The following is a 916,633-nucleotide window of genomic DNA, read 5'->3' as shown; positions in this document are numbered from 1 at the left end:
ACCACCGCCTCAGGCACGGCGACGATGTCCGCCTCCTCCAGGCACTCGCGAGCGCCGGCGGCACCGGGCTCCTCGCCCGGGTCGATGATCCCGGTCACGGGTGTCCACGCGCCGTTGTCGGCACGACGCACCAGGAGCACCTCACGCGCGTCGGCCGTCTCTCGGAGGACCACGGCGGTGACACCGGACAGCCACAGCAGCTCGTGCCCTATCCGTTCACGCAGGGCCAGGACGAAGTCGGGTGTAGGCATGTCGACAACCTACCCGCACCGGACGAGGGTCACTCTGCTCCGACCGTCACGGGCGTCCACTCGGCGAGCTTGGGCGCCCTCCCGTCACCCGACGAGCGCCCGGTGAGGCGCCTGCCGATCCACGGGAACACATAGCGGCGCGCGTAGCGGACCTCGCCGCGAAGCCCGGGCAGAGGTCGCTCCGTGCTTGCCACCCTGGGAAGCTCGGTCTCGTAGCCCAGATGGGTGAGCACCCGCGCCGCGATCCGGGAATGGCCCAGCTCGTTGAGATGGAGCCGGTCCTCCGCCCAATAGGCGGGGTCGCTGATCTCGGTGTCGATCAGGTTGTCGACGACGCTGGCGTGCGGCAGATCTGCGACGTACTCGATCACACGGTCCGTGAACTCCCGTGCTCGCGCGAGCATCGTTCCCGCGCGCGGCAGCTGGGTCGACGGCGCGCCGCCCGTCAGGATCACCAGACGGACGCCAGCCTCGCCTGTGAGGTCGACGACCCTGCGCGTGAGCTCCATCCCGCGCTCGACGTTCCAACCGGGTCGGAGCATGTCGTTGCCACCGCCGTCGATCGTCATCAGGTCCGGCCCGGGGTGCAGCGCAAGCGCCGCATCGCATTGCTCCGTCGCGATCGGTTCGAGCAGGCGGCCACGGATCGCGAGGTTCGCATACTCGACCTGCTCGCCGCAGACGCGCGCGAGTCCGGCGGCGACCATGTCGGCCCAGCCGCGCACGGCGTCGGAACCGATCTCGTCCCCGACGCCTTCCGTGAAGCTGTCGCCGATGGCCACGTATCGCATGGATCGAGGATATCGGGCGCTCAGCGCGAGGATGCCTCCGTGGGAGGCACCTTCAGTGCCTGGTCCACTGCGTCGAGCAGTCGGAAGGCAGCCTCGATGTCCACGTCGTCGCCGACATGCGGCGCGAGCACCGTCCGCCACGAGGCCTTGAGCCGCTCGAGGTTGCTCGCAGCGAACTCCGTGGGCCACAGCTCGGCCCCGCGCGCATCGGTGCGCGATCTGCGACGTTCGATCAGTCCTCGCCGGGTGAGCGAGCGGATCGCGGCGGAGGCGTTGCTCGGCTGCAGCCCCACCGCGTTGGCGACCTCGCTCGGCGAGGTGCCTGGGGAACGATCGACATGACGCATCACGAGCGTCTCCACGACGCCGAGGTGCTCGACATCGGGGTTGCTCATCTCGCGTGCATGCATCTTGCGAGCAACGGTGAGCAGCACGTCAGCGAGGTCGGCGAGGTCGATCGGGGAGCCATGCGTCATCGGATCACTCCTTGGTCGGATTCTCGATTACCGTACTATAGTTATCTCTTCATAACTACTTAGGGGACATCTTGACGCAGCAGCTCGTCGGCGACGCGCCGGTCGCAACCTCCGCCTCCATGAACGGCGACACCTCCTCCGCAGTGAAGGCGACCGCACCGATCACCCTCCCTCTGCTCCTCACGCTCGCCCTGCTCACCGCTGTCGCGCCCTTCGCGACGGACCTCTACCTGCCCGCCTTCCCCGCGATGGCCGTCGACCTCGACACGTCCAGTGCGGGTGTGCAGCTCTCGCTGACCGCCTTCCTCATCGGAGCGGGAGTCGGACAGCTCATCTTCGGCCCCGTGTCGGACCGAGTCGGCAGGCGCGGGCCCCTCGCCGTCGGCGTGCTGCTGTTCCTCGCGTCATCGGTTGCGGCGACGCTCGCACCGTCGGTCACCGTACTTGTGGGCCTGCGCCTGCTGCAGGGACTGAGCGGCGCGGCGGGCATGGTGATCGCCCGTGCGATCATCGCGGATCGCGCGCACGGCACCGCAGCGGCGCACGCCCAGACCATGCTGATGATGGTCGGAGGCATCGCCCCGGTCATCGCACCGCTGCTCGGCTCGTTCCTCGCCGAGCCGATCGGATGGCGAGGCACACTCGGCGTCGTCGCGGGCATCGGCGCCGTCGCCGCCGTGGCGACGCTGCTGACCGTCCGAGAGTCACGCCCTCGCGGGGAGCGGTCAGACCGCACGTCCGCGCGGGCCGCATCCGGCGCAGGCATGTCCGCGCTCCGATCGCGCCAGTACGCCGGGCACGCGATCGCCTTCGCCTTCGCGTTCGCCGTCATGATGGCCTACATCTCGGCCTCGCCCTTCCTCTATCAGCAGCTGATCGGGCTCTCAACCATCGGCTACGGCATCGCCTTCGGGTTCAACGCGCTGCTGATCATGGCGACAAGCGCACTGGCGGCGAGGCTGACATCGACGATGCCCACCGCACGCATCGCCGCCATCGGGCTTGCCGTCAACCTCGGCGCCGTCGTCGTGCTGGGCGTCCTCGCCGCCACCGGCACACCCGCATGGACCCTCGCCATGCCGCTCGCGGTCGCGATCGGCGCGCTCGGACTTGTCTTCGGCTCGACCACCGCGCTCGCGCTGGACGCCGTCCCCGGCTCGCCGGGCCTGGCGTCGGCAGTGCTCGGGCTGGGCCAGTTCGCGCTCGCTGGCATCGTCGCCCCGCTCGTGAGCATCGGCGGCGAGGGCACTGCGCTGCCTCTCGCGATCGTCATGGTCGCGGCCTCCGCCGTCGCGAACGCGACGCTGCACTGGGCGCGCCGCGGAGCGGCTACCCTCGACACGTGACCGACAGCACGTCCCCCGCCGCATCCAAGGCCATCTTCCTCGATATCGACGGTACCTACGCCGACCGAGGCACCGTCCCGGATGCGCACCGCGACGCGGTCCGCGCCGCGCGCGCCGCCGGTCACCTGGTGTTCCTCTGCACGGGGCGCCCGGAGTCACTGATCTTCCCCCAGATGCTCGACGCCGGCTTCGACGGGGTGGTGGCCGCCGCGGGTGCTCACGTCACCGTGCACGGAGAGATGCTCCAGGACCTGCGCTTCCCCGACGACCTGGCAGCGCGCACGCTCGCCGCCCTCGACGCCCATGACGGTCTCTACTGGATCGAGACGCCCGAGGCCACCTACTGCCGCCAGGACACCGTCGACCGCTTCGAGGACTTCCTTCCGGCGCACATGAAGCAGCCCACGAACGGCGGCGTCGCGAAAGCACGTCTGCAGGTGCTGAGCCACCTCACGGTCGTGGACCAGCTGCGCCCGATCCGCATCGGCAAGGTGACCGTCACCCACGCCGATGCCCCCCTGACCGACATCGCCGCAGAGATCGGCGCCGACATCGGCGTCATCGGCAGCTCCATCCCCGGTATGGGCGACCGTGCCGGGGAGCTCTACATGGCCCACGTCCACAAGGCGACCGGCATCGAGGCGGTCATCGCTCACCTGAACATCGCGCAGGAGGACGTGATCGCGTTCGGGGACGGACCGAACGACATCGAGATGCTCGCCTACGCCAGCGTCGGAGTCGCTGTCGAGGGCGCGGCGGAGGCCCTGCTCGCGGTCGCCGACCGGACCTGCGGACGGCCCGGGGACGGTGGGCTCGCCGTAGCGTTCGCCGAGTTGGGGCTCGTCACCTCCTGAGCCGGCTCGCCGATGCCCGGCCGGCGAGCCGTCCCGTTCGTGCGCGGGACCGCCGACGCGATAGCGTCGAGCCATGACACCGAGGTCAGGCCAGCAGATCACCCTTTCTCACGGCGACAAGGTCGCCACCATCGCCACGATCGGAGCGGCGCTCCGAGAGCACACCGTGGCGGGGCGCGACGTCGTCGTGCCGTTCGCAGCGGACGAGATCGCCCCCGCCTTCAACGGCATGGTGCTCGCACCGTGGCCCAACAGGCTCCAGGACGGCGCCTACACGTTCGCCGGCCGCACGCTTCAGGTCGCAGTCTCGGAGCCGGCGCGCAGCACAGCGCTTCACGGACTCGCGTGCTGGGAGCGCTGGGAGGTCGACAGCGTCTCGCCCAGCGCCGTGACGCTCGCGCTCGAGCTCCCCGCCAGTCCGGGCTACCCGTTCCAGCTCACTCTCACCACCACCTACGCCCTCGCGGACGACGGCCTCACCGTCACGACCGTCGCACGCAACGAGGGCCCAGAGCCGTTGCCGTACGGCGTGGGCTTCCACCCGTGGTTCTCCCCCGGCGACGCGCCGCTCGACGACTGCACGCTCCAGCTCGATGCCGCGACGCGGGTCACCGTGGATGATCGGCTGCTGCCTCTCGGCACCGTGCCGGTCGATGGCAAGTACGACCTGCGCTCACCGCGAAGTCTCGCCGGTGTCGTGCTCGACGACGCCTGGGTCGACCCGATCCTCGATACCGACGGGCGATCCTGGTGCCGTCTCTCGTCGCGCGATGGCGCGCTCACCGAGATCTGGGCCGATTCCGAGGCGACCGCCTGGCAGGTCTGCACCGGCGACTTCCCCGGAGTCGAACGATCAGGCGTCGCTATCGAGCCGATGTCGTGCATCGCCGACGCGTTCCGCACTGGGGACCGCCTCATCACGCTCGAGCCCGGCGACATGCATGCCCTCAGCTGGGGGATGCGGCTGCGCTGAGCGCGACCTGGCAGCCCGACCACCTGCGACCGACGTCCCGTTTCGCGTGCCTCGCGCGTGGCGTGCGGGACGGCTCGCGCGTGGCGTGCGGGACAGCTCGCGCGTGGCGTGCGGGAGGCCTTGTGGGCGCGCCGAAACGCGAAAAGCCGCCCCGAAGGGCGGCTTCTGCGGTGCTGTCTCCACACCACGTGGAGCTGAGGGGACTCGAACCCCTGACCCCCTGCATGCCATGCAGGTGCGCTACCAGCTGCGCCACAGCCCCGTGATCTGACGATCCGGTGCTCCTAAGAGCGAGTAAGAGCATAGCCTACATTCAGGGGGAAGTGTTAATCGACGTCCTGCGTCTCGACACCGCGAGGAAGCCGCGCTGCCGACGGGTCGATCGCGTACCGCTCAAGCGACCAGGCCCCCGTCGCAGACCGCGTCATCACGTTCCAGTGGCCGTGGGGAAGCTTGCCTAGCACCGTCGACGAAGCGGGAAGACCCAGCAGCCTCAACGCACCGAGCATGATCGCGCTGCCATGGCTGACGACCGTCACGAGGCGGGCTCCGCGGCACGCCTCCGCGAGACAGTCGGCGACCCGCTGTGCGACGACCTCAGACCGTCCCCAGCCGTCGATGGCCGGATCCGCGCCGCGCATCCTGGCGGCGTACTGCTCGGGCCAGCGCTCGCGCACCTCGTCCCAGGTCAAGCCCTCCCAGACTCCGTACGAACGCTGGGTGAGCCTCGCGTCAGCGATGGCCTCGGCACCGACGGCGGAGCCGATCTCTCGCGCGGTGTCCCACGCCCGCAGCAACGGTGATGTGAGCAGGAGATTGGGAGTTCCATAGGACACGCGCAGATGTCGAGCGGCAGCGCGCGCCTGGTCTCGGCCCGCAGCGCCCAGGGGCACGTCCAGGCTGCCCTGAAGGCGACCGGACACGTTGAAGTCGGTGCGGCCGTGCCTGAGCAGGATCAGCGTGGTCAAGTCAGACCGCCACAGGCTCCGCACCAACGTTGTGGCGGTCGAGACACCACCCGCCGTCGCCGGCCGGCACCAGACGCGACCAGCAGGCGTTCTCGAGATTGCCGAGGGCGCGTCCCGAGGTCGACATCCCGAGCAGGCTGGCGAGCAGCATCCTTCCGGCAGACCCATGCGAGACGAGCACCAGGTCACCTCCGCCGACCGCATCCACGCGCTGCACCCACTCATGCGCCGCCGCCACGGTGCGCTCGGCTAGCATCGCGTGAGTCTCGTAGCCCTTGATCCGCGGCTCGAGGCCCGCCTTCCAGCGGTCGTAGTCCTCAGGATGATGCACCTGGCGAAGATCGGCCTCCAGGCCTTCCCACACGCCATACGACCGCTCGCCGATTCGCGGGTCCCGATGGATGACCACGTCGAGGTCTGTGAACAGGATCTGCGCTGTCTCGATCGCTCGCGAGAGATGCGAAGCGACGACGGTGGGCGCACCCGTGAGCTGAGCCAGCAGCCCCGCGGCGGCATCCGCCGCCTGCGCGCGTCCCGTGTCGTTCAGCGGGATGTCAGTCGACCCCTGCAGACGGTTCTCGAGGTTCCAGTCGGTCTGGCCGTGCCGGACCACATAGAGGCGTGTCACGACACGTCAGGAAGCGGAACGACGGGACAGTCCTTCCACAACCGCTCGAGCTCGTAGTACGCCCGGTCCTCCTGATGCATCACATGCACGATCACATCGTTGAAGTCCATCAACGCCCAGCGGCCCTCGCGGACGCCCTCACGCCGGATCGCTTTCACTCCCTGGTCAAGGAGTGCTTCCTCGATGCCTTCGGCGATCGCGCTCACCTGGCGCTCGCTCGTGCCGGACGCGATCAGGAAGACATCTGCGAGCGGGAGGTGCTCCGAGACGTCGAGCGCGACGATCTCCTCAGCCTTCTTGTCTGCAGCAGCGCGAGCGACCGTCTCGGTCAGCGCAACCGCGCGGTGAGTGGCTGTCACGAACCATGTCCCATCAGTTGGTAGACAAGCAGGCCAAGTACGAACGCGACAGCACCGATGACCAGGAATTGCGCCCAGTGCATGTCCCTCGCGCCCTGAGTCGGTTGAAGCTCCGGAACCTCGCGCCGAGGAACCTCGATACCTTCGGTCACCGGCCCCATGCTCGTCGGCTCGAAACCTGTTCCGGCCGAGCCGGTGGTCGTAGGCGCGTCATGAGGACGGACCAATTGGCTCAGGTCGGGCAGCTGGAGCTTGTCGCTTGGGAGGGAGGCGTCCGGGTCGAATGCCGGCACGGGCCCGGCTCCGAACGGATTCGTGTCCCACACCGAAGGTGCGGCGACGTCGACGCTCCCCGGGGTCATCGCCGCCGGTGCTGCACTGGTGGCGGCGGGAGCGCCGCGGGTGCCGCCTGAGGGCGGGAAGGTCGATCCGGACTGAGGCTGCAGGTCAGTTCGGATCGCAGCGTTCGGACGAGCCTCATCGTGGAAGAGCGACTCGGGGAGCTCCCGCTCGTGCGGCGCGACCTCCCCTCGACTCTCAGCGACAGCCTCGCCGATGGCGCGAGCCGCGTCGTCAACAGTCCGACGGTCGATCGGAGTGCTCACCCGCATCAGGTCAGCAAGGGCTTCATCGGCCAGTCGCTTGATCTCTGCGGCGGGGTCCTCCGCAGCCTCGACGGCCTCGGTCGAGGTCTGGTCGGGAGCGGTTGCGGCAGCGACGACCTGCGTGAGCTCAAGGTCGGGCTCAGCCGTCTCCACCGCGGAGGATCGCGAGACGGTGACCGGCTCCTCGGCAAGCGCGGCGACGGGCTGAACGGGCGACGGGACCGCGACGGGAGCGCCAACCGCAGGCGCGGCGGCTTGCGCTCGCGCATAGGCAGCGCCCTCCTCCATCATGCGAGCCTGCGGGGACCCCGGGGGGAAGAGCCCGAGCAGACTGTCCGGCAGCGCCGGCTCCGGTGCACGCGAGTCAGGACTTCCTGCCGCGTCTGCGACGCCAACGTCCGGGAGCGCTGCATCGAGCGCGGCCGGAGCGTCCGAGGTGGAGGCCTCAGGTGCAGGGCCGTCGGACTCCTCCACGCGGATCGAATCGACCCCGCGTGAGCCTGACCGCTGCGGCTCCTCGAGCGGTTCTTCCCCGAAGATGTCCGCGCCGCGCTGCGTCTCCGCAGCTGCCGACGACTCGGCCGGCTCACCGACCTGCCCGGGTGCCGAGTCTGCCTGGCGCTCGGCAGGCGAGTGCGCAGCGACCGGCGCCGCCGCGGCGGCCTCCGTGTTCCGCGTGAGTCCGGTGAACGGTGCTCGCTCGGGGCTCCTGGCGGCCGGGGGCTCGGTCCTCCCGGTCAGCGCTGCGGCATCGGCCACCCCGGTCAGCGCTGCGGCGTCGGCCACGCTGACCGGCGAGTGAGGCGCCTCAACGTCGGCCAGGGGCTGCGCCGCAGGCTCAGCGTCGTGGACCTCAACGGGCTCGGGCGCAGGCGGTGAGGTGACACCCGTCGGCTCCGGCTCGGGGAAGTGTGCGGCTCGGCGATCCACCGTGGCGGCGTGCGCGATGTCGCGCAGCTCAGCGGATCTGGCCTCGGCCTCGCGGGCCGCCTGCTCAGCACGCTCGCGGGCAAGCCTCTCCTCCACGGCGATGACATCCGGCGTCATCGCGGGAAGCTGGCCCGTCGCAAGCATCTCTTCCTCAGCCGTCCATGTCTCCATGGGACGAGCGCTGCGTTCCAGCGCGCGTCGCTCACGTCGCGTCAGCGGCCGCCCGTCCGGTGAGAGGGCAGCCGTCTCGCTGGTCTCCAGATCGTCGAGCTCGGGGCCGCTCGCTCGCTGCGCACGCAGTCGGCGCTCGCGCCGCGACAGCGGCGCACCCGCGTCAGTCATCCCGTCCTCCGCTGTAGAGATCATGCTCGTCGATGTAATCGGCAACGGGTTGAGGGACGAGGTACCGGATGGGTCGTCCCTCGCCGACCCGTCGTCGGACATCCGTCGAGGATACATCGAGCCCGGGAGCCTCGACCACTTCGAAAGGCCCGGGCAGGGCGGCCATGCTATGTCCAGGACGGGTGACTGCAACGAACGTCGCAAGCTCGGGCAACAGTGATGAGTCACGCCAGTCGGAGAATCGGGCGAGGGCGTCCGCTCCAGCGATGAAGAACAGTGTCGCTCCCGGGTATTCACGGCCGAGATCCCGCAACGTGTCGATGGTGAAGGTCGTGCCTCCACGATCCACGTCGACCGTGGACACCTCGAATCGGGGATCGCCCGCTACAGCGAGCCTGCACATGGTGACACGGTGGTCTCCCGCGGCGGGGCCCCGCGGATCCTTGAACGGCTGAGCCGCAGTTGGCACGATCAGCACGCGCTCGAGGTCGAGCACGGAACTGACCTCGCTCGCCACCACCAGATGCCCATGGTGGATGGGGTCGAACGTTCCGCCAAGAACCCCGATGCGTGCCGTAGCCACGATCAGTGGCGAGTGCCGAGGCTCCTGAACGAGTAGGTCACGAGCAGGAGCCCCACGAGGGCTCCGAACGCGAGAAGTCCGATGGCCGGCGCATTGACGGTGGACTCGTGCACTGCCCCGGCGACCGGGGCGACCTCGCTGAAGATCACAATGGCTCCTTCTTCGTTGCGCTCAAGTATTCCATGAACCGGGGGATGCCCCGCAGCCGACGCCCCGCGGCCTCAACTCACCACGGATGCCCGCGAGCACAGGGGTGACTGCGCAGGACCGAGAGCCAGCGGTACGAGCCGCCAGCCCCGTCGGCGATGCACACGCTCGCCAAGCTTGCCTTGACCCACCCGCCTCAGGGACGAACGTGTCCGTCACCGTAGACGATCCACTTGGTGGTCGTCAGCTCGCCAAGGCCCATCGGACCGCGAGCGTGGAGCTTCTGCGTCGAGATCCCGATCTCCGCACCAAGCCCGAACTCGCCGCCATCCGTGAACCGCGTCGAGGCGTTGACCATGATCGCGGCGGTATCGAGCCGAGTCGAGAACGCCTCGGCAGCGTTGATGTCGTCAGTGACAATGGCCTCGGTGTGGCCGGTCGTGTACTGCTGGATGTGTGCGATCGCGTCATCTATCGAGTCGACCACCTTCACTGCGATGTCAAGACTCAGGTACTCCGTCGCCCAGTCTTCCTCGGTTGCGGCCACGATCTGAACGGTCGAGGGAGCGAACTCTGCCGTCGATTCGTCACCGTGCAGCACCACCTGCTCCGCCGCAAGCGCCTCGAGCAGCGCAGGCATCACACGCGGCGCTGCGTCACGGTGCACCAGCAGGGTCTCCGCCGCGTTGCACACGCCGACGCGCTGCGCCTTCGAGTTCACTACGATCCGCACTGCGCGCTCAGTCGGCGCAGACGCGTCGACGTACACGTGGCAGTTGCCTTCGCCCGTCTCAATCGTCGGCACCGTCGACTCACGGACAACGGTCTGAATGAGGCCGTGCCCACCTCGAGGAACGAGAACATCGACGAGGCCACGCGCGTGCATGAGCGCCTTCGCGCCCTCGCGGCCGAACCCGTCGATCGACTGCACGGCCTCACGCGGCAGCCCGCACTGCTCGAGAGCTCCCTGAAGCACGTCGACGATCACCTCGTTCGACGCCTGGGCAGCCGAACCGCCTCGAAGCACCGCTGCGTTGCCTGACTTCAGGCACAAAGCTGCGGCGTCGACCGTCACGTTGGGCCGCGCTTCATAGATCATGCCGACCACACCCATCGGCACCGACTTCTGCAAGAGACGCAGACCGTTCGGCAGCGTCGATCCCCGGCGGACCTCCCCCACTGGATCCGGAAGGCTGGCGACATATCGAAGCGCTCCGGCGATGGCGGCCACGCGGTCCTCGGTAAGCGTCAACCTGTCGAGCAGCCCGGCACTCATCCCACCGGCGCGCTCGCGCGCCACGTCCACGGCGTTCGCCTCGACGATCCTGGGCGCCTCTGCGACAAGAGCATCGGCCATCGCGTGCAGTGCCTCGTCCTTGGCGGCACGCGTCAGCGTAGCAAGAGCTCGCGAAGCCGCCTTGGCGTGGCGGCATGCATCCAGCACCGCGGCTTCGACATCGACGGCAAGAAGAGTGTCTGTCATGGGGCAAGTCTAGGCGCGGATTGCAGCCAACTCCGAGCGTGGTTTGCGAGGCGACGCGAAGTCAGCCTTCAGCGGCGAACACGAAGCGTCCCGAAGAACGGCTCGAACCGTAGAAATGCCGAAGGGCCGCCCTGTGTGGGCGGCCCTTCGGTGAAGTGTTGTCCCGCAGCGTCCTACTCTCCCACACCCTAGCGAGTGCAGTACCATCGGCGCTGAGAGGCTTAGCTTCCGGGTTCGGAATGGGACCGGGCGTTTCCCTCTCGCTATGGCTGCGGAAACTCTATGGAGATGTCAACGGTTTCCCGTCCGTATCTCGGGAACCGCACAGTGGACGCGTAGCAATGCTTTTGTAAACTTTGATGTAAGTCAAGTTATCGGCCTATTAGTACCGGTCAGCTTCAAGAGTCGTTAGTCCTCTCTTCCACATCCGGCCTATCAACCCAGTGGTCTGCTGGGGGCCTCTCGGGCAAAGCCCATGGAAACCTCATCTTGAAACAGGCTTCCCGCTTAGATGCTTTCAGCGGTTATCCCTTCCCAACGTAGCCAACCAGCCGTGCTCCTGGCGGAACAACTGGCACACCAGAGGTTGGTCCACCCCGGTCCTCTCGTACTAGGGGCAGCCTTTCTCAAGTTTCCTGCGCGCGCAGCGGATAGGGACCGAACTGTCTCACGACGTTCTAAACCCAGCTCGCGTACCGCTTTAATGGGCGAACAGCCCAACCCTTGGGACCAACTCCAGCCCCAGGATGCGACGAGCCGACATCGAGGTGCCAAACCATGCCGTCGATATGGACTCTTGGGCAGGATCAGCCTGTTATCCCCGGGGTACCTTTTATCCGTTGAGCGCTGGCGCTTCCACATGCCACCAGCGGGTCACTAGTCCCGACTTTCGTCCCTGCTCGAGCTGTCACTCTCACAGTCAAGCTCCCTTGTACACTTGCACTCGACACCTGATTGCCAACCAGGCTGAGGGAACCTTTGGGCGCCTCCGTTACTCTTTGGGAGGCAACCGCCCCAGTTAAACTACCCACCAGGCACTGTCCCTGATCCGGATTACGGACCGAAGTTAGATATCCAGAGTGATCAGAGTGGTATTTCAACAATGACTCCACCCGAACTGGCGTCCGAGCTTCAAAGTCTCCCACCTATCCTACACAAACCACACCGAATACCAATACCAAGCTATAGTAAAGGTCCCGGGGTCTTTCCGTCCTGCTGCGCGTAACGAGCATCTTTACTCGTAGTGCAATTTCGCCGAGTTCGCGGTGGAGACAGCGGAGAAGTCGTTACGCCATTCGTGCAGGTCGGAACTTACCCGACAAGGAATTTCGCTACCTTAGGATGGTTATAGTTACCACCGCCGTTTACTGGGGCTTAAATTCAAAGCTTCGCCTTGCGGCTAACCTCTCCTCTTAACCTTCCAGCACCGGGCAGGCGTCAGTCCGTATACATCGTCTTGCGACTTCGCACGGACCTGTGTTTTTAGTAAACAGTCGCTTCTCCCTGGTCTCTGCGGCCCTCAAACGCTTCCCCAAGCAAGTTGGTTCACGCCTCAGGCCCCCCTTCTCCCGAAGTTACGGGGGTATTTTGCCGAGTTCCTTCACCACGATTCTCTCGATCGCCTTAGTATTCTCTACCTGACCACCTGAGTCGGTTTGGGGTACGGGCGGCTAGAACCTCGCGCCGAGGTTTTTCTTGGCAGCATAGGATCACCGATTTCCCGCTAATGCGGTCACCATCAGGTCTCAGGCACATGAGCTGCGGATTTGCCTACAGCTCGCCCTACACCCTTAGACGTGGACTACCATCGCCACGCTCGGCTACCTTCCTGCGTCACCCCTGTTATTACGCTTGACTACTACGGATCTGGTTCGTGCGCGCCACCGAGATTCCCCCGAAGGGTTCACCGGCTTTGGGCACTTAGCATCGTCCGCCTCGTCATGGGCGGTTCTTCGCCGGTACGGGAATATCAACCCGTTGTCCATCGACTACGCCTGTCGGCCTCGCCTTAGGTCCCGACTTACCCAGGGCGGATTAACCTGGCCCTGGAACCCTTGGTCATTCGGCGGACGGGTTTCTCACCCGTCTTTCGCTACTCATGCCTGCATTCTCACTCGTGTGGCGTCCACCACTGGGTTACCCCGCAGCTTCACCCGCCACACGACGCTCCCCTACCCATCCACACGCTTGGACCACGAAGGCCAGGCAGTGTGTGAATGACACAACTTCGGCGGTGTACTTGAGCCCCGCTACATTGTCGGCGCAGAATCACTTGACCAGTGAGCTATTACGCACTCTTTCAAGGGTGGCTGCTTCTAAGCCAACCTCCTGGTTGTCTGTGCAACTCCACATCCTTTCCCACTTAGCACACGCTTAGGGGCCTTAGTTGGTGTTCTGGGCTGTTTCCCTCTCGACTACGAAGCTTATCCCCCGCAGTCTCACTGCTGCGCTCTCACTTACCGGCATTCGGAGTTTGGCTGACGTCAGTAACCTGGTAGGGCCCATCGGCCATCCAGTAGCTCTACCTCCGGCAAGAAACACGCAACGCTGCACCTAAATGCATTTCGGGGAGAACCAGCTATCACGAAGTTTGATTGGCCTTTCACCCCTATCCACAGCTCATCCCCTCGGTTTTCAACCCAAGTGGGTTCGGCCCTCCACGCGGTCTTACCCGCGCTTCAGCCTGGCCATGGATAGATCACTTCGCTTCGGGTCTAGACCCAGCGACTCAAACGCCCTATTCGGACTCGCTTTCGCTACGGCTGCCCCACACGGGTTAACCTCGCCACTGAGCACTAACTCGCAGGCTCATTCTTCAAAAGGCACGCCGTCACCCCATCCAAGGAGGCTCCGACGGATTGTAAGCACACGGTTTCAGGTACTATTTCACTCCCCTCTCGGGGTACTTTTCACCCTTCCCTCACGGTACTGATTCGCTATCGGTCAGTAGGTAGTATTTAGGCTTACGCAGTGGTCTGCGCTGATTCACACGGGATTTCTCGGGCCCCGTGCTACTTGGGATGACTCTCAGGAGTCCGCGAAATTTCGTCTACGGGGGTCGCACCCTCTATGCCGGGCCTTTCAATGCCCTTCGACTATCACGCGGATTTCTGACTCCTTGACTGATCGGCAGATCAATCCAAAAGGTCCCACAACCCCAGACACGCAACGCCTGCCGGCTATCACACGTGCCTGGTTTGGCCTGTTCCGCTTTCGCTCGCCACTACTCACGGAATATCTCTTCCTGTCGGTACTGAGATGTTTCACTTCCCGACGTTCCCTCCACTCGCCCTATGTGTTCAGGCGAGGGTCACTGGACATGACTCCAGCGGGGTTTCCCCATTCGGACATCCTCGGATCAAAGCTTGTTTGCCAGCTCCCCGAGGCTTATCGCAGGCTACAACGTCCTTCTTCGGCTCCTACTGCCAAGGCATCCACCATGTGCTCTTAAAAACTTGACCACAGATTACAAAGATGCTCGCGTCCACTGTGCAGTTCTCAAGCTACGGCCGGTCCCACCCTCACAACCCCAGGCCTGGCCCGAGAAGACTCGAGCAGGTTCCACAGGATCCAGGCGGTCCGTCCAGCCACGCCCCCTCCAACGAGGAGGACCATGGCCCGAAAAGTCTTGTCGCTTCACGCGGCCCGACCCTTCAGGACCCAACAGTGTGCCAACCGCGTCGGTGCATCAGGAGGTTCCAGAACCCGTCCGAAGACAAGGAACGTACTGACCATCCGCTACTCAAACGCCTCCGTCGATGTTCCATCCATGAGCACCCGCCGACCTACATACGAGATCGAAACGAGTCCTGGACAGCCCGAAGCTGCCAGATGCTCCTTAGAAAGGAGGTGATCCAGCCGCACCTTCCGGTACGGCTACCTTGTTACGACTTAGTCCCAATCGCCAATCCCACCTTAGACGTCTCCCTCCCACAAGGGGTTAGGCCGACGGCTTCGGGTGTTACCGACTTTCGTGACTTGACGGGCGGTGTGTACAAGGCCCGGGAACGTATTCACCGCAGCGTTGCTGATCTGCGATTACTAGCGACTCCAACTTCATGAGGTCGAGTTGCAGACCTCAATCCGAACTGAGACCGGCTTTTTGGGATTCGCTCCACCTTACGGTATCGCAGCCCTTTGTACCGGCCATTGTAGCATGCGTGAAGCCCAAGACATAAGGGGCATGATGATTTGACGTCATCCCCACCTTCCTCCGAGTTGACCCCGGCAGTCTCCTATGAGTCCCCACCATTACGTGCTGGCAACATAGGACGAGGGTTGCGCTCGTTGCGGGACTTAACCCAACATCTCACGACACGAGCTGACGACAACCATGCACCACCTGTATACCCCGCCGAAGCACTCCCCATCTCTGGGGATAGAAGGTATATGTCAAGCCTTGGTAAGGTTCTTCGCGTTGCATCGAATTAATCCGCATGCTCCGCCGCTTGTGCGGGCCCCCGTCAATTCCTTTGAGTTTTAGCCTTGCGGCCGTACTCCCCAGGCGGGGCACTTAATGCGTTAGCTGCGACGCGGAACTCATGGAAAGAGCCCCACATCTAGTGCCCACCGTTTACGGCGTGGACTACCAGGGTATCTAATCCTGTTCGCTCCCCACGCTTTCGCTCCTCAGCGTCAGTTGTGGCCCAGAGACCTGCCTTCGCCATTGGTGTTCCTCCTGATATCTGCGCATTCCACCGCTACACCAGGAATTCCAGTCTCCCCTACCACACTCTAGTCCGCCCGTACCCACTGCAGGCCCGAGGTTGAGCCTCGGGTTTTCACAGCAGACGCGACGAACCGCCTACGAGCTCTTTACGCCCAATAATTCCGGACAACGCTTGCGCCCTACGTATTACCGCGGCTGCTGGCACGTAGTTAGCCGGCGCTTCTTCTGCAGGTACCGTCACTTTCGCTTCTTCCCTGCTGAAAGGGGTTTACAACCCGAAGGCCTTCATCCCCCACGCGGCGTCGCTGCATCAGGCTTGCGCCCATTGTGCAATATTCCCCACTGCTGCCTCCCGTAGGAGTCTGGACCGTGTCTCAGTTCCAGTGTGGCCGGTCGCCCTCTCAGGCCGGCTACCCGTCGTCGCCTTGGTGAGCCATTACCTCACCAACAAGCTGATAGGCCGCGAGTCCATCCCAGACCGAAAAACTTTCCCAACAGAGACCATGCGGTCCTGTCGCGTATCCGGTATTAGACCTCGTTTCCAAGGCTTATCCCAGAGTCTGGGGCAGGTTACTCACGTGTTACTCACCCGTTCGCCACTGATCAGAAGGAGCAAGCCCCTCCGTCACCGTTCGACTTGCATGTGTTAAGCACGCCGCCAGCGTTCGTCCTGAGCCAGGATCAAACTCTCCGTAAATGTCAATCAGCAAACCACCCCGAAGAGCGGATCACAAACAAACGAAGTAGACCCGAAGGTCCGTTCAATCTCCAGCATCGAACAATTGTCACTGACAAATTGTTGTCTACCAAAGGAATCCAACATCCAACCCAACCAACAAACGTCAGTCAGACCAGACGCCAGAGGTTAATTGGCATCGACTATGTGGCACACTGTTGAGTTCTCAAAGTTCGGACGCGCACCCAACTCAACCCTACCGGGCCTCGCTCGGGGCAACCCTTCAATCTTACCCATCTTCTCCAGTTTGTCAACTCGCCTCTTCGGCGTGTCTCCGGAGCAGTGGGAGGAACTCCATGGTACCTCCTGGAGCTGGTCTCTGCGACCGTTCCTGGACCATTTCGTTCCGGGGGAAAACACTACATGAGCTCCGAGCCCCTCCTGACCAAATCGAGCAACTTCTTTCAAGACAGATTCGTCCTGCCTGGTAATTGCCCTGATCGGAGTTGAAACTCCCTTTCGGTGAGTCGTCCAGCCGTACAGGGAGCGCCACGCACGGCCCTTGCGCTCTCCGCCGAGCGTCTTATGAACGCCCGAAGCGCATCATCTCTCGGAAAGGGCGGCACGGGCGGCCAGGTCGAACTGGTGCCGCCACATCGCGTCGCCACCTCCGGACCACCGGTGCGGTTCCTGACGCACCATGCGCGGCGGTCGACGGACTAGAGCACGACAAGATGATCGATATGGATGAGCTCGCGCGCGTAGTGCTCGCCGAGCGTCTCGCCGAGCGCGTCGGTGCTCATCCCCATCATCTGGCCGGCCTCCTCCGCTGAGAACCCCGCAAAACCGCGTGCCACCAAGGTGCCATCCGTGGCCAGCAGGTCAACGGGCTCTCCCGCCTCGAACTGGCCTCGAACCTCGACGACGCCCGCTGCGAGAAGTGACGCGCGTCGGCTCACCACCGCCCGTACCGCGCCATCATCGAGAACGATCCCTCCGCGTGTGCGCGCCGCATGCGCGAGCCACTGCAGACGGGTGGTGTCTCTCTTGCCCGTGGGCAGGAAGAGCGTGCCCACGTCCTCGCCGGCCACCGCAGGTCCGGCGTCCTTCGCGCTCGCAAGCACGACCGCGACGCCGGAGGTGGTCGCCATCGAAGCGGCCTCCACCTTGGTGATCATTCCTCCGGTGCCGACCGACGAACCGCGTCGGGAGATGTCGATGCCGCCCAGGTCCTCGGGACCATGCACGACAGAGATCCTGTGGGCTCCCGGCGAACCTGGGACCGCCGTGTAGAGAGCATCGACATCGGTGAGCAGCACAAGCGCATCCGCGGCTATCGCGGTCGCCACAAGCGCCGCCAACCTGTCGTTGTCGCCGAAGCGGATCTCGTCGGTGGCTACCGTGTCGTTCTCGTTGATGATCGGAACGACGCCGAGCGTGAGCAACGACTCCAGTGCTCGCCTGGCGTTGCCGTAATGGGCACGGCGCACCATGTCGTCGGAGGTGAGCAGGACCTGACCCACGTCGAGCGCGTGCCGTCCGAATGCCTGCGTGTAGGCGTGGATCAGCTTCCCCTGTCCTACCGACGCTGCGGCCTGCTGAAGCTCAAGATTCGTCGGGCGTTCGGTGAGGCCCAAAGGACCGATGCCCGCCGCGATCGAGCCGGAGGTCACGAGCAATACTTCGCGTCCACCGCTCCGCTCGCGAGCGAGCACGTCGACCAGTGCGCCCAGACGCGTCTCATCGAGATGACCCCCGGGACCTGTCAGGGACGACGAGCCGACCTTGACGACCACACGTCGGGCGTGCGCCATCACGTGACGCAGGTGCTCGCTCACAGGCCCTCCCCAATCGGGCTCACCGACCGTGGCGAGCCCCCGGCAACACGTCGGCGGTGCCGACTCCCCTAATGGTGTCAGACCTCGCCGTCGTCCTTGGACGGGTCGGTCCAGTGCCCGGCGTCGCGTTCCGTCCAGAGCTCCTGCCGGGCCGCCGACTTCGCGTCCATGCGCTCCTGATGCTCCCGACGCTTCTCGGCTCGCGTCGCGCGATGCGCTCGCTCGTGCTCCTCGATCCGGAGGTCTGTCCCGCGCTGTCCGAGCAGCTCAGCGCCGGCTGCCATGGTCGGCTCCCAGTCGAAGACGACACCGCCCTCGCGCGGCCCGATCACCACCTCGCAACCAGGCACCGCACCCTCACGGAAGAGCGCGTCCTCCACTCCCGCACGAGCCAACCGATCCGCGAGATAGCCGACCGCCTCGTCGTTCGCGAAGTTGGTCTGCCGGACCCAGCGCTCGACCTTGCCTCCGCGGACCTGGAAATAGTCCTCGGCGCCGTCGCGCACATGAGCCACCGTGAAGCCCGCGTCATCGACAGCCTTGGGACGGATGACGATGGGTGCCTTCTCCAGCTCAGGCACCTTGGCGCGCTCCTCCAGGACCATCGCCGCGAGCGCGAAGCCCAACTCGCGCAGACCCTCGTGGCTGACCGCGCTGACCTCGAAGATCGGCATCCCCAGCTGCTCGAGATCTGGCCTCACCAGCGCCGCGAGCTCGCGGCCGTCGGGGACGTCGATCTTGTTGAGGATCACGATCTGGGGTCGGTCGGCCAGCGGCACGCCGCTGATCGCATCATCCGTCGAGTAGGCGCGCAGCTCCTCCGAGATCACCTGCAGGTCACGCAATGGATCACGGTCCGCCTCGAGGGTCGCGGTGTCGAGGACGTGCGCGATCACGGAACAGCGCTCAATGTGACGCAGGAAGTCGTGGCCGAGGCCCTTGCCTTCAGAAGCGCCCTCGATCAACCCGGGGACGTCCGCCATCGTGAAACGGCTGGCGCCTGCCTCCACGACACCGAGATTCGGCACCAGGGTGGTGAACGGGTAGTCAGCGATCTTCGGTCGGACACGGCTCATCGCCGCGATGAGAGAGGACTTACCTGCGCTCGGGTAACCGACAAGCGCGACATCAGCGATCGACTTCAGCTCGAGGACGACGGAGGCCTCCTCACCAGGCTCGCCGAGCAACGCGAAGCCGGGCGCCTTCCGCTTGGTGGTGGCGAGCGCTGCGTTGCCCAGGCCGCCCCTGCCGCCGGCGGCGACCACGACCTCCGCACCGTCGCCGACAAGGTCCGCCAGCACCTCGCCGTCTGCCGACTTGACGATGGTGCCGTTGGGGACGCCGAGAACAAGATCAGATGCATTCGCACCGTGCCGCATGTCACCGGCGCCCTGACGGCCGTTCTCAGCAGACCTGTGGGGCACGTGGTGGTAGTCGAGGAGCGTGGTCACCTGAGGGTCCACGCGCAGCACGACCGATCCACCCCGACCGCCGTTGCCGCCGTCCGGTCCGCCCAGAGGCTTGAACTTCTCCCGGTGCACCGAGGCGACACCGTGCCCGCCCTTGCCCGCTGTCACATGCAGGGTCACCCGATCCACAAAGCTCGCCACGGTCGTTCCCTTCCGTCGGGGCCCCGTGGGCCCGGGTGTCCGCGCGGGGTGAGGCCCCGGCACATGGTCGGCTCAGTGCTGAGCCTAGAGACACGTCAGGGGCGCTGCCTGTCGGCGCGCCCCTGACGATGAGAAGACTATGTGTGGACTACTCGCCCGCCACGACGTCGACGACCTTGCGGCCACGACGCTGGTTGAACGCCACCGACCCGGCCGCGAGGGCGAACAGGGTGTCATCCTTGCCGCGACCGACGTTCGCACCAGGGTGGAAGTGAGTGCCACGCTGGCGGACGATGATCTCGCCCGCGTTGACGACCTGACCGCCGAAGCGCTTCACGCCGAGGTACTGCGCGTTCGAGTCGCGACCGTTGCGCGAGGAGCTCGCGCCCTTCTTGTGTGCCATGAGTGTCTCCTCGCGTTACTTGATGCCCGTGACCTTCAGGCGCGTGAGCTCCTGACGGTGACCGATACGCTTGCGGTAACCGGTCTTGTTCTTGTACTTGAGGATGTCGATCTTCGGGCCACGCTCGTCGCGGATGACCTCGGCCGTCACCTTGACCTTGCCCAGCGCCTTGGCGTCGGACGTGACCTTGTCACCGTCGACGAGCAGGACCGGGGCGAGCTCGACGATGGAGCCGGCCTCAGCCTTGAGACGGTCGACGACGATGACGTCGCCCTCGGAGACCTTCTCCTGGCGGCCACCGGCCTTCACAATCGCGTACACCATGATGTGTCTTTCCTCTTGAAACTCGTTGTCGTGGATCTTCACAGGACCCTGTCCTGCCGCAGCCGCTCCCCAGAGGGCGCAGGCAGGGCTTCGAGGCGCTCTCGCGCCGACGGTCTAGATTACCCGCTCTCGGCACCACCGGTCAAACCGGCGCGCCTGCGGCTCCGGTCAGCGACCGGGAACCGCTCCCAGCGGACATTCCTCAGTCGCCATCGGGCTCCTCATCGAAGTCCTGCGGCTGCGCCTCGGCGTCGGCGACGCTTCCCTCCGACGACTCCTCATCCACCTCGCGTCCCGAGAGCTCGAGGTCGAGCACGGGCTCCGAGCGATGCTCTCCGTCGTGCTCGTCCTCGTGGTGCGCCTTCTCTGCAGCGGCGGCGATCGAGGCGAGCGTCGCCTTGACCTGCGCGCGTGCCTCCTCCCGATCGTCCAGCGCATGGGTCTCGTTCTTGGCGGGCTCGGGCTGCGGCTCCGGCTGCATCCCGACGGTCGTCTTGCCGGCGCGGCTGCGACCGCTTCGCGCACGCCGCGGCTCCGGCTGCTTCTCGCTCGCCTCGGCGACGGGCTCACCGTGCACCAGGAAGCCGCGCCCCTTGCAGTGCTCGCAGGTCTCGGAGAACGCCTCCACCAGTCCCTGGCCGACCCTCTTGCGGGTCATCTGGACCAGTCCCAGCGACGTCACCTCAGCCACCTGGTGCTTGGTGCGATCCCGCCCGAGGCACTCGATGAGGCGGCGCAGCACTCGGTCCCGGTTCGCCTCGAGCAGCATGTCGACGAAGTCGATGACGATGATGCCGCCGATGTCGCGCAACCGCAGCTGACGGACGATCTCCTCAGCCGCCTCGAGGTTGTTGAGCGTCATCGTCTCCTCGAGCGTGCCGCCCTTGCCGACGAACTTGCCGGTGTTGACGTCGATCACCGTCATCGCCTCGGTACGGTCGATGACCAGCGAACCGCCAGAAGGCAGCCAGACCTTGCGGTCCATCCCCTTCACCAGCTGCTCGTCGATGCGCGAATCCGCGAAGACGTCGCCCTGCGAGGTGTACTTGTGGAGACGAGCCATCAGATCCGGCGCGACCTGCTGCACATACATCGACAGCGAGTTCCACGTGTCCTCGCCCTGGATCGTGAGCGAGTCGAAGTCCTCATTGAAGATGTCGCGCACCACGCGGATCGCCATGTCGGGCTCGCCGCGCAGGAGCTTCGGCGCCTTGCCGGTCGTCGCCTCGTCCTGGATGGTCTGCCACTGACGCTTCAGCCGCTCGACGTCGGCGCGCAGCTCGTCCTCCGAGGCTCCCTCGGCAGCGGTGCGCACGATGACGCCAGCATCGGACGGGATGACCTCTCGCAACAGCTTCTTCAGGCGCGCGCGCTCAGTGTCGGGAAGCTTGCGGGAGATTCCCGTGACACCGCCGGCGGGCACGTAGACAAGGAAGCGTCCTGCGAGCGAGATCTGAGAGGTGACGCGAGCGCCCTTGTGGCCGATCGGGTCCTTGGTGACCTGGACCATGATCTGGTCGCCAGGCTTCAGCGCCAGCTCGATGCGCTTGGCCTTGCCCTCGAGGCCGGCGGCGTCCCAGTTGACCTCACCGGCATAGAGGACGGCGTTCCTCCCGCGGCCGATGTCCACGAACGCCGCCTCCATGCCCGGAAGCACGTTCTGCACACGGCCGAGATAGACGTTGCCCGCCATCGACTGCTGCGCCTGATGCGAGACATAGTGCTCGACCAGGACATCGTCCTCAAGCACGGCGATCTGGACACGGTGGTCCTTCTCGCGCACCACCATGGATCGCTTCACCGACTCGCGACGCGCGAGGAACTCGGCCTCCGAGATCACGGGGCGACGGCGCGAGCCATCGCGGTTGTCCCGGCGGCGCTGACGCTTCGCCTGCAGCCTGGTCGAGCCCTGCAGCTGGTCGTCGGAGCTCGATGCCGGAGCGGTGGCGCGCGATCCACGGCTGCGGCGGCGTCGACGACGGGAGGCGCTGCCTTCCGCGCCGTCAGAGTCCTCCGGACCGTCGAGGGGATCGGCGTCGGACGACGCCTCGCCTGACTGGAGGTCGGGAGCGTCGGGCTCGGTCGAGCCGTCCGACTCCTGCTCGCCCTCAGCCTCCGCCTCGCCCTCGGGACGCTTCTTGCCACGTCCGCGGCCGCCGCGGCGGCGACGACGACGCGCACCGGTGCCGTCGGCCTCGGGGCCGCCATCGGATTCAGGGCCGACGGCGGCTTCCTGCTGCGAGGCGCCGGCGCCGTCCGACTGGGCCTCGCTGGAGACGGATTCCTCCGACGCGGGTGCGTCGCCAGGTGCCTTCCTCGTCTTCTTGGCTCCGCCTGACTTGCGCTTGGGCTTGTCAGCCCGCGGAGCACCCGACGCGTCGTCGGAGCTCCGCGGCTCCGTGGCCTCGGACGTGGCCTCCGCGGCGGCGCGCTGCTCGATCTGCGGCGGTCCAGCCGGTGCCGATGCGCGACGCGGCTTGGGGGGTTCCGGAGCCTGGAAGATCAGGGCTGCGGCAGGTGTGACGTTGTCCTCGCTCAATGCGGGTACCTCAATGTCCGGACCGGCCACACCCGGCCCCGAACTGGTCGTCGGTCGCGGTTCACTTCTGTGACCGCGGAAGTCTGTCGGTCGCGGCTGACAGCGGCGCCATACGTGCGCCGCGCCCCCGATGTCGCCGCGTGCGGCTGTAGCCGTGCGGGATCCTGCCAGGACCGGCGGCAACGCAGTCGATGCGTCTGTCGCGCGGTTTGCACCCGGTGTGGACGGGTGCGGACCTGGCAGACATTGTGTCACAGAAGCCGGGGAAAGCCCAGGAGAGCCGCTGTGCCACGGCGATTCGTGCAGGACGTCGGCACGGTGAGGGCGCGCGCAGGGCCGGCGACGGCCGTGTCGCCCCCGTGCTCCGATTACTGTGGACACGTGCGCGCGGACGCCCGCGCGCCCGCACCAGTTCCGTCCCAGCGACCGTGATCTTGCTGGGACGGCGCACCTTGGTAGGACCATCGTCCCGTACTAGGACCATGGTCCCCCCGGTAGTTTCTGACGCATCTACCCAAGGAGGTCCCCGGCATGGAGGCGCTTGACCTCGCCCGATGGCAGTTCGGCATCACCACCGTCTATCACTTCGTCCTGGTCCCGCTCACGATCGGCCTGTCGATCCTCGTCGCGATCATGCAGACCGCATGGGTGCGGACGGGCAAGGAGAAGTGGCTCCGCCTGACGAAGTTCTACGGCAAGCTCCTGCTCATCAACTTCGCGCTCGGCGTCGCCACCGGCATCGTGCAGGAGTTCCAGTTCGGCATGAACTGGTCCAACTACTCGCGCTTCGTCGGCGACATCTTCGGTGCGCCGCTCGCGATGGAGGCGCTGCTCGCATTCTTCCTCGAGTCCACGTTCCTGGGCCTGTGGATCTTCGGCTGGGACAAGCTTCCCCAGAAGATCCACCTGCTCACCGTGTGGCTGTTCGCCATCGGCTCCACGTTGTCCGCCTACTTCATCATCGCGGCCAACTCGTGGATGCAGCACCCGGTCGGCGCTGACTACAACCCGGAGACCGGGCGCGCGGAGATGAACTCCATCGGCGCAGTGCTCACCAACCCGACGACGCTCGCAGCGTTCCCACACGTGATCGCCACGGCGTTCCTGGTCGCAGGAACCTTCGTCGCGGGAATCGCCGTGTACTGGATGGTCCGCAAGCACCGCGAGGACGCGGCGCACACGGACCTTCCCATGTACCGTACCGCCGCGCGCTTCGGCGCCCTGGTGATGCTGCTCGCGGGCGCCGCGGTGATCTACACGGGCGACACGCAGGGAAAGCTGCTCGCCGAGCAGCAACCGATCAAGATGGCAGCCGCCGAGGGCCTGATGGACACGACGACGAGCGCCCCGTTCTCGCTCCTCGCGATCGGCAACCTCGCCGGCGACGACCCTTCATCGGTGACGCACCTCATCGAGATCCCAGGCTTCACGTCGTTCCTGTTCACAGGTGACTGGAACGCCGAGATCCGCGGCATCAACCAGCTCCAGGAGGAGTACGCCGATCGCTACGGCGCCACGGACGCGGCCGGCAACGAGATCCAGTACCGTCCGAACCTCCTCGTCACCTACTGGTCGTTCCGCCTCATGATCGGTCTCGCGGCCTTCTCCGCGGCCCTCGCGCTCACCATCCTGTGGTTCACCCGCAAGGGCAGCATCACCACGAAGCCCTGGATGAAGGCGCTTGCGCTGATCTCGCTCCCGATGCCGTACCTGGCCGCGAGCTTCGGCTGGATCTTCACCGAGATGGGTCGTCAGCCGTTCGTCGTCGCGCCGAATCCCGACGGCGTCGACATGGTGATGCTCCTCACCCAGTCCGGCTACTCGCCGAACGTGTCCGCAGGCGAGGTGGCCTTCTCGCTGGTGGTGTTCACGATCGTCTACGCCATCCTCGGAGTCTTCTGGTTCCGACTCATCCAGCGTTACGCCGTCGAGGGCGCGCCGCAGGTCGAGCAGCCCACCGTCGACGAGGACGGCTCGCGACCGCTGTCCTTCGCGTACTAAGGAGTCCCCCATGGATCTCGCACTGATCTGGTTCGTACTCATCGCGGTCCTGTGGACCGGATACCTCGTGCTCGAGGGCTTCGACTTCGGCGTGGGCATGCTCATGGGGCTGCTCGCGAAGAACAACAAAGAACGACGCCTCGCGCTCAACACGATCGGCCCCGTGTGGGACGGCAACGAGGTGTGGCTGCTGACCGCCGGCGGCGCGACATTCGCGGCGTTCCCCGAGTGGTACGCCACCCTGTTCTCCGGCTTCTATCTGCCTCTGCTGCTGATCCTGCTTTCGCTCATCGTGCGCGCCGTAGCGATCGAGTACCGCGGCAAGATCAACGACGAGAAGTGGCGTCAGCGCTGGGACTGGGCGATCATCGGCTCCGCATGGGTGCCGTCGATCCTCTGGGGCGTGGCGTTCGCGAACCTCGTCCGAGGTGTTCCGATCGCGGAGTCGAACGGCCACCTCGAGTACGTCGGGAACTTCTTCGACCTGCTCAGCCCGTTCGCGCTGCTCGGCGGACTCGTCACGCTGTCGCTGTTCCTCTCGCACGGCGCGATCTTCCTCGCGCTCAAGACGTCGGGCGACTTCTCGAAGCGCGCAGGCGACTTCGCCAAGAAGATCTCCGTGGCCGCGCTCGCGCTCGCCGCAGTGTGGGCCATCTGGACCCAGCTCGCCTACTCGGTCGCCTGGACCTGGGCAGCCGTCCTCGTCGCCGCGCTCGGGCTCGTCGCGGTGGTGTGGTTCGCGCGTGTCGAGAGCTTCGGCAAGGCGTTCATCGCCAACGCCGTCGTGATCGTCGGGGCCGTCGTGCTGATCTTCGGCTCGATGTACCCCGACGTGATGCCCTCCTCGATCGACCCCGCATACTCCCTGACCGTCGACAACGCATCGTCGACCGACTACACGCTCACGGTCATGACCTGGGTGGCCGTGATCATGACGCCGATCGTGCTGGCCTACCAGGCATGGTCCTACTGGGTGTTCCGGCGCCGCATCAGCACAGACCACATCCCGGAGCACAGCGAGCTCACCTTCCTGAAGAAGTAGCCCGTCTCGATGCGACCTCTCGATCCGCGCCTGGTCGTGCGGATCGGCCCGGCCCGCCGTTACATCCTGGTGACGGCGGGCCTGGGCCTTCTCACGGCCCTGGCGCTCGCCGTCCAAGCGCTCCTGATCGCCCGGATGCTCGCACCTCACCTGTCGCCCTCCGCCCTCACCGGCGACGGACTCGGCTGGCTCGGAGAACTGGTGCCCACGTCGACGCGCGCGCTGTCGACCGGACTGCCGATCCTTGCGTGCGTCGTCGTGCTCCGCACGGTCGCCACCTGGCTTCAGGAACGGCTCGCGCACCGCGCGGGCGCGCGCGTCATCTCCGAGCTCCGCCAGCAGGTCGTCGCCCACGCCGCCGGCATGGGCCCGCGGTGGATCGCCTCAGGGCGGGGCGCCGAGGTGACGACCGTGGTCACCCGCGGGCTCGATGACCTGCTGCCCTACTTCGTGCGGTACCTCCCACAGCTGGCGCTCGCCGCCACCCTCACCCCGCTCCTGCTCATCATGGTCCTCGGGCTCGACTGGCTCTCCGCCGCGATCATCACCGCGACGCTTCCGCTCATCCCGGTGTTCATGGTGCTCGTCGGGCTGGTCACGCGTGACCGGTCGGCCACTCACCTGGAGGCGATGCAGCGCCTCAGCACTCGGACCCTCGACCTCATCGCAGGAGTGCCCACGCTCAAGGGCCTCGGTCGGGAGCACGGACCCGCCGCGCGAGTCCGAGAGCTGGGAGAGGCTCACCGCAAGGCGACCATGGGATCGCTTCGCGTCGCCTTCCTCTCAGGCATGGTCCTCGAACTGCTGACCACGCTGTCGGTCGCCATCGTCGCCGTGACGATGGGCTACCGCCTGATCGACGGAGGGATCGGGATCGAGACGGCGCTCGCCGTGCTGATCCTCACCCCTGAGGTGTACCTCCCGCTCCGTAACGTCGGCACCCATTTCCACGCCTCCGCAGACGGGCTCGCCGCCGCCGACGCCGCGTTCGACATCCTCGACGAGCCGAGCCCGACGCTCTCAGGCGACGCCCCAGCGCCCGACGTCAGCGGGCGCTCCCTCGTCGCACGCGGGCTCGCAGTCGACACTCCCGACGGCACGCGAGAGGCGCCCAGCGGCGTCGAGCTGTGGATCTCACCCGCATCGCTCACGGCCATCGTCGGCCCCAACGGCTCGGGCAAGTCCACGCTGCTGCTCGCGTTGGCAGGGCTGCTGCCTCCCACCCGCGGCGCCTTGAGCATCGAGGCTCCTGACGACTCGCCAGGAGCGAGCCGTTCCGTCGCGGCCGTCCGCATCGCGAGCGACGGTCGGGTCCATGTGGACTCCACCGCATGGGCGGCTCAGATCGCCTGGGTCCCGCAGCGCCCCGACATCGGCCCGACCGGCCGGAGGATGTCGCTCGGACAGCGGCAGCAGCTCGCGCTCGAGCGCGCATTCGACTCAGGTCGCCCGCTCGTGCTGCTCGATGAGCCGACCGCCCATCTTGACCCGCGCTCACGTCAGGTCGTCATCGACAGGATGCGCCAGCTCGCGAGGTCCGGCGCCGCCTTGGTCGTCGCGACCCACGAGCCTGACGTCATCGCCGCCGCTGACACCGTCGTCACCCTGATCTCGCGCCACCGCATGGAGGCCGACGCATGACTGCACGGACTCGCCCGCAGCCCGGACCCGCATCGGCCCGACCCGAGGCCTCCCTCAGCTCGGCGGCCGCACTGCGAGAGGCCCTGCGCGACACCGGGGTCCGCGCCTGGCCCGTGATCCGCGCGGTGCTCGCGGGCACCATGGCACTCGGATCCGCGGTCGGGCTCTCGGCCGTCGCGGCGTGGATGATCGCCAGAGCGGCGCAGATGCCGTCCGCCGCCGACCTGGCGCTCGCCGCCGTGATCGTCCGCTTCTTCGGCATCTCGCGCGGAGTCTTCCGCTACCTCGAACGTCTTGCGAGCCACGACACCGCGCTACGTGGCATGGTCGAGCTGCGCGAGCGCACCTACGAGCACCTCGCCGCGGCCGGCGCGGGAAGAGTGCTCACGCTGCGTCGCGGCGACATCATCGCCCGCATCGGTACAGATCTGGACGCCGTCGGCGACGCTGTGGTGCGCGCCCTCATTCCCACAGGCGTCGCGATCACCGTGAGCCTGATCTCCGTCGCTGTCGTCGGGTTGATCATCCCAGTCGCCGGAGTCGTCCTTGCCGCATGCCTGCTCATCGCGGGCCTCGGCTCCGCGGCGCTCACCGCCCGGCAGGCCCGGATCGCGGCCGAGGCCGGTGTCGTCGCGCACGCGGAGGTCAGCTCCGCATCGCTCGCCGCGATCGAGTCGGCCACCGAGCACCGCATGTGGGGCACGACGGCCGCGTCGCTCACCGCCGTCGAGAGCGCGAACCACGACGCAGAAGCAGCCCTCGAGGCCGAGTCGAAGCCCGGTGCGGCGGCTGCCGCGCTCCTCACGCTCAGCCAGGGCGTCGCCGTGATCGGCGGCGTCTGGCTCGCCGTGCACGCCATTGGCAACGGCGCGGTGTCGGGGCCCTGGGGGACGGTCGTCGCGCTGCTCCCGCTGGCCGCGTTCGAAGCGGTCGGCGCCATCCCGGCGGCTGTCCTGCAGCTCCACCGCTCCCGCGCCGCAGCGCTGCGCCTCCGAGAGCTGTCAGCGCCGCTCGCCGACGGCGCATTCGCGGACTCCGCCGCCGTCGATCCGGAACCCGCCGCAGCAGCGAGCACCGTCGCTGAGCTGCGTCTCGACGAGCTCTCGGTCGCCTGGCCCGGGATGACTCCGACGCGTCCGCTCACCGAGCGGCTCGTCCCCGGACAGACGCTCGCGATCGTGGGCCCCTCAGGCATCGGCAAGTCGACGATCCTGCTGGCTATCGCCGGCGCGCTGCGACCGCATCGCGGCACGGTGCTCGTCGACGGAGAGCCTGCAGGCCCTGCCGACACCGGCCGCCGCATCGCGCTCACGGCCGAGGACGCCCACATCTTCGAGACGACGGTCCTCGAGAACCTGCGGGTCGCGCGCGGCGACGTCACCGAGGACGAGGCACTCGAAGCGCTCACCACGGTGGGCCTCCGCGCATGGATCGATACGCTGCCGCGCGGGATCGACACGATGCTGGGCTCCGGCGGGCACACAGTCTCCGGCGGCGAGCGACGACGCCTCCTGCTTGCACGCGCGCTGTTGCACCCCGCGCCCGTCGTCCTCATCGACGAGCCCGCGGAACATCTTGATGACGAGGGACAGGACGCGCTGCGCGCGGTGGTCATGTCGATGACCGCTCGGCAACGTATCGTGGTGCTCGTCACGCATCACGAGTCCCCGCTTGGCTACGCGGAGAGGCAGGTGGACCTGCGTGAGTGAGGAGAGACTGCCGGTGTCCGACGCGCTTGCCAACGCCATCGTAGGAATGAACCGGCTGGACCTCAACGACGTCCTCGACCGGTTCCTGGACGCTGCCACCGAGCACACCGGTGCGAAGATGGCTGCGATCAACATCCTGGACGACGACGGCATCTCCGTGGAGTTCCACTACAACGGGATCCCTACCGGCGTGATGGCGCACATCGGTCGCGCCCCCAATGCGGTGGGAACCCTTGCGCAGATCCCGCGGGAGGGATGCCTCGTCATCGAGGAGCTCACGAAGCATCCCGCCTTCCGTGGCCTCCCTCCCGGTCACCCGCCGATGGGTTCCTTCCTCGGAGCGGCCCTCGTGGTGCGCGATGAGCTCTTCGGGTACCTGTATCTGGCGAGCAAGGAGGGCGGCTTCACCGAGCGTGACCAGCAGATCGTCCTCGCGCTCGCAGCCGCCGCCTCCTCCGCGATCGACAACGCACAGCTCTACGAGCGTGCTCTCCTCCGCGAGAAGTGGCTCACCGCATCCCAGGACATCACCACCCAACTGCTCGCCGACCCCGGCGACGAGGAAGCCTTCGAGCGGATCGTCCAGGCCGCCTCGGAGCTCGCGGGAGCGACCTCGGCGGCGCTCGTGCTGCCTGGCGTCGGTGAGGAATGGGTGATGGAGTTCACCCTGGGCAACCGCTCCGATGAGCTGCTCGGCCAGGTGCTCCCCGAGGACGGGCATGCGCTCACCGTCATCCGGTCCGGCGAAGGCGTGGTCGCCTCCGAGCCGCCAGGCGGCACCGTGCTCCCCGCGGTCCGTGCCTTCGGCCCCACCCTGTACGCTCCCCTGCATTCCGAGGGACGGACCTCGGGCCTGCTCATGCTGTGGCGTGAACCCGGCATGGCGGCGTTCGGACAGAACGATCTGTCGACCGCGCAGCGCTTTGCGAGCCAGGCGGCAATGGCGCTGTCCTTCGCGGAGCTCGCCCATGTGAAGAACGTGTCGCACATGCTCGAGGAACGCGAACGGATCGCGGACGACCTTCACGACTTCGTCTCTCAGGAGCTGTTCGCCACCGCCATCCAGCTCGAGACCATCGCCGCGAATGTGCCCGCCGAGTTCCGCCCGCGCCTTCTGTCCACGCTCGACCACGTGAAGCGCGCGCAGCGCGAGGTGCGCTCCGTCATGGGCACCCTGTCAGGCGAGCGCACGTCGGAACCGCTCTCGGAGCGCCTTCGCCGCGAGTTCGTGCTCGCGCAGGACTCGCTGGGCTTCACGCCTCGCGTGGACGTCTCATGGGAGGACGTAGCCACGGCGGCCGCAGCCGATCCGACGCTCTCGGACGACGCCGTCGCCGTGGTCCGCGAGCTGCTGTCGAACGTCGCGCGTCACGCGCAGGCGACAGCGGTGACCGTGTCGCTTTCCGCTCCCCCGGGACGCTTCATCATCACCATCACGGATGACGGCCTGGGACCGGCCGGCGCGACGAAGCGCCATTCAGGGACATCGAACCTTGCCAACCGTGCGATCCGACGGCAAGGTACGTTCACGCTGGCTCCCGTGCGACCCGGAGCACCCCGACCCGGTACGGCTGCCGAGTGGAACGTCGAGGCGTGAACGCTCGCTAGCCGCGGAACGACTGCGCGCGTCGCGCGGTCGCCCACGCGACGACCTGCGTGCGGCGCTGGAGACCCATCTTGGCGAGGACGCTCGTCACGTGGTTCTTGACGGTCTTCTCGGCGATTCCGAGCTCCGTGGCGATCTCACGGTTCGCCAGTCCCTGCCCCACGAGCGTGAGCACGCGGCGCTCCATGGGAGTCAGACGCGACAGCATGTCGTCCTCGTGCACGTCGATATGCTGGCCGTGCTCGCGACCCGTGGCGGCGTCCTTCACCGCCTGCAGAACCTCCGCGCTGCTCGCGGTCTTCGCGAGGAAGACATCGGCGCCCGCGGAGCGTGCCGCAGCCTTCGCGTCGTCGTCGTCGTAGCTCGTCAGCACGACCACGCGGGTGTCCGGCAACTTCTCACGCACATGGTGGATGACGTCGAGCCCCGTGCCGTCAGGAAGCCGCAGGTCGGACAGGATCACCTGCGGACGCACGGCATCCGCACGGCGCGTCGCCTGCGCCACCGAGGATGCCTCTGCGACGACGGTGATGCCGTCGGCCCGGTCGAGGATGTCGCAGATTCCGCGGCGCACGACCTCGTGGTCGTCGAGGACGAGGACAGTGATGTCGGACATGGGTCGATGCTATCGCTTGAACGAGCGGATTCCCGGCTTGGGCGCCCAGCGTCGTTGACACGTCGCGCACCAATGGGTGGCGCGACCCCCCACGATCGCCCTCCGCAGAGCGCGTCCGCACCGCCTGCACGGCTCCCCCGCGCGGCCGTAGGCCCCAAGCGAGCGATCGAAGTATCCGGACTCCCCGTTCACGTTCACGTACAGCGCGTCGAAGCTCGTGCCACCTTGCGCGAGGGCCGCCGTCATGACCGACCTCACGGAACCGAGGAGTGTCCGCGCCTGGGGTGCCGTCACGGTGTGCGCGGGCCGCTCAGGGTGGATCCGCGCATGCCAGAGCGCCTCGTCCGCATAGATGTTCCCTACTCCGCTCACCACCGTCTGATCCAGAAGCACCTGCTTGATGCCGCGAGTCCCACGGCGGAGCGCCCGCCCCGCAGCCGCGACATCGACGCGTGGGTCCAGCGCGTCCCGCGCGATATGCGCTGCTGTGACCGGCAGCGCGGGCAGATCCGAACCGAAGCCGCCTGGTCCGCCGTCCGGCGTGGGCACGAGCGCCTCCACATGCAGGTAGCCGAACGTGCGCTGGTCGAGGAAGTCGAGAGTCAGCGGTACGCCGTCGTATTTCAGGAGGCTCAGGCGCGCCCGGCAGTGGGGATGCGGAGGCGGAGCGGCATCCCAAGGAGCCTCGTGCACCCGGAACTGCCCGGACATTCCGAGGTGCGCGCTCAGCGCGACCTCGGGGACCGCGTGCGCCCCGGGCTCGGTCAGAGGCAGCCACAGGAACTTTCCGCGACGCACGACCGCGGAGATCCTGGTGCCCGTCACCTGCGCACCGAACTCGGGTGCCCCGCCCGGGAGCAGCCGCACGCAGCTGTCACGGCGAATGTCGACTTCCGCGATCGTGCAGCGTGAGACGAGGGACTCCAGCCCGCCGCGGACGGTCTCGACCTCTGGCAGCTCAGGCATGGGCAGGAGCGGGGTGCGTGGTAGCGGGAGACAGCGGGATGCTCAGGAGACGTCGGACGTGATCGCGTCCGCCTTCAACGAGGACTCGAACGTCGCGAGCGACGCGTACGCAGCCGCGGCGGCCTCCTGCTCGGCGTGCTTCTTCGCACTGCCCGTGCCCTGCCCGCGGACCGTTCCATCGACGACAGCGCGGGCCGTGAACACGCGGGCGTGATCGGGGCCCTCGCCGTCGACGTCGTAGACGGGGGCCGCGAGCCCCAGCTCCGCGCAGCGTTCCTGAAGAGACGTCTTCCAGTCGAGGGCGGCACCGGACCGTGCTGCGGCCGCCAAGGACGGCCCGACCAGCCGCAGCACCACGTCCCGCGACACCTCGATGCCATGGGTCAGGTAGACGGCGCCCAGGATCGCCTCGAACGCATCGCAGAGGATCGAGTCCTTGTCGGAGCCTCCCGTCGCCGTCTCACCCTTGCCCAGCAGGATGCACGGACCGAGCTCGATCTCGCGCGCCACGATCGCGAGCGACTTCTGGGAGACGCAGGCGGCTCGCATCTTGGCGAGCTCACCCTCCGGCAGGTCGGGGTGCGCGTGATACAGGTGGTCGGTCACGACGATGCCGAGCACGGAGTCGCCGAGGAACTCCAGTCGCTCGTTGGTCGGAAGACCGCCCGCCTCATACGCGAAGGAGCGATGGGTGAGGGCGAGCACCAGCAGGTCGGGGTCGATGGACACGCCGATCCGCCGGACCAGCGCGTCAGCCGCGGCCTGGCCCGGGATGCTCACCTGCTCACCTCGCAGCGCGTGGGTGACGCGCCTTACGCCTCGTGCTCGGTGCGAAGCGCCTCAGCGTACTGACGCCCGTTGTACGCACCGCAGGACGGGCACGCCACGTGGGACAGCTTGGGAGACTTGCACGACGGGCACGCGACGGTGGCAGCAGCAGTGGTCTTCCACTGGGAGCGGCGTGCACGCGTGTTGCTGCGCGACATCTTGCGCTTGGGAACAGCCACGGCTAACTCTCTTTCTTCTGGGCCGGCTCGTCGACGTCCAACGTCTGCAGAGCCGACCACCTGGGATCGATCTTCTCATGCGTGTGATCCGGGTCGTCCGCGAGCCGCGCGCCACACTGGTCGCACAGCCCCGGGCAGTCCGGTTCGCACAGCGGGGTGAACGGCAGCTGTTCAGCCACCGCGTCCCGCACGACTTCCTCGAGCTCGAGGGTCTCCCCATCGAACTCGTAGACGTCCTCCGGCTCCTCCTCCTCGTCCTCGCGCTCGACGCCGGGGAGCTCGAAGAGGCCCTGGATCGGGGCCGCGACCGTCAGCCGCACCTCGTCCAAGCACCTCCCGCACTCGCCCACCGCCTCGGCAGTGACGGTTCCGGAGACCCAGATTCCATCCTGCACGGACTCGAGGCTCAGTTCGAGCCTCACCTCCGCACCTTCAGGCACGCCGATCATGTCGGTGCCGAGGACCGCGGGGGCCGGGAACGTCTCCGAGACGAATCGCTGCGTCCCAGGGCGACCGATGATGTCCCGTGCAGGGATGTCGTACGGCGAGCCCGGTCGGCGCTTGGTGTGCGACACGCGCGCCTCCCGATCAGTTCCAGTCCTCAAGGACCTCGGCCACGCCAGACGGCGGACCAGCGCAAGAGTCTACGCGAAGTTGCCGCCTGCACTCAACCCGGAACCGGGCGAACGCCGTCACGCACCGGCGGAGGCGCGTTCCGATACGGCGCGATGGGACTCAGACGTCGCGGCCCAGCGCCCGCAGCACCGCGCTCTCAACGCCCCGAGGCACGTAGGCGGTGATGTCCCCTCCATGCCTCGCCACATCACGTACCAGGGACGACGCGATGTGACTCAGAGCATTGTCCCCTGTGAGGAAGACTGTCTCGATTCCCGTGATGGACCGGTTCATCAGCGCCATCGGCCGCTCGACATCATAGTCGGCCCCGCCGCGCAGCCCCTTGACGATCGCATTCGCGCCGACGCTCTCGCAGAACTCCACGAGGAGGCCATCGGTGGTGGCGACCTCGATGCCGTCGAGATGCGCTGTCGCCTCGCGAGCGAGCTCGAGCCTGGTCTGCGCATCGAGCAGCGGCGACTTGGTCGAGTTGTGCGCGACCGCGATGATGACCCGCTCGAAGATGGTTCGAGCGCGCAACGCGACGTCCACGTGTCCGAGCGTGATGGGGTCGAAGCTCCCAGGGAAGACAGCGATCGTCATGCGTCCACGCTACCGGTCCGCTCGCCGGGCGCGCGGGTCGCCTCGGCGTAATGGACGGCGGTCTCGCCGTAGGCCTTCGCACCGGTGGCGGTCAGCCCTGTGGGCCACGGCGCATCGCCCGCGCGTGCGGCCCACTCGAGCACCACCGTGCCGTCGGGCGCCACACGCGGCGCGAGCGCCTCCAGCACCCCCGCAAGATCTGCCCGAGCGATGTCATAGGGCGGATCGAGCAGCACCAGATCCCACCTCTCCTGGGACCGGGTCAGGAATGGCAGCACCCTCTCCTTGACCACTCGTGCACGAGCCTGAAGCCGCAGCTCCGCCACGTTCGACTGCGCCACTCGAGCGGCGGTCGCCGCAGCCTCGACGAGGACCGCGTCGGCAGCGCCCCTGCTCAACGCCTCGAAGGCGAGCGCGCCCGATCCGGCGAAGAGATCGAGGACGCGTGCGCCCCGCAGCGCTCCGGCATGCTCCAACCGCGAGAACACCGCCTCGCGGACCCTGTCGGTCGTGGGGCGGGTGCCCTTCGGAGGTACGGCGACACGGCGTCCGCCGAGCTCGCCAGCGATGATGCGGGTCATGCGGCCACGCTACCGGTCGCCTGCGCGCGGGGAACATCCTGCGGGCGCCGCGCGCTGACGAGGACGACGCTCCCGTCGTCACGGCGCGGAGGAGAGGACACGGATGACCGACGATTCACCGACCGACCCGATCGACGAGCAGGCACCGACCACGCTTCCGCTGCCCACCACGGGACCAGCGCTCGGATCCGCGCAGGACGGAGACCCGACCGTGGTGCTGCCCGCGGAGGCGATCGCCGCGGCCCTCGCCGGCGACGCGGCCGGCTCCGCCCCGCCATCGGTCCAGCCGGTCGGCGCACACGGCGCGTCGGACGCGGCGCCCGCGGCCACGGATCCTCGTCGGCGCCCGCCTCTCGTGACGCTCGCCATCGCAGGCGCGATCATCATCGTGGTCGGCGTTCTGCTCGGCGCCGCAGCGCTCCTGGGGCGCGGTGCCGCTCCGGTCGCCGCGTCCACGACGAGCCCGTCGAACGCGGCGAGCCCCTGGTCCACTGCGAGCCCGCTCGCCGTCGCCAGCCCGGCCGAGACTCCCAGCCCGACGATGACCTCGTCGGCCGTCGTCGGCACCGACGGCACGCCGGGCGCCGACGGCGCATGCGCGGCCGAGATCCGCAAGGACAGGGCCAAGGACGGCCGCTTCGAGCTCGAGGTGCGGGTCAAGGCCCGCGCGGGCGGCGTGACGACCTGGACCGTGCGCATCGGCATCGGCGACGCGACCGCGACGGACGTCACGGGCGGGTCCCTCACGGATCAAGCGGACGGCGTGGTCACCGTCGCCAGCGAGGAGGGCGCGAAGCCGATCGCCTCGGGCAAGACCGTCACGTTCACGGTGACAGGCACCGGAGAGCCGAGCGGGCTGGACATCGCCTGCACGTCCTGACCGCGCTCACCCGCGTTCCAGGTACTCCGCCTGCTCCGCGCCGAGCCACTCGTCGATCGCCATCGCGAGCGCTCGATGCGTACTCAACGCCGGATCCGCGGCGACCAGGGCTCGCGCATCGTCCCTCGCCTGGGCGATGACAGCGGCGTCCCGCACCACACGAAGGAGCCGGAGCGAGTTCCGGCCGCCCGACTGCGCGGTGCCCAGGACGTCGCCCTCGCGCCGCAGCTCCACGTCCTTGTCCGCGAGCTCGAAGCCGTCCGTGGTGCCTGCCACGGCCGCCAACCGCTCTGCCGCGAGCGTGCCCTCCTCCGCGCTCGTCACCAGAAGGCACACCCCCGGAAGCCCGCCGCGCCCGATCCGACCGCGGAGCTGGTGCAGCTGCGAGATGCCGAAATGCTGTGCGTCGAGGACCACCATCACGGACGCCTCCGGCACGTCGACACCCACCTCGATCACCGTCGTCGACACGAGGACCGGCGTCCGACCCGCAGAGAAAGCCGACATCGCCGCATCCTTGTCGTCGCCGGACAAGCGCCCGTGCAGGAGACCGACGCGCACGCCCGCGAGCTCGGGGCGCGACCGCAGCATTTCCGCGATCTGGGTCGCGGCCGCGAGCCGAGGCCTCGGAGCGCTCGCGCCCTTGACGGCGTCGGCATCGAGCGGCAGCCGCGCCTCGTCCGCGAGATCCTCGACGCCCGCCTCGGGAGCGTCGACGTCCATCGCGTCGGCAGCGTCCGCCTCATCGATGCGTGGGCAGACGACGTACGCGCGCCGACCCTCGGCGACCTCCTCAGCGACCCTTGCCCACACACGGTCGATCCACGCCCGGTTGCCCGCAGGGACGACGTGGGTGACCACGTCCGCACGACCCGGCGGACGCTCGTCGAGCACCGTGGTCTCAAGGTCGCCGAACACGGTCATCGCGACGGTCCGCGGGATCGGCGTGGCGGTCATCACGAGCATGTGCGGCGGGTGGGCGCCTCGGGTTCTCAGCGCGTCCCGTTGCTCGACTCCGAACCGATGCTGCTCGTCGACCACGACCAGGCCCAGGTCCGCGAACTGCACCGTCTCGCTCAGCAGCGCATGCGTGCCCACCACGATCCCCGCCGCGCCGGAGGCGGCGTCGGCGAGCGCCTGACGCCGGGCCTTCGCGCCCTGCGAACCGGTGAGCAGCGCCACGCGGGTGCCGCGCGCGTCTCCGCCCAGGGCACCTGCGTCCGCGAGCGGTCCGAGCATCGCCCGCAGGGAACGCAGGTGCTGCGCCGCCAGCACCTCCGTGGGTGCGAGCAGAGCAGCCTGCCCGCCCGCGTCCACCACCTGCAGCATCGCCCGCAGGGCAACCAGGGTCTTGCCGGAGCCGACGTCGCCCTGGAGCAGCCGCAGCATCGGCGTCTCGCGGGCGAGATCCGCGGCGATCCGCTGTCCCGCCCGCACCTGGGCGCCCGTGAGGGGCCACGGGACCTGCGCGTCGAAGGCGTCCAAGGCGCCGTCGGAACGGCCTGGACGTGCCACCGTGGCATGCGAGTCATGCTCGGCGCGTCGGCGCGCGAGGGCCGCCTGCAGCACGAGCGCCTCCTCGTACACGAGCCGCTTCCGACCTGCCTGCCAGTCTGCCTGCGTCTCGGGCACGTGGACGCCTCGCCAGGCCTCGAGCAACGTGCCGTGGTGATGCCGCTCGAGGAGGCCCGCAGGGATCGGGTCCTCGACGTCCGCGGCGGTCAGCGGGTCGAGCACCGTACGCACCGCACGACCGATACGCCACGTGGGCACACCCGCCGCGGACGGGTAGATCGGGATGGGACGCGAGGCCTCCAGCGCCGCCTCATCCTCGTCCGCCGCGTCGACCCCGACGATGAGATAGTCCGGATGGGTGAGCTGCCGTTCGCCGCGGTACTCGCCGACGGTGCCCGTGAACAGGCCGGTGCGCCCCGCGCGGAGCTTGTCCTCATGCATGCGAAGCACGCCGATCCGCTTGGCGAAGAACGTGAGCCGGAGCGAGTCGCGACCGTCGGTCACGATCGCCTCGAGCATCGCCCCGCCCCGGTTCCGCATGGGCCGTGTCGTCGCCGACCGTACCTGCGCCTGAACCGTGACATGCTCGCCGACTCGGAGATCCCGGATCGGAGTCATCTCGCCGGGTTCGCCGTAGCGCCGAGGATAGTGGCGGAGCAGGTCTCCGACGGTGACGAGGTCGAGCTTGGCGAGCGACTGCGCGGTGCGGGTGCCGAGCACCCGGGCGAGAGGCTCCGTCAGCCGTCCGCCCAGGTGCGGCGACGGAGCGGCTGGCTGAACGATGCGGTCCGCCTCGCCGCGGGGGTGCGTCGTCATGCGACCGGCGACGACTCGACCCCGATGAGGATGCCTGGCTCGCCGTGACCGCCCTCGTACACCTGCACGTCGGCCATGGGCGCCGTCCTCGCGACCAAGCGGCGGACCGCCTCCGCCACGTCGGCAGGCACGCCTCGCGCGAGGATCAGCGTGACGACGTCGGCGTAGGGACCGAGCAGGCGCTCCACATCGTCGTCGAGCGCATCCACCGAGGATGCCCCGGTGGCGGTGCGCGCCACCGCGTCCGCCATCAGCGCCGCGAGGTCCTCCCCCGGGGTGGCGAGCGCCGCAGCCGCCACGGCGGCGATCACCTGCGCCTCATGGCCCGCCTCGAGCACCGTCATGCGCCAGTGCCTGCGTCGCGCGGCGAGCTCGCGTGCGGCGAGGCGCAGGGCCAGGTTGCCGGCGACGACCACGGACGATGAACCGGAGGCGTCCTTCACCGCACGCCGCAGCTCGCGCTTCTTCATGCGGGCGGGATCCGGGACGACGAGCACCACCGCGCCGGCGTCGGTCAGCGGCTCCGCGAGTCCCGGGCACGAGGTCAGGGCCACCACGCCGGTCGCCGCACGATCGGCGACATGGCTCATGAGGAGGCTCCGCACCACGATCTGCCGCGCGTCGACGGACTGCGCGATCCGCACCGCCAGCTCCGGCGCATCGGTGTGGACGTGCGCCTGGGCGAGACCGTGACCGAAGGACACCGTGACGGAGTCTCCGACTCCTTCAAGGTCGAGCCGGAGCCGGTCAACGTCGTCCATGTCGGGAGGCGAGGCGACGAACATCACCTCGTACGCGCCGCCGCCGGGGAGGCCGTGGCCGTGCGGGCTCGGGGTCGAGATCACGCTGTGCCCGTCGCGCAGCTCCCACTCGACCTCGTCGAGGGCTGCAAGCGCATCCCTGCCTGCGAGCGTCTCCGCGAGCATCTCCAGCTGGAGCACCAGGCCGGCCGCGCCGGCGTCGACGACCCCTGCGCGACGAGCGCTGGGCAGCTGCTCGTGAGTCGCCGCGAGGGCGGCGCGGGCGGACACGACGGCGGCGACCGCGACGGCCTCCCGGCCGGCCTTCGCTCCGACAGCGCCGCGCGCGCCCTTCGCGGCCGCACGCGCCACGGTGAGGATGGTGCCCTCGACAGGCGAGCTGACCGCGCGGTACGCAGCCTCGGCCGCGATCTCGAGCGCCTCCGCGATGGCCGCCGGCCTCGCGCGATTCAGGCCGCCGCGCTCGTCGATCGCGGTGAGGAAGCCCGACAGGTACTGGGAGACGATCACGCCCGAGTTGCCACGGGCTCCCACGAGAGCTCCCCTGGCGAAGGCTGCCACCACCTCGCGGTGAGTCGCGTCGTCCGGAAGCTTCGCGACCGCGCGGTTGCCCTCCTGAAGGGTGAGGTAGATGTTGGTGCCGGTGTCCGCATCAGCGACCGGGAACACGTTGATGGCATCCAGGCTCTCGCGCGCCCGCTTCACCGCGTCGACGCCGGCCTCGAGCCAGCGACGCAGGTCCGTGGCCTCGCTCATCCGTCACCTTCTCCGCAGTTCTCGCCGCCTCGCTGCGCATGCCCGGGCGTCGTCCGTTCCTTATCGTGTCACGAGCGTGCGACGATGAGGGGCAAGGACCTCCCACCGGGAGACGGCGTTTGGCGCATTCGCGGATCGTCCTATATCCTTGTGCGGTTGCCCGAGCATCCGGGCTATCCAATCGTGGCACTGTCGGTAGGTTCCGGCGTGCAAGAACTGTAGGAGAACTATCGTGGCTGCCAACTGCGACGTCTGCGGCAAGGGCCCCTCGTTCGGGCACTCCATCTCGCACTCGCACCGCCGCACCAAGCGTCGCTGGAACCCCAACATCCAGCGCGTCCGTGCAGTGGTCGCCGGTACCCCCAAGCGCCTGAACGTGTGCACCTCGTGCCTCAAGGCCGGCAAGGTCACCCGCAACGTCTAAGACCTCCCAGCGAACCTCTCGCTGAGCGCAACGGGCGTCCCCTTCACGGGGGCGCCCGTTCTTCGTGCGCTCACGCGCTCACTCCATGATCCGTTGGAACAGCAGGTGATCCTGCCAGCGCCCTGCGATCTGCAGGTATCGCTCGGCCACGCCGATCCGTGTGAACCCGTTGCGTTCGAGGACATCCTGCGAGCGCCGATTCGACAGCAGCGTCGCCGCCTGCAGCCGGTGCAGGCCCAGCTCGGTGGACACATGCTCCACCACGGCGCCCAGGACCCGCGTCATGATCCCGCGCCCCTCCAGCTCGCGGTCGATCCAGTACCCGACGTTCCCGCTCTGGAAAGGCCCTTGATAGATCTGGGAGACCGTGAGGGCCCCCACGACGTCCGAGCCGCTCGTGATCACCAGAGGCAGACAGGTTCCCGCCTCCGCGTCCCCCAGCAGCCGCCCGATGAGCTCAGCCTGCCCCGCCTCCGTGCTGAAGCCATCGCCTCGCTCGGGATTCCAGGGCGCCAGGTGGTCACGGTTGCGACGTAGCGCAGCGGACAGGGCGCGAGCGTCGCCGCCCTCAACCTGGCGAAGCACCAGGCCGCCTCCAAGGTCAGCCGGAATCGAGCTCATGCGGGCGATGCTAACCCGGCACGGCTCGGAACCGCCCCGCACGGTTCCGGTCAGCGCGAGAAGTGGTCCCAGCCGAGCGACTCGGGCACCGCGCCGTCCAGCCGGACCCCGTCGAACTCCTCGGTCACGCGACCGACGACCTCCCAACCCGACGGCACCGAGCCCGCAGACGGGAAGACCGCGAGCAGCGCATGGTCCTCTCCCCCGGTGAGCGCGAAGGGCAGCACGTCCACGCCAAGAGCCTGTGCCGCGACGGACGCGGCGGGATGCACCGGCACCGCGGCCGAGTCGATCGCGATCCCCACCTCGGAGGCGCGCGCGATCCGACCCGCATCGCGCAGCAGGCCATCGGAGATGTCCATCATCGCTGCAGCGCCGCGCAGCGCAGCCTCGAGACCGGCCCCGACGACCGGGCGCGGACGCTTGAACAGCTGCACCGCCTCCGGAGCGGCGTCGACACCTGCGGTGAGCACCGCCAGCCCCGCGGCACCGGCCCCGAGCGGCGCGGACACCGCGACGACCATGCCCGGGTGAGCGTCGGCCCTGGTCACGACCTCGGTGCCGTGCGTCTCGCCGAGCACAGTGACGGACACGACGATCTGGTCGGCCCCCGACAGGTCTCCGCCGACGACGCCGACGCCGTGGGGCTCGCAGGCCTCGCGCAAACCGTCGGCGAAGTCCAGCACCCAGTCGACGTCCAGGGACGACGGTGTGCACAACGTGATCTGCAGTGCTGTAGGCACGGCGCCCATGGCATCGATGTCCGCGAGGTTCTGCATCGCCGCGCGCCAGCCCACGTCCGCCCCGGTAGACCACTCCCTGCGGAAGTGCCTGCCCTCGACGAGCACGTCGGACGACACCACCAGGTGACCGTCGACGGACAGCACTGCAGCGTCGTCGCCCGGCCCGAGGATCTCGGCGTCGGTCTCCGGCAGCCGCGGGACGAAGAGCGCGATCAGCGCGTCCTCTCCGATCTCTCCGATGGTCGTCATGCGCACAAGCCTAGGTGGACGCGACGGCCTCGTTCTCCAGCCATCCGCCACGCACCGTGGTGCGCCAGTACGCGAGCGCCAGGAAGAGGCCGCGCGCCCCGTTGAAGAGCAGGAAGGCCCGCCACAGGTCATGGCCGCGGTCGTCGCCGATCCACAGCGCCCCGATCGCCAGCACGGGGAAGAAGACGACGACGGCGGACAGCACCATCGTCACGAACATCGCCCGCGTATGGCCCGACCCGAGGAAGACCCCGTCGAACAGGTACGCCAGGGAGCTGAACAGCGGCAGCACGATCACCCACGGGAAGTACTCCCGCGCTGAGGCCGACACCGCTGGGAGGTCCGTCATCACGGCGATCAGCGGATCGCGCGCCGCCAGGTACAGCAACGTGAACACCGCGCCGATCGCGACAGCCGGCAGCGCGGCGGCCAGGTTGGCGCGGTGGAAGCCGACGATGTCGCGCCGCCCGATCTCCCGTGAGGACATCGCCTCAGCGGCATGCGCGTAGCCGTCCTGCGCATATGAGGCGAGGAGCATGAACTGCATCAGCACCGACGTGGCTGCCAGCACGTCCTCGCCCACCCGCGCCGCGTACGCCGTCACGAACGTCAGCACCATGTAGAGCACGGCTGTCCGCCCGAACAGCCAGCCGTTGAGGGACACGACCCTGCCCCAGCCTGCGCGGAGCCCCTTCCCGCGCCACGTCCTCACTGCGGCCCTGACCGTCGCCGGCGCCGCCCGCCACCACAGCAGCGCAGCCACCACCACGCCTGCCCACTCCGCGATCGCCGACGCTGCGGCAGCCCCCGCCGAGCCCCACCCGAGTCCGGCGACGAACGCCACGTCGAGGCCGATGTTCAACGCGTTGACCGTGGCGACCACGGCGAGCGGACGCCGCGTGTCGCCCGCGCCCACGAACCACCCGTTGGCCACCAAGGTCAGCAGGGTCGCAGGAGCGGCCAGGAGGCGGATCAGCGCATACCCCGACGCGAGGTCGCGGACGTCGCCCGCAGGAGCCAGCACTCCCATCAGCAGCGGGATCGCCACCCACTGCAGCGCGACGATCGCTCCGCCCAGCCCCACCGCCATCAGCACGGAACGTTGCAGGTGGGTCACCGCGTCAGCGATGCGACCCCCTCCGAGCGCCCTGCCGACCACGGAGGTGGTGCCCGTGCGCAGGAAGTTCAGTAGCCAGCCCACCGCGCCGATGACGGTGCCGCCGATCGCCACCGCACCCAGGTGCGTCGCATCGGAGAAGTGGCCCAGCATCGCGGTGTCCACCAGGCCGACGAGCGGGACGGTGACGTTCGCGACGATGGCAGGCCAAGCAAGCGAGAACGCGTGACGATGCGGGAGGCCCCGCAGCAGCTCAGTCCTCGAGGACGACATGGACACCTTGGCCGCGGGCGATCTCCACCAGCCTGGACAGTCGCGATGGACCGACGTCCGAGTCGTGGAGGAAGCGCACCTCGGACTCCTCATCGCCCAGCGAGTAGAGCACCGCTCCCTGCCGCGTGGCGCCCACCTTCTGAAGCCTGAGAACGCCCGGCCCGAACGTCGCCCACCGACGACGCGCCAACGGCGACGCCAGACCGGCGAGCTCGAGCCGGCCGTCGAGGACGCGGCCCTCGAGCACCGACGAGTCGCCGAGCGCGACGGCGCGGCCCTGGTATCCGAGCCACGCGTTGAGGACGGTGCCGGGCACGAGCACCACCACCAGCAGCACCGTGAGAAGGCCTTCACCCTGGAGCATGTACCCGAAGACGCCCATGGTCACCACGCCCAGCGCGACCGCGACCGCCCAATGGCGGTACCACGCGCCGAACGGGTCCGCCCAGGCCGGTGGCGGCAGCAGGTTCTCGGTGCGCAGCATGATCCTCCTCGTCAGGCCACCAGCCTACTGACGCCTAGGCTGAGGGCATGCCTCGCAAAGCCCTCGCACTCAGCCTGCTCGTGCTCGGGATGCCCCTCCTCGCGAGCTGCGCGTCCCCGTACGCGGTGGATCCGGCGAAGTACGCGGCGGACCCCGACTGCGCACGCGTCATGCTCGCCATGCCCGACGTGCTCGGCGGGCTGGACAAGCGGACCACGACGTCGCAGGCGACGGCTGCCTGGGGAGACGACGAGGGCGTGGTCGTCGCACGATGCGGCGTCGAGCCGCCAGGACCCACGACGGACGAATGCCTGTCCGTCGACGCCACCACCGGCACCCAGGACTGGATCATCGACGAGACGGACGACTCGTGGATCGCGACCACCTTCGGACGCTCCCCCGCGCTCGAGGTGACCGTGCCCAAGGTCAGGGCCGACCAGGCGCTCGGCGACCTCCTGGCGGTGCTGTCAGGCCCCGCTGCCCTCGCGCCGACGAACGGACTCGAGTGCCTGTGATGCGCTGACGGAGCTCACTCCGGCTCGCGCCCCTCCTCCAGCGGGATGAGCATGGTACGGAAGTCGCCCGGCTCAGCGTGAAGCTCCCAGACCCGCTCCGCCACCTCGTCGATCGTGTAGCGCAGCAGGGGGATCGAGCCTGGGATGACCAGCTGATGCACGCCGATCCCCTCCGGCGCGAGAGCCTCGTGCAGCATCGCGCCGTAGGCGCTCTCCGCCGGGAACGCGAGGGACGTGCCCGCGAAGTCGGCACGCGGCTTCACCGAGGTCCCGCCGTTGACGAGGAGGATGGTGCCCTCGCGAGCATCCCGCATGGCGGGCAGGACCGTGCGAACCGCGTGCATGAGGCCCAGCACCGAGAACTGGAACGCCTGCGTGGCGAGCTCGGGCGTGGCCTCCAGGACCGGCCTCAGGAACGTGCGGAACGGCAGAGGGCTGTACTGGAGGACCGTGATGGTACCCAGCTCGCCCGCCGCGTCCCTGAGCGCCGCCACGAGCTGATCGGGCTGCAGGACGTCGGCCGCGTACCCACGCGCGGGGATCCCCTGCGCACGAAGTTCCGCGGCCATCCCATCGAGCTTCTCCTGGTCACGCGACAGCAGTGCCACCGAGTAGCCTTCCCGCCCGAACCGCCGTGCGACGGCCGCTCCCAGGTTGGGACCCGCTCCGATGATCGCGATGGTGGGCATGAAGGTCTCCTTCGACGTGGCCTGCGCTCCTGAGTCGACCCTAGCGTCAGCGAAGTCCGAGAGGCCGAGCGAGCGCCTCCTGGATCAGCGCCTCGACGAGCTCGGGATACGCGATCCCTGCCGCGGCCCACATGCGCGGATACATGCTCGTGGTGGTGAAGCCGGGCATCGTGTTGATCTCGTTCACCGTGACCGTGCCGTCGGCCGCGACGAAGCAGTCCACGCGGGCGAGCCCTTCGGCACCGACGGCGAGGAACGCGCGGCGGGCGTAGTCGGCCACCTGGCCTGCGACCAGATCGTCGAGCAGGGTCGGGCACAGCAGCTGGACGTGGGACTCGTCAAGGTACTTCGCCTCGAAGTCGTAGAAGGCGTGATCGCCGCCGGTCACGATCTCGCCCTGGGGTGACGTACGCACGTCGCCCGCCGTGGCGAGCACCGCCGTCTCGATCTCCCGGCCGACGATCCCCGCCTCGATGAGCACCTTGGGGTCGTGCTTCACCGCGTCGGCGACGGCGGCCCGCAGCTGGTCCCACGACGTCACCTTGGAGATCCCCATCGAGGACCCCGCACGGGCGGGCTTCACGAAGACCGGCAGCCCCAGCGCCTCGAGCTCCGGCATGCGCGAGGCGACGCTCTGACCAGGCTGCAGCACGATCCCGGGCGCGACGGGAAGGCCCGCATCGACGAACGCCGCCTTCATGAACTGCTTGTCCATGCCCACGGCCGAGGCCAGCACGCCCGAGCCGACGTATCGGACGTCGACGAGCTCGAGCGCGCCTTGGATGGTGCCATCCTCGCCGTAGGGCCCGTGGAGCAGGGGGAAGACGGCATCGATCGCTCCGATGGGCACCACCGAGGCTCCGTCGTCGGATCTCCACTCGGGGTCGCCGACCTGCCGCGGGGGCAGGATCGTGGGTCCCTCGTCGGTCACGGAGGGCATGATGCCGTCGACGATGCGCCAGTCGGAGGGGTCGGTCGACGCACGCGTCCAACGCCCCTCGCGGGTGATGCCTACGGCCACGACGTCGTAGCGATCACGGTCGATCGCTCCCAGCACGCCACCCGCGGTGACGCACGAGACCCCGTGCTCGGACGAGCGGCCGCCGAACAGCACGGCGACGGTCGGCTTGCGTGTCATCGCACCCCTTCGATCACGGTCACGCTCGACACTACTGGCCCTCCGCCTTGCGTGGGCGCGACACCAGGGCGTTGAGGACGGCCTCCTTCGGAGCTCCGTCGTGGATCATGGCGACCACCGCGTCGCAGATCGGCACGTCCACCCCCTGCTCGCGCGCCAGCTCCTGGATGGACTGCGATGTCTTCACGCCCTCCGCTGTGCCGCCCGTCGACTCGATCGCGTCCTGGAGCGCTGCGCCACGGCCGATGGCCGAGCCCAACGTGTGGTTCCGGGACAGCGGCGAGGCGCACGTCGCGATCAGATCGCCCATGCCCGCCAGCCCCGAGAACGTCTCGGGCGACGCACCGAGGGCGAGGCCGAGCCGGGTGATCTCCGCGAGCCCGCGGGTGATGACCGTCGCGGTGGTGTTGTGGCCGAAGCCCATCCCGTCGGCGATGCCGACGCTCACCGCGATCACGTTCTTGTACGCCCCGGACAGCTCCACGCCGACGAGGTCGGAGTTCGTGTAGGGGCGGAAGTACGACGACGCGGTCGAGGCCGCCACGAGCTCCGTCGCGGCAGGATTCACCCCGGCGATGACGGTGGCAGTGGGCTGCTTCGACGCGATCTCCTTGGCAAGGTTGGGCCCCGACACCACGGTCAGCCGCTGGTCTTCGACGCCCCAGACCTCGCCGAGCACCTGCGACATCCGCTGATGCGTGCCGAGCTCGATCCCCTTCATGAGCGACGTCACGACCGCGCCCGACGGCACCAGCGAGCCCATCCCTGCGACGATGGCGCGCACCGACTGCGCGGGCACGGCCACGGCGACGATGTCGGCGTCCGCGAGCGCCTCAGCGGGGTCCGTGGTCGCATGGATGCCCGCGGGCAGCTCCAGTCCTGCCAGCGCGCGGTCGTTGCGACGCTCGTCCCGTACCTGCGCGACGGCGCGAGGATCACGTCCCCACAGCGTGACGTCGCTGCCAGCGTCAGCGAGCACCGCGGCGAACGTGGTGCCCCAGGCCCCGGCGCCGAGGACCGCGGCGCGCGTCACGCGCCGCCCCCCGACCGTCGGCCGCCCTTGCGCATGTCCCACGGCTCTGCCGGAGCGTCCTCACCGCGGATGTCCGCGAGCATGGCCGTGAGGGTGGAGGTGATGCGGTCAGTCGCCGTGCGGAGGGTCTCGGCGTCACGTCCCTGGTCCGCGAGGTCGGTGAAATCGATCGGCGGACCGGCGACGACCGTGATGCGCTTGGGCGGGAACGGCTTGGGAACCTTGCCGTATGGCGCGAGGAGACGGTGCGCGCCCCACTGGGCGACCGGGATGATCGGCACGCCCGAGTCGAGCGCCATCCGCGCCGCGCCTGGGCGAGCGACCATGGGCCACAGGTCGGGATCACGCGTCAGGGTGCCCTCCGGGAACATGGCGATGCAGTCGCCGCGGCGCAGCACCTCGATGCCCTTGTCCACCGAGTCCTTCGCCCTGGCAGTCCCGCGGAACACGGGGATCTGGTCGAGCCCGTACAGCGCACGGCCCAGGACCGGCGCCTCGAAGAGGGAGGACTTGGCCAGGAACCTCGGCGGATGACCGTTGTTGTACAGGTAGTGCGCCAGCGTGATCGGGTCGGCGTAGCTCACGTGGTTGGACACCGCGATGAAGCCCGAGTCGGTGGGCAGGTTCTCGGCACCGTGCCAGTCCTTGCGGGTGACGGTGCCGAAGATCGAGCGCAGGAAGATCGCGGCAGCGCGATATCCGCGGGTCTCTGGAGTCGCCACGTCACTCCACGCTGGCGCCGAGCGCCGCGAGCTTGTCGCGGAAGCTCTCGTAACCGCGATCGATGATGCCGATACCGCGCACGGTGGAGGTGCCTTCCGCCGCGAGCGCGGCGATGAGGTGCGAGAAGCCGCCGCGCAGGTCAGGCACCTCGATCTCTGCGGCCTTGAGCGGGGTGGGACCCGAGATGACGGCGGAGTGGGTGAAGTTGCGCTGCCCGAAGCGGCACTTCTTGTCCCCGAGGCACTCGCGGTAGAGCTGTACCTGCGCACCCATCTGGACGAGCGCGTCGGTGAAGCCGAAGCGGTTCTCGTAGACGGTCTCGTGAACGATGCTGAGACCTGCGGCCTGGGTGAGGGCGACGACGAGCGGTTGCTGCCAGTCGGTCATGAAGCCCGGGTGGACGTCGGTCTGGATGGCGATCGGCTTGAGGTCGCCGCCCGGGTGCCTGAAGCGGATCCCCTCCGGGGTGACGTCGAAGGAGCCGCCGACCTTGCGGAACACGTTGAGGAACATGCCCATGTGGCGCTGCTGGGCGCCGCGGACCAAGATGTCTCCTCCCGTGGCGAGCGCCGCGCACGCCCACGAGCCCACCTCGATGCGGTCAGTCAGCGACACGTGGTCGTAGCCGAACATCTCAGGCACGCCTTCGATGGTCACCGAGCGGTCCGTGTCGACGGAGATGATCGCGCCCATCTTCTGAAGGGTGTCGATGAGGTCCTTGATCTCGGGCTCGACCGCCATGTTGTGGAGGGTCGTGATGCCTTCGGCCATGACTGCGGTGAGGAGCAGCTGCTCAGTCGCGCCCACGGAGGGGTACGACAGTTCATGGTGGATCCCCTTGAGACCGTTCGGGGCGCTGAGGTGCAGGCCATCCCCCGCCTCGGTCACGACGGCGCCGAACTTGCGGAGGATCTCGAGGTGGAAGTCGATCGGACGGTCGCCGATGCGGCACCCGCCCAGATCGGGGATGACGGCCTCGCCGAGCCGGTGCAGCAGCGGGCCGCACAGCAGGATCGGGATGCGCGATGAGCCCGCGTGCGTCGCGATCTGCATCGCGTCCGCCGACTGCAGATCAGAGGTGTCCATGGTGAGGACGCCGGACTGCACGTCGTAGTCCACGTCGACGCCGTGGAGCCTGAGCAGGGACGACACGACCTTGACGTCGCGGATGTCCGGCACGTTGCGCAGGGTGGAGGTGGTGCTGCCCAGCAGGGCGGCGACCATTGCCTTGGAGACGAAGTTCTTGGCGCCTCGGACGGTGATCTCGCCCTCGAGCGGCCGTCCGCCGGTGACGCGGATGGAATCGTTCATGGCCACTATCTTCCCCTATGCGGGCCCGCGCTCCGGCACTGTCCACGGGACGAGGCGCCGCATCGGCGTGGCGCTCGAGGGCGCGGCCGCCGCGCCGGTCGTGCCCTCGAGCGCCGGGACGGCTACGGCTCCAGCCGACCGGCGTGGGCCACGGCCGTCTCGAACGCGTACGAGTCAGGCGCGTAGCGCAGCTCGTCGCCGTTCGCTACCAGCGCCCCCGCCGGTGCGTCGGCGACGGGAGCCCATGCGCACCGTCCTTCGACGATGAGGCCCAGCCACGCTGCGTGGAGCCCGCGTGCGAGCTCGGCCGAGGGGCGGTCTCCCAGCACCTGCGTCACGCCGTCGGCATCCAGCAGGTCCCATGCGTAGGGCAGCTCGTGGCAGTGGTTGGCGAAGCCTGTCACCGGCGAACGGTCGCGGAAGTCGATCAGCCAGGTGCGGCCGCCGGCTCCTGCCGCAGTGCGCGCGGCGACCTGCCGGGCGAGCGGCACCCGGAACAGGCCCTCCGTGACGAGCTGGCCGTTGATGGCCTCCTGCCCGATCAGCGAGATCTCCCGCAGCAGCGGCGCGGCGTCCTCGGTGGCGAGCCCGGCCGCGACGAACGCCTCCTCGAGCGCCCCGAAGGGCGGACCCTCCGACGGGAAGGTGAACTCGTGCGCGTTGGTCGACAGGATGGCCGGCACGCCGTCGGGTCCCGCTGCGGCGACGGCGTCGGCGAAGGGCAGCAACGTGCTTCCGTCGATGATCGGCCCGAAGGCGAGGGGCATGACCGCCTGGCCCTCCTTGAAGATCGCCTGGACGGCCCCGTCGAGTCCGGACGGCGTCGGCAGCACGGATCTCACGTCGAGCGCGAGCTGCACGTCCAGCACCGCGTCCTCGCTGAGCGAGCGCCACGACTCGAGCGAGCCGTCGACTCCTGCCGCGCGTGCCATCGCCTCGGACACTCGCCGTGCAGTCGGCACGTCGATCGAGCTGAGTGCTCCCGCGGCGGAGATGGCGCCGTGGAACAGCCCCGCGGCGCTGGGCATCGACAGCAGCGCGAGCACCGCTCCGCCGCCGGCCGACTGGCCCGCGATCGTGACCCTGTCCGGGTCGCCTCCGAAGGCGCCGATGGAGTCGCGCACCCATTCGAGCGCCGCCACCATGTCGAGCATGCCGCGATTGAGCGGTGCCCCATCGATGAATCCGAAGCCGTCGAATCCGAGCCGGTACGAGATCGACACCGTGACGACGCCGTCCCGGTTGAACGCTCGGCCGTCGTACCAAGGGCTCGAGGGAGACCCTGCGAAGAATCCGCCGCCGTGGATCCAGACCAGCACCGGCAGCTGCGCCGCATCGTCGCCGGGGGCGGGCGTGAACACGTTGACGTTGAGGGTCGAGTCCCCCGGGAAGGACGGCTCCGGGATCGTGGTGACGGGACCGAAGGGACGCCGTTGGGGCGTCGGCCCTGGTGCGGTGGCGTCTCTGACGCCGTCCCATGGTGCGGGAGCGGCCGGGGCGGCGTACCTGAGGTCCCCGACGGGGGCGGCGGCGAACGGGATCCCTCGGAATGCCGCGGACGCTCCTCTCCACTCGCCTTGGACCGCGCCGTACGGCGTGAGGACGACGGGCGGCGTCTCTCGCTCGTCCACCGTCGTCACCTCGCCGTTCCCTGCGTCAGGGGGCGTGATGCCCCGCCGTACGGCGAGACCGCTCGGACCGCACTCAGTGTCATGATCACGCTTCCTCCTTGAAGACGTCGCCGGGCGTCGTCGCCCGCGCCAGCCAGTCAAGCACGGCTCGCCGCATTTCTTCAACCCATGAACTAATTCGTCGCCGCCGGACGACGCGGCCTCGCCGGGGTGCGGCGCGGCGCCCGTGCGACCCGTTAGCCTGACGCCATGGCCGCCGCGGACCGGACCCACCTCACCAGCGTCGACGTGCGCGACCACAACCTGGGACTGGTGCTCGCACGGCTCGCCCACCGCGGCCCTGCGGCACGCACCGCGATCGCGCTCGACACGGGGCTGGCGCGCAGCGCGGTGACCGGCCTCGTCGCCGCTCTGCTCGAGGCGGGGCTCGTCCGCGCCGCCGCCGAGCACGCCGCACCCACCGTGGGCCGACCGCTCGAGCTGCTCGAGCTCGACGGATCGCGCATCGGCCTGGTCGCCGCGCAGGTCGAGGTCGACGAGATCACCGTGCTGGCGCACGACCTGGCAGGGCGCCGGCTCTGGCAGCGGACACGCCGCGTGCACACCCCGATCGGTGACGCGCCGTCCATCGCCGCTCTCCTTGCGGACGCGGTGTCGGGCTGCACGGCGGCGCTGACCGAGCAGCACATCGAGCCGTTCTCGCTCGACGTCGTCGTGCCGGGCCTGGTGAGCAAGGACGGAAGCAAGGTCCTGTATGCGCTCGACCTGGGCTGGACCGACGAGCCGTTCCTGGCACAGGTGATCGAGCGCGCGCCGCAGTTCCGCGGAGGCGCCTCCATGCACGGAGACGCCCAGCTCGCCGCCTACGCCGAGTACATGACGCTGCGCCGCGACCCCGGACTCGCAGACCTGCAGCACATGCTGTACGTGAGGTCGCGCACCGGATACGGCGCCGGCGTCGTCACCGACGGACGGCTGTTCCGCGGGGGCCACGGCACCGCCCTGCCTCCCGGCCACCTCATCGTCCAACGCGACGGGGAGCTGTGCGACTGCGGGCGGCGAGGCTGCCTCGTCACGATCGCCGACCCGGAGATCCTCGTCGCTCGCGCCGGGCTCGGTGCGGTACGCGAGTCCGAGGGGCTCCACGCCGCGATGGACGCGCTCGTCGCACACGCCCGCGCCGGCGAGCCGGCGGCCGTCCGGACTGTGACCGAGGCGATCCAGTGGATCCGCCTCATGCTCGCCAACCTGATCCTGTCCTATGAGCCTGAGGTCGTGGTGCTCGGAGGCATGCTCGGCGACCTCGTCGATGACATCGCGCAGATGGACGACGCACTCCGCGGCTTCGTCGGTCTCGGTGACGTCCAGGGACGCGACGCGTTCCTTCCCGCCCGGCTCGGCGACCTCGCCGCCGCCACCGGAGCCGTGCTGCTGCGGCAGCAGGAGCTGCTCGCTGCACCCGTGCGCACAGGTCTGCTGCCGACAGGCCCGGGGATCCAGGACCTCCCCGGCGCGACCCCGCTCTAGAGTGAGCCTGTGACCACGCCTCCTCGCGTCCTGCTGGCCGGTCTCGCGACGCTCGACGTCGTGCAGCTGGTGGACAGGCTCCCCCGACCGAACGAGAAGGTCGGCGCGCTGGACTTCCTTGTCGCGGCGGGCGGGCCGGCCGCCAACGCGGCCGTCGCCTCGGCTCGATGCGGCTCAGCCGCGATCTTCGTGACGGCTCTTCCGCGGCATCCGCTGGCGAACCAGGTGGTCGCCGATCTCGTCGCACACGGCGTGGAGGTGCACGTGGCGGAGGCGGACGGCGACGGCCCACCGCCCACGGCCGCGATCATGGTCACGAGATCGAGCGGCGACCGCGCGGTGGTCTCACCGACCGGATCCGCCATGGCCGAGCGTCCGACGCCCGACGGGCTGGACGCGGACACGCTGCTCGCCGCCGTGGACGCCGTGCTGATCGACGGCTACCACCGGCACCTGAGCCTGCCGCTCGCTCGGGCGGCGCGCATGCGCGGGGTGCCGGTGATCCTCGACGCCGGAAGCTGGAAGGCCTACTCCGACGAGGTCCTCGCCGTGGTGGACGTCGCCGTGGTGTCGGACGACTTCGCGCCGCCTGGCACGGAGGGAGGCTCCGACGCGGTCATCGACGCGCTGCTCTCCCGGGGCGTGCGCTGCGTGATCATCACCCGCGGCTCGGATGCGGTGCTCTACCGGACGCCCGTCTCAGCCGGGGAGGTCGAGATCGCGACGGTACCGGTGGCGGACACCCTGGGAGCAGGAGACTTCTTCCACGGCGCGTTCGCGCACCGTGTCGCCGAGCTGGGACTCGACGACGAGCGCATCCCCGACGACATCGCGTGGGCCTCGGCGGTGGCCGGCGCCTCCCTGGGCGCGTTCGGCACGCGCTCCTGGCTCGAGAGGCCCCTGCCGCACGAGCGCTGAGCCGGGCCCGAGCGCAGTCCACGCGGCCCGGCCGCGATCATCGTCGATCGTTGCCCGGCGTCAGCACCCGGTCCGCGCGGCGCGAGGAGTCGTGCGCCAGCCAGTAGTTCTCCGCATCGACGGCGTCCACCCACGCCTGCGCCGCCGCCCGCACGCGTCCCGTGGCCACGCGTCGTTCAATGAGCCGCTCGCGGCACACCTCCCACGGCACGTCGAGGAACAGGAGCAGGTCGAGCCGCTCCCGGACACGAAGCCATGGCGACGCGTCGAGCCCGAGCCAGTTGCCCTCGACCACGACGATGCGCGTCTCGGGAGGCACGGCGAGGCGGCCGTGGACCGGCTCGTGCAGGAGCCGGTCGTAGTCGGGCACGGGCACAGGCACGGATCGCGGCGCATGCACCTCGTCGAGCACGGCGGCGAGCGCCTCCGGAGCGAACGTCTCCGGGGCTCCCTTCCGGTCGGCCAGGTGCCTGCGTTCGAGCTCTGCCTGCGACAGGTGGAAGCCGTCCATGGGCACGAGCGCCGGCGCCAGCTCTGGCCTGCGGTCGCGGATCGTCGTCACGACCGCGGCCGCGAGCGTCGACTTGCCCGACCCGGGTCCCCCGGCGATGCCGACCACACGGGTCCCGGCCGACGCGTCGGCCTCCTGCACCAGCTGGGCGGCAAGGGCTCGCGCAAGGTCGGACACCGGCGGAGGCGTCTGCTCGGTCATCGCGCATCCCCGACGGACGCGAGCCGACCGCGCACCAGAGGCATGAACACCTCATCCACGATCCACGCCAGGCGCAAGGCTCCGGGCGCGGTCCTCGTCATGAGCACCTCTGCGCTGAACAGGTCGAACGGAAGCGCCAGCAGCCACGGATCGACGGAGCCCTGCGGCGCCTCGCCCCGATCGATGGCGCGAAACCAGGCGTCCTCCATGCGAGCCGCGGCATCGGACAGGAACACGTCACGCAACCGCGCCGGCACGGCGTCGCGCAGCGCGCCCTCTCCCGCCGCCGAGGTGTAGAGCAGCGCGATGTAACGATCCAGGTGCAGGGAGGCGTCGCCGAGCAGCACGAGCACGTCGTCTCGCAGGGAGCCCGTGTCGAGCGGCTCGATGGGATCGAGGTGCCCCCGCCGCCGCAGGGCGGCAGTCCTGAGCTCCGCACGATCGCTCCAGCGGCGCGCGAGGACCGTGCGGCTGGTGCCCGCGCGATGCGCGACTGCCTCGAGCGTGAACGCGTCGTAGCCGGACTCGGTGAGCACATCCCAGGCAGCGTCGAGGATCGCCCGTTCGAGCGCGGCGCCACGACGTCGCGTCACCACCGCCTCAGAGTCCACACCCGTACCTTATTGCGGGCGCAGTCCCGGAGCCAGGGCCGGCGCGTCCGCGCTCTGGCTTGGACGCGCGACGGCCGCGGTCACCCCTGGCGGGATGCCGCGGCCGTGTCGTGCGGACGGAGGTCAGGCGTCGACGGGACGCGCCGCGACGATCTCCTCCTTGGGGAGGGTCTTCGCCGGAAGCGTGCGGGGGCGCCACGACTCACGGGTGCCCTCGAAGGCGGTGATCGCCTCCTCGTCTCGCAAGGTCAGCCCGATGTCGTCCAGACCCTCCATGAGGCGCCACCGGACATAGTCATCGATCTCGAACGGCACTGTCAGCTCGCCGCAGGTCACGGTCCGGTCCTCGAGGGAGACGGTGATCTCCTTGCCGGGCTCCGTCTCGAGCACCTTCCACAGCAGCTCGACGTTCTCCTGGCTGACGATGCCGGTGACGAGGCCCTGCTTGCCCGAGTTGCCGCGGAAGATGTCGGCGAATCGGGAGGCGAGCACGACCTTGAAGCCGTAGTCCTTGAGGGCCCAGACGGCGTGCTCGCGCGACGACCCGGTGCCGAAGTCGGGGCCGGCGACCAGGACGGATCCGTTCGCGTACTCGGGCTGGTTCAGGATGAACGACTCGTCACCGCGCCAGGCGGCGAAGAGCGCGTCCTCGAATCCCGTGCGCGTGATGCGCTTGAGGTACACCGCAGGGATGATCTGATCGGTGTCGACGTTCGAGCGGCGCAACGGGACGCCGACGCCGGTGTGGGTGGTGAACTTCTCCATGGCTGAACTCCCTTACACGAGCGCCGCAGGGGCGTCCTCGAGGTCGTCGGGGCTGGACAGGGTGCCGCGCACCGCGGTGGCGGCGGCGACCAGCGGGGACACCAGGTGGGTGCGGCCACCCTTGCCCTGGCGTCCCTCGAAGTTGCGGTTCGACGTGGAGGCCGAGCGCTCCTGCGGCTTGAGCTGGTCGGGGTTCATGCCCAGGCACATCGAGCAGCCTGCGTTGCGCCACTCCGCGCCGAAGTCGAGGAAGATCTTGTCGAGCCCCTCGCGCTCGGCCTGCAGGCGAACGCGGGCGGACCCGGGGACGACGAGCAGGCGCACGTTGTCGGCCTTCTTGCGGCCCTGCAGGATCGCGGCGGCGGCCCGGAGATCCTCGATGCGGCCGTTCGTGCACGAGCCGAGGAACACGGTGTCGACGGGGATCTCGCGGAACGGGGTGCCGGGGGTCAGACCCATGTACTCGAGCGCGTTGGCGGCAGCCTCGCGGTCCGACTCCTCGGCGAAGTCCTCGGGGCTGGGCACGTTGGCGGAGAGCGGCAGTCCCTGGCCGGGGTTGGTGCCCCAGGTGATGAAGGGCTCGAGGTCGGCCGCGTTCAGGTCCACCTCAGTGTCGAATACCGCGTCGTCGTCGGTCTTGAGCGTCTTCCAGAACTCGACAGCCTCGTCCCAGTCGGCGCCCTCGGGGGCGTGCGGGCGACCCTGCACGTAGTCGAAGGTCGTCTGGTCGGGGGCGATGATGCCGGCGCGTGCGCCCGCCTCGATGGACATGTTGCAGATCGTCATGCGCCCCTCCATGGAGAGGTTGCGGATGGCGTCGCCTCGGTACTCGAGCACATAGCCCTGGCCGCCGCCGGTGCCGATCTTCGCGATGATCGCCAGGATGATGTCCTTGGCGGTCGTGCCCTTGGGGAGCGTGCCGTTGACGTTGATGGCCATCGTCTTGAACGGCTTCAGCGGGAGGGTCTGCGTGGCGAGCACGTGCTCCACCTCGGACGTGCCGATGCCGAACGCCAGCGCGCCGAAAGCGCCGTGCGTCGACGTGTGGGAGTCTCCGCAGACGACGGTCATGCCGGGCATGGTGAGACCGAGCTGCGGACCGACGACGTGCACGATGCCCTGGTCGGCGTCGCCCAGCGAGTGGATGCGGATGCCGAACTCCTTGGCGTTCTCGCGCAGCTTGTCGACCTGGGTGCGGCTCGTCAGATCCGCGATGGGGAGGTCGATGTCGAGCGTGGGGGTGTTGTGGTCCTCGGTCGCGATGGTGAGGTCCGGGCGACGCACCTGGCGGCCCGCCAGTCGCAGGCCCTCGAAGGCCTGGGGGCTGGTGACCTCATGGCACATGTGAAGGTCGATGTAGATGAGGTCGGGCGCGCCGTCCTCACCCTTCTTCACCAGGTGGTTGTCCCACAGCTTCTCGGCAAGGGTGGTGCCCATGCTCTCCTCCTTGTGATCCGGCCTAGACATCTCACAATTTGAGACGCTAGTATCGCTCTATGGACAATCATAGCGGCGTCGGCGTGATTGACAAGGCGGCAGCGCTGCTTGCCGCACTTGAGGAGGGCCCCGCCACCCTGAGCCAGATCGTCACCACCACGCATCTGGCCCGTCCGACCGCCCACCGGCTCCTGCTCGCGCTCGAGCACCATCGCCTCGTGGGGCGCGACCCTTCCGGCGCATTCGTCCTCGGACCACGCTTCGCTCAGCTCGCCGCGGCCGTCGGGGAGGACCGCCTGGTCGCCGCCGCGCAGCCCGTGCTCACCGTCCTCCGCGACCGCACGGGCGAATCCTCACAGCTGTACCGCCCGCACGGAGACCAGCGCATCTGCATCGCCGCAGCCGACCGCACGATGGGCCTGCGCGACTCCATCCCCGTCGGCACCACCATGACGATGGCCGCCGGATCCGCCGCCCAGGTCCTCACCGCATGGCAGGATCCCGAGCGCATGCACCGCACGCTCGCGGCCGCCCGCTACACCGCCGCCGACCTCGGCGTCGTACGCGAACGCGGGTACGCCGAGTCCTCCGGCGAGCGAGAACCAGGCGTCAGCTCCGTGTCCGCACCCGTCTGGGGCACCTCCGGCACGGTGATCGCCGCAGTGTCGATCTCCGGACCGGCCGAGCGGATGACCGCGCACCCGGCCGCGATGCACTCCACCGCGGTCGTCGAGGCGGCACAGCAGCTGAGCGAGGTCGTGCGGCGCACCGCCTCGTGACGACACATCGGCGACACATCGACGCGCTTGACTGCCACCGAGAGGAGCAACCATGCGTCACGACGACTACCTGAGGCTCATCCCGAAGACCGAGCTGCACTGCCACTTCGTGTCCACGATGTCTGGCGCACGACTCATCCAGCTCGCGGACCGTTACGGGGTCGCGCTGCCCACCACCGACCCCGACGCGCTCTTCGCGTACGACGACCTCGCCGACTTCCTGGTCGCGTTCCGGGCGGCCACGGACGTGCTCCGCACGTCCGACGACCTCGCCAAGGTCGCCTACGACGGCGTCCGGGCCGACGTCATCGGCAGCGGCCTGCGCTACAGGGAGTACTACGTCAACCCGCAGTACTTCGCACCCAAGGGGATCGGGTACCGGTCGCTGCTCGACCCGATCATCGACGGGCTCAGCGCGGCGCGCGACGACCTGGGCGTCGACTTCCGCATCGTGGTCGCCATCAACCGGCAGGAGCCGCCAGCCGCCGCCCTGGAGCTTGTCCAGACCGTGCTGGCGAACCCGCTCGACCCGGTGGTAGGCATCGGCCAGGACGACCTCACCCCTGAGCTCACCGAGGACCCCGGGCGCTTCGTGGACGCCTACGCACTGGCCCGCCGCCACGGCCTGCACACGACCGCGCACGCAGGCGAACGACCCGTCGACAGTCCAGAGAGCGTCCGCGTCGCGATGGACGAGCTGCATGTGGACAGGATCGATCACGGATACCGGATCGTCGACGACCCGCAGCTGACGGCGCAGGCACGCGACTCGGGCATCCACTTCGCGACCACGCCGTGGTCGACCACGATCTGCTCCGGCTGGACGATCGACCCGCAGCATCGCATCCGACGCATGATCGATGCAGGCCTCTCGGTGAGCTTCTCCTCCGACGATGCCACGTTCTTCCGCACGTCCGTCGGACGGGAGTTCCGCGAGGCGCTCCCCCTGCTCGGCCTGGGGATCGAGGACGCCAGGAGGATCGCCTTGGCAGGCATCGACGGTGCCTTCTGCGACGACGACACGAAAGCCTCCCTGCGAGCGCGTTTCACCGCCGAGATCATGGCACTCGACGCCACGATCGCCGCGGGCTGACCACCGACGGGACCAACATCCCGCCTGGTCCGGACCATACGAGTCAGTTTCAGGACCTTCGTCCGTCGATCGCACGCCGCGATCCGCGGGACCCTGGAGCATGACGATCTGGGTGGTGTACGAGTCCCTCTGGGGGAACACCGCCGCCGTCGCTCACGCGATCGCCGAAGGCATCGGAGACGAGGCCACCGCGGTCTCCACCTCCGATGCCGTGCCGGCCGACGCCAGTGGACTGCGCGCGCTGATCGCCGGCGCGCCCGTGCACGGGATGTCCCTGCCCACGACGCAGTCCCTCAGCACCGCAGCCGCGCACAAGGTGGACCAGGACCACGCCGCACCGCGCACCGACGAGCCGCTCATGCGGGACTGGCTGCGCGAGCTCCCTGCCCTGGCGATCCCCGCGACAGCCTTCGACACCCGCGTGCGCGGCCCTCTCGGGCGGGGCGCCGCGACCGCGATCATCCGCGAGGAGGCCGCCAAGGGATGCCACCTGCTCGCACAGCCCAAGGGCTTCCGCGTGGACTTCCGCAACGCCGGACCGGAGCACGCCGACCTGCTGAAAGAGGGCGAGCTCGCCAAGGCGCGCGCGTGGGGAGCGGAGCTCGCCGGGCTCCTGAGCTAGAAGATCCGGCTCACTCGCTGGCGGCGGCGGTGGACTTCTGAGCGTTCGGGTTCGAGTTCGCCGCGTTCCCGCCGGCGTTCGAGTTCGCCGAGTTGCCACCGGCGTTCGAGTTCGCCGAGTTGCCACCGGCGTTCGAGTTCGCCGAGTTGCCACCGGCGTTCGAGTTCCCGGAACCGTCAACCGCGCTCGCATCGCTGCTGGCGCCATCGTCAGTCGAGCCGCCGGACCCGCTCGTCGCACTCGGGGCGGACCCTGCCTCGGCGGCGGCATCACCTGCGGCGTTCCCGCCCGCGTGGGAGCTGCCGGAGTTGCCAGGCGCGCCCCCTGTGGTCGCAGAGTCGTCGGTCGACGCCGCAGACTCCCCGGTCGACGACGCGTCCGCCGAGTCGTCCACGAAGATCCCGCGCGCATGCGCGGACACGGCCTGGCCGAAGTCCTTGCCCGTCAGGTCGGTCTCGGCCATGAAGGTCAGCATGTCGGCCACCTGCGCGCGCTTGTCGAGCGACTGGTCCGAACCGTCGCTCAGCACGGCCTCGGCTGCGTGAAGGATGCCCGTCAGCTCCTCGACGTCGGCGGGGTCCAATGAATCCATGTCGTCGACTGCTTCGACGGACAGCTGGAGCGCCTCGTCGACCTCTCCCCTGGCGACCAACGTCTGCACCTCGAGCAGCCGCTCGTGCGCGCCTCCGTCGTTGATGCCGACGGACTCGAGCGCGCGATCGACGCCATACAGCACGTCTCCTGGCGCGGCCTCATCGGCGGCCGCGACACCACCTGCGGCGAAGGCGCCGAGCGCACCTAGCGCGATAGCGGCGGCCGCTGCGCGGCGTCGGGGTGATCCGGCGCGCGACGCGCCGACCGGGCCGCCGTCAAGGGGGGCGGCGGCGGCCACGGCGGCGAGCCGACCCGCGAGGGCGGCTACGTGCGCGTCGTCCAACTCGTTGACGTAGGCCCGGCGAAGACCGCCGAGCGCGTCCGAGAGGACGGCCAGATCCGGGTCAGCCGGGGTGATGCCCCCGGCCAGCACGGCCTCGGCGTCTGAATCGTTCAGTCGGCGAGAGCTCATAGCACTCCTGTCATCGCTCGTCGCCTCGGAAAGGTGACGCACCGTCCGAAAGCTTCTTTCGCAGCACCTTGAGCGCACGGCTCTGGATGGCCTTCACCGCTCCTTCCGACCGCCCCAATGCCTGCGCGGTCTCCGCCACGGAGAGGTCACCCACGACGCGCAGCAGCACCACGTCTCGCTGGGCCTCCGACAGATGGGCGATGATGCTCTCCACCTCGATCAACGACAGCGCGTTCATCGCATCGGCCTCGGTGTTGCCCAGCCAGGCGGTCTCCGCCACGTCGAGTCCAGCTTCTCCATCGACGATGGGCACCTGGCGCCCGCGCTTGCGGAACGCGTCCTGCATACGACGATGCGCGATGGTGAAGACCCATGCACGGAAGTCGCTCTCGTCGCCCGAGAATCGGTGGATGTCGCGAGCGACCGACAGGAAGGTCTCGGAGACCACATCCTCGACGTCCGGTGCGCCGCGGCTGCGCAGATATCCGGTGACCGGGCCGGCAAGGTCGCGATACAGGCTCTCCCACGCCCATGCGCCACCCGCACGGGCGGCTGCGAGCACATCGTCGAAGTAGTCGCCCAGCGACACTGACAACCCCTCGCGCTTGCACGGGCCCGCTAGGTGACCGGCAGCCCGCCCCCCAGTTGGCGACCGAGCGATGCCCGGTTCGGCGTGAATCTAACATCGGATGCCCCCGGGGGCTAAACCGCCTGCGTGCGCGCCGTGTCGCTCGTGCGCGGCGGACGAGAGCAACATCACAGGAATGCAGCGCGACGCGTGCGGTCGCTGAGGAAACGAGAAGAGCTCCCCGCCAACTGGCGAGGAGCTCTAGGTCGTAGCCCCGACGGGATTCGAACCCGCGCTACCGCCTTGAGAGGGCGGCGTGCTAGGCCGCTACACAACGGGGCCCTAGCTGCGATCCGTCACCCTCCCGGGCGACTGGCGCGAGATAAAACTATAGACCATGAACGGGGGCGAGCGCCAATCGGCCCTGGGCGCACCTCGCAGGCCCCCGTCGATCACGCGCAACGCCCCTCCCCTACGTCGAGACACGGTATCCAGTCTTGCCGCATCTCAATTGGTTATGTAAAGTTGAGCCTGACCGACTCAACCTTGTCGTCGCTGACGCATCACCCCAAGGAGGGACACCATGACCGCTTCGTCCCAGGCACCTCAGGCGCAGGACCAGGCCAGCGCGCTCGAGCAGTTCGGCCAGGACTTCACCGCGCTCGCCGAATCCGGAGCCCTCGACCCCGTCATCGGCCGCGACGAGGAGATCCGCCGCGTCATGCAGGTGCTCACGCGCCGCACCAAGAACAACGCCGTCCTCATCGGCGAGCCCGGCGTCGGCAAGACCGCCATCGTCGAGGGACTCGCGCAGCGCATCATCGCCGGCGACGTCCCGTCGTCCCTCAAGGACCGCCGCGTCATCGAGATCGCTATGAGCTCCGTCGTCGCAGGGGCGGCGTACCGCGGCCAGTTCGAGGAGCGCCTCAAGGCCATCCTCAAGGAGGTCGAGGACGCCGAAGGCAGGATCATCCTGTTCATCGATGAGCTCCACACCATCGTCGGCGCAGGCAAGGCCGACGGCTCCGTCGATGCCGGCAACATCCTCAAGCCCATGCTCGCGCGCGGCAAGCTCCGCATGATCGGCGCCACCACCCTCAACGAGTACCGCGAGCACATCGAGACCGACTCCGCGCTCGAGCGCCGCTTCCAGCCCGTCTACGTCGGCGAGCCCAGCCTGGACGACACCGTCGCGATCCTGCGCGGTCTCCAGGAGAAGTACGAGGTCCACCACGGCGTCAAGATCACCGACGAGGCCATCGTCAGCGCCGCCAAGCTCTCCGACCGCTACATCACCGACCGCTTCCTGCCCGACAAGGCCGTCGACCTGATCGACGAGGCCACCTCGGCCCTCAAGATGCAGCTCGACTCCATGCCGATCGAGCTCGATCGCGCCCGCCGGCGCATCATGCAGCTCGAGATCGAGCGCACGCAGGTCGCCAAGGACAAGTCCGAGCACGCCAAGGCGCGCCGCGCGGAGATCGACGCGGAGATCGCCAAGCACAAGGCAGAGTCCGAGGAGCTCAACATGCGATGGGCGCGCGAGAAGGACCTCATCGTCCGCGTCTCGTCCGCGACCGAGCGCCTCGAGTCCCTGCGCGGCGACCTGGAGCGCGCAGAGCGGTACGGCGAGCTCGAGAAGGCGGGACGCATCCGCTACGGCGACATCCCGGGCGCGGAGCAGGAGATCGCCGACGCCCGCGCCCAGTTGGACGCCATCCCCGCCCACGAGCGCATGCTGCGCGAGGAGGTCACCGGCGAGGACATCGCAGGCGTCGTCGCCAAGTGGACCGGCGTTCCCGTGGAGAAGCTCCTCACCGAGGAGTCCGCGAAGCTCGGCCATCTTGAGCAGCGGCTGCACGAGCGCGTGGTCGGCCAGGACAGGGCGATCACGTCCGTGTCCGACGCGATCCGCCGCGCCCGCGCCGGACTCTCCGACGCGAACCGACCCATCGGCTCGTTCCTGTTCCTGGGCCCCACGGGAGTGGGCAAGACCGAGCTGGCACGCGCGCTCGCCGAGCAGCTGTTCGACGACGAGCGGGCCATGATCCGCATCGACATGTCCGAGTACATGGAGTCCCACGCCGTCAGCCGCCTCATCGGCTCTCCCCCGGGCTACGTGGGCTACGACCAGGGCGGTCAGCTCACCGAGGCCGTGCGTCGTCGTCCGTACTCCATCGTGCTGTTCGACGAGGTAGAGAAGGCGCACCCCGACGTCTGGAACGTGCTCCTGCAGGTCCTGGACGACGGACGCCTCACCGACGGGCGCGGACGCACCGTCAACTTCACCAACACGATCATCGTGATGACGTCCAACCTAGGCTCCGACCTGGTGCTCGCCTGGGACGGTCAGGACCGTGAGGCGCTCGAGGGAGACCTCATGAACGTGCTCAAGCGCGCGTTCCGGCCGGAGTTCCTCAACCGCCTGGACGACGTGGTGGTGTTCGACCGCATCGACCCTGCCGCCATGGCGGGCATCGTGCACGCCGAGCTCGAGAAGGCGATCCGTCGCCTGGCCGAGGCCAAGGAGATCGCGCTCACCGTCGAGCCCGCGCTGCGGGACGCGTTGGCGCGTGACGGCTTCGATCCGCAGTTCGGTGCGCGTCCGCTCAAGCGGCTCATCACGACCCGTGTGCTCAACGAGCTCGCCAAGGAGATCGTGGACGGGCGACTGCGCGAAGGAGACGCCGTCACGGTCGGCTGGGACGGCGAGCACCTGGAGGTGACGCACACCGCGCTGGCCGAGTAGGGACCCGCGCACGGCGCCCCGTGCCGCTCACGCGGTGCGGGGCGCCGTCGGGTCACCCGCCCGACGAGTGAGCGGCGCGCCAGGCGTCGATGAGCGCCTGCTCCTTCTCGCTCGGCACGCGACAGCCGCACGCCTCCTGGTGGGCGGCATGCCACTCGCCCCGCTGCTCTTCGCTCGGCTTGGGCGGCATCCGATGCGCCACATGCCACTCTCGGTTGGTCGTGCCCACAACTCCCCCTTCCGGACGGCGGGGACCCCGTTCATCATGCACCCCACCCAGGCGCGCGAACGCCCCAGGAAAGCGAAAAGCCCCTCCCGAAGGAGGGGCTTGAAGCTGGCCTACAAGGACTCGAACCTCGACTGGCGGTACCAGAAACCGACGTGCTGCCAATTACACCATAGGCCAATGATCCGGGGACCGGACCGGGAAACAACTGTACCGGATGATCGGCGATGCCCCAAACCGCCCACCCCGCGGCACGGCTCTTCGTCCGTCCGCACCACGATCAGCCCCGCGACGATGCGACCCTTCATGGTTCGGACAGTGCTCGCGTGTGCGGGGTCGCCAGGGGGCACATTGGGCCAGGCGTCAGGATTGTCGATCTGTGGCACCGGCCGCGCCCAGAACCGACACGATCGTCGATCTGAGACACAGGGAGCACTCGGGCAGGCAGCGCATGCCCGCGCGCGGGGCTCAGCTCAGGAGCGCTGGCAGGGCCGCGAGCGTCCCGATGCGGACGAGCCCCTCACGTGGCGTGCCGTCGCCCGCCAGGCCATCCACGTCCCGCGAGTGCGCACCCGGACGTTCGATCCACACGCCCAGGCCGAGCCCGGCATCGCGGGCGCCGAGCGGATCCACGTCGAACTCGTCGCCCACATACGCCACCTCGGCGGGCGCGAACCCGAGCAGCTCACACGCCAGGTGGAAGACTCGCGGGTCCGGCTTCCCGACGCCCAACGTATCGACGCCCACGAGCATCGGCACCCGGCCCAGCCCGCAGGCCCCGAGCTTCTTCACCTGGTAGCGGCTGTCCGCGTTCGAGAGCCCCCCATAGGGGATCCCCGCCGCATCGAGGGCGTCGAGCGCGGCAGCCGCGTCGTCGTGCGCGGCCCACCCCTCCTGGAAGTACCGTTCGAAGGCGTCGTCCCAGCGCTCATACGCGGCGTCGTCCAGGAATGGGCCGCCGAACTCCACGTGGAGGTCGTTGGCGCGACGGTGCCGCTGCTCCCGGTGCGTCATCTCGCCGCGGGTGTGCGCGCGGTACCAGCCGTTCGCGTCCGCCCGCCAGAACCGCACCAGGTCCTCGTGGTCGACGCCCTCGTCCAGGTAGTCGACGGCGACGGAGGCGAGGGCATGCCGGAACGCGCCGCGGGTGTCGACGAGCGTGTCGTCCACGTCGAACAGCACGGCCCGGATGGGCCCCTCCCCTGTCACGCGCGGCCTACAGGGTCGCGCGCAGTCGACGCAGACGGGCCAGCGAGTGGTCCTTGCCGAGGATCTCCATCGACTCGAACAGCGGCGGCGACACCTGGCGGCCCGTCACCGCGACGCGGAGCGGACCGAACGCGAACCGCGGCTTGACACCCATCTCGTCGACGAGCTTGGCCCGCAGAGCCTCCTGCTGCGCCTCGGGCGAGAAGTCCTCGAGTCCGTCGAGCACCTCGAGGGCGGCGTCGAGGATCTCGGCCGCGTTGTCGGGCATCTTGGCGACGGCGGTCTCGTCGAACTCGATCTCGGAGTCGAGCTGGAAGAGGAATCCGAGCATGCCGGGCGCCTCGCCCAGCAGCTGCATGCGGGTCTGCACCAGCGGCGCGGCCTCGGCCAGCGTCTGCTCCTCGTGCGGGGTCAGGCCGCGGACCTCGGGCGAGCCGACCAGCCCGGCGGCGTGCAGGTACGGCACCAGGCGCGCGGCGAAGTCGCCGAGCGGCAGCATGCGCATGTGCTCGGCGTTGATCGCCTCCGCCTTCTTCAGGTCGAAGCGCGCAGGGTTGGGCGTGCAGTCCGCGATGTCGAACGCGGCGATCATCTCGTCGCGCGTGAAGATGTCACGGTCGGGCGCGATGCTCCAGCCCAGCAGCGCCAGGTAGTTCAGCAGACCTTCGGGCAGGAAGCCCCGCTCGCGGTGGTGGAAGAGGTTCGACTCCGGGTCGCGCTTGGACAGCTTCTTGGTGCCCTCGCCGAGCACCATCGGCATGTGCGCGTACTCCGGCACGGCGTCCGCGATTCCGAGCTCGACCATCGCGCGCCACAGCACGATCTGGCGCGGGGTCGAGGCGAGCAGGTCCTCGCCGCGCAGGACGTGGGTGATCTTCTGGGTCGCGTCGTCCACGGGGTTGACCAACGTGTAGAGCGGCACGCCGTTGGCGCGCACGATCACGTAGTCAGGGACGGTGCCTGCGGGGAACGTGACCTCGCCGCGGATCATGTCGTCGACCGTGATGTCCTCGTCCGGCATCCGCATGCGCAGCACCGGCTCGCGGCCCTCGGCGCGGTAGGCGGCCTTCTGCTCGTCGGTGAGGTCGCGGTCGAAGTTGTCGTAGCCGAGCTTGGGATCGCGGCCTGCCGCCTTGTGACGCGCCTCGACCTCCTCGGGCGTGGAGAACGCCTCGTACGCGTACCCGCCCTCGACCAGCTTGGCGACGACCTCACGGTGCAGGTCGTGACGCTCGCTCTGGCGGTAGGGGCCGTACGGACCGCCGATGTCCGGCCCCTCGTCGTACGTGATGCCGAGCCAGCTCATCGCGTCGAGCAGCATCTCGTAGCTCTCCTGCGAGTCGCGCTCGGCGTCGGTGTCCTCGATGCGGAACACGAGCTCGCCGCCGGTGTGACGGGCGTACGCCCAGTTGAACAGCGCCGTGCGGACCATTCCGACGTGCGGCAGTCCGGTGGGCGAAGGACAGAAGCGGACGCGAACCTTGCTCATTGCTCTCTTTGCTCTATGTGAGGGGGTGGGTAGGTCTGGGATGTCGGGACGACGCGCGCCTAGCGGCGGATCACCGGGTTGCGGAGCACGCCGAGGTCCTCGATCTCGACCTCCACCACGTCACCATGGTCGACGGTCGTGACCCCCGCGGGCGTGCCGGTGAGGATGACGTCGCCGGGAAGCAGCGTGACGACCTCGGACACCGCGGCGACGGCGTTGAGGACGTCGATCAGCATGTCCTGCGTGGTGCCGTCCTGCTTGACCTCGCCGTTGACCCGCGACGTGATGCGGACGTCGTCGTGAGCCAGCTCGGTCTCGATCCACGGGCCGAGCGGGAGCGACGAGTCGAAAGCCTTGGCGCGGAACCACTGGTTCTCCTGGCGCTGCAGGTCGCGCGCCGTGATGTCGTTCGCACATGTGTAGCCGTAGATGTACTGCTCGGCGTTCTCCGCCGCGACCTCCTTGCAGATGCGGCCGATCACGATCGCGAGCTCGGCCTCGATCTGCACGTCCTGGCTGTAGTGCGGGACGACGATCGGGTCGTCGGGTCCGACCACTGCCGTGTTCGGCTTGAGGAAGAGGATGGGCATCTCGGGCTCAGGGACAGCGTTGCCCATCTCCTTCGCATGCTCCGCGTAGTTGCGCCCCAGACAGACCGCCTTGGAACGAGGGATGACGGGGGCGAGAAGCCGCACATCGTCCTGGCGGAGCGGGATCCTCTCGCCAGTGGGCTGTCCGGGGACGTACATCGGGTCGCCCGTGAGGACCACGAGCTCCTCGGAGCCGGGCTCGCCGTCGACGATGGCGTAGCGGGGGTCCCCTCCAGTGGTGAATCGTGCGATGCGCATGGGCTCCAGCCTAGTGCGTCGGCCGCCGCGCGCCGCCGGGGCAGCCGTGCCTACGATGGCTGCATGCCCCGCACCCGCCAGCAGGTCATCGATGCAGCGGCCGACGGCCTGGAGAACCTGCTCGCCCGCACCGACACTCACCCCGACCACGAGCTCGGAGCGGCCTACCTGGACCGGCGCGTGGCCGACGTGCTCGCCCACCTGCACGCATGGCACCTGCTCTTCCTGGGGTGGGTCGAGGCGATCCACAACGGCGAGACACCCGGCTTCCCCGCCGACGGCTACACATGGCAGGACCTCACCTCGCTCAACGACGCGCTGTACGAGCGGCACCGGTCGATGCCGTACATGGAGATCCGCGCCGCGCTGCTCGAGTCCCACGTGGACGCGCTCGAGGCGTTCGCCTCGCTCGACGACGAGCTGATCAGCTCCACCGACTCGATCGAGTGGCTGGGCAACGAAGCGTTCGCCGACGTCGCGCACGAGAGCCTCGGCGGTCACTACGACTGGGCGCAGGGCGTGCTCGACGCGGCGCACATGCCACCCGCCTGAGCAGGCACGACGTGCGCACGGCGCCCCGTAGCCTGTCCGCATGAACCAGCCCGCCGCCACTGCGCCCGAAGGCACAGCCTCCGCGCCGACCCGCGTCCGCGAGCGCATCGGCGGGCTGGACCTGGCGCGCGCAGTGGCGTTCATGGGGATGGTGGCCGCGCACATCGGGGACGACACGACGCGCGGCTCCGACGCCGACGGCTGGTGGTGGCTGTGGATCGTCCACGGTCGCTCATCCGCGCTCTTCGCGGTGCTCGCAGGAGTGTCGATCGGGATCATGGCGTCACGCGCGCCATCACGTCGTCACACGCGCGTGAAGGTCGCCGTGCGGGCCGTGCTGCTGGTGGCGGTCGGCGTCGTCGTGTCCGCTCTGGGAACTCCCGTGTACGTGATCCTGCCCAACCTAGGCCTCATGATGCTGCTCGCGACCGTCGCGCTGGGATGGCGGACGCGGTGGATCTGGGCCGGCGCCGTCGTCCTGCTGGTGGGTGGCGGGCTCGCCTTCGACCCAGTCCTGAGGTGGACCGAGGCGACCGGGCTGTCGAGCGTTCCGCTGGTCGATCGGCTGTGGTGGCACCACTATCCGGCGATCGTCTGGACCGGCTACCTGCTGATCGGGCTCGCCGTCTCGAGGCTGCCGCTGCGCGCGTGGACGACGCGCATGCGGCTCATGCTCGGCGGCACCGCGGTCGGCGTGGGCGTCGCAGCGCTCGGCATCGCGGCCGACGGGCAGACCCCGTGGCCTGAAGCGGACGCCACGTTCGGCTGGTTCCCCGCCTGGGCGTCGATGGAGGCGCACTCGTACAGCCCCGTCGAGCTCGTCTCGAACGCAGGCGTGGCCGTCGCCTCGATCGGTCTGTGCCTGTGGCTGTCCGACGCGACCGGGCCCGTGCTGGCACCGCTGCGCGCGCTCGGCTCGATGGCGTTCACCGCCTATGTGGGCCACGTGGTCGTGATCGCGATCGTCGGTGACGAGATGGTCTACGAGCCGAGCAACGCGGCTCTGGTGGTGCTGCTCATGACGTTCACCGCGGCGGCGTGGGCCTGGCGGAGGCGGTTCCGGCAAGGTCCGCTCGAGCTGATGATGACCGAGGCGTCCACCGCGGTCGCGAACGTCTGGGCACCGCCGGGTCAGCCCCGCGCCGGCCAGCCCCTGCCGCGCTGAGACAATGGGGGCATGAGCGTCGTCCCCGCCCTCGCCGCCGTGCGCACGCTCGCGCGCGCCGACTGGGTGCCGCTCGCCCAGGCGCACGCGGCACAGGCCGACGCCCTCACGGCCGGGCGGCGGGAGCGCGCATCCCGCGGTGAGCGGCACGCCATCGAGGACTTCCTGTACGAGTACTACGCGACCAAGCCGTCGCACCTGCGCCGCTGGCACCCCGGCGTCGGCGTCGCACTGCAGGACGCCGACGAGCACGCGGACTGGCGGTTCTACTGGACCTCAGGCCGACGGACGATCGTGGACGTCGAGGCGTTCATGGACGCGCGGGCCAGCACGGTGGGCTACGTCGAGACGCTGCTCAAGCGCACCGCGACGCGAACAGCCTCGTTCGGCTGCTTCGGGCTGCACGAGTGGGCCATGGTCTACCGCATGGACGGCGACGACCGACGGCATCCGCTGCCCCTGAGACTGGGCGCCGCCGCGACCGACGCGGTCGTCGAATCCCACCCGATCCGCTGCACCCACTTCGACGCTTTCCGCTTCTTCACGCCGGAGGCCGCACCGCTCAACGAGCTGCTGCCGACCCGTGAGACGCAGCCCGCCATGGAGCAGCCCGGCTGCCTCCACGCGAACATGGACGTCTACAAGTGGGCGCTCAAGCTCACCCCTGCCGTCCCGTCGTCCCTGGTCCTGGACGCGTTCCAGCTCGCGTTGGACGTGCGTCGGGTGGACATGCAGGCGTCGCCCTACGACGTATCGTCCTACGGACTGGAGGCGATCGCGATCGAGACGCCCGCAGGCAAGCGCGAGTACGTGGAGCGACAGCGCGAGTTCGCGGAGCGGGGAGCAGCGGTGCGCGATCGGCTACTGGAGGCGATCACCGCCCTGCGCGACGCTGACTCGCGACACTGATTCACCCGTCAGACGCGGCCAGCTCTCAGAAGCGGCACTCACATACCCGGGACGCTCGGAGGTGAGCCGCTGTCAGCCCGGGACGCTCGGAGGTGAGCCCCTGTCAGCCCGAGACGGGACAATGGACTCGATGACCCACACCGATGCGCCCCTGATCGCACGCCTGCCCTCACCCGCGGCGGGCGTCGCGCCCGACCCCGATGCGTTGTACGAGGCGTTCTCCGAGTGGGCGGCCGAGTCCGGCCTGGCGCTGTACCCGCACCAGGACGAGGCGCTGATGGAGATCGTCTCCGGGAGCCACGTGATCCTCGCGACGCCGACCGGCTCGGGCAAGTCCCTCGTCGCCGCGGGTGCGCACTTCGCGGCGCTCGCCGCGCACCGGGCGGGGGCCGGTGGACGCACGTTCTACACCGCACCGCTCAAGGCGCTGGTGAGCGAGAAGTTCTTCGCGCTGATCGACCTGTTCGGCTCCGCGAACGTGGGACTCATGACCGGCGACTCCGCCGTGAACCCCGACGCGCCGATCATCTGCTGCACCGCCGAGATCCTCGCCAACCTGGCCCTGCGCGACGGCGACGCCACCGACGCGTCGCTCGTCGTCATGGACGAGTTCCACTTCTACTCCGACCCGCAGCGCGGCTGGGCATGGCAGGTGCCCCTGCTCGAGCTGCCGCACACGCAGTTCGTGCTGATGTCTGCCACGCTCGGCGACACGACATGGTTGGTCAAGGACCTCGAGTCGCGGTCCGACCGCGCCGTCGCGCAGGTGACGACCGCCGAGCGACCCGTGCCGCTGTCATTCGAGTACCTCGTCGAACCGCTGCCCGAGGTGGTCGAACGCCTGGTCCAGACCGGCAAGGCGCCCGTCTACATCGTCCACTTCACGCAGAAGGACGCAGTCGACCGCGCCCAGGCACTCCTGAGCATGAACGTCTCCTCGAAGCAGGAGAAGGCACGCATCGTCGAGGCGCTGGACGGCGTGCGCTTCGGCACCGGGTTCGGCAAGACGCTCAGCAAGTTCCTGCGCGCGGGCATCGGGGTCCATCACGCCGGCATGCTCCCCAAGTACCGCCGGATCGTCGAGCGGCTCACGCAGCAGGGCCTGCTCAAGGTGGTGTGCGGCACGGACACGCTCGGCGTCGGCATCAACGTGCCGATCCGGACCGTGGTGCTCACCTCGCTCGTGAAGTACGACGGCGAACGCATGCGCCACCTGACCGCACGCGAGTTCCATCAGATCGCGGGCCGCGCGGGGCGCGCCGGCTTCGACACCGAGGGCGACGTGATCGCGATGGCGCCCGACCACGTCATCGAGAACCGCAAGGCGCTCGCCAAGGCGGGCGACGACCCGAAGAAGCGAAAGAAGATCGTCCGCAAGAGCGCGCCGGCAGGGTCCGTGAACTGGACCGACGCCACGTTCGAGCGCCTCCGGGACGCCGAGCCCGAGGCGCTGGTGAGCCGATTCTCCGTGACCCACGCGATGGTGCTCAACATCCTCGCGCGCGGCATCCCGAACCCATGGCTGGACCGCGAGGCCGAGGACCCGGTGCTCGCGATGATGCATCTGCTCGACTCGACCCACGAGACGGACGCGCAGAAGTCCGCGCACATCCGTCAATCGCTGAGGATCTACCGCTCGCTGCGCGTGGCGGGCGTCGTCGAGCACATCCGCGTACCCGACGCCGCCCATCCGCGCGGCGAGCGTCCGTCGGTACGCCTGACGGTGGACGTTCCCCGTGGCTTCGCGCTCAACCAGCCGCTGTCCCCCTTCGCGCTCGCCGCCATGGACCTCCTCAACATCGAGGCGCCGGACCATGCGCTGGACGTCGTGTCGGTGATCGAGGCGACGCTGTCCGATCCGCGTCAGCTGCTGCTCGCTCAGCAGAACGTGGCGCGCGGCGAGGCCGTGGCGGCGATGAAGGCAGACGGCATCGAGTACGAGGAGCGGATGGAGCTGCTCGAGGACATCACGTGGCCGCGCCCGCTCGCGGATCTGCTGGAACCTGCTTTCCTCACCTTCCGTCGATCGAATCCGTGGATCCTGGACGCCGAGCTCTCCCCCAAGTCGGTCGTGCGGGACATGCTCGAGAAGGCGATGTCCTTCGGCGACCTCATCTCGGCGTACGGTCTCGAGCGCACCGAGGGGGTGGTGCTGCGCTACCTCGCCGAGGCGTACCGGGCCCTGCGGCAGACAGTGCCCGAGGAGCACCGCACCGACGACGTGGTCGCCATCACCGAGTGGCTGGGCGCGCTGGTACGCGCCACGGACTCGTCTCTGCTCGACGAGTGGGAACGGCTCATGAACCCCGACGCGGTGATCACGGACGACGCAGACTCGACCTCCCCCGCTGCGCCTCTCGCGGGCCCTGCGCGTCCGATGTCCGGCAACCCCCGCGTGCTGCGGCGGCTCGTCGCGAACGCGATGTTCCGGCGGATCGAGCTCGCCGCACGCGAGGACTACACGGCGCTCGGCGCGCTCGACGACGGCGCCGGCTGGAACGCCGACGCGTGGCGCGACGCGCTCGACCCGTTGTTCGTGGCCCAGGGCGACGACGCGATCGGCATCGGCCCCAACGCTCGCGCCGCCACGCTGCTCACGTTCGTGGAGCCGGGCGGCGACCACTGCATCGGCGTGGCGCGGGCCGCCCTCGCGGCGACGCCCGACGCGACGCTGCCCGCGGGCCGTTGGCTGGTGCGCCAGGTGATCGACGACCGCGACGGTGATCACGACTGGTCGATCACCGCGCTGGTCGACCTCGAGGCGTCCGACGAGGCCGGCGCACCGGTGCTCGAGCTGCTGCACGTCGGCCCGCAGTAGCACCCCGAACGGGGTGCATGAGCGTCGCCTTCGGGGTGAGCCAGTGTCGGTTTCTGGAGTTCGCTGCATCTGACGAGTCAGCCAGTGTCGGTTCGGGTGCATGAGCGTCGACAACCATGTGCCCCGAAGGCGACAACCATGTACCCATCCGCGCCGAGCCACCGCGCGACGCCCGCACCACGACGACGACTAGGGTCGAGGTCAGGCCCACGGAAGGGGAACCATGTCCGACCCTGCAGAGGGAGCACGCCTCGCGGTGCTGATCGACGCCGACAACGCGAGCGCCAAGCACATCGAGCGCCTGCTCGCGGAGATCGCGAAGTACGGCACCGCCAGCGTCCGGCGCGCCTACGGCGACTGGACCTCGACGCAGCTGGCGTCGTGGAAGTCGGAGCTGCTCGAGAACTCCGTGCAGCCGATCCAGCAGTTCAGCTACACGACCGGCAAGAACGCCACGGACAGCGCGCTCATCATCGACGCGATGGACCTGCTGCATGCGGGGCGCGTGGACGGCTTCTGCCTGGTGTCGAGCGACAGCGACTTCACCCGGCTCGCCGCCCGCATCCGCGAGGAGGGGCTGACGGTGTACGGCTTCGGGCAGCGCAAGACGCCCAAGCCGTTCGTGGCGGCCTGCAACACGTTCATCTACGTGGAGAACCTCGAACCGCCCAAGGCCCCGCCCGCCGAGACGGCGAAGACGTCCCTCAGGGAGGACCGACGCCTGTCGAGCCTTCTCGAGGAGGCCGTCGACGCGGCAGCCGGGGACGACGGCTGGGCCCAGCTCGGCGCGGTCGGGAGCAACCTGTCCCGGCTCGCCTCCGACTTCGACTCGCGCACGTGGGGCTACGGAAAGCTCACCGACCTGATGAAGGCCCACCCCGACTACCAGGTCAAATCACGTCCGGCGGGCGAGGGCAAGTCCCCCAACGCCTACGTGCGTCACACCTGAGCAGGCACCCATTCGCCGTCGCCCACCGCAGCCCACCGCTCGAGGGACGACGGGTCAGCGACCACGTCGGTCAGCCACCACGTCTCGTCGGGGCTCCAGCCGGCGATCACAGTCGCGATGCCCTCGGCCAGAGGAATGGCTCGCGTCGCGGCACGCATGTAGCCGAGCACGGTGAGGTGGACCGCGTCGTAATCGCGGGCCACGCGCGCCCAGTCGGGGATCACCCACCGTGACGCGGAGCCCGTCGCGAGCGCCCAGGTGCGCCTCCGCGACGCCGTCACCTCGAGCGGGTAGCGGCGGCACAGCTCGGACCACGCCTCCACCCCGTCGACCTCGTACACGCGCAGCTCCTCGCGCACCGGCACACGGCTCACGGTGGCGCGGCGCCACCCGAGCCGGTCCTCCACCCAGGCGAGGCCCGCCGGTCCGCGAGCCCCGGTGGAGCGCGTCGTCCGCGTGAGACCCGTGGGCGGGATGGACCACCACGGGCCCGACCATTCGCCCGCAGCGGCGTCTCGCCCCGCCTTCGCCTCGCGGGCAAGCGTCCGCTCCTGCCACCGCGTGAGCACCGCCCGCGCAGGCCGCGTGCGCTCGGGAGCCGCGGCAGCACCGTCGGCCCCGTACCCGAAGTCCACGCGCCACTGCTCGTCCCGGGCCGCAGGGGCGTCCCACCAGCGGGCAGCGGGAGCCGAAGCGATCTCGGCGGCCACGCGCGCGATCTGCGGCCGGACGAGAGGCACCGCAAGCAGGACGTCCTCGCCGTCGGGCTCCTGCCAGTAGCGGGCCCGGTCCACGGAGGTGACCACCGCCGCATGCAGGACAGCCGCATCCACGGAGCCGATCGGCAGCGCGGCCCACGCGGACACGACGTCGCCGGGCGTGGGCGTCGGCTCCGGGTTCGCGCGCTCGAAGCTCCCGCCACCGGCCGCGATGGTGAACACCACGCGTGACGACCCGGCGCCGACGTCGAGCTGCTGCGCCATCGCGAACACCGCGCGCGCCAACTCGTCCGTCCCACCCGCGACCTCACCCCAGGCGAGCGCCAGCTCCAGGCACGTGCGCCGCCCGCGGGGGCCCTCGAGGAGATCGTCTGCCCGCATGGAGCCAGGGTAAGCCGCGACCCTGCACCCAGAGACGCACGCCCTTGTCGAACGAGTCGATGATCGCGTGCGCCTGACCCATGCGGAAGACCTGCGGCCTCTCCAGCAGCGGAACGCCACGCGCGATCAGACCGGCGAGGGCGGGATCGGCTCCACCTCTGGTGCCTGACCGGATCGCGGACGGGTCGCCGACACCACCGCTCCGGCACCTGCGAGGCTCACGAGCGCGATCCCCACCACCACTCCCCACGTCAACGCTTGGCCCAGCAGCACCAGGCCCGCGAGCGCGGCCACGGCGGGCGCGAGCGCCATCAGCACGCCGAACGTCTCGGGCCGCAGGTGACGGAGGGCGGAGATCTCGATGCCGTACGGGATGGCCGACGACAGCACCGCGACAGCGAATCCGAGGGCGAGCACGCGCGGATGCAGCAGGGCCGACCCGGTGACCGCGAGCGCGAACGGCAACGTGGCGACCGCTCCGAGGGACATCGCCGCCGCGAGTCCGGTGACGCCGGGAAGCGCAGCGCCTGCGGACCTGGCCATGAGGATGTACACCGCCCACAGCACGGCGGCCGCCACGGCGAACAGCACGCCCAGAGGATCGAGATCGTGCGCGGTGCCGCCCAGCAGGACGACCCCGACCGCCGCCATCACCGCCCACAGCAGGCCGCGAAGGCTGCGGCTCTTCACCACGCTCAGCGTCAGAGGCCCCAGCACCTCGATGGTCACGGCGATCCCCAACGGGATCCGGTCGATCGCAAGGTAGAAGACGACGTTCATCGCGGCGAGCGCCAGCCCGTAGCCGACGAGCACACGCCAGTGGGTGAGCACCCCCGCCCGCAGACCACGCCAGGCCAGCGGCACCAGGACGACCGCGGAGAACAGCAGGCGCAGCGCCACCATCCCGACGGGCCCCGCGTCGGGGAAGACCAGCACGGCGATCGACGCACCCGCCTCCTGGCACACCAGGCCGGCCAGCACGAGCAGCGGCGCGGCAGTGGCAGCATTCACCCGGCTCGGCAACGTCAACCCGCCTTGGCTGGTCGGTCCATCACCACGGTCTCGCCGACCACGGGGACGATGCCGCCCGAGGTGAACGCCGCGAGGTCCGCCTCGAGCGTGGCGATGAGCTCTGGCGGCACACGGACCGTGAGCCGTGCGACGGCGGCGTACTCCGGCTCGTCGAGCACGGAGCCGTGACCGTCGGCCCACTGATGGAGGAATGCGAGGACGCGTCCCGCGTCGGCGTGCGGAACCTCCGCGGTGGCGCGAGCGAGTCGCACGCGCTCCACGAGGACCGCCCGGTCCAGCGCCTCGGACACCGCGCTCCCGTACGCGCGGACCAGGCCACCCGCGCCGAGCAACGTGCCGCCGAACCATCGGGTGACGACCGCGACCACGTCGGTGACGTCACGATGCCGCAGCACCTCGAGCATCGGCACGCCGGCGGTGCCGGCCGGCTCGCCGTCGTCGTTCGAGCGCTGCCGGTCCGCATGCGGCCCGACGACCAACGCCGTGCAGTGGTGCCTCGCGTCCCAGCGCTCCTTGCGGATCGCGGCGATCACAACGTCGGCCTCGTCCACCGAGCTCACCGGCTCCAGATGGGCGAGGAACACGGACCGCTTGATCTCGAGCGAGTGCTCGACCGTCGCCGCGATGGTCGACGGGAGCGGTGCTGTGGTCACTCAGGCAGGGTAGCGGGCGCCGCAGCGTGGCCACGCGCGAGCCGCGAAGGACGCCTGCCGGCGTGGCGGCTCACCCCTTCTTCGCCGGAAGGCCGACTGTTACGGTAGGCACCAACCGAGCACGACCACCCCGACCGGGAGGGTTCCGATGTCCGACAGCGCCGACTCCCTGGCCCCCAGCAGCGACGCGCCGACCGTGCACGTGCATCTCAACCACGGCCAGTACCCGACACCCGATCCGGCACCCTTCGGACCCCAGTACCCGGGCCCCTACGGGTACGGCGACGCAGGGCTCTGGTTCACGATGCGGCACTCCACCGATGCCCCGGAGTCGAGGCTCGTCTCGACGATCCGCCAGGGCATGAAGCTGATCCTCGGATTCGATCTGCTCCACGCCTACCGGAACCGCGCCGCGATCGCTGCGGCGGACATCGTCTGGACACACACGGAGAAGGAGCACCTCGCCATCGGCGCGCTCAAGCGCGCGGGCCTGCTTCGACGCGACCTTCCCGTCATCGCCCAGTCGGTGTGGCTCTGGGCACGGCTCGAGCGCTGGGACCCGGTGCGGCGCCGTGTCGCGGGCCGGCTCCTCAGCACCAGCACCGTGCACACCGTGCACTCCCCCGTGAACCTCGAGGCGGCAGCCCGCGACTTCCCGGACTCCGCGCGGCTCGTGCCCTATGGGATCCCCCTGCGCACCGAGGCACGCGAGGCAGCTGCGCGCACGCCAGGGCGCCGGCCCAGGGTGGTAGCGCCCGGGAACGACCGCGACCGCGACTGGGAGGTCCTCGGCGAGGCCGCGGCCCTTCGGCCCGGGCTCGACGTGGTCGTGCTGTCGAAGCGGCGCCGCGCTCGTCGTCTCGCCGCGCACGCCAACGTCACCGTGAGGCAGGCGCACGGTTCCGCGGGAATGCGGAAGGAGTACGCGGACGCGGACGTGGTGGTGGTGCCCCTCGCCGAGAACGACCACGCCTCAGGCGCCACGACCGTCCTCCAGGCGCTCTCCTCCGGGCTGCCGCTGGTGGTGACGCGGACCGGAGGCATCGAGCTGTACGCGGGCGACGTCGCCGAGTACTGCGAGCCGGGCGACGCCGCCTCGCTCGCAGACGCGATCGATCGGGCGTACGCCCGCGCGGACGATGCGCTGGGCGCGGAGCACATGACGAGTTCGGGCCTCACCCAGCTGGACTTCGTGGCGCGCCATGTGCTCCTCACGCGCGCGATCCTGGCAGGTGAGCCGTTGCCCGACGAGGCGTCGGCCGCCCGGCCGATCTGGGAGGGACTGCTCTCGGGCAGCGAGGGGCCGCCCGCGCACGGCTAGAGGCGGGACTCCAGCTCCGGCTCCCCTGTCTCTACATCGGTGGTCCCCGGCGCGACCGCGAGCATCACCAGCACCACCGCGATCAACGCGAGGCCCAGCCATCCGAGCGGACCGAGCCGCTCGCCGACGACCATGAACGCGAGCACTGCCGCCACCGCGGGCTCGAGCAGGGTGATCGTCGTCGCAGTGCTCGCACCCACCTTCGCGAGCCCGAAGCCGAACAGCACATACCCCACGAACATGGGCACGAGCGCCATGTAGGCAGCGACCGCGAACGCCGCATGGGTGGCCACCAGCGGCGCACCTGTGACGAGCAGCACGGGCACCAGCAGCAGTCCGCCCAGCCCGAACACCGCGCCCATCGACGCGGCGCGCGGCGTGCCCGCCTGCATGAGCCGTCGCGCGGCCCACGAGTACGTCGCGTACGTGCAGCCCGCGACGAGGCCGAGCAGGATGCCCCACAGCGTGGACCCGTCAGAGCCTCCGTGGACGTCCGACGCGCTCAGCAGGCCGGCGCCCACGGCGCCGACGGCGGCCGCGACCAGCCACGCCCGCGTGAGCCGAGTCCCGTCGACCGCCCTCTCGAGCGCTCCCGCAGCGAGCGGCGCGGACGCCAACGACACCGTCGTGCCGATCGCGACGCCTGCCAGGTGCATCGACGAGTAGAACGCCAGCGGATACACGGCGACCGCGAGCCCACCCACCGCGACGATGCGCCAGGACGCACGGAGGCTCGCGCGACCGCGGCGCAGTGCCGGCACGGCGATCGCCGCCTGCAGCAGTCCGCCGATCCCCAGGGCGGCGGCGCCGATCGCGAGCGGGCCGGCGTCCGGTGCGAAGGTGGCGGCGGTGCCGGTGGTTCCCCACAGGATCGAGGTGAGCACGAGCGCGCCGATCGCGGCGGGCCTGCCGTTCACGGGCGCGGCCTCCCGTCGACCGACGTCCGCGCGCCACGCCTGCGGCCGATCCGATCCGGCGAGAACGGCGTCATGCTCAGGGCCTGGGGGTGCCGCGGTTCGCGAGCTCGTCCGCCTTCTCGTTACCCGGGTCACCCGCGTGGCCCTTCACCCATACCCAGGTGATGTCGTGGCGCTGCAGCTGCTCGTCGAGCGCCTGCCACAGCTCCACGTTCTTGACGGGCTGCTTGTTCGACGTCTTCCAGCCGTTGCGCTTCCAGCCCTTCATCCAGGACTGGGCGCCGTTCTTCACGTACTGGGAGTCGACGTGCAGCGTGACGTCGCAGCGCCGATTCAGGGTCTTGAGGCCCTCGATCACCGCCATGAGCTCCATGCGGTTGTTGGTCGTGACCTTCTCGCCCCCGAAGAGCTCCTTGTCTCGGCCGCCGGAGCGCATCAGGACGCCCCATCCGCCCGGTCCAGGGTTGCCCTTGCATGCGCCATCGGTCCACATGTCGACCTTGGTGAGAGTCTCGTCTGCCACCCGCATACGGTAGCCGGGATCGAGCGTCAGGCTGTCGCTGCGCACGCGGGCGACGACCAGATGAGAGGACGGCGACATCCATGGACGCGGACGGGACAGAATGGTCCCCATGTCCCGCAAGCACGACGCCGGTGGAAGCACGCCCGCCATCCACGCGCTGATCGAAGCCGGGGTGGCGCACGGCGTGCATGAGTACGAGCACGACCCTGCCTCCGACCTCAGCTACGGCATGGAGGCCGCCGTCGCGCTCGGCGTCGAGCCCGAGCAGGTCTTCAAGACGCTCTGCTCGGAGGTCGACGGCCGCCTGTGCGTCGGGATCGTGCCCGTCGGCGGGATGCTGGACCTCAAGGCGCTGGCCAAGGCGTTCGGCGCCAAGCGCGCGGAGATGGCGGAGCCCAGGGCGGCCGAGAGGGCGACAGGCTACGTCGTCGGAGGCATCTCCCCTCTCGGCCAGCGCAACGCCCACCCGACGGCGATCGACGAGACGGTGGAACTCTTCGACGAGGTCTACGTGTCCGGCGGACGACGCGGCCTGGACATCTCGCTCGCCCCCGCCGATCTGATCCGACTCACGGGCGCGGTGGTCGCCCCGATCGCGAAGGAGAGCTGATGGACCTCAAGCCGCCCACCCCCGGTTGGGACCCCGGGGCCGCGCTGGCCGCGGTGAAGGCACGCATCCACGTGGCCGAGGCGTCGTGCGGGCGCGCCGGAGCCGGCGTGCGCCTGCTGGTGGCCACGAAGACGTGGGATGCCGACGCGGCCCGTGCCGTCGTGCAGGCAGGCGGCACGCTCGTCGGCGAGTCCCGCATGCAGGAGCTCGCGATCAAGGGCGCGGTCCTTGCCGCGGCCGGGGCGACCGTCCACGTGATCGGCCAGCTGCAGCGCAACAAGGCGCAGATCGCGGTCGAGCATGCCACGTGCATCCAGACGGTCGACTCGCTCGCGCTCGCCGAACGGCTGTCGAGGCTCGCGCTCGAACGCGAGAAGGACCTCGACGTGATGGTCCAGGTCAACGTCTCCGGCGAGGAGTCGAAGGCGGGCATCGCGCCCGGGGAGGCGCTCGCGCTCGCGTCGGCCGTCCAGGCGCTGCCCATGCTCACGGTGACGGGATTCATGACCATCGGCCTGAACTCCCCCGACGAGGCGGCCGTGCGCGCGGGGTACCGCGTCCTGCGCGAGATCCGCGACACGGCGCTGATCGAGTCCGAGCGCGGACGCTACGACCTCCGCGAGGCGTGGGAGCTGTCCATGGGCATGTCCGGGGACCTCGAGTGGGCGGTCGCCGAGGGCGCCACCATGGTGCGGGTGGGCACGGCGATCATGGGAGCACGCCCGTCCGCGTGAGACCGCGACGCGGAGCCTGTGCCAGGTAAGCCAAGCCTCAACTGCCTGGCGGTATGCACCGCACGGCCCTACCCTTCACCCATGGCACGCGACACCCACCGCCCAGACATCTTCGCCGGCCCGGACGAGGAGGCGATGTCGTCGCGCCTCAACTGGCTGCGCGCGGGGGTTCTCGGCGCGAACGACGGCATCGTCTCCATCGCCGCGATGCTCGTGGGCGTCGCCGCGGCCACCACGGACCTGCACATCATCATCATCACCGCGATCGCGGGCATCGTCGGTGGCGCGCTCTCCATGGGCGTGGGCGAATACGTGTCGGTGTCCGCCCAGCGCGACGCCGAGGAGGCGCTGCTGGACCGCGAGCGGATCTGGCAGCGCGCGCGCCCGGAATGGGAGCGCGAGCAGCTGGTACGGCTCAACATGGACACGGGCATGAGCGAGGCCACCGCACGCGCGGCCGCCACCGAGCAGATGGCGAAGGACCCGCTGGACATCCACGCGCGCATGCACCTGGGAATCGATCCCGACGACCTCACGAACCCGTGGGCCGCCGGCGTCGCCTCAATCATCGCCTTCACGATCGGCGGCCTGACGCCGCTCCTCACGACGACCCTGCCGCCTGCAGGGTGGCGCATCCCGCTGACGTTCGTCCTCGTGATCGCCGCCCTGGCCATCACCGGATACGTGTCGGCGTACATCGCGAAGTCCCCGCCCACGAAGGCGGTGCTCCGCAACATCCTCGGAGGCGCCATCGCGATGGCGGTCACCTACGGCATCGGCACCCTTGTGGGCGTCAGCCTCTGACCTCGCCTACGGGACCAGCCTGATCCACTCCTGCGTGCCGAACTTCCGTTCGACCATGCCCTCGGCCTGTGCGACCTCGTCTGCCGTCACCTCTCCCGCCACGGTGGCGTAGCGCGACGCGAAGTGCGCGAGGAACGCCTCGATCACCTCGTCGCGCGGCATGCCTGTCTGGCTGCGGAGCGGGTCCACACGCTTGTTGGCGCTCTTCGTGCCCTTGTCCGACAGCTTCTCCCTGCCGATCCGCAGCACGTCCAGCATCGCATCGGCATCGATGTCGTAGGCCATCGTGACGTGGTGCAGCACCGCGCCCGCTGCATACCGCTTCTGGGCGGCGCCGGCGATCTTCCCGGCTGGCGACGCGATGTCGTTGAGCGGCACGTACGTCGCGTCGATGCCCAGCTCACGCAGCGCCCCGAGCACCCAGTCGTCGAGGAAGGCGTAGGACTGCTCGAAGCTGAGCCCCTCCACCAGCGAGGCGGGCACCGACAGCGAGTACGTGATGGTGTTGCCCGGCTGGATGAACATCGCGCCCCCGCCGGAGACGCGGCGGGTCACCGTCACGTCGTGACGCGCGGCCCCCTCCACGTCGATCTCGTTCCTGAACGACTGGAAGGACCCGATCACGACGGCGTTGCGCTCCCACTCCCACACGCGCAGCGTCGGACCGCGACGGCCCGCGGCGACCTCCTGGCTGAGGATCTCGTCCAGCGCCATCTGCATGTGGGGCGCGCGGGGGGCGTCATGGATCACCTGGAACGTGTGGTCGTGCCAGCTGGTCGCGTGGCCCAGCGCGCGCCGCACCGCGATCGCGACGGCCTCCGGGCTGAACCCGACCATGGTGGCGCCGGCGGTCGCGTGGGCGACAGCCTCCGCCATGGGCCCGACCGCTGTGGAGACCGGCAGCCCCGCGAGCGCCGCGTTGATCTCGAGGATCGCCTCAGCGGGCTCCATGAAGAAGTCCCCGGAGACGACGACGCTCGTGAGCCTGGGGGAATCGCCTTCCGACACCTCGACGTCGGCGACGACGAGCTTGCCGCCAGGGACCTTGTACTCGCCATGCATGGGTCCATCCTGCCCTGTTCGAGGAGCGCCGCACGCACGCGTCACCTCTGACCGGACGAGTTCTCCACAGCAATACGGACATACGGGCGCATTCCCGACATCCTGTGCCACAGTTTCGGTGCCGTGCCAAGCCCATCCTCGCTGGTGGCACGTCATCCGAAGGGAAAGCCATGCACCTCCGTCCACGCCCCACCATGATGCTCGCGCTCGCCAGCGCCGCCGCGCTCGTCGCATCACCTGCAGCCGCCTGCGAGACCGAGCCCACTCCCGCAAGCCCCGCAGACCACCAGATCGCCATCACCCCGGACTGCACCACCGCCTTCATCACGGACGGCGCCGGCGGCGCGATCTCCGTCAACGACCTCGCCACCGGGATGGCGACCTCCGCCATCGCCGTCGGAGGTGCCCAGTCCAGCATCGCGGTGACGCCCGACGGCTCGCAGGCGTGGGTCGTGGTCGCCGCCTCCGCATTCGCGCACGCCAGCACGGGCGCGTCGACAGGGCGGGGCTCGCTCGTCGCCCACGCCGCCGCGAGCGCACAGAGCGACATCGCGATCGTCGACACCGCGACCCACGAGATCACGGCCACCGTCGCGTCCGGCGCCGCGTCGAGCATCTCCTTCACCGCGGACGGCAGCGCGGCGCTCGTCGCGAGCGGCGACAGCCATAGCACCGTCAGCAAGATCGACACCTCGACCCACGTGGTGTCGCGTTACACGGGGTTCTCCTCTCCGTACGACGTCGTCGCCTCGGCCGACGGAAGCGTCCTGTGGGTCAGCGAGATGCATTCCGGCAAGGTCAAGAAGGTCGACGCACGCACCGGGACCACCGTCGCATCCTTCCGGCTCCCCCACGGGGCGGACGCACGCGGCCTCGCCCTGACCGACGGCGACGCGACGCTCCTCGTCGCCTCGCCCGACCTCGATGGCGTCGTGGTGCTCGACGCGAGCACGGGAGCGCAGATCACCACCATCGCCACGGGCCACTCGCCCCACGCGGTGCAGGTGACGCCCGACGGCACTCAGATCGTCGTCAGCGCGACGGTCGACGGCACCGTCACCGCCGTGGATGCGCAGAGCTACGCCATCACCACGACCATCACCGTCAGCGCCTCCGCCTCCTTCACCATGACGGTGCTCTGCGACGGGTCCTCCGCCCACGTCGAGGACGGCGATGACGGGACACCCGTCGTCGTCGACAACCCTGAGCTGACGAAGCCCAGCACGCCGTGCGACGGCCACTCGTCCGCTCCGACGACGGCTCCCACGACGACGCCGACGGCGCCTGCGGACTGCCCGTGCGCCACGACTCCCGCGCAGCCGGAGGGACCCACGTCTCCGTCCCCGTCGGACGACGCCTCAAGCGCGCCGGCGGCATCCGACGAGCCGGCTCCCACCGACACGGCTCCCGCGGCCGACACACCGCACGAGACCACCCCGTCCGAATCCGCACCCGCCGAGACGACGCCGTCGGCATCTCCCACCTCGAGCGAGCTCGCCTCGGAGGATGAGGCGCCCGCCGCGACACCCGTGACGCCGACGCCCACCTCGAGCCCCCAGTCGACCACGGTTCCCTCCGCGACCGCCGCCACCACCGCGACAGTCGTCCTCGCCGACACGCCAGCGGCGGGCACCTCGCAGCTGGCACAGACCGGCGCCTCACCGTCCCTCGCGATCGCAGCCACGATCGCAGCACTCGTCCTCGGAGCGGGCCTGCTCATCACACGCCGCCGACGGACCGACGCGAAGTAGGGCACTCACCGACGGGGTGGGCACCCCGGACTGACCCCTCTCAGCCTGGGTGCCCACCTCGTCACAAGGTCCTGCCCGCCTCGCAAGACCCTCGGTAGCATGGCCGCATGGCGCCGTCCGCTGAGGGAGGGACCGCTGGTCCCAGCACGCAGGACCCCCGCCGTGGCACGGCCGTCTCGGCGCGCACGGGCATACGGCCCACCGCTGTGCGCCCGCATCCCGCGGTCATCGCGATCCTCATCAACGCCGCGCTCCTTGCGATCCTCCTCACCGACCTCTGGCTCCCACGCGGGTACGACATCTCGTCGATGTACGCGTTGGTCGTGCTCGCATCCGCCTTCACACGCTCCCGCTTGGCCGTGTATCTCACGGGGGCCACGGCCACCGTGATCGCGGCGTCGATGATGACGAGCGAGCTGTCCAACTCGGCCTATGATCGCGGACCGGTCGCGTTCTCCCACCTCACCGCCATCGTGCTGATCGTGCTGTCCGGCGCCGCAAGCCTGCTCGCACTGCGGCGCACGGAGGAGAACGCACGCCTCGTCGTCGCGCTGCGCTCCGCCGAGCATGCTCACGAACGCGACAGCCGGATGCTCGACACCGCCTCACTGATCGCGCCGATCGGCACATGGACCTTCGACCCCGAGGCGCAGACTGTCACGTGGCACGAACGCGCCGCAGAGATCGTCGAAGGACGCCCCTTCACCCCCACCGACGTCGACACCGCGCTCGGGCTCATCGCCGAGGACGAGCGCACCCGGGTCCTCAGCACCTTCACCGCGGCGCTCGAGACCGGCAGCCCTTTTCGCGAGGAGTTCGAGTTCACCGGAGGCAGCGGCACGCTCAAGCGAGTCGTCATCATGGGAGACCCGCTGCAGATGGACGAGCATGGACGCACGCTCGTCCACGGCTCCGTCCAGGACATCACCCGATGGGCGGCCGCTGAATCAGAGCTCGAGCGCACGCGGCGCCGCTTCGCGGCGTTGACGGCCGCGGTCCCTTTCGCCGTCTGGAGCGCGGGCGCCGACGGCCAGATCGAGTACGCCAACGAGGCGATGCGCACGTTCACCGGTGCGGGGCCCGAGGCGGGGCAGGGCGAGCACTGGAAGAGCATGATCCACCCCGACGACCGCGATCGCGTGTCCGAGGCGTGGGAGACGTCGATCCGCACCGGCGCGACGTACGACATCGAGCACAGGTACAGGAGGGCTGACGGCGAGTACGAGTGGTTCCACGTCAGCGCCGAGCCGGAGCGCGACGAGGACGGCACGGTGATCCGCTGGTGGGGAGCCACGGTCAACGTGGACTCGACCCGCGAGCTGCGCCAGCGAGCGGAGGACCTTGCCGCCGAGCGCGCCACCATCCTCGAGTCGACGACCGACGGCGTCTACGCGGTCGATCGGGAATGGCGCATCCTCTACGCGAACTCGGCCGCCAAGGCGATGATCGACCGGCTCTCCGTCGACGTCGTCGGAGAGGAGTTCTGGAGCGTGTTCGGCTTCGAGCCGGACCGCGAGGCCTCCGAACAGCTCCAGATCGCGATGAGCACGGGCACCCCCAGCTCGTTCACGTACTTCAGCGAGGCCCTGAACCGGTGGTTCTCCGTCACCGCCACCCCCACACGGAGCGGGCTCTCGGTCTTCCATCGCGACGTCACCGAGATCCATCGACTGTCGGAGCAGCTGTCGCAGGCACAGAAGCTCGAATCCGTGGGGCGCCTCACCGGGGGCATCGCACACGACTTCAACAACGTGCTCACGGTGGTGCTGGGCGGCGCAGAGGCGGTGGTCAACGATCCCGCAGTCGGACACGAGGCGCGCGAGATGGCCGAGCTCGTGGTCGAGTCCGCGAAGCGCGGAGCAGACCTGACGGCCCGTCTGCTGTCGTTCGCTCGCAAGCAGCCGCTGAGCCCCAGCGCGGTGGATCTCGAGGATCGGCTGTCCGGGCTCGCACCGATGCTCAAGCGCACGCTCGGCGAGCTCGTGGAGCTGATCATCGTGCCGAGCGTCGGTCTGCCTGCGATCATGGTCGACTCGGGACAGTTCGACAATGCGCTTCTCAACCTGGTGCTGAACGCCCGCGACGCCATGCCCGACGGCGGTCGGCTCACGATCGGCGCCACGGAGGCCGAGCTCGACGCCGACTACTGCGCCACCCACGCCGAGGCGACCCCAGGGCACTACGTCATGATCGACGTCTCCGACACGGGCCACGGCATCGGCCCCGAGGAGGTCGAGCGCCTCTTCGAGCCCTTCTTCACCACGAAGGCGACCGGCAAGGGGTCCGGCCTGGGCCTCGCCATGGTCTGGGGCTTCGTCAAGCAGAGCGGCGGCTACATCAGCGCCTACTCCGAAGCCGGCGTGGGCACGACCTTCAAGCTCTACCTGCCGCCGTCGGTCACGCCCGCCGTGCAGCTCGTGAACGGGCTGCCGCCGCTCAGACCCATCAGACCCGCCACCATCCTGCTCGCTGAGGACGACGACCTTGTGCGGGCGTTCGCCACGGAACGCCTGCGGAGCCTGGGCCACACAGTGCACGCCGCGCCGTCCGGACCGGAGGCGCTGGCGCTGCTCGACACCGTCGGCCCGGTGGACCTGCTGTTCACCGATGTGATCATGCCGGACGGCATGACAGGCCGGGATCTGGCCGAAGAGTTCCTCCGACGCCGTCCCGACACGCCTGTCCTGTTCACGTCGGGGTACACCGAGAACGTGGTGCTGCACAACGGTCGGCTCGACGACGGCGTGCTCCTGCTGACGAAGCCGTACACCGCGGAGCAGCTGACCGAGCGGATCACGACGGCGCTCGACCGTGCGGAGCCACCGGCATGACGGGAGCCGGCTGCCGGCGCGTCCTCGTGATCGACGACGACGAGCTGGTCGCCGCGATGCTGGTGGCTCACGCGCGAAGCGCCGGCTACGAGGCGCGTTCGACGTCGGATCCTGCGCAGTTCTTCACGATCGCCCGGCAGTGGCGCCCCTGCTTCGTGGTCGTCGACCTGATGATGACCGGCATGGACGGCCTCAGCGTGCTGCAGCGGCTGGCTCGGGAGCGGTGTCGCGCCGCAGTGGTGATCACGTCCGGCGCCGCGCCTGCTCTGCTGGACTCGGCACGCACCTACGCGATCGAATCGGGCCTGCCGTACGCCGGGGCGCTGCCGAAGCCGTTCCGTCGGGGCGACGTCGCAGCGGTCCTCGACTCCGCGATCGCTGAGCCGCGGCCGCAGGAGAGCTCTGCCGAGGCGTTCGCGAGGCAGAGCTACCTGGGCTTCCAGGTCGCTCTGCGCAAGGCGTTGCAGGATGACGAGATCGAGGTCTTCCTCCAGCCGAAGGTGGCCTGCGAAGACGGCACGGTCGTCGGCGCGGAGGCGCTCGCCCGATGGAACCACCCAGCGCTGGGCGCGGTGCCGCCGTCGACCTTCGTGCCGTATGCGGAACGGTTGGGCCTGGCGCCGCGGCTCACGGACCTGGTCATGCGCAGGTGCCTGACCTGGTTGAGCGCCGCGGCGGTGCCGACGGGCTTCACCGTGTCGATCAACGTCTCGGCGTCCGAGCTGGGCGATCCGCGGCTCAGGCACAGGCTGATGGCCGCCTGCGTCGCGGCGCAGGTGTCCCCCAGCCGCGTGGTGCTGGAGGTGACGGAGACGAGCACGGTCGATGACGCGGTCGGTTCGCTCGAAGCCCTGACCCGGCTGGGACTCGAAGGTTTCGGGCTGTCAGTCGACGACTTCGGCACCGGTTACTCGTCGGTGTCGCAGCTCGCGCGCCTGCCCTTCTCGGAGCTCAAGATCGACAGGTCGTTCGTCGCCGGCATGTCCCGGTCCGACCGGTCGGTCACCGTCGTGAGGTCGATGGTGCAGCTGGCAGACGGGCTTGGCTTGTCGTCCACGGCGGAGGGCGTGGAGACCGAGGGTCAGTGGGAAGCGCTCCGGGAGATGGGGTGCACGCACGTGCAAGGATTCCACCTCGCTCGGCCGATGCCGCTCGAGGACTTCACACGATGGGTCGACACGTGGAACAGCGGTGCACGTGCCGGGGCGCGCGGAGACCTCGCGGGCGCCTGAGCGTCCGACTGCCGCGCACCGCCACGGTCAGGGGTTCGGCGACACCTCGTGCGTGGCAAGGCCGTAGTACAGCGAGTCCGTGAGCGCCTCCCACGCGGCCTCGATCACGTTCGGCCCCACGCCCACGGTGACCCACGAGCGGCCCGTCTCGTTGTCCGCAGTCGTCACCAGCACGCGCGTGATCGCATCGGTGCCGTGGCTCGCGTCCATGATCCGCACCTTGAAGTCGGTGAGCTCGAACCGTTCGATGTCCGGGTAGACCTTGGCGAGCGCCGTGCGCAGGGCATGGTCGAGCGCGTTCACAGGGCCGTTGCCTTCGCCGACCACCAGATGCCGCGCTCCCCCGCCGGCGCGCAGCTTGAGCACGGCCTCCGCGCCGGCATCGGTCGGGTCGCCCGGCGTCGACGAGACCCGCACGCGCCACTCCTCGACCGCCCAGTAGCGAGGCATCCGCCCCAGCTCGGAGCGCAGCAGCAGATCGAACGAGGCGTCCGCCGCGTCGTACGTGTACCCGGCGGCTTCGGCGTGCTTGACGCGTTCGGTGATGCGGGACAGCAGCTCGCCCTGGCCCGACAGGTCGTAGCCGAGCTCCTTGCCTTTCAGCTCGATCGACGCACGGCCCGCCATCTCGGACACGAGCATCCGCATGTCGTTCCCGACGAGCGCCGGGTCGGTGTGCTGGTACAGGTCGGGATCGACCTTGATGGCCGAGGCATGCAGGCCCGCCTTGTGGGCGAAGGCGGAGGCGCCCACGTACGGCTGCCGTGCGAAGGGAGCGATGTTCGTGACCTCGGCGATCGCATGCGCGATGCGGGTCGACTCGGCGAGCCCGCCGGGTGCGAGCGCGCGTGCCCCCCGCTTGATCTCGAGGTTCGCGGCGACGGCCACGAGGTCGGCGTTGCCGGTGCGCTCGCCGTACCCGTTGACGCAGCCCTGCACGTGGGTGACGCCGGCCGCGACGGCTGCCATGGAGTTCGCCACGGCGCAGCCGGAGTCGTTGTGGGCGTGCATGCCCAGCTGGGCCGACGTCCTGGCGCGCACATCGGCGACGATCCGTGTGACGTCGTCGGGCAGCATGCCGCCGTTCGTGTCGCACAGGACCAGGGTCGACGCGCCAGCGCGCTCGGCTGCGAGAAGGCAGCGCAGCGAGTAGTCAGGATCGAAGCGGTATCCGTCGAAGAAGTGCTCGGCGTCGAGCACCACGCGGCGGCCCTCGCCGACGAGGAACGCGACGGTCTCCTCGATCATGCGGAGGTTCTCGTCAGGACTCACGCGCAACGCCCTCTCGGCGTGCCTCACGTCGGACTTGGCGACGAGCGTGAGGATCGGAGCCTCGGAGTCCAGCAGTGCGCGTACCTGGGGGTCGGCCGCGGCGGTCGAGCCTGCGCGCCGCGTCATGCCGAACGCGGCGAACTGGGCGTTGCGGAAGCTCAGCTCCTTCGCGACGAGCTGGAAGAACTCGGTGTCCTTGGGCACAGCGCCCGGCCATCCGCCCTCGATGACGCCGACGCCCAGCTGATCCAGCAGCGGCGCGATCGTCATCTTGTCCGCGACGGACAGGTTCATGCCCTCCTGCTGGGCGCCGTCGCGCAGGGTGGTGTCGTAGACCTCCACAGTGAGATCCGTCATCGTGTCGCTCCTCGGCTCGTGCCGTCGGCTCGTCTCTCCCAACAAAAAAGCCTCCCAGGGTGCGGGAGGCTGCGCGTCGGGAGGGGTTCGCCGACGCGCTACGGAATGATGATCGCGGTGTGCATCGCGGCCAGTATGGCACACGCCATCGCGCGCGCACAGCGCAGGCGCGCCTCCGCCCACTAGCATCACTCCTGAGAACAACCGGGGTTCTCGCTCCTTCTGAGGGGAGACGCGAGTGGCTGAGCCCGCACAGCGCCAGCGGCGGATCGTCGTGCCCGTCGCGCTCATCGCCGCAGGGCTCGTCGTCACCTTCCTCATCGATCTCGCCATCCAGTTCCCCATCGGCATGACGATCGCGTACGCGCTGCTGGTGATCGCCGCCATGCGGACCGACAGGATGTCCCTGGTGATCGGCACCGCGGCCGCGAGCGTCGTCGGCATCCTCACCGCCGAGCTGATCGACCACTCCTCGACCGCGTCGCTCACCATCACCGAGACCGAGCATCAGGTGTCACGCGCGTTCCAGGTGGCGGGCGTCGTCATCATCGCCGTGCTGGGGGTCGCAGATCTGCGGCGCCGGCAGCTGGTGGCGCGCGCGCACCAGGAGCGCGACTCGTCCGCACTCGCGCTCGAGGGCACGACCGCGCGCCTGCGCGAGGAGCAGACGCGCACGGCGGCGCTCGCCGAGTCCATCCCGTCACCGGTGTGGCTGATGTCCCAGGACGGCTCGCTCGCCTACGCCAACGACGCGGTGCACGACTACCTGGGGATCGATCCGGTGCACCTCGAGGAGTGGCTCGAGACCGTGCACCCCGACGACCGGGACAGGGTCCGCCAGGCCACCCTCGAAGGGGTCACGTCCAGGACCGTCTTCAGCCACGAGGCGCGCTACAGGAACGCCGCGGGCGACTACCGCACCCACGTGGTGCAGGCCGCGCCGATGAAGGTCGGCGGCATCACCCAATGGTGGTCGACAGCCATCGACATCGAGGACCTTCGCTCCACCCAGGAGCAGGCGGCGCGCACGATGCGCGAGCACCTGGAGACGCTGCAGGCGATCGGCGACGGCGTGATCCTGCTGGACCATGGCCAGCGCATCACCTACGTGAACCCCGGTGCCTGCACCATCCTGGGGCGCGACCGCGACGCGCTGCTCCACCACACCCTCGTGGAGCTCTACCCCTACCTCGAAGGCACGGCGCTCGAGCGCGCGTTCGAGGAGGTGGTCCGCACCGGGCACGCGAGCCACCTGGTGCACTACGCGAAGTTCGCCGCACGCTGGATCGACATCACGATCGCGCCTGCCCCCGAGGGCTTCACCGGCTACATGACGGATGTGACGGCGCAGCGCGAGCTCGAGCGCACGCGGGAGCAGGCGACCCGGCTCGAGTCGATCGGCCAGCTCACGGGCGGGATCGCCCACGACTTCAACAACCTGCTCACCGTGATCGCCGGCGGCGCGGAAGCGCTCGCAGACGACGACCTGCCTGCCCACAGCGCCGAGATGCGCGCGATGATCGCGGAGGCGGCGGACCGTGGCGCGGGCCTGATCCGGTCGCTCCTGGCCTTCGCGCGCCGGCAACCGCTCCATCCGGAGCCGACGTCGATCGTCGAGGCCGTGGTGGGCATGGGCCCGCTGCTGATGCGCACGCTCGGCGACACCATCGCCGTGACCGTCGACATCGCGGAGAACCTGCCGCTGGTGGAGGTCGACAGGGCCAAGCTGGACAACGCCGTGCTCAACCTGGCGATCAACGCACGTGACGCGATGCCGTCGGGCGGCCACCTCCTCATCGAGGCGAGACTGTCCAGCAGCCGCGCCGACGGCGCGATCAGGGCGCTCGACCTGCCCGAGGGCGACTACGTCCGGCTGTCGGTGACCGACACGGGCGTGGGCATCGCGCCGGAGCTGCTCCCCCGCCTGTTCGAGCCGTTCTTCACCACCAAGCCGCTCGGCGAGGGTACGGGCCTGGGGCTCGCGATGGTCTGGGGCTTCGCATCCCAGTCAGGCGGCACGCTCTCGGTGGTGTCCGCTCCGGGCGAGGGCTCGACGTTCTCGCTCCACCTGCCGGCTGTCGCGGCCGCGTCCGCCGCGGCACCGGCGACGCGCGCACCACGCCCCTCCGCCGCAGGCAGCACCGTGCTCCTGGTGGAGGACGACGCGCTGGTCCGCGCAGTCTTGGCCCGTCAGCTCGGCGGCCTCGGATACACGGTCGTGGAGGCGTCGACCGCACCGCAGGCTCTGTCCATGCTCGAGGACCGGCCCGACATCGCGATCGTGATCACGGATTTCGCCATGCCCGGCGGGATGTCAGGCCGAGAGCTCGCAGATCATGCGCGAGCCACGAGGCCCTCCCTGCCAGTGCTGTGCGTGTCAGGCTACACAGAGGAGATGCTCCTCCACGCAGGTGAGCTGGGATCCGGGATGGACTTCCTCGCCAAGCCGTTCACGGCAGAGCAGCTGTCCGCGCAGCTCGAGCGCCTGCTCGGTGGGGACTCCCCGGGGACGGCGACGGCGTGACGACCGCCATATGTACTGATGCTGGACGCCGCACTAGGCTCACGGAAAGGGAGGCGGTCCGTGCGCGCCCCAAGGGTCTGAGGGGAGCCGTATGCCCGAGCATCGCCCGCTAGGGCGGCACACATGGATCGATGTGACGCTCGTGGCCGTCGGCGTGCTCGCGGTGTTCGCCGTCGACCTGGTGTCCGACATCCCGGTCGGCGTGTCGGCTGGATATGCGATGTTCATCCTGATCGGGATGCTGGTGGAGAGGGTCGCGCTCATCCTGTGGACCGGCGCGGCGTCGCTGGTACTGCTCGCGACCGCATCCCTCGCGGATCCCCATTCCGCCACGTTCACCCTCACCGGCGGCAACTTCGTCTTCAACCGCTCCGCGCAGGCACTGGGGATCGTCCTGGTGGTCATCCTTGCCGTCGTCGGCGTGCGGCGACGCGAAGCGCTGGCACGGAGGGCGAGCACCCTGTCGTCCTCGGTGCACGAGCTGGAGTACACGACCCAGGAGCTGCGCGACGAGCAGGCGCGCCTCGTCGCTCTCGCGGAGTCGATGCCGGTGCCCGTGTGGCTCTCCGATGCGAGCTCGACGATCAACTACATCTCGGAGGGCATGAGGACGTACCTGGGAACCGCGCCGCGTGATCGTGCCGAGTGGCTCGCCGTGGTGCATCCCCACGACCGCTCGAACCTGGTCGACGTCCTCGACCAGGCGCTGCCCGCAGGCCAGTCCTACGAGATCGAGGCACGGCTCCGCCGCCACGACGGTGCGTATCGCGCTCATCTGATCCGCACCACGCCCCTTGCCCAGGCCGTGCCCGCCAGCATGGGGACGCAGCACCAGTGGTGGTCCACCGCGACCGACATCGAGGAGCTGCGCCAGAGCCAACGTGACGCCGCGCAGCTGGCGCGCGAGCACCTCGACACGCTCGAGTCGATCGACGACGGTGTCATCACCTACACGTCGGACCTGCATTTCGCGTACGTGAACCCTGCGGCGGCGCGCATGTTCGGCACGGGCCCCGCCGAGCTCGTCGGAAGGCACGTGTGGGAGGTCTACCCGCACGTGAGGACGTCCGAGGTGGGCGACGCGTTCGACAGTGTGCGCCGCACGGGCCAACCGGTCCACCTCACCCAGCACGCGACCACGATCGACAAGTGGTTCGAGCTCACGATCTCCTCCGCCCCGGCGGGCTTCACGACCTATCTCAAGGACGTCACCGAGATCCGCGAGATGTCGCAGCGGCTGGAGCGCGCCAACCGCCTGGAGTCGGTCGGCAGCCTCACCGGCGGCATCGCCCACGACTTCAACAACCTCCTGACGGTCATCATCGGCGGCGCGGAGGCGCTCGCGGAGGAGGACCTCACCGAGCCGGCCGAGCAGATGCGCGCGATGATCGCCGAGGCCGCGGACCGCGGGTCGAACCTGATCCGCGCACTGCTCGCCTTCGCTCGTCGCCAGACGCTCCACCCCGAGCCCACGGACATCGCCGACGCGCTCGCGGCGCTTCGCCCCTTGCTGGACCGCACGCTCGGAGGGGCGGTCACCGTCCGGCTGGACATCGCCGAGGACCTGCCCCCGGTGATGGTCGACCGCGGCAAGCTCGACAACGCCATGCTCAACCTGGCGATCAACGCTCGCGACGCGATGGTCGATGGCGGCGTCGTCCGGGTGACGGCAGCTCGCGTGGCCCACGGTGGGGAGCGTCACATCTGCGACGTCGACCTGCCCGCCGGCGACTACGTGCGCGTCAGCGTCACGGACACAGGCATCGGGATCGGGCCTGAGGCGCTGCCCCGACTCTTCGAGCCGTTCTACACGACGAAGCCGACCGGCGGCGGATCGGGCCTGGGCCTGGCGATGGCATGGGGCTTCGCGAGCCAGTCGGGCGGCACCCTCACCGTCGACTCGGAGCCCGGACGTGGGTCGGAGTTCGCGCTCTACCTGCCGGTGGCCGGCGCCGAGCCGCGGACCGTCGTGCCCCCTGTCGATGCCGTCCCAGCGACCGGCTCCGGCACCGTGCTGCTGGTCGAGGACGACGAGCTGGTGCGCGGCTACACCGCGACGAGGCTCGCGTCGCTCGGCTACGACGTGCTCGAGGCGGCCGACGGCAGGCGCGCGCTCGAGATCCTCGACACCACGGACGACGTGGCCCTCCTGCTCACGGACATGGTGATGCCCGGCGGGATGTCGGGGCAGGAGCTCGCGCACGAGGCCCGGGCGCGACGCCCCCGGCTGCCCGTGCTGTGCGTGTCCGGCTACACCGACAACGTGCTCGCCGCCGATGGCAGGATCGACCCGGACGCCGAGCTGCTCACCAAGCCGTACACGGTCCACCAGCTGGCCGAGCGCGTCGCCCGACTCGTCTCACAGGAAGGGAGCGTCGAGTGACCCCCCTCGACCCGACTCACGCACGTGTCCTCATCGTCGATGACGACGATCTGGTGGGCCGCATGGCGAAGGCCATGGTCACGGCCTGCGGTGCGCAGGCACGCCTGGAGGCGACCGTCGCAGACTTCCTCGAGGCGCACGACACGTGGGGGCCCAGCCACGTGATGGTGGACCTGGTGCTCGGCCACGACGACGGCCTCATGGTGCTCGAGGAGCTCGCGCATCGCCGGAGCACCGCCGCGGTCATCGTCTCGAGCGGCCAGGACATGCGCGTGCTCGAGTCGGCGCTGCGCTTCGCGAGCGCCCACGGGCTGGTCATCGCAGGAGCGCTCGCCAAGCCGTACTCGCGGGCTCGGCTCGCAGAGATGCTGAGCCAGCGCACCGAGTCGCCGTTCGCCGGCCGGCACGCCTCCACTCCGTCCCTGACCGCGGACACGCCTGTCGTGACAGCGGACTCGCTGCGCGAGGCGCTCGCAGCCGGACAGATCACGGTCGCGCTGCAGCCGAAGGTCTCGTGCAGCACCGGCAAGGCCGTGGGCTACGAGGCGCTGGCGCGCTGCATCGACTCGAACGGCCTGGCGATCCCGCCGGGCGCGTTCGTCCCGGTGGCGGAGGCGAACGGCCTGGCGTCCGAGCTCACGAACGCGGTGATGCGCAGCGCGCTGTCATGGTTCGCGTCGTCGCGCCTGCCGCACAGCCAGACCATCTCGATCAACATCTCGGCCGCGGAGGTGAGCGAGAGCAGGCTCGACCAGCGCCTCGTCGCGCTCGCGCATGAGGCCGGGGTCGATCCGTCTCGTGTGATCGTCGAGGTGACGGAGACCGCGGCCATGTCGGATCCCGTGACCTCGCTCAAGCGCCTCACACGATTGCGACTCGAGGGCTTTCAGGTCTCGCTCGACGACTTCGGCACCGGGTACTCCTCGATGCTGGAGCTGGTGAGGCTTCCGTTCTCCGAGCTGAAGGTCGACAGGAGCTTCGTGGCGACTGCGACGACGTCCGAGGAGTCGCGCACCGTCGTCAGGTCGATCATCGACCTGGGTCACGCGCTGGGGATGACGTGCACGGCCGAGGGCGTCGAGAGCCAGGCGGACCTGGATCTGCTGATGCAGATGGGGTGCGACACGGTGCAGGGCTTCTACCTGGGGCGTCCGATGTGGCCGGCCGACCTCGCGACGTGGGAGCCGCCCGAGCACGTGTTCGCCACCCACCTCGCCTGAGGTGCCGGCACGCGCGGCGCATGCCACGGACCGCGCGGCGCGCGCAGCGAACTACCGACGAGCCTCGTACTCCGTCATGAGGTCGATCCGACGCTGATGGCGGGCGTCGTGGCTGAAGGGCTCCGCGACGAACGCGTCGGCGATGGCGGTGGCGTCGTCGAGCGAGTGCATCCGCGCGCCGATCGACCCGATCTGCGCATCGTTGTGCTGACGCGCCAGGCGCGCCGTCTCCTCCGACCAGATCAGCGCGGCGCGGATGCCTGCGACCCTGTTGGCCGCGAGCTGCTCCCCGTTGCCGGACCCGCCGATCACGATGCCCAGGTCGCCGGGGGCCTGCGCGACGGCCTCGGCAGCGGCGATGCAGAACGCCGGATAGTCGTCGAGGGCGTCGTACTCGAAGGCGCCGTGGTCGACGACCTCGACACCCTGCGCACCGAAGTGCGCGATCAGATGCTGCTTCAGCTCGAACCCGGCGTGGTCCGCGGCGATGTGGAGACGCATATGCCCATCATGCCAGCGTCGCCGGGCCGGGAGCGACCATCGAGGGTTCACCGACGCGATGAAGTTCGATGCGATCTCTAGGCCGACAGCGAAACCTGCGGGGCGCCGGGGCGTGTCCCTCATAGGGTGAGGGGCATGACGAAGCGCTCCGGGATCAACACTGAAGAGTTCTCCACCGAGGTCCGTCCGCAGGACGACTTCTTCCGCTACGTGAACGGCGAGTGGGAGCGGACGCATGAGATCCCTGGGGACCGCTCCGCCGACGGCTCCTTCTACACGCTGCGCGACAAGGCGGAGAAGCACGTCAGGAAGATCATCGAGAAGGCCGGTGCCGACTCGCAGATCGGAGCGCTGTACGCGAGCTTCATGGATGTGGACCGGGCGAACGCGCTCGGAACCACCCCGCTCGAGCTCGAGCTGTCGCTCATCGAGGAGGCGTCCGACCATGCGGCGCTCGCCACGGTCGTCGGCACGCTCCAGCGCCATGGCGTCACGGGGCTCGTCGGCTACTACGTGTTCGCCGACAAGGCCGACCCTGATCGCAACGTCGTCTACATGTCGCAGAGCGGTCTGGGGCTGCCTGACGAGGCGTACTACCGCGAGGACGCGCACGCGCAGACGCGCGAGAAGTACGTCGCCCATGTGGACCGCATGGCAGGCCTGACGAGCGTCGAGTTCGACGGCGCCGCAATCATGGCGCTCGAGACGGAGATCGCCTCGCATCACTGGGACGTCGTCAAGTCTCGCGAGGCCGAGCTGACGCACAACCCCACGACCCTCGCGGCGCTCGCCGCCGACGCGCCCGGCTTCGCCTGGACCGCGTGGGCCGAGGCGATCCACCTCCCCGCCGACGCGCACGAGCTGCTGGTGGCCGGGGAGCCCGACTTCTTCACCGGGATCGCCTCGACGTGGGCCGCCACCGACCTCGACGCCTGGAAGGCCTACCTGCGCTGGCGCGTGGTGAACTCACGCGCCGCCTACGTGACCGAGGAGCTCTCCAAGGCGAACTTCGACTTCTACGGCACCGTCCTGTCGGGCGCCGTCACCCAGCGTGACCGCTGGAAGCGCGGCGTGGGCATCGTCGAGGCCGTGCTGGGCGAGCTCGTGGGCCAGGAGTACGTCAAGATCCACTTCCCTGCCGGGCACAAGCAGCACATGGACACCCTGGTCGCGAACCTCATCGCGGCCTACAGGAGCTCGATCACGTCGCTCACCTGGATGACCGACGACACGAAGCGGCGCGCGCTCGACAAGCTCGAACAGTTCACCCCGAAGATCGGCTACCCCGACAGGTGGCGCGACTACACGGGACTCACGCTCGCCGCCGACGACCTGATCGGGAACATCCGCGCCGCCTCCGCGTTCGAGGAGGACTGGGAGTGGGGCAAGATCGGCAAGCCGGTGGATCGCAGCGAGTGGCTCATGACCCCGCAGACCGTCAACGCGTACTACCTCCCGGTGGCCAACGAGATCGTCTTCCCCGCCGCGATCCTGCAGCCGCCGTTCTTCCACCCGGGGGCCGACGACGCGATCAACTACGGCGGGATCGGATCCGTGATCGGGCACGAGATCGGGCACGGCTTCGACGACCAGGGCTCCAAGTACGACGGGACCGGCAAGCTCGACGACTGGTGGACCGAGGCGGACCGCGAGGCGTTCACGCAGCGCACCACCATGCTGATCTCCCAGTACGACTCGTACTCGCCTGCGCAGCTGTCCGACGAGCACCACGTGAACGGTGCGCTCACCATCGGCGAGAACATCGGGGACCTCGCGGGCGTGGAGATCGCGCTCAAGGCGTACGAGATCGCGCTCGGCCACCCGATCGAGGAGGCGCCGGAGCTGAACGGGCTTTCCGCCCTGCAGCGGTTCTTCGTCGGCTACGCGCTCACGGAGCGCATGAAGGTACGCGACGAGGCCCTGATCACGCGGCTCAACACCGACCCTCACTCTCCCAGCGAGTTCCGCGTCAACGGCATCGTGCGCAACATGGATGCCTGGTACGAGGCGTTCGGCGCCGACGTGGACGACGCCATGTGGCTGCCCGACGAGGAGCGCGTCCGCATCTGGTGACTGCCGCGGCACAGCCGCGAGCTCACGGTCGACAGCGGGCTTCGACACCCGGTGGTCCACTTTCGCGCAACCAAGGCGTATGGTGGCCTGACGGGTTCCACCACGAGCCCGCATCCGGACGAGAGGAGCGCCCTATGGCAGACAAGACGAGCATCGACCTGATCGAGCTCACCGCTGAAAAGCCTGTCGCAGAGGAGACCTCGGGCGGTTGCGCCTGTGGAGGCTGCGGCTGCGGCGAGTGACTCGACCCTAGAACTTCACGACCGACGGCGGGATCGGGCTTCGGCCCGGTCCCGCCGTTCGGCATTCCCGGCTCCCGACTCAGGCGCTGCGGAGGACGCGGACCTCCCACGGCTGCAGCGCAGGCCGCTCGCCCACGCTCTCTCCGACGGCCGCGTCACCCTGCCCGTCCTCGCCCGATGCGTCGTCCCGGACGGGGTGGACGTTCCGCAGCACCTGGTGGCCGGCGACGACCTCCTCGGGCGCATCCGCCGGCTCCCCTGACAGGTTCGCGACGACCGTCAGCACGGCTTCATCGAGCCGCCGACGGTAGGCGAAGATCTGCGGATGCTCAGCGAGCAGCATCTCGAAGGATCCGTGCGCGACCACGGGGTCGTCGTGCCGCATCGCGATGAGCGCGCGATAGAAGGACCACACGGAGTCGAGGTCATCCACCTGCGCGGAGGCGTTCAGCCACGTGTGGTTGGGCGTGACCTTCAGCCACGGAGTGCCGGTCGTGAAGCCTGCATGCGGCGTCGCGTCCCACTGCACCGGGGTCCTCGCGTTGTCACGGCTCACGTCCTTCAGCCCAGCCATGACCCGCTCCTCGGTCCACCCCTGCGCCAGGAGCTCCTCATACGCGTTCAGGGACTCGACATCGCGGTAGTCGTCGATCGACTCGAGGCCCGCATTCGTCATCCCGAGCTCCTCGCCCTGGTAGACGTACGGCGTGCCGCGCATGAGGTGCAGCACGGCCGCGAGCGCCTTCGCCGAGCGCGCCCTGTGCTCGCCGTCGTCGCCGAAGCGCGACACGATGCGAGGCTGATCGTGGTTGTCCCAGTAGAGGCTGTTCCACCCGCGCTCGCCCAGCTCGGTCTGCCATCGACCCATGATCTCCTTGAGCCGCACCAGGTCGAGCGGCAGCACGTCGAACTTGCCACCGGGCCCGTGGTCGACGTCCACGTGCTCGAACTGGAAGACCATGTCGAGCTCATGGCGATCAGGATCGGTGACCAGCAGGGCGTCCTCGGTGGTGACGCCCGGCATCTCGCCCACGGTGATCAGCTGTGCGTCGCGTCCTTCGAAGACCTCGCGGTGCATCTCCTGGAGGTACTCGTGCATGCGCGGTCCGCAGACGACGAAGGGGAAACCGTCGCCGAGCCCGCCCGCGCCTGGCCGGCCGTCCTGCAGGGGCAGCACCTTCGAGATGAGGTTGATCACGTCCATCCGGAATCCGTCGACGCCCTTGTCGAGCCACCAGCGCATCATGTCGTAGACGGCGCCCCGCACCTCAGGGTTCTCCCAGTTGAGGTCCGGCTGCTTCTTGTGGAAGAGGTGCAGGAAGTACTCGCCGGAATCCTCGTCAGGCTCCCAGACGGGGCCGGAGAAGAAGCTGCGCCAGTTCGTCGGCTCGGCGCCGTCGTCACCCAGGTCGTAACCGTCGCGCGGCGCATGCCACCAGTACCAGTCGCGTTTGGCGCTGTGCCTGGACGCGCGCGACTCGAGGAACCACGGGTGCTCATCGGAGGTGTGGTTGACCACCAGGTCCATCACCAGACGCATGCCTCGCGCGTGGACGTCCGCGAGCAGGGCATCGAAGTCGCCCATGGTGCCGAAGGCGGGGTCGATCGCACGGTAGTCCGAGATGTCGTAGCCGTTGTCGGCGTGCGGGGAGGCGTAGATCGGCGAGAGCCACAGCACGTCGACGCCCAGCGCCTGCAGGTAGCCCAGACGCTGCCGGATCCCCCTCAGGTCGCCGATGCCGTCCCCATCGGAGTCCTGGAAGCTCCGCGGGTAGATCTGGTACACCACCGCGGACTTCCACCAGTCGCTGCTCACCCTGGGTCTCCTTCCGACGCCGTCGTCCGCTCCAGCCTAGGGCGCGACGTGACGACTGCGCGCCGCGCTGCGGCTACTGTCGCTGCGCCGCCGCGAGATCGGAGTACAGGCCTCCTCGGGTCACCAGCTCCGCGTGAGACCCCGACTCCACGATCCGCCCTCCCTCGACCACATGGATCACGTCGGCAGCGGCGACCGTCGACAGCCGGTGCGCGACCACCAGCGTGGTCCGACCGCGCGCCGCCGCGTCGAGCGCCTCCTGCACCACGCGCTCGCTGACGGTGTCGAGCGCGCTGGTGGCCTCGTCGAGCAGCAGCACCGGCGGATCCTTGAGCAGCACGCGCGCGATCGCGATGCGCTGCTTCTCGCCTCCCGACAGGCGGTAGCCGCGCTCCCCGACGATCGTCGCGTAGCCGTCCGCGAAGGAGGCGATGGTGTCGTGGATGTTCGCAGCCCTGCACGCCTCCTCGAGCTCAGCGTCGGTCGCGTCGGGCCTGGCGTAGCGGAGGTTCGCGGCGATGGTGTCATGGAAGAGGTACGTCTCCTGCGTGACCACGCCGATCCGGTCCACGATCGACTCGTGCGTGAGCCGGCGCACCGCCTCACCCGCGAAGAGCACCGTGCCGGCGGTCGCCTCATGCAGGCGTGCTGCGAGGTAGACGATGGTGGTCTTGCCTGCGCCCGAAGGCCCCACGAACGCGTGGGTCTCGCCGGGCTCCGCCGTGAACGACACGTCGACCAGCGTGGGCGTGGCGTCCTCCCGCGCACCCGGGTACCGGAAGCCGACGTCACGGAACTCGATCCGCCCCATGGGACCCGGCACGTCGGCGGCATCCTTCGCGTCGGGCGCGTCGGCGATGGCAGGTTCCATGTCCAGGTACTCGAAGATGCGCGCGAAGAGAGCGCGGGAGGTCTGCACCTCGAGCGCCACCCGCATGAGGGCCATCAGCGGGAACAGCAGCCTGGCCTGAAGGGTGGTGAACGCCACGATGGTTCCCGCGGACAGCGTGCCGCCAGCGGCTTCCGCGGAACCTGAGGCGAGGAGCCAGCCCGCCGCGAGGTACACGATCGCGGGCACCGACGACATGACGATGTTCACGAGCCCGAAGAACCATTGGCCGGACATCGCCTGCTGCACCTGCAGGCGGATCTGGTTCGCGTTCTCATCGGAGTAGCGGGCGGTCTCGAAGCGCTGGCGATTGTACGTCTTGGACAGCAGGATGCCGCTGACGGACAAGGTCTCCTGGGTGATCGCGGTCATCTCGGACAGGCTCTCCTGGGTGCGAGCGGCGATCCTCTGCCTCACCAGCCCCACGCGTCGTTGCACCACGACGAGCGCGGGCATCAGGATCACTGCGAGCAGCGTCAGCCGCCAGTCGAGCAGGATCATCGCGACGAGGCTGGCAGCCACGGTGACGACGTTGCCCACGACCGACTGCACGAAGGTGGTGAGGACCCCGGCGACGCCGCCCACGTCGTTCTGGAGGCGCGACTGGATGACACCGGTCTTGGTGCGGGTGAAGAAGCCGAGCTCCATGGACTGCAGCCTGGTGAAGAGCCGGACCCTGAGGTCCCCTGTGACCCTGTTGCCGACGGTCGACGTCACGTACGTCTGCCACACGCCGAGCATGGCGGCGGCGATGAAGATGCCGATCATCGCCGCGACCAGCTCGGTGAGGAGCGCCACGTCGGGCGTGCCCACGGTCCCCGAGCCGTCGGTGGGGAAGAGCGCATCGTCGAAGATCCGCTTGACCAGCAGGGGCGGCACGACCGCGGCTCCCGAGGCGGCGACCACCAGCACCGCGGTCAGCACCAGGTGCGACCTGTAGGGGGTGAAGAGCGCGCCGATCCGCCGCCAGAGGTCAGGGATCTGGGGCGCCTCGGCGATCAGGCGTCGCGCCTCGTCCTCGTTGCGGACCATCCCTCTGCCGCCTGGTGCCATCGCGCCTCGTCTCGTCGTAGACGGCCAGCGTACGACCCGGGCCCGACACCGGTTGACGGCATCGCGTCAGAGGCCGAGCTCGAGCAGCTCCCCCGGTGACGCCTCTCCCGCGGCGGCCGCGAACAGCTCCATGCCGCGACGCACCTGCTCCTGGTCCCCTGCGGGCAGCGAGGCGACCGTCGCCAGGATCTCGGCGCGCCGGCGCCGGGTCACGTCCGCGACGAGCTCGCGCGCCCCCGCGGTGGGCTCCACGTGCACCTCACGCCGATTGCCCTCGACCGGCACCCTGCTCACCCAGCCGCCGGCCTCGAGCCTGTCGACGGTGCGGCTGAGCGTGGACGGGTGCACGCCGACGGCGTCGGCGAGGTCGGCCATGCGCATCGGCTCCGCGCCCTCCAGCACGACGAGGATCCGGAACTGCACGAGCGTGAGCTCCTCGAGCACGGGGGCGAGCGAGCGGGCGACGAATCCAAGCAGCGACCGGGAGGCGAGGAGCGTGGCCGATGCCGTCGCGTCGGCCACGGATCGCGTGCCGTCGGTGGCGCGGGGGCCGTCGTCTGGAGCCGAATTCATGCAACCAAGGTAATGCTTATGCGTGCTACCGTACAACAGTTGCATGAATACACGTGAGGAACCGCTCGTGCCGACCGCCCCCGCCCCGCTCCACCGCCGCGTCCTGACCTGGGTGCGCCGCTCCGAGAACTCAGCCCTGATCGCGCTCGCCCTGGTCGTCGGCGCCGCCGCCGGATTCGGAGCGATCGCGTTCCGCTGGCTGATCTCGACGTTCACGCTGCTGTTCTCCGGCCACTCCGACTACTCAGCGGTCACCGACCATGCCGCACACCCCTGGGTCCCCTGGCTCGGGGGTTTCTTCGTGGTGCTCGCCCCCGCGGTCGGAGGCCTGATCTACGGCCCGATCATCCACCGCTGGGCGCGCGAGGCGCGCGGCCACGGCGTGCCTGAGGTCATGTACGCGATCTCCAAGCGCGGCGGTCGCATCCCGGTGAAGGTGGCGCTGGTGAAGGCGCTCGCCTCGGCGCTCACCATCGGCTCCGGCGGCTCGGTCGGCCGCGAGGGCCCGATCGTCCAGATCGGCTCCGCGCTCGGCTCGGCGCTGGCCAGGGCCGTCAGGCTCAACGAGAGCCAGGTCAGGCTGCTGGTCGCGTGCGGCGCCGCCGGCGGAATCGCCGCGACGTTCAACGCTCCCATCGCGGGGGTCTTCTTCGCGATGGAGCTGCTGCTGGTCAACTTCGCCGCCCGCACCTTCGCCGCGGTCGTGCTGTCCTCCGTGACCGCGTCGGTCATCGCCCGCTCCGTGCTCGGCGACGCCGCCTTCCTGAGCCTGCCCGCGTTCCACGTGTCACATGTGGGCGAGTACGCGCTGTACGTCGTGCTCGGCGTGCTCGCCGCCTTCGTCGCCACAGGCTTCACCAAGGTCCTGTACTGGTTCGAGGACGTGGCCGATCGCCTGTGGAAGGGTCCTGAGTGGCTGCGCCCTGGCGTCGGCGGCCTGCTGCTCGGCCTGCTCCTGCTCGCCGTCCCGCAGATGTACGGCGTGGGCTATCCGGTGCTCGAGAACGCCGTCATGGGCGAGTACCTGATCGGGTTCCTGGTGGTCCTCCTGCTCGCGAAGGTGGTGGCCACCTCGCTCACGATCGCCATCGGCGGCTCCGGCGGCGTCTTCGCGCCCTCCCTCTTCCTGGGAGCCATGCTCGGCGCGGCATTCGGCCAGACGCTCGCCTGGCTCCTGCCCGACGCCGGCATCACCCCCGGCGCCTATGCGCTCGTGGGCATGGCGGCGGTCTTCGCCGGAGCGTCGCGCGCCCCGATCACCGCCGTGATCATCCTGTTCGAGCTCACCGGCGAGTACTCGATCATCCTGCCGCTGCTCCTCGCCGTCGTCGTGTCCACCATGCTGTCCGGCCAGCTCTCCAAGGAGTCCGTCTACACCGCGAAGCTGCGCCGCCGCGGAGTGGACCTCACCAGCCGGCCCGGGACGGCGACCCTCACCGGGGTCACCGTCGAGTCGCTCATGCGCAAGGCGCCCCGCACGGTCAGCACCAAGGTGCCCGCCGCGGAGGCGGTCGAGTTCCTGCTCGCCTCCCGCCGCAAGTCGCTGCCGGTCATCACGGAGCACGGCGAGTACGTCGGAGTCGTGACCCTCGCGTCCGCGGCTGGCGCGATCACGGAGGATGAGGACGCCGCCGAGGTCACCGTGTCCCAGCTGATCGAGTGGCGCGACTACGTCGCCCCCGACACCCCTGTGGCCGACGTGATCGACCGCCTGCTCGAGGGCGAGTCGAACGACGGCCTGCCGGTGCTCGAGGAGGATGGCACGCTCGTCGGCTGGCTGCGCACCGAGGCCGTGCTGAGGCGCATGTCCGCGGCCGTCTGACACCCGCCCCGCGTGCCACACTGATCGGCATGACAGCGCTGCCCTCGATCGTCTTCTACGAGCCGCGGATCCCGACCAACACCGGCAACGCCATCCGCCTGTCGGCCGTCACCGGGTGCGCCCTGCACCTGATCGAGCCGCTCGGCTTCGACCTGTCGGAGCCGAAGCTGCGCCGCGCCGGGCTCGACTATCACGACCTCGCGACCATGACGGTGCACCCGAGCCTCGACGCGCTGCTCGACGAACGGCCCGACGCCAGGGTCTTCGCCTTCACCGGCCGTGGCACCGCCCGCTACACCGACATCGCCTACGAGCCGACCGACCTGCTGCTGTTCGGGCCGGAGCCGACGGGCCTGCCGGACGAGGTGCTCGCGCACCCACGCATCACCTCATGGGTGCGGATCCCGATGCTGCCGGGCCGGCGCTCCCTCAACCTGGCGAACTCGGCCGCGATCGCGGCGTACGAGGCCGCGCGGCAGACCGACTTCGACGGCCACGTCTGAGGCCGTTCAGCGCGCCTTCAGGTGCAGCTGCACGAAGCCGCCGCCGTACTTGCGCACGTCGGAGACCGCCAGGTCGATGCGCGGCATCGGCACCTCGAAGAGCCGCACCCCTCCACCCAGGACCGTCGGGATCACCGTGACCACCAGCTCGTCCAGGGCGCCGACCTCGAGCGCCTGCCGGATGAGCGCACCGCCGTCGATGTAGACGTCCTTGCCGTCCGCGACGTCGTGCGCCGCATCGATGAGGTCCTCGATATCGCCCTCGACGGCCGTGACGGCACCCTCCGACTGCGACAGCGGCCGACGCGTGGCCACCAGGACGGGCACCTCGCCGTACGGCCAGGTGCCGAAGCCGCACGCCACGTCGAACGTCCGGCGGCCCATGAGCAGGCAGCCCACGTCCTGGACGAACTCGTCGTACGTGAGACCGTCGGGCACGTGGTCCACCCACGGCTCGACCGCGAGCGGGACGCCCGTGTTCCGCGGCTCCTGCAGCCAACCGATCTCGTCCTCGGGCCCCGCGATGAAGCCGTCGACGGACGTGGCGAGGTAGGCGCGGACGCGGCCCGGGGTGGTCGACATGGCCTTTACGGTATCCGAACCGTGTGAACGGCTCATTGCGGGAGGACTTCCGGGCGGCACGGACGGGCACCTGCCAGGCGTGATGCGTAGGCGCCGCACGCGGCCCGCCGACACTCCCCAGCGTTGTTCCCCTTTGCCCTCCTTTGGGCTTATCCTGACGCGTGCCGACACGATCGTCGGCCCCTCCCAGCACGGCCGCGGCGTCGCGGCGACCCTCCCGACAAGGAAAAGAATGCGCTCCCGCACGTCCACGTCCCACGCGCTGCTCGCCGCCTCGGTGGTGCTCGCGTCGCTCAGCCTCACCGCGTGCGAGTCGGCGGTGGCGGACCCTGCGGTGCAGACGACGGAGGCGCAGTACGTGGTCGAGGACGCCGCCTCGGAGCAGGCGAATGCCGACCCCTCGGCGATCTCGCCCGACCTGCCGGACCCGTGCGCGCTGCTGGACCCCGCCTCGATCGAGTCCGTCGTCGGGCTCGCCTTCAAGGACGGACAGTTCAACGCGATCCTGTCCAGCACGGACCTGGCGGTGTGCGAGTGGTACGCGTCAGGCGACTCCTACTCGACCGTGCAGGTGCAGGTCGAGCCGATGACCGGCACGTTCGACGAGGCGAAGGCGACCGCCGAGGCCGACTACGGCGCGACCACCGACGTCACCGTGCCCGGCGCCGACGAGGCGTTCACCGCCCAGGACGGCACGGTGGTCGAGCTCGCCGCCGCGGGATACCTGGTGACGGTCCTGCACTACGCCGACGAGTGGACGGACCTCACGGAGGTGACGACCGGCCTGGCCGAGCTCGCCGCCGCGAACCTCTAGCCGGAGCACGCACGAAGCGACCCCTCAGGGGGTGGGATGCCGCGCGTCGTACTCGCGGAACGACGATCCGACACGCGTGAGCACCGCGATGAGCGCGATGATCACCAGACCTCCCAGCAATGGCGGGAACCACAGCGCCACCGCCGTCGCGAGGATGCCCGCATACATGTCGCCCACCCGTGGGCCGCCGGTCACGACCACGACGAACACGCCCTGCATGCGGCCACGCATCTCGTCGGGCGCGGCCTGGATCATCATCGTGGAGCGGAAGATCGCGCTCACCTCGTCGGAGGCACCCATCCCGAGCATCGCGAACGCCAGGACCGCGAGCGCTCCCCAGTGGATGCCGGACCAGCCCGCGGCCGCCTGGTGATCCCCCAGGCTGAGGACCAGGATCGCCGCGCCGAACAGGACCGCGAACGCACCGAAGGCGGTGATCGCGCGGGTGATCGCGAGCCCGTGGCGGTGCACGCGCGCCACCGGGCCGGAGAACACGGACGTCAGCATGGTGCCGATGGCGCCCGCCGCCGTGAGCATTCCGACGGAGAGCGAGCCTCCTCCGACGACGGTCGCGCCGATCGCGGGCATGAGCACGTAGGGGCGGGCGAACGTCATCGCGATGATGTCGACGATGAAGCTCATGCGCAGGTTCGGAGCGTGACGCAGGAAGTGCGCGCCCTCGCGCAGCATCGCCCACCCGACCTCGGCCCTCTCGCCCAGGCGCGGAAGCGACGGCAGCGTCCAGATGCCCAGGAATCCGGCGGTGAACAGCAGCGCGTCCGCCGCGTACGTCCACGCGAACCCGGCGCTCGCCACGAGGACTCCTGCGAGCGCCGGCCCGATCGTGACCCCCACGCCGATCGCGATGCCGTTGAGCGCGCTCGCGCGTGACACCAGATGCGGGGGCATGATCCGGCCGACGAGCGCGGACCTCGTGGCGCTGCCGATGGTGGCTGCCACCGAGTTGACGGTGGTGACGACCAGGAACGGCCACGCCTGCGCCCGCCCGCCGTGGCTGAGCTCCGCCAGATCCCACAGGGCGAGAGCAAGCAGCGCCAGGGTCGACGCCCAGCTGACGAGCGACGCGACGATGAGGAGGCGCCGACGGTCGAGCGCGTCGGCGAGCATGCCGCCCCAGAGGCCCGCGATGATCATCGGCACCAACGAGACACCGCCTACGAGGCCGACCATGAAGGTGGAGCCGGTGATGTCGTAGATCTGCAGGCCGACCGCGAGCACCGACATCTGCGCGCCGATGAGCGACACCGCTCCGCCGAGGAACAGCCGCGCGAAGGCCGGGCTCTCCTTCAGCGGCGCGAGGTCGACGAGGTGCCGGCGTGCGCCCTTCCTCGGCTCATCCTCGCTGTCGGTCACCGCACGAGTGTAGGGGCAGGGTCACGCGGCAGGCGGCGGGGGTGGCGGCGGCTCGGCGTCGCCTTCGCGCTCGCCGGGGTCCACCTCGTCCGGCGTGGGCGGGCTCGCGATCTCGCCGTGGAAGAACTGTGAGATGCGCGCGCGTTGGTCGGGGTCGTTCTCGTTGCGGCCCTGGGTCGCGCTGTCGTACGTGGTGAAGCGGCCTCGCGGCGAGTCCTCGCCCGTGAGGCTGGACACGGTGTGCGCGACGGTGCGGTCGGGTCGGTAGCGCGCGTCGCGGTTGCGATACCTGGTCTGGATGGAGTGCCAGACGAACCATCCGATCGCGGGCCCCGCTGCGAAGAGCAGCAGGGCGATGAAGGCGCCGCCACCGTCGCCGTTGCCGCTCATCAGGACGCCGCCAGCATCGCGAACGCGAGGGGCCAGGTGATCAGCGAGACGCCGATCGCGACGCCCCAGGCGAGCATCGCGGCCTTGCGCGTGTTGATGGGCACCGAGCCCATGGTGGCGCCGGTGCGGCCGTTGACGGCGATGTAGTGGGTCACCATGCGGCCCTTCCTGTTCTCCACGAAGCCGTAGAGCCACACGGGCAGCAGCACCGCGGTCCAGCGGGCGCCGTCGATCCGCACCTGCTCCGCCTCCCAGCGGACGCCGCGGTCGTACTGCCGGACGGTCGGCGCGGCGTCGCCGCGCGCGACGGTGAGGAAGTGGCCCGCGGCGATCGTCTCGGCTTCCGCGATGTCCATGTCGCGTCGCTGCGACGTGTAGTCGTCCCCCAGGAAGTGCGCGTCGAAGCGGACGATGTTCTTCACGTCGAACGGAAGGATCGCGTTGATCACGTTGTTCGTGCTGGTGGCGGACGTGATGTCGGCCTTCTCGAAGTTGGACTCGACGATCAGGTCGTCGATCTCGATGTCCAGGAACCTGGTCACGCCGTAGCGGTCGAACTGGTACCTGGTCGCCTGCTTCTCGCGGACGATCCGGCGGCGCAGGATCTCTCCGACGCCGTCGAGCCGCGCGGACACGTTGCCGTCGACGGTCATGTACGGCAGGTACACGCCCATCACGTTCTCGGGGCGGAACGTCGAGGCGAACTCCGGCAGGGCGAACGACCTGCGCTCCTGCACAAACGCGGAGATGTGTCCCATCGCCTGCTCGCGCGTCACGGAGAACGGCAGGATGCCGTCGGGCACCGCGCCGTTGGGGATGCGGTTGTTGAGCGACAGCACGTGCTTGCACCAATGGCAGCGGGCCTGCAGGGAGCGGTCGGTGTCGATGACCACCTCGGACCCGCATCCGTCGCATTTGAGCGTGACGAGGGCCTCGTCGGAGGCGATGTCGGACGCGGCGGACGAGTATGTGGTGCCCTGCAGGTCGGCGATGCCCTGGGACAGGCCCATCGCTTCGTCGAGCCTGGTGAAGTCCCATGTGTGACGGCAGAACTCGCACATGAACTGCTGCTTCTCAGGCAGCTCGATCACGTCGGAGGCGCCGCACTTGGGGCAGCGGTGGACCCCGTCGCCGCTGCCGGCAGGGGTGGAGATCTCCTCGGCCATGCGGCTAGAGCCCGAGCGCCTTCTTCTTCAGCGCGTCGTAGTCCTCCTGGCTGATGAGCCCGTCGTCGAGCATCTTCTTGGCGGAGGCGAGCTGCGCGTACGGGTCGGGAGAGGCGGCCGGAGCCGGCGTCTCCGTAGCGGCGGCGGCCGCCATGCCCGCCGGAGCGCCAGGGGTCTGCGGCACCATGCCGCCGATGGCGCCCATGCCCATCCCCATCATCGCGAGCCCGGTGCCGCCACCGGTCTCCCCCGCGGACTGCACGCCGCGCGCGACCGACTGCTTGAGGAACGTGTCGGCACGCCCGCCGCTGAGCGCGTCCGCCTTGCGCACGTCGGACAGCAGCTGCTGCGTGTCAGCGTCGTACTCGATCGCGACGATGGTCGCCGAGCTGATCTCCAGGCCCCGCTCGGTGGTCCACTTATAGTTCTTCTCCACCTCCTCCGACAGCGACTTGGCGAAGCCGACGGAGTCGCCTTGGATCGCGGTGATGCGGTGGTCCTTGTCAGGATCGTTGACGTAGCGCGAGAACGCGCCGGCGAGCGAGCCGACCACCTCGTTGAAGAGCTGCTCGGATACCGGGTTCGTGGCCTCCGTGATGTCGAACTGCCTGGCGCCCGCGGAGATGTACGCGGCGGGGACGAGGGTCTTCACGAACAGGACCGGGTCAGCGACCTGCAGCACGTAGGTGCCGCGGGTGATCGCGCCCGCCTGCGTGTTCAGGTAGCGGTCGTCCCAGTAGATGGGGCTCTGCGTGCCGAACCTGTTGTTGGGGATCTCCTTGAGGTTCACGTAGAACGCGAGCTGCTGACCCATGGGACGGCCGCCGAACTTGAAGCGCTGCCACGACGTGGTGAAGGTGGAGTTGAGCAGGCCGCCTCCGGAGAACACCGACTTGGAGTCCTGCGACTCGCTGTCCCAGCGGTAGGCGCCCGATTCGGCCACGACGGCCGTCACGGCGCCGTCCTGGAAGGTGAGGAGGCCGTAGCCCTCGGGGACGACGACGACGGAGCCGTTCGTGATGATGTTGTCCGAGCCGTGGGTGTTCTCACCCCGACCCGCGTTCGTGGCCTGCTTCGCTGCCGGGAACAGGACGGCGGTGTCGCTGATGCCGGCGGGCGGGACCAGGAAGTCCAGGAACTGGTCCCCGAAGGACGACTTCAGCGCGTCCCAGCCTGCGCCCAACGCGATCTGGATGAATCCCACAGCGACTCCTCTCGTCCCGCGCGGCGCGACGCCGCGCGGCTGATCCGACCTGGTCGGACCCTCCCCCTGCCGGACCCGAACGTCCGCACAGGAAACCTATCCGGGCAACGCGAGGAGCCGCAACAGGGTTCCGCAGCGTGGTGGACTCTGCGGCATCTGTGCGCCGCCGCCTGAGCCGTCGCACCGGGATCGGTGTGGCGCGTGCCACGACACCTTCACGCGGCGCCTCACGCGGCCGATGAGGAGTCCATGAGCACCGCCGCCACCCCCGCGCGCGTGCTGGCGGCCGCCTGCACGCTCCTCGTCGTGTCGCTGGCCGCGTTCGCCGTCGGCGGCGAGCTCGTCGGGGCATTGACGGCGACGGCGCTGAACGTGCTCGTCGTGATCACCGTGCTGGCGCGGCTGGTCCGCGCCGAGGGCCGATCCAGGCTGCCGTACGCCCTGCTGCTCGTGGGCTTCGCCGCGCTGATCGGAGTCAACTGGCTGTGGCTCGCCACCGCGGCGTGGGGCGAGGGCCATTCCGCGCCCGCAGGGGTGCACGACGTGCTGCTCGGCATGGCGTACCTGTTCCTGCTGGGCGCGGCCCTGCTGGCGATCGCTCCGACCATCCGACGTGACCCTGGAAGCGTGCTTGACGCGTCGACGCTCGCGGTGGCGCTCGCGTCGGCGGCATGGGGCGCGGAGGTGGCTCCGGCGCTGCACGCCGCGAGCGCCCCGACGGGAGACCGCGTCTACGCGTTCCTCATCACGATGGCGCTGAGCGCGACGACCGGCATCATCGTCGGCGTGCGCTTCAACCGCGCCGTGCCGCGCGCCGGCCGCGCGTCGCTCGTGTACTTCGCGATCGCCGTGCTGGTGGCGGTGCTCGCCAACGGGCTGTCGAGCGCGTTGGTCGATCCGTTCACGGGCGTCGCACCCGTCTGGGTCGACGCACTGTGGCCGATCACCTACGTCGCCGCGTGGGCTGCGGTGGCGCATCCCGCGGGGCCGGAGGCCTTCCAGGTGGGTCCGCTCCACGTGAGCCGGCTCTCGGGCCGCAGGCTCGCCCTGCTGGGAGGCGCGCTGATCGCCACGCCGTTGATCGCGGTGGTCCGCGACCTGACGGGCAGCTACGTGGAGTGGCTGACGGGCACGCTCGCGCACCTGGTGGTCGTCGTCCTGGTGCTGGCGCGCGTGAGCCAGCTCGCCTCCGATCACAGGGACGCCGAGGCGCGGCTGCGGGTGCTCGCGGACGAGGACGGTCTCACGGGCCTCCCGAACAGACGCGCGGTGGACCATCACCTCGAGGCCGCGGTCGCACGGGTCGAGGCGGGGCGCGCGCCGGGGCTCGTCGTGTCCTTCATCGATCTGGACGGCTTCAAGCAGATCAACGACACCCGCGGGCATGCGGTGGGCGACGAGCTCCTGGTGGCCGTCGCGCGCCGGCTCGCCCGCATCTCGCGCTCGCGGGACGGCGACATGGTGGGCCGGCTCAGCGGCGACGAGTTCATCATGATCGCGGTCTGCGACCCGGCGGTCGCCTCCCACGGCATCGACGCGCGGATCCGGGGCGCTTTCACCGAGGGGTTCGCGCTGACCGACGGCACGGTGTCCATCCACGCGAGCATCGGCCTCGCGACCGCGCAGGCGGGCGAGAGGTGCACGGTCGACTCGCTGCTCACCCAGGCCGATCATCAGATGTACGCCGACAAGCGCAGCAAGCGGAGCACGGTCGAGACCTGACCGCTCAGCGGCCGAGCTCGACAGCTGCCTGCGCGACGAGCGCGTGCACGAACGCCTGGGGGATGTTCCCCCGCAGCTGTCGCTCCTCGGGGTCCCATTCCTCGGAGTACAGTCCCGCCACGGTGACGCAGCCGCGCACCCGTTCGAACCAGCGCACCGCCTCCTCGCGCCTGCCGAGGCGCACGAGCGCGAGCGCGAGCGTCGCCTCGCACAGCAGGAAGGCGCCCTCAGCCTCGCCCAAGGGGATCTCGCCGTGCCTGAAGCGGTATGCGTGGCCGTCATGCACCAGGTCGGCGAGCACGGCGTCGAGCGTGCGTGCGTTGACCTCCGCGCGGGCGTCCACGCCACCCCTGATCGCGGGCAGCAGCAGCGCCACATCCAGCCGTGCGTCGTCTGCCGCGCGTCCCCACCTGCCGTCCGGCGTCACGCACTCGTCGTCCACGCGCGCCTCGATGCTGCGCGCGAGCGCCCGCCACTCGCGCGCCGGCTCGGGCGGAGCCTCGTCGGCGATGGCCCGCAGCCCGGACACGCAGATGAGCCGCGAGTGGGTCCACCAGCGGTCCTCGAGCTCCCAGATGCCTGCGTCGGGCTCGTCCCATCGTGCCGCGATCGCGTCGGCGGCGATCCGCGCCGCCTCCCAGCCGGCATCGTCCAACCGCCCCGCGCGGGCCGCACGTGCGAAGAGGAGGAGCACCTCGCCGAACGCGTCGAGCTGGAACTGCGCGTTGGCGTGGTTGCCCGCGATCGGCGTGGCCCCGGGATATCCGGGCACGGGCAGCGGCCGCTCGTCAGGCACGGGCTCCCCGGTGACCGTGTACGCAGGCCGGAGGCTGGCACCGTCCGTTCGCAGGCGCGCGGCGATGAAGGCGACTGCGGAGTCGAGCAGCCTGTGCCCGCCGGCGGCCGAGTCCGCCAGGCCGGCGAAGCACTGGTCGCGCACCCACGCGTAGCGGTAGTCGTAGTTGCGGCTGCCCGCGAGCTGCTCGGGCAGGCCCGTGGTCGCTGCGGCCACCATCCCGCCGTGCCGGCTGGTGAGTCCGTGGGCGACGGCGTAGAAGCGCTCCACGTCCGCGTCCGCGGCGGTGCCCGTCACCTGGGGCACCACCTCGTGCCAGCGTGCACGTGTCGCGGCCCACAGCGCGTCGGCGTCGACCGGGCCCGACCGGGGCGAGGTGGACAGCTCCAGGACCACATCGACGCGACCGCCTGCCGGCACCTCCAGCAGCGCCGTGAGCTCACCGTCGGCGCTCATGACCGCGGAGGGAAGCCCCGTCACGCGCACATGCAGGTGGCCCGTACGCCACGTCCAGACGCCGTCGACGCAGGTCGCGCCGGTCGCGTCGTCCACGCCGAAGCCCGCGCGGGGCGCGAGAGAGACGTCCACCAGGTGCGGCGAGGCTCCGGTCGACTCGAGGCGTCGCAGCACGATCGCCGTGTCATCGTCGCCCGGGTATGCGAGCGCGTCGCTGCATTCGAACGGGCCGTCCGTGGTGGACCAGCGATGACGCCAGACGAGGCTGCGCGGCTCATACCTGCCGCCCCACACCCGCGGCGCAGACCTGGGTCGCACGGTGAACGCGCCTCTGCCGCCGAGCAGCCGTGAGAAGACCGCGTCCGAGTCCCAGCGAGGCGCGCACATCCACACGATCGCGCCGTCCGGCCCTATCACCATCCCCCGCTCGCCGTCGGCCCCGAACGCGTGGTCGCGCAGCGGCGAGGTGGGGATGTCACGTTCGGCCGCGTGCACCATCGTCGTCCTCCTCAGCGGTCGCATGCCGCCGACGCGGGGGCCGGCGTGGCGGTCGATCGCACCGCCACCAGGTGCAACGGGATCGGGGGCGCTCGTTATGCCCGCCCGGCGGTGCCGGTCAGCTCAGGCGCAGCCACTCGGACGCTGCCGCGGCGGACTCGGGAGCGACCCTTCCTCCGCGCGCGAAGTCGCCCCACACCTGCCGGATCGCGGTGCCGACGCGTCGGATGCGATCGGGGCTCTCGTGCCGCAGTCCCTCGGTGCGGACCCATGCGTCGGGATCGCCGAGCAGCACCGGGATGTCCATGCCATGGCCGTCCGCGATCGCCGAACCCGTCGCCTTCCAGCCGAGCAGGTACTGGACCGCGTTGCCTCCCGCCCGCCGATGCGCCTCGACGAAGCGCGCGGCGCCCTTCTCGTACACCGCCGCCTGCAGCGAGCCCGCGACCGCGTGCCGCACGGCGCCGCCGACCACGGGAGCCTGGAACGCCTTGCCCAGCGCGGGCAGCGCCGCGCCCACGACGACGCCCTCGTCGGACATGTGGCCCATCAGCAGGTCCACGTCGCGCGACGCAGCGGTCGCCGCGTCCCTTCCCGACTCGGGCGGCAGCGGGTACCGGCCCCACTGCGGCCCGTACGGCATCAGCCCCTTGAGCCCGTGCTTGCGGGACACCCGGTAGATCTCCGCGTTCGCGTGCAGGACGTCGTCGACGCTCATGGCGGTGTCCACGGGGTGGACGGCCTTGAGCATCGCGCGCTGCATCGCGCCTCGGCGGTCACCGATCCCGAGCGGCGCTGACTGCACGATGGCCCGGCGGAACAGTCCTCTTGCCTCCGGCACGGCCATGAGCGCGGTGATCGCGTCGCCGCCGGCGGACTGGCCCATCGCCGTGACGCGGGTGGGGTCGCCCCCGAACCCCTCGATGCAGGTGCGCACCCAGCGCAACGCCTCGATGATGTCCAGCAGTCCCAGGTTCGCGGGCGCGAAGCGGTCGTCTCCCAGCCAGCCGAGCAGTCCCAGCCGGTAGGTGACGGCGACGACGATCACCCGCTGCTCCCGCACCATCAGCGCAGGGTCGAAGCCCTCCAGGTCGCCGCCGCCCGTCAGGTAGCTGCCGCCGTGGATCCAGACGATCACGGGCAGCGGCTCGTCGCCCGCGCCCGCGGGCCAGGTCACCGAGACCCGCTGGCAGTGCTCGTCGACGCCCAGGCGGTCCACGTACCCGGGGCTGACGGACTCCATGAGGCCGTCCACCCTCTGCGGGCTCACCGGCGCGGGCGTCGCCGCGTCGAACGGACGCCTCCACGGCGCCACGGGCGATGGGCGCTGGAAGCGGTCGGCACTTGCGTACGGGACGCCGCGTGCGCGCCACAGGTCCCCGTCGCGGTGCGCGAGGATCGGACCCAGCGGCGTGTCCACCCGTCGAGCGGTGGCATCGGGCATGACGGAACCTCCCGGTTGCTCAGCGTTGATGACCCCTGCTGTCAGGTTACGCCTGCGCGGGAGGTTGCTCCTCGTCCGCGGGCTCCGACCGGTCGCGGGCGGACGCCACCGCCGCGACCGAGCCGACGGCGAGCACCCCCAGCACGAACGCGAACGGAATGGTCCAGCCGGACGTGCGCTCGTAGATGAGCCCTGCGAGGACCGGTCCTGTCGCCGCAGCCGTGTAGCCGGCCACCTGCACGCGGGTGGTGATCCTGCGGTTCTCGTCGACGTCGCGGGAGCGCAGCACCACGGACAGGAACAGCGCGGTGAAGAAGGCCCCCTGCGCGAGGCCTCCCACCGTGGTCCACAGCAGCCACCAGCCCGGTGCCGCAAGCAGGCCGAGCGGGAGCATCAGCCACCCTGCGGCGATCACGCCGAGCGTGCGCGGCTGGCTCCACCTCAACGGGCCCACGAGCACCGGCACCAGGAACGGGCCGATGATCCCTGCGGCCTGGAAGACCGACGACGCGACGCCTGCCCCTGCAGCGCCGAGCCCCTGCTCGTCCGCGAGCGCGAGCGGCAGCCACGCCGTCATCGAGAAGTAGGACACGGTGTGGCCGGCGAACGCGATCTGCAGCAGCCACACGAAGCGCCAGCGCCCGATCGCGCGCACAGGCGCGCCGGCGCGGCTCCCGCGCGTCATGCTCGGCGCAGCCTCCTCGAGTCCCGCGAGGCGCCGCACCTTGGCGCTGGCGCCCCGCACGCCGGGCGGGTAGACCACGATCCACAGCACCAGCGCCATCGCGCCGACGAGCACGCCCACCCAGGCCGACGCCCATCGCCAGCCCGTGACGAGCGCGATCGGCACCGCGGTCGCCGTGACGAACGCCACCATGATGTTGACGCTCGCGGAGTACGCGCTCATGAGCAGCGCGGCGCGATGCCTGAACTGCCGTCCGATCAGCATCGGCACGGCGATGTTCCCGATCGCGAGCGCCGCCCCGATGACGACGGTGCCCGCGAGCAGTCCGGCCAGCCCCGCGAACGAGCGCACCACGGAGCCGACGACGATGCCGCCGAGGCAGTACAGCATCCCGTGGTTGATGCCCACCCGCCCGAGCAGCCACGACGCCGCGGGGGTGAGCAGGCCGAAGCACAGCGCCGGGATCGACGTGAGCAGCCCGGCCGTCGGGGCGTCCAGATGGAGCTCCGCCTGGATGTCGGACACGAGGGGGGCGACGACCGCGATCGGCGCGCGCAGCACCGTCGCGGCGAAGAGGAGGACACCCACGGGGACGAGCCCCCACCACCATGCTCGTGACCACCGCGGCCGCATCCGGTGCCCTCCCTCGACTGACGCCCGCCGTGCGCGGCGCGCCCTGCCGGGCGGTGCCAGGGCCGCGTTCAGCCTACGCGCGCATCCGACACACCCTTGTCACCTGGTCATGACAGAATCCGCGTATGCCAGGTACCAACCTCACCCGCGCCGAGGCCGAGGCCCGCGCCGCCGTCGTCACCACCGACGGCTACGACATCGAGCTCGATCTCACCACCTCCGAGACGACGTTCCGGTCCACCTCCACCGTCCGCTTCTCCGCCACCCCCGGGGAGTCGACGTTCATCGACCTGATCGCGCCCTCGGTGCTGAGCATCACCCTGAACGGGCAGCCGCTGGATCCCGCCGCGCACTTCGTGGACAGCCGCATCTCCCTGCCCGGCCTCGCGGCACAGAACGAGCTGACCGTCGTCGCCGACTGCGCGTACATGAACACGGGCGAGGGCCTGCACCGCTTCGTCGACCCAGAGGATGGGGAGGTGTACCTGTACTCGCAGTTCGAGGTGGCGGACACGCGACGCGTCTTCGCGGTCTTCGAGCAGCCGGACCTCAAGGCGTCGTTCACGTTCACGGTGACGGCCCCCGCGCACTGGCACGTGCTGTCCAACTCTCCTTCGACGAAGGAGGCGGCCGACGGGACGATCGAGATCGCGGGCACGTCGCGCGACGTCGCGCGCTGGTCCTTCTCCCCCACCACCCGCATCCCGTGCTACGTGACCGCGATCGTCGCAGGCCCGTACCACGAGGTCCAGGGCTCGGTGGAGTCCCGCAAGGGCACGCTGAGCGCGAATGTGTACTGCCGCAAGGCGCTCGCGGAGTTCCTGGACGCGGACGTGATCCTGGACGACACCCAGAAGGGCTTCTCGTTCTACGAGGAGAAGTTCCAGATGGACTACCCGTTCGAGAAGTACGACCAGATCTTCGTGCCCGAGTTCAACGCGGGCGCCATGGAGAACGCGGGCTGCGTCACGTTCCTCGAGGACTACGTGTTCCGTTCCAAGACCGCGCAGGCGCGCGTGGAGCGGCGCACCATCACCGTGCTGCACGAGCTGGCGCACATGTGGTTCGGCGACCTGGTCACCATGCGCTGGTGGAACGACCTGTGGCTCAACGAGTCGTTCGCGGAGTTCATGTCCACCCTGTGCGCCGCTGAGGCCACCAGGTACTCCGACGCGTGGGTCACGTTCAACTCTCTCGAGAAGTCGTGGGCCTACCGTCAGGACCAGCTGCCCTCGACCCACCCGATCATGGCCGAGATCCGCGATCTCGAGGACGTCGAGGTCAACTTCGACGGCATCACGTACGCGAAGGGCGCGTCGGTCCTGCGCCAGCTGGTCGCCTACGTGGGCCAGGACGAGTTCTTCGCCGGAGTCCAGGAGTACTTCCGCAAGCACCACCACTCGAACGCCGTGCTCACGGACCTGCTGGTCGAGCTCGAGGCCGCCTCGGGACGCGACCTGTCCGCGTGGTCGGACGTGTGGCTGCAGAAGGCCGGCGTCACCACGCTCCGCCCCGTGATCGAGGAGGACAGCAACGGCGAGATCGCCGCGTTCTCCGTGCTGCAGGAGGTCCCCGCGGAGTGGCCCACGCAGCGACCGCACCGTGTCGGCATCGGCGCCTACGACGTCGTCTCGGACGACGCGGGCGAGGCGACGCTCAAGCGCACCGCCTATGTCGAGGTCGACGTCGACGGCCCGCGCACCGAGATCCCGGCGCTCGTGGGCATCCGCCGTCCGGCGCTCATCCTGGTGAACGACGGCGACCTCGCGTACGCGAAGGTCCGCCTGGACGACGTGTCGCTCGCCACCGCCGTCAAGCACGTCGGCGCCTTCACGGACGCGATGCCCCGCTCCATGGTGCTGTCCGCCGCGTGGGACATGACCCGCGACGGGGAGATGCCCGCACGCCGGTTCGCCGACCTGGTCCTCGGCTGCATCGCCACCGAGGACCAGTCCACCGTGGTGCTGACGCTGCTGCGCCAGCTCGACACGGCGCTGTCGCTGTACGTAGCCCCGTCCGCCTCGGAGGAGGCGACGCGGTCCGCCGCCGCCACGCTCTGGTCGCTCGCGTTGGGAGCCGAGGCCGGGTCCGACAACCAGCTGCAGTTCGTGCGAGCCTTCGCATCGTTGGCCACCGACGACGTCCAGCTCGACACGCTGCAGGCGCTGATCGACGGCAAGGCGACGCTCGAGGGCCTGCCTCTCGACGCCGACCTCACGTGGGATCTGCTGACGGCGCTCGCCGCAGGCGGCCGGGTGGGCGAGCTGGCGATCGAGCTGCAGCTCAGCAACGACGCGACGGCATCCGGCCAGCGCCGCGCCGCCACGGCTCGCGCCGCCGTCGCCACCCCCGAGGCAAAGCAGGCCACGTGGGACGCGCTCGTGAACGCTGCCGAGGGCGAGGACATGCCGAACGCGTTGCAGTTCGCCGCGACCGCAGGCTTCTCCACGGTGCACGACACCACCCTGCTGGAGCCCTTCGTGGACCAGTACTTCGCGATGCTGCGTCGCATCTACTCGGACAAGACGAACGAGATGGCGACCAACCTCATCGAGGGCCTCTACCCCGTCGAGCTCGCGGGGCGCGTGCCCGACCTGCAGGACAAGGCCTTCGCATGGATCGAGGCCAACGCCGACGCGCACGACGCGCTGAAGCGCCTGGTACGCGAAGGGAGCGACGGCGTGCGCCGCGCGCTTGTGAACCAGGCGGCAGACGCGGCGTACGAGGGCTGATCCGCATCACGCGCGATCGCCCAGCACGCTGCTGGGCGCGCCACGAGGGCCGGGACCTGACATGGGTCCCGGCCCTCGTGCTGTCACGGCCGGACCGGGTGGGTGGCGGAGAATCCGGAAAGGACCACCACGCCCAGCCCGACCGCTGCGCGGCGGGCCTCAGCTCCTCAGCGCCGCAGCAGGCCTGTGCTCCTCCCTGCTAGTTCACCGAGTCGTCCGCGATGATCTGCGTGGACTCGTTGCAGTACGTGACCGCGTTGTTGTAGTCGTCCGCCGGCCGCACGACCTTCCAGTAGAAGGTGTCGTTCGGCGTGAGCGACGTGATGGTGACACCCGTGGCGGTCGCCGCCTGGTTGCCGGTGAGGTCCACGGTCTCCTCGCCTACCGGTGAGCCGCTGCATGCGGAGTCGGTGTAGAGGCCGAACGTGACCTGTGTCGGAGCGTTCGGTGCGCCCGACCGCACCCCGGTGAAGGTCACCGAGTCGTGCAGGACCCACGACTGCGCGGTGGTGGCCCCCGGCGACGCGGGCTGCGCCGTGTTGGTCACGGTGCAGGTGCCGCTGCCGCCGAGTCCGAGCGAGATGGCGCTGCAGTCGCTGTAGGTGACGTAGTAGACGACGCCGCCCTTGGTGATCTGCCAGTGGTCGGTGACCCACACGGCGCCGTCCTCGGTCACGTCGTAGGTTCCGACGTTCAGCGGAGAGAACTCCGTGGACCCGGTGAGGGTGGTGCCGTCATCGTTGACGAAGGACTGGCTTCCGATGGTCGCCGGCGTCGAGTCCTTGAGCGTCACGGAGAAGTCCGCGGCCGCTGCCGCGCCTCCGGCGTGGTTGTCGACCACCTTGTCCACCGTGAGCGCTGCAGGATCGTCGGTGTTGACGATGGTGCACGAGGCCGTGCCGCCCGCAGGGACGACGACGTCCACGCAGTCGGAGTTGTCCTCGGTGTAGCCCGTGGCGACCGTGCTCTCCTGGGCGGTGTAGGTGCCTGCCGGGAGGGTGAGCGACTTCACGCCGTCCTCGTTGTCGAGGTCGGCGGCGTCAGGATCCCACGAGTAGGTGCCCACGTGGCCGACCAGCGCGAAGGCGAAGTCGGCGTACGTGGCCGAGCCTCCATTGTCGTTCTGGACGTCCTTGTACACCGTGAGCGTGCCTGCGCGCTCCTTGTTGGTGATGACGCATGCCGTGGTCTTTCCGACGTCCACCGGGAAGTAGGTCGCGGTGGAGAGGTCGATGGGGCTGCCGCCCTCAGGCGTGCAGATGATGCTGACGAGCTCGGTGGAGGTCACGGTGTCCGTGCCCGCCCCGATCAGCTCGGTCAGCGTGTAGTCGGTGCCTGCGATGAGCCTCGTCTCCGTCACTGCCGTCCCTGCTGCCCCGTTGGCGCCGGGCACGACGTACCCGGTGTCGTCGTTGGCAGGGTTGCCTGTGCTCGTGTCGGCCGCGTAGCGCATGTCCGCGCCCGCACGATCGAGCGTGTACTGGTAGGTGTCGTCGTAGGTGTGCGAGGAGTTCAGGACCTTGGAGATCGTGACAGAGCCGCAGTTGGAGATGGCCGTCGTGGCCGTCAGGTCTGCGAGCACGACGTCCTTGTAGTCCGCGTTGTCGGAGTTGCCCGTCAGCGTGCTCGGGATGATGTTGCCGATGCTCGTGCACCGCTGGGCACCACCGAAGACGGCCTGCGTCAGGTTCACCGCCATCTCGACGTAGCCGGTCGCGGTGTTGACGCCACCGTCCCCATGGTCGGCGGGGATGGCCGTGAGAGGGCCGAGCGTGAGCGCCCCGCCGCCTGCGTCCTGCCACACGCGGTAGCCCAGGCTGACCCCGTTGCCCTGGTAGTCGGCGACGATGAAGAAGTCGCCGGCCTGCCGGTTGGCCCAGGGGTTGCAGTGGGCGATCAGGTAGGAGTTCGGTTGCGAGTAGTCGCATCCGGCGGGAGCCGGGTCGGACATGAACTCCCACGCCGACTGCCCGGTCGTGAACGACTCGATGGTGAAGGCGAAGTAGCCCCATACGTCGCCGTTGACGGTCGCGGAGTCGATGCGGATCTGGGTGAAGTCGGTGCCTGCGTTCGGGTTCGTGTAGTCGAGCACCGGCAGGGGCGTCGTGTTGATGGTCTGGAGCTTGTAGACGTTGCCGTTCTTGGGCCCGAGCTCCTTCGAGTTCCCGGACAGGTCAGGCACGGTCTGGATGGTGGCGTTGGTGTCGGCGACGCCGTCGGTCGGGTTCCACGGCAACGTGGGCAGCGCCGCCTGGGCTGGCACGGCCACGAGGATGGCGGCGAGGAGGGACGCGGCGGCGAGCAGGCCGATGCGCCCCTTCATGGGGATGGTTCTGGTATTCACGGTGGGTTCCCCTCAGCTGGAGAGCTGGCTAGGTGTGGGCACACCTCTCCATGCGCGGGCGCGCCGTCGGCACCCGTCCCCCTTCGACGACGACCTGTGCAGGTGTGCCGAATGAGCCGCCTCAGATGTATGTACGACGGTGTGACATATCTCACACTGAGGACGACTGCTTCAGTGTCGCACCGGCGGTCAGCCGCAGCAATCGGTGCGGACGCGACGCGGGGAGATCGCGCTCAAACCTGGGGTGACGCGTCACCGATCATGGCTGGGACGTGGCCGACCCGAGTCGTCGAGCTCCCGGCGCTCGTCGCGTGGAAGACTTCTTCCCATGCCTGGTCTGAACCTCACCAAGACGGAGGCCGCGGAGCGCGCGGCCGTCATCACGCAGGCCGCCTACGCGGTCGAGCTCGACTTCACGCTCCCGGGCGACGAGTTCCGATCACGCACCACCCTGAGCTTCGTCGCAGCGCCCGGCACGTCGACCTTCCTGGACCTGGTCCCCACCTCCGTCACCGGCATCCAGATCGACGGCGTCCAGGTCGACCCCGCCGCGGTGATCTCCGACGGCCGCGTTGCCCTCGACGAGGTCGACGGTCCGACCACCGTCGTCGTGGAGGCGCTCATGCCTTACCGCAACGACGGGCAGGGCGTCCACCGCTTCGTCGATCCGGAGACGCACGAGACGTACCTGTACACGCAGTTCGCAGCCAACGACGCGCGCAGCGCGTTCGCCTGCTTCGACCAGCCCGACATCAAGGGCACCTTCACCTTCGCCGTCGACGCCCCCGCGCACTGGGTCGTCGTCTCCAACTCGCCGACCCCCGAGCCGACGCTCGTCGCCGGGGCCAGCACGACCGTCGCACCGTCGGGAGCGGTCGGCGTCAACCGCTGGGTCTTCGCTCAGACCGATCCACTGCCGTGCTACGTCGCCGCCGTCATGGCGGGCCCCTACGCGTACGCGGACGGCATGCTCGTCTCCACCAAGGGCGGGATCCCGGCACGCGTGTACGGCCGGGCCCAGCTCGCCGACCACCTCGACGCGGCGGAGCTCCTCGCCACCGTCCAGGCGGGGCTGGAGCTGTACGAGGACGTCTTCGCAACGCCGTACCCGTACGAGAAGTACGACCAGCTGTTCGTCCCCGAGTACAACCTCGGCGCCATGGAGAACGTCGGCGCCGTCACGATCTCCGAGGACCGGCTGCTGTTCCGTTCGCGCCCCTCGGAGGGCGAGCGGGAGAACCGCCTCAACGTGGTGCTGCACGAGCTCGCGCACATGTGGTTCGGCAACCTGGTGACGATGCGGTGGTGGGACGACCTGTGGCTCAACGAGTCCTTCGCAGAGTTCATCGGCACGTGGGCCACAGAGAACGTCACCGACTTCAGGGACTCGTGGGTGACGTTCGGCGCCAACAGGAAGTCCGTGGCGTACGTGCAGGACCAGCTGCCGACCACGCACGCGATCGTCACCGAGGTGCCCGACACCGAGGCCACGGTCTCCGCATTCGACATGATCACCTACGCCAAGGGCGCGTCGGCGCTCAAGCAGCTCGCGGCCTACGTGGGCGAGCCGGCGTTCTTCGGAGGCGTCGCCTCGTATGTGAAGCGGTACGCGTACGGCAACGCGACGCTCGCGGAGTTCCTCGCCGAGGTCGAGAGGTCCGCAGGGCGCGACCTGTCCACCTGGGCGCACGCGTGGCTCGAGACGCCGGGCGTCCCGACTCTCAGCGCCGAGGTCGTGGAGGCCCCGGACGGCACCGTCGCGTCCCTGGACATCATCGAGACCCCTGCCGCAGCATTCCCCGTCGCACACCCGCATCGCCTCACGGTCGCGGGCTACACCCACGCCGACGGCGCGTTCACGCGCGCATGGGAGGCGGACGCATCGGTCGAGGACGGGTCGATCGCGGTGCCCGAGGCCGTCGGAAGGTCCCTCCCCGACCTCCTGCTCGTCAACGACGCCGACCGCACCTACGCCAAGCTGGTGCTGACCGAGACGTCGGTGGCCACCGCGGTGGCGCACATCGGCGATCTCACCGAGGCGAGACCGCAGGCGATCGTGCTCGACGCGCTGTGGCACATGTGCCGTGACGGCCAGCTGCCCGCGGCACGCTACATCGACGCCGCGCTCACCGCGCTGCCCGTCATGGCCAACTCGACCGCTGCGGAGTCGCACGCACGCACGCTCGTCACCGCGCTCCACCGCTTCGTGCCGCCGGCCGACGCGCCGCGGCTCGCCGAGGATGCGGCGGAACGGCTGTGGACCGCGGTGGAGCACGCGGCGCCGTCGTCAGACCTGCAGCTCCAGCTGCTCAAGGCGTACGCGCAGGTTGCGCACACCTCGGACCAGGCCGCACGCCTCGCGGCGCTGCTCGACGGCAGCTCCGCGCTGCCGGGCCTGACGATCGACACCGACCTGGCGTGGGCGCTGGTCCAGTCGCTCGCCGCCGCAGGCGCGATCGATGCCGCAGGCATCGACGCCCATCTGGCCACGGACGACACGGCCGCGGGACGCCGCCGCGCGGCGGGCGCCAAGGCGGCGATCGGCACCGTCGACGCCAAGCGCGCCGCGTGGGACGCGCTCGCCCACCCGGACGGCGCCGCATTGAACAACGCGACCCAGTACGAGGTGGGCCTGGGCCTCGCGCGCGTCACCGACCCTGCAGTGCTCGCACCTGTCGCCGACGCCCTCCTCGAGGACCTGCTCGACTACTACCTGGCCAACGAGGGCTTCGTCGGAGCTCGCGTCGCCCGCTACGTCCTCCCCGTCTCACTCGCCGGTCGCGTGCCAGGCATCGACGCGAAGGTGCAGGCATGGCTGGAGACGCACCCGGAAGCACCATCGGTCCTGCGCAAGGTCGTGGTGGAGAGCCTGGATGAGATGAGGCGCGCGCTCGAGGCGCAGCAGGCCTGACCGCGGACGCCCAGCGCGTCGGCCGACCCCCATCAACCGTCCGACGCACCGAGCGGTCACGGGCGCTGTCCACCGCCACCGTAACGACGTGCGGCGCCGCGGCGCTGTGACATGCATCACACCTGGCAAGGAAACCGGGTTGATCGACACAGATTCGGACCGATCCGGGACCCACGTCCCCACGTGACGGGCTAGCTGCGCGCCGTCTTGAGCCGGGTCACGAGCCGTCGGACGCGGGGGTGGTCGAACAGGTCGTCGAGCAGCACCGGCACGCCGTTGGAGTCGGTGAGAGGAATCTGCCAGTTCGGATACTCGGTGAACGTGCCCGGCTGGTTCTGCGTCCGCATGTCCCCCACCAGATCGGTGACCGCGATCGCGCACAGCAGCGCAGGAGTGTGCAGCACCAGGGTGTGCATGCCCGCCAGCACGTCCTCATCCGAGTGCTCGACCGGAAGCCAGCCGCGCTCGTCCAGGTACCGGGTCAGGTCGGCCACCTCGCGTCGTCCCTGCTCACGCATCCGCTCCACGTCACCGACGAGCAGCCCCAGCTCCTCCGGCACATCCAGGTCGGTGCCTGCCAGGTATGACGCAGTGGGCGGGTGATCGTGCGTCGTGACCGCGACCAGCACATCCTCGCGGTAGTCCTCGGGCGCGAGCGGGTGGCCGTCGCGCCACTCGAAGCGCTGGACCACCGTGCCCAGAAGCCCCCGCTCGTTGAGGTAGGCCATCACCCAGGGCTCGACGGTGCCCAGGTCCTCGCCGATCACGATCGCGCCGGCACGCTGCGCCTCGAGCGCGACGATGCCGATCAGCGCCTCATGATCCACATGCACATACGCTCCGTCGTCCGCCTGATGCCCGTCCGGCACCCACCACTGGCGGAACAGGCCGAGCACGTGATCGATCCGGAGCGCACCAGCGCTGGCGACGGCGGCGCGCACGAGGTCGCGGAACGGCAGGTACGCGGCGGCCTCCATCGCACGGGGATTCCACGGCGGCAGCGCCCAGTTCTGACCCTTCTGGTTGAACGCGTCAGGAGGAGCTCCGATACCGACCCCTCGCGCAAGGACCGCCTGAAGCGCCCATGCGTCCGCGCCCTCGGGATGCACGCCGACCGCGAGATCGGTCATGACGCCGATCATCATGCCTGCCTCACGTGCTCTGGACTGGGCACGGGCCAGCTGCTCCTGCGCGATCCACTGCAGCCACGCGTAGAACATGATGCGGTCAGGGTGCTGCTCGCGCCACTGCGCGACCTCCTGCGAATGAGGCTTGGCCATCTCCGCGGGCCACGGCACGCCTCGGTGCGCCTCCGCGAGCGCGCACCAGGTGGCGAAGTCCTCGAGCGCCCGACCCTCGCGGATGCAGTACGCCTCGAACTGTGCGTCGCGCCCGATCGACCGCGTCGCCTTGAACACGTGCTCGAGCGCGGCCTTCTTCGCCCGCCACGCACCGTCGCGATCCAGCAGCGCATCCGTCGCGTCCACCCTGCGCGGCCGCTCGGACTCCCACTCGAGCACCGCGCGCTGCTGGCTCGGCAGGTACGCGACCTCGGGGATGTCCTCCACGCGGATGTAGGTGGCGTTCAGGTAGCGCCGCGACGACGGGCTGTACGGCGAGTTCGAGATCGGCGGCACGGGCTCGCAGGCGTGCAACGGGTTGACCAGCACGAAGTCCGCACCGGCGCGCACCTTCGCGAGCGCGCACAGATCGCCCAGGTCGGCGAAGTCGCCCAGGCCCCACGACCGGGTGGAGCGCAACGAGTACAGCTGCGTGTGAAGGCCGTACGGCCTCGCCTCGCGCACCTCCTGCGGGATCTCGATGCGGCGAGGAGTGACGACGACCCAGCCCTTGCCGCGCATGCCGGTCGTGACGCCCTCGATCCGATGCCACCCCAACGGAAGGTCGCCGGGCAGGCGGAACGACGCACGGCCGATCCGGCGGCCGGCGACGTCGCGGGGCGGGACGTAGACGTCCACCTGCTCCAGGTCACGGTGCTCGCCGGTCTCCAGCGTGAGCGACGCCGCGGCGGGCTCACCGTCGGGCACGTGCACAGGGATCACCGCGTCGGCACCCTCGCGCAGCACCGTGACCGCGGGCACCAGCCGGGCCCATCGCAGGTCCTCGAGCCGCCCGAGCGCCTCGCGGCACCTGTCATCGTCCGACCCGTCGACGCCCATCGCTGCGAGGACGGCACGGATCGCGGCCGCGGAGCTGGTCTTGTGCTCGCCCGATGCGGCGGTGTAGTCGAGCGCCACGCCACAGGCCCGCGCCAGCTCCTGCAGGGCGGACGAGGGGCTTTCGTGGACGGCGGCGCCAGATTCGGTCACGTCGTCCATCCTGCCATCCTGCGCGCGAGCGGCACAGGGCGTCGGCGCCGACTCGCCGTGCCCGATCCACTGGTTACTGTAGTGAGCGTGGTGATTCCCGGAATGCTTGCCCTCCTGCCCGTGCCGACGTCCACGACGCCGGAGCCCTCCGTCACGCCGCTGCCCGGCAGCGAGACGGTGGACCAGTGGTCGAGCTACTTCGAACGGACCTTCGGGTCCGGCTGGGGCAACCTCGCGTTCATCGGCGTCATGATCGTGCTCGGGCTCCTGCTCTGGGCCGCAGGTCGCTGGGTGATCACCCTCGTGACCCGGTCCATCGAGGAGGGCCTGCCGCTCACCGAGCGGAAGGCACGATCCGCGCTCAAGAGAGCACGCATCAGCATCCCGCTCAACGACACGCTCGACGCACGGTTGGAGCGCGAGCGCCGCAAGCAGCGCGCCCGCACCATCCGCATCGTCCTCAACTCCACGCTCGCGGTGCTGATCATCACCACCGTGACGCTGATCGTGCTTGCCCAGATCGGCATCTCGATCGCGCCGCTGCTGGCCTCCGCGGGAATCGTCGGCGTGGCGCTCGGCTTCGGCGCCCAGTCGCTGGTGAAGGACCTGATCGCGGGCGTCTTCATGCTGGTCGAGGACCAGTACGGGGTGGGCGACATCATCGACGTGGGCGAGGCGTCCGGCGTGGTCGAGGAGATCGGCCTGCGCTCCGTCAGGCTCAGGTCGGTGGACGGCACCATGTGGTACGTCCCGAACGGGAACATCACCCGGGTGGGCAACATGACCCGCCTGTGGTCGCGCGCCATGCTGGAGATCAAGCTCGGATACGACACCGACCTTGACGAGGCGCGCGAGGCGATGCTGGCCGCTGTCGAGGCCGCACGCAAGGCCGACGAGCACATCGACAGCTCCATCCTGTCGGAGCCCGAGGTGCCCGGGATCGAGTCGTTCGACTACGACTCCGTCACCGTCCGCCTCCTGATCCAGGTGCAGCCCGCCACCCAATGGGACGTCATGCGCGCGCTGCGGCGCGAGATCCGCCGGGAGTTCGCGCAGCGCGGCATCGCCATGTCCCTGCCGCACCAGGGCTTCAAGCTGTCCCAGCCCGCGCCGGCAGACCTCCGCGCGGCAGCCTCTCCCACGCACGCCGACCCCGCCCACGAGCCCGGCCTCGACGAGAGGACCCGCAGCGGCTCCGTCGTCCGCGGTGACGAAGGCGACGTGGAAGGCGAGGGGGACGAGTGAGCGACGCGACCACGCCGGCGCCCGGGATGAGGGTGGGTGCAGGACCGGTGGCCGACGAGGGCCAGAGCTTCTTCGACGCGGTGGGCGGACACCCGACCTTCGCACGCATCGTCGTGAGGTTCTACGAAGGCGTGAGGGACGACGACATCCTGCGACCCATGTACCCCGAGCACGACATGGAGGGCGCGGTACAGCGCCTCACCATGTTCCTCGAGCAGTACTGGGGAGGGCCCGGCACCTACTCCGAGCAGCGAGGACACCCGCGTCTGCGCATGCGGCACCAGCCCTTCCACGTCAACCCGGAGGCGCGCGACCGGTGGATCCTCCACATGCGCGCCGCCGTCGCCGAGGCGGGCCTCGCGCCGCTGCACACCGCTACCCTCATGGACTACCTCGAGCGCGCGGCGCACTCGATGGTGAACACGTTCGACGAGACCCCGCGACCGTGACCTCGTCCTGCGGGGCCATCGCCCGCACGCGACGCGCAGCCGTGCCACGGAACCTTCGACACCTGCGGATAGTCTCGACGTCATGACTCACACCCTCGACACGTGGGCCGACCAGGCGGTCGCGTCCGGCCTCGCGGCGCTCGACCTGGAGCGCACGGCGGACACCAGCTTCACCGGCCAGTCGCTCCCCATGCCGGGCGGCCGCGTCTTCGGCGGCCAGGTGCTCGGCCAGGCGATCGTGGCCGCCGGCCTGACCGTCGACCCCGACCGTCCCGTCCACTCGATGCACGGCTACTTCCTGCGCGCAGGCGACGCCTCGAAGCCCATCGACTTCGAGGTGGAGGTCCTGCGCGACGGCCGTTCCTTCTCCGCACGACGCACCCATGCGATCCAGGAGGGAGCGCCCATCCTGTCGATGATCGCGTCCTTCCAGCTCGAGCAGGAGGGACCGGAGCACCAGGTAGTGATGCCGGAGGTGCCGGGCCCCGATGAGCTGACCTCCGGCGTCGACGTGTTCGCGCCCCTCGCCGGGCACCCCACCGCCGACTTCTGGCTGCAGCGGGCGCCGTTCGACGTGCGGCACGTCGAAGGGCCGATCTTCCTCCGTCCCGACCGTCAGCCGCGCGCCTACCAGTCCACCTGGATCAAGGCCCGCACCGCCGTCGACGTCACCGACCTGACGCACCGCGCGCTGCTCGCGTTCGCCTCCGACCAGATCATCCTGGAGCCGATCCTGCGACGCCACGGCGCCTCGTGGGCCACGCCCGACATCTCGTTCGCCAGCCTGGACCACGCGATGTGGTGGCACCGGCCGGCGCGCGCCGACGAGTGGCTGCTGTACGTGCAGGACGCGCCCACGGCCCAGGGCGGGCGCGGCCTCGCCGGCGCGTGGGTCTTCGCGGAGGACGGTCGCCTGGTGGCGACCGTCGCCCAGGAGGGCATGGTGCGCATGCCTCAGGTCCCCGCGTGATCGAGCTCGCGACCTCCAGCTGGACGGACGTTCAGGAGCACGTCGCCGCCGGCGGCACGCTCGCGATCCTCCCCTTCGGCGCCCTCGAGCAGCACGGCCCCCATCTGCCGCTGTCCACCGACACGTTGCAGGCCGACGGGCTGGCGCGCCGCCTCGCCGCACGCTTCGACGCGATCCTCATGCCGCCGGTGCCCTACGGCCAGACCTGGGACAACGCCGGCTTCCCGGGCACCGTCTCGCTCAGCGCGGCGACGACGACCGCCGTCTGCCTCGACCTGGTACGCGCAGTGACGGGCTTCGGCATCACCACCACCGTGATCGTCAACGGCGACTACGGGAACCGGCTGCCGCTGCACTCCGCGGCGCAGCAGCTCGCCACCGAGTCGATCGACGTGATCGTGCTCGACTACCCCGGCCTGATCGAGGCGGGCGACGACGTGAAGGAGACGCCGTGGGCGGCGCCCGGCCTGTGCCACGCCGACGAGATCGAGACATCGCTGGTGATGGCCCTCGCGCCCGGCACCGTGCGGTCCGACCGGATGGCCGCGAGCTATCCCGAGCTTCCCGCGGACTTCGGGATGCGCCCGCTCCGGTTCGACACCCTGTCGCCTTCTGGCGTGTTCGGCGATCCGCGACCCGCCACCGCCGACAAGGGACAGCGTCTGCTCATGCTGCTCGAGCAGCACTCCGCGGCAGCGGTCCAGCGTCACCTGGATGCGCTGGGCGGAGCAGTGCACCCGTCCGCGTCCGCCCCGGATCTCAACTGACGCGCCTGCCGTGACGCGTGCGCCCCACCGGGAGAGAGGAGGGTGGGAGCGCACGCGCCCAGGTCTATGCGGATGACGCCAGCGCGCGCAGCTGAGTCCGGGACGACACGACGAGCACCACGAGCGTCACCACGTACGGGAGGGTCGAGTAGACCTCGCTCGGCACCGTGAACCCGAGGCCCTGCCCCAGCAGCGCGAAGCTCTCGAAGAAGGCGAACAGCAACGAACCCGCGGTCACGCCGAGAGGCGTCAGCCGTCCCATGATCACGACGGCGAGCACCACGTATCCGCGGCCGGCGGTGATGCCCGGCGTGAAGGAGCCGATGTCCCCCGCCGGGATGATGCCGCCCGCGAGACCCGCCATCGCTCCCCCGACCAGCAGGACGCGTGCGCGCACCTTCCGCACGGGCACCCCTCTCAGCTGGGCGGACTCCGGGTCGACGCCCGAGGCATGGACGCGCAGCCCGATGGTCGTGCGCGTCATGACCCACCAGAATCCGAGCACGACCGGAACCATGAGGTAGACGATGAGGTCGTGGTCGAACAGGACCTGCCCCAGCACGGGGAGGTCCGCCAGGGGCCCCAGCTCGATGCGAGGCAGCACGTCGACGCTGCGGTTCACCTCTCCTGCCGGGATCCACATCAGGTACAGGTAGGTGCTCAGCCCGAGGCCAAGGATGGTCATGGCGAGGCCCACCACCACCTCGTTCGCGCCGAACCGGTAGACGGCGACGTTCATCACGAGCGCCATCAGCACGCCGACCGCGATCGCCGCCGCGAGCCCCGCCCACGGGCCTGAGGCCGATGCCGTCCACACGGCGGTGAACGCGCCCATGGCCATCATCCCCTCGATGCCGAGGTTCAGGCGTCCCGCGCGCTCGACGAGCGTCTCGCCCAGGCCCGCGACGATCAAGGGGGTCGCGAGCGCGACGGCACCGGCGAGGATCGCGATCCATAGCGAGGCGTTCATCGTGCCGCTCCTTGGTCGTCGACCGTCCGCGTGGATCGGCCCTCGGGGACGTGAGCAGGATCGACGGCACTGTCGCCGGTCGCCCGCTCGTCGCCCGCCGGGTCGGGAGCGTCCGGCGCAGGGGTCCGCGGCGCGATGGTCTGGCGACGCGCGGCCGCTCCCATCGCCCCAGCGATGCCGAGCAGGATCACAGCCTTGATCACGTCGGCGATCGACGAGGGGATGGAGCCCGTCGCGGACTGGATGCCCGCGGCGCCGACCGTGAGCGCGGAGAACAGCACCGCGGACAGCACGATGCCGGCAGGCACGAGCTGGCCCAGCAGCGCGACAGCGATGCCGCTGAAGCCGACGCCCCCGGTCACCGAGGTGTAGATCCGTGAGTTCAGGCCCGCGAGCTGAAGGTAGCCGACAAGACCGGCGCCGAGCCCTGAGACGAGCATCGTCCGGTAGATGGTGCCCGCGCGGCTCACGCCGAGCCGCTCGGCGAACCGGGGACGCTCCGCGAACACGGCGATGCGGGTCGCCGCAGCGGTACGGCGCCACCAGACGAACGCCGCGGCGATGACGATCATCGCGAGGATGCCCAGATGCGCACGGGTGTGCGGAATGAGGGACGGCAGCTTGGCCGCGTCCGGGAGCGGGTCGCTCTGCGGGGTCGCCACCGCCTCATCGGTGCCCAGCCATGTGCGCAGGGAGAACGCGAGGAACCCTGCGGCGATGTAGTTGAGCAGCAGCGTGGACAGGATCTCGTTCACTCCCCAGCGCACCAGGAGGAATGCGGGCAGGAGGCTGACGACGGCACCGCCGAGGGCCCCCGCGACGGCACCGCCGAGCCAGTACACCGGGGCCGGAGCGCCGTCGCCGATGGCGAGCATCACGGCGCCCGACGTGAGGGCTCCGATGGCCACCTGACCCTCCGCGCCCACCGAGAAGACACCTGCACGCAAGGCGGGGATGAGCGTCAGCGCCACGATCCCGATCGGCACGGCGCCCACGAGCAGCTCGCCGATCCGGTACGGGGAGCCGAACAGGCCCGACACGAAGCCTTGGAGGCCGACGAGCGGGTTCGCGCCGCTGACCATGATGAGCAGCCCTGCAGCGACGAACGAGGCGAGCACCACGGCTGCGGTGATGGCGGCGCTCCTCAGCGCTTGGAGTCTCATGCGTCGTCTCCGTCCTGAACGTCCGCAGTGGAGAGCCCTGCCATCGCCCGGCCGATCCGGTCCGAGGTGGCCGATGCGGCCGGCATGTCGTCGACCAGTCGGCCGCCCACCAGGACGACGATCCTGTCGCTGATCTCCACCAGCTCGTCGAGGTCGTGCGACGCGACGAGGACTCCCGCGCCTCGTTCGGCCGCAGCGACCAGGCGGTCGCGGATCGCCTGCGACGCGCGCAGGTCCATGCCCTGGGTGGGTCCGTTGGCGACCACGAGCGTCGGGCCCTCGCCGCCCTCCCATGCCGCGTCCAGCTCGCGAGCGACCAGGAGCTTCTGCTGGTTGCCCCCCGACAGCATCCCTGCGGCGAGCGCAGGCCGGGGCGGGCGCACATCGAACGCGCGAAGCACCTGCTCCTGCACCGTCGCCGCCGCTCCGCGAGCTCCGCCGAAGCGCGCCGCCACCCGCGCGGAGGCGTCGCGCGCGACCGCGGCACCGTAGACGGTCAGGTTCGCTCCGACGGACATGCCGGGCACGACCGCGTCCGCCCGGCTCTCAGGGATCCATGCCACGCCCGCCGCGAGCGCGGTGACGGCATCGAGCCCTTCGCGTCCGGCGATCCGGACCGAACCTGCCAGGGGCGCCTCGAGACCGACGGCCACCTCCGCGAGCAGGTGCTGGCCCGATCCGGCCACGCCGGCGACGCCGACGACCTCGCCAGCGTGCACGGTGAGCGAGACGTCATCGAGATCGGAGTCGGACCGCGAGGCGGCGCTCACCGCGTCGAGCGCGAGCACCTCGGCGCCCGGGGCACGCGGCGCACGCTCGCGCGCCGGCGGCAGGTCTCCGACCATCAGCTGCGCGATCCTCGCGGAGTCGAGGCCCTCCGTCGGGCCGCTGAACACCTGGAGGCCATGGGACAGGACGGTGACGTCGTCCGCCACCGACCCCACCTCGTCGATCCGGTGCGTGATGAGCAGGATCGCGGCGCCGAGCTCGCACAGGGCGCGCAGGTGCGCGAAGAGGCCGCCCACCTCGTGCGGGCCGAGGCTCGCCGTGGGTTCATCGAGGATGAGCACGCGAGCACCCTCCGCCAGCGCGACGACGATCTCGCCGAGCTGACGGTGCGCGAGGCCGAGCCGACCCGTCGGGATGTCCACGTCCACGTGCACGCCGGCGCTGTCGAGAGTCGCGCGGAGCAGGTCCCGCGCCTGACCACGCCGTGCGGGCAGGCCATGCGACGACAGCAGGAGGTTGTCCACGAGGGACAGGTCGTGCACCAGGCTCAGCTGCTGGGGCACCATGTTGATCCCCATGCTCTTCGCGTGCGCGCGGTCACGCACCTCGACCTCCCGGTCGTTGAGCAGCAGCTGGCCCCGGTCGGCGGGCTGGATGCCGGCAAGGATCTTGGCGAGCGTCGACTTGCCTGCGCCGTTCTCACCGATCAGCGCATGGATGCGGCCCGGCTGGATGTCGATGGAGACGCCCGAGAGCGCCTGCACGTCGCCGAACGACTTGGAGATGGACCACGCCGCGAGCGCGACGCGGTCCATCTCCTGCGAGGGTCGGATCATCAGTCGTCGAGGGTGATCGAGCCGTCCTTGAGGCCCGCGATCAGGGTGTCGACCTTCGTGGCGGTGTCGCTGTCCGCGCCGTCCACCGCGTTGATGTCGGTGGGCACGAGCCCGCCGTTCGCGATGGTCGAGGTGACGCCGCGTCCGCCGAAGTCGCCGGCGGCGACCTCGTCGACCCAGGTGCGGAAGATCGGGGTCATGTCCAGGTTGACGGTCGAGACGTTGACGGAGGCGGCCGCATCGCCCGCGGCCTCCGAGACTCCGACGGTGGCCACGCCCGCCTCGGCCGCCGCGGAGCCCACGCCCGTGGCGATGCCGTCACCGGTGGTGTAGACGAGCTTCGCGCCCTGGGTGATGAGGCCGCTGGTGGCGGAGGCCGCAGCCTCGGCGTCGTCGAAGCTGCCGGTGTAGATGACGTCGAGCGCCTGCGCGGCGGGGTTGGCGTCGGCCAGGCCCTTGAGGAAGGCGGTATCGGTGGCGGTGACGAAGTCGAGCTCCATGCTCTCGACGCGTGCGACGGGGCTGAGGCCCGTGGCTCCGGCGATGTAGCCGGACAGGTATCCGGCGTCGCTGGTCGAGTAGGTCCAGGTCTCGACGTTGTCGGTGTACTGGTCCAGGATGTCGGCCCCGCCGGACGCCGTGAACATGACGTCGGGGAACTCCTGCGCCACGGCGAAAGCGGCGTCGCCGAGCTCGATGCCGTGCGCGATGATCAGGTCGTAACCTTGGCTCGCGTAGTCGGTCATGATCGGCTCCGCGGTGGCGGAATCGGCGATCTCGTCGCGGATCTCGAACTCGATCAGACCCTCGTCCTGCAGGGTCGTGAGCGCGTCGAGCACCGACTGGTTGAACCCGCCGTCGGTGGTGGTGCCGGGCGTGAGCGCGGCGACCTTGAGCACGTGGGCGCCTGCCGACGCCGAGCTGGAGCCGGTGGCGTCCGCGGAGGCCTCCGTGTCGGCGCTGCATGCGGTGAGGGCGAGCGCGGATGCTGCGGCGATCGCTGCGGATCCGAGCGCGAGGCGCCGGTTCTTGCTTGTCATGGGGACGGTTCCTTTCGGGTTGTCGTGCTGCGGGCGGTCAGGAGGAACGAATGGTGAGGAGCTCGAGGTCGGGAGCGTCCGACTCCACGATCGAGGTGGCGCTCATGGTCGCGCCCACGAACCCTCCCGCGGCGTCGGACCAGTGGCCGAGCACCGCGCCCGTGGCCACCGAGAAGCAGGGCTGGAGGTCGAGGATCGCGGTGTCGGCCGGGTGGAGCTGCGCGTCGGTGAGGCAGACGACGCGGTGGTCGCCCAGGGTGCGCAGCGTGGCCCGGTCCGGGAGGCGGCCCTCGCGCTCGGCGGACACGAGCACGGCGGTGGACAGGAAGCCACGCAGGTCGTCGGCATGGTCGCAGTCGTCGACGGCGCATCCGTCGGTCCACGCGAGGGTGCCGTCGTCGGCCACGTGCACGACCGCGAGCGAGGTGCCTCCCCCGTGCGTGCCCTGCGCCTCCAGCTCGATGCGCAGGGCGAACGCGTCCGCGTCACGTGTGAGCGTGAGGTGCTCGATGTAGCCGGGCTCGGACTTCGTCGCGGTCACGGTGAACGAGGTGGGCCACGCGGCGACGAGGGGCGCGACCGCCACCGTGGCGCCGTCTGCGGGCTCTGCGGCGCGGCCGGCGGCGCCCGAGAGGACAAGGACGGCGGACACCGTGGCCGCCGCCAGCGCCACGGTGGCGGTCGCGCGCCGCGCGAGGCCTCGGAGCGGGGGCCGCGTCTTCGAGGCGCGAGGAGCAGCTGGCATGGGCACGGCTCTCCTCTCGGTCACGTGGTGCGGAACGTGGGGGCGCCCCGCCGGGCCCAGCGTATGACACTTGTTGACAAGTTGGATCCGAGTCGTCACGAATTTACAAGAAGGTAACGATCTCGTGGGTAGATGTGCGTGGCCAACACCGTCTTCGGGGCGCGAGGAAACTACTTGTTAACATGTACGCAACGTCTCACGAGCGCTCCGGCCACGCGCCAGCCGGCTCGCAGAAGCGGCCCACCCTCGCGCGTTGTCCACTCCGGCACGAGCACGCGGCGACACGTCCTACCTGCGACTTCGCACCCAGCGCAGCGCGGATAGCAGGCCAATTGCACAGGTGACGCCATGTCACGAAACGGTCACATTCTGGTAAAGAACTTGAGCGGCCGCTGCTCACGTTGTTACGGTCGATGAGGACTTGCGCCTGGGCGCCGACCTCTCGGTGGGCTCGCGCGAGTCGTCGCAACCCAGGTCCGCGCACACCGATCGCTTCGTCGGTACGCGTATGGCCGTGTGTGTCCGGCGCCGCCACCCGGCGAGTGCCGCGCGGGACCGTGCGGGCGCAGCAGCGTCCCGGTCCAGACGCCGCGGCCCGGATCGTGATCTGAACGGATCCGCGTCTTCGCACGCGGACGCTGAGGACGAATCTGTGAGCAACAGCATCGCCCTGCGTGCCGACGGCCTCTACAAGGTGTTCGGCCGGCACGCAGACCAGGCCGTGACGCGACTTCGCGCCGGCACCGACCGCAACGAGCTCGGACCAGGCATCACCGCCGCCGTCATCGACGCCTCCTTCGAGGTGCAGCGAGGCGAGATCTTCGTGGTGATGGGACTGTCGGGCTCCGGCAAGTCCACCCTGATCCGCATGCTCAACGGGCTGCACGACGTGTCCGCGGGAACCGTCGAGATCGGTGGGGACACGCTCACCGACATCCCCGCGAAGAAGCTCCGTGAGATCCGTCGCAAGCGCGTCTCCATGGTCTTCCAGCACTTCGCGCTGCTGCCCCACCGCACCGTCCTCGACAACGTCGCCTACGGCCTCGAGATCCAAGGGCTGCCCCTGGCGGAACGAGAGGCGAAGGCCCGCGAGGTCACCCAGATCGTCGGCCTGGCAGGCTGGGAGGAGAAGCTCCCCAGCGAGCTGTCCGGCGGCATGCAGCAGCGGGTCGGATTGGCCCGCGCACTCGCCGCCGACACCGACGTGCTGCTCATGGACGAGGCGTTCTCCGCGCTCGACCCCTTGATCCGTCGCGAGATGCAGGAGCAGCTGCTCGAGCTCCAGGCGACGCTCGGCAAGACCATCGTCTTCATCACCCATGACCTCAACGAGGCCATGTTCCTTGGCGACCGGATCGCGGTCATGCGCGACGGTCGCATCGTGCAGATCGGCACCCCTGAGGACATCCTCACGGACCCTGCCAACGACTATGTCGAGCAGTTCGTGGCCGACGTGGACCGCACCCGCGTCCTCACCGCGGAGTCCGTCATGCGCAAGCCCCGCGTGGTCGTGCACCCTTCCGCCGGACCGCACGGAGCGTTGAAGATCATGCGCGACGAGCAGCTGTCCGCCGTGTACATCACCAAGCGCGACCGGAGCCTCGTCGGCTGGGTCACCGACCGTGACGCCCTCGACCTGGTGCGCAAGGGTCAGACCGACCTCACGGAGATCATCCGCAAGGACCACGGCGCTGTCGCATCCGACACCTCGCTGTCGGACCTCTTCATCCCCTCGCTCGAGGCGGCGCTCCCGCTCGGCGTGACCGACGCGAAGGGTCGGCTCGTCGGGGTGATCCCGCGCGTCACGCTGCTCGCCACGCTCGGCGGGGAACCGGAGGCCGCCAAGCAGGCCTCTCCGCGGCCCGACCCGCTTCCCACCGAGGTCGTCGACCAGGCCCTGGAGGCCGCCGTCGACTCCGGATCCATCGACGCGAGGGAGGTGCAGTGATGGACTTCCGCATCCCCTTCGGCGACTGGATCACCTCCGGGCTGGACTGGGTCCAGCAGAATCTCGGTTGGCTCTTCGACTTCCTGCGCGCCCTTTTCGAGGGCATGTACGACGGCGTCTACTGGATCTTCTCCACGCCCCCCGAATGGGCCGTGATCCTCGTCGTCGCCGCGCTCGCGCTGCTCGCCCGCGGCTGGCGCTTCGCCGTCGGCACCCTCGTCGGCCTGCTCTTCATCGTCGGCGTGAACCAATGGGACAACGCGATGAGCTCGCTGGCGCTCGTGATCGTCGCCGCGTGCCTCGCGATCGTGATCTCGGTGCCGCTCGGCATCTGGGCCGCACGGTCGCCTGTCGTGTCGGCGGTCGTGAAGCCGGTCATGGACTTCCTGCAGACCATGCCCGCGCTGGTGTACCTGATCCCTGCGATCGCACTGTTCCGCATCGGCGTCCCGCCGGGCATCTTCGCCACCATCCTCTTCGCGCTCGCACCCGGGGTCAGGCTCACCGAGCTCGGCATCCGCGGCGTGGACAAGGAGGTCGTCGAGGCCGGCCAGGCCTTCGGCGCCTCCCCCGGTCGCATCCTGCGCCAGATCCAGCTGCCGCTTGCGATGCCGTCGATCATGGCCGGCATCAACCAGATCATCATGCTGTCGCTCTCCATGGTCGTCATCGCCGGCTTCGTCGGCGCGGGCGGTCTCGGAGGCCAGGTGACCAAGGCGCTGTCCTCGCTCGACAAGCCGCTCGGCTTCGAGGCGGGCATGGCCGTGGTGGTGCTCGCGATCATCCTCGACCGGTTCACCGGGGCATTCGGCCAGGGGCGCGGCGCGCACCTGATCAAGCGGATCCGCGGCACGGTCCGCCAGGACCCTTCCACCGCGCCGACCCCAGGCAAGGACACCGATCAGCTCGTCGCGGCGGACTCGGGCAACGGCCGCAGCCCCGGGCGCTGAACGGTGGCACCGACCGACGGGACTGACCGGTGGCACCGGCCGTTCGAAATGACCGAAGGCACCGGCCGTCGGCGCTCACCGGCGGCACTGACCGTCCGCAATGACCGACGGCACCGGCCGTAGGGCGCTGGTCCGCCTGACCGCTGACGCGAGGCCCGCGTCCCGCGCGCCTCGTGGACCGACGTCCTCATCACTCCGACACAAGACCTCGCAGCCTCCCAGGGGGAGCTGCGCGCACCCCGCCCCTACCGATGGGCGGATCCGGTGCTCACGACGTGGGGAGACGCCCCTCGTCGGGAAAGGACACTCATCATGAAGATGCGCATGCTCGCACCTCTCGCCGTCACCGCCGCCGCCGGCCTCGTGCTCGCGGGCTGCTCGTCGTCCGGCGACTCCGGCAGCACCACCTCCGCCGACACCTCGGGCTCCGCCACCGCAGGCGGCGACATCACGTTCGGCGTGTTCAACGGCTGGGACGAGGCCAACGCCTCGTCGCTGCTGTGGGAGAACATCCTGGACGCGAAGGGCTACAACGTGAGCCTCGAGTACGCCGACCCGGCGCCTGTCTTCCAGGCGCTCGCCGACGGCGACTACGACCTCACCACCGACGTCTGGCTTCCCAAGACCCATGCGTCGTACCTGGACCAGTACGGCGACAGCATCGTCGAGCTCGGCGCCTGGTTCGACAGCGCCAAGCTGACCGTCGCGGTCAACGCCGACGCGCCGATCGACTCGCTCGCGGATCTCGCCGCGAACGCCGACCAGTTCGGCAACACCATCGTGGGCATCGAGCCCGGGGCCGGCCTCACCGCGGCGATGGAGGATGACGTCATCCCCACCTATGGCCTGGACGGGATGGACTTCATCACGTCGTCCACGCCTGCGATGCTCGCAGAGCTGGACACCGCGATGGCCAACGGCGAGAACATCGTCGTGACCCTCTGGGAGCCTCACTGGGCCTACGGGGCGTACGACCTGAAGAACCTCGAGGACCCGGAGGGTGCCCTGGGCGACGCCGAGTCGATCTACACGTACTCGCGCACCGGCTTCTCGGACGACTTCCCGCAGGTCGCCGAGTGGATGTCCGCCTTCACGATGGACTCCGACCACCTGTACGACCTTGAGAACGCGCTGCAGGCCGCTGGCACGGATGCCGACCAGCAGCAGGTCGTGGCCGACTGGGTCGCCGCGAATCAGGAGTGGGTCGACTCGCTCACCGCGTAGCTCTCGCTCGCGACTCTGGTCGCGCTCGACTTTGGTCGCACTCGACTCTGGTCGCACTCGACTCTGGTCGCAACATGCGAGGGCCCCGGGCATCAGCCCCGGGGCCCTCGTCGCGTTCGTAGCACCTGGTCGGCGCAATGCGGGTAGGCCAGTGTCGCTTCTGAAGAGTCGCCGCATCTGACGGGTGACCCAGTGCCGCTTCTGAAGAGTCGCCGCATCTGACGGGTGACCCAGTGCCGCCTCGACCGGCTCGCACACTCCCAGCGGCGTGCCGGATGCTCAGGATGCCGGTCCCCTCACGGAATCGAACCGACACGGGCCGGGTCCTCGCACGCCGAGATCGAGCACTACCGTGGGCAGATGATCACGCAGGCGATTCCCTCGACGCTCGACGCGGCTCAATGGCTCGTCTCGGCCGCCGGGTCCGTCGACGAGGCGCCCGCCGGCCCGAGTGCGCTTCCGATGATCGCCGCTGTCGCGATCGGGCTCCCGATGGTGGGCGTGCTCGTCGGGTTCGTGTGGGTGAAGATCAGAGATCGTGACGACCCCGCAGGGCCGGTGCTTCGGCCTGGGCGCGACGCTCGGAGCGACGACGGCAGCGGCGCTGATGGCACCGGGAACGTCCACTAGGGCCACAGGCGGCACTGGCTCACTCGTCAGGGGCGGCGAGTTCGGAGAATCGACACTGGCTCACCCGTCAGGGGCGGCGAGTTCGGAGAATCGACACTGGCTCACCCGAAACGCTGAGGAGCCCCCGGTTCGGTCGGGGGCTCCTCACGTCACTGCGGAGGCGGCACACTGGGGACGCGGCACACGGCTGACGCATGCACACGGCCGACGCGACACACTGCGGCCGCGGCACACCGCTGACGCGTGCGACTAGTCGCGCGTGAGCTTGCGGTACGTCACGCGGTGCGGACGCGCAGCATCGGCGCCGAGGCGTTCCACCTTGTTCTTCTCGTAGGACTCGAAGTTGCCCTCGAACCAGAACCAGTTCGACGGGTTCTCCTCGGTGCCCTCGTAGGCGAGGATGTGAGTCGCCACGCGGTCCAGGAACCACCGGTCGTGACTGACCACGACTGCGCACCCGGGGAAGTCGAGCAGCGCGTTCTCGAGCGAACCGAGCGTCTCGACGTCCAGGTCGTTGGTCGGCTCGTCCAGAAGCAGGACGTTGCCGCCCTCCTTGAGCGTGAGCGCCAGGTTGAGGCGGTTGCGCTCACCACCGGAAAGCACGCCGGCGGGCTTCTGCTGGTCAGGGCCCTTGAATCCGAAGGCGCTCACGTAGGCGCGCGAGGGCATCTCGACCTTGCCCACCTGGATGTAGTCGAGCCCGTCGGACACGACCTCCCAGAGCGACTTGTCGGGGTCGATGCCGCCGCGCGACTGGTCGACGTAGGAGATCTTGACGGTCTCGCCGACCTTCAGGTCGCCGCCGTCAAGCGGCTCGAGGCCGACGATCGTCTTGAACAGCGTGGTCTTGCCGACGCCGTTGGGGCCGATGACGCCGACGATGCCGTTACGCGGCAGCGTGAACGACAGACCGTCGATGAGGGTGCGGTCCCCGAAGCCCTTCTGCAGGTTCTTGGCCTCGAGGACGATGCTGCCCAGGCGGGGGCCCGGCGGGATCTGGATCTCCTCGAAGTCGAGCTTCCTGGTGCGCTCCGCCTCGGCAGCCATCTCCTCATAGCGGTTCAGGCGCGCCTTGGACTTGGTCTGGCGCCCCTTGGCGTTCTGACGCACCCACTCCAGCTCCTCCTTGAGGCGCTTGGCGAGCTTGGCGTCCTTCTTGCCCTGGACCTGCAGGCGCTCCTGCTTCTTCTCGAGGTACGTCGAGTAGTTGCCCTCGTACGGGTACAGGCGGCCCCGATCCACCTCGCAGATCCACTGTGCGACGTGGTCGAGGAAGTACCGGTCGTGGGTGACGGCGAGCACTGCGCCGGGGTACTTGGCGAGGTGCTGCTCGAGCCATTGGACGGACTCGGCGTCAAGGTGGTTGGTCGGCTCGTCCAGCAGCAGCAGGTCGGGCTTCTCGAGCAGCAGCCTGCACAGCGCCACGCGGCGGCGCTCACCGCCGGACAGCACCTTCACGTCGGCGTCCCCCGGCGGGCACTGCAGCGCGTCCATGGCCTGCTCGATCTGGGAGTCGAGGTCCCACGCGTCCGCGTTGTCCAGGTCCTCCTGGAGCGAGCCCATCTCGGCCAGCAGCGTGTCGTAATCGGCGTCGGGGTTCGCCATCTCCTCGGAGATGGCGTTGAAGCGCTCGAGCTTCGTGTAGAGCTCACCCATGCCCTCGCGCACGTTGCCGAGCACATCCTTGTCCTCGTTGAGCGGCGGCTCCTGCAGGAGGATGCCCACGCTGTAGCCGGGGCTGAGCCGCGCCTCGCCGTTCGAGGGCTGCTCGATGCCGGCCATGATCTTCAGGATGGTGGACTTACCAGCGCCGTTGGGGCCGACGACGCCGATCTTGGCGCCCGGGTAGAAGGCCATGGTGACGTCATCGAGGATGACCTTGTCGCCGTGCGCCTTGCGCGCCTTCTGCATGGTGTAGATGAACTCAGCCACTGATGCTCCGAGACTTGTGGGTTTCGAGCCGCATAGGCCCGCTGTCGACGCCCCTAGCCTACGCGGCGCATCCGGCTCGTCCGAGCGGGGCGTGGGATCGACAGCGGGCCGGCGCCCGTCAGCTCCTCACACGGCGCTTGTGGCGGGCTCGTCGACCGCCTCGGAGGAGTCGTCCATCGTCTCCGTCTCCCAGGGGTCGGACGCGCCGTCGGCGTCCGGTGCGTCGGCGTCGAGCTCGGCGCCGGAGGGTGCGAGGGCGTCCGTCTCTCGCTCGGTGTCGTCCGCCTGCCCAGCCGACGCCGTCGTGCCCAGCGTCGCCTCACCACCCAGGGCGGCGTCCCCGACCGCCCGGGTGAACGTCGCGATCCCTCTCGTGAGATCGTGGCCCACCGCGGTCGCGTCGACCTGCAGGTCCGTACGCGGACCGTCGGCGGCCTCCCACACGTTCGTGCGGAGCCTGCCGGTGACCATCAGCGGTTGGCCCTTGCGCACCGACTCGTGGACGGTCACGGCTCCCGCGCGGAACACCCTCACGGTGAACCACTCGGTGCTGCCGTCCACCCACTCCCCCGCGCCGCGGTCGAACCGCCGCGGAGTGGAGGCGAGCCGGAACGTGCACATGGCGGCACCGCCGGCGCCCACGTGCAGCTTGGGGTCTGTCGCGGCCCAGCCGCCGACCGTCAGGGTCAGGTCGTTCATCTTGCGCTCCTCGCCGGACCGCACGGTGCGGTCACGGGAGCCAGCCTCGGCGACCGGGGCGTCGGACGGACCGGCGGGCACGGTGACGGTGGAGCGGCACGCGGGTCGGCCTGCCTGGGGACGACGCCCGACGGGCTTGCGCGGCGGCCGCCGAGGTCCCGGCGCCGCCTACTGCTCCAGCCGCGTCAGCTCGTCGAGGTTGCGATACGCCTGGTGGATGCGGATGGTCGGCTCGACGAGCGCCTCGCGCACCACCCTGGCCACGGCGTCGTGGCCCACGGCGGTGACGGACTTTGAGGCGGCCGACGCGCGCACCACCTTGGCCATCCGGCCGCGCCACCCGGAGGGGCGCTCCACCTCCGGCCATTCCGCTTCGCCCAGCTCACGGTTGAGAGCGTCGGTGAGCTCCTCGCCGCTGGCGACCGTGTCCGCGAGCACGTGCCGCCACGTGAGGGGCAGCCCATCGGTCGCGGCGTCGATCCAGTCGAGCCGTTCCCGTTCCACGGACGCGAGGCCGATCGGGGCGAGGTCCGGCACCTGATGCCCACGCCCAGAGGCGACGGCGCCCGCGGCCTCGGCACGCGCGTCGACGCCTGCGAGCCGGGCGAGCGACGCGATGATCTCCGTCTTGTCGGGGAGCTTGGGGTCGGCGTCCTGGGCAAGCGCGCGTGCGAGCGCCTTGCCCGCCGCGACAAGGTCCGCCCGCACGGCCTCCGCCGCGATGGAGCCGGACTCGACCGCGCCCGCCAGCTCGGCCTTGAGCCCGTCGACTCCTCGTCCGGTGCGTGCGCTCAGCGGCATCACAGGCACGTCGAGCAGCCCCTCCTCACCGAGGAGCCTCTGCAGGTCCTCGATGATCGCCCAGTCATCGCCGTCGCCGAGCCGGTCGGTCTGGTTGAGCACCATGAGCGACGGCTGGCCGTGCACGGACGCGACCTGGATGTACGCCGAATGGATGGCATGGTCCGCATACTTCTGAGGGTCGACCACCCAGATGATGAGGTCCGCGAGCGGGACCACGCGGTCCACGACGTCGCGGTTGGCGCCGTTGATCGAGTCGTGGTCGGGCAGGTCGAGCAGCACGAGACCATGCAGCTCCGGCGGCGCCTGGGGCACGTGGAACCGGTGCTCCTCACGCACGCCCAGCCAGTCGAGCAGCGGGTGCGCGCCCTCGGAGTAGACGGCGGCGGACGCGTGCGCCGTGGTCGGACGCGTCACGCCCGGCACGGCGAAGTCGGATCCGGTCAACGCATTGAACAGGGTCGACTTGCCGGAGCCGGTACCGCCCGCCAGGGCGACGATGGTCCAGTCGACGCCGAGCGCGAGCCGCTCGTCGCATCGGCCGATGGTCTCCCGGACCTCGTCGCGCACATCGCGTGGGATCGCGTCGGCGGCCCATTCCATGGAGGCGCGCAGCCGGTCCACGCGCTCCTGCAACGCGGTCGTCTGGCCGCGCGCGGGAACGTCGTGGAAGGTGGGGCTCACAGCAGGCCCCTGAGCTCGGCCCGGCGCAGCCGGACCTTGGCGGACGCCTCAGGGAGCAGGGAGGTCACGTCGGTGGGCTTCATCATGTCGAGAGCCTCCTTATTGATGACGTACTTGCGCGCTGCGGTGAGCTCCGCGCGAGCCGTCTCGGACTGCTCGTTGATGGATCCGGACGTGGCGACGGTGAGGAAGGTGCGTGCGGCGTCGACGCCGAGTGCGGCGGACGCGAGCGCCGTCGACAGGCCCTGCGGCCCGATCAGGTCGCGGGCGCGCTGCGCACCGGGAAGCTCCGCCGCCAGCTCGTCGACCCTGTCCAGCCAGCCCCGGGTCGCGTCGGCGGCGTGTCGTTCCCGGATCTCACGTGCGAGGCGCGGGTCACGCTGTCCGGCGAGCCACGGCCCCGGCCCCTCGCCCACGTCGGTGAGCGCGGAGACCATCGCGTCGGACGCGTCCGATGCGGACAGCACCAGGTGCGCCTCGACCGCCTCGGTGATCTCGCGCCTCATGAGGTGCAGCACCTCATCGCGCTTCTCGCGCGCGATCCTGCGCTTGGTCCACATGGAGCGTCGCAGGCGGAACAGCACGCCGCCCTCCCCTGCCGCCTGCTCCCACCTCGCTGCAAGGGACGACGTGGGGATCTGCAGGTACCAGGCCTCACCGTCCTTCTGGTCGGCCTGGGCGGCGCATCGGCGCACCTCGGAGCGGACCTCCTTGGCGGCGGCGGCCTGGTCGTCCATGATCTCTGCGAGCCTCTCGAGCCACTCCTTGAGCGACTCTGCGGCGCCGTGGAGGGTGCGTTCGACGATCGCCTCGGCGGACGCCGACGCCACGGACTCGAGCCAGCGTGCCAGGTTGCCGACGATGTCGCGCGGCACGCGTCCACGTCCCTCGGGGTCCTCGGGGATGACGAACAGCGGCAGGCCCTCGAGACCCTCGTCCTGCAGTCGGTCCACCAGGTCGCGCCTGACGTGGGCGGCCACGTCGACGGTCACGCGGTTGAGCACGATGGCGATGGAGGCACCCCGTTCGGCACCCGTCCGCAGCGCGTCCCACGGCACGGCGTCGCCGTACCGGGCGGCGGTGGTGACGAACAGCCAGAGGTCCGCGGTCTCCAGGAGCTCATGCGCGATCTCGCGGTTCTCGCCGGACACCGAGTCGAGGTCGGGGCTGTCCACGAGGGCGAGACCGCGAGGCACCTCCTCCGTGGCGATCACTTTGGCCTTCTGCTCCACCTCGCTCAGCAGCTGGGTGTCCAGGGGATGGTGGAACAGGTGCGGCTGCTTGGTCGTGGGCCTGAGCACGCCGGAGGGCGTCAGGTCCTCTCCTATCAGGGCGTTCACCACGGTCGACTTGCCGGCACCGGTGGATCCAGCGACGACGACGATCGCGGGCGAGGCCTCCTCGCGGACACGTGGGATCAGGTGGTGGTCCAGCTGATCGAGCATCTGCTCCATCAGCTGCGCGGACTCGCCCTCGTGCCCTGTGGGGAGGGGAAGCTCGGTCGCCGCGATCACCTTGCGCGTGTCGACCAAAGCGTCCAGGAGCGCACCCGGATAGGACCATGTCTTGATCGGCCGGATGCTCATGCCTGGTATCCCCGCAGAAATGCCATGCTCCCAGGCTACCTGCGAACTGGGACGATGCCTCGCCGCACGAGCCGGGGCCCGAAGGATCCCCTCGGATCACACGACGTGGCGACGCCACTCGATCATGGTGGCGGTGAGCACACGGGACGCCTCAGCGAACGACCCGCCGGGCTGCAGCGCGGTGCGCGCCTCGGCCTTGCGCCCCGCATCGAGCTGTCGCAGCACGTCCGCGGCCGCGCGATGGAAGGCAGCGTGCTGCGCCTTGGCGGTGGACAGCAGGCCCGCGGAGTCGGTCACGCCACCCGAGTGCAGCCACCGCCCGAAGGCGCAACGGTCGTCGCGCCCGACCGTCGCGACGTCCTCGTTGTGTCGCCCCGCGCCGACGGCAGCGTTCAGGCGCTTCTTCCACGCACCGTGCGCACCGATGGCCTTGGTGATCTGTCTCGCGACGGGAACGTCCTCGTCGTGCGGCGCGACGAACTGGAAGCGGGCGAGGAGGTCCGTCAGCTCGTCGGTCATGCGCGCCACGTCGGACTGGGCGGCGGTGGTGTCGGTGACGGCGTCGCTCGACGCGCTGGCGGCGTCGGCGATGCGGCTGATCGATGCGGCGATCTGCTCGGCACCGGCCGCCGCCTCCGTCACCGAGCGGGTCATCTCCTCGGTCACGGCGGTCTGCTCCTCGAGGGCGGTGGCGACGGCGGCCTGGCTCTCGCTGACCTGGTCGATGACACCGGTGATGCGCCCGATCGCGGTCGCAGCGGAGTCGACGTCCGTCTGGATCGCCTCGATGCGCGCACCGATGTCCTCGGTGGCCTTGGCGGTGGCCTGAGCGAGGTCCTTGACCTCCGACGCGACGACGGCGAACCCCTTGCCCGCCTCGCCTGCGCGGGCAGCCTCGATGGTGGCGTTGAGGGCCAGCAGGTTGGTCTGCTCGGCGATCTGGGTGATGAGCTTCACGACCTCGCCGATCTGCGTGGACGACTCGCCCAGCGTGGTGACGGTCGCGCTGGCGCTCTCGACGGCGCCGACGGCCTCGGCAGCGACCGCCGCGCCCGCGCTGGTGCTCGTGGCGATCTCGCGGATCGATGCGGACATCTGCTCTGTCGCGGTGGCGACTGCCTGGGCGCTGGTCGACACCTGCTGCGCGGCTGCGGCGACCATGCCTGCCTCCTGGGAGGACCCGGAGACGCCCGCCGCGATCTGGGAGGTGGCCACGGACAGCTCCTCCATGGCGGCGGACAAGGCGAGCACGTCCTCACCGATGGCACCGAGGCCGTTGCCGAAGGCGTCGGCCATGCGGTTGAAGTCGGCCGCGAGCGGCCCGACCACGCTCCCGCCGGTGCCGCCCGCCCGCCCTGTCAGGTCGCCGGCTCCCGCGTGTGCAAGGAGGCCTGCGAGCTCCTTCATGGGAGCGGCGACGCGGCCGCCCAGCCAGGCCGCGGAGACCAGCGCAAGCACGACGGCGACTGCGCCGAGCGCCAGGATCGTCGGCACCGCCCACGCGGGCGCGGCCTGTGACGCATGGACCGCATGGACCGCCACCCCTGCTCCTGCAGCTGCGGCCGCAGCGGTCGCGAACGCACCCAACATGATCTGTGCACGGAAGCTCAGCATGGTGAGCAACCCCCTCGATCGGCGAGACGAGCGGCAGGGCTGCCGCTTCCCTGCGTCGTGCGCCTCGTCCGCCCGTTCGTCCTCGTAGAGGCCTCCGACAGGGGACCTTGGGCCTGACTTGGACGATCGTCGACGGGCCTGGGCTCTGCGGGTCAGCCCAGCAGAGGGAAGTTGTCGTGGAACAGGTTCTCCCGGTCGTAGCGCCGCTTGACCTCGCGGAGCCGCGCCAGCGTCGGCGCAGGGAACGCCGACGCGACGAGCGCGGGATCCTGCCGTGACTCGAAGCTCAGGTAGAGGCCGTCGAACCGTTCGGCCAGTCGCTCCCAGAGAGCGTCGAATCGTGCGGAGCCGCCGATGGCCGTCAGCGAGTACAGGGCGTCACGGTGGGCATAGGCCGTAGCGTCCGCAGGCACGTCCGCGATGGCGCCGCCGACGGGCCGGATCTGGAACCAGGGCGTCGTCCCGGACGCCAGGAGTGCGGCGGCGAGCCCCGCGGCGTCCTCACCGAGCTCGGGGAGCAGGCCCGACCTGAAGGCGGGCTCGCCCTGACCCTGGTGAGGGGTGTCGGGCGCGTTCGCGATGACGTCGGCGTACGAGCCGAGCTGGATCGACTGGTCGAGCAGCGGCGCGATCTGTGCGAACGGCATGACCCGCTCGATGATCGTGTCCGGGTCGCTCGAGTCGACCACCCCGTACAGCTGGACGACCGGCGGCTGACCCGCGCGCGGCGCTCCGGCCATCAGGAAGAGGGTCGTGTCGCGCGGCGCGGCCTCCGTGGCCTCGGCGTAGCGTGCCAGGAAGCCTGCCGTGTCCGACGCGTCGAAGGCGAGCTGCACCCATCCCACCTGGCCGACAGGCTGCGCCTCGAGCTCGACGGCGGTGACGATGCCCATGCTGGCGCCGGCCCCGCGCAGCGCCCAGAACAGCTCGGGCTCCTCGGTGGCGGACGCGTGCAACGGACGTCCGTCGGCGAGCACCACGTCGGCGGCGACGACGTGGTCGATGGTCAGGCCGTGCTCGCGGCCCAGGAAGCCCACGCCGCCCGCAGTGGCGAGGCCCCCGACGCCGACGCCTCCGTAATCTCCGCTCGAGATCGCCCAGCCGTGAGGCTCGAGCGCTCGCGCGACCTCCTGCCAGCGGGCGCCGGCGCCGACGCGCACCCGGCGAGCCGCCTCGTCGACCACCTCGATCGTGTCGAGGGCGCCGAGGTCGATCACGAGCCCGCCGTCGTTCGTGCTGCGGCCGCTGATGCCGTGGCCGCCGCTGCGGATACCGAGGGGAAGGGCCCGGTGGCGGCCCGCGAAGACGACGGCGTCGCTCACCTGTGAGGCGTCGCGCGGCCTCAGCACCAGGCCGGGTGCGCCTGCGCGCATGTAGGTCGACCGGACGGTCGGGTAGGCGAAGTCGCCAGGCTCCACCGCCGTCGAGCGCAACGACTCGGGCACGTCGTCGTACGCGATGCCAGGTCGCCGCGAGGCGATCGCCGTGCGGGATCGCCCCTGGTTCGCTGCCGTGCCACGGTTCCGGCGCTCGTCTGCCAGCCCGGCGCAGACCGTCGGGGCCGTCTCCTCGATGAACCGGGCCAGGGACGACGGGTCGTCGGCGGCCACGACGAACGTGGAGAAGCCGTGCGCGACCGCGAGATCCAGCAGCTGCGACGCGGGCTCGCGCCCGGAGATGTTGAGAAGGCGGGTGATCTCCGCAGGGTCGCGGTCCGCACCTGTGGCCGCGTCGTCGATGCGGGCGCTCTGCTCGGTGAAGTCGCCTGAGGGGACGTACGCGAGGCTCGGGAGCCAGCCGTCGCCCTTGCGTCCGGTAAGGCGGAGCATCCGCGGCTTGTACGCGCCGATCCACAGCGGGATGCGGTGCGCGGGCATCGGGCCCCGCTTGGCGCCGGCAACGGGATAGCGGCCACCTCCGCGCAGACCGCCTCCTTCATGCGGCGACCAGAGCCCGCGCATGAGGTCGATCGCCTCCTCGAGGGCGTCGACTGCCTGGCCCGGGGTGAGCCGCGGCTCGCCCATCGCCTCGATGGCCTCCCAGAACGCGCCGGAGCCGAGACCCAGGTCCAGCCGCCCACCGCTGAGCAGATCGAGCGATGCGGCGGCGCGCGCCGCGACGAGCGGCTGGCGCAACGGAAGGTTGAGGACGTTGGGTGCGAGGTGGATGCGCTCGGTCGAGGCGGCCACGTACGACAGCAGCGTCCAGGTGTCGTGGAAGGACGGCTGATACGGGTGGTCCTGGAACGTCACGAGGTCGTAGCCGAGCCGTTCGCTCAGCTGCGCGAGCCTCACGGGCTGCTGCGGCGAGGCGTTCGTGGGGGTGATGAAGGTGCCGAAGCGGAGCGGGTGTCCGTAGTCCATGGCGCGGGGTCTCCTCAGGACGGGGTCTCACGGGTCAGTGTCGTCATCTCCGCAACGCTCGAAGGCTGCCGACGCCTTCCGCAAGACCGACTGACCCGCCCCCGCGCGCCCGCTACCCTTGTGCATGCGCCCATGCGCATCAGGCCCTCGTAGCTCAGCTGGATAGAGCATCGGACTTCTAATCCGCAGGTCGCAGGTTCGAATCCTGCCGGGGGCGCCGAGGGGCGCGGTCAGTCGCTGACGCGGACGGGCAGGCGCGCGAGCCGCCACGTTGCGGCGACGATCGCGCCCGCTGTGGCGAGCGCGAGCATCAGCAGACCCACCGCGACCCCCACCTCGGACTTCACGCCGAGCGCACCCGGGTCCGTGAGCAGCTGCTCGGCGGGGGCGAGCGCCCACTGGCGGATGCTGACCGCGCGCACGCCCGGCACGTAGCCCGCGAGCACCCCCTCCCACAGCAACGCGTAGATGAGGCCGATGATGATCGGGTTGCGCGTGAGGATCGCGATCGCGAAGAACACCGCCGTGTATGCGACCGCGGCGAGCGCCGTGGCGCCGCTCATGGCTAGCGCGAGGCGGCCGTGCTCGTCGCCCGCGATGAGGCACGCGATCGCGATCGACGCGACGGTGGACACGACGGCCACGAGGGTGGCGACGGAGAGCTTGGACAGCGCGATCGCACGCCGCGACAAGGGCTTCGCAAGCAGATAGACGATGGAGCCGTCCTCGATCTCGGGAGCGATGACACCCGTGCCGATGAGCAGGCACATCACAGGCACGAGCGTGCCGAGTCCGAAGTTCATGACCAGGGATGCGGACGAGTGGATGTCGCCGCCGGAGCCCCAACGCGTGAGGCCGGCAACGCCGAACAGCAGCACTGCGAGCCCCACGAGGATCCAGGAACGACGGCTGCCGAGCAGCGACCGGAACGCGAGCCGCATCACCACGATGTTCATGAGACCTCCTCGGTGCGCGCGTCGATCATCGTGCGACCAGGTAGGCGAAGACGCTCTCAAGCGACTCATCGGCAGGCGTCACGTCGTGCAGCGAGATCCCTTCCGCGACGGCGATCCGGGGCAACGCGTGCACGAACGCGCCGAAGTTCGACGTCTGCACCTGGAGGCCCGCGGCGGAGATGCTCACGGCGTCGGCGGCGCCGTCGGCGATGATCGCGGCGGCGAGCGAGCGATCGTCGCTCGAGGAGATCTCGTACTGGTGGGGTCGGCCGGTCATGAGTCGGCGGATCTCCCGGAAGTTGCCGGATGCCGCCTGGCGCCCGGCCACGAGCACCTCGATGGTGCCCGCGATGTCCTCGACCTCCTCGAGGATGTGGCTGCTGAACAGGACGGTGGTGCCGCTGTCGCCGAGCCGCTGCAGCAACCCGAGCAGGTGGAGTCGCTGGCGCGGGTCCATGCCGTTGAAGGGCTCGTCGAGCAGCAGGACGGCAGGCTCATGGACGAGCGCTGTCGCCATCTTGATGCGCTGCTTCATGCCCTTGGAGAAGGTGCCGATAGGCCGGTCGAGCGCTTCGAGCATCTCCACCTGCTCGATCGCGGCGAGCGCGGCGGCGGCCGGGCGCGGCAGGTAGTGGAGCTCGGCGTTCGCGGTCACGAACTCCCGGGCCGTCATGGAGTCGAACATCGCCTCGGCCTCGGGGACGAGGCCGACGGTCCGGTAGATGTCCGGGTGGCGCCACACCGGCTCACCGTCGAGTGTCACGGTGCCCGACGACGGGGGCAGGAAGCCGCTCATCATCGCCAGCAGTGTGGACTTCCCCGCGCCGTTCGGGCCGAGCAGCCCGGTCACGCCGGGGCCGACCGTCATCGTGACGTCGTTGACCGCCACCACGTTGCCGAACCAGCGGGACACGCCGGAGAGCTGGATCGTGCTCATGCCCCACCGACCTTCCGGAAGCGTCGCATGAGGATCGCGACGGCCCCGGCGATCGCGACCACGAGCACGGCGGTGAAGACGAGCGCACCGACCGCGCCGTCGGGCTGCGACGTGCTGTGCTGCGGCTCGACGCCGAGCCACGCCGCAGCCAGACCGTCGACGAGCAGGTACGGGTCGAGCACCGCGAAGAACGTGCCGTGCGTGCGCGTGGACTTGATGCTGACGACGTCGATGAGCACGTTCGAGACCCCAGAGGTCAGCACGAACGTGGCGAGGATCGCAGCCACGCCGAAGCCCCGACGCTTGGTGAACGAGGCGATCGCGAGCGCGATCGTCGTCACGAGCACGGACAGCGCCGCGGCCATGAGCAGGCCTCCGAGCCAGGCCCACACCTCATGGCCGACCGGATACTTGGCCAGCAGCGCGCCGACGAAGAGCACCGTCACGGGCGTGGCGATGAAGGCGAAGACAGCGGCCGCGAGGCCCAGCACCTTCGCGAGCACGTAGTCGCGGCGCGTGATCGGGCGCGAGAGGTACAGCGGGATGACGCCGTCGCGGATGTCGCGCGAGACCGCGTACGGCGCGCGCCCCGCGACGAAGAGGGACGTCAGCAGGGAGATCGCCACGGGGTACTGGGTGTAGCTGAGCGGCAGGGTGTCGAGCTTGGTGAGGATCGCGACGGTCACGATGACGAGGGCGGGGACGGTGAACAGGCCTACGAGGACCCACGGCATGATCTTGTAGCGCGCGGGGCGGCCGAGGCCGAAGGCGCCGCGCAGCGTCTCGACGAGGAGCGAGCGGAACGCCCACCCGCGCCCCAGGCGCGGGCCGTCGTAGTGCCGGAACCCGATGTCGTGGATGACAGAGCGAGGCGCGTCGGTGCCGGTCATCGCTTCACCTCGCCAGGGGTGGGCGTGGTCTCGAACATCTCGGCCAGGTGATGGCGGCGGCGCTGCAGGCGCACGAGGCCCACGCCCAGCTCGGCTGCGGCGGACACCACCCACCCGGCGACGTCGGCGTCGGTGATCTCCACGGCCAGCGTTCCCGGCGTGGGGCCGGCGACCACTGCGGCGCCGCGACCGCGCAACCGCTCGGCTACGGCATCGGACTGCTCGGTGACCTCGACGAGCAGAGAGCCGCTCATCTGCGTCGCGTCCGCGGTGGAGGTGGAGCGGCGCAGCATGCCCGCCTCGATGACGACGATGTGGTCGCTGATGCGCTCGAGCTCGCCCAGCAGGTGGCTCGTCACCACGACCGAGATGCCGAAGTCGCCGCTGACGCGCGCGATGAGATCCAGCATGTCGTCGCGGCCGGCCGGGTCGAGCCCGTTGGTGGGCTCATCCAGGAAGACCAGCCTGGGATCGTGGACGAGTGCCTGCGCCAGCTTGACGCGCTGCTTCATGCCCGTCGAATAGCCCCCGATGGGACGGTATCGCTCCTCGTACAGGCCCACGTGGCGCAGCGTGTCGGCGGCGCGCTCGCGGGCGACGTTGGAGGGAAGGCCGGACATGCGCGCCATGTGCACCAGGAACTCGGTGGCGGCGACGTCGAGCGGCAGGCATTCGCTCTCCGGCATGTAGCCGACGATCTCGCGGATTGCGAGGCCTTCGGTCAGGCAGTCGAGGCCGAGGATGCTCGCGGTGCCAGAGGTGGGCGGCATCAGGCCCAGCAGCATCTTGATGAGGGTGGACTTGCCGGCGCCGTTCGCACCGACGAGGCCGACGACGCCGGACGGCAGGTCGAGCGTGAGGTCGGAGACAGCCGTGACGGGACCGAAGCTGCGCGTGAGAGCGCGGGTGCTGATCGTGGTCACATGGCCACAGTAGCGGCGCGGGAGCCGTCGCCGCATGGGGGACAACCCTGGTCCTGACCCTGGTCGTGACCCTGATCCTGGCGGCGCCGGGCGGGCCGTCGCAGCCGTTGCGGCCACGGGCGTCCGGGGAGACGATGATGCGGAGGCGCCTCGACCCGGAAGGCGCACCACCCCAGGGGAGCCATCATGGCGCACGGCGACATCACCCACATCGACATCCCTGTGACCGACATGGACGCGGCACGGTCGTTCTACTCGGCCCTGTTCGGCTGGCGGATCGCCGCCCCGCCGGGTTTCGAGGACTACCCCATGTGGCAGGCGCCGAACGGGATCAGCGGGGGTGGGCTCGCGCCTCGCGGCGAGGGCTTCACGCAGCCGCGTTCGTATGTCGAGGTCGACTCGATCGACGACACGCTGGCCTTGGCGGTCCAGCATGGTGCGACGGTCATGCGCGGCAAGGCGGAGATCACGGACACGAGCTGGTGGGCCGTCATCTCCGACCCGGATGGCAACCTCGTGGGCCTCTACGAGGGCACCACGGAGGTGGAGCGGGACTGACCCGGCCTCACCGGCGCATGACCCTCCGGCCCAGCATGAGGCTGCCCGCACCCGCAGCCGCGAGCGCCAGGGAGACCCAGGCGAGCGGCGCGGTCTCGGCTCCCGTGGAGGCGAGCGCACCGCCCGGCGCGCGGGTCGCGGGGTCCGACTCGACCTTCGTGACCTGGTCCGCCGCCACGGTGGGCGCGGCCGCCCCCGCCTCGGCGGATGGGCTCGCGGTCACAGGGGATGGGCTCGCGGCCACAGAGGGTGCGGTATCGGAAGCGTCGGCTGCGGCCTCTGCCGGGACGGGCGCGGCGACGGACACCGGCACCAGCGCCACCGCTGCGGCAGGGCTCGGGGTCGCCACGCCTGCGGGAGGCTCGCCCGATGCCGTCGCCGGGTCGACGATGCGCCCGGCCACCACGTCGGCGGGGGTGACCACGTAGGGGGCGGCCGCGGTGCAGGTCGTGGACGCACCCGGCGCGAGCGTGGTCGACTCGCACGTGGTGGCACCCGCCACGGAGCCGATGACGGCGACGTCCGTGAGCGGAACGTTGCCCGTGTTGGTCACGGTGTAGGCATAGTCGACGCGTTCGCCCGGGTCCGCGTCCCCGTCGCCATCGGCGTCCTCGAGGGTGGGCGTCGTCCCCACGGACAGGCCGGGCTCGGCGAGCACGAGGTCCACCTGCACGCTGTCCGCCGCCGACACCGTCGCGGAGGTGGAGTCCACGGCGGCGGCGGTCGCGTCGAGCGTCAGCGTCGCCTGCGTGACGTCGCCGACGCTCACCGCATGCGTGCCCGTGCAGACCATGGACGAGTCAGCCGTGCCGGCGGCGCCCAGGCTGTCGGACGGGCACACGAGGTGAGCGACCGTCGGGCTCGTGACCGTCACCCCTGTCACCGGCTCCAGACCGGTGTTCGTCACGACGAGCTGCACGGGCACCACATCGCCCACGGTGTACGTGGTGGCGTGCGACACGGAGTTGTCCACCTGGGCGACGAGGCTCAGGCTGCCGAGCGCATCGACGGTCGTGAAACGCACGTTACGGATCAGGTGGACGTCGGTGCTGCCCCCTGTGGACGAGGAGAAGCCGAACTTGTAGGTGGAGGGGGCCGCATCGGTCATCTGGTACGAGAGCACGGCCTGGAAGTCGGTGCCCGTGCCGGTGAAGTCGATCTCCACGGTGACGAGAGGCATCGCGTCGGGGCTCACGGTGATGCGGACGTTGCGCAGCGCCCCGTCAGGGCCGGTCGCGGATCTCAGCGTCGCGGGCAGGGTCGAGGCGCCCGAGGCATCGACCGTCGAGGCGAGCATGCAGTACCCGACGGTGCCATCGCCCGGCCCGCGCAGCGTCACGGTGTTCGGCGTCGCGGAGTACGGGGACGGCACGGCGCAGCCCGAGCCGCGCGTCTCGGTGTCCGCCACGAAGTTCCCGAACGCATCGAGGCCGACGCCCAGGTAGCCGCCGTCGACGCCGGGCATGCCGCCCTTCTGGGCGTAGCCGAGCGAGCCTCCGTCACCCCCCGCCGTCGTCAGCGAGTAGGAGCCGTCCGTCAGGAAGAACCCGATGCCGTCGGCGCCCGATCCTCCGTACTGGTACTGATCGAACTGGATCACCAGGCCGGCCGACGAGGGCAGGGCCCGATCGAACAGCATGCCGCCCACGCGATTGCCGCGGACGTCGGTGAGCTGCAGGTAGCCAGGGTCCGAGGTCGCGCCTGGCGCACCGACGGTCGACACGCAGGGGCCCAGGTCCGACTCCCCCGCCGTCGGCGCGGCCGTGGCGGAGGTCAGGCAGGCGTCACCCAGGCCCATGGCCCGCGAGTCGGCGACGCTCGTCCCGGCGAAGGTCTCGTCGAGCAGCAGGGTGCCGAGCAGAGCGGCGTGAGCCGCGGGAGCCGCCACCGCGAGCAGCGCGACGACGCCGACCGGAACCGAACGGATGGATGTGCGGACGCGCGACGACGCCAAGATGTCCCCCTCAGGCATGCTCGAGGCGCACCGCGCGCTCAAGCCTCAACTATTTCGCACGAGCACGCCGACGCGGAGCATCGAACGGTCGGCGTTCAGGAGCCGACGGGGACTGCCGCTCAGAACGCATCAACGTGACACGCGATGCCGCGACCCTAGCGACGGAGTGAGAAAGTCCACAAGGACTCACCGCCTGGAGTGAGGAATCTCACATCACACTCGGCTTGTCTTGGACGCTCCCGTCGGGATATACCCCATCGCCGCCCGCGAGAGCCTCGGCAGCCCGGGTACTAGGTACCACGCGTCGCCCCGCGCGCGGCGGCTAGAGTTCCCTCGACGGATGTCCATGCGGCCCGCGCCACCGGTGGAGGGCCACCCGACGCAACGGTCTCCCCGGAACCGCGCGGCTCACGCCCTGCGCCATGGGGCGGCGGACAAGGATCGACGATGAAGATAGGGGTCCCGGCAGAGACCCGCCGCGGCGAGAGGCTGGTCGCCGCCAGCCCCGCCTCGGTCGCGCAGCTCGTCAAGCTCGGCTACGAGGTGGTGGTCCAGCAGGGCGCCGGCACGGCGGCCAGCTTCCTCGACGAGCAGTACACCGAGTCCGGAGCGACGCTCGTCGACGCCGCGGACGCGTGGGGCGCGGACATCGTGACGTGCGTCAACGCCCCCGCCCCTGCGCAGATCAAGCTGCTGCGGGAAGGCGCGACGCTCATCGCGACGATGGCTCCGCACTCCAACGCGAAGCTGGTCGCCACGCTCGCGAAGAAGGGCGTGACCGCGCTCGCGCTCGACGCGGTGCCTCGCATCTCCCGGGCGCAGTCGATCGACGTGCTGTCCACGATGTCGAACGTCGCGGGCTACCGCGCCGTCATCGAGGCGGCGGAGGCCTACGGCGGCATGTTCACCGGCCAGGTGACCGCGGCCGGCAAGACGAAGCCCGCGACCGTCTTCGTCATCGGCGCCGGCGTCGCGGGCCTCGCAGCCATCGGCGCGGCCAGCTCGCTCGGCGCTCAGGTGCGGGCATTCGACGTCCGTCCCGAGGTGGCCGAGCAGATCGGCTCCATGGGCGGCACCTTCGTCGACGCGCCGGAGGCTCAGCAGGAGATCAGCGCCGACGGCTATGCCAAGCCCCTCACCGAGGAGCAGCAGGCCGCAGCGATGCGGGTCTACGCGGCCGAGGCCGCGAACGCCGACGTGGTCATCACGACCGCCCTGGTGCGCGGTGCGGCTCCCACCACCATCACCGCAGCCATGGTCGCCTCGATGCGACCCGGGTCCGTGGTCGTGGACCTCGCCGCCTCCGGCGGCGGCAACTGCGAGCTCACCGAGCCCGGCAAGACCATCACCACCGACGGCGGAGTGATCGTGGTCGGCTACACCGACCTCACCAGCCGCATGCCGCGCCACACGTCGACGCTGCTCGGCACCAACATCGTGCACCTCATGGCCCTGCTCACTCCCGGCAAGGACGGCGAGCTGGTGCTGGACCTCGAGGACGTGGTCCAGCGCGGCATGACCGTCGCGCACCAGGGCGAGATCATGTGGCCGCCGCCGCCCGTGTCGGTGTCGGCTGCGGCGCCCTCGACCGCCGCCCCCACTGCCCCGACCGCCGAGGAGCTCGCGGAGAAGTCACGGCTCGCCACGGAGGAGGCCGCCCGCAGGTCGAAGCGCCGCAACATCCTGTACGGGATCGGCGCCGTCACGGCCCTCCTGCTCCTGTCGTTCGCCGACTCCGCCACGGTGCAGCACCTCACGGTGTTCGCGCTCGCGGTCATCGTCGGCTTCTACGTCATCAGCAACGTGAAGCACTCGCTGCACACGCCGCTGATGAGTCAGACCAACGCGATCTCCGGCATCATCCTGGTCGGCGCGCTCCTGCAGATCGGCTCGTCCGACCCGGTGGTCGCCACGCTCGCCTTCGTGGCAGCAGCGATCGCCAGCATCAACATCTTCGGAGGCTTCATGGTGACCTACCGGATGCTCGGCATGTTCAGGAAGGACGCGTGATGACGCTCACCTCGCTCGCCCAGGCGACGTACGTCGTCGCGGCCATCCTCTTCGTCCTGTCGCTCCAGGGCCTGTCCAAGCAGGAGACTGCTCGACGCGGCAACATGCTCGGCATGGTCGGCATGGGCCTCGCACTGGTCGCCACGGTCATCCTGTCGCTCGACGTCTCCGACCGCCCGCTCCAGGCGGCCCTGCTGATCGCCTGTGTCTTCGCGATCGGCGCCGGCATCGGCATCTGGCGGGCCCGCACCGTCGAGATGACGCAGATGCCGGAGCTCATCGCGATGCTGCACAGCTTCGTCGGAGCTGCCGCGGTGCTCGTGGGCTACAACTCCCACCTCACCGAGAGCGCCGACGCCGTCCACCAGATCGAGGTGTTCCTGGGCGTCTTCATCGGCGCCGTCACGCTGACCGGCTCGATCATCGCGTACCTGAAGCTGTCCGCACGCATCAAGTCCAACCCGTTGACCCTCCCGGGCCGCAACTGGTTGAACCTGGGCGCGATCGTCGTCTCGCTGGGCCTCATGGGCTGGTACCTGGCGACCGGCAGCATCGTGCCGCTGCTGATCATGACCGTGATCGCGCTGCTGCTGGGCCTCCACCTGGTGGCTGCGATCGGCGGTGGCGACATGCCTGTCGTCGTGTCGATGCTCAACTCGTACTCCGGTTGGGCCGCCGCCGCGGCGGGCCTCATGCTGAACAACGACCTGCTGATCGTCACGGGCGCGCTCGTCGGCTCGTCCGGTGCCATCCTGTCGTACCTCATGTGCAAGGCGATGAACCGCGCGTTCATCTCGGTCATCCTCGGCGGCTTCGGCACCGAGGGCGGCACCTCGTCGGCCTCCACGGAGCAGGGCGAGCACACCGAGGTGCAGGCGGCCGACGTGGCGGCGATGCTCACCGAGGCGTCGTCCGTGGTGATCGTGCCCGGCTACGGCATGGCCGTCGCGAAGGCGCAGTACCCCGTGGCGGACCTGGTCGCCAACCTGCGGGCGCGCGGCGTCGAGGTGCGCTTCGGAGTCCACCCGGTCGCCGGCCGCCTGCCTGGGCACATGAACGTGCTGCTGGCCGAGGCCAAGGTGCCGTACGACATCGTGCTCGAGATGGACGAGATCAACGACGACTTCCCCGAGACGGACGTCGTCCTCGTCATCGGCGCGAACGACGTGGTCAACCCATCCGCGCTCGAGGACCCGGGCTCGCCGCTTGCCGGCATGCCCGTGATGGAGGTCTGGAAGGCCAAGCAGTGCATCGTCTTCAAGCGCTCCATGGCCACCGGGTATGCGGGCGTGCAGAACCCGCTGTTCTTCCGTGAGAACTCGGCGATGCTGTTCGGCGACGCGAAGACCAAGGTCGAGGAGATCCTCACCGAGGTGAAGGCGGTCGAGGGCGCGAACGCCTGAGCCGCACGCCGCGAAGGACCCTCCCGCGCGCGGGAGGGTCCTTCGCGCATCAGACGGCCGCGGGCTGACCGACCGCGGGCTGCGCGGCCGGGACCTGATCGACCCGGGGCAGCCGCAGGCCCTTGATGAGCAGAAACAGCGCGAGCGAGACCTCCCACGCGAAGATCGGCACGGCGGCGAGCGACGCGGTCACGGACACCTGGTCCTCGCGCCCGAAGAAGATGAGCAGGTTCGACGCGGTGACGAGCGGGGCGCCCGCGAGGCCGAGCCAGGTGATCCACGCAGGCACCAGCCGATGCCGGAGCAGGACTGCGGCAAGGATCGTCGTGTGGAAGCCGACGACGAGGCCGGGCCCCACGAAGAACGCCCACCGGTAGGCCTCCACCAGGCCCGCCGCGACCGAGGCCTCCCCCGCGGCTCGCATCTGCACCGCCGCGATCACGAGCACCGCACCGACCGCCGCGATCGACGCCTCGAGCACGCGCAGGCCCACGTACGCCATGGCACCGGTCTCGCTGCGTCGGCGCACGTGGGGGAAGAGCGCGACCGCGGTGCCGACGACCGCGACAGCGAGCACCACGTCCGAGAGCGCGCCGAGCTGCTGAGGCAGTCCTGAACCCGTCCCGCCGCTCCACCCGTCGTCATCGAGCATGGGGCCGTAGAGGATCACGGCGCCGACGGACGTGACGTGAGTGAGCAGGTACATGGCGCCTGCAAGCGCTCCTGGGCGTCGTGGGGTTGCCATGGTCGACTCCTCGAACTCCTGAGGTGTACGGCGTACACCTTCAAGCGCCGAGCGTAAGGTGTATGCCGTACACCGTCAAGAGCAGGAAGGCGCCCACCGTGCAGACGTCCGCCCCACGCAGCCCCCTCAGCCGGGTCCGGGTCATCGCGGAGGCGTTGACGCTCGCGGACCAGGCGGGACTCGACGGCCTGAGCATGCGAGCGCTCGCCGAGCGGCTCGGGGTGGTGCCCATGGCGCTGTACAAGCACGTGAGCAACAAGGAGGAGCTGCTCGACGCGCTCGTCGACGCGGTGATCGCGGAGGTCGCCCCTGGCACGGTCGACGGCGGGTGGAAGGCACAGGCGCGGGAGCAGCTGCTCGCGGCACGCAGGACCATGCTGCGCCACCCGTGGGCATGGCGGGCGATCGAGACCCGCGAGGCACCCTCGCCCGCCGCGCTCGACCGCATGGAGGTCATGATCGCGACCCTGCGCGCAGGAGGGCTGTCAGCGCCGCTGGTGCATCACGTCATGCACGCGTTGGGAAGCAGGCTCTGGGGCTTCAGCCAGGAGGTGTTCGCCACCGGCCCTCAGCCCACGGATCCGGGGATCGCGGCTCAGGCCATGGAGATGATGGCGGCACGGTGGCCGCGGGTGCTCGAGTCCGCCATGTCGACCCTGCACCAGCAGGGCAGCGCGGTCGGCCCCGGGTGCGACGACGAGACGGAGTACCTGTTCGCGATCGACCTGATCCTGGACGGCGCCGAGCGGCTTCACGACGCGGGCTGGTCGCCGGCCGCGCGCAGCGATGGCGCCCCCTGGGTCACCTTGCAGTGAGGAGCCTCGGCGCCGCCGGCGTCCCGCTCAGCCCTGGTCGGAACCGTCGTGGAAGAACGTGCCGTACGACGAGACGATCCGCTCGCTGAGCTCCGCGTAGGTCGCGACGTCCTCGATGCTCCAGCCGTCCAGCGAATGGGCCAGCAGCGAGCGACCGTTGCCCCGCAGCGGGGCGAGCCTCTCCTCCGCCTCGGGCGTCAGGGTGAGGACGCGGGAGCGCCGGTCCTCGGGGTGGGGTGTGATGCTCAGCAGGCCCAGCTTCTCGAGCTCCTTGGTGAGCCTGCTCACGACCGCGCGGTCCGTATGGATCGCGTCGGCGGCATCGCCGGCGCAGAGAGGGCCGCGGCGCGAGATCGATGCGAGCAGCTTGAACCCGAGCGTCTGCAGCTCCGGGTGGACCCTCACGGCCGCCTCGCGCAGCACGTCCCTGTAGGCCGCCTGCATGTCCGCCATCGCGCGCTCCAGGCGCACCATCGCGGCATCGCGGTCCGTGAGGGTCTCCGCGGTCATCGGTCCTGCGCCTCCGACTCGTCCTCCACGCCGGAACGGTCACCGGACACGGCACCGACTCCGGCAAGGTCGAGCTCAGCCTCGAGCAGCTCGCTGTCGAGCGCACCCGCCTCCGCGTCGCGCACGGCGGCCTCGCGCTCGCTCTCGATCGCGGTCTTGGTGCCCAGGTGGGCGTTCGGCAGGAAGCACACGGCCACGAGGGCCACGATAGCGAGCGGGACCGAGAGCAGGAAGACGTGACCGATGCCTGCGCCGTACGCATGCTCGATCACCGTCGCGATCGAGTCAGGCAGCTGCGAGACCTCCGGCACCGAGCCGGACGCGAGGAGCTGCGCCGCCTGGGCCTGATCCGCTGCAGGAAGGGCTGCGAGCCCTTCCATGATGCGGCCGGGCAACGAGTTCGCGAGAGCCGCGCCCAGCAGCGAGACGCCGATGGTTCCTCCGATCGTGCGGAAGAAGGTCAGGGTCGACGTCGCGACGCCCAGCCGCTGGACCTCGATCCTGTTCTGGACCACGAGCACGAGGTTCTGCATGAGCATGCCGACGCCGGCACCGAGCACGAACATGGAGACGCCCACCTGGACGAGCGAGGTGTCGGCGTTCACGGTGCCGAGCAGCGCGGAGCCGATGACCGCCAGCGCTGCGCCGGAGATCATGATCGCCTTCCACTTGCCTGTCCGGCTGATGACCTGACCGAAGAACGTGGAGGCGAGCAGCAGGCCGCCCATCATCGGGATGGTCAGCAGGCCCGACTGCGTGGGCGTCGCGCCGTGCGACAGCTGCATGTACTGGGCAAGGAACACCGACGTGCCGAACATGGTGACGCCGATCGCGGCGGAGCCGATGACGGAGAACGTGAACGTGCGGTCCTTGAACATGTCGAGCGGGATCAGCGGGTCGGGCACGACCAGCTCGACGATCACGGCTCCGACAAGCAGGAGACCTGCGGCCACGGCCATCGCGTACGAGGTGGTGGACCCCCACGCGAACTGGTTCCCCGCGAGGGTGATCCAGATGAGCAGGGTCGACACGCCTGCGGAGATCAGCACGATCCCCCAGTAGTCGACGCTGACCTTCTTGGGCTCGCGGTGCGGCAGGTGAAGCGTGAGCTGGATCATGACGAGGGCGATGATCGCGACGGGCGCAGCGATGAAGAAGTTCCAGCGCCAGCCGAACGCGTCGGTGACGACGCCGCCGAGCAGCGGGCCTCCGACGGTGGCGACCGCCATGACCCCACCGAAGAGTCCGGCGTAGCGTCCGCGCTCACGGGGGCTGACGATGTCGGCCATGATGATCTGGCTGAGCGCGGCGAGTCCGCCTGCGCCGATCCCCTGGACGGTGCGGGCGCCGATCAGCACGCCCACGTTGTGGGAGAAGCCGGCGATGAGCGACGCGACGATGAACAGCGAGATCGCGGCCTGGAACAGCACCTTCCTGTTGGCCAGGTCCGCGAACTTGCCCCACAGCGGGGTCGACACGGCGGTGGCGAGCAGCGTCGCGGTGATGACCCACGTGTAGGAGGTCTGGCTGCCACCGAGCTCGGACACGATGATCGGCAGCGACGAGGACACGACGGTGCTGGCGAGCAGCGACACGAACATGCCGAGCATGAGGCCGCTGAGCGGCTTGAGGACGTCGCCGCGGCTGCGCGCGATCTGTGCGTCGATGGATGTGGCTGTCACTGATTCCCTCCAAGTTTCCGTGACTTCTATCAATGTTTGATACTGATCAAACATTAATGGATCGAATAATGTTCCGCAACCACCTGTCGGGCGGCAGCGCGCGCACCTCACACGCCCGCCTGCACCAGCGATATCGTGTGCGACATGACAGTCGATCCTCGTTTCGCACGCAGCGCAGGCGCCCTGGAGGCCGCGATCCTGCAGCTCGCGGCCGAGCGTCCCATCGAGGACCTCACGGTGAGCGAGATCGCGCGCGCCGCCCACGTGTCGCGCGCGACGTTCTACAACCATGCGGACTCGCCTGAGGAGCTGCTCGCCCGGGTCCTGATCGTCGACCTCGACGCGGTCCGCGGCGACTTCCTGCGAGGCGCCGTGACCACCGACATCGTCGACCAGTGGCGCAGCTCCGAGGTCGCGCTCATGTCGCACGTGCTCGACCACGAGGACGTGTACCGGACGGGCCTGGCTCCCACGCAGGCAAACCGCGGCACGGCGCTCGCCGCGATCCTCGCCAGGCATTTCGAGGCGACGATGCTGCAGTATGCCGAGGCCGTCGCGCCAAGGCTCTTCGCAGACCCGAGCCAGCGGCTTCGGCTGGAGATGGAGGCGGCGTTCGCCAGCCACGGACTCGTGGGGGCGATCCGTGCCTGGCTGCTGTCCCCAGCGCCTCGCGATCGCGAGGTCGCGTCGGAGATCCTCGTCGAGGCCACGCCGCGCTACTGGTTCGAGATCACGGAGCTCCCCCAGCGCTGACCGTCCGGACCCGCTGTTCGCAAATCTCGAGACATGCGACAGGATGGGGCCCATGACCTCAGCGCTCTTCTCACCCCTGACGATCCGTTCCGTCGAGTTCCGCAACCGCCTGTGGGTGAGCCCGATGTGCCAGTACTCATGCGAGGCGCAGGACGGCGTCCCGGGCGACTGGCATCTGGTGGAGCTCGGCGCGTATGCGCAGGGCGGCGCGGGTCTGGTCATGGCCGAGGCGACGGGCGTGGTCCCCGAGGGACGCATCACCCCGTGGTGCCCCGGCATGTGGTCCGACGAGCAGCAGGCGGGCTGGAAGCGCGTCGTGGACTTCATCCACTCGCAGGGCGCGAAGGCCGGCATCCAGCTCGCCCACGCCGGTCGGAAGGCCTCCACGCAGCGCCCGTGGGTGGGGACCGGCACGGTGCCCAAGGCCGACGGCGGATGGCCCACGGTCGCTCCCTCGCCGATCGCGTTCCCCGGCTACGACGAGCCGAACGGACTGTCGTCCGATGAGATCAACGACATCGTCTACGCCTTCGGCCAGGCGGCCGCGCGTGCCCTCGACGCCGGATTCGACGTCCTGGAGATCCACGCCGCTCACGGCTACCTGGTCCACCAGTTCCTGTCCCCGCTGTCGAACGACCGGGAGGACGAGTACGGCGGCTCGATCGTCAACCGCTCGCGCCTGCTCCTCGACATCGCCAAGGAGGTCCGCGCCATCGCAGGCGCGGATGTCCCCGTGCTGGTGCGCATGTCCGCGACCGACTGGATGGAGCCCGAGGGCTGGACGCTGGAGGACACCGTGACGGTCGCCGCGTGGCTGCGGGAGGCAGGCATCGACATGATCGACGTGTCCACCGGCGGCCTGGTCCCCGGCGCCAAGATCCCCACGGGCCCTGGCTACCAGGTGCCTCACTCGTCGGCCGTGTACGACCGGTCCGGCATCCTGACGGCCGCCGTGGGAGAGATCGTCGACGCCCGCCAGGCGGAGGAGATCATCGCCACAGGCAAGGCGTCCGCGGTGCTCGCCGCCCGCGAGTTCATCCGGGACCCGCACTTCGCGCTGCGCGCCGCCCACGAGCTGGGCGCCGAGGTCGACTACTGGCCCAAGCAGTTCCTGCGCGGCACCTTCTCGTCGCGTCCCGTGTCGGCCGACCTCGAGGACTGAGCACGGGGTCGGGGCCCGTGAGCCCCGACCCTCGTCCTGACGTTCAGGAGCGCAGCGGCGCTCGGCGCAGCAGCAGATGGCCGGCCATCGCCGCGAGCGCGGTGACGGGGAGGGTCCACGTCACGAGCACCGCGAGAGGCGTGTCCGTGAGGTAGCCCCAGACGGACGTCCACGCGTGCGCGACGGTGACGCCCCAGAGGCCTCCGACGAGCGCCACGGCAAGGATGCCGAACATCCAGTACAGGCCCGCGGCGGCCCACCGCACCCATACGGCCGCTGCGGTGGCTCCGACCGTGAAGGCCAGCAGGAGCCCCGCGAACGAGTAGTAGGCCACCACGGCGATCGGCGCGTCGACCAGCATCATCGGCGCGAAGAAGCCACCGTTGAGCCACCATCCGCCTGTTGCGCGTTCGAGCGCGGCGAGCACCGTGAGGCCGGCGGTGTAGACGACCGCGAGCAGCAGGAAGTACAGCAGCGTGCCCGCGTAGTAGTCGCGCCGGGTGATGGAGAAACCCAGGGCGAACCTGAAGGTGAAGTGCATGGCCTGCACCGCGACCACCAGCATGAACACGTAGAGCCAGGTGACGCCCCCGTTGTTCTGGAACGCACCGGGCTCGACCTTGTCCGCTCCGCCTGCGGAGTACGCCACCAGGCCCCAGATGCCGGCGTTGACACCGAAGATGAGCGCCATGATGATCCACGGGGTGATGAGCGTCTGCCACGGATTCGCCAGATGGATCCGCAGCACGGCGCTGAGACGACGGGCCAGCGGCAGGGCGGGCGCGACGACGGGGGCAGCAGGTGCGGCGTGGACGGTCATGACGCGACCTCCTCCGGGGCGAACGCCCCAGTTCGACGGACGATGAGCTGTTGGAGCGAGACGGGTGCGAGCTCGAGGCCCGCGGCGGTGGCGGCGGCCCGCAGCGCCGGGTCGGCGCCATCCACGGTGACTGCGGCTGTTCCGCCGAGCGCCTCACGGTGGAGCACCGTGCGCGACCCGATGACGGCGTCGACGTCCGCGGCGCGTCCCACGACCCTCAGCGCCGTGCCGCGCAGGTCGTCGGCGGACGCGTCGATCACCATGCGACCGTGGTCGATCACGAGGACCCGCTCGAAGAGGTCCGCGGCCTCGTCGATCAGGTGCGTCGACATGAGCACCGTGCGGGGATGCTCGGCGAAGTCCTCGAGCAGGTGGTCGTAGAACACCTGACGCGCGACGGCGTCGAGGCCGGCGTACGGCTCGTCGAGCAGCGTGACCTCGGCGCGCGACGCGAGCGCGACGACCGCGCCGATCGCGGAGCGCTGGCCACGCGAGAGCTTCTCCATCCTGCGGTCGAGCGGAGCGGCGAAGTCGTCGACGAGCCTGGCGGCGAAGGCGTGATCCCAATGCGGGAACACCCACGAGGCCGCCTTGAGGACGTGCTTGCCCTTGTACGCCTTGGGGTAGACCTGCGACTCCTTGATGAGGGCGACCTCACCGATCGCCCGTGCGTTCTCGAGCGGGCTCTCGCCTCGCACGCGGACCTTTCCCGCAGTGGCGAAGTCCTGCCCCGTGAGCAGGTTCATGAGCGTCGACTTGCCGGCGCCGTTGCGGCCCAGCAGTCCGTGGACGCCCGGCTTGTCGATGCGGAACGTCACGTCGTCGACCGCGGTGACGCTGCCGAATCGCTTGGTGAGGCCGGCGGCCTCGAGCACTGCGGTCATCGCGCCATCTCCTTCCTGATCAGGTCGGCCAGCTCGTCGGGCTGGATCCCGAGCGCCTTGGCGCGGGCGACGACGGGCGCGAGGTGCCGGGCGACGAAGTCTCCCCGACGCTCCTCGAGCAGTCGCGCTCGCGCTCCTTCCGTCACGAACATCCCGATCCCCCTTCTCTTGTGGACGATGCCGGCGTCGACCAGGCGGTTGACGCCCTTGAGGGCGGTGGCCGGGTTGATCCGGTGGAACACCGCGAGCTCGTTGATGGACGGCACCTGCGTGCCCTCCGGCATCGAACCGTCGAGCACCGCGCCCTCGAGGGCGTCGGCGATCTGCTCGAACAGGGGCCGTCCGTCGTCCACCAGCACCTCCACATTGGTTTGTTACTCTACTAACTAACCACATGGCCCGGAGGGCGTCAACAGGCGATGTCCCCCTCACCCCCTAGAGTGAATGCCATGGCCTCTGATCACCTTGTCTGGATCGACTGCGAGATGACCGGGCTGGACCTTGAGAACGATGCGCTCGTCGAGGTCGCCTGCCTGGTCACGGACGCCGAGCTCAACGTGCTCGGCGACGGCGTGTCCGTGGTGATCCGACCGCCGGACGCGGCGATGGCGCAGATGAACGACTTCGTGACGAACATGCACGCGACGTCGGGCCTGCTGCCCGAGCTCGAGCACGGCACCACCATGGAGGACGCGCAGCGCCAGGTGCTCGCATACGTGGACGCCCATGTGCCTGCAGGCACCCGCCCCCCGCTCGCGGGCAACACCGTCGGCATGGACAAGGCGTTCCTGGAGCGGGACATGCCGCAGCTCATGGAACGCCTGCACTACCGCGTGGTCGACGTCAGCTCGCTCAAGGAGCTCGTGCGTCGCTGGTACCCGAGGGTGTTCTTCAACGCCCCTGAGAAGACCGGCGGCCACCGCGCGCTGGGCGACATCCAGGACTCGATCGTGGAGCTGCGCTACTACCGCGAGACGGTCCTCGCCCCGCTGCCCGGACCCGACTCCGACGCCTCCCGCGCCGCAGCCCAGAAGGTGTCCACCACGGGCACGCCTGCACACGTCCAGGCGGAGTCCACCGCGGACTGACGCCGCTGTACTCTGCACGCCCACGCGTCGGGTACACTTTTCGCTGGCTCTTCTCGTAGGAGCCGATGGTGGCTGTAGCTCAGCTGGTAGAGCATCGCGTTGTGGTCGCGAGGGCCGCGGGTTCAAGTCCCGTCAGCCACCCCATGGAGGTCGAGAGGCCCCCGGCCCAGGCCGGGGGCCTCTCGCGTCTCCGGAGCGGCCGGCCCTGGCGGCTGGACGTTATCGTGGTGCCGTGCGCGCTCTACCCGGGCGGCCGATCCAGGAGGTTCACATGTTCGCCGCACTGACCGGTGCCGGCCTCTCCGCCGCGGCGGGCCTCAACGCCTTCATCCCGCTGGTGATCGTCGGGATCTTCGCGCGGTTCACCGACGTGGTGGAGCTGCCCGACCAGCTGATGTGGCTGCAGTCCTGGCCGGTCCTCATCCTGGGGCTGGTCCTGCTGGCCGCCGAGGTGGTGCTGGACAAGATCCCCGGCGTCGACACGGTCAACGACCTGATCCAGACCGCGGTGCGTCCGCTGGTCGGCGGCGTCATCTTCGCGGCGAGCGCCTCGGCGGCAGAGTTCGACGACCACCGGTTCTGGACGGACCATCCCCTGATCGCAGGCATCGTCGGCGCGGTGATCGCGGCCGTGGTCCATATCTCCAAGACCGCCTCACGGCCCGCCGTGAACGCCTCCACGGGGGGAACCGGCGCACCGCTCGCATCGTTCGCGGAGGACGCGATCGCCGTCGGCCTCTCGTTCCTCGCGATCTTCATCCCCGTGCTCGTGGTGATCGTCTTCGTGGTGCTCGGCGTGATGTTCTACCGGATCGTCACGTCCGGCCGGAGACGACGCAAGCACAAGTCGCTGCTCCAGACCCAGAGCCGCCTGGCGCGCGAGGCCGCGCAGGCGGACGGACGCGGCTCCCGTCGCGAGCGCTGGCGGGCCTGGACCAGCGAGTATCGCGAACGGCTCGGCTCCCGCGGCGGCGGATCCGCGGACAGTGCTCCGTCAGCAGAGAGTCCCGATGCGCCCGCTGAAGCCACCCCGAGGGGTCAGTCGCCGGCCTGACGCGGCTCCACGTCGAAGTCGGCCAGGAAGTCCTCCACGAAGTCGTTCGCCGGCGCCTCGGTGACCTCGGCAGGCGTGCCCAGCTGCTCCAGCACCCCGCCGCGGCTCAGGACCGCGATGCGGTCGGCGAGCAGCACCGCCTCCCGGATGTCGTGCGTGACCATGATGACCGTGGTGCCGAGCTCCTGCTGGATGGCCGCGAACTCCCGCTGCAGGCGACGTCTCCCCTGCGGGTCGACCGCGCCGAAGGGCTCGTCCATGAGCAGCACCGGCGGCCGCACCGCCAGGGCGCGCGCCACGCCCACCCGCTGACGCTCACCGCCCGACAGCTCGTGCGGATAGCGGGCGCCGTAGTCCTCCACGGGCAGGCCCACGAGCGCGAGCAGCTCCTCCACCCGTGCCTTCGTCTCGGCCTTGTCCCAACCGAGCAGCCCAGGCACGGTGGCGACGTTCTGCGCGACGGTCCTGTGCGGGAACAGCCCCACATGCTGGATGACGTAGCCGATGCCGCGCCGCAGCTGGACGGGGTCCACGTCCATGACGTCGGTGCCCGCGACCGTGATCGAGCCGGCGGACGGCTCCACGAGCCTGTTCACCATGCGCAGCGTGGTGGACTTGCCGCAGCCGGAGGGGCCGACCAGTGCGAGGATCTCGCCTCCGCGCACCTCGAGGTCGAGCGAGCCGACCGCGACCGTGCCGTCGGCGTACTCCTTGCGGACTCCGTCGAGGACGATGCCGGTGCGATCCATCCGGCCACGGTAGCCCGTCGGCGAGCCCGCGCGCACCCTCCCCACGCCGCGGCATCCCGTGTCGGAGGCCTGTGTACGCTGGCACGATGGACGAGGTCCCCAATCCGTGGTTCTCCTGGGACTACCTCGCGCGCAACTCCGACGAGGTGCTCAGGCAGCTCGGCATCCACACGACGCTGACGCTGCAGGCGATCCTCATCGCCGCGGCGGTCGCACTGCCTCTCGCCATGCTCGCGCGCCGCGTCCCGCGCCTCGCCGCGCCCATCATGGGGGTCAGCGGGGTCATGTACACGGTCCCTTCGTTCGCGCTCTTCGCGCTGCTCGCACCCTTCACCGGGATCGGCCGGACGACGGTCCTGATCGGGCTGGTGGTCTACGCGCTGCTGGTGCTCGTGCGCAACACGCTCGTGGGCCTGGAGGGCGTGGACGCCGACGTGGTGGACGCGGCTCGCGGCCTGGGCTACTCCCCCACGCGCCTGCTGCTGACCGTCGAGCTCCCGAACGCGTTGCCGTCCATCCTCGCGGGTCTGCGCATCGCGACCGTGTCCACCGTCGCGCTCGTCACCGTGGGCGTCGTCGTCGGGTACGGGGGCCTGGGTCAGCTGATGTTCCGCGGCTTCCAGTCGGACTACCGCGCCCAGATCCTCACCGCGTCGATCCTGTGCCTGCTGCTGGCGCTGATCCTGGACCTCGCGCTGGTGCTGCTGGGTCGAGTCGCGATGCCTTGGATGCGCAGGAGGCGGGCCGCATGAGCGTCATCTCCGACGCCTGGGACTACCTGACGGACCCCGCCAGCTGGCTGGGTCAGTACGGCGTGCTGCGCGAGGTGGCACCGGGCCAGTGGGTGCTTCCCCGCGACTCCATCCTGGCGCTCACGATCGAGCACCTGGGCATGTCCCTGGGCGCGGTCCTCGCCGCGTCTGCGCTCGCGCTGCCGCTCGGCGTGTGGCTCGGTCACCTGCGCCGGGGCGGCACCACCACGGTCGTCGTCGCGAACGTCACCCGCGCCATGCCGACCCTCGCCCTGCTGACGCTGTTCGCCGCCTCCGCCATCGGGTTCGGCAACCATGCGGTCGTCCTCGCTGCGGCCATCTTCGCGTTCCCGCCGATCCTCACCAACGCCTACACGGGCATGGCAGACGTGGACGCGGACCTTCGCGAGGCCGCCCTGGGCCAGGGACTCACCCGCTTCCAGGTGGCGACGCGCGTCGAGCTCCCTCTCGCCTGGCCGCTCATCGCGGCCGGGCTCAGGACGGCGACCGTGCAGACGGTGGCGACCGTGCCGCTGGCGGCACTCGTCGCGGGCGGTGGGCTGGGCGTCATCATCAACACCGGCCTGGCCACGCAGCGCTACGGGCAGGTGCTCGCGGGAGGGCTGCTGGTGGCGGCGCTGAGCCTCTCCGTCGACTGGATCCTGGGTCGGCTGCAGGTGCGGCTGACGCCCGCGCCGCTGCGTGCCCGTGCGCGTGTCAGCCCTTAGGGGTTGACTTGATGACGGCGCCGTCGCCGCCACCCGTCCGGAAGGGGTCCGGCGACGAACACCATCAGCCCTGGTCCATCCAGGCGAGGGGAACAATCCCGGCATGGCCGGGGTTGCACCCGTGTCCGTCTACCTGACGAGGAGCACCGATGCACACCCGTTCCGGCCTTCTGGCCGCCGTCGCGATCTCCGCTGTCGCGCTCGCCGGCTGCACCACCTACCAGGACCCATCCGCCTCCGACTCGATGAGCGCAGGCACCACGGAGTCCGCCTCAATGCAGGCCCAGGCCTGCACCCCCGTCGCAGGAGACACGCTCGTGGTCCTGGCCGACGACATGAACCTCCAGCTGTCCGACAACGTGGTGCCGGCGGTCAACGCCGACTCCGCGACCGACCCCGTGATGGCCGCGCTCGACGTGGTCTCGGCGGCGCTCGACACTCCCACCCTCATCCAGCTCAACAAGTCGGTCGACGTGGAGCGCCAGACCTCCGCTGACGTCGCCGCTCAGTTCGTGTCCGACAACGGGCTCACCGCGCCCCAGTCAGGCACGGGAGACCTCGTGGTGGGAACGGCGAACTTCTCCGAGAACATCACGCTCGGCGAGATCTACGCCGCGGTCCTCCGCGACGCCGGCTACACCGTGGAGGTGCGGACCATCGGGTCCCGCGAGACCTACATGCCTGCGCTGCAGTCCGGCGAGATCGACATCGTCCCTGAGTACGCGGCGACCGCCACCGAGTACCTCAACAAGGCGATCAACGGTGCCGACGCCGCGACCATCGCGTCGGGCGACATCGACACCACGATGGCGGCCGTCGCTCCCCTGGCGGAGCAGTCCGGGATCGTGTTCGGCACCGCCTCGGCCGCTCAGGACCAGAACGCGTTCGCCACGACGCAGGGCTTCGTCGACGCGTACGGCGTGACCACGCTGTCGGAGCTCGCGGCCGCCTGCGGTCCGATCATCCTCGGCGGCCCCGCCGAGTGCCCCGAGCGCGCCTTCTGCCAGGTGGGCCTCGAGGACACCTACGGCATCAAGATCGACTCGTTCCTGTCGCTCGACGCGGGCGGTCCGCTCACGAAGACGGCGATCACCGATGGGGACGTGGCTCTCGGCCTCGTCTTCAGCTCGGACGGCGCTCTGGGCTGACGCCACGCCGCACCAAGGACGCGCGGGCTCGCCGGGAGGCGCCCCGTCGGATCGCCGAGACGGCGTACCGACCACCACGAAGGCCCGACCCCCGGGGGAGTCGGGCCTTCGTCATGCCGCGCTGCGCCGGCCCAGATGGCCCGGCGCGGCGGTCACGTGAGGTCCACCCCTGACACCGCCGACGCTGCGTCCAGGAACGCCGAGCGGATCGAAGCCGCGCCGTCGAGGTAACCGCCCACGAGGGCTGCGTCGCGCAGCATCATGAGAGCTCCCGCCACCCGTTCAGGATCGGCGACGCCCGCGGCCGCAGCCGCCTGGGTGAGCGCGCCCCGGAACCAGGCACGGTGGGTGGCGATGAGCCGCCGCACCGCACTCGCCTCGTCGGGGTACTCCGCCGCGGCGTTGATGAAGGGGCAGCCACGAGTGTGCCGCCGCTCCACATCGTCGGCGATCCCGTGGACCGCCGCCCTCAACAGCCCGCCATCCGCGTCCGCCGAGGCGACCTGGGCGCGGATCAGGGCGTCCTCACGCTGCAGGTACGCCACCACCAGGTCCTCCTTGCCGCCGAAGTGGCGGTACATGGTGGCCCGGGACATGCCGGCCTCGGCGAGGATCCTGTCCACTCCGACGGAGTGGATCCCCTCCCTGTAGAAGAGGTCCGACGCGGTCGACGCGAGACGCTCGCGCGGATCCGTGCTGACGCCGCCTGGTGCTGTCATCTTGCTCACGCTACCAGAACGATCGTTACCCCCGATTCATGCCCTGAGCGTCGATCTCGACGAATCGGGAATGAAACAAGCGAGAACGGTCGTTCTCTCACGCGTCCAGGTCGACCGACCAGGACATCCCGGCCGGCCACGGCCCATCCCGACAAGGACAGCACCATGAACACCACCACGACCACCACCCTCACCGCACGCGAGCTCGACCAGATCGCGCAGGCCAACGCTTCGGCCCGCCCCGCCGCCGTGCTGATCCACGGACTCTGGCTGCTCGCAGGAAGCTGGGACGCCTGGCGCGACCACCTGGAGGACGCCGGCTACGCCGTCGTCGCCGCCGAATGGCCGCAGGAGCCCGCCAACGTCGCCGACGCCCGCACGAACCCCGGCTCCTTCGCAGGAGTGGGCGTCCAGGAGGTCACCGACCACATCGCCGAGATCGCCTCCGCGCTTCACCGCCGCCCCGTGGTGATCGGGCACTCCTTCGGAGGCCTGCTCGCGCAGCGCATCGCAGACCTCGGACTCGCCGCCGCCACCGTGGCCATCGACCCGGCACCCTTCAAGGGCGTGCTCCCGCTGCCCGCCTCGACGCTGAAGGCGGCGTCGCCTGTGCTGGGCAACCCTGCGAACAGGAAGCGCACGGTCACCCTGTCCTTCGACGAGTTCAGGTACGGATTCGCGAACTCTGTGGAGGAGGACGAGGCGCACGACCTCTACGACATGTTCCACGTCGCAGCCCCCGGCCGACCCCTGTTCCAGGCCGCAACCGCGAACTTCACCCGGGGAACCGCGACCCGCGTCGACACCCGCAACCCGGCCCGCGGCCCACTGCTCGTGATCTCGGGCGAGCGCGACAACATCGTGCCGCGCGCGGTCTCGCACGCCGCGTACCGCCTCCAGTCCCGCAACGAGGCAGCCACCGAGTTCGTCGAGATCCCGGGACGCGGCCACTCGCTGGTCATCGACTCGGGCTGGAGGACCGTGGCCGACACGGCGTTGGAGTTCGCCGCTCGCCACGACGGGAACAGTACCGCCGCCTGACCGCCGCGCACCGGGCTGCGGCGCATGAACAACGCTGCTTCCGCGACCGGCGCCGTCGCGACGCAGATCACCCCGGAACCGCCGGCCCTGCGCCACGGCCCCTGCTTCGGGGCCCGGCACCCGACGCGGAACATGCCGAACATGCACGAAGGCCCGGTCCATTCGGACCGGGCCTTCGATGTTGGTGGTGTGTTCGCGTTTGGGAACTACCAGGGTGGATACCGGGGCTCCAAAGCTTCTTCTCCGTGGAACCTCGAATTCTTCTCCACACTCCGCAGCACGGAGCTCGGTGTGCCCAGCCCATCTCGTGGCCGCCAGGTCAGCGCACTGCTCAGGAGTGGGCAACGAGGGCGGACCGCGCGATACCTCCGCGCAATCCGATACTCAGTCCGCGAGGCCCGACAGAAGTCGTACCGCGGCAACTGCGATGTCAGCCGGCCTGTGGCTGTTCGTCAGGAGCCGCAGAAGTCCCTCGTCAAGGTCATACTCCGCGGACGATCCGTCCCGAGACTGCCGCAGCGCGTCAAGTGCGGCAGCGACCCTGGGATCGTCGGCATGCGCCGGAAAAACCTGTGGAAACCATCCGTCGACGGACTGAGGGTAGAGCTCACGCGCGACCGCGGCTGACGCACCTCCGTAGCCGCCCGCAGCAAGAAGCAATTTGTCGGCTTCAACCGTGAGTCGAGCTTCCTCGATGACACCGGGCTCGGTACCGGCGTAGTTCACGAGGCGACCCCCAACGATAAGTCGAGCCGTGGTCTCGCGCGCAACCCGCGCCCGCATCGCAGTGAGTGCTCTCGCCGCGTCAAGAGACCAATCGCTATCGAACGCGCTGCCGATCCCGACGGCATATCCGAGCTCCGTCACCAACGTCAGTTGGCCGACTTCGCCGAGCCTCCGATCGGCCCTGATCAAGTCGGACGCATTCAACTTGCGATACTCGGACTCGGGAAGTGCGATCTCCAGGACGGGACGCCCACCACCGAAGCGCTGAGCTTCATCAATGAGTATCTCCGTGTAGCCGCCGACACCGAGGTGGCCCCCGTACACGACGGTTCCCCCTGCAAGCATGATCGCTCTGCTCACCTCAGCAACAACCAGCCGACAGTGCTGCTCATTGAGTCCAAGACGCGCTAGGTCGGCGCTCTCGGAGACAGAAAGGGCGATTCTCCGAGATGAGAGCGCGTCCTGCGGGATGAGGGCCGGCTCGGTCATCTCTTGAGCTCTCCGCCGCGAGCGGCGAATGTCCGTGGAGTCAGGATGTCCACGTCAACCTTGAAGCCAGCCATCGCGCATAGTTCCAGCAGGACTTCGCGCTCGGCTTCGCCGAGCGGTGGGTCAGGGTGTATCACCCAGAGATGCTTGTCGTCCGGGGCAACCTCTTGGTGCGCAATCAACCAAGGGGCAAGAGTGGTCGGCTCGGGGGATTGGGCCGGAAGCCAGTCGAAGCCGTGGTCGGACAGATACGAAGTCTGCGCTCGCCAGAGGGTGTACTTGAGTGTCTCATCCACCAGCCGATTGAGAGCGCGTGCGACTCCAGGTCCGGGGTCACCCAAGTGACTCACTACTGACGGAACGTGGTCCATGAGGAAGGAGCCCCGCTCCTCACCCGCAGTCAGCGCATGCATGCAAACGACCGGCATGCCGCTGCGCTTCGCCGTGCAAACCTCGCGCTGAGTCCACTCACGGGCGGCGTACACATCGGTGCGAATCATCAGTAGCGCACTGCTGGCAGCGGCCTGCTCGAGCGTGTCGGCCCAAGCGTCACCGGGCTGAATGTCCTGCGCATCGAAGAAGGCCGACAGGTGCGAGCTCTGGATGAAGTCTCGTACGTGTTCGTACATCGCCGGACCTACATCCTTTGCCTCCGCTAGTGAACCATGCTTGGTGTGACTGACGAACACCGTCAGTCGCTCAGACAACCCCGCTCTCCCCCGGATCTGCTGAGATATCGCCTGTGCGAGCTCGCGTCCGAGCAACCCGCGGTCCCTGCTCACAGCCTGCGGAAGGCTCTGAACTTCACCAAGGATCGCGCCCACGACGCTGGTCTCCCAGTTCAGCCCTTCCGCAATGATCGGAAACACCCCGACGCCGTGATCCTTCCTCAGCCGGACTATCTCGTGAAGGTATGCATTCCACGGGTTACCTGGGTCGGCACCGGCGCGGAGCAGGTTCGCGTCGACAACAACCACGATCATGTTGAACTGTGCGGCGGGGAGACCCTCACAAAGAGGCTCTTCGATACCAAAAGGGCGTGGTGCGCTACCGTCTGTCCACGGCTCGCTGCGTCCGTACACTTCAACCGCTCCGCCTGCGAGACCGGAGAACGCTGGACTGTGGAAGTGCTCATGTATCTCAGTGAAGCGTTCGCGACCTTCGACATCGTCTGGATGCCAAACCACGAAAACGTCGAGAATCGGTGGCGCTACAGTCACTTGGAGCCGCTCCCCTCAAGTTGGTGTCTAGGAGTCATGCGATGTCACTCGCAGGAGCGGCTTCTTACCATCAGCCCGGTTGTCGAGCCGGTCGCTGGGTCTAGCGTGTCACGTCGAGCGACAGCGTCCTCCACCCATTGCGCAATAGTGCCGTCACTCGGAGCTGGAGGATAGAACCGCGCATAGCCCACGTCGACGCCGTTGTCCCTCTCGACATTGAGGTCCAGGCGCGGGGGCAGCTTCGACCAGCCGTTGTCCTGCGCGCCGGGCAACTGCACTGCGATAAGTCCACCGCGCTGGCTGTCATTGAAGTTTCGTAGCGTCGCCGCTATCTCCCAGTCCACGTAACGACGTGCCCAAGTGCACTTGCCTATGAGTACCACCGTGCATGACGTACCAGCGATCTTGTCCTCGCGGATCTTGCGCATGACGTAGTCGCTGTCACCGCTTTCGATGTGGTCAGCGAAGTCATCTCCGTACTCACTGAGACCGAGACTGCGAATCTCATTGAAGTACCCTCCGAAGCGCCTTCGCCAGATGTTCACTTCGAGTTCGTCGGCCTGGTGGAAGGACAGGAAGATGTTGCGTGCCATTTTGGAGCCTCTCGCCTAAAGCGCACTGCGCTCTGATAGCCCGACTTCGCCGAGGTCCTGGAGCCGGATCGTTGATTCGGACGGCGACTTGCGCCATTCGGGAGGATGACTGCCGTAACTGACTCCTACCTTGGGGCACAGTTCACTGTGCCGTGCCGGATCTGCTGTGATTTCGGTCGTGAAACGAACCCAGTAGTGCGGCGCGAGGCCCTGGTCACGGGCTCTTGCAGCGAAGCGCGCTCCCAAGATCGAGGCTTCAGGTGATGCAGTCCCGTCCCAGCCCGGAAGATCTGTTGAGAAGTCGAGCGTGGCGCGGTCAGAGTGAGCAGCCCAGTTGATCCGCGCTTCAACCTCGTACACGCGGTTGCCGTCGCGGCTCAGATAGAGACCGACCGCAGTCAACCACTTCTGGTTGACGCCGAAGCAGACCTTTGCGGTGGCTCCTTGGTCGATCCCGGCCGCGGTAAACAGCACGTCAACCTGGTCTACGAGAGCCTGTGCGCGCGTGTAGGCGTAGGAATACGTATACGTGCTCACGGCAATCCTCATCCCCCAACGTACGATTGCGTCGCGATCGAGCGCTCGTTCCAGACGCTCAGCGCAAGCGAGTGAATCTCCTCGGCCCGCAGATTGTTGTTCGCGAGTCTGCTCTCCAGTTCCCCTCGGGCAGTGCTTCGCGGTTGTATCAATGCCCCGAGCGACCCCGCTGCTCGACGCACTTCATCTTCCGCCGCTCGGGCGAGAATGTCCACGTACAAGTCGGAGAAGAAGGCGATTGGGGCATCGGGCAACTCTCGAAGGAGCAGCTCGATACTGCTTGGAGCAAGGACCGCGCCGAGGATTCCAGTCACGATTTCGAGGCGCTCTTCATGGGTGGGTAGCCACGGGAATGCGCGCATCCGCCCTGGCCTTCGAAGCGGGGGGTACACCTTCGACAGATCATTTCCAGTGATCACGACGGGCACGCGGCGGAGGCTCTTTCCGCCGGCTTGCGTTGGGCTGTCTGCCAAGTGCATGAGCTGAGCGAGGACCTGCTGATGATTCACCGTGGTCGTGCTTTGCGCCCACTCCCCGACTGTCGTATCGAAATCGTCGACCACAAGTGTGGCGGGGGTGCCCTCACCGATGCGGTGCCCCGCGTCCTCGTACTTCTCAAGCACGAGTTTCCCTGGCAACCCCGCGCGATCGCTCTCCAAGTCCGCCGCGTTAATTGAGATCGGCAGCACACCCGCCTGTTCCAACTGCCTGCGCAGCTGGAAACTCTTACCGTCACCGGGCCTACCGAATATCCCCAACACAAGTGGCCAAGACTCAATACCGGCGAAGTTGAAAACTAGGTGCTCATTGACGGCATGGGAAAATCGGTCCGGAATGGTCTGGCTCGACGTCGATCCTGGATCTGCGAAAGTCATATAGGGATGAGATCACAGACCTCTGACACAGGTGCCCCCGGACACGCCGCCGTCGGAGCACAACCAGGCGGTCAGGAAACTGTTGCTGCCATTGAGGCCCCCTCGGGTCGCTACCGAATGGACCGGACAAACGGACTCAACCAGGCGTTCTGTCAGCGCCGTCGGTCTCGACGCTCGCCTCGGAGCCTGCGCGTCGATCGTCGCGCGGACGGGGGCAGGCTCGCGTTTGCCGCGAGAGCCGCGTCAAGGCCCAGTTCAGCGGCGGCCGCAAAGTTGTCGACTCCCGACGTGGCGGGATCGGAGACGTAGCGGACAGCGATGACCGCGCCTCGTGCGCTGTACATGACTCCCAGCGCGCGATCAGCACCGAACTGTGCGGCCTTGGCTGACGCGTACTTGTCGAGGGCGTCGAGCGCGTACGGGAAGTCTCCTTGCGTCGGGCACGTGAACACCGCCAGAAGAGGGAAACCCCAGGGGTTCGGCTGGACGATGGCCAAGTTGTGCGAGCGGCCGTCTGCTCGCGTCGCCTGGAGCACCCGCTTGATCGAGCCGGCGACGTGCACCTGCATGTGCATTGAGAGGTTGAGGAGGTCCGCCGACGCGCGCAGCCAACCTGGTTTGAAGCCGGCCAGAAGGAAGTCGACGATCTTGAGAATCCGTGGGTTCGCGCGGAAGGTCGGCTTGGGAAACGTGCTGTAGGCCCACTTCTCGAATTGGCTCTCCCAGGCGTCGAGCGGCTGGGTGTAGGTACTGATGACCGTCGGCGCGGTGTCGAGCCTGTACTGGTCGAGCTGGGCCTGCGTAGGCGGATCGATATGCGGGCACTTCTCGTGGAGTTCCGTCGGGTCGGTCGGGGTGACGAGGTCGCCAGCGAGGAACGCCATCAGCATGTCGAGTTCGTCGAGGGCGGAGCACTTCAGGGCGACCGCGCGTTCGGTGCGGCGTCGTAGGTACAGCAGGAACTCTGCGGGACGGTCGAGGACGTCGGCGATGACCGCGAGGTCGTGCAGGGATGTCACCCAGGCGAAGCGGTCGCTGCTGATCACGTTGGCGCGGACGAGCTCGCTGCCTGCGGCCGCGAGCGGTGCGACGTGATCGAGGGAGACGACGATGGAGCGGATCTCTCGGATCTGTGACAGGTCTAGCCAGGTACGGTTTCCGAGCCATAGGCCACCGTTGACTTCGATCAGTTCCTCAAGGCGCGAGGCCTGACGGACTCCGTCGCCCACGATCTGCTTGAGGTCTCGGGTGAGGCGCTGTACGTGACCAGCTTTCGCTTGGACGGACACCGAGCGGCCCTTGGCTTCCACACACAAGGCGACGTCCTCGACGACGTAGAGCGCATCCGCCTCCGCCGTTTCACCGACCTTCGCCGGGTCGGCGCAGGATCGCCCCAGCGCGGTGGCAGGCATTCCGTCCTTGGGGAAGTAGTACTCCACGTTCGTGTGGGCAGGGTCGCTCCGGATCAGCTGGCTGATGTGGCGTACCGCTTCGCGCTCACACACTGCACCACGGTGACGCTGGAACTTTCTCCACGTCTTCGCGTCTGCCTTCAGTGGATCTTCGAGGTGCAGTCTCAGCGAGCCTGAGCCGAGTGGGAGCCCGATCGAGGCATACGTTTCGCCGTGCTTGAGCAGTTGCTTGCCTCGTACCGGCTCCGTCGCGTCGAGGTGGTGCTGCAGGAGGCTGATGCCCACGTCGTCTGCCGCGAGTTCGATAGCGAAGGCGTCCATGATCGCGCCGACGACGGCAACAGGAAGCCGTGCTCGGGCCGCGACCTCGCACGCTGTCACGGAACACCGCTGAGCGGGCCGCGCCGTCAGGTGGCTCGGAGATGTCACGTGATCCCACAGCCGCTCGAATGGAACGCGCCCGTCGTCGTCGGGGGTTGGGTCAGGAACGCCTTGGAGGGACGCGTTGAAGCGCTCGTTGAGGATCTCGGTGATCGTGTCGCGCACGATGATGGCCTCGGCGTACGTGAAGCCCGCGGTGTTGCGTAGGTCTTCGTCGAATCCGTCGAAGATGTCTCGCTCGATCTGGTCCGTGTAGTGCGGGTAGCCCAGGACGTGCACGGACAGTTGCTGATGGGCGTAGTCGGCAGCGAGTTTGGACAGCGATCCGTGCTGTTCCCGTTCTGCGAGCTCGCTCGTGACCGCGCCGGCGGCGACGAGAATCTGGACGGCCATCTTGTGGATCAGTGGGATGTCAGCGGCCAAGGCGTGTGCTGGCAGGGGACGTTCCGGCTCCCTGTAGCCGCGACCTGCCATCAAGGTCGCAACGACCTGGAACGCGCCTGCGATGCCGTCGACCGCTGCGGTCAGTGCTCCGTTGACCACGAAGCCTTGGACGTACATGCGCAGGAGCTCGACGACGTCGAACGCGTCTGCGTCGGCAGTGAGACGCCGGATCTCTCCAGACTGCGCCTCAATGAAGGAGGGCATGCGATTCACGTATTCGGCATGGTTCTCGCCTTCGAGGCGCATCTCCGCCAAGAGCGCCATGTGGCGCTCCACGACTGGCGCTTCATTGACGGGATCAGCGAAGAAGCGAATCACCTCGGGCTCATCCACGCGTGCACCCCCCTTTGACCTGCACTGATGCCTCGAACAGTAGCGGTCGACTGCGACGAGAGCCGTTGCTCAATCCCAGAAGCTGCCTTCGGCTGCGAACGCCAACGGCCCAACCCAGTCCGCTGCAGGCGGGAAGCCGGAAGGGGCGTTGCCGCCCTCGTAGTGCCATTCCTCGTGTGGGATCTCCGCAGCCCCGATCCCGACGTAGCGGCCGTCCGACATCTGCCGCCACGCACGCCAGGCCTTGCCGTCCGGTGAGACCTCGTGGCCGATGCTGTGGTCGTCGGGCAGGCCCTTCTTGACGAAGTCCTTGTCGAGGATGTCGATCAGGTCAGGCCGGTATGTTCCTTCGCGTCTTCGATGCCAGCCCATGTGGCAGGTCGAGATCCATGTGAGCACGTCTCTCGTCGCCTTCGCTTCGGCTTGCGCGGGCGGCAGCGGACGTTCCTTCTCGTCTTGCTCGGCACGCCACACGCGATACTCCGCCACCGAGCTGCGCACGCTCTCGACGCGGCCCATGCGGATCATCGTGTTCATGTTGACGCGCCCTACCTGGGTCGTGCGTGGCCCGCAGGCCAGCAGCAGCGCAAGCCTGGCCCGCCGTCGCTGCCTAGGTGTGAGCTTCGCGATCTTGAGGTACACGAAGGCCTTCTCGTACGCCATCATCAGCGACAGCGGCCACAGGAACAGCGCTGCTGCGACGGTCATCCATATGGGCAGGAAGGTTCCCCTGCCGAGGCCGAGCCAGTCCATGTCACCTGCGCGGATGTCTCCAACGAGATGCACGAGCGAGAATCCCAGAATCGCCAGAGCCACAACGCCGACAAGGATATTGCTGCCGGTGGCGACGGCCTTGGTCTCGTCCTTGCGTGCGGCGACGGCGCTGAGCATCACCAGGAATCCGATCGCGCCCTGCAGGAGGAACTCCCAGCCCAGCGGGAAACTGTACAAGTCGGCGAGGACCCCGAGGAGCGCCAGGCCCCCGATCGTGCCTGCGATCACGCGTCGATAGTGAGCCTTGTTCTTGATCGCATCATTCGAACTGAGAAACAAGCCAAGCGCTGAGGTAAGGAACCAGAAGATCGTGGGGCCGATCAGGCTCCAATCCCACCAGCCGAGCTTCGCGGCTGACCACGTCACTGCCGCCATGTAGGCGGTGAAGGTTGTCAGCGGGACAAGGATCTTCCAGGCGACCAGCTGCTTGACCAAGCCTGGGAGCACCTTGCGCGCTCCGGGCGTCGCGAGGACTGCGACGGCGATGACCGCGATCCACAGCGCGAGCGCGGTCTCACGGTTGGACAGCCCAAGCATGTGCGCACCTCGATTCCCTCAACACCGCCGATGTCCGGCTGCAACGCCGAGCGTATCGCCCCGGACTGACACGCAGTACTGACGCGAGCCGATGTCTGCCTGGGCAGTCGCGCCAACGCCGACGCCCCTTCCCAACTGTGAGACCCGTGGCTATGGTGCGAAGTGGGGACAACACACTGAGGGGCACGTGATGACTGAGGGGCAGGTAGCGCCACGCGCGGGCTGGTACACGACTGAGTCGCGCGGGCAGGTGCGTTTCTGGGATGGCAACGACTGGACCGAGCATCACCAGCGGGTCGATGGGCTTCCAGATGCCCGGTCGGGCAGCACCGGCTCATCCCGAGGGGTCGCCCTGTGGATCGGGATCGTCTTGGTCCTCGGTGGGATGATGAACCTCTCGAGCGAGGACGGCCCGGGCGGTGCTCTCGTCGCGATCGTCTTGGGTCTCATCGCGGGCTCTGTGTGGTACCTCGCGCGGCGCAATGCGAAGCAGCGCGAAGCCGCCGAGGCGGCACTGCCGTTCCAGCCCGTCCACATCTCCACGACCCCGGATGGCAACCACCTCGCACCGCCACCGATAGGGGAAGCGCTTGAGCCGTGGGGCGCGTGCCGCGACCAACTCGAGGTCGTCGGCGAGTCCTACCACCCCGACGCATTCATCGCCCTGTTCGGCGGACGCATCCCCACGGATTCCAACGGCGGCCAGATCAACGACGTCGCGGCGATCGTGCCCGACTTCGACAACCCCCACGACTCGCACGCTGTCGCAGTGTGGGTGCGCGGGCAGCACGTCGGGTACTTCGATCGCGACACGGCCCGCAGGTGGGCGCCACTGCTGGCCAAAGTGGAGCGGGCCGGGGGCTACCTCGAGGTCCCAGTAAGGGTCTGGGCGGCTGTCCGCCAGAGCGGCTGGAAAGCCCGCGTGACCGTCAGACTTCCGCGTCCCGACGAGATCGCGCCGGCCAACCAACCGCCGAGTGAAGGCGTTGTCCTGCCGCGTGGCGCGAAGATCCAGGTGACAAAGGAAGAGGACCACATGGATGTCCTCACGAAGTACACCAATGGCGACACGGTCACGATGGCGGTCACGCTCCACGCGATCCACGAGATCCGCGCACGCTCAGCGACCGAGACAGTCGAGGTGCGCATCGATGGGGAGCGCGTCGGCATCCTCTCCCCCACCCAGTCGGCGAACCTGCTGCCGCTAGTGAAGTTCGTCGAAGAGCGCGGACAGACAGCGGTAGCGCACGCGGGCCTGAGGGGCAACGCCCTCAAGGCAGACGTCACGCTCGACACGCTGAAGGCTCAGGACGTGTCCGAGGAGTGGCTCGCATCGCTCGGCCCGAAGACCGTCGACCTTAACCGACCCACGCGCGCAACCTACGAGTGGGACGACTAGGAGGAAGCGACGCGCCCGCCCGTTTGGATCTGCCGATCCGCATCGCAGGCAAGCTTGGCCCCTCCAAGGACAGGCCCGAGAGGCCGGCGCCGCCCGGCAAGTTTGCCAGGGCCGCGTAAACCCGCAAGCCGACACCGAACTTCACAAGAAACGACGCCGGGGTGGCGGAGCCATGTGCTCCGCCATCCCGGCGTGCTCGTTTCCGCAGCAATCAGGCCGCGATCCCCCGCAGATACGACTAAGGGCGGCCCCGCCACCCGTCTAGAGTGACCGAACCGCCCTGAATCTTGACTCATCTTCCCAATCGCGAATTCTTGCGATTCCAATCGAGAAGATGCCGTTGGTACGCCCCCAGGGACTTGAACCCTGAACCCACTGATTAAGAGTCAGTTGCTCTGCCAATTGAGCTAGAGGCGCTCGTGCGCGAGAAACAACAATAGCAGGTGATCGTAGATACGTGAAATCGACCAGAGAGCCGCGTGGACGCGGCCGTCAGCGCAGCTCCTTGAGCCTCTCGTACGTCGCCGCGAGCGCGATCAGCACCGCCCCGACGACCGCGAACGAGACCCACCTGGGCAGCAGCTGGTCCGCGACGAGCAGTTGTGCGAGCGCGACCGCGATGGCCGTCGAGGCTGCCGCGACGGCGGGTGCGAGCCAACGGAGCAGCACTGTGGCGAAGGCCAGGAAGGCGATCGCCACAGTGAGCAGCAAGGTGCGCACCAGCGCGCCCGGCTGGATCGCCAGCGCGATCACGCTGGGCACGATCGCGAGCGCCAGCCCGCCGCCGACGGCTGTGACGCTCGGCACCTGGACGTCCCTCCGCATCCACGCGACACCCTCGGCGATCGCCCAGACAGCGGGCGCCAGCGTGTAGGCCTCGAGCGTGTCGATCCCCGCGCTCACGAGCAGCAGACCGATTCCTGCTGTTGCGAAGATCCCTGCGATCCACCGCGCGATGAGACCCACCTCCGGGCGCAGCACCAGCCACGCCGCGGATGCGACGAGCGAGGTGAGACCCGCGTACGTGAGACTGTGCATGTCGATTGCGGCGCCGGCGGCCAGCACGGAGATCACCGACAGCCCTGTCACCGCGTGATCGCGCACCAGCAGGCGCAGCCGAAGCAACGCCGACAGGCCCGCGCCGTAGGTGCCGACCGCGAGCGCGGGAGCGAGCGGCGAGGCATCGGCGCCTACGCACGCGAGCCACGCTGACAGTGAAAGAGCGAGCAGGCTCGAATGGGCGAGCCACGACCTGCGTGCGTGGTCGCGACGCGCGAGGACGGCGAGCACCAACGCCAGTGCGAGCATCACCCCTGACATCGGCCACGCGTGCGGCCCCGCCCACGGCACAGCCACGGCCGCGAGGACGAAGGAGTGCCGCGCGCGCAGGCCGAACCGGGTAGGCACCAGCACGCTCCCGATCGCGGCGACCGCGGCGATGACCCACGCCAGCGACGCAGGAAGGGCGGCGAGCGACCCGATGAGAAGCGCCACGACGATCCACACGCGCTGGAGCCGGCCCCAGGGGGTCGCCATGACGCCGGTGCCGATCGCCGCCGCGAGCAGCACAGGCGTGAGGCTCCAGCTCGCGGTCGCCCCGCGATCCCAGGGCGCGAGCAGTCGCAGCATCCAGTCGCCGCCGGCGAGCACGATGGCTGGCAGGGTCACCAATGCGGACGTGACGAGTCCGAGCGCGGCACGCCGAGCGACGCGGCGAGGGAGCATGGTGAGCACCCACGAGGCGGCGGCGCCCATGGCTGCGGCAGTCAGGCTTGTCACGTCGAGCCTGCCCCACGCCTCGGTCACGAGCGCTGCCGGAAGCAGCGGCAGCACCGCGACGACGAACGGCACCGTCACGGTCGCACGCCATCGCGCGCCGAGGATGAGCGCGACGGAGGCCAGACTGACGACGAGCGCGCCCCGCCAGCCGACGACGGCGCCTTCGGCGATCGCCATGAGCACCATGACGGCGAGCATCGATGTCCAGATGCTGGCACCCAGGAATGCTGCGAGGCGAGCGGCGGGAGCGTCCCACCACCACGCCGATGCCGCGACCACGAGCGACGTCCCCACACCGACGGCAGCGACCGCCGTGAGCACCATGCCGCCTGCGTCGCAGGCGAGCACCACCTGCATCGCGGCGGCGAGGAGCGCAGCCACGCCCGCGATCTCGATCGCGGCCCTGAGATCTGCGCGGCCGGCACGCGGCAGCGCGCGAGCCCGTGCTCGTGGCCTCGCGGAAGCGGCCGCGAGCACACCCGCGACCATCGTGACGCCGAGTGCGGGGTGCGTGAGCGTCGGCTCCCTCTCGCCGCTCGAGACCGCCCACGCGGCGAGCTGGGAGACGGTGACCAGTCCCGCGATGCAGACGGCGAGGAGCGCGGGGACTGCACCGGGCAGCGCCCAGAGGCGCCGGATCGACGACATCCGGGACGCGATCCACGCCAGCACCGTGCCGGAGAGTGCCAGGGCGGCCATCGCCCACCCTGCATCGGCGGTCAGCCTCAGCACGGTCGCCGCCACGCCCAGCGACGGCAGCGCGAACGCGAGGGATCCAAGGGCGCGCGGGAACCATCGCGCCAGCCCTGCGGCAAGAGCCACAGGCACCGCCAGCGCAAGTGCCGAGACCTCCGTCGAGGACCCTGCGTCAGCCCATGCCGCGACCGCGAGCAGGCCGCCAACACCGCCGAGCGCGACTGCCACGACCGAGATGAGCCGGCGCGCGGGGCCGGACTGCCAGGCACGCGCCACGCCCGCACCGGCGACGGCCACGAGCACGGTCGCCACCGAGAGGCCGGCGGCCGTGGGCTCTGGCCGCAGCTCGACTGCGATGGGCGGCAGGAGGGCGACCAGAAGCACAGCGCCGCCGAAGACCACCCCGTCGGCCTGCGGCGCGTCCCAGCCGCGTATCACCAGGGTCGCGAGCGCGGCGCACACGAGCCCGGCGAGCAGCATCCCGGGCTCCTGCGTGAGCGCCGCCTCCGTGCCATCGTTGCCGAGCGCGACGACCGAGTCACCGAGGACGCCCAGGGCTGCGATGCCCGTGCCGACAGCGGCAGGGAGCAGCCCTCTGAGGATCGCGATCCGATGCTCAGGGAACCGGAGCCCGCCCGCGAGCGCCGCGGAGGCGAGCGCCGCCACGAGGATCATCGCCGCACCCGGGTCGGGCAGGGCCGACGCCATGGCAGCGCCGACGCCGGTGGCGACCGCCACGGCGGGCATCGCGGCGATGGCGGGCAGCCACGCCACCATGCCGACGCCGACAGCCGCGGGAAGCCACGCCCACGCGATCTGGGCGTCTCCCCAGCCCAGCAGCACGGCGCCGAGGGCGATCACGGGAACGAGCCCCACGGATGCATGCTCGAGAGCCGTGCGCGGGGTGCCGTCGAGCCATCGTCGCGACAGGAGCGCCAATGCCGCAGCGGCGCCGCTTCCCCAGACCGTCCATCCGACGACCCCGTGCTCGAAGCCTCCGGCGAATGCCGCGCCCAGGCCTGCGACCGCGAGAGCCACGGCGGACGTTGCGGCGACCCACGCGATGCCGCGACGCGCGAGCGCTGTGCCTGCCGCCCCGGCCGCCAGGGCGGCGACCGCTGTCGTGAAGGGCCCCAGCACCGTCAGCGCCCGCGCGAGCGCGACCACGGCGGTGCCGGCGAACGCCATGGACACCACGCCCACGGCGCCCGCCGAGACTCCGAGACCTCGTCGCGTCAACCAGTCGGCGAGCCAGCCTGTGGCTGCGGCGAGCACGAGCAGCAGCAACGCCTGCGCGGGCGGGAAGAACGTGTCCCAGGTGACGGCCACGAACACCACTGCTGAGGCGATCAGCAGCGTGGCGCCGGCCAGACCGAGCAGCATGGGTGCGGTGAGCGAGTCCCGGAGGGTGCTGCGACGGCGGGGCGAACCCGGACGCACGACAGGTGAAGGAGGTCGAGCCGCAGGGCCTGCCGCGACCTGGGGGGCCGCCGTCACGCGCGTCTGATTGAGCGCGGCCCATGACGCCTTCCGGGCGGCGAGCACGAGCTGCCACCGCACCGCGAGCGCGTCGTACTCGGCGCGGAAGGCTGCGATCTGCGCGTCGAGCTCGACGATCTGCGCGAACGCGGGATCCCTGAGGTCCGCGTGACACCTGCGGCAGCGGAGCTCCGCCCCGGGGTCGCACGGCTCTGTGCAGATCGGGCATCGCGCCTGGTGCCCAGCCACCTCGTCGTCGGTCATGGTCCCCTCGTTCCCCTCACCCTGCCCCGGCGCCAGAGTAGCGGCACACGCGAGGCGCGGCCGGGAGCCGAGCACGGATGTGGACGTCGCACACGGTTCGGAATCCTGTGCACGCCGGTAGCGTTGGCACCACCATGAGCGACATCCGACTGAGCAAGGGCGACGCCGCCCCGGACTTCACCGCAGCGACCGACCAGGGCACCTTCACCCTGGCCGAGCACCGCGGGGAGCACGTCATCCTGTACTTCTACCCGGCCGCGATGACTCCGGGCTGCACCACCGAGGCCTGCGACTTCCGCGACTCCCTCAGCGCGTTGAATGCCGCCGGCTACACCGTGGTCGGCATCTCGAAGGACTCGCCTGCGAAGCTCGCGGAGTTCCGCGAGAAGGAGGGTCTCACCTTCACGCTCGTGTCCGACGAGGACCGTGCCATCCAGGAGGCGTACGGCGCCTGGGGCGAGAAGAACAACTATGGCAAGACGATCGTCGGCTCGATCCGGTCGACGGTGGTGGTCGGCCCGGACGGTGCCGTCGAGCTGGCGCAGTACAACGTGAAGGCCACCGGTCACGTCGCCAAGCTGCGCCGTGACCTGGCGATCGCCTGACCGCCGCTACGCGGCCGTGATGCGCGCGAGGGCGTGCACGGCGACAGGGTCGGGAGCCGGCCACGGCGGACCCGGCGGGGCCAGCAGATAGCCCTGGGCGTAGGGCACGCCGCAGTCGATCAGGCGGCGCGCGTCATCGAGGCTCTCGACGCCTTCGGCGACGAGCACCGCTCCCGCGTGGCGGGCGAGCGTCCCGAGCCGGTCGATGGCGATCTCCTGGTCGGGTGACGCCGCCAGGCCGGAGACGATGCTGCGATCGAGCTTGAGCGTGACGGGGTCCAGGAACGCGATCTTCTCGAGAGCCGCGTAGCCGGTGCCGGCGTCGTCGATCGCCATCCTGGCCCCGCGGGCGCGCAGCTCCGTGACCGTGGGCCCCACCTCGCTCCAGCTCCACGGGGCGTGCTCGGTGAGCTCGATGACGACGCCGGTGAGGTCGCCGTGATCGAGCAGCACCTCGCGCGTCTGGGGCGAGGCGATCGCGTCGGGCTCCACGTTGACGCCCAGCAGCGCGCCTCCGGGCAGGCGCGGGGCGAGGCTCAGCACCTCGCGCAGCACAGCCGCCTGCAGCTCCCCCACCTGCCCCCGCTCTCGCGCCCGGGCGAACCAGACGACGGGGCCTGCCCCGCCCGCCTGGGGGTTGTCGAAGCGGGCGAACGCCTCGTACGACATCACCCTGCCGGTGGTCAGCTCGACCACCGGCTGCACATGCACCTTCACGCCGACGCCCGCGAAGGCATCGTCGAGCATCGCCGTCCAGCGCGCGTCGAACCTGTTCGTCGAATGCATCGTCCCTCCACCCCCGTGACCTCGACGTTCTCACTTCAGGAGACGGACAGAGGCGGTCACTATGACGCGGATGGCATGGAAGGACGTGCCCAGCAAGCCGTCGAGCAGTCGCGCCGTGCGCCCGTACACTGGCGTCGCGCGCGAGTGGCGGAATTGGCAGACGCGCTGGATTTAGGTTCCAGTGTCCTCGGACGTGGGGGTTCAAGTCCCCCCTCGCGCACCGTGGCGCTCGGGCGTCGGCTGCTCAGGGCGAGCCGATGCCGCGAGGGCTCGTCTCACCGAGCATGACGACGCGCGGGCCGACCGGGAGGGTCGACCCGCGCGCGAGGTCTGGGATCGGGCTCACGCCCGACGCGTCGTGGAGCCGGGCTCAGGCCTGGGACTCGTGCTCTGCGATCTTCTGGCGGACCTCGTCCATGTCGAGGCCCTCGACGGCGTCGACGAGCTGCTTCAGCGCGGGGCCAGGGAGCGCGCCGGCCTGGTTGAACACCATGATGCCGTCACGGAAGGCCATCAGCGTGGGGATCGCGGTGATCCCGTACTTGATGCTCAGCTCCTGGTGCTCCTCGGTGTCGACCTTGGCGTGCACGATGTCGCCGTGCTCCTTCGAGGACTCCTCGAAGATCGGCGCGAAGCGCTTGCACGGGCCGCACCAGTCGGCCCAGAAGTCGACGAGGACGATGCCGTCCTTCGCGACGGTCTCTTCGAACGTGTCGGTGGTCAGGTTGACGGTAGCCATGATTCCTCTCTCGGCATTAATACCCTGGGGGGTATCTTAACGCACTCGGCTCGGCTTTCATTTCCCAGCTCTCAGGTTGTCACGCCCGGCGCGCATGTGCGAGGCACACGCCCGGGCGCGGTAGAAAAGACTCATGACGGATATGGCCGAACTGCCTTCCGAGCCCTCGGGCTGGCTCAGCGACAGAGAGCTGAACCACGTCCGCAGCGAGCTTCCCTTGCTGTACGTCAACGCGATCCCCGTCCGGATCAATCCCCGAGGCGAGCTCACGCACGTAGGACTCCTCCTCAGAGCCGACGACGACGGCGTCATCTCGCGCGCCATCGTCGCAGGCCGCGTGATGTACCACGAGACCATCCGCGACGCGCTGGTGCGCAACCTCGAGAAGGACCTGGGCGCCGTCGCGCTCCCCCGGCTCCCGCTCGACCCCGCGCCGTTCAGCGTCGCCGAGTACTTCCCGACCCGTGGCATCACCAAGTACCACGACTCCCGGCAGCACGCCGTCGCCCTCGCCTTCGTGGTACCCGTGGACGGCGACTGCGAGCCCAGCCAGAACGCGCTCGACATCGCCTGGTTCACCCCCGAGGAAGCAGCCTCGGAGGACATCGCCGGCGAGATGATGGGCGGCCAGGAGGCGCTCCTCAAGCAGGCGCTCGCCTTCTGCGGCGTCCTGCCCTGACCCACACCCTCAGCGCGGCAGCAATGCCGCCCTGCACCCTCAGCGCGGCAGCAATGCCGCGACGTGCGGCGCGAGGGCGCGGAACGCCGCTCCACGGTGCGAGATCGCATTCTTGACCTCGGGGTCCAGCTCGGCGTTGGTGACGCTCTGGCCGCAGGCGATGAAGATCGGGTCGTAGCCGAAGCCCCGTGCGCCCGCCGGCTCGCGCGTGAGCTTGCCACCCATGATCCCCATCTCCGTGATCTCGCGACCGTCCGGGTGCACCATGACCGCGGCGCAGACGAAAGCCGCCTGCCGGTTGGCGTCAGGGATGTCCTCCATCTGCGCGAGCAGGAGCTCGAGGTTCTCCCTGTCCGCACCGTGACGACCGCTCCACAGCGCGGAGAAGATGCCCGGCGCGCCGCCCATCACGTCCACGCTCAGACCGGAGTCGTCGGCGATCGCTGGCAGCCCCGTGAGCCGCGACAGCTCCCGCGCCTTGATGAGCGCGTTCTGCTCGTAGGAGATGCCCGACTCCACCGGGGCAGGGGCACCCGCCTCCGCGGCGCTCAAGAGGTGACCACGCTCGAGGCCCGGCACCCGCTCGCGCAGGATGGAGTAGACCTCGTCGATCTTGTGGGCGTTGTGGGTCGCGAACGCGACGATCGGGCGGGTCTCGCTCATCGGCTCAGCCCTCCAGGGCCTTCCGCTGCAGTTCCGCGAGCTCCAGGTTGCCCAGGGTCGCGAGCTCCAGGAGCGCGTCCAGCTCGGCCTTGCTGAACGGCTTGCCCTCGGCCGTTCCCTGCACCTCGACGAAGCCGCCATCGCCGGTCATGACCACGTTCATGTCCGTCTCCGCACGCACGTCCTCGACGTACGGCAGGTCGAGCATCGGCGTACCGTCGATGATGCCCACGGAGATCGCGGACACGGAGCCGGTCAGCGGCCTGGCACCCGCAGCGATGGCACCGTTCGCACGGCCCCATGCGATCGCGTCCGCCAGCGCCACGTATGCGCCCGTGATGGCCGCGGTCCGCGTGCCGCCGTCGGCGTCGATCACATCGCAGTCGAGCACGATCGTGTTCTCGCCGAGCGCCTTCACATCCACCACCGCGCGCAGCGAGCGGCCGATGAGCCGCGAGATCTCCATGGTGCGACCGCCGATCTTGCCACGCACGCTCTCACGATCGTTGCGGGTGTTGGTCGCCCGGGGAAGCATCGCGTACTCGGCGGTGACCCAGCCTTCGCCGGAGCCCTTCTTCCACCGCGGCACTCCCACGGTGAACGACGCGGAGCACAGCACGCGGGTCCCTCCGAACGTCACCAGGCACGAGCCCTCGGCGTTCGTCTGGAACCCTCGCTCGAGAGTCACGGGTCGGAGCTGGTCCGGGCGGCGTCCATCGGCGCGATCAGTCATGCCACCCGAGACTACCCGCCCTGAACGTCCGCTCCGGACGCCTCCCACGAGGCCGACGACGCGCCCGCTACAACGACACGCGCATGCCGGCGTGGACCGCGTCGAGCGGGCCCGCATACTCCGCGGCCGCCTCCGCCACCACCTCGTAGGGCTCGGTCCACGGCGGCACATGCGTGAGGAGCAGACGGCCCACGCCGGCGACCTGCGCCACCTGGCCCGCGCGCGCACCGGTGAGATGAAGTCCGCGCGGCGCATCCTCCGACTCGAGGAACGACGCCTCGCACAGCAGCACGTCCGCGTCGGCCGCCACCTCGCCCAGACCAGGGCAGACGTCGCAGTCGCCCGAGTATGCGAGCACCGCGGTGCCGCCCTGCTCGGACGGTCCCTCGATCCGCAGCCCGTACGCAGGCACAGGGTGCTCCACCGCGGCGCACGTGACCGTCATCGGCCCGATCGACACGGGCGCGCCCGGCTGCCATGCATACGCGGGGAGCGCCTCCGAATGGTCGTCGGCGCCCCTCAGCTCGGCGATCCTCGTCGCCAGTCCGAACGGACCGTGGACCGGCAGCGCGATGGGGCCGTCAGGGTGGTACTTCAGCAGGACGTCGAGCACCGCCAGGTCCGCGCAGTGGTCCGCATGCGTATGCGAGATCGCGATCGCATCCACGTCGCGCGGGTCCACATACCGTTGCAGCGCTCCGACCGAACCGGAGCCCAGGTCCAGGACGATGCTCCACGTGCGACCGTCCGCGTCGTCCGCCTGCAGCAGGTAGCACGAGGCCGGGGACGCCGGTCCGGGCAGCGAGCCCGAGCAGCCGACGACGGTGAGCCTCACGAAAGGTCCTCCACGGAGCCGACCACGGGGCCAAGGAAGCGCTGGGCGAGCCGCTCGAAGCGCTCCTTCTCCCCCGTCGCGAAGAAGCGGTGCACGGGAACCGAATGCGGCGCCCGCTCCAGCCCCGCCTTCACGAGGGCGCGGTACACGTCGATCGCCGTCTCCGTCGCCGAGTCGACGAGCGTGACGTCCGGGCCCATGACGTAGCCGATGGCGCCGGCGAGCATCGGGTAGTGGGTGCAGCCCAGGATGACCGTGTCGACCTGCGCGTCCTTCAGCGGCGCCAGGTACTCCTCCGCCACCTCGATGACCTCCGGGCCCGACGTGACGCCCGCCTCGACGAGCTCGACGAACCTGGGGCAGGCCTGGCTGGTGACCTCGATCTGCGGCGCGGCCGCGAGCGCGTCCGCATAGGCGCCCGACGTCATCGTCGCCACGGTCCCGATCACGCCGACGCGGCCCTCCTTCGTCAGCGAGGCCGCGCGTCGCGCCGCCGGGATGATGACCTCGACCACCGGCACGCCACGCTCGGCCGAGAACCGCTCGCGTGCGTCACGGAGCACCGCCGCAGAGGCGGTGTTGCAGGCGATGACGAGCATCTTCACGCCATCGTCGACGAGCGCGTCCATGATGTCGAGCGCGTGCTGCCGCACCTCCTGGATGGGCAGCGGACCGTACGGGCCGAACTTGGTGTCACCGACGTAGTGGATGGACTCGTGCGGAAGCATGTCCATGATCGCTCGCGCCACGGTCAACCCGCCGACGCCCGAGTCGAACACCCCGATAGGAGCGTCAGACATCGTCCTCCTGTCCCGCCGCGAGGCACCCCACGAGCGTCTCCTGAAGCCAGCTGAGGGCCTGGTAGAGCATACCGAGCCACACCCTCTCGTGGTCGACGGGCGCGTCCTCGTCCTCGTCGAGCGCGCGCACCCCCTCGTCGATCTCCTGATGCAGACGATCCACGTCCTCGTCGGTGTCGAGACCAAGCCGGGTCGCGAGCACCAGCCGCACATCGGTGAAGGCGGCGGCCGTGGGCATCGCCTCGTCGACCTTGAGGACCCAGGCGTCACCGTCCGCGCCCAGCTGATCCCACATGCGTCGCAGCCGGTCCAGCTTCAAGGCGCGCAGGTCGCCCTCGGTGAGCCGACGGAACTCCGCCGACACCTCGGCATCCGCCGGCGAGGCGTCGGGCAGGAGCCTCAGCACCGCGGGATCCACCGGCTGCGTGCGGACGCCGCCCAGGTCCGCGAGCCCGTCGAACAGCGCCTTCTCATCGTCGGGCTCGTCGTCGTCCTCATCGTCCTGCGCGCCGAAACGCACGTCGCCCAGCAGCAGCCCCACATCGGCGATGATCCGCGCGATCACCGTGCGCTCCTCCTCGTCGAGCACCGCGACCACGGTGTCGCCCTGGCGCTCGAACCCCCTCATTCGCCGCTCCGCTGAAGGGTGGCCCACAGCCCGTACGAATGCATCGCCTGCACATCCACCTCCATGCGCTCCCGCGTTCCGGTGCTCACGACGCTGCGCCCATGCTCATGCACCTCGCGCATGCGGCGCTCCGCCTCGGTGCGGGAGAATCCGAAGTAGGTCTGGAAGACGTACGTCACGTAGGACATGAGGTTGACGGGGTCGTTCCAGACGATCGTCACCCAGGCGTCGGCCGGCCGGGTGGCGACGCTTCCCTCAGGCGAGAGGTCCTCCTGGAATGCCACGGGGTCAGCCTACGGCGCGCCGCGCGCGTCGGTCGCCAGCAACGGCTCAGGAATCGCCGTCGCCGTCGTCGCTGCCGAAGACGCCGTCGATGATCTCCTTGCAGGCGGGGCACACCGGGAACCGGTTCGGGTCGCGCCCGGGCACCCACACCTTGCCGCACAGCGCGATGACCGGATCGCCCGTCATCGCGGACTCGAGGATCTTCTCCTTGCGCACGTAGTGCGCGAAGCGCTCGGCGTCGCCCGGCTCGACCAGCTCACGCGTCTCGGTGCGCTCGATCGTGGCAGTGCCGCCCTGGGGCTGCTCGACGGGAAGGTTCGGCTCGCTCATGCGGCCCATCGTAACCGCCGGGCACGGATGCACGGTGGGCCTTCTCACACCACTGCGGACAGCAGCCGGCCGCTGCGCGCGTCGTAGAGGTCCCCGGCGAAGCGCACTCCGAGCACCACGCCCGCCGTGCCCAGCCCCAGCCCCGTGCCCGTCGCGACCACCGACCAGGCGGGATGGACGGCCACGGCGAGCACGAAGGGCACGAGCACCAGCGGCGCGGTGACGACGGAGGCGACCGAGGACAGCAGCTGGGCGGCGAGCCCGGCTCCCACGGAGCCGACCTCGGCGCCGAAGGGATTCGCGCCCGGCTGGGGGGCGCGATAGGGCATCCACACGGACAGCACCGCGGAGATGCCGAGCGTCGTGCCCAGGACCCCGAGAGACGCCGCCGTCAGCCCGATCGCGAGGTCCCATCGATGCGCCACCCAGGCGGCCGCCACGGAGGCCGCGACCACGACGGGCACCGCCCACGCGAGCAGCGCCTCGACGCGGCCGCGCATCACATGCCGCCCGAGCCTGCCGGACACGACGTCGAGCCAGAGCGCCGTGGAGTCGTACGCGACGTCGTTGTGGCGACCCCAGGCGATCGAGGTGGCGGCCGCCACCGGCATGAGGAAGACGGTCCATCGTGGGGTGCCGATCGCCGGCAGCAGGACGCCGAACATGACGACGGGACCCACCAGGGCACCGATGCCCGCCGCGAGATAGCGGGGATCGCTCATCCAGTAGGTGAGAGCACGGCTGCGGACGGCACGGACGATCGGGCCGGATCGCAGGCGCGCCGCGCCGCGCACGAGCGCTGACGCGCGACCCTGTCGCGAGTCATGGCGCGCCAGGCGCACGGTCGCGGCCTCCTCCGCGCCGAGCACCCGATCGTCGCGGCGGGCCACGCCCGCGGAGCGCGACGGCGGCGTGACGAGCGCGCGCGCGACGCTGTCCCTCCAGGCTCCCAGGAGCAGCAGGCACCAGCCGAGCACGAGCGCCAGGTGCCACGCGGCCTGAGACCATCGCCCTTGGGCTGCGAGCTCAGGCGCTGCGAGCCCGGCGCCGAGCGGCGTGACGCCGAGCGCGGAGATCAGCGTGGGGACGTCGTAGTCGAGCACCGTCTCGAGGCCCTGCCGCATCAGCGCGAACGCGGCTGGCGTGATCATCGCAAGTCCCGCCGCTCCCGCCGCGGCCGCGATCATGCGCGAACGGCGGCCGGTGAGCAGCCGCGCGGCCCACATGACCGCGACCCGGCCGGACAGGATCATCATCGCGACCGTGAGCATCGCGCCGGCGAGCGCGACGGCGAGCGCAGGCCAGTCGTCCCTCCAGGAGACCGCCAGCAGCAGCATCGCGACCATGGTGAACATCGCGGGCACGGTGAGGAACGCCGCCACCGCGAGGCCAGGCATGATCCGGCGCGCATCGACTCCGAAGGAGGCGAACCGCGCAGGGTCGAGCGTGTCATCGAGGCCCGTCACGAGCAGCGGCACCAGCAGCCATCCGAGCATCAGCACGGCGCCGCAGATCACCAGGGCGTCGGTGCGGACGGACGGGAACTGCATCTCGAGCGCGCGCTCCGCCCAGACGAGCGACGGCAGCAGCGACAGGGACCACACCGCACCCGCGATCACGACCAGAAGGCGCCACCAGTCTCGCCGCAACGACTGGACGGTCGTGCGCCAGCGCAGGCTCAGGATCGTCGCAACCACGCCAGGTCCCTCTGGTCGGCGACGTCACCCACGAGCTCCACGAAACGTGCCTCGAGGTCCTGACCTGCGCGCACCGAGTCGAGCGTGCCTTCCGCGAGGACCCTGCCGGACCCGACGATCGCCACCCGGTCGCAGAGCCGTTCGACGAGCGCCATCACGTGCGACGACATCACCACGGTGCCGCCGTCCTCGACGAAGGTGAGCAGGATGCGCCTGATCGCGCCCGCGCTCACGGGGTCCACCGCCTCGAAGGGCTCGTCGAGCACGAGCACGCGTGGCGCATGGACCAGGGCGCAGGCGAGCGCCACCTTCTTGGTCATGCCCGCGGAGTAGTCCGTGACGAGCGTCCGGCCGGCGGAGTCGAGGTCGAGCGCCGCGAGCAGGTCGTCGCGCCGCGCGCGCACCTCGTCCGCGGGCAGCCCGCGCAGGAGCCCTGCGTAGGAGATCAGCTCGGCTCCGGTGAGGCGATCGAAGGTGTGGAGCCCGTCGGGGAGCACGCCGAGCAGGGGCTTCGCCCGCTGAGGCTCACGCCACAGGTCGATGCCGTGCACGTGCACCACGCCCGCGTCGGGAGTCAGCAATCCCGTGGCCATCGACAGCGTGGTGGTCTTGCCCGCACCGTTCGGTCCGACGACGCCGTAGAACGAGCCCTGCGGGATCTCCAGGTCGATGCCCGCGACGGCGATGGTCGCGCCGAACGCCTTCCGGAGGCCGGTGATCTGGAGAGCTGGGGTCACGCGGTCAGGGTAGTCCTGGGAAAGCGCCGTCTGACAGGGTCTGGTGGTGTTCCCCACTCGTGCGTCAGGCGGTGACCAGCAGGAATGCGGTGTAGCCCAGCCAGAGCGTGAGCAGGATCCCGCCCTCGGTGCGGCTGATGCGACCGCGGTTCCAGGGCCAGAGCGCGAACACGACGAGCAGCACCGTGAGCCCCAGCACGACCGGAAGGTCGCGGGTGAGGATGTGCGGGTCCACGTCGGCAGGGGCGATGAGGCCTGCGACCGCGAGCACGCCCAGCGTGTTGAACAGGTTGGAGCCGATGACGTTGCCGAGCGCCATGTCGTTCTCGCCCTTGCGCACAGCGGCAAGGGCGGACGCGAGCTCGGGCGCCGACGTGCCGATGGCGACGACGGTGAGCCCGATCACCAGGTCGGACCATCCGAGACGCTCGGCGATGCCGACGGCGCCCCACACCAGGAGCCTGGAGGACAGGACCAGCAGCACGAGACCCGCGATCAGGGACGTCCACGCGCGAGCGGCGCCCAGAGGGGGCTCGCTCTCGACCTCCCGTGCGAGCTCGTCGTCTGCGTGGCGTCCTCCCACGACGACGGCCCAGCCGATCTGAGCCACGAGCGCGGCGCCCAGGACGGCGGCGTCGAGACGCGACAGCGTCCCGTCGGCCAGGAGCAGCCACACGATGACGGTGACGACGATCAGCGCGGGCAGCTCGCGCCTGAGGACGCCTCGGTGCACGGCGATGGGCACCACCATCGCGGTGATGCCCAGGATGAGGCCGATGTTCGCCACGTTCGAGCCGAACGCGTTGCCGATCGCGAGCTCGGGCGCGCCGTCCGAGGCGGCGAAGGCGGACACCACCAGCTCGGGGGCCGAGGTACCGAAGCCGATGATGAGCATGCCGACCAGCAGCGGCGCCATGCCGAGCCTGCGCGCCACGGCCGACGCGCCGTTCACGAAGTGGTCGGCGCTCCACGCGAGCGCGGCGAGCCCGACGAGCGTCGCGACGGCGGCGATGAGCATGGGCCGAGCCTAGCGTCGGGCGTGCTGGGCGCGGCAGCTCGGGTGCCAGGGAGGCAGCGCGGGAGCGGCGGTCGCCGAAGGGCTCAGGCGCGGCAGGTGTCGCCGGCGATGCCGCCGTTGCGCAGGAGGATCTCGAGGATCCGCGCCAGGTGCTCGCGATCCTCGTCGCCGAGCCCGTCGAGCACGAGCCGTCGGATGCCGGCGGTGTGCACCGGCACGGAGCACTGGACCTTCTCGAGGCCCGCGTCCGTGAGGTGCGCGAAGATCGAGCGTCTGTCGGTGGGGCAGGCGGTGCGCTCGAGCAGGCCCCGCTCCTCGAGGCGGCTGGCGGCGTGCGACATGCGGGACGCGGACGAGTACGTGGCCTGGGCGAGCCTCGACATCGTCTCGGTGCGGTCGGACCTGCGTGAGAGCATGGCGAGGACGGAGAACTCGAAGAGGCTGAGGCCGGCTTCGCGGTGCAGCTCCTCGTCGATCGCGGCGGGCAGCAGCATGCTGAGCGCGAGGACGTCCTGCCAGAGGGCGTCCTCGCGGCTGTCGAGCTGCTCGGCGGTCATGCGGTTATCATACCCGGACTGCTTGACGCTTCAAATAAGGGGAACTATGGTAGTTGTAGTTACAACTACCCTTCCCCGTCGGGAGCATCCCATGACCACCACCCGTCCCGTCGACGACCTCCTCTCCGCCGGCACCCGCATGGGCCCCGTCGAGCTCCACGTCGAGGACCTCGACGCCATGCTCGCGTACTACCGCGACGTCGTCGCGCTGGACCATCTCGCCGAGAGCGGCGGCACCCACGTGCTCGGCCGCCACGGCGTGCCCACCATGACGCTCTCGCACACACCGGGCCTGCCTCGCTTCGACCGATCCGGTGCGGGCCTCTTCCACACCGCGGTGCTCTTCGACACGCGCGAGGCGCTCGCCGCGGCCGTCGCAAGGGTCGCGCAGTCCGGCCTGGGCAGGTACACCGGCTCCGCAGACCACCTTGTATCCGAGGCCTTCTACTTCGACGACCCCGAGGGCAACGGCGTCGAGCTCTACTTCGACCGCCCCAGCGACTCCTGGAAGCGAGGCCCCGACGGCAGGCCGCTCATGGACACGCTGTTCCTCGACCCGAACCGCTTCCTCACCGACAACCTCACCGACGCCGAGGTGCAGCGCCCCACCGGCGTCGCCCGCGTGGGCCACGTCCACCTGCAGGTGGGAGACATCCCCACCGCGAAGCAGTTCTACGTCGGCGCGCTCGGATTCGACGAGATCGTCGACATGGGCTCCGCTCTCTTCGTCAGCGCCGGCGGCTATCACCACCACGTGGGGCTGAACACGTGGAACTCACGGGGCGCCGGCCCCCGCGCCGCCTCCCTCGGCCTCGGCACCATGGACATCGTGCTTCCCACGGCCGACGACCTCGGCGCCTTGCGCGAACGGCTCGAGGCACGCAGGATCCTGGTCACGGACGATGGCCGCACCTCCACGTTCGCCGACCCGTGGGGATCGCGCATCCGAGTCACCGTGGACGCCTGACCGCGAACGGCACTGCGCGACACATCCGGACGTGAGAAACCTCACGCGACCACCGATCCTGCCGAATGGTGGTCCGGAGGGACACCCTGACATGACGTCTGAAGCAACGATCGAACCACTCGTCGAGCACTGCCTCATGGTGCCCTCCGACACCCCGTGCAGCGAGGTCGGCGCCCACATCTTCAACCGCGGAAACCGCCACACGCTGCTCGTGCGCGCTGACGACGGGGAGCTCGGCGTGGTGAGCCGCGAGCACTTCCTCCACAGCATGGCGGGCGCGTACGGCTACGGCCGCCAGCTGCTCGCGCGGCAGGGCATCGGCGAGCTCACCCACTGGGGCATGCCCGCGGTCACCCCCGACACGCCCGTGGCGACAGCCGCCGCGCTGATGATGGGGTCCGAGGCACCCGAGGGCTTCCGCGACCTGCCCGTCGTGGGCGCCGACGGAGACGCGCTCGGCATCATCAGGCCGGTCCGCCTCATGCGGGCGCTCGCCGACGACGCGGCCCGACGCGCGGAGACCGACGGGCTGACCGGCCTCGCCACTCGCGCCCGCGTGATCGCGGGGCTCGAGGACGCGATCGCAGGCCTCGACGACGGCGACGCGCGCGTCATCGTCGCGTTCCTGGACCTGGACCGCCTCAAGCACGTCAACGACTCCCTGGGCCACGGCGCGGGCGACGCGCTCCTCCGATCCGCGTCGCGCCGACTGCTCGCGGTGGCCGGCGGCGCGGACGTCGTCGGACGCCTGGGAGGTGACGAGTTCGTGGTCGTGGCGCGCATGCGGCTCCCCGCCGCGATCACCGCGGAGGACGCGGCACTGGCCTACGGCGAGCGGCTCCGCGCGGCCCTGGCTCAGCACGACCCGGACCTCCCCGACAGCGCCCAGGCGCGCGCCAGCGTCGGCGTCGCCGTCGAGAGCAGCCCCGGCGCCGACGCGGAGGCGCTGCTGCGGCTCGCCGACACCGCCATGTACTCCGCGAAGCTCGGCGGAGGCGATCGCGTCCAGTACGGACGCCGGTCGGCGCAGGGCGTGGACGCGATCCTCACCGACGCGCTCCACCTGATGTTCCAGCCGATCATCGACACCGCCACGGGGATGCCCACCGCCGTCGAGGCGCTGCTGCGCGCCCACACCGCCGCCGACGACTCGAACTTCCCCGCCGACATCAAGCTGCGTGCCGTCCGCCAGGGCGCGACTCTCGAGCTCGACCGCTGGGTGCTGAGCAGGGCCTGCCGGTCGCTGCGGCGCTGGCAGGCCGACGGGCTCGAGGCGGCTCGCCGCCTGCGCATGCACGTGAACCTCTCTCCCGAGACGCTCGTGGCGCCCGGCCTGGCGGACGAGCTGCTCACCACCATCGCCGAGGCGGGGGTCGCGCCGGATCGCATCGTGCTCGAGCTGTCCGAGCTGTCCCGCGTGGGCGACATCAACGCCGCATCCCTGGAGCTCGCCGCGCTCGACGCCGCGGGCGTCAGCCTCGCGCTCGACGACGTGGGCGTGTCTCTCGACACCCTGCGCCTGCTCCAGCAGCAGCTCCCGCTCAGCCTCATCAAGGTCGACAGGACCGTGGTGGCGGGCGCGGGACGGGGCAATGCGGTCGATGCCGAGGTGCTGTCAGTGATCGCGAGGATCGCGGCGCAGCTCAAGGTGGAGATCATCGCCGAGGGGGTCGAGACGATGGCGGAGAGCGAGGCGGTCGCACGCGCAGGCATCAGGCACGAGCAGGGCTTCCTGCGCTTCCGCCCGATGTCGGAGCCGCTGTTGCGCGCCAGGCTCGCGTCCGCCGCCGCGTTGGCCATGCGCCGCTGAAAGGCACGCTGGACCGCTGGCGCCGAGACGTGCCGCGCGAGACCCGTGACACACAACCTACGGTCGCGTAGCCTGAGGTCATCTGAACGATGAGCGCGCGAGCGTTCGGCCCTCGGCTGGGAAGTCGACGTCCCCCCGACTTCTGGAGACCGCATGGCCTCGGCGTACCCGTCCCCGCCCGTCAACCACATCACCCGCTCCTTCACGGAGCTCGCCGCCACCGTCCGTGACACGGGGCTCCTGAGGCGGGCGCCGCTCTTCTACGCGCTCTACGGCGTGGCGCTGACGCTGGCGCTCGGCGGCGTCGTGACCGGGTTCGTCCTGCTGGGCGACTCGTGGTTCCAGCTGCTGATCGCGGCAGCGCTCGGGCTGGTGCTCACCCAGGTGGCCTTCCTCGGCCACGAGGCCTCGCACCGCGCGGTGCTGAGCACCGGGCCCGCCAACGATCGTCTGGGACGCGCGCTCAGCACCGTCGTCGTCGGCATCAGCCACCAGTGGTGGATGACCAAGCACACGCGCCACCACGCGAACCCGAACAAGCGGGGCGCGGACCCCGACATCGACAAGGACACCATCTCCTTCGTCGAGGAGGACGCCGCCCAGGCGCGAGGCGTGATCCGCTGGATCACCCGACGCCAGGGCTGGCTGTTCTTCCCGCTCCTCACCCTCGAGGGCCTCAACCTGCACTACCGCTCCATCGTCTCGCTGATCACCCAAGGCAGCCGACGCCAGCGGTGGACCGAGCTGCCTGCGATCGCCCTGCACTTCGGGCTCTACCTGATCCCCGTCTTCGCGTACCTGCCGCTGGGCATGGCCTTCGCGTTCGTGGGCGTCCAGATGGCCGTCTTCGGCGTCTACATGGGCGCCTCGTTCGCCCCCAACCACAAGGGCATGGCGCTCGTCCCTGCCGACGCCAGGCTGGACTTCCTGTCCAAGCAGGTGCTCACCAGTCGCAACATCCGCGGCGGTTGGACCATGAACATCCTCATGGGCGGCCTCAACTACCAGATCGAGCACCACCTGTTCCCGAACATGGCCCGCCCCCACCTTGCGCACGCCCGCGCGATCGTCCGCGAGCACTGCCGCTCCATCGACATGCCGTACACGGAGACGAGCCTCCTCGAGTCCTACTCGATCGTCATCGCCTACCTCAACCGCGTCGGCCTCGCGGCCCGCGACCCGTTCGACTGCCCCGAGCGGGTGGCGATGGGACGCTGACGCCGCCCGGACGCGAAGCGGCCCCCGCCCTCACCAAGAGGACGGGGGCCGCTCGCTGTGGCAGTCGGCTACGACACGGCCGCCGGGACGACGAGACCGTTGTACTCGTCCTCGATCCACTGCTGGGTCTCAGCCGAGGTCAGCAGATCGTAGAACGCGAGGACGCGGGCGTCGTCGGCAAGCTCGGCGCGCGTGGCGAGGATGTTGAAGTACGGCGAGTCGGTGCCCTCGGACAGCAGCTGCAGGTCCGACGACAGGCCCGCGGCCGACGCGAACGAGAAGTTCACGATCGCGGCGTCCTGGTCGTCGAGCGCGGCAGGCAGGCTGGCCGCGTCGACCTCGAGGAACTGGTAGCCGTGGGGGTTCGACGTGATGTCCGCGACGGTGGAGCCGCCGTCAGCGACCTCGATGAGGCCCGCCGACTGGAGCAGCAGCAGCGCACGGGACTCGTTCGACCCGTCGTTGGGCAGCGCGATCGACGCGCCCTCGGGCAGGGCGTCCAGGGAGTCGACCTTCTTGGAGTACAGCGCGAGCGGCGGCAGGTAGACCTCGCCGACGCTCACCAGGTCGTCACCGGAGTTCTCGTTGTAGAGGTCCAGGAACGGCTTGTGCTGGAAGAGGTTGACGTCGGTCGCGCCCTCCGACAGTGCCGGGTTGGGCGTGTTGTAGTCCGAGAACTCCGTGATCTGGATGTCGAGGCCCGCGGCGGCCGCCTGGCCGGAGTCGATGATGTACTGCACGATCTCGCCCGCCGGCACGGCGGTCGCTCCGACCACGAGCGTCTGCAGCCCGGCGGTCGAGTCACCGGAGGCGGTCGCGTCCGAGTCGGTCGAGCCCGAGCAGGCCGCGAGGGCGAGTGCAGCGGTCGCTGCGAGAGCGGTGAGGGGAAGGAGGTGCTTGCGCATGGGTGGTTCCTGCTTTCTTGGGAAGGGTGCGGCATGCCGCGCTCGGCGCGGCGAGGGTGCTGAGAGCTGCGGGTCCAGGGCGTCCGGTCAGAGGCCCTGGGCGGGCGGCACCGCGGCGGCAGAGCGCGCGGAAGGGGTGCCGCCCCGTCGCATTCGCATGGACATCCAGCCGCCGACGGCCTGGATGCACGCGACGATCGCGACGAGCACGATGATGACGACGACGATGTACTCGGTCTCGTACCGCTGGTAGCCGTAGCGCACGGCGACGTCGCCCAGGCCGCCACCGCCGATGGTGCCGACGATCGCGGAGTAGTTGACGACGGACACGGCGGTCGTCGTGAACCCGAGGATCAGCCCGGGCAACGCCTCGGGCAGGAGCACCTTGGTGACCAGGTGCCAGCGGGTGGCGCCAAGCGACGAGCCCGCCTCGAGCAGGCCAGGCGCGACCTCGCGCAGCGACATCTCGACGATCCGGGAGAAGAACGGCACCGCGGCGATCGTGAGCGGCACGATCGCGGCGGTGACGCCGAACGCGGTGCCGAGGATCAGCCGGGTGAACGGGATCAGCGCGATCATGAGGATGAGGAACGGGATCGATCGGCCCAGGTTCACGATCAGCTGGAGGACGACGTTCAGGATCTTGCCGAACGCACGCGAGCCGAACGGCGCCTCGAGCATGCCGCCCTTGTCGGTCACCACCAGCAGCACGCCGATGACGGTGCCGAGCACCGCGGTGAGCAGCAGCGTCCAACCCACCTGGTAGAGGGTCTCGCCCGTGGCCTGCCACACGGTGTCGAGGAGCTTGGACCAGTCCGTGCCGTCGGTCATCGCGCCTCCCTCACCCTGGCCACGGTGAGTCCCTGGCCGCGGAGGTCGGCGACAGCTGCGTCGACCTGTGCCGCGGAGCCCGTGAGCTCGAGGCGGGTGCGTCCGGTCTGGCGTCCGTGAATGGTCTCGATCGCGGCACCGAGGAGGCTGACGTCGAGCTCATGGGTGCGGGCGAGCCGCGAGATCACCGGCTCCTCCGAGGCGAGGCCCACGAAGGTGATCTCGATGATCGTGGTGCCGCGCGCGTCGGGCAGCTCGCCGAGTGGGAACAGGTCGGGCGACATGAGCGACTCGCCACGCACGACGATGTCGTCCAGACGGCCTGACTCGACGATCCGCCCGTCGCGCATGAGCGCGGCGGAGTCGCACAGGGACTTCACCACGTCCATCTCGTGCGTGATGAGGAGGATCGTGAGGCCCAGGTCCTCGTTGAGCCGGCGAAGCAGGCCCAGGATCGACGCGGTGGTCTCGGGGTCGAGCGCGCTCGTGGCCTCGTCGGACAGCAGCACCTTGGGGTTGCCTGCGAGGGCTCGGGCGATGCCGACCCGCTGCTTCTGACCGCCGGACAGCTCGAAGACGCGGGCGCCCGCACGGTCGGTCAGGCCGACCAGCTCGAGGATCTCCGCCGAGCGCGTCCTTCGCGCCGCGCGATCCACGCCGGCGATCTCGAGCGCCAGCTCGACGTTGCCTCGGACGGTGCGGGACTCGAGGAGGTTGAACTGCTGGAAGATCATGCCGATGCGCTGACGTGCGCGTCGGAGCTGGGCACCGTCGAGGCCGGTGAGCTCGACGCCGTCGACGGTGACCGTGCCGGAGTCGGGACGCTCGAGCATGTTCACGGCGCGGATCAGCGTGGACTTGCCCGCGCCGGAGCGGCCGATCACGCCGTAGATCTCGCCTGGCTCCACATGGAGCGACACATCGTCGAGCGCGCGCACCTGCCCGGAGCGGGCGGTGAAGGTCTTGGAGACCTGCTCGAGCGTGATCATGGAGTCCTCAGGGTGCGCGAAGAGTCTGCGCACACCGTCGAGCGCGGGGATGTTGCGAGCAGGTTACCGAATTGCGAGACAGGTTGTCCACATACTGATACCGGCGGGGGCATGAGGAGTGGCCAACCTCACGCGTCGGCCTCGAGCGCGGATTCGCACCCGGAGCGTCGGTGCGGTCGACCTACTCCTCGACGCCGACCTCCTGGGCGTCGGTACGCCAGTCCTTGCCGTCCTCGGCGACGACGATCGGCGCCTTGCCACGACCGACCTTGCCAGCGACGTACGCGTACGCGACCCCGACCACGATGCCGCCACCGACCAGGTTGCCGAGCCCCACGAAGATCATGTTGTTGACGAAGTCGCCGAAGGTGACGGCCACGTCGCCCTGTCCCATGAGGCCCAGCGCGAAGGTCGTCATGTTCGCGACGACGTGCTCGAAGCCGGAGGTGATGAACGCCAGCACGCCCCAGAAGATGATGATCGCCTTGCCGGCCTCGCTCTTGAGGCGGCCCGCGGCCCAGATCGCCATGCAGACGAGGACGTTGCACATGACGCCGCGGAAGAACAGCTCGGCGGACGAGTGCTCGATCTTGCCCTCGAGGTACGAGGCGTAGAAGTCACCTGCCGGCCCGCTGTTGAGGATGCCGGTCTGCATGATCACCCAGGCGAAGGCGAACGCGCCGACCATGTTGGAGAAGAACACGCTGAGCAGAAGGACGCCTGCGCGGACCCACGTGATGGCCTTCCGGATCGCTCCGAGCGGCAGGATCATCATGGCGGAGGTGGCGAGCTCGGAGCCCGCGAACACGACGATGGTCAGCGCGGCGGCGAACACGATGCCCGCGACGAGCTTGCCCGCGGGGGCGTCCGCGACGATGAACGGGCCGGCGGCGGACCACATGAGGACGTCGCCGACGCCGATCCACATGCCGGCCAGCATGCCCGACACGAGCAGACGGGTGGGGGTCTTCGCCAGCTCGGACTTGTGCTCGGCGGCGTGGGCGTGGACCTCGACGGTCTCTTCAAGTGAAAGCACGGTTCGACGATAGAGGTCGCATCACCCGTATGAGAGGTACAGAGGTCCCAGCATCCGGGACATGGTGTCCAGGAATGCGTGCGCGCATCCACGCCGATAGGGTGCGTGTCACGGGGACACGAGGAGGTCGCGTGGCGGAGCCGATGCTGATCGGGGCGGTAGCCGCCCAGGACTCGACGGTGGCAGCGGCTGTCGTCCTCGAGACGCTGAGGCGTGGAGTCGAGGACGTCGTCGCACACTCCATGGGCATCGAGCTGACGTGGAGCAGCACTGCGTCCACGGTCCGGGACGACCTCGACCATCCCTCCGCACCGATGGGAGCCGACGGCGTCGATCCCGACTTCGTGGCGACGCGTTGGAGCGAGGGACCACCGGAGGCAGGAGCGTTCAGCGCCCGATCGACGGTGATGCAGGCCGCCGTCCGCGAGGACTTCCGACGGTACGACCCCCGCATGGAGGCGGCCTGGGTCGCATGCACGTTCCCCACGACGGTGGCATGGAGCGCCACCCCTGTCGGGGGGATGATCGTGACGCTCACCATGCAGCGATGGGCGATGTACGGCGGCGGCGCGCGGCTCGACTGGGCGGTGGGAGCGCTGGAGCGGTGGGTGCACGACGCCTCGGAGGCGCTCGGCGCCACGGCGGGCTTCATCACCGCGGCCACGCATCCGGTCAGGCTCGCCGAGAGCCCGTGGGAATGTGCGAACCGCCTGTCACCGTCGCGCCGGGACGTGGCGAACCAGGTGTGGGGCTTCGGATGGAGCACCCTGCTCGGTCCCCGCCAGCTCGAGGCGGTCGGCGGCCCGGGCGCAGTCGAGGGCCTGGCTGAGGTGTCCCTTCCGCTGCGCGACGGAGGCACCTGGATCCGCCTCCCGTACGAAGACCCGGCCGACGTCACGGATCGCGACCTCGATGCCCTGCAGCGCAGGCTGGCCCCTGCCCTGCCGTAGCACCGGCCCGATGCGCTGAAGGCCGCCCACCCGGAACGGGTGCGGCGGCCTTCAGCCTGCAACAACAGGGATGAGTGGAGATGGCGGGAATCGAACCCGCGTCCGCATGTCCAAACCCAGGTCTTCTCCGGGCGCAGCCTGAGAAGTGTTTCTCGGCCCCTCACCCGCATCAGGCGAGCAAGTGAGATAGGCCCAGTCGTCTAAGAGTCCCGCACCCCCCGACGACGAGGAGGTGCAGCCAGTTCCCTAGATGACGCCAGGGACCAGGTCGGGATCTAGCCTGGGCTGACGGACTTCGAGGCTCGCTTAGGCAGCGAGGGCGAAGTCGGTGCGCTTGGAATCGGCACCTATAGTTTGCAGAGGGCGTTTACGAGATAACCCTGCGTCCTCGGCCCGCTTCCCCTAGGAAGTAAACACACGTCGAAACCGATCATCCCCTGTGGAGTTGTGCCTCCAGTGTAAGGGGTTGCACCGACACGACGGTAGGGCCGTTCGCCCTCGGCTCACAGCTCGAGCGCCACCGCGGTCTCGAGCGCGGCCTCGATCGACGCCATCCAGCCCTCCTTGAGCCGCGCGTTCTTGTCGCCGTACACGCTGTCGCCTGTCACGAGGTTCGACGAGCAGGCGCAGACCATTCCCGCGCGCAGGCCGCGAAGCCGCGCGACCACGTACATGGCGGAGCTCTCCATCTCCACGTTGAGGATCCCCATCCTGGAGAGCTCGGCGATCCACTCCGGGCCCTCGGCGTAGAACGCGTCGTCGGTCGCGTTGATGCCGGAGAACACGGACCTCTCGCTGCCGGCCATCACCGCGGCTGCGGTCTCCTTGAGGGACTGCGCGATCGCGAGGTCGGGGATCGCCGGGTAGCCATGGTGGACGTAGGCGGCGGTGGTGCCGTCGTTGCGCAGCGAGCCTTCGGACACGAGCAGGTCTCCTGGCTCGACACCCGGCTGGAGCGCTGCGGACGAACCGACCCTGATGAAGGAGGTCACGCCCACGCGGGCGAGCTCCTCGACCGCGATCGCGGTGGAGGGGCAGCCCATGCCGGTGGACGTGGCGGTGATGAGGCGGCCCTTGTAGTAGCCGGTCATGGTGCGGTGCTCACGCTTGTGAGCGACGTCCTTCACGTGGTCGAGGAACTCCGCGACGAACGGAACGCGGAACGGATCGCCCGGCAGCAGCGCGACGGTCCCCACCTCCCCCGGCGCGATGTCGATGTGGTACTGGCGGGCATCGAGTCCGACTGCGGACTTGTCGACGATGTCTGACATGGTCTGGGGACCTTCCGGCGCAGGACCCGAGAGGCGGGGCCCGTCTCTAGCGGAGGGCCTGCGTGGGCACGATGCTAACCTTCGCGTGTTTCGCCTGCATGACGCGGGGCGAGCGTGCGTCCCGGCCCGAAGAGCGCCTTCCACGCCCACTGCGCCGCCAGCTCCGGCGGCTCCATCGGCTCCCGCTCCAGCCAGGCGGTGATGACGCCCAGGACGCTGCCCGCGACACCGGCGGACATGACCTCCAGCGGCACCGCCTGGGCATCCCAGCCGCCCTCCGGCTCGGCCTCCGTGATCATGGCGCCGACGCGCGCCCGCAGGCTCACGATCACGGCGCCGCTCGCATTCCCGATGAGCGCCTGACGGTAGACGTCCGCGTTGTCGGCGATATGCGCGAGGAAGTCGCCCAGCATGGCGGGAGGCACGTCCGGATCCAGATCCACGTGCCTCAGCTCGGCGCCTGCCCTCTCCGCCGCCGCGTCCAGCGCATCGGCCAGCAGCATGTCACGATCGGCATAGTGCTGGTAGAAGGTGCTGCGGTTGATGCCTGCCCGCTCCGCGATGTCGCTGACCGACACGTCGCTCGCCGGGCGCTCCCTGGCGAGCTGGAGCAGCGCCTCCTGGAGGCGCGCTCGGGTGCGAGCGACACGGGCATCCATGGGGACATCGTGCCAGGTCCGGCCTTCGCTCGCGAGTGATATCCAACATCTGTTGGGTAACTGCGAGAATCCGGCTAGAGTGAGCGTAGGCATCGTCGCCGCACCCGTCCCCACAGACACCCCCGAAAGGCTTTGACGTGGCCAACCTCCTCTATCGCCTGGGATCCTCATCCTCGAGGCATCCCTTCGTCGTCATCGGAGCATGGATCGCCACCCTGCTGATCGCCGGGGCCGCGTTCCTCGGATTCGGCGGCACCCTCACGGACTCGTTCTCCATCCCAGGCACGGAGACCGAGCGGGTCACGGACCAGCTCAAGCAGGAGATCGACGGTCTCGACGGCCTCAGCGCCAGAGTCGTCTTCCAGAGCGCCGACGGCTCCGAGCTCACCGAGGCTCAGCAGCAGGAGATCACCGACGCCCTCAACGCGGCGCTCGACACCGCCTCCGTGGACTCCGTCATCGATCCGTTCGCCACCCAGGCGCAGATCGCGGACCAGCTCCAGCAGATCAGCGACGGCCAGGCGCAGATCGCCGATGCGCAGGACCAGATCGCCTCCGGCCAGGAGCAGCTGGACGCCGCGAAGGCGCAGCTTGAGGACGGGCAGTCGCAGCTCGACGCAGGCCAGGCGCAGCTCGATGCCGCGATCCAGGCGGCGAAGGCGAACGGCACCTACGAGTACGCGAAGGACCAGTTCGACGCACAGCAGGCGCAGATCGACGCGCAGCAGCAGCAGATCGACGACGGCCTCGCGCAGATCCAGACCCAGCAGGACCAGCTCGACGCCAGCGTGGAGCAGCTCGCCACCCAGACCGAGCAGCTCGACCTGGGCCAGCGGCTCGCCGCGGCGGCCTCCGAGATCCGGACGGTGTCCGAGGACGGCACCACCGCGCTCGGAATCGTCCACTTCTCCGAGTCCGCCTTCACCCTGGCGCAGGAGGACAAGACGGCGGTCATCGACGACATCACCGCCGCGACGCCCGACGACCTCCACGTGTACTTCTCGGCCGACCTCGCCACCTCCGTCGAAGGCATCCTCGGCTTCGGTGAGATCGCCGGCGTGGTGCTCGCGCTCGTCGTCCTGCTCGTCATGATGCGCGCCGCGCTGCCGGCGCTCCTGCCCATCGTCACCTCGGTCATCGGCGTCGGGGTCGGCGTCGCGACGGCGCTGGCGTTCTCCGACGTTGTCGAGATGTCCTCCGTCACGCCGATCCTCGGCGTGATGCTCGGGCTGGCGGTCGGCATCGACTACTCGCTGTTCATCGTCAACCGGCACCGCACCCAGCTGAGACGCGGCATGGACGTCCATGAGTCCGTCGGCCTCGCCAACGGCACGTCGGGCAACGCAGTCGTGTTCGCCGGCACCACCGTCCTCATCGCACTGCTGGCGCTCAACGTCACCGGGATCCCGTTCCTCGGAGTCATGGGCTCCGTCGGCGCCTTCGCCGTCGCCGTGGCGGTCGCGGTCGCGGTGACGCTCACCCCCGCGCTCCTGGGCCTGATCGGCCTGCGCGCGCTGGGCAGGAAGGCGCGCGCCACGGTCGGCGCTCCCGAGCACCACGAGAAGCCTGTGGCGCCGATGCGCACCTGGCGCGCGGTCCTGGGTGCGGTCGGTGCGGCCGCGGTCCTGCTGGTCATCGCGATCCCCGCGCTGTCCATGCGGCTCGGCCTGCCCGACGGCACGCAGGAGCCCACCAGCTCCACCCAGTACCAGGCATACAAGATCACCGACCAGGAGTTCGGCGAGGGCCTCAACGGCACCCTGCTGGTGACCGCGGACCTGCCGGAGGCGGTCTCCGACGACGACCTGCTCGCCGCCCAGGTGTCGATCGTCGACGCGCTCATGGCCAACGAGGACGTCGTCGCGGTCAGCCCTGCGGGCGTGTCCGCCGACAACTCGTTCCTCGCGTTCCAGGTGATCCCGAAGGAGGGCCCGTCGAGCGAGTCGACCGAGGCGCTGGTGCACGAGCTGCGCGCCCTCTCCCCCCTCGACGACGGCACCGTGCTCGGCGTGGCCGGCGAGGCGAGCGGCAACATCGACATCTCCGAGAAGCTCGCCTCGGCGCTGCCCGTGTACCTCGTCGTGGTCGTGGGCCTGTCGCTGCTGATCCTGATCGTCGTCTTCCGGTCCCTGCTCGTGCCGCTCATGGCGACGCTCGGGTTCGTCCTGTCGCTGTTCGCGGCGTTCGGCGCGGTCACCGCCGTGTACCAGTGGGGCTGGCTCGGAGGCATCTTCGGCGTCCACGACCCGGGGCCTGTGCTGAACTTCCTGCCGATCATCCTCACGGGGATCCTGTTCGGACTCGCGATGGACTACCAGCTGTTCCTCGCGTCCGGCATGCGGGAGTCCTACATCCACGGGCTCGACGCCCGCCGCGCCGTCGTCGCCGGACGACGTCACGGCCGCGCCGTCGTCACCGCTGCGGCGATCATCATGATGTCCGTCTTCGGCGGCTTCATCTTCAGCCACATCGCGATGATCCGCCCGATGGGCTTCGGCCTGGCGGTCGGCGTGCTCGCGGACGCATTCGTGGTGCGCATGCTGATCGTGCCCGCCCTGATGCACCTGGCGGGCGACAAGGCGTGGTGGATCCCCGGCTGGCTCGACAGGATCCTCCCCAACGTCGACGTCGAGGGCGCTGCGCTCGAGCGCACCCACCCTGTCCCTCATCACGTCGACGAGTCGGCCGATGGGCAGGCCGAGGAGGCGCCGACCGCCTGACCGGCTGTCGCTGCCTGTGGGCCGTCACCTGCCGAAGGTGGCGGCCCGCAGGCGCTCCCGCTTCCCTCGCAGATATGCGAACATGACGACGGGGGTGGACCATGTCAGAGCAGCAGCAAGCGATCTCCGCCACGAGCGCCGCCGGGACGCGAGACGAGGAGCGACGGGCGCTCGTGGGACGGGTCGCCGCGACCTTCGCGGCCAAGGGCTACCACGGAGGCACTCTCGAGAGCATCGCGCGCGAGTCCGACGTCGACCTCGACGCGTTGCGTGACCACTTCGGCGACCGGGTCGCCGTGCTGCTCGAGGTGCTCGAGTGGCACGACATGCAGGGCATCCCCGACGGCTACGGCGAGCTCACCTCGGTGCTCGATCTCTACGACAGGATGTCCGCCGAGGAGCTCGTGGAGGCGTTCCTCGCAGTCGCACGCAGCAACGCCGACTCGCCTGGGCTGGTGCAGCTGCTGTCCGTGCTCACCGCCGAGGCAGGCGCTCCGCGGCATCCCGCGCGCCCGGCCCTGCAGCAGCGGCACGAGCTGCTCCGCGGCATCATCGCCCAGGCGATCTCCGCGCGACGCGAGGCTACCGGTGGCACCACCGATCCGTTGAGCCCGGAGGAACGCGCGACGGCAGTGATCGCCACATGGGAGGGCCTCCAGACGCATGAGGCGCTGCACCCGCGCACGACGGATCTGATCGCGTTGCTGGGTCACACCCTCCGCTCGGCGCTCGAGCTCCCGCCTCGCGTGGACACGGCACCCGACGGCTCGGACGCGCGAGCCTAGCCCAGATCGGCGCAGCGCGCCGGTGGTGTCCCCGGGGGGCGCTCGAGGCGGACCCTGTGGACTCGATGGCTCAGTCGCGTGCGCGACGCAGGCTCATGGCCCGCTCAGCCTCCCGATTGTCCTGCTTCTCCCGCAGCGTCTGGCGCTTGTCGTGGAGCTTCTTGCCTCGCGCCAGACCGATCTCAAGCTTCACCCTGCTGCCCTTGAAGTACAGCTTCAGCGGGACGATCGTGTAGCCCTTCTCGCTCGTCTTGCGAGCGAGCTCCTCGATCTCATGCGCGTGGAGCAGGAGCTTGCGCTTGCGCCTCACGGAGTGGTTGGTCCACGTGCCCTGCACATACTCGGGGATGTGCAGGTTCTCCGCCCAGACCTCGCCGCGGTCCACGTACACGTAGCCCTCGCCGATCGTCGCGCGGCCCATGCGCAGCGACTTGACCTCGGTGCCCATCAGCGCCACGCCCGCCTCGAACGTGTCGTCGATGAAGTAGTCGTGGTGAGCCGACCGGTTGGTGGCGATCACCTTGACGCCGTCGCCCATCGCTCACCTCCTCGACCTTGCGGGGCGGCAGCCCCACGCGCGGACACGGACCTCCCAGTGTAGGCCCCGCCGCGAGCCACGAGGGACCTTACGGCACCGGGCCGAGGATGGTCATGGGGTCCACAGTGTTGCCGTTGACGTACACCTCGAAGTGGAGGTGGCACGCCGTCACGGAGCCGGTGGAGCCGGCGTAGCCGACCAGGTCTCCCTGAAGCACGTACTGGCCGGCGCTCACCGCGAACTTGGACAGATGGTTGTAGCTCGTCGCCAGGCTGTCGCCGTTGAAGGTGCCGTGGTTGAGCATCACCTGATTGCCGAACCCGGACCTGTACTTGGCCCACAGCACCTTCCCCGACGCGGCCGCGTAGATCGGGGTCCCGCAGTAGGCACGGAAGTCGGTGCCGGCGTGCAGCCGCCAGTAGTGGAACACGGGGTGGTAGCGCATCCCGTAGCTGGAGGTGATGTACGGCACCTTCGTGGGAAAGTTCAGGACGCCGATGCCGATCGGCGTCGGGCTGGACGCCGCGTCCTCAGCGGCGGCCTTCGCGAGAAGGTCGCGCAGCTCCTGCCGCACCGCCTCCTGATCCGCCTCGATCTGCGCCTGCTGATCCATGAACGACTGCCGCTGGCTCTCCAGGTACGACTGGAGCTGTTGCTGCTCGGCGAGCGCGCTCTCGACCTCGGCCTTCTTGTCAGCCGCCTCCTGCTTGGCAGCCTCCGCCTCCGTCACCAGCTGGTCGGCCTCGAGCTTGAGCCGCTCGATCTCCTGCCGCACCGCGGTCTGGCGCGTCTCGCGGTTGCGGTTCACCGCCGTGATCTGCTCCATCTCCGCGAGCGCGTTGGACTGGACCCTCGCCGCGGCGTCACGCGCCGCGTAGTCCGCCACGAACTGGTCCGACGACTGCGCCCCCAGGACGACTCCCAGGCTGGTGATGTCGTTGCCGATGTAGCTGTCGCGCGCGATCGCCGCGATCGCCTGACGAATCGTGCCGACGCGATCCTCATCCTTCGAGATCTGGTCCGTCAGCGCCTGGTCCTGCGCCTGCGCGGCCGCGAGCTTGTCGGCGACGATCTGCTGCTGGAGCACGGCTGCGTCGTAGCGCTCCTGCGCCAGGTCCAGCTGCTGCTGAAGGCCGGGCAGCTTGTCCTGGAGCTCCTGGAGCTTGCGGTTCGCCTCCACGATCGCCGCGTCGGTGTCCTCCATCTGGCTCTCGAGGTCGTCCAACGACTGCTGGTTGTCCGCCTGGCTCTGCTCGGCGGCCGCGATCTCGTCGTCGTAGGAGGAGGTCGCCACGGAACCCGGGCCGGACGCCGAGGCGGAGCCCACGAGCAGCCCGCCGCTGACCGCGACCGCCATCAGCGCGGCGATGATCGAGGCGAGTCGGCGAGAGACCGTTCTCATGCGCGTGTGTACCTTCCGAGCGTGAGCAGGGACGCCACGGCCGCCAGGCCGAAAGCGATCAGGATCAGCCAAGGGGCGATGCCGAGCACGTCGTCCGCGCTCACGTAGTCGACCCAGGTGACCGACGAGCTGAGCCAGTCCTGCACCAGGTAGCGGACACCGAACCACAGCGTCACCGTCGCGAGCAGCGCTCCTGCGGTCGCTGCCACCGCGCCCTCGAGCATGAACGGCAGCTGGATCAACGTGCGCGACGAGCCGACCATCCGCATGATCGTCGTCTCGCGCTTGCGGCTGAGCGCGCTGAGCCGCACCGTCGTCGTGATGAGCAGGACCGCGGTGAGCAGCATGACCGCGGCGAGCGCCGCCGCCACGAGCGTCGCCGCGTTCAGGAAGGCGAACAGCTGGTCGAAGATCTCGCGCTGATCCTGCACCTGCTCGACGCCGGCGAGGCCCTGGGTCGCGTCGGCCACCACCTGGAACTGCGACGGGTCCACGAGCTTCACGCGGAAGCTCGCGGGCATGTACTCCGGCTCGAGGTACTGCGTGAGGGAGCTGTCGGCCCGCGCCACGTAGCTGTCGTAGGCCTGCTGCTGCGACTCGTACGTGACGGACTGGACCAGGTCGGCCACGGCGCCCGATTCGAGAACGGCGCGGATCGCGTCCTCCTGGGCGGGCGTCGCCGCGCCCTGGGCGCACTGCTGCTCGACCGACTGGTCGGTGCACAGGAAGATCGACACCTCGACCTTGCCGTACCAGTCGTCCTGGAGCTGACCGATCTGCGTCTGGATGAGCGCGGCCGCGCCCACGAAGGTGAGCGACACGAACGTGACGAGCACGACGGACAGCGCCATCGTCGAGTTGCGGCGCAGCCCGTTGAAGACCTCGCCGAGGATGAACCGGAGCCTCATGCGCGCTCCAGCCCGTACACGCCGCGATCCTGGTCGCGCACCATGTGCCCGCCCTTGAGCTCGATGACGCGCTTGCGCATCTGGTCCACGATCTCGTCGTCGTGCGTCGCCATGAGCACGGTGGTGCCGGTGCGGTTGATGCGGTCCAGCAGGCGCATGATGCCGACGGAGGTGCCGGGGTCCAGGTTGCCCGTGGGCTCGTCGCAGAGCAGGATCGGAGGCCTGTTGACGAAGGCGCGAGCGATCGCCACGCGCTGCTGCTCGCCACCGGACAGCTCATGCGGCATGCGCCGTTCCTTGCCCGCGAGGCCCACCAGCTCGAGCATCTCCGGCACGGTCGAGTCGATCTCGCGTCGGCCCTTGCCGATCACCTGCAGCGCGAAGGCGACGTTCCCGTAGACCGTCTTGTTCGGGAGGAGCCGGAAGTCCTGGAAGACCGCACCGATCTCGCGGCGCAGGTGCGGCACGCGCCAGGCGGACAGGCGGTTGAGGTGGCGGCCTGCCACGTAGACGTCGCCGCCCGTGGGGCGCTCCTCGCGAAGCACGAGCTTCAGGAAGGTGGACTTCCCGGAGCCCGAGGAGCCCACGAGGAACACGAAGTCCCCGCGCTCGATCTCGATGTCGATGCCCTCGAGCGCGGGTCGTGCACCTCGCGAGTACACCTTGCTGACGTTCTCTAGCCGAATCACACTGCCATCCAGGCGCGGGGGGACGGACCCGCACCTCCTCGTGCATGGTAAGTAGCGTCACCGTGCCTCACGGGGAGGCCACGCCGCCAGGGAGTGTCCGATGGATCACATCGCGCCGGAACTCGGGACCGTTCCCGGGAGGCGCGCCCCGGGGTCGGTCAGTCCTGCTGCGACTGCTGCGCACGACGCCAGCGGATGCCCGCGTCGATCAGTCCGTCCAGGTCTCCGTCGAAGACGATCTGCGGGTTGCCCACCTCGTAGCCGGTGCGGAGGTCCTTGACCAGCTGCTGACCGTAGAGGAAGTAGGAGCGCATCTGGTCGCCCCAGCTCGCCTTGATGTCACCTGCGAGCTCCTTCTTCTGCGCCGCCTCCTGCTCCTTCTTGAGCAGCAGCAGTCGCGACTGGAGCACACGCATGGCGGCGGCGCGGTTCTGGATCTGCGACTTCTCATCCTGCATCGAGACGACGATGCCGGTGGGCAGGTGGGTGAGGCGGACTGCGGAGTCCGTGGTGTTGACCGACTGGCCGCCGGGGCCGGAGGAGCGGAACACGTCCACCTTGATCTCGGACTCGGGGACCTCGATGTGGTCGGTGGACTCGATCTGCGGGATCACCTCCACCGCGGCGAAGGAGGTCTGGCGCTTGTCGGCGGAGCCGAAGGGGCTGATGCGTGCCAGGCGGTGCGTGCCCGCCTCGACCGACAGCGTGCCGAACGCGTACGGGGCGTTGACCTCGAAGGTCGCGGACTTGATGCCCGCGCCCTCCGCGTAGGACGTGTCGAGCACCTTGGTCTGGTAGCCATGGCGCTCCGCCCAGCGCAGGTACATGCGCATGAGCATCTCGGCGAAGTCGGTGGCGTCGTCGCCGCCCGCGCCTGAACGGATCGTGACGACGGCGTTGCGCTCGTCCCACTCGCCGGACATGAGGGTGCGGACCTCCATGGCGGACAGGTCCTTGCGCAGCTTCTCGAGCTCGACCTCGGCCTCGGCGAGCGTGTCGGCGTCGTCGGCCTCCTCGCCCATCTCGACCAGGACCTCGAGGTCCTCGATGCGGCGCTCGAATCCCGTGACGCGGGCGAGCTCGCTGTTGGCGGCGCTGAGGGCGCTGGTCACGGCCTGCGCGTTCTCCTGGTCGTCCCACAGGTCCGGTGCTGCAGCCTGCTTCTCGAGGTCGGCGATCCGTTCCCTCAAGGAGGTCGGGTCGAGCACCGCCTCGATCTGCGTGAAGGTGTTCCGCAGGGCGGCGAGCTCGATCGGGAATTCAATAGCCACGGTGAGTCAGTCTAGTGCTCCGGCGGCGCACGGCACCCCGGACCTGTCACCCGGAACGGCCGGGACGACGGAAGGCCCCGACCCCCTTGTGAGGGGCCGGGGCCTTCCGGTCAGCGTCGGTAGTGTCCAGTCCCGACGCCGGGTGTGCCGCTTACTTGGCGGACTTCTTGGCCACCGGCTTCTTGGCCGGCGCGGCGGGCGCCTTGTCCTGCGCTGCCTTGGCCTTGCGGGACGCGACGACCTCGTCGAAGGAGGTGCCGTAGTACGCGGCCTCCATCATGATCTTCATGTCCTCGAGGATCGGCAGGCGCGGGTTGGCCGGCGCGCACTGGTCCGCGTAGGCGTTCATCGCGAGCGTGTCGAGCGAGGCCATGAACTCGGCCTCGTCGACGCCGACCTCCTGGAACGATCCCTCGACACCGCACTTGGCGCGCAGCTCGGCGACCGCGTTGGCGTAGGACTCGATGCCCTCCTCCGGCGTGGAGGCCGGCAGACCCAGGTGCTTCGCGATCTCCTGGTAGCGCTGCGGAGCCACGTAGGACTCGGCCTTGGGCCACGAGGTCGGCTTGGTCGGGACCTTGCCGTTGTAGCGGATCACGTGGGGCAGGTAGATCGAGTTCGTGCGGCCGTGAGCCACGTGGAAGGTCGAGCCGGTCACGTGCGACATGGCGTGCACCAGGCCGAGGAAGGCGTTGGCGAACGCCATACCGGCGATCGTCGCGGCGTTGTGCATCTTCTCGCGCGCCTTGACGGCGTCGCCGCCCTCCTGCACCGACTTCTCGAGGTTCTCGAAGACCATCTTGATGGCCTGCAGGCAGAGGCCGTCGGTGAAGTCGTTGGCGTACACCGAGACGTAGGCCTCGGTGGCGTGCGTCAGGGCGTCGAGACCGGAGTCCGCGGCCACGCGGGCGGGCAGGTTCTTGGTCAGGACCGGGTCCACGATCGCGACGGTCGGCGTGAGCGCGTAGTCGGCGAGCGGGTACTTGCGGCCGTTCTCCGGGTCGGAGATCACCGCGAACGGCGTCACCTCGGAGCCGGTGCCCGACGTGGTGGGGATGCAGACCAGCTTGGCCAGCTCGCCCAGCTTCGGGAACTGGAAGGCGCGCTTGCGGACGTCGAAGAACTTCTCCTTCAGGTCGGAGAAGTCGACCTCGGGGTGCTCGTACAGCAGCCACATGACCTTGGCGGCGTCCATCGGCGAGCCACCGCCGACGGCGATGATGGTGTCGGGCTTGAAGGCGCGGAGCACCTCGGCACCCTTGCGGACCGTCGCGACGGAGGGCTCAGGCTCGACGTTGTCGATGATCTGGACCGACACGGGGTTGTCGCGGCGCTGCAGCATGTCCAGGACCTTGTCGACGATGCCGATCTGGGTCATGGTCGCGTCGGTGATGATGGTGACGCGGTTCACGCCGTTCATGTCGTGCAGGTACTGGATCGCGTTCGGCTCGAAGTACGTCTTCGCCGGCACCTTGAACCACTGCATGTTGTTGTTCCTCCGGGCGATGCGCTTCACGTTGATCAGGTTCACCGCGGTGACGTTGGCCGACACGGAGTTCCGGCCGTAGGAGCCGCAGCCGAGCGTGAGCGACGGCATCAGGGCGTTGTAGATGTCGCCGATGCCACCGTGCGAGGACGGCGAGTTGACGATGATGCGGCTCGCCTTGCAGAGCTTGCCGAACTCCTTGACCAGCTCGTCGTCGTTCGCGTGGATCGCGGCCGAGTGCCCGAGTCCGTTGAACTCGACCATGCGCTTGGCGTAGTCGAGGCCCTGCTCGGTGGTCTCGGCCTTGAGGACGGCCAGCACCGGAGCGAGCTTCTCGCGGGTCAGCGGCTCGCTCTCGCCGACGGTGGACACCTCGGCCAGGATGATCGACGTCTCCTCGGGGACCGAGAAGCCCGACTGCTCGGCGATCCACTGCGGGGTCTTGCCGACGACGTTCGGGTTGAGCTTGGCGCCTGCGCAGTTCTCGCCGTTCGCCTGGACGCCGAAGATGAACTCCTCGAGCATCGCCTTCTCTGCGGCCGTGGCCTTGTAGGCGTGGAGGCGGTCGAAGAGGGCCAGCGACTGGTCGTAGATGTCGGCGTCGAGGATGACGGCCTGCTCGGAGGCGCACACCATGCCGTTGTCAAAGGCCTTCGAGATGACCAGGTCGTTGATGGCGCGGTCCAGGTTGGCCGACTTGTGCACATACGCGGGGACGTTGCCCGCTCCGACGCCGAGCGCCGGCTTGCCGCAGCTGTAGGCCGCCTTGACCATGGCGTTGCCGCCGGTGGCGAGGATGAGGGCGACGCCGTCGTGGTTCATGAGCGCGCCGGTGGCCTCGATGGACGGCGTCTCGACCCACTGGATGCAGTACTCAGGGGCGCCCGCGGCGATCGCGGCGTCACGCACGATCTTGGCCGCGGCGACCGACGACTGCTGTGCGCTCGGGTGGAACGCGAAGATGATCGGGTTGCGGGTCTTCAGCGCGATGAGCGACTTGAAGATCGCGGTGGAGGTGGGGTTGGTCACCGGGGTGACTCCGGCGACGACGCCGACGGGCTCGGCGATCTCGATGATGCCCTTGATGGGGTCCTCGTTGATGATGCCCACGGTCTTCATGGGGCCCATCGAGTGGGTCACGTGCTCGCACGCGAAGATGTTCTTGACGGCCTTGTCCTCGAACACGCCTCGGCCGGTCTCCTGGACCGCGAGGACGGCGAGCTCGCCGTGCTGGTTCAGTGCGGCGACGGACGCCTTCTTGACCAGGAGGTCGACGTCGGCCTGGGTGAAGGTGCTGTACTGCTGAAGCGCGACCTGCGCCTTGGCGACCAGCTCGTCGATAGCGGCTGCGACATCGACCGTCTCTGCGACGGGAGCGGCGGCCTTCTGGTCCGGGGCTGTGGTGGTCATGTCTCACTCTCTCCTCTACCGGGTTCCCCCATCGGGTCCCGACACCTAGAAATCTAAGGCGTGATGTCCACTTATGCTCGGTGCCAAGGTCCCGGGGACCATGGGCCCAAATACCAGGTCATTTGGATCCCCTAGGGGGTATTTTTCCAGCGGTTTCACAGGCTTGGGAGGTCGATGCGCGCGGCGGAACGCCGACGGCCGGGAACCCGCGAGGGGCTCCCGGCCGTCGACTGCGCCGCATGGGCGCGATCAGCCGGTGACGACGTCGCCCTTCCACGCTCCGATACCGCCCTCGAGGCCGATCAGGGCGGTGAAGCCCGCCGCCGTCATCGTGGCGACGGCGGCGCGAGAGCGGTTGCCCGACTGGCAGTAGACCGCGTAGTCCGCCGACGGGTCGAGCCCGGCGATCTGCGTCGGGAAGGTCGCAGCGCTGACGTCGACGTTGATCGCGCCCGGGATGTGACCGGCGGCATACTCGCTCGGGGTGCGGACGTCGATCACGGTGACGCCGCTCACCTGGGTCGCGGCGGCGAACGTCGCATAGTCGACGTGCGAGCCGTCGAAGACCACGTCGGCAGGCTGCACCGTGGCAGCGTCGTCGGTCGAGCAGGCGGCGAGCCCGGGCACGGTCAGGGTGAGCAAGGCGCCGGCGAGGGCGGCGCGAACGAGGTGCTTCTTCATGCGTGAAACTATACCCCAGGGGGTATGTACGGCGTCAATCCCGAGTCCGGTCGGAGAACGGAGAAGCGGCGCGGCGTCGGCCTCGGCCCGCGCCACGCCGCCCCTCCGACGGGCCTACTTGGCGACCCGCACCAGCTTCTTGTTCACGAACTCGTCCGCCGCGAGCAGGCCCATCTCGCGCGACGTGCCGGAGCGCTTCACGCCACCGAACGGCAGCTCCGGGCTGTCGGCCAGCACGCAGTTCACATAGACCATTCCCGCATCGATGCCGCTCGCCATGCGATCGGCCTGCTCAGGGTCCGTCGTGTACACGTACGAGCCCAAGCCGTAGCCCGTGTCGTTCGCCAGGGCGAGCGCCTCCTCCTCGGAGTCGACCCTGTACAGGGTCGACGCAGGCCCGAACAGCTCCTCGCGGTACACGTCCATGTCCTTCGTCACGTCGGCCAGCACCGTCGGCGCGTAGAACGCTCCGCTGCGGGTGCCTCCCGTGACGAGGGTCGCGCCCTGCGCCACCGCGTTGTCCACCTGCGCCTGAAGCCGCTCCGCCGCCAGCAACGACGACAGCGGGCCGATCTCGGAGTCCTCGGCGAACGGGTCGCCCATCACGGTGCCCGCCACCGCGGCGGTGAACTTCTCCGCGAACTCGTCGTACAGGCTGTCGATCACGATGAACCGCTTGGGGGCGTTGCACGACTGGCCCGAGTTGTCCATGCGCGCCTCGACCGCGTTCGCCACCACGGCGTCCATGTCGTCCGTCGACATGACGATGAAGGGGTCGGAGCCGCCCAGCTCGAGCGCCACCTTCTTGAGGTGCTGACCGGCGAGCGACGCGACCGCAGCACCTGCGCGCTCCGAGCCGGTCACGGACACACCCTGCACGCGCGGGTCCGCGATGAAGGTCGCGGCCTGCTCGTTCGTCGCGTAGACGTTGACGTAGGCACCCTCCGGGAAGCCCGCGTCCAGATACATCTGCTGGATCGCGGCGGCCGACTCGGGGCACTGCGGAGCGTGCTTGAGGATGATGGTGTTGCCCACCGCCAGGTTCGGCGCCGCGAAGCGAGCCACCTGGTAGTAGGGGAAGTTCCACGGCATGATGCCCAGCAGCGGGCCGATCGGCGTGCGGCGGATCACGGCCGTCCCCTCGCCCAGGATCTCGATCGGGGTGTCCCCCGTCACCTTCTCCGCGTTGTCCGCGTAGTACTCGGTGATGTCGGCCGCGAAGTCGACCTCGCCGAGCGCGTGCGACAGCGGCTTGCCCATCTCGCGGACCACGATCGCGGCGAGCTCGTCGCGTCGCTCCCGGTGCAGCTGGGCGACCCGTCGGATCAACGCTGCCCGCTCGGCGGGGGTCGTGGTGCGCGCCCACGACCGATAGGCGGTCTGGGCGGCGGCCAGCGCGACCTCCACCTCGGCGTCGGTCATGGTCGGGTACGTGGCGAGCGTCTCCCCTGTGGCGGGATTGACGACGGCGTAGGCGGTCATGCTTCTCCTTGTGCGGTGGAGGACGGCTGAGCTCAGCCGACCGGGATCAGGGTGTACTTCGTGGACAGGTACTCGTGGATGCCCTCGAGGCCACCCTCGCGGCCCAGCCCGGACATCTTCACGCCCCCGAAAGGCGCGGCGGCGTTCGAGACGACCCCGGCGTTGAGGCCCATCATCCCCGTCTCGAGGCGGTCGATCATGCGGTGCCCACGGGCCAGGTCCTCGGTGTAGACGTAGGACACGAGCCCGTAGTCGGTCGCGTTGGCGAGCGCGACGCCCTCGTCCTCGTCCTCGAACGTCGCGATCGCGAGCACGGGGCCGAAGATCTCGTTCGCGAGGATGGCGGAGCCGGGCTGCACGTCGGTGAGGACGGTCGGAGCGAGGAACGTCCCGGGCCCGTCGATGGCGGTGCCACCCGTGGTGAGCGTCGCTCCCCTGGCCACGGCGTCGTCCACCAGCTCCAGGGACGCGGCGACCGCCCTGTCATCGATGAGCGGACCGATGGTCACGCCGTCCTCGGTGCCGCGGCCGATGCGCATGGCCGTCACGCGCTCGGTGACCCGCCGTGCGAACTCGTCGGCCACGGAGGAGTGGACGATGAAGCGGTTGGCCGCGGTGCACGCCTGCCCGATGTTGCGGAACTTCGCTGCCAGGGCGCCCTCGACGGCCTTGTCCAGGTCCGCGTCCTCGAAGACGACGAACGGCGCGTTGCCGCCAAGTTCCATGGAGACGCGCAGCATGCGGTCCGCAGCCTGCTTCATGAGCGCCTGGCCCACCTCGGTGGACCCGGTGAACGACAGCTTCTTGAGGCGCGGGTCGGCGAGCAGCGGGGCGGTCACGCCGCGCGAGCTCGAGGTCGTGATCACGTTGACGACGCCCGCGGGCACGCCGGCCTCCTCGAGGATGCCGACCATCGCGAGCGTGGTGAGCGGCGTGAGGGCCGCGGGCTTCACGACCACGGTGCAGCCGGCCGCGAGCGCGGGCGCGATCTTGCGGGTCGCCATCGCGAGCGGGAAGTTCCACGGGGTGATGAGGTAGCTGGGGCCGACGGGGCGCTGCGACACGACCATGCGGCCCGTGCCCTCAGGGTTGAGACCGTAACGGCCGGAGATCCGCACGGCCTCCTCGGAGAACCAGCGCAGGAACTCGCCGCCGTAGGCGACCTCTCCCCTGGCCTCGGCGAGCGGCTTGCCCATCTCGAGCGTCATGAGCAGCGCGAGGTCCTCCTTGCGCTCCTGCACGATGTCGAACGCCTTGCGCAGGATCTCGGCGCGCGCCCGCGGAGGAGTGGCCGCCCAGGCATCCTGCGCCCCTGCGGCTGCGTCCAGCGCCCGCACCGCATCCTCCGGGCTCGCGTCCGCGACCGTGGTGAGGACCTCACCCGTGGAAGGGTCGCGCACCTCGAAGGTCTTGCCTGACGACGCGGGCTGCCAGGCGCCGTCGATGAAGAGCCCGCTCGGCAGCGCCGTGATCACCGCGCGCTCGGCGGGTGCCAACAGGCCGGCGCTCACGCGCCGCCCCCGGCCAGGAGCGCGGCCACCACGTCCAGACCCTCGCCCAGCAGCGCGTCGCCGATGGACAGCGGCGGCAGGAAGCGGAGAACGTTGCCGTACGTGCCGCACGTCAGCACGATGACACCCTGCGCGATCGCGCCCGTGGCGACGGCTCCTGCGAGCGCGGCGTCGGGCTCGCCGGTCGTGGGATCCACGAGCTCGATGGCCATCATGGCGCCGAGCCCGCGCACGTCGCCCACCCGTGGGTCCGCCGCCTTGAGGGCGTCGAGCCGCTCGCGCATCAGCGCGCCGATCTGCGCCGCCCGCGCCGCGAGGTCCTCGGACTGGTACGCGTCGATCGTGGCAAGCGCTGCGGCGCAGGCGATCGGGTTGCCGCCGTACGTGCCGCCAAGGCCGCCGGGGCCTGCGGAGTCCATGATCTCGGCGCGGCCGGTGACCGCTGCCAGCGGGAGCCCACCGGCGATGCCCTTCGCGGTCGTGACCAGGTCGGGGGTGAAGCCGAACTGCTCGGACGCGAACATCGTCCCCGTCCGCGCGAAACCGCTCTGCACCTCGTCGGCGATGAGGACGATGCCGTTGTCGCGGCACCAGTCCTGGATCGCCGGCAGGAACCCGTCCGCCGGGACGATGAAGCCGCCCTCTCCCTGCACGGGCTCGATGACGACCGCCGCGAGCTGGTCGCCGCCCACCTGCTTCTCCAGCACCGCGATGGCGCGCTTCGCCGCCTCTGCGCCGCTGAGGCCGTCGCGGAACGGATACGACGCGGGGGCGCGGTAGACCTCGGGCGCGAACGGCCCGAAGCCCGACTTGTAAGGCTTGGCCTTGGCGGTGAGCGCCATCGTGAGCGTGGTGCGGCCGTGGTACGCGTGGTCGAACGCGGCGACCGCGGCGCGACCGGTGTGGTGGCGGGCGATCTTCACAGCGTTCTCGACCGCCTCGGCACCCGAGTTGAACAGGGCCGAACGCTTGGGGAAGTCCCCGGGCGTGAGACGGTTGAGCGCCTCCGCCACGGCCACGTAGCCCTCGTACGGGGAGATCATGAAGCACGTGTGCGTGAAGCGCGCGACCTGGTCCTGGACCGCCTTGACGACCGCGGGGTGGGCGTTGCCGACCGAGGTGACGGCGATGCCGGAGCCCAGGTCGATCAGCGAGTTGCCGTCCGCGTCCACCACCACGCCGCCGCCTGCCGCGACGGCCGCGATCGGCACGGTGTGGGCCACTCCCCTGGCGACAGCATCGGACTTCCGGTCCAGCAGCTCCTGCGAGCGGGGGCCTGGGATGGCGGTGACGAGTCGACGCTGCTGCGCCAGGGCCGGGCCTCCCGTGGGGCCCGCGGATACCTCAAGGGTGCTCATGGCGCCGAGCCTAGGGACGGCCCTACCGACACTCACTCGCCGCGGTGTACATTCCTGGTTCACTTGCTGTACACCGTGGCAGACTCGGGCCATGGACGTCCCCCGCCCCACGCTGCGCGCCCTGCTCTCGCGCCACGGACTCGACCTGCGGCTCGCCAGCGACCCCGCCGACCTGCCCGCGGACGCGCTCGACCGCGAGATCCGTTGGGTCCACAGCTCCGACCTCCTGGACCCCACCCCGTTCCTGTCCGAAGGCCTCGTCCTGCTCACCACCGGCACGCAGTTCGCCGACGCGGACTCGGATGCCGACTACGACGCGTATGTCGAGCGCCTCCGCCGCCGCGGCGTCCTTGGCCTCGGATTCGGGACCGAGGTGGTGCGCGACGGCATCCCCGCCCCCCTGCTGCGCGCGTGCCGGATCCACGCCATACCCGTCTGGGAGGTGCCGTACCGAACGCCCTTCATCGCAGTCGCGCGCGCGAACGCCGAGGCCGTCGCCGCGGCCGCCTACGCCCGCCGCACCTGGGCGCTCGACGCGCAGCGAGCCGTCGCTGTCGCCGCACTGGGACGCCGCGGGACCGACGCCGTCATCGCGGAGCTCTCACGGAGGCTCGACGCCTGGGTCGCAGTGGTCGACGCGGGCGGCAGGTTCCTGCACGAGCACCCCGCCGGCCGCCTGGACGCCGACGCCGCGGCGCGGGTGCGGGTCGAGGCCGTGGGCCTCACCGCCCGGAGGGTCGCGGCGGGCGGCTCGTTCACCGTGGGCGACACCCCGGTGACGCTGCAGACGCTCGGGCACGGCGGCGGGCAAGGGGTGCTCGCCGTCGCCGCGAGCCTGGATGAGCAGGCGCGCAGCGTCGTCACCACCGCTGCGGCGATCGCGGGAGCCGCAGGCGAACGACGCGCGGACGTGGACCACGGCCGAGAGGTGCTCGCCGCCGGGATCCTCGCCGCGATCGACCGGGGCGACGACTCACTGGCGCGCGCGGTCGCGGACGCCGCGGGCATCCATCTGCCGCACCCGCCGGTCGCAGTCGCTGTCGCACCGCATCCCTCGCCCCACCTCATGACGGCGCTGAGCCGGCATCCCACGCTCCTGGTGGTGCGCCACGAGTCGGAGGCGATCATCCTCGGCCCACCGAACGGGGCCGAGGTAGCGCTGGCCGCCGTATCCGAGCCGGTCGGGATGTCAGTCGCCCACTCCTGGGACGAGTACGGCGACGCGCTCACCCGAGCACGGATCGCGCTCACCCGTGGCCGCACAGGGCTCGTCCGCTTCGAGGACTCGGCACAGCTCGGGATGCTCGCCGCTCTCGGACACGACGATGCGAGGCAGCTCGCGGAGGCCACCCTTGAGCCGCTGCGCGCGCACGACCGCGAGCACGGAACCGCGCTCATGCCGACCCTGATCGCCTGGATGGGCGCCGAATGCGGGCACGACGCCGCCGCACGCACGCTCGAGGTGCACCGTCACACGGTGCGCGCGCGCATCGAGCAGGCGCAGCGGCTCTTGGGGCTGGATCTCACGACGGTCGCGGGCCGCTCGCAGGCATGGGCGGCGCTCACCGCATCAGGCGCCTTGAACCCGGCAGCCACGACATAGGCGCACACGCGCCCGCCCATCCGGGTAAGCCAGTGTCGCTTCTCAGACCTCGCTGCATCTGACGGGTGACTCACTGCCGCTTGGGGCGCGACTCAGGCGGGAGTGCCCACGCGTGTCGCTTCTCAAGCGATGTAGACCTTCCGCAGCGTCTCGGTCACGGTCCACCGCGTCGTCTGACCCTCGGCGAGACGGACGATGCTGCCCGGCCCCACCACGAGCGCAGGAGCCGAGCCGTCGGTGAAGTCGATCGTCGCCCGGCCTGACAGCACCACGAAGACCTCGTCGACCTCGACGTCGGTCGAGACGCCAGGCGTGTGCTCCCACACACCCACCTCGACGCCGCCGACCTCCGTCAGCGCGACTGCTCCCGCGAGCGGAGAGCCCGACTCGACCTGCGAGTCGGGCAGCGCCTCGAGCGGCACCGACAGCTCGACCACCGCCACCGACCGACCGGGCTCGAGCAACATCCCCGGATCCAGCATCGTCCCTGGTTCCAATACAGCGTCCGCGGCGTGCTCCTCCGTCACGAGTCGAAGCCCAGGCCCAACCGGTCGAGAGTCCGCAGGAGCGCATTGCGGCGTCCCTCACGATGGTCGGCCTGGTTGAGGGACCACTGCGTCATGCCGATCCCTACCATCGCGAGAGGTTCCGGAGGGAACGGCAGCGGCCGTTCGCGCACCATCTCCAGCCGAGTGAGCTCCGTCTCGTGACCCGAGAGCAGGTCCAGCATCACGCGCGCCGCGAAACGCGACGCCCCCACGCCCAGACCCGTGAAGCCTGCAGCGTACGCGACCGTCCCCTTCCGAGCCGTGCCGAAGTACGCGCAGTAGCGGGTGCAGGTGTCGATGGCGCCCGCCCAGCGGTGCGAGATCCTCACGCCCTCGAGTTGCGGGAACGTGGTGAGCAGGTGACCCATCAGCCGCTCGTAGGACTCGGGTCGGTCCTGGTACGCCTCCTTGACCTTGCGGCCCGGGTGGTAGACGGCGTCGTAACCGCCGAAGAGCAGCCTGTCGTCGGCCGTGAGCCGGTAGTAGTGGAACTGGTTCGCCATGTCGGCCACTCCTTGACGCCCCTCCCACCCGAGCGATGCCCGCTGCTCGGCGCTCAGCGGCTCGGTCATGAGCGAGTAGTCGTACACGGGCACCGTCATGAGCGCGTTGCGCTTGAGCAGCGACGGGAAGACGTTGGTGGCCAGCACGGTGCGAGCGGCACGCACCTCACCCCTGCCGGTCTTCACGCCACCGTCGCACAGCTCCGTCACGGCGGACCGCTCATGGATCACGACGCCCAGCTCCACAGCCACGCGCGCCAGCTCCACGGCGAGCTTGCCGGGATGCACCAGCGCACACCCTTCCCTATCGAGCTCGCCCGCCAGGTAGGTCGGCGAGTCGACCAGCGCCCTCGTGCCGTCGGCGTCGTACGCCGCCTCCCCCAGCCAGTCGATCTGATGCGGCTCGACGGCGACCGTGAGCGCTCCCGTGCGCTCGAAATCGACATCCATGCCGTAACGGTCGACCGTCGCCGCGATCTGGTCCAGGTTCTCGAGGCCCAGCTCCTCGAGCCGCTCGATCTCGTCGGGCCAGCGGCTCTCGCCGTTCTCGCGGCCGTGCGTCAGGCTCGCCTCGCAGAAGCCGCCGTTGCGACCCGACGCCGCCCAGCCGATCCGCTCGGCCTCCAGCAGGACCACGCGCGAGTCGGGACGCTGCTCCTTCTCCAGCACCGCGGTCCAGAGGCCCGTGTATCCGCCGCCGACGACGACGAGGTCCGCCTCCACGACTCCCGCCAGCGGCGCGTGGTCGGGGCGCTCGAGGCCATCGAGCCAGAACGGGGTCAGGCGGGAGCCGGCGAGGGCCTCCCTCACCACCGCGGGGTCGGCGGGTTCGCGTTCGAAGACGGTGGTGCGGGAGGCCTCGACGGTCATCAGGCGCCGGCCTCCGTGAGCGCCGCGGCGAGCGAGTCGAAGGCGGCGATGTACGCGTCGACCGCCTGGTCCGAGTGGACGACGGACATGGTCCACTCCTCCTCACGACCTGGCGTCATGAAGATGCCGTGGTTCATGTTCCACAGCCACGCGAGCTCGGACAGCGGCACGTCCTGGGCGCCCTTGAAGGTCTCGTAGTCCACGATCTTCTCCGTGGCGAACGTGACGCAGCCCTTGGAACCGATGCCGACGGCGTAACCCGGCAGGTCGTACTTGTCGATCACGGCCTGGCAGCCGTTCACGATGCGGTCGTTGAGCTCAGCCAGACGCTCGTACGCCGCGGGCGTGAGCACCTCGAAGAGGGAGGCGCGGGCGGCGGCCATCGACAGCGGGTTCCCGTTGTACGTGCCTACCTGGTAGACCTTGCCGCTCTCGACCACCGCCATGACCTCCTCGGTGCCGCCGATCGCGCCCGACGGCAGGCCACCGCCCAGAGCCTTGGCGAGCGTCACCAGGTCAGGCGTGACACCGAACTTCTCCGTGGCGCCACCGGGCGCGATCGTGAGGCCCGTCTTGACCTCGTCGAAGATGAGGACGATGCCGTGCTTGGCGGTGATCTCGCGGACCGCCTCCAGGTAGCCGGGCTCCGGGAGCACGACGCCCAGGTTCATCATCGCCGCCTCCATGATCACGCAGGCGGGAAGACGGCCCTCGGCGGCAAGGCGCTCGATGCGGCGCTCCATCGCTGGAGCGTCGTTGAACGGGACGGCGATCGTCATGTCGACCACAGCCTGCGGGATGCCCGCACCGTACGGCAGCGACGCGAGGTTCTCGCGGTCGCCGATCTTGTCGTACTCGACGCCGATCGACACCATCACGGTGTCGTGGTGACCGTGGTAGCTGCCGAAGATCTTCATCACGGTGTCGCGCCCGGTGAAGGCGCGGGCGATGCGGATCGCGTCCATCGTGGACTCGGAGCCGGAGTTCGTGAAGCGCCACTTGGGAAGGCCCCAGCGACGGGCCAGCTCGTCGGCGACCACGATCGAGTCCTCGGTCGCCGCGGCGAAGTGCGTTCCGAGCGGGTACCGCTTGCCCAACGCGTCACCGATCGCCGGGTGCGCGTGGCCTTGCACCATCGACCCGAAGCCGTTGTGGAAGTCGTAGTACTCGTTGCCGTCCACGTCCGTGATGCGGTCGCCCGAGCCCGAGTCGATGTAGATGGGCCACGGGTCGCGACCCTGATAGCTCGAGGCGACTCCGCCGGAGAGGTGGACCGAGGCCTGCGCATACATCTCGCGAGACCTGCCGGTGCGCTCGTTCAAGAGCGCCGACTGCTCCTCGATGAGGCGGGCGATGCGCGAACGATCGAGCGTGATTGCCATGATTGCTCCACCCGACCGGCCTGGCGACGGGCGTGTGCGTGGCGGAAGACGGTCGTCGGCCTGGCACGATCCGTCGGGCATGAGCCACGAAGCGACTCACGTCGGGGCACGCTTGCCCTGACGAAAGATTAGCAATCAAGAGAGCCAGGAGACCGCGATTTCACAAGGATTTAACGTGGCAGACCACGCATTCAGCAGTCGAAGCCGTGCGCCGGTCAACGCCCGCGGAGGGCGCCGACCGGTCACATCACGTTGATGCCGCGCTTCGCGAACTGCTGCTTGACCCGCTCGATGAGCTCCTTGGTGGGCGGCTTCGTGTCCTCGAGAAGGTACGGCTCGCCGGACAGCTCCCACTTCTCGCGGCCCAGCTGGTGGAACGGCAGCACCTCGAGGCGCTCCACGTTGCCCAGGGTCGCGACGAAGTCCGCGACGGCGTCCACATTCTCGACGGCGTCGGTCAGGTTCGGCACCAGGACGAAGCGGATCCAGACCTTCTTGTCGAGCGCGTCGAGGCGCCGTGCGAAGTCGAGCGTCGGCTGGAGCGGGCGGCCCGTCACCCGCTGGTAGGTCTCGGGCAGACCCGACTTGATGTCGAGCAGCACGAGGTCGACGTAGTTGAGATCGTCGTCCGTGAGCCGGGAGCCGAGCAGCCCCGCCGTGTCGAGCGCCGTATGGATGTCCAGGTCCTTGCAGCGACGGAAGATGCTCATCACGAACTTGGACTGCAGCAGCGGCTCGCCGCCGGAGATGGTCAGGCCTCCCCCGGTGACCTTCATGACGGTCGCGTAGCGGGTGACGCGCTCCATCACCTCGTCCACCGAGTGGCGCACGCCGTCCTTCATGCGCCACGTGTCGGGATTCTGGCAGTACTGGCAGCGCATGCCGCAGCCCGCGAGGAACAGGGTCATGCGCGTGCCGGGGCCGTCGGCTCCGGTCACGAGGTCCCATGAGTGGACGGAACCGGTGACGGGCGACGCCAGCTTCTCGCTCTCCTCGAGCTCCTTGTCAGCGATCTCCATGGGAGGCGACAGGAGGAGCTGCACGGGTACAGGCTCGTCGGGCATGGTGGGGATCTCCTCGCCGTATCGAAATCGTGTGCAGATGGGACGACGCCCCGCCCAGCGAGGGGCGGGGCGTCGTACCTGATTCTGTCTTACAGGCCCGCGTGGAACGTGCGGGACAGGACGTCGAGCTGCTGCTCGCGCGTCAGGCGGACGAAGTTCACCGCGTAGCCGCTCACGCGGATCGTGAGCTGCGGGTAGTTCTCCGGGTGCTCCATGGCGTCCTCGAGCGTCTCACGGTTGAGCACGTTGACGTTCATGTGGAAGCCGGCGCTGACCGTGTAGGCGTCCAGAACGCCGACCAGGTTCTTCACCTGCTCCGCCTTGTCACGGCCCAGGCCCGACGGCACGACGGAGGTGGTCAGCGAGATGCCGTCCTGAGCGTCGTCGTAGGGCAGCTTCGCGACCGAGAGCGCCGACGCCATGATGCCGTGGTTGTCACGGCCGTTCATGGGGTTGGCACCCGGGGCGAAGGGCTCGCCGGCGCGACGACCGTCGGGCGTGTTGCCCGTCGCCTTGCCGTAGACCACGTTCGACGTGATCGTGAGCACCGACTGCGTGTGCTTGGCGTTGCGGTAGGTGGGCTGCTTGCGCACCTTCTCCATGAAGCGGCGCACCAGGTCCACGGCGATGTCGTCGGCGCGGTCGTCGTCGTTGCCGTAGGCGGGGTACTCGCCGTCGATCTTGTAGTCGACCACGAGGCCCGTCTCGTCGCGGACCGGCGTCACCGTGGCGTGCTTGATGGCGGACAGCGAGTCGGTGGCGACCGAGAGGCCGGCGATGCCGCAGGCCATGGTGCGCAGGATCTCGCGGTCGTGCAGCGCCATCTCGATGCGCTCATAGGCGTACTTGTCGTGCATGTAGTGGATGCAGTTGAGCGCGTCCACGTAGGTCTCGGCCAGCCAGTCCATGAACACGTCGAACTTGGCGAGCACGTCGTCGTAGTCGAGCACGTCGCCCTCGACGGCGGCAGTCACCGGCGAGATCTGCTTGCCGGAGACCTCATCGCGGCCACCGTTGATCGCGTACAGCAGACCCTTGGCGAGGTTCACACGAGCGCCGAAGAACTGCATCTGCTTGCCGACCTCCATGCCGGACACGCAGCAGGCGATCGCCGCGTCGTCACCGCACTGGTCGCGGAGCAGGTCGTCGGACTCGTACTGGATGGCCGACGTGTCGATCGAGACCTTGGCGCAGAACTCCTTGAAGCCCTGGGGCAGCTTGTCGCTCCACAGCACCGTCAGGTTCGGCTCGGGGGCGGGGCCGACGTTGTACAGGGTCTGGAGGAAGCGGAACGAGGTGCGCGTCACCAGCGAACGGCCGTCGGTGCCGATGCCCGCGATCGACTCGGTGACCCACGTCGGGTCGCCGGAGAAGAGCGAGTCGTACTCGGGCGTGCGGAGGAAGCGGACGATGCGCAGCTTGATGACGAAGTCGTCGATGATCTCCTGCGCCTCGGACTCGGTGAGGGTGCCCTCGGCGATGTCACGCTCGATGTAGGTGTCGAGGAAGGTGGAGGTGCGGCCGAGCGACATCGCGGCGCCGTTCTGCTCCTTCACCGCGGCAAGGTAGCCGAAGTACAGCCACTGCACGGCCTCCTTGGCGGTGGTCGCCGGGCCCGAGATGTCGAAGCCGTACGAGGCCGCCATCTGCTTGAGCTCCTTGAGCGCCTTGATCTGCTCCGAGTTCTCCTCGCGGTCGCGGATGATGTCCTCGGTGGAGCGCTCCATGTCGAGCGACATGCGCTCGATCTTCTTGCCCTCGATCAGGGCGTCGACGCCGTAGAGGGCGACGCGGCGGTAGTCACCGATGATGCGGCCGCGGCCGTACGCGTCGGGAAGGCCGGTCACGATGTGCGAGCTGCGCGCGGCGCGGACGTTCGGGGGGTAGGCGTCGAACACGCCGTCGTTGTGGGTCTTGCGGTAGTTGCTGAAGATGTTCTCCAGCTCCGGGAGCACCGGGTAGCCGTAGGTCTCGAGCTCCTTGACCACCATGCGCCAGCCGCCGAAGGGCATGATCGCGCGCTTCAAGGGCGCATCGGTCTGCAGACCGACGATGACCTCGTTGTCCTGGTCGATGTAGCCAGGCTTGTGCGCGGTGATGGTGGCCGGGGTCTCGAAGTCGACGTCGTAGACGCCCTTCTCGCGCTCCTCCGGGAACATCGCCGACAGCTTGGCCCACACGCCCGTGGTGCGCTCCGTCGGGCCGGCGAGGAACGTGTCGTCGCCGTCGTACGGGGTGTAGTTCAGCTGGATGAAGTCACGGACGTTGATCGCGTCGCGCCACGGGCCGGACGTGAAACCACGCCACGCGTGCTCGCGGACGGCGTCGAGGTCAGCGCCGGTGGGGGAAGTGATGGTCATTGGCGGAACTCCTCACGCTGGAGGCCCGGTGGGGCCTCTACTCTCCTCGACGGTTCTGGACCCCGCCGGGGGTGCGACCACGCGGCCCGGTCGGCCGCATGTCCACGACCAAAGTAGAACGTCGTGTCCAGTAATTCTCGGGACCTTTGGCCCCACTGTGCGGACCACGCTACCCACGGCCCCTACCGCGCGCGCGACATAGGCGGCCGGGACGCTCGCCAGGGCGGCCAGGCGACGCGAGGCGCAACGCTGGCGTCGCCCCGCGCGTTGACGTCACGCCGCATCGGCCGCACCCCGCGGGCGAACCCGTCGCTGCTCGCAGATAGAGTGAGGGGGCGCCTGCCCGGGCGTGCAACACGGACAAGGGAGCACTCGATGACCTGGAGGACTGCGACGGGAGTCGTGGCCACGGCAGTGGCGGGAGCACTCGTGCTCAGCGCCTGCACCGGAAGCGATGCGGACTCGTCCACCTCCCCGTCCGCGAGCGCGCAGGACGTCAGCATCTCCGTCGCGACCGTCGGAGACATCGGCCTCGAGGCGCTCGCCACCCAGTACATGGCGGACCACCCGAACGTGACGATCACCGTCACCCAGTCGGGCTATGCCGACCTGCACGACACCCTTCAGAACGCTCTCGTCGCGGGCTCCGGCGCACCCACCATCGCCGTGCTCGACGAGGCGTACATGCCCAGCTTCGTCGGCCAATCGGACGGGTTCGTCAACCTGCTCGACCTTGGGGCGTCCCAGTACCAGTCGACGGTGCTCCCGTGGGCGTGGGCTGAGGCGAGCAACGCGAACGGCTCCGCCACCATCGGCCTGCCTGCGTCCGTCTCAGGCCTCGCCCTGTGCTACCGCCGCGACCTGCTCGAGGCAGCGGGCCTGCCCGGGGACCGCACAGAGCTGTCAGCCCAGATGGGGGACTCGTGGGACGGCTTCCTCAGCACCGCCGAGCAGTACACGACCTCCAGCGGCCACTACTTCCTGGACAACGCCGAGACCCTGCTCAACCCGCTCATGATGCAGGCGGGGGTGAGCTTCTACGATCGTGACAACGCGCTCGCCATGGACCCGGTCCAGGCCCCGTTCACCACCGCGGTCGAGGCGGCCACCGCAGGGATCTCCGCCAACGTGACCCAGTGGACCGACGACTGGACCGCCGGGCTGTACGACGACACCTACGCCGCAGTGCTCTGCCCGTCCTGGATGCTCGCCTACATCCAGACGAATGCTCCCGAGGGCTTCACGGGCCAATGGGACGTCGCCGACATCCCCGGCGCGGGAGGCAACTGGGCGGCGAGCTACTACACGATCCCCGCACAGTCGGACGAGGCGACGACCGCCGCCGCCTACGCGTTCATCCAGTGGCTCATGGAGGACGCCCAGCAGCTGGCCCGCTTCCAGGCGGTGGGCGCGTTCCCCGCGACCCCGGCCCTCTACACCGACGCGAGCATCCAGGCCTACTCCGACTCGTTCTTCAACAACGCGCCGATCGGAACGATCTTCACCAAGACCGCTCAGGACCTCACCGGTGAGATCTACTACGCACAGAAGAACACGACGATCCGCACCTCGGTCGAGCACGTCGTCGACCAGGTGGAGGCCGGCGAGTTCACCGCGGACGACGCGTGGGCTGCAGCGGTCGACGCGGCGCAGACCGCAGACGCCTCCTGACCGGGAGGGCGCAGGGGGCGTCCGGGTCGTGCCGCCGTCGACCTAGCGGGCGTGCGACCCACCTCCTGCACTTGCGCTCAGGGTGATGTCGAGCGACACGCTGTGGTCGTGGCGATCCATCGTGTCGGGATCCCACCCGACGACGCACGCGATCGTGGTGTCGTCCGAGACGGTGAACGTGATCACGTAGTCGCCCGCTGGCGGGAAGTCGCCCTTCTGACCCCAGTTGAAGCCGTAGACGATCTTCCCGGTCGAGTTGACCTCGGCAGTCGCGACAGTGGTGAAGGAGGCCGACACCGAGCCGTCGTCGGCCAGGGTAGCGATCGTGAGGTCGGCGTCGTGATCCCACACCATCACCGGTGACGGGGACCCCACGGTGTCGGCGGTGCCGTAGACCGCGAGCCGGTCAGGCACACCCTCCTCCGACAGGTTCACGATCGTGTAGCCGATGGCGTCGGCAGGCGTCAGGTCGCCGCCGCTCGTCGTCAGGGCCTCGAGCCCGACCTCGACACGGATCACCTTGCCTGCCTTCAGCGCGGTGTCCCCCATGAGGTTGTCGCCCCAGTCGACACGAACCGTCGCCTGCGAGGCCGTGACGCACGTGCCACCCCACGTCGCGGCGGTCTTCTGGAGCCAGTAGCCGTCGGTCGTGGCAGGAACCCCATCGGTTCCGGGTGCGTGGGGCGCACCGTCGCACGCGACGCGCGGCTGCGGCGCCGTCGACGGTATCGCTGTGACGCCCTCGCCGAGGACGTACATCGACGGTTGCGACAGGTTGTTGCCGAAGTCCTCGGCGGTCGGCCTGCCCTTCGCCGCGGCTGGCGTGGCGAGCATGGCCGCGACCAGCACGGCACCCGCGATCGGTACTGCTCTCTTGCGCATCATTCCCTCTCCTCCCCGTCGGACGGTGAGGCATGCGGGGTGCGCGCCGCACCGCCTGCGGCCCTGCGCCGACGCAGGACCACCTGCCTTCCATCCCACGCCTGGAGGCGGGTCCGGCCAGGGGACCTAAGTCCCTGCCTTGGGCGATTTGCCCGATGCGCGGCCGCGAGATCGCACCCTCGCGCGGCCGCGAGATCGCGCCCTCGCGCGGCCGTGAGATCGTGGTGCGAGCACTGCCGGCAGGAAGCGGGCTCGCGCAGGCCCGAACGCGCGCGACCGGCACGGGGTGCGAGGGCGCAGCTCTCGCGGCAGGAGTCAGGAGGCGCGCGCGCTCGACTCGGCTCGCAGGACGATCCCGTCGGCGAAGGGCGCCAGTGCGCTCAGGTCGAACAGGGGATGCACACGTAGCTCGACCTCCACGACCGCCGTCGATCCGTCGGGGGTGGTCACGTCGGCCACGGCGGCGCCCTGGACGCCGTGGCGCTCGCTCGCGGCTGCCAGATGATCGTCCACAGCTGTCGTCATGCGTGCCGTCGCGAGGGCCACCCCGGCGACGTCGGGAGCGCCGGAGTCCCCGGCGAAGTAGGCCCCGACGTCTGCGGAGTCCGCGGCGTCGAGCGCCAGCTCGTCGGCGAGGTGGAGTAGACGGACCCGCTGCAGTTGGACTGCGGTGGACGACGCCACCACCAGGACGACCGCGAGCAGGACCGCGACGACGCCGAGGGTGAGCACGGTGACGTTCCCGGAGTCCGAGAAGTCGGCCCTGCCGCGGTCGCGATGCCGGGGCGCCCGCCGCCTCACGCCTGGTCCGCCATCGAGTCGACGGGCGAGGTGGCATCGGCGGACACCTGCACTGCGAGGCCCGCTGCAGAGACGAGGCCGGGAACACCGGGAAGCGGCACGTTCACCGTCACGTGTGCGAGGACGCTCGAGCCGGGCGTGAGGCACGGGTCAGCGGTGCATGCGAGGGCGAGCGTCGCCTGGTCCGCTGCGAAGCCGAAGTCGCCCAAAGCGACGGGGAGGACCGCCTCTGCCCGTGCGCTCGCCTCATCGAGCGCGCCAGGGTAGGACCCGCCCGACTCGAGGTTCGCTACGCCGACGAGCACGGCGACCCTGGCCGCGGTCTGCGCGGCGTCCTCCGCTGCGTACGCAGCGGCCTGCACTCGCCCTAGAGTGACGATCAGGTACAGCGCCGGGATCAGCAGGAGCACCGTCAGCGCGATGAGCTCCACTGCGGCGGCCCCGACGTCAGGAGCTGCTCGCGGCTCGCCATCCGGGTCGCTGCCAGGGATACACGAACGGACGTCACGCACCCGGACCCTCCTGCAGCGCGGTGCCGCGCGCCTTCAAGTCCCCGGGGCCCCACAGGCCGATCACGGGCATCGACGCCGACAGCTCGACGGCGACAGCCTGCAGCCCACCGACCGTGGTGCGGTGAGCATGCGCCGTCGTGACGATGCCGGGGATCGCCTGTGCTGCCAGGTTCTTGGCGCGCGCTTCACCGTCGGCGAGGTCGGCTCCGTCACGCCCCGCGAGACGCGCGCCTTCGACCGCGCATTCGATCATGGTGTTGCGCACGTGGACCGCGAGCGCGACCTGCATGACGCCGAGGGCGAGGAGCACGACCAGCACCATGCCCATCAGCTGCTCGGTGATCACGCTCCCGCGATCCGCCCTCACGTCACGCACCCGTGACTGAGGCGATCGCATCGTCGAACAGCCCGGTGAGGGCCGGCCCGGCGACCGCCCAGATCGCGGCGACGAGCCCGGCAGTCATCAAGGTGATCAGCACCCATCCCGGCACGTCTCCCCTGTCCTCGAACGGCCCCTGGCGATGCCTCCATGCTGCACATGCAGCCTTGATCCTGGTCATATCTCCTCCTTCAGAAGTCGAGCCGGAGTGCCGCGAGCCCCGGGTATGCGGCGAAGAGAACGGTGACGGGAAGGATGAGGAAGATCACCGGGACCACGACAGACTAAAAAGGCCTTGAAAGACAAAGAAATGCCCCCGCAACCGCGCCAACGGTCCGGGGGCCTGGACGGACTTCAAGGGAGCCCGACATGAACCAGCGTACCGACACACCCCGACGCCCCGCCAGCGCTGCCGCGATCACCGCGCGCACGTTCGCTGATGAGGCCACGGAGCGCCGCGACGCCGCCGCCCTCGCGTGGGATCGCCTTGATATTCCCGAGGGCCAGCGTCAGGACAGGATCACCGCGCACCTCGCAGACCGAGCGCTCACCGCATATGTCGCTTCCGTCGTGGCGAAGGCTCCCCCGCTCACTGCCGACCAGTCCCGACGCATCACCACGCTGCTCGCCCCCGCCTAGCGGCCCTATGTCGTCCCCGGCACCTGTCGGGGGTGGCGTAGGGCTTCTAGCCTTCGGCGTTCCATGCCCCCTAGCCGTGAACCAGCGGGGCACCGCGAATTGATCCCGAGCGCGGCGGGATCGCTGGCAGGGTTGCGCGCCCCCGAGGCCTCGGGGCACGTCCTGTCGGTTCGGGTAAGGCCCTACCCCTCTTGGGGCGGGTCTACTCGGCGTGTCCTGGGGATCGGCAGGCCAGGGGGTTCGCTTCGGCGGGGAAAGGGGGTCAAAGCTTCTGGCACCCGAAGGGTGTCCGAGCCGTTCGACCGCGACCACCACAGCAGCCACGAAGAACACCAACGACAAGGAGAGCACCATGGCATCCACCACCACACCCGAATGGCAATTCGACGGAACCTTCTACCACCGAGGTACGACAATCGGAGGCTGGCAAGTGGTCCAGACCGCGAGCCTCGACAAGCCAGCCATGTCGACGAATCCGCCTGAGTTCCACGCAGACGTGGTCGTCGACGAACCTGAGTTCCACGCAGACGTGGTCGTCGACGAACCTGAGTTCCACCACGACATGCAAGGCGTCACCGGGAATCCGATCGTAGGCATCGCCGCAGCTCGTGAGGCCGCTCGCCAACTGCTCGCGGCGTGCGACTACGCCGAGAAGCACTTCACCGCCTAAAACCGCAGAATGCCCCGGCGCGACACACCCACGTGCGACACGCCGGGGCATTCTTCATCATTCGCTGCACAGTCCGCGTGAACCTTGCATTCTTCGGCGTGTCGCGGATGCCATGACCGTATGGTCGCCCGTACGTTTGGCCCCAACGCACCCGCCCGGGTGCAGGCAGAGAAACGCCCCCGCCGCCGCTGGAACGGCTCGGGGGCACGACGGAGGACAGTCCGCATGGATCAGGGTACGCGATCACTGAGCACGTCGCTCAGGCCCGCGCCCCTGCCTGCTCCTGCTCGCACAGCCATGCGGGTCCGCTTCCGTGCGGTGGCGCGAGAGGCTCACGCCAACCCTGCACCCGAGGTCGTTTCGCTCGCCGATGGCCTGAGCCTTCTCAAAGACCATCCGCCGCTGATAGTCATGGCTGACCTTCGCGCTGAGGCAGCCGCGATCGACACCCGCCGCGAGGCCCTCGCCGAGCACCACGCGCTGACCGCGTCCCTCACCGAGCGTCGCACCGAATCCGAGTCGGCCCTCGCCGCGATCATCGCGAGCATTCAGGCCACCGCCAAGCACCATGCTGGCGTTGCCGACCTAACAGCATCCGTTGCCGTCCACGAGACGAAGGCACGCCGTAAGCTCACGCGCGCAGTCATGACGTCCGCGCCCCCGACCCATGCCGCCTGGCAGGGAACGGCTATCGCGGCCTAACTACCGCCTAACCCGCGCCCCATCCGACGCGCTTCCGACGCGCGCCCCTGCCTGTTGCGGCCCTGACCGCGCACCCTTGCGCGCCTAGTCGGCTCGACCCCTTCGGCGGGGAACGGCTGTACCCCCATGAGCAGCAACAGCGATGCGCTCGCCGCGTATGTCGCTTCCGTGGTCGCGAAAGCGCCGCCCCTCACCCCTGACCAGTCCCGACGTGTCGCCGCGCTGCTCGCCGCGCCCGCGTCCGCAGCCCGGGCGAGCCGATCGTGAACGCCACGACACCCGCGTTCACTTGGCTGCCTAGCCCCACGTGCGGCGGCGTCATGGCCGCGCTGGGTCTCGACTCGTCTGCCTACCGTCGCCACCGCGCCCGACAGCGACGCGACGCGACCGCGCAGCTCGACGCCCTGGAGGCGAAGCTCTACCCCGACGCGCACCGACCGGACGCGACGCGCGGACGGACCCCGGCAGGCCCCGCCTACGTCGCCTACTTGCGCGGCCTCGGTTGGTCCGATGCTGACATTCGCGCACGCCACTACCCCGCCCCGGCATGGCTCGCCGCATACGTCGCCCCCGCACGACGCACCCAATCTGAGGCGTCCCCGTGGTGACTCCCGACGCGCTGCCTACGGCGTTCCCTACCGACGCACTACCCGAGCCCCTGGCCGCGTGGGTCGCCGCGATCGCCTGGCAGTACCAGACTGACTCCGCCCTGCCTGCCGTGGCGTGCCTCGCCGCGCTCTCGACGGCAGTCGGCGGAACAGTCACCATCACGCCGCGCCAGGGATGGACCGAGGCAGCCGCGAACCTCTACCTTGCCGCCGCCGCCGATCCCGCAGAACGCAAGTCCCCTGTGCTTCGCGACGCGATCGCGCCGCTTCGCGAGGCTGCCGCTCGCCTCGTGGACGCCACGGCCCGGGACCGCGCCGCCGCGACCCGCCGTGCTGCCTCGCTTCGCACCCACGCCGAGACCCTCGCCGCCGATGCCGACAAGATCGTGCGGCTTGAGGGACCGGACACCGCCGAGGCCCTGGCCGCAGACGCTCGAGCAGCCGAGGCCCTCGCTGCCGCCGACGCCGCCACCATCCCGCCCGCGCCCGTGCTGCTGATCGGCGACGCGACCCCCGAGGCGCTGGTCTCGACGGTCGCGGCGCATCCCGCAGGCGTTGGCCTCATCACCGACGAGGCCGGCGCAATCGCGACCGTCACCGGACACCGCTACGGCGGCACCCCGAACACTGACCCCATCCTGCAAAGCAAGTCCAACGGCCCCATGCACGTCACGCGCCGATCCGCCCCCGACATCTGTGCCGACCGGCCCGTGCTGACCGTCGGCGTCCTGGTACAGCCCGAGCCCCTCGCCGACTTCCTCGCCGATCCGTTCCTACGCGCTCGAGGCCTACCCGCACGCTTTCAGGTCGCGTTCCCGCCCGCCAGGATCGGAGACCGTCACCCCAACCCCGAGCCCGCAACGCCCGCGATCGTCGCCGCCTACGCCGACACGATCAGCGCGCTCGTGCACTCTCGAGGCGACCACCGCGACGAGCCCTCACCGATCGGCTTCACACCCGCCGCCCGCGACCAGCTGACGAACCTGCTCGAGTGGACCGAGGGCCTCATGAGGCCCGGCGGATTCCTGGCCGACCTCCGCGACTACGGTGGCAAGTGGTGCGGCGACGTGGTGCGCCTCGCGACCCTCCTGGCCCTCACGATCGACCCGACCGCGACCGAGGTAGACGCCGCCGCCCTCGATCGCGCCGCCACGATCGGACGCTACTTCATGGGCCAGGCAGTCACCGCCCACGCCGCCGCAGAGGCAGCCGACGCCGACCGAAACGCGGACTACGTGTGGACGCGCATCCGTAGCCGCTTCCCCGACGCCGACACGATCACCGCACGCGAGGTCTACCGCGTCGCGATCACCAAGCGCATCCCTGACCGCGACGCCCTCCGCGACGCCCTTGACCGCCTCGTGCTTCGCGGATACCTCACCGAGCTCGACACGGACACCGAAGCGAACAGTCGCCGCTCCATCATTTACCGAATCAACGCCGCAATAGGTCCCACGAGCGACACCCAAGGCACCGCGGACACTCTCGAGCCGCCGCCATTTCCCGACGCCGCCGACCCCGGCGACGACGTACCTGAGTTCCTACCGACACCCGACGCAGCAGATCCCACCGCTGCGCTCACGATCGCCCGCCAGGCCGACGCCGAGGCCCTCACCGCTCATCGTCGGGGCGACAGCGCAGCCGTGGCCGACGCCATGACTCGAGCCGCCGCCGCCTACCGCGACGCGGGAGACGACGCCGAGGCCGCCCGCCGCGAGGCGATCGCGGCACGAACAACAGACCCACACCCCGGGGCAGCCGCCCCCTAACCCTGCAAGAACAACACAACACACCACACCGAAGGAGAGCACCATGAGCATGAACCTGACACCCGTTCAGGCAGCACTTAGGACGATCGACCAGGACGACCGCGACCAGATCGGACGCGACGCGCAAGCCGCAGTCATGACAGCAGCGTCACTGTCGAACGCCGTCCGCGCCGCCCGTTTGGCCGAGCGTCGCGGGAAGTCCGCACGCAGGGTGCTACTTGACCCCGAGACCCCCGCGCCCACACGCGCGAAGGCGCTCGAGGAGATCAACCGCGCCGAATCCGAACGGGCTGCCGCTGAGGCCCGGATCACCGAGGCCCTCGGAACGGTTCGGCAGGCGCGTGCCGCTGCAGTCTCGGACGCCGCAGCCGCGCAGGTGATCGCGGACCGAAACGAGCGCGCAGCGAGCGAGTACAGCAGCGCAGTAGCCCGCGCATCCGCTCGTACGAGGGACGCATCGCACCTGGCCGCAGCGGTCGCCTCGGCGACCGCCTACTCGCCCCTGACCAAGTAACCGAACCACCACCAAGAACCGACGAGAGGACACACCATGTTCACACCTTCCCCCGAGACAATCGCCGCCGAGAAAGCCGCACACCTCGCAATCAGCCGCACCAACGCCCGAGTGAGCGCAGCTGAGGCAGCGATCGCCGCAGCAGGCCACGCGCTCGACATGGCCGACGAGCAGACCCCCGAGCTCGAGGCACAGCTCGCCCGTGCCGAGCGTGCACTCTCCCGCGCGCAGAATGCCAACAAGCAGGCCTACGCGGACCTGAGCGCCGCTGGCCGACGCCGCGACGCTGAGAAGAACGAGGCCCTCACCATTGCCCGTGAGCGTGCCCGCATCGCCGAGGCCGAGAAGATGCTTGAGGTAGCGAAGGCCGAGGCCGAGGCGCGTCGACTCGAGCACGAGCGCGGCGTAGCGATGTCGGACGCCAAGCGCCTCGAGGGCGAAGCCGACCAGGCCAAGGTGAACGCGGCCAAGGTCAGTGCAGCCGCACGCCGAGGATAACCTCACGGCCACGAGACCGGCCCCCTTGCGCTCCGTGGGGTAGCGCGAGGGGGCCTTTCGCGTCCCTCGGGACCGCTTCAATCCTCATGACAGTCCTCATGACAGTTACATGACAGTCCGGCAAATCAGGCATAACACCTGGTAGACGCCTCATGACAGTCATGACAGTCATGACAGGCATGTCTCAGCACGCAGCCGCCACCGCACACTAGCTCCGTCGTGTGCTACTGTCATGGTGGTGCTTTGTACCAACAACCACATCATGAACGCGCGAGCGTGACCAGGCCGGAGACTCTGAGGGAGAGTCTCGGGAGGGATAGACGTGCCCTTAGCGAAGGGGCACACGCTTGGCAGTGGGTCACCCAACAGCACCGCCTCACCACCGCACCGCGCAGCTCGAGCCGACCACCGCACCGCACACGGCGCAACAGGCAAGCGCAAAGCCAGAGAACAGCAGCCGGGGTGAAGCGCAGGGGCCAGGCCGCACACCATCGTCACCGAGGCCGCACGAACCTCGAGCACGTCAAATCACAATCACCCTGCGATCTGAGCGCGTCCGCTTTTTTGACCACCCACGGGCAGCCGTGCTCCCTCCTGCCATTCCCACCAACGGGGTTGAAATATTCCTCACATGGGGAATTGATAGGCAATTCGACGCAATCGACCGCATTCCCCCGCATCCGTCCGCACCCGATCGCAGCACCCGGCTAGGCCCCGCCTCAGGTGCGCCACTCGATTGCGATCGACTCGGGGCCGGGCCGGAATCCCGAGCCTACGGGCAGAATCGTCACCCGCATGAGTGTGCGGATCACTTCGCGGCGCTGCTCCGCGCTTGCCTCTGCCCACACTTCGCGCACGGTATCCGCCGAGAAATCCCCGAGCACCTGAACAGGCTCTGACGCGCGGACCGCCTCGAGCGCGGCGGCCTCATCGACTCGCAGCCTCGCGGTGATCCTCGCCAACTGCTCGGCGGAAATCGTGCCCTCTGCGAACTGGTCCGCTGCCGTCGCCATACGCGCCCGCGCACCCTCGAGGCGTCCCCGTGCTTCCTCGAGCGCGTCCGCGTCGCCGCCGAACAGGTTCGGTGCGTCAGGCAGCGCGAGGCGCTCGACCATGACGCTCTCAACGACAGAATCGACCAGCTCGACGGACCGGCGCACCCCGAAGCACTTAGGGCAGATGTATCGGGTAGCGCCGGTCTTGCCAGCGTTGCCGCGCACGGTCGCGCCACACTTCCCGCACTCGGCGACACCGCTGAGCAGCCACTTCCTCGGCTGTCCCATGCGAAGGTGCCTTCGCGACGGGTCCGTCACCACAGCCTTGACGCGCTCGAGCGTGTCGGCGTCAACGATCGGTTCCCACGAGCCCATGCCGACCACCTTGCCGCGATGGACCCGCCGCCCAGCGTTGCGGTCTCGCACGATGATCTGGCGAAGCGAAATCGTCGTCCACTTCTCGACGCGCGGGGCAGGCACGCCGCGAGCGTTGAGGTCCGCCACGATCGCGCGCAGCGACTCGCCTGTGATGACGCGACGCGACGCCTCGCGGATCACGTCGGCCTCGGCGTCGTTCACCACGTCCTGTCCGTCGATCCTGTCCCACCCGTAGGCGCGCATCCCATGGGGACGCCCTTCCTCGGCGCGCTGATCGAAAGCACGCTTGACGCGCTCGCCCGTGCGCTCGGCTTCGGCGGCGTCCCATGCGGCGATCGTGCGTGCGACCGCTCGCCCGTCCGCCGTGCTGAAATCTGCGCTTCCAGACACGCACGTCATGATGCGAATGCCGTACTTCTCCGCGAGCTCGATTAGGTCCTCCCACTCGCGGGGCCTCCGGGTCAGCCTGCTATTCGAGTAGGCGATAACCGCTCCGAACTTCCCTCCGCGAGCCGCCTCGAGCATGGCCGCGTACTCGGGCCGTGCCGCCCTCGAGCGTGTCGAAGCGCCTAGATCGTTGTCAACGTACACGTGCGCTACGGTCAGTCCCAGGCGGTCCGCGAGAGCCCGCGCGTCGGCTTCCTGGCGCTCGACACCCTCGCCACGCCCGTCGGCGTCGCGACTGATACGGCAGTAGACCGCAGCATCCATAGCGCCAGGGTATATCTAGCGGTTGACAGCCGGGATCATCATGAGGATCTCCCGTCTGCCCCCGTCCTCCATCAGCGACTGGCGTCGCGCCTCACGCACGTCGACGGCCTGCGCCCTGAGCACGTCGGCAAGCGGTGTGCCTCGTTCCACCGCAGTCGCGATCGTGTCCGCGAAGCGGCGGACGGCCTGAAGGCCCGTCGCGCCGGCGAGGACCCTGAGCGATTCCGCCAGTGGCATCCCCGCTCGCGTCCGGGCGAGCACCTCGCGGATCTCTTGAGAGAGGTCGCCTTCGGCGAGGCGGGATACCCGCTCCATCGCGCCGGTGGCACCCTCCCCGGCGGACACGGACAGCGCGAGAAGCTCTGCGATGGCCGGAAGCTCGTCGAGCATCCTCTGCTCGCGCCGCGCGACGGCGACGGCCAGCGCGCGCTCGCGCAGCACCACGCCGGCGGCCCCCGCCGCAAGGGTGAGGATCAGCAGCACCGCCGGGGCAGCTCCACGGGAGGCGGCCAGGAGGATCGACGCGGCGAGGCCCACGGCGAGGCCGAGCGCGCCCCACACCACCTGTCCTGCACGGAACTGATCCGGACTCGTGGTCCAACCGGCGCGCCGAACACGCCTCTCGATCTCCGCCGTCGAGGTCCCCCACCGTTCGAGCGCGTGGACTGCGTCACGCACCACGGGGGCGAGAAGACGCTCGAGCAACGGGGCTGACGCCGCCGAGAGCATCGGCACCCGTAAGACCCTCGATGCCGGCATCGACGGCGCGAGCCTCATGGCGAGCGTGAGCCGGCGCGCCTGCCACCACGAGAGCGCGAGCGCAAGCCCTGCGCCCAAAGCCGCGCCGCAGAGGATCGCTGGGATCACCGCATTACCCGCTGCTCCTGCGGAAGGCGCCCGATCCGCATCATGACGCGGTACGCGATCACCGTCGCACCTCCCCCGGCTACCAGGATCGTCACGCCGACGCCGGAGTCGTATGCGCGTGCGTTCTGCGGCTGGCTCGCGAGCATGAGCAGCACCGCCCACGGCGCCGCGACGGCGAGGCGCGCTGCGTTGACGGTCCAGCTCTGACGCGCCTCGAGCTCGCCACGGGTGCGAGCGTCCTCACGGAGCAGCTCGCTCAGGGTTCTGAGCAGATGTCCGATATCGGTGCCGCCCACCTCGCGGGTGAGCCGGAGCGCCTCGACGATCCGATCCGCCACCGGATCCGCGAGCCGTGCCTTCAGCTCATCGAGGCTCTCAGAGAACCTGCCGGACGCACGGAAGTCGCGCCCGAAGGCTGCGAAGGCATCGCGCAGCTCCATGGGCCCCCTCTCCCCGAGCTGGCTCAGCGCCTCCGGCAGCGCCAGTCCTGCCCTGATCCCGGAGGACAGGCTGTCGACCGCCTCCGGCCAGGATTCCCGCATCCGTCCCCGTCGCGCTCGAGCCCGGCCCCGTACGAGCGCGAACGGACCTCGCGACGCGAGGGCGCCGAAGCATGCTCCGATGACGAACGAGCCGGTCACCGCCCCGCCGATGACGGCGACTGCGACACCCAGCAGCGCTGCGGTGCCGGCGAGCGTGTGCGGAGCGACCCCGTGGATGCCCGCCTGGTGCAGGTCGTCACGAAGCGACCGGCTCCATCGCCCGATCGTGGGCACACGCACCGCGTCGGCGGCCCAGGTGGACCACCACACGAGGAAGGCGCCTGCGCCGAGCATCAGGCCGAGTACGGTGCCCATTCAGCGCGCTCCCCAGAGGCGGACGACGTCGATCCCTGCGCGGGCGAACCGCTCCGCATGCGGCGGATGCCCGTCGCCGCGGACGAGCACGCCCGCCTGGCGTCTGAAGAGGTCCGACAGCTCGACGATCCCCTGCTCTACGCGGCCAGGCACGCCGACGATCTCCCGCACCCGGCGCGTCCCGTGCGCATCGCGGTCGAGGTGCACCACCAGATCGATGGCTGACGCCACCGTCGGAACGACGAACGCCGCGGTCACGTTGTCTCCCGCGAGCAGCGGCAGGGTGCACATCTTCACCACCGCGTCGCGCGCGGAGTTGGCATGGAGGGTGCACATCCCGGGCACGCCAGCGTTGAGCGCGATCAGCATGTCGAGCGACTCTGCCTCCCGCACCTCACCGATCACGATGCGATCCGGCCTCATGCGCAACGCCTCTTTCACGAGGCGTCTCAGTGGAATCTCGCCGGTACCCTCGAGCGACGGCTGCCGACATTGCATCCCGACCACATCCCGGAGCGGAAGCGCGAGCTCGAACACCTCCTCGCACGTGACCACCCGATCACGGGCCGGGATCGCACCGGCGAGGGCGTTCAGCATGGTGGTCTTGCCCGCCTGCGTCGCCCCCGACACAAGGATGTTGAGGCCTACGGTCACTGCGGCGACCAGGAAACTGGCAGCGTCCGGGGTGAGGGAGCCGAGCTGCACGAGGTCCTCAGGGTGAGCCGCCCGTGCGACGTATTTCCTGATGTTGACGCTCCAGTGCTCGCGTGTGACATCCGGGATCACCGCATGGAGGCGTTCGCCTCCGGGGAGTGAGGCGTCGACGAACGGACTGGACAGGTCGAGCCGGCGGCCTGACAGCTTGAGCATCTGCTCGACCAGGTCGCGGACCTGGGTCGAGGTGAGGATCGTGGTGGTCAGCTCGGGCACTCCCCGCCGCGCGACGAACACACTGCTCGGCTCGTTGATCCAGATCTCCTCGATCTCCGGATCGTCCATGTACTGCTGGAGCGGTCCGAGACCGGCCACGTTGGCGAGCACCGCGCGCGAGGCCTCGATCGGATCGTCGACCGGGACCACGGCACCGGTCAGCGCACGCTCGCCCCACTCGGCCAGCGCATCGTCGACCAGATCACGCACCGCATCGCGATCGCGCAGCGGATCCACTCCCCGCTCGCGAATCTGCGCGCGCACCTGCTCCTCAAGCAGCGCCAGAACCTCCGTCCCCATGAACGGACAAACTAGGCAAATCGGCCACTCCATGCCGGGGAGCGCGGGTCATCTGTGGAGAACTCCAGGCCGCGCGGCCGGCCGTGCGGGCCAACGTCGCAGACGAAGCGGGAACGTCGCCTACCACTGCGGCAGCCCCGCACGCAAAGCAGCCCCGTCGCTCTCGCGGCGAGAGCAACGGGGCCGCCGAGTTCATGACGTCAGGCGCCGGGATCCGCGGAATCTGGACGAGCCGAACGACGCCGGTAGTCACGCCACGAGTAGTACAGCGTCGTGAGCGCGGAACCAAGGCACATTCCCACGAAGAGGCCGGGGCTTGATTCGAGCCAGGTATCTGGCATGAGCGCGACGACAACCGCCACGACGAGCAGGAGCACCGCAATGGAGATCATTACTCCACCCATCGTCGACCGACTTGTTTCAGGAAGTCTCATCGCGACCTGCACCAAGCCTGCCCTGCGTACGTAACGTAGATGTACGTGCCCCGGCTGTTCTTGTTACACGCACCCACGACCGCCCCACCAAGACCGACGATCACCGCGGCGATCCCCACCGGCAGACCACAAGGCAACGCTCCAGCAAAGGTGGCAGTGCAGCCGAGGGACGCGATTGTGAGCGCTCCAGCTCCTCCCGCAAGCGTCCACTTCAATTGGGTCGCTTGCCTGCTCGACAAGGTGAACCTCACACCCCACCAGTAGTACTTCGGGTCCGCCACGACAGGATAGGCGGCGTACTCGTCCGTCTCGACGACCTGGATGAGCGTCGCACCGTCAATCTCATAGTGGGTGGCGACGGGCTCTCCGTTCGCGTCGATGGCCCACGCAGCATCGATCCAACCCAGCAGCGCCTCGTCCCCATCAACAACCAGGACACCGCCTGCGCCGTCGTCGAGCAATGATGCACCCTCGGGCAAATCCATCGCGTAGTCGTAGGCAGTCGGCGAGTCTGGCCCCTCGATCGTGGTCAGGATCTGCAGCGCCCCATCTTCCTTGACCACAGGCAAGGTCTGCGAGCCGTTGTTGTTGTCATAGCTGACAACGCCGTCTGCCACGACCGCATCGTCGGCTTGATCCGCGAAAGGCAGGGCAATCGCAACCTCCGCGTCGCCGTCTCCGATCACCACCCCGCCCGACGGATCGACCGGGATGTCAACCGCCGTGCCGGAGACTTCGCCCTGAATCACCGAGTCCGCGTCACCGTCCAGCACGTCAGTCGCGACAGCGTCGTCCAACACGCCATCGGCGACCTCTTCGACGACGTCGACAACGTCACCGCCTGCAGGCTCGCCAGCACTCGCGAATGTCCCTCCCGAAACAACCAGCGAAGAAGCCACGGCTGCCACACCTAGAGCCCTCAACGCTCTCTTCACAAATACCCCCATTACCCCGTCTCACAACATGAGCGATGCACCGGGGGACCTCCCCGATGCACAGACCACGCCAGCGACTCGCCGCGACTCAACGCCCCCAGCGCGACCACCCACTCGCATGACATCAGATTTCTAGCACTTAGTGCCATCTTTCCCATAATGTCAGCAAGGATGCCCTATACGGCAGTTCGGCCAAGGTTCCGCTCCGCGGCACCCCTTGGCCATGGAGACGCAGCCGGGCCGCCCTTGAGACCAGACCTCGCCCGCCAAGGGCCCGGCCGCGGGCACCCAAACCGACCGCAACCACAGATAAGCGGGCGACGATCTCGGCGTGCAGCCGCGGACTGAACTGACTCCACACCAGGCCGTTTGAAGACATCTCTAGTTGACCAACGACGGCTCGTTGATCCAGATCTCCTCGATCTCCGGATCGTCCATGTACTGCTGGAGCGGTCCGAGCCCCGCGACGTTCGCGAGGACCGTGCGCGACGTCTCGGCCGGGTCCTCGACTGGGACCACAGCACCGGCCAACGCCCGCTCGCCCCACTCGGCCAACGCCTCGTCCACCAAGGCACGCACCGAGTCGCGATCGCGCAGCGGACCCACTCCCCGCTCTCGGATCCGGGCGCGCACCCGCGACTCCAGCTGCGCGTTCGTGTCTGCCCCCATGGACCGACAACCTAGGCAGGCGTCACCGCCGCAGACCGGGACCACGACGCATCTGTGGAGAACTCGCCACCGGCCGTCAGACGCGAACAACGGACGCACAGGTCAGGTCACATTGTCTCCGCTCCGTTCACCAGGTCGGGGGTGCGCGCGACGCTCTGGGCCACATGTGAGGCGCACGCCGCGTGACGCGTGGCTGCAGCCCTCGTCCAGGCCGATCGCTACGCTCGGACCATGGGCGGCAGCGGGCCGGCCGAACCTGGGGCGGGGGCAGTCATGGCGGACAGCAGGACGACGAAGGCGCAGCTCGAGCAGCGGCTGCGGGAGCTCGAGGCGGAGAACGAGGAGCTGCAGTCGCGCCTGCAGGACCATCCTCCCGCCCCGCCGACCGGGCCCGCCGGCGCGCAGCAGCCTGCGGCGGACGCGCCGCACCGCCGAGGCCGGTCCTTCCTGGGTGCGACGCTCATCGTGATCGCGGCGATCCTGGCACCGCTCACGAGCGTCGCGTCGTTCGCGGCAGCTCAGGTGAGCGACACGCGCGCGTTCGTCGCGACGCTCGCACCGCTGGCGAAGGACCCCGCCGTGCAGGCGCTGATCGTGGACAAGGCCTCGACGGCCATCGACGACGCGCTGGACACCGACGCGCTGGTGCAGGACCTGCTGGACAGCATCATCACGGCGGACTCGACGCCGCGCCTCGCCGCTGCGGCCGACGTCCTCGGTCCGCTGCTGGCGGACCAGACGCGCGTCGCCATCCGCTCGGCCCTCACCGCCGTCGTCCAGTCCGACGCGTTCGCGTCGGTGTGGGAGGACGCGCTCACGCTCACCCACTCGCAGCTCGTGTCGATCCTCGAGGGGGACGGCCAGGGCGCGGTCGCGATCAACTCGTCCGGTGACGTGGTGATCCAGCTGCAGCCGATCCTCGACGCCCTCAAGCCGGCGCTCGTGGATCAGGGGTTCGGCCTCGCGGACTCGATCCCGTCTGTCGACGTGTCCATCACGGTCACGCAGGTGCCGCAGGTGGCGACCGCTCGCCTCGCCTACGCGATCCTGACCACGCTCGGCTCGGTCCTGCCGTGGCTGGTCCTCGCGCTGCTCGTGGTGGGCGTGCTGGTCCACCCGCGCCGCGCGCGTGCCGTGATGATCGCCGGGAGCCTCATGCTCGTGGTGGGCGGGACGATGGCGGGCCTGCTCACGGTCGTGGGCGCCGTCGCGGCGGCGGGGCTCGCCTCCGACATCCCCGTCGACGCGACGGTCGCCCTGTACGGCGGCCTCACCCGTCAGCTCGTGGCCTCGAGCCTCGCGTTCGCGCTCGCGGGGGCCATCGCGCTGCTCGGAGGCTTCCTCGCCGGCGGGTCCGCGGCTGCCGCGTCGGCGCGCCGCGGCGGCTCGTCCGTGCTCGCGCGGGGAGGTTCGGCGCTCGACGACCGCGGATGGCGCTCGCCCGATCTCGCCCGCCTGCTCGACCGCCAGGGCTGGCTGCTCTGGGCGGCGCTGGCGGCGGTGTTCGCACTGTGCTTCGCGCTGCTCAGGCCGCTCACGCCGTGGGACGTGGTGCTGATGGCAGTGCTGCTCGCCGTGGTCGCGCTCGCCTTCGGCGTTCTCAAGGGCGACCCCGCCTCCGCGCCGGCGAGCGACCCCGCCGCCGACCCCGTCTGACGCGCCGCCGTCACAGCATCCAGGCACACTGGAGGCATGTGCGGCCGGTATGCGAACTTCCTGACGGAGCAGGACCTGATCGACGCGTTCGAGGTGGCGGTGGCGTCCGACGAGGTGCGCCTGCTGCCGCCCTCGTGGAATGTCGCACCCACGCAGAAGGTGCCCATCGTCGTCCCTGCGAAGGAGCCCGCGCCCGTCGGCGAACGTCACCTGGAGGTCGCACGCTGGGGCCTGGTGCCCTCGTGGGCCAAGGACCCGTCGGTCGGCTCACGCATGTTCAACGCCAGATCCGAGACGATGGCGGAGAAGCCGTCCTTCCGCGCCGCGTTCGCCAAGCGGCGCTGCATCATCCCTGCGTCGGGGTACTACGAATGGCGCACCGGCACGGACGGCAAGACCCCGTTCTTCATCCATCCCGCGGACGGCTCACCGCTCGCCTTCGCGGGACTGTACGAGTTCTGGCGCGACAAGGCGGCGGGCGCCGATGCAGCGTGGATGGCGTCATGCTCGATCGTCACGGTGGCCTCGCGCGACGAGATGCAGCAGATCCACGACCGCCAGCCCGCGATGCTCACCACGGAGTCTGCGGCCGCATGGCTCGCGCGCGACTCCACGCCGGCGGAGCTCCACGACGCGGTCGCCGCCCCTGCGCCCGCCCTCGTCTGGCATGAGGTCGACGCGGCGGTCGGGTCCGTGCGGAACAACGGCCCGGACCTGGTGGCACCGCTGGCGTGACGGGCGCCTCGCCTGCCCGCTGACGCCCGTCGTGCACCGATACACTGGCGCCACGACCATCGAGTGTCGTCAGGGGAAGGCGGAGACGCGTGATCAGGATCGGCATCGTCGAGGACGATCCGACCGCCCGCGACGTCCTTGTGGGGCACCTGCGACGCTACGCCGCCGAGCGAAGGCTCGAGGTCGACCTCCGCACCTTCGCGGACGGCGCACAGCTCATCGACGGCTACCGCGCAGACTACGACATCCTTCTGCTCGACATCGAGATGCCCGAGGTCGGCGGCCTGGAGGCCGCCCATCACATCCGGGAGACGGACCCTGACGTGATCATCGTCTTCGTGACGAACATGGCGCAGTACGCCATCAAGGGATACGAGGTCGACGCGCTGAGCTTCCTCCTCAAGCCGGTGCACTACTTCTCGCTGGAGCACGAGCTGGACCGCTCGATCGGGCGCCTGCGCACCAGGGACGACCAGACCCTCGTGGTCAATGTGGCGGGCGCGCTGACGCGCATCGACCTGGCGGACATCGTGTATCTCGAGTCGATCAGGCACCGCATCATCGTCCACACCCGCGGCAGCGAGCTCTCGTTCACCGGCACGCTCAAGGTGCTCGAGGCGGAGCTCGACGGCAAGGGCTTCTACCGCTGCAACAACCCGTACCTGGTGAACCTGCGGCATGTCCGCTCCGTGCAGCCGACCACGTGCACGATGACGGGCGGCGTCGAGCTGCAGGTGAGCCGCCCGCGCAAGCGTGGCTTCATGGACGCCCTCGCCGACCATATGGGCGGGAGCCGTCAGTGACGGACGCGATCGCCGACATCCCGCGCTGGGTCACCGCGTTCGCCGAGTGGTCGGCGTGCCTGGTCTACGTCGCGGTCATGCGCAAGCGCGTCCGTGGCATGCCGCTCGCGGCGACCATCGTCGCCGGGTTCGTGCTGCTGTGGGGGATCCAGGAGTTCGCCGGCACCCTGCCGATCGGCCTGTGGACGTTCGGCATGCTGCTCGCGGTGGGCGCGATGCTCCTCTTCCTCTGGCTCACCACCGACGTCAAGCTGCGCGAGGCAGGTGACCTGACCGCGCGCGCCTTCGTGCTCGCCGAGTTCAGCGCGTCCTTCGCCTGGCAGCTCCACTACTTCTTCCGCGGCTCCAACGACACCGGCGAGGTCGGCGTGGTGCTCCTGGTCTTCGTGGTCGGCTGCCTGTTCGCGATCGCGTACCTGATCGAGCGTCGGCAGTTCCCCCGCGACATCGTGCTCGCGGTCGACAACAAGGCGCTCGCGAGCGCGCTGGGCATCGCCACCGCCACCTTCCTCGTGTCCAACCTGAGCTTCATCACCACCAACACGCCCTTCAGCGGCCGGGTGGGACCCGAGCTGCTGTACATCCGCACCCTGGTCGACCTGTGCGGGTTCGTCGTGCTCTACGCGCAGCGCGCGCAACGGCTGGAGCTGTACCGCGCGGTCGAGCTCCAGTCGATGAACACGCTGCTGCACACTCAGCACGAGCAGTACCTCGCGTCGCGCGCAGCGACGGAGGAGGTCAACCGTCGGCATCACGACCTCAAGCAGTACGTGCAGGCGCTCCGTGCTGAGACCGACGAGGGCGCGCGTGGCGAGCTCGCGGATCAGCTGGAGCACGAGATCCGCGGGCTCTCAGGGGTGCCGCTCGACACGGGCAACACGGTGGTCGACACGATGCTGACGTCGAAGACGAGCCAGGCCGCCTCGCAAGGGATCACCATCACGGCCGTCGTCGACGGCTCCGTCGTGGAGTTCATGGACGTGATCGACATCGTCACCGTCTTCGGCAACGCTCTGGACAACGCGATCGAGGCCACCAGGAAGGTGCCGGAGGCCGACAAGCGGCTGATCCGTGTGGCCGTGTACCGCGAGGGGTCCTTCGCGATGCTGCGCTTCGAGAACTGGTTCGGCGGCTCGATCGCGCTCGTCGACGGCCTCCCGCAGACGACGAAGGACGAGGCCCACCATCATGGCTACGGCCTCAAGAACATCCGTCAGGCGGCGTACAAGTACGACGGCACCATGACGGTGCGGCTCGAGGACGGCTGGTTCGTGCTGCGCGTCCTTCTACCCATCCCTGGCGCCTGACGGCGCCCCGCGGGATCAGTTGAAGCCGACGGCCTTCTGCGCGGCCTTGTAGGCCAGCACGGTGACCTGGCGGCCAGGCTTGCCCGGCAGGTTCATCACGAGGTTGAGCATGCGCCGACGCAGGCGCCAGTACAGCTCGGGGTCCCACTCGCGGATGTCGTCCCACAGCGCGTCCTTGCGGTCCAGCGCGGCCGCGGTACCGGCCCGCACGGACAGGGTGGACGACACGGCGCAGATGATCTCGAAGTAGTGGCTCATGTAGCGCGCAAGGCCGTCGGGCACGGTGCCGCGCCGCGGCAGGTGGCGCATCATCATGCGGTTCACGCGCAGCTGCTGGTCGAGCCGGGAGATCATGACCTCCTCGTTGACCGACTGCCCCTCGCGCCCGATGAAGTACCGGTACAGGTCCACGTCCAGGTAGTACATGCGACGCACGTGCGGCATCGGCTCGAACGCGTAGAGGTTGTCCACATAGAACGTGTGCTCCGGCAGGCGCAGCCCTGCGTCGCGCAGCAGCGCGGTGCGGTACACGAGGGAGTGCATCATCAGGTACTGACGCTTGCCGAATCGGCCCACCTCGTCCCAGCCGAACGCCTTGCCAGTGGGCAGGACGTCGCGGAAGCGCACCGCGGTCTTGTTCTTCTTCCCGACCTTCTCGTACACGAAGTTCGACACGACCATGTCGATGAGGGTGCGATGCGCGATGAACCCGCGCAGCGTCTCCAGCAGCGCGGCGAACGACGGCGCGTCCACCCAGTCGTCCGAGTCCACGATCTTGAGGAACTCGCCCTGGGCGACGGCCAGGCCGGCGTTGATCGCCGAGCCGTGGCCGCCGTTGGGCTTGTGGATCGCCCTCACGATGCCAGGGTGCCGCGCCTCGTAGTCGTCCGCGATCTGTGCGGTCGCATCACGGGAGCCGTCGTCGACGACCAGGATCTCCACGTCGTCCCCGCCGGTGAGCAGGGTGTCGAGGCAGTGGGACATGTAGTCAGCCGAGTTGTAGCACGGCACGACGACGGACAACGTGGGCATGGGAGGTTCAGACCTTTCAGCGGGTGCGGGCACCCGGCTTGCCATCGGTGTCCCCACCGTCAACGGACAACTGCTCCGAGGCGCTCCCCGACGCGCTGATGGACGGGTCCTCGGCGTGCTCCGAGGACGTCTCCGCAGCCTCCTCGGGGACCTGCTTGAAGATCACCTTGAAGATGGGGAAGAACACCCAGAACGCGATCGCGCTGTTGATGATCATAGTGACCACGTCGGCGATCGTCTCGCCTGTGTGACCGAGGCCCCACGTGTCCATGAACAGGTTGTAGATCGGCACCTTGTAGAAGCCCTGGGCCGCGGCCGCGACGATGGTGATGATCACGTACGCGATGAAGTACCACATCGCCGCGCGCCACACCGAGCTGTTGGAGCGGAAGGTGATGGAGCGCTGCGCGAAGAAGTTGATGATCTGCGCGATCGCGATGGTGATCTGCACGGCGAGGAAGTACGCGAGGCCGCCGCCCGTGCCGTCGTCCTGGACCGGACCTGCCGGGTAGTCGAACACGTAGAACTGCGAGCCGTCCAGGTTCGAGCCGATCGGCATCACCTGGAACGCCACGTCCACCAGGCCGGTCTGGTTGAACATCGCCTTGAACATCGGCATGAGGATCAGCTGCAGCACGGTGACGCCGTTGCTGAGGATGAAGAACATCAAGAACTGAGCGGTCCCGGGACGCTTCTCATAGAAGCGGTTCCACGCCCGCACGATCGGCTTGAACATCGTCGATTCTCTCTTTCAGCTCTCGCTCGCCGCGGGTGCGTCCGCAGCGAGCACGTTCTTGAGGCGACGCTGCGCGCCGGCCTGACGGAAGAAGCCGGAGACGACGCCGCCGAACCCGGTGAAGAAGTGGCCGTTCGCGATCCGGACGATCGAGTCGACCATCGCCATCGAGACCATCCCGTTGGTCATCTTGGCGAGCGCTCGGAACGGCATGTTGTACAGGAAGTACAGGTTGAGGTCGGGCTTGCCCTTCGCCTCCGACCTTGCGATCAGGGAGCGCAGCACCTTCGCGACCAGTCGGCCGAGCGGGCTGCGCGCGTGGTGCATCGCGCGGAACGGGTCGTTCGTACCGAGCGTGAGCCTCGCCCCGGCCTGGACAGGCGCGGGAAGGGCGCGCCCGAGCAGCTGCTCGACGTCCGCGTCGGTAGCCTCGACCACTCGTCCGGTCCGATAGGGCTCCGGCGCGTCGCGGAAGGCGGGCACGACTCCGGCGACCTTGTGCGGCGCGTCGAGCCGGATGTCCGCCACCGATGCTCCGACGAGGATGCGGTAGTCGCCGGCGTCGATCGCCCACGCGCCGGCCTCGACGTCGAAGACGCGGAACGTCGCGTCGTCGAAAGGCACGGTGATCCGCGCGGTCTCCCCCGCGGCCAGGTGCACCTTCTGGAAGCCCCTGAGCTCGCGCGCCGGGCGGTAGGCCCCCTCGGTCACGCGGGAGATGTAGAGCTGAGCGACCTCCGCGCCGGCCCGATCGCCGGTGTTGGTCACGGAGAATGTCGCGCCCGAGCCGGTCACCTTGAGGTCCGCGTACTCGAACGTCGTGTAGCTCAGGCCGAATCCGAACGGGAACAGGACGGGCACGTCGGCCGTCGTGTAGTACCGGTAGCCCACGTAGGGACCCTCGCGGTAGACGACCGACTCCTGCTCGACCGGGAACGCGCCTGCCGTCGGGGTGTCCGCCAGCGACAGCGGGTAGGTCTCGGCCAGGCGTCCCGACGGGTTCACCTCGCCGGTCAGCACCGACAGCATCGCCTCGGCACCGGCCTGGCCGCCCAGGTAGCCGTGGGCGACGGCGCCGACCCGGTCGATCCACGGCATCTCGATCGCGGAGCCCGCCGACAGGACGACGACCACTCGCGGGTTGATCGCTGCGACGCGCTCCAGCAGGGCGACCTGGTTGGCCGCGAGCGTCATGTCGTCACGGTCCTTGCCCTCGGACTCGCGAGTCTCGTCCAGACCCAAGTACAGGAGCACCACGTCGGCCTGGAGGGCCGCCTCGACGGCCGCCAGCGCGAGCGCCTCGTCAGCCACGCCGTCTCGGCGGAAGCCCTGCGCGTAGGTCGCGAGCTCGAGCGCACTGCCCGGCAGCGCCTCGAGCGCGCTCGCCAGCCGTGTGGGGTTCACCTGCGAGGATCCCGCGCCCTGGTAGCGGGGCGTCTCGGCGAAGTCGCCGATGACGGTCACCTTCGTGCCCGCGGCGAGCGGCAGCAGCGAGTCCTGATTGCGCAGCAGCACCACGGACTGCTCCGCGGCGGCGCGCGCCAGCGCGTGGTTCGCGTCGTGGTCCACGGGCTCGGCCTCGACGGAGTCGGCCCACTCGGTGAGCGCGAGGATCTCGTTCACGCGCACATCCAGGTCCGCCTCCGTGAGACGGCCCTCGTCGACGGCGGCGAGGATCTCCAGCGCGGAGCCCAGACCGGGCGAGGGCATCTCCAGCGTGCCACCGCCGGTGACGGCCGCGACCGCGTCGTTGCCGCCTCCCCAGTCGGACACGACCGGCCCGTCGAAGCCCCACTCGTCGCGCAGGACGTCGTTCAGCAGGTGGCTGTTCTCGTGGGCGTAGACGCCGTTGATCTTGTTGTACGAGGACATGATCGTCCTCGGCGAGGCCGTGCGAACGACCGTCTCGAACGCCGCGAGGTACATCTCACGCAGGGTGCGCTCGTCGACGATCGAGTCGGACGACATGCGGCGCGTCTCCTGGGAGTTCACGGCGAAGTGCTTGGGGCAGGCGGCGGTGCCCTGGGACTGGATGCCCCGCACGTAGCCGGCCGCGAGGACGCCCGCCAGCAGCGGGTCCTCGGAGAAGTACTCGAAGTTGCGCCCGCCCAGAGGACTGCGCTTGATGTTCAGGCCCGGACCGAGGAGCACGTCGACCTCGAGCGCTGCGGCCTCCGCTCCGAGCGCCCTGCCGATCCGCTCTGCGAGCGCCGGGTCCCAGCTGTTGGCCACGGTGGCCGACGTCGGGAAGCACGTGGCCTTCGCGGAGGCATTGATGCCCAGGTGGTCACCGGATCCGAGCTGACGGCGCACGCCGTGCGGGCCGTCGGACAGGACCAGCGAACGCAGCCCGAGGCGCGGGAGCGGGCGGCTGTCCCACACGCTCTCGCCGCTCAGCAGCGCGGCCTTCTCGGGAAGGGTGAGGTTGTCAGCGGAGATCAAGGGTGGTTCCAATGCAAGTGGATGCGGGAGCGGGCCTGGGGCCCCGTCCCGGGCCGGCGATGGGGAGCCGACGCGGGACGGGGCACATCAGGTCAGGACTTGGCCGGAACCTCGTCCTCGGCGGGGGCGTCGACACCCTCGGAGCCCTGAGGCTCGTCGGTGCTCGGCTCGGTGCCCTCAGGCTCCGGGGCCTCGCCCTTGCCGTGCTTGCGGACGCGGACGGTCACCATCACGATGGCCGCGGCCAGCAGGAGGCCGATCGCGATCGAGATCGCGAGCTGCCAGTAGCGCCACGCCGGCGGCGTGTAGGTGATCGTCGAGGCCGGGGCGATCCCGTCCATCGCGTTCGAGTTCACGACGGTGTAGAGCATGTCGTGCATGGTCTTGCGCAGGTTCGTGACCGCCAGCGCCGACGTCGTGTCGGCGAGCTCCTTCATGGGGGCGAAGGTGAGCATGTGGTCGGTACCGGCGTCGATGCCCTGGTCGGGGTACATGTACCCGTACAGGTTGAAGTCGGTGATCACGAAGCCCTGGAAGCCCCACTCGTCACGGAGCACGTTGGTCATGAGAGCCTTCGAGCCTCCGGCCCACGTGCCGCCGATGCGGTTGAAGGAGCTCATCATGGCCATCTGGCCGACCGTCGCGGTCGAGATGGTGCCCTGGTCGTCCGAGATGTAGTTGATCTCGCCGGAGACGTCCTTGACCGGGATCTCGAACGCCTTCAGGTAGATCTCACGGATCGCCTGCTCGTTTGCCTGGGACGAGACACCGTTGTTGGTGCGGTTCGTCTCCTGGTCGTTCATGGCGAAGTGCTTGAGGAACGTGTACACGCCCTTGCTGAGCGCACCGTCGGACACCTGGGTGGCCATCGCGCCGGTGAGGTACGGGTCCTCCGAGTAGTACTCGAAGTTGCGGCCCGCGAACGGCGAACGGTGGATGTTCAGGGCCGGCGCGTACCAGCCGTTGGCGCCCATCTGCAGCGCCTCCTCACCGATCTGCTGACCCATCTTGTAGGCCAGGTCCTTGTTCCAGGTCTGCGCGATGACGTACTCGGACGGGTAGGCCGTGCCGTTGTAGTCGTCGTTCAGGAAGGACGAGAAGCCGGCGGGGCCGTCGAGGTCGACGGTGGCGGGCTTCACGATGGACTCGATCGCGGCGGTGTTGTACGCGCCGTTGAGGATGACGTTCGTGATGTCGTCCACGGTGAGCTGGTCGAGCAGCAGGTCCCACACCGGGTCGTCGTACGACTTCCCGCGCAGGTCGATGAGCTGCAGGCCGTTGTTCGCACCGGTCGTCGGCATCTCGGCGTCCGAGGCCTCAGCGGCTGCCGTGGCGTCGTATGCCTGGAAGTCGGCGACGATCGCGTCGGACGCGACCTTGTCCGCGTCGGTCGGCGAGGTGGGCCACGTGCCCGCGAAGTCCGCACGCGACAGGTTGGTCGCGAGGCCCTCGGTGGGCGTGTCGGAGAACAGCGCGGAGACGTCGTCGAACTCGTTGGTCGCGGCGACCGCGTCCGAGGAGCGCGGGTTGTCCTCGCCGTAGGTGATCGTGTCGTTGACGGTGTACGTCAGCGGGTCGATGCCGTCGGCAAGGTTGTGCGAGTCGGTCTGCACGCGGATGCCGTAGTCGCCGGCCTCCAGCACGTACGCGCCGGCGCCCTCGTAGTCGTACGAGGCCATGTCCTGCACCGCGAAGGTGAGGGTCACGGTCTGCGACTCGCCCGGCTGGAGCACGTCGGTCTTGGCGTAGTCGCCCAGGACGACCTCCGCCTTCTCGATGCCGCCCGGCGTGTAGGGAGCGTTGTAGTAGACCTCGACGACGTCCTTGCCTGCGACGTCACCGGTGTTGGTGACCTGCACGTCGAGCGTGATGTCGCCGTTCGTGTCTCCCATGTCCTCGCTCACGAGGTCCCACTGGAAGTTCGTGTACGACAGTCCGTAGCCGAAGGGGTAGACCACTGCGTCGTCGTAGTTGATGTAGTTCTCGGCCGCGGCGGTCTCGTAGTAGCGGTAGCCGACGTAGATGCCCTCCTCGTACTGGACGAAGTAGCCGGATCCGTTGTCGGTCGAGACGTTGCTGTACTCGTAGTTGCCGAAGTTGTTCCAGGTCGGGTCCTGCGTGAAGTCTGCGGCCCACGTGTCGGTGGTGCGGCCCGAGGGGTTCACGGTGCCGTCGAGCACGTCACCGAGCGCGTTGAAGCCGGTCTGGCCGGGCGAGCCGACGAGCAGCACGGCGTCGACGTTCGGGTCGTCCTGAACGATGCCCATCTCCATCGAGGTGGAGGCGTTGACGACGACGATGACCTTGTCGAAGTTCGCCTCAGCTTCGGCGAGCATCGCCTTCTCGTCCTGGTTGAGCTCGAGCTGGTGCTCCCCCGCCTGAGCGCGCGGGTCGGCGGTGCCGGGGACATCGGTCATGTCCTGCGTGAGGTCGCCGCCCTCGCCGCCACCGCGGCCGATGACGACGATGGCCGCGTCGTTGTAGCTCGAGAAGGAGTCGACGGCGTCGGTCGTGTACTGGTCGACCGGCATCTCACCGATGACGTAGGAGGACGACGCCGGGTCGTCCATCACGATGTCCGCCTTGCCGTTGTTCGCAGCGTAGTCAGCGAACATCGAGTACGCGGTCGGGTTCACGGAGAAGCCCGCGTTCTCGAGACCGGTCTTGATGTCGACGGCCGTGGAGGTGTCGACAGAGCCGGAGCCGGCGCCGCCGTAGACGGGGTCAGCGGAGTCGCGACCGAGCATCGTCACCGCGGCGCCGGAGCTCAGCGGAAGCGCACCGTTGTCGTTCTTCGCCAGGACGATGCCCTCGGACTCGATCTCCTCGACGAGGTCGTAGGCGTCAGCCTGCTCGGCGTCGAGCGAGTCATACGACGCCTGGTTGTAGTCGGTGTCCCAGCTCTCGGTGCCCGAGGCCTGCTCCACCGTGTAGGTGCCGGCGCCGAGGACGGTCTCGACCCACTTGCTGTAGATGTTGATCGCCACGTTCGCCACCACCAGCAGGATGGTGAAGAACGCGATGATTGGGATCCAGATGCCCAGATACTTCCTGTTTGACATCGGCGACTTCGCCGAACGAGTACTCATCGTTGATTACTCCCTGTGCACGACATCGCTGTCCGGCTCCGACCGGGTCACGGTTCGTTCCGTGAGCCAGGTGCCATCGGCTGCGAGACTGCTGCGGCCGTGCCTTCCTGTGTAGTTGGTTGCGCCGCCAGCCCATGCTCTGCGTGCGGCCCGCCATGGTAGGCACCGCTGTACCTGGCGGAATCGGGCCGCTTCACAACCTGTCGATCCGGTTGCACAACCTGTCCGTCGCATGCGTGTCCGTGACCGCACCGTGATCTTCGGCCGGCGCTCAGCGGGTCAGGCGGGCAGTCACGACCGACGTACTCGCACGTCCCCCGCAAGCACCGCGGTACGCGTTCCGGAGCGTCCCTCCACGATCAGCGCGCCCTCCTCGCTGAGCCCGACGGCACGACCCGCCACCGGCGTTCCGGTGCCCGCGTCCACGGCGACGTCCCACCCGAGAGTCGCGCAGATCGCCTCCACCGCGTGCCGCACCGTCGTAGGGTCGGCATCCCACTCGGCGACAGCATCACGAAGCTCCCGCCCCAACGCACCGAGCACGTCGAGCCGCGACGCCTCCGCTCCCAACGCGGCGAAGGAGACGGCATGCGGCACGGGCAGCTCGTCCGCTGCCTGGAGCACGTTCACCCCGGTCCCGGCGACCACCGCGTCGCCGACCACCTCACAGAGGATGCCCGCGAGCTTCCGCCAGCGACCCCAGCCGGGAACGTCCCCCACGCCTGAGGCGACGACGACGTCGTTGGGCCACTTGATCCAGGCATCGGCGCCGAGGCTCCGGGCTGCCCGTACGGCGGCGAGCCCCACGACGAGCGGCGCCCACGCGAGATCGGGCCCCGAGGCGCTCGGCCGGATCACCCAGCTGACCGTCAGCGACGTTCCGGCAGGGGTCTCCCAGACTCGGCCTGCGCGGCCGCGCCCCGCCGTCTGGTGGTCTGCGATGTAGGCGGACATGTGCGGCCATGCCTGCGGGTCCTCGCGCAGCGCCGCGGCGAGCGCGGTGTTCGTGGACGGCTCCTCAGGGACGACGGCCGCGAGCGCGATCGGTCCACTGGGGACGATGAGCGGCGCAACGGTGTCAGTGGTGAGCGCCGGGCGCCCGCGTGTCACTCGGCGTCGAGGTCGCGCTTGAGCAGCTCCACCAGAGCGTCGAGCGCGGCATCGGCTCCGTCGGCGTCGGACGCCAGCTCGACGGTCTCGCCATGCTTCGCGCCCAGGGCCATGACACCGAGCATCGAGTTGGCGGGAATCGGGTTCCCCCCGGGCTTGCAGATCGTGATCGGGATGCCCGCCTCGTTGACCGCCTGCACGAACAGAGCGGCAGGACGAGCATGAAGGCCGACGGATGATCCGATCTCGACGGTTCGGGTGCTCATGGGGACTCCTTCACGATGTTGTCTGGCGAGGCCACTGCGGCATGGACACCGCGTGACCTCACGTTACGCCTTGGCGCGGGTCAGACGCGGACGACCTCGATGCCGGCGGCGTCGATCTCCTCGGCCGTGTCATCGTCGAGCGAGCTGTCGGTGAGGAGCATCGCCACCTCGTCTGCGTCGGCGAAGCGGTGCAGGTGCACATGGCCGATCTTCGAGGCGTCTGCGACGGCGACCACACGCCGACCGGCGAGCACCATGCCCCTCTTGGCGGCGGCCTCGGCCTGATCGGGTGTGGTCAGCCCGCGATCGACGGTGAGCCCGTTCGTCCCGATGAACGCGACATCCACGCACAGGCCACGCAGGGCGCTTTCGATCCAGTCACCGACCGCGGCGCCCGTCAGGTGCCTCACGTGGCCGCCGAGCACCAGGAGATCGATCTTGGGAAGCTCAGCCAGCCGGGTGGCGATGGCGATGGAGTTCGTGACGACGGTCGCCTGAAGGTCGGGGGGCAGCTGTTCGGCGATGGCGAGCGTGGTGGTGCCTGAGTCGAGGAGGATCGTGCCCCCGTCGGGAAGCTCTTGGATGGCACGGGCGGCGATTCGGCGCTTCTGTTCCGAATGCTGCGACTCACGGCTCGCGAGGTTGGGCTCGAGCGCGAGCCGCTCGACCGGGAGCGCGCCGCCGTGGACGCGACGCACTGCACCGAGCCGCTCGAGCGCGGTGAGGTCGCGCCGCACCGTCTCGACCGTCACTCCCAGGCTCTCCGCGAGGAGGCCCACCTCGACCCGCCCCTCGGCACGAGCCCGCGTCAGGATCTCGTGCTGCCGTTCCGCCGCATACACCGCTGTTGCTCCTTATCCCCCTTGAAGGTCTGACCTATCATCCCTGACATCGTCGGGCCGAGCCGACATCTCGGCCCGACGATGTGCGAGGCATCAGGGCTCGACGGTGACCTTGATGGCCGCGCCGCGCTTGACGATGTCGAACGCGTCGAGCACGTTCTCGAGCGGGATGTGCTCCGTGATGAGGTCCTTCACGGGCACCTTGCCGGTGGCGATGTACTCGAGCGCCATCTTGTTGTGCTTGGGCGCGGATCCGTTGGCGCCGAAGATGCGCAGCTGGCGGTAGTGGACCAGGTTCGAGTCGCACGTGATGGTCGGGTTCGTCTTGGGCAGGCCGCCGAAGAACGAGATCTTGCCGTTGCGCGCCGCCATGGAGATCGCCTGCTCCTGGGCCACGTTGGCCGCGGTGGCGGTGATGATCGCGTCGGCTCCCCTGCCGTCGGTCAGCTCCTTGACCTTCTCGACCACGTCGACCTCGGCGCCGTTGATGACCTCGTCGGGGTGCACCGCATCGGCGGTCATCTGAAGCCGCTCGGTGTTGACGTCGATGAGGAACACTCGTCCGGCGCCGTTCGCGCGGGCGAGACGGATGTGCATGGCACCGATGGGGCCGGCGCCGAACACGACGACCGTGTCGCCCTCCTCGATCCCGAGGATGCGCTGTGCATTGATGGCGCAGGCCAGCGGTTCCGCGGCTGACGCCTCGTCGAAGCCGATGCCGTCAGGGATGCGGTTGAGGCCGTCGACCTTCATGACCTCACGCGGCACGATCATGTACTCGGCGAAGCCGCCCTCGTACTGGTAGCCGACGGACGTCTGGTTCTGGCAGACCTCCATCCAGCCGCGCGAGCACTCGTAGCAGTCGCCGCACGGCACCGCCGCGATCACCTGGACGCGGTCGCCGAGCTCCCACCCGTCGACGCCGTCGCCGATCGCGACGATCTCGCCTGCGATCTCGTGGCCGATGGTGCGCGGCGGGGTGAGGTTCTGGTGGCCGTTGTAGAAGATCTTGACGTCGGTGCCGCAGGTCGAGCAGTTGCGCACACGGATCTTCACCTCACCCGGGCCGACCTCGGGCTCCGGGACGTCCTCGATGCGGACGTCCTCGGGTGCATAAAAACGGAGAGCCTTCATGATGATGTTCCTTGCTTCTTGCTTCCGGGGGACGTTTACGGGTGGCTTGATGTCAGGACGCGTCGCCGGCGAGCAGGGCCAGCACGTCGTCGACGCTGGCGGGCTCGCGAAGGCTCGCGGCGGCGTCGGGGTCCATGAGGACGGAGGCGAGTCGCTGGAGGATCTCGATGTGCTCCTCGCTGCGCGAGGCGATCGCGATGCAGACGCGGACGTCGTTGCCGTCCCAGTCGACCCCGTCGGGGAACTGCAGGTAGGCGATGGCCGCGCGCTGGATGTGCTCGCGGCTCTCGTTGGTGCCGTGAGGGATCGCCACGCCCTCACCGATGTAGGTGGTGACCTGCAGCTCGCGGTCGTGGAGCGCGGCCGCGTACTCCTGGGTCGCGGCACCGATCGACACCAGCGCCTCGCCGCACTGCGTGAGGGCGTCCGCCTTGTCCGTGGCCGTCAGGCCCAGACGGACGCCCTCGGCCGAGAGGATCGCCATCGTCAGGACACCAGGTCCTCACCGTTGGCGATGGCCTTCTCGACCTTGGCGAACGCAGGGTCCCCCATGAAGATCGCGAAGGGGACGACGACCGCGCCGGGCGCGGTCTGCTGCGCGCGAGCCGCGAGGCCCTGGTGGCACAGGACGACGAGGCCTGCCTCGCCAGGGATCTCGTTGACGGGCGTGTGGGAGACCTCGACGCCGTACTTCTTGAGCTTGCCCTTCAGCGTGCTGGCGACCATCACGCTGGAGCCCATGCCTGCGTCGCACGCGACGATGACCTTCTTGACTGCGGATCCGTTGATTGAGGGCATCGTTGCCGCTCCTTCCTGGGGTTCGGTGGTACGGGGCCGCACGCGCGGCCCCGTACCCATTGTGTGCCGCTAGACGGCGACGGTGGACTCTTCGGCGGCCTCTGCCTCCGCCTCCTCCTTCGCCTCCTGGCGAAGCTCCTTGTCGAACTTCAGCAGGAAGAAGCCCACCGCGAACGCGACGGCGGCCGCGACGAGGACCTGGAGGAACATCGTGGGGTACTCGCCCTTCGGCGTGAAGGCGATCCACGAGAAGATGCTGCCTGGCGACGGCGCCGACACGAGGCCGTTGTTAAAGAGCACGCCGGTCGCGACGCCGGACATGCCGCCCGCGATCGCGGCGACGATCATCTTCGGCTTCATGAGCACGTACGGGAAGTAGATCTCGTGGATGCCGCCCAGGAAGTGGATGATCATCGCACCGGGCACGGAGGCGCGGAGCATCTTGGGGCCGAAGAACAGGAAGGCCGCGAGGATGCCCAGGCCGGGCCCGGGGTTGGACTCGATCATGAACAGGATCGACTTGCCGTTCTCGACCACCTGCTGGGTGCCGAGAGGGGTGAACACTCCGTGGTTGATGGCGTTGTTGAGGAACAGCACCTTGCCTGGCTCGACGATCAGCGACGCGAGCGGGAGGAGGTGGTGGCTGACGAGGAAGTCGACGCCGTTGCCCGCCCACTCGACGAGCTGGGCCACGATCGGCCCGATCACGATCTTGCCCAGCATGGCGAGCAGCATGCCGATGATGCCGATCGAGAAGTTGTCGATCAGCATCTCGAAGCCGGCCTTGACCTTGCCTTCGATCAGCTTGTCGAACTGCTTGAGGACCCACGCCGCGAACGGGCCCATGAGCATGGCGCCCATGAACATGGGCAGCTGCGACTGCTCTCCGTCGATCGTGATGAACGCGCCCATGATGACGCCCATGGTGGCGATGGAGCCGATGACCGCGCCGCGGGTCTCGTGGACCATCTTGCCGCCGGTGTAGCCGATGAGCAGCGGCAGCAGATAGGTGATCATGGGGCCGACCAGCTCGGCGAAGTTCGAGTTCGGGATCCATCCGGTGGGGATGAACAGCGCGGTGATGAGACCCCAGGCGATGAACGCGCCGATGTTCGGCATGATCATGCCGGACAGGAATCGTCCGAACTTCTGTACTGCGGCTCCCACGCCGCGGTCGCGGTTCTTGTTGACCTGAGCATCAGGTAGAGACATGCGTACCTTCCCTTTCCCTGCCCCGCGTCGTTGCGAGGGGCCGCATGCTGCCCACCGTGGGGTGGGCCTGTCTTCGTTGACACAAGCGAGGGTAACGCCGAGTTCGGGTCAAGTCAAACATAAACGGGCACATTCGGGATATCGGCGTGCTCATACGGGACGTTCCAGGCGTGAAGGGGCACATGAGGGTCGTGGCCGATGGGAGAAACGGGCATTATCAGACATGAAATCGGACATGGCCCGCGCCGGTCGAGAGGCCGGGGCACGCTCCCCGCAGGCGCCCCCGACCGCATGCCCACCACCCCCGGCTAGGCTGTGTCGCAGTCCCGATCGCAAGGAGAGAAGTGTCCGAGACCCAGCCACGGAAGACCACGGCCGGCGCCGCAGCGGCGCTTCGCAAGCGCCACGACGCCGCGGTCACCGCCGCCGAGGACAAGGCCCGCGAGAAGCAGCACGCCCGCGACAAGAAGACCGCGCGCGAGCGCGTGCTGCAGCTGCTCGACGAGGGCTCGTTCATCGAGCTCGACCAGCTGTCCCGGCATCGCTCGACGAACTTCGGGCTCGACCGCAACCGCCCCTACGGCGACGGCGTCGTCACCGGATACGGCACCATCGACGGCAGGCAGGTGGCCGTCTACTCGCAGGACTTCACCGTGTTCGGAGGGTCGCTGGGCGAGGTGCACGGCCAGAAGATCGCGAAGATCCAGGACTTCGCGCTGCGCACCGGTGTGCCGCTGATCGGCATCTCGGACGGCGGCGGCGCCCGCATCCAAGAAGGCGTCGCGGCGCTCACCCAGTTCGCGGAGATCTTCCGACGCAACGTCGCGGCCTCGGGCGTGATCCCGCAGATCTCGATCATCCTGGGACCGTCCGCCGGCGGAGCGGTCTACTCCCCCGCGCTCACCGACTTCATCGTCATGGCGGACGGCACCTCCCAGATGTTCATCACCGGGCCCGACGTCATCAAGGCCGTCACCGGCGAGAAGGTCACCTTCGAGGAGCTGGGCGGCGGCCAGACCCACAACGCGACGTCAGGGGTGGCGCACTACCTGGCCACCGACGAGGACGATGCGATCGAGTACGTCCAGCACCTGCTGCAGTACCTCCCGCAGAACAACCTCTCGGATCCTCCTGCGTGGGAGCAGGAGGCGGACCTCGAGGTCACCGACGAGGACCTTGCGCTCGACGCGCTGGTCCCCGACTCCGACAACCAGCCGTACGACATGCGGACGCTGCTCGAGACGGTGCTCGACGACGGCGAGATCCTCGAGGTCCAGCCGCTGTTCGCTCCCAACGTGCTCGTCGGCTTCGGCCACATCGAGGGCCACTCCGTCGGCTTCGTGGCGAACCAGCCGCAGTCGATGGCGGGCACGCTCGACATCGACGCCTCGGAGAAGGCGGCCCGGTTCGTCCGCACCTGCGACGCGTTCAACATCCCGGTCCTCACCTTCGTCGACGTGCCGGGCTTCCTGCCTGGTGTCGCTCAGGAGCACCGCGGGATCATCCGCCGCGGCGCCAAGCTGATCTACGCATACGCCGAGGCGACGGTGCCGCTCATCACGGTGATCACCAGGAAGGCCTATGGCGGCGCGTACATCGTGATGGCGTCCAAGCAGCTGGGCGCGGACATCAACCTGGCGTGGCCCACGGCCCAGATCGCCGTCATGGGCGCGGCAGGCGCGGTGAACATCCTGTCCCGCCGGACCCTCGCGGACGTCGAGGCCAAGGGCGGCGATGTGGAGGGCGAGCGCCAGGCGCTCATCGAGGACTACGAGGACCGCATCGTCAACCCGTACGACGCGGCGGACCGGGGTTACATCGACGCGGTCATCCAGCCCCACGAGACCCGAGCGCAGATCGTGCGCGGGCTCCGCGCACTTCGCACCAAGCGCGCCTCCCTCCCGCCGAAGAAGCACGGGAACATCCCTCTGTGAACGGCGACGACATGCTCCAGGCCGCGGCATCGCTGCGGGTGGTGCGCGGCGCCCCTGACGAGGCCGAGCTCGCGGCGCTCGTCGCAGGGATGGTGGCGATGGCGTCGGCCGTGGCCGACGAGGACGGACCCGGTGCGCCCGCGTCGGCCTGGATGGACCGCACCCGCCGCATGCAGGGCCGCAGGCTGATGCTTCCGCTCGGACGCGGCGACGACGCGTGGAGGCATTCGCTGCGATGAGGAGGACCACCACCGCGCTCGTCGGAGCGATCGCCGCGAGCGCGGCGCCGCACCTGTACATGCGGGCGCGCACGTGGGGCGCGATCCATGGCGCAGGCTGTCCCGGCATCGACGTCGCGGACGCGGCGCTGGTGCTCGGCGCGCGCGTCTGGGACGACGGCAGGCCCAGCCGGTTCCTCCGCGAGCGCGTCGAGGTCGCGGCAGCGCTGTTCCACTCAGGCCTGGTGCCGACGCTGCTGCTGTCCGGGGCAGGCGTCAACCGCGAGGGGCTCGATGAGACGGCAGCGATGCGCGACACCGCGCTCTCGCTCGGCGTCCCCGAGGACGCCCTGGTGCTGGACCCGGGGGGCTACGACACCCGGCTGTCCGCTCGTGGCGCAGTGGAGCACGGCTTCTCCAGCGTGATCGTGTGCTCCCAGGAGTTCCACCTGCCGCGCGCGGTGTGGCTGTGCGAACGGGCGGGGCTCGACGCGCAGGGCGTGCATCCAGCGGTGGCGTTGCGTGCGCACACGGCCATCGGCTACGGCCGCGAGCTTGCGGCCTCCTGGAAGGCCGCTCTGGTCGAGACCGGCGCGATCGACGCCGCCTAGGCCTCCGACGCGGAAGGCTCCAGGCCGGTCTCGAGCACCGCGAGAAGCTCGCGCAGCTGCGCGAGCTGGGCGTCGTCGAGCACCGCGAGCTGGGCGTACCGCGTGGTCCTCGCGATGCCGGCAGCCTCCTCGGCCACCTCGAGTCCCTGCGAGGACAGCTCGAGACGCCGGATGCGTCGATCGGCCTCGTCGAGGCGACGCTGCACGAGCTCGCGGTCGACGAGCCGCTGCACCACCCCGGTGGCCACGGAGGGCTGCACCCCGATCGCGTCGGCGAAGTCGGTGGTGGTGATCCCGGGCTGCAGATAGATCTGGACGATGCCACGGAACTGATGGAGGGTGAGGCCCAGCCTTGCCACCGCACCCACCTGGTTCGGGGCGGAGCGGTGGACGAAGCGCATGAACTCGGTCACCGTCGCGTCGAGCAGCTCCTCGCGGTCAGACATCGTCCCTCCCGTGCCTTGGTGAGATCACACTATCCAACCAGGGCCCGCCACGCCGGGAGGCTAGGCTCGCGACCATGGCCGTGCCCTTCGTCCTCGCCTCCCAGTCCCCCGCGCGGCTTACCACGCTCCGCTCGGCGGGCGTCGATCCGCTCGTGATCGTGTCCCACGTCGACGAGGACGCGGTGCTCGCCGAGGCCCGCGCCACGCACATGGCCGCAGGGTGGGGCGAGCTGCCCTTCGACGACGCGGTGCTCGCGCTCGCGCGGGCGAAGGCGCAGCAGGTCGCGTCGGCGCACGACACCGGCGCGGTGGTGCTGGGCTGCGACTCGATGCTCGAGCTCGACGGCGAGATCCTGGGCAAGCCGGGGGACGCGGTGACCGCCGCGAGGCGATGGCGCGACATGCGGGGGCGCGTCGGCGTCCTGCATACCGGCCATTGGCTCGTGGACGACCGGGAGAGCGGCTCGGCCGCCACCGTCGGCGCCACTGCGTCCACCACGGTCCGCTTCGCGGATCTGGCGGACGCGGAGATCGACGCGTACGTCGCGACAGGCGAGCCGCTCCACGTGGCGGGCGCCTTCACGGTGGACTCCCTCGGCGGGCCCTACGTCGAATCGATCGACGGGGACTACCACGCTGTCGTGGGCGTCTCCCTGCCGCTGCTGCGCCACCTGCTCGCGGCCTGCGGCCTCGCGTTCCACGAGCTGTGGCGGGACGACGTCAGCGCCGCGTGACACAGGACCAACGTCGCGCGTTGCTTGTAGGGACGCCACAACCGACGCGGCAGTAACGTAAAGGCTGTCCAAAATCGTTGTGCGATCCCCACAAATCCGGTCCGCACCGCTTGGTACGCCGCGAGAACTTGACGTCGGCGCGACCCGGACCAAGGGCTCGGGGCCCGCACCGCGCTAACGTAGGCGGGTGCCAGCCTTCTCGAGCGTCCTCATCGCCAACCGCGGCGAGATCGCCGTCCGTGTCATCCGCGCATGCGCAGACGAGGGCCTGCGATCCATCGCCGTCTACGCCGATCCCGACCGCGACGCCCCCCACGTGGCGCTCGCGGACGAGGCCTTCGCGCTGGGCGGGGCGACCGCCCGCGAGACGTACCTGGACATCGCGAAGATCATCGACATCGCCAAGCGCTCGGGCGCCGAGGCCGTGCACCCCGGCTACGGCTTCCTGTCGGAGAACGCCGAGTTCGCGCAGGCGGTCCTGGACGCAGGGCTCGTATGGATCGGCCCTCCGCCCGCCGCGATCGAGTCGCTCGGCGACAAGGTCAGCGCGCGTCACATCGCGCAGCGCGCCGGCGCGCCCTTGGTGCCTGGCACCCCCGACCCGGTGGAGAGCGCCGACGAGGTCGTGGCATTCGCCGATGAGCACGGGCTGCCGGTGGCCATCAAGGCCGCGTTCGGTGGCGGCGGTCGTGGCCTGAAGGTGGCGCGCACCCGCGACGAGATCCCCGAGCTGTTCGACTCCGCCACGCGCGAGGCTGTCGCGGCGTTCGGCCGTGGCGAGTGCTTCGTCGAGCGGTTCCTCGACAAGCCTCGCCACGTGGAGACGCAGTGCCTCGCCGACGACCACGGCAACGTCGTCGTCGTCTCCACGCGTGACTGCTCGCTGCAGCGCCGCCACCAGAAGCTCGTCGAGGAGGCCCCCGCGCCGTTCCTCACCGACGACCAGCGCGCACGGCTCGTGGAGTCCAGCCAGGCGATCCTGCGGGAGGCGCACTACCGGGGCGCGGGCACCTGCGAGTTCCTGGTGGGCGCGGACGGCACCATCAGCTTCCTCGAGGTGAACACGCGACTTCAGGTCGAGCACCCGGTGACCGAGGAGGTCACCGGCGTGGACCTGGTGCGCGAGCAGTTCCGCATCGCGGCCGGCGAGTCGATCTCGGTGCTCGAGCCGGAGGTGCGCGGCCACTCGTTCGAGTTCCGCATCAACGGCGAGGACCCCGCCGCAGGGTTCATGCCGGCGCCCGGACGCATCCATCGGCTGACCTTCCCGTCGGGCCCCGGCGTGCGCGTCGACGCAGGCGTGCGTCAGGGGGACACGGTATCGGGCAACTTCGACTCGATGATCGCGAAGCTGATCGTCACCGGGGCCACGCGCGAGCAGGCCCTGCAGCGCGCCCGCCGCGCGCTCGCCGAGCTGACGGTCGAGGGCATCCCCTCCGTGGTGCCCTTCCACAAGGCGGTCGTCGACGCGCCGGCATTCACGGCTGCGAACGGCACGTTCAGGATCTACACGACATGGATCGAGACCGAGTTCGCTGAGACGGTGGCCTCGCTGGGTCCGAGCTCCGCTCCTGCCAGCCACGACGACGACGGCGCCACCGAGCGCGTGGTGGTCGAGGTGGGCGGCAAGCGGCTTGAGGTGGTGCTGCCGGCCTCGCTCGCGCAGGCGGGCAGGGCCAGCGCCAGGACGACGGGTCCCACGCGCAGGGCGAGCCGCCGCACCGGCACGAGCGCGCCCCGCACGGTCAACGGCAACGGCCTCACCTCACCTATGCAGGGCACCATCGTCAAGGTCGCCGTCGAGGACGGTGCCGCGGTGGCCGAGGGCGACCTCATCGTGGTGCTCGAGGCGATGAAGATGGAGCAGCCGCTGACGGCGCACAAGGCGGGCGTGGTGTCCGGCCTCGCGGCGCAGGTGGGTGCGGGCGTGACCGCGGGAATGCTGATCTGCGAGATCGCGGATCCCGCCTGAGCCGCGTGCGGCACCAGGTCGGTCACGGATATCCGTCGGCCCCAGCTTTCATCATGCGTACGTCTACCAGCAACGACGGCGCATTCCGCGCTTATTACGCAACATCGTCGTTGCGGAAGTTTGACACGTCACCATCGCTCCGCATAGGCTCCGTGTCAGGTAAGGACACCCTTGCCTGTCCCCTTCCCCCAAGGAGCGACGCGTGCTCGCGAACTTCCTCATCGGCCTCCGCGAGGGGCTCGAGGCGTCCCTCATCGTCGGCATCCTCGTGGCCTACCTGGTCCGCATCGACCGCCGCGACATGCTCCCCCACGTGTGGACCGGCGTCGGCATCGCGCTCGCCGTGTCGCTCGGCTTCGGCGCGCTCCTCACGCTCGGCCCCCAGGGCCTGACGTTCGAGGCCCAGGAGGTCATCGGCGGCACGCTCAGCATCATCGCCGTCGGCCTCATCACGTGGATGATCTTCTGGATGGGCAGGACCGCGCGTCATCTGCGCGGCCACCTGGAAGGCCAGCTGGACAAGGCGATCGCCGTGGGCAAGGGGGCGGTCATCACGATGGCACTGCTCGCCGTCGGCCGCGAGGGGCTCGAGACCTCGCTCTTCCTGTGGGCAGGCATCACCTCCGCCGGATCCTCGACCGCGCCGATCGTCGGCGCCACGCTCGGCCTGATCGCGGCCGCCGCGCTCGGATTCGTCGTCTACCGTGGCGCGGCCCGCCTCAACCTGCGCGTGTTCTTCCAGTGGACCGGCACCTTCCTCGTCGTCGTCGCCGCCGGCGTGCTCGCCTACGGTGTCCACGACCTGCAGGAGGCAGGCGTGCTGCCCGGGATCGACAACCTGGCGTTCGACGTGAGCGGGACCATCTCCGCCGACTCCGCCACCGCCGCCGTCCTCAAGGGCATCTTCAACTTCTCACCCCAGACGACCGTGCTGCAGGCCGTCGCGTGGGTGCTGTACGTGGTACCGACCATGTGGTTCTTCGTGCGCACCGCCTTCCGCAGCCCCCGGCCGTCCCGCACCCCCTCCCCCGAGCCTGCCGCCGCCACCACGGCCTGACCCGAACAGGAACGCCCACCCGCATGTCGCCACGCTTCGCCCTGCCCTCGCTCGCCCTCACGGCCTCCGTGATCGCCCTCGCGGGCTGCGTCCCGAACGCCGCCACAGCCGAGGCGGGCGCCATCGCCGTCACTGCCACCGACGCAGGATGCACGCTGTCCGCCGCCACCGCTCCGGCCGGCACGATCGTCTTCACGATCACGAACGACGGATCGTCGTCGACGGAGTTCTACCTGCTCGGGTCCGACGGCTCGTCCATCGTGTCCGAGGTGGAGAACATCAGCCCTGGCCTCACGCGCGACCTCACCGTCCAGGTGAGCGCCGGCGACTACTACACGTCGTGCCGCGAGTCCGACTCCGCGAACGCCACGCCCGAGGCCTTCGCCGTCACCGAGACGGACTCGACCGTCGCCGCCGACGCCGAGCGTCAGGCCCTGCTGGACCAGGCAGCCGTCACGTACAAGGCGTACGTGCAGCAGCAGGTCGCCGCACTCGTGGACGCCACGGACGAGTTCGTCGCGGCCTACACCTCAGGGGACGACGACACCGCGCGCAGCCTCTACGCACCGGCACGCTCCCACTGGGAGGCCATCGAGCCCGTCGCGGAGTCGTTCGGCGACCTGGACCCGAGCATGGACCTGCGCGAGGCAGACCTCGCCGAGGGCGAGCAGTGGACCGGATGGCACGCCATGGAGAAGGACCTCTGGGCGCCCACCGGCTACACGCCGCTCACCGCGGACGAGCGTCAGGCGCTCGCCGACCGGCTCATTTCCGACACCGCCGAGCTCAACGACCGCGTGAACGCCGACGACTTCACCTTCGAGGCCTTCCAGATCGGCAACGGCGCCAAGGAGCTGCTCGACGAGGTGGCCACCGGCAAGATCACCGGCGAGGAGGAGATCTGGTCCGGCACCGACCTGTGGGACTTCCGCGCCAACCTGGACGGCGCGTACGAGGCGTTCATCGTCCTCAAGCCCGCCGCGGACCTCACGGGCTCGGACCTGTCGGCCCAGATCGAGGACCGCTACACCGCGCTCGACAACGAGCTGGCCAAGTACGGCTCGCTCGACGACGGCTTCGTCACGTACTCCGCGCTCACCTCCGACCAGGTGCTCGAGCTGTCCCGCCTGGTCGAGGCGCTCAGCGAGTCCATGTCGCAGCTGACCGCCGCCGCGGTGGCCTGATGGCCGAAGGTCGGGGACCGTCGCGCCGCGCGCTGCTCGGCGGAGCCGGCGTGGCCGTCGGCGCCGCAGCACTCGCGGGCGGCGGATTCGCGGTCGGTCGCGCCACCGCCTCGCCCGTCCAGCTGCGCCAGTACGACTTCCACGGGGAGCACCAGAGCGGCATCGTCACACCCGCCCAGGACCGCATGCACTTCGCGGCCTTCGACGTCACCACCGGCAGCCGCGACGAGCTGATCGCGCTGCTGCGCTCCTGGACCCAGGCCGCTGCCGTGCTGATGACCGGCACCGAGCTGGGCGACGGCGCCGCGGGAGGGTCACCCCTGGCACCCCCGGACGACACCGGCGATGCGACCGGACTGCCCGCCTCGGGCCTCACGATCACGTTCGGGTTCGGCCCGTCCCTGTTCTTCAAGGACGGCGAGGACCGGTTCGGGATCGCGGATCGTCAGCCGTCGCAGCTGGCCGACCTGCCGCACTTCGCCGGCGACACGCTCGAGGACCGGCTCACCGGCGGCGACCTCTGCATCCAGGCATGCGCCGACGACCCCCAGGTGGCGATGCACGCGATCCGCAACCTGTCCCGCCTCGCGTTCGGCGTCGCGTCGGTCCGGTGGGCACAGCTCGGCTTCGGCCGCACCTCCTCCACCACCCGCGACCAGGCGACGCCCCGCAACCTCATGGGCTTCAAGGACGGCACCCGCAACCTGCGCGCCGAGGACACGGACAACGTCGCTCGATGGCTGTGGGCCGACGCTGCCGACGGCCAGGAGTGGATGGCCGGTGGCACGTACCTGGTAGCCCGCAAGCTGCGCATCCTCGCCGAGATCTGGGACCGCGCATCGCTGTCGGAGCAGGAGGCGACCGTCGGCCGGGCGAAGGGAAGCGGTGCCCCGCTCAGCGGCGGGAACGAGTTCACCGACCCCGACTACGGGCGGCCCGGCGCCGACGGCACCCCGCTGATCCCCACGGACTCCCACATCGCCCTGGCGCATCCCGAGGCGAACGGCGGCGCGATGATGCTGCGACGCGGCTACAACTACACCGACGGCGCCGACGATCTGGGTCGCCTGGACGCCGGACTGTTCTTCCTCGCTTACGTGCGTGATCCCGAGACCCAGTACATCCCCATGCAGAACGCGATCTCATCCAAGGACGCGATGACGGTCGAGTACGTGCGCGCCGTCGGCTCCGCCATGTTCGCCGTCCCGCCGGGCATCGCGGCCGGCGCGACGCTCGGCGGTGACGACGGCGCCTACGTGGGGCAAGGCCTGTTCGGCTGAGCGACGACGTACCTCACGTCCCGTGCGGCGCGTCGTCCTCCCGCATGCCATGCAGGCTGCGGGCGACCTCGCCCGTCGTCCCCGACAGCGACGGGTACACGGTGAAGGCGTCGGCCACCTGGTCCACCGTCAGCCGATTGGCGACTGCGAGCGACAGCGCGTACACATGCTCCGACGCGCGCGAGCCGACGATGACCGCCCCGAGCACGTGTCCGGTGACGGTGTGCCCGAAGATCTTCACGAAGCCCTGGTCGATGCCCAGCATCTTGGCGCGCGGGTTGCGTGCCAAGTCCAGTCGCTCGACGCGGTAGAAGATGCCCCGCTTGATCAGGTCCGCCTCGGAGGCGCCGACAGTGGCGATCTCCGGCGCCGTGAACACGGTCGACGAGATGTGCCCCAGCTGCAATGGTCGGACCGCGTCTCCCAGGACGTGCGCCATCGCGATCCGACCCTGCGCGGCCGCGACCGAGGCAAGAGGCAGCACCCCCGTGCAGTCGCCCGCCGCGTACACGCCCGGAGCGCTCGTGCGTGACACCTTGTCGACGGCGACGTAGCCACGCTCGTCCAGCCGGATCCCCGCCTCCGCGAGTCCCACGCCGTCGGTGTTCGGCACCGAGCCGACAGCCATCAGACAGTGCGAGCCGCGAATCTCACGCCCGTCCTCGAGCGTGACCACCACGTCGTCCCCGTCGCGGCGCGCGGCAGCGGCACGTCCGCCCACCAGCGTCATGCCCCGCTCGCGGAACACGTCCGTCAGCATGGCCGACGCCTCGGGGTCCTCGCGCGGGAGCACACGATCCTGCGAGGCGATCAGCGTGACCCTCGCACCGAGCAGGGCGTACGCCTCTGCGAACTCCGCACCTGTGACGCCGGAGCCCACGACGATCAGATGGTCCGGAAGCGCCGTCAGCGAGTACAGGTCGGTCCACGACAGGATCCGCTCGCCGTCGGGCTCCGCAGTGGCCATCCGTCGAGGCCGGGCACCCAGCGCCAGCAGCAGCGCGTCGCCCTGGATCTCCTGGTCGCCCACCCGCACGCCACACGAAGGAGTCACGACGCCCTCGCCATGGACGATCCGCACACCTTCCGCCTCGAGCCTCGCCGCGATGTCCGCACTCTGGCGGGAGGCGAGCTCGTGCACCCTCGCGTTGACGGCGGCGAGGTCCACGCGCGTACGCACCGGCGCTCCGTCGTCGGCCACGATGCCCAGCTCCGGGGCGCGTTCCGCGATGCTGCGCCACTCGGCCGTCGCGATCACCGTCTTCGACGGGACCACGTCCGTCAGGACCGCGTTGCCCCCCAGACCGTTGCGCTCGACGAGCGTGACATCAGCACCAGCCTTGCGGGCGACGAGCGCGGCCTCATAGCCGCCAGGTCCGCCTCCGAGGATCACCACGTGGGACATCCCGCCATGGTGGCACACCGCCGTGGACCCGTCACCGATCGACGCACGCGGACCGGGACGACGCGCCCGCCGACCCACCCCGCGACCAGGCACGTCCCATCCGCCGGCGACCGGTCAGGACGCGGCGATGACACCCGGTCCCAGCTAGGCTCAAGGCATGACTCAAGCCCACGACCTCGCCGCCGAAGCCGCGCGCGTCCTCGCCGACAAGACCGGCGTCGCCCACCACGACATCGCCCTGATCCTGGGCTCCGGCTGGGGTGGCGCCGCCGAGCTGCTCGGCGAGGAGATCGCCTCCGTCGACGCCGCCGAGGTCCCCGGATTCACCGGGCACGCCGTCGCAGGGCACCACGCCGTCCACCGCTCGTTCCGCACGCCGAACGGCCGTACCGTGCTCGCGCTCGGCGCCCGCCAGCATTACTACCAGTCACGCAACGCCTCGACCGTCGCACACGCGGTCCGCATGGCTGCCGCAGCCGGCGCCACCCAGCTCGTCGTCACCAACGGCTGCGGCTCCGTGAACCGCGACTTCGTGCCCGGCACCGTCGTCCTGCTGAAGGACCACATCAACTTCACGTCCGCCACCCCGCTCGAGGGCGCCACCTTCGTCGACATGACGCAGACCTACACGCCGCGCCTGCGCGACCTGGCCCGCACCATCGACTCGGGCCTCCCCGAGGGCGTCTACATGCAGTTCACCGGACCCCAGTACGAGACCCCCGCAGAGGTGCGGATGGCCGCCGTGCTCGGTGCGGACCTGGTCGGCATGTCCACCGCGCTCGAGTCGATCGCCGCACGCGAGGCAGGGATGGAGATCCTGGGCCTGTCGCTCGTGACCAACCTCGCCTCCGGATTCGGGGGTGAGACCCTCAACCACCAGGAGGTGCTCGACGCAGGCGCCGCCGCGGCGCCCCGCATCTCCCGACTGCTCGCCGAGATCGTGAAGGTGATGTAGAGATGAACGACTCGCTGCTCGAGACCGCCCGCGCCTGGGTGGACGACGACCCGGACCCCGTCACCCGTGGCGAGCTGCAGGCCGTCATCGCGACCGCAGAGCTGGGCGACGACTCCGCCCAGGTGGACCTCGCCGACCGGTTCCGTGGCCTGCTGCAGTTCGGCACCGCCGGCCTGCGCGGACAGATCGGCGCCGGACCGAACCGCATGAACCGCGCCGTCGTGATCCGTGCCGCAGCGGGCCTCGCCGCGTTCCTCACCGAGGAGCTCGGCGACGCCCCCGCCCGCGTGGCCATCGGCTACGACGCGCGCCACGGCTCGGAGCAGTTCGCACGCGACACCGCCGCCGTCATGACCGCAGCCGGGCACGAGGCGCTGCTGCTGCCCCGCCTGCTGCCCACCCCTGTGCTCGCCTACGCGACGCGTGTGCTCGACGCCGACGCCGGCGTCATGGTCACCGCCAGCCACAACCCGCCCCAGGACAACGGATACAAGGTCTACCTGGGCGGACGCGTCGTCACCGACTCCGGTCAGGGAGCGCAGATCGTGCCGCCGTACGACGCCCGCATCGCCGCTCGGATCGCCGCCGTCGAGTCCGTCGAGTCCGTGGAGCGCGCGGTGGCGGGCTGGACCGTCCTGGGCGAGGACGTGGTCGACGACTACGTGGCAGCGGCAGCGGCCGTCGTCCCCGCCGACGCGTCTGACGCACGAGCGAACCTGCGCATCGTCCTGACCCCGCTGCATGGCGTCGGCGCCCAGACCGTGGAGCGCGCGCTCACGGCTGCCGGATTCACGGACCTGCACACCGTGCCCGAGCAGGCGCAGCCGGACCCTGACTTCCCCACCGTGTCGTTCCCGAACCCCGAGGAGAAGGGCGCGATCGATCTCTCGCTCGCGCTCGCCGAGAGCGTGGACGCCGACGTGGTGATCGCCAACGACCCCGACACCGACCGCGCCGCCGTCGCCACCGTCATCGACGGCCGCTGGACCATGCTCCACGGCGACGTGGTCGGCTCCCTGCTCGGTGAGCGGGTCGCCTCGCGCGGGGGCCACCCGGAGGGCTCGCTGCTTGCCAACTCTGTGGTGTCGTCGCAGCAGCTCGCCGCGATCGCCGCCGCCCACGGCCTCGGCTACCGCCACACCCTCACGGGCTTCAAGTGGATCTCCCGCGAGCAGGGCCTGGTCTACGGCTACGAGGAGGCGCTCGGCTACTGCGTCGCGCCTGACATGGTCAGGGACAAGGACGGCATCTCGGCCGCCGTGACGATGGCCGACTACGTCGCCGAGCTCAAGGCCCACGGACGCACGCTCGCCGACGCGATCGATGACCTCGCCCGCTCCTACGGCGTGTACCTCACACGTCAGGTGTCGGCCCGCTTCGCCGACGTCGCGCTGATCGGCGAGACCATGGACCGGCTGCTCTCCGCTCCGCCTGCCTCGCTGGGCGGCTCTGACGTGGTCGCGACGGACGACATGGGCGAGGGATTCCAGGGCCTGCCTCCCACCACGGGGCTGCACCTCGCCACCGCGTCGGGCGCGCGCGTCATAATCCGCCCCTCCGGTACCGAGCCGAAGGTCAAGGCGTACCTCGAGGTCGTCGAGCCGCTGGGCGCCGACGGCGACGTCCGCGCCGCCCGCGAGCGCGCCACCGCCGCGATGGACGCGCTCGACTCGGACGTCCACGCGGCGCTCGGGCTGTAGCCCTCGTCGCTCCTCGAGGCCCTCGGCAACGTCCGGGGGCCTCGTGCTATCCGTGGAGGAGCGAGTCGCGGCAGGCGAGCAGCAGCCGCGCAAGGTCGTCACGATCGGCTTGGTCGAGCGGGGCGGTCATGAGGCCCACCACCTCGGATACCGCAGCGCCTGCCTGATGCAGGATCTCCTCGGCCTCAGAGGTGAGGGTCATCGCGCGTTCGCGACGCGGACCCTGCTCATCGGCACGCGCCACGAGACCCTGTCGCTGGAGGCCCTTCAGGAGCACGCTCATCGCCTGGCGGGTGACGAAGGCACGGCGCGCCAGCTCGGACGCGGTGATTCCGGGCGCCTGATGCAGGTGATGGAGGCATGCGTACTGGGAGACGCTGAGGTCCAGCGGTCGAAGCGCCTCATCCATGCGCTGATGCAGGACCGACTGGGCGTCCTTGAGGAGCACTCCCAGCTGCTCGGGCGAGGTGGACCTGGCGTCGTTCATGTCAGTAGTTTGACATGCCGCTGTCGCCAGTGTCAGCATATTGACACTCATTCATCGAGAGGACCTCCCCCATGACCACGACCTCCAGCCCCGACTTCGTCTCCTTCCAGGTCCGGGACCTCCGGGCATCCGCCGACTTCTACGAGAAGCACGTCGGCATGCGGCGCCTCCCCGCGCCCAACCCCCACGCCGAGGTGTTCTCCACCGGCGGCTCCACCTTCGCTGTACGGACCCTGCTCCCCGGCACCGACCTCGATACGCTCGGACAACCCGGCGTCGGCATCGCAGTCTGGTTCCACCACGAGGACCCGCGCCGCATCCACGAGGCGCTCGTCGCGCTCGGCACGCCGATCGTCCAGGAACCCTTCGAAGGACCCTTCGGCCTCACCTTCAGCTTCCGCGACCCCGACGGCTACGTCGTCACTCTCCACTCCCGCGCCTGAAGCCCCGCACCAGGGAGACTCCCCGCAGCCCACCTCCAGGGAGCACCCGCTCTGCGCTACCGTGCTGACATGACCCGCCTGCCGCCGCGCTACCGCCTGGTGGTGGCCGCGGTCGTGCTCGTCCCGGCGCTGGCCGTGGCGCCCTGGATGTACGTGAACCTCGCGACGGCGCCCTCCATCGCACGGGCGGGCGCCCCCGTCACGCACGCCGACGCCGCGCTTGTGCTCGGCGCGCGCGTCTACGAGGACGGCACGCCCTCACGGTTCCTCCGCGAGCGGATCGAGGTAGGTGTGGCACTGTACGAGGCGGGCGACGTCGACATGCTGATCATGAGCGGGGACGGCGACGACTCCTCCGGGTTCGGCGAGCCCACGGTGATGAGGCAGATCGCCGAGCAGATGGGGGTGCCCTCCGACGCGATCGTCGAGGATCCGTTCGGGCTCGACACCTACTCCTCCTGCGAACGAGCCCGCGACGTCTACGGGGCCTCGTCCGTGGTGGTCGCGACCCAGGAGTTCCACGAGCCGCGCGCGGTATGGCTATGCCAGCGGCAAGGGCTCGACGTGCAGGGACGATACCCCGGGATCAGGCTCACCAGGTCCACCGTGCTCGGCAACCTTCGCGAGCTCGCAGCGATCCCGAAGGCGATCCTCGATATGGAGACGGGTCGAGTCGGCGCCGCGTACTGATGCGCGCATCGCGCCGCGGGCGCAGGCACGCTCCCGCCGCCCGCGACGATGCGTCGCGGGCGGGCCGCTCCCCACGAGGTGCCGGACCGTCCCGCCGGGCCGGGCTACGGTCGCGACAGATCGACGATCGTGACGCATAGCCGCCGCATCCTGCCCACAGATCGACGATCCTGACGCATAGCCACCGCATCCTGCCCACAGATCGACGATCCTGACGGCCCGATGCCTCGCACCGATCTGCGGCCAGCGACGGGCCACCCCGCAGCGCTGTCAGCTGCGGATGCCGCGTACGCCGCGCTGACCGTCACGATCGTCGATCCAGGAGGCGCGAGACGCGCGCAGACGTCACGATCGTCGATCTGGAAGGCTGTGCACGCCTCTCACAGCGCGCGCGAGCATCTCAGCCGCTGACGTAGCGCCTGAGGTGCGTTGCGGTCAGCGTCGCTCCGACCTCGACCAGGTCCGCCGGCGTCCCCTCGAACACCACCCGCCCACCGTCGTGGCCGGCGCCCGGCCCCAAGTCGATGATCCAGTCCGCATGCGCCATCACCGCCAGGTGATGCTCGATCACGATCACCGTCTTGCCCGAGTCCACCAGCCGATCCAGCAGCGCGAGCAGCTGCGCCACGTCCGCCAGATGCAGGCCGGTCGTCGGCTCGTCGAGCACGTACACACCGCCCTTCTCCGCCATGTGCGTCGCGAGCTTGAGGCGCTGCCGCTCGCCGCCGGAGAGCGTCGTGAGCGGCTGCCCGAGCGCCAGGTAGCCCAGACCCACCTCGACCAGGTGGCTCAGCACCTTCGCTGCCGCAGGGTTCTTGGACTCACCCTCGGAGAAGTACGCGAGCGCGTCCGCGACGGGCATCTCGAGCACGTCCGCGATCGAGCGTCCTGCCAGGGTGTAGAGCAGGACGTCATCGCTGAAACGGCGTCCCTCGCATGCCTCGCAGACGCTCGCGACGGTCTCCATCACGCCCAGCTCCGTGTAGACCATCCCCGCCCCGTTGCACACCGGGCACGCGCCCTCGGAGTTGGCGCTGAACAATGCGGGCTTCACGCCGTTGACCTTGGCGAACGCCTTGCGGATCGGCTCGAGCACGCCGGTGTAGGTAGCCGGGTTGGACCGCCGTGACCCCTTGATCGGGCGCTGGTCGACTGTCACGACACCCACGTGAGCCGGGATCGAGCCGTGGATGAGCGAGCTCTTCCCCGAACCCGCCACGCCCGTCACCACGGTGAGCACTCCCAACGGCACGTCCACGTCCACGTCGCGCAGGTTGTTCGCAGACGCGCCGCGAATCGGGATCGCGTCCTTGCCCGTACGCACCGTCTGCTTGAGGGATGCCCGGTAGCCCAGGTGCCGCCCGGTGAGCGTGTCCGAGGCACGCAACCCGTCGACGGTGCCCTCGAAGCAGATCTCGCCTCCAGCGGTGCCGGCGCCCGGACCGAGGTCGACCACATGGTCAGCGATGGCGATCGTCTCCGGCTTGTGCTCCACGACCAGCACGGTGTTGCCCTTGTCGCGCAGCTGCCTCAGCAGGCCGTTCATGCTCTGGATGTCGTGAGGGTGCAGGCCGATGGTCGGCTCGTCGAAGACGTACGTGATGTCGGTGAGGGATGAACCGAGGTGCCGGATCATCTTGGTGCGCTGCGCCTCGCCACCGGAAAGCGACCCGGCGGCGCGGTCGAGCGACAGGTAGCCCAGGCCGATCTCGACGAACGAGTCGAGGGTCTCCCGCAGCGAGTCGAGCAGCGGGCCGACCGACGGCGCGTCCAGCTCGCGCATCCAGACCGCGAGGTCGGAGATCTGCATCTGCGCGAGCTCGTCGATGCCCTTGCCCGCCACCTTCGACGACCTGGCGAGCGCGCTCAGCCGGGTGCCGCCGCAGTCGGGGCAGACCTGGAACGTCACGGCCCTGTCCACGAAGGCCCTGATGTGGGGCTGCATCGCGTCCTTGTCCTTGGACAGCATCGACTTCTGGATCTTAGGGATCAGACCCTCGTATGTCAGGTTGATCCCGTTGATCCGCACCTTCGTCGGTTCCTTGTACAGCAGGTCGTCGCGCTCGCGCTTCGAGTAGTCCTTGATCGGCTTGTCGGGGTCGAGGAACCCCGACTCCGAGTACGTCCGCACCATCCAGCCGTCGGCCGTGTAGCCCGGGATGGTGATGGCGCCCTCCACCAGCGACCGCGAGTCGTCGAGGACCTGCGTGAGGTCGAGTTCGCTCACCCGACCCGTTCCCTCGCAGCGCACGCACATGCCGCCCGTGACGGAGTACTCGCGATGCTCGCGCGCCGTGGTGCCGTCCTTCCGCGTCACCGTCGCGGAGCCGGAGCCCGACGTGCTGGCGACGTTGAACGAGAACGCCTGAGGTGGACCCACCTGCGGCTGGCCCAGGCGTGCGTAGAGGATGCGCAGCATCGCATGCACGTCCGTCGCGGTGCCGACCGTCGAGCGCACGTTCGCACCCATCGGCTCCTGGTCCACGATGATCGCCGTGGTCAGGCCCTCGAGCACGTCGACGTCCGGACGCGACTGGCTGGGCATGAACCCCTGGATGAACGACGAGTACGTCTCGTTGATCATGCGCCGCGACTCCGCGGCGATCGTGTCGAACACCAGGGAGGACTTGCCGGAGCCCGACACGCCCGTGAACACGGTGAGGCGACGCTTCGGCAGGTCGACGGAGACGTCCTTGAGGTTGTTCTCGCGTGCGCCCCTGACCTTGATCAGGTCATGCGTGTCGGCCAGGTGCCCTGCCACTGCGGTGCGCTGCGTGGCGGCGTGGTCGGTCATCGTCCCTCCTCTGCGGCGGCCCTCCGGGTGGCCGTGCGCAACGAGGAGATTCTTGCACCGCATCGCCTCCGGCGGCGCACCGTCACGCGCGCTGCTGGATGCGGACCATCGCCCCGGCGGGATCACGGAAGGCGCAGTCCCGCACCCCGTACGGCTGGTCGGCAGGCTCCTGGACCACCTCGGCGCCCGTCGCCTCGATGGCGGCGAACGCACCGTCCACGTCGTCGGTCGCGAGGACGAGCGAGGCGTACGTGCCCTTCGCCATCATCTCCGCGACGGTCCGCCGCTCGTCGTCCGTGATGCCGGGATCCACCGCCGGCGGATGCAGCACGACGGTGGCGCCGCCGCCTGCCGGTCCCACCGTGATCCATCGCATCGTCCCGTTGCCGACGTCGTTCAGCACCTCGAAGCCGAGCGCATCCCGGTAGAACGCGAGCGACGCCTCCGGGTCGGTGTGAGGGACGAACGTGTGCTGGATCGTGAGGTTCATGCTGCCCACGCTACGCGGGGCCGAGCGGGGGCGCTTCTCGATTCCTGACCGGCCGCGAGGCGACCTTGACGACGCACGTGGGGAGGTCGAGCGGATGCGTCGCGGCCCGATCCCTGTAGTCGGACGGGGGCATGCCGACCAGCTCCGCGAAACGTGTGGAGAACGTGCCGAGCGAGGAGAAGCCGACGGTGAAGCACGCCTCCGTCACTGACGTGTCGCCCCGGCGCAGCAACGCCATCGCACGCTCCACCCGACGGGTCATCAGGTACGAGTAAGGGGCCTCCCCGAAGGCGGCCTTGAACCGCCTGCTCAGATGCCCCGACGACATGTGGACGCCGCGGGCGAGCGCCTCGACGTCGAGCGGCAGCGCATGCTCCCGGTCGATGCGATCGCGCACGCGCCGCATCAGCACGAGCTCGTCGAGCCGAGGAACCTTCACCGGATCATGGTCGCATGCCTGGAGCGTCCGGTCAGTACCCGCCGTCGCCCGGGGTCTCGGTGACGGCACCGTCCAAGCCGTCGAGCACTGCGGCGGTGCCCGACAGCCCCAGTCGGGTCGCGCCCGCCTCGATCATGGCGAGCGCGTCAGCCGCCGTGCGGATCCCGCCGGAGGCCTTGACCCCCAGGCGTCCGCCGACGGTCTTCGCCATGAGAGCGACCGCGTGGACCGAGGCTCCACCCGCCGGGTGGAATCCGGTGGACGTCTTCACGAAGTCCGCGCCCGCAGCCTCCGACGCGCGGCACGCGCCCACGATCGCGTCATCGGTCAGCGCCGCCGACTCGATGATGACCTTGAGGATCTTCCCGGCAGGCACCGCCGCCCGCACAGCGGCCACGTCAGCCTGCACATCCTCGAACCGACCCTCGTTGGCGGCCGCGATGTCGATCACCATGTCCACCTCGTCGGCGCCCTGCTCGATGCTGAGCGCCGCCTCGGCCGCCTTCACGGACGAGTGGTGCTTGCCCGACGGGAAGCCGCACACGGTCGCGACCGCAAGCCCGGTGGGCGTCGCGATCGGGAGCATCGACGGGGACACGCATACGGAGAACACGCCGAGCGCGGCGCCCTCCGCGACGAGCGCCGCGACATCAGCGGGCGTGGCCTCCGGCTTGAGGAGGGTGTGATCGACGTGCTTCGCGAGCTCGGAGCGGGAAAGAGTCATGGGCCCAGCCTAGTGCGGCGCAGGGTGCCGCTACTCGTCCATCCCGTAGGCTTCGACGATCAGATCCGCCAGATCGGCTCGCTCGTCATAGGGCAGGAAAGCGCCCCACGCGGCGGCGAGCGTGACCTCGAAGAGGTCGGTCTTGGACCAGCCGACGTCCACCAGCTCCTGGAACTCGCTCACCATGTCCACACCCGACATCAGTTTGTCATCCGTGTTGACGGTCACCGCGAAGCCCAGATCACGCAGCTCGTGGATGGGGTGCTCCGCGATCGACGGGGCCGTCCCCGTGTGCACGTTGGACGTGGGGCACATCTCCAGCACGATCTGTTGATCGAGCACGTACTGCGCGATGTGCCCGAACACCGGCAGCTCGGTGCCGAAGTCCGTGATGTCCTCGGTGATGCGCGCCCCATGGCCGATGCGTCGAGCGGCTCCCATGCCAAGCGCCTGCGACAGCGATCCGAGCCCGTCGGCCTCGCCTGCATGGATCGTCACCGGGAACAGCGCGTCGCGCAGCAGTGAGAAGGCGGGAGCGTGCTTCGCGGGCGGGAACCCGAGCTCGGGACCCGCGATGTCGAAGCCCACGCAGCCGGTGCCCCAGTTCGCGAGCGCCAGCTCCGCGACCTCGAGCGAACGGTCCGCCTGGCGCATCGCGCACAGCAGGGCGGCCGCGCGGATCGTGTACCCCTCCTCGAGCGCGTCCGACACGCCCTCCTCGAGGCCCGCCTGGACCGCGTCCACGACCTGCTGCATGATCAGGCCCTGCTCGCAGTGCTGCTCTGGCGCGTAGCGGAGCTCCACGTACACGACGCCGTCGCGCGCGTGATCGAGGACGGCCTCACGAGCGATCCGGGTGAGGTTCTCGGCGGTCTGCATCACCGCCATGGTGTGCGTGAACGCCTCGAGGTACTTGACGAGCGAGCCCGAGTTGGCGTTCGCCACGAAGTGCTTGGCGAGCATCTCCGGGTCCGCGTAGGGAAGCTCGTAGCCGATCTCGCCCGCGAGCTCGATCAGGGTCTCGGGTCGGAGCCCGCCGTCGAGGTGATCGTGGAGCACGACCTTGGGGAGGGCACGGATCTCTTGGGAGGTGAGCGTCATGACCTCAGGCTAGTGTCCGTCGGCGGGCGACGGCAGGACGACCCACGCGACGCGGCTCCAGTTGCCCAGGCCGGCACGACGCGGTCCCGGCCCGCGGAACGCCTCCGCCCCGAGCGCGACGAGCGCGCCCCTGCCAGGCTCGTAGGCAAGGAACCCGTCGTCCGTCGCTGCGACGAGCAGGACGACATGCCGCGGCACCACCGTGTCGATCCCCAGGTCCGAGTCGCCGGCCGAGTACAGCGGCACCAGCAGTCCGTCGGCGAGCGCGGCCGACGCGTGAGCCACCATCGCCTGTACCGCGCCCTGTGACCGGTCGTCGAGCACGGCCGAGCGATACCTGACGCCGTAGGGCCGGGTCAGGTCCGCGAGCCTCCACGGGGGTGTGCCCAGCGACCGTGGCCAGCCGAACGGCCCGAGCGCGCGACGCGTGGTCGCGGCGTGCTGGCCACGCTGCACGGCCGTCCACCGGCCCTCGATCCCATCCGCGGCCGCTCCTCCGGCGATGATCGCAGCCGCGACCGCCTCCGGCGTGTAGCCCGCGAAGAGCCGCCCGGTCACCACCCAGATGGCGACGAAGGGGTCCGTCGCCGCATGCATCAGGCCGAGGACCGCGGCACCGCACGTGGTCTGATCCACCTGCCGCGCCGTGACGACGCCGAACGCCACGGGGCCTTCGCGCCGCACCCCCACCGTCGCGGCGAAGGGATCGCGCGCCGCCGCCTTCGCGTCATCGTTGAGCCGCCGCCACCCTGAGGCGAGCGCCGCGATCGAGTCCACGGGCGCACCTGCCGCCCCGGCACGCCGGATCACGTCGCTGTCGGCGTCGAGCTCGGCGTGCGCGGTCTCGAGCGCCCGACGGTCGGCGAGCGAGGAGCCTTCGAGCCGGCGCTCCCAGGCGCGCGCGGCCGCGTCGCGTTCACGCGCGCCGGCCTCCGCAAGGTGCTGAGCGTGCTCGACGGCGGGCTGGGCGAGCCAGCGTCGGCCCCACCCGAACGGCCGAAGCGTCCGGGCGACGACCGACGTCAGCGTCCAGCCCATCAGTGGGTGGCGGTGCCGATCCGGTCCATCACGATCACACGGTCGGGGGCGGAGTCGCCGATCTCGATCGCGCCCTCACCGCCGCATGCCTCCTGGAGCGCCTGCATGCCACGCGGCATGCGGTCCTCGGTGTCGGTGTGCAGGGTCGCGATCACGTCGCCGGCCTTGACGGGCTCGCCCAGCGTCCGGTGCAGGTACAGTCCTGCGCCGGCCTGGACAGGGTCCTCCTTGCGAGCACGGCCGGCGCCGAGCCGCCACGCGGCGACGCCGACTCCCAGCGCGTCCATCCTGGTGATGACACCGTCGCGGTCGGCGCGGATCTCATGCACGTGCTCCGCCTGGGCGAGCGGTGCAGTGGGGTCTCCGCCCTGCGCACGGATCATCGCGTTCCAGGCGTCCATGGCGCGACCGTCCTTGAGCGCGTCCGCCGGGTCCACGTCGGTGACGCCCGCGCCCGCGAGCATCTCGCGCGCGAGCGCGACCGTGAGCTCGACGACGTCGGCGGGACCGCCACCGGCGAGCACCTCGAGCGACTCCTCGACCTCGAGCGCGTTCCCGATGCCGCGTCCGAGCGGCGTGCTCATGTCCGTGAGCAGCGCGGACGTGCGCACGCCCGCGTCGGTCCCGAGATCCACCATGGTGCGTGCGAGCTCGCGTGCCGAGTCGATGTCCTTCATGAAGGCGCCGGATCCGACCTTCACGTCGAGCACGAGCACGCCCGTGCCCTCGGCGATCTTCTTGGACATGATGGACGTCGCGATCAGGGGGATCGCCTCGACGGTGCCGGTGACGTCCCGCAACGCGTAGAGCTTCTTGTCGGCGGGGGCCAGCCCCGAGCCGGCTGCGCAGATCACGGCGCCCACGCTCTCGAGCTGCTGGAGCATCTGCTCGTTCGACATCGCGGCGTTCCAGCCGGGGATCGACTCGAGCTTGTCGAGGGTGCCTCCGGTGTGGCCGAGGCCGCGGCCCGACAGCTGCGGCACCGCGACGCCGCAGGCGGCGACGAGCGGGGCGAGCGGGAGCGTGATCTTGTCGCCCACGCCGCCGGTGGAGTGCTTGTCGGCTGTGGGGCGGCTCAGCGACGAGAAGTCGAGCCGTTCACCGGTGTTGATCATCGCCTGGGTCCAGCGAGCGATCTCGGCACGGGTCATGCCTCGTTGGAGGATCGCCATCGCGAGGGAGCTCATCTGCTCGTCGGCGACGACTCCCCTCGTGTAGGCGTCGACGACCCAGTCGATCTGGTCGTCGGTCAGGGTGCCGCCGTCACGCTTGGTGATGATGACGTCGACGGCGTCGTGGCGCTCGGCCATGGGATCAGGTCTCCTCGAGGTGCTGCGGGCCGAAGGCCCAGGGAAGGATGTCGGTCATCGTGAGCGTGCCCTCGGGGCCGTCGATGAGCAGGGTCTCGCCGCCGAACTCGTACAGCAGCTGGCGGCATCGGCCGCACGGCTGCAGCACCGAGCCAGCCGCATCCACGCAGGCGAACGCGACGAGGCGCTTGCCGAGCGCGTCGGTGTGCAGCTTGGACACGAGCGCGCACTCGGCGCACAGGGTCAGCCCGTAGCTGGCGTTCTCGACGTTCGCGCCGGTCACGATGTTGCCGGTGTCGGTCAGCGCGGCGGCGCCGACCGGGTACTTCGAGTACGGCACGTAGGCCCGGGTGGACGCGTCGCGCGCTGCCTCGCGAAGCGCCTCCCAATCGATGTCAGGCATGAGCTCTACTTCTTGTAGGGGATGTTCTCGGCGGCCGGCGGGCGCACGTGGCCCACGAGCCCGGCGACGGCGAAGATCGTCGCGAGGTACGGCAGCATCGCCAGGAACTGGGAGGGGATCGACGTGCCGATGATCCCGAACTGCTCGCGCAGCGAGTCGGCGAATCCGAAGAGCACCGCCGCGGCGAGCGCACCCTTGGGGCTCCACCGGCCCAGGATCATCGCGGCGAGCGCGATGTAGCCCTTGCCACCCGTCATCTCCTTGTTGAACGCGAGACCGGAGGCGACCGTGAAGAACGCGCCGCCCAGACCGGCGATCGCGCCGCCGAGGATCGTGTTGCGCACGCGGGTCCGGTTGACCTTGATGCCGACGGTGTCGGCGGCCTTGGGGTGCTCGCCGACCGCCCGCACGCGAAGGCCCCAGCGGGACTTGAACAGCATGACGTTGAGCACGACGACGAGCCCGTACATGAGGTACACGAGCAGGTTCTGGTCGAACAGGACCGGGCCGACGACGGGGATGTCGGACAGCAGCGGGATCGGCAGGTCGGGAAGGCCGATGGCTCGGTTGAGGTCCGGGTTCGTCTTCATGACGGTGCCGTAGAAGAAGTTCGTGAGGCCGACGGCGAGCACGTTGAGGACCACGCCGACGACGATCTGGTCCACCCAGTACCGGACCGCGAACAGGCTCAGCAGCACGCCGAGGAACGCACCCGCGACGGGCGCGGCGATCAGGCCCGCATACGCGCCGACGGTCGCCGAGCCGGTCATGGAGGTCGCGGCTCCGGCGACGAGCGCCGCCATGAACGCCCCCGCGAGCAGCTGGCCCTCGATGGCGATGTTCACGATGCCGGAGCGCTCGCAGACCACGCCGGCGAGCGCGCCGAACACGAGCGGCGTCGCGAGGACCAGAGCCCCGATGAGCAGGCCCGTCACCTGGATCGAGGTGCTGGACTTCCCCGCGCCGGCCCATACGAGGACCGCGGCGATGACAGCCAGGCCGTACAGGATCGGCAGCCAGGTGCCGAGCTTGCGTCGCGTGGCGACACCCCATGCGGACACGCCTGCGAGCAGCAGGGCGCAGATGGTGAAGAGGATGGCGAACGGCTGCGCGGGCAGGGTCCACGACGGGATCTGGATCGCGTCCTGCGTGCGCGAGACCACGAAGGTCGTGGAGGTGCCGCCCGGCGTGCCGAGCCCGAAGATGATGAACGCGATCAGCCCGACGACGCCCAGACCGATCGGCATGCGCCAGCTGGGCGCCGCCTCGATCTCCGGCTCGGGCTGCCGGGTCTGCGGGGTCTCAAGTGTTGCGGTCACGCCGTCACCACCTTCTCGTTCGTGGGGGTGGGGAGTCGGAACAGGAACCGCACCAGCGGCGGCGCCGCGATGAACAGGACGATCAGCGACTGGAGGATCAGCACGATGTCGACGGGCAGCCCCGCCGCGACCTGCAGCGTGGGACCTGACGCACGGAAGGCGCCGAACAGGAGACCCGCGAGGACGGTGCCGAAGGGACGCGAGCGGCCGAGCAGCGCCACCGTGATCGCGTCGAACCCGAAGGAGCCGGCGATGCCTGCGGTGAGGGTCTTCTCGGTGCCGAGGATCTGCGCGGAGCCGGCGAGGCCTGCGAGCGCACCCGCGATCGTCATCACCGCGATGATGCCGAACGACACGTTCATGCCTGCGGTGCGTGCCGCTCGCGGGTTCGCACCGACTGCGCGGAAGCGGAAGCCCCAGGTGGAGCGCTCCATGAGCCACCAGACCCCGAATGCGGCGGCGATCGCCAGCAGGAAGCCGAGGTGCAGGCGGTAGCTGGAGCCGAGGATCAGCGGGTACTGCGCTGTCGTGTCGATGATCGGCGACTGCGGGTTGTCGGACCCGGGACGCTGGAAGGCGTCGGTGCTGAGCGCGTACGCCAGCAGGTTCGCGGCGACGTAGTTGAGCATGATCGTCACGATCACCTCGTGCGCGCCTGTCTTGGCCTTCAGGAGACCGGGGATGAAGCCCCAGAGCGCGCCGCCGAGGATCGTGGCGAGCACCGCGACGAGCAGGTGCAGGCCGGCGGGCAGATGCCACGCGAACCCGACCCAGCCGCCGAGCATGGCGCCCATGATGATCTGCCCCTGCGCACCGATGTTGAACAGGCCCGCACGGAAGCCCATGCCGAGGCCGAGGCCCGCGAAGATCAGGGGCGTCGCGATCGTGAGGGTCTCGGTCAACGGCCTCAGCTGCTGGGAGAACGAGTCCGCGGTGTAGTTCCACACCGAGCCACGGAACATGGCGTCATAGGCGCTGAAGACCGCGTTCCACGCGGCGCTGATGGTGTCCATGGGACGGGCGAAGAAGTACTTGGCCGCCGCGTCGACGTCGGGGTCCGCGAAGATGATGAGGATCGCGCCGATCACGAGCGACGCGACGACCGCGAGCAGCACGACGAGCCACGAGCTCTCCGTGATCTCGCGCAGCAGGCCGCGCCAGTCGCGGCCCTCCTCGGTGGGGGCGCCGTCGCCCTTCTGCACTGCCTCGGCGCTCACGCCGCCTCCTCCGTGTGGGCTCCGGCCATCATGAGGCCGAGGGTGTCGCGATCCGTGTCGGGGGGCACGATGCCCACGATCTGACCGTGATACATGACCGCGATGCGGTCGGCGAGGGCCAGGACCTCGTCAAGCTCAGAGCTGACGATGATGACGGCCGCGCCCGCATCGCGCTCGGCGATGATGCGCTTGTGGACGAACTCGATCGAGCCGACGTCGAGTCCACGTGTCGGCTGGGACGCGATGAGCAGCTTCAGCGACCGTGACAGCTCGCGTGCGAGCACCACCTTCTGCTGATTGCCGCCCGAGAGCGATCCTGCGGTCGCCTCCACCGAGGTGGTGCGGATGTCGAACTGCTCGACGTGCCTGACCGCCTGCTCCTCGATGACCTTGGGCCGCAGGGCGAGGCCCTTCGAGTAAGGCTCCTTGTCGTGCAGGTCGAGGATCAGGTTGTTCGCGATGGTGAAGTCCGCGACGAGCCCGTCCTCGGTCCGGTCCTCAGGGACGAAGCCCATGCCGGACATCAGCACGTCCTTGATCGACATGCCGGTGATGATCTCGTTGTCGAGCAGCGCGATGCCGCTCGTGGTGGGGATGACGCCGAGCAGAGCCTCGGTGAGCTCGGTCTGGCCGTTGCCCTGGACTCCGGCGATCGCGAGGATCTCTCCCGCGCGCACGTCGAAGGACACGTGCTTGAGACGTGCGATGCCCTCAGGGTCGACGACCGACATGTCGTCGACGCGCAGCACGACCTTGCCAGGCTTGGCCGGCGTCTTGTCCACGGTCATGGAGACATCGCGGCCGACCATCAGGGACGCGAGCTCCTCCTGCGAGGCTGTGGGCGCGGCCGTGCCGACGACCTTGCCGCGGCGGATGACGGTGATGGTGTCGGCGACGGCCTGGACCTCGCGGAGCTTGTGGGTGATCAGCACCACGGCGGTGCCGGAGTCGCGCAGGTCCTTGACGATCGCGAGGAGCTCGTCCGTCTCCTGCGGGGTGAGCACGGCGGTGGGCTCGTCGAGGATCAGGACCTTCGCGTCGCGCGACAGCGCCTTGATGATCTCGACCCGCTGCTGGGCTCCGACGGGCAGATCCTCGATGATCGCGTCAGGGTCCACGTCGAACTTGAAACGGTCGGAGATCTCCTTGACCTTGGCCCTGGCCGCGTCGATGTCGAGCAGCTTCGCAGGCCCGGTCACCTGCTCGTGGCCGAGCATGACGTTCTCAGCGACGCTGAAGGGCGGCACGAGCATGAAGTGCTGGTGCACCATGCCGATGCCTGCGGCCATCGCATCGCCAGGGCCGTCGAAGTCCGCGGGCGCGCCGTCGAGCAGGATCTGCCCCTCGTCCGCGTCGTAGAGCCCGAACAGCACATTCATCAGCGTCGACTTGCCGGCGCCGTTCTCTCCAAGGAGCGCATGCACCGTCCCGGACTCGACGACCAGGTCGATGGCGTCGTTCGCGGTGAAGGTGCCGAAGCGCTTGGTGATCCCCTTCAGTTCGAGTCTCACTCGTCACTGCCTTTCGAAGGTGTCCCGCGCACGCCCCGCGCCGGGGCCGCGCACAGGGTCAGTCAAGCACGAGGGGCGCGCCGCGTCCAAGCAGCGCGCCCCTCGCGTCGGACCTGGTCCGACAGGGTTTGTTACGGCGCGATGGAGCCGTCGATGATGCCTGCCTTGATCGTGTCGATCTCGGCCAGGGTGGCGTCGTCGAGCGTGCCCGCGGCCCAGCCCGGGAGGCCGACGCCGTCGTTCTCGAGCGTGCCGACGTACGGGTCAGCGGAGTAGTTGCCAGCCGCGGCCTCGGAGACGACCTGGTACACGGCCGGTCCCATCTGCTTCATGACCGAGGTCAGGACGTAGCTGGGGTAGTCGGGGTCCACGGCGCCCTGCGTAAGCGTCCAGTCGGAGTCGACGCCGATGACCCAGATGTTGCCGGGCGCACCTGCGGCCTTCGCTGCGGCGAGGGTGCCCTGACCCACCGGACCGGCGACGGGCATGATGATGTCCGCACCCTGGTCGATGAAGCCCTGCGAGAGCGACTGGCCCTTGGTCGTGTCGTCGAAGCTGTCGGCGAACGAGCCGTTCGTGCCGTCCCAGCCCAGGACCTTGACGCTGGTGCCCTTCTGCTCGTTGTAGTAGTTCACGCCGTCCAGGAAGCCGTCCATGAAGATGGTGACGGTCGGGATCTGCATGCCGCCGAAGGTGGCGACGATGCCGGTCTTGGTGGCGGCTGCGGCGCCGTAGCCCGCGAGGAACGCAGCCTCGTCCGTCTCGAAGGTCAGCGGCTTCACGTTGTCGATCGGGGTCTCGTACGTGTTGTCGATGATCGCGAAGTCCGAGTCGGGGTTCGCGGCGGCGGCCTCAGCCGTCGCGTCGGCAAGCAGGAAGCCCACGGTGATGGTGAGGTCGCAGCCGTCGGCGATCATCGCGGCGATGTTGGGCGCGTAGTCGGCGTCCGAGGTCGACTGCGCCGAGTTGTACTGGATGCCGAGGTCGGCGGCGACGGTCTGCAGTCCCTCGTAACCGGCCTGGTTGAACGAGGCGTCGTCGAAGCCGCCGGCGTCGGAGACCATGCACGCCTTGTACGAGGCGGTGGCAGCGGCGGAATCGGAGGCGGTCGCGCCGGTCTCCTCGGGAGCCGACGAGCAGGCCACGAGCGCAAGAGCGCCAACCGCGGCGACCGCGCCGAAGCGCAGGGTGTTCTTCATGAGTGGTGGTTCCTCACTGTGTCTGGCCAGAGTGACGCCAGGCTGAGCGTCGCCAAACACCCTACGCGCGAATTGTTTCAGGAACCTGCCAGGAAGAGCGCCTTGTGCAACGAATCGGTCACGATCCGGCACCGGGACGCAGATCAGTCGCGTGCGACGGCCGCGCCCGCATCCTTGACGGCCTGCGCCGCCTGCCTGGTGGTGACGAGCAGGGCCTCGTCCGTCTCCACGACCACCGCGTCGTCCAGCCCCACGATCGCGACGGGCCTGGTCCCCCCGACCACGAGCGCGCCTGTCGACCTCACCAGGCCGACGGGAGCCGCGCACCCGATCGCGATGACGCCGTCGTCCGAGGGCGTGAGCATCGAGGCGAGCGAGTCGTAGTCGCCGATGTCGTGCCAGCCGAGCGACGCGGGAACCACCGCCACGCCGCCCTCGAGCGCCACCGGCTCGGCGATGGCGTGGTCGATCGCGATCCGCGTCAGCGTGGGCCAGATCCGCTCGAGCGCCTCCGCACGGTCGGGACCGTCCCATGCGGCCGCGAGCGCGCGCGCCCCCGCGGCGATCGCGGGCTGGAGCCGTTCCAGGTGCCCCAGCAGCACGTCGGTGCGCACCACGAACATGCCGGCGTTCCACACGTAGCCGCCGTCCGCGAGCATGGTCTGGGCGGTCTCAGCGTCGGGCTTCTCGGTGAAGGCGACCACCTGAAGCGCCCCCTCCACACCGGCGAGCGGCTCGCCCTGGCGGATGTAGCCGAACGCGCTCGACGGCTCGGTCGGCTCGATGCCGATGGTGACGATCATGCCCGTGCGCGCGGCCTCGACCGCGGTCGCGACGGCCTCGGCGAACGCCTCGGCCTCGGTGATGACGTGGTCGGCAGCGAAGGAGCCGACCACGGACGGACCGCGGCGGTGCTCGACGACCGCCGCGGCGAGCGCGATGGCCGCCATCGAGTCGCGTGGGCTCGGCTCAGCGATGAGCCGCTCCGCGGGCACCGTCGGCACCTGCTCCGCGACCGCGTCGGCGTGCCTGGCGCCGGTGACGATGTAGACCTCGTCGGTGAGCTCCGAAAGCCGCGTCACCGTGTCCTGGATCAGGGTGCTCCCCGTGCCGAGCAGGTCCAGGAGGAACTTGGGCCGATGAGGCTGCGACAGAGGCCACAGGCGCGAGCCGACGCCTCCCGCAGGAACGATGGCCACGAGGTCGTCGATGGCGCGTGATCGGGGTGTCGCTTGGGTCACAGGTCCCAGACTAGGATGAAAATCAGTTCATCCATCAACGACGAAGGGATGGCAGTGTCCCCCGCACCGACGCTCTACCGCGGTCACGAAGGCATGTGGATGTGGCTCATCCACAGATCCACCGGCGTGGCCATCTTCTTCTTCCTGCTCATCCACGTGACCGACACGGCGCTCGTGAGGGTGTCGCCGGAGGCGTACAACGAGGTGATCGGAAGCTACAAGACCCCGCTGTACGGGCTTGTCGAGGCGGGGCTCGTCGCCGCGATCGTCCTGCACGCCTTCAACGGGCTGCGCATCATCGCGGTGGACAACTCCACGTGGGCCCTGCGCCATCAGAAGAAGCTCGCGTGGGCGGTCTGGATCATCTTCGTCGTGCTGATGGCAGGATTCCTGCCGCGCCACCTCATGAGCGTCTTCGGAGGTGCATGATGACCGCCCCCCAGCTCTCCGCCCCTCACGAGCGGATCCGCACCGGTCGCATGCGCCACAACGCTGAGCGGTGGTCGTGGATGTTCATGCGCATCTCCGGCGCGATCCTGATGCTGCTGATCTTCACGCACCTCATCGTCAACCTGGTGCTCGGCGAGGGCGTCAGCCAGATCGACTTCGCCTTCGTCGCCGGCAAGTGGGCGGCCTGGTACTGGCAGGTCGCGGACTTCCTGATGCTGGTGCTCGCGCTGATCCACGGCGGCAACGGGATGCGGCTGCTGATCAACGACTACGCTCACAGGACGACCACGCGCAAGGTGCTGCACAGCGTGCTGGGCGTGGCGGTGGTGGCCGTCATCGTCCTCGGCTCGCTGGTGATCTGGACCTTCGACCCGTGTCCCGTCGACGCCGACCCGTCCCTGCTGCCCGGCTTCTGCGCCAGCGTCGCTGGCTGATCTTGCGAGGAAATTCGATGACCCTTCACGAGTACGACGTCGTCATCGTCGGCGCCGGTGGCGCCGGCATGCGTGCCGCCCTCGAGAGCTCCACGCGGGCGCGCACCGCGGTGATCTCGAAGCTCTACCCGACCCGCTCGCACACGGGCGCCGCCCAGGGCGGCATCGCGGCGGCGCTCAGCAACGTCGAGGACGACAACGCCGAGTGGCACACATTCGACACGATCAAGGGCGGCGACTACCTGGTGGACCAGGACGCCGCGGAGATCCTGTGCAACGAGGCCATCCAGGCCGTGCTTGACCTCGAGAACATGGGGCTGCCGTTCAACCGCACCGAGGACGGCCACGTGGATCAGCGCCGATTCGGCGGCCACACCCGCAACCACGGCGAGGCCGCCGTGCGTCGTGCCTGCTACTCGGCAGACCGCACCGGGCACATGATCCTGCAGACGCTGTACCAGCAGTGCGTGAAGCAGGAGGTCGAGTTCTTCAACGAGTTCTACGTGCTCGACCTGATCCTCGACAAGGACCCGCAGTCGACCCCGAGCGGTGACGACGTGTCGGTCGCCGGCGTCGTCGCCTACGAGCTCGCGACCGGGGAGATCCACACGTTCCGCGGGAAGTCCGTGATCTTCGCGACGGGGGGCGCCGGGAAGGTCTTCAAGACCACCTCCAACGCACACACGCTCACCGGCGACGGCATGGCGATCGCGTTCAACGCGGGCCTGCCGCTCGAGGACATGGAGTTCTTCCAGTTCCACCCGACAGGCCTCGCGGGCCTGGGCATCCTGCTGTCGGAGGCCGCGCGTGGTGAGGGCGGCATCCTGCGCAACAGCGAGGGCGAGCGCTTCATGGAGCGATACGCGCCTACCATCAAGGACCTGGCGCCGCGCGACATGGTGGCCCGCGCCATGGCCAACGAGGTGCGCGAGGGACGTGGCTGCGGTCCCCACAAGGACTACGTGCTGCTGGACCTCACGCATCTGGAGCCCGCGCACATCGACGCGAAGCTGCCTGACATCACCGAGTTCGCTCGCACCTACCTGGGCGTCGAGCCCTACACGGAGCCGGTGCCCGTCTACCCGACGGCGCACTACGCGATGGGCGGCATCCCCACCAACGTCCACGGCGAGGTGCTGCGCAACAACACCGACAAGGTGAAGGGCCTCTACGCGGCCGGCGAGTGCGCCTGTGTCTCCGTGCACGGCGCGAACCGTCTGGGCACCAACTCGCTGCTTGACATCAACGTGTTCGGCCGCCGAGCGGGCATCGCCGCGGCGGAGCACGCGCTCGCGACCGCCGAGGCGGCACCGCTGGACGAGTCCGCCGCCGCGCCGCTCCTCGAGACAGTCGAGCGTCTGCGCAGCACCGTGGGCTCCTCCGACGCGGAGTCTGTGGCGCAGCTGCGACGCGAGCTGCAGGCCACGATGGACCGCAACGTCCAGGTGTTCCGCGATGCGGAGTCCCTGACCACCGCGCGTGACGACATCGCAGCATTGAAGCAGCGGTACGCAGGAATCGCGATCCATGACCGCGGCAAGCGCTACAACACGGACCTGCTGGAGGCACTGGAGCTGAGCTTCCTGCTCGAGCTGGCCGAGGTGGTCACGCTCGGCGCCCTCAACCGCGAGGAGTCACGAGGCGGCCACTACCGCGAGGACTTCCCCACCCGCGACGACGAGAGGTTCATGGTCCACACCATGGTCTACGGCGGTGAGGAGCTCCGGCTCGACTACAAGCCCGTCGTGGTCACGAAGTACGAGCCGATGGAACGAAAGTACTGAGAAGGAGGAAGACATGACCGCGACCGCCGAAGCATCGACGCCCGCAGGCGAGGTCCCCTCCTTCGAGGTGACGCTGCGCATCCGCCGCATGAACCCGGAGGGCACCTCCGAGCACGGCGCAGGCGAGGAGTACTGGGAGGAGTTCCGGATCCAGGCCCACGCCACCGACCGTGTGCTCGACGCCCTGCACAAGGTCAAGTGGGACGTGGACGGCTCGCTCGCGTTCCGTCGCTCCTGCGCGCACGGCGTGTGCGGATCAGACGCGATGCGGATCAACGCCCGCAACCGTCTGGCCTGCAAGACGCTGCTCAAGGACCTCAACCCGGCGAAGCCGATCCTGATCGAGCCGATCAAGGGGTTGCCGGTGGAGAAGGACCTGATCGTGGACATGGAGCCGTTCTTCGCCTCCTACCGCGAGATCATGCCGTTCCTCATGACGAGCGGCCCCGCGCCGGAGCGCGAGCGCCTGCAGACCCCCGCGGAGCGCGAGCGCTACGACGACACGACCAAGTGCATCATGTGCGCGGCCTGCACCTCCGCGTGCCCGGTGTTCTGGACCGACGGCCAGTTCTTCGGCCCCCAGGCGATCGTGGGCGCGCACCGGTTCATCTTCGACTCGCGCGACGAGGGCCAGTGGGATCGCCTGGAGATCCTCAACGACAAGGCCGGCGTGTGGAAGTGCCGCACGGCGTTCAACTGCACCGAGGCGTGCCCGCGCGGCATCGAGGTGACAAAGGCGATCTCCGAGGTGAAGAAGGCTCTCAACACCGGCGAGATCTGACCGTCACCCTCACCCGCACCCGTCCCCGATCCGGGTGAACCAGTGTCGGTTCTGAGAGGTCACTGCATCTGACGGGTGACCGTGTGCCGCCCGGCGCTCTGCCGCGTCACTGAGCCACCCCTCGCAAGCGGCGAGCCGCCAGAACCGACACTGGTTCACCCGGAGGGGCGGGCGCGCCTACGACACCGGGCGCTTCACGGCCGCCCGAGCCGTCGTGACGCCGATCCGACCCGCGCGTCGCCCCTCGACAACCTCCCATGCATCGTCCTCCATATCCGCATGGTGGGCCTGCCCCACCTCGGACTCCACGTGATGCGCGCCGAGCCAGGCAGCGCACATCAGGATGATCCTGTTCACGTAGTCGACGAACACCAGGAGCGTGATCGCGGCAGCGAACGGCACGAGGACCGCGCTCTCGGTCGCGCCGCTCACCACGTAGCTGACGCCGATGCGCAGCACGCCGATCGACAGCGCCGCCACCAGGATGATCCACACGAGCCGGAGCGACCACCGCGCGCCTCCCAGCACCATCAGTGCGAGCGCGACGTAGAGCATGTCCGCGATCACGCCGGCGCCGACGCCGATGAGGCGCACCCCCCACCACGGCATCGCGACATCGATCAGCCCGGCGAACCACTGGGCGGCGGTCGTCGCCACCACCTGGATGGTGAGCCCGACGAGCGCGATGAGCAGCAGTCCCACGAGCGCGGCGAGGTCCTTGAGCTTGCCGACCACAGGCGACGCGTACTCCTCGCCGAGCATGGTCCTGATGCTCGTGCGCAGGCCTCTGATGAAGCGCGTGGCCGTGTTGATCAGGATGAAGAAGGAGATGAGGCCGACCACGCCCGCGATGGTGGTCGCGCTGCCCGAGCCGAGGTCGTCGGCGGTGATCAGGCCGGCCGTGCCACCCGTGTCGATGAGTCCGGGCACGGCGCCCGCCAGATAGTCGACGAGCGAGCTGCGCAGCTCCGTGTTGCCCGCGAGGAACACGGTGGCGAGCGTGGTCGCCACGACGACGCCCGCGGCGACCGAGGCGAGGGTGAAGTAGGCGATTCCGCCGGAGAGGACCACGCCGTTCTGGAGCGAGAACCGCCTGAGGCCCTTGGCCCAGGACGTGCCGTCCCACCACGCCTTGATACGTCTGCCGCGCGCGGCGGCGTCCTTGGCCTGTGCCATCACCTCGCCCTTGCGAAGTGCGAGCGTGGAGGTGTCGACCTCCGGCTCGTCGGGCTCAGGTTCGTGGGCCATGACGGCTCCCTCCCCCCTCGGCTCTGGTGCGGCGGTCAGCGATGCAGCGCGGGCAGCAGCCCCACTCGATCGTAGATGCGGTCGAGCGTGACCTGCGCGACGGCCGACGCCTTGGCGGCGCCGTCTGCCAGCACGGAGTCCAACCGCTCGGGCGACTCGATCCATTCCATGGCGGAGTCGTGCACGGGCGTGAGCGCCTCCACGACCACGTCGGCCAGGTCGGACTTGAGGTGGCCGTACATCTTGCCCTCGTAGTCGGCGACGATCGCGTCGACGGCACGCCCGGTGAACGCGGAGTAGATGCGCAGCAGGTTGGAGACGCCCGGCTTCGCGTCCTCGTCGTAGCGGATCACGGTCTCGGTGTCGGTGGTCGCCGACTTGATGTTCTTCGCGATCGCCTTGGGTTCCTGGAGGATCTCGATGAGGCCCTTGGGGCTCGAGGCCGACTTGGACATCTTCTTGGTCGGATCCTGGAGGTCCTGGATCTTGGCGACCTCCTTGACGATGTGCGGCTCCGGGATCACGGCGGTGCCTTCGCCCAGGCGCGTGTTGAGCCGCTGCGCGAGGTCGCGGGAGAGCTCAAGATGCTGGCGCTGGTCCTCGCCGACGGGCACCACGTTCGTGTCGTACAGGAGGATGTCGGCGGCCATGAGGACGGGGTAGGTGAACAGGCCGACGTTGGTGCCCGACTCTCCGACCTTCGCGGACTTGTCCTTGAACTGGGTCATGCGGCCGGCCTCACCCATGCCCGTGAACGTCGACAGGATCCACATCAGCTCGACGTGCTGCGGCACGTGCGACTGCACGAACAGCAGCGAGCGCTCGGGGTCCACGCCTGCGGCCAGGTACTGCGCCGCCGTACGGCGGGTCCTGTCACGAAGGACCGACGGGTCGGGTGCGACGGTCAGCGCGTGCAGGTCCACGACGGAGTAGATGGCGTCGTGCGTGTCCTGCAGCCGCACCCACTGCAGCAGCGCGCCAAGGTAGTTGCCGAGATGGAGGGACTCCGAGGTGGGCTGCATTGCCGAGAACACGCGAGGCTTCATGCAGGCCATTGTGTCAAAGCCCCGACCGTGATCGGTACGTCGCCGTCAGGTCGCCTCAGGGTCGTAGGGGGCCGACGCGCTGCGCTGCGCGAGCGGATGACGCTTACGGGGCACCGAGGGCGCCGTCGTGGTCGCAGCGCCGGGCGACGGTGCATCGTCGGTGAGCGCCTCGCGCACGATGCGCCGCGGGTCGTACTGCCGCGGGTCGTACTGCGTCCAGTCGACATCGGTGCCGACCTCCTGCGTCAAGGTCTGCTGACCCTGACGCAGGAGGTCGCGCGCCTGCTTCGCGAGCCTGCGCAGCTGCTGCGCATACTCGGGGAGGCGTTGGGGACCCACCACGATCATCGCGAGCACCACGATGTTGAGGAACTCGCTCCCGTTGATGTCGAACACGGTCCCTATTGTGCCCCTTGTCAGTTGCTCGGCGAGGACGGCTCAGGCAGCGAGCCTCCCGAACCGGAGGAGGAGCCGTTGTCGCTGAAGACGACGGCGTCGTTCGCCGCGAGGGTCACCACGACGTCCTTGGTCGAGTCGCCTGACTGGATGGTGAGCGTCACCTCGTCGCCAGGGGCCTTGGCGCGGATCGCGACGACCAGCTCGTCGGACTGCGTCACGGGTCGACCGTCGATCGCTGTGATCACGTCGCCGGGCTTGATGCCGGCCTGGTCCGCCGGGCTTCCGGAGACCACGCCGTCAGCCGTGTTCGCCACCTGCACGCCCTCACCGGTGTACGTGCCGTCGAGCATGACGCCGATGACCGGATACGTGGCCACTCCGGTGGAGATCAGCTCCTCGGCGGTGCGTCGCGCCTGGTTGGACGTGATGGAGAAGCCCAGGCCGATGGAGCCGGAGCTGCTCGACGTGGTGGACAGGGTGGCGATGGCGGAGTTGATGCCGATCACCTCGCCCGCGGCGTTGATGAGCGGGCCGCCCGAGTTCCCGGGGTTGATCGCGGCGTCGGTCTGGATCGCGTCGACGAAGGCCGTCGACGCGCTCTCCGACGTGGTGACGGGCCGGTGGAGCGCGGACACGATGCCCGTGGTCACGGTCGACTCGAGGCCGAGCGGCGAGCCGACGGCGACGACCGGCTCCCCCACCTGGACCTGGTCGGAGTCCGCGAGCACCAGCGGGGTCAGGCCGGTCTTGTCGATGTGCACCACCGCGAGGTCGTACTCCGAGGACGAGCCGACGACGGTGCCGTCGAGCTCCGTGCCGTCCGACATGACCACGGTGACGGTGCCACCGGAGTCGGCGACGACGTGCGCGTTGGTCTCGAGGTAGCCGTCCTCCCGGATGACGAAGCCGGAGCCGGTGGAGGCGACCTGTCCGTTCTGGATCACCTCGATCGACACGACCGACGGCGTCACCGCCGCCGCGATCGACACGACGTCGATGCCGTCCGCGGTCGGGGTGCCGGACCCGCCGCTGGTGGTGTTGGTGGTCGACGCGGGCAGCGTCGCAGCGGCCGTGCTGCCGTTCTCGCTCGAGGTGGCGTCGTGCAGGGCCGCGCCTCCGAAGCCGGCGGCGCCGCCGATGACGAGCGCGCCGACGGCGATCGCAGCGATGGTGCGGCCCCGCACCTTGCCGACGGGCGGCTCGGTGGCGGTGGCGACGGGCGCCGGCTCAGCCGAGGCGGCGTACGGCGTGGACTGCGCAGCCGGGGGCAGGGGCGGGATCGAGGGCGCCGGTGCCGGCGCTGCGGCAGGAGCCGTGGCAGCGGCGGGCTCCGGCGCGGTGGGCAGCGGCGCCGTGGGATCTGCCGTCGGCAGCTCCGTGCTGCGTTCCGTCTGCGCCGCGGGCGTCGAGTCCTGCGACCCCGCCGGTGAGGGCGAGGCGAACGGCGACGTCGGCTGAGAGTCCTGCGAGGGCACGCCGTCGCCAGGAGTCTGGGAGTCGTTCATGGTGTTTCAGTCCACTTTCAGTCGGAGCCGATGACCGCACCGGCGAGCTCGCCAAGGCCTGCAGTGATCCGATCGACGAGCCCTGGCTCCTCGGCGACCGGGAACGCCTGCGCGACGTCGACGAGGGTGGACACCTCGCAAGCGGCGCAGGACGCCGTGATCACCAGACCGCCCGTCTCCCACACGAGGAGGGTGGGGGTCCCGTAGACCACGTAAAGCGTGACGCCGTCGAGCGCGATGGTCGGGAGCTCGGAGTAGCCGGACGCGAGGCGCCCGTGCTGCTCCGTCACGACCACCGAGTCCGTGTGCGCGACGAGCGTCATGATCAGACCTTCCGTCCCATCCGTGAGCGAGACCACCGACGCGTCGATCGGCAGCAGCGCGCTGCCCGACGTGAAGGGGTCGGCCCACCCGGAGAGGTCGTCCTCCTGCTGCAGATCCTGCGACTGGAGGTACGCCACCGTCGACGCGGAGTCGCCGGCGGTGCCGGACGACGCAGCCTCGACGGACAGCGTCTGGGGGGCTCCGGCCACGTACGCGGCGCCGACTCCGCCGACGATCGCGACCAGTGCTCCCAGCACGAGCAGTGCGGGCCTGCGGTCAGGCGGCCGGACTGCTCGAGCACGATGAGGGTCCTCCTGCGCGGCGATCTGCGCCATCCGTTGACGGTCGAGCAGCTGCTGCGCGAAGGAGATGTCGATTCCCGCCGAGGAGCTGTGGAGACGTTCCCGCGCCTCGTTGAGCTCCGCGTAGCGGGTCGCGCACTCGCCGCACTCGGCGAGGTGCGTCATGGCCTCGGCGGTGGCCTTGGCGTCGAGGCGACCGTCGAGCAGATCGTGGATCGATCGTCCGAGGTGCCTCGAGGTCATTCGTCGCCTCGGACTGGGGCGCGATGCGCGAGCGACTCGCGCAGCTTCGCACGTGCGCGGGACAGGCGGGAGCGCACGGTTCCCATCTTGATGCCGAGCGTGGCGGCGATCTCCTCGTAGGACAGGCCTTCGATGTCGGACAGCACGACGGCCGCCCTGTACTCGGGCTGCAGCTCGGCCAGAGCCGCGACGATGTCGTCGCCGAGGTTCGTCATGTCGAAGGCGTCCTCAGGCTGGCCCGAGCGCTCGTGCCTGTCGAAGCTGTCGGAGGTCGCGACCGACGAGTCGTCGTCCGCCATGAAGTCGAAGCGGATGCGCTTCTTGCGGCGCATGCGGTCGAGGAAGAGGTTGGTGGTGATGCGGTGCAGCCAGCCCTCGAACGTGCCGGGCTTGTACTGGGAAAGGGAGTTGAAGACGCGGACGAAGACGTCCTGCGTGAGGTCCTCGGCGTCGTGCTGGTTGCCGGTCAAGTGGTAGGCCAGGCGGTACACCCGGCCCGAGTGCTCCTCGACGATCCGTTCCCAGGTGAGCTCCGCAGGGAGCGTCTGGACATCGTCGATCGAGGCAGGGGTGGTGGCCGTGGTCATCGCCTCTCCTCCTTCACATCGGGTGAACGTCCGAATTCCTCTCCATGTTCCCATGCCTGGATCGGGCGAACCAGCGTGAGGCCGCCGCTCTGCGGCAACTCTGAGGGACCGGTGCGGATACGATGCGCGGAGGAGGTGTCATGACGAGCGAGGCCGCGAACTGGGCATATGCCGAGGATTTCCTGGCGGAGGACCGTGTGGTGCTCGCTGCTCGCGACGCCGCGGACGAGCTGGGATGCGTGCCTGTCCTCCCTGCGGCGGGCAGGACGCTGCAGGTGCTCGCCCGTGCGATGGGCGCGCGGTCGGTGGTGGAGATCGGCACCGGCACCGGAGTCTCGTCCGTGTACCTGCTGCGCGGCATGGACCCGGCGGGCGTGCTGACCACGATCGATCGTGAGGCGGAGCATCACAAGGCCGCGAGGCGGACCCTGACCGCCGCGGGCTTCGCGCCTGAGCGGGCCCGCATGATCACCGGGCGTGCGCTCGAGGTGCTTCCGCGTCTGACCGACGGCGGCTACGACATGGTCCTGATCGACGCGCGCAAGGTGGAGTACCCGATGTACCTGGACCATGCGCTGAGGCTGCTCCGAGTGGGCGGCATGGTCGTGATCGACAACGCGCTGTGGCACGGGCGCGTGGCAGACCCCGCGCAGCGCGATGAGGAGACCACCGCCGTGCGGGTGACGCTCAAGGCCGTGCGCGAGAACGAATCGCTCACGCCTGTGCTGTTGACAGCGGGCGACGGGCTGCTGGTGGCGCTGAAGGACGCGGCGATCGGCTGAGATACGGCAAGCGCCTGGCCGAGGCCAGGCGCTTCACCGCTTCAGGGGATTACTGGAGAGCCGACTGGAGCGCGTTGCCGAGCTCCCTCACCTCGTCGGCGTTGATCTCCACGACCAGGCGCCCGCCGCCCTCGAGAGGCATGCGCAGCACGTAGCTGCGGCCCTCCTTCACGACCTCCATAGGGCCGTCACCGGTACGAGGCTTCATAGCGGCCATCGTGTGCAACTCCTTGTGAACCAGGCGGTCACGCGGCGCGCGACGCTCCGGCCATTCTACGCGGAGCCGCAGACACGCCCCAAATCCCTTCCCAGCGGCGCGGCCCGGCCGCCGGCGCAGCGGGACCTGGGGACGCAGGTCAGTCGACGGCGACCGCGAGGTCCTGCGTGACGTGCGCGACCGCCACGATCGGGTCGTCCGTCACGTGCATCAGGTCGATGTCGGTGGGTGCGATCTTCCCGTCGGCCGCCATCGATTCGCGCAGCCATCCCATGAGCCCGTCCCAGTACGAGTGCCCGACGAGCGCGATCGGGAACTTCTGGATGGTGCCCGTCTGCACCAGCGTGAGCGCCTCGAACAGCTCGTCCATGGTGCCGAAGCCGCCAGGCAGCGCGATGAACCCCTGCGCATACTTCACGAACATCGTCTTGCGGGCGAAGAAGTACCGGAAGTTGATGCCCAGGTTCACGTACGGATTCATGTCCTGCTCGTGCGGCAGCTCGATCCCGAGCCCCACCGACACTCCGCCGGCCTCATGCGCACCCTTGTTCGCGGCCTCCATGATGCCGGGCCCGCCACCGGTGATGACGGCGTAGCCGCGCTCGGCGAGCAGGCCGCCGATCTGGACGCCCTGCGCATAGTCGTGCGCGTCCACCTGCGAGCGCGCCGAGCCGAAGACGGTGATCGCGGGGCCCAGCTCGGCGAGCGCGCCGAAGCCTTCCACGAACTCGGACTGGATGCGGAGCACCCGCCACGGATCCTCATGGAGCCAGTGGGGGCTGTCCTGCTCGCCCAGCAGGCGTCCGGACGTCGAGACGTCGGGAACGTTGCGTCCACGCAGCAGGACCGGGCCCTTGCGGTAGTCGTTCATGATGCCTCCGTGTCTCCTCCGTGCGGACGGTCTCGGGTGATGCGGCTCAGCTCGTGAGCCAGGCCTCCAGGCCCGCGCGCACCTCGCGGATCTGGCTGACGGCGCAGCGCTCGTCGTCGGCGTGCGCGAGCTCAGGGTCGCCGGGACCGTAGTTCACCGCAGGGATGCCGAGCGCGCCGAAGCGTGCCACGTCGGTCCAACCGAGCTTGGCACGGGGCGGCTCCGCGCCCGTCGCCTCCACGGCGGCCGCGAAGGAGCGCGCGAGCGGGGCGTCGAGGCCCGGCCTGCACGCCTGCGCCTCATCTGTCCACACGAGGGAGTAGACGAGCGCCAGCTCGTCCGGGGCCGCCTGCCAACGCTCCAGAGTCTCGGGATGCGCCGTGAAGGCCGCCTGGACGAACTTCTCGACCCGCTCCTTCGCCTCCTCGAGCGGCCATGCGGGGCTGAACCGGTAGTTGAGCGTCACGGTCACGGAGTCGGGGATCACGTTGCCCGCGATCCCCCCCGAGATCCCGACGGCGTTGAGGCCCTCGCGGTACTTCAGGCCATCGACCTCGATCGTCTCCGCCTCGTACTCCTCGAGCGCCTGCAGCAGAGGAGCCGCATGGTGGATGGCGTTGACGCCCTTCCAGGAGCGTGCCGAATGCGCGGCCTTGCCCTGCACCGTCACGTCCACGCGCAACGTGCCGTTGCACCCGCCCTCGATCACCCCACCGGTCGGCTCGCCGAGCACCGCGAAGTCCGCCTGCAGCAGGTCGGGGCGTTCGCGCGACACGCGCCCCAGACCGTTGCGGGTCTCCTCGACCTCCTCCTGGTCGTAGAGCACCCACGTCACGTCGCGCGTCGGCTCCGTGAGCGCGGCCGCGAGCGAGAGCTGCACGGCCACACCGGCCTTCATGTCCACGGCGCCGCGACCCCACAAGGTCGCACCGTCATCGGCCCAGCGACCCGGCACGTTGGAGGCGATCGGCACCGTGTCCAGGTGCCCGGCCACGACCACGCGCTCCGCGCGCCCCAGCGTCGTCCTGGCGACGACGTTGTTCCCCAGCCGCGTGACCTCGAGGTGCGCGCACGCCCGCAGCGCGGCCTCGACCTGGTCAGCGATCTCGCGCTCGTCGCCCGACACGGACGGAAGGTCGATGAGGGCCTTGGCCAGCACCTCCACGGGGGCGGCGAGATCGAGCGTCATGCCGTCAGACTATCGCCGCGTCACGGGACGACCGGACGGCCCGCCCACCGCCACGCGAGCCATGTGGAGACGCCCCCGACGAGCATCCGGAAGCCGACAGGCACCACCCCGACGACTCCCAGTGCGCGGGCAGGGTCGTCACCCGCGTCCTGCGTGAACAGGACGACGTCGCGCACCGCGTCCCCGATCCACAGCAGCGCGAGCACGGTCACCAGCAGCGCCACGACGCGGCGTCTCGGAGAGCGCGCAGGAAGGAACCTGGCGTTCTCGGCCTGCGTCACGACCGGGTCCGGCGGGAGGAACTCCGACCTCCACTCGATGCCACGCCGCGGGATCGCGCTCGGCGCCCACCCGTCCGCCGCATGATCCGGCTCGCGGTGCCGCATCGGCTCCTCGTCCGACTCCGCGCCGTCCCCCTCGCTCATGCCCCGAGCCTAGCGACCGGCGCGCTCAACTACCCTTGGAGCCATGACTCGCACGGCGCACGCATACGGACTTGCCACGATCGACGCGACGGGCACGGTGCTCGACACCTGGTACCCCTCCCCCGTGCTCGGCGAGGCGCCCGACAAGCACCGTGCGCCCGAGCAGCTCAAGGCCGCGGAACGGCACGACGACCTGCGCGGCGTAAGCGTCGAGGTCGTCTTCAAGGCGATCGACCTGGATGAGGCTCCCGCCGACGTCCCCGACGCCTATCTGCGCCTCCACCTGCTGTCGCACCGCCTGGTGCAGCCGCACGGCGTGAACCTTGACGGGGTCTTCGGCGTTCTTACCAACGTGGTGTGGACGTCGGAGGGCCCGTGCGCTGTCGAAGGCTTCGAGGCGGTGCGCGCCCGCATGCGCGCCTTCGGCCGGCACCTCACCGTCTTCGGCGTCGACAAGTTCCCGCGCATGGTCGACTACGTGGTGCCCTCCGGCGTGCGGATCGCCGACGCCGACAGGGTGCGTCTGGGCGCCCACCTGGCACCGGGGACGACGATCATGCACGAGGGCTTCGTCAACTTCAACGCCGGCACCCTGGGCGTCTCGATGGTCGAGGGCCGCATCTCGGCGGGCGTCGTCGTCGGCAACGGCTCCGACGTGGGCGGCGGGGCCTCCATCATGGGCACCCTGTCCGGCGGCGGCAAGCACGTCATCTCGCTCGGCGAGCGCTCGCTGCTGGGCGCGAACTCCGGCCTGGGCATCCCCCTGGGCGACGACTGCATCGTCGAGGCCGGCCTGTACGTCACCGCCGGCTCGAAGGTGGTCCTCGTGGGCCAGACCGACGACGACGGCAACCCTGTCACGGCCAAGGCTCGCGATCTCGCGGGCCAGGACGGCATCCTGTTCCGCCGGAACTCCCTCACCGGCGCGCTCGAGGCAGTCCAGCGCCAGGGCAAGGGCATCGAGCTCAACGCCGCGCTGCACACCAACTGATGGCAGGACGCCCGCGCCGCCGAGGGGCAAGGGCGATCGCGTTCCTGACCTTCGCCGCCGTCGCGACCGCGGGCGTCATCTGGGGTCCCGCCTGGTGGGAGCGGCACGGTGACCGGTTCTCGAGCGAACGATGCACCGTGACCGTCGAAGGCACCTCCCACACCCTCACCGCGGAGCAGGCGGACAACGCCGCGATCATCGCCGCGCGGTCCGCGGCGGCGGGGCTGCGTGCCCGCGCCGCCACGATCGCGCTCGCCACCGCGGTGCAGGAGTCGGGGCTGCGCAACATCTCCTACGGGGATCGCGACTCGTTGGGCCTCTTCCAGCAACGCCCCTCGCAGGGCTGGGGCACCGAGGAGGAGATCCTCGACGTCCGGTATGCGGCCGACGCGTTCTACACCGCGCTCCAGAAGGTGTCCGGGTGGGAGGACCTCGAGATCACGGTGGCAGCGCAGGCGGTGCAGCGCAGCGCCTTCCCGAACGCGTACGCGGATCATGAGCCCGAGGCGCGCCTGTGGGCGACGGCCCTGCGCGGCTACGGCGGCCCCGCAGCTGTGACCTGCGACATCTCGACCCCCGACGCCTCGACCGCCGCCGCCTATGCGGACAGGATCGCTGCCGACTTCGGCGACGGCATGTACACCGTGCTCGTGACGGGCATCGGCGATGCGACGTCGGTGGACGTCACGGCGGACGATGGCTCCGCCACCACGAGGGATCAGCTCGCCGCATGGGCGGTCGCCACCGCGAGCACGACCGGGGCCACCGCCGTCACCACCTCGACGAGCACGTGGACCGTGCAGGACGGCATGACTGCCACCGGGGATGACTCCGTGGGCGACGCCGTGCGGATCGACATCCGCACCGCGCCTCAGAGCAGCTAGCTCTCGCGGTCCTCCATCGGCACGTAGTCGCGCTCCACGACGCCCGTGTAGATCTGCCGCGGACGGCCGATCTTGGTGCGCGGGTCGTGCATCATCTCGCGGTAGTGCGCGATCCAGCCCGGCATGCGCCCCAATGCGAAGAGCGGCGTGAACATCGTGTGCGGGAAGCCGATCGCCGAGTAGAGGAGCCCCGTGTAGAAGTCGACGTTGGGGTAGAGCTTGCGCTCGATGAAGTACTCGTCGCTGAGCGCGATCTCCTCGAGGCGCTTCGCCATGTCGAACGTCTGGTTGTCGCCGCCCAGCTTCTCGAGCACGGTGTCTGCGACGCCCTTCACGACCGCGCCACGCGGATCGTACGACTTGTAGACGCGGTGACCGAAGCCCATGAGGCGAGCGCCCTCGGCCTTGTCCTTGACCTTCGCCACGAACTGCTCGACGGTGTCGCCGCTCTCCTTGATCTGGTCGAACATGCGCAGTGCCGCCTCGTTCGCCCCGCCGTGCAGCGGGCCGGACAGCGCGGTGACGCCGGCCGCGACCGACGCATAGATGTTCGCCTGCGACGAGCCGACGATGCGGACCGTCGACGTGGAGCAGTTCTGCTCATGGTCGGCGTGCAGGATGAGCAGGAGGTCTACGGCTCGGCGGACCTCCGGGTCGATGTCGACCTCGCCGCTGCCGTCGGAGAACGCGATCCTCAGGAACTCGTCCACGTAGTGGCCGCCGCGGCGGGGCTCGATCAGGTCGCCGCCGCGTCCACGACGCTGCAGATACGAGATGACGGTGGCAGTCTTCGCGAGCAGCTGCACCGTGGCCAGCTCGATCTCGTAGTCGCCTCGACCCACCGACTCGGGATAGAACGTGCTCAACGCGCTCAGGGCGCCGGACAGCACCGCCATGGGGTGCGCATCGCGCGGGAAGGCGTTGAGGAACGCCTTCATGCCCTCGTGGAGGTGCATGTGCCGGGAGACGCGGTTGTTCAACGACGCGAGCTGATCCGCGTTCGGCAGCTCGCCGTGGATCAGGAGGTGCGCCACCTCCAGGAAGGTGGACTGCTGCGCGAGCTGCTCGATCGGGTAGCCGCGGTAGCGGAGGATGCCGTTGTCTCCGTCGATGTAGGTGATCTCGCTGGAGCACGACGCCGTGTTCATGAAGCCGGGGTCGACGGTCACGAGGCCCGTGTCGTTGAGCAGCGTGGGGATGGGGAGACCGTCGTTCCCCACGGTGGCGCGCTCGATGCTCAGTCCTCGGGTGACTCCGTCGACCGTCAGCTGTGCTTCCTCGACGTGGACCATGCGGCTCCTTCCAGACGACGCGCGAACGCCTTCGGTGGCTGGGGCGACACTGCCCCGGTGATTGCTTGGCCGCCAGTTTACTCAGATTTTGCGAGACGGCGGGCCGCCTCCTCGATCCGTTCATCCGTCGCCGTGAGCGCTACGCGAACATGCCGACGCGCGGCCTCCCCGTAGAACGCCCCCGGAGCGACGATGATGCCCCGGTCGGCCAGTTCGCCCAGGGTATCCCAGCAGTCCTCGTCCCGGGTAGACCACAGGTACAGGCCCGCCAGCGACTGCTCCACCCGGAACCCCGCCGACTCGAGCGCCGGCTTCAGCAGCTCCCGACGCCCCCGATACACCTCCCGCTGCGCCTCCACGTGAGAGTCGTCCGCGAGCGCCGCGGCCATCGCAGCCTGCACCGGAGCAGGCATGATGAAGCCAGCGTGCTTGCGGACCTCGAGGAGACGGCCGACGATCGCGGGGTCGCCGGCCACGAACGCCGCGCGGTAGCCGGCGAGGTTCGACTGCTTGGACAACGAGTAGACCGAGAGCAGGCCCTGGTGGCTTCCGCCCGCCACCGCGGGGTCGAGGATCGAGGGCACTCCCTCCGACGCCCACGGCTCCTCCCAGGGGAGCTCCGCGTAGCATTCGTCCGAGGCGACGACGGCGCCGATCTCCCGCGCCGCGTCGACGACCTCCTTGAGCTCCTCGCGCGACAGCACCGCACCGGTGGGGTTCGACGGCGAGTTGACCCACACGAGACGGACCGATCGGTCGCCCGCCCACTCGTCGACCTCGTCGGCCGGTCGAGGCGTGGCCCCTGCGAGACGCGCGCCGACGTCGTACGTGGGGTAGGCGGCCGTGGGATGGACCACCGTGTGCCCCTCGCCGATGCCGAGCAGCGCCGGAAGGAGCGCCACCATCTCCTTGGAGCCCACCGTGGGAAGCACGCCCGCCGGGTCCACGTCGGGGACGCCACGACGGCGCGCGAACCACGCAGCGACGGTCTCGCGCAGCTCAGGGGTCCCGTACGTCTGCGGATAGCCCGGCGCGTCGGCCGCAGCGATCAGCGCATCCCGCACCACCTGCGGGGTGGGATCCACCGGGGTGCCGACCGATAGGTCCACGAGCCCGCCGGGGTGCTGAAGGGCGCGCTCGCGGTAGGGCGTGAGCGAGTCCCACGGGAAGTCCGGGAGCGCGGACGGATGCAGTGCCACGACGGACCTGCGTCAGTTCTGAGGCGGGAAGGCCTTGATGACGTCGTGGTCATGGGCGATCTGGCCCATCTTCGCGGCGCCACCAGGCGAGCCGATCTCGGAGAAGAACTCCACGTTCGCCTTGTAGAAGTCGCTCCACTTGTCCGGGAGGTCGTCCTCGTAGTAGATGGCCTCGACCGGGCAGACCGGCTCGCATGCACCACAGTCGACGCACTCGTCGGGGTGGATGTAGAGCGAACGCTCGCCCTCGTAGATGCAGTCCACCGGACACTCGTCGATGCAGGCCTTGTCCTTGACATCCACACACGGCAAGGCGATGACGTACGTCACGGCGACTCCCTCCCTAGGGTCTCTGGAACCCTCGCATCATACCGCCGGGAACGCGTCGGAAACGCGCTGGTACCCCCGCCGGTATGGGTCGTATCAGTCCGCTGTTCCGGCGTTCGTGGACGCCGACGACGACGTGCACTCGATCGCATCGTCCGGCGCGTAGGTCCAGGTGTAGCTCTCATCCTTGACCTGGTCACCGTTCAGGAAGACCTGCCGGTAGTTGGTGATGGTGAAGCCGGCCTGGCCTGCGCTCTTGGGCGAGCAGCTCGACGACGTCAGCTTCTTCACCCCGGGCTGGACGACGTTGGTCTTGTCGGACGCCTGGGTCTGCACCGTGTAGTACGGCGTCGACCAGATGTCGACATGCAGGCGGCCGCCTTCGACGTAGCTGTTCATGACCAGGGCGTACGGGGTGTCGTTCGTGAACACCATGTTGATCTGGGTGCCGTAGATGGTCGATTCGCGCCCGGCCGGGTAGCGCGTGAACCACACGCTGTGCGGCCGGTGCGCGTCGATCTGGTAGCCGGCCAGGTACGCGGCGTTGTACGAGGTCGTGGCCATCTGCGACAGACCACCGCCGATGCCCTCCGTCAGGATGCCGTTCACGATCACGTGCGCGTCCTGATAGCCCTCCTCGGCCGTGATCGGGGACAGGACGTCATGCAGGTTGAACTGCTCGCCCGGCTCGATGATCGTGTCTGCCACGTGCGCTGCCGCGACCACCAGGTTCTGCGTGCGCACCGGCTCGTTCGTGAGCGGGGTGTCGAAGGACGACACGATCTGCGCGAGGTCCGCCACGTGGAGCGAGTCCGCGTTCCGCTGCGCCTGCGTGGCGACGAAGGGCATCTCACCCGTGCCGCCACCGCCGCTGACGGCGGAGACGATCACGTCGCCGAGCGCACCGCCGTCCACCGTGAGCCCCGGCGCGCCCTCGTCGACCACGATCTGATGCGAGGAGTCGAAGGACACCGACGCATCGACCGGATCGATCTCCAGCTCCGGGTGCTCCTTGATCAGCGCGGGTGCGATCGACCTGCCGTCGACCTCCAGCTGGTAGGCGCCGTCCACCACGTCGACGCTGGCGTTGTCAGCCACCTCCTGCGCGGGGACGGTCGCCTCGCCGCCGTCCCACGTCAGCGACACGTCCGTAGCGAGCGGGCCGGAGTTCAACGCCGTCGCGTACGCCGTCGCGTCGTCGATGCCGAGCTCCGGGTCCGCGAAGGTCGCCGGCACCGTGACCGACGACGCGGGCCACTGCCCGAGGACGGCGTCGCGCACGTCCCCGGCCGCAACCGTCACCTGCTGGGTGCCTGCGATCGCCTGGGCCACTCCGTCGACGATCGTCACCTGCGCATCGCGCGCGTCCGACGCGAGCACCGATGCCGCCGCGGTCGACTCCGTGCCCATGCTCTGGTCGTCGACGGCGAGCACGGGCGACAGCTCGCCGACGCCGGCGACATGCTCCCACAGGCGTGCGGGAGACAGCGTGAAGCCGGTGTACGCGGACACCGTCGCGGTCGCATCGACCGAGACTCCGAGCCTGGTCGGGAACGTGACGTAGGAGGCGTTGCCCACCGTCAGCGACACCGCGGCCGCGTTCGCCGAGTCAGCAGCGGGTGTGAGCGCTGTCGTGGCCTCGTCGGCGCTCATGCCGCCGATCTGCACGCCGAGCGCCTCCGCACCACGGGGGATGCGGTCGGCGACCGCGGCCTGCGCGATCACGTACAGCAGCGCCAGGACGACGATGGCGAGACCCACCGCGCGGGGCCAGCGGCGCGGCGGGCGCGGCGGCTCGGGCTCGCGCGTGAGGAACTCCGGAAGCGGCTCCTCGTCAGGCGCGGCGAGCTCGGCGTAGAGGCTCTCGCGCTCAGGCTCCGCGGCGGGCTCGGGGTCGAACTCTGCGGCAGCGTCCGGCGCGGGCTCGGACTGCGGCGCCGGCTCCACCTCGGGCTCGGGGTCGAACTCTGCGGCAGCTTCTGGCTCAGGCTCCGCCTCAGGCTCAGGCTCCGGTTCCGCCGCATGGTCGGGCTCGGGGTCGAACTCGGTGGCTGCGTCCGGTTCCTGCGCCACCTCGGGCTGCGCCTCGGCCTCAGGCTCGGCGGTCGAGGCGGCTGCCGCCGCGGACGCGGGCTGCAGATAGGGGCTGACCATCCGCGGAGCGGTGACCGCGGCGTCCATGGTGACCGCCGCGTCCACGGTGAGCGCGTCGTCGTCGGGAAGCGACCCGGCCGCCGCGTCTACGGAGGTCGCAGCGGCGTCGGGCCGGGCACCGGGATGCTGGGCGGCGGACGCCCGAAGACGCCGTCCTGCGACCGATCGGCGGCGCGCCTCGACGGCCCGTCTCTGCTGCTCGTTCTGCAGACGACGCCTACGCGACATCCTCACGCCCCTTCAGGAGGAAGCTCGGGATCAGCGCGACGAGGACGATCATCGCCGTGGATCCGAGCAGGAACACCAGGCCGAGCGCGTCCTCGACGATCAGGACCGACCCCCCAGGCCCCCGCTGCGCGAGCAGGAAGACCGTCACCGCCCAGCCGGACGAGTACAGGGCCAGCCCGCCCCAGTCCTTCCAGGCACGAGAGAACACGGCGCCCGTGAACGTGACGAGGATGACCAGGGCCACACCGATGTACGGGAAGGCGCGATGTGACAGCGCGCCGACCGTCGCGATCGCCGCACCGACGGCGAAGAGCGCAGCGAGACCCAGGAACCGCTTCAGCATGCGACCACTCTACGTTCCGCGAATCGGGACGAAATGCACCGCCGCGGCGGGTCAGGCGTTCTGCCGCTTGGCGCGGGACGCGGCGCGACCGCGCTCCGTCTGGTCCAGGATCACCTTGCGGATGCGGATGTTCTCGGGCGTCACCTCCACGCACTCGTCCTCACCTGCGAACTCGAGGCTCTCCTCGAGGGTCAGGCGGCGCGGAGGTGCAAGGCGCTCGAGCTCCTCCGCGGTGGACGAGCGGATGTTGTTGAGCTTCTTCTCCTTCGTGATGTTGACGTCCATGTCCTCGTTGCGCGAGTTCTCACCGACGACCATGCCCTCGTAGGTGTCCTCGGTAGGACCGACGAAGAACGTGCCGCGCTCCTGCAGCGCCATGAGGGCGTTCGAGGTGACGGCTCCGGAACGGTCCGCCACGAGGGAGCCGTTGGTGCGGTACTCGATGAGACCGGCCCACGGCTCGTAGCCGGCCGCGATGGACGAGGCGATGCCCGTGCCGCGGGTGTCGGTGAGGAACGTGGAGCGAAAGCCGATGAGGCCGCGCGCAGGGACGAGGAACTCCATGCGCACCCAGCCGGTGCCGTGGTTCGCCATGGACTCCATGCGGCCCTTGCGGGACGCCATGAGCTGCGTCACGGCACCGAGGTGCTCCTCGGGCACGTCGATCGTCATGTGCTCCATCGGCTCGTGGAGCTTGCCGTCGACCTCCTTCGTCACGACCTGCGGCTTGCCGACGGTGAGCTCGAAGCCCTCGCGGCGCATCTGCTCCACCAGGATCGCGAGCGCGAGCTCGCCACGGCCCTGGACCTCCCAGGCGTCGGGACGCTCGGTGGGGAGGACGCGGATGGAGACGTTTCCGATGATCTCGCGGTCCAGGCGGTCCTTGACCTGACGCGCGGTGACCTTGGCGCCCTTCACTCGACCTGCCAGGGGTGACGTGTTGATACCGATGGTCATGGAGATCGCGGGGTCGTCGACGGTGATGAGCGGCAGAGGACGCGGGTCGTCGAGGTCCGTGATGGTCTCGCCGATCGTGATGTCCTCGATGCCCGCGATCGCGACGATGTCGCCGGCCTTCGCGGACTCGGCGGGAACCCGCTGAAGACCCTTGGTCTCGAGGAGCTCGGTGATCTTCACCTGCTTGAGCGAGCCGTCGTGGCGCGCCCACGCGACCTGCTGGCCCTTGCGGATCTCGCCGTTGTAGATGCGGAGCAGCGCGAGGCGCCCGAGGAACGGGGAGGCGTCGAGGTTGGTGACGTGCGCTTGGAGCGGCGCGCCCTCCTCGAACGACGGGGCGGGGATGCGCTCCATGATGACCTTGAACAGCGGCTCCACCGAGTCGCCCTCGGGGAGGGCGCCGTCGGCGGGCTGGGTCAGCGAGGCGATGCCCGCCTTCGCAGAGGCGTAGATGACGGGCACCTCGAGCAGCGCGTCGACGTCGAGGTCCGGGACCTCGTCCTCGAGGTCGGAGGCGAGGCCAAGCAGAAGGTCGTGGGTCTCCTCGACGACCTCGTCGATCCGCGAGTCAGGCCGATCCACCTTGTTGACGACGATGATGACCGGCAGCTTCGCGGCCAGCGCCTTGCGCAGGACGAAGCGGGTCTGCGGGAGGGGACCCTCGGAGGCGTCGACGAGCAGCACCACGCCGTCGACCATGGACAGTCCGCGCTCGACCTCGCCGCCGAAGTCGGCGTGACCAGGGGTGTCGATGACGTTGATGGTGGCGCCACCCTCGGGGGCCGCGTCTCCGGTGTAGCGGATGGCGGTGTTCTTCGCGAGGATCGTGATGCCCTTCTCGCGCTCGAGGTCACCCGAGTCCATGGCGCGGTCCTCGACGTGGGCGTGGTCGCCATAGGCGCCTCCCTGGACGAGCATCGCGTCCACGAGGGTGGTCTTGCCGTGGTCGACGTGGGCGACGATCGCGACGTTGCGCAGGTCTGAGCGCAGGGGCATGCGGGTACTCGTTTCGTAAGGGAGGGAGCCGGTCCCTCCCTGGGCCGACGCTCCAGTCTATCCGGCGCTGGATCGACCGTGGTGTCCGGCAGGGCTTCGCCAGCGCCGAACCGGGACAAGGACACCGCGGAACACCGCCCGGAGAACCCTCACGATGTCCCAGGTGTGACCGATGTGACGGACGGGGAGAACGACAACGACCGTCATGAAAGGCACGCGCATGGCCACCTCGCCCCTCACCTCCGCCGAGCAGGGCATCGGCACCATCCCGAGCGCGAGGCACCTGGGCTTCGCCAGGATGCTGGACTCCTTCGCGATCCCGCTGATGTTCGTGGGGCTCGACGGTCGCATCGCCTACCTCAACGCGACCTCGCGCACGATGATCGACGGCATCGGCACCCTGACGCCCGAGTCGCTTCTGGGCCATCAGCTCCACGACTTCAGCGGTGCAGGCCGCGTGTCGAAGAACCCGGCGGACTACCCGCGCCACTCCAGCTACGAGTTCCAGGGCATCCTGCTGTCGACGTCGCTCAACCTGCTGGTCGATGACCGCGGCGAGGCGCTGGGCTTCGCGTACTCCTGGCAGGACATGACGGAGTCCGAGCGGATCCGCCAGGCCTCGCACGACACCGCGCAGGAGATCGTGAGCGTCGGCGTCGCCATGCAGGAGGTGACGGTCCAGCTGGCCGATCAGGCCCAGGTGACGTCCGACGGCGCCCAGACCGCGGCGGCGGCGATCGAGCAGATGAGCGCGTCGGTCCAAGAGATCGCGAACTCCACCACCAAGGCGGTGTCGATCGCGAACGAGGCCGTCGGCGCTGCGGGTGAGGCCTCGGAGCGGGTGACGAAGCTCGACTCGTCGAGCCAGGAGATCGGTGTGGTCGTGAAGCTGATCACCCAGATCGCGGAGCAGACGAACCTGCTGGCCCTCAACGCCACCATCGAGGCGGCGCGCGCGGGCGATGCGGGCCGGGGCTTCGCGGTCGTCGCGTCGGAGGTGAAGGAGCTGGCGCGGGAGACCGCCGAGGCGACCAACCGCATCACCGCGATGATCTCGACGCTGCAGGATGACAGCACGCACGTGACGACCGCGCTGACGGCGATCACGGAGCTGATCGACCAGATCTCCGCTGCGCAGACCTCGATCGCCGGCGCGGTGGAGGAGCAGTCGGCCACGACCAACGAGATCTCGCGGTCGGTGAGCGAGGTGGCGGGCACGGCGCAGGCGACGCTCGCCGACGTCGCGACGATCTGGGAGAAGGTGACGCAGGCGAGCGAGGCCTCGCAGCGCCTCGAGGAGCTCAGCACTATCGCCTGACCATGCCCGCGCATGGGACGCTTGGCGGCATGGAGATCGTGCACCTTGCCCTGGCGACGGACTGGGACGCGGCCGTAGCCGCCGGGGAGTACCGGATCTCAGGCCGTGGGATGACCCTCGAGGGCGAGGGCTTCATCCATTGCTCGACGTGGCTGCAGCTGCCGCGCACCGCCAAGCGCTTCTATGCGGATCTCACGGAGCCCCTGGTCGCGCTGGTGATGGACGAGGACGTGGTCCGCGCTGCGGGCACCGAGGTCCGGTACGAGGGCGACGTGGACCTGTTCCCGCACATCTACGGCCCGATCGATCCAGCCTGGGTGACGCCGAGGCGGGCGAGCATCGACAAGGGCTGGCTGTCCGTCGAGCGGTAGCGCTCAGGCGGCGACGACGGTCGGCGGCTCCACCGTGGGCGGCATGGTCGGCGGCACGGCGAGGACCGGAGCGTCGGCGACCGCCACGTCGTCCTTCTCCCCCAGCTTCACGACGATCACTCCGAGCAGCACGAGGGCGGCGCCGGCGAACTGCGTCGCGCCGGGCGTCTGACCCAGCAGGAACCAGGCGAGCAGGGTGGCGGCCACGACCTCGAACAGGCCGACGAACGAGGCGAGCCGGGCGCCGAGCCGTCGAGTGGCGGCGATGCCGGTGACGTAGGAGACGCCACCGGTGATCACTCCGAGCGCCGCGAGCACCGCCCAGACGGGCGCGTCGAACGGCACGAAGTGGACGGTGCCTGCCACGAACGTCACGGGGAGGATGCCGAGCGCGGCGACCACGATGAGCCCGACGAGCGCGACCGCGAGGCCTCCTGCGGCGAGGGTGATCGGGGGCAGCCCTGTGCGATCGTCGCCGGAGATGAGGAAGTACACGGCGGCGCCGACCATGGCGCCGAGCGCCCACGCGACGCCCGTGGTGGACAGCGGGCCGCCGCCGATCACGTCCAGCAGGAGGACCAGGCCTACCGCGGCGAAGCCCGCGCCGACGAAGGTGGCGCGTGCAGGGCGGTGGCCGTGGCGCAGCCAGAGCCATGCGACGACGACGACGGGCGACAGGTACTCGATGAGAAGCGCGACGCTGACGTCCAAGGTGCCGACCGCCATGAAGTAGCACAGCTGTGCTCCGACGACGGCGAACAGGCCGTAGGTGACGATGGTGCCCGCGCCGCGTCGCAGCAGGGACCAGTCGCCACGGAGGGCCATGAGGCCGGGGATCAGCAGCGCGAGGGCGGCGATGGCGACTCGTGCGAGCGTGGCCGCACCTGCGGTCCAGCCGAGGTCGAGGAGGCCGCGCGCGAGGCTTCCGGACAGGCCGAACGAGCCTGCCGACACGAGCGCGATGCCGATGCCGGAGGTGAGACGCCCCGCAGGTGCGTCATGAGTCAAAGTCGCCATGGCACCTGACACTAGACGTCGGATGGTAATGTGTCAACATGGCTTTCACCGATGACACCGCGATGGCGCTCGAATCGGGCGTACGCCTGTCCAACACGGAACTCGAGCCCGACACGCTCACCACGCTCGACCAGCTCCTCACGTTCTTCCGCGAGTACGGATACACGGGACCCGAGCCCACCCAGAAGGACCTCGACGAGGTTCGCGCGATCCGCACGCCGCTCCGAAGGCTCTTCACCGCCAGCCGCGACGAGGCCGTGCCACTGGTCAACGCGATCCTGGAAGACGCGAAGGCCGTCCCCCAGTTGGTGCGCCACGGGGACTCGGACTGGCACATCCACGCGGTCGCCGACGACAGGCCCTTCACCGAGAGGGTGCTCGTCGAGACCGCCATGGGCATGATCGACGTGATCCGCGAGGACGAGATGCGCCGCTTCGACCGCTGCGCCATGGATGACTGCGAAGGCGTCGTGTTCGACCTGTCCCGCAACCGCTCCCGCAAATACTGCTCGGTCACGTGCACCAACCGCGCCGCCCAGGCTGCCTTCCGCGCGCGCCAGGCGGCCGACGGCGAGTAGCCCGAGCGGCCGTTCAGTCGTCGACGTGCGACGCGAGGAACTCGTACAGCTCGCGATCGTCGACGCCGGGGTACGTGCCGTGCGGCAGCGGCGAGAACGTGTGCGTGTGCACCCGCGCGCTCGCCCACGCACGTCCGCCCCAGCGGGTGGCGAGATCCGCGTCCGGCGCCCGGCAGCAGCTGAGGTCCGGGCAGGTGGACGTGGCGCGCTGGACGGTCTCGCGCCCGCGGAACCACTTGGACTCGGCGTAGGGCACGCCGAGCGTGATCGAGTACTCCCCCGGCGCCCCTGCGCCGGTCTGCGTCGCCTCGAAGAAGGTGCCGGCCGGAGTGTCCGTGTACTGGTAGTACTCGGTGGTGCGCGTCGTCCTGGTGAACGCCTCCCTGGCGCTCCAATGGCGGCACACGATCTCGCCCTCGGTGGACCCCGTGACGTCCACCGGCAGCGGCAGCCCGTCATTCTCGTACGCCTTCTCCACCGCGCCGTCGCCGGTCACGCGCAGGAAGTGGAGACGGATGCCCAGATGCGAGGTGGCGAGATTCGTGAACCGCAGGGCGGCGGCCTCATGGGTGACGCCGAACGCATCCCTGAAGTCCTCGATCGCGATGCGCCGCTCCTGCTTCGCGCGCTGGAGGAAGTCGACGGACACGTCGCGAGGCATGAGGCACGCCGCCGCGTAGTAGCTCGCCTCGAGCCGCTGGCTCAGGAACTCCGCGTAGTCCCGCGGCGGCCTGTGCTCGAGCACCACATGCGCCATCGCCTGGAGCGCGAGCGAGCGCAGCCCGTGACCGCCAGGGATGGAGGCAGGCGGGATGTAGATGCGACCGCGCTCAGGATCGAGCACGGAGCGCGCCGAATGCGGCAGGTCGTCCACATGGACGATCGTGAGCCCGAGCCGCTCGGCCATCTCCGCGACCGACCGATGGGTGAGGGCTCCGGCCCTGTGACCCACCGCGGCGACCGCGTCCGCGGCGAGCAGCTCGATCTCCGGAAGGTAGTTGTCGCGCTCGCGCATCCGGCGCCGCTGCCGGGTGTTGGCGCGCCGGGCCTCCTCCGGCGTGGCGACCGCCTGGCGTGCGCGCCTGTCGAGCTCGCGGTGCATGCCGACGAGCGTGCGCAGGGTCTCGTCGGACATCGCCCGTGTGGGCCGAAGGTCGGGCAGCCCGAGCTCACGGTAGGCGGGGCTCGCCTGCGCCCGTTCCAGCTCGATCTCGAGCCCTGCGCGCTCGTCCGGGGGCGACTCGTCCAGGAGGTCCTGCACCGTGACGCCCAACCTGGCAGCAAGGTCCGCGAGCTGGGAGAGCCGGGGCTCGCGTCGGCCGTTCTCCATGAGCGACAGCTGGCTGGTGGCGACGCCGACGTCAGCACCCAGCTGCTCGAGCGTGAGCCCGGCCGCGGTGCGGAAGTGCCGGATGCGCCGCCCAAGCGTGGAGAGATCGGCCATGAATTCACTCTAACGGAAGATCTGGCGAATATTCGTCGACAGAACACCCGTGATTGGCCACCAGGAGCCCTAGCGTCGGTGATATGAGGAAAATCTTGCCCACGTTCAAGGAGGAACGATGACCGTCACCCCTCAGCGCACCAGCGCCGCGCTCTCCGCGCCCCCGAAGGCCGACGCGAAGGTCATCGCCTGGGTCCAGGAGATGGCCGACCTCACCCGACCCAACCGTGTGGTGTGGTGCGACGGCTCCGAGGCCGAGCTCCACGGCCTCATGAACAAGCTCGTAGGCACCGGCACCGCGATCAAGCTGGACCCGAAGAAGCGTCCCGACAGCTACCTGGTGCGCTCCGACCCGTCGGACGTGGCGCGCGTCGAATCCCGCACCTTCATCTGCTCCGAGCGCGAGGAGGACGCCGGCCCCACGAACAACTGGGCCGAGCCCACGAGAATGCGCCGCACGCTCACCGACCTGTTCCGCGGCTCCATGGAGGGCCGCACCATGTATGTGGTCCCGTTCTCGATGGGACCGGTCGGCAGCCCCATGGCACGCCTGGGGGTCCAGGTCACGGACTCCCCGTACGTGGTGGCCTCCATGCGCACCATGACCCGCATGGGCGACGCCGCGCTCGCGCAGATCGGCCCTGACACCGCATGGGTGCCCGCCGCGCACACCGTCGGCGCCCCGCTCGCCCGCGGACAGGCGGACGTGGCCTGGCCGTGCAATGAGACCAAGTACATCTGCCACTTCCCTGAGGACCGGGAGATCTGGTCGTACGGCTCCGCGTACGGCGGCAACGCGATCCTTCCGAAGAAGGCGTTCGCGCTGCGGATCGCGTCCGTCCAGGCGCGCGACGAGGGCTGGCTGGCGGAGCACATGCTGCTCCTCAAGGTCACCAACCCGCGAGGGCGGGTGTTCCACGTGGCCGCCGCGTTCCCGTCGGCCTGCGGCAAGACGAACTTCGCGATGCTCGCGCCCACCCTGCCGGGCTGGAACGTCGAGACCATCGGCGACGACATCGCATGGATCGCGCCCGGGCCCGACGGACGGCTCCGCGCGATCAACCCCGAGGCAGGCTTCTTCGGCGTCGCGCCGGGCACGGGGCTCTCCACCAATCGCACGGCGGTGGAGACGATGTGGGGCAACACCGTCTTCACGAACGTCGCGCTCACAGACGACGGCGACGTCTGGTGGGAGGGACTGACCGACGAGGCACCCGCCCACCTCACCGACTGGACCGGCGCGTCATGGACGCCCGACTCCGGACGCAAGGCCGCACACCCGAACGCACGGTTCACGGTCGCCGCGGCGCAGTGCCCCACGATCTCCGACGACTGGGAGGACCCCGCGGGCGTGGTCCTGGACGCCATCATCTTCGGCGGCCGACGCGCCACCAACGTCCCCCTGGTCGCCCAGTCCCGCTCATGGGAGCACGGCGTCTTCATGGGCGCCACCATCTCCTCCGAGCAGACGGCGGCCGCCGAGGGCACCGTCGGAGAGCTGCGTCGCGACCCGTTCGCCATGCTCCCCTTCTGCGGCTACCACATGGCCGACTACTGGCAGCACTGGCTCGACGTGGGCAAGGCGGTGACCGACGCCGGCGCCACCCCGCCCGCGATCTTCCAGGTCAACTGGTTCCGCAAGGACGCCGACGGCAGGTTCCTGTGGCCGGGGTTCGGGGAGAACATCCGCGTGCTCGACTGGATCCTCGGCCGGCTCGAGGGCCGCGCCGACGGCGTCGACTCCCCCGTGGGCATCCTGCCCGCGCCGTGGGCGATCAACCTGGACGGCGCAGGCGTGACCCCCGACCAGTGGGCCGAGCTGCTGCGGGTGGACCCGAGGTCGCACCTGGTCGAATCGGATGACGCGGCACGTTACCTCGAGACCTTCGGGGCGAAGGTGCCCGAGGCCATCCGGCGCGAGCTGCACACGCTGCGCGACCGCCTCAGGGGCAGGCTCGCGAACGGAAGCCTCGCGGCGTAGTCCTGGGTTCGATCCACGCCGCGGAGGACGATGCCGGCACCTTCCTTGAGGGGTGCCGGCATCGTCATGCCTCCAGGCGCCGCTAGAGCCGGTAGCCGCCCGACGCCTCGATCCGCTGCGCCGTGACCCAGGCCGCGCCGGGCTCCACGAGCGTCGCGATCACTCCCGCGATGTCCGAGGCGACCGAGGAGCGGCCGAGCGCGGTGGCGTCCGCGAACACCTTGCGCTGCGTGTCGTCCCCCACCCAGCCGGAGAACTGCGTCTCCACGGGCCCCGGCGCCACCGTGTTGACACGGATGCCGCGCGGGCCGAGCTCCTGCGCCCAGTAGCCCGTGAGGACGCCGACCGCACCCTTCATGGCCGCATACGCGTCGCGCCCCACGTGCACGAAGCGCGTGAGTCCCGTGCCCAGGTTCACGATGCTCCCGCCGTCCGCGAGCAGCGGGTCGCCCTCGGCCGGTGTGGCGAGGGCCTGCGTCAGCAGGTAGACGCCCCTGACATGCGTGGCGAACAGCTCGTCGAGCACCTGCACGCCGGTGGTTCCGAGGGTGGTGGTCGCGCCCATGCCGCCGTTGTTGACCAGCGCATCGATCGTGGTGGCGCCCCACGTCTCGTGAAGTGCGGCGCGCAGCGCGGCGACGAACGGCTCGATCGCCGCCGCGTCGGCGATGTCGAGCTGGAGCGCGACGGCCCTGCGACCCTCCGCCTCGACGACGCGTACCGCCTCCGCCGCCTCGTCGGCGTGGCTGCGGTACGTGAGGACGATGTCGTGGCCCCGCCTGGCGAGCTCCTCGACGGTCGCGCGGCCGATGCCGCGGTTGGCGCCCGTGACCAGGGCGATGGGGCTGGTGATGCCGCTCATGAGAGCCTCCTTGATTCGGTGACGGTTCCACCCTGCGCCGGTCGCCATGCGCGGAGAAGAGGGACCTCACCCTGGGGTCGACGCCCCTACCCTCGCGTTCAGGGCGCCGCGCATACTTGACGCATGGACCTTCCCGAGCTCGGCGCCTTCCTCCGCTCCCGGAGGGATCGCATCACGCCGGAGCAGGTGGGCATCGTCCCCGGGCCTCGCAGGCGGGTGCCGGGACTGAGGCGTGACGAGGTCGCGGTGCTGGCGGGCGCCTCCGTCGAGTACTACATCGAGCTGGAGCAGGGCTCCAAGGTGCAGCCGTCACCGCAGATGCTCGCCGCGCTGTCACGCGCGCTCCGGCTCACCGGCGACGAGCGGAACCACCTGTACCGCCTCGCAGGCCGACCCGTGCCTGCACGCACGGGCGACACGCACGTGGAACCCGCGATGCTCGCGCTGCTGGACCGCCTGGACGACACGCCGGCCCTGATCGTGTCCGATCTCGCCGAGTCCCTGGTCGCCAACGACATGGCGCGCGCGCTGCTCGGCGAGCGGAGAGGGCTCACGTGGCCACGCACCAGCCAGGTCTACCGCTGGTTCGTCGAGGACGAGAGCCGCGGCATCCACCCGCCGGAGGACCACGCCCGGCTGTCCGAGTCGCTGGTGGCGGACCTCAGGCTCGCCGCCGGGCGGCGGGCGCCCGACGACGCGCGCCTGCGTGAGCTGGTGGAGCTGTGCACCGCGGCGTCGGATGAGTTCACACGGCTCTGGGAGGAGCGGACCGTCAAGCTCCGTCGCGTGGACGCCAAGGTCTTCCTGCACCCCAGCATCGGCACGCTCGACCTGCTCTGCCACAACCTGCACACCGACGACGGATCCCAGCACCTGCTGTGGTTCACCGCACGGGAGGGCACCGACAGCGGGGAGAGGCTCGCTCTGCTGCGCGTGGTGGGCGCCCAGTCGATGACCGCGGGCGACGCGCGCTAGCCGCACTCCCGCCTCGCCACCAGGTACAACGGCAGGAAGCCGATCATCAGCACGACGCACAAGACGAGCCACTGCAGGGGTGTCTCGATGCTGAACGTGCCGATCCGAGCGACGACCTGACGGGGGGTCCCCGCGCGACTCGATGCATCCACATAGACCCACACGACGAGCGCGGCCACGATCAGCACCGGGACGGCGATCAGCAGCGGGTCAGGCATGACCCGATCGTCCCACGAGGCGGCCGCCCGCACGTGGTCGGCCACGGGAACGTAGGCTTGCACCCACGATCCACGTCGGGGAGGACGGCATGACGGACACGATCGCGACCACGGTGGACGCGCTGCTCGCCGAGCTCGGCACGATGACAGACGCCAAGATGCAGGCGGTCAACGAGCGGCACGGAGACGACCACACGGTGAACCTCACCAAGCTGCGCGGCGTGGCGAAGAGGGTGGGCGCGAACCAGGAGCTCGCGCACGCGCTGTGGGCCACGGGCGACACCGACGCGAGGCTGCTCGCGCTGCTCGTATGCCGCCCGAAGGCGTTCAGCGAAGACGAGCTCGACACGATGATGCGAGAGGGACGCCGCCCCAAGATCCAGGACTGGCTGATCAACTACGTGGTCAAGAAGAGTCCTCACGTCGAGGCGCTGCGCACGGCCTGGTTCGAGGACGCGGATCCGTGGATCGCTGCAGCGGGTTGGGCGCTGACCGCGGATCGCGTCGCCAAGCGGCCCGACGGCCTGGACAAGGACGCGTTGCTCGATCAGGTGGAACGCGAGATGAAGGCGGCGCCGTCGCGACTGCAGTGGGAGATGAACTCGACCCTCGCGCAGATCGGCATCACGGACGCGCCGCGCAGGCCACGCGCGCTCGAGATCGGCGAACGCCTCGAGGTGCTGAAGGACTACCCGACGCCACCGAACTGCACGTCGCCCTATGCGCCGCTGTGGATCGCGGAGATGGTGCGACGCCAGCAAGGCGCCTGACGCACCGTCACAGGACCGAACGGCCGACCGGTCCAGGGTTGTAGGCGATCTCCCACAGGAACCCGTCGGGGTCGCCGACGTATCCCGACCGGCCTCCCCAGTCACGCGTGACCGGTGCACCCACGAGGGTGGCACCCGCGGCCACCGCAAGCGCGACCACCCGGTCGACGTCGTCCGGTTCGGGCACGTTGTGCGCAAGCGTGAAGGGCGGGGCGCCCTCGCTGCGGGCCACCGGCCCGATCTCCTCGCGCGCCGAGGCCTCGGACCAGAGGGACAGGACGACGCGGTCGGCCACCCTGATCATGAGCACCTCCCCCGGCGCGTCGAGTGCCACCGGCCAGCCGAGCCCGTCCACGTAGAACGCGCGACTCGCCTCAAGGTCACGCACGACAAGGGTCACGAACGAGAGTCTCGGGTCCATGGCGTCGACACTACGACGGCACCCTGACAGGCGCGTCCGGCACGGAGTCTCAGGCGAACGTCTGCTCGTACGAGCCTCGCGCATCGACAGTGGTCGCCCCCGTTGCGGCATCCTGCAGCCCGCCGCGCGGGTCCAGCGCCGTCCAGAGGAGCACCACCGCGATCCACGCGTACGAGACCAGCCACAGCGCGCTGCCCAGCGCGCCGTCGTCCGCACACGCGCCCGCGATCGCCATGAGCGCGGCATACACGCCGAGCGCAAGCGCCGGCCGCAACGCGGCCTTGAGCCTCCGGACGCGTACGGGAACCGGCCACGCGGGTCGCAGCCACAGCATCCGTTCGCCTGGGGTGGCCCCTGTGCCGCGCAACGTGGGGACCACGACCACCACGGCCGCAAGCACGGGCGCGAGCTCATGCCCCGACCACAGGGAACCGTCCAGCGCCTCCGCCTTCAGCCCGCGCACGATCACGGGCGCGAGCGCCAGCGCGACGAGCCACAGCAGCGCCAGATCGAGGAGCATCGCCGCAGCCCGCCGCAGCCCGGTCACAGGGCGCGGGGCCAGCCGCAGCCGGGCCAGATCACGCGCCCTGGGCATCCAGAACAGGAACGTCGGCGCCAGCACGGCCCCGAGCAGCGTGCCGAGCGTGTTCGCGATCAGGTCGTCGATGTCGGCCACGCGGTACTGGCACCCGATCAACGTCCAGCCGCCCGCGAACTGGAGCGTCTCGATCATGAACGAGCCGAACGCACCCGACAGCACCGCGAGCGCGAAGGGCATGTGGAAGTAGCGACGCGCCAGCAGACCCCACGGGATGAACAGGACGACGTTCATGACCACCTGCAGGACCGTGAAGGTGGTGAGCGCGCCGACGACGCCGTGCAGCTCGATCTGGCGACGGATCTCGGCGATCGAGTGGAACGCATGGATCTCGATCTCGCCGTCGTGGTTCTTTGCGCACCACGAAGACGCCCCCGGCGTAGGGAGAAGCGTGTACGCGACCAGTGCCACCGCGTAGATGGACACCGCCGCCGATCCCGCCGCCCGGGGGATGCTCAGCCCGCCGTAGGCACGCACCTGGTACAGCAGCAGCGGAGCCAGGAACAGCGCCCACAGCGCACCGCCCGCGACGACCGCAGCGAACGCAGGCGAGGCCCAGGTGGCGAACATGGCACCTATTCAACCCGAGAGCGCCGGCGGCGCGCGCCACGGCCCCGGCATCCGTACCATGCTGCTCGTGCACGCCACCCGCTCGGTCGAGCCCCGCTGATGCCTCCCCGCTCGCCGTTGCCGCAGCGCCACGGGCTCGACGCCGCATGGGTGCGCACGCCCGACCCGTCGCCGGACGGCTCGCTCGCGTGGGCGACGATGGCACAGTTCCTGCTCGAGCGGCTGCCCGCCGCCGCGGAGGTGCAGCGACGCCTCGCCGCGGGAGAGTTCGTGGACCAGCACGGGCGTCCGTGGACCGGCCAGGAGCCATACCGGCCTCGGGCCTTCGTATGGTTCCACCGACCGCTCGCTCCGGAGACGCCCGTACCGTTCCCCATCGAGGTCCTGGACCGGACCGACAATCTGGTGGTGGTCGACAAGCCCCCTTTCATGGCGACGACGCCTCGCGGAGCGCATGTCCAGGAGACCGCGCTGGTGAAGCTCCGCGTGGCGCTCGACCTCCCGGAGCTCGCGCCCGCGCATCGGCTCGACCGCCTCACGGCCGGGGTGCTCGTGCTCACGACGCATCGCGCCTGCCGAGGTGCCTACGCGGGCGTGTTCCAGTCGCGCCGGGTGGTCAAGGAGTACGAGGCGATCGCGCCCTTCGACGCCACGCGCCGATTCCCTCTTCGCCTGGTCGGCCGCATCGAGAAGCGGCGCGGGAGCCTCCAGGCGTCGCTCGTGCCGGGCGAGCCGAACGCTGAGACCGTCGTCGAGCTGCTCGAGGTCCGCGGCGACCATGCCCGGTACAGGCTCACGCCGGTCACCGGCAAGACGCACCAGCTGCGCCTGCAGATGGCCGACCTCGGCCTGCCTCTCGTCGGCGACACGCTGTACCCCGACATCCTCGACGCCGACCCGGCGGACTTCTCCGAGCCGCTACGGCTCGTCGCCCGCCGGCTGCGCTTCACCGACCCCCTGGACGGCGTGGAGCGTGACTACACGAGCAACCGTGCGTTGAAGTGGCCGGAATCGACCGACCAGCCGCATCGTCAATAGAGGAAGACTCCTCCGAAGGCGCTGGCGACCGGGTTGCCTGGGCCGAAGCTCACTCCGGTGGAGTCGCTCTGATCCACCAGCGCGCCGACTGCAAGCGTGCCGTCGTAGGCCAGCGAGATGGCACGCTGGTAGTAGGACTGGCTGGCGCCCTTGACGTAGGCCTTCTGCGACCAGGTGCCGTCGTCGGACCGCGTGAAGACGTACGCCGCTCCACCGTCGTCGTTGTTCGTGGCACCTGGCAGATCGTTGTTGTCTGGCCCGTTGAGCCCGGTGGAGCCTCCGGCCTCATAGGTGGCGGTGACCGCCAACGTCGAGCCGTCCTTGGTGAGATCGAGCTTCGCACCGAAGTAGTCCAACGGCTCGCCGTTGCTCGCCTCGAGCACGGCCTGCTGCATCCAGACGCCGCCGTCCTTGGTGAAGATGTAGGCCTTGCCTGCGTAGCCGTTCTGGTAGGCGGCGCCCACGGCCAGAGTGCTGCCATCGCCGTCGAGCGCGACGCCGGAGCCGAAGCCGCCGTTCGAGTCCAGGCCGGTGGCCTGCAGCTTGGTCTGCCGGGTCCAGCTGCCGCCGTCGTTGTCGTAGAGGTAGACGTAGCCCAGACCCTCGCCCTCGCTGCCGACCGCCAGCGTGCTGCCGTCGTCCGCCATGGAGAGCGACGCGCCGTAGCCCCAGTCGCTGGTGTCACCGGTGAGCTGCGCGAGCTCGCTCCAGATGCCACCGGATTCGCCGAACACATACACGGTCCTGGCTCCCGTCGCGCTCACCGCCAGGTTCTTGCCGTCCGCGGACAGACCGAGGTTCCAGCCGAAGTAGTCGGTGCTCGTGATGCCGGTCGGGTGCAGCGTCGTGATGAGCGTCCACACGTCGCCGCTGCGCTGGTAGATGTGAGCCCGCGCATAGCCGCCGACCACGAGCACGGTGCCGTCCGCGTTCAATGCGGTGCCGAAGCCGAACCCGGTGCTCGACGTGACGGGGAACAGCTGCTCCTGCTCCCGCCACGTCCCGTCGTCGTCCTTCACGAAGACGGTGGCGGAGCCCTTGTAGGAGTTCGTCGCGTACGCGCCCACGACCATCGTCCTGCCGTCACCGGACAGCGCGACCGAGATTCCGAAGTAGTCGTACGACGCCGGGCTCGACTCGCGGAAATGACCCGCGGCCTCCACGAGCGTGTCGGAGACGGTCATCGTGTCCGACTGGACGCAGCCGTCGGCGTTGCAGGCCGTCACCTGGTACTGGGCGTTGATGCGGTTGTACAGCACCACGTCCGTCAGGTCGAAGCTGGTCGCGTCGATGTGGTCGGCGATCAGGCTGAGGCCCGAGGCACCGTCCGGGTCCTCGTAGAGCTGGTAGTAGTCGGCGCCGCCGACCGCCGCCCAGGTGAACGAGAAGGCCTTCAAGCCGTAGCTCAGGGCCGGCACCGGTGCCGAGAGGCAGGTCACGGCAACCGACGTCACGGCGGCGCCGTCGACGGTGCCGCTGCCATCGGTGACCGTGCAGCGCCCGCCCGCCGGCTGCGTCTTCACGGTGATGTCGTAGCGCGAGCCGTCCTCGATCGTGGTGGCGAACGTGAACGGCCCGTCGGTGCTCACCGTCAGCGTGTCCGTGCCGTCGTTGAGCAGCACCAGGGTGCCGTCGAGTCCGGAGACGGAGCCGCCGACGCCGTAGCGCGCCACCGGGACGGCAGAGCCATCGTCGCCCGGGTCGGACGCACCGCCCTCGTCACTGACATGCCGCACGCTGGTGCCGCCCTTAGCGATCGACGCTCCGGTGGTGGAGGTCGTCGGGTTGCCGACGCAGGTCACCTGGACTGTGGTCACGTCCGCTCCGTCGATCGCGCCGCGGCCGCCGTCGACCGTGCAGACCTGCCCCGCGGGCTCCTCCTTGACCGTCACATGGAAGCGATCGCCGTCCTCCAGGGTCTCGGCGAAGGCGAAGGTGCCGTCGGCTTCGACGATCGCGTCGTCCCCTCCGTTGTTCTGGAGCACGAGCGTTCCACCGAGACCGGACACGGTGCCGCCGAGGGTGTGCTCCGCGGCCCCGTCGGTCACGCACTGGACGGCGACGTCGGTGACGTCAGCGCCCTGGATGGTCCCCTGGGCGTTGTCCACCGTGCACGTCTGACCCTCGGGGGCGCTGAGCACGGTGACAGAGAAGGCGCCGCCTTCATCGAGGGCGGTCGCGAAGTCGAAGTCGCCGTCGGCGGTGAGGCTCAGGTCGTCGCCCAGGTTGTTCTGGAGCACCAGCGAGCCAGTGATCCCCGAGGCGCTGCCGCCCACGCTGTACGAGGCCGCCGCGCTGGCCGCTGCCGCGCCGCTCTCTGCGGTGCCGCCGTCGGCACCGCTGCGGAGAGCCCACCAGAGACCCAATGCGATCACCAGCAGGGCGCTCACAGCCCACACGAGTCTTGTTCTGGTCAACATCGCCCCTACCCCCTGGTACAGCTCGCGTCACCACGTGACGGCACAAAAGACCTGGTCTTTATAACACACATGAATAACACGCATGGGACTCTGGTCCCCTTTATTGGGAGAGCGGCGTGCGCGCGGAGTGCCTGCCGTCAGGCCCCGATGGCGCGTCGCCACACGTATGGCGTGGTGGTCGAGACGCGCACGAGGCCTGAGCGTTCAAGGATCGGACGCGAGAACTCGGTCGAGTCGGAGTGGATCAGCGTCTTGCCCATCACGCGCGCCGAACGGGCCCGCGCCGCAGTCAATGCGCGATAGATCCCTCGGCCGCGCCACTCCTCCAGCGTTGCGCCGCCCCAGATCCCGGCGAACTCCGTGCCTGCCACGGGCTCGAGCCGCCCGGCGCTCACGATCCGACCGTCGTGCTCCGCGATCCAGAGCTCCATGCCGTCGGCCCTCGCCAGGCGCGCGACGACGGCGTTCGCGTAGACCTCCGAGACGTCGTCGCCGAAGACCTGGTCCTGCATCGCGCACATCGCGCGAACGTCCTCCTCCTCGGTGACCCGCCGCAGCGACACCCCGGCCGGCAGATCGACGTTCTGAACGAGCCGCTCGACCTCGCCGATCATGATCGACTCCGTCTCCTCGGCAACGAACCCGTGGGCCCTGAGCGCGGCCGCGAGCCCGGGCGCATCATCGTGGCCCCTCGTCTTCCACTCGACCTCGGTGACCGAGGGTGCCGACTCGAAGAAGGCGCGAGCCTGCGCGACAAGCCGAGCGCTGCCGGCCGCATCGGCCCCACCGAGGTCCCGGTAGGTCACGAATCCGCGACCCGCAGCGAACTCGACGAGGCGAAGCGGCCCCATCCTCGTGACCGCGACTGCGCTGGGCGTCTCAGCGTCCGAGCGCAGCTGCTCGTCGTACGCGCGAAGCAGATCTGCCGTGCTCATCGACGCGACACGCTCCTCCCAGGTTCTGCCGGACGAGCTCAGTCTGCGATCGCTCGTGGGACTCATTGTGACGGGTGATGACGTGTCGCTGACCTGCGCCCACCGAGCCGGTCCAAGACATGCCGCGCGCCCGTCATCGCGGGACCCAGCAAGGTCTGCTGGCGGTGCCCCTCGCCGTGACGGCGATCGTGCTGGTCGGCGTCGTCGTGGTGCTCGTCGCGAACCTGCCCGCAGGCCTCAGCACCGAGACCGAGCAGCCGCTGGTCGATGAGGACGCCTCAGGTCTGCGCGCAGATGCTGGACGGCGGCTACACGTTGAACCTGAACTCCACCGCATTCCGCAGCCGAATCATCTGTCGACGGCTGCTGCGATGATGAGCGCGCACGCCTGAATGATCGCCATTCCCGCCACGATCGCGTCTTCCACGTCTTGGCTCGTCGCCTCGGGGCGTGCGTCCTCGGGATACTCGGTGCTGTTGCGAACCTGTCGCATCCAGTTGAACTCTGCGATCTCGTCGACCGAGTCCGGCATCAGCGCGGCCGCAGCGAGTCCGGTGTTGCGGTGCGCCCCTCCCACGGGTCGTACTCGCAGCCCATGCACTGCAAGAACCGCAGCCAACGCCTTGCGGGTGCCGTCGTACGCGGCAGTGAAGGCCATCGCGACGTCGTCCGTTCCTGCGAGCACTCGCGCCGTATCGAGGTGACGCTGAGCTGTGGCGATCACCGATCGCGCATGGTCCACGTTCACTGCCACTCGTTCAAGACGGCGCGAGGCGAGCATGCGCGAGATATCCTCGGACAACTCAGTCATGCGCCTCGCCACTTAGCAGCTCGACCATGGGGCGGCTCTTCACCGTCGCGAGGAAGGGCGTCGGCTCGGCAGCCTCCCACTCCTCGCGCGAGACGCGCGAGATGCTGACCTCCGCACCGATCCTGGCGGCAGCGGACGACGCGGCTTCAGCAAGGACCCGTCGCGATGCCGTGCCGATCACGAGGACATCGATGTCGTGGGGGAATTCCCCGGACTCACCCGCCCGCCGCGCGGCCCACGAGCCGTAGACGAAGGCCGCCTCCACGCCGTCGATCGCAGCGAGCAGCTCCCGCAGGACCGGCACGGGCCCGTAGGTCGCGGCGATCAGGTCTCGCATGAGCGAGAAGAGTGGATGCTCGATGTTCGCGCGAACCATGCGATTGCGTCCCACGGTGCGGTCACGTAGCACCCCTGCATCGACGAGACGGCCGACCTCCTTGTGCACCACGCCTGCCCCCGCGCCGGTCCGGCGGCCGAGCTCGGCGAGCGAGAACTCCTCGTCGGTGCGACCGAGCGTCTCCGCGAGCAGTGCTCCGGAGACGTCCGACCTCACGAAAGGCGTGAGCACCGACGGCAGATTCTTCACAAAACGTGACGATATCTTCTCGTTAAGAGAAGTGTCAAGGGTGGGCGCTACACGTTGAAGCGGAACTCCACCGCATTCCGTGGCCGAACAACGTCTGCGAGCGAGAACGTCAGGCAACCCGCAACGGCGTGATCGCCGCGACCTGCTCACGAAGCGCGCGACGCTCAAGCCGCAACTCGTAGTGCGACTGCAGGTTCATCCAGAACTCCGCCGTCGTCCCGAAGTACGCGCTCAAGCGCACTGCAGTGTCAGCCGTGATACCGCGCTTGCCGTGGACGATCTCGTTGATGCGACGCGGCGGCACACCGATCGCGACAGCCAACTTGTTCTGGGTGATCCCGAATCCCTCGATGAAGTCCTCCATCAGGATCTCACCCGGATGGATCGGCGGGATCACGCCGTCCTCAGTGGTAGTCGACGAGCTCGACATCATCCGCACCTCCGTCCTTCCATCGAAAGCAGATTCTCCATTGGTCGTTCACGCGGATGCTGTGCTGACCCACGCGATCGCCCTTAAGCAGTTCAAGCCTGTTTCCTGGTGGAATCCGCAGGTCTTCCACCTCAGCCGCAGCGTGGAGCGCCTCAAGCTTGCGAAGCGCGGCACGCTGAACGCGACGATCGATCGCCTTCACGAACTGCTCGTCCCAGATCCGCTCAGCGTTCTTGTCGCTGAAGGATCTGATCACACGAGCATCGTATAACGGAGTGCGTCAATAACGCTAGACGTTAAAGCGGAACTCCACCACGTCGCCGTCGACCATGACGTAGTCCTTGCCTTCCATGCGAACCCACCCCTTGGCCTTCGCCTCCGCCATGGAGCCTGCCGCGACCAGATGGTCGAACGACACGACCTCGGCCTTGATGAAGCCCTTCTCGAAGTCCGTGTGGATGACTCCGGCGGCCTGCGGAGCGGTCCATCCCTTGTGGATGGTCCACGCGCGAGCCTCCTTGGGGCCGGCGGTGAGGTACGTCTGCAGGCCAAGCGTGTCGAAGCCGATGCGGGCCAGCTGGTCCAGGCCTGACTCGGTCTGTCCGGTGGACTCGAGCATCTCCTTCGCCTCGTCCGCGTCGAGCTCGATGAGCTCGGATTCGAACTTGGCGTCCATGAAGATCGCCTTCGCAGGGGCGACGAGCGCCTCGAGCTGCGCCTTCTTGTCCTCATCCAGCAGTCCGGCGTCGTCCGTGTTGAAGACGTAGATGAACGGCTTGGTGGTGAGGAGGTTGAGCTCCTTCAGGCCCGCCAGGTCCAGACCCGCGACCGGGCCGCCCGCGAACAGCGTCTGGCCGGCCTCGAGGATCTCCTTGGCCTCCAGCACCGACGCGAGGAAGTCGGGCGACGCCTTCTTCGCGCGCACCTCCTTCTCGAGACGCGGCACCACCTTCTCGATCGTCTGAAGGTCCGCGAGGATCAGCTCGGTGGAGATCGTCTCCAGATCGCCCGCCTCGTCCACAGACCCGTCGACGCGGGTGACATCCACGTCCGCGAATGCGCGGGTCACCTGACAGATCGCGTCGGCCTCACGGATGTTCGCCAGGAAGGCGTTGCCCAGGCCTTCGCCCTCCGATGCCCCCTTCACGATGCCAGCGATGTCGACGAACGACACCGTCGCGGGGAGCTCGCGCTCCGAGTGGAAGATCTCGGCGAGCTTGCCGAGCCGCTCATCCGGCAGCGAGACGACGCCGACGTTGGGCTCGATCGTCGCGAACGGGTAGTTCGCCGCGAGCACCTCTGCGCGGGTCAGTGCATTGAAGAGGGTGGACTTGCCGACGTTGGGCAGTCCGACGATTCCGATAGTGAGAGCCACGGGGAGCCAGTCTACCGGCGCACAGACTCGCACCACTCGACAGCGGTCCCGGGACGACGCGCACCTCGCCCACCCTTCGGCACGCACCTATCCTGGCCGCATGACGTTCGAGGAGATCTTCGACCCTGGCGTGGCAAGGGCCAAGCAGGCGATGGAGCGGGAGCGGCTGCTCCCCGCGCCCGAGAACGTCGCCGAGGCGCCGCCCGCTCCACCGCCGCCCGACGGCGTGACCATCCCGTCGCTCGAGGATCTGGCGCCGTTCGAGGAGGACTGAGCGCGACGGTGCAGATGCGGCGAGGGCGGGACCGGCTCAGCCGATCCCGCCCTCGCGACGCGTCAGGGTGTCAGACGCCCCACTCGATCCCGGAGCCCGGGATCGCGTCGAGCAGTCGCCGCGTGTACGGCTGCTTCGCGTTGCTGAAGATCTCATCGGACGAGCCCGTCTCGACGATCTTGCCGGACTCCATGACTGCGATCTCATCCGCCACCACGCGCACGACGGCGAGGTCGTGGGTGATGAACAGATACGTGAGACCGAGCTCGTCCTGAAGGTCCGCGAGCAGCTGCAGCACCTGCGCCTGCACGAGCACGTCGAGCGCGGAGACCGCCTCGTCGAGCACGACGACGTCGGGCTTGAGCGCCAGCGCACGCGCGATCGCGACGCGCTGACGCTGACCACCCGAGAGCTCGTTCGGGTAGCGCGCCGCGATGCTCTCGGGCAGCGACACCTGGTCCAGGAGCTCCTTCACGCGTGCGAGGCGTGCGGACCTGTCGCTGATTCCGTGCACCCTCATCGGCTCGGCGATGCACGCGCCGATGGAACGCTGCGGGTCGAGAGACGAGTACGGGTCCTGGAACACCGGCTGCATGCGTCGACGCAGGTCGAACATCCCGCGCCCGGACAGACCGGCGATGTCGGTGCCGCTGATGACGATGGACCCGGACGTGGGCTGCTCGAGGCCAAGGATCATCTTGGCCGCAGTGGTCTTGCCGGAGCCCGACTCACCCACCAGCGCAAGAGTGGAGCCCTTGTGCACCTTGAACGAGATCGCGTCGACCGCGGTGAGCGGCTCCGACTTGAAGCCGCCCTTGCGGATCGTGAAGACCTTGGTCAGGTCCTTGACCTCGATCGTGACGGGTGCCGCCTCGACCTCCGCCTCGTGCGCCTCGTCGTGCTCAGCCGCCAGCTTGGCCATGTCCAGCGCCGGGGCTGCCGAGCCGACCGTGGGCGCCGTGCCGCGGATGCGCTGCGATGCCAGGGAGGGCGCGGCAGCGATCAGGGTCTGCGTGTACGGGTGCTTCGGGTTCTTGAGGATCTCGACGCTCGGACCGGCCTCGACGATCTTGCCGCGGTGCATCACCAGCAGCTTGGTCGCCCGCTCAGCGGCGAGGCCCAGGTCGTGGGTGATGTAGAGCACCGCGGTGTTGTTCTCGCGGGTCAGCGACTCGATGTGGTCCAGGATCGTCTTCTGCACCGTCACGTCGAGCGCCGAGGTGGGCTCGTCCGCGATCAGCAGCTTCGGGTCCGCCGCGAGGCCGATGCCGATCAGGACACGCTGACGCATGCCGCCGGAGAACTGGTGCGGGAACTGCCGCATGCGTCGCTCCGCGTCGCCCAGTCCGGCCTGCTTGAGAACCTCGATAGCGCGCGCCTTCACCGCCTTGCGCTCGGACGCCAGGCCGTTGGCCTTGACGGCCTCTTCGACCTGGAAGCCGACGTTCCACACCGGGTTCAGGTTGGACATCGGGTCCTGCGGCACATAGCCGACGATGCCGCCGCGGATGACCGCCATCTGGCGCTGCGTCATCTGGGTGACCTCATGGCCGTCCACGTTGATCGAGCCGCCCGCGATGAGGCCGTTGCCCGGCAGCAGGTTGATCAGCGCGGTGGCGGTGGTCGACTTGCCGGAGCCGGACTCGCCGACGATCGCGACGGTCTCGCCCGGGTAGATGTCGAAGCTGATGCCGCGGACGGCGTTGACCATGCCGCCCTGCGTGCGGAACGCGACCTCGAGATCCTTGACGGAGACGAGCGGCTTGTTCGCGGACTCGAGCGGCTTGGCCGACACGGCGTCGAGCGTGGAGCTGGCGTTGTCGCTCATCGGCGGGCCCTCGCCTTCGGGTCGAGGGCGTCGCGGATCAGCTCGCCCAGCAGGATGAATGCCAGCACCGTCAGGGTCAGCGCGAGCGACGGCCAGAACAGCGCCATGGGCGCGGTCTTGATGGTGGTCTGAGCCTGGGAGATGTCATTGCCCCACGACATGGTGGAGCTGCTGAGGCCGATCCCCAGGAAGCTCAGCGAGGCCTCCGCGACGATCGCACCACCCAGGCCGACGGTGAGGGTCGCGATGACCGGCGTCAGCGAGTTCGGAAGCACGTGCGAGAACAATGTGCTGAGCCTGGACCGGCCCACCGCGATGGAGGACGTGACGTACTCCAGGTTCTTCACTCTCAGCACCTCCGCGCGCACGATGCGCGCCAGGGATGCCCAGGCGAATCCACCGATCGCGAAGGAGATGGTGAGCACGTTGCGGTGCGCCGACATCACGGACATGACCACGATCGCCGCGAGGAAGTAGGGGACCGAGAAGAAGACATCGCCGATGCGGGACAGGATCGAGTCGACCCGGCCGCCGTAGAAGCCGGCGAAGGCACCCATGGGAATGCCGATCACCGCGGTGATGAGCGTGACGAGGAGGCCGACGCTCAGCGAGGTACGCGCACCCCAGACGACGCGCGAGTAGACGTCGCATCCCTGACGGGTGAAGCCAAGGATGTGGCCCTCGGTCGGCCCGCCGTTGCTGTTGGCGAGCTCGCAGCCGTTGTTCGGCGGCACGTGAGTGAAGAGGGTGGGCCACAGGGATGCGAGCACGACCACGGCCACCATGGCAAGCGCGATGTAGAAGAGCGGACGACGACGCAGGTCGCGCCATGCGTCCAGCCACAGGTTCGACCGGCGCTCACCCAGGCGCACCTGGTCGACCTCGACGACCTCGTTCTCATCGACAGGGGCGACGTAATGCTCGTTACGGGACTCAGACATAGCGGATCCTGGGGTCGAGGACGGCGTACAGCAGGTCGACGAGGATGTTGACGATCACATAGAGCACCGTCAGCACCGTCACGAAGGAGACGACCGTGGGTGTCTCGCCTCGGATGATCGCCTGATACAGCGTGTTGCCTACACCGGGGATGTTCCAGATGCCTTCAGTGATCGTCGTGCCTGCGATCAGCGCGCCGAAGCTGGCGGCGGTGTTCGTGACGACGGGGATCAGCGAGTTGCGCGCCACGTGCACAGGGATGATGCGACGCGAGGTGAGACCCTTCGCGTACGCGGTACGGACGTAGTCCTCGCGTCTGGCCTCGATCACGGATCCTCGCATGAGCCTCATGCCCACCACATAGACGGTGAGTGCGATCACGAGCGCCGGCATGAACATCGCCGCCCAGGTCGTGTTTCCTCCGACCGTGACGGGCACCCATCCGAGCTTGATCCCGAAGAAGTACTGCGCCAGGAACATGGCGACGAACGCGGGCACCGAGTTGAAGACGAGGGCCACGATCACGTTCAGGTTGTCGATGAACTTGCCCTCGCGGAGGCCCGAGATGAGGCCGATCACGACGGAGAGGAAGAACTCGATCAGCACCGCCATGATGACGAGCTTGAGTGTGACGGGGAACGTGGCGGCGAGCACGTCGCTCACGCTGCGGCCCGAGAAGGTCGTGCCCAGGTCACCGGTGAGCACGTTGCCCAGGTAGTGCAGGTACTGCACCAGGAAGGGCTGGTCCAGGTGGTATTGCGCACGCAGCGCCTCGAGCTGAGCGGGATTGGGCGTCTTGTCGCCGAACATCGCCAGGACGGGATCGCCAGGCATGGCGAACACCAGGAAGTAGATCAGGAAGGTCGTTCCCAGGAAGACGGGGATCGCCTGGAGCAGTCGCCTGAGGATGTATCGCGTCATCGGCCGCTCGCTCGTGTCTGTGAGGTTGGCATAAGTGGGTCCATGTTACAGCGTGCGTCTCGCGATGCGGACGCACGAGGGGCCCGCCCCGGCCTGAGCCGGGACGGGCCCCCAGTGAGTGTTACGCCGACTTGGTGATCTCGTAGTACAGCGGCACCGAGTTCCAGCCGAACGTCACGTTCGACACGTTCTCGGAGAAGCCACCGTCAACGTTCGAGTACCACAGCGGGATGGCGGGGAGGTCCTGGAGCAGGATCTCCTGTGCCTGCTGAAGCAGCGCGTTGCGGGCGTCGTTGTCGGCGGTCGAGATGCCCTGCTCGAGGAGGGCGTCGAACTCGGGGTTCGAGTAGTCGCCATCGTTCGAGCCGGCGTCCGTCTTGTAGAGCGGGCCCAGGAAGTTGTACAGACCCGGGTAGTCCGCCTGCCAGCCGGTGCGGAACGCCGTGGTGATGGTCCGGTCGTTCACGGCCGAACGCAGCTCCTTGAACGTCGCGTAGGGGGCACCCTCCGCGTCGATGCCGAGGACGTTCTTGATCGAGTTCGCCACAGCGTCGACCCAGGCCTGGTGGCCGCCGTCCGAGTTGTAGGCGATGCCGAACGTGCCGTCCCACGGGCTGATGGCGTCAGCCTCGGCCCAGAGCTCGACAGCCTTGTCCGGGTTGTAGGACAGGACGTCGGCGCCGGTGAGCGTGTCGCTGAAGCCGTCCACGACGGGCGACGTGAAGTCGGACGCCGGGGTGCGGGTGTCGTTGAAGATCACGTTCGTGATCGTCGGGCGGTCGATGGCCATCGACAGCGCCTGGCGACGGAGCTTGCCCTCCTCGCCCGAGAAGTGCGGGAGCGACTCCGGGATCGTGAAGGACTGGAAGATCGCGGCGGCCTGGTTGACCGCGCGGTCGCCGAGCTCGGTCTGGTACGTCGCGAGCGACGAGTCCGGGATGCCGTCGATGACGTCGACGTTGTTCTGCAGCAGGTCGGCGTACGCCGCGTCCTGGGAGGCGTAGAACACGAAGGTCACGCCGCCGTTCTGCGGGGTGCGGCCACCCTTGTAGTCAGGGTTGGTGACCAGGTCGATCTGGACGTTGTGCTGCCACGCGCCATCGCCAGCGAGCATGTACGGTCCGTCACCGATCGGGTTCTCGCCGTAGGCCTCGGGGTCGTCGTAGAACGCCGTGGGCAGCGGCATGAACGCCGTGTAGCCGAGACGCTGCGCGAAGTCGGCAGCCGGCTTGTTCAGGTGGATCGTGAAGTTGAGGTCATCGGTGACATCGATGTTCAGCGCCGAGTCCTCGTCGTACGAGAAGCCGTCGATGTCCTCGAAGTAGTACGAGTTCAGGTAGGCGTTCGACGCCTGCGCGGTGTAGTTCCACGCGTCGACGAAGGACGAGGCGGTGACCGGCTCGCCGTTGGTGAACGTCCAGCCGTCCTGCAGCGTGACATCAACCGTCATCGCGTCGTCGGAGACGACGATGCTCTCGGCGACCTCGTTGTGGACGGCGCCGGTGGCGTCGTAGTAGACCAGACCCGCGAAGATCGAGTCCAGGATCTTGCCGCCGCCGGTCTCGTTGGTGTTGCCCGGGATGAGCGGGTTCTCCGGCTCGGAGCCGTTGGTCATGATGATGGCGCTGCTCGAACCGCTACCGGCGGTCTCCGACGTGGATGGCGACGTGTCGCCCCCGTCGCTCGAGCAGGCGGTCAGGGCGAACATGGCCACACCGATGGTGGCGATGCTGCCGAGAACGGCCTTCTTGGAATTCACTGGATCCTCCTATGCGTCCGGTCTCCCGGACCTTGGATGGTGGCCCGCACGGTTCCAGCGCGGACACTGTTTCGCCACGGTCGATGACCATGGCGGTGGCAAAAGGTTAGGCGCGCGTTTGTTGCGATCTTGTTGCATGGGTGGGGGCTCACACCGATTGTGCCCAAAATGTGACCCAAGGAACAGGTTTCCGTGACGAATCGGCGGTATGCGCCGGAAATCGGCACCGACCTCGGGTTTTCTGCGCCGATGTCAGCCCTCCGTGCCACAGTGACCGCATGACAGAGGTTCTCCTGGTCCTGGCAGGCGCCGCGTTCGGCGCGCTCATCGGCTGGCTGGCGTCCCGTGCGTCGGGATCGGCGAGCCTGGCGCGGCTCAAGGCGGAGCTCGCCGCCGCCGAGCGCCGCGTCTCGGACCAGCAGCGCGCGCACGACGCCTATGCGGCGCAGGTCCGTGGAGACCACGACACGTTGCGGCAGGAGTTCCAGGCGCTGTCCGCCCAGTCGTTGCAGGCGTCCCAGGAGGCGCTGCTCCGAGTGGCCCAGGAGCGTCTCAGCCGGGATCGGGCTGTCGCCGACGCGGAGCTCGCACGGAGGGAGCAGGCGGTGCGCCAGCTCGTGGAGCCCATGGCCAAGGCATTGGACGACGTCAGACGGCAGACGAGCGAGGCGGACCTGGCGCGAGCGGAGGCTCAGGCGCAGCTGGCTCAACAGGTCAGGCACATGCTCGATGCGTCGGCCCAGCTCGGACGCCAGACGGAGAGCCTGCGCAGCGCGCTGCGCCGCCCAGAGGTCCGCGGCCGCTGGGGCGAGCTTCACCTGCGCAGGGTCGTGGAGGTGGCGGGACTCGTGAACGGCGTCGACTTCGACGAGCAGGAGTCGGGCACCGCCCCCGACGGCAGCCGCCTGCGGCCCGACATGATCGTCACGCTCGCGGGCGGCCGGCGGATCGTGGTGGACGCCAAGACACCGCTGGACGCCCTGCTCGACGTCGACGGGGACCCTGAGCGTGCCGAGGAGCACGCAGCCCGCCATGTGCGCAATGTGCGGCTGAGGGTGAAGGAGCTCAGCTCGAAGGCGTACCGCGAGCAGTTCGGCAGCGAGATCGACTTCTCGGTGCTCTTCCTGCCGGCGGAGTCGTTCCTGCAGGTGGCGACGGAGCGGGATCCGCAGCTGCTCACGGACGCCTATGAGGCGGGCGTCATCATCGCGACGCCCACAGTGCTCGTCGCGATGCTCCGCACCGTGGCACACACCTGGAAGGCGGAGGCTCTCGCCAAGAATGCGAAGGAGGTGCTGCAGACGGGCCAGGAGCTGTACAAGCGGCTGAGCACCATGGGAGAGCACCTTGCCCGCGTGGGAAAGGCGATCGACCAGGCGGGCGACGCCTACAACAAGACGATCGGCTCGCTGGAGCGCCAGGTGCTCCCGCAGGCGCGGCGCTTCGCCGCCCTGCAGCAGATCGACGCGGACCTCGAGACGCGAGAGGTCGAGACCGCCGTGCGAGCCATCAACGCACCTGAGCTGCTCGACCCGACGTTCGACGCGCAGAACGCGCACTGACCGGTGTCAGGCGCGCGAGGCCGCCTCCTTGGCCTTGAGGTCGGCACGGATCTCGCGCGGCAGCGAGAACATCAGGTCCTCGGTCGCCGTCCGTACCTCTTCCACGGTCTCGTACCCGCGCCCGGCGAGGGCATCGAGCACGTCGCGCACCAGGATCTCGGGGACCGAGGCACCCGACGTCACGCCGACCGTCGAGACTCCGTCGAACCAGGAGTCCTCCAGCTCCGTAGCGCGATCGATACGGTACGACGACCCCGCGCCCGACTGCAGCGCGACCTCCACCAGCCGGACCGAGTTCGACGAGTTCGCGGAGCCGACCACGATCACAAGGTCCGCCTGCGGCGCGATCTTCTTCACCGCGACCTGGCGATTCTGCGTCGCGTAGCAGATGTCGTCGCTGGGCGGATCCTGCAGATTCGGGAACCGCTCGCGCAGCCGCCGTACCGTCTCCATCGTCTCGTCCACCGACAGAGTGGTCTGCGACAGCCACACCACGTTGTCAGGGTCGGGAACCTCGAGACCGTCCACGTCGTCGGGCGAGTTCACCACGATCGTGTGCTCGGGGGCCTCACCGGCGGTGCCCTCGACCTCCTCGTGACCGGAGTGACCGATCAGCAGGATGGTCTGATCGCTCTTCGCGAAGCGCACCGCCTCCTTGTGCACCTTCGTCACGAGCGGGCAGGTCGCGTCGATCGTGAGCAGGCTCCGCGCGTCGGCCGCGTCCCTGACCGCAGGCGACACGCCATGCGCCGAGAACACCACGCGAGCGCCCTCGGGCACCTGGTCAGTCTCATCCACGAAGATCGCGCCGCGCTCGCTCAAGGTCTCCACGACATACTTGTTGTGGACGATCTCCTTGCGCACGTAGATCGGCGAGCCATGCAGCTCCAGGGCCTTCTCGACGGCGATCACCGCTCGATCCACTCCCGCGCAGTAGCCTCTCGGCGCGGCAAGCAGGACCTTCTTCGCTGTGGTGGCGGGCATGCTCTTCATCCTACGTGGCAGGCTGGTGGCCGTGAGCGGCGCTGACGTCTTCCCCCAGGACAACGACCAGACCAGGGCGACTCTTCCTGACACGGCCGCTGACACGAGCGCCGAACGGCCCTGGCCCGTGCGGCACCTCTCCCCCAAGATCGGCGAGTACATCGCCCGCATGTCGCCGGTATGGGTCGAGGGGCAGGTGTTGGGCGTCAAGAGATGGCGCGACCTGGTCTTCCTCACGCTGCGCGACACGGACGAGAACATGTCGCTCGGCGCAACCCTGCCCGCCGCCGCCGTCGAGGCGCTCGGAGTGCCGCTCGAGGACGGTGCACGGATCGTGATCCACGCGAAGCCCCAGTGGTGGACCAAGTCCGGCGCCCTTCAGATGCGCGGCAAGGAGGTGCGCACCGTCGGCCTCGGCGACCTTCTCGCCAGGATCGAGATGCTCAAGTCCGCGCTCGCTGAAGAAGGCCTCTTCGCCGCCGAGCGCAAGGTGCCGCTGCCGTTCCTGCCGAGGGTCGTGGGCCTGGTGTGCGCCACCCAGGGAGACGCGGAGCACGACGTGGTGGAGAACGCGCAGCGCCGGTGGCCCGCCGTGCAGTTCGAGATCCGCCGCGTCACCGTCCAAGGACCGCGCGCCGTGCCCGAGGTCGTCGCAGCCATGCGTGAGCTCGACGCGCGTGACGACGTCGACGTGATCGTCGTCGCCCGCGGGGGCGGGGCGCTGGAGGATCTGCTCGCGTTCAGCGACGAGGCGATGGTGCGCGCCGCCGCGGCCGTCGTCACGCCGTTGGTGAGCGCGATCGGGCATGAGAAGGACTCGCCGCTCCTGGACCTCGTCGCCGACTGGCGCGCGTCGACTCCCACGGACGCGGGCAAGCGCGTGGTTCCCGACGCGGCGCACGAGCGTCGCGAGGTGATCCGCGCGCGCGCCACCATGCGCGCGGCCGTCACCACCCGCCTCGACCGAGAGGCGCGAGGCCTGTCCTCTTTCCGGACCCGTCCCGTGATGGCTCACCCAAGGCGCATGCTCGACCCGCATCGCGAGCGGCTGGCGGCCCTGCATCTCGCGTCAGGCCGAGCGCTCGTCGACATCCTGTCCACCGCGGACGCACGCACGCGCGAGCTTGCTGCCAGCCTGCGGGCGCTCAGTCCCCAGTCCACGCTCGACCGGGGCTACGCCGTGGTCCGCGATGCCGACGGCGCGGTGGTGCGCGACGCGGCGCTCCTGGACCCGGGTGACCAGCTCCTGGTACGGGTCGCGCGCGGAACGTTCGTCGCGTCGGTGGACGACGTCGACCTCGACGACCAGGCGCTCGAGCCGTTCAGCGCCGGCTGAAGCTCTGCGCGGGACTCAGCCGCGCAGGACTCAGCCGCGCGGCATGGAGAGGCGCGCGAGCATCCCCCGTGCGCCTCCCTCCGCGGCGATACGCCGACGCGCCACGAGCGCCACATCCTTGTCGCGGCTGCGCGACAGCTTTCCGAGCACCTCCCGTCCGAGCGACGGGTTGCCCGCGAGGGCCATCCGCACCTCCACCCGCTTGTCCTGCGCGAGCTGCTCGTGGATGTCCTCCGGCATATCGGGCCGCGGATTGCGCGCCACCCCCGCGCGCACCGTCGTCGCCTCGTCCGATGCGAGTCGAAGCAGAGCAAGCACCGACGTGCCGGGATGCGCGGCGACCGCGGCCCTCACCAGTGCCTCCTCATGCACCGACAGACGCGACAGCTCGGCGTCGCTCACGCCGTCGTCGAGCATCTGGCGCACCCGCGCGAGCGCGGTCTCCTGCGTGTATCCGTCGCTGAACATCTCTCACTCCGTTGTGAGTCGTGTACGTCCCCGCTTCCCTCCGCGATCGACGTTCCTCCAAGGTGCAGCAGCGGTCGTCGTCGACGCGCTACGGTGGCCTCGTGCCGAACAATACCGACGATGTGGCCGGGATGACATACGAGGACGCCCGCGATGAGCTGATCGCCATCGTCGCTCGTCTCGAGGCCGGCCAGGCGACCCTCGATGAGTCCCTCGGGCTCTGGGAGCGCGGCGAGGCCCTCGCCGCCCGCTGCCAGGAGCTCCTGGATGGCGCGGGCGAGCGCATCGCGGCCGTCCGCGGCGAGGACGACGACATGGCCGACGCGGGTGTCGTCGGCGTGGTCCCTGCCGACGGGGACGACGAATGAGCGGCCACGCGCTGGTGATCGGCGAGGCACTGATCGACGCCGTCCATCGTGCGGACGGCTCGGTGCAGAGACACCCCGGCGGCTCCCCTGCGAACGTGGCGATCGGGCTGGCACGGCTGGGCCGCGACGCCGAGCTCCTGACGTGGTTGGGCAAGGACGACGACGGCGCACTGGTCGTCGACCACCTCGAGGGATCCGGGGTCGCGCTGTGCGAGGGCTCGCAGGATGCGCCGGCCACCTCGGTCGCGACCGCGACGCTCGACGCGAGCGGGGCCGCTGCCTACGACTTCGCCCTCGAGTGGGCCCTGAGCGCTGACGCGGTCACCCGGCCCGAGCCGCTCGTGGTGCACACCGGGTCCATCGCCGCGGTGCTGCAGCCTGGTGCCGACGCCGTCCTGACGTTGATGGCGTCGTCGCGGGAGACCTCGACCGTCACCTACGACCCGAATGCGAGGCCGTCGCTCATGGGCGAGCCGGCGACGGCGCGCGCAGCGGTGGAGCGCGCGGTGCGCCTCGCCGACGTCGTGAAGGTCTCCGACGAGGACATCGAATGGCTCGCGCCCGGCGAGGGCGTGGACCGGGTCGCGCAGGCCTGGCTGGCGCTGGGCCCCGCGATCGTCGTGGTGACCCGCGGGGGCGAAGGCGCCACCGCGTGGACCCCTGAGGGCCGTGTGGACGTGCGGGCACCGAAGGTCACCGTGGCGGACACCGTCGGTGCGGGCGACTCCTTCATGGGCGGGCTGATCGACGGACTGTGGGGCGCGGGTGTTCTCGGGGCGCCACAGCGGCAGGCACTGCGGTCGCTCGACCTGGACACCGTCTCGGCAGTGCTGGAACGCTGCGCACGGATCGCCGCGATCACCGTCTCGCGCGCGGGCGCGAACCCGCCGACGCTGGCCGAGCTGGACGCCTGACCGCTCGCCGCCGATTCACGCAGACCCGGCGTCGACCGATCACCGGCCACGGACGTCGGCCGCGCTGAGAGATGGTCAGCGGGCCGGCTTGAAACCTCGCACCGGCGCCTGCCTGGTAGGACGCGCATCGTCCCCGACGGCGAGTCGCAGCGCGACCACCGGCTGCGCGGCGTCGTACGCGTGATCGACATCCATCCGCTCGACCGCCGCGGCGCAGACCGGACCAGGCGAGCGCAGCGCGAGCCGCTGGAGCGCATCGACCGGGGTCGCTGGATTGCCGACGAGCGCGAGCCGGACGCTGACATCGGTGTCCTCAGCGAGCGCGTCCATGAGGGCTCGCGAGCGCCCGACGCCAGGGTTCGCCGCGAGCGCCGCACGCACCTGCGGTGAGCGGTCGGTGCCGAGCCTCAGCATCGTGGGCAGCGGGAGGTCCACCCTCGCCGCGATCCCTGCACGCACCGACCGCTCGCGCGAACGCGCGAGCTCCGTCATCTCCTCCGCGGTGAGTGCGGCCTCCGACGCGGCGTCCTCCGCCAGCCGTCGGCGCAGTACCGTGCGCCATCCTCGGGCCACAGGCCCCCCTTCCACCAAGAACGTGCCCGCCCCCACGCGCGCCTCTCCTGCTCAGGCTTCACCTTACGTGGCACATGATGACGTGGAAACCATCGGCGGGTGCTGTGATTCTGTGAGGGTCCACTGCAACAATGGTCGCCATGACGACGGAGTTCAGGATCGAGCACGACACGATGGGAGAGGTGCGGGTCCCCGCCGACGCCCTCTACCGTGCACAGACGCAGCGGGCCGTGGAGAACTTCCCCATCTCGGGCGTGAGGCTCGAACGGCGTCACATCGAGGCGCTGGCGCGGGTGAAGAAGGCCGCGGCGCTCGCGAACGCGGAGCTCGGCGTCCTGGAGGCAGAGGTCGCCGCCGCGATCGTCGCCGCCGCGGACGAGGTGGCCGCCGGGCGCCATGACGCGCACTTCCCTGTCGACGTCTTCCAGACCGGCTCGGGCACGTCGTCGAACATGAACATGAACGAGGTGGTCGCCACCCTGGCGACGCGCGCTCTCGGTCGGGATGTCCATCCGAACGATCACGTGAACGCCTCCCAGTCGTCGAACGACGTGTTCCCCACCTCGGTGCACGTGGCGGCGTCGGCGACCGTGGTCCACGACCTGGTCCCGGCCTTGAGCGCTCTCGCCGAGGCGCTCGAGGCGAAGGCGGTGCAGTTCGCCGACGTCGTGAAGTCCGGCCGCACGCACCTCATGGACGCGACGCCGGTCACGCTCGGTCAGGAGTTCGGAGGCTACGCGGCGGCCATGCGGCTCGGCGTGGAGCGGCTGCTCGTCGCGCTTCCCCGTGTGGCGGAGGTGCCGCTGGGCGGGACGGCCGTCGGCACGGGGATCAACACCCCCGCGGGCTTCCCCCAACGGGTGATCGCGCTTCTCGCCGAGGACACCGGCCTGCCGATCACCGAGGCACGGAACCACTTCGAGGCGCAGTCGGCACGCGACTCGCTCGTCGAGCTGTCGGGCGCGCTGCGCACGATCGCGGTGAGCCTCACGAAGATCTGCAACGACCTGCGGTGGATGGGATCCGGCCCGAACACGGGGCTCGGGGAGATCGCGCTCCCGGACCTCCAGCCGGGCTCGTCGATCATGCCCGGCAAGGTCAACCCTGTGGTCCCCGAGGCCGTGCTGATGGTGTGCGCACGCGTGATCGGGAACGACGCGACCGTCGCGTGGGCGGGCGCGTCAGGCGCGTTCGAGCTGAACGTGCAGATCCCGGTGATGGCGCTCGGCACGCTCGAGTCGATGCGACTGCTGACCCACGCGGTCGAGGTCCTTCGCGAGCGCACGGTGGTCGGCATCGAGGCGAACGTGGACCGCGCCCGCTTCCTGGCCGAGGCGAGCCCCAGCATCGTGACTCCCCTGAACCGGGTCATCGGCTACGAGAACGCGGCGAAGATCGCGAAGCACTCGGTCAAGCAGGGTGTGACGGTGCGTGAGGCCACGATCGACCTGGGGTTCGTGGACCGCGGAGAGATCACGCTTGATCAGCTCGATGCCTTGCTGGACGTCACGACCATGACGGGGCGCTGAGCGGCGTACCTCCTGGTCAGGCGCTGACCTGACCTGCAGCAGGGACCTTCGTCCCGGTCGCGGGTAGGATCAGAGCATCACCACGCGCAGCTGCGGGTCTCACGCAGCGGGAACAATCGCGCACGGGTCCCTGGTTGCACCCTGCAGGAGGTACCCCCATGACCCGCACACGTGTGCTCATCCTCGGAGGCGGCTACGTCGGCCTCTACACCGCCCTCACGCTCAAGCGGAAGGCACGCGGCGCCGTCGACATCACGCTCATCGACCGCCGGCCGTACATGACCTACGCGCCCTTCCTGCCCGAGGCGGGTGCGGGCTCCATCGAGGCGCGCCACGCCGTGGTCCCGTTGCGCCGCACCCTCAAGGGCGTGCGCGTGCTGCAGGGCAAGGTGACCGGCATCAGCCACGCCTCGCGCAAGGTCACCGCCACGACCGACCTGGGCGAGGACCTGAACCTCGAGTACGACGAGCTCGTCGTCGCACTGGGATCCGTCTCGCGCACCCTGCCCATCCCCGGGCTCGCGGACTTCGCGATCGGCTTCAAGTTCGTGGAGGAGGCCGCGGCGGTCCGCAACCGCATCCTGGGCCGCATCGCTCGCGCCGCGACCACGTCCGACCCCGCGCTGCGCAAGCGCCTGCTCACATTCGTGTTCGTGGGCGGCGGCTTCGCCGGCATCGAGGCGTTCGCCGAGACCGAGGACATGGCGAAGGCTGCCCTGCGCTACTACCCGGAGCTCTCGCCGTCCGACCTGTCGTTCGTGATGGTCGAGGCTGCCCCGCGCATCCTCCCCGAGATGGGACCCGACATGGGCGACTACACCAAGCACGAGCTCGAGACCCGCGGCATGCGAGTGCTTCTCGAGACGCGGCTCGAGAGCTGTGTGGACGGCCGCATCGAGCTGTCCAACGGAGAGTCCTTCGAGGCGGACACGGTCGTGTGGACCGCGGGCGTCAGGCCCGCCCCCGTGCTCGCCGAGTCCGATCTGCCGCTCGGCCCCCGCGGGCACATGAGCTCGTCCCCCACGCTGCAGGTGGTCGACCTGGAGGGGCGCATCGTCCCTGGCGTGTGGGCTGCGGGCGACTGCGCCCAGGTGCCCAACCTGGTTGAGGGCGAGGGCGACTGGTGCGCCCCGAGCGCCCAGCACGCGGTGCGCCAGGCCCGTCACCTCGGCGCGAACATCGCCGCGCACCTCGCGGGCGCGGAGCTCAAGGAGTACAAGCACAAGCACCTGGGCATGGTGGCGTCGCTCGGCCTCAACAAGGGCGTCGCCGTCACGATGGGCCTCAAGCTGCGCGGCTGGCCCGCCTGGGTCATGCACCGCACGTACCACCTGGCGCAGATCCCCACCGTGAACCGCAAGCTTCGGGTCACGTTGGACTGGACGATCGCGCTGCTCTTCCGCCGCGACATGGTCTCGCTGGGGCGCGTGGAGGTCCCACGTCGCGCATTCGAGGAGGCCGCGCGCGGCTGACCGGCCGCCCCCGCGCAGGGGCTACTCGGCCGACGCGATGGTCGGCTTGGCCGCCCGACCCAGGCAGCAGTCCGCCGGGCAGACGTCCTGCCACGGACCAAGCGTGGTGAGGGCCTCGCGCTCGCGAGGCGCCTCACCCGCGGCGGCCACATGGCGCTCCTCGACCAGATCGATCAGCCCGGCCACGAACGCCGGATCCACGCCGACGGTCGGCACACGCACCGCGCTGAGCTCACGGCCCTCACAGGTCTCGAGCGCCTCGTTGTCCAGGTCCCACGCGACCTCCATGTGGTCCGAGACGAATCCCAGAGGAGAGATGACCAGTCCTGTCGTCGACTCGGGGAGCGCCTCGATCGCGAGGTTGATGTCCGGCTCCAGCCACGGCATGCGGGGGTCGCCCGACCGCGACTGGAACACCAGCGACCACGGCACCCCGGGGAACTCGTCGGCCACGCGATCCATCACGAGCGCCGCGACGGCGCGCTGCTGCTCGACGTACCAGCCTCCGCCTGCGTTCCACTCCTCGCCGCCGCCGGTCGGCACCGGGGTTCCATCGGGCAGCGCCTCGCGCGGGCCGGAGACGTCGGCGGCCGAGCTGGGGATCGAGTGCGTCGCGAACATCACGTGCAGGCGGTCGCCGTCGCCGCGCTCGGAGAGCTCGCGAAGACCGCCGAGCACGGCGTCGACGTTCGGCTCCACGAATCCCGGGTGGTCGAAGTACTGGCGCACCTTGTCGAGCACCAGCTCGCCCGCCAGCCCTGCCTCGTCGAGCGCGGCGGCCAGGTCCTCACGGTAGGCGCGACAGCCGGAGTAGCTGGAGAACGCAGTGGTGACGAGCACGAGCACCCTGCGGTGACCGTCCGCGTGCAGCTCCTTCAGCGCGTCGGTGAAGTACGGCGCCCAGAAGCGGTTCCCCCAGTACACGGGAAGCCCCAGTCCTCGGCGCTCGATCTCCGCCTCGAGCGCCACCTTGAGGTCACGGTTCTGCTGGTTGATCGGGCTGATGCCGCCGAAGTGCCGGTAGTGGTGCGCCACCTCCTCGAGCCGCTCGTCGGGCACGCCGCGGCCACGGGTGACGTTGCGCAGGTAGGGGATGACGTCGTCCTGCCCCTCCGGCCCGCCGAAGCCGGCGAGGAGGATGCAGTCGTAGGTGGCGGGCGCGAGCGTGCGCGTCGACGCCGCGAGCGCGGGAAGCGTGGCGGTCACGACGCGAGCACCTCCACCGCCTCGGCGGTGGTCACGCGGCGGCCGGTGTAGAACGGCAGCTCGGTGCGCACGTGACGCCGCGCCTCGGTGTAGCGCAGCTCGCGCATCATGTCGACCAGGTCGGTGACCTCATCGGCCTCCATGGGCAGCAGCCACTCGTAGTCGCCCAGCGCGAAGGCGGCGACTGTGTTCGCCACGACGCCCTTGAACGCAGCGCCCTTCATGCCATGCTCGCGCAGCATCTGCGAGCGCTCCTCGTCGGGCAGCAGGTACCACTCGTAGGAGCGCACGAACGGGTAGACGGTGAGCCAGTTGCGGGGACGCTCGCCACGCAGGAAGCCGGGCACGTGCGCCTTGTTGAACTCCGCGGCACGATGCACACCAGCAGCGGACCACGTGAGGGTGGTGCCTGCGAGCAGCTCGGTCGCGTGCAGCTCGCGAAGCGCGAGCTGCAGGTCCTCGAGCACCGGTCCGTGGAGCCACAGCATCACGGTGCCGTCGGCGCGCAGGCCGGACACGTCGTAGATGCCACGGAGCACGACGTCGTGCTCCGCGAGCTCGGCGACGGCCATGTCGAAGTGCTCGACGACCTCCGCGAGCTCCTCGTCGGGCGCGTCAAGAAGGCCGTCGAGGACGGAGAACAGGGTGAAGCCATCCGGCTGGTCGGTCATGCCGCCATCCTCTCTCATGAACTACTCAAGACGAAATCTTGCGAGGCGATCGCGGCGAGGCCGCTGAGCCCTGCCGCAGATCCCACGAGGGTGAGCCCGGGACGCGGATGGATCGGCGCTGCCGGTGCCGGAGCGGAGTCCGGCCACGCCACCACCGCGTGCGCCCGCAGCTGCGAGGGCTCGAGCGTCACGCCGAGCAGCCGGGACGCGTCCCGCAGCGCCTGGCCGGCCACCGATCCGGCTCTGGTCGCGGGTCCGTCGCGGTCCAGGCCCGTGACAGCACGCGCGTCGTACGACAGACGGACGACGTGCCTGCCAGGCGCCGCGTCGGCAAGCCACGGCCACTTGGCGGTCGCGTGCGTCAACGCCTTCGCCCGCGCGGCGTCGCCGACGACGAGCACGCCTGTGCCGCGGGGCGCGGCGTCGAGCGCGGGCGCGTCGAGCACGAGGGTGACGAGGACTGCGCGGCCGGGCCTGCGCGGCTCGGACCGGCGATCGTCGACCGGCAGGAGGCGGAACGCCTCGACCTGCGGCACCGCGAGCACGACCTCGTCGACGACGGCTGGGGCCGCGTCGCCGTCGACCCGCACGCTCCACCGCCCGCCGTCAGCGGGTCGGACCGAGGACACGTGGACGCCGGTGCGGATCGCGCCCCCCTGGCCGCGTACGTCGTGCGCGAGCGCCTCCGTCAAGGTGGCCATGCCCCCCACGAGGCCCATCGCGGCGCTTCCCGCCGGGGACGCCTGGCGCCGCGCGGCCGCGAGCGCGACGAGCCCGCCCTTGGCCTTGAGATCGTGGGCGACGTCGGCACCGAGCGCCGCGAACGGCAGCTCATCGAGCGGCCGCGAATAGATGCCTTTGACCACCGGCTCGACCAGTCGCGCCGTCGCGCGCCGTCCGAGCCGGTGCCTCAGCACCGACCGTGCGGTCGCGCCGGGGCCGGGCTCGCGGGCGGGGATCACGGTGTCGAACCAGACGCGGAGCGCGCCGAGGCGTCCGAGCGCCGCCACCACGTCGGGCGCGAAGGGATCCACGGGGATCCCCATCCATCCCGCCGCCGGCAACGGGTGAGCCCGCCGGGGGCCGACGACCCACGCGGGCGTCGGCGCAGGCGCCACCATCCGCGAGCCGAGGCCGAGCTCCTCGATCAGTCGCTGGACGGACCCGTCGCGCACGGCGAACGACTCCGCACCGGCGTCGAGCTCCAGGCCATCGAGCTCCAGCCGTGAGATGCGCCCTCCGACCCGCGGCCCAGCCTCGAGCACCGTGACGACGGCGCCCGCGCGCAGCAGCCGTCGGGCCGCCAGCAGCCCGGCGACGCCTCCGCCGACGACGGCGACGGTCCTGGGGGATGCGGCCGCCGACGTGGGCTCAGCCATGCTCGTGGACGTACTCGACGACGCGCGTGACCACCTCAGGATCGGCGTGCGGCGGCATGCCGTGGCCCAGGTTGGCGACGTGGCCGTGCGCGACGGCGCCCCGCGTGAGCACGTCCTGCACGTGCGCCTCGAGCACATCGGCGGGAGCGGCGAGCAGGGCCGGGTTGATGTTGCCCTGCAGCGCCACGTCGGGGAGGATTCCCGCGGCCTGGTCGAGCGGGGTGCGGTAGTCGATTCCGACGGCCGTCGCGCCTGCCTGCGCGAGCGCGGGCAGCAGGTGGCCGGCCGAGGTCGCGAAGTGGATGCGCGGAACGCCCAGGTCTGCGACGGCGCCCAGCGCACGCGCCGAGCCGCCCGCGCAGTGCTCCTGGTAGTCGCGCTCGGACAGCGCCCCGGCCCACGAGTCGAAGAGCTGCACGGCGGAGGCGCCTGCGAGCACCTGCGCTCGCATGAACCGGCCCGCGAGAGCCGCGGTCCAGTCGACGAGCGCCTCCCAGGCGTCAGGGTCCTTGTACATGAGCTCGCGGGCGGCCAGGTGATCGCGCGAGGGCTTGCCCTCGACCATGTAGGCGGCGAGCGTGAACGGCGCCCCGGCGAAGCCGATCAGGGGTGTGCCGCCCAGCTCTGCGACGGTGAGGCCGACTGCGCGACGGATCGGCTCGAGCGCGGAGTCGTACGCGCCCCCGTCGCCCTCCTCCCCCAGGTCAGGGAGCTGCTCGACGTCGGCGAGGCTGGTCACCGCCTTGCCGAAGACAGGGCCGATGCCAGGGGCGATGTCCACGTCGACGCCTGCGGCGCGGAGCGGCACGACGATGTCCGAGTAGAAGATGCCCGCGTCGACGCCGTAGCGGCGCACCGGCTGGAGCGTGATCTCCGCGGCGAGCTCGGGCGTGAAGCACGCGTCGAGCATGGTGCTGTCGACCCGCGCGGCACGGTACTCGGGGAGCGAGCGTCCCGCCTGCCGCATGAACCAGATCGGACGGTGAGCGGGCTCGCGCCCCTCGAGCGCCGCGATGAGCGGGGAGTCGGCGGTCAGCCCGGTCGCCAGGGGGTGCAACGGGGGAAGGAGCGTCGAGGTCATGCCTCGATTCTGCCCTGTTCTGAACTCTGCGCCCATTGTGATAATGCCGTGCCACAATGGACACGTCATGTTGATGTCCCTCGTGGCCAGTCACCGCAACCGCGATCTCGCGCTCCTCGAGCAGCTCAGCCTCGGCGCGCAGAGCATCGTCGGCCTCGCGGCGGACGGCAAGTCCCCCGTCTCCGGCGCCGTCGTGCTGCCCACCTGCAACCGTTTCGAGGTCTATCTCGAGACCGACGACGGCGTGGCAGCACGCGCGCAGGTCGTCGCGAGCCTGGCCGCGGCGTCCGGCCTCGACGAGCAGGTCGTGGCAGACGCCCTCATCACCTACGAGGACGACGACGCCGCCCAGCACCTCATGTCGGTGACCTCGGGCCTCGAGTCCATGGTGGTCGGCGAGCGCGAGATCTCCGGTCAGGTGCGGCGCGCCCACATCGAGGCGCAGCAGCACCACCACATCTCCGCGCGGCTGGACCGGCTGTTCCAGTCGGCGCTGCGGACGTCGCGGGTGGTGGCGTCGACCACGGGCGTCGGCACCTCGGGCCGTTCGGTGGTCTCCGTCGCGCTCGACCTTGCCGACGAGCTGGTGGAGTGGCCCGGTGCGCGCACCCTCATCATCGGAACCGGCGCGCTCGCCGAGTCGGGCGCAGCCACGCTCCGCGCCAGGGGAGCGTACCTCGCGGGAGTGTTCTCGCCGTCTGGCCGCGGTCCGCTCTTCGGCGAGCGTCTGGGCATCCCGGTCATCGAGCCGGACGGCCTCGCCGCTGCCGTGCGCGAGGCCGATGTCATCTATGCGTGCTCCGGCGGCGAGAGCATCGTGCTCACACCGACGCTCGTGTCGAGCGCTCGCGCCACTGCGCGGCACCCGCTGACGATCGTCGATCTGGCGCTTCACCGCGACGTGGCCCCCGGGGTGGAGGAGCTGCGCGACATCCATGTGATCGACCTGGAGACGGTGGGCCTGCACGCGCCGGGCGAGTCCGTGGAGGCGTTGGAGGCTGCGCGGTCGATCGTGGCGCATGCGGTGGCGCGGCTTGAGACCGGCAAGGCGGAGAGGGCGATCGATCCGGCGATCATCGCGCTGCGGGAGCACGTGTTCGAGCTCCTCGAGTCCGAGCTGTCGCGGATCCGCCCGCCGGCTGGCGCGGATGCGGAGACCGTGGCGCGCGCGGAGCTTGCCGAGCAGTCGTTGCGGCGCTTCGCGAGGACGCTGCTGCACACGCCGACGGTGCGGGCGCGTGAGATGGCTCGCGCGGGCAGGGCGGACAGCTACCTGGATGCGATCCGCACGCTGTACGGCATCGACATCGCGATCCAGGCCGATGCCTGCCCTGCGCCGGGCATCGCACAGGATGCCGCGACGGAGGACGGACTCGCGCCGCAGATTTAGCAACGCGCATGTTGCGATAATCGCTTCCACTGGGCTAGGTTAGGCGAGCCTCACCGACGCTTCGACGCGTCGGACGCCACCCTCGAAGGAGCCCGATGCGCACCCGCGTCCTGATCACGATCGCCATGGCGATCGCGCTCGTGGCAGCCGTCGCCCTCTCCTTCGCGATCGGGTCGCGCACCATCGACCTCGGCACCGTCTGGCACGCGCTCACCGCCTACAACCCAGACGACCCGGAGCAGGCGATCGTGCGCGAGCTGCGCGGCTCCCGCACGCTGATCGGAGTGCTCGCAGGCGGGGCGCTCGCCGTCGCCGGTGCCCTCATGCAGTCCCTCACCCGCAACCCCTTCGCAGAGCCAGGCCTGCTCGGCATCAACGCCGGAGCCTCGTTCGCCGTCGTCCTGGGACTCGTCACCGGCGTCGCCACCGGATTCTCCGCCCAGGTCTGGGTCGCCTTCGTCGGCGCGGGGCTCACCGCCGTGGCCGTCTACCTCATCGGGGCGCGCGGAGCCTCCGGCGGCGCGCCCGTCCGGCTCGCCCTTGCAGGCGTCGCGATCGCGTCCCTCATCACGTCGGTCACCTATGCACTCCTGCTCGTCCTCGACGAGGAGCTCGATGTGTTCCGCTTCTGGGTGGTCGGCTCGCTCGTCGGCCGCCAGGGGAACGACATCACGGCCCTCATCCCCATCGTCGTCGTGGCCGTGCTGGTGGGCCTGCTCAGCGCACGCAGGCTCGAGGCCATCGCGCTCGGGGACGACGCGGCCCAGGCGCTCGGGGTCAACCTCGCCGCCACCCGCGCCCTGGTGATCGTGGTCGTCACCATCCTCGCGGGCGCCGCCACCGCCGCCGCCGGGCCCCTCATCTTCGTCGGGCTTGCGATCCCGCACCTGCTGCGGCCGTTCACGGGCGCCTCGCTGCCGTGGCTGGTCACCGCATGCGCGTTCGGCGGCGGAGCGTTCGTGCTCGTCTGCGATGTGCTCGGCCGGGTCATCGCTCGCCCAGCCGAGGTGCCCGTCGGCGTCATGACCGCGTTCGTCGGCGGCATCCTCTTCGCGATCATGGCCCGCCGCATGAAGGTGGTCGAGCTGTGAGGACGCTGACACTCGGACCGTTCGGTATCACCACCCACCGGCGCACGCTCGTCGTCGGCTGCGCGTTGCTCGCGACGGTGACGGCGCTCGTGGTCGTCTCCCTCACAATCGGCTCCTCGAGCATCAGCCCGCTCGACGCGCTCAAGGCCACGCTCGGCCTGCACACCGATGGGTCAGCGAGCTTCATCGTGGGCCAGGTGCGCGCACCCCGCGCCCTCACCACCCTGCTCGTCGGCTTCATGCTCGGCCTGTCGGGGGCGCTGCTGCAGTCGCTCACGCGCAACCCGTTGGCCTCACCCGACTTCATCGGCATCACCGCGGGCGCGAGCGCGATCGCCGTCCTCACGATCGTGCTGGGAATCGGGACGTCGCTGTGGGTCACGGCGGCGGGCGCCGCCATCGGCGCCGTGGGCGCGGCCACCGTGATCCTCGCCCTGGCCTGGAAGCGGGGCCTGGTGCCGCTACGCCTGGTGCTCGCGGGCATCGGCATCGGCTTCGTCGCCAATGCGACCACCCAGTACCTGCTCACCCGCCTGCCCATCTACCAGGTAGGGGACGCGCTCACCTGGCTCGTCGGCTCCACCGCCTCCCGCACCTGGCAGCACGTCACCGTCGCCGCGATCATCCTCGCGGTGCTGCTGCCGGTCGTGCTGTGGCACCTGCGCGGCCTGCGCACCATCGAGCTGGGCGACGACACCGCCCGCGCGCTCGGCGTCCATGTCACGCGCACTCGCATGGTGCTCATCGCCTGCTCGGTGCTGCTCGCCGCGGGTGCCACCGCGCTCACCGGCCCGATCGGCTTCGTGGCGCTCGTCGCGCCCGCGATCGCCGTGCGGATCGCCCGCTCCCCCGGCGCCGCACCCCTGCCGTCGGCCCTCATGGGCGCGGCCATCCTGCTCACCGCCGACCTCGCCGCACAGCACCTCATCAGCGCGGTCACGCTGCCCGTCGGCATCTACACCTCAGCCATCGGCGCGCCCTACCTGCTGTGGCTCGTCTGGCGCGCATCACGAGGAGGCCCCGCATGACACGGCTCGAGACGCACGACGTGACGCTCGGCTACGGCGACACCGTCGTGGTGCACGGCGTGGACGTCACGATCCCCGAGGGTCAGATCACCGCGATCGTGGGCCCCAACGGCTGCGGCAAGTCGACCCTCCTGCGCGCCCTCGCACGCCTCCTCAAGCCGCACGGCGGCACCGTCCTGCTCGACGGCTCGGACCTGCACCGGCTGCCGACCCGCGACGTCGCGCAGCGCATCGGCCTGCTCCCGCAGGCGCCGATCGCGCCGCCCGGCATCACCGTGAAGGAGCTCGTGAGCCGTGGACGGACGCCTTACCAGAAGGTGCTGCGACCGTGGAGCCCCGCCGACGAGACCGCCGTCATGTCCGCGCTTCACTCCACCGGGCTCACCGGCATCCAGGACCATGTGGTCGACGAGCTGTCCGGCGGTCAGCGCCAGCGCGCCTGGATCGCCATGGCGCTCGCCCAGGACACCCCGCTGATGCTGCTCGACGAGCCCACCACCTATCTGGACATCGCCCACCAGTACGAGGTGCTGGACCTGCTGCACCGCCTGCATCATCGGCAGGGCCGCACCATCGTCATGGTGGTGCACGACCTTCCGCAGGCCGCCCGCTACGCCACCCACCTCATCGCCATGTCGCAGGGCCGCGTCGCCGCGGTCGGCGCGCCCTCCGACGTCCTCACTGAGGACCTGGTCCATGACGTCTTCGGCCTGCGGGTCCGCGTCATCCCTGACCCCGTGACGGGCACGCCCGTCATCGTGCCCGCCGCGCGTCCTGGCGGGCACGACTCCTCCACCGACCTCCCGCACCGGGCCTGAACCAGGCCGGAGCCTCCCCCACCCACGAACGAAGGAGACCCTATGCACACCACCACCCGCCGGTTCGCCGCCGCGGCGCTTGCCGCCGCTGCCGCCGTGCTGATGGCCGCATGCTCGTCAGACACCCCGCAGGCGTCCACCTCCGAGTCCACCTCCGAGTCCACCACCGCGACCGCCGACGCCGCTGCCGACGCGTTCCCCGTCACCGTCACCGGCATGTACGGCGATGTGACGATCGAGTCCCAGCCGGAGCGCGTCGTGACGCTCGGCTCGCGTGAGCACGAGCTGCTGTACTCGCTCGGCATCGCGCCGGTCGCGGTGCCCACCAGCTGGAAGGGCTACGACTATGCGACCGGGCCGTGGGCCGAGGCGGCACGCGAGGCGGTGAACGCGACCCCGGAGACGTTCGACACCTCCACGATCGACGCCGAGGTCATCGCTGGCTTCAACCCGGACCTCATCGTCGCCACCTACACGGACCTCTCCCAGGAGGAGTACACGCTTCTGTCGCAGATCGCCCCCGTGATCGTGCGCGGGGCCGACGACGTGGCGTACGGCATGTCGCTGACCGACGAGCTCACCGTCATCGGCCAGGCGACAGGCACGTCGGACAAGGCCGCCGAGGTGATCCAGCAGATCGACGACGAGTTCGCGGCCGTCCGTGACGCTCACCCCGAGTGGGCAGGCAAGGAGGGCGCCGTCGGCTTCTACTACGAGGGTCAGGCGGGCGTGTACTGCGAGACCGACAACCGCAGCCAGTTCCTCGCGAGCGTGGGGCTGTCCACCGATCTGCTCGCCTCCCTGTGCGCCGGGCAGACCTGGGTGAGCCTCAGCGCCGAGCAGCTGGACCAGCTGTCGGGCTTCGACACGATCCTGTGGCAGACCGCCGCGACGCCGGAGACCGAGCCCGCCATCGAGGGCCTGCCGCTGTACGCGTCGCTCGGCGTCACCCAGAAGGGCGGCAACCTGTGGATCACCGACGAGACGCTGGAGGCCGCACTGTTCGCCAACTCGCCGTCCTCGATCGCCTACTCCCTCAGCGCACTGGTGCCGCAGCTCGAGGCGGCGCTCGACGGCGACCCCACCACGGAGATCCCGGTCTACGCGGACCCGTCGGCCGCCTGACCGCTCGATCCGTTCCGGGTAAGTGAGTGTCGGTTCTGAGAGGTCCGTGCACCTGACGGGTGAGCAAGTGTCGGTTCTGAGGGCTCCGCGCACCTGACGGGTGAGTGGGTGCCGGTTCTGAGAGCTCCGCGCACCTGACGGGTAAGTGAGTGTCGGTTCTGAGAGGCCTGTGCACCTGACGGGTGAGCAAGTGTCGGTTCTGAGGGTTCCGCGCACCTGACGGGTGAGCAAGTGTCGCCCGATCGCGCGGAATCCCCCAGAAGACACCAAGGCGAGCCCCCGCTGTCACCACGATGGCGGGGGCTCGCCCGCGTCGTCCCTCCGGGATCCACAGGGGCGGGTCCGCCCGACTGACCTAGGGTGACGGGATGCACCATCTGAGCCCCGGGCGGATCCACACCTCTCGGCTCACGCTCGAGCCAGTGTCGCCCGAGCACGCGACCGGGATGGCGAGCGCGCTCTCGGACCCTGAGCTGTACGCCTTCATCGGCGGCGAGCCGCCTTCGCGCGACGACCTCGAGGACCGCTACCGACGTCTCGAGTCCGCACTCTCGCCCGATCGCACCGAGGGGTGGCTGAACTGGGCGATCCGCGCCACGGACGACGGTCAGCTCGCCGGATACGTGCAGGCGACGGTCCGCGAGCGCTCGGGCGTCCTCGAGGCGGACGTGGCGTGGGTCATCGGAAAGGACTGGCAAGGGCGCAGGTATGCGACGGAGGCGGCCGACGCGATCGCCGCATGGCTTCAGGCGCGAGGCGTCGGTCGGCTCAGCGCCTGGATCCGTCCTGGGCATGCGGCATCGGAGGCGGTCGCGCGTCGTCTCCACATGATTCCGACGTCGGAGATGGCCGACGGGGAGATGCGGTGGGTGCTCAACTCCGGCTGACCGGGGTGCCACGACACTCACGCACCCGTCAGATGCACGGACCTCTCAGAACCGACACTGACGTACCCCGACGAGCGCGGGCCGGGCGGGCGCCGGCCGGACGGGCGCGGGCGCGGGCCGGGCGGGCACGAGCGGCGGCGGGCACGGGCAACGGCGGGCGCAGGACCAGGCGGACAGAGACCCCGGACGACGCGCGCCGCCCGGGGCCTCCTCCATCCCACCCGTTGCTGAGGGAGTCGGGGTGAGGTCTAGGAGTCCGGAGTGAGGTCTAGAGGTCGAGCCGCTCGAGCATGTCCGTGACAAGGGCTGCGACCGCCGAGCGCTCCGAGCGCTCCAGGGTGACGTGCGCGAACAGCGGGTGGCCCTTGAGCGCCTCGATCACCGCGGCGATGCCGTCATGCCGGCCGACGCGGAGGTTGTCGCGTTGGGCCACGTCATGCGTGAGGACCACCCGTGAGTCCTGGCCGATGCGGCTGAGCATCGTGAGCAGCACGTTGCGCTCGAGCGACTGCGCCTCGTCGACGATCACGAAGGCGTCGTGCAACGAGCGGCCACGGATGTGCGTGAGGGGAAGCACCTCGAGCATCCCGCGAGCCATGACCTCCTCCACCACCTCGGAGGACACCATCGCGCCGAGCGTGTCGAACACCGCCTGCGCCCACGGGTTCATCTTCTCCGCCTCGGAGCCGGGCAGGTATCCGAGGTCCTGACCGCCGACCGCGTACAACGGACGGAACACCATGATCCTCTTGTGCTGGCGGCGCTCCATCACGGCCTCGAGGCCCGCGCACAGCGCGAGGGCGCTCTTGCCGGTGCCTGCGCGACCGCCCATCGACACGATGCCGATCGAGTCGTCGAGCAGCAGGTCGATCGCGACGCGCTGCTCCGCGCTGCGCCCGTGGACGCCGAAGACCTCCTGGTCGCCGCGCACCAGCCGGATCGCGCCCTCGTCGGTCACCCGGGCGAGCGCGCTGCCGCGCGGCGAGTGGATCACGAGCCCCGTGTGCACCGGCAGCGAGGCGACGTCCTCGCCGCAGTCCGCGGCCGACGGCGGGTCCAGGCGCTCCGACTCCCACAAGGCGCCCATCTGGTCGTCGGTCAGCTGGATCTCGCGCATTCCCGTCCAGCCGGACTCGACAGCCAGCTCGGCGCGATACTCCTCCGCCTCGATGCCGAGCGCCGACGCCTTGACGCGCATCGGCAGGTCCTTCGACACGACGACGACGTGGTGGCCCTCGGCCCGCAGGTTCGCGGCGACGGCCAGGATCCGCGTGTCGTTGTCCCCCAGGCGGAATCCGCTGGGCAGCACCTCCTGGTCGGTGTGGTTGAGCTCGACTCTGAGCGTGCCGCCGTCGTCGTTGATCGGCACGGGCTTGTCGAGGGTGCCGTGCTTGACACGTTGATCGTCGAGCATCCGGAGCGCCGAGCGCGCGAAGTAGCCCAGCTCCGGGTGATGACGCTTGGCCTCGAGCTCCGTGACGACGACCACCGGCAGCACGACCGCGTGCTCGGCGAAGCGCCTCATCGCCCGCGGGTCCGACAGGAGCACCGACGTGTCGAGCACGTACGTGCGCAGCGCGACGTCGTCCTCGGTGGAGGCATCGGTGAGGGGGGTGGTGCGGGGCGTGGTGGCGGTCACAGGGGCTCCCAGCGTTCAGGCCGCAGGGCGCCGGAACGCCCTACGGCGTTCTCTAGTCGGGCACCGGGTCGGTGCGTCGAGTGTGTGGTACCACGTGACCGAAACTACGCCGGTGTCATTATGGAGGGGAAGGCCGACACGCCACCGTTCACGTGGTCGTAATGTGAGCCGGGGGCCTCGTTCCGGCGCGGGGGCCGACGACGGCGTCGTCAGCGACCGAGCCGACGCTCCCGCAGCGCGTAGTCGCGCAGCGCGCGCAGGAAGTCGACGCGGCGGAACGCGGGCCAATAGGCCTCGCAGAAGTAGAACTCGGTGTGGGCGCTCTGCCACATGAGGAAGCCTGAGAGCCGCTGCTCCCCCGAGGTGCGGATCACGAGGTCCGGATCAGGCTGGCCCTTGGTGTACAGGTGGTCCTCGATGTGGTCGACGGCGAGCCGGTCCGCGGCGTCCGCGAGCGTCAACCCCTGGGCGTCGCACTCGCGCAGGTACGAGCGGACCGCGTCCGTGATCTCATGGCGACCGCCGTATCCGACGGCGACGTTGACGTGGACCCCCGGAGCGTCCTCGGTGCGCCCCACGGCGGCCGCGATCCGTGCTGCGGCGTCTGCCGGGAGCAGGGTGGCGTCGCCCACGTGCCTGAGGCGCCAACGGCCGTCGTCCGCCAGGTTCTCGACGGCTCCGCAGATGATCTCCAACAGCGGCTCGAGCTCGTGGGGGTCGCGGTCCAGGTTGTCCGTGGACAGGAGCCACAGCGTCACGACCTCGACGCCCGCCTCCTGCGACCACTCGAGGACCTCGGTGATCTTGTCGGCGCCCTTCTGATGGCCATGCGCGGCCGGGGCTCCGATGGTCTTGGCCCATCGACGGTTCCCGTCCAGGATGACGCCGATGTGACGAGGCAGGTCCGCGCCGCGCAGCTGGGCCGTGAGCTGACGCTCGTACAGGCCGTAGAGCAGGCTCCGCAGACCCATGCGCGTCCTTTCGAGGAGATCGATGCGCCCGCGGGCGCGGATCCAGGGTAACCCCGGCGGCTAACCTACGTTAGCGTAGGGTGCATGGACGAGAACCTTCCGACCATCGGCAAGCCGATGATGAGGGGCTGGCTCCATCTCGGGGCAGCGCCGCTCGCGTACTTCGCCGGGATGGTGCTGGTGGTGCTCGCCCCCACCCTTGCGGGGCGCGCCTCCTCCGCGATCTTCACGACCACGGCGGTGATGCTGTTCGGCACGTCGGCCGTGTACCACCGAGGCAAGTGGTCCCCCCAGGCGTTGGCCGTGCTGCGCCGCATGGACCATGCGAACATCTTCCTGATCATCGCCGGCACGTACACGCCGCTCACCGTGATGCTGCTGTCGGGCTCCGAGCGGGTGTGGGTGCTGGTGCTCGTCTGGTCCGGCGCCCTGCTCGGCCTGCTCTCCCGCATCCTGTGGCTGGGCGCTCCGCGCTGGGTCTACGTGCCGGTGTACGTCGCGCTCGGCTGGGTCGCGATCGGCTTCATCGGCCCGTTCTATGAGGCGGGTGGTGCGGCGGTGGTCTGGCTGATCGTCGCGGGCGGCCTGTGCTACACGGTGGGCGCGGTGATCTACGGGTTCAAGTGGCCCGGCAAGTCGGCGCGGTACTTCGGCTTCCACGAGATCTTCCACGCGCTCACGATCGCGGGCTTCACCTGCCATTACATCGCCGCGTCGCTCGCGATCTACGGCGCGAGCTGACCCGTCGCGACGCGACGCTAGCGGTCGAGGTCTCCGTCGCGCTGCTCGTCGTCCGTGGTGCTCGCCTCGTCAGACGGCGCGTCGGTGGTGCCTGAGCCCGCCGATCCGGCGTCCGCATCGCGGCGCGAGGCCTCACCCGCACGCACCTTGCGCAGGTGCTTGTTCAGCGAGCGGAAGAGGAACACGGCCGCCACGGCGATCGCGAACGTGAACACGAAGCCCAGGAAGCCGGGTCCAGCCTGAGTGAGGTCGAGCACGGGGACAGTCCTTTCGTCGGGGACTATCCTGCCTCATCATGAGCACCCCCTCCTCGCCCGACCAGCCTGCCGCGCCCCGCAATGACGGAGGGGCGCTGCCGCACCTGTCGCGGCGGGCGTGGATCTGGTCCATCGCGGGCCTCGCTGCGCTGATCGCAGCCGTCTCCGCGTACGCGGTCGTCGCCGCGCAGGCGCAGAAGGTCCTGTTCCAGGACGTCGGCTACTCGGTGGTCGACGAGCATCTGACGACGGCGACGTTCGACGTGTTCCTGTACGCCGACGGGGTGGCCACCTGCACCGTGCGCGCGCTGAACGAGGCGTACGCGGAGGTGGGGGTCGTGACCGTCGACGTCGATTCGGCCGACGGCGCGGAGCAGCGGATGGACACGTCGATCGCCACCACCGAGAAGGCGGTCACGGCGTCGGTGCTGGGCTGCACGTTCGTAGCGGCCGACGCCGGCTGACCCTCTCCCGCGGCTCTCGCCCCGCCGCGGCAGCCTTCGGATCGCGACCCCACTTTCACCCTGACGCACGCGCTTGCTAACCTAGGCAGTCTTGCCACAAGGAGGAATGACGTGACCGACACCACCGGCACCTGGCTCACCCAGGAGGCCTTCGACCGCCTGCAGGCCGAGTACGACCACCTGGTCAACGTCGGCCGGGTGGAGATCGCCAAGGAGATCGACGACCGCCGCCAGGAAGGCGACCTCAAGGAGAACGGCGGCTACCACGCCGCTCGCGAGGAGCAGGCGAAGCAGGAGGCGCGCATCGAGCAGCTGCGCCACATCCTTCGCACCGCGACCGTGGGCGAGGCCAGCACGGACGCCGGAGTCCAGTCCGGCACGGTGGTGGTGGCGGAGGTCGCCGGCCGCGAGATGCGGTTCCTCGTCGGATCCCGTGAGGTCGCAGGCGGGACCGACATCGACGTGTTCTCGGCGCAGTCGCCGCTGGGCGCCGCGCTGCTCGGCAGGCACGCAGGCGACGAGACGACGTACACGGCACCCAACGGCAAGGAGATCCCGGTGAAGGTGATCTCCGCGGAGCCTTTCGCGGGCTGACCACCGCGCTCGATCGAAGGCCCTCGCGCTGCGGCGCGGGGGCCTTCGTCGTGTCCGCGGCAAGCCCGGACGTCAGGCGCGACGCAGGAGCACCGCAGTCTCGGCGTGGGCGGTGTGCGGGAACATGTCCATGACCCTGACCTCGACGGGTCGAAGGGACGGCATCGCGGCCAGGTCCTTGGCGAGCGAGCCAGGGTGGCAGCTGGAGTACACGACCGTGGCCACATCCGACCGCTCCAGCCAGCCCGCGAGCTCAGGTCCGATGCCCCGCCGCGGCGGATTGACGACGACCAGCTCGGGTGCGTGCTCCTGCGCGAGCGCGAAGGCCGTGGCGTCGGCGGCGACGAAGCGTGCGTCGGTCGCGCCCGCCACGCCCGCTGCAGCGAGCTCGTCCCGCGTCAGCTGCGCCGACGCGACCGCCTGCTGTGACAGCTCGACGCCCAGCACCGAGCGCCCCGGCCCGAGCGCCTGGAGCGCGAAGCCTCCCACGCCGCAGTACAGGTCCCACACATCTGCGGGAGAAGACTCGGCGATCCAGGCGCGAGCCTGTCGGTAGAGCTCACGTGCGACCCCGGTGTTGGTCTGGAAGAAGCTCTGCGGGCGCAGGTGAAGGGTGAGGCCGTCCAGGCGCATGGGCAGCGACTCCCGCTCGGTGAGCATGATCTCCCGCTCACCTTCCACGACAGCTCGATGCTCGGGGAGCACGTTCAGGGACGCGACCGCGAGCGACGGCAGCTGCTCGCGCAGCCACGGCAGATGCTTGGCCAGGCGCGCGAGCGCCTCGGTGGATCTCATGACGAAGCGCACCATCAGCTCGCCGTCGGGCGAGACGGTGACGATCAGGTTCTTGAGCTCGCCTCGACGCGCGTCGAGGTCGTACGGGCTCAGCGCCGCACGGGCGATGAGCTCGGCGAGCGGGGCGAACGCCGACGACAGCTGGGCGGGGTACAGCCCGCATCCCTGCAGGTCCACGCCGACGCGCTCGCCGTCGAGGATCCCCAGCGTCGGGTTGGCGGTCGTGCCGCCGACGACCATCTTCGCCTTGGTGCGGAAGCCCGACTCGTCGCTCGCGACGGGCGGGAGCCAGCGTGCCCCTGCGGCGGCCTCGCCGAGGGTGCGACGCACGGCTTCATCCTTGTCGGCGAGCTGCCGCGCGTACGGAGTCTCGATCAGCACGCATGACCGGCACACGCCCGCCTCGAAGTAGTCGCACCGCACGGGCCGAGTCTAGGCGCGGCACAGCTCGACGCAGTCAGCGGCGGCTGTCGCCGTCCTCACCCGCATCGTGGTCGGGGGCCTCGGTGCGGGTGACCCTGCGGATCGGGATCTCCTCCTCCGTCAGAGGCCCGGCCTCGTCGTCGTGACGATGCCTCACGTGGATCTGGCCGGTGTGGACCACGCGCTGCAGCACCTCCTTGGAGCGGTGCGCCAGCACAGGAAGCTGGTCTGACAGGGCCGGAGGCTCGGGGTCCGGGCGGAACTCCTTGCGCAGTCCCCGCCCGAACGCGGTGAAGAACGCGACGACCGGGACCGCGATGATCGCGCCGACGAGCCCCAGCAGCAGGGTGCCGGTGGACACGGTGAGGAGGATGACCATCGGGTGCAGCGACGACACCTTCCCGAACAGCCATGGGTAGAGGACGTTCCCTTCGATCTGCTGCACCGCGAGCACCACGACCATCATCCATATCGCGGTGATGGGTCCCCCGTCCACGAGCGCGACGAGCACGGCGATGATGCCGGAGATCGTGGCCCCGAACATCGGGATGAAGGAGAACAGGAAGACGAGGATCGCGATGGGGAGGGCGAGCGGCACCCCCAGGATCCACGCGCCGAGCCCGATCCCGACGGCATCGACGAACGCGACGAACACGGACGTCTGCGTGTATCGGCGGAGCGTGTGCCAGGCGTTGCGGCCCGCGCGGTCCACCTGGTCGATGTTGTCCTCGGGCAGCACGCCCACGGCCCAGCCCCACATGGTCGCGCCGTCGCGCATGAAGAAGAAGAGGCTGAGCAGGGCGATGACCGTGCCAGCCACGAGGCCGCCGATCGTCCCGGTGAACGACAGCGCCCCGGAGGCCAGGCCGAGCGCGTTGCCCTGCACCAGGGCGACGATGTTGTCCCGAGCCTGCTGCAGCTGGTCGGCGCTGATGTGGAGAGGCCCGTCGGACAGCCACACGATGAGCTCGTTGAATCCCTGGAGCGCGGCGTTCTTCAGGGAGTCGAAACCTGCGACGATCTCAGCGCCGGCAAGCACGATGAGCGCGCTCACGACCACGAACAGGCCGAGGATCGCTATCGCCGCGCCCAGTCCCCTGGGGATCCTCCACCGCTGCAGCCAGCCGACGACCACCTCGAGCGGCGCGGCGATGAACAGCGCGATGATCACCGGGATCACGATCGTCGACACGGTGGTGAAGAGCGACCCGGCTGCGACGACCACCACGCCCACGACGATGAGCCGCCAGCCCCACGCCGCGGCCACGCGCAGCCAGGTCGGCACCGTGTCGGCGGCATCGACCCCACGCGCATACGTCATGTGCGAGCGCGTCGTGGGGGGATCCTCGTCAGCCATACTGTGAGCCTAACCGCGCAGGGTGCGACGCCCGCCGCGACTCGCACGCCGTGCCACCCGCGGCGACGGAACAGAAGACCCTCGCACAGCGTTTCCGCCTGCGGGAAGGAGCATGATGTTCGCACTGTCCAAGACGACGATGATCACGGCCGACCAGGCGCTGCCCGGTCGCGACACCCCGATGGAGGTGTCGCCGTTGCATGTGGTGCTCGGCACGCCGATCCAGGGCCCGTGGCCCGACGGCATGAAGGTGCTCTACGTGGGCATGGGCTGCTTCTGGGGGTCCGAGCGGATCTTCTGGCAGCTCGACGGCGTCTACTCGACCGCCGTCGGCTACATGGGGGGCTGGACAAGGAACCCCAGCTACGAGGAGACGTGCACGGCGATGACGGGGCACTTCGAGGCCGTCCAGGTGGTCTACGACCCTGCGAAGGTGTCGCTTGACGCGCTGTTCGCGGCATTCTGGGAGAACCACGACCCGACGACCCCCAACCGCCAGGGCGGGGACATCGGCACCCAGTACCGCTCCGCGATCCTCGCCACGGACCAGGAGCAGCTGGACGCCGCTCTCGCGTCGAAGGCACGCTACCAGGCGCGTCTGGACGGCGAGGGCTACGGCCCCATCTCCACGCAGATCGAGCTCGCGTCGACGGCCGGCGACGGTCGGTTCTACTACGCGGAGGAGTACCACCAGGGCTACCTGCACAAGAACCCGGGCGGCTACTGCAACCACGGCTTCTGCCAGGTGTCGTTCGCCTGAGCAGGTCGCCCGGCGCGCCCGGGGCACGACCAGGGGCCCGTGACACCTGTCACGGGCCCCTCATCGTAGGCGCACAGGGTCGCAGTGCTCGCGAGCGCTGCGACCCGGCTCGCTACCGGTTGTTGAAGATCGCGATGATGCGCAGGATCTCGGTGTAGAGCCACACGAGCGTCACGATGAGGCCGAACGCGCCCTTCCATTCGAGGTGCGCAGGGGCTCCTGCCTTGACGCCGCGCTCGATGAAGTCGAAGTCGGCGATCAGCGACATGCAGGCCAGGATGACGGCGACGACGCCGATGATCACTCCGAGCGGCAGGCCTGCGACGGTGACTCCCGTCAGCATGCCCCAGGCGTTGCCGCTGCTTGAGAAGAGCATGACTCCCAGGTTGATCAGCGAGAACACCAGGTAGGAGACCATGCCGATCATGAGGAACCGCTGGAACTTGGGGGTGTAGCGGACCTTGCCCGAGCGATAGAGCGCAAGCGTCACGCCGAAGGTGACGCCGGTGGCGAGAAGAGCCTGCAGACCCGCTCCGGGGACGTCGAGCGCGACCTCGATCCAGTGCGTGAACGCACCGAGGAAGACTCCCTCGAGCAGCGCGTACACCAGCGTGAGCGCCGCAGAGCCCTTGCGGCGGAAGGAGGCGATCATCGCGACGACGAAGCCCGCGAGCGCGGCCCCCATCATGTAGAGGTAGCTGCTCTCCACGGGCGCCATGTACGACGCTGCGGCTGCGATCCCGAGCAGGATCAGTGCACCGAAGGTCTTGAGAATGGTGCCCTCGTAGGACATGCGACCGATCTCGGCCGGCTGTGCCGCCGGCAGGTCGAACGTCGCCTGCAGCGTCTGGGCGTCGGCCTCACCCTGACGCTGGAGCGCCTCCGGGGTGAAGTCCTTGGACTGGGTGAAGAAGGGATTGGCCACGGGGATCCTCCGGCTCAGTCGGCTTGGGTCGAGTCTAGGCAGGTGCCCTGCGGAGGCGCAGTCGTCCTTGAGAAGGATTCTCGTCCGCCCGCCGAGCGCCGAGGGCCAGGTGACGGCGCCTGAATGCCCGACTCTCGCCGATTCTGTCCATAAACCACATGTTCTCACCTGTGTTTGAGTTGCTTTATGCCCGTTATCGTGATTCGATTGCGCTGTCAGAGCGCATCACGAGCAGAGAGGGACGACGACGTCCATGTACGCAGCGGAGCGACAGCAGCGCATCCTCGCCGAGGCCCGTGCCGCGGGCAGAGTCGAGGTGTCCTCGCTGGCAGAGCTGCTCGGCGTGACGTCGGAGACCGTGCGTCGCGACCTCACCGCACTCGAGAGCCGGGGTGCCCTGCGCCGAGTGCACGGCGGCGCCATCCCCGTCGAACGGCTCGAGCTCGAGCCCACGCTGGCCACGCGCGCCGCCCGCAACGCCGAGGTCAAGCGCCGCGTCGCCGCCCGCGTCCTCGCGGAGCTGCCGCAGGGCGCCACCGTGCTCCTGGACGCCGGCTCCACGACCCAGGCGATCGTCGCCCAGCTCCCCGCTGACATGGAGCTCACGATCATCACGAACTCGATCCCCGCCGCCGCCGTGCTCGCGAACATGCCTCGGGTGACGCTGCTCATGACCGGTGGACGCGTCAGGGGGGTCACGGGCGCCGCCGTCGGCCCCTGGACCACGGACGCGCTCGACGGGGTCGTCGTCGACGTCGCGGTCATCGGCACCAACGGGCTCTCCGTGGCTCGCGGCCTCACCACGCCCGACCAGGTGGAGGCGAAGGCCAAGCGGGGCATGGTGAAGGCGGCCCGCCGCGTCATCGTCGCCACCGACTCCTCCAAGGCAGGGGACGACCACCTGCACCGTTTCGCCTCGCTCGACGAGGTCGACCTCATCGTCACCGACGATGGGCTTCCCGATGAGGTGGCCGCCGAGTTGCGGGCCACCGGTCCCGAGGTGGTTACCGCATGATCGTCACCCTCACCCCGAACCCCAGCGTGGACCACGCGATGGTGATCGGCTCGCTCGCGCGCGGAGAGGTGCTCCGCGCCTCCGAGTCGCGGCTCGACGCGGGCGGCAAGGGGGTGAACGTCTCCCGGGCTCTCGCGGCGAACGGCGCCGCCACGCTTGCGGTCGTGCCGCTCGGGGGACACCAGGGCCACCTGCTCGCAGACCTGCTCGCGACCACCGGCGTGACGCATCGCCCGGTGACGCTCGCCGGCTCCACCCGCATGAACGTGTCCGTGCTGGAGCCCGACGGCACCACCACCAAGCTCAACGAACCCGGCCCCACGCTCAGCGCGTCGGAGAACACCGCGATGATCCAGACCACGCTCGACGCCGCCGAAGGCGCCGACTGGCTGGCAGTGTGCGGCAGCCTTCCGCCCGGAGCCACCCCCGACATCTACGCGGCTCTCCGCGCAGGCGCGGGAGCACGCGACGTGCGCTTCGTCGTCGACTCCTCCGGAGCCTCGTTCGCCGTCGCTGTCGAGACGCGACCCACCCTCATCAAGCCCAACCACGAGGAGCTCGCCGAGCTCGTCGGCCACGCGCTGCCCACGCTGCGCGACGTCCGCGACGCCGCGCGCGAGCTGGTGTCCTCAGGCATCGAGATCGTCGCGGTGAGCCTCGGCGCCGACGGCGCCGCTCTGTTCACCGCCGACGAGGCCGCACACGCCCACGCGTCCGTGTCGGCCCCCGTGTCCACCGTCGGCGCCGGCGACTGCATGCTCGCCGGACTGCTGCACGGCCTCACCTCCGGACTCTCGATCGGTGAGGCCCTCGTCAGCGGAGTCGCCTGGGGGTCCGCCGCAGTGGCGCTCCCCGGCAGCTCCGTACCCACGCCGGCGGACGTACGCACGGTGGCACCCGTGCTGTCCTCCGAGCTGCCGCTCAGCATGGAACTGGGTCACTGACCTCCCCCGAAAGGAACCAGTCATGTCTCTCATCACGACCTCGCAGGTGGTGCTCGACCTCGCCGCGCCTGATCGCGCCGCCGCCACCCGCACGCTCGCGGAGCGCCTGGTCGAGTCCGGCCGCTGCACCGACCTCAGCACGTTCCTGGCCGACGTCACGAAGCGCGAGGCGACGATGGCGACCGGGCTGCCCGGCGGCATCGCGATCCCTCACGCCCGGTCCGCCGGCATCTCCGAGCCCTCCCTCGTGTTCGGTCGCACCGCCCAGGGGATCGACTGGGGCGCCGCGGACGGACCCGCGACGCTCGTCTTCCTCATCGCAGCCCCCGAGGGCGGTGGCGACGCTCACATGCAGGTGCTGCCCGCCCTCGCGCGCGCGCTCATGAAGCCCGAGTTCACCGAAGGGCTGGCCGCCGCAGCCACCCCGGAGGACGTCGTGGCCCTCGTCGAGGCGGAGATCGGCGACGTCGTCCCGGCCGCCGCTCCCGCCGATGCCGTTCCCGGCACAGCCGCCGACGCGAGCCCCACGCCCGCGAAGGAGTCGTTCACGCTCGTCGGCGTCACCTCCTGCCCCACCGGCATCGCCCACACCTACATGGCAGCCGAGGCGCTCGAACGCGCGGCCGCCGAGGCGGGCCACACGATCACCGTCGAGACCCAGGGGTCCGTCGGATCCAAGGCGATCCCCGCCGAGCTGATCGCCGCCGCCGACGCCGTGATCTTCGCCCACGACGTGGAGGTCAAGGGGCGCGACCGCTTCGCAGGCAAGCCCACTGTCGACGTCGGCGTGAAGAAGGCGATCTCCGACGGGCCGCTGCTGGTGGAGCAGGCGATCGCGCTCGCCGCCGAATGGAAGGCGGACCCGTCGAAGGCCGCCTCCACGGCCTCGCATGCTGCGTCCGCGGGCGGGCTCACGTCCAAGGTCGAGGCGGACGCCCACTGGGGCACCAGGCTGCGCCAGTGGCTGATGACGGGCGTGAGCTACATGATCCCGTTCGTCGCCGCGGGTGGAATCCTGATCGCGCTGGCGTTCATGCTGTCCCAGATCTCGCTCGGCGACAACGGGCCGATCGAGATCACCAAGTACAACCTGACGTCAGGCGATGCCTACGACATCAGCAGCGGATTCGACGCCACGTCGCTCACCGCGTGGGCAGCGCTGCTGTTCATCATCGGAGGCGCGGCATTCGGGTTCCTCGTACCGATCCTGTCCGGCTTCATCGCGTTCGCGATCGCCGACCGCCCCGGCCTGGTGCCCGGCATCGTCGGCGGCGCGATCGCGAACACCATGGGCGCAGGGTTCCTCGGCGGCATCGTCACCGGCCTGCTCGCTGGCTTCATCGCCAGGTGGATCGCCTCGTGGAAGGTCCACGCAGGGGTCCGCGGCGTCATGCCGGTCGTCGTGATCCCCCTGCTGTCGACCCTGGTCACCGCGGGGCTCTTCATCACGCTGCTCGGCGGACCGATCGCCTCGCTCACCGAGAGCCTCAACAACTGGCTGACCACGCTGTCGGGCGGCTCCGCCTTCACGCTGGGCCTCGTGCTCGGCGCGATGATGGGCTTCGACCTCGGAGGACCGGTCAACAAGGTCGCCTACTTCTTCGCCACCGCGGGACTGTCGGCCGCAGGCACCGCGGCCGATGCTCCACAGCTGAAGATCATGGCGGCAGTCATGGCCGCAGGCATGGTCGCCCCGCTCGCGATGGCGCTCGCCACCGTGCTGCGCCCCAAGCTGTTCTCCGCGCCCGAGCGTGAGAACGGCAAGGCAGCCTGGCTGCTCGGCGCCTCGTTCATCTCCGAAGGCGCGATACCGTTCGCCGCCGCCGACCCGATCCGCGTCATGGCGTCGTCGCTCGTCGGCTCCGCCCTCACCGGCGGCCTGGTGATGCTCTTCGGCGCCACGCTCCGGGCCCCGCACGGAGGCATCTGGGTGCTGCCGCTGATCGGCAACTTCGGGATGTTCCTCGTCGCGCTCGCCGCCGGCGTGGTCGTGACCGCGCTGCTCGTCATCCTGCTCAAGTCCACCGATCGCAGCCTCGCCGTCGTCGACGCTGCGGCGACCATCTGAAACCACCCCAGAAGGAGAACACCATGCCTGCTCGCACCGTAGCGATCGGCTCGTCCGTCGGGCACCACGCCCGCCCCGCGCAGCTCTTCGTCACCGCCGTCCAGGAGTCCGGACTCGCCGTGACCATCGGACGCCCGGGCGGAGCGCACATGGACGCACGAAGCATCCTCGGTGTGATGGCGCTCGGCGCCAAGCACGCCGAGGAGGTCGAGCTGTCGGTCGAGGGCGACGGAGCGGACGCCGTGCTCGCAGACCTCGTCGCGCTTCTCGAGCGCGACCTGGACTCGGAGTGACCGCGGTGACCGAGCACGAGACCCGCACCGGCATCGGCGTCAGCGGCGGAAGCGCATCGGGACGCGTGGTGCAGGTCGCACCGCCCGTCAGCCCTCCCAAGGACGAGCCGGCACCGGCCGACGTCGACGGCGCCTACCAGCACATCCTGGAGTCGTTCGAGGCGGTCGCCGTCGAGCTCGAGTCGCGGGCGGCGTCCGCCGACGAGCACGCCGCCCCGATCCTCAGCGCCACGGCCATGATGGCCCGCGATGTGGGCCTGCATCAGGCCGCCGCCAACCGCCTGAAGGTAGGCGACGGGCCCGCCACGGCGATCGCCGCGGCTGTCGAGGAGTACGCGGCGCAGTTCGAGGCGCTCGGCGGGTACTTCGCCGAACGGGTGGCCGATCTCCGCGACGTCGGAGGTCGTGCGGTCGCCGCGGCGCTGGGCCTCCCCGCGCCCGGCGTTCCGCCGCTCACCGAGCCCAGCGTGATCGTGGCGCTCGATCTGGCACCCGCGGACACCGCGACGCTTGATCGCGAGCTCGCCATCGCCATCGTCACCCAGGCAGGCGGCCGCACCAGCCACACCGCCATCCTCGCCGCGCAGCGCGGCATCCCCGCAGTGGTCCAGCTGCCCGGCGCCACGGACATCCCCGCCGGGACGCTGGTGGCCGTCGACGGCGATGCGGGCGAGGTCGCGATCGATCCCGACCCCGAGCTGCTCGAGCAGCAGCGCCTGCGTCGTGAGAAGCGCGCGGCCGCGCTGGCCGCCTCCAGCGGTCCCGGCGCCACCGCCGACGGCCACATGGTGCCGCTACTGGCCAACATCGGAGGCGTGCAGGACGCGGAGGAGGCGGGGCCGCAGGACCTCGAGGGCGTCGGGCTGTTCCGCACCGAGTTCGTGTTCCTGTCCGCGACCACCGCTCCCACGCTCGAGGAGCAGACGGAGATCTACACCAAGGTCTTCGCTCCGTTCGAGGGCCGACGTGTGGTGGTCCGCACCCTCGACGCCGGCGCCGACAAGCCGCTCGCCTTCGCCGACCTGGGCGAGGAGGAGAACCCTGCGCTGGGACGCCGGGGACTCCGCCTGTCGGAGGCTCTTCCGGAGCTGCTCGACACGCAGCTCAAGGCGCTCGCCGCGGCGGCGGAGGCGACCGGCGCCGACGCACGTGTCATGGCGCCGATGGTCTCCACGGCCGACGAGGCCGCATGGTTCGCGGCACGCGTGCGCGCTGCCGGTCTCAAGAAGGCAGGTGTCATGATCGAGGTGCCCGCCGCCGCGCTGCGATCCGAGCATGTGCTCGCAGACGTCGACTTCGCCTCCATCGGCACGAACGACCTGGCCCAGTACACGATGGCGACCGACCGCATGGCCGGCGAGCTGTCCGACCTGCTCGACCCGTGGCAGCCAGCCGTGATCGACGTGGTCGCCGCTGCGTGCACCGGAGGCGCCGCCAACGGCAAGCCCGTGGGAGTCTGCGGCGAGTCCGCGGGCGATCCCCTGCTGGCGCTGGTCCTGGTCGGGCTCGGCGTCACGAGCCTGTCGATGGCACCGTCCAAGGTTCCCGCCGTCCGTCTCGCCCTGTCGCTGCACACGCTCGACGAGTGCCGAGAGCTCGCCTCGGTGGCCCGGTCCGCTCGCAGCGCCACCGACGCCCATGACGCGGTCCGCGCCGCCGCCAGCACCGCTCTCACGGAGATCCTGTAGAGCGCCCCCAAGCTCGGCGTTCCCGGCCCACGCTGTCCGGTCGGGAACGCCGTCCCGGCCCCTTGACGCACCGCCCTGCAACCAGCGGATCGTCAGGGGGCCTTCTCTTGCGCCGGGCGCGCGGCGCGCGCTCGGTTCCACGCACCGTGCCCCCGGCGGGATTCGAACCCGCACTGCGCCGATTTTAAGTCGGCTGCCTCTGCCAGTTGGGCTACGGGGGCGACGCGCCGTCCGCTCCGAGCATCACGAACGTCTGCCAGGAAGGTCAGCGAGGCGCGGTTCGTCGTGAGACTCGGCGTGGCGGGAGGGCGCGCGGAGCGCCTATAAGCGCTCTGCTGCGGAGAACGCGATGCCGTCCAGGATGTCGTGCTCGCTCGTGACGACGTACGGGAGCTCGGCCCCTGCGTCCTGCACCGCGGTCCGCACCCTCGCCATCAGCGTCCGCCAGACGAGCGCGCCGGCTCCGATCACGTCGACCCTCCCAGGGTGCATGAACCCGAGCGCCGCCCGGGAGTCGTGCGAGGCGTGGAGCAGCTCGTCGCATGCCTTGATCGCCGCGTCGATGGGCAACACTGCGCCGTTGATGCGGTCGCGGTCGTACTCGTGCAGGCCCAGGGCGTGCGCCGTCACCGTCGTGATCGAGCCTGCGAGGCCGACCAGCGTGCGGGTGCGCTCGATCGGCACACCCTCGAAGGCGCGGTCGATGGCGGCATGGATGTCCGCCGTGGCAGCGGCGATCTGCTCCGGCTCTGGAGGGTCGCTGACCAGGTGCCGTTCCGTCATCCGCACGCACCCGACATCCATCGAGTGCGCCGCCTGAGGCTCCTCGCTGCCGAGGACCACCTCGGTGGACCCGCCGCCCAGGTCCACGACCAGGTACGGCGCATCATGGCTCGCGTCGAGGACCGAGGTGGCCCCACGGAAGCTCAGGCGAGCCTCCTCGTCTCCCGAGATCACCTCAGGCGTGACTCCGAGCCGCTCCTGGATGCCTTCCAGGAACACGTCGCGGTTGCGCGCGTCGCGCGTGGCGGACGTGGCGACGAAGCGGATCGCCTCCACTCCCGCATCACGGCACTGCGCCGCGATGTCGTCCGTGGCAGCGAAAGTGCGTTCGAGCGCCTCCGCCGCGAACTCACCGGTGCGGTCGACACCCTGCCCCAGGCGTACGACGGTCATGGTCCTGACGACGTCCCTCAGCGAGCCGGCCTCGCTGTCGACATCAGCGATCAGGAGGCGGATCGAGTTCGTTCCACAGTCGATGGCGGCGACGCGAGTCATGGTGCCAGCGTAACGGGGCCTCAGCGAGCACCGGGCCAGAGCGGCTCCGAGTAGGCGTCGGCCGACGCACGGCCCCCATGGCCCGAAGGTGCGTCCACGCGTCCGTCAGCGACGCCTCCCTCGCTCGACTCCTGCTCAGCAGCGTCGCCGGTGGAATGGGACCGTTCGCCGTCCGAGTCGATGTTCATGCACGCGATCCAGTCGCCCGCGACGGTCAGCCGGATGTCGAGCCGCTCGCACGCCTCGACCAGCGGCTCCAGGGACAGCGTCGTCGAGTCGAGCGGCATCGAGAACTCCATCACCTCACCGTTGCAGTGCCAGCGATGCCGGCGCACCGGGTAGACGCCTTGCGGCCGCGACTCCGCGTCCAGCTCGAGGAGCCCTCCCGCCGGCACCTCGAGGCGCCACGTGGGGCCCACGAGACGCGCGCGCGACGTCGAGGACGGGGTGATCGAGAGGACGAGCACCTCCGGGAGCCGATCGAGCTCGACCGGGCCGGGCTCAGGCTTGTCGAACCTGCGGGCGACCGTGACCCCGATCCACACCGCGGCCACCAGGCCCGCGAGGCACAGACCCACCACGACCATCCCCGACAGCTCGAGGGCTCCACCGCCGAACACACGGTAGAGCCCGTACCCGGGCAGCAGGGACACAGCAATGAACAGGACCACGCCGGTCAGCGTCGCGACAGGACGCATCGTTCCGCCGTGGAGAAGGATCGTCGCACGCGACGAGGCCATCACACCATCCTTCGAACAACGGTTCAGCGCGATCACCGCGCCATCGCCCGCGGAAGGGCCCGGATCAGGAACGATCCGACGGTTCCGCGCTGAGGTCTTCTACGTTAACGCGCTCGCCCGTCGGGTGAAAGCCCTTGGGGAACACTCGTGGCGCTCGTTCATGCGCCACCTCTGCTCAAACGTCCAGGACCGCGCAGTTGCACCTGTCGATGCTCCATGAGGGCGCGATCAGCTCGAGCGCCTCATCTCCCAGCGGGTTGACCCCGGGGCCGGCCGCGAGCGCATGAGCCACGAGCACATGCAGGCACTTCACGCGATCCGGCATCCCGCCCGCGGAGATGCCCGTGATCTCGGGCACCTCGCCCAGCAGAGCACGCTCCGCGAGGTAGGACTCATGAGCGGCGCGGTACGAGGCGGCCAGCTCGGGGTCCTCGGCGAGCCGGTCCTGCATCGCCCGCATGGTGCCGATGGCCTCCAGCGTGGAGACTGCTCCCACCGCGTCGGGATGCGTCAGGTAATAGAGGGTGGGGAACGGCGTGCCGTCGTCCAGGCGAGGCTTGGTCTTCACCACCACGGGATTGCCGCAGACGCACCGCGCGGCGACGCCGATCACGGCGCGCGGGTGCCTCCCCAGCTGGGCGCGCAGCACTGCCATGTCTCGATCGTCGACCTCAGTTCTCACCCGCACCAGTCTACGGGGGCCTGCGGCTAGCTCGTCCCTGGCTTCGCGGCCGTCGGATCCGTCCCTGCGGCGGAGGCCGCGCCATCGGCGGCTACCCCGGCACCGTCGGTCGCCGCGGCGCCCGCCTGCTCGACGGACGCCCACAAGGCGGTGTACCAGGCGGTGACGTCCTGGTTCTCGGGAAGCCTGGACGCGGCAGGCGAGCCCGCTGCATGCTCCTCGACGACGCTCGGGTCCGTCACGGTGTAGGCCGTCTCTCCCGGGAACACGAGATGCAGCCGCTCACGCGCCTGCGCGATGACGTATGCGTCGTCGCTCCATCGGTCGACGTTCGCCTGCAACGTGTCGACGTCGGCCTGGGCGGCGTCCCGCTGCACCGTGAGCTCGGCGAGCGTCGCCTGCTGGCTGAAGTACACGCGCAGGCTCGGCACGACCACCGCGATCGCCAGGGCGACGACCACGGCCACGATGCCTACCCGCCAGGTGAACATGCCAGCGAGCGAGCCTCGCCTGCTGGTGGGCTCGATGCGCCGTGATCGGGAGGTCGACGCCGACGCGGTCGGGCCTCCCGGCCGGGTCGAGGCCGTGCGCGGCTTCGACCGTCCGAATGCGTCTGCGCCCCGCGTGGCGCCAGAACGCGGCTTCGCCGGCGACGCGGGCCTGCCCGATGTGGTGCGAGGCGTGGACGCTCGCGGGCTGGGCGTGGCCGCACGCGGGCTGGGTGTGGACGCTCGCGAACTTGAGGCACGGCTCGTGGACGCGCGCGGATCCGCGCTGCGCCCACCTTGTCGGGGCGCGCCGGGACGGCTCGGTGCACTCATGCGCCTATTGTCACCGCTGCCCGTCCGCTGCGACGCCGCACTCGCAGCGAGTCGCACGATTGGGATCGGTGCCGTCAGCCGAGCGTGCGAACGTGCCGCGCTGAGTCCATCGCGACCCCGTTGACCTCGAGGTAGACGTGCGCGTCCGTGACGGACACCGTGAGCGCCGTACGTCGCTCCACGAGCTCCGAGGCAGCCTCGATGAAGCCCGGGTCGAACGAGATCAGCTCCACAGCCTCGCGGCGGTGGATCCGCTTCCCCTCCCACTGCGCGGCCACCTTGCCCGGGTCGCGATGCGTGTAGACGGCGGTGCGGTCGGCGAGCCGGCTGCCCCGGTGAAGGCGTTCGGCCTCGGGCGCGCCGATCTCTATCCACACGGTGATGCGCCCCGTCAGGTCCCGCACCATCACGGCAGGCTCCTCGGTTCCTGAGATCCCCTCGCCGAAGCGGATGCCGTCGGCATGCTCGAGGCAGTATGCGAGCACCCGGGTCGTCATGTACGCCGCGGTCTCCGACGGGTGGCGTGCGACTCGCAACGACAGCGTCTCGTAGACATTGCGGTCGACGTCCGCGAGGTCGATCTCGAACGTGTGGACGGTCGCACCGATGGCCATGACGCACCAGCCTACGGGCCGCGCACCCACGCGACCGACGCATCGTCCGTGCGAGAGCACCGTCCGAACCCCAGCATCATCCTTCTGACACTGTGAACCAATCTCGACCGCGACACCCGAGCGTGTCACGCTCGGGAACCGAGTGTCGCCGGGGTGTCGGCGTCCAGATTGGTTCGCACTGTCAACGGCAGGGCGGGAAAGGGACGATGCAGCACGCTCGGCCCCGCATCGTCCCAGGAAAAGCGAACGGCGGGTGCGCCCCGAGGGGCACACCCGCCGTCCTGGAACAGCTGGCGCTTACGCGTTGTAGCGACGCGGGAACGCCGACTTGCCGGCGTAGACAGCGGCGTCGTCCAGCTCCTCCTCGATGCGGAGCAGCTGGTTGTACTTGTTGATGCGCTCGCCACGAGCGGGGGCACCGGTCTTGATCTGGCCCGCGTTGTAGGCGACGGACAGGTCGGCGATGGTGACGTCCTCGGTCTCACCGGAACGGTGCGACACCATGGCGGCGAAGCCCGCACGCTGGGCCATCTGCACGGCGTCCGAGGTCTCGGACAGGGTGCCGATCTGGTTGAGCTTGACGAGGAGGGCGTTGGCGGCCTTCTCCTCGATGCCCTTCTTCAGGCGGACCGGGTTGGTGACGAACAGGTCATCGCCGACGATCTGGGTCTTGGTGCCGACCAGCGAGACGAGGTCGGTCCAGGTGCTCCACTCGTCCTCGGACAGCGGGTCCTCGATGGAGACCAGCGGGTAGTCGTTGACGAGGCCCTCGTAGAAGGCGATCATCTCGGCGGGGGTCTTCTGACCGCCCTCCCACTGGTATGCGCCGTCCTTGAAGAACTCGGTGGCCGCAACGTCGAGCGCGAGAGCCACGTCGTCGCCGGGCACGTAACCGGCCTTCTCGATGGCGACCAGGATCAGGTCCAGGGCCTCACGGTTGGAGCCGAGGTTCGGCGCGAAGCCGCCCTCGTCGCCGAGGCCGGTGGCCAGGCCGCGCTCCTTGAGCACGGACTTGAGGGAGTGGTACACCTCGGCGCCCATGCGCAGCGCCTCACGGAACGTGGGGGCTCCGACGGGGGCGACCATGAACTCCTGGATGTCGACGTTGGAGTCGGCGTGCGACCCACCGTTGAGGATGTTCATCATCGGGACGGGCAGGACGTGGGCGTTCGGGCCGCCCACGTACTTGAACAGGGCCAGGTCGGCCGAGTCGGCCGCCGCCTTGGCCACGGCGAGCGAGACGCCGAGGATGGCGTTCGCGCCGAGCTTGCCCTTGTTGTCGGTGCCGTCCAGGTCGAGCATGGTCTGGTCGATCAGACGCTGGTCGGTGGCCTCGAGGCCGATGACCTCGGGGGCGATCACGTCGATGACCGCATCCACGGCCTGCTCGACGCCCTTGCCCAGGTAACGGCCCTTGTCGCCGTCACGGCGCTCGACAGCCTCGAACGCACCGGTCGACGCGCCCGACGGAACGGCGGCACGAGCGAACGTGCCGTCCTCGAGGGCGACCTCGACCTCGACGGTGGGGTTGCCGCGCGAGTCCAGGATCTCGCGGGCGCCTACGGCCTCAATGCTGGCCATGTTGCTCCTTCTCTCCGCCGCATCCGCGGCAATGGGTACTGTCCTCTTGGGAGTCTAGCGACGAGCCGCGCGCAGCACTCGCGGCCCTAGGTCCTACGGGATGAACGTCAGGTGACGGCTCACCCGCGTCATCCATCCATCCTGCGCGCACCAGCGCGTTCTGTCTCGCGCGCGTGCGACTCGAGGGCCCGCACCGCGTCCCGCAGCGCGGACTCCGCGTCGATGCCCTGCGCGCTCGCCTCCGCCGCGAGCGCGAGCAGCCGGGAGCCGATGTCGTCACCGGTCGGGACCGGCACGTCGAGACCCGCGCGGTCGGCCCGAGCGAGCACCTTCTGCGCCCGCTGGAGCGCCGGCAGGGCCACGGGCACCCCGTCCATCACGGACTCGCGGCCCATGGTGCGCGCCTTGATCGCATGCCAGTTGGCCGTCACCTGATCCGAGTCGGCCGCGATCACGTCGGCGAACACATGCGGGTGCCGCTCCACGAGCTTGTCCGAGCACGCCTTCGCGACGTCGTCGAGGTCGAACGGTCGGTCGGGGTGCTCCTGCGCGACCCGCGCGTGGAACACGACCTGCAGAAGCAGGTCTCCCAGCTCTGAGCGCAGCTCCTCGCGGTCGCCGTCCTCGATCGCCTCGACCAGCTCGTAGGCCTCCTCGATCGCATAGGGCGCGAGCGACTCGTGCGTCTGCTCGGCGTCCCAGGGGCAGCCGCCGTCGGAGCGAAGCGTGTCCATCACCTCGACGAGGCGGACCAGCTCCCTCACCGTGTCGCCTACTCGCCGGCGGTGGCCGACGGGGAGGCGGTGGCCGACGGCTCGGCGCTCGCAGAGGCGCTGGGCTCGGGGCTGGCGGTGGCCGCAGCGGCGTCGGACTCGCCGAACCATGAAGGCGTCGCGCCGGCGTCGGCGAATCCTGTGACCGCGACGAAGACGATGAAGACCGAGTCCCCGACGCTGCTCGCGTTGGAGCTGGCGGTGTTGGCCGCGTTGGTGAGCGAGGAGAAGAAAGTGGTGGCCGTGAAGTCGCCGAAGCGGGGCGACGAGATCGATTCGGTCTCGAGCCGGGTGGCCAGGTCGCTGAGGAAGGTCGCGCCCTCCTGGCTCGTCGCCAGCTGGTCGAGCGCCTTCGCCGTGCGCACGACGTCGATCGCCGCAGGCGATGCTGTGCCGTCCGCGTAGCCGATGGTGGTCAGCCAGGAGTCGATGTCGGTGCTGATCTGGTCGTCGCTCCATGCGTCGCCGAGGTCGGCAGCCTCCTTGATCACGGCGTCGTGCACGAGCGCGAGCGTGAGCGCCCAGTCGGACTGGTCGACGATGCCCAGGTCGGTGAGGCCGGAGCCGTACTCCTGGACCTGCGCGAGGGTCACGGTGACGCCCGCACCCTCGGCGGCGACACCAGGGTCGCCCTGGCCGGGAACGGCGCACCCTGCCAGCGTCGATGCGGCAAGGATGACGGAGGCAGCGGTGAGGACGCGTCGCTTGACCGAGAACATGAGGCTCATCCTAACCGCGCTCCACGGGCGCACCGACAGGCGCGATCACCTTCAGCAGATCCCGGACCCAGTCGAGCATCGCGAGGCCCTCGACAGGGCTCCCGCCCACGCGCGCCGTCATGGGTGCGAGCACGAGGATCTGGCGCACCGCGGGCTTGATCATCGTGCCGGGGTACAGGCGCGTGAGACGCATGGTCGCCGAGTCGGGAAGCTCCACCGGGGACAGCCGGATGTGCTTGCCCTGGTTCACGACGTCGGTGATGCCGTGCTCTCGCAGCACGAGTCGCAGCCTCGCGACGGCCATGAGGTTCGCGACCGGTTCGGGCACCGTGCCGTAACGGTCGTCGAGCTCCTCCTCTATCTCGGCGAGCGTCGCCTCGTCGGCGGCGTCCGCGATCTTGCGGTACGCCTCGAGGCGCAGCCGCTCGTGCTCGATGTATGCGGTCGGGATGTGCGCGTCGATGGGCAGCTCGATGGTGACGGGCGGCTTCTCCTCGGCCTCGCCGCGGAAGCCGGCGACGGCCTCGCCGACCATCCGGATGTAGAGGTCGAAGCCGACGCCCTCGATGTGACCGGACTGCTCGCCGCCGAGCAGGTTGCCCGCGCCGCGGATCTCGAGGTCCTTCAGGGCGACCGCCATGCCGGAGCCCAGGTCGGTGTTGGCGGCGATCGTCTGGAGCCGGTCGTGGGCGGTCTCGGTGAGCGCCTTGTCCGGCGGGTACAGGAAGTAGGCGTAGGCCCGCTCCCGCGCACGGCCCACGCGCCCGCGCAGCTGGTGCAGCTGGGACAGGCCGAAAGCGTCGGCGCGCTCGACGATGAGGGTGTTCGCGTTGGAGATGTCCAGGCCGGTCTCGACGATGGTGGTGCACACGAGCACGTCGTACTTCTTGTCGTAGTAGTCGACGATCACCTGCTCCAGCTGCTTCTCGCTCATCTGCCCATGCGCCACGGCGATGCGCGCCTCGGGCACCAGGTCGCCCAGGCGACGGGCCGCAGAGTTGATCGACTTCACAGCGTTGTGGATGTAGAACACCTGGCCGTCGCGCAGCAGCTCGCGGCGGATCGCGGCGGTCACCTGGGCGTCCTCGTGCGGCCCCACGTACGTGAGGATCGGGTGGCGCTCCTCGGGCGGCGTGGCGAGCGTCGACATCTCACGGATGCCGGTGACCGCCATCTCGAGCGTGCGCGGGATGGGGGTGGCGGACATGGCGAGCACGTCCACGTCGGTCCGCATGGCCTTGAGCGTCTCCTTGTGCTCGACGCCGAAGCGCTGCTCCTCGTCGATGATGAGCAGCCCCAGGTCCTTGAAGCGCACCCGGCCCGTGATGAGCCGGTGGGTGCCGATCACCATGTCGATGGTGCCGTCGGCGAGGCCGTCGAGGATCTCCTTGGCCTCCTTGTCCGTCTGGAAGCGAGACAGCGCCGCGACCTTGACAGGGAACTGCGCGAACCTCTCGGTGAAGGTGTCCAGGTGCTGCTTCACGAGCAGCGTCGTGGGGCACAGCAGCGCGACCTGGGCGCCGTCCTGGATGGACTTGAACGCGGCACGGACGGCCACCTCGGTCTTGCCGAAGCCGACGTCGCCGCACACGAGCCGATCCATGGGGACCGACCGCTCCATGTCGGCCTTGACCTCGTCGATGGTGGTGAGCTGGTCCGGCGTCTCGACATACGGGAACGACTCCTCCAGCTCGCGCTGCCACGGGGTGTCCTGACCGTACTCACGGCCGGTCGAGGCCATGCGCGCGCTGTACAGGCGGATGAGCTCGGCGGCGATCTCCTTGACCGCCTTGCGGGCGCGCCCCTTGGTCTTCTGCCAGTCCGCGCCGCCCATCTTGTTGACCGACGGGGTCTCGCCGCCGACGTACTTGGTGACCTGGTCGAGCTGGTCGGTAGGCACCGACAGCCTGTCCCCCGGACCGCCCTTCTTCGAGGGTGCGTACTCGATGACCAGGTACTCGCGCTCCACGCCGCGGACGGTGCGCTTGGCGAGCTCGACGAACCGCCCGACGCCGTGAGCCTCGTGGACGACGAAGTCGCCGGGTCGCAGCTGAAGCGGGTCCACCTGGGCGCGGCGCCGGCTCGGCACCTTCACCTTGGGTCCGGCGACGGCCGCGGCCCGGCCGGTGAGGTCGGACTCGTGCAGCAGCGCGAACCGTGCGCCGGCCACCTGATAGCCACGGCCGGTGATGCCAGGGACGATGACTACCACTCCGTCGGGCGCGTCGGCGAGGGAGGGGACGACGCGGGCGGGCACGTCGGCGTCGGCCAGCTGCTCGGCGATGCGGTGGGCGGATCCTGTGGACGCGGCGGCCAGGACGACCTTCCAGCCGTCGGCCACGCGGGTGCGCAGCCAGGCGAGACCTTCGGAGAGCCGGCCGCGGAACTCCTCGGCGGGGGCCAGCCCCGTGTCGACCGCGCCGTGGGAGCCGAACGGGCCCAGGGTGGTCCACGCCAGGCCGCGCGACTCGAGCCCCTCCTCGAGCTCGCCGAGCGAGAGGAACACGGCGTCGGCCTCGACGGGAGCGTCGGCGCCCGCGCTGGCCGACACCCATGCGGCGGCGAGGAACTCCTGGGCGGTCCGCTGGAGGTCCTCGGCGCGGCGCGCGAGCCGCTCGGGCTCCACCGCGAGCACGCGGGTGCCGCGTGGCAGGACGTCCGTCAGCGGCTCCAGGCGGTCGAGCAGCACGGGGATCAGCGACTCCATGCCCTCGACGGCGTGGCCGTCGGCAACGCGCGCGAGCATGTCCGACGCCGCCGGGTACTCGCCGATCAGCGAGGCCGCCCGGCGCCTCACGTCCTCGGTGAGCAGCAGCTCTCGGCACGGCGGCGCCCACAGGAGCGGCACGTCCGCCAGCGAGCGCTGGTCCGCGACGGAGAAGGACCGGAGCGAGTCGATCTCGTCGCCGAAGAACTCGATGCGGATCGGGTGCGGATCGGTCGGAGCGAACACGTCGACGATGCCGCCGCGCACCGCGAACTCGCCGCGCCGCTCGACCATGTCGACGCGCGAGTAGGCAGCGCCCGCGAGCGCCTCCACGAGGTCGGTGAGGTCCACCCGGTCCCCCACGTGCACGCGGACGGGCGTGAGATCCGCCAGGTGCGGCACCAGCGGCTGGAGCACGGCGCGCAGGGGCGCGACCACCACGGCGAGTCGCGGCAGGCCGGTCTCCGCCGCGACCTCCTCGGGGTGGACCAGCCTGCGCAGCGTCGACAGACGGCGGGCCACCGTGTCGGAGCGCGGGCTCAGGCGCTCGTGAGGGAGGGTCTCCCAGCTGGGAAGCAGGCCCACGGACTGCGGGTCGAGGTACGCCCCGAGGGCGGCCGCGAGCTGCTCCGCGTCGCCGCCAGTGGCGGTGACCACGAGGACCGGGCTCGCTGCGTCGTCCGCGACCGCCTTCGCGACGACGGCGGGGGCCGCCGCACCCGGACCGAGCAGATGGCCGCCCGACGACAGGTCGACGTCCGGCAGGGACGCCAGGGCGTCCGCGAGCGCAGGTGCGGTGGTCGGTGAGATCGACACAGGGGTCCTCCAGGGCACGACGAAGCGCCGGATTCAGATCCGGTGCATCCCCATGGTAGGCGCGGGCGCTGACACGCCCGTGCGGCGTCAGGCCGAGGCGCGCGCGCGTGCCGCCTCGTGCGCGAGCAGGTCCAGCGTCGCGCGAGCGGAGCGCTCCGCCGCGTCGTCCAGGTGCTCGTCGAACTCGACGCCGCCGTCGCCCTGGCACATGTCGGACACGCACCGCAGCAAGAGGAACGGGATCCCTGCGGTGGCAGCGACCTGGCTGACCGCTGCCGACTCCATGTCGGTGGCGATCACCTTGGGGAACCGCTCCCTGATCAGGTCGACGGTCTCCGCGACGGCGAACGCGTTGGCGGACGCGAGATAGCCCTTCTTGGCTCCGAGCTCGACCGCGAGGTCCACCAGCCGCTCGTCCGACTCATGGAACTCGGCATGCCCCGGCACCTGGCCGTACGCGTAGCCGATCGACGTCGAGTCGGCGGACCAGTCGAGCGAGCAGCAGGGCGCCACCAGGTCTCCCACGGACACCTGGCCGGGGATGCCACCGCAGCTTCCTGCGGAGACGATCACGGACGGCGCCACGCCTGCGAGGACCCCTGCCGAGACGAGGGTCGCCGCCCGGGCTGCCGACACCATGCCGATGCCGGTGACGACGAGCAGGTACTCGACGCCGTCGGCATGGGCGAGGTACGCCTCGTCGGGTCCGGCGAGGCGCTCGGCGCCGGTCGACAGCGTGAGGAAGCCCTGCGCCTCCTCCGGCATCGCGACGAGGACCGCCGGGAGCGTGCGCGCCGTCACCGCATCACGTCCAGCAGCACGTCGGAGTTCTCGAGGAACGCGTGGACCTCGTCCTTCATGTCGTCGAGCGAGTGGTGGGCGCCCCAGCCGCACTGCACCTCGTTGGCAGCGGGCACCGCGTCCAAGGTCAGCATGCGCGCCATCGTGGCGAGCACCAGCTCCTTGGCCTGCTGAGGCGTGTGCTCGCCGCTCATGATCAGGTAGAAGCCGGTCTGGCAGCCCATGGGGCTGAAGTCGATCACGTCGTCGCTGATCTCCCGGACGCACTCGGCGAAGGAGTGCTCGATCGAGTGCACCGCGGGCATCTCGAGGTGCTCCACGTTCGGCTGGCAGAAGCGCACGTCGAACTTGGTGAGCACGTCACCGTGCGGCAGCACCTTGCGGTCCGCCACCCGGATGTACGGCGCGACCACCTTCGTGTGGTCCAGGTTGAACGACTCGACGTTCATCTTGGGCAGGTCAGTCATGGGCGGCGCTCCTTGCGCATCGTGCGGGGCGGCGATCGTGCCGACGCGTTCACCACGCCCATCGGCCACCAGTGCGACCGGTCAAGACTAGTGGCTGTGCCGCTTCGCGCGCCAATCTTCACGCACGCCGCGAGCGCACGGCAACCCTGCGCAGCGCAGGCGCCGACCGATCGGGTGCGCGGCGCGCTTCTACACTTCAAGACATGACCGACCCGATCATGACGGCCGAGCGCCTGCTGCGCCGCTTCGCCCGGGACACGAACCTCCTCATCGCGGGACGACCCATGCGCGTGCTCGGTGAGGGCCCGACACCTCGGGTCCTCACCGCCATGCTGCGCGGGATGGGCGCACGGATCCTGCCGGGGTCCGACGGCGCGCCGACGGACGCAGGGTGGGACGTGTCCGACGACACCGTCACGTTCGACGTGGCCGCTGACGAGATCCTGCTGGGCGCAGAGCCCGTGCCGGACCGGGGCGACGCGTCGGGTCGCCTGGAGTTCGCCGGTGCGCACATGCGCGTCACCGCGGCGCTGGCCCGGGAGCTCAAGGATCGAGGCACGGTGGCCGGGCTGCGCGTCGGCATCGCGATGACCCTGGAGCCCAAGACCGCGAACCTCGCACTGTTGCTCGCCGAGGCCGGCGCGCAGGTCGCGGTCTACGCCCATCCCGACGAGACCGATCCGGACGTCGCGAGCGCGCTGCGCGCCCGCTGGATCCCCTGCGACGCCGACGCGACGCTCGCCGCCGAGCACGAGCGGGACGTGGCTCTGGGCTTCCTTCGCCGAGGCTTCGACGTGCTCGTGGACGACGGCAGCCATCTGACGCGGCTCGCGCACGAGGAGGGCCTCACCGGCGGATGGATCGGGGCGACGGAGGAGACCACGTCGGGCCTGGCCCCGCTGCGGGCCATGGCCGCGGAGGGAGCGCTGCGCACCCCCGTGATCGCGGTCAACGATGCGGTGACGAAGACCGGCTTCGACAACCGGTACGGCACGGGCCAGTCCTGCGTGCTCGCCATCGCGGACCTGCTGGACGACGCGGGCCTCACCGTGCGCTCGCAGCCCGCGCTGGTGATCGGCTACGGCCCCGTGGGGATCGGTGTCGCGGCACACCTGCGCGCGCTCGGAGCCGCGGTGAGCGTCGCCGAGGTCGATCCGGTGCGCGCCATGCTCGCCGAGCACGACGGCTTCGAGGTGGGCGACGCGCTGACGCTGGCGGCGGGAGCGCTCGTCGTCTCCTGCACCGGTGTCCCGCGGACGGTGACGCAGGAGATGCTGGAGGTCGCAGCGATCGTCGCCGTCGCGGGCGGCGTGCCAGGAGAGGTGGATCTCAGCGCGATGACGCTCGAGCCTCTGGTCGTCGAGGGCAGGCCCGTCCCCGCGCTCGACGTGGCTCGACCGACGACCGCCACGATCCTCGACCGTGGCGGCTGCATCAACGTCACCGCAGCGGAGGGCAACCCGATCGAGATCATGGACCTCTCGTTCGCCACGCAGCTCGCCGCCATCGCGGAGCTGGTGCTCACCCGTCCCGGCATCGGGGTCCACGCCGTGTCCGATGCGGCGGTGGCGCATGTGGGCGCCGTCGCAGCGCAGGCGCGCGGGATCGTGCTCAGCACGCCTGCGACCGCCGACGCCGACGACGCCGCCGACTGGCGTTCGCCTCGTTACCGGCGGCACGAGGCCGGCTCATGACCGCCTTCCCCGTCACGCTGTACTCGGCGGCGCTCGTGCTCCCGATCACCGCGCCGCCCATCCTGGACGGCGCGATCGCCGTGCGCGGCGAGCGGATCCTGCATGTCGGCTCGCGGGCGTGGGTGGAGCAGTCGCTCGCCGAGCGCGGGATGCCGGTAGAGCACGTCCGGTGGCCCGGGGTGCTGATGCCCGGGCTCGTCAACGCGCACACCCACCTGCAGTACACGGGCATGGCGAAGGTGGGCCGCGGCCGCTACCGCGGCTTCGACGACTGGGCCACAGCGTTCAACCCCGAGTACGCGCTCGCCCACGACTGGGCGGCCGACGCCGCGCTCGGCGCGCAGCAGATGATCGGGGCTGGCGTCACCGCCGCCGCCGACGTGGTGACCGACCCCGAGGCGGCGCGGGCCCTGCATGATGCAGGCCTGGCAGGCATCGCCTACTGGGAGGTCATCGACTGGACCAACGACGACTGGCGTGCGCACGGCCGTACCGAGGTGGAGGCGGCGCTCGACTCGCTGCCCACCCGCCCCGGCACGGGGCTGTCCCCCCACGCGCCGTACTCGCTGGAGATCATGCCGCTGCTGGAGATCCCTGACATCGTCCGGGAGCGCGGCAGCCGCATCCACATCCACCTGGGCGAGTCGGGGATCGAGCGGGAGTTCGATCACGATCGCGTGGAGCCCTGGCAATCGCAGGGGCTGGGAAGCCTCATCGAGCTGAGGCAGGCGGGCTTCGGCACGTCGGCCACCGAGTACGTCGACCATCTGGGCGTGCTGGGACCCGACTGCCACATCGCGCACGGCGTCTACATGACGGAGAGCGACAGGGCGATCCTGCGCGCTCGCGGCACGACGGTCGCGCTGTGCCCGCGATCGAACGAGGTCATCGGCCTCGACGCGCCCCCGGTGGCCGCCTACCTGCGCGAGGGCAGCCCGATCGCGATCGGCACGGACTCCCTGTCGTCCTCGCCGTCGCTGGACCCCATGGCGGACGTCGCCGCGCTGATGCGCATCGCCCGCAACCAGGGGTACTCGGACGTCGACCTCGCGGAACGGCTGCTGCGCGCCGCCACGCTCGGTGGAGCGCACGCGATGGGGATCGACGAGGGTCCTGGCAGGACCGGATACCTGGCGGTCGGCACGAACGCCGACCTCGCCTTCTTCGACGTCCCCGTCACCGATGTGACCGGCACGCTCACCACGCTCGCCGAGTCAGGTGAGGGGCGTGCTGCCGCGACCGTGAGCGCGGGCCGCGTCAGGCATGCCACCGCCGGCTTCACCCGGGCCACAGGAGTCGCAGAGGAGCGCGCATGACCGTCCCCGCCACCGCATCGGCCCTGGGCCTCGAGCCGCACCCCGAGGGCGGCTGGTTCCGCCGTCACTACACGTCGCCGATCGCGGTGCGGACGGAGGGCGGCGACCGCCCGGCCGTGACGATGATCCACTACCTGCTCGCGCCCGGCGAGAGCAGCGCCTGGCATGTGGTCAGCTCCGACGAGGTGTGGCTGTGGCACGGCCCCGGCGCTCTCGAGCTGAACCTGGGAGGCTCGGGCGACCTGCCCGCGGCCGGCGAGGAGGTCACGACCGTGCGGCTGGGCCCGAGCGCCGTGGGCGGCGACCAGCAGCAGTGCCTGGTACCTGCCGGCACGTGGCAGTCCGCTCAGCTGGCCGGACCGGACGAGTGCCTGGTGACCTGCGTCGTCTCCCCCGGTTTCGACTTCGCGGATTGGAGGCTCGCGGAGGGGTCCCGATAGTATTCCCACACCCGCGAGCGACCGACGACGATCTCGCTCCACCTCCCCCTCTTCTCAGGAGAAACGATGTCCTTCTCGACGACCCTGCGCCGCGCGTCCGTCGTGGCGCTCGCCGCCTCGACGCTCGCGCTCGCCGGCTGCTCCACCTCCACCGACGCGGACTCGTCCGCCTCCGCCTCACCGTCCGGTGACGCGACCGCCACCTCCACCGCGCTGCAGACGTACACCGAGGGCAAGCTCACCATCGCCACCGGCGAGCCCGCCTACGAGCCGTGGGTGCTGAACGACGACCCGGCGTCGGGTGAGGGCTTCGAGGCGGCCGTCGCCTACGCCGTCGCCGACCAGCTCGGATTCGCCCCCGAGGACGTCGTGTGGGTCCGCACCACCTTCGACTCCGCCATCGCGCCGGGCGCCAAGGACTGGGACCTCAACATCCAGCAGTTCTCCATCACCGACGAGCGCAAGCAGGCCGTCGACTTCTCGTCGCCGTACTACACCGCCACCCAGGCCGTCGTGTCCGTCGAGGGCAACAAGTACGCCGACGCCACCACCGTCGCCGACCTGGACGGCGCCGTGGTGGGAGTCGCCGTCGGCACCACGTCCTACGACGTCGCGGTCGCCGCCCTCGGCGAGGGCAACGTCTCCGTCTTCAACACGCAGGCCGACGTCACCGCCGCGCTCACGGCGGGCCAGATCGACGCCTACGTCACCGACCTGCCGTCGGCCCTCTACCAGGCGGCCGTGGAGCTCGACGGCGGCGTGGTCGTCGGTCAGTTCGCGGACGCGACCGGCGGCGACCAGTTCGGGTTCGTCCTGCCCAAGGACTCGGCGCTCACCGAGCCCGTGACGGCGGCCGTGGACGCGCTCACGGCCGACGGCACGCTCGCCTCGCTCGAGACCGAGTGGCTGTCCGACGCCATCGACGTCCCCGTCCTCAACTGACGCCCCTTCCGAGAGAGGGATCATCCTGAGATGACCACCGACGGAGCGGCCCTCGCCGCCTGGCAGCCCAGCGAGCTCGAGCTCGAGAGGCGCGAGTTCCGGCGCCGCGCCTCGGGCCGCTCCGTGGTGGTCGCGCTCGTGTCGACGGTGCTGTTCGCCGCCGTCGCGGGCACGCTCGTGCTGACGTCTCCCGGCTGGGACAGCGTCCAGCAGGCCTTCTTCAACCCGGACATCGCCTGGCGGAGCCTGCCGAAGGTGCTCAACGGGCTGTGGCTGAACATCCGCGTGCTGTTCTTCGCCTCGATCGCGGTCGCGATCGTCGGCACGCTGCTCGCGGTGATGCGCTCGCTGCGCGGCCCCGTCTTCTTCCCGCTGCGCGCCATCGCGACCGCGTACACCGACCTGTTCCGCGGCCTGCCGGTGCTGATCGTGCTGTACCTGGTGGGGTTCGGCGTGCCCGCCCTGAACCCTTCGCAGCGCTACCCCGTCGCGCTGCTCGGCACCATCGGCATCGCGCTGTGCTACTCCGCCTACGTGGCGGAGGTGCTTCGCGCCGGCATGGAGGCCGTGCACCCGTCGCAGCGCGTGGCCGCCCGTTCGCTGGGTCTCTCCCACGCGCAGACGCTCCGGCTCGTCGTGATCCCGCAGGGCCTGCGCAAGGTCGTGCCTGCCCTCATGAACGACTTCGTGTCGATGCAGAAGGACGTCGGCCTGATCTCCGTGCTCGGCGCCGTCGACGCGATCCGCGCCGCCCAGATCGTGCAGGCGCAGACCTACAACTTCACGCCCTACGTCGTGGCCGGCCTGCTGTTCGTCGCGCTCAGCTTCCCGATGATCAGGCTCACCGATCACATCTCCGCGCGCATGGCCAGGCGCGAGCAGATCGGAGGCACCGTATGAGCGCCCTCGAGCATGCCGCCGTTCTTGAGCTGCGTGACGTCCACAAGCTGTTCGGCGAGAACCACGTCCTCACAGGCGTCGACCTCCTCATCGAGAAGCACGAGGTGGTGGTGCTCATCGGTGCCTCGGGATCCGGCAAGTCCACGCTCATGCGCACCGTCAACCTGATCGAGCGCGTGGACGACGGCCAGATCCTGCTGTCAGGAGACGACATCACCGACCCGCGGGCTGCCACCGACAAGGTCCGCGCCCGCATCGGCGTCGTCTTCCAGCACTTCAACCTGTTCCCCCACATGCGCGTGATCGACAACGTCACGCTCGCCGCCCGCAAGGTGCACCGGATGCCCGCCGACGAGGCCCGCACCAAGGGGGTCGACCTGCTCACGCGCTTCGGGCTGGGCGACAAGGTCGACGAGTACCCCGATCGCCTCTCCGGCGGTCAGCAGCAGCGCGTCGCGATCGTGCGGGCCATCCTCACCGATCCCGAGCTGCTGCTGCTCGACGAGATCACGTCGGCGCTGGACCCCATGCTCGTGGGCGAGGTGCTGGACCTGGTGCGATCCCTCAAGGACCAGGGGTCCACGATCCTCATGGCGACGCACGAGATGTCGTTCGCGCGCTCCGTCGCCGACCGGATCGTCTTCATGCACCAGGGCCGCATCCTGGAGCAGGGCACGCCGGAGCAGGTCTTCGACGCGCCCCGGGAGGCTGCGACCCAGGAGTTCCTGGCCCGCGTCACCCACCGCTGACGGTCAGTCCACCACCTGCTCGTCGACACCGTCGGTCACCATGGCGGGCAGCGACGCGGTGATCACCGAGCCGTCCTCGCGGAGGGTGCCGTGGAAGGCCGCAGGATCGGGGGCGCCTGCGATGCGGGGGCCCTGGTCCTTGAGGGGCACCACGACCTCGTTCTCCGGCGTCACGAGGTGGCGCTGACCGCGCACGTTGACCGACAGCGCACGACCCCGCTCGATCGCGAAGGCGATCGCGTGCTGCGTCACCGTGACCCTGAGCCGGTTCCCGTGGACCGTCACCCGGTACGTGAGCGACGGCCACGACTCCGGCAGGCGCGGATCGAAGTTGAGGCCCTCACCGTGATCCCGGAAACCGCCGAATCCGTGCACGAGCGCGGACCACACGCCGCCGGTCGACGCGACATGCACGCCGTCCGACGTGTTCGAGTGGAGATCGGCCAGATCCACGAACAGGCTGTCCCAGAAGTACCGCAACGCGAGCTCGTGATAGCCCACCTCGGCGGCGATGATCGACTGGACCACGCCGGACAGCGTCGAGTCGCCGGTCGTGATCGGGTCGTAGTACTCGAAGTCCGCCTTCTTCTCCTCCGCCGTGAAGTGCTCGCCCTGCAGGAACAGCGCCAGCACCACGTCGGCCTGCTTGAGCACCTGGAAGCGGTAGATCACCAGCGGATGGAAGTGCAGCAGCAGCGGCCGCTTCTCAGGCGGCGTGTTCTCCAGGTCCCACACCTCGCGCTCATGGAACAGCGCGTCCTGCGGATGGATGCCCAGCTGCTCGTTGTACAGGATCGCCATGCCCTCGGCGGCGCGCTCCCATTCCTCGATCTCCTCGTCGTCCAGATCGAGGCGGGCGACCATCTTCGCGTACTGGTCGGGCCATTGGCCGCGCAGCTTGCGCACGGACTCGGCCGCGCAGCGCAGGTTGAACCGCGCCATGACGTTCGTGTACAGGTTGTCGTTCACGACGGTCGTGTACTCGTCGGGTCCCGTCACGCCGTGGATGCGGAACGACTCGCCCTCGCCACGCTGGAAGCGCCAGAAGCCCAGGTCGGCCCACATGCGCGCCGTCTGCACCAGGATGTCGATGCCCTCCCGTGCCAGGAACTCGTCATCGCCCGTGGCCAGCACGTACTTGTTGATCGCATACGAGACGTCCGCGTCGATGTGGTATTGCGCCGTGCCCGCCGCGTAGTACGCCGACGCCTCCTCGCCGTTGATCGTGCGCCACGGGAACAGCGCGCCGTTCTGCGCCAGCTCGCCCGCACGACGCTCCGCCGCGGGCAGCAGCCGGTACCGGTACCTCAGCGCGTTGCGCGCGATCACGGGCGACGTGTAGATGAAGAACGGCACCGCGTAGATCTCGGTGTCCCAGAAGTAGTGGCCTCCGTACCCCGAGCCGGTGACGCCCTTGGCCGGCACGCCGTAGCCGTCGCCTCGCGCAGCCGCCTGGAGCAGCTGGAACAGGTTCCAGCGGATGGCCTGCTGCACGTCGTCGGCGCCCTCGACCTCCACGTCGGAACGCTCCCAGAAGTCCACCAGCCACTGCCGCTGGTCCTCGAACTGCTTCTCGACGCCCTCCTCCCGCACACGGTCGAGCGTGCGGTTGCAGCGGTCCGCCAGCTCGCGCGGCGGGACCATGCGGGACGTGTGATAGCTCACCACCTTGGTGAGCGCGAACGTCTCCCCCGGCTGCAGGCGTGCCCTGTAGAGCTGCTTCGCGTAGTCGGGCCCCACCTCCGTGGTGGTGGTGTAGTCCACGTCGGAGTGGATGTGGTGCTCCATCGCGCAGCCGAGCGTCATGCCGGAGTTCTGGGTGCGGTAGCCCAGGACGACGCGGTTGTCGTCGCCGTGATGGATCCGCGGCTCGAGGACCCTCTCGTCGAGCTTCTCCGCCTTGCGCGGGTCGAAGCCGGCGACAGGCTGCTTCGTGGCACGGTACTCGTCGAGCCCCGCGCCGCGGTTCAGCAGCTGCGAGGAGATCGCGATGGGCGCCTCCTTGTCCAGCAGGGTCACCTCGAACCGCATCACCGCCAGGTGGCGCTGGCTGAGGGACACCATGCGCGACGACCGCACCCGCACCCTGTTGCCCGCCGGCGTGCGCCACAGCAGGTCACGGGTGAGGATGCCCTCCTTCATGTCGAGAGTGCGCGAGTAGTCGATCAGGTCCGCCACCGACAGCAGCAGCGGCTCGTCGTCCACATAGAGCCTGATCACCTTCGGATCCGGCACGTTGACGATCGTCTGGCCGGTGCGCGCGAAGCCGTACGCCTCCTCCGCGTGCCGGATCGGCCACGTCTCATGGAAGCCGTTGATGAAGGTGCCGTGCTCGTGACCGTCGTGCCCCTCCTCGATGTTCCCGCGCAGACCCAGGTAGCCGTTGCCCACCGCGAACAGGGTCTCGGTGGTGCCCAGGTCGTCGGCATCGAACGAGGTCTCGATCAGCTTCCACGGATCGGCAGGGAACCTCAGGCGGTCCAGGTACTCGGGTGCGCTCGTGTCCCCCAGCGCCCTGCGGGCACCCTTCATCGCTGAACCGTCTCGCTCAGATCCTTGACCACCACGTCGGCGCCCGCGATCTCGAGCGCGTCGGCGCCCGCGCCGCGATCCACGCCCAGCACCAGGCCGAAGCCTCCCGCGTGACCCGCGGCGACGCCGGTGAGCGCGTCCTCGATGACCACGCATCCCGACGCGGGCACGCCCAGCAGCTCGGCGGCGTACAGGAAGGTGTCGGGCGCGGGCTTGCCGGGGAGCCCCTTGTCGGTGGCGGTGTCACCGTCGACGACCACGGAGAAGCGGTCCGCGATGCCCGCTGCGGCCAGCACCGCATCGGTGTTGCGCGAGCTGCACACGACGGCCATGGCGACGTCGCCCAGCTCTGCGAGATGGTCCAGCAGCGCCACCGAGCCGGGGTACGGCGTGACCCCCTGCTCCTTCAGCACAGCCGTGTACGCCTCGTTCTTCGCGTTGCCGATGCCGCAGACCGTGTCCGTGCCAGGCGCGTCGGACGGGTCGCCCCACGCGACCTCGACGCCGCGCGATGCCAGGCAGCGGGCCACGCCGTCGTACCGGGGGACGCCGTCCACATGCGCGAAGTAGTCCGCGTCGGAGAACTCAGGGGCGATGCCGTGCCGGTCGAAGTACTCGTCGAACGTGCGCTTCCAGGCGGCCATGTGGACCTCGGCCGTCGGCGTCAGCACTCCGTCGAGGTCGAAGAGGGCGGCGGCGAAACCTTCGCCAGGAGCCTGGGGGATGTACCACGACATGATGCGCCTCCTGCGAGTGCTCGGTCGGTCATCCGGACCCGGGCGGGAGGGCCCGAGAACCGTCTGAAGGTCTCCCTTCGATAGTAGTCAGTGCGCCCCCGGGGGTGTCCACCCGAATGGGGTCACGGTCCTGCTACGACGGGCTGTGGAAGCGCTGCTGGGCCGCCTCGAGGCCGTCGGCCAGCACGGCCTCGACGGCGTCGGCGCCGTCCGAGATGAGGAACGGCAGCTCCTTGCGCTCGGCGGCGGAGAACGGCTTGAGCACGAAGGTGGCCGCGTCCATGCGACCCGGGGGGCGGCCGATGCCGATGCGCACGCGGATGTAGTCCGGGGTGCCGAGCGCCTTGGTGACGTCCTTGAGACCGTTGTGGCCGCCGGAGCCGCCACCTCTCTTGAGCCTGACGGTGCCGAACGGGATGTCCAGCTCGTCGTGCACCACGATCACCTCGGCAGGCGGCACCGACACGTACTTGGCGAGCGAGCTCACGGGACCGCCGGAGACGTTCATGTACGACATCGGCACGCCCAGCTGCACGGCCTGCCCGGCGAGCCTGGCGACGGTCGCGCGCGTATGCGTCCTCTTGTGCACCGACAGGCTCGCTCCCGCCCGCGCCGCGAGCTCCTCGAGCACCATCGTGCCGACGTTGTGGCGCGTCGCGGCGTACTCCTCGCCGGGGTTGCCCAGTCCGATGACGAGCGCGGTCATGGCTCTCCTTGCTCCTGCGCGCAGGTGGATGCGGAAAGCGCCCGGCCCGCGCAGGTGCGGACCGGGCGCTCTCACGCGCTTCGAAGACTACTCGGCAGCTGCTTCGGCACCGGCCTCGCCGGCCTCGTCCTCGGCGGCCACGGCGGAGCGCGGCTGCGTGACGTGGACCACGAGCGCGTCGGCGTCGGTCAGGAGCTCGACGCCCTTGGGCAGCTCGACCTCCGAGGCGACGATCTTGACGCCCTCGGGCAGGCCCTCGACGGAGACGACGATGGTCTCGGGCAGGTGGGTCGCCTCGGCCTGGATGTGCAGGGTGTTGAGCTCCTGGACGTGGATGGTCGAGCCGAACGTCTCGCCCTCGACGTGCACAGGGACCTCGACGGCGATCTTCTCGCCCTTCTTCACGAGCAGCAGGTCGACGTGGTCGATGCTGCGCTTCACGGCGTCACGCTGGATGTCCTTGACGATGACCATCTCGGACTTGCCTGCCACATCGATGGTCAGCAGCGCGTTGGCGTGCTTGAGCGCCATCATCGTGTCGTGGCCGGGAAGCAGGACGTGGACGGGGTCGGTGCCGTGACCGTAGATGACGGCGGGGATCTTGCCGGCGGCGCGGGCGCGGCGGGCGAAGCCCTTGCCGAACTCGGTGCGGGCCTCGGCGGCGAGCTTCAGCTCATCAGACATCGGGGTTCTCCTCGAGAGATTTGCGGACAGATAGCGGTTGCACGGCAAGGCAGAGCCGTTGCGCTTCTGCCGCGTCGATCACGCCGGGCCCTGCGCGGGCTCAGCCTCGCCGAGGAACTGGGACAGTCTACCTGCTCTTGCGGGATGCCTCCACCCAGTGCGGGAGGCGCAGCTGCGCGACCCGCGGACGGTCGTCCTCGCACGCCCTGGCGACCCGGGCTAGGTTGGTCGCAGGGGAGCCGATATGAGGGACGACAAGGGGGACCTCGTCATGCGCATCGTGCCTGGTGCAGCGACATTCCTGGGTTGCGCGTTGGCGCTCGCCGCATGCGCGGGCGGCGGTGCGCCGAGCGCGAGCCCTTCCGGCTCGTCCACCGCTCCGCCGACTCCCTCCGTGACGGCATCGACGGCGACGGCGGCATCGTCACCGACCGCGCCCGAGGGGCGCAACCCCGACATGGGCGCGCAGGAGGCCTCCCTCAGGGCGTCGCTCGCGCAGACCGGCGAGTCCTGGCTGACCGACCCCGTCCAGCTCGACACCCCGTCGTGGGCCGCTGACGACGCGTTCTGGAACACTGGCGTGGACGAGCTCGCGTGGTTCCGGGTCGGCACTCGTGACGGGAACGACATCCTGCAGCACGGCATCGGCGGCGAGACCGTGGAGGTCGCCGCGGACGGCACCCCCACCTGGATCCCGTTCCCCTTCCCGTGGCAGGCGACGACGGTCGTCTCATGGGCGCCCGAGATCGCGAGCGACCCTGACGTCTACTACGACTCGCTCGCCGCGCCGGCAACGGCCGACCTCGACGGTCTGCAGGTCTCGCTCCGAGGGCCGTGGCTGCCGCTGCTCGGCTCATGGCAGTCCGAGCAGGTCGCGACCGTCGACGCGTGGACCGTCGACAGGTTCACCCAGGACCCGTACGTGTCGTGGGGCACCGATCCAGGGTGGTCCACGTACGCGCAGATGCTCGAGAACGTCGCGTACGGCCGCGGCACCGCCACCGGCGGCTGGTACGACGCCCCGCCCACGCGGCCCGCGTGGGAAGACATCGCGTGGGCCGACGGCTACGGCACCACCGCAGGGCAGTTCGTCGACCTGTTCGACGTGGCGTGCGGCCCATACACCATGCTCACCTGGAACATCCTGCTGACCGACCCGCTGCAGTCCGACTGGGTCCAGGCCGGCACGGTCGACGGATCGCCGGTGTACGCCATGGCCACCACGAGCACCCTGGCGGAGCTCATGTACGGCTACTACTCCGAGGACCCGAACGGGATGGTGCCAGACGCCCAGGCGCTGAGCCTCGTGGACTACGCGCGTTCCCCCGCCGTCCTCGCCATGCCCGCAGGCGATGGCTCCGGGTGGTGGCTCCTGCTCAACCAGTCGCTCTCGCTCAGGGCGTGGTGCTGAACGCCGCCACCGCATGCCTCATGGACGCGCGAGAGCGCGGAGCCCCTGGGGCTCCGCGCTCTCGGGACCGTTCAGCAGATCAGACGTTGCCGTTGAACAGGCTGGTGACCGAGCCGTCCTCGAACACCTCGTGGATCGCGCGGGCGATGAGGGGCGCGATGGACAGCACGGTGAGACCGTCCCACCGCTTGTCCTCGGCGATCGGCAGGGTGTCCGTGACCACCACCTCGGAGATGCCTGAGTCACGCAGGCGCTCCACCGCAGGCCCGGACAGGAGGCCGTGGGTGGACGCGACGATGACGTCCTTCGCGCCGTTCTCGAACAGAGCCTCGGCCGCCTGGACGATCGTGCCGCCCGTGTCGATCATGTCGTCGACGAGCACGCACGTGCGGCCCTCGACCTCTCCGACGAGCTCGTGGACCTTGACCTGGTTCGGCACCGACGGGTCGCGACGCTTGTGGATGATCGCGAGCGGCGCACCCAGGTGGTCGGACCACTGGTCGGCCAGGCGCACGCGGCCCGCGTCGGGGGAGACGATGGTGAGGTTGCCGGGGGCGACGCGCGAGCGGACGTACTGCGCGAGCAGCGGCATAGCCCACAGGTGGTCCACCGGGCCATCGAAGAAGCCCTGGATCTGCGACGTGTGCAGGTCGACCGACATGATGCGGTCAGCGCCCGCGGTCTTGAACAGGTCGGCCATGAGGCGCGCCGAGATGGGCTCGCGACCCTTGTGCTTCTTGTCCTGGCGCGCATAGCCGTAGCAGGGCATGATCACGGTCACCCGCTTGGCGGAGGCACGCTTCATGGCGTCCACCATGATGAGCTGCTCCATGATCGCCTCGTTGATGGGCGCCGCGTGGGACTGGAGGATGAAGGCGTCGGCGCCGCGCACCGACTCGCCGAACCGGACGTACAGCTCGCCGTTGGCGAACGTGTAGGCGGTGGTCGGCAGCAGCTCGATGCCCATGTCCGCAGCGACGGCCTCAGCCAGCTCGGGGTGGGCGCGCCCGCCGGCGAGCACCATCCGACGCTCCGACGGGTTCGAGATGATCGAGCTCATGACTCTCCTTCATGCGTCGGGCCCTGTCCGCCCGACGATAGTCCTTCGTGAGACCCGGGCGCGCGTCGAGCACGCTCGGCTGCCTCGGCGGACTGAGTGCCCGGGCGGCGTCGTTCGACCCACCCGTCCACGTTCTGCTGAGGCGAAGAGTTGATGGCGAGCGCCCCCGGCGGCACATCGTGACGCACGGTGGTGCCGGCGCCCGTGTACGCACCATCGCCCAGGGTGACGGGCGCGATGAGGGTGTTGTCCGAGCCGATGCGCACGTGGGCGCCGACGACGGTGCGGTGCTTGTGCACACCGTCGTAGTTGACGAAGATCGTGCCGGCGCCGACGTTGGTGCCCTCGCCGATCTCGGCGTCTCCCACATAGCTGAGATGCGGCACCTTCGCGCCGTCCCCGATGCGGGCGTTCTTGGTCTCGACGAAGCCGCCCACCTTGCCCTTGACGCCCACGATGGTGCCGGGGCGCAGGTAGGTGAACGGGCCGATGGTGGCGCGGTCGCCGACCACCGCGTCGAGGCCGTGCACGCGGGTGACGGTCGCTCCGTCCCCCACCGCGACGTTCGTCAGGGTCGAGTCGGGGCCGACGGTCGCGCCGCTGCCGATGCGGGTGGAGCCGTGCAGCTGCACGCCCTGCAGGATCGTCGCGTCCTCTCCGAGCGTCACGTCCGCGTCGATCCACGTGGTGGCCGGGTCGACGACCGTGACGCCGGCACGCATCCACGCCTCGACGATGCGCCGATTGAGCTGGGCGCCCGCGTTCGCCAGCTGGACACGATCGTTGACACCCTCGACAGCGGAGGCGTCGGGCGCGATCATGGCGCCCACCCGGCCGCCCGCCTCGCGCGCCAGTGCGACGACGTCCGTGAGGTACATCTCTCCCTGCGAGTTGTCGCGACCCACCTGCGCGAGCGCGTCGCGCAGCACCGCCGCGTCGAACACGTAGATGCCCGAGTTGATCTCGTCGATCCGGTGCTGCTCGTCCGTGGCGTCGCGGTGCTCCACGATCGCCATCACGTCGCCTGTCGTGCCTCGCACGATGCGTCCGTAACCCGTCGGGTCGGGGACCTTCGCCGTGAGGATCGTGACGGCGTTGCCGATCTCGGTGTGCGCGTCGACCAGGCGGCCCAGCAGCTCTCCGGTGACCAGGGGCACGTCGCCTGAGGTGACGACGACCGCGCCCTCGATCTGGAGGTCGAGCACCGATCGGTCCCCGACCTGGCCCCCTGCCACCGCGGCGGCGACCGTCGTCGCGTCGAGCACGGACATGCCGCACGCGACCGCGCGACCCGTGCCGGGGACGTCGTCCTGGTCCGCGATCAACGCGTGAGGCGCGACCTCTGCGACGTGCGCCGCGACTGCCTCACGCTCGTGCCTGACGACCACCACGGTGCGCGCCGGCTGCAGCTCATGCGCCGCGACCAGCGCGTGGTGGAGCAGGGTACGGCCCGCGATCCTGTGAAGGACCTTGGGGGTAGCCGACCTCATGCGGGTGCCTGCGCCTGCCGCGAGGATCATCACGGCCGCGGGACGGGTGGTGGTCACCACTCCCCCTTCGCTGTGCCCCACCAGGGGCGTCGGGTCGGTCGGGTCAACTCTACCTTCCGCCGCACGCGCCCTCACACGCCCTCACACGCCCCCGACGCTCCGCCCACAGGATTCGAACCTGTACCGCAAGGCTCCAAAGGCCTGCGTGCTGCCGTTACACCAGGGCGGAACGGGGCGCGAAAAGCCCCGGGTCCTTTAGTGTGCCAGCCCGACACGGCACACTGGGACCGTGACCGAAGAGATCAGGAAGCCCACCCGTGCCCGGATGACGGCGCGCGAACGCCGTGAGCAGCTGCTCACCGTAGGCCGCGCGCTGTTCGCGGAGAAGGGCTTCGAAGGCGCCTCGGTCGAGGAGATCGCCGCCAGGGCCGACGTGTCCAAGCCCGTCGTGTACGAGCACTTCGGCGGCAAGGAGGGCATGTACGCGGTGATCGTGGACCGCGAGGTCGAGGCGCTGCTGGGCGCGCTGACCGGTGCGCTCGCCCAGGTGGCACACCCTCGGCAGCTCGTCGAGCGCGCGGCGATGGCGCTGCTCGGATACATCGAGGACTCGCCCGACGGGTTCAGGATCCTCGCCCGCGACTCGCCGGTCGCCCAGTCCTCCGGCACCTTCTCCTCGCTCCTGGGCGACGTGTCCGCCCAGGTGGAGGGCCTGCTCGCCGACCAGTTCCGCAAGCGCGGCCTCAACCCGTCCGTGGCGCCCATCTACTCGCAGATGCTCGTGGGCATGGTGGCGCTCACCGGCCAGCACTGGGCCGAGGAGAGGGAGCCGTCCAAGGAGGTCGTGGCGAGCCATCTGGTGAACCTCGCCTGGAACGGTCTGCACGGCCTCGAACGGCGACCAGGGCTCCCGAGCGAGCACTGAGGTCTCCAGGCGGCGACGCGCGCCCGGCACCGCAGCGCGCGGCGCGCCGTACCCGGTGCCCGCGCGAGCCGCGCGCCCTTCGGCTAGATTCGCCACAGGCGCCGACGCCCGGCGACGCCGACCGACCCGGAGCGGCGCGTCCCACCTGGATTCAAGGGGAGCAGCCATGATCAAGGGCTTCAAGGACTTCATCATGCGGGGCAACGTGGTCGACCTCGCGGTCGCCGTGGTCATCGGCACCGCGTTCACGGCAGTCGTCGGAGCGATCGTCGCCGGCATCATCACGCCGATCGTCGCCGCGATCTTCGGCCAGCCCGATCTCACCGCGGTGGGCAACTTCACGATCAACGGCGCTCAGTTCAGCATCGGCCTGGTGCTCGACGCGCTGTTCAAGTTCGTGACCATCGCCGCGGCGGTCTACTTCATGGTCGTGGCACCGCTCAACTCGCTCGCCGCGCGCCGCAAGAAGGACGAGCCCGCCGTCGACGAGCCCGTGTCCCCCACCGAGATCGAGCTGCTCACCGAGATCCGCGACGCGCTGCGGAAGGGCTGACGCGGCTCAGCCCGCCAGGACGGTCGCTCCTGGCGCCGGACCCGCTGCGGTGAGGACCGCACCTGCCACGCCCTCCGCGGTGAGGTGCGCCGCGATCGCCAGCGCGTGCTGACGGGAGCGTGCGAGCGCGGCGACCGTGGGCCCTGAGCCGGACACGATCGCACCCAGGGCGTCCGCGTCGAGCGCGGCGTCGAGGACGTCGCGCAGGTGGGGCGCCAAGGCGAGCGCCGGCCCCTGAAGGTCGTTCGACAAGGCGGCTCCGAGCGCCCTCGCGTCGCCCGCCATGAGGGCGCTCATGACGGCGTCGTCGATCGTCGGCTCCGCGACGGTGCGCTCACCGGCCGCGATCGAGCGGTCGAGCTCTGCGAACACCGCCGGGGTGGACAGCCCCTCCTCCTGGGTGGCGAGCACCCAGTGGAACTGCCCGTGGGTCATCGCAGGCGAGAGCTCGTCGCCCCGCCCCAGACCGACGGCCGTGTGGCCGTGCAGGCAGAACGGGACGTCAGCGCCGAGCTCCGCGCAGATGCGGTGGAGCTCCTCGCGCGACGCTCCCACGTCCCACGCCTCGGCGCACGCGACGACGGCGGCCGCGGCGTCCGCGCTGCCCCCCGCCATGCCGCCCGCGACGGGCACGCCCTTGAGGATCTGCAGGTCGATGCCTTCGGAGATCCCGTACCGCTCCGCCACCGCGCGCGCCGCCCGGAGCGCCAGGTTCGACTCGTCGAGGGGCACGGTGTCGGGGTCGAGCGCCAGGTTGGACGCGCCCGAGACCGTCAGCGTGAAACGCTCGTCGTCGCGCGCCGTCGCGGTCACGGTCTCGTACAGCGCGACCGCCTGGAAGACGGTGACGAGCGGGTGGTACCCGTCCTCGCGTCGTGCGCCCACCGCGAGCTGGAGGTTCACCTTGCCAGGTGCGCGGACGGTCACGGTGCGTGGCATGGGCCCCATGGTGCCATGCCGGCGCCGTCAGTCGAGGGTGGCGAATGCCTCGGCGATGCGCGCGAAGTCCTCGATGCCCAGCTGCTCGCCGCGGGTGAGAGGGTCGACCCCTGCGCGGACCAGCGCCTGCTCGGAACGCGCGGAGGACCCGGCGAGCGTGGCGAGCGCCCCTCTCAGCGCCTTGCGACGCTGTGCGAAGGCAGCGTCGATCACCTGGAACACCTGCTCCCTGGGCGCCGATGTCACGGGCACCTCGCGTCGCTCCATGAGCACGAGCGCCGAGTCGACGCGGGGCACCGGCCAGAACACGGCGCGCCCGACGTCACCGGCGCGACGGACGTCGCAGTACCAGGCGGCCTTGGCGCTGGGGATGCCGTACGTGCGGGAGCCGGGCGGGGCCGCGAGACGGTCGGCGACCTCCGCCTGCACCATCACGAGCACGCGCCGCAGGTCCGGGAACGTCTCGAGGAAGTGGAGGATCACCGGCACCGACACGTTGTAAGGCAGATTGGCGACGAGCGCCGCGGGCGGTCCGGCCTCAGGGCCCGCACCCGGCAGCGCGGCCACCTTGAGCGCATCCTCGCCGATCACGGCCAGCCGCTCGGCATCGTCGGGAGCGCGTCGCGATGCGGTCTCGGGCAGCGCCGCGGCAAGACGCGGGTCGATCTCGACCGCGGTGACCCACGCGCCCGCCTCGAGCAGCGCCAGCGTCAGGGAGCCCAGCCCGGGGCCCACCTCCACCACATGGTCGCCCGGTTGGACGCCTGCGATACGGACGATGCGACGGACCGTGCCGGCGTCGACGACGAAGTTCTGTCCCCACTTCTTGGTGGGCGCGGTGCCGAGCGACTCGGCGAGCACCCTCACATCGGTGGGACCGAGCAGATCGGCCACAGGCGTCAGTACCAGCCGACCGACGTGAAGTGGCCCCAGGCACCGCACGGAGTGCCATAGCGGCCGCTCACGTAGGCGAGGCCCCACTTGATCTGCGTGGTGGGGTTCGTGCGCCAGTCGTCGCCGTAGGCCGCCATCTTGGAGCCGGGGAGCGCCTGCGGGATCCCGTACGCGCCCGACGAGTTCGCCGCGGTCGTGCTCCACCCCGACTCGCGGGACCAGAGGCTCGACAGGCACTGCCACTGCTCACCGGTCCAGCCGTACAGGCTCGCCGCGAGCTCCTGACCGATCGCCTGGTTCGTCCCAGGAGTCGTGGTCGCGACCGTGGGGATCTCGAGGGTGCCCACCGACACGACCTTGTCGACCGGCTCCTGGACCACGACGGACACCGTCTGCTTGCGCGAGACCTCGACCCCGTCCACGTACGTGACCTCGTAGCTCACCAGCGACGTGCCGGGCGAGCCCTCGTCGACGACCGTCTCCACGCCCTTCTTGGCCGACGGGTCCGACTCGGTGACCGTGTCGTTCGGCACCGACTCCTGCGAGGTCTCGGTGACGACCTCGACGTCGGCCGCGGCGGCGTCGACCGGCCCGACCACGTCGAGCTGGGTCGAGTCCGCGCTCTGCCTCACGCTCGCGAGGGCGTCGACGGAGGTGGAGGTGAAGGATCCGGCGGCGAACGCGACCAGCGCGGCGGAGACTCCGAGCTGGCGCATCACACGGGTCCGCGCGCCCGTCCGGGCACGCCGATCACGGCGACCTCCGGGTCGCGGGGTGGTGCGCAGGTAACTCAAAGTCTCCCTTTCGGGATGGACGACATGGCCATCGGGGACGCGGCTCGGGGGGCGAGACACTCCCGCTTTTATCTCATATCGGTAACGCTCAACGCCAACTGAATCGTAGTGTGACGAATCTACCAGGGGCCATAGAGAGTGACGGTCGTCACGTCGAGCGCCTCGCAGGCCTGCGCGAGCGGGATGTCCTTCACCCGCGCGACCTCGCGCACGGTGTGCGCGACGAGCGCGGGAGAGTTCGGCGCGCCCCGGTGAGGGTGCGGCGTGAGGTACGGCGAGTCCGTCTCCACCATGACCCGCGACAGCGGGGTGACCGCCAGCGCGGCGCGCAGGTCGGTCGCGTTCTTGAACGTCAGGTTCCCCGCGAAGCTCAGGTAGTAGCCGCGGTCCACGCAGAGGCGGGCCATGGCGGCGTCGCCCGAGAAGCAGTGGAACACCGTCACGTCGGGGGCCCCGTCGCGCTGCAGGACGTCGAGGACGTCGGCATGCGCGTCCCGGTCGTGGATCCCCACGGGCAGCCCGAGCTCCTTCGCCAGCGCGATGTGGTCGCGGAAGGCCTGCACCTGCGCGGGCCGGTCGGGCTCGTCGGTCCAGTGATAGTCCAGCCCCGTCTCGCTGATGATGCGGATCCGCTCCCCCTGCGCCAGCCGGGCGATCTCGGCGAAGGCCTCGGCGTACCCCACGCCCGACGGATGCTCGCCCTTGGCATGCAGCGGAGCCTCGTTCGGGTGCAGGGAGATCCCTCCGAGCATCTGCGGGTACCTGACGACGGCGTCGGCGGTCCAGCGGGCCGCCTCCAGCTCGCATCCGATCTGCACCACCCTGTCCACGCCGACGGCGGCGGCCTCGGCCAGCCGGTCCTCCACGCTTCGCGGCTCGTCGCCCGCAGGCGACTCCAGATGGCAGTGGTTGTCGACGACGGGCGACGGCAGCGGCTCGGGCGCCGGCGGCCAGGCTCCGCGGCGGGCCACCTAGTCGTCGCCTCGCATGCGGGTCAGCTCCGCCTCGACGATCTCGTCGTCCAGCTTGGTGAAGATCGGCGAGGGCGCGGGGACGACGGTGCCGGCGACCACGTCGCGACGGCCCCAGGTGCCCTGCATCGCCGAGTAGTCACCCTGGATCACCGGGTAGGAGCGGTGCGGGATGTCCAGGTCGTCGACCTCGTTCATCTGAGGCATGGGCGCGAGCACGCCCGTGCCGCCGAGCGCCTCGTGCACCTTCTGCGCGGAGTGCGGCAGGAACGGCGCGAGCATCGTGTTCGCGTCGTCGACCAGCTGGGCGGCGACGCCCAGGACCGTGCGCATCCGCTCGGGATCCTCGTTCTTCAGCTTCCAGGGCGCCGTCTCAGCGAGGTACGCGTTCGCGTCGCCCACGACGCGCATCGCCTCGGAGATCGCCTGACGCTGACGGTGGTGGCGCACCAGGTCGCCGACCGTGTCGAAGCCCTTGAGCGAGGAGTCGAGCGCGGCCCTGTCGACGTCGGTGAGCTCGCCGAGCGCCGGGATCTCTCCGATGTTCTTGTGCAGCAGCGAGGCGGTGCGGTTGACCAGGTTGCCCCAGCCGGCCACCAGCTCGTTGTTGGTGCGCCGCTGGAACTCGGACCACGTGAAGTCCGCGTCAGAGGTCTCGGGGCCTGCGACCGCGATGAAGTAGCGCAGCGCGTCCGGCTGGTAGCGGGCCAGCATGTCGCGCACGTAGATGACGTGGCCGCGCGACGACGAGAACTTGGCGGACTCCATGGTCAGGAACTCGCTCGAGACCACCTCGGTGGGCAGCTGCAGGTCGCCGAACGGCCCCAGCTCGCCGCCCTTCGCGCCGCGGCCGTTCGCCGCGAGCAGCTCGGCGGGCCAGATCTGCGAGTGGAAGGTGATGTTGTCCTTGCCCATGAAGTAGTACGACATCGCCTCGGGGTCGTTCCACCACTTGCGCCACGCGTCGGGCTCGCCCGAGCGGCGCGCCCACTCGATGGAGGCGCTCAGGTAGCCGATCACCGCGTCGAACCAGACGTAGAGGCGCTTGGTGGGGTTGTCGGACCAGCCGTCGAGCGGGATGGGGATGCCCCAGTCGATGTCGCGCGACATCGCGCGGGGGCGCACGTCGTTCAGCAGGTTGAGCGAGAAGTTGAGGACGTTCGGCCGCCATCCCTGTCGGGAGCCGAGCCACGTGGACAGCGCGTCGGTCAGGGCCGGAAGGTCCAGGAAGAAATGCTCGGTCTCGATGAACTTGGGGGTCTCGCCGTTGATGCGGCTGACCGGGTTCTTGAGGTCGATCGCATCGAGCTGGTTGCCGCAGTTGTCGCATTGGTCGCCGCGGGCGCCGTCGTAGCCGCAGAGGGGGCACGTGCCCTCGATGTACCGGTCGGGAAGGGTGCGGCCCGTGGACGGCGAGATCGCCCCACGGGTGGTCTGCTCGATCATGTAGCCGTTCTTGTGGACGGCCTTGAACATCTCCTGCACCACCGCGTAGTGGTTGCCGGTCGTCGTGCGGGTGAAGAGGTCGTAGCTGAGACCCAGCTGGGTGAGGTCCTCCACGATCACGCGGTTGTAGCGGTCCGCGAGCACCTGCGGGCTCACGCCCTCGCCCTCGGCCTGCACCAGGATCGGCGTGCCGTGCTCGTCGGTGCCCGACACCATGAGCACGTCCTCCCCCGCCATGCGCATGTAACGGCTGAAGACGTCGGAGGGGACGCCGAAGCCGGCGACGTGACCGATGTGACGCGGCCCGTTGGCATACGGCCACGCGACGGCGGAGAGGATGTGAGACATGCGCCCCATCCTAGTGACGCACGCGGGGCCCGCGACCCGGCTCCGCGACCGCGCCGCGCCTCGGCACGAGCGGGACCGTCAGTCCAGGTAGTCGGGCGCGTCGCCCAGGCCGAACGCCTCCTCGAGCGTGGCGACCTCGTGCTCGTGCATCCAGGTGGCGAGCGCCACGCCCACATACCTGAGGTGCCACGGCTCGTAGCGGTAGCCCGTGACGTCCGACGACCCCTGCGGGTAGCGCACGATCCATCCGTGCTCCCAGCCGTGCTCGGCCACCCATCGCCCCGCCGCCTCGTCCGCGAAGCACTGCTCGACCCGGCACGACGCACCCGCGTAGACGTCCACCGCCCATCCGGTCTGATGCTCCGAGTAGCCGGCGCGGGCGGAGAAGGACTCGGCGCTCGAGGCGCCCCAGCGGCTCACGTAGGCGGCATGCAGCGAGATCTGCTCGGTATGGCTGCGGTAGGCGCTCGCGATGGAGAAGCCGGCGCCGTCCGCCACGGCCGCGACGCGCATCGCCTCGAGCGCGGACGCCGCCTCCCGACGGAGCAGCTCCGTCCCGCCCCCCGGCACGCCGTCGACCGCCACGAGGTCGGTCGGCGCGTAGTCGATCGGGTCGAGCGGGCGGGCCTTGTCCACCACCACCCACGGGGACACCGGCTCGGAGGTGGACCATGCGGCGAGCGAGAACACGTCGTCACCCGAAGGCTGGACCAGGTCGACGTCCGCCACCGGCAGGGTGCTCGCGAGCGGCAGCGGGGCGCCCTGCGCCGTGACGGCGGGAACGGGAGAGCCCGAGGCCTCCGCCTCGACCGCCGGCTCGACCTTCCTCACGGCGTCGGACGACGGATCGGCCTGCCGCTCCCCTGCTCCGACCGCGACGGCGGCTCCCATCGCCACCCCTGCGCCGACCGCGAGCGCCGTCACGACCGAGCCGTGCCGCGCTCGTCGCGCGTGATCAGGCCGGGGCATCGCCGCTCGTCCCGCTCCGCGCGCGCAGCACCGCGTTGTAGAGGTCCCGCCGCGGCAGCCCCGTGGTGGACGCGAGATCAGCCACGACGTCCTTGGCCCTCTCGCCGCCTGAGATGCGCGCGAGCGCCTCGGCGACCGCGGCCTCCTCTCCCACGACGTCGGCCGGCCGGCCCGCGACCGTCACGACGATCTCGCCGCGCGGCGCCGTCTCCTGCGCCCAGGCCGCGAGCTCCGCCAGCGTGCCGCGCCGAGTCTCCTCGTACGTCTTGGTGAGCTCGCGGGACACCGCCGCCGGACGGTCGTCGCCCCAGGCGTGCGCCATCGCCACGAGCGTGTCCTCCAGCCTGTGCGGCGCCTCGAAGAAGATCATGGTGCGCGGCTCGGCGACGAGCGCCTGGAACGCCCTGGCGCGCTCGCCACCCTTGCGGGGAGGGAAGCCCTCGAAGCAGAACCTGTCGGTCGGCAGCCCCGACAGCGCGAGCGCCGTGAGGACGGCGCTCGGCCCGGGGAGGACCTCGACGGGCACCCCGGCGGCGACGGCCTCTGCCACGACGCGGTAGCCCGGGTCCGATACCGTCGGCATGCCGGCGTCGGACACGACGAGCACGACGCCGCCGTCGGCAGCCACCTGCACCAGGTCTGCGGCGCGTTCGCCCTCGTTGTGGTCGTGCACCGCGATGACCCGTCCACGCACCTCGATCCCCAGCCTGCTCGCCAGGTCCCGCAGGCGGCGCGTGTCCTCCGCCGCCACCACGTCGGCCCCGGCGATCGCCTCGCGCAGGCGCGCGGACGCGTCCCCCGGGTTGCCGATGGGGGTGGCGCCGAGCAGCACCCGGCCTGCGCTCGTGAGGACCATGCCTCCAAGCGTCGCACATCGGTTATCCCTGTTCACCGCACGCCACGGCTAGGCTTCGGGTGTGATCTGGGGATGGGCATACCGCTGGCGCGTCCAGCTGATGGCGACTGGCGTCGGCGTTCTCGCCGCGCTGCTCCGCTTCGTGACGCTCAGCTACCCGAAGGCGCTCGTCTTCGACGAGGTCTACTACGCACGCGGCGCGTTCTCGCTGCTCGTCTTCGGCTACGAGGGCGACTGGTCGGGCGACGACCAGTGGTTCGCCTCCGGCAACTACTCGGGGCTCTCGTCCGAGGGCGACTACGTGGTGCATCCGATGGTCGGCAAGCTGCTGATCGCGGTCGGCATCAAGATCTTCGGCCCGACGCCTTTCGGGTGGCGTGTGATGGAGGCGCTGTTCGGGGTCGCGCTCGTGGTGATCACGGCGCTGATCGCGCGCACCCTGCTGCGGTCCACCCTGTTCGGGGGGATCGCGGGCGTGCTGCTCGCCGTCGACGGGCTCGCGATCACGATGTCGCGCACCGCGCTTCTGGACGGATTCCTCGCCTTCTTCGCGATGGCGGGCTTCGGACTCATCGTGTGGGACCGCGAACGGTTCCGGCGGCGGCTGTCGGCGCGGATGGACGCCGCGCGTGCCGAGGGCCAAGACCCGACGCTGGGGTACGGACCTCGCATGGGGATCCGCTGGATGCGGTTGGGCGCGATCGTCGTGTTCGCGCTCGCGATGTCCACGAAGTGGTCCGGCGGGTACTTCGCGGCGGTCTTCCTGGTCCTGTCCATCGTCTGGGACATGACGACGCGGCGCTCGCTCGGCATCGAGCGCTGGTTCGGGGGCTCCGCGCTGCGCGCGATCCCCACCTTCCTCGCCACGCTGGTCCTCATGCCCACGGTGTACGTGGCGACCTGGTGGAACTGGTTCGCGACCGACGGCTCCTACGCCAGGCACTGGGCGGAGACCCACCCCGGCAAGGGCGTGACCTGGCTGCCCGACTCGTTGCGCTCCCTGGTCGAGTACCACCGGCAGATGTGGGAGTTCCACACCCATCTCACGACGCCGCACAGCTACCAGGCGAACCCGTGGGGCTGGCCCCTGCAGATCCGGCCCACCTCGTTCTACTTCGAGGACGTGAACGCCCACTGCGGCGCCGAGCGCTGCGTCTCCGCGATCACCTCGATCGGCAACGTGGCGATCTGGTGGGTGGCCGTCGCTGCCGTCCTCTACGCGCTGTGGCGTCTGGTGCGTCGACGCGACCCGCTGGGTTTCGTGCTGTCGCTCGGCTTCTTCGCGGGCTGGGTGCCGTGGCTCCCGTACGCCTACCGCACGATCTTCACGTTCTACTCGATCGTCTTCATCCCGTTCCTGGTGCTGACCCTCGCGTGGATGCTCCAGCGGATCGCGCAGCCGCGCGGCCGAGGCACCTGGTCCCCCAAGGGCACCCTGATCGTGGGCGTCTACCTGGGGATCGTGCTCATCATCGCCGGGTACTTCCTGCCGCTGTGGACCGGCAACGCGATCCCCTATGACTACTGGCGCATGCACATGTGGACGCGGCCCTGGATCTGACGCGGTCGGCCCTGGCGGTTCACTCCCGACGGGCGATGAGCTGCGACAGGACGATCGCCGAACGGGTCGAGTCGACCTGCGGCGCCAGACGCACCTTCTCGAGCGCGTCCTCCAGCGCCGGCATGCTGCTGGCGCGCAGCCGCACCAGGGCGTCAGCCTCTCCGGTGACGGTCTGAGCCTCGATCACGTCGGGGATGCCGGACAGGATGCGGCGCAGCTCGTCAGGGCCCACGGTCCCGCGGCAGAAGACCTCGACGAATGCCTCGGTGTCCCTGCCGTCGACGCTAGGATCGACTAGCACCGTGTAGCCGCGAATGACCCCGGCTGACGCCATCCTGTCCATCCGGCGCTTGACCGCCGTGGGCGACAGTCCGATGCGCTCCCCCATGTCCTGGTAGCTGATGCGTCCATCGAGCTTGAGCTCGTCGATGATGCGGCGGTCGAGGTCGTCGATCGACATGGGCTCTCCCTACTTTCGGCGTGACGCAGGTTTCCATCGTAAGCCCCAGTCAAGTCGCCGGATTCACTATTCCTGGTCACGATATCGTCACGGAATCTCTGTCACGCTGGTGTGTGAAGGAGGTCCCGACTTGACCATCACCGCCCCCGTGGCCATTCAGCAGGAGCGCATCGCCTCGCCGCTCACCGTCCTCATGTGCCGACCCGAGCACTTCACCGTGTCGTACTCCATCAACCCGTGGATGCACCCTGAGGACCCGACGGACACGAGCCGCGCGCTGTCGCAGTGGCACGAGCTGCGTCGCGTCTTCGAGCGCCTGCAGTTCACGGTCCGGCTCGTGGAGCCCGGCCGGGGGCTCCCGGACATGGTGTTCGCCGCCAACGGCGGCCTGGTCGTCGACGGCACCGCGTACACCGCTCGCTTCACCTTCCCTGAGCGCGCCCCCGAGGCGGACCTCTACGCCGACTGGTTCCGCGCCGCCGGCTACGACGTGGTCGCTGCGGAGGAGACCAACGAGGGCGAGGGCGACGTGCTGCTGGCCGGCGACGCGCTGCTCGCCGGCACGGGCTTCCGCACCGACACCGCGTCCCACGCGGAGATGGCCGCCCTGTACGGTCGCGAGGTCGTGTCCCTGCGCCTCGTCCGCCCCGACTTCTACCACCTGGACACCGCGCTCGCCGTGCTCGACGCCCGTCCCGGACACGAGCACATCGCCTACCTGCCGAGCGCCTTCGACGACGCGAGCAGGGCTGAGCTGGAGCGCCGCTTCCCCGACGCGATCCTGGTCGACGAGCACGACGCCAAGGTCTTCGGGCTCAACGCCGTGTCCGACGGGCTGCACGTCATCACCGCGGCCCGCGCCACCGCCTTCCAGCACCAGCTGCGCGAGGCGGGCTACGAGCCCATCGGCGTGGACCTCACCGAGCTGCTGCTCGCCGGCGGCGGCGCCAAGTGCTGCACGCTCGTGCTCCGGGACCGCCCCACGACCGCCGAGGAGGCACGCTGATGGTCCAGTTCGTCGACGTCGCGAGCATGAGCCGCTGGATGGCGCAGGAGGGCGTCGCCGGCCTGATCGCCGACCTCGTGACCTACCTCGAGGACGACTACCGCCGCTGGGAGCAGTTCGACAAGGCCCCGCGGGTGCCGGCGCACTCCGAGCACGGGGTGATCGAGCTGATGCCCACCGCCGATGCGGAGCTGTACGGCTTCAAGTACGTGAACGGCCACCCCATCAACCCCTCGCGCGGCCTCCAGACCGTCACCGCGTTCGGCGCGCTGTCCGACATGGCCACCGGCTACCCGCTGATGCTCGCCGAGATGTCGCTCCTCACGGCCCTGCGCACGGCCGCCACGTCGGCGATGGCGGCGCGTCACCTGGCGCGACCCGACTCGCGCGTCCACGCCCTGATCGGCACCGGCTCGCAGTCGGAGTTCCAGGCTCTCGGCATGCGCGAGGTGCTCGGGCTGAACGACCTGCGCATCTGGGACGTGGACCCGGCGGCGATGGACAAGTTCGAGCGCAACGCCACCGCGCTCGGCTTCAGGGTGCACCGCGCCGCCTCCGCGTCCGACGCGGTCGCGGGGGCCGACGTGGTCACCACCTGCACCGCCGACAAGGTCAACGCGACGATCCTCACGGACGACATGATCGAGCCCGGCATGCACCTCAACGCGATCGGAGGCGACAGCCCGGGCAAGACCGAGCTCGACCCGGCGATCCTGCTGCGCGGCGACACGTTCGTGGAGTTCCACCCGCAGACCCTCATCGAGGGCGAGATCCAGAAGCTCGGCGCGGACCACCCCACGACCGACCTGTGGCGCGTGGTCGACGGACAGCTCCCCGGCCGCACCAGCGCCGAGCAGATCACCGTGTTCGACTCCGTCGGCTTCGCGATCAACGACTTCTCCGCGCTGCGCTTCCTGCGCGACCGCGTGTCCGGCACCGCGTACGCCACGGAGATCGACCTGATCGCCGAGCCTGCGGACCCGAAGGACCTGTTCTCGCTGGTAGCCCTGGCGCCCGCAGTCGCACGCCGGTAGGTTCGACGCAGCGGGGGACGCGCCTCCGCGAACGTGCGCGAGGAGCGAGAGATGACCGCTGGGGACGAGGAGAACGGTGCTCCGTCGACCGAGGTGCCGCGCGGGGCGCAGGGGATGATGGCGATGTTCGTCAGCCTGGACGACGCACCGCCGCCGCCCCAGGTGGTCAAGGCGATGAGCGGCGTCGTCGGCTTCCTCGGAGCCGTGTCGCTGCTGCTGGGCCTGGTGCTCGCGATCTGGCCCAGCGCCACGCTCAAGGTGGGCGCCGCGCTGGTCGCGATCAACTTCCTGCTGTCCGGCGTGCTCCGCCTGGTGATCGGCGCGCTCCGCACGGGCTACTCGGGCGCGATGCGCGCGGTGATGCTGATCTTCGGCATGCTGCTCGTGATCGGTGGCGTGGTCATGCTGCGCAACCTCGACTCGAGCGCGAAGGTCCTGCTGCTGATCACCGTCCTCATGGTGGGCCTCGGCTGGATCGTCGAGGGCGTGATGGCGCTGGTCGACTCGAGCAACGCGCGCTCGCGAGGCTGGGCGATCGCCGCGGGCGCGCTGTCGCTGCTCGCAGGCATCGTGGTGCTGGTGATCCCCGGCTGGACCGCGGTCGTGTTCGTCGCCTTCACCGCGTTCGCCCTGATCCTGCTGGGCGTCGCGGGCCTCGTGCGCTCCTTCACGATGCGGCGCTCCCTCAAGGCGGCCTGACCATGGCAGCCGACGCGACCGACCTGCCCGCCGACGTCATCGCCGCGGCCCGCACCGACGCCGCGAATCGTCCCGCCGCCTCGCTCCCCGCCTGGGCGGACAGGCTCATCTGGACGGTGCTGTGGAAGATCGTCGCGGTCGGCCTGGCGGTCGCCGCGGGCCTGTGGGCGATCGGCCAGCTGTCGCACTTCCTTGGGCTCCTGGGCATCGCCCTGTTCTTCGCGCTGGCGATGATCCCCGGCGTCGAGGCGCTCACCCGTCGTTTCGGCATGCGCAGGGGCGCGGCCGTCGGGATCATCTACCTGGCTGCGCTGCTCGTCGTCGTGCTGCTCGTGGTGGTGCTGATCCCCGGCATCGTGCGGTTCGCCCAGGAGGTCAGCTCCGCTGCCGCCGTCTGGTTCGAGCACCTGAACACCTGGTGGGAGGGCATGTTCGGCTCCCCGTTGCTCGACCAGGGCGATGCGACCGACGAGACGAGCGCGCTCGCGAAGCTCGTGCAGCAATGGGCCTCGGGCGCGCTCGGCGCGGTGTCCTCGGGCATCGGCGCCGTGTTCAACCTGATGACCATCGCGATGTTCGCGTTCTACCTGGCCGCCGACTGGCCTCGCGTCATGCGCGCGGTCATGTCGCGGATGCCCCCGGAGCGTCAGCGCGTGTTCAAGTGGGTCGCCACCACCTCGATCGAGCAGACCGGAGGCTACTTCTACTCCCGCCTGCTGCTCGCGTCGGTGTGCGGCGGTCTCGGCTTCGTCGCCATGCTGATCGTCGGGCTCGACCTGGTGTACGCCTTGCCGCTCGCCATGTTCATGGGGTTCGTCTCCACGTTCATCCCGTTCATCGGCACCTACCTGGGCGCCGCGCTGCCGATCCTCATCACGCTCGCCGTGGTGGGCGTGGCCAACGCGATCGGCCTGCTCGTGTGGGTCCTGATCTACCAGCAGCTCGAGAACTACGCGCTGAGCCCCAAGCTGTCCTCGAAGACCATGGAGCTCAACGGCGCGGTCGCGTTCGGCGGGGCCATCGCGGGCGGTGCGCTCGCAGGACCGATGGGCGCTTTCATGGCACTGCCGATCGCGGCGCTCATCACGGCGATCATCAAGAACACCGGCCGTACCTACGCGGTGATCGACGAGGAGGTCGCCGCTGACGAGGAGCCCGTCGAGGAGCCCGACGAGCCAGGGGCGCTGCGGCGGGGCCTCACCCGCATCGGCAGCCTGTTCCGACGTCCGCGCGACTGAGCCGCCTCACAGCTCGCGGTGCACCACCTGGGCGGACACCTGCGCGCGCGGCATGATCAGCATGGAGTCGATGTTCACGTGCGACGGCCGCGAGGCGACCCAGGCGATCGCCTCGGCGATGTCCTGCGCGACCAGCGGCGTCATGCCTTCGTAGACCTTGTCCGCCCGCTCCTGGTCGCCCTCGAAGCGCACCACCGAGAACTCCGTCTCCACCAGCCCGGGGTCGATCTCGGACACCCGGATCGGCTGACCCTTCATCTCGAGCCGGAGGACTCTCGTCAGCGCCTTCACGGCGTGCTTGGCGGCGTTGTAGCCGGCACCGCCGGGGTAGGGCTCGAGCGCGGCGATCGAGCCGAGGGTCACCACCTGGCCGTCGCCCGACGCGATCAGCTTGGGGAGCAGGCCGCGGACGGTGCGCACGGTGCCCATGACGTTCACATCGAACATGCGCAGCCACTCGTCGTCGTCGGCCTCCGCGACGGAGGTGGTGCCGAACGCGCCGCCTGCGTTCGCGACGAGCAGGCTGACGACCGGGATGGCGTCGCAGAAGGCCTCGACCGAGGCGGGGTCCGTGACGTCGAGCGCGAGCGCGGTGCCGCCGATCTCTGCGGCGAGGGCCTCGAGACGGTCGAGGCGGCGGGCGCCGAGCACCACGTTCCATCCGTCGGCCGCGAGCTGGCGGGCGGTGGCCTCACCGATGCCGCTCGAGGCTCCGGTGACGACGGCGGTGCGCTGGGTCATGGGTCAGGTCTCCTCAGGTGTCAGTTGCCGACTCCGACCCGCTCGAACGGTGCGTTCGCCGCGGCGGGACGCAGGCGTCGGCGGCGTGGTCGTTCCGTTGCTGATCGTAGGGGACGACGTGTTACGTCGAGGTGTCGCCAGGCGAGCCGGGATCGTGCGCGCGCAGCAGGGCCACGACGGCGTCCACCTCCAGGCCGAGCTCGCGCGCACGGGCCATCAGCGCGGCGACCTCGTCGCTGAGATGCTCATACGCCGCCGCGCGCTCGGTGATGATGGCGCCGCGCCCACGCCGCATCTCCACGAGGCCCTCATCGCGCAGCGCCTGGTACGCGCGCAGGACGGTGTGGAGGTTGACGTCGAGGGCCTCGGCCACGTCTCGAGCGGACGGGAGGCGGTCGCCAGGCGCCAGGCGTCCGGCGGCGGTCTCCGCGCGGACGGACGCGGCGATCTGGTCGTACAGGGGCGCGTCGGAGGCGGGGTCAGTCCTGATCAGCATGCGACCCTGCCTCGGAGGCGGCAGCGAGCACGGCCGCGATCGTGGCTGCGTCGTCGATGGTCACGACGAGGCGGCGACCGCCCCGTCGGGTCACCTGCAGCGCTGAGCCGTTGCGCAGGACGATGCCGGTGGCGCCGGGGACGACGCGCACGCCCCATCCGCCGAACTGTGCCAGCCCGCTGACGTCGATGACGGAGACCTCAGCGATATCGGCCGCCGGCACCCTGAAGCGCGGGATGCCGACGTGGGAGCGCACCACCAGCCCGCTGAGGTCGGCACGGACGGTGAAGCTGGTGGTCGCGCCGGCGAGCACGGCGATCAGCGCCGCCACGCCGGTGAGGATCAGGGCGGGGGCGGGATCGCCGGCCATCCACATCCACACCGCGCCGGCGCTGAGGGCGAGAGCCACGCCCACGAGGATCGCGAGGAGCCCGCCTCCGGCCTCGGCGCGGCCCACCCAGGCGACGCGCTCCCCGGGGGCGACGATCAGGGGGTCGACGCGTCGTTCGCTGGGCTGGATCAGCTCCTGGCGCGGCTGGGACGCCCACCCGACGAGCCCCGCGAGGATGGCGGCGGCGTAGGAGGCGATCACGATCGGGCCGATGCCCGGGGCCGACCCCTCGTCCATCCCGCGCTGCACGAGGAGCGATCCGGTGGACAGGGTGACGATGAGGGCGGCGAATCCGAGCCCGATCGCGGGCATGAGCCGCAGCATGGGGCTGCGTTCTCCGCGCCGCATGGCCGGTATCGAGAAGACGGTCATGAGCGCGGGGATGCCGAGCCCGGCGACCAGCGTGAGGAAGGTGAACGTCCATGGCGAGCCGAACCCGTCGGGCCCCTGCGGACCCCAATGCGTGACGACGCGGGCAGGCAGCTGGTCGCGGCTGGCGATCTGTAGGGCGACGCCCACGGCGACGAGCACGGCTGGGGCGACGATGCCGACCTGGATCGCTCGGGCGACGGTGCGGTCCTGCGTCATCGCGCGTCTCCCCTCTCGCTTGGATGTTATAGAAGAACTATAACAACTAGCGGAGCTCGTCGGCGTCCGTCCTCCCTGGGGTGCCACGATGCACGAGCGACTCGTCGACCAGCGTCAGCCTGAAGACCTGGGGCGCGGACAGATAGAGCACCACCACCAGGAACCACCCGCCCTCGACGAGCATCCGCGACTCGGTGAGCGACTGCAGCACCAGCGCGACCGTCAGCAGCGTCCAGCCGAGCGGGATGTAGGTGTCGCCCTTGTCGGCGCGCTCCACGAGGCGCCAGGACGCGCCGAACATCAGCACCACGATCGCGACGAGCAGCGCCAGGCCCACCAGCCCCAGCTGGAGCCATGCGTCGAGGAACGCGTTGTGCGCGTGGGTGGCGAGCACGCCTGCGCGATCCGCCATCCCCTTGTACGGCTCCTCCCACACGGGCCAGTAGCCGACATACCCCCAGCCCTCGGGGCGCAGCTCCGCGGCCTGGATGACCTGCTTCCAGATCTCGGTGCGGTTGGTCAGATCGGAGCCGCGATCCACCAGGCCGAAGATCTCGTCGCGGTACTTGATGGTGAGCACGGCAGCGATCGCCGACAACGCCAGCACGACGCGCGAGATCGCCTTCTTGCCGCCCGGCGGCGCACGGCGGATCCAGAACGCCGCCAGCGTGATGCCGAACAGGTACAGCGCGGTCACCGTGACCGTGGCGGACATCGTCAGCAGGTGGACCGCGCCGGCCGCGATCAGGGTCGCGACCACGTCGACCCTGCCGACGAGCCGCTCGAGCAGGACGATCACGCCCGTGATCGCGGTCAGCAGCGCCACGAGGCCGAAGGGGTTGCGATTGCCCACCCAGCCCTGAATCGGGCCGCCATGGAACAGCAGCCCGTCCGACCAGGTGATGGTGTCGCCGGAGACGTTCTTGTCATGGGTGAGCGACGTCAGGTCGTGCATCGGCGGGTAGACCGGCCCACGCACCACGATCGCGGCCCACAGCTCGAGCGCGATCCCCAGGAGCAGCGAGATCTGGAAGCCGCGGTAGAGCAGCACCATGAAGCGCCGGTTGCCGGTGCCCCGCACGGTCACGACCCCCACGAACGTGGTGGCGATCATCACGATGACCGCCAACGATGTCACCGCGCGCGTGGCGGACCACAGCACGCTCGCGGCCGCGAGCCCCACGAACGCGCCCAACGGCAGCGGGAGCCTCACGCTCGCCCACGTGGGCCGGAAGCTGAGGGCGATCGCGGCGATGGTGAGGACGCAGACGACCGTGTACAGCGGCAGGCCGCCCAGGTACCGGAAGCCCTGACCCGAGGTCAGCAGGACGATGATCCAGACGGTCAGCCCGTCGCGCACCCCACGGCTGGAGAGCCGGTCACGCCATCCCACGCGATCGTCTCCCGTTCTCGATAGGTCCGCTCTGCTGCCGGGCGAGCGTCATCGACCGGCACCCCTCAGGCACAGTGTGCCTCAGCGCGAACGCGCGGACCGGCCCAAGCGTCCCCGGAGCGCGCGCTTTGCAACCGAACCGTGATGCAACGCCCGCGCCTCACACGCCCCGGCGTGGCCCGTCGAGCCAGGCCAGGAAGTCCTCGGCGGCGATCACCGGCTTGCCCCACTCGGCCGCCTTGCGCGCCTTGCCGGACTGCGTGCCGCGTTCCGCGACCACCAGCACGTCCGTCCTGGTCTTCGTCACCGTGTCCACCGGCACGAGCCCGGCGTCGGCTGCGAGCCTCCTCATGCGGTCGCGATCGATCACGCCCCGTGAAGCCGAGACCACCGTCCCTGTGAAGCACACCCGCGCACCCGCCGCGAGCACCGAGTCGGCGGACACCGGGCCGTCGAGCACGAGCCCCGCCGGCAGCACCTCCACGCCGAAGTGCGTCTCCGCGGCCCGGATCCGCGCGAGCGCCTGCTCGTCCTTGTCGATCACCCGGTCCCATGCGCGGCACAGCAGCGAGGCCAGGACGACGCTCGGGTCGTCCTCGGCGGACAGGTTCCCGCCCACGACGAAGCCTCCCGCGACGCCGCCCGAATCCGGGCCCGTCACCCGCGCCTGCAGGTACCCGCTTCCGCGAGGCCACGCCGCGAAGGGCACGCCCCCCTCGAGCGTCCCGTAGGACTCGGAGAGCCAGCGCTCGCCCGCGTCCCTGAGCGCACGCGCGCGCTCGAGCGCGGTGGGTGCCCCCTGCCGCTCCGCGTCGTCCCTGCGCAGAGCACCGCGAGGGAGCTCAACGCCGAGCGCCATCGGCTCGACGACGCCGTTGCGCTTCAGCTCGAAGTCGATCCAGCCGAGCGTCCTGTCGATGTCGACACCCACCGGCACCCGTCCCGCCAGCAACGGCGACAGGCACGCCCAGGCCTCGGCGAGCACGGGCGCGAGCTGCACGTCCCGAGTCGTGAGGCCGAACTCCGTCTGCGCCTCGTAGAGGTCGCTCGTGGGGTTCACCACCGTGGTCGCCTCGTCACCCTCGTCCGTGACCACCGCGATCTCGACCGGCCGCGGCCGGTACCGGTCACCCACCTGGCCCACGGTGAGGGCGCTCAGGTACACGCGACCGAGCGGAGCGTCGTCCCTGCTTCCCGTGCGCGACGCGGTGAGGAACCGTCGGATCCTCGTATCCGTCTTCAGGTCGCGAGGCAGCACGTCACGTCGCAGCACCAGGCCGTGCAGCGACGTGCACCGGCTGAGCGCGACGTACAGCTGCCCGTTCGCGAACGTTCCGCCGGTGAGGTCCACCACCACCCTGTCGAGCGTCTGCCCCTGGGCCTTGTGGATGGTGATGGCCCACGCGAGCTTCATGGGCAGCTGGGTGAAGGTGCCGACCACCTCGCGACCCACCGTCCCGCCCCGCGCCACCGGTCGCGTGATCTCCCAGGTGTGCGGCCGCACGTGCACCGTGACTCCCTCACGCAGCCCCACCCGCACCACCGGCCCGTCACGGTCGCGGTCGAGTCCCACCACACGGCCCAGCGTGCCGTTCGCCCACCTGTCCAACGGATCGTTGTTGAGGAGCATCACCTGTGCTCCCTCCGCGAGGTCCAGGTGCTCGTCCGTCGGATGCTCGAAACCGTCCGTGTCGCCGGACACGTCCGCCCGGTACGTGCGCACAGGGGCAGGGAGCCTGTCCAGCATGTGACGGTTGCGTGAGGCGACGATGCGGTTCGTCGTCGCGAGCGTCAGCCACAGCTCATCCTCGGGCGGCTCGAAGCCGGGATCCGTCCGGGCGTTCAGCGCGTCCCTCGCATCGTCCAGGAGAACGCCCTCACGGACCGCGTTGAGGATGTCCACGAGACCCGAGTCGCCGATCTGGCGGAACACCGTGGTGAGCTCCACCACGGCGAACCTGTCCGCGTCGAACGACCGCGCGGAGAAGAAGTACGGCGTGCCGAAGCGCTCATCGAACAGGTCGACCTCGTCGTCCCTCACCACCGGCGGGAGCTGGTGAAGGTCGCCGACGAGCACCAGCTGCACCCCACCGAAGGGCTCACCGTGCGCAGGGCCGAATCTCTCGAGCGCGGCCGCGAGCGCGTCGAACAGGTCCGCCCGCACCATCGACGCCTCGTCGATGATCAGCGTGTCCAGCTCCGCCAGGGTCTGAGCGAAGCGACCGGGGAAGTAGCCGGGACCACGCACCGTCTCCTCGGTCACGCCCATGGGGAAGGAGAAGAGCCGATGGATCGTGTAGCCGTCGACGTTCAACGCCGCGATGCCCGTGGGAGCGACGGTGATGGCGCGGCGGCCCGTCGTCGCGAGGAAGTGCCGGATCAGCGTCGACTTGCCCGTCCCCGCGCGGCCCGTGAGGAACATGCTGGCGCCCGAGTCCAGGAGGTCGAGCGCGCGCTCGAAGTCCTCGGTGAGCGTGAGCGGCGGCGCCGTCACCGCGCGACCTCCTGGCTCGACACCGCGCGCATCCCATCCACGCAGACAGTCTGAACCACTCGCGCCCGCGACACGCCGCGGCGCGTCCGCGGATCGTGCGGCGCATCGGGGTGTCGCACCCCGGATCGGTGCGTACGGTCGGCGGTGGCCGGAGAGGGCCGCGGACGACGGGCATGGGTAACAAGAAAGGACCCCGCCACCAGGCGAGGTCCTTCAGAAGTGGAGCTGAGGGGATTCGAACCCCTGACCTTCTCATTGCGAACGAGACGCGCTACCAACTGCGCCACAGCCCCATCGCCCCTTGCGGAGCGGATAACAGGATAGCACCGCCCGGGAGTGCAAGTCACACCGATGCGGCGGCGCACGCAGCACGGCCGAGCGACGTGGCCGCCGCCTCACCCCAGGCAGTCGAATCCTGCGCCGGGTGCACGAGGGCCCGGGAGGCGGTCACCTCCCGGGCCCTCGCATCACGGCGGGTTACTGCGCGTCGAGCACGTCGATCACGAACACGAGCGTGGCGTCGGCGGGGATCGTGGTGCCCGAGCCGTCCGAGCCGTAGGCCAGGTCCGGCGGGACGATCAGCATGACCTGCGAGCCGACCTGCACGCCCGTCAGACCGTCGACCCAGCCCTGGATCAGCGAGTCGGCGCTCAAGGTGAACGACGAGGCGTAGCCGCGGTCCCAGGACGAGTCGAACTGGGTGCCGTCCCACAGCCAACCGGTGTACTGGACGGTCAGCGTCTGACCCTCCGCGACGGCGGCGCCGTCACCCTGGATCAGGGTCTGGACCACGAGGTCCGTGGGCTCGGACGTGGCCGTGCTCATGTCGATGGTCGGCGCGCCGTTGTCCGCCAGCGTGACCGTGGGCAGGCCCGCGAGCGGCTCGATCGAGGTGCCGGTCGCGCGCAGCGGGGTGGTCTTCTCGACAGTCACGGCCATGATCAGCGAGTCGCCGGTGGACGAGTCGATCGTGCCGTACAGCACCTGGGCGCCGACGTGAGCGCCGTTGAGGATGTCGTAGAGCACCGGGTCGAGCGCGCTGGACGACACGGTCAACAGCTCCGTGTAGTTGTCGTCGTACGTCGAGTAGTACAGGGCCGGCTCCGTCGACGTCGCGGATGCGGAGGCCGAGGCCGAGGCCGACGGGGATGCGGACGCGGACGCGGAGTCGCTCGCGGAGGACGCGGACGGGACATCGTAGATGACGTACGACACGGAGACTCCGGTGCCGTCAGCGATCGCCTCTCCGTCGCCGTCCTTGTTGAGCACCGCGCCGGTGGCGGTGAAGGCGTAGGTGCCGCCGTCGTCGAACGTCAGCACCGGCACGCCGTCCGAGCCGTCGGTCCAGGTGACCGTCTCGAGAGCGGCCACGGTGGCTGCCGTGGCTGCGGCGGTGTCGGTGGACGCCGAGGTGGATGCTGAAGGGTCCGAGCTGGTGTCGCTCGAGCAGGCGGCCAGGCCGAGCGCGGCCGTCGCGAGGATCGCCGCGGCTGCGGCAGGACGTCGGAAGTTCACGTGTGTTCTCCGTGGGTTTGCGGGTGGCGTCGGGCCTGTCACTGCGACGCACGCGCTCCAGACCGGGTTCCAGCGTACGCGCAGCATGACCTGCCTCTGGACAGACGATGCCATGTCAATCTCCGAGATTCCTCAGAGAAAGGTCACGGCACGGCATCGAAGCCAGGAGAACCGTTTCATGCCGGACACGGCGCTGAAACACCCTCACAACACATTCCCTTTACCGTTCTTTTGAAGACTCGCGGTGATGCAGCCGCAAGGCGGCACGCCCGGAAGGGAGGTGAGCAGATGCTCGAGCACGTCGACCCGTTCATCGGGACCGAGGTGACGGACCTGCCCGTGCCCTCCGGCCTCGCCGCCACCTGGTGGTGGCCCAAGCCTCAGGTGGGCAACACCCACCCGGGCGCGTGCCACCCCCTCGGCATGGTGAGCGCGTGCGCATACTCGGGCGCGTACCCCACCGGGTACGGGCTGTACGACCTGTCGACCGAAGGCGTCCCCGAGACGATCCATGACGCCTACGTCGCCTCAGGCTTCACGCACTTCCAGCAGTCGGGCACAGGCGCCATCCGCAAGTACTACAACTACTTCCGCGTCACGCCGATGCTCGAGCCGCTCGACTCGTTGGGGCGCACCTTCGCGCTCACCGAGGAGGAGGCCTCGCCCGGCTACTACGCGGCCACCCTCGACAACGGCGTGCGCGTCGAGATCACCGTCGGACCCAAGTCCGCCGTGCACCGCTACACCTTCCCGCAGCACAAGGACGCGCGCGTCGTCGTCGACATGTCCATGGGCGGGCTGACCATCCCCTACTCGGCGACCATCCCGCTGCGGGCCTACCTCGAGTCGCTCGCTCCCGGACGCGCTCAGGGCCAGATCGTCGTCGAAGGCGCGCCGCTGTCCGTGTACCTGGAGTGCGACGCCCCGTCGTGGCGCCAGATGCTCTGGTACGACCGCCGCCTCATGCCCGCTGGCGCGCGCCTGGACCTGGACCACATCCGACCCACCACCCTGCGCCCGTTCGGGCTCATGTGGGCCGGGCCGTCCATGGCGGGACAGACCGTGGAGCTCCGCATGGGGTTCTCCCTGCGCGGCGTCGAGCAGGCGCGTGAGAACCTTCGCAAGGACTGCGGCACCGGCCAGGACCGCTTCGGCAAGCGCCTGTCCACCACCCGCTCCGCGTGGACCGACGTGCTGGACGGCATCCACATCGAGACCGAGTCCGCGCACCGCCGCGAGATCTTCTCCACGGCGCTCTACCACGCGCTCCTCAAGCCCTGCTTCGCACGCGACGAGTCGCCGTTCTGGCCCACCGACGGCCCGTTCGTGTTCGACATCTCCACGATGTGGGACATCTACCGCACCCAGCTCCCGCTGCTCACCGCGCTCCAGCCCGGCAAGGCGATCGACCTTGCCAACGCACTCCTCACGATCAGCGAGCAGGAGGGCAACCTGCCCATCGGGTATCGGATGGCACGCGGGTCCGATCGCTTCTCCCGGCAGGCGTCCGCGCTCGCGCACACGTTCCTCGCCGACCTCTGCCAGCTCGACATCCCCGGCATCGACTGGGACTGGGCGCTGGTCAACATGCAGGCGGACCTGCGACGCACGTACGGCGAGGACTACCTGCTCACCGGGGTCGCGCACCCGATCTCGCACACGCTCGACCTCGCCTTCGGCTACTGGTGCACCGCCAAGGTGGCCGCCAGGGTCGAGGACCCCGCGCTCGTCGCAGAGCTGACGGCGCTGTCCGACCGGTGGCGGGGCGCTTTCGGTCCCGACGGCCTGCTCCACGACTCCAACTTCTACGAGGGCACCAAGTACAACTACTCGTTCCGGATCCTTCACGACATGGCGGCACGCATCGCGGGCGCCGGAGGAGACGACGCCTATCTGGCGATGCTCGACGCGTTCTTCGGATTCGACGCCGCCCCCGTCACGCAGCCGGGCGTCGACCCGTCGCCCGAGGAGATGGACGCGGGCTACGCGCTCGGACGCTTCGAGGGCCTCAACAACGAGCCCGACATGGAGGCCCCCTGGTCGTACCACTACATCGGCAGGCCGGACCGGACCGCCCAGGTGGTCCACGACATCGTCCACCAGCAGTTCGGGCGGGGACGCGGAGGCCTTCCTGGCAACGACGACTCGGGGGGCCTCAGCTCCTGGTACGTGTGGGCGAGCCTGGGCCTGTTCCCGGTCGCTGGCCAGAGCATCTTCCTGCTGCACCCGCCGGCGTTCGCCGGCGCCACCATGGCGATGTCCCGCGGCCGACTCGTGATCGAGACCGAGGGATTCGTCGAGCCGGTCGCCGGCGGCCCCGCGCAGCATGTCCAGTCAGCCACCTTCGATGGAGTGCCCGTCCCCTCATGGATCGCCGCCGCGCGGCTCCACGGCGGCGGCACCCTGCGCTTCGTGCTCGGCCCTGAACCGAGCTCGTGGGGCACCGACGAGCGTCCGCCGTCGATGCCAGACCCTGTCGAGGCACCCGCCTCGACGTCCCCCGCGGCTCCTGCCAGCCCGTGATCCTTCCAAGGAGGCAGCCATGAACACCGAGATCAACCGACGCCTGGTCATCGTCGTCCGCGCCGACCCGGTGATCTGCGGCCACAGCGGCGAGGCGCGCAACCTCGCCGAGGTCGCGCTCACGCGAGGCTTCGACGACGTACGCATCGTCACATGGCCGCTGGACCGTCTCGAGGAGACGGGGCTGCCGCTCAAGCCGCTCGATACCGTCCTGCCCTACTCGCCCGGCATCACCGTCGAGCGCCCCGCACCCGTCGGCGGCTACAAGATCCCCGACGGCCGCTACCTGGCCGGCATGGTCGGCAGGCTCGTCGAGCTCTTCACCGACGGCGTGCCGACCGTGTGCCTGTCGCTGTACCTCCACCCGCACACGACCGCCGTCGCGCAGGCCGTGCGGATCGCCAGGGCCACCGGTCTGCCCATGAACGTCACGACGATCGCGGAGGCCGTCGGGTCCGACGTGACCGACGTGGTCCGCTCCGCAGTGGAGCATGGCGAGTTCGGGGCGGCCGCAGCCGTGCTGAGCGACTACCTCAGCCAGGACATGTGCGTCGCCGTGTCCCGCTACACCAAGCAGGTCATCGTCGAGTCGGCGGCCGAGCTCGACGCGCTGTACGGCACCGGGTTCGCCGCGCAGTGCCAGGAGCGCGTGTCGATCTCCTACCCCGCGATCGACACGTCCGCATATCTTGACCTCGACCCCGTTGTCACCGACCGGTACCTGGAGGCGCGCGGGCTCACGCGCGGAAGGTACGTGCTGTACCTGTCGCGCCTGCAGAAGGCCAAGGGCGTCGACGACCTGATCCGTGGTTTCGCGGCCTCCGAGGCATGCCGCGAGCAGCAGCTCGTGATCGCAGGGCGTGGACCGGACCTGGACCACTTCAGGGCGATCGCCGAGCGTTCCGGGGCCCGCTCCCGGATCCACTTCCTGGAGGACGTGGGCGACGAGGAGAAGCCGCATCTCATGGCCGCATGCTCGTCGTACGCGCTGCCGTCCAAGCCGGCTCCCGAGTTCACCGAGACCTTCGGGATCGCGCTCGTCGAGAAGATGCTCGCCGGCGGCGGACCGGTGATCACTTGCGACACGGGCGGCATCCTCGAGGCGGTCGGCGACACGGCCGTCGTGGTGCCGGCCGGGGACGCCTCCGCGCTCACCGTGGCGCTGAACGCCTGCACGGGCGGGATGGACGACGCCGACCGCGAGTGGTGGCAGACCCGCGCGCGCGAGCACGCCATGCAGTTCGATCGCGTGAACGTCTTCGACAACCTGTTCGCGGGCCTCCTCGACCCGGTCCGCTCGACGGAGCTCACCGCGAACGTGCGCCGAGTCAGGGCCGCCTAGCAGGAGCTCGCAGAGACGAAGGAAGCGCCGGCGCCCTCAGGGCGTCGGCGCTTCGTCGTGGGAGCGTCCGCTGCGGTGCGGGTCAGGCGGACTCGCGGCGGCGCGCCAGGATCTGCTCCAGCGAGCCGGTCGCCGACCGCTCCTTCTGGACCTCGGCCCGGCCGTACCGCTCGTCCGCCCAGCGCTCGGCGACAGCCGCGGCACGTGTGTAGTCGTCGTCGTCGAGAGGACGTGCCTGGCGCTGCCGCACCGTGGGCTTGAGGGTGTACGCGGGCGCGGGGATCGCCGCCGGGCTCCAACCCGAGTCGTCCCCGTCGCTGAACGCGTCGCCGTCGATGATCGAGCTCGCCTGCGGGATGGCACCGGTGACGATCTTCTCGATCGCGCCGCTGCGGGGTGCGACCGGGACCGCGCCGGTCTTGGGGGCGGGAGCGGCGAGAGGCGCGAGGTTCTCGGTGGTGACCACCTTGATCGCCTGGGTCTCGAGGTCCGACGGCAGGCTCTCGCGCCCCTGGGCGCGGTCACGGCTGACACGACGCAGCGCCTGCGTGGCGGTCGCAGCCGCCTCCACCTCGCGCGCGACCGCGAGGACGTGAGCGTCGGCACGTCGCTGGGCGTGCGCGGCGCGAGCACCGGCCACCACGAGACCCGCGAAACCGGCCGAGACGAGCGCGGCGACCACAGCGGGGAAGCCGGTGGCGAGCACGAGCACCCAGCCTGTCACGGTGAGCGCGGCCGCAGCCGACGCGATGCGCGAGCGGCGACGTGCCTGCGCCCGACGCTCCGCGAGCAGGGCGAACCGGTCGCGACGCAGCGCGATGCGCTCACGCTGCGCGAGGGTGGCGGCACGGTCCAGCGGGGTGGCGGGACGTGACAGATGCGACGATCCGAGCGCGACGACCGAGGCTCGCGCCTCACCCGTCACGAGCAGAGGGACCTCGCCGGAGCTGGAGCCTGAGGCGACGCGACTGGTCTCGACCCTGGCTGCGGTGGCCTTGACGACCCGCATGTCGGCGGAGAACCGATCCTCGGTCCGCACCAGGGCGTACTCGGCACGCTCACGCGCGCGCTGCGGGATCACATAGGCGATCACCATCGCGAGCGCGACGATCGTGAGGAGTCCTACAGCCGGCATGAGACGACGGTAGAGCCGGCGGACCCTGGGTGCCGGGAGGAGCGTCGGCGTGTCAGGACTGGGACCGCGACCACGTGTGCCACGGCCGCGGTTCCTGCGAGGTGAGGGCGAACACACGGTGGTCCCGCCACGCCCCGTCGATGTACAGGTAGCTGCGTCTCAGGCCCTCGTCGCGGAAGCCCACCTTGCGCGCCACCCGGATGCTCGGGACGTTGTCGGGCCGCATCGCGATCTCCAGCCGGTGAAGCCCCTGGGCGTACGCGTAGTCCGCCGCGAGCGTGACGGCGCGCGGCGCGATGCCCTCCCCTGCACGATGCTCCGACACCCAGTAGCCGATCGATCCTCCGCACTCCGGACCCCACGTGATGCCCGTCACGCTGACGCGTCCCACGAGGTTCCCGTCGATCTCGATCGCCATCGGATACGCCGTGGACCGACGCCACTCGCGCGCCTCCCGGCGCACCATCTCGCCGAACGTCATCATGCGGGTGGTCTGGCCCGGAGGCGCCGTGGCCTCCCATGGGCGCAGCCACTCCCTGTTGCGGTCCCTGAGCGCGATCCACTCCCGCTCGTCGCGCCGACGCAGCCGTCGGAGCACGATGCCGTCGCGGAACAGCCTCAGCTCCGTGGCCACGTCATCGCTCCCACGGATGGCACTCGACGAGCGCCTCGCGCCCCAGCGCGGTCGCGTGCTCGGCCACGAGCAGCAGCGCGTCGGACGACGCGATGTCGGCGAGGGTCACGTTCGCGGGGTCGCCGATCGGCTCGGCCCACGGCACGTCGCCGTTCGGGACGAGGCGCACCGGCACCGCCTGCGCGACGCCGACAGGCGACTCCACGGGGGCCGCGAGACGCGCCCGCACGGTCCGCGCGGAGCCGTCGCGACCGCTCATCGTGAGAAGTGCCTGCTTGACGTAGGACTGGAACGCGACCGCCGCTGCGACGGGCCGGCCCGGGAGCGCGATCACCGGCACCCGCCGGTCGCCGCCAGCATCCACGAACCCGAATCCGTGCCTGGTTCCGGGACGCAGCGCCAGCTCCACCACCTCGATCTCGCCGCGCTGCGCGAGCACCTCCGGAAGAGTCTCCTCGCGTCCGCCCGACAGTCCGCCCGTGGTGATGAGCACGTCGGCGCGCACCAGCTGATCCTCGATCGCGGCGGCGAGCTCCATACGGTCGTCAGGCACGGGGCCCACCCGGAACGCGTGCGCGCCCGTGTCGCGCGCCATCATCGCGAGCATGTGCCCGTTGGACTCGGCCACCCCACCACGAGACGCACCAGGGTCCACCAGCTCCGACCCGACCGCGATCACGACCACCCGAGGCGTCGGATGGACGAGCAGCCTGGGACGCCCCAGCGCCGCGGCCACCGCCAGCTGACGAGGTCCGATCCTCGTACCGGCCGGCACAAGGACGCGTCCTGTCTGCAGCTCGGAACCTGCGGCGCGCACGTGCGCGCCCGGCTCGAACGGAGCTGCCACGACAACGCGAGCCACCCCGCCATCGGTCATGGCCGCGGGGACGACGGTGTCGGCACCTTCGGGCAGGGGGGCCCCGGAGGCGAGGCGCGCGGCTGTGCGGCTAATGTGGCGCCGCGGAATCCGCGCCTCCACGCTCACGTCGTGGGACACGATCAACGTCACGGGCTCCGAAGGGGAGGCATCCCGCACGTCCTCGGCCCGGATCGCGTAGCCGTCGCAGTCCGCGACCGCGTACGCCGGCACCGGCCGCTCCGCCACCAGATCCTCGGCGAGCGTCGCGCCCGCAGCGTCGGCGATCAGCACGCTCAGGTCCGGGATCGACGTCAGGGACTGCGATACCGCCCTGCGATGCTCGGTGAGGCTCCTGACGGTCATGGGTGCATTGTCCCTGCCACGCGGGACGCGGCGCAACGTGCCCACAGCGTTCACAGCACCGGGACCCACGCGTCACAAAGCGGTAACCCGGATGTGCCACGATGGACCGCATGACGCAGATGTCCTCCCATTCGTCGAGCCCGCTCGAGCCGGAGGATGCGAAGGTCGCGCTTCGCGCGGCCCTTCGCAAGGTCCGCCTGCAGCGGTCCGAGCGGCGCATCGCGGAGCACGCGGACGCGCTCCGCGACCAGGTGCTCGCCATCCCCACCGTCGGCGGCGCCTCCTGCGTGTCCGTCTACGCCTCACGGCCTCATGAGCCCGGCACGGGTCCGCTGATCCAGGCGCTCCATGAGCATGGCGTGAAGGTGATGATCCCGCTGCTGGGCGACGGCCTGCAGCGGGGCTGGGCCTGGTACCGCGGCGCGGAGGACCTGATCGAGAGGGCTCCCGGCCGGCCGCCGGAGCCGTCGGGCGACTTCCTGCCGTTCGAGACGATCTCGCAGGCCGACGTGGTGGTGGTCCCTGCGCTCGCGATCGACTCGGCCGGCAGACGGCTGGGCCAGGGCGGCGGCTGGTACGACAGGGCGCTCCCGCTCGCGGCCGAAGGCGTGCCGTTCATCGCGCTGGTGTACGACAACGAGGTGTTCGACGCCGAGCAGAGCCCCGTTCCCACGGAGGCGCACGACATCGGCGTGCATGCCGTGGTCACGCCGTCGAAGGTCATGCACCTCCCCGCCTGACCTTCATCCGTATACCCCATGGGGTACTTTGGCCTGTGCGCGCGGGCTACACTACCCTCCATGCCTACGTACAGCTATGCGTGCACCGTGTGCGGCCACCGCTTCGACGCGGTGCAGTCCATCCACGCCGCCGCGCTCACCGAGTGCCCCGAGTGCCGGGGCGAGCTGCGCAAGGTGATCGGCGGCAACGTGGGGATCACCTTCAAGGGATCCGGCTTCTACCGCACAGACTCGCGCGCCGGCGCAGGCTCCAGCACGTCGGAGTGACGTCGCCTCACGGCGGCGCGCCACGCCCATGACCCGTCCCGCCGGATCACCAGTGCGGAGGCTTGTCCCGGCGGATCTCGTCGTCCCGGCTGCTGCCTGACCGCGAACCTCCCCAGCCCTCGTCCTCGTCCTCCCACGCCCGCGTGGGGATCAGCGGACGCTCCGCGCCCCGCGCCACCTGCGGCGCAGGCACGCCCGAAGGTGCTGTCGGCTCATCGGTCGAGCGCTCCGGCTCCGGTTCGGGCTCCTCGTCCGCCGACTCCTCGGCGGACGCGGTCGACCCGGCGGATGCGGTCGACTCGGCGGATGCGGTCGACTCGGCGGACGACGCCGACGGTGCGGACGGTGCGGACGAAGGCGACGGTGCCGATGAGGGCGACGCAGGCGAGCCCGCGGACACGGCTGACAGGGCCGACGTGGGCAGCGCCACCGCGAGCTTGGGGACGCCGAAGCCCATCATCGGCGCCGGCTTACGGACAGGCTCAGGCTCAGGCTCAGGCTCGGGCTCAGGCTCAGGCTCAGGCTCGGGCTCCGGCTCGGGCTCCGGCTCGGGCTCGGGCTCAGGCTCCGACTCCGGCTCGACCGCCTGAGCCTCGCCCTCCACCGCGGCCGCGCCGACGAGTGCGCCGATGCCGAGCGTCAGTGCAGGAGCCTCCTGGGCAGGCTCCGGTCCGGGCTCGCCGTTCGCCGCCTCCTCGCCCGCCTCGCCCGCCTCGCCCGCCTCGTCCGCCTCGTCCGCTGCCGCAGCCACCTCCGGGCGCTCCTCCTGTCGGAGCTCGGCGGTGATGCCGGTGGGCGGGGTGCCGTCCAGCGGGGACGGCTCGTCGGGTGCGACGAGCGCCACTCGCTCAACGTCGAAGTCGAACACCTGCTGACCCGGGAGGTCTCCCTCGTCGTCGGCCAAGGGCAGCGGCTCGTCGGCCTGGTGGTGGTACGGCGAGAGCGGCGACGGGGCGATGTGCGGAAGCGAGATCGACGAGGTGACGGCAGGGGCCTCGGTCACCGCGAGCGCGTCCACCACGTGGTTCGCCGCTGCCTCGGGATCCATGAACACGTCGAGCGTCCACACCGGCAGCACTGTCCAGCCGAGCGCCTCGAGCCGGGTCCGCTGCCAACGAACCCTGTCCCGAAGGCTCGACGACAGTCCGAGCGACGCCTCGTCGGTGACGATCGCCAGCCGGTAGCCGTCATCGTCGCCGCGACCGACCACCATCGCGATGGCCTCGGAGCCGGAGCCGTAGCGAAGCCGCACCTGGCAACCCTTGCGACGCAGCCTGGAGGCGATGTCGGCCAGCAACCAGTCCGTCGGCGCGGGCTCAGGACGCTCCGGAGGCACCACAGGGCCGGCGGCCGCGTCGAGCAGGTCGCACAGCATGCCCACGCCGTTGCCCGTCTCCGAGCGTGCCCCGATCTCGGCGAGCTGACCCGGGGTCAACGCCGTGAAGACCCAGGTGCGCTCGCGTCCGGCCACCAGCGCCTGGGCGAGCGCATGCGCTCCCCACTCCTCGCTGAGCACGCCTGCGCGGCGTGGGATCTCTCCGCGCCCGTCGCGTGCCCACCCCCACGTGAGCACCAGGTCGTCCACGGTGAAGCCGGCTGCGTCCCCGAGGGCGACCACCGGCACCTGCGACGCGAGCACGGCGTCCCTCTCCGCGAGCGCTTCGCGAACCCTGAGCGCGTGAAGGTCGTTGCCCGCGACCACCAGCACCGACCGGTCGGGGTCCTCGACGGCGGCCCGGACAAGGTGCTCGACGACCGTGGTCACCTCGGCGTGCGTGGTCTCGACATCATGGATCCCCGCGACGGGCGTCCCGACGGCGTCGAGGAGCTGCACTGCCAGCGACTCCGGCTCGCCCGCAGCCGGCAGGCCGGACAGCGTGCGCCCGTACACCGCCGACTGCAGCACCCCGGTGACGCGGGGATCACGCGGCTGCGGCAGTGCGGGAAGGGTGACCTGCGGGAGGAGGTCGGCCAGGGCCGACACGGCGGACCGCGTCGCCGCGTGGGCGTCGCCCAGCACGACGACCTGCTTGGCGCGCGCGATCGCCGGCACCAGCTCCGCCAGGGCGAGCGACTCGCCCGCCACGATCACCAGGACGTCGAGCACGCGCTCGGGCGGCATGAGCCGCGACACCTGCTCGGCACGGATCAGGCTCACCGGCCTCAGGGCGGACACCAGCGGCTGGAAGTCGCGCCACAGCTCACGGTACGTCGCCTCGGACCCCTCGACGAGCAGCGCGAACAGGTCGCGCGCCATCTCGGGGTGACGGGCGATGGCCGCCCGCCTGCGCTCGGCGGCGGCGCGCATCAGCGGCTGCACCCTGGAGGACGAGAATGCGCGGTCCCGCTCCTCGAAGTCATGCACCGCATCCGCGAGCGCGCCGTACTGGGTGAGGCGAGGGTCCGCCTGGACGATCGCCTCGAATGCGGCGGCCCACCACGCGAACTCCAGGTCCGTACGGACCTGCGCAGGGTCGGCCTCCCGCTCGGACAGGCTCGCGAGGAGCGGACCGAGGCCGGACTCCTCGAGATCCACGCCGAGCGGAGTCTCATCCACCTGCTCGATCGCAGCCGTGAGGCCACCTGCGAGCCGCTCGAGCGCGGACGTCATGCGCTCCCACGAGGCCGACGGGAGGTCCTCCTCTCCGCTGACCTTCGCGACCGCGTCGGCCAGGACCGCCCACGCCTCGCCCGCGGCGTCGAGCCGGGTGCCGAACAGGTCGTAGTCGTCGGGGACGACAGGCCAGCCTCCCGCGGAGCAATGCGCACGCCACCGGATCGAGACGTCGTGCGCGGTCACGAGCTGCTCGTGCAGCCGCTCCTTGCCACGGCCAGGACGCAGCAGCTCGATGGCTCGACGCATCATGGCCTTGCGCTCACGGCGCGGCAGTCGCACGTGACGAGCCGAGCCGTCCGGCGCTGTGGCGGCCACGAGGTCGTGCAGGGAGCGGTGGAAGACCGCCGGAGAGAACACCTCGAGGGTGTCACGCACGTCCTCGAAGAGCCGCACCTGGTCCGCCCAGGTCGTGAGGTCAGGAGCCTCATCGACCCCTGTCTCGTGCGCCGCAGCAGCTGCCTCGAGCCGCATCTTGGGCAGATGCCGAGTCAGCAGCGCGGTCAGCGCGTCATCGAGCCGCGCACCCTGCTCAGGCGAGTCGACGACGTCTCGCCACCACGCGTCCCTCGCAGCGACAGTCGGCGTGGCGGCGGTGACCGGCGCGTCTCCGCCGTCGACCTCGGCGTCCGCCGTCAGGTGACGGTGCACCGCGTGCGCGACGGCGGCGAAGCCGCGCTCCGCGACAAGCAGGCCGGCATCGGGGCCCAGGCGCACCTGCGTGCCCGGCTGGGGCTGGCCGGTGGTGAGACGCACCAACGCCTGCACGGCCTCGAAGGCGCTGACGCCCCAAGGCCTGTGGACACGGTGCAGCGCATCGAACCGTGCATGCAGCCGGTAGCGGGCGGTGAGCAGCTCCTCACCTTGGCTGCGCAGCTTGTCGTCGTCGACCGTGGGCGAGCCGAGCGTGATCGCCTGGAGCAGGCGGGCGCGCGCCTCCGTGTTGGCGGCCTCGACCGAGGCGTCGATCGCGAGGTCCCCCACGCCGAGCTCGACCATGCGGGAGTGGACGTCGTGAACCGCGTCCTCCTGACCCGCGACGATGCCGACGGTGCGCCCCGACGCGGCACCGTCCGCCGCGATCGCCGCCGCCATCGTCAACGTGTCCGCCCCAGGAGGCGACTGCAGGAAGACGTGCCTTCCGGTGGCGATCAGGTCGAGCGCCGCGAACTGGGCGTCGTCCAGGTCGCCCAGGCCACGCTCCGCGAACGGGTCCCTGTCGCCCACCGGGAAGGCGGGCAGCGGCAGGGCGAGGCTGCCGGTGGCGTCCATGTCTCCCGACGCGGCCACGAGCACGTCGCTCGCGGAGATCACGGGGTCCAGGTCGTCGAGGTCGTCGAGCAGGCGCTGCTCAGGATCGTCGAACACACCCAGCACCAGGCGCTCCGGGGCCTCGAGGGACTCGCCGAAGAGGTCGGTGCGCTCGCTGATCGCCTCCCACAGCGGGCGCGGGTCGAACGCCCTGCCGGAGGACACGAGCGGCAGCGTCCTGGCGACCGTCTCCTCGTCGCCGCGGGCGCGCAGCTCGGCGGCGAACACGGGGTTGACGCGCGCCTCGTCGTGAAGCGTGAGCACCACGTCGCGGTCACGGCCGGGCTCGAGGCTGACGGCGCGCAGCAGCAACGGCATCTCGCGACGATGGTCGTCCTCGTCCCACGCGACGGTGCCGATCGCGAGCGCGACGGTCCATGCGCCGGTCGCGCCGTGCACCCGTACCGCCTCGTCGAGCATCCAGCGGGCGCGCAGCAGCGCCTGGTCGCGGGCGTCGCCGTCGCGGATCAGCTGGGTGATCGGGGTGGGTCGACCGGCGAAGAGCGGCGCGAGTCCCGCGGGGTGCGCAGGGCGCAGGTCGACGATGCGGTCGGCGGATCCGGCGAGGTCCCGAAGCGCCGACTCGGCCGAGTGCTGGCGCAGCTGGCCGCGCCATTCTCGGAGCGCGTCGGCCACGAGGGCCCTGCCGATGTAGTCCGTCACGCCCCCAGCGTAGGAAGTACGGGGCCGATGCGCGTCCCGCCACGCCGCCCTGTGACCCATAGCACAGGTGAATGCGCTGGCACCAGGCACGATTCACGGGGCCAGGATCTGGACGGTGCGCGCCCACTTGTACAGCCGACGCGCACCGTCGTGGTCGATTCTGGCGCTCCGGTCGGCGCGCCGTCAATTCTCGGCCAGCAAACGCGGCGAGGGGCCCGGCCGGTGCGGCCGAGCCCCTCGCTGCGGGCGCCCTGTGGACGTCCTCGGATGCGTCGCGCGCGGCGTCGAGGAAGGAGAGAGTGGTCTCCTCGCGCCGGTGCGAGCGCTTACAGCGCGAAAGCCGCCTCGAAGCCGGCGTTGATCGCGTCGCCGACCTTCGCGGGCTTGACGCAGTCGCCTACCGCGACAGCGCCACGACCCTGCAGCGCCTCCACGAGCGCGGTGGCGGGACGCACTCCGAAGGCCGAGACGACGGTGTCCGCCGCGATCTGCACGGGTCCGTCGGGTCCGTCGACCTTCACTCCCGCCGCGTTGACCTCGACGACCCTGTGGCCGGTGAGCAGCGTGACGCCCTGCTCGGCCAGGTCGCGCAGGAGCGTGATGCGGTTGATCATCAGCAGGTCGGGCGCGATGCCGTCGGCCATCTCGATGACGGTCACGTCATGACCCTTCTCCTGCATCTCGAGCGCGAAGTCGGCGCCGGAGAGGCCGCCACCGCACACGACCATGCGCTTACCGAGCTCCGCGCCCAGGTGGGCGTCGATCACGTCCACGACGTTGGCACCGTCGAGGCCGGGGATCGGCGGCGTCAGGGGCGTGGTGCCCACCGCCACGATGATGGCGTCGGCCGCGTCCAGCTCAGGCGACTCGGCGGTGATCTCGGTGCCGAGGTGCACGGTGACCGGCAGGTCCTTCAGCTGACGCTCCCACCAGAAGATCATGGAGCGCAGCTCCTTCTTGAACTCGGGAGTCGCGGCGGGCCACAGGACGCCGCCCAGCTGCTGCGACTTCTCGTAGACGTCCACGGTGTGGCCGCGCAGGGCGGCGACGCGTGCGGCCTCGAGGCCTGCGGGTCCGGCCCCGATGATCGCGACATGCTTGGGGTGCGCGGCGGGCGTGAGGACACGCTCGGCCTCCTTGCCGACGGCGGGGTTGACGGCGCAGCCGAGGGGTTGGCCGACGAACGCGTTGCCGACGCAGAGCTGGTTGCAGCGGATGCAGGGGCGGATGTCCTCACGCCTGCCCGCGGCGAGCTTGGCGCCCCACTCCGGGTCGGCGATGAGTGCGCGGCCGATCCCGGCGAAGTCCATCTCACCTGAGGCGATGGCGGCCTCGGCACGTTCCGGGGTCAGGTTCCCGCAGCCGAGTACGGGAATGCTGAGCGCCTCCTTGAAGGTGCGAACGGAGCCCATCATGCAGTTGTCACCCAGGTAGTACGGGGGGAAGACGTAGTCCATCGCCTCGTACGAGCCCTCGTCGACCATCAGCAGGTCGAGACCGGCGGACTCGAGCACCTTGGCGATCTCGAGCGACTCCTCCACGCCGCGGCCGCCGTCGAAGTGGTGGTCCACGGACAGACGGAAGCTGATGGGGAGACCGGGTGCGCCCTCCTTGACCGCCGCGATGACCTCTGCGGCGAAGCGGCAACGGTTCTCGACCGAGCCTCCGTACTCGTCGGTGCGGCGGTTCCAGACGGGCGACATGAACTGGTCGATGAGGTAGCCGGTGTGGCCATGGATGTCGATCGCGTCGATGCCGGCCTCGAGGCAACGGGCAACCGCCTCCTTGAAGCGCTGGACGATGACCTTGATCTCGTGCGTCTCGAGCGGGCGACACTTGACCGACGGGTCGAGCCAGTGTCCGTTGTCCGATGCGGAGATGGGCAGACGCTCGGGGTCGATGTTGTTGATGTTGCGCCCGAGCCCTGCGGTGAGCTGCACGGAGATGGCGCCGCCCGCGGCGTGGAACGCGTCGGCGAGCTTCTTGAGGCCGGGGGTGGCGGCGTCGGTGTCGACGCGTCCCAGACCCTCATTGATGACCTCGTAGTCGTCGGTCACCGCGTTGATGCCCGTGCAGACCAGGCCGGCGCCCTTGGCGCGCTCGACGTAGTAGGCGATCTCGCGATCGGTGAGGTGACCGTCGTGATCGCCCATCTCGGTGCCCATCGGCACCATGATCACGCGGTTGCGGAGCTGAAGGTTGCCGAGCCTCGCGGGCTCGACGACGTGAGCGAACGTCGTGGTGGGCATCGTTGCCTCCTGGGTTCAGGGTTGCTGGGCGCTACGTACTGAACATATGTCGATCAAGGCCCCCCGGCCCGGGACGAGCGTCCCACCGGGCCGGTGCGCGACTCACCATCGCTCGGGCGCCCGTCACGACGCGAGCGCAGGGACCGGTTCAGCCGCGCCGCCTCCGGCGCAGGCGCACGACCGGAGCCGCGATGAACAGCCAGAACGGCAGTGTCACGAACAGCCGGACCTGCTGCAGCAGCGACGCCTGCTCGTCGAGGAAGCGAAGGATCGCGGGACCGTCGTTGCGGCGCCAGAGGGCCTCGAGGATGCGGCGCGCTGCGGCGGGATCGGCCTCGACGACACCCAGCAACGCCCTGTCGAGCAACCCGTACCAGCGATGCCTCAGCCTCTGTCGCCACCCGGCGAGACGCGGCACGGCCCGCTGCTCGCTCGCGAACGACTGCGCGACGGCCGCACTGTGCCGCTGGATGCGCGCGAACGCGTAGCCCGTGCTGAGCTTCACCATGCCCGCGGCCGCCCCGAGCGGCGTGACTCCGATTCCCGCCGGCTGCGGCGGCAGGAGAGGGATGGCTCCCTGCTCGACGACGACAGCCTCCTGCTCCGCGATGCCCAGGATCCGCTCCGCGTAGAGCGTGAGGGCCTCCGCGTGATCGATCAGGCCCGCGGCGCGCCGCCCGACGACGAAGACCGTGCGCTCCACGAGCGCGGTGCGCGGCGACGTGGGAAGCACATACATGAATGCGAGCCCGTCGCCCTGGTCGGTGCGGAAGTCCATGACCGTCGCGACGTCAGGATCGAACACGTCGCGATCCGCGCGCACGTGCCAGCCCAGGAAGTCCAGGTGCGGGCCGTCGCGCGGGTCACGGCGCGACGCCCCCACGCCCACCCCCGCGCTGTCGAGGACCGCGCCCGCACGCACCAGGGTCACGGAGCCGTCGGGCCGCGTGACCCGGAGCTCGCCGACTGGACGCTCGCGCCCGTCGCCCTCCAGTACCGAGACCTGTTCCGCGGAGCCCTCGATCCAGACGAGCCGCGCCAGCGATGAGCCGTGGAGCCGGGCGGCGTCGAGCAAGGCGCCGCCCGTGATGGCCTTGTAGGAGTACGGCGCCAGGTCGAGCGTGCGCACCCACCCGTCGCCGGCCACCCGCGCGCGGCTGGCCGACGTGGCGGCGTGCGCGTCGATCAGCAGCTCGCCCTGCGACCACCACGCCCATTGCCGGCCCGCGACCGGCCGAGCACCGTCGTCGACGAGCGCGACCGTCCCCCGCCAGCGCGACTCGCCGAGGTGCGCGAGCATGGACAGACCCGCCGCTCCGCCGCCGACGATCGCCAGATCGACATCGACCACTTCGTCCACGCATCCCCCTTCACCGCAGTCCAGGGTGAGGCACGCGCGGCGCGAAGGGAAGCGGGCGGAGCGGTTCCTGTGAATATCAGCGGCGTCACTGCAACCTGCTGACGGCCGCAGGCGTTCGTTGACACATCACCTGCAAAGTGCCTGGCAGAGCCGTCGCAGCGACGGGGACCAAGGTCACTTACACGAGTTAGCACGCGCGCATACCTTGACGTTGATCCAACCCAGTCAACGAAGGGCAAGCACGATGACCGCGCTGTCGACACCGACCGTCCGCGCACCCCACGCGCACGACATCCTCTTCGAGCCTTACCAGCTCGGGAACCTCCGCCTCAAGAACCGCTTCGCCATGGCCCCCATGGGACCGCTCGGCTTCTCCGACGCGGACGGAGGCTGGAATGCTCGCGGCATCGAGTACTACGTCGCACGCGCCAAGGGCGGCACCGGACTCATCATCACCGGCGTCACCTTCTGCGAGAACCCCGGCGAGGACGTGCCCCGCCCCTCCGTCGCGTCGTCCGTCGTCAACCCCGGTCACTTCATCCGCACCTCCAACGAGATGACCGAGCGCATCCACGCGTACGACGCGAAGATCCTGCTGCAGATCTCCCCCGGTTTCGGGCGCGTGATCATGCCCAACTTCATCAAGCCGGGGAACCTGCCGATCGCCCCCTCCCCCATCCCTCACCGCTGGACCGACATGACGTGCCGCGAGATGACGGTCGAAGAGATCCGCACCACCGTCAAGAACGCCGGGAAGGGCGCCCTCAACGGCAAGAGGGGCGGATTTGACGGCATCCAGATCCACGCCGTCCACGAGGGCTACCTGCTCGACCAGTTCGCCATCTCCATGTTCAACCAGCGCACCGACTCCTACGGCGGCTCGCTCGAGAACCGCCTCCGCTTCGCCCGCGAGGTGCTCGAGGAGATCAAGACCACCTGCGGCGACGACTACCCCGTCACCCTCCGCTTCTCCCCCAAGTCCATGATCAAGGACTGGCGTGTGGGCGCCATGCCCGGCGAGGTCTTCGAGGAGAAGGGCCGCGACATGGAGGAGGGCATCGAGGCCGCACGGCTCCTCACCGAGTGGGGCTACGACGCGATCGACCTCGACATCGGCTCGTACGACGCGTGGTACTGGTCGCACCCGCCGATGTACCAGGCGAAGGGCCTCTACATGCCCTACTCGAAGCAGGTCAAGGACGCCCTTCCCGACGTCCCTGTCATCCTCGCAGGACGCATGGACGACGGCGACCGCGCCGTCCGCGCGATCACGGAGGGCTTCGCGGACATGATCAGCCTCGGCCGCCCGCTGCTCGCGGACCCCGAGTGGGTCAACAAGCTCCGCGCCGGCCGCACCGAGACCATCCGCCCCTGCATCTCCTGCCAGGAGGGCTGCATGGGCCGCATCCAGGCCTACGCGGCGCTGAACTGCGCGGTGAACCCTGAGGCCGGTCGCGAGGCCGACCACAAGGTCCGTCCCGCGATCCGACCCAAGAAGGTCATGGTCATCGGCGCCGGCATGGCGGGGCTCGAGGCCGCACGCGTGCTCGCCGAGCGCGGCCACAAGCCCGAGGTCTTCGAGGCCGGCGACCGTCTGGGCGGCGTCGTCGTCGCCGGCGGCATGCCCTCCTTCAAGGAGGACGACCACGACCTCATCGCCTGGTACGCGGGCCAGCTCGAGGAGCTGCAGGTGCCCGTGCACCTCAGCACCGCTGTGACCGAGCAGATGATCGACTCGACCGATGCCGACCACATCATCCTCGCCACCGGCTCGGCGCCGCGCCGGCTCGAGCTGGGCGACGCGCTTCCCGTCACCGAGGCGATCGACGCTCTGCTGGACCCGTCGTCGTTGATCGGCAAGCGGGTGGCGATCGTCGGCGGCGGCCTCACCGGCTGCGAGCTCGCGCTCCACCTCAAGGAGCTCGACGACACCACCCAGGTCACCATCGTCGAGGCGGGGGACGACGTGCTGTCGATGTCCGGACCGCTGTGCCACGCGAACCACGACATGCTGCACGACCTCGTCACCTACAAGGGCGTGGAGGTGGTGGCCAACGCGTTCGCGCAGAGGACGACAGCCACCGGGCTCGAGGTCGCGGTACAGGATGCAAGGCTGACCGTCGAGGCGGACGCAGTCGTCACCGCGATCGGCTACCAGTCGTCGGCAAGGCTCGTCGACGCCGTGAACGCCTCGCGGATCCCGTTCCACGTGCTGGGAGACGCCCGCAAGGTGTCTAACATCATGTACGCGATCTGGGACGCCTTCGAGGTCGCCACAGAGCTGTAGCCGTGAGGGACGGGCTGGGCGCCCACCACCAGGTCCGCGCCCAGCCCGTTCCCTCGGCATCGGAGGGGAGCCGTCCATGACCGCGTCGCGACCGCGCCGCCCCACCAGCGCCGACGTCGCCCGTGCGGCCGGGGTGTCACGCGCGACGGTGAGCTTCGTGCTCAACGACACCCCGTCGCAGACGATCTCTCCCGCCACGCGCGAGGCCGTGCTGCGCGCCGCCGAGGAGCTCGGCTACATGCCGTCGCCCCATGCCGCCGCGCTGCGTTCGGGCCGGTCGAGGCTGGTGCTCACGCTCGTCCCGCACTGGGCCTCAAGCCCGACGGTCATGCGCTACCTGGAGCTCACAGGGAGCCACCTGGCCGAGCACGGCCTGCTCACCGTCACGCACATCGAGCGATCGGCGCCGCTCCGTGACCTCCTCACGGCCGTGCATCCCGCGGCCGTCATCAGCCTCGTCCCGCTCGAGCCCGACGAGTCGGAGCTGCTGGCACGCGCGGGGATCGCGGAGGTCCACGGCTACATCGCCGACTTCCCGGACAAGACGCCGAGCGTGACCCTCAACCAGCAGCACATGGGTCGCGCGCAGGCCGGGCACCTGCTCGACCGCGGCTTCGACCGGCTGGTGTACGTCTCCGGACCGCGCATCGGTCATCCGGTGCGTCCGGCGGGGCGGCTCGAGGGGGCACGCGCCGAGGCGGCGGAACGCGGCTCGCTCCCCGTGGCGGCCTTCTCCTACACGGACACGGCATCCCTGGACGCCGCGATCGCCACATGGCTGGGGCTCCCCGGTCGCGTCGGCGTGTGCGCGTTCGACGACGACACCGCGCTCGAGGTGCTCGCCCGCCTTCGGGAGCACGGCGCAGATATCCCTGGCCACGTGGGCGTGGTGGGCATGGACGACATCCGTGCGGGAGAGTTCAGCGAGCCCGCGCTCACGACCATCCGGCCCGACCTGGACCCCCAGGCACGCGCGGTGGCGCACGCCACGCTCTCCGCGCTGGGGATCAGCGTGGACGATGAATCCCCCGTGGGTTCCACGACCGCGCAGGTTGCCGCAGTGGTGCAACGCGCCACCACCTGATCCCCGAGTCAGCTCGCGACAGGCCAAGGCCCGGGCATCCTCGCGGATACCCGGGCCCTTGCGTCCTGATCCCGGTCAGTCGGCGGCGACGGGAGCGATCCCAGCGAGGTCCGCCGCGGTGAGAAGCGGCAGCTCGGTGCCCAGGGTGCGGGCGAGCTGGAAGCCGCCATGCACCGCGGACAGGATGCTGTCGGCCTCGACGGCGTCGCCGATGACGGAGACGTCCACCTTGCCTTCGAGCGCAGCGAGCAGCTCGTCGTTCGGCGTGTAGCCGGCGGCGATCACCACGGTGTCGGCGTCGATCGTGGTGTCGGCACCATCCTTGCTGTAGGTGAGGCCATCATCGGTGATCTGCGCCACGCGGGCGCCGGTCACGAACTCGATCTGAGAGTCCTCAAGCAGCTGCGCGAGCGCGAGCTCGTTGTTGCGGCAGTGCTCGACGGTGGCGAGGATCTTCTCCTCCATCTCGACCACGGTGACGGTGTCGGCGGTCTGCGCGATCATCGCGGCCGCCTCGCAGCCGACGAGTCCCGCACCGATGACGACGACCTTCCTGCCGTACCCGACCCGGCCGGTGAGCAGGTCGTTGGCCCTGACCACGGAGGCGCTCTCGATGCCCGGGATCGGGGGCATCGTGTGGCGGGCGCCGGTCGCGAGCACGACCTTGTCCCAGCCGCCTGCGAGGATCTCCTCAGCGGTGGCGTCCTTCATGGTCTTCACCACCACGTCGGACCGGTACACGCGGTTCACCATCACGTCGGCGTAGTCCTTGACGTCCTTCTTGAACGACGGACCGCCGGCCGCGTAGAGGGTGCCACCCAGGCGGGGGCCCTTCTCCCACAGCTCGACCTCGACGCCGCGCCCCGCGGCGGTGATGGCGAACTCCATGCCACCGGGACCTCCGCCGAGCACGAGCGCGCGCTGGGGCTCGGTGACGGGCTCGATCGGGTTCATGTCCTCCGCGAAGCACGTCGGGTTGACGGCGCACACGTAGTTGCCGCCCTTGAAGCCTGAGAACAGGCACTCGTTGCAGCCGATGCAGGGCGTGATGTCGTACGCCTTGTTCTCGGCGACCTTGTTCACCCAGTTCGGCTCGGCGAGCGAGCCGTGGCCCAGGCCGATGAAGTCGCCCTTGCCGGTCTGCAGGACGTCCTCGGCGACGGCAGGGTCGTTGAGCTTGCCGACGGTGAGCACGGGCACGGTGGCGATCTTCTTCACCTCGGCGGCGAGCCAGGCCTGCAGGGCGATGGGCTGGTAGACGGTCGGGATGGCCTTGTACCAGGCCTCATAGCAGCCCATGTCGACGTGCAGTCCGTCGACGCCGGCCTCCTGGATCAGGCGGGTCTGCTCCAGGCCCTCCTCAAGCTCGCGACCGCCGGGAACGCCGTGGTACGGAGTGTACTTGTAGAGGATCGGGAAGTCCGGGCCGACCGCGTCGCGCACGGACTTCACGATGTCCAGGCCGAACTTCATGCGGCCCTTGAGGTCGCCGCCGTACTCGTCCTCGCGCTTGTTCCACAGCGCCGAGCTGAACTGGTCGATCAGGTAGCCGCCGTAGCCGTGGATCTCGACGGCATCGGCGCCCGCGGCCTTGGCAAACGCGGCGCCCTCGCCCATCTTGGCGACGAGGTGCTGGATCTGCTCGACGCTCAGCGGCTCGCACATGAGGCCCGGGAACCAGTAGGACTCGACGGCGCTGGCGGCGAGCGGTGCGACCTCGGCCGCGTAGGGCAGTTGCATGCGTCCCAGGCCCGGGGTGATCTGGATGCAGAGCTTGGCGCCAGCCGTGTGGATGCGGTTGACGAGCTCCTTCATCTGCTCCATCGACCGGTCGGTGCCGATGATGTTGCAGGCCTTCTGCTCGTACTCGGTGGTCACCTGGTTGGCGCCGGTGATGATGAGGCCGAAGCCGCCGCGGGCCCGCTCCTCGTAGTAGCGGATGGAGCGCTCATGGAACGAGCCGTCCGGTTCGGTGGTGGTGCCCATGGGGGCCATGAATACGCGGTTCTTGAGCTCCATCGAGCCGATGGCGCCGGGTTCGAGCAACTTCATTGACGTGTCCTTCATCCGGGGCGCCCGGACCCCCGCGCAACCGCCGGGGAACAGATGCTCGCGGCCGTCCTTGGACGCAAGTGATACTGCCACGCCAGGATTGCTCGACACTCGTCGAATTGCCCGGGACCCAGGTCCCGATCAGCGACACGTGTCGCGTTCAGAGGGCGACGCTCAGCGCCCGATACGTGGGCCCGTCCTGCGGCATCGACAGCACGACCGCCGCCCCACGCGCCGCGAGCGTCACGTCCACGGTCCGTGCGTACCCCGGATGCGGCGTCGCGCGCATCGAGTCGATCGCGGCCAGCGGCACGATCAGGTGGGTCGACGAGTGGACCGGCTTCTTGCGACGCAGGATCCATTCATGCCTGGTGAACACCTCCAGGGTCGACGGGGTGCGCGCGATCACAGCCGCCTGCAGGGTGGCCGGGAGGATCGCATGGGACAGGCGTCGCAGTGCTCCCTCGATACCGACGCCGATCGGCTCCAACGGCTGCCGAGGGTGCCACGCCAGCACCTCGAGCCGCTCGCGGTGGGCCGCGGACTCGGCGTAGTCGGCCACCACTCCCTTGTCCAGCATGAGCGCCTCGCGGATCGCGGCCGGCGTGCCGCCGGTGGGCGCGGCGAGCAGCCTCCCGCCCGCCCCGCGGATCGAGGCCGACGCCGTGCAGTCGACGATCTCCATGACCAGGCGGTCGATCTGCTTGCGCGCCGACCCGTTGAAGGGCACCTCCACGGGCGCCTGCCCCCTGACCACGACCGACAGCTGCCCCGCGAGCAGATCCACCGTGTCCCACACTGCGAGCACGTCGCCGAGCGGGATCACGCGTGCCCCGTAGCCGCGACTCGCCGCGTTCGACCCGTCCCGCGCGTCGGCGCGCGCGTGCCTGCTCAGCACGGTGAGCCGATCCTCCTCGAGGATCAGCAGGTGGTCGTAGAGGTCCATGTCGGGACGCGCGTCGCGGCGCGCGATGTTGCGGGGCACCTTGAGCACCAGGCGCGCCGCTGCGAGGTCGAACGGATGGTCGCGGTACAGCGGCGGAAGGTCGTCGAGGACCTCCACCTGGTCCACCCACGGCCCGAAGCGGTCGAACTCGGCGGTGCGCAGCGGCTCTGCTGTCATGTGTGCCTCCTGGTACGGACGGATCAGTCGTCGGCGACGATGCTGTCGAGCGCTCGCGTGAGCGGCTCGAGGTCGACGCCCTGCAGGCGGTCGAAGACTCGGTGGCGCAGGCTAGCGACACGGTGCGGGTACGCCCGCGCGAGCTGGTCGCGGCCTGCCTGGGTGAGGTGCGCCTCCCAGCCGCGTCCATCGTCGGCCGCGCGAACCTTGGTCACATAGCCGGCGCGGGCGAGCTGCCCGCCGACGCGCGTGGTCGCGCTGAGGCTGAGCGCCGTGGCGAGCGCGAGATCACCCATCCGGGCGCGTCCGCAGGGGGCGTCGGAGAGGTGCGCGAGGGTGAAGAACTCGGTGCTGGTCATGCCGAGATCCCGGCCCAGGTCGGCGGTGAATGATCGCGGGATGTAGAGGACGGCGCGCGCGAGGGCGCGCGCGAAATCGTCCTGCTCGGGGGTCAGGGGGGCGATCGGAGCGGCGGCGTCGTCCACGCCTCGCAATGTACTTCACTGGTGAAGCATCTGGCCAGGGACCAAGGGCCGACACGACGTCGCCCCGCCGTCGATGCGCCTCTCAGCGCGACGACGACGGGGCGGCGTCGACAGTCCGAGCCGGCCGCGGGTCAGTGACCCCCGGCCGCGACGGCCTCACCGCGCGCGACCATGCCGGCTTCGTCGGACAGCTTCACCTCACGCAGGAAGAGCGTGAGGACGAAGCCGACGACGACGAGCGGCACGAGGTACCAGAACGACGGCGCGAGCGCGTTCGTGAACGCGTCGACCACTCCCGTGTGGAGCGGCTCGGGCAACGACTGCACGAACTCGGGGGTGAGGCTGGCGCCGTCGAACGAGCCGCCCGCCCCCTGGTCCGCAGGTGCGGATGCCGCCAGCGCCGCGAAGTTGTCGGCGAGGCGCGACGTGAAGATCGTGGTGAACAGCGCGGTGCCGACCGCGGCGCCGATCTCGCGGAAGAAGTTGTTCGAGCTCGTGGCCGTGCCCACCTCGTGCGGGTCCACCGAGTTCTGCACGGCCAGCACGATCGTCTGCATGACCAGACCGATGCCCGCGCCGAGCACGAAGATCATCGCCCCGAACAGCACCATGGACATGTCGCCCGAGATCTGGGTGAGCCACGCGATGCCGCCCGCGGTGATCGCCAGCCCCACCACGGGGAAGATCTTGTAGCGGCCGCTCGAGCTGATGAGGAAGCCCGAGCCGATCGCCGTGAGCATCATGCCCGCCATCATCGGCAGCATGAGGAAGCCGGATTCGGTGATGCCCGCGCCGGTGGACATCTGCAGGAACGTGGGCAGCATCGCGATCGCGGAGAACATGCCCATGCCCAGCACCAGGCCGATCAGGGTGGTGATGGTGAAGGTGGTGTTCTTGAACAGCCGGAGCGGGATCAGCGGCTCCGCGGCGCGGTTCTCGACGACGATGAACGCCGCGACGGCCAAGGCGGTGAGGATGGCCAGCCCGGACAGCATCGGATCCGACCAGTCGTAGCCCTCGTGGCCGAGCGACTTCCAGCTCGTGAGCATGACGATGCCGGTGGTGCCCAGCACCATCGTGAGGATGCCCGCCCAGTCGATCGGCCTGTCGGACCGGTGGGTCGGGAGGCGGAGCGCGAACCACGCGACGACCACCGCGGCGATGCCGACAGGCACGTTGATCCAGAACGTCCAGCGCCAGCCGGGCCCATCGGTGAGCCAGCCGCCGAGCAGCGGGCCGACGACCGCGGAGATGCCGAACAGCGCACCCATCGGGCCCATGTAACGTCCGCGTTGCGACGCCGGCACGATGTCCGCGATGATCGCCTGCGACAGGATCATCAGACCGCCGCCGCCCAGCCCCTGCACGGCGCGCGCCGCCACGAGCTCGGGGAAGTTCTGGGCCAGACCGCCCAGCAGCGAACCCGTGGTGAACAGCACCACCGCGATCATGAACGGCCAGCGCCGGCCCCACTGATCGCCGAACTTCCCGTACAGCGGCATCACGATCGCGATCGCCAGGATGTAGGCGGTGACCACCCACCCCTGATGCTCGACGCCGTGCAGCTCGCCGACGATCGTCGGCATGGCGGTGCTCACGATCGTCTGGTCGAGCGAGGACAGCAGCATGCTCGCCATGAGCGCGCCGAAGATGAGCCAGATGGTGCGCTGCGTGAGCTCGATGAGCGGCTTGTCAGGTGGAGCCTCGGTGGTGGCCACCGGGGCCTCGGTGATGTCCGACATGGGGGGACCTTTCGCTTCAGGGCAGCCCGCAGTGCGCGAGCGCATCGGTGCGGGCTGGGGTGGGGGGCAGGTGGAACGGTGGTGTCAGTCGGCGAACCGTGCCGACGGGACGAGCAGCGTGAGCCGCTCGATCACGGAATCGAGGATCTCCTCGGGGTCGTCGGTGGAGCCGTCGCGGCCCCACTCGGTGGCGACGTTCTGGAGCATCAGCATGAGCATGCTGCTGCCGAGCACGGCATCGGCCGACGCGGCGCCGGACGCGATCCGCTGCTCGAGCAGCGACGAGAACGACGCCTTCTGCGCATCGAACCACGCGATCTGCTGCGCGAGCAGCCTCGGCTCCGCTCGGACGAGCGCGAGGCTGCGCAGCATCCCGTCGGTGGACGCGGCGAGCCCCGTGACGAGCGACTGCGCCACATACACGAGGTCGGTGAACGGGTCACCCGTGGGACCGCCGGCGGTGAACTCCGCCGCGACGTCCGCATCGACCTCGGCGCTCGGAAGTCCGAGCACCGCCTCATCCTTGGAGTCGAAGTAGTTGAAGAAGGTGCGGCCCGAGACTCCGGCTCTGGCGCTGATCTCCTCGACGGTGACGGCGTCGAGGCCGTGCTCCAGCACCAGCGTCTGCGCAGCGTCCACGAGAGCAGCGCGACGGGCCCGCTTCTTGCGCTGCCGCAGCCCGGTCTCGATGTCGCTCGTCATGCTCACGGGAGCAGTCTTGCAGCCACTGCAATATTTCGTCAACTGCATCTTTCTGTCACCAGATGCCAGCAGGACGGAGCCGCAGGCGGACCCACCAGGCGGGCGGACCATGCGTATCGATCACGCGGGCCGGGGGCACGGCACCGAGGCGCGGAGTCACCCACGCGCGGGCATCAGGCTGAACGCATCCTCGTCCTCCTGGGCGTTGTGCAGGCGCAGCACCCCGTAGAGCCCATAGAGCATGCGGCGCAGCTCCACGATGTCGTCCGGCTCCGGGTCGCCGTCGATGCCATCGAGCAGCCGCCGCAACCTGCCCACCTGATGCTCGATCTCCGCATGCGTGCGGCTGAGCGCCGCCACCGCCTCGTCGGTGCCGCGCGCCCTCGCGACCAGAGGCACCAGCCGTTCCTCGTCAGCGCGCTCGTGCGGCAGCAGCTCGGTCTCCAGCGCATGCACCAGCGCGACCGCCGCGCCCACGTCGGGCTCGTGCGCGGACAGCGCATCTGCCACGGTCGCCACCCTCTCCACGAGCGGCGCGACGTTGTCATGCTCCTCATGCAGCGCCGCGAGAGTCGCGCGATCGTCCGCGCTCAGCGCCACGGAGTGCAGCCGCCCCGGCAGCACCGCCCGCAGCGCGATCGCGATCGCCAGCAGGTCGATCACCTCCTGGAGCGCCGCGCCCACCGTCGGCGCAAGCAGCCCCCACGCTGCGGCGATCATCGCCAGCAGCGACAGCCCCATCCCCACGCCGACCGCCTGTAGGGCTATCCGTCGCGAGCGCTTCGCCACTGCCATCGCGTCCGCGAGCGCATCGATCCTGTCCACCGTGAGAACCACGTCAGCCGCCTCCGACGACGCCGTCGCGCCTCGCGCAGCGAGGGCGACCCCCACGTCGGCGGCGGCAAGCGCCGGCGCATCGTTGATGCCGTCGCCCACCATGATCGTCGCGCCGTGCGCGGCCTCCCGACCGAGCGCCGCCAGCTTGTCCTCGGGGGTGCAGTCGGCGAGCACCTGGTCCACGCCGACGATGCGGCCCACGGCGGTGCCCACGTCGGCCCGGTCCCCCGTGGCGAGGACGACGCGCGTCACGCCGGCCGCACGCAGGGCGCGGACCATGCGGGGAGCGTCGGGCCTGATCGGGTCCCGCAGCAGCAGCGCGGCCACCACGGCGCCGTCCACCTCGACGAGCGAGCTCGCGGAGCCGTCCAGGTCGGCACGCCTGCGGACCCGTCGGATCCATCGCTCGGGGGACGGTCCCGCGATCCACGAGTAGCGGCCCACCCGTGTGCGCCGCCCGTCGACGACACCCTCGACGCCCTGCCCGTGCGTCTCGATCACGTCCGCGGGCATCGCGAGGTCGAGCCCGCGCGCTCTGGCCGCCTCGACGATCGGCCCGGCGAGCACGTGCGCGGACAACTGGTCCACCGAGGCGGCGAGCCGCAACGCGAGATCGGCGTCGTATCCGGGGGCGGTGATCACGTCCGCAAGCTCGGGCCGACCTCGCGTGAGGGTGCCGGTCTTGTCCACCAGCACCACCTTGCCGCGCGCCAGCTGCTCGAGCGCTCCGCCCCCCTTGACGACGACGCCCAGGCGCGCCGCCCGCGACAGCCCCGACACGATCGCGATCGGCGCGGCCAGCAGGAGCGGGCAGGGGGTGGCGACCACGAGCACCGCGACGGCTCGCACCGGGTCGGCGGACGCCGCCCACGCCACGCCAGCCAGCACCAGGGTGAGCGGGACGAACGCGATCGCCCACCTGTCGGCCGTGCGGACGAACGGGGCCGACGTGGCCTGCGCGGCCTCGACCAGGCGCACCAGCGCGGCGTACGTCGACGTCTCCGCAGTCGTGGTGGTGAGGATCTCGGCAGGGCCCGCGACGTTGACGACGCCGGAGCGCACGTCCTCGCCCGCCGGCCGCTCGACCGGCACAGGCTCCCCTGTGAGGGCCGACTCGTCGAACGTGGAGTCCTGAGCGAGCCGTCCGTCGACCGGCACCACCTCGCCTGGCCTCACCAGCAGCCGATCGCCGATCACGACGTCAGCGACGGCGATCTCAACGAGACCGTCCGCCGTGACGCGCGTGGCGGTGCGCGGCGCCCGGGCCGTCAGGAGGCTCAGCTCGCGCCGCGCCCGAGCATCGGCCATCGCCTCCAGCACCTGGCCGGTGGCAAGCATGAGCGTGATGATCGCGCCGGCCAGCGGCTCGTCCACCGCGAGCGCGCCGGCCAGGGCCAGCACCGCGATGATGTCGACCGTGGGCCGATGCTGCCGGGCCGCCTGAAGGGTGGCCGCGAGCGCGAAGACAAGGCCCAGCAGCGTGTCTGCGATCCAGAGCCACCGGGCCGTGTCAGCGGCGGATGCCCACCAGGCGATCCCGCCCGCGGCCAGGAGGACTCCCGAGAGGATCAGCACGATCATCTCGAGGTTGCGCCGGAGCAGACCGCCCATATGCTCACGGTACGCCGGCCGAGGTTCCGTCGCTTAGCAGGGACGACGCGGATCGTTCCGGTGACGCAGCAGCGCCCCCCCGGATGGAGCCGAGGGGCGCTGCGAGGGACGAGGTGTCAGGGGCGCATCTCTGCGGGCCCGCCCTCGTGGGAGGCGGCGGTGACGGCCACCGCCTGGTCGTTGGCCGGGACGCCGGTCGCGGGGGCGACGGGCGTCGAGCCGCGGCCGTGCGTGGGACGCACGTTGATGAGGATCGCCGCGGTGAGCGCTGCCAGCAGGACCGCGCTGACGGAGATCCACATGGCCGTGGTGAAGCCGTGCACCGCTGCCTGCGCCATCTCGGCGGGGGTCGTGGCGGCGTTGTCGGCGATCCAGTTCGCGGTGGCCGTGGCCGCGACGGTGTTCAGCAGGGCGATCCCGATGGAGCCACCGACCTGCTGGGTCGTGTTGAGCGTGGCCGACACCACGCCCGCGTCGGTCCCACGGACGCCGCCTGTCGCGGTCGCCATGGAGGGCATGAAGGTCATGCCCATGCCGAGCCCGAGGGCGATGAGGCCGGGGAAGATGTGCAGCCAGTACGACGAGTCGACCTGGATCTGCGTGAGGAAGGCGAGCGCCGACGCGGCGATGAGCATGCCGGGCAGCATCAGGCGACGGGGTCCCACACGAGGCAGCAGGCGGGCGGAGATGCCGACCGCGCCGGACATCATCCCGAGCACCATGGGCAGGAACGCGAAGCCGGTCTTCATGGGGGAGAAGCCCTGGACGCCCTGCAGGTAGTAGGTGAGGAACAGGAACACGCCGAACATGCCGATCTGGGTGAGTCCGACGGTGAGCAGCGCTCCCGCGCGGTTGCGGTCACGCATCAGGTGCAGCGGCAGCAGGGCGTGCGGGGTGCGGCGCTCCACCAGGATGAACGCGGTGAGCAGCACCGCGCCGATCGCGAACATGGAGAGCACGAGCGTGGAGGTCCAGCCGTTCTGCTCGGCCTCGCTGAGGCCGTACACGATCGCGAGCAGGCCACCGGTGGCGAGCACGGCGCCGGGGACGTCGAGCTTGGCATGGATGCCGTGCGTGCTGTGGTCGTGCAGGAACATGACGGTGCCGATGATCGCGACGACCGCGATGGGCACGTTGACCGTGAGGGTCCAGCGCCAGTCGACGTACTGCGTGAGCAGGCCGCCGAGCATGAGACCGATCGCGGCGCCACCGCCGGCGATGGCGCCGTAGACGCCGAGCGCCCTGGCCCGCTCGCGCGGTTCGGTGAACGTGACGTTCAGCATGGACAGGGCCGCCGGGGCGAGCAGCGCCGCGAACATGCCCTGGAGGGCACGGGCGATGATGAGCATCGCGAACGTCTGCGAGAGTCCACCGAAGGCCGAGGCGGCCGCGAATCCGGCGAGGCCGATGATCATGATGCGCTTGCGTCCGAAGACGTCGCCCATGCGTCCGCCGAGGAGCAGGAGGCCCCCGAAGGCGAGCGTGTACGCCGTGATGATCCACTGGCGATCGGCGTCGGAGATGCCCAGGTCCGCCTGCGCGGTGGGCATCGCGATGTTGACGATGGTCATGTCGAGCACGACCATGAGCTGCGCCAGCCCGATGGCGGCGAGACCCCACCAACGGCGGGGATCGGGTGTGGTGTCCATGAGGACCTTTCGTATGCGGGCAGCCCACCGATGCGTGAGGTTCGGTGAGGCCGACGGTGGCCTGAGGCCCCTTCCGGGGCGGGACCGACGCACCCCTTGGGGGCCGACGGTCTGCGGGACGGCGTCTGCGGCTGGGCCCTAGGGCCCTGGGGAACTTCCTAGCCGTCCGGTAAGTTCTCTCGGTGATACTATTCACGTAACTAGCCGGTCGTCAAGTCAATTCCCAGAACTTGCGAATTCATTGCCGGGAGAGGAAAGCCATGACCGAGACCGCCACCCGCCGACGCGGGGACACCCGCGAACGCATCCAGAGCGTCGCGCTCGAGCGGTTCACGGACAACGGCTACGACCAGACCTCGCTGCGCGAGATCGCCGAGGACCTCGGCGTCACCAAGGCCGCGCTGTACTACCACTTCAAGACCAAGGAGGAGATCCTCGACTCCCTCCTCGGCCAAGCCGCCACCGAGGTCGACGCCCTCGTCGCGTGGATGGAGTCGGAGCCCTCCACCCACGCACGCCGCCTCGAGATGATCCGCCGGCTCGGCGAGATCGCACGCGGGGTCCCAGGCGAGGTCATGCGCTGCGTGCAGCAGAACGAGGTCGCCCTGCAGAACCTCGGCGCCACGACCGCGGTGGTCCACGACCTCAAGGCCCGGCTCGGCGAGGCCGCCGCACCTGAGAACGCGACCATCGAGGACCGGCTCCGCGTCCGCATGGCGATCATGGCCGTCCTGATCGCCAACAAGACGGGCTCCGACATCGGCGGCACGGCGGCCGAGCGGGCCGCTGCCGCGCAGGCCATCGCCTCCGACCTGATCCCCTGACCGGTGCACAGGTCGCCCGCACCGCACCATTCCTGCCCCCGCACCTCACCGCTTCCGTTCGCGCGCGTCGACGCCTGACGCGCCCGCTACGGTGGAGCGAGACTCCGCCGCCGCGGCGGAGCTCGTCCAAGGGGGCCCCATGACCACGGAACCGACCTGGGTCGCCGACACCGTGTGGTGGCGCGTCTACCCGCTCGGCGCGTGCGGCGTCCTGCCCGAGCCGTCGAGCGGGCCCGTCGGCCCCGACGAGCACCGGCTGCTGCGCCTGATCCCCTGGCTGGACCATGTGGTCGCGCTGGGCGCCACCGGCATTGCGCTCGGCCCGATCTTCGCCTCGAGCACCCATGGCTACGACACCACCGACCACCTCCGGATCGACCCTCGGCTGGGCACGCAGGAGGACTTCGACACGCTCGCGGCCGCCGTGCACGACCGTGGGCTGCGGCTCGAGCTCGACGGCGTCTTCAACCATGTGGGCCGCGCCCATCCGCTGGCGCAGGCCGCCTTGGCGGCGGGCCCTGAGTCCGACGAGTCCTCATGGTTGCGCCGCGACGGCGACCCCGGCGGTCGTCGCTTCGTCCCCTTCGAGGGTCACGACTCCCTGCTCACCCTGAACCATGACGACCCTCGGGTGCGATCCCTCGTGATCGACACGATGCGGCACTGGCTCGACAGAGGCGCGGACGCCTGGCGGCTGGACGCCGCGTACGCCGTCCCCACCTCGTTCTGGGCAGGCGTCCTGCCCGAGGTCCGACGCACCCATCCGGACCTCTGGTGCGAGGCCGAGGTGATCCACGGCGACTACGCGGCCTTCGTGACCGACTCGACCGCCGACACCGTCACCCAGTACGAGCTGTGGAAGGCGCTCTGGTCGAGCATCAACGACCGCAACCTGTTCGAGCTCGCATGGACCCTCACGAGGCACGACAGCATGCTCGCGACGTTCGCGCCGGTCACCTTCGTCGGCAACCACGACGTCACGCGGATCGCGAGCCGGATCGAGGACCCGCGCCACCTTCCTCACGCGATCGTCGCACTCGCCACGTTGGGCGGCACGCCGGAGATCTATGCGGGCGACGAGTTCGGGCTGCACGCCCTGAAGGAGGAACGCGCGGGCGGCGACGACGCCATCCGCCCCGAGCTTCCCGCCGACCCCTCCACGATGACGGGCGACGACGGCGTGCTGCAGCTCCACCGGCGCCTGCTTCGGCTGCGGCGGGACCGGCCATGGCTGCATCGGGCGACCACCGAGCAGGTCTCGCTCACGAACGAGGTCGCCACCTTCAGGACCGCTGCCGGACGCGACGCACTCTCCGTCGTGCTCAACCTTTCCGACGCTCCTGCGGCGCTCACACCGACCGGACCGCTGCTCGACGCGGACGACGCGACGCTCGCCCGGCCGCACGAGGTCGCCCCCCACGGGTGGGCCGTCCTGGGCGCGTAGGGCGCGACGGCTCGTCCGCCCAGGCCGCCGCTGAGCGGACGACCCGAGACACCTCCACCCCTCCCGCTCGTTCCAGGCACGATGCACACGCGGGCGACGCGCGCCGCGCACCGCCCGAGAGTAGATTCGAAGAAGATCGGACGGTCACGCCGCCCGACAGCCGCAGGCTCGAGGAAGAGAGATGCGCTGGCAGGAGATCCTTGACCGATTCCGCCCGGTGACAGCACCAGGAGGAGCGGCCGAGTCCGCCGAGCATGTCGCCGAGCGCTCCGGCCCCGTTCTCGAGCTCGCCCCCGTCTTCGCGGCCCTGGACGCCGACCTGGACGCCGCCGCGCGACTCACCGCGCAGGCCGAGGCACTCGCGGTCGAGCGGCTGGAGCAGGCGCGGCGCGACGCCGCCGCCGACGTCGCACGCGCCAGACGCGAGGCCCCCGCGCGTGAGGCGGACGCCGCCGCGTCGATCCTGGCCGACGCCGCCGCCGAGGACGCGGCACTCATGCAACGTGCGCGCGACGACGCGGCAAGGCTGCTCGACGCGCGCTCGCCGCGGGTCGCCGAGGCCGCCGACGCGGTCGTGGCGACGCTGCAGGCGGACCTGGGGGCAGCGTCGTGAGCGCCGCGTGGGTGGCCGCGTCGGTCCGGGTGCGCGCGCTCGCCGCGGGCCGCGCCGGCGAGCAGGGCGCCCTCAGGATCGCCTCGGCGCGGACGTGGACGGAGGTCGAGGACCTGCTGTCCCGCTGGAGCTACGGGGTGCGAGCGGCGCACGTCTCCGGCCCGGAGGCTCTGCAGCGGGCGGCACGCGAGACGCTGCTGTGGCAGCTGCGCGTGCTCGCGGGGTGGGCTCCCGCCTCCGGCACGGGGATCCTGCGGGCCGCGGCCGCACGCTTCGAGCGAGAGAACATCCTGCAGCACCGGCGCGAGCTCGAGGGTGGGCCGGCCACCAGTCCGTACGAGCTCGGCGCGCTCGAGACCTCGTGGGGCCTGCTGCGCACCGCTGCGTCCGCCACAGCGCTGACGCACCTGCTGGCGCGCACCGCATGGGGGGAGGTGCCCGACGACGACCCCCAGCTTGCGGACATCCTCACCGCCGCGTCGTTGGTGCGCTACGCGCAGGTGGCACCTGCCGCACGCACGTGGTGCACGCAAGAATGCGCGCTCGCCCTGGCGCGACTGCTCTTCGTCGACCGTGTCCGTCCCGGACCGACGCTCCGCACCAGGGCAGCCCCGCTGCTCGGGCACGCCTGGGAGTCCGCTCCCGACCTGCCGTCGTTCGTGGCCGCGCTCCCCCGTCGCGTGGGCACGGTTCTCGGCGGGATCGCCCTTCCCGGCGACCTCTGGCGGGCCGAGGCACGCCTGCACGCCCGCACGGAGGCGGAGGCCGGCGCGATGCTGCGGGACGGAACCCCGGGACCCGACGTCGTGGTCGCGGGAATCGCGCTGCTCAGCGCAGACGCGTGGCGTGTCCAGGCCGCCCTCGCCGCCGTCGGCGCCGCCGGCGAGGGCCAGGGAGCCAGGGAGGTGCTCGATGTCGCCTCGTGAGCCTCGCGCCCCACGTGAGCCGCACGCCCCCGTGGTGATGGAACGGGTCGCGATCGTGGTCCACACCGAGGACCGCGAGCGCGCGCTGCGCGCGATAGCCCGCGCGGGCGTCGTGGAGCTGGACCTGCGTACGGCCGGATCCGCAGAGACGGACGAGCTGCGCCGAGCGGCCGCGGCGGGCGTCGTCCACGAGCGTCTGACCGGATGGGTGGGATGGATGCCGCGGCGCGAGCACGACGCCCTGACCGCCGCGTTGGCGCCCTGCGGCGGTGCCGTCGCTGCGCTGCGCGTCCCGCCCGGCGCGCAGCCGCCCACGCTGATGCCCGGCGGCACGGGCGGCACGTCGCGGACCCTGGTCGACACCTACGGCGTCGTGCCCTACGCGGACCTGGACCCCGCGCGACTGGCGGCCGCCGCGTACATCCTGATGTTCGGCATGATGTTCGGCGACGTGGGCCACGGGGCGATCCTCGTGGGCGTCGGACTGGCGCTGCGAGCGGGAGGGATCAGACGCTTCCGCGGCATCCGGCGCACGTGGCTGTTCGTGACGCTGGCCGGTGTGACCGCCATCGTCTTCGGCGCCCTCTACGGCGCGGCCTTCGGGCCTACAGGGCTGGTGCCCGTGCTGTGGCTCGACCCGATGCAGGAGCCGGTGCCGCTGCTGCTCGCGGCGGTCGCCCTGGGTGCCCTGCTGCTCGCCGGCTCGTACGCGACGGGCACGGTGAACCGCGTCCGCGAGGGAGGGTGGGCGTACGCCCTGTACTCGCGCTCCGGGATCGCCGGCTCGGGACTGTTCGTCTCGCTCGGCCTGCTCGCCTGGGGCCTGGCCACGCACGTCACGCCGCTGATCGCGGCCGGAGCCGCGCTCGCGCTCGCGGCGCTGGTGCTGATCTTCGTCGGCGTGCTGACGGAGGCGGGAGGAGGCGCGACAGCGATCCTGCAGGCCGGCATCGAGTCCGTGGACAGCGTGAGCAGGCTCGGCTCGAACGTCGTCTCGTTCGCCCGCCTTGCCGCATTCGGACTGACGCACGCCGCGCTGCTGTCCGTGATCTGGTCCGGCACCACCTCGCTGTGGGGATCCGGCCTGGGCTACGTGGCCGCGGTGCTCGTCTTCGTGGTCGGCAACGTCATCACGTTCGGACTCGAGGCACTGATCGCTGGGATCCAGGCGCTACGCCTCGAGTACTACGAGCTGTTCTCCCGAGTCTTCGTCGGGGAGGGACGCGCGTTCCGGCCGTGGCGCCCCGACCTGACGCCGTCTCCTACGGACGACGCGCCGCCTGCCGCGGTGCCGTCTCCCCACGGGCCGACCGCAGCATCGCCCGCTACCGCATCGTCCCCGACCGCGCCTCAGGCGCCGATCCGAAAGGACTGACCATGACCGTCTGGCTGCTCGCCCTTCCCGTCCTCGCGCTCGTCGCCATCGGCGCGACCGCGCTGCTGCGCCGCCGCGGCAGATCCGGGGTCGTGGCCCTGGTCACCACGAACCTGGCGGTGCTCGCCGGCGCCATGCTGGTGCTCATGACCGGCCCCGCGGCGGACGCCGCCACGGCCACCGATACCGCGACCCAGACGGCGAGCACGGCGAACGGCTCGGCGCTGATCGCCGCGGCCATCGCCGTGGCGGGCTCGTCCATCGGCGCGGCGATCGCGGTGGCGTACACGGGCTCGGCGGCGCTGGCGGCCATGAGCGAACGCCCCGAGATGTTCGGGCGGGCGATGGTGGTGGTCGGGCTCGCGGAAGGCATCGCGATCTACGGCCTCATCATCGCGATCATCCTGATCGGCAACGCATGAGCCGTCCCGCGGCCCTCACGGAAGGCGTCGTCGTCGCGCTCGGCGAACGCCGGGTGATCGGCGCTTTCGCGCTGGCAGGGGTGGATCTGCGGTGTGCCGAGGACGCGACGGCGGTGCGCGCCGCGTGGGGCACCCTCGGGCCCGAGGTGGCGCTCGTGCTGCTGAGCGCTCGGGCGGCCCAGGCGCTCGGGGAGCGGACCGACGCGCTCGACTCTCCGCTGACGGCGGTGATCCCGTCATGAAGGGCCTGCCCCCTGGAGCCGACGCCTCGCTCGCGCCGTTGCGCGCGGACATCCTCGCACGGGCGCAGACGCGCGCGGACGCGGTGCTCGACGACGCCGCGCACCGGGCGGACGCGACGGCGGCGGAGGCCACCCGCGAGGTGGAGGCGATCGGCCGACGCGCGGTCGAGGCAGGAGTGGCGGCAGCGCGGGCGGATGCCTCGCTGAGGTCCGCTCGCGAGCGCCGTCGCGCCCATGAGCTGCGCCTTGGGGCGCGGGAGTCCTTGCACGCGGAGCTCGAGGCCCTGGTGCTCGCACGCGCCGAGGGCCTGCGCGACTCTCCGACATATCCCGCGATGCGCGAGGCGCTCAGCGATCGCGCCGTCACCGTGCTCGGCTCCGGCGCGACCGTCGAGGAGGACGCACGGGGAGGCGTCGTCGCGACGCTCGGCACGCGTCGGCTGGACCTCACGCTCCCCACGCTCGCGAAGGCGACGCTCGAGTCGATGGGCGGGGAGGTGTCGGACCTGTGGACGGAGTGAGCACCAGGCACGACGCACCGGGGCGCGTCGGCCGGACCGTGCGCGTGACCGGACCCCTGCTGGAGGCCGAGGGAGTGCCGGACGTCGCCATGGGCGAGATCCTGCACGTGGGAGCGGATCGGATCAGCGCGGAGGTCGTCGCAGTGGACGGCACCCGCGCCACGATGCAGGCCTACGAGTACACCGGCGGTCTGCGGGTGGGCGCGCCCGCGGCGGGCAGCGGCCAGCCGCTCACGGGGCTCTTCGGACCCGGCCTGCTGGGCGCGGCGTTCGACGGCCTGATGCGCCCGCTCACGTCGGCCCCGATCTGGCTGCGTCCCGACCGGCCCGAGTCCGTGGCGGGGGCCGACGGCGGTCGCCGCTGGCGGTTCGTCCCCACGGTGCGCGCAGGCGACGGGGTCTCCGAGGGCGACGTGCTGGGGACGGTGCCCCACTCGGGTGCCGTCGAGCATCGGGTGATCGTCCCCGCCGGGGCATCCGGCACCGTCGACTGGATCGCGGACGACTGCGAGGTGGGGGCGCTCGACGCGGTGGCAAGGATCGGTGTCGCCGGGGTCGGCGACCGGGAGGTGAGGCTGTCCGAGCGGTGGCCGATGCGTCGTCCCCGGCCCTTCCGCGAGCGCCAGGCGGACCCTGTCCCCCTGCACACGGGGCAGCGGGTGCTCGACCTCTTCTTCCCCGTCCCGCGCGGTGCTGCGGCGGCCGTCACGGGCGGATTCGGCACCGGCAAGACCATGCTGCTGCAGCAGATCGCCAAGTGGTGCGACGCCGACGTCATCGTCTACGTCGGCTGCGGCGAGCGCGGCAACGAGATGGCCGACGTGCTCGACGACCTGGGCCGCCTCACCGACGCCCGCTCCGGGGGCAGGCTCGTGGAACGCACCGTCGTGGTCGCCAACACGTCCAACATGCCGATGATGGCGCGCGAGCTCAGCATCTACACGGGCATCTCCATCGCCGAGTACTACCGGGACATGGGCTACCAGGCCGTCGTCATCGCCGACTCCACATCCCGCTGGGCGGAGGCGCTGCGCGAGTTCGCGAACCGGCGCGGCGACCTGCCAGCAGAGGAGGGCTTCCCCGCGGACCTCGCCTCCCAGCTCGCGGCCTTCTACGAGCGCGCGGGCCGCGTCACCACCCTGGGCGGGCACGACGCGTCCGTCACCGTGATCGGAGCCGTCTCCCCTCCTGGTGGCGACATGTCGGAACCCGTCACCACCATCACGCAACGGTTCGTGCGCGCCATGTGGATGCTCGACCGCGACCTCGCCTACGCGCGCCACTACCCCGCCGTGCACTGGTCCGGCTCGTTCGCGCGCGACACCGACGGGCTGGCCCGCTGGCAGACCGTCCACGGAGATCCCGAATGGGCCGCGCGGCGAGCGACCGCGCTCGCGATCCTCGCGGAGGCGGACCGGCTCTCCTCGCTGGCCGAGGTGATCGGCGTCGGCTCCCTGCCCGGCCGCGAGCGCATGGTCGTGCTCGGCGGGCGGCTGCTGCGCGAGTCCGTGCTGGCTCAGAACGCGCTCCACCCGAACGACGCCACCTGCTCCGACGCGAAGGGCGCCGCGCTGCTGGACCTGGTGCTCGGGGTGATCGACGCCTGCCACGCGGCGATCGACCGGGGCGCAACGGCGACCGCCGTCGAACGGCTCGACTTCGGGCCGGTGATCCGCGCCGCGCAGGACGTCGGCACCGACCAGGCCGGCGCGGTGGCGGAGATCCGCGATCGCATGGTCGCCCAGCTCGGGGAGCTGCCATGAACGCGACCCGACCCGGACAGGGACCCGAGGGACGGTCGTCGGCGCTCGCCCAGGCCCGCATCGGCCACCAGGACATCCGCGCGATCCGCGGGCCGCTCGTCGTCGTCGGCGGGGTCGACGGCGTCGGCTGGGACGAGTCCGCGGAGATCGCCACGCCTGAAGGGCTCCGCCACGGGCTGGTGCTGGACCTCGACGGCGATCAGGCGACCGTGCAGATCTTCGAGGGGACGGAGGGGCTCACTCCCGGCGGGATCGAGGTGCGCTTCGGCGGGCGGCCGCTGCACATCCCCGTCGGCACCGACTGGCTGGGACGCGTATGCAACGGCAGAGGCGCACCCCTGGACGGCGGACCTCCGATCACCGCCTCCCAGGTGGCACCCGTCAGCGGGTGGCCGCTCAACCCCGTGGAACGCGAGCCGCCACGCGAGCCGATCCTCACCGGCGTGTCCGTCATCGACGCCCTGACCACCCTGGTGCGCGGGCAGAAGCTCCCGATCTTCTCCGTCGCAGGGCTGCCGCACCTCAGCCTGGCGACGCAGATCGCCGCACAGTCCGTCAGCCCCGGGACGGAGTTCCGCGTCGTCTTCGCAGCCATGGGTCTCACCCACGCCGACATCGCGTTCGTCAGGGATCGCCTTGAGGCGCGCACCGCGTCGGGCGAGCTCGTGCTGCTGCTCAACGCCGCCGACGACCCGCCGATCGAGCGCATCCTCACTCCGCGCCTGGCCCTCACGATCGCCGAGCATCTGGCCTTCGAGGACGGTGCTGACGTGCTCGTCCTGCTGTCCGACATGACGAACTATGCGGAGGCGGTCCGCGAGGTGTCGGCCGCGCGCCGCGAGATCCCTGCACGCCGCGGCTACCCCGGCTACCTCTACAGCGACCTGGCCACGCTGTACGAACGGTGCGGCCGGGTGAGGGGCACGGATGGCTCCGTCACCATCGTCCCCGTGCTGACGATGCCCGCCGGGGACATCACGCACCCCGTGCCTGACCTCACCGGCTACATCACCGAGGGTCAGATCGTGCTGTCCCCCGAGCTCGCGGCGCGCGGCGTCTACCCGCCCGTCGACACGCTCAGCTCGCTGTCGCGCCTCATGCGCAGCGGCGCTGGACCGGGGCGCACCAGGGACGACCATCTGGACGTCGCCGCGCAGGTGCTCGCCGCGCTCGCCCGCGCACGCCAGTCAGCGGCGCTCGCGGAACTCGTCGGAGCGTCGTCGCTGGGCGAGACGGACCGCGCCTACCTCGCCTACCGGCACGTGATGGAGCAGGACCTGCTGAACCAGGGCCACGCCGAGTCTCGCACCCTCGAGGACACGCTCGACCGCGCCTGGCGGGCGCTCGCCGCACTGCCGCGGCAGGAGCTCACCATGGTCTCCCCGGCGCAGGTCGCGGCCCATCTCCCGACCTCCGGAGAGGAGGCCGACGATGGCTGACGTGGGTCGGGCCGCACGCCTGCGGGTGCAACGCCAGCTGGGCGTCGCCCGGCACGGCGTCGAGCTGCTGGAACGCAAGCAGCGCATCGTCGCCGCCGAGCATGAGCGCCTGCTGCTGCGCTCCGACGGTCTAGAGGACGCCTGGGGGCACGCCGCGCGCGCCGCGCTGGAGTGGGCGGAGCGCGCCGCGGCGCTCGACGGGTGGGACGCGATCGATGCGGCATCGCCGCTCGCCCGCGCCCGCGTGACGATCACCGAGGGCCATGTCATGGGCTTGGACTTCCCCGACGACGCTGCGGTGGACGTGCCGCCGCGAAGGCCGACGGGCGCGGGCGCATCGGTGTCGTACGCGGCCGAGGCGATGGCCCAAGCCGTCCGAGCGGCGGCGATCCACGCCGCGACCAGGCGCGCCGCGGCGACGGTCGCTCAGGAGCTGTACGCCACCCGCACCCGACGTCGAGCAGTCGAGCATCGTTGGGTGCCTCACCTCGAATCCGAGCTGACGCGCATCGAGCGGGCCCTCGACGAGCTCGAGCGCGAGGAGAACCTGAGGGTGCGCTGGGCCGTCGGCGCGCAGGAGCAGTCCCGACCGGCGCACGCGCGGCCGGCCGAGGCACGGACGGGAGGCGCGTGATGACCGAGCCGTGGCGTGGCCCTGTGCTCGTGGCCGTCAACGACTCCGAGGCGTCCTTCCACGCCGCAGACGTCGCCATCGCCCACGCCCGCGCGTTCGGAGCGCCGCTGCGGGCGGTGGCCGTCGTCGAGCACGACGGGCTCGTCGCCGGATCACCGGAGGCGGTCGCGCTGGAGTCGTCCCGGGATGTCGCATGCGCCGCGGCCCTCGCGCAGGTGGAGCGCCTCGCGACGCGGGCGGGCGTTCCGGTGGTCGCGGTCAAGCGCCACGGCAGGGTCGCCGCTGAGATCCTGGCCGAGGCGACCGCGTGCGGTGCGACGCTCATCGTCCTGGGCCGGATGGAGCGGCCGGGCCACGTGGTGTCGGGCATCGGATCGCACACGATGCACGTCGTGGAGTTCGCGCCGTTGCCGGTGCTGGTGGTCCCGCCTGACGCGGCGTGATCGGCCTGTCGGCCTTCGCATGGGGCGAACGGTGGTGCGCCTGGACAGATTCGAACTGTCGACACCCGCTTTAGGAGAGCGGTGCTCTATCCCCTGAGCTACAGGCGCGGGGTAGATCACAAGGTTACCCAATGCATCCGGCGCCGCGAAACGACGCGAGGGCGCGCCGGCGGGGCTGCGCCGCGTCGCGCAGAGCGACACTGACCCACCCCTCAGATGCACCGACGTCGCAGAAACGACACTCGCTCACCCGAACGGGACCGTCAGAGCCTCGCGAGGCCATTCAGGAGGGTGGCGATGGCACCCACCCAGGCGACCGCGAACGTGACGCGCGCCGCGGTCCGCTGCGTGACACGTCGGGCGACCCAGGTACCCGCCCACAGCCCCAGGAGCATCGAGACGACGAGCACCGCCCATTCCCACACACGCAGGTCCGGCCAGGTGCCAGGGTCGACGATCACGCGCGCGATCACCGTCGACGTGGAGATCGTGATCAGGTAGGGCTGAAGCGTCGCGGCGAAGGAACGCTGCTCCCAGTGCGTGGCCCGCGCGAGCACGATCAGCGCGACGCCGCCAGCGCCCGCGAGGGTCGTCATGACACCTGCGACCGCGCCACCGCTCATGAGCACCCCCAGGCTCCGCTGGAGATGGCCCGATCTCACCGACATCACGACGGTGAGCGACGCGATGAGGATCAGGGCGGTGACCACCTGCGCCTCCGCGACCGGCAGCCGTCCAGCCGCCCACGCGCCGATCGCGATGCCCACGAGGCTGGCCGGCACCAGACCCCAGTACGCCCGCCAGTCGACGTCCTTCCACACCTGGAACAGGACCAGGACGCACACGAGCGCCCCGAAGACCTGCACGAGCACCACGCCCTGGCCCGGACCGACGGCGAGCACCACGAACGGCGCCACGATGACAGCGAAGCCGATGCCCGACACGCGCTGCAGGACGGCGCCGGCCACGATGGCGGCGAGGATCAGCGGCATCGGTCACCTCGCGGGCGGGCGACGCTGAGCGACCCGGAGTTGCGCGAAAGCGCGCGAGAGCGGCGCTGAGCGACCCGCCGGGGAAGGCCCGCACCACGGATCGCGCGGGCTACCAGCGGGAGTGCACGTGCTCCCTGATCGAGTCGTTGTAGATCTTCGCGAGCGCTGCCATCGTCCCGTCGGGGATGGTCGGCAGTTCGCCCACCGCGGCGTTCTGACGGGCCTGCTCCGGCGTCCGCGCGCCCGGGATCACCGTCGTGGAGCCCATCTGCTCCACCCACCGCAACGCCATCTGGGCGGTGGTCCAGCCCTCGGGGGTGAGGGCCGCCACCTCCTGCGCAGCCTTCACACCCACCTCGAACGGCACGCCCGCGAAGGTCTCGCCCACGTCGAAGGCCGAGCCGTCGCGGTTGTAGCTCCGGTGGTCGTTCGCCGCGAAGGTGGTGCTCGCGTCGTACTTCCCTGACAGCAGGCCCGACGCGAGGGGCACGCGCGAGATCACGGCCACGCCACGCTCGGTCGCCTCGCGCAGGAAATGCTCGGCGGGCTTGCGGCGGAAGATGTTGAAGATGATCTGCACGGACGCGAGGTCGTCCTCGCCCAGCACGTGGAGGGCGTCCTCCACCAGCTCGACGGAGACGCCGAAGTCGCGGATGCGCCCCTCCTGCTTGAGGACCCGCAGGTCCTCGAACGTCTGCGGGTCGTGGAACACGGCGGACGGCGGGCAGTGGAGCTGCACCAGGTCCAGGGTGTCGACGCCCAGGTTCTCGCGCGAGCGGTCGGTCCAGCGCCGGTAGCTGTCGAGCGTGTAGCCCTCGGCCACCTGCTCGGGCAGGCGCCTGCCCATCTTGGTCGCGACGAAGAACGCGGAGGAGTCGGGACGATCCTTGAGGAACCGCCCGATCGACCTCTCGGAACGTCCGTCTCCATAGACATCGGCCGTGTCGAAGAAGGTGGTGCCCGCGTCGGCCGCGGCATGGAGGATGTCCTGGGACCGCTGCTCGTCCGTGTCCCCCCAGTCCCCGCCGAGCTGCCAGCAGCCGAGGCCGATGGCCGAGACGTGCCTGCCGATCCGTTGCGCCGTCGCGATTCTCATGAGGCCACGCTATCGAAGATGGAGACCGTTCACCGGGTGCCGCCTGCGCGGACCCTCGGTCGTGCTGGATGCCCACCGACGAGCCTCAGGCGGTGCGCGCCGCCAGCCGTGCCGCCAGCCGCGGGTAGGCCCGCAGGGCGTTCCCGGACAGGACGCCGACCCGCTGCGCGTCGGTCAGCCGCGCCGCCTGCACGTACCGCAGCGTGTCGTCGAAGTAGTGGCCCGTGGTCGGGTCGATCCCGCGCACAGCGCCCACCATCTCGGAGCCGAACAGGATGCTCTCGCTCGGCATCACCTCGAACAGCAGGTCGATGCCAGGCTGGTGGTACACGCACGTGTCCAGGAACACGTTCTCCATGAGGCGCTCCGCGTGGCCCGGCTTGCCGAGCATGTCCGACAGCCCTCGGTAACGGCCCCAGTGGTACGGCACGGCTCCACCGCCGTGCGGGATGATCAGCCGCAGCGTCGGGAAGTCGGCGAAGAGGTCGCCCTGGAGCAGCTGCATGAAGGCCGTCGTGTCCGCGTTCATGTAGTGGGCGCCGGTGGCGTGGAAGGCGGGGTTCGCGCTGGCGGAGACGTGGATCATGCCAGGCACGTCGTGCTCCACCATCCGCTCCCACAGCGGGTACCAGTAGCGGTCGGTGAGGGGCGGGGAGGTCCAGTGCCCGCCCGACGGGTCCGGGTTGACGTTCACCCCGATGAAGCCCATGGCGACCACGCGGTCGAGCTCGCGGATCGCCTCGTCCAGCTCGGCGCCGTCGGCCTGAGGGAGCTGGCCGACGCCCACGAAGGTCTCCGGATAGAGATCCACGGCGCGCGCGATGAGGTCGTTGCAGGCGGCGGCCCATCCGACCGACGTCGTGATGTCGCCCAGGTGGTGGCCCATGGCCGACGCGCGCGGCGAGAAGATCGTCATGTCCGCGCCCCGCTCGGCGATGAGCCGCAGCTGGTTCCCCTCAAGGGACTCCCTGATCTCGTCGTCCGAGATGGTCGGATAGGCGGGCGCCGCATGACCGGAGGCCCATGCGTCGAGCTGCTGCTCGCGCCATGCGCTGTGCGAGGCAGGCGCGGTGGTGTAGTGCCCGTGGCAGTCGATGATCATGACGTTCCTCTCGTTCCCGGACCGGCGGGGCTGTCCGCCTGCTCGGCCTCACGTGCGGCGGCGAGCACCGCATCCACCAGGTCCATGGCCGACTCCTGCGGCAGGACGGATCCGAACCGGGACGCCCACCGCTGGCGCTCGACGGTCGCGCGCGCCATCCACGGCTCGACGCCCGCCTCTGCCACGGTGACGGCGGCCTCCTCCATCTCCTCGGCCCTGCGTCGGCCATGCTGGACGGAGCGTGACATGAAGTACCCGGCCACGGCCTCCCAGTCGGCGGGCGGGAGGATGTTGGGCAGCGAGTCGAGCACGTCGCGCTCGACGCCGAGCGTGCGCGCGGCGAGGAGCGACTCGGTCAGCAGCGACTCGAGGCCCTTCACGATCACGGACCGGCAGAGCTTGGTCGCGGCCGCCCTGCCCACCTCGCCACCCAGGGCCGTGGCGCCCGCCATGCCGTAGGTGGAGGCGACGCCCAGGAACGCCGTCGAGTGCGCGCCACCGAGCAGGAAGGGCGAGGCGAGCCTCCGGGGACCGATCGGCGACATCAGCGCGGCCTCGACGTAGCGGCCCCCGGCGGCCTCGATCGCGTCGCGCGCGGCCTGCTTGTGCCCGGGGGACGACGAGTTCAGGTCGAAGAGGAACGCGCCCTGCTCGATGCCCTCAGCGGCTGCCCGCGCCGCCAGCACGCTCTGCGACGCGGTGACGGCGCTCACCACGAGCCCCGCCCCGGCCACGGCGTCGACCGAGGACGACGCGGTGGCCACCCCGAGCTCGCGCGCGTTGCGCGACGCGGGACTGTCGGGATCCACGAACGCGGTGTCCCACGCGGTCAGGTCGGACACGCCCAGCGTGCGCAGGTCCTCGACGAACACGCGTCCCACCTCGCCCAGCCCGATCAGCGCCACACGGCGCGAGTCGGCGCTCATCGCCGCGCATCCCCGCTGGGACGCTTCCCGAGCATCCCCGTCGGACGGTACGTCTGCGGATCCTGACCCTCGAGCGGCGGCGTGCCGTGGGTGTGGAACGTCTCGATGGTGCCGAGCCCCCACGCCTGCCCGCGCAGCCGCTCCGTCTGCGTCCACGTCACGACGGGCCAGTCGGGCGCGAGCACCATGCGGGTCAGCGGGTTGCACATCTCGATGCGGTTGCCGCCGGGCTCGAACACGTAGAGGAAGAACGTCTGCTGGATCGCATGCTTGTGGGGGCCCGTCTCGATGCGGACACCCTGATCCAGGCACAGATCCGCCGCGCGCAGGATCTCCTCGCGGGTGTCGGTGGCGAACGCCAGGTGATGCAGGCGGCCCCTGCCGCCGGTCCAGTCCTCCGTGTACACGACGTCGTACGACTTGGAGCTGAAGGTCATCCACTTGGCGGCGACGCGCCCGTCGTCCAGCCTGATCTGCTCCGTGGCACGCGCCCCGAGCACGTCGATGTGCCAGTCGGCGTTCGCGGCGGGATCCGCGGCGAGGTAGTTGATGTGGTCGAACCTACGCACGCCGATCCCCCGGTTGGGCTTGGCGGCCGGCTGGTTCTTGAGACCCGCGGCGAGATGCTCGGGCGCCTCGTACCAGACGGTGTCGTAGTAGAGCGCGATCTCGTGGCCGTCGGGGTCGGTGGTGACGAAGGTGCGACCACGGCCCGCGATGCCGTCCTCCCAGCGACCGTCACGGCCGGCGGCCTGGATCGCGACCACACGCTCCTCGAGCGCCTGCTCGCTGGTGGCACGCAGCGCGGTCCTGCCGACGCCCGCCGCGTCGGCCTGCTTCGCGATGATGCTGCACTCCTCGTAGTCGTCGTACGCACGCAGGAACGACATGCCGTCGACGCGGCGGGTCTCGACCATCCCCAGGATGTTCTCGAAGAACCACACGGTCGCGTCGAGGTCGGTGGTGTGCAGCTCGGCGTATCCGAGGTGGGCGATATGCCCCTGCGGCATCGTCATGGAGGCTCCTTCGTCCCGTTCCAGGGCTCGTGGTCAGGCCGGCGCGGAGGCGGGCGGCGCCGGAGGTCGGGGGTGCACGAACCCATCCATGATCATGCGCGCGGTCCTGACCACGCGCGCCGGTCCCACGGCGAGCTCGTCCCCGTCGGCCAGGTCCACATAGAGATCGAAGAAGCCTGTGGGGTGCTCCACCCGCAGCGGCGCACCAGGCTCCGGCTGCACCGCGAGCTCGTGCGCCACGGAGCCGGGCAGCCGCACCGCGGCCGCGACGGACGCCGCTCCCACCACCCCGATCGCCTCGTGGACCCGGTACGGGATGAAGCTGCGAGTACGGATCGCGCCGCCCTCCGCAGGCGCGGAGACGAGCACGATCTTGGGCGTCGTGGTCGTCTCCGGGGTCCCTGCGATCCCCATGAGGGGGAAGGCCTCGGCCCGAATCTGCGCCACCTTCGCGACCAGCGCCTCGTTCGCCTCGAGCTCGGCCGGGCTCTCGTCGCCCACGATCCCCAGATCGGCGGCCCGGACGACGACGGAGGCCATGCCGGCGTCGACGAGCGTCGCCGCCACCCCCGCCACCTCGTCGACCACGTGACCGGTGGGCAGCAGCGCGCCCGACGGCGGGTCCAGGGCCACCTCGACGGGCGCCGCGGAGCCGGGGACGCCTGAGATCTCCGCGTCGCCCTCGTAGGTGACCTCGCCGCCGGGCGTGCGCACCGTGAGGGCGGCCACCGCACCGGTGTTCACCATGTGCACCCGCACGGTCGTCGTGCCGTCCATGATCGGCAGCAGCCCTCGTTCGAGCGCGAAGGGCGCGGTCGCCGCCAGGATGTTGCCACAGGTCTGCGAGGTGGAGACGATCGGCTGGTCGGGTACCACCTGCAGGAACAGGTAGTCGATGTCAGCGTCGGGACGTGCCGACAGGCTCACCACACCCACCTTGGAGGTGAGCGGGTGCGCGCCTCCGAGCCCGTCGATCTCCCGCGGGTCGGGGCTGCCCATGATGCGCAGCAGAAGGTCGTCCCGCGCCTCAGGGTCGGCGGGCAGGTCCGACGCGAGGAGCATCGCACCCTTGGAGGTGCCTCCCCGCATCAGCGCGCACGGGATGCCGGTCATGCAGGATCGGCCTCCGGGTGGCGACGGTAGGTCACGCCCAGCTCCTCGAGGACGGGTCGCATGCCGTAGCGGTCGAGGCCCAGCTGGCCGTCGATGAAGGCCGCGCGGGTGGCCTCCTCCTTGGCGACTCGCGCCTGGGACAGCACGAGGGCCTCGTCGGCGCCCTTGCGCGGCACGACGACCACGCCGTCGTCGTCGCACACGAGGATGTCACCCGCGTCGATCACCTGGCCGGCCACCACGATCGGCACGTTGACGGCACCGGGCGTGTTCTTCACGGTCCCCATGACGTTGACGTGCCGGGACCACACCGGGAAGCCCATGTCCCGCAGCTCCTGCGTGTCGCGCACTCCCGCGTCGATGATCGCGCCCACGACGCCGCGCCTCTGAAGGCCCGTCGCGAACAGCTCGCCGAACATCCCGTGCTGCGACGGCGAGCGCGTGGTGACCACCAGGATGTCTCCAGGTCCGCACTGCTCGATCGCCGCGTGGATCATGAGGTTGTCGCCCGGCCAGCTCAGCACGGTGACGGCGGTGCCGGCGATGCGCGTGCCCTGCTGGATGGGGCGAAGATCGGAGCCCAGGTCGCCGGTTCGGCCCAGCGCCTCGCCCACGGTGGCGACGCCGATGGTCGAGAACGCCTCGACTGTCTCGCGGGCCGGGCGCGGGACGTCGGTGAGGATCACGGTCTCCACGTCACGCCTCCGTCTCGGAGTCCGGACGGTGCCCCGCCTTCGCCTTCTGGATCAGCGCATAGATGTGACCGCGCAGCTCCCCGAAGTGCGGGTCGGAGCGGGTCGTGAGCTGGTCACGGTCGCGCGGCAGGTCCACGTTGACGTCCTCCATGAGCACGGTGGGTCGGTTGGACAGGACGATGACGCGCTCGCCCAGGTACACCGCCTCGTCGATGTCGTGGGTGACGAACAGCACGGTCACGCCCAGCCGCTTCCACAGCGCGCGGACCAGGTCCTCGAGCTCGGCACGGGTCTGCGCGTCCACGGCGGCGAACGGCTCGTCCATGAGAAGCACCGACGGCTCGTACGCGATCGCGCGGGCGATCGCGACCCGCTGCTGCATGCCGCCGGAGAGCTGCCAGGGGTGCTGCTCGGCGGCCTCGGTCAGGCTGACCTCGGCGAGCGCCTTGTCCACCTTCTCCCGGCGCACCGCCTTGGGGATGCCGTGCTCCTTGAGCGGCAGCTCGATGTTCTGGCGGACCGTCATCCACGGGAAGAGGCTCCGGCCGTACTCCTGGAACACGACCGCCATCCCGGCCGGCGGCCCGGTGACCACCTGGCCGTCGAGCACGACGGCGCCCTCGGTCACGTCCAGCAGACCCGCGATGGAGCGCAGCAGGGTGGTCTTGCCCGCGCCGGACGGGCCCACGACGCACACCAGCTCTCCCCTGCCCACCTGGAAATCGAGCTGGCGGATCGCCTCGACGTGCGGGCGCCCGGGGGTGTCGTACGTCTTCTTGACGCCTTGGAGGTCGAGCGCGACGGGCGTGCCGCTGCCCGGCTCGGGCGCGACGCTCGCGGCAGGCTCCTCGGTCATCACGAAACGGGCATCGGTCAGGGACATCTCTACTCTCCTCGTTCCATCTGACGCTGGCCGACGTACCAGGCCAGGGTCCGGTTCTCCACGGCCTTGAAGATCGCGGAGAGGGTCACGCCGATGAGGCCGAGCAGGATGATGCCGGTCCACATCTGGGGGATCGCGAAGCTCCTCTGGAACTGGACGATCGCAGCGCCGAGGCCGCGGTTGGCCCCGAACAGCTCGGAGATCACCATGAGGATCACGCCGATCGAGAGCGCCTGGCGCGCACCTGTGAAGATGCGCGGGCTGGCGCCCGGGAGGATCACGAAGGCGAAGCGTCGCCACGCGCTGAGCCGGTAGCTGCGCGCTGTGTCGGTGAGCGTCGGGTCGAGGCCCCGGACGCCTTCGACGGTGTTGAGCAGGATGGGCCACAGGCACCCGAGCGTGATGGTGACGATCTTCCCCAGCGACCCGGTGTACCCGGCGAACAGCGCGATGATCGGCACCAGGACGGGTGGCGGGACGGCGCGGAAGAATTCGAGCACCGGCTCCGACAGCGCTCGCAGGCGGGGCGACAGGCCGATCGCGGTGCCTCCGATGATGCCGAGCAGCACGGCGAGCGCGAACCCGATGCCGAGGCGGCTGAGGCTCGGCACGACGTCCTGGACCACCTTGTCCCAGGTCCACGTCTGAGGGAACGCCTGCAGGATCGTCTGCAGGGACGGCCAGAACGGGTTCGTGGAGCCGGCTGAGGCCACCCACCAGATCGCGAGCAGCACGATCGGCAGGCCGAAGGTGAGGACGGCTCGACGGCCGATGCGGGTGAGGCTCATGACTCGCTCCTGACGGACGGGTGCCACCACAGGAGCCGGCGCTCCGCGAAACGGGACAGCAGGTTCACGGCCACGCCCACGAGGCCCACGACGATGACCAGCGCATAGGTCTCGGCGACCGCGCCCGAGCTCTGCGCGATGCCGATGTCACGGCCGAGGCCAGGGACGCCGATCACGAGCTCTGCCGTGATCTCGAGGATCAGCGCGACCGCGGCAGCCAGCCTGAAGCCGGTAAGGATGTACGGGAGCGAGGTGGGCCAGAGCACCGAGCGGAAGATGCGCAGACGGCCGAAGTGGAACGACCGTGCGGTGTCGCGCGCCACGGGGTCCACGTCGGCGACCCCGTAGAGCACCTGGACGAGGATCTGCCAGACGGACGCGTACACCACGAGGATCAGCGCCGACTGCGGCTTGGTGCCGTACAGCAGGACGACGAGCGGGATCAGCGCGACGGACGGGATGGGGCGCAGGAACTCGATCGTCGAGTGCGTGGCGGCCTTGAGCCATGGCAGCGAGCCGATGATGACGCCTGCGACGATCCCGATGATCATGGCGACGGCGAGGCCCACAGCCCAGCCGCGCAGGGTCTCGCCGAGCGAGACCCAGAAGGAGTGCTCGCCGAGCAGCGAGAACAGCGTCGAGTACATCTCGGTGACGGGCGGCAGGAACGCCGGGTTGACGATGCCGGTGCGGGAGAGCGTCTCCGACAGCGCCAGCACGCCCAGCACGCCGATCACGCCGAGCAGCGCGTCGTAGCGGCGAGGGTTGCGACGTCGCCGTGGCGCCGCTGCGGCGACGGCCCGCGGGGGTGCCGCGAAGGAAGTCGAGGTCATGCGGATCCTCCAGGGGATCGTGGGGGCTGAGGCCCGGCGTCCGCGCGAGGCACGGGAGGGCACGGTGTCCCGGGTGCCGGGGTCGCGGACGGCGCCGCGACCCCGGCGGGGATCACTTCAGGCCGGTGAGGTCGGGGACCTCGGTGAGGAAGCCGTCCTGGACGGCGAGCTGCGCGAGCAGGTCGACGGTGTTGTCGTCGATCGTCGTGTTCCACGCGGGCAGGGTGACGGCCTGCTGGGTGGCCTCGTCCATGCTCGTGTAGTCGGCGAGCGCCGCGCGGACGGCGTCCGGGTTGGCGGTCGCGTACTCGAACGACTTGGTCATCGCCTCCTGGAAGGCGGCGACGATGTCAGGGTTGGCGTCCGCGTAGTCCGTGGACGTGAAGTACTCGGCGATCATCAGGTTCGGGTCGGTGAGCGCGTAGTTCGAGCCCACCTGCACCAGACCCTGGCCCTCGCCGACGGTCTGGAAGGGCTCGACGACCTGGCCTGCGTCCACGTCGCCTGACACGATCGCCGGGACGATGTCCGGGAACGCGAGCTCGACGTACGTGATCGTCGACGGGTCGCCGCCGGCATCGCTGACCATCTTGTTGATGGTGGACGTGTTGATGTTGTTGAGCGTGTTGACGGCGATCTTCTTGCCGGCGAGGTCCGCGGCCGAGGTGATGCCGCTGTCGGCCGTGGCGAGCACGGAGCCGAAGTCGGCGCCGTCGACGCCGGTGCTGGAGACGCCGGGGGCGACGGCCTGGATGGAGATGCCGTTGGCGGTAGCAAGGATCAGCGACGTGGTGTTGCTGAATCCGAACTGGAACTGGCCGCTCGTGACGCCGGGCACGATCGCCGCGCCGCCCTGGGCGAGCTCGGTGGTGACCTCGAGACCGGCGTCCGCGAAGAAGCCCTGGGAGATTCCCAGGTACAGCGGGGCGACGTCGAGGATCGGGATGACGCCGACGGTGATGGGGGTCATCTCCATCGTGCCGGTCGTGGCGGTGCCGGTGCTCGTCTCGCTTGCTGACGAGGTCGGTTCGGTGGTTCCGGAGCTGCACGCGGCCAGCGTGAGCGCTCCGATCGCGGCGACCGCGAGCATCGCGGCCTTGGTCCTTGCGTTTCTGATGGTTCGTGTGTGACGCACGGGCTCCTCCTTGAGACCTTCGACCCCTCCCCATTGAGAGGCTGTGCATCGCCACCGTAACAGATTGTTGACAATCTTGTCAGCGACTTTGCTGACATTCATGCGGCAACCAGGACTTCTGTACCCCTGGAGGTATCAGGAATTCGCCCTCAACGCATCGATGACGGAGGAGATGTGGAGGCGCATCGCGGCCTCGGCAGCGGACGGATCCCGCGCCACGACGGCCTTGATGATGTCCTCATGCTGCACCACGGAGACCGACGGACGGCCGGGCACTCGCGAGAGCGCGTACTGGTGCCGCACCATCTGCCCGTGCAGTCGCGCGATGATCCCGTTCGCCTTCTCGTGATGGGCGATCTCACGGAGGGTCTGGTGCAGCACGCCGTTCATCTCGGAGTAGGTGGCGACGTCACCCTCCGCGACGGCCGCCCGCATGCGCCGCCCGATCTCCAGGAGCGCCTCCGCCTGCGCATCATCCACCCGCTCCGCCGCGCGCGCGGCCACGAGCCCCTCGACGACCATCCGCACCTCGGTGATCTCGACCGCCTCGTCGACCCCGATCTCCCGGATGCGAGCGCCCTTGTTGGGCAGGTGCTCCACGATGCCGTCGGCCTCAAGCGTGAGAAGCGCGCGGCGCACCTGGAACCGGCTCGCGCCCAGGTCCTCGCACAGCTCGGCCTCCACGAGCCGCTGCCGGGGAACGTAGTCGCCACGCAGGATCGCGGCCTTGAGCTGCTCGTAGACCTTGCCCTCTGCAGCCATCCAGCGCTCCTCACCCGACGTCACGGCACCTCTGCACGAGGCGGCTCGGCCGCCGTGCCCCGCGGCGAAGCCACCGACAATATTGTTGACAATAACCCATCACCGGGTGCCGCACGATGACCGGCGCCCCGCACACGACGAAGGCCGCCCCCAAGGGAGCGGCCTTCGTGAAGCGTGGAGCAGTCAGCCCGTGATGCGGATGTACACGGGGTTGGTCTGCCAGATGGACCGGAACTGGACGGTCTTGCCCGTGGTCGGTGCGTCGATCTGAAGGTTGGGGCCCGCATAGATCGCCACGTGACCGGGGCTCACGATGATGTCGCCGGGCTGGGGCGAGGACACCCGGGTGCCGATGCTGTAGTACGCGCCGGAGTAGTGCGGCAGCGAGATGCCGAACTGGGCGTAGACGTAGGAGACGAAGCCCGAGCAGTCGAAGCCCGTCGACGGTGACGAGCCACCCGAGCGGTACGGGGTTCCGACGTACTTCGCGGCCTCGGCGACGATTGCCGAGCCGGAGATGGCTGCTGCGACGGCGTTCGAGTTGGCCACCGTCCTGGCCGATGATCCCGTCGTGGTCGTGGCGGTCGTCGTCTTCTTGACCGTGACCGGCTTGGGATCCGCGGAGACCTCGATCGAGGGCTCCTGGAAGTCGTAGGCGGCGTTGCCCGAGGCGACCACCACGGTCGACGCCTCGGCGATGTCCTGAGCGAGGCTCGCATTCACCTCGGCGACGACAGCGGCGTCGGGTGTGGTGGCCGTCTGCTCGCCGGGGGTGACGAGCGCCATGGCGGCGACTCCTGCGAGCGGCACGATCACGAGGGCGCCACCCGCGGAGACCGCGATGGCACGCGCTCGTGCGCGCTTGTATCCGTACCTCAAATTCCCGTTTCCTTCCGCACCCTGTGGCGCGTCGGCGACGTGACCCCAGCGACCGGCCCTTGCCGTCCGTTCCCTCTTGAAGGGGGCCTCACACGTCTGCGGTGCGATCCATGAACTGCGACCACTGTAACCGCCAGCATGCCGGAATGCACGTTTCAGATCACGAAAAGGTAACGAACACGTGCCGCGCCACCACGTTCGCGAGGTGCACCTCACCACCTCGACCGACCACGTCGACCCCGTCACCCGCCGGCGACAGACGCACAGAAGCCCCTGCTAGCACGCCCGCCTCAAGCATCGGCTCCAACGCGTCAGGGTGCGCCTGCGGGTTCTCTCCGATGCGGATCACGGTGACCTCGGTCACACCCTGCGCAGCCGCGTCGACGAGCGACATCCCCACCGGCGTGTCGCCCGGAAGCTCACCGAGCTCCTCCAGGCCGGGCACCGGATTGCCGTAGGGCGACACCTTCGCCTCTCCGATCAGCGCCAGCACTCGACGCTCGACGCGCTCGCTCATCACGTGCTCCCAGCGGCACGCTTCGTCGTGCGCGTGCGCCAGGTCGAGCCCCAGGACATCCGTCAGCAGGCGCTCCGCGAGCCGATGCTTGCGCATGACACGCATCGCCAGGCGCTCCCCCTCCGGTGTCAGCTCCAGGTGCCGGTCCTCGGTGACGACCACCAGGCCGTCGCGTTCCATGCGGGCCACGGTCTGCGACACGGTCGGCCCTGAATGGCCCAGCTGCTCCACGATCCGTGCCCGCATCGGCACCACGCCGTCCTCGACCAGCTCATAGATGGTCCGCAGGTACATCTCCGTGGTGTCGATGAGGTCGCTCACGCGAACCTGCCCAGCCCGTGATACTCCCAGCCAGCCGCGAGCCACCTCTCCACAGGCAGGCAGTTGCGCCCATCGATCACCTTCGCCTCGGAGACGAGCGCTGCGAGCGCCACCGGATCTGCCTCGCGGAACTCCTTCCACTCCGTGGCCACCAGGACGACGTCCGCACCCTCGCATGCCTCGACCATCGACGACGCGTACGTCAGCGTGGGCCAGATCGCGGCGGCGTTCGCGGCGGCCTCAGGGTCGTACACGCGCACCTGCGCGCCCGCAAGATGCAGCCGCCCTGCGGCGTCCAGCGCCGGCGAGTCGCGGACGTCATCGCTGTTCGGCTTGAAGGCCGCACCCAGCACCGCGACCTTCGCACCGTTGAGCGCACCGCCTGCGCACTCCGTGACGAGCTCCACGACGCGCTCGCGCCTGCGCAGGTTGATCTCATCGACCTCGCGCAGGAAGCCGAGCGCGGGCCCCACTCCCAGCTCGCCTGCGCGTGCTTGGAAGGCCCTGATGTCCTTGGGAAGGCAGCCGCCGCCGAAGCCGAGGCCCGCACCGAGGAACTTGCGCCCGATGCGCTCGTCGTAGCCGATCGCGTCCGCCAGCTGCGTCACGTCCGCGCCGGTGACCTCGCAGATCTCCGCGATCGCGTTGATGAAGGAGATCTTCGTCGCAAGGAAGGCGTTCGCGGACACCTTCACGAGCTCCGCCGTGGCCAGGTCAGTGACCAGGAACGGCGTCCCGCGCTCGATGATCTCGGCATAGACCGCGCGAGCGACCTGCTCGACCCGCCCCGGACGATCACGATCGACGCCGATCACGAGTCGATCCGGACGCAGCGTGTCCTCGACGGCGAACCCTTCGCGCAGGAACTCGGGATTCCAGGCGAGCTCCGCCGCATCGCCCACCGGCGCGAGCTCACGCACCCTCTCGGCGAGGCGCGCCGCGGTACCGACAGGCACGGTCGACTTGCCCAGGATCACCGAGGGCCGCGTGAGGAGAGGCGCCAGCGTCTCGATCACCGCGTCGACGAAGCGCATGTCGGCGGCCTGCTCGCCCTTCTTCTGAGGCGTGCCCACGCCGATGAAGTGGACGTCGGCCTCGGCGGCGGCAAGCCTCGCGTCGGTGGTGAAACGCAGGCGGCCGGACTCGACGTGCTTGCGGAGCAGCTCGGGCAGCCCCGGCTCGAAGAAGGGCACCTCGCCGCGCGCGAGCCTCTCGATCTTCGCGGCGTCCACATCGACGCCGATGACGGTGTGGCCCAGCTCCGCCATGCCGGCGGCGTGAGTGGCACCCAGATACCCGGTGCCGAAGACAGAAACGGTAAGCGACATGCCTCTCAGGCTAGTCGAACAAGGGTCCTGGCACGACGCCGCCGATGCGGGACCAGACGTCACCGAGCCGGCGTGGACGCGACGGCGGTCATCCCGCCGGTCTCGATCGCGGCGGAGCCTTCGGCGTGCGCGATGAAGACGGCCTCGCCGGCCGCGAGCACCGCGGTCCGACCACCGGCCACGACGGTCGTGGTGCCCTCGACGGCCAGGACGATGCGCGGGCCTGGCGGGGCGACGATCGCGCCCCTGCGCAGCAGCGAGAGCGCGAACTCGGGCGCGAGCGTCGAGAAGCGGGTGACCGCACCCTCGACATCCACCGCAGGCAGCACAGGATTGCTCGGACCGGTGTGCGCCAGGTACAGCAGCTGGCCGAGGTCCATGGGCTTGTGCGTCAGCCCTGCGCGGATCACGTTGTCAGAGTTCGCCATGATCTCCAGCCCGACGCCGCGCTGGTAGGAGTGCACGATGCCGGCGCCGGTGTACGCCGCCTCGCCAGGCGCCAGCGTCACAGCGTTCATGGCGAGCGCGACGAGCGCGCCGGCGTCGCCCGGGTGAGCATCCAGCGCGTCGGCCGCGATATGCATCGACGCCGAGCCGTGGCCCGCCGCGACCGCTGCCTTCATCGACACCAGCACAGGCATCGGCTGGATGCCGCGCAGGCAGGTGTCGATGTACTCGGAGATCGCATCGTCATCGTCGTCGGCGTCGTCCAGCACGCCTTCCAGCACGCGAGCGCCGTCGGCGTCCATGAACGCGAGGTCGGCGCGCAGCTCCGCCACGGGTCGGAAGCCCGTCAGGACGACGAGCGGCGTGAGCGCGACCACCAGCTCCGGCTTGGGCCGAGGATCCTTGAACAGCCGAGCGGCGGCGTCGAGCGGGACTCCCAGCTCCTGCTCCCGCGCGAACCCTGCGGCGGCCTGGTCGGCGTGCGGGTGGACCTGCAACGACAGCGGCTTGCGGATGGCGAGGACCTTCAGCAGGAACGGCAGCACGCCCCCGTACGCCTGCGCGAGCTCCGGCCCGAGCGCCCAGACCGGGTCCGCGGCGATGACCTCGTCGAGCCCGCGGCTGACGCCCTCCGAGCCCGTCGCTATCGCGGGAGCGCTCGTGTGGGCGCCCCACCATGCCTCCGCGACCGGCTCACCGGTGACCGGCGTCCCCAGCATGTGCGGGATCGTCTCAGCGTCGCCCCAGTCGTAGGGCTGCAGTGCCGGAGTCAGGGCGTACACGCGGCTATCTTGCCATGTCGCACCGGACGCGCCACGCAGGCGGCCGCTCCCACTAGGCTGTGCGGCATGTCAGACCAGATGACGATCCCTGCCGACCTGCTCCCTCACGATGGCAGGTTCGGCTCTGGCCCCTCCAAGGTCTCGAGCTTCCAGATCGAGGCGCTGCGAGCGGCTGAGCGCACCCTGCTCGGCACCTCCCACCGGCAGGCGCCCGTGCGAGGGGTCGTGCGCGACGTGCAGGAGATGCTGGCGTCGTTCTTCTCGCTGCCGGACGGCTACGAGGTCGTGCTCGGCAACGGCGGGTCCTCCCTGATGTGGGACGCCGCCGCGTACTCGCTCGTCGAGCGACGCGCCCAGCACTGCGTGCAGGGGGAGTTCGGTTCCAAGTTCGCCGCCGCGACGCTCGGGGCGCCGCACCTGGACCCGTCGAGCGTGCGTCAGGCCGATGCCGGCTCGCTCACGCTTCCCGAGCTCGAGGACGGCGTGGACGTGTACGCGTGGGCGCACAACGAGACGTCCACCGGCGTGATCTCACCGGTGTCGCGGGTTCGCGGCGCCGACGACGCGCTCATGGTCGTGGACGGCACCTCTGCCGCCGGCGGCACCGAGCTCGACGTGAGCCAGACCGACCTCTACTACTTCGCGCCGCAGAAGAGCTTCGCCTCCGACGGCGGCCTCTGGTTCGCGCTGATGTCTCCTGCGGCGATCGCGCGGATCGAGAGGATCGCCGCGAGCGGTCGCTACATCCCTGCGATCCTCTCGCTCGAGGACGCCGTGGCGAACTCCCGGCAGAACCAGACCTTGAACACACCCGCGGTGGCGACTCTCGTCATGATGCGCGCGCAGCTGCAGTGGCTGCTCGACCAGGGCGGGATGGCGTTCGCCGCATCGCGGACCGCCGATTCGGCCTCGCGCCTGTACTCGTGGGCGGAGAGCTCACCCGTGGCGCGCCCGTTCGTGTCCCAGGTGGCGTACCGCTCACCCGTCGTCGGCACGGTCGACTTCGATGCGGGCGTCGACACGGCGGCGCTTCGCTCCATCCTGAGGGACAACGGCGTCGTCGACGTCGACCCGTACCGCAAGCTCGGGCGCAACCAGATCCGCGTGGGCATGTTCCCTGCGGTGGACCCCGAGGACGTGTCGCGTCTGACCGCCTCCGTCGACTGGGTCCTCGCGCACCTCGAGCCCTGAGCCCTGAGCCCTGAGCCCTGAGCCCGACCTTGCGACGGGACCGCTCCTGCGGGCTCGTTCCGTGCTTCGATGACGCCGACGAGCGCCAGCACATCGCGGCTGACCGCCGGACGGTCGCTGACACGTCCACGCGCAGTGTGACCTACGTCACACCTGGTACATGGATGTACCTCGGCAGAAGCATGTGAAGTTTCACCCTTCTGAGGACTTTCTCACAAACGCTTCCACGGGCCTCTGAGCCGTTCCTAGCATCAACCTCGACAGCGATGCGAAGGAACGCCGGAGCCGCCCCAGAGGCGACCAGAGCACCACCACCCCTCTGCATCCCGACAGTTCCCGATGCGTGAGGAAGACATGGAAGAGACCGAGGTCAAGGTTCGCCGCGAACCGCGCCGACGCTGGTACTGGGCGGTGCTCGCGGGACTGCTCCCGCTCGCCGTCGTGGGCACCTCCGTGAGCGCCGCGGCCTCGTGGATCCCCGCCGACGTGAGCGCCGCTCCAGACACCGCGCAGTCGGCGCCCTCGTCGGTCGCGACTGCCTCCGTCAAGGCCGAGGGCAGCGTCGAGAACGCCGACATCAGCTCGTCCATCCCCGCGATCGAGGTGAGCAGGTCGCCCGAGCCGGTGCCCGAGCCCGTGGCCCCGGTGACGACCACCAAGAAGTCGACCAAGAAGTCGACCTCCAAGTCCAGCGGCTCCACGTCCTCGTCGACATCCTCCTCGGGTGCCGCCTCCGCTCAGTCCTACACGGACTACTGCTCGAACCCGGCGTCGCCCTACTCGGCTGGGTCCTCAGCCAAGTCGCTGCTCACGGCCGCGAACAAGGAGCGCGCTCGCCTGGGCCTCAACTCGCTCGGCTGGTCGGGCTCGCTTGCGAACGCCGCGCAGAGCTGGTCGCAGACCATGCTCGACACGGACACTCTCTCGCACAGCGGTCGCGGCCAGGAGAACGTGGGCTACACATACAACAGCCTCGGTCTGAGCCTCGCATCAGGCATCACGATCATCCACCAGGCATGGATGCACTCCTACGGCCACTGCACCAACATCATGTACCCCGGCTACTCGGTCATGGGTGCGGGCGCGGTGCAGTCCGGGGACGGCACCACCGTGTACGCCACGGAGAACTTCGGCTGAGACTGGACATGTGAGAAGGGCCCGGGCGATGCCCGGGCCCTTCTCACATCCGCACCAGATGCCGTGGATGCCGCGCGGAGGGACCGCACGGGGTGAGCGCACCGCGCGCGCACGGAGGCGTCAGCCTGCGACGTTCCCCTGCTCGGTCGGCTCAGGGTCGACCGCGGTCGTGGCGCCTTCGCCCCTGTCACTGTCTGCGGAGTCGTCCTCCGCCAGCGCGGCTTCGTCGGTAGGAAGGCTCACCTCGGCAGGATCGGCGCCGTCGTCGGCAGCCACGTCCTCACCGGACCCGGGAGCGGGCTCCGCGTCGGCGGCCGGCTCCGGATCCGGCTCGGCGGCCGCTTCCGTCGCGGCCTCGGCAAGAGGCTCCGGCTCAGCCGCGCGCTCGGGCTCCGGTGCGTGCTCCGGTGCGGGCTCCGACTGCTGGGTGCCCTCCGGCTCCGGCTCGCTCAGGTCGAAGGGCTCAGTGGCGTCGTCGATGTACACCGGGTCGTCGGCGGGCCACTGCGTCCCCGGCCGCTCGACATCAGTCTGCGAGTGCGCACCGCATCCGTGATCGACCGAGACGACCGAGCCGTCGGAGGGCGACCACTCGTTGGAGCAGGCCCCGAACGTGGTGCGCAGCGAGCCGGTGAGCGGGATGAAGAACGCACACGTGGAGCAGGGCGCGGACGAGGCGATCGCGGACGGCGCCGTCGGTCCTCGGGATCCTCGATACCACCGGTCGGCGGCCTCCTCGCGACCGCGGGGTGCGAGCACGCGCTCTCGGCCCAAGCCGAGCTCCCAGATTGCCAAGGCATCGGCGTCGACGTCACCCGTCTGCTCGTAGCCGGGCATCAGGCGCGCGTCCTCGTCGTTGCGAGGCAGCACCATCGACGGCTCGAGGTCGCCGGGCTGGACGCGGTCGGCCCACGGGATCCACTGCGGCGCGAGCAGGGCATCGTCCGCCGGCACCAGGTGGGCCTCGCAGACGTTCGCGGTCTTGAGCCGCGGCGTCCGCGAGAGCGTGACGGACCAGACCCAGCCACGGTACCCAGGCAGCCTGCAGGCGAAGAGATGGGTGACGAGCTTGTCACCCTCGTCGTGGGCGGAGAGGTGATCCCCCACAGCGTTCGCATCGCCGGCCGCCTCGACGGCAGCCTCCCACGCCACGTCGACCGCGGCGGCCAGCACTGCGTCGACCGCCATCAGGCGTCCAGCTGCTCCGCGACGGCGCGCAGCACCGCGGCGACCTGGGCGCCCTTCGCGCCCTCGGGGTAGCGGCCCCGACGCAAGGTGTTCGAGACGCCGTCGAGCATCTTGATGAGGTCCTCGACGATGACCGTCATCTCCTCAGGCTTCTTGCGCAGGTTCTGCGCGACCGAGCTGACAGGCTCGAGGATGGTCACCGAGAGGGCGGACGGTCCGCGACGTCCGTCGGCCACGGAGAAGTCCACCTTGGTTCCAGGCTTGGGGCTCCCGGTGCCGGCGGGGAGGGCCGAAGCGTGAAGGAACACCTCGCTGCCGTCCTCGCTCGCGATGAAGCCGAACCCCTTGTCGGAGTCGAACCACTTCACTTTCCCGGTGGGCACATCTACCTCGCTGGTCTCAGTTGCGTCGCGGACGCGGCGCGGGCAACAGTCTAACGGTCCCGGCCGGTGGGGATGCAGGCGGCGACGCGCCTAGGCTCGGAACGTGACCGTCCTCATCGATCCCCCGCTCTGGCCGAACCACGGCACCGTGTGGGGACACCTGGTCTCGGACGAGTCGCTCGATGAGCTCCACGCGTTCGCACGCCAGGCCGGCATCCCCGAGCGCGGGTTCGATCGTGACCACTACGACTACCCGATCGAGCGGCAGCATCAGCTCCTCGAGCTCGGTGCCACGCTCGTGTCCACACGCGACCTCGTCACGCGGCTGCGCGCGTCGGGCCTTCGCGTGACCGCAGCAGCGCGGCATGGCCGCGCCTGACGCATCGTCCTTACGCCTGCCCTGCGCCCTGAAGCGTGCGCCACGGACCATCCGTGGCCGGCATCGCTGAGTGGCACACCAGCGCACAGATCCACTCCACTGCGTGCACTGGTGTGCCACTTCATGCGTGGAGGGCGCGCGCAGGGCGAAGGGTGTGGCTCACGGACGATGCGGCACGGGCCTGGCACGAACCCAGTCCAGCCCCAGCCCCGCTACGCCCGGCCAGGAGAAGCAGAAGGCGGCCCGGTGCCGCTGCGAGGGGATCAAGCCTGATCGCCCCGAGCGGCGGCACCGGGCCGCCTGACTGCAGAGGACTCCTTAGAAGCCCATGCCACCCATGTCGCCGCCACCGGCCGGCATGGCCGGCTCGGGCTCGGGCTTGTCCGCCACGACCGCCTCGGTCGTGAGGAACAGGGCCGCGATGGACGCCGCGTTCTGCAGCGCCGAGCGGGTCACCTTGACGGGGTCGTTGACGCCTGCGCCCAGCAGGTCCTCGTAGACGCCGGTCGCGGCGTTGAGGCCGTGGCCGATGGGCAGGTCCTTGACCTTCTCCACCACGACGCCGCCCTCAAGGCCGGCGTTGATCGCGATCTGACGCAGCGGGGCCGAGACGGCTGCCGCGACGATCGAGGCGCCCGTGGCCTCGTCACCCTCGAGCTCGAGGCCGTCGAACGCCAGCTTGCCGGCCTGGATGAGCGCCACGCCACCACCGGCGACGATGCCCTCCTCGACGGCGGCCTTCGCGTTGCGGACGGCGTCCTCGATACGGTGCTTGCGCTCCTTGAGCTCGACCTCGGTGGCCGCGCCCGCCTTGATGACGGCGACGCCGCCTGCGAGCTTGGCGAGGCGCTCCTGGAGCTTCTCGCGGTCGTAGTCCGAGTCGGAGTTGTCGATCTCGGCGCGGATCTGACGGACACGGCCCGCGATCTGCTCCTCGGCGCCTGCGCCCTCGACGATCGTGGTCTCGTCCTTGGTGACGACGACCTTGCGGGCCTGGCCCAGCGTAGTCAGGTCTGCGCCGTCGAGCGACAGTCCGACCGACTCGGAGATCACGGTGCCACCGGTGAGGATCGCCATGTCCTGCAGCATCGCCTTGCGGCGGTCGCCGAAGCCGGGCGCCTTGACCGCGACAGCCTTGAACGTGCCACGGATCTTGTTGACGACCAGGGTCGCGAGAGCCTCGGACTCGACGTCCTCGGCGATGATCAGCAGCGGCTTGCCGGTCTGCATGACCTTCTCGAGCACGGGGACCAGGTCCTTGACGTTCGAGATCTTCGACTCGACGAGCAGGACGTACGCGTCCTCGAGGACGGCCTCCTGACGCTCAGGGTCGGTGACGAAGTACGCCGACAGGAAGCCCTTGTCGAAGCGCATTCCCTCGGTGAGCTCGAGCTCGAGGCCGAGAGCGTTCGACTCCTCGACCGTGATGACGCCCTCCTTGCCGACCTTGTCCATCGCCTCGGCGATGAGCTCGCCGATCGTGGGGTCGCCGGCGGAGATGCCCGCGGTCGCCGCGATCTGCTCCTTGGTCTCGACCTCCTTGGCCGCCTTGAGCAGCTCGGCGGTCACGGCCTCGACGGCCTTCTCGATGCCCTTCTTGAGGGCGATCGGGTTGGCGCCGGCCGCGACGTTGCGCAGGCCCTGGGTGACGAGCGCCTGGGCGAGCACGGTCGCCGTGGTGGTGCCGTCGCCAGCGACGTCGTCCGTCTTCTTGGCGACCTCCTTGACGAGCTCGGCGCCGATCTTCTCGAACGGCTCGTCGAGCTCGATCTCCTTGGCGATGGAGACACCGTCGTTGGTGATCGTCGGTGCGCCCCACTTCTTCTCGAGCACGACGTTGCGGCCCTTGGGGCCGAGGGTGACCTTGACGGCGTCGGCGAGGGCGTTCATGCCCCGCTCCATGCCGCGGCGGGCCTCCTCATCGAAGGCAATGATCTTCGCCATGAGTGGTGTTCCTCTTTCGAAGGGTGGTGGCTCCCGCATCGCCCGCGACGGACGGCTCTCCCCACGGGGTTCAGGTCACCCCGCAGGCAGGGCCTCGATCGGAAGCCGAGGTCTCGTTAGCACTCGAACCAGGCGAGTGCTAACGCCGATTCTGGCACTCTCACCCCTCGAGTGCAAATGACGACGGACACCTGTTCGCACGCCGCTTAGCGCGGTGCCTGCGCGCGCCTACGCCGCGGGGTCGGTCGCGAGCAGCACCTCGATCGCGCCGCCTCCGGGCGTGGTCCCGAGCTGCACGGACGCGATCCCGAGCACCTCGGCGACCCGCGCGGCGGTGTCTGCGAGCGCTTCGTCGGAGTACATCACGACGTTGACGCCGTCCGGGATGAGGGACGCCTTGATGTTGTTCGCACTCACGTTCGTGAAGCCGTCACCCTCGAGCAGCGTCTGCTGGGCTGCAGCGATACCGGCGATGCCTGCGCCGTTGCGGACGACGACGCCGGCGTCGTACTGGATTACAGGCTCAGGCGTGGCCGTCACCGACGGCGAGGCCGCGGGACTGGCGGAGGCGGTGGCGCTCGGCGTCGCCGTGGCGCTGCTGGAGGTCTCGGCTGTCGGGCTGGCGGTCACGGACGTCGTCGCTTCGGGGCTCGAGATGTCGGTGTTCCAGTTCCACACGACCAGCCCATAGGCGGCCAGACCCGCGACAAGGAACACGACCAACGGGGTCAGGACACGGGTCCACCATGCGCGCGGCGCGCGGTGCACGCCCACAGGGCCAGCCTGGCGCGCGAGCTCGTCGAACTCGTCCTTCTCGTACTCTGCCACGCGCCGATGCTACCCCGGGGTCAGGCGCCTGCGGCGCGGCCTCGGCCCCGTTGCCGCGCGGAACGCATGCGACGAAGCCGCTTGACGAGCATCGGGTCGTGGGCGAGCGCGCGCTCGTCGTCGATCAGGGCGTTGAGGAGCTGGTAGTACTCGGTGCCCGACAGCGCGAACAGCTCACGGACCGCGTCCTCCTTCGCGCCGGCATACCGCCACCACTGACGCTCGAAGTCGAGGATGGCGATGGCGCGTTCGGACAGGCCCGAAGGCGGCAGCTCCTCGCGCTCGAGGCGCACGACGGCTCGGCTCACATTCCCCTCCTTCATCGTGCCCAGGTTATCGGCGAATGGCACCGATGTCATTCACCCGATGCCGCGAGCCCCGCTAGCCTGTCGTCATGCCGACGATGTGGCGCGACCAGGTGGCCCCTGACTGGACGGACGTGCTCGCGTCGGTCGAGCCCACCCTCACCCGGCTGGGAGCGTTCCTTCGCGAGGAGATCGCCGAGGGCCACGGCTACCTGCCGGCGTCGACGGCCATCCTGCGCGCGTTCGAGACCCCGCTCGCGGACGTGCGGGTGGTGATCGTCGGCCAGGACCCCTATCCGACCCCCGGAGACCCGGTGGGGCTGTCGTTCTCGGTGCCTCCGGGGCATCCGCAGCCGCGCAGCCTGCGCAACATCGCGGCGGAGCTGAGGGACGACACGGGCGAGGAGCTCGCGGGCGGGGACCTCAGCCACTGGCAGGACCAGGGCGTGATGCTCCTCAACAGGGTCCTCACCGTGCGTCCCGGCCTGCCCGGATCGCACCGGGGCAAGGGCTGGGAGGAGGTCACCGAGGCGGCGCTGCGCGCCCTGGCCACACGAGGCGGTCCGCTCGTCGCGATCCTGTGGGGTCGCGACGCCCAGGCGGCCGGCTCGCTGCTGGGGACGACGCCTCGTGTCCAGTCCGCGCACCCGAGCCCGCTGAGCGCCAGCCGCGGCTTCTTCGGGTCCCGCCCGTTCTCCCGCGTGAACGAGCTCCTGGGCGAGCAGGGCGCGGATCCGATCCGCTGGGGCACGCCCCGCGTCTGACGCTCACGTTCTGCGTCGCGCGCGCACCCGCGCTGGGGCGCCGTTCGTAGAGCTGGCAGCGGGACTTGAACCCGCAACCGCCCGATTACAAGTCGGGTGCGCTACCAATTGCGCCATGCCAGCACGTCCCGCAGGGGACGCTCAAGGATACCGGGATGGACGACCGTGATGAAGCCTGCACGCGGAGAGCGCCGACGACGCCCGGACGCGACGACGCCGCGCCCCCGGAAGGAGGCGCGGCGTCATCGCGTCGATGCGGACGGCTACTGGCCGGCCACCTGCGTGAGGTAGGCGGCGAGCGTGCCCTCGGTGAAGTAGTTCACCGTGTTCGGGTCGAGCGCCTCGCCGTTGACCATGACGGTCGGAGTGCCGCTCACGCCGTCCACGGAGGACTGCTCGGTCGCGCTCGTGACCCAGGACCGGAACTTGTAGTCGGCGAAGGTCTTCGCGACGTCGGCGGGGACGCCGACACTCACTGCGAGCGCGGCCAGGTCGTCGTCGCTGAGACCGTCGCTTCCCTCGGACGGCTGGTTCGCGAAGAGCGCGACGGTGAAGTCCAGGAAGTGGGTCGGGTCGGCATCGGCGACGGTCGCCGCGGCGTTCGCGGCGCGCGTCGAGTACTTGGTGCCGTTGGAGGCACCGTCGAGGATCGCGATCGGGTGGTAGTTCACCTGGATCGTGCCCGCCTGGCGGAGCTGGTCGAGGTCGCTGCTGTTGATCTGCTCGAACGCCTGGCAGTAGGGGCACATGTAGTCGTAGTAGACGTCGACGGTGACGGGCGGGTTGTCGTCGGTGACGCCTGCGGTGCCGCTGGAGCCCACCGGGATCGCACCGTTCGCCAGCGAGCCCGCCGGTGAGCCGGTCGCGGCGTCGCCCAGCTGGTCGAGGCCCTTGTTCTGATTCATGATGAAGAACACGAGCCCGCCGAAGACGACGAGCGCGACCACGATGCCGCTCACGATCATCATGGTGGTGCGGCGCTCCTGCGCCTTCATGTTCGCCTTCGCCTTCGCGCGAGCCTCGGCGGCCTTGTCGCTTGATGCCATCGGTGTCGATTCCTCTCGGTGGTTCCGGGTTCAGTCTAGGCGGCGGTCGGCTCGGGCTTGCCGGCCATCCAGCGGTCGAGCGAGAACGGGGTGCGAGGGAACGCGACCAGCCAGATCCCCAGCAGCAGGAACCCTGTTCGTTCGAGCATGTGCACCGGATAGTTGGTGGTGCCGGGTGCGACGTCGCCGCCGCCGCCGAAGCAGCCGCAGTCGATGCTGTAGCCCTTGGCCCACGCCCAGATGATGCCGATCATGAACCCGACGATCATCACGAGCCAGACGATCGAGGCGAGGCGCGTGAAGAGCCCTAGCAGCAGCACGAGCGCAAGCAGCAGCTCGAAGATCGGCAGCATGGTGCCGAACAGCGGCACGATCGCCTCCGGCAGCAGCCGGTAGGCCCTCACCGCACGGATCGACCCAGGGACATCCATCAGCTTGGGGATCGCCGCAGCGATCAGGATGCCGGCCATCGCCAGCCTCACGACAAGGCTGATCCATGGCTGCACCACGTCGAATCGGTCTCGGAATGCCATCACCCCTCCTGGTGGACGCGCATGGGCCGCGCGACGCGCGGGAACACAGGGGACCGATGCGACGGTACACCGCGCAGAGGCACAGATCCCTGGACGGCTCGTTCCGTCGTGCGAAGAACGCCTCGCCGTGGCGGCGTGTTCCCGCGGACCGGGACCTGCATATCAGCCTGTGCCAGGCGCTTCTCTCAAGGGCCACCACCAGGGCTCCGCAAGGGCGTAGACCGCGACGGCGACGACTCCCACGGCGGCGATCGCGACGATCACCCAGGCGACGGCCACGCCGCGGGTGGGCGCGAGCCCGAACGCCACGCGACGCGCCCCGTCCCTGGTGCCCTCGGACCACGGCCCGACCCACAGGGTCGCGCAGGCAGCCAGCGCCCCGAGCGCCACGGCGGCCGCGTGCCCCCATGCCTGACCCGCGGTGGTCGGGGACGCGAGGAGCGACGCGGAGACGAGCCACCACGCGAACGCACCGGTCCCCAGCCCCACCGCGAGTCCGAGCAGCACGGACGGCAGCAGCTCCACCGCGCCTCGCGCCAGATGCCATGGCATCCCGATGGTGTGGACCACCGCGTCGCCTCGGCGGGCGCCGCGACGAGCCCGCGCCGCCGCGAGCGACGCGGCCCTGCGATGCACCCCTCGCGCGACGACCGCGGCGCCCACCATGGAGAGCACCACCACCACGGGCGCGAGCGCCGCCGTCGCGGACGCCGCGATAGCCCAGGCGGCAAGCATCACCGGCCGACCGGACGCAGGGGCAGGCACCAGGCCTGCGTCGAGCGCGTCCCACGGGCCCTCGTCCTCCGCTGCATCGTCGTCATCGATCTCGCCGTCGAGGTCGTCGTCCTCGAGGTCGTCGTCATCGACGTCCGCGCCCGGTTCGCCGATGTCGACCGCCGGGTACGACGCGGCGTCGAGCAGAGCTGTCGGGCCTCCTGCGGTCTCCCACGGCAGCGACCCGGCCGGCAGCACCGCCGTTCCGGCAGCGGGGGCGACGAGGGTGGGCGCCGCACCGCGGGAGGGGAGCACCTCGGTGGCGCCGCGCAGCGCGGCGACCACCTCCGCGGGTGCAGGACGCGCGCCGATATCCCGGCTGAGTGCGGCCGCGACGAGCGAGGCACCCGGCACGTCGGGCAGGTCGACACGACCGTCGAGCGTGCGTGAGATGGCCCCGGAGCCCGATCCGAACGGCCCTTCACCCTTCATGGCGTACGCGACCGTCGCGGCCCAGGCCCAGTCGTCGCCGATCCGGCCAGGTTCGGCCCCGTCGATGACCTCGGGCGCCACGTAGCCTGCGGTACCGCTGACGAGGCCGTCGCGCGTGAGCCGCGAGTCCTCCGTCCGATGCGCGAGCCCGAAGTCGATGAGCACCGGCCCGTGCGGTCCCATCATCACGTTCGAGGGGGTCACGTCCCGGTGGACGACGCCTGCGGCGTGGGCCTCCTGCAGCGCGGAGCCGATGCGATCGGCGAGGTCGGCGAGGGCCGCTCCGCGCATCGGCCCGTGCCGCTGCACGTGGTCGTAGAGGGACAGGCCGGGGATGTACTCGGACACGACGAACGTCTCGTCGCCCTCGAGCTCGGCGTCGAGCACGCGCGGCACGGCGGGATGGCGCAGCGACTGGAGGGCGTGCACCTCGCGGGTGAGCCTCTCGGCGGCCACGGGATCCGCGGCGGCGTCGACGAGCTTGAGCGCCGCCTGCGATCCTGCGCCGTCCTCGACCAGGTAGACCGTGCCGGAGCCCCCGCGCCCGAGGATCCCGCGCACGACGTAACCGCCGATCTCGTCGCCGATCTCACGCCGCAGTCCAGCCATGTGCACCCACGCTACCGGGCGGCGTCGCGCCTGGGCAGAGCCCGCGCGGGGACGAATGGGGCCAAGGTCCTGCCTAGGCATGGTCGAGCCCCTATGGCAGGATGGACCACGCCCCCGTGATTCTGCGGAGGCAAGTGTCAATGTGGACACCACAAGGCACTCTTCACTACGGATCGTCCGGCACGTACCTGCCGGTGAAGGGACCATGACTCATGGCAACTGTGACCTATGACAAGGCCAGCCGCATCTACCCGGGCACCGAGCGCCCGGCGGTCGACCAGCTCGAGCTGGATATCGCCGATGGCGAGTTCCTCGTCCTCGTCGGACCCTCGGGTTGCGGAAAGTCCACGTCGCTCCGCATGCTCGCGGGCCTCGAGGACGTCGACAAGGGATCCATCTGGGTGGGAGACCGCGACGTCACCCACGTCCAGCCCAAGGACCGCGACATCGCGATGGTGTTCCAGTCCTACGCGCTCTACCCGCACATGACCGTCGCGGACAACATGGGCTTCGCGCTCAAGATCGCCAAGGTCGACAAGGCGGAGATCCGCAAGCGCGTCGAGGAGGCCGCGAAGATCCTCGACCTCACCGAGTACCTGGACCGCAAGCCGAAGGCGCTCTCCGGTGGCCAGCGCCAGCGCGTCGCCATGGGCCGCGCCATCGTGCGTCAGCCCCAGGTGTTCCTCATGGACGAGCCGCTGTCGAACCTGGACGCCAAGCTCCGCGTCCAGACCCGCACCCAGATCGCCGCCCTCCAGCGTCGTCTGGGCACCACCACCGTCTACGTGACCCACGACCAGGTCGAGGCCCTCACGATGGGCGACCGCATCGCGGTCCTCAAGGACGGCGTGCTGCAGCAGGTCGGCACCCCGCGCGAGATGTACGACACTCCGGCGAACGTGTTCGTCGCAGGGTTCATCGGCTCGCCGGCCATGAACATCTCCACGTTCCGCGTGGACGACGGCTACGCGCTCGTCGGCAACTCGAAGATCCAGCTTCAGCGCGAGACGGTCGCCAACATGACCGCTGACGACAAGGGCGACGCCGTGGTCGGCTTCCGTCCCGAGTCGCTCGACCGCGTGGCGCCGAACACCGAGGGCGCCATGCCCGTCGAGGTGGTCGTCGTCGAGGAGCTCGGCTCCGACGCGTTCGTCTACGGCCAGCTGCCGCGTCCCGCCGCCACCACCTCGGACGTCAAGTTCGGAGGCTCGGGCGAGGTCATCGTCCGTGTCGACCCGCGCGACGTCCCCAAGAAGGGCGAGTCGATCTGGGTCAAGATCCGCGAGGGCGAGCAGCACGTGTTCTCCGCCGCGACCGGCAAGCGCATCAGCCCCTCGGCCGCGTCGACTGCCGCCACGCCCAAGGCGTAGGCAGCGCGGCGCCATGAGGCGCATGTGATCGAAGGAAGGGCGGTCCCGGCACACCGGGGCCGCCCTTCCGCATGTCCCGGTTCGGCAGCCCCGGCACCACGTAGGCTGGGCGCATGCCGCTGCTGATCACAGGGGCCGCCGACGCGGGCCTCATGGAGCTTCCCTGGGACCTGCCCCTGAGCGCGTGGCCGGAGGAGCGCATCGCAGCGCTGCCCCGCGGGCTGTCGCGCCACGTCGTCCGCTTCGTGCGCCACGGCGATGGCGTGCTCGCGGTGAAGGAGACGAATCCGGAGATCGCGCACCGCGAGTTCCACATGCTGCGCGAGCTGGAGCGCATGGAGGCGCCCTGCGTGAAGCCGGTGGCCGTGGTCACGGGACGGCGCACCTCGTACGGTGAGGAGCTGTCCGCTGCGCTCGTCACCGAGCACCTGGCGTTCTCCCTCCCGTACCGCGCGCTGTTCTCGACAGCGCTGCGCAGAGGCACGCTCACGCGCCTGATCGACGCGCTGTCGGTGCTCGTGGTCAGGCTGCACCTCGCCGGCTTCTACTGGGGCGACGTGTCGCTCTCGAACGCGCTGTTCCGACGGGACGCCTCCGAGTTCTCGGCCTACCTGGTGGATGCGGAGACCGGCGACCTGCACCCGCGCCTCACGGACGGGCAGCGCGAGTACGACCTCGACACCGCGACCACGAACATCGTGGGCGAGCTGCTGGACCTCCAGGAGTCGGAGGACCTGGACGAGAGCGTGGACCCGTTCGACATCGGCACCCGGCTCGAGGGCCGGTACCGCGAGCTGTGGACCACCCTCACCTCGGCGGAGACCATCACGTCGAACGTGCCGTTCTACGTCGCAGAGCGGGTGCGGGCGCTCAACGCGCTCGGCTTCGACCTGGGCGAGATCGACATGCAGCAGACGGCCGACGGCACAGCGCTCACCCTCCGCCCCAAGGTGGTGGACGCAGGCTTCCACTCGCGCCGCCTGATGCGCCTCACGGGTCTGGACGTGCAGGAGAACCAGGCCCGACGCCTCCTCAACGACATCGATGAGTACCGCGTGGTCCGCGAGGACCGGCAGGGCGTCAGCGCCGACGAGACGTTCGTCGCGCACGAGTGGCTCACCCACATCTTCGAGCCGACGGTGCGCGCCGTCCCGCGCAAGCTGCGCGGGAAGCTCGAGCCCGCCCAGGTGTTCCACGAGGTCCTGGACCACCGCTGGTACCTGGCGCAGTCCGCCGGGCACGACGTGCCGATGCCGGTCGCGACCGCGTCGTACGTGAAGAACATCCTGCCCACCAAGGCCGACGAGCAGGCGGTGCTGGGGCTGTCGCTTGCCGAGATGACCGCGGAGCTCCCCGCGCTGACCGCGGAGGTGGGCACGAGCTACGCCGTGAGCGACCCGTACGCGAACGACAACACGCACGGCTGGGGCGGCGTGCCGGAACCTGAGGAGGCGACCGGGGAGATCCCGACGGTCACCCGGGTCTCCACCAAGGTGGCCGCACCCCAGCGGAAGGCGCGCACCGCTGCGGAACGGTCGGCTCGATCCGCTGAGGAGGAGCGAGGCACGCTCGACGCCGGCTCTGCCGACGATGAGCCGGAGCGGGCCGAGGCCGAAGGCGCGTGACCCGCTCGTCCGGGGCCCGCGACGGCGGTCGTGCGCCCCGAGGCGCCAGCGCCGTCAGGAGACGTGCCGGGATGCCTCGTACAGAGCGATCGACGCGGCCACCGAGGCGTTGAGGCTCTCTGTGGTGGCGGTGATGGGGATCGACACGATCTGATCGCACGTCTCCGACACGAGCCGCGAGAGGCCCTCGCCCTCGGAACCGATCACGATCGCGAGCGGACCGTCCAGGAGGTTGGACTGGTGCAGGTCCACCTCTCCCCCGGCGTCCAGGCCGATCGCGAAGACCCCGGCCTTCTTGTAGTCCTCGAGGGTGCGCGCGATATTGGTGGCGCGTGCGACCGGCACGCGCGCGGCGGCGCCAGCCGACACCTTCCAGGCCGCGACGGTCACGCCCGCGGCGCGACGCTCCGGGATCACGACGCCCGAAGCGCCGAAAGCGCCGGCGGACCGGAGGATGGCCCCGAGGTTGCGCGGGTCCTGGATGTGGTCGAGCACCATGATCCGCACCGGCGACGGCGCCTCGAGCAGGTCGCGGGGATCGGCGTAGACGTACGGCGGCACCTCGAGCGCGACGCCCTGGTGCGGGCTGCCGCCCGCGAGGGTGTCGAGCACGGACTTGGGAACCTCGCGCACCTCGATGCCCTGCTCCACCGCGAGCGAGACGATCTCGGTGACACGGTCGTCGGCGTCGATGCGGTTGAACACGAACAGCGCGGTCGCGGGGATGCGCATGCGCAGCGCCTCGAGCACGCTGTTGCGTCCGATCGCCAGCTCATCTGAGCCCGACGTGCGGTTGCGGGGCGCTGCCTTGCCGCGAGGCGCCGGAGCCTTCGCCGCCTCCTTCTCGGCACGTTGCTTGGCCTTGTACGCCTTGTGATACGAGCGTTCCTCCGCCTTCGGCGTGGGGCCCTTGCCCTCCAGCGCCTTGCGGCCGTGGCCGCCGGTGCCGACGGTGGCGCCCTTCTTGCTGCCGGCGCGACGCGTGGCGCCCCGACGCTGAGAGTTCCCTGCCATGTCAGCCCTCCTCGGCCAGCGACCAGCGGGCGCCATCGGCGGCGTCCTCGATGATGATTCCTGCGGACTGGAGCCTGTCTCGGATCTCGTCCGCCGCAGCCCAGTCCTTCCCGGCGCGAGCCTCCGCGCGTGCGACCAGGTCCGCGCCCACCAGCACCTCGAGCGCCTTGAGCGCCGGCTCGGAGGCTCGGGACGCCTCCGCCCAGCGCGGAGATCCCGGGTCCAGGCCCAGCGTGTCGAGCATGGCACGCACGGCCAGCAGCGCTTCGGCCACCGTCGCGTCGTCCCCCGCGGTGACGGCCGCATTGCCTGCCCGCACGACCTCGTGCACGTGCGCCATGGCGCGTGGCACCGAGAGGTCGTCGTCCATCGCCTCGACGAAAGGTCGGGGCAGCACGGCCTGCGCGACGGCCTGCGCGCTGGGCGCACCCACGCGCTCGGAGGCACGCGACACGAAGCCGGACAGGCGCGCCCAGGTCGCCTCGGCGTCGTCCATGGTCTGCTCCGAGTACTCGAGCATCGAGCGGTAGTGCACCTGCGCCAGCGCGAGCCGCAGCGCGGCAGCGCTGTGATGCTCCAGGACCTCGGACACGAGCAGTCCGTTGCCCAGGGACTTCGACATCTTCGCGCCGGACTGCGTCACCCATGCAGAGTGCAGCCAGAGCTGCGCGAAGCCGTACCCCGCGGCGCGCGACTGCGCCTGCTCGTTCTCGTGATGCGGGAAGCGCAGATCGAGACCGCCTCCGTGGATGTCGAAGGAGTCGCCGAGGTAGCGGCGAGCCATCGCCGAGCACTCGATGTGCCAGCCCGGCCGCCCAGGGCCCCAGGGCGAGTCCCAGGAAGCCGTGTCCGGCTCCCCCGGCTTCGACGCCTTCCACAACGCGAAGTCGCGCGGGTCGCGCTTGTCGTCGGCCGGCGCATCGGGTGCTGGGGCCAGGTCGTCGAGCGCCTGGCGGGTGAGCGAGCCGTACTCGGCGAAGGAACGGACGTCGAAGTACACGGAACCGTCGAGCACGTAGGCGTGCTCCGCGTCGACCAGCCGCGCCACGAGCGCGAGGATCTCGGGGATGTGGCCGGTCGCGCGCGGCTCGGCGTCGGGCGGCAGCACGCCGACGGCGGCGTACGCGGCCTGGAACTCGCGCTCGTATCGAAGCGCCCACGCCCACCACTCGACGCCCGCGTCTGCCGCCTTGGTCAGGGTCTTGTCATCGATGTCCGTGACGTTGCGCACCATGGTCACCTCGAGGCCCTGGCGCTGCAACCAGCGCTGGAGCACGTCGAACGCGACCGCTGACCGCAGGTGACCGATGTGGGGGCTCGACTGCACCGTGGGGCCGCACAGGTAGATGCCGACCTTGCCGGGGTTCAGGGGCGTCAACGGACGCTCCTCGCGGGTGGCGGTGTCGAACAGGCGCAGAGTCACGCCCCAAGGCTACCTGGCGGGATGCTGCGTCGCGTCTGCGCGGATGCCGGGGCAGCGCGCGGGCGAGAGCGGCTCAGGCGTCGGCCACGAGGACGAGCGCCGTCGCGATCGCGGCGACGCCCTCTCCGCGCCCGGTGAGACCCAGCCCGTCCGTCGTGGTGGCGGACACTGTGACCCGCGCGCCGATCGCCGCGGACATCGCGGCCTCGGCATCGGCACGCCGAGGGCCGATCTTCGGACGGTTGCCGATCACCTGGACTGCGGCGTTGCCGATCTCGAATCCCGCTGCGCGCACGCGCCGCGCGGTCTCGGCCAGCAGCGCGGCACCGGACGCGCCCTTCCACTCGGGACGATCCGTGCCGTAGTTGGAGCCGAGGTCGCCTAGGCCCGCTGCGGACAGCAGCGCATCGCACACCGCGTGCGCGGCGACATCGCCGTCGCTGTGCCCCGACAGCGCGCGCTCGTCAGGCCAGGTCAGGCCCGCGAGCGAGAGGCCCGTACCCTCGCCGTACGCGTGCGTGTCCGTGCCGATGCCGGTGCGGATCATGCGCGAGCCCACCGGCGTTCGAAGTGGTCGAGGTCCTCGGCGTACGTGATCTTGCGGCCCTCGGGGTCGCCTTCGCAGGTGACGACGCGATAGCCGTACGCCGCGAGCAGTGAGCCGTCGTCGGTGCCCTCGAAGCCGCCGGCGGCCGCGCGTGCATGCGCGTCACGCAGAGCTGAGGCCCTGAACGCCTGAGGCGTCTGGACGCCGCCGAGCGACGAGCGATCGAGGTAGCGGACCTCGCCTCCCGAGGTCGCGACGATCGTGTCGACGACGGGAAGCACAGGGATCACACCGTCCGCCGCGTCGAGAGCGGCGAGCGCTCGGCCGCTCACGGCGACAGGCATGAAGGCCCTGGCCGCGTCATGCACGAGGATCTCGTCCGCCTCGGGCGAGACGGCCGCCAGGCCCAGCGCGACCGACTGCTGCCTGGTGGCGCCACCGGCGACCACCGTCACCCGCGCAGCCACATGCGACACGGCGCGGCGAAACTCCTCGAGATGCTCCGCAGGTGCCGTCACCACCACCTGCTCGCACACGGCAGCGAGGCTGGATGCGGCCCACGCCACGAGCGGTGTGCCGGCGATCGTCACGAGCGCCTTGGGAAGGTCCCGGCCCAGTCGGGTCCCGGACCCAGCGGCCGTCACGACGGCCGCGACGGTCACGACGCGAGGACCTCGTCGAGCCGGGCCTCAGCGGAGGCCTCGTCGCACTTCTCGGCAAGCGCGAGCTCGCTGACGAGGATCTGACGCGCCTTGTGGAGCATCCGCTTCTCGCCGGCCGACAGGCCCTTGTCGGTGTCACGACGGCTCAGGTCGCGGACGACCTCGGCCACCCGGATCACATCTCCGGAGGCGAGCTTCTCCCCGTTGGCCTTGAAGCGGCGGGACCAGTTGGTGGGCTCCTCGACATAGGGCTCGCGCAGCACGGCGAACACCTTCTCGAGCCCTGCCTCGTCGACGACGTCGCGGACGCCCACGAGGTCGACGTTCTCCGCGGGGACCTTGATGGTCAGGTCGCCCTGTGCGACGCGGAGCTCCAGATACGTCTTCTCCTCACCCTTGATGGTTCTCTTGAAGATGTCCTGGATCGTGGCCGCACCGTGGTGCGGATAGACGACGGTCTCGCCGACTGCAAAGTTCATTGTGGAGATAGCCCCTTCGTCGCGGAGCCCCAGTCTATCATTCGCCACCCACGCAATAACAGGTGCCCTCCAGGACCCGCCGCTGCGACACGCCGGAGGACGCGTGCGCGCTGACCCGCTATCGTGGTCCTGCACGTCTCCCTGGAAAGGTCCCCTCCGTGAAGCTGCATGCCCCCGCCCGCATCGCTGCGGTAGCGCTCGTCGTCGTCTCCCTCGCTGGCTGCTCGTTCGCAGCGAACATCACCACCTCGAAGCAGTACTCCGCGTCAGACGGCGTGCGAGTCGAGCTCGAGGATGTGACGGGCCTCAACCTCCTGCTCGTCGCGACCGCCGAGGGTGACCCCGCGGCGCTCACCGGCACCTTCGAGAACTCCGGCACCGAGGACGTCGCGATCACGCTCGGCCTCGGCGCGACGAGCGACACCGTGACCGTGCCTGCGGGCGGCGTCGTCGCGCTCGGTCTGGGCGACGGGGAGACCGCCGTCGTCGGCGCGAGCCCCGCGAACCCCGGCATGATCGGCCAGATCACGGTGGAGACGCCCCGCTCCGGCACCGAGTCGGTCGACGTGCCCGTCCTGGACGGCACCCTCGCGGAGTACGCCGACACCCTGGACAAGCTGCAGTCGTACACGGGCTGACCGTACCGCTCGGACGCGAGAGGGCCCCGGGGATCTCCCCGGGGCCCTCTTGCATGCTCAGCCGACGATCAACCGAACCGGCCCGAGATGTAGTCCTCGGTGGCCTTCTCCGCAGGCGCCGAGAAGATCGTCGTGGTGTCGTCCATCTCGATGAGCTTGCCGGGCTTGCCCGTGCCCGCGATGTTGAAGAACGCCGTCTTCTCCGACACGCGTGCCGCCTGCTGCATGTTGTGCGTCACGATCACGATCGTGTACTCGGACTTCAGCTCCTGGATGAGGTCCTCGATCGCGAGGGTCGAGATCGGGTCGAGCGCCGAGCAGGGCTCGTCCATGAGGAGCACGTCGGGCTTGATCGCGATCGCGCGCGCGATGCACAGGCGCTGCTGCTGGCCGCCGGAGAGCGAGGATCCCGGCTTGTCCAGACGGTCCTTGACCTCGTCCCACAGGTTCGCACCACGCAAGGAGGACTCGACCAGGTCCTCACCGTCGGACTTGGAGATGCGCTTGTTGTTCAGCTTCACGCCCGCGAGCACGTTCTCGGCGATCGTCATCGTGGGGAACGGGTTCGGGCGCTGGAACACCATGCCGACGTGCTTGCGCACGGCGACAGGGTCGATGTCGGAGCCGTAGAGGTCGAGGCCGTCCATGAGGACCTCGCCCTCGACACGGGCCCCGGGGATGACCTCGTGCATACGGTTGAGCGTGCGGAGGAACGTGGACTTGCCACAGCCTGACGGACCGATGAACGCGGTCACGGACTTCGCCTCGATGGACAGCGAGACGTCCTCGACGGCCAGGAAGCTGCCGTAGAAGACGTTGAGGTTGTTGACGTCGATGCGCTTGGACATGAAGGAGGGGTCCTTTACCGGCCGGTCTTGGGGCTGAAGTAGCGGGAGATGAGGCGCGCCAGAAGGTTCAGCGCCATGACGATGAGGATGAGCACGAGCGCCGCACCCCACGCGCGGTACTCCGTGATCTCAGGGATGCAGAGCGTGTCGCTGCCGCCGGTGCAGACGGCCTGACCCTTGTGCCATTCGGTCACGATGTAGACGGGCAGGGTCATCATGCGTCCGTCGAACGGGTTGAAGTTCAGCGAGTCGGCCACGCCGACTGCGATGAGCAGCGGCGCCGTCTCACCGATCACTCTGGCGATCGCGAGGGTCACGCCGGTGGTGATGCCCGCGAAGGCCGTCCGCAGCACCACCTTGATCACGGTCAGGTACTTGGGGACGCCGAGCGCGTACGACGCCTCGCGGAGCTCGTTGGGGACCAGGCGCAGCATCTCCTCGGACGCGCGCACCACCACGGGGATCATCAGCAGCGAGAGCGCGACCGCACCGGTGAAGCCGTTCTTCGTTCCCGGACCCACAAGGATCGAGAAGAGGGCGTAGGCGAACAGGCCGGCGACGATCGACGGGATGCCCGTCATGACGTCCACGAAGAACGTCACGGCCCGCTTGAGGCGCCCCTTGCCGTACTCGACCAGGTAGATCGAGGTGAGGAGCCCGATCGGCACCGAGATCACGGTGGCGACCCCGGTGATGATGAGCGTGCCCCAGATCGCGTGGAGGATGCCGCCCTCCGGCGCTCCGCCGAAGATCCCACGCATCGACTGCTGCAGGAACTCGAGGTTGAAGACGTGCTCGCCCGCCGAGTTGATCATGAAGCGGTCGATGCCACGGCTGACCACGGTCACGGCGAGCCAGATCAGAGGGATCAGCGCGATGCCGAAGGCCACGTAGACCAGAGCACCCATGGCCCCGTTGGTGAGCTTGCGGCGCGTGCTCAGCTGGCCCAGCACGGAGCCGTCGCGGACCGGAGTGGTGGACATCAGTTGGCTCCCGAGAACTCGGAACGGCGTGACACGACCCAGCGTGCCGCCATGTTGACGAGCAAGGTGATGACGAACAGCGCGAGGCCCATGGCGATGAGCGCGCTCACGCCGGTCTGGTTGGCCTCAGGGAACTGTCCCGCGATGTACGACGCGATCGTGTTGTGCTTGCCCGACTGCAGGATGTTCCAGGAGAAGCTCAGTCCGGAGGACAGGATCATGTAGATCGCCATGGTCTCGCCGAGGGCGCGTCCGAGGCCCAGCATCGTGGCGCCGATGATGCCCGAGCGCCCGAAGGGGAACACGGCCATGCGGATCATCTCCCAACGGGTCGCGCCCATGGCCAGCGCCGCCTCCTCGTGGAGCTTCGGCGTCTGCAGGAACACCTCGCGGGTCACCGCGGTGATGATCGGGATGATCATGATGGCGAGCACGATGCCCGCGGACAGCGCCACGCGTCCTGTGGGCGAGACGTCGCCGGTCGTCGGGTCGGGCGCGAACAGCGGGATCCACCCGAGCGTGGAGCCGAGCCACTGGTAGAAGGGCTGGACCACGGGAAGCAGCACCATCGAGCCCCACAGTCCGTAGACGACCGACGGGACCGCCGCGAGCAGGTCGATGATGTACCCGAGCCCTGCCGCGAGCCGCCGGGGCGCGTAGTGCGAGATGAAGAGCGCGATCCCGATCGACAGCGGCGTGGCGATCAGCAGTGCGATCACGGAGATCAGCACCGTGCCGAAGATCAGGTATCCGGTGACCTGGAACAGGCTCTGACCCTGGTCGGGCTTGATCCAGGAGACCTTCTCGGCGAGCGCCGCGCTGCCCATCGACAACGCCGGCCAGGCGTTGGTGAGCAGGAATGCCGCCACTGCGGCGAGGAGGATGAGGATCAGGCTGGCCGCGAAGGTCGACAGCCCCGTGAACGCGACGTTCGCCGCAGACTTCCGGTGGGTGTGCAGCGATGCCTTGTCGACCTCAGGGGCTTCCGTGGTCGTCACGTGGTTTCACTCCGTCGAAGAAGGGTCTGGGCGAGGAAGAACGGTGGTGAACTCATCCTTGCGGACGAGCTCACCACCGTCCAGTCGGGTTGATCCTAGACGCCGCTCGCGGTGGCGATGCCCTGGAGGATCGAGACGATCTTCGCCGAGAGCTCGGACGAGATCGGGGCCGAGCCCGCAGCGTCGGCGGCGGCCTGCTGGCCCTCGGCGGAGGCGACGTACTCGAGGAAGCTCGTCACGTTCGCGGCCTCGGTCGCGTCGGCGTACTGCTGGCAGACGATGGCGTAGGACGACAGCATGATCGGGTAGGCACCCGCGACCGTGGTGGTCCGGTCCAGGTCGTACGCGAGGTCGTTCGCGCCGTTCTCACCGGCCAGGGTCGAGTTGTCGAGCGTGATCGCGGCGCCCTCGGCGGACGGGGCGTTGTAGGTGTCGCCCACCTTGACGGAGACGATGCCGAGGCCGGAGGTCTGCGACTCGTCGGCGTAGCCGATGGTGCCCTCGGTGCTGGTGAGGATCTGAACCACACCGGAGGTGCCCTGCGCGGACTCGCCCAGGTCGTTCGCCCAGTCACCCGACGCGTCGTACGGCCAGGCGCCGTCCGAGGCCTTGGCCAGGTAGTCGGTGAAGTTCTTGGTGGTGCCCGACTCGTCCGAGCGGTGGACGATGGTGATGGCCTCGTCGGGAAGGGTCACGCCGGCGTTCTGGGACGCGATCGCGTCGTCGCTCCAGTTGGTGATGTCACCGTTGAAGATCTTGGCGATCGTGGCGGCGTCCAGGTTGAGCGAGTCGACGCCGCTCAGGTTGAAGGCCACCGCGATGGGAGAGACGTAGACGGGCAGGTTGATCGCACCGGTGTCGCCCGCGCAGCGGGTGACAGCCTGCGCGTACTCGTCGGTCGAGAGGGCGGCATCCGAGCCGGCCCACGAGATCGAGCCGTCGAGGAACTGCGTGCGACCGCCGCCGGAGCCGACCGGGTCGTAGTTGATCGTCAGGTCGGGGTTCGCGTTCTGGAACGCGGCACGCCAGGCCTCCATGGCGACCTGCTGCGTGGAGGCGCCGGCGCCGTTGAGCTCGCCGGACAGGCTCATGGCCGCCTCGGACGTCGTGTCGGACGAAGCGGCCGACGTCGTGGTGTCGGTCGTCTCGTTGGAGGCCGAGCAGGCGGCAAGTGCGAGAGACAGCACGGCGGCCGCAGTGACGGCACCGGTGCGCTTGGCAATCTTCACGTTCGTTTTCCTCACATGCGGATGACCCGGCTTCCTGCCGGATGACAGACACGCTAGGAGCGCAAGATGACGAGCCGAAGGGGGCAACCTGAACTCTGGGTGAACATCGGGTGAACTGCGCCCAGGGCGGTCACGATGCGATCACGCGAAGGTGACGACCGCGTGAACGGCGTCAGACGGGTGGCTCGAGCGTGTACCCGACGCCACGGACTGTCTGGATCAGCATCGGGTGATGCGGATCCGCCTCGATCCTCGCGCGAAGACGCTTGATGTGCACGTCGAGAGTCTTGGTGTCCCCGTAGTAGTCGGCTCCCCAGACGCGGTCGATGATCACCTGGCGCGGGAGCACCCGACCTGCGTTCTGGGCGAGCAGGAGCAGCAGCCCGAACTCCTTGGGCGGCAGCGATGTGGTCTGTCCGTCCCGCTGCATGGTCAGCCGCTCGGGGTCGATCGTGAGACCCGCGACCGTCACACGGGTCGGCTCGTCGCCGATCGCGTCGTAGACCGCGGCGGTCCGCTTGAGCACCGACCGGACCCTCGCCACGAGCTCACGCCCGCTGTAGGGCTTCGTGACGTAGTCGTCGGCGCCCAGCTCGAGACCGATGATCTTGTCCACCTGGTCGTCCTTGGCGGTGACCATGATGACGGGCACGTCCGAGCGGTCCTTGATGACGCGGAACACCTCCGTGCCGCTGAGCCCTGGAAGCATGAGGTCGAGCAGCACGAGGTCCGCGCCCTCACGCTGGAACAGCTCCACACCGCGCGTGCCTGTGTCCGCGGTCGACACGGTGAACCCCTCGCGGGTGAGCAGGTACTTCAGGGAGTCCCTGTACGACTCCTCGTCCTCGACTATGAGGATGTGCGCCTCGCTCATTCGGTCATGCCCTCCTCCTGCGCCTGGAGGCGCAGCGTGAACGTCGAGCCGACGTTCGGCTGCGACCACACCTCCACGGTGCCCGCATGCTGCAGAGCGACGTGCTTGACGATGCTGAGGCCCAGCCCCGTGCCGCCCGTCTGCCGGGACCGCGCGGGATCAGTCCTGTAGAAGCGCTCGAAGATCCGCTCCTGGTCCTTCTGGTCGATGCCGATGCCGTGGTCGATCACGGAGATCGCCGCCACCCCGTCGTCCTCCGCGAGGGCGACCGTGACCTTGCCGCCCTCCTCCGAGTACGCCACCGCGTTGTCGACGAGGTTGCGCACCGCCATGACCAGAAGGTCGCGGTCGCCCATCGTGACCGGTTCCGCGGAGACGGAGCTGCTCACCTCGATGCGGCGCTGCTCCGCACCCAGACGCGCACCATCGATCGCCTCCGCCACGACCTCGGTGAGATGCACCGGCTGGTGGTCGCGGACGGTGTCGTCGCCCTGGAGCCGCGAGATCTCGATGATCTCCTGGATCAGCTTGGTGAGGCGCCTGGACTCCTTGCGGATCTTCCGGGCGAACTGACGGACCATCTCCGGGTCGTCAGCTCCCTCCTCGATCGTCTCGGCCAGCAGCGAGAGGGCGCCCACCGGAGTCTTGAGCTCGTGCGACACGTTGGTGGCGAACTCACGACGCGCCTGCTCCACGGCCCGCATCTCGGTGTTGTCGTTGGCCACCGCGAACGCGAGCTCGTCGCCGAGAGGCGTGACACGCACGTGCACGTGGGTCACCGCCCCCAGGACACCCCTGCGGATCTCCACCTCGCGCTCGACGGGCTCGTCCCTGTCCCACGCCTCCTCGGCAAGATCCGCGACCTCCGGCTGCAGCTTGCCATCGAGCCGAGCGACCGCGAGCGCGGCCGCGGGGCCGTTGGCGAACGCGGCGCGACGATCACGGCGCACGATCACCGCCCCCGACTGCATGGCCGCGAGCACCTCACGCGTCCGGTGCGGCACCAGCGTCCTGGCGATCACCTCGCGCCGGTGACGCCGCCGCAGCAGGAGCGCGCCGACGCCGGAGCCCGCCGCGAAGGCAAGCACGATCCACAGCACCTCGACCCCGTCCATGCGCACACCGTACCCAGCGCGGACGGAGTTCACCCAATGTTCACGGACGTCATCTCTTGTTCACCGCCCGGCATGCATCGGGCCTGCAAGTGATGGGAGACTGGGTCCGACCCCTGTCGCCACAAGGAGAACCATGCGAACGCTGTTCACCGCTGAGATGTCCGAGCTCGCGGACGATCTCATCGCCATGGGCCGCCACGTCGAGACGGCCATCAACCGTGCCAACGAGGCGCTGCTCACCGCCAACGTGGAGCTCGCGCAGTCCGTCATCGCCGACGACGCGAGGCTCGACGACATCGAGGAGACGGTCGACGAACGCTGCGTGCTGCTGATCGCTCAGCAGCAGCCCGTCGGCCTGGACCTGCGCACCATCATCTCGGCGCTGCGGATCTCAGCCGCGCTGGAGCGCATGGGCGACCTCGCCCAGCACATCGCCGAGGCCGCGCGGCGCGCCTATCCCGAATCGGCGATCCCCGAGTCGCATCACGCGATCTTCGAGGGCCTCGCCGCCGCGGCGGCCGAGACTGCGACCGCCGTCGTGGGCCTGCTCGAGACCCGAGACCTGAACGCCGCCGCCGCGATCGTGTCCGACGACGACAAGCTGGACGACCTGCACTCGCAGGCCTACCAGTCGCTGCTCGACCCGGCGTTCAACGGCACCACCCAGGAGACGCTCGACATCGCGCTCATGGCTCGCTTCTACGAGCGCATCGGCGACCACGCCGTCGGCATCTCGCGGCGGATCGTCTACCTGGTGACCGGCGACCACAAGGGCGACCGCGCCCGCATCTGACGTCCGACTCCCGGGGCCGCGCACTCTCCCGCGCGGTCTCAGGGTCACCCGGTCCGTCGTCGCGGTCGAGGTCGCCCGTGACGACGACGAAGGGCCCCCACCGTGCGGTGGGGGCCCTTCGTGTGCCTGGCCAGACGATGAGAGGCTGACCGGACGTTGCTACAAGACTACTTCTTGCCCTGGTTCGCCACAGCCTGGATCGCGGCGGCCGCAGCATCGGCGTCGAGGTACGTGCCGCCCGGGTTGGTGGGCTTCAGCGTCTCCTCGTCCAGGTGGTAGACGAGCGGGATGCCCGTGGGGATGTTGACGCCCACGATCGCGTCGTCCGCGATGCCATCGAGGTGCTTGACGATCGCGCGCAGCGAGTTGCCGTGCGCGGCCACGAGGACGGTCTTGCCGGCCTTGAGGTCCGGGACCACGTCCGACTCCCAGTACGGCAGCGCGCGCTCGAGCACGTCCTTGAGGCACTCGGTCTGCGGGACGGGCTCGCCTGCGTAGCGGGGGTCGCCCTCCTGGGTGTAGGTGTTGCCCTCGGAGATCGCGGGCGGCGGCACGTCGTACGAGCGGCGCCAGATCATGAACTGCTCCTCGCCGAACTGCTCGAGGGTCTCGGCCTTGTTCTTGCCCTGGAGGTCGCCGTAGTGGCGCTCGTTGAGGCGCCAGCTGCGCTTCACGGGGATCCAGTGGCGGTCGGCCGAGTCGAGCGCGAGGTTCGCGGTCATGATCGCGCGACGCAGCAGCGAGGTGTGGACGACGTCGGGCAGGATGCCCTCGTCCTTGAGCAGCTCGCCGCCACGTACGGCCTCTCCCCAGCCCTTCTCGTTGAGGGGGACGTCCACCCAGCCGGTGAACAGGTTCTTCGAGTTCCAGTCGCTCTCGCCGTGACGGAGCAGGATCAGTGTGTACGTCATGGGGTCAGCCTAGCGGGGCGTCGGTGGGACGCGACCGGGACGGAATGCCCGCCGTCGTGCCGCCCCGCCGGCGCGTCGCCTGCCAGGGTCAGCGCTCCACGACGCACGCAGGGCTGACGATCACCGCCTCGCCGTACGGGAGCTCGGCGATCGCGCCGACCTCCTGCTCGGGAGCCAGGGCGAGCACGTCCGCCAGCGCGTAGGCGCGCACCCGATGACCCCGCTCGCAGGCGACGTGCAGATGGTCCCCGATGGCCGCGAAGTAGCGCGGCCAGTGTCCGACATCGAAGCTGGCCCGGTAGCGCGGCCAACCCTCGGGACTGAGGTCGAAGACCGCGATCACGTCAGCGCCACGCATCCCGACCAGCAGCACATCGTCCAGGACGACGACGTGGGACGCGAGGCTCTCGTCCGCCGAGCGCGACGCGACCGGGGTGATGGACTGCTCGTCGATCAGCACGGCCTCCCTCGCCTGCGCGTCCCAGCGGAAGGTCCTCAGCGCGCCGTCGAGCTCGCACGCGACGTACAGCATCTCCCCCCGCGTCGCCATGTGGCGCGGGCCGGAGCCTCCCGGCAGCGTGGCCGCGACGCCGTCGGCCTCGAGCACGCCGCCAGGGTCCACGCGGTAGCGCCGCAGCTGGTCCGTGCCCAGGTCGGCGACCAGCACGTGCCTGCCGTCCGGCGCGTACGCCGCGGAGTGCGCGTGCGAGGCCTCCTGGCGGTCGGCACGGGGCCCGTGCCCCTTGTTGCCGTGGCTCTGGATCGGCTCGTCCAGCCCGGGCAGGCCGTCCGGCAGGAGCGGCACCACCGCGAGATCGCCGCTGCCGTAGTGGCTCACGTACAGCGCATCGGCCTCACGGGAGAGCAGCAGGTGACAGCCGTCGGTGCCACGGGTAGGCACCGACGCCCTGACCACCGGAGCCGACGGCTCGCTCACGTCGATGACGTGCAGCACGGACGCGGGGGCCTCGGAGATCGCATAGACGAGCGGTGCCGACGGATGGGCCACCAGGAACGACGGCGCCGGGAGCTCCAGCACCTGCGTCACGCCGTCCGAGTCCTGGAGCCACATGCCCTCGCCCATCCCCACGGGGGCACCCAGCCCCTCGGCGGGGTAGGTGCCCCACCAGAGTGAGGTCATCAGTGGGCCGCGTCGTAGGCGTCACGCAGATCCTGCGAGACACGACCACGCTCGGAGACCTCCATGCCCTCCGCGCGCGCCCACTCGCGCACCGCGTGCGCGTCCGTGCGAGACTTCTTGGCCGGCGTGGTCGCCCGACGCCCGCGAGCGGCGGTCACCTTGCGAGCCTTCTTGGTCCACTTCGCGAGATCGTCACGCAGCAGGGCGGCATTCTCTGAATTCAGGTCGATCTCGTACCGCGTGCCGTCCACCGCGAACGACACGGTCTCCGTAGCGGCACCACCGTCGATGTCGTCGATCAGGACTACCTGGACCTTCTGAGCCATCCTGGTTCCTTTCACCGGATCCTCGAGGATTCCTTCACTTGTTTAGGAATACCTCTGATGTGATCCCCTCGCGGCACCAGGATAAGCGCAGGGAACGCCAAATCGACAAATTCTCGTGGATATCTGTGGATTATCGGCGGGCGACTTTCTTGAGGAAGCGTTCGAATATGCCCGGGTGGGTTATTCCGCCGAAGATTCCGGAGATTCGTGTCCGGTAACGCGGCCCGGAGCCTCAGCGCGGTCTGGAGCCTCCGCGCGATCGAGCGCCGCCTCCTGCGCCGCGATCGCCGCCCGCTCGTTGCGATCGGCGCGGATCACGGCCCGCATGACGTACCAGAACAGCAGCCCCACCCCGACGCTGGGGACGACGCTCATGAGGATGGGACCCAGGTTCATGTCAGCCCTCGGTGGGCTTCACGAGCGGGAACAGGATGGTCTCGCGGATCCCGAGACCTGTCAGCGCCATGAGCAGGCGGTCGATGCCCATGCCCATGCCACCGCTCGGAGGCATCGCATACTCCATCGCGGTGAGGAAGTCCTCGTCGAGCACCATGGCCTCGTCATCGCCCTGCGCGGCCATGCGCGCCTGCTGCTCGAAGCGCTCGCGCTGGATGACGGGGTCGACGAGCTCGGAGTACGCCGTCGCGAGCTCGAACCCGCGCACGTACAGGTCCCACTTCTCGACGATGCCCTCCTTGGAGCGGTGATCGCGGGTCAGAGGGCTCGTCTCCACCGGGAAGTCACGGACGAAGGTAGGCGCGAACAGGGTCGAGCCGACGTGGTGCTCCCACAGCTCCTCGACGAGCTTGCCGTGGTTGACGCGCTTCGGATCCACAGAGATCTCGAAGCGGTCGCACAGCATCTCGAGGTGCGCGACCGTCGTGTCGTGCGTGATCTCCTCGTCGATCGCCGCCGACAGCGAGCCGTACATGTCGAGGGTGGTCCAGTCGCCCGAGAGGTCGTACTCGGAACCGTCGGCCAGGGTGACGACCTGGGTGCCGAAGATGTCGTCCGCCGCACCCTGCACGAGCTCGCGAGTGAGCGTGGCCATGGTGTCGTAGCTGCCGTAGGCCTCGTATGCCTCGAGCATCGAGAACTCGGGCGAGTGCGACGAGTCGGCACCCTCGTTGCGGAAGTTGCGGTTGATCTCGAAGACCTTCTCGATGCCGCCGACCGCCGCACGCTTGAGGAAGAGCTCGGGCGCGATGCGCATGTAGAGATCGATGTCGTACGCATTCATGTGGGTGATGAACGGGCGCGCGGCGGCGCCGCCTGGCTGCGTCTGCAGCATGGGCGTCTCCACCTCGATGTAGCCACGGCCGTGCAGCGACTCGCGGAGCGACCGGTTGAGCTTGGCTCGGTTGCGCACGGTGTCGCGCGCCAGCGGGCGGGCGATGAGGTCCACGTAGCGCTGACGCACGCGCGTGTCCTCGGCCAGGTCCTTGTGCAGCACGGGCAGCGGCCGCAGCGACTTGGCCGCGATGGCCCACTCGGAGGCGAACACGGAGACCTCGCCGCGGCGCGACTTGATCGCGCGACCCTTGGCGAAGAGGTGATCGCCCAGGTCCACGTCCGACTTGAAGGCGGCGAGCGAGTCCTCGCCGACCTCGGCGAGGCTCAGCATGATCTGCAGCCGCTCGCCCTCGCCGTCCTGGATCGACGCGAAGCAAAGCTTTCCCGTGTTGCGGATGAAGACGACGCGCCCAGCGACGCCGACCACGTCGTCCGTCTCCTGTCCGTCCTCGAGCGCGTCGTACGCCTTCTTGACGTCCGCGATCTCGTGCGTGCGGTCGACGGTCACGGGGTACGCCTGGCCGCCGTCCGCGATCAGGCGGTCGCGCTTGGCGCGGCGCACCCGCATCTGGTCGGGGAGGTCGTCGTCGGCGGGGAGGGCAGGCTGGTCTGTCACGCCCTCTAGGGTACCGGCGTGTCGCGGGATGCCTGTGTCCGTCGTCGCCTATGCCAGGTCGAGCGCGATGTCCACGATCGGCGAGCTGTGCGTGAGCGCCCCCACGGAGAGGAAGTCGACGCCCGTGGCGGCCACGTCCACGGCGTTGTCCAGCGTGAGGCCGCCGGTGGCCTCGAGCAGCACCTTGCCCAGCTTCTTCTCGCGCGAGCGGATGTCGGCGACCAGCTCCGTCATCGCATCGGGCGCCATGTTGTCCAGCATGAGGAAGCGGGCTCCCGCCTTCAGCGCCTCTGCGGCCTGAGCCGCGGACTCGACCTCCACCTGGATCGGGACGTCGGGGAACGCCTCGCGGACGGCCTCGATGGCTGCGGTGACGGAACCTGCCGCGACGACGTGGTTGTCCTTGACCATCGCGCAGTCGTACAGCCCCACGCGCTTGTTGACGCCACCGCCGCAACGCACCGCGTACTTCTCGAGCTCGCGCATCATGGGCGTGGTCTTGCGCGTGTCGAGCACCTGCGCTCCAGTGCCCTTGAGCGCGGTGGCCCAGCGGCGGGTGTGGGTGGCCACGCCGGACGCGCGGGACAGGAGGTTGAGCATGGTGCGCTCGGCGATGAGGACCACGTGCCCGGGGCCCGAGATCGTCGCGAGCGCGGTGCCGGCACCGACCTGGTCGCCGTCCGCGACGAGCAGCTCGACGACGGGATGCGGCAGCCCCAGGCGGACGGAGACCTGGGCCAGCACCTCGGCGATCACGTCCAGGCCCGCGACGACGCCGTCCTGACGCATCATGACCGTGCCCGACACCTGCGCTTCGGCCGCGATCGTGGCCAGGGTGGTGACGTCGCGCCCCGGGTAGCCCCCCAGGTCCTCGCTGAGCGTGCGCCGCACGGCATCGGCCAGCCACGTGCGGGAGAGGGGGAGATCCTGAGGCTGCTGCTCGGGGTGCAGAGAGCCGGCCGCGGCGTCGGCGGCGGTGTCCACGAGGTCGGTCATAGGCACATCGTGGCATGAATCGGTCACACCGCCCTGTCCATGTGGTACGGGGAGGGGTATCCTGTCTTGTCACCTAGTGCTTTGGAGGCCAGCATGTCCGAGGTTCACCTCAGCGAGGCGGAGCTTGAGCCCGTCGTCAAGCGGCTGCGTCGTGCACACGGCCAGCTGGCCGGCGTCCTGCGCATGGTGGAGGAAGGCCGCGAGTGCGGCGACATCGTCACCCAGCTCGCCGCCGTCTCCAAGGCGATCGACCGCGCGGGCTTCACGATGATCGCGTCGGGCCTGGAGCAGTGCGTGCGCGAGGGCGAGGACGCGGCCGATGCCAAGGTCCGCCTCGAGAAGATGTTTATGGCGCTGTCCTGAGCCACGGTTGACGGCTCACCCACCTCACAGGGCATCGTCCCTGGTCGTAGCCTGGCCGGAGGCGTGCCTGCCACGCTCCGGATGAGGTGCGGGACCTAGGTCTGGCATACCCCCGGGGGTATCTGGTACGGTAGTGCCGTCAACCCTTGGAAGGAGTACCCATGCGCATCGTCGTCGTCGGAGGTGTCGCCGGAGGCATGAGTGCCGCCGCGCGCGCCCGCCGCCTCAACGAATCCGCGGAGATCATCGTCTTCGAGAAGGGCCCCGACGTCTCGTTCGCCAACTGCGGACTTCCGTACCACGTCGGTGGGGACATCCAGTCCCGCGAGGCCCTCCTGCTCCACACCCCCCAGACGCTCGGCGCCTCGCTCGGCCTGGACGTCCGCGTCAACACCGAGGTCACCGCGATCGACCGCGCCGCGAAGACCGTCAAGGTCACCGGACCGCAGGGCACCGACGTCGTCTCCTACGACGCCCTGGTCCTCTCGCCCGGCGCCACCGCCTTCACGCCCCCCATCCCCGGCATGGACCTGCCCCAGGTCACGCACCTGCGCACCGTGGACGACGCGACCGCGCTCGCCGCGCGCGTCGAGGGAGCACAGACCGCCGCCGTGCTCGGCGCCGGCTTCATCGGGCTCGAGACCGCCGAGGCGCTCCGCGAGCGCGGGCTCGACGTCGCTCTCATCGAGATGGCGCCGCAGGTGCTGCCCCCGCTGGCACCCGAGATGGCCCGGCTCGTGGAGCTCGAGCTCCGCGCCAACGGCGTGGATGTCGTCACCGGCCTCGCCGCGTCCGCGGTGGCCCCCGCCGCGTCCGGCAAGGGCGTGACCGTCACGCTGTCCAACGGCGCCTCCGCCGACGTCGACATCGTGGTGGTCTCCGTAGGAGTCCGCCCCAACTCGTCGCTCGCCTCCGACGCCGGCCTCGCCGTCGACGAGCGCGGCGCGATCCTCGTCGACGACGAGCAGCGCACCGACGACCCGAGCATCTGGGCAGTCGGCGACGCGATCGCCGTGCGCAACCAGATCACCGGAGTCACCGGACCCGTGCCCCTCGCCGGCCCCGCCAACCGTCAGGGACGACGCGCCGCCGAGTCCATCATGGGCGTCGCCAAGCCCGCCAAGCCCGTGCTCGGCACCGCGATCGTCAAGGTCTTCGGCCTCACCGCCGCCATGACCGGCGCGTCACCCCGCATGCTCGACCAGGCAGGCATCGAGCATGTCGTGCACCACACGCACCACCTCAACCACGCCGGCTACTACCCCGGCGCGGACCAGGTGCACCTCATGGCCGCCTTCGCACCCGACGGCACGCTCCTCGGCGCCCAGGGCGTCGGTCGCGCCGGAGTCGACAAGCGCATCGACGTGCTCGCCACCTCGCTGCGGGCAGGCTTCGGCGCCGACGACCTGGCCGAGCTCGAGCTCGCCTACGCGCCGCCGTTCGGCTCCGCCAAGGACCCGGTCAACATGCTCGGCTTCATGATGCAGAACACGCTCCTCGGCACGCTCAAGCTGTGGCACGCCGAGGATGTCGAGTGGGCCCGCGAGAACGCGTTCATCCTGGACGTGCGCTCCGCAGGCGAGTTCACCCGCGGGCACCTCCCCGAGGCCGTCAACATCCCGCACGATGAGATCCGCGAGAACCTGGAGCTCATCCGCGAGCTCGCCGCCGGTCGCCCGGTGCGCGTGCACTGCGCCTCCGGCTTCCGCTCCTACCTCGCGCACCGCATCCTCGACCAGGAGGGCTTCGACTCCGCGAACTTCGACGGCGGCATGCTCACCATGCAGACCGCGCTCCCGGAGCTCGATCTGGTCACCGGCGTCGCCCAGCACGCGAACGCCTGACCTCGGCGCGTCAGCGCCGCACCATCCGGGCGGGGGCGGCGTTCCTAAGGACGCCGCCCCTCCGGCCACCGGTAGCGAACGTCAGCCGATGTCGAGCGGCACTCGCATGAGCGACAGCTGGCCGTCCGCGTCCATCGTCGCGGCCTGGCGCACCTCCCAGCGCGTGTCCTGCTTGGGGAAGTCGATGCGCAGATGGCCGCCGCGTGTCTCCTCGCGGGCGAGCGCAGTGCGCACCAGCACCGAGGACGCCTGAAGCACATTGGTGGTCTCCCACTCCGCGACCTGCGGCATAGGCCCCGCATCGTCGGTGTGGAACTGCTCGCGAAGCCGCTCCAGCTTGATGTCCGCACGCTGCAGGCCGACGGCCTCACGCACAGGACCCGCTCCCCCGTGCGTGATGGACTGGATCCGCGGGCGCTGGGTCGCAGGCACGAGCGCGCTGGGCCCCAGACGGTTCACCGGCTCGTGCTGCGTGACCACTCCGTCCGCCACGACCGCGGCGGCGTCCTTCGCGGCTCGGGTGGCGAAGACCAGCCCCTCGAGCAGGGAGTTCGAGGCGAGCCGGTTCGCTCCGTGCACGCCCGAGCACGCCGCCTCGCCGACGGCGTACAGGCCCGGACGCGTGGAACGCCCGCGCAGGTCGGTCAGCACCCCACCTGAGTGGAAGTGTTGCGCCGGAGCGATGGGGATCAGGTCGGTCCCCATGTCGATGCCGCGCTCGGCGAGCCGCGCATGGATCGTCGGGAACCGCTTCTTGAGGAACTCGCCGCCCAGGTGTCTGCAGTCGAGGAAGACGTTGTCGGACTCCTCCTGCGCCATCATCCGCACGATCGCACGGGACACGACATCACGCGGCGCGAGCTCGGCGAGCTCATGCTGCCCCACCATGAAGCGCTGACCCTCGGCGTTCAGCAGGTAGGCGCCCTCGCCCCGCACCGCCTCCGAGATGAGCGGCAGCTGCCCGAGCGCCGACGAACCCTCCCACAGCACCGTCGGATGGAACTGCACGAACTCCAGGTCCGCGATCGCAGCGCCCGCACGGAATGCCGCCGCGAGACCGTCCGCCGTGGCCGACGACGGGTTCGTCGACGAGCGGAACAGCTGGCCGATGCCGCCGGTAGCGAGGATGACGGCCTTCGCGAGCGCGGCGCCGACGCCGTCGCGGGAACCTTCGCCGATGACGTGCAAGGTCACGCCGCAGATCGCACCAGGGCGACCCTCCGCGTCCGGGGCGGCGGTGAGCAGGTCCACCACCATCGCATGCTCGATGACCTCGATGCCGGGATCGTTCCGCACCGCCTCGAGCTGCGCGATCAGCGCACGCGAGATCTCCGCGCCCGTCGCGTCACCGCCGGCATGGGCGATCCTGTCGCGGTGGTGGCCGCCCTCACGGGTCAGCGTGATCGACCCGTCGGCCTGGGTGTCGAAGTGCGCTCCCCGCTTGACGAGCTCGCGCACCCTGTCGGGCCCCTCCGTGACGAGCGTGCGCACGGCCTGCTCCGAGCAGGTGCCGACGCCGGCCACGAGGGTGTCCTGCAGGTGCTCCTCCGGCGTGTCCTCCGGATCGAGCGCGGCGGCGATCCCTCCCTGCGCCCACACGGTGGAGCCGGAGCTCAGCAGCCCCTTGGTGACGAGCAGGACGCGATCCACCTTCTGGCGAAGCTCCAGCGCCGCGGTGAGGCCCGCGATCCCGGACCCCACCACCACGACGTCCGCGTGGGTGGTCCACCCTGGCTCAGGAGCGCGCAGGCGCTGCACGAAACGGGTCATGACGCTCAGACTATGCCCGCGCTACCCCTGCTCAGGACCGCGGTGATAGGTCTCCCAGCCGTCGGTGTGGAAACCGTGCGTCGCCAGGCCAGACGGCTCGAGTCCGCTGTCTGCAGGCACCAGCCCAGGCTCGTCCGACAGCTCCAGGATCCGGTTGCCGGGATCCACGAAGACGACGTGAGGCTCGAAGGTCCGCGCATCGGCATCGGAGAGCATGCCGTAGCCGATGATGATCACCACATCCCCCGGGTGCACCAGGTGCGCTGCCGCGCCGTTGATGCAGATCTGGCCCGATCCGGCCTTGCCAGGGATCGCGTAGGTCGTGAGCCGCGCGCCGTTCGTGACGTCCACGACGTCCACCTGCTGGCCCGGCAGCACGTCGGCCGCCTCCATGAGGGTCGCGTCGATGGTGATGGAGCCGACGTAGTGGAGATCCGCCTGGGTGACGGTGGCGCGATGGATCTTGGAGATCATCATCGGCCGCTGGAGCGAGGTGGTGTTCATGCTGGTCCTTCCGTGATGCTGGGGACTGTCAGCGGATGCGGGTGACGACGTTGTCGATCAGCCGGGTGGCGCCGACGGTGGCCGCCACGGCGATGACGACGTCTCCCCGGTGGTCGCCCGCGACGGGATGCGAGTCCGACGGGTCAAGCGCGGCCAGGTAGTCGACGACGACGTCGGCCGCGTGGGCGAGCACCGCGCGACCTGCCGCCAGCGTGTCGACGACGGAGGCTCCCGCCTCAGCCGCCTGCCGCGCCGCGTTGAGAGCGCGCGACAGGGACAGGGCCCGCTCCCGCTCCTCGGAGCTCAGGTGCACGTTGCGCGAGCTGAGCGCCAGCCCATCCGTGTCGCGCACGGTCGGCACCGCCTGGATCTGCACCGGCAGATCCAGATCGCGCACCATCGCACGGATCGCGATGAGCTGCTGCGCGTCCTTCTGGCCGAAGAACGCGACGTCGGGCCTCACCAGGTGCATCAGCTTGAGCACCACCGTGAGCACGCCGTCGAAGTGCCCTGGTCGATGCGCACCTTCGAGCACCTCGCCGATCGCGCCTGCGCTGACGGTGACGGTCGGATCCCCGTGGGGATACATGGCCGAGGCCTCGGGCGCGAACAGCACGTCCACCCCGGCGGACTCGAGCAGCGCCGCGTCGGCCTCGAGCGTGCGCGGATAGCTCGCGAGGTCCCCCGCGTCGTTGAACTGCAACGGGTTCACGAAGACCGACACGACCACCTGATCCGCCGACACACGCGCCGTGCGCACGAGCGCCAGGTGACCGGCATGAAGCGCGCCCATGGTCATGACGACCGCACGTCGCCCGGGCGCGTCGCCGCGGCGGGGCGGCTCGAGCTCCCTCAGCTCCGCGAGCGTGGTGACGATCCTCATCGGTCCTCCAGGTCGGTGCCCCCGCGCGGGGGGCCTTCAAGGTCCTCGGGGGCGAGTCCGAGCGCCGCGATCACGGCCGCATAGCCGTCGGCGCCAAGCCTCCCGCCGGCGAAGGCGAGATCCGCCGTCGCGCGAGCCATCGCCTTGTAGGCGGCAAGGGTCTCAGGAGAGCCCACGAGCGCCGCCAGATGCGCAGCCACGGTACCTGAGTCGCCGCGCACGACTGGACCGGTGAGGGTCGCGACCGACCCGGGGGCGTCACGCAGGGCACCCTCGACGGACGCCTGCGTGAGCGGTCCGAGCACGCGCCCCGGCTCGTCGATCCCCAGGCGCGCGAGGACGGCGCTCGCCTGGGACACCGCGGTCACGACGTGGTTCGCGCCATGCACGAGCGCCGCGTGATATGCGGGACGGTCGGCCTCCGCGACCACGATCGGCTCGGCGCCCATCTCCACCACCAGCGCCTGCGCGATGGGCAGCACAGGGGCCGGCGCCGTCACCGCGAACACCGAGTCACGCAGCCGAGCGCGGTCCATGCTCGTGCCGGTGAACGTCATCGCCGGATGGATGGCAAGCGGGATCGCGCCTGCCCTCCTCGCCTCCGCGAGGACCGACGTGCCGAATCGTCCCGCGCAATGCACCACCAGCTGCCCCTCGCGCCACGCGCCGAGCGTCGCCAGGCCTGCCACCAGCGGCTGCAGCGCGTCGTCGGGCACCGTGAGGAGCACCAGGTCGCTCGCACGCACCACCTGGTCGGGATCCATCCTGGGCACACCGGGCAGGAGCGTGTCGATGCGGTCGATCGACGCCTCCGACGCGCCCGACGCGCCGACCACCTCGTGGCCAGCCTCGCGCAGCAGCGCACCCAGCACCGCTCCGACTCGCCCGGCACCCACCACACCGATGGCCAGCCGGCCGGGCCTCCGCGACGGCTCACTCATCGCGACCCCCCGACGCGGGCGCCACCGTCACGTCGTCTCCCGCCAGCACATCGTCCAATGCTGGCACGACCGTCGCCAGCCACTGCTCCGGGGTCTGCCTGCGACGCGACTCGCGTGCCCTGACCGCCTGCTGCTCGATCAGCGCGAACGCGTCCGCGACCGCCAGGTGCTGAGCGACAGGGCTCACCGGGCCAGGGGTGGAGTGGACGACCACCGTCGCGACGTCGGCGGCACGCTGGAGCGGACCCTGGGCGAGGCCCATCGACTGGATCCGCTCGTGCGGCACCACCACCAGCTCGCGCACCAGGAGGCCCCTGCGGATCAGCAGCGCGGTGTCGGTGGCGCGCACCCCACGATGCCGCCACTGCATCGGATCGAACCACCGGGCGCTGCGCGGCGAGGCGGTGAAGCCCCCGTCCGCCCCCGTCCCGGACATCGCCAACGAGATGGTGCCCTCAGGATCCGGGTCGCCCAGGTCCGGAAGCACCAACCACAGTGCCGCGAGCGCGTCGGCCCTCGTGCCCACCGGCAGAAGCGTGGAGACGTTGGCCTCGTCGGCCTGGTAGCCGGCCACGTTCACCGAGATGCGCCACCAGTCGCGACGCCGCCAGAGCAACGGCTGACGGAGCTCGACCGCCTGCACCCGTCCGGGCGGGACGGTCTGACGCCGCGTCTCGAGCATCCCGTGCCGCAGCCGCACACCATCCGCGGAGATCCCCGCCACGAACCCGAAGCCGGCGGCGAGGCGGCTCCACGTGAAGCCGACCACACCGAACAGCACCGGGATCACGCTCGCCAGCGAACCGCCGATGACGGCGAGCAGCATGTGCTCCACGTCCGAGCTCACCACCAGCACCACGACCACGGCGATCAGCGGGATGGCCGCCAGCCACAGGAACGCGCCCGACAGCGCGATCGACCCGAGGAGGCGTCCCAGCGGCACCACCAGCACGTCGCGCTCCGCAGCCGCGGCGACCGCGGGCACGCCCTGCGGCTCGCCCAGGATGACGCCACGGAGGCTCGGAGGCGGCGCCGACGCACCCGTCGCCACGGCGGCAGCGTCACCCTTGCGCACCGCCTTCACCCCTGCGGCCAGCGCAAGGATCTCGTTGCGCAGGGCATCCGCATCTGCCAAACGCAGGTACTCGAGCGCCACAGTCGAGCCCTCGCCGCCTGCGACCTCCACCTTCACTGCCGCGAAGCCGAACACTCGCGCGAGCAGCGGCTGCACCACGTCCACCGCCTGCAGGCGATCCAGACGCGCCTGCTTGCTCTGGCGGTACAGGACGCCCTTGCGCAGCTCCACGGAGTCGTCCGTGATCCGGAAAGTGGTCATGCGCCACGACACATAGCCGCCCGCGACGACGAGCGCCGCGATCAGGAGCCCCAGCAGGGCCAGCGTGATGATCGCAGGATGCCACCCGCCGCCGAACTCCTCGCCCCCGCCGCCGAGCCACTCCGGCGCGTTCTGGAAGAACCAGTACGCGCCGATCGCACCGAAGACCGACCATGCGCCGAGGAACGGTGAGACAGGGTGGAGCCGCGTCCACTCGCGTGGCGCGGCATGGATCGCGGTGGTCACAGCCCCGCCAGGGTCGCCTCGCCGCGTGCGGTGAGACGATCCCTCAGCCGCGCCGCCTCGTCCGTCGGCACGCCCGAGATCGACGCGTCGGTGCCGGGCGACGCAGTGTGGAGCTGGACGCGGGCGATCCCGAAGGCTCGAGCGAGCGGCCCCGCCTCGACCTCCACGAACTGCATGCGGCCGTACGGCACCACCGTCACCCGCCGGAACATGCGGCCACGCTTCACCAGCAGGTCATCCTCACGCTCCGCCCACGCATGCGCACCCACCTGCCGCACCACCACCCAGGAGATCCACGCGAGGGCCACCAGGACGATGGCGACCGCGATCCAGACGGCGCCGCCGAAGAGCACGGCGGGCACAAGAGCGACAGGCAGGAGCAGCAGCGCGGGAAGCAGCAGGCTCAGCAGACGAGCGGGGATGAGCCGCCTGTCCACGTAGTTCCACGAGGCGCCGTCGGGCTCGAACCAGGTCATGGGTCCAGTCTGCCAAAGGCCGGGCACGCCATGTGCCCCAAGGATCAGGCGGGTGCCGCGCCCGCGCCCGCGCCAGGCCCGGCATCGTGCTGATCGCCGTCGTCGTCGATCCGGCACCAGCGCTCCGCGATCACCCCCGCGACGAGCATCGCGACAGCGGCCGCCGCCGCGATCAGCGCCTCGATCGCGATCGACCGCCTGGGCGCGTGGTCCCAGTACGCGGTCAGAGCAAGCGCATATCCGCCGAGGCCGCCGCCCAGCACCGCGCCGCTGTAGGCGCACGCCTGTGCGAACGCCACGGTCCGCAGCGCCTTCATGGGATCCACGTGGTGACGATGACCGCGCTGGTACGCACGCACGGTCCAACCCCACGCGATCGCGATGCCGCCCGCGATCAGGCAGCCGATCGGAAGCGACAGCGGTACCGCCACGGGCGCCTGGCCCCGCGCGAGCAGCAGGGCGGCCGCGCCCCAGGCGAGCAGCACCGAGACGCCCACCCACAGGGCGAGCCGACGCCAGGTCAGCGGAGTCACGTCAGTAGAGCGGCGCGCCGCCCTCCTGCGGCGTGGCAGACGACGGTGCGCCCTCGACCTCGGGCACGTCGACAGGCTCAGGCACGTCGACAGGCTCGGGCTCCACAACGGGATCTGCCTGCTGCGGCTGCGCGATGATCTGGACGCCCGACGTGTCCACCTGCGCGACCAGGTCGGCCACGCGCCCGCCGCCAGGTCCGGGCAGCACGGCGTCAGGCTCGAACGCCGCCCACGGCACCAGCACGAAGCCCCGCCCGTGCGCCCGCGGGTGCGGGAGCACCAGGTCCTCGGACTCGCCCACGAGGCCGTCCACGTCGATCAGGTCGATGTCCAGGGTCCGCGGTCCGTTCGGGACGGTCCGGTCGCGGCCGTAGACCATCTCGATGCCCTGGCATGCCGCCAGCAGCTCGCGGGCGGACAGCGCGGTCTGCACGCGGATGACAGCGTTCAGGTAGTCCGGCTGCGCGGGCCCGCCCACCGGCGTCGACTGGACCAGCGGCGAGGCGCCCGTGACCTGGATGCCGCTGATGCGGTGCAGGTCCGCCACGGCGTTGGACAGCGTGGTCGCCATGTCGCCCAGGTTCGCGCCGAGCGCGAGCAGGGCCCCGACAGGCTGCGCGGGCCGTGCGTCGAACGGATCGGTCGAGGGTCGCATGCCGCCGGGCGACAACGGGTCGTCGGGCATGCCGGCGGAGGACCCGATGCGCTTGTCGGCCCACAGCCCGCCGGTGCGCAGGTCGCGGCGGATCCGCACCGTGACGTCGCCGAACTCCACGTGGAGCGGCGCCTGCGGCTTGTGCACCCGGACGTCGACGCAGTGCACGCCGTCCATGTCGAGCACCGCGAGCGCGATGTGCTCGGCCACGGTCTCGATCAGGTTCGCGGGGTCGCCCGCGAGGACCTCTGCGGCTCGGTCCGCGACATCCGAGTAGTTGAGGGTCCGGGTCAGATCATCATGCGCAGCTGCCGCGCGGGTGGACACGTGCGCGACGACGTCGGCGTAGAACAGCTGCCCTGTCTCGCGCTCGTTCTGGTTGACGCCGTGGAAGCCGGTCACGCGGACCCGGTTCACCGCGATCTGATCCAGCTCGATGCCGTCCTTGACGTACGGGGTCACATCCATGGCCATGTCCTCATCGTGCCTTGTAGCCGGCTGTTGTCAATTGCGACACCACGGAGACCGCATCACGCGCCGCAGCGGCATCGTGGACGCGCACACCCCAGATCGCCTCGAGCGCGCACACGGTGGTGACGGCCGTCGTGGCGGCCTCCCGGTTGGACGGGTCGGCGCCGTCGCCGCCACCCTGCGCGATGGCCGCACCGAGGAATCGCTTGCGCGAGGCCCCGATCAGCACGCGATGCCCGTGCGCCCACTCGCTCCAGCGCGCGATCAAGGGCCAGTTGGACGCGGTGACCTTGGAGAACCCGAGGCCAGGGTCGAGGATGATCCTCTCCGGGGCGACACCCGCCGCCGTGAGCACGTCGACGCGGGCCGCGAGCTCGTCGGCCACCTCGGCCACCACGTCGACGTATCGATCGGCGGCGTCCATCTCGGTCGAGTGCGCACGCCAATGCATGGCCACGTAGTCGCAGCCGAGGTCGGCGACCGTGGGCGCCATGCGCGGGTCGGCGAGCCCGCCGGACACGTCGTTGACGATGCGGGCCCCCGCATCGACGGCCGCGGCAGCGGTGGTCGCGTGCATCGTGTCGATGGAGACGGCGACCCCGTGCGCCGCGAGCGCCTGGATCACGGGGACCACGCGCACGCGCTCCTGCTCAGGCTCCACGCGCGCCGCGCCGGGTCGCGTGGACTCGCCGCCCACGTCGACGATGGCGGCGCCTTGCTCGTGCAGCTCGATGCCGTGAGCGATGGCGGCGTCCACCGTGTCCCAGCGGCCGCCGTCGGAGAACGAGTCCGGGGTGACGTTGAGGATGCCCATCACGAGCGTGGGGCCTGTCACCGCGTCACCGTCCGACGATGAGGCTCATCGCCTCGGCGCGCGTGGCCGCGTGCCGCATCACGCCGCGCACCGCGGACGTGACGGTGCGCGAGCCCGGCTTGCGGATGCCTCGCATCGACATGCACAGGTGCTCGGCCTCGACGATCACGATGACGCCGCGCGCCCCCAGCTCGGTGACGAGCGCGTCGGCCACCTGGGTGGTGAGACGCTCCTGCACCTGGGGACGGCGGGCGTACAGCTCGACGAGCCGTGCGAGCTTGCTGAGCCCGGTGATGCGCCCGTCGGGTCCAGGGATGTAGCCCACATGCGCGACGCCGTGGAACGGCACCAGGTGGTGCTCGCACATGGAGTACAGCTCGATGTCCTTGACGAGGATCATCTCCTCGTGACCCAGCTCGAACACCGCCGAGAGGACCTCGGCCGGGTCGCCTCCGAGCCCGGAGAAGAACTCCTCGTACGCCCTGGCGACCCGGGCCGGCGTGTCCTTGAGGCCGTCGCGGTCAGGATCGTCGCCGATGGCGGCGAGGATCTCCTTGACCGCGGCCTCGATGCGGGGCTGGTCGACTGCCATGCTCAGCTCTGCCTTCGCTGTCCCGGTCAGGACTCGTCGGTGGTTCCGGTCGAGTCCGCCGGGCCGGTCGCCTCCGCGGGCGTCGTGTCCGCGGCGTCGTCCTTCGGCTCGACGATCTCGGGGGCGGGCGCCTTGGGCGCCTCGAGCTCGGGAAGCGGCGCCGGCGGCTCGGTGGGCGCCCAGTCTCCTGAGACCCAGTGCTGACGCCTGTCGATGTGCTTCACGTCGGCGAAGATCTCCGCGAGCTCCGTCTCGTTGAGCGTCTCCTTCTCGAGCAGCTCGGCGGCGAGCCGGTCCAGGATCTCCCGGTTGGCCTGCAGTGCCCACGTGGCCTCTGCCATGGCGCGATCCATGAGCGCGCGGACCTCGTCGTCGATGACGGCGGCGACCCGCTCCGAGAACTCGCGGCCGTGGCCCATGTCGCGGCCAAGGAACACCTCGCCGGAGCTGCCGGTGAGGCGCACGGAGCCGACCTTCTCGCTCATGCCGTACTCGGTCACCATCTGCTTGGCGATCTCGCTGGCCTGCGAGATGTCGTTCGATGCGCCGGTCGACGGGTCACCGAAGATGAGCTCCTCGGCCACCCGGCCGCCCATGGCGTACGCGAGGTTGTCGAGCAGCTGGTTGCGGGTCTTCGAGTAGCGGTCCTCCGCGGGCATCACCATCGTGTAGCCGAGGGCGCGTCCGCGGGGCAGGATCGTCACCTTGGTGACCGGGTCGGTGTGGTTCATGGACGCCGCCACCAGGGCGTGGCCGCCCTCGTGATACGCCGTGACCCGCTTGTCGTGGTCGTTCATGACGCGGGTGCGCTTCTGAGGGCCGGCGATGACGCGGTCGATCGCCTCGTCGATCTCGCTGGGTCCGATGCGCTTCTCGTCACGGCGGGCCGTGAGCAGCGCCGCCTCGTTGAGGACGTTCGCGAGGTCGGCACCGGTGAAGCCAGGGGTGCGGCGGGCGACGGCCTCGAGGTCCACCTCGGGCGCGATCGGCTTGCCCTTGGCGTGCACCTCGAGCACCTTGCGTCGTCCCTTGAGGTCCGGCGCGTCGACGCCGACCTGGCGGTCGAAGCGACCGGGGCGCAGCAGGGCAGGGTCCAGGATGTCGGGCCGGTTGGTGGCCGCGATCATGATGATGTTCGTGTTGATGTCGAAGCCGTCCATCTCCACGAGCATCTGGTTGAGCGTCTGCTCGCGCTCGTCGTGACCCCCGCCGAGGCCGGCGCCGCGGTGGCGTCCGACGGCGTCGATCTCGTCGACGAAGATGATGGCAGGGGCGTTCTTCTTGGCCTGCTCGAACAGGTCGCGCACGCGGCTGGCGCCCACGCCCACGAACATCTCGACGAAGTCGGATCCGGAGATGGAGAAGAACGGCACGCCCGCCTCGCCTGCGACGGCGCGCGCGAGCAGGGTCTTGCCGGTGCCGGGGGGACCGTAGAGCAGGACGCCCTTGGGGATCTTGGCGCCCACGGCCTGGAACTTGGCCGGGTGCTCCAGGAACTCCTCGATCTCACGGAGCTCGTCCACGGCCTCGTCCACGCCTGCGACGTCGTCGAACTTCACCTTGGGCATGTCGGGGCTGACCTGGGACGCGCGCGACTTGCCGAACTGCATGAGGCGTCCGCCACCGCCCTGCATGCTGGACAGCAGGAACCAGAAGACGACGACGATCAGCAGCAGCGGGATGAAGGTGATGAGCAGGCTGGTCCAGATGGACGTGGTCGCAAGCTCGGCGTCGTAGCTGGTCGCGCTGGACGCCTCGACCGCGTCGACGACCGCCTGACCCTGCGGCGCGGCGTACGTGAAGTACACGACGTCGGACAGGTCCTGCCAGTCGGCGGGGTCGGAGGACGGGATGTCCTGCGTGAGCGTGAGCTCGACACGCTGGTCGCCGTCGACGATCTTGGCCTGCTCGACCACGTCGGCCTTGAGCAGGGCGAAGCCCTCAGAGGTGTCGACGCGGTCCATGCGAGGACTGAAGAAGCTGGAGACGAGCCAGCCGAGCGCGACGATCATCACCACGAGGAGCAGGAGGCGGGGAAGATTCTTCATCGTGCCTCCGACTCTACGCGAGCGGTCCTAGTGGGTGGACACGGTTTCGCCCCAGGCAGAGTCGCTCCCGCGCGACGGTGTGAACCAATCTCAGTGACGACTCGCCGGTAGGGACCACCAGCGGGGGCCCGACACACGCGCGGCGCGGTCGAGATTGGTTCGTACTGTTGGCGAGAACCAACCCCGACGCCACAGCACGGCGACGACGTCCTCGACGATTCGACCGGGGTCCCGAAGCACATCTCCGCTCGCGTAGCGCAGCGTCGCGTAGCCGTCGAGCGCCAGCTGACGATCCCGATCCCTGTCCCGCGCGAACTGGTCCCGCCGCCGATGGAACTCGTACCCATCCGTCTCCACCACCACATGCCCTTCGACGAGCAGGTCGACGGCGCCGACGCCCGCGATCTCTGCCTGGGGAATGACCGTGAGCCCTGCCTCGCGCAGCTCGACCCTCGCGATGCTCTCCAGCAGCGACTGGGCGCGAGCGTCGACCGACGACACCACCCACCGCCGCCGCGCCTCCGTCCCGTGCCTCAGGAAGGGAAGCCCGCCAGGATCGAGCAGCCCGCGGTTGAGCGCCGCATCCAGCAGCACGACCTGCTCGAGAGGCGACGTGCACAATGCGGCGATGTCCAGGTTCTCGAGGACCGACACGCCTTCACGAGGGAGGTGGCGGTGCAGAACGACCTCACCGACGGGCCTCCTCCGCGGGTTGCCGAGCGCACGATTCTGCGGGACGGCGAGGTGCACCTCGCCAGGGACGCGGAGCAGCGGGAGGCCACGCGCCGCGCACCATGTGACACAGGTCCCGACCCCACGGAACACTGTGGCAAGGATCGCCGCGCGGTCGGTTCCGGGCAGCGCGTAGCAGCCTCGGTGGGGCCTGATGAGGTCGCCCGAGCGGAGCGCCGTGCGCAGCATGTCGCGACTCACCCCGCACCCCTCGAGGTCGGACCAGCGGGCGACGCCGCCACGCGCTCGCACCGCTTCCTGAGGATCCACACTTCGACGATGGGGGCACGAATGCGGTGCGCTCCGCACGCCGATGTCGGCCGTGGACCACGACGCGTATCCGCGTCGCCTGTGGACGGCGAGGCGTGTCGGCCCGCCAGCGAGTGTGACGGACGAGCGCGCTGCGGCGATCCAGCAGGTGCCGCTGGGCGCCACCTCACCCGGTGCGAACCAGATCGCCGTGCGACACCCCGGCCCACCCGAGCCTGGCGGCACGAGCGCCAGCGTGTCGGATCGAGATTGGTTCGTACCGTCGGCGGCGGGGCGGAGGGGTGGAGGGGCGGCGGGGTGGAGGGCTGGAGGGGCTGCGGGGCAGCGGGGTCAGCCCCCGTACACCGCCGGGTTGAGGATCGCGACGAACGGAAGCGTCCGGTACTTCTCTGCGTAGTCGAGGCCGTAGCCGACGACGAACTCGTTCGGGATGTCGAAGCCCAGGTACTTGATGGGCACGTCCACCTGCACGGCGTCCGGCTTGCGCAGCAGCGCCGCGATCTCGACCGACTCAGCGCCGCGCGAACGCAGGTTCCCGAGCAGCCACGACAGCGTGAGGCCGGAGTCGATGATGTCCTCGACGATCAGCACATGCTTGCCCGTGAGGTCGGCGTCGAGGTCCTTGAGGATGCGGACCACGCCCGACGACTTGGTGCCGGAACCGTACGACGAGATCGCCATCCAGTCCATCTGCACCGTGGGAGGCATGCGGCGCGCCAGGTCTGCCATCACCATGACCGCGCCCTTGAGGACGCCGACGAGCAGCAGGTCCTTGCCTTTGTAGTCCTCGCGGATCGCAGCGGACAGCTGGTCGAGCTTCCGGCCGATGTCGTTCTCGCTGACGATGATCTTCGTGAAGTCGTCCATGTCGAACGTCTGGTCCACGTGAGGCTCCCGTGAGTCAGGTTGGAGGGGTGAGTGCCCGACGCTGGGCGTGGTCCCGGGGGTGGCCCGTGACCGTGGTCGGCACCGGCAGCGGGGTCCTGACGGGGCCGTCGTGAGGCCTGGCTCAGGTCGCCGGGCGCTCGAGAGGGTGACTGATCACAAGCCTGCCATACTCGCGCCGCGCCTCGTACCCGCCTGGAAGCGAGACGGCGCCCTGCCCCTTGTACTGGGTGACGAGCGCATCGAGCGCGTTGACGTGGACGGTGGTGAGCGGACCCGCGCCCTTCGCCTCGGCGAGCATCTTGAGCATGCGGGAGCGGATCGCGTCCGGCAGCGCGGCGAGCATGTCGCAGCGCCACTCGTCTGCACGGACCGTGGAGGTGGAGGTCTGCATGGCGGATCTCGCCTGACGGTCGAGCTCGTCGGCGTCGGCCTGGAGGAGCGCCGCCGACCGGGCCAGCCCGGAGACGACGCCTGGGCCCAGCACGTCGACCAGCGCGGGCATCACCGAGGCGCGGAGCGCGGACCGTCGGGGACCGTCGGGGTCCGTGTTGGTCGGATCGTGCCAGGGGGTCAGCCCCTGGGCGGAGCACGCGCCGACCGTGTCGGAGCGGCGGACGGAGAGGAAGGGCCTCGCGATCCTTCCGCGCCGGGGCGGGATGCCGGACAGCGCGCGGGCGCCGGATCCGCGAGCCAGCGCGAGCAGGACCGTCTCCGCCTGGTCGTCCATGGTGTGGCCCGTGAGGATCTGCGGGTCATGCCCGCCCTCCGTGTCGACGCGCGCGTTGATGGCGTCGTAGCGGGCCTTGCGCGCGGCGGCCTCGAGCCCGCCGTCACGACCCACCACCACCCGCTCGACGAACACGCTGTAGATGCCCGCGAGGCGCGCCTGCTCGGCCGCGTGCTGCGCGACGCGGTCCGATCCTGCCTGGAGGCCGTGGTCCACGATGATCGCTCCGGTGAGGTACCCCTCCTTGCGACCCACGTAGGCGGTGGCTGCCGCGAGCGCGAGCGAGTCGGGTCCGCCCGAGAGCGCCACCCACACCTTGGTGCCGATCGGCATGCCGTCGAGCGCCTGGCGGACAGCCGAACGGCACGCGGCCACGGACGGGTGCGGTGCGCTCATGGGCGGTCAGCCTTCACAGCCACATCCTGCCAAAGCGGCCGTGAAGTCGTCGATGGCGGCACGAGGCTGCGTCTGGCCCGCGGCCATGCCGTCGAGCAGCGTGGAGAACACCAGCCAGCGCCCGTCGGCCGTCTCGACCAGGCCCGCGAGCGCGGTGACGCCTGTGAGCGAGCCGGTCTTCGCGAGGCTTCTGCCGACCACCTCGTCGGTCGCGGCACGGTCCGCGACCGTCCCTTCGACGCCGACGATGGGGAGCCAGTCGAGGATGCCGCTGGTAGCGGGGTTCAGCGCCGTGGCGCGGAGCGCGCCGACGAGCTGGTTCGGGGTGATGAGGTTCTGGTCTGAGAACCCGGCGCTGTCGTGCAGCTGCAGGCCCGCCGTGTCGACGCCCATGCCCGCGAGCGCGTCGGTGATGGCCTGCGCGGCTCCCGCCGGCGTCGCCGGATTCCCGGCGGCGAGCGCGATGTTGCGCCCCAGCTGCTCCGCGACCGTGTTGTCCGAATCGCGCAGCGTGTAGGCGACGATGTCCGACAGCGGGGCGGACTCGACGCTCGCGACGATCGCCGCGGACGAGGACGACGCGCGCGACGCCGTCCCGCTCACGGTGATGCCCCGATCGGTCAGCAGGCTCGCGAGAGTGGTCGCCACGTCGCCGGACGGATCCTCGGAGCGCTGCGCGTACGCGTCGTCCGTGAGGCGTCCCTCGTCGATCTCGATTCCGGTCACGCGCCCGGCGTAGCCGTGCTGCAGCGCATAGGCCGGCCACGAGTCGGGGTAGGCGGGGCCAGGGTAGGCGCCCGTGTCGACGGCGACCGTCACCGGGCCGATTCCCGTGCCGAGCGACGAGACGATCTGATCTGCGAGGTCGGCGACCCCCGCATACCCGTTCGCAGGATGCGGGCCGCCGAACGTCGCGACGTCGTCGGCCGACACGTCGGCGCCCAGGTCCTCCCCATGGCCGTAGCCCGCGGCGAGCAGGATGTCGCCGCCCGCGATGAGGGTCAGTGTGCGCGTCGTCTCGTCCCACGACACCGACGTCGTGAAGGTGTGGTCCGGGCCGAGCGTGGCGAGCGCGGCCGTGACGGTGAGCACCTTGGTCGTGGACGCCGGCGTCTGGGGATCGTCCGCGCCCAGGTCGGCGAGCACGTCCCCCGTGAGGAGGTCCACCACCGACACGTTCGTGGACGCGCCTGTGCGGGAGTCGTCGCGAAGTCCCTGCGCGAGCGTCTGGATCGCCGCTGCGGACGGCTCCGGTGCGTCCTCGCCCATCCCGTCCAGCAGGACGGGGAGCATGGACGACGACGGCGCGGGCGACGCTGTCAGGTACGGAGCAGCCTGCTCCACCGCCGCCGCGGTGAGAGGCCCGGGAACCAGGTCCGCGATGTCCGCGCCGACGTAGGCGACGACGAGGGCAGAGGGGACCGCGACCGCGATCACCGTCCTTGTCCTCATATCCACCTTCCGTGTCGATGCGTCACACTAGTATCCAGTTATCTCCTGCGCGGCCGGACAAGGCCGCTTCCCCGACCTTAAGGACCGTCATGGAGTTCGACGTCACCATCGAGATCCCCAAGGGCTCGCGAAACAAGTATGAGGTGGACCACCACACCGGTCGCATCCGCCTGGACCGCATGCTGTTCACCTCCACCCGCTACCCGGACGACTACGGATTCATCGACGGGACGCTCGGTGAGGACGGCGACCCGCTGGACGCCCTGGTCCTGCTCGAGGAGCCCACGTTCCCCGGCTGCCAGATCCGCTGCCGTGCGCTCGGCATGTTCCGCATGCGCGACGAGGCCGGCGGCGACGACAAGGTGCTGTGCGTGCCCGTGGGCGACCAGCGTCAGACGTGGCGTCAGGAGCTGACCGACGTGTCAGACTTCCACCGCCTCGAGGTGCAGCACTTCTTCGAGGTCTACAAGGACCTCGAGCCAGGCAAGTCCGTCGAGGGCGCCACGTGGGTGGGCCGCGCGGATGCCGAGCGCGAGATCACCCGGTCGTTCGACCGCGCCGCGGGCACGCCGTTCGCGCACATGAACCCGCTCTACCCGCCTCAGGAGCACTGAGCCCGGTCGGATCAGGGGCGGCCGAAGGTGGCCGCCGCGTGCTGGATGTGAGGGAAGGCCCCTGGCAGATGCCAGGGGCCTTCGTCGTCCACGGAGGCTGCCTGACCCGGCGTTGTCTCTCCGTGGCGGACACTCTGAACCATCCCAGCGGTAGACGTGCCGGCGCGTCGGATGGCGGACGATGTGCCGACCGGCGCGCCGCGCCCAGATTGGTTCGAACTGTCAGGGAGGGGCGTCGCGCTGACGATCCATCCAGACGCGGGGCCCGAGACAGCGGCGGCTCCTCCGCCGCGAACGGGCAGCGTACGGAGGCTACGGACGGCCGGCGTACGGCATGATGTCGCCCACGGCCCAGTTGTTGTAGACGCGGGTGCCTGCGAGCGTGCCAGGGGCCTTGGCCTCCATGACCTTGCCGTTGCCGATGTAGATGGCTACGTGGTAGATCAGCGACGCCTGCTGATCGGTGCCCCAGAAGATGAGGTCGCCCACCCGGAGCTGCGAGAACGACACGTGCGTCGTGTAGCTGTACTGCAGCCGCGAGCTGTGCGGCAGGTAGAGACCCGCCTTGCCCCACGCGTACTGCGTCAGGCCCGAGCAGTCGTACGACGGACCGCTGCCGCCGTACGCGTACGTGGCCCCCGTCAGCGTGAGCGCAGCCGCCGCAGCGGTCTGACCCTGCGCGGCGCTGGACTTCCAGTCGCTTGAGGACCCCGTGTCGGTGGAGCCGCCGGTCGAGCCTGATCCCCCGGTCGAGCCTGATCCGGTGGACCCGTTGCCGCTCGCGGATCCGGAATCCGTGGAGCCGCTGCCCGAGTCCGAACCCGTCGAGCCGCCGGAGGACCCGCTGGAGCCGGAGCTTGCGGCGTCCTGAGCGGCCTTGTCAGCGGCAGCCTTGTCCGCGGCAGCCTTGTCGGCGGCCGCCTTGTCGGCAGCGGCCTTGTCGGCAGCGGCCTTGTCGGCGGCAGCCTTCGCGGCTGCGGCCTGCTGCGCGGCGGCGCGATCGGCCGCCAGGCCGGCCTGGCGCTGCTGCTCGAGCGCGACGGTGGTGCCCTGGAGGTCGGCGAGCCGTGCGACGGCCTGGGCCTGCACCTGCTCGGCCTCGGCGACTGCGGCGTTCGCGTCGGACTGCGCCTGCTGCGCGGTCTGCAGGGTGGTGAGCGCGGTCTGCTCGGCTGCGACTGCGGTGCTGGCGGCCGTCTCGGCGTATCCACGCATGGTCGTGGCGACGAGCTCGGCGGCCTTGACCTGCTGCAGCACCGCGTCCACACGGCTCGACGCGCGGTCGAGCGATTCGGTGCGTGCGATCACGTCGTCGAATCCGTCAGCGGTCATCATCGCCTCGACCTGCGCCAGGTCCCCGCCGTTGCGGTAGTCCGCGAGCGCGACCGCGGCGAGGTTCGCCTTGGCGTCCTCGAGCGCGGCGTCCGCGTCGTCTGCCTTGGCGTTGGCGGAGAAGAGGTCCCGCTGGGCCTGCACGTTCGCGTCCTGCGCGACGTTGTAGTCCTCTGCGGCGGACAGCGCCGCGATGTTGGCCGTGTCGGAGGCGGCCTGGAGCTGGGCGATCGCGGCGTCGAGCTGGTCGACGGTCGCCGCCTGGTTCTCCGCGGCGGACTTCGCGGCGGCGATGTCGTCGGCGCCTGGGTAGGCGAGAGCGGTGGACGACTGGGTGACGGCGAGCACCGAGGCGGCGAGCGCGAGCACGAGCACGCCGGCCGACCGGCGTCCGGCCGCCACGACTCGGGCCATGCGGTGCTGTGGTTCCACGTTCTCCTCGCGCGCGAAGGCGCCTGTCGTCGCGGCCAGGGGTTGCCGCAGGGCTTCTCGATGCTAGGTCCGATTCGCCCGGTTCGACACCCCTGACAGGTGTGCAATTGCTCTCACGATCATCGGCATCGGCCTGAAACTCTTGAGACTGATGTGACAGATGTGATCATAGCCGCGATCCGCGCGGATGCACAGGGTGCCCTAGGCTGAGACCGCTATGGACGACGACGGCATCGAGACCGACGCCTGGGCCGCCGACGAGGGCCCCGGCCCGGGCGCACCCATCCCCGCCTCCGCCGCGTGGCGCGTGGGCGACCACCCGGGTCGCCGCCAGTTCGTGACGATCGGCGACCTCCCGCTCGAGTCGGACCCGCTGGGCGTGCTCCCCGACGCCGTCATGGCGTACGAGACGTGGGGCGAGCTCAACGCCGCGAAGGACAATGCCGTCTACATCGCGCACGCCCTCACCGGCGACAGCCACGTGTTCGGCCCGTCCGAGCCCGGCCACCACACCGGCGGCTGGTGGAACGCCATGGTCGGCCCCGGCAAGCCGATCGACCCGGCCAGGCACTACATCGTCAGCGCGAACGTGATCGGAGGCTGCCAAGGCAGCACCGGCCCCGCGTCCGCGCACCCCGACGACGGGCAGCCATGGGGCTCGCGATTCCCGTACGTCACGATGCGCGACATGGTGAACGCCGAGATCGCCGTCACGGACCACCTGGGCATCGACCGCTGGCGCCTGATCGCAGGGCCGTCCATGGGTGGCATGCGCGCGCTCGAATGGACGGTCATGGCACCCGAGCGCACGGGAGCGATCGCGCCCGTCGGCTCCACGGCCGCCACCACCGCCGACCAGATCGCCTGGTCGACGTCGCAGATCGCCGCGATCCTCGCCGACCCGCGTTACCGGGCCGGCGACTACTACGACGCCGCCGACGGCGACGGACCTCACATCGGCATCGGGATCGCCCGCATGATCGCGCACACGACCTACCGCAGCGCAGGCGAGCTCAACGACCGCTTCGACCGTAACTACCAGGGGGATTCCGACCCCCTGGGCAAAGGCGGCCTGTTCTCCGTGCAGTCCTACCTCGAGCATCATGCCCGCAAGCTCGCGAGGCGCTTCGACGCGAACACGTACGTCGCGCTCGCACGCGCGATCCAATCGCACGACGTGGGTCGCGGACGCGGCGGCGTCGAGACCGCGCTCGCACGCTACACCGACCCCGCGCTGGTCATCGCGATCGACTCGGACCGCCTGTACCCCATGCAGAACTCCCAGCGGATCGACGCAGCCTTGTCAGGCTCGCAAGGCATCAAGGTGGTCCACTCCCCCGTCGGCCACGACGGATTCCTGGTCGAGGCCGCTCAGATGATCGCCTTCATGGAGGAGTTCGAGCGGACGCTGTAGCCGGTCTCACGCACATGCGGGAGCGCTTGAGGGGCGCCATCCGTTCCTCACGGCGTCAGGAGGACTCCGAGTGATCACCACCACGGAACCAGTGGTCTCCGTCCCCGCGGCACCGTCCGCGCCCGCCGGCGGCAACCGGCCGGCGAAGACGGTCCGCAATTCCAACCTTGAGCTGCTGCGCGTCGTCTCGATGATGGCGATCGTGATGCACCACGTCGTCGTGCACGGTGAGCCGTACCTCACCGCCGGCGACCACGGCGACTATGTGGCGGCCGCAGCGGCGAGCTTCGGCAAGGCAGGCGTCGACCTCTTCCTGCTGGTCGGCGCGTTCTTCATGTCGGGCTCCCGCCTCAGGGTCCGATCCCTCGCATCGCTCGTCATCCAGGTATGGACGACCGCGTGGATCCTGTGCGGTCTCGCCATCCACGTCGGGGTGGCACGCTTCGACAGCCTGTCGACCTATCACTCGTTCCAGCCGATCCTCACCTACCAGTACTGGTTCGCCACCGCATACCTGCTGCTCATGGTGCTGAGCCCGTTCGTCAACACCTTCATCCGCGCGGCCTCGCGTGACCAGCTGCGGGCGCTCATCATCGTGCTCATGTCGATCGCGACCATGCAGACCCTCGTCCCTGCGTTCAAGTTCGGGCTCGGGTCGTTCTCATGGTTCCTCACCGTCTACCTGGTGGGCGGCTACCTGCGCCACCACGCGCCCGAGGTCCGTGGCCATGGCCGCGGCTGGACGCTCGCCGCGATCGGTGCGATAGCGGCGCTTCCGTTCGCCGCGATGCTGGCGTGGTACCTCGCGACGTACTACCCGGAGCTCGAGATCGGCCCGTTCGGACTCACCCTGGAGTCGTCTCCGCTGTCCTTCGCCGCGGCGCTGCTCCTCTTCCAGGCGGTGCGGAGGATGCCGGCGCGGCACTCGAGGCTCGTGAACTGGATCGCGTCGCTCATGTTCGGGGTGTACCTCTTCCACGACCTCCCGCTCATGCGCACCTGGCTGTGGAAGGACACGCTCGACATCCCGGGGCACGTGGTCTCGATCGGCCTGGTGCCCACCCTGATCGGCGGCTTCGTGGTGGTGTTCGTGGCCGCGACGCTGTTGGAGGCCATCCGTTCGGTCCTGGTCCAGCGACCGTTGATGGCGCTCGTCGATCGACTGCTGCCACGTCTGATGCGCGACGTGGACCAGTCCGTGAAGGACGCGCTCGCCTAATATCGGGCGGCAGCGAGCGCAGGTGCGGCGGCAGGGGTCTCGCGGGGCTCGGCCCTCATGAGGGTGAGCGACTCGATCACCCGGCGAGCGATCGCCGCATGCCCTGCATCGTCCACGTGGACACCGTCCTCCACCGTGTACGAGGGGTCGTCGAGAACCTGCGGATCCAGCAGGCTGATGTAGCTCGCCCCCACCGCTGCCGCAGCGTCTTGCACCGCCTGATCGAAGTCGACCTGCCAGTCCTGGACGTCGCCGATCCAGGACGGCCCGACCGCGATGATCCATGCGTGCGGGAACTCTGCCCGCGCCTTCTCATACGTCTCCTGGATGGCCGCGACGACGTCGACGCCCGCAAGCCATTCGTCCGTGTCGTTCTGACCGCCGGCGATGACCACGATCGCCGGCTGCACGCCGTCGGCGACGGCCTCGTCGATCGCTTCCGAGTAGGCGGGGCACAGGTCGGGAGCGCAGACGTTGGAGAGCGAGATGTACCCCGTTCCGCCGTACGCATGATTGACCTCCTCCCAGCCCTCGATCTGCGCGACCCGGGTGGTCCAACGATGCTCGTCGTCGCTTGCTCCGGTGCCGTAGCTGTAGGAGTCGCCGATGAACAGGGCGACGGGAGGCGTGAGCGGTTCAGTCACGTCCTCGGGCACGCCGGCCAAAGGCGGCGGCGACGGCGTCACGGTGACCACAGGTGCCGGGGCGGCTGCGGACGGGGACACGTCGGCCGCGGCCACCGTCGACGCGGGCAGGCCGGACATCTGCACGAGCACGGACGCGATGGTCAGGACGGCGACGACGAGCAGCGTGGCCGCAAGCCCCCAAGCGGAGCCACCTGCCTCCCGCCGCAGCTGGGGCACGGTGTGGGCTGCGTCCGTCTGCACCGGGGCCCCCTCAGGCTCGTGACCGTGGGTGGGCCCTACCGCACATGCTCGGACGGGACCCCGGTCGGGATATGTCTTGTGGTTGCGATCGTAACCGCCGATCGGGCCGTGCGGGGAGCCCCCTGCCGAGGTGGAGCTCAGCGCTCCGACAGCACCTTCTCGATGATCGCCAGGCCCGTCTCGGCCTCGTCGGCCGTGATGACGGCCGGCGGCACCACGTGGATCCGGTTGTCCGCAAGGAAGGGCAGCAGCCCGTGCGCCATGAGAGCCTTCTTGATGGCGCCCATCTCGGAGGCGGGCAGCATCTCGCGCGTCTCGGCGTCCGCCACCAGCTCAATGGCCCAGAACACGCCGATGCCACGGACCTCGCCGATCACGTCGAGCCGCTCGGCCATCGCGGCGAGGCGGGGGCCGATCACGGTCTCGCCGATCGTGGCGGCGTTCTCGACGATCTTCTCCTGCTCCATCGCCTCGATGGTGGCGACGATCGACGCCATGGCGAGCGGGTGGCCCGAGTACGTGAGACCGCCGGGGAACACGCGGTCGTCGAACGTCTTGGAGATGGCCTCGGAGATCATCACGCCGCCCGCGGGGACGTAGCCGGAGTTGACGCCCTTCGCGAAGGTCACGAGGTCGGGGCGCACATCGAAGTTGTCGAGCGCGAGCCAGGCGCCGGTGCGCCCGAAACCGGCCATGACCTCGTCCAGGATGAGGATGATGCCGTAGCGGTCGCAGATCTCCCGCACGCCGTGCAGGTAGCCGGGCGGGGGCATGAGGACGCCTGCGGTGCCGGGGATGGTCTCGAACAGCATCGCAGCGATCGAGGACGGGCCTTCGGCCTGGACGATGCGCTCGAGGTGGTGGAGGGCGCGTGCCGACTCCTCCTCCGCGGTGCTGGCCCAGAACTCGGAGCGGTACAGGTAGGGCCCGAACGCGTGGACGTGGCCGCGCGCGAACTCGTTGGGAACTCGGCGCCAGTCGCCGGTGGCGACGATGGCAGCGCCGGTGTTGCCGTGGTACGAGCGGTAGAGGGACAGGACCTTGTCGCGGCCGGTGTGGAGGCGGGCCATGCGGATCGCGTTCTCGTTGGCGTCGGCGCCCGCGTTGGTGAAGAAGATCTTCTGCATGCCCTCGGGGGCGTGCTCGAGGATCTTCTGGGCGGCCTTCGCGCGGGCGTCGTTCGCGTACGCGGGGCCGACGGTCGCGAGGCGGGCGGCCTGCTCCTGGATAGCGGTCACGACCGCCGGGTGCTGGTATCCGATGTTGACGTTGACCAGCTGGCTGGAGAAGTCCAGATACTCGTTGCCGTCGAAGTCCCATACCTTGACACCCGAGCCGCTGGCGATCGGCATGGGCGCCAGGCCGGCCTGCGCCGACCACGAATGGAAGACGTTGCCGGTGTCGGCGGCCGTGATCGTCGCGTTGTCGCTGGGCTGGATGAAGGGCGACTGGCTCATGGAGTCCTCCGGATCGGTTGCTTCCGCACCGTCGATGTCGGCGCGCACGGACGGCTGCCGTACCCGTCCGATACTTCCCCACCGTCACACGGCGCCGCGTTGTCGGATGAGGTGAAAGGACTACCCTCGCTTCAACAGTTCCGTCACATGGAAGGGTGGCACGATGCCGACGACGCTGGCGACGCTCCTGCAGGACGCCCCGCTGGGCCTCAGCCTCAAAGTCCCCGGCCGCTCCGAGGCGCTGACGGAGCCGCTGGCGTGGGCGCACGCCTCCGATCTGGCGGATCCGACGCCGTGGCTGGTCGAGGGCGGGCTGCTGCTGACGGACGGGGTGCAGTTCCGCGATGACGCCTCTGCACAGGCCGCGACCGCGTATGTGGACCGCCTCACGACGCGAGGCGTGCTCGCGCTGGGGTTCGCGGAGGGGATCGTGCATCCGCAGATCCCTGCGACCGTGGTGGATGCCTGCGCGCGCGTGGAGATGCCGCTCCTCAAGGTGCCGCGCGGCACCCCGTTCATGCAGATCATCAGGCACGTCTCCGACGCGATCGCCAGGGACGAGCGTTCCCGGCTGGAGGCGTCCCTCGACGCCCAGCGTGCCGTGGCACGTGCAGCGCTGCGGCCGGACGGCCTGCGCGCGATCCTCGCCGAGCTGGAGGTGAGGCTCGGGACGTGGGTCGCATTGTTCGACGCCTCAGGCGAGCGGGTCGAGATCGCCACCCGGCTGAACGTCCCCGCCGACGCATCGTCCATCGTGGAGGAAGCCGCGCGGCGCCTGCTCGCCAAGGGAAGGCCGGGCACGATCCGCCTGGACGACGAGGGCCTCACTGCGACATTGGAGACGATCGGGCGCCGTGCACCTCTGCGCGGCGTCCTCGCTGTCGGGTCTGCGGGAGACCTGGACTCCGCCGGCGCGGACCTGGTGTCGAGCGTGATCGCTCTCGCGGGCATCGCGCTCGAGCAGAGCCGCACCCTGGAGACTGCGCGTCGACGCCTGCGCGCAGGAATCCTGGAGCTGTTGCGGGCTGGGGCGTTCCAGGTCGCGGAGTCGACGGCGAGCGCCCTCTGGGGCAGCCTTCCCCAAGGGCCCGTGGTCGTGACGATGGTGGCGCCCGAGGGCACCGACACGACGCTGACCGAGCAGCTGGAGACGTTCGCCGACCGCCACCAGGGCCGGGTCTTCTTCGCCGAGCGCGACGGCGCCCTGGTGCTTGTGGCTGCGCAGGGGGATGAGCGTCTCGCGCTGCCGTTCCTCGAGCGGGCGGGCCTGCGGGCGGGCATGTCGGGACCTATCTCCTGGACCGAGCTGGACCGCGGGCTCGACGAGGCGAGACGGGCCTGGGCCAGCGCGTCGGCGTCGCGCCCCGTGGCGAAGTTCCCGGAGCTGGCACGCCGCGGGATGCTCTCCTACCTGGAGGAGGCGGGCGGCGAGGCGGTGGCGCGCAGGCTGCTCGCGCCGCTGCTCGGGGATCCCGCCGACGCTCAGCTGATCGAGGCGGCAGGCGTGTGGCTGGAGAACCTGGGCCAGTGGGATCCTGCGGCGCGGGCCTTGGGCATCCATCGCCAGACGCTGCGCAGCCGGGTGGCGGTCGCGGGCCGCCGTCTGGGGCTGGACCTCGAGCGGGTCGATGACCGCACCGAGCTGTGGACGGCGCTGACGCTGACCCGGATGACGCCCGCGGACCGGGTCTGACGCGCGCGGGGCGCGCGTTTCGCAGAGGCGCGCGCGGCGAACCCACCCTTTCGGGTAGCTCAGTGTCGCTTTCCAGATCTCGCCGCATCTGACGGGTAACTCAGTGTCGTCGCTGGCGACGGCGTCTCGACGCGAGCCTTCGACGCCCGGCAGGACCTCCTCCGGACGCCCCGCGCGGTCCCGGCTCACCGCAGCGACACTGACTCACCCGCCACAGTCACCGACCCCGCAGAACCGACACTGACTCACCCGCCACAGTCACCGACCCCGCCGCCGCACGATCCTCGCCGGGCGCCCTGCGGGAAGTCCGGACGCCGTCGGGAACGACCCCCTTTGTCAGTCCGTCGTCGGGAAGCCCAGGTTGATGCCGCCGTGCGACGGGTCGAGCCACCGGGTCGTGATGACCTTGAGGCGGGTGAAGAAGCGGACCCCCTCGGCGCCGTGCGCACGCGAGTCGCCGAACAGCGAGGCCTTCCAGCCGCCGAACGAGAACGTGGCGACGGGCACGGGGATCGGCACGTTGACGCCGACCATGCCCACCTGGATGTCACGCTGGAAGCGGCGGGCGGCGCCACCGTCGTTCGTGAAGATCGCGGTGCCGTTGCCGAACGCGCCCGTGTTGATCAGCTCCACGCCGTCGTCGAACGTGTCCACCCGCACGATGCTCAGCACCGGTCCGAAGATCTCCTCCCGGTACACGGCCGACGTGGTGGGCACCCTGTCGATGAGCGTGGGGCCCAGCCAGAAGCCGTCGGCGGCGCCGTCGACCTCGATGCCGCGGCCGTCGACGACCACGGAGGCGCCGTCGGCGATGGCGGTGTCGATGTACCCGGCGACCTTGTCGCGGTGCTGCTGGGTGACGAGCGGGCCCATGTCGCAGCCGCGTCGTCCGTCTCCGACACGCAGGCCGGCCATGCGCTCGGTGATCTTGGGCAGGAGCGAGTCGGCCACGTCACCGACGGCGACGATCACGGAGATCGCCATGCAGCGCTCGCCTGCGGACCCGAAGCCGGCGTTGATGGCGGAGTCGGCCACCAGGTCCAGGTCCGCGTCGGGAAGCACGAGCATGTGGTTCTTGGCGCCGCCGAGCGCCTGCACCCGCTTGCCGTGCGCGGTGCCCGTCTCGTACACGTACTTGGCGATGGGGGTGGAGCCGACGAAGGAGATGGCCTCGACGTCGGGGTGGGTGAGCAGCCCGTCGACGGCGACCTTGTCTCCGTGGAGCACGGTGAAGATGCCGTCGGGGAGGCCGGCCTCCTGCCACAGCGCGGCGAGCCAGTTGGCGGCGGACGGATCCTTCTCCGAGGGCTTGAGGATCACGGCGTTCCCGGCGGCGATCGCGATGGGGAAGAACCACATCGGGACCATGGCGGGGAAGTTGAACGGCGAGATGATGCCGACGACGCCCAGCGGCGAGGGGACGGAGTGGACGTCCACCCCGGTGGACACCTGCGACGAGTGGTCGCCCTTGAGGTGCTGGCCGAGCCCGCACGCGAACTCGACGACCTCCTGACCGCGCGCGATCTCGCCCAGGGCGTCGTCCAGGACCTTGCCGTGCTCGGCGGTGATGATCTCGGCGAGCTCGCCCTTGCGCTCGTTGAGGAGCTCACGGAAGCGGAACAGGATCGCGGTGCGGCGGGCCAGCGGGGTCTCTGCCCACGCGGGGAAGGCGGCCTTGGCCGATGCCACGGCGGCGTCGACGTCGTCCTGGGACGCGAGCGCCACCTGCTTGGTGACCACGCCGAGCGCGGGGTCGTAGACGGGCGCGGTGCGGCTGCCGATGCCGGCGGCCTCAGCGCCTGAGATCCAGTGGCCCAGCACCTGCTGGTCGATGGCGGTGGTGTCGGTGCTCACGGGGTCCTCCTTGGCGGCGTGGTTGCGTCGCCTTGAACCTAGGCGAGCGGCCGCCGGTGAGCAGTGGCGCTTCTGTCGTTCCGCGCAGCCTCTGGTCACCTATCACGCTAGCGTGTCGCTGCTCGCCGCGGACAACGGAGCTCTGTCGTGGCACCGGGACAGCTCAGCGCACACGAGGCCCCTCAACGGCCCCATGTGCGCTGAGCGCTGGCCCTACTCGCCGTCCCAGTTGCCCGGGAGCACCACGTCGTTCGACCGGCCGTACGTCAGCACGCCGTCGGCATCACCACCGGCCAGCTCGTTCTTGATGTAGTAGGTGGATCCTCGGCGGACGGTGAGGGTGTCGACGCCGTCGCCGTCCCAGTCGCCGGGCAGCACGGTGTCGGTGGAGCGGCCGTACGTGACGACCGCGTCGGCGTTGCCGCCTGAGAGGTCGTTGCTCACGTAGTAGGTGCTCCCGCGGCGGACCATCAGGGTGTCGCGCCCATTTCCGTTCCAGTCGCCCACGAGGACGGTGTCCGTGGATCGTCCGTACCTCAGCACCGTGTCGGCGTCGCCGCCGGACAGGGAGTTCCTGAGGTAGTAGGTGTTGCCCCTGCGCACCGCGAGGGTGTCGATGCCGTCGCCGTTCCAGTCGCCCACGAGCACCACGTCGCCAGCGCGGCCGTACACGAAGACCTTGTCCGCGTTCCCGCCGGACAGGGAGTTCTTGACGTAGAAGGTGTTGCCCCTGCGGACCATGAGCGTGTCGACGCCGTCGCCGTCCCAGTCGCCCACGAGGACGGTGTCGCCGGCGCGGCCGTAGGTGACGACCTCGTCGGCCTCGCCGCCGCTCAGCTCGTTCTTGATGTAGTAGGTGCTGCTACGACGCACGGTGAGGCTGTCCCCGCTGTCCGAGGCGACGCTGGTCGTGGTCACCGTCTTCGAGGTCGACGTCGACGGATCCGGGCTGCTCGAGTAGCCGCCGAAGACCTGCACTCCCCACGAGACGCCGTACTTGTCCTTGTAGTAGCCGACGCCGATGTAGTTGTAGGACTTGCTCACCATGTTCGCGTGGTGACCGGACGATGCGATCCACTGGTTCGCCAGCTGCGTCACGGGGTCGCTGTAGTACTTGTTCCACGCGACGTTCTCACCCCAGGCGGACCAGCCGCTCGGGATCTGGGTACCGGTGTTGGGATTGTGGCTGAGGGGGACGCCTGCGGTCGGGTCCTTCGCGAGCGCGGCGGCGTAGTTCGCCGCCAGCTGCTCGGCCCAGCCCTGCGCGACGGCGTCGAGCGACGCGGATCGCGTCAGCGCTGCGGCGCCGTTGTAGGACGCGCGCTCCTGGTTGGTGAGGTCGACGATGCGCTGGGCGGGGTCGTCCCACGTGGTCGCGGCATGCGCGACCGGAGACTGAGCGAGGGCGAGGCCCATCGTGACGACCGTGACGAGGACGGCGAGCAGGGCACGTGACCGGGAGCGGACGAGCATTGTTCCCTCAGCGGATGCGCCGAGCCGGGCGCGTGCGGGCCGGCGGCTGATCCCACCGGCGACGCCATCGTCACGGGGTGACGCGCCCAAGTTCAACGAGATGTGGTTCTTCCCACTCCCGCTCAAGTCCGCGCTTTCACGGCGAATGTGAGGAAAGCGACATCGGCTGGCGGACCGGGAGCGTGAAAGTGGCATCTTGCGCGCTGGCGTGTGCGTGCCCTAACCTGTGCCACATGTTCCGTCGAATGTGCCGCTGACCCGCGCACGTTCGGCGTGCGCCCAGACGGGCGCCGCTCGCGACTGAGTCCCGCAAGGCCTTGAGGCTTGCAGAGGATCGGCGAGCACAGACTCCCTGAAGGGCGCGAGAGCCCACGTGTCGCACCGCGCCCCTGGGGGTTGCGGACGGTCGGCGCGCTTGCACGCCCGACGGTCGGCGACGGTGGCCCGGCGGTGCGGATCAGCCCCCTGCATCAGATCCACTCCCCCACCCCGGACATCAACCACTGGAGCATTGACATGACGAACGACGCACCGAACACCGACAGCTGGGCCTTCGAGACCAAGCAGATCCACGCCGGCCAGGCGCCCGACTCCGAGACCGGCTCGCGCGCGCTGCCGATCTACCAGACCACCGCGTACGTGTTCGATGACACGACGCAGGCCGCCAACCGCTTCGCGCTCGCGGAGCTGGGCCCCATCTACACGCGCATCGGAAACCCCACCCAGCAGGCGGTCGAGGACCGCGTGGCGGCGCTTGAGGGCGGCGTTGGCGCGCTGCTCGTGGCATCGGGCAGCGCGGCGAACACGCTGGCCATCCAGAACATCGCGGAGGCGGGCGACCACATCGTCTCCTCCCCCAGCCTGTACGGCGGCACCTACAACCTGTTCCACTACACGCTGCCCAAGTGGGGCATCGAGGTGACGTTCGTGGAGGACCCGGACGACCCGCAGTCGTGGCGTGACGCGGTCCGCCCGAACACGAAGGCGTTCTTCGGCGAGTCGATCTCCAACCCCAAGCAGGACCTGCTGGACATCGAGACGGTGGCGGGCATCGCGCACGAGGTGGGCGTGCCGCTCATCGTGGACAACACGGTCGCCTCGCCGTACCTGATCCAGCCGCTCAAGTGGGGCGCGGACATCGTCACGCATTCCGCCACCAAGTACCTGGGCGGCCACGGCACGGCGATCGGCGGCGTGATCGTGGACGGCGGTTCGTTCGACTTCGGGCAGGACAAGGACCGCTTCCCCAACTACAACACCCCGGACCCGAGCTACCACGGCCTCGTGTACGCCCGTGACCTGGGCGTCGGCTCGGCGTTCGGCGCGAACCTGGCGTTCATCCTGAAGGCGCGCGTGACCCTGCTGCGCGACACGGGCGCGGCGATCTCGCCGTTCAACGCGTTCCTCATCGCGCAGGGCATCGAGACGCTGTCGTTGCGTGTGGAGCGTCACGTGGAGAACGCGAGGGCCGTCGCGGAGTTCCTTGCGGACAGGGACGACGTGGAGACCGTCGCCTACTCGGGCCTGCCCACCTCCGCGTGGCACCACCTTCAGCTCAAGTACGCACCGAAGGGCGGGGGCTCCGTGCTCGCGTTCGAGATCGCGGGAGGCAAGGAGGCGGGTCAGGCGTTCGTGGACGCGCTGCAGCTGCACTCCTTGGTGGCGAACATCGGCGACGTGCGTTCGCTTGCCATCCACCCTGCCACGACGACGCACTCCCAGCTCACGGCCGACGAGCAGCTCACGGCCGGCGTCACCCCTGGTCTGGTGCGGTTGTCGGTGGGCATCGAGGGTATCCAGGACATCCTGGCGGACCTGGAGACGGGCTTCGCGGCAGCGGCCGCCGTGCGCGAGGCCGCGGAGGCTGCCGACGGCGCGCATACGGTGACCGTCTGATGGATGACGACTACTCGTCATGGGTGCCTGACGCGGGGGTGGAGGAGGGGCTGCGGCCCCTCCCCGCCTCGGCGGCGTGGCTTCCTGGCGACGAGCCGGGCCGGCGGCAGTTCCTCGCGATCGAGGGGCTGCCGCTGGAGTCCGACCCGCTGGGCTGGATCGATGTGACGCTCGCCTACGAGACGTGGGGCCAGCTCAACGAGGCTCGCGACAACGCCGTCTACGTGGCGCATGCGTTCACCGGCGACTCGCATGTGTCGGGCGCCGCCGGTGACGGGCACCTGACCGGCGGCTGGTGGAACGGGCTTGTGGGCCCGGGCAGGCCGATCGACACGGACCGTTACTTCGTGGTGTGCGCGAATGTGGTCGGGGGGTGCCAGGGCACGACCGGCCCGGCGCATCCTCACCCGGTCGACGGGCTCCCGTGGGGCTCACGGTTCCCTTGGCTGACGCTTCGCGACATGGTGCAGGCGGAGGCTCACCTGGCCGACCACCTGGGCGTGGACAGCTGGGCGCTCGTGATCGGCCCATCGATGGGCGGCATGCGCGCCGTCGAGTGGGCTGCGACGTTCCCGGAGCGCGTGCGCGCGATCGGCGCGGTGGGCACGACGGCGGAGACGACAGCCGAGCAGATCGCGTGGAACGCGGCGCAGACCGCAGCGATCCGTCTGGACCCTGCGTTCCGGGGAGGCGACTACTACGGTGCGGCGGACGGCGCCGGCCCGTACCTGGGCCTGGGGATCGCCCGCGCGATCGCGCATACGACGTACCGGTCGGAGCAGGAGCTCGACGCCCGGTTCGGCCGGCGCGCCCAGATCGGCGATCCGCTCGCACCGGACGGCATGTTCGCCGTCGAGTCGTACCTGGACCATCATGCCGACAAGCTCGCGCGGCGATTCGACGCGAACTCGTACCTGCGCATGATCCACGCGGTGAACACGCATGACGTGGGGCGCGGCCGCGGCGGGCTCGCTGCCGCGCTTGCGGGGTTCGTGGGCGACGCGCTCGTGATCGCGATCGACTCCGATCGCCTCTACCCGCTGTCCAACTCCGAGCGTCTCGCGGCGGCCCTGCCAGGGGCGGTGGAGGTGACGGTGCTGCACTCGGACATCGGCCATGACGGCTTCCTGGTGGACTCGACCGGCCTGAACGATGCTGTGGAGGTTCTGCTGCGCCGCGTGCAGGCCCGGGTGTAGCAGGACGTGAAGAAGCCCCGCCGAGAGGTCTCTCGACGGGGCTCGCACACGGGCTGAGCAGTGCTCAGCGGGGAGGGTTAGCGGTGGCGTACCGTGCCGGCCGCGCGGGCGGGGGAGGCGGTGCAACCCTGACGCGCACCGCCGGGGATCGGCAGGACCGAGCCGCCGAGGTCCATGCCCCGGCAGGATCCGAGGCGCGCATTGGCGGACATGATCAGCGGATGTCCGTCTTGGAGGTGGCGCTCATCGCGTCGATGATCTCGTCGCGGACGCTGGCGGGGAGGTTGGCGTAGTTGGCGCCGGCGCTCTTGCGAGAGAACGCGGAGGTGATGGTCTCGAACATTGTTCTTCCTCTGCTCCTTGATCGGAACCGGGGAGGACGTGGAGTCCGGTTCCCCGGTGGCCCCACGTTGGGACAATGCGAAAGTCCCGCCATGAACGCTGTCAGTCGACGTTGTCATGAGCGGGACGCTGTGTTCACTATATACGGCGATCGGCGGATCGTGGTAGTCGGATGCGATCCAGATCACACCACCTGTCGACCGCAGCGCACAGCCTGTCGCGCCCGCCACCTCGAGCGGAGCAGCCTAGGACCGTGATCGCGCGTCAGCGACGAAGTCGGCGATCGACTGCTCGAGCGAATGCTGGGGAGCCCATGCGAGCTCGTCTCTCAGACGGTCTGCGGAGCCGATCACCTCGTCGACGTCGGTCGGACGAAGGATGTGCGAATCGGTGACGAGCTCCGGCACGTCGCGACCCATCGCTCCAGCTATTGCCGCAAGCATCTCGTACCCGGACCGCGACCGGCCGGACGCGACGTTGTAGACACCATGCGTCCAGGACTCCGCCTGAGCGAGAACGAGGTATGCGCGCGCGACGTCTCGCACGTCCAGGTAGTCGCGTCGCGTCGACAGGTTGCCGACCGACAGCGGCTCGCCTTCGGGGAGCAGTGCCAACCGCGCGTACAGGTCGGGCACCAGGAAGCCTTGCCGCTGGCCAGGGCCGACGTGGTTGAACGGTCTCGCGACGACCGTACGAAGTCCCCGATGCCGATAGTAGGTCATCTGGTTCTCTACCAGGAGCTTGCTGACCGCATAAGGGGAAGAGATTCCTACCGGGGAGTCCTCGGTGAGCGGCTCGCGGGTGCTGCCGTACACGGCACCTGACGACACTGCGACGAGCGTCCCGCGGTAGTCGGCAGCCAGGAGCGCCTCGGCCATGTGAGTCACGATGCGCGAGTTCGCCTCGATGTAGAGCTGCGGCCTCTCGAACGACGGCCCGACGGCGGCGAGCCCTGCCAGATGGATGACCGCGTCGACCGCCGGGAGCGCTGGCCAACCTTCTGTGAGGTCAGCCTGCACGTACGTGTGGACGTGCGCGGCGACGTCAGGCGCGAGCGCGCCGGAGCGTCCCACGCCATGCACCGCCACGCCTGCCTCGTACGCGAGCGCGGCCACGTGCCGGCCCACGAAACCGTCGATGCCTGTGACAAGGACGGATCGCAAGGCCGAGCGCATCAGGCGGGCAGGTTCTTGCGCTGGAGCGCGATGTCGTGGTCGATCATCCGCTTCACGAGACCAGCGAAGTCGACGTCACGGTGCCAGCCGAGGGTCTGCTCGGCCTTGGCCGGGTCGCCCAGCAGGATGTCCACCTCCGCGGGGCGCATGAACGCAGGGTTCTGAACCACGTACGGGTGCCAGTCGTCGATGCCCACTGCGGCGAATGCCTCTGTCAGGAAGTCCTCGATCGAGTGGGTCTCGCCTGTGGCGAGCACGAAGTCGTCGGGCTCAGGGTGCTGGAGCATCTGCCACATGCCACGCACGTAGTCGCCGGCGTAACCCCAGTCGCGCTTGGGCCACAGATCGCCCAGCTCGATCTTGTCCTGCAGGCCCAGGTGGATGCGGGCGACGGCGTCGGTGATCTTTCGGGTCACGAACTCGATGCCGCGCCGCTCACCTTCGTGATTGAAGAGGATGCCGCAGGCGACGAACATGCCGTAGCTCTCGCGGTAGTTCTTGGCTATCCAGTGGCCGTACAGCTTGGCGACCCCGTACGGGCTTCGCGGGTGGAAGAGCGAATCCTCGTTGTAGCCGGATCCCGGACGGTTGTAGTCGAGCCCGCCGAACATCTCGGACGTCGATGCCTGGTAGAACTTCGTCTTCTCGGCGCGACCCGTGAGACGCACCGCCTCGAGCAGGTTCAGCACGCCCTTTCCGGTGACCTCTGCAGTGAGGGAAGGGTTCTTGAAGGAGTAGCCGACGTGGCTGATCGCGCCGAGGTTGTAGACCTCGTCCGGGTCCGACGTGTCGACCGCGTGGACGAGTGCCGCCGGATCGGTGAGGTCGCCCTCGATGAGCTTCACGAACGGCAGGTCGGCCTCCACCGCGGCCTTGCGCGGGTTGCTCTGGCCACGGATCAGGCCGAAGACCTCATAGCCCTGCTCGTGCAGCAGCTCCGCGATGTGCCCGCCGTCCTGGCCGGTGATTCCAGTCACAAGCGCTGACTTGCTCGCCCCAGACATGTCAAAAAACTCCTCAATGAACTTCCGCAAGGTTACGCGGGGACGAGCATATCGGCCAGGCATGTAGGAACCTGCCCGCCCGCTTGGTCATGCCTACCGGGACTGGTGGAGGTACTCCTCGAGCGACTCCCGCCAGTCGCGCGCGATGAACCCTGTCGCCTCGATCTTGGCCATGTCGAGCACACTGTTGGCGGGGCGCGGAGCCACCGGAACCGTCGCGCTCGCGAAGTACTCCGCGGTGGACACCGGCGTCACCGACGAGCCTGCGATCCCGTCGACCGCGGTGACGCCGGGGACTGAGCCGGCAGCGACAAGGTCGTAGACCTCGCTCGCGACCGTCGCCCAGGACGCCGGCTCTCCCGATCCCGTGAGGTTGTAGGTGCCGTACGGCGCTGCCGTCTCGACCAGGTGCCGGATGCCCCGTGCCAGGTCAGCGGTGAAGGTGAGGCGTCCCACCTGGTCGTCCACCACGCTCGGCGCGACGCCCCGACCGGCCAGCCCTGCCATCGTCCTGACGAAGTTCTTCCCGTCGCCGATCACCCAGCTGGTGCGCACGATGTAGTGCTTGGGCGCGCCGGCCACGGCGATGTCCCCTGCCGCCTTGGACTGCCCGTACACGCCTAGCGGCGCGAACGGCTCGCCCTCGGTGTACGGCATGGTCGACGAGCCGTCGAACACATAGTCGGAGGACACGTGCACCAGGGTGATGCGATGCTCCGCGGCGATCCGCGCGAGCGCTGCCGGCGCTGAGGCGTTCGCGGCCCACGCGTCGGCACGGCCCTCGGGCGTCTCCGCGACGTCGACCGCGGTGTAAGCGGCCGCGTTGAGGATCACGTTCACCTCGTGCCACGGGTAGTCCGTCGCGAGCGTCGGCGAGCTGATGTCCAGCTCCTCACGGTCCACGAGGTCCAGGACGTGGTCGTGCGCGAGCTCCGCCTCCAGAGCACGGCCGAGTTGCCCCTTCGAGCCGATGATGACGGTGCGACGCTGGCGAACCGGCGTGATCGCGTCCAAGGGCGGGTGGCCCTTGTCCTTGTCGGAGACCTCAGCCTGGTCCAGCGGGATCGGCCATGGCACGGCGACCGTCTCGTCGGCCAAGTTGAGCAGTGCATACTCTGCGTCGGGCGACCAGTGCGCGTTCACCAGGTACGAGTAGGCGGTGCCCTCCTCGAGCGTCTGGAAGGCGTTGCCTACGCCGCGGGGCACGAACACTGCCCGCGAGGGGTCGATCTCAGCGGTCACCACCGCGCCGAAGGTCGGTCCCTCGCGCAGGTCCACCCAGGCCCCGAAGATGCGGCCCGTGGCCACCGACACCCACTTGTCCCAGGGCTCCGCGTGGATGCCTCGCGTGGTGCCGACGGTCGCGTTGAACGAGATGTTGTTCTGCACGGGGCCGAAGTCGGGCAGTCCAAGCGCAGTCATCTTCTCCCGCTGCCAGTTCTCCTTGAACCAGCCGCGGGAGTCGCCGTGGACCGGCAGGTCCCACAGGGTAAGACCGGGGATGGCGGTCTCGGTCGACGTGAGCTGCTTGGGGCCGTCGGCCACGTTCACTGTCCCTTCGAGGCGTAGAACGCCTCGGTCTTGTCCTTCGCCGGCGCCCACCATGCCTCGTGGGCTCGGTACCAGTCGATCGTCGCCTTCATGCCGGACTCGAAGTCCTGGAACGACGGCGCCCACCCGAGCTCCGTGCGCAGGCGCGTGGAGTCGATCGCGTACCGCATGTCGTGGCCGGGGCGGTCCGTGACGTGGTCGTATGCGTCGGCGGGCTGGCCCATCAGCGTGAGGATGAGCTCGACGACGTCCTTGTTGTTCTTCTCGCCGTCGGCGCCGATCAGGTAGGTCTCGCCGATCGTGCCCTTCTCCAGGATGGTCAGCACGGCCGAGGAGTGGTCGTCGGCGTGGATCCAGTCGCGCACGTTCTCGCCCGCGCCGTACAGCTTGGGTCGGATGCCGCGGATCACGTTGGTGATCTGGCGCGGGATGAACTTCTCCACGTGCTGGTACGGGCCGTAGTTGTTCGAGCAGTTCGAGATGGTGGCCTGCACACCGAAGGAACGCACCCAGGCGCGTACCAGCAGGTCCGATCCCGCCTTGGTCGACGAGTACGGGGACGACGGGTTGTACGGCGTCGTCTCGGTGAACTTGGCCGGGTCGTCCAGCTCCAGGTCGCCGTACACCTCGTCCGTGGAGATGTGGTGGTAGCGCTTGCCGTGCTTGCGCACTGCCTCGAGCAGTGTGTAGGTGCCGATCAGGTTCGTGTGGACGAACGGGAACGGGTTGTCCAACGAGTTGTCGTTGTGGCTCTCCGCCGCGTAGTGGACGACGGCGTCCGCGTCCTTGACCAGGGCGTCGACCACGGCGACATCCGTGATGTCGCCCTTGACGAACGTGAAGCGGTCGGCTGGAAGACCGTCCAGCGACGCGCGGTTGCCCGCGTACGTCAACGCATCGAGGACCGTGACCGTGTGATCGGTCGTGGCCAGGACGTGGTGGACGAAGTTCGAGCCGATGAAGCCCGCGCCTCCGGTGACAAGAAGGTGGGACATCACTTGCCTCGCTTCACAAGATCGATCAGGTACAGGCCGTAACCGGACTTCGCGAGCGCCTCGCCCCGCTCCAGCAGCTCCGCGTCGGACAGGAAGCCCCGACGCCACGCCACCTCCTCCGGAGCACCGATCTTCAGCCCGGTGCGGTGCTCCATGGTGCGCACGAACTCGCCGGCATCTGCCATCTGCTCGAACGTGCCCGTGTCCAGCCAGGCGGTGCCGCGAGGAAGGACCTCCACCTTCAGCGTTCCGCGGCTCAGATACTCGCGGTTGACGTCGGTGATCTCATACTCGCCGCGGGGGCTCGGCTTCAGGTTGCGGGCGATCTCCACCACGTCGTTGTCGTAGAAGTAGAGGCCCGGAATCGCGTAGTTGCTCTTGGGCTCCGCCGGCTTCTCTTCCAGCGACAGGACCGTGCCGTCGGCGTCGAACTCGACGACGCCGTACGCCTCGGGGTCTGCAACCCAGTAGGCGAAGACGGCAGCGCCTGACAGGTCGTCGAAGCGGTGCAGCTGGCTGCCCAGCCCGGGGCCGTAGAGCAGGTTGTCGCCCAGCACCAGCGCGACGCTGTCCTCACCGATGAAGTCCGCACCGATGGTGAACGCCTGGGCGAGGCCGTCAGGCGACGGCTGCTGTGCGTAGCTGATCGAGACACCGAACTGGCTGCCGTCGCCCAGCAGACGTTCGAAGCCCGGCGCGTCATGCGGTGTGGTGATGACGAGGATCTCGTCGATCCCCGCGAGCATGAGAGTGGACAACGGGTAGTAGACCATCGGCTTGTCGTATACCGGGACCAGCTGCTTGGACACACCCATCGTGATGGGGTGCAGCCGGGAGCCGGTTCCGCCGGCCAGAATGATGCCCTTCACCGGTTTCCTTTCGTACGGACGACACACGCGACGCAACAGGATGGCGCACGCAAGAGACGTCCGGCTGACAGTGAACTTCCACAAGTGTAGGGGGCGGCGTGGCGCAGCGTCCGACGTTCCGCACCCACGCGGACGGCAGTCGTCCGGTGCGCCGCGACGCACCCGAGACCACGGTGCGTACCGCGGATGGCAAAATGGCTCAGTACGCTCGGAGCCTCTCCCACGATGCCGGAAGCCGCTCAAGTGAATGCCTATACGACCACACCTACTAGGAGGAAGCGCGCGTGAACGCCGCACCACAAGGTCCCCGTGTTCCCGCCTTCGTCGTGGTCGGCGCCCAGAAGGCCGGCACCACTACTCTTCATGAGTGGCTGGCGTCGGACCCAGCGTTTTCGGTGCCCGCAATCAAGGAGACGCACTTCTTCACGGACGCCACGCTGCGAGAGAAGGGTCTCTCCTGGTATACAAGCCAATTCCCCGAAAACGGCGGGCTCCGCGGCGAGGTCGATCCCGACTATCTCTCCTCACCTGAGGCGGCACGAGACCTCCGCTCGGTGGTCGGAGACGTCCCGATCGTGATCCTGATGCGCGATCCCATTCGCCGGAGCCACTCGCAGTACCAGATGTCCGTCAGACGCGGCCTGGAGCAGCGGCCGTTCGCCGACGCTCTCGAGGCGGAGTTCACGCTCCTGGCGAACGGCGAGCGCGCCAGCGATCACCTCGACTACCTCTGGCGGAGCCTGTACTCACGCCACATCGCCACCTATCGGTCCCTGTTCTCTCACGTCCGGGTGTACCGCTTCGAGGACCTCGTCACAGGTTCCCCTGAGTCGCGCCAGGACTTCTACGAGGACTTCGTCCGCTTCATCTTCCAGGATCCGGAACGCATCGTGCGCGCACCGTCCACGCACCAGGCGAATCCAGCCGGCCGGGCTCGAAACGGCGCGCTGGCGCGCCTGATCTGGGATCGAGGTTCCGCTACGCGCCTGAGGCGGTTCGTCCGCACGGCAATCCCAAGCGAGACGGTCCGGGCTTCTGCTGCTCGCAAACTCGACAAGCTCAACCGCGCCGACGGCGCGGCGACAGGCAAGCTGGAGCTCGCCGACGTGCCCGTCGGGGTACGGCAGTTGCTCCTTGAGGACATCGCGCTGACTGCCACGGTCACAGGTCTACAACTCGACGGCTGGGAACGGTCACTCACCCCGAACGAGGGCGCCGCGCAGAATGGCTGACGGGCCAAGCCTCTCCGCATCGGGAGCGCGCGGGAGCCTCGTCACACTCGTCTCACAGGGCGGTCTGATTGCGATCCAGTTCGCAAGCCTCGTGGTGCTCGCTCATCTGCTCACACCTGATGTATTTGGCGCCGTTGCCGTTGTGTCCGCCATCGTCACCTTCGCAACTGCAATCGTGTTCTTCGGCCTGCCGATGGCAACGTTGCAGGCGACGACTCTCTCCAGCGGCGCAGCATCGGCGCTGCTGATCATCAACGCGGCGTTGGGCTTCGCCGCAGGGCTGATCCTCTTCGCGTCCGCAGGGTGGCTCGCGGCGCTTTACGACACCCCGGAGCTCACGGCCGTGTGTCGGATCCTCGCAGCCGTGCCAGTGGTTCAGGGGTTGACTATCCAGTTCCGTCAACACCTTTCTCGAGACTTGCGATTCGGGGCAATCGCGGTGGCGGACGTGCTTGGGCAGGTGTGCGGCCTGGCCGTAGCCGTGATCGTCGCCATGGCAGGGGGAACCTACTCTGTGCTGACGGCGCAGTTGCTCACCGCCACGGTGGTACAGGCACTCATCGTCGTCGCCGCCGCGCGCTGGATCCCACGATCACCAGGCAACTGGCGCTCTGAGGTCAAGGACGTCGTGCGCACCGGCATGCACATCTTCGGGATGAACCTGACGCTCCAAGCTTCTCGCGCGGTCACAGTGCCCGCTTTGGGCCTCGTCGCGAGCCCTGTCGCTGTCGGCCAGTACGACCGCGCACAGCAGCTGGTCGCGACCCCCGTTGCGCTCGCCATAGACCAGATGCAGCGCGTCGTGGTTCCCGTGCTTACCCGCGTCCGTGGCGAGTCGGCACGGCTCCTCAATTACATCCAAGCCTTCCAGCTCATCGCCGCGTACGGCACGTCGACAGCATTGCTTGTCGCTGCGGCGCTCGGCGAGCCGCTCGTGGAGGTCGTGCTCGGCCCCGGGTGGGAGACGGCAGGCGTCCTGGTCCAGCTCCTCGCTGTCGGGGCCGCCGCGCGCGCGCTGGCGCAGACCAACCAGTGGTTGTTCATCGGCGGCGGCCACTCGCGTGCAGGTTTCAGGCTCAACCTCTGGGCCCAGCCCGCGATCGTGGCGCTTTCGCTCGCGGGCCTCCCCTGGGGCGCATCGGGGGTAGCAATCGCAAGCACTGCAGGTTGGCTCGCGTTTTGGCCCCTCTCGACCGCCGCGGTGGCTCGGGCGATGAGCTTTCCGCTCGCCTCACTCATGAGCGTCTCCGTGCGAGGGGCACTGCTTTTCGCGCTGCCCGCCGCGGCAGCTGCTCGCTTCGCCTTGAGCTTCAACGCGACTCCGGTGACCTCGCTCGCAATCGGCATCGCCTTTGCGATTACTGGCGGCCTCCTCAGCGCCGCGGTCTTCCCTGGCGTCCGGAAGGACGTTGGGGCCGTGCTCGGCTACCTGCGAATCGCCCTCCAACGCACGTAGACCGGGCCCGGGGCCAAACGACGAAGCGCGGCAAGCCGGTCCGCGCGGCCACACGCACTGGCATTAGACCCAGTCACGGCGCGCCACTTGAGATGTGACTGATGCAGGCGAGGCATGTTTCGCGCAACACGGGCTGGACTCTACGCCCCACATCCACACTCAACCGACGCCTTCCGAGCGGATGCTAATGTCCTGTCCATGAATGGCACACGCTTAGGCGAGATGAACTCTCGGTCAAACAGCATCGGCTTCATCCGTCTCGTCGCCGCGACTGCCGTGATTATAGGTCACTCATTCCCCGCCGGCGGCTTCTCCGAATGGGATATCACACTTGTCTGGACGAATAATCAAGCGGGACTTGCTCGCACCTCTGTCGACGTTTTCTTCATCCTCAGCGGTTTTCTGATTGCGCAGAGTTTCGCTCGAACCTCCTCAGTATGGGTATTTGCATGGCATCGCTTCCTGCGAATCTATCCCGCGTTCTGGACCGTATTGGTAGTCACGGGATTTGTCGTCGCGCCATTGTCAGCTAGCGTTATCGGCTGGGAGTACATGACTATGAGCGCCCCACTCATCACCGGCGTGAAGGGCTTCATTCCAGGTGTCCTTGAGAACGCGCCACTGGCCGGCATCAACGATTCACTCTGGACGCTCCCCTGGGAGCTTAGAGCATACGTGCTAATCGGTGCTCTTGGCGCGCTCTCTATACTTCGGAAATGGCCCGTCCTCGCGCTCTTTCTCGGCAGTTGGGCTTGGATGACATTTGATATCATAAGCGCGAGCGGAAGTGAAAGCTTCTCAACTATCAATTCGGGCGTCCGACTCTTCACTTTCTTTCTTGCGGGCACACTATTCTACTTACTCCGCGAGCAGATCGTGATGAAACTCCACGTGTTCATCATGTCTGCGACAGTTTTGGTCACTGCACTTGTAGCAGGGTTGTTCATCGTCGACTCCGCCGGCGGTCTCTTCTACATAGTTGCTCCGGTTCCGTTGGCGTACTGTACATTCTGGCTCGCAATCAATCTCCCGAATTGGTTCCGCCAGATCAACTCAAGCTACGACTACTCCTATGGAATCTATATCTACGGAACGCTCATTCTGAATATACTGGCCGCAGCAGGCCTCAATAACAATTGGTTCCTATATGTCGGGATCGATTTGGTCGCAACGCTGGTGCTCGCTGCACTGAGTTGGCACTTCATTGAGAGGCCAGCGCTGAGCCTAAAGTCTGTTCGCCTGATTCGAGAGGAGGGCGCGTTGCGACTCCGGCGCGGCACCCACGCGCCGCTCGCGAGTCTCGGCAGACAGCCCAACTCGGACGTATAGACGGCTAGGTACCTCCCCATTCACGGACTGCAGTTCTTGTCGGGGAGGCCAACCCCGGCTTACGCCACTGACTGCGTTCTCGCCGAGCGACACTCATGACTCGCCCAACCTTTGCGCCACGCACGGATCCCTCGCTCACGTGCAGAAGTTCGCAACCGAAGGGATCCAAGTCCCGCTGGCTTGCCTGCCCCGGGCGGGCATACTCTCGTACTCTGAGCACCGGCAGCCATGTCCTCGCAGCCGGGAAAGGCAGTTGCGATTGGCTTGCGCATCTCTCTTCAGCTGTGTCGATACGGCAATAGACCTCGACCGAGCGCCCGACTACCGCGCGGAATGCTCAATGCCAGGGCGAGATATGGGAACGCAAACCAGAGCGCGTTCGTGGCCATCGAGCAAATAAGAAAACCGCAGAGGACAAGCAGTGTGAACGTGCGGTCGCTCGACAGCCAGTACGCCGAAAAGAGCGCCGCTAGGAATAGGGACAACCCTGCGATGCCTCCTGCGTACAGTACTGCGAATAGCACTGAACTCAGATACGCCGGGCCGGTGCCCGTGGTGTCGACAAGATGGGTCTGCGAGTACGAGTTGGTGCCGAGCCCCAGAATCCATCCAGCATCGTGACTCAGATCAGAGAGAGCGTCTGAATAGATCTGGATCCGGTAGCTGGCGGTCGTGGAACCAAAGTCAAGGAGATGCGCCAACCTCCAGGGAATGGTCTCGGGACTTGCATTCCACCACGCGACGGTGACCGCGACCCACACCGCGACCGCTGTGGCGACTGCGGCCACCACGAAAGCCCAGAAGTGACGTCGGTGTCGCTGGGTCGTCAGCGCCCACACGAGAAGCACGCACCCGAGGGCGAGCCAGGCCGCTCGCGTGCCTGACCAAGCGGCTCCAGCGATAAGCGGAACAACAGACCACTTAGTCCAGTTCGCGAACCAACGGCTGGCCGAAAGGATGACGACGATCGCAAGCACCTCGCTGGAGGCCATGATGTTCGGCTCGAACGCCAGACCCACGAGACGACCGTCAGACGAGAACCCTGGAACATTCCCAAGATCGTTGCCCAGGAGGAGCCCCACACCTCCCGACACAAGACCGATCACCACGATCGAGGCCCCTGCGACGACTGAGCTGCGCGCAATCCGCTTCTTCTGCCCGTCGTCGAGCTCGGCGACCCCAACGAATACCAACCCACCGACAAGCATCTGCGACCAAACCCAGAGACTTTGAAGAGGTGCGGGAGCATGAACAATCGACGATATGAGTTCAACCGCCAGCCAGGCGCACGCCAGAGCCGCTACAGGTCCGACCGAGCGCCTCCACGGCGCCTCGCCACGGCCCGGGTAGGAGAGGGCCGTGGCGACAAGGAGGATCGCGCCGAGCTGGGACAGACGTAATGTCGCGGGCCCAACGTCCAGGAGCACACCGTTCATCCAGAGCGATGCAACCGAGACCTGCCAGCGCCACTCGCGAACGGCGGTCCAGGCAGCCAACAACATCGCAAACGCGGCGATGGAAGGCACCACCCCGGCCTCGACAAGCACGACGAAAAGACCCAACGCAGTCAAGGCCCCGCCCACCAGCGCGCGCCGCCGCCAGGGACGCTCGGCCGCGCGAGCTACCGCGGCATACACACGTGACCGGCCAGAACCGAGAGCAACAGGAATATGCCACGCGCCTGTGTGCAAGCCGTTTGCGCTCAAGAGCGACCGCCCGCGTCAATGGCCCCACTGGTTGGTGGTCCGGTGACCGGCACCACGCGATGACCCGGTGCGATGGCCTTCGCGTACGCCCAAAACCGCATCGCGTCGCTACGCAGTCGCGCGCCGTCTTGTCGCCGGATTGCTGCCACCGCGGCGGACACCGCGGCCCTCGCGAGGAATCCCGACGACACAACCACCCGCCATGCGAACAAGTGAAGCGGCCCCCTCGACATGGTGGACCTGAACACGTCGTAAAGGTTGATCACCCATGTGGGGCTCATTCCGAGCATCTGGGTGGCATCGCTCCCGCCGACCGCGTGGTCGATCAAGGCGTCCGTGACGACTACAACCGGGACATCTAGGTCGCATGCACGCAGACATAGGTCGATGTCCTCGCCATACATGAACCAATGCTCAGAAAGACCACCCAAGCTATCCCAGATCGTCGCCCGCATGACCATGCAAGCGCCCGAGACCCAATCGACTGGCGCCACGGGCTCCCGTAGCTGGTGCGCGAAAGCGTAGTGGCCGCGCAGTGACGTGCCCAGCCGTGCGAGGCCCGAAAAGTGCCAGGCCATTGCGCGAACGGATGGCGCGCGACCAGCGGACACCACACCATGCCCTCCACGAGCAGGCACGAAGAGGGGCGCCGCGACTCCGCCGATCTCGTCTACGGCCGCGAGCAGCCGTGCCCCAGCGAGTGGGGCGAGCTCCGTGTCGGGATTCAGCAGCATGAACGCGCTGCCCTTGGCATGCGCGGCGGCGATGTTGACCGCGCGAGCGAATCCAAGGTTGGCTCCGGTCGCGATCACGGTCGCGTCTGGGCATACAGCCCTCGTCAATGCCACGGACCCGTCTGCAGACCCGTTGTCGGCCACGATGACCTCGTAACTGTGCCCCTCGAACGCGTCCGCGAGGCTCGCAAGACACTGCTGCAGCACCTCGGCGGAGTTGTACGTGACCATGAGAATCGAGACATCGGGAACACTCATCGTCTGCGCACCACCTGGGCGGGGGTCCCGAACGCCACTGAATCCTCCGGGATGTCCTTCGTCACGACCGACCCCGCGCCCACCACCGATCGTGAGCCGATCGCGACTCCAGCAAGAATGGTGACTCCCGCGCCGATCCAGACGTCGTCGCCGAGCCGCACAGGCGCCGGTGCACCGGGCTGCTCCCGGATCGTGGTTCCGCGTTCGAAACGGTGCTGTTCCGACATGATGACCACGTTCGGCCCCAGCAGGCAGTCACGACCGATCTCGATGCCACCACCTCCGTGCAAGAGGTTTGCAAAACCGATGGCGGTGCGCTCACCGACGCGAATTCCCTCGCCGAACTGCCTGACGGTGCCACTTCCGCGGAGGATCGCAGAACGGTCGATCGTGACGGAGTCGCCAAGCACCACCCCACGCTTGGACCGCGCGTCGATCATGACGCCGTCGGCGAGCGCGACGCTCCGGCCCACGGTCAGGCGGGAACGCCCCAGAACCACGACACGACGCTGTATGAAGGTGCCAGGGAGCCCCCTGCACACGCCTCGGACACGATCGGATATCTTGCGCGCGACAAAGGCGGTCAGCTCGCCGTCGGTAAGTTGCGGGTCGAACCCAGCATCCAATCCGCGCTGCCGGGAGTACATCCCGTCCAGAATCGCTCGAATCCTCTTCGCCACGCTCTACCCTCCCGCGACCACAGTCTCACGAATGTTGGCCACGACTTGAGCCCACCCTCGGGGCTCCGACGCCGACGTTCGCGAGAGTTCGGGGACACCGTTCAGAGCCTCGACTATCTCGTCCACGCTCAACGGATCGAAGCTCCGCGCGGAGACACCGACCTCCCGCAACGCGGGTATGTCGCTCGCAATCACAGGAAGCCCGAAGGCCGCTGCCTCGATCATGGGGAGTCCGTATCCCTCGTCGAGGGTGGGGAAGGCAAGCGCCGCCGCGTTCTCGTAGAGCCAACGGAGCTCGCCGGGGCTTACGGCGCCAGGCATCACCACCGAGCGCTCGACATTGGGATCTGCCGCCAGCGCCGGAGGCAGGCCGTCACGAGGACCGACGATCACAAGTTCGTGCGTGGCCCCGATCCGAGACCGTCCGAACGCTTCCACGAGTCGCGTGAGGTTCTTGCGCACATTGAACCGTCCAACGCTGAGCACGAACGGCTTCGCTATCCCGTGAACCGGGAGCGCTGTGCTCTCCACAAGCTCGCGCGGCACGCCATAGTCTGTCGCGACCATACGATGCTCGAGCTCTGGCCACACCGCCAAGGTCGCTACGACCTCGCTCTCCGCACCCGTCACGACTCGGTCCGTGTGACGCAGGCTTCGTCGGATCCGGGATAGGTACAGCCGCTCTTTCGCGGAGAACCACTCCGGGTGACGAACAAAGATCGTGTCGTAGAGGATCACGATCGAGAAAGCGTCCACGGCACCGATACCGAAGTTGTTCGAGATCACCACGTCGACGTCGCGCCCCAGCGCTCGCATGCCGCGAACCAGCAGCGCATGCGGCAGCCGTTGCGCGCTGGACTCTACGATCCGGGCCGACGGAAGCTCGCTACGCGCTGAGTCTGCGGCACGCGGTTGCACGTAGAGGGTGATTTCATCGTCCGGGAACGCGTTGACCCAGGCTCGGGCCAGGTCACGCACGATGTTCCTGCCTGACGGCGGACCGTCGAGCCACCAGATCGCGTCGATCGCCACTCTCATGCGTCACGCAGCTTCCGCAGAAGCTGTTCGTAGGCGCTCACCACGCTCGCCCATGAGTACCGCTCGTGGGCACGTGTGCGCGCGCTCGCTACCATTGCCGCACGCCGGGAGTCGTCACCGAGCAGCTCGAGGATTATCGAGGCGATGGCGTTTGGACTCGGGTCGACGAAGCAGCCTCCTGCTCCCAGTACTTCGCGGTTGTAGACCGTGTCGCGGGCAAGGGTGGGAGCGCCGGCCCACATCGCCTGGACGAGCGCAGGGTTCGTGCCACCGACCGAGTGCCCGTGAAAGTAGACCCCTGCGTGAGCCCACAGGCCCTCAAGCAGCACGTCGTCCTTCACATGTCCCAACCACGTCACCGACGGGCGACTGCTGGCGACCTGGGCCACCCTCTCCTCGATTTCGCCGCCATAGCCGGACGAGCCGACGACGACCACTGGGATGCCAGAGGGCAACTGTTCCACGGCGTCCATGAACTCCAGAATCGAGTTCTCAGGCACGAACCGCGCGACGTAGAGTACGTACTTGCCGCTCGCCAGATCCAGCGGCGCCACTTGGTGCTCACCCGGCATCGGCCCCCCGTACGGGATGAATGTGCCGTCGCGGTCGAACGTGGACCGCCAGTAGTCCCCGATAGCGTCGGCGTCGAATACCAGCTCGTCACCCCAACGGGCAACGGCCTTCGCCCCGCTCCTGAAGACTGCACGCGCAACCTTGCCCCACTTGGCTCGCTCCCATTCGATGCCATCGACGTTGACAACGGTAGGAATGCCCCGTGCACGTAGGAAAGGTAGCCAGAATCCATTCGCTACGTTCATCACGAGAGCAACGTCTGGTCGACGCCATGCGGCGTCGACGCATGACGTGAAGCCGAAGGACGGCGTGCTGAGCGCCTTCGAGTCAAGCCCGAACGTCCGCCGACTCACGACCTTGCCGTCGAAGTGCGTCGCTGTTGTTGAGTCGCGCCCGTAGACGTCGACTTGCCACCCCTGCTCGACGAGATGCGGCACCAGGTATCGGACAGCGGTCTCGAAGCCACCGTAATAGCTCGGGTAGCCTCGCGTGCCGATAATCGCGACCCGCGGCGCCGTCCGCTCGATCTCCACGTTCATGCTCCTTGCAAGGTCAGGCCCCGTCATGTGGCCGGCCGACATGAGTAGACGCGTTCGATGCGACGCGCGGGACTGACACGAAGACACCAGGAATCGCGGATCACACCGAATCGCTCGCCCGCGGCGATCGCTCTCGAACTGCGAGCAACTTCGCGGCCTGCATGCCCTCGGTGCAATCTAGGATACGGGGCCTCACAGCATGTCGCGTCGACGGCTTGCCGACGCGGACGTTCGAGAGTCGTCAGCTCAGAGTTGTCTGGCATTCCCTCAATATGCCCCGCGCGGCTTGAGCACGGTGTAGATCGTCCTCAGAATGATGAGCACGTCTCCCCCCAGCGTCCAGTTGTCCGCGTAGTACAGGTCGAGCCGCACTGACTCTTCCCAGCTCAGATCAGATCTCCCGGAGACCTGCCACAGGCCAGTCATCCCGGGCTTCACCAGCTGCCGACGCTCGACGTTCTCCTCCCACTGCTGGGCCTCACGAGCCAACGGAGGTCGCGGACCGACCAACGACATGTCTCCCTTGAGGACGTTGAGCAGCTGAGGCAGCTCATCAAGGGAGAACCTGCGAAGCACCCGGCCAACAGGAGTGACACGCGGGTCGTTCTTCATCTTGAAGAGCCTGCCGTTGCCATCGGTGCTCTCCAGCAGATCCTTCAGCCGGCTCTCCGCGTCCACGAACATCGACCGGAACTTGTACATCTGGAAGGGCCGCATGTCGAGGCCCAGACGTTCCTGCTTGAACAACGCGGGCCCGGAGGACGTAGCGCGCACCGCAATCGCAATCGCGATCATGGGCACGGAGAGCACCAGCAAAAGCAGCACCGCGCCAATACGATCCAGCATCGCCTTGACGACGTACTTCGCGCCTACGAAGGTGGGCGAGCTGACGGAGAGCAGCGGGAGCCCGGCCACAGGAGCCATTCGAACGCGAGGCCCGGCAACATCCACGAGGGACGGAGCCACGAGCAACTCGATGCCGCTTCCCTCCAGCGCCCAACCCAGCTGCCGGCTCTCCCGGAAGGACATCGCCTCGTTTCCTGCAACGACAATCGCGCCCGCGTTCAGTGCACGCGCTTGCGCGACGGGATCAACAAGTTCGCCTATGCGGACGATCCGACCATCCAGGTCGCTCCAATCCTCGACGTGTCCTGGCACGGACGCGACTCCCACCACACGGAACCCGGCGCGGCGGGCGGCACGGAAGCGACGCTCAAGAGCCTCGACATTGGTCGCGGATCCCACGATGAGGACGTTGGACTGCAGAGCTCCCGCGTCGCGCCTGCGGATGATCCAGAAGCGCCACGCGCTCCGGCCAGCCAGCAGAAGCACGATGCCCAGCGGGAACGCCACGAACAGGAAGATCCGGGAGACTTGCCACTGGGTGACGAAGCCGACGACGGCGATCACGGCGAAGGTGCGGGCGGTCCCGGTCACCAACCTCTGGAGCTCCTGCGGACCATGCCCCAGCACTCCAGGCTCACGGGAACGTGCGAGGCCCAGCACAAGCCACCAGCTCAGCCCGATCGCGGGGACAACGAGCAGGTAGGACGGCTGGAAAGGCCCCGTGACGTTGACCTCGTCATCGAACTGGAACCGCACGCCATACGCGACGCCCAGCGCGATCAACAGCATCACGGCATCGGTCGCACCGATCGACGCCCTGAGCCACGGGCCCCAGCCGCGCCTGCCGCCCACGCTTCGCGGGAGGGGGTTTCCCAGCGGGTCAGTCACGTCACCTCGTTCCCAGGTCGAGGTGACAGCATGGGCACCGGCGGCGCTGCCCCCGGCACCGCTCAGACCGTTGTCCCCTCAACGTTCCCATGATTGGGATGTCTACAACTTCCGGAAGTCTACCAACGGCCATCGCATACGGCGGCAGGTATGCCGCTATGCCGCGCAGTTCATCGCAGCGGTGCTCACCCAATCCGACAGGAAGTTGGTGCGCGCCGTCGGAGAGACCACCACAGAGGTCGCGGGATCGAAGTCTCCATCGATGACGAAATGGACGGCCGCCGTCTCGTGCTGGCCGATCTCCACCCGCACCTTGACCACCTGTCGCCCCTCGTAGGGCTGAGCGGTGAAATCGACCGGCGTGCCATCGATGTCGACCGAGGAGATCGTGCCCCCGGATGGCGGGATCAGCAGGATGAAGGACGAGAACCGGCCGAGCGGCGTGTCGTAGTAGCCGCCGGACACGTAGGTGGGAAGGGCGCTCATATCGCCGTCGAAGTCGAGCGACACGCTGTAGGTCACGTCGTACTGCTGCGGCCTGCCGGCCGCGCACTGCGTCGCCGCCACCGTGGTGGTGGTGTTCACGTAGTAGCCGATCTTGGACCCCGCAGTGTCGTTCTGGAAGATGCCGATCGCATCGGAATTCTCCAGGAACGCGCCATCGATCCCGAGCGTCGTGAACGCCGCCTCCTCCGCGCTGTCGGGGCTCCAGGCGAAGATGCGTCCCTCTTCGATCGCATGGGCGGCACCGTCGAACGCGATGTTGCCCTGCATCGCCTGGGAGATGAGCCCCTTGGCGAACTGTGCGAACACCTGGTCCTGTACGTCCGGGTCAGGGAACTTCAGGTAGAAGTCACCAAGCAGCGCGCTCGCCAGGTTCGTCCCGTCCACCGTGAGATCCCCCACGGTCACGGGCTGCGCGTCCTTGAGGATGTATTGGAGCGCGACCGGGTCGAGCGAGATCACTGCCGACGGCTGAGCACCTACCAGGCGCTCCCAGTAGTCCGCCATCAGGGCGGCGCTGCGCGGGAACTCGGGCGTGTACGTCGAGTCCTGCGGCACGGACGTGAAGGTCGAACCGAACAGCGCGAGCTCCTCGTCCGTCGGCTGGCCGAGCGGCACGTTGTGGAACGGGATTCCGAAGTCCGCCGCGGAATAGAAGTCGCCGATCGTGATCTGCCCGTCGGCGACCGTCACGTCGATCGCCGACCCCGGGATGCCTCCGGTCGCGCGCGGCTCCGAGTTGTTCTGGATGATGACCTCGTAGGTGCGCGTCGTGCCCGCGCCGAGCAGCTGCGGCACCATCGGCAGAATCTCGTTGACGGTCTGAAGCGTCGCGGGCACGCCGGCCAACGCGTCGCGGACGGTCGCGACGCCGTCAGCGATCTGCGCGATCGAGTTGCTCGTGTCCACTTGGGCGAGTTTGGCGTTCTGGTCCTCGATCACCGTCTGCGCCTCAGCGAGGATCGGCACGAAGGGCTCGGCGATGTATGGATCGATGCGGCCGTTGTCGATCGGCGGGGACTCGATGATCGACAGATCCTGCTGCTCGAGCGGCACGAGCACCGAGTCGTTGAGCGCGGTGAGCGTGTCGCCGAGCGCCATCAGCGGGATGACCTGGTCCTTCACCCATGGGACCTTCGCGGCGAGGTCCCACAACGGGCCCTGCGTGTGGTCGGCGTAGTCGACCGCGTCGGCCGAGACGTTGGCGAGCACCGTCTGGATCGCGGCGGAGTCGCGGTTCTTGGCGGCCGCCTTCGCAGGCTCTATCTGAGCCTTCAGACGGTCGGTCGCGTCCTTCGCGGCGAGCGCGTCCTTGGCGAACAGGTACCCGGGCACCGCGATTGCCACCACCATCACGAACCCGATCAGCGCCACCCACCGCCACGGGTGCGGGCGCTTTCCCGAGTAGTGCCGAAGCTGGCCGGTGGCTTGGACCACGTTCTGGGGTGCGGGCTTCGCTCCGCGCCGCGTCGCGCGCGCATCCTTACGGTCCGCCAACGTGGTCCTCTCGCTCGGGCAGCGAGCCCGGGGCGCGCGCAGCCAGTCGTGGCGCCAATGCTACGTCGGCTTCAGGGCCGCGCTCGCACGACGACGCCGGGTGCGCCCAGGTCGGGACGACGCCCACCCAGGTTCTCCCCACACCCACGCTTCCGTTTTGTCCGCTTTGTCAGACCCTTCGTGTTGACTGAGGTCATGGACATCACGACCGCCGAGATCGCTCGAGCGATGCGCGCGCTCCAGCTCTTCGACGGTCGCTCCACCACCTCCCTCAGCGAATCCGAGCTCATGAACCTGATGGATGCGCTCTCCCGGTTGGGTCGCATCGCCAACACCACGCTGGCGGCCTGCGCAGGCGAGGTCGAACGTCGCTCCCGGCCGGAGCTCGGCCGCCAGGGGCTGGCGCGCCGCAACGGATTCCGCACCCCCGCACACCTCGTCGCGGCCGTCGGCAACGGCACGGTCGGCTCCGCGCACCAGCTCATCGAGACGGGCAAGGTCATGGCGGATGCCGTCCCACCCGTCGGTGAGGACGCTCGGCCGGTTCAAGGCCATTCTCACCTCACGCGTGCGATCGCCGACGGGCTGCTCGACTCCGAGTGCGCGGCGCTCATCTCCAGGACCCTCCGCGCCGTGGCCACGCTGCGCACGCAGCTCGCAGCCGCCCGCGACGCCGGCGGGCCCTCCGCACCCACCCACGAGTCCGCGCCCTGGACCGAGCCTTCCCCACTCGAGGCCTCACTGGTGGAGACCGCCACCACCCACGGCATCAGCAGACTGCGCCGCGCCTGCCTCCAGGCCCGCGCAGCCGCCGACCCCGTCGCGTGGGAACGCCGCGAACGTCAAGCACGCGACGAGCGCTACCTCGTCATGAACACGGACGAAGATGGCATCGTCAACCTCCGCGCGCGGCTCGACGCCGCATCAGCCGCTCCGCTCGCCACCTGGCTCGAAGGACAGGTGCGAGACGCCTTCCAACGCCGACGCGACGCAGCCACCGTCCCGTCCGGTGACACGCGCACCGCCGGCCAGATCCGCGTCGACGCACTCGCCGCCCTCGCGCGGCACGGCCTCGGATGCGAAGCCGACGCCACCGCACCCACCACCACGGTCGTCGTCCGCGTCGCAGAAACCGACCTCCAGGCAGGAGTCGGCCTCGCAGACTGCGACGACCTCCCCGCGCCCGTCAGCGTCGGCGCACTGCGACGCATGGCAGTGGACCTGCAGGTGCTGCCAGCCGTCCTCGGCGGCAAGTCCGAACCGCTCGACCTAGGCCGCACGCGCCGACTGTTCTCCCGCGCCCAACGGCTCGCACTCGGCGAACGCGACGGCGGATGCGCCATCTGCCAGGCACCACCCACCTGGTGCGAAGCACACCACATCCGCTGGTGGACACGAGACAGCGGGCGCACCGACCTCGACAACGGTGTCCTGCTGTGCACGAACTGCCATCACAGAGTGCACGACGGCACCTGGGAGATCCACGCCGAAAACGGCCGCATCATGGTGCGGCCACCCGCCTCCGTGGACCCCGCCCGGCTCCCACGTCCCGCCGGACGATCCCACACCATCGGCCGGCAGCGAGAGCGAACCGGCGCCACTGCGGCCTGAAGCAGACGCGCACCCCGAGCCGGCCAGCCTCGCCCCTGAGGCTACAGGCGCTGCCACGGGGCGCGTCCTCGTGCGCCCACACACGCGCGTCGCCCGCACAAGCCCGGCGCGCGCCGCTCGTGCGCACACAACAGTCACCGCCAGCGCAGCCGGTCGGCGCGGCCAATCAGCGCTGACGGTCAGCGCTGACGGTCAGCGCCACACGGGGGCACGAACCGTCAGCGCGAGCGCGCGGCTCTCGACAACAGCTCCGCCAGGTGCCACCCGTCCACGCCCGCCACGTGCTCGGCCTGGGTGCGGCACGAGACGCCATCCGCCATGTACACGGCCTCACCTCCTTCGACCGCCTTGCCGTCCTTGCTCAGACCCGCCTTCTCAAGCGCCGGCACGAGCGACGTGTGGGCGATGTCGACCGACAGGTCGTAGTGGCCCTTCTCATAACCCCAGTTGCCCGCCAGTCCGCAGCAGCCCGATGCCTCCGTCACGTTCGCGCCTGCGCGGGCCAGCAGGTCCCGGTCGGCCACGTAGCCCATCACCGAGTACTGGTGGCAGTGGGGCTGGACGACCACGTCGACACCTTCGAGGCTGGGCACCTGCCAGGCAGGATCCGGCTTGACAGGAGCGCGTCCGGTGAGGAGCTCAGCCAGCGTGTAGGTTGCGAGCTGCACCGAGCGCGCACGGGGATCCTCAGGAAGGATCTCCGTGAGGTCGCCGCGCAGGACCGCCATGCACGAGGGCTCGACACCGATGATCGGGATGCCGTTGACCGCGTACGGGCCCAGCACGCTCAGCAGGTGCTCCAGGTGTTTGCGCGCCCCGTCCAGCTGGCCCGTCGAGATCCACGTGACGCCGCAGCAGGCGTCGCCCGCCGTCACGGTGACCTCGAAGCCCGCGGACTCGAGCACCTCCACGATCGCAGTCGGGATCTGGGGGTCCAGCCCGTCCGTGAACGAGTCGGCCCAGAGCACCACGCGTCGCTCGGTGCGCGCGGCGTTCGCGTCGTGCCCGCTCGAACCCGTCGACGGGTCGGAGACCAGCCCGCTGCCCCGCTGCGCACGACGAGCCTTGGCCACCTCCGTCCGACGGAAGGGCTTGGCCGCGAACCTCGGCAGCGACCGTCTCTTGTCGAGCCCCGCGATCGGCAGGATCAGGCGCCGTAGCCAACCGACGGACATGACGCCGTTGACCAGCCACGGCACCCAGCCGATCAGGTTCATCCACCGCGGCAGCCACCCGATGGAGTAGTGCGGCATGGGGCGCAGCCGTCCCTGATACGACCGGTGCAGCACCTCGGACTTGTACGCCGCCATGTCGATGCCCGAAGGGCAGTCCGACGAGCACGCCTTGCAGCTGAGGCACAGGTCCAGGCTCTGGCGCACCTCGGGCGCGGTGAGGCCCCCGATCAGCGAACCGTTGATCGCATCCTGCAGCACTCGGGCGCGTCCCCGCGTCACGTCCTTCTCGTCCTTCGTGGCCGCATATGACGGGCACATGAACCCTGTGCCGGTTCCAGGCAGGTCCGCACGGCACTTGCCCACGCCGGTGCAGCGGTGCACCGCCTCCGTGAGGTCACCGTGGTCGTGCTCGAACGCCATCCCGCCCTTCGACGGAGCGGTGCGAGGCGCAGACGGGCGGCGCAGGTCCGCATCCAGCGGCGCCGGATCCACAATGATGCCCGGGTTGAGCAGGTTCTCCGGGTCGAACAGGGCCTTCACCTGGGAGAACAGACCGACGGCCGCCGGCGAGTACATCGCGCCCAGCAGCTCCGAGCGGGCGCGACCGTCACCGTGCTCGCCGCTCAGAGATCCACCATGCGAGGCGACCAGCGCCGCCGACTCCTCCATGAACGCCCGCAGCGGACGCCCGTCGGCCTGCAGCGGGATGTCGAGCCGCACGTGGATGCACCCGTCGCCGAAGTGGCCGAACGGTTGGCCGTCCACTCCGTGGCGCGCCATGAGCAAATCGAAGTCGCGCAGGTAGGCGCCCAGCCGCTCCGGCGGGACCGCGGCATCCTCCCAGCCGGGCCAGCACTCCTTGTTGTCCGCGGAGCGACCGGCCAGGCCCGCGCCGTCGGCCCGGATGGCCCACAGCTTGGCGGACTCCTTCGCGTCCCGGACCACACGGTAGGTGGATGTGCCCGAATCGGCCGCGAGCGCGGACATCGCCTCCTCCGCCTCTTCCACGGTGGGCGCACCGACCTCGACGAGCAGCCAGCCGGCGCCTGGGGGGAACTCGGGCACCCCCGCGTCGCCCTTCGCGGCACGCACGCGCGCGACGAGTCGGGCGTCGAGCCCTTCGATCGCCTGCGGCCTGTGCGGAAGCATCGGGACGACCGCATCGGCCGCAGCCGGCATGTCGTCGTACGCGAAGACGCCCGTCAGGCGCACTCGAGGCACCTCTACCAGGCGCAACGTCGCCTCAAGGGTGGTTGCGAGCGTACCCTCGGACCCGACGAGGAACCGCCCCAGGTCGGCACCGTTCTCGGTGAGCAGGTGCTCCATCGAGTAGCCCGACACCTGACGCGTGAAGCGCCCGAACTCCGTGCGGATCAGCGCCAGGTTCGCGTCCACCAGCTCCTTGAGACCAGGAACCGCCACCGGGCCGCCGCCCGAGCCGCTCCGGGGGCTCGCCGTGAATCGTCGGCCGAGGCCGTCCACCACGTCGAGGGAGAGGACGTTGTCCGCGGTCCGACCGAATGCGAGCGCATGCGGCCCGCAGGCATTGTTGCCGATCATCCCGCCGAGCGTGGCGCGAGTCCACGTCGACGGGTCGGGCCCGAACCGCAGGCCATGAGGCCCGACGAGCCGCTGCAGGTCGCCCATGATGACGCCCGGCTGGACACGGGCGGTGCGCGCATCCACATCCACATCGAGGATGCGGTTCAGATGGCGGCTGGTGTCCACGACGATGCCGGTGCCGATCGCGTTGCCGGCCACCGAGGTGCCCGCTCCGCGCATGGTCAGCGGCGCGCGCGTGGCGCGGGAGACCGCATGGACGGCGAGCAGCTCGTCGGCGTCGCGAGGGAACACCACCACCTGCGGGACCACCCGGTAGTTGGACGCATCCGTCGAGTACTCCGCGCGCCGACGTGCGCCCGTCTCCACCTCTGCGAGGCCGGCGGCACGGAGAGCGTGGGCCAGATCGTCGAGTGGGGCGGCCGGGGGCGCGGCGGCAGGTTCGGGCGCGGTGGTCGTCACGCTCGACATTCTTGCATCCGGGCGCATGGCGGCGACCGGGGACAAGGGCCCGCGCGCGCCGACCAGGGACAAGGGCCCGCGCGCGCCGACCAGGGACAAGGGCCCGCGCGCGCGGATCGGCCGCGGGGCCCAGGCCCATAGTCGTCCGCTACCGGGCTGACGAGAGCGCCGCCACCCCGGGTCCCTGAGAAGCCCCATGCCGACCGTGGGAGTCGCGCCGTTCGGGGTGAGCGTGACGGGACGCGTCCGTCCGGCGAACCTGCACGGCGAACCTCCACTTGGCAACTCGTGTGACCTGCGCCACACTGTGAGCACGCCACATGCCCTGGTTGACGCATCACATTCGAAGATCGCTCGCGAGGCGGGTCAAAATACCGCAGATCACGCTCCGGCGCAGGCGAATGTTGCAAATGTCACACCGCGCCACTACGTTGGCTTTCGCGTGGCCTTCTCAGGGGAGCTGAGGGAGCATCCCGGGTCGCGCATCCACGCCAAGGGGGCGGGGCAGTACATATGAACATTGCAGAGAAGATCGCGGGCGCGCTCGGCGCCACGGCGGTGGGCGTGGCCATGTGGGCCATCCCCGCCGCAGCCACCGGCTCGGACGACCCGACGCCATACACCGTCTCCACCGCTGGGATCCAGCTTCCTGCCGGGAGCACGTTCCATGACGGCCAGGAGATCAACGTCACCGTCAACGGCACCACCGGGGTCGGCATCCACTTCGAGGCCAAGTGCGTGAGCAGCAGCGCCGCCGAATGCGCAGGCAAGCTCCATGAGGTCGCCCAGTACATCGGCGCCGGCTTCATCCCATGGTCGGCCTTCGGCCTGTCCGGCGAGTTCTGCATCACCTGGGTGCAGGTCGGCGGCTTCACCGAGCACTTCGGCGAGGGCGGACAGAAGTCCGTCTGCATCAACAGCAACAACGGCGAGTGCCCCGACGGCTACACCAAGCCCTCCGACTCCTACGGTGGCGGCAGCACGTGGACCGCCGACCAGGACTATCAGTCCGTGATCCTCGTCGCTGGCGGCGACCAGGACGGCGAGCGCAACTACTTCATCCCCGGCGGCGCGACACAGGGTCAGACCTACTCACGGCCCGACGGGAAGAACATCTCGCACCTCTGCCTGATCCCGGGCACCCCCACCACCACTCCCCCGACGACGCCGTCGACCACCACGCCGGAGACCACCACGCCGTCGACCACCACGCCCGAGACGACGACGCCGGAGACGACGCCTCCCACGACCACGCCGCCTTCCGGTGGCGAGACCCCGGGCACCACGCCTCCGACGACCACACCGCCGTCGGGCGGCGAGGAGCCGACCGGAGGCGAGGAGCCGACGGGCGGAGAGTCCACGCCGACCGGCGACGAGACGACCCCGACGGAGGACACCACCACGACCGCCGCTCAGACTCCGGTCGTCACGACCAAGGTGCTGTCGGCAGGCCCCGCGACAGCGGTGAGCGGCACCCCCACCTACACCGGCTGAACCCGGACGACCGCAACACGACAGGAAGGGGCTGCGCCTGCGGGCGCGGCTCCTTCCTCTGTTTGGGCGCGGCCCCTTCCTCTGTTTGGGCGCGGCCCCTTCCTCTCTCTGGGCCAGACCGCCTCGTCGTCCGCTGCAGTCAGTCGGTGATGTAGACCGGGGTGCCCAGCGGCGGACCGATCTGCTCGGCGAGCTCGGCGATCGTCGCGTTCGGCACCCGGATGCAACCGCTCGACACCACGCGCCCGAAGGAGGTCGGGTCGTTCGTGCCGTGGATGCCGATGACCGCCTCGCCGCCGTGGAACGAGTCGAGAGTCGACTGGTACCCGGACAGCCCGTAGGCGTACGGCCCGTACGGTCCGGAAGCGTCGGGAACCCGGAGCAGCTCCTTCAGGTAGTAGACGCCGCCAGGCGTCGGGCGGTCGTCCCGGCCCACGCCGATCGGCGTCGTCAGCACCGCCTCGGTGCCGTCGTAGACCGTCATGGTGAACCCGGAGATCGAGACCTCGATCCAGAAGTCGGTGGTGCCGACGGCGACATCAGACGCGCGGACCCAGCCCGTCGTCCCGTTCGGCCGCACCGGCAGGTACACCTGGTACCAGCCAGGCGTCTCGTCGCCCCCGTCCGTGACGAGCAGCACGAGCGGGGTGGCTCCCGGCACGGTCAGCACCTGATCCGACCGGACCGTCTGCTGCACGTCGCCGTCCGGCGCCGAGTACACGTCGATGTTCAGGCCGTCGGCCGTCACGAAGGTGCTGACATGATCGTCCACGACCACGGAGGGCTCGGCGTCCTGGGTGGTCCCCGCGGTCGCGGCGACCGCTGGGACGGGCTCGAGGGCCGTCGCGAACGCCGACGCGCCCGCACCCGCCGACGCGTCCGCACCCGCCGACGCGTCCGTCGCTCCTCGCAGCCCGAGAGCCGTTCCCACCGCCGCCAGGACGACGACGCCGATCACCAGCGGAAGCACCGCAGGTCGCGCGAGCCGCACCGCGCCACGCCCGCCTCGCGCGACGCCTCCATCCAGGCTCGCAGGGTCCGACCCCATGCCCCCTCCTCGCCGACGCCGCATGGATGCTGTCAGCCAGAGTGTAACGAGGATCACAGTCGCCACGGCCCGCGCCCAGACCCCTTTCGGGGCGCCGCTTCACCGCCTGACCTGGCGCGTTCGTGTGAGGCATGCCACACTGTGAGCACGGAAGCGATCCGAGTCAGGCTGACGACCCCGCCAATTCGGACCAACCGCTCAAGTTGAGCGGGCAAGTTACCGATAATCGCGCTTCTTCTCAAGAGAGTGTTGCAAATCTCACATCTGCGTGGCTACGGTTAGGCCAGAGGTCCTGGTGGGGATAGAGGGAATCCCCAGACCTCAGCTGAGGTGAGTGAAGAGCCATGAAGCTCAAAGAGAAGATTTCCGCAGGCGTCGCCGCGCTCGCACTGGTCACGGCAGGCGCGGTGCTCGCGGGCACGGCCGCCAACGCATCGGTGCCGATCGTCGACCGTTCGCCCGATGCCACCGTCGAGCAGGTCTCGAGCGACCACATGAACGAGACCCCGTACTGGGTGCAGTGGGTCAAGGACAACGTGGACTCGACCTTCGCAGGTTCGTGCCACAAGACCGACGGCGCCGGACTCGGCAACTCCGTGTACATCAACCAGTCGTTCTCGATCCTGGTGATCAAGTCCGCGACGCACAACTTCGTGTGGGTGTCCGGCTCGGCCGGCACGTACGGGACGCCTGTGGTCGCCACCGGCCACTCGGGCGGCACCTCGCAGGCGATCTCGCACTACATCGTGTGCGACCCGCTGCCGACCAAGACCACCTCGACGTCCACGACGTCCACCAGCTCCACCACCACGACCAGCGGTGGCGGCGAGACGCCCGCGCAGGTCCAGGTGTGCGACCCCGAGTCGCACGAGCTGATCTACGTTCCGGAGAACGAGGTCGAGGGCTACCTGCCCGTCGACGACTCCTCGTGCAAGACGCCCGAGAGCGGCCCTTCGTCGAGCACCACGACCAGCGGTGGCGGCGAGACGCCCGCGCAGGTCCAGGTGTGCGACCCCGAGTCGCATGAGCTGATCTACGTTCCGGAGAACGAGGTCGAGGGCTACCTGCCCGTCGACGACACGTCGTGCAAGACGCCTGAGAGCGGCACCTCGTCGACCAGCACCACGGCCAGCACCACGACCCCCGCCAGCGGCGAGTCGCCGTCGACCGAGACGTCGACGCCTGAGGAGACCACCAAGACGAACAACTCGGTCTCTCCGAACCCCGGCAAGTCGACCACCGCGGTCACCAAGACGCAGGTCCTGTCCGCCGGACCGGCCACCGCGGTCGACGGAACGCCGACCTACACGGGCTGACGATGTGAACGACGAAGGGGCTGGGATGCGCATCCCAGCCCCTTCGTCGTTCCACGAGCAGCTGCTCCGCGATCCCTCAAACCGACCGGCGATCCACCTGCACGACGGGTCACCGGTCGCGCGAGGCAGCAGCTCCGGGCCGGCGCCTCCTTGCCTCGCGGCACGGCGGTGCCGGCCCGTCGTGCGTGCGGCGGCCGAAGCCGTCGAGACCCAACGGCCGCATAGGGTAAATCAGATGAATTCATCACACAACCCTTAAGTGGGATATTCCACACGAATGCGCGTACGCTGACCTCTGAGGCCCCGTCGTGGGCTGACCATGCCCCGGGTCTCGCGCCTCTGGGGGGCGAGTGCAATGAACATCAAGCAGAGAATCGCCGCGACGATCAGCGTTGCGGCACTGGGCGCAGCGGCGTGGGCCATCCCCGCCATGGCCAACCCAGGCTACGGCGGCGGACCCGGCCCGGTGCAGCATGTGGAGGTCTCCATCTGCCACGCCACGGGGAGCCCAGGTCACTGGCGGTACGAGACGGTCGACGACGACTCGATCGTGAACGACCGCCACGAGCTGGTCCACAACGGCCACGCGCTTCATCAGGACGGCAGGGACATCATCCCGCCGTTCACCACGACCGACGGCTATCAGTTCGCCGGCCACAACTGGACCGCCGCAGGCCAGGCGATCTACGCCAACGGCTGTCACATCCCCGACAAGCCCGACGATGCGACAGGGACCGAGACCGTCTCCGTCTCCGGCGCGTGCACCGACGCGATGGACGGCACCTACCTGACGACCACCGTCACCCGGGCGTGGACCGCTGAGTACGTGTGGAGCAGCACCGACGGGTGGGTGCTGGGCGACAAGGTCTACGCCGACCCGGTCTCGACCACCGAGTCGTCATATGATCCCGCCTGCTATCAAGGCGGCGGAGAGCTGCCGATCACCACGCCTGAGGCACCCGTCTGGCATGAGGTGTGCGGGCTCACCTTCAACGACTACTGGGAGATCCCGGAGGTCGCCGGCGTCGAGTACTCGCAGACCACCAACGAGGACGGGTCGATCACGGTGACCGCGACGCCGACGGAAGGCTTCGCCTTCCCCGAGGACGCGACCACGTCGTGGACCATGAAGGACTCGCTCACCGCGTGCTCGTCCGGCGGGGTGACGCCGCCCACGCTCACGGTCGGCACCGCCTGCGCAGCCGACATGACGCTCGCGGTCACGTACCCCTCGACCCCGCTCACGGCATGGTCGTTCACGGTGATCGTCGACGGCGCCGTGTTGACCACGCTCACCGATGACGGATCCGAACCCCTGGCGTATCACGGCAGCGTGCCGGCGTCGTCGCTCCCGACGGGCTCCTACTCCTACTCGGTGGACGCCGTGAACGGCGAGACGACGCTGGCAGGCGTCGCCACCGGCCAGCTCACCTGCGAGGGAAGCCAGGAGCCGACCTCCCAGGCCGCCACTCCCACCACCTCGACGCCGACCGCCACATCCTCGCCCACCTCCACCCCGGAGGCCACGACGAAGGTGCTGTCCGCGGGCCCCGCGTCCGCCGTGGCCGGCACGCCCAGCTACACGGGCTGACCCGGCCGTCGCGAAGGGGTTGGAACCTCGGTTCCAGCCCCTTCGTCCTGCGCGGCCACCTCAGCGGCTCACAGCTGGTCGATGTAAACAGGCGTGCCGAGCGGCAGGCCCACCTCGGTCGCCAGCTCCGTGATCGCATCGTTCGGCATGCGGATGCAGCCGCTCGAGACGTACTTGCCGATCGACGACGGATCGTTCGTGCCATGCATGCCGATGATCGCCTCGCCCCCGTTGAACTCGTCGAGCACGGGCTGGAAGCCGGACAGGCCGTACGCGTAGGGCCCGTAGATGCTCTGCGGATCCGGCACCTGGAGCAGCTCGCGGATGTAGTAGACGCCGCCGGGCGTCGGGCGGTCGTCACGGCCGACGCCGATCGCCGTCTGGAAGACCTGCACCGTGCCCAGGTAGGCGGTGAGCGTGAAGTGGGTGATGTCCACCTCGACCCAGTAGTTCGTGGTGGTCACCGACACGTCGTCCGCACGCACCCAGCCCGTCGTCCCGTTGGGCCGGACAGGCAGATACACCTGGTACCACCCCGTCGCGCGGGTCTCGACGAGGAACGTCAGCGGCGTCGAGTCAGGGACGGTGAGCACGTCGGCGGCGGCGATGGTCTGCTGCACGTCGCCGTTCGGCTCGGTGTACACGTCGATCGCGGACTCGTTGGCGGTGGCGATGTAGCTGAGGTGGGTCTCCTCCTCCACCGGGTCCGGCGAGTAGGTGACGATCGGACCCTCTGCGGTGATCGACGGGGTGGCCGACTGGCTGGCGACGAAGGAGGCGTGCAACGCCTCGATCTCGTCCGGCGTCGGCGGCACGTAGCACCCCGCGAGGGTCACCGCGACGATCGCCGCCGTGGCCGTCGCCGCCAGACTCCTCAGCCTCACCGTGCCTCCCTCGCACCGCGTGCCTCAGGCGGTCGCCGAGGCACACCTGGAGTCTAACGACCGATACCTCGCGTTACCAGGAGCGTGGACGCCACCGCCGTACGATGAAGCCATCGAGAGGCCCCAGGTCAGGAGAGAGCCATGGCAGCACAGGGGAAGGCCGACGACGGGCCGCGGCCGGCATCGAGCACGACGCCGCCGTCGAGCACCGCCGCCAACCCGGAGACGGGACCCGTGCCGACGCTGGCCAGCGGAGCGCCGTCCGTGGGCGCGAGCGTCCGTGACACCATCGTCGGCCTCACCAACCCCGTCGCCGCACGCGGGGTCGGCATCATGCTCGGCGGCTCCGCAGTCCTGCTGGCCCACGACCTCGCCTTCACCGTGCTCCAGATCGTCGTCGCCGTGGCGCTGTTCGGCTCCGCGGCGCTCGACGTCCGCTACGTGTTCTCCGGCCGTCGCCGCTGGGGACGCCAGCGCAACCGCGCGTACGTCATGGTGCGAGCGATCCTCACCCTCGGGTTCCTGGGCCTGATGGGGGCCATCGCGTACCTGACGGATGCGCGGGAAGGGCTGGGGCTCGCGCTCGCAGTCGAGCTCTTCGCGTTCTATGCACTGGCGCGCGCCGTGCTCGTGATCCTGTCGAGCATCCGCCGACGCGCCGAGCACCGCGCGATCAGAGCGGCAGGCGGCGTGATCACAGGGGCGATCGCGGTGCTCGCCATCGTGTCACCGCTCGGCGCTGTGGAAGGCGTGCTGGTTGCGGCCGCCGTCGGATCGCTGGTGCTCGGCGCACTGCTGATCGCGTGGGGGCTCAAGTACGTGGAGAACCCCGATCGCACCACGATCGACCCGTACTCGACGACGGTGGCCGAGGTGCTGTGGGACTGGATCCGGACGTCGGACATCGGCAGGGAGACGCGCGCCGAGCTGGCCGACGGGCTGTACTTCGAGGGTGAGGACCGGCTCTCCAAGCTGGGCGCGTGGTGGGTCATGCTGGTGCTGTCCGTCGCGATCGCCACCTACGCGGTGCTGGCCGACTCGACGGCCGTCGTGATCGGAGCGATGCTCGTGGCGCCGCTGATGGTGCCGATCCTGGGCCTCGCCGGCGCGCTCGTCAACGGCTGGAGCCGCCGCGCGGGACAGTCGGTGCTCATGGTGGGCCTCGGCACGGCGGCCGCGGTGCTCCTGTCCTACGGACTGGCTGCCTGGGCCCCTGTCGCTGTCGGCTTCGACACGAACACCCAGATCGTCTCGCGGGTGAACCCCACGGCGCTCGACATGCTGATCGCCGTCGCGGCCGGTGCCGCGGGCGCGTTCGCCACGGTGAACACGCGCGTGTCGTCCGGCATCGCGGGAGTCGCGATCGCGGTGGCCCTGGTGCCGCCGCTCGCGGTCGTGGGCATCAGCCTGGCGAACGACCGCGTGGGCGAGGCCGCGGGCGCTCTGCTGCTCTTCCTCACGAACTTCGTCGCGATCGTGGTGGCGGCGGCCCTGGTGTTCGTGCTCACCGGCTTCGCACGGCAGAAGGTGCTGCGCCGCAACCCGTGGGGCGTGGTCGCGACCGTCGCACCCTACGTGGCGCTGGGCGCGGTGATCCTGGTGCCGTTGGCCTTCAGCTCGCAGGGAGCGCTGTCGAGCTCCGCGCAGTCGCGCGAGGTGCAGCAGGTGGTGGACGCGTGGCTGGGCGACGGTTCGGATCTGCTGGTCCAGTCGATCACCGTCGACGGATCCGACGTGACGGTCCTGCTGGTCGGCCCGGGTGAGGCGCCCGACGCCGCAGAGCTGCAGACGGCGCTGGTCGACGAGCTGAAGCGCCCGCTCGCGCTGCGCGTGGGCGTCACCCCGGTCGACGTGACGAGCCTGCCCACCGCGACGCCGGAGTCCTGGCGCTCGAACGACGGGTCGTGAGCGCCCGCCGATCGCCCCTCCTCGCAGCTCGGGAGCGCCTGCGCCGGACCCTTCACTTGGTTGTCAAGTCATCGACATCTGGCCGACTACGAGGGACTTCACTGGGCACGAGGTCCCAACCCGCAGGCGTTCCCAGGGGTTAGATTCCGGACAACCTCACCGACGAGCGACGCGACAGCGCCCCGCGGGCCCGCCCGCTCGTCACCGCCGCGATCGCGAACTGAGAAGGAACGACGCCACATGGGCACCTTTGCGCGCAGTGCGATGACCACCGTGTACACCAAGGGCGTCAAGCCCGTCATCTTCAAGATGCACCCCGACAAGGTGCACGACGACATGATCACGCACGGCTCGTGGGCGCAGCGCATCCGCCCCGCCATGGCCGCGGCTGAGGCGCTGCTCAAGCACGACGACCCGGCCCTCGTGACCGAGGCCTACGACCTCACGCTGCGCAACCCGCTGGGCCTCGCCGCCGGGCTCGACAAGAACGTCGCGATCCCCGGCATCCTGCAGATGACCGGATTCGGCCTCCTCACCTTCGGCTCCGTCACCTCTCGCGTGTGCGACGGCAACCCTCGCCCGTGGTTCCACCGCCTCCCCCAGGACGAGTCGCTGGTGGTCCACGTGGGTCTGGCGAACGGCGGAGTGGAGCGCGTCGCCACGCGCCTTGTCGAGCTCCGCGAGCAGGGCAACCCCCGCTACATGGCGCTGCCTTTCAAGATGTCGATCGCCCGCACCAACGACGGCCACACCGGAGACGTCGCCGAGGGCGTGGACGACTACGTGAGGTCGGTTCAGGCGCTCGACGGCCTCAGCGAGCTCATCGAGCTCAACATCTCGTGCCCCAACACGATGGTCGGCGAGGCCTTCACCGGTCCCGAGGCCCTGGACCAGCTGCTCACCGCCGTGGACGACGCGGCGCCCGCCCAGCCCATCGTCCTCAAGATGCCGTCAGACAAGACGTGGGAGCAGTTCCGGGACCTCGTCGACGTCGCGCTCGACCACCGGGTCGCCGGCCTCACGATCTCCAACCTGCGCAAGGACCGCGACTCCGTCACCATGGACCCCGCGATCAAGGGCAACCTGTCAGGCAGGCCCGTCCGCGAGCTCAGCACCGAGATCGTCCGCCGCACCTACCTGCACGCCGGCGACAGGCTCACGATCGCGGGCCTGGGAGGCGTGTTCGACGGCAGCCACGCCTACGACAAGATCTGCGCCGGCGCGACGCTCGTCGAACTCGTGTCAGGTCTCATCTTCCGCGGTCCCGCTGTGGTCGGCACCATCGCCAAGGAGCTCGTCGAGCTCGCGCAGGCCGACGGCTTCGCTCGGGTGCAGGACGCCGTCGGCTCCCGCGCCGACCTCCCGGTCGCGACCGACTGACCTCTCCATCGGCCCGCCCCCGACGCCCCGCCCGCCGGCCCGTCGGCCGTTCGCTGCGTCAACCCGTCACGCCTTCAGCGTCGACTCCGCGGTGCCGTGCCCGCCCGCAGGAGTGGTTACATAGGGCGGTGACCGTGGACCGCACCCGCCTGCTCGAGGGCTTCTCGCTTGAGGTCACCGCGCGCGACGGCTCGCGGCTGGACGACGCCGCGGACGCGCTCCCGCCGGGCACCCGGGTCAACATCACCGCGCTCGGCACCGAGGACCCGACCTCGCGCCTCGCGATGTCCGCGGCGGCGCGCAAGCGCGGGCTCACCCCGGTCATGCACCTCTCCGCACGTCGGATCGCCGACGAGCAGGAGCTTCGCAGCGAGCTGCAGGCGCTCCACGACCAGGGCACGTCATCCCACGTGGTGGTCGTAGGCGGGGACCCTCGCCGACCAGAGGGACCCTACGACTCCGCGCTGTCGGTGCTGCAGACCGGGCTGCTCCCCGCCCACGGCGTGCGGGAGGTGGGCGTCGCGGGGTATCCCGACGGGCACCCCGACATCCCCGAGCCCGCGCTGACGGAGGCGCTCCACGCGAAGCTGGGCATTCTCGCCGCGCAGGGGCTCGAGGCGACGGTCCTCACCCAGTTCTCCTTCGACGTCGACGCCGTGATCACCTGGATCGAGCGGATGCGCGCCACGGGCGTCAGCGTGCCGCTCCGCATCGGCGTTCCCGGGCCGACGTCGGTGAAGCGCCTGCTGGCCTTCGCGCGCAGGTGCGGGGTGGCGACCAGCGCGGGGGTGGCGCGAAAGTACGGCTTCTCATTGGGAAGCCTCCTGACCACGGCGGGGCCGGACGCGTTCGTCGCCGACCTCGAGTCCCGGCTCGATCCCACGGTGCATGGCGATGTCCGCCTTCACCTGTTCGCCTTCGGCGGCCCGGAGGCGACGGCCGAGTGGGCGCTCAATTATCTCAACATTGACTGAGCAATCCTGATCCGTCAGGATGGTTCCTCGTGAGCCCCGACCACGCAGCACCCTCGCCCGCGCCGCACCACGCGGCCGAGGCAACCGCCCACGTCCCCGACCCCGCAGCGCCGGACGCCCGCCCCTCCGACGCTCCCGCAGCCCCCGCCCTCTGGCGACGCGCGCTCGCCGAAGGCCTTGGCACCGCGCTGCTCGTGACCGTCGTGGTCGGCTCCGGCATCATGGCTCAGCAGCTCTCGACCGACATGGGCCTCCAGCTCCTGGAGAACTCGCTCGCCACCTTCTTCGGGCTCACCGTGCTGATCCTGCTGTTCCAGCAGATCTCCGGATCGCACCTCAACCCCGTCGTCACCCTCGTGGAGCGGCTGGTCGGCGGCATGGACCGCACAGGGGACGCCGCCGCATACATCGCCGCCCAGGTGATCGGCGGACTCCTCGGCGCGGTCCTCGCCAACGCGATGTTCGCGCAGCCGACCCGATGGTCCACGACCGACCGAGCGACGCCCGCGCACCTGCTCGCCGAGGTCGTCGCGACCGCGGGACTGCTGCTCGTGATCCTGATGCTGGTGCGCACCGGCCGCGCGGCGCTGGTGGCACCCGCCGTCGGCGCCTACATCGGCGCCGCGTACTGGTTCACCTCGTCTACGTCGTTCGCGAACCCAGCGGTCACGATAGGCCGCATGATCACGGACACCTTCGCAGGCATCGCGCCAGGCTCCGTGCTCCCGTACGTCTGCGCGCAGCTTGTCGGGGCCACGATCGCGGTCGCCCTGGTGAGCGCACTCGCGCCGCGCGGCCGTCAGCGCTGAACCACCGGCCTCTCCCCGTTCCGGTAACGGACATATCGACACGAGTCGGACATCGTGGCACACTGACCTGACGCGCACCCGCGCGCAAGGGAACGGGGCAACGATGAGATTTCGCGCATCCACTCTGGCATTGGCCGGCCTCGCCCCGCTCATGCTCGCGCTGGCGCTGGTGATCGGAGTCACCACCGGTTACGCCGCGACGGGCGGTGGCGACCTCGCACAGTGGCGATGGGGCCTGACCTGGGGCATGCTCGCCGCGGGCGCGATCGCCATGGCCGGCGCGGCATGGGCCTGGGACAGCGAGCCCGACCTTGCGCCCAGGCGGCTCTGGCTCGGATACGGCTGGGCCGCCGCGCTCGGCATGGCGATCTTCGTCTACGTGGTGTCGTACCTGGGCTAGGCGACCGCTCCCTGAGCCGACGGCCATGCTCGGGCGTACCGTGGAATCATGAGCGCCGGTCGTCCGAGGCTGGCCGCGGTGCTTCTCACCGCGACCCTGCTCGCCGCCTGCACGTCTCCGAACCCTGCGCCATCGCCCAGCCCCGGAGTGACCGCGAGCACGGCCGCGTCGCCGAGTGCGCCAGCGCAGACGAGCCCAGAGGCGCCAACGGATTCCACCCCTGCGTGCGAGACGTTCGGAACCTCGGAGAGCAGCGCCTCCGCGTCCGACTGGCCCTCGGACCTCTCCAGCACCATCTGGGGCGTGACCATGCGCGTCGCACGCCACGACTGCTTCGACCGCTGGGTCATGGAGTTCACGGGGTCAGGACCGGCTCCGGGATGGTCGGTGACGCCGTACGGCGCGAGCACCTTCCTGGTGGACCCGTCCGGCGAGCCGCTGTCGCCCCCGCTCGAAGGCACCGCCTCGCTCGACGTCGCCTTCGGCGCCTGGTACGACGGCACCCCGCTCGACCAGTCCGCCTATGCCGGGCCGCTGGTCCTGAGGCCCGGCGACACCACCGAGATCCTCGAGGTCCGACTCATCAGCGGGTTCGAGGGGATCAGCCACGCGGCGATAGGGCTCGCCGAACCGCGGCCGTACAAGGTCGCATGGCTCACCGACCCGGTCCGGCTCGTGATCGACGTCAGCACCGCCTGACGCGCGAAGGCTCAGCGGTCTCGCCGTCGGCCGAACACCGCATGCGTGCCAGGCAGGACCGAGCCCAGCATCAGCACTGTGCCGATCAACGGATCATCCGCATGCAGACGCGAGCCTGCCACCAGCAGGGCGGCGAAGATCATCGCCGACACCACACGCCGACCCGTGCGCTCGACCCTGGTGAGGGCCGTCTCCATCTGCGGCACGGTCACAGCCAGCGACCCCGACTCGACCTTTCCCAGCACCGCGTCCAGACGCTTGGGCATGCGCCACAGGATCCCGGCCGAGTCCCACGCCTGATGCGCATAGTGCCTGATGAACTCGACCGGCTCGCCCCGCAGCAGCCGCTGAGCGTACGGATCCACCGCATCCCACACGTTGAAGGACGGGTCGAGGGCGCTGCACACGCCCGACGTCAACGACCCGGCGCGGATGATCAGCAGGTAGTCCTCGGGCATCTGGAACGGCATCTCGATCATCAGGTCGCTGAACTCGAGCGCGAAGTCGCGCAGGTCGCGCACATCGATGTTCCTGAGATCCGCGAGGCCCATCCCGCCGAAACGAGCGAAGGCCCTGGTCACCGCCCGCTCCAGCTCCGAGCGATCCGCCGTGGGCAGGAGCACGCCCGCATCGTGCATGGCCTCCACCATGCCGCGACCGTCACGCGCCACCGCCGCCAGCACCAGGGCACGCAGGGCGGTACGGAGGCTCGGCGGGACGTCGCCCATCATGCCGAAGTCGACGAACGTGAGCCTCCAGCCCAGACCTCCCTCGCCCTTCGTCGGCGAGACGAAGAGGTTGCCCGGGTGCGGGTCCGCGTGGAAGAAGCTGTGCTCGAACAGCTGGTCCAGCATGACGGACGCGAAGACCGACGCGACCTTGGCGGGATTGATGCTTGCTGCCCGCAAGGCCCCGACGTCGGTGATCTTGATCGCGGAGACGTCCTCGAGGGTGAGGACCCGTCGCGATGTCCGCTCCCACACGACCGCAGGCACACGGACGCGGTCGTCCTCGGCGAACGTCTGCGCGAAATGCTCGCAGTTCTGCGCCTCGTGCAGGTAGTCGATCTCCTCCAGGCTGGCGCGCGCGAACTCCTCGACCAGTCCGGGCATGTCCACGCGCTTCGCGATGACCCGCACCCGCTGCAGCCACCGCGCGACCCTGCGCAGCGCCGCGAGATCGACGGCGACGATCCCCGCGATCCCCGGCCGCTGCACCTTGATCACCACGTCGTCGAAGCCTGCCTGCAGGGCGTCCGTGGGGATGAGCCTCGCGCGGTACGCCTGACCGAGCGACGCGGCCGCCACCGGCGCCTCGTCGACCATCGCGTAGACGTGCTCGAGCGGCAGCCCCAGCTCCGCCTCGGCGAGCTCCCTGATCTGCGCGAACGGCGCCGCGGGAACCTCGTCCTGAAGTCCCTCGAGCTCGTGGGTGATCTCGGGCGGGAGCACGTCCAGACGGGACGACAGGAACTGCCCCAGCTTGATCAGCAGGCCGCCCAGGTCGACCGCGATCACCCGGAAGCGGGCCGCCAGGCGCTGCAGGCGCGCCGTGCGCGTACGCTCCGTGACGGCGCGGAACCCGAGCCTCGGCAGGACGAGCTCGTACCACCCCATCGCCACGAACTGGACGGCAGCGAACCGCAGGATGCGGCGATAGCGGGCGCGGTCAAGGCCTGCGTCGGACATCGAGCCTCCTCGTCCTCCGCCGGCCCGACGGGGTCCCGTCAGTCCTTCGCGAGGATCGAGTAGATCTTACGTCGCGCCTCGTTGAGGACCTCGGCCACCGCTGCCTGCTGCTCCTCGGTGGCGAAGCGTGCCGCCTGCGCGGCAGCCTGCGCGAGATCCACGCCCGCCTTGGGGACAGGGCCCAGGTGGAGCCCCTCCCACGATCCGGTGGACTCCCACGGCACGCTGTCCGCGACGTCGGCAGCCACCTCGCGCCCCTCCTCGGTGAGCGAGTAGATCTTGCGGTCCTGAGCGGTCTCGACGGTCACGAGGCCCTCGTCGGCGAGCATCTGGAGCGTCGGATACACGGAGCCGGGGCTGGGCTTCCAGCGGCCATCCGTCCGCGACTCGATCTCACGGATGATCTGGTAGCCGTGCATCGGCTGCTCGGCCAGGAGTGCGAGCACTGCGGCCCGCACGTCGCCACGGCCCATGCGCGTGCCTACACGCTTGTCGAACTCGGAGCGGATCTGCTGCATCGCGTCCCACATCGCATCTGCGGGGTTGGACGCACCGGAGCCTCCTCGGCTGCCGGGACGGAACGTTGAGCCCATGATGACCTCCTTCGGATGTATCGCCAACGACTGTGAACGATACATCGGTAGTGTCACCCCGATCGCGAGCGGACGCAAGCGGACCCGGCGAGTCAGCCTTCTCGCCGGGTCCGTCGATGCCTTACAGGTAGCGCCTGCGGATCGCGAGCGCCGTCACACCGCCGGAGGCGAACAGCGCGCCCAGGGCCAGCGGCCACCAGATGTCAGCACCGGTGGAGGCTAGCGGCCCCTCCGACAGCACCTGCGTCTTGACGGTGGCGACGTTCACCACCTTGCACGCGACCTGCTGCTTGTCGACGGGGATGAACGTCACCGTGTTGTCCGCGGTGTCGAGATCCGTCACACCGTCGCAGACCATGATGGTGCTGTAGCCCGTGACGGCCACCTCGCTCACCGTGTAGGTCTCACCGGGCACCAGCTGGGTCCACTTGATCGGGTCGGCGGTCGAGCTGCCGGTGCCGGTCACCGTCTGCGTGCCCACCGGCAGCGCGTCGGGGCTGAGCGCGAAGGTGAAGGACCACGGCGTGCCGTCAGGAACACCCACCACGGTCTTGGTGACGCTCACACTCGCGGACCCCTCGCCTTCCACCTGCGTGTCTTGCTCCTTGACGTTGACCACCCGGCAGACGATTTGCTCGCCGAAGCCGGCCGTGAAGGTCACCGAGCCGTTGTCCAGCACTCCGTCCTGGTCCTCGACTCCGTCGCAGACCATCGCGGTGTTGTAGCCGTCCACCGCGGTCTCGCTCACGGTGTACGTCTGCCCCGGGACCAGCCCCGTCCACTCGATCGGATCGGCCGTCATGCTCCCCGCGCCGGCGACCGTCTGCGTGCCGAGCGGCATCGCATCCGGGCTGAGCGAGAAGTCGAACGACCACTCCACCCCGTCGTCGACCCCGACCACGGTCTTCTGGAGGCTGAGGCTCGACGACTCGGCAACGTTGGTCGCCTCGCACGTGAGGTGCTCGCCGAGGCCCGCCACGAAGGTGACGGTCGCTGCCGAGCCGTCGAGGTTCCCGACCCCTGCGCAGATGAGGGATTGCGCGAAGTCGGAGCTCGCATCCTCGGTCATGGTGTAGGTCTCACCAGGAACCAGGTCGGACCACGTGAGGGTCGCCGAGCTGTTGCCGACGCCCGAGGCGGTCTGGGTGCCACCACCCGTGGCCGCAGGATCCAGCGTGAACCCGAACGACCATCCGTAGTCGTCCATCACGCCGGACACCGTCTTGGTGAGCGTCAGGTCGGCCGGCATCGCCGTGTTCGTGGCGGCGCAGGTGATGGACTGGTCCAGCCCGGCCACGAACGTCACCGCATTGTCGGCCGCGTTGGAGTCCTCGACGCCCGTGCACTGCAGATCCGTCGTGTAGCCGGCGACCGGGGTCTCCGCCACCGTGTAGGTCTGACCCGGGATCAGCATGGACCACATGGTCGGGCCCTCGGTGGTGCTGCCCGCACCGGACAGGGTGTGCGTGGCAGAGTCATCCGGATCGGGAGTCACGACGAAGTCGAAGGACCAGTCGAAACCGTCCGCGACGCCCTCGACCGTCTTGCTCAGATCCAGGGTCGACGCGATCGCCGTGTTCGTGGCGGCGCAGGTGATGGACTGGTCCAGCCCGGCCACGAACGTCACCGTGCTGTCCACCTCGTCGGTGTCGGTCACACCCGTGCACTGCAGATCCGTGGTGTAGCCGGCGACAGGAGTCTCGCTCACCGTGTACTCCATGCCCGGAACCAGATGCGACCACAAGATCGGAGCCGACGTGGTGCTGCCGGAACCTGTGATGGTCTGGGTCCCCGACTCATCCGGGTCGGGCGACACGGTGAAGTCGAACGACCAGTCGAACCCGGTCGCCACCCCCACCACGGTCTTCGTCAGGTCCAGGGTCGACGCGATCGCCGTGTTCGTGGCGGCGCAGGTGATGGACTGGTCCAGCCCGGCCACGAACGTCACCGTGCTGTCCACCTCGTCGGTGTCGGTCACACCCGTGCACTGCAGATCCGTCGTGTAGCCGGGGACCGGGGTCTCCGCCACCACGTAGGTCTGGCCCGGGGTCAGCATCGTCCACGATGTCGCCGCCGAGGTGCCGCTGCCTGCGCCCGTGATCGTGTGAGTGCTCGAGCCGTCAGGATCAGGCGACACCGTGAAGTCGAACGACCAGTCGAACCCGGTCGCCACCCCCACCACGGTCTTCGTCAGGTCCAGCGTCGACGGGATCGCCGTGTTCGTGGCGGTGCAGCTGATCTGCTGGTTGTAGCCGGCGGTGAAGACCACCGCGTCGCCCGCCGGATCCGAATCATCCACGCCGGTGCACACGATGTCCGTGGTGTAGCCGGGAACCGCTGTCTCCATCAGCGTGTAGACGGTGCCCGGGATCAGGTTCGTCCACTCCACCGGGTCGGACTCGACGCCGCCCATGCCGGAGATGGTCCTCTGCACCGCCCCGTTGCCGTCATCGGTCAGCAGCCCGAAGGTGAAGCTCCACGGGAAGTCGGCGGCCACTCCGTCGACCTGCTTGGTGAGCGACACGGTCGTCGGCTTCGCCTCGTTGGTGGCGGAGCAGGTGATCGACTGGCCGAACCCCGCGACGAAGGTCACCGACGTGTCGACCTTGTCCAGGTCGGTGACACCGGTGCAGGAGACGTGCTGCACGTAGTTGTCATCGACGGCCTCCGACAGCACGTACTGCGTGCCGGGGACCAGGTTCGTCCAGGTCTTGACGTCAGAGGAGTTGCCGGTGCCGGACAGCGTCTGCACGCCACCGCCTCCTGCCGAGGGCGCGAGCGTGAAGTCGAACGACCAGTCCGAACCGCCGCTCACGCCTCGCACCTCCTTGGTCAGCTCCAGCGTGGACGCCTGGCCCACGTTGGTCGCCGTGCAGGTGATGTGCTGGTCGAAGTCCGCGACGAACCTCACCGTGGTCGTGCTCAGCGAGATGTCGGTCGCACCGTCGCAGGAGAGGTTCTGCGTGTAGCCGGTCGCCGCGCTCTCCGAGATCGTGTACGTCTGACCCGGCACCAGCTTGGACCAGGTCAGCTGGAAGCTGGTCGGGCCAGAGCCGGTCTCGGTCTGAGCGCCGACGCCATCGGCCGCCGGGTCCAGCGTGAAGGTGAACGACCAGGCCTGGCCGGCCGCGATGCCGGACACCGACTTGTTGAGCGTCAGGTCGGCAGGCTTCGCCGCGTTGTCCGCCTCGCAGACGATGTTCTCGTCGAACCCTGCCTCGAACGTCACGCCCAGGTCGTCAAGGACCAGATCCGTGACAGGCGTGTCGTGGTCACCGTCGTAGTAGCAGGCCAGCGACTGCGTGTAGTCGCCGTCCGCCTGCTCCGTGATCGTGTAGACGCCGCCGGGGAGCAGGTCGCTCCAGGTCAGGTCCTTCGACACGTCACCGGTGCCCGACGCGGTCTTCGTGACGCCCGCGCCACCGTTCGGGGTGAGCGTGAAGTCGAAGCTCCAGCCCATGTCGCCTGCGACGCCGGTCACCGTCTTCGTGACCGTGAGGTTCGACTTCTGAGCCGTGTTGGTCACGGTGCACGTGATGTCGGAGCCCGCCACGACGTCGACCTGGTAGCCCGCGGTGTTGGCATCGGCATCGCTCAGCGCGGTGTTGCCGTCGTAGCACATCCAGGTGACGTCGAAGCCGTCGGCCCCGGTCTCGGAGAGCGTGTACGTCTTGCCGGGCGTGAGGTCCTTCCACATCAGCTGCTTGGAGGCGTCGGACACGTCGCCGGTGCCGGAGAGGGACTGCGTGTCCGGCCCGTAGCCGTCAGCCGCGAGGGCGAAGTCGAAGCTCCACGGGTAGCCGGAGGCGACCCCGGAGACGTGCTTGGTCAACGTGATCTGGCCGAGCTTCGTGTTGGTCGCCAGGCAGGTGACCGTCTGACCTGCGGCGATGCCGAAGTCACCCGGGCTGCCCGACACAGGATTGCCTTGGTCGTCCGTGCAGGCGATCTGGTCGAGGCGCCAGCCGGCCTGCGGTTCCTCGGAGACCGAGAAGCCGCTGGCAGCCCCGTCGACGAGGCCCGAGAGCGTGCCGCCGGAAGCGGTGCCGTCGCTCTTCGTGGTCGTGAGGGACGGGTCCTGGACCAGGCCCGCGATGGTGCCGCCGAACACGAACGTGCCGGTGCCACCCTGGGTCGCCTTCTCGACGACCAGCTGGCCCTTCTGCACGTTCGTGAAGGTGCAGACGATCAGACCCTCACCTGCGGGCGTCACCGTCACGGTGCCCGCCCGGAGATTGACGTCGCCGGTGGCGGTCTTGCCGTCGGGGCCCACGCACTGCAGGCTGGTGAGGTTCCACGGGAGGCCGTCGCTCGGGACGGTGTCCTCGCTGATGGTCACGGGTTCACCGACGGTCGACGGGATCGTCACCGCGTCGCCGAGCTTGAACGTGTACGGGTCGTCGCCGATGGTGAAGCCGAACTCCGCGTTCGGGTCGCCCGAGCCGGCCTTCACGATCTCGATCCCGCTGAAGCTGTTGTGGATCGTGCACTCCGTCGTCTTCACGCTGACGCCCGGCACATTCGAGGTGACGAGCGCCTGCGCCCCCGCCTGGACACCGCCCTTGGAACGGTCGTACAGCGTGACCGTCTTGTCAGGCGCACCGCTCGTGAAGATGTCGGAGTACGTGCACATGACCGTGTCGAGCGTCCAGCCCGGATCGAGGCTGCCCGTCTCGTTCACCAGGTAGTCGATCCCGGAGACGACGTCGGTCCAGGTGGTGCTCTGGCCCACCGTCAGAGTGCCGTCCTGGGTGGCCTGCCCCGGGTAGACGTTGCCGCCGCCGGCCCGACTGATCTCGTAGCCGAACTGCGTGGTGGTGTCCGTGACGTTGGCCGTCTTGGTCACCTTGATGTCGGCACAGTTGGAGACGGGCAGCGTGTCACCCTTCACGAGGTCCCAGATGCGGGAGCCCTTCGAGTACCCGGACACGGTGGCCGCCTGACCACCCACGTCGAGCGAGTAGCACTGCCCTGCGGTGCCATGGGTCTGCTTCGTCAGCCACGCTTGCAGAGACGTGAGGTTGACCCCGGCCTCGCTGAACGTCTGCCCCGGCGCCATGTCGACGATGCCGGCAGGCACCGTGCCGATGTCGCTCCACTCGTGGTTCGCCTTGTCGTACTGGAGGAACTCGGCCGTCGGCCCCTTGTTGCCCGCAGGGTTGAAGTCGAAGACCAGCAGGAAGTCCCCGTCGCCCCCCGTGCTCGGCACGAGGTTGTCGCCGTTGTTGATGAAGAGCGTCGCGATCATCGACCCGCTCGTGTCGCTGCATCGTTCGTAGTTGGCGTACACGATGTCGTCGACGCCACCCGTGACGGTGTTCTGCACCTTCTGCGTGGCCACCGCGACGCTGGCCAGGTCGCTCTTCTCAGGCCCCACCTTCGAGTCGATCGATGGCCAGATCGGCCCGTCGGCGAGCTTGGTTCCGCCCTGCGGGTCGCCGATGTCATCGGTGACCCCGTCAGGGTTCGGGCACGTGTCCGGATGGTACGTGTAGCCGTTGTACACACCGCTCGAGTCGACGACAGGGGCGCCCCCCGCCGCGGCCAAGGTGGCCCAGTCGACGCCGCCCTTGTCGGCACCGGTGTTGCCGTCGAGCTCGAAGCTCGTCGACGGGACGAGGCTGTTGACCGGCGTGACCGGGTAGGCCGCCGCCGCTGGCGCCGCCACCGCGCCGACGCCCACCGTCGCTGCGAGGAGCGCGGTGATCGTCGCGGCGGCTGGTCCTCGCCTCCGGCGTGGCATCATCCTGCGGCTCCGGCGCATGCCGATGAAGCTCGAAGTGGGGTTGCTGCTTCCCATGGCGGTCATGATCATCACTCCCTCAGCGGAGCGCCTCCCCCGGCACCCCATCGTGCGTACGACCTGTTTCGCACGCTACGCCCGCCGTGTGATATACGCCACACTTGAAGCACGGGTCAGAGTGTTTTGTCCCGATTTCTGCTAGATTTCCGCGGTGTTATCGGCGGAGAATCGCACTTCCGCACGGGTCTCGGGCGAGGCGCTCACGCGCGACACGCCCGGGCGGCGCGCGGTGCGGAAGCCCTAGCGGACCCCGCGACCTGGCATCGCGACCAGGCCGCCATGGTCGCCATGGACCTCCAGCCCCGCCGCCTCGCCGGTGTCCTCGAAGAGCACACGACCGTCGGACCCCCGCAGCTCCACGTGGACACGCGCGTCGAGGGTCTCCTCCACCCGGCGATGCATGCTCGTGCGCACCGGCGCGTGAAGCAGTCCGCCCCGACGACGCTCGGCACGAAGGCGCAGCACCGCACCGGAGCGAGCGCGCATGGTCCACCTGACCTCGACGTCGTCGATCTCGAGCGACGCGGTGCGTGCGCCCGTGTAGGTGGCGAACCGGTGCAGATCGCCATCACCCTCACCGGGCATGCGCAGCCCGACGATGAACCCGCGGAAGCGGGTGCGACCCCACGGTATGGCTGCGATCGACGCGGACAGGCTCACGCCCGGCACCGAGAAGTGGTTGGTCTGCATCCACACGTAGGCCGACGGGAACGCCCTGCCCCAATCCTTCTCCAGGTAGCCGCGCCCTCCGTCGAAGCTCAGCTCGCGGTCGCCGAGCGTCAGCGTGCCCTCCAAGGCATGCCCGAAGGACACGAGCCCGTGATAGCACTCCATCACCGGCACCCACGCGTAGCGGCCCATGACTCCCGGCGACGTCAGCGTGACAGGCCACGGATCCAGGGGCGTGGTGAAACGGACGTCGCCGCGCAGCCTCGACTCGGCCAGGTCCACCGCGATCCCGCGCGCGCCGAACGTGTTCGGGCCCACCCGCACATCGAAATCCCTGGAGTCCGCAGAGAACGCCGACGTGGCGAAGACCTCGTACCAGGAGTCGCCCGTGGTGCCGTCGAGCACCTGCACGAACGCCTCATCAGGGCCGCCGTCCGCACCCTTGAAGATGCCGGGGATGACGGCGATTCGCGCGCTGCGGTCAGCGGACACGAGCTTGACGTACCAGCCCTCGAAGAAGCCCGCGTCTCCTTGGTAGGCGCCGTGGTAGCCGTCCGGGTGAAGGGTCGCGGCGAACGTGCGGAACGTGCGCGTCAGCGACTGCGACACGGCGACGAGCGGGGACTCCGGTGCCATGGTTCACAGTAGCCCGAGCGCACATTCCGACCGTCAGGACCCGCCAGGGCGCCTGCGACCGCGAGCGTCGTCGTCGAACGACTCCGCATCCACCTCCGCCGACTGCTGCGCGGCGTAGCGCGGCCCGGACACGGTGGCGGTGTCGATCAGCTCGCCGGCTCGGGCGAGCACCGCGAGGTCGACGGTCATGTGCAGCGCAGCCATGTCCTCGCGCAGGTGAGCGATGTTCGTCGTCCCTGGTATCGCCGTGACATGAGAGCCACGCGAGAGCACCCACGCGAGAGCGAGCTGCGCGGGCGTGCACCCCGCTTCTGCCGCGAGCGCGCGCCACGCGGGCAGCAGCGCCGCGTTCGCGGGCCAGTGGTCGGGCTGGAAGCGTGGCATCGGACGACGGATGTCCTGCGGCGCGAGCGCGTCGGGGTCGGCGATCGCATCGGCCAGGAAGCCGCGGGCCACCGGGGAGAACGCGACGAGCGCGACACCGGCCTCGCGGGTCGCGTCGACCATGCCGAGCTCGGGGTTGCGGCTCCACAGCGAGTACTCGTTCTGGACGGCGGCGATGGGCGCCACCTCCAGCGCCTCGCGAAGCCGGACCACCGAGACCTCGGACAGGCCGATCGCACCGATCTTGCCGGCATCGACCGCCTCCGCGAGCGCGCCGACGCTCTCCCCGATCGGCACGTTCCGGTCCCAGCGGTGCAGGTAGTACAGGTCGATACGCTCGACCTCGAGCCGCGTCAGCGAGGCGTCGACCTGCGCGCGCAGGGTCTCGGGCCGCCCGTCGATGGTGCGCACGCCGTCGACCATCGCCATGCCGCCCTTGGAGGCGAGCACCACCTGGTCGCGGCGGCCCTTGAGGGCGCGACCCACGAGCTCCTCGTTGCGCCCGCCGCCGTAGAGCGTGGCGGTGTCGAGCAGCCGCACGCCGGCGTCGAGAGCCTCTCGGAGCATCCGCTCACCCTGCTCCGGAGGAGGCGCGACGCCGTAGGCGTGGCTGAGCGACATGCAGCCGAGACCGATCCGCGGCAGCGTCATCGCGGAAGACGTCACGCGAGCTGCTCCTCCAGCTCGCCGAGCACCCGGTAGCAGTCGAACACCTGGGCCACGGAGGACTGAGGCTCGCGGCCCTCGCGGATCGCCGCGAGAAACTCGCGGTCCTGCAGCTCGATGCCGTTCATGCTCACCGCGACATGCGAGACGTCGATGGGCTGCTCGTTGCCATCCACCAGGTCGTCGTACCGGGCGATGTAGGTGCCGGTGTCGCCGATGTAGCGGAAGAACGTGCCGAACGGACCCTCGTTGTTGAACGACAGGGACAGGGTGCAGATCGCGCCCGACTCCGCCTTGAGCTGGACCGACATGTCCATGGCGATGCCCAGCGCAGGGTGGATCGGGCCCTGGATGGCGTTGGCCTGGACGATGCGGCCCGCCTGGTGGGCGAACAGGTCCACCGTGTGCGCGGCGTGATGCCACAGCAGGTGGTCCGTCCACGAGCGCGGCTCGCCCTTGGCGTTCGTGTTCGTGCGTCGGAAGAAGTACGTCTGCACGTCCATCTGCTGGACGCCGAGCTCGCCGGCGGCGATCCGCTGGTGCACCCACTGGTGCGATGGGTTGAACCGACGCGTGTGTCCCACCATCGACACCAGGTCGGATGCCTCGGCGACGGCGAGCGCCGCCTGGGCATCGGCGAAGGAGTCCGCCAGCGGGATCTCCACCTGCACGTGCTTGCCTGCCTCGAGCGCCGCCTGCAGCTGGCTCGCGTGGAGTCCGGTGGGGGTCGCGAGGATGACGGCATCGACATCGTCCCTGGTCAGGACCTCCTCGAGGCCGACGACGGCCGCCGGCACCCCGTACTTGTCGGCCACCGCCTGCGTCGGCTCGGGTCTGGTGCCGCTGACCACCGTGACCTCGGCGTCGGGGATGTTCATGAGGCCGTCGAGATGCTTGCGTCCGAAGGCGCCTGCAGCGCCGACGACGGCGATCCGTGTCCTGTCGCTCGTCACGCGTGCACCACCTCCTGCGCGGGATCGTTCGCCTGCGCGCCCTCAGTCTGCCCCGCCGCCACGGCCTGGGCGTCGCCGGGGCGGACCGGGTTGCTCAGCACCAGGTGACCGACCGCCGTGTTGGAGGCGGGCACGTGATAGAAGCGGTGGTCCACCGTCGGCGCGCCGCCCTCGAACTGGTCGTCCATCGCTCCGCGGGCGATCAGCCAGTCCACCAGCTCGATGCCCTCGGACCCGGCCTCGTCCACGTACTCCATGTGCGGCCACTCCGTCAGCCCCAGCGGGTCGGCGATGAGGTGGTCCAGGAACGCGTTGTCCCATTCCTCGTTGATCAGGCCGGCGCGCGGACCCTGGAGCTGGTGGCTCATGCCGCCGGTGCCCCAGATCTGCACGTTCAGCGGCTCGCCGTCCCACTTGTCCAGCGCGCGGCGGATCGCCTTGCCCAGCTCGTAGCAGCGACGACCCGACGGCACCGGGTACTGCACCACGTTGACGGGCAGCGGGATGATCTTGCACGGCCACTCGTCCACGTCGCCGAACACGAGCGACAGCGGCACGGTGAGCCCGTGGTCGACGACCATCTCGTTGACCAGGGTGAGGTCGAAGTCGTCCTGGATCACGGACTGCGCGATATGCGCGGCGAGCTCCGGGTGGCCGTGCACATCCGGCACGGGGCGCGGCCCGTAGCCCTCGTCGGCGACCGGATAGTACGCACCCGTGCCCAGCACGAACGTCGGGATGATGTTCGAGTCGAACGCGGTGGCGTGGTCGTTGTAGACCAGGATGATCACGTCGGGCGTGTTCTCCTTGGCCCATCGGCGGGTCCACTCGTAGCCGGCGAACATCTTCTTCCAGTACGGCTCCTCGGTCTTGCCCATGTCCATCGCGGCGCCGATCGCGGGCACGTGTGAGGTGAACAGGGCCGAGGTGTAGACGGCCGGGGCGTCCGGTCGCATCGTCGTGGCCTTCTCGTTCGACGGGGGCTCCCAGCCGTCCAGGTCCTTGAGGCGCACGCCCTCGGGCCGACGGCCGCCGCCGACCATCATGTCGCGGTACGCGGCCTCGCTCATGCCCGTCATGGAGCCGGCCATCTGCTGGAAGCTCATGCCGTGCGTGGCGCCGATCTTGGACAGGAAGTAGATGTTGCCGCCCTCGGCCATCATCGCGTTGAGGTCCAGGTCGAGCACGGCCTGCCTCTGCGCGGGCGTCAGCGGCCACTCGTCCACGTAGGCGGCGCGGTCGGCCAGGTAGCGCTCACGGTTCTCCGGCTTCATCAACGACATGGAGAACTGGTTGAGGTGGTAGCCCTTCCGGGCCTGCTCGGCATCGAAGATGATCGTGCCGGGGATGTTCTTGTAGGGCTTGTCGAGAACCATGTCATGCTCCTTCCGGCCAGTACAGGCGCTGGGGATTGTCGACGAGCAGCCGGTGCTGCAGGTCGGGCGTCGTGGCGATCCGGGGGATGTGGTCGACCAGCAGCCCGTCGTCGGGCATGTGGTCCTTGAGGTTCGGGTGGGGCCAGTCGGTGCCCCACAGCACGCGGTCGGGGAACTCCTCGACGACACGTCGGGCGAACGGCACCACATCCGTGTAGGCGTGCTGCTCGCCGTCGAGAGCGCGCGGGCCCGTGACGGAGAGCCGCTCAGGGCACGTCACCTTGGTCCACACGTTCGGGTTCTCGCGCATGAAGCGGAGGAATAGGCCGAACTCCGGCCCGTCGGGGTCCTTCGTCACGTCGGGCCGTCCCATGTGGTCGACGACGACGTCGGTCGGGATGCTGGAGAAGAAGTCGTAGAGGTCGGGCAGGTCCTCGGCCTCGAAGTAGATGACGACGTGCCAGCCGAGCGGGGCGATCCTCTCGACGGTCTCCTTGAGCGAGTCGGTGGGCACACGGTCGACGAGACGCTTCACGAAGTTGAAGCGCACCCCCCGCACGCCTGCGGCGTGGAGCTCGGCGAGCTGCGCGTCCGTGACGTCGCGCCGCACGGTGGCCACGCCGCGCGCCCGACCCTCGCTGCGGTTCAGGGCGTCGACGAGAGCCCGGTTGTCAGCGCCGTGGCACGTCGCCTGGACTATCACGTTGCGAGCGAAGCCCAGGTGGTCACGCAGAGCGAACAGCTGCTCGGCCGACGCGTCGCACGGGGTGTACTTGCGCTCCGGGGCGAAGGGGAACTGCCCGCCGGGACCGAACACGTGGCAATGCGCGTCGACCGCGCCGTCCGGGAGGCGGAAGGTGGGCGCGGTGGGGCCGTCGTACCAGTCGAGCCAACCCGGCGTCTTGTCGAAGCCGCCTGTCGTCTGGCCGTGGGTCGTCGCAGTGGCGTCGGCCTGAGCGGCAGGCGTGTCACGACCGGGGGTATCGGTGATCACGAGTGGCGTCCTTGTCACTAGCAGTTCTCGCTCCTGACTATAGGCACGCCCTACGACTGTGGTCCAATAGATTCGACAGCAACGCCGCATAGAGAGAATCGATGCATGGCACTGGCAGATCTCAACCAGCTCCGCACGTTCGTCGTGCTCTACGAGATGCGCAGCCTCACCGGCACCGCCGACCGCCTGCACGTCACCCAGCCCACCGTCAGCTACACCCTCGCGCGCCTGCGCAAGCGGTTCGGAGACGACCTGTTCCGCCGCGAGGGTCACGTCATGGTGCCCACGCCCCGCGCCACGCAGCTGTTCGGCCCGCTTCATGAAGCGCTCGCGCAGATCGACGCGACCGTCACCGACCGCGCGGACTTCGACCCGGCAGGCTTCGACGGCGAGCTGGTCCTGGGACTCACCTCGATCGGCGAGCAGACCTTCCTGCCGCCGATCATGGCGTCGCTCACGCGCCTGCACGCCTCTCCTCACCTGGTGGTCAAGCGCCTCGACGCCGACGTCGCCGAGGAGGAGCTGGTGCGCGGCGTGATCGACGTGGCGCTCACCGTGTCCGTCATGGACTCCGCGCGGCTGTGGCGCACACCGGTACGAGGCGTCGAGTACGTCGCGCTCACGTCGCGCACCCACCCCCTCCCGCCCACGGCGCCGGACATGTTCCAGGGACGACGCTTCATCCGGGTGTCCGCCCGCGGCGGCCACGTGTTCCCCAAGCAGGCACTCGTGGAGCACGGCCTCGTCCCGCAGGTGGCACTCACCGTCGAGGAGCACTCGACGGTGCCAGCCGTGCTCGTCTCGACGGACCTGGTCGCGCTCCTGCCGCGCCACGTCGCCGACGTGTTCTGCGGCTGGTTCCCCGATCTGCAGACCGCCGACCTGCCGTGGCCGGGCACCAGCTCGCCTGTCGCCCTCTACACCCGCCGCGAGATGAACCTGTCACCCGCCCAGCGGTGGTTCCGGCGCCTCGTGCTGCACGCCGTCGCCAGCGGCGAGTTCACCGACGACGCACAGCGCTGACCGCCCTCACCGACGACGAGGCTCAGCGGGCGGGACGGTTCCAGCTCGGTCGCGCCGGGAACATGGGGCTGCGCACCGGGATCGTCCACGACGAGTGCGGGTGAATCCGCAGCAGCTGCTGTTCCCACCACGCCCGCGCCTCGTCGGACAGGCGGGGGACGACGGCGTCCTTGTCCGCGTCGTCCTCAGGACGAGGACTGAAGCACTTCCACAGCAGCTGCACCTCCGGCGCACCCGTCGGCACACCGTCCACATCCAGGACGACCTGCTCCCACGGGAGCTGGAGACGTGCATCCCTGCGGTACATCCAGGCCCGACGCGAGCCGTCCTCCACGTTGACCCGCAGCACCCAGGCGTCCGCGTCGTCGTCATGGATCAGGACCGGCTGCAGCTCGGCGTCCTCCGCGGCGTCCGCGATCGGGATCAGCGCTGTGCCGTCCGGGACCCACGCGCTGAACGTCGGCGGCAGCGCGGCCAGGACCGTGTCGAGGTCGCTCGGGATCGTGCTCACGTCGATGTTCTCGCGCTCGCGGATCGGGGCGCCGAGCCAGCGGTCGAGCGCAGCCCCGCCCGAGAGCCACCAGCGAGCGTCGGCAGCACCGAGCAGGCCCGCGACCTGCTCGACCGTCAAGGGCGCCCAACGCGGGGCCGGCGTCGTCGTCGACATGCTCAGAGGCTACCGCGCCCACTGTGGCATCCTGCGGCTGTGGCGAACTCCCCCTCCGGCGACTCGGTGACCGGCCGCCTGGTCCGCGTGCTCGAGACGTTCACACCGACGCGAACGGTGCAGACCCCCGCGGAGATCGGACGCCGCGCGGGCCTGCCGTCGTCCACCGCCCACCGAGTCGTCGCGGACCTGGTGGCCGCCGGGCTGCTCGACCGCGACGGCGAGGGCCGTGTGAGCGTCGGCCTGCGACTGTGGGAGCTGGCCACCCGGTCATCGCTCGCGCTGCGGGTGCGACAGGCGGCACTGCCCGCGATGGAGCGCGTGCAGGCGCGCGTGCGCGAGCACACGCAGCTGGCGATCCTCGAGCAGGACGAGGCGCTGTTCCTCGAACGGCTCAGCGATCCTGACGCCGGCGCGAACATCACCCGCATCGCGGGACGGCTCCCCTTGCACGCGTCGTCCTCGGGCCTGGTGCTGCTCGCCTTCGGCGATCACGAGCTGCAGGAGCGCGTCCTCACCCAGCAGTTGCGGCGCCTGACCGCGATGACCCCGACAGATCCTGCGGTCGTCCGCCGCAAGCTCGCGGAGGTGCGGCGGCTCGGACACGCGATCGCGCCCGGGTCCATCGAGGAGGTCTCCACCGGCGTGGCCGTCCCGGTGCTGGATCGCGCCGGACGCGCGACGGCGGCGCTGTCCGTCGTGCTGCCGCGCGATGCGGCGACAGGCGTCGCTCTGGATGCGCTGCACCGGGCTGCCCACGAGGTCGAGCGTGCTCTGACACGCGACAGCTGAGCGATCCGAATCCCATTGAACGGGAATTGGTGACAATCTGGTCGACGAACCGCCGCACAATGGCGACGCGCCACGTCAACGACGACGCGGCGCCACCGAAGACACCGTGCCAAAGGAGACACCGTGACCTCGACAGTCCCCACCCAGGTCGCCATCGTCGGAGCAGGACCTGCGGGCCTCGTGCTCTCACACCTGCTCGCCGAGTCAGGCATCGACTCGATCATCATCGACCAGCGCTCGCGCGACGAGATCGAGAACACCATCCGCGCCGGGATCCTCGAGCAGGGCACCGTGGACCTGCTCGCGCGCCTCCCCGGCTCACGGGCACACACCGTCGGGATGCGTCACGACGGCATCGAGCTCCGCTTCGACGAGGCCGGCCACAGGATCGACTTCCCCGGCCTCACCGGCCGCTCCGTGTGGCTCTACCCGCAGCACGAAGCGCTGAAGGACCTGATCGCAGCACGGCTCGAGGCCGGACAGGACCTCCGCTTCGGAGTCACCGCCATGGCCGTCGAGGACGGGGGCACCACCCGCCCCCGCGTGGTCGCCGAGCACTCGGACGGCACGACGCTGGAGATCGAGGCGGACTTCGTGGTCGGCGCCGACGGCTCCCACTCGGTGGTCCGCCGCGAGATCAGCGGCTCCCACGACGGGCTCTTCCGCGAGTACCCGTTCGCGTGGTTCGGCATCCTGTGCGAGGCCGCACCCAGCGCTCCGGAGCTCATCTACTCGAACTCGCCCCACGGCTTCGCGCTCATCAGCCAGCGCTCCCCCGACGTGCAGCGCATGTACTTCCAGTGCGACCCCGAGACCGACCCGACCGCGATGACCGAGGACCAGATCTGGGACATCCTGCAGCAGCGGGTGCCCGGGGTGACGCTGGTCGAGGGCCCGATCTTCCAGCGCGACGTGCTGCGCTTCCGCTCTTTCGTCGCCCGGGAGCTGAGGCACGGTCGCCTCGCGATCGTCGGCGACGCCGCCCACACCGTGCCCCCGACCGGCGCGAAGGGCATGAACCTCGCCGTCGCCGACGTGATCCTGCTCGCCCGCGCGCTCGAAGCGCTCCTGACGCGCTCGGACAGCACGCTCATCGACGGATGGGCGGATGCCGCCCGAGACCGCATCTGGAAGGCGCAGCACTTCTCCTGGTGGATGACGAGCATGCTGCACACGACCCCCGACGCGTCCGACTTCGATCGCGAGCGCCAGCTCGGCGAGCTCCGGTCCGTGGTCGAGTCGGAGGCAGGACGCGCCTACCTCGCCGAGGGCTACACCGGGTGGCCGTTGGGCTGAGACGGCGCCCGGAAGGCCCCGGTCGCAGCACGGACCGAGATCCTCGCGTCTCCGGTCAGGACGCGAGCACCGCGGTCTTCGACGCCTCGGCGACCTCCGAACCGACGCGGCGATCCCGCTTGAGCGCCTTGCCTAGCGCGAGGAACAGCAGGATGAACGCACCGGTCATCGCCATGTGCCCGAGTCCCGCGGTACCGGCGATGGCTGCGTTCGACTCCTTGCCCAGCACAGTGAGCGTGCCGTGCCACGTCATCATGCCTGCGGTCACCACCAGGGCGACGTTGTAGACCCAGAAGAACCAGCCGAACAGCCGGCTGTCCGAGAGCCGGAACAGCTTGTCGAGCGCGAGCACCACCAACAGCACGATCATGCCGAGCGCGAGGAAGTGGGTGTGCACGCCGCTGAGCATCGTCTGCCCATCCTCTGGGAAGTTGTTCGCGACGGTCAGCTCGCGGTAGTACAGGCCAGAGCCGAGTCCGGCGATGGCGTAGATGAAGGCGGCCGTGAACAGTCGTTGCATGGGAGGTCCTTTCGGGTGACCGGGGGCTGTCGACACCCGGCGGCAGGTTGTCGACAGGCGTGTCGACATCTTATCAACTCGGGTGTCGACAAAGTCAACGCGCCGGGGCAGGCCCCACGTCCCGGGCGGCGCCACGCTCCCGTCTTCTAGGCTGACGGACGATGAAAGGCACCCGGCAGGCCCAGCGGCGCTCCCGCCCCCGTGCGCGAGCACGCGTCGCCATGCTCGGCGTGCTGCTGGCGCTCACCGCCGTCGTCGGCCTGCTGTCGCACCACGCAGGCAGCTACGCGGACCACCAGTCGGCTTCCATGGCCACGCCGGCAGCGATGCAGCCGCTCGACCTCGCGACACCCGGGGCGCACCCCTCGGAAGGCACCAGCTGCGAGGATTGCAGCCCGACCGCGGGCGGCGCCGCGCTCGCGTGCGCCACAGTGCTGATGCTGCTGGTGATCCTCGCGGTCCCACGCCTCGCTCCCCGGCCGACGACCGCGCCGACCAGAAGCCGACGGCGCACCTTCGTGGCACACGCAGCACCCACCACGATGCCGCGGCTGCCGGACCTGCACGCCCTGGGGATCAGCCGTACGTGACAGTCACGGATCCGGCGACTGCGCCCGATCCCACCTGAGCTCCGACCACCGACGCCCGAGCACACCGCTCTGCCCGCGTCGGCCCACGCGACCCTGCGCAGCCTCAGCCGCGCACGTCGCGACGCCGCCCGGCCCCCGGTCGCGCGGCACGGACCACACAGAACCGTCACATACGAAGGACCACCCATGTCTCAGCGCAACACCCGCCGCACCCCGGCGCGAATCCTCACCGCCGCCCTCACCCTGAGCGCCGCACTCATGCTCACCGCCTGCTCGACAGCCGACTCCGACCTGCCCACCATCGCAGTCCCAGGCACCGCCGCCGCCGACGCGGCGATGGAAGAGCTCGGACTCGGAGGGCTCGACGCCCGTCAGATCATCGACGAGCTGGACGCAACCCCGCTCACCGATCGATCCACCGCGTTCACCGCCTCGATCCGCCCCGACGAGCTCGTGATCACGACCGCGGACCAGACCCAGGTCTCGCTGCCCATGCCCGACGACGCCTTCTACGTCTCGTTCGCGCCGTACGAGTCCTCGAACCACGACTGCTACTACCACTCGCTCACCACGTGCACCGGGGAGATGCAGGGCGCCGACGTGCACATGACCATCACCGACGATTCCACCGGCGAGGTGCTCGTCGACGAGACTCGCACCACGTTCGACAACGGCTTCGTGGGCGTGTGGCTGCCGCGCGACATCGACGCCACGGTGACGATCGAGCACGAGGGCAAGTCGGCCACCCAGGACGTGTCGACACGGAACAGCGACGACGCGACCTGCGTCACCACGATGCAGCTCGCCTGACCGCACGCCGTCCGCGTCCGATGCCGCCCTCTGCCGCTCATCGGACGCGGACGGCCGCATCTTCATCAGATCTTCACCGTCCGCGCGGGCTCGCCTTCACCGCATGCGCGCAGAGTGAAGCGCAGACGACACGAGAGGGCACGACCATGATGGGCATGTACGGCGCGGGCGGTAGCGGCCTCGCATGGTTCGGGATGGGCATCCTGTGGCTGGCGCTGATCGGCGTGATCGTGTGGCTCGCGATCCGCCTGGCGACCCACCGGAACGCACAGCCGAGCGCGACTCTGCAGGCGACGACCCTCGCGCCGAAGCCGCCGAACGAGTCCGCCCTCGAGATCCTCGATCGTCGACTCGCCACCGGAGAGATCGACGTCGAGACCTACAAAGCGTCCCGCGACGCCATCCGCGAGACGCGCGGAGAGCCGAAGTGACCCGCACCGAGCGCGCCTGGACCATCGCGAGCCTCATCGCCGCGGTCGCCGTCCTCGCCGCCTCGATGGCGTGGGCCTTCGGCGGAGGCATCACCACCTCGAGCACGGCCTCACGACTCGCGATCAGCACCGACTCTCAGAGGATCGATGACAGCGACCTCCCCGGCACGGTCGTCGACGTGTACGCGATGGACATGTCCGGACGCGGCATGATGATGGGCCGCGCCAACACCCGCATGATGCTCCGCTCGTCGACGCTCAGCGTCGACGCCGGCACCGTCACCCTCCACCTCATCAACGACGGCACGATCGACCATGAGCTCGTGATCCTTCCCCTCGCAGACGGCCAGCAGGTCGGCCAGCGCCCCGTGCTGTCCGACGGCAGCGTGGACGAGTCCGACAGCCTCGGTGAGGCGTCGGCCACGAACGCTGAGGGCGAGGGCTCAGGGATCACGCCCGGGGCGAGCGGTTGGGTCACGCTGGACCTCGCGCCGGGTCGATACGAGCTCGTCTGCAACATCGACGGCCACTATGCCGCAGGCATGTACACGCTGCTCGTGGTCCGCTGAGGTGCCGACACACTCGCGCCTCGGCGACCGCACCGACGGGCGCGACGCACCCGGCTAACATGCGGACATGGCGACCTCAGCTCCGATCGACGACGTCCCCACCCACGGCGAAGGCATCCGCCTGGGCCAGTTCCTCCAGCTCGCCGGGCTCGTCGACTCCGGTGGGGAGGCGAAGGACGCGATCCGCGCGGGCGAGGTGCGGCTGAACGGCGAGGTCGACCTGCGGCGCGGGCGGCAGCTTCAGGCTGGCGACATCGTGACCTTGCGCGGACGCGGCGCCCGCGTCAGCAAGTAACCGCCGAGATGTCTCCCTCTCGCTGCTCCAGTGCCTCGAAGAACTGAGCCTTCAACTCCTCAAACGACACGATCCCCCCAGCTCCCTCAAGTCAGGGTGTTGCGGGGATCGCTAGAACCCGCCAACCGAGACCGGGTCGTTCGTGTGGGAACCGCCCAAGGGAATCGAACCCTTGACCTATTCATGACGAGGGCATTCGAACCCCGATGCACAGCACGACTCGTAGGCATCGCAAGGTCGGAACGGTGTTCTAGTTGCGGATCGCGACTCAGTTTGGGCAAGTAGCGGGCAAGTGACTCGACCAGCCCTGGCCGCCACCTGATTTTCGTATTACGATTTTCTCATGGACGAGGGAGAGACCATCAACGGCATCCCGGTCACTGAAGAGCAGATCGAAGCGTGGGCCGCCGAGGCCGAACGCGGCTACGACATGAGGGCGCTCAAGAAGCGCGGCCGGGGACGCCCTGGCCGTGGCGCAGAGGCCTCGCAGGTGATCGCACTGCGTCTGACGCCCGACGAGGTCGCAGCGCTCGACGCGCGCGCCGCCGCAGAGCACAAGACGCGTTCAGACCTGATCCGCGACGCGCTGGGCAAGCTCACCGCGTGAAGGTCCACGTCTCAGCACTGGAGCACGAGATCTCCGAGGACGACGCGGTCCAGGCCGCCTCGTTTCCGCTCTGGGTTGAGGACCTCGACGATGACTCGCCCGCACGCCAACCGCGGCTCGGATTCGGCGCCCGCGGCCGCCTGCTGAAGACCGTCGTCCTCACGTTCGACTCCGGCAACGAGCTCATCATCCATGCGATGACAGCTCGCCCGCAGCTGCTTGATCCGCTGCCCTGAGCACACTCAGCGACGTCTTCATAGAACGGGCACCGACTCAACCTCGTAGGTCGCACGGCGCACGATCCAACGGTCAAACCGCGTCTCTTTGCGTGGCACGTCGGGCGACGCGCCCTCCGCGTCCACGAGGAAGCAGCCACTCATCCAACGCCAGCGCCAGTGCCGCGCGGTCAGCTCACCTCGACCGAACACCGCCAGCAACCGAGCCAGCGACTCGCTATCGATGACCTCGGTGACGTGGTCGCCGTCGCCGAACGTCACAAGGACCATCCCAGCCCAATCCTCAAGCTCCAGTGCCGTCCCGGTTGCAGAACGCCGCAGACGCCAGACCGAAGCATCCGCATTGAGACCGATCTCCTCCAGCCCAGAAGACGCGTCGAGAAGCCGAGCCCGGAGCGCAACATCGGCGAACTGACTCGGAGGCGTGTCGCGACCTCGCCAGGGCCGGGACCGCTCGCCGAGCGCCGCCTCCGCGACATCGCACCACCGCGGCTCGTTGCGCGCCCAGGTGTTCTGGCATACGAGACTCGTGAAGCTACGCCCTTCAGAATCCAGGAACCGCAGGCCATACGCAGTCGGCTCGACCTCGACCAGCGCGTCCTTGGCGAAGACCCGACGCCGGGTCACCCCTTGCACCACCACCTCATGCGGCCCGACCGCGATGTACGGACGGAACGTCACGGACCAGATCACTAGCGCGAACCCGACCTGAAAAATCCACCCATTTCGGATCTCGACCGGGTCCATCTCACCGGCAGCCACGAAACCGTAGTCGAGATACAACTGCCAGGCCAGAAGCACCCAGAACGCTACGAGGCCGACCCTGATCCACCATCGCACGCGCCACACGCATGTCGCGCTCTCGCCGTTGCTCACGCCGGAAGCATAGAACCGCACGACCCACGCCACGCGGATGCGCCGCGGCACGCGAAAGGCCCCGATCCTCACGGACCGGGGCCTTCTCGATGGAGCCGCCTAAGGGAATCGAACCCTTGACCTATTCATTACGAGTGAATCGCTCTGCCGACTGAGCTAAGGCGGCCTGCGCCACGAGGGCGCGGAGACATCCTACAGGGTCAGCAGACCAAACCCGAATCCGGCATCGTGCCGTCCACCATGAAGCTGTCGACGGCGTCCAGGATGCAGCTGTTGGAGCGGCCGTAGGCGGTGTGCCCGTCGCCGTCGTACGTCAACAGCTGGGCGTTGCCGAGCTCGTCGGTGAGGTTCTGCGCCCACTGGTACGGCGTCGCAGGGTCGCGCGTGGTGCCGACCACGAGGATCGGGTTCGCATCCGTGGGGTAGTCGAGCGAGTCGATGGTCTGGTGCGCGGCCCAGGGCCAGCCGCTGCAGCCCCCGCCGGCCGCGAACCACCAGCCGAACGTGGGCGACGCCTCCTCAAGCACGGCCGTGAGCTGCGTCTGGTCGTCCATGGTCCACGTGTCGAGCTCGGGGCTGTCCAGGCAGTTGATCGCGGTGAACGCCTCGTTGGCGTTGGACGTGTACTCCCCGGTGGTGGCGTCGCGATCGAGGTAGAAGCCTGCCAGCTGATAGAACACTGAGGCCGTTCCCTGGCTGTACACCTCCTGCAACGCCTGGATCAGGTAGTCCCAACTGTCCTCCGAGTACAGGGTGACGACGATGCCGTAGACCATGAGGTTGCCGTTGACGGTGACGCCGTCCTGGCCGGTGGGCAACGGGGTCTCCCGCGCCTGACGCGCGAGGTCGCCGATCTGCTGGCGTGCCGTCTCCACATCCGACGACAGCGGGCACGACTGCTGCGCCTCGCAGTAGTCGATGAAGCTGGTGAGCGCCTGCTCGAAGCCTGCCGCCTGGCCCTTCGCCTGGTCGGTATCGTCCAGGAGGAAGTCGACGGCGCCGTCGAGCACGACGTGGCCCACCGTGTCGGGGTACAGCGCCGCATAGGTGGCGCCCAGCTGGGTGCCGTAGCTGAAGCCCATGTAGTTGAGGGAGTCGTCGCCGAGCACGGCACGGATCACGTCCATGTCCCGAGCAGCAGACACCGTGTCGATGTTCGCCATGATGTCGCCCGAGATCTGCTCGCAGCCTGCGGCGAAGTCCGCGTTGCGCTTCGCTGCGGCCGCGAGGTCCTCCTCCGTGTCGTACGAGTAGTCCGTCACGTAGAACGCGTTGAGGGTCTCGGCGTCGCCGCAGGAGATGCCGTTGGACTTGCCGACCCCACGCGGGTCGAATCCGACGACGTCGTACGCGGCCGTCAGGTCGGCGCCCGCATACGACAGGAAGTAGTCGGTGAAGTCCAGGCCCGAGCCGCCAGGACCGCCAGGGTTGATGAGCACGGAGCCGATGCGCTTGCTCGCGTCCGTCGCCTGCGACCGGTTGATCGCGAGCTTGATCGTGTCGCCAGCCGGGTCCGTCCAGTCGAGAGGCACCTCCACCATGGCGCACTCGAGATCGCCGCACGTGCTCCATGAGAGCTGCTGCTCGTAGAAGCGGGACGAGTCGGCCGGAGCCGAGGTGGATGGCGCGCCGTTTCCGGTGTCCACGCTCGCCGACGGCGTCGCGTCCGTCCCGCCCGTGCATGCCGTGAGCAGGAGGAGGGGCACGGCGATGGCGGCCCCCAGGGCGCGGCGACGAGGAGTCATAGCGCCCAAACTAGTCGAACCTGACCGGCACTCGATGACCGCCCACAGCCGACCGCGCGACACGCCGCCCGACGTGCTCAGCGTGCGGGCTGTGGACGGAGCGCGAGCAGCATCGCCTCGACCGCCAGCAACGGCGCCACGTTCCCCGCCAGACGCTCGCGCGTCAGCGCAAGAGCGTCGAGCACCCGCACCGTGTCCTGCATGGTGCCGCGAGCCGCGAGCTGCTCGACGTGACCGCGATGAGTCGCATTGACCAGCGGCACGCCAGAGCCCACCTGCACCACCGCGACATCGCGGTACATGCTCATGAGGTCCACGATGGCGCGATCCAGGACGTCGCGCTTGTGACGGGTGGCGCGGCGCTTCTGATCCTCCTCGAGCTGCTTCACCTGCGAGCGCAGCGCAGGCGGCAGACGCCCTCCGTCGTCCGCTCCGAGCATGCGCAGCAGCTCGTTCCGCTCCTGTGCGTCGCGCTCCTCGGTCGCGGCCCTCGCGTCGTCGTCCGCGACCTGGACCAGGTCCGCGGCCGCGAGCACGGCATCGCCCACGCCCCTGATCTCGGTGGCGAGCGCCAGCACCTGGTCGCGGCGCGCCCGCGCCTGCGGGTCGCGAGCCAGTCGACGCGCGATGCCGATATGGCTCTGCGCGGCGTACGCGCACTCGAGCGCCAGCTCGGGGTCCACCCCGTCGCGCTCGACCAGCAGGCGGGCTACCACCTCCGCATCGGGCACTCGGAGCCCCACCACGCGGCAGCGGGAGCGGATGGTGACCACCACGTCGTCCGCAGAGGGCGCGCACAGCACCCAGACGGTGCGGGGCGGCGGCTCCTCGATGGACTTGAGAAGCAGGTTCGAGGTGCGCTCCGTCATGCGGTCCGCGTCCTCGACGATGATGACGCGCCAGCGGCCCTGGCTGGGTGACGATTGCGCCAATGACACGAGCTCGCGCACCTCGTCGATCGCGATGGTCACCTTCTCCGTGGCGACCACCGTGACGTCCGCATGCGCGCCGCTGAGCGACGTCACGCATTCCCGGCACTCGCCGCAGCCGCCGTTCGGGCACTGGAGAGCCGCTGCGAACGCCCGCGCCGCCTGGGACCGTCCCGAGCCCGGCGGTCCGGTGACGAGCCACGCGTGCGTCATGGCGGAGGCATGCGCGGCCGCCGCCCTCAACGGTGCGGTCGCATCGCCCTGACCCACCACCTCGGTCCACACGCCTGCGACCGCCGGAGCGTGCTGCGGGTCGGCCACGGCCGTGCCAAGGTCCTCGGAGGCGTCCTCGATCATGGCGTCACCGGGGACGGCGGGATCGGCGTCCGCGCGCCTGAGATGATCTCGCGCTTGCGTCGCAGCGCGGCCCGCGCAGCCGCGAAGACATCGTGGAAGACCTCGCCCACCGGGCGCGCCGCATCGATGACGGCGTAACGACGCGGATCGCGCTGCGCGAGGAACAGGAAGCCCTGGCGGATCTGCTCCGCATGCTCGACCGTCTCACGCTCCACGCGGTCGAGATGGCGGTCCATCCGCGACGTGTCGGGCGCCATGTCGAGCACCACGGTCAGGTCGGGGAGCAGCCCGTCGGTGGCCCAGCGTGAGATGCGCTCCACCTCGTTGCCCAGCCCCCTGGCGCCGCCCTGGTACACGATCGACGAGTCGATGAAGCGGTCCTGCAGCACCACCGCCCCGCGCGCGAGGGCAGGCTTGACGACAGATTCCACATGGTGCGCGCGATCGGCCGCGTAGAGCAGCGCCTCGGCACGTGGCGCGACATGGTCGCCGTGCATGATCAGCTGGCGCAGGTGCAGACCCAGCTGGGTGCCGCCCGGCTCCCGCGTCACGACCACCTCACGGCCCGCAGAGCGCATCGCCTCCGCCAGCCGCTCCAGCTGGGTCGTCTTGCCGACGCCGTCGCCCCCCTCGAACACCACGAAAAGGCCCGTCTTCATGGGGCAAACCTACCTGGGACGACCGACACCATGAGTCGGCCGAGGGTCCCGAGGGTGAGACCGCGGCCCTGGACGACGCAGTGGACGCCTACCGCTCGCCGGGCCCGCCATGCTCGTCGGGGTAGATGAGGCCGATCTGGTTGCGCACCTCGTCCATGATCCGCATGATCTCCAACGACTGCTCGAGCGGCTGGATCGGAGACTCGGTGAGTCCCGCGGCGACGCACCGCGCCACCTCGGCGGCCTCGAACTGGAAGCCGTTCGGAGCGGTGCCGTCGTACTCCCACATGGTGCCGTCGAGGCGGACCACCCGGAAGGTCGTCGGGTTGTAGAAGGTGCCGTCGATCTCGATGTAGCCCTCGGTGCCACCGATCAGCGCCATGCAGGGGGTCTTGCCCTCCATCGTGGTGGTGAGCGACGCCTGCGCCCCCATGCTCGGGTAGTCGAAGACCATCGAGACCTGACCGTCGACACCGGTGTCCGTCAGCCGTCCGACCGCGGTGATCGCATCAGGGACGCCAAGGATGTCGTGGGCGAACGAGATGGGGTACACGCCGAGGTCCAGCAGCGCACCGCCCGCGAGGGCGGGGTTGCGCATGCGCTCGATGTGCGAGATCGGCTGACCGTGGTCCGCCTGGACGGAGATGACCTCGCCGATCTCTCCGCGCGCGATCGCCTCGCGCAGGGCGTACATGTGGGGAAGGTGCCGCGCCCACATGGCCTCCATGACGAACACGCCCTTGGCGCGCGCCGCGTCGACCACGAGCCGCGCCTGCCTCTCGTTCTGCGTGAACGCCTTCTCGACCATCACGTGCTTGCCCGCCTCGATCGCCAGCAGCGCCGGCCCGTGGTGGTTGTTGTGCGTGGTGGCCACGTAGACGATGTCGACGTCAGGATCGGCGACGAGCTCCTCGTAGCTGCCGTACGCCGTCGGCACGCCGGTCTCGGCGGCGAACGCCTGCGCTCTCTCGAGTCCGGAGGCGGCGGCGACGGCGACCACCTCCGACTTCGTGTAATGCGTGATGGCGTCGGCCAGCTTGTGGGCGATTCCTCCCGCACCGAGGATCCCCCAACGGAAGGCGGGCGCGGACATGGGCAGCGGTGCACTCATGGGCAACACCCTAGACCCCGATCAGCGGCACCGAAGGTCACGCGCGCGCAGGGATGCGGTCGAGGACGAGGCCCGGATCCCGATGCAGGGCCCGGGCCCCGGCGCGCAGGGAGACGCGGTACACCAGCGCGCCGACCGCGACCATCAGGACGCCGGTGACCTCTCGCGGTATCCACGCATCTACCAGGCCGTAGAGAAGCGCGGCAACGATCGTGCCTGCGATCACCCAGCCGAGCGTCGCGAACGCTGGGCCGACCGCGACGAACCGCTGGGACGACGCCTTCTCACCATCGAACGCGAAGCGCGCCGCGGTGAGGGTCGCTCCTGCAGAGGTCCACATCGCGCCGCCGACCGCGTACAGGATGGCGGCAGGAACCTCGTGCACCGTGCCCCGCACCACGGCCTCCACCCCGAGGAACACGACCGCCACGAGCACTGCGAGCCAGAGCACGACGGCCGACTTCGCACGGAGCAGCGCCCGCAGGTCGGCTCCCACGACGTTCAGGAAGCCGATCCCTGGCCCGTCGAAGTTGAAGAGGCCCCCACCGAGCAGCACCATCGCATACGACGCGTACGCCATCGCCCCGACTCCCAGCCAGCCCGGGCTGCAGAGCGGATTCGCCACGAACACGCCGACGCCGATGCCGATGAGGACCTGCTGCGCCACCCGGGGGTGACGGCGCATGTACCGCAGGTGCTGCGAGGCCGCGGCCATCTCCGGCGACGGCCGCATCCACCTCAGCGCCAGCGGCGGCAGGCTCAGGCCCACTCGCGCGCGGCTGCGCGCCTCGGCCCGGCCACCGGCGGTCGTGCCACGCGAGTGACGGGACAGCGCCCACACCCAGATCCCTGCGAACAGCGCGAGCCATGCGAGCGCCACGAGCATGTGCAGCGACGCCCCGGTCGCGTCGTCCACCCGAAGGTCGAGCATCACCCGCGCGGACGCACCTCCGGGGAGCCAGCCCGTCGCATCGCTGAGCACGTCCAGCGCCGGCGCACCGCGCTGGGACATCGCCGCATCGGCGAGCATCGCAGGCACCACCTGCATGGCGACGTAGAAGCCGACGGTGAGGACGGCGGCAAGCAGGACCGACACATCCCGGCCGCGACGGCCGCCGAGCGTGCCTGCGAAGAACGTCTGGAGAGCGCGGGACACCGCGATGCACGTCGCGGCGAACACGAACGCGACGAGCGGCGACGCGAGCCGTCCCCACCACGGCATGCCCCACGCGGCGATCGGACCCGACGCGGCGAGGAACGAAAGCAGCGCGGTCGGCGAGGCCATGACGCCGGCGGCGAGCCCGACCATCCTCTGCGGGGCGCTGAGCGGGAACAGCGCCAGCCTGTCGGGTTCCACGAGCTGATCCTGGAGCGACGGCACGGTCAAGGGGACGAGCACCCACACCACGAGGATGAACGCGAGAAGCGACTCCGCCCCGACGCCTGCGGCGCCCTGCGGTCCCGAGGAGGCGGCGGAGACGAGCGCGGCGAGGGCCGCCGCCATCGCCACGCCGACGATGGCCGCCAGCGTCCAGTACCCCCAGTAGAGCGCAGGGTCCTTCACGAAGCTCCGCCGGATCGTGCGTCGCAGCCTTACGAGGACTGCAACCACGACAGCTCCCCCTCACCGAGATCGCGACCGCCGACGAGGTCCACGAACGCCTGCTGGAGGGTGGGCGCCGCGCCCCGCACGTCCGCGACCGTGCCCTCGACGCGCGCCCGCCCGTCGGCCATGACCACCATGCGATCGCACAGCCGCTCCACGACGTCCATCACGTGGCTCGAGAACACGACGGTGCCTCCGCGCGCCCGATAGCGCTGAAGCAGCTCCTCCATCACCTGTGTGTTGACCGGGTCCAGGGAGCCGAACGGCTCGTCGAGGATCAGCACCGCCGGGCTGTGCAGCAACGCCACGGCCAGGCCCATACGCTTGCGCATGCCGAGCGAGTAGTCGGCGATCATCCGGCCCTGGTCGGCCGTGAGGTCCAGCACCTGCAGCAGCTCGCTCGCGCGCCGGTCGGCCTCCACCGGGTCGAGCCCGTGCAGCAGCGCCGCGTACTCGAGCATCTCGCGTCCGGACAGCCGTTCGAACATCGCAGGGTTGTCCGCCACGAACCCCAGGCGACGCTTCGCCGCGCGGGTGTCAGGCCACACAGGCACCCCGTCCACGACAACGTCGCCGCCATCGGGCTTCAGCACCCCGATGATCATGCGCAGGGCCGTCGTCTTGCCGGCGCCGTTCGGCCCCGCGATGCCATAGAAGCTTCCGCGCGGGACCGTCAGGTCCATGCCGTCGACGGCGAATCGTCCCTCGAACGCCTTGTACAGGCCGCGCGCCACGACAGCGTCCACGACAACTTCACCCATGAGTCCCCCTGATGCTCGACCGTTCGACGCGCCGCCCCTCCCTGAACCGCGTCGCACGATGTCAGCCCAGCGTAGACCCGCCGCGCGGACCCGCACGTCACCTGTGGACGGCATCCGCTGGCGTCACGACAGGAAGTCGACGCGCGCGAGCCCACCTCCGGTCGGATCGAACCACGCGCCCCACACCTCACCGCCGGAGAGCGCTCGCACCGTCAGATGCACGACAGCGATGCCCTCGACGTCAGCGCTCACGGCCCCTCGCGCGCACACCCCGGGAGCCACGGGTCCCGCGATCGTCCACCCCTGCGCGTACTCCGACGGCAGGCGTCCCAGATCGCCCACCACGTACGGCACGTCGGTCACCCCGACCACGACCCCGCTGCGGATCGTCACCGCGGAGACCTCGTACGTGACCCCGTCCCGCAGGCGGTCCAGCGCGACCTCGACGTACAGCGGCGTCAGGCCCGCGACCGACTCCGTCGGGGAGCTCTCCACGTGAAGCGTGTCATCGACGACGAACGCCCTCGCCTGCACCGCGAGCCCTCGCACCGTACGGTCGGTGAAGTTCCCGGTGATGGTGTCCACCATCACGTCTCCGCACGCCGGCGGCGCATCCCAGAGGGCCGCCGCCGCGGGCGACTCGACCATCTGCCACTCGGGTCCCGGCACGTCGTCCGCCACCAACATCTCGACGACCTGCGCGGGCAGGCCCGCGGGATCGAACCAGTGGCCGACCACGCGTCCGAGCGGGTCGACGGCGACCACGACCGCGTGCACCTCGTACGAGCCGGCGCCGTCCGCCGCGCCGCGCACCTGAGGGTCCACCCCTCCGCTCGGGACGCCCGTCAGGCAGCTCCGCGGCCTCAGAGGCATCGCTCCGTCGAGCCGGGTCCCGATCTCCCAGCTGTCCGACGCGTTCGGATAGACCGTCACCGGCACGGCCGCGACGATCCGCCCCTGGTCGACCATGACCGCCGTCGCGTAGTAGTCCAGGCCGGGCTCGCCTTGCACCAACCGCAGCTGCACCACGGCGGGGTCCGCATGCACGACGCCATCAGCCGGCGAGGCCTGGTCCTCCAGGAGCGACGTCACACGCCCCACGATCCGCGTGCGCTGCGCCGACGCCACATCGCCCCCTTCGCCGACCGCCGCAGGCCACAGATCCCCCGGCAGGTGCGACGGCAACGCGTCACCGCACGCGAGCGAGACGCCCGCCACCCGCGTCGGCCCCGTGAGCGCGTCGCCGGACATCTCGACCCACGTGGCCACCGGCGATCCTTCCGCGTCCTGCACCTGAGCCACCACCGCGATGACGGTGCCGGCCGCGGCGTAGCGCGAGTCCGCACCGGTCCCGCACGAGCCAGGCACCGGCGCCGGCACCGAGGACGGCAGCACCTTGATCCCGTGCGCATCCACCGCCTCCGACGAGGCACCGACCGCCGGCATCCACCCGACGACCACCCCGCCGAGGATCGCGAAGCTCTCGGTGACGAGCCGCAAGCCGGCACCCGCGTCACCCGGCGCGAGCCTCACCGACGACTCCCACCGGATGCCCCACGTGGAGAACCCGGCGGCAGCCGCGGCGGAGACCTCGGGGTCGACGTCCTCGAGGACGGTCCTCGTCTGGATCAGCGCGGCGCCGATCGCCAGGACCTGCCGGGCATGGACCACCACGCCCTGGTCGAGGGTCCACTCGTCGCCGCACGCGTGCGTGTCTCCGCCGACCGTCAGCGCCTCCGGTCCCACGGCAGTCTCCGCCGAGACGGCCGCATCGAGCTCGGACGTCTGCACCGTCGCGGATGCCGCCTGGAACGGCTCGGGACGATCACCTCCGGGCGCGGTCACCACGCCCGCGACCACCCCGGCCAGGAGGAGCGCACCGACCGTGCCGAACGTGAGCCGCCGCCTCTCCCTCGCCGCGCGGCTCCTCAGCGCGTCGACCCTTGCCGGTTCGCGCAGCGCTCGCGCGACCTCGGTCCCCGACGCGTCGACCGCGTCCTGGAACGCCTCCTCGAAGCGCCTCATGAGCCGGCGCCCTTCACCTGGACGACGTCGAGCTCACGCTCCGAGTCGACGCCGAGCACGGGCGCGAGCACCGCGCGCGCCTCCTCCCACCAGATCTCGACGGTGCGCTCCGAGACCTTCATCGAGCGCGCGACGGATGCGACGTCGAGGCCCTCGATGTGGCGCATCGCCGCCGCGGTCCTCACCACCGGCGAGAGCGCGTCGAGCGCCTGCGCGAACGGCGTGCTCGTGCTCGACTCCGGCAGGCGGGGCGGCGGCGGAGCCACCGCCTGCGACCGGACCGGCCCCTCGTGCGACACCTTGCGCGCCTCGTCGGCGGCGTTCCCCTCCGCGTCCCTCACGCGAGCCGTCTCCCCACCGTCGTCTCGGAGCGCATGCCGTGGTGGCGCGAAGATCGACGGGTCCGGCTGTTCCGGTGTCGACGAGGCCGCCGGCGCTGCTGCTGCACGATCCGCAGGCGCGGCAGCGGATCGAGTCGCGCGACGCTCGCCGTCCTCGGCTCGGATGCGCTCGGTCGCCACGCTCCACCGCGCCTGCCTGCGGGGACCCGCGAGGTGCAGCCGTCGGATCTCGCGCATGGCACGCGCCTCCGCCGCAGCCGGTCGCAAGGGGCGCAGGTGGAACGTGAGGACGCGCAGCATCGCAGCCGTCACGAGGTCCTTGGCCGCCGCGTGCGACCCGGTGAGCGCGTAGGCGTACCCGCTCAGCCGCGGAAGCGACTGGGCGAACACCTCACCGTGCTCGACCGACACCTCAGCCCTCCCCGTTCAGGGTAGGCGGAACGGCCGGGCACGCGCAGGTCGAGCGCTCACGACCTCCGACCTGGACTCACGGCTACTTGCGGCGGAACACCCGCGTGAGGCTGAAGAGGACGATCACCGTCAGGAAGAAGGTGGCGAGCACGCCTCCGGGCACGCCCATGACGGGGCCCGCCCTGCACACCTCGTGACCGGCGGAGTCGACATCGCACAGCGTGCTCGTCCTGGTCCAGAGCAGCACGTCGAGTCCGGCGGCCAGCAGTGCGGCCATCGCCCAGACGAGCCTGCGGCCCATCACTTCTTCTTGGGCGCGGCCTTGCGCGTCGTCGTCTTGCGGGCCGCAGGCTTGCGCGCTGCGGTCTTCTTCGCGGGAGCCTTCTCGCGCTTCTCCTGCAGCAGCTCGACGGCGCGCTCGTGGGTGAGCTCGTCGACGGTCGTGCCGCGGGGGATCGTGATGTTGGTGACGCCGTCGGTGATGTACTCGCCGAAGCGGCCTTCCTTCACGACGATCGGCTTCTCGGACACCGGGTCGACTCCCAGCTCCTTGAGCGGCGGCTTGGCGGTACGGCCACGGCCACGCTTGGGCTGCGCGTAGATGGCGAGCGCCTCGTCGAGCGTGATGGACAGCAGCTGATCCTCGGAGTCGATGGTCCGGGAGTCGGTGCCCTTCTTCAGGTACGGGCCGTAGCGACCGTTCTGGGCGGTGATCTCCTCGTTCGACTCGGGGTCCTTGCCGACCACGCGAGGCAGCTCCATGAGCTTGACGGCATCCTCGAGGGTGACGGTCGCGAGGTCCATCGACTTGAACAGCGACGCGGTCCTCGGCTTGGCCTTGGACCCCTCCGGCAGCACCTCGGTGACGTACGGTCCGAAGCGGCCCGCCTTCGCGATGATCTCCGTGCCCAGGTCAGGGTGGGTGCCGAGCGCACGCTCGTCGCCCCCCTGGTTCTCGAACAGCTCTCCAGCCCTCGCCACGGTGAGCTCGTCGGGAGCGAGGTCCTCGGGGACGGACGCCGTGTCCATCTCCCCTTCCTCGCCACCCTCCTTGGGGCGCTGGATGTACGGGCCGTAGCGGCCGACGCGCAGCTCGATGCCGTCGCCGATCTGGAAGGTGTTGATGGCGCGCGCGTCGATGTCGCCCAGGTTGTCCACGAGGTTCTTCAGCCCCTCGGCGCGGCCCTCGGCGGCGCCCTCGGTGCCGAAGTAGAACCGGGTGAGCCAGTCCACGCGGGCCATGTCACCCTGCGCGATCCGGTCCAGGTCCTCCTCCATGTCGGCCGTGAAGTCGTAGTCGACCAGCCAGCCGAAGTGCTCCTCGAGAAGGCGGATGATCGCGAAAGCGAGCCACGTGGGCACCAGCGCCTGCTTGTCGACCCGCACATAGCCGCGGGAGATGATGAGGTCCACCATCGACGCGTACGTGGACGGACGGCCGAACTTGCGGTCCTCGAGCTCCTTGATCATGGAGCCCTGCGTGAATCGCGGGGGCGGCGTCGTCGCGTGCGTCAGCGGCTGCAGGTCCGCGACATCCACGGGCTGGCCCTCGGTGAGCTGGGGCAGGCGGTCGTCGTCGGCCTTGTCGACCGCGTCGTCCTCCTCGTAGCGGGCCTTCTCACGCGACTCCTCGTAGACGGCGAGGAAGCCGGGCTGCGTGATGATCGTGCCGGACTTGGAGAACTCGACCGCGTGATGCTCGGCGCTCGTGGCGGCGAGGCGCACCGTGGAGGTGGTGCCGACCGCGTCGGCCATCTGGGAGGCGATGGTGCGCTTCCAGATCATCTCGTACATGCGGAACTCGTCGCCGCGCAGCTCTGCGCGGAGCTGATCCGGGGTGCGGAACACATCGCCCGACGGGCGGATCGCCTCGTGCGCCTCCTGAGCGTTGGAGTCCTTCGACGCGTAGACACGGGCCGTGGGTGCGACGGCGTCGGAGCCGAAGAGCTCGAGCGCCTGCGAACGGGCGGCGCGCGTCGCCTCACCGGACAGGCCCGGCGAGTCGGAGCGCATATAGGTGATGTAGCCGCGCTCGTACAGGCCCTGCGCCACGCGCATCGTGTCTCGGGCACCCAGCCGGAGCTTGCGGCTCGCCTCCTGGATCAGGGTGGAGGTGATGAACGGCGCCGCAGGACGGCGCTTGTACGGCTTCGAGTCGACGCCTGCGACCTTGAACTCGGCGGAGGCGAGGCCCGCGGCCAACGCTCCGGCTGCCGCGGCGGTGAGGTGCACCACGGTGGAGCCCTTGAGCGCGCCACGGTCGTCGAAGTCCTTGCCGGACGCGACCCGCTTGCCGTCCACGGTCGTGAGACGCGCGACGAAGGCCCGGCCCGCGTCGGGGCCCGCCTGGGCGGTGAAGGTGGCCTGCAGGTCCCAGTACTCGGCGGAACGGAACGCGATGCGCTCCCGCTCGCGGTCCACGACCAGGCGCAGCGCGATCGACTGCACGCGCCCGGCGGACAGCCCGCCCTGGATCTTGCGCCACAGCACCGGCGACACGGAGTAGCCGTACAGTCGGTCGAGGATGCGGCGGGCCTCCTGGGCCTCCACCAGCTCCATGTCGACCTCGCGGGGCGACTGGAGGGCCCGCGCGATCCCCTCCTTGGTGATCTCGTGGAAGGCCAGACGCTTGACCGGCACCTTGGGCTTGAGGACCTCGAGCAGGTGCCAGGCGATCGCCTCCCCCTCGCGGTCCTCATCAGTGGCCAGGTACAGCTCGTCGGCGTCCTTGAGACGCTTCTTCATGTCCGCGACGACCTTCTTCTTGCCCGGGTCCACCCGGTAGAAGGGCGTGAAGCCGCCGTCGATGTCGATGGAGAACTCGCCTGCAGGCGACTTCTTGACGTCGTCCGGAAGCTCCGACTTCTCCGCAAGGTCGCGGATATGGCCGACGCTGGAGACCACGTCGTAGTCGTCGCCCAGATAGCCGCCGATGGTGCGCGACTTGGTGGGCGACTCGACGATGACGAGCTTGCGGGGCATCGGACCTGCCTTGCCTTGACGGGATGTCGGTGGATACGCGGCCCGCGGGGGGTCGGAACGCACTCAATATACATACGGTCTGGGACCGCGCGACCGGGCAGCGGGTCCGCCCCGAAGGGGCGCTCCGCGCTCGAGGGCTGGGGACGACGCGTGTCCGGCCCGCCCTGGAGCGCTCAGGAGGTCCTGGGGCCCGGCGCGCATTCCGTGTCACGATGGGGGGCGTGAGCCTTCCCTCTGACACGATCACCCCGCAGCTGTCCCAGGCGGTCCTCGCCGCCATGAACGCCGCCACGGAGGCGGAGGTCATGCCACGGTGGCGCGCACTGGAGGATCACGAGATCCGCACCAAGTCCTCCGAATGGGACCTGGTGACCGATGCCGACGAAGCGGCCGAGCGGATGATCACCGCCGCGCTGCGCGACCTGGTGGACGTGCCGGTGGTGGGCGAGGAGGCGACCGCGAAGGACGCCACGCTGCTCGAGCTGGTGGACGGAGCGGGAGCGGTGTGGGTGGTCGACCCTGTCGACGGCACGCGCAACTTCGTGGCGGGAACCGAGGCGTTCGGCTGCATGGTGGCGCTGATCGACGACGGCCGCACGGTGGCCTCATGGATCACGTATCCGGCGGTGGGCCGCGAGGCGCATGCGGCCCGAGGAGTCGGCGCCTTCCTGGACGGAGAGCGGCTCACGACGCCTGCCCCGACGGACCCTGCATCGCTGCGCGGCGCGATCGCCTCGAAGTTCCATCCTGGCGACGCCGACGAGCTTCACGCGGCGGCGGAGTCGCTCGGCCCGTCCAAGCCGATCCGCTTCTGCGCGGCATGGGACTACCTGGACGTGGTGACCGGCGTCACCGACTACGTGGCGTTCACCCGCACGCTCCCCTGGGACCACGCGCCCGGCGCGCTGATCTGCCAGGAGGCGGGGCTCACGGCCGCACGTCCCGACGGTTCTGAGTACCTGCCCGGAGGCGACGTGCGCGCGGGCATCCTCACCGCGCACCCGTCGGTCTGGGAGCGGATCGCCGGCGTCCTGCCGGTGCGCTGACCTCTTGCGCTCGGCGCAGCGCCGAGGCTGGCAGGTCCGAAGGTCGTGGCAGGTCCGAAGGTCGTGGCAGGTCCGTGGCCGTCGGCGTCCGGGCGCACGCAAGGAGGGGCCCCGGCGAACCGGGACCCCTCCTCTGAGAGAGTGCTGACGCTTACGCGTTGACCAGCTCCTTGTCGTCGGCGACCACCGCGGCGGCCGACTCCTTCTTGATGCCCGCGGCGAACCACACCGCCGCGGCTCCCAGGACGATGAACACGAGGCCCAGGCCGCCGATGAAGGCGGAGATGCCCGTGCCGAGCTGCAGGGTCGAGGCGGTCACGGAGCCGACGCCGAGCTCGGCGATGAGGGCGTGGGCGGTGCCGCTCCAGGCGCCCGCACGGACCTGCTGGTCGATCGGGTTGGTGTAGTCGAAGTCCGCCCAGTAGCGGCCGTCGACGGGAATGTCGTAGCTCTGGCCGGCGGTGAGCGCCTGGCCGTTGTACTCGGTGTCCTCGGACGGCGTCACGGTGATGTTCATGTTGAGCACGTCGTACGCGATGGCGGCCATCTGGACCATGTACTCGGTCGCGGTGTTGACGACCGGGTCGTTCGGGTTGAGGTCGGACTGGACGACCGAGTAGCCCCAGTCGTTCTCGAGCAGGTTCAGCACGTCCTGGCCCTCGGTGGCGTCACCGTGGTTGAGAAGGTTGCCGTTCTCGTCGTACGAGAGCTGGACGTTCTCCGCGGCGGCGAACGAGTCCAGCGAGTGCTGGCCGGCCGCGACCTGCGAGTAGGCGAAGAGGCCGGCAGCGACGAAGAACGCGCCGACGAGCGCGAGGAATGCGCCGAGGATGTTGAGCTTCTTGACCATGATGATCGGGGGTTCCTTCCGGGGGTGTCTACTTCCTTGTGACACCTACGGTTCCACCCTGTTGACACGTCTACTAAGGACCTACTTCCTGACAAATCAACTAATTCCTGGGACCTTCGGGCCGCATCGTCGGACGTGGAGTACGCATGTCAGGAGAGTCGATACCCTGGCGGGCATACGGGCCCACACCTGGGACGACGCTCCCCGCAGAGCCGGAGCACGCGCAAGGCCCCCGCCCTGACAGGACGGGGGCCTTGCGACAGCGAAGGTCAGCGGCGGACGAGCTCCGGGAGGTCGCCAGGCTCCAGCACATCGGCCAGGCAACGGTCCGCGAGCTCCGCTGCGTACGTGGCGCTGGTGCCCGCGGAACGGACCTCCTGCAGCACCGGCGCCCTGCCGGTGCGACGCTCGATCTCGGCGACGGTGTCGAGTATGTCCTGACGAGAGTGGGTCACCGGGTCGACCGTCAGGCGGACCTCGAAGGGCACGCCCGAGTCGCGCACGATGTCGAGCGCCGCATACGCGCGCCGTCCCGCCATGCCGGTGCGCGTGATCGCGGTGTAGCCGTCCGGCGTCGCCTTGATGTCGAGCGCCACCCAGTCGCAGTGCTGCAGCGCGAGCTCCAGCCGCCCAGGGAAGGCGCCCGCGGTTTGGAGTCCGACCTTGTAGCCCATCTCCTTCACGATCCGCATCGCGTCGGCCAGGGCTCCCTGCCTCGTCGGCTCCCCGCCGGAGAAGACCACGGCGTCCGTCGAGTCGCGGCGCGCCCGCAGCTCGCGTTCCACGGACTCCCACTCGACCGCGCCACCCTTGCGGGAGTCCTGCAGATCGGTGTTGAAGCAGTAGGTGCAGCGCCACGGGCAGCCCTGCAGGAGGACGGTGGAGGCGAGATGGCCCGGCCAGTCCGCGACGTTCGGAGCGCTCAGCGCCGCGATCGCGAGGTAGCGGGGATCGAAGCCCTCGCCGAAGCCCTGACGTGCGGCGTCCGCGGCGGAGGCGCGAGGTCTGTCGGCGTGCGGGACCTGGAAGGCGGGCTCCCGCTGCTCGTCGCCACCACGCGCCTTCAGGCAGACCTCCTCGAAGGTCAGCTCGCCCGACGGCAGCGGCGCGCTCCACCCTTCGGTGAACACCGGCCGGTGGAGCGGACGGAGCGGCAGCGCATCGGAGTGGTCCTCCGCGTTCGACGCGGCGGCGTCCTCCTCGCAGCACGCTCCCTGGTCACGACCCTCTCCCTTGCATTCGCCGCCGCGCCCGCCGCGACCGTCGGCCCTGCAGGAGCCGTCGCCGTGGCCGCCTCCGCAGCAGGCGTCGTCGGTGATGTCGGTGACCTGAAGCGGATCGAGCGCCATGATCGGGTACTCCTGTGGAACGGCGTCGGGGACGCGATGCGGGACGCCTCGCGACGGCCGCCACGAGACCCGTCGGACGGCGCTCAGGCGCCCGCCGACGCCCTCATTGTCGTTCGGTGACAGGCCACCGATCTGGGCAGTCGGACCTAGACGCGCGCCGGTTGCAGGGCAGACGCCGGCGCGAGGAACCCGTCCACGACCAGATCCCTGAGCGCAGTGGCGATGCCCGCCGCCATGGCTCCCATCGGCACGTCGAGCAAGGCGGCGAGCGCGCCCGCGATCTGGCCCGCCGTCAGCTCACCGTCGCAGGTGGAGACGAAGCCCGCAAGCGCGGTATCCGCCCGCACGGACCTGCCGAGGCCACCGCCCTGACGGATCAGGATGTGCTCCGGCTCATGCTCCGTGGCGCGACCGTAGGTCTCCTTCGTCACATCGGGGGCCACGACGTAGCGCTCCTCGAGCAGCGCGTCGTCCGCGCGCCCGACCTGCCAGTCGTGGGCCGCCAGGGCCGACGCGAGGTGCGCTCCCAGCGGCCCGGCGACGGCGCCCTCGTGCTCCTCGAGCCGTCGCAGCGTCGGGCGGCCCGAGGCGGGCCTGCGAAGCGTGACCACACCGAAGCCGATCGCCTCGACCCGCCTCGCATCGAAGTCGGCGAGGTACGCCTCGTAGGCGGCGCGGAACCCGGCACGGTCCCGCTCCGGCGTGACCCCCGCGTCGCGCAGCCACGTCTCGGCGTACTCCGCGGCGTCGAGCAGGTCGCGCTGGATGATCCACGCGTCGAGCGGCACCTGGGACGCGTCCAACCAGGACTCGAGCCGCTCGTCCCACGCGGCGCCCCTCCCGATCTCCCAGTTGCCCAGGTGCTGCGCGACGCCGCCGGGCGCGAGCACCGATCCGACGTGACGCATCAGCGACGCGACCAGGCCGTCACCGCCATGACCGCCGTCGCGGTACTCGAAGCTGGGCGTGCCGGGCGGGGTGATCACGAACGGGGGGTTGGACACCACCAGGTCGAACAGCTCGCCCACGACAGGCTCGAGCATCGATCCCTCGCGCAGGTCCCAATGCGCCGCAGGCGCGTTGAGCGCATGGTTGAACGCGGCGAAGTTGAGCGCCCGGCGCGAGATGTCGGTGGCGACGATCGCTCGGGCGTGCGTCGAGGCATGCAGCGCCTGGATGCCGCATCCGGTTCCCAGGTCGAGCACCCGATCCACAGGGGTGCGCATCGTCGCTCCGGCGAGAGTCGCGGAAGCACCACCGACACCGAGCACGTGGTCGCCTGCCAGCCGCCTGCCGGTGACCGCCTCGCCCTGGTCCGACGCGACCCACCAGTCGACGGTCGCCTCGCCGTCGGATCCCGCGACCGCCGTGGGACGCAGGTCGACCAGGGCTCGCACGGCGTCGTCCCCGCCCTGGCCAGCGGCTGCCAGAAGGCCCGACGCGATGGCCTGCGCCACCCCGAACTCCCCCAGCGCACGGTCCGCCTGGTCCCGCGTGAGCTCGTCGCCCAGGATGAAGAGCCTGGTCAGCAGCGCCACAGGCGCGTCGCCCAACGCTCGCGCCGCGACAAGCGCAGGCACCGTCTGCTCACGGCTCATCGCGCGGATCGCACGGTCACCCAGCGCGTCGGCCACGGCGTCGACCGTCCATCCGGCAAGGGCATCGCGCAGGCGCGGGGCCAGGTCGTCGGCCAGCGTGACGGGCCTGTCGCGGTGGAGATCGCTCACGCCCGCGAGCCTACCCGCGCGCCCGGGAGCGACGCCCGCCGACCTCCGCACCGACGGTCTGAACCAATCTCAGGTCGACGCGCCGGGCGATTCGACCGCCTCGCCGACTCGCACGACGCGTCGCGATCGGGATGGTTCGCAGTGGGGACGAGGGCCGGTCAGAGGCCAGTGAGAAGCGCACGGTAGAACGCGACGCCGCGGCCGAGCGACTCGACCTCCACCTTCTCGTTCGGCCCGTGGACCGCCGCACGCTGCGCGGAGCTCATGCGCAGCGGTGCGAACCTGTAGACGGCGGGCGCGATCCTGGCCACGTGGCGAGCGTCGGAGGCGGCGAGCATCACGTACGGCATGGTGATCGCGTCCGGGTACGCCGCGGCGACCGCATCCTTCAGCGCCAGCCACCTCGCGTCGTCGCCGCTGGGCGACACCGGCGACGGCTCGGAGGACTCGACCACATCGATCCGCACCCGATCGTCCTTCACCGTGCGGCGGATGTGGGCGACCGCCTGCGCGACCGTGCTCCCCACCGCGACCCGCATGTTGAGGATCGCCGAGGCGCTGGTGGCGAGCACGTTGTGACCGGGGCTTCCCTGCAGCTGCGTGATGGCGGTGGTGGTGCGCACCATCGCCGCCATCTCCGGGCTCACTCCGGGCAGCACCCGCGTCAGCAGCGGCCGCAGCAGGCCCGCGCGACTCAGCACGCCACCCAGACGCCCCTCCACCTCGGGGCCCACCGTCTGGAACATCTCCACCGACACGTCGTTGAGGGACGACGGGTGCGGGTGCCTCTCGATCGCGTCGAGGGCCCTCGCGAGGATGCCGGGCGCGGACTCCTTGGGCGGGGTCGAGGCGTGGCCTCCGCCGGACTCGACCGTGAGGCGCACCGTCGCGATCCCCTTCTCCGAGACCCCGATGACCGCCGCCTCCCGCTCCAGGCCAGGGAAGGCGCCGACTGTCACGGCCCCGCCCTCGTCGAGCACCAGCCAGGGAGTCACTCCACGCTGCTCGAGCACCGCGGTGCCCTCCACCGCGCACCTTCCGTACGACTCCTCGTCGGCGCTCATGAGCAGGTGAAGGTCCCGCGCGGGGGTCCACCCCTCGGCGAGCAGGGACTCGACGGCGTCAAGCATCACGGTCAGCGCGCCCTTGTCGTCGAGCGTGCCGCGACCGTGGACCCACCCGTCCTCGATCACCCCGTCGAAGGGCGGATGCTCCCAGCCCTCGGCCTGCCAGTCCGCAGGGACCGGGACCACGTCCTGGTGCGCCATGAGCACCACGGGGTCATCGGCGGAGGCGCCGGGGACGCGGAGGAGCAGGCCGGCCCGGCCCACCACCTCCGGATCGTGGGCGAACACGCGCGGGTACAGCGCGGTGAGCGCGGAATGGAGGCGGGCGAAGACCCTGGCCTCCTCCTCGGAGTGCCCTGTGGTGCTCTGCGGGGTGACGGTCGGGATCCGCACGAGCGCCGCGAGGCGGGCTGCGGTCGCATGGGCGTCCTTCGCGCTCGCGACCTCGTCGCCCGGGGTCCACGTCCCGGCGACGGACGCGCCGACGGGCTGCTCGCCGTACCCCTCGGGGCCGGAACCGGACCCGAGCACGTCCTCCGCGCTCATCGGCCGCCCTCCTGCTCAGGATCGGGGGACTCCTCGGAGCGTACGACCTTCGCGTCCGACACCACCACGTCGTGCCCCACGGCCTCCAGCGCCAGCGCCTCGGGGGACTCGTCGAGACCCCGCGCATCCGGGTCGGCGGACGTGAACGCCACCTTCGGCACGGTCAGCAGGGCGCCGACGGCCACGAACGCCGTGACGCCGCAGATGGCCCACACCGTCTGATAGCCGCTGAGCGACGCGGCCGTGGTCGTCTCCGAGTCGACGCCGTTCGCGAGCGCGAGCGCGAAGACGGCGGACGCGAAGGCGCCCCCCAAGGTCTTCGTCGTGTTGGTCAGGCCGGTGGCCACGCCGGTCTGGTGCGGAGGCGCGGCGGCCGCGGCGGTGGCAGGCAGCGCCGCGACGAGCGCGCCCGAGCCGAGGCCGGCCACGATCATCAGCGCGGTCACGGTCGGCACGCCGCCGTGCAGGGGCACCAGCAGCAGGTAGCCGGCGCCCACGAGCGTCGCGGCGGCGATCAGCACCCTGCGAGGCTGGAGGGCCTTGGAGATCCGCGCGTACAGGCCCGCGCCCACCAGGAGCGACAGCACATAGGCGCCGATCAGGTACGACCGGGATGCCGAGTCGAGACCCAGCCCGTAGCCCACCTCCGTCGGGTCCGTGCCCGCGAAGGTGGACAGCGGCCCCTGCGCGCCCAGCACCGAGACGCCGAACAGGGCGGAGGTGAGGATCACCGGCCACAGCGTGGGCCGGGTGATGAGGTGCATGTCGATGACAGGGTCGTCCTTGCGCCGCTCCACCTGGACGAACCACCACATCAGCGCGGCGCCGACGAGCACCATCGCCCATACCCACAGGGTGAACCCGTTGACGCGCGCCAGCGCCAGGCCGCCGGTGATCGCGAGCAGCGACAGCGAGAGCAGCACGGTCCCCGAGGAGTCGACCCTGCCGCCCGCGCGGACGCCCGGGTCCTCGACCTTGAGGATCACCACGAGCAGCGCGACCGTGACGAGCACCGCAGGCACTGCGAGCGTGAGGTGCAGCGGGATCAGGCCGCCCAGCTGGCCCGCGACGAGCGCACCGCCGATCGCGCCTGCCTGCAGCGCGACGACGATGAGGCCGGCGCCCTTGCTGGTGAGCTCCGCGGTGTTCGGGTGCTTGCGGGCGCGCGCGTGGATGATCGACACGTTCATGGGCAGCCACACCACGTAGAAGCCCTGGAGCGCCCACAGCAGCGTGAACAGCCAGAACGACGGCGCGAACGCCACGCCCCACGAGGCGGCCGCGGTCACGATCAGGGACCCGATGAGCACCTTGCGGTGGCCGATCATGTCGCCCAGGCGCGCCAGCAGCGGCACGACGATCGCGCTCAGCAGCAGCTGCGACGCCTCGAACCAGTTGACGTCGGCGTCGTGGATGCCGAGGTGGCGTGCCACGTCGGACAGGAGGGGCGTGTAGTAGCCCTGGAGGACGCCGGAGGTCGCCTCGACCACCACGAGGGCGCCGACGACTCCGGCGAGTGGAGCACGGGAACGGGACATGGCGGCATCCTTCCATCGCCGGGTTTCGGACGTGTGTCCAAGCTTTGAGAATGTCGGAGGGTCGGCCCGATTGAACCGGTCTCCACGCCGACTTCTCCCTCTCCTCCCGACAGTTCGAACCAATCTGGGGTCCGAAACGCGGGCGACACCCCGCGTCGCCGGTCAACACGCCGACGCGGCGCGCGCCGGGTTGGTTCGCACTGTCGGGTGGGAGGGGGGAGAGCGGGAGTCAGCGCGCCGCAGCCGCCGCCCTGTCGGCCTCGTGCTCCAGGTCTCCGGCGTGCGCACGCCGTCCCGCAGCCATGACTGCCGACACGGCGAGCGCCGCCGCGATCAGCGCGATCACCCACCGGACCCACGCGTGCGCATCGGCCCCGTAGGTGAGCGTGACGACCGCCGGAGCGATCAGCAGCGCGACCAGGTTCATCACCTTGATCAGCGGGTTGATCGCGGGGCCGGCGGTGTCCTTGAACGGGTCGCCGATGGTGTCGCCGATGATCGTGGCCTCGTGCGCAGGCGAGTACTTGCCGCCATGGTGGCCGTCCTCGACGATCTTCTTGGCGTTGTCCCACGAGCCGCCGGAGTTCGCCAGGAACACCGCCATGAGCACACCCGTGCCGATCGCGCCCGCCAGGAAGCCGGCGAGCGCGCCGATCCCCAGCCCGAAGCCGACGAAGATGGGAGCCATCGCGGCGAGCATGCCGGGAGTGACGAGCTCCCGCAGCGAGTCGCGGGTGCAGATGTCCACCACCCGCCCGTACTCAGGGCGCTGCTGGCCGGTCATGATGCCCGGCATCTCGCGGAACTGCCGCCGCACCTCGTACACGATCGCGCCCGCGGCCCGGGTCACAGCGTCGATCGCGAGGCCGGAGAACAGGAACACGGTGGCGCCGCCGATGATGACCCCCACGAGGGTCATGGGGCTGATGATCGCGTAGTCCACCGAGTCGATGGCGGCCGCCGCGGACGCGAGCGCCTGCTCGACCGCGTCAGAGTACGACCCGAACAGCGCGGTCGCCGCCAGCACCGCCGTGGCGATCGCGATGCCCTTCGTGATCGCCTTCGTGGTGTTGCCCACCGCGTCAAGGTCGGTCAGGGTCTGCGCCGCCTCCTCGTCGACCTCCCCCGACATCTCGGCGATGCCCTGCGCGTTGTCGCTGACGGGCCCGAAGGTGTCCATGGCCACGATCACGCCGACGGTGGTGAGCAGGCCGCAGCCCGCGAGCGACACCAGGAACAGCGCCAGCGGGATGGAGCCGCCCGCCACCGAGAAGAGGATCACGATCGCCCCGGCGATCACGGTCGCGGTGTACACGGCCGACGTCAGCCCCACCCCGATGCCGGACAGGACGACGGTGGCGGCACCGGTGAGCGACGTCCGCGCCACCCGCTGCGTGGGCGTCGCGGCCGTGTCGGTGAAGTAGCCCGTGAGCCACAGGATCAGCCCTGCCAGCCCGATGCCGACGAACACCGCGAGCGTCGCCATGAGCCGCGGGTCCCCCTCCAGCTCTGCCAGGCGCGACCCGGAGAGCTCGGCGAACGAACCCGGCAGGTACACGTACGCCGCGATGGCCGAGAGGACCGCGCCCACCAGGGCGGACGTGTAGAAGCCGCGGTTGATCGCCTTGAGGCCCGACTCGCCCCGCCGCACCTTGGTGAGGAAGATGCCGACGGTGGCCACCAGCGCTCCGACGGCCGTGACGATCAGGGGGAAGATCAGCCCGTCCTCGCCGAACGCCGCCTTGCCGAGGATCAGCGCGGCGACCAGCGTCACGGCGTACGACTCGAACAGGTCGGCGGCCATGCCGGCGCAGTCGCCCACGTTGTCGCCCACGTTGTCCGCGATGGTCGCCGCGTTGCGGGGGTCGTCCTCGGGGATGTGCTGCTCGACCTTGCCCACCAGGTCCGCGCCCACGTCGGCCGCCTTGGTGAAGATGCCGCCGCCCACGCGCATGAACATGGCCAGCAGCGCCGCGCCGAAGCCGAACCCCTCCAGCACCGCAGGCGCGTCCTCACGGAACAGGAAGACCACCGCGGCCGCGCCCGCCAGCCCCTGACCCACGACGCCCATGCCGACCGCGCCGCCCGTGCGGAACGCGATCCTCGCGCCCTTCGACCGCCCGTCCTCCTCGGTCGCCGCCGACGCGACACGCACGTTCGCCCGCACCGCGAGCCACATGCCCATGTAGCCGATCGTCGCCGAGCATCCGGCCCCCAGCAGGAAGAACAGCGACCTGCCCACCCGCACGCCCGCATCCCCTGGCAGCAGGAAGAGCAGGGCGAACACGACGGCCGCGAACACCGCCAGGGTGCGCAGCTGCCGGTTCAGGTACGCGGACGCGCCCTCCTGGACTGCGCCCGCGATCTCCTGCATCTTCGGGGTGCCCTCCCGCGCGCGCAGCACCTGTTGGCGCAGCGTCCACGACAGCAGCAGGGCCGCTGCGGCGATCACGCCGATGACGACGACGATGAGAAGGCTGTTGGATCCCAGCTCCACGGATCCTGCGACGGCGACGTGCATACGTCCTCCTGGGGGACTTCCCCGCAGAACTCCGTTGTCACCGCAGGGCCGGTGAGTCGACTGTAAGGGACGATAAGGACAGGTGCACCCGCAGACGCGCGCACCCAACGTTTTCCGCCCGGTGCGCGTCGACACTGCGAGAGCGCCTCATGACAGCCATGCGAGGGGATGGACGATGACCGACTGGCGGGCCACGATGGAGCAGCTCGTCCGCACGCGCGAACGGGCACTGCTCGGCTACGCCTACCTCGTGTGCGGGGATCCTGTGCAGTCGCAGGACCTCGTGCAGGACGCCCTGGTCCGGACGTTCTCCAAGCCCCGCCCGGGGCTGGAGATCGACAAGGCCGAGGGCTACGTCCGTCGAGCCATCACCACGGTCTACATCGACCAGTACCGGCGCGGGCAGCGCTGGCAGCGGGTCAGGCACCTGTTCCAGTCCGACGAGGTGGGGGACGACGAGTTCGGCCCCATCGACGCCGGCGCTGAGGTGGCCGACGCGTTGCGGACGCTGCCACCGCGGGTGCGCGCATGCGTGGTCCTGAGGTACTTCGACGACCTCACGGTCCCTTCGATCGCGAAGGAGCTGGAGATCGCCGAGGGGACGGTGAAGCGCTACCTCAGCGACGGCATCGGCCACCTGGAGCAGTCGTTGGGCGCTCTCGACGATGCCGACAGGGCAGCGGAGACCGTGGTGGTCTCCAGCCGAGGTGGAAGGAGCGGATCATGAGGCTTTCGGACTGGCTGCATGGCGAGGTCGAACGGAACGCGGGCGACGGGTCTCCGCTGGACGGCACCCAGGTGTCGATCGCGGAGGCCGCGCGCCGGGTGCAGCGACGCAGGACGATGCGCGCGTCGGGTGTGGGAGCCGTCGCGACGGTAGCGGTGGCCGCGGTCGCCGCAGGGCTGGTGGTGCCGAACCTGCAGCGCGACAAGAGCTCGGACCTGGGGAGCACGGCCGACGTTCCTGCGATCGGCACCGCGGAGGACGCCGCCGGGACCATGCTCGCGGCCGGGTACTGCGGCGGCACCGTCGACGGCCTCGCCTACGGCACTGCCTCCGTGTCCCTCGCAGGCGCCCTCACCCAGGGCGACGCGACGACGGAGTACGAGCCCGGCCAGCAGATCGACTGGTCCGCGACCGCCACCGCGCTCGAGGACGTGCACCTGGCTGCTGGGCGCCCGTTCACCTACGCGTACGTGCTGTGGGACGGCATCATCGTGGCCACCTATCCCAGCGCCGACGACCCGGTCACGTCCGACGCCAAGCTGCTGGACCTCGCGGAAGGCGACACCTCCGTCGACACCGGCTCCATGGATCTGGTGAACTGCTGGGACGGCACGGCGCTGCCCGCAGGCAAGTACCAGGTGGTCCTCACCCAGGAGTACTGGAACGAGGACCCAGTTCCGGTGCCGACGCTGAGCCCCGCGCCTGAGAAGCCGGTTCCCAGCGAGCCTGCCGCGACCTCGACCTCCGCCCCGGATGCGACCAGCACAGCGGTGGAGCCCTCAGGCCCCTCGACCTCCACGGTCGCGCCCGACTCGACTGGCGTGGCGGACGGCCCCGCCGGCACGTCGGCAGGCTCGACCGGGAGCGGGATCGCGGCTGACACGGGCTTCAGGGTGGTGTCCGACCCGATCGACATCGTCGTCGCGGGCGACCCGGTGGCCGACCCGTTCGCTGCCTACCTGGGCGGCACCGACCCGACCGCACCGCCCGCCACGGCCGTGCCGGACGACCTGCTCACCCCCGACGCCGCCCGGTCGCTCTACGAGCAGGGCCTCTCGGGCGCGTGGGACATGGCCCCCGGGACGCAGCGCGTGGTCCTCACCCAGGACAGCACCGACACCACCGGCGACACGTGGAACACCGGTTACTACGGCTGCGCATACGACGGCGTCGGCTCTGCCTTCCCGCAGCAGTCCGCCGCCATCGACCTGCTCGGGGTTGACTTGACGCTCCCGTCATCGATCAGCGTCAGCTACGGCTGGGTCGTGGACGACAACCCTGAGCTGTCCGCCACTGTCACGAACACGTCGGGCTGGACCCTTCCGTACTGGTACCAGACGACGCCCACGCTGGTGCTGGTGCGGGACGGCGCGGTGGTCGCGAACGCCTACACCACGAGCCTGGACCGCTACGGCAACGCCTACGTCGCACAGGGTTCGGCCGCCACGCTGTACGGCGCCGACGGATCGGCGGCGTCGAGCTCGGCGATCGGTTCCGACATCGCACTCCCTTACTCCGACGGGTACATGGCGCCCGGTGCGTCCTTCACGTCCGAGTCGCTGTGGCGTGAGGTGGACGCGTGCGATTCAGGGGCGGGTCTGGCCGCCGGCACGTACACGGTGCTCGAGCAGCGCTCGGTGTACGTGGACTCCGGGTACGCGTACTACGGCGATCCCGCCGCCGCAGCGGAGGGCGACGGCACCGAGGGCGGTGCCGCGACCAGCTCATCGGGGCAGGCCGCCAAGGGATCGTCGGGCACGGCCGACGCGGCCGTCGCCCCCGCGCCCGCACCGGACATGTACCCGTACGACTACGTGGAGCTCACGATCTGGACGTCGCTCGGGACGGTGCAGGTGACGGGCTGACGCCCGCGGGATCACGGCCGCCGCGGGTCGACCGCGGCGGCCGTCACTCCTCCGCCGGCTCGACCTCCGACCCTGCGGACTCCGCCGGGTCCAGGTAGGACGCGTCGCGTTCGTCCATCTGCTCGATCTCACCGTGGCCCACCAGCATCTCGGGTGCGCGTGCGACCAGCAGCCATACGGGCAGCAGCGCGATCGTCAGCACGGACAGGCTTGCCATGGAGCCGCCGAACACGGCGGCCATGAACAGCGCCAGCCAGCCGTTGCGACCGATCGCGAGCACGGCGCCCAGCACGCCTGCGGCGACCGCGAGCGCGAGCGGCATGGACGGCATCAGCGCATGTCCGAACAGACCTGCCGCAGCACCGATGAACACGGCCGGGAAGATGCGGCCGCCGCGGAATCCCGCCGCCGCGGCCACGACGAGCGCCGCGGTCTTGACGAGCGCCAGACCCAGGAGCTGCCACGTGCCGTACGAGTCGAGGTGGGAGATGAGGTCTCCGGTCTGGGCCGCGCCCTTGAAGAGGGTGAGCGGGCCCCCGACCCATCCGAGCAGGCCGAGCACGACGCCTCCGGCGGTCGCGTACGCGACCGGGTGGTTCAGCCTGCGGAACAGCGCGTGGAGCGGCGGCATCGTGATGGACGCCGCCATGCCGAACACGGCCGCGATCAGTGCGACGACCGACGCGGTGACCAGGTCGATGAGGTGGGGCGTCGTGTACTCCGGCAGGTCGAGCTTGAAGGACTGCGCGTGCAGCAGCTGCATGGTGATGGTCGCGGCGCCGGCCGCGATGAGCGGCGCGAAGAGGCGGTCCCACAGGAGCCCGCCACGCTTGGCGGCGGCGACGAGCTCGGTCATGAGGAGAGCCGCCGCCACCGGGGTGCCGAACATCGCGCCCAGCATGCCTGCTGCGGCGAGCATGAACGCGCCCTGCTGCCCGATGTTCGGGGCGATCCTGCCGAGCAGCCACACGGTCAGGGCGACGTCGATCGCGATGATGGGGCTCTCGGGACCCAGGCTGACCCCGCCGGCGAGCCCCAGGATGAGCACCAGGGCTACCCCTGGCAGCGCGCTGATGCGCAGCACGGGCGCGAACAGCTCGACCGTGGCGGAGTCGTGGCCTCCGTGCCCTGGCACCTTCCACACCGCCAGGCCCACGAGCAGGCCGATCCCGCTGAGGACGATCAGGGTCCACCACCCTGCGGGCTCCTCCACGCCGAGCGCCGACGGCAAGCCGTCCCAGAGCACATGCTCCAGGCCTTCGGAGACCATGTCGATCCCTGCCAGGAGCAGGCCTGACAGCACCCCGACGATGAGGGCCGGGATGGACACGAGGGCCAGCTGCCTGGGGCTGGGATGTGGTGCGCCGCTCACCTTCGCGAGCCTAGAGCAGTCCGTTCGCCGCTACCAGGCGTCGGACTGCCGGTCGGCGAACGCGGGCCCAGCGCGGGCGCTCGCGCGCGCCGCGAACAGCCCCGACCCGACCTGGATGGCCACGGTGACGTCGCCGACGCCCGCGGCATGGCACGACACCACCGCCGCGCCGTTCGCCGAGGTGACACGAGCCGCCCGGGCACAGCCCTGTCCGCTCTGGCGCTGCGCCTGCGCGGCCTGCAGCGCGACGACGTCCGCCACGGCCTGGGCTCGCGCCTCGCGGACGGCCGCGCCGGCAAGGGTGGCGATCGCGACGGCGAGCGCGACCGCCACGGCGACGAGGCCCACCACGATCGGCACCGCGGAGCCCGCGTCCCGCCGCCCCACCACGTTCACGGTGCGTCCGGGACGACGACCACGGCGGTCGCGTCGGGAAGCCACCCGCCGCACGGAACCGTGACGGTCACTGTGGCGCGAGAACCTACCTGGGACACCGAGACCGTCACGCCCGGCCCGACCGCGTCGCGTGCGGCGATCTCGGCCTGGCCCGCAGCGTCCACCACGACCGCGCGCGCCGCCGCGCCTGCCGCCTGCTGCGCGGCGATCTGCTTCGCACCCCACACCCCCGCGGAGACGACCGCGCCGAGCAGCAGCACCACGGCAGGCATCGCCGCGGCGAGCTCGACGGCTGCCGACCCTCGATCGCCGAGGCGTCGAGGGCCGGCACCGTGCGACGGCGCGGTCACCCGCCGAAAGCGCCCTGGATCACGCCTGCGAGGAGCCCCCGCACCTCGTCGGACCTGATCAGGACCGCGAGCACCCCGGCGAAGGCCGCGGCTGCAACGGTGACCATCGCGTACTCGACCGTCGCCATGCCCCGGTCCGACCATCGACCTTCCCCGGCAGTGCGCGCACCGGTTGCGGCGAAGGTCACCTCCTCCGGCGCGATCACATCTGTGCGGGTCTTCTCCTGCTGGGCCATCGCGGCCTCCTTTCATCGGAGGTCCAGGCTCGCTCACCGGCGGGCCGACGCCCGAGGACGCTCACGCGTCGGTGGGTCGTAGGCCGGTCAGCGGATCCTGTGGACGACCTCCGGGGCGCACATCCGCTCCCAGGTACCACGACGCGGTCGGGCATGCGGGGCGAGGACGGGCCTCGCTGCACCAGGCGCTACTCCGACCGGACGCCATCCTTCACGCGCGCGCTCACGGGCCTCGCGGCGGCGACGAGGTCGTAGCTCTTGAGAGCCGCATAGGCGGTGAAGTACGCGATCCCCAGGAACTTGAACGTGTCCTCGAGCACCGCTCCGAGTGCGGTCCCCTCGGCGCCTCTGATCACGTCGAACGAGAGCGACGCTCCGAGCAGCGCCAGAGCGATCGCGAGCACGATCGCGATCCGATCTCGGACCCAGGTGCGCATCACCCACGCGATCACGATGAAGGCTCCGCCGTAGTACGCGGCGACGATCAGGTCCCCTGCTGGCAGCTTGTCGGACGGGATCTCATGCAGCATGAACTGATCGTCGAGCGCGAGGAAGAGGCACACCGCGCCAGCGAGGCACAGGAAGAGCCTGTCGGACCTCGCCGGGACCAGCGTCGCAGCGAACAGGTACATCACCCCGCCGCTCACCCAGAGCACCACGCCGACGATCGACAGCAGCCCGACCGAGCGGCCGAGCTCGTGGGTGGCCAGCGGATCGCGCAGCGCGGACGCTGGCGAGAAACCCTCCAGCACAGCGAGGAGAAGTCCCCCGATGAGCATCGTGATCGCTGCGATTCCCACCATGACGATCGCGCGCACCAACGTGCGGTCCTCGATGACGCCCGGTTCCCTCAACCATCTCCCCATGGCCCATGGTGGCACAGCGCACTCAGGTCCGCCTCAGAAGTGAGAGAACTCGAAACTCCCTGCTCCTGGCGGCACCGAGTGCCGTTCGAGGTCGTCAGCGGTGCACGGGTCACGCCAAGCCGACACCGGCCGCCACCGCGGCGAGCATCGGCACGACGCCCACGAGGATGAAGGCGGGCAGGAGGCACAGCGAGAGCGGAAGCGCGACGCGCACACCCAGCTCCGCGACCCGCGCCTCGCGTGCGGACGCCTCGGTTCGCTCGAGCGAGAGGCGCGCCGCCCGCAGCGCCGGCCCCGGCGCGCCGCCCGCCACCCAGCACCACCGGAGCGCCTCGCTCAGCGGCGACAGACGATCAGGCGCGTGGCCCCATGCCTCGTCCCAGTGCAGGCCCTCGGACAGCCCCGACGCCGCCTCGCTCAAGGCCCCTCCCGCCTCGGGCGCCATCTCCTCGAGCGCGACGCCGACCCCCGTGAGCGCGCCGCACACATCGATCCCCGCCGCCACCGCGACCTCGGTGAGCATGAGCGCGAACGGCACGGCCGCATCCTCCGCCGCCGGCGGAGCCGTGGCGCGCGTGACCATCCGGCTCAGCCATCGGCGCCCCGTGAACGTCAGCAGCAGACCGCCCGCAAGGCAGATCAGGCCTGGCAGACCCGTCACCAGCCATAGGACCGCATGCGGGTCGATGATGCCCGCGAAGACGACGCCCACGGCAGGCAGCAGCCCGAGGATCCTGGCGGACAGCCGAGCGCCCGCCGCCCCTGCCGCCGCTCGCGCCTGGGCATCCTCCTGATCCGCGAGCCGACCCGCGAGCGCCTCGATCGTCGGCGCCAGAGGGCACCCCGCCGAGTGCGCGAGCCGTGCGGCGGCCGCGACCTCGGGAGACGCCCCTCCGGGCACGCCATGAGCACCGGGCGCACCGAGCCCGGCTGCGGCCCATGCGGCCGCAGGCGGGGCGCCCGCTCGCAGCAGGCCCGAGGCGGTCGCGAGCGCCGGCGCCCGCAACGCGGCCCGAGGCGTCGGCTCCCACGGCGACGGCGCGGCGCGCCGGGGGGACCGGCCGATCACGGAGCGCCGCCTGGACCCAGCGGCGCGACCGCGAGGCGACCGTCGCGCAGCACGAGCCTCATCGCCTCGACCACGCGGCGCACCCCGTCGGATCCGCGCTGGAGGTGGATCACGGCATCGAAGGCGGCCGCGGCATGAAGCGCCACAGCCTCGGGGCCCATGCCTGCGAGCGCGCCGAGCGCGGTGAGCCGTGCGGGCACGTCCGCGGCGGAGTTGGCGTGCATGGTGACCAGTCCGCCGCGGTGGCCGGTGTTGAAGGCGAGAAGCACCTCGCGCAGCTCGGCCCCACGGCATTCGCCGAGCACCACCCGGTCGGGTCGCATGCGCAGCGCCTCGCGCACGAGGGCTGACAGGGGGACGGCTCCCGCGCCGTCCACATTCGCCCGACGCTCGACCAGGCGGACCACGTGGGGATGCTCGGGCGCCACCTCGCCGGCCTCCTCGATGACGACGATCCGCTCGGTGGGCGCGGCGAGCGAGAGCAGCGCGGTGAGCAGGGTGGTCTTGCCGCTGCCGGTGGCGCCGGTGATGAGCAGCGTGGCGTGGTGGTGGACGTACGACGTCAGGACCCGCATCCCGTGGGCGTCGACCATGCCGCTCGCCACGAGCTCCCTCGGGTCGAGCGCCCCCGCGGAGAGACGTCGGATGGAGACGGCGGCGCAGCCGTCGGCCACGGGCGGGAGCACTGCGTGCAGCCTGGAGCCGTCGGGCAGGCGCGCGTCGACGCAGGGCGCCGCGTCGTCCAGGCGGCGCCCCGCGAGCGAGGCCAGCCTCACGGCCAGGTCTCGCACCGCCCTCGCGTCCGGGAGCGACGCCCTGATGCCGAGGTCGGCCCTCTCCAGGCCCGCCCCCCGGTCCAGCCACACGTCCGCGGGGCCGTTCACCAGCACGTCGGTCACGCCTGGCAGGGCGAGCAGCGGGCCGAGCGCGCCCGCCCAGCCGGGGTCAGGGCCCAGCTCGGGGAGGTCGGGGACGGCGTGCACACCGTCAGGTTCTCGCAGGCCCCTGGCATGCACCGAGCGCGGGGGCATGGCCCGGGGAAGGAGAGGGCGAGAGGCGGACCCGTGGACGACGCCGGCGCCGGCCCGGGCGCCAAGGCTCCCCGCGCACCCCCGTCGTCACCGTACGCTGGTGCCGGACGGGCTCGCCCGGAGGGATGTGGACACTCCGCCGGACGGGTCCGTCCGCCTGCGCCTCGGCATCGGCATCGGCATCGGCATCGGCATCGGCATCGGCATCGGACGATCCGTCACGACGCGTGGGGTGGTCGGTGCGACGCTCAGGGAAGCTGGCGCGGGCGCAGCAGGCTGGTGCCGACGGCGAGCAGCCAGCGCGGCGGCCTGAACATGGGCCGCCCCTTGTCCAACGCCTCGATGGCCGCCATCTCCGTCTCGGTGAGCGAGAAGTCGAAGACGTCGAGATTCGCCACGATGTGCTCGGGGTCGGTCGACTTGGGGATGGTCGCGAGGCCGCGCTGCACGTGCCAGCGCAGGATCACCTGCGCCACGCTCCTGCCGTGCGCCGCCGCGGCGTCCACCAGCACGCGCTCCTGGAACAGGTCCTTGGAGCCGTGCCCCAGCGGATACCAGGACTGGGTCACGATCCCCTGCTCGTCCAGGAAGGGCGTGAGCGCGCCCTGGTGGAAGTAGGGATGCAGCTCCACCTGGTTGAGCACGGGCCGGATCCGGGCGTGCTCGAGCAGCCGACGTGTGTCGGCGACAGTGAAGTTGCTGATGCCGATGGCGCGCAGGGTGCCGGCATCGACCGCCTCCTCCATGGCCCTCCAGCTGCCGAGCACGTCACGCACCGGCTGATGGAGCAGCATCAGATCGATCCAACCGGAGTCGAGCCGCTCGAGCGACGCCGCGATCGAGGCCTTGGTGCGCTCGTAGCCGAAGTCCGTGACCCACACCTTGGTGGTGAGGAACACGTCCTCGCGCGGCACGCCGGAGGCCTTCAGCCCTCGCCCGACGGCGCGCTCGTTCCCGTACATCGCCGCGGTGTCCACCAGCCGGTAGCCCGCTCTCAGGGCGGTCTCCACGCTCGTCTCGCACACCGCGGGATCCCGGACGAGGTACACGCCGAGCCCCAGAGCGGGCATCTCGACCCCGGTCGCGAGCATGACGGTGGGCGCGTGCGAGAAGGCTTCCATGGGCACGACGTTACGGGACCCGCGCGCCGGGGGCGCCCTCCCCAGCGCAGGACCGCCCGAGGCATCCGCGGCTACGCTGGGACCATCAGGGAGGGAGCATCATGGCAGGCAGCAGCCGCAAGGGCCGCGATACGCGCATCCACGTGCGCACCGCCGCGTTCTTCGACCTGGACAAGACGATCATCGCCACCAGCTCGTCGTCGGCGTTCGGCAGGTCCTTCCTGTCGGAGGGTCTGCTCACCAGGTCCGACGCGATCCGCGCCGCCTACGCCCAGCTCCTGTTCCAGATCGGCGGCGCGGACGAGCGCCAGACCAGCCGCCTGCGCGATGCGCTGAGCGAGCTGATCGAGGGCTGGGACGTCGCCACGGTCCGACGGATCGTCAATGAGACGGTCCACGAGCACATCGACCCCGTCGTGTACGCCGAGGCGCTGGACCTGATCCGTCGGCACCAGATGAACGGCCGGGACGTCATCATCGTGAGCGCCTCCGTCGAGGACGTCGTGCAGCCCATCGCGGACCTGCTGGGGGCCGACGGCATCCTCGCCTCCCAGCTGGACGTGGAGGACGGCCGGTACACGGGCGGGATCACCAGCTACATGTACGGCCAGACGAAGGCCGACGCGATCGCCGACCTCGCGGATCGGCGCGGCTACGACCTGCGTGGCAGCTACGCGTACTCCGACTCGATCACCGATGTGCCCATGCTGTCGATCGTCGGCCATGGCTTCGCGGTCAACCCCGACCGCGCGCTCCGCCGCGCCGCGATCGACCGAGGCTGGGGCATGCTCCGCTTCGTGAAGCCTGTGGGCCTGCGCAGCGGCGTCGGCACCCGGCCGGTGCTGGTGACGCTCGGCGTGGTGGCGGTCGCCGTGGTCGTCGGCGTGTGGCTGTACCGCGCGGCGGGGCGCGCCGCAGACGACGACTGACCGCCGGAGCCTGACCGCTGGCAGTGCATCAGTGTCAGATCGCAGGCGGATCCGACCTTGATGCACTGCCAGCGCGCTCGTCGATCGACGCTCCGCGGATCATCCGCTCTTGCGTCGGAACTGCTGCTGAGCATGCGCCTCGCCATTGCCGTGCAGATGCGCTCCGGGGCGCCGGGAGTTGCCTCCGGGTCGCGTGGCGGCCGAGCCCCCGACCGCGTCGGCCATGGCGGCCTGAGCGTCGCCCTCCTTCACTGCGGTCAGGAACAACGCCGCCGCATCGTCCTTGAGGATCTTTGCGAGCTTGCCCAGATGGAGGATGTGCACGTCGCCGTTGGGGCGTGCGCGGAAGGCGTAGCCGCTGGGTTCGCTCATGGACTCATGGCATCACGCGCGCAAGCGCCGCGCAAATGGGAGGACGCGCGGCTGGGCGCTCGCCAGCGCTGCCCGGCACCGGCGCCGCCCGCCGCGAGGTCTCGCGCGGTCTCCGACACGCGTCTTGACCTGTTCTAGCAGGCTGCTTAACAAACTCTGGAAGATTCCTTGCGGTGCGTTTACCCTGGCCCACATGGCCAACGACGTCCATGAGTCCCTGACCGCTGTCCCCGCCGAGTCCCCGAGCTCGAACGCCGATCCCGCCACCGCGGGGGATCGTCCGCACGACCCGCGCCACCATGTGACGCTGGAGAACCTCCACACCGAGCGCCGCAGCTTCCCGCCGCTGGCGTCCTTCGCCGCGCACTCGAACGCGACCGCCTTCGAGTACAAGAAGGCCGAGGCGGACCGCCTGGAGTATTGGAAGGAGGCGGCCCGTCGGCTCGCGTGGAAGCAGGAGTTCACCGAGATCCTCGACTGGTCCGACGCGCCGGTGGCCCGCTGGTTCGGCGACGGCATCCTCAACGCGTGCGACAACGCGGTGGACAGGCACGTGCGCGAGGGCCGTGGCGACCGGGTGGCGTTCCACTTCGTCGGCGAGCCGGGTGACACGCAGACCCTCACGTACGCCGACATGCATGAGCGCGTGCAGCGGGCGGCGAACGGCCTGCTCAGCCTGGGGGTCGGCAAGGGCGACCGCGTCGCCATCTACCTGCCGCAGATCCCCGAGGCCGTGGTCGCGATGCTGGCGTGCGCCCGTATCGGCGCCATCCACTCGGTCGTGTTCGGAGGCTTCAGCGCCGCCAGCCTCCGTCAGCGCATCGACGACGCACAGGCCAGGCTGGTGATCACGGCCGACGGCGGCAACCGGCGCGGCTCCCACCTCGCCTTGAAGCCCCTGGTGGATGAGGCGTTGGCGCCGTCGATCGCCCACCCGGGCTTCGCTGCGAGCGTGGAGCACGTGCTGGTGGTGAAGCGCACGGGTCAACCCACGGAGTGGACGGAGGGCCGCGACCTCTGGTGGCACGACGTCGTGGATACGCAGCCTGCGGAGCACGAACCCGAGTGGGTGGACGCGGAGCATCCGCTGTTCATCCTCTACACCTCGGGCACCACGGGAGCACCCAAGGGCCTGTGGCACTCGACCGGCGGCTACCTCACGGGCGCGGCGCTCACGCACCGCATCGTGTTCGACCTCAAGCCCGACACGGACGTCTACTGGTGCTCGGCGGACGTCGGCTGGATCACCGGCCACACCTACATCGTCTACGGGCCCATGATCAACGGCGCCACCCAGGTCCTGTACGAGGGCACCCCGGACACCCCTCACCAGGGACGATGGTGGGAGATCGTCCAGGAGTACGGCGTCACGATCTTCTACACCGCTCCCACCGCCATCAGGACGTTCATGAAGTGGGGCGAGGCGATCCCCGATGGGTTCGACCTCAGCTCCCTGCGCCTGCTCGGCTCGGTGGGCGAGCCCATCAACCCGGAGGCGTGGATGTGGTACCGCCGGGTCATCGGCGGCGACCGCTGCCCCATCGTCGACACGTGGTGGCAGACCGAGACGGGCTCCATCATGATCTCCCCGCTGCCTGGCGTCACGGCCACGAAGCCCGGCTCCGCCATGACGGCCATGCCCGGCATCGCCGCCGAGGTCGTGGACGACGAAGGCCGTCCCGTGCGCGCCGGCGACGGCGGATACCTGGTCATCACCGAGCCGTGGCCGAGCATGCTGCGAGGCATCTGGGGCGACCGCGCCCGCTTCGCGCGCACGTACTGGAACCGCTTCGACGGGATGTACTTCGCGGGGGACGGCGCCAAGAAGGACGTGGACGGCGACCTGTGGCTGCTGGGCCGAGTGGACGACGTGATGAACGTCTCCGGCCACCGGCTCACCACGACGGAGATCGAGCACGCGCTGGTGGCTCATCCGTGGGTGGCCGAGGCGGCCGTGGTGGGCGCGACCGATGCGATCACCGGTCAGGCCGTCGTCGCGTTCGTCATCGTCCGCGGCGATGCCGAGGGCGTGCCAGAGGACGGCGAGGCGATCGCGGACGCGCTGCGCGCGCATGTCCGGAAGGAGATCGGCCCGCTCGCGAAGCCGCGCGACATCCTGGTGGTGTCGGAGGTGCCTAAGACCCGGTCGGGGAAGATCATGCGGCGTCTGCTGCGGGACGTGGCCGAGAACCGCGAGGTCGGCGATGTGACCACGCTCGCGGACTCGTCGGTCATGGATGCGATCAAGGACGGGCTGGCGAGCGGCAGGTCGGACTGATCCACCCGCGCCGGCTGCATGCATGTCGGCTCTCGCGTTGTCCTATTGACAAACGATAGATATCTCGCGATATTCGGCTCATGCAGACTGCGCTGAAGGCCGCCACGTACCTCGCGATCGCCGTCGTTGTCCTGGCGCTCGTCCTGGTGCAGACGCTGGTGCGCGCGAGCGCCAGCGAGGACGCGTCGAGGTACCCGGAGGTCGCCGACTACGCCGCGGCATACGGCCTCGCAGCCGTCGTCGCGATCGCCGGCGTACAGGTGGCACTGCTGGCGCTCGGGCGCCTCGTGTCGCTCGCCACCTCCGGCCGCGTCGTGGGCCGCCCCGGCCTCGCATGGCTGGCGGTGATCACATGGTCCCTGGCAGCGTCGACCGCCATCACCGCGGTCGTCGTGGTCCACCAGATGTCGCTGCCCGCCGGCCGCGCCGCGGGCCCGATCGTGATCTGGCTCATGATCGTCGCCGCCGCGGGATGCATGGCGACGCTCGTCACGCTCGTCGTCCGCCAAGTGCTTCTCAGGGCGATCGCCGCCGACCGCGAGCTCGCGGAGGTCATCTGATGCCGATCGTCGTCGACATCGACGTGATGCTCGCGCGCCGCAAGATGTCCGTGGGCGAGCTCGCGGATCGCGTCGGCATCACGCCCGCGAACCTCGCGGTGCTCAAGAATGGCCGCGCGCGGGCCGTCCGCTTCACCACCCTGGACGCACTGTGCCGCGTGCTCGAATGCCAGCCCGGCGATCTGCTCCGCTTCGAGCCCCGACACTGACAGGCACCGTCGAGCTTCGCGCATGCGCCAGCCTGCGTCGCCGCCCCGCACGCCTGCCCTGTGAGCGACGGCGGGACACCCTGAAGGTGATGACCAGGCACGCCGTGGGATGGGACGATGCTCGGCATGCGCATCGTCCCGGAGGACCCCGCCACGCCTGACATCGTCGCCCTGCTCGACGAGCACCTGGCGCACATGCACGCCACATCTCCCGCCGAGTCCGTCCACGCCCTGGACGTCGCGCGCCTCAAGCGTCCCGGCATCGCCTTCCTGGCGGCCAGGGACGACGACGGGGTCCTTCTGGGCGTGGGCGCCATCGCCGAGCTGGACTCGGCGCACGGCGAGATCAAGTCGATGCGCACGGCTGCGTCCGCGCGAGGCCGTGGGGTGGCCGCGGAGGTCCTCACCCAGCTGCTCGCGACGGCGCTGGAGCGCGGCTATGACCGCGTGAGCCTCGAGACCGGGACGCAGGAGTTCTTCGCGCCCGCCCATCGCCTCTACGCGCGAGCGGGCTTCACGCCGTGCGGACCGTTCGCCGACTACACCGATGACCCCCATTCGCGATTCTTCACGAAGTCCCTGGAACCAGGCATGCGCCCCGAACCGTTGGAGGGGTGAGGGTCGCGACCGGCGCGGCGCCGTCCAGGGAGAGCCCGTGAACACGCCGCACCGCTTGTCCGCCGTTCAGCGCACCACGATGAGGGCGGTCGCCCTGGGCGCCGCGGCGGGCCTGTCGATCGGCGGGGCGTCCACGGCGTCGGCCTCGGAGGACTCCCGCAGTCGGGAGGCGGCGACGACGACGGAGGCGATCCAGGTCGTGTCCGCCGACAGCGTCACCGACTCCGACGACTCAGACCTCTAACGCGCGGCGCTCCACCGTCCACCAGGGAACCCGCGCGCGGCGCGCACGCATGGCGGGGGCGCACTGCCGGCCAGACCGCCCTATGAGACGAGCAGGTTCTCCACGGCCGTCTCAACAGCGCCGTGTCCGGCGTCGTTGATGGAGCCCCAGACCGCATCGAGGGAGAGCCCCAGCACTCCTGCGAGCGCGGCGACGGTGGTGAAGGCAGGGGTCGCGACGCGACCGGACTCGATCTTGCGCAGCGTCTCAGGGGACACGCCTGCGTCGAGTGCGACGTCCAGCATCGACCGTTGGCCCCGCGCCTCTCGGAGCAGCTCGCCGAGCCTCTGCCCGCGTGCGATCTCCTCGGGGGTGTTCGGCAGCCTGACCATGCTCCGATGATAGTACCGGTATAGTCTTACCGGTATTGTTATCGGACCAGTTCCGCGCGACCCCAGCTGGAAGGCGCCCCATGATCGAGATCCTCAACGCCGACGAGCTGGCGCGAGCACGCCGGACAGGTCGCCTGGTCGCCGACATCCTTCACACCGCGAAGGCGCGGGCGAAGGTAGGCACCAACCTGCTGGAGATCGACGCGTGGACCAGGCAGATGATCGAGGCCGCGGGCGCTGAGTCCTGCTACGTGGACTACGCGCCGTCGTTCGGCCGCGGCCCATTCGGCCACTACATCTGCACCTCCGTGAACGACGCCGTGCTCCACGGGCTCCCCCACGACCATGCGCTGGCGGACGGCGACCTGCTCACGCTCGACCTCGCCGTGAAGCTCGACGGCATCGCCGCGGACTCCGCGATCAGCTTCATCGTGGGCGATACCCAGCCTGCCGACAGCCTCGCGCTCATCGACGCCACTCGGGATGCGCTGGCCGCCGGGATCGCCGCCGCAGGGCCACGCGCACGCCTGGGCGACATCTCGCACGCCGTCGGGACCGTGCTGCACGGCGCCGGCTACTCGATCAACGGTGACTTCGGCGGGCACGGCATCGGCTCCACCATGCACCAGGACCCGCACGTCCCCAACGACGGCCGACGCGGACGCGGCTACCGCCTCAAGCCGGGGCTGCTCCTCGCGATCGAGCCCTGGGTCATGGCCGACACGGACGAGCTGTTGATCGACGACGACGGCTGGACGCTGCGCAGCGCGACCGGCTGCAGGACGGCGCACAGCGAGCACACGGTCGCGATCACCGAGGACGGGGTGGAGATCCTCACGCTTCCGAGCACCTAGCCGACCACCTCGGCATCCACCACGGACTCGTCGAACGACCTCGACGCCTGCCACTCATGCATCTCGCGCGTCGCGAGCATCACGACCACGCCCCACAGCCCCAGGTCGTCGATGAACCCGAACGGGCCGAGGAAGAGCTCCGGGATCAGATCCACCGGGAGGATCGTGTAGAGCACCGCGGTGATCGCCGTGAGCCAGGTGGTCACCGACAGCCTGTGCTCGCCGCGACGCACCGCCTGCGCGAATCTCCACCACATCGTGCACCTCCCTTGCGGCCGCAACGGCCATTCTCAAGTCGGGGACAGAGCACCACGCTAACCCGGCAGGCGCGTCAGCGCGACTCCCCGGGCGTCAGACCGGCCGGCGCGGACCGCGTCGCCTGCTCCGCGCGGCCCTCCCACAGATCGAGCCATCGGTCCACGACGATCACCCCGCCCAACGCGACGACACCGAGGCAGGCACCGGCCATCACATCCGTCACGAAGTGATAGCCCAGGTAGAGCCTGCTGCTCGCCACCGTGCCCACCACGACGACCGAGATCACCGCCCACCAGAGCAAGGCGTGGGCGCTCCACCGACGTCGGAGCATCAGGTATCCGAGCACCAGCACCAGGGTCGCGGCGGCGGTCGTGTGTCCCGAAGGGAACGAGGCCGAGCTCTCCAGGCCGGGCACCACCTGAAGCGAGTCCGCGGGCCGGGGCCGCCCGACGAGCGTCTTGAGCACCAGCGCCAGCTTGATGGACACGGCCATCGCCGCCACCAGCAGCACCGGCTCCCGCCAGCGTCCGGTGACGACGCCCCACACCACGCCTCCCACACCCACCGCCACCGGCAGGATCACGGGACCGAAGGTGTCGGTCACGGCCGTGAGCAGGCCTGTCAGCCATGGCTGACGATGCGCGGCGAGCCAGTCGACCACCGGCTGATCGACGACATACAGGTCGCCCTTCTCGAGCAGACCCTCGAGCAGCGCGGCGAAGACCCACATGCCGAGCGCCGCGATGAGCAGTCCCGGCAGCGTGGCACGGACGACGGCGAGGACTCTCATCCACCGAGTATGCCGTCGCGGTGCGCGGCGCCACCAGACCCCGGCCGCGATCAGCAGCGCGGGGCGTCGATGCGGGCTACGCCTCGGCGTCGGCCGCGCGCAGCGCCTCCCAGGTTGCGCGACGCTCGGCCTGGGCGACCGGATCGGGCACGGGCAGGGAGGCCAGCAGACGCTGCGTGTACGGCTGCTGCGGAGAGCCGAGCACCTCGTCACCGGTGCCCTCCTCCACGACCTTGCCGTGGTGGAGGACGACGATCCGGTCGGCGAGCATGTCGACGACGGCCAGGTCGTGGCTGATGAACAGCGCGGCGAACCCGAGCTCGCGGTGCAGCTCGTCGAACAGGTCGAGCACCTTCGCCTGCACGGAGACGTCCAGCGCGGAGGTCGGCTCGTCGGCGATCAGCAGCTCGGGGTCGAGCGCGAGCGAGCGAGCGAGCGACGCCCGCTGACGCTGGCCGCCGGACAGCTCGTGCGGGAAGCGGTCACCGAAGGAGGTGGGCAGCTGCACCGCCTCGAGCAGCTCGTTCACGCGGACGCGCGCCTCGCGCTCATCGCCGGCCCTGCCGTGGACGATCAGGGGCTCGGCTACGCATTGGGCGATGGTGAGCAGCGGGTTGAAGCTGGTGGCGGGGTCCTGGAACACGAACCCGATGCGTCGTCGGATCGGCTTGAACTCCCTCTCGCGCATGCCGTTCATCTCGACGCCGAGCACGTTGAGCGACCCGCCCGACACCTTGGTCAGGCCCGCCATGGCGCGGCCGATGGTGGTCTTCCCCGAACCTGACTCCCCGACCAGGCCGAGCACCTCACCGGGCTTGATCGACAGGTCGACGCCGCCGACCGCCACGAAGTCGGGCTGACGGAAGCGCCCCGGATAGACGATCCTCAGGTCCTTCGCGCGCACGGCCGGAGTCTGCTCGTCCCAGCCCTCGGGCCGGCGCGAGGCGCGTTCATGCGCACGCTCCAGGCCCTCGCCGATACGTGGCACAGCCGCCAGCAGCTGCTGGGTGTACGGCTCCTGCGGCGAGCTGAAGAGCGTCTTCACATCCGCCTGCTCCACGAGCTTGCCCTGGTACATCACCGCCACGCGGTCCGCGAGGTCGGCGACGACGCCCATGTTGTGAGTGATGAGCACCACCGCGGCGCCGAACTCGTCACGGCAGCGTCGCAGCAGGTCCAGGATCTCGGCCTGCACGGTGACGTCGAGCGCGGTGGTCGGCTCGTCCGCGACGATCACGCCCGGATCGAGCACGAGCGCCTGAGCGATGACGATGCGCTGCTTCTGACCGCCGGAGAACTGGTGCGGGTAGTGGTCGATCCGCGTCTCGGGGTCGGGGATGCCCACGCGCCTCATGACGTCGATCACCTTGGCGCGCATCTGCGACTTGGAGTAACGGCCGTGCGCCCGCAGGCCCTCAGCGATCTGCCAGCCGACGGGGAACACGGGGTTGAGCGCGGTGGACGGCTCCTGGAACACCATGGCGGCGTCGCGTCCGCGCACCTGGCGCAGCCGCGAGCCGGACATCGTGACGATGTCGCCCTCGGTGGTCCCGTCCTTGCTGGACAGCACCACAGCGCCCTTGATGGCCGCCGTCTCGGGCAGGAGGCCCAGGATGGTGCGGGCGGTGACGGTCTTGCCGGAGCCGGACTCGCCCACCACGGCGAGCACCTCGCCCTGGCGCACGGCCAGGCTCACGCCGTCGACGGCCCGCACCGGGCCCGCGTCGGTGGCGAAGGTGACCTGCAGGTCCTTGATGTCCACGACGTCGGTCACAGCGTGCCCTCCTTGGTCGGGGCGACGGGCGCGGGGTCCACGTCGACGGTGTCCCCCTGGGCCGGGTCGGACGTGGGCGCCGGCCCGGGCGGCAGCTCGACCCCCAGGTCCTCGACGGGTTCGGCGCCGGCTGCGCGCTTGCGCAGACGGGGGTCCGCCAGGTCGTTGAGGCTCTCGCCGACGAGCGTCAGGCCGAGCACGACGAGCACGATGGCGAGGCCGGGGAAGAGCCCGGTCCACCAGATGCCTGCCGCCACGTCGGCGACCGCGCGGTTGAGATCGTAGCCCCACTCGGCTGCGGCCGTCGGGTCGATGCCGAAGCCCAGGAAGCCCAGGCCCGCGAGCGTGAGGATCGCCTCGGAGGCGTTGAGCGTGAGGATCAGCGGCAGCGTCCTGGTGGAGTTGCGCAGCACATGGCGCCCCATGATCCGCACGTGCGAGGACCCGATGACGCGCGCCGACTCGACGAACGCCTCCGCCTTGATGCGCACCACCTCGGACCGGATGACGCGGAAGTACTGCGGGATGAAGATCACCGTGATGGACAGCGCGGCGGAGAAGATGCCGGACCACATGCCGGACTGCCCGCCGGAGATCACGATGGCGAGCACGATCGCGAGCAGCAGCGACGGGAACGAGTAGATCGCGTCGGCCACGACCACGAGCACGCGGTCCAGCCAGCCGCCGAAGTAGCCGGAGACCAGCCCCAGCAGCACGCCGATGATGATCGAAGCGATGACGGCGACGACGATCACAAGGAACGCGGTGCGCGCACCCCAGATGAGGCGCGAGAGCACGTCGTAGCCGCCGACGGTGGTGCCGAGCAGGTGCGCGGACGACGGCGGCTGGGTCGCGCCGAACAGTCCGTTGTCGTCACGCAGCTGCGAGTACCCGTACGGCGCGAGCAGCGGTGCGAGCAGGGCGGTGAGCAGGAAGATCGCGGTCAGCGCCAGGCCGGCGATGAGCATGCCGCGCTGAAGACCGACGGAGCTGCGCAGCTGCGAGACGATCGGCAGCCTGGCCCACAGGGAGCGACGCGGCGCGATGGCGGGGGCCTGGGCGGGAGCGGCGGTCATGTCAGTACCTCACTCGCGGGTCGATGAGCGCGGCGATGATGTCCACGACGAAGTTGGTCAGGGCGACGATCACGGCGAGCAGGGCGACGATGCCCTGCACGGCGACGAAGTCGCGCGCCTGCAGGTATTGGGCGAGCTGGAAGCCCAGCCCCTTCCATTCGAAGGTGGTCTCGGTCAGCACCGCACCGCTGAGCAGCAGCGCGATCTGCAGGCCGATGACGGTCACGATGGGGATCAGCGCGGGCCGGTAGGCGTGCTTCTTCAGCAGGCGGCGCTCCTTGACTCCACGCGACCGGGCGGCGTCGACGTAGCCGGAGCCGAGCGTCGAGATGACGTTGGTGCGCACCAGGCGCAGGAAGACCCCGGCGGTGAGCAGCCCGAGCGCGAGCGCGGGCAGGACGGCGTGCTGGAGCACGTCCAGCACGTTCGCCCAGTCGCCGGTCTTGAACGCGTCGATGAGGTAGATGCCGGTGGGGTGGTCCACGCGGATCAGCTGGAGCTCGACCCGCGTGCTGGCGCGCCCGTTGACGGGCAGGATGCCCAGCCAGACTGAGAAGACGAGCTTGAGCAGCAGGCCTGCGAAGAACACGGGGGTCGCGTACGCGAGGATCGCGAGCACGCGGAGCACCGCGTCGGGCGTCTTGTCGCGACGGTGCGCGGCGATGCGTCCCAGCGGGATGCCGACGATGAAGGCGACGATGAGCGCGTAGAACGCGAGCTCGAGCGTCGCGGCGCCGAAGGTGGTCAGCACCTCGGTGACGGGGCGATGGTCGGACAGCGTCGTCCCGAAGTCGCCGTGCAGCAGGCTGCCCAGGTAGTCGAGGTACTGGACCAGGATGGGCCGGTCGTAGCCGGCGGCGTGGATGCGCTCCGCCAGCTGATCGGGAGGGAGCCGTCCACCCTGCGAGGCCGTGATCGGATCTCCGGTCGCACGCATCAGCACGAACACGGTGGTCACCAGGATGAACACCGTGGGGATGATCAGCAGCGCCCGCACCAGGATGTAGCGGCCGAGCGAGCCGCCGCCCGACCTCGTCTTCCGAGTCTTCGGCTGCTCCTGGTCGACGGTCGTCGTCATACGTAGGTCCTTCGGTGGCCCTCGTGGGCCGTTCATGTGCGGGAGGACGAGAACGTGGGGGCCGGGCGCGAACGCCCGGCCCCCACGGTATCGAGGTCAACCCTTGTAGAGGGCTCCGTAGCGGAACTTGAACGAGGCGTCGAGGGTGTCGGAGGCACCCATGACGTCGGTTCCGGTGACGGCCACCTGCGCGCCCTGCAGGAGCGGGATGGTCGGGAGGTCGGCCGCGACCGCGTCCTGGATGTCCTCGATCAGCGAGGTGCGGGCTGCGGAGTCCGTGGTCACCGCCTGCTCGAGGATCATGTCGTTGACGTCCTGGTTGACGTAGTGGTTGCCCAGGAAGTTGTCGATCAGGAAGAACGGCGTCAGGTAGTTGTCGGCGTCGGAGTAGTCCGGGAACCAGCCGAGCTGGTACGCGGGGTAGACGTCGGACGTGCGGTCCTTGGAGTACTGGACCCACTCGGTGGACTGCAGGTCCACGGTGAACAGACCGCTGGCCTCGAGCTGGTCCTTGACCAGGGCGTACTCGTCGCCGGAGCCGGGGCCGTAGTGGTCCGTGTTGTACTGCAGGCTCAGCGCCACAGGCGTCTGGACGCCTGCGTCGGCGAGGACCTTGGCGGCTGCGTCGGCGTCAGGACCGCCCGAGCCGTCTCCGTACATGTCCATCAGCGACTGGGTGGCACCGGTGAGGCCGTCGGGCACGTACGAGTACAGCGGGGTGTAGGTGTCCTGGTAGACCTGGTCGGCGATCTCCTGGCGGTCGATCAGGTCGGCCGCGGCCTGGCGGACGGCGAGAGCCTTGGCGGGGTCGGCGTCGGCGGTCGTGGCGCCGTACGGCATCGTGTCGAAGTTGAAGACGATGTAGCGGATCTCGCCGCCGGGGCCGTCGACCACGTTGACGTTCGAGTCCGTGCGCAGGTCCGCGATGCTGGTCGCGTCGAGCGAGCGGAACGCCACGTCGATGTCGCCCTCCTGGATGGCGAGCTTGAGGTTCGACGCGTCGGCGAAGTACTGCACGTCGATCATGTCGGTCTTGGCCGCGCCGAGGATGCCCTGGTACTCCGGGTTCGCCTGGTAGCTGATCAGGTTGTTCTGGTCGTACGACGTGATCGTGTACTGGCCCGCGAACGCGTTGGCGGCGACGATGTCGGCGTCGGGCGTGAGCGAGTCGGCCGAGAAGACCTCCTCATCGACGATCGGGCCGGCGGGGCTCGACAGGATCTGCGGGAACACCTGGTCGTCAGCGGACTTGAGGTGGAAGACGACGGTGAGGTCGTCAGGAGCGTCGACGGAGTCCAGGTTGTACAGCAGCGAACCCGGGCCGTTGCCGTCGTCGGCACCCGACTCGAAGATGTTCATCATGCGGTCGAACGTGAACTTCACGTCGGACGAGGTGAGGTCGTCACCGTTGGCGAACTTCAGGTCCGGCTTCAGCGTCACCGTGTACTCGGTGGGCGACGTGAACTCGGCCGACGCCGCGATGTCGGGCTCGACGTCCGACGAGCCGTAGGGCGAGTTCATGAGGAACGGGTAGACCTGGTTCATGACGGCGAAGGAGCCGTTGTCGTACGAGCCGGCCGGGTCGATCGTCGTGATCTTGTCCGTGGTGCCGATCAGGAGCGAGCCACCGCTGCTGGCACCGGTCGACGCGTCAGAGCTGGCGTCTCCGGTCGAGTCGCCGCTGGAGCACGCGGCGAGAGTGAGAGCCGCGACGGCGAGCCCGGAGGCGAGCGCGAGGCGACGACGGTTCTGGGAACGCACGATACGTACCTTCTCTCATCGATGAGGCGTGCGCGCGAACCCCCACGGCCGCGCGGACCTCCTTGGTAGCACATGTGAACGCTGCTCAACGGTGCGATGAAGAGACTGTTAACTTGCGCGAAACATGGCCGGTCGCCCGCTCCGTTCAGCGTGTCCAAATCGTGACCTGCGCCCGAATGCCACATGAGTCGGCACCCGATGCCACCCGGGTGCGCCCGATCAGCCCCGGGCGCAGGGACGGAGCGCGCCTCAGCCCTTGAGGTCCCGCCGCGTGTAGGCCCACACGCCGAGCGCGCCGAGCACCGCCGTCGTCCCCGCGAGCACCAGGGGATGCCACCAGGTCAGGCCGTTCTCCAGCGGAAGGTGCGACGAGTAGTAGAAGAAGGGGGAGAGCCGAGCCCACGGCTCGAGCGCCGCATTGATCCCCGCGAAGGAGGCGATGGCCCAGCCGACGACGGCGACGCCGGTTCCCGCGGCGTTCGCGATCGCGGGATCGCCGGTGAGGGCGCCCGCCAGGAACGCGACCGCGCCCAGGGTCGCCCCGAGCAGGGCCAGCAGCAGGGCCGCCGCGGCGATGTTGCCCCAGCTCATCCCCAGCCCTGCGAACAGGTTGCTCAGCGCCATGCCCGCTCCCGCGAGCGCTCCCACGGCGAACGAGGCCAGCACCGTCGCCGCGAGCTTGCGCCACCCGACGGCCACTCGCGAGACGGGGTTGCCGAAGATCAGGCTCGCCCGCCGCGTCCGCTCCTCGACGGCGAGGCTCGTGCCGCGGCCGATCGCGACCACGGCCACCGCCACAGGGGCGACGATGCTGAGCACCTCGCCGGAGTACCAGCCCTCTGGCGTCGAGTAGTCGGCGAACCCCACCAGCGCCATGATCGAGTCAGGGAACGACGCCGCGAACTGCCCGACGAAGTCGGACATCGCGAGGAACAGGAAGCCCATCACCGCGCACATCACGAAGATGCCGCCGCCGGCGACGATCAGCGCGGCGCGACCCTCGGCGAGCGTGAGACCCACGACGCCCCGCGCGCCTGACCGTCCTCGAAGCATCACGAGCGCCCTCGCGACCCGCGGGTCCGACGTGATCCGCTCGAGGATCGGCAGGCGTGCCTCGCCCGACCTCAGGTCGCGCGCATCGAGAGCGACGAAGGCGACGCCGATCAGCGCGATCGCGATACCGGTGATCACGAGCACCGGCGCCCACTGCACACCGTTGTCGAGAGGCTGTCCGTGACCGATGTAGTACCAGGGCGAGATCCTGGCCCAGTCCTCCCATCCGGAGATCAGCGGCAGGATCCCCGAGAGCAGGAACGACACCACGAGCACGCCGGCGGCAGCCCCGGATCCGAGCGCCTGCTGCCCGGTGCCGGTGCTGACCGCGAGCGCGATCGCGCCGAACAGCAGCGCCACCGCGAGCACGTGGATGGTCGCGGCGCCCACGTCGACGCCCGCCAGGCTCTCGCCGAACACGACCACGGAGAGCGCGTACCCCGCCCAGCTGAGAAGGCTCGCGCCGATGAGGACCGTGATCATGGCGGCGGTCTTCGACCACAGGAGGCGCCGGCGGGAGCGAGGGGCGGTGGTGAGGATGTCGAGGGTGCCGGTGCGCTCCTCCCCCGCGATCGCCGCGGCGCCGAGGGAGATGGCGATGCCGGCGATCACGAAGGGGCCCAGGAAGTTGAGCATCATGCTCATCATCAGCGTGGTCACGCCACCGCTGGAGCTGAGGCCGATCGTCGTGCGGTAGAAGTCGGGCATCTGGTCGAAGAAGCTGATCACCGAGTCGCCGACGCCGGCGTACGCCCACATGCTCATGAGCGCGGTGGCGGTGAGGGCGAGCACGCCGATGACCGCACCCAGCCAGCGGTCGCGGAGGGACTTGAGGTACAGGGTCTGGAGCAGCATCATGCGCCCCCGTGCCTCGCGGCCTCGACGCCGCGCTCGTCGGCCACCTCGTCGGCCACCTCGTCGGCCGCCTCGTCGCGATAGAACTCGAGGAACATCTCGTCAAGGTCGATCGACCCGGACTCGACGGACAGCACCTCCCGGTTCGTGGCCGCCTTGAGGAGCGGCGCCATCGATCCTTCGTACTGCAGGGTGACGGTCGCGCCGTCGGCCGTCGCCTCGTGCACGCCGGCGATGCCCAGGAACTCCTCGGCGGGCACGGGGACCGCGAACTCGAGTCGCAGCCGCCGCACGGCCTTGGCGCGCAGGTGTTCCATGCTCTCGACCGCGATCAGGCGGCCGCGGCGGATGAACGCGACACGGTCGGTCACGCGCTCCACCTCTGAGAGGGTGTGGGAGGACAGGAACACGGTGTTGCCGTCGGAGACGTGCTCGCGGAGCATCGCGTGGAACTCGAGCTGCACCAACGGGTCGAGGCCGGTGATCGGCTCGTCGAGCACGGCGACCTTGGGGCGGTTCATGAAGGCCTGGATGATGCCGACCTTCTGGCGATTCCCCGACGAGTACTCGGCGACGCGGCGCGTCAGGTCGGCATCCAGGCGTGCGGACAGCTCGTCGACCCATGCCCAGTCGACGCCGCCGCGCAGGTGCGCGAGGAACTCGAGGGTCTGGCGGCCCGTGAGGTTGGGATACATGGCGAGGTCGGACGGAAGGAAGCCGAGGCTGCGGCGGATCTCGACGGCGTCCTTGCGCGAGTCGAGGCCGAGCACCCGGCATGCGCCTGAGGTGGGGCGGATCAGGTCCAGCAGGCAACGGATCGTGGTGGACTTCCCCGCGCCGTTCGGGCCCAGGAAACCGAAGATATCCCCTGCTCCGATGTCGAACGAGACATCGTCCACTGCGACCACGTCGCCGAACCTCTTGGTGAGTCCGTCGATCTCGATCGGTACGGGCGTCATCGCCACTCCTTCCGGCCGCGGCGGGTCCCGGCACGGGCCGGCTGGGCCGCCGTTGGTCCTTCCTCCAGTTGTAGTGGACGACGCGACGGTCGAGCATCATTCTCAAGGACGAGTCCGACGAGAGGTCGCATCGGTGCGGCCGCGCTGGTCGTCCACAGGCCGCGCCCTCGTGACGCCCAGCGGATCCTGCCTGAAAAAGGGGGTCGCCCCTGCCCCCGCCCCGTGCAACGATAAGGAGCATGTCGGACAGCATGGACTTCACAGAGGCCGGACCCCAGCCCGCCCCCGATCCCGGGTCCACGGTGGCGATCGTCTCCGACGAGACGCTCACGATGCCGATGATCGACGACGACATGCCTGACGACCTCCCGGACGACCGCTACCTGGACCGCGAGCTCTCCTGGCTCGCCTTCAACCAGCGCGTCCTCGAGCTCGCGAAGGACCCCGCGACGCCGCTGCTCGAGCGGGCGCGCTTCCTTGCCATCTTCGCGTCCAACCTGGACGAGTTCTTCATGGTCCGCGTGGCCGGCCTCAAGCGCCGCATCGCCGCAGGCTTCGCCGTCCCGTCGGCCACCGGCATGAGCCCCACCCGCCTGGTCGAGGCGCTCACGGACCGCGCGCACCAGCTCATGGACGAGCACGCCGTGGTGTTCGAGGACAGCGTGCTGCCGGAGCTCGCCCGTGAGGGCATCCACCTGGTGCGCTACGACGAGCTGGGCGACGACGAGCAGAACCGCCTGCGCAAGCTCTTCCGCTCGGACATCTTCCCCGTGCTGACGCCGCTCGCAGTGGACCCGGCGCACCCGTTCCCCTACATCTCCGGCCTCTCGCTCAACCTGGCGGTCGAGATCCGCGACCCCGACTCGGAGAAGGAGTACTTCGCCAGGGTCAAGGTCCCCGAGACCCTGCCCCGCTTCCTGTCGGTCGACACGAAGGGCCGGCCCAGCCAACTGGTCGACGCCTCAGCGCTGCCCGACGAGCCTCGCAGCTTCGTCACGCTCGAGGACGTCATCGCCGCGCACCTCGACTACCTGTTCCCCGGCATGGACGTGGTGAACCACTACACGTTCCGCGTCACCCGCAACGAGGACATGGAGGTCGAGGAGGACGACGCCGAGAACCTCCTCAAGGCCATGGAGCGCGAGCTGCTGCGCCGCCGGTTCGGCCCCGCCGTCAGGCTCGAGGTCGCCGAGAACCTGCCTCCCAAGATCCGCGAGCTGCTCGTGCGCGAGCTGGGCATCACCGAGATGGACGTGTTCCACCTCCCGGCGCCGCTCGACCTCACCGGCCTCAACGTCATCGCCGACCTGGACCGCCCCAAGCTCCAGTTCCCGGCCTTCCGACCCACCACGCACCACAAGCTCGCGCCGGTCGAGACCGCCCAGCAGATGGACATCTTCGCCGCCATCACCCGCGGCGACGTGCTGCTGCACCACCCGTACGACTCGTTCTCCACGTCGGTGCAGGCGTTCCTCGCGCAGGCGGCGAACGACCCCAAGGTGCTGGCCATCAAGCAGACGCTGTACCGCACCTCTGGCGACTCGCCCATCGTCGACGCGCTCATCGAGGCGGCGCGCAACGGCAAGCAGGTGCTGGCTCTCGTGGAGATCAAGGCGCGGTTCGACGAGCAGCGGAACATCTCGTGGGCCCGCAAGCTCGAGCAGGCGGGCGTGCACGTGGTGTACGGGCTCGTCGGCCTCAAGACGCACTGCAAGCTCTCGCTTGTGATCCGCCAGGAGGACGACGGGCTGCAGCGGTACAGCCACATCGGCACCGGCAACTACCACCCCCGCACCGCGCGTCTCTACGAGGACTACGGCCTGCTCACCAAGGACCCCGACGTCGGCTCCGACCTCACCAAGCTGTTCAACCAGCTCTCCGGCTACGCGCCGAAGGCCAAGTTCCGCCGCCTGATCGTCGCGCCCACGGGCATCCGCCAGGGGCTGATCGACCGCGTCGACGCCGAGGCGGTGCGCGCGGCCGACGGCGAGGACGCCTGGGTGCAGATCAAGGTCAACTCCCTGGTGGACGAGAAGGTGATCGACGCCCTCTACCGCGCCTCGCAGGCGGGCGTGAAGGTGGACCTGGTGATCCGAGGCATCTGCGCGCTGCGCCCTGGCGTCGACGGCCTGAGCGAGAACATCCGCGTGAGGTCCATCCTCGGCCGCTTCCTCGAGCACTCCCGCATCTACGCGTTCGGCGGCGGGGGCGAGCCCGAGGTCTTCATCGGCTCAGCCGACCTGATGCACCGCAACCTCGATCGCCGCATCGAGGCGCTCGTCACGATCGTCGACCCCACCCAGGTCGCCATGCTCCTCGAGAACGTGGAGCTCGCGATGTCCGCCGAGGTGGGCGCGTGGGAGCTCGACTCCGACGGCTCGTGGACGGCCATGAGGGCCGACGCCGAGGGCCGCCCGCTCAAGGACCTGCAGTCGTTGTACATCGAACGGCAGCCCCAACGGAGGCGGAGCGGCAAGTGAAGCGGTACCCGCCTGGCACCGTCGTCGCCGCTGGTGCCCTGGTGTGGCGCGTACGCAAGGACGAGCTCCAGGTGCTCGCCGTGCATCGCCCCAGGTACGACGACTGGTCGTGGCCCAAGGGGAAGCTCGATCCAGGCGAGACGCTGCCCGCCTGTGCCATCCGCGAGGTGGCTGAGGAGACTGGCAAGCAGGTCGTGCTCGGACAGCCGCTTCCCACCCTCCGCTACCCGATCGCCGGCGACAAGACGAAGGTCGTGAAGTACTGGGCGGCACGCGTCGCCGCGAAGGACAGCCATGCCGTCGCCGCACGGCCGCCCGTCTCTCCGGTGGACAAGGCGGAGATCGACAGGACAGCGTGGCTCACGATCGACGAGGCGCACTCGCGGATCACCTTCAAGGACGACCTTCGGCCGCTCGAGGCACTGGTGAGCGCCTACGAAAACGAGCGTCTCGACACGAGGGCCTTCATCATCGCCAGGCATGCACGCGCGCGACGTCGCAAGGCGTGGCGTCGCAGCGACCTGACCCGGCCCATCACCAAGCGCGGCCAGGAGCGTGCCCGCCAGCTCGTGCCGCTGTTCGCGGCGTTCGGGGTCGCGCGCATCACCTCGTCCCCCGCGGAACGATGCATGGCCACGGTGCGACCGTTCGCCCAGGCGTCAGGCATCACCGTGAAGACCTACGACCAGCTCACCGAGCCGGGGCACGCCGAACGTCCGCTCGCCACCGCGGTCCTGCTGCAGAAGCTGCTCGACAAGGACGTCTCACGCGTCGTCAGCGTGCACCGGCCCACGCTTCCCACCGTCATCGAGATGGTCCGCTCCGCCACCCGCTGGTACACGCGCGGTGCGCTGCCTCGATCCAACCCGTACCTTCCCGCAGGCGGTGTGCTGGTCGCTCACGTGGAGCCCACGTCGTCCGGTCCGCGCATCATCGCCGTCGAGACGCACGGACTGCAGGTTCCCCTGTAGCGACCAAGCTCGTGGCTGTCGCCCACAGGAGCCGCGGTCGTCGCTCGGATCGCGCGAGAGCGCCGGGAGCCGGGAGCCGGGACATGAGAAGACGTCGGACCGGGAGCGCCAGTCGGCGCAATGGCCGCTCGTGGCGGCAGGTGTTGGAGCCCGGGGCTACCACGGTCCGACGTCTACTCAACTGTAACCCCGACCCACGCCAGACGGGTGCGGTTCGGCGGATCGCGAACATCCGACGCGCGGGACGAACCATGACAAAGCAGGGCGAACACGGGGGTGTCACGCGGTCGCGAAGCAGTCTCCTAGACTGAAGCGATGTCACGCACACGACGACCCCGCAGGGACGCCATCGCGAACCGGGAGCGCCTTCTGACGGCGGCCTTCGACATCCTCGGCTCCCGGGACGGAGACATCTCCGTGAGCGAGCTCGCTGCCGCGACCGGGATGGGAGTCGGCACCGCCTACCGGCACTTCCCTGACCATGACTCGCTGATCCGCGCCATGTACGACCGCGCCGTCGAGAACCTGATGGAGCACGTCGCCGAGCTTCCGGACGCACCGACCGCGTGGGAGCGTTTCGCGGGGATCGTGGAGATCACCGCGCTGTCGGTGGCGGACTCGCCAGGCCAGCGCACCGTGATGCGCCTCATGTACGACCTGGACCCCGAATACATGCCCGCAGCCAAGACGATCGGCGCACTGACCACCGTGGTCCAGGGGGCCCGCGCCGAGGGCAAGCTCCGCGACGACGTGACGCTGTCGGACATCGTCCTGGCCGTCTACGCGATCGGCGGCCTGGTGGGACGGCCCGTGGGCGACGAGCGCATCGCGCTGCGACGCGTCATCATGCTGTTCCTCGACGGCCTGCGGGTCGACGGCGTGCGCAGCGATCTGCCCACGGTCGAGGCGAACCGCTTCACGCTCCACGCGCTCACGCACCGCTCGAACGCTGCGCCCGCCTCCCCCAGCGGGAGCTAGTCGAGCCGCTCCTCGCGCCACATGCGCGCATTGAGCTCCAGGTCCTCGCCCGTGCGCAGCAGCTGGGCCGCACGCAGCGTCGTGCGATGCGCACGGGCATCCGCATGGCCCTCGTCGGACTCGGCCTCGAAGGCGGCACCCGTGGCGACGACCCGGCAGAATGCGCCTGCGCGCTCGAGCGCCACCGCGAGGTCGCCCGCATACACGCCGGACAGAATCGCGTCCGCCAGGCGCTGGACCTCTTCGGGTCCCGGCGGGTCCTCGACGCCGGCGATCGCGTGCCGCACGTGCGCGGCGTGCACGCCGCGGTGGTACGACCGCGCGACGGTCTCACCATCGTGCTTGACCCACTCACGGATCATGTAGAGGCGCCACAGCGACCCGGGGAGCGTGTGCGGCTCGGCCTTGGACCACAGCATCGCGACCGTGTCGATGCCCTCCTCGTCCACCAGGTGGACGAGCCGGTCGACGAGCTGAGGGTCCTGCGAGGCGCGTGCCTGCGACACCATCGCGGCAGCGGTCTCGTGGGCGATCAGGGCGCGGTCCGCAGGATCGATGTCCCCCTCGATCTGCTCGGCCTCCTCCATGTCGAGCATGGCGGGCCGCCGGAAGCGCCGTTCAGCCACTCAGATGTCCCCATCGGAGGCGCCGAAGTCGGCGGGCACCGCACGTGCGGCGGGGACGGCGTCCTCGTCGGCCGTGAAGTCGAGGCTCACGGAGTTGATGCAGTAGCGGTCGCCGGTGGGCGTCTGAGGCGCATCGGGGAACACGTGGCCCAGGTGCGAGTCGCATTCGCCGCAGCGCACCTCGGTGCGCACCATGCCGTGGCTGAGGTCCTCGATGAGCGTCACCGCGTCAGAGTTCTTGGGGTCGAAGAACGACGGCCACCCGCAGTGGGAGTCGAACTTGGTGTCCGAGCGGAACAGCTCGGCGCCGCAGGCGCGGCAGGTGAACACGCCGGAGCGCTTCTCCTCGAGCAGCTCTCCGGTCCAGGGGCGTTCGGTGCCCGCCATGCGGAGCACCTGGAACTCGATGTCGCTGAGCTGGGCACGCCATTCGGCGTCTGTCTTGACGATCTTGCGAGAGGTCACGTGTGGCTCCTTCCGATGACCAGCGTACGCGCCACCAGGTGAACGCTTGACCGATCCTTGGTCTTCCCCGGAGGACCGAGGCGGGGTGCGGAGGGGCTTGGAGCGGATCCTGCAGAGCCGGCGACCGCCCGGCGGAGCCCACCGACTGAGGGGGGGTAGGCGGCACGCGCATCGCTGCGGCTCGGGACTGCCATCGGTGTGGGAAGCCGCTCTCCAAAGGGGGGGCGGAGAACGGTATGGCCACGACAACGATCAGGTCCCGGGCGGCTCTCGCCGGACGGTACTGCAATATGACGGCCAGGGCTCACGGTTTGTTCCCAGATCGGGGAAGATCGCCGGCGACCAGGGACGACGCGCAGGCGTTACCGTGGCATCGGACACCCGGACCCGCGAGGAGACAGCATGACCTCCACCCTGACAGGCCGCGCGGCGACAGATCGCGCCGCCCGCTACGCCAAGCAGCTGTGCAGCCACCTGGGCCGCAAGCTGGACACGGCCTTCGACGCCGACACGGGCATCGGCACCATCGTCCGGGGCGGCTCGGTCGCGACCCTGACCTGCACGGGAACGGCGCTCGAGATCGCCGTCACCGCGCCCACTCAGGACGACCTGCTCGCACTCATGGCGGTGACTCAGAACCACCTGGAGCGGTTCGGCGAGAAGAACGAGCTGGTGTGCGTGTGGGACGACGCGACGTTCCTCGACGAATACGAGGCGCTGCGAGCCGAGATGAACGCGAGGCGGGCCGCCGACCGGGCGGCTCGGGACGCGGAGCAGCCGACCGAGGGCTGAGGTCGCGGCCGGTGCCGCCGACGCCCCTGGCGGCACCTGGCGCCCGTGCCACACTGGCGCGATGACCGACGCCTCCCCGGCCCGCCGCTCCACGTTCGGCATCGCGCCGCAGCAGTGGGCCGACGCCTGGGACGGGCTCCGGTCGATCGCGCCTCTGATGCCAGGCTCGGCGCTGTTCGGCATGGCGTTCGGGGCGCTGATCCGTGTGGCGGGCATCGACCCTTGGGTCGGCACGTACGCCACGGTGACGGTGGTCGCCGGCGCGAGCCAGATCGCGATCATCGAGGCGATCCGCTCCCATGCCCCGGCCGTGATCGCGGTGGTGACCGCGCTGGTGATCAACGCACGGTTCGCGTTGTACTCGGCGGCGCTCGCGCCGGTGTTCGCCGCGTTCCCCACCCGCTGGAAGCTGGGCCTCGCGCACCTGATGACCGACCAGGCCGCGGTGGTGGCGCTGCAGCACGCCGACCGCTACCCGGACCCGGTGCGGCGCCGCTGGTTCATCGTGGGGGGAGCCCTGCCGTTCGTGGTCGTGTGGGTGATCGGATCCGTCGCGGGCATCGTGCTCGGCCCGGTGATCCCGGACGCGTGGCAGATCGGGTTCATCGTGCCCCTGATGTTCCTGGCGGTCCTGGTTCCCGGGCTGCGCGACGCACCCGGCGTGGTCGCCGTGGCGGTCTCCACGCTGGTGGTCGTGCTGGCGAAGGATCTGCCGTGGGGCCTGAACGTGCTCGCGGGCGCCCTCGCGGGCATCGCGGTCGGATCGTTCGTCCCGTCGCGCCGCCGAAGCGGTGGCGCCGTGCCCGACGACGGGCTCGCGCACGATGCGGGGGCGGGCGAATGACCACCTTCCTGATCTTCACCGCCGCCGCGATCGGCACGTACCTGATCCGCATCAGCGGCATCGTCATCTTCGGCCGCGACCGCGACATCCCGCCGCGGGTGGAGCAGGCGCTCCAGCTCGTCGGCCCGGCGGCCATGGCTGCGATCGTCGCGAACTCCCTGCTGCTCGACGAGGGTGCGTGGCGGCCGTTCGGCGCGTGGCACCTCGCGGCCCTGGCGGCTGTGGGCGTGGCGCTGTGGCGGCGCTCCTCGGGGGTGACGATGGCAGCCGGCGCGGTCGTGTTCGCTGCGCTGCTGCTCGCCGGCGTCTGAACAGGGACCCGGCTGTGGACATCGGGTACGCGGGTGTCGTTCGGCGTCATCGCCTGCCGTGTGAGCGGTGCCGCTGCTAGCGTCGTCGTGGTGAGCTTCGACACCGTCCCTCCGCCCGCGCATCCGTCGATCACGCCGCGGACTGTCGCGGCGCTGCTGGCGGATCAGCATCCCGAGTTGGCGGATCTGCCGCTCGGGCCTCGCTTCGACGGCTGGGACTGCGCGATGTTCCGACTGGGCGATTCGCTCGCGGTTCGGCTGCCGCGGACGCAGCCCGCAGTGACGTTCCTGCAGACGGAGATGCACTGGGTGCCGCAGCTGCGCGGCGCGTGGGAGTTCCCCTCGCCGGAGTTCACGGCGCACGGGCAGCCGGGTCATGGGTATCCGTGGCCGTGGGCGGTGATCACCTGGATCCCTGGGGACACGGCCGACGAGGTGCCGCTCCTGGCGGATGCGGGGGCTGCCGTGGGCAGGGCGCTGGCGCAGGTGCACGCCGTGGCCCCGGCGGACGCGCCGTTCAACATCGAGCAGTCGATCCCGATGGCGGACCGCGACCCGAAGACGACGGAGCGCGTGCTGAGGGCGCACGAGTCCGGCGGGCCGCATGGCGAGCGGCTGGACACGGACGCGGCGCTGGAGCTGTGGTCGGCGGCGCTTGCGGCGGCGCCGAACGCCGAGTGGGTGTGGTCGCACGCGGACCTGCATGGCGCGAACGTCCTGAGCCACGCGGGCGCGTTCGGCGGCATCTTCGACTGGGGCTCGATGGCGATGTGCGACCCGGCGGTGGACGTCGGCTTCACGCACGCGCTGATGCCCGCGGCGGGGGTCGAGGATGTGCTCGCGGCGTACGACAAGGAGACGGGCCGCGTGGACGACGCGTTCGTCGCGCGAGCGCGGGGCATCGGGTTGAGCAAAGCGGTGGGGATGGCGCTGTCGCCGCGCGAGGTGACCCAGCGGATGGCGTGGCGGACGCTGGAGGCGTTGGGCCTGGTCCGCTAGCAGGGATCTCGTGGTACCGGAGGGTTGTGCTGCGGCGCTTCGTGGGGTTGACTTGTCGCAAATCAGTTGACTCGTCACCTATCAACGTCGGGTGCCGTCCATGCGCGTCACCGTGGCGACGGGAGTGTCGACGTCGCAGCATCAAGGGGGATCCATGCGCCGTCTCTTCGCCACAACCGCCGTCGCAGCGCTGATCGTCGGCGCCACGAGCCAGGTCGCCGACGCCGCGACCTCGAACGTGACGACCTCCGCCCAGCTGATCGACGCGACCTCGAGCGCCTCCTGCAGCGACGGCGACACGGTCGCGCTCGGCGCCAGCATCATCGACGCGATCTCGGTGGCCGTCGAGTGCTCCCTCACGCTCGACCTCAACGGCCGCACCCTGTCGATCGACACCCTCGCGGTCGCGGCCGGCAGCACGTTGACGATCGACGACTCCGTCGGCTTTGGACGCCTCGATACCTCCGGCCTCAGCACGAGCTCGCCCGGGATCTCCGTTCCTGCTGACGCCGAGCTCGTGATCGACGGCGGCACGATCCTCGCAGAGGGCGGCTACAACGGCGCAGGCATCGGCGGAGCCAGCGGCACGTCAGGGCCGATCACCATCAACGGCGGCACCGTCACCGCGCTGGGCGGCTCCCATTCCGCCGGCATCGGCAGCAGCCTCAGCGGAGTCGCGTCGCCGATCACCATCAACGGCGGCACCGTGACGGCGCATGCCGGGACCGGCGGCGCGGCCATCGGTGGCGGCAACCTCTCGTCCGTCTCCACCGTGAGCATCACGGGAGGTGACGTCACCGCGTACGGCGGCGCGGATGGCACAGGCATCGGCGGCGGTGAGACCGCCTTCAGCACCACCATCCTCATCTCCGGTGGAACAGTGCGGGCGGTTGGAGGCGCGAACGCCGCGGCGATCGGCACCGGCATGTCGAGCAACACCAGCACCATCTCGATCACCGGCGGCACGGTCACGGCGGAGTCCCCGGGCAACGGTGCCGCGATCGGAGGAGGCTGGCTCGCCTACGGACCCCAGCTGACGATCGGCGCAGGCGCGGACGTCACGGTGTCGGGAACGGACGCCACGATCGGCGGAGGCGTGGACGCGGCATCGTGGGGCACCTTCGACCTCGCCGGCACGCTTCACGTGGTGGAAGGCTCGCTGACCCTCGACGACGCACCCGGAACGTCGTTCACGGTCGCCTCGACCGGTCGGCTGCTCGGCACCGTCGCCGACCCGACGGTCGGCTCAGCCACCTCTGGCACCCTCCTCGCGGGGACAGGCACGATCGTGAACCACGGCCTGATCGCCCTCGCGGCGTCCGAGGTAGGTGCCGGCGTGACGATCACCGACCACAACTACCTGGTGAGCTTCGACTCGCAGGGCGGCGCCGACCCGGCCCCGGTGCGGGTCTTCGCCGCGTCCTTCGACGCCGGCTACCGCACCTTCCCCACGGCGCCCGCGGGGACCTCCTGGATGACCGCGCCCGACGGCTCGGGCCAGATCGTCGCGGCCGACACCACGCTCAGCTCCGACCTCTCGCTCTTCGCGGTCACGCCAGCCTCGGTGCTGCAGGCATCGCTCGCGTCCTGCGCCGACGGCAGCGTCGTCTCGCTGGACCGCGACATCGCCGTCACCGACGCGATCACGATCGGATGCGACGTGACGCTCGACCTCCACGGACAGCGCCTCGACGCGACCGCCATCCTGGTGAGCGGCGACACGACCTTCACGATCGACGACTCGCAAGGCGGCGGCATCCTGGTCGCGGACACGTCGGCAGGTGCCGGTGCAGCGATCCGCGTGGAGTCGTCCGCCGCGCTCGTGATCGACGGCGGCGACGTCACCGCGCTGGGTGGCACCTACGCTGCCGGCATCGGCGGCGGCGACCACTCGTCCGCTGGCACGATCACCATCAACGGCGGCACCGTGTCCGCGACGGGCGGAGCCACCGGTGCGGGCATCGGCGGCGGCTACCTCGGCGACGGCGGGACGGTGACCATCCACGGCGGCACCGTCACCGCAACGGGCGCGGGAGCCTCCGGCATCGGCGGCGGCTACGGCGGCGCCGGAGCGGACATCACGATCGACGCCGCAGCGGACGTCACCGCCTCCGACGTGAGCGGAGGCTCCGCGATCGGTGCCGGCCGCAACGGCACCGACTTCGGCTCGCTCGCCCTCGCGGGAACGCTTCACGTACCGTCGGGCGACCTGGTGGTCGCGGACTCGAACGCGGTCGGGCCAGAGGTGACCATCGCGTCGTCCGGCCGCCTGCTCGGCACCACCTCCGACCCGACGACGGGCGCCTCGATCTCCGGGGCCGGCCAGATCGCCAACGCCGGCGTCATCGCCCTCGACGAGTCCCTGGTGGGCGTGAGCGTCAGCGGCCGCAACTACCTCGTCACGTTCAGCGGGGCCACGAGCACCGTCGACCCGGTACGTGTCTACGCGGCCACGTTCGACGCCGGCTACCGCACGCTGCCGGCCCCGCCCACGGGAGACGCCTGGAACACGGAGGCGGACGGCTCGGGAGCGTGGCTCGACTCCGACACCTCGCTCTCGGCGGACACCACGGTCTACGCCACGACGGACGCGATGCTCACCCTCACGCCCTCCGCAGGGCGCGTGGACCAGGGCGGCTTGCTGACGTTCACGGTGACCGGCGTGGATCACCACGCCAACCCGATCGACACCAGCCGCGTGGTGCTCACCAGCTCGATCGCCACCGACGTGATCGCCGGTCTCACCGTGACGTTCCCGCACGCCAGCCCGCACGTGATCACCGCCACCCTGGGCGACGCGAGCGTCACCTACCTGGTGGAGGTCACCCCGGCGGCGGCCGCGTCGGCAGGGGGAACGGAGGCGGCCGGAGCCACGGACGCGCTCGCCACCACCGGTGCCAACGGCACCGGTCCGCTGCTCGGAGCGCTGCTCGGCCTGCTCGCCGTCGGCATCGGGCTGCTCGCGTGGCGACGCCGTCGACAGGCCGCCTGACTCGCTCGTGCGGCCGACGGGTGAGGCGCGTGACCTCGTGACGCGACGGCGTCAGCCCGAGTGGTTCATCCCGGGGCCGCGCTGCTGCTTCTGCATCACGGACGGGTTCGGCGCCTTCGCGTCCGGACGCATCCGGTGGGGTCTGGACATGCCGCCTGCCAGGCATGATTCCGGCCGACGAGCCGCCCCGGCTACGATTGCAGGCGGGCCTCTAGCTCAGTTGGCAGAGCAGCGGACTTTTAATCCGTAGGTCGTGGGTTCGAGCCCCACGGGGCCCACGAACCACGCACGCGCCGCACGCCGTGACGATGGCCCCGACATCCCAGGGAGGATCACACGGTGGCGAAGCTCTACTTCCGCTATGGCGCGATGAACTCGTCCAAGTCGGCGCTGCTGCTGACTGCGGCCTACAACTACGAGGAGCGGGACCAGCACCCGGTCATCGTGAAGCCAGGCATCGACACGAAGGCCGGCGAGTCCGTGCAGTCCCGCATCGGCGTGGAGCGCTCGGTCGACGTCCTGCTCGGCGCAGACGAGTCATTCCTCGACAAGCTGCGGGCCTACCGGCAGCTCGATCAGATCGATGCGGTGTTCGTCGACGAGGCGCAGTTCCTCACGCCCGCCCAGGTGGACGAGGCGTACGAGATCGCCGTCATGCACGGCGTTCCGGTGCTGTGCTACGGCCTCCGCGGGGACTTCATGACGCACTCCTTCCCCGGGTCGCTGCGCCTGCTGGAGATCGCGCACGCCATCGAGGAGCTGAAGACCATCTGCCGGTGCGGCTCCAAGGCCGTCTTCAACGGCCGCCGCATCAACGGCGAGTTCGTCAGCCACGGCGAACAGGTCGCGATCGACGGCCAGCAGGCCGAGTACGAGTCCCTGTGCGGACGCTGCTACATCCAGAAGGTCGGTCCCGTCCGCCACGCGTGACGTCGCACCCGTGGTCCACTTGGGGCCGACCGGACCCTGCGAGGGTGACGAGGTCCCAGGTCGGCGGGCGTAGCCTGACGAAGGACTCTCCAGCGCCGCCGGGTCGAGAGACCGACCACGACGCACGAGGACACCATGACCGACGCCCGCACCCCAGCACAGAAGCGCACCGCCTGGGTGGTGTTCGGCATCGCCTCCGCGGTGTACTTCGTCGCGGTCATCCACCGCACGGCCCTGGGCGTCGCGTCCGTCGAGGCGGCTGACCGCTTCGCGGTCGAGGCGACGGCGCTCTCCATGCTGGCGGTGCTCCAGATCGCCGCGTACGCCGGGATGCAGGTGCCGGCCGGCGTCCTGATCGATCGATGGGGCCCGGCCCGCATCATGGTCGCCGGCTCGCTCGTCATGGCGGTCGGTCAGCTTCTCATGGCGCTGGCCCCCAGCTACGGCTGGGCCCTCGTGGCCCGCCTGCTGATCGGTGCCGGTGACGCACCGATCTTCATCGCCGCCACCAAGCTGGTCGGCCAGCACTTCCCACCCCAGCGCGTGCCCGTCATGCTGCAGGTCACGGGGCTCATCGGCCAGGCAGGCCAGCTGGCCACCGCCATCCCGGTGGCGTTCGTGCTGCATGCGAGCGGGTGGAGCCCCACGTTCCTGGTGCTTGCCGGAGTCGGAGTGGGCGCCGCCGTCCTCGCGTGGTGGACGCTCGTGCGGCCCACGCTCGGCACCGACGAGGAGCGGCCGACGGGCACGTCTGTGGCGGAGGCGTTGCGCACGCACTGGACCACACCCGGCGTCCGGCTCGGATTCTGGTCCCACTACATCGGCCCCTTCTCGGCGAACACCCTCGCGCTGCTGTGGGGCGTCCCGTTCTTCACGACCGGCCAAGGCCGCACGCCCGCCGAGGCGAGCCTGCTGCTCACCTGCATGGTGCTGACCAACATCGCGGTGGGGCCCGTGATCGGAGCCCTCACGGCCAAGCACCCCATGCGGCGCTCGTGGCTGGTGCTCGGTGGCGCATCGCTGACCGCGCTCGCGTGGATCGTGGTCCTCGTCCCGTCCACGCCGCGCCCGCTGTGGGAGCTGGTGATCTTCGTCATGGTGATCGCCGCGGGCGGCCCGATGTCGCTGGTCGGCATGGACTTCGCGCGCTCGTTCGCGGTGCAGGGCAAGGCCGGATCCGCGACGGGCTTCGTCAACATGGGAGGCTTCGTCGCCTCGATCATCGCGATCCTGCTGGTCGGCGCCGTGCTCGAGCTCGTGTCCCCGGCGGGCACCACCAGCTACACGCTCGGGGAGTACCGCTGGGCCTTCACCGCGCTGCTGATCCCGTGGCTGATCGGGGTCGTGGGCGTGGTGAGGAGCCGTCGCGAGACCCGCCTGGTCATGGCGGCCGACGGCGTGCACGTGCCCACCGTCCGCGAGGTCTGGGAACGGTTCCGCGAACGCTGACCCGCCGCGTCGCGCCTGACGCCGCGGCGTTCGCGCTCACACCTTCGGCGGATCCTCCAGCAGGTCCTCGGTGGAGCCGGGCCCCGAGGGCCCCTCCCACTCGATGACGGTCGCCGCGGTCGCCAGGTCCACCGACAGGCTCGCCCACCAGCGCTCGCCCCGCCGGGTGATCGTGAGCACGGACCCGTCGAGCGACGCGTCCGCATCGCCGTCGAAGGCCTGCAGCTCGTTCCGGAAGGCGCACAGCGAGAGCAGCGCCTTCACGACAGGTCTTGCGAGGGCCGCCGCGAGCGAGTGCTGGTCGTAGTACGGCCGGTTGATGTCGCGGCCGACTCCGGTGGCTCGCAGCAGGTCCATGTCGTTGGAGGCCGCGAGCGCGCCCGCGTAGTAGACCTGCGGGATGCCGGGCGTGAAGAGCTGGATGGCGCGGGCGGCGAGGTAGCGCCGGTCGTCCTTGCCCAGCGCCTCGTAGAACGTGCAGTTCACCTGGTAGAGGTCAAGGTTAGACGCGGCTGCGCCGGTGGACTCGCGCGAGGTGCCTCCCGAGTGCTCATGGATGCCCTCGACCAGCTCGTCCATCTGGGCGTCGCTGAGAAGCCCCGGCCCCCCGCCGGGGTCGGACGACGGACCCACGTCGATGATGCCGATGCCGTCGTGCGTGTCGAGGACGTTGACGGCGTTGCGGGGGCGGATGTCCAGCCAGTGCTTGAGCACGGCGCCGGTTCCCGTGTACAGCGCGTGCAACACCAGGGGCGGCAGAGCGAAGTCGTAGACCAGGTCCACCTTGGACGCGATCTCCATCTGACGACGGAAGTAGGAATGCACCTCGACCAGCACGTCGACGCCGCGCGCGCGGGCCCTCTGCGTGAACTCCTCGATGAAGGGGAACGTCTCGGGCACCATGAACGATGACGTGCCAGGCACCTTGATCGCATAGCCGACGGCGTCGAGCCTGACGAACGAGACGCCTGCCTCCCCCGCCTTGGCGAGGATGCGGTCGAGGTAGGCCTGCCCGCTGGGCGACTGCACGTCGATGTCGATCTGCTGCGGCGTGAACGTGGTCCACACGAGCCGCTTCTCGCCGCCCAGCCTCATGGGAGTGAACGGCATGCCTGGGCGGGGTCTGTAGATGGCGGCGAGCTGCACCTCGGTGGCGCCGTCGGGGAAGACGGTGCCGAGCGTGAGGAACAGGTCTGCGTGCCGGGACTCGCGCCCTCGCGCGACGACGTCCTGGAACTCCTTGGATCCTGAGGACACGTGGTTGACGATGAGGTCCATCATCGTGATGTGCGTGGTCGACAGGTCGCGCAGGTCGTCCCACGTGCCCAGCCGGGGGTCGACGGTGGTGTGGTCGATCGGGTCGAATCCCGCGTCGGCCCCGTCGAACGGCGTGTAGAACGGCAGGATGTGCACGCCCGCGAACGCCGAGTCGAAGGGCTCGCTCCGCAGCAGCGCCGCGAGGCCGGGCAGGTCTCCCGCGAGCCTGTCCGCGTAGGTGATGAGCTGCACGCGCTCGTCCGGTCGCTCCATCGCGTCCTCGCCTTCCCTCCCGTCCAGCATGGTGGAAGACGCCGGGCGGCGCGACCCGACGTCGAGCCGGCGCTCTCGGCTTCAGGCGTCGAGCCAGCGCTCCACCAGCGAGGGCACCGCGGTCTCGATGGGTTCCCGGACCACCTCGTCGGCGTAGCGGTCGTACGCGGTGGGCTCAGCGTTGACGAGGACCAGGGACGCGCCCGAGTCGAGCGCCACGCCGGGCAGGGAGGCGACGGGGAAGACGGTCAGGGTCGTGCCGATGGCGACCATCACGTCGCACGCCTCCGCCGCACGCACGGCGCGATCCAGGGCCGCCGGGGGCAGCGGCTCGCCGAAGTAGACGACGTCGGGCTTGAGGATCCCTCCGCAGCCTGCGCAACGAGGGTCGGGCTCGGTGTCGAGCCGTGCGAGCACGTCGGCGGTCGCCATCGGCCCTGCCCCGCAGACCATGCACGACGTGGTGCCGAGCGCGCCGTGGAGCTCGATCACGTCTGCGGGCCGGGACCCGCCTGCCTGGTGCAGGCCGTCGATGTTCTGGGTGAGCAGCGCTTCGAGCACGCCCGCCTCACCCAGCCGCGCGAGGGCCCGATGCGCGTCGGTCGGATGCGAATGCCAGGCAGGATGCTCACGCCAGTCGCGCCATCCCTCCTCGCGCAACGCCCTGTCGTTCATGAAGACGTCGATCTCGAGCAGGCGTGCGCGGTCCGGTCGCAGGGTCCACACGCCCCGGGGTCCACGGAAGTCGGGGATGCCCGCGCCGGTGGACACGCCCGCCCCCGTCAGGACGGTCACACGAGTGGTCACGGTTCGAGACTACGACCGCCGCGCCAGCTGCCTTTACCGATCCGTGACCTCGGCGCCATCTCACTGTTCCCTCCCAGGAGACTGTGAGGATCCGCGGGTGGACTGAGGTCATGAGAAACACGCACCGCACTCTCGCCGCAGTGGCGGCAGCCTCGGTCGGCGTCCTCGTGATCGCCGGGTGCTCGACGGCGACGGGCGAACGCCCGTCGGATCCCGTCTCCTCGTCCGTCGACCAGCCTGCGAACGCGACGGCGACGACCACCAGCAGCGTGTACACGTTCGCGGACGGAGCCTCCTCGGCGCCCGCCGCCGACGGCGACCATGATGGGGACCCCCGCCCGCAGCTCGCGGACGCGACGACGCTCGAGGCGGTCGCGGTGTGGGATCTGGATCTGACGTTCGCCGCAGCGAACGCCCTCAACGGCACCGAGCCGACGCTCGAGCCGGTCGGCGACACGGATGCGATGCCCGACGACGCGGCCACGTCCGCCTCCTCCTGGATGGTGGCAGCATGATCGGGCATCGTTCGCCGCTTCGCCTGCGTGAGCGCTCGCCACCAGGCACCCGAGTCCACCCCTGGCGCTATCGTGCCGTCATGAGCGACGACGCGAGCAGGGACATGGACTACACCGACGCCCTCGGTGTCCGCATCCACGTTCGCGTGTGGGAGGCGGAGAGCCCCCGAGGCGTCGTCCAGCTCCTCCATGGCGTGGGCGAGCACTCCGGCCGATACGGGCACGTGGGCCGGGCGCTCGCCGCCGCCGGATTCACCACCTGGGCCGACGATCATCGCGGCCATGGCCGGACGGGCCTCGAGCAGCACGGCGGAGACGCAGCGCAGCTCGGCCGTCTGGGCCCGGGCGGGCACCGTGCCGCGGTGGCCGCCGTCCACCAGCTGACGGGCCTCATCCGGGAGCAGAGCCCGGGCCTGCCGCTGACGCTGGTCGCACATTCGTGGGGCTCGCTGATGGCGCAGATCCTGCTGAACACGCACGCCGCCGACTACGACGCCGCAGTGCTGCTCGGCTCCGCGCACCGCACGCTGCTGCACATGAACGGCGGCAGCCTGAACGCGCGCCACAAGCATCTGGGCACCACCGGCGTCGAGTGGCTCAGCCGCGACCCCGCAGTCCACGAGGCCTTCAAGGCCGACCCTCTGACCACCGACGTGCCGCTCCTGCGGCTCTTCGGCCTGCGTGACACGCTGAGGCTGCTCGGACGCCCGTCCCGACAGCTCGGCAAGGATCTGCCCCTGCTCCTCATGGTGGGCGAGGACGACTCGCTGGGCGGCCCGTCGTCCATCGACCACCTGGCCCGCGACTACCGCCAGCGGTCCGGCCTGACCGACGTCACCGTGAAGGTCTACCCCGGTGCACGGCACGAGCTGGTGAACGAGACGAACAAGGCGGAGGTCCTCGACGACCTGACCGCGTGGCTGGGGGCGCACGCGGCGACCGACCCGGCGGCCTGAGGCGACTCGTGGGTCGCGCGGTCCCTGTGGTGGCATAGCGTGGCCCCATGAGCATCCCGACCCGCACCCTGTCAGACGGCTACCAGATCCCCGCTCTCGGCTTCGGCACGTATCCCCTGGTCGGGGACGACGGCTACCGCGCCGTCCGCACCGCGCTCGACGCCGGCTACCGGCTGCTCGACTCCGCCGTGAACTACGAGAACGAGGGCATCGTCGGCAAGGCGGCGCGCGACTTCCTGACCGAGTCGGGACTGGACCGGGACGCGCTCACGATCCAGACCAAGCTTCCCGGCCGCCACCACGACTACGAGCGTGCGCTCGCCTCCATCGAGGAATCGCTCGCGCGACTGGGCCTGGACCGCATCGACGTCATGATGATCCACTGGCCGAACCCCATGGTCGGCAAGCACACGGACGCGTGGCGCGCGCTCGTCGAGGCGCAGAGGCGCGGCCTGGTGCGCTCGGTGGGCGTCAGCAACTTCACCCCTGCCCTGCTCGACCAGATCGTGGCGGACTCCGGCGTGACGCCCGTCGTCAACCAGGTGGAGATGCACCCGTGGTTCAACCAGGCGGCGCTGCGCGACTCCCACGCTCGGCTCGGCATCGTCACCGAGGCGTGGAGCCCGCTCGGCAAGCGCAAGGCACCGTTCGACGAGCAGCCTGTGACCGCCGCCGCCGAGGCCCACGGCGTCACCCCCGCACAGGTGGTGCTGCGCTGGCACCTTCAGCTGGAGTCGCTGCCGCTGCCCAAGTCCGCGACGCCCGCACGCCAGGCCGCGAACCTGGACGTCTTCGACTTCGAGCTCACGCCCGACGAGGTGGCGGCGATCACCGCGATGACCAGGGACGATGGCCGACTCTTCGACGGCGACCCCGACACGCATCAGGAGATGTGACGCCAACCTGTGCCGCGGTGACGCATCCGGGCTAGGTTTCGACTAGAGCGCCCCGAGGTGAGGGCGCATCGGCGTTGAGGCAGGGGTCGCATGGCGGTCAAGGGGGCAGGGCGCGTGGGAGAGCACATGTCACGCGCGGGCCTGGCGAAGGCGGTCTTCTGGCCGGCCGCCGCGATCATCTTCGTGTTCGTGGCGTTCGCGCTGATCTGGCCGAGCGCCGCGGAGTCCGTGTTCGCCACCCTCAACGACACGGTGATCTCCGCGTTCGGCTGGTACTACGTGCTGATCGCGGCGATCTTCGTGATCTTCGTGCTCTACCTGGGCTTCAGCCAGTACGGCGACATCGTGCTGGGCAAGGACGACGACGAGCCGGCCTTCTCCAACTTCAGCTGGTACGGGCTGCTGTTCGCGGCGGGCATGGGCATCGGCCTCGTGTTCTACGGGGTGTCCGAGCCGCTGTCGCACTTCGTGTCGCCACCGCCCGGGGTCGAGGGCACGCCGGACCAGATCGCCGAGCAGGCGATGGCGCGCACGTTCCTCCATTGGGGCCTGCACGCGTGGGCCATCTACATCGTCGTGGGCCTGGCCGTCGCGTACGCGGTTCACCGCCGCGGGCGGCCGGTCTCCATCCGCTGGACGCTCGAGCCTCTGCTCGGCGACAGGGTCAAGGGACGCTGGGGCGACGCGATCGACGTGGCCGCCGTGGTCGGCACGCTCTTCGGCCTCGCGACCTCGCTGGGGTTCGGGGTGCTGCAGCTGTCCGCCGGGCTGGACAGCACCGGCATCGCCAGCCCCACGATCGCCACCCAGGTGTGGCTGATCGTCGGCATCACCTGCGTGACGATCTTCTCGCTCGTGACAGGAGTGCAGAAGGGCATGAAGTGGCTCTCCAGCACGAACCTGGTGCTGTCGGGCGCGATCCTCCTGTTCGTGCTGCTCACGGGCCCCACGGGCTTCCTCCTCAGCGAGTTCGTGCAGTCGATCGGCGCGTACCTGTCGGGCTTCATCTCCATGGCGTTCGACACGTCGGCGTTCGCCGGCGAGGCCGGTCGCGAGTGGCAGGCATCGTGGTCCACGTTCTACTGGGGCTGGTGGATCTCGTGGGCACCGTTCGTGGGCGTCTTCATCGCGCGCGTGTCCAAGGGTCGCACCGTGCGCGAGTTCGTCTGGGGCGTGCTGCTGGTGCCTGCGTCGCTCACGTTCCTGTGGTTCGCGGTGCTCGGCGGCTCGGCGATCTACCGTGAGCTCTACGGTCAGGGCGGCATGGTGGGCGCCGACGGATCCGTGGACGTCGAGGGATCGCTGTTCACGCTGCTGGAGGGCCTGCCTGCGGGCTCGGTGGCGATCGTCGGCGCGATGATCCTGATCGCCCTGTTCTTCGTCACGTCCTCCGACTCCGGCGCTCTGGTGCTGTCCATGCTGACCACCGGCGGCAACGAGGAGCCTGTGGCGTGGATCCGCGTGTTCTGGGCCACCACCACGGCAGCGGTCGCCATCGCGCTGATGGTGTCCGGGGGCCTCACCGCGCTGCAGACTGCGGCGATCCTCACCGCGCTGCCCTTCTCCGCCGTGATGATCATGATGATGATCTCCACGTTGAGCGCGCTCGCCGCCGAGCGCCGAAGGCAGGTGCGCGCCAGCCGCGAGGAGTTCGTGGCGCGCATCGCCACCCGCCTGGGCGACCAGTTCGGGCTCGAGCCGACCACCACGGAGATCGATATGCGCGGCACGCGGATCCGGTGGCGACGACGACGGGGCCTCGAGCCCCATGCCGAGGCCGACCCACCCGACGCGCCCGCCGCACAGGGCCCCCCGGCGCGCGGCGCGGTCGCCTACGAGCACGTGGACGACGACCAGGTGGTGACCCTCATCCCCGCCGAGGAGGAGCCACGGAGGGACTGACCGACCCCTGTCGGCGGCTCGCGCCTCGTCGGATAGTGTGATTCGCGACCCCTCGCCCGAGCGACACGAAGGACCGCCGATGACTGATCTGGCACGCGCGAAGGACATCGTCGCGACGCTCTCCACCGACCAGAAGGTCGCCCTCGTGTCGGGCGCCGACTTCTGGAACACGGTCGCGATGCCGGAGCACGGCATCCCTTCGGCGTCGCTGTCAGACGGCCCGCACGGTCTGCGTCATCAGGCCGCCGACGCCGACCATGTCGGCCTCGGGGACTCGGACCCTGCCACATGCTTCCCCACGGCTTCCGCGCTCGGCGCCACGTGGGATCCCGAGCTCGCCACGCAGATCGGCGCCGCGCTCGGCCGGGAGGCGCGCGAGCTGGGCGTGGACGTCATCCTGGGCCCCGGTCTCAACATCAAGCGCCACCCGGCGGGCGGGCGGAACTTCGAGTACCTGTCGGAGGACCCGCTGGTCGCCGGGCGCATGGCCGCCGCGATGGTCACGGGCATCCAGTCCGAGGGCGTGGGCGCGTGCCTCAAGCACTTCGCCGCCAACAGCCAGGAGCGCGACCGCATGCGCGCCGACTCGGTGGTCGACGAGCGCACGCTTCGCGAGCTCTACCTCACCGGCTTCGAGATCGCGGTCAAGGAGTCGCAGCCGTGGACCGTCATGTGCTCGTACAACAAGGTCAACGGGGTGCATGCGAGCCAGCACCGTCGCCTCCTCACCGACATCCTGCGTGACGAGTGGGGCTTCGACGGCGTGGTGATGTCCGACTGGTTCGCGGTCGCAGACCGCGCCGCGGGCATCCACGCCGGGCTCGACCTCGAGATGCCAGGCTCGAACGGCACGTGGGACAGCCAGGTCAAGCAGGCGCTCGCGTCAGGCTCGCTCGCCATGGCCGACCTCGACCTGGCGGCGTCACGCGTGGTCGCCCTCGCGCTGCGGGCCCAGGCCGAGCGCGTCGCGCGCGCCGACCAGGCGCCGGTCGACCCCGACTCGCACCACGCGCTCGCTCGGCGCGCCGCCGCTGCGGGCTCGGTCCTGCTCACGAACGACGGCGTGCTGCCTCTGCCGCAGGATGCCTCCGTGGCGCTGATCGGCGCGTTCGCCAAGACGCCGCGCTACCAGGGAGCAGGCTCGTCGCAGGTCAACCCCACCAGGCTGGACACCGCCTACGACGCGCTTGTGGGCAGGCTGGACGGCGATGTCGCATACGCCCCTGGCTACGACGTCGGGTCCGGGGACACCGACGACGCCCTGATCGCCCAGGCGCGCCGGGTCGCCGCCGCGTCGGACACGGTGGTCCTGATGCTCGGCCTGCCCAGCTCGTACGAGGCGGAGGGCTACGACAGGAGCCACCTGCGTCTTCCGCACGGCCACACCCGGCTGCTCGAGGAGGTGCTGGATGCGAACCCGTCCACCGTCGTCGTCCTCGCTGCAGGAGCGCCCGTCGAGCTCCCGTGGGCCAGCCGGCCACGCGCAGTCCTGCTGTCCTATCTGGGCGGTCAGGCCGCGGGGTCCGCGCTCGTGGATGTGCTCCTAGGCGATGCGGAGCCTGGCGGACGCCTCGCCGAGTCGTTCCCGGTGCTCGGCGCCGACCTGCCCTCGAACGCCACCTTCTCCGTCCACCCGACGCAGGTCCTGTACCGGGAGAACCTGCACGTCGGCTACCGGTTCCACGACACCTGGGACACGCCTGCACGCTTCCCGTTCGGGTACGGGCTCGGCTACACGACGTTCGAGGTGGACGGCATCCGCACCACAGGGCGTGGCGCGAAGCGCACGGTGTCCGTGGACGTGGCGAACACCGGGGATCGCGCGGGCTCCACCGTCGTGCAGGCGTACGTGCACGACGTGACCGCCTCCGTCCACCGCCCTGAGCAGGAGCTCGGCGCCTGGCAGAAGGTGACCCTGGCGCCCGGCGAGACCGCGACGGTCAGCCTCGTGCTCGACGAGCGCGCCTTCGCGCTGTACGACGCGCGCGCGTCGCGGTGGGCCGTGGAGGCCGGCGAGTTCGAGCTGCGTGTCGGGCTGTCGTCGACCGACATCCGCCAGCGCGCGACGGTGAGGATCGCTGCCGGCGACGACGTGACGCCCGTGCCCGCCCCTGTCGGCCCTGCCGCCGACGACGCGGAGCTGTCGGCTCTGCTCGGCCACCCGGTGCCCGCACCTGCGCCCACTCTGCCGTTCGACCGCGAGACGACCGTGCGCGAGCTCAACCTGAGCGGGCTGGGCATGGTGCTGCGCGGCGCGATCAAGAGGATGTCGGAGCGGGAGCTTGGCGCGTCCGCCGATGACGACCCCGTGGCCGCAGGCTTCTTCGAGTCGACTCCCATGCGCGCGCTCGCGATGGCTTCGGGCGGTCGCGTGTCGCTCGCGGCGATCGACACGATCATCCGGATGCTCAACGTCACCACGGGCAAGGCACGGCGCGCGCGCCGCTCCGCACGACGCTGACGGTGGCGGCGTGGCGCTCACGGCGCCGCGGCACGCGTGCCCTGGTCACGGCTCGCCGCGACGGCGGCCCGACCCGCCCCTAGGCTGGCGGCATGACCGATGCGCGCCCGACCGTGACCGTCGTCGGACTGGGGCGCGCGAACTCCCCGGCGGATTCCGCCACCATCCGGCTGCGCTGCCAGGCGGAGCGCCCGACAGTGGCCGATGCCGTCGCCGATGCGAACGCGGCGGTGCGCCTGGTGCGGGCCGCCGTGGCGGAGCATGGCATCGAGGCCGACAGGTCCACCACGTCAGGGGTCGAGATCCGGGCCGTGGAGCGCCACGACAAGGGCGTCTCGACGACGGTCGGGTATGCCGCGGAGCATCGGCTGATCATCGAGGTGGCACACCTGCATCGCTTGGGCGAGGTGTTGACGGCGGCGATCGCGGCGGCAGGCGACGCTGCCCGCCTGGACGGCGTGGTGCTCGCGGTGGCGGATGGCGCGGAGCTGAGCGACCGCGCACGGGATCACGCGTGGGCGGACGCGGTGCGCTCGGCCACGCAGCTCGCCGAGCACGCGGGCCTGCGCCTGGGCTCCGTCCTTCGGATCGACGAGACCCCCGACTGCGAGATCGGGACCCGGCAGCTGCGGGCTGCGGCAGCGATGCCCGTGGAGCCCGGCGGTGTCGAGGCGTCCGTGCGGATCACGGTGGCGTGGGAGCTGGTCTGAGCCTCCGGCACGTGCGCCTCCGCCTGTGCGGGCCCCCAGGGGGTCCTGGAAGGAGGGGGATGGTGCTCCCCGAGGGCCCGCAGCGGTGAGGCCGCTCCGGGACGCGCCATCGAACGCCTCGGAGCGGATCGGTCGAGTCCCGGCGCAGCCGCGGCACGAAGGGGGGGGTCAAGCCAGCTGGCGGCTGGGATCCTCGACCGATCGGGCGATCAGATCGCCTGGTAGAAACATTATCGTTTCTGATACCGGACGAACGGGGACAATGGTCCCCCTCAGGGAACTCTGAGGCGGACCGTCAGCGATACTCCGGGTTCGGGTGGTCGAACCGCTCACCCGCATCCCACCCCGCACGTGAGTTGCCTCCCGCGGGGAAGCCGCCCGAGTCCTTGAGCCAGCGCGCCGCATGCATCAGGTTCCACGTCATGAACGTCACGTTGCGCTGGGTGAAATCGGTCTCCGGGCCGCCGCTGCCCTCATCGAGGTACGACGGACCAGGACCGATCGCGCCGATCCAACCCGCATCGGCGTTCGGAGGGATCACATAGCCCAGGTGCTGGAGCGAGTACAGGACGTTCATCGCGACGTGCTTCACTCCATCCTCGTTGCCGGTCACGATCACACCAGCCGCCCGACCGTAGTAGAGATACTGCCCACGGTCGTTGAGCGCGCCCGACATGCCGTAGAGACGCTCGATCACGCGCGTGGCGATCGACGACTTGTCGCCCAGCCACAGCGGCGTGCCGAGCACGAGGATGTCCGCCGCGAGCACCCGCTCCGCCAGCGCCGGCCAGTCATCCGCATCCTGCCCGCCGCCCGGCACCGCCTCGCGCATGTCCGGATACACGCCAGGCCGGATGTCATGATCGACCGCCCTGATGACGTCGACGTCCACGCCCTGCGCTCGCATGATCGCGATCGACTCGTCCATGAGCCCCTGCGTGTGGCTCAGCTCAGGACTGGGCTTCAGCGTGCAGTTGACGTAGACGGCCCTGAGGTCGGTGAAGTCGCTTCCGGCCATGATGCCCCTCCTAGATGACCTCGCGCAGCTCGCCCGTGTGCACGTCGAAGACGAAGCCGCGCACCTGCGTGGCGTCCACCAGGAACGGGCTGCGGCGCAGGCGCTCCATCGACTGGCGCAGATCCGCGTCGAGGTCCACGAAGCTCTCAGGGCTCCAGCTGGGCTTGAGCCCGGTCTCCTCAAGCAGCTGGTTGCGCAGCTCGTCGTCCGTGAACGTGAGCGCACCGCAGTCGGTGTGATGGATCAGGATGATCTCGCGGGTGCCGAGCTTGCGCTGCGAGATCGTGAGAGAGCGGATCATGTCGTCGGTGACGACGCCGCCCGCGTTACGCATGATGTGCGCATCACCGATCTCGAGTCCCAGCAGCGCGAAGATGTCGAGCCTCGAGTCCATGCAGGACACGACCGCGAGCTGCTTCGCAGGCTTGAGCGGCCGGTCGGGGACGTACTCCTCGGCGTACGTCACGTTGTTCTTCAGCAGCTCGTCGGTGATTCCCATCGGACCCTCCCCGGTCTCGTCGTCAACGTGGTGATGCTCGTGCCCAGCGTAGGCGAGCAGCGGGCACACAGCGCGACCGGCCCGTCCGCGCGCCAGTGCCGGCCGTCGGTCAGTCACCTCCGCACGCGACCGCGCAGAGGACGACCACCATGGACGCGAACGCGACGAGGGGCCCCGCGATTCCGCGGGGCCCCTCGGGCGTTGATGTGGCGCTGGACCCTTAGCGGGTGGCTCCGGCGCGGCGCTTGTTGTAGACGTCGAAGGCGACGGCCAGCAGAAGCACCAGACCCTTGACGATGTACTGGATCGACTGCTCGTAGCCGAGCAGCTGCATCGCGTTGGTCATCGTGGCCATGATCAGACCACCGATCATGGCGCCGGTCACCTTGCCGACACCACCGGTGACGGCGGCGCCACCGATGAAGGATGCGGCGATCGCGTCGAGCTCGAACATGTTTCCAGCACCCGGCTGGGCGCCGTTCGAGCGAGCCGAGAACAGCACGCCCGCCACACCGGCCAGCAGGCCCATGTTCAGCATGATGCCGAAGTTGACCCACTTGACCTTGACACCGGACAGGGTCGCTGCGGTGAGGTTTCCACCGATCGCGTAGACGTTGCGGCCGAACACGGTGCGGGTGGTGACCAGGGTGTAGATCACGATGAGCACGGCGAGGATGATCAGCACGTTCGGCAGACCACGGTCGTTGGCCAGGAGCCATGCGAAGCCCATGACGACGGCCGCGACAGCGATCAGCTTCACGATGAACAGCGGGATGGCGGTGACGTGCTGGTTGTAGCGGACGGCCGCGGCGCGCTGGCGGAACTGCGTGAAGATGTAGCCCGCGACCGCGACGGCGAACACGACGAGCGTGAACACGTCGAAGCCGTTGCCGCCGAACAGACCGTTCTGGAATCCGGTGCCGATCTTGGCGTACTCCGGGGGGAAGGGCGAGAGCGAGATATTCTTCAGCGTCAGGTAGGTGGCGCCGCGGAAGATGAGCATGCCCGCCAGGGTCGTGATGAACGCCGGGATGCCCACGAAGGCCACCCAGAAGCCCTGCCACGCTCCGACGAGCGCACCCACGGCGAGCGCGGCGATCACGCCGACCCACCAGGGCTGCCCGCCCTTGATGACGATGACTGCGGAGATCGCGCCTGAGAACGCCACCACTGAGCCGACCGACAGGTCGATGTGGCCGCCGATGATGACGATCACCATGCCGATGGCGAGCACCAGGATGTACGAGTACTGCAGAACGATGTTCGTGACGTTCTGGCCCGACAGCAAGGTGCCGTTGGTGGCGATGGCGCCGGCGATCACGATCGCGATGAACGCGATGAAGATGCCGGACTGGCGCAGGTTGGAGGTGAAGGTCTCCTTGAGCGACTGCCCGATGGAGTTGACGCTTCCCTCAGAGGGCTTCTGCGTCGTTGCAGGTGTGGACATTACTTGCTCCCCCCAGCTGAAGCCCCAGCAGGCTTCGCGGTTCGTTCTTGGGTCATCAGTTTCATCAGGGCCTCAGGGGTGGCCTGTTCGATCGGCAGCTGGCCGGTGATCCGGCCGAACGCCAGGGTGAAGATGCGGTCGCACGTGCCCAGCAGCTCGGGGAGCTCGGACGAGATGATCACCACGGCCTTGCCTTCGGCAGCCAGCTTGTTGATGATCGTGTAGATCTCGTACTTCGCACCCACGTCGATGCCGCGGGTCGGCTCGTCGAGGATCACGACGTCCGCGTCGGTGTACATCCACTTGGACAGCACGACCTTCTGCTGGTTTCCACCAGAGAGGTTGCCGGCCTTCTGGAGCACCGAGGGAGTCTTGATGTTCATGGCGACCCGGTAGTCCTGGGCGACCTTGAGCTCCTCGTTGGTGTCGATCCAGCCCTTGTTCGTCAGCTTGTGGATGCCGGCGGACGAGATGTTGTGGCGGATGTCGTCGATGAGGTTGAGCCCGTAGCGCTTGCGGTCCTCGGTGGCGTAGGCGATGCCGTTGGCGATGCATTCGGCGACGCTGCGCGTGTGCACCTCCTGGCCGGCCTTGAAGACCTTGCCGGTGGCGTTGCGTCCGTACGTGCGCCCGAAGACGCTCATGGCGAGCTCCGTGCGTCCGGCGCCCATCAGTCCCGCGATGCCGATGACCTCGCCCGCCTTCACGTCGAAGGAGGCATTGTCGATGACGACGCGGCCGGGCTGCGTCGGGTGGTGCACGGACCAGTTCTCCACCCGGAAGAGCTCCTGACCGATGCTGCGGCCGGTCTTCGGCGGGTAGCGGTTCTCGAGCTCGCGGCCGACCATGCCGCGGATGATGCGGTCCTGGGTCGACTCGGGCTGCGACATGTCGAGCGTCTCGATCGTCTGGCCGTCACGGATGATCGTGGTGGTGTCGGCGACGTACTCGATCTCGTTGAGCTTGTGGGAGATCATGATCGACGTGATGCCGCGCTCAGCCTTGAGGCGCTTCAGCAGGTCGAGCAGATGCTGGGAGTCCGAGTCGTTCAGGGCCGCGGTCGGCTCATCGAGGATGAGGAGCTCCACCTTCTTGGACAGGGCCTTGGCGATCTCGATGAGCTGCTGCTTGCCGACGCCGAGCTGGCCGACGGGGGTCGTCGGGTTCTCGTTGAGGCCGACGGTGTGCATGAGCTCGGTCGCCTGGGTGTTGGCCTCGTTCCAGTCGATGAGACCGAAGCGTCCCTTGCGCTCGTTGCCGAGGAAGATGTTCTCGGCGACGGTCAGGTGCGGCACGAGCGCCAGCTCCTGGTGGATGATGACGATGCCTGCGTGCTCCGAGTCCTTGATGGAGTGGAACCGCGCCTCCTCGCCGTTGTAAACGATCTTCCCGTCGTAGGTGCCGTAGGTGTACACACCCGACAGCACCTTCATGAGCGTGGACTTGCCGGCGCCGTTCTCGCCGCAGATCGCGTGGATCTCGCCCTTCGCAACCCGGAGCTCGACGTCCTCCAACGCCTTCACTCCGGGGAACGTCTTGGTGATGGAGTGCATCTCAAGGATGTTCTCAGCCATCGTTCCTCTCCATTGACATGTGGCTGCTCCCGGCTCGCGGTGCCGGCCCCGGCGAAGGGGGCCGGCACCGCGAGCGTGGGATTGTGTGTGACTTCGCCCTGGTTAGGAGGCGACGCCCGCGGCGACCTCGTCGGCAGTCCAGTAGCCGCTGTCGATGAGCAGCGACTGGATGGTGTCTGCGTAGACGATGTCGGACTTGAGCAGGTACGACGGGACGACCTTGACGCCGTTGTCGTACGTGGTGGTGTCGTTCGCCTCAGGCTCGGTGCCCTTCAGGAAGTCGTCCGCCGCGGTGACGGCCTGCGCCGCAAGCTTGCGGGTGTCCTTGAAGATCGTCGAGAACTGGACGTCGTCGTTGATCAGCTTGACCGAGGCGATCTCAGCGTCCTGACCGGTGACGATCGGGAAACCGTCCGCGATGGTGGCCGGGTAGCCCGCGTTCGACAGCGCGGTGATGATGCCGCGCGACAGGCCGTCGTAGGGCGACAGCACGCCGTCGACCTTGGAGCCGTCGGAGTACGTGGAGGTCAGCAGGTCCTCCATGCGCTTCTGGGCCGTCTCCTGCTGCCAGCGCAGGATCGCGACGGTGTCGAAGTCGGTCTGGCCGGACTTCACGACGAGCGTGCCGTCATCGATGAGCGGCTGCAGGATCGACATGGCGCCGTTGAAGAAGAATCCGGCGTTGTTGTCGTCAGGCGAACCCGCGAAGAGCTCGATGTTGAACGGGCCGGTCGCGGTGCCCTGGGAGCCGTCCTCGTTGAGGATGCCCAAGCCGACGAGCAGCGAGGTGGCCTGCTGGACGCCGACCTCGAAGTTGTCGAACGTGACGTAGAAGTCGACGTTCGCCGAGTCGCGGATCAGGCGGTCGTACGCGATGACCTTGATGCCGTTGTCAGCAGCCGTCTGCAGCTGGCTGGCGAGGGCGGTGCCGTCGATCGCGGCGATGATCAGAAGGTTCGCACCGTTCGTGATCATCTGGTCGATCTGCTGGGCCTGGGTCGGGATGTCGTCGTTGCCGTACTGCAGGTCGACGGTGTAGCCGAGGTCCTCCAGCTGGGACTTGACGGCGTCGCCGTCCGCGATCCAGCGCTCAGACGTCTGAGTGGGCATCGCGACACCGATGCGGTAGGCGGTGCCATCGCCACCGGTGCCGGTCGAGGCGCTGGTGGTCGAGTCACCGGTTCCGGCTCCCCCGCCGCTGCACGCCGCGAGAGTCAGCGCCATCGCGGCACCGGCTGCGGCAGCGAAAAGCTGCTTTGCCTTCATATCTCCTCCTTGAGATCCACCCCATGCCACAGTGCATGGGAACGGTGGTACAGCCATTGTGTTTGCGTTCACATCGGCCCGTCAAGCCGGTCAGGTCACGATCACGTAACTAACTTCGCGCGATCGCCGATACCGGTTCGACATGCCTTCTACCTGGTGTTTTATTCCGCGTAGATCCTGGAGTTCAGCGCCAGGTCGCGCGTGAATCCCTCGATCGTCGTGTCCTGCGTGATCGTCGCGAGCTCGACGCCGAGCATGCGGGCGAAGTCCTTCCAGCAGGCGAGCGAGGTCTGCGTCGACATCACGGTGTGATGCGCGGCGCCCGCCTCGAGCCAGCAGGTGGTCGCGGTGGCGAAGTCCGGACGCGAGCGCCAGACGGCACGACCCACCGGCAGGTGCGGCATGGGCGCCGGGAGGTCCACGTTGTCGACCTCTGCGGCGACGAGCCGGAAGCGGTTGCGGACGTCGGACATGGCGACGACGATCGCCGGGCCCGGGTCTGCCGTGAAGACCAAGCGGACCGGGTCGTCCTTGCCGCCGATGCCGAGCGGGTGCACCTCGAGGCTCGCCTTCTTGGAGCTCAGCGACGGGCTCACCTCGAGCATGTGGGCGCCGAGCGACAGCTCCTCGCCCACCGAGAGGTGGTACGTGTAGTCCTCCATGAGGCTCGCGCCGCCGGGACGGCCCGCACCCATGACCGCGGCGATGCGCACGAGCATCGCGGTCTTCCAGTCGCCCTCGGCACCGAAGCCGTAGCCGTCGGCCATGAGGCGCTGGACCGCGAGGCCGGGAAGCTGCTTGAGCCCGCCCAGGTCCTCGAAGGTGTCGGTGAAGGCGGAGAAGCCGCCCTCCTCGAGGAATGCGCGCAGGCCGATCTCGACCGCGGCGCCGTAGCGCAGCGACTCGTGCTTCTCACCGCCCGGCTTGAGGGAGTCGACCACGTCGTACAGGTCGAGGTACTCGGCGACGAGCGCGTCGATCTGCTCGTCGGTGGCTGCGTCGACGCGCTCGACGAGCTCGTTGATGCCCCACGTGTTGATCTGGGTCCCGAAGACCGTCTCGGCCTCGGTCTTGTCGCCCTCGGTGACGGCGACGTAGCGCATGTTGTCGCCGAAGCGTGCGACCTTCATGTCGAAGGCGGCGAGGCGACCGGCGGCGGCGCGGCTCCACTCGCCGATGCGGGTGGACACCTCGGGGTTCGACGCGTGGCCGACGACGGTGGTGCGGGGGATCGCCAGGCGCGACTCGATGTACCCGAACTCGCGGTCGCCGTGGGCGGCCTGGTTGAGGTTCATGAAGTCGAAGTCGATCGTGTCCCACGGAAGGTCGACATTGGCCTGCGTGTGCAGGTGCAGCATCGGCTTCTGGAGGGCGTTGAGGCCCGAGATCCACATCTTCGCCGGGGAGAAGGTGTGCATCCAGGTGATGATGCCGATGACCTTCGGGTCGGCGTTCGCGGCCATGATCGTGTCGAGGATCTCGTCACGGCTCTTGACGACCGGCTTCCAGACGACGGTGACGGGCACGTCGCCCGACTCCTTCAGCAGGTCGACGACGCCCTGCGACTGCTCGGCGACCTGCGCCAGCACCTCGGGCCCGTAGAGGGTCTGCGACCCCGTGAGGAACCAGACCTCGTACTCGGCGAGGTTCGGGACGATCCCGGTCATGCCATGCCTCCCTGCGGCTTCTGTCCGTAGACGTTCTGGTAGCGGTTGAAGAGGGCGTCGATCTTGTCCTGAGGGATCGGGACCAGCTCTCCGCCCTGCTTGGCGATGTGGACGGTGCGTGCGACGTCCTCGCACATCACCGCGGCCTTGACGGCGTCCTTGGCGTCCTTGCCGATGGTGAACACGCCGTGGTTGGCCATGAGCACCGCGCGGGAGCGGTGCCCGTCGAGGGTCGCGACGATGCCGCGGCCGATCGAGTCGTCGCCGATGATGGCGAAGGGGCCGACGGGGATGGGCCCGCCGAACTCGTCAGCCATGCCTGTAATGACGCAAGGGATCTCCTCGTTGCGCGCCGCCCAGGCGGTCGCGTACGGCGAGTGGGTGTGGACCACTCCGCCGACGTGCGGCATGGTGCGGTAGACGTACGCGTGGGCGGCGGTGTCGGAGCTGGGCGAGCGGTCCGAGCCGAGCGTGCCGGGGATCGCGTTGCCGTCGAGGTCGCACACGATCATGTTCTCGGGAGCGAGGTCCGGGTACATCACGCCGGAGGGCTTGATGACGAAGAGGTCATGCCCGGGGACGCGTCCCGACACGTTGCCGCCGGTCCACATGACCAGCCCGTTGTCGGGGAGCTGAGCGTGCAGGTCGCTGACCTGCTTCCTGAGGTCGGCGACTGCCGCCTCGATGGCAGCGACATCGTGGTCGCTCATGGAGGGCCTCCTTGCCTTCGGTGACTAGATGATAACGCTAACATTCTGGGGGTTCACGCGGGACCGAGGTCCCGATCAGCCCCGTTCGACGCCTCACCAGGCACGATGCCTGTGGAAGCTTCTCAGCGGGCCGTCAGCCGCGCTCGCCCGGCGGTGCGACGGAGCCGCGCGCCACCAGCTGAGGCGACAGCGGCGCGGTCGACGGCTGCTCCGTTCCCTCGAGGGTCGCCTGCAGGAGCTGGACGGCGAGCCGCCCCACGGACCTGAAGTCCTGACGGACCGTCGTCAGCGGCGGCAGGGTGTGAGCGGCCTCGGGGATGTCGTCGAAGCCCACGACGCTGAGGTCGTCAGGCACCCTGATCCCCGCCTCGACCGCTGCATGGATCAGGCCGATCGCCATCTGGTCGTTGCCGCAGAACACCGCCGTGGTCCGCGGGTCGAGCCGGGCGAACGCCCCGTAGCCCGACTGGGGGCTCCAGTCCCCCACCAGCACCGGCAGGGTGGGCAGAGCACGCCGGCCCATGGTGGCGATGTAGGCGGCGGCTCGCAGCTCGGCCTCCGTGGAGTCCACAGGACCGCGGACGTGCTGGATCCAGCGATGCCCGGCCTCGATGAGCGTCTCGACCAGCAGCTCGGCGCCGGCGGTCTGGTCGGTCGACACGGACCACACGCCGCGCTCGTCGCCCGTGAGAAGGTACGCCGTCGGCACCTCGGCGCCCATGCGGTCGTGCACCTCGAGCACCGACCTGGACGGCGCCATCACCACGAGCGCCTCGACAGCACGTCCGTAGAGGAACTCGAGCGCGCTCTCCACCGACTCGGCCTTGCCCGAGGTGGTGGTGATGAGGGGCTGGAGGCCGGCGCCGCGCAAGGCGCTCTCGACGGCGTAGAGGCTCGAGGTCGCACCGAACGTGGGGTTGTCGGGGGCGAGGACGCCGACGACGCCGGTGCGCCCGGTGGCGAGCGACCGCGCGGCGAGGTTGCGGCGATACCCGAGCTCCTCGATCGCGTCGAGCACCCGCTGCCGCGTCTCGGGTCGGATTCCTTCGAAGCCGTTCAGCACACGGGAGACGGTCTGATGCGAGACCCCTGCCAACGACGCGACGTCGTGCATGCTCGGACCGCGGGCTCCTCGGCCCATCGCTACCTCCTCGGGACGTCAGGGACTGCGCTGCACAGCCCTCGTCTCCGGCCGCGGTCGCCACGGCACAGGACCCTCGGTGCGGCGTTGCACGACGCGGGACCATGTGCCCTCGTGACGGAGCCTCCTCCGCCGGACGATGTTCACGGTAACATTCCGAAGGCGCCCTCGTGCACCGAGAACAGCGCAACCGTCACCGAACCGAGACCTGAACTTCGAAGAGGCCCTCATGAGCAACGCCGCTCCCGACATCGACATGAGCGCAGCCGCAACGGCCGCGCTCACCGCTCTCACCGGAGGCAGCGCCGATGGCGTGTGGTCGGCGCCAGGCCGCGTCAACCTGATCGGTGAGCACACCGACTACAACGACGGCTTCGTCCTGCCGTTCGGGATCGAGCAGCGCACCTGGTGCGCGCTCGCCCACCGCGACGACCGCGTCGTCCGCGTCTACTCCACGTTCTCCGGTGAGTCTCGCGAGGTATCTCTCGACGGGATCGAGGACGCCACGTTCGACGGCTGGAGCGCCTACGTGTTCGGCGTCGTCTGGGCGCTCACCGAGCGCGGTGTCGACCTCTCGGCGGTCAAGGGCGTGGACCTGGCGATCGCCTCGAACGTCCCCTCGGGCGCCGGCCTCTCCTCGTCCGCCGCGATCGAGTGCTCCGTCGCCACCGCGCTGAACGAGGAATGGGACCTGGGCCTCGACTCCGGCACGCTGGCGAAGGTGTGCCAGCGCGCGGAGAACGTCGCCGTCGGCGCCCCCACAGGGATCCTCGACCAGACCGCCTCGCTGCGGGCGCTCGAGGGTCACGCCGTCTTCCTGGACTGCGAGAGCCTCGAGTCGGAGGTCATCGCGCTTCCCCTGGCCGACGCGGGCCTCACGGTGCTCGTCATGAACACGCACGTGGAGCACGCGCACGCGACCGGCGGCTACGGCGAGCGTCGGGCCGCCTGCGAGCGCGGTGCCCAGGCGATGGGCGTGAAGACGCTCCGCGGCCTCACCTCCCAGGACCTCCCGAAGGCCCAGGAGCTGCTCGACGACGTCACGTTCCGTCGGGTCAAGCACGTCGTCACCGAGAACGAGCGGGTGCTGGAGACGGTGAGGCTGCTGCGTTCCGAAGGGGCGCGCGCGATCGGCGAGCTCCTGCTCGCCTCCCACGCCTCCATGCGCGACGACTTCGAGATCTCGGTGCCTGAGCTCGACCTGGCCGTGGAGACGGCGATGGCGCACGGCGCGATCGGGGCTCGCATGACCGGCGGCGGCTTCGGCGGCTCCGCGATCGCCGTGATCCCGGTGGAGCGCGTCGAGGAGGCGTCGGAGGCCGTGCTGGCCGCGTTCGCCGAGGCCGGCTACACGACGCCGACGGTCTTCACCGAGCGCCCGTCGCAGGGTCCGCGGCGCGACATCTAGGCTGGGTCACGACTCACTGCGACGAGGAGGAACGATGAGCTGGCTGGTCACCGGAGGAGCGGGTTACATCGGGTCGCACGTGGTGCGCGCCCTGGCCGACGCGGGCATCGCCCCCGTCGTCCTCGACGACCTCTCCACCGGTCTGGACAAGTTCATCCCCGCGGACGTGCCGTTCGTGCGCGCCACCATCCTCGACCACGGCGCTGTCGTCGCCGCGTTGCGCGACCACGGGGTCACCGGCGTCATCCACTGCGCGGGCTACAAGTTCGCGGGCGAGTCCGTGAAGTACCCGCTGCACACCTATGAGCAGAACGTCGAGGGGACCCGCGTCCTGCTCGCCGCCATGGCCGAGGCTGGCGTCGCGAACCTGGTGTTCTCCTCCTCGGCCGGCGTGTACGGGACGCCCGACACGTCCGTCGTCACCGAGGGGACGGGCACCTTCCCCGAGTCCCCCTACGGCGAGTCGAAGCTGATCGGCGAGTGGCTGATCCGGGCGCAGGAGAAGGCGACCGCAGGGTCGGCCGAGCCGCTCCGCGCGACGTCGCTGCGCTACTTCAACGTGGTCGGCTCCGCGTTCACCGACGTGTGGGACGCCTCGCCCCACAACCTGCTTCCCAAGGTCTTCGCGCGCATCGTCGGCGGCCAGTCGCCGGTGATCGCCGGCACCGACTACCCCACGCCCGACGGCACGTGCGTGCGCGACTACGTGCATGTCCAGGACCTGGCGCTCGCCCACATCGCGGCCGCCGAGGCGCTCGACGCGCGCAAGGACCTGGAGAAGGTCTACAACCTCGGCTCCGGCGACGGCAGCTCGGTGCGGGAGATCATGGACGCCATCGTGAAGGCCACCGGCACGGACCTGCCGATCGAGGAGGGACCGCGCCGACCCGGCGACCCCGCACAGATCGTGGCTCGCGGCGAGCTCGCGGCCCGGGACCTGGGCTGGCAGATGCGCTACACGGTCGACGAGATGGTCGCGAGCGCCTGGGCTGCGCACCCGAAGGCCTGACCCTCCGCTGAGCCGCCTGCCAGGCACGATCCGACGATCACGCCTGTCGGTTGATACGTCATCTATCACGCCTGGTAACCGGGTCATCCAGTGACGGTTCGCGACGCCCACGAACGCCGGTACCCTCTCCGCGTGCGGCCGCATCCCAGCGGCGCTAGATTGCGGCCAGTCGCGCATCGCGGCGTGGCGCGGGCAAAGGAGACCATGGCATGAGCATGTTCAGCTGGACGCTGCACGGAGACGGGCGCACGATCGCGCCAGGCGGCGCCGTCGCGCCCGACGAGCGCCTCACCTACCCGCGCACCATCGGCATCGGCATGCAGCACGTGCTCGCGATGATGGGCGCGACGCTGCTGGTGCCCGCCTTGACCGGCATGCCGGCCGCGACCACCATGTTCTTCTCCGCCATCGGCACCGCGCTCTTCCTCACGATCACGCGCAACCGGGTGCCCAGCTACCTCGGCTCCAGCTTCGCCTTCCTCGCGCCGCTCGGTGCCGCAGGCGTCACCAGCGCCAACGCACCGCTCGACGCCGCGACCATCTCCCGCGGCCTGGGCGGCGTACTGCTCGCGGGCGTGCTGCTCGTCGTCGTCGGCGTGGTGGTCAACCTGGCCGGTGCCGCGTGGATCGCCAGGCTGATGCCGCCGGTCGTCACGGGTGCGATCGTCGCCCTGATCGGTCTGAACCTGGCCGGCGCGGCGCGGAACCAGTGGGAGGCGAGCCCCTGGACCGCGCTCGTCACCCTGGTCGCCGTGCTCGTCTCGATGGTCGCGTTCCGGGGTTTCCTCGGTCGCATCGCGATCCTGGTCGGAGCTGTCGTCGGGGGCGTGTTCTCCGCGCTGCGCGGCGAATGGACCACGCCGCTCGACTCGCTGGGCGGCGTCTCGCCCACCGACTACATCGGCCAGGCCTCATGGTTCGGCTTGCCGACGTTCCACACCCCCACCTTCGACGGTTCGGTGCTGGTCGCGTTCGTGCCGGTGGTGCTGATCCTCATGGCGGAGAACATCGGGCACCTCAAGTCCGTCACGGCGATGACGGGCCGCAACCTGGACTCGCAGACCGGCAAGGCGCTGCTCGCCGACGGTCTCGCCACGACCATCGCGGGTCTCGGCGGCGGCTCCGGCACCACGACGTATGCGGAGAACATCGGCGTCATGGCGGCGACCCGCGTGTACTCGACGCTCGCATACTGGGCCGCGGCGGGCTTCGCTCTGATCCTGAGCCTCGTGCCCAAGTTCGGCGCGATGGTCGCAGTCATCCCGCAGGGCATCCTGGGCGGCCTGTCGGTGCTGCTCTTCGGCCTGATCGCCGTGCTCGGCGCGCGCATCTGGGTGGAGAACGGCGTCGACTTCACGCGGCCGGTGAACCTGGTGACCGCGGCCGTCGCGCTCATCGTCGGCACCGCGGACTTCACCGCGACCGCCGGCTCCATGGTGTTCAACGGCATCGCGCTCGGCGCGATCGCGGCGCTCGCCATCTTCCACGGCCTCGGCTGGATCGCCCGCAGGCGCGGCGCAGACGTGCCCGAGCCGCACGGCACGCCGACCGACGCGGACATCTGACCCGCAGCGCCCCCGCGCCGTCGGCACTGCGAACCGATCACTGCGGCGACACGCCGCTCCCCCAGCGCTCCACCCTGGACGGCGGGGCGTGTCAGCTGGCTGATCGGTTCGCAGTGTCGGTCAGGCGCGCGACGCCCACACCAGCTCGGCGTACCAGCGGCCCGACGGCTTGAGCGTGCGGTCGAAGGTCACAGGATCCACGGCCGCCAAGCCGAACGTGGGCCGGAAGCCCTCCGCCCATTCGAAGTTGTCCAGCAGGCTCCAGGCGAAGAAGCCGCGCACGTCGACGCCGTCGTCCATCGCCTGGCGCAGCGACGCCAACGAGCGCGCGTAGTACTCGATGCGCTCCTCATCGTCGGTCGTGGCGATCCCGTTCTCCGTGACGATCACGGGGACCTGCGCCACCGCGTGGGCGTGCCGGACCGCCCTGCCGAGCGACTCCGGCGTGAAGGGCCACCCCATCTGGGTCACCCGCTCGTCCGCGGGCACTGCGAGGACCGTCCCGTCCGGGGCGACGTGCTGGGTGAAGTACGTCTGCACGCCGATGTAGTCGTCGTCCTGCGCCGCGTCCAGGTACACGCCCGCCATGACCCGCAGGTAGTCCGCGCCTGGCGCGTCGGCCGGGAGCTCGTCATAGCGGAACCCCTGCCCATCCAGGGTGCCGTCGGGGTGGACCACAAGGTCCGGCAGCGCAAGGGTGAGTCCCACCGGGAACTCTCCGGGACCGCCCTTGATCGCGTCACGCGCCTTGACGTGGGCGCCCACGAAGTTCTCGGTGGCCGCGCGAAGACCCACCTGGCCCGCCGCGATACCAGGGGCGAAGCCGCCGGTGGCGTACCCCAGGCCAGCGACGACGTTGGGCTCGTTGATGGTGGCCGCCATGTCGATGCGGTCGCCAAGATGCTGGACTGCGATGTCCGCGTACCTGGCGAAGCGGTCCACGATCTCGGCGTTCATCCAACCGTCCTGCACCGCCATCCACTGCGGTGTGGTGAAGTGATGGAAAGTGACAGCCGTCTTGAGGCCCCGATCCTGCGCCGACGCGAGGATGCGCCGGTAGTGCTCGAGCGCAGCGAGCGAGAACTCGCCCTCGGCCGGCTCGATGCGTGCCCACTCGATGCTCATCCGGTACGCGTCCAGGCCCATCTCGCTCACCAGCGCGAGGTCGTCGGGCCAGCGGTGCCACGAGTCGCATGCATCGGCGGAGGACTCCATCGCAGGACTTCCCGGCGCGTGCTCGAAGGCCCACCAGTCGCTGTTGGTGTTGCCGCCCTCGATCTGATGCGCGGCGGTCGCCGCTCCCCACAGCCACCCCGGCGGCACCGGTCCGAACGCGGTGGTCGATGCGGTGTCGGACATGGCCCGCTCCTTCGCTCGGCGCGTCCTGACGGGGGCGCCTCTCCAGCCTAGGTCGGGACGATGCGTCGGGCATGGCGAAGGTGCCCGCCCCGCTCAGTCCCAGCCGAGCTGCGCCAGGCGGTCGTCATCGATGCCGAAGTGATGCGCGATCTCATGCACCACCGTCACCGCGACCTCCTCGCGCACATGCTGCGCGTCCTCGCACATGCGCAGGGTCGGGTTCTTGTAGATGAGGATCCGGTCCGGCAGCTCCCCGTAGCCCGTGTTGCCGCGCTCCGTGAGCGCGATGCCGTCGTAGAGGCCCAGCAGCTCGGGGTCGTCACCCTCGGGTTCGTCCTCGATCAGGATCACCACGTTGTCCATGAGGTCGAACAGCTCGTCCGGCACCGAGTCGAGCGCGTCGTCCACCGCCGCCTCGAACTCCTCGTCGCTCATGCTGACCATGGCCACATGGTCCCACGGACCGGTATGATGTCCGGGTTGCTCAGACGCCCGAAGGGGGTCTGGAACGATGCCCTCATCGTCTAGCGGCCTAGGACTCCGCCCTTTCACGGCGGCAGCACGGGTTCGAATCCCGTTGGGGGTACGTAGCACCGTTCAGAATGGTCTACACTAGTCGTCGCGCCCTTTTCGGAGGGAGCGAATCAAGGCCCTGTAGCGCAGTTGGTTAGCGCGCCGCCCTGTCACGGCGGAGGTCGCGGGTTCAAGTCCCGTCAGGGTCGCGGAAGCGATGCCCCTTCTACTCGGAGGGGCATTCGTCCAACCGGGGGTCCACCCCCCAGGCTCTGTAGCTCAGTTGGTAGAGCGTTCGACTGAAAATCGAAAGGTCACCGGATCGACGCCGGTCGGAGCCACGAAAGCCCTCGCGTAGCTTCTACATCGCGGGGGCTTTTTCTTGTCTCCGGGCTCGACTGTTGAGGCTTCGACTGAAGACTCTTGAGACCCAAGCGACGCCACGGATCGTCGCGCGGCAGCTCTCCGAGGCATCTCGGCGTGACCGGACACATTCCCGTTTATCGGCACCACAGCTCGGAACGGCTAGAGCTCCTCAGATCCTCGACACCCGCGTGCGACGCATGAGAGCAGGCTCGAGTGTGATCTGTCACTGCGGCAGATCCGTCCACCGTGTTTCGAATCGCATGCTGAGGATGGGGCCGTCACGTCCATGCGCCTGGCGGAAGCTGTGCGACAACGGCGGGGTTCTCGAGCGGTCCGGGCCAGGTCATGAGGTTCTCGTGCGTCCCTGTGGCGAGAGAGGTGCGCATCAGGGTGGCTCTCTTGCGTGGTGCTCGCATGGTCAGCAGATGCGCGTTGTCGGCCATGCCAACTGCCCAGACGGGACGGATATTGACGGAGTTGGGAGGCGGAATGATCTCTACCTGTTGGCGTGAGCCGTCCAGGTGCTGAATCCACATCGCGATCCGACCCGTCTTCGCGCTCCACGACTGCATGAGAAAGCGGTCGCTGTCAGGACCCCAGGATGCCGTCCCGTGAAGTGCGCCTTGCGTGAAGCAGGCCACCTCGGTCCAGGTCCGGGTCTCAAAAACCCGCACTGCCGTCATCTCCAGGTCCTCTTCGACCGTTCCAAGATCGAGTGCAAGCAGGCGACCATCAGGCGACCACTGCACCGGCGCGTCGATGTTGCTCGGCCCACCAAGGACAAGGTGCCGCTTGGGTGCTGGCGCACGCGTGAGGATCTCGACCGCCGGGGACTGGTCGAAGGTTGCCACCGTGAAGGTGTAACGGGCGCGTTCCTTTCTTGCCAGAGCGTGGCGCTGAGACGCCGCGTAGTACTCCTCCCGGGACATGCCCTCGTAGTCCGGCTGCGGCTCTCCGGGGGTCTCCCAGCGGTCGAGCAGGGCGACGCGCGTGCCGTCAGGTGATCCGCCGAACAGAAGCATCGACGGACTTCCCGCCGAGTGATGCTGAACGCTAGCCCGCGCCTCCCGACCGGTCCTGACATCGACAGCGAAGACCCCTGCCCACAGCATTTCGGTCTGCGATGGGGAATCCATCCCGGTGAAATACAGGTAACGATCGCTGTACACGAAACTGCCGCCGGGCGCGATGCGGTCAGGCCCCGTGCCGGGAGCGCGCCCCGGTTCCAGATAGCTCCCAGTTGCGGGCGAGCCGATGGTCCACCCCGAGTGCCGATCGGCCTGGGCGACCAACACCGCCACGGGCGACGCCGAAGGCCACAATGACCCCTCGCCGTCAATTGGATTCCACGCTGCTCGTCGAGCCATCACCAACCGCCTAGCGGCACCATACCTGGGAAGGGTCTGTCGGGTTTTCTGTGCAAGCGCTCATCGGCTCACGTCCACAGTCTCTCGATGGGCAGGGCGTGGATGCGGTCGTCTGCTTCGTAGCCCACGTTGCCGGTGTGGAACGCGATACCTGCTGCGAACGAGGATCCAAGCCGGTCCCTCAGCGCGACCAGTGGCGAGAGCTGGCTGCGTTTGACCTGCTCACCCGCCTTGACCTCGATCGCGATGACCATGCCGTCGGCGCGTTCGAGTACGAGATCCACCTCGACGTTGTCGCGCGTACGCCAGTAGCCAGCCGAGACGGGCTCGTCCATCCACGTGGTCTGCCGGATAGCGTCCTGCACGACGAAGGATTCGAGCAGGTGTCCGTACTCGGTCAGGGCAGCTGGATCAAGCCGCGCGACCTTCGCTGCGCTCAGTCGCAGCAGGTGCCCCCCGACGCCGGAGTCGACCACGTGGATCTTGGGGCTCTCGATGCTGCGTGGCAGGAGCGTCGTCCCCCACGCCGGCAGGCGCTGGACGAGGAACAGCGACTCGAGCAGCTCGATGTAGTCCGAGGTGGTGTCCCACGACGGAGCGACGTCGGAGGCGACCTTGGACACGTTCAGCACGCTCGCGGTCTGTCCCACGACGCGGGTGAGCACGTCGCGAAGATCCGACCGGCGACCGATGCGCCGGAGCTCGCCGGCGTCACGGTCGATCGACTGGGCAACGTACGCCGCGAACCAGCGGGACCGAGCGGCGTCGCTCGACTGCGCGAGAGCGAGCGGCATCCCTCCGCGCATCACTCGCTGGATGTAGTCCTGACGGGTCGCAGCGGCGGGATGGACGCTGTGCGCGATCTCGCCTTCGAAAGCGCGCGCGATGAAGTCGGAGCCCATTCCGTCGATCTCTGCTTGGGTGAACGGCATGACCGCGAGCCGCTGGAGGCGTCCGGTCAACGCCTGCGTTCCCCGGGGAAGTGAGTCGAAGCTCGACGATCCAGCCAGGACGAACATGCCTGGCGCGGTCTCGGTGTTGAGCCTGGCCTTGATCGCATCCAGGAGCCCGGGTGCCCTCTGGTACTCATCGATCAGCACCGGAGCGTCGGCACCGGCAAGCGTCGCCGGGCTGGTCTGCGCGAGTTGACGGTAGTCCTCACGGTCAAGATCGATCACAACAGAGTCCGTGCCCGAAGCGAGGCCCGCGAGCAGCGTGGACTTGCCCACACCTCGCGGCCCCTCCAGCAGAAGCACGGGAGTCGTCGTTGAGCGGGCGCGCGCGACCGCGGCGATCTGGCGCTTTATCAGGTGTTCCACTCCGCAAGGATACGCCGAAGTCGGAATCTGCCGCCAATATTTTCCGGAATTTGCCGTACCAGATAATCGGAATCTGCCGGATCACTGAGTCGGAACCTGCCGCCGATCACGACAGACAGAACTCCATGTCTCCCTGCGTCGACGGCAACGCACCCCGCATCTATCCCGCACATTCAGATGCAGCCGCAGACAAGCCGCAGCAGCCAATTCGCAGGTCTACCTGGCACTTCCGAAGACCACGCCATCTCGCGAAAACCCCTCGCAGAGGCGCACTCCAATGCGAAAGGTCACCGGATCGACGCCGGTCGGAGCCACGAAAGCCCTCGCGTAGCTTCTACATCGCGGGGGCCTTTCTTCTCTCCGGGCTTGACCGTCTGCGTCTCGACTGAGAACTCCTGAAGCCCAGCGAAGCCGATCCGGACGCGAGACGCCACTCCTCGGCGCGAGTGAGGCAGCCACGACCCGCGCGTCGGCGCTGCAAGCCCGCATTGCTCCAAGCGGCCCCGGACCATACGATCATCAGAACGGCGGGCTTTCGCCCTTGGAGCCCGGCAGTCTTCCGGACGGTAGGCGAGCCGGGCTCACGTGCATCGACAGTCAGATGACGCGTGGCGGGCGCGGCGAGCCACGACTCCCCTCACTCACACAACGACCGACACTATCCCGATCACCCTGTAAATCTAACATCCGGTGTTAGTATTACAGGGTGAATGACACGTGGCTTCCCCGCGATCACGATGCAGCACGCTTGCGTGCCGCGCTCGACCGCGCCCCGGCGGTGCTCCTGACGGGACAGCGCCAGGTGGGCAAGACCTCGCTGGTGCGCAGACAGCTGGACCCTCAACGAGGCCACTACTTCGACCTCGAAGACCCTCGCGACCAGGCACGTCTCGCCGATCCGATCCTCGCGTTGGAGCACCTGTCCGGCACCGTCGTGATCGACGAGGCGCAACGGATGCCACAGCTGTTCCCCATGCTGAGGGTCCTGATCGACCAGGACCGCACACCGGGACGATTCCTGCTGCTGGGTAGCGCCTCGCCGGACCTGGTCGGCCTGGGCGCAGAGTCTCTTGCGGGGCGCATCGCCCTCGTGGAGCTCGGCCCCCTCGGCCTAGAGGAGGTCGGCGCAGACCACCTGAACAGCCTGTGGCTTCGAGGCGGCCTTCCCGAAGCCTTCACCGCCGTCGACGACGCGGCGGCAGGCGCATGGCTGGGCGACTACATCTCGACATTCCTGGAGCGAGACCTCGCACAGCTCGGCTCCCGCGTCCCGGCGACGACGATGCGACGCTTCTGGACGATGCTCGCACACCGCCACTCAGGAACCTGGAACGGTGCCGAGATGGCGCGCTCACTCGGAGCATCCGAGCCCACCGCTCGGCGCTACCTGGACTCGCTCACGGACGCCCTCGTCGTCCGCCAACTCCAGCCGTGGGTGGCGAACATCGGCAAACGCCAGGTCCGCTCGCCCAAGGTGTATCTGCGCGACAGCGGTACCCTGCATCGCCTGCTCGGAATCCCCACGATGGACGACCTGCTGGCCCACCCGATCCTCGGCGCAAGCTGGGAGGGCCTCGTAGTGGAGCACGTCGCCCGATGGGGGCTGCCGATGTACTTCTGGCGCACGCAGGACGGTGCCGAGATCGATCTGATCGTCGACTTCGGATCGACCCGGTGGGGCATCGAGATCAAGCGCACCGACTCCCCCAAGGTGACACCGAGCATGCGCCACGCGCTTGAGGACCTGGGTCTCGAGCGGATCATCGTCGTCCACGCGGGGTCCGACCGCTTCCCTCTGGCGGAGCGGATCGAGGCGATCGGAGCGGCTGAGCTGCTGACGTCGGACGGGCCGCCGACCGCCTGAGCGCGGGGCGAAGTCGGAATCTGCCGCCATGGTTCTCTAGAATCTGCCGCCGAACAGAGCCCGCCGAGGCCCAGGCATGGGCACAGCAGGCGCGCGCCGGACGGGTCAGGCCGTGACGCGGGCGACGTGCAGGGCCAGGTAGGACAGCTCGTCCTCGGTGAGCGTGGCGTCGAGGCGCAGCGCGACGAGGGATCCCAGCAGATCGGCGCACCGCGCCGCCTCCGGGTAGTTGTCGCGGATCGCCGCCCCGACGGCGGAGTGCCTCTGATCGAGAAGCTGCCGCCGCTGGTGGATACGCACGAACAGGTAGCGCAGGTGGGTGATGAACCGACCGACGTTCACGCTGCCCACGTCGAGCTCGCGCCCGAACTGCTGGCTGATGACGTCGAGGAACTGCTGGATCAGCCCGGTCATCTTGTAGCTGTAGGACAGGTCGCCGGCTGAGAAGCCGGCATTCACGAGATGCAGGGTCAGGCCGACGGCCTCCGAGGCCGGCAGCGGAACCTCGACACGCTCGTTGATCTGCTCGACGAGCGCCTGCCCTTGCGCGTACTCCTCCGCATACAGGTGTGACACCTCAGCCAGCAGCGGGTACTCCAGAGCCTGCCCGGACGCAGCCCGACTCAGGGCGGACCCGACGTGGTCGGCCATGGCGACCACCACCGCCGGGTTGGCCGCGAGGCGGGCCAACCCGGCAGCGACGAGCGCCTGCCCGACGATCTGCACGTGCTCCGTGGGCAGCCCCGCCAGCTGTGCGGCCATCCGGTCCGGGTCCTGGTCGTCGACCGGACGGAAGGTGCGTGCGATCTTGGCGGGGTCCACGGGCTCCCCCGGCCGGGTCTGGTAGCCCAGGCCCCAGCCGGTGAGGATCACCTCGGTGCCGTCGTCCTCACGGGCGAGGACCACGTTGTTGTTGAAGACGCGCAGGATGTTCATCGGGAAGGCCGCTCGGTGAGTGGACGGTCAGGACCTGGTGGACCAGACTCTCAGGGAACCACGTCGACCACGACATCGCCAGGGGCCACATCCCCTGCGGGTCGCGGTGCCACCTCGGACATCGACGCCGTGTTGATGACCGTCACCAGTGCGGTCGCGTCGTATCCGGCGGCACGCACGGCCGCCACGTCGACGGTGCCGAGCACCTGGCCGGCGGTGACATGGTGGTTCATGGCGACGGCGGAGGTGAAGCCCGCTCCCGCCATCTTCACCGTGTCGATGCCGACGTGCACCAGCACCTCGACGGCGTCGTCCGTCCTGATGCCGTACGCGTGGAGGCTGTCCGGCAGCGTGACCACCGTGCCGCTGACCGGTGCGACGATCTCGAGCACGGCGGCGTCGTCGGCCGGCGCGACGCCTACACCGTCGCCGAGCGCCTTGGCGGAGAACACCGGGTCCGCCACCTCGGCGAGCGGCACGATCGTGCCGGCCAGCGGGGCGAGCACCGCGGCGGTCGGGGCAGACTCCGCTGCGGCGGCAGGAGCGTCGGCGCCGGTCCCGGCGGCCTCGAGCGCGAGGTCCGCCTCAGCCTGCAGGCGCGCTGCGGCAGCCTCGGCCTTCTGCTCGGGCGTGCGGTAGTCGGAGATGATGACGAGCGTCATCGACACCGCGAACGCCGCTGCGACGGCGATCGCGTAGAGCGGCATCGGCGAGAACACGGGAATCGTCAGCACCGAGGTGAAGGCGAAGACGCTGGTGTTGACACCACCGAAGATGCCGATGATCAGACCACCGGTGAGGCAGCCGACGAGCATGCGCGGGTAGATCCGCTTGAAGCGCAGGTGGATGCCGTACAGCGACGGCTCGGAGATGCCTCCCAGCAGACCTGCCGCGAGCGCACCCGTCGCGGTCTGCCGCATCTGCACGTCCTTGTCACGCCAGGACAGGAACAGCACACCGGCGGTGGCGCCGAAGCATGCGAAGTTCCACGCGCCCATGGGGCCCTGGATGAAGTCGTACCCGAGCGTGCCGATGTTCATGAGCATCAGCGCGTTGAGCGGCCAGTGCAGGCCGAGCGGGACCAGGAACGGGTACAGCAGCGGGATGAGGATGGCGAACGCGATGGGGGCGTTGCCGTTCAGCCAGGCGAGGCCGCTGCCGAGGCCCGAGCCGAGCCAGATGCCGAGCGGGCCGATGAGGAACGCGGTCACCGGGATCATGACGACCATCGAGAAGAACGGCACGAAGACCATCTGGATGTTCTCAGGGAAGATCCGCTTGAGACCCTTGTAGACCAGCGCGAGCACCGCGACCATGATCAGCGGCACGAACACCTGGCCGCCGTAGTCGTTGAGCTGCAGCGGGATCCCGAAGATGTCCGCGACGCAGGACTGCGTGCCCAGGGTCGCGTTGGTCGTGCAGACCGTGTCCGCGAAGGCTGTCGGATCCGACAGGCTGATGAAGTTGGGCGTCATGAGCGCACCCATGACGGTGGCGCCGACCCATGGGTCGATGTTGAGCTTCTTGGCGGCGTTGTAGGCGACCATGATCGGCAGGAAGTAGAACACCGCGCGCCACATCGCGTCGACGAACACCCAGCCGGCGGACTTGTCGGCGGCGCGGAAGTCGACCACACCCAGCGCGTCGAGCACGGCGGTGAACGCGATGATCAGCGAGGCGCCCAGCAGCACGCCCAGGAGCGGGCGGAACGAGTCGGACAGGTACTCGAAGAACGCGTCGAGCCACGCGACCTTGCCTCGGGCCTTCGAGCGCGCCGCGGCCTTGACGTCGGCGTCGGACTGACCTGACCCGACACCCTTCATCGAGGGCAGGTGGATGATCTGGGTGTACACGGACTGCACGGCACCACCCACGACCACCTGGTAGCGGTCGCCGGACTGCGGCACCGCTCCCATCACGCCCGGCACCTTCTCGATGGCTGCGCGGTCCACGACCGACGCGTCCTTCAGCTCGAAGCGCAGGCGGGTCGCACAGTGGGTGAGGCTGAGGACGTTCTCTGGGCCACCGATGGCGGCCACGATCTCCTCTGCCCTGTCACGCGTCGTTGCGGACGTCATGCTGGTTCTCTCCTTCTTGGCGGTGGCCACCGGCGTGCGGGCACAAAAAAAGACCTGAGACGCATGACTGCGTCTCAGGCCTTGCCCCACATCGATGGCGGGTTACAACCCTGTCAAGAGCTCTCGCTCGGCCGTCAGGTTAACACCCTCACCACCCTCCATGTCTCGGGACCTATGTCACTCGGACGTGACGCGGGACGTCGCACGTCGGTCACCTCCCGGCGGCGCACGCGAACGTGTGCGCGCCGCCGCGCACCTCACTGAATGCACCGTCAGGCCGGAGCACCTGGGCCTCGACGCCGTCGGGCAGGTCCACCTCCAGGCGGAACGTCCCGTCCTCGATGGTCCACGCGACGGCGATGCGCCCCTGGCGCGTCTCCAGGACGCTGGAGGCGGACGTCAGCGTCGGGCCGGGGATCGGCTGGACGACGACGCGCCTGTACCCTTCCTGCCCGGGCGCCGGCTCGTCGGGCAGGCGTAGGCCCGCAACGTGCGTGTGCAGGAACGATGCGACGGCGCCCTTGGAGTAGTGGTTGAGCGATCCGCGCGCGCGGCCGTCGGCGTCGACGCCGTCCCACCACTCCCACATCGTGGTCGCACCCGCGTCGAGCATGCCGAGCCAGGACGGATGCCCCGTGCTGGTCAGCAGCCGGAATGCGGCGTGGACCTGGCCGTGGTCCGCGAGCGCCTGCAGCAGCAGGCCGGTGGCGAGGAAGCCCGTGCCCAGGTGCCAGTCCGCCTGCGCCACGAGCTCGGCGAGGCGGGCCGCCGTCGCGGCTCGGAGGTCCTCAGGGACCAGCCCGAATGCGAGCGCACGCACGTAGTGCGCCTGGGTCTCCTCCGTGAGGGTGCCGTCCGTGCACAGGTACTCGGCGCGCCACGCGGCGAGCGCGCCGTCGGCGATGCGCCGGCACTCCGCCGCCGCGTCGTCGTCCCCGACGAAGGCCGCCATGACCGCGGTGAGGTGCGCGGACCGGTGCAGGAACGCGGTGGCGACGATGCCGTGGTCGACGGTCGGGTCGGGGTGAGGCGGCACGCCGGGCTCGAGCCATTCGCCGAAGTGGAAGCCGGTGTCCCACAGGAACGTCTCATGCGCCTGGGGCTCGGGACGCGACGCGACGCGGTCCGGGTGGCGTCCGCCCGCGGCGCTGGCGGCGGCGTAGCGGACCCACCTCACCGCGGTGGGCAGATGCTCCGCGAGCGCCTCGGCGTCGCCGTATGCGCGCCACAGTTCCCACGGCACGAGTGCCGCCGCGTCGCCCCAGCCGGCGGAGCCCGCCGACATGTCCTCGAACGCGATGCCCGACGGCTGGGGGCCTGCAGGGTTGGGGACGACGGTGGGGACGCGCCCGTCGTCCCACTGGTCCGCCGCGAGGTCGCGGAGCCATCTGCGCGAGAACAGCTCCACGTCGGCGAGCAGCGCCCCCGTGGCGACGAAGACCTGCCAGTCGCCCGTGAAGCCCGAGCGCTCGCGCTGCGGGCAGTCCGTGGGCACGGCGCACACGTTGCCGCGCATGCTCCACCGCACCACCTCGTGCAGGCGGTCGAGCTGCGGGTCGGAGCATGCGAACTCGCCCGTGCGGGCCAGGTCGCAGTGCACGACGATGCCGCGGGCGCCGGAGAGGTCGAGGATGGCGGGCACGCCGTCGATCTGCACGTACCGGAAGCCGTGGGTGGTGTGGCGCGGCTCGAAGACGTCACCCGCACGTCCCGCGCTGATGACCTCGTCCACCTGGCCGGCGTCGAGCAGCGTGCCTGTGGAGAACTGGAAGGCGCGCAGGTGCTCGGTCGTGACCACCCCGTCGGCGTCGAGCGTCTCGCCGTGGGTGAGCACCAGCCGCGTGCCGGCGGGCCCCAGGTCGGTGAGCCGCATCCAGCCGTTGATGTTCTGGCCCAGGTCCAGGACGACGGTGCCGGCGCGGGGCCGGGTCACGGCCGTGGGCGCGAGCTCCTCGATGCGGCGGACGGGGGGTGCGGACGGCGGGACGAGCCGCGCGGTGCCGGCGTCGCCGCGCGCGACGGGCGCGACGGGCGCGAATCCTTCGCCCCCGCCCAGGAACCACGCCGGGTCGAGCTGTCGCATGTCGACGGCCTGGCCATCCATGAGGTCGGCCCTCACGACATGGCTGGGACGCGACTCCCACGCGGGTCCCGTCGCGGCGAGCGGCGCGTCGGCGCCCTGCTGGGTCACGGCGGCGAGCAGGGCGGTGCGGTCTCCCCACCCATCGGCGCGGCGCTCGAAGCCGTGGCGTCCGCGGTACCAGCCGTCGGAGAGCAGGAACGCGACGGTGTTCGTCCCCGGCCGCATGAGCGACGTGATGTCGTGGCGGGACACCTCGAGCTGGGCGCGGTACTCGGTGAAGCCGGGTGCGAGCTCCTCGTCGCCCACCCGGACACCGTTGACGAAGGCCTCGTAGATGCCGTGCGCGGTGGCGGCGAGCGTCACCGGGGCATCGACGGGCTGCCAGGTGAAGGACGTCCGGAGGAGGTAGGCCGGCCGCTTGCCTGCGGGCGCGATCTCGGGTTCGTGCGGGCTCACCCATGTGGCGCCGTCGAGTGCGCGTGCCACCGTCTCGGTGTGCGGAAGCGGTGCCGTCATCGTCATCGCGAGGTCCTCCTTGACTGGGGCGATGGTCTGTCTACCACGTGAAACACTATCACTTTACAACTGGTCGGCAACGGTGCTACCTTCACCACCACACGGGTTCAACGATGAGCCCCCAGAAGAGCAAAGGTGCTTGACGATGACCATGTCGAACGTCGACACGACGCCCGGCGAGGAGCAGAAGGCTCCGACCCCCGAGTTCCGCAACCCCGGCGTCGGCTTCCTCATCTCGCTCGGCCTCGCCTCGGTGCTGCTGATGAGCTCGATCCTCTCCGTGGGCATCCTGACGATGCCCCTCCAAGCCACGGCCATCGACGCCGACAACGCCACCACGATCATCTCCGTCGCCAGCCTCTTCACCGGCATCGCCGCACTCATCGCATTCCCCGTGACGGGCCGCCTGAGCGACCGCACCGCGGGCCGCTTCGGGCGCCGCCGCCCCTACCTCATCGCCGGAGCGGCGCTGCTGCTCGCGGGAGCCGCGCTCGTGCTCGCCGCGACCAGCACCGCGACCCTCACCGCCGGCTGGGTCGTCATGGGGATCGGCCAGATCGCCGCGTTCACGGCCCTGGGATCGTCGGTCCCCGACCAGTTCTCACCCGAGAAGCGCGGCCCCGCCTCAGCGCTGTTCGGCGTCGCAGGAGTCGCAGGCGCGGTGATCGGCCTCTGGATCGGATCCCTGTTCTCGCCGAACATCACGCTCATGATCATGGCTCCCGCGGCTCTCGGCGCGCTCGCACTGCTCGCGTTCGCGTTCGTGCTGAAGGACGATCCGCTGGCCAAGGAGGCGCGACCGGAGTTCTCCGTGCGCGAGATCCTCGGCTCGTACTGGACGAACCCCGTCAAGCACCCGAACTTCGGGCTCGCCTTCGCCAGCCGGTTCGCGGTGTTCTGCGCGATCGCCGCCGTCAACGCGTACATGGCGGTCTACCTGATCCTCGGCCTGCACATCGACCCGGTCGACGTGGCCGGCAAGATCTTCCTGGCCAACCTGCTGTCGGGTGGCATCGCCTTCATCATCGCCAACATCACGGGCCGCGTGTCCGACAAGGTGGGCCGCCGCAAGCCGTTCGTGTGGGCCTCCGCGCTGCTCTTCACGGTCGGCCTCGTCATGATCGTGATGGCGGGCTCCTACAACGACTTCCTGGTCGCTCTCATCGTCATGGGCGTGGGTCAGGGCATCTACCTGGCCGTGGACTTCGCGCTCATCACCCAGGTGCTGCCGTCCAAGGAGGACTCGGCGAAGGACCTCGGCATCATGAACCTGGCCAGCTCGCTCCCGAACATCCTGGTGCCGGCCGTCGCCCCGGCGCTGCTCGCGATCGGTGCGACCGCCGAGAACCCGCAGAACTTCTCCGCGTTCTTCCTCGCCGCGGCCGTGGCCGGCGCGCTCGGCGCGCTCCTCATCATCCCGATCCGCGGCGTCCGCTGATCCTCACGTCGGCCCGGCACCCGCCTCACCCTGGGTGCCGGGCCGACGTGCGCCCACCCGGCCATTAGGGTGGATCCGAGGAGGTAGGGATGCCACTGACAGACGACGTGACGGTGCGCCGCCGTGAGAGCCGGCAGGCCGCCGCGTCCGCGCTGCGCCGCGAGCAGATCCTCGACGCCGCGGTCGAGGCATTCTCCGACAAGGGCTTCAACGGCACCTCGATCCGCGACGTCGCCGCCCGCGCGCACCTGTCCCACACCGGCGTCCTCCACCACTTCCCTGACAAGACCGCGCTGCTCGAGGCGGTGCTCGACCGAGCTGTCCACCGCGCCGGCGACGAGTTCGAGCTGGACGCCGGCGACGGCGCGACGTTCATGCGAGGCTTCGTGGCGCTCGCCGCTCGCGACGCGAGCCGAGGCGTCGACGCCCCCGAGACCCGCATGTTCCGCATGATCGCCGCCGAGGCGCTCTCACCCACGCACCCCGCGCACGGCTACATGCGCCGCTGGTACTCCGAGGTGCGCGGGCACGCGACCGCCGCGCTCGAGGACCTCGCGTCGCGAGGCCTGCTCCGCATCCCTCGCGAGGACATCCCGCTCGCCGCCGGCCAGATCGCCGGCCTGCGCGACGGGCTGGACCCGCAATGGCTGCTCGACCCCGACTCGGTGGACCTCGTGGCCGCGGTGCGCGACCAGCTGCGCCGCTACGCGGACATCGGCCTGTAGCGGCACACCGCGCGACGGGGCGATCCTCACGGCGTGATCGCCACCAGCGCATCCCCCGAGACGCCGGCGAAGCTCACGACCATCGTCTCCGGAGGGTCGTCCCAGATGACCGTCCTCCCGTCCACCGCGCCGTTGGTATCGACCACGTCGGCAGGCAGCCGCAGAACCAGCCGGTCGGCTCCGAGATCGGACGCCGAGATGTGCAACGTGAGGACGTCACCGTCGAGCGTGGGATCCGCGATGGTCGCCACGAAGAAGGGCGCTTCGAGCACGCCGCTCGCCAGTGTCGCGATGTCGCCGTCAAGCGTCAGGGAAGGAACCAACTCCTCCGCGGAGTAGTAGTCGGACAGGTAGGTGCCGTCAGAGAGCTCCCGATCGAGGTCGACCTCGCCATCCTGGATCCTCGAGTCGAGCTCGCGAGCCACCGCGTCGACGACCTCCTGCGGAGTCTTCGCTCCGTAGAAGGAGTACCAGTCGCTCGCCTCGAACAGCGGGTCCGCCCACGCCCAGTCCGTCTCACCGTACGCAGCTGCGAGGCTCGGGGTGATCGTCACCGTCATCGCGATGAAGGCGCAGTCGTCGGGGCTGGCGTAGATGTCGTTCTCCGTGTAGTCCGCCGCAGTGCAGTCAGGCGACAGCGCCGCGGCCTCGACCGACGACTGCCCGGGCGAGGCTGCGCCGGACGGTTCCTGCGTGGCGCTCCCCGCGAGGTCCTCGGCGCTGGGGCTCACGCTCGCGCTCGGGTTGGCCGACGCTGCAGTCGGCTCTGAGCTGTCCCCTATCGCGTCGGACTCCGTCCCGCAGCCCGCAAGCACCAGCGTTCCGAAGCCGATGGCAACGCAGAAGCGCATCCAGACCCGCATGTCCTCCCCCTGGGGCCCGCGGTTTCCCCCCTGGTGCGCCATGCCTGACGCCTGGCCCGCAGTCCTGAACCGAACATATCCCCCGGTAACAGCCGCACACAAGAGCCACCGAACATCACCGACCGGTTCGCGCGATGCCCGCCGGAGCTAGGCGGGAAGCGGCGTCAGGCTGTACGCAGCGGCGCCGCGGCTCACCTTCACGAGCACGAGGATCTCCTCGAAGAGCCGTTCGCGGCGGAGCGAGACGCGGCCCGCGAACGTGCCCGCCTCCCCCTCCACAGCGCTCAGGATGTGCCCGTCGGCCCACACCTGCGTCGCGGCGGAGCCTCCGTCGACGGTCACCGTGACCTCCCAGAACGCCTCGCCCTTCGCGACGACGACCGCGTGCGCGGCCCCCGACCGGGCGCCCGGCCACGACCCCGCATCGGCCGTGACGGGGGTGACGGCCCCGTCCCCGACGCGGCCGGAGATCACGTCGCTCGGCAGGCTGGGCGTGAGGAATGCGGGCAGCCGACGCCTGGTCGCCTGCTCATAGGCGTACGCGCGGTCGATCAGCGCGTCGTCGCTGTACGCGGGCCCGGCGAAGGTGAGCCCCACAGGCATCTGGGTGTCGCTCATGAAGCCCATCGGCACGGTCACGGTAGGGATGCCCAGGTGGCGGATCACGCGATTGCCGTTGGAGTAGACGACGCCGTTGCGCGAGGCGTCGGCCAGGCTCTCCGATCGCGTGAACAGATCGTCGCGGCCCACGTCACCGGCGGCGGGGAAGACGATCAGGTCCAGGCCCTCGTCCGCCATCCACCGCTCGAAGTCCTGCTTGCGGGCCTCCTCGAGGCCGGTGAGCAGCTGGTCGAAGCCTGGCACCTCGTCGTACGAGGACGGGACGCCGGCCTTCACCATCTCCGCCAGCCGCTGCCAGTCGAAGCCGCCGCGCGCCCGCGTGATCCAGACCGGCCACAGCGCGTCCTCCACGGGGAAGACCGAGTCGCCGTCCACGTCGGCCCAGGTAGCGAGGTCCGGATCGCCGTTGACGCGCAGGAACTGGTCCAGCACCATCGCGGTGACCGGGCCGCCCTCCATCGTCCGCCAGTTCGCGGGGACCAGCCCACGGGCCGCGAGCCCCAGCGCCCCGGGCCGGTCCTCCTCATAGTTCTCCCAGGCCGGGAACGCGACCTCCACCACCTCGGCGCCCAGGGCACGCAGATCGTCGGCCGCCTGGTCCCACAGTCTCCGCACGCTCGGCCGGATGACGGGAGGCTCGAGCGGCGCGTCGTCCTCACCGATGAAGATCCTGGGCACTCCGATGCGGACGCCGTCCAGCCGCGCGGGCCGCTCGCGGAGCATCGGCTTGGTGACAACGTCCTCGGGCCTGGGAAGCGGCACCACCGACTGCTGGCGCCAGAAGTCGCCGGAGGTGTCCGGGTCATCGGCGATCAGCACGTCCAGCAGGATCATCAGGTCCGTCACGGTCCGCGTATGAGGGACCACCACGTCGCACGTGGGTCTCAGCGGCCAGTTGCCACGGATCGAGATCAGGCCGCGCGACGGCGTGTAGGCCACGAGCGCGTTGTTCGACGCCGGCGAGCGTCCCGACGACACGGTCTCCTCCGCCATGCCGAAGGCCGCCATGCTCGCCGCCGTCGACGTGCCCGACCCGTTCGAGGAGCCGGAACCGTACGCCGCCGTGATGTAGTCAGGGTTGTAGGGGCTGCGCGCATAGCCGTAGACGCCCGGCTGGATGCCGCCTGCGGCCATGGGCGGCATGTTCGTCTTGCCGATCAGCACCGCGCCGGCCTGCCTGAGCAGGGCGACGCTCGCCGCATCCTCCGTCGCCACCAGGTCCTTCAGCGCCGGGCTGCCCGACGCGACCGTCAGGCCCTTCGCCTTGTAGCTGTCCTTGATGGTGAACGGGATGCCCTCGAGCACCCCCGCCTCACCGCGGGCGCGGCGCGCGTCCGACTCGGCCGCATCGGTGAGCACGTGAGGATTCAGCACCGCCATCGCATGCAGGCACGGTCCGGTGCGGTCGTAATAGGCGATGCGGTTGAGATACGCGCACACCAGGTCGACGCTGGTGACCTGACCCGACTCGAGCGCCGCGCGCATCTGCTCGAGGCCCATCTCCACGATGTCGAAGCTCGTCACGATCCCAGCGCTCCTTGGTCCCAGTGCGGGTGAGAGCACTCACCGTAGACCGCGCTGTTTGCGGGGAGGTTACGGCGGGCGACGCGTCCTGGCAGTGCATGACAGTCAGATCCGGCCGAGATCCGGCATTCATGCACTGACACGAGACGGTCAGCGACCGGCGCCTCGCATGCGGCCGATGCCCGCGATCCCAGCCAGCACATCCGCCTCATCGGCCGCGAGCGACAGGCGCACCCAGCCCTCGCCCGAGGCCCCGAACGTCTGCCCCGGACCCACCGCGACGGCCTGCTCACCGAGCAGGCGAAGCGCCCATTCGTCCACGGGCGTGTCCCCGCACAAGGCGCGCACATCGACCCAGAGATAGAAGGCACCCTCAGGGCGCACGTAAGGGATGCCCAGGCGGTCCAGCGCGTCCATGGCGAGATCCCGACGCCGCTCGTACGCCGCCCGCATCTGCTCCACGTGGTCCTGGGGCCCCGTGAGCGCGGCGACGGCCGCATGCTGGGCGGGCGTGTTCACGCACGACACCACGGGCTCCTGGAGCTTGCCCGCCGCCGCCGCGAGCGCGCGCGGCCCCACCAGATAGCCCACGCGCACCCCCGTCATGGCATATGTCTTGGAGAACGAGAAGACGGAGATCACCACCCCGGCCGTGTCGAAGACGGCAGGCGAGACGTGCGGCACCCCGTAGGTGAGCTCGTCGTAGCACTCGTCGGAGATCAGCCAGATGTCATGCCGCTCCGCGAACCGCACCAACGCCTCGAGGGTCTGCGCGTCGAGCACGGTGCCCAGAGGGTTCGACGGACTGTTGACCAGGATCGCGCGCGTGCGCTCGGTGACCAGCGCCTCGAGCGCCTCCACCTGGGGCACGAACGCATGCTCAGGCGCCAGACGGTACGGCACGGCGACGCAGTCGAGCATCGTCATCGCCATCGCATAGTTGGGCCAGCCCGGGTCCGGGATCAGCACCTCATCGCCCGCGTCCAGGATGGTCGCGTACGCCAGCAGCAGCGCCTCCGCGCCCCCGGCCGTCACCACGACCTGGTCCGCTCCAGCCTCGATGCCGTTGACCCGCGCCACCTTGTCCACCAGCGCTGCACGCAGCTCAGGGATGCCGGCGTTCGCCGAGTACTGCGTCAGCCCACGCGCATATGCCTCGCCGGCCGCCTCCAGCACATGCGCCGCTGGCCGGAAGCTCGGCTCCCCCACGTGCATCCCTACGAACGGCTTGCCCGTGGCCCACGCGGCCTCCATGACACGACGGATCCCCGACGGCTGCACGGCATCTGCGGACAGGGCGACTCTCGGCATGGCTCACTCCAGTCGATCGGCGATGCCTGGGAGCGACGCGCGCGGCCGTCCCGGCCTCCTCGCACTGCGCACCATGGTCGCAGGCCGCCGCGAGGGCCCGCCAGAGGCCGTCACGGAACGGTGCCACCTCGAGGTCCGGTGGACCGGGACGAGGCGATCTGCGACGCTCGTCCGCGGGCCGGACGCCGCCGTCGGCCTCACGCGTTTGCGACCTGACGCCGATAGACGATGTACTAGGACTATCCGAAACAGGGGAGCCACCGATGTCGTCTTTCGCCAAGTCCGCCGCCACCGCACTGCTGTCGGGTGTCGTCGGCCGCTACCAGGCGATGCTGAAGATCGAGTTCGACCGCGCCAAGGCGGAGGTCGAAGGCAAGCTGAAGCAGATCGGCATCGGCAGCGCGCTCGTCGCCACGGCCGCGATGCTCGGCTTCTTCGCGGTGCCGCTGCTGCTCACCGCCGCCGTCGCCGGTCTCTCCGTCGTGTGGCCCGTGTGGCTGTCCGCCCTGGCGCTCGGCGTCGTCGTGCTGCTGATCATGGCGATCCTGGCAGGCGTCGGCGTGTCGAAGATCAAGAAGAACAAGGACCTCACGCCCACCGAGTCGGTGGAGAACGTGAAGAAGATGTTCAACTGGGAGTGACCCTCCCCCGCGCCGCACAGGACACGGCTCAGTCCTGAGCGACCGCCTCAGCCGCCGGCGTCGCGAGGCGGGGCCTCCTGCTCGCAAGCCAGACGCCCACCAGGACGATGCCCGCCCCGGCCACCTCGTTCCACGACAGCGTCTCCCCCAGCACCACGACGCCCAGCACGGTGGCCACCACCGGCACCAGGTACGTGGTGGACGACGCCACGGTGGCTCCGGCCAGCTTCACCACCCGCCAGAACAGCACGTATGCGTACGACGTGCCCAGCACGCCCAGGCCGAGGATCCCCCACAGCGCGGGCTGGCTCAGGCTGAAGGCGCCCCGCTCCGGAGCGCCCGCAGCGAGCGCGAACGGCGCGAGCATCACGGCGCTGAGGCCGATCTGCGTGGCGGACAGCACCGTGTGCGACTCGTCCACGCGCGCCATCACGCGTCGCGACAGCGTGCTGCCGATGCCGTAGCAGGCCGTGGCGGCCAGCATCAGCGCCACGCCTGCCAGGGAGAAGTCCGCGACGTTCCAGGCCCCCACCAGCACGGCGATGCCTGCCACGCCGATCAGCAGGCCCACCAGCTGCGGCCGGGTGATCCGCTCCGCCGGGATCAGCAGGGCCACGAAGAAGGCGGTCCACAGCGGCGTGGTCGCGTTCAGCAGGCTCGCCAGGATGGACGTCAGGTGCTGCTGCGCCATCGGGATCAGGATCAACGGGATGCCCGACATGAACACGCCGACGATCGCCACCGCCCCCACGTCCCTGAGGCTCAAGCGAGGTCGGCGCCGCTGGAACCCCACGAGCGCCCACAGGATCACGCCGCCCACGGCCAGGCGACCGAAGCCCACCTGGCTGGGCGCGAAGGACTCGAGCGCCAGCTCGATGAACAGGAACGACGAACCCCAGCCGAGCGCGATCAACGCGACGAGAGGCACCCACGCGCGTGGGTGTGCGGCGGTCACGTGAGATCCGTGACGGTGCCGAGGGTGGGTGCGAGGTCGTCCTCCCGCGCGGACGCCTCGATGAGGGGCAGACGCCCCACCGGCACGCCGGCCTCGTGAGCCAGCATGGCGGCCTTGATCCCCACGCCGCCGAAGCCGTACGAGCCGAGCCTGCCGCCTGCACGGATCACCCGGTGGCAGGGCACCAGGATCGCGACAGCATTACGCGCGCATGCGGTTCCCACCGCGCGCATCGCCCGGGGACGGCCCGCCGCCGCAGCCAGCTCCTGATACGACACCGGCTCGCCTGCGGGGACGGTGCGCAAGGTGCGCCACACGTCTTGGAAGAACTCCCCGCCAGGCTGCTCGACGGCCACGCTGAGCAGAGCATCCGCATCGCCCTCGAGCCACGCCACGACCGCGCCGACGGCGTCGGCGAGCGGCGCGTCGACGATCGGCCTGCCGGCATGCACCGGCGGGAGCCTGCGCACCAGGTCGCGGTCGTCCTCGTCGAGGCCGGCTGCCCGCACCACACCGTCCTCAGGGGTCGCGAGCATCCGCAGCGCACCCCAGGGGGTGTCGACGGTCGCTCCATGCAGCGGGGACTCTGTCATGGACAGAAGGCTAGATCGCCGAGCCCGTGCCAGTCATCGCCATGTGGTTCCTGATGGCTCGACCGGGCATGGTCCGGGCTCCGCGGACAGCAGCAGGTGCCGGTGCGTGATCGCGCCGGCACCCCGCCGGGATCGGCTAGCCCTGCTCGCGAGCCTGCGTCAGCAGCGCCTGCACCTCAGCCTCACGGAAGCGGCGGTGACCGCCCAGCGTGCGGATCGAGGAGAGCTTGCCCACCTTCGCCCAGCGGGTCACAGTCTTGGGGTCGACCCGGAAGATCGCTGCCACCTCGCTAGGCGTCAGCAGCTTCTCCGGCTCGTGAATCGTGTCAGCCATCATTTCCCTATCCCTCAGTCATCGTCGGACCCCCTGGAGGTGGGGTTGCACACTGTGAGAGGGCCTGACATGTCCATCATGACGCGAAACGTGAAAATTGGTCGGATATGCCTCAGAGGGACTTACCGGACGCACCCCCGGCAGCGCTTCTCGGAGCTTCCGCCAGGGCGTGCACGACGCGCACGAGGCTCCTCGGCAGGCGCGCCGACGGGTCCGCTGCCTGGGATAGTCGCGGCGGGGTGACAGCGCGTTGTAAAGTATGGGAGAACTCGACACGCAGGGCCCGCCGAAGAGGCGCGCCCGAGACGGTGGAAGGGGCGGCGACATGGGGCGCGGCCGTCAGAAGGCTAAGGACGCGAAGATCGCGCGTCAGCTGAAGTACACGAACCACACCTCAGATCTGAGGGACCTGGAGCGGGAGCTCATGGCAGGCAGCCGCCAGCAGCCTGCCACGGACGACTCCGATGAGTACCGGGACCGCTGGTCTGACGACGAGGACTGACCTTCACCTGCAGCATGGACCCGGGCAGCGCCCGGGTCCTTGTGCTGTCCGCCGATCTCAGCCCAACCGGTAGGCGCCGCCCAGGTTCACCGCGCCGCCGGTGACGCCCTTGGCGCCCCGGACGGTGTCCGGAGAGGCGATCCTGCCGTCATCGATCGCGATCTCGCCGAGCACCCACGCCGGCACGCCGCCCGCGGCTGAGGCCGCGATCAGCGCGTCCGCATCCTCGGCGGCGACGATCGCGACCATGCCGACGCCCATGTTCAGAGTCGACTCGAGGTCGTGCCACGGCACGGCGCCCGCCTTCTGCACGAGCGCGAACACAGGCGGCAGGGTCCAGGAGTCGCGGGCCACCGAGGCCGCCAGCCCGGCAGGGATGATGCGCGCGACGTTCGCCGCGAGCCCACCGCCGGTGACGTGCGACAGCGCATGCAGGCCGCCGAAGCGTGCGGCGAGGTCCACGCACAGCGAGGCGTAGATCCGCGTGGGCTCCAGCAGCTCCTGGCCCACCGTGCGCCCCAGGTCGTCCACGTGGTTGTCGAGCGACCAGCCGGCGTGCTCGGCGACCCGGCGCACGAGCGAGTAGCCGTTGCTGTGCAGCCCGGACGACGCCATGGCCACCACGACGTCGCCCGCCGCGACCCGGTCCGGGCCCAGCAGCGCGTCGGCCTCGACGACTCCGATCGCAGCGCCGGCCACGTCGTAGTCGTCGGGCTCCATGACGCCGGGATGCTCGGCGGTCTCGCCACCGACGAGCGCGGTGCCTGCGATCTCACAGCCCTCCGCGATGCCGCGCACGATGTCTGCGATGCGCTCGGGCACCACCTTGCCGCACGCGATGTAGTCGGTCATGACGAGCGGCTTGGCGCCGCAGACGACGATGTCATCCACGACCATCGCCACGAGGTCCTTGCCGATCGTGTCGTGCACGCCCAGCTGCCGGGCGATGACGATCTTCGTGCCGACGCCATCGGTGGACGAGGCGAGCAGAGGGCGCCTGTAGGCCTTGAGCGCGGAGGCATCGAACAGGCCGGCGAACGCGCCGATGCCGCCCAGCACCTCGGGTCCGTGGGTGCGTGCGACGGCCGACTTCATCAGCTCGACCGCCTTGTCGCCGGCCTCGGTGTCGACACCGGCGCCCGCGTACGTGATCGGCTCGCTCATCCGGCGACCTCCTCGCGCTGCTGGAGCAGCAGATGACGGGCATCGACGGGCGGTGCGATCGGGTACTCGCCGGTGAAGCAGGCGGTGCACAGTCGCGACTCGGCCTGCTGGGTCGCCTGCACCATGCCCTCGAGCGAGATGTGACCCAACGAGTCGGCACCGAGCTGGGCGCACACCTCGTCGACCGTGTGGCCGACGGCGGCCAGCTCGGTGCGGGTGGGGAAGTCGATTCCGTAGAAGCAGGGCCACTGCACCGGCGGCGACGAGATGCGCACGTGAACCTCGGCGGCACCCGCGTCGCGCAGCATCTGCACGATGGCGCGCTGCGTGTTGCCGCGCACGATCGAGTCGTCGACCACCACGAGGCGCTTGCCCTCGATGACCTCGCGCAGAGGGTTGAGCTTCAGCCGGATGCCCAGCTGGCGGAGCGTCTGCGACGGCTGGATGAAGGTGCGGCCCACGTACGAGTTCTTCACGAGGCCCTGGCCGAAGGGGATGCCCGACTGCTGGGCGTAGCCCACGGCGGCCGGGGTGCCGGACTCGGGCGTGGGGATCACCAGATCCGCCTCGACGGGGTGCTCGCGAGCCAGCTGGCGTCCCATCTCCAGCCGCGCGGCCTGCACGGAGCGGCCGGCGATCGAGGTGTCGGGGCGCGCCAGGTACACGTACTCGAAGACGCAGCCCTTGGGCTCAGGCTCGGCGAAGCGCTGCGAGTGCACGCCGGAGCCGTCGATCGTGAGGAACTCGCCAGGCTCGACCTCGCGGACGAGCACCGCGCCGACGATGTCGAGCGCGGCGGTCTCCGACGCGACCACCCAGCCGCCGCTGGGCAGCTCGCCCAGCACCAGCGGGCGCACGCCCTGCGGGTCGCGGGCGGCGTACAGCGTCGTCTCGTCCATGAACACGAACGAGTAGGCGCCCTGCAGATGCGGCAGGAGCTCGAGCGCGACCTCGGCGAGCGACGAGCCCTCGCCACCGAGCAGCGCGGTCACGATGGCCGTGTCGGTGCACTTGCCGCCCTTGAGGTCCAGCCGCTTGGGATAGCCCTCTCGCTCGACGAGGAGGTCGATGAGCTCCTGGGTGTTCGTCAGGTTGCCGTTGTGGCCGAGCGCGACGGTGCCGTTCGCGGTGGGTCCCAGCGTGGGCTGCGCGTTGGCCCACACGGAGGCTCCGGTCGTCGAGTAGCGTGCGTGGCCCACCGCGATGTGACCGGTCAGCGCCTCAAGCGCCGCCTCGTCGAACACCTGGGAGACCAGGCCCATGTCCTTGAACACCAGGATCTTCTCGCCATCCGACGTGGCGATGCCTGCGGACTCCTGACCACGGTGCTGGAGCGCGTACAGCCCGAAGTAGGACAGCTTCGCGACCTCCTCATGCGGCGCGTACACGCCGAACACGCCGCACGCGTCCTGAGGGCCCTTCTCGTCGGGCATCAGGTCATGGTTGAGCCGTCCGTCGCCGCCGCGCCTCATCGGGCCTCTCCTTCTTCGGGGGTGACGGACGCGTCGTCCGGTCCGAACGATGCCGACGCCTGGCTGGCGACGGGCGTGGCCTGGCCGTCGTCGTCCGGGGACGACGTGGGCAGGAAGGGGTTGACCGCCGGGTCGGACTCGAGGATCTGCTGCTTCGCGGCGTCCGCCTTGGCGGAGGCCCGCTGATCGGCGGTCGCCACGAAGACGCCCGAGATCACGCCGCCGATGACGCCGAAGCCGAGCGCCACGAGCAGCCCGCTCACGATGCGTCCGGAGATGACGGCGTTGGGAAGCAGCGCGCCGAGCAGGAAGCCGACCGCCGCGGGCGTGCCCGCGCCGGTCACGAGGATCCGCGCGAAGCGAGGAGCGTGCCGCACGACGGCCGGGACCGCGTCGGCAAGCTCGTCGGTCGTGGGTGCGTCGGTGGGAACGTCGCCGGGCTGGGTGACGTGCACGTCATCCGCAGCGGTGGCGTCCTCAGGGCGGGGGGCGTCGCTCACGTGGCAAGTCTAGGCGGTGTGCGGTGGCCCCGGCACGTCCCTCCGCGCGCCGGGGCCACCTTCCTCCCCCTCAGCCCTTCGTGGAGCCGGCCAGCAGGCCGCGGACGAAGTAGCGCTGCAGCGAGAAGAAGACGATCAGCGGGATCACCATCGACACGAACGCGGCTGCCGGCACCAGGTATGCGGTGGCGCCGTAGTTGCCCGCCAGGTTCGAGATCGGGTAGGTGAGCGTGTAGGTCTTGATGCTTCCGAAGACCGCCGAGACGAGCAGGTCGTTCCACACCCACAGGAACTGGAAGATCGCCAGCGACGCGAGCGCGGGCAGCGACAGCGGGATGATGATCCTGAAGAAGATCTGGGTGTGGCTCGCACCGTCCACGCGGGACGCCTCGATGATGTCGCTGGGGATCTGCGCGATGAAGTTGTGCAGCAGGAAGACCGCCAACGGCATCGCGAAGATCGTGTGCGCCACCCAGACGCCGGGGAACTGTCCGGCGATCCCGATCCCTTGCGGGCCCAGGATCTTCAGCAGCGGGATGAGCGCCAGCTGGAGCGGCACCACCTGCAGCGCGAAGATGAACACGAACAGGAAGTTCGAGCCCCTGAACGGGATCCACGCGAACGCATACGCTGCCATGAGGCCGATCACCAGGGGGAACACCGTGGTGGGCACGGTGACGACGATCGCGTTGATGAGATTCCCCAGCAGCGGCGGGGCGCTGGAGCTGTCGCCGAACGAGCTGAACAGCACGTAGCCGAAGTTCTCGAACGTGAGCTTGCCGTCGAGCGCGACGTTCCACCACGACTCTGTCCGGTAGAGGTCGCCCGGGACGAGCGACGTCATGAACAGGCCGATGGTGGGGATGGTCCACAGCGCGGCGATGATGATCGCGGCGGCCGTGGCCCACTTGGAGGTGAGGTTCTCCTTGGCCTCCGCGGCCTTGGTCTTCTTGGGCGACGCGAGCTGGTCGGTCATCACTGGAGCGGTCATCAGCGGGTCTCCTTCACCTTCTGGAGCGATCGCACGTTGTAGATCACGACCGGGATGACGAATATGAACAGGATCACGGCGAGCGCCGCGCCGAGCGGCTCGCGTTGCTCGACGAACGACAGGACGTACATCTTGTTCGCCACCACGTCCGTGTTGTACCGGCCCTGGGTGAGCGTGCGCACGATGTCGTAGACCTTGAGGGTGGCGATCGTGATGGTGGTGAGCACCACCACGAGCGTGCCCCGGATGGACGGGATCGTGATGGACCAGAAGCGCTGCCACGCGTTCGCGCCGTCGAGCGACGCCGCTTCGTTGATCTCCGGCGGCACACCCTTGATGGCGGCGGAGATGATCACCATGGCGAAGCCGGTCTGGATCCACGTGAGGATGACGATCAGGAAGAACGTGTTCCACGGCTCGGTGGCCAGGAAGTTGATGGGACCGATGCCGAAGACGCCCAGCACGGCGTTCAGCATGCCGGTCTGGGACCCGGTCTCGTTGTAGTCGTACATGATCGAGCCCCAGATGACGGAGGCACCGACGAACGAGATCGCCATGGGCATGAACACCAGCGACTTCAGCGTCTTCTCACCCTTGGCACGGTCGATGAAGACCGCGTACGCGAGGCCGACGCCGGTGGACAGCAGCGGCACCAGGATGATCCAGACCACCGTGTTGATGATGGTCCGCAGCATCGTCGGGTCGGTGAACGCGTACGTGTAGTTGGACAGGCCGACGAAGTTGGTGACCTCCGTGTTGATGCCGGTGACCGGGTCGGGCTGCTTCACGATCTCGGTGAACGACAGCCAGACGGTGTCGATCGCCGGGTACACCAGGCCGATCGCGAGGAGCAGCAGGACCGGCGTGATCAGCGCGACGAGCTGGACCTTGTCCCGGATGCGCCCCTTGACCAGGTCGGCGCCGAACATGACGAGCGCGACCACCGCGATGAACGCGACGATCGCGACGGCCGCCAGGAGCAGGTTGCTCCCCTGGGTCGACCAGAACTGGGCGTCGAGCCCGGACTGCGGTAGGGCCTGCCAGCCCTCATGGAACCCGGCCATGGGTGACCTCTTCTCCCTCGAACGAACGTCTGCGCGGATCGCTCGGCCGGGGCCCGCATGGCGCGGGTCCCGGCCGAGCGTGCACTACCTGGGCTTACTGCGGCCAGGCCGCGTCGATGTCCGCGAGGACCGTGTCGAGGTCCTTGCCCTGGACGTAGTTGGTGATCTCCGTCCAGAATGCGGACGCGCCGACAGCCGACGGCATGAGGTCGGAGCCGTCGAAGCGGAACACGGTGCTGTCGTCCTGCAGGATCTTGATGGCCTCCTGACCGATCGCGCTGGACGCGTTCGTGGGGTCGAGACCCTTGTTGGCCGAGATCACGCCACCCTCGGAGACGCGGATGTTGGCCCACAGGTCGGAGGACATGAAGGTCTGCACCGCCGCGGTCTGCGGGTTGTCGTTGAACGCGGCCACGAACTCGCCGCCACCGGTGACGGCAGCAGGGTCGCCTTCGTTCATCGGCGGGGTGAGGAACGCCCACACGTCACCGTCGGGCGCCACCGTGGTGCCCTCGGGCCACTGTGCCTCGTAGAACGAGGCCTGGTGGTGCAGCGAGCAGGAACCGTCGAGGATCGGCAGACCGGCCTCCTGGAAGGAGGTGTCCACGATCGACGAGACGCCGCCGAGGCCGCCGTTGACGTAGTCGGGGTTGAGCGCGACCGCGCCGAACTTCTCGAACGCCGACTTGATCTCGGGCGACGAGAACTTGGTGTCGCCGGCGACCCAGCTGTCGTAGACGTCGGTGCCGGACTCGCGCAGGACGATGTCCTCGATCCAGTCCGTGCCCGGCCAGCCGGTCGCGGTTCCGGACTCGAAGCCGATGCACCACGGCTTGTAGTTGTCACCGGTGCCGCCGTTGTCGGCCATGGTCTGGGTGAGGGTCATGAGCTCGTCCCACGTGGTGGGGACGGTGTAGCCGTTGGCCGCGAACTCGGTCGGGGAGTACCAGATCCAGCCCTTGACCGACGCCATGAGGGGCGCGGCGTAGAACGTCTGGCCGACGGTGCCGTACTTCTTCCAGTCCGCGGACCAGAACTGGTCGACATTCGCCTCGACCGACGCCGGTGCCGCCACGACGGACCCGGTGCCGACGACCGTCTGGAGCAGGCCCGGCTGCGGGATGATCGCGAGGTCGGGCGGGTTGCCGCCGGAGATGCGGATGTTGATCTCGGTCTCGAACTGGTCCGAGCTGACGACGTTCACGGTGACGCCCGTGCACTTCTGGAAGTCGGTGAAGGTGTCCTCGAGCTGGCCGAGCTCGACACCGGTGATCGTCGTGTAGACCTCGACCGTGCCGCTGTCGAAGGTGCCGTACGCGGCGTAGTCCTCGCAGCCCGCCATGACGTCGCCGCTGGAGCTGGCGGTGTCGGAGGTGGTCGGCTCGCCGCTCGACGAGCATCCTGCAAGGACGAGGCCCGCAACCGCTGTGGCGGCGGCTGGAGCCAGATAGCGTCCCTTGATGTTCACTGTGTCTCCTCTTCATTGAGTAGCACTGCTGAGTGCCGCTACCCCTGGACGAGCGGCACAGACGCTCGCGCCACTGGAGACGTGGTTCCGCATCACCATCGACGCAAACGCTTACATTCAAGGTAGAGGCAAGGACGACGCACGGCAACCGCTGTGCGCGCTCACATGACCAATCGTTACCCCTGCGTGACCTAGGTCCTAGGCGACAAGCGTCGGGAAACCGGTTGTCTACCAGGAGGTATCCAGACGCCTCACGCCGCACCTGTCGACGGACCCTCCACCACGACCGGCTCCACGCCGTCGCGGTGTAGGGTCGGCATCGGCGATGGAACCCGCCAGGAGGCCGCACCTCCGAACCGCCGAGACCGGCTGATGGCTCCTGCACCGTGAAGCCACGGGCAGGCCGCGCCTGCCCGGGAAGGGACCCGGCCATGGACCGCACGCCCCCACAGCCCAGCGTCTCCCGACTCCCCGCCTTCCGCGAGCAGCCGCTCGTCGTCGGAGTGCTGCCCGACGCCTCACCCGTGCTTGTCCATGCCGCCGAAGGCCTCGCGTTGGCGCTCGGCGCCACCCGGATCTGCTTCGCCTACGTGGACCCCACGCGGGTCATCGTCGAGGAACGGCCCGACGGACGCGTCGTCCACGCCGCACTCGACACCGACGCCGACGACGCCGAGTGGAGCGAGCGACGCGACGCGCTCGCCACCCGGCTGGACACCCTCCTGCCCCACAGCCGTGTGCCCTGGGAGCTCCACTACCTCGCCGGCCGCCCCGATCGGGCGCTCACCCACCTGGCGCGCGCAGTCGACGCCTCGATGATCGTGGTGGGCACCTACGCCGACGGCTGGGTCGACCAGGTCAGGCACACTCTCGAAGGAACCCTCAGCACCCACCTGTCCCAGCACCAGCACCGCCCCGTCGTCACCGTCCCGCTCAGCGTCGTCGACTGGAAGGACCCGGTGGTCCGGTGAGGGCCAACCACCCCGCGGTCGTCACCGCGGCAGTGATCGTCGGCGCCGCCGTGGGAACCACCGGTCGCGCCACCCTGGGCCACGCCCTGCCCACCGCTTCAAGCGGAGTGCCGTGGGCCACCCTCATCGCCAACGCGGTCGGAGCGTTCCTGCTCGGAGTCCTCGTCGAATGGATCGCCCGCATCGGGGACACCGGCAGCTGGCGCCTTGCGCGCATGGGGATCGGCACAGGGGTGATGGGCGGCTTCACCACCTACTCCTCGTTCGCCTTGGAGACGACGCGGCTGCTCGAAGGCGGGCACGCGGCGGTCGGACTCGGCTACGCGCTCGGCAGCCTGCTCGTCGGCATCGTCTGCGCCGGAGCGGGACTCTGGGTCGGCGGGCGCTTGCCCCGGCCCGCGTCGCGCCAGGCGGTGGCGTCATGACGCTGCTGCTCACCGCGATCGCCGGAGGCCTCGGAGGCGCGGCTCGCTACTGGGCCGACACCGGCGTCGGCCACGTGAACCGCAGCCGCTTCCCCTGGGGCACGTTCGTCGTCAACGTCACGGCCTGCCTGTTCCTCGGCGTGCTCGCGGGAGTGGTCTCCTCCCATTCGGCACCCGATGCGGTGCTCGCCGTGCTCGGCACCGGCTTCGCCGGCGGGTACTCCACGTTCAGCACCGCACTCGTGGAGACCGTGCGGCTCATGCGCGCGGGCGAATGGGGGCTGGCCGCCGCACAGTGCCTGGGCATGGTCGTTGCGGGAGTGGCGGCCGCAGCGCTTGGGATGGCGATCGGGTCGGCGCTGTAACGGTCGGGTCTGCGCGGTGACGGACAGGGCGGCGCGGGCGCGTCCCACGCGGACGAACCACACGGACGAACCACACGGTCACGAGGCATCGCGCGCCAGCTCCAGGGCCATCTCATCCCACCACTGGCCCGCTGCGGGGCCACCGTTGCACGTGCCGTCGGACTCGCCCGGGACCTTGGCCCACACGGTCGCGATCATCCCGGTCGCCCGTCCCGTCAGCCCGGGGTTCTGGCCCAATGCACGACCCCTCGGATTGCACCACTCGCCGGTGGAGCCGTTGCCGTTCCGCGACGTGTCGACCACGTAGGGCAGTCCCACAGCCGAGGCGACCTGGTCGGCCCACGCCTGCTCGGCGGACGTGTCGTCATAGTTCGACGTGTTCGTCGCGAAGCCCGCCAGATGCTGCGTGCCGACCTGCTCGATCCGAGCAGCCGTGTCCGCCGCGCTGTTCCAGCCCGCATGGCCGGCGTCGAGGAAGACCTCTGCTCCGGCGTCATCCAGGGTTCGCGCCGCTCCCGCCAGGAGCGCAGCACGGTCACCCTGACCGTCGCAGTCGCCCATCTGCGCGAGCGCGTCGGGCTCCAGGATGACCCAGACGGTCGCGTCGTCCGCGATCCCGGAGGCCACCTGGCCCACCCAGGCCAGGTATTCACCCTGCGCGGCACCTCCCGCGCTGTAGAGGCCGCAGTCGCGGCCAGGGATGTCGTAGACGACGAGCAGCGCGATCTGATCGGCGGCCGCGGCGTCGTGCGTGATCGTGCGCACCGTGCCTGCGACGTCGCCGCTCCACTCGCCCAGCCACGTGGCCGCCGGCTGGGACGCGATGCGCTCCAGCAACGCGGCATCGGCCTCCCGGCCCTGGTCCTTCGCCTGCTGGTACGCGACGTCGGCCTGGTTCGCGGCGTCGTAGAAGGAGGTCGGCTGGGCCGCCGTGCCGGTGCCGGTGCCGGTGCCGGTGCCGACGTTCGCGCCCGCGTCGGCACGCACCGAGACCTGGGGCGACGCCGAATCCGCACCCCCGGACGCCACCACCGCCGACGTCGTCGCTGCGGGAATGCTCGAGCCGGGCGACGGTTCTGCCGCGACGCCCGCGCAGGCGCTGACCGTGGCTGCTGCAGCGACGGCGGCAGCCAGCATGGCGACACGCCTCATCGGTTCCCCTTCCAGCAGCCGCCCCCGACCGCGCGCCACCATCGTGGCACATGGGCCTGACGCGGGCGCCGACGCCGACGCCGTGCACAGCATCACTGCGGGTGGACCGACGCGGGGGGATCGTGGCTGGAACTGGGCGGTGCACCCGGGCGCGCACTCGGCCCACGCGGTGCCATGAACCTCACCTCCAAGGCGCGCCGCCGTTTTGTCCGAATTGTCAGACCTCGATGGTCGAATGTACCCATGAGCGAATTGACCGACGTCCGCGCCGCGATCGCGGCCGTTCGCGCGCTCGCCGATGAGGCGCAGTCACTGCCTCGAGCCGACCTCCTGGCGCTTCAACGCGAGGTCTTCGCCGTGCGCCGCGAATGGGACGTGGTCGCGGCCCGCCTCGCAGCAGAGGTGACCCGCCGCTCGAAGCCGACCCACGGCGCGGTCGAGCTGGCGCGGCGGGAGGGATTCCGCTCGCCCGACGCTCTCGTCGCGTCGGTCTCCGGTGGAACGACGGCGGAGGCAGGACGACTCGCGCGCGTGGGCAAGGTCGTGGCCGACGCCGCACGTGCCCAGAGACGAGCCTTGGCCGGGACCGAGGTCGGGGCCAGCGACGCGGCAGATGACCGGGCGGGTGACCGGGCCGGTGACCGGGCCGACGATCCTGGTGCCGCGAGCCGGCAACACGACGGCGACCGCGCGAACCACGACGCAGCGCCGATCCTCCCTTTCCTGGCAGAGGCGCTCTCGCGCGGGCACCTCTCGGTCGACGCAGGTGCGCTTCTGGCAGGGGCCTTGGACCGTGTCGTCCGCGCGGTCGATCCCGAGGACCTCGCGCAGGCCGAGCGCGACATGGTGACCAAGGCTGTCGGGCTCCCGCTTCCGCAGGTGCGGCGCATGGTCGCCTTCGCTGAAGCGCGCATGGACCCGCGCGAGCTCGAGCGCCGCGAGGAACGCGCGCACCACGAGCGATTCCTGTCGATGAAGCACGAAGCGGACGGGTCGATGCTGCTCACCGCACGCCTCGACCCGGGTGCCGCCGCGCCAGTACGCGCGATGATCGATGCGTTCGTCCGCAACGCCTTTCAGATGGCTCGAGACGAGCGGCGGAGCCGTGGGCAAGGCGTCGCGATCGCGCCCTCAGCCGGTCAGCTCCGTGCCGACGCACTCACCTGGCTGGCACGGCATGCGCAGGGTTGCGAGTCGACCCACGCAGGAGTGAAGACCACTGTGGTCGTGCGCCTCACGCTCGACGATCTTTCGAACGGCGAAGGGACGGCCGCCATCGACGGCATGCCGACACCCGTCAGCGTGGCCACCGCACGCCGGCTCGCGGCCGACGCTGAGGTCATCCCCGCAGTGCTCGGCGGCGAGGGCGAGATCCTCGACTGGGGCCGCCGGCGACGGCTGTTCACCCAGGCCCAACGGCTCGCGCTCGTCGAACGCGACGGAGGTTGTGCGAAGTGCCACGCGCCGCCCGACTGGTGCGAAGCCCACCACGTCCGATGGTGGGAGCGAGACTCCGGTCGCACAGACCTCTCCAACGGCGTGCTGCTCTGCGTGCGCTGCCATCACGACGTGCACAGGGACGGGTGGAGCATCGAGGCACGCGGCACCAGGGTGTGGCTGATCCCACCAAGGCGGATCGACCCGAGCCGCACGCCCCGACTCGGCGGACGTGCACGCATCGACACCGCCGCGAAGGAGCCGCGCGCGACGAAGCAAGGTCACACCAACGGCAGCAGCGCAGTGAGGTCGGTGCGCTCGCCCGAGGCCTGCAACCGACCATCGGCCAGCGCGTCGGACCATACGAGCGCGCCGGTCGCGAGCGACAACCACGTCGCCGCGTCCGTCTCGATCACCGCAGGAGGAGTGCCACGAGTATGAGTCGTCCCCTCGATGCACTGGACAGCACCGAACGGCGGCACGCGCACCTCGACCGAACGGCCGGGAGCGCGCACCGAGAGCTCCTCGAGCAGGAACCGCACCGCCGTCGCCGTCGTCACGCGCTCAACGTCAGAGCCCTCATCCGCAGCCGCACGCCAAGCAGCCACGGCAGCCCTACCAGCAGCCACCGGGATGCGCCGGCGCGGGACCATCAGGCGAAACGGGACGGGATCGTCTCAGCCCAGACCTGCTCCAGCTCCGCCAGCGGGAGCGCGAACAGGCCCTGGAACTCAAGCGCTGCCTCCGAGCTCGCCTCGTGGTCATACGTGACGCCCACACGAAGCGCCGGAACGCCGCGTGCCTCCAGCATCGCGGTGAAGCGCGGCTCCTCGGTACGCGGCACGGCGACCAGTGCGCGGCCCTGGGATTCGCTGAGCAGCGCCTGGGCGGCGGTGATGCCGTCACGCTTGCAGATCTCGTCCACGACGATGCGCGCACCCACCCCGTAGCGGAGGGCGCCGAGCGATGCCGCAGCAAGGAGGCCACCCTCGCTCACGTCACGCGCGGCGTCGATCAGGCCGTCCCGAGAAGCGGCGACCAGCACCTCCGCCAGCACCTTCTCCGCCTCGAAGTCGACTACAGGCGGCAGACCGCCCAAGTGGCCCTGAAGCGCCGCGAACTGCGAGCCGTCGAGCTCGTCACGCGTGGTGCCCAGCAGGTACAGCACCTGCCCGCCCTCGCGCCAGCCCGACGGGGTGGCGCGCGTGACGTCGTCGAACACGCCCAGCACCCCGACGATCGCCGTCGGGTTGATCGACGAGTCGATCCGGCCGGGTTCGCCCGTGCCGTTGTAGAGCGACACGTTGCCACCCGTGACCGGGACGCCGAGCGTCTGGCACGCATCGGCCAACCCTCGGATGGCCTCCGCGAACTGCCACATCGAATCCGGATCCTCAGGCGAGCCGAAGTTGAGCCCGTCCGTGACCGCCACGGGCGTCGCACCAGCGATCGCGACCGCACGATACGCGGCAGCGAGCGACTGGCCCGCGCCCGCGTACGGGTCCAGCTTGGTGAAGCGGTCGTTGGAACGGGTGGCGATCGCGACGCCGCGGCCCGTCGACTCGTCCACGCGGATCACGCCCGTCGTGTCGGGGCGTGCCATCTTGGTGTTGCCCTGCACATAGCGGTCGTACTGGCTGGTCACCCAGCTGCGGTCCGCCAGGTTCGGCGACGCGAGCAGCTCGACCGCGGCCGCACGCAGCTCGTCGGGGTCCTCGGGAAGCGACGGCGCATGGTCGGCCTGAAGGCCGTCCATCCAGGCCGGACGTGCGTAAGGACGGTGATAGGTCGGTCCCTCGTGCGCGACCGTGCGAGGGTCCACATCGACGATCCGCTGACCGTGGTGATCGATGGTGAGGCGACCGGAGTCGTTGACCTCGCCGACCACAGCGGTCTCGATGTCCCACTTGCCGGTGATCGCGAGGAACTCCTCGAGCTTCGAAGGCTCGACGACCGCCATCATCCGCTCCTGCGACTCCGACATCAGGATCTCGCCCGCGTTCAGCGTCGGGTCACGCAGCAGGACGTCGTCCAGCCACACATGCATGCCGCCCGATCCGTTGGAGGCGAGCTCCGACGTGGCGCAGGAGATGCCCGCAGCGCCCAGGTCCTGGATGCCCTTCACCACGTCCGCCGCGAACAGCTCCAAGCAGCACTCGATGAGCACCTTCTCCATGAACGGGTCGCCCACCTGCACGGACGGGCGCTTGGCGGGGACACCATCCTCGAACGTCTCCGACGCGAGGATCGAGGCTCCACCGATGCCGTCGCCGCCGGTGCGCGCACCGAACAGCACCACCTTGTTGCCCACGCCCTCGGCGGAGGCCAGGTGGATGTCCTCGTGCCTCATCACACCCACGCAGAGCGCGTTGACCAGCGGATTGCCCTGATAGCAGGAGTCGAACACGACGCCGCCGCCCACGTTGGGCAGGCCCAGCGAGTTGCCGTAACCACCGACGCCGGACACGACGCCATGGACGACGCGGGCGGTGTCAGGGTGGTCGATCTCGCCGAAACGCAGCTCATCCATGACGGCCACCGGGCGCGCGCCCATCGCGAGGATGTCGCGGACGATGCCGCCCACGCCGGTCGCGGCGCCCTGGTAGGGCTCCACATAGGACGGATGGTTGTGGGACTCGACCTTGAAGGTCACGGCCCAGCCGTCGCCGATGTCCACGACACCGGCGTTCTCGCCGATGCCGACCATGAGGTGCTTCCTCATGTCGTCGGTGGTCTTCTCACCGAACTGCTTGAGGTGCACCTTGGAGGACTTGTAGCTGCAGTGCTCCGACCACATGACGGAGTACATCGCGAGCTCCGCCGCTGTGGGTCGACGGTCGAGCAGTGCGACGATGCGGTCGTACTCGTCCGCCTTCAGGCCCAGCTCGGCCCAGGGCATCTCCTGGTCCGGCGTCGCGGCGGCGTTCTCGACGGTGTCGGGCACGTGCGCGGGCGCGGCGGGCGTGGTGGTGTCGGTCATGGATGTCCTCACGGGAAAGTCCGGCGATGGATTACCGAACCAGGGTACCCGCGCGCGTGCAGGACTCCGAGCGCAGAGCGTGCATGGCCACCGCAGCCCGGTCCGTCGGGAAGCCGGCGTGCCCGCGGCCGGGGACCTGGCGCGGTCGTGGCGCTCGCATGCCCCCGAGGCGGGCTGCACGATGGCGCGCCCGATCAGTCGACCGCGTGCGCCGTCCGGGCCGCCCGTGCTTCCGCCGCCCGGTCGTCGGCTGCTGTCACGCCGCGCAGCACCCAGCGCACCGCATGCGCCTCATTCGCGGCGACCGTGCCCGACGGCACCGCCCGCGGACCCCAGCTGAAGCCGACGCCCTGCTGCACGGCGTCGATCGTGAGATGAACCGCTGCGTCGTCGAGCACCAGCTGGTACGGATGCGCGGCCGCCTCGATGGCCGCCTCGCTCACAGGCAGCGCCGCCGCCTGCAGCGGGCCTCCGAGCGACACCACCTGCAGGCCCGTGCCCGACGCATCGGTCAACGAGATCCATCGGACCCCGGTGTGGTTGCCCGTCGCCTGCGGCACCACCTGGGGGAACAGCTGGTCCGCCACCGTCGAGGACCACGTTCCAAGGAGGGTGCCCACCGTGCGATCCGACCAGGACTCGCCCGGTCCATCCCCGAACCAGGTGAGATCCGTCAGCGTCGGGTCGACCAGCAGCTCCACGCCCATCGCCGGGAGCTCCGCAGCCGTGTCCGCCGCACCCAGCGATACGTCCACCACCACGGCACCGTCCGGCTGCACCGCGTAGACGACGCGGTAGGCAGGGTCGCCGTCAACCGGCACCTGCGCCTCCACGGTCACGATCACCGAGCCGGCCGCGCCGCGGGACACGCGCACGTCCCCCACATCGAGGTTCGCGCCTGCGCTCCGCCACTGTCGCGCCGCCGAGGCAAGGCCGTTCCACTCGTCGTTCTGCGTGGTCGCCCGCCAGAAGTCCGCAGCGGAGGCGCCGGCCAGGAGCTCCCGCCCGTCCACCTCGTACGAGACGAGCGCGCCCGTCGACTCGTCCACCGCGACGGCCACCGAGTCTCCCGTCACAGTGACCGACCCTCCTGAGCGACGCACCTGAAGGGCCCCCGGCGAATCCGTCCCCGCGCCCGAATCGACGCGCGGCTCGGTCCCCGCGGCCCCGACGCTCCCGGTCCTCCCGGCCTCGTCGGCATCCCCTGAGACCGGATCCCCTGGCGCCGCCGCGCCCGACGATGCGTCCACCGACGCGTCCGCCGAGGTGGGCAACGCCACCTGCAACGCCGCCACCCTGAAGCCGGCATCTGCCCACGCCGTCGCCCCCTTCAGACGGAACTCGAGCGTGACGACGTGCTCCGCCCCGCGCACCACCGCGTCGGCCGCCGAGACGGGCAGGCCCACCCAAGCCGTCTCGCCCGCAGCGAGGGACAGGTCCAGGGTGCCGGCCGTCACCACCGAGCCGTCCGCCTCCAAGGTCCACGTCACGTCGTACGCGGCCAGGTCAGTCACCAGGTTCTCGTTGCGAAGCTCCACACGGCCCGCCACGGCGTCCGAGTCGACCAGCTCGACAGGCGCGTACACCGCCGCAACCGCCGCAAGCTCGGGTTGTGGCGTGCGGTCGGGCAGCACGAGGCCGTTCAGCTCGAAGGCACCCGACGTCGCGTACGAGCCCCAGTCGCCCCCGTACGAGAAGTAGGTCGCACCGGTGTCGTCGGTGATCGGCAGCCCATCGACGCCGCCTTCGACCGGCAGCCGGATCGCCTGGTCCGCCCAGTCCCAGACGAACCCTCCCTGCATGGTCGGGGACGAGTCGACGACCTTCCAGTAGTCCTCGATCCCCCCGACCGAGTTGCCCATCGCCATCTGATACTCGGTCATGATCCACGGGCGAGCGCCCCCCGCCTGCGCACGGGCCTCGAGCTCGTCCAGCGTCGGGTAGAAGACGCCATCGATGTCAGCGACCGTGCTGTCCTCCTGGAAATGCACCAGCCGACCCGGATCGGTCGCTCGCAGCCAGTCGGCGGCTCGCGCGAAAACCTCGCCGGGGCCCACCTCGTTGCCGAGCGACCACCACAGGACGGACGCGTGATTCTTGTCGCGCTCATACATGGTCGAGATCCGGTCCAGCACGGCCCCGTCCCACTCCGGGGAGCCCTCAGGGAACGGGCGCAATCCATGCGTCTCGACGTTCGCCTCGTCCATCACGTACATGCCGATCTCGTCAGCCAGACGGTACAGGGTCGGGCTCGCGGGATAGTGCGACGTCCGCACCGCTGTGATGTTCGCCTGACGCATGGCGATCAGGTCGGCGCGCATCTGCTCCTCAGTGAGCGCCTGCCCCACGTCCGGCTGCATCTCGCCCCGGTTCACGCCCTTGATGTCCAGCACATGACCGTTGAGACGCATCTGCCCGTCCACGATCTGGAACTCGCGGATGCCGATGCGCGTCGCCACCGTCTCGCGGACCTCGTCACCGCGCAGGAGCTCGTAGACGAGCGTGTACAGATCGGGCGTCTCCGCGGTCCACAGCCGCGCATCCGGCACCTCGAGGCTCGCCTCGACCGGCGAGGAGCCGCCCGCGGGCAGCACGACCTCGGTCATGCCCTCCTGCTGACCGGCGGGATCGAGCAGCGTCACGCGGACCGCGTCGGCCTCGCCCTCCGCCCTCGACACGTCAAGCACCGTCGTGACCGTGGCGCCCTGCAGGTCGTCGTGGACGTCGGTCGTCACCGTGTCGTCCTCGAGGTGGGCGTCGCCCACCGAGTACATCTCCACGTCGCGGAAGATCCCGCTGAGGTCGATCTGGTCCTGGTTCTCCAGCCACGACCCGTCCGACCAGCGGAAGACCCTCACCGCGATCGTGTTCACGCCCGCATGCAGCGCGTCGGTGACCTCGAACTCGGCGGGCGCGTAGCTGTCCTCGCTGTACCCGATCTCGACGCCGTTCACCCAGACGGTGAACGCCGACTTCACACCCTGGAACGCGAGGATCGTGCGCCGCCCCGACCAGCCGTCGGGGAGGGTCACCTCGCGTCGATACGAGCCGACGGAGGCACCCACGGTAGGCGTCGCAGGCGGCTCGATGTCCTCATATCCTTGCCACGGGTACACCGTGTCGAGGTAGGCGAGGTCACCCGTCGCGGAGTCGCCGTACCCGTCGAGCTGCCACTGATGCGGCACCTGGACCACATCCCAGTCGTCCACGTCGGTCGCCGGATCCACGAAGTCGAGCGACGCCGACGCCTCGTCAGGGGACCAGCGGAACGACCACGCGCCGTTCAGCGACATCAGCCACGGCGACTGACTCTCGGCCACCGTCGCGCCGACGCTCTGGACCGTCTGGGCGTCGGCCACGGGGATGGTCCGCGCCGTGCTGGGCAGGCGGTTCACCTCGAACGTCTCAGGAGTACCGGCCCATGGCCGTGCGCTCGAGGGCCAGCTCACGAAGGCGACGAAGCCCGCGACGAGCGCGATCGCGGCGCCCAGCACGATGCCACGGCGGACTCGGACGGATCCAGTCTTCATGGCGGCGCTCTCGTGTGTGGCGGTCGTGGTCGCGCCGATGCGGGAAGCCCCGGCGGGAAGCCCCGGCGGGGAGCTGCCTGGCGCGGTGCCAGAGTACCGGCGCCGCTCGCCAGGGGGCGCGTGGCGGCGGTGCGGTGCGCTGCGGCGATGCGGCGCGAAGTCGCGGTTCAGGGCAGACGCCCTGGGCAGCCGTTCAGGGCCACGTCGCCTACGGAGCTCCGGTCAGCCGGTCCGCGCCTGCGGTTCGGCCAGCTGCGCGAGCGTGTCGCGCGCCACGCGAAGCACGTCCTCCCAGACCCGTCCCGGCGCCGTCACGTGAAGGTGCACCAGCTCCTCCCAGGTGTACCCGTCGGAGCCAAGCCTCTCCGCGATGGCCGGAGCCACCCGAGGAAACAGGCCACCTAGCACCAGCGGCGCCTGGTCGGAGATCAGGAGCACGTGCGTGCGCCCGTCGAGGCGCGAGGTTCCGCAGTCCCGCACCAATGCACGGACTCCGGCCGCGGGGTGCGTCCGCGTCTCGAGCGCCTCACCCGGGCGTCGTCCCGGCAAGGCGGGCGATGGCATCGCTGCGCGGTCCAATGTTGCGCGCGACCCTTCTGACGGCACCTCCCGCCCGGCACGCGAACCGTCCTGCCCGGCTTCGTGCGCTGCCGACGGCTCGTCCCGGCCGACCGACGGCACCTCTCGCCCGACCGACGGTTCATCCCGACCGGCTGACGCGGGTGCCACGGGATCCATGCGGGGCCGCCACGGCTCCTCGCCCGCGAGCGCCTGCTCGAGCGCGCTCAGCAGAGCATCATCGCCCTGCGCGTCCTCAGGTGCCATGACACTTCCTTCGTCAGATTCCGCCCCTTCCATGAGAACGCACCACGGCGGCTTCTGCACCCGATGCGACCCCGAGTTCACGCCTCACGATCGGCGAACGCCTCGCGCTCGCTCACAGCCGCGGAACCGGCTCCCGGATCGCGATCCGGCTCCCCGCCATGCTGTGCGGACGCAGACCGACCCTCGAACGCCTGCCGCAACGACTCCGAGTCCTCGGGAGTCCACTCCACCTCCGGCTCGAACACCACGCCCGACGTGGGCGCCGAGGGCTGATCCTGCTGGACGCGCGCCTTCGCGCCGCGGTCACGGAGCAGCAGCCAGGCAGCACCCGCAAGCGCCAACGCGAGCCCCACCGCGAGCGCGAGAGGCAGCGGATGCACACCTCCGATCGTGAAGGTGGTCGAGTGAAGATGCTGTGTCATGTGATGCCCTTGTCCGCCGTCGAGTCCCCCAGGCTGTCCGCAGACGCTAGCATTCGGACAAATCGGAGCAAAGGGTCGGCCGTGGCGCCTGTGGACAGCAGCGCCCTAGGGTGACCTCATGACCTTGCTCGTCACGGCGCTCGCGCTCATCGCAGCGGCCGTCGCGGTACGGCTGGCGCTGCAGCTCCGCGCCGAACGGCGCCGCTCCGCCGAGCTCGAGGCCGTGAAGGAGCGGGACGCCGCCGCCGCGCTCGAGCTCGCCGCCTCCGTCGAGCGAGCCCGGATCGCGCGCGAGATGCACGACGTCGTGGCCCACACCCTGTCCGTCGTCGTGGCGCAGGCCGACGGGGGCCGCTTCGCCGGCCGAGTCGACCCCGATGCTGCCTTGCGCGGCCTCGAGACCATCGCCGACGTCAGCCGCTCCGCCCTCACCGAGATGCGGGCGCTGCTCGGCGTGCTGCGCGACGCCGACGGCGAGGCGCAGCTGGGCCCGCAGCCGTCACTCACCGACATCCCGGCGCTCGTGGCCGCGACACGTGACGGCGGGCTCGACGTCAGCTACGTGACGACGGGCACCCCACGCCCCGCACCCATCGGCGCCGGACTCGCCGCCTACCGCATCGTCCAGGAAGCGCTCACCAACGTCCTCAAGCATGCCGGCCCGTCCCCGAAGGCATTCGTACAGCTGACGTGGGAGGCCGACGCGCTCGCCGTCACCGTCGCGGACGACGGCCGTGGCGCGGCCGCGCGCGGCGACGGTGCGGGACTCGGGATCGCAGGCATGGCGGAGCGCGCCAGCGCGTTCGGCGGCACGCTCACTGCCGGCCCGAAGGCGGGCGGCGGATTCCTGGTCAGGGCGCGAATGCCACTGGGACCTCGGGAGGGTAGCCTCACCTCAACGTCGGCGCCTGTGGCCGGCCCGGAACCAGGAGAAGACGGATGAGCGAAGAGCGCGAGGTGCTCACGTGGCAGGGCTACGGCGAGGCGTCACGGGAGCTGGCACAGATGGTCGCGGACTCCGGCTACGAGCCTGACCTGGTGGTCGCCGTCGCGCGCGGCGGGCTGCCCGTCGGCGGCGCCCTGTCCTACGCGCTCGGGACGAAGGGCGTCGGCACGCTCAACGTCGAGTTCTACACCGGCATCGACGAGCGGCTCCCCGCGCCCGTGGTGCTCCCGCCGCTGCTGGACACCGAGGCGATGCGCGGCATGAAGGTGCTCATCGCGGACGACGTGGCCGACACGGGCGAGACGCTCGCGCTCGTGAAGTCGCTGATGGAGCAGTACGCCGCTGAGGTCCGCACCGTCGTGCTGTTCGCCAAGTCACGCTCCGTGATCGACCCCGACTACGTGTTCAAGCGCACCGACCTGTGGATCACCTTCCCGTGGTCGGCGCTGCCGCCCGTCACCCCTGGCAAGCCGCACCCCGAGCTCGGCGAGGTCTGATCCTCCCCCTGGATCGACCGGGGGCATACTTGCGCCCATGACCATCCGTGTGGCGCTCGTGGACGACCAGCAGCTGATCCGCGCCGGCTTCCGGATGGTCGTGGACTCGCAGCCCGACATGGAGGTCGTCGCGGAGGCCGGCGACGGCGCGTCGGCCGTGTCGACCCTGCTCGCGCTCGAGCCGCCCGCCGACGTCGTGCTCATGGACGTGCGCATGCCCGGCATGGACGGCATCGCTGCCTGCGCGGCGCTCACCGCCGCATCGGGGTCGAAGGTGGTCATCCTCACGACCTTCGACCTCGACGAGCACGTGCTTGCCGCCATCCGCGCCGGAGCATCGGGGTTCCTCCTCAAGGACACGCCGCCCGAGGACCTGCTGGCAGCGATCCGCACCGTGAGGGACGGCGACGCGGTGATCGCTCCTTCGTCCACGCGCCGCCTGCTGGACCGTGTGGCGGCCCTGCCGGAGCCAGTCGACGACACGCGGCTCGCAGACCTCACCGACCGCGAGCGCGAGGTGCTGCTGCTCATGGCTCGCGGCCTCAGCAACCAGGAGATCTGCGCTGAGCTGTTCCTCGCAGAGCCGACCGTCAAGACCCATGTGGGCCGAGTGCTGGCCAAGCTGGGAGCACGCGATCGGGTGCAAGCCGTCGTGATCGCGTACGAGACGGGGCTGGTCACGCCGCACGCGTGAACGTCGAGCGCGACGTCGTGGGCGACGTCGTGGGCGACGTCGTGGGCGACGTCGTGGGCGAACGGCGGTCTCGCTAAGCGTCTTTATTGTCTATCCGTGATGCGCCCACCCCCGTCTCGCCGTCACGAACGTCTATCTGAGGCGGGCGAGGGTTCGCGAGACCTGCGCGCGCGAGCAATCGATCCCGTTCGCCCCGCGGATCGCCCCCCACCCCCGCGGATCGCCTTCCGCGCCACGCACTCGCCCTCCACCCCCGCGGATCGCCTTCCGCGCCACGCACTCGCCCTCCACCCCCGCGGATCGCCCCCCACCCCCGCGGATCGCCCTCCACCCCCGCGGATCGCCTTCTACCCCCCAAACATCGACATTCGTGACGGCGCCAGCCTCGCGCACGCCCACAGATCGACAATCGTGACGCCCAGGCGTCGGCCACCGCCCCCGCACACGCCGGTCCACCCCGTCGCCTGGCGTCGACGCCGCCCACGTCATACCTGGGTATGACCCAGGTCCATCCCGTGGACCGACGCGGACCACGGAAGCCCACGGATAGCGTCGTCAGCATGAAGGGGAATTCGGGGGAATCCTCGGCGGCGCGACACGCGTCGCCGGTCGACGCGCCGCTCGCGCTCAGGTCCAGGGGGCTGGCCAAGGCGTACGGGAGCGGCGCGTCGACCGTCACTGCGGTCGATCACGTCGACCTCGACATCCCGGCCGGGGTGCTCACCGCCGTCATGGGGCCGTCCGGCTCAGGCAAGACGACTCTGGTGCACCTGCTCGCCGGGCTCGACCGGCCGGACTCCGGTCAGGTCTGGGTCGGGGACGACGAGATCACGGCCATGAAGGACAAGCAGCTATCGAAGGTGCGGGGTCGGATCATCGGCTTCGTCTTCCAGGGCTTCAACCTGATGCAGACCATGAGCGCGCGCGACAACATCGTGCTGCCGCTGCGCCTCAACGGACTGCCGCAGGACCCTGAATGGCTGGACGCGCTCGTGCAGATGCTCGGCATCGGCCGCGAGCTGGATCGCCGCCCGTACGAGATGTCGGGTGGTCAGCAACAGCGGGTCGCCATCGCCCGCGCGCTGATCACCCGGCCTCGTGTGGTCCTGGCCGACGAACCGACCGGCAACCTGGACACGCATGCGAGCGCCGAGGTGCTCGCCCATCTGCGGGTCTCATGCCGTGAGCTGGGCCAGTCGGTGGTCATGGTCACGCACGATCCAACTGCGGCGTCATACGCGGGCCAGGTGCTCCTCTTCGCCGACGGCAAGGTCGCCGGCCACGTCACGGACCCCACTCCCGACGCGGTGCTCGCCGGGCTGGACGCGCTCGCGGGGGTGGAGCGATGAGGGCACCTGCCGCCGCCGTCGCAGGCATCGCGTCCGCGGCGCTCATGGTGATCACGGTCCCCTGGGATCTGCGCACGTACGGCGAGGTGTTCTACAGCGACTCGGCGATGGGCTTCGACCGGGTCGGCTTCCTCGTCATCTACCTCGCGATCCCCACAGCGCTGCTCACCTTGATCCTGACTGCGATGCTCGGGGTGAGGTCGCAGGGCTCCGACGAGCGCGCGACCCGCGCCGCGCTCGGCGAGACTGCGGCGACGTCCATGAGGCGCACCGTGCTCGCAGGCCTGCGGGATGGCGCCATCGCCACAGGCGCAGCCTTCATCCTCGCCGGAGCGGCCCACCTGTTCCTGGAGATGACCCACGGCTGGCCCTGGTTCAGCACCCGCACCGACGCGTGGGCAACGCGAGCGGTCGAGGCCGCGATGGGCACCGTCGCACTGGCGATCGCCCATGCCGTCGCCGCGCGGCGCGCTGGACGGTCGCCGGTCGAGCAGCGGCGTGCGGGCCTGGAGCCGTACCGACCACCTCGCATCGGCCGCCTGGCGATCGCTGCGACCGGGGCGCTCTCCGCGTCGGCCGGGGTGATCGTCGGGATCGCGGCCTCACATGGGGGCGACTACGCCGACCCTTCGGCAACCGCGGCGACCGTTTCCGACGTGGCCTACGTCGTGGCGTGGGTCGCGGCCTGCGGGCTCGCGCTGACGGCGGTCCTCCCGTGGGCGACGACGCTCGCCATCCACGCGCTCGGCGCGACGACGAGGCTCGCGGACCGGGCCGGATCCATCGAGCTCGCCGCCGTGCTGCGCACTCGCGCAACCGACCCGACGAAGGCGACGGGACGGGTCGTCATGGCGATCGGCGCGCTCGCCTTCCTGGTCGGCCTGCTCTCCTCCGTCCAGACGGGCGTCCGCCATTCGGACGCGTTCGCGTTCGTGTACACCGAGTACCCGACGGCCTCGGGCGCCGTCACCGACCGCCTGCTCGCGATCGACGGGGTCGCTCACGTCATAGCGGCGGACATCGTCGGCGAGAACCCCGCCGTGGAGATCATCGCGGTGGACCCAGCCCAACTCGTCGGCCTCGACGACGAGGTGGCGCTGGCGCTGCAGACCCACCCGACCGCCGCCGTCGCGAACGCGCCCAGCACGGCGCAGATCACAGTCGACCCGAAGGACCCGTTCACGTACCGGCCGGAGGCCGTCGTGCCCCTGGTCGGGTACGGCGTCGCCTACGTGAACTCGGCCCGAGTGAACCTGCCTCCCGTGGGGCACGCCTACTTCGTCTACGTGTCGCCAGCGGCCGACCGCGCGGCGATCGAGTCGGAGGTGATGACCGGGGTGGAGGGCGTCACAGGGCAGGGCATCCACTACGTCGCCGGGCAGGACGGCGGCTACTCGTATGAGGACCCGGCCGCCGGGACCTGGATCCTCTGGTCACTGCTGATCCTCGTCGGACTGTCACCTCTGGCGTTCGCGGCGGTGCGGGCTGGCGGTCGCAACGCTGCGACCCTCACCGCGCTGGGCTCGTCCGCCCGCACGGTCAGGATCGCGGTGGTCGTCGAGGGAGCGACGCTCGCCGTCATCGCGACGCTGGTCGGGACCGCCACGGGTGTCACCGCTCGTGCACTCCTGACGATGCTCGACCGCGCACGCCTCTCCCTGAACGGGATCATCACCGACTCCTACGTGGGCACCGCGCTCGGATCGGTCAACTGGACAGCCGTGATACCCGTCGTCCTCCTGATCTGTGCGTCGTATGCCGTGCTCACTGCGGCGGTCGCGAGCGCAGTCCACCTCGAGACGCCCTCCGAGGCGCTGCGCGAAGGGATGGCGAGGCGATGATCCGCCAGCTCGTGGGCGAGCAGCTCCGGTCGCACCGCGCCTACGTGATCTGGACCACGGCGCTGCTGACGCTGGCGATCGGGTTCGCCTCGTTCGCAGCCTTCGTGGGCGTGCAGCAGGGGGCCGTCGTGCAGCACGTGGCCTCGGCGCATGGCATGGACGGCGGGTGGAACACAGCGGTCGCCGTGTCCCAGGGCGATCCGTCGGTGGACTGTGCGTGCCTCACCGTGACGCCCGCTGAGCTCAACGCCCTTCTGGGGGAGGCGAACGCCGAGGGCGCGGGCATCGCGGCGATCACCGACACGGGCCTCACCGTCATCCCCGCCGGTGTGTCGCCCGCCGACTGGCTGGACCAGGCCGAGACTCACCCCGTGTACGGAGCCAGCGCCACCACGGGCGAGGTCGACTGGCCCACCCTCCTTGAATCGGGAGACGCCCCGGGCGCAGGCCAGGTCGCGGTCGACGCCCAATGGGCCGCCGACAACGGGGTCGCGGCGGGCGACCCCGTCACCGTCGCGACCTTCGGCATCGGCAGGGACGTCGTGTCGCTCGGCACCGTCACCGTCAGCGGCCTGCTTCGGACCACTGCCTCCGGGGGCTATGCGGCCTGGCAGGAGCAGACGCTGATCGGCTGGGACAGCGTGTTCGACCTGGAGCAGCGGGCGTATGCCGCCCGAGGCGCCGACCCAGACGAGTCGCTGGACATGGTGATGCTCTCCGCGCAGCGCGAGACGCCCTCGCTCGCGGCGCTCGACGCTGATCAGGTGGGGCACGACTACTTCCTCGACCATGGGGGACCGAGCAGCTACCTGCTGATCGCGGCCGGAGTGCTCGTGATCGGGCTGATCGGCATGGCCTTCGCAGTCGGCCGGGCGCAGGCGCAGGCGCGCACCCAGTGGGTGGCGACCGCCCGCGTGCTGGGAGCGAGGCGCTCCACCGTGGTCGCCGCGACCGCGGTGGAGACGGCGGCGGTGGGCCTCGTCGCGGGTGTGCTCGGAGCGGGGATCGCGTATGCGGCGCTCGCCATCGAGTGGGCAGGTGTGCTGTCGGCGAATCCAGACGCGCTGATCCCCTCGTCGGTCGCCGTCGCCGCCTGGTATCCGCTCGGCATGGTGGCCGTGAGCCTCGTCATCGCCGCGATCATGGGTGCCGTGCCCGCCTTCTGGGCGGCACGCGTCACGCCCGCCGCCGCACTCAAGCCGGAGACCCCGGCGACGTCCGCACAGTTCTCGAGGACGGTGCGGGTGTGGCCGCTGCTGGTGGTCTGGGGGCTTGCCTTCGTGGTGGTGCTCATGATGGTGCAGGGACTTCCCGGCGACACAGGCTGGGGCGTCGCGCTCCACTACTCCAGCGCATACGGCCTCCTGCGGTGGATCGTGCTGCTGGCGGCCGGAGTGACCTCCCTCGCGATGATCGTCGAGATCATGCGGCGCGTGGTACGCGCGACGGCGGTCGCCTTGGAGCGCAGCTCGACGCCGTGGATGCTCACGGCCGGCGCCGCGCTTCGCGGTCGCCCTGCGCTCGCGTCGGCCCCGGCGGCGGTCCTGGCGTTGGCGTCGGGCGTGGCGATGTACACGGTCGTGGCGATCTCCCTGACCGCGTGGAGCGAGACCTGGGAGCCGTACGTATCCGTCGACCCGCAGTGGGAGGCGCTCGGCCCGTTCGCCTTCGGCGCCGGACGGTTCGTGGGCTACAGGACGACGCTCGTGGAGGTCGCGATCGTCGGGTTCCTCCTGGTGCTGGTCGCGTTGGCTGCATTCACTGCGGGGCGCCACGCCACGCGTGCAGAGTCGACGGCGCACGCCGCGCTCGGTCTCGACGCGCGGGCCGCTCGCCTGGCATCCGCGGTGCAGTTCGGGCTCCCGCTCGCGCTCGGCGTCGTCGTCGGTGCCGCGCTCGGGTCGGCGACGGCCTGCCTGATGTTCAGCACCGAGTCCCGCACGTACAGCGAGTCCGGCGACGTCACGAGCAAGACCATGCTCGGGCCCGCGTGGGCGTTCACGCACCTGTCGCACACCGTGGTCCCGGGGCTCGCCGCGCTGCTCGTGCTGCTCGGGTCCGTGGCCGTCGGCGCGACCGCCGCCGCGCTGACCACGCGCAACCCCGCCCGCCTCGTCGAAAGGATCGCGGCATGATCCGCCAGCTGATGCGCGAGCAGCTCCGGTCGCATCGCGCGTACGTGATCTGGACGACGGCGCTGCTGACGCTGGCCGTGGGGCTCGCGTCCTATGCGGCGTTCGTGGCGATGCAGAGCCAGGTGGGGGTCAGCGCGGGCGTGCGCTCCGCGTACGGGCTGGACGGTGCGTGGCGGGGGTCGGCGATCTTCTACGAGGCCGACGCCGCCGACGACCCCGCGCAGCTCACGTGGGAGCAGGTGCGCCGAGCCATGGCCGATTCGACGGGTGACGGCTCGCATGCCACGGCGGTGATGCCTCTCGATATCAGGGGGTTCGTCTCGACTCCGACGGAGCTCGCCGCAGCGGGCGGCTACCCGTGGGATGCGGCGCTCGTGAACGTCGCGGCGATGACCGGGGACGTGAGCTGGGGTGCGCTGCTGCTGACCGGCGACGCCCCGCGCGAAGGCGAGATCGCCGTCGACGCGCACTGGGCGGACGCCAACCACGTGAGCATCGGCGATGCGGTCCAGCTCAGCACGATCGCGTGGGATGGGGAGCAGGACTCGAACATCGAGCTCGGCCGGCTGATCGTGAGCGGCACGCTCCGCACGTCCCTTCCGAGCCGCTACGGCACCTACCTGTACGACGGCATCGTCGGCTGGGACTCCGTGCCGGCGCTCGCGGCGACGGCCCAGGCGGCGAGCGCGGCCGCCGGTTCCCACAACGGCACCCTCATGTGGCAGGTGTCCGTCTCCGCGGATCGGCAGACGCCGGCGCTTGCCCTGTTCAGCACCTCTGCCGCTCACCTCGACTACTACGGCACCGCGATCGACCCGGCGGCGGTCGTGCTCGCCATCGCTGCCGGGGTGCTCGTCCTCGGGCTGATCGGCATGGCTTTCGCGGTGGGGCGTGCCCAGGCGCAGGTGCGCACCCGTTGGGTGGCCACCGCACGGGTGCTCGGAGCGAGACGGTCGTCGATCGTCGGCGCGACGCTGCTGGAGGTCGGCGCGATCGGGACGCTCGCGGCCGCTGTGGGCGTGGGCACGGCCTACGCACTGTTCGCGTCCGACTGGGCGCGGGTGGTCGCCGCGAACCCCGACGCGCTGGCGTGGGCCGCGCCGAGCGTTCCCTGGTGGGTGGCGTGCGTCCTGAGCGCTGCGGCGGTGCTCGTCGCAGGGATCCTCGGAGCAGTGCCGGCCTTCTGGGCGGCCCGCGTCGCACCCGCAGCCGCGCTCAAGCCGGTGACGCCCGTGTCCGAGGCGCAGGTATCCCGCACCGTTCCGCTGTGGCCGCTGCTGGTGATCTGGGGTCCGCTCGCGCTGTTCACCGTGCTCTCCGTGAAGGTGATCGTCGGGAACGGTGCCTGGGGAGGAGGCATCGACGCTTCCGGCGGCTTCAGGATCGCGGCGGTCCTCGTGGGCGTCGGCGCTGCCGTCACGTCGACGATGCTGCTCGTCGAGCTCTCTCGGCGCGCGACCGCGTTCACGACGCGGCGACTCGCGCGCGGCAGCCGTCCCTGGCAGATCGCCGCGTCGTCGGCGCTCGCCGACCGCCCCCGGCAGGCCTCCGGACCGGCGTCGGTGCTCGCGGTGGCATCCGCGGTGGCGGTCGGGTCGATGACGTGGCTCGCGCTCGCCGAGTGGATCGACGTCGGCCCCGGGGAGGCCGCACCTGGACCGTTCGCGGTGGCGGCGAGCTGGGGCTGGGGCGACGGGACGACGCAGTACTCGCAGGCGGTCATCATCGTCACCTTCGGCGTGCTCAGCCTCGCGGCGCTCGCGGCGCAGCTCGTCGCGCGGGCAGGTGCGCGCGCCGAGGCCGACGCTCAGGCGGCACTGGGGCTCAGCAGGAGCGACGCGCGCCTCGCCGCCGCGGCGCAGTTCGCGCTCCCCCTCGCGACGTCCGTCGCCGTCGGCGCACTCACGGGGCTCGTGGCCGCGCTCGTGCTGTTCACGCGCACGGACTGGAGCGGGACGTGGAGCGGACCCGTCGGCCTTGTCGACGCCACCGTGTCCGGATCGTCGACATTCGGCTCCGCCTGGGCTGTGACGCACCTGGGACACGCGGTCCCGTTGCTGCTGCAGACCGTCGCCATCGCCCTGGCGGGGATCGCGGTCGGAGCCCTCGTCGTGGCGGCGACCGCGCGTGCGTCGGCCCGCTCGCTCACGCGGACGCGCGGCTGAGGACGGTCGCCGTGCCTCGTCCCGCCCTAGACTGGGCGGCGACCGCAGGGACGAGGGAGTTCGCGATGACGGAGTATGCAGGCGACATCACGCCGCAGCAGGCATGGGAGATGGTCGAGGACGGCGCGATCCTGGTGGATGTGCGCACCGCCGCCGAGTGGCAGTGGGTCGGCGTCCCTGACACGGTTCCCGCGGGCGCGCCGCCGGTGTTCATCGAGTGGGTGACGTGGCCGGGCGGCGCCCCCAACGCGACCTTCATGCAGCAGCTCCTCGAGGCGGGGCTGACGCCGGGCGAGGAGCGTCCCGTGGTCTTCCTCTGCCGTTCAGGCCAGCGCTCGATCGGCGCGGCGAAGGCGGCGACGGAGGCCGGCATCGGCCCTGCCTACAACATCCTCGACGGGTTCGAGGGCGCGCCCGACGCGTCCGGCCACCGTGGCGGGGCGGCCGGCTGGAAGGCCTTGGGCCTTCCCTGGCGCCAGGGCTGAGGTGGCCCTGTACGACCTCCCGCTCGAGGAGCTCGAGGCCTACCGCCCCGAGATCGCCGAGCCGGACGACTTCGACGCGTTCTGGTCGACGACGCTCGCGCAATCACGCTCGGCGGCTCGCGCTCCCGTGGCCGTCCCCGTGGACACAGGTCTCGCGCGGGTGAAGGTCCACGACGTGTCGTTCAGCGGGTACGGCGGCGAGCCGATCAAGGCGTGGCTCTCGGCACCGGCCGAGGCGGCGGGACCGCTCCCGGTCGTCGTCCAGTTCCAGGGCTACGGGGGCGGTCGCGGACTTCCCGTCGAGCACACCTTGTGGCCCTCCGTCGGCGTCGCGCACCTCATGGTCGACACGCGCGGTCAGGGAGCGGCCGGCTGGGGCAGCGTGGGCGACACCCCCGATCCCCACGGTTCAGGCCCCGCGCATTCGGGCTTCCTGACACGCGGGATCCTGGACCCGCACGAGCACTACTACGTCCGGGCGATGACCGACGCGGCGCTGGCGATCGACGCCGCTGCCGCGCTTCCGGGCGTGGAGGCGTCGCGCATCATCGTCGCGGGAGCCTCGCAGGGTGGGGCGCTGGCGATCGCGGCGGTGGGTCTCCACGACGCCCCGATCGCGCTGATGGCTGATGTGGCGTTCCTGTGCCATATCCGACGTGCGGTGGACCTCGTGGACGGCGACCCGTACGACGAAGTGCGCAGCTACCTGGCTGCGCACCGGGACCGGGTGGAGCAGGTCTTCCACACGTTGAGCTACGTCGACGCGGCCAACCATGCGCGCCGGGGGCGCGCGCGGGCGCTGTGGTCGGTGGCGCTGCGGGACACGACCTGCCCGCCGTCGACCACGTATGCGGCGTTCCACCGCTACGGAGAGCTGGGCGGCGAGCCCGACAAGCGCATCGAGGTATACCCCTACAACAACCACGAGGGCGGCGGCGCCTTCCAGATCAAGAAGCAGCTCGAGTTCGTCACGGAGCTTCTCGCCGCAGCCGTCTAGCTGCACGGTCTGCGTCACGATCGTCGACACGTGGGCCGCTCGCGGCCCGCATGCGTCACGATTGTCGATCTGCAGCGGGTGCGTGGGTGGGTGTGCGCGGCGGGTGCGTGGGTGGGTGTGCGTGGGTGGGTGTGCGCAGCGGGTGCGTGGGTGGGTGTGCGTGGGTGGGTGTGCGCAGCGGGTGCGTGGGTCGGTGTGCGCGGCAGTTGTGCGCGTCGGCGGTTGTGCGCGGCGGCGCGGACTCGCTGACGATGCCGCAGATCCTTCACCGACACCGAAGGTCACGAATAGGTCACGACCCACAGCCCGGGTTGCATTGTTTCCGCAGGCAACCTAATGTCGGATCAGCGATGCGCATCGAAGCGCTTCGAAGAACGGGACGACGGAGTCTGAGATGGCGACTGTGGATGACGTGGCGAAGGCCGCGGGTGTCTCCATCAGCACCGTCTCGTACGCGCTGAGCGGCAAGCGCTCCATCTCCCACGGCACCCGCGAGCGCGTCCTCAAGGCCGCCGCCGAGCTCGACTACCTGCCTCGCGCAAGCGCGCGCATGCTCGCCGCCAACCGCTCGCAGATCATCGCCGTCACCGCCCCGCTCCACGCCGACACCGACCACTCGGTCCACATGCAGTTCGCGATGGAGGTCACCAAGGAGGCGAGGGCGCTCGACTACGACACCCTGCTGCTGGTGCACGACGACCCCATGGAGGCCATGCGTCGCTCCGCCGGAACCGCGCTCGCTGACGGCATCATCGTCCTCGACGTCGACGCGCACGACGCTCGCGCCGACCTGGCCCGCCGGCTCGACTACCCCGTCGTGTTCGTCGGCATCCCCGCCGACACGACCGGCCTCATGTGCGTGGACCTCGACTTCGAGGCGGCCGCCCGGATGGCCGTCGACCGGCTCGTCGACGCAGGTCATCGCGGCATCGGACTGATCTCCCATCCGCGCGTCACGATGGACCGAGAGTCGAACTTCCCGCTCCGCTTCCTCTCCTCCTTCGAGGACAGGTGCCGGGAGCACGGCATCGACTTCGCGGTCGCCTACCCCGACGAGCACTCGGCGACGCGCGCCGTGTCCGAGCTCCTCGCAGCCCTTCCGCACCTCACCGGCCTGGTCCTCAACACCGGGTCGGATGTGGCCGCGGACTCCCTGCCTGCGCTGCTGGCGCACGGCTTCACCGTCCCCCACGACGTGTCCGTGATCGCCGCCGCGGCGGCGTACACGACGCATCACCTGGGGGTCCCGATCGACAGGATCCCGCTGGACGCGCACGCGTCCTGCGCTGCGGCGGTCGACCTTCTGGTCGCCGCCATCGACAGGGGGGAGCGCGGAGCGCGCACCGTCCTGCTCCCGCCCGAATACCAGGACTTCGGCTCCGTCCGCATCCCCGCGGGCTGAACCGGGAAGACGGCCCAGCGTCAGGTCTCAGAACCCACCGAGAACGCTGGCCCGTCGGCATCGTCGAAGCGCTTCGACGACGATGCCTTGCACATCACAGGCCCGACCAGGGCCGACTACAAGGAAGTAGGAGAGAGATGAAGCGACGCACAGCAGCGGCCGCCGGGATCCTCGCCGTCGGCGCACTCGCGCTCACGGCATGCTCGTCCGGCGGCGACGAGCCAGCAGCCTCCGGCAGCAGCGGCTCGGGAGACTACGCCGGACAGACCCTCACCGTCATGCACTACGAGGGCGAGGACTCCGCGATGGGCATCGCCTGGAACAAGGCGATCGACATCTTCGAGCAGGAGACCGGCGCGACCGTCAACCTGCAGACCACGGCGTTCGAGGACCTCAACTCCTCGGCAGAGCAGCTGTTCGACTCATCGGACGCGCCCGACGTGTCCGAGTACAACAAGGGCAACGGCACCGCCGGCCAGCTCGCGTCCATCGGCGTGATCCAGAACCTGGACAAGTACTACGACGAGTACGGGTGGGGCGACAAGCTCGCGTCCGGCATCGACACCATCGCCAAGTACGACGAGAACGGCGTCATGGGCTCGGGCGACTGGTACGGCGTCCCGAACTACGGCGAGTTCGTCTTCCTCTACTACAACAAGGACATGTTCGACCAGTACGGCCTGACCGTGCCCACGACCATGGACGAGCTCGAGTCCGACATGCAGACCTTCGTGGACAACGGCATCACGCCGCTGACCACCTCCGCCCAGGAGTACCCCATGGGCCAACTCTGGTACCAGCTCGCGCTGAGCCAGGCCGACCGCCAGTGGGTGAACGACTACCAGCTGTACCAGAACCCCGTTGACTGGACCGGCAAGGAGGTCACGTACGCGTCGTCCACCCTGCAGGACTGGATCTCCAAGGGCTACATCTCCAAGGACGTCTCCGGCATGACCGCCGAGGACGCCGGCCTGCAGTTCATCAACGGCGAGTCCCCGATGTTCTACTCGGGCTCCTGGTGGTACGGCCGCATGCTGTCGGACATCACCGACTTCAACTTCGGCATCACCAACTGGCCGGAGACGACCCTGACCCCGGGCTCCGGCGGCAACATCTGGGTGATCCCGGCGCAGTCGAAGAACCCCGACCTGGCAGCGAAGTTCATCGACATCACGATGAGCCCCGAGGTCCAGAACCTGCTCGGCGACTCCGGCGGCCTCCCCGTCGCCGCCGACGCCTCCCAGATCACGGACCCCGACGCGCAGACCCTCATCAGCCTGTTCAACGAGGTCAACGACAAGGACGGCCTGTCTTTCTACCCCGACTGGCCCACCCCTGACTTCTACGGCGACCTGAACTCCGTGATGCAGGGCCTGGTCAACGGCACGTACGACGCCACCTCCGCCAACGCGCAGCTGGGCACGTACTACGAGGACTACGTCTCGACCGTCCAGTAACCAGCCCAATCCACGACGTGGCCCGGGTCTCACCGGCCCGGGCCACGTCAGAGACGGACCTCACCCATGTCTTCCTCCCTCCCCCTCGTACGCGAGCAGCGCCGCAAGCGGCGCCCCGCCGAGGCCGCGCGCATCCCCGAGCGCAGCGGCAGCAAGCTCGGCTACTGGCTCTACTTCATCCCCGGCGCCATCGCCGTCGGGATCGTCATCTTCTACCCGCTGGTGCGCAACCTCCGCCTGAGCTTCTTCCACTGGAAGGGCGGGCGTGCCGAGGAGCACTTCGCGGGCCTCGACAACTGGATCGCGCTGTTCTCCGACCACGAGTTCCTGCAGTCGTTCCGCAACATCTTCCTGGTCGTGATCGCCATGGTGATCATCCCGACGCTGCTGGGCCTGATCATCTCCGCCCTGCTGTTCGACGTGGTCGGGCGGCGCTTCAGCGGCAAGCTCTCCAGCTTCCTGCGCGCCACCTACTACCTGCCGCAGATCCTCCCCATCGCCGTCGCCGGCGTGATGTTCAGCTGGATCCTCAAGCCCAACTCCGACGGCGTGCTGAATCAGTTCCTGTCCGCGATCACAGGGTCGACGGTGGAGATCAACTGGCTCGGCGGTTCGTACGGCACGGCCATGGGATCCGTCATGGTGCTCATGATCTGGATCCAGATCGGCTACCCCATCGTGATCTTCATGGCTGCACTGGGCCGCGTGGAGCCTCAGCTGTACGAGGCGGCCGAGCTCGACGGCGCCAACTGGTTCCAGCGCTTCCGCGCGATCACCCTGCCGATGATCCGCCCCGAGGTGTTCGTGGTCGCCCTGACCACCACCATCGCGGCGCTCAAGGTGTTCGCGCCCGTCTTCATCCTCACAGGCGGCGGCCCCACGAAGTCGACGTACGTGCCCTCGTTCTACGCCTACAACGAGTTCATCAAGGGCCCGGACAAGGGCTACGCCGCGACCATCGCGTCGGCCATCACGATCGTCGTCTTCGTCGTGGCCGTGATCTTCATCCAGGTGCAGACCCGCGCCGAGCGAAAGGACGCGTGACGCCATGACCACGCTCACCACCGATGCAGCGCCGCAGAGCGCCGCACCCGCCAAGGGGAGCAACAAGTCGCGTCCCCGCACCCCCGCCGAGTGGATCCTCATGATCCTCGCCTGCCTGGGCGCGCTGATCGTCGTCTTCCCGATGGTCCTGCTGCTGATCAACGCGTTCAAGTCGCCCGCGGACTACGCGAACTCCAGCCCGCTCGACCTGCCGAAGGCGCTCGACTTCACCGGCATCAAGACCTTCTGGGAGACGCAGAACTTCCCGCGCGCGCTGTGGAACTCGATCTTCATCTCCACGATGGTGGCGGTGCTCGGCGTCATCCTGTCCGTCCTGAACTCCTTCGCGATCGGGATCGGCCGCGTGCGGGGACGCACCTGGATCGTGCTCGCGTTCCTCATGGCGAACCTGATCCCTCAGGAGATGCTGTTCGACCCGCTGTTCAAGCTGTACGACAAGCTGGGACTGCTCTCCAACCCGTGGTCCGTCATCATCACGTTCACGGTGATCCAGGCGGCGTTCGGCACCTATCTGCTGTCGAGCCTGCTCGGCACGTTCCCCAAGGAGATCCTTGAGGCGGCCGCCGTGGACGGAGCGAGCCGGGGCAAGATCCTGCGGTCCGTGATCGTGCCGATCATCCGGCCGACGCTGTCGGTCCTCATGGTGTTCTTCTTCATCTGGACGTGGAACGAGTTCCTGCTTCCGCTGGCATTCCTCAACACGTCCGACTCGCTGACGGTGCCGCTGCTGCTCGAGCAGCTCAACGGCGAGCGCCAGACGGACACGACCACCCTCATCGCGGGCACGCTCATCAGCATCATCCCCACGATGATCTTCTTCCTCATCTTCCAGCGCACCCTCACGCGCGGCATCACGGCAGGAGCAGTCAAGTGAAGTTCACCGATGGGTTCTGGATGCGCCGCCCCGGCGTCACCGCCCACTACGGTCAGGAGGCGTACGACGTGTGGGCCGACGGCCCCACGCTCACCGCCTACGCGCCCACCAAGCGCATCGCGGGCCGTGGCGACACGCTCAACCTGCCCATGCTCACCGTCACCCTGTCCTCCCCGCTCGAAGGAGTGGTGCGGGTGCGGATCGACCACCACCAGGGCGCGGTGCCCGCGACGGGCTTCGCGCTTCCCGGGGCGGTCGAGGGCTCCGGGACGGCCGACGCCGACGAGGCGGGCGGCACCCTCACGTCCGGTCCGCTGACCGCACGCGTCACCAAGGGCGGGCCGTGGCGCCTGGACTTCGAGGTGGACGGCGTGCGCGTCACCGGCTCGGGCCACAAGTCGATCGGCTACATCGAGCTGGGCAAGGAGTCGACGGTCACGGCGGAGCCCGCCGGGCTCGTGGGCTACAGCCCCGATGGCATGGCGCCGGCGCGCACGTATGTGCACGAGCAGCTCGACCTGGACGTCGCGGAGACCATCTACGGCCTCGGCGAGCGCTTCGGCGCCTTCGTGAAGAACGGCCAGTCGGTGGACATGTGGAACGCCGACGGCGGCACCAGCTCGGAGCAGGCATACAAGAACATCCCGTTCTACCTGTCCTCGAAGGGCTACGGCGTGTTCGTCAACCACCCGCAGCACGTCAGCTTCGAGGTGGGCACCGAGACCGTGGAGCGCGTGCAGTTCTCCACCGCGGGCGAGTCGCTCGAGTACTTCGTCATCGCGGGCCCGACGCCGGCTGACGTGGTCCGTCGCTACACGGAGCTCACCGGTCGCCCGCCGCGCGTGCCCGCCTGGTCGTTCGGCCTGTGGCTCACCACGTCGTTCACCACCGAGTACGACGAGGCCACCGTCACGTCGTTCGTGGACGGCATGGCCGAGCGCGACATCCCGCTGTCCGTGTTCCACTACGACTGCTTCTGGATGCGCGAGTTCAACTGGACCGACGGCGTCTGGGACGAGCGCGTGTTCCCCGACCCCGACCTCATGCTCAAGCGCATGCACGAGGACAAGGGCCTGCACGTCTCCGCCTGGATCAACCCGTACATCGCGCAGCGAGGAAGGATGTTCCGCGAGGGCGTCGAGGGCGGCTACCTGGTCAAGCGCCCCGACGGCTCGGTGTGGCAGTGGGACCAGTGGCAGGCGGGCATGGGACTCGTGGACTTCACGAACCCGCAAGCGAAGGCCTGGTTCCAGGGGTTCGTACGCACCCTGGTCCGTCAGGGCGTCGACGCGATCAAGACCGACTTCGGCGAGCGCATCCCGACGGACGTGGTCTGGCACGACGGCACCGACCCGATGACCATGCACAACCTCTACACGCAGCTCTACAACGAGGCCGTGCACGAGGTGCTGGTCCAGGAGAAGGGCGCGGGCGAAGCCGTGCTGTTCGCCCGCTCCGCCACCGCCGGCGGCCAGACCATGCCTGTGCACTGGGGAGGCGACAACTCGTCGTCCTTCGTGTCCATGGCGGAGTCGCTGCGCGGAGGCCTGTCGCTGCTGTCCTCCGGCTTCGGCTACTGGAGCCACGACATCGGCGGCTTCGAGGGCACTCCTGACGCCGCCGTGTTCAAGCGCTGGCTCGCCTTCGGTCTCATGTCGAGCCACTCGCGCCTTCACGGGTCCAGCAGCTACCGCGTGCCGTGGGCCTTCGACGACGAGGCGGTCGACGTCACCCGCATCTTCACGAAGCTGAAGCTGTCGCTCATGCCGTACCTGTACCGAACCTCGGCGCAGACCGCTCAGACCGGCCTGCCGATGATGCGGCCCATGTTCATGGCATTCCCCGGCGACCCCGCCACGCAGCACCTGGACCGGCAGTACATGCTGGGCGACGACCTGCTCGTGGCACCCGTGTTCACCGAGAACGGCGACGTGACCCTCTACCTGCCCGAAGGCACGTGGACATCCCTGCTCACCGGCGCGAAGGTCGAGGGCGGACGCTGGCTCAAGGAGAACCACGGGTTCGAGTCGCTGCCCCTCTACGTGCGCGAGGGAGCCGTCATCCCGCGCGGCACCCGTACCGACCGGCCCGACTACGACTTCCTCAGCGACGTCGAGCTGCACGTGTACCCCGGCGGCGCCGCGGAGCGGACCGTCCTGCTGGAGTCGACGACGGGCGAGACGGACACGGTGAGGGTGACCGTCGGCGACGGCGTCGCCACCGCGGTGTCGACCTCGGGCCGCGCCTACACGGCGAAGCTGGTCTGATCCACGACCGACCGACCGACCACCGAGACGAGGCCCCGGGCGCGCACGCGTCCGGGGCCTCGTCGTGTCCGGTGTCACCGCCGCGCCTGAATCGCCTCCACGATCGCCCCGACAGTGCGCTCGATCGTCCTGGTCGTGACGGCGTCATCGAACCAGCCGCGCGTCGCGACGCGCAGCTCACGCCCGCCTCGCACCGCCGCCGCGATCGCGTCGCCGAACGCGGTCGGCGCCCCGGACTCCGCGACGAATCCGTTCACGCCCGGGTCGATCAGCTCCACCGATGCGTTGCCTGGATGGTCCACCACCACGACCGGGGTGCCATGCGCAGCCGCCTCGACGACGACGAGGCCGTACCCCTCGCGACGCGACGGATTCGCGAGGCATGCCGCACCCGCCATCAGCTCGTCGAGGCGCTCCTGGCTCACGAAGCCGGGCATGGTGATCCAGCGGGGCGATCCCAGCGCCTCGACGGCGGCACGCACGGCCCGAGTCGTCGGCCCCGACCCGAGCAGGACGAGCTCGAGCCCCGGCACGGCATGCCGAGCCTGCGCCACGGCCGCCGGCAGGTCCTCCACGCGCTTGTCGGGGATGTGGCGGCCCACGTACAGCACGTACGGCGGATCGGCGGGGTCCGCGCGCAGCGGTACGTCGTCCACCTGGTCGATCAGCCCGGGGCTGACCAGCGGCGTGGACCGCAGTCCCTCCTGACGGAGCCTGTTCGCGCTGAGCCTCGAATGGCAGGTCGCCAAGGGCGTGATCCGGATCGCGGCGCGTTGGAGGAGCCACGCGAGCGTACCCGTGGGCCTGCCCGCATACTCGACCCACTGAGCGCGACCCCACACCTCCAAGTAGTCGACGACCACCTGGGTGCCCGAGCCCAGCAGGGCCAGCCGCGCGGCGAACACGTTGAGGATCGGGAGCCCTGACACGATCACCGCGTCATACCTTCCGCGGCGCCGCACGAGGGAGCCGAGAAGTCCCGCAGCGAAGCGGGCCGCGGCGAGGCTGGACCTCACGCCCGCGTCGTCGTAGAGGCGCAGCCGCCCGGTCACCGGCGACAAGGTGAACGGGGTCTCCGGCTCCCGGTCCCACTGCAGGGCTGTGAGGTAGTCGACCTGATGGCCGCGCTTCACCAGCTCCTCGGACATCGCACGGTACTGGCGTTCGCCGCCGCCCGTGGTCAACGGGAACAGACAGTCATACGCGATCGCCAGCCGTAGCGGGGCGGTCACGCGGCGGCCCTCGCGTCGCACCCCACGATGCGGAACAGCCGAGCGTCCGGTCCCTCCTGATCGACCAGCTGCAGATGCTCCCCGGGTGTGAGGTCGTGCAGGCCCGGGTACGTCTTGTCCGTCCCGAGGTCGAAGTCGAGCCGCACCGCACCGAAGTCCAGCGCGTAGCTCACGCCGACGGCCGTGACCGCCTGGCACACCCGTGGATCCGAGTCGATCTGGGCAAGGTGCTGCGAGAGGTACTGTTCGTCCGCCGTCAGGTCGCCGAGGATGTGCATCTCGACCACGTGGCGTCCGGAGATGCCGTAGGCGAACGCGGTCCCGGTCTGAGGATCGCCGATCAGCAGCGCGTCCGAATCGGTCGTCCTGTCCAGCCGCTCCATCAGCGCGAGTTCGTCGGCGGTCACGTAGCCGCCCGTCGCAGGGGGCGTGCGCACCGACTGCATCGAGCTCACCCCCGCGGCGACGGTCGGGCCGTTCGCGACCAGCACGAGGGCGCCCACGCCCGCGACCGCGACGATACGTGTCAGAGCCTCGCGCCCGCGGGGCACCCGAGCGAGCAGACGCAGGCCCAGGTCCCACACCGTGACCGCACCGACGACCGCGATCGGCACCTGCGAGATGCTCAGGATCGCGAACAGACGCCAGGGGTCGTTGTAGAACGGATCCGCGATGATGTTGCGCAGGATGTTCTCGGAGGCGAATCCGGCACCGACGACGAACAGGACGAGCGCCGCCGCGAACGGGGCGATGAGTGCAGGGGCCTCGCGGACACGCCCGACGGACGCGTAGCCGATCACGAGCAGCACCAGCAGCGCGATGCTGACCGGCATGCGGTAGGGAGCCGCGGCCAGACCCTCCCACAGCTCCCGCGCGGGACCTCCCCATGACGGCCAGTCCCAGTGCGTGCGCGTGGCGAGCCACAGCACACCGCCCGCCGCCGCGATGGCGCCGGTGATGAACCACGCTCTGCGCGTCGACATCGACGACCGACCGCGGACGACGTCTGTCCAGAGGCGCGCCACCACGATGAAGGCGACGAACGCCACCACGACCAGGAACGCGTTCGGATGCGCGAGCCCGGTGCCGCCTGCGAGACCGACCGCGAGCACCAGCGCCCGCAGTCGATCCCTGGGACCGGACGCCTCACCCACCCACAGGGCCGACGCCACGGCCGCAGGCACCATCGCGTAGCCGGTGAGGTTGGGGTAGAGGGTGCCGAAGAAGAGGAAGGAGTACGGGACGCCGACGAACGCGCCGGCCAGCACGCCGCCCGCGACCAGCGCGGCGGGCCGTCGCCGCAGAAGGGTCCAGACGAGCGCCAGCATGCTCGCAGGCCAGACGAGCGCGGCGATCAGCAGATTCGTGACGTTGATCGCGACGATCGGCTGCACGGACGCCGCCAGGCCGATGACGCTGGCCACGCTGTGCCACCCGTTGGGGTAGAAGCCGATCTTGCTGACGGAGCCGATGAACCAGGGAGAGGCGTCGTGGTGCTCCATCGCCCACCGGACGGCGTTGAGGTGCACCGTGTCGTCATAGGTGAAGGAGAAGACGCCCGGACCCATGAGACCCTGGCTCACGTGCCAGCCGATCACGGTCGCGCCGAGAGCGAGCCCGACGAGCGCGGCGGCCCTGGCCGCCACCGGCGCGTGCTGCGATACCCCAGCGTCGCCGGAGGCACGCGCATACCGGCGCACGCCGTACGCGACCCCCATGAGGATCAGGCTGAAAGCTGCGAGGGTCAGGACGTTCCATGCGATTCCCGCCGCGCCCGCGAGCGTAGCACCCACAGCCGCGATCGCGATCGAGAGCGCAGGTGCCGCCAACAGGCGCTTGAGCGACAGGCCCCATCCGCACACGACGACGGCGGCGCCAGGAACGATCAGGACTCCGAGCCCCGCCGCCAGAGCGGGGAGCGCGTCGACCCACTCAACAGCGTCCACGACGGGCGACAGTCCTTCCCTCGGCGTGCCGACGCCGTGCGCCTCGCTCGGCCGTCCCGGTTCCCCTCATCGCGCTCCATCATAGGGTTCGGCGCAGCATCGCGACCGCGCGTCCACACAGTTGGGGCCGGGCCACGGCGATGGACTAGAGTCGCCGTGATGGTGCGTGGAGGGTGCTCACGGCGCGCGTCGCCGCGCCTCCAGCACGAGAGAGGCCTGCCCGCGTGAACCGTCCTGACCGCTCGCCGGACGTCGAGCTGACCATCCTGATGCCCTGCCTGAACGAGGCCGAGACTCTCGAGGTCTGCATCCGGAAGGCGCAGGGGTTCCTCGCGGGTCACGGGGTCGCGGGCGAGGTGCTCGTCGCGGACAACGGATCGCAGGACGGCTCCCAGGACCTCGCGCGTCGGCTCGGAGCACGCGTGATCGACGTGCCCCGCAAGGGGTACGGCGCCGCGCTCATCGCGGGGATCGAGGCCGCCTCCGGCACATACGTGATCATGGGCGACGCCGACGACTCGTACGATTTCACTGCGCTCGCCCCGTTCGTCGAGCGGCTCCGGAGCGGCGCCGATCTCGTGATGGGCAACCGGTTCAAGGGCGGCATCGCGCCGGGAGCGATGCCCGCGCTCCACCGCTACGTTGGCAATCCCGTCCTGTCGGGCATCGGCCGGCTCTTCTTCCGACCAGGCATCGGCGACTTCCACTGCGGCCTGCGCGGTTTCCGTCGGGAGGCGATCCTGGCGCTCGCGCTGCAGACGACAGGCATGGAGTTCGCGTCGGAGATGGTCGTGAAGGCCACGCTGGCGAACCTGCGGATCGTCGAGGTGCCCACGACCCTGTCACCTGACGGCCGCTCGCGCGCCCCCCACCTGCGCTCCTGGCATGACGGATGGCGGCACCTGCGGTTCCTGCTCATGTTCTCGCCGCGATGGCTCTTCATCTATCCAGGGCTCTTCGCATTCCTCCTGGGCACGGTCACGACGGTCACCCTCGCGATCGGCCCGGTCAAGGTAGGGGCCGTGGGCTTCGACGTGACGACGATGATCTACGCGTCCGCGCTCGCCGTCATCGGATTCCAGGCGCTGCTGTTCTGGTGGCTCACGAAGCTGTATGCGACCGCGGAGGGCTTCCTCCCCGCATCTGCAGGCTATCGGCGGCTCGCCTCCGCCTGGACCCTCGAGCGCGGCCTCATCGCCGGGCTGCTGCTGTTCCTGCTCGGCGTCGCCATCGGCGTGTCCCAGCTGGTGCACTGGGGAAGCGTCGACTTCGGCCGCCAGGACGCGCGTGAGGTCGTACGCGTCGCGGTGCCTTCGGCGATGACGCTGATCATCGGGTTCCAGATGATCATGATGAGCTTCTTCGCCGCGATCCTCACCGTGCCTCACCGCAGCGCGGCACCGACGGCCACCGGGGTCTGAGTGCCTCGGCGGACGCTCGTGGTCGACCTGCTGGGCTTCACCGGCACCCGCGGTGGTACCGAGACCTACGTCAAGGAGCTGCTTCCGCGCGTCGCGTCTCGGCTCGAAGGCACCGAGGTGGTCACCCTCACGGGCGAGGCGGGCGTCGAGGCGGTGCGCGACCTCGCGCCCGGCGCCCTGCACGTGGTGCCCGGCGTCGGCGCCGGGAGGGCCTCCTGGGCGTGGGGAACGGTGGCACGGGTGCCACGCGCCGCCGCTCGCCGGGAGGCCGACGTCCTGTGGTGCCCCGCCAACTTCGGCCCCGTGACCGGACGCACGCCCACCGTGGTCACCGTGCACGACGCGATCTACCACGCGGTGCCCGGGAAGGGGCTCGCGCGTGTGACCCGAACCGCGACCGCGATGCTCGCGTCCCTCGCGGCGCGCCACGCGACCCGGGTGCTCACCGTGTCCGATGCGGCCGCGCGGGACATCGTCACGCACCTGCACGTGCAGCCGGAGAGGATCACCGTGGTCCCGAACGGCTCACGGCCTCCGGCGACGGCCGCAGCCCCAGGGGGCAGGGAACGCCTCGGAATCCCCGCCGGTCGCCGTGTCGTCGCCACGATCGGCAACGCGATGCCGCACAAGAACCTCGCCTCGCTCGTCCACGCTGTCGGCCTGCTGCCGGCCGATCGCCGCCCTGCGGCGGTGATCGTCGGTTCCGGCGTCCCCGAGGCGCTCGCGCCGCTCGTCGCGACCTTGGGGCTTCACGAGGACGTGATCCTGCGCGACTGGGTCGACGCCGCGACGCTCGAGGATGTGTTCGCCGTGGCTGACGTGTACGCGTGCGTCTCGCTCCTCGAGGGGTTCGGGCTGCCCGTGCTCGACGCGATGCACCGCGGTGTCGCGGTGCTCGCCCACGACATCCCCGTCCTGCGCGAGGTCGGAGGCGATGTCGCCGTGTTCGCGGATGCCCGTGACCCTGCGGCCTTCGGCGCCGCGCTCGTCACGCTGCTCGACGACGCCGACCGCCTCGCGGTGCTTGCGGCGCGCGGTCCCGCGCACGCCGAGCCCTACACGTGGGACAAGGCGGCGGACGCCGTCGCGGACGTGCTTGCGACCACGCTGCACGAGGTCTCCTGATGCACGCCCCGCTCTGGCACCGCCTCGTCGGGTTCTCGCTCATCCCAGCCCTCGCGGCGATCTCACCGCTCGTCGTGCTCCCGGTCGTGGCACGGACCGCGGGCGCCGCCGGGTGGTCGAGCGCGATCGCCGGCGAATCGGTCGGCACGTTCGCCGCCATCGCGCTCGCGTTCGGGTGGACGACCGTCGGGCCGGCGCATGTGGCGCACGCCCCCGTGGAGATGCGGGCACGTCTCTACCGCGAGTCCCTGGTGGTCCGCGGGCTCATGGCGGTCCCGGTGATCCCTGCGCTCGTGGTCATCTGCCTCGCCATCGCCACCCCCGGGTACGAGCTGCTGACGGTGCTGATGGGGCTTCAGGGCGCGCTCATCGCGATGTCGTTCAGCTGGTTCGCCGTCGGCGTGGCCGACCCCGGCGCCATCGCACGGCTCGACGCCATCCCGCGCGTGCTCGGTGCCCTGGCCGCCGCCGGTCTGATCGCCGCCACCGGCGCCCTCATCGTCTACCCGCTGATCGGCATCGCCGTGACCGCAGGCGGCACGGCGGCGTACTCGCGCAAGGTGCTCCGGGACGCGCCCGGTCCGTGGCCCACCCGCGCCGAGCTGCCTGCGTTGCTGCGCTCGACCGCCGCCGTCGCGGTGAACGACGCGGCCCTCGGCGCGTACTCCTCCGTCCCCTCCCCGCTGGTCAACGTCTCGACGCCGGCTGCCGAGGCGAGCGCCTACGCGTCGGCCGACAAGATGATCAAGCTCGGCCAGTTCATCCCGATCACGCTGGGCAACGCGCTTCAGGCGTGGACAGCGGAGGCGCACGGCGCCGCGCGCGCGACCCGGGTGCGACGCGCGATCGGCGCGCACGCGGTGCTCGGCCTCGTCGGATGGGTCGCCGTCGCCTCGCTTGGGCCCTGGGCGAGCCGGGTCCTCTTCGGCGGGGACGCCGCTGCGGACCGGACCGTCCTCGTCATCCTGGGTGCCGCCTTCGCCGCCTACTCGGTCCGCACGTCGGTCACGAGGCATCTGTTGTTCCCCTGCGGCCGCACGCGCATCGTCGTGGTCGCCACGCTGCTCGGCTCCGCGATCGGAGTCCCTGCGATGCTGATCCTGACGCCGTCGATCGGCTCGGTCGGTGCGGCGATCGGCTACGCCGTCACCGAGCTGATCAGCACCGTCGTCCCCTGGCGCCAGGCGCGCGTCGCGTTGCGAGACATCGCGATGCAACGCGCACCGGAGGCGGACCCCGACGAGCCGCCGCTGCTGGCGTGAGCAGACGCTGCGGACGCGCTCAGCGATCGACCGCCTGCAGCTCGGAGCCTCCGAGGACCCGACCGACCCATCCTTCCGCGCGCCCGAGGGCCACCTGCCAGCCGTCGACGAGCGCATAGCCAGGGTGCCTGAGGCTCCATGCCAGGCCTCCCAGCACGAAGGCGAGGACCCACCACGCGGGATAGCGCCAGCGCCTGACGACCATGCCCAGGCCGCGGTTGTAGGCGCGAAGCTTCCTTCGTCGTTCCCGGGGGTTCAGACCGTGCGACTCTGCGATCCCCTCCAGCAGCACCGTCGGCGGCAGCCAGCTCAGGCATCCGGGACCCCACCGATCGAGGGCGCGGAGCACCAGGTCCGTCGCCTCACCCGCCTGCCACGGCGTCGCGGCGCCCGTGCCGATCTCCGCGTCGAAGCCGCCCAGCTCCGCGAAGCTGTCCGCACGGATCACGAGGCCCATCTCGATCACGGACCACGCGTTGTACCGGTCGAGCGGGGTGCCGGTGACCGGGAGCACGGCCTTCGGGGCATCGCCGCCGTACGGCGTGAGGGCGGCGAGGGGCGTCGCCGCGACCGCGCCACGCAGCGCGTCCAGCGTGCCCCGCGGGTAGCGCGACGTGTCGTTCGGGAAGTGGAGGACATCCACCGTGCGGTCGAGCAGCGCAGCACCCGCGTTGCGTCCGCGCGAGGCGCCCCGCGCGGACGTGATCATGGCGACGGGAAGACCCGCATCGGCGTGACGTGCGACCAGACGGGCGAGCTCGGACGGCCGGTCCTGGGCGACCACCACGACGCGGTCCCCGTCACGGCACTGTCCCTCGAGCGAGGACAGCAGCGCATCGACGGCCTCGACCCTGCCCAGGGTGCTGACGACGATGCCGACGCTGGTCACCGTGGGGCTCCTTCCGGCGCCGCTCGCTCTCCGGCGCACCGCTGCATGGTATCGCTCAGGCATGATGGGCCTGAGGGCGTCGCGACGTCGACGCCACGACTCTCGAGGACGTGGAGCACGCGCATGAACGAGTCCCGACCGAGGCTGCTGCTGGCCGAGGACGACCCCCAGCTGGGGCCGATCATGACGCAGGTGCTCGACGAGGTGTACGAGGTGCAGCTCGCCGTCGACGGCGTCGAAGCGCTGGACGCAGCCCGGCTCGGCAGGTTCGACGTGCTCGTGATCGACCGCAGGCTGCCGTCGCTCGACGGGGTGGCCATGATCGAGCGGCTCCGCGCCGGCGGGGTCACGACGCCGGCGCTCATGCTCACCGCGCTCGGCACCGTGCAGGACAAGGTGACCGGCCTCGACGCCGGCGCCAACGACTACCTCGTGAAGCCCTTCGAGTTCGACGAGCTCTTCGCACGCCTGCGGGCGATCCGCCGCTCCGGGACCGTCGAGGAGGAGCCGACGCTGCGGATCGGCTCGTGGGAGTTCGCGCCGGAGTCCCGGACCATCACCTCTCCCACCGCCGGCCGCAAGGTGCTGACCGCGCGCGAGACCGCCCTGCTCCACCTGCTCGCGGCCCACCCTGAGCGCACCTTCAGTCGCGAGGAGATCCTCGATGGCGTCTTCGAGTCGACGGACACGCTCGGCACCGTCGACACGTACGTGCACTATCTGCGCAAGAAGACCGCGGCGGACGTCGTGACCACCGTGCGCGGGCGCGGCTACCGCGTGGGCCAGCCTTGACCCGCCGCACGGCGCCGCTGGACGCCGACGCGCGCCTGATCAGGGATGCCTCGTTGCGCGTGGGCATCTGGATCGTCGTCGCGCTGTCCGCGCTCGTGCTGCTGGTGCTCATCGCGGAGGTGGTGATCGTGGTGGATCAGGTGCCGCTCGGTCAGCTCGTGGATCCGAGCAAGGACGAGCCCGTCATCACCGTCGAGGGACGCGACGTCATCTGGGGCGGGCTGATCGTCGGCGTGCTGGCCGTGGTGCTGTCTGGCGTGCTCGCGCGCGTCGCGACCCGCCGCGCCGTCGCACCCCTGGTCGACGCGCTCGCCCGTCAGCGGCGGTTCGTCGCCGACGCCTCGCACGAGCTCCGCACCCCGCTTGCGATCCTCGACTCGCGGCTCCAGCTGCTGGAGCGCACGCTCGCGACGGACGACCCGGCCAGGGCCACTGTCGGCGAGCTGCGTGCGGACTCGCGCAACGTGATCGGGGTCGTGAACGACCTGCTCGCGTCCGTGGACACCACCGAGCAGTCTCACGCGCAGCCCACGGAGGTCGCCCGGGTGATCCAGGCGGCGGCGTCGGCCATGGCCGTGCTCGCGCACGAGCGCGACGTCACGATCGCGAGCGGCGACGTCGACCCTGCGCTCGCCGTCCTGATGCCGGAGACCAGCCTCCAGCGCGTCCTCATCGCGCTGATCGACAACGCGGTCAAGCACTCGCCGTCGGGCCAGGAGGTCGCAGTGTCGGTCGAGGCTCGGCGCGGCAGGGTCGCGCTCGCGGTGACGGACCATGGACCGGGCATCCGCGGCATCGACCCTGCGCGCGTCTTCGAACGATTCGCGCGATCCTCGGAGGCCGTGGACGGCGGAGGATCCGCGCGCACCGGCTTCGGGATCGGCCTCAGCCTGGTGCAGGACACCGTCGGCCGGTTCGGCGGCGAGGTCGAGGTGACCGACACGTCGTCCGCAGGCACCACGATCACCATGCGACTGCCCCGTGCCTGACAGCGGGACGCCGCCGACTCCCCAGGACGTGGGGCGCCCCCGCCCCGCCGAAGCGGGACCGGGGGCGCCGTCGGTGCTGCTAGATGGCCGGGCGGATCACTCCGTGCCCGCGACGATCGGCCCGAGGGTCGGGTCGTTCGCGTAGACCTCTGCCGCGTTCGCCTCAGTCACGATGACCGGGGTGAGCAGGTAGGCCGGCACGACCTTCACGCCGTTGTCGTACTGCGTGGTGTCGTTGATCGGGATGTCGCCGCAGTTCTGCAGGTCGACGATCGAGTCGATCGTCTGCTGCACGAGCTCACGGGTGTCCTTGTAGATGGTCGAGTACTGCACGCCGGCCATGATCGACTTCACGGACTCCACCTCGGAGTCCTGACCGGTGATGACGGGCACGTCCTTGCCGGCCTGCTCCACGGCCGTCAGCGCGGCGCGGGCGAGCGTGTCGTTCGGCGACAGGATGCCGTCGAGCGCGACGTCACCGGAGTAGTAGCCGGACAGGATGGTGTCCATCCTCTTCTGGGCGTTCTCAGCCTTCCAGCCCTGCGTCGCCGCCTGCTCGAAGGTGGTCTGGCCCGACACGACGGTGAGCGTGCCGTCGTCGATCTTCGGCTGGAGCACGCTCATCGCGCCCTCGAAGAACGGGGTCGAGTTCGCGTCGTCGGACGATCCGGCGATCAGCTCGATGTTGTACGGACCGTCGCCCTTGCGCTCCTTGAGACCATCGAGCAGCGCGGTGCCCTGGAGCACGCCCACCTGGTAGTTGTCGAACGCGATGTAGGCGTCCACCGCCTCGGTGTTCTTCACCAGACGGTCGTAGGCGATGACGGTCGCGCCCGAGTCCTTGGCGGACTCGAGCTGGGTGCCCAGCTGGGATCCGTCGATGGCACCGACCACGATCACCTTGGCGCCCTGCTCGACCATGGAGTCGATCTGGTTCTGCTGCTCCGTCACGCCGGAGTTGCCGAACTGGACGATCGGGTCGAAGCCCGCCTCGGTGAGGCCGTCGTTGAACAGCTGCTCGGCGAGCACCCAGTTCTCCGACGTCTTCTGCGGAAGCGCGACGCCGATGACAGAGCCGTCAGGGATGCAGATCCCTGAGTCGCTGCCGCTCGACGACCCTGTCGAGCCCTCCGCAGCCGTGTCGCCGCGGTCCGAGGCGCAGGCCGAGAGGGCGAGGCTGCCCGCCGCGGCGAGGGCGATCAGCCCTGGAAGTGTCTTGCGCATGTGTTCCCTACCTTCTGTCCTTCGCATCCCCCATTGGATGCTGATCCTGAGCGTCAGGCGCAGCCGGCACCCCGCCGGCCGCCACCGCGGCTCCCGACGTCGGGTCGATGTCGGGCGCGAGCGCCGGCACCTGTCCCTCGTCGGTGGTCTCGAGTGCAGGGCGGCGGCGGAAGATGAGCCCGATGATGGACTTCCGGCCCTGCTGCTTGTTGTAGACGTCGAACGCGACTGCGGCGAGCAGCACCAGACCCTTGATGATCTGGGTGCGGTCGGATCCGACGCCCATGAGCTGAAGCCCGTTGTTGAGGGTGGCCATCACGAGGCCACCGATGATGGAGCCCGTGACGGTGCCGATGCCGCCGGAGACGGCGGCGCCACCGATGAAGACGGCCGCGATCGCGTCGAGCTCCCAGTTGGTGCCGTCGAACGGGCCGGAGGCGGTGGAGCGGCCGATGAACACCATGCCTGCCACGGCGGCGAGCACGGACATGTTCATCATCACGAAGAAGTAGGTGCGCCGCGTGGAGACGCCTGACAGCGAGGCTGCGACCCTGTTGCCGCCGACCGCGTAGATGTGCCGGCCGATCTGGGTGCGCTGCGTGAGCACGTGGTAGACGATCACGAGGCCGACGAGCAGCAGCCCCGGAACGGGGAACGACGTGCCGACTCGGCCCGAGCCGAACAGGTAGGTCGCGTAGGCGACGACCGCGATCAGCAGGCCTGCGCGGACGCCGGCGATGGCCATCGAGTCGGGCTGGACGCCGATGCGGAGCGCCTTCCTGCGCAGCTGCCATTCGTGCCAGATGACGTATGCCACCGCGAGGATGCCGAGCAGCAGCGTCGAGTTGTTCAGCCCGGTGTTGGGTCCCCACTCCGGCAGGTATCCGGCGCCGAGCGTCTGGAACTCCTTGGGCACAGGCACCGAGTTGGACTTGCCGATGAACTGGTTGAGGCCGCGGAACAGCATCATTCCGGCCAGCGTCGTGATGAATCCTGGGATCCCCACGTACGCGACCCACCATCCTTGCCACGCACCGATCACCGCCCCGACGGCGAGGCCCAGCAGCAGGCCGCCCCACCAGGGGAAGCCCCAGTCGCGCATCGCGAGCGCGACGATGATGCCGGTCACGGCGGCCACGGATCCGACCGACAGGTCGATGTGGCCGATCACGATGACCATCACCATGCCGATCGCGAGGATCAGCACGTACGAGTTGCCGTTGATCAGGTTCGCCATGTTGGTGGGGGTGAGCACCTTGCCACCCGTCATCACCTGGAAGAACAGGATCAGCGCGATGAGCGCGAACAGCATGGAGAACTGCCGCACGTCACCGCCGAGCAGGTTTTTCAATGACTTCATCGTCGGTCTTCCTTCTGCTGGTCGATGCAGATTTCTCAGGCGGCGGTGCCGCTGGTGGTCGTCATGAGGCGCATGAGCTTCTCCTGGCTCGCGTCGGACCGGTCCACGACGCCGGTGATGCGGCCCTCGCACACGGTGTAGATGCGGTCGCACAGGCCGATCACCTCGGGCAGCTCGGAGGAGATGACCACGACGCCGTGGCCTTCGTCCGCGAGCCGCTGGATCAGCGCGTAGATCTCGTACTTCGCACCCACGTCGATGCCTCGCGTGGGCTCGTCGAGGATGAGCAGCTCGGGGTCGGTGAACATCCACTTGGCGAGGACCACCTTCTGCTGGTTGCCTCCGGAGAGCTTGCTGACGCCCTCGTTGACCGTGGGCGTCTTGATGCGCAGCGACTTCCGGTACTCCTCGGCCGCGACGTACTCGGCGTGCTCGTCGATGAGGATGCCGTTGGTGACCCGGTCCAGGTCTGCGGACACGACCGTCTTGCGGATGGAGTCGAGCAGGTTCACGCCCAGGGTCTTGCGGTCCTCCGGGACGTAGGCGATCCCGTGGGCGATCGCGGACTGCACCGTCGGGATCTCGACCGGCTTGCCGTCGATGAGGATCTGGCCGCCGTGATAGATGCCGTAGGACCGGCCGAACAGCGACCGTGCGAGCTCGGTGCGGCCGGCGCCCATGACGCCGGCGAAGCCGACGATCTCGCCGCGACGCACGTGGAAGCTGGAGCGCTTGCACACGAGGCGTCCGGGGATCTGGGGGTCCTCGACCGTCCAGTCCCTCACCTCGAAGAAGGTGTCGCCGATGCTCGGGGTGTGCTCGGGGAAGCGTGCCTCGAGCGAGCGGCCGACCATGCCGCGGATGATGCGATCCTCGTCGAGCGGCTCCGCTCCCACGAGGATCTGCTCGACGGTGACGCCGTCGCGGATGATCGTCACCGCGTCGGCGATCTCGGCGATCTCGTTGAGCTTGTGGCTGATCATGATCGAGGTGAGGCCCCGCGCCTTGAACTCGCGCAGCAGGCCCAGGAGGTTCTCGGAGTCCTCCTCGTTGAGCGCGGAGGTCGGCTCGTCGAGGATCAGGACGCTCACGTCCTTGGAGAGCGCCTTGGCGATCTCCACGAGCTGCTGCTGGCCGACTCCGAGGTTCTTGATCGGCGTCTCGGGCTTGACGTCCAGGCCGACCCGTTCGAGCAGCCGGACGGTCTGGATCCTGGCCTCCTCCCAGTCGATGAGGCCGTGGCGGATGATCTCGTTGCCAAGGAAGATGTTCTCGGTCACCGACAGCTCGGGGATGAGCGCGAGCTCCTGGTGGATGATGACGATGCCCGCCTGCTCGGAGGCCTTGAGGTCACGGAACCCGACGAGCTCTCCGTCGAGGACGATGTCGCCCTCGTAGGTGCCGTGCGGGTAGACGCCTGACAGCACCTTCATCAGCGTGGACTTCCCGGCGCCGTTCTCTCCGCATATCGCGTGGATCTCACCCTCCCTCACGCTGAGGGTGACCTGGTCCAGGGCCTTCACCCCGGGGAAGGTCTTGGTGATGCGTCGCATCTCCAGCTTCACGTGCGTCATTGCCCGTCGTCTCCTCATGCGTCTTCGAGTGAGGAAGTGAGCCGCCGTCGGCCCGTCCTTCATCGGGTGACGTTATTGGCTGGCCTTTCTTGGCGTCAAGTCTCGAACTCAATCGTGATCGTTTCGTTACGGATCGTGAATTTACGCCCGGACCGACGCCCCGAATGCGCCCTGATCGCCCGCGAAACGGCCCGAAGCCCCGTCGACGAGGTGAGCGTTCACATTCTTGTATTCATCACCTGAACCCAGGATGGCGTCGCGCGACCGACCTCCGGTACGCTCGTCCCGTGGCACGTCAGACAGCGGCGACTGGCTCCCAGTCCGCGCTCCGGGAGGCCAACAGCGCCCGGATCCTCGCCACCGTGCGCCAGTACGGAGGGATCACCCAGGTCGAGCTCGCCGCTGCCACCGGACTGTCCCCCGCGACCGTGTCGACCATCGTCAAGCAGCTGCTCGCCACCGGAGAGGTGGAGACGCGCAACACCGTCCGCAGCGGCCGCCGTGCCCAGCTGGTCACCGTCGCCCACCGGGCCGGGATGCTCGTCGGGGTCCACATCGCGCCCAGGGCGCTGCGCATCGCGATCGCCGACACCGGGTTCGACATCCTCGCCAGCCAGACCCTGCCGCTGCCGAACGACCACCGCCTCGACACCACGCTCGACCGCACGGCGCTGCTCGCGATGGAGCTGCTCGACGGGCTCGGATCCACCGCGTCCGAGGTGCTCGGCGTCGGCATCGGAGTGCCCGCCCCGGTCGACCCGAGCACCGGCACCGTCCGCAACACCGGCCTCATGCCCGGCTGGAGCGACATCGACATCGCCCAGGTCGTGGAGGCCCGGCTCCAACGCCCCGTGGCAGTCGACAACGACGCGAACCTGGGAGCGCTCGGCGAGGCCCGCTTCGGTGCCGCCCGCGGGGTGCAGGACGCGCTCTACGTGCACGCCTCGTACAACACCAGCGCAGCCCTGATCCTGAACGGCGCGGTGCGAGCCGGCGCGCACGGCACCGCCGGGGAGATCGGCCATGTGCTCGCGGACCCCCAGGGACCCATCTGCCGCTGCGGCAGCCGCGGATGCCTCGACACGCTCGTCGGAGCGCGCGCGCTCATCGAGTCGCTGCGCATCAGCCGCGGCCCCGTCAGCCTCACCGACCTCATCGACCTGGCCATCGGCGGGGACGCGGGCTGCCGTCAGATCATCACGGACGCCGGCGCCGCCATCGGCACCGCCGTAGCCAACCTCGCCGTCGCCTTCGACCCCCAGCTGATCGTCGTAGGCGGGGAGCTGGCGCAGACCGAGACGCTGCTGCTCGACCCTCTGCGCGTCGCGGTCGAACGAAGAGTCCTGCTGAACAGCGCCACGCCCCTCGAGGTGCGGCGCGGCGAGCTCGAGAGGCGTGCGCCACTGCACGGAGCGCTGGCGCTCGCCTCCGAGCTCACGTCGGTCCCCGGAGCGCGATGATGCACCCGGGTCCAGGTCGGTGATGAGGAGCTGCTGACATGAACGCACCACCGTTGCTGCGCATGAACCGGATCTCCAAGTCGTTCGGCGCCGTCCGCGCGCTGGTCGACGTGGACTTCCAGGTGGACCGCCACGAGATCGTCGCGCTCGTGGGGGACAACGCCGCAGGCAAGTCCACGCTCGCGCGCATCATCGCGGGGGTCCACCAGCCGACATCAGGGACCATGCTCCTGAACGGGGAGCCGGCCGTCTTCTCCAAGCCTGCCGCGGCGCAGGCACGGGGGATCGCGACCGTCTTCCAGGGCCTCGCGCTCGCGGACAACCTGGACGTCACCGCGAACATCTTCCTGGGACGCGAGATCCGCGTGAACGGCCTGCTCGCCGAGGAGCGCATGGAGCAGATGGCGCGCGAGTACCTGGACAGGCTGAACGCGCGCATCGCGAACCCTCGCACGCCCGTCGCGCAGCTGTCCGCAGGTCAGCGCCAGTGCGTCGCGATCGCGCGCACGCTGGTCGGCGATCCCCAGCTCGTGGTGCTCGACGAGCCCACCGCCTCGCTGTCCGTCGCCCAGACGGCCGAGGTCCTCAACCACATCCAGGGTCTGCGCACGCTGGGCCTCGGAGTGGTCCTCATCAGCCACAGCCTCACCGACGTCCGCGCGGTGGCCGACAGGATCGACGTGCTGCGCCACGGCCGCATGAACGGGTCGTTCACCGCCCCTCACGACGCGTACGAGGAGATCATCGCCGCCATCACCGGCGCGACCACCGTCCGCCGTTGACAGCGCCGCGTGCGGCGCGTGCCTGACCGCGACGGGCGCTACTACGCTGGCCCCATGACCGCCGCAGACGTCCCCGCGTTCCGCCCCGACACGCTCGCCGTACGCGCGGGCCAGCACCGCACGCCGTTCGACGAGATGGCGGAGCCGATCTTCATGACGCAGGGGTACATCTACCCCACGGCGGCCGAGGCCGAGGCCGCGTTCGCGGGCGAGATCCAGAGGTATCAGTACTCGCGGTACGCCAACCCGACGGTGACCATGTTCGAGGAGCGGCTGGCCGCGATCGAAGGCGCCGACGACTGCTTCGCGACGGCTACCGGCATGGCGGCGGTGTTCGTCTCCCTCGCGGCGATCCTGCGCGCCGGCTCACGGCTCGTGTCCTCGCGGGCGCTGTTCGGCTCGTCGATCAATGTGTTCGACGAGTACTTCACGGGCTGGGGCATCACGGTCGACTACGTCGACGCGACCGACCCAGCCGACTGGGAGCGCGTGCTCGCGACCCCTGCCGACGCGGTGTTCCTCGAGTCGCCCACGAACCCCATGCAGGACGTCGTCGACATCGCGCATGTCGCAGGCCTCGCGAAGGCGGCCGGCGCCCTGCTGATCGTCGACAACGTGTTCGCCACCCCCATCGGCCAGAAGCCGCTCGCGCTCGGCGCCGACGCGGTCGTGTACTCGGCGACCAAGCACATCGACGGCCAGGGCCGGGTGCTCGGCGGCGCAGTCCTGGGCGGCGTGGAGTACGTGGACAAGGTGAGGCAGATGGTCCGCAACGTGGGCCTGACGATCTCCCCCTTCAACGCCTGGGTGCTGGGCAAGTCTCTGGAGACGCTGCCGGTCCGCGTGAAGGCCCAGTCCGCATCGGCCCTCGACCTGGCGGGCTGGCTCGAGACGCATCCCCGGATCGCCACGTCCCGGTACCCGCTGCTGCCGTCGCACCCTCAGTACGAGCTCGCGACGCGCCAGATGACCTTGGGCGGCACGCTCGTCACCATCGACATCGCGCTCCCTGACGGCACGGACCCGCACGGCGACGAGGCGAAGGCCGCGACCTTCCGCTTCATGGATGCGCTGCGGATCATCGACATCTCCAACAACCTGGGCGACGCGAAGTCGATCGCCACGCACCCCGCCACGACCACCCACCGCAGGCTCGGTCCCGAGGGCCGCGCCAAGGTGGGGATGAGCTCCGCGACGGTCCGGCTCAGCATCGGCCTCGAGGACGTCGAGGATCTGCGCGCCGACCTGGACCAGGCGCTCTCAGCGATCTGACCCCCACAGCCCACACACGACGAGGAGGAGCGGTGAGCGAGGCAGCGGAGGCGACGCTCCACGTGCGTGAGCGGGCGCTCACGGCGCCGGCCCTCGACTACGGCGCCCCTGAGGGCGCGGAGGCCTGGCTCGCCGGGATCGACATCGCGTTCCCTGACGTGGTGGTCACCCTCATCTGCGGATGGGACGGCACCACGTCGCTGCTCATGAGCACCGGCGGGGGCATCGTCGGGGCAGGCAGCCACGACGAGGTGAGCCATGCCGCGCACGCGTTCCTGTTCGAGGCCGGCGCGTGGGTGGACGAGCTGCTGCCGCTGCCGGACCTGTCCTTCCCGGAGCTGGGGCGTGTGCGCTTCTTCGTGCGCCGCGGCGATCGCTGCGTGGTCGGCGAGGCGGGCGATCTCGAGCTCGCCGAGGGGCGGCACGACCTTGCGGGCCTGTACTCGCTTGCGCAGGCGGTCGTCACGCAGGTCAGGCGCACGACAAGGAGCTGACGATGTTCCTCGCCGAGACGCGACCCACAGGCCGGATACCGTTGGCGATCCGGATCATCGGCAAGCGCGGGGTCGCGGGGGCGGTCGTGATCGGGCTGATCGCCGTCGCCTACCTCGTGGGCCTGCCCATGCTCGATGCCGCGTTGCGAGGCCCCGGCGCGGATGCAGGTCGGATCTCCACCACGGGCGGAATCAGCGTGCTCCCGCCTGACGGGTGGGCGTACGAGCCGAGCTCTGAGGCGTTCCAGGTGTTCACCCAGGCGGGCGCGACGCTGATCGTGAGCCCTGCCGTCCCCGCCTCGGGCACGCTCGAGGACGCGGTGGACCCGACGCGGCAGCAGCTCGAGGCCGACGCGCAGAGCCAGTGGGTGGTGAGCGATCCCCAGACGTTCTCGACGACGGCGGGGGATCCCGCGATCCTGCTGGCCGCTCAGAACGGCACCGATTCGCAGCTGCTGTGGGTGGTCCGCCATGGGGACCTGCAGATCACGGTGGTGATGACAGCGCCGAACGTCTCGCTGGAGACGGTCTTCACGTCCGCGCAGGCGCTCGTCGAGTCCGTGAGATTCAGGCCGGTGTCCTGATGATCGCACCCCGCACGTCGTCCGTGCTCGACTTCAGGCATCCCGTGATGTGGGTGGGGATGGTGCTGTTCGCGGCCGGTGCCGTGCGTCTCGCCCCCGCCGTCGTCACCGTGCTGGTGGACGCCCCCGGGCCCGGGCTGCTGGCGTTCTCCCTGTGGACCGCGTACGGGCTCACGCTCGGCCTGCTGGTCTACCGCTTCGAGATGTTCGAGCGGCGCTCGCTGCGCACCACCGCGGTGGCGTTCGCGAGCGGCGCCGTGCTGGTGCCGGGGATCGCGATGGTCGCGTCGCCTGCGCTGCACGGCATCCTCGCCTCACTGCGTGGCGGAACCTCGGAGTGGGACTCCGCGATCGCGGCCCCGCTCGTGGAGGAACCCCTCAAGATGCTGGTGGTCGTCGCGCTCGCGCTGATCCCCGGCGCACGTGTCCGCAACGCCTCCGACGGCCTGTTCTACGGCGTCGTGGTCGGCCTGGGCTTCCAGGTGACGGAGAACTTCCTGTACTCCACCCAGTGGTCGGCGCAGGGCACGTCGCTGTCGGTCGTCATGCAGACGTTCGTGCTGCGCGGCTTCGTCACCGGGCTGTGGTCGCACGCCACGTACACGGCGATCACGGGGGCGGCGGTCGGCTTCTTCTTCGGCTCCACGCGCAGGCTGCCCACCCGCACCCTGACGGTCGTGCTCTCGCTGGGCGCGGCCATGCTGCTGCACGGGTTCTTCAACTCGCCTCTCCTCAACCTCGGCGTCGTCCCGGCAGCGATCATCAAGGGCATCCCGGTGCTGGTGCTCGGGCTCGTCACTCTGCGCTGGGTGCATCTGCGCGAGCGCAGCGCGCTCGGCGCGGACGCCCGCGATCTGGTGCCCGACGAGCACGTGAGCCCTGCCGACTTCGCGGCGCTGTCCAGCCGCAGGGTGCGCCAACGCGCCAGGAGCCGGATGGCCGCGCAGTACGGCACAGGCGCGGCGATCGCGTTCGGCCGTCTGCAGCGGGCGCAACTCGACACGCTCATCACGGCGCACGACGACGGGCTCGAGTCCGCCCGCTACGTGCAGGCGCTGCAGGAGCTCCGTTACGCGCGGAAGGACGTGGCAGCGGCCACCGCGCCTCCCGCCTGGCTCGACACGCCGGACCTCCCGGACGACGCCACGACCCCGTCGGCGGACGCTCCGGCAGCGGCGGACGCTGAGGCCGCCGGCTCCACGGAGTCGGACGCTCTCGAGACGGCGGAGCTGCCCCTCACCCGCGCGCGCGGTGCGGCGCCCATGGGCCCGGATTCAGCGGCCGTGGACTCCGTGGACGCGGACGCCCCCGACCCTATGACCACGCAGGCGGGGCATCCGAGCGAGGAGTCCGCAGATCAGCCTCGCGACGCCGAGCGGTAGCCCGCGAAGCCTCGCAGGCGCAGCGAGTTGCCCACCACGAACAGGCTCGACGCGCCCATGGCCGCAGCCGCGATCATGGGGTCCAGGACGCCGAACGCTGCGAGCGGGATCGCCGCGCTGTTGTAGGCGAAGGCCCAGAACAGGTTGCCGCGGATCGTGCCGAGCGTGCGACGCGACAGCGCGATGGCATCGGCCGCTGCTCGCAGGTCACCGGACACGATGGTGAGGTCGGACGCCTCGCGCGCCACGTCGGTGCCTGTGCCGACGGCAAGGCCCAGGTCCGCCTGGGCCAGCGCGGGCGCGTCGTTGATGCCGTCGCCGACCATGGCGACGCGTGCACCTTCGGCCTGCAGGGAGCGGACCACCTCGGCCTTGTCCGCAGGCAGCACCTCGGCGATCACGCGCTCGATGCCTACCTCGTCGGCCACGGCCTGCGCGGCACGTGCGTTGTCGCCGGTGAGCAGGACGACGTCCAGGCCGAGCTCGCGGAACGCGCTCACGGCCTCGCGCGAGGTGGGCTTCACGACGTCGCTGACCACCAGGACGGCCTCCGCGACGAGCGGCGGACGCACCGCGAGCGCACCCGTGCCCACCCCGCCGACCGCCACCGGTGAGCGGCCGGCGAGGACGGCGGTGCGTCCCTCGCGCTCGGCGGCTCTGGCAACGTCCTCGATCTCGTCGGGGACATCGTCGAACAGGCGCCGCGAGCCGACGGTGACCTCGGCGTTGGCGCCGTCGGCGCCGACTCCCTTGACGGTGGCGACGACGCCCGACCCGGCGAGCGCCCGGAAGCCCTTGACCGGCAACCGGCCTGCGCGGGCGGCGGCGATCGCCTGGGCGATCGGATGCTCGGAGCGTGCCTCGACGGACGCGACCGCGTCGAGCAGTGCGTCGGCCTCGACCTGGTCCGCTCCGGCTGCGCTCGCGGACACCAGCGTCATCCGGCCCTCGGTCACTGTGCCGGTCTTGTCCAGGACGATCGTGGTCACCTCGCGGGTGTCCTCCAGCGCCTCGGGCCCCTTCACGAGCACGCCGAGCTGGGCTCCGCGGCCGGTGCCGACCATGATCGCGAGTGGGGTCGCCAGGCCGAGCGCGCACGGGCAGCTGATGATGAGGACCGCGACGGCGGCGGTGAACGCGTCGGCGACGCCGTGGCCCGTGACGAGCCATCCGGCCAGGGTGAGCAGGCTGAGGCCGATCACCGCGGGGACGAAGATGCGGGCCACACGGTCCGCGAGGCGCTGCACCTTGGCGCGACCCGTCTGCGCCTGATCGACCATGCGGGCGATCTGCGCGAGCATGGTCTCGGATCCCACCCTGGTGGCCTCGATGGTGAGGGCTCCATCGGTCGCAACGGTGCCGCCCACGACCTCGCCGCCCACGGCCACCCGCACGGGCACGGACTCGCCTGTCACCAGGCTGGCGTCGACGGCCGCCTCGCCGTCGACGACCGTGCCGTCGGTCGCGATGATCTCGCCGGGGCGGGTCACGAAGCGCATCCCGACCACGAGCGCCGACCGCTCGATGACGGTGCCGTCCTCAAGCGTGGCGGTGGATGCCTGCCGGCTGCTGAGGGCTCGGATCGCGTCGCCGGCCCTGGCTGACGACCGCACCTCCATCCACTTGCCCAGCAGGATCAAGGTGACGATGACCGCGCCGGTCTCGAAGTACACGTGGGTGTGCGCGAGCGCGCCGGTCGCATGGGCGACGATGACGACCGTGGACCAGGTCCAGGCGGCGGTCGTCCCGAGCGTCACCAGGGTGTCCATGGTGGTGGCTCGGTGGCGGGCGGCGCCGATCGTGGCCCGGTGGAACGGCCATCCGGCCCAGCCGACGACGGGGGTGGCGAGCGCGAGCGCCGCCCACTCCCAGCCCGTGAACTGCAGGGCAGGGATCATGGAGATCGCCATCAGCGGCACGGTGAGCACCGCTGCCACCGTGAAGCGGCGTCGGAAGTCGGCGATCCTCGCGGCGTCGGCGGCGGCGTGCTGCGCGTGCTCCTGCGCGAGGGCGTCGCCGTCGGCCTCCTGCTCGGGCACCTGGTAGCCGAGCTCGAGGATGGTGGCGCGCATCATGTCCGCGAGCGCCTCGGGATCGATGGTGCCGTCCGTGCGGACGGTGGCGCGGCGGGTGGCGAAGTTGACCGTGGCGTCGGCCACGCCGTCCAGGCGCGACAGCCCGCCTTGGATGGTCGCGGCGCAGCTGGAGCACGTCATGCCCTCGACGGACAGCGTCACGGGCAGCGCACTGCCGGCGTCGGGTGCGAGTTCAGGGGTGGCGGTCATGGATGGCTCCTCGGACGAGACTCGCCTCGACCTCCGGCGGGACCGGCGTGGGTGAGGCGACGGGGCAGGTCAGGCGACGGTGCGGGTCAGGCGACGGTGTAGCCGGCCCCGGTGACGGCCTCGTCGATGGCGAACTCCAGGTCGTCGGCGGGAACGGTGCCGTCGGTGAGCACCTTGACGGCTCCGCTCGCGACGTCGATCTCCGCGCCCGCGATTCCGTCGGTCGCGGTGAGCGCCCTGCGGACCTTGCCGGCGCAGCCTTCGCAGGTCATGCCCTGGACGGTGATGTCGATGCTGGGGGTGGCGGTCATGCGATGCTCCTCGCGGTCGGGGCGGGCCCCGTGGTCCGCCTGATGAGGACGAGGCTAGACCTTCCAGTGAAGGGGAAGGTCAAGCGGGGACGACGCGGTAGCCGAGGCCCATGATCGCCGCCTGCGCCATCATCTCCAGGTCGTCGGGATCCACCGTGCCATCGGGGCGCAGGACCGCCCGGTGAGTCACGGGGCTCACGCCCGCCGACGCGACGCCGGGGAGCTGCAGCAGGCCGTCACGGATCGTGGCGGCGCAGCCCGCGCAGGTGATGCCGCCCACCCGAAGCTCCAGGTCCGCGCGCACTGCGGGCTCGGCGTTCACGCGCCCACCCGCATCGGGATGGTGCTTCCGAGCAGTGCAGGCCCCGAGCCGTGCACGTGCGCACCGTGATGGTCGGCGCGCCCGGCCTCGATCACCTGGCATCGTGCGGGATCGGTGCAGGCGACCGGATCGAGCGTCTCGGCTCTGGCATGCATGGCGAGCAGCTCGGCCTTGGCGGCGAGCAGGCTGTCGATCTGGCGCTCGATGTCCTCGAGCCGCCGCTCGAGCAGCGCGCGCGTGTGCTGGCAGGTGGACTCGCCCGCCCGCTTCATGGCGAGGATCTCGCCCGTCTCGGCGAGGGACAGCCCGGCCGCCTGGGAGTCGCGGATGAAGCGGAGCTGCGCGAGCGCGTCGTCCCCGTAGTCGCGGTAGCCGTTGGCGTGACGCGGCGCCTCCTCCATGAGGCCGATCGATTCGTAGTACCGCACCGTCTTGGCGGTGACACCTGCGTGGGCGGCGAGATCTCCGATGCGCATGCTTCCAGGGTACTGGAAGGTTGGGGGTGTTCCGCGGTGGGCGAAAGGGACGAAGTTCTCAACAATGCGAGCGTCACCCTGGTGGGCACCCCGCGCACAGGTCTAGGGTCGGATCCATGCGCACCTCTCCCCGACGGCTCGGCCTCCTCGGCGGAATCACCTGGCACAGCACGCTCGTATACGAACGACGCCTCCACGAAGGCGTGGACGCCGCCATCCCCGGACGCACCGCCGACCTGGTGATCCGCCATTACGACTTCGGCGACGTGGGCCAGTCGCAGCACGCGGGCGACTGGGTGGGACTCGCCCGCACCTTCGCGAAGGACGCCCGCTGGCTCGTCGAAGGCGGCGCGGAGGCGATCCTCATCTGCGCCAACACCATGCACGTGGCGGCCGCCTCCGTCCAGGCCGCCGTGGACGTCCCCGTGATCCACATGATCGACGAGACGGCCAAGGCCATCAAGGCGCAGGGCCTCGACACCGTCGCACTGCTCGGCACAGGCTTCACCATGCGGATGCCTTTCTACAGGGAGCGCATGGCCGCGAACGGTGTCACCATCCTGGTGCCCGAGGAGCCGCAGCTCCAGCAGCTGCACGACCTGGTGTACGACAAGCTCACGCACGGCATCGTCGACGCCGACGGCCGCGACCTGGTGCTCGACGCGACCGCACGCCTCGCGGAGCGCGGCGCCCAGGGCGTGATCGCCGGCTGCACCGAGATCCCCATGGTCATGACGGCGGACGACGTCGACATCCCCTACTTCGACTCGCTCGAGATCCACGCCGCCGCCGCGCTCCAGTTCTGCCTGTCCGACTAACCTCTCCGGGTACCGCCCGGCCAGCACCGCCCCGCACGCACCGCATCACCCGCACCACGGCGACCGCCACGGTCGCCCCGGACCCTGGCTGAGGAGGGTTCACGATGACCCTGCCCTCGCGCATGCCGCCCAGCAGGCACGACATCCCCGCCTGGGCTGCTCGCGACCAGCTGTCCGCCACCCACCTCAGATTCGACGCGATCGACCGCGACCCCACCGCTCACGCCGCGATGCTCCGTCGGCTCGGGATCACCCGCGTCATCTGGGACCGGTTCAGCGACGACCCGGGCACGCGAGTCGGCACCATCGACGCGCTGAGACGCGAGGGCATTGCGCTCGAGGGAATCTGGGTCCCCCACCTGCTGCCCGACCTCGGCGAATCCGACTACCAGGCACGATTCGGCGCCATGCCCTACGCGCTCCGTACCCTGCTGGACACCGTGACCCGCCGCGGCCTGTCCCCCGACGTCTGGATGCCGATCGCCTTCTCGCCGCCCGGCGCTCCTCCCACGCTCACCGCGCACCAGCATGCGGTCGAGGTGGAGCGCGCCGCGGACCACCTCACCGCAAGCGTCCGCCTGGCGCATGGCCACGGCCTGTGCGTGGTGCTCACCAACCAAGGCGGCTGGGCCGGCGAGCCACAGACGATGCGTGACATCGTCGACGCGCTTGCACGCCGCGGACTCAGGAACGTGGGCGTCGCGCTGCAGCTCCAGCACGCCCAGCACCACGTCGCCGACCTCGACTCGATCCTCGCGCTGCTCAGCGAGTCGCTCGTGGCGGTCGTCATCTCGGGCGTCGACGCGGGCGCCGAGCTGTCCGGACGGGTGATCCTCCCCTTCGGCGCCGGCAGCCGCGACCGCTGGGTGGCGCATGCGCTGGTCGACTCGGCGTGGCATGGTCGCGTCGTGGTCCACGCGACGGGCCACGATGACGCCGAGGCCCGCCTGACCGACAGCATCGAGGGCCTCGAGTGGGCTCTCGGGCGGATCGCCGGCGACCGCTCCCCTCGACCGGCGCCTCGGGTGCTCGAGCCCACCTGGCCGCCGGGCTGGGCGTGGCGGACCGACGCGGCCACGCCACCCACGCCCGGCGTCCGACCACCGAAGTCCCCCCTGCCCACCCCGTATGGACAACCCGAGCCGCGCCGCGAGCACGCACGGGTGGACGCCGCGCTCGCCTTCCTGAAGGGCTCTCACGGAGCGAACCGGCCCGCGTCGCCGACGAGCAGCGGCTCCGCCGCCGCGCCGCTGCGCGCCGAGCAGCGCCCGCCCGGGCTCGCGGCTGCACGCGCCTTCCTGCCGCGCAGGCGCCGGGCAAGCCTCCTCCATGCGCTGGCGACCGACCCCGCACGGGGAGGACGCACCGACGGCTCTGCGCGAGCGGACTCTGAGAATGCGGACCCCCGGGCGGCCGCGACCGACCGCGCCACGGAGGCCGCGCCGCTCACAGCGGCGTCGCCCATCGCCGAGGCCACCGCGAGGTCGGCGCCGGCGGCCAGCACGGATCGGGTACCGCGCACCCGCATCAGCACGCACGCCCCCGACCCTTACACCGGCGCCCTGCACGCCCTCCTGACGCATCTTCGCGGCGTGGGATTCACCGGCGCTCCACGCTCGTTCGGCTGGGACGACCAAGGACGGCACCTGCTGGAGTTCATGCCCGGGACCAGGCTCGACGACCCGCGCGCCCCGGCATCCGCCCTCGATTCCCGGCGCATCGGCCGCTTCGTCCGCGAGATGCACGACGCGCTCGAGGGCTTCGTGCCACCCGCGGACGCCCGCTGGTTCGCAGGGCTGCCCGCACCCGGGCACGACCTGATCGTGCACCAGGATCTGGTGCCGTCGAACCTGGTGATCAGGGAGGACGGGACGCTCGCCGCCATCGACTGGGATGCGTCCGCGCCCGGGACGAGGCTCTGGGAGCTGGCGCACGTGGCGCACACCTTCGCCCCGCTCTACAGCGCCGACTCGGACCTGCGGGGAAGCTTGGAGCGGCTGCGCGGCCTCGCCGACGGCTACGGGCTGGGCGAGGAGGCACGCGAGCAGCTGGTGCCGCTCCTCGCGGAACGCTCCGCACGCATGTACGACTACCTGGAGGCGATGCGGCGCACCGGCGAGCAGCCCTGGGTCGCGCTGTGGGAGCGCGGCATCGGCACGGTGTGGCGGCGTGACGCGGCATGGATCCGCACGCACGAGCCGCAGTGGCGGCACAGCCTGCTGAGCAGGACGCCGCAGCACGCCAGGTGACGCTCGGGCGCCCTGCTCACCAGCCGATCTCGGCCAGCAGCTCCTCCGCGGTGTCGCGCGCGCTGCGCCCCGAGTTCTCCACCACAACGTCGTCGAGCGCCTGCGTCTCGAGCACGTCGTCCAGCTCGACGGTGCGCGCGTGCGCCCAGTCACGCCAACGCCCTTCCGGCTCGCGGACGTCGATCCTCGCGCGTCGCTCGTCGAGCGGCGCGGTCACCCTGGCGACCACCACCTCGGGCGCGCCGACCTCCGAGGCGAAGGCCAGGGACCAGCGCGCCCGATCCTCCGGCGCCTCGACCACGCGGGCCACGACGACGCAGCCGTAGCCTCGCTGACGGTAGAGCGGCGCGAGCCGGCTCATCGCTGCGAACATGAGCTCCTGGTGATACGGATCGGACTCACGCGCAGGTGCTGCCTGGCAGACGGCGTCGGCGTCGAGGAACGCCACCCGTGCGCCGCGATCGCCCAGCGCATCGAGCACTCCGGCCGCCACCGCGGTCTTGCCAGCGCCGATCGTCCCGTTGACGATCAGCAGGCGCGTGGGCAGCGTGCGTCCGTAGCAGAGCGTGCCCTCATCGTCCTTCCACTCGCCGTACCCTGCGATGCGGGTGTAGCCGATGCTGTCGTAGAGCGAGAGCGCCTCGGGCTGCTGGTCCCCCGTCTCGAGGACCAGGCGCGTGGCGCCGGCTCGGCGGGCGAACGACTCAGCGACGCCCATCAACGCGCGGGAGTGGCCGTGTCCGCGATGATCGGGCTTCACGTACAGGCGCTTGACCTCCACGGCGCCGTCCTCGTGGTGCGGCGACCAGCGCAGGACCACGGTCGCGACGGCCTCGTCGTCCGAGTAGCCGACGAGCGAGACCAGGAGCGAGGAGAACCTGGTCTCGAGCTCCAGGTCGGGAGCGTCGTAGCGCTCCGCGAGCTCCTGCTGCTGCTCGTCCCACAGCGCCAGCGCCTCAGGGTCGTCGGGCTCCACCTCGCGGATGGTGATCATGGGTCCAACGTATCGCCGTCCACGCCCAGGAATGCGTGGCGCGTCCGTGGAGTTGCATCCACGGTCATGCCGTGATGGCGCATACAGGTGGAGGTGCGATGCGGAACGTCGGTTTCCTGTCCTTCGGCTGGTGGTCCGCAGCGCCCGGCTCCAAGGTGCGCACCGCCAAGGACGTGATGGACGACACGATCCGGCTGGCTGAGGCCGCCGAGGACGCCGGGATGGACGGCGCCTGGATGCGGGTGCACCACTTCGAGCAGAACACGTCGTCCCCGTTCCCGCTGCTCGCCGCCATGGGCGCGCGCACCTCGCGCATCGAGCTGGGAACCGGCGTGATCAACATGCGCTACGAGAACCCGCTCTACATGGCGGAGGCCGCGGCGACGGCCGACCTCGTCTCGGGCGGTCGCCTGCAGCTGGGCGTGTCCCGCGGCTCACCCGAGTCACCGGCCGACGGCCCTGGTACGTTCGGCTACCCGCTCCCCGATGGCATGACGCCGGCTGAGGACTCCGCGCGGCGCATCGCGCAGTTCCGCGAGGCGATCTCCGGCGCCGGCGTCGCGGTGCCAGGGGCGCACGCCCACGTGCCGGCCGGCCGGCTCCTGCCCATCCAGCCGCAATCACCGGGGCTGAGCGAGCGGATCTGGTACGGCGCCGGCGGCAACGACTCGGCTCGACGCGTGGGCGAGCTGGGCATGCATCTGATGTCCTCCACCCTCGTGGCGGAGGCCACGGGCGAGCCGCTCGGCGTGGTCCAGCAGCGTCAGATCGAGATCTTCCGCCAGGCGTGGCGCGACGCCGGCCATGCGGGTGAGCCTCGCGTGTCGGTGTCCCGCTCGATCATGCCGATCATCGACGACGCCACGCGCATGTACTTCGGCCCGCAGCTCGAACGCGATCTCATGGGCGCGAACCGTGACCAGATCGGCGAGCTGGACAGCGCGGTCTCCACGTTCGGGAAGACCTACGTGGGCGACCTGGACAAGATCGAGCGGGAGCTGCGCGACGACCCGGCGGTGATGAGCGCCGACACGCTGCTCGTGACCGTGCCCAATCAGCTGGGTGCGGACTTCAACCGGGTCACCTTCGACGCGTTCGCCGAGCTCAAGAGCCGGCTCATGCGCGCCTGAACATCGGGCGACGACGCGCGGACGGGCGGGTCATGTCGGGAGGCAGGGCCTGACGTCGGCGTCCGCAGCCGGAATCTGCGGACGCCGACGAGCCTGGCACGTCGGGCAGCGAGCCCGTCAATCGACAGGGTGCGCTGCGGCGAACATGGCGCGGGGGTCGTAGATCGCCTTGAGCTCCCGCAGGCGGGCGGAGGCGTCGCCGAATCCGGGACCGTTGGCCACGCCCCCGTCGATGAAGGTCAATGCGAGCACGGGCGCGTGCCACCGCGCGAGCGCGGCCACGAACGCGTGCACCCCCGCCTGCGCCGCAGCGGCGGCCTCCGGCACGGGCACCATGCCGATGCCCGCCACCAGGTACTCGGCGTCGAGCGCACCGAGCGCGCCTGAGCGGGAAGGCCTGCGCGCGGCGGCACCGCCCACGTGTCGGATCTCGGCGAACGTGAGGCCGGGAATCGTCGTCGAGGCGTCCAGCCAGGCGTCGACCGCGTCGGCGGGGAGGCCCACGAGCATGCCTCCCGCGGAGGCGGCCGGGGACGGCTCCGGCGGGTCCATGTGCATGTGGACCACCGCCGCTGACGGGATCCGCGCGACCGTGTCCAGCTCCGGCGCCAGCGCGCGCAGCGGAGCCAGCACCGCGTCGGCGGTCGCGTCGTCCTCGAGAACCACCCCGTCGATGACCAGCACGCTACGGCCGGACAGGAACGGCGGGAGCTCCGGGAGCGGTGGAAAGTGCATGAGCCGCATGGAGGTGGTCGCGGACTCGGGCGCGGTGCGCGTCCACTCGGCCCAGGCATGCGCGACACGCGGCGCCTGGGTGGCGTCCCACAGCATCATGCCGGCGACGACCTCGGCGTACGGAAGCAGGTCGATCTCGAGGGAGACGACGATGCCGAAGGCCCCGGAGCCGCCCCGGACCGCCCAGAACAGCTCAGGATTCTCGTCGGCGCTGGCGCGGACGAGGCATCCGTCGGCGGTGACGATCTGGACGCCTCGCACCAGGTTGACCGCGAGGCCGTGCGCGCGTGCATAGAAGGACAGCCCGCCGCTCAGCGCGTAGCCCACGACACCGACGTCGCCTGCGCTGCCGTGCATCGCCGTGAGCCCGTGCGGCGCGGCCTCGGCCAGCACGTCGTTCCACTGGGAGCCGCCGAGCACGCGGGCTGTGCGTGAGACGGGGTCCACGGTCGCACCGCGCAGCGCGGAGAGCGAGACGAGGATCGCGCCCGAGAGATCGCTGTCGGCGAGCGCACCGGCGCCATGGCCCGTGGACTGCGGTGCCACGCGCAGGCCCAGGGCGGCGGCCGCGTTCACCACGTCGACGACGTCCTCCGCCGACTCGGGGCGCGCGACGGCGAAGGGCCGTTGGTCGATCGCGAGGTTCCACGGCGTGCGCGCCGTGTCGTAGGCATCGTCTCCAGGAAGGAGGATGCGGCCGCCGAGCTGTTCGCGCAGCCTGGCTGCGGTGTCGACGATGTCGAGGATGGTCATGGACGGGGTTCCAATCGTGTGATGTCTGCAGTGACGTCACCCATCGTCTTTGCGGAGCCATCGATCCGCAATCCCAGTGACGAGGGATCCTGCCATACCCCATAAATGTGGGATGGCGCGTCGCGCTGCCGCGTCGCACACTTTCAACATGCCTAGCGAGCTGGTCCTCGGGCGCGCGCGGAGCGACATCGACGTCATGTCGCGCGCCGGCCTCCCCCTGCATACGTTCCTCGACGAGGCCTCAGCCGTCGTCGAACGGGTCCTCCCCATCGCCGGCGGCTGCCTGGCCACGCTCGACCCCGCCACGGCCATGGTGTCGAGCCACCGCAAGTTCTCCGGCCTCACGGGGCACAACGAGGCCGACGTCCAGTGGGCCCGCATCGAGTACGGCGAGGACGAGCCGACCGCCTTCCAGACGCTCGTGAGGACCGGCTCCAGCCCGGTCGGCATGCATGAGTGGACACAGGGCGACGTCTCCGCGTCGACGCGCATGGCGGAGATCATGATCCCCTACTACGACTTCCATGACGAGGCTCGAACCGTGCTGCGCGACCGCCACGGGGCATGGGGCGCGATCGCGGTGTTCCGCGGCAGCGACGACGCCCCGTTCGACGCCGCCGAGCTGTCGTTCCTCGAGGACGTCGCGCCGTCGTTCACGCGCGGTATCCGGATCGGGATGCTCGCCCAGGTCTCCGCGGCACGCGCCGTGCAGAGCCACGGACCGAGCGTCGTCATCGTCGACGGTGACGACCGCCTGGTCCAGGCGAGCGCCGGTGCGGCCGCCCACCTGGAGCAGATGGCGAGCAACCCCGGCGCCGGCGACCCGTTGTCGCTCGTGCACGAGCTGGTCCCTGCGGCGCGCCGCCTGGCCAGGGGCCAGATCGACCAGACGCCACGGGTGCGCATCCGGACCCGCGAGGGCATCTGGCTGGTGCTCCACGCCTCACCTCTCGGTGGCGCAGGCGAACGCGCCGGAGACGTGGTGGTGACGATCGAGGAGGCGCGCCCCCAGGAGGTGATCGGCCTGGTCGCCGACGCGTTCGGCCTCACGGCGCGCGAGCGGGACGTCACCGCCCATGTGCTGCGCGGTGCGGACACCAAGGAGATCGCGGCGGCCATGCACGTCTCCCCGTACACCGTGCAGGACCATCTCAAGTCGATCTTCGAGAAGGCCTCCGTCGCGAGCCGCCGCGAGCTCGTCTCCCGCGTCTACTTCGACCAGTACATGCCCCGTCAGGGGGACGACGTGCGGATGGACGGCTTCTTCGCCGCGTGAGCCCTCCGGGGTGCAGAGCGGGTCGCTCGATGGGCCAGGCGGACTCGAGAGGGGCGCGGACACGGTTGAATCATCAGCATGGTGACGATCCGTGATGGAGTGGTGCCCGACGACGTGGAACGCTGCGCCGAGGTGTGGGTGGCCGCGATCGAGCGCCGTGACGGCAGCGTCGACCACGAGACGATGGCCCGCCGGGTGCGGGAGTCGTTCGCGTCACCGCTGGTACGGTTCGCGGTCGCGACTGCACCGAGGTTCGGCTTCGCGACCGTGGAGCAGGGAACCGTCGACGCGGCGGAGGCGTACCTGCACTACCTCGCGGTCGACCCGCGAGGCATCGGTTCAGGCGTGGGCTGCGAGCTGCTCGCAGACGCGATCGCGCACGCGACCGCCGCCGGCTTCACGACGCTCGCGCTCGACGTGAAGGAGGACAACGTCCGAGCGATCAGCCTCTACGAGCGTGCGGGGTTCAAGGCCGCCGGAACGCCGGTGCGCCATGCGACGGCGGCATACCGGATGCAGTCCTACATCCTCCGCCTCGCCTGAGCACGGCCTCCAGTCGCTTCAGGGGCGCGGTGCGCCCTCGGAGTGCACCAGCCGGAACCGTTCGCACACCACAGGCATCTCCGGTGAGAAGCCCGCCGTCGAGTACTCGTCCCAGAACTCGGCGTGCACCTCGCGCCAGTGGGCGAGCGACAGATCGCCCTCTCCCTCGGAGGCGGCATGCTGCTCGTCCACCTCGTGGAACCTGACGACGCGGATGTCGGTGGTCTGGACCACGGCTCGAGGAACGCCGTCGGCGTCGACGATGATGTTCACCTCGCCGACCTCGGGCAGGGGGTCGTCGTCCGCCTCGAAGTCCCACAGCGCGGAGGCCGTGCCGGTCTTGACCCCGGCGAGCACGAGCTCCAGCAGCTTCGACGCCTGCGCTCGCGTGCCGCCGAACGCCCACGCGGCGGGAACCTCGGCAGGCATGCCCGGAACCGCCTCGCGGCACCGCTCCCAGAAGGCCACGAGCGCCGCATCGTCCGGGTCGCCCGGTTCGTCCACCCATGCCTCGCGAGGCCCCGCAAGGTCGTCGCCGTAGTGCAGGACCTCAGGGACCGGCTCGTAGAACGGGTGGAGCAGCGCCTTCCACTCCTGGTAGTCGGGCGACTCACGGAAGCCGACCTCGTGGTCCTCGACCGTCTCCCACTCGACGGTGAGCAGGTAGGTCGACCCCTCCTCGACGCCGCGGCGCAGGGAGTGGGACACGTAGCCGGGCTGGCGCGCGATCAGCGGTTCGGCCGCGTGGAACGCGCGCTCGAAGCCGGGCTCGAAGCCGGGCTTGACGGGCAGGACGACGGACTCGACGATCATGGCGCCTCCTCGGGCGGTGCGATGGTGGGGCGACCCGCACGTGGGCCTGGCAGTGGCCTTCGCCGGTCAGGCGTGCGAGAGCAGGCCCTTGATCGCGGAGGTGAAGAAGGCCAGGCCGTCGGTGCCCATCCGCCCTGCTTCGCGGGAGTCGGGGCCGAAGCCCGGCTCCGCAGCATGCTCGGGGTGCGGCATGAGGCCGACCACGTTGCCGCGCTCGTTGGTGATGCCCGCGATGTCGCGTCGCGAGCCGTTCGGGTTCCAGCCGACGTAACGGAAGGCCACGCGGCCCTCGGCCTCGAGCATGTCGAGCGTCTTCTCGTCAGCCACGTATTGGCCGTCCTGGTTCTTCAGCGGGATGACGATCTCCTCGCCCTCCCGGTACTCCGTGGTCCAGCTGGTCTCCGCGTTCTCGATGCGGAGCGTCTGGTCACGGCAGATGAAGTGCAGGTGGTCGTTCTTGATCATCGACCCGGGCAGCAGGTGGACCTCGGTCAGCAGCTGGAAGCCGTTGCAGATACCCAGCACGGGCATGCCGCCGTTCGCGGCGTCCACGACCTTGTCCATGATGGGCGCGAAGCGTGCGATCGCTCCGGCGCGCAGGTAGTCGCCGTAGGAGAAACCGCCGGGAAGCACCACGGCGTCGACATCCTCGAGGCTTTCGGAACCGTGCCACAGCGGGACGGCCTCGGCACCGGCAAGACGGACGGCGCGGGCGGCATCGCGATCGTCGAGCGTGCCGGGGAACGTGACGACTCCGATGCGGGCGGTCATGCTCAGACGTCCTCGACGGCCACGGACACGACGTCCTCGATCACCGGGTTGCTCAGCAGCGTCTCGGCCGCCTTGCGGGCGGCGGCGAGCACCTCGTCGGTGACCTCGCCCTCGACGGTGAGCTCGAAGCGCTTGCCCTGGCGGACCTGCGCGAAGCCCTCGATCCCGATGCGGGGGAGGGCGGAGGAGACGGCCTTGCCCTGCGGGTCAAGGATCTCGGGCTTGGGCATCACGTCGACGACGATGGTGGGCATGGCCGCAAGTCTACAAGCCGGAGCCCTTCAGCGAGCCCGTGGTCTGCTGCTTCGCGACGAGCACGCAGGCGAGCATGCGATCGCCCTGGTTCCACGTGGAACCGGTGGGGTAGACGATCGAGTAGTAGAGCGACGAGTCGGCGAACGGCGTGCCCACGTACTCCTCGAACGAGTCGTAGCAGAGCGTGTCCACCTCGGCGATCAGCGCGTCCGAGTCGAACGCGTCGTCCGTGGCTGTGGACACCGCGTAGACCTCGCCGTCGTGCGCCTCTCCGCAGTCGACCTGCGGAAGGGACGACGTGCCGTCGCCCCCGACCGCACCGTTCGCCGACGTGACATAGCTGCCGAAGTCGATGCATTCGCCCACGCTCAGCTGGCGCGGGACCACGTCCTGCGCGGCCGGCGAGGAGCATGCCGCGAGCGCGAGCATGCTCGTCATCACGCCCGCGACGGCGGCACCTGCCCTGACGCTGCCCACCCACCGGCTCCTCACGTTCGACGTCCGGCTCCCACCGGTATGCCCAGCCGACGCTATCAAGCCCGCTGAGCGTCGACCGCTTCGACACCGGGGCGACGGGCCGCATCGTGCGCGAGTACGCTGGATCGCCGCTCGCAGGAGCTCGCGGGCCGCAGAGGAGAGTCATGAACAGCCTGCTGACGAGCGCCGCGACCGACGGGATCCTGGAGCATGCGCTCGGCACGCTGCGCGTGGTGCTCGAATACCTGGGCACGGTCGCGTTCGCGATCTCCGGCGCTGTGGCGGCGAGCCGACGCCGGATGGACCTGGTGGGCGCCGTGGTGCTTGCAGGGCTCGTCGCCGTCGGCGGAGGGACGATGCGCGACCTCCTGCTGCAGCGGCCGGTCTTCTGGATCGAGAATCCTGCGCTCGTCTGGGTGGCCGTGGCGACGGCCCTGGCGATCGTCCCGTTCGCACGTCGACGCGACCTGGGAGCCTTCACCCGGCACCGCATCGTGGAGATGTCCGACGCGTTCGGCTTGGCGATCTTCGTGGTCATCGGCACAGGGATCGCGCTCGACATGGGCGCGAGCCCGGTGGCCGCCGTCATCGTGGGCGTGGCCAACGGCGTGGGCGGCGGCATCCTTCGCGATCTGTTCTCCGCGCAGGTGCCCGAGGTCTTCTGGAACGGCCAGCTCTACGCGACCGCGGCGCTGGGCGGCGCGATCGGCTACTGGATCCTGTGGGCGTGGCATCTGCCGCCGGAGCTCGTCTTCTGGATCCCGCTGCTGGTGATCCTGGCGCTGCGCGTGCTCTCGCTGACGCGCGGGTGGGGCGTGCCGTCGGTGGCGGTGGTGCAGAAGCGTGAGCTGCAGAACGAGAGCCACGCATGACCCTCCGCGCGATCCGTGCCGCGGCGCTTCGTGCGCTCAGGCCAGCCGGCGCCGCATCAGCAGACCCAGCCGTATGTGATCTCGTGTCTCGTGAGCCAGGTGGAGAGGTCGCCTGAGTTCGACTCCCAGTAGGCGAGGGCGCCTGCGTAGGTCACCAACGTCCCCTTGTCGTCGCCCGGTCCCGGCGCCACGACCGCAGGGACGTATGCCACGGCGCTCACCCCAGAGTCCGACGCAGCGTCCGGGCGCCCGGACGCGTGAGCCCATGCTGGGATCGGATCCGACGGATACTCGTCGAGGTTCGACGGTGAGAACGGATACCAGGCTGCGCCGTCCCACAGGACCTCATTGCCGCAGGCCGGGTAGTAGAGGACTCCTGTCTCGACGCTGACCACCGCGCCGGGCACGCCATGATCCTGCGTGGCGCCAGGTGCCATGGGAGGGGAGTCCGCGCATCCCGCGAGCAGCAGGGTCGCTCCAGCCCAGATGGCGAGGCTCCTCCGCATCGGTCCGCCCACCGGGCGGCTCAGCTCAGCACTCCCAGCCATAGTCGATCTCGTCGGTCGTGAGCCACGTGTGCTGGTCCCCGGAGTCGGACTCCCAGTAGGCGAGGCCGCCGCTGAAGATGATGAGCGTGCCGGCGCCGGTCTCCGTGCTGGTCTGGGTGTCGCCCTCGAGCTGGCCTGGCTGGGTGGTCCCGGATCCGACGGCCGACGCGGTGGGACGGTACTTCTCCAGCGGGTCCGCAGGCAGCTCGTCGGGGTTGGAGGGGCTGAACGGATACCAGGTGACATGGTTGAAGATCAGCGTGGTGTCGCCGCAGCCCAGGTCGTACTCGACGTTGCGGAAGTGCGACGTCTGCGCGCCGGGCACGCCGTGATAGCTGACGGCTCCTGGCACCGGCTGGGACACCTGCGAGCAGCCGGTCAGGGCCGCGCACAGCGTGGCCGCGATCGCGGCGCCCGACCTGATCCTCATAGGTTCCGAAGGTACTCGCCCGTGACGCTGCGATCAGTGCTTGGCGAGCCTGTCGAAGGCCTCGATGTACCGCTGTCGGGTGCGCTCGACCACGTCGGCGGGCAGCGCGGGCGGCGCGTCGTCCGATCGCCTGTCCCAGCCGGACTCGGCCGAGGTGAGCCAGTCGCGGACGAACTGCTTGTCGAAGCTGGGCTGCGCGTGCCCGGGCTCCCATTCGTCGGCGGGCCAGAAGCGCGACGAGTCTGGGGTGAGGACCTCGTCGGCGAGCAGGATCTGCCCGTCGGCCGTGCGTCCGAACTCGAACTTGGTGTCGGCCAGGATGATGCCCTTGGTCGCGGCGATCTCGTGGGCGCGCGAGTAGACGGCGAGCGTGAGGTCGCGCAGCGCTACCGCGTCCTCCAGACCGATGCGCTCCACGATCGCCTCGAAGCTCACGTTCTCGTCGTGCTCGCCCACCTCGGCCTTGGTGGCGGGGGTGAAGATCGGCTCGGGCAGGCGTGACCCGTCGACGAGTCCGTCCGGGAGCGGGATGCCGCACACCGTGCCGGACTCCTGGTACTCGACCAGCCCGGAACCGGTGAGGTAGCCGCGGGCGACGCACTCGACCGGGAACATGTCCAGGCGCTTGCAGACCATCGCGCGGCCCTCCACCTCGGCGGGCACGGGGGCCTCGACGGTGTGGTTGGCGACGATCTCCCTGACCTGGTCGAACCACCACAGGCTGAGCCCCGTGAGGATGCCGCCCTTGCCGGGGATCTCGGTGGGCAGCACCCAGTCGTACGCGGAGATGCGATCGCTGGCCACGACCAGGACGACGTCGCCGGCCGGGTGCGGCTCGACGGGCTCGTACAGGTCACGGATCTTGCCCGAGTAGACGTGCCGCCAGCCCGGGAGCTCGGGTGCGGTCGGCGGGACGACGTGTCCGGGCATCAGCCCTCCATGAGGTTCTCGCCTGCGGCGGCCCGCGCGGCGATGTCGGTGCGGTGGTGCGAGCCGTCGAGCGCGATGTGGCTGAGGCCCTCGTACGCCTTGGCCCGCGCGTCGGCAAGGTCCGTGCCCTCGCCGACGACGGTGAGCACGCGCCCTCCTGCGGCGACCAGGTGGCCGTGCTCATCGGTCCGGGTGCCGGCGTGCAGCACGTGGACGCCGCGCACGTGGCCTGCGGCGGTGAGGCCGGTCAGGCGGTCGCCCTTGCGCGGGTCGGCGGGGTATCCATGAGCGGCGAGCACGACGGTGACGGCAGCGCCGTCCTTCCACTCGAGCGGGGGGATCGCATCCAGGCCGCCCTGCGCGGCAGCCATCAGCACGCCTCCGAGCGGTGTCGCGAGCTGGGCGAGCACCACCTGCGTCTCGGGGTCGCCGAAGCGGGCGTTGAACTCGATCACGCGCGTGCCCTTCGACGTGAGCGCCAGGCCGCAGTAGAGCACGCCGATGAACGGGGCGCCGCGGCGGGCCATCTCGTCGACCGTGGGCTGCGCGACGGTCCTCACCACCTCGTCGACCAGGCCGTCGGGCGCCCATGGAAGCGGGGTGTACGCGCCCATGCCGCCCGTGTTCGGCCCCTGATCGTCGTCATAGGCGCGCTTGAAGTCCTGCGCGGGCTGCAGAGGGACGACGGTGCGACCGTCGCAGACGCAGAAGAGCGAGACCTCGGGGCCGTCCAGGAACTCCTCGATCACGACTCGACCGCCGGACTCGATCACGGCGGTGCCGTGCGCGAGCGCCTCCGCGCGGTCCGAGGTGACGACGACGCCCTTGCCGGCGGCGAGCCCGTCGTCCTTGACCACGTGGGGCGCGCCGAACTCGTCGAGCGCCGCCGCCACCTGGTCCACCGTGTCGCACACGCGGGGCGCGGCGGTGGGGACGCCTGCGGCCTCCATGACCTCCTTGGCGAACGCCTTGGAGCCCTCGAGCATCGCGGCGTCGGCGCTGGGGCCGAACACGGGGATGCCCACCTCGCGGACCGCGTCGGCCACGCCCGCGACGAGCGGGGCCTCGGGGCCCACGACCACCAGGTCGGCGTGCACGAGCACAGCGAGCGACGCGACGGAGGCGCCGTCGTTCGGGTCGATCGCGTGCAGCTTGGCGACCTCGCCGATGCCGGGGTTGCCGGGAGCGGCGTGGAGCTGCGTGACGGAGGGGTCGAGGTGGAGCGCGCGGGCGAGCGCGTGCTCGCGGGCGCCGCTGCCGACAAGGAGGACGATCACGTTGGCGAGTCTACCGACGGCTCTCCCACCATCGCCGCCTGAGGACGGAGATGACGGTCCACGCGAGCGCGAACGTGAGCACCCACATCACGGAGCTGCGGAAGAAGAAGGCCCAGACGACGCCGACGATCAGCCCCTCGAGGAGCGCGCCGCGCAGGTAGCCGACCGTCCGCCTGTCCATGCGTGCCCCTCGCCGCTCGTGCCGCGACTTCCGCCGGCCCCGGTCGCCCATCCTCGCACGCGGCCCCGTCCTCGGCGTCCCCTTGGACCCGGCCCGCATCCTCGCCCGCCGCCCGCGCATCGTCCCCACGTACGGCGGGCGCACGCAGGATGAAGTGGTACATCAGTGCACAGATCGCGGCGGATCTGTGCACTGATGTACCACTCGAGGACGGGACGGGCCGATGGATGTCGCCGCATCGCACCCCTTGCTGACTGAACGTTCGTTCAGTATGGTGAGGGACATGGACGATGCAGTGGCCGGGGCCACGGACGACGCGCCAGCCGGGCAGTCGCGGGCGGGCGCCACGCACGGGCGTCACCCGGCGCAGCCGGAGCCCGCCAGCGCGCGGGACCAGATCCGGGCCTGCGCGCTCCGACTCTTCGCCGAGCGTGGCGTCGCCGGCACGAGCGTCCGCGACATCGCGACCTGCGCGGGCACCTCCCCCGCGAACGTCCTCCACCACTTCGGCTCCAAGGAGGGCCTGCGGGACGCGATCGACGAGGAGGTGGCGCGGATGTTCGACCTCGCCGCTGCCTCGCCGCCCGAGGACCTTGCCGACGCGCTCGCCGCGGAGCAGGGCTCGGGCAGCTTCGCCGAGCTCCTGCTCTCCGTCGTCCCGCCCGACTCGCCCGTGCCCGCGTATGTGCGACGCCTGCTCCTGGACGGGGGCGACGCCGGCCGCCGCCTGTTCCGGGGTTGGTTCCAGGCCGCCCGGACGATGCAGGAGGGCCTGGTCGCCGCGGGCGTCGCCAAGGAGGCGGCCGACCCCGATGCCCGCACCGCGTTCCTGCTCGTCAACGACCTCGCGATGATCCTGCTGCGCGAGCACGTGGCCGATGCGATCGGCACCGATCCCCTGACCCCGGAGGGCGCGGCACGCTGGACCGCCGACGCCCTCGACGTGTACGGCAACGGCGCGTTCAACGTGCCGCCATCACCCGCCTAAGGAGCACGCATGAGCACCGACACCACCGTCGCGACCGACCGCGGCGTCCGCGTCACCGGCCTGACCAAGGTCTTCGGGCAGGGCGACAGCGCGGTCCATGCCCTCAAGGGCATCGACCTGGAGCTGGCCTCCGGGGAGCTGGTCGTCATCCTCGGCCCCTCAGGCTCGGGCAAGACGACGCTGTGCAACATCATCGGCGGCATCGAGACGTCGACCGAGGGCAGGGTCGAGGTCGCGGGCGTGGACATCAGCGACGTCCCGCCCGGACGGCTGTCCGACTTCCGGCGCGACCACGTCGGGTTCATCTTCCAGTTCTTCAACCTGATCCCCACGCTCACCGCCCGCGAGAACGTGGAGGTCATCATCGAGATGACGGGGCGCGGCAACAGGACCCAGGTGCCCGAGTTCCTTGAGGCCGTGGGGCTCGGCGACAGGATGGACAGCTTCCCATCGCAGCTCTCAGGCGGCCAGCAGCAGCGCGTGGCGGTGGCCCGCGCGCTCGCGACCGACCCGGACATCCTCTTCGCCGACGAGCCGACAGGCGCCCTGGACCTCCCCACGGGCCAGCAGATCCTGGGACTCCTCCAGGAGCTGCACCGGCAGGGCCGGACCATCATCGTCGTCACGCACAACGCGTCGGTCGCGCAGATCGCAGACCGTGTCATCACCCTGGTCGACGGGCGCATCGCGTCCAGCCAGGTCAACGACCACCCGGCCGACGCCGCCGACGTCACGTGGTGAGCATGATGCAGGCACGCACCAAGAAGTCGTTCAGGGACCTGTGGAGGCAGCGGACCCAGGTGATCGCCGTGGGCGTCACGATCGCGCTCGGCGTGATGCTGTACGTCGCCACCGCAGGCGCCTTCGAGAACCTCACCGTCTCCTACCAGCAGACGTACGACCGCCTCGCGTTCGCGGACCTCAGCGCGACAGGCGGAGACCCTGCGACCGTGGCGCAGGCCGCGCTCGACGCCGGGGCCGCGAGCGCGATCACCCGGACCCAGGTGGACCCGCCCATGCTCATCGACGGCACCAAGCTCGTCGGCCGCGTCGTCGGCCTGCCCACGGAGAGCCACCCTGCGGTGGACGACGTCGGTGTGATCGAGGGCTCGTACCTGGACCCAGGCGCGACGGACCAGGTCCTCGTGGAAAGGCACGCGGCGGACACGTTCGGCCTGGTGCCGGGCGACACGTTGCAGGTCTGGTCGGCCAGCGGCTGGCAGGACGTGACGGTTCAGGGGATCGTGGAGTCCGCGGAGTACCTGTGGCCGGCGCGCAGCCGCCAGGACGTGCTGTCCGACCCGAACGCGTTCGCGGTGATCTACGCATCCGAGTCAGCCGTGGAGTCCTGGGCAGGGACCAGCCCCAACGAGGCGCTCGTGCTCCTGCCCGACGGCGCCTCCGACTCCCTCCGGGCCGACGTCACGGCCGCCATGACGGCCGCAAGCGCCACGTCCGTGATCACGCAGCTGGAGCAGCCGTCGCATGCCACGCTCAACGAGGACCTGCAGGGCTTCGACGAGATGTCCAAGGCGTTCCCCGCTCTGTTCCTCGCCGCGGCCGGGGTCGCTGCGTGGGTGCTGCTGACGCGCCGGATCCTCCAGGAGCGCCCCGTCATCGGCACGATGATGGCCGCCGGCGCCCGCAGGGGCCGGGTGCTGCGCCACTACCTGGGCCAGGGCGTGATCATCGGTCTTGCCGGCGCGGTGGTGGGCGCCGCGCTCGGCGCGCTGGCCAACGGCGCGATCACAGCGGCGTACACCGGCGCGCTCGGCATCCCCGACACGGTCGTCCGCACGTATCCGTGGATGATCGGGCTCGGCCTCGCGTTCGGGGCGGTCGTCGGGCTGCTCGGCGCGCTCGGCCCGTCGGTGGTCGCATCCCGCACGTCGCCGGCGCAGGCGATGCGACCCGTCGCCGACGCGTCCCCGCCCGGGCCGTGGAGCCGCTTCGTGGCCCGTCGGCGGAGCCTTCCCGTCGGGCTTCGGATGGCCCTCAGGGACGTGGTCCGCTCCAAGCGGCGCACCTTCGCCACCATGCTCGGCACGGTGCTGGCGTTGGTGCTCGTGCTGGCATCGGTCGGGATGATGGTGTCGATCATGGATGCGATCGACACGCAGTTCAACGACGTCGTGCTGTCGGACGCGTCGGTCGTCGCGCAGGCGGGGACCGGAGCGCAGGCCGCCATCATGGCCGTCGACGGGGTCGCCTCCGTGGAGCCCACCTTCTCCGGCGCCGTGACCGTGATCGGCCCGGACGGGAGCTACGCGACCGCGCTCAACGGCTTCCGCACTGACACCGTCATGCACGGTTTCCGCGACTCCGCCGGGAACGCGCTGGCTCTTCCCGAGGACGGCATCCTCGTGGGCCACGCGATGTCGGGACTGCTCGGGGTCCAGGTGGGTGACACCGTGACCCTGTCCACCGGGGCCGGGGACACCCAGGCGGTGATCCGGGGCTTCGTCGACGAGCCGATGGGCACCTCGGTGTACGCCTCGCTCGACACGGCGACAGCCGCACTGCCGGCGTCGTCCGTGGAGCAGTTCGCGATCACGCTGGACGACGGGGTTGACCGTGACGCGATGCGGGCCACGATCACGGGGCTCGACGGCGTGGTCGCCTACCAGGACCAGCGCGCGATCCTCGGCTCGGTGGAGCAGTACCTGGGACTGTTCTGGGCGTTCATCGGGGTCATGATCCTGCTGGGCACCGTGCTGGCGCTCGCCGTGATGTACGTGACGATGGCGGTGAATGTGGTGGAGCGCACCGGAGAGCTCGCGACGCTGCGGGCCGCCGGCGTGCCGTTGCGACGGGTCGCAGGGGCGATCGCGACGGAGAACATGCTCGCGACGGTCCTGGCCGTGCCCTTCGGTCTCGTGCTGGGAGTCATGGCGGCCGATGCGTTCCTGCAGACCTTCAACGACGACCTGTTCTCACTCTCGATCCACTGGTCGTGGTGGATGCTGCCCGCGACGGCGCTGGGCGTGCTGCTCGCCGCGCTGATCTCGCAATGGCCGGCGACGCGTCAGATCGCGCGCGTGGACATCGCGAAGGTCGTGCGGGAACGGGCGGCCTGACGGTCGATAGAGTGCGTGACGTTGGGGAAGAGCATTCGCACAGGGGATTCGTGACATCTGTCACCATGTTGCTCAGGCGTCGGCGCGTCCATGTGGCCGTAGCGGCAGCCGCAGCCCTTCTCCTCACGTCCTGCACGCCGGAAGCCTCGACTGAGGCTGCGTCCCCCACTCAGTCCAGCGATCCGTGGGTGCTACAGGTGCGGGACCTGGCCGTTGGCGCCGGCGTCGACCAGACCCAGATCGATGCGCTCGCCGATGGCTCTGTCACCTTCGACGAGTACGAGCAGGCGATCCGAGCCACGATCACGTGCATGCGTGACGCCGGCATCGAGGTGGACGACGATCAGGTCGACTACCATCGGCCGTTCCCAGAGATCCCGTACACGTTCGCAGGAGAGGTCGAGGGCGTCCTCGACGGCGACCAGACGCTGGCGGTGGCCGACGGATGCATCGAGACCTACAGCCAGTACGTCGACATGGCCTACCAGACCGACGCGGCAGCGCAGGAGGCGATCGACGCTTACTTCGTCCAGGTCCGTGACGAGTTCATCGCATGCTTGGAGGACCAAGGGCAGACGGTCGATCCGGACGCGACCGACGATGAGCTCCGCCAGGCCGCGGTCGCCGCCATGGCCACATTCGACGGCCCCAACTGCTTCACCGTGACAGGCGCACGATGACTGACGACGAGCGCGGGGGCACCCGTTGACTGCCGCGAGGCGACATCACCACAGGCACTTGACATGGTCGTCGTGACGCGAAATATTGTGGCTGTGCTGGGGGGCACAAAGGTATGAGGGGGAATTGTGACATATGTCACGAATATGCTCGCGCGCTCGAGCCGTCGACTGGCAGCCGCTGGTGCAGCCACGCTCATGGCGGCCACAGCCATTGTCGTCGCCAACGCGGTGGCAGCCCAGGCCGCCACCTGCGGAAGCTATTTCACCCACGACTCGGCCAACGCTGACCTCTACGCCATGACGTCATCGTGCACACAGGTGCGCATCCGGCACCAGTACCAGCCCACGGCGACGGGCCTTGCGTACTGGACACCCTGGGATATCGACGCGACCCACGCGCACAGCGGGCCCGCAAGGACATATGTCACCTCCGAGTCCCGCACCTACGCGTCGTAGGTCGCGCGAACATGTGGCGCCACCGCACTTGGCGGCAGACTCGCCTTGCCGGTCCGGGGAGATCGGCGTCGGCGATCGTCGCCGCATTGGTGCTCACAGCATGCTCGGCAGGCGGCTCGGGCGGGGAAGCTCCCTCCTCGGACTCGTCGCTCTACGGCGTCTGGGATGCCGCCGCGGCGGAGATCCCGGAGTTCGCACCGCTCTCGGAGATGAGCGACGCGCAGCGGGAGGCGCTGTCGGACGGCGTCGTGACGTTCGCAGAGTATGAGGAGGGCGTGCACCTCGCCCTCGACTGCATGCGTGACGCAGGGATCGACGTCATCGGGGGTGAGGTCGATTCGAGCGGCCCCTATCCGAAGATCGACTACGCATACGCCGCTACGGCGCCGGGGCTCACCGAGTCGCAGACCACAGAGATCTCCGACGGCTGCCTGGCCACCCACAGCTTCTACCTGGAGACGGAGTACCAGCTGAGCGACGCCAACCAGGAAGCGGAGGACGCCTACTTCACCCAGGTACGCGACGAGTTCATCGCCTGCCTGGAGCATCAGGGCGCCACGGTCGACCCCTCAGCGACGAACGACGAGTTGCGACGGCTCGCCGCTGGCCTGGGCTACTCCAGCGAGGGAACGAACTGCTTCACCGAGACAGGGGCCGAATGAGCGGCGACGAGCGTGGCGAACGCGCCCCGCATTCCTGGCGACTGGTAGCCCGCGCCACGCTCGTCGTCGTCCTCATCGGGGCTCTGGCAGGTGCAGGAGTGCTCGTGTACATCGCGGCGTCCCGCTCGCCTCTGGAGTCGGCCGCCGCCCCTGAGCCCCTCGTCGCCAAGGTCGAGTCGGTGGAACGCTACGACGAGGCACAGGTGGGCATATCGCTCACGTATGCGACCCCGACCGTCGCCACCGCCCAAGCCACGGGGACCATCACCTCCCTCAACGTCGCCCCCGGCTCGGACGTCCACGCCGGCGACGTCATCATGACGGTGGACGCAGGCGACGTGATCGCCTACGCCTCGGACCGTCCCCTTTACCGCGACATCACCGAAGGAGACTCGGGCGACGACGTCACGGCCGCCCAGCAGCTCCTGGTCACGCTCGGATACCTGGACGCCGATCCCGACGGCAAGGCGGGCCGTGCCACGCGGACCGCGATCATCGCGTTCAACGCGACCCATGGCTACGGCCAGAAGAACCCGATCCTGTCACGGGCCTCGCTCGTCTGGCTCGACGCGAGCGCCTCGACGGTGGCCACCGTCGACGTCAGCGTCGCACAGGAGATCGCTCCGGGCACCACGCTGTGGGAGGCGGCGGATGCGCCTCTCTCGGTGAAAGTCGCGGAGACCTCGGTCATCCCCCAGGACGGCGACTGGGAGATCGACGCCTACGGCGTCACCGCCGCTTACGCCGCCGGGTCCGGAACGGTCGCCGACCCCGCGGCGGTCGCCTCGATCGCAGCCGCCATGGGCGCGGTGACGGACGGAGTGGCGACCGTTCGCCGCGCCGAACCCCTCGTCGTCGGCGCCGTTCCCTCGTCCGCCGTGGTGTCCGACGACGAAGGCCGCACCTGCATCTTCCCGTCCGTCGACGGTGCGCCCGTCGTGGTCCAGCCGACCGGCGGCGACCTCGGCACCGTCCAGCTCGACCCCTCCCTCGTGGGCCAGGATGTGCTCGTCAACCCGCGTGAGGCCCGCAAGGACCTGACGTGCGGCTAGTCGTGCGCGACGTCGGCTTCACCTACCCTCGCGGCGACCATCCCGTGCTGACCTCCGTGTCGTGCGACATCCCCGCAGGCACGGCCGCTGCGATCATCGGCCCGTCCGGCTCGGGGAAGACCACCCTGCTGTCGCTCATGGGCGACCTTCTTCCCCTGCGCACCGGGAGCATCGAGGCCGTCGACTCGAGGGGGATCGGCCATCCGCTCGCCGAGGCAGCGACCTGGGTCTTCCAGACGGTGTCGCTTCTGCCCGCCCGGAACGTGCTCGACAACGCGGCGATCGGCGCACACTCGGACGGCGCACCCAAGGCGGACGCGCTGAGCCGGGCGAAGGACTGCCTTGCGCGCGTGGGGATGGCAGGACGCGAGAGGGACCCCGCACGCACCCTCTCGGGCGGCGAGGCCCAGCGGGTCGCCATCGCCAGGGCGATGGCGTCGAACCGACCGCTCCTGCTTGCCGACGAACCGACCGGCCAGCTCGATGCACGCACCTCGGCCGCCGTCCTCGACGCGATGATCGATGCGCGAGGCGACCGCACCGTCGTCATCGTGACCCACGACCTCGAGGTGGCCGCGCGCTGCGACATGACATTCGAGCTGCGCGACGGAGCGCTGCACACGCGTCCTGGGAGGGTGCCGTGAGCGCCGAACGCGCCTGGCCTGCGTCGCTCGCCGCCAGCGAGGGTGCGCGCACCGCACAGACTGGCCGCTGGACGTCGGTGCTGATCATCGTCGCGGTGGCGCTGCTCACGGCAGCCCCTGCCGTGGCGGACACGCTCGGTGTCACCTCCCTTATCGAGCACGAGGCCGCGTGGGTGGCGGCCGGCGGCCGCGTCCTCATCGCCACAGGGCCCAGCGCCGATGGTGCGTCGACCCCGCTCGACGCACGGACATGCGAAGGACTGTCGGGGCTCGACGGGGTGACGGGTTCCTTCGCGCTGAAGGACACCGCTCAGGTCGCCACATTGGCACATCTGCCCGGCGGTCGCGTGAGCATGTACGACGTCTCGAGCGGCGCCTTCGACCTCCTCGGCATCGACGCGGCCGCCGACGGGGTGGTGATCGTCAGCGGTGGCCTCTCGGAGCGCACCGGAGTCGTGGACGGCGACACCGTCTCGGTCGCGGTCGTCGAGGGCTCGGGCACCATGGGGCAGACCAGCGCACCCCTGCGGGTCCGCGTCGCCGACACCTCCCGGCTGGGGGATCAGTTCGACGGCGCGCTCTTCACACCCGCGCTCCTGACCGGCGACGCCGACACGTGCTACGTGGAGACCGACGCCGCACACTATGCGCCGGTCAAGGACTCCCTGTCGAGCCTCTTGGCGAGCGAGGCAGGTCCCGCCGTCGTAGCCACGAGGCTCCTCCAGTCCGAGTTCACCGTGGACTACACGACGGCGTTCCAGGACCGCCCGCTGAGATGGCTCTGGGCCGCGGCTGCCCTGGTGCTCAGCCTCCTGTGGGCGATGGTGCAATGGTTCCGCCGCTCGCAGATCGCGATCTACGCGACGTTCAGCATGAAGGCGTTCCCTCGGATGCTGATGCAGGCGACCGAATGGGCTGTCCTCGCGACCGCAGGAGGGCTGCTCGGATGGTGCGGCGGGATCGGCCTCGCCACTCTTCTGACGGGCGACGCGCACACCGCCGTGGCGCTCGGCTCCGCACACGCTGCGCTCACGCTGATCAGCACGACGGTCGTCGTCATCGGGCTCGGGCTCCGGCCCGCCGGATCCCTGCTGGCGGCGCTGAAGGACAGGTGACCTGCGGACTGAGCGCAGGGTCCGATGCACGGACGCCTGTGCGCGCTGAGGAGCACACCCCTGGCGGGCGCCCTCCCGCGCCCCCTTCCGCGCCCCGCCACCCCTCATCGATCCAGGTACGGCGCGCGAGCCTGGCCCCCGCCAGGGGCCCCTCAGCGAATGGCGGGCTGGTGAAGCGCCCGCCTATCGTGCGTTCCGAGGCTAGACCCGGAGCGGATGCTCCGCAAGGGGGATGTGTCAACTAGGTGTAGTGCCCAGGGACGTTGTTTGAATCTTGGGCGATGAAGAGAACCTCCAGGCAGAGTGGAGTTGCTACCACTTCGCTCTGAACCTGGAGGTTCTCGTGTCCCACGCTAATGCCGCGCTCACTCCTGTCCAACGCGCCCGGATCGGTCGGATGGTCGTCGATGACGGCTGGAGCATCGCTGAAGCGGCCCGCTACTTCCGTGTCTCCTGGCCCACGGCGGCGAAGTGGGTGCAGCGCTACCTCGAGATGGGTCGGGTCGGCATGGACGACCGCTCCTCACGCCCACACCGCTCACCAAACAAGACGGCGCAACCATTGGTGCGCAAGATCGTGCACAAGCGCATCAAGACCAGACGCGGGCCAGTGGAGATCGCTTCCCTCACGGGCGTGCCCGCGTCGACCGTGTACGCCGTGCTGAAACGCTGCCGCCTGAACCGCCTGTCCCACGTCGACGTCGCCACGGGTGAGCCTGCCCGGCGCTACGAGCACGACCATCCTGGCTCGCTGATCCACGTCGATGTGAAGAAGCTGGGCAACATCCCTGATGGCGGCGGGTGGCGCACCGTCGGACGGCAGCAAGGATGGCGCAACCGGGCCGGCACGCCAGGCAAGGACCGCTCTAAGCACCGAGGCGTGCTGATGCGTCACGCGTACGTCCACACGGTCATCGACGACCACTCCCGCGTCGCGTACGCCGAGATCCACAACGATGAGACCGCCGCCACCGCGATCGGAGTCCTGGTCCGTGCAGTCGCGTGGTTCGCCGCCCGCGGCGTCCACGTCGAAGCCGTGCTGTCCGACAACGGCAGCTGCTACCGCTCGAATGCCTGGCGCGATACCTGCCGCGACCTGGGCATCAAGCACCGCCGTACCCGGCCGTACCGGCCCCAGACCAACGGCAAGATCGAACGCTTCCACCGCACCCTGGCGGACGGCTGGGCATACTCGAAGCACTACAACTCCGAGAAAGCCCGCCGAGCCGCCCTACCGGCCTGGCTGCACTTCTACAACCACCACCGGCAACACTCCGCCATCGGCAAGGTTCCACCCATCACCAGGTTGAACAACCTCCCTGGGCACTACAACTAGGACACGGATCGTGACCCGCCGTGACGCCCCCCGACCCCGACCATGACACGAGGCACAACGAGGCGCGCCACCCCTACGCGCGGGTGTGGATCAGATCATGCCGCGCGATGATCTCGTCACGCGCCGGGCCCACGCCGATCGCGGAGATGCGGCAGCCGGAGATCTTCTCGAGCGCGAGCACGTAGTCGCGCGCGTTCGCAGGCAGCTCGTCGAACGTGCGCGCCTTCGAGATGTCCTCGGTCCAGCCGGGGAAGGTCTCGAAGATCGGAGTCGCCTTGGCGAACGCGGCCTGATCCTGCGGAAGCTCGTCGTAGCGGACGCCGTCCACCTCGTACGCGACGCACACCGGGATCTCCTCGATGCCGGTCAGCACGTCCAGCTTGGTGAGCACCAGGTCCGTGAGCCCGTTGATGCGCGAGGCATAGCGGCAGATCACCGCGTCATACCAGCCACACCGGCGCGGACGCCCGGTGGTGGTGCCGAACTCGTGGCCCACGTCACGCAGGCGATCGCCCCACTTGTCCAGCAGCTCGGTGGGGAACGGCCCCTCCCCCACGCGAGTCGTGTAGGCCTTGACGATGCCGATCACCGAGTCGATCGCCGTGGGTCCCACGCCCGAGCCGGTGCAGGCACCGCCAGCAGTCGCGTTGGAGGACGTGACGAACGGGTACGTGCCGTGGTCCACATCCAGCATGGTCGCCTGGCCGCCTTCGAAGAGGACGTTCTTGCCCTCGGCCAGCGCGTTCGCCAGCACCAGGCCGGTGTCCGCGACCATCGGCGCCACCTCGTCGCGGTAGCCGAGCAGCTCGTCGGCCACCTCGTCCACCGTGATGGCGCGCCGGTTGTACACCTTGACCAGCATGTGGTTCTTGGGAGCGAGCGCGCCCTCGATCTTGTCGCGCAGCAGAGCCTCGTCGAACAGGTCGCCCACGCGGATGCCCAGGCGGTTGATCTTGTCAGCGTACGTGGGCCCGATGCCGCGACCGGTGGTGCCGATCTTCTTCTTGCCGAGGAAGCGCTCCGTGACGTTGTCGAGGGTCCGGGCGTAGGGGGTGATGAGGTGCGCCGCGTTCGAGATGAGCAGCCTGGAGGTGTCCACGCCGCGCTCCTGCAGGGCATGCAGCTCACCGAACAGCACGCGCAGGTCGATCACCACGCCGTTGCCGATCACGGGCGTCACTCCCGGCGTCAGGATGCCCGACGGCAGCAGGTGCAGGGCGAACTTCTGGTCGCCCACGACGACCGTGTGGCCCGCGTTGTTGCCGCCGTTGAACTTCACGACGTAGTCGACGCGCGAGCCGAGCAGATCGGTCGCCTTTCCCTTGCCCTCGTCGCCCCACTGGGCTCCGACGATCACGACACCAGGCACGGTGCCCTCCCCTCACCCCGATGCTCCGCCGGGGGCTTGGTCGTTTGCGTGGGGCCGATGAACGCCCCACAGAAGGTTATCTGTCCGGTGCGACGCACGTGACACGCGCGCCGCACCGCTCGTGAACCGGACGATGCCCGAACGTGGCTGAGCCCCCGAGGTCGAGGACCGCGGGGGCTCAGCTCACGAATCGGATCGTCAGATCTTCTTGCCGGCCGAACCGAGCTGCTGGCAGGCCTCGACGACGCGGGCGGCCATGCCGGCCTCGGCGAGCTTGCCCCAGGCGCGCGGGTCGTAGGCCTTCTTGTTGCCCCACTCGCCGTCCACCTTGAGGACGCCGTCGTAGTTCTTCATCATGTGGTCCACGACAGGACGCGTGTACGCGTACTGCGTGTCCGTGTCGATGTTCATCTTGATGACACCGTGCGAGACGGCCGTGGCGATCTCCTCCGCGGTCGAGCCGGAGCCACCGTGGAAGACCAGGTCGAACGGCTTCTCCTTGCCGAACTTCTCGGCAGCGGCGGCCTGGATGTCACCGAGGATCTCAGGGCGCAGCTTGACGGCACCCGGCTTGTACGCGCCGTGCACGTTGCCGAAGGTCATGGCGGTCAGGTAGCGGCCCTTCTCGCCCAGACCGAGCTTCTCGATGGTCTTGATGCCGTCCTCGGGGCTCGAGTACAGCTTCTCGTTGACCTCGGCCGAGTGGCCGTCCTCCTCGCCTCCGACGACGCCGATCTCGATCTCGAGGATCGTGTCAGCGGCCTGCGACATCTCGAGCAGCTCCTCGGCGATCAGCAGGTTCTCGTCCATCGGCACGGACGAGCCGTCCCACATGTGCGAGTTGAAGATGGGGCCCTTGCCCGCGGCGATCGACTCGGCCTCGAGCTTCAGCAGCGGCTTGAGCCACTCCTCGAGGTAGACCTTGTGGCAGTGGTCGGTGTGGAGCGCGATGGTCACGCCGTACTTCTCGGCGACGACGCGGGCGTAGGCCGCGAGCGCGAGCGAGCCGACCACGGCGTCCTTGATGGTCGAGCCCGAGGCGTACTGGCCGCCACCGACGGAGACCTGGATGATGCCGTCGGACTCTGCCTCAGCGAAGCCCTGGATGGCTGCGGTGACGGAAGAGGACGAGGTGATGTTGATCGCGGGGAACGCGTAGCCGCCGGCCTTGGCGGCGTCCAGCATCGCGGCGTACGACTCAGTGGTGGCGATGGCCATGGTGACTCCTGATGTCTTGAGCGGTTTGGAACCTCGATCATTCTGTCAGACATCACGTTCGATCGTGGTCGGGCTTAGGTCCTGCGAACCGGCGGCCCGCGACTGCCGTCGTGCACCGGCTCATCTTCTGCGCGCGGACGCCGATAAGAAAGTGAAGCAGGATGAAGGCCCCGGTGCACACCCCCCGGTCCGGCGCGGCAAGGCTCCCATCCAGGCTTCCGGTCGCCCTCTAGCATCGTGGCGTCCGCGAACGCGGCAGCGCATCCCCCTCTGCGCCGTCGTGCGGCACCTGTCGTCGAGCAGCGGGAGGGAGCACGTGCAGAGACCCCGAGTGCTCGTCGTCGACGACGACGAGATGATCCGCGCCCTCGTGTCCGCCGTCCTCACGCACGAGCAGATGGACGTGATCGAGGCCGAGTCCGGCCCGCACGCGCTGGAGATCCTGTCCGTCGAGGCGCCCGACCTGGTGATCAGCGACGTGATGATGCCTCAGATGGACGGCTTCCAGCTGATCACGAAGCTCCGCGCCACCGACGAGGCGGGCTCCGTGCCGGTGCTGTTCCTCACGTCACGGATGGACCCGTCCGACGCGGCGACGGGGCTGAGACTGGGCGCGAACGAGTACCTGCGCAAGCCGTTCACCCCGCAGGCCCTGGTGGAGCAGGTGCAGCGGCATCTCGCGGACGTCGGCGGCGCCGACCGGACGGCGGAACGCCGGATCGCCCTGCACGACGTCGCCACGCTGCGGGAGCAGGTGGAGGCGATCCGCGCATCGGGCCGCCACGTGATGCTCGCGAGGATCACGATCGAGGAGCAGCTGATGGTGGAGGCGCGCTTCGCGTCCGTCGGCTGGGCGGACGTCCTGGAGCAGCTCGGCGCCCTCGCGCGCGCGCGCCTCGGGGCGGGCACGGTGCTCGCAGTGGCGGGTGCGGACCTGCTCGTGGGCGCGGTGGACGCCGCCGCACGCACGTTCGGCGACGACCTGGCCGGCTTCGCGAGGGACATCGCCGACGCACGCTTCGCGGTCAGGGGCGAATCCGTGCGGCTGACTCCGAGCATCGGCTGGTCCGAGGCGGCGAACGCGATCAGCACCGACACCGCGCTGGAGCGGACGGCGATCGCCGCCGCGGCCGCGCGCGACCATCTGGACCTGCAGCCCGTCCGCTGGCGGGTGGACCTGAGCCCCACGACGTCGCGGGCGCCGTCCCGCACGGCGCGGTTCCTGAGCGCGATCACCACGCCGTACCAGATCCTCCTCACGCTGGTGCTGGGCCTCGTCGTCCCCTTCTTCGTCTACCAGGCCCTCTATTGGCTGGGATGGGACATCTCTGTGGTGATGTACCCGACGATCGTGATCGCGCTGGCGTTCACGGGAGTGCTGATCTGGTCCGAGGGCTTCTATGCGCTGGACCCCGTCAGGCCCCCGAAGGAGCCGGGCTCACCGCCGCCGCCCGCGACGGCGGTGATCGCCGCGTATCTGCCGAACGAGGCCGCGACGATCGTGGACACGGTGGAGGCGTTCCTGCGCGTCGACTACCCGGATCTGCAGGTGATCCTGGCCTACAACACCCCCCGCGGGCTGCTCGTGGAGCGGACGCTGCGCCAGATCGCCGAGCGCGATCCGCGCTTCCTGCCGTTGCGCGTGGACGGCTCCACGTCCAAGGCGCAGAACGTCAACGCCGCGCTGCGGCATGCGCGCGGGGAGTTCGTGGGCATGTACGACGCGGACCACCACCCGCAGCGCGACTCGTTCATGCGCGCCTGGCGGTGGCTGTCGAACGGCTACGACGTGGTGCAGGGCCACTGCGTGATCCGCAACGGCGCCGCAAGCAAGGCTGCGCGCACGGTCGCGGTCGAGTTCGAGGCGATCTACGCGGTGAGCCACCCTGGCCGCGCCCAGCTGCACGGCTTCGGGATCTTCGGCGGCTCGAACGGGTTCTGGCGCACGGACGTCCTCCGCCGCACCCGCATGCACGGCTTCATGCTCACGGAGGACATCGACTCGAGCCTGCGCGTGATCGAGGCGGGGGGCCAGATCGCGAACGACCCCGCGCTGATCTCCCGCGAGCTCGCGCCCACGTCATGGCATGGGCTGTGGAATCAGCGGATGAGGTGGGCGCAGGGCTGGTTCCAGGTGTCCAAGCGGCATCTGCGTCAGGCGTGGCGGTCGCGCACCCTCACGCTTCGCCAGAAGCTGGGCATGACGGTGCTGCTCGGCTGGCGTGAGGTCTATCCGTGGATCAGCATCCAGATGTTCCCTCTGGTCGCGTTCCTGGCCTGGCGCGACGCGGGTCTGCAGAACCTGGACTGGTTCATCGCGCTGTTCGTGCTGACCACGCTCTTCACGACCACGGTGGGGCCGGGACAGACCTTCTTCGCGTGGCGGCTGGCGGCGCCCGACATCCGTAGGCATCGCCGCTGGTTCTGGCTCTACCTGCTGTTCGCGACGCTGTTCTACACCGAGTGGAAGAACACCATCTCGCGGGTGGCGCAGGTGAAGGAGACGATCGGTGAACGGCAGTGGAAGGTGACTCCCCGATGACGCAGGAGGCACGGGACGCGAGCGCGTGGCGCGCGCTCGCAGCCGCGCCTCGCCACGTGGTGGCGGCGCGCAGCTCGATGCTGGACGACGCGGCGGCTCATCACGTGTTCCATGCGGTGGCGGAGGCGTCCGCGCATGCGCTGGGTGCGGACGGCGCGGTGGTGTGGGTCGAGCACGACGGCTCGCACCTGGTGATCGGAGCCTCCGGGCTCGGGGACGCTCCCGAGGCGGTCGCCGCGGAGTGGTCGGTGCGCACCCTGGAGGGTGTGTCGCCCGTGGGGATCGACGATGCCAGCGCGGACGGCGCGACGGCGCAGCGCGTAGGTGCGTACCTGGGTGTGCCGCTGATCCTCAACGGCGAGACTGTCGGCGTGCTCGCGGTGGTCACGGCGGGTCCGCGCGCCTGGGACGCCGAGGATCGCGCCCGGCTCGTCTCGCTCGCGCAGTGGCCGACGGCGGAGATCGGCCGCATCGACTCGACGGCCCGGCTGAGGGTCGCGGAGGCGGCGCTGGTGCGTGCCACCCAGGTCTTCGACGCGATGGGCGAAGGGATCGTCGGCCTCGACTCCGAGGGCGCCGTCACCCTGGTGAACCCGGCCGCGGCGCGGATGCTCGGCTGGGAGCCGGCCGCTCTGATCGGGCAGCTGCTGCACCACGTCGCCCACTACCAGCGGCCGGACAGCTCGGCGTATCCGCTGGACCAGTGCCCCATGCTCCTCACGATCGCCGACGGGCAGGTGCGCACGCGCCGCCATGAGGTCCTGTGGCGCCGCGACGGCTCGCCCCTGCACGTCGACATGTCCGTCGGAGGACTGAGGGACGACGCGGGCGCCGCCGCCGCGATCGTCGTGTTCGACGACATCTCCGAACGGCTCGACCTGGAGCGCAGCCGCGAGGACTTCGTGTCGATGGTCAGCCACGAGCTGAGGACCCCTCTCACGGCGATCTCCGGCTCGCTGGAGCTGATGGACGAGCTGGGCGACGACCCGGAGTCGGCAGCGCAGATGCTCGGCATCGCTCGCCGCAACGCGTCGCGCATGGCCGGCCTCGTGGACGACATCCTGGACCTGGAGCGCGCGGAGACCGGCCGGCTGCAGCTGACGCGCTCGCAGCTCGACGCGCGGTCGGTGATGATGCAGGCGGCCGAGGCGGTGTCCGGGATGGCCACCGCGGGGCAGGTGGCGCTGATCGTCGAGCCGACGCAGACGACGTTCTGGGGAGACGAGAGCCGGATCGTCCAGGTGCTCACGAACCTCGCAGGCAATGCGGTGCGGCTGTCCCCACCGGGTGCTGCGGTCACGATGCGCGCGCATGAGGCCGAGACCGAGGTGTCGCTCGAGGTGGCCGACCACGGGCCAGGCATCGCAGAGGCCGACCAGCAGCACGTCTTCGACCGCTTCTGGCAAGCACCCGCAGGCGCGGGCACGGGTCGCAAAGGGTCCGGCCTTGGCCTCGCCATCGCGCTGTCGATGGCCCGCGCCCACGGCGGCACCATCACCGTGCGCAGCCTGGAAGGCCTCGGCAGCACCTTCACCCTCCACGTGCCGCTGCGCGCACGCCGCAGCGCCGTCCCCATCGACCGCCGCGACTCGCAGGAGCCTTCATGACCCGCACCATCCTGGTGATCGACGACGAGCCGGACCTGCGGGCGATCGCCCGCGTGGCGATCGAGGTGATCGGCGGCTGGAGCATGCTCGAGGCGGCGTCTGGTGACGAGGCCGTCGCCGCGGCACGCGCCAGCCGCCCCGACGCCGTGCTCCTGGACCACCTGCTGGGCGGTGAGGACGGGCTCGACGTGGCCGCGCGCCTGCGAGCCGAGGAGGGGCTCGGCTCGGTGCCGATCCTCATGCTCAGCGCCTCCCTGTCGATCCCCGCGAGCGAGCACGTGGACGGCTTCCTCGCGAAGCCGTTCAACCCGCGCACGCTGGCCGACGAGGTCGCCGCCGCCGCAGGATGGACCTCATGACATACGACCCGTCGGCGATCATCGCCGAGCTGTGGGAGCGGTTCCGACCCACGATCGCCGCCCGCCTCGAGGCGATCGACGCGGGACTCGTCGCGATCCGTCTGGGAGCGGGCGCCGGGGACGCCCGCGTGACCGACGCGCATCGCGCGGCGCACAACCTCGCAGGAGCGCTCGGATCGTACGAGCGGCCGGAGGGCAGCGTGGTCGCACGCCGGCTCATGGCCGCGCTCGAGCAGGCGCGCCCCGACGCTGAGGCCGTCGCCGCACTGCTCGCTGAGCTGCGGGAGCATTGCCGATGAGCGACGTCACCCCCGCGCGGACCGTGCCCGCGGACGATCCGGCTCGCGCGGTCGGCCGGCGCTTCGCCGGGCTCGAGGGATACCGCGGGCTGGCGGCGCTCGCGATCGTGGTCTATCACGTGTACCAGCACGTGGAGGCGGCCGATCCGGGCTCGCTCGGGGCGCAGGACTCCGCGTCCTACACCGCGCTGCACGGCCTGGACGGACTCGTCAGCCTCTTCTTCGTGCTCTCGGCGTTCCTGCTCTTCCTGCCGTACGCGCGCGCGGTGCTCGGCGGCGGGGACGGTCCGAGCGGACGCGCATTCCTGGTGCGCCGCGCCGCGCGCATCGTCCCGCTGTACCTGGTGGCGATCCTCGTCGTCTGGTCGGCCCGGAACAGCGACATCCCTGGTGCGTGGCAGGATCTGCTGCTGCACCTGACGTTCACCCAGGTCTACTCGAACGACTACGTCTTCGCGACGATCGGCCCCGCCTGGTCGCTCGCGGTGGAGGTGCAGTTCTACCTGCTGCTCGCCCTGCTGGGGGCTGGCCTCACCGCGTGGGGCCGACGCCTGTCGGCTCGCGGCAGGCTCGTGCTGCTGGTCTCCACGGTCTCCGTGATGTTCGTGGGCAGCCTCGCGTACAAGCTGTCGTCCTGGCTGGTCACGGGGGTCTACGGCGACGACTGGCGGGTGTGGTTCGGACTGCCCGCCAAGCTCGACGAGTTCGCCCTGGGGATGGGCCTCGCGGTCGTCGTCGCCATCGGACGCGTGCGCCTGGGCCGGGCAGCGGTCGAGGTCACCCGCCTCGTCGGCCTGGGCATCGTGGTGGCGGCTTTCATCCTCCGGCCCGACGGCGCAGGGACCCATGCGTGGTTCCACACCGTCACCGCCGTCGGATTCGCGGCGATGCTCGCGGCCAGCGTGCTGGGGCGAGGCGACTGGTGGACCACGACGCTCGGACGGCAGCCTCTCGCGCTGCTGGGCCTGGTCAGCTACAGCCTGTACCTCTGGCACGAGCCGCTCATGCTGCTGCTCAACTCGCGCGGGCTGCTGCCCACCGCCACCGGGCTCCCGGGCTTCGCCGTGCTGCTCGCGATCGTGGTGCCGCTCGCCGTGCTGGTCGCCTGGGTCAGCTACCAGGTGATCGAACGCCCTGGCAACGCGCTGCGCGGCCTCGTGGACCGTCAGGGGCGCTCGCGCGACTACTACGACGGGTCCTGACCGCCGCCGGCTTCACCGTGACCGCATCCGGCGGCGTCACCCTGCGTGGCCGGCGGCGATGTCCGCATGCTGCCGCACCCACGCGTGCATCGCGATGGCCGCCGCCGCGCCTGCGTTGATCGACCGCGTGGATCCGTACTGAGCGATGGCCAGCGTGGCCTGCGCCACCTCCCTGACCTCGTCGGTGAGGCCCACCGACTCCTGCCCGAAGACCAGCACGCACTCGCGCGGGAGCGCATACGTCTCCAACGGGACTGAACCAGGCAGGTTGTCGATCCCGATCACGGGCAGGCCCTCGTGCGCGGCCCACTGCGCAAGATCGGCCGCGGTCGGGTGGTGCCTCACGTGCTGGTACCGGTCGGTGACCATCGCGCCGCGGCGGTTCCAACGCCGTCGGCCCACGATGTGCACCTCCTGCGCCAGGAACGCGTTCGCGGTGCGCACCACCGAGCCGATGTTGAGATCGTGCTGCCAGTTCTCGATCGCCACGTGGAACGGGTGGCGACGCCGGTCGAGGTCCGCGACGATCGCGTCGTGACGCCAGTAGCGGTAGCGGTCCACCACGTTGCGCCGGTCGCCCTCCCGCAGGAGGTCGGGGTCAAGGCGGGCGTCCGTCGGCCACGCCTGCTCGTCACCCGGCCACGGGCCGACGCCGTGCTCGGGCGCCTCGTCGGCGCGGGGCCCGCGCGCGTCGCCGCCCGAGACGTCGCCGTCCGCAGTCTCCGCATCGTTCACGGGCCCATCGTCCCACCCCCAGGCATCGCGCCCAGGCCGACAATCGGAACACGACGGACGGCGCAGCGTGGCGCGGTCCACGAAGGGGGTGCCGGACCGTGGGAGTGTTCTTCGGGAGGGAAGGGGCGACACCGCGCGCCGAGCCGACAGCCGTCGCGTCAGCGATGTGCCGCCTGATCGAGCAGTTCGAGCCCGCCTCGGAGCGGCTGTTCGACGATCCGCTTCTCGCAGACCTGCTCGGCGACCATGCGCGTTACGCCATGGTGGACCCGTGGGGAGGCTCCTTCATCGGTCGGATCGAAGGCACCGCCCCCGGGTACTACGGCCTCCAGGTGAGCCGCACCTGCTTCATCGACGACATGGTGGCCGATGCCCTCGCACGCGGCACCACCCAGATCGTGATCGCGGGCGCGGGCTTCGACACGCGTGCATACCGGCTGCCCGGCATGGACCGGGTCCACGTCTTCGAGCTCGATCTGCCGTCCATGATCGAGCACAAGAGGCAGGCGGTGGCCCGGACCCTCGGGACGCTGCCGGAGCACGTCACCTACGCTCCGCTCGACCTCGAGACCCTCGCGGCGGCACGGGCGTTCGCCGATGCCGGCGTCGACCCGGCTGAACCGACCATGGTGATCTGCGAGGACGTGACCCAGTACCTCACGGACATCGCGTTCGAGCGCCTGCTGACCTCCGTGGCCTCCTTGGGCCTGGGCACCGACCTCGTGCTCACCTACGTGCTGAGACCCACGGTGCGGTCGCACGAGGGGCTGGCGCAGGCGCGGGGTCTCGCACGGAACGGCCCGCCGTGGACGCTGGGCCTCATGCCGGCCGAGGTGCCGGCGCTGCTCTCCGCGCACGGCCTCACGCTCATCACCGACATCAACGCGGGCGAGTACCGCAAGCGCTATCCCCAGCTGGAGCGGCGCAGGATGAAGGTCGCTCCTGAGGAGCACACGCTTCTCGCGTCGGCCTGACGAACGTCAGCCCTCGACGAGCTCCACCTTGAGCGCGGCCGCAGCCGCACGCGCGCGCAGGCGGGCGTGGGCGGCATCCTCGCCCTGAGCGACGGTCACCGCCACCCGCCGGCGCAAGTCCACGCGCGGCTTGCCGAACAGGCGAAGGTCGGCACCCGCCACCGCGAGCGCCTTGTCCACGCCGGTGAACACCGGAACGCCGCTGCCCTCCGCCAGCACCGCGCACGAGGCCGACGGAGCGCGCAGCGGCTGCTCGCCCACCGGGATCCCCAGCACCGCACGCACGTGGAGCGCGAACTCGGACAGGTCCTGGGACACGAGCGTCACGAGACCCGTGTCGTGCGGCCGGGGCGACACCTCGGAGAACAGCACCTCGTCGCCCCGCACGAACAGCTCGACCCCGAACACGCCCCAGCCTCCGAGCGACTCCGTCACGGAGCCTGCGATCCGCTGCGCCTGCGCGAGCGCCTCGTCCGTCATCCGCTGCGGCTGCCAGGACTCGCGGTAGTCGCCGTCCACCTGCACATGCCCCACCGGCGCGAGGAACGTGGTGCCGCCGCTGTGGCGGACCGTGAGCAGCGTGATCTCGTAGTCGAACTGCACGAAGCCCTCGACGATCAGGCGCTCGCCGCCGGCACGGCCGCCCTCGATCGCGTAGGCCCAGGCCGCGTCGACATCCCCAGGGGCCTTGATGACGGACTGGCCCTTGCCGGACGACGACATCACGGGCTTCACGACGCAGGGAAGACCCAGCCGCTCGACCGCCGCGATGAGGTCCGCCCGCGACTCGACGAACTCGTAGGGCGACGTCGGCAGGCCCAGCTCCTCGGCCGCCAGCCTGCGGATGCCCTCCCGATCCATGGTCAGACGCGTCGCACGGGCGGTCGGGACGACGCGCGCCAGGCCCTCCGCCTCGACGTCCAGCAGCACCTCGGTCGCGATCGCCTCGATCTCAGGGATCACCAGGTGCGGCCGCTCCTCGACGATGACGGCTCGTAGGGCTACCGGGTCCAGCATGTCCACCACATGGCTGCGGTGCGCCACGTGCATGGCGGGCGCGCCGTCGTAACGGTCCACGGCGATCACCTCGACGCCAAGGCGCGTCAGCTCGATCGCCACCTCCTTGCCCAGCTCCCCGGCGCCCAGCAGCATGGCCCGGGTCGCGGTGGAGGTGAGCGGGGTTCCCAGGCGCACTGTCGCATCGGTCATGGCCCCATGGTGCCAGCGCCTGGCGGCCCCCGCCGACCTCGTGCCCGCCGGTGCCGCGTACCCTTGACCCCGTGAACCCGATCACCTCGATGCTCCTCGACTCCTCCGTCCACGCCCTGGGCCCGGACTGGATGGACCCCGACACGCTCATCAACGGCTTCATCGAGCGCTGGGGCACGTGGGCCCTGGCGGGCATCTGCCTCATCATCGTCATCGAGACCGGACTCCTCTTCCCCTTCCTGCCGGGCGACTCGCTGCTCTTCACCGCGGGCCTGTTCACCGGCACCGGGCAGATCCAGCTGCCCATCTGGGCCGTCGCGGCGATCCTGGGCTTCGCCGCGTTCATCGGCCCGCAGTCCGGCTACTGGATCGGCCGCCTGTCCGGCCCCAAGATCTTCAACCGCCCGGACTCGCGGTTCTTCAAGAAGGCCTACGTCGACCGCACGCATGCGTTCTTCGAGCAGTACGGCGGGCGTGCGATCGTGCTCGCACAGTTCGTCCCGTTCGTCCGCACCTACATCCCTGTGGCTGCGGGGGTGGGCAGGATGCCTTACCTGCGCTTCGTGAGGTTCAACGTCATCGGCGCGCTCGTCTGGGGCGTGGGCGTGACCCTGCTCGGGTTCTGGCTGGGCCAGTTCGCGATCGTGAAGGACAACATCGAGATCGCGCTGATGCTCGTGGTGCTGGTCTCCGTGCTGCCGATCCTCTTCGAGGCTGTCAAGCATCAGCTCGAGGCACGGCGCGCGGCGCCGGCGGTGGAGTCGCGCGAGACCCTCGAGGACTGAGCCTTCACCTCCTCACACGACACGATCCCCGCAACTCCCTGAGTCTCAGGGTGTTGCGGGGATCGCTAGCGCCCGCCCGCTGCGGGACCGGCCTTCGGCGTTCGCGGTGCGACTACGCGAGCGCCTTCGCCTTCAGCGCCTCGTACTCCTCGGCGGTGATGGTGCCGGCGTCGAGCAGATCCTTGGCCGCCTTGATCTCGGCTGCGGGACCGGTCGCCTCGGTCACGAGGCCCTTCGTGTACTCGACCTGCGCGGCGCGCACCTGCTGCGCCGCCTCGAGGTCGCGCTGGGACATCGACCTGCCGCGCGCGATCACGTAGACCAGAGCGCCGAGCACCGGCAGGACGATCACGAAGAGCGCCCACAGGAACTTGGAGAAGCCCCCGAGGTCCTTGTCGCGGAAGATGTCCACGATGATGCGGAACACCAGGAAGATGAACGCGACCCAGACCATGATCCACAGCGTGAACAGCAGGATCGAGACGAAGTTGTGCAGGAAGTCCATGAGATACCCCCTCGTAGGAGACGTGCGCGGGCGCATTCGGCCCGCGTCGTTCTCAACCTAGCGCGTGCCGTGCACGGATGCGACGCGCTGCGCGGCGACGATCCGGTGAACAGCCGCGCCGCCGTCCCCGACCCACGCGACCCACGGTCTTTCGCGTCGTGGTCCTCGCACGTCCTGCGCCACGCTCAGAACTGGACGCCAGGCACCTGGCGCGCGGCCTCGACCGTCTCGAAGTACTCGGATCGCGTGAAGCTGAACATGCCGGCGAGCACGTTGGTCGGGAACGTCTCGATCCTCGTGTTGAGCGTGCGGACGTTCGCGTTGTAGAACCGACGCCCGGCAGCCACACGGTCCTCGGTGTTGGTGAGCTCCTGCTGCAGCTGGAGGAAGCTCTGGTTGGCCTTGAGGTCCGGGTACGCCTCTGCGACGGCGAACAGTCGACCGAGCGCCTGGGTCAGCACGTTCTCCTGCTGCGCCTGCTCCGCGGGGCTGGACCCTGGGGCTGCCGCGACCGCGCGCGCCTCGGTGACCTCGTCGAGGGTGCTGCGCTCATGCGTCGCATAGCCCTTGACGGTCTCGACCAGGTTGGGGATGAGGTCATGACGCCGCTGGAGCTCGACGTCGATCTGACGCCACGACTCCTGCACCAGGTTGCGCAGCCTCACGAGGCCGTTGTACTGGGCCACCGCCCAGATCACGACGATGACGACGAGCGCCAGGATGATCAGAAGCGCGATGCTGATGCCTGCCGTGGGACCCATGGTTCCCCCTCCGTGTGATTCCTGTGGTGATGGTAGCGGTGGATGTGGCGCACGGTGCCGGGAACCGCCTCAGCGGCGCCAGCCGATGCGGAAGATGTCGAAGTCCTCGTCGCCGCTCGGGAGGCCCCTCCAGCCCTCGCCCGTGGCGGGCGGTCCCGGCTCGATGCCTGTCCAGCGTCCGGAGGTGAGCGCGCCGGGCGTGGTCGCCCAGTCCGGGGCGGTCGGCGGGATCGGACGGTCGTCGCCCCGTCCGAGCCCCGCCTCGAGGTGCTCACGCACCACGTGCGCGGGGATCCGACGCGCCACGGACGTGAGGAGCGAGAGCCGCCGCGCGAGGTCGTCGGTGCCACGCCGCCCCGGGCTCCACATCAGGAGCGCCCCTCCGTCGATGCGGAGCGCGACGCCTTCCACGTCCGGCTGGGTGAGACGGTCGATCATCCGCGGATCGAGCAGCGAATGCGCGTAGCGAGGGTCGTGGGCCACCACCCGCCAACGCCGGTTGAACTCGTACGACTCGACGTCCACGTCCGAGCCGCCGAACAGCTTGAGCGTTCGCGCGCCGATGCCTTCAGGGACCAGGTCGATGCGAGGCAGGTCCACCGGGAGCTCCACGAGCGTCACCTGGAACTCCTCGACGCGCGAGCCACGCGTGCCGCTCGACAGCATCGCCGAGCCGAGCCTCGCGTCCCCGAAGGCGGCCCAGCCGAGCGCTGCGCCCGAGGCCGACGTGCGGTTGCCGTCGATCTCGTACACGTGGGTGTAGGTGGCGCAGGTGGCGCCCGAGAACGACCCTCGGAGCACGTCCTCCTGACGGCGCCGCAGGCCCGACTCGAAGGGCGGTCCGGAGAAGCGGCCCGAGTAGCTGGTGGTGCGCGGCTCGAACTCCCAGCCGTAGGAGACCGCGAACGTGGCGAGCGCCTCGCGGTGACGGCCGCGCCGCACCACCTGCAGGATCGACCAGGCAGCGGCGGCGAGGCCTGCGACGATGCCGATCGTCATGAGCAGCTCGGCTCCGGTGCCGAAGCCGATCACGATCAGCGCGACCGACACGGCGGCGACCGTGACGGCCGCGGAGCCGAGCCGCGATGCCAGGTTCCAGGTCATGCGGCCACCCTAGCCAGCGCGACGCGCCCGGTCATCGGCGGAGCGGACGATCCGCGGCGGCCGGCCTCGGACCGCGAGGACGACGAGAGTCGGCCGGAAGGACGATCAGGCGAGACCCAGGTCGTCCAGCCCGTAGAGGTAGAGGTACGGAAGGCCCTCAGCCTCGATCGTCTCCTTGGCGCCCGTGTCACGGTCGACGATGACGGCGACCGCCACGACGTGGGCGCCCGCCTCGCGCAGCGCCTCGACCGCGGTGAGCACCGAGCCGCCCGTCGTGGAGGTGTCCTCGACCGCCACGACCCTGCGGCCGGCCACGTCAGGGCCCTCGATGCGGCGCTGCAGGCCGTGGGCCTTGGACTCCTTGCGGACCACGAACGAGTCGAGGTCCAGGCCGCGGGAGGCGGCCGCGTGCATGAGCGCCGTCGCCACCGGGTCGGCGCCCAGCGTCAGGCCGCCCACGGCGTCGACGTCGGCAGGACCGAAGCCCGCCTCCTCGAGCGCGTCGAGCAGCACGTGACCCACAAGCGGGGCCGCACGGTGGTGAAGGGTGATGCGACGCAGGTCGACGTAGTAGTCGGCCTCCTTGCCGGAGGCGAGGGTCACGCGGCCGCGGACGACGGCCAGCTCGGAGATGAGGTCGCGGAGCTGCTCGCGAGGGGTGCCGGAGGTCATGGGGCAAGACTACCGACGGTTCGCCCGCGCCTCGCAGGGGTCACACCGCGCCGCGCAGGGGTCACACCGCGCCGCGCAGGCTGCGTCGTCCCTCCGAGGCCGCGACAGTTCGAACCAATCTCACTCCGACACGCGGACTCTCGCCCGACGATCGGACCCATCACCGGTGTGTCGCGCCTCGGATTGGTTCAAAGTGTCACAGCACGGGGACGACGCGGGGGTCGCCTCGGGCCAGTCAGGGCGGGCGGCTCAGGCCCGCTGGCTGCGTCGTCCCCTCGTGAGGCGAGCGGGCAGCAGGCGCAGTCCCGCGCCCGCCAACCCGTACAGCGCCGAAGGGGTGACGACCGTCTGGCCTCGGCGCACCGCCGCCAAGGCGCTGGTGACGACCTGCTCGGGCGTCAGCCACAGCGCCTCAGGGAACTCGTCGCGCATGTGCACCAGCTCGTCGGAGCTGTGGAAGTCGGTCGCGACCAGGCCCGGGAGCACCGCGGTCGCGGTCACGCCGGTCCCCGCGAGCTGGCCCGACATCGCCTGGGTGAACTCCACGACCCAGCGCTTGTGCGCGGCGTACGTCGAGTTGCCCAGGTGCGCGGCGATCGACGCGACGTTGAGCACCGCGCCATGCCCGCGCGCCACCATGCCAGGAAGGGCCGCATGCGACAGCCGCATCGGCGCGGTGACGAGCACATCGAGAAGGCGCTTCTCCTCCTCCCACGTGCTGTCCAGGAAGCCCTTGCCCAGACCGAAGCCCGCGTTGTTGACGAGCAGGCTCACCGGCGACGCCGGGTCGGCCACCCGCGTCGCCACCCTCTCCAGGCCCTCAGGATCCGCGAGGTCCGCCACGAGGACCTCGGCGCCCTGGCCCGTCGCCGATGCCACGACGTCGGCGATCTCACTCAGGCGGTCGCGCGAGCGCGCCACGAGGACCACGTCATGGCCCGCCGTGGCCAGCTGCCACGCGAACTCCTCGCCCAGGCCAGCGGAGGCCCCCGTCACCAGTGCAGTCGCCATGGCCCCAGGCTACGCGGGCCGCGCCGCCGAACGTCCACCCGCCGGGTACCGTGGTCGCCATGCGCCTCGCCACCTGGAACGTGAACTCCGTCCGCGCCCGTGAGGAGCGGATCCTCGACTGGCTCCGCAGCTCCGACACGGACGTGCTCGCGATGCAGGAGATCAAGTGCAAGCCGGAACAGTTCCCGCTCGCCGGGTTCGAGGCGCTCGGCTACGAGGTGGCCGTGCACGGCCTCAACCAGTGGAACGGCGTCGCGATCGCGTCCCGCGTGGGCCTTGACGACGTGCGGACGTCGTTCCCCGACCAGCCGTCGTTCGGGAAGCCCGGCCAGGAGCCCGTGCTCGAGGCGCGCGCGCTCGGCGCCGTCGCCGGAGGCGTGAGGGTGTGGAGCCTCTACGTGCCCAACGGGCGCGGCCTGGACGACCCCCACTACGCCTACAAGCTGGACTTCCTCGCACGGCTGCGGGACGCGTCGGCCGGGTGGAGCGACGAGCCGACGGCGCTCGTGGGCGACTTCAATGTGGCACCGCTTCCCACCGACATCTGGTCGGAGGAGGACTCGGAGGCTCGGACGCACGTGACCCCCGAGGCGCGGGCCGCGTTCGCCGCGCTCGCCGACCACGGCTACGAGGAGCTGTCCCGACGCTTCCTCCCGCAGGAGCGCACCTACACCTTCTGGGACTACAAGCAGCTGAGGTTCCCCAAGGGCGAGGGCATGCGGATCGACTTCATCTACGCGTCAGAGCCGCTCGCAGCACGCGCGAAGGACGTGACCATCGTGCGCGACGAGCGCAAGGGCAAGGGCGCGTCCGACCACGTCCCCGTGGTGCTGGACATCGACTGACGCCGGCCGCTCAGTGGGCGGCGCGCGCACCGATCGCGCGCTGCACTGCGGGATCGCCCAGCGCGGCGAGCCACTCGAGGAGGCTTGCAGGCGTCGACGGGTTCGCCGCGACGACCGGACGCAGCGTCGGCTGCGCGTAGGCGATCTCCGCGAGCTGCTCCGGGCTCGCCTCAGGGTCCGAGGCGAGGACCTCGCCGGTGCCGATCGTCGTCGTGAAGGTCTGCGACGACTCAGAGCCGTCCACCTGGGCGCCCATGGCATCGAAGCCGTCGCGACGTCGTCCGGTCCCCCCGACCAGAGCGTCACGGATCAGCACTGCGATGACCATGAGCGGCACCAAGGGCAGCACCCACAGCAACGGCGGGTAGCTCGCGTTCTCGATGGTCGACAGAGCGGCAGCGGCCCCGATGAACACCACAGCGCCGATGGCAAACGCGCGGCGTGAGGTCGGGGTCAGTTCTACTCTGGGCAGACCCGAGGACGCGACGATCGCGGCAAACAGAACCCCCGTGATGACAAGAACGAATTCCTCCGCCGACCAGTGCATCACTTCTCCTTGCCGAGACCAGGCCCGCCTCTCGGCGAGCTTGGTTCGAGCGTGCCACCCGGTGCCTGGACACGAAAGCCCCCACTTATGGGGGCACCGCCGACGAGTTCGCCAGGACGCTGACCTGAGGCCACGCTCCGTTTCAGTAGAGTGAGCGCAGAGAACTCTCCTTGGGGGTGCAGGATGCCGGTCCGGACCATCGCGCTCGTGGAGGACCACGCGCTCATCACGATCGGCTTCAGAGACCTGGTGGCCTCCGCGGACGACCTCGCGCTCGCCGGCATGGTCGAGACCGTCGACGGCCTGGCGACGCTCGAAGGCCCGCTCGACCTGGTGGTGCTCGACCTGCGGCTCGCCGACGAGTCGCTGCCCGCGGACAACGTCGCCGCCATCCACGCCCGGGGCGCGCACGTGCTCATCTACACCGGAGCGGAGGACCGCCGCCTCATCCAGTCGGCCGCCCGCTCCGGTGCGCTCGGACTCATCCGCAAGTCCGCCGAGCCCCACGTGCTGCTCGACGCCATCCGCACCGCCGCAGACGGCCGCGAGGTGTTCAGCACCGACTGGGCTGCAGCGATCGACGCCGACGCAGGGCTCACGGACGCCAAGCTGTCCCGCCGCGAGCAGGAGATCCTCGGTCTCTACGCGTCCGGCGAGACCGCCACCACCGTCGCGCACCGCACCGGCCTGTCGCGAGACACCGTCGCCGACTACGTCAGCCGCATCCGCCGCAAGTACGCCGAGGCCGGCCGGCCCGCGCTCTCGCGCGTGGACCTCTACAAGCGGGCGGTCGAGGACGGCTACCTCGGGACGCGCGAATGACCACCGCCGCGACGCTCGCCCCCCACCGCGTCGACCCCGACCACCCAGGTCCCGCCGCCGAGCGGATGCTCCGCAACGTGTACCTCTCCTGCGGGCTCGGCGGGCTGGTGTTCGCCGGCCTCCTCATGCCCGTGGCGCTCGGCCAGCTGCACGAGCTGAACCCGATCTTCGGACTCGCCACCATCGCGGTAGGGCTCGTGGCGCCCATCAGCCTCGCGCTCCTCGCGACCTGGGCGCCCATCCGCGTGATGCGGCGCCTCGCGGGCACGATCGTGATCGTCTTCGCGCTGATGCACGTGACCTTCCCGCTCTTCCTCAGCGGAGGCCCCGGCACCCTCTCAGGGGCGCCCTGGGTGCAGGGCATCAACGCGCTCCACGCGGTCATCGCCACCGTCGTCTGGCAGAGCGGATGGGTCTGGCTCTACGGCATCGCGCAGGCGCCCGTCGTATACCTCACCCAGATCGCCGCCGGCACCAGCGTGAACCCGCGCCCTTTCCAGGACGCGATCGGCGGGATGCTCTACTCGCTCATCCTCATGGGGGTGTCGCTCGCGGTCATGCGCGCCGCCCACCGCGTCGACGCCGTCGCCCAGTCGGCGCGGCTCGAGGCGTCCGCGCAGGCCAGCGCGAGCACCCGCGAGCGCGAGCAGACCCGCATCAACGCGATCGTCCACGACGACATCATGTCGGTGCTCTACGCGGCCGCCTCGCCCACCGCCCCCGAGGGTCTCGAGGCGCGAGCCACCGAAGCGCTCGCGGAGATCGAGGCTCTCGCGGACGACGACCAGTCCCGCCGCGCCTACCCGCCCGCCGGGCTGGTCGCGATGCTCCGAGCCACAGCGCTCGACGTCTGCCACGACACCGACCTGCGCGCCGAGTGGACCGGCGAGGATCCCATCCCTTCCGACGTCGCGTCCTCCGTCTCAGAGGCGCTGGCGGAGGCGCTCCGCAACAGCATCAGGCACGCGGGCCCGATCGACTCCGTGCGCAGGAGCGTCACCGTCGCGGCCCGCCCCGATGCGGTCACCGTGGTCTGCGCCGACGACGGCACCGGCTTCGACCGCAGCGAGATCTCCGATCGCAGGCTCGGGATCCGGGTCAGCATCATCGAGCGCATGCGCAGCCTGGACGGCGGCTCGGCCGACGTGACCAGCGGCGTGGGGCGCGGCACCACCGTCACGCTCGAGTGGAGGCGGCCATGAGCGCCGAGCAGTCCGCGGCGACCGAGCCCGTCGCAGCCGCCGAGCCGTCCAGGATCGCCACCGACGGCGCGAACCTGCTCGCGCTCGACTCGACCGTCGCTCAGGCCCTGCTGGGCGTGTTCGCGCTCACGAACGTCGCGTTCGTGGTCCTCACCGCCGATCGTGTGGTCAACCCGTGGATCTCGCTGATGGCGGTGCTGCTCGTGCTGGTCGCGGCATCCCTGATCGTCCAAGGCGGGCCGGATCCGTTCCCCTTGCGGGAGAGCTGGTTCGTGATCGGCGCCGTGGTGCTGTCCACCGTGATGGTGTCGTGGAACCTTCCCACGACCGGGGACGTGGGCCGCGCCGCCTGGCACCACGGGGCGGATGCGTGGCTCCTGTTCTTCCTCGCGATCCGTCGCCGCACCGGGCTCGCGTGGGTGGGCTTCGGCCTCATGGCCGCCGTCACAGCCGTCTGGGGTGCGACCACGGATCGAGGAGCGCTGGAGGCCGCGCTGATGCTGAAGACGCATCTGGGGACGCTGGTGGTCGCCTCGCTGTTCGGAGCCGGGCTGCGCCGGGCGGCACGTGACATCAACCTGTTCGCCGAGCTCGCCGAGCGCGCGGCGGCGTCCTCAGCCGAGGCCGACGCTCGTCGTGAGATCCGTCGGCGGCGCGTCGCGGAGCTCGTGGCGACCGCGACCGGCCCGCTGCGGCGCATCGCGGCGGGCGGCCCCTACGACGAGCACGACCGCACGGAGTTCCTCGCGGCGGAGGCGGCGCTGCGGGACTCGGTCCGAGCCCGCGGGCTCACGATGCCGGCCATCGTCGCCGCGACCTCGGCCGCGCGCCGCCGCGGGGTGGACGTGACACTGCTCGACGACCGCGGAGCGGCGATCATGGACGGCGAGGTGATGACCCGTCTGTCACGCGAGGTCACCGACGTGCTCGACGCTGCGACGGACGGCTCCGTGACCGTACGGCTGCTCCCGGCCGGCAGGTGGGCGCTCGTCACGATCGTCGCGCAGTCCAGCTCGCACGGCAGCCGGGTCGAGCTGGACGAGGCCGGCCTGCGCGTGGAGAGCGACGTCGCTCAGTAGGCGCTCGACACCTGCGGAGGCGCGATGGCTCCCGACGTGAGCGCGTCGATCATCTCGTCGATCGACACCTGCACCAGTCCGTGCTCCTGGCAGAAGGCACGGAGGCTCTCGCCGCGGAGCATCTCGCCGTCATCGCCGGCGATCTCGCAGATGACGCCCACCGGGGGCAGCCCGGCCAGCCTGGCGAGGTCGATCGCGGCCTCGGTGTGACCGGGTCGCGCGACGACGCCGCCGACATCGGCGATGAGGGGGAACATGTGTCCTGGACGGACCAGGTCCCCCGCTGTCGCGCCGGGATCGCACAGGACCGCGACCGCCCGTGAACGGTCGGAGGCGGAGATCCCGGTGGTCGCGCCGGAGGCGGCGTCGACGGACACCGTGAACGCGGTGCGCAGCAGCTCCGTGTTGCGCTCGACCATCAAGGGGAGGTCGAGCCGTGCGGCGCGGTCGGGGAGCATGGGCGCGCAGATGAGCCCGCGGCATTCGCGCATCATGAACGCGATGATCTCTGCGGTCGCGTGCACGCCGGCGACGATCAGGTCTCCCTCGTCCTCGCGGTCGGGGTGATCGGTGACCACCACGGGCCGTCCGAGCGCGAACTCGCGGACGGCGGCTTCCACGGCAGAGGTCACTCGTCCTCCTCGACGAGCGCGCGAGCGGTGTCGACATCGGTGATCAGCACGTTGACCCACTGGCCGCGGAGCGCGCCTCGCAGGGCCGCGGTCTTGCGGACGCCGCCGGCGATGCCGACGCGACGAGGGATGGCCCGCAGCACGTCCGGCCCGATCCCGATGACTCGCTGGTCGAGATCGGAGTGGACCAACTGGCCGTCGGCGTCGAAGAACCGCTGGCAGACGTCGCCCACGGCACCGAGCTCGCGCAGCTGATGCTGGTCGGCCTCCGGCAACGCGTTGCCGGAGCGCTGGAGGAGGGGCGACGGCTCGAGCGCACCGATCCCCACGAGCACCACCGTCAGGTCGTTCCACTGCTCGGCGATGCGTGACACGGCCTCGTCTGCCATGAGCGTCTCACGCGCGGCGACGGATCCGACGAGGCCCGGCGCGGGGAGGAAGTGCGGCTCGGCTCCGAGCGACACCGCGAGCTGCGTGAGCAGGCGGTTCGCCTCCACCTGCACCTGCGACTGCCCGACGCCGCCCACGAGCTGGACCACGGAGGACGCGACGGACGAGTTGAAGGGGCGGAGCATGTCCACCATGGCGAGGAGGGTGGCGCTCCATGAGGAGATGCCGATCGAGTCGCCCCCGATGAGGGTGGTCTCGAGGTACGCGGCGGCGGCCGAGGCGATGGGCCGGACCTCGTCGTAGCTGGCGGCGGCGTCGACGACGACGGCCTCCGCGAGCCCGTACCGCTCCTCGAGGGCAGTCTCCAGGCCGGTGAAGACGCCGACGGGCTCGGACACCGTGGTCCGCACGATGCCCACCTCGCCCGCACGCTTCAGCAGGCGCGAGACGCGAGGCTGCGACACGTGCAGCTCGGAGGCGATGTCCGCCTGCCTCATCCCCTGCTCGTGGTACATCCGGGCGATGCGGACCATGAGCCGGGTGTGCTCGTCGACGGTGACGGCCTGAGCGCCCTGCAGGGTGCGTGGGAGAGGCATGCGACATGCTCCTTGCGGCATGGATGAACTTTCGAGGCTGCCATTCTATTCGACTCCGGCGAGGACGCATCGGCCCGTCGGTCCCGGAGAGGAGGGACCGACGGGCCGATGTCCAGGTCGCGAGCTCAGGAGGAGACGAGCTCGGCGGCCGAGGCCGCGATGGCTTGAGGGGACATGCCGAAGTGATCGAGCAGCCACTCGGCCGTGCCCGTCGGAGCGAAGGTCGTGACACCGAGTCGACGGACGCGGGTCGGGTGTCGCTCGGAGACGAGCTCCGCGACAGCGCCACCGAGACCGCTGGTGAGCGCCTCCTCGACCGTCACGATGCCCTTGGTCTGCGCCGCGGCCGCGAGGATCGCCTCGTGGTCGATCGGGTTCAGGGTCGGCATGTTGAGGACCCTGGCTGAGACGCCCTGGGAGGCCAGCAGATCGGCAGCCTCGAGCGCTCGCCCCACGACCGTGCCGCAGGCCACCAGCGTGACGTCGGAGCCGTCGCGGAGGGTGACGGCCTTGCCGGGGGCGAACTCGTACCCGGCCGGGCTCACGTCGGGCACGCCCATGCGGGACACGCGGATGAACACCGGCCCGTCGTGCTGCGCGGCCCAGCGGACGGCCTGCCTGGTCTCCTCCGGGTCGGCGGGGACGATCACGGTGAGGCCGGGCAGGATGCGCAGCCACGCGAGGTCCTCGATCGAGTGATGGGTCGGGCCGAGCTCGCCGTACGCCATGCCCGGGCTCTGACCCACGAGCACCATGTGGTGCTGGGAGTACGCGGCGTCGACCTTGACCTGCTCCATCGCACGCGCGGTGAGGAAGCAGGAGGCGGCCGAGACGAACGGGATCTTGCCGCCGTTCGCCAGTCCCGCGCCGACGCCGACCATGTCCTGCTCGGCGATGCCGACGTTGACCAGGCGCTCAGGGAACGCGCTCTGGAACGGAGCGAGCTTGCTGGAGCCCACGGAGTCGTTCACGACGGCGACGATGCGGGGGTCCGCCTCGCCGAGCTCGACCAGGGTCTCGACCCACGCGTCGCGGCAGTCGTGCAGCTTCTTCTCGACAGTGGCGGTCATGACTGCTCCAGCTCCTCGATCGCCTGGGCCACCTGCTCAGGGGTGGGCACCTTGTGGTGCCAGGCGACGTTGTTCGACATGAACGAGATCGGGTTGCCCTTCACGGTGTGCGCGATGATCGCGGTCGGCTTGCCCGAGGCTGCCGGCACTTGTGCGAACGCGTCCATGAGCGCGCCGTGATCGTGGCCCGTCAGCTCGACGACCTCCATGCCGAAGGCGCGGAGCTTGTCCGGCAGCGGCTCGAGGTCGTTCGTGTCCTCGACCTTCGCGCCCTGCTGAAGGCGGTTGCGGTCGACGATGACGCAGAGGTTCGCCAGGCCGTGGTTGCCCGCGGTCATCATGGCCTCCCAGTTGGAGCCCTCCTGCAGCTCCCCGTCTCCCGTCACCACGAACGTGCGGCGCGCCGAGCCGTCGATCTTGCCGGCGATCGCGGTGCCGACGGCGATCGGGAGCCCGTGCCCGAGAGGTCCGGTGCTGGCCTCGACGGCGGCGATCTTGGTGCGCGCCGGGTGACCGTTGAGCTGGGACAGCGGCTGCATGAACGTGCTCAGGTCGTCAGGGTCGATGAACCCGGCGGCGGCGAGCGTCGTGTACAGCGCCGCCGCAGCGTGGCCCTTCGACAGGATGAAGCGGTCGCGCTCGGGGTCGCCGAGCAGCTCCGGCCCCATGCGCAGCGAGTGCAGGTACAGCGTCACGAGGATGTCGATGACGGAGTACTCGCCTCCGATGTGTCCCAGCCCGGCGGCCGAGACCATCTGGATGTCGCGCTTGCGCACGGCGCGGGCGGCGTCCCGCAGGAACGCGATCGCCTCCTCGCGCGGCGCACCCTCGGGCACCCGGCCGATGACGCTGAACACGTCCTTGGGCACGTCCTCGACATGGACCTCGGGGACCAGGTCCTCCTCGACTGTCATGCGTCTTCGCTCCTCAGGCAGCTGAAGAGGACGTCCTGCACGAGCTTCTGCGCGCCCAGGGCGTCCTGGCGGGCCTGCGCCTCACGCAGGGCTTCGATGTCGAGCTCGTCGAGAGCCCGGTGGAGTCCCTTGAGGAACCGGATCGAGAGGTTGGCCGCCTCGACGGTGTCCTCACGGAACGGGAACTGGTCGAGCTGCCAGACGCCCTCCCATTTGTTGATCTTGAGGGTGTAGAAGAACTCGAAGACCTCGACAGGGTGCACGGTTCCGACGACCATGTCGTCGTCCCAGCCACGCAGGTTGTCGTTCACGTCCATGCCCCACAGCAGGCCATGGTCGATCAGCAGCTGCGCGGAGGCCGCGGGCGATTCGCCGCCGTAGAGCGCGTGGCCGAAGTCGAGCAGCACGCCGACGTTGTCGACGCCCATGGCCTTGATGCCCAGGATCGTCTTGGCGGCGGAGTCCCAGAACATCTTGTTGCGGGGCTCGCGCGGCTTGTACTCGATCACCATCTTGATGTCAGGGTTCGCGAGCGCGAGCTCACGGAGCCCGTCGACGGCGAGCTTCCACTCGTCGCCGTGGTTGACCTGGAACGGGTAGTCCCAGCCGTCCTGCCCCGGCCACAGCTTGAGGTAGTTCGCACCCAGCTCGCGCACCACGTCGGCGGCCTCGTTGAGGAAGGCCTGCACGTCCGCCCGGACAGCAGCGTCGGGGTTCGTGAACGCGCCCTTGGAGTACTTGCGCATGTAGATCTCGGGCGTGACGCCGATCGCCTCGAGCCCGTGGGCGGCGAGCGCCTCCTTGACCTGCGCGACGGTGACGCCCTCGGTGAAGGGGTAGGGCACGTCGACCACGGAGAGGTCCTCGACCTGCCCGGCGCGCTCGATCTGCTCGAGCGTGGACACGGCGGGCGCGTAGCCGTCGGTGGCGTAGCGGTCGACGTAGCTGGCGAAGTGCCACAGGCCGGCACCGAACTTCGGGAGTTCAGACATATCTATTCACCTTCGATTCTTCTTGCATTCACTATAGCCCGACTCGCCGCCGTTGGCGAGTCACGCCTTGGATCGATCGAGAGCGGCGCGCCAGCGCGCACGCGCAGCCTCGCGCTCCTGAGCGCTGTACGAGGGACGATGCGTCCGCGACGCCGCGGCGGCCGGCAGAGCGATGCCGCGCTGGGCGAACGCGACCGCCGCCACGCCCCTGAGCGCCACGTCCGCCTCGCCCACCACGACCACCTCGCAGCCGAGCGCGTCCGCCTGCGTCTGCATGAGCAGCTCCGAGGCCGTGGCGCCACCGTCCGCCCGCACGGCCTCGAGCGCCTCGCCCTCGGCGAGCATCGCCTCAGCGACATCCGCCACCTGATGCGCGACCGCGTCGAACGCCGCGCGCGCCACCTGCGCAGGACCCGACCCGGCGCCGAGCCCGGTCAGCGTCCCGACCGCCGTCGGATCCCAGTGCGGCGCCCCCAGACCACCGAACGCAGGCACGAGCACCACGCCGTCCGCATCGTCCACCGTGGCCGCGAGCGCGCCGAGGCTGCGAGCATCAGCGACACCCAGCAGCCTGGCCGTCCAGTCCAGCGCGGAGCCGGAGTAGCGGATGTTGCCCTCGAGGGCGTACACCGGGCGGTCGTCGAGCCATGCGAGGGTGGTCGCCACGCCCGGCCGACGACGCAGCTGCGCACCCGTGCCCTGCATCACCGAGGAGCCGGTGCCGTACGTGGCCTTCACCACGCCCGGCTCGCCGCCACCGTGGCCGCGCAGCGCGGCGTGCGAGTCGGCCATCAACGCAAGGATCGGGATCCCCGCAGGCAGCCCGTCGCACGCCGTGCTGCCCAGATCGCCGTTCGACGCGACGATCTCGGGCAGCGCCTCCCGTGGGATGCCGAAGACTCCCAGGAGCTCCGGGTGCCAGTCGAGCGTCGCAAGGTCCATCAGCAGCGTCCGGGACGCGTTGCCCGCCTCGCTCACATGACGGGAGCCGCCGGTCAGGCACCACACGAGCCACGAGTCGACGGTGCCGACCACCGTGCCGTCAGGAGCCTGCTCGAGCAGCCACGCCATCTTCGGAGCGCTGAACATCGGGTCCAGCGGGAGACCCGTGAGGTCGAGCACCCTGTCGCCGTGCACCTGCGCGAGCGCCGCGCAGCGGTCCGCCGTCCTCGTGTCCTGCCAGCTGAGCACCGGTCCGGCAGGCGTGCCCGTCACGGGATCCCAGGCGACGACCGACTCCCGCTGGTTGCTGATCGCGAGCCCGATCACCTCGTCGGCCGGGACCTGTGCGAGGACGCGCGCCAGCACCTCGACCGACGCCTCCCGGATCTCGAGGGCGTCCTGCTCCGTCCATCCCGGAGCGGTGTTGCGGATCCCCAACCCGCGTGAGGCATGCGCGAGGACCCGCCCGTCGCCGTCGATCGCGACCGCCTTCGCGTTCGTGGTTCCCTCGTCCAGGGCGATCACGATGCTCACAGCGTCATCTCCCCCAGCTCGCGCGCGATGCGGATCGCGCGTCCGTCTCCATGGTCACTCCTGCAGCCCTGCGGGCGGCTCGGCGGGCGCTGCAGCCTCGAGCCTTCCGTCCTGCCACGCGTGCAGCTCGGCGAGCTTCGCCTTCAGGTCCTCGAAGGCGAGCCGCGAGTCGATGTCTGTGTAGACCCGCATGGGGCGGCCCTCCGGATCCGGCACGTAGAGCCCGTCCGCGTCGAGGTCCGGGGTGGGCCGGATCACGTAGTTGCTGGAGGCGGGATCCGGCTCGAACGCCGTCTGCAAGGCTGTGAGAAGGACGAGCGGCTGGTCGCCGAGGTCGTACGTCTCGCCGATGCTCATGCCGAAGGTCGCGACCATCCTGCCCACCTCGGCGAGCTCTCCGTAGAGGTAGGACCCCACGGCGCCCAGGGGCCGCACCCCGACGCGGAGCTCTGCGAGCGAGATGAGGGCGTAGCGGTAGGCCGCTCTCGTCACCTGCCAGATCGGGATCCGCGTGTCACCGAAGACGCATCGCGCCGACTCCGTGTCGATGCTCAGGTTGTACTCCGCAGCAGGGCCGCCGGGAGTCGCGAGGCCGAGGTCAGGGTACTCGGCACCTCCGATCCAGATGAGCGTCATGCGGTCGGCGATGGCGGGCTCCAGCAGGAGCGCGGACGCGAGGTCGGTGAGGCCGCCGCCCGCGCAGTAGTAGAGAGGGCGCGGGTCGTCGCGCAGCGCCTCGGCGATGATCGCCCGCGCGGCGGGGGTGTCCTGCGGCGTCCGGCGGTCGACCATCGCGTGCTCCGCGCCTGCGATGACGAGGTCGTCCGCACCGTCGATGCCCATGCGGGCGAGGACGTCGCGGACGACGAGCACGCCGTGCGCCGCCTGCTGCTCGCTCGGGTCCCACGGTTCGTCGACGTGCAGGTGCGAGGAGATGATGAGCGGGATGTGGACGCTCGGCGACAGCAGGTGATGCACCAGCTGGTAGAGGTCGTCGGGGTCGCCCATGAAGTCGTTGTCGATGATCACGCGTGCACGGCTCGAGCGCTCCGCCTCGGTGAGCCACGGCGCGTGGCCGATGGTCCACCGACGGTCGGCAGCGATCCTGTGGTCGGCGTCGGTCGCCGGCATCCTCGTCATCATTGACTCCTGAATATCGATTCAGTCGCGAATGGCTCGCGCTCAGGCCTAGTCAAGCGCGTAGGCGAGCAGGTGTCAAACGACCTCAGGCGCGAGTCGATCGCTCGCAGCGACAGATCCCCGGAGCGAGGCGGTGCCGCGCGACGGGCATCTCACGAGAGCTCTCCGGGCCGGCTTCCCGCGAGACGTGCAGCCGGTGCGCGGGAACGACGAAGGCCGGGCCCCTCGCGGGATCCCGGCCTTCACCTTCAGCGCGCCCGGAGGGATTCGAACCCCCAACCTTCTGGTTGGAGGCCAGTCGTGCTCAGCAACCCGCAGGAGTTGTGCACGGACTGCCCTCTAAGAAGGCTCGAGTGAGCGGTGTGCGCCAGCTGCACGGGAAGCCTGCAGCATGAGTACCCTCGACTGGCGCGCCCGGCTGAGCGCTGCCGATTGGTCGCTCCTGTCGGACATTGACCTGATTGCGAGAAGCGCGACGCGGGAGCAAGTCGATAACGTGACCGACCTCCTCATGCAGTGGGCGCTCACGTCGCCCGAGCGGCGCGGCTACAGCGACGAGGAGGCGTTCTACGCCATGCGCGCGATCGATGCCGCCGCGCGCGCGCGCCGCCGCGAGCTCGACGACAAGCTCGACTGCGCTCTCATCGCACACCGCTGGTACATGGACCGCGAGCGCATAGGGGCGGGCGCTGGGCCACGCCGAGCGTCGCATATGGACCTGTTTGCCTAGAAACGCCTGGTAGCCATGCCCCCCAAGGTAGCCGGTGACCCTTCACGAAGGCTGTACGTTCTCGTCATGGACAGCGCACAGAGGGGCGCTTGGTCCGATGCGATCGCTGACTGGGGTGTCTACATGCGCGCATCTGGCTACGCGGAGACGACGATCTACACACGCACCGATCACGTGAAGCGCGTGGCACGCGGCCTCAAGATCGACGACCCATGGGCCGTAACGCTCGAACTGCTCATCGCCTGGACGGGCAGCCAGGAATGGGCGATCGAGACCCGCCGCTCCGTGCGCGCCAGCCTCATCGGCTTCTACGACTGGGCCGTCCTCGCCGGTCACATCGAGCACTCGCCAGCCGTGAGCCTTCCCAAGATCAAGGCGCGACCTGCCACCCCACGACCATGCCCCACCGACCAGATCCGCGCCGCGCTCGAGCGCGCACCCGAACGCACGCGCCTGATGCTGCGCTGCGCCTTCGAAGCCGGCATGCGTCGCGCCGAGATCTCCCAGATCCACACGAGCGACCTCACCCGCGGCGAGAGCGGCTCAAGCCTGCTCGTACACGGCAAGGGCGCGAAGCTACGCGACATCCCTCTCAACGACTCCCTCGCCGTCGCCCTACGAGCCGCATGCCTCGCCGGTGGCGGCTGGGCCTTCCCCGGAGACGACCACGGCCACCTCTCCGCCCAGTACGTCGGCAAGCTCATGGCCCGCGCCCTGCCCGCCCACTGGACAGCCCACACACTGCGTCACGCATTCGGCAGCGACCTCCTCGCCGGCGGAACCGACCTGCGCACCATCCAGGTACTGCTCGGCCACTCCTCCGTCGCCACCACCCAGACCTACACCAAGGTCCCCGACGCCGCACCCCGCGCCGCCGTCAACGCCCTACGCGCCCGACACCTCGGCGGCGCCGCATGACGCACGCGAGCGCCTCAGATCGAAGCCTCTGACCCGTGCCTGAGCCGAGTCCTGCGCCGGTGTCCTAGTGAGTCGAGAGCACAGCCCACGCGATCAGCTGATCCAGACGGCGCACGTCGATGCCCTTGAGCAACTTCACCTTGATGTAGCCGGCCCTCGTCCAGAGCGCGATCTCCCCATCCCGATCGAGGATGCCACCAGCGTTCTCCGATGACCACATGTGGATGTCGCGGTATGGCAGCGAGTAGATCTCGACCTTCTTGCCTGTGAAGCCCTGCGCATCCCGAACGATCAGTCGCTTGGTGGTGAAGACCGCAGCATCGCGGAAAGTCGAGAACGCGGCAACCGCCTCCTCACCCTCAACGAGCTGGCTCGACACGTCATCCGGAATCGGAATCTCATTGCGCAACGTCCACGCCAAGATGTTCGAGGTCTCTACCATGATCACGCCCCTCTCGCACGCCACCCACGGACGTGCCGTTCAGACGCTACTCCCACCCACTGAACCTCGCCGCTACATACGCTCGAACCCCCACGTGCGGCCGCGATGTCGTATCCCGCGCCGCCGTCAACGCCCTGCGCGCCCGACACCTCGGCGGCGCCGCCCAACCCTGGCCGCGAGCGCGGTGGCGCGCTATCGTGCCAGGTATGGGGTTCAAGGATGCGGTGCGGCGGTCGAAGGAGAACGCGGCCTTTCAGGCGTCGTTCGAGGGGTACCGGATCATGAACGGCGTCCTGGTGCCGCGCTTGACGAGCGGGAATCTTACGGTTCCCGTCGGCGGATGCACGGCCGACTTCGACTCTGGTGAGTCGAACCAGCGGACCACCGGCACGCGGGTCATCACCGGCGCGATCCTCGCCGGGCCCGTCGGTGCGATCGTTGGCGGGATGTTCAAGAAGGAGAAGGGCAAGGTCTACGTCACCATCATCACCGCGGACGGCGACGCGATGATCGTGGCTGCAGACCGCAAGGACGCCCCGAAGGCTCGGGCGTTCGCTGCGAAAGTGAACAAGGCTGGCGCCTGGTACGCCGAGCATGCGTTCGACGACGGCTCGTTCTCCGGCTAGAGCATCGCGACTCGTCCCGAGCTCATTCGTGCAGCCGCGACGGTGAACAGCTGCGGGATCGTGTCCGCCGGCTCCGAGATCCATGCACCGCGGCGCATGCGGAGGCGATCGCCGTCCCGCACGATCCAGCCGACGAGCTCGCCGCTCGCACGGTGCACGACCGCCTGACGGCCGGCAATAGCGTCGACACCGAACTCGAACTGGGGACCGTCGCGCATGCGGTGAGGATGCCACGGAGGTGCGACGTGGCGTCGCCGCGCAGGTCCCTGGGCGGCTAGGGTGTGTCATGCGCGCATCGACCCCTCGCGCGCACATGCTGCCGGGCGCTGCACCCCCTCGCGCGCCCGGCAGTCCCGGGAATTCTCAGGCGGCTGCGATGTCTCAGCAGAAGTCGCTGAGTTCCTGTTCAGGCACGATCTGCCCGCTAGCGTGCTCGAACTTTGGGTTTGACCCCAGCCACACGAGCTCCGCGCACTCTGCCGATCCACTCCCAGGGATACAGGACGGTGATCTCCGAACTGAGATCAGCCGTCCGGAACCCCTGGTCGCGAGTGATGATGTACTTCTGATACCAGGGTGTGTCGCTGTGGCCGGCGGTTCGCGCGGTCTGCATCACACACCCGTCCTCATGGTCGAGCGGTGGGTTCTTGAACGGAATTGACACGTCCCCTACGGAGCCGCCCGCGGTCGACTCCACAAGGGAGTCGACCATCTCGACGAGATACTTCTCCGCATCGCCAAGACTCCAGCCATACCCCGTGCGACCGTTCGCTGCGCCTTCGACTGGCCGCGCAAGCCGGTCATACACGAGGTCATCGATGTGGTTGCTGGTCCACACTTCAATGCGCTCGTCCGCAACGAACCTGCCTGAGAGAGTCGTCGCGATAGCCCTCATGCTGTCGTAAGCACGATCGATAGGGTGCGGGATCGGGGTTCCGACTGTCGTTGCGTTGGCGCGATCGAAGTCCGCCCGCGTTGCAGGCGCACCTAGAATGACGGCGGTATCGATCCAGATGTTGGCGTCGAATACCACCAGGTGCGTTGTCGGGTGGGACGCTCGCCCCGCGCTACCCAACGCTCGTGGGCACGACTCGCCGCGGTCGACGCATGACGTCCGCGTGGCCAACTTCGAGAGTGGATACTACGTCGCGCGCATACGGATCATGCAGCGGCTCAGTGTCGTCAACATCAGGCGCGAAGTCGCCGCCGATCACCCCACCAGCCGCAATGTCCGCCGCGTACTGTCCACCAAGCGTGCAGGAACGTCGAGTGAACTCTGCCATGGACTGCGCCGCGATCTTGCTACGGCTACGCGCACCATCGGGCAGACCGTGACGCGCTACGAGCCACGGCTCTTCATTATGCGTGCGGCTCGAAAGCTTGCCGGCCGACTGGCTCGCGTACTCGGCCATGACCGCTCTGAGAAGCGCGGCCGCCTGGCCCGACACAGCCTCCGGGTCGCCATCCCACGAGGTGATGTCGTAGGTCGGCTTCGCCTTGGACGCCTGATACACGCTGTTGATAACAGGGCCGCCGCCCCATGCCTCAAACGTCTCATCGAACAACGGTCGATCGAACACGGCAAGATGCCACGACTGCGCGTAGTAGAGCAACTTCTGGAGCTTCATGCGGTCGACAGAGTGCTGGCTGCGCACAATGAACGCAGCAACGTCATCAACGCTCAATGCTTCAGCCATCGCCTCTCTCCTGTCGCTCGAAGTTCCGTAGGACGCAAACCGAGCGGGAGCAAGCTACCCCCGTAGCTGCATCCGAAGCCTACGTCCAACCGTCCCAGTCAACGCCCCCGGTGCACAGAATGTTGCACAACTGTGACGCTTCACACAACGCAACTGCCCTCTCAAGCATCGTAACGCTCTGGCACGGCGAAAGCGCCCCCACCCCGCGCCTAGCGGGGTGGGGGCGTTCGTGGTCCTGGCGCGCTCCCACGGAGCGGATCAGCGAAGGATGCGCCAGGAGGTCAGGTGGCGGCGGTCGGTGCCGGCGAGTCCGGCGTCAAGGTGATCACCGCGACGACAGCAGCGAGCGCGGTCAGGCCCATGGACAGGCCTTGCAGGATCGTGTCGCCGGCGGCTGCGGTGAACAGGCCGAGGCCGACGAGGGCAGGCATGGCGAGGCCCGCGGTGGAGTACAGGATCAGGCGGCCGGTGGTGATGAACCAGGATGCTGCCTGGGCGGGCGTGTAGTGGGCGATCTGGAGGATGCCAGCGCCCGCCTGGAGGACGATCGTGGTGAGGGTGAGGATGTGGTCGGCCTGGCCTGCGACGAGGGTGCCGGTCCACACCAGGAGCGGGACGAGCGCGGCGACGGCCGCGTAGATCTTCTGGCGCCTGGTCGCGGTGAACCAGGCGGTGAGCGTGGCGAGCATGCGGGGTGTTCTCCCTACTTGACGGTGAGGCTGGCGCCGGACAGGACCGACTTGAGGGCCGCCGTGACCTCGGCGGCGGTGAGCGGCTTCGCACTGGCGGGCAGCTGTGCAATGACCGCGGTGGCGAGCGCGTCGCTGTCGACGGCGTAGCCGGCGGCGGCCTGCGCGGCTGCGGCCTGGACGGCCTTGGAGCTGCGCACGCGCTCCTGCATCTTCTGGTGGCCCTCGACGAACCACGACGGGTGGTCGGTGGCGGCACGGCCGAGCGCCTTCTCGTACTCGGCGAGGGTGCGGGCGTCGGGGACGTGCTCCATGGCGTCGTCGGTGACGAGCCAGACCTTTCCTCCCGAGGTGTTGCGGATGAGCATCATGCTGGTGTCCTCCAGGGTGTCGTTGCGGTGCTTGTCGTTGGCGGTGATGCGGGTCCAGTGCCAGGACTCGCCGATCCGGGCGCCCTCGGTGTGGTCCCAGCCGTTGTCGGTCAGGACCGCCGCGGCCTTGTTCCACCGGTCCGATCCCTGGTCGCCGAGGTCCTGCCAGTCGACGGTGTCGCCCAGCCGGTGGTTCGACGTGCCGGGGGGCGCGACCGCGACCTTGCCCTTGCGGCGGTACCAGGTGCCGTGCCCGGCCCACGAGCGGGCGTCGGTCTTGCCCGACGCGTAGTGGAACAGCGGCTCCGTGGTGTCCTGCGTGTAGTTCGCGCGGAACAGGACCTCCTGCTCGGCGTCGGAGCGGAAGGCGTGGTTCGGGCTCGTGGTGCCCGGGGTGTCGATCCCCGCGGCGTTCAGGGCCCGCAGCGTCCGCTCGTAGCCGGCAGCATGCTCGGCGGCCAGACGCCCAGGTGTCGACAGGTCGACGAAGACGGTCACAGTGTCTCCTCAGTGGTGGTGGGCTTGGCGACGTTGCGTTCGATCGCGGTCAGGACGTCGAGCTCGCCGGCATGCCAGATCTCAGAAGCGGCGCGCAGGTCCGCGACTCCGCGCAGCGCCTTGCGTGCATCGCGAGCCGCCCCCTCGGCCGCCTCCCGCGCCTGCTGCACGTTCGCGTGCAGATCGCGCAGCACGAACTCGTTGAGCAGCCCCTCGACGGCCGTCATGCGGACCCCCATGTCCGGGATCGCAGGCCGCAAGATCTCGCCCGGCCTGTCAGGGTCGATGACTTCTGGTGACCCGTTGAGGATGTCGAGCGCGCGACCACCACGCTCCGCCCACGCGTGGAGGCGGCGCCCGGCTGGGATCAGCACCTTCCAGATCGCGAGCGTTGCCGCAGCGAGCGCGCCGGCGGCGAGCATGTAGTCATCGAGCATGGAAAGGATCACGGTGTCTCCTGAGCAGTTGACGTTGTGGGCACGGAGCACGACGCTTGACCGTGGGCAGGGGGATTCGTGGCCTCTATGGCAGCGACAGCACTGCGCGGATCGGGCCGGGAACGAAGTCGACCTGCTGCCACGTGGCGTTGTCCGCGAACGCGTACCACCATTGACGGTGCTCGTCGCAGTACGCCGCGATGTCGCCGTCGGCAGGCTGCGCGCGATCGGAGTCGAAGCAAGCGAGCGTGCAGTCGTCGAGCGCACCAGACACGTAACGCATGGTTGCCCCTAGCTCTTGATGATGTAGTTGACGACCATGAATGGCTGCAGGTTGTTGTGCGAAGCGCCGCCGCCGGTGCTCTGGTTCACCGCTGTCGCGGACGCCAGGGTCACGCCGGTGCTGGCGCTGTTGTTCGTCGCCGTGGTCGCCTGATTTGTCGCCGTGGTCGCCTGGTTGGTCGCCGTGGTGTAGGCGGTGTTCACGGCCGCCTCGGGATTGGGGCGAACGGTCGCCGCGCCGCTTCCCGCACCAACTGCACTGCTCAGCCACCCCAGCGTTGTTCCACCCGTGTCGAGCCCGACGTGACGGTGCGAGTCCTGGGTGTGGTTGTGACTGTTCTGCGTGTGGTTGTGACTGTTCTGCGTGTGGTTGTGACCGGGATCAGTCAGGGTATGACCGTGGGAGTTCTGCACGTGCGTATGGCTCGGCATCTCCGTAGCAGTGAGCGTGTGGCTCTTCTCGCCACCGGTCTCTCCCAGAGCATCGAAAGTCGTGTCCGACGAGTCCGCGCCAACTGGAACGCGCCCCTTCAGATTCGGCAGGTTGAACGTAGTCGAGCCGTCCCCAGCTCCATACGTCGTCCCGATCGCCGTGAACAGGTCTGCGTAGGTTGCCCGCGAGACCGCTTGGCCCTGACACAGCATCCATCCACTCGGCGCCGCCGCGCTGGCTGTCATCGCGATGACGCCCGATGGCGTCGCCACTGGAGATGTGGCGCTGGGTGCATGCACGATGTCGTACCGCGACCCGATCTGCCGCACCTCGACGCGAGCGCCAATGCCGATGCCTGGCACGAGGCTGTCCGCGATGTAGACCGGGTCGGGCCTGTCCTCGAGCTGCACCTGCAATGGTGAGGTCTGGGTGACGAACCCGTACTGGTAGCGCGGGACGCGCTTGCCGAGTTGGCCGACGCGAGCCGAAAGGTCAGCGAACTGGTCGGCGATGCTCACAGGTCCACCACTTCCGTCAGCGTGTACGTCGCGAGGTCCGTCTCGGCACCGCCGTACTCGATCCGTGACACCACGAAGCGTCCGTCGAGCCCAGTCACGGCACGTCGGAAGGTCACCGCATCGTTCGTCGACACGGGCACCGGCATCGCGTCGATCACGACCGTCAGAGTCGGCGTGGTCGCGTCGATCAGGGCGCGGTGCGCGATCGTCTCGAGCGCGTCGAGATCGGTCGCTTCCGTCACGATCGGACCATCGGCGCGGCCGATCAGACGTCCCCGCGAGACGGTCGAGAAGATCGAGTCTGGGTTGTCGTTGTAGACCGTGACGGACAAGCCGGCCTCGTCGCCGGTGCCTTGCGTCACTGCGGAGATGACGTTCGGCACGTGATAGATGTCCCGAGTCACCTTGAATTGGTCACGGAAGATGCAGTCCACACCCTCGACGAACGCCCACACGATCGGTCGCGCAGCCGGTCGAACGTAGGGCTCGGCGCGGAGAAGCCCGTCGCCGTCGGAGGCAAGCGAGAAATACCCGATCGAGTCCGCGAGCGCGTTGAAGATCGTGAGGGCCGAGGTGTGCGGGTCCCAGGAGCGGGCGGTGGTGAGGGTGCTGGTCGAGTCGGTGATCGCGACTGCGGTCTCGCCGGTGAGGGCGATGATGGCTCGCATCTCGTCGGTGACGACGGCACCGGCGGGCAAGGTGTAGCCGTCGATGAGGGGCCATTCGTCAAGGACGGTGAGGACGTCGAGGAGCTCTGCTTCCCATCGGCGGGTCGAGCCTGACCAGGCCTCTTCGGGCGCGGAGGGGATGAAGACGCCGAGACCCCACGCTGGTCCAGCCTCGACCTCGTAGGTCGCGTGGATCCGGGAGTTGAGCCAGTCGATGTCTTGTTCAGTGTCAGTGATCGATGCGGATCCTCCGCGCTTGAGCGTGGCAGCCGCAGACTCGGTCAGGGATGCGCCGGTGACTCCGTCGAGGGGGCCGAGGTCGCCACCGTCCCGGTCGAGCAGACGGTAGGAGCGCCGCACAGAGCGATGTCCGGTGAGTGCGGAGCTCCGTGTGATCACCGGTACGAGTCCGTCCGGAAGCAGCGCTTCAGGCATTGGCGCCAACCTCCTCCATCGTGAACGAGAGGTCGCTGAGCTCGATGTACGTCATCTTGGTCCCGCCAAGAGTGAAGCGTCCGAACATCCGTCGACCCGACGGATCGCGGTAGCACATGACCCCGCCCGCGAGCGCGGCGCGCTCGAAGTCGACGTGGGTCGCGTGTCCTTCGCCTTCGATTAGACGTACCGCGACGGTGACGGTGCGTGTTCGGGTCTCTCCCGAGATGATGACTCCCGCGGGCAGGCCGTCGGCGCCGACTCGGCCGGCGAAGTATTCGACGGCTTCTTCACGGCCGGCAGTCGATTCCAGCTCCAGGTTGCCGTAGAACACGAGCGCGGTGCCGAAGCCCGGCCCATATGACAGGTAGGCGAACTGTCGCTCGTCTGCGTCGATGCTGGTCTCGGGCCCGATCGCGGTGGAGGGTAGCGACGAGATCGCTGTGGCCCGGTACAGGACGGTGCTGAGCGTCGGCACCGTCGTGTCGAGGACGACGACGCCGGCCGTCGAGATCAGCATCGACACCTCGAGCGCGATCGTGAGCCACGTCAACCCACCGTCGAGGGAGCGTTCCACGGTCGCCGCGACGGGCTGGATCGTCGTCACGTCGTCCCACGCGGCAGGCGTGAGCGTGAGGACCATCACGCCAGAGTCGCGGTGGAACTGCGCGTCGATCGCCACCAGGGACGGCTCGAGGTAGTCGACGGTGACAGCGACCTCGGCCGCCGTGGACCACAGGCCCGCGGCGGACTGCACCTCGAGGCGGATCGTGTACGCCTCACCGTCGGCTCCTGCCGTGGCGAACGTCACCGATGCCGCGGTGCCGGCACCGGTGAGGACCTCGATCGTGTCGCCCCCGTGGATGAGGGTGGCCCGCCACTGCGCCTGCGCCGACCCCTGTGCCTGGTAGTACGTCCACGCTGCAGCGAGCACCGAGTCCGTGAGCGTGGCACCGGCGGACGGCGAGGACACGACCACCGTCGGCACCGCGGACGTGACGAACGACGCGGTCGCCGAATAGGCAGACGGATCCGTGTAGATGCCCCAGGTGCGCACCTGCCATTCGACCGTGATGCCGTTCGCATATGTGCCCGCCGGGAGCACCCACTGCGACACCGTCGAGGACACGGCAGTGATCTCAGTCCACGAGCCGCCAGCTGCACGGTGACGAACCTGGAACTTCGACTGCGGCGACGAGTCCACTGGGTTGTGGGTCCACGACAGGGTGCGCGCGGTCGTCGCATCCAAGACCGTCGACGGTCCCAGCCCCGTCGGCGCGCTCGGCGCGGCCGCCAGCTGGATCGTCCCCGTCGTCGCAACCGCCGACATCAGCGTCGTGCCCGACGACGTGATGAACGCGACCTGGTACTGGTGCGTGACCGACGTCGACGGCGACGCATGCGTGTACGGCGACGAGCCTGCAGCCACCGTCGCCAGCAGCGAGTACGCGCCACCGTTCTGCGACTCGTAGATCCGCACCTGGTACTCGGAGAAGGCCGGAGCTCCCGCCCACGCCACCGTGATGGCACCCGCCGCGGTCTTCGCCGCCGTCGCCGACGACGGAGCCGCAGGCGTCGTCCAGATGGCCGACGACGCCGCAGACGCGGTCGAGCCCGTCGCGTTGACCGCGACCACCCGATACTCGTACTTGCCGTTGGCCGCGATCGTCGAGTCGGTGTAGGCCGTCGCCGTGGCCGACACCGTCGCCACAGCGGTCCACGAGCCGCCGTTGAGGCGCCGCTGCACCTGCTGCGACGTGTACGGCCCGTTCGTCGACGCATTGCGCGTCCACGACACAGTCGCCTGCGAGTCCGATACCCGCGCAGCAGTCACCGCCGTCGGCGCCGCCGGCACCGCGTACACCACGCCCGTCGTCGCCGACCCCGACTCCAGGACCGTCCCAGACGACGGGATGAACCTCACCTGGTACTGATGCGTCTGCGACGTCGGCGCACTCGTGTCCGTCCACGACGACACCGACGACGCGACCGTGGCCGCGAGCGCATACGCTGCGCCGTTGACGGACTCGTAGATGCGGACCTGATAGTCGCCGTAGGACGGTGCGCCCGCCCACGCGACCTGGGCGGTGCCGGACGACGGGATCGACACGGAGGCCGACGAGGGGGCCGCCGGCGTCGTGTACACGTAGCCGCTGGTGTTCCACGCCGAGTCGCCTACAGAGTTGCCCGCACGCACCCGGTACTGGTACTTGCGGTTCGCGACCGTCGTCGTGTCGACGAACGACGACACGGGCGTGTGATCGGTCAGGATACGGGTCCACGCGTTCGACACGTTGTCCCAGCGTTCGACCGCGACCGCGTCGTAGGGCGCGCCCGTGGTCGGGTTGTTCGTCCACGCGATCGTGTGCGACGTGTCCGACGTGCGCGTGACCGACAGGCCCGTCACCGCTGCCGGCAGCGAGTAGGGGCGGGCCGCGATGTCGATCGACAGGTTCGCCTGCGAGCGTGCACCACCGCCGGCGGAGTCCGCGAGGTCCTCCACCCACATCGACTGCGTCACGGTCACGTCGGAGCCGTACACGCGGGCGATGTCGGTGTAGCCCGACCGGTACGTGTACGTCGCTGCCGCGGCGTCCGCGAACGTGTGTGATCCGAACGACTGCGTGAACAGGTCGCCGCTGCCGCCTGCGTTGTTCGAGCTGTCGTACAGCGACGTCGAGTGGTATAGGCGTGCGTCGTAGTGGACTCGTGCCACCGCGTCCGAGAGGTACTCGACCGAGTAGCCGATCTGCGACTGGTAGAAGTACGAGCCCGAGTAGTCGACCGAGTTGCCGTTGACAGCAGGCATCACGCACCCCCCATCCGTGTCACGAGTTGTGCCTCACGCGCTGCCTTCGCGAGCCCGCGGGCGACGGCACGCTCGTCCGCCTCGAGGAGGTACTGCGCGAGCTTGCGCAGCGTCCTGTCGGACAGGTCGATCTCGGATAGTGAGAGCCCGGCGTTATCGGCGATGCGCTCGATCGACGTCCACTGCGCTTCGGTGAGCACCGCCTCGGGACGGCCAGTGGCGTTGACCGCTCCCGTCGCCCCGGGCTGCAGGACTCCCCCGTTGTCGTACTTCACGTAGGCGGTCGGATCGATGCCCTTGCCGCCGCCACCGGAGCTGACGATCACTGGAGTGCCGGATGCCGTCATCGTGAACACTGGCCAGGCACCGCGTGTACTGCCCGCTGCCGCGACGTCGAGCAACGTCCGGTACGCACTGCCGCTCGAAGCTGTCGCGCCCGCCACAGGCCCTGCAGCGGCTGTGTGAGTGTTGATCGACACCGCGCCCGCGAGCGCTGTCGCGGTCTGCCCCGCGGTATAGACACGTCCGGGCTTGTCGAAGTTGACGAGCTCAGGGCCCTGCTCGCCGACCACTGCCCAGCCGGTCCCGGCGAGTCCACCCTTGGCGTACTCGGGGATCGTGGGAAGCGACGGAAGCTCGGGTGCGCCGACCCAGCCGGCGACCTTGTTGATGACTGACCGGAAGCCGTTGTTGTACACGGTGTCGATCACGAAGTTGATCGGCTTGGCTGCCAGGCCCTTGATCTTGTTCCAGGCTGACCCGATCGCGTCCTTGCCAGCCTCGAAGGCGTCCGGCAGGGTCGTGTCGATGAATGACTTCAGAGCGTCGAAGGCGGGCTTGAGCTTGTTGTCCCAGATGTCGGTGATGCCTCCGACGAGGGTGTTCCAGCCGGACTTCATCTTGTCCCATACGGGCTTCGCGACGTTGTTCCACAGCCACGAGATCACGGTGCCGGCTGCGTCGAACATCGGGCTCAGAACGTGGTCCCAGTACCAGGTGATGCCGGCGACGAGCACACCCCACGCGATCTTCATCACGTCCCACACGGGCTTCGCGACGGTGTCCCACAGCCACGAGATGGTGGCCGCGAAGATCGTCAGCATCGGCGAGAGGTAGTAGTCCCAGTAGAACTGGAAGCCCGTCGCGAGCAGCGACCAGCCGAACGAGATCGCGTCGAAGATGGGCGACAGGACCGACTCCCACAGCCACGTCGCGGCGGCGACGAGCGCGTCCCAGGTCGGCTTCAGGACGTCCGTCCACGCTGCCTGGACCACGCCGACGACCCAGTTCCAGCCGTCCGCGAGCGCGGTCGTGAACGTCTCCCACAGCTGCCTGCCGGTCTCGGTCTGGGTGAAGAAGTACACCAGGCCTGCGACGAGAGCTGCGATCGCGGTGACGATCAGCATGATCGGGTTCGCGTCCATCACGACCGCGAATGCGGCCTGGACTGCGGTGGCCGTCCGTGTCACAGCTGTCCACGTGATGACACCCGCCACGATCGCGCCGACGGCAGTCGCGAACACCTCAGCACCAGCGCTTCCGCTGGTGAGCCATGACCCGAACGACTCGAGTGCTGGCAAGAGAGTGCCCTTGAGCCATGACCCGAGTTCGATCGCTGCGTCGCGGGCGCTGAAGAGGAAGTCGACGAAGCCCGAGTCCTCGTAGATTCCGAACGAGTCGGCGAGGCCTCCCGTGTAGTCGCCGTTGAACAGGATCGAGATGACGTCCTGGATGCCAGGGAGGACGTCCTGGACCCAGCCGAGGACCTCGTCGGCGGGGCCGAGGAACGGCTCGATCCCCTCCGACAGCGCCTGCGAGAAGCCACGCTTGAGGGACTCGAGGCTGGTCGACGTGTTGTCGTACAGCGTGTTCGAGAGATCCTCGGCGCTGCCCGACACGTCGCCGAGAGCTCCACCCATCGTGGCGAGCTGGTCGAGGAAGGAGGGGATGTCGCCGGTGCCGAGGTCCTCGAGCGGAGTACCGAAGAGCGCGATCGACGCGTTCGCCTGCGCTGCGGGGTCCGTGATCGACTGCAGGCCGGTGACGAGGTCCGCGAGCGCGCCGCGGGCGACGTCGCCGCCGGCGAGGAAGCGATCGGACATGTCCTGTGCGGATAGGCCGGCGGCCTTGTAGGCGGCGACCGAGCTGGTGCTCATGTCCGACGAGCGGATCGTGAGCTCCTTGAGTGCGTCTCCCATCTTGTCGACGCCGTACTGGCCGTTCTCCGTGGCGGACACGAGGAGGCCCATCGCCTCCTCGCCCGAGAGGCCGAGCTGGGCGAGGGAGTCGGAGTACTCCTGGGTCGCGTCGGTGACCTCGCCGCGCAGTGCTGCCGGCACCTGCTGCAGCGATGCGGTCATCAGGTCGAACGCGTCCTCAGCGTCCGACGCGAGGCCGGTCTTGATGAGGATGCCGGCGTTGCGTGCGGATTCGGTGACGTCGATGCCGAACGCGTCGGACAGCGACAGGGCCTTGCCGGTGATGTCCTCGATGCTGCTCGTCGACGCGTCGCGCATCCCGTCGATCGACGACACGATCGAGTCGACAGCGTCGCCCACTTCGCCGATGCTGTCGCCGTAGGCGTTTGCCCAGAGGCTGCCGGCGGCCTCGCCGTAGGCCTGCGCCTGCACCGGGGTCGCGTCGAGCTGTGCGGCGAGCCTGTCGCCGACCGTTTCCTCGGTGAGCGCGGTGCCGAACGCGGCCGCGAGGAGCGCGGCGGCGCCGGTGGCCGCGGTGAACTTCGCGATGAGCGAGCCGATGGATCCGGTGTTGCGGTCGGTCTGCGTCTCGTTGTCACGCTGAGAGCCGGTCAGCTTCTCCCAGATGCTCTTCGACTTGGTCGCCTCGGTGCCCGACTTCTGCTGGGCGTCCGTCAGCTGCGTCGTCGTTTCCTTGAGCGACTTCTGCCCCTCCTTGAGGGCGTTCTCGGCGTTCGTGAACGTCTGGGTGGCCTGGGTCGCCTTCTCCTTCGCGGCCTCGAGCTTGAGCACGGCGGCGCGTGCCTGGTTCGACTCCTCGCCGTACTTCGCGGTCGCGTCCGTGACACGCTGCTCCGCCGTGAGGAGCTCGGCCGAGGCACGTGCCTGCGACTGGCGGGCACGGGAGACCTCGCCCGAGAGCTTCGCGACGAGCCCGGCGGCACGCTTCTGAGCGGTCTCGAGCTCGGCGACGAGCGCGTCGCCGGATCCGTCGGCGCCCTTCTCGAGCGCCTTCTTGTACTCCTTGCCGCCCTTGTCGCCGGCGTCCTTCGCGGCCTTCGTGACCTCCTTGGTCAAGGTGCCCGCGAACCCACGCATCGACGGGAGGACGTCGAGCCAGACCTCGTCAGCCACGACGGGACCTCCCTTGCTGATGTGGACTTGTGGTGTGGGTTCGCGGGCTACCTAGCCGCGATCGCGGGCCAGCACGGCCAGCAGGTGGTCCTGCTCGGCCTGGATCTGCTGCTCGCTGCGCGGATCCGCGTCTTGCTTCTTGTCGTCCGGTCCGGGCAGGAACGTGGGCTTGCGCTGCGGCGCGCCCTTGGGCCGGTGGACGTTCGAGTACGTGGTGTTGAGCAGCCTCAGACTGTTCGCGATGTCGTGCAGTAGGTACTCGATGTCGCCCCATGGGCCGTTGACCTCACGATCGACGGGCCCGCGTGGGAGGTGCTCGACCATGACGCGCAGCTGTCGGATGCTGAGGCGTCCGTTCAGCGCTTCGAAGATCGGGTTGGGGCGCTCGGGGTAGGCCTGGAGCAGTGCTGCCTCGTAGGCCTCGGGCGCCTGGCCGATGAGGCTGTAGACCTCGGAGGCGTGGGCTAGGACCTCCGAGGCCGGAGCTTTCCCAGTGCCTCCTGGCGAGCCGCGGTGGCGGTGCCCCACAGCGCGACGAGCTCGTGGGGCTTACCCCCGAAGTCGGTGTAGATCTTGTACTGCTCGTCCGCGCTCTTGTGCTCGTAGAAGCCGAGGATGATCTTGCACAGCTCCTCTTTCTCCTCCGCGGCGCGGACGCCAGCCATGAAGTCGTCGAAGTCGTCCTCGTCGCCGGCGAGGTTGATGCCGAGTCGGATGAAGATCGAGGTGTCGTCGTCGAGGATGATCTCCTCGAGGTCGTCGATCCCCTGGTCCGCGAGCTGCTTGCGGAACTGGTTGAAGCGGATCGGCTGGGGCTTGCGGTTCTTGGCCATGGTCGGTGTGTCCTTCACTGTGGGGAGGCTGGGGAAGCGGAAGGGCGGCCGGCGGCGGGCTTCCCCTCACCGCCGCCAGCCGCCCGGTCTCGTGGGCTACACGTGCGTGTAGCTGGGTCCGTCCTGCTCGCGGTGGTACGACTTGCCGACGGTCGGGTCCTTGAGGAGGGAGAAGGTGACGCCGAACGTCTCCGGGTCGGAGCGGTTCAGGGTGCGCGTGTCCTTCGAGTTGACCGTGACCCGGTATCCGTACTCGTGCCGGTACCGGGCGCTGGAGCCGACGCCGTCGGACATGATCAGGCCCGCACGGTAGTACGGGAACTGGGTCGCCGCCCCGTCCTCGAACACCCACGGAGCGGCAGGGTCGGTCGGGAAGCTCGCGAAGTCGACCCCGTGCCACAGGGCCTGCACGTAGGCGTTGTCCTCGCCGAACGCGATGGTGAGGGTCCGGGCGATGCCGGTCAGGTCGGAGCGCACCGGCTCAAGCGACTGCAGCATCTGAGTGTCCTCCGAGGAGAGAGACTCGTCGACGCTCACGCCGTCGGTGGTGATGAAGCCGAGCTGGATCGCGTCCGCCGGCAGGATCGGCATGTAGTCGGTCGCGCTGATGAACTCGGTCGGGATCGCCGCGTCTGGGGCCTGCAGGTAGAAGAGCTGCGTGGGCCACTTGCGGACGTTCTCCTCATCCACGACGAGGAGGCTGTCAACGGTAGGCATCCGCTGTGTCCTTTCTAGTTGGTGGTGGTGTGCGGGCGCACAGCGAGGCCGTAGGTCGCGCTAGCCCTTCGATCCCCGTCGCTGTCGCTGCTGACGACGGCGGCGGCGAACGTCTCTTCGACCTCGTCGATGAACCAGCCCTCGAGGCCGTTCCCGCTGAGGGCGTACATCGCCGACTCGATCTCAGCGACCGCGGCCCACAGGGATGCGCGGTCGCCGGCGATGGTCTCTATCTCGATCTGGATGACCTTGGTCAGTCCAGTGCCGTCGGGCCTGGTGGTGCCTCCAGCGCGTGCCACCCTGTATGCCGGCAGATGGTCGCCGAGCGTGTCGTCCGTCTCCGTCGCGACGTACTTCGTCGTGCGGTTCTTCAACCACGCCACGACGGCCTTCTCGGCGTTCGGCCACGTGAGTCCCGCGCTAGCCACCGAAGGCCCCCTTGCGCAGGATCTGGCGGCGAGTCAGGCGCGTGCGCCCGTCCTTCTTGCGCTGCTCCGGCGTGAGCTCGGCGATGATCCGCGCATAGGGACGCTTCAGCCCCCCATCCGCCTTCGCGCCAGGGCGCGTCCCCTGCTCGACGTGCAGCTCGCCGGCGAACTCGGAGGCACCCACCTCGTAAGCGATCGCCCGGGTGCGCGGCAAGACGCGCCGGGCACGCGCCTCGAGCGCGGAACGGACCGCCTGCGCCTGCAGGACCTCGTTGAGCTTCTTCGTCGAGAGACCCGTGAACGACCTGCTGGAAGCCATGCCGGTCTCCTCTCGAGCTCTCAGCCGCGAGCGCGGCGCAGTACGAGGCTGGTGTGGTTGATGCGGTGGCGGCCGCGGCGCGTGTCCGGGTCGCCGACGATGGAGTAGTCGATGCCGTTCCAGCGGATGGTGTCCGCGGCCGTCAGCTCGACGGATGGGATCGGGCCCGAAAGGCTGTAGGTCGTCGCGACCTCGTCGACGTCACCCGCGGTGGTCTCGTCGGCTGTGGTCTGCTGGATGGCCAGACCGCTCCAAGCGGTCTGCGTGGGGGCGTCGGTGATCGGTACGCCGTCCGCGTCGGTGTCGCCCGTCGGGGCCGCCTTGATGATCGTCACCGACTCGGTGTGCAGCACATGGGTCAGCCTCATGACCGGTCACCGTTGCCGCCGATCGTGTACTTCGCGATGACCTCGTTCCAGGACCCGAGTGAGCCGCCGTTGATCAGCGAGTTCGCGATCTTCACCGACTCGCTGCCCGTGGTCACGGACTCGATGCCGGCGCTCATGTTGCAGTAGACCTCGGCCATGTCGAGGATCGCGTCCTGGATGTCCTGCGGCACGGTGGCGTAGCCGTGGTCGCAGACGACGACGATGTTGTCCAGGCCGTCGGGCCAGCCGAAGTCGCGGCGCAGGATGCCGGCTGCGTAGCCCACGACGAAGTCGTAGCCCTCGACATACTCGAGTCCTGAGACAGTGACCGATGTGAGGGCGGTGATCGGCCTCACGGGAAGCAGGAGGCTGCTGTTGCCCCGCCCGGAGACGGTGATGGTGGCGCCTGTGACCGCGGTGATCTGGTTGTCGGTCGCGGAGCGGAAGCGGGCCGACAGGCGCTTGAGCGCGTTGAGGACGATCGCGTCTGATGCGGTCAGGTCGTCCAGACGGACGGCGAGATCGGAGGGGTCAGCGAGCAGGTCGTCGGCTGAGAATGTCGGCGTGGTGCTCATTGCTGGCCCCTCCGGTCGTCGCTACTCGTCGTCGTCCGAGTCCTCGTCGTCCGAGTCCTCGTCGTCGTCGCTGGTGTCGTCAGACGGCTCGCCTGCGGCGCCGTCCGTGGAGTCCGGCGCGGTGTTCGCGTCGGTCGTGGCGGCCGGGACGTTGGCAGCGTCGGCCTTCTCGTCCTCGGGCGCGGGGAACATCTCCTTGATGTCGTTGCGCCCGAGACCCTTGAGCTCGTCCTCGGTCTTGCCGTGCGCGAGCGCGAACGCAACCCACTTCTCGGTCGAGTCGTTGCCCTTGGGGCGCTCAACGGCGCCCGTCGCAGAGGTGGTGACCTGACGCGAACGCTTGGTCACGACCTTCCCGTCGAGGGGGATGCCGAGCCGGCGCGCGTCCTTCAGGCGGTAGCGGACGCCGTTCGCGATCACCATTCCCTGGGTGGTGCTGCTGGCCATGTGTCTTTCCTTCCTGTCTCGTCGGCGCTGCCGGCGATGGGTGTGAGGCACCCACCGTCGGCGCTCCCCTGGTCGCTAGGCGGCGGGGGAAGCGCCGACGGCAGGAGCGGACCGCGCTAGGCGGTGAGGTCGACCACGCAGAGCTTGGCCGCGTTGCGGATCATCTGCATCGCACGCATCTCGGCGCGGATGTAGGTGAGGTTGCGCTGCGCGAAGTCCTTGTGCTGGTTGAACGCCAGGACCGACAGCGCCTCGTAGATCAGGAAGTGGATCGTCGAGAAGTCGCCGATCACCGCCTGACCGACCGGGATGGCCTGCGACTCGATCCGCTCGTAGCCCCACGCTGTGCGCGGACCGGAGCCGAACGGTCCGGCACCGTAGTACCGGTTGTTGGCGTCCTGCAGGAGGTCCCACGCCTCGTCGTCCTGCGGGTTGAGCAGGACGCCCCGGATCGACGCACCCGACGTCGTGCGCAGCAGCGTGATCGCCTTGCGGATCGACGTCACCGCATCGGTGACGAACGCCTGCTGCAGCACGCCGGTGGTGTTGAAGATCCCGTCAGGCTGCTCGGGGTCGGTACCGGAGTCACCGTTGAGGATCATGTCCTCGATCGTGATCTCGATGTTCTCCGTGAGCGTCGAGTCGATGAGGCTGGAGATGATGCCGTCGTCGGACAGCTCCTGGTTCGTGACCTCCATGCCGTCGGCGTAGGTCGCAGCCTTCGCCTCCGCGGTCTGGGTGGTCAGCGTCGACAGGGGCTTGAGTCCGGCGCCCGCCGGGTACTCAAGGACGCCCGTGGTGGTGTTCGCCACCGGGTCGCCGCTGTCGGAGGCCTCCGCGACGATCGCCGCGTTGTTGGTCTTCGACACGACCTGGCGATACTTCACCCACTCGCGGTTCGTGGTGCCGCGGGTGATGACCTCCAGCAGGCGGCGCGGAGGCCGGAACGTGACGTCCTCGATGCCATCGAGCATCACCGGCTCGGCGTTGCCCGTGGTCGCGGTGTCGAGCAGCTTGCGCCGCATGATCTTCAGACCGGTGGCCTTGATCGAGATGGGGGTGTCCTTCTCGACGGGCTTCGGGTTCGCGGTCTTGAACGCCTTGTAGGCGTCCGAGTTCACGAACTGCTGGCCCAGCGATCCCGACTTCGCGGCGCCCGTCGCGGACGGGGTGTCATCGGCCGACTCCTGGACCGGCGCGGTCACGCCGCCGAGGGCCTTGGAGGCGGCCTCCTTGCGGGCGATGATCTTCTCGACGTCGGCGAGCTCCTTAACGGCCTCGAGCGAGCGAGCCGCGTCATCGTCGGTGAAGTCGTCGGTGAGCGACTTCGCCTTGAGCGCCTCGATCTCGGCCAGGAGCGCGGCCTTCTTCTGTTCGGGTCCCATGAGACCTTACCTTCCTTCCGTGGTGAGAGAGAGCTCGAGCCGCGCCCGGGCCTTCATGCCGGCGTCCACTAGCCGGACGTCTTCGGTTTCGTCGACGGAGTCCACGTCGACGTCCTTCTCGATCCCGTCGGGCTGGTCCCCCACGGGCTCGTCCTGTGCCTTCTCCACGCCCTCCGCGAGCGCGCGGATGTGCCGGCGCTCGTCGTCGGTGAGGGCCTTGCCCTGGCGGCGGATGCGCTCGGCGAGGCGGCCAGTGAGGTCGGCGGCCTTGATCGACAGGAGCTCGGTCTCAGGGTTCGCACCCTTGAAGCAGGGACCCGCCTCCCAGAGGTCGATCTTGAGCATCTTGATCCCGGCCCACCACCAGGCCCACTCGTCCTCCGGGTCCTCCGGCTCGATCACCTCGTACTCGAGGACCTCGCCCGACCAGGAGAACTCGACGATGATCCCCTGCTTCATCAGCTCGTAGACGCGCGCTGACCGCTGGTGGTTCATGTCGAGGTGGCCCTTGAGCTTGAGGCCGACGTCGGTCTCCGATGCCTCGCTGTAGTAGCCGAGGATCGAGTCGACGTCGCTGAACTGGTGGGACCACAAGACGGGCAGGCGGCGGTCGCTGTCTGCCCACTTCTTGATCGAGTCGGCGAAGGCTCCCGCGACGACGATGTCGCCGTCGTAGTCCTCGTTGCCGAACACGGACACGATCGCGATGAACGTGCCGAGGGGATCGTTGCTGTCCTCAGTCGGCTCCACGGCCTTCACCGATGCGACGGCGGCCATCTTCACGGCGGGCATGCCGCCTCCTCTCGGGTAGGTGCTTCGGACGCTGACGAGCAGCTGCTGCTACGCCTGCGCTGCCGGGTCGGCGTTGTCGCCGCCGACGTTCTGGGATCCGCTGTCGGTCGGACTGGCCTGGCCGCCCTCGACGACGTTCAGCGGCACGATCAGCTCGTCGGTGCCCGGGATGAACGGAAGGTTGAACCGCGAACGACCCTCGGCGCGGAGCATGAAGGGACCGCCGATCGCGCTCTGCAGGACGCGGGCCTGCTCGATGAAGGAGCCCTCCATCGCGGCCTCGCGGTTGGGCTCGACGTACAGGTTCGGCGTGACGTCGAGCGACTCGACGATGCCGCCGTTGTTGAACGCCTGCTGCATCTGCACGAACAGCGGTCCGAGGGTCGGACCGAACAGCATCTGGCGGAAGGCGTCGATGTTCGAGAACGTGCCCTCACGGGCGCCGACGAGCTCGGGCGGGATGTAGAAGGCGGAGGCGACCTCGATGTCCGTCAGGCGCCGTCCCTCGATGTCCTGCGCGTTCTTCGGCGTGATGCTCGAGTCGATCGACTCGTACTCCATGCCGTCCTCGAGGATCGGTGTGCCGGCGCCCGGGTTGGTGCGCCACGCGCGCCACGACTCGAGGAAGCTATCCTTCTGCGGCCCCTGCCACTTGTGAGCAGCCGCGGGACGCTTCAGGAAGCCTGCGACCTTCGGCATCGCTCGCCACTGCTGGGTGCGCCAGTCGACCGCCCGGAGGTTCTCCTCGAGCAGCGCCGCGAGCGTGTACATCGGAGAGACGCCGCCGGCCTTGGTCGGGTGCCACCCCCAGCCGACCACCTTCGGCACGTCCGTCACGTCGAGGTCGTCGAGACCCTGCGGCATCATGATGATGATCTGGCGAGGCCTGCCGAACGCGTCCGACTTGATGTTGATCATCGATGGCGGGATCCGCACCAGCTCGTCGTCGATGAGCACCGCCATGAACTGGTCGAAGATCATCGCGTCGGTCGCGAGCGCCGTCAGCAGCATGTAGCCGTCGACCAGATTCTCGGGCTTGACGAGGATCTGCTCGGCCGGGCTCTGGGATCGGCGCACACGGTCGTTGTCGTCGACGCGCTGGTAGGCGTGCCAGGGCACCATCGCGAACTCGCGAGCCGCGAAGCCGACGACCTTGCGAAGGCTCGGCTGCGTCTTCCACAGCTTCAGCGGATCGGTCGGCAGCGACGAGTAGTTCACCAGCGGCATGCCGGCGTCGACCGCCGTGATGTTCGTGCCCCATGTCGTCTGGGTCGGGTAGCCGGCCGCGAAGCTGCCGATGGTGACCGACTTGCCGGTGGCCTTGGATGCGACGATGGCCATCGGCTACTCCTCGCTGGATTCGGCCTCGATGTGGAGGACCTGGATGGACAGGACGTGGCGGCGAGCGACCCAGAAGAATCCCTCCGCCTCGATGGGTCCGGCGCCGGTCTGCACCACAGGGCGCGACAGGCGCCATCCCCACCAGGTCCAGCGGCTGCGGACGGTGCCCTCGATCGTCGATCCGTCGACGAGGTTGAAGCGGGCGCGTGCGTGTCGGGGAAGGAACATGCGGGGTCTCCCTGTGGTTCAGGCGACGGTCATGCCGCCGTCCTCGTAGTTGGACGTCGCGAGATTGGCCTCGGAGTTGGCCTCGGAGATCGCGTTCATGAGCGCCGACCAGCCGTCGATCTTGTCGGCGGAGTTCTTCTTGTCTGGCTTGACGTTGCCCGCGGTGTCGATCGCGACCGAGAGGTTGTCGACCATCCACCGCATGACGGGGTTGCCGCCGTGGTGCAGGACGGGTGCACCGCGCCGGCCCTTGATGACCAGGCGCTGCGCCTCCTTCATGGCCGGCGACATCGTCTTGTAGCCCTGCCTGGTCTCGATCAGCGGCACTCCGTCGTCGAGCAGGGCGTTCGTGAGAGCCGCCGAGTTCCAGGTATCGAAGCCGACCGACTCGACGTCGTAGTGCTCGCAGTCCTCGTTGATCCGCTCGCGCACCCACTCGTAGTCGGTGACGTTGCCGGGCGTGAGCTCGAGCCATCCCTCCTGCACCCACAGCGATGCGGATCCGGCAGTGCGCTCGTCGAGCCGCTCGAGGTTGTCCTCCGGCGTCCAGAAGCGCCACAGGGCGTCGTAGCCGTCCCGGCCGTCGGGGTACGGCAGGAGCCAGCACAGCGCCGTCAGGTCGGACACCGACCCGAGGTCGAGGCCCCCGAACGCAGTGCGTCCCTTGAGCGCCTCACGCCTGATGCGGGCGCCGGCGTTGCGGTCCCACTGGACGAGCGTGACGAACGACGACCCGCCCTTGGTGCGCTGCCCGGCATGCAGACGCTTGAACGACGCGAGCTCGACCGGCGAGTTGCGGGCCTTGTTCGCGGCCGAGACGAGGTACGCGTGCGTCGGCGACTCCGGGTAGCCCGGGTTCGCCTTCGGCCAGTTCGCAGGGTTCAGCGGGTCCGAACGCTGCGGCAGTCCGAACACGACACCGTAGGTCGTCGGGTCCTCGAACACCTTCTTCGCCAGCCGCTCGACGTAGCGACGCTTGCGCGCGTAGATCGTGTTCGGCTTGCCGTCATCCGCCGTGGTGATCGTGACGACGAGCGGCTGCTCACGGGAACCGGTACCGGACTCGAGCGCCTCGACCAGGTCAGGCGTCTTGTGGACGTGCAGCTCGTCGATGATCGCGCCATGAAGGTTCGCGCCGTGCTGGGCGTCTGCGAGCGACGAGATCACCGCGAAGTACGAGCCCGACCGAGGGTGGATCACCTTGCCCGTCAGCGCCTTGAACCGGCCCTTGAGCTTCCTCGAGGACTCCGCGAGCTTCTTGATCGGGGCGAACACGAAGCCCGCCTGGTCCTTCGTCGTCGCAGCCGCGACCACCTGTGCGCCCTGCTCGCCGTCGGCACCCGTGAGGTACAGCGCGATACCGCCGGCCGTCGTCGACTTCCCGTTCTTGCGGGGCATCTCGATGTACGCGTTGCGGGCCACGCGCACCATGCCGCCGTGCTCGGAGAGCTTCACCCAGCCGAAGATCGGGGCGATGATGTACGCCACCTGCCACGGTGCCGGCTCAAGCGGCTTGCCAGCCCAGCGGCCCTGCGTGTGGCGCAGCGCCCGGAATGCCCGCATCACCTTGTCCACTGCGGCCGGCGAGAACACCGCGTCGGGATCCTCGGACGGCTCGGGCGTCTTGATCAGCGGCGGATGCTTCGGGAACTCGATCCCTCGCGACGCCATGTACCAGGCAACCTCGCGGCTGATCTTCAGCCTGCGGAGCTCGGCGGCGGGCGGGAGTTCGACCTCCTCCTCGCGCCTAGAACGGGTTGCTGTCGTCATCGCCGCCACCGGAGTCTGCGCGAAGGTTGCGCTCGGCCGCCGGTGTGATGCCGAACTCCGCGAACCATGCGCGGATCTCCTTCGACGCACGCTCCTCGATGCCCACCCACGGTGCCGTGACCTGGCCCTGGCTGTTCGTCGCGAGCGTCCCCTGCTCCTGACGCATGCGCTTCGCCTCACGCCAGCGAGCGAACGTCTCACAGGCGACCTCGAGCGCGGGCCCGTCGAGAGGCTTGAGCACTCCCACGCCCTGCATCTGCTCGATGACCTGATCCCACAGCCACTCGGCGTCGGGCGACATCCCCTCGGGCTTGACCGGGTCGCCTCGCTCGAACTGGATCTCAGGCTCGATCGCATGCCCCGACGAGTCCCGCTCGTTGCCGTCAGCGTCGAGGCTGCCATTGAGCACCCGCAGCCCTCGCGGCATCGCCTTGCGCCCAAGGTTCGCGGTCCCCGCCATCACACACGCCCCTCGAAGACCGCGAGCGCGAGGCGAGGCGTGTCGAAGTCGAGCGGGTCGGCGGTCATCAGCTGGCTCCTCTCGGCGGGCGCCAGCGGCGCGGTCATGGGCATCGGCAAGGAGGGGGTCAGATACCCCCCTGGGCTCAAGGGGGGGTCCACATTCCGCGGCATTTCGCGCCGAGCCCCGGCGGCGCGCCGACGCCCCCCTGGGCCTGCGATCCGAACCCCCCTGCCCCCGTGCATCATGCCTGGTATCAGACCCTTTTTGGTTGGCAGGAGTTGCGTCGCGCCTTGGCGATCGTGAGCGTCTTCCTCCTGTGGTGCTCAGTGCACAACAGTTGACAGTTCCTGAGGTCTCTAGCGTCGCCACCGTCAGCGATCTCAATGATGTGATCGAGCTCGAGGTGCTCGTCCGTGCCGCACCACGCGCACGTGTCGCCGCGGGCGAGCAGCGCGTTGCGCAGCTGCTCACGCTCACCGCCGGACAAGGCCAGGCTGTTCGCGCTCGGGTTCTCCCACGGCTTGCGCTGGTGCTCGTCGCAGCGCCCGCCCTCGGTCGCCAGGCGAGAGCAGCGCGTGCAACGCGATGGTGCTCGTCTGGCCATGCTGTCCCCGCCCTCGCTCTAGCCCATGCACGCTCGCGGCGTCGGTGGTGTCGACTGGTGAGGGCGGGAAGTCTGGGGTGAAGCCGGTGCCGCTCGACTTCGACCAGGAGGAGGCGCAATCCCCGTGATACGCCGCGGCCACTCCTCAGCACGCATCGGCCCGCAACCGAGCGTGCCGGACCTCGACAAGACAACAAGCCGAGGCCGGGCATGACAAAGGCCCGGGCGGTGTCCGCTCCGGGCCTTACGTGATGTCAGGGCACACGTCGCCCTGCCGCTCCAGTGTAACCGGAGACGCTATCGGGGCTTCGCGACACGCCCGTAGACGGCCTTGATCGCGGCCTGGCGTGGCCACAGCGACACCCCCCTCGAACCGCGCCCCACGGGCTCCACACCCGCCTCCTGCACGTACTTCAGGATCGTCTTGCGCGTCACTCCGAACCACACAGCGAGTTCCGACGTCGACACCACGCCTGAGCGCCGCGGCTGAGAGATCACCATGCGCCGGGTCATCGCAGGCCCTCGAAGGCGGCATGGTGGGCGAGCCTCGCGTCGATCACGTGGGTGTGGTCCTTGCTGCAGCGCGCCTCCGGGTGAGAGTCCTTGAACGCACGCTGACGCTCGGCGTCGGACAGCGCGTCGTCAGCGAACGGAATCTCGACCTCGAGCATGCCGCCGCATCCCGGCTCGAAGCACTCGACGTCGATCGGGTTCCACCGGCCCAGGTCCCGATCGAACACGTGGGCAGCGCGGTCGACGACGTCCCGGAGGTCCGCGAGGAACTCGAGGCGGAGGTGCTCGGAGGGATGCTCGGTGAAGTGGCCGGCACGCTCGGACATAGCGGCGAGCTGCTCGAGCGTGCCGTCGAGGAAGCCCGTGCTCCACGCGCTCGAGTAGACCAGCACCGCCGCGTACTCGGCCGCGAACACCTCGATCTCATGCCGCGCGTCGATGACCGACACGTCGCCGGGCGCCGGCGGGGCAGGCTCCTTCGACCCGCTGACACGCTTGCCGCGTCCCGGCCGAGGCCGGCGGGTGAGCTCGGTGCCCAACAGGAGCCAGTAGCCCGACGCCTGCTCGAGGCGATGAGAGACCAGCACCGTGATCGGCAGGTTCGTCTTCAGGCTGCGAGCGTTCCACCACGTGGCGGCCTCGATGAGACGCTCGGCGGTGCGCTGCGCCGCGGTGAGGTCACTGGCGTTCACGGCTGGTCCTCCCGAACGTGCTTGTTCCTGCCCCTGCGACCCCTTCGGCGGGCAGGGCGAGACTCCCCAGACCTTCCCGTCCCTCCCCTACCCTTACCTGTCGGGGGGGTGGGTTCGTCCGGCTGATTCGTGCGGGGAATGGGGTCTGGGGGCAGTGAAGTCGTCTCGCGGTTTTGGACCGGTTTGACGTCGGTTTGGGGTCGGTTTGCGGTGCGCGGGGTCCCGCTGGCTGCGGGGTCGCGTGGGTGCGCGGTATCCGCCGCTGTGGCGGGTCGCGCGGGGGTGGCTGGCGCGGTGTCCGCCTGGGTGGCGGGTCGCGCGGGAGAGGGCCCCTGAGGGGCTGCTGAGGTGTCCTCAGCGGTGCGCGGGGTCCGGTCGTAGGCCGGGTCGCGCGGCGCGGGGTCCGTGGGCTGTGCCACGGGTCGCGCGGAGATCTCGATATGGGGAAGAAGGTGGGCTCGGCCGGTCTTGCGGACGCCTGCGTAGCCGTGGTTGACGCGGAGGTACTTCGCGGTGTTCTCGGTGTAGAACGGCTTCTCCGGGGCGTCCTGCCAGGGGGCGATGTCGTTCGCGTCCGCCCGGTTGGAGCGGATTCCGTTGCAGCGTGTGCAGGTGACGGCGAGCATGTCCGGGTTGCCGTCGGCCGGCACGCCCGGGTACTTGTGGTCGAGGGTTCCGCGGAGGTCGTCGCCGGCCTTCGCTCCCCACTTCACGACCGCGTGACACACTCGGCACTGATCGCCGTCGCGGTAGCGGACCTGGGCCTTCAGCTTCGGGTCCGCAGTCTCCTTGCGGCACAGCTTCTCCCACGCGACCTGCTGCGGCCGCTTCCAGTGCACGAGCTTCTCGTAGCGCTGCAGCCGGTACACGCCGGGGCCGGCGTCGACCATGTAGTTGTAGTCGAGCAGGCCCTGGATCAGCTCGGCCGTCCCCCATGGCTCGATCGTGACGATGTCGCCGAAGGTCACGATTCCCTCGACGTCGTCATTGCTCGCCCCACCCTCACAGGCCGCGACCGCCGAGCGCATCATGACCGACACGAGCTCGATGTAGGCGCCGAGCAGCGTCGAACGCCAGAACGCGCGCGTCTCGACCATCGGTGCAACGACGGTCCGATGGCCTGCGAGCTCGTCGTAGGTGTGATTGACGGCCACGAGTGGTGTCCTGATCCTTTCGCGGGGAAGCGAGTCATGGGGGTGGAGTCCTACGCCTCGATCGGGCCGATGGTGAACGCCTCCGGCGGATGCGCCTGCCGTTCGACGTACCGCGCGAGCTCACGGCGCGCCTTGCGCTCCGCGCTCGCCCGGCCGAACCGGATCCAGCCGAACCCCTGATCACCTCCGAACCGCTTGCTGCCGTCCTTGATGTAGATCCGCCATGAGATCCGACCGGTCTTCGCGATGACAGCCACCGGGCGTGGACGCTTGGTCGGCGGCTGGTTGAGGTTGCTCACTACTCATCTCCTTGCTGCTGGTCGCTCTCGTACACGCGGCTCGTGATGAACATCCGAGCTGGCATGAGCGGAGCCTCAACGTGCTCGAGCGGGATCCCAAACGCTGTGAAGGGCGGACCGGAGATGGGTACAGACGCCAGCATCCGCAGCTGTTGCACGAGGCCCTCGAAGTCCTCGGTGCGTGCGAGTACCTGAAGCTTCACAACTCGGGGTCGCTGCTGCTCCTCCGCGATCAGGTCGTACACCCCCTCGAGCCACGCGAGCCACGGCTCGTCATCGACCGGCACCGGCGGCCGCGAGCGCATCTGGATGTCTTCGGGGTCCATCAGGAGACCTCACCCCATTCCAGGTCCTCTGCGATGTGGAGGAGGACGTCGTTGAGGATCGCCTCGAGCGTGTCGTCGCCCGGGCAGTCGCACGGCGTCGTGTGGCGCAGGGTGTGGTGTGCGTCGCGTGACTCTTGCGCGGCCGCGAGCGCCACTGTGAGGTACGGGTGGCGGTGAGCCATCAGGGCTGCTCCTCTCGCGGCCACTGGTGGTCGCCGTCGTAGTGGTTGGCGTGCGGGATCGTCATCGCGTCGCAGCGGTGGTTGCAGGTGGGGCACGTGGCCGGGCAGCGGGTCATCGTCGGCTGCCGGCCATCGGTCCGTATCCGCGGCGTGCTTGCCAGCGGAACACGGCTGGGTAGATGACGCGATCGAGTAGCACGGTCCAGAGTGCGGCGATCGCGAGGATCCCACCGAAGTAGATCAGCGCCGCCATCACCCCTCCTCCCCGCACTTGGGGCATGCGTCGACGGGCGCGGTCCAGCGGGTTCTGCAGGACGAGCATCGGTGCCCCTCCTCCCCGTCGCGCGAGAGGGCGGCAATCTGCGCATCCCAGTTGCCTCGGATGACGTTGGCAGCGCAGTGCATCCCGGCGGCATGCGTGTTGTGCTCGGGTGCAGATGCAGCGAGTGCGGTCGACGCGGCCAGTTCGATTTTGCGTGCTGCCTTGGCCAGCAGTTCCGCGTCGTGGGCGGCGAGCCAGCGGTAGAACTCAGGTTCAAGGACCGCGCGCTCGCCACTGTCCGCGTAGTGGCTCCGCACTTCCTCAGTCGTCGGCGTGTAGTCGTTGTCGGTCATCACTCACCACCCGCCTCGATGGCGTCGGCGCAGTCGACCGCGAGCGCCCACACCTCGTCCTTGCTCAAGTCAGGGTCGGAGGTGCGCAGCGAGTAGACCGCACGGCCGAAGTCCCTCAGCACCTCGGCCTTCACGACGCGCTCCGGGCGTGCGGTGGCGTGATCCTTCTGGAACTTCGCGTGTGGATCGCTGAACGCCTCCGATGCGGTCCACCTGCACCCCGTGCAGGTGTAACGCAGGTCGGTGAGCGACGGGTTCACCATGACGTGCTCGGGTCGTGCGGTGGCGGGGGTGAGGACGGTGGCGGGAAACATGGCCGACGTGACGTGCCCGGAACCACGGAACTTCGCGAGCAAGGTCCCGGCCATCGAACACGTGTTGACCGCGGTCAGAATCGGCGTGTTCGGGTCGAGCGCCTCCAACTCCTCGACAGTCTCCACCGTCACCGGCTGGGGCTCGGGTCGTGCGGTGGCGAGCGACTCGATGATGCACCGCGCGCACATGCCTGCGCCGTCTGCATCCATCCACACGACTTCCCCGCAGTCGGTCCGCCCCGACTCGCACGTGCTCGCCGACGGTGGCGCGAAGTACGCGTCCTTGAGTGCTCGACCCTTCTCGTCGTGGGTGAGGTCGATGACGAAGTACTCGCAGCCGTGGTGCTTCTCGCCGGGAACGTCGCGGTGGTCGCGGCGGCGCACGTAGTAGCGATCGCCGAGGGTGGGGCTCATGATGACGGGACCATGCTCAGCCGCGCGTGCACAGCGGTAGCCACCGCAGTCACCGCTAGTGGGGCACGTGTACGACGCCGCGTGATTGTCGCCGCTTCCCGCGTTCATCGCAGGGCCTCCATGAACATGATCACGGCCACCCACACGATCGGGAGTGCGATCGCGAGCGTGACGAGGGTGATGAGGATGACCAGTGAGAGGCCTTCGAGTGTGAGGATGCGGTGGTATCGGTGGGCGTTCATCGGGTGACCTCGTAGACATGGAAGACGAGCTGGGCGCCGCGCATGTTGACCTGGCAGGAGCCGATGTAGGTGCCGGCGGTGGGCACGGGTTGCCCGGTGCCAACGACTTCGAAGAAGCGGGCCACGAGGGGGCGGCCGTGGGCGTCGTCGACCTCGACCCAGATGCACAGTGCGTCGGCCTGCCAGCCGACGTGCAGCGGCTTCGCCCCTTGGGGCATGGAGATCACGTCGGCTTGGACGCCGAACTCGTTCATCACCGGGTACTTCCAGACGGCGCGCATCAGACCATCACCTCGAGTCCGAAGCGACGGGCGACGTCGACCGCGAGCGCGACGCAGGGCCAGGAGGCCTCGGGGCCGTCGTGCTGGTTGTCCTTGCAGGTCTGCTCGTGGATGAGGTCGGCGGCGAATTCGATCTGGGCGGTGGTTGCGTGCTTGCGGGAGTAGGCGTCGCAGGTGACGCGTTCGGTGGTGCGTGTGAGGCGGTCGGTGCGGGGCAGCTCGAGCGGGGTCTTGCCGCAGCACATGGTGACTGCGGAGGAGCCGGCGGGGACGAGGTGGGTGGTGCTCACTTGTCGGCCTCCGGTTCGATGATGTCGGCGAACCCTTGGAGCGTCAGGCCGAACAGCGCGTAGACCATGCGTCCGGTGATCGACGCTCGGTCGCAGGCGGCGGCGGCGAGGAGCACGGCGCGGGCCTGGTCCGTCTTGGCCTGCTTGATCTTCTCGGCGAGGAGATGGTCGGACTCGAGGAGCTGCTTGTGGAGTCGCTCCATTGCCTCTGCGGCCGCGCTGAGCACGTCCTCGGCGTCGGTGTCCGGCGCGGTCACTGGTCGTCCTCGGGCGCGTCGCTGTCCTCGTCGTCGACGAGGGTGAGCGAGAAGGTTCCGCCCTCGCTGTCGTTGATGACCGCATCGGGGTCGTCGGTGTCGCTGCTGATCTGGCTGGGGTCGGGTTCGTCGAAGAGGCCTCCGGCGAGGTACGACTGGCCGGTGTTGTGGTCGACCGCGCCGTCGGCGAATGCGGCCTCGATGTTGTCGCTGATGAACAGCGGGAGCGTGTCGCGGTGGGTGCGGTGCTGGAGGGCGTCGCGCAGGAGTCGCTCGGCAGTGTGGGCGTCGACGGGGCGGACGAGCTCGATGCGGTCGATCGCCATGACCGGGTCGACCGTGCGCTTCTCGCGGTTGTCGATCAGCTGGGCGGTCGAGAGGACGACGATCGCGATGCGGCGCTCGTCGGGATGGTTGACGACATCGGAGGCGTGGGCGGCGAGTCCGTTGCGTTCGAGGTCGTCGTCGATCTTCGGGAGGGTTCCTGACAGCTTCATGATGGTCTCCTACTTGCCGTTGGTGGTCTCGGCGGCGGGGACAGCCTTCGGGTCGTCGATGTCGCGGTCCATCCAGCGGCCCGGCGCCGGGTGGGTGCGGTCGACGTCGACGCCGTCCCTGTTCGGGACCGGGCGCAGACGTAGGCGGCTGTACAGGGCGTCGATGATCTCGAAGTCGGACAGTGAGATCTCGCCCTGGGCGTCGAGGGTGGTGATCCTGCGGGCGAGGTCTCCGAGTCCCTGTTCGAAGTCGTCGAAGTGGCCGGGGTCGTAGCCGATCGCGTACAGCCCGAAGATGCGGCGGCGGGTGCCGACCGCCGGCACCATGTGTGAGGTGGGCGGCTCGACCCTCGTGGTCGTGAACGGCTTCGGCGGCGCCGGCTTCGGTGCGGTCGGCACCGGAGTCGAGACGGCCTCGGGTGTCGACAGTGCGACGTCGGCCTGGTCGGCGGGCTCGGCCGTGCGCTGTTGTGCGATCTCACGCAGCCGGTAGTACTTGATCCGAGAGCTCGCAGCCCTGCCGGTCAGGCCGGCGAGCTCGGCGGCCTCAGACACCGTCAAGCCTTTCGCGAGCGCGGCGATGATGATCTCGTTCTGGTGCTTCGATGCCTCCGACTGTGTGCGGCCCCCGAGGGAGTGGCGCTTGGGCTTGACCGGTGCAGGCTCCGGCTCCGGCTGGAGCGTCGGAGTGTCCGCGGAGATCTCGACGACGCGATCGTCGTCGAGGTCGAAGACCTCGGCGATGCTCTGCTCGTCTGTCGCGAGCGTCGGCGCCGTGACCTGGACCTCGTCGAAGATGGCGACTGTCGGCTCCATGCCTTGGAGGCCGGCTGGCTTGCTGGACACGGCGTCGCCCTGGGGGTGTGCTGCCCAGCTGGACGCGGCGTCGCCTTTGAAGTCATGGGTTTCGTGGCTGTCCGGGTGACCCAGGGTTCGGGTGCACACGTAGATGTTGCCGTCGCCCATCACAGGCGAAGTGGCGAGGCACAACGGTCCATCCATGAACGCGACCGACCCGTCGTACATGCGCGTGATCGCGCGGGCTGGGGCGCTGACCGGGGGAAGGATTCCATGCTCGGCGAGGAAGCGCCGCTGCCACGGGGCGAGGGTGTCGAGGAAACCTTCGATGGTGTCGGTGCCGAGCGCGTCACGCTCGTACTGGGCGTTCAGCTCGTGGCCCTCGTCGAAGTCATCGCCGGAGATCCCGACGCGCGCCCGGTCCGCGCGTGCTCCGTCGAGCAGCTCTTGCTCCCACTCCGCGAGCGGCTCGCCGTTGTCGTAGTCGACGTGCTCGATGGCCTTGTCGAGCGGCTGGGTTCGCCAGTCAGGCCAGATGCGGCCCTCGTTGACCCTCTGCTTGTCGAGGATCGCGTCGAGGATCTGCTGCGGAGTGAAGCCGCGGCGCATCGCACCGTCGAAGTGGAGGATGATGCCGTCGGCCCACTCGGAGAGGTCATCCGGGTTCTCCTCGATCTCCTTGATCTCCTTGCGGATGTGGTCGATGCACCCCGCGGTGCGTTCACCGGGTCCGAACGTGACCTGGGAGAAGCCGTGCTGGCGGTACAGGTGGGCGGCGTCGAGAGCGAAGGCGCACATCGCTAGTTCTCCTTCACGAGCGACACGACGGGGATCTTGAGCTCGGGGACGGTCACGCCGTGCGCCTGCTCGTGCACCTGCTGTGCGGCCGCCATGAACTCGGGCGTCAGCTGCAGCGTGAACGTCTTGGGGCGGAGCGCGTCGACGAGCTCGTGGATCTCGTCGGCCATGCGTGCGATCGAGTCGTTGCGGTCGAGCTTCACCTCCCGCCCGAACCGAGCGGCCAGCACCTCGAGTCGGGCCTCATCACGCGGATGCCCGATCCGGTTGAGGAGGAAGGTCTCGGCCTCAGTGAGCTTCTCGTGCGCGTCCTGCGCGGCCTGGCGGTTGTTGACGGTCATGGCGTGTTCTCCTGTGGTGCGGGGATGATCTCCGACAGGTCGAGGCGGTACTCGACGTTGTGGTGGGTCAGCACCAGGGCCCGATGACCGAGGTGGTGCTGGTCGATCGCGAAGCGCACGATCGAGGCCTTCGTGAAGCCGCTCATGTCCTTCCAGCGGCGCTCGATGCCGGCGGACCTGTAGACGTCGCCGACGAGGATCTCCACCTGCATGCGAATCTCGGCATCGGCATGGTCACCCACGCCGGTCATGCGACAGCCCTCGGCATCACGTGGAAGTACTCGGCGAGTGCGGCGGCGGCGGCGCGATCGGCGATATCGACCTTGCGGTGCGTGCATATCGAGACGTGGTTGAGGATCGCGATCGCCGGGAGCACGGACCGACCTGCGGGCTGTTCGATAGCGCGGGCGCTCCCATCGGCACGGACAGCGACCAGCATGGGACGGGCGCCCGCATGATGGGCGGGGACGATCGCTATGCCGTTGACGGCGGTGAAGACTCCGATGCGGCGGGCCATCTCGTAGTCGATCTCGTCCAGCTCGAGGAACGGGCGAGAGTCCGTCCCGCCGTCGATGAGCATGTGCGCGGAGATCTCCGTGTCCGTGAGCCGACCCTGGCGACGCTGCTCGAGGATGCCGCGACGGCGGGCCCACGCGACGATGAGACCGACGGTGCAGACGGCGAGGAAGACGAGGAGCATGTAGGGGGCCCTCCCTAGGGCGTAGAGCGCGGCGACGTTGACGGTGCCGGCGGCCGCGGCGACGATGATCAGCCAGGCCCGCACGTCCGGGTTCGCGAGGGACAGCCGGATCCTCACGAGGCACCTCCCGCCATGGGACGCGCAAGGTACTGCGCGAACGCGTCGCACGCGAGGTACTCGTGATGCTCGAGGCCGTGACCCGTGCACGCCGCGAGGTGCGCGAAGGCACGCTGCGCGACCTTCTCCGACTCCTGGTTGGGCATGAGAGCCGTGAACGTCGGACCCTCAGGAGAGACCGCGATCAGCCGCGATGACGTGTCGTACTGCTCGATCGAGACCGTCCACTGGTTGTCGGCGACGAACACGCCGAGCGCGTCCGGGTCGTAGGCGGCCGACGTTGCCGACCGGATCAACCCCGGGACGTACAGGTAGTGACGGATCCGGACCGTGACCGTCGTGCCCGCGAGCTGGTCGGGAAGCATCACGCTGCTCCCACCGGCTCCGTCCGGCTCGATCTCGTGCCACTGCCCGTCGTCGTCCCGCACCTCACCGATGGCGACAGCGACACCCGTGCGGTTGATCGAGAGGCGAGCCTCCCTACGCTCGTCACGCTCCTTCCACCACGCCTGAGTGGCGTTCGCGACGTACCGTGCACCGAAGCCCAGGAGCAGCCCGACAACGATCGAGGTGGCGGTGAGGATGACCAGGCGCGCGATCATGATCCTGCCCCCTGCAGCCGCATGTTCGCCTCGATCGCGTACAGGCGGTCACGCTGCTCGGCGCGTTCGCCGTCGGTCATCTCCATGCCCGCGGGACGCGCCGCCGCGAGACGACCGATCTGTCGCGCGACGAGACGACGAATCGACTTCCGCGTCACCTCATCGAGGCCCCACACACCCGCCTGCTCGTGGCGCAGCGCGAACATGATGCAGTCACCGCGCACCGGGCAGACAGCGCAACGCTCGAGCGCCGGCGCCGGCGTCCAGGCACGAGCGCCAGGCCCGTCGGGCTGGAAGAACAGCTCGCGGTCCTCACCACGGCAAGCCGTGTCCTGCGTCATCCAGTCGCCCATACCGGACGAGGCCGACACCCGCGTCTTCGTCAACGCCATGGTCAGCCCCCCACCTGCATCAGCGACGCGCACAGGAGACCCGAGATGAAGCCCGCGAGCGCAGCCGTGAAGAGCCCGCCGATCGCGGCCCGTGAGAGGCGGCTGGCGTGGTGCGGCCGCTCGTCTCCCCGCCACTTCACGACGCCACCTCTTCGGCCTTCGTGGTGGCGATCGTCACGAGCTGCTGCTCGATGTCGCTCAACGGGTAGCCCGCGCCCTCGAGCGAGGTGAGGATGTCGCGGACCTTCTCGAGCTTCTCCGTGCCTCCCTTGCCGACGGTGTAGTCGTAGTCATAGGCGTCGTCAGGGATCTCGGTGTCGACGTTCGGAAGCAGCGCGAGCGTGAGAAGGTCTAGGTCTGCCTTCGGCGCCTTGAAGTCGGCGTCTCGCTCCTCCCAGTAGTCCAGACCAGAGCTCTCCAGGTAGTCATGGCCGGTCACCCAGTCGGTCGTGAGCTTCACCAGCGCGGCGCGGGCGTCGGCCGTGGCCGTAGTGCCGTCCGTCATGACCGTCCGGATCCAGGACTTGCGCGCCGCGCAGGCCGCGCCGAGGTCCTCGTCGAGCTGGTGGCGAGCCTCACGCTTGGCGCGCTCCTTCTCCGACTCGACCTTCCCTCCCGTCTTCAACTCGGGGTGGTGCGTCGCGGCGTCCGTGCAGTAGTGCGTCGCGCTGCGCTCCTTCGTCTGGTACGCCGTCGAGTCCGCAGAGTGGACGATGAACTGGCCGGGGCAGTCCTTGTGCTGCTTCGGAGTGAGGCCGAGCGCAGCGATGTAGGTCTGGCCCGTGTAGTCGCCGGCTTGCCCGTGGATGGCATGCTTGATTCCCTGGGCATCGAGGTCGGCGATCCACTTCTCGTCGGCCCTGCGGTTCTTCACCAGATCGACCGCGTTCGACATCGACCACGACGCGAGCGTGCCCGAGTCCAGGCGAGCGGCCAAGTCCTCGTACACGTCCGGGTCGGAGTCGCGGATCTCCGACAGCGTCACCGCGTCGTCGAGAGTGATCTTCCGGTTCGCGACGTACTCCTCCGCCTTCTCAGGCAGCGACGCGAGCGCGAGACGGTTGTCGACCGTGGTGCGGGCGTGGCCGGTGCGGCGCGCGATGTGAACCTTCGTGACTCCCAGGTCGAGCAGGCCCTGCATGCAGCGCCCCTCCTCGAACCGGGTCAGGTTCGTGCGATGGCCGTTCTCGATGAGCATCGCCTCGAGCTGGTCCGTCTCCGACATGTCCTCACGGATGATCGCCGGCACCGTCGCGACGTCCGCGAGCCCGGCGGCCGCCGTGCGACGGTGGCCCGCGATCACGCGGTACACAGGGGAGCGCTTCACGAGGCTCACTGCGTCGGCCGGCGCCGGCACAAGAACGACCGGCTCGAGGATGCCCTTGGCCTTGATCGAGTTCGCGAGCTCGGTGAGGTCGCCGAGGTCCTTGCGCGGATTGTGCGGGTGCGGCTCGATCTGGTCGAGCGGCACATCACGCAGGATGTGCGAGGCGGGGGCGATCGCGTCAACCGCAGTCGACGTTGACGTCGACGGCTCCGCGGCCGGCACGGACGTGCGCTTCCTCGAGGCGGGCTTCTTGGCAGCGGTCGCAGTCATCGGACGTCCTCCAGGACCTTCCGGGCCACCTCGAGACCCATGCGGGTGCCCATGTGGATCTTGGTTGTGACCTGCACTACGACGGGAGTGACGGAGACATCCGCCTCGGAGACGCCGAGGTTCCACAGGTCGCGCTTGACCTGCTCGGCAGCCTTCTCGGCGAAGTCGATCGCGTTGGCGAGGTTGGTGAGCGATGACGCCTGGAGGAACTCGCCAGTGCCGGCGACTGTGCCGCCGAGGTACTGGGTGGTTTCGGTGGTTGGCATGTGCGGGGCCTTCCTGGGTTACGGGGATGTCGAGTGGTGGGGACGGTCCCGGTGGGGGTTCCGGGACCGTCCCGGGGAGCGCCCCTGAGGGGGTGGGGCGGTTGTGAGGCGCGGGCCTGCAGGACGCGAGGAGAGAGAGGGGCAGGCCCGCGCCTGGCTTAGGGGCCCTGTCCGGCGTGTGCGCGGTGTGGGCTGGTGCGGCGGGCTGCGTCCGGCTGGAAGGCCGGAGATCGCCGATCGGAAGGACAGGCGAGGATGTGCTGCTTCAGCGGGTACTCGTCGTACTGGGTGCCCGCCGCGTCGGTCCACACCTCGGTGCCGAACGGCTCCGTCGTCGTGATGAGCCGCGCGCGCTCCTCGAGCGTGACCCGGTCCGTGTAGCGGACATACTTCTTCGCGTCGGGGTCCGACCAGTGGTCCTCACGCCAAGGCTCGAAGAGCATCACCGTCTCGCTGCCGTCGCGCTTGGTGTACGGCAGAGCGAGCACCGGGCGGCCGCACAGGCTGTGGCGGCGCGGCTTGTGGTAGTCGTGTCGAGGCATCACCGATCACCACCGATCCGGCGGTACAGGATCACCCCTGCGCCGTTCGCCTTCTTCCCCACCGAGGGGATCCGCTTCGGGTACTCCGCTCCGCGGTACGTGAACGTCATCACCTCGAGCAGCCCCTCGGTGCAAGCGCGATGCCACAGGCCCGCGCGTCCGTTCTGGGGGAAGCCCTCGCCGTCGAGTTCGTCACGGACGTCGTTCGACGAGATCTCGTCACCGACCCGGACCCGCAGGATCAGCGACCTGAAGAAGACCCACGCCTGCTCCTTCAGGCTCGCCATGGCGGCCGCCTGGCCGGCGGCCTTCGCGGCGCGCGCCTGCTCCAGCGTCACGTTCGACGAGGCGCGCTCCTCGTCATCGCGGATCATGTCGAGAAGGTCCGGCCCCGCGCCCATCATCGTGTCCGTCATGACCGCACCTCGATCGACATGAGGGCCGCGAGCGCGCGGCCGTAGAACTCGTCGTTGCGCTTGACCTGCTCGACGAGCTCGGTGTGCGCGTTGATGCACCCCCAACACGGTCTGGTCGGATCGGTGGAGTGGGTGCAGCGGACGTGCAGCGTCTGGAGGATCGCCGCGTTGACGGCCGCGAGGGCGTCGACGATGTCGCGGGCCTGCTGCAGCTTCTGGCGCTGATCGCGAGCGAGCAGGTCGTCCGCGAGCGCGTCCTCGGCTGAGGGAAGTGCGGGGACCTCGCCGGTGAGGGTCGGCTCATAGTGGTCCGCAGCGAACGCGAGCTCGTCGAACGGCTCGTTCTGCGCGATGGGCCGACACATCAGAGGTCTCCAGCGATCTCGTCTAGGTCGGACTGAACTCTCGCGAGGGACTCGGACAGTTGCTGAAGCGCAGCGAATCTGGCGGCCTTCATGGCGTCGGCGCGGGGGCCAGGGTCCGAGCCCCCGCGCGCGCCAGCCTCTACCGTGGTGTCACGAGCGGAGTGCAGTCGCTCATGAATAGAGGAGTCCTGATGCCGAAATACGGTGGAGAACTGCGAATTGGCGAGACGAGCTTCTGGCTCGGCCATCTCGCCTACCTCGACATGGTGATCGTCCTGAAGAAGGGCACCGTCTTCATGTATCGGGGAGAGAGCGTCGACGGGCCGATCCTGGATCGCTGGGCCGCCGCTGGCGGCGAGCTTGGGGAGTTCTTCCCTGACCCTGCCCTGCCCGACCGCATCTCGTTCACTCGTGAGTCCACCATCGTCGACGACATCGACCATGTCTTCCGCGGAGACGCCTTCCCGCTGATCTTCGAGGACGACACGAGCGGTGGCCTGCTCATCACTGAGCTGCCAGAGCCCGCCTGACCTCGCTCTGACTCGACGGTGGCGCACACGGCGCATCTGATCCGTCGCACGCTTCTCCGCTGAGTAACGTTCGGAAAGCGTGGCGATGGTCGTGAGCGCTGCATCGAGTTTGGCGTTGAGCTCATGGATCTCGCGGCGCGCTTCGAACTCGTTGAATGTCTGGCCGATCACGATCCCACCCCCTCGCGGCGGCGGTCGCGCCACCCGGCGGCGAACGCTCCGAGCACGGGGCGCCAGCCCGCGGTGCGGGCCAGGCGTGGAAGGTTCGCGAGTGCGTCGAGGAACACGGTCGGGGCATCGAGCGCGTCGTAGCCGTCCGCGTGTGCAGAACGGATCGCCTGCCGCGCGGTCACGACTCTGCCCCGTTCAGGCGAGCGAGATGGGCCTCGACCTCGGCACGACGCTCGGCCGCGAGCGCCTCAACATCGCCGCGCTTGAAGCGCTTGGGTCCGGTGCGCCCAGGGAACTTGTCGATCGGCTGCAGCTTCGGTGCTGTGCCGGACGAGATCCGGTTGACGGTGCTCGTGTCTACCCTGAGGATGCGAGCGGCTTCCGCCGTGGTGATCTGCTCATCCGTGTGCATCTGCATAGGGCAAGGTGTACGCGCGGTCGCCGCACATGTCAAGGCATATGCATAACTTACGGCGTGTCGCTACTTTCAACCTCTTGTGCAACCTTGCTCAACGCGCTAACTTATGCATAGGCACTAGAGAAGGAGGTAGCCATGATCCCCGTATTCGACAAGGGCGACCGCTTCCGGAAAGCGCGCGAGTCCAAGGGGCTGAATCAGTTCGAGCTCGCCGAGAAAATCGGGATCGGGCGTGCGTCTGTGCAGAACTACGAGACCGGTCGCATCGACCCCAAGCCCCTGATCGTGAAGCAGTGGGCGCTCGTCACGGGCGTACCCGTGTACTGGCTCCAGTGGGGAATGGACGAAGCCCCGACCGGACCTGTGCCTGATCGGGGCTTTGGTGAACTCGTGTTCACAGCAGCGCGCCCGGAGGGATTCGAACCCCCAACCTTCTGATCCGTAGTCAGATGCTCTATCCGTTGAGCTACGGGCGCGTGACCCTTGCGGGCCGAGTCAATACTATACAGGCAGTTGCACGGTGGTGGTGACACTTCGCGCGCCTCGCCATCGGGGCCCCGGCACGGTAGCATGACGAATATCAAGTGTCCGCTCGGTTTTACGTGTCGGGGCGATCCGCCGTCACCTCACGAGCGCACGAGCCGAAGGAGGCCCGATGTCCGCGCCAGCCGCACAGCAGCCGCGCAAGCCACGGGGCCCCTACGCCAAGACCAAGGCCACACGCCAGCGCATCCTCGACGCAGCGCTGCAGGTGTTCGCCGAGTCAGGCTTCAGGTCCGGATCGCTGCGCGAGATCTCCGAGAAGGTGGGACTCTCCGACGCCGGCCTCCTCCACCACTACCCCACCAAGGCCGCGCTGCTCGAGGCCGTGCTCCGCCACCGCGACGACGTCGCGCTGCGCGACTTCAACATCGACCTCGAGGACCCCCGCGCCGTGGTTCAGAGCTTCCTCGACATCACCGAGCGCAACATGAACCAGCCCGGCGTCGTCGAGCTCTACTGCACGCTGTCGGCGGAGGCCACCACCCCGGACCACCCCGCCCACGAGTTCTTCACCGAGCGCTACGAATGGGTCCGCGGACTCGTCGTCGGAGCCTTCGAACGCCTCGCCGCCGCTGGCAGCCTCAACGACGGCGTCGACCCGCGCTCCGCGGGCATCCAGCTGATCTCCCTCATGGACGGCCTGCAGGTGCAGTGGCTCCTCGACCGTTCGGCACTCGACATGACGGTCGAGGTCAAGCGCTACCTCGACGGGCTCGCGCGCACGCCGTTCATCGACCCGCGTCGGCGCTGACCGCGACGCCCGGCTCGGGCAGGCACGCACTCCAGGCCCACAGGCACTCGACGCCCGCACACGCGTGGGGGAGGCATCGCCTCCCCCACGCCGGCGGGTGCTGCCGGTGGGACCCCATGCAGCACCGATCCAGGGCGGCGGCCCAGGCCGTCAGGCCTCGAGGCGCACCGCGGCCGACAGGGGAAGATCGACCGCCGTCGCGCCCGCACGCAGTGTGAACCCGCCCGGTTCGTAGGCCCAGCCCGCATCCCAATGCGCCAGGTCACGCGCGGTGACGGTGATGAACGCGCGCGTCGTGTCGCCTGCGGCGAGCCTCACCACGGCATGGCCGACGAACCATCGCGCCGGACGCTCCACGGTCGAATCGGGCCGTTCGGCGAACAGCAGCACGACATGCTTGCCCGCACGGTCACCGGTATTGGTGACCGTCACCGCGGCCTCGACGTACCCGTCCGGAGCGAGCGCGCCTGACACCGAGAGACCGCCGATCTCGAACGTGGTGTACCCGACGCCGTGGCCGAACCAGTACGCGGGCGCAGCATCGGCGCGCAGCCAGGCACGGTACCCGATGTGGATGCCCTCCTCGTAGACCACGGCACCGTCCCGCGGGGTGACGTCCAGGACGGGGACGTCCTCCTGCGCGGAGGGCCACGTGGTGGGCAGACGTCCGCCGGGCTCGACCGCTCCGAGCAGCACGTCGACGAGCGCGTGGCCGAACTCCTGGCCACCGAACCAGCCGAGCAGCGACGCCGCGACCTTGTCACGCCACGGCATCAGCACGGGCGAGCCCGAGTTGACGATCACGACGGTGCGGGGGTTGACCGCCGCGACCGCCTCGACGAGCGCATCCTGGTGGCCCGGCAGCGCCAGGGTGTCGCGATCGAACCCCTCGGACTCGACCTTCGCGTTGGTGCCGACCACGACGACGGCCACGTCGGCTTCGGCGGCCAGGCGCACCGCCTCGGCGATCAGCTGCTCGGGAGCGGCCTGACGCGGGCGGCCTCCGACGGTGAAGGCCAACGCGCCGGCCAGCGCGCCGTCCCGCTCGCCGAGCTCGACCGCGAACCGCACCTCGACCGGCACACCCGCGCGGAGCTCCACCGGCACCGCCGCGACGCCCGGCGACAGCAGCGCGGCGCCCAGGTCCTCACCCTCCGGCGAGATCACCTCGTCGATGCGCAGCTCGCCGTCGATCCATACGCGCGCGGGTCCGGTCACGGCGCACCCGAGCTCGATCTGCTCGTCACGCTGCGGCGTCAAGGTGAAGGCTGCGCGAACGGTCCTCGCGGGCGCGATCGGCGCGTCACCACCGAACCACACGTACTCGGTCGCGAGACGGTCCTCCGCGAAGATCTGGACGCCATCGGCGTCGAGGAACTCCACTCGTGCACCCGGAAGCCCGGTCACAGGGTTCGTGATCTGCTCGGCAGGGAAGCCGGCGAGGCCCACCTGGTTGAGCGCCCCCACCGCATAGCGGACGTCCACCCCTGGCAGCGCCTTGGTCAGGCACTCCAGCGGCGGGTCCACGCGCTCCGGCACGACCGTGGCGCTGCCTCCGCCCTGCGTGCGCGCCTGCTCTGCGTTCGAGCCGAGCACCGCCACCGAGCGCAGGGACGACGCGTCCCACGGAAGCTCACCACGATTCTCGAGGAGCACCATGCCCTCTGCTGCCGCCTCGCGGGCGAACATGACGCCATCCTCGCAGTCGACGGGCTGCGGCTCACCGCCGAGCGCGCCCACCCGGACCGCCAGGCGCAGGATCCGACGCACCTTCTCGTCGATCGTGCTCTCGTGGATCTCACCTGCCGTGACAGCGGCCACCAGGGCGTCGCCCCACGGACCGATCGGGCCGGGCATCACCAGATGCTGGTCGGCCTTGGCGGAGTCCACAGACCGCACCGCGGTCCAGTCGGACACCACGACGCCGTCGAATCCCCATTCGTCCACGAGCGGCGTGGTGAGCAGGTCGCTCTCGGTGGCCGTGGTGCCGTTGATCGAGTTGTAGGAGCTCATCACGAGCCATGCGTGCGACTCGACGACGGCCCGCTCGAAGGCGAGCAGGTAGACCTCGCGCAACGCCTTCTCGGACACCTGGGTGTCGGCCGTGAACCTGTCGGTCTCGTAGTCGTTCGCGATGTAGTGCTTGGGCGTCGCTCCCACCCCTGCGTCCTGCAGTCCGCGCACGTAGAACGCCGCGAGCTCCGCCGTGAGGCGCGGGTCCTCGCTGAACGCCTCGAAGTGCCTGCCGCCAAGCGGCGACCGATGCATGTTGATGGTGGGTCCGAGCACCACGTCCACGCCCTTGCGACGCGCCTCCGACGCCGCGACGCGTCCGTAGCGGTACGCGATCTCGGGGTCGAACGACGCCGACAGGGCCGACGCGCTGGGCAGGTTGAGCGAGGGTGAGCGCTCGTCCCACTCAGGTCCGCGCACGCCGGACGGGCCATCGGACAGCGTCATGGACCGCAGCCCGATGCGTTCGATCGCGACGGTCGACCAGAAGTCCCGGCCGGTGAGCAGCGACACCTTCTCCTCGAGCGAGAGCTGGGAGATGAGCGCGTCGAGGTCGACGGTGACGTCGACGTCGGAGTGAGTCATGCGAGGGTTCCTTAGGGTCGGTTGCAGCGAGGCTCAGGCGGCGCCGGCCTGGACGTCCGCCTCACGCTGGGCGGCCAGCATCCTGGCTCGGTCGGCGCGGCGCTGGGCCTGGCGGTCGGGGTCGGCCACCGGGGCGGCCATCAGCAGGCGCTGGGTGTACGGGTGCTCGGGGTCGCTGGTCACCTTGTCGCCGTCGCCGTACTCGACGATCTCGCCGTGGTACATGACGGCGACGCGGTGGCTCAGATGCCTCACGACCGCCAGGTCGTGGGAGACGAACAGGTACGCGACGCCCGTCTCTTCCTGGATGCTCTTGAAGAGGTCGAGCACGCGTGCCTGCGTCGACAGGTCCAGAGCGGACACAGGCTCGTCGCACACGATCAGCTGCGGCTCGAGCGCCAGCGCACGCGCGATCGCGATGCGCTGCCGCTGCCCGCCGGAGAACTCCCGGGGCAGACGGTCCGCCGCGTTGGACGGCAGACCGACCTGATCGAGCAGCTTCCGCACGCGCTGCGAGGCCTCCTTGGCGGGGATCCTCTTCACGCGCAGCGGCTCGGAGAGGGTCTGCTCGATCGTCATGGACGGGTTGAGCGAGGTGTAAGGGTCCTGGAAGACCACCTGGATCTCATCGGACAGGCTCCTGCGCTCCCGGCGGTTGAGGTGACCGATCTCGCGCCCCTTGTACTTGATGGACCCGCCCGTGACCGGGGCGAGGCCCAGGACCGCGCGGCCCAGGGTGGTCTTGCCCGACCCTGACTCGCCCACCAGTCCGACGCATTCGCCGGGACGGACGTCGACCGAGACGTTCTTGAGGACTCGGAACGGCTTGTTGCCGATCCCCTTGACGGGGTACTCGACGATGAGGTCCTTGACCTCGAGCAGCGGCTCCACGGTGGTCATCGGGCACCTCCAGCGGTGGTGTGGCGGTCGGACGCATGGGCGAGCGCGCCACGGGCGGCGCCGTCCTCGAGGATCGCGTCGAACAGCGACCTCGTGTAGGGGTGGCGGGGTTCGGCGAAGATGGACCGTGCGGGGCCCGTCTCGACGATCCGCCCGTTCTGCATGACGGACACCCGGTCGCAGATGTCGGCGACCACGCCGAAGTTGTGCGTCACGATCAGGATCGCGACGTCCAGCTCCTCCTGGAGCCCTCGCAGCAGGTCGAGGATCTCGGCCTGGACCGTCACGTCGAGAGCCGTCGTCGGCTCGTCGGCGATGATCAGGTCCGGGTCGCAGGAGATCGCGCCGGCGATCAGGACGCGCTGCGCCATGCCGCCTGAGACCTCGTGGGGATATGCGTTGAAGGTGCGCTGCGGGTCGACGATGCCGACCTTGCTCAGCAGGTCGAGGGCCTTGGCCTTCGCCTCCTTCGCCGACAGCCCGAGCGTGACCCGCATCGGCTCCACCATCTGGCTGCCGATGGAGAAGGACGGGTCGAGGTTGGACATCGGCTCCTGCGGGACATAGGAGATCCTGCGGCCCTGGATGGAGCGCATCGCCTTGGCGCTCTTGCCGGTGAGGGTCTCGCCGTCGAAGACGACGCTGCCTGCCGCGACGCGACCGCCGTCCGGGAGCAGTCCGAGGACCGAGAACGCCGTCTGGGTCTTGCCGGATCCGGACTCCCCGATGAGGCCGTGGACCTCGCCCTTGCGCACGGCGATGTCGACGCCGTTGACCACCTGGGTGAGCGAGCCGTCGGGCTGGTCGTAGCCGACCACGAGCCCCGTCACCTGCAGCAGCACAGGGGCGTCGGCCTCCTTGATCTCCGCGTGCACCACCGGAGGCTCGCCGGAGGAGTCGACTGCCGCGTCCGCGGCGGCCTTCGCCTTGCCCTTGAGCTTCTTCGGCTTCGCCGAGCGCTCGAGCTCGTCGCGCAGGGTGTTGGCGAACAGCGCGAAGCCGATCGCCGTGAGCGCGATCGCGGACGACGGCCACACCAGCTGGATCGGCGTGAGGTACATCGCGCCGAACGCGTCGTTCAGCATGGAGCCCCACGTGGGGATCGTCTGGTCCAGCATCCCGATGAAGCCCAGTCCGGCCTGGATCGCGACCGCGATGATCGCCACCGTCGCCGACTGGATGATGACGGGAGCGCGCACGACCGACAGGATGTGCCGGCCGATGATCGACAGGTCCTTCACGCCGGCGACGCGTGCGGCGTCGACGTAGAGCTCGTTGCGGACTCCGACGACCGCGGCGTGCGTGAGGCGGAAGAAGGCGGGAGCGAGCAGGACTCCGAAGATGGACATGGCGATCCACATCGACGGCCCGAGCACGGAGCGGGCCGCCAGCAGGACCACGATGCCGGGCAGCGCCATCAGGAGGCTCGTGACCCACGACGCGAGCGACTCGAACCATCGGCCGTAGAAGCCTGCGATGAGGCCGGACGTCACGCCCAGGAAGGCGGCGATGCCGGTCGCGAGCGCCGCGCCGAGCAGCGAGTAGCGCGACGCGAAGAGCAGACGCGACCAGATGTCGCGACCCGAGGCGTCGGTGCCGAGCAGGTAGTCGCCGCCGGGGGCCTTCCTCAGGTTCAGCAGGTCGGCGTAGTTGGGGTCGTGCGTGGCGAGGACGCCCGCGAAGATCGCGGCGGCGAACACCAGGGCCAGGATGATGAGGCTGATGAGCCCCGTCGGGTTCTTCAGCACCCGACGGAACAGGTGGCTCTTGCGCCCGGCCGCCTCGGCGATCTCGAGCGGGACGTTGGCGGAATCGCTCATGAGAGGCGCACCTTCGGGTTGAGGAACCCCTGGAGGACATCGAACAGGAGGTTCACGAGGACGACGACGATCCCGACCGCGACCACCAGGCCCATGACGAGCGGGATGTCGCCCTGGGAGGTCGCCGTGACGGAGACCTGCCCCAGGCCGGGGATGGCGAAGATCTGCTCCACGATCACGGCGCCGCCGACGAGGCCGACGAACTGGACCGCGAGGACCGCGAGGGCGGGGCCGCCCGCGTTGCGAAGGACGTGCTTGTAGACGACCCGGCTCTCGGGGATGCCGCGGCTGCGCAGCGTGCGCACCCAGTCCTGACGCATGGCGTCGATGACGGAGCCGCGGACCTGCTGGGCCACTGCGGCGACCGCGCCCACGGACAGCGCGATGATGGGCAGCGTCACGGTGCCGAGCCAGCCGGTGAACGAGTCGCCGATCTGCACGTAGCCCGTGGGCTTGAACCAGCCGAGCTGCAGCGCGAAGAAGCGCACGAGGAAGATCGCGATGAGGAAGTTCGGGATCGCGAATCCGAGGATCGCGACCACCTGGATGATCCTGTCGGCGATGCCGCCCTTGCGCGCGGCCCAGACACCCATCGCGACCGCGATGATCGCCGACAGGATGACGGTGCCGATGACGAGCGAGAGGGTGACGGCGAGCCGGGAGGAGATCGCCTCCGCGACCGGCTGCGACGTGAACCACGAGCGGCCGAAGTCACCGTGGACGGCGCCCTGGAGCCAGTCCAGGTAGCGCGGGAGGAGAGGCTGGTCGAGGCCGAGCTCTGCGGCCTTCTTCGCGACCGTGTCCTCGGTGGCGCTCTGGCCGAGGATGGTGCGGGCGATGTTGCCGCTGCCCATGTAGAGCAGCATGTACGACAGCGTGGAGATCGCGAGCAGGAGTACCACGCCGGCGAGCAGCCGGCGGATGATGAAGCGAACCATCGGGGGGTCCTTTGCCGAGGTTGTGAAGTGTGCTGGAGGGGTGCCGGCGCCGCATGCGACGCCGGCACCCTCGTCGGCTACGCGGCCGGCTTGATGTTCCAGATGTAGGGGTACACGTTGCCGGTCTGGGCGACGGCGGTCGTGTTCGCGTCGACGGCGAAGTTCGTCGTCAGGCGGTAGAACGGCGCGAACCAGGCCTGGTCGACGACGTACTTGTTGAGCTCGGCGCCCGCAGCGGTGTCACCCTGCTGGATCTTCGAGACCAGGTCGGTCACTGTCGCGTCCTCGACGTGGAACGGGTTGAAGATCGCCTCGGGGGTGATCGAGAAGGTCGCGATCTGCCAGTCGGTCGGGTCCTCCTGCAGCTGCATGAACGCCGCCGGGTACTTCGCCGCGATCATGTCGTTGATGTAGTCGCCGATCTGCAGGTCGGTGTACTCGACGGTGATGCCGATGTCCGCGAGCTGCTGCTGGATCAGCGGGAAGATCTGCGACGGGAACGCCGAGGAGCTGGGCATCTGCAGCGTGAAGCCGTTCGGGTAGCCGGCCTCGGCCAGCAGCGCCTTCGCGCCCTCGGGGTCGTACGAGTACGTGGTGTCGAGCGACGCGTCGTAGCTGGACGAGCTCTCGGGCCAGATCTGCTCCGTCACCGAACCGTAGCCGGAGACGAACGCGTTGAGGAGGGCCTCGCGGTCGAATGCCATGTTGATGGCCTGGCGCACGCGCACGTCTGAGAGCTCAGGCGCGAGGGTGCCGTCCCGGTCCATCAGCAGCAGGCCCTGGTAGTCGAGCTCCGAGCTGACCAGAGAGAAGCCGGCCGCCTCGATCTGCGGGATCGTGGTGGTGTCGCTGACGAGTCCGGCGTTGACCTGACCGCCCTGGATCGCGTTGAGCAGCGCGCTCGAGTCGGAGTAGATGTTCAGCACGAGGTGCGAGTAGTACTGCTCGTCGGGGTTCCAGTAGTCGGGGTTCGCGTCGTACACGTACGTGGTGCCGACGACCGTCGAGGCGGTGTCGAGGATGTAGGGGCCGGAGCCGATCGGCGTCGTCTCGACGTCGGGGCTGTCGAATGCGGCCGGGCTCTCCTGCATGCCTGCGTTCATGGTGAGGTACCACTCGAGCGAGGGGTCGGGCTCGGACATGTCGATCTCGAGCGTGTAGTCGTCGACGGCCTTCGCGTCGGCCACGCGGCTGAGCCAGGAGGCGTTCGACGACGTGCCGTCGCGGAAGCGGAGGACGTTCTGAGCGGCCACGTCGGCGTTGAACTGGGTGCCGTCGGTGAAGGTGACGTCGTCGCGCAGCTTCATGGTGAGGACGGTGCGGTCGCTGTTCCAGCTCCACTCGGTGGCCAGGTTGGGCGAGATGGTGCCGTCGGGCTCAGCGCGAAGCAGGGAGTCGTAGACCGCCTGGGTGTAGAGCGACTCGGAGCCGAAACCGGTGTTCTGGGCGGACATGCTGGTGGGTGGGGTGCTGGTGGCGATGGTGAGCGTGCCGCCGGTGCTGGAGGTCGAGTCGCCGCTCGCGGTGGTGTCGGACGTGCCCGATCCTCCAGAGCAACCGGCGACCAGCGAGATCGTCGAGACCACAGCGGTGGCGATGAGCCCGCGCTTGATGGAGAACATCGTTGTTCCTTCCCTTGGGGAGCCGACCCTTCGTTGGGTGGTCTCCGTTACCGTAACTCTAAACCCAAGTGCCCGCAAGGGATTTATCTATTCGTTACCGAATGACACTTCATCGCGGTGGCTCCGGAACCCCCGACGACCGCTCGGCACGGCACGCATCGACCACCGAGGCGTACAGTCGACGGATCGCAACGGAGCGACGAGGAGGCACCTCATGGACGGCACCTGGACCCTCGAGTCGATCGCACGGATGCCCTCCGCACCCGAGCTGGAACCCGAGCCGCTGCTCGACGCCGTGCTCGCCGAGGCCGCCACCACCTCCATCAGCGCGAGCTCGCTCGACGCGATCGCGGCACGCGCGGGCACCACCACCGCCACGATCCGTGACAGGTACCCGGACCTCCGGGTGCTCATGGTCGACGCGCTCAGGCGGCGCGACGAGCTCGGTGCCGCGCAGATCGCGCAAGGACCCCGCGACGGACGCGCGCTTCTCCAAGGATTCCTGGCGACCGCGCAGGCGAACACCGCGGCGCCGGGCGCGGTCGAGCTGTTCGCCACCCTGTCCGCAGCTGCCACCTCCGCCGACCACCCCGGGCACGAGTACTTCCGGCAGCGCTACGCCTCGCTGCGGCACCTGCTGGTCGATGCGCTGCGCGAACTCGAGGAGGAGGGCGAGCTGGCGGAGCACGCCGACCCGGTCGACATCGCGACCCAGACCATCGCGCTGCTCGACGGGCTGCAGGTCCAGTGGCTGCTGGACCGCGGATCTCTCGACATGGCGGCGCTCGTGCGCACGTTCCTCGACGTCTGGGTGCTGCACCCCCTCGCCATCGACGCGTGAGCGGCGCCTCAGGCGCGCGCCCGCCCGCGCGCGCCTTCACGCCACGACACCACGACCATGGGATGTTCTCCTCAGCGCCACACGTCCCCGGAGCGCACGCGTCGAGCAGAACATGAGGGAGCAGCGGTGGTCGGTCACAACGGAGACGTCTCGTTCTGGTGGGCCTCGATGCCGCCTCGCACCCCACGCGCGCCGCTCCCTGGGAGCACGGACGCCGACGTCTGCATCGTCGGCGCAGGGTTCACCGGGCTGTGGACCGCCTACTACCTGAAGAGGCTGCAGCCGGACCTGCGGATCGTGGTGCTCGAGCAGCGGTTCGCCGGCTTCGGCGCGTCGGGTCGCAACGGCGGCTGGCTCACGAACTCCGTCACCGCAGGACGCGCCCGCTACGCCGCCTCGCACGGCCGCGACGCCGCGATCGCGCAGCAGCTCGCGATGAACAGGACGGTCGACGAGGTCATCGCCGTCGCCAGCGCAGAGCGGATCGAGGCCGACATCCACAAGGGCGGCGAGGTCAACATCGCTCTCAACGCCGCACAGGAGGCCCGGCTGCGAGCCGAGCACTCCAGCGAGGCCTCCTGGCCGTACACCGATGTCGAGCTGTGGGAGCGGGAGCGGATGACCGAACGGATCGGCGTCGACGGCGTCAGGGCGGGCCTGTGGCACCCGCACTGCGCTCGCATCCACCCCGCGAAGCTCGTGGCGGGCCTCGCCGAGGCCGTCGAACGGCTGGGAGTCGTCATCCACGAGAGCACCCACGTGCGCGAGATCCTCCCGGGGCTCGCGCGCACGGGTCGCGGCGACGTGCGCGCCGCACACGTGCTCCGCGCCACCGAGGGCTTCACCGCGCGCCTCCGCGGCGAGCGCCGCACCTGGCTTCCCCTCAACTCCTCCCTCATCGTCACCGACCCGCTCCCGCAGTCGTTCTGGGACCAGGTGGGATGGGCGGGTCGTGAGACGCTCGGCGACTTCGCCCACGTCTACATGTACGCGCAGCGCACCGCCGACGACCGCATCGCCTTCGGGGGTCGTGGCGTCCCCTACCGCTTCGGCTCCCGCGTGGACGACGACGGCACCACCCAGGCGAGCACGGTCCAGGCGCTGACCGCGCTGCTGCGCCGCTTCTTCCCCGCCGCGTCCGAGGTGCCCGTGGCGCACGCCTGGTCGGGCGTGCTGGGCGTGCCCAGGGACTGGGCGGCCACGGTCGGCCTGGACGACGCGACGGGCCTGGGCTGGGCCGGCGGCTACGTCGGCACCGGCGTGGCCACCACCAACCTCGCGGGTCGCACCCTCGCGGACATGGTGCTGCGCCGGGACACCGAGCTCACCCGGCTGCCTTGGGTGGACCACCGCGTGCGCAGGTGGGAGCCGGAGCCGCTGCGCTGGCTGGGCGTCAGCGGGATGTACGCGGCCTACCGGTACGCCGACAGGGTCGAGGCACGAGGCGGAGCGCGGACCTCCCCCGTCGCGCGGGTGGCCGACGTGATCGTGGGCCACTGACCGTTCCGCGCCCGCCCGCATGACAGAGGCCCCCGATCCGGTGGATCGGGGGCCTCGACGGCGGAGACGGTGGGATTTGAACCCACGGAGGGGGGTTAAGCCCCTCACGGTCTTAGCAGGACCGCGCACTAGGCCTGACTATGCGACGTCTCCTCGTACCTGCGTACGGCGCCCCAGGATACCCGGCCCGCGAGGTGCGGAGCAACGTGCGGTGCCTCACAGCAGCGGAGAGTGTGGGATTCGAACCCACGGAGACGGGTTACGCCTCAACGGTTTTCAAGACCGTCACCTTCGGCCGCTCGGTCAACTCTCCTTCGGCGCCTGCCGGCCACCGCCGGCTACGCGCCGGTGCCATTCTGCCAGCCCTCGGGCAGTCCGGGGCTCACCACCTTCAACCCGTACAGACCCGCCACCCTCGCCAGCTCGGCATCGTAGGTGGCGATCGTGTCGATGGCGGGGTGCGCGGCGGCTGCGCCCAGGTGCAGGGCGGCGAACGGCTTCAGCACCGCGGCCGCGTGCGTGGACACCGTGACGTTCTGGTCGGAGAAGCGGATCAGCGGCATGCGCGACCGCACCACCTCGACGACGTCGAACGCCTTCGCCTTGGTCTCGCGCGGATACAGCTCCGCGGCCTGGCGCAGCTCGGTCAGGCCCAGCTGGGTCGTGGCGACCTCCTGCACATGCGGCGCCACCCACGTGTTCCACTCCTCGAAGAACCGCACTCCCGGCAGGAAGCGGCAGAGCGCGGTGCCGTCGACGTAGATCACAGCCTCAAGGCTAGCGCCCCCGCACACGACGGCGCCGCGCCCCCACGCGAGGAGGAGGCACGGCGCCGTGTCGTGATCAGAGGATGCGGGTCACGCGCCCTTGAGGCGCTTCATCGCCAGCTGCACGACGGCGATCAGGGCCTGCTTCGTGGCGGCCTTCTCGCGCGCATCGGTGTACATGATCGGCGTCTCCTCGCTGATTCCGAGCGCCTCGCGCACGTCCTCGAGCTGGTGACGGGCCACGCCATCGAAGCAGTTGACGCAGACGACGAACGGGATGCCCTTGCCCTCGAAGTAGTCGACGGCGGGGAAGCACTGGTCGAGCCGCTCCGTATCGACCAGGACGACGGCGCCGATCGCGCCACGCACCAGGTCGTCCCACATGAAGAGGAAGCGGTCCTGGCCCGGCGTGCCGAACAGGTAGAGCCAGAGGGCTCCGGGAAGGGCGATACGACCGAAGTCCATGGCGACGGTCGTGGTGGTCTTGCGGTCGCTGACGCCACCGGCGTCGTCGACTCCGATCGACTTCTCGGTCATCGCCGCCTCGGTGTTGAGGGGGTCGATGTCGGAGATGGAGCCGATGAAGGTCGTCTTGCCGACGGCGAATCCGCCGGCGATCACGATCTTGACGACGGTGGGCGCCACGTGCGCTGGCGCGGTGGCCGCTGGCGCGTTAGAGGGCTGCGATGCCATCGAGGACACTCTCCAAGAGACTCAGGGAAATGCCGCCGTCCGCGTCATGCGTGCTCGCGTCGTTGGCCGTTCCGCCGGTATGGATCTTCAGGTGATTTTCTTGCGCAAGATCCGTGACGAGCACCCTGACCACACCCAGCGGAAGCCGGGTGTGGGCGGAGAGCTCCGCCACGGATTGATACTGACCTGTAGCGAGCTGCAGGATCGTCTTCTTCTCGGGGGTGAGCCCCTTCAAAGCCTGAGGGTCGGAGAGCGACTCGACGAGCGCCTCCATCGGCAGCGTCTTCCCGGCGGCCTGCACGCGACCGCCGGTGACCGCGTACGGCCGAACCGCGTAGGTCTCGTCGTCGTGAGGTGTCTGAGCGTCGGTCATGACAACCGCCTAAGCGCGGAGCTGCCCGTCGACGGGAAGGTTCTGCCGCATCTCGGTGATGAGCTGCGGGGTGAGGGCGTTCTCCGTGCGTGTCACGAGGAGCGTCATCTCGTAGCCCACGAGGCCCACGTCGCACGTGGAGTCCGCCGCCACGGCGAGCACCGACCCGTTGGACACGGACATCAGGAACAGGAACAGCTCATCCATCTCGATGATCGACTGCCGCACCTCGCCTGCCTGCAGCTGACGCGCGGCGCCGCGGGTCAGCGAGGCCATGCCGGAGACGACTGCCGCGAGGGTGTCGCCACCGGTGCGGTCGAGGTTCTTCGACATCGCCATCAGCAGGCCATCGGCGCTGACGACGAGGGTGTGGCGCGTGCCGGGCACCGTCTGGACGAAGTTGTCCAGCAGCCATCCGAAGTTGGTGGCCTCGGGACTCAGTTCGGTCACTGCTCCTCCTTGGTGGTGTTGCTGCTCCATCGGCGGAGCTGGTTCGTGGTCGTCGTCGGGATCATGCCTGCTCCCGATCGGACGCGGGTGACTGGCTCTGGTACGCGGCCACGTCGGAGCGTGCCCTCTGCGTGCCGGAGTAGAAGTTGGAGAACCTGCGTCGCACGGCGTCGGCGTCGCGCGGCGCTGCCGCGATCGTCACCTCTGCCGACAGCGGCTGGGGCGCCTCCTCGGTCTTCACGGGCTCGCGCTTGACGAGGCCCGCCTTGGTCTTCTGGATCTTGGGCCGCTCAGAGGTCAGCGAGCTGAACTCGGAGAACACCGCGGAGGTGACGTCGGAGCGCTCGACCTGGTCGGACTCGGGCTCGGGGTCGATCTGCACGACGGGGCGGTACCCCAGCCCGCTGCCGGCGGCCTCGAGCGCGCTGGCGCCAGCGGCCTCCCACCCGACGGGTCGGGCGAGCTGGTCGGGGGAGTAGAAGGCGGGCTCGGCCGGCGTCTGGTGCATCTGCTGGACGGCGACCACGTCGTCCGACCACGAGCTGCCGCCGGTCTCCGCGGGCATGAAGCTCTCCTGCGCCGACGGCGCCGAAGGCTGCGGCGCGAAGACGGCCGCAGGCGGCGTGTACGAGGGCGCGACAGGGGCGGTCGGTGTGGGCTCGGGCGCGAACGCCGCGGGCTGCTGCGGGAACGGCTCGGGCTGGACCGGCGTCGGCGGCGCGGCGAAGCTCACCGGCTGGGGCTGGGGCTCCGGCTCCAGGGCGGGGCTCGGCGCGAACGACGACGGGGCGACGGTCGGCTGGGGTGCATACGCCGTCGGGCCCGCTGCCGTGGGCGCGGACGCGGCCGAGGGCGCCGAGGCGAACGGTGCCGAGGCGGCCGACGGAGCGGAGCCGTACGGCGCCGCCGGCGCGGATGCGGCCGAGGGCGCCGAGCTCAGGGAGCTGGGCGCGGGTGCCTGGGCCTCGATCGTCGGCTGAGGGGCGTCGTCGCGACGTCCGCGACCGAAGAGCCGGTTGAAGAAGCCTCCACGCGCTGCCTCGTCCGCGACGTCCGCGTGGATGAGGTCGTCGAAGCCCACCGCGGGCGACGCGGCCTGAGCGGCGACCGGCTGCGGCGCGTACGCCTGGGGCTGCTGGGCCTCGGGGACGTCGTACGCCTGAGGCTGCTCGACGGCGGCCTGCGCGTGGTCCTGAAGGGCCGGTGCCGGATGCGCCTGCGGCACGACCGCAGGCTGCTCGGGTGCCTGCGCCCACGCGGCGGCCTCATGCTGCGGCTGCTCGACGAGCGGCTGCGCGGCGGGCTCCTGCCACCCCTGTTCCTGCTGCCAGTACGGCTGCTGCGCGGCGAGCTCGGGTGCGGCGGGGGCGGCGTCGTCCACCAGGGAGACGGACTCGACGCCGACGAACGGCTCCTCGTCGTCCTCAAGCGTGGGGATCTCGAACGCACCCGGGTCCGTCCATGCCTGCTCCTCGGCGGCCTGCGGCACGCCGAAGCCCTGCTGGATCAGCGGCGACTGTCCCGTGACGACGGGCGCCTCCTGCGCGGCGTCGGCTGCGGCGATCCCCGCGGCGAAGGCCGCAGCGATGCCGGGGTTCGCGCGCGGGGCGGGCGCTGCCTGCTCAGGTGCGAGGGCACCGGACTGTGCGGACGGGGCGAAGGCGTCGTCCTCCGGCTCGAACGAGGGGATCGCCATGGGCTGCTCGGTGGCGGCGTCCGCGGGCTCGACCGCCGATGCGGCTGCGGGCGGCATGTCCACGGCGCGCGAGGAGCGGAATCCGCGGAACATTGCGGCGCGCTGCTCGGCGCTCTGCGGCGCCACCTCGGCGGCGGACACCATGGGGGTGAACCCGCTGCCGGCCTCGCCCTCGAGCGCCGAGAGCTGCTCGGCGGTGGCGCGCTGGGGAAGGCCGATGACGTTGGTGCCGTGCGGCTCGGCGCCGGCCGGGGACTCCTGCTGAGGTGCGCGACGACGACGAGCGGGAAGGCCGGCCGCCGTGGCGCCCGCGATGAGCGTGGCCGAGTCGATCGCGGTGCCCTCGGGGGCGGCGGCGGCGTCGTCGGCGATCAGGCCCTGCACATCCTGCGGCGCCGCGACGGGGGTCGGCGCTGCGGGCGCGGGGGTTCCCGCCGTGGGCGCGGGCGCGCCGCGCGTGGGCATCGCTGCGCCGCGCGCGGGGAGCTCGCCGCCGCGTCCGGAGAGCGAGGCGCCCTCTTCGAAGTTCGAGGGCGCATACGAGTCGCCGGTGGCTCCCGCCGCTGCGGAGCGCGTGACTCCGGCGGCCTCGGCGGGACCGGTGAGCGGGTTGTCGATGACCTCGTCCGCGACCATCGACGAGGGCCTGGACGCGGCGGGGCGATCCTGCACGCGGTCGTCGAACAGCGCGGACGGGAGCACGACGGTCACGGCGGTGCCGCTGCCCTCCGCGGAGGCGATCTCCACCTTCGCGCCGATGCGCCGGGCGATGCGGCCGACCACGAAGAGGCCAAGGCGCTGCGCACCGAGGATCTCGGACGCGGCATTCGAGGAGACGCGCGCGTTGGCGTTGTGGAGCTCCTCGGGGTTCATGCCGATGCCGCTGTCGATGATCTCCACGAGGAAGCCGCCGGGGCGGGACGTGGTGCGCACGATCACCGGGCTGCCGGGGTCGGAGAAGACGGTGGCGTTCTCGAGGATCTCGGCGAAGAGGTGGGCGGCGGTCAGCGCGGAGTGGCCGACCATCTGCGGGTCGGCGTCGAGCTCGAGCTGGACCCGCTCGTAGAGCTCGATCTCGGACGACGCGGTGCGGACCACGTCGGACAGCGGCATGGGGCGACGCAGGCGCCGGCCGGTGTCGATGCCTGCGAGGACCAGCAGGGACTCCGAGTTTCGACGCATCCGGGTGGCGAGGTGGTCGAGCGCGAAGAGCTTGGTGAGCGTGTCAGGGTCGTCCTCGGAACGCTCCATCTCGTCGATCGACGCCAGCTGGCGGTTGAGGAGCACCTGGTCGCGGCGGGCGACGTTGACGAACATCTCGGAGATGGAGCCGCGGAGCGCGGCCTGCTCGGCTGCGATGGAGAGGGTCGCGGCGTTGACGCCGTTGAACGCCTCGGCGAGTCGGCCGACCTCGTCCTCGGACTCCACAGGGATCTGGACCTCGGAGAGGTCCACCGTCTCGCCCGGCATCGCGACCCGCTCCACGAGTCGCGGGAGCTCCTGACGGACCGCGGTGGCGGTGGTGGTCAGGCGTCGCAGCGGGTTGACGATACGGCGGGCGATCGCGTTCGCGACGAGGACCGCGACGAGGAACGCGCCGACGACGGCGGCGATGATGAGGAGCAGCTGGGTGACGAGCGCCTGCACCTCGGACTGGGCGTTGCTGACGATCTCGCCCCAGACCTGGTCCTCGATGGGCTGGTAGCGAGCCTCCTCGAGGTCCACGACCTCGGCCCAGGGCTGCGACTGCGCGGCGACGAGCGAGGAGTCGAGGCCACCGAGCATCGCGGTCTGCATCGACACGTAGTTGGTTCCGGTGTCGCCTACCGACAGCGAGGAGAACTCCGGCACCGCAGGCAGCGTGTCCACGGCGGAGGCCGTGCCCTGCGCACGGTCGAGCTCGAGGCCCGCGCGGACGGAGAGCGTACGGAGCTGGGCGTCTCCGGTGGCGCCGAACTGGCCGGCGCGGATGAGGCGCTGGACGACGATCTTCTCGTACTCCAGGGCCTCGTTGAGGACGTCGAGCTGGCCGTAGGCGGCGATCCGGTCGGTCAGGCCACCGTTCGCGGTCGCCGCGGTGGACGAGAGGGAGGCGGTCTCACCGAGCGTGATGATCTGCGTGTAGTAGGCGAGCACCGTCGACGAGTTTCCGGCGCCGCTCTCGACCGTGCCGCGGACGCCGTCGAGCTGGTCGAGCAGCGCCGAGCCGGTGGCGATCGTCGCCAGGACCGCCTGGTTCTCGGAGCGGTTCGGGATGTTGTTGGCGGACACGGTCAGCGCGGCGATCGCGTCGTCGACGGCACCGAGCGCCTGCTGGAACTGCTCCAGGTAGGTGGGCGGCTCGGTGAAGAGCTGGAGCGCGGCGAGGCCCTCGGCGTTGAGGCTGTTCGCGAGTCCGTTCAGGTAGATGGTGGTGCCGGTGACGCTCGCGCGGTCGGTGGCTGCGAGGCTCTCGACGGCGTTGGCGATGTTCGAGTAGTTGATGCGGAGCTGGGTCGCCTCGGAGCTCGTGGGGAACGTGAGCGCGTTGTCGGCGCTGGTGACGCTGACGGCGCGGAGGTCCGGGACCAGGCTGCCCCGCGCGCCCACAAGGGTCTGCACCTCGGCCGCGAGCTGGGACGCCTCCGCACTGCCTGCGGGAAGGTTCGCCATGACGGTGTCGTATGCCGCGTTGGTGTCCTCCTGCGCGCCGCGCAGCTTGTCGCGGCCGAGCTGAAGCGAGTCGAGGAACGTGACACCGGAGTACCGCTCGTCCTCGATCGCGTCGGACATGGTGCGGGAGTCGCCGAGCGCGGTGACGACCGCCTGCGCGTTGCGAGCGGAGCTCAGATCCAGCCAGGAGAATCCGACGATCGCGATACCTGTGAGAAGCAGGACGAGCAGAGGCACCGCGACGGTGAGCAGCATCTTGCTGCGGATACCCATTCTCTGGAGCATCGAATCTTCTCCCTAGGCCGCCGGATCGTCATCCGACGGCTTCCGCCCTGCGCACCCGGTGTGCGCTGGCAACTCCTGTTATCGGCTTGACCCCCGAGAACATGAGCGCGTGTGGCCGGACTCACGCTGAGACGCTATACCGTCATGGCTATGACGAAATAGGCCGGAGGATGTGATGAATGTCACTGAATGCAACGGATCCGGGGGCCCCGAGGTCCTGAGGTCCGCATCCGCTCCGGACCCTTCGGTGGCACCCGGAGTGGTCATCATCGACGTGATGGCATCTGGTGTCAACCACGCTGATCTGCTGCAGAGGAGAGGGCGGTACGACCCGCCCGTCGGAGCTCCCCGGTGGCCCGGGCTGGAGGTCGCGGGCACGGTGAGAGCGGTGGGCGACGGGGTGACGCGCTGGCGCGTGGGCGACTGGGTGTGCGCGCTCCTGCAGGGCGGCGGATACGCGGAGCAGGCAGCGGTCGACGAGTCTCTGGTGCTCCCTATCCCTCCTGGTATCAGCCCTGTTGAGGCGGCTGCGCTGGTGGAGGCGGCATGCACCGTCGCGTCGGCGTTCGAGCAGGCGGGCGCCGGACCGGGCGAGACCTTGCTGGTGCATGGCGGTCTGGGAGGTGTCGGCACGATCGCGATCCAGGTGGGGGCGGCGCTGGGGATGCGCGTGCTGGCCACGGCCGGCGGTCGCGCCCGGGCCGACCGGTGCGTCGCGCTGGGCGCGGAGGCGGCCTTCGATCACAGGACGGACGACTGGGTGGCGGAGGTCCGGTCGAGGGGCGGCGCGGACGTGATCCTCGACGTGGTGGGCGCGGCATATCTCGCGAAGAATCTGTCTGCGTTATCCACAGGCGGGCGCCTCGTGGTGCTCGGGATGCAGGGCGGGGCGCGAGGCGAGCTCGACCTGGGCATGCTGCTCGCCAAGCGGGCACGGGTGATCGGGACCACCCTGCGCGCACGTCCCCTGTCGGAGCGCGCGGCGATCGTCGCCCTGGTCGAGCGGACGGTGTGGCCGATGGTGCCGGACCAGGTGAGGCCGCTGGTGCACGCGACGTTCCCCCTGGCGGAGGCCGCGGCGGCGCACACGATGCTCGAAGCGGGCGGCGTCGCGGGATCGCTGGTGCTGCTCCCCTGAGCTCGCTTCGTCCCTGAGAGCCGCTAGGCCTTGCCGAGGTTCCCTGCGGCGAGCGAGGCGGCGAGCGCGGGCGAGGCGGGCAGACGTGGCAGCAGGGTCGCCTGGAGCGCGTGGTAGATGTCGGGCTTGCCTGGCCACACGGTGGCGGAGGGCTCGTTCGACGTGGACAGCTCGTGGTGCCATGAGCCCTTGTCCAGGTCGATGAGGTGCTCTCCGATGTAGTCCCACCACTGCTGGTACTGCTCGGCATACTCGGCCGCCCTGGTGGTGCGCCAGAGCACGGCCGCAGCGCCGACGGCCTCGGCAGCCACCCAGTGCATGCGCTCGCGGACCACGGGGGCGCCCTCCCAGTCGGTGGTGTAGACGAAGCCGGGCTGTCCGTCGACGTTCCAGCCGTCGCGGATGGCGGCGGCGTACAGGTCGCGTGCGGCCGGCACCATCCATTCGGGCGTGGCGCGGCCCGTCTGCTGCAGCGAGGAGGCGGCCTGCAAGGTGAGGCGCGACCATTCGAGGGCGTGGCCGACCGTGGCGCCGTACGGACGGAAGGGGTGCGCGGGCTCGTCCTCGTTGTAGTCGAGCCGTGGGTTCCAGTCGAGGTCGAAGTGCTCGGGCAGGCGCCACTCGTTGTCGCGCCCGTACACGTCGACCACGCGGGTCACGATGCGTGCGGCACGGTCGAGCAGGTCGCGGTCGCCGAGCACGTCGGAGGCGGCGAGATAGGCCTCGACCGTGTGCATGTTGGCGTTGACGCCGCGGTACTGCTCCTCCTCGGACCAGTCACGGTTGAAGGACTCACGGCTCATGCCGGCCTCGTCGTCCCAGAACCGCTCCGTGTGCACGGCGACGGCCTGGTCGAGAAGCGCGGCCGCACCGGGGCGACCTGCCGCGGTCGCGGAGGCGGCTGCGAGGATCACGAACGCGTGGCCGTACGCCTCCTTCGCGGTGTTCGTGGGCCCGTCGGCCCCGATTGCGGCGAACCATCCGCCGTGCTCCTCGTCGCGCAGGCGTCCCAGTAGCGAGTCGACGCCATGATCCACGTAGGCGGCCGCGCCCGGGCGTCCCATCATGGACCCCAGCGCGTAGACGTGGGTCATGCGGCAGGTGATCCACAGCTCGACGTCGCGGGAGGCGTCGATCCGCCCGTCGGCGTCCAGGTAGCCGAACCCGCCTCTCGGGTCCTGCGCGTACCGCCCGAAGGAGAGCAGCCTGTCCGTCTCCTGCTCGAGCCAGCGGTGATGCGAGTCAGAGGTCAACCACGTCGTCATGCCGCCACCCTAGCGACCCCGGCGGCCCTCGACCAGGGCGGACGCCGTGTCAGAGGACGGCGAGCCGCTCGGGGTCGATGAGGGTGTGCAGCACCTCGAGCACGCCGTCCTCGTCCACCGAGCCGACCACCTGATCCGCGACGGCCTGCACCGCGTCGGGCGCGTTCCCCATCGCTGCCGAGAAGCCCGCCCAGCGGAGCATGTCGATGTCGTTGTTGCCGTCCCCGACGGCGACGGTGTGGTCGGGGTAGACGCCCAGCTGACGCCGCAGGGCCTCGAGGGCGGAGGCCTTGGTGACGTTGGGCGGGGTGAGGTCCAGCCAGGCGGAGTAGCCGACGGCGTAGGTGACGTCGTTGAGGCCGATGCGGTGCACGAGCGAGTCGAAGTGGCTCACGTCGGCGTCGGGCTTGCGGATGACGACACGCGTGACCTCCTGCGAGGCGAGCTCCTCGAACGAGTCGACGACGATCTGGCGTCCGTCGAGCTCGCCCATGGGGAACTCGCGGTTCACGCGGAAGCCGACGCCCAGGTCCTCCACGGCGAAGAACGCGTCGGGCATCTCCTGCCGGATCAGCTCGAGCGCGGCGGTGGGGTCGAACGTGGTGGTCTCGACGATGTCGTAGCCGCCGGGCGTCTGCGGGTTGAGCTTGACGGTGACGGCGCCGTTCGCGCAGACGGCCCAGCCGCGCCTGATGCCGAGCCGTTCGAGCACGGGCATGGTGCCGATGACGGTGCGACCGGTGGCGAGGATCACGTGGGAGCGGCACATGCGCACCTTCTCCACGGCCTCGACGACGGCGTCGGAGATGTCGCCGCCCCAGTGCATGAGGGTGCCGTCGATGTCGAGCCCGACAAGGCGCCAGGCGTCGCGATCGAGCGGGGGTCGCATGCTTGCCGGGTCGCGCGTCATGCGAGGCACCCTAACCCAGGGGCGCGACGGAACGGTGAACGCGCTCCGCCCTCAGGCGAGCGGCTCGAGGCGCTCGACGCCGCCGAGGTACGGGCGCAGCACCTCGGGGACGTGCACCGAGCCGTCGGCCTGCTGGTGGTTCTCCAGGAGCGCGACGAGCCAGCGGGTGGTGCCGATGGTGCCGTTGACGGTGGCGACAGGCTCCGTGCCGCCCGCCTCGGAACGTTCGCGGATGCGCAGGCGTCGGGCCTGATAGGTGGTGCAGTTGGAGGTGGAGGTGACCTCCATCCAGCGCTCCTGGCTGGGCAGCCAGGCCTCGCAGTCGAACTTGCGTGCGGCGCTCATGCCCAGATCACCTGCGGCGGTGTCGATGACGCGGTACGGGAGCTCGAGCGCCTGGAGCATGGACTCCTCGGCGGCCAGGAAGCGGGCGTGCTCCTCGGCGGCGTCCTCGGGGCGCACGTAGGCGAACATCTCCACCTTGTGGAACTGGTGGACGCGGATGATGCCGCGGGTGTCGCGGCCCGCCGAGCCGGCCTCGCGGCGGTAGCAGGCGCTCCAGCCGGCATAGCGCAGGGCGCCGTCCTCGAGGTCCAGGATCTCGTCGGTGTGGTAGCCCGCGAGCGCCACCTCGGACGTCCCCGTGAGGTACAGGTCGTCCTTCTCGAGGTAGTAGATCTCGTCTGCGTGCTTGCCGAGGAAGCCGGTGCCGCTCATGACCTCGGGACGCACCAGCGTGGGAGTGATCATGGGGGAGAAGCCGTGATCGATGGCGGTGGCCATGGCCGCGTTCAGGATCGCGAGCTCGAGCCGTGCACCGATGCCGGTGAGGAAGTAGAAGCGGGCGCCGGACACCTTGGCGCCGCGTTCCATGTCGATGGCCTTGAGACCTTCGCCGATCGCCAGGTGGTCCTGGACCTCGACGCGCTCGGCGGCGAAGTCCCGGGGGGTTCCCACGTGGCGCAGCACGGCGTAGTCGTCGGCACCGCCGGCGGGCACGCCCGGCTCAGGGATGTTGCCCAGCGACCTGGCGAGCTCGGTGGCGGTGGCGGCAGCCGCGTCGGCGTCGGCCTGGAGCTGCTTGACCTTGGCGGACAGCTCCTTGGTGCGGGCGAGCAGGTCCTGCTTCTCGTCGCCCGTGGCCTGCGCGACGAGCTTGCCGAGCGACTTCTGCTCGGCGCGGGCGGCCTCGAAGTCCTGGAGCGCGGTGCGGTTCGCGGCGTCCGCGGCGAGCACCTGGTCCACGATCGCGGGGTCGTCCCCGCGGGAGATCTGCGACTGGCGGACCAGGTCGGGCTCAGCGCGCAGAAGCTTCACGTCGATCATGCAGGCGAGTCTATCTGCGCCAACGTAGGCTCGTTCCATGGTCGCCGAAGTGCTCGCGGTCATCGCGGCACTGCTCGCGGTGGCGTCCCTGTCCCTCACCGTGGTGATCACGCGCCGCATCGGCTCGCGCGACCCCGTCGCGGTGCCGCTCATGTGGCGTCGGATCCTGCGCATCCAGCCGCTGCCGTCGGCTGCAGGCTCCTTCATGACCCCGCGCGACGGGAACGAGAAGATCGCGTTCATCGCGAACCCCACCAAGTCCGGCATCGAGGAGCTGAGGGAGCAGGCGTTGCGCGCGTGCTCCATCCGGTATCTGCCGCAGCCGCTCTGGTTCTACACGACGGCCGACGACCCTGGCACGGGTCAGGCGGAGGCGGCCATCGAGGCCGGGGCCGACGTGGTGGTCGCCGTGGGCGGCGACGGAACCGTGCGCGCCGTCGCCCAGGCCCTCGCGGGGCGCGGCATCCCCATGGGGATCGTCCCCATGGGCACCGGCAACCTGTTCGCCCGCAATCTTGACCTCCCCCTCGGAGACACCCAGTCGATCCTGCGCACCGTGCTCGAGGGCGCGGAGCGCAAGGCGGACGTCGGGTGGATGGACATCCGCCGCGCCTACCCTGGCCACGGCGAGGATGGACGGCACCTGTTCCTGGTGATCGCGGGCGCCGGCTTCGACGCGGAGATGGTGGCCGGTGCGGACGACCGGCTCAAGCGTCGACTTGGCTGGTTCGCCTACTTCTTCGCGGCGATCCGCCACCTGGGCGAGAAGCGCATGAAGGCGTGGGTGTCCGTCGACGGCGGCGAGGAGATCGTGGGCCACATGCGCACCGTCCTCATGGCGAACATCGGCAAGCTCCCCGGCGGCATCTCGCTGATCCCGGACGCGACCATGGACGACGGCAGGCTCGACGTCGCGACCCTCGACGCCCGTGGCGGTCTGGTGGGGTGGACCGAGCTGTTCGGGCAGGTCATGGCGCAAGGCGCAGGCATCAAGGACACGCGCCTGCTTCGCATCCTGAGGACGTCCCGCATCGACCATGTGCGCGGCACGGAGTTCGACATCCGGATGGACCAGCCGCAGAAGGTGCAGGTGGACGGGGAGTCGCTGGGGCGCGCGTCGCGGATCCACGCTTTCGTGCAGCCTGCCGCGCTGACGCTGCGCGTTCCTCAGGGCACCGTGCCGCAGCGGACCGACGAGCCGAAGACCGCCGACGGTGCCTCGGACGACGCGGACGCGTCGCCGAGCATCTAGGACGGGTTCCGGTCCGCTCCTCACGCGACGGTGTACAGGCGCGAGCCCGTGCGGCCCCTACGCCCGTCCGTCCCGCAGCGCCGCCACCCATGCGGTGGCCTCCGCGAACGACTCGTCGGTCGTCTCAGGCTCGACCGGCGTCACCTCACCGTGGAAAGCCGGGTACGAGCCGAGGAACAGCACCACCGGGCAGGTGCGCTTGAGGCCGATCAGCGCCTCCGCCACCCGCGCCTCCGCCACGTGACCCATCGCATCCATGGAGAACGAGTACTCACCCGGCCGGTCGCCGCGCGGGCGGGACTCGATGCGAGACAGGTTCACACCGCGCGCAGAGAACTGCTCCAGCATCTGCAGCAGCGCGCCGGATCGATCAGAGGGCAGGTGCACCACCAGCGTCGTCTTGTCCGCGCCCGTCGGCTCGGGGAGCTCGCCCGGGCGGCCGATGCGCACGAACCGCGTCATCGAGGAGGCCCGGTCGCTGACCCCGCTCACGAGCACCTCGAGACCCAGGCTCTCGCCGATCCCAGGAGGCGCGAGCGCCGCATCGAACTCCGCCGACCCGTCCGCGAGCGCCACCGCCGCCGCCGCGTTCGACGAGGCGGGCACCTGCAGGGCACCTGGCAGATTCTCGGCGATCCAGCGACGGCACTGGTTGAGGCCATGCGAATGCGCCGACACGCGCGCCACGTCCTCGATCCGCGTGCCGGGCCGGGCCACGAGCTCGAAGGAGATCGACAGCACCACCTCGCCGAGGATCACCAGCGGCTCGCCCTCGGCGAGCGTGTCGAGCGTGGCGGTCACGCCGCCCTCGACCGAGTTCTCGATCGCCACGACCGCGTAGTCGGCCTCGCCCGAGCGCACCGCGCCCAGGGCGGACGGGACGTCCACCATCGGCAGATGCTCGGCCGTGCCCTCGGGAGCCATGACGCGCAGCGCCGCCTCCGTGAACGTGCCGGCAGGACCCAGGTACGCGTACCGCGGCAAAGTCACTCGTGCTCCTCCTGGGCTTGCGAGCGCCCGACCCCCATCGCCCGACCTGTGTCGGTGAGGCCCTGACGCATCCGACGGCTCCCGATGGCCATCAACACGTCACGGTACTGGTTGGCACGGCCTGGCGCGGTGCGCGCGACGCCCGAGCGGCTGTTGCCCGCGATCTCGCACTCCACCTCGGTGACGGTGAGACCGGCGTGCAGCACGTCAAGGGTCATGGCCGGCTCGAGGCCTGAGCCGCGCGCCAGCGGCAGGCACTGCTCGAAAGCCTCGCGGGTGAGGCATCGGATGGAGCTCATCGGCTGGCGCGGCTCCCAGTTGGAGGCCTTCTTGATGGCCTTGCGAGACGCCTTCGTGCTGAGGCCGAGCGCCCGTCCACCGCCCGCGGTGAGCGCCACGGCCATGTCGCACACCTTCTCGGTGACGGCGGGCACGAGCGGCGCGGCGCCGATCGCCTGGTTGCCCAGGCGGCCGTCGAGGATCAGCAGCGCGCGGGGGGGCACGGCAGGGTCGTCGCGCATGGCGGCCACGGCGGCGCCCGTCTCGATGGCGGCGCTGCGGCCACGCGGGTGCGGGTGACGGACCACCACCGCACCCGACTTGCGTGCCAGGTCCTGCGTGTTGTCGGTGGAGCCGTCGTCGACCACGAGCACCAGGTCCACACCGGGGATCGCGACGGCGGCGCGCACCGTGGCGGCGATGCGGCGGGCCTGGTCGTGCGCCACGATCAGCGCGGCGCACCCCTGTTCGGGTGTGGGAGCGACGATCCGGGAGGCCGACGGACGGCGTCGAGGCGCACGTTTACGTGCGGCATCGCCGTCCGGGGGCTGGGGTGTCGCGACCACGCTCTCAGCGTAGCGATTGCGTGCGGCCACGCAAACTCCCTTTTACCTTCTCGTGAAGGTTCTGTGACCTGGCCGGGCCGCCTCGTCGCGACCCGGCGCACCGATTCAGCGGATCGTGACCTGACGCGAGACCAGTCCGGCACGCGCCCGACGCTCGTCAGCCGTGAGCGGGGACTCGTCGGCGAGCGCGGCGGCAAGCTTGGGCGCGAACGCCGCGACCGGCTTCTCCAGCTCGTCGGGCTCGGTGCCCGCGACCATCTCCCACACGGGGATCTGCAGGCCGCACGCGCGGAACGCGCCCAGCAGCTTGGTGCCCTCCTCGATCGCGGACTCGCGGCGGGCGTGCAGCCGGGCGAGCGCGTCCAGCAGCCTCTCCTCATCGACGGACTGGCCCCAGCGCAGGAATTCGCGGGCGCCCATGCGGCACCAGTACGCGCCTTCGGCGGCCTCGAGCTTCACCGTGGGGAAGATGCCCGTGTTGGCCTCCTCGAGCGCCGCCTGCACGTCGGCGTCACGGTCGCCCTCAGGCAGCCAGTACTCGTAGCCCTCGTGCACCGTGACCTGCCACGGCACCGTCAGATCCAGGATGTCCTGCAGACGCGGTCCCGCCTCGAGCGCGCCCAGCGGCGCCAGCAGGTCGCCGTCCTCAAGGTCCTTCGCGGCGAGCGCGGCCCACGCGATGTCACGCGACGGGTCGCCGGACGCGCCGGCGCCGCGCATCGCGATCATCAGCAGGCCGTCCTTGCGGCGCATCGCCGGACGGTCCAGGGGCAGCACGGTCACGAGCAGGATGTCGTCGCCGCCGAACTCCTCCGTGAGCCTCGCGGGCGCGCTGGCCGCGGGCACGATCTCTCGCATCGCCACGAGGTCCACCTCGCCGGGCAGTCCCTCGAAGGGACGGGGAACGAACGGGACGCGGTTCTTCTTCGCCATGGTGTCCAAGGGTAGTGCCGCGCGACGGCCACGGCTCTCGCAGGCCCCCGACAGCCCGAACCACTCTCACCGGCGACGCGCCGGCGTGTCGTGAGACGACGCGGCATGTCGCCCGCGTGTCACAGCTCAGATCGGTTCCGACTGCGAGGAGCGGGCGCCTGGACGATGCGGGCTCGCGCGGGCGCCTGGACGATGCGGGCTCGCGCAGGCGCCTGGACGATGCGGGCTCGCGACGGACCCGAGACACACGGGCCGTTCGCCTGCAAGACTGGCGGCATGCATGAGCGCGCAGGCACAGTTGCCCTTCCCGAGGATCTGATCGACGTCGACGCCCTTCTCGGCGCGTACTACGACCTGGTGCCGGACCCGACCGTCGCCACCCAGCGTGTGGTGTTCGGCACGTCGGGCCACCGAGGCTCCGCCTTCGACACGGCGTTCAACGAGGCCCACATCGTCGCCACCACCGCGGCGATCGTGGAGTACCGCCGCGGCCAGGGCACCGACGGTCCGCTCTTCCTGGGCAAGGACACGCACGCGCTCTCGGGCCCGGCCTGGGAGACGGCGCTCGAGGTGCTCGCCGCGCACGAGGTCACGGTGATGATCGACGCGCAGGGCGGCTTCACACCCACTCCTGCGGTCAGCCACGCGATCCTGGTGGCGAACGGTGCCACCAGCGAGAACGGCCTGCGCACCACCGGCCCCGGCCTGGCCGACGGGATCGTCGTCACCCCGTCTCACAACCCTCCGCGCGACGGCGGCTTCAAGTACAACCCGCCGCACGGCGGCCCTGCGGACTCCGACGCGACCACCTGGATCGCGAACCGCGCGAACGAGATCCTGGCCAAGGGATGGAAGCAGGTGCCGCGCATCCCGCTCACCCGCGCCGCGGGTGCGGACACCACCCGCTACTACGACTACATGGCCGCGTACGTGCGCGACCTCCCGTCGGTCATCGACCTCGCGGCGATCAAGGACGCGGGCGTGCGCATCGGCGCCGACCCGCTGGGCGGCGCGGCCGTCGAGTACTGGGGCGCGATCGGCGAGGAGCACGGGCTGAACCTCACGGTCGTCAACCCGAAGGTCGACCCCCGCTGGGCGTTCATGACGCTCGACTGGGACGGCAAGATCCGCATGGACTGCTCCTCCCCGTCGGCCATGGCCTCGCTGCGGGGCCTCATGGCCGGCGCCGACGCACCGTACGACGTGGCCACGGGCAACGACGCGGACTCCGACCGCCACGGCATCGTCACCCGCGACGGCGGCCTCATGAACCCCAACCACTACCTGGCCGCCGCCATCGCCTACCTCTACGGCGGCGCGCGCCCCGGCTGGCCCGCCGGCACCGCGATCGGCAAGACCCTTGTGTCCTCCAGCCTGATCGACCGCGTCGGCGCCGAGCTCGGACGCAAGGTCCTCGAGGTCCCCGTCGGCTTCAAGTGGTTCGTGCCCGGCCTCATGACCGGCGACGTCGCGTTCGGCGGCGAGGAGTCCGCCGGCGCGTCGTTCCTGCGCAAGGACGGCCGCGTGTGGACCACGGACAAGGACGGCATCCTGCTGTGCCTGCTCGCGTCCGAGATCACCGCGACCACGGGAGCCTCCCCGTCGGTCCTTCACCAGGGGCTCGTGGAGCGTCTGGGCGAGTCCTGGTACGCGCGCGTCGACGCCGCCGCCAGCAAGGATGAGAAGGCCAGGCTGGGCGCGCTGTCCCCCGAGCAGGTTCCCGCGACGACGCTCGCGGGTCAGGACATCACCGCCAAGCTCACAGCCGCGCCGGGCAACGGCGCCAAGATCGGCGGCCTCAAGGTCACCACCAAGGACGCCTGGTTCGCCGCGCGCCCGTCGGGCACCGAGGACGTCTACAAGATCTACGCCGAGTCGTTCGTCTCCGAGACCCACCTGGGCGAGGTCCAGGCGCAGGCCCGCGACGTCGTGTCCGAGGCGCTCGAGGGCTGACCGCGCGCACCTGGGGGCGTCCCCGCGACTCTGAGGAGACTCGCAGGGATGCCTCCTAGGCTGTGCGCCATGCGACTCGCCCCAGCCCTCGTCCTGGTCCTCGCGGCCGCCGCCGTCGCGACCGGCCCCGTCGCGATCGCCGTCGACGGTCCCCAGTACACGTTCCCTGACACCTGCGACGCCGACTCGATCTACAACGGCAGCTCCGACTGCGTGAACGGCTGGATCGACATCCAGCTGCACGAGGACGGCTCCGCCACCTGGATGCGCGAGACCGCCTACCCGCGCGCCGCATTCGAGGACTACATCGCGCAGTACGAGTCCTGGACCGGCACCACCCAGGAGTACCTGGACGACCAGCTGGCGGACACGAACACCGACACGGTCACGGCGACATCCGAGCTCACCGACGACCTGCTGCTGGTGCGCATCACCTCGGAGCTCGCCTCCGACAACGAGGCGGCGCTCGTCGGGTTCAGCGTCGCGGACGACGGCGCTCTCGCAGCCGCGATCCCCATCGCGCAGGTCACGGGCGTCTCGCTCGTCACCCTCACGGCCCCGGGCCCGGTGCAGACGTCCAACGGCACGATCGCAGGCGACACCGTCACGTGGAACGCCGACAGCATGACGGACCTGACGGAGCTCGACGCCACGGCGTCCGCGACCGCGGCCCCCGCAGGGCTGCCCGCCTGGATCGTCCCGAGCGGCGCGGGGCTGCTCGTGCTGGCCGGCGTGGCAGGGGTCCTCGGGTTCGCACGGCGGTCGCGGTCCACCCACCGGGCCGCATGAGACGAACATCGCTACCGGGTGCCACATTCGTGCGCTAACGTGACACCCAGCCGGCAGGGGGGCTGCCGGCATCGATGAGGGGATCACAGCACCATGCTTCGCCGCACTCGCACGCGCCTCGGCGCGCTCGCACTCGTCCTCCTGAGCGCCGCGGCGCTCTCCGGCTGCTACACGATGAAGTCGACCACCGTCTTCCACGCTGACGACACCGTCGACGTCACTGCGTCCATGGCGTTCGACGAGTCCGTGCTCACCCAGCTCGGCCAGACCCAGGACAGCATCGTCCAGCAGTTCCAGGACAGCCTCGCCGCGCAGCCGGACCTCGCAGGGAAGGTCACGGTCGCGCCGTACGACGCCGACGGCCAGACCGGGTTCTCGGTGACCGCGACCGGCCTCACGCCAGCTGAGGCCACCTCGCTCCTGTCCTCGAACATCGGCGTGTCGAGCGACGACACCTCCGCCGACGGCTCCTCGAGCACCGACCCCGGCACCGCGGCCACCCAGCTGTACAGCCACTCGGGCGGCACCATCACGCTGTCCTCCACCCCGTCGACGCCGTCGACCGATGCCACGCCCGCGGGCGCGCAGTCGTCCGGCGCCACGGTGACGACCTCGGGCGACGCCTCCGTCGACCCGACCGCGCTCGGCATCGTGATCGAGGAGCGGTACACGTTCCCGGGGCCGGTGCAGTCCACCACGATCGGCCATGTGGACCCCGACGACCCGAACACCGTCGTCGTCGACGACTACAGCCAGGCGCAGGGCCTCACCGCGTGGCAGATCGTGGCCGCCGACGCGGCGCCCGGCTTCTCGTTCGGCAACGTCGGGCTGCTGGCTCTGTGCGGACTGCTGGTGGTGGGCGCGATCGGCGCCTTCGGCTACGCGCTGACGCAGATCATGGGGGCTCGTCGCCCGTGATCTGCTCGGGAGGTGCGGCACGTGCCGCACCTCCCGCGACACAATGGGTTCATGAGCATGACTCGCACGAGCCCGCTGGTGCGCCGCGTGCGCGAGGCCGTCCTCGTCGGCGTCACCGCGCTCGCGCTCGCCGGGTGCGTGCGGCTCGACTCGTCGACCGAGCTCGGCAGCGACGACACGTTCAGCCAGCACACCGTGATCGCGTTCGCCCCGGACCTGGCGGATCAGCTGCGGACGCAGCTGGGCAGCGACGCGGGATCCGCGCTCAGCTCCCGGCTCGGCGCGCTGGCGGAGGGCGTCTCGCTCGACTCGCTCGACCCGGCGCAGCTGTACGACGAGCTCTCCGCCAGCAGCCAGCTGCAGACGCTCGCGGCCGACCACCCGGGCCAGGTGGACCTGAAGCCGTACGACGACGGGCAGCTGGTGGGCGTCGACCTCACCCTCACGGATCTGCCGCTCGACGTCTACGACCAGGCCGCGAGCGCGGCCGGCGGGGCGCTCGGCATCTCAGGAAGCATCGTGCACGAGGACGGCCGGTACGTCGTCACGATCCCGGCGGACGACGCACGCGACCCGTCGGCCCTGGGTCTCACTCCCGCGAACCTCGCGCTCGTCGGCAACGCCGTCGACGTGTCGGTGAGGTTCACGTTCCCTGGGCTCGTCACCGAGGCGCCCGCAGGCACCGTGGAGGGTCGCACCGTCACGCTCGGCATCGCGGATCTGCTGAACCCCGCCGAGATCCGGATCGTCGCGTCGGACTCCCACCAGATCTACTGGACGCCCATCCTGACCTGGGGCGGCATCGTGCTGGCAGCGATCGTGATCGTGGGCGGCGCGACCCTGCTGGTCCTGCAGGACGTGCGCGCGCGCCGACGCTCTCGCCTCCCCGCACCGGACGCCAGCCACGAGAGCAGGATCGGCACGCTGCCGGACGAACCCGACGCCTCGTCCCCAGCCGGACCCGAGCCACCGCCCACAGGATGACGGCCTGCTCGGCGCTCTCCAGACGCTCCCAGGTCTGAGACGATGCGGGGGTGCTGACCACCTACCGACGCCTCCTGGCCCACCCAGGCGCGCTCGCCTTCGCGCTCGCGGGACTGTTGTCGCGGTTCCCCACCTCCATGTTCAACCTGTCCGTCATCCTGCTGATCGAGGGGACGTACGGAAGCTGGGAGATGTCGGGGCGGGTCGCGGCCGTGGGTGTCATCGCGTGGGCCGTGCAGTCGGTGCCGACAGCGCGGCTCGTCGACCGCGTAGGTCAACGCAAGGCGATGTGGCCGCTCACGCTGATCACGGTCCTGGGCGCCGCGATCATCACCGCGACCGCGCTCACGCGAGGGCCTGAGGCGCTGCTGTGGCTCGGCGTCATCCTCGGCTCGCTGTCCGGCCCGCTCGGCTCGCTCACCCGTGCCAGGTGGTCGTACCTCCTCAAGACCGACGACGAGATCCATACCGCGTTCTCACTCGAGGGCGCGCTCGACGAGACCCTGTTCGTGCTCGGGCCGACCGCCGTGACGCTGCTCGCGACCGCCGTCCATCCGGTGGCGGGTCTCGCGGTCGCCGTCGCCGGTCTGCTGGTCGGCATGTCCCTGCTCCTGTCGCAGACGTCCACCGAGCCGCCCGCGCGAGGTCCCGAGGGAACGAGCGGACTCGGCTTGAAGGTCCCGGGCGCGGTCACCGCGGTGTCGCTGCTGACCGTGGGCGTGGGCTTCACGTTCGGGACGCTCGACATCACGACTGTCGCGTTCGCCGAGGAGGTGGGCCACGCCGCGCTCGGAGGCCTGGTGCTCGGCATCGTGTCCGCAGGGTCGTTCGTGGGCGGCCTGCTCTACGGCGCGCGGCGGTGGCGCACGCCCCTGTGGGGACGGGTGGTGGTGCTCAGCCTGCTCTTCGCGCTCGGCTTCGCGCTCGTGGCGCAGACCACGCACCTGGCCGTGTACGCCGCTGTCGGCTTCGTCGCGGGTCTGACGATCGCCCCGCTTCTGGCCTCCGCCGACACGGTGGTGCAGCGGGTCGTCGCGCAGGCGCAGCTCACGGAGGGCATGGCGTGGGTACGCATCGGCATGGGCGCGGGCGTCGCTTTCGGCGCGTGGGCCGCTGGTCGCGGGATCGATGCCTCCGGACATCACGCCGGCCTCGAGGTCACCCTGTGGGCCGCGGCCTCGGTCGCGCTGCTCGCGCTCGCCACCGCGTGGTGGATCAGGCGCGACACGCTGCCCGCACGTCCGTCCGCCGAGGAGCTCGAGACGCCGCCCGAGAGCCACGTGGACGGCCCGCCGGTGCCTCCGGGCGTGTAGGTGCGCTCCGCCGGCGGTCGGCCACGATTCGGTATCGCATGCCGCCAGCCGGCACCGCTGAGAGCGTTCTCAACACCTGTATTCGCCTTGGGGACCAAGGTCCCGCGCAACCGCCCGGAACGGCTCGTAGTGTCTTCCTCAGACGTGACGGCGACTGAGAGGTCGCCCGACATAGAACGTGGCCCGGACGGTCATCCGGGGACTTGACCGTCCGGGCCGCATCTTTTTTCTGGCGCCGTGATCTCGCTCCCTCCCCTGAGATCCGGCGCCAGAATTTTGCGTTCTGGGCCTTCCGGCCTGCGCACCCAACTGGCCCGCGCACCCAACTGGCCCGCGCACCCACCTGGCCCGCGCACCTACGACGCCTGGCCCGATCGGATTCGACCCGGCGGAAGCACCTCACCGTGGGGTGGCGGCGACCCCCTCCTCCGCGTGGAGCCAGAAGTTGGCGCTGCCGCCATCGCAGGTCGCAGGGATCGGACCCGGCGCCTCGTAGGAGCCACCGTCGATCACGGCCATGTCGGTGACCGACTCGTTCAGCACCGGCGCGCAGAAGGTGCTCGGCAGCGTCGCCCCAAGCCTCCTCGACTCTCCGGTCGTGAGGTCCACCACCAGCCACTCGCCCGCTCCCGTCGCGGCGGTCCAGTCCTCGGGGGTCGCCCCCGGATCGCGCTCCTGCGCGAGGAACACCGCGTAGGACCAGTCCGGGGCATGCCACGCGGTCACGCCGGGGTCCCCTGACCCGTTGCGAGCACCGGCGGCGACGAGCCCATTCAGCTCCGACTGAGCCGCGAGCTGCTGGAATGTCGCGCCTCCAGTCCGCACGAACAGCGAGTCGTACTCGCCCAGGTACGTGCGTCCGGCCCAGATCTCGCCGAGCGGGGTGGTGGATCCGGTCGGGTAGACGCTCCACACGGAGCCGTCGCCGTTCACGTGACCAGCGGGGATGGCGTCGCCGCCCCAGTCCTCCACGGTGTCCCCGGTGACAAGGTCGTACTGCACCACCTGCACGGCATCTCCTGCATCGGCCCACGAGAGCCACGCGAGACGCGCACCCAGATCGGTGGCGACGAAGTCGACGTACCGGTCCGTCCCCAGCGAGGCGAGCCTGAACACGTCACCGTCAGGTGCATCCAGGTACAGCACCTGCTCCGCGTACGGCGGTGCGGACGCGTCCGTGGAGTCGCGGCCGACGGTGAGCGACCAGCTGTCATCCACGTAGTCCCACACCCAGCCCTCCATGGCGCGCACCGGGTCGACCTGCCCCGGCTGCGCCTGGTCGAGCACGGGCGGCCGCTCGGACTCGGGCACCCCGTCCCACCCGGTCGCCACCGCGGTCGGGGCGGGCGACGACGACGCGGTGGGAGAGGACGATGCGGACGGCGACGGCGTCGCGGCAGGGTCGTGCCCCGCGCCGTCGGGGCGCAGGAGCGCGAACGCACCGATCGCCGCGATCGGCACCGCGACGGCGGCGACCGTGCCGATCACGCGCGCGCGGCGGCGCGAGGCGACCGCGCCGGACACCGCCACGAGCAGGTGATCCGAGGGAGCCGGGAGGTCAGCCGCCCGTGCCTCGTACGACTGCGAGAACAAGCGCTCGAGGTCATCCACGACGCGCCCCCTTCCTCACGGCGACCGTCTCGCCGGGTTCCTTCAGCTCCTCATGGGTGCCCAGCAGGGCGTTCAGACGGGTCAGCCCGTCCGACAGGTAGCGCTTGACGGCGCCCTCGCTCAGTCCCAGGGCCTCCGCGGACTCGCGCGTCGACAGCTGCTCCAGGTAGCGCAGCACCACGACTGCGCGTGCACGTTCGGGGAGCCGTTGAAGCGCGTGCTCCAGGTCCGTGGCATCCGGCACGGATGCGTCGGGGCCCGGCGTCGTGGCCCGCGTGAACGGCACGACCACGGCCGCGTTGCGGCGGCGACGCGAGGCACGACGGCGCTCGTCGAGGAACCGTGAGGCGATCGCCTTGCGCACGTACGCCTCCGCAGCCGGCACCGCCGCGAAGGTCCGTCGACCCCCGAAGGCAGCGATCAGCGCATCCTGGACGATGTCCTCCGCCTCCATGCGGTCGCCTGTGAGCATGCACGCGTACGCGACCAGGTGGCGGTGCCGATCCTCGACGAGTTCGCCGAGCGTGCGTTTCCAGTCGTTCATGCCTCACCCCTTCTCCACCTCACACAACGTCGGCGCCGCGCGATCGGTTGGCAGCAGACGGTACGGCGAGCCCGAGGCCCGGCGCTACCGTTCACGCATGACCCGCATCGCCCTTGCCACGACCGCCGCGCTCACCGACGTCGATGTGGACGACGCGGCGCTGCTCGCCGCGCTCCCCGAGGCGGAGCTCGCCGCCTGGGAGACGCCCACGGACTGGGCCGCCTACGACCTGGTGGTGCTCCGTTCCACGTGGAACTACATCGACCGGCTCGACGAGTTCCTGGGCTGGGCGGAATCGGTCGCCGCCGTGACACGACTCGTCAATCCTGTGCCGGTCATCCGCTGGAACACCGACAAACGGTACCTGGCGCAGCTCGCGGCGGCGGGTGTGCCCGTCGTCCCATCGTTGTTCGTGGCACCAGGTGAGCAGCCGCCCGACGACGCGCTCGCCGGCCGCATCGTCGTCAAGCCAGCCGTGGGAAACGGGTCGAACGGCGCCGCCCTGCTGGACGGCGACCCCACGGCGGCGGCCGCGCACGTCGCGATGCTGCATGCAGCGGGCCGCACCGCGCTGATCCAGCCCTACCTGGAGCAGGTGGACACGCTCGGTGAGAAGGCGCTGGTGCACCTGGGCGGAAGCTTCTCGCACGCCGCGACCAAGGGTGCCATCCTGTCCAAGGAGATGTCCTTCTCGACCGGGGTCTACGCGGACGAGGAGATCAGCCCAGCCACTGCCAGCGACGCCGAGATCGCCGTCGCACGCGCCGTGCTCGACGCGACCGCCGTGCTGCTGCCTGACGCGGCGGACCTGGCGTACGCCCGCGTGGACCTGCTGCCCACCGACGACGGACCCGTGCTGCTGGAGCTCGAGCTCACCGAGCCCAGCCTGTTCCTCACCCAGGCGGACGGAGCAGCGGACCGCGCCGCCGCTGCGATCCGCGACCTGCTGCGCTGAGCCGTCCCGCCGCGTCGACAGACACCTCTCTCGTCGCCTACGATGTGCCACACGAGGGGAGTACTTCCCAAGCTCCGTCCCGGTCAGTACGAGGTCCCCATGGACCTCCCGGGCGGACGCCGCGCGAGCGGTGAAGGAGACCTCAGGCTCACGCAGTCCTGAGGAGACCCATGTCCCCGTCCCTTCCGCTCACCCTCGCCCTCCCGTTCGAGTCCGACGCGCCCGCCGGCCTCCACTCCATCGCGACGCCGGGCCTGTGGGCCGTCACGATCATCGGGGTCGCCGCGCTGATCCTGCTCGACTTCCTGCTCACCCGCCGCCCGCACGAGGTGTCGTTCCGCGAGGCCTTGGGCTGGAGCGCGTTCTACATCGCGCTGCCGCTCCTGTTCGGCCTCTGGGTGTGGGCAGAGCACGGTGGCGAGACCGCGACCCGCTACTACACCGGCTACGTGGTGGAGAAGAGCCTGTCGATCGACAACCTCTTCGTCTTCATCCTCATCCTCTCCGCGTTCGCCGTGCCGCGCGCGCTCCAGCAGCGCGTCCTCCTGGTGGGCGTGGCGGGCGCGATCGTGCTGCGCGGCGCGTTCATCGCCGTGGGCGCAGGCCTCATCGCGACCTTCGACTGGACCTTCCTGCTGTTCGGCGCGATCCTGCTCGTCACCGCCGTGAAGGTGTACCGCGACGCCCGCTCCGAGGATGACGAGACGATCGAGCCCGGCGACCTGGGCATCGTCCGGGTGATGCGTCGGCTCATGCCCGTGACGGACGGGTACCACGGCACTCGGGTCACGGTGAAGGAGGGCGCGAGGCGCGCGCTGACACCGTTGGCGCTCGTGATGGCCGCGATCATCGTCACCGACGTGATCTTCGCCGTGGACTCGGTGCCTGCGGTGTTCGGCATCACCGCGGACCCGTACCTCGTCTTCGCCACGAACGCCTTCGCGCTGCTGGGTCTGCGGGCCCTGTACTTCGTGCTGGAGAACGCGCTGTCGAAGCTCGTGTTCCTCGGCTACGGCCTGTCGGTGATCCTGGGCTTCATCGGCGTCAAGCTGGTGCTGCATTGGGCGCACGGCGTGTGGCCCGCCACGCCCACCGTCCCGACCGACGTCTCGCTGATCGTGATCGTCGTGGTGCTCGCCGTGACCACCGTCGCCTCGTTGCGCCACGTGAAGCGCCACGGGTCAGACGAGCCGGCGCGCGTCTCGCAGTAGAGTCGAGCCGACGCGGCACCTTGCACCGTCCCTGAAGGAGAAGAGATGGCCGACGACCAGCGCCCCAGCCCTGACGATCCGTGGGTGGCACCCCCGCTCGGCAGCGACGGGACCGCAGGCGCGTCCTACACCGATCCGTTCGCGCAGCCGACGGCGGCATCGATCCCGCCACCCATGCCCGCGCCCGCGGACCCCTACGCCCAGCCGGGTCAGCCGTACCCGTCCGCGCCTGCGTACGGGGCGCCCTACGGAGGCGCGCCGTACCCGGGCCAGCCGTACGGGCCGCGCTCCGACAAGAACTGGATGGGCATCGTCAGCCTGGTGACCAGCCTGCTGGGCATCTCGCTGATCGCGGTCATCCTGGGCCACCTGGGGCTGCGCGCGGTGAAGCGCGGCGAGGCGGACAACAAGGGCATCGCGCTGGCGGGCACCATCATCGGGTGGCTGGGCATCGCGGGCTCGATCCTCGTCGTCATCGCGCTGATCGCCTTCAGCGCCACGTTCAGCTCGGCCTTCGACGACTCCGGCTCGTGGTCGTCCACCGCGGGCCCGAGCACCAGCTTCTCGGCGGATCCGGCGCCTCTTCCCTCGCAGGATCCGGCTCAGGATCTGGCGCAGCCCGGCGACGGCGTCTTCGGCGTCGATGAGGCGAACAACTACTTCCTCATCTACGTGGACGGCGCCCCGGCCGCGGGCACGTGCCTCTCCCCTTCGTCGGTCGAGGGCTACGACCTCGACGTGGTGGACTGCGGTGCCTCGCACGTCGGCGAGGTGTTCCTCTCCGAGCCGCTCACGGACGTCACCGTCGACGGCGACTTCACCAGCGACGCCACGTGGTCGGAGATGTACACGGCCTGCAGCGAGGCATTCGACTCGGCGACCTCGGGCACCGATGCGGCGTACGACCTTGGCTGGTGGGTCTTCGCCGCCTCCGACGACAACGAGCTCTCCGCCGACGACACCTTCCTGTGCGTCGCGTCCGTCGACTTCACCGCGTCGACCGGCTCCGCGCTCGCCACGTCCGGAGGCCAGGCGCTGTAGGCGGGGGAACACATACCGCGCGCCTCGTCGCGCCGTGGGGTCACAGGGTGACCGTTCCTGTGGACAGAAGGGACATGTCGACCTACGATTGTCCTTTCCTCCGACAAACCCGGAGGTCACGAGGGCCGCACCCGGCCCGCACCCCGCACCCCGCGCCGCGACCCGGCGTCGCCTGAGAGGACCTGCTGTGCCCGCTTCATCCCCTTCGGACCCGCCCACGTCGTCGCTCGACGTGCAGAGCGTGCGCGACAAAGTGGAGATGCCCCAGCATTACGCGTCCTGGCAGGACTACGCATTCAGCGGGACACAGCCCGACGAGGTCGCGCCGGGGGCCTGACCAGGCTTCACCGGCACCCGCGCCCAGCCTTAGGCTGACAGGCGTGAACCCCCTCGAGCAGCTGTCCCTCGCCGACCTTCGCGCCCGCCGCTCCGCCAAGTGGGCGCGGTACGAGCCTGACGTGATCCCCATGTGGGTCGCCGAGATGGACGTGCCGCTCGCGGAGCCCATCCTCACGGCGCTGCAGGAGGCGCTGACCATCGGTGACACCGGCTATCCCGGCTCGTGGCCGATGGTCGACGAGTTCGTCGCGTTCGCCGCCCGGCATTGGGGCTGGCAGGTCGAGCCCTCGCTCGTAGTGCCCGCGGCCTCCGTGATCTCCGCCTATGTCGAGGCCTTCGTCGAGGACGTCGCGCCCGGGGAGGAGGTGGTCATCACCGCGCCCGTGTACCCGCCGTTCACCACCTACCTCCACCAGGCGGGCCGCGTGGTGCGCGAGGCACCGTTGACCGACGACCTGCGCCTGGACCTCGACGCCTTGGAGACGGCCCTCGCCGCGGCCACCGCGCCGGCCGACGGCTCCACGGAACGCCGCAAGGCGGGCCTGCTGCTGTGCAACCCCCACAACCCGGGCGGGACGGTGCACACCCGCGAGGAGCTCACCGCCGTCGCAAGTCTGGCGAACCGCTACGGGGTCACGGTCGTGTCCGACGAGATCCATGCGCCGCTCGTGTACTCGGGCGCGGAGTTCACCCCGTACCTGTCGGTGCCGGGCGGCGAGACCGGCATCGCGGTGCAGTCCGCCTCCAAGGCGTTCAGCCTGGCGGCCATGCCCGCCGCTCAGATGATCGTCGGCACGGAACGCGCGGCGTGGCTCGGCGAGTTTCGCAAGGGTGCGCACGGCCACCCCACCTACCTCGGCTCCATCGCGTCCACGGTCGCGTACCGGGACGGCGACGCGTGGCTCGCCTCCCTCCTCGTAGGGCTCGAGGCCAACCGGGACACGCTGCGCGCGTTCGTGGCGGAGCGCCTTCCCGGGGTGACCGTGTCCCGCAACGCCGGCACCTATCTGGCCTGGCTCGACTTCGGCGGGACCGTCGCCGCCGGCGGCAGGGACCTGGGCGGCGAGCCGGCGGACGTGCTCCTGGCCGAAGGCCGCGTGGCGCTGAACCAGGGCACCCACTTCGGCGTCGGTGGCGCCGGGCATGCGCGCCTGAACTTCGCCACGCCGCCCGCCGTGCTCGCCGAGGGGCTCGAGCGGATCGCCTCGGTCGTGGTCGCGAAGTAGCGATCCGGACCTGCGCAGAGGAACGAGGAACCCATGAGCGACATGCGCGTCCTGCTGCTGCACGGGCTTGGCAACCACCGTCCTCGCGTGCATTGGCAGTGGTGGCTCGCCGAGCATCTTCGCCGGGCCCACGTGCCGGTCCAGCACCCGCAGCTCCCCGCCCCGGACGCACCGACGTTCGAGGCCTGGAGCGAGGTCGCGCTGGCAGAGCTCGAGATGCTGGCAGGCGGGGGCGAACGGGTGGTGCTGGCCCACTCCCTGTCATGCGTGATGTGGGCCCGCCTGGCGCCTCGGCTGCCCGCGCGGCTGCGACCCAGCCGCGTGGCGCTGATCGCGCCACCGTCGCGCGCGAGGCTCGCGTCCGTCCTGCCCGACTTCCCGTTCGACGAGGGGGTGGACCTGAGCGCCGTGAGCCCTGGACGCGTCGTGGGCCGCGCGGACGACCCGTATCGCGACGCGCCGCTCGCGCAGGTGGCCGCCGCATGGGGTCTGCCTGCGATCGAGGTCGCAGGCGAGGGGCACCTCAACCATGAGGACGGCCACGGGCCATGGCCTTCGGTGCTCGCGTGGACGCTCACCGGGGATGATCAGGCATGGAGCGCGACTGCAGGCTAGGGTGGTCGCATGCCCACGGGCCTAGTCCCGGACGCCGAGGTCCGGATCTCCGACGACCTTGTGTCGCGTCTTCTGTCTGCCCAGCATCCTGACCTGGCGGACCTGCCACGAGGCGAGCGCCATGAGGGCTGGGACAACATCACGATCCGCCTGGGCGAGGACCTCGCCGTCAGGCTGCCACGCAGGCAGCTGGGCGCGGACCTCGCCTCCCGCGAGCATCGCTGGCTTCGTGAGCTCGCCTCCGGGTGGGACTTCACCGTTCCCGCACCCGTCCGGTTGGGCGCGCCGGGCGAGGGCTACCCGTGGCCATGGTCGGTGGTGCCCTACCTCGAGGGCGATCGCTGCTTCGACGCGCCGCTGACCGACGCGGGAGCCAAGGACCTGGGCAAGGCGCTGGCGCAGGTGCACCGGCCCGCGCCGGCCGACGCGCCGAGGAACCCGGTGAGGTCCGCGACCCTCGCGGAGCGGGCCGAGCTGTTCGACGCGCGGCTGAACACGCTCGTGGCCATGGCGGACGCCCCGGCCGACCTGTGGGAGGACGACGCGCGGGCGGCGTTCGAGGCGGGCGCGCGAGCCGGCCGTGAGCTGGAGACGTGGGCGCACCTGGATCTGCACGGAGGCAACGTGCTGACGAGCAAGGGTCGCCTGGCGGCGCTGCTCGATTGGGGCGATCTGGGAGTGGCCGACCCTGCGACGGACCTAGGGCAGGCGTTGTGCCTGGTAGGAAGGCGCTCATTCCGGCCGCTGCTCGATGCGTACGCGCGCGCGGGTGGCGCCGCGTCGCGTCGCAAGGGGCTGCTCCTGGGCGGCGGCCTGGACGAGGTGACCGCGCTGCGGGTGGAGGCGGAGGCGCTCACCTATGCGGCGATGCTGGCCTGCCACGAGCGCGCGATCCAGCCCGGCGCAGGGTGGGATGCGTTGGTGGACCTGGGGTACGCCCGTGCCCGCTGACCTGATCGGGCGCCTGGCTCTCGGGTTCCCGGCGGTCGGGATCCTGGCACCTGGGAGTCGCTCATGGTGCTCGGCCGACGCGCGGGGTCAGACGCCGAGCGATCTCAAGAACGGCTCGTAGTCGACCCAGTTCTCCTCGTCGGTCCGGTCCTCACGCCAGATCTCGGCGGCCCGCTCGCGCTGGGCTTCCGTGAGGTTCGCCCACGCGCGCACGACTCGCTCGTGGTCGCCGTGCCAGTAGCCGACGATCCGCAGCACGGTCATGGGCAGCTGCGCCTCGTGGCGGGCGAACTGGCGGATGCGGCGGGACTCGGCCGCCTCGCAGGCGACCCACAGGTACGGCTCAGCGTCCGCGTCCCGGAGGCGCGGCAGCAGGTCCGCGAGCGCGGAGCGCAGCACCGACGGTCCGATACCGTTCCCGCCAAGGCGCCACTCGAGATCCACGGCGGCGGCGCTGGGCAGCTCGCGGGAGTCCGCGATGGTGGCGAGCTCGATCACGACGGCGAAGCGCTCGTCGGGGTTCGCCTCGGCGAGGATGCGGGCGATCGCGGGCAGTGCTGTCGCGTCACCGAGCAGTACGCGTCGATGCGCGGACGACGGCGGGGCGTAGTAGGCCTTGGGCTCGGACACGGCGACGGCGTCGCCGGGGCGCACCCTCTCTCCCCACGCGGCGCCCGGGCCCTCGCCGTGGACCGCGATCTCCATCTCGAAGCCGTCGGACAGGACCTTGCTGATCGTGTAGTGGCGGGAGGCGTGCCCGTCGGAGGCGTCCGCGTCGGCCTCGCCGACGTCCACGTGGACGAACTCGTCAGCGGCGCCCGTGGAGCGCCACGAGTCGCCCGGGGTGGTGACGCGTACCCTCACGAATCCTGGCGTGACCGGCTCGACACCGGTGACGACGGTCGTGATGGTGGTCTCCATGGTTCCTCCGGGGGTCGCGGATGCCCGGTGAGTGCCGGGGTAAGGCTCACCTCACCACAGATTACGAAACACGTCAATGTCGTAAATGCCTTCTCGGGGCCGAGTGCGATAATCCACAGATGCGCGTGTCCCCCTGGCGCCGAATGGCCCGTGCCCTCGGGGGATCCGCGCTGTCCACCTTCGCCGCGCTCGGCTCCCACGTGCTCGCCGGCGGCCACTCTCCCACCGTGATCGGCGTCGCCGTCCCGCTCGCGCTCGCCTTCGTCGTCTGCTTCCACCTGGCCGGTCACGCGCTGACGCTGACGCGGCTCACGCTCGCGGTGCTGCTCAGCCAGGGGTTGTTCCATCTGCTGTTCGCGTGGGGCACGGCCGATGTGGCGCTCACCGGTCAGACGCACGCCCACCACCTGGAGCCCGGCGCCCTGGGCGTCACCGCCACGCACGCGGCGCACTCCGGCTCGGGCATGATGCTCGCGCACGTGCTCGCCGCCGTGGCGACCATCGCCGCGATCCATCGCGCCGACGACCGGTGGCGCACGCTCGGCAGGGCGCTCGGCCATGTCCTCGATCGCTGGCGCGACCGACTCGTGGTCCACGTGCCCGCGGTCGAGGCCCGGCCTGCCACGACCATCCCTGCACACCGTCCCGCCGGCACGCAGCTCGCGATCGCCACCCAGCCCGCGTTGCTGCGCGGCCCCCCGCAGCTCTCTCTCCCGCACCCGCGCCCGGCCTGACCGCCCCAGCGCGGTGCTCGCACGCGCCCTCACCGGGCGCGCTGCACCACCAGGAGCCAGCCCGCTCGCGCACGCGTCTGCGCGTCCGCGTCCCCGCGGGCACCCGTTGAAGAGAGAACCATGAAGAAGTCCCTGATCGCGCTGATCGCCACCGCCGCGCTCGCGCTCACCGCCTGCTCCACGTCCACCTCCACATCCACCGACGCCGGCGGCGACACCGGCACCAGCCCCGCCGTCACCGTGACCGACGCCTGGGTGAAGGCCGTGGACGACGGCATGACCGGCGCCTTCGGCATCGTCACCAACGAGACGGACGCCGATGTCACGATCGTGAGCGCCGCCACCGACGCCGCCGCGATGGTGCAGCTGCACGAGACCGTCGTCGACGCGTCAGGAGCCACCGCCATGCAGGAGGTCGACGGCGGGTTCACCATCCCCGCCGGCGGCACCCTGACGCTCGAGCCAGGCGGCAACCACCTCATGCTGATGGATGTCGCCGACCCCCTCCAGCCAGGCGACCAGGTGACCGTGACGCTCACGCTCTCCGACGGCAGCACCGTGCCGTTCGACGCGGTGGTCAAGGAGTTCACCGGCGCCCAGGAGTCCTACGCGCCCAGCATGGACGGGATGGACCACGGCTCCGCCTCGCCGAGCAGCGACGTGCCGAGCAGCGGAGCGGACGGCTCGTGAGCCCCGCAGACGCAACCACGTCGCACGGCCCGAGCCGCCGCGGATTCCTCACGGGTTCCGCGGCGGCGGTCGGCGTCGCGACGGGCGCCGCAGGGGGCTATGCGGCAGCGCGCGCCGTCCAGGTGGACGAACCCCGCGACACCACCGGCGCGAACGGTGGTCGCGCCGCCGCCTTCGCGGGTGCGCACCAGGCCGGCATCACCTCGTCACCGGGGGCGCACGGCACGTTCCTCGCGTTCGACCTGGTGGACGGCTCGACGCGGGACGACCTCAGGCGCCTCATGCGCCTCTGGTCCGACGACGCGCGTCGACTGATGGCAGGGCAGGGCGCCCTCGCAGACACCGAGCCCGAGCTCGCCGCCGCACCGGCGGGCCTGACCGTGACGTTCGGCTGGGGCCGAGCGGCCACCGTGCTCGCGGGCGGGGAGGATGCGGCGCCGGCGTGGCTCAAGCCCCTGCCCGCGTTCTCGATCGACGCGCTCGAGAACCGCTGGAGCGACGGCGACCTGCTGGTGATGATCCATGCGGACGACCCCGTGACGGTCAGCCACGCGGCACGGATGATCACGAAGGACGCGGCCAGCCTCGCCGTGCAGCGGTGGCACCAGACGGGGTTCCGGCAGGCGTACGGGACGCACGCGTCAGGCACCACGATGAGGAACCTGTTCGGGCAGGTCGACGGCACCACCAACCCGCCGGTCGCCGCCGAGGAGTTCGCACGCCGAGTCTGGATCGCCGACGGCTGGCTGACCGGCGGCACGTCCTTCGTGCTGCGCCGCATCCGCATGGACCTCGCCGTATGGGACCAGGTGGACCGGATCGGCAGGGAGAACGCGGTGGGCCGCACGCTGGACACCGGCGCACCCCTGACCGGGACCGTCGAGCATGACGAGCCTGACCTCGATGCCGTCGATGCACGCGGCTTCCCGATCATCTCCGACGTGGCGCACCTGCGGCGCGCCCGACCCGGCGAGCCGGCCCAGCGGATCGTCCGCATGGGATTCAACTACGACGAGCCTGCCCGCGGAGGAGCGGAGGCGGAGGCGGGGCTGCTCTTCGGCAGCGTCCAGGCCGACGTGGATGCGCAGTTCGTGCCGATCCAGGAGCGGCTCGCGCAGGCGGACCTGCTCAACGTGTGGACCACGCCCGTCGGCTCAGCCGTGTTCGCCATCCTGCCTGGCTGCTCCCAGGATGGCTACCTGGGCGACGGTCTGCTCGAAGGATGATCACGGAGGCGAGTGACGCATCCGACACGATCTGTGCAACGCCACCGCGGGCCGCTAGCCTGCACTCCATGACTGGTAGCCCCCACCGGATCATCATCACCGACGAGCTCGTGTCGGCGCTGGTGCGCGACCAGTTCCCCCACCTCGCAGACCGTGAGATCGGGCGCCACTACGTGATGCCCGACTACACGGCCGTCCGCGTGGGCGACGACCACGGCGTCCACATGCCCACCGTCCCCGGCCTCGACGTCTACTACGAGCGCTCGACCCGGCTGATCGCTCCGTTCCTGGAGAGGTGGAGCTTCCCCTTCGTGCCGCCGCTTCGGACCGGTCGGCCAGGTCACGGCTACCCGTACCACTTCGAGCTCACGAGCTGGATCAGCGCCTCGACCGCAGCCATCGTGCCGCTCACGCCGAGCGCCGCCGGTGCGCTCGGCGACGCGCTGCACCAGATCCACCTCCCCACGGAGTCGCCGCTGCGCAACCCCACCAGCTCGGTGCCGCTGTCGACGTTCGCATCGTCCATGAGGCGGTGGCTCCCGCTCGTCGACGCCATGGAGTCCCCGGACCGCGCGCGCGTGAGGACGGACCTCATGCGCCGCACGTGGGAGTCCGGGCTGGTCACGCCTGTCGACGTCCCCTTCACCTGGACGCACGGCCGCCTCGCACCCCGCTTCGTCATCTCCGACCAGGGGGCCTTCGCAGGGCTCGTCGAATGGTGCTACTTCGCTCCCGGCGATCCCGCCGCCGACCTTGCCGGCGCGCTCATGCTGCTCCCCGCCGACGCGCACGAGGACCTGCTCGGCTCCTACGGCGGAGCGACAACGGCCACGAGGACCCGCATCGCGGCCATCGAGATGTTCCTCGCCGCCTACTACCTGACCGGAGAGGACCCGTTCACCCGGAACCTCGCGTGGCGTCGGCTGCGGGAGCTCGAGATGCTGGACGGGACATGACCATGGACCCCGAGCCGTTCCGGCCGACAGAGATGACCGCAGGCCGCATCCTGCCGGACGAGTTCGTGCGCGCGCTGCTGCTGGAGCGTTCGCCTGAGCACGCGAACCTTCCCTTCGGTCGCCGGTACACCGACATGGAGGAGCACTTCTCCGTCCGGTTGGGCGACGAGCTGATCATCGAGCTGCCCCGGCAGCGCCGCCTGCCCTCATGGGATCCGGTGGCCATGGACCACCTCCACGCGGCTGCGCAGGACTGGGACTTCCGAGCGCGCCTGCCGATCGTCATCTGCGAGCCGGCGCTCGGCTACCCGCACCGCTTCGAGATCGCGCGATGGTTCGACGCGTCGACAGCCATCAGGTCGCCGTTGCGCACCGAGGCTGCACGCGACCTCGGACGGGCGCTCGCCCAGGTGCATGAGAGGCCGACAGGCGGCGCGCCCCTGCATGAGGCGACCGGCGGCAGCCTCATCACCCGCTCGGGACAGACGTACGAGCGGCTCGCCCAGTCCTCCACGCTGCGCTCGCCGGAGGGCGCCGGCGTGATCCCCGAGCGCATCCGCCGCGCCTGGGACGACGCCGTCGCTGTGCCGCCGGCCCTGGAACGCACCTGGATCACGGGCACTCTCGACCCGCGCGCGGTCATGGCCAAGGACGGCGAGTTCGCGGGGCTCGTCTACTGGCGCGAGCACTCGGTAGGCGATCCCATCAACGAGCTCGGCATCGCCACCCTGCTCTTCGGTCCCGAGGGCGTGGACCTGCTGCTCGACGGGTATGGCCACGACGGCGCGGAGCTGCGCGTGCAGATGAAGGCGATCGCCACCAAGCGCGCCCTCCTCTACATCCACTCGGACAATCCCGCGATCGCGCGGCTCGGCTGGACGCGGCTGCAGCAGATGGGCATGCTCACGGACCCGACGCAGGAGTGATCGCTCTGGACGCTGTCGGCGTGCCAAGGTAGGCGTATGGACATCTACGAGACGCCGCTGCCCGGGGTGGGCGTTCGCTACGAGTTCACGGCGGAGAGCGGGGACCGCGTGGGCATCGTGGTGCGCCGCGACGGCAAGCGCGACCTGGGGCTGTACGACCGTGAGGACCCCGACGCCTGCACCGGGACGCTCGAGCTGTCCGAGGGTGACGCCTCCGCGCTGGCCGAGCTGCTGGGCGGCACCAACATCACCGCGCGGCTCGAGTCGTTGCGGCATCAGGTGGAGGGCCTGGCGATCGAGTGGATCACCATGCCGACGTCCGGCGGCCTGGCGAACCGCACCATCGGCGACGGCCATATCCGCACCGC

Annotated in this window: 851 protein-coding genes, 20 tRNA genes, 3 rRNA genes, 1 other RNA gene, 1 pseudogene and 1 riboswitch (2 of these 877 only partly in view); of the genes and pseudogenes, 327 read left to right on the top strand and 549 right to left on the bottom strand. The window is 69.8% G+C overall.

Annotated elements, in window-relative coordinates:
* The 3 genes in view from RN607_RS04650 to RN607_RS04640 are tightly spaced (at most 29 nt apart) and all read right to left on the bottom strand, a layout consistent with a single transcriptional unit that may run on beyond the window.
* On the bottom strand, positions 1–251 hold the 5' portion of the coding sequence (locus RN607_RS04650; RefSeq protein ID WP_313544669.1) for an NUDIX hydrolase. Its footprint begins 229 nt before the window's first position; 251 of the gene's 480 nt are visible here — the first part of the coding sequence; its start codon is at positions 249–251; its stop codon lies off the left edge, out of view.
* Positions 252–280: 29 nt separating this feature from the next.
* A complete protein-coding gene (locus RN607_RS04645) occupies positions 281–1,042 on the bottom strand; it encodes an SGNH/GDSL hydrolase family protein (protein ID WP_313544667.1) in 762 nt (253 codons plus the stop codon).
* Positions 1,043–1,062: 20 nt separating this feature from the next.
* Positions 1,063–1,518 carry a MarR family winged helix-turn-helix transcriptional regulator gene (locus tag RN607_RS04640; protein ID WP_313544665.1) on the bottom strand — a complete coding sequence of 152 codons (456 nt, stop codon included), beginning with the start codon at positions 1,516–1,518 and terminating at the stop codon, positions 1,063–1,065.
* 71 nt (positions 1,519–1,589) lie between these two features.
* Between RN607_RS04640 and RN607_RS04635 the strand changes: the two genes are divergently transcribed.
* The 3 genes from RN607_RS04635 to RN607_RS04625 all read left to right on the top strand — a co-directional run bounded on the left by RN607_RS04635 (position 1,590) and on the right by RN607_RS04625 (position 4,691).
* The gene (locus tag RN607_RS04635; protein WP_313544664.1) at positions 1,590–2,864 is read left to right on the top strand and encodes a multidrug effflux MFS transporter; all 1,275 of its coding nucleotides are present in this window, start codon (positions 1,590–1,592) and stop codon (positions 2,862–2,864) included.
* Positions 2,861–3,718, top strand: coding sequence for an HAD-IIB family hydrolase (locus tag RN607_RS04630; RefSeq protein WP_313544661.1), 858 nt, complete (start codon positions 2,861–2,863; stop codon positions 3,716–3,718). Before RN607_RS04635 ends, RN607_RS04630 begins: the two co-directional genes overlap by 4 nt.
* Positions 3,719–3,791: 73 nt before the next feature.
* Positions 3,792–4,691 (top strand): aldose 1-epimerase family protein, encoded by a 900-nt coding sequence (locus tag RN607_RS04625; RefSeq protein ID WP_313544659.1) that lies wholly within the window; start codon positions 3,792–3,794, stop codon positions 4,689–4,691.
* Between the two features lie 189 nt (positions 4,692–4,880).
* Here RN607_RS04625 and RN607_RS04620 read toward each other — a convergent pair.
* The 16 genes from RN607_RS04620 to RN607_RS04545 all read right to left on the bottom strand — a co-directional run bounded on the left by RN607_RS04620 (position 4,881) and on the right by RN607_RS04545 (position 22,795).
* Positions 4,881–4,953: transfer RNA gene (locus RN607_RS04620), tRNA-Ala, on the bottom strand.
* A gap of 64 nt (positions 4,954–5,017) precedes the next feature.
* On the bottom strand, positions 5,018–5,659 hold the full coding sequence (locus tag RN607_RS04615; RefSeq protein WP_313544657.1) for a histidine phosphatase family protein: 642 nt from the start codon (positions 5,657–5,659) through the stop codon (positions 5,018–5,020).
* A 1-nt stretch (position 5,660) separates the two neighbouring features.
* On the bottom strand, positions 5,661–6,287 hold the full coding sequence (locus RN607_RS04610; protein WP_313544655.1) for a histidine phosphatase family protein: 627 nt from the start codon (positions 6,285–6,287) through the stop codon (positions 5,661–5,663).
* Positions 6,284–6,646 (bottom strand): ribosome silencing factor, encoded by a 363-nt coding sequence (rsfS, locus tag RN607_RS04605; RefSeq protein ID WP_313500334.1) that lies wholly within the window; start codon positions 6,644–6,646, stop codon positions 6,284–6,286. The genes RN607_RS04610 and rsfS overlap by 4 nt, the downstream gene beginning before the upstream one ends.
* On the bottom strand, positions 6,643–8,523 hold the full coding sequence (locus RN607_RS04600) for a hypothetical protein (protein ID WP_313544653.1): 1,881 nt from the start codon (positions 8,521–8,523) through the stop codon (positions 6,643–6,645). The genes rsfS and RN607_RS04600 overlap by 4 nt, the downstream gene beginning before the upstream one ends.
* A complete protein-coding gene (nadD, locus tag RN607_RS04595; protein WP_313544651.1) occupies positions 8,516–9,043 on the bottom strand; it encodes a nicotinate-nucleotide adenylyltransferase in 528 nt (175 codons plus the stop codon). Before nadD ends, RN607_RS04600 begins: the two co-directional genes overlap by 8 nt.
* A 65-nt stretch (positions 9,044–9,108) precedes the next feature.
* Positions 9,109–9,255 (bottom strand): hypothetical protein, encoded by a 147-nt coding sequence (locus RN607_RS04590; RefSeq protein WP_313500331.1) that lies wholly within the window; start codon positions 9,253–9,255, stop codon positions 9,109–9,111.
* 194 nt (positions 9,256–9,449) lie between these two features.
* Positions 9,450–10,736: a glutamate-5-semialdehyde dehydrogenase gene (locus tag RN607_RS04585; protein ID WP_313544650.1), complete on the bottom strand. Its 1,287-nt coding sequence runs from the start codon at positions 10,734–10,736 to the stop codon at positions 9,450–9,452.
* A 160-nt stretch (positions 10,737–10,896) separates the two neighbouring features.
* Positions 10,897–11,013, bottom strand: a 5S ribosomal RNA gene (gene rrf / locus RN607_RS04580).
* An 85-nt stretch (positions 11,014–11,098) separates the two neighbouring features.
* Positions 11,099–14,197, bottom strand: a 23S ribosomal RNA gene (locus RN607_RS04575).
* A gap of 381 nt (positions 14,198–14,578) precedes the next feature.
* Positions 14,579–16,102: ribosomal RNA gene (locus RN607_RS04570) — 16S ribosomal RNA — on the bottom strand.
* The 16S, 23S and 5S rRNA genes sit together here, the layout of an rRNA operon.
* A 698-nt stretch (positions 16,103–16,800) precedes the next feature.
* The gene (proB, locus tag RN607_RS04565; protein WP_313544648.1) at positions 16,801–17,919 is read right to left on the bottom strand and encodes a glutamate 5-kinase; all 1,119 of its coding nucleotides are present in this window, start codon (positions 17,917–17,919) and stop codon (positions 16,801–16,803) included.
* Positions 17,920–17,996: 77 nt separating this feature from the next.
* Positions 17,997–19,529, bottom strand: coding sequence for a GTPase ObgE (gene obgE, locus RN607_RS04560; protein ID WP_313500325.1), 1,533 nt, complete (start codon positions 19,527–19,529; stop codon positions 17,997–17,999).
* A 148-nt stretch (positions 19,530–19,677) separates the two neighbouring features.
* Positions 19,678–19,932, bottom strand: coding sequence for a 50S ribosomal protein L27 (gene rpmA, locus RN607_RS04555; RefSeq protein ID WP_313500323.1), 255 nt, complete (start codon positions 19,930–19,932; stop codon positions 19,678–19,680).
* Positions 19,933–19,947: 15 nt separating this feature from the next.
* On the bottom strand, positions 19,948–20,256 hold the full coding sequence (rplU, locus tag RN607_RS04550; protein WP_313500321.1) for a 50S ribosomal protein L21: 309 nt from the start codon (positions 20,254–20,256) through the stop codon (positions 19,948–19,950).
* 202 nt (positions 20,257–20,458) lie between these two features.
* Positions 20,459–22,795, bottom strand: a complete 2,337-nt coding sequence (locus tag RN607_RS04545; RefSeq protein ID WP_313544646.1) for an Rne/Rng family ribonuclease — start codon at positions 22,793–22,795, stop codon at positions 20,459–20,461.
* 531 nt (positions 22,796–23,326) lie between these two features.
* Here RN607_RS04545 and RN607_RS04540 point away from each other — a divergent pair.
* Genes RN607_RS04540 through RN607_RS04520 form a run of 5 tightly spaced genes read left to right on the top strand, consistent with a single transcriptional unit; the run spans position 23,327 to position 30,785 of the window.
* Positions 23,327–24,796, top strand: a complete 1,470-nt coding sequence (locus RN607_RS04540) for a cytochrome ubiquinol oxidase subunit I (protein WP_313500317.1) — start codon at positions 23,327–23,329, stop codon at positions 24,794–24,796.
* 10 nt (positions 24,797–24,806) lie between these two features.
* Positions 24,807–25,838 (top strand): cytochrome d ubiquinol oxidase subunit II, encoded by a 1,032-nt coding sequence (gene cydB / locus RN607_RS04535; protein ID WP_313544644.1) that lies wholly within the window; start codon positions 24,807–24,809, stop codon positions 25,836–25,838.
* Positions 25,839–25,847: 9 nt separating this feature from the next.
* Entirely contained in the window at positions 25,848–27,479 is a 1,632-nt protein-coding gene (locus RN607_RS04530; protein WP_313544642.1) for an ABC transporter ATP-binding protein/permease, read from the top strand.
* Positions 27,476–29,188 (top strand): thiol reductant ABC exporter subunit CydC, encoded by a 1,713-nt coding sequence (gene cydC, locus RN607_RS04525; RefSeq protein WP_313544640.1) that lies wholly within the window; start codon positions 27,476–27,478, stop codon positions 29,186–29,188. The genes RN607_RS04530 and cydC overlap by 4 nt, the downstream gene beginning before the upstream one ends.
* The gene (locus RN607_RS04520) at positions 29,181–30,785 is read left to right on the top strand and encodes a GAF domain-containing sensor histidine kinase (protein WP_313544638.1); all 1,605 of its coding nucleotides are present in this window, start codon (positions 29,181–29,183) and stop codon (positions 30,783–30,785) included. Before cydC ends, RN607_RS04520 begins: the two co-directional genes overlap by 8 nt.
* 7 nt (positions 30,786–30,792) lie before the next feature.
* On the opposite strand, the gene RN607_RS04515 is transcribed toward RN607_RS04520, so the two are convergent.
* The 7 genes from RN607_RS04515 to rsmD all read right to left on the bottom strand — a co-directional run bounded on the left by RN607_RS04515 (position 30,793) and on the right by rsmD (position 35,182).
* On the bottom strand, positions 30,793–31,410 hold the full coding sequence (locus tag RN607_RS04515) for a response regulator (protein ID WP_313500307.1): 618 nt from the start codon (positions 31,408–31,410) through the stop codon (positions 30,793–30,795).
* Positions 31,411–31,419: 9 nt separating this feature from the next.
* Entirely contained in the window at positions 31,420–32,376 is a 957-nt protein-coding gene (gene mutM / locus RN607_RS04510; RefSeq protein ID WP_313544636.1) for a bifunctional DNA-formamidopyrimidine glycosylase/DNA-(apurinic or apyrimidinic site) lyase, read from the bottom strand.
* A 42-nt stretch (positions 32,377–32,418) separates the two neighbouring features.
* Positions 32,419–33,156, bottom strand: coding sequence for a ribonuclease III (rnc, locus tag RN607_RS04505; protein ID WP_313500304.1), 738 nt, complete (start codon positions 33,154–33,156; stop codon positions 32,419–32,421).
* Positions 33,157–33,188: 32 nt separating this feature from the next.
* Positions 33,189–33,383 carry a 50S ribosomal protein L32 gene (rpmF, locus tag RN607_RS04500; RefSeq protein ID WP_313500302.1) on the bottom strand — a complete coding sequence of 65 codons (195 nt, stop codon included), beginning with the start codon at positions 33,381–33,383 and terminating at the stop codon, positions 33,189–33,191.
* Positions 33,384–33,385: 2 nt separating this feature from the next.
* Positions 33,386–33,958 (bottom strand): YceD family protein, encoded by a 573-nt coding sequence (locus RN607_RS04495; RefSeq protein WP_313544634.1) that lies wholly within the window; start codon positions 33,956–33,958, stop codon positions 33,386–33,388.
* A gap of 160 nt (positions 33,959–34,118) precedes the next feature.
* Positions 34,119–34,601 (bottom strand): pantetheine-phosphate adenylyltransferase, encoded by a 483-nt coding sequence (coaD, locus tag RN607_RS04490; protein WP_313500298.1) that lies wholly within the window; start codon positions 34,599–34,601, stop codon positions 34,119–34,121.
* Positions 34,598–35,182, bottom strand: a complete 585-nt coding sequence (rsmD, locus tag RN607_RS04485) for a 16S rRNA (guanine(966)-N(2))-methyltransferase RsmD (protein WP_313500297.1) — start codon at positions 35,180–35,182, stop codon at positions 34,598–34,600. Before rsmD ends, coaD begins: the two co-directional genes overlap by 4 nt.
* A gap of 103 nt (positions 35,183–35,285) precedes the next feature.
* On the opposite strand from rsmD, the gene RN607_RS04480 reads away from it, so the two are divergent.
* Positions 35,286–36,062: a hypothetical protein gene (locus RN607_RS04480; protein WP_313544632.1), complete on the top strand. Its 777-nt coding sequence runs from the start codon at positions 35,286–35,288 to the stop codon at positions 36,060–36,062.
* A 6-nt stretch (positions 36,063–36,068) separates the two neighbouring features.
* Here the strand turns inward: RN607_RS04480 and RN607_RS04475 are convergent, their stop codons facing one another.
* Together RN607_RS04475 and RN607_RS04470 are read right to left on the bottom strand one after the other, a co-directional pair.
* Positions 36,069–38,393: an ATP-dependent DNA helicase RecG gene (locus tag RN607_RS04475; RefSeq protein ID WP_313544630.1), complete on the bottom strand. Its 2,325-nt coding sequence runs from the start codon at positions 38,391–38,393 to the stop codon at positions 36,069–36,071.
* A complete protein-coding gene (locus tag RN607_RS04470) occupies positions 38,390–39,910 on the bottom strand; it encodes a DAK2 domain-containing protein (protein ID WP_313544628.1) in 1,521 nt (506 codons plus the stop codon). The genes RN607_RS04475 and RN607_RS04470 overlap by 4 nt, the downstream gene beginning before the upstream one ends.
* A 232-nt stretch (positions 39,911–40,142) precedes the next feature.
* On the opposite strand from RN607_RS04470, the gene rpmB reads away from it, so the two are divergent.
* The gene (rpmB, locus tag RN607_RS04465; protein WP_084073692.1) at positions 40,143–40,334 is read left to right on the top strand and encodes a 50S ribosomal protein L28; all 192 of its coding nucleotides are present in this window, start codon (positions 40,143–40,145) and stop codon (positions 40,332–40,334) included.
* Positions 40,335–40,412: 78 nt separating this feature from the next.
* Here rpmB and RN607_RS04460 read toward each other — a convergent pair whose 3' ends face one another.
* From RN607_RS04460 to RN607_RS04445, 4 genes are read right to left on the bottom strand one after another with little or no spacing between them, the layout of a single operon-like run.
* Positions 40,413–40,955, bottom strand: a complete 543-nt coding sequence (locus RN607_RS04460) for a GNAT family N-acetyltransferase (RefSeq protein WP_313544626.1) — start codon at positions 40,953–40,955, stop codon at positions 40,413–40,415.
* Positions 40,956–41,005: 50 nt separating this feature from the next.
* The gene (locus RN607_RS04455; protein ID WP_313544624.1) at positions 41,006–41,947 is read right to left on the bottom strand and encodes a thiamine-phosphate kinase; all 942 of its coding nucleotides are present in this window, start codon (positions 41,945–41,947) and stop codon (positions 41,006–41,008) included.
* A 10-nt stretch (positions 41,948–41,957) separates the two neighbouring features.
* The gene (locus RN607_RS04450) at positions 41,958–43,337 is read right to left on the bottom strand and encodes an MATE family efflux transporter (RefSeq protein ID WP_313544622.1); all 1,380 of its coding nucleotides are present in this window, start codon (positions 43,335–43,337) and stop codon (positions 41,958–41,960) included.
* On the bottom strand, positions 43,318–43,821 hold the full coding sequence (locus RN607_RS04445; RefSeq protein ID WP_313544620.1) for a hypothetical protein: 504 nt from the start codon (positions 43,819–43,821) through the stop codon (positions 43,318–43,320). Before RN607_RS04445 ends, RN607_RS04450 begins: the two co-directional genes overlap by 20 nt.
* Positions 43,822–43,868: 47 nt before the next feature.
* Between RN607_RS04445 and RN607_RS04440 the strand changes: the two genes are divergently transcribed.
* Positions 43,869–44,336: a DUF3515 family protein gene (locus tag RN607_RS04440; RefSeq protein ID WP_313544618.1), complete on the top strand. Its 468-nt coding sequence runs from the start codon at positions 43,869–43,871 to the stop codon at positions 44,334–44,336.
* 14 nt (positions 44,337–44,350) lie between these two features.
* On the opposite strand, the gene RN607_RS04435 is transcribed toward RN607_RS04440, so the two are convergent.
* From RN607_RS04435 to RN607_RS04410, 6 genes are all read right to left on the bottom strand, one after another.
* On the bottom strand, positions 44,351–45,025 hold the full coding sequence (locus RN607_RS04435; protein WP_313544616.1) for an SDR family NAD(P)-dependent oxidoreductase: 675 nt from the start codon (positions 45,023–45,025) through the stop codon (positions 44,351–44,353).
* 46 nt (positions 45,026–45,071) lie between these two features.
* Positions 45,072–46,163 carry a D-alanine--D-alanine ligase family protein gene (locus RN607_RS04430; protein WP_313544614.1) on the bottom strand — a complete coding sequence of 364 codons (1,092 nt, stop codon included), beginning with the start codon at positions 46,161–46,163 and terminating at the stop codon, positions 45,072–45,074.
* A 31-nt stretch (positions 46,164–46,194) separates the two neighbouring features.
* Positions 46,195–47,196, bottom strand: coding sequence for an NAD(P)H-dependent glycerol-3-phosphate dehydrogenase (locus tag RN607_RS04425; protein ID WP_313500276.1), 1,002 nt, complete (start codon positions 47,194–47,196; stop codon positions 46,195–46,197).
* Complete coding sequence (locus RN607_RS04420) at positions 47,193–47,918, bottom strand: lysophospholipid acyltransferase family protein (protein ID WP_313500275.1); 726 nt, start codon at positions 47,916–47,918, stop codon at positions 47,193–47,195. The genes RN607_RS04425 and RN607_RS04420 overlap by 4 nt, the downstream gene beginning before the upstream one ends.
* A 1-nt stretch (position 47,919) precedes the next feature.
* Positions 47,920–49,230 (bottom strand): UDP-N-acetylglucosamine 1-carboxyvinyltransferase, encoded by a 1,311-nt coding sequence (murA, locus tag RN607_RS04415; RefSeq protein WP_313544612.1) that lies wholly within the window; start codon positions 49,228–49,230, stop codon positions 47,920–47,922.
* A gap of 122 nt (positions 49,231–49,352) precedes the next feature.
* On the bottom strand, positions 49,353–50,861 hold the full coding sequence (locus tag RN607_RS04410) for a carboxylesterase family protein (RefSeq protein WP_313544610.1): 1,509 nt from the start codon (positions 50,859–50,861) through the stop codon (positions 49,353–49,355).
* A 249-nt stretch (positions 50,862–51,110) separates the two neighbouring features.
* On the opposite strand from RN607_RS04410, the gene RN607_RS04405 reads away from it, so the two are divergent.
* Both RN607_RS04405 and RN607_RS04400 read left to right on the top strand, forming a co-directional pair.
* A complete protein-coding gene (locus RN607_RS04405; RefSeq protein WP_313544608.1) occupies positions 51,111–52,388 on the top strand; it encodes an ROK family protein in 1,278 nt (425 codons plus the stop codon).
* 9 nt (positions 52,389–52,397) lie between these two features.
* The gene (locus RN607_RS04400) at positions 52,398–53,306 is read left to right on the top strand and encodes a PfkB family carbohydrate kinase (protein ID WP_313544606.1); all 909 of its coding nucleotides are present in this window, start codon (positions 52,398–52,400) and stop codon (positions 53,304–53,306) included.
* Positions 53,307–53,343: 37 nt separating this feature from the next.
* Here the strand turns inward: RN607_RS04400 and RN607_RS04395 are convergent, their stop codons facing one another.
* From RN607_RS04395 to leuC, 4 genes are all read right to left on the bottom strand, one after another.
* Positions 53,344–54,018, bottom strand: a complete 675-nt coding sequence (locus tag RN607_RS04395) for a nucleoside/nucleotide kinase family protein (RefSeq protein WP_313544604.1) — start codon at positions 54,016–54,018, stop codon at positions 53,344–53,346.
* Positions 54,015–54,629 carry a TetR/AcrR family transcriptional regulator gene (locus tag RN607_RS04390; protein ID WP_313544601.1) on the bottom strand — a complete coding sequence of 205 codons (615 nt, stop codon included), beginning with the start codon at positions 54,627–54,629 and terminating at the stop codon, positions 54,015–54,017. The genes RN607_RS04395 and RN607_RS04390 overlap by 4 nt, the downstream gene beginning before the upstream one ends.
* Before the next feature lie 123 nt (positions 54,630–54,752).
* Complete coding sequence (leuD, locus tag RN607_RS04385) at positions 54,753–55,394, bottom strand: 3-isopropylmalate dehydratase small subunit (protein WP_313500262.1); 642 nt, start codon at positions 55,392–55,394, stop codon at positions 54,753–54,755.
* 12 nt (positions 55,395–55,406) lie between these two features.
* Positions 55,407–56,831, bottom strand: a complete 1,425-nt coding sequence (gene leuC / locus RN607_RS04380; RefSeq protein ID WP_313500261.1) for a 3-isopropylmalate dehydratase large subunit — start codon at positions 56,829–56,831, stop codon at positions 55,407–55,409.
* Between the two features lie 59 nt (positions 56,832–56,890).
* Here leuC and RN607_RS04375 point away from each other — a divergent pair, with 59 nt between their 5' ends.
* From RN607_RS04375 to RN607_RS04365, 3 genes are all read left to right on the top strand, one after another.
* Entirely contained in the window at positions 56,891–57,610 is a 720-nt protein-coding gene (locus RN607_RS04375) for an IclR family transcriptional regulator (protein WP_313500259.1), read from the top strand.
* Between the two features lie 52 nt (positions 57,611–57,662).
* Positions 57,663–58,703 carry an adenosine deaminase gene (gene add, locus RN607_RS04370; protein ID WP_313544599.1) on the top strand — a complete coding sequence of 347 codons (1,041 nt, stop codon included), beginning with the start codon at positions 57,663–57,665 and terminating at the stop codon, positions 58,701–58,703.
* Positions 58,704–58,803: 100 nt separating this feature from the next.
* Complete coding sequence (locus tag RN607_RS04365) at positions 58,804–59,325, top strand: hypothetical protein (protein ID WP_313500257.1); 522 nt, start codon at positions 58,804–58,806, stop codon at positions 59,323–59,325.
* A 10-nt stretch (positions 59,326–59,335) separates the two neighbouring features.
* Here RN607_RS04365 and RN607_RS04360 read toward each other — a convergent pair whose 3' ends face one another.
* The 3 genes from RN607_RS04360 to RN607_RS04350 form a co-directional block, all read right to left on the bottom strand.
* Positions 59,336–60,391 carry a hypothetical protein gene (locus tag RN607_RS04360; RefSeq protein ID WP_313544597.1) on the bottom strand — a complete coding sequence of 352 codons (1,056 nt, stop codon included), beginning with the start codon at positions 60,389–60,391 and terminating at the stop codon, positions 59,336–59,338.
* A 10-nt stretch (positions 60,392–60,401) separates the two neighbouring features.
* On the bottom strand, positions 60,402–60,980 hold the full coding sequence (locus RN607_RS04355) for an RNA polymerase sigma factor (RefSeq protein ID WP_313500255.1): 579 nt from the start codon (positions 60,978–60,980) through the stop codon (positions 60,402–60,404).
* Positions 60,981–61,228: 248 nt separating this feature from the next.
* Positions 61,229–61,301: transfer RNA gene (locus RN607_RS04350), tRNA-Glu, on the bottom strand.
* A gap of 241 nt (positions 61,302–61,542) precedes the next feature.
* Here RN607_RS04350 and RN607_RS04345 point away from each other — a divergent pair.
* Positions 61,543–63,708: an ATP-dependent Clp protease ATP-binding subunit gene (locus tag RN607_RS04345; RefSeq protein ID WP_313500254.1), complete on the top strand. Its 2,166-nt coding sequence runs from the start codon at positions 61,543–61,545 to the stop codon at positions 63,706–63,708.
* A 52-nt stretch (positions 63,709–63,760) separates the two neighbouring features.
* On the opposite strand, the gene RN607_RS04340 is transcribed toward RN607_RS04345, so the two are convergent.
* The 5 genes from RN607_RS04340 to RN607_RS04320 all read right to left on the bottom strand — a co-directional run bounded on the left by RN607_RS04340 (position 63,761) and on the right by RN607_RS04320 (position 67,480).
* Positions 63,761–63,937 carry a hypothetical protein gene (locus tag RN607_RS04340; RefSeq protein ID WP_313544595.1) on the bottom strand — a complete coding sequence of 59 codons (177 nt, stop codon included), beginning with the start codon at positions 63,935–63,937 and terminating at the stop codon, positions 63,761–63,763.
* Between the two features lie 105 nt (positions 63,938–64,042).
* Positions 64,043–64,114, bottom strand: a tRNA-Gln gene (locus RN607_RS04335).
* 288 nt (positions 64,115–64,402) lie between these two features.
* Positions 64,403–65,143, bottom strand: a complete 741-nt coding sequence (locus RN607_RS04330; protein WP_313500251.1) for an HAD family hydrolase — start codon at positions 65,141–65,143, stop codon at positions 64,403–64,405.
* A gap of 7 nt (positions 65,144–65,150) precedes the next feature.
* Entirely contained in the window at positions 65,151–66,632 is a 1,482-nt protein-coding gene (gene gltX, locus RN607_RS04325) for a glutamate--tRNA ligase (RefSeq protein WP_313544593.1), read from the bottom strand.
* Positions 66,633–66,691: 59 nt separating this feature from the next.
* Positions 66,692–67,480: a fumarylacetoacetate hydrolase family protein gene (locus tag RN607_RS04320; RefSeq protein WP_313544591.1), complete on the bottom strand. Its 789-nt coding sequence runs from the start codon at positions 67,478–67,480 to the stop codon at positions 66,692–66,694.
* A 63-nt stretch (positions 67,481–67,543) separates the two neighbouring features.
* Between RN607_RS04320 and RN607_RS04315 the strand changes: the two genes are divergently transcribed.
* The 5 genes from RN607_RS04315 to RN607_RS04295 all read left to right on the top strand — a co-directional run bounded on the left by RN607_RS04315 (position 67,544) and on the right by RN607_RS04295 (position 73,873).
* On the top strand, positions 67,544–68,032 hold the full coding sequence (locus tag RN607_RS04315) for a ClbS/DfsB family four-helix bundle protein (protein ID WP_313544589.1): 489 nt from the start codon (positions 67,544–67,546) through the stop codon (positions 68,030–68,032).
* Between the two features lie 40 nt (positions 68,033–68,072).
* Positions 68,073–69,197 carry a heparan-alpha-glucosaminide N-acetyltransferase domain-containing protein gene (locus RN607_RS04310; protein WP_313544587.1) on the top strand — a complete coding sequence of 375 codons (1,125 nt, stop codon included), beginning with the start codon at positions 68,073–68,075 and terminating at the stop codon, positions 69,195–69,197.
* 12 nt (positions 69,198–69,209) lie between these two features.
* A complete protein-coding gene (locus RN607_RS04305; protein ID WP_313544584.1) occupies positions 69,210–70,106 on the top strand; it encodes a 3-methyladenine DNA glycosylase in 897 nt (298 codons plus the stop codon).
* A 130-nt stretch (positions 70,107–70,236) separates the two neighbouring features.
* A complete protein-coding gene (locus RN607_RS04300) occupies positions 70,237–72,924 on the top strand; it encodes a DEAD/DEAH box helicase (protein WP_313544583.1) in 2,688 nt (895 codons plus the stop codon).
* A gap of 223 nt (positions 72,925–73,147) precedes the next feature.
* Positions 73,148–73,873, top strand: coding sequence for an NYN domain-containing protein (locus RN607_RS04295; RefSeq protein WP_313500231.1), 726 nt, complete (start codon positions 73,148–73,150; stop codon positions 73,871–73,873).
* Here RN607_RS04295 and RN607_RS04290 read toward each other — a convergent pair.
* The 3 genes from RN607_RS04290 to RN607_RS04280 form a co-directional block, all read right to left on the bottom strand.
* Positions 73,864–74,973 (bottom strand): hypothetical protein, encoded by a 1,110-nt coding sequence (locus RN607_RS04290; RefSeq protein ID WP_313544582.1) that lies wholly within the window; start codon positions 74,971–74,973, stop codon positions 73,864–73,866. The genes RN607_RS04295 and RN607_RS04290 overlap by 10 nt on opposite strands.
* A gap of 126 nt (positions 74,974–75,099) precedes the next feature.
* Positions 75,100–75,984, bottom strand: a complete 885-nt coding sequence (locus RN607_RS04285; protein ID WP_313544581.1) for an EamA family transporter — start codon at positions 75,982–75,984, stop codon at positions 75,100–75,102.
* 14 nt (positions 75,985–75,998) lie between these two features.
* Positions 75,999–76,658 carry an IMPACT family protein gene (locus RN607_RS04280; RefSeq protein ID WP_313544580.1) on the bottom strand — a complete coding sequence of 220 codons (660 nt, stop codon included), beginning with the start codon at positions 76,656–76,658 and terminating at the stop codon, positions 75,999–76,001.
* Positions 76,659–76,806: 148 nt separating this feature from the next.
* Between RN607_RS04280 and RN607_RS04275 the strand changes: the two genes are divergently transcribed.
* Entirely contained in the window at positions 76,807–77,979 is a 1,173-nt protein-coding gene (locus tag RN607_RS04275) for a glycosyltransferase (RefSeq protein ID WP_313544578.1), read from the top strand.
* On the opposite strand, the gene RN607_RS04270 is transcribed toward RN607_RS04275, so the two are convergent.
* Positions 77,976–78,896, bottom strand: coding sequence for a DMT family transporter (locus tag RN607_RS04270; protein ID WP_313544576.1), 921 nt, complete (start codon positions 78,894–78,896; stop codon positions 77,976–77,978). The two genes, RN607_RS04275 and RN607_RS04270, sit on opposite strands and share 4 nt — an antisense overlap.
* Before the next feature lie 76 nt (positions 78,897–78,972).
* Complete coding sequence (rnhA, locus tag RN607_RS04265; protein ID WP_438821365.1) at positions 78,973–79,419, bottom strand: ribonuclease HI; 447 nt, start codon at positions 79,417–79,419, stop codon at positions 78,973–78,975.
* A 109-nt stretch (positions 79,420–79,528) separates the two neighbouring features.
* Here rnhA and ybaK point away from each other — a divergent pair, with 109 nt between their 5' ends.
* The 3 genes from ybaK (at position 79,529) to RN607_RS04250 (ending at position 81,567) form a co-directional block, all read left to right on the top strand.
* On the top strand, positions 79,529–80,029 hold the full coding sequence (ybaK, locus tag RN607_RS04260; RefSeq protein WP_313544575.1) for a Cys-tRNA(Pro) deacylase: 501 nt from the start codon (positions 79,529–79,531) through the stop codon (positions 80,027–80,029).
* Positions 80,029–80,763, top strand: a complete 735-nt coding sequence (locus tag RN607_RS04255) for a YggS family pyridoxal phosphate-dependent enzyme (protein ID WP_313544573.1) — start codon at positions 80,029–80,031, stop codon at positions 80,761–80,763. Before ybaK ends, RN607_RS04255 begins: the two co-directional genes overlap by 1 nt.
* A gap of 81 nt (positions 80,764–80,844) precedes the next feature.
* Positions 80,845–81,567 (top strand): VIT1/CCC1 transporter family protein, encoded by a 723-nt coding sequence (locus RN607_RS04250; RefSeq protein ID WP_313500216.1) that lies wholly within the window; start codon positions 80,845–80,847, stop codon positions 81,565–81,567.
* 6 nt (positions 81,568–81,573) lie between these two features.
* Here RN607_RS04250 and lplAB read toward each other — a convergent pair whose 3' ends face one another.
* Positions 81,574–82,629 carry a lipoate-protein ligase LplAB gene (gene lplAB, locus RN607_RS04245; protein WP_313544571.1) on the bottom strand — a complete coding sequence of 352 codons (1,056 nt, stop codon included), beginning with the start codon at positions 82,627–82,629 and terminating at the stop codon, positions 81,574–81,576.
* A 170-nt stretch (positions 82,630–82,799) separates the two neighbouring features.
* Between lplAB and RN607_RS04240 the strand changes: the two genes are divergently transcribed.
* The 3 genes from RN607_RS04240 (at position 82,800) to RN607_RS04230 (ending at position 88,443) form a co-directional block, all read left to right on the top strand.
* Positions 82,800–84,380: an LPXTG cell wall anchor domain-containing protein gene (locus tag RN607_RS04240; protein ID WP_313544569.1), complete on the top strand. Its 1,581-nt coding sequence runs from the start codon at positions 82,800–82,802 to the stop codon at positions 84,378–84,380.
* 107 nt (positions 84,381–84,487) lie between these two features.
* Positions 84,488–87,211 carry a PAS domain S-box protein gene (locus tag RN607_RS04235; protein ID WP_313544567.1) on the top strand — a complete coding sequence of 908 codons (2,724 nt, stop codon included), beginning with the start codon at positions 84,488–84,490 and terminating at the stop codon, positions 87,209–87,211.
* The gene (locus tag RN607_RS04230; protein WP_313544565.1) at positions 87,208–88,443 is read left to right on the top strand and encodes an EAL domain-containing response regulator; all 1,236 of its coding nucleotides are present in this window, start codon (positions 87,208–87,210) and stop codon (positions 88,441–88,443) included. The genes RN607_RS04235 and RN607_RS04230 overlap by 4 nt, the downstream gene beginning before the upstream one ends.
* 27 nt (positions 88,444–88,470) lie before the next feature.
* On the opposite strand, the gene cimA is transcribed toward RN607_RS04230, so the two are convergent.
* Entirely contained in the window at positions 88,471–90,072 is a 1,602-nt protein-coding gene (cimA, locus tag RN607_RS04225) for a citramalate synthase (RefSeq protein ID WP_313544563.1), read from the bottom strand.
* A gap of 238 nt (positions 90,073–90,310) precedes the next feature.
* Between cimA and RN607_RS04220 the strand changes: the two genes are divergently transcribed.
* The 3 genes from RN607_RS04220 (at position 90,311) to RN607_RS04210 (ending at position 96,199) form a co-directional block, all read left to right on the top strand.
* A complete protein-coding gene (locus tag RN607_RS04220; RefSeq protein WP_313544561.1) occupies positions 90,311–92,596 on the top strand; it encodes a hybrid sensor histidine kinase/response regulator in 2,286 nt (761 codons plus the stop codon).
* Between the two features lie 91 nt (positions 92,597–92,687).
* Positions 92,688–94,979 carry a hybrid sensor histidine kinase/response regulator gene (locus RN607_RS04215; RefSeq protein ID WP_313544559.1) on the top strand — a complete coding sequence of 764 codons (2,292 nt, stop codon included), beginning with the start codon at positions 92,688–92,690 and terminating at the stop codon, positions 94,977–94,979.
* A complete protein-coding gene (locus RN607_RS04210) occupies positions 94,976–96,199 on the top strand; it encodes an EAL domain-containing response regulator (RefSeq protein WP_313544557.1) in 1,224 nt (407 codons plus the stop codon). Before RN607_RS04215 ends, RN607_RS04210 begins: the two co-directional genes overlap by 4 nt.
* Positions 96,200–96,250: 51 nt before the next feature.
* Here the strand turns inward: RN607_RS04210 and RN607_RS04205 are convergent, their stop codons facing one another.
* A complete protein-coding gene (locus RN607_RS04205; RefSeq protein WP_313544555.1) occupies positions 96,251–96,700 on the bottom strand; it encodes a ribose-5-phosphate isomerase in 450 nt (149 codons plus the stop codon).
* A gap of 135 nt (positions 96,701–96,835) precedes the next feature.
* On the opposite strand from RN607_RS04205, the gene RN607_RS04200 reads away from it, so the two are divergent.
* Positions 96,836–98,773: a M13 family metallopeptidase gene (locus tag RN607_RS04200; RefSeq protein ID WP_313544553.1), complete on the top strand. Its 1,938-nt coding sequence runs from the start codon at positions 96,836–96,838 to the stop codon at positions 98,771–98,773.
* Between the two features lie 321 nt (positions 98,774–99,094).
* Here RN607_RS04200 and RN607_RS04195 read toward each other — a convergent pair whose 3' ends face one another.
* From RN607_RS04195 to RN607_RS04185, 3 genes are all read right to left on the bottom strand, one after another.
* The gene (locus tag RN607_RS04195) at positions 99,095–100,831 is read right to left on the bottom strand and encodes an alpha-glucosidase (protein WP_313544550.1); all 1,737 of its coding nucleotides are present in this window, start codon (positions 100,829–100,831) and stop codon (positions 99,095–99,097) included.
* A 73-nt stretch (positions 100,832–100,904) separates the two neighbouring features.
* The gene (locus RN607_RS04190; RefSeq protein WP_313544548.1) at positions 100,905–102,752 is read right to left on the bottom strand and encodes an ABC transporter ATP-binding protein; all 1,848 of its coding nucleotides are present in this window, start codon (positions 102,750–102,752) and stop codon (positions 100,905–100,907) included.
* Between the two features lie 87 nt (positions 102,753–102,839).
* Complete coding sequence (locus RN607_RS04185; RefSeq protein WP_313544546.1) at positions 102,840–103,346, bottom strand: MarR family winged helix-turn-helix transcriptional regulator; 507 nt, start codon at positions 103,344–103,346, stop codon at positions 102,840–102,842.
* A 43-nt stretch (positions 103,347–103,389) separates the two neighbouring features.
* Here RN607_RS04185 and RN607_RS04180 point away from each other — a divergent pair, with 43 nt between their 5' ends.
* Both RN607_RS04180 and RN607_RS04175 read left to right on the top strand, forming a co-directional pair.
* Entirely contained in the window at positions 103,390–105,168 is a 1,779-nt protein-coding gene (locus tag RN607_RS04180; protein ID WP_313544544.1) for a chloride channel protein, read from the top strand.
* A 29-nt stretch (positions 105,169–105,197) separates the two neighbouring features.
* Entirely contained in the window at positions 105,198–105,671 is a 474-nt protein-coding gene (locus tag RN607_RS04175) for a tRNA (cytidine(34)-2'-O)-methyltransferase (protein WP_313544542.1), read from the top strand.
* Between the two features lie 6 nt (positions 105,672–105,677).
* Here the strand turns inward: RN607_RS04175 and RN607_RS04170 are convergent, their stop codons facing one another.
* Positions 105,678–106,253 carry a dihydrofolate reductase family protein gene (locus RN607_RS04170; RefSeq protein ID WP_313500185.1) on the bottom strand — a complete coding sequence of 192 codons (576 nt, stop codon included), beginning with the start codon at positions 106,251–106,253 and terminating at the stop codon, positions 105,678–105,680.
* Positions 106,254–106,485: 232 nt separating this feature from the next.
* Between RN607_RS04170 and RN607_RS04165 the strand changes: the two genes are divergently transcribed.
* Positions 106,486–107,067 carry a hypothetical protein gene (locus tag RN607_RS04165; protein WP_313544540.1) on the top strand — a complete coding sequence of 194 codons (582 nt, stop codon included), beginning with the start codon at positions 106,486–106,488 and terminating at the stop codon, positions 107,065–107,067.
* Positions 107,068–107,091: 24 nt separating this feature from the next.
* Here the strand turns inward: RN607_RS04165 and RN607_RS04160 are convergent, their stop codons facing one another.
* Genes RN607_RS04160 through RN607_RS04145 form a run of 4 tightly spaced genes read right to left on the bottom strand, consistent with a single transcriptional unit; the run spans position 107,092 to position 111,201 of the window.
* On the bottom strand, positions 107,092–108,441 hold the full coding sequence (locus tag RN607_RS04160; protein ID WP_313544538.1) for an MFS transporter: 1,350 nt from the start codon (positions 108,439–108,441) through the stop codon (positions 107,092–107,094).
* A 21-nt stretch (positions 108,442–108,462) separates the two neighbouring features.
* Positions 108,463–108,831, bottom strand: a complete 369-nt coding sequence (locus tag RN607_RS04155; protein ID WP_313544536.1) for a hypothetical protein — start codon at positions 108,829–108,831, stop codon at positions 108,463–108,465.
* Entirely contained in the window at positions 108,831–109,997 is a 1,167-nt protein-coding gene (locus RN607_RS04150; protein WP_313544534.1) for a TFIIB-type zinc ribbon-containing protein, read from the bottom strand. Before RN607_RS04150 ends, RN607_RS04155 begins: the two co-directional genes overlap by 1 nt.
* Before the next feature lie 4 nt (positions 109,998–110,001).
* Positions 110,002–111,201 (bottom strand): SPFH domain-containing protein, encoded by a 1,200-nt coding sequence (locus tag RN607_RS04145; protein ID WP_313544532.1) that lies wholly within the window; start codon positions 111,199–111,201, stop codon positions 110,002–110,004.
* 249 nt (positions 111,202–111,450) lie between these two features.
* Between RN607_RS04145 and RN607_RS04140 the strand changes: the two genes are divergently transcribed.
* Entirely contained in the window at positions 111,451–112,923 is a 1,473-nt protein-coding gene (locus tag RN607_RS04140) for a diguanylate cyclase domain-containing protein (protein WP_313544529.1), read from the top strand.
* Positions 112,924–112,927: 4 nt separating this feature from the next.
* On the opposite strand, the gene RN607_RS04135 is transcribed toward RN607_RS04140, so the two are convergent.
* The 3 genes from RN607_RS04135 to RN607_RS04125 form a co-directional block, all read right to left on the bottom strand.
* Entirely contained in the window at positions 112,928–114,673 is a 1,746-nt protein-coding gene (locus RN607_RS04135) for a glycoside hydrolase family 15 protein (RefSeq protein ID WP_313544527.1), read from the bottom strand.
* 118 nt (positions 114,674–114,791) lie between these two features.
* The gene (locus RN607_RS04130; RefSeq protein ID WP_313544525.1) at positions 114,792–116,117 is read right to left on the bottom strand and encodes a carboxylesterase family protein; all 1,326 of its coding nucleotides are present in this window, start codon (positions 116,115–116,117) and stop codon (positions 114,792–114,794) included.
* Between the two features lie 46 nt (positions 116,118–116,163).
* The gene (locus RN607_RS04125; protein WP_313544523.1) at positions 116,164–117,390 is read right to left on the bottom strand and encodes an MFS transporter; all 1,227 of its coding nucleotides are present in this window, start codon (positions 117,388–117,390) and stop codon (positions 116,164–116,166) included.
* Positions 117,391–117,560: 170 nt separating this feature from the next.
* On the opposite strand from RN607_RS04125, the gene pepN (RN607_RS04120) reads away from it, so the two are divergent.
* Entirely contained in the window at positions 117,561–120,167 is a 2,607-nt protein-coding gene (pepN, locus tag RN607_RS04120) for an aminopeptidase N (protein ID WP_313544521.1), read from the top strand.
* 199 nt (positions 120,168–120,366) lie between these two features.
* On the opposite strand, the gene RN607_RS04115 is transcribed toward pepN (RN607_RS04120), so the two are convergent.
* On the bottom strand, positions 120,367–122,511 hold the full coding sequence (locus RN607_RS04115; RefSeq protein ID WP_313544519.1) for a hypothetical protein: 2,145 nt from the start codon (positions 122,509–122,511) through the stop codon (positions 120,367–120,369).
* A gap of 328 nt (positions 122,512–122,839) precedes the next feature.
* Between RN607_RS04115 and pepN (RN607_RS04110) the strand changes: the two genes are divergently transcribed.
* Complete coding sequence (pepN, locus tag RN607_RS04110) at positions 122,840–125,422, top strand: aminopeptidase N (RefSeq protein WP_313544516.1); 2,583 nt, start codon at positions 122,840–122,842, stop codon at positions 125,420–125,422.
* Positions 125,423–125,613: 191 nt separating this feature from the next.
* Here pepN (RN607_RS04110) and malQ read toward each other — a convergent pair whose 3' ends face one another.
* Positions 125,614–127,761, bottom strand: a complete 2,148-nt coding sequence (gene malQ / locus RN607_RS04105; protein WP_313544515.1) for a 4-alpha-glucanotransferase — start codon at positions 127,759–127,761, stop codon at positions 125,614–125,616.
* 78 nt (positions 127,762–127,839) lie between these two features.
* Here malQ and RN607_RS04100 point away from each other — a divergent pair, with 78 nt between their 5' ends.
* From RN607_RS04100 to RN607_RS04085, 4 genes are all read left to right on the top strand, one after another.
* Entirely contained in the window at positions 127,840–128,997 is a 1,158-nt protein-coding gene (locus RN607_RS04100) for a mechanosensitive ion channel family protein (protein WP_313544514.1), read from the top strand.
* A gap of 26 nt (positions 128,998–129,023) precedes the next feature.
* On the top strand, positions 129,024–129,446 hold the full coding sequence (locus tag RN607_RS04095) for a globin (RefSeq protein ID WP_313545392.1): 423 nt from the start codon (positions 129,024–129,026) through the stop codon (positions 129,444–129,446).
* Positions 129,447–129,528: 82 nt separating this feature from the next.
* Positions 129,529–130,416: an acyl-CoA thioesterase gene (locus RN607_RS04090; protein WP_313544512.1), complete on the top strand. Its 888-nt coding sequence runs from the start codon at positions 129,529–129,531 to the stop codon at positions 130,414–130,416.
* Entirely contained in the window at positions 130,413–131,183 is a 771-nt protein-coding gene (locus tag RN607_RS04085) for a creatininase family protein (RefSeq protein ID WP_313544510.1), read from the top strand. The genes RN607_RS04090 and RN607_RS04085 overlap by 4 nt, the downstream gene beginning before the upstream one ends.
* Positions 131,184–131,247: 64 nt before the next feature.
* Here the strand turns inward: RN607_RS04085 and RN607_RS04080 are convergent, their stop codons facing one another.
* From RN607_RS04080 to RN607_RS04060, 5 genes are read right to left on the bottom strand one after another with little or no spacing between them, the layout of a single operon-like run.
* Positions 131,248–132,153 (bottom strand): ABC transporter permease, encoded by a 906-nt coding sequence (locus RN607_RS04080; RefSeq protein ID WP_313544508.1) that lies wholly within the window; start codon positions 132,151–132,153, stop codon positions 131,248–131,250.
* A complete protein-coding gene (locus tag RN607_RS04075) occupies positions 132,150–133,316 on the bottom strand; it encodes an ABC transporter permease (RefSeq protein WP_313544506.1) in 1,167 nt (388 codons plus the stop codon). The genes RN607_RS04080 and RN607_RS04075 overlap by 4 nt, the downstream gene beginning before the upstream one ends.
* On the bottom strand, positions 133,313–134,881 hold the full coding sequence (locus tag RN607_RS04070; RefSeq protein ID WP_313544505.1) for an ABC transporter ATP-binding protein: 1,569 nt from the start codon (positions 134,879–134,881) through the stop codon (positions 133,313–133,315). The genes RN607_RS04075 and RN607_RS04070 overlap by 4 nt, the downstream gene beginning before the upstream one ends.
* Positions 134,881–135,921, bottom strand: coding sequence for a BMP family ABC transporter substrate-binding protein (locus RN607_RS04065; RefSeq protein WP_313500149.1), 1,041 nt, complete (start codon positions 135,919–135,921; stop codon positions 134,881–134,883). Before RN607_RS04065 ends, RN607_RS04070 begins: the two co-directional genes overlap by 1 nt.
* 37 nt (positions 135,922–135,958) lie before the next feature.
* Entirely contained in the window at positions 135,959–136,666 is a 708-nt protein-coding gene (locus tag RN607_RS04060) for a hypothetical protein (RefSeq protein WP_313544503.1), read from the bottom strand.
* Between the two features lie 652 nt (positions 136,667–137,318).
* Here RN607_RS04060 and RN607_RS04055 point away from each other — a divergent pair.
* From RN607_RS04055 to RN607_RS04040, 4 genes are all read left to right on the top strand, one after another.
* The gene (locus RN607_RS04055; RefSeq protein ID WP_313500145.1) at positions 137,319–138,614 is read left to right on the top strand and encodes a quaternary amine ABC transporter ATP-binding protein; all 1,296 of its coding nucleotides are present in this window, start codon (positions 137,319–137,321) and stop codon (positions 138,612–138,614) included.
* Positions 138,611–139,564 carry an ABC transporter permease gene (locus tag RN607_RS04050; protein WP_376784232.1) on the top strand — a complete coding sequence of 318 codons (954 nt, stop codon included), beginning with the start codon at positions 138,611–138,613 and terminating at the stop codon, positions 139,562–139,564. Before RN607_RS04055 ends, RN607_RS04050 begins: the two co-directional genes overlap by 4 nt.
* A gap of 312 nt (positions 139,565–139,876) precedes the next feature.
* Positions 139,877–140,788, top strand: a complete 912-nt coding sequence (locus RN607_RS04045; RefSeq protein ID WP_313500141.1) for a glycine betaine ABC transporter substrate-binding protein — start codon at positions 139,877–139,879, stop codon at positions 140,786–140,788.
* Between the two features lie 360 nt (positions 140,789–141,148).
* Positions 141,149–141,418: a hypothetical protein gene (locus RN607_RS04040; protein WP_313544501.1), complete on the top strand. Its 270-nt coding sequence runs from the start codon at positions 141,149–141,151 to the stop codon at positions 141,416–141,418.
* A gap of 249 nt (positions 141,419–141,667) precedes the next feature.
* Here the strand turns inward: RN607_RS04040 and ettA are convergent, their stop codons facing one another.
* The 6 genes from ettA to RN607_RS04010 form a co-directional block, all read right to left on the bottom strand.
* The gene (ettA, locus tag RN607_RS04035) at positions 141,668–143,350 is read right to left on the bottom strand and encodes an energy-dependent translational throttle protein EttA (protein ID WP_313500138.1); all 1,683 of its coding nucleotides are present in this window, start codon (positions 143,348–143,350) and stop codon (positions 141,668–141,670) included.
* A gap of 126 nt (positions 143,351–143,476) precedes the next feature.
* Positions 143,477–144,049, bottom strand: coding sequence for a single-stranded DNA-binding protein (locus RN607_RS04030; RefSeq protein WP_313544499.1), 573 nt, complete (start codon positions 144,047–144,049; stop codon positions 143,477–143,479).
* A gap of 168 nt (positions 144,050–144,217) precedes the next feature.
* Entirely contained in the window at positions 144,218–145,534 is a 1,317-nt protein-coding gene (locus RN607_RS04025; protein WP_313500134.1) for a GTPase, read from the bottom strand.
* On the bottom strand, positions 145,531–147,120 hold the full coding sequence (locus RN607_RS04020) for a dynamin family protein (protein ID WP_313500132.1): 1,590 nt from the start codon (positions 147,118–147,120) through the stop codon (positions 145,531–145,533). The genes RN607_RS04025 and RN607_RS04020 overlap by 4 nt, the downstream gene beginning before the upstream one ends.
* Before the next feature lie 96 nt (positions 147,121–147,216).
* Entirely contained in the window at positions 147,217–148,734 is a 1,518-nt protein-coding gene (locus RN607_RS04015) for a methyl-accepting chemotaxis protein (RefSeq protein WP_313544497.1), read from the bottom strand.
* 152 nt (positions 148,735–148,886) lie between these two features.
* Complete coding sequence (locus tag RN607_RS04010) at positions 148,887–151,097, bottom strand: LLM class flavin-dependent oxidoreductase (protein WP_313544495.1); 2,211 nt, start codon at positions 151,095–151,097, stop codon at positions 148,887–148,889.
* A gap of 143 nt (positions 151,098–151,240) precedes the next feature.
* On the opposite strand from RN607_RS04010, the gene RN607_RS04005 reads away from it, so the two are divergent.
* Positions 151,241–151,314 (top strand) — tRNA-Arg (locus RN607_RS04005).
* Positions 151,315–151,327: 13 nt separating this feature from the next.
* Here the strand turns inward: RN607_RS04005 and RN607_RS04000 are convergent.
* The 4 genes from RN607_RS04000 to RN607_RS03985 are packed head-to-tail and all read right to left on the bottom strand — an operon-like array spanning position 151,328 to position 154,803.
* Positions 151,328–152,053: an ABC transporter permease gene (locus RN607_RS04000; protein WP_313544493.1), complete on the bottom strand. Its 726-nt coding sequence runs from the start codon at positions 152,051–152,053 to the stop codon at positions 151,328–151,330.
* Between the two features lie 25 nt (positions 152,054–152,078).
* The gene (locus RN607_RS03995; RefSeq protein ID WP_313544490.1) at positions 152,079–152,990 is read right to left on the bottom strand and encodes an ABC transporter ATP-binding protein; all 912 of its coding nucleotides are present in this window, start codon (positions 152,988–152,990) and stop codon (positions 152,079–152,081) included.
* A complete protein-coding gene (locus tag RN607_RS03990; protein WP_313500103.1) occupies positions 152,987–153,880 on the bottom strand; it encodes an ABC transporter permease in 894 nt (297 codons plus the stop codon). Before RN607_RS03990 ends, RN607_RS03995 begins: the two co-directional genes overlap by 4 nt.
* A complete protein-coding gene (locus RN607_RS03985; protein WP_313544488.1) occupies positions 153,877–154,803 on the bottom strand; it encodes an ABC transporter ATP-binding protein in 927 nt (308 codons plus the stop codon). Before RN607_RS03985 ends, RN607_RS03990 begins: the two co-directional genes overlap by 4 nt.
* Positions 154,804–154,989: 186 nt before the next feature.
* Here RN607_RS03985 and RN607_RS03980 point away from each other — a divergent pair, with 186 nt between their 5' ends.
* A complete protein-coding gene (locus RN607_RS03980; RefSeq protein WP_313544486.1) occupies positions 154,990–155,361 on the top strand; it encodes a VOC family protein in 372 nt (123 codons plus the stop codon).
* A 7-nt stretch (positions 155,362–155,368) separates the two neighbouring features.
* On the opposite strand, the gene RN607_RS03975 is transcribed toward RN607_RS03980, so the two are convergent.
* Positions 155,369–157,333 carry a CLIPPER-2 domain-containing protein gene (locus RN607_RS03975; protein WP_313544484.1) on the bottom strand — a complete coding sequence of 655 codons (1,965 nt, stop codon included), beginning with the start codon at positions 157,331–157,333 and terminating at the stop codon, positions 155,369–155,371.
* Positions 157,334–157,762: 429 nt separating this feature from the next.
* Between RN607_RS03975 and RN607_RS03970 the strand changes: the two genes are divergently transcribed.
* Together RN607_RS03970 and pntB are read left to right on the top strand one after the other, a co-directional pair.
* Complete coding sequence (locus tag RN607_RS03970) at positions 157,763–159,325, top strand: Re/Si-specific NAD(P)(+) transhydrogenase subunit alpha (protein WP_313544482.1); 1,563 nt, start codon at positions 157,763–157,765, stop codon at positions 159,323–159,325.
* Positions 159,325–160,728, top strand: coding sequence for a Re/Si-specific NAD(P)(+) transhydrogenase subunit beta (gene pntB, locus RN607_RS03965; RefSeq protein WP_313544480.1), 1,404 nt, complete (start codon positions 159,325–159,327; stop codon positions 160,726–160,728). The genes RN607_RS03970 and pntB overlap by 1 nt, the downstream gene beginning before the upstream one ends.
* A 49-nt stretch (positions 160,729–160,777) precedes the next feature.
* Here pntB and RN607_RS03960 read toward each other — a convergent pair whose 3' ends face one another.
* Complete coding sequence (locus tag RN607_RS03960) at positions 160,778–161,473, bottom strand: DUF4386 domain-containing protein (RefSeq protein WP_313544478.1); 696 nt, start codon at positions 161,471–161,473, stop codon at positions 160,778–160,780.
* 62 nt (positions 161,474–161,535) lie between these two features.
* Between RN607_RS03960 and RN607_RS03955 the strand changes: the two genes are divergently transcribed.
* Positions 161,536–162,288 (top strand): TetR/AcrR family transcriptional regulator, encoded by a 753-nt coding sequence (locus tag RN607_RS03955; protein WP_313544476.1) that lies wholly within the window; start codon positions 161,536–161,538, stop codon positions 162,286–162,288.
* A gap of 27 nt (positions 162,289–162,315) precedes the next feature.
* Here the strand turns inward: RN607_RS03955 and RN607_RS03950 are convergent, their stop codons facing one another.
* Together RN607_RS03950 and RN607_RS03945 are read right to left on the bottom strand one after the other, a co-directional pair.
* Complete coding sequence (locus RN607_RS03950; protein WP_313544473.1) at positions 162,316–162,798, bottom strand: MarR family winged helix-turn-helix transcriptional regulator; 483 nt, start codon at positions 162,796–162,798, stop codon at positions 162,316–162,318.
* Positions 162,795–164,408 (bottom strand): MDR family MFS transporter, encoded by a 1,614-nt coding sequence (locus RN607_RS03945; RefSeq protein ID WP_446682043.1) that lies wholly within the window; start codon positions 164,406–164,408, stop codon positions 162,795–162,797. Before RN607_RS03945 ends, RN607_RS03950 begins: the two co-directional genes overlap by 4 nt.
* Positions 164,409–164,624: 216 nt before the next feature.
* Between RN607_RS03945 and RN607_RS03940 the strand changes: the two genes are divergently transcribed.
* On the top strand, positions 164,625–165,233 hold the full coding sequence (locus tag RN607_RS03940) for a TetR/AcrR family transcriptional regulator (protein ID WP_313500085.1): 609 nt from the start codon (positions 164,625–164,627) through the stop codon (positions 165,231–165,233).
* A 52-nt stretch (positions 165,234–165,285) separates the two neighbouring features.
* Positions 165,286–166,395 carry an NADH:flavin oxidoreductase/NADH oxidase gene (locus tag RN607_RS03935; protein WP_313544469.1) on the top strand — a complete coding sequence of 370 codons (1,110 nt, stop codon included), beginning with the start codon at positions 165,286–165,288 and terminating at the stop codon, positions 166,393–166,395.
* A 43-nt stretch (positions 166,396–166,438) separates the two neighbouring features.
* On the opposite strand, the gene RN607_RS03930 is transcribed toward RN607_RS03935, so the two are convergent.
* From RN607_RS03930 to RN607_RS03920, 3 genes are read right to left on the bottom strand one after another with little or no spacing between them, the layout of a single operon-like run.
* Positions 166,439–167,215 carry an ABC transporter permease gene (locus RN607_RS03930; RefSeq protein WP_313500082.1) on the bottom strand — a complete coding sequence of 259 codons (777 nt, stop codon included), beginning with the start codon at positions 167,213–167,215 and terminating at the stop codon, positions 166,439–166,441.
* On the bottom strand, positions 167,212–168,099 hold the full coding sequence (locus tag RN607_RS03925; protein WP_313544467.1) for an ABC transporter ATP-binding protein: 888 nt from the start codon (positions 168,097–168,099) through the stop codon (positions 167,212–167,214). The genes RN607_RS03930 and RN607_RS03925 overlap by 4 nt, the downstream gene beginning before the upstream one ends.
* Complete coding sequence (locus RN607_RS03920; protein WP_376784231.1) at positions 168,096–168,452, bottom strand: GntR family transcriptional regulator; 357 nt, start codon at positions 168,450–168,452, stop codon at positions 168,096–168,098. The genes RN607_RS03925 and RN607_RS03920 overlap by 4 nt, the downstream gene beginning before the upstream one ends.
* 96 nt (positions 168,453–168,548) lie before the next feature.
* On the opposite strand from RN607_RS03920, the gene orn reads away from it, so the two are divergent.
* The 3 genes from orn to RN607_RS03905 all read left to right on the top strand — a co-directional run bounded on the left by orn (position 168,549) and on the right by RN607_RS03905 (position 170,241).
* A complete protein-coding gene (gene orn, locus RN607_RS03915) occupies positions 168,549–169,187 on the top strand; it encodes an oligoribonuclease (protein WP_313500078.1) in 639 nt (212 codons plus the stop codon).
* A 68-nt stretch (positions 169,188–169,255) separates the two neighbouring features.
* Positions 169,256–169,331 (top strand) — tRNA-His (locus RN607_RS03910).
* Between the two features lie 127 nt (positions 169,332–169,458).
* The gene (locus tag RN607_RS03905) at positions 169,459–170,241 is read left to right on the top strand and encodes a DUF4126 domain-containing protein (RefSeq protein ID WP_313500076.1); all 783 of its coding nucleotides are present in this window, start codon (positions 169,459–169,461) and stop codon (positions 170,239–170,241) included.
* On the opposite strand, the gene RN607_RS03900 is transcribed toward RN607_RS03905, so the two are convergent.
* Entirely contained in the window at positions 170,226–170,990 is a 765-nt protein-coding gene (locus tag RN607_RS03900) for an ABC transporter ATP-binding protein (protein WP_376784230.1), read from the bottom strand. The two genes, RN607_RS03905 and RN607_RS03900, sit on opposite strands and share 16 nt — an antisense overlap.
* A gap of 86 nt (positions 170,991–171,076) precedes the next feature.
* Between RN607_RS03900 and RN607_RS03895 the strand changes: the two genes are divergently transcribed.
* From RN607_RS03895 to RN607_RS03885, 3 genes are all read left to right on the top strand, one after another.
* On the top strand, positions 171,077–171,742 hold the full coding sequence (locus tag RN607_RS03895; protein WP_313544465.1) for an ABC transporter permease: 666 nt from the start codon (positions 171,077–171,079) through the stop codon (positions 171,740–171,742).
* On the top strand, positions 171,739–172,470 hold the full coding sequence (locus tag RN607_RS03890; RefSeq protein ID WP_313500072.1) for an ABC transporter permease: 732 nt from the start codon (positions 171,739–171,741) through the stop codon (positions 172,468–172,470). The genes RN607_RS03895 and RN607_RS03890 overlap by 4 nt, the downstream gene beginning before the upstream one ends.
* A gap of 149 nt (positions 172,471–172,619) precedes the next feature.
* A complete protein-coding gene (locus RN607_RS03885) occupies positions 172,620–173,618 on the top strand; it encodes a glycine betaine ABC transporter substrate-binding protein (protein ID WP_313544463.1) in 999 nt (332 codons plus the stop codon).
* A gap of 152 nt (positions 173,619–173,770) precedes the next feature.
* On the opposite strand, the gene RN607_RS03880 is transcribed toward RN607_RS03885, so the two are convergent.
* Positions 173,771–174,337 (bottom strand): TetR/AcrR family transcriptional regulator, encoded by a 567-nt coding sequence (locus RN607_RS03880; protein ID WP_313500068.1) that lies wholly within the window; start codon positions 174,335–174,337, stop codon positions 173,771–173,773.
* Positions 174,338–174,502: 165 nt separating this feature from the next.
* Between RN607_RS03880 and RN607_RS03875 the strand changes: the two genes are divergently transcribed.
* A complete protein-coding gene (locus RN607_RS03875) occupies positions 174,503–175,378 on the top strand; it encodes an alpha/beta hydrolase (protein WP_313544461.1) in 876 nt (291 codons plus the stop codon).
* A 384-nt stretch (positions 175,379–175,762) separates the two neighbouring features.
* On the opposite strand, the gene RN607_RS03870 is transcribed toward RN607_RS03875, so the two are convergent.
* From RN607_RS03870 to RN607_RS03840, 7 genes are all read right to left on the bottom strand, one after another.
* Positions 175,763–176,593, bottom strand: a complete 831-nt coding sequence (locus RN607_RS03870) for a hypothetical protein (protein ID WP_313544458.1) — start codon at positions 176,591–176,593, stop codon at positions 175,763–175,765.
* The gene (locus RN607_RS03865; protein WP_313544456.1) at positions 176,590–177,813 is read right to left on the bottom strand and encodes a toll/interleukin-1 receptor domain-containing protein; all 1,224 of its coding nucleotides are present in this window, start codon (positions 177,811–177,813) and stop codon (positions 176,590–176,592) included. Before RN607_RS03865 ends, RN607_RS03870 begins: the two co-directional genes overlap by 4 nt.
* A 44-nt stretch (positions 177,814–177,857) precedes the next feature.
* On the bottom strand, positions 177,858–178,406 hold the full coding sequence (locus tag RN607_RS03860) for a TIR domain-containing protein (protein WP_313544454.1): 549 nt from the start codon (positions 178,404–178,406) through the stop codon (positions 177,858–177,860).
* A 15-nt stretch (positions 178,407–178,421) separates the two neighbouring features.
* Positions 178,422–178,943, bottom strand: a complete 522-nt coding sequence (locus tag RN607_RS03855) for a hypothetical protein (protein ID WP_313544452.1) — start codon at positions 178,941–178,943, stop codon at positions 178,422–178,424.
* 8 nt (positions 178,944–178,951) lie between these two features.
* Complete coding sequence (locus tag RN607_RS03850; RefSeq protein ID WP_313544450.1) at positions 178,952–179,818, bottom strand: AAA family ATPase; 867 nt, start codon at positions 179,816–179,818, stop codon at positions 178,952–178,954.
* A 152-nt stretch (positions 179,819–179,970) separates the two neighbouring features.
* Positions 179,971–182,388, bottom strand: a complete 2,418-nt coding sequence (locus tag RN607_RS03845) for a hypothetical protein (RefSeq protein WP_313544448.1) — start codon at positions 182,386–182,388, stop codon at positions 179,971–179,973.
* Between the two features lie 69 nt (positions 182,389–182,457).
* Entirely contained in the window at positions 182,458–183,699 is a 1,242-nt protein-coding gene (locus RN607_RS03840; RefSeq protein WP_313544446.1) for a hypothetical protein, read from the bottom strand.
* Between the two features lie 190 nt (positions 183,700–183,889).
* On the opposite strand from RN607_RS03840, the gene RN607_RS03835 reads away from it, so the two are divergent.
* Complete coding sequence (locus RN607_RS03835; RefSeq protein WP_313544444.1) at positions 183,890–185,098, top strand: HIRAN domain-containing protein; 1,209 nt, start codon at positions 183,890–183,892, stop codon at positions 185,096–185,098.
* A 341-nt stretch (positions 185,099–185,439) separates the two neighbouring features.
* Here the strand turns inward: RN607_RS03835 and RN607_RS03830 are convergent.
* Positions 185,440–185,515: transfer RNA gene (locus tag RN607_RS03830), tRNA-Lys, on the bottom strand.
* A 75-nt stretch (positions 185,516–185,590) separates the two neighbouring features.
* Entirely contained in the window at positions 185,591–189,316 is a 3,726-nt protein-coding gene (locus tag RN607_RS03825; RefSeq protein WP_313544441.1) for an SCO7613 C-terminal domain-containing membrane protein, read from the bottom strand.
* 134 nt (positions 189,317–189,450) lie between these two features.
* Between RN607_RS03825 and RN607_RS03820 the strand changes: the two genes are divergently transcribed.
* Positions 189,451–189,921 carry a peroxiredoxin gene (locus tag RN607_RS03820; protein WP_313500021.1) on the top strand — a complete coding sequence of 157 codons (471 nt, stop codon included), beginning with the start codon at positions 189,451–189,453 and terminating at the stop codon, positions 189,919–189,921.
* Positions 189,922–189,927: 6 nt separating this feature from the next.
* On the opposite strand, the gene RN607_RS03815 is transcribed toward RN607_RS03820, so the two are convergent.
* Entirely contained in the window at positions 189,928–190,707 is a 780-nt protein-coding gene (locus RN607_RS03815) for an EAL domain-containing protein (protein ID WP_313544439.1), read from the bottom strand.
* Between the two features lie 138 nt (positions 190,708–190,845).
* Here RN607_RS03815 and RN607_RS03810 point away from each other — a divergent pair.
* Positions 190,846–190,927: transfer RNA gene (locus RN607_RS03810), tRNA-Leu, on the top strand.
* A 150-nt stretch (positions 190,928–191,077) separates the two neighbouring features.
* Here RN607_RS03810 and trxA read toward each other — a convergent pair.
* Positions 191,078–191,446, bottom strand: a complete 369-nt coding sequence (gene trxA / locus RN607_RS03805) for a thioredoxin (protein WP_313500019.1) — start codon at positions 191,444–191,446, stop codon at positions 191,078–191,080.
* A gap of 133 nt (positions 191,447–191,579) precedes the next feature.
* Between trxA and RN607_RS03800 the strand changes: the two genes are divergently transcribed.
* Positions 191,580–192,125 (top strand): NUDIX hydrolase family protein, encoded by a 546-nt coding sequence (locus RN607_RS03800; protein ID WP_313500018.1) that lies wholly within the window; start codon positions 191,580–191,582, stop codon positions 192,123–192,125.
* 39 nt (positions 192,126–192,164) lie between these two features.
* Here the strand turns inward: RN607_RS03800 and rdgB are convergent, their stop codons facing one another.
* The 11 genes from rdgB to RN607_RS03745 form a co-directional block, all read right to left on the bottom strand.
* Complete coding sequence (gene rdgB, locus RN607_RS03795; RefSeq protein ID WP_313500017.1) at positions 192,165–192,788, bottom strand: RdgB/HAM1 family non-canonical purine NTP pyrophosphatase; 624 nt, start codon at positions 192,786–192,788, stop codon at positions 192,165–192,167.
* 4 nt (positions 192,789–192,792) lie between these two features.
* Positions 192,793–193,521: a ribonuclease PH gene (rph, locus tag RN607_RS03790; protein WP_313500015.1), complete on the bottom strand. Its 729-nt coding sequence runs from the start codon at positions 193,519–193,521 to the stop codon at positions 192,793–192,795.
* 67 nt (positions 193,522–193,588) lie between these two features.
* On the bottom strand, positions 193,589–194,356 hold the full coding sequence (locus RN607_RS03785; protein WP_313500013.1) for an MBL fold metallo-hydrolase: 768 nt from the start codon (positions 194,354–194,356) through the stop codon (positions 193,589–193,591).
* Positions 194,353–195,156 (bottom strand): glutamate racemase, encoded by an 804-nt coding sequence (gene murI / locus RN607_RS03780; RefSeq protein ID WP_313500011.1) that lies wholly within the window; start codon positions 195,154–195,156, stop codon positions 194,353–194,355. Before murI ends, RN607_RS03785 begins: the two co-directional genes overlap by 4 nt.
* Positions 195,149–195,784, bottom strand: coding sequence for a DUF2017 family protein (locus tag RN607_RS03775; RefSeq protein WP_313500010.1), 636 nt, complete (start codon positions 195,782–195,784; stop codon positions 195,149–195,151). Before RN607_RS03775 ends, murI begins: the two co-directional genes overlap by 8 nt.
* A complete protein-coding gene (clpS, locus tag RN607_RS03770; protein ID WP_313500008.1) occupies positions 195,781–196,068 on the bottom strand; it encodes an ATP-dependent Clp protease adapter ClpS in 288 nt (95 codons plus the stop codon). Before clpS ends, RN607_RS03775 begins: the two co-directional genes overlap by 4 nt.
* 46 nt (positions 196,069–196,114) lie before the next feature.
* Positions 196,115–196,399, bottom strand: coding sequence for a DUF3039 domain-containing protein (locus RN607_RS03765; RefSeq protein ID WP_376784228.1), 285 nt, complete (start codon positions 196,397–196,399; stop codon positions 196,115–196,117).
* A gap of 44 nt (positions 196,400–196,443) precedes the next feature.
* Complete coding sequence (locus RN607_RS03760) at positions 196,444–198,096, bottom strand: hypothetical protein (protein WP_313544437.1); 1,653 nt, start codon at positions 198,094–198,096, stop codon at positions 196,444–196,446.
* Positions 198,078–198,833, bottom strand: a complete 756-nt coding sequence (locus RN607_RS03755; RefSeq protein WP_313500004.1) for an ABC transporter ATP-binding protein — start codon at positions 198,831–198,833, stop codon at positions 198,078–198,080. Before RN607_RS03755 ends, RN607_RS03760 begins: the two co-directional genes overlap by 19 nt.
* A 64-nt stretch (positions 198,834–198,897) precedes the next feature.
* Positions 198,898–199,851 carry a calcium/sodium antiporter gene (locus RN607_RS03750; RefSeq protein WP_313500002.1) on the bottom strand — a complete coding sequence of 318 codons (954 nt, stop codon included), beginning with the start codon at positions 199,849–199,851 and terminating at the stop codon, positions 198,898–198,900.
* Positions 199,852–199,934: 83 nt separating this feature from the next.
* A complete protein-coding gene (locus RN607_RS03745) occupies positions 199,935–200,408 on the bottom strand; it encodes a MarR family winged helix-turn-helix transcriptional regulator (RefSeq protein WP_313500000.1) in 474 nt (157 codons plus the stop codon).
* 91 nt (positions 200,409–200,499) lie between these two features.
* Between RN607_RS03745 and RN607_RS03740 the strand changes: the two genes are divergently transcribed.
* The 3 genes from RN607_RS03740 (at position 200,500) to RN607_RS03730 (ending at position 204,403) form a co-directional block, all read left to right on the top strand.
* On the top strand, positions 200,500–201,375 hold the full coding sequence (locus RN607_RS03740) for a VOC family protein (protein ID WP_313544435.1): 876 nt from the start codon (positions 200,500–200,502) through the stop codon (positions 201,373–201,375).
* Between the two features lie 91 nt (positions 201,376–201,466).
* Complete coding sequence (locus RN607_RS03735; RefSeq protein ID WP_313544433.1) at positions 201,467–203,185, top strand: EAL domain-containing protein; 1,719 nt, start codon at positions 201,467–201,469, stop codon at positions 203,183–203,185.
* A gap of 153 nt (positions 203,186–203,338) precedes the next feature.
* Positions 203,339–204,403: a fatty acid desaturase family protein gene (locus RN607_RS03730; protein ID WP_313544431.1), complete on the top strand. Its 1,065-nt coding sequence runs from the start codon at positions 203,339–203,341 to the stop codon at positions 204,401–204,403.
* A 68-nt stretch (positions 204,404–204,471) separates the two neighbouring features.
* Here RN607_RS03730 and RN607_RS03725 read toward each other — a convergent pair whose 3' ends face one another.
* The 4 genes from RN607_RS03725 to RN607_RS03710 form a co-directional block, all read right to left on the bottom strand.
* Entirely contained in the window at positions 204,472–205,308 is an 837-nt protein-coding gene (locus RN607_RS03725) for a MetQ/NlpA family ABC transporter substrate-binding protein (protein ID WP_313544429.1), read from the bottom strand.
* Positions 205,309–205,395: 87 nt separating this feature from the next.
* Positions 205,396–206,139, bottom strand: a complete 744-nt coding sequence (locus RN607_RS03720) for a methionine ABC transporter permease (protein ID WP_313544426.1) — start codon at positions 206,137–206,139, stop codon at positions 205,396–205,398.
* On the bottom strand, positions 206,136–207,128 hold the full coding sequence (locus RN607_RS03715) for a methionine ABC transporter ATP-binding protein (RefSeq protein WP_313499989.1): 993 nt from the start codon (positions 207,126–207,128) through the stop codon (positions 206,136–206,138). The genes RN607_RS03720 and RN607_RS03715 overlap by 4 nt, the downstream gene beginning before the upstream one ends.
* A gap of 181 nt (positions 207,129–207,309) precedes the next feature.
* The gene (locus tag RN607_RS03710) at positions 207,310–208,164 is read right to left on the bottom strand and encodes a formate/nitrite transporter family protein (RefSeq protein WP_313499987.1); all 855 of its coding nucleotides are present in this window, start codon (positions 208,162–208,164) and stop codon (positions 207,310–207,312) included.
* Between the two features lie 131 nt (positions 208,165–208,295).
* On the opposite strand from RN607_RS03710, the gene RN607_RS03705 reads away from it, so the two are divergent.
* Positions 208,296–209,114 carry a hypothetical protein gene (locus tag RN607_RS03705; RefSeq protein ID WP_313544424.1) on the top strand — a complete coding sequence of 273 codons (819 nt, stop codon included), beginning with the start codon at positions 208,296–208,298 and terminating at the stop codon, positions 209,112–209,114.
* 72 nt (positions 209,115–209,186) lie between these two features.
* Here the strand turns inward: RN607_RS03705 and ssrA are convergent.
* The 3 genes from ssrA to RN607_RS03690 form a co-directional block, all read right to left on the bottom strand.
* Positions 209,187–209,552, bottom strand: a transfer-messenger RNA (tmRNA) gene (gene ssrA, locus RN607_RS03700).
* A 65-nt stretch (positions 209,553–209,617) separates the two neighbouring features.
* On the bottom strand, positions 209,618–210,385 hold the full coding sequence (locus RN607_RS03695) for a nucleoside phosphorylase (RefSeq protein WP_313544422.1): 768 nt from the start codon (positions 210,383–210,385) through the stop codon (positions 209,618–209,620).
* 74 nt (positions 210,386–210,459) lie between these two features.
* On the bottom strand, positions 210,460–211,044 hold the full coding sequence (locus RN607_RS03690; RefSeq protein WP_313544420.1) for a TetR/AcrR family transcriptional regulator: 585 nt from the start codon (positions 211,042–211,044) through the stop codon (positions 210,460–210,462).
* A 137-nt stretch (positions 211,045–211,181) separates the two neighbouring features.
* Here RN607_RS03690 and RN607_RS03685 point away from each other — a divergent pair, with 137 nt between their 5' ends.
* Both RN607_RS03685 and RN607_RS03680 read left to right on the top strand, forming a co-directional pair.
* Positions 211,182–213,764 (top strand): MMPL family transporter, encoded by a 2,583-nt coding sequence (locus RN607_RS03685; protein ID WP_313499980.1) that lies wholly within the window; start codon positions 211,182–211,184, stop codon positions 213,762–213,764.
* 101 nt (positions 213,765–213,865) lie between these two features.
* Positions 213,866–214,549, top strand: coding sequence for a TetR/AcrR family transcriptional regulator (locus tag RN607_RS03680; RefSeq protein WP_313544418.1), 684 nt, complete (start codon positions 213,866–213,868; stop codon positions 214,547–214,549).
* A gap of 70 nt (positions 214,550–214,619) precedes the next feature.
* Here the strand turns inward: RN607_RS03680 and smpB are convergent, their stop codons facing one another.
* From smpB to gabT, 10 genes are all read right to left on the bottom strand, one after another.
* Positions 214,620–215,087 (bottom strand): SsrA-binding protein SmpB, encoded by a 468-nt coding sequence (gene smpB, locus RN607_RS03675; RefSeq protein WP_313499976.1) that lies wholly within the window; start codon positions 215,085–215,087, stop codon positions 214,620–214,622.
* 88 nt (positions 215,088–215,175) lie between these two features.
* On the bottom strand, positions 215,176–216,489 hold the full coding sequence (locus tag RN607_RS03670) for a peptidoglycan DD-metalloendopeptidase family protein (RefSeq protein WP_313544416.1): 1,314 nt from the start codon (positions 216,487–216,489) through the stop codon (positions 215,176–215,178).
* Positions 216,486–217,397, bottom strand: coding sequence for a permease-like cell division protein FtsX (ftsX, locus tag RN607_RS03665; RefSeq protein WP_313499972.1), 912 nt, complete (start codon positions 217,395–217,397; stop codon positions 216,486–216,488). The genes RN607_RS03670 and ftsX overlap by 4 nt, the downstream gene beginning before the upstream one ends.
* Positions 217,394–218,086, bottom strand: a complete 693-nt coding sequence (gene ftsE / locus RN607_RS03660) for a cell division ATP-binding protein FtsE (RefSeq protein WP_313499971.1) — start codon at positions 218,084–218,086, stop codon at positions 217,394–217,396. Before ftsE ends, ftsX begins: the two co-directional genes overlap by 4 nt.
* Before the next feature lie 158 nt (positions 218,087–218,244).
* On the bottom strand, positions 218,245–219,357 hold the full coding sequence (gene prfB / locus RN607_RS03655; protein WP_313499969.1) for a peptide chain release factor 2: 1,113 nt from the start codon (positions 219,355–219,357) through the stop codon (positions 218,245–218,247).
* Positions 219,358–219,508: 151 nt separating this feature from the next.
* Positions 219,509–222,253 (bottom strand): bifunctional acetaldehyde-CoA/alcohol dehydrogenase, encoded by a 2,745-nt coding sequence (gene adhE / locus RN607_RS03650; protein WP_313499967.1) that lies wholly within the window; start codon positions 222,251–222,253, stop codon positions 219,509–219,511.
* Between the two features lie 249 nt (positions 222,254–222,502).
* On the bottom strand, positions 222,503–222,934 hold the full coding sequence (locus RN607_RS03645; protein ID WP_313499965.1) for a rhodanese-like domain-containing protein: 432 nt from the start codon (positions 222,932–222,934) through the stop codon (positions 222,503–222,505).
* Between the two features lie 114 nt (positions 222,935–223,048).
* On the bottom strand, positions 223,049–224,416 hold the full coding sequence (locus RN607_RS03640) for an NAD-dependent succinate-semialdehyde dehydrogenase (RefSeq protein ID WP_313499964.1): 1,368 nt from the start codon (positions 224,414–224,416) through the stop codon (positions 223,049–223,051).
* A gap of 32 nt (positions 224,417–224,448) precedes the next feature.
* A complete protein-coding gene (locus tag RN607_RS03635) occupies positions 224,449–225,927 on the bottom strand; it encodes an NAD-dependent succinate-semialdehyde dehydrogenase (protein WP_313544414.1) in 1,479 nt (492 codons plus the stop codon).
* Positions 225,924–227,285, bottom strand: coding sequence for a 4-aminobutyrate--2-oxoglutarate transaminase (gene gabT, locus RN607_RS03630; protein WP_313544411.1), 1,362 nt, complete (start codon positions 227,283–227,285; stop codon positions 225,924–225,926). The genes RN607_RS03635 and gabT overlap by 4 nt, the downstream gene beginning before the upstream one ends.
* A gap of 91 nt (positions 227,286–227,376) precedes the next feature.
* Between gabT and RN607_RS03625 the strand changes: the two genes are divergently transcribed.
* Entirely contained in the window at positions 227,377–228,888 is a 1,512-nt protein-coding gene (locus RN607_RS03625; RefSeq protein ID WP_313544409.1) for a PucR family transcriptional regulator, read from the top strand.
* A 122-nt stretch (positions 228,889–229,010) separates the two neighbouring features.
* Here the strand turns inward: RN607_RS03625 and RN607_RS03620 are convergent, their stop codons facing one another.
* The 5 genes from RN607_RS03620 to pflB all read right to left on the bottom strand — a co-directional run bounded on the left by RN607_RS03620 (position 229,011) and on the right by pflB (position 235,615).
* Positions 229,011–229,355: a cupin domain-containing protein gene (locus RN607_RS03620; RefSeq protein WP_313544407.1), complete on the bottom strand. Its 345-nt coding sequence runs from the start codon at positions 229,353–229,355 to the stop codon at positions 229,011–229,013.
* A gap of 56 nt (positions 229,356–229,411) precedes the next feature.
* On the bottom strand, positions 229,412–230,809 hold the full coding sequence (locus tag RN607_RS03615) for an NAD(P)/FAD-dependent oxidoreductase (RefSeq protein ID WP_313544405.1): 1,398 nt from the start codon (positions 230,807–230,809) through the stop codon (positions 229,412–229,414).
* Positions 230,809–232,191: an aspartate aminotransferase family protein gene (locus tag RN607_RS03610; RefSeq protein ID WP_313499952.1), complete on the bottom strand. Its 1,383-nt coding sequence runs from the start codon at positions 232,189–232,191 to the stop codon at positions 230,809–230,811. Before RN607_RS03610 ends, RN607_RS03615 begins: the two co-directional genes overlap by 1 nt.
* Before the next feature lie 242 nt (positions 232,192–232,433).
* Positions 232,434–233,255 carry a pyruvate formate-lyase-activating protein gene (gene pflA / locus RN607_RS03605; RefSeq protein WP_313499950.1) on the bottom strand — a complete coding sequence of 274 codons (822 nt, stop codon included), beginning with the start codon at positions 233,253–233,255 and terminating at the stop codon, positions 232,434–232,436.
* A gap of 89 nt (positions 233,256–233,344) precedes the next feature.
* Positions 233,345–235,615, bottom strand: coding sequence for a formate C-acetyltransferase (gene pflB, locus RN607_RS03600; protein WP_313499948.1), 2,271 nt, complete (start codon positions 235,613–235,615; stop codon positions 233,345–233,347).
* Positions 235,616–235,990: 375 nt separating this feature from the next.
* On the opposite strand from pflB, the gene RN607_RS03595 reads away from it, so the two are divergent.
* A complete protein-coding gene (locus RN607_RS03595; RefSeq protein WP_313499946.1) occupies positions 235,991–237,286 on the top strand; it encodes an ABC transporter substrate-binding protein in 1,296 nt (431 codons plus the stop codon).
* A 42-nt stretch (positions 237,287–237,328) separates the two neighbouring features.
* Here RN607_RS03595 and RN607_RS03590 read toward each other — a convergent pair whose 3' ends face one another.
* From RN607_RS03590 to RN607_RS03570, 5 genes are all read right to left on the bottom strand, one after another.
* Positions 237,329–238,171: a hypothetical protein gene (locus tag RN607_RS03590; protein WP_313544403.1), complete on the bottom strand. Its 843-nt coding sequence runs from the start codon at positions 238,169–238,171 to the stop codon at positions 237,329–237,331.
* A 312-nt stretch (positions 238,172–238,483) separates the two neighbouring features.
* The gene (locus tag RN607_RS03585) at positions 238,484–238,969 is read right to left on the bottom strand and encodes a pilus assembly protein TadG-related protein (protein WP_313499944.1); all 486 of its coding nucleotides are present in this window, start codon (positions 238,967–238,969) and stop codon (positions 238,484–238,486) included.
* Positions 238,966–239,481, bottom strand: coding sequence for a pilus assembly protein (locus tag RN607_RS03580; protein ID WP_313499943.1), 516 nt, complete (start codon positions 239,479–239,481; stop codon positions 238,966–238,968). Before RN607_RS03580 ends, RN607_RS03585 begins: the two co-directional genes overlap by 4 nt.
* Complete coding sequence (locus tag RN607_RS03575) at positions 239,474–239,827, bottom strand: TadE/TadG family type IV pilus assembly protein (protein WP_313544401.1); 354 nt, start codon at positions 239,825–239,827, stop codon at positions 239,474–239,476. Before RN607_RS03575 ends, RN607_RS03580 begins: the two co-directional genes overlap by 8 nt.
* A gap of 22 nt (positions 239,828–239,849) precedes the next feature.
* Positions 239,850–240,041 (bottom strand): hypothetical protein, encoded by a 192-nt coding sequence (locus tag RN607_RS03570; protein WP_313499940.1) that lies wholly within the window; start codon positions 240,039–240,041, stop codon positions 239,850–239,852.
* A 188-nt stretch (positions 240,042–240,229) separates the two neighbouring features.
* Between RN607_RS03570 and RN607_RS03565 the strand changes: the two genes are divergently transcribed.
* From RN607_RS03565 to RN607_RS03530, 8 genes are all read left to right on the top strand, one after another.
* Entirely contained in the window at positions 240,230–240,499 is a 270-nt protein-coding gene (locus RN607_RS03565) for a hypothetical protein (protein WP_313544399.1), read from the top strand.
* 352 nt (positions 240,500–240,851) lie between these two features.
* Positions 240,852–241,169 (top strand): hypothetical protein, encoded by a 318-nt coding sequence (locus tag RN607_RS03560; protein WP_313544397.1) that lies wholly within the window; start codon positions 240,852–240,854, stop codon positions 241,167–241,169.
* A gap of 411 nt (positions 241,170–241,580) precedes the next feature.
* Complete coding sequence (locus RN607_RS03555) at positions 241,581–241,871, top strand: hypothetical protein (RefSeq protein WP_313544396.1); 291 nt, start codon at positions 241,581–241,583, stop codon at positions 241,869–241,871.
* Between the two features lie 126 nt (positions 241,872–241,997).
* The gene (locus RN607_RS03550) at positions 241,998–242,138 is read left to right on the top strand and encodes a hypothetical protein (protein WP_313544395.1); all 141 of its coding nucleotides are present in this window, start codon (positions 241,998–242,000) and stop codon (positions 242,136–242,138) included.
* Positions 242,135–242,479: a hypothetical protein gene (locus tag RN607_RS03545; RefSeq protein ID WP_313544393.1), complete on the top strand. Its 345-nt coding sequence runs from the start codon at positions 242,135–242,137 to the stop codon at positions 242,477–242,479. The genes RN607_RS03550 and RN607_RS03545 overlap by 4 nt, the downstream gene beginning before the upstream one ends.
* Positions 242,473–244,248 carry a DUF3987 domain-containing protein gene (locus RN607_RS03540; protein WP_313544391.1) on the top strand — a complete coding sequence of 592 codons (1,776 nt, stop codon included), beginning with the start codon at positions 242,473–242,475 and terminating at the stop codon, positions 244,246–244,248. Before RN607_RS03545 ends, RN607_RS03540 begins: the two co-directional genes overlap by 7 nt.
* A 43-nt stretch (positions 244,249–244,291) precedes the next feature.
* Complete coding sequence (locus tag RN607_RS03535; RefSeq protein WP_313544389.1) at positions 244,292–244,762, top strand: hypothetical protein; 471 nt, start codon at positions 244,292–244,294, stop codon at positions 244,760–244,762.
* A gap of 36 nt (positions 244,763–244,798) precedes the next feature.
* Complete coding sequence (locus RN607_RS03530; RefSeq protein ID WP_313544387.1) at positions 244,799–245,260, top strand: hypothetical protein; 462 nt, start codon at positions 244,799–244,801, stop codon at positions 245,258–245,260.
* Between the two features lie 719 nt (positions 245,261–245,979).
* On the opposite strand, the gene RN607_RS03525 is transcribed toward RN607_RS03530, so the two are convergent.
* From RN607_RS03525 to RN607_RS03495, 7 genes are all read right to left on the bottom strand, one after another.
* Positions 245,980–247,344, bottom strand: coding sequence for a recombinase family protein (locus RN607_RS03525; protein ID WP_313544385.1), 1,365 nt, complete (start codon positions 247,342–247,344; stop codon positions 245,980–245,982).
* A 15-nt stretch (positions 247,345–247,359) separates the two neighbouring features.
* Positions 247,360–248,211: a type II secretion system F family protein gene (locus RN607_RS03520; protein ID WP_313544382.1), complete on the bottom strand. Its 852-nt coding sequence runs from the start codon at positions 248,209–248,211 to the stop codon at positions 247,360–247,362.
* Positions 248,208–249,068, bottom strand: a complete 861-nt coding sequence (locus RN607_RS03515) for a type II secretion system F family protein (RefSeq protein ID WP_313544380.1) — start codon at positions 249,066–249,068, stop codon at positions 248,208–248,210. The genes RN607_RS03520 and RN607_RS03515 overlap by 4 nt, the downstream gene beginning before the upstream one ends.
* A complete protein-coding gene (locus tag RN607_RS03510; protein WP_313544379.1) occupies positions 249,069–250,298 on the bottom strand; it encodes a TadA family conjugal transfer-associated ATPase in 1,230 nt (409 codons plus the stop codon).
* 200 nt (positions 250,299–250,498) lie between these two features.
* On the bottom strand, positions 250,499–250,690 hold the full coding sequence (locus tag RN607_RS03505; RefSeq protein WP_313499935.1) for a hypothetical protein: 192 nt from the start codon (positions 250,688–250,690) through the stop codon (positions 250,499–250,501).
* A 38-nt stretch (positions 250,691–250,728) separates the two neighbouring features.
* Positions 250,729–251,667, bottom strand: coding sequence for a hypothetical protein (locus tag RN607_RS03500; protein WP_313544378.1), 939 nt, complete (start codon positions 251,665–251,667; stop codon positions 250,729–250,731).
* A gap of 381 nt (positions 251,668–252,048) precedes the next feature.
* Positions 252,049–252,336, bottom strand: a complete 288-nt coding sequence (locus RN607_RS03495; RefSeq protein ID WP_313544377.1) for a hypothetical protein — start codon at positions 252,334–252,336, stop codon at positions 252,049–252,051.
* Between the two features lie 273 nt (positions 252,337–252,609).
* Here RN607_RS03495 and RN607_RS03490 point away from each other — a divergent pair, with 273 nt between their 5' ends.
* The 4 genes from RN607_RS03490 to RN607_RS03475 all read left to right on the top strand — a co-directional run bounded on the left by RN607_RS03490 (position 252,610) and on the right by RN607_RS03475 (position 256,837).
* Positions 252,610–253,992, top strand: coding sequence for a bZIP transcription factor (locus RN607_RS03490; RefSeq protein ID WP_313544375.1), 1,383 nt, complete (start codon positions 252,610–252,612; stop codon positions 253,990–253,992).
* A 36-nt stretch (positions 253,993–254,028) separates the two neighbouring features.
* On the top strand, positions 254,029–254,727 hold the full coding sequence (locus RN607_RS03485; protein ID WP_313544373.1) for an SOS response-associated peptidase: 699 nt from the start codon (positions 254,029–254,031) through the stop codon (positions 254,725–254,727).
* An 89-nt stretch (positions 254,728–254,816) separates the two neighbouring features.
* Positions 254,817–255,530 carry a LytR/AlgR family response regulator transcription factor gene (locus RN607_RS03480; protein WP_313499925.1) on the top strand — a complete coding sequence of 238 codons (714 nt, stop codon included), beginning with the start codon at positions 254,817–254,819 and terminating at the stop codon, positions 255,528–255,530.
* Positions 255,527–256,837: a sensor histidine kinase gene (locus tag RN607_RS03475; RefSeq protein ID WP_313499923.1), complete on the top strand. Its 1,311-nt coding sequence runs from the start codon at positions 255,527–255,529 to the stop codon at positions 256,835–256,837. The genes RN607_RS03480 and RN607_RS03475 overlap by 4 nt, the downstream gene beginning before the upstream one ends.
* A 15-nt stretch (positions 256,838–256,852) precedes the next feature.
* Here RN607_RS03475 and RN607_RS03470 read toward each other — a convergent pair whose 3' ends face one another.
* The 11 genes from RN607_RS03470 to mtlA form a co-directional block, all read right to left on the bottom strand.
* Positions 256,853–257,869, bottom strand: coding sequence for a glycosyltransferase family 2 protein (locus tag RN607_RS03470; protein ID WP_313499922.1), 1,017 nt, complete (start codon positions 257,867–257,869; stop codon positions 256,853–256,855).
* 16 nt (positions 257,870–257,885) lie between these two features.
* Positions 257,886–258,605, bottom strand: coding sequence for a hypothetical protein (locus RN607_RS03465; protein ID WP_313499920.1), 720 nt, complete (start codon positions 258,603–258,605; stop codon positions 257,886–257,888).
* Positions 258,606–258,620: 15 nt separating this feature from the next.
* A complete protein-coding gene (locus RN607_RS03460; protein WP_313544370.1) occupies positions 258,621–261,047 on the bottom strand; it encodes a glycoside hydrolase family 3 C-terminal domain-containing protein in 2,427 nt (808 codons plus the stop codon).
* Positions 261,048–261,139: 92 nt separating this feature from the next.
* Positions 261,140–264,109 (bottom strand): glycoside hydrolase family 3 N-terminal domain-containing protein, encoded by a 2,970-nt coding sequence (locus RN607_RS03455; RefSeq protein WP_313544368.1) that lies wholly within the window; start codon positions 264,107–264,109, stop codon positions 261,140–261,142.
* 318 nt (positions 264,110–264,427) lie between these two features.
* Complete coding sequence (locus RN607_RS03450) at positions 264,428–265,246, bottom strand: biotin--[acetyl-CoA-carboxylase] ligase (protein ID WP_313544366.1); 819 nt, start codon at positions 265,244–265,246, stop codon at positions 264,428–264,430.
* Entirely contained in the window at positions 265,243–265,512 is a 270-nt protein-coding gene (locus RN607_RS03445; protein WP_313544364.1) for an HPr family phosphocarrier protein, read from the bottom strand. Before RN607_RS03445 ends, RN607_RS03450 begins: the two co-directional genes overlap by 4 nt.
* 80 nt (positions 265,513–265,592) lie before the next feature.
* Complete coding sequence (locus RN607_RS03440) at positions 265,593–266,354, bottom strand: DeoR/GlpR family DNA-binding transcription regulator (protein WP_313544362.1); 762 nt, start codon at positions 266,352–266,354, stop codon at positions 265,593–265,595.
* 93 nt (positions 266,355–266,447) lie between these two features.
* Positions 266,448–267,488, bottom strand: coding sequence for a zinc-dependent dehydrogenase (locus RN607_RS03435; protein ID WP_313544360.1), 1,041 nt, complete (start codon positions 267,486–267,488; stop codon positions 266,448–266,450).
* A 52-nt stretch (positions 267,489–267,540) separates the two neighbouring features.
* A complete protein-coding gene (locus tag RN607_RS03430) occupies positions 267,541–267,972 on the bottom strand; it encodes a PTS mannitol transporter subunit IIA (RefSeq protein ID WP_313544358.1) in 432 nt (143 codons plus the stop codon).
* Positions 267,973–267,974: 2 nt separating this feature from the next.
* Positions 267,975–268,286 (bottom strand): PTS sugar transporter subunit IIBC family protein, encoded by a 312-nt coding sequence (locus tag RN607_RS03425; RefSeq protein WP_313499900.1) that lies wholly within the window; start codon positions 268,284–268,286, stop codon positions 267,975–267,977.
* A gap of 69 nt (positions 268,287–268,355) precedes the next feature.
* Positions 268,356–269,498: a mannitol-specific PTS transporter subunit IIC gene (mtlA, locus tag RN607_RS03420; protein WP_313499898.1), complete on the bottom strand. Its 1,143-nt coding sequence runs from the start codon at positions 269,496–269,498 to the stop codon at positions 268,356–268,358.
* Positions 269,499–269,842: 344 nt separating this feature from the next.
* On the opposite strand from mtlA, the gene RN607_RS03415 reads away from it, so the two are divergent.
* From RN607_RS03415 to RN607_RS03405, 3 genes are read left to right on the top strand one after another with little or no spacing between them, the layout of a single operon-like run.
* The gene (locus RN607_RS03415; protein WP_313544356.1) at positions 269,843–271,432 is read left to right on the top strand and encodes an acyl-CoA carboxylase subunit beta; all 1,590 of its coding nucleotides are present in this window, start codon (positions 269,843–269,845) and stop codon (positions 271,430–271,432) included.
* Positions 271,429–271,671: an acyl-CoA carboxylase subunit epsilon gene (locus RN607_RS03410; protein ID WP_313544354.1), complete on the top strand. Its 243-nt coding sequence runs from the start codon at positions 271,429–271,431 to the stop codon at positions 271,669–271,671. Before RN607_RS03415 ends, RN607_RS03410 begins: the two co-directional genes overlap by 4 nt.
* Positions 271,668–272,261 carry a SanA/YdcF family protein gene (locus tag RN607_RS03405; RefSeq protein WP_313499892.1) on the top strand — a complete coding sequence of 198 codons (594 nt, stop codon included), beginning with the start codon at positions 271,668–271,670 and terminating at the stop codon, positions 272,259–272,261. Before RN607_RS03410 ends, RN607_RS03405 begins: the two co-directional genes overlap by 4 nt.
* On the opposite strand, the gene RN607_RS03400 is transcribed toward RN607_RS03405, so the two are convergent.
* Positions 272,258–272,707 (bottom strand): MarR family winged helix-turn-helix transcriptional regulator, encoded by a 450-nt coding sequence (locus RN607_RS03400; RefSeq protein ID WP_313544352.1) that lies wholly within the window; start codon positions 272,705–272,707, stop codon positions 272,258–272,260. The genes RN607_RS03405 and RN607_RS03400 overlap by 4 nt on opposite strands.
* A gap of 74 nt (positions 272,708–272,781) precedes the next feature.
* Between RN607_RS03400 and RN607_RS03395 the strand changes: the two genes are divergently transcribed.
* From RN607_RS03395 to efeB, 5 genes are all read left to right on the top strand, one after another.
* Entirely contained in the window at positions 272,782–273,441 is a 660-nt protein-coding gene (locus RN607_RS03395; RefSeq protein WP_313544350.1) for a Maf family protein, read from the top strand.
* 187 nt (positions 273,442–273,628) lie between these two features.
* The gene (locus RN607_RS03390; RefSeq protein WP_313544348.1) at positions 273,629–275,413 is read left to right on the top strand and encodes an acetyl/propionyl/methylcrotonyl-CoA carboxylase subunit alpha; all 1,785 of its coding nucleotides are present in this window, start codon (positions 273,629–273,631) and stop codon (positions 275,411–275,413) included.
* Between the two features lie 202 nt (positions 275,414–275,615).
* Entirely contained in the window at positions 275,616–276,470 is an 855-nt protein-coding gene (gene efeU, locus RN607_RS03385) for an iron uptake transporter permease EfeU (protein WP_313544346.1), read from the top strand.
* Positions 276,471–276,493: 23 nt separating this feature from the next.
* Positions 276,494–277,654 (top strand): iron uptake system protein EfeO, encoded by a 1,161-nt coding sequence (gene efeO, locus RN607_RS03380; protein WP_313544344.1) that lies wholly within the window; start codon positions 276,494–276,496, stop codon positions 277,652–277,654.
* Positions 277,654–278,934 carry an iron uptake transporter deferrochelatase/peroxidase subunit gene (efeB, locus tag RN607_RS03375; protein ID WP_313544342.1) on the top strand — a complete coding sequence of 427 codons (1,281 nt, stop codon included), beginning with the start codon at positions 277,654–277,656 and terminating at the stop codon, positions 278,932–278,934. Before efeO ends, efeB begins: the two co-directional genes overlap by 1 nt.
* Positions 278,935–278,947: 13 nt before the next feature.
* On the opposite strand, the gene RN607_RS03370 is transcribed toward efeB, so the two are convergent.
* Positions 278,948–280,339 carry an NAD(P)H-quinone dehydrogenase gene (locus RN607_RS03370; RefSeq protein ID WP_313544340.1) on the bottom strand — a complete coding sequence of 464 codons (1,392 nt, stop codon included), beginning with the start codon at positions 280,337–280,339 and terminating at the stop codon, positions 278,948–278,950.
* Positions 280,340–280,496: 157 nt separating this feature from the next.
* On the opposite strand from RN607_RS03370, the gene RN607_RS03365 reads away from it, so the two are divergent.
* Positions 280,497–281,294 carry a purine-nucleoside phosphorylase gene (locus tag RN607_RS03365; protein ID WP_313544338.1) on the top strand — a complete coding sequence of 266 codons (798 nt, stop codon included), beginning with the start codon at positions 280,497–280,499 and terminating at the stop codon, positions 281,292–281,294.
* A 2-nt stretch (positions 281,295–281,296) separates the two neighbouring features.
* Positions 281,297–282,994, top strand: a complete 1,698-nt coding sequence (locus RN607_RS03360) for a phospho-sugar mutase (protein ID WP_313544336.1) — start codon at positions 281,297–281,299, stop codon at positions 282,992–282,994.
* A gap of 46 nt (positions 282,995–283,040) precedes the next feature.
* On the opposite strand, the gene RN607_RS03355 is transcribed toward RN607_RS03360, so the two are convergent.
* Positions 283,041–283,481, bottom strand: coding sequence for a MarR family winged helix-turn-helix transcriptional regulator (locus tag RN607_RS03355; protein WP_313544334.1), 441 nt, complete (start codon positions 283,479–283,481; stop codon positions 283,041–283,043).
* A 71-nt stretch (positions 283,482–283,552) separates the two neighbouring features.
* Here RN607_RS03355 and RN607_RS03350 point away from each other — a divergent pair, with 71 nt between their 5' ends.
* From RN607_RS03350 to RN607_RS03340, 3 genes are all read left to right on the top strand, one after another.
* A complete protein-coding gene (locus RN607_RS03350; RefSeq protein ID WP_313544332.1) occupies positions 283,553–283,924 on the top strand; it encodes a VOC family protein in 372 nt (123 codons plus the stop codon).
* Positions 283,925–283,993: 69 nt separating this feature from the next.
* A complete protein-coding gene (locus RN607_RS03345; RefSeq protein ID WP_313544329.1) occupies positions 283,994–284,614 on the top strand; it encodes a SanA/YdcF family protein in 621 nt (206 codons plus the stop codon).
* Positions 284,615–284,836: 222 nt separating this feature from the next.
* Positions 284,837–285,025, top strand: coding sequence for a hypothetical protein (locus RN607_RS03340; RefSeq protein ID WP_313544327.1), 189 nt, complete (start codon positions 284,837–284,839; stop codon positions 285,023–285,025).
* On the opposite strand, the gene RN607_RS03335 is transcribed toward RN607_RS03340, so the two are convergent.
* From RN607_RS03335 to RN607_RS03275, 13 genes are all read right to left on the bottom strand, one after another.
* Entirely contained in the window at positions 285,015–287,408 is a 2,394-nt protein-coding gene (locus RN607_RS03335; protein WP_313544325.1) for an ATP-binding cassette domain-containing protein, read from the bottom strand. The two genes, RN607_RS03340 and RN607_RS03335, sit on opposite strands and share 11 nt — an antisense overlap.
* A gap of 82 nt (positions 287,409–287,490) precedes the next feature.
* On the bottom strand, positions 287,491–287,898 hold the full coding sequence (locus tag RN607_RS03330; protein WP_313544323.1) for a VOC family protein: 408 nt from the start codon (positions 287,896–287,898) through the stop codon (positions 287,491–287,493).
* Positions 287,899–287,908: 10 nt separating this feature from the next.
* Entirely contained in the window at positions 287,909–288,304 is a 396-nt protein-coding gene (locus tag RN607_RS03325) for a helix-turn-helix transcriptional regulator (RefSeq protein ID WP_313545469.1), read from the bottom strand.
* 64 nt (positions 288,305–288,368) lie between these two features.
* On the bottom strand, positions 288,369–289,061 hold the full coding sequence (gene deoC / locus RN607_RS03320) for a deoxyribose-phosphate aldolase (protein WP_313544321.1): 693 nt from the start codon (positions 289,059–289,061) through the stop codon (positions 288,369–288,371).
* Between the two features lie 30 nt (positions 289,062–289,091).
* A complete protein-coding gene (locus RN607_RS03315; RefSeq protein ID WP_313544319.1) occupies positions 289,092–290,162 on the bottom strand; it encodes an adenosine deaminase in 1,071 nt (356 codons plus the stop codon).
* A gap of 9 nt (positions 290,163–290,171) precedes the next feature.
* The gene (locus RN607_RS03310; protein ID WP_313544317.1) at positions 290,172–291,200 is read right to left on the bottom strand and encodes a hypothetical protein; all 1,029 of its coding nucleotides are present in this window, start codon (positions 291,198–291,200) and stop codon (positions 290,172–290,174) included.
* Positions 291,200–292,510, bottom strand: a complete 1,311-nt coding sequence (locus tag RN607_RS03305) for a thymidine phosphorylase (protein WP_313499859.1) — start codon at positions 292,508–292,510, stop codon at positions 291,200–291,202. Before RN607_RS03305 ends, RN607_RS03310 begins: the two co-directional genes overlap by 1 nt.
* 4 nt (positions 292,511–292,514) lie before the next feature.
* The gene (locus RN607_RS03300) at positions 292,515–292,913 is read right to left on the bottom strand and encodes a cytidine deaminase (protein WP_313544315.1); all 399 of its coding nucleotides are present in this window, start codon (positions 292,911–292,913) and stop codon (positions 292,515–292,517) included.
* Between the two features lie 5 nt (positions 292,914–292,918).
* Positions 292,919–294,232, bottom strand: coding sequence for an ABC transporter permease (locus tag RN607_RS03295; RefSeq protein ID WP_313544313.1), 1,314 nt, complete (start codon positions 294,230–294,232; stop codon positions 292,919–292,921).
* Positions 294,229–295,449: an ABC transporter permease gene (locus RN607_RS03290; RefSeq protein WP_376784226.1), complete on the bottom strand. Its 1,221-nt coding sequence runs from the start codon at positions 295,447–295,449 to the stop codon at positions 294,229–294,231. Before RN607_RS03290 ends, RN607_RS03295 begins: the two co-directional genes overlap by 4 nt.
* Entirely contained in the window at positions 295,446–296,960 is a 1,515-nt protein-coding gene (locus RN607_RS03285) for an ABC transporter ATP-binding protein (protein ID WP_313544311.1), read from the bottom strand. Before RN607_RS03285 ends, RN607_RS03290 begins: the two co-directional genes overlap by 4 nt.
* Before the next feature lie 131 nt (positions 296,961–297,091).
* A complete protein-coding gene (locus RN607_RS03280; RefSeq protein ID WP_313544309.1) occupies positions 297,092–298,159 on the bottom strand; it encodes a BMP family lipoprotein in 1,068 nt (355 codons plus the stop codon).
* Positions 298,160–298,302: 143 nt separating this feature from the next.
* Positions 298,303–299,400 carry a mannose-1-phosphate guanylyltransferase gene (locus RN607_RS03275; RefSeq protein WP_313544307.1) on the bottom strand — a complete coding sequence of 366 codons (1,098 nt, stop codon included), beginning with the start codon at positions 299,398–299,400 and terminating at the stop codon, positions 298,303–298,305.
* Between the two features lie 48 nt (positions 299,401–299,448).
* On the opposite strand from RN607_RS03275, the gene sdhC reads away from it, so the two are divergent.
* Genes sdhC through RN607_RS03255 form a run of 4 tightly spaced genes read left to right on the top strand, consistent with a single transcriptional unit; the run spans position 299,449 to position 302,849 of the window.
* Complete coding sequence (sdhC, locus tag RN607_RS03270) at positions 299,449–299,829, top strand: succinate dehydrogenase, cytochrome b556 subunit (RefSeq protein WP_313499847.1); 381 nt, start codon at positions 299,449–299,451, stop codon at positions 299,827–299,829.
* Entirely contained in the window at positions 299,826–300,284 is a 459-nt protein-coding gene (locus tag RN607_RS03265; RefSeq protein WP_376784225.1) for a succinate dehydrogenase hydrophobic membrane anchor subunit, read from the top strand. The genes sdhC and RN607_RS03265 overlap by 4 nt, the downstream gene beginning before the upstream one ends.
* A gap of 17 nt (positions 300,285–300,301) precedes the next feature.
* Complete coding sequence (gene sdhA, locus RN607_RS03260; protein ID WP_313544305.1) at positions 300,302–302,068, top strand: succinate dehydrogenase flavoprotein subunit; 1,767 nt, start codon at positions 300,302–300,304, stop codon at positions 302,066–302,068.
* A 13-nt stretch (positions 302,069–302,081) separates the two neighbouring features.
* Complete coding sequence (locus RN607_RS03255; protein ID WP_313499843.1) at positions 302,082–302,849, top strand: succinate dehydrogenase iron-sulfur subunit; 768 nt, start codon at positions 302,082–302,084, stop codon at positions 302,847–302,849.
* 177 nt (positions 302,850–303,026) lie between these two features.
* On the opposite strand, the gene RN607_RS03250 is transcribed toward RN607_RS03255, so the two are convergent.
* The 6 genes from RN607_RS03250 to sigE are packed head-to-tail and all read right to left on the bottom strand — an operon-like array spanning position 303,027 to position 308,503.
* A complete protein-coding gene (locus tag RN607_RS03250; RefSeq protein WP_313544303.1) occupies positions 303,027–304,097 on the bottom strand; it encodes a YihY/virulence factor BrkB family protein in 1,071 nt (356 codons plus the stop codon).
* A 35-nt stretch (positions 304,098–304,132) separates the two neighbouring features.
* Positions 304,133–305,152 carry a tryptophan--tRNA ligase gene (gene trpS / locus RN607_RS03245; RefSeq protein WP_313544301.1) on the bottom strand — a complete coding sequence of 340 codons (1,020 nt, stop codon included), beginning with the start codon at positions 305,150–305,152 and terminating at the stop codon, positions 304,133–304,135.
* A 36-nt stretch (positions 305,153–305,188) separates the two neighbouring features.
* Positions 305,189–305,539 (bottom strand): twin-arginine translocase TatA/TatE family subunit, encoded by a 351-nt coding sequence (locus tag RN607_RS03240; RefSeq protein WP_313544299.1) that lies wholly within the window; start codon positions 305,537–305,539, stop codon positions 305,189–305,191.
* A 20-nt stretch (positions 305,540–305,559) separates the two neighbouring features.
* Entirely contained in the window at positions 305,560–307,047 is a 1,488-nt protein-coding gene (locus tag RN607_RS03235) for a S1C family serine protease (RefSeq protein ID WP_313544297.1), read from the bottom strand.
* A gap of 17 nt (positions 307,048–307,064) precedes the next feature.
* Positions 307,065–307,916 carry an anti-sigma factor family protein gene (locus tag RN607_RS03230; protein WP_313499834.1) on the bottom strand — a complete coding sequence of 284 codons (852 nt, stop codon included), beginning with the start codon at positions 307,914–307,916 and terminating at the stop codon, positions 307,065–307,067.
* Positions 307,913–308,503, bottom strand: coding sequence for an RNA polymerase sigma factor SigE (gene sigE, locus RN607_RS03225; RefSeq protein ID WP_313499832.1), 591 nt, complete (start codon positions 308,501–308,503; stop codon positions 307,913–307,915). The genes RN607_RS03230 and sigE overlap by 4 nt, the downstream gene beginning before the upstream one ends.
* Positions 308,504–308,643: 140 nt before the next feature.
* On the opposite strand from sigE, the gene RN607_RS03220 reads away from it, so the two are divergent.
* Entirely contained in the window at positions 308,644–309,285 is a 642-nt protein-coding gene (locus tag RN607_RS03220) for an O-methyltransferase (RefSeq protein ID WP_313499831.1), read from the top strand.
* Between the two features lie 49 nt (positions 309,286–309,334).
* Here the strand turns inward: RN607_RS03220 and RN607_RS03215 are convergent, their stop codons facing one another.
* The 4 genes from RN607_RS03215 to RN607_RS03200 all read right to left on the bottom strand — a co-directional run bounded on the left by RN607_RS03215 (position 309,335) and on the right by RN607_RS03200 (position 311,987).
* Positions 309,335–309,502, bottom strand: coding sequence for a DUF3117 domain-containing protein (locus RN607_RS03215; RefSeq protein WP_313499830.1), 168 nt, complete (start codon positions 309,500–309,502; stop codon positions 309,335–309,337).
* Positions 309,503–309,641: 139 nt separating this feature from the next.
* Entirely contained in the window at positions 309,642–310,373 is a 732-nt protein-coding gene (locus RN607_RS03210) for an LOG family protein (protein WP_313544295.1), read from the bottom strand.
* A gap of 46 nt (positions 310,374–310,419) precedes the next feature.
* Positions 310,420–311,562 carry a succinyl-diaminopimelate desuccinylase gene (gene dapE, locus RN607_RS03205; protein ID WP_313544293.1) on the bottom strand — a complete coding sequence of 381 codons (1,143 nt, stop codon included), beginning with the start codon at positions 311,560–311,562 and terminating at the stop codon, positions 310,420–310,422.
* 20 nt (positions 311,563–311,582) lie between these two features.
* Positions 311,583–311,987: a hypothetical protein gene (locus RN607_RS03200; RefSeq protein ID WP_313544292.1), complete on the bottom strand. Its 405-nt coding sequence runs from the start codon at positions 311,985–311,987 to the stop codon at positions 311,583–311,585.
* A gap of 43 nt (positions 311,988–312,030) precedes the next feature.
* On the opposite strand from RN607_RS03200, the gene dapD reads away from it, so the two are divergent.
* Positions 312,031–312,978, top strand: coding sequence for a 2,3,4,5-tetrahydropyridine-2,6-dicarboxylate N-succinyltransferase (gene dapD / locus RN607_RS03195; protein ID WP_313544290.1), 948 nt, complete (start codon positions 312,031–312,033; stop codon positions 312,976–312,978).
* Positions 312,978–313,862 carry a hypothetical protein gene (locus tag RN607_RS03190; protein WP_313544288.1) on the top strand — a complete coding sequence of 295 codons (885 nt, stop codon included), beginning with the start codon at positions 312,978–312,980 and terminating at the stop codon, positions 313,860–313,862. Before dapD ends, RN607_RS03190 begins: the two co-directional genes overlap by 1 nt.
* Here RN607_RS03190 and RN607_RS03185 read toward each other — a convergent pair.
* From RN607_RS03185 to typA, 6 genes are all read right to left on the bottom strand, one after another.
* A complete protein-coding gene (locus RN607_RS03185; RefSeq protein ID WP_313499820.1) occupies positions 313,859–315,154 on the bottom strand; it encodes a citrate synthase in 1,296 nt (431 codons plus the stop codon). The two genes, RN607_RS03190 and RN607_RS03185, sit on opposite strands and share 4 nt — an antisense overlap.
* 77 nt (positions 315,155–315,231) lie before the next feature.
* The gene (gene dapC / locus RN607_RS03180) at positions 315,232–316,353 is read right to left on the bottom strand and encodes a succinyldiaminopimelate transaminase (RefSeq protein WP_313544286.1); all 1,122 of its coding nucleotides are present in this window, start codon (positions 316,351–316,353) and stop codon (positions 315,232–315,234) included.
* Between the two features lie 12 nt (positions 316,354–316,365).
* Complete coding sequence (fdxA, locus tag RN607_RS03175) at positions 316,366–316,683, bottom strand: ferredoxin (RefSeq protein WP_313499816.1); 318 nt, start codon at positions 316,681–316,683, stop codon at positions 316,366–316,368.
* A 93-nt stretch (positions 316,684–316,776) separates the two neighbouring features.
* A complete protein-coding gene (locus RN607_RS03170) occupies positions 316,777–319,062 on the bottom strand; it encodes a VanW family protein (protein WP_313544284.1) in 2,286 nt (761 codons plus the stop codon).
* Positions 319,052–319,405: a DUF6113 family protein gene (locus RN607_RS03165; protein ID WP_313544282.1), complete on the bottom strand. Its 354-nt coding sequence runs from the start codon at positions 319,403–319,405 to the stop codon at positions 319,052–319,054. The genes RN607_RS03170 and RN607_RS03165 overlap by 11 nt, the downstream gene beginning before the upstream one ends.
* Before the next feature lie 51 nt (positions 319,406–319,456).
* Positions 319,457–321,358, bottom strand: coding sequence for a translational GTPase TypA (gene typA / locus RN607_RS03160; RefSeq protein ID WP_313544280.1), 1,902 nt, complete (start codon positions 321,356–321,358; stop codon positions 319,457–319,459).
* Positions 321,359–321,578: 220 nt separating this feature from the next.
* On the opposite strand from typA, the gene RN607_RS03155 reads away from it, so the two are divergent.
* On the top strand, positions 321,579–322,676 hold the full coding sequence (locus RN607_RS03155) for a methyl-accepting chemotaxis protein (protein ID WP_313544278.1): 1,098 nt from the start codon (positions 321,579–321,581) through the stop codon (positions 322,674–322,676).
* 29 nt (positions 322,677–322,705) lie between these two features.
* Positions 322,706–323,047: a DUF952 domain-containing protein gene (locus RN607_RS03150; protein WP_313544276.1), complete on the top strand. Its 342-nt coding sequence runs from the start codon at positions 322,706–322,708 to the stop codon at positions 323,045–323,047.
* Between the two features lie 3 nt (positions 323,048–323,050).
* Here the strand turns inward: RN607_RS03150 and RN607_RS03145 are convergent, their stop codons facing one another.
* Positions 323,051–324,064 carry an EamA family transporter gene (locus tag RN607_RS03145; RefSeq protein ID WP_313544274.1) on the bottom strand — a complete coding sequence of 338 codons (1,014 nt, stop codon included), beginning with the start codon at positions 324,062–324,064 and terminating at the stop codon, positions 323,051–323,053.
* A 38-nt stretch (positions 324,065–324,102) separates the two neighbouring features.
* On the opposite strand from RN607_RS03145, the gene RN607_RS03140 reads away from it, so the two are divergent.
* Positions 324,103–324,642, top strand: a complete 540-nt coding sequence (locus RN607_RS03140) for a CGNR zinc finger domain-containing protein (protein WP_313544272.1) — start codon at positions 324,103–324,105, stop codon at positions 324,640–324,642.
* Positions 324,643–324,655: 13 nt separating this feature from the next.
* On the opposite strand, the gene RN607_RS03135 is transcribed toward RN607_RS03140, so the two are convergent.
* Positions 324,656–326,086 carry a helix-turn-helix domain-containing protein gene (locus tag RN607_RS03135; RefSeq protein WP_313544271.1) on the bottom strand — a complete coding sequence of 477 codons (1,431 nt, stop codon included), beginning with the start codon at positions 326,084–326,086 and terminating at the stop codon, positions 324,656–324,658.
* Positions 326,087–326,204: 118 nt separating this feature from the next.
* Here RN607_RS03135 and RN607_RS03130 point away from each other — a divergent pair, with 118 nt between their 5' ends.
* Positions 326,205–328,067 (top strand): phosphoenolpyruvate carboxykinase (GTP), encoded by a 1,863-nt coding sequence (locus RN607_RS03130; RefSeq protein WP_313544269.1) that lies wholly within the window; start codon positions 326,205–326,207, stop codon positions 328,065–328,067.
* Positions 328,068–328,149: 82 nt separating this feature from the next.
* Here the strand turns inward: RN607_RS03130 and RN607_RS03125 are convergent, their stop codons facing one another.
* On the bottom strand, positions 328,150–328,929 hold the full coding sequence (locus RN607_RS03125) for an SDR family NAD(P)-dependent oxidoreductase (RefSeq protein ID WP_313544268.1): 780 nt from the start codon (positions 328,927–328,929) through the stop codon (positions 328,150–328,152).
* Between the two features lie 123 nt (positions 328,930–329,052).
* Between RN607_RS03125 and RN607_RS03120 the strand changes: the two genes are divergently transcribed.
* Positions 329,053–329,904: a helix-turn-helix transcriptional regulator gene (locus RN607_RS03120; protein WP_313544267.1), complete on the top strand. Its 852-nt coding sequence runs from the start codon at positions 329,053–329,055 to the stop codon at positions 329,902–329,904.
* Here the strand turns inward: RN607_RS03120 and RN607_RS03115 are convergent.
* Positions 329,901–330,122 (bottom strand): hypothetical protein, encoded by a 222-nt coding sequence (locus RN607_RS03115; RefSeq protein WP_313544264.1) that lies wholly within the window; start codon positions 330,120–330,122, stop codon positions 329,901–329,903. The two genes, RN607_RS03120 and RN607_RS03115, sit on opposite strands and share 4 nt — an antisense overlap.
* Positions 330,123–330,211: 89 nt before the next feature.
* Here RN607_RS03115 and RN607_RS03110 point away from each other — a divergent pair, with 89 nt between their 5' ends.
* A complete protein-coding gene (locus RN607_RS03110; protein ID WP_313544262.1) occupies positions 330,212–330,892 on the top strand; it encodes a DNA alkylation repair protein in 681 nt (226 codons plus the stop codon).
* 7 nt (positions 330,893–330,899) lie between these two features.
* Here the strand turns inward: RN607_RS03110 and RN607_RS03105 are convergent, their stop codons facing one another.
* Positions 330,900–331,313, bottom strand: coding sequence for a VOC family protein (locus RN607_RS03105; protein WP_313544260.1), 414 nt, complete (start codon positions 331,311–331,313; stop codon positions 330,900–330,902).
* A gap of 49 nt (positions 331,314–331,362) precedes the next feature.
* Positions 331,363–332,481 carry a VanZ family protein gene (locus RN607_RS03100; RefSeq protein WP_313544259.1) on the bottom strand — a complete coding sequence of 373 codons (1,119 nt, stop codon included), beginning with the start codon at positions 332,479–332,481 and terminating at the stop codon, positions 331,363–331,365.
* 99 nt (positions 332,482–332,580) lie between these two features.
* On the opposite strand from RN607_RS03100, the gene RN607_RS03095 reads away from it, so the two are divergent.
* Positions 332,581–333,519: a pseudouridine synthase gene (locus tag RN607_RS03095; RefSeq protein WP_313544258.1), complete on the top strand. Its 939-nt coding sequence runs from the start codon at positions 332,581–332,583 to the stop codon at positions 333,517–333,519.
* Here the strand turns inward: RN607_RS03095 and RN607_RS03090 are convergent.
* Together RN607_RS03090 and RN607_RS03085 are read right to left on the bottom strand one after the other, a co-directional pair.
* Positions 333,513–335,909: an FG-GAP repeat protein gene (locus RN607_RS03090; protein ID WP_313544257.1), complete on the bottom strand. Its 2,397-nt coding sequence runs from the start codon at positions 335,907–335,909 to the stop codon at positions 333,513–333,515. The genes RN607_RS03095 and RN607_RS03090 overlap by 7 nt on opposite strands.
* Before the next feature lie 167 nt (positions 335,910–336,076).
* A complete protein-coding gene (locus RN607_RS03085; protein ID WP_313544255.1) occupies positions 336,077–336,874 on the bottom strand; it encodes a GNAT family N-acetyltransferase in 798 nt (265 codons plus the stop codon).
* Positions 336,875–337,038: 164 nt separating this feature from the next.
* Between RN607_RS03085 and RN607_RS03080 the strand changes: the two genes are divergently transcribed.
* On the top strand, positions 337,039–337,266 hold the full coding sequence (locus tag RN607_RS03080; RefSeq protein WP_313544253.1) for a hypothetical protein: 228 nt from the start codon (positions 337,039–337,041) through the stop codon (positions 337,264–337,266).
* On the opposite strand, the gene RN607_RS03075 is transcribed toward RN607_RS03080, so the two are convergent.
* The 5 genes from RN607_RS03075 to ychF all read right to left on the bottom strand — a co-directional run bounded on the left by RN607_RS03075 (position 337,224) and on the right by ychF (position 340,076).
* The gene (locus tag RN607_RS03075) at positions 337,224–337,685 is read right to left on the bottom strand and encodes a HEPN domain-containing protein (RefSeq protein ID WP_313544251.1); all 462 of its coding nucleotides are present in this window, start codon (positions 337,683–337,685) and stop codon (positions 337,224–337,226) included. The genes RN607_RS03080 and RN607_RS03075 overlap by 43 nt on opposite strands.
* Positions 337,678–338,271, bottom strand: a complete 594-nt coding sequence (locus tag RN607_RS03070) for a nucleotidyltransferase family protein (protein ID WP_313544249.1) — start codon at positions 338,269–338,271, stop codon at positions 337,678–337,680. The genes RN607_RS03075 and RN607_RS03070 overlap by 8 nt, the downstream gene beginning before the upstream one ends.
* Before the next feature lie 109 nt (positions 338,272–338,380).
* Positions 338,381–338,701, bottom strand: a complete 321-nt coding sequence (locus RN607_RS03065) for a HigA family addiction module antitoxin (protein WP_313545468.1) — start codon at positions 338,699–338,701, stop codon at positions 338,381–338,383.
* The gene (locus RN607_RS03060; protein ID WP_313544246.1) at positions 338,676–338,957 is read right to left on the bottom strand and encodes a type II toxin-antitoxin system RelE/ParE family toxin; all 282 of its coding nucleotides are present in this window, start codon (positions 338,955–338,957) and stop codon (positions 338,676–338,678) included. The genes RN607_RS03065 and RN607_RS03060 overlap by 26 nt, the downstream gene beginning before the upstream one ends.
* A gap of 33 nt (positions 338,958–338,990) precedes the next feature.
* On the bottom strand, positions 338,991–340,076 hold the full coding sequence (gene ychF, locus RN607_RS03055; protein WP_313499773.1) for a redox-regulated ATPase YchF: 1,086 nt from the start codon (positions 340,074–340,076) through the stop codon (positions 338,991–338,993).
* 100 nt (positions 340,077–340,176) lie between these two features.
* Here ychF and RN607_RS03050 point away from each other — a divergent pair, with 100 nt between their 5' ends.
* On the top strand, positions 340,177–340,350 hold the full coding sequence (locus RN607_RS03050) for a hypothetical protein (RefSeq protein ID WP_313544244.1): 174 nt from the start codon (positions 340,177–340,179) through the stop codon (positions 340,348–340,350).
* Positions 340,351–340,420: 70 nt separating this feature from the next.
* Here the strand turns inward: RN607_RS03050 and RN607_RS03045 are convergent, their stop codons facing one another.
* From RN607_RS03045 to RN607_RS03030, 4 genes are all read right to left on the bottom strand, one after another.
* Positions 340,421–342,178: a dipeptide ABC transporter ATP-binding protein gene (locus RN607_RS03045; RefSeq protein ID WP_313544242.1), complete on the bottom strand. Its 1,758-nt coding sequence runs from the start codon at positions 342,176–342,178 to the stop codon at positions 340,421–340,423.
* Entirely contained in the window at positions 342,175–343,119 is a 945-nt protein-coding gene (locus tag RN607_RS03040; RefSeq protein WP_313499767.1) for an ABC transporter permease, read from the bottom strand. Before RN607_RS03040 ends, RN607_RS03045 begins: the two co-directional genes overlap by 4 nt.
* Complete coding sequence (locus tag RN607_RS03035; RefSeq protein ID WP_313499765.1) at positions 343,112–344,038, bottom strand: ABC transporter permease; 927 nt, start codon at positions 344,036–344,038, stop codon at positions 343,112–343,114. The genes RN607_RS03040 and RN607_RS03035 overlap by 8 nt, the downstream gene beginning before the upstream one ends.
* A gap of 121 nt (positions 344,039–344,159) precedes the next feature.
* Positions 344,160–345,797: a peptide ABC transporter substrate-binding protein gene (locus RN607_RS03030; RefSeq protein ID WP_376784223.1), complete on the bottom strand. Its 1,638-nt coding sequence runs from the start codon at positions 345,795–345,797 to the stop codon at positions 344,160–344,162.
* Between the two features lie 278 nt (positions 345,798–346,075).
* Here RN607_RS03030 and RN607_RS03025 point away from each other — a divergent pair, with 278 nt between their 5' ends.
* Positions 346,076–347,359, top strand: a complete 1,284-nt coding sequence (locus RN607_RS03025) for a DNA recombination protein RmuC (protein ID WP_313544240.1) — start codon at positions 346,076–346,078, stop codon at positions 347,357–347,359.
* A 6-nt stretch (positions 347,360–347,365) separates the two neighbouring features.
* Here the strand turns inward: RN607_RS03025 and RN607_RS03020 are convergent, their stop codons facing one another.
* Complete coding sequence (locus RN607_RS03020; protein WP_313544238.1) at positions 347,366–348,343, bottom strand: 4-hydroxy-3-methylbut-2-enyl diphosphate reductase; 978 nt, start codon at positions 348,341–348,343, stop codon at positions 347,366–347,368.
* Between RN607_RS03020 and xseA the strand changes: the two genes are divergently transcribed.
* The gene (gene xseA / locus RN607_RS03015) at positions 348,342–349,679 is read left to right on the top strand and encodes an exodeoxyribonuclease VII large subunit (protein ID WP_313544236.1); all 1,338 of its coding nucleotides are present in this window, start codon (positions 348,342–348,344) and stop codon (positions 349,677–349,679) included. The genes RN607_RS03020 and xseA overlap by 2 nt on opposite strands.
* 30 nt (positions 349,680–349,709) lie before the next feature.
* On the opposite strand, the gene RN607_RS03010 is transcribed toward xseA, so the two are convergent.
* A complete protein-coding gene (locus RN607_RS03010; protein ID WP_313499757.1) occupies positions 349,710–350,147 on the bottom strand; it encodes a hypothetical protein in 438 nt (145 codons plus the stop codon).
* 101 nt (positions 350,148–350,248) lie between these two features.
* On the opposite strand from RN607_RS03010, the gene RN607_RS03005 reads away from it, so the two are divergent.
* Positions 350,249–350,515 carry an exodeoxyribonuclease VII small subunit gene (locus tag RN607_RS03005; protein WP_376784222.1) on the top strand — a complete coding sequence of 89 codons (267 nt, stop codon included), beginning with the start codon at positions 350,249–350,251 and terminating at the stop codon, positions 350,513–350,515.
* Complete coding sequence (locus RN607_RS03000) at positions 350,512–351,429, top strand: carbohydrate kinase family protein (RefSeq protein ID WP_313544234.1); 918 nt, start codon at positions 350,512–350,514, stop codon at positions 351,427–351,429. Before RN607_RS03005 ends, RN607_RS03000 begins: the two co-directional genes overlap by 4 nt.
* Before the next feature lie 75 nt (positions 351,430–351,504).
* Here the strand turns inward: RN607_RS03000 and RN607_RS02995 are convergent, their stop codons facing one another.
* A complete protein-coding gene (locus RN607_RS02995) occupies positions 351,505–352,002 on the bottom strand; it encodes a hypothetical protein (RefSeq protein ID WP_313544231.1) in 498 nt (165 codons plus the stop codon).
* 131 nt (positions 352,003–352,133) lie between these two features.
* On the opposite strand from RN607_RS02995, the gene RN607_RS02990 reads away from it, so the two are divergent.
* Positions 352,134–353,531 (top strand): class II fumarate hydratase, encoded by a 1,398-nt coding sequence (locus RN607_RS02990; RefSeq protein ID WP_376784221.1) that lies wholly within the window; start codon positions 352,134–352,136, stop codon positions 353,529–353,531.
* Positions 353,532–353,689: 158 nt separating this feature from the next.
* Complete coding sequence (locus tag RN607_RS02985) at positions 353,690–355,003, top strand: NAD(P)/FAD-dependent oxidoreductase (RefSeq protein ID WP_313544227.1); 1,314 nt, start codon at positions 353,690–353,692, stop codon at positions 355,001–355,003.
* A gap of 21 nt (positions 355,004–355,024) precedes the next feature.
* On the opposite strand, the gene RN607_RS02980 is transcribed toward RN607_RS02985, so the two are convergent.
* From RN607_RS02980 to hemE, 4 genes are read right to left on the bottom strand one after another with little or no spacing between them, the layout of a single operon-like run.
* Complete coding sequence (locus RN607_RS02980) at positions 355,025–356,209, bottom strand: ferrochelatase (RefSeq protein WP_313499747.1); 1,185 nt, start codon at positions 356,207–356,209, stop codon at positions 355,025–355,027.
* The gene (hemQ, locus tag RN607_RS02975) at positions 356,206–356,880 is read right to left on the bottom strand and encodes a hydrogen peroxide-dependent heme synthase (protein WP_313499745.1); all 675 of its coding nucleotides are present in this window, start codon (positions 356,878–356,880) and stop codon (positions 356,206–356,208) included. Before hemQ ends, RN607_RS02980 begins: the two co-directional genes overlap by 4 nt.
* A gap of 14 nt (positions 356,881–356,894) precedes the next feature.
* A complete protein-coding gene (locus tag RN607_RS02970) occupies positions 356,895–358,259 on the bottom strand; it encodes a protoporphyrinogen/coproporphyrinogen oxidase (RefSeq protein WP_313544225.1) in 1,365 nt (454 codons plus the stop codon).
* Entirely contained in the window at positions 358,252–359,340 is a 1,089-nt protein-coding gene (gene hemE, locus RN607_RS02965; protein ID WP_313499741.1) for a uroporphyrinogen decarboxylase, read from the bottom strand. Before hemE ends, RN607_RS02970 begins: the two co-directional genes overlap by 8 nt.
* A 67-nt stretch (positions 359,341–359,407) precedes the next feature.
* Between hemE and RN607_RS02960 the strand changes: the two genes are divergently transcribed.
* The 6 genes from RN607_RS02960 to RN607_RS02935 all read left to right on the top strand — a co-directional run bounded on the left by RN607_RS02960 (position 359,408) and on the right by RN607_RS02935 (position 365,679).
* Positions 359,408–360,730: a glutamyl-tRNA reductase gene (locus RN607_RS02960; RefSeq protein ID WP_313544223.1), complete on the top strand. Its 1,323-nt coding sequence runs from the start codon at positions 359,408–359,410 to the stop codon at positions 360,728–360,730.
* Between the two features lie 95 nt (positions 360,731–360,825).
* Entirely contained in the window at positions 360,826–361,821 is a 996-nt protein-coding gene (locus RN607_RS02955; RefSeq protein ID WP_313544222.1) for a FecCD family ABC transporter permease, read from the top strand.
* A complete protein-coding gene (locus RN607_RS02950; RefSeq protein ID WP_313499735.1) occupies positions 361,818–362,849 on the top strand; it encodes a FecCD family ABC transporter permease in 1,032 nt (343 codons plus the stop codon). The genes RN607_RS02955 and RN607_RS02950 overlap by 4 nt, the downstream gene beginning before the upstream one ends.
* Entirely contained in the window at positions 362,846–363,667 is an 822-nt protein-coding gene (locus RN607_RS02945) for an ABC transporter ATP-binding protein (RefSeq protein ID WP_313544220.1), read from the top strand. The genes RN607_RS02950 and RN607_RS02945 overlap by 4 nt, the downstream gene beginning before the upstream one ends.
* Before the next feature lie 42 nt (positions 363,668–363,709).
* The gene (locus RN607_RS02940; RefSeq protein ID WP_313544218.1) at positions 363,710–364,792 is read left to right on the top strand and encodes an ABC transporter substrate-binding protein; all 1,083 of its coding nucleotides are present in this window, start codon (positions 363,710–363,712) and stop codon (positions 364,790–364,792) included.
* A 368-nt stretch (positions 364,793–365,160) separates the two neighbouring features.
* Positions 365,161–365,679 carry a GNAT family N-acetyltransferase gene (locus RN607_RS02935; RefSeq protein WP_313544216.1) on the top strand — a complete coding sequence of 173 codons (519 nt, stop codon included), beginning with the start codon at positions 365,161–365,163 and terminating at the stop codon, positions 365,677–365,679.
* 268 nt (positions 365,680–365,947) lie between these two features.
* Here the strand turns inward: RN607_RS02935 and phoH2 are convergent, their stop codons facing one another.
* Positions 365,948–367,204: an RNA 5'-3' helicase PhoH2 gene (phoH2, locus tag RN607_RS02930; protein WP_313501814.1), complete on the bottom strand. Its 1,257-nt coding sequence runs from the start codon at positions 367,202–367,204 to the stop codon at positions 365,948–365,950.
* A 323-nt stretch (positions 367,205–367,527) separates the two neighbouring features.
* Positions 367,528–368,289 (bottom strand): isoprenyl transferase, encoded by a 762-nt coding sequence (locus RN607_RS02925; RefSeq protein WP_313499727.1) that lies wholly within the window; start codon positions 368,287–368,289, stop codon positions 367,528–367,530.
* 84 nt (positions 368,290–368,373) lie between these two features.
* Here RN607_RS02925 and trhA point away from each other — a divergent pair, with 84 nt between their 5' ends.
* Positions 368,374–369,030: a PAQR family membrane homeostasis protein TrhA gene (trhA, locus tag RN607_RS02920; RefSeq protein WP_313499725.1), complete on the top strand. Its 657-nt coding sequence runs from the start codon at positions 368,374–368,376 to the stop codon at positions 369,028–369,030.
* A gap of 17 nt (positions 369,031–369,047) precedes the next feature.
* On the opposite strand, the gene RN607_RS02915 is transcribed toward trhA, so the two are convergent.
* Positions 369,048–369,287: a hypothetical protein gene (locus RN607_RS02915; protein WP_313499723.1), complete on the bottom strand. Its 240-nt coding sequence runs from the start codon at positions 369,285–369,287 to the stop codon at positions 369,048–369,050.
* A gap of 38 nt (positions 369,288–369,325) precedes the next feature.
* Between RN607_RS02915 and RN607_RS02910 the strand changes: the two genes are divergently transcribed.
* Together RN607_RS02910 and greA are read left to right on the top strand one after the other, a co-directional pair.
* Entirely contained in the window at positions 369,326–369,751 is a 426-nt protein-coding gene (locus RN607_RS02910; RefSeq protein WP_313544213.1) for a DUF4307 domain-containing protein, read from the top strand.
* Between the two features lie 111 nt (positions 369,752–369,862).
* A complete protein-coding gene (gene greA, locus RN607_RS02905) occupies positions 369,863–370,345 on the top strand; it encodes a transcription elongation factor GreA (RefSeq protein WP_313499719.1) in 483 nt (160 codons plus the stop codon).
* A gap of 72 nt (positions 370,346–370,417) precedes the next feature.
* Here greA and rlmC read toward each other — a convergent pair whose 3' ends face one another.
* Both rlmC and RN607_RS02895 read right to left on the bottom strand, forming a co-directional pair.
* Positions 370,418–371,563, bottom strand: a complete 1,146-nt coding sequence (gene rlmC, locus RN607_RS02900; protein WP_313544211.1) for a 23S rRNA (uracil(747)-C(5))-methyltransferase RlmC — start codon at positions 371,561–371,563, stop codon at positions 370,418–370,420.
* A 34-nt stretch (positions 371,564–371,597) separates the two neighbouring features.
* Positions 371,598–372,920, bottom strand: a complete 1,323-nt coding sequence (locus tag RN607_RS02895) for an AI-2E family transporter (protein ID WP_313544209.1) — start codon at positions 372,918–372,920, stop codon at positions 371,598–371,600.
* 112 nt (positions 372,921–373,032) lie between these two features.
* Here RN607_RS02895 and msrA point away from each other — a divergent pair, with 112 nt between their 5' ends.
* A complete protein-coding gene (gene msrA / locus RN607_RS02890; RefSeq protein WP_313544207.1) occupies positions 373,033–373,680 on the top strand; it encodes a peptide-methionine (S)-S-oxide reductase MsrA in 648 nt (215 codons plus the stop codon).
* Positions 373,681–373,792: 112 nt separating this feature from the next.
* On the opposite strand, the gene RN607_RS02885 is transcribed toward msrA, so the two are convergent.
* A complete protein-coding gene (locus tag RN607_RS02885; protein WP_313544205.1) occupies positions 373,793–374,605 on the bottom strand; it encodes a Bax inhibitor-1/YccA family protein in 813 nt (270 codons plus the stop codon).
* Between the two features lie 253 nt (positions 374,606–374,858).
* Here RN607_RS02885 and RN607_RS02880 point away from each other — a divergent pair, with 253 nt between their 5' ends.
* From RN607_RS02880 to ptsP, 5 genes are read left to right on the top strand one after another with little or no spacing between them, the layout of a single operon-like run.
* Entirely contained in the window at positions 374,859–375,620 is a 762-nt protein-coding gene (locus RN607_RS02880; protein WP_313499711.1) for a DeoR/GlpR family DNA-binding transcription regulator, read from the top strand.
* Positions 375,617–376,564 carry a 1-phosphofructokinase gene (gene pfkB / locus RN607_RS02875; RefSeq protein WP_313544203.1) on the top strand — a complete coding sequence of 316 codons (948 nt, stop codon included), beginning with the start codon at positions 375,617–375,619 and terminating at the stop codon, positions 376,562–376,564. The genes RN607_RS02880 and pfkB overlap by 4 nt, the downstream gene beginning before the upstream one ends.
* A 22-nt stretch (positions 376,565–376,586) precedes the next feature.
* Positions 376,587–378,632, top strand: coding sequence for a PTS fructose transporter subunit IIABC (locus tag RN607_RS02870; RefSeq protein WP_313544201.1), 2,046 nt, complete (start codon positions 376,587–376,589; stop codon positions 378,630–378,632).
* 23 nt (positions 378,633–378,655) lie between these two features.
* Positions 378,656–378,925: an HPr family phosphocarrier protein gene (locus RN607_RS02865; RefSeq protein WP_313544200.1), complete on the top strand. Its 270-nt coding sequence runs from the start codon at positions 378,656–378,658 to the stop codon at positions 378,923–378,925.
* A gap of 5 nt (positions 378,926–378,930) precedes the next feature.
* Positions 378,931–380,613 (top strand): phosphoenolpyruvate--protein phosphotransferase, encoded by a 1,683-nt coding sequence (ptsP, locus tag RN607_RS02860; RefSeq protein WP_313544197.1) that lies wholly within the window; start codon positions 378,931–378,933, stop codon positions 380,611–380,613.
* Positions 380,614–380,760: 147 nt separating this feature from the next.
* On the opposite strand, the gene RN607_RS02855 is transcribed toward ptsP, so the two are convergent.
* From RN607_RS02855 to RN607_RS02800, 12 genes are all read right to left on the bottom strand, one after another.
* Positions 380,761–380,834: transfer RNA gene (locus RN607_RS02855), tRNA-Leu, on the bottom strand.
* Between the two features lie 100 nt (positions 380,835–380,934).
* Positions 380,935–381,891 carry a Ppx/GppA phosphatase family protein gene (locus tag RN607_RS02850; protein ID WP_313544195.1) on the bottom strand — a complete coding sequence of 319 codons (957 nt, stop codon included), beginning with the start codon at positions 381,889–381,891 and terminating at the stop codon, positions 380,935–380,937.
* A 20-nt stretch (positions 381,892–381,911) separates the two neighbouring features.
* Positions 381,912–382,631, bottom strand: coding sequence for a hypothetical protein (locus RN607_RS02845; protein ID WP_313544193.1), 720 nt, complete (start codon positions 382,629–382,631; stop codon positions 381,912–381,914).
* A 175-nt stretch (positions 382,632–382,806) separates the two neighbouring features.
* On the bottom strand, positions 382,807–383,286 hold the full coding sequence (locus RN607_RS02840) for a DUF501 domain-containing protein (protein ID WP_313545467.1): 480 nt from the start codon (positions 383,284–383,286) through the stop codon (positions 382,807–382,809).
* A 53-nt stretch (positions 383,287–383,339) separates the two neighbouring features.
* Positions 383,340–383,804, bottom strand: a complete 465-nt coding sequence (locus RN607_RS02835) for an FtsB family cell division protein (protein ID WP_313544191.1) — start codon at positions 383,802–383,804, stop codon at positions 383,340–383,342.
* 404 nt (positions 383,805–384,208) lie between these two features.
* Positions 384,209–384,748, bottom strand: a complete 540-nt coding sequence (locus RN607_RS02830) for a YaeQ family protein (RefSeq protein ID WP_313544189.1) — start codon at positions 384,746–384,748, stop codon at positions 384,209–384,211.
* Between the two features lie 297 nt (positions 384,749–385,045).
* Positions 385,046–386,329: a phosphopyruvate hydratase gene (gene eno / locus RN607_RS02825; protein ID WP_313499695.1), complete on the bottom strand. Its 1,284-nt coding sequence runs from the start codon at positions 386,327–386,329 to the stop codon at positions 385,046–385,048.
* Between the two features lie 128 nt (positions 386,330–386,457).
* Complete coding sequence (locus RN607_RS02820; RefSeq protein WP_313499694.1) at positions 386,458–387,093, bottom strand: MazG family protein; 636 nt, start codon at positions 387,091–387,093, stop codon at positions 386,458–386,460.
* A gap of 8 nt (positions 387,094–387,101) precedes the next feature.
* On the bottom strand, positions 387,102–387,821 hold the full coding sequence (locus RN607_RS02815; protein WP_313499692.1) for a hypothetical protein: 720 nt from the start codon (positions 387,819–387,821) through the stop codon (positions 387,102–387,104).
* Positions 387,822–387,831: 10 nt separating this feature from the next.
* Positions 387,832–391,344, bottom strand: a complete 3,513-nt coding sequence (gene mfd, locus RN607_RS02810; protein ID WP_313544187.1) for a transcription-repair coupling factor — start codon at positions 391,342–391,344, stop codon at positions 387,832–387,834.
* An 87-nt stretch (positions 391,345–391,431) separates the two neighbouring features.
* The gene (gene mtnN / locus RN607_RS02805; protein WP_313544185.1) at positions 391,432–392,145 is read right to left on the bottom strand and encodes a 5'-methylthioadenosine/S-adenosylhomocysteine nucleosidase; all 714 of its coding nucleotides are present in this window, start codon (positions 392,143–392,145) and stop codon (positions 391,432–391,434) included.
* Positions 392,142–392,612 (bottom strand): S-ribosylhomocysteine lyase, encoded by a 471-nt coding sequence (locus tag RN607_RS02800; protein ID WP_313544183.1) that lies wholly within the window; start codon positions 392,610–392,612, stop codon positions 392,142–392,144. Before RN607_RS02800 ends, mtnN begins: the two co-directional genes overlap by 4 nt.
* A gap of 203 nt (positions 392,613–392,815) precedes the next feature.
* Between RN607_RS02800 and RN607_RS02795 the strand changes: the two genes are divergently transcribed.
* The 6 genes from RN607_RS02795 to RN607_RS02770 all read left to right on the top strand — a co-directional run bounded on the left by RN607_RS02795 (position 392,816) and on the right by RN607_RS02770 (position 398,653).
* Positions 392,816–394,306: an adenosylhomocysteinase gene (locus RN607_RS02795; protein WP_313544180.1), complete on the top strand. Its 1,491-nt coding sequence runs from the start codon at positions 392,816–392,818 to the stop codon at positions 394,304–394,306.
* A complete protein-coding gene (locus RN607_RS02790) occupies positions 394,303–395,622 on the top strand; it encodes an amidohydrolase family protein (RefSeq protein ID WP_313544178.1) in 1,320 nt (439 codons plus the stop codon). The genes RN607_RS02795 and RN607_RS02790 overlap by 4 nt, the downstream gene beginning before the upstream one ends.
* Positions 395,619–396,062 (top strand): cupin domain-containing protein, encoded by a 444-nt coding sequence (locus RN607_RS02785; protein ID WP_313544176.1) that lies wholly within the window; start codon positions 395,619–395,621, stop codon positions 396,060–396,062. The genes RN607_RS02790 and RN607_RS02785 overlap by 4 nt, the downstream gene beginning before the upstream one ends.
* Before the next feature lie 66 nt (positions 396,063–396,128).
* Complete coding sequence (locus tag RN607_RS02780; protein ID WP_313499679.1) at positions 396,129–397,004, top strand: ABC transporter substrate-binding protein; 876 nt, start codon at positions 396,129–396,131, stop codon at positions 397,002–397,004.
* Between the two features lie 30 nt (positions 397,005–397,034).
* Complete coding sequence (locus RN607_RS02775; RefSeq protein WP_313499677.1) at positions 397,035–397,904, top strand: amino acid ABC transporter permease; 870 nt, start codon at positions 397,035–397,037, stop codon at positions 397,902–397,904.
* Positions 397,901–398,653, top strand: coding sequence for an amino acid ABC transporter ATP-binding protein (locus RN607_RS02770; protein WP_313499675.1), 753 nt, complete (start codon positions 397,901–397,903; stop codon positions 398,651–398,653). Before RN607_RS02775 ends, RN607_RS02770 begins: the two co-directional genes overlap by 4 nt.
* Before the next feature lie 3 nt (positions 398,654–398,656).
* On the opposite strand, the gene RN607_RS02765 is transcribed toward RN607_RS02770, so the two are convergent.
* The 4 genes from RN607_RS02765 to RN607_RS02750 all read right to left on the bottom strand — a co-directional run bounded on the left by RN607_RS02765 (position 398,657) and on the right by RN607_RS02750 (position 403,312).
* Positions 398,657–401,185: a glycoside hydrolase family 65 protein gene (locus RN607_RS02765; protein ID WP_313499674.1), complete on the bottom strand. Its 2,529-nt coding sequence runs from the start codon at positions 401,183–401,185 to the stop codon at positions 398,657–398,659.
* Positions 401,182–401,922 (bottom strand): HAD family hydrolase, encoded by a 741-nt coding sequence (locus RN607_RS02760; protein ID WP_313499672.1) that lies wholly within the window; start codon positions 401,920–401,922, stop codon positions 401,182–401,184. The genes RN607_RS02765 and RN607_RS02760 overlap by 4 nt, the downstream gene beginning before the upstream one ends.
* 133 nt (positions 401,923–402,055) lie before the next feature.
* Entirely contained in the window at positions 402,056–402,628 is a 573-nt protein-coding gene (gene pth, locus RN607_RS02755) for an aminoacyl-tRNA hydrolase (RefSeq protein ID WP_313499670.1), read from the bottom strand.
* 87 nt (positions 402,629–402,715) lie between these two features.
* On the bottom strand, positions 402,716–403,312 hold the full coding sequence (locus tag RN607_RS02750) for a 50S ribosomal protein L25/general stress protein Ctc (protein WP_313499668.1): 597 nt from the start codon (positions 403,310–403,312) through the stop codon (positions 402,716–402,718).
* A 244-nt stretch (positions 403,313–403,556) separates the two neighbouring features.
* Here RN607_RS02750 and RN607_RS02745 point away from each other — a divergent pair, with 244 nt between their 5' ends.
* Positions 403,557–404,723 (top strand): hypothetical protein, encoded by a 1,167-nt coding sequence (locus RN607_RS02745; RefSeq protein ID WP_313544174.1) that lies wholly within the window; start codon positions 403,557–403,559, stop codon positions 404,721–404,723.
* Positions 404,724–404,802: 79 nt separating this feature from the next.
* On the opposite strand, the gene RN607_RS02740 is transcribed toward RN607_RS02745, so the two are convergent.
* The 3 genes from RN607_RS02740 to RN607_RS02730 all read right to left on the bottom strand — a co-directional run bounded on the left by RN607_RS02740 (position 404,803) and on the right by RN607_RS02730 (position 407,502).
* A complete protein-coding gene (locus RN607_RS02740) occupies positions 404,803–405,783 on the bottom strand; it encodes a ribose-phosphate diphosphokinase (RefSeq protein ID WP_313499664.1) in 981 nt (326 codons plus the stop codon).
* On the bottom strand, positions 405,780–407,330 hold the full coding sequence (glmU, locus tag RN607_RS02735) for a bifunctional UDP-N-acetylglucosamine diphosphorylase/glucosamine-1-phosphate N-acetyltransferase GlmU (protein ID WP_376784219.1): 1,551 nt from the start codon (positions 407,328–407,330) through the stop codon (positions 405,780–405,782). The genes RN607_RS02740 and glmU overlap by 4 nt, the downstream gene beginning before the upstream one ends.
* A gap of 100 nt (positions 407,331–407,430) precedes the next feature.
* Positions 407,431–407,502 (bottom strand) — tRNA-Gln (locus tag RN607_RS02730).
* Between the two features lie 96 nt (positions 407,503–407,598).
* Here RN607_RS02730 and RN607_RS02725 point away from each other — a divergent pair.
* Positions 407,599–408,198, top strand: a complete 600-nt coding sequence (locus RN607_RS02725) for a TetR/AcrR family transcriptional regulator (RefSeq protein ID WP_313501810.1) — start codon at positions 407,599–407,601, stop codon at positions 408,196–408,198.
* A gap of 166 nt (positions 408,199–408,364) precedes the next feature.
* Positions 408,365–408,751, top strand: coding sequence for a large conductance mechanosensitive channel protein MscL (gene mscL, locus RN607_RS02720; RefSeq protein ID WP_313499663.1), 387 nt, complete (start codon positions 408,365–408,367; stop codon positions 408,749–408,751).
* A gap of 6 nt (positions 408,752–408,757) precedes the next feature.
* Here mscL and RN607_RS02715 read toward each other — a convergent pair whose 3' ends face one another.
* From RN607_RS02715 to rsmI, 7 genes are all read right to left on the bottom strand, one after another.
* Positions 408,758–409,690 carry a 4-(cytidine 5'-diphospho)-2-C-methyl-D-erythritol kinase gene (locus RN607_RS02715; RefSeq protein ID WP_313544172.1) on the bottom strand — a complete coding sequence of 311 codons (933 nt, stop codon included), beginning with the start codon at positions 409,688–409,690 and terminating at the stop codon, positions 408,758–408,760.
* A gap of 27 nt (positions 409,691–409,717) precedes the next feature.
* On the bottom strand, positions 409,718–410,584 hold the full coding sequence (rsmA, locus tag RN607_RS02710; protein ID WP_313499659.1) for a 16S rRNA (adenine(1518)-N(6)/adenine(1519)-N(6))-dimethyltransferase RsmA: 867 nt from the start codon (positions 410,582–410,584) through the stop codon (positions 409,718–409,720).
* Positions 410,585–410,589: 5 nt separating this feature from the next.
* On the bottom strand, positions 410,590–411,300 hold the full coding sequence (locus RN607_RS02705) for an aggregation-promoting factor C-terminal-like domain-containing protein (RefSeq protein WP_313544170.1): 711 nt from the start codon (positions 411,298–411,300) through the stop codon (positions 410,590–410,592).
* Positions 411,301–411,497: 197 nt separating this feature from the next.
* Entirely contained in the window at positions 411,498–412,349 is an 852-nt protein-coding gene (locus tag RN607_RS02700) for a TatD family hydrolase (protein WP_313499656.1), read from the bottom strand.
* Positions 412,350–414,143, bottom strand: coding sequence for a methionine--tRNA ligase (gene metG, locus RN607_RS02695; RefSeq protein ID WP_313544168.1), 1,794 nt, complete (start codon positions 414,141–414,143; stop codon positions 412,350–412,352).
* Positions 414,144–414,221: 78 nt separating this feature from the next.
* Positions 414,222–415,112 (bottom strand): M15 family metallopeptidase, encoded by an 891-nt coding sequence (locus RN607_RS02690; protein WP_313544166.1) that lies wholly within the window; start codon positions 415,110–415,112, stop codon positions 414,222–414,224.
* Positions 415,099–415,968, bottom strand: coding sequence for a 16S rRNA (cytidine(1402)-2'-O)-methyltransferase (gene rsmI / locus RN607_RS02685; RefSeq protein ID WP_313544164.1), 870 nt, complete (start codon positions 415,966–415,968; stop codon positions 415,099–415,101). Before rsmI ends, RN607_RS02690 begins: the two co-directional genes overlap by 14 nt.
* Before the next feature lie 61 nt (positions 415,969–416,029).
* On the opposite strand from rsmI, the gene RN607_RS02680 reads away from it, so the two are divergent.
* Positions 416,030–417,529 carry a dolichyl-phosphate-mannose--protein mannosyltransferase gene (locus tag RN607_RS02680; RefSeq protein ID WP_313544162.1) on the top strand — a complete coding sequence of 500 codons (1,500 nt, stop codon included), beginning with the start codon at positions 416,030–416,032 and terminating at the stop codon, positions 417,527–417,529.
* A gap of 19 nt (positions 417,530–417,548) precedes the next feature.
* On the opposite strand, the gene RN607_RS02675 is transcribed toward RN607_RS02680, so the two are convergent.
* Positions 417,549–417,989 (bottom strand): Lrp/AsnC family transcriptional regulator, encoded by a 441-nt coding sequence (locus tag RN607_RS02675; RefSeq protein ID WP_313499646.1) that lies wholly within the window; start codon positions 417,987–417,989, stop codon positions 417,549–417,551.
* A gap of 130 nt (positions 417,990–418,119) precedes the next feature.
* Between RN607_RS02675 and ddaH the strand changes: the two genes are divergently transcribed.
* The 4 genes from ddaH to RN607_RS02655 are packed head-to-tail and all read left to right on the top strand — an operon-like array spanning position 418,120 to position 421,966.
* The gene (gene ddaH / locus RN607_RS02670) at positions 418,120–418,995 is read left to right on the top strand and encodes a dimethylargininase (RefSeq protein WP_376784216.1); all 876 of its coding nucleotides are present in this window, start codon (positions 418,120–418,122) and stop codon (positions 418,993–418,995) included.
* The gene (gene ocd / locus RN607_RS02665) at positions 418,995–420,029 is read left to right on the top strand and encodes an ornithine cyclodeaminase (protein ID WP_313499645.1); all 1,035 of its coding nucleotides are present in this window, start codon (positions 418,995–418,997) and stop codon (positions 420,027–420,029) included. Before ddaH ends, ocd begins: the two co-directional genes overlap by 1 nt.
* 51 nt (positions 420,030–420,080) lie before the next feature.
* Positions 420,081–420,728: an HdeD family acid-resistance protein gene (locus RN607_RS02660; RefSeq protein WP_313499643.1), complete on the top strand. Its 648-nt coding sequence runs from the start codon at positions 420,081–420,083 to the stop codon at positions 420,726–420,728.
* Positions 420,729–420,730: 2 nt separating this feature from the next.
* A complete protein-coding gene (locus RN607_RS02655; protein WP_313544160.1) occupies positions 420,731–421,966 on the top strand; it encodes an AI-2E family transporter in 1,236 nt (411 codons plus the stop codon).
* Between the two features lie 6 nt (positions 421,967–421,972).
* Here the strand turns inward: RN607_RS02655 and RN607_RS02650 are convergent, their stop codons facing one another.
* The 7 genes from RN607_RS02650 to RN607_RS02620 form a co-directional block, all read right to left on the bottom strand.
* Positions 421,973–422,707, bottom strand: a complete 735-nt coding sequence (locus RN607_RS02650) for an SDR family NAD(P)-dependent oxidoreductase (RefSeq protein ID WP_313544158.1) — start codon at positions 422,705–422,707, stop codon at positions 421,973–421,975.
* Between the two features lie 121 nt (positions 422,708–422,828).
* The gene (locus RN607_RS02645; protein WP_313544156.1) at positions 422,829–423,203 is read right to left on the bottom strand and encodes a GntR family transcriptional regulator; all 375 of its coding nucleotides are present in this window, start codon (positions 423,201–423,203) and stop codon (positions 422,829–422,831) included.
* The gene (locus tag RN607_RS02640; protein WP_313544154.1) at positions 423,187–424,182 is read right to left on the bottom strand and encodes a DUF1648 domain-containing protein; all 996 of its coding nucleotides are present in this window, start codon (positions 424,180–424,182) and stop codon (positions 423,187–423,189) included. Before RN607_RS02640 ends, RN607_RS02645 begins: the two co-directional genes overlap by 17 nt.
* Before the next feature lie 46 nt (positions 424,183–424,228).
* Positions 424,229–425,575, bottom strand: coding sequence for an O-antigen ligase family protein (locus RN607_RS02635; protein ID WP_313544153.1), 1,347 nt, complete (start codon positions 425,573–425,575; stop codon positions 424,229–424,231).
* A 160-nt stretch (positions 425,576–425,735) separates the two neighbouring features.
* Positions 425,736–428,069 carry an AAA family ATPase gene (locus tag RN607_RS02630; RefSeq protein WP_313544151.1) on the bottom strand — a complete coding sequence of 778 codons (2,334 nt, stop codon included), beginning with the start codon at positions 428,067–428,069 and terminating at the stop codon, positions 425,736–425,738.
* 220 nt (positions 428,070–428,289) lie between these two features.
* A tRNA-Ala gene (locus tag RN607_RS02625) sits at positions 428,290–428,362 on the bottom strand.
* A gap of 184 nt (positions 428,363–428,546) precedes the next feature.
* Positions 428,547–429,584: an FKBP-type peptidyl-prolyl cis-trans isomerase gene (locus RN607_RS02620; RefSeq protein WP_313544149.1), complete on the bottom strand. Its 1,038-nt coding sequence runs from the start codon at positions 429,582–429,584 to the stop codon at positions 428,547–428,549.
* 288 nt (positions 429,585–429,872) lie between these two features.
* Between RN607_RS02620 and RN607_RS02615 the strand changes: the two genes are divergently transcribed.
* Together RN607_RS02615 and RN607_RS02610 are read left to right on the top strand one after the other, a co-directional pair.
* Positions 429,873–432,107 (top strand): glycoside hydrolase domain-containing protein, encoded by a 2,235-nt coding sequence (locus RN607_RS02615; protein ID WP_313544147.1) that lies wholly within the window; start codon positions 429,873–429,875, stop codon positions 432,105–432,107.
* Between the two features lie 19 nt (positions 432,108–432,126).
* Positions 432,127–433,449 carry a glycosyltransferase gene (locus RN607_RS02610; RefSeq protein WP_313544145.1) on the top strand — a complete coding sequence of 441 codons (1,323 nt, stop codon included), beginning with the start codon at positions 432,127–432,129 and terminating at the stop codon, positions 433,447–433,449.
* Positions 433,450–433,531: 82 nt separating this feature from the next.
* Here the strand turns inward: RN607_RS02610 and RN607_RS02605 are convergent, their stop codons facing one another.
* From RN607_RS02605 to RN607_RS02595, 3 genes are read right to left on the bottom strand one after another with little or no spacing between them, the layout of a single operon-like run.
* On the bottom strand, positions 433,532–434,584 hold the full coding sequence (locus RN607_RS02605) for a hypothetical protein (protein WP_313544142.1): 1,053 nt from the start codon (positions 434,582–434,584) through the stop codon (positions 433,532–433,534).
* A gap of 52 nt (positions 434,585–434,636) precedes the next feature.
* Positions 434,637–435,218, bottom strand: a complete 582-nt coding sequence (locus tag RN607_RS02600) for a GNAT family N-acetyltransferase (RefSeq protein ID WP_313499625.1) — start codon at positions 435,216–435,218, stop codon at positions 434,637–434,639.
* Position 435,219: 1 nt separating this feature from the next.
* A complete protein-coding gene (locus RN607_RS02595) occupies positions 435,220–436,440 on the bottom strand; it encodes a molybdopterin molybdotransferase MoeA (protein ID WP_313499623.1) in 1,221 nt (406 codons plus the stop codon).
* Positions 436,441–436,550: 110 nt separating this feature from the next.
* Between RN607_RS02595 and RN607_RS02590 the strand changes: the two genes are divergently transcribed.
* Together RN607_RS02590 and RN607_RS02585 are read left to right on the top strand one after the other, a co-directional pair.
* Positions 436,551–437,180 (top strand): 5-formyltetrahydrofolate cyclo-ligase, encoded by a 630-nt coding sequence (locus RN607_RS02590; protein ID WP_313499621.1) that lies wholly within the window; start codon positions 436,551–436,553, stop codon positions 437,178–437,180.
* Positions 437,181–437,240: 60 nt separating this feature from the next.
* A complete protein-coding gene (locus tag RN607_RS02585; protein ID WP_313499619.1) occupies positions 437,241–437,447 on the top strand; it encodes an FmdB family zinc ribbon protein in 207 nt (68 codons plus the stop codon).
* 46 nt (positions 437,448–437,493) lie between these two features.
* Here RN607_RS02585 and RN607_RS02580 read toward each other — a convergent pair whose 3' ends face one another.
* The 3 genes from RN607_RS02580 to RN607_RS02570 all read right to left on the bottom strand — a co-directional run bounded on the left by RN607_RS02580 (position 437,494) and on the right by RN607_RS02570 (position 445,644).
* Positions 437,494–442,035: a PDDEXK-like endonuclease domain-containing protein gene (locus tag RN607_RS02580; RefSeq protein ID WP_313544140.1), complete on the bottom strand. Its 4,542-nt coding sequence runs from the start codon at positions 442,033–442,035 to the stop codon at positions 437,494–437,496.
* Between the two features lie 326 nt (positions 442,036–442,361).
* Entirely contained in the window at positions 442,362–444,284 is a 1,923-nt protein-coding gene (locus tag RN607_RS02575) for an oxidoreductase (protein ID WP_313544138.1), read from the bottom strand.
* Positions 444,285–444,432: 148 nt separating this feature from the next.
* Positions 444,433–445,644, bottom strand: coding sequence for a lycopene cyclase family protein (locus tag RN607_RS02570; protein WP_313544136.1), 1,212 nt, complete (start codon positions 445,642–445,644; stop codon positions 444,433–444,435).
* A gap of 244 nt (positions 445,645–445,888) precedes the next feature.
* Between RN607_RS02570 and RN607_RS02565 the strand changes: the two genes are divergently transcribed.
* On the top strand, positions 445,889–447,931 hold the full coding sequence (locus RN607_RS02565; RefSeq protein ID WP_313544134.1) for an oxidoreductase: 2,043 nt from the start codon (positions 445,889–445,891) through the stop codon (positions 447,929–447,931).
* 76 nt (positions 447,932–448,007) lie between these two features.
* Complete coding sequence (locus RN607_RS02560; protein ID WP_313544132.1) at positions 448,008–449,015, top strand: LacI family DNA-binding transcriptional regulator; 1,008 nt, start codon at positions 448,008–448,010, stop codon at positions 449,013–449,015.
* A gap of 75 nt (positions 449,016–449,090) precedes the next feature.
* On the opposite strand, the gene RN607_RS02555 is transcribed toward RN607_RS02560, so the two are convergent.
* The 7 genes from RN607_RS02555 to RN607_RS02525 form a co-directional block, all read right to left on the bottom strand.
* Complete coding sequence (locus RN607_RS02555; RefSeq protein WP_313544130.1) at positions 449,091–451,067, bottom strand: oxidoreductase; 1,977 nt, start codon at positions 451,065–451,067, stop codon at positions 449,091–449,093.
* 160 nt (positions 451,068–451,227) lie between these two features.
* Positions 451,228–452,190, bottom strand: a complete 963-nt coding sequence (locus RN607_RS02550; RefSeq protein ID WP_313544128.1) for a hypothetical protein — start codon at positions 452,188–452,190, stop codon at positions 451,228–451,230.
* Between the two features lie 23 nt (positions 452,191–452,213).
* Positions 452,214–452,675 carry a MarR family winged helix-turn-helix transcriptional regulator gene (locus RN607_RS02545; protein WP_313544126.1) on the bottom strand — a complete coding sequence of 154 codons (462 nt, stop codon included), beginning with the start codon at positions 452,673–452,675 and terminating at the stop codon, positions 452,214–452,216.
* A gap of 131 nt (positions 452,676–452,806) precedes the next feature.
* The gene (locus RN607_RS02540) at positions 452,807–454,417 is read right to left on the bottom strand and encodes an MDR family MFS transporter (protein WP_313544123.1); all 1,611 of its coding nucleotides are present in this window, start codon (positions 454,415–454,417) and stop codon (positions 452,807–452,809) included.
* An 84-nt stretch (positions 454,418–454,501) separates the two neighbouring features.
* Positions 454,502–455,119 (bottom strand): TetR/AcrR family transcriptional regulator, encoded by a 618-nt coding sequence (locus RN607_RS02535; protein WP_313545465.1) that lies wholly within the window; start codon positions 455,117–455,119, stop codon positions 454,502–454,504.
* 156 nt (positions 455,120–455,275) lie between these two features.
* Positions 455,276–457,567 (bottom strand): heavy metal translocating P-type ATPase, encoded by a 2,292-nt coding sequence (locus tag RN607_RS02530; protein ID WP_313544121.1) that lies wholly within the window; start codon positions 457,565–457,567, stop codon positions 455,276–455,278.
* Positions 457,568–457,683: 116 nt separating this feature from the next.
* Positions 457,684–459,216 (bottom strand): MFS transporter, encoded by a 1,533-nt coding sequence (locus tag RN607_RS02525; protein ID WP_313544120.1) that lies wholly within the window; start codon positions 459,214–459,216, stop codon positions 457,684–457,686.
* Positions 459,217–459,476: 260 nt separating this feature from the next.
* Between RN607_RS02525 and RN607_RS02520 the strand changes: the two genes are divergently transcribed.
* The 12 genes from RN607_RS02520 (at position 459,477) to RN607_RS02465 (ending at position 469,862) form a co-directional block, all read left to right on the top strand.
* Positions 459,477–460,040 (top strand): TetR/AcrR family transcriptional regulator, encoded by a 564-nt coding sequence (locus RN607_RS02520; RefSeq protein WP_313544118.1) that lies wholly within the window; start codon positions 459,477–459,479, stop codon positions 460,038–460,040.
* A gap of 139 nt (positions 460,041–460,179) precedes the next feature.
* Positions 460,180–461,484 carry an alpha-amylase family glycosyl hydrolase gene (locus RN607_RS02515; RefSeq protein WP_313544116.1) on the top strand — a complete coding sequence of 435 codons (1,305 nt, stop codon included), beginning with the start codon at positions 460,180–460,182 and terminating at the stop codon, positions 461,482–461,484.
* A 181-nt stretch (positions 461,485–461,665) separates the two neighbouring features.
* Complete coding sequence (locus RN607_RS02510; protein WP_313544114.1) at positions 461,666–462,097, top strand: hypothetical protein; 432 nt, start codon at positions 461,666–461,668, stop codon at positions 462,095–462,097.
* The gene (locus tag RN607_RS02505; RefSeq protein WP_313544112.1) at positions 462,094–463,023 is read left to right on the top strand and encodes a hypothetical protein; all 930 of its coding nucleotides are present in this window, start codon (positions 462,094–462,096) and stop codon (positions 463,021–463,023) included. The genes RN607_RS02510 and RN607_RS02505 overlap by 4 nt, the downstream gene beginning before the upstream one ends.
* Complete coding sequence (locus RN607_RS02500) at positions 463,010–464,398, top strand: V-type ATPase 116kDa subunit family protein (protein ID WP_313544109.1); 1,389 nt, start codon at positions 463,010–463,012, stop codon at positions 464,396–464,398. Before RN607_RS02505 ends, RN607_RS02500 begins: the two co-directional genes overlap by 14 nt.
* Positions 464,399–464,400: 2 nt before the next feature.
* The gene (locus tag RN607_RS02495) at positions 464,401–464,820 is read left to right on the top strand and encodes an ATP synthase subunit C (protein ID WP_313544107.1); all 420 of its coding nucleotides are present in this window, start codon (positions 464,401–464,403) and stop codon (positions 464,818–464,820) included.
* On the top strand, positions 464,817–465,062 hold the full coding sequence (locus tag RN607_RS02490; protein WP_313544105.1) for a hypothetical protein: 246 nt from the start codon (positions 464,817–464,819) through the stop codon (positions 465,060–465,062). The genes RN607_RS02495 and RN607_RS02490 overlap by 4 nt, the downstream gene beginning before the upstream one ends.
* Complete coding sequence (locus RN607_RS02485; protein ID WP_313544104.1) at positions 465,059–465,583, top strand: hypothetical protein; 525 nt, start codon at positions 465,059–465,061, stop codon at positions 465,581–465,583. Before RN607_RS02490 ends, RN607_RS02485 begins: the two co-directional genes overlap by 4 nt.
* Complete coding sequence (locus RN607_RS02480) at positions 465,571–467,346, top strand: V-type ATP synthase subunit A (RefSeq protein ID WP_313544103.1); 1,776 nt, start codon at positions 465,571–465,573, stop codon at positions 467,344–467,346. The genes RN607_RS02485 and RN607_RS02480 overlap by 13 nt, the downstream gene beginning before the upstream one ends.
* Positions 467,343–468,785, top strand: coding sequence for a V-type ATP synthase subunit B (locus RN607_RS02475; RefSeq protein WP_313544102.1), 1,443 nt, complete (start codon positions 467,343–467,345; stop codon positions 468,783–468,785). The genes RN607_RS02480 and RN607_RS02475 overlap by 4 nt, the downstream gene beginning before the upstream one ends.
* The gene (locus RN607_RS02470; RefSeq protein WP_313544101.1) at positions 468,778–469,419 is read left to right on the top strand and encodes a V-type ATP synthase subunit D; all 642 of its coding nucleotides are present in this window, start codon (positions 468,778–468,780) and stop codon (positions 469,417–469,419) included. Before RN607_RS02475 ends, RN607_RS02470 begins: the two co-directional genes overlap by 8 nt.
* The gene (locus tag RN607_RS02465; RefSeq protein ID WP_313544099.1) at positions 469,419–469,862 is read left to right on the top strand and encodes a universal stress protein; all 444 of its coding nucleotides are present in this window, start codon (positions 469,419–469,421) and stop codon (positions 469,860–469,862) included. Before RN607_RS02470 ends, RN607_RS02465 begins: the two co-directional genes overlap by 1 nt.
* 32 nt (positions 469,863–469,894) lie before the next feature.
* Here RN607_RS02465 and RN607_RS02460 read toward each other — a convergent pair.
* The 17 genes from RN607_RS02460 to manA form a co-directional block, all read right to left on the bottom strand.
* A tRNA-Arg gene (locus tag RN607_RS02460) sits at positions 469,895–469,970 on the bottom strand.
* 155 nt (positions 469,971–470,125) lie between these two features.
* Positions 470,126–470,854: a TSUP family transporter gene (locus RN607_RS02455; RefSeq protein ID WP_313544097.1), complete on the bottom strand. Its 729-nt coding sequence runs from the start codon at positions 470,852–470,854 to the stop codon at positions 470,126–470,128.
* A gap of 109 nt (positions 470,855–470,963) precedes the next feature.
* Positions 470,964–471,950: an aldo/keto reductase gene (locus tag RN607_RS02450; protein ID WP_313544095.1), complete on the bottom strand. Its 987-nt coding sequence runs from the start codon at positions 471,948–471,950 to the stop codon at positions 470,964–470,966.
* An 85-nt stretch (positions 471,951–472,035) separates the two neighbouring features.
* Positions 472,036–473,052 (bottom strand): amidohydrolase family protein, encoded by a 1,017-nt coding sequence (locus RN607_RS02445; RefSeq protein WP_313544093.1) that lies wholly within the window; start codon positions 473,050–473,052, stop codon positions 472,036–472,038.
* Positions 473,049–473,978, bottom strand: coding sequence for an NAD(P)-dependent oxidoreductase (locus tag RN607_RS02440; RefSeq protein ID WP_313544091.1), 930 nt, complete (start codon positions 473,976–473,978; stop codon positions 473,049–473,051). Before RN607_RS02440 ends, RN607_RS02445 begins: the two co-directional genes overlap by 4 nt.
* Positions 473,975–474,994, bottom strand: a complete 1,020-nt coding sequence (locus RN607_RS02435) for a VOC family protein (protein ID WP_313499557.1) — start codon at positions 474,992–474,994, stop codon at positions 473,975–473,977. Before RN607_RS02435 ends, RN607_RS02440 begins: the two co-directional genes overlap by 4 nt.
* Positions 474,995–475,027: 33 nt before the next feature.
* Positions 475,028–476,107: a PrpF domain-containing protein gene (locus RN607_RS02430; protein ID WP_313544089.1), complete on the bottom strand. Its 1,080-nt coding sequence runs from the start codon at positions 476,105–476,107 to the stop codon at positions 475,028–475,030.
* The gene (locus RN607_RS02425) at positions 476,104–476,802 is read right to left on the bottom strand and encodes a 4-carboxy-4-hydroxy-2-oxoadipate aldolase/oxaloacetate decarboxylase (RefSeq protein WP_313544087.1); all 699 of its coding nucleotides are present in this window, start codon (positions 476,800–476,802) and stop codon (positions 476,104–476,106) included. Before RN607_RS02425 ends, RN607_RS02430 begins: the two co-directional genes overlap by 4 nt.
* A gap of 1 nt (position 476,803) precedes the next feature.
* Positions 476,804–477,658, bottom strand: a complete 855-nt coding sequence (locus RN607_RS02420) for an ABC transporter ATP-binding protein (RefSeq protein ID WP_313545464.1) — start codon at positions 477,656–477,658, stop codon at positions 476,804–476,806.
* Between the two features lie 29 nt (positions 477,659–477,687).
* Positions 477,688–478,473 (bottom strand): ABC transporter permease, encoded by a 786-nt coding sequence (locus tag RN607_RS02415; RefSeq protein WP_313499548.1) that lies wholly within the window; start codon positions 478,471–478,473, stop codon positions 477,688–477,690.
* Positions 478,470–479,306, bottom strand: coding sequence for an ABC transporter permease (locus tag RN607_RS02410; protein ID WP_313544085.1), 837 nt, complete (start codon positions 479,304–479,306; stop codon positions 478,470–478,472). The genes RN607_RS02415 and RN607_RS02410 overlap by 4 nt, the downstream gene beginning before the upstream one ends.
* A gap of 112 nt (positions 479,307–479,418) precedes the next feature.
* Positions 479,419–480,441 (bottom strand): ABC transporter substrate-binding protein, encoded by a 1,023-nt coding sequence (locus RN607_RS02405; RefSeq protein ID WP_313544083.1) that lies wholly within the window; start codon positions 480,439–480,441, stop codon positions 479,419–479,421.
* Positions 480,442–480,576: 135 nt separating this feature from the next.
* A complete protein-coding gene (locus RN607_RS02400) occupies positions 480,577–481,203 on the bottom strand; it encodes a GntR family transcriptional regulator (protein WP_313544081.1) in 627 nt (208 codons plus the stop codon).
* A 183-nt stretch (positions 481,204–481,386) separates the two neighbouring features.
* On the bottom strand, positions 481,387–482,082 hold the full coding sequence (locus RN607_RS02395; protein ID WP_313544079.1) for a C40 family peptidase: 696 nt from the start codon (positions 482,080–482,082) through the stop codon (positions 481,387–481,389).
* 160 nt (positions 482,083–482,242) lie between these two features.
* Entirely contained in the window at positions 482,243–482,920 is a 678-nt protein-coding gene (locus RN607_RS02390; protein ID WP_313544077.1) for a metal-dependent transcriptional regulator, read from the bottom strand.
* The gene (locus RN607_RS02385; protein ID WP_313544075.1) at positions 482,917–484,248 is read right to left on the bottom strand and encodes a UDP-glucose dehydrogenase family protein; all 1,332 of its coding nucleotides are present in this window, start codon (positions 484,246–484,248) and stop codon (positions 482,917–482,919) included. Before RN607_RS02385 ends, RN607_RS02390 begins: the two co-directional genes overlap by 4 nt.
* Before the next feature lie 59 nt (positions 484,249–484,307).
* Positions 484,308–485,477 (bottom strand): mannose-6-phosphate isomerase, class I, encoded by a 1,170-nt coding sequence (manA, locus tag RN607_RS02380; RefSeq protein ID WP_313544072.1) that lies wholly within the window; start codon positions 485,475–485,477, stop codon positions 484,308–484,310.
* Between the two features lie 66 nt (positions 485,478–485,543).
* Here manA and serC point away from each other — a divergent pair, with 66 nt between their 5' ends.
* Both serC and RN607_RS02370 read left to right on the top strand, forming a co-directional pair.
* Positions 485,544–486,668 carry a phosphoserine transaminase gene (gene serC / locus RN607_RS02375; protein WP_313544070.1) on the top strand — a complete coding sequence of 375 codons (1,125 nt, stop codon included), beginning with the start codon at positions 485,544–485,546 and terminating at the stop codon, positions 486,666–486,668.
* A 354-nt stretch (positions 486,669–487,022) separates the two neighbouring features.
* The gene (locus RN607_RS02370; protein ID WP_313544068.1) at positions 487,023–487,805 is read left to right on the top strand and encodes a CAP domain-containing protein; all 783 of its coding nucleotides are present in this window, start codon (positions 487,023–487,025) and stop codon (positions 487,803–487,805) included.
* Between the two features lie 120 nt (positions 487,806–487,925).
* Here RN607_RS02370 and RN607_RS02365 read toward each other — a convergent pair whose 3' ends face one another.
* Together RN607_RS02365 and RN607_RS02360 are read right to left on the bottom strand one after the other, a co-directional pair.
* Entirely contained in the window at positions 487,926–488,993 is a 1,068-nt protein-coding gene (locus tag RN607_RS02365; protein ID WP_313544066.1) for a DUF3027 domain-containing protein, read from the bottom strand.
* Positions 488,993–489,376, bottom strand: a complete 384-nt coding sequence (locus RN607_RS02360) for a cold-shock protein (RefSeq protein WP_313499514.1) — start codon at positions 489,374–489,376, stop codon at positions 488,993–488,995. Before RN607_RS02360 ends, RN607_RS02365 begins: the two co-directional genes overlap by 1 nt.
* A 103-nt stretch (positions 489,377–489,479) precedes the next feature.
* Here RN607_RS02360 and RN607_RS02355 point away from each other — a divergent pair, with 103 nt between their 5' ends.
* A complete protein-coding gene (locus RN607_RS02355) occupies positions 489,480–489,755 on the top strand; it encodes a DUF4031 domain-containing protein (protein ID WP_313544064.1) in 276 nt (91 codons plus the stop codon).
* 318 nt (positions 489,756–490,073) lie between these two features.
* Here RN607_RS02355 and groL read toward each other — a convergent pair whose 3' ends face one another.
* The 3 genes from groL to RN607_RS02340 all read right to left on the bottom strand — a co-directional run bounded on the left by groL (position 490,074) and on the right by RN607_RS02340 (position 492,850).
* Positions 490,074–491,699, bottom strand: coding sequence for a chaperonin GroEL (groL, locus tag RN607_RS02350; protein ID WP_313499510.1), 1,626 nt, complete (start codon positions 491,697–491,699; stop codon positions 490,074–490,076).
* A 228-nt stretch (positions 491,700–491,927) separates the two neighbouring features.
* Entirely contained in the window at positions 491,928–492,527 is a 600-nt protein-coding gene (locus tag RN607_RS02345; RefSeq protein WP_313544062.1) for a LytR C-terminal domain-containing protein, read from the bottom strand.
* A gap of 20 nt (positions 492,528–492,547) precedes the next feature.
* The gene (locus RN607_RS02340; RefSeq protein ID WP_313499507.1) at positions 492,548–492,850 is read right to left on the bottom strand and encodes a DUF3263 domain-containing protein; all 303 of its coding nucleotides are present in this window, start codon (positions 492,848–492,850) and stop codon (positions 492,548–492,550) included.
* Positions 492,851–492,921: 71 nt separating this feature from the next.
* On the opposite strand from RN607_RS02340, the gene RN607_RS02335 reads away from it, so the two are divergent.
* Positions 492,922–493,596 carry a uracil-DNA glycosylase gene (locus RN607_RS02335; protein ID WP_313544061.1) on the top strand — a complete coding sequence of 225 codons (675 nt, stop codon included), beginning with the start codon at positions 492,922–492,924 and terminating at the stop codon, positions 493,594–493,596.
* 50 nt (positions 493,597–493,646) lie between these two features.
* Here RN607_RS02335 and RN607_RS02330 read toward each other — a convergent pair.
* From RN607_RS02330 to RN607_RS02315, 4 genes are all read right to left on the bottom strand, one after another.
* A tRNA-Thr gene (locus RN607_RS02330) sits at positions 493,647–493,719 on the bottom strand.
* Positions 493,720–493,859: 140 nt separating this feature from the next.
* Positions 493,860–494,642, bottom strand: coding sequence for a DsbA family protein (locus tag RN607_RS02325; RefSeq protein ID WP_313499502.1), 783 nt, complete (start codon positions 494,640–494,642; stop codon positions 493,860–493,862).
* 35 nt (positions 494,643–494,677) lie between these two features.
* Positions 494,678–495,175: a MauE/DoxX family redox-associated membrane protein gene (locus tag RN607_RS02320; RefSeq protein ID WP_313544058.1), complete on the bottom strand. Its 498-nt coding sequence runs from the start codon at positions 495,173–495,175 to the stop codon at positions 494,678–494,680.
* Between the two features lie 162 nt (positions 495,176–495,337).
* Entirely contained in the window at positions 495,338–496,990 is a 1,653-nt protein-coding gene (locus tag RN607_RS02315; protein WP_313544056.1) for a serine/threonine-protein kinase, read from the bottom strand.
* 212 nt (positions 496,991–497,202) lie between these two features.
* Here RN607_RS02315 and RN607_RS02310 point away from each other — a divergent pair, with 212 nt between their 5' ends.
* Entirely contained in the window at positions 497,203–498,360 is a 1,158-nt protein-coding gene (locus RN607_RS02310) for an ABC transporter ATP-binding protein (protein ID WP_313544054.1), read from the top strand.
* A 113-nt stretch (positions 498,361–498,473) separates the two neighbouring features.
* Entirely contained in the window at positions 498,474–499,985 is a 1,512-nt protein-coding gene (locus RN607_RS02305; protein WP_313544052.1) for a DUF4032 domain-containing protein, read from the top strand.
* A gap of 54 nt (positions 499,986–500,039) precedes the next feature.
* On the opposite strand, the gene rlmB is transcribed toward RN607_RS02305, so the two are convergent.
* The 5 genes from rlmB to RN607_RS02280 all read right to left on the bottom strand — a co-directional run bounded on the left by rlmB (position 500,040) and on the right by RN607_RS02280 (position 504,110).
* Positions 500,040–500,999 carry a 23S rRNA (guanosine(2251)-2'-O)-methyltransferase RlmB gene (gene rlmB / locus RN607_RS02300; protein WP_313544050.1) on the bottom strand — a complete coding sequence of 320 codons (960 nt, stop codon included), beginning with the start codon at positions 500,997–500,999 and terminating at the stop codon, positions 500,040–500,042.
* 1 nt (position 501,000) lies between these two features.
* Positions 501,001–502,422 (bottom strand): cysteine--tRNA ligase, encoded by a 1,422-nt coding sequence (gene cysS, locus RN607_RS02295; RefSeq protein WP_313544048.1) that lies wholly within the window; start codon positions 502,420–502,422, stop codon positions 501,001–501,003.
* A 73-nt stretch (positions 502,423–502,495) separates the two neighbouring features.
* Complete coding sequence (ispF, locus tag RN607_RS02290) at positions 502,496–502,969, bottom strand: 2-C-methyl-D-erythritol 2,4-cyclodiphosphate synthase (protein ID WP_313499488.1); 474 nt, start codon at positions 502,967–502,969, stop codon at positions 502,496–502,498.
* The gene (ispD, locus tag RN607_RS02285; RefSeq protein ID WP_313499485.1) at positions 502,966–503,631 is read right to left on the bottom strand and encodes a 2-C-methyl-D-erythritol 4-phosphate cytidylyltransferase; all 666 of its coding nucleotides are present in this window, start codon (positions 503,629–503,631) and stop codon (positions 502,966–502,968) included. Before ispD ends, ispF begins: the two co-directional genes overlap by 4 nt.
* On the bottom strand, positions 503,628–504,110 hold the full coding sequence (locus RN607_RS02280) for a CarD family transcriptional regulator (protein WP_313499483.1): 483 nt from the start codon (positions 504,108–504,110) through the stop codon (positions 503,628–503,630). The genes ispD and RN607_RS02280 overlap by 4 nt, the downstream gene beginning before the upstream one ends.
* A 158-nt stretch (positions 504,111–504,268) precedes the next feature.
* Here RN607_RS02280 and RN607_RS02275 point away from each other — a divergent pair, with 158 nt between their 5' ends.
* Positions 504,269–504,748 (top strand): hypothetical protein, encoded by a 480-nt coding sequence (locus tag RN607_RS02275; protein ID WP_313499480.1) that lies wholly within the window; start codon positions 504,269–504,271, stop codon positions 504,746–504,748.
* 68 nt (positions 504,749–504,816) lie between these two features.
* Here the strand turns inward: RN607_RS02275 and pstB are convergent, their stop codons facing one another.
* The 6 genes from pstB to RN607_RS02245 all read right to left on the bottom strand — a co-directional run bounded on the left by pstB (position 504,817) and on the right by RN607_RS02245 (position 510,795).
* Positions 504,817–505,596: a phosphate ABC transporter ATP-binding protein PstB gene (pstB, locus tag RN607_RS02270; RefSeq protein ID WP_313499477.1), complete on the bottom strand. Its 780-nt coding sequence runs from the start codon at positions 505,594–505,596 to the stop codon at positions 504,817–504,819.
* A gap of 14 nt (positions 505,597–505,610) precedes the next feature.
* Entirely contained in the window at positions 505,611–506,579 is a 969-nt protein-coding gene (pstA, locus tag RN607_RS02265) for a phosphate ABC transporter permease PstA (RefSeq protein ID WP_313544046.1), read from the bottom strand.
* Complete coding sequence (gene pstC / locus RN607_RS02260; RefSeq protein ID WP_376784214.1) at positions 506,579–507,577, bottom strand: phosphate ABC transporter permease subunit PstC; 999 nt, start codon at positions 507,575–507,577, stop codon at positions 506,579–506,581. The genes pstA and pstC overlap by 1 nt, the downstream gene beginning before the upstream one ends.
* Before the next feature lie 95 nt (positions 507,578–507,672).
* Positions 507,673–508,806 carry a phosphate ABC transporter substrate-binding protein PstS gene (locus tag RN607_RS02255; protein WP_313499472.1) on the bottom strand — a complete coding sequence of 378 codons (1,134 nt, stop codon included), beginning with the start codon at positions 508,804–508,806 and terminating at the stop codon, positions 507,673–507,675.
* Between the two features lie 172 nt (positions 508,807–508,978).
* Positions 508,979–509,680, bottom strand: coding sequence for a response regulator (locus RN607_RS02250; protein WP_313544043.1), 702 nt, complete (start codon positions 509,678–509,680; stop codon positions 508,979–508,981).
* On the bottom strand, positions 509,677–510,795 hold the full coding sequence (locus tag RN607_RS02245) for a sensor histidine kinase (RefSeq protein WP_313499467.1): 1,119 nt from the start codon (positions 510,793–510,795) through the stop codon (positions 509,677–509,679). Before RN607_RS02245 ends, RN607_RS02250 begins: the two co-directional genes overlap by 4 nt.
* A gap of 133 nt (positions 510,796–510,928) precedes the next feature.
* Here RN607_RS02245 and phoU point away from each other — a divergent pair, with 133 nt between their 5' ends.
* Positions 510,929–511,588, top strand: a complete 660-nt coding sequence (gene phoU, locus RN607_RS02240; RefSeq protein WP_313544041.1) for a phosphate signaling complex protein PhoU — start codon at positions 510,929–510,931, stop codon at positions 511,586–511,588.
* Positions 511,589–511,755: 167 nt separating this feature from the next.
* On the opposite strand, the gene RN607_RS02235 is transcribed toward phoU, so the two are convergent.
* The 6 genes from RN607_RS02235 to nadC form a co-directional block, all read right to left on the bottom strand.
* On the bottom strand, positions 511,756–512,499 hold the full coding sequence (locus RN607_RS02235) for a phosphoglyceromutase (protein ID WP_313499461.1): 744 nt from the start codon (positions 512,497–512,499) through the stop codon (positions 511,756–511,758).
* A gap of 88 nt (positions 512,500–512,587) precedes the next feature.
* Positions 512,588–513,640 (bottom strand): lactonase family protein, encoded by a 1,053-nt coding sequence (locus RN607_RS02230; protein WP_313544039.1) that lies wholly within the window; start codon positions 513,638–513,640, stop codon positions 512,588–512,590.
* Positions 513,640–513,966: a histone-like nucleoid-structuring protein Lsr2 gene (locus tag RN607_RS02225; RefSeq protein ID WP_313544037.1), complete on the bottom strand. Its 327-nt coding sequence runs from the start codon at positions 513,964–513,966 to the stop codon at positions 513,640–513,642. Before RN607_RS02225 ends, RN607_RS02230 begins: the two co-directional genes overlap by 1 nt.
* A gap of 180 nt (positions 513,967–514,146) precedes the next feature.
* Positions 514,147–514,362, bottom strand: a complete 216-nt coding sequence (locus tag RN607_RS02220) for a hypothetical protein (protein ID WP_313544035.1) — start codon at positions 514,360–514,362, stop codon at positions 514,147–514,149.
* Between the two features lies 1 nt (position 514,363).
* Positions 514,364–515,827, bottom strand: coding sequence for a lysine--tRNA ligase (gene lysS, locus RN607_RS02215; RefSeq protein WP_313545463.1), 1,464 nt, complete (start codon positions 515,825–515,827; stop codon positions 514,364–514,366).
* A gap of 96 nt (positions 515,828–515,923) precedes the next feature.
* Complete coding sequence (nadC, locus tag RN607_RS02210) at positions 515,924–516,871, bottom strand: carboxylating nicotinate-nucleotide diphosphorylase (protein ID WP_313544033.1); 948 nt, start codon at positions 516,869–516,871, stop codon at positions 515,924–515,926.
* A gap of 93 nt (positions 516,872–516,964) precedes the next feature.
* Here nadC and RN607_RS02205 point away from each other — a divergent pair, with 93 nt between their 5' ends.
* Positions 516,965–517,234, top strand: coding sequence for a metal-sensitive transcriptional regulator (locus tag RN607_RS02205; protein WP_313499448.1), 270 nt, complete (start codon positions 516,965–516,967; stop codon positions 517,232–517,234).
* 161 nt (positions 517,235–517,395) lie between these two features.
* Entirely contained in the window at positions 517,396–519,078 is a 1,683-nt protein-coding gene (locus tag RN607_RS02200; RefSeq protein ID WP_313544031.1) for an FAD-dependent oxidoreductase, read from the top strand.
* Between the two features lie 81 nt (positions 519,079–519,159).
* On the opposite strand, the gene RN607_RS02195 is transcribed toward RN607_RS02200, so the two are convergent.
* The 15 genes from RN607_RS02195 to dacB form a co-directional block, all read right to left on the bottom strand.
* Positions 519,160–520,848, bottom strand: coding sequence for an L-aspartate oxidase (locus RN607_RS02195; RefSeq protein WP_313544029.1), 1,689 nt, complete (start codon positions 520,846–520,848; stop codon positions 519,160–519,162).
* Positions 520,849–520,869: 21 nt separating this feature from the next.
* Positions 520,870–521,352 (bottom strand): aspartate 1-decarboxylase, encoded by a 483-nt coding sequence (panD, locus tag RN607_RS02190; RefSeq protein WP_313499441.1) that lies wholly within the window; start codon positions 521,350–521,352, stop codon positions 520,870–520,872.
* Between the two features lie 28 nt (positions 521,353–521,380).
* Positions 521,381–522,235, bottom strand: coding sequence for a pantoate--beta-alanine ligase (gene panC, locus RN607_RS02185; protein WP_313544027.1), 855 nt, complete (start codon positions 522,233–522,235; stop codon positions 521,381–521,383).
* Positions 522,232–523,176, bottom strand: coding sequence for a Rossmann-like and DUF2520 domain-containing protein (locus RN607_RS02180; RefSeq protein WP_313544025.1), 945 nt, complete (start codon positions 523,174–523,176; stop codon positions 522,232–522,234). The genes panC and RN607_RS02180 overlap by 4 nt, the downstream gene beginning before the upstream one ends.
* The gene (locus RN607_RS02175) at positions 523,169–524,758 is read right to left on the bottom strand and encodes a PH domain-containing protein (protein ID WP_313544024.1); all 1,590 of its coding nucleotides are present in this window, start codon (positions 524,756–524,758) and stop codon (positions 523,169–523,171) included. The genes RN607_RS02180 and RN607_RS02175 overlap by 8 nt, the downstream gene beginning before the upstream one ends.
* Entirely contained in the window at positions 524,755–525,234 is a 480-nt protein-coding gene (locus RN607_RS02170; RefSeq protein WP_313544022.1) for a PH domain-containing protein, read from the bottom strand. The genes RN607_RS02175 and RN607_RS02170 overlap by 4 nt, the downstream gene beginning before the upstream one ends.
* 44 nt (positions 525,235–525,278) lie before the next feature.
* Positions 525,279–525,767 carry a DUF3180 family protein gene (locus RN607_RS02165; protein WP_313499426.1) on the bottom strand — a complete coding sequence of 163 codons (489 nt, stop codon included), beginning with the start codon at positions 525,765–525,767 and terminating at the stop codon, positions 525,279–525,281.
* A 1-nt stretch (position 525,768) separates the two neighbouring features.
* Positions 525,769–526,896 (bottom strand): 2-amino-4-hydroxy-6-hydroxymethyldihydropteridine diphosphokinase, encoded by a 1,128-nt coding sequence (gene folK, locus RN607_RS02160; RefSeq protein ID WP_313544019.1) that lies wholly within the window; start codon positions 526,894–526,896, stop codon positions 525,769–525,771.
* A 4-nt stretch (positions 526,897–526,900) separates the two neighbouring features.
* On the bottom strand, positions 526,901–527,728 hold the full coding sequence (gene folP, locus RN607_RS02155) for a dihydropteroate synthase (protein WP_313544017.1): 828 nt from the start codon (positions 527,726–527,728) through the stop codon (positions 526,901–526,903).
* 4 nt (positions 527,729–527,732) lie between these two features.
* Complete coding sequence (gene folE, locus RN607_RS02150; RefSeq protein WP_313499417.1) at positions 527,733–528,299, bottom strand: GTP cyclohydrolase I FolE; 567 nt, start codon at positions 528,297–528,299, stop codon at positions 527,733–527,735.
* 26 nt (positions 528,300–528,325) lie between these two features.
* Complete coding sequence (gene ftsH, locus RN607_RS02145; protein ID WP_313544015.1) at positions 528,326–530,347, bottom strand: ATP-dependent zinc metalloprotease FtsH; 2,022 nt, start codon at positions 530,345–530,347, stop codon at positions 528,326–528,328.
* 90 nt (positions 530,348–530,437) lie between these two features.
* Positions 530,438–531,349, bottom strand: coding sequence for a PDDEXK-like endonuclease domain-containing protein (locus tag RN607_RS02140; RefSeq protein WP_313544013.1), 912 nt, complete (start codon positions 531,347–531,349; stop codon positions 530,438–530,440).
* Between the two features lie 330 nt (positions 531,350–531,679).
* Positions 531,680–532,216, bottom strand: coding sequence for a hypoxanthine phosphoribosyltransferase (gene hpt, locus RN607_RS02135; protein ID WP_313501798.1), 537 nt, complete (start codon positions 532,214–532,216; stop codon positions 531,680–531,682).
* Positions 532,217–532,358: 142 nt separating this feature from the next.
* On the bottom strand, positions 532,359–533,360 hold the full coding sequence (gene tilS / locus RN607_RS02130) for a tRNA lysidine(34) synthetase TilS (RefSeq protein WP_313499410.1): 1,002 nt from the start codon (positions 533,358–533,360) through the stop codon (positions 532,359–532,361).
* 6 nt (positions 533,361–533,366) lie between these two features.
* Positions 533,367–534,812, bottom strand: a complete 1,446-nt coding sequence (gene dacB / locus RN607_RS02125; protein ID WP_313544011.1) for a D-alanyl-D-alanine carboxypeptidase/D-alanyl-D-alanine endopeptidase — start codon at positions 534,810–534,812, stop codon at positions 533,367–533,369.
* Between the two features lie 89 nt (positions 534,813–534,901).
* Here dacB and RN607_RS02120 point away from each other — a divergent pair, with 89 nt between their 5' ends.
* The gene (locus tag RN607_RS02120) at positions 534,902–535,426 is read left to right on the top strand and encodes an inorganic diphosphatase (protein ID WP_313499405.1); all 525 of its coding nucleotides are present in this window, start codon (positions 534,902–534,904) and stop codon (positions 535,424–535,426) included.
* A 312-nt stretch (positions 535,427–535,738) separates the two neighbouring features.
* On the opposite strand, the gene RN607_RS02115 is transcribed toward RN607_RS02120, so the two are convergent.
* The gene (locus RN607_RS02115) at positions 535,739–537,190 is read right to left on the bottom strand and encodes a C40 family peptidase (protein WP_313499403.1); all 1,452 of its coding nucleotides are present in this window, start codon (positions 537,188–537,190) and stop codon (positions 535,739–535,741) included.
* A gap of 217 nt (positions 537,191–537,407) precedes the next feature.
* Here RN607_RS02115 and metX (RN607_RS02110) point away from each other — a divergent pair, with 217 nt between their 5' ends.
* Complete coding sequence (gene metX / locus RN607_RS02110) at positions 537,408–538,604, top strand: homoserine O-acetyltransferase MetX (RefSeq protein WP_313499400.1); 1,197 nt, start codon at positions 537,408–537,410, stop codon at positions 538,602–538,604.
* Between the two features lie 70 nt (positions 538,605–538,674).
* Complete coding sequence (locus RN607_RS02105) at positions 538,675–539,823, top strand: acyltransferase (RefSeq protein ID WP_313499397.1); 1,149 nt, start codon at positions 538,675–538,677, stop codon at positions 539,821–539,823.
* Here RN607_RS02105 and RN607_RS02100 read toward each other — a convergent pair.
* Positions 539,820–540,710, bottom strand: coding sequence for an SGNH/GDSL hydrolase family protein (locus RN607_RS02100; protein ID WP_313499394.1), 891 nt, complete (start codon positions 540,708–540,710; stop codon positions 539,820–539,822). The genes RN607_RS02105 and RN607_RS02100 overlap by 4 nt on opposite strands.
* A 137-nt stretch (positions 540,711–540,847) precedes the next feature.
* On the bottom strand, positions 540,848–542,167 hold the full coding sequence (locus tag RN607_RS02095; RefSeq protein WP_313499391.1) for an aspartate aminotransferase family protein: 1,320 nt from the start codon (positions 542,165–542,167) through the stop codon (positions 540,848–540,850).
* Positions 542,168–542,330: 163 nt separating this feature from the next.
* On the opposite strand from RN607_RS02095, the gene RN607_RS02090 reads away from it, so the two are divergent.
* Positions 542,331–543,860 carry a PucR family transcriptional regulator gene (locus RN607_RS02090; RefSeq protein ID WP_313544009.1) on the top strand — a complete coding sequence of 510 codons (1,530 nt, stop codon included), beginning with the start codon at positions 542,331–542,333 and terminating at the stop codon, positions 543,858–543,860.
* A 336-nt stretch (positions 543,861–544,196) separates the two neighbouring features.
* Here the strand turns inward: RN607_RS02090 and RN607_RS02085 are convergent, their stop codons facing one another.
* On the bottom strand, positions 544,197–545,714 hold the full coding sequence (locus RN607_RS02085; RefSeq protein ID WP_376784213.1) for a CoA-acylating methylmalonate-semialdehyde dehydrogenase: 1,518 nt from the start codon (positions 545,712–545,714) through the stop codon (positions 544,197–544,199).
* A gap of 213 nt (positions 545,715–545,927) precedes the next feature.
* Positions 545,928–547,187: a CAP domain-containing protein gene (locus tag RN607_RS02080; RefSeq protein WP_313544007.1), complete on the bottom strand. Its 1,260-nt coding sequence runs from the start codon at positions 547,185–547,187 to the stop codon at positions 545,928–545,930.
* A 516-nt stretch (positions 547,188–547,703) separates the two neighbouring features.
* Between RN607_RS02080 and RN607_RS02075 the strand changes: the two genes are divergently transcribed.
* Positions 547,704–549,083, top strand: a complete 1,380-nt coding sequence (locus tag RN607_RS02075) for a bifunctional o-acetylhomoserine/o-acetylserine sulfhydrylase (protein ID WP_313544004.1) — start codon at positions 547,704–547,706, stop codon at positions 549,081–549,083.
* Positions 549,083–550,279, top strand: a complete 1,197-nt coding sequence (metX, locus tag RN607_RS02070; protein WP_313544002.1) for a homoserine O-acetyltransferase MetX — start codon at positions 549,083–549,085, stop codon at positions 550,277–550,279. The genes RN607_RS02075 and metX (RN607_RS02070) overlap by 1 nt, the downstream gene beginning before the upstream one ends.
* 214 nt (positions 550,280–550,493) lie before the next feature.
* Here the strand turns inward: metX (RN607_RS02070) and RN607_RS02065 are convergent, their stop codons facing one another.
* The 6 genes from RN607_RS02065 to rfbA form a co-directional block, all read right to left on the bottom strand.
* A complete protein-coding gene (locus tag RN607_RS02065; protein WP_313499376.1) occupies positions 550,494–550,622 on the bottom strand; it encodes a hypothetical protein in 129 nt (42 codons plus the stop codon).
* 244 nt (positions 550,623–550,866) lie between these two features.
* Positions 550,867–551,784, bottom strand: coding sequence for an NAD-dependent epimerase/dehydratase family protein (locus RN607_RS02060; RefSeq protein ID WP_313544000.1), 918 nt, complete (start codon positions 551,782–551,784; stop codon positions 550,867–550,869).
* Between the two features lie 11 nt (positions 551,785–551,795).
* Positions 551,796–552,800 (bottom strand): GDP-mannose 4,6-dehydratase, encoded by a 1,005-nt coding sequence (locus RN607_RS02055; RefSeq protein ID WP_313543998.1) that lies wholly within the window; start codon positions 552,798–552,800, stop codon positions 551,796–551,798.
* A 93-nt stretch (positions 552,801–552,893) separates the two neighbouring features.
* Entirely contained in the window at positions 552,894–554,351 is a 1,458-nt protein-coding gene (gene rfbD, locus RN607_RS02050; protein WP_376784211.1) for a dTDP-4-dehydrorhamnose reductase, read from the bottom strand.
* Positions 554,348–555,346: a dTDP-glucose 4,6-dehydratase gene (gene rfbB, locus RN607_RS02045; protein WP_313499368.1), complete on the bottom strand. Its 999-nt coding sequence runs from the start codon at positions 555,344–555,346 to the stop codon at positions 554,348–554,350. Before rfbB ends, rfbD begins: the two co-directional genes overlap by 4 nt.
* On the bottom strand, positions 555,346–556,215 hold the full coding sequence (gene rfbA, locus RN607_RS02040) for a glucose-1-phosphate thymidylyltransferase RfbA (RefSeq protein ID WP_313543994.1): 870 nt from the start codon (positions 556,213–556,215) through the stop codon (positions 555,346–555,348). The genes rfbB and rfbA overlap by 1 nt, the downstream gene beginning before the upstream one ends.
* Before the next feature lie 284 nt (positions 556,216–556,499).
* On the opposite strand from rfbA, the gene RN607_RS02035 reads away from it, so the two are divergent.
* The 3 genes from RN607_RS02035 to RN607_RS02025 all read left to right on the top strand — a co-directional run bounded on the left by RN607_RS02035 (position 556,500) and on the right by RN607_RS02025 (position 560,232).
* Positions 556,500–557,447 (top strand): sulfotransferase family protein, encoded by a 948-nt coding sequence (locus tag RN607_RS02035; protein WP_313543992.1) that lies wholly within the window; start codon positions 556,500–556,502, stop codon positions 557,445–557,447.
* Complete coding sequence (locus RN607_RS02030) at positions 557,440–558,903, top strand: oligosaccharide flippase family protein (protein ID WP_313543989.1); 1,464 nt, start codon at positions 557,440–557,442, stop codon at positions 558,901–558,903. Before RN607_RS02035 ends, RN607_RS02030 begins: the two co-directional genes overlap by 8 nt.
* Positions 558,904–559,101: 198 nt before the next feature.
* Positions 559,102–560,232 (top strand): acyltransferase family protein, encoded by a 1,131-nt coding sequence (locus RN607_RS02025; RefSeq protein WP_313543987.1) that lies wholly within the window; start codon positions 559,102–559,104, stop codon positions 560,230–560,232.
* 278 nt (positions 560,233–560,510) lie between these two features.
* Here the strand turns inward: RN607_RS02025 and RN607_RS02020 are convergent, their stop codons facing one another.
* From RN607_RS02020 to RN607_RS01990, 7 genes are all read right to left on the bottom strand, one after another.
* Positions 560,511–561,779, bottom strand: a complete 1,269-nt coding sequence (locus RN607_RS02020; RefSeq protein WP_313543985.1) for an O-antigen ligase family protein — start codon at positions 561,777–561,779, stop codon at positions 560,511–560,513.
* Positions 561,780–561,934: 155 nt separating this feature from the next.
* The gene (locus RN607_RS02015) at positions 561,935–562,930 is read right to left on the bottom strand and encodes a glycosyltransferase family 2 protein (protein ID WP_313543983.1); all 996 of its coding nucleotides are present in this window, start codon (positions 562,928–562,930) and stop codon (positions 561,935–561,937) included.
* On the bottom strand, positions 562,927–563,430 hold the full coding sequence (locus RN607_RS02010; protein WP_313543981.1) for an acyltransferase: 504 nt from the start codon (positions 563,428–563,430) through the stop codon (positions 562,927–562,929). The genes RN607_RS02015 and RN607_RS02010 overlap by 4 nt, the downstream gene beginning before the upstream one ends.
* A gap of 183 nt (positions 563,431–563,613) precedes the next feature.
* The gene (locus RN607_RS02005; RefSeq protein WP_313543979.1) at positions 563,614–564,648 is read right to left on the bottom strand and encodes a glycosyltransferase family 4 protein; all 1,035 of its coding nucleotides are present in this window, start codon (positions 564,646–564,648) and stop codon (positions 563,614–563,616) included.
* Complete coding sequence (locus tag RN607_RS02000) at positions 564,645–565,760, bottom strand: DUF1972 domain-containing protein (RefSeq protein WP_313543977.1); 1,116 nt, start codon at positions 565,758–565,760, stop codon at positions 564,645–564,647. Before RN607_RS02000 ends, RN607_RS02005 begins: the two co-directional genes overlap by 4 nt.
* 267 nt (positions 565,761–566,027) lie before the next feature.
* Positions 566,028–567,494: a sugar transferase gene (locus RN607_RS01995; protein WP_313543974.1), complete on the bottom strand. Its 1,467-nt coding sequence runs from the start codon at positions 567,492–567,494 to the stop codon at positions 566,028–566,030.
* A gap of 156 nt (positions 567,495–567,650) precedes the next feature.
* The gene (locus RN607_RS01990; RefSeq protein ID WP_313543972.1) at positions 567,651–569,495 is read right to left on the bottom strand and encodes a DUF4012 domain-containing protein; all 1,845 of its coding nucleotides are present in this window, start codon (positions 569,493–569,495) and stop codon (positions 567,651–567,653) included.
* Positions 569,496–569,690: 195 nt separating this feature from the next.
* Here RN607_RS01990 and RN607_RS01985 point away from each other — a divergent pair, with 195 nt between their 5' ends.
* Positions 569,691–571,106 carry an HNH endonuclease signature motif containing protein gene (locus RN607_RS01985; RefSeq protein ID WP_313543970.1) on the top strand — a complete coding sequence of 472 codons (1,416 nt, stop codon included), beginning with the start codon at positions 569,691–569,693 and terminating at the stop codon, positions 571,104–571,106.
* Between the two features lie 218 nt (positions 571,107–571,324).
* Here RN607_RS01985 and RN607_RS01980 read toward each other — a convergent pair whose 3' ends face one another.
* Positions 571,325–574,312 (bottom strand): FAD-binding and (Fe-S)-binding domain-containing protein, encoded by a 2,988-nt coding sequence (locus RN607_RS01980; RefSeq protein ID WP_376784210.1) that lies wholly within the window; start codon positions 574,310–574,312, stop codon positions 571,325–571,327.
* 504 nt (positions 574,313–574,816) lie between these two features.
* Between RN607_RS01980 and RN607_RS01975 the strand changes: the two genes are divergently transcribed.
* Positions 574,817–575,797, top strand: a complete 981-nt coding sequence (locus tag RN607_RS01975; RefSeq protein ID WP_313543966.1) for a hypothetical protein — start codon at positions 574,817–574,819, stop codon at positions 575,795–575,797.
* Positions 575,798–575,936: 139 nt separating this feature from the next.
* On the opposite strand, the gene RN607_RS01970 is transcribed toward RN607_RS01975, so the two are convergent.
* Positions 575,937–576,845 carry a L,D-transpeptidase gene (locus tag RN607_RS01970; RefSeq protein WP_313543964.1) on the bottom strand — a complete coding sequence of 303 codons (909 nt, stop codon included), beginning with the start codon at positions 576,843–576,845 and terminating at the stop codon, positions 575,937–575,939.
* A 344-nt stretch (positions 576,846–577,189) separates the two neighbouring features.
* Between RN607_RS01970 and RN607_RS01965 the strand changes: the two genes are divergently transcribed.
* Together RN607_RS01965 and RN607_RS01960 are read left to right on the top strand one after the other, a co-directional pair.
* Positions 577,190–578,161, top strand: a complete 972-nt coding sequence (locus RN607_RS01965; RefSeq protein WP_313543962.1) for a hypothetical protein — start codon at positions 577,190–577,192, stop codon at positions 578,159–578,161.
* A gap of 355 nt (positions 578,162–578,516) precedes the next feature.
* Positions 578,517–579,752 carry a hypothetical protein gene (locus tag RN607_RS01960; RefSeq protein ID WP_313543960.1) on the top strand — a complete coding sequence of 412 codons (1,236 nt, stop codon included), beginning with the start codon at positions 578,517–578,519 and terminating at the stop codon, positions 579,750–579,752.
* 68 nt (positions 579,753–579,820) lie between these two features.
* Here the strand turns inward: RN607_RS01960 and RN607_RS01955 are convergent, their stop codons facing one another.
* Positions 579,821–580,636, bottom strand: coding sequence for a L,D-transpeptidase family protein (locus RN607_RS01955; protein ID WP_313499324.1), 816 nt, complete (start codon positions 580,634–580,636; stop codon positions 579,821–579,823).
* A 141-nt stretch (positions 580,637–580,777) separates the two neighbouring features.
* On the opposite strand from RN607_RS01955, the gene RN607_RS01950 reads away from it, so the two are divergent.
* The 5 genes from RN607_RS01950 to RN607_RS01930 all read left to right on the top strand — a co-directional run bounded on the left by RN607_RS01950 (position 580,778) and on the right by RN607_RS01930 (position 586,107).
* Positions 580,778–582,544 (top strand): DUF389 domain-containing protein, encoded by a 1,767-nt coding sequence (locus tag RN607_RS01950; protein ID WP_313499321.1) that lies wholly within the window; start codon positions 580,778–580,780, stop codon positions 582,542–582,544.
* 240 nt (positions 582,545–582,784) lie between these two features.
* Positions 582,785–583,924: a dihydroorotate dehydrogenase (quinone) gene (gene pyrD / locus RN607_RS01945; RefSeq protein ID WP_313499319.1), complete on the top strand. Its 1,140-nt coding sequence runs from the start codon at positions 582,785–582,787 to the stop codon at positions 583,922–583,924.
* Between the two features lie 134 nt (positions 583,925–584,058).
* Positions 584,059–584,898: a methylenetetrahydrofolate reductase gene (locus tag RN607_RS01940; protein ID WP_313543957.1), complete on the top strand. Its 840-nt coding sequence runs from the start codon at positions 584,059–584,061 to the stop codon at positions 584,896–584,898.
* 188 nt (positions 584,899–585,086) lie between these two features.
* A complete protein-coding gene (locus tag RN607_RS01935; RefSeq protein WP_313501794.1) occupies positions 585,087–585,707 on the top strand; it encodes an aquaporin in 621 nt (206 codons plus the stop codon).
* Between the two features lie 103 nt (positions 585,708–585,810).
* Positions 585,811–586,107: a hypothetical protein gene (locus RN607_RS01930; protein WP_313499314.1), complete on the top strand. Its 297-nt coding sequence runs from the start codon at positions 585,811–585,813 to the stop codon at positions 586,105–586,107.
* Here RN607_RS01930 and RN607_RS01925 read toward each other — a convergent pair.
* Complete coding sequence (locus RN607_RS01925) at positions 586,104–586,418, bottom strand: hypothetical protein (protein ID WP_313499307.1); 315 nt, start codon at positions 586,416–586,418, stop codon at positions 586,104–586,106. The two genes, RN607_RS01930 and RN607_RS01925, sit on opposite strands and share 4 nt — an antisense overlap.
* On the opposite strand from RN607_RS01925, the gene RN607_RS01920 reads away from it, so the two are divergent.
* On the top strand, positions 586,417–586,806 hold the full coding sequence (locus tag RN607_RS01920) for an AMIN-like domain-containing (lipo)protein (protein WP_446682044.1): 390 nt from the start codon (positions 586,417–586,419) through the stop codon (positions 586,804–586,806). The genes RN607_RS01925 and RN607_RS01920 overlap by 2 nt on opposite strands.
* 11 nt (positions 586,807–586,817) lie before the next feature.
* On the opposite strand, the gene RN607_RS01915 is transcribed toward RN607_RS01920, so the two are convergent.
* The 8 genes from RN607_RS01915 to RN607_RS01880 all read right to left on the bottom strand — a co-directional run bounded on the left by RN607_RS01915 (position 586,818) and on the right by RN607_RS01880 (position 600,568).
* Positions 586,818–588,494: an ABC1 kinase family protein gene (locus RN607_RS01915; RefSeq protein ID WP_313543953.1), complete on the bottom strand. Its 1,677-nt coding sequence runs from the start codon at positions 588,492–588,494 to the stop codon at positions 586,818–586,820.
* Between the two features lie 38 nt (positions 588,495–588,532).
* Positions 588,533–589,087, bottom strand: coding sequence for a PadR family transcriptional regulator (locus RN607_RS01910; protein WP_313499298.1), 555 nt, complete (start codon positions 589,085–589,087; stop codon positions 588,533–588,535).
* A gap of 121 nt (positions 589,088–589,208) precedes the next feature.
* The gene (locus RN607_RS01905; RefSeq protein ID WP_313543951.1) at positions 589,209–594,887 is read right to left on the bottom strand and encodes a prealbumin-like fold domain-containing protein; all 5,679 of its coding nucleotides are present in this window, start codon (positions 594,885–594,887) and stop codon (positions 589,209–589,211) included.
* Positions 594,888–595,130: 243 nt separating this feature from the next.
* Positions 595,131–596,195: a tocopherol cyclase family protein gene (locus tag RN607_RS01900; protein WP_313543949.1), complete on the bottom strand. Its 1,065-nt coding sequence runs from the start codon at positions 596,193–596,195 to the stop codon at positions 595,131–595,133.
* Positions 596,196–596,228: 33 nt separating this feature from the next.
* Entirely contained in the window at positions 596,229–597,245 is a 1,017-nt protein-coding gene (locus RN607_RS01895; RefSeq protein ID WP_313499289.1) for an aldo/keto reductase, read from the bottom strand.
* The gene (locus RN607_RS01890; protein WP_313499286.1) at positions 597,242–598,198 is read right to left on the bottom strand and encodes a Gfo/Idh/MocA family oxidoreductase; all 957 of its coding nucleotides are present in this window, start codon (positions 598,196–598,198) and stop codon (positions 597,242–597,244) included. The genes RN607_RS01895 and RN607_RS01890 overlap by 4 nt, the downstream gene beginning before the upstream one ends.
* Positions 598,195–599,574, bottom strand: a complete 1,380-nt coding sequence (locus tag RN607_RS01885) for a protocatechuate 4,5-dioxygenase subunit alpha/beta (protein ID WP_313499283.1) — start codon at positions 599,572–599,574, stop codon at positions 598,195–598,197. The genes RN607_RS01890 and RN607_RS01885 overlap by 4 nt, the downstream gene beginning before the upstream one ends.
* Before the next feature lies 1 nt (position 599,575).
* Entirely contained in the window at positions 599,576–600,568 is a 993-nt protein-coding gene (locus RN607_RS01880; protein WP_313543947.1) for an amidohydrolase family protein, read from the bottom strand.
* Positions 600,569–600,673: 105 nt separating this feature from the next.
* Here RN607_RS01880 and RN607_RS01875 point away from each other — a divergent pair, with 105 nt between their 5' ends.
* Positions 600,674–601,591 (top strand): LysR family transcriptional regulator, encoded by a 918-nt coding sequence (locus RN607_RS01875; protein WP_313543945.1) that lies wholly within the window; start codon positions 600,674–600,676, stop codon positions 601,589–601,591.
* Between the two features lie 22 nt (positions 601,592–601,613).
* On the opposite strand, the gene RN607_RS01870 is transcribed toward RN607_RS01875, so the two are convergent.
* Entirely contained in the window at positions 601,614–602,258 is a 645-nt protein-coding gene (locus RN607_RS01870) for a nucleotidyltransferase domain-containing protein (protein WP_313543942.1), read from the bottom strand.
* A gap of 39 nt (positions 602,259–602,297) precedes the next feature.
* Between RN607_RS01870 and RN607_RS01865 the strand changes: the two genes are divergently transcribed.
* Complete coding sequence (locus tag RN607_RS01865; protein ID WP_313499272.1) at positions 602,298–603,050, top strand: IclR family transcriptional regulator; 753 nt, start codon at positions 602,298–602,300, stop codon at positions 603,048–603,050.
* A 123-nt stretch (positions 603,051–603,173) separates the two neighbouring features.
* Positions 603,174–604,346, top strand: coding sequence for a 4-hydroxybenzoate 3-monooxygenase (locus RN607_RS01860; RefSeq protein ID WP_313543940.1), 1,173 nt, complete (start codon positions 603,174–603,176; stop codon positions 604,344–604,346).
* Positions 604,347–604,401: 55 nt separating this feature from the next.
* Here RN607_RS01860 and RN607_RS01855 read toward each other — a convergent pair whose 3' ends face one another.
* Entirely contained in the window at positions 604,402–604,866 is a 465-nt protein-coding gene (locus RN607_RS01855; protein WP_313543938.1) for a DUF2871 domain-containing protein, read from the bottom strand.
* A gap of 161 nt (positions 604,867–605,027) precedes the next feature.
* Here RN607_RS01855 and RN607_RS01850 point away from each other — a divergent pair, with 161 nt between their 5' ends.
* The 7 genes from RN607_RS01850 (at position 605,028) to RN607_RS01820 (ending at position 608,404) form a co-directional block, all read left to right on the top strand.
* Positions 605,028–605,456: a hypothetical protein gene (locus RN607_RS01850; protein ID WP_313543936.1), complete on the top strand. Its 429-nt coding sequence runs from the start codon at positions 605,028–605,030 to the stop codon at positions 605,454–605,456.
* A gap of 186 nt (positions 605,457–605,642) precedes the next feature.
* Positions 605,643–606,266 (top strand): CueP family metal-binding protein, encoded by a 624-nt coding sequence (locus tag RN607_RS01845; protein ID WP_313543935.1) that lies wholly within the window; start codon positions 605,643–605,645, stop codon positions 606,264–606,266.
* Between the two features lie 146 nt (positions 606,267–606,412).
* Positions 606,413–606,697 carry an SHOCT domain-containing protein gene (locus RN607_RS01840; RefSeq protein ID WP_313543933.1) on the top strand — a complete coding sequence of 95 codons (285 nt, stop codon included), beginning with the start codon at positions 606,413–606,415 and terminating at the stop codon, positions 606,695–606,697.
* Complete coding sequence (locus tag RN607_RS01835) at positions 606,694–607,266, top strand: sulfocyanin-like copper-binding protein (RefSeq protein ID WP_313543931.1); 573 nt, start codon at positions 606,694–606,696, stop codon at positions 607,264–607,266. The genes RN607_RS01840 and RN607_RS01835 overlap by 4 nt, the downstream gene beginning before the upstream one ends.
* Positions 607,267–607,333: 67 nt before the next feature.
* Positions 607,334–607,561: an RNA-binding S4 domain-containing protein gene (locus RN607_RS01830; protein WP_313543930.1), complete on the top strand. Its 228-nt coding sequence runs from the start codon at positions 607,334–607,336 to the stop codon at positions 607,559–607,561.
* Positions 607,562–607,904: 343 nt separating this feature from the next.
* Positions 607,905–608,168: a ribbon-helix-helix protein, CopG family gene (locus RN607_RS01825; RefSeq protein WP_313543928.1), complete on the top strand. Its 264-nt coding sequence runs from the start codon at positions 607,905–607,907 to the stop codon at positions 608,166–608,168.
* Complete coding sequence (locus RN607_RS01820; RefSeq protein WP_313543926.1) at positions 608,165–608,404, top strand: toxin; 240 nt, start codon at positions 608,165–608,167, stop codon at positions 608,402–608,404. The genes RN607_RS01825 and RN607_RS01820 overlap by 4 nt, the downstream gene beginning before the upstream one ends.
* Positions 608,405–608,422: 18 nt before the next feature.
* On the opposite strand, the gene RN607_RS01815 is transcribed toward RN607_RS01820, so the two are convergent.
* The 12 genes from RN607_RS01815 to topA all read right to left on the bottom strand — a co-directional run bounded on the left by RN607_RS01815 (position 608,423) and on the right by topA (position 622,207).
* A complete protein-coding gene (locus RN607_RS01815) occupies positions 608,423–609,280 on the bottom strand; it encodes a hypothetical protein (protein ID WP_313543924.1) in 858 nt (285 codons plus the stop codon).
* Between the two features lie 90 nt (positions 609,281–609,370).
* Positions 609,371–609,446: transfer RNA gene (locus tag RN607_RS01810), tRNA-Thr, on the bottom strand.
* Positions 609,447–609,480: 34 nt separating this feature from the next.
* Positions 609,481–611,025 carry an alpha/beta hydrolase gene (locus tag RN607_RS01805; RefSeq protein ID WP_313543922.1) on the bottom strand — a complete coding sequence of 515 codons (1,545 nt, stop codon included), beginning with the start codon at positions 611,023–611,025 and terminating at the stop codon, positions 609,481–609,483.
* A gap of 77 nt (positions 611,026–611,102) precedes the next feature.
* Positions 611,103–612,311, bottom strand: a complete 1,209-nt coding sequence (locus tag RN607_RS01800) for a DNA polymerase III subunit delta' (protein ID WP_313499243.1) — start codon at positions 612,309–612,311, stop codon at positions 611,103–611,105.
* Positions 612,308–612,970: a dTMP kinase gene (tmk, locus tag RN607_RS01795; RefSeq protein ID WP_313543920.1), complete on the bottom strand. Its 663-nt coding sequence runs from the start codon at positions 612,968–612,970 to the stop codon at positions 612,308–612,310. Before tmk ends, RN607_RS01800 begins: the two co-directional genes overlap by 4 nt.
* An 88-nt stretch (positions 612,971–613,058) precedes the next feature.
* Complete coding sequence (locus RN607_RS01790) at positions 613,059–614,081, bottom strand: Gfo/Idh/MocA family protein (RefSeq protein WP_313543918.1); 1,023 nt, start codon at positions 614,079–614,081, stop codon at positions 613,059–613,061.
* A 37-nt stretch (positions 614,082–614,118) separates the two neighbouring features.
* A complete protein-coding gene (locus RN607_RS01785; RefSeq protein ID WP_313543916.1) occupies positions 614,119–615,693 on the bottom strand; it encodes a hypothetical protein in 1,575 nt (524 codons plus the stop codon).
* Positions 615,675–616,448 carry an ABC transporter ATP-binding protein gene (locus RN607_RS01780; RefSeq protein WP_313543915.1) on the bottom strand — a complete coding sequence of 258 codons (774 nt, stop codon included), beginning with the start codon at positions 616,446–616,448 and terminating at the stop codon, positions 615,675–615,677. The genes RN607_RS01785 and RN607_RS01780 overlap by 19 nt, the downstream gene beginning before the upstream one ends.
* Before the next feature lie 123 nt (positions 616,449–616,571).
* Positions 616,572–618,473 (bottom strand): hypothetical protein, encoded by a 1,902-nt coding sequence (locus RN607_RS01775; RefSeq protein WP_313543913.1) that lies wholly within the window; start codon positions 618,471–618,473, stop codon positions 616,572–616,574.
* On the bottom strand, positions 618,470–619,225 hold the full coding sequence (locus tag RN607_RS01770) for a sigma factor-like helix-turn-helix DNA-binding protein (protein WP_313543912.1): 756 nt from the start codon (positions 619,223–619,225) through the stop codon (positions 618,470–618,472). The genes RN607_RS01775 and RN607_RS01770 overlap by 4 nt, the downstream gene beginning before the upstream one ends.
* Positions 619,226–619,307: 82 nt before the next feature.
* The gene (locus tag RN607_RS01765; RefSeq protein ID WP_313543911.1) at positions 619,308–619,526 is read right to left on the bottom strand and encodes a hypothetical protein; all 219 of its coding nucleotides are present in this window, start codon (positions 619,524–619,526) and stop codon (positions 619,308–619,310) included.
* Complete coding sequence (gene topA, locus RN607_RS01760) at positions 619,526–622,207, bottom strand: type I DNA topoisomerase (protein WP_313543910.1); 2,682 nt, start codon at positions 622,205–622,207, stop codon at positions 619,526–619,528. The genes RN607_RS01765 and topA overlap by 1 nt, the downstream gene beginning before the upstream one ends.
* 221 nt (positions 622,208–622,428) lie before the next feature.
* Between topA and RN607_RS01755 the strand changes: the two genes are divergently transcribed.
* A complete protein-coding gene (locus RN607_RS01755; RefSeq protein WP_313543909.1) occupies positions 622,429–623,253 on the top strand; it encodes an inositol monophosphatase family protein in 825 nt (274 codons plus the stop codon).
* A 151-nt stretch (positions 623,254–623,404) separates the two neighbouring features.
* On the opposite strand, the gene RN607_RS01750 is transcribed toward RN607_RS01755, so the two are convergent.
* The 6 genes from RN607_RS01750 to RN607_RS01725 all read right to left on the bottom strand — a co-directional run bounded on the left by RN607_RS01750 (position 623,405) and on the right by RN607_RS01725 (position 632,851).
* Positions 623,405–624,103: a hypothetical protein gene (locus RN607_RS01750; RefSeq protein ID WP_313499214.1), complete on the bottom strand. Its 699-nt coding sequence runs from the start codon at positions 624,101–624,103 to the stop codon at positions 623,405–623,407.
* Between the two features lie 269 nt (positions 624,104–624,372).
* Complete coding sequence (locus RN607_RS01745) at positions 624,373–625,452, bottom strand: anaerobic ribonucleoside-triphosphate reductase activating protein (RefSeq protein ID WP_313499211.1); 1,080 nt, start codon at positions 625,450–625,452, stop codon at positions 624,373–624,375.
* Positions 625,453–625,598: 146 nt separating this feature from the next.
* Entirely contained in the window at positions 625,599–627,179 is a 1,581-nt protein-coding gene (locus tag RN607_RS01740; protein ID WP_313499209.1) for a DUF7059 domain-containing protein, read from the bottom strand.
* 158 nt (positions 627,180–627,337) lie between these two features.
* Positions 627,338–628,792, bottom strand: a complete 1,455-nt coding sequence (locus RN607_RS01735) for a M20/M25/M40 family metallo-hydrolase (RefSeq protein ID WP_313499207.1) — start codon at positions 628,790–628,792, stop codon at positions 627,338–627,340.
* Positions 628,789–630,330: an MFS transporter gene (locus tag RN607_RS01730; RefSeq protein WP_313499205.1), complete on the bottom strand. Its 1,542-nt coding sequence runs from the start codon at positions 630,328–630,330 to the stop codon at positions 628,789–628,791. Before RN607_RS01730 ends, RN607_RS01735 begins: the two co-directional genes overlap by 4 nt.
* Before the next feature lie 229 nt (positions 630,331–630,559).
* The gene (locus RN607_RS01725; RefSeq protein ID WP_313499203.1) at positions 630,560–632,851 is read right to left on the bottom strand and encodes a sodium-translocating pyrophosphatase; all 2,292 of its coding nucleotides are present in this window, start codon (positions 632,849–632,851) and stop codon (positions 630,560–630,562) included.
* Positions 632,852–633,026: 175 nt separating this feature from the next.
* Between RN607_RS01725 and RN607_RS01720 the strand changes: the two genes are divergently transcribed.
* Positions 633,027–633,578, top strand: coding sequence for a sigma-70 family RNA polymerase sigma factor (locus tag RN607_RS01720; RefSeq protein WP_313499199.1), 552 nt, complete (start codon positions 633,027–633,029; stop codon positions 633,576–633,578).
* Positions 633,575–635,443, top strand: a complete 1,869-nt coding sequence (locus RN607_RS01715) for a hypothetical protein (RefSeq protein WP_313499196.1) — start codon at positions 633,575–633,577, stop codon at positions 635,441–635,443. The genes RN607_RS01720 and RN607_RS01715 overlap by 4 nt, the downstream gene beginning before the upstream one ends.
* A gap of 43 nt (positions 635,444–635,486) precedes the next feature.
* Here RN607_RS01715 and RN607_RS01710 read toward each other — a convergent pair whose 3' ends face one another.
* The 8 genes from RN607_RS01710 to RN607_RS01675 form a co-directional block, all read right to left on the bottom strand.
* Positions 635,487–636,815, bottom strand: a complete 1,329-nt coding sequence (locus RN607_RS01710; protein ID WP_313499193.1) for an ion channel protein — start codon at positions 636,813–636,815, stop codon at positions 635,487–635,489.
* A gap of 30 nt (positions 636,816–636,845) precedes the next feature.
* Complete coding sequence (locus RN607_RS01705) at positions 636,846–637,202, bottom strand: Rv3654c family TadE-like protein (protein ID WP_313499191.1); 357 nt, start codon at positions 637,200–637,202, stop codon at positions 636,846–636,848.
* A 5-nt stretch (positions 637,203–637,207) separates the two neighbouring features.
* On the bottom strand, positions 637,208–637,561 hold the full coding sequence (locus RN607_RS01700) for a TadE/TadG family type IV pilus assembly protein (RefSeq protein WP_313499188.1): 354 nt from the start codon (positions 637,559–637,561) through the stop codon (positions 637,208–637,210).
* On the bottom strand, positions 637,558–637,797 hold the full coding sequence (locus tag RN607_RS01695; protein WP_313499185.1) for a DUF4244 domain-containing protein: 240 nt from the start codon (positions 637,795–637,797) through the stop codon (positions 637,558–637,560). The genes RN607_RS01700 and RN607_RS01695 overlap by 4 nt, the downstream gene beginning before the upstream one ends.
* 188 nt (positions 637,798–637,985) lie before the next feature.
* On the bottom strand, positions 637,986–638,663 hold the full coding sequence (locus RN607_RS01690; protein WP_313499183.1) for a DUF8692 domain-containing protein: 678 nt from the start codon (positions 638,661–638,663) through the stop codon (positions 637,986–637,988).
* 109 nt (positions 638,664–638,772) lie between these two features.
* Entirely contained in the window at positions 638,773–639,732 is a 960-nt protein-coding gene (locus RN607_RS01685) for a hypothetical protein (protein ID WP_313499180.1), read from the bottom strand.
* Complete coding sequence (locus RN607_RS01680; protein WP_313499179.1) at positions 639,729–640,715, bottom strand: TadA family conjugal transfer-associated ATPase; 987 nt, start codon at positions 640,713–640,715, stop codon at positions 639,729–639,731. The genes RN607_RS01685 and RN607_RS01680 overlap by 4 nt, the downstream gene beginning before the upstream one ends.
* Before the next feature lie 296 nt (positions 640,716–641,011).
* Positions 641,012–641,884, bottom strand: a complete 873-nt coding sequence (locus RN607_RS01675; RefSeq protein ID WP_313499176.1) for an aldo/keto reductase — start codon at positions 641,882–641,884, stop codon at positions 641,012–641,014.
* Between the two features lie 101 nt (positions 641,885–641,985).
* On the opposite strand from RN607_RS01675, the gene RN607_RS01670 reads away from it, so the two are divergent.
* Entirely contained in the window at positions 641,986–642,813 is an 828-nt protein-coding gene (locus RN607_RS01670) for an HAD family hydrolase (RefSeq protein WP_313543907.1), read from the top strand.
* A 99-nt stretch (positions 642,814–642,912) separates the two neighbouring features.
* Here RN607_RS01670 and RN607_RS01665 read toward each other — a convergent pair whose 3' ends face one another.
* Positions 642,913–643,185 carry a hypothetical protein gene (locus tag RN607_RS01665; protein WP_313499170.1) on the bottom strand — a complete coding sequence of 91 codons (273 nt, stop codon included), beginning with the start codon at positions 643,183–643,185 and terminating at the stop codon, positions 642,913–642,915.
* A 193-nt stretch (positions 643,186–643,378) separates the two neighbouring features.
* Between RN607_RS01665 and acs the strand changes: the two genes are divergently transcribed.
* The 5 genes from acs (at position 643,379) to RN607_RS01640 (ending at position 647,094) form a co-directional block, all read left to right on the top strand.
* On the top strand, positions 643,379–645,463 hold the full coding sequence (gene acs / locus RN607_RS01660) for an acetate--CoA ligase (protein ID WP_313499167.1): 2,085 nt from the start codon (positions 643,379–643,381) through the stop codon (positions 645,461–645,463).
* A gap of 80 nt (positions 645,464–645,543) precedes the next feature.
* Entirely contained in the window at positions 645,544–646,023 is a 480-nt protein-coding gene (locus tag RN607_RS01655; protein WP_313499164.1) for a DUF2975 domain-containing protein, read from the top strand.
* Positions 646,023–646,232 carry a helix-turn-helix domain-containing protein gene (locus RN607_RS01650; RefSeq protein WP_313499161.1) on the top strand — a complete coding sequence of 70 codons (210 nt, stop codon included), beginning with the start codon at positions 646,023–646,025 and terminating at the stop codon, positions 646,230–646,232. The genes RN607_RS01655 and RN607_RS01650 overlap by 1 nt, the downstream gene beginning before the upstream one ends.
* Before the next feature lie 126 nt (positions 646,233–646,358).
* Positions 646,359–646,850: a GNAT family N-acetyltransferase gene (locus tag RN607_RS01645; protein WP_313499157.1), complete on the top strand. Its 492-nt coding sequence runs from the start codon at positions 646,359–646,361 to the stop codon at positions 646,848–646,850.
* Between the two features lie 37 nt (positions 646,851–646,887).
* On the top strand, positions 646,888–647,094 hold the full coding sequence (locus RN607_RS01640; RefSeq protein ID WP_313499155.1) for a hypothetical protein: 207 nt from the start codon (positions 646,888–646,890) through the stop codon (positions 647,092–647,094).
* Positions 647,095–647,174: 80 nt separating this feature from the next.
* On the opposite strand, the gene RN607_RS01635 is transcribed toward RN607_RS01640, so the two are convergent.
* Entirely contained in the window at positions 647,175–647,465 is a 291-nt protein-coding gene (locus RN607_RS01635; RefSeq protein ID WP_313499153.1) for a helix-turn-helix domain-containing protein, read from the bottom strand.
* An 80-nt stretch (positions 647,466–647,545) separates the two neighbouring features.
* Between RN607_RS01635 and map the strand changes: the two genes are divergently transcribed.
* Entirely contained in the window at positions 647,546–648,319 is a 774-nt protein-coding gene (gene map, locus RN607_RS01630) for a type I methionyl aminopeptidase (protein ID WP_313543905.1), read from the top strand.
* Here map and RN607_RS01625 read toward each other — a convergent pair.
* The 8 genes from RN607_RS01625 to RN607_RS01590 all read right to left on the bottom strand — a co-directional run bounded on the left by RN607_RS01625 (position 648,316) and on the right by RN607_RS01590 (position 657,923).
* Complete coding sequence (locus RN607_RS01625; RefSeq protein WP_313543903.1) at positions 648,316–648,576, bottom strand: YkvA family protein; 261 nt, start codon at positions 648,574–648,576, stop codon at positions 648,316–648,318. The two genes, map and RN607_RS01625, sit on opposite strands and share 4 nt — an antisense overlap.
* Before the next feature lie 74 nt (positions 648,577–648,650).
* Positions 648,651–649,367: a phosphatase PAP2 family protein gene (locus RN607_RS01620; protein ID WP_313543901.1), complete on the bottom strand. Its 717-nt coding sequence runs from the start codon at positions 649,365–649,367 to the stop codon at positions 648,651–648,653.
* Between the two features lie 76 nt (positions 649,368–649,443).
* The gene (locus tag RN607_RS01615) at positions 649,444–651,141 is read right to left on the bottom strand and encodes a dipeptide ABC transporter ATP-binding protein (RefSeq protein WP_313543899.1); all 1,698 of its coding nucleotides are present in this window, start codon (positions 651,139–651,141) and stop codon (positions 649,444–649,446) included.
* The gene (locus RN607_RS01610) at positions 651,138–652,217 is read right to left on the bottom strand and encodes an ABC transporter permease (RefSeq protein ID WP_313499139.1); all 1,080 of its coding nucleotides are present in this window, start codon (positions 652,215–652,217) and stop codon (positions 651,138–651,140) included. Before RN607_RS01610 ends, RN607_RS01615 begins: the two co-directional genes overlap by 4 nt.
* Before the next feature lies 1 nt (position 652,218).
* On the bottom strand, positions 652,219–653,295 hold the full coding sequence (locus RN607_RS01605; RefSeq protein ID WP_313499136.1) for an ABC transporter permease: 1,077 nt from the start codon (positions 653,293–653,295) through the stop codon (positions 652,219–652,221).
* 96 nt (positions 653,296–653,391) lie between these two features.
* On the bottom strand, positions 653,392–655,056 hold the full coding sequence (locus RN607_RS01600) for an ABC transporter substrate-binding protein (RefSeq protein ID WP_376784207.1): 1,665 nt from the start codon (positions 655,054–655,056) through the stop codon (positions 653,392–653,394).
* Between the two features lie 249 nt (positions 655,057–655,305).
* Positions 655,306–656,967 (bottom strand): efflux permease Rv1217c-related protein, encoded by a 1,662-nt coding sequence (locus tag RN607_RS01595; protein WP_313543898.1) that lies wholly within the window; start codon positions 656,965–656,967, stop codon positions 655,306–655,308.
* Positions 656,964–657,923, bottom strand: coding sequence for an ABC transporter ATP-binding protein (locus RN607_RS01590; RefSeq protein ID WP_313543896.1), 960 nt, complete (start codon positions 657,921–657,923; stop codon positions 656,964–656,966). Before RN607_RS01590 ends, RN607_RS01595 begins: the two co-directional genes overlap by 4 nt.
* 251 nt (positions 657,924–658,174) lie before the next feature.
* Here RN607_RS01590 and RN607_RS01585 point away from each other — a divergent pair, with 251 nt between their 5' ends.
* From RN607_RS01585 to RN607_RS01575, 3 genes are all read left to right on the top strand, one after another.
* Positions 658,175–660,403, top strand: a complete 2,229-nt coding sequence (locus RN607_RS01585) for an RNA degradosome polyphosphate kinase (RefSeq protein WP_376784206.1) — start codon at positions 658,175–658,177, stop codon at positions 660,401–660,403.
* Positions 660,400–661,374 carry an NUDIX domain-containing protein gene (locus RN607_RS01580; protein ID WP_313543893.1) on the top strand — a complete coding sequence of 325 codons (975 nt, stop codon included), beginning with the start codon at positions 660,400–660,402 and terminating at the stop codon, positions 661,372–661,374. Before RN607_RS01585 ends, RN607_RS01580 begins: the two co-directional genes overlap by 4 nt.
* 315 nt (positions 661,375–661,689) lie before the next feature.
* The gene (locus RN607_RS01575; protein ID WP_313499124.1) at positions 661,690–662,352 is read left to right on the top strand and encodes a TetR/AcrR family transcriptional regulator; all 663 of its coding nucleotides are present in this window, start codon (positions 661,690–661,692) and stop codon (positions 662,350–662,352) included.
* Here RN607_RS01575 and RN607_RS01570 read toward each other — a convergent pair.
* Both RN607_RS01570 and msrB read right to left on the bottom strand, forming a co-directional pair.
* Positions 662,349–662,978, bottom strand: a complete 630-nt coding sequence (locus RN607_RS01570; protein WP_313543891.1) for a hypothetical protein — start codon at positions 662,976–662,978, stop codon at positions 662,349–662,351. The two genes, RN607_RS01575 and RN607_RS01570, sit on opposite strands and share 4 nt — an antisense overlap.
* Positions 662,979–663,443 (bottom strand): peptide-methionine (R)-S-oxide reductase MsrB, encoded by a 465-nt coding sequence (msrB, locus tag RN607_RS01565; protein ID WP_313543889.1) that lies wholly within the window; start codon positions 663,441–663,443, stop codon positions 662,979–662,981.
* 402 nt (positions 663,444–663,845) lie between these two features.
* Between msrB and RN607_RS01560 the strand changes: the two genes are divergently transcribed.
* The 8 genes from RN607_RS01560 (at position 663,846) to RN607_RS01525 (ending at position 671,760) form a co-directional block, all read left to right on the top strand.
* Positions 663,846–664,235 carry a DUF2218 domain-containing protein gene (locus RN607_RS01560; RefSeq protein WP_313543887.1) on the top strand — a complete coding sequence of 130 codons (390 nt, stop codon included), beginning with the start codon at positions 663,846–663,848 and terminating at the stop codon, positions 664,233–664,235.
* Positions 664,236–664,296: 61 nt separating this feature from the next.
* Complete coding sequence (locus RN607_RS01555) at positions 664,297–665,079, top strand: AzlC family ABC transporter permease (protein ID WP_313543885.1); 783 nt, start codon at positions 664,297–664,299, stop codon at positions 665,077–665,079.
* A complete protein-coding gene (locus RN607_RS01550; RefSeq protein ID WP_313543883.1) occupies positions 665,076–665,390 on the top strand; it encodes a branched-chain amino acid transport AzlD family protein in 315 nt (104 codons plus the stop codon). Before RN607_RS01555 ends, RN607_RS01550 begins: the two co-directional genes overlap by 4 nt.
* Positions 665,391–665,480: 90 nt before the next feature.
* Positions 665,481–666,389 (top strand): phosphotransferase, encoded by a 909-nt coding sequence (locus RN607_RS01545; RefSeq protein ID WP_313543881.1) that lies wholly within the window; start codon positions 665,481–665,483, stop codon positions 666,387–666,389.
* A gap of 154 nt (positions 666,390–666,543) precedes the next feature.
* The gene (locus RN607_RS01540) at positions 666,544–669,381 is read left to right on the top strand and encodes a beta strand repeat-containing protein (RefSeq protein WP_313543879.1); all 2,838 of its coding nucleotides are present in this window, start codon (positions 666,544–666,546) and stop codon (positions 669,379–669,381) included.
* Between the two features lie 205 nt (positions 669,382–669,586).
* Positions 669,587–669,659: transfer RNA gene (locus RN607_RS01535), tRNA-Lys, on the top strand.
* A 61-nt stretch (positions 669,660–669,720) separates the two neighbouring features.
* On the top strand, positions 669,721–670,311 hold the full coding sequence (locus tag RN607_RS01530) for a thymidine kinase (protein ID WP_313499104.1): 591 nt from the start codon (positions 669,721–669,723) through the stop codon (positions 670,309–670,311).
* A 135-nt stretch (positions 670,312–670,446) separates the two neighbouring features.
* Complete coding sequence (locus RN607_RS01525) at positions 670,447–671,760, top strand: MFS transporter (RefSeq protein WP_313499101.1); 1,314 nt, start codon at positions 670,447–670,449, stop codon at positions 671,758–671,760.
* A gap of 36 nt (positions 671,761–671,796) precedes the next feature.
* On the opposite strand, the gene gtfA is transcribed toward RN607_RS01525, so the two are convergent.
* Both gtfA and RN607_RS01515 read right to left on the bottom strand, forming a co-directional pair.
* Positions 671,797–673,290 (bottom strand): sucrose phosphorylase, encoded by a 1,494-nt coding sequence (gtfA, locus tag RN607_RS01520; RefSeq protein WP_313499098.1) that lies wholly within the window; start codon positions 673,288–673,290, stop codon positions 671,797–671,799.
* 81 nt (positions 673,291–673,371) lie between these two features.
* Entirely contained in the window at positions 673,372–674,097 is a 726-nt protein-coding gene (locus RN607_RS01515) for an SIR2 family NAD-dependent protein deacylase (RefSeq protein ID WP_313543877.1), read from the bottom strand.
* Between the two features lie 110 nt (positions 674,098–674,207).
* Here RN607_RS01515 and RN607_RS01510 point away from each other — a divergent pair, with 110 nt between their 5' ends.
* From RN607_RS01510 to RN607_RS01485, 6 genes are all read left to right on the top strand, one after another.
* A complete protein-coding gene (locus tag RN607_RS01510; protein ID WP_313543875.1) occupies positions 674,208–674,612 on the top strand; it encodes a hypothetical protein in 405 nt (134 codons plus the stop codon).
* An 80-nt stretch (positions 674,613–674,692) separates the two neighbouring features.
* Positions 674,693–675,568 (top strand): alpha/beta fold hydrolase, encoded by an 876-nt coding sequence (locus RN607_RS01505; RefSeq protein ID WP_313543873.1) that lies wholly within the window; start codon positions 674,693–674,695, stop codon positions 675,566–675,568.
* Positions 675,569–675,615: 47 nt separating this feature from the next.
* Entirely contained in the window at positions 675,616–676,464 is an 849-nt protein-coding gene (locus tag RN607_RS01500; protein WP_313543871.1) for an aldo/keto reductase, read from the top strand.
* Positions 676,465–676,590: 126 nt separating this feature from the next.
* Positions 676,591–678,366 (top strand): BCCT family transporter, encoded by a 1,776-nt coding sequence (locus RN607_RS01495; RefSeq protein WP_313543869.1) that lies wholly within the window; start codon positions 676,591–676,593, stop codon positions 678,364–678,366.
* Between the two features lie 79 nt (positions 678,367–678,445).
* Positions 678,446–680,827, top strand: coding sequence for a glycoside hydrolase family 3 C-terminal domain-containing protein (locus tag RN607_RS01490; RefSeq protein WP_313543868.1), 2,382 nt, complete (start codon positions 678,446–678,448; stop codon positions 680,825–680,827).
* Between the two features lie 92 nt (positions 680,828–680,919).
* The gene (locus RN607_RS01485; RefSeq protein ID WP_313499079.1) at positions 680,920–681,537 is read left to right on the top strand and encodes an SIMPL domain-containing protein; all 618 of its coding nucleotides are present in this window, start codon (positions 680,920–680,922) and stop codon (positions 681,535–681,537) included.
* 295 nt (positions 681,538–681,832) lie between these two features.
* Here the strand turns inward: RN607_RS01485 and RN607_RS01480 are convergent, their stop codons facing one another.
* The 8 genes from RN607_RS01480 to RN607_RS01445 form a co-directional block, all read right to left on the bottom strand.
* Entirely contained in the window at positions 681,833–682,555 is a 723-nt protein-coding gene (locus RN607_RS01480; protein ID WP_313543866.1) for a flavodoxin family protein, read from the bottom strand.
* A 10-nt stretch (positions 682,556–682,565) separates the two neighbouring features.
* Positions 682,566–683,054 (bottom strand): beta-class carbonic anhydrase, encoded by a 489-nt coding sequence (locus tag RN607_RS01475; RefSeq protein WP_313499074.1) that lies wholly within the window; start codon positions 683,052–683,054, stop codon positions 682,566–682,568.
* 220 nt (positions 683,055–683,274) lie between these two features.
* Complete coding sequence (mmsB, locus tag RN607_RS01470; protein WP_313499071.1) at positions 683,275–684,501, bottom strand: multiple monosaccharide ABC transporter permease; 1,227 nt, start codon at positions 684,499–684,501, stop codon at positions 683,275–683,277.
* A complete protein-coding gene (gene mmsA, locus RN607_RS01465) occupies positions 684,501–686,075 on the bottom strand; it encodes a multiple monosaccharide ABC transporter ATP-binding protein (protein ID WP_313499068.1) in 1,575 nt (524 codons plus the stop codon). The genes mmsB (RN607_RS01470) and mmsA (RN607_RS01465) overlap by 1 nt, the downstream gene beginning before the upstream one ends.
* A 102-nt stretch (positions 686,076–686,177) precedes the next feature.
* On the bottom strand, positions 686,178–687,341 hold the full coding sequence (gene chvE / locus RN607_RS01460; protein ID WP_313543865.1) for a multiple monosaccharide ABC transporter substrate-binding protein: 1,164 nt from the start codon (positions 687,339–687,341) through the stop codon (positions 686,178–686,180).
* Positions 687,342–687,502: 161 nt separating this feature from the next.
* Positions 687,503–689,008, bottom strand: a complete 1,506-nt coding sequence (araA, locus tag RN607_RS01455; protein ID WP_313543862.1) for an L-arabinose isomerase — start codon at positions 689,006–689,008, stop codon at positions 687,503–687,505.
* Positions 689,005–689,718 (bottom strand): L-ribulose-5-phosphate 4-epimerase, encoded by a 714-nt coding sequence (locus tag RN607_RS01450; RefSeq protein ID WP_313499058.1) that lies wholly within the window; start codon positions 689,716–689,718, stop codon positions 689,005–689,007. The genes araA and RN607_RS01450 overlap by 4 nt, the downstream gene beginning before the upstream one ends.
* Before the next feature lie 133 nt (positions 689,719–689,851).
* Positions 689,852–690,859: a LacI family DNA-binding transcriptional regulator gene (locus tag RN607_RS01445; RefSeq protein ID WP_313543860.1), complete on the bottom strand. Its 1,008-nt coding sequence runs from the start codon at positions 690,857–690,859 to the stop codon at positions 689,852–689,854.
* Between the two features lie 256 nt (positions 690,860–691,115).
* On the opposite strand from RN607_RS01445, the gene galK reads away from it, so the two are divergent.
* From galK to RN607_RS01430, 3 genes are all read left to right on the top strand, one after another.
* On the top strand, positions 691,116–692,267 hold the full coding sequence (gene galK / locus RN607_RS01440) for a galactokinase (RefSeq protein ID WP_313545459.1): 1,152 nt from the start codon (positions 691,116–691,118) through the stop codon (positions 692,265–692,267).
* Between the two features lie 34 nt (positions 692,268–692,301).
* Positions 692,302–693,276: a UDP-glucose 4-epimerase GalE gene (galE, locus tag RN607_RS01435; RefSeq protein ID WP_313543858.1), complete on the top strand. Its 975-nt coding sequence runs from the start codon at positions 692,302–692,304 to the stop codon at positions 693,274–693,276.
* 209 nt (positions 693,277–693,485) lie between these two features.
* Entirely contained in the window at positions 693,486–694,841 is a 1,356-nt protein-coding gene (locus RN607_RS01430) for a uracil-xanthine permease family protein (protein ID WP_313499049.1), read from the top strand.
* Positions 694,842–694,961: 120 nt separating this feature from the next.
* Here the strand turns inward: RN607_RS01430 and RN607_RS01425 are convergent, their stop codons facing one another.
* Together RN607_RS01425 and RN607_RS01420 are read right to left on the bottom strand one after the other, a co-directional pair.
* Positions 694,962–696,200, bottom strand: a complete 1,239-nt coding sequence (locus RN607_RS01425) for a glycoside hydrolase family 1 protein (protein WP_313543856.1) — start codon at positions 696,198–696,200, stop codon at positions 694,962–694,964.
* A 93-nt stretch (positions 696,201–696,293) separates the two neighbouring features.
* Positions 696,294–696,644, bottom strand: a complete 351-nt coding sequence (locus RN607_RS01420) for a metallopeptidase family protein (RefSeq protein WP_313543854.1) — start codon at positions 696,642–696,644, stop codon at positions 696,294–696,296.
* Between the two features lie 69 nt (positions 696,645–696,713).
* Between RN607_RS01420 and RN607_RS01415 the strand changes: the two genes are divergently transcribed.
* The 3 genes from RN607_RS01415 to RN607_RS01405 all read left to right on the top strand — a co-directional run bounded on the left by RN607_RS01415 (position 696,714) and on the right by RN607_RS01405 (position 697,054).
* A tRNA-Glu gene (locus RN607_RS01415) sits at positions 696,714–696,786 on the top strand.
* A gap of 62 nt (positions 696,787–696,848) precedes the next feature.
* Positions 696,849–696,922 (top strand) — tRNA-Asp (locus RN607_RS01410).
* Positions 696,923–696,981: 59 nt separating this feature from the next.
* Positions 696,982–697,054: transfer RNA gene (locus RN607_RS01405), tRNA-Phe, on the top strand.
* 303 nt (positions 697,055–697,357) lie between these two features.
* On the opposite strand, the gene RN607_RS01400 is transcribed toward RN607_RS01405, so the two are convergent.
* A complete protein-coding gene (locus RN607_RS01400; protein ID WP_313543852.1) occupies positions 697,358–698,380 on the bottom strand; it encodes a hypothetical protein in 1,023 nt (340 codons plus the stop codon).
* 134 nt (positions 698,381–698,514) lie between these two features.
* Positions 698,515–699,765 carry an ATP-binding protein gene (locus RN607_RS01395; RefSeq protein WP_313543850.1) on the bottom strand — a complete coding sequence of 417 codons (1,251 nt, stop codon included), beginning with the start codon at positions 699,763–699,765 and terminating at the stop codon, positions 698,515–698,517.
* A gap of 706 nt (positions 699,766–700,471) precedes the next feature.
* Between RN607_RS01395 and RN607_RS01390 the strand changes: the two genes are divergently transcribed.
* Positions 700,472–701,629 (top strand): ATP-binding protein, encoded by a 1,158-nt coding sequence (locus tag RN607_RS01390; protein WP_313543848.1) that lies wholly within the window; start codon positions 700,472–700,474, stop codon positions 701,627–701,629.
* 105 nt (positions 701,630–701,734) lie between these two features.
* On the opposite strand, the gene RN607_RS01385 is transcribed toward RN607_RS01390, so the two are convergent.
* From RN607_RS01385 to RN607_RS01375, 3 genes are all read right to left on the bottom strand, one after another.
* On the bottom strand, positions 701,735–702,565 hold the full coding sequence (locus RN607_RS01385; protein WP_313543845.1) for a PRD domain-containing protein: 831 nt from the start codon (positions 702,563–702,565) through the stop codon (positions 701,735–701,737).
* Positions 702,566–702,615: 50 nt separating this feature from the next.
* A complete protein-coding gene (locus RN607_RS01380) occupies positions 702,616–704,643 on the bottom strand; it encodes a glucose PTS transporter subunit IIA (protein ID WP_313543843.1) in 2,028 nt (675 codons plus the stop codon).
* A gap of 211 nt (positions 704,644–704,854) precedes the next feature.
* Complete coding sequence (locus RN607_RS01375) at positions 704,855–707,248, bottom strand: family 78 glycoside hydrolase catalytic domain (RefSeq protein ID WP_313543841.1); 2,394 nt, start codon at positions 707,246–707,248, stop codon at positions 704,855–704,857.
* Between the two features lie 139 nt (positions 707,249–707,387).
* On the opposite strand from RN607_RS01375, the gene RN607_RS01370 reads away from it, so the two are divergent.
* Together RN607_RS01370 and RN607_RS01365 are read left to right on the top strand one after the other, a co-directional pair.
* Positions 707,388–708,680, top strand: coding sequence for an MFS transporter (locus RN607_RS01370; protein ID WP_313543839.1), 1,293 nt, complete (start codon positions 707,388–707,390; stop codon positions 708,678–708,680).
* A gap of 89 nt (positions 708,681–708,769) precedes the next feature.
* Positions 708,770–709,405 carry a TetR/AcrR family transcriptional regulator gene (locus RN607_RS01365; protein ID WP_313543837.1) on the top strand — a complete coding sequence of 212 codons (636 nt, stop codon included), beginning with the start codon at positions 708,770–708,772 and terminating at the stop codon, positions 709,403–709,405.
* A gap of 26 nt (positions 709,406–709,431) precedes the next feature.
* On the opposite strand, the gene RN607_RS01360 is transcribed toward RN607_RS01365, so the two are convergent.
* The 3 genes from RN607_RS01360 to RN607_RS01350 all read right to left on the bottom strand — a co-directional run bounded on the left by RN607_RS01360 (position 709,432) and on the right by RN607_RS01350 (position 713,724).
* On the bottom strand, positions 709,432–710,268 hold the full coding sequence (locus tag RN607_RS01360; protein WP_313543835.1) for a hypothetical protein: 837 nt from the start codon (positions 710,266–710,268) through the stop codon (positions 709,432–709,434).
* Positions 710,269–710,415: 147 nt separating this feature from the next.
* Positions 710,416–712,413 (bottom strand): amidase, encoded by a 1,998-nt coding sequence (locus tag RN607_RS01355; protein ID WP_313543833.1) that lies wholly within the window; start codon positions 712,411–712,413, stop codon positions 710,416–710,418.
* A 150-nt stretch (positions 712,414–712,563) separates the two neighbouring features.
* On the bottom strand, positions 712,564–713,724 hold the full coding sequence (locus tag RN607_RS01350; RefSeq protein ID WP_313543831.1) for a pyridoxal phosphate-dependent aminotransferase: 1,161 nt from the start codon (positions 713,722–713,724) through the stop codon (positions 712,564–712,566).
* 263 nt (positions 713,725–713,987) lie between these two features.
* Between RN607_RS01350 and RN607_RS01345 the strand changes: the two genes are divergently transcribed.
* The gene (locus RN607_RS01345) at positions 713,988–714,365 is read left to right on the top strand and encodes a phage holin family protein (RefSeq protein ID WP_313543828.1); all 378 of its coding nucleotides are present in this window, start codon (positions 713,988–713,990) and stop codon (positions 714,363–714,365) included.
* Between the two features lie 28 nt (positions 714,366–714,393).
* Here RN607_RS01345 and RN607_RS01340 read toward each other — a convergent pair whose 3' ends face one another.
* From RN607_RS01340 to RN607_RS01330, 3 genes are all read right to left on the bottom strand, one after another.
* A complete protein-coding gene (locus RN607_RS01340; protein WP_313543826.1) occupies positions 714,394–715,320 on the bottom strand; it encodes a DMT family transporter in 927 nt (308 codons plus the stop codon).
* Positions 715,317–715,913 carry a methylated-DNA--[protein]-cysteine S-methyltransferase gene (locus RN607_RS01335; RefSeq protein WP_313543824.1) on the bottom strand — a complete coding sequence of 199 codons (597 nt, stop codon included), beginning with the start codon at positions 715,911–715,913 and terminating at the stop codon, positions 715,317–715,319. Before RN607_RS01335 ends, RN607_RS01340 begins: the two co-directional genes overlap by 4 nt.
* A gap of 136 nt (positions 715,914–716,049) precedes the next feature.
* Positions 716,050–716,247, bottom strand: a complete 198-nt coding sequence (locus RN607_RS01330) for a BldC family transcriptional regulator (RefSeq protein WP_313499009.1) — start codon at positions 716,245–716,247, stop codon at positions 716,050–716,052.
* 325 nt (positions 716,248–716,572) lie between these two features.
* On the opposite strand from RN607_RS01330, the gene RN607_RS01325 reads away from it, so the two are divergent.
* On the top strand, positions 716,573–716,749 hold the full coding sequence (locus tag RN607_RS01325; RefSeq protein ID WP_313499006.1) for a DUF3073 family protein: 177 nt from the start codon (positions 716,573–716,575) through the stop codon (positions 716,747–716,749).
* A 57-nt stretch (positions 716,750–716,806) separates the two neighbouring features.
* On the opposite strand, the gene purM is transcribed toward RN607_RS01325, so the two are convergent.
* The 6 genes from purM to RN607_RS01295 all read right to left on the bottom strand — a co-directional run bounded on the left by purM (position 716,807) and on the right by RN607_RS01295 (position 723,408).
* Positions 716,807–717,913, bottom strand: a complete 1,107-nt coding sequence (purM, locus tag RN607_RS01320) for a phosphoribosylformylglycinamidine cyclo-ligase (RefSeq protein ID WP_313543822.1) — start codon at positions 717,911–717,913, stop codon at positions 716,807–716,809.
* The gene (gene purF / locus RN607_RS01315; RefSeq protein WP_313543820.1) at positions 717,910–719,385 is read right to left on the bottom strand and encodes an amidophosphoribosyltransferase; all 1,476 of its coding nucleotides are present in this window, start codon (positions 719,383–719,385) and stop codon (positions 717,910–717,912) included. Before purF ends, purM begins: the two co-directional genes overlap by 4 nt.
* Positions 719,382–719,885: a hypothetical protein gene (locus tag RN607_RS01310; protein ID WP_313499000.1), complete on the bottom strand. Its 504-nt coding sequence runs from the start codon at positions 719,883–719,885 to the stop codon at positions 719,382–719,384. Before RN607_RS01310 ends, purF begins: the two co-directional genes overlap by 4 nt.
* 70 nt (positions 719,886–719,955) lie before the next feature.
* Positions 719,956–720,876, bottom strand: a complete 921-nt coding sequence (locus tag RN607_RS01305; RefSeq protein ID WP_313498998.1) for a carbohydrate ABC transporter permease — start codon at positions 720,874–720,876, stop codon at positions 719,956–719,958.
* Complete coding sequence (locus tag RN607_RS01300; RefSeq protein ID WP_313543818.1) at positions 720,876–721,940, bottom strand: carbohydrate ABC transporter permease; 1,065 nt, start codon at positions 721,938–721,940, stop codon at positions 720,876–720,878. The genes RN607_RS01305 and RN607_RS01300 overlap by 1 nt, the downstream gene beginning before the upstream one ends.
* Before the next feature lie 94 nt (positions 721,941–722,034).
* Positions 722,035–723,408 carry an ABC transporter substrate-binding protein gene (locus tag RN607_RS01295; RefSeq protein ID WP_313498993.1) on the bottom strand — a complete coding sequence of 458 codons (1,374 nt, stop codon included), beginning with the start codon at positions 723,406–723,408 and terminating at the stop codon, positions 722,035–722,037.
* 312 nt (positions 723,409–723,720) lie between these two features.
* Positions 723,721–723,797: riboswitch (Fluoride riboswitch) on the top strand.
* A 42-nt stretch (positions 723,798–723,839) separates the two neighbouring features.
* On the opposite strand from RN607_RS01295, the gene RN607_RS01290 reads away from it, so the two are divergent.
* The 3 genes from RN607_RS01290 to RN607_RS01280 are packed head-to-tail and all read left to right on the top strand — an operon-like array spanning position 723,840 to position 725,169.
* Positions 723,840–724,379, top strand: a complete 540-nt coding sequence (locus tag RN607_RS01290; RefSeq protein ID WP_313543816.1) for a universal stress protein — start codon at positions 723,840–723,842, stop codon at positions 724,377–724,379.
* Entirely contained in the window at positions 724,376–724,804 is a 429-nt protein-coding gene (locus RN607_RS01285; RefSeq protein WP_313543814.1) for a fluoride efflux transporter FluC, read from the top strand. The genes RN607_RS01290 and RN607_RS01285 overlap by 4 nt, the downstream gene beginning before the upstream one ends.
* Positions 724,801–725,169, top strand: a complete 369-nt coding sequence (locus tag RN607_RS01280) for a fluoride efflux transporter FluC (protein ID WP_313543811.1) — start codon at positions 724,801–724,803, stop codon at positions 725,167–725,169. The genes RN607_RS01285 and RN607_RS01280 overlap by 4 nt, the downstream gene beginning before the upstream one ends.
* A gap of 78 nt (positions 725,170–725,247) precedes the next feature.
* On the opposite strand, the gene RN607_RS01275 is transcribed toward RN607_RS01280, so the two are convergent.
* Positions 725,248–726,321 carry a glycoside hydrolase family 6 protein gene (locus tag RN607_RS01275; RefSeq protein WP_313543809.1) on the bottom strand — a complete coding sequence of 358 codons (1,074 nt, stop codon included), beginning with the start codon at positions 726,319–726,321 and terminating at the stop codon, positions 725,248–725,250.
* Positions 726,322–726,495: 174 nt separating this feature from the next.
* On the opposite strand from RN607_RS01275, the pseudogene RN607_RS01270 reads away from it, so the two are divergent.
* Positions 726,496–727,839: pseudogene (locus RN607_RS01270) on the top strand (DUF222 domain-containing protein); the annotation flags it as partial.
* A 200-nt stretch (positions 727,840–728,039) separates the two neighbouring features.
* On the opposite strand, the gene RN607_RS01265 reads toward RN607_RS01270, so the two are convergent.
* The 5 genes from RN607_RS01265 to RN607_RS01245 all read right to left on the bottom strand — a co-directional run bounded on the left by RN607_RS01265 (position 728,040) and on the right by RN607_RS01245 (position 735,515).
* The gene (locus RN607_RS01265) at positions 728,040–728,411 is read right to left on the bottom strand and encodes a sterol carrier family protein (protein WP_313543807.1); all 372 of its coding nucleotides are present in this window, start codon (positions 728,409–728,411) and stop codon (positions 728,040–728,042) included.
* Positions 728,411–730,738: a phosphoribosylformylglycinamidine synthase subunit PurL gene (purL, locus tag RN607_RS01260; protein WP_313498980.1), complete on the bottom strand. Its 2,328-nt coding sequence runs from the start codon at positions 730,736–730,738 to the stop codon at positions 728,411–728,413. The genes RN607_RS01265 and purL overlap by 1 nt, the downstream gene beginning before the upstream one ends.
* A gap of 194 nt (positions 730,739–730,932) precedes the next feature.
* On the bottom strand, positions 730,933–734,268 hold the full coding sequence (locus tag RN607_RS01255; RefSeq protein WP_313543805.1) for a glycoside hydrolase family 2 TIM barrel-domain containing protein: 3,336 nt from the start codon (positions 734,266–734,268) through the stop codon (positions 730,933–730,935).
* Positions 734,269–734,490: 222 nt separating this feature from the next.
* Positions 734,491–735,093, bottom strand: a complete 603-nt coding sequence (locus tag RN607_RS01250; RefSeq protein WP_313543803.1) for a hypothetical protein — start codon at positions 735,091–735,093, stop codon at positions 734,491–734,493.
* 77 nt (positions 735,094–735,170) lie between these two features.
* Entirely contained in the window at positions 735,171–735,515 is a 345-nt protein-coding gene (locus RN607_RS01245) for a hypothetical protein (RefSeq protein WP_313543802.1), read from the bottom strand.
* Positions 735,516–735,633: 118 nt separating this feature from the next.
* On the opposite strand from RN607_RS01245, the gene RN607_RS01240 reads away from it, so the two are divergent.
* From RN607_RS01240 to yicI, 14 genes are all read left to right on the top strand, one after another.
* On the top strand, positions 735,634–736,458 hold the full coding sequence (locus tag RN607_RS01240; RefSeq protein ID WP_313543800.1) for a sensor histidine kinase: 825 nt from the start codon (positions 735,634–735,636) through the stop codon (positions 736,456–736,458).
* Entirely contained in the window at positions 736,455–736,958 is a 504-nt protein-coding gene (locus RN607_RS01235) for a phosphoribosyltransferase (RefSeq protein ID WP_313498963.1), read from the top strand. Before RN607_RS01240 ends, RN607_RS01235 begins: the two co-directional genes overlap by 4 nt.
* Positions 736,959–736,995: 37 nt before the next feature.
* Complete coding sequence (locus tag RN607_RS01230; RefSeq protein WP_313498960.1) at positions 736,996–737,652, top strand: response regulator; 657 nt, start codon at positions 736,996–736,998, stop codon at positions 737,650–737,652.
* Between the two features lie 560 nt (positions 737,653–738,212).
* Positions 738,213–739,001, top strand: a complete 789-nt coding sequence (locus tag RN607_RS01225) for an ABC transporter ATP-binding protein (RefSeq protein ID WP_313543797.1) — start codon at positions 738,213–738,215, stop codon at positions 738,999–739,001.
* Positions 738,998–740,842, top strand: coding sequence for a hypothetical protein (locus RN607_RS01220; protein ID WP_313543795.1), 1,845 nt, complete (start codon positions 738,998–739,000; stop codon positions 740,840–740,842). The genes RN607_RS01225 and RN607_RS01220 overlap by 4 nt, the downstream gene beginning before the upstream one ends.
* Positions 740,839–742,977, top strand: coding sequence for an FtsX-like permease family protein (locus RN607_RS01215; protein WP_313543793.1), 2,139 nt, complete (start codon positions 740,839–740,841; stop codon positions 742,975–742,977). The genes RN607_RS01220 and RN607_RS01215 overlap by 4 nt, the downstream gene beginning before the upstream one ends.
* Entirely contained in the window at positions 742,974–745,142 is a 2,169-nt protein-coding gene (locus RN607_RS01210) for a hypothetical protein (RefSeq protein ID WP_313543791.1), read from the top strand. Before RN607_RS01215 ends, RN607_RS01210 begins: the two co-directional genes overlap by 4 nt.
* 65 nt (positions 745,143–745,207) lie before the next feature.
* On the top strand, positions 745,208–745,627 hold the full coding sequence (locus RN607_RS01205) for a rhodanese-like domain-containing protein (protein WP_313543789.1): 420 nt from the start codon (positions 745,208–745,210) through the stop codon (positions 745,625–745,627).
* A 1-nt stretch (position 745,628) separates the two neighbouring features.
* On the top strand, positions 745,629–746,624 hold the full coding sequence (locus RN607_RS01200; protein ID WP_313543787.1) for an acetylxylan esterase: 996 nt from the start codon (positions 745,629–745,631) through the stop codon (positions 746,622–746,624).
* A 394-nt stretch (positions 746,625–747,018) separates the two neighbouring features.
* The gene (locus RN607_RS01195) at positions 747,019–748,026 is read left to right on the top strand and encodes a LacI family DNA-binding transcriptional regulator (protein ID WP_313543784.1); all 1,008 of its coding nucleotides are present in this window, start codon (positions 747,019–747,021) and stop codon (positions 748,024–748,026) included.
* A gap of 137 nt (positions 748,027–748,163) precedes the next feature.
* Positions 748,164–749,483, top strand: coding sequence for an ABC transporter substrate-binding protein (locus RN607_RS01190; protein WP_313498937.1), 1,320 nt, complete (start codon positions 748,164–748,166; stop codon positions 749,481–749,483).
* A 66-nt stretch (positions 749,484–749,549) separates the two neighbouring features.
* A complete protein-coding gene (locus RN607_RS01185; protein WP_313498934.1) occupies positions 749,550–750,527 on the top strand; it encodes a carbohydrate ABC transporter permease in 978 nt (325 codons plus the stop codon).
* Positions 750,528–750,531: 4 nt separating this feature from the next.
* On the top strand, positions 750,532–751,422 hold the full coding sequence (locus RN607_RS01180) for a carbohydrate ABC transporter permease (protein WP_313498931.1): 891 nt from the start codon (positions 750,532–750,534) through the stop codon (positions 751,420–751,422).
* Positions 751,419–753,689 (top strand): alpha-xylosidase, encoded by a 2,271-nt coding sequence (gene yicI, locus RN607_RS01175; RefSeq protein ID WP_313543782.1) that lies wholly within the window; start codon positions 751,419–751,421, stop codon positions 753,687–753,689. Before RN607_RS01180 ends, yicI begins: the two co-directional genes overlap by 4 nt.
* Positions 753,690–753,763: 74 nt before the next feature.
* Here yicI and RN607_RS01170 read toward each other — a convergent pair whose 3' ends face one another.
* Together RN607_RS01170 and RN607_RS01165 are read right to left on the bottom strand one after the other, a co-directional pair.
* Positions 753,764–754,921 (bottom strand): glycosyltransferase family 4 protein, encoded by a 1,158-nt coding sequence (locus RN607_RS01170; RefSeq protein ID WP_313543780.1) that lies wholly within the window; start codon positions 754,919–754,921, stop codon positions 753,764–753,766.
* On the bottom strand, positions 754,918–756,867 hold the full coding sequence (locus RN607_RS01165; RefSeq protein ID WP_313543778.1) for a DUF6541 family protein: 1,950 nt from the start codon (positions 756,865–756,867) through the stop codon (positions 754,918–754,920). Before RN607_RS01165 ends, RN607_RS01170 begins: the two co-directional genes overlap by 4 nt.
* 224 nt (positions 756,868–757,091) lie before the next feature.
* On the opposite strand from RN607_RS01165, the gene RN607_RS01160 reads away from it, so the two are divergent.
* From RN607_RS01160 to RN607_RS01150, 3 genes are read left to right on the top strand one after another with little or no spacing between them, the layout of a single operon-like run.
* Entirely contained in the window at positions 757,092–758,288 is a 1,197-nt protein-coding gene (locus tag RN607_RS01160) for a glycosyltransferase family 2 protein (protein ID WP_313543776.1), read from the top strand.
* Complete coding sequence (locus RN607_RS01155) at positions 758,289–759,413, top strand: glycosyltransferase family 4 protein (protein WP_313543774.1); 1,125 nt, start codon at positions 758,289–758,291, stop codon at positions 759,411–759,413.
* Positions 759,413–760,675: a lipopolysaccharide biosynthesis protein gene (locus tag RN607_RS01150; protein ID WP_313543772.1), complete on the top strand. Its 1,263-nt coding sequence runs from the start codon at positions 759,413–759,415 to the stop codon at positions 760,673–760,675. Before RN607_RS01155 ends, RN607_RS01150 begins: the two co-directional genes overlap by 1 nt.
* 19 nt (positions 760,676–760,694) lie before the next feature.
* Here the strand turns inward: RN607_RS01150 and RN607_RS01145 are convergent, their stop codons facing one another.
* Positions 760,695–761,564: a glycosyltransferase family 2 protein gene (locus RN607_RS01145; RefSeq protein WP_313543770.1), complete on the bottom strand. Its 870-nt coding sequence runs from the start codon at positions 761,562–761,564 to the stop codon at positions 760,695–760,697.
* Between the two features lie 123 nt (positions 761,565–761,687).
* Between RN607_RS01145 and RN607_RS01140 the strand changes: the two genes are divergently transcribed.
* On the top strand, positions 761,688–762,356 hold the full coding sequence (locus RN607_RS01140) for a response regulator transcription factor (RefSeq protein ID WP_313498910.1): 669 nt from the start codon (positions 761,688–761,690) through the stop codon (positions 762,354–762,356).
* Positions 762,353–763,345 carry a sensor histidine kinase gene (locus RN607_RS01135; protein ID WP_313543768.1) on the top strand — a complete coding sequence of 331 codons (993 nt, stop codon included), beginning with the start codon at positions 762,353–762,355 and terminating at the stop codon, positions 763,343–763,345. Before RN607_RS01140 ends, RN607_RS01135 begins: the two co-directional genes overlap by 4 nt.
* 96 nt (positions 763,346–763,441) lie before the next feature.
* On the opposite strand, the gene RN607_RS01130 is transcribed toward RN607_RS01135, so the two are convergent.
* The 3 genes from RN607_RS01130 to mmsA (RN607_RS01120) are packed head-to-tail and all read right to left on the bottom strand — an operon-like array spanning position 763,442 to position 767,503.
* A complete protein-coding gene (locus RN607_RS01130; RefSeq protein ID WP_313543765.1) occupies positions 763,442–764,569 on the bottom strand; it encodes a substrate-binding domain-containing protein in 1,128 nt (375 codons plus the stop codon).
* Positions 764,570–764,576: 7 nt separating this feature from the next.
* A complete protein-coding gene (gene mmsB, locus RN607_RS01125) occupies positions 764,577–765,929 on the bottom strand; it encodes a multiple monosaccharide ABC transporter permease (RefSeq protein ID WP_313543763.1) in 1,353 nt (450 codons plus the stop codon).
* 35 nt (positions 765,930–765,964) lie between these two features.
* A complete protein-coding gene (gene mmsA / locus RN607_RS01120; protein ID WP_313498899.1) occupies positions 765,965–767,503 on the bottom strand; it encodes a multiple monosaccharide ABC transporter ATP-binding protein in 1,539 nt (512 codons plus the stop codon).
* Between the two features lie 287 nt (positions 767,504–767,790).
* On the opposite strand from mmsA (RN607_RS01120), the gene RN607_RS01115 reads away from it, so the two are divergent.
* Genes RN607_RS01115 through RN607_RS01090 form a run of 6 tightly spaced genes read left to right on the top strand, consistent with a single transcriptional unit; the run spans position 767,791 to position 773,477 of the window.
* Positions 767,791–768,963, top strand: coding sequence for an ROK family transcriptional regulator (locus RN607_RS01115; RefSeq protein WP_313498896.1), 1,173 nt, complete (start codon positions 767,791–767,793; stop codon positions 768,961–768,963).
* Between the two features lie 38 nt (positions 768,964–769,001).
* Positions 769,002–769,745: an ATP-binding cassette domain-containing protein gene (locus RN607_RS01110; RefSeq protein WP_313498893.1), complete on the top strand. Its 744-nt coding sequence runs from the start codon at positions 769,002–769,004 to the stop codon at positions 769,743–769,745.
* A 54-nt stretch (positions 769,746–769,799) separates the two neighbouring features.
* The gene (gene metZ / locus RN607_RS01105; protein WP_313498890.1) at positions 769,800–771,017 is read left to right on the top strand and encodes an O-succinylhomoserine sulfhydrylase; all 1,218 of its coding nucleotides are present in this window, start codon (positions 769,800–769,802) and stop codon (positions 771,015–771,017) included.
* 32 nt (positions 771,018–771,049) lie between these two features.
* A complete protein-coding gene (locus tag RN607_RS01100) occupies positions 771,050–771,511 on the top strand; it encodes a hypothetical protein (RefSeq protein ID WP_313498887.1) in 462 nt (153 codons plus the stop codon).
* A 2-nt stretch (positions 771,512–771,513) separates the two neighbouring features.
* Complete coding sequence (locus RN607_RS01095; protein ID WP_313498884.1) at positions 771,514–772,095, top strand: hypothetical protein; 582 nt, start codon at positions 771,514–771,516, stop codon at positions 772,093–772,095.
* Positions 772,095–773,477 (top strand): PrsW family intramembrane metalloprotease, encoded by a 1,383-nt coding sequence (locus RN607_RS01090; RefSeq protein WP_313498881.1) that lies wholly within the window; start codon positions 772,095–772,097, stop codon positions 773,475–773,477. Before RN607_RS01095 ends, RN607_RS01090 begins: the two co-directional genes overlap by 1 nt.
* Here RN607_RS01090 and RN607_RS01085 read toward each other — a convergent pair.
* From RN607_RS01085 to RN607_RS01070, 4 genes are all read right to left on the bottom strand, one after another.
* Positions 773,453–775,762, bottom strand: coding sequence for a heavy metal translocating P-type ATPase (locus tag RN607_RS01085; protein ID WP_313543761.1), 2,310 nt, complete (start codon positions 775,760–775,762; stop codon positions 773,453–773,455). The two genes, RN607_RS01090 and RN607_RS01085, sit on opposite strands and share 25 nt — an antisense overlap.
* 86 nt (positions 775,763–775,848) lie before the next feature.
* Positions 775,849–776,073, bottom strand: a complete 225-nt coding sequence (locus tag RN607_RS01080) for a heavy-metal-associated domain-containing protein (RefSeq protein ID WP_313543759.1) — start codon at positions 776,071–776,073, stop codon at positions 775,849–775,851.
* A gap of 79 nt (positions 776,074–776,152) precedes the next feature.
* Positions 776,153–776,395, bottom strand: coding sequence for a heavy-metal-associated domain-containing protein (locus tag RN607_RS01075; RefSeq protein ID WP_313498875.1), 243 nt, complete (start codon positions 776,393–776,395; stop codon positions 776,153–776,155).
* Positions 776,392–776,871 carry a MerR family transcriptional regulator gene (locus tag RN607_RS01070; protein ID WP_313498873.1) on the bottom strand — a complete coding sequence of 160 codons (480 nt, stop codon included), beginning with the start codon at positions 776,869–776,871 and terminating at the stop codon, positions 776,392–776,394. Before RN607_RS01070 ends, RN607_RS01075 begins: the two co-directional genes overlap by 4 nt.
* Before the next feature lie 116 nt (positions 776,872–776,987).
* On the opposite strand from RN607_RS01070, the gene RN607_RS01065 reads away from it, so the two are divergent.
* A complete protein-coding gene (locus RN607_RS01065) occupies positions 776,988–777,689 on the top strand; it encodes an aspartate/glutamate racemase family protein (RefSeq protein WP_313498870.1) in 702 nt (233 codons plus the stop codon).
* A 104-nt stretch (positions 777,690–777,793) separates the two neighbouring features.
* Positions 777,794–779,938, top strand: coding sequence for a phosphotransferase (locus tag RN607_RS01060; protein WP_313543758.1), 2,145 nt, complete (start codon positions 777,794–777,796; stop codon positions 779,936–779,938).
* A 16-nt stretch (positions 779,939–779,954) separates the two neighbouring features.
* On the opposite strand, the gene RN607_RS01055 is transcribed toward RN607_RS01060, so the two are convergent.
* The gene (locus RN607_RS01055; RefSeq protein ID WP_313543757.1) at positions 779,955–780,932 is read right to left on the bottom strand and encodes a GNAT family N-acetyltransferase; all 978 of its coding nucleotides are present in this window, start codon (positions 780,930–780,932) and stop codon (positions 779,955–779,957) included.
* A gap of 98 nt (positions 780,933–781,030) precedes the next feature.
* Between RN607_RS01055 and RN607_RS01050 the strand changes: the two genes are divergently transcribed.
* Complete coding sequence (locus RN607_RS01050) at positions 781,031–782,062, top strand: LLM class flavin-dependent oxidoreductase (protein WP_313543754.1); 1,032 nt, start codon at positions 781,031–781,033, stop codon at positions 782,060–782,062.
* Positions 782,063–782,179: 117 nt separating this feature from the next.
* Here the strand turns inward: RN607_RS01050 and RN607_RS01045 are convergent, their stop codons facing one another.
* On the bottom strand, positions 782,180–783,550 hold the full coding sequence (locus tag RN607_RS01045; protein WP_313498861.1) for an FAD-binding oxidoreductase: 1,371 nt from the start codon (positions 783,548–783,550) through the stop codon (positions 782,180–782,182).
* 148 nt (positions 783,551–783,698) lie between these two features.
* Here RN607_RS01045 and RN607_RS01040 point away from each other — a divergent pair, with 148 nt between their 5' ends.
* Together RN607_RS01040 and RN607_RS01035 are read left to right on the top strand one after the other, a co-directional pair.
* Positions 783,699–784,826 carry a response regulator transcription factor gene (locus tag RN607_RS01040; protein WP_313543752.1) on the top strand — a complete coding sequence of 376 codons (1,128 nt, stop codon included), beginning with the start codon at positions 783,699–783,701 and terminating at the stop codon, positions 784,824–784,826.
* A 78-nt stretch (positions 784,827–784,904) separates the two neighbouring features.
* Positions 784,905–785,369, top strand: coding sequence for a GNAT family N-acetyltransferase (locus RN607_RS01035; protein WP_313543750.1), 465 nt, complete (start codon positions 784,905–784,907; stop codon positions 785,367–785,369).
* Positions 785,370–785,387: 18 nt separating this feature from the next.
* Here RN607_RS01035 and RN607_RS01030 read toward each other — a convergent pair whose 3' ends face one another.
* From RN607_RS01030 to RN607_RS01015, 4 genes are all read right to left on the bottom strand, one after another.
* Entirely contained in the window at positions 785,388–786,182 is a 795-nt protein-coding gene (locus RN607_RS01030; RefSeq protein ID WP_313543748.1) for an antibiotic biosynthesis monooxygenase, read from the bottom strand.
* Positions 786,183–786,248: 66 nt separating this feature from the next.
* A complete protein-coding gene (purQ, locus tag RN607_RS01025; RefSeq protein WP_313498850.1) occupies positions 786,249–786,953 on the bottom strand; it encodes a phosphoribosylformylglycinamidine synthase subunit PurQ in 705 nt (234 codons plus the stop codon).
* Positions 786,954–786,955: 2 nt separating this feature from the next.
* Entirely contained in the window at positions 786,956–787,207 is a 252-nt protein-coding gene (gene purS, locus RN607_RS01020) for a phosphoribosylformylglycinamidine synthase subunit PurS (protein WP_313498848.1), read from the bottom strand.
* Positions 787,208–787,217: 10 nt separating this feature from the next.
* Positions 787,218–787,685 carry a septum formation family protein gene (locus RN607_RS01015; RefSeq protein WP_313543746.1) on the bottom strand — a complete coding sequence of 156 codons (468 nt, stop codon included), beginning with the start codon at positions 787,683–787,685 and terminating at the stop codon, positions 787,218–787,220.
* 164 nt (positions 787,686–787,849) lie between these two features.
* On the opposite strand from RN607_RS01015, the gene RN607_RS01010 reads away from it, so the two are divergent.
* Positions 787,850–788,557 (top strand): trimeric intracellular cation channel family protein, encoded by a 708-nt coding sequence (locus tag RN607_RS01010; RefSeq protein ID WP_313543744.1) that lies wholly within the window; start codon positions 787,850–787,852, stop codon positions 788,555–788,557.
* A gap of 56 nt (positions 788,558–788,613) precedes the next feature.
* Here the strand turns inward: RN607_RS01010 and RN607_RS01005 are convergent, their stop codons facing one another.
* The 5 genes from RN607_RS01005 to RN607_RS00985 are packed head-to-tail and all read right to left on the bottom strand — an operon-like array spanning position 788,614 to position 791,923.
* Complete coding sequence (locus RN607_RS01005) at positions 788,614–789,105, bottom strand: hypothetical protein (protein WP_313543742.1); 492 nt, start codon at positions 789,103–789,105, stop codon at positions 788,614–788,616.
* Positions 789,089–789,535, bottom strand: a complete 447-nt coding sequence (locus RN607_RS01000) for a hypothetical protein (RefSeq protein ID WP_313543739.1) — start codon at positions 789,533–789,535, stop codon at positions 789,089–789,091. Before RN607_RS01000 ends, RN607_RS01005 begins: the two co-directional genes overlap by 17 nt.
* Positions 789,536–789,568: 33 nt before the next feature.
* A complete protein-coding gene (locus RN607_RS00995) occupies positions 789,569–790,465 on the bottom strand; it encodes a phosphoribosylaminoimidazolesuccinocarboxamide synthase (protein ID WP_313498834.1) in 897 nt (298 codons plus the stop codon).
* Positions 790,465–791,742: a phosphoribosylamine--glycine ligase gene (gene purD / locus RN607_RS00990; protein WP_313543738.1), complete on the bottom strand. Its 1,278-nt coding sequence runs from the start codon at positions 791,740–791,742 to the stop codon at positions 790,465–790,467. Before purD ends, RN607_RS00995 begins: the two co-directional genes overlap by 1 nt.
* A 10-nt stretch (positions 791,743–791,752) precedes the next feature.
* Positions 791,753–791,923, bottom strand: a complete 171-nt coding sequence (locus tag RN607_RS00985) for a hypothetical protein (RefSeq protein WP_313543736.1) — start codon at positions 791,921–791,923, stop codon at positions 791,753–791,755.
* A 283-nt stretch (positions 791,924–792,206) separates the two neighbouring features.
* On the opposite strand from RN607_RS00985, the gene RN607_RS00980 reads away from it, so the two are divergent.
* The 10 genes from RN607_RS00980 to RN607_RS00935 all read left to right on the top strand — a co-directional run bounded on the left by RN607_RS00980 (position 792,207) and on the right by RN607_RS00935 (position 801,933).
* Positions 792,207–792,911, top strand: coding sequence for a TetR/AcrR family transcriptional regulator (locus RN607_RS00980; RefSeq protein WP_313543734.1), 705 nt, complete (start codon positions 792,207–792,209; stop codon positions 792,909–792,911).
* 9 nt (positions 792,912–792,920) lie between these two features.
* Positions 792,921–793,652 carry an ABC transporter ATP-binding protein gene (locus tag RN607_RS00975; RefSeq protein ID WP_313543732.1) on the top strand — a complete coding sequence of 244 codons (732 nt, stop codon included), beginning with the start codon at positions 792,921–792,923 and terminating at the stop codon, positions 793,650–793,652.
* Positions 793,653–793,654: 2 nt separating this feature from the next.
* Positions 793,655–795,988, top strand: coding sequence for an FtsX-like permease family protein (locus tag RN607_RS00970; protein ID WP_313543731.1), 2,334 nt, complete (start codon positions 793,655–793,657; stop codon positions 795,986–795,988).
* Between the two features lie 197 nt (positions 795,989–796,185).
* Positions 796,186–796,668, top strand: coding sequence for a hypothetical protein (locus tag RN607_RS00965; protein ID WP_313543729.1), 483 nt, complete (start codon positions 796,186–796,188; stop codon positions 796,666–796,668).
* Between the two features lie 195 nt (positions 796,669–796,863).
* Positions 796,864–797,124 (top strand): hypothetical protein, encoded by a 261-nt coding sequence (locus RN607_RS00960; RefSeq protein WP_313543726.1) that lies wholly within the window; start codon positions 796,864–796,866, stop codon positions 797,122–797,124.
* Positions 797,125–797,210: 86 nt separating this feature from the next.
* On the top strand, positions 797,211–797,786 hold the full coding sequence (locus RN607_RS00955) for a hypothetical protein (protein WP_313498815.1): 576 nt from the start codon (positions 797,211–797,213) through the stop codon (positions 797,784–797,786).
* Positions 797,783–798,838, top strand: a complete 1,056-nt coding sequence (locus tag RN607_RS00950) for a peptidoglycan-binding domain-containing protein (RefSeq protein WP_313543724.1) — start codon at positions 797,783–797,785, stop codon at positions 798,836–798,838. The genes RN607_RS00955 and RN607_RS00950 overlap by 4 nt, the downstream gene beginning before the upstream one ends.
* Positions 798,829–799,482, top strand: a complete 654-nt coding sequence (locus RN607_RS00945) for an ABC transporter ATP-binding protein (protein ID WP_313543722.1) — start codon at positions 798,829–798,831, stop codon at positions 799,480–799,482. The genes RN607_RS00950 and RN607_RS00945 overlap by 10 nt, the downstream gene beginning before the upstream one ends.
* The gene (locus RN607_RS00940) at positions 799,479–800,597 is read left to right on the top strand and encodes a hypothetical protein (RefSeq protein ID WP_313543720.1); all 1,119 of its coding nucleotides are present in this window, start codon (positions 799,479–799,481) and stop codon (positions 800,595–800,597) included. Before RN607_RS00945 ends, RN607_RS00940 begins: the two co-directional genes overlap by 4 nt.
* Positions 800,598–800,940: 343 nt before the next feature.
* Complete coding sequence (locus tag RN607_RS00935; protein WP_313543718.1) at positions 800,941–801,933, top strand: IS481 family transposase; 993 nt, start codon at positions 800,941–800,943, stop codon at positions 801,931–801,933.
* Between the two features lie 73 nt (positions 801,934–802,006).
* Here RN607_RS00935 and RN607_RS00930 read toward each other — a convergent pair whose 3' ends face one another.
* Positions 802,007–803,302: an adenylosuccinate synthase gene (locus RN607_RS00930; protein ID WP_313498804.1), complete on the bottom strand. Its 1,296-nt coding sequence runs from the start codon at positions 803,300–803,302 to the stop codon at positions 802,007–802,009.
* 198 nt (positions 803,303–803,500) lie between these two features.
* Positions 803,501–804,520: a class II fructose-bisphosphate aldolase gene (gene fbaA / locus RN607_RS00925; RefSeq protein ID WP_313498801.1), complete on the bottom strand. Its 1,020-nt coding sequence runs from the start codon at positions 804,518–804,520 to the stop codon at positions 803,501–803,503.
* Positions 804,521–804,836: 316 nt separating this feature from the next.
* On the opposite strand from fbaA, the gene RN607_RS00920 reads away from it, so the two are divergent.
* Genes RN607_RS00920 through RN607_RS00900 form a run of 5 tightly spaced genes read left to right on the top strand, consistent with a single transcriptional unit; the run spans position 804,837 to position 810,529 of the window.
* Positions 804,837–807,062, top strand: a complete 2,226-nt coding sequence (locus tag RN607_RS00920; protein ID WP_313543716.1) for a response regulator — start codon at positions 804,837–804,839, stop codon at positions 807,060–807,062.
* A complete protein-coding gene (locus tag RN607_RS00915; protein WP_313543714.1) occupies positions 807,059–808,669 on the top strand; it encodes an ATP-binding protein in 1,611 nt (536 codons plus the stop codon). Before RN607_RS00920 ends, RN607_RS00915 begins: the two co-directional genes overlap by 4 nt.
* Positions 808,666–809,028 (top strand): response regulator, encoded by a 363-nt coding sequence (locus RN607_RS00910; protein ID WP_313543712.1) that lies wholly within the window; start codon positions 808,666–808,668, stop codon positions 809,026–809,028. Before RN607_RS00915 ends, RN607_RS00910 begins: the two co-directional genes overlap by 4 nt.
* Positions 809,025–809,327, top strand: coding sequence for an Hpt domain-containing protein (locus RN607_RS00905; RefSeq protein ID WP_313543709.1), 303 nt, complete (start codon positions 809,025–809,027; stop codon positions 809,325–809,327). The genes RN607_RS00910 and RN607_RS00905 overlap by 4 nt, the downstream gene beginning before the upstream one ends.
* Positions 809,324–810,529, top strand: a complete 1,206-nt coding sequence (locus tag RN607_RS00900) for an acyltransferase family protein (protein WP_313543707.1) — start codon at positions 809,324–809,326, stop codon at positions 810,527–810,529. Before RN607_RS00905 ends, RN607_RS00900 begins: the two co-directional genes overlap by 4 nt.
* Before the next feature lie 36 nt (positions 810,530–810,565).
* Here RN607_RS00900 and RN607_RS00895 read toward each other — a convergent pair whose 3' ends face one another.
* The gene (locus RN607_RS00895; protein WP_313498783.1) at positions 810,566–811,264 is read right to left on the bottom strand and encodes a TrmH family RNA methyltransferase; all 699 of its coding nucleotides are present in this window, start codon (positions 811,262–811,264) and stop codon (positions 810,566–810,568) included.
* A gap of 98 nt (positions 811,265–811,362) precedes the next feature.
* On the opposite strand from RN607_RS00895, the gene RN607_RS00890 reads away from it, so the two are divergent.
* Entirely contained in the window at positions 811,363–812,238 is an 876-nt protein-coding gene (locus tag RN607_RS00890) for a class I SAM-dependent methyltransferase (protein ID WP_313543705.1), read from the top strand.
* Positions 812,239–812,244: 6 nt separating this feature from the next.
* Here RN607_RS00890 and purT read toward each other — a convergent pair whose 3' ends face one another.
* Entirely contained in the window at positions 812,245–813,447 is a 1,203-nt protein-coding gene (purT, locus tag RN607_RS00885) for a formate-dependent phosphoribosylglycinamide formyltransferase (RefSeq protein ID WP_313543703.1), read from the bottom strand.
* Between the two features lie 71 nt (positions 813,448–813,518).
* Between purT and RN607_RS00880 the strand changes: the two genes are divergently transcribed.
* Entirely contained in the window at positions 813,519–814,232 is a 714-nt protein-coding gene (locus RN607_RS00880) for a VTT domain-containing protein (protein WP_313543701.1), read from the top strand.
* Positions 814,233–814,344: 112 nt separating this feature from the next.
* Here RN607_RS00880 and RN607_RS00875 read toward each other — a convergent pair whose 3' ends face one another.
* The 5 genes from RN607_RS00875 to RN607_RS00855 all read right to left on the bottom strand — a co-directional run bounded on the left by RN607_RS00875 (position 814,345) and on the right by RN607_RS00855 (position 818,285).
* Complete coding sequence (locus RN607_RS00875; protein ID WP_313498771.1) at positions 814,345–814,737, bottom strand: SHOCT domain-containing protein; 393 nt, start codon at positions 814,735–814,737, stop codon at positions 814,345–814,347.
* 185 nt (positions 814,738–814,922) lie between these two features.
* Positions 814,923–815,498 carry a LemA family protein gene (locus tag RN607_RS00870; RefSeq protein WP_313543700.1) on the bottom strand — a complete coding sequence of 192 codons (576 nt, stop codon included), beginning with the start codon at positions 815,496–815,498 and terminating at the stop codon, positions 814,923–814,925.
* Positions 815,499–815,567: 69 nt separating this feature from the next.
* The gene (locus RN607_RS00865; protein WP_313543698.1) at positions 815,568–816,602 is read right to left on the bottom strand and encodes a hypothetical protein; all 1,035 of its coding nucleotides are present in this window, start codon (positions 816,600–816,602) and stop codon (positions 815,568–815,570) included.
* 105 nt (positions 816,603–816,707) lie between these two features.
* Complete coding sequence (pyrE, locus tag RN607_RS00860; protein ID WP_313498762.1) at positions 816,708–817,274, bottom strand: orotate phosphoribosyltransferase; 567 nt, start codon at positions 817,272–817,274, stop codon at positions 816,708–816,710.
* Positions 817,275–817,523: 249 nt separating this feature from the next.
* On the bottom strand, positions 817,524–818,285 hold the full coding sequence (locus tag RN607_RS00855; protein WP_313498759.1) for an SDR family NAD(P)-dependent oxidoreductase: 762 nt from the start codon (positions 818,283–818,285) through the stop codon (positions 817,524–817,526).
* Between the two features lie 59 nt (positions 818,286–818,344).
* On the opposite strand from RN607_RS00855, the gene RN607_RS00850 reads away from it, so the two are divergent.
* Positions 818,345–819,130: an exodeoxyribonuclease III gene (locus RN607_RS00850; protein WP_313543695.1), complete on the top strand. Its 786-nt coding sequence runs from the start codon at positions 818,345–818,347 to the stop codon at positions 819,128–819,130.
* Positions 819,131–819,140: 10 nt separating this feature from the next.
* On the opposite strand, the gene RN607_RS00845 is transcribed toward RN607_RS00850, so the two are convergent.
* Complete coding sequence (locus tag RN607_RS00845; protein ID WP_313498755.1) at positions 819,141–819,548, bottom strand: variant leucine-rich repeat-containing protein; 408 nt, start codon at positions 819,546–819,548, stop codon at positions 819,141–819,143.
* Between the two features lie 312 nt (positions 819,549–819,860).
* Between RN607_RS00845 and RN607_RS00840 the strand changes: the two genes are divergently transcribed.
* The 3 genes from RN607_RS00840 to RN607_RS00830 are packed head-to-tail and all read left to right on the top strand — an operon-like array spanning position 819,861 to position 822,780.
* Complete coding sequence (locus tag RN607_RS00840; RefSeq protein ID WP_313498752.1) at positions 819,861–820,499, top strand: LuxR C-terminal-related transcriptional regulator; 639 nt, start codon at positions 819,861–819,863, stop codon at positions 820,497–820,499.
* Positions 820,496–821,701, top strand: a complete 1,206-nt coding sequence (locus tag RN607_RS00835) for a sensor histidine kinase (RefSeq protein WP_313543693.1) — start codon at positions 820,496–820,498, stop codon at positions 821,699–821,701. The genes RN607_RS00840 and RN607_RS00835 overlap by 4 nt, the downstream gene beginning before the upstream one ends.
* The gene (locus tag RN607_RS00830; RefSeq protein ID WP_313543691.1) at positions 821,698–822,780 is read left to right on the top strand and encodes a DUF8320 family protein; all 1,083 of its coding nucleotides are present in this window, start codon (positions 821,698–821,700) and stop codon (positions 822,778–822,780) included. Before RN607_RS00835 ends, RN607_RS00830 begins: the two co-directional genes overlap by 4 nt.
* Here the strand turns inward: RN607_RS00830 and ribB are convergent.
* From ribB to RN607_RS00795, 7 genes are all read right to left on the bottom strand, one after another.
* Positions 822,774–823,412, bottom strand: a complete 639-nt coding sequence (gene ribB, locus RN607_RS00825; protein WP_313543689.1) for a 3,4-dihydroxy-2-butanone-4-phosphate synthase — start codon at positions 823,410–823,412, stop codon at positions 822,774–822,776. The two genes, RN607_RS00830 and ribB, sit on opposite strands and share 7 nt — an antisense overlap.
* Positions 823,409–824,398, bottom strand: a complete 990-nt coding sequence (locus RN607_RS00820) for a sugar-binding transcriptional regulator (protein WP_313543687.1) — start codon at positions 824,396–824,398, stop codon at positions 823,409–823,411. The genes ribB and RN607_RS00820 overlap by 4 nt, the downstream gene beginning before the upstream one ends.
* A gap of 125 nt (positions 824,399–824,523) precedes the next feature.
* Positions 824,524–825,468 (bottom strand): transketolase family protein, encoded by a 945-nt coding sequence (locus RN607_RS00815; RefSeq protein WP_313543685.1) that lies wholly within the window; start codon positions 825,466–825,468, stop codon positions 824,524–824,526.
* Complete coding sequence (locus tag RN607_RS00810; RefSeq protein WP_313543683.1) at positions 825,465–826,382, bottom strand: transketolase; 918 nt, start codon at positions 826,380–826,382, stop codon at positions 825,465–825,467. Before RN607_RS00810 ends, RN607_RS00815 begins: the two co-directional genes overlap by 4 nt.
* Positions 826,379–827,374, bottom strand: coding sequence for a sugar phosphate isomerase/epimerase family protein (locus RN607_RS00805; RefSeq protein ID WP_313543680.1), 996 nt, complete (start codon positions 827,372–827,374; stop codon positions 826,379–826,381). The genes RN607_RS00810 and RN607_RS00805 overlap by 4 nt, the downstream gene beginning before the upstream one ends.
* A 60-nt stretch (positions 827,375–827,434) precedes the next feature.
* A complete protein-coding gene (locus tag RN607_RS00800) occupies positions 827,435–828,850 on the bottom strand; it encodes an FGGY-family carbohydrate kinase (protein WP_313543678.1) in 1,416 nt (471 codons plus the stop codon).
* 54 nt (positions 828,851–828,904) lie between these two features.
* Complete coding sequence (locus RN607_RS00795; RefSeq protein ID WP_313543677.1) at positions 828,905–829,990, bottom strand: nucleoside hydrolase; 1,086 nt, start codon at positions 829,988–829,990, stop codon at positions 828,905–828,907.
* 391 nt (positions 829,991–830,381) lie between these two features.
* On the opposite strand from RN607_RS00795, the gene RN607_RS00790 reads away from it, so the two are divergent.
* Together RN607_RS00790 and RN607_RS00785 are read left to right on the top strand one after the other, a co-directional pair.
* On the top strand, positions 830,382–830,720 hold the full coding sequence (locus RN607_RS00790; RefSeq protein WP_313543675.1) for a hypothetical protein: 339 nt from the start codon (positions 830,382–830,384) through the stop codon (positions 830,718–830,720).
* 66 nt (positions 830,721–830,786) lie between these two features.
* Positions 830,787–831,638, top strand: coding sequence for a tyrosine-type recombinase/integrase (locus RN607_RS00785; RefSeq protein ID WP_313543673.1), 852 nt, complete (start codon positions 830,787–830,789; stop codon positions 831,636–831,638).
* Between the two features lie 64 nt (positions 831,639–831,702).
* Here RN607_RS00785 and RN607_RS00780 read toward each other — a convergent pair whose 3' ends face one another.
* Positions 831,703–832,080: a PH domain-containing protein gene (locus RN607_RS00780; RefSeq protein WP_313543671.1), complete on the bottom strand. Its 378-nt coding sequence runs from the start codon at positions 832,078–832,080 to the stop codon at positions 831,703–831,705.
* Between the two features lie 206 nt (positions 832,081–832,286).
* Between RN607_RS00780 and RN607_RS00775 the strand changes: the two genes are divergently transcribed.
* The gene (locus tag RN607_RS00775) at positions 832,287–832,706 is read left to right on the top strand and encodes a hypothetical protein (protein WP_313543669.1); all 420 of its coding nucleotides are present in this window, start codon (positions 832,287–832,289) and stop codon (positions 832,704–832,706) included.
* Here the strand turns inward: RN607_RS00775 and RN607_RS00770 are convergent.
* The 52 genes from RN607_RS00770 to RN607_RS00520 form a co-directional block, all read right to left on the bottom strand.
* The gene (locus tag RN607_RS00770; protein WP_313543667.1) at positions 832,703–832,924 is read right to left on the bottom strand and encodes a hypothetical protein; all 222 of its coding nucleotides are present in this window, start codon (positions 832,922–832,924) and stop codon (positions 832,703–832,705) included. The genes RN607_RS00775 and RN607_RS00770 overlap by 4 nt on opposite strands.
* 206 nt (positions 832,925–833,130) lie before the next feature.
* Positions 833,131–833,739, bottom strand: a complete 609-nt coding sequence (locus RN607_RS00765) for a hypothetical protein (protein ID WP_313543664.1) — start codon at positions 833,737–833,739, stop codon at positions 833,131–833,133.
* Positions 833,740–833,773: 34 nt separating this feature from the next.
* Positions 833,774–834,403 (bottom strand): Panacea domain-containing protein, encoded by a 630-nt coding sequence (locus tag RN607_RS00760; RefSeq protein WP_313543662.1) that lies wholly within the window; start codon positions 834,401–834,403, stop codon positions 833,774–833,776.
* Between the two features lie 281 nt (positions 834,404–834,684).
* Positions 834,685–835,092, bottom strand: coding sequence for a hypothetical protein (locus RN607_RS00755; protein ID WP_313543661.1), 408 nt, complete (start codon positions 835,090–835,092; stop codon positions 834,685–834,687).
* 14 nt (positions 835,093–835,106) lie between these two features.
* Positions 835,107–835,961, bottom strand: a complete 855-nt coding sequence (locus RN607_RS00750; RefSeq protein WP_313543659.1) for a D-alanyl-D-alanine carboxypeptidase family protein — start codon at positions 835,959–835,961, stop codon at positions 835,107–835,109.
* Positions 835,958–836,410: a hypothetical protein gene (locus RN607_RS00745; RefSeq protein WP_313543657.1), complete on the bottom strand. Its 453-nt coding sequence runs from the start codon at positions 836,408–836,410 to the stop codon at positions 835,958–835,960. The genes RN607_RS00750 and RN607_RS00745 overlap by 4 nt, the downstream gene beginning before the upstream one ends.
* 73 nt (positions 836,411–836,483) lie before the next feature.
* Entirely contained in the window at positions 836,484–836,681 is a 198-nt protein-coding gene (locus RN607_RS00740) for a hypothetical protein (RefSeq protein ID WP_313543655.1), read from the bottom strand.
* A gap of 8 nt (positions 836,682–836,689) precedes the next feature.
* Entirely contained in the window at positions 836,690–837,631 is a 942-nt protein-coding gene (locus RN607_RS00735; protein ID WP_313543653.1) for a phage tail protein, read from the bottom strand.
* A complete protein-coding gene (locus RN607_RS00730; RefSeq protein WP_313543651.1) occupies positions 837,628–838,734 on the bottom strand; it encodes a hypothetical protein in 1,107 nt (368 codons plus the stop codon). Before RN607_RS00730 ends, RN607_RS00735 begins: the two co-directional genes overlap by 4 nt.
* A complete protein-coding gene (locus tag RN607_RS00725) occupies positions 838,727–841,543 on the bottom strand; it encodes a fibronectin type III domain-containing protein (RefSeq protein WP_313543648.1) in 2,817 nt (938 codons plus the stop codon). Before RN607_RS00725 ends, RN607_RS00730 begins: the two co-directional genes overlap by 8 nt.
* On the bottom strand, positions 841,543–844,875 hold the full coding sequence (locus tag RN607_RS00720) for a phage tail tape measure protein (RefSeq protein ID WP_313543646.1): 3,333 nt from the start codon (positions 844,873–844,875) through the stop codon (positions 841,543–841,545). The genes RN607_RS00725 and RN607_RS00720 overlap by 1 nt, the downstream gene beginning before the upstream one ends.
* 51 nt (positions 844,876–844,926) lie before the next feature.
* Complete coding sequence (locus RN607_RS00715) at positions 844,927–845,403, bottom strand: hypothetical protein (RefSeq protein ID WP_313543644.1); 477 nt, start codon at positions 845,401–845,403, stop codon at positions 844,927–844,929.
* On the bottom strand, positions 845,340–845,726 hold the full coding sequence (locus RN607_RS00710; RefSeq protein WP_313543642.1) for a hypothetical protein: 387 nt from the start codon (positions 845,724–845,726) through the stop codon (positions 845,340–845,342). Before RN607_RS00710 ends, RN607_RS00715 begins: the two co-directional genes overlap by 64 nt.
* A gap of 78 nt (positions 845,727–845,804) precedes the next feature.
* Entirely contained in the window at positions 845,805–846,425 is a 621-nt protein-coding gene (locus tag RN607_RS00705) for a hypothetical protein (RefSeq protein ID WP_313543640.1), read from the bottom strand.
* Positions 846,426–846,439: 14 nt separating this feature from the next.
* On the bottom strand, positions 846,440–846,853 hold the full coding sequence (locus RN607_RS00700; RefSeq protein ID WP_313543638.1) for a hypothetical protein: 414 nt from the start codon (positions 846,851–846,853) through the stop codon (positions 846,440–846,442).
* Positions 846,846–847,172, bottom strand: a complete 327-nt coding sequence (locus RN607_RS00695; protein WP_313543636.1) for a hypothetical protein — start codon at positions 847,170–847,172, stop codon at positions 846,846–846,848. The genes RN607_RS00700 and RN607_RS00695 overlap by 8 nt, the downstream gene beginning before the upstream one ends.
* Positions 847,173–847,192: 20 nt before the next feature.
* Entirely contained in the window at positions 847,193–847,540 is a 348-nt protein-coding gene (locus tag RN607_RS00690) for a hypothetical protein (protein WP_313543634.1), read from the bottom strand.
* The gene (locus RN607_RS00685) at positions 847,537–848,115 is read right to left on the bottom strand and encodes a head-tail connector protein (RefSeq protein ID WP_313543632.1); all 579 of its coding nucleotides are present in this window, start codon (positions 848,113–848,115) and stop codon (positions 847,537–847,539) included. Before RN607_RS00685 ends, RN607_RS00690 begins: the two co-directional genes overlap by 4 nt.
* Positions 848,116–848,136: 21 nt before the next feature.
* A complete protein-coding gene (locus RN607_RS00680) occupies positions 848,137–848,562 on the bottom strand; it encodes a hypothetical protein (protein WP_313543630.1) in 426 nt (141 codons plus the stop codon).
* Positions 848,563–848,678: 116 nt separating this feature from the next.
* Entirely contained in the window at positions 848,679–849,947 is a 1,269-nt protein-coding gene (locus RN607_RS00675; protein WP_313543628.1) for a phage major capsid family protein, read from the bottom strand.
* A 6-nt stretch (positions 849,948–849,953) separates the two neighbouring features.
* The gene (locus tag RN607_RS00670) at positions 849,954–850,739 is read right to left on the bottom strand and encodes an HK97 family phage prohead protease (RefSeq protein WP_313543625.1); all 786 of its coding nucleotides are present in this window, start codon (positions 850,737–850,739) and stop codon (positions 849,954–849,956) included.
* A gap of 48 nt (positions 850,740–850,787) precedes the next feature.
* Positions 850,788–852,080 (bottom strand): phage portal protein, encoded by a 1,293-nt coding sequence (locus RN607_RS00665; RefSeq protein WP_313543623.1) that lies wholly within the window; start codon positions 852,078–852,080, stop codon positions 850,788–850,790.
* Between the two features lie 3 nt (positions 852,081–852,083).
* A complete protein-coding gene (locus RN607_RS00660) occupies positions 852,084–852,308 on the bottom strand; it encodes a hypothetical protein (protein WP_313543621.1) in 225 nt (74 codons plus the stop codon).
* Between the two features lie 18 nt (positions 852,309–852,326).
* Complete coding sequence (locus tag RN607_RS00655) at positions 852,327–854,078, bottom strand: terminase large subunit (RefSeq protein WP_313543619.1); 1,752 nt, start codon at positions 854,076–854,078, stop codon at positions 852,327–852,329.
* Positions 854,056–854,538: a phage terminase small subunit P27 family gene (locus RN607_RS00650; protein WP_313543617.1), complete on the bottom strand. Its 483-nt coding sequence runs from the start codon at positions 854,536–854,538 to the stop codon at positions 854,056–854,058. Before RN607_RS00650 ends, RN607_RS00655 begins: the two co-directional genes overlap by 23 nt.
* A gap of 256 nt (positions 854,539–854,794) precedes the next feature.
* A complete protein-coding gene (locus RN607_RS14670; RefSeq protein WP_376784203.1) occupies positions 854,795–855,145 on the bottom strand; it encodes an HNH endonuclease signature motif containing protein in 351 nt (116 codons plus the stop codon).
* A 297-nt stretch (positions 855,146–855,442) separates the two neighbouring features.
* Positions 855,443–855,658, bottom strand: a complete 216-nt coding sequence (locus RN607_RS00645) for a hypothetical protein (protein ID WP_313543615.1) — start codon at positions 855,656–855,658, stop codon at positions 855,443–855,445.
* Positions 855,655–856,350: a hypothetical protein gene (locus RN607_RS00640; RefSeq protein WP_313543613.1), complete on the bottom strand. Its 696-nt coding sequence runs from the start codon at positions 856,348–856,350 to the stop codon at positions 855,655–855,657. The genes RN607_RS00645 and RN607_RS00640 overlap by 4 nt, the downstream gene beginning before the upstream one ends.
* Positions 856,347–857,504: a hypothetical protein gene (locus tag RN607_RS00635; RefSeq protein ID WP_313543611.1), complete on the bottom strand. Its 1,158-nt coding sequence runs from the start codon at positions 857,502–857,504 to the stop codon at positions 856,347–856,349. Before RN607_RS00635 ends, RN607_RS00640 begins: the two co-directional genes overlap by 4 nt.
* A 50-nt stretch (positions 857,505–857,554) precedes the next feature.
* Positions 857,555–857,803, bottom strand: coding sequence for a hypothetical protein (locus RN607_RS00630; RefSeq protein WP_313543609.1), 249 nt, complete (start codon positions 857,801–857,803; stop codon positions 857,555–857,557).
* Entirely contained in the window at positions 857,803–858,129 is a 327-nt protein-coding gene (locus RN607_RS00625; RefSeq protein ID WP_313543607.1) for a hypothetical protein, read from the bottom strand. Before RN607_RS00625 ends, RN607_RS00630 begins: the two co-directional genes overlap by 1 nt.
* Complete coding sequence (locus RN607_RS00620; RefSeq protein ID WP_313543605.1) at positions 858,129–858,311, bottom strand: hypothetical protein; 183 nt, start codon at positions 858,309–858,311, stop codon at positions 858,129–858,131. The genes RN607_RS00625 and RN607_RS00620 overlap by 1 nt, the downstream gene beginning before the upstream one ends.
* Positions 858,312–858,423: 112 nt before the next feature.
* Complete coding sequence (locus RN607_RS00615) at positions 858,424–858,564, bottom strand: hypothetical protein (protein ID WP_313543603.1); 141 nt, start codon at positions 858,562–858,564, stop codon at positions 858,424–858,426.
* Positions 858,564–858,926 carry a hypothetical protein gene (locus RN607_RS00610; protein WP_313543602.1) on the bottom strand — a complete coding sequence of 121 codons (363 nt, stop codon included), beginning with the start codon at positions 858,924–858,926 and terminating at the stop codon, positions 858,564–858,566. Before RN607_RS00610 ends, RN607_RS00615 begins: the two co-directional genes overlap by 1 nt.
* A complete protein-coding gene (locus RN607_RS00605) occupies positions 858,926–859,654 on the bottom strand; it encodes a hypothetical protein (protein WP_313543601.1) in 729 nt (242 codons plus the stop codon). Before RN607_RS00605 ends, RN607_RS00610 begins: the two co-directional genes overlap by 1 nt.
* Positions 859,655–859,758: 104 nt before the next feature.
* Entirely contained in the window at positions 859,759–859,896 is a 138-nt protein-coding gene (locus RN607_RS00600; protein WP_313543599.1) for a hypothetical protein, read from the bottom strand.
* Positions 859,893–860,177 carry a DUF7352 domain-containing protein gene (locus RN607_RS00595; protein ID WP_313543597.1) on the bottom strand — a complete coding sequence of 95 codons (285 nt, stop codon included), beginning with the start codon at positions 860,175–860,177 and terminating at the stop codon, positions 859,893–859,895. The genes RN607_RS00600 and RN607_RS00595 overlap by 4 nt, the downstream gene beginning before the upstream one ends.
* A complete protein-coding gene (locus tag RN607_RS00590) occupies positions 860,177–860,467 on the bottom strand; it encodes a hypothetical protein (protein WP_313543595.1) in 291 nt (96 codons plus the stop codon). Before RN607_RS00590 ends, RN607_RS00595 begins: the two co-directional genes overlap by 1 nt.
* Positions 860,464–860,724 carry a hypothetical protein gene (locus RN607_RS00585; RefSeq protein ID WP_313543593.1) on the bottom strand — a complete coding sequence of 87 codons (261 nt, stop codon included), beginning with the start codon at positions 860,722–860,724 and terminating at the stop codon, positions 860,464–860,466. Before RN607_RS00585 ends, RN607_RS00590 begins: the two co-directional genes overlap by 4 nt.
* Positions 860,721–861,221 (bottom strand): hypothetical protein, encoded by a 501-nt coding sequence (locus tag RN607_RS00580; RefSeq protein ID WP_313543591.1) that lies wholly within the window; start codon positions 861,219–861,221, stop codon positions 860,721–860,723. Before RN607_RS00580 ends, RN607_RS00585 begins: the two co-directional genes overlap by 4 nt.
* A 9-nt stretch (positions 861,222–861,230) precedes the next feature.
* A complete protein-coding gene (locus RN607_RS00575) occupies positions 861,231–862,817 on the bottom strand; it encodes a dATP/dGTP pyrophosphohydrolase domain-containing protein (protein ID WP_313543589.1) in 1,587 nt (528 codons plus the stop codon).
* A gap of 2 nt (positions 862,818–862,819) precedes the next feature.
* A complete protein-coding gene (locus tag RN607_RS00570) occupies positions 862,820–863,158 on the bottom strand; it encodes a hypothetical protein (RefSeq protein ID WP_313543587.1) in 339 nt (112 codons plus the stop codon).
* The gene (locus RN607_RS00565) at positions 863,155–863,409 is read right to left on the bottom strand and encodes a hypothetical protein (RefSeq protein ID WP_313543585.1); all 255 of its coding nucleotides are present in this window, start codon (positions 863,407–863,409) and stop codon (positions 863,155–863,157) included. The genes RN607_RS00570 and RN607_RS00565 overlap by 4 nt, the downstream gene beginning before the upstream one ends.
* Positions 863,406–863,975, bottom strand: a complete 570-nt coding sequence (locus RN607_RS00560) for a hypothetical protein (RefSeq protein WP_313543583.1) — start codon at positions 863,973–863,975, stop codon at positions 863,406–863,408. The genes RN607_RS00565 and RN607_RS00560 overlap by 4 nt, the downstream gene beginning before the upstream one ends.
* A complete protein-coding gene (locus RN607_RS00555) occupies positions 863,972–864,577 on the bottom strand; it encodes a hypothetical protein (protein WP_313543581.1) in 606 nt (201 codons plus the stop codon). The genes RN607_RS00560 and RN607_RS00555 overlap by 4 nt, the downstream gene beginning before the upstream one ends.
* On the bottom strand, positions 864,574–864,969 hold the full coding sequence (locus RN607_RS00550) for a WhiB family transcriptional regulator (protein WP_313543579.1): 396 nt from the start codon (positions 864,967–864,969) through the stop codon (positions 864,574–864,576). The genes RN607_RS00555 and RN607_RS00550 overlap by 4 nt, the downstream gene beginning before the upstream one ends.
* Positions 864,970–864,971: 2 nt before the next feature.
* A complete protein-coding gene (locus tag RN607_RS00545) occupies positions 864,972–865,109 on the bottom strand; it encodes a hypothetical protein (RefSeq protein WP_313543577.1) in 138 nt (45 codons plus the stop codon).
* Positions 865,106–866,566, bottom strand: coding sequence for a ParB/RepB/Spo0J family partition protein (locus RN607_RS00540; protein WP_313543575.1), 1,461 nt, complete (start codon positions 866,564–866,566; stop codon positions 865,106–865,108). The genes RN607_RS00545 and RN607_RS00540 overlap by 4 nt, the downstream gene beginning before the upstream one ends.
* A complete protein-coding gene (locus tag RN607_RS00535; protein WP_313543573.1) occupies positions 866,563–866,832 on the bottom strand; it encodes a hypothetical protein in 270 nt (89 codons plus the stop codon). The genes RN607_RS00540 and RN607_RS00535 overlap by 4 nt, the downstream gene beginning before the upstream one ends.
* A gap of 158 nt (positions 866,833–866,990) precedes the next feature.
* Positions 866,991–867,374: a hypothetical protein gene (locus tag RN607_RS00530; protein WP_313543571.1), complete on the bottom strand. Its 384-nt coding sequence runs from the start codon at positions 867,372–867,374 to the stop codon at positions 866,991–866,993.
* Positions 867,374–867,790 (bottom strand): hypothetical protein, encoded by a 417-nt coding sequence (locus tag RN607_RS00525; RefSeq protein WP_313543570.1) that lies wholly within the window; start codon positions 867,788–867,790, stop codon positions 867,374–867,376. Before RN607_RS00525 ends, RN607_RS00530 begins: the two co-directional genes overlap by 1 nt.
* Positions 867,787–868,155 carry a hypothetical protein gene (locus tag RN607_RS00520; RefSeq protein ID WP_313543569.1) on the bottom strand — a complete coding sequence of 123 codons (369 nt, stop codon included), beginning with the start codon at positions 868,153–868,155 and terminating at the stop codon, positions 867,787–867,789. Before RN607_RS00520 ends, RN607_RS00525 begins: the two co-directional genes overlap by 4 nt.
* Positions 868,156–868,346: 191 nt before the next feature.
* Here RN607_RS00520 and RN607_RS00515 point away from each other — a divergent pair, with 191 nt between their 5' ends.
* Positions 868,347–868,685, top strand: coding sequence for a hypothetical protein (locus RN607_RS00515; protein ID WP_313543566.1), 339 nt, complete (start codon positions 868,347–868,349; stop codon positions 868,683–868,685).
* Between the two features lie 167 nt (positions 868,686–868,852).
* Here the strand turns inward: RN607_RS00515 and RN607_RS00510 are convergent, their stop codons facing one another.
* Together RN607_RS00510 and RN607_RS00505 are read right to left on the bottom strand one after the other, a co-directional pair.
* On the bottom strand, positions 868,853–869,038 hold the full coding sequence (locus RN607_RS00510; protein ID WP_313543564.1) for a hypothetical protein: 186 nt from the start codon (positions 869,036–869,038) through the stop codon (positions 868,853–868,855).
* Positions 869,035–869,274: a helix-turn-helix transcriptional regulator gene (locus tag RN607_RS00505; protein WP_313543562.1), complete on the bottom strand. Its 240-nt coding sequence runs from the start codon at positions 869,272–869,274 to the stop codon at positions 869,035–869,037. Before RN607_RS00505 ends, RN607_RS00510 begins: the two co-directional genes overlap by 4 nt.
* Positions 869,275–869,409: 135 nt before the next feature.
* On the opposite strand from RN607_RS00505, the gene RN607_RS00500 reads away from it, so the two are divergent.
* A complete protein-coding gene (locus RN607_RS00500; RefSeq protein WP_313543560.1) occupies positions 869,410–869,712 on the top strand; it encodes a helix-turn-helix domain-containing protein in 303 nt (100 codons plus the stop codon).
* Here RN607_RS00500 and RN607_RS00495 read toward each other — a convergent pair.
* Positions 869,678–869,750, bottom strand: a tRNA-Arg gene (locus RN607_RS00495). The genes RN607_RS00500 and RN607_RS00495 overlap by 35 nt on opposite strands.
* A 179-nt stretch (positions 869,751–869,929) precedes the next feature.
* Between RN607_RS00495 and RN607_RS00490 the strand changes: the two genes are divergently transcribed.
* Positions 869,930–870,568 carry a TetR/AcrR family transcriptional regulator gene (locus tag RN607_RS00490; protein WP_313498730.1) on the top strand — a complete coding sequence of 213 codons (639 nt, stop codon included), beginning with the start codon at positions 869,930–869,932 and terminating at the stop codon, positions 870,566–870,568.
* A 150-nt stretch (positions 870,569–870,718) separates the two neighbouring features.
* Here RN607_RS00490 and RN607_RS00485 read toward each other — a convergent pair whose 3' ends face one another.
* From RN607_RS00485 to RN607_RS00465, 5 genes are all read right to left on the bottom strand, one after another.
* A complete protein-coding gene (locus RN607_RS00485) occupies positions 870,719–873,166 on the bottom strand; it encodes a beta-glucosidase family protein (RefSeq protein ID WP_313543558.1) in 2,448 nt (815 codons plus the stop codon).
* 33 nt (positions 873,167–873,199) lie between these two features.
* Positions 873,200–874,066: an ATP-binding cassette domain-containing protein gene (locus tag RN607_RS00480; protein WP_313498724.1), complete on the bottom strand. Its 867-nt coding sequence runs from the start codon at positions 874,064–874,066 to the stop codon at positions 873,200–873,202.
* Complete coding sequence (locus tag RN607_RS00475; protein ID WP_313543556.1) at positions 874,063–875,886, bottom strand: dipeptide/oligopeptide/nickel ABC transporter permease/ATP-binding protein; 1,824 nt, start codon at positions 875,884–875,886, stop codon at positions 874,063–874,065. The genes RN607_RS00480 and RN607_RS00475 overlap by 4 nt, the downstream gene beginning before the upstream one ends.
* Entirely contained in the window at positions 875,883–876,824 is a 942-nt protein-coding gene (locus RN607_RS00470) for an ABC transporter permease (protein WP_313498719.1), read from the bottom strand. The genes RN607_RS00475 and RN607_RS00470 overlap by 4 nt, the downstream gene beginning before the upstream one ends.
* A gap of 77 nt (positions 876,825–876,901) precedes the next feature.
* Positions 876,902–878,446, bottom strand: a complete 1,545-nt coding sequence (locus tag RN607_RS00465; protein WP_313543554.1) for an ABC transporter substrate-binding protein — start codon at positions 878,444–878,446, stop codon at positions 876,902–876,904.
* Between the two features lie 214 nt (positions 878,447–878,660).
* On the opposite strand from RN607_RS00465, the gene RN607_RS00460 reads away from it, so the two are divergent.
* Positions 878,661–879,287 carry a TetR family transcriptional regulator C-terminal domain-containing protein gene (locus RN607_RS00460; protein ID WP_313498713.1) on the top strand — a complete coding sequence of 209 codons (627 nt, stop codon included), beginning with the start codon at positions 878,661–878,663 and terminating at the stop codon, positions 879,285–879,287.
* A 168-nt stretch (positions 879,288–879,455) separates the two neighbouring features.
* Positions 879,456–880,787, top strand: a complete 1,332-nt coding sequence (locus tag RN607_RS00455; protein WP_313545457.1) for an NAD(P)/FAD-dependent oxidoreductase — start codon at positions 879,456–879,458, stop codon at positions 880,785–880,787.
* Between the two features lie 61 nt (positions 880,788–880,848).
* On the opposite strand, the gene RN607_RS00450 is transcribed toward RN607_RS00455, so the two are convergent.
* From RN607_RS00450 to RN607_RS00420, 7 genes are all read right to left on the bottom strand, one after another.
* A tRNA-Ser gene (locus RN607_RS00450) sits at positions 880,849–880,940 on the bottom strand.
* Between the two features lie 72 nt (positions 880,941–881,012).
* Positions 881,013–881,100, bottom strand: a tRNA-Ser gene (locus RN607_RS00445).
* Between the two features lie 25 nt (positions 881,101–881,125).
* Entirely contained in the window at positions 881,126–881,554 is a 429-nt protein-coding gene (locus RN607_RS00440) for a hypothetical protein (RefSeq protein ID WP_313498711.1), read from the bottom strand.
* Positions 881,555–881,644: 90 nt separating this feature from the next.
* Positions 881,645–882,247 carry a GTP-binding protein gene (locus tag RN607_RS00435; protein WP_313498709.1) on the bottom strand — a complete coding sequence of 201 codons (603 nt, stop codon included), beginning with the start codon at positions 882,245–882,247 and terminating at the stop codon, positions 881,645–881,647.
* On the bottom strand, positions 882,228–882,620 hold the full coding sequence (locus tag RN607_RS00430; protein ID WP_313498708.1) for a DUF742 domain-containing protein: 393 nt from the start codon (positions 882,618–882,620) through the stop codon (positions 882,228–882,230). Before RN607_RS00430 ends, RN607_RS00435 begins: the two co-directional genes overlap by 20 nt.
* Positions 882,621–882,629: 9 nt before the next feature.
* Complete coding sequence (locus RN607_RS00425; protein ID WP_062205565.1) at positions 882,630–883,070, bottom strand: roadblock/LC7 domain-containing protein; 441 nt, start codon at positions 883,068–883,070, stop codon at positions 882,630–882,632.
* Positions 883,071–883,131: 61 nt separating this feature from the next.
* Positions 883,132–887,691, bottom strand: a complete 4,560-nt coding sequence (locus RN607_RS00420) for a sensor histidine kinase (protein WP_313543552.1) — start codon at positions 887,689–887,691, stop codon at positions 883,132–883,134.
* A 187-nt stretch (positions 887,692–887,878) separates the two neighbouring features.
* Between RN607_RS00420 and RN607_RS00415 the strand changes: the two genes are divergently transcribed.
* Entirely contained in the window at positions 887,879–888,841 is a 963-nt protein-coding gene (locus RN607_RS00415) for an NAD(P)H-quinone oxidoreductase (RefSeq protein WP_313543550.1), read from the top strand.
* Positions 888,842–888,864: 23 nt separating this feature from the next.
* Here RN607_RS00415 and RN607_RS00410 read toward each other — a convergent pair whose 3' ends face one another.
* Genes RN607_RS00410 through serS form a run of 3 tightly spaced genes read right to left on the bottom strand, consistent with a single transcriptional unit; the run spans position 888,865 to position 892,342 of the window.
* Positions 888,865–890,106 (bottom strand): AGE family epimerase/isomerase, encoded by a 1,242-nt coding sequence (locus RN607_RS00410; RefSeq protein ID WP_313543548.1) that lies wholly within the window; start codon positions 890,104–890,106, stop codon positions 888,865–888,867.
* 49 nt (positions 890,107–890,155) lie between these two features.
* Positions 890,156–891,016, bottom strand: coding sequence for an HAD family hydrolase (locus RN607_RS00405; protein WP_313543546.1), 861 nt, complete (start codon positions 891,014–891,016; stop codon positions 890,156–890,158).
* 51 nt (positions 891,017–891,067) lie between these two features.
* A complete protein-coding gene (serS, locus tag RN607_RS00400) occupies positions 891,068–892,342 on the bottom strand; it encodes a serine--tRNA ligase (protein WP_313543544.1) in 1,275 nt (424 codons plus the stop codon).
* A 37-nt stretch (positions 892,343–892,379) separates the two neighbouring features.
* Here serS and RN607_RS00395 point away from each other — a divergent pair, with 37 nt between their 5' ends.
* Positions 892,380–893,594 (top strand): diacylglycerol/lipid kinase family protein, encoded by a 1,215-nt coding sequence (locus RN607_RS00395; RefSeq protein ID WP_313543542.1) that lies wholly within the window; start codon positions 892,380–892,382, stop codon positions 893,592–893,594.
* A gap of 57 nt (positions 893,595–893,651) precedes the next feature.
* On the opposite strand, the gene pheA is transcribed toward RN607_RS00395, so the two are convergent.
* The 3 genes from pheA to RN607_RS00380 all read right to left on the bottom strand — a co-directional run bounded on the left by pheA (position 893,652) and on the right by RN607_RS00380 (position 896,362).
* Entirely contained in the window at positions 893,652–894,584 is a 933-nt protein-coding gene (gene pheA / locus RN607_RS00390) for a prephenate dehydratase (protein WP_313498692.1), read from the bottom strand.
* Positions 894,581–895,459 (bottom strand): glycosyltransferase family 2 protein, encoded by an 879-nt coding sequence (locus tag RN607_RS00385; RefSeq protein WP_313543540.1) that lies wholly within the window; start codon positions 895,457–895,459, stop codon positions 894,581–894,583. Before RN607_RS00385 ends, pheA begins: the two co-directional genes overlap by 4 nt.
* A 75-nt stretch (positions 895,460–895,534) precedes the next feature.
* A complete protein-coding gene (locus RN607_RS00380) occupies positions 895,535–896,362 on the bottom strand; it encodes a DUF5926 family protein (RefSeq protein ID WP_313498689.1) in 828 nt (275 codons plus the stop codon).
* Positions 896,363–896,638: 276 nt separating this feature from the next.
* Here RN607_RS00380 and pgm point away from each other — a divergent pair, with 276 nt between their 5' ends.
* The 5 genes from pgm to RN607_RS00355 all read left to right on the top strand — a co-directional run bounded on the left by pgm (position 896,639) and on the right by RN607_RS00355 (position 902,319).
* Positions 896,639–898,315: a phosphoglucomutase (alpha-D-glucose-1,6-bisphosphate-dependent) gene (pgm, locus tag RN607_RS00375; protein ID WP_313543538.1), complete on the top strand. Its 1,677-nt coding sequence runs from the start codon at positions 896,639–896,641 to the stop codon at positions 898,313–898,315.
* 69 nt (positions 898,316–898,384) lie between these two features.
* Complete coding sequence (locus RN607_RS00370; RefSeq protein ID WP_313543537.1) at positions 898,385–899,104, top strand: LppM family (lipo)protein; 720 nt, start codon at positions 898,385–898,387, stop codon at positions 899,102–899,104.
* Between the two features lie 93 nt (positions 899,105–899,197).
* Positions 899,198–900,022: an LppM family (lipo)protein gene (locus RN607_RS00365; RefSeq protein WP_313543535.1), complete on the top strand. Its 825-nt coding sequence runs from the start codon at positions 899,198–899,200 to the stop codon at positions 900,020–900,022.
* 51 nt (positions 900,023–900,073) lie between these two features.
* Positions 900,074–901,006, top strand: a complete 933-nt coding sequence (locus RN607_RS00360) for an LppM family (lipo)protein (RefSeq protein ID WP_313543533.1) — start codon at positions 900,074–900,076, stop codon at positions 901,004–901,006.
* A 50-nt stretch (positions 901,007–901,056) separates the two neighbouring features.
* Positions 901,057–902,319 carry an MFS transporter gene (locus RN607_RS00355; protein ID WP_313543531.1) on the top strand — a complete coding sequence of 421 codons (1,263 nt, stop codon included), beginning with the start codon at positions 901,057–901,059 and terminating at the stop codon, positions 902,317–902,319.
* Between the two features lie 399 nt (positions 902,320–902,718).
* Here RN607_RS00355 and RN607_RS00350 read toward each other — a convergent pair whose 3' ends face one another.
* Complete coding sequence (locus RN607_RS00350; protein ID WP_313543530.1) at positions 902,719–903,930, bottom strand: hypothetical protein; 1,212 nt, start codon at positions 903,928–903,930, stop codon at positions 902,719–902,721.
* On the bottom strand, positions 903,923–904,474 hold the full coding sequence (locus tag RN607_RS00345) for an RNA polymerase sigma factor (RefSeq protein ID WP_313543529.1): 552 nt from the start codon (positions 904,472–904,474) through the stop codon (positions 903,923–903,925). Before RN607_RS00345 ends, RN607_RS00350 begins: the two co-directional genes overlap by 8 nt.
* A 97-nt stretch (positions 904,475–904,571) precedes the next feature.
* On the opposite strand from RN607_RS00345, the gene RN607_RS00340 reads away from it, so the two are divergent.
* The 6 genes from RN607_RS00340 (at position 904,572) to RN607_RS00315 (ending at position 910,812) form a co-directional block, all read left to right on the top strand.
* On the top strand, positions 904,572–905,429 hold the full coding sequence (locus RN607_RS00340) for an ATP-grasp domain-containing protein (protein ID WP_313543527.1): 858 nt from the start codon (positions 904,572–904,574) through the stop codon (positions 905,427–905,429).
* A gap of 170 nt (positions 905,430–905,599) precedes the next feature.
* Positions 905,600–906,640: a TerC/Alx family metal homeostasis membrane protein gene (locus RN607_RS00335; RefSeq protein WP_313543525.1), complete on the top strand. Its 1,041-nt coding sequence runs from the start codon at positions 905,600–905,602 to the stop codon at positions 906,638–906,640.
* A gap of 45 nt (positions 906,641–906,685) precedes the next feature.
* Positions 906,686–907,681, top strand: a complete 996-nt coding sequence (locus tag RN607_RS00330; protein WP_313543523.1) for a DUF4190 domain-containing protein — start codon at positions 906,686–906,688, stop codon at positions 907,679–907,681.
* 380 nt (positions 907,682–908,061) lie between these two features.
* The gene (locus RN607_RS00325) at positions 908,062–909,246 is read left to right on the top strand and encodes a MalY/PatB family protein (RefSeq protein WP_313543521.1); all 1,185 of its coding nucleotides are present in this window, start codon (positions 908,062–908,064) and stop codon (positions 909,244–909,246) included.
* 33 nt (positions 909,247–909,279) lie between these two features.
* Positions 909,280–909,861: an RBBP9/YdeN family alpha/beta hydrolase gene (locus RN607_RS00320; RefSeq protein ID WP_313543519.1), complete on the top strand. Its 582-nt coding sequence runs from the start codon at positions 909,280–909,282 to the stop codon at positions 909,859–909,861.
* Between the two features lie 9 nt (positions 909,862–909,870).
* A complete protein-coding gene (locus tag RN607_RS00315; protein ID WP_313543517.1) occupies positions 909,871–910,812 on the top strand; it encodes a phosphotransferase in 942 nt (313 codons plus the stop codon).
* Between the two features lie 87 nt (positions 910,813–910,899).
* Here RN607_RS00315 and RN607_RS00310 read toward each other — a convergent pair whose 3' ends face one another.
* Positions 910,900–911,733 (bottom strand): siderophore-interacting protein, encoded by an 834-nt coding sequence (locus RN607_RS00310; RefSeq protein ID WP_313543516.1) that lies wholly within the window; start codon positions 911,731–911,733, stop codon positions 910,900–910,902.
* A 119-nt stretch (positions 911,734–911,852) separates the two neighbouring features.
* Here RN607_RS00310 and RN607_RS00305 point away from each other — a divergent pair, with 119 nt between their 5' ends.
* The 6 genes from RN607_RS00305 to RN607_RS00280 all read left to right on the top strand — a co-directional run.
* A complete protein-coding gene (locus RN607_RS00305; RefSeq protein WP_313543514.1) occupies positions 911,853–912,467 on the top strand; it encodes a hypothetical protein in 615 nt (204 codons plus the stop codon).
* A gap of 120 nt (positions 912,468–912,587) precedes the next feature.
* Positions 912,588–913,157, top strand: a complete 570-nt coding sequence (locus tag RN607_RS00300) for a copper chaperone PCu(A)C (RefSeq protein WP_313543512.1) — start codon at positions 912,588–912,590, stop codon at positions 913,155–913,157.
* Positions 913,154–914,383 (top strand): Dyp-type peroxidase, encoded by a 1,230-nt coding sequence (locus RN607_RS00295; protein WP_313543510.1) that lies wholly within the window; start codon positions 913,154–913,156, stop codon positions 914,381–914,383. The genes RN607_RS00300 and RN607_RS00295 overlap by 4 nt, the downstream gene beginning before the upstream one ends.
* Before the next feature lie 68 nt (positions 914,384–914,451).
* The gene (locus RN607_RS00290) at positions 914,452–915,339 is read left to right on the top strand and encodes a phosphotransferase (RefSeq protein ID WP_313543507.1); all 888 of its coding nucleotides are present in this window, start codon (positions 914,452–914,454) and stop codon (positions 915,337–915,339) included.
* Positions 915,336–916,265 (top strand): phosphotransferase, encoded by a 930-nt coding sequence (locus RN607_RS00285; RefSeq protein ID WP_313543506.1) that lies wholly within the window; start codon positions 915,336–915,338, stop codon positions 916,263–916,265. Before RN607_RS00290 ends, RN607_RS00285 begins: the two co-directional genes overlap by 4 nt.
* A gap of 36 nt (positions 916,266–916,301) precedes the next feature.
* Positions 916,302–916,633: the 5' portion of a cation:proton antiporter regulatory subunit gene (locus tag RN607_RS00280; RefSeq protein ID WP_313498636.1), read on the top strand. The gene runs 148 nt beyond the window's last position; the window shows 332 of its 480 coding nt (coding positions 1–332); it begins with the start codon at positions 916,302–916,304; its stop codon lies off the right edge, out of view.

The organism is Demequina capsici, assembly GCF_032102965.1.
Taxonomy (GTDB): Bacteria; Actinomycetota; Actinomycetes; order Actinomycetales; family Demequinaceae; genus Demequina; species Demequina capsici.
Note: the sequence above shows the minus strand (reverse complement) of the source record. Positions and strands in the feature narration are given on the sequence as shown.

Excerpts from the sequence above, each read along its gene's own strand:
- RN607_RS04645 (WP_313544667.1), bottom strand. The coding sequence starts at position 1,042 with ATGCGATACGTGGCCATCGGCGACAGCTTCACGGAAGGCGTCGGGGAC.
- RN607_RS04640 (WP_313544665.1), bottom strand. The coding sequence starts at position 1,518 with ATGACGCATGGCTCCCCGATCGACCTCGCCGACCTCGCTGACGTGCTG.
- RN607_RS04625 (WP_313544659.1), top strand. The coding sequence starts at position 3,792 with ATGACACCGAGGTCAGGCCAGCAGATCACCCTTTCTCACGGCGACAAG.
- RN607_RS04600 (WP_313544653.1), bottom strand. The coding sequence starts at position 8,523 with ATGACTGACGCGGGTGCGCCGCTGTCGCGGCGCGAGCGCCGACTGCGT.
- RN607_RS04585 (WP_313544650.1), bottom strand. The coding sequence starts at position 10,736 with ATGACAGACACTCTTCTTGCCGTCGATGTCGAAGCCGCGGTGCTGGAT.
- rpmA (WP_313500323.1), bottom strand. The coding sequence starts at position 19,932 with ATGGCACACAAGAAGGGCGCGAGCTCCTCGCGCAACGGTCGCGACTCG.
- rplU (WP_313500321.1), bottom strand. The coding sequence starts at position 20,256 with ATGGTGTACGCGATTGTGAAGGCCGGTGGCCGCCAGGAGAAGGTCTCC.
- RN607_RS04540 (WP_313500317.1), top strand. The coding sequence starts at position 23,327 with ATGGAGGCGCTTGACCTCGCCCGATGGCAGTTCGGCATCACCACCGTC.
- cydB (WP_313544644.1), top strand. The coding sequence starts at position 24,807 with ATGGATCTCGCACTGATCTGGTTCGTACTCATCGCGGTCCTGTGGACC.
- RN607_RS04530 (WP_313544642.1), top strand. The coding sequence starts at position 25,848 with ATGCGACCTCTCGATCCGCGCCTGGTCGTGCGGATCGGCCCGGCCCGC.
- cydC (WP_313544640.1), top strand. The coding sequence starts at position 27,476 with ATGACTGCACGGACTCGCCCGCAGCCCGGACCCGCATCGGCCCGACCC.
- RN607_RS04515 (WP_313500307.1), bottom strand. The coding sequence starts at position 31,410 with ATGTCCGACATCACTGTCCTCGTCCTCGACGACCACGAGGTCGTGCGC.
- mutM (WP_313544636.1), bottom strand. The coding sequence starts at position 32,376 with ATGCCTGAGCTGCCAGAGGTCGAGACCGTCCGCGGCGGGCTGGAGTCC.
- coaD (WP_313500298.1), bottom strand. The coding sequence starts at position 34,601 with ATGACGATCGCTGTCTTCCCTGGGAGCTTCGACCCCATCACGCTCGGA.
- rsmD (WP_313500297.1), bottom strand. The coding sequence starts at position 35,182 with ATGACCCGCATCATCGCTGGCGAGCTCGGCGGACGCCGTGTCGCCGTA.
- RN607_RS04480 (WP_313544632.1), top strand. The coding sequence starts at position 35,286 with ATGACCGACGATTCACCGACCGACCCGATCGACGAGCAGGCACCGACC.
- RN607_RS04475 (WP_313544630.1), bottom strand. The coding sequence starts at position 38,393 with ATGACGACGCACCCCCGCGGCGAGGCGGACCGCATCGTTCAGCCAGCC.
- RN607_RS04470 (WP_313544628.1), bottom strand. The coding sequence starts at position 39,910 with ATGAGCGAGGCCACGGACCTGCGTCGCTGGCTCGAGGCCGGCGTCGAC.
- RN607_RS04460 (WP_313544626.1), bottom strand. The coding sequence starts at position 40,955 with ATGAGCTCGATTCCGGCTGACCTTGGAGGCGGCCTGGTGCTTCGCCAG.
- RN607_RS04455 (WP_313544624.1), bottom strand. The coding sequence starts at position 41,947 with ATGACGACCATCGGAGAGATCGGAGAGGACGCGCTGATCGCGCTCTTC.
- RN607_RS04450 (WP_313544622.1), bottom strand. The coding sequence starts at position 43,337 with ATGTCGTCCTCGAGGACTGAGCTGCTGCGGGGCCTCCCGCATCGTCAC.
- RN607_RS04445 (WP_313544620.1), bottom strand. The coding sequence starts at position 43,821 with ATGCTGCGCACCGAGAACCTGCTGCCGCCACCGGCCTGGGCGGACCCG.
- RN607_RS04440 (WP_313544618.1), top strand. The coding sequence starts at position 43,869 with ATGCCTCGCAAAGCCCTCGCACTCAGCCTGCTCGTGCTCGGGATGCCC.
- RN607_RS04435 (WP_313544616.1), bottom strand. The coding sequence starts at position 45,025 with ATGCCCACCATCGCGATCATCGGAGCGGGTCCCAACCTGGGAGCGGCC.
- RN607_RS04430 (WP_313544614.1), bottom strand. The coding sequence starts at position 46,163 with ATGACACGCAAGCCGACCGTCGCCGTGCTGTTCGGCGGCCGCTCGTCC.
- murA (WP_313544612.1), bottom strand. The coding sequence starts at position 49,230 with ATGAACGATTCCATCCGCGTCACCGGCGGACGGCCGCTCGAGGGCGAG.
- RN607_RS04405 (WP_313544608.1), top strand. The coding sequence starts at position 51,111 with ATGGCCGCCGCGGACCGGACCCACCTCACCAGCGTCGACGTGCGCGAC.
- RN607_RS04395 (WP_313544604.1), bottom strand. The coding sequence starts at position 54,018 with ATGACCGAGCAGACGCCTCCGCCGGTGTCCGACCTTGCGCGAGCCCTT.
- leuD (WP_313500262.1), bottom strand. The coding sequence starts at position 55,394 with ATGGAGAAGTTCACCACCCACACCGGCGTCGGCGTCCCGTTGCGCCGC.
- leuC (WP_313500261.1), bottom strand. The coding sequence starts at position 56,831 with ATGGGCACCACCCTTGCCGAGAAGCTGTGGGACAACCACCTGGTGAAG.
- RN607_RS04375 (WP_313500259.1), top strand. The coding sequence starts at position 56,891 with ATGGACAATCATAGCGGCGTCGGCGTGATTGACAAGGCGGCAGCGCTG.
- add (WP_313544599.1), top strand. The coding sequence starts at position 57,663 with ATGCGTCACGACGACTACCTGAGGCTCATCCCGAAGACCGAGCTGCAC.
- RN607_RS04365 (WP_313500257.1), top strand. The coding sequence starts at position 58,804 with ATGACGATCTGGGTGGTGTACGAGTCCCTCTGGGGGAACACCGCCGCC.
- RN607_RS04360 (WP_313544597.1), bottom strand. The coding sequence starts at position 60,391 with ATGAGCTCTCGCCGACTGAACGATTCAGACGCCGAGGCCGTGCTGGCC.
- RN607_RS04345 (WP_313500254.1), top strand. The coding sequence starts at position 61,543 with ATGACCGCTTCGTCCCAGGCACCTCAGGCGCAGGACCAGGCCAGCGCG.
- gltX (WP_313544593.1), bottom strand. The coding sequence starts at position 66,632 with ATGAGCAAGGTTCGCGTCCGCTTCTGTCCTTCGCCCACCGGACTGCCG.
- RN607_RS04320 (WP_313544591.1), bottom strand. The coding sequence starts at position 67,480 with ATGCGCATCGCACGATTCACCACTGGAGGGGACCCCCGCTACGCCATC.
- RN607_RS04315 (WP_313544589.1), top strand. The coding sequence starts at position 67,544 with ATGCCCCGCACCCGCCAGCAGGTCATCGATGCAGCGGCCGACGGCCTG.
- RN607_RS04310 (WP_313544587.1), top strand. The coding sequence starts at position 68,073 with ATGAACCAGCCCGCCGCCACTGCGCCCGAAGGCACAGCCTCCGCGCCG.
- RN607_RS04305 (WP_313544584.1), top strand. The coding sequence starts at position 69,210 with ATGAGCGTCGTCCCCGCCCTCGCCGCCGTGCGCACGCTCGCGCGCGCC.
- RN607_RS04300 (WP_313544583.1), top strand. The coding sequence starts at position 70,237 with ATGACCCACACCGATGCGCCCCTGATCGCACGCCTGCCCTCACCCGCG.
- RN607_RS04295 (WP_313500231.1), top strand. The coding sequence starts at position 73,148 with ATGTCCGACCCTGCAGAGGGAGCACGCCTCGCGGTGCTGATCGACGCC.
- RN607_RS04290 (WP_313544582.1), bottom strand. The coding sequence starts at position 74,973 with ATGCGGGCAGACGATCTCCTCGAGGGCCCCCGCGGGCGGCGCACGTGC.
- RN607_RS04275 (WP_313544578.1), top strand. The coding sequence starts at position 76,807 with ATGTCCGACAGCGCCGACTCCCTGGCCCCCAGCAGCGACGCGCCGACC.
- ybaK (WP_313544575.1), top strand. The coding sequence starts at position 79,529 with ATGTCCCGCAAGCACGACGCCGGTGGAAGCACGCCCGCCATCCACGCG.
- RN607_RS04255 (WP_313544573.1), top strand. The coding sequence starts at position 80,029 with ATGGACCTCAAGCCGCCCACCCCCGGTTGGGACCCCGGGGCCGCGCTG.
- RN607_RS04250 (WP_313500216.1), top strand. The coding sequence starts at position 80,845 with ATGGCACGCGACACCCACCGCCCAGACATCTTCGCCGGCCCGGACGAG.
- lplAB (WP_313544571.1), bottom strand. The coding sequence starts at position 82,629 with ATGCATGGCGAGTACAAGGTCCCTGGCGGCAAGCTCGTCGTCGCCGAC.
- RN607_RS04240 (WP_313544569.1), top strand. The coding sequence starts at position 82,800 with ATGCACCTCCGTCCACGCCCCACCATGATGCTCGCGCTCGCCAGCGCC.
- RN607_RS04235 (WP_313544567.1), top strand. The coding sequence starts at position 84,488 with ATGGCGCCGTCCGCTGAGGGAGGGACCGCTGGTCCCAGCACGCAGGAC.
- RN607_RS04230 (WP_313544565.1), top strand. The coding sequence starts at position 87,208 with ATGACGGGAGCCGGCTGCCGGCGCGTCCTCGTGATCGACGACGACGAG.
- cimA (WP_313544563.1), bottom strand. The coding sequence starts at position 90,072 with ATGACGGATCTCACTGTGGAGGTCTACGACACCACCCTGCGCGACGGC.
- RN607_RS04215 (WP_313544559.1), top strand. The coding sequence starts at position 92,688 with ATGCCCGAGCATCGCCCGCTAGGGCGGCACACATGGATCGATGTGACG.
- RN607_RS04205 (WP_313544555.1), bottom strand. The coding sequence starts at position 96,700 with ATGCGTCTCCACATCGCCGCGGACCACGCCGGGTTCGAGCTGAAGCAG.
- RN607_RS04200 (WP_313544553.1), top strand. The coding sequence starts at position 96,836 with ATGACGAAGCGCTCCGGGATCAACACTGAAGAGTTCTCCACCGAGGTC.
- RN607_RS04190 (WP_313544548.1), bottom strand. The coding sequence starts at position 102,752 with ATGGTCCGCAACGAGGACGAGGCGCGACGCCTGATCGCCGAGGCGCCC.
- RN607_RS04185 (WP_313544546.1), bottom strand. The coding sequence starts at position 103,346 with ATGAATTCGGCTCCAGACGACGGCCCCCGCGCCACCGACGGCACGCGA.
- RN607_RS04180 (WP_313544544.1), top strand. The coding sequence starts at position 103,390 with ATGAATACACGTGAGGAACCGCTCGTGCCGACCGCCCCCGCCCCGCTC.
- RN607_RS04175 (WP_313544542.1), top strand. The coding sequence starts at position 105,198 with ATGACAGCGCTGCCCTCGATCGTCTTCTACGAGCCGCGGATCCCGACC.
- RN607_RS04170 (WP_313500185.1), bottom strand. The coding sequence starts at position 106,253 with ATGTCGACCACCCCGGGCCGCGTCCGCGCCTACCTCGCCACGTCCGTC.
- RN607_RS04165 (WP_313544540.1), top strand. The coding sequence starts at position 106,486 with ATGCGCTCCCGCACGTCCACGTCCCACGCGCTGCTCGCCGCCTCGGTG.
- RN607_RS04155 (WP_313544536.1), bottom strand. The coding sequence starts at position 108,831 with ATGAGCGGCAACGGCGACGGTGGCGGCGCCTTCATCGCCCTGCTGCTC.
- RN607_RS04150 (WP_313544534.1), bottom strand. The coding sequence starts at position 109,997 with ATGGCCGAGGAGATCTCCACCCCTGCCGGCAGCGGCGACGGGGTCCAC.
- RN607_RS04140 (WP_313544529.1), top strand. The coding sequence starts at position 111,451 with ATGAGCACCGCCGCCACCCCCGCGCGCGTGCTGGCGGCCGCCTGCACG.
- RN607_RS04135 (WP_313544527.1), bottom strand. The coding sequence starts at position 114,673 with ATGGTGCACGCGGCCGAACGTGACATCCCCACCTCGCCGCTGCGCGAC.
- RN607_RS04130 (WP_313544525.1), bottom strand. The coding sequence starts at position 116,117 with ATGCCCGATGCCACCGCTCGACGGGTGGACACGCCGCTGGGTCCGATC.
- pepN (WP_313544521.1), top strand. The coding sequence starts at position 117,561 with ATGCCAGGTACCAACCTCACCCGCGCCGAGGCCGAGGCCCGCGCCGCC.
- pepN (WP_313544516.1), top strand. The coding sequence starts at position 122,840 with ATGCCTGGTCTGAACCTCACCAAGACGGAGGCCGCGGAGCGCGCGGCC.
- malQ (WP_313544515.1), bottom strand. The coding sequence starts at position 127,761 with ATGGACGACGTGACCGAATCTGGCGCCGCCGTCCACGAAAGCCCCTCG.
- RN607_RS04095 (WP_313545392.1), top strand. The coding sequence starts at position 129,024 with ATGAGGGTGGGTGCAGGACCGGTGGCCGACGAGGGCCAGAGCTTCTTC.
- RN607_RS04090 (WP_313544512.1), top strand. The coding sequence starts at position 129,529 with ATGACTCACACCCTCGACACGTGGGCCGACCAGGCGGTCGCGTCCGGC.
- RN607_RS04080 (WP_313544508.1), bottom strand. The coding sequence starts at position 132,153 with ATGAACGCCTCGCTATGGATCGCGATCCTCGCCGGTGCCGTCGCGCTC.
- RN607_RS04075 (WP_313544506.1), bottom strand. The coding sequence starts at position 133,316 with ATGAGACTCCAAGCGCTGAGGAGCGCCGCCATCACCGCAGCCGTGGTG.
- RN607_RS04070 (WP_313544505.1), bottom strand. The coding sequence starts at position 134,881 with ATGATCCGACCCTCGCAGGAGATGGACCGCGTCGCGCTCGCGGCGTGG.
- RN607_RS04065 (WP_313500149.1), bottom strand. The coding sequence starts at position 135,921 with ATGACAAGCAAGAACCGGCGCCTCGCGCTCGGATCCGCAGCGATCGCC.
- RN607_RS04060 (WP_313544503.1), bottom strand. The coding sequence starts at position 136,666 with ATGCCAGCTGCTCCTCGCGCCTCGAAGACGCGGCCCCCGCTCCGAGGC.
- RN607_RS04045 (WP_313500141.1), top strand. The coding sequence starts at position 139,877 with ATGAAGATGCGCATGCTCGCACCTCTCGCCGTCACCGCCGCCGCCGGC.
- RN607_RS04040 (WP_313544501.1), top strand. The coding sequence starts at position 141,149 with ATGATCACGCAGGCGATTCCCTCGACGCTCGACGCGGCTCAATGGCTC.
- RN607_RS04030 (WP_313544499.1), bottom strand. The coding sequence starts at position 144,049 with ATGAACGACCTGACCCTGACGGTCGGCGGCTGGGCCGCGACAGACCCC.
- RN607_RS04020 (WP_313500132.1), bottom strand. The coding sequence starts at position 147,120 with ATGAGCATCCGGCCGATCAAGACATGGTCCTATCCGGGTGCGCTCCTG.
- RN607_RS04015 (WP_313544497.1), bottom strand. The coding sequence starts at position 148,734 with ATGCTGAGCTTCCGTGCACAGATCATGTTGGGTGCGTTCGCGACCGCT.
- RN607_RS04010 (WP_313544495.1), bottom strand. The coding sequence starts at position 151,097 with ATGGACTACGGACACCCGCTCCGCTTCGGCACCTTCATCACCCCCACG.
- RN607_RS04000 (WP_313544493.1), bottom strand. The coding sequence starts at position 152,053 with ATGAACATCGTGGTGATGCGGCTCGCGTTCCGGTCGCTGCTCGGCAGC.
- RN607_RS03995 (WP_313544490.1), bottom strand. The coding sequence starts at position 152,990 with ATGAGCACGATCCAGCTCTCCGGCGTGTCCCGCTGGTTCGGCAACGTG.
- RN607_RS03990 (WP_313500103.1), bottom strand. The coding sequence starts at position 153,880 with ATGACCGGCACCGACGCGCCTCGCTCTGTCATCCACGACATCGGGTTC.
- RN607_RS03980 (WP_313544486.1), top strand. The coding sequence starts at position 154,990 with ATGGCGCACGGCGACATCACCCACATCGACATCCCTGTGACCGACATG.
- RN607_RS03975 (WP_313544484.1), bottom strand. The coding sequence starts at position 157,333 with ATGCCTGAGGGGGACATCTTGGCGTCGTCGCGCGTCCGCACATCCATC.
- RN607_RS03970 (WP_313544482.1), top strand. The coding sequence starts at position 157,763 with ATGAAGATAGGGGTCCCGGCAGAGACCCGCCGCGGCGAGAGGCTGGTC.
- pntB (WP_313544480.1), top strand. The coding sequence starts at position 159,325 with ATGACGCTCACCTCGCTCGCCCAGGCGACGTACGTCGTCGCGGCCATC.
- RN607_RS03960 (WP_313544478.1), bottom strand. The coding sequence starts at position 161,473 with ATGGCAACCCCACGACGCCCAGGAGCGCTTGCAGGCGCCATGTACCTG.
- RN607_RS03955 (WP_313544476.1), top strand. The coding sequence starts at position 161,536 with ATGCCGTACACCGTCAAGAGCAGGAAGGCGCCCACCGTGCAGACGTCC.
- RN607_RS03950 (WP_313544473.1), bottom strand. The coding sequence starts at position 162,798 with ATGACCGCGGAGACCCTCACGGACCGCGATGCCGCGATGGTGCGCCTG.
- RN607_RS03945 (WP_446682043.1), bottom strand. The coding sequence starts at position 164,408 with ATGCTCGGCATGTTCGTGTCGCTGCTCGCCAGCACCGTCGTGTCCTCG.
- RN607_RS03940 (WP_313500085.1), top strand. The coding sequence starts at position 164,625 with ATGACAGTCGATCCTCGTTTCGCACGCAGCGCAGGCGCCCTGGAGGCC.
- RN607_RS03935 (WP_313544469.1), top strand. The coding sequence starts at position 165,286 with ATGACCTCAGCGCTCTTCTCACCCCTGACGATCCGTTCCGTCGAGTTC.
- RN607_RS03930 (WP_313500082.1), bottom strand. The coding sequence starts at position 167,215 with ATGACCGTCCACGCCGCACCTGCTGCCCCCGTCGTCGCGCCCGCCCTG.
- RN607_RS03925 (WP_313544467.1), bottom strand. The coding sequence starts at position 168,099 with ATGACCGCAGTGCTCGAGGCCGCCGGCCTCACCAAGCGATTCGGCAGC.
- orn (WP_313500078.1), top strand. The coding sequence starts at position 168,549 with ATGGCCTCTGATCACCTTGTCTGGATCGACTGCGAGATGACCGGGCTG.
- RN607_RS03905 (WP_313500076.1), top strand. The coding sequence starts at position 169,459 with ATGTTCGCCGCACTGACCGGTGCCGGCCTCTCCGCCGCGGCGGGCCTC.
- RN607_RS03900 (WP_376784230.1), bottom strand. The coding sequence starts at position 170,990 with ATGGATCGCACCGGCATCGTCCTCGACGGAGTCCGCAAGGAGTACGCC.
- RN607_RS03895 (WP_313544465.1), top strand. The coding sequence starts at position 171,077 with ATGGACGAGGTCCCCAATCCGTGGTTCTCCTGGGACTACCTCGCGCGC.
- RN607_RS03890 (WP_313500072.1), top strand. The coding sequence starts at position 171,739 with ATGAGCGTCATCTCCGACGCCTGGGACTACCTGACGGACCCCGCCAGC.
- RN607_RS03885 (WP_313544463.1), top strand. The coding sequence starts at position 172,620 with ATGCACACCCGTTCCGGCCTTCTGGCCGCCGTCGCGATCTCCGCTGTC.
- RN607_RS03880 (WP_313500068.1), bottom strand. The coding sequence starts at position 174,337 with ATGACAGCACCAGGCGGCGTCAGCACGGATCCGCGCGAGCGTCTCGCG.
- RN607_RS03875 (WP_313544461.1), top strand. The coding sequence starts at position 174,503 with ATGAACACCACCACGACCACCACCCTCACCGCACGCGAGCTCGACCAG.
- RN607_RS03870 (WP_313544458.1), bottom strand. The coding sequence starts at position 176,593 with ATGACCGAGCCGGCCCTCATCCCGCAGGACGCGCTCTCATCTCGGAGA.
- RN607_RS03860 (WP_313544454.1), bottom strand. The coding sequence starts at position 178,406 with ATGGCACGCAACATCTTCCTGTCCTTCCACCAGGCCGACGAACTCGAA.
- RN607_RS03850 (WP_313544450.1), bottom strand. The coding sequence starts at position 179,818 with ATGACTTTCGCAGATCCAGGATCGACGTCGAGCCAGACCATTCCGGAC.
- RN607_RS03840 (WP_313544446.1), bottom strand. The coding sequence starts at position 183,699 with ATGCTTGGGCTGTCCAACCGTGAGACCGCGCTCGCGCTGTGGATCGCG.
- RN607_RS03835 (WP_313544444.1), top strand. The coding sequence starts at position 183,890 with ATGACTGAGGGGCAGGTAGCGCCACGCGCGGGCTGGTACACGACTGAG.
- RN607_RS03825 (WP_313544441.1), bottom strand. The coding sequence starts at position 189,316 with ATGACCGACGACGAGGTGGCTGGGCACCAGGCGCGATGCCCGATCTGC.
- RN607_RS03820 (WP_313500021.1), top strand. The coding sequence starts at position 189,451 with ATGAGCGACATCCGACTGAGCAAGGGCGACGCCGCCCCGGACTTCACC.
- RN607_RS03815 (WP_313544439.1), bottom strand. The coding sequence starts at position 190,707 with ATGCATTCGACGAACAGGTTCGACGCGCGCTGGACGGCGATGCTCGAC.
- trxA (WP_313500019.1), bottom strand. The coding sequence starts at position 191,446 with ATGGCTACCGTCAACCTGACCACCGACACGTTCGAAGAGACCGTCGCG.
- RN607_RS03800 (WP_313500018.1), top strand. The coding sequence starts at position 191,580 with ATGACGGATATGGCCGAACTGCCTTCCGAGCCCTCGGGCTGGCTCAGC.
- rdgB (WP_313500017.1), bottom strand. The coding sequence starts at position 192,788 with ATGAGCGAGACCCGCCCGATCGTCGCGTTCGCGACCCACAACGCCCAC.
- rph (WP_313500015.1), bottom strand. The coding sequence starts at position 193,521 with ATGACTGATCGCGCCGATGGACGCCGCCCGGACCAGCTCCGACCCGTG.
- murI (WP_313500011.1), bottom strand. The coding sequence starts at position 195,156 with ATGTCTGACGCTCCTATCGGGGTGTTCGACTCGGGCGTCGGCGGGTTG.
- RN607_RS03775 (WP_313500010.1), bottom strand. The coding sequence starts at position 195,784 with ATGAGGGGGTTCGAGCGCCAGGGCGACACCGTGGTCGCGGTGCTCGAC.
- RN607_RS03765 (WP_376784228.1), bottom strand. The coding sequence starts at position 196,399 with ATGAGCGAGCCGAACCTTCCCGTCGAGCAGCCCCAGGGCGGCACTGCC.
- RN607_RS03750 (WP_313500002.1), bottom strand. The coding sequence starts at position 199,851 with ATGCTCATCGCCGCCGTCGCGACGCTCGTCGGGCTCGCCGCGCTCGCG.
- RN607_RS03745 (WP_313500000.1), bottom strand. The coding sequence starts at position 200,408 with ATGACCGCCGAGCAGCTCGACAGCCGCGAGGACGCCCTCTGGCAGGAC.
- RN607_RS03740 (WP_313544435.1), top strand. The coding sequence starts at position 200,500 with ATGACCACCACCCGTCCCGTCGACGACCTCCTCTCCGCCGGCACCCGC.
- RN607_RS03735 (WP_313544433.1), top strand. The coding sequence starts at position 201,467 with ATGACGTCTGAAGCAACGATCGAACCACTCGTCGAGCACTGCCTCATG.
- RN607_RS03730 (WP_313544431.1), top strand. The coding sequence starts at position 203,339 with ATGGCCTCGGCGTACCCGTCCCCGCCCGTCAACCACATCACCCGCTCC.
- RN607_RS03725 (WP_313544429.1), bottom strand. The coding sequence starts at position 205,308 with ATGCGCAAGCACCTCCTTCCCCTCACCGCTCTCGCAGCGACCGCTGCA.
- RN607_RS03720 (WP_313544426.1), bottom strand. The coding sequence starts at position 206,139 with ATGACCGACGGCACGGACTGGTCCAAGCTCCTCGACACCGTGTGGCAG.
- RN607_RS03715 (WP_313499989.1), bottom strand. The coding sequence starts at position 207,128 with ATGATCACGCTCGAGCAGGTCTCCAAGACCTTCACCGCCCGCTCCGGG.
- RN607_RS03695 (WP_313544422.1), bottom strand. The coding sequence starts at position 210,385 with ATGTCAGACATCGTCGACAAGTCCGCAGTCGGACTCGATGCCCGCCAG.
- RN607_RS03690 (WP_313544420.1), bottom strand. The coding sequence starts at position 211,044 with ATGGATGCCCGTGTCGCTCGCACCCGAGCGCGCCTCCAGGAGGCGCTG.
- RN607_RS03680 (WP_313544418.1), top strand. The coding sequence starts at position 213,866 with ATGTCAGAGCAGCAGCAAGCGATCTCCGCCACGAGCGCCGCCGGGACG.
- smpB (WP_313499976.1), bottom strand. The coding sequence starts at position 215,087 with ATGGGCGACGGCGTCAAGGTGATCGCCACCAACCGGTCGGCTCACCAC.
- RN607_RS03670 (WP_313544416.1), bottom strand. The coding sequence starts at position 216,489 with ATGAGAACGGTCTCTCGCCGACTCGCCTCGATCATCGCCGCGCTGATG.
- ftsX (WP_313499972.1), bottom strand. The coding sequence starts at position 217,397 with ATGAGGCTCCGGTTCATCCTCGGCGAGGTCTTCAACGGGCTGCGCCGC.
- adhE (WP_313499967.1), bottom strand. The coding sequence starts at position 222,253 with ATGACCACCACAGCCCCGGACCAGAAGGCCGCCGCTCCCGTCGCAGAG.
- RN607_RS03645 (WP_313499965.1), bottom strand. The coding sequence starts at position 222,934 with ATGAAGAAGCACCTCGTTCGCGCCGCCCTCGCCGGCGCCTTGCTCACC.
- RN607_RS03640 (WP_313499964.1), bottom strand. The coding sequence starts at position 224,416 with ATGACCGCCTACGCCGTCGTCAATCCCGCCACAGGGGAGACGCTCGCC.
- gabT (WP_313544411.1), bottom strand. The coding sequence starts at position 227,285 with ATGAGCACCCTTGAGGTATCCGCGGGCCCCACGGGAGGCCCGGCCCTG.
- RN607_RS03625 (WP_313544409.1), top strand. The coding sequence starts at position 227,377 with ATGGACGTCCCCCGCCCCACGCTGCGCGCCCTGCTCTCGCGCCACGGA.
- RN607_RS03620 (WP_313544407.1), bottom strand. The coding sequence starts at position 229,355 with ATGTTGCTCGAGCCCGGTCGGTCGGTGGCGGTGGTCGAGCTGTCGGTG.
- RN607_RS03615 (WP_313544405.1), bottom strand. The coding sequence starts at position 230,809 with ATGACCGTCGAGGCCTCCCGCACCACCGTCTTCGAACGCGAACCCGCC.
- RN607_RS03610 (WP_313499952.1), bottom strand. The coding sequence starts at position 232,191 with ATGGCAATCACGCTCGATCGTTCGCGCATCGCCCGCCTCATCGAGGAG.
- pflA (WP_313499950.1), bottom strand. The coding sequence starts at position 233,255 with ATGCCCGACGAGCCTGTACCCGTGCAGCTCCTCCTGTCGCCTCCCATG.
- pflB (WP_313499948.1), bottom strand. The coding sequence starts at position 235,615 with ATGACCATCACTTCCCCCACCGGCGCTGACCTCGACGCCGTCCGCGAG.
- RN607_RS03595 (WP_313499946.1), top strand. The coding sequence starts at position 235,991 with ATGACCTGGAGGACTGCGACGGGAGTCGTGGCCACGGCAGTGGCGGGA.
- RN607_RS03590 (WP_313544403.1), bottom strand. The coding sequence starts at position 238,171 with ATGATGCGCAAGAGAGCAGTACCGATCGCGGGTGCCGTGCTGGTCGCG.
- RN607_RS03570 (WP_313499940.1), bottom strand. The coding sequence starts at position 240,041 with ATGACCAGGATCAAGGCTGCATGTGCAGCATGGAGGCATCGCCAGGGG.
- RN607_RS03565 (WP_313544399.1), top strand. The coding sequence starts at position 240,230 with ATGAACCAGCGTACCGACACACCCCGACGCCCCGCCAGCGCTGCCGCG.
- RN607_RS03560 (WP_313544397.1), top strand. The coding sequence starts at position 240,852 with ATGGCATCCACCACCACACCCGAATGGCAATTCGACGGAACCTTCTAC.
- RN607_RS03555 (WP_313544396.1), top strand. The coding sequence starts at position 241,581 with ATGGCTGACCTTCGCGCTGAGGCAGCCGCGATCGACACCCGCCGCGAG.
- RN607_RS03550 (WP_313544395.1), top strand. The coding sequence starts at position 241,998 with ATGAGCAGCAACAGCGATGCGCTCGCCGCGTATGTCGCTTCCGTGGTC.
- RN607_RS03535 (WP_313544389.1), top strand. The coding sequence starts at position 244,292 with ATGAGCATGAACCTGACACCCGTTCAGGCAGCACTTAGGACGATCGAC.
- RN607_RS03530 (WP_313544387.1), top strand. The coding sequence starts at position 244,799 with ATGTTCACACCTTCCCCCGAGACAATCGCCGCCGAGAAAGCCGCACAC.
- RN607_RS03525 (WP_313544385.1), bottom strand. The coding sequence starts at position 247,344 with ATGGATGCTGCGGTCTACTGCCGTATCAGTCGCGACGCCGACGGGCGT.
- RN607_RS03515 (WP_313544380.1), bottom strand. The coding sequence starts at position 249,068 with ATGGGCACCGTACTCGGCCTGATGCTCGGCGCAGGCGCCTTCCTCGTG.
- RN607_RS03510 (WP_313544379.1), bottom strand. The coding sequence starts at position 250,298 with ATGGGGACGGAGGTTCTGGCGCTGCTTGAGGAGCAGGTGCGCGCGCAG.
- RN607_RS03505 (WP_313499935.1), bottom strand. The coding sequence starts at position 250,690 with ATGATCTCCATTGCGGTGCTCCTGCTCGTCGTGGCGGTTGTCGTCGCG.
- RN607_RS03495 (WP_313544377.1), bottom strand. The coding sequence starts at position 252,336 with ATGGGGGCAGACACGAACGCGCAGCTGGAGTCGCGGGTGCGCGCCCGG.
- RN607_RS03490 (WP_313544375.1), top strand. The coding sequence starts at position 252,610 with ATGGCGGACAGCAGGACGACGAAGGCGCAGCTCGAGCAGCGGCTGCGG.
- RN607_RS03485 (WP_313544373.1), top strand. The coding sequence starts at position 254,029 with ATGTGCGGCCGGTATGCGAACTTCCTGACGGAGCAGGACCTGATCGAC.
- RN607_RS03470 (WP_313499922.1), bottom strand. The coding sequence starts at position 257,869 with ATGCCCACGTTGTCCGTCGTCGTGCCGTGCTACAACTCGGCTGACTAC.
- RN607_RS03465 (WP_313499920.1), bottom strand. The coding sequence starts at position 258,605 with ATGTTCAAGCCGATCGTGCGGGCGTGGAACCGCTTCTATGAGAAGCGT.
- RN607_RS03455 (WP_313544368.1), bottom strand. The coding sequence starts at position 264,109 with ATGTCAAACAGGAAGTATCTGGGCATCTGGATCCCAATCATCGCGTTC.
- RN607_RS03445 (WP_313544364.1), bottom strand. The coding sequence starts at position 265,512 with ATGAGCACCCGAACCGTCGAGATCGGATCATCCGTCGGCCTTCATGCT.
- RN607_RS03435 (WP_313544360.1), bottom strand. The coding sequence starts at position 267,488 with ATGAAGGCTCTCCGTTTTTATGCACCCGAGGACGTCCGCATCGAGGAC.
- RN607_RS03430 (WP_313544358.1), bottom strand. The coding sequence starts at position 267,972 with ATGGCGATCCTCTCGGCCGAGGGCGTCCGTCTGGGCCTGACGGCCACG.
- RN607_RS03425 (WP_313499900.1), bottom strand. The coding sequence starts at position 268,286 with ATGCCCTCAATCAACGGATCCGCAGTCAAGAAGGTCATCGTCGCGTGC.
- mtlA (WP_313499898.1), bottom strand. The coding sequence starts at position 269,498 with ATGTCTCTACCTGATGCTCAGGTCAACAAGAACCGCGACCGCGGCGTG.
- RN607_RS03405 (WP_313499892.1), top strand. The coding sequence starts at position 271,668 with ATGAGGAGGACCACCACCGCGCTCGTCGGAGCGATCGCCGCGAGCGCG.
- RN607_RS03400 (WP_313544352.1), bottom strand. The coding sequence starts at position 272,707 with ATGTCTGACCGCGAGGAGCTGCTCGACGCGACGGTGACCGAGTTCATG.
- RN607_RS03395 (WP_313544350.1), top strand. The coding sequence starts at position 272,782 with ATGGCCGTGCCCTTCGTCCTCGCCTCCCAGTCCCCCGCGCGGCTTACC.
- efeO (WP_313544344.1), top strand. The coding sequence starts at position 276,494 with ATGTCGCCACGCTTCGCCCTGCCCTCGCTCGCCCTCACGGCCTCCGTG.
- efeB (WP_313544342.1), top strand. The coding sequence starts at position 277,654 with ATGGCCGAAGGTCGGGGACCGTCGCGCCGCGCGCTGCTCGGCGGAGCC.
- RN607_RS03370 (WP_313544340.1), bottom strand. The coding sequence starts at position 280,339 with ATGTCCCACGTGGTGATCCTCGGAGGCGGACCTGGCGGCTATGAGGCC.
- RN607_RS03365 (WP_313544338.1), top strand. The coding sequence starts at position 280,497 with ATGACTCAAGCCCACGACCTCGCCGCCGAAGCCGCGCGCGTCCTCGCC.
- RN607_RS03360 (WP_313544336.1), top strand. The coding sequence starts at position 281,297 with ATGAACGACTCGCTGCTCGAGACCGCCCGCGCCTGGGTGGACGACGAC.
- RN607_RS03355 (WP_313544334.1), bottom strand. The coding sequence starts at position 283,481 with ATGAACGACGCCAGGTCCACCTCGCCCGAGCAGCTGGGAGTGCTCCTC.
- RN607_RS03350 (WP_313544332.1), top strand. The coding sequence starts at position 283,553 with ATGACCACGACCTCCAGCCCCGACTTCGTCTCCTTCCAGGTCCGGGAC.
- RN607_RS03345 (WP_313544329.1), top strand. The coding sequence starts at position 283,994 with ATGACCCGCCTGCCGCCGCGCTACCGCCTGGTGGTGGCCGCGGTCGTG.
- RN607_RS03340 (WP_313544327.1), top strand. The coding sequence starts at position 284,837 with ATGCCTCGCACCGATCTGCGGCCAGCGACGGGCCACCCCGCAGCGCTG.
- RN607_RS03335 (WP_313544325.1), bottom strand. The coding sequence starts at position 287,408 with ATGACCGACCACGCCGCCACGCAGCGCACCGCAGTGGCAGGGCACCTG.
- RN607_RS03330 (WP_313544323.1), bottom strand. The coding sequence starts at position 287,898 with ATGAACCTCACGATCCAGCACACGTTCGTCCCTCACACCGACCCGGAG.
- RN607_RS03325 (WP_313545469.1), bottom strand. The coding sequence starts at position 288,304 with ATGCGGCGCGTGCGCGATCGCATCGACCGGGAGCATGCGCTGCCGCTC.
- deoC (WP_313544321.1), bottom strand. The coding sequence starts at position 289,061 with ATGACTCTTTCCCGCTCCGAGCTCGCGAAGCACGTCGATCACACCCTC.
- RN607_RS03315 (WP_313544319.1), bottom strand. The coding sequence starts at position 290,162 with ATGACGCTCACCTCCCAAGAGATCCGTGCCCTCCCCAAGGTCGTGCTC.
- RN607_RS03310 (WP_313544317.1), bottom strand. The coding sequence starts at position 291,200 with ATGGGCTGGACGCTGACGTCGGTCGTCGCCCGGACGCTTCGGCCGTTC.
- RN607_RS03305 (WP_313499859.1), bottom strand. The coding sequence starts at position 292,510 with ATGGCCGAGCGCCACGACGCCGTCGACGTCATCATCACCAAGCGTGAC.
- RN607_RS03300 (WP_313544315.1), bottom strand. The coding sequence starts at position 292,913 with ATGCCTGACATCGATTGGGAGGCGCTTCGCGAGGCAGCGCGCGACGCG.
- RN607_RS03280 (WP_313544309.1), bottom strand. The coding sequence starts at position 298,159 with ATGAAGAACACCCTGCGCTTCGGCGCGGTCGCCGCGGTTGGCGCTCTT.
- sdhC (WP_313499847.1), top strand. The coding sequence starts at position 299,449 with ATGGCAGTGTCCCCCGCACCGACGCTCTACCGCGGTCACGAAGGCATG.
- RN607_RS03265 (WP_376784225.1), top strand. The coding sequence starts at position 299,826 with ATGATGACCGCCCCCCAGCTCTCCGCCCCTCACGAGCGGATCCGCACC.
- sdhA (WP_313544305.1), top strand. The coding sequence starts at position 300,302 with ATGACCCTTCACGAGTACGACGTCGTCATCGTCGGCGCCGGTGGCGCC.
- RN607_RS03255 (WP_313499843.1), top strand. The coding sequence starts at position 302,082 with ATGACCGCGACCGCCGAAGCATCGACGCCCGCAGGCGAGGTCCCCTCC.
- RN607_RS03250 (WP_313544303.1), bottom strand. The coding sequence starts at position 304,097 with ATGGCCCACGAACCTGAGCCCGACGAGCCGGAGGTCGACACCTCCACG.
- trpS (WP_313544301.1), bottom strand. The coding sequence starts at position 305,152 with ATGGCCTGCATGAAGCCTCGCGTGTTCTCGGCAATGCAGCCCACCTCG.
- RN607_RS03235 (WP_313544297.1), bottom strand. The coding sequence starts at position 307,047 with ATGAACGACTCCCAGACTCCTGGCGACGGCGTGCCCTCGCAGGACTCT.
- RN607_RS03230 (WP_313499834.1), bottom strand. The coding sequence starts at position 307,916 with ATGACCTCGAGGCACCTCGGACGATCGATCCACGATCTGCTCGACGGT.
- sigE (WP_313499832.1), bottom strand. The coding sequence starts at position 308,503 with ATGACCACGGCCACCACCCCTGCCTCGATCGACGATGTCCAGACGCTC.
- RN607_RS03220 (WP_313499831.1), top strand. The coding sequence starts at position 308,644 with ATGACGAGCGAGGCCGCGAACTGGGCATATGCCGAGGATTTCCTGGCG.
- RN607_RS03215 (WP_313499830.1), bottom strand. The coding sequence starts at position 309,502 with ATGGCCGCTATGAAGCCTCGTACCGGTGACGGCCCTATGGAGGTCGTG.
- RN607_RS03210 (WP_313544295.1), bottom strand. The coding sequence starts at position 310,373 with ATGAACGACTACCGCAAGGGCCCGGTCCTGCTGCGTGGACGCAACGTT.
- dapE (WP_313544293.1), bottom strand. The coding sequence starts at position 311,562 with ATGACGCTCGATCTCGCCGCCCCCGTGGAGGTGCTGGCCAAGGCCCTC.
- RN607_RS03200 (WP_313544292.1), bottom strand. The coding sequence starts at position 311,987 with ATGAGCGAGGGGGACGGCGCGGAGTCGGACGAGGAGCCGATGCGGCAC.
- dapD (WP_313544290.1), top strand. The coding sequence starts at position 312,031 with ATGACTCGCACGGCGCACGCATACGGACTTGCCACGATCGACGCGACG.
- RN607_RS03190 (WP_313544288.1), top strand. The coding sequence starts at position 312,978 with ATGGCAGGACGCCCGCGCCGCCGAGGGGCAAGGGCGATCGCGTTCCTG.
- RN607_RS03185 (WP_313499820.1), bottom strand. The coding sequence starts at position 315,154 with ATGGTCCACGTCGAGGAAGCACAGCTGACGGTCGACGGAGTCACCCGA.
- RN607_RS03170 (WP_313544284.1), bottom strand. The coding sequence starts at position 319,062 with ATGTCGCGTAGGCGTCGTCTGCAGAACGAGCAGCAGAGACGGGCCGTC.
- RN607_RS03165 (WP_313544282.1), bottom strand. The coding sequence starts at position 319,405 with ATGCTGAAGCGGTTCCTGGGTCTCGCTGCGCTCTTCGCCGTCGGTGCG.
- typA (WP_313544280.1), bottom strand. The coding sequence starts at position 321,358 with ATGCCCCTGCGCTCAGACCTGCGCAACGTCGCGATCGTCGCCCACGTC.
- RN607_RS03155 (WP_313544278.1), top strand. The coding sequence starts at position 321,579 with ATGGCCACCTCGCCCCTCACCTCCGCCGAGCAGGGCATCGGCACCATC.
- RN607_RS03150 (WP_313544276.1), top strand. The coding sequence starts at position 322,706 with ATGGAGATCGTGCACCTTGCCCTGGCGACGGACTGGGACGCGGCCGTA.
- RN607_RS03145 (WP_313544274.1), bottom strand. The coding sequence starts at position 324,064 with ATGGCGACTTTGACTCATGACGCACCTGCGGGGCGTCTCACCTCCGGC.
- RN607_RS03140 (WP_313544272.1), top strand. The coding sequence starts at position 324,103 with ATGGCTTTCACCGATGACACCGCGATGGCGCTCGAATCGGGCGTACGC.
- RN607_RS03135 (WP_313544271.1), bottom strand. The coding sequence starts at position 326,086 with ATGGCCGATCTCTCCACGCTTGGGCGGCGCATCCGGCACTTCCGCACC.
- RN607_RS03130 (WP_313544269.1), top strand. The coding sequence starts at position 326,205 with ATGACCGTCACCCCTCAGCGCACCAGCGCCGCGCTCTCCGCGCCCCCG.
- RN607_RS03125 (WP_313544268.1), bottom strand. The coding sequence starts at position 328,929 with ATGAGCGGCATCACCAGCCCCATCGCCCTGGTCACGGGCGCCAACCGC.
- RN607_RS03120 (WP_313544267.1), top strand. The coding sequence starts at position 329,053 with ATGGACCTTCCCGAGCTCGGCGCCTTCCTCCGCTCCCGGAGGGATCGC.
- RN607_RS03115 (WP_313544264.1), bottom strand. The coding sequence starts at position 330,122 with ATGCCTGACCCGCTGCTGATCGCCGTCCCGGTGCTGATCGTGGCCGCG.
- RN607_RS03110 (WP_313544262.1), top strand. The coding sequence starts at position 330,212 with ATGACGGACACGATCGCGACCACGGTGGACGCGCTGCTCGCCGAGCTC.
- RN607_RS03105 (WP_313544260.1), bottom strand. The coding sequence starts at position 331,313 with ATGGACCCGAGACTCTCGTTCGTGACCCTTGTCGTGCGTGACCTTGAG.
- RN607_RS03100 (WP_313544259.1), bottom strand. The coding sequence starts at position 332,481 with ATGTTCGCCACCTGGGCCTCGCCTGCGTTCGCTGCGGTCGTCGCGGGC.
- RN607_RS03095 (WP_313544258.1), top strand. The coding sequence starts at position 332,581 with ATGCCTCCCCGCTCGCCGTTGCCGCAGCGCCACGGGCTCGACGCCGCA.
- RN607_RS03085 (WP_313544255.1), bottom strand. The coding sequence starts at position 336,874 with ATGAGCACGGCAGATCTGCTTCGCGCGTACGACGAGCAGCTGCGCTCG.
- RN607_RS03075 (WP_313544251.1), bottom strand. The coding sequence starts at position 337,685 with ATGACTGAGTTGTCCGAGGATATCTCGCGCATGCTCGCCTCGCGCCGT.
- RN607_RS03065 (WP_313545468.1), bottom strand. The coding sequence starts at position 338,701 with ATGTCGAGCTCGTCGACTACCACTGAGGACGGCGTGATCCCGCCGATC.
- RN607_RS03050 (WP_313544244.1), top strand. The coding sequence starts at position 340,177 with ATGACGTTCGAGGAGATCTTCGACCCTGGCGTGGCAAGGGCCAAGCAG.
- RN607_RS03045 (WP_313544242.1), bottom strand. The coding sequence starts at position 342,178 with ATGAGCGACAACGCCAGCTCCACGCTCGACGCCGTGTCGGCCAAGCCG.
- RN607_RS03040 (WP_313499767.1), bottom strand. The coding sequence starts at position 343,119 with ATGTCTGAGTCCCGTAACGAGCATTACGTCGCCCCTGTCGATGAGAAC.
- RN607_RS03035 (WP_313499765.1), bottom strand. The coding sequence starts at position 344,038 with ATGACGCGATACATCCTCAGGCGACTGCTCCAGGCGATCCCCGTCTTC.
- RN607_RS03025 (WP_313544240.1), top strand. The coding sequence starts at position 346,076 with ATGACAGAGGTTCTCCTGGTCCTGGCAGGCGCCGCGTTCGGCGCGCTC.
- xseA (WP_313544236.1), top strand. The coding sequence starts at position 348,342 with ATGCTCTTCATCCTACGTGGCAGGCTGGTGGCCGTGAGCGGCGCTGAC.
- RN607_RS03020 (WP_313544238.1), bottom strand. The coding sequence starts at position 348,343 with ATGCCCGCCACCACAGCGAAGAAGGTCCTGCTTGCCGCGCCGAGAGGC.
- RN607_RS03010 (WP_313499757.1), bottom strand. The coding sequence starts at position 350,147 with ATGTTCAGCGACGGATACACGCAGGAGACCGCGCTCGCGCGGGTGCGC.
- RN607_RS03000 (WP_313544234.1), top strand. The coding sequence starts at position 350,512 with ATGAGCGGCCACGCGCTGGTGATCGGCGAGGCACTGATCGACGCCGTC.
- RN607_RS02990 (WP_376784221.1), top strand. The coding sequence starts at position 352,134 with ATGGTCGCCATGACGACGGAGTTCAGGATCGAGCACGACACGATGGGA.
- RN607_RS02985 (WP_313544227.1), top strand. The coding sequence starts at position 353,690 with ATGACCCGCACACGTGTGCTCATCCTCGGAGGCGGCTACGTCGGCCTC.
- hemQ (WP_313499745.1), bottom strand. The coding sequence starts at position 356,880 with ATGACCGACCAGCCGGATGGCTTCACCCTGTTCTCCGTCCTCGACGGC.
- RN607_RS02970 (WP_313544225.1), bottom strand. The coding sequence starts at position 358,259 with ATGGCTGAGCCCACGTCGGCGGCCGCATCCCCCAGGACCGTCGCCGTC.
- hemE (WP_313499741.1), bottom strand. The coding sequence starts at position 359,340 with ATGACCTCGACGCTCCTTCCCCCGTTGCACCCCCTGGCGACCGGGCTG.
- RN607_RS02960 (WP_313544223.1), top strand. The coding sequence starts at position 359,408 with ATGTTGATGTCCCTCGTGGCCAGTCACCGCAACCGCGATCTCGCGCTC.
- RN607_RS02955 (WP_313544222.1), top strand. The coding sequence starts at position 360,826 with ATGCGCACCCGCGTCCTGATCACGATCGCCATGGCGATCGCGCTCGTG.
- RN607_RS02945 (WP_313544220.1), top strand. The coding sequence starts at position 362,846 with ATGACACGGCTCGAGACGCACGACGTGACGCTCGGCTACGGCGACACC.
- RN607_RS02940 (WP_313544218.1), top strand. The coding sequence starts at position 363,710 with ATGCACACCACCACCCGCCGGTTCGCCGCCGCGGCGCTTGCCGCCGCT.
- RN607_RS02935 (WP_313544216.1), top strand. The coding sequence starts at position 365,161 with ATGCACCATCTGAGCCCCGGGCGGATCCACACCTCTCGGCTCACGCTC.
- phoH2 (WP_313501814.1), bottom strand. The coding sequence starts at position 367,204 with ATGAGGCGCTTCGCCGAGCACGCGGTCGTGCTGCCGGTGGTCGTCGTC.
- RN607_RS02925 (WP_313499727.1), bottom strand. The coding sequence starts at position 368,289 with ATGGGTCTGCGGAGCCTGCTCTACGGCCTGTACGAGCGTCAGCTCACG.
- trhA (WP_313499725.1), top strand. The coding sequence starts at position 368,374 with ATGGACGAGAACCTTCCGACCATCGGCAAGCCGATGATGAGGGGCTGG.
- RN607_RS02910 (WP_313544213.1), top strand. The coding sequence starts at position 369,326 with ATGAGCACCCCCTCCTCGCCCGACCAGCCTGCCGCGCCCCGCAATGAC.
- RN607_RS02895 (WP_313544209.1), bottom strand. The coding sequence starts at position 372,920 with ATGGCTGACGAGGATCCCCCCACGACGCGCTCGCACATGACGTATGCG.
- msrA (WP_313544207.1), top strand. The coding sequence starts at position 373,033 with ATGATGTTCGCACTGTCCAAGACGACGATGATCACGGCCGACCAGGCG.
- RN607_RS02880 (WP_313499711.1), top strand. The coding sequence starts at position 374,859 with ATGTACGCAGCGGAGCGACAGCAGCGCATCCTCGCCGAGGCCCGTGCC.
- pfkB (WP_313544203.1), top strand. The coding sequence starts at position 375,617 with ATGATCGTCACCCTCACCCCGAACCCCAGCGTGGACCACGCGATGGTG.
- RN607_RS02870 (WP_313544201.1), top strand. The coding sequence starts at position 376,587 with ATGTCTCTCATCACGACCTCGCAGGTGGTGCTCGACCTCGCCGCGCCT.
- RN607_RS02865 (WP_313544200.1), top strand. The coding sequence starts at position 378,656 with ATGCCTGCTCGCACCGTAGCGATCGGCTCGTCCGTCGGGCACCACGCC.
- RN607_RS02850 (WP_313544195.1), bottom strand. The coding sequence starts at position 381,891 with ATGACTCGCGTCGCCGCCATCGACTGTGGAACGAACTCGATCCGCCTC.
- RN607_RS02845 (WP_313544193.1), bottom strand. The coding sequence starts at position 382,631 with ATGGCCTCGTCGCGTGCGACGATCCTTCTCCACGGCGGAACGATGCGT.
- RN607_RS02840 (WP_313545467.1), bottom strand. The coding sequence starts at position 383,286 with ATGGCAGTGCTGCGCGCCCAGCTGGGGAGGCACCCGCGCGCCGTGATC.
- RN607_RS02835 (WP_313544191.1), bottom strand. The coding sequence starts at position 383,804 with ATGTTCACCTGGCGGGTAGGCATCGTGGCCGTGGTCGTCGCCCTGGCG.
- RN607_RS02830 (WP_313544189.1), bottom strand. The coding sequence starts at position 384,748 with ATGGCCATCGGTGCGACCGTCCACACGTTCGAGATCGACCTCGCGGAC.
- eno (WP_313499695.1), bottom strand. The coding sequence starts at position 386,329 with ATGGCCAGCATTGAGGCCGTAGGCGCCCGCGAGATCCTGGACTCGCGC.
- RN607_RS02815 (WP_313499692.1), bottom strand. The coding sequence starts at position 387,821 with ATGTTCTCGGTCAAGCGACGCGTCCTCACCGCTGCCTCCGTCATCCTT.
- RN607_RS02800 (WP_313544183.1), bottom strand. The coding sequence starts at position 392,612 with ATGACTGACCTGCCCAAGATGAACGTCGAGTCGTTCAACCTGGACCAC.
- RN607_RS02795 (WP_313544180.1), top strand. The coding sequence starts at position 392,816 with ATGACCGACCCGATCATGACGGCCGAGCGCCTGCTGCGCCGCTTCGCC.
- RN607_RS02790 (WP_313544178.1), top strand. The coding sequence starts at position 394,303 with ATGACCGCCTTCCCCGTCACGCTGTACTCGGCGGCGCTCGTGCTCCCG.
- RN607_RS02785 (WP_313544176.1), top strand. The coding sequence starts at position 395,619 with ATGACCGTCCCCGCCACCGCATCGGCCCTGGGCCTCGAGCCGCACCCC.
- RN607_RS02780 (WP_313499679.1), top strand. The coding sequence starts at position 396,129 with ATGTCCTTCTCGACGACCCTGCGCCGCGCGTCCGTCGTGGCGCTCGCC.
- RN607_RS02775 (WP_313499677.1), top strand. The coding sequence starts at position 397,035 with ATGACCACCGACGGAGCGGCCCTCGCCGCCTGGCAGCCCAGCGAGCTC.
- RN607_RS02770 (WP_313499675.1), top strand. The coding sequence starts at position 397,901 with ATGAGCGCCCTCGAGCATGCCGCCGTTCTTGAGCTGCGTGACGTCCAC.
- RN607_RS02765 (WP_313499674.1), bottom strand. The coding sequence starts at position 401,185 with ATGAAGGGTGCCCGCAGGGCGCTGGGGGACACGAGCGCACCCGAGTAC.
- RN607_RS02760 (WP_313499672.1), bottom strand. The coding sequence starts at position 401,922 with ATGTCGTGGTACATCCCCCAGGCTCCTGGCGAAGGTTTCGCCGCCGCC.
- pth (WP_313499670.1), bottom strand. The coding sequence starts at position 402,628 with ATGACCGCGCTCGTCATCGGACTGGGCAACCCCGGCGAGGAGTACGCC.
- RN607_RS02750 (WP_313499668.1), bottom strand. The coding sequence starts at position 403,312 with ATGTCTGATGAGCTGAAGCTCGCCGCCGAGGCCCGCACCGAGTTCGGC.
- RN607_RS02745 (WP_313544174.1), top strand. The coding sequence starts at position 403,557 with ATGAGGGACGACAAGGGGGACCTCGTCATGCGCATCGTGCCTGGTGCA.
- RN607_RS02740 (WP_313499664.1), bottom strand. The coding sequence starts at position 405,783 with ATGAGCTCGATCATCTCGAACCCGTCGGAGCGTCGGATGGTGCTCGCC.
- RN607_RS02725 (WP_313501810.1), top strand. The coding sequence starts at position 407,599 with ATGACGGCGCGCGAACGCCGTGAGCAGCTGCTCACCGTAGGCCGCGCG.
- mscL (WP_313499663.1), top strand. The coding sequence starts at position 408,365 with ATGATCAAGGGCTTCAAGGACTTCATCATGCGGGGCAACGTGGTCGAC.
- RN607_RS02715 (WP_313544172.1), bottom strand. The coding sequence starts at position 409,690 with ATGCCACGCACCGTGACCGTCCGCGCACCTGGCAAGGTGAACCTCCAG.
- RN607_RS02705 (WP_313544170.1), bottom strand. The coding sequence starts at position 411,300 with ATGCGCCAGCTCGGAGTCTCCGCCGCGCTGGTCGCGTTCGCCGCCGGA.
- metG (WP_313544168.1), bottom strand. The coding sequence starts at position 414,143 with ATGTCTCACATCCTCTCCGCCGTCGCGTGGCCGTATGCCAACGGGCCG.
- RN607_RS02690 (WP_313544166.1), bottom strand. The coding sequence starts at position 415,112 with ATGCCCCGGCCTGATCACGCGCGACGAGCGCGGCACGGCTCGGTCGTG.
- rsmI (WP_313544164.1), bottom strand. The coding sequence starts at position 415,968 with ATGGTCCTCACGAGCGCAGGCCGGGTGCTGCTCGGCGCCACCCCCATC.
- RN607_RS02675 (WP_313499646.1), bottom strand. The coding sequence starts at position 417,989 with ATGTCGATCGACGACCTCGACCGCCGCATCATCGACGAGCTCAAGCTC.
- ocd (WP_313499645.1), top strand. The coding sequence starts at position 418,995 with ATGGTCCAGTTCGTCGACGTCGCGAGCATGAGCCGCTGGATGGCGCAG.
- RN607_RS02660 (WP_313499643.1), top strand. The coding sequence starts at position 420,081 with ATGACCGCTGGGGACGAGGAGAACGGTGCTCCGTCGACCGAGGTGCCG.
- RN607_RS02655 (WP_313544160.1), top strand. The coding sequence starts at position 420,731 with ATGGCAGCCGACGCGACCGACCTGCCCGCCGACGTCATCGCCGCGGCC.
- RN607_RS02650 (WP_313544158.1), bottom strand. The coding sequence starts at position 422,707 with ATGACCCAGCGCACCGCCGTCGTCACCGGAGCCTCGAGCGGCATCGGT.
- RN607_RS02645 (WP_313544156.1), bottom strand. The coding sequence starts at position 423,203 with ATGCTGATCAGGACTGACCCCGCCTCCGACGCGCCCCTGTACGACCAG.
- RN607_RS02640 (WP_313544154.1), bottom strand. The coding sequence starts at position 424,182 with ATGACGCAGGACCGCACCGTCGCCCGAGCGATCCAGGTCGGCATCGTC.
- RN607_RS02615 (WP_313544147.1), top strand. The coding sequence starts at position 429,873 with ATGCTCGAGCACGTCGACCCGTTCATCGGGACCGAGGTGACGGACCTG.
- RN607_RS02610 (WP_313544145.1), top strand. The coding sequence starts at position 432,127 with ATGAACACCGAGATCAACCGACGCCTGGTCATCGTCGTCCGCGCCGAC.
- RN607_RS02605 (WP_313544142.1), bottom strand. The coding sequence starts at position 434,584 with ATGCCGGCTGTAGGACTCCTCACGATCGTCGCGCTCGCGATGGTGATC.
- RN607_RS02595 (WP_313499623.1), bottom strand. The coding sequence starts at position 436,440 with ATGACCGTCAGGAGCCTCACCGAGCATCGCAGGGCGGTATCGCAGTCC.
- RN607_RS02590 (WP_313499621.1), top strand. The coding sequence starts at position 436,551 with ATGACGCAGATGTCCTCCCATTCGTCGAGCCCGCTCGAGCCGGAGGAT.
- RN607_RS02585 (WP_313499619.1), top strand. The coding sequence starts at position 437,241 with ATGCCTACGTACAGCTATGCGTGCACCGTGTGCGGCCACCGCTTCGAC.
- RN607_RS02575 (WP_313544138.1), bottom strand. The coding sequence starts at position 444,284 with ATGCCCACCACGACGTTCGCTCACGTCGTCGAGCCCGCGAGGCTCGGC.
- RN607_RS02565 (WP_313544134.1), top strand. The coding sequence starts at position 445,889 with ATGACCGCGCTGTCGACACCGACCGTCCGCGCACCCCACGCGCACGAC.
- RN607_RS02560 (WP_313544132.1), top strand. The coding sequence starts at position 448,008 with ATGACCGCGTCGCGACCGCGCCGCCCCACCAGCGCCGACGTCGCCCGT.
- RN607_RS02555 (WP_313544130.1), bottom strand. The coding sequence starts at position 451,067 with ATGAAGTTGCTCGAACCCGGCGCCATCGGCTCGATGGAGCTCAAGAAC.
- RN607_RS02550 (WP_313544128.1), bottom strand. The coding sequence starts at position 452,190 with ATGACAGCAGAGCCGCTGCGCACCGCCGAGTTCGACCGCTTCGGGCCG.
- RN607_RS02540 (WP_313544123.1), bottom strand. The coding sequence starts at position 454,417 with ATGTCGGACATCACCGAGGCCCCGGTGGCCACCACCGAGGCTCCACCT.
- RN607_RS02535 (WP_313545465.1), bottom strand. The coding sequence starts at position 455,119 with ATGACGAGCGACATCGAGACCGGGCTGCGGCAGCGCAAGAAGCGGGCC.
- RN607_RS02530 (WP_313544121.1), bottom strand. The coding sequence starts at position 457,567 with ATGGGCGGTCTGCTCCGGCGCAACCTCGAGATGATCGTGCTGATCCTC.
- RN607_RS02525 (WP_313544120.1), bottom strand. The coding sequence starts at position 459,216 with ATGGACACCACACCCGATCCCCGCCGTTGGTGGGGTCTCGCCGCCATC.
- RN607_RS02520 (WP_313544118.1), top strand. The coding sequence starts at position 459,477 with ATGACCGAGACCGCCACCCGCCGACGCGGGGACACCCGCGAACGCATC.
- RN607_RS02515 (WP_313544116.1), top strand. The coding sequence starts at position 460,180 with ATGACCACGGAACCGACCTGGGTCGCCGACACCGTGTGGTGGCGCGTC.
- RN607_RS02510 (WP_313544114.1), top strand. The coding sequence starts at position 461,666 with ATGCGCTGGCAGGAGATCCTTGACCGATTCCGCCCGGTGACAGCACCA.
- RN607_RS02500 (WP_313544109.1), top strand. The coding sequence starts at position 463,010 with ATGTCGCCTCGTGAGCCTCGCGCCCCACGTGAGCCGCACGCCCCCGTG.
- RN607_RS02495 (WP_313544107.1), top strand. The coding sequence starts at position 464,401 with ATGACCGTCTGGCTGCTCGCCCTTCCCGTCCTCGCGCTCGTCGCCATC.
- RN607_RS02490 (WP_313544105.1), top strand. The coding sequence starts at position 464,817 with ATGAGCCGTCCCGCGGCCCTCACGGAAGGCGTCGTCGTCGCGCTCGGC.
- RN607_RS02485 (WP_313544104.1), top strand. The coding sequence starts at position 465,059 with ATGAAGGGCCTGCCCCCTGGAGCCGACGCCTCGCTCGCGCCGTTGCGC.
- RN607_RS02475 (WP_313544102.1), top strand. The coding sequence starts at position 467,343 with ATGAACGCGACCCGACCCGGACAGGGACCCGAGGGACGGTCGTCGGCG.
- RN607_RS02470 (WP_313544101.1), top strand. The coding sequence starts at position 468,778 with ATGGCTGACGTGGGTCGGGCCGCACGCCTGCGGGTGCAACGCCAGCTG.
- RN607_RS02465 (WP_313544099.1), top strand. The coding sequence starts at position 469,419 with ATGACCGAGCCGTGGCGTGGCCCTGTGCTCGTGGCCGTCAACGACTCC.
- RN607_RS02455 (WP_313544097.1), bottom strand. The coding sequence starts at position 470,854 with ATGCCGCTGATCCTCGCCGCCATCGTGGCCGGCGCCGTCCTGCAGCGC.
- RN607_RS02450 (WP_313544095.1), bottom strand. The coding sequence starts at position 471,950 with ATGAGAATCGCGACGGCGCAACGGATCGGCAGGCACGTCTCGGCCATC.
- RN607_RS02445 (WP_313544093.1), bottom strand. The coding sequence starts at position 473,052 with ATGATCATCGACTGCCACGGGCACTACACCACCGCGCCTGCCTCGCAC.
- RN607_RS02440 (WP_313544091.1), bottom strand. The coding sequence starts at position 473,978 with ATGAGCGCCGACTCGCGCCGTGTGGCGCTGATCGGGCTGGGCGAGGTG.
- RN607_RS02435 (WP_313499557.1), bottom strand. The coding sequence starts at position 474,994 with ATGACGATGCCGCAGGGGCATATCGCCCACCTCGGATACGCCGAGCTG.
- RN607_RS02430 (WP_313544089.1), bottom strand. The coding sequence starts at position 476,107 with ATGACCGGCATCCCGTGCGCGCTGATGCGGGGAGGCACCTCCAAGGGT.
- RN607_RS02420 (WP_313545464.1), bottom strand. The coding sequence starts at position 477,658 with ATGACCGAGGAGCCTGCCGCGAGCGTCGCGCCCGAGCCGGGCAGCGGC.
- RN607_RS02415 (WP_313499548.1), bottom strand. The coding sequence starts at position 478,473 with ATGAGCCTCACCCGCATCGGCCGTCGAGCCGTCCTCACCTTCGGCCTG.
- RN607_RS02410 (WP_313544085.1), bottom strand. The coding sequence starts at position 479,306 with ATGACCTCGACTTCCTTCGCGGCACCCCCGCGGGCCGTCGCCGCAGCG.
- RN607_RS02400 (WP_313544081.1), bottom strand. The coding sequence starts at position 481,203 with ATGGCTGCAGAGGGCAAGGTCTACGAGCAGCTCAAGGCCGCGATCCTG.
- RN607_RS02385 (WP_313544075.1), bottom strand. The coding sequence starts at position 484,248 with ATGTCGCTTACCGTTTCTGTCTTCGGCACCGGGTATCTGGGTGCCACT.
- serC (WP_313544070.1), top strand. The coding sequence starts at position 485,544 with ATGTCAGACCAGATGACGATCCCTGCCGACCTGCTCCCTCACGATGGC.
- RN607_RS02370 (WP_313544068.1), top strand. The coding sequence starts at position 487,023 with ATGGAAGAGACCGAGGTCAAGGTTCGCCGCGAACCGCGCCGACGCTGG.
- RN607_RS02365 (WP_313544066.1), bottom strand. The coding sequence starts at position 488,993 with ATGGCGGTCGACGCAGTGCTGGCCGCCGCGGTCGACGTGGCGTGGGAG.
- groL (WP_313499510.1), bottom strand. The coding sequence starts at position 491,699 with ATGGCGAAGATCATTGCCTTCGATGAGGAGGCCCGCCGCGGCATGGAG.
- RN607_RS02340 (WP_313499507.1), bottom strand. The coding sequence starts at position 492,850 with ATGAAGGAGGGGAATGTGAGCCGAGCCGTCGTGCGCCTCGAGCGCGAG.
- RN607_RS02335 (WP_313544061.1), top strand. The coding sequence starts at position 492,922 with ATGCCGACGATGTGGCGCGACCAGGTGGCCCCTGACTGGACGGACGTG.
- RN607_RS02325 (WP_313499502.1), bottom strand. The coding sequence starts at position 494,642 with ATGGCATCAAGCGACAAGGCCGCCGAGGCTCGCGCGAAGGCGAAGGCG.
- RN607_RS02320 (WP_313544058.1), bottom strand. The coding sequence starts at position 495,175 with ATGGCATTCCGAGACCGATTCGACGTGGTGCAGCCATGGATCAGCCTT.
- RN607_RS02315 (WP_313544056.1), bottom strand. The coding sequence starts at position 496,990 with ATGGCTGGACTGCGGCGTGAGATCGGCGACGAGATCGGCGGTTACGTC.
- RN607_RS02310 (WP_313544054.1), top strand. The coding sequence starts at position 497,203 with ATGGCAACTGTGACCTATGACAAGGCCAGCCGCATCTACCCGGGCACC.
- RN607_RS02305 (WP_313544052.1), top strand. The coding sequence starts at position 498,474 with ATGCCGCTGCTGATCACAGGGGCCGCCGACGCGGGCCTCATGGAGCTT.
- rlmB (WP_313544050.1), bottom strand. The coding sequence starts at position 500,999 with ATGGCAGGGAACTCTCAGCGTCGGGGCGCCACGCGTCGCGCCGGCAGC.
- ispF (WP_313499488.1), bottom strand. The coding sequence starts at position 502,969 with ATGATCCGCACCGGCATCGGCACGGACACGCACGCGTACGGCGAGGGT.
- RN607_RS02280 (WP_313499483.1), bottom strand. The coding sequence starts at position 504,110 with ATGAACTTTGCAGTCGGCGAGACCGTCGTCTATCCGCACCACGGTGCG.
- pstB (WP_313499477.1), bottom strand. The coding sequence starts at position 505,596 with ATGTCCAAGCGCATCGACGTCAACAACCTCAACGTCTTCTACGGCAGC.
- pstA (WP_313544046.1), bottom strand. The coding sequence starts at position 506,579 with ATGTCCACCACTCCGGTCCGCGACGGCTCCGTGCTGGGCCAGCTGAGC.
- RN607_RS02250 (WP_313544043.1), bottom strand. The coding sequence starts at position 509,680 with ATGAGCGAGGCGCACATCCTCATAGTCGAGGACGAGGAGTCGTACAGG.
- RN607_RS02245 (WP_313499467.1), bottom strand. The coding sequence starts at position 510,795 with ATGGACGGGGTCGAGGTGCTGTGGATCGTGCTTGCCTTCGCGGCGGGC.
- phoU (WP_313544041.1), top strand. The coding sequence starts at position 510,929 with ATGCGAACGCTGTTCACCGCTGAGATGTCCGAGCTCGCGGACGATCTC.
- RN607_RS02235 (WP_313499461.1), bottom strand. The coding sequence starts at position 512,499 with ATGACGTACACACTGATCCTGCTCCGTCACGGCGAGAGCGACTGGAAC.
- RN607_RS02230 (WP_313544039.1), bottom strand. The coding sequence starts at position 513,640 with ATGACCTCACTCTGGTGGGGCACCTACCCCGCCGAGGGGCTGGGTGCC.
- RN607_RS02225 (WP_313544037.1), bottom strand. The coding sequence starts at position 513,966 with ATGGCTCAGAAGGTCCAGGTAGTCCTGATCGACGACATCGACGGTGGT.
- RN607_RS02220 (WP_313544035.1), bottom strand. The coding sequence starts at position 514,362 with ATGAACCTGGGTCCCATCCTCATGAGCGTCGTCCCCAGCGTCGGGGTG.
- lysS (WP_313545463.1), bottom strand. The coding sequence starts at position 515,827 with ATGCGGGTGCGCCGCGCCAAGCGCGACCGCCTGATCGCGGACGGCGGC.
- nadC (WP_313544033.1), bottom strand. The coding sequence starts at position 516,871 with ATGACCGACCTCGTGGACACCGCCGCCGACGCCGCGGCCGGCTCTCTG.
- RN607_RS02205 (WP_313499448.1), top strand. The coding sequence starts at position 516,965 with ATGTCCGAGGTTCACCTCAGCGAGGCGGAGCTTGAGCCCGTCGTCAAG.
- RN607_RS02200 (WP_313544031.1), top strand. The coding sequence starts at position 517,396 with ATGCGCATCGTCGTCGTCGGAGGTGTCGCCGGAGGCATGAGTGCCGCC.
- RN607_RS02195 (WP_313544029.1), bottom strand. The coding sequence starts at position 520,848 with ATGACCCGTTTCGTGCAGCGCCTGCGCGCTCCTGAGCCAGGGTGGACC.
- panD (WP_313499441.1), bottom strand. The coding sequence starts at position 521,352 with ATGAACACCACCTCGCTCCAGCGGCCGATGATGATCTCCAAGATCCAT.
- panC (WP_313544027.1), bottom strand. The coding sequence starts at position 522,235 with ATGAGGATCGTCACCACGCTCGCGGAGCTGAGGGAGCTCGAGCCGCCC.
- RN607_RS02180 (WP_313544025.1), bottom strand. The coding sequence starts at position 523,176 with ATGAGTGAGCCGTCGCGGAGGCCCGGCCGGCTGGCCATCGGTGTGGTG.
- RN607_RS02170 (WP_313544022.1), bottom strand. The coding sequence starts at position 525,234 with ATGACCTGGTTCGAGCCCGACGGCGCCTCGTGGAACTACGTGGACAGG.
- folK (WP_313544019.1), bottom strand. The coding sequence starts at position 526,896 with ATGGCCATGGATGTGACCCCGTACGTCAAGGACGGCATCGAGCTGGAT.
- folE (WP_313499417.1), bottom strand. The coding sequence starts at position 528,299 with ATGGCAGTCGACCAGCCCCGCATCGAGGCCGCGGTCAAGGAGATCCTC.
- ftsH (WP_313544015.1), bottom strand. The coding sequence starts at position 530,347 with ATGAAGAATCTTCCCCGCCTCCTGCTCCTCGTGGTGATGATCGTCGCG.
- hpt (WP_313501798.1), bottom strand. The coding sequence starts at position 532,216 with ATGGACGACTTCACGAAGATCATCGTCAGCGAGAACGACATCGGCCGG.
- tilS (WP_313499410.1), bottom strand. The coding sequence starts at position 533,360 with ATGAGCGCACCGCACCCGTCCGTGGCCGCGTGCCGTTCGGCTGTCCGC.
- dacB (WP_313544011.1), bottom strand. The coding sequence starts at position 534,812 with ATGAGGACAAGGACGGTGATCGCGGTCGCGGTCCCCTCTGCCCTCGTC.
- RN607_RS02120 (WP_313499405.1), top strand. The coding sequence starts at position 534,902 with ATGGAGTTCGACGTCACCATCGAGATCCCCAAGGGCTCGCGAAACAAG.
- metX (WP_313499400.1), top strand. The coding sequence starts at position 537,408 with ATGGACGACGACGGCATCGAGACCGACGCCTGGGCCGCCGACGAGGGC.
- RN607_RS02095 (WP_313499391.1), bottom strand. The coding sequence starts at position 542,167 with ATGAGCCAGTCGCCCTTCATCCAGCCCAGCGACAACGCGACGATCACG.
- RN607_RS02090 (WP_313544009.1), top strand. The coding sequence starts at position 542,331 with ATGCCGACGACGCTGGCGACGCTCCTGCAGGACGCCCCGCTGGGCCTC.
- RN607_RS02080 (WP_313544007.1), bottom strand. The coding sequence starts at position 547,187 with ATGCTCGTCCGCTCCCGGTCACGTGCCCTGCTCGCCGTCCTCGTCACG.
- RN607_RS02075 (WP_313544004.1), top strand. The coding sequence starts at position 547,704 with ATGACGAACGACGCACCGAACACCGACAGCTGGGCCTTCGAGACCAAG.
- metX (WP_313544002.1), top strand. The coding sequence starts at position 549,083 with ATGGATGACGACTACTCGTCATGGGTGCCTGACGCGGGGGTGGAGGAG.
- RN607_RS02065 (WP_313499376.1), bottom strand. The coding sequence starts at position 550,622 with ATGTTCGAGACCATCACCTCCGCGTTCTCTCGCAAGAGCGCCGGCGCC.
- RN607_RS02055 (WP_313543998.1), bottom strand. The coding sequence starts at position 552,800 with ATGTCTGGGGCGAGCAAGTCAGCGCTTGTGACTGGAATCACCGGCCAG.
- rfbB (WP_313499368.1), bottom strand. The coding sequence starts at position 555,346 with ATGTCCCACCTTCTTGTCACCGGAGGCGCGGGCTTCATCGGCTCGAAC.
- RN607_RS02030 (WP_313543989.1), top strand. The coding sequence starts at position 557,440 with ATGGCTGACGGGCCAAGCCTCTCCGCATCGGGAGCGCGCGGGAGCCTC.
- RN607_RS02025 (WP_313543987.1), top strand. The coding sequence starts at position 559,102 with ATGAATGGCACACGCTTAGGCGAGATGAACTCTCGGTCAAACAGCATC.
- RN607_RS02015 (WP_313543983.1), bottom strand. The coding sequence starts at position 562,930 with ATGAGTGTTCCCGATGTCTCGATTCTCATGGTCACGTACAACTCCGCC.
- RN607_RS02005 (WP_313543979.1), bottom strand. The coding sequence starts at position 564,648 with ATGAGAGTGGCGATCGACGCGATCTGGTGGCTCGACGGTCCGCCGTCA.
- RN607_RS02000 (WP_313543977.1), bottom strand. The coding sequence starts at position 565,760 with ATGAACGTGGAGATCGAGCGGACGGCGCCGCGGGTCGCGATTATCGGC.
- RN607_RS01985 (WP_313543970.1), top strand. The coding sequence starts at position 569,691 with ATGGACATCACGACCGCCGAGATCGCTCGAGCGATGCGCGCGCTCCAG.
- RN607_RS01980 (WP_376784210.1), bottom strand. The coding sequence starts at position 574,312 with ATGTCGAGCGTGACGACCACCGCGCCCGAACCTGCCGCCGCGCCCCCG.
- RN607_RS01975 (WP_313543966.1), top strand. The coding sequence starts at position 574,817 with ATGAACATTGCAGAGAAGATCGCGGGCGCGCTCGGCGCCACGGCGGTG.
- RN607_RS01970 (WP_313543964.1), bottom strand. The coding sequence starts at position 576,845 with ATGGGGTCGGACCCTGCGAGCCTGGATGGAGGCGTCGCGCGAGGCGGG.
- RN607_RS01965 (WP_313543962.1), top strand. The coding sequence starts at position 577,190 with ATGAAGCTCAAAGAGAAGATTTCCGCAGGCGTCGCCGCGCTCGCACTG.
- RN607_RS01960 (WP_313543960.1), top strand. The coding sequence starts at position 578,517 with ATGAACATCAAGCAGAGAATCGCCGCGACGATCAGCGTTGCGGCACTG.
- RN607_RS01950 (WP_313499321.1), top strand. The coding sequence starts at position 580,778 with ATGGCAGCACAGGGGAAGGCCGACGACGGGCCGCGGCCGGCATCGAGC.
- pyrD (WP_313499319.1), top strand. The coding sequence starts at position 582,785 with ATGGGCACCTTTGCGCGCAGTGCGATGACCACCGTGTACACCAAGGGC.
- RN607_RS01930 (WP_313499314.1), top strand. The coding sequence starts at position 585,811 with ATGAGATTTCGCGCATCCACTCTGGCATTGGCCGGCCTCGCCCCGCTC.
- RN607_RS01920 (WP_446682044.1), top strand. The coding sequence starts at position 586,417 with ATGCGCGTCGCACGCCACGACTGCTTCGACCGCTGGGTCATGGAGTTC.
- RN607_RS01925 (WP_313499307.1), bottom strand. The coding sequence starts at position 586,418 with ATGGTCACGCCCCAGATGGTGCTGGAGAGGTCCGAGGGCCAGTCGGAC.
- RN607_RS01915 (WP_313543953.1), bottom strand. The coding sequence starts at position 588,494 with ATGTCCGACGCAGGCCTTGACCGCGCCCGCTATCGCCGCATCCTGCGG.
- RN607_RS01910 (WP_313499298.1), bottom strand. The coding sequence starts at position 589,087 with ATGGGCTCAACGTTCCGTCCCGGCAGCCGAGGAGGCTCCGGTGCGTCC.
- RN607_RS01905 (WP_313543951.1), bottom strand. The coding sequence starts at position 594,887 with ATGGGAAGCAGCAACCCCACTTCGAGCTTCATCGGCATGCGCCGGAGC.
- RN607_RS01900 (WP_313543949.1), bottom strand. The coding sequence starts at position 596,195 with ATGGCACCGGAGTCCCCGCTCGTCGCCGTGTCGCAGTCGCTGACGCGC.
- RN607_RS01885 (WP_313499283.1), bottom strand. The coding sequence starts at position 599,574 with ATGGTTCTCGACAAGCCCTACAAGAACATCCCCGGCACGATCATCTTC.
- RN607_RS01875 (WP_313543945.1), top strand. The coding sequence starts at position 600,674 with ATGGCACTGGCAGATCTCAACCAGCTCCGCACGTTCGTCGTGCTCTAC.
- RN607_RS01870 (WP_313543942.1), bottom strand. The coding sequence starts at position 602,258 with ATGTCGACGACGACGCCGGCCCCGCGTTGGGCGCCCTTGACGGTCGAG.
- RN607_RS01855 (WP_313543938.1), bottom strand. The coding sequence starts at position 604,866 with ATGCAACGACTGTTCACGGCCGCCTTCATCTACGCCATCGCCGGACTC.
- RN607_RS01850 (WP_313543936.1), top strand. The coding sequence starts at position 605,028 with ATGAAAGGCACCCGGCAGGCCCAGCGGCGCTCCCGCCCCCGTGCGCGA.
- RN607_RS01845 (WP_313543935.1), top strand. The coding sequence starts at position 605,643 with ATGTCTCAGCGCAACACCCGCCGCACCCCGGCGCGAATCCTCACCGCC.
- RN607_RS01840 (WP_313543933.1), top strand. The coding sequence starts at position 606,413 with ATGATGGGCATGTACGGCGCGGGCGGTAGCGGCCTCGCATGGTTCGGG.
- RN607_RS01830 (WP_313543930.1), top strand. The coding sequence starts at position 607,334 with ATGGCGACCTCAGCTCCGATCGACGACGTCCCCACCCACGGCGAAGGC.
- RN607_RS01825 (WP_313543928.1), top strand. The coding sequence starts at position 607,905 with ATGGACGAGGGAGAGACCATCAACGGCATCCCGGTCACTGAAGAGCAG.
- RN607_RS01805 (WP_313543922.1), bottom strand. The coding sequence starts at position 611,025 with ATGACTCCTCGTCGCCGCGCCCTGGGGGCCGCCATCGCCGTGCCCCTC.
- RN607_RS01800 (WP_313499243.1), bottom strand. The coding sequence starts at position 612,311 with ATGATCGAGGACGCCTCCGAGGACCTTGGCACGGCCGTGGCCGACCCG.
- tmk (WP_313543920.1), bottom strand. The coding sequence starts at position 612,970 with ATGAAGACGGGCCTTTTCGTGGTGTTCGAGGGGGGCGACGGCGTCGGC.
- RN607_RS01790 (WP_313543918.1), bottom strand. The coding sequence starts at position 614,081 with ATGAGTGCACCGCTGCCCATGTCCGCGCCCGCCTTCCGTTGGGGGATC.
- RN607_RS01780 (WP_313543915.1), bottom strand. The coding sequence starts at position 616,448 with ATGGGTGAAGTTGTCGTGGACGCTGTCGTGGCGCGCGGCCTGTACAAG.
- RN607_RS01775 (WP_313543913.1), bottom strand. The coding sequence starts at position 618,473 with ATGAGGCGCTTCGAGGAGGCGTTCCAGGACGCGGTCGACGCGTCGGGG.
- RN607_RS01765 (WP_313543911.1), bottom strand. The coding sequence starts at position 619,526 with ATGGGCCGCAGGCTCGTCTGGGCGATGGCCGCACTGCTGGCCGCCGGA.
- topA (WP_313543910.1), bottom strand. The coding sequence starts at position 622,207 with ATGCCCCGCAAGCTCGTCATCGTCGAGTCGCCCACCAAGTCGCGCACC.
- RN607_RS01750 (WP_313499214.1), bottom strand. The coding sequence starts at position 624,103 with ATGGTCAAGAAGCTCAACATCCTCGGCGCATTCCTCGCGCTCGTCGGC.
- RN607_RS01745 (WP_313499211.1), bottom strand. The coding sequence starts at position 625,452 with ATGGCGCTCGATCCGCTTCAGGTCACCGACATCACCGACGACGCCTGC.
- RN607_RS01735 (WP_313499207.1), bottom strand. The coding sequence starts at position 628,792 with ATGAGCGCGGAGGACGTGCTCGGGTCCGGTTCCGGCCCCGAGGGGTAC.
- RN607_RS01730 (WP_313499205.1), bottom strand. The coding sequence starts at position 630,330 with ATGTCCCGTTCCCGTGCTCCACTCGCCGGAGTCGTCGGCGCCCTCGTG.
- RN607_RS01725 (WP_313499203.1), bottom strand. The coding sequence starts at position 632,851 with ATGCACGTCGCCGTCGCAGGATCCGTGGAGCTGGGATCCAACAGCCTT.
- RN607_RS01720 (WP_313499199.1), top strand. The coding sequence starts at position 633,027 with ATGACCGACTGGCGGGCCACGATGGAGCAGCTCGTCCGCACGCGCGAA.
- RN607_RS01715 (WP_313499196.1), top strand. The coding sequence starts at position 633,575 with ATGAGGCTTTCGGACTGGCTGCATGGCGAGGTCGAACGGAACGCGGGC.
- RN607_RS01695 (WP_313499185.1), bottom strand. The coding sequence starts at position 637,797 with ATGGCCCAGCAGGAGAAGACCCGCACAGATGTGATCGCGCCGGAGGAG.
- RN607_RS01690 (WP_313499183.1), bottom strand. The coding sequence starts at position 638,663 with ATGGGGAGATGGTTGAGGGAACCGGGCGTCATCGAGGACCGCACGTTG.
- RN607_RS01675 (WP_313499176.1), bottom strand. The coding sequence starts at position 641,884 with ATGGAAGCCTTCTCGCACGCGCCCACCGTCATGCTCGCGACCGGGGTC.
- RN607_RS01670 (WP_313543907.1), top strand. The coding sequence starts at position 641,986 with ATGGCAGGCAGCAGCCGCAAGGGCCGCGATACGCGCATCCACGTGCGC.
- RN607_RS01665 (WP_313499170.1), bottom strand. The coding sequence starts at position 643,185 with ATGAGCGAACCCAGCGGCTACGCCTTCCGCGCACGCCCCAACGGCGAC.
- acs (WP_313499167.1), top strand. The coding sequence starts at position 643,379 with ATGGCCAACGACGTCCATGAGTCCCTGACCGCTGTCCCCGCCGAGTCC.
- RN607_RS01655 (WP_313499164.1), top strand. The coding sequence starts at position 645,544 with ATGCAGACTGCGCTGAAGGCCGCCACGTACCTCGCGATCGCCGTCGTT.
- RN607_RS01650 (WP_313499161.1), top strand. The coding sequence starts at position 646,023 with ATGCCGATCGTCGTCGACATCGACGTGATGCTCGCGCGCCGCAAGATG.
- RN607_RS01645 (WP_313499157.1), top strand. The coding sequence starts at position 646,359 with ATGCGCATCGTCCCGGAGGACCCCGCCACGCCTGACATCGTCGCCCTG.
- RN607_RS01635 (WP_313499153.1), bottom strand. The coding sequence starts at position 647,465 with ATGGTCAGGCTGCCGAACACCCCCGAGGAGATCGCACGCGGGCAGAGG.
- map (WP_313543905.1), top strand. The coding sequence starts at position 647,546 with ATGATCGAGATCCTCAACGCCGACGAGCTGGCGCGAGCACGCCGGACA.
- RN607_RS01625 (WP_313543903.1), bottom strand. The coding sequence starts at position 648,576 with ATGTGGTGGAGATTCGCGCAGGCGGTGCGTCGCGGCGAGCACAGGCTG.
- RN607_RS01620 (WP_313543901.1), bottom strand. The coding sequence starts at position 649,367 with ATGAGAGTCCTCGCCGTCGTCCGTGCCACGCTGCCGGGACTGCTCATC.
- RN607_RS01610 (WP_313499139.1), bottom strand. The coding sequence starts at position 652,217 with ATGACCGCCGCTCCCGCCCAGGCCCCCGCCATCGCGCCGCGTCGCTCC.
- RN607_RS01605 (WP_313499136.1), bottom strand. The coding sequence starts at position 653,295 with ATGACGACGACCGTCGACCAGGAGCAGCCGAAGACTCGGAAGACGAGG.
- RN607_RS01595 (WP_313543898.1), bottom strand. The coding sequence starts at position 656,967 with ATGATGCTGCTCCAGACCCTGTACCTCAAGTCCCTCCGCGACCGCTGG.
- RN607_RS01590 (WP_313543896.1), bottom strand. The coding sequence starts at position 657,923 with ATGACGCCCGTACCGATCGAGATCGACGGACTCACCAAGAGGTTCGGC.
- RN607_RS01585 (WP_376784206.1), top strand. The coding sequence starts at position 658,175 with ATGGACTTCACAGAGGCCGGACCCCAGCCCGCCCCCGATCCCGGGTCC.
- RN607_RS01575 (WP_313499124.1), top strand. The coding sequence starts at position 661,690 with ATGTCACGCACACGACGACCCCGCAGGGACGCCATCGCGAACCGGGAG.
- RN607_RS01560 (WP_313543887.1), top strand. The coding sequence starts at position 663,846 with ATGACCTCCACCCTGACAGGCCGCGCGGCGACAGATCGCGCCGCCCGC.
- RN607_RS01555 (WP_313543885.1), top strand. The coding sequence starts at position 664,297 with ATGACCGACGCCTCCCCGGCCCGCCGCTCCACGTTCGGCATCGCGCCG.
- RN607_RS01550 (WP_313543883.1), top strand. The coding sequence starts at position 665,076 with ATGACCACCTTCCTGATCTTCACCGCCGCCGCGATCGGCACGTACCTG.
- RN607_RS01540 (WP_313543879.1), top strand. The coding sequence starts at position 666,544 with ATGCGCCGTCTCTTCGCCACAACCGCCGTCGCAGCGCTGATCGTCGGC.
- RN607_RS01525 (WP_313499101.1), top strand. The coding sequence starts at position 670,447 with ATGACCGACGCCCGCACCCCAGCACAGAAGCGCACCGCCTGGGTGGTG.
- gtfA (WP_313499098.1), bottom strand. The coding sequence starts at position 673,290 with ATGGAGCGACCGGACGAGCGCGTGCAGCTCATCACCTACGCGGACAGG.
- RN607_RS01510 (WP_313543875.1), top strand. The coding sequence starts at position 674,208 with ATGAGAAACACGCACCGCACTCTCGCCGCAGTGGCGGCAGCCTCGGTC.
- RN607_RS01505 (WP_313543873.1), top strand. The coding sequence starts at position 674,693 with ATGAGCGACGACGCGAGCAGGGACATGGACTACACCGACGCCCTCGGT.
- RN607_RS01500 (WP_313543871.1), top strand. The coding sequence starts at position 675,616 with ATGAGCATCCCGACCCGCACCCTGTCAGACGGCTACCAGATCCCCGCT.
- RN607_RS01495 (WP_313543869.1), top strand. The coding sequence starts at position 676,591 with ATGTCACGCGCGGGCCTGGCGAAGGCGGTCTTCTGGCCGGCCGCCGCG.
- RN607_RS01490 (WP_313543868.1), top strand. The coding sequence starts at position 678,446 with ATGACTGATCTGGCACGCGCGAAGGACATCGTCGCGACGCTCTCCACC.
- RN607_RS01485 (WP_313499079.1), top strand. The coding sequence starts at position 680,920 with ATGACCGATGCGCGCCCGACCGTGACCGTCGTCGGACTGGGGCGCGCG.
- RN607_RS01480 (WP_313543866.1), bottom strand. The coding sequence starts at position 682,555 with ATGGCCGGAAGCGACTTCACCGACCTCAGGGCCGTCTACGTCAACTGC.
- RN607_RS01475 (WP_313499074.1), bottom strand. The coding sequence starts at position 683,054 with ATGGGAATCACCGACGAGCTGCTGAAGAACAACGTGACGTACGCCGAG.
- mmsB (WP_313499071.1), bottom strand. The coding sequence starts at position 684,501 with ATGTCCACACCTGCAACGACGCAGAAGCCCTCTGAGGGAAGCGTCAAC.
- mmsA (WP_313499068.1), bottom strand. The coding sequence starts at position 686,075 with ATGGCTGAGAACATCCTTGAGATGCACTCCATCACCAAGACGTTCCCC.
- chvE (WP_313543865.1), bottom strand. The coding sequence starts at position 687,341 with ATGAAGGCAAAGCAGCTTTTCGCTGCCGCAGCCGGTGCCGCGATGGCG.
- araA (WP_313543862.1), bottom strand. The coding sequence starts at position 689,008 with ATGACCGGGATCGTCCCGAACCTCGCCGAGTACGAGGTCTGGTTCCTC.
- RN607_RS01450 (WP_313499058.1), bottom strand. The coding sequence starts at position 689,718 with ATGAGCGACCACGATGTCGCTGCCATCGAGGCGGCAGTCGCCGACCTC.
- RN607_RS01445 (WP_313543860.1), bottom strand. The coding sequence starts at position 690,859 with ATGGGCCGAGGAGCCCGCGGTCCGAGCATGCACGACGTCGCGTCGTTG.
- galK (WP_313545459.1), top strand. The coding sequence starts at position 691,116 with ATGAGCGCAGCCGCAACGGCCGCGCTCACCGCTCTCACCGGAGGCAGC.
- galE (WP_313543858.1), top strand. The coding sequence starts at position 692,302 with ATGAGCTGGCTGGTCACCGGAGGAGCGGGTTACATCGGGTCGCACGTG.
- RN607_RS01430 (WP_313499049.1), top strand. The coding sequence starts at position 693,486 with ATGAGCATGTTCAGCTGGACGCTGCACGGAGACGGGCGCACGATCGCG.
- RN607_RS01425 (WP_313543856.1), bottom strand. The coding sequence starts at position 696,200 with ATGTCCGACACCGCATCGACCACCGCGTTCGGACCGGTGCCGCCGGGG.
- RN607_RS01420 (WP_313543854.1), bottom strand. The coding sequence starts at position 696,644 with ATGGTCAGCATGAGCGACGAGGAGTTCGAGGCGGCGGTGGACGACGCG.
- RN607_RS01385 (WP_313543845.1), bottom strand. The coding sequence starts at position 702,565 with ATGAACATCCTGCGCGTCTTCAACAACAACGTGGTCCTCGCCCGTGAG.
- RN607_RS01380 (WP_313543843.1), bottom strand. The coding sequence starts at position 704,643 with ATGACGTCCGCAACGACGCGTGACAGGGCAGAGGAGATCGTGGCCGCC.
- RN607_RS01375 (WP_313543841.1), bottom strand. The coding sequence starts at position 707,248 with ATGACGATGACGGCACCGCTTCCGCACACCGAGACGGTGGCACGCGCA.
- RN607_RS01370 (WP_313543839.1), top strand. The coding sequence starts at position 707,388 with ATGACCATGTCGAACGTCGACACGACGCCCGGCGAGGAGCAGAAGGCT.
- RN607_RS01365 (WP_313543837.1), top strand. The coding sequence starts at position 708,770 with ATGCCACTGACAGACGACGTGACGGTGCGCCGCCGTGAGAGCCGGCAG.
- RN607_RS01360 (WP_313543835.1), bottom strand. The coding sequence starts at position 710,268 with ATGCGGGTCTGGATGCGCTTCTGCGTTGCCATCGGCTTCGGAACGCTG.
- RN607_RS01350 (WP_313543831.1), bottom strand. The coding sequence starts at position 713,724 with ATGCCGAGAGTCGCCCTGTCCGCAGATGCCGTGCAGCCGTCGGGGATC.
- RN607_RS01345 (WP_313543828.1), top strand. The coding sequence starts at position 713,988 with ATGTCGTCTTTCGCCAAGTCCGCCGCCACCGCACTGCTGTCGGGTGTC.
- RN607_RS01335 (WP_313543824.1), bottom strand. The coding sequence starts at position 715,913 with ATGACAGAGTCCCCGCTGCATGGAGCGACCGTCGACACCCCCTGGGGT.
- RN607_RS01330 (WP_313499009.1), bottom strand. The coding sequence starts at position 716,247 with ATGGCTGACACGATTCACGAGCCGGAGAAGCTGCTGACGCCTAGCGAG.
- RN607_RS01325 (WP_313499006.1), top strand. The coding sequence starts at position 716,573 with ATGGGGCGCGGCCGTCAGAAGGCTAAGGACGCGAAGATCGCGCGTCAG.
- purM (WP_313543822.1), bottom strand. The coding sequence starts at position 717,913 with ATGAGCGAGCCGATCACGTACGCGGGCGCCGGTGTCGACACCGAGGCC.
- purF (WP_313543820.1), bottom strand. The coding sequence starts at position 719,385 with ATGAGGCGCGGCGGCGACGGACGGCTCAACCATGACCTGATGCCCGAC.
- RN607_RS01305 (WP_313498998.1), bottom strand. The coding sequence starts at position 720,876 with ATGACCGCTCCAGTGATGACCGACCAGCTCGCGTCGCCCAAGAAGACC.
- RN607_RS01300 (WP_313543818.1), bottom strand. The coding sequence starts at position 721,940 with ATGGCCGGGTTCCATGAGGGCTGGCAGGCCCTACCGCAGTCCGGGCTC.
- RN607_RS01290 (WP_313543816.1), top strand. The coding sequence starts at position 723,840 with ATGGACCGCACGCCCCCACAGCCCAGCGTCTCCCGACTCCCCGCCTTC.
- RN607_RS01280 (WP_313543811.1), top strand. The coding sequence starts at position 724,801 with ATGACGCTGCTGCTCACCGCGATCGCCGGAGGCCTCGGAGGCGCGGCT.
- RN607_RS01275 (WP_313543809.1), bottom strand. The coding sequence starts at position 726,321 with ATGAGGCGTGTCGCCATGCTGGCTGCCGCCGTCGCTGCAGCAGCCACG.
- RN607_RS01265 (WP_313543807.1), bottom strand. The coding sequence starts at position 728,411 with ATGGTCCCGCGCCGGCGCATCCCGGTGGCTGCTGGTAGGGCTGCCGTG.
- purL (WP_313498980.1), bottom strand. The coding sequence starts at position 730,738 with ATGACCGACACCACCACGCCCGCCGCGCCCGCGCACGTGCCCGACACC.
- RN607_RS01255 (WP_313543805.1), bottom strand. The coding sequence starts at position 734,268 with ATGAAGACTGGATCCGTCCGAGTCCGCCGTGGCATCGTGCTGGGCGCC.
- RN607_RS01250 (WP_313543803.1), bottom strand. The coding sequence starts at position 735,093 with ATGGCACCTGAGGACGCGCAGGGCGATGATGCTCTGCTGAGCGCGCTC.
- RN607_RS01245 (WP_313543802.1), bottom strand. The coding sequence starts at position 735,515 with ATGACACAGCATCTTCACTCGACCACCTTCACGATCGGAGGTGTGCAT.
- RN607_RS01240 (WP_313543800.1), top strand. The coding sequence starts at position 735,634 with ATGACCTTGCTCGTCACGGCGCTCGCGCTCATCGCAGCGGCCGTCGCG.
- RN607_RS01235 (WP_313498963.1), top strand. The coding sequence starts at position 736,455 with ATGAGCGAAGAGCGCGAGGTGCTCACGTGGCAGGGCTACGGCGAGGCG.
- RN607_RS01230 (WP_313498960.1), top strand. The coding sequence starts at position 736,996 with ATGACCATCCGTGTGGCGCTCGTGGACGACCAGCAGCTGATCCGCGCC.
- RN607_RS01225 (WP_313543797.1), top strand. The coding sequence starts at position 738,213 with ATGAAGGGGAATTCGGGGGAATCCTCGGCGGCGCGACACGCGTCGCCG.
- RN607_RS01220 (WP_313543795.1), top strand. The coding sequence starts at position 738,998 with ATGAGGGCACCTGCCGCCGCCGTCGCAGGCATCGCGTCCGCGGCGCTC.
- RN607_RS01215 (WP_313543793.1), top strand. The coding sequence starts at position 740,839 with ATGATCCGCCAGCTCGTGGGCGAGCAGCTCCGGTCGCACCGCGCCTAC.
- RN607_RS01210 (WP_313543791.1), top strand. The coding sequence starts at position 742,974 with ATGATCCGCCAGCTGATGCGCGAGCAGCTCCGGTCGCATCGCGCGTAC.
- RN607_RS01205 (WP_313543789.1), top strand. The coding sequence starts at position 745,208 with ATGACGGAGTATGCAGGCGACATCACGCCGCAGCAGGCATGGGAGATG.
- RN607_RS01195 (WP_313543784.1), top strand. The coding sequence starts at position 747,019 with ATGGCGACTGTGGATGACGTGGCGAAGGCCGCGGGTGTCTCCATCAGC.
- RN607_RS01190 (WP_313498937.1), top strand. The coding sequence starts at position 748,164 with ATGAAGCGACGCACAGCAGCGGCCGCCGGGATCCTCGCCGTCGGCGCA.
- RN607_RS01185 (WP_313498934.1), top strand. The coding sequence starts at position 749,550 with ATGTCTTCCTCCCTCCCCCTCGTACGCGAGCAGCGCCGCAAGCGGCGC.
- RN607_RS01180 (WP_313498931.1), top strand. The coding sequence starts at position 750,532 with ATGACCACGCTCACCACCGATGCAGCGCCGCAGAGCGCCGCACCCGCC.
- RN607_RS01150 (WP_313543772.1), top strand. The coding sequence starts at position 759,413 with ATGCACGCCCCGCTCTGGCACCGCCTCGTCGGGTTCTCGCTCATCCCA.
- RN607_RS01140 (WP_313498910.1), top strand. The coding sequence starts at position 761,688 with ATGAACGAGTCCCGACCGAGGCTGCTGCTGGCCGAGGACGACCCCCAG.
- RN607_RS01130 (WP_313543765.1), bottom strand. The coding sequence starts at position 764,569 with ATGCGCAAGACACTTCCAGGGCTGATCGCCCTCGCCGCGGCGGGCAGC.
- mmsB (WP_313543763.1), bottom strand. The coding sequence starts at position 765,929 with ATGAAGTCATTGAAAAACCTGCTCGGCGGTGACGTGCGGCAGTTCTCC.
- mmsA (WP_313498899.1), bottom strand. The coding sequence starts at position 767,503 with ATGACGCACGTGAAGCTGGAGATGCGACGCATCACCAAGACCTTCCCC.
- RN607_RS01110 (WP_313498893.1), top strand. The coding sequence starts at position 769,002 with ATGAACGCACCACCGTTGCTGCGCATGAACCGGATCTCCAAGTCGTTC.
- metZ (WP_313498890.1), top strand. The coding sequence starts at position 769,800 with ATGACCGCCGCAGACGTCCCCGCGTTCCGCCCCGACACGCTCGCCGTA.
- RN607_RS01095 (WP_313498884.1), top strand. The coding sequence starts at position 771,514 with ATGTTCCTCGCCGAGACGCGACCCACAGGCCGGATACCGTTGGCGATC.
- RN607_RS01090 (WP_313498881.1), top strand. The coding sequence starts at position 772,095 with ATGATCGCACCCCGCACGTCGTCCGTGCTCGACTTCAGGCATCCCGTG.
- RN607_RS01085 (WP_313543761.1), bottom strand. The coding sequence starts at position 775,762 with ATGACCGCCACCCCTGAACTCGCACCCGACGCCGGCAGTGCGCTGCCC.
- RN607_RS01080 (WP_313543759.1), bottom strand. The coding sequence starts at position 776,073 with ATGACCGCCACCCCCAGCATCGACATCACCGTCCAGGGCATGACCTGC.
- RN607_RS01070 (WP_313498873.1), bottom strand. The coding sequence starts at position 776,871 with ATGCGCATCGGAGATCTCGCCGCCCACGCAGGTGTCACCGCCAAGACG.
- RN607_RS01065 (WP_313498870.1), top strand. The coding sequence starts at position 776,988 with ATGCGCACCTCTCCCCGACGGCTCGGCCTCCTCGGCGGAATCACCTGG.
- RN607_RS01060 (WP_313543758.1), top strand. The coding sequence starts at position 777,794 with ATGACCCTGCCCTCGCGCATGCCGCCCAGCAGGCACGACATCCCCGCC.
- RN607_RS01055 (WP_313543757.1), bottom strand. The coding sequence starts at position 780,932 with ATGATCACCATCCGCGAGGTGGAGCCCGACGACCCTGAGGCGCTGGCG.
- RN607_RS01050 (WP_313543754.1), top strand. The coding sequence starts at position 781,031 with ATGCGGAACGTCGGTTTCCTGTCCTTCGGCTGGTGGTCCGCAGCGCCC.
- RN607_RS01045 (WP_313498861.1), bottom strand. The coding sequence starts at position 783,550 with ATGACCATCCTCGACATCGTCGACACCGCAGCCAGGCTGCGCGAACAG.
- RN607_RS01040 (WP_313543752.1), top strand. The coding sequence starts at position 783,699 with ATGCCTAGCGAGCTGGTCCTCGGGCGCGCGCGGAGCGACATCGACGTC.
- RN607_RS01035 (WP_313543750.1), top strand. The coding sequence starts at position 784,905 with ATGGTGACGATCCGTGATGGAGTGGTGCCCGACGACGTGGAACGCTGC.
- RN607_RS01030 (WP_313543748.1), bottom strand. The coding sequence starts at position 786,182 with ATGATCGTCGAGTCCGTCGTCCTGCCCGTCAAGCCCGGCTTCGAGCCC.
- purQ (WP_313498850.1), bottom strand. The coding sequence starts at position 786,953 with ATGACCGCCCGCATCGGAGTCGTCACGTTCCCCGGCACGCTCGACGAT.
- purS (WP_313498848.1), bottom strand. The coding sequence starts at position 787,207 with ATGCCCACCATCGTCGTCGACGTGATGCCCAAGCCCGAGATCCTTGAC.
- RN607_RS01010 (WP_313543744.1), top strand. The coding sequence starts at position 787,850 with ATGAACAGCCTGCTGACGAGCGCCGCGACCGACGGGATCCTGGAGCAT.
- RN607_RS01005 (WP_313543742.1), bottom strand. The coding sequence starts at position 789,105 with ATGGCTGGGAGTGCTGAGCTGAGCCGCCCGGTGGGCGGACCGATGCGG.
- RN607_RS01000 (WP_313543739.1), bottom strand. The coding sequence starts at position 789,535 with ATGAGGATCAGGTCGGGCGCCGCGATCGCGGCCACGCTGTGCGCGGCC.
- RN607_RS00995 (WP_313498834.1), bottom strand. The coding sequence starts at position 790,465 with ATGCCCGGACACGTCGTCCCGCCGACCGCACCCGAGCTCCCGGGCTGG.
- RN607_RS00985 (WP_313543736.1), bottom strand. The coding sequence starts at position 791,923 with ATGGACAGGCGGACGGTCGGCTACCTGCGCGGCGCGCTCCTCGAGGGG.
- RN607_RS00980 (WP_313543734.1), top strand. The coding sequence starts at position 792,207 with ATGGACGATGCAGTGGCCGGGGCCACGGACGACGCGCCAGCCGGGCAG.
- RN607_RS00975 (WP_313543732.1), top strand. The coding sequence starts at position 792,921 with ATGAGCACCGACACCACCGTCGCGACCGACCGCGGCGTCCGCGTCACC.
- RN607_RS00970 (WP_313543731.1), top strand. The coding sequence starts at position 793,655 with ATGATGCAGGCACGCACCAAGAAGTCGTTCAGGGACCTGTGGAGGCAG.
- RN607_RS00960 (WP_313543726.1), top strand. The coding sequence starts at position 796,864 with ATGGCGGCCACAGCCATTGTCGTCGCCAACGCGGTGGCAGCCCAGGCC.
- RN607_RS00950 (WP_313543724.1), top strand. The coding sequence starts at position 797,783 with ATGAGCGGCGACGAGCGTGGCGAACGCGCCCCGCATTCCTGGCGACTG.
- fbaA (WP_313498801.1), bottom strand. The coding sequence starts at position 804,520 with ATGGCCATCGCCACCACTGAGTCGTACGCCGCGATGCTGGACGCCGCC.
- RN607_RS00915 (WP_313543714.1), top strand. The coding sequence starts at position 807,059 with ATGACGCAGGAGGCACGGGACGCGAGCGCGTGGCGCGCGCTCGCAGCC.
- RN607_RS00910 (WP_313543712.1), top strand. The coding sequence starts at position 808,666 with ATGACCCGCACCATCCTGGTGATCGACGACGAGCCGGACCTGCGGGCG.
- RN607_RS00905 (WP_313543709.1), top strand. The coding sequence starts at position 809,025 with ATGACATACGACCCGTCGGCGATCATCGCCGAGCTGTGGGAGCGGTTC.
- RN607_RS00900 (WP_313543707.1), top strand. The coding sequence starts at position 809,324 with ATGAGCGACGTCACCCCCGCGCGGACCGTGCCCGCGGACGATCCGGCT.
- purT (WP_313543703.1), bottom strand. The coding sequence starts at position 813,447 with ATGACCGATGCGACAGTGCGCCTGGGAACCCCGCTCACCTCCACCGCG.
- RN607_RS00875 (WP_313498771.1), bottom strand. The coding sequence starts at position 814,737 with ATGGACTTCCTGCACAACTTCGTCTCGATCCTGCTGTTCACGCTGTGG.
- RN607_RS00870 (WP_313543700.1), bottom strand. The coding sequence starts at position 815,498 with ATGGGTCCCACGGCAGGCATCAGCATCGCGCTTCTGATCATCCTGGCG.
- RN607_RS00865 (WP_313543698.1), bottom strand. The coding sequence starts at position 816,602 with ATGACCTGGAACCTGGCATCGCGGCTCGGCTCCGCGGCCGTCACGGTC.
- pyrE (WP_313498762.1), bottom strand. The coding sequence starts at position 817,274 with ATGACCTCCGGCACCCCTCGCGAGCAGCTCCGCGACCTCATCTCCGAG.
- RN607_RS00855 (WP_313498759.1), bottom strand. The coding sequence starts at position 818,285 with ATGGCGACTGCACTGGTGACGGGGGCCTCCGCTGGCCTGGGCGAGGAG.
- RN607_RS00850 (WP_313543695.1), top strand. The coding sequence starts at position 818,345 with ATGCGCCTCGCCACCTGGAACGTGAACTCCGTCCGCGCCCGTGAGGAG.
- RN607_RS00840 (WP_313498752.1), top strand. The coding sequence starts at position 819,861 with ATGCCGGTCCGGACCATCGCGCTCGTGGAGGACCACGCGCTCATCACG.
- RN607_RS00835 (WP_313543693.1), top strand. The coding sequence starts at position 820,496 with ATGACCACCGCCGCGACGCTCGCCCCCCACCGCGTCGACCCCGACCAC.
- RN607_RS00830 (WP_313543691.1), top strand. The coding sequence starts at position 821,698 with ATGAGCGCCGAGCAGTCCGCGGCGACCGAGCCCGTCGCAGCCGCCGAG.
- RN607_RS00820 (WP_313543687.1), bottom strand. The coding sequence starts at position 824,398 with ATGCCTCTCCCACGCACCCTGCAGGGCGCTCAGGCCGTCACCGTCGAC.
- RN607_RS00815 (WP_313543685.1), bottom strand. The coding sequence starts at position 825,468 with ATGACCGCCACTGTCGAGAAGAAGCTGCACGACTGCCGCGACGCGTGG.
- RN607_RS00810 (WP_313543683.1), bottom strand. The coding sequence starts at position 826,382 with ATGACAGTCGAGGAGGACCTGGTCCCCGAGGTCCATGTCGAGGACGTG.
- RN607_RS00805 (WP_313543680.1), bottom strand. The coding sequence starts at position 827,374 with ATGTCTGAACTCCCGAAGTTCGGTGCCGGCCTGTGGCACTTCGCCAGC.
- RN607_RS00795 (WP_313543677.1), bottom strand. The coding sequence starts at position 829,990 with ATGACGAGGATGCCGGCGACCGACGCCGACCACAGGATCGCTGCCGAC.
- RN607_RS00790 (WP_313543675.1), top strand. The coding sequence starts at position 830,382 with ATGAGTACCCTCGACTGGCGCGCCCGGCTGAGCGCTGCCGATTGGTCG.
- RN607_RS00785 (WP_313543673.1), top strand. The coding sequence starts at position 830,787 with ATGGACAGCGCACAGAGGGGCGCTTGGTCCGATGCGATCGCTGACTGG.
- RN607_RS00780 (WP_313543671.1), bottom strand. The coding sequence starts at position 832,080 with ATGGTAGAGACCTCGAACATCTTGGCGTGGACGTTGCGCAATGAGATT.
- RN607_RS00775 (WP_313543669.1), top strand. The coding sequence starts at position 832,287 with ATGGGGTTCAAGGATGCGGTGCGGCGGTCGAAGGAGAACGCGGCCTTT.
- RN607_RS00770 (WP_313543667.1), bottom strand. The coding sequence starts at position 832,924 with ATGCGCGACGGTCCCCAGTTCGAGTTCGGTGTCGACGCTATTGCCGGC.
- RN607_RS00760 (WP_313543662.1), bottom strand. The coding sequence starts at position 834,403 with ATGGCTGAAGCATTGAGCGTTGATGACGTTGCTGCGTTCATTGTGCGC.
- RN607_RS00755 (WP_313543661.1), bottom strand. The coding sequence starts at position 835,092 with ATGCTCGCCACGCTCACCGCCTGGTTCACCGCGACCAGGCGCCAGAAG.
- RN607_RS00740 (WP_313543655.1), bottom strand. The coding sequence starts at position 836,681 with ATGCGTTACGTGTCTGGTGCGCTCGACGACTGCACGCTCGCTTGCTTC.
- RN607_RS00730 (WP_313543651.1), bottom strand. The coding sequence starts at position 838,734 with ATGCCTGAAGCGCTGCTTCCGGACGGACTCGTACCGGTGATCACACGG.
- RN607_RS00725 (WP_313543648.1), bottom strand. The coding sequence starts at position 841,543 with ATGCCTGCTGTCAACGGCAACTCGGTCGACTACTCGGGCTCGTACTTC.
- RN607_RS00705 (WP_313543640.1), bottom strand. The coding sequence starts at position 846,425 with ATGCCTACCGTTGACAGCCTCCTCGTCGTGGATGAGGAGAACGTCCGC.
- RN607_RS00695 (WP_313543636.1), bottom strand. The coding sequence starts at position 847,172 with ATGGCTTCCAGCAGGTCGTTCACGGGTCTCTCGACGAAGAAGCTCAAC.
- RN607_RS00690 (WP_313543634.1), bottom strand. The coding sequence starts at position 847,540 with ATGAGGCTGACCCATGTGCTGCACACCGAGTCGGTGACGATCATCAAG.
- RN607_RS00685 (WP_313543632.1), bottom strand. The coding sequence starts at position 848,115 with ATGAGCACCACGCCGACATTCTCAGCCGACGACCTGCTCGCTGACCCC.
- RN607_RS00680 (WP_313543630.1), bottom strand. The coding sequence starts at position 848,562 with ATGGCCAGCAGCACCACCCAGGGAATGGTGATCGCGAACGGCGTCCGC.
- RN607_RS00675 (WP_313543628.1), bottom strand. The coding sequence starts at position 849,947 with ATGGGACCCGAACAGAAGAAGGCCGCGCTCCTGGCCGAGATCGAGGCG.
- RN607_RS00670 (WP_313543625.1), bottom strand. The coding sequence starts at position 850,739 with ATGCCCGCCGTGAAGATGGCCGCCGTCGCATCGGTGAAGGCCGTGGAG.
- RN607_RS00665 (WP_313543623.1), bottom strand. The coding sequence starts at position 852,080 with ATGGCCATCGTCGCATCCAAGGCCACCGGCAAGTCGGTCACCATCGGC.
- RN607_RS00660 (WP_313543621.1), bottom strand. The coding sequence starts at position 852,308 with ATGTTCCTTCCCCGACACGCACGCGCCCGCTTCAACCTCGTCGACGGA.
- RN607_RS00655 (WP_313543619.1), bottom strand. The coding sequence starts at position 854,078 with ATGACGACAGCAACCCGTTCTAGGCGCGAGGAGGAGGTCGAACTCCCG.
- RN607_RS00650 (WP_313543617.1), bottom strand. The coding sequence starts at position 854,538 with ATGGCGGGGACCGCGAACCTTGGGCGCAAGGCGATGCCGCGAGGGCTG.
- RN607_RS14670 (WP_376784203.1), bottom strand. The coding sequence starts at position 855,145 with ATGGCCAGACGAGCACCATCGCGTTGCACGCGCTGCTCTCGCCTGGCG.
- RN607_RS00645 (WP_313543615.1), bottom strand. The coding sequence starts at position 855,658 with ATGACCCGGCGCATGGTGATCTCTCAGCCGCGGCGCTCAGGCGTGGTG.
- RN607_RS00625 (WP_313543607.1), bottom strand. The coding sequence starts at position 858,129 with ATGGACCCCGAAGACATCCAGATGCGCTCGCGGCCGCCGGTGCCGGTC.
- RN607_RS00620 (WP_313543605.1), bottom strand. The coding sequence starts at position 858,311 with ATGGCTCACCGCCACCCGTACCTCACAGTGGCGCTCGCGGCCGCGCAA.
- RN607_RS00615 (WP_313543603.1), bottom strand. The coding sequence starts at position 858,564 with ATGGCGGCGCTGATCTACTTCGGTGGGATCCTCGCGATCGCCGCACTC.
- RN607_RS00610 (WP_313543602.1), bottom strand. The coding sequence starts at position 858,926 with ATGACCGACAACGACTACACGCCGACGACTGAGGAAGTGCGGAGCCAC.
- RN607_RS00605 (WP_313543601.1), bottom strand. The coding sequence starts at position 859,654 with ATGAGCCCCACCCTCGGCGATCGCTACTACGTGCGCCGCCGCGACCAC.
- RN607_RS00600 (WP_313543599.1), bottom strand. The coding sequence starts at position 859,896 with ATGAACGCCCACCGATACCACCGCATCCTCACACTCGAAGGCCTCTCA.
- RN607_RS00595 (WP_313543597.1), bottom strand. The coding sequence starts at position 860,177 with ATGCGCGCCGTCTGGAAGTACCCGGTGATGAACGAGTTCGGCGTCCAA.
- RN607_RS00580 (WP_313543591.1), bottom strand. The coding sequence starts at position 861,221 with ATGAAGCTGTCAGGAACCCTCCCGAAGATCGACGACGACCTCGAACGC.
- RN607_RS00575 (WP_313543589.1), bottom strand. The coding sequence starts at position 862,817 with ATGTGCGCCTTCGCTCTCGACGCCGCCCACCTGTACCGCCAGCACGGC.
- RN607_RS00570 (WP_313543587.1), bottom strand. The coding sequence starts at position 863,158 with ATGACCGTCAACAACCGCCAGGCCGCGCAGGACGCGCACGAGAAGCTC.
- RN607_RS00565 (WP_313543585.1), bottom strand. The coding sequence starts at position 863,409 with ATGACCGGCGTGGGTGACCATGCCGATGCCGAGATTCGCATGCAGGTG.
- RN607_RS00555 (WP_313543581.1), bottom strand. The coding sequence starts at position 864,577 with ATGATCGCGCGCCTGGTCATCCTCACCGCCACCTCGATCGTTGTCGGG.
- RN607_RS00550 (WP_313543579.1), bottom strand. The coding sequence starts at position 864,969 with ATGGCGTTGACGAAGACGCGGGTGTCGGCCTCGTCCGGTATGGGCGAC.
- RN607_RS00540 (WP_313543575.1), bottom strand. The coding sequence starts at position 866,566 with ATGACTGCGACCGCTGCCAAGAAGCCCGCCTCGAGGAAGCGCACGTCC.
- RN607_RS00535 (WP_313543573.1), bottom strand. The coding sequence starts at position 866,832 with ATGCCAACCACCGAAACCACCCAGTACCTCGGCGGCACAGTCGCCGGC.
- RN607_RS00530 (WP_313543571.1), bottom strand. The coding sequence starts at position 867,374 with ATGCCTCGACACGACTACCACAAGCCGCGCCGCCACAGCCTGTGCGGC.
- RN607_RS00525 (WP_313543570.1), bottom strand. The coding sequence starts at position 867,790 with ATGACGGACACGATGATGGGCGCGGGGCCGGACCTTCTCGACATGATC.
- RN607_RS00520 (WP_313543569.1), bottom strand. The coding sequence starts at position 868,155 with ATGTGTCGGCCCATCGCGCAGAACGAGCCGTTCGACGAGCTCGCGTTC.
- RN607_RS00515 (WP_313543566.1), top strand. The coding sequence starts at position 868,347 with ATGCCGAAATACGGTGGAGAACTGCGAATTGGCGAGACGAGCTTCTGG.
- RN607_RS00505 (WP_313543562.1), bottom strand. The coding sequence starts at position 869,274 with ATGCAGATGCACACGGATGAGCAGATCACCACGGCGGAAGCCGCTCGC.
- RN607_RS00500 (WP_313543560.1), top strand. The coding sequence starts at position 869,410 with ATGATCCCCGTATTCGACAAGGGCGACCGCTTCCGGAAAGCGCGCGAG.
- RN607_RS00490 (WP_313498730.1), top strand. The coding sequence starts at position 869,930 with ATGTCCGCGCCAGCCGCACAGCAGCCGCGCAAGCCACGGGGCCCCTAC.
- RN607_RS00485 (WP_313543558.1), bottom strand. The coding sequence starts at position 873,166 with ATGACTCACTCCGACGTCGACGTCACCGTCGACCTCGACGCGCTCATC.
- RN607_RS00480 (WP_313498724.1), bottom strand. The coding sequence starts at position 874,066 with ATGACCACCGTGGAGCCGCTGCTCGAGGTCAAGGACCTCATCGTCGAG.
- RN607_RS00475 (WP_313543556.1), bottom strand. The coding sequence starts at position 875,886 with ATGAGCGATTCCGCCAACGTCCCGCTCGAGATCGCCGAGGCGGCCGGG.
- RN607_RS00470 (WP_313498719.1), bottom strand. The coding sequence starts at position 876,824 with ATGGTTCGCTTCATCATCCGCCGGCTGCTCGCCGGCGTGGTACTCCTG.
- RN607_RS00465 (WP_313543554.1), bottom strand. The coding sequence starts at position 878,446 with ATGTTCTCCATCAAGCGCGGGCTCATCGCCACCGCTGTGGTCTCGACG.
- RN607_RS00460 (WP_313498713.1), top strand. The coding sequence starts at position 878,661 with ATGGACGGCACCTGGACCCTCGAGTCGATCGCACGGATGCCCTCCGCA.
- RN607_RS00455 (WP_313545457.1), top strand. The coding sequence starts at position 879,456 with ATGCCGCCTCGCACCCCACGCGCGCCGCTCCCTGGGAGCACGGACGCC.
- RN607_RS00435 (WP_313498709.1), bottom strand. The coding sequence starts at position 882,247 with ATGGCATCGCAGCCCTCTAACGCGCCAGCGGCCACCGCGCCAGCGCAC.
- RN607_RS00430 (WP_313498708.1), bottom strand. The coding sequence starts at position 882,620 with ATGACCGACGCTCAGACACCTCACGACGACGAGACCTACGCGGTTCGG.
- RN607_RS00420 (WP_313543552.1), bottom strand. The coding sequence starts at position 887,691 with ATGGGTATCCGCAGCAAGATGCTGCTCACCGTCGCGGTGCCTCTGCTC.
- RN607_RS00415 (WP_313543550.1), top strand. The coding sequence starts at position 887,879 with ATGAATGTCACTGAATGCAACGGATCCGGGGGCCCCGAGGTCCTGAGG.
- RN607_RS00410 (WP_313543548.1), bottom strand. The coding sequence starts at position 890,106 with ATGACGACGTGGTTGACCTCTGACTCGCATCACCGCTGGCTCGAGCAG.
- RN607_RS00405 (WP_313543546.1), bottom strand. The coding sequence starts at position 891,016 with ATGACGCGCGACCCGGCAAGCATGCGACCCCCGCTCGATCGCGACGCC.
- serS (WP_313543544.1), bottom strand. The coding sequence starts at position 892,342 with ATGATCGACGTGAAGCTTCTGCGCGCTGAGCCCGACCTGGTCCGCCAG.
- RN607_RS00395 (WP_313543542.1), top strand. The coding sequence starts at position 892,380 with ATGGTCGCCGAAGTGCTCGCGGTCATCGCGGCACTGCTCGCGGTGGCG.
- RN607_RS00380 (WP_313498689.1), bottom strand. The coding sequence starts at position 896,362 with ATGGCGAAGAAGAACCGCGTCCCGTTCGTTCCCCGTCCCTTCGAGGGA.
- pgm (WP_313543538.1), top strand. The coding sequence starts at position 896,639 with ATGCATGAGCGCGCAGGCACAGTTGCCCTTCCCGAGGATCTGATCGAC.
- RN607_RS00370 (WP_313543537.1), top strand. The coding sequence starts at position 898,385 with ATGCGACTCGCCCCAGCCCTCGTCCTGGTCCTCGCGGCCGCCGCCGTC.
- RN607_RS00365 (WP_313543535.1), top strand. The coding sequence starts at position 899,198 with ATGCTTCGCCGCACTCGCACGCGCCTCGGCGCGCTCGCACTCGTCCTC.
- RN607_RS00360 (WP_313543533.1), top strand. The coding sequence starts at position 900,074 with ATGAGCATGACTCGCACGAGCCCGCTGGTGCGCCGCGTGCGCGAGGCC.
- RN607_RS00345 (WP_313543529.1), bottom strand. The coding sequence starts at position 904,474 with ATGAACGACTGGAAACGCACGCTCGGCGAACTCGTCGAGGATCGGCAC.
- RN607_RS00340 (WP_313543527.1), top strand. The coding sequence starts at position 904,572 with ATGACCCGCATCGCCCTTGCCACGACCGCCGCGCTCACCGACGTCGAT.
- RN607_RS00335 (WP_313543525.1), top strand. The coding sequence starts at position 905,600 with ATGTCCCCGTCCCTTCCGCTCACCCTCGCCCTCCCGTTCGAGTCCGAC.
- RN607_RS00330 (WP_313543523.1), top strand. The coding sequence starts at position 906,686 with ATGGCCGACGACCAGCGCCCCAGCCCTGACGATCCGTGGGTGGCACCC.
- RN607_RS00320 (WP_313543519.1), top strand. The coding sequence starts at position 909,280 with ATGAGCGACATGCGCGTCCTGCTGCTGCACGGGCTTGGCAACCACCGT.
- RN607_RS00315 (WP_313543517.1), top strand. The coding sequence starts at position 909,871 with ATGCCCACGGGCCTAGTCCCGGACGCCGAGGTCCGGATCTCCGACGAC.
- RN607_RS00310 (WP_313543516.1), bottom strand. The coding sequence starts at position 911,733 with ATGGAGACCACCATCACGACCGTCGTCACCGGTGTCGAGCCGGTCACG.
- RN607_RS00305 (WP_313543514.1), top strand. The coding sequence starts at position 911,853 with ATGCGCGTGTCCCCCTGGCGCCGAATGGCCCGTGCCCTCGGGGGATCC.
- RN607_RS00300 (WP_313543512.1), top strand. The coding sequence starts at position 912,588 with ATGAAGAAGTCCCTGATCGCGCTGATCGCCACCGCCGCGCTCGCGCTC.
- RN607_RS00290 (WP_313543507.1), top strand. The coding sequence starts at position 914,452 with ATGACTGGTAGCCCCCACCGGATCATCATCACCGACGAGCTCGTGTCG.
- RN607_RS00285 (WP_313543506.1), top strand. The coding sequence starts at position 915,336 with ATGACCATGGACCCCGAGCCGTTCCGGCCGACAGAGATGACCGCAGGC.